Here is a 922,746-nt window from a genome sequence, read left to right on the forward strand (position 1 = left end):
GTCGGCGCCGCCATCGCACAGGAAAGCGGTGCCGATCTGCCAATGGCTGCAGACTCCGACAGCGTGGCCTACGTGATGTACACGTCTGGCACGACGGGCAAACCGAAGGGCATTCTGACGCCGCATCGCGGGATCGTGCGCCTCGTGTATGGAACGAGCGCGGCGCTGCCGTACACCGCTGACGATGTGGCGTTGCAATATGCGCCGATCTCGTTTGACGGATCGACGTTGGAAATCTGGGGAGCTTTGCTGAACGGTGCCACGCTGGTTGTGTATCCCCCGCAGCAGGCGTCTGTGGAAGAGATCGGACAGACGGTGCAGGAGCAAGGGGTGACGGTGCTGTTTTTGACGGCCGGGCTGTTCCACCAGATGGTGGATACCCATCCGGAAGGTCTGCGCGGTTTGCGTCTGCTGGCATCGGGCGGCGATGTGATCTCCGCGCCGCACGTGCAAAAAGTCGTCGGACAGCTCAGCATCCCCTTTGTGAATCTCTACGGGCCGACCGAAGTGACCACTGCCGCCACGGCGCACCTGGTCGGTCATGCTGCGCAAGTCGGCACGACCCTGCCGATCGGGCGTCCGATCGCCAACACGACCGTCTATGTGCTGGACGAACGCATGCAGCCGGTGCCAATCGGTGTCGCAGGTGAACTGCATGTCGGCGGGCAAGGGATTGCGCTGGGCTACCTGAACCGCCCGGAGCTGACAGCCGAAAAGTTTGTGTCAAGCCCGTTCTGTGCGGGGGAGCGACTGTACAAGACGGGCGATCTCGTGCGCTGGCTGGCCGATGGGACGCTGGAGTTCATGGGACGCAGCGACCAACAGGTGAAAATCCGCGGTTTCCGCATCGAGCCGGGCGAAGTGGAAGCGGTGATCGAGCAGCATCCGGCGGTGATCCGTTCGGTGGTGATGGCAAGAGAAGACGTGCCGGGGCTGAAGCGTCTTGTCGCCTATCTCATCCTTGATCCCGCAGCCGAGGCTGACACAGGCAGCTTGCGCGCCTTTTTGCAGGGCAAACTGCCCGACTACATGGTGCCAAGCGCGTTTGTCACCCTGGAGGAGTTCCCGCTGAATGCCAATCAAAAGGTCGACTACCGCGCCCTGCCGGCGCCGGAGGGGCGATTGGAGCAGACGGTCGAATACGTCGAGCCCCGCGATGCAGCAGAAGTAAAAGTGGCGGAGCTCTTTGCCAAGCTACTTGGGGTGCAGCAAGTGGGGGCACACGACCATTTCTTCGAGCTGGGCGGCCATTCGTTGCTCGGGGCGAGACTGGTGTCGCGCATCCGGGAGGAATTTGCGGCCGAACTGACGCTGCGGGCTCTGTTTGAACACCCGACCGTCGCCGGGCTGGCAAAACTGCTGACCGGTGATGATCCGAGCCTTGCGAACGTGCAAGTGCCGCCATTGGTGAAAGCGGAGCGCGGCGATACCATTCCGCTTTCCTACGCCCAGCAACGCCTGTGGTTCCTCGACCAACTCGCGCCGGACAGCAGCGCGTACAACATGCCGGCCGCCTTCAAACTGCACGGGAAGCTGAATGTGGCGGCGGTGCAGCAAAGCTTTCGAGAGATCGTGCGCCGCCATGAGTCGCTGCGCACCAGCTTCCAACTGGTCGAGGAGACAGCGGTGCAAGTGATCTCCCCGCAGACGGAGCTGGAAGTGCGGATGATCGATCTGACCAACTTCGCTGACAGAGCAAGGGAGACAGAATTGCGGCGCCTGGCTGTCGAGGACGCGACCGCTCCGTTCGACTTGCAGCAAGGGCCGCTCTTGCGAGCAGCTTTGGTGCGCTTGGAGAGCGAAGAGCATGCGCTGCTCGTCAACATGCACCACATCATCTCCGACGGCTGGTCGATGAGCGTTCTGATCGAAGAGTTTGCGGCGCTGTACAGCGCGTTCTCGCAACACCAGCCTTCGCCGCTCAGCGAACTGCCTGTGCAGTTTGCCGACTATGCCATCTGGCAGCGTCGCTGGATGCAGGGGGAAGTCTTGCGCGACCAGTTGGATTACTGGAAATCCAAGCTCGGAGGCGACCTTCCCGTCCTGGAAATGCCGACCGATCCTGTCCCGGAACCGAACCGCGGCCAAAGTGCGCGCCAAGAGCTGACGTTGTCACCCAACTTGACCCGTCAGTTGACCAAGCTCAGCCATGAGGCGGGTGCGAGCCCGTTCATGACGCTGCTGGCCGCATTCAAAACGTTGCTGCACCGCTTGACCGGGCAGGAAGATCTCATCGTCGGCACACCGATCGCCGGGCGCGGTCTGGTGGAGACGGAAGGGCTGATCGGCTTGCTGTTAAACACGGTCGCTCTTCGCACCGATCTATCAGGAGCCCCGACATTTCGTGAAGTGCTCGGCCGCGTGCGGGAGACGGTGTTGGAAGCGTTCGCCCGACAAGAGGTGCCGTTTGAAAAGATCGTCGAAGAGATTCAGCCTGACCGCAATTTGAACCGCAATCCGGTGTTTGACATCATGGTGAACTTTGTCAATACGCCGAGTCGTCATTTGATACTTCCGGGACTGACCCTCTCCGACCTGGAGAATGACGGTGCAACGGCTTCCAAATTCCAGATGTCCTTGTACATCTCGGAGTATGCAGAGCAATTGAACTTGAGTCTGGTCTACCAGTCCGCGCTGTTCTCCACGGAGCGGATGGAGGCGTTCATGGAGCAGTTCCGCCTGCTCTTGCAGCAAATCGCCACGGAACCAAACGGCCAGGTGAACAACTACCCGCTGGTCACGGAAGCGGCCCGCTCCAAACTGCCCGACCCTGCTGCTCCGATCCAGGAACCGCAGTATCCGATCGTTGGCGAGCTGATTGCCGCATGGGAACGGCGCGCGCCGGAACATCCGGCCGTGACGCAAGGAGCGCAGCAATGGAGCTATCGGTACCTGCTCGAACGTGCGAACGAACTTGCCGGTCAGCTCGCAGCCTGCGGAGTTCGCCGCGGCGATGCAGTCGCAGTCGTCGGCACGCGGAGTTTCGGTACGATCACAGCGATGGTCGGCGTGTTGAACAGCGGCGGTGTGCTGGTGCCCGTCGACGCAGCTCTCCCGAAGCAACGACAGCAGGTGATGGTAGAGCAATCCAAGGCAAAACATCTGATCTCCATAGGCGCGGACAACGACGGGTGTGCGCTCGATATCACCGGGGTTGATCCGATGACGGGACAGATCCTCGGTGCACCGGCGCCAGCTCAGACTGCACTACCCGACTTGTCACCCGACGACCCGGCCTACATCTTTTTCACCTCTGGTACCACGGGCGTGCCAAAAGGCGTTCTGGGCACACACAAAGGCCTCAGCCACTTCCTTTCGTGGCAGCGCAATACGTTTCATATCGGACCGGAAGACCGCGTGGCGCAACTGATCCATCTGTCGTTCGATGCGGTGTTGCGCGACGTGTTCCTGCCGCTGACCAGCGGGGCGACGCTCTGCTTGCCCGACGTGACGGACGATCTCGGCGGCGATGTGATCCTCCCATGGCTGGAGCGCACAGGCGTCACCGTTCTGCACACCGTGCCCTCGGTCGCTCAAGCATGGACCACAGATCCTCCGCAAGCGATCACCTTGCGTTCCTTGCGCCATCTGTTTCTGGCGGGTGAACCGCTGACCGATGTGCTGGTGAATCGTCTGCGCAGTGCGTTCCCGGAGATCGGGGACATCATCAATCTGTATGGCCCGACGGAGACGACGATGGTCAAATGCTGGTACGTCGTGCCGGAACGGCCGATAGCAGGCATTCAACCGGCAGGCGATCCGTTCCCGGAAACACAAGCGCTGGTGCTGGGCGCAAACGGACAGCTGGCCGGCATCGGCGAGCAGGGCGAAATCGTCCTGCGCACACCATTTTGCACGCTCGGCTATGTCAACGCGCCAGATGAAAACAAGCGATTTGCGCCGAATCCGTTCCGCCCGCACGACCCGGCCGATTTGCTCTATTACACGGGTGACAGAGGGCGCTACCGCCCCGATGGCAGCTTGGAAATCCTGGGACGCGTCGACGATCAGGTCAAAGTGCGCGGCGTGCGGATTCAACTGCACGAAGTGTCGGCGGTGCTCTTGCGTCACGAAGCGGTCGACGCCTGCGCCGTCATCGACTGGAAGGACGAGAGCGGAGCGACGCAGCTCGCCGCTTACAGCGTGTTAAAACCGGGTCTTGTTGTGACCGCAGAAGACATTCGCGCCCATTTTGAGCATCATCTTCCGGCGGCGATGGTGCCTGCGGTGTTCCTGTTCCTGGAAGAGCTGCCTCGTTTGGCAAACGGCAAAGTCAATCGAAAAGCGCTGCCCAAGCCGGAGCGCGGTGGCAGCAGCGCCGACGCCTACGCTGCGCCGCGAAACGAAGTCGAAGCAATGCTTGTCGCGATCTTCTGTGAAGTGCTGAAGCTGGACCGTGTCGGCGTGCACGACAACTTCTTCACGATCGGCGGACATTCGCTGACGGCTACGCAGGTCGCTTCACGCATTCGAAAGCGTTTCGAGGTGGAGATGCCGCTGAGCCTCCTGTTCGAACGGCCCACGGTTGCCGCGCTGGCGGTAGAAGTGGAGCGCCGTCAGCATGCGCTGCAGCCAGACAGTTGGAACAACGCGTCGATCGCACCGGTTCCGCGGGACGGAACAACTGCGTTGCCGTTGTCCTACGCTCAGCAGCGCCTGTGGTTCCTCGACCAGCTTGAGCCTGGCAGCATCGCCTACAACGTCCCGTTTGGCGTGCGGATCACCGGTGCGTTGAACACAGATGTGCTGGCGCGGACGATCAATGAGATCGTCGCACGTCACGAAGCGCTGCGCACCAATTTCCATGCCACAGGCGGGCTGGCCGTCCAGGTGATCGCCGCCGAGCGGATGCAAGCCCTGCCGGTCATCGACTTGCAACAAATGGCGGCCGCGGAAAAAGACGCCCAACTTGACGAATGGACCGTCCGTGAAGTGAACACCCCCTTCAACCTGGCGACCGATGCGCTGCTGCGCACCACGCTGCTCAAGCTCGGCCCGGAGGAGCACGTCTTGCTGATCACCTTCCACCATATCATCGGCGACGGCTGGTCATTTGGCGTGTTTGCGCAGGAGTTGACCACGATTTATGCCGCCTTCGAAAACGGGCGCCCGTCGCCGCTGGAAAGACTGCCGATTCAATACGCAGATTTTGCAGTCTGGCAGCGGGAACAATTGCAAGGCACGGGCAAAGAGGCGCTGCTTTCGTATTGGAAACAGCGCTTCGACGGCGACATCCCCGTCCTCGACTTGCCGACCGATCGTCCACGACCGGCTGTGCAAAATTTTGCCGGCGATACGGTGCGGTTCGAACTGTCGGGTGACCTTCGCGATGCGCTGCTCGCACTCTCGCAACAAGAAGGCGTCACGTTGTACATGACCTTGCTCGCCGCGTTCAACACGTTGCTGTTCCGGTACAGCGGACAGGAAGACATCGTGCTTGGTGCGCCGATCGCTGCCCGCACCCGGGCGGAGATCGAGCCTTTGATTGGCTTTTTTGTCAACACCCTCGCGCTGCGCACCGATCTGTCCGGCAACCCGAGCGTCCGCAGCTTGTTGCAGCGGGTGCGTGCAACAACGCTCGATGCGTTTGCCCATCAGGATCTGCCCTTGGAAATGCTGATTGAGGAGCTCGGGATCGAGCGTGATCTGAGCCGGAGCCCCTTATTCCAAGTCGCGTTTTTGCTGCAAAATACACCGGCTGCAGCACCGGCCGAGACCGAGGTGACGCTGGAGCCGTATGAAGCGCAGCGCACGACGTCCAAGTTTGACTTGACTCTGATGTTGTCGGAGAGCGAACAGGGGCTGAGTGGCAATCTGGAATATCGCACCGATCTTTTTGACAGGTCGACGGTAGAGCGCTTGGCAGCACACTTTGGCCAGCTGCTGGCCGCCATCGTGGAGAATCCTGATGGTTTGATCGAGCACCTGCCGCTGATGTCGCGGGACGAAGAGCGGATGATCCTCGACGATTGGAGCGGGTCGACGGCCGACTATCCGCAGGACGCCTGTCTGCACAGCCTGTTTGAACAGCAGGCAGAGCGCACGCCGGATGATACGGCAGTCCTGTTCCACGACCGGTCGCTCACTTATCGCGAACTGAACGAAAAAGCGAATCAACTGGCGTACGTCTTGCAGCGGCGCGGCTTGCAAGCGGAGCAGCCGGTCGCCATTCTGATGGACCGCGCCCCGGAGCTGATCGTCTCGATCTTGGCTGTGCTCAAGGCGGGAGGGGCCTACGTGCCGCTCGATCCGTCCGTCCCGGCGGAGCGCCTCGCCTACATGCTGAGTGATTCACAAACGTCTCTGCTCCTGACGCAGCAGCGTCATTTGAACGCCTTGCCTGCGCACAGCGCGCAGGTGATCGCCGTTGACGGAGAGTGGGAGCGCCTCGCCTTGGAAGACGTTGCGAATCCGCCTCTCGATCTGGTGTCGACACAGCTCGCCTACATCATTTACACCTCCGGTTCCACCGGACGTCCGAAAGGCGTGCTGCTGCAGCATGCCGGAGTATGCAATACGGTTTACCAGCACCGGAAGATTCTGCAGATTGGCGCGAGACGCCGCATGCTGCAATTTTCTTCCCCTTCGTTCGATGCGTCCGTTCTGGAGATTTTCACCGCGCTGACTTCTGGCGCCGCGCTGGTGATGGCGAGCAAAGAGCAGTTGATGCCAGGCGCCGGTCTTGCCGAACTGATTCGCGGTCAAGAGATCACCGACGTGATCCTCACGCCGTCCGTTTTGGCGCTGCTTCCCGAACACGACCTGCCGTCGCTTTGCACCGTCCAGTCGGCCGGGGAAGCTTGCCCGGCTGAGCTGGCCGCGCGGTGGATTCGTACCGGCATCATGTTTATCAACGGGTATGGTCCGACCGAAACGTCGATCGAAGCGACGTTCTCGGTGAATCCGAACTCTTCGCACACTCCTGACATCGGACGTCCCATTCCGAATTGTCAAGTGTACATCCTCGACCGCCATCTGCGGCCGGTGCCAGTCGGAGTGCAGGGCGAGCTCTATATCGGCGGGCCCGGAGTGGCGCGCGGGTATCACAATCGCCGTGATCTGACGGAACAGTCCTTTTTGCCGCATCCGTATCATGCGGATGCGAACCAGCGGCTCTATAAGTCGGGTGACATGGCACGCTGGCTGCCAAGCGGCAAAATCGAATATCTCGGCCGCCGCGACCAACAGGTGAAGATACGAGGTTTTCGCATTGAAACGGGTGAGGTAGAAGCCGTCTTGACGCGACACCCGCATGTTGAAAAAGCGGTCGTTGCGCCGCATACCGACCGAGGTGGACAAAAGCGCCTGGTCGCCTATTATCTCGCTGCGCCGGAAACAAAGAGCAGCGCACAGGAACTGCGCGCCTTCCTCGGGCATTCGTTGCCCGACTATATGGTACCGGCGGTCTTTTTGAAACTGGATGAACTGCCGCTCAGTTCCAGCGGGAAAGTCGATCACCGGGCATTGCCTGCGTTACACGACATTCACAGCGAGCGGCGCGAGCTGCTGCCGCCTCGGACCGCAACTGAGCAAACGCTGGTGCTGCTCTGGCAGGAGCTGCTCGCAATCGGTGCGATCTCTAGGGACGACAATTTCTTTGAGGTGGGCGGGCATTCGCTGCTGGCCACACAGTTAGTTTCCCGCATTCGTGAGACGTTTGACATCGAATTGCCGCTGCGCACACTCTTTGAAGCACCGACAATCGAAACGCTCGCCTTGCGCTTAGACGAGCTGCACCCGGGCACTGCGGGCGGACCTGAACTTGCCGCATTCGCCGAAGCGGGTGCCGATGATGCACCGCTGTCGTTTGCCCAGCGGAGACTTTGGTTCATCGATCAGTTGGAGCCGGGGTCGTCCGCTTACAACATCGTGAATCTGATGCGGCTCCAGGGTCCGTTCGACTTCGAGGTGTTTGAAAACAGCTTTGCTGAACTGGTCAAGCGCCACGAATCTTTGCGCACCGTCTTCCCGTTCCAAATGGGAGAACCGACCCAGAACGTGCTGGACGAGTTCCCGCTCCCGCTGGTGCTGGTCGATCTGCAAGGCATGGCGAACGGTGAAGCGCTGGCTTTGCAAGCGGCACAAACTGAAGCGGAGCGCCCCTTCGACCTTGCACAGGGTCCGCTGGTGCGCCTGCACGTATACAAGCTGCAGCCAGACTCGCACCTGCTGCTGCTGGTGATGCATCACATCATCTCCGACGGCTGGTCGATGGGCGTCTTGGTCCGCGAACTGGCTGCGCTGTACGATGCGTTCCGAGCAGGGAATCAGTCACCGTTGGCGCCTTTGCCGCTCCAATACTCGGGATATTCCCGCTGGCAGCACCAGCGATTCCAAGGCGAGTGGATGCAGCAGCAGCTCGGCTATTGGAAAAGACAGCTCGGCGGCGAACTGCCAGTCTTGGATCTTCCGACCGACCGTCCGCGCCAGCCCGCACGGAGCGCCATGCAGGCAGGTCGCTGCGCCTTTGAACTTGACGCACCGCTCACGCAAGCGATCAAGGAACTGGGCCGTAAGCAGGGAGCAACGTTGTATATGACCTTGCTGGCCGCCTTCCAAACCCTGCTCTTCCGCTACAGCGGGCAGACCGATATCTTGGTTGGCTCGCCGATCGCGGGGCGCAGCCACAAGGAGCTTGAGCAGCTGATCGGATTTTTCATCAACACGCTGGTTCTGCGTACCGACCTGTCAGGAGATCCCGGCTTTGCGGAGCTGTTGCAACGGGTGGTGCAAACGACGCTCAATGCGTACGCCAACCAGGATGTCCCGTTCGAGATGCTGGTCGCCGAGCTGCAGCATGAGCGCGAGAAAGGGCGGACGCCGCTGTTCCAAGCGTTATTCGTCTTGCAAAACACCCCTGAATCAGGTCAGGAATTTCCGGGACTGGTGCTGACGAGCATGCCGCTTGAAAGCACCACGGCGAAATTTGAACTTTCCCTGATGATGGCGGAGAGCGAATCGGGGCTGCAGGGTGTTTTCGAATACAGCTGCGACCTATGGGATGCGGGTACCATCGAGCGGATGAGCGGCCATCTGATCAAGCTGCTCGAGAGCCTGACAGCCGACCCGGCTCAGCCTGTTGGCAAACTGCCGATGCTGACCGCAGCGGAAGAGCGCCAACTGCTCATCGATTGGAATCAAACGGGGACCGGCTGCTCCGGCGAATCGACCGTTCACGAACTGGTGGAGCGGTATGCAGCAACCACGCCGTCCGCCATCGCCCTGATGTTTGAACAGGAGACCATGTCCTACCTCGATCTCAACGAGCGGGCGAACCGTCTGGCGCACCGCTTGCAAAAGCTTGGGATCGGGCAAGGCGGACGAGTCGGGATTTACATGGAGCGTTCGTTCGAGATGATCGTGGCGATGGTTGCCATTCTGAAAACGGGTGCAGCCTATGTTCCTTTTAACGTCAACGATCCGCAAGAGCGGCTGCTCTACATGCTCGAAGACACGCAAGTGGGAGTGCTGCTCACGCAGCAACGTCTGGCCGACCGGCTGCCGAAATGTGAAGCAGCCACAGTCAGTGTGGACATCGCAGGGGAATTTGCTGACGAATGCGCTGCGAATCTCGAGGTTCCGGTCAGCAAAGACGCGGCTGCCTACATCATGTATACCTCTGGATCTACCGGACAGCCCAAAGGAGTCGAGGTGGCGCATCGGGGGATCGTGCGGCTTGTGCGTGAAGCCGGGTACGCGGAGTTTACGTCGGAGGATGTGTTCCTGCAATTCGCCCAGATCGCCTTCGATGCCTCGACGCTGGAAATCTGGGGTGCGCTGCTGAACGGAGGCAAACTGGCGATCTTCCCGCCGCATCAGGCATCGCTCGCCGAACTGGGTGCTGCGATCGAAGCGTATGGCGTGACCACTTTATGGTTGACCGCCGGTCTGTTCCACAGCATGGTCGAGCATCATCCGGAAGGACTGCGCGGTCTGCGCTGGCTCCTCGCCGGTGGTGACGTCTTGTCGGTTCCGCATGTGAAAAAAGCGCTGGAGCATTTCGACGGCTGCTTGATCAACGGCTACGGCCCCACGGAAAATACGACATTTACCACTTGCCATCAAGTGGTTGATCCAAGCCGGCTTGAGCAGACCGTTCCGATCGGACGTCCGGTCGCCAACACGACCGTCTACGTGCTGGATGCAGCGGAACAGCTTGTGCCGGTCGGTGTTCCCGGTGAGCTGTACACGGGCGGTGCAGGTCTGGCGCTGGGCTATTTGAATCAGCCTGAGCTGTCTGCCGAGAAGTTTGTTGCGAACCCGTTTGGCGAAGGCAAACTGTACCGAACGGGTGATCTGGTGCGCTGGATGCCGTGCGGCGAACTGGAGTTTATCGGCCGCATCGACTCGCAAGTGAAAGTCCGCGGTTTCCGGGTGGAGATCGGTGAGATCGAAGCTGCGCTCGTCCAGCATCCTTGGATTCGGGAGGCGGTGGTGATCGTCCGCGAGGAAGGAGGGAGTAAGCGTCTCGCCGCCTATGTGACTGCCGAAGGAATGGGAGAGCTTGCTATGTCCGACCTGACCGGCTTCTTGCAACAGACCTTGCCAGACTATATGATCCCGGATGTCTTGGAGGTGCTGGCGGACCTTCCGCTCAACCCGAACGGCAAGGTTGACCGTAAAGCGTTGGCCGCCCGCTCCGTCTCCTATGAGCGCGAAGCAGTTTTTGCCGCGCCGCAGGACCGCATCGAACTGGAACTGCTGCAGCTGTGGAACGAACTGCTCGGGGACGGCTCATATGGCGTCACCGACGACTTCTTCAAAGTCGGCGGACATTCGCTGCTCGCCGTGCGCCTGATCGCGCAGATCGAAAAGCGCTTCGGGCAGAAACTTCCTTTGTCTGTCCTCTTTGATGAAGGGACGATCCGCCGCCTGGCCGCACGTTTGCGTCAAGGCGGGCAAGCGCTTCCTGCCACACCGCTCGTCACGATCCAGTCGGGTCTGCCGGGCACAGCGGAGACGCCGCTGTTCCTCGTCCATCCGGTCGGCGGCAGCGTATTTGCCTACCTCGACCTCGCCCGCGAACTGGGCTCTGACCAGCCAGTCTACGGCTTGCAGGCTCGGGGGCTGGAGGACCACCGCGCACCGCTTGTGGTGATGGAGGAGATCGCGGCGGAGTACGTCGCGGCGATCCGCACCGTGCAGCAGAGCGGGCCGTACCGTCTCGGCGGCTGGTCGCTTGGCGGCTCCATCGCGTTTGCGATGGCGGGGCAACTGCGTGCGCTGGGCGAAGAGGTGGAACTGCTCGCCTTGATCGATGCCAGAGCGCCGCTCGCCGACTACCAGCGCGAGATGGACGACCAAGAGTTGCTGCTCGCCTTCGCCCGTGACTTGGCGGGGCAGCACGGACTCCAGCTGGAAGAACTGGCCCATGCGGAACTGTCGCTGCGTGAGGATGCGCTGGCCGCCTTGCTCGCACTGGCGCGGGAGCATCAGGTGTTCGGCTCCGACCTCGGACTTGAGGACTTGCAGCGGCTGCTCAACGTCTTCCGCAGCAATTACACAGCTTTCAACCGCTACGCCGCTCTGCACCGTGCGGAGCGCGTGCTGCTGATTCAGGCAGAAAACGCCGAGTCTGACGCGTACGGCTGGACGGAGCTGGCGGAAGAAGTGGAAGTCCACCGCATCGGCGGCAACCACTTCACGCTGCTCCAGGCGCCGCATGTGCAAGAGCTGGCCGGCATCATGAAACAGCATCTGCTCAAGCTGAAGTCCAGCGTCTAAACGATCACATCACCGGAAAAGCACCCGTTCAGGGTGCTTTTTCTCTTGTCTCCGCAACGCTTTTATTTACACTTTCATTTAATATGTTCAAGTTTAGCGGAGGGAAGTTGCCGCTTCATGTCGTACTTATCATTAAGGTGTAGAATCACATTCAATTAGAGCTCATTGTCTCTTATGGAGGTGCGGATCATGATGGAAGAACTCTGGTATGATACCGAGATCGAAGACATACAGATGCCGTTGTCGTTTGCACAACAGCGTCTGTGGCTCCTCGATCAGTTGGCTCCGGGATCGCCGCTCTATAACATACCGCTGGTGATGCGTCTGACCGGCAACTTGAACGTGCAAGCGCTGGAAAAGAGCTACAACGAGATGATCTTCCGCCATGAATCGTTGCGCACCGTGTTTACCCAGATCGAGGGCGAGCCGGTGCAACTGATCCGGGAAGCCATTCCCCTTCCGATCAAGATCTTGGACATCCAAGATGCGAAGGATGTGGAAGCGGAGATTCATGAGATTGCCGCAGCGGAGCGTGCCCGCCCGTTCGATTTGGAAAAAGGGCCTCTGTCGCGTCTTCAGTTGCTGAAATCCGGCCCGGAAGAGCATGTGCTGCTCCTGACGATGCACCACATCATCTCCGACGGCTGGTCGCTGAACGTCTTCATCCAAGAGATCGGCCTGCTCTATCGGGCGTTTTCCACGGGACGGCCCTCGCCGCTCTCTGAGTTGTCCATTCAATACGCCGATTACGCATGCTGGCAGCGCGACAACCTGCAGGGGGAGGCGCTGGAGGAAAAGCGGGCCTACTGGAGGGAGAAGCTGGGCGGCGAGCTCAGCGTCCTGCAGTTGCCGACCGACCGGCCGCGCCCGGCGGTGCAGACGCATCGCGGGCATGTGGTCGACCTTTCGGCGCCCCAGGCGCTGATGGAGAAACTGCATGCCATCGGGCGGCGCGAAGGCGCCACCGCCTATATGGTCTATCTGGCCGCCTTCAAAGTTCTGCTCAGCCGGTACAGCGGCCAAACCGATCTGCTGGTCGGCTCGCCGGTCGCCGGGCGCAACAACACGCAGCTGGAGCCGTTGATCGGCTTTTTCATCAATACGTTGGTCATGCGCACCGATCTGTCGGGCGACGTGACGTTCACCGAGCTGTTGCGCCGCGTCAAGCGGACGACGCTGGATGCGTTCGCCCATCAGGATGTGCCGTTTGAGATGCTCGTCGCCGACCTGCAGCCCGAGCGCAACTTGAGCCATTCCCCGCTGTTCCAAGTGATGTTTGCCCTGCAAAACACGCCGGCGGGCAACTTGGAAGTCGAAGGCATCACCTTCGAGCAGCTCTTGGTGGAGGGCGATACGGCCAAATTCGATCTGACATTGAACCTGCAAGAGCTGTCCGACCGGCTGCATATCACGTTCGAATACAATGCTGATCTGTTTGACGCAGCGACCGTTCTGCGGATGGGCGGGCATTTCGTCCGGCTGCTGACCGCCATCGCGGGGCAGCCCGATGCGGAAATTGCGGCACTGCCGCTTTTGTCGGCCGTTGAGACGGAACGGGTGCTCATCGAGTGGAACCGCACCGCGGAAGATCTCCCGGAGCTGCCCGTTCCTGCGCTCTTTGAACAGCAGGCTGCAAGGACGCCGGAGAAGACGGCGCTGCTCGTTGCCGGGCAGACCGTCACGTACCGCGAACTGAACGAGCGGGCCAACCGCCTGGCGCGCCGCCTGCAAGCGATCGGCATTCGGTCCGGACAGTTGGTCGGCGTCGCGCTGGAGCGTTCGGCGGAGCTGTACATCGCGCTGCTCGCCATCGGGAAGGCGGGTGCAGCTTATGTGCCTTTTGACACGTCCTACCCGGCCGAGCGCCTGTCGTACATGCTGGCAGACAGCGGCGTCGAAGCGATGCTGACCGTGCAAAAGCTGGCCGGGCTGCTCCCGGCGCACGATGCTCAGATGCTTTTGCTGGACGATCCGCAGACCCGCTCCGCTCTCGCACAGGAAAGCGGGGCCGACCTGCCCCTGTCGGCGACGGCCGACAGCGCAGCGTATGTCATGTACACGTCCGGCACTACGGGCACGCCAAAAGGCATTTTGATCCCGCATCGCGGGATTGTGCGCCTCGTCTATGGGCCGCGTGCGGCGTTTCCCTACACGGCAGACGATATGGCGATGCAATACGCGCCGATCTCGTTTGACGCCTCGACCTTAGAAATCTGGGGCGCACTCCTGAACGGGGCGACGCTGTTTGTGTATCCGCCGTATCAAGCGTCAGTCGAAGAGCTTGGGCAGGCGGTGCAATATCAGGGAGTGACGGCGCTGTTTTTGACGGCGGGGCTGTTCCACCAGATGGTCGATACCCATCCCGAAGGCCTGCGCGGTCTGCGCCTGCTCGCGTCGGGCGGCGATGTGATCTCCGCGCCGCACGTACAAAAAGTCGTTGGGCAGCTCGGCATCCCGTTCTTCAACCTCTACGGGCCGACCGAAGTCACCTCCGTCACCACCGCGCACGAAGTGCGGACGGCAGCCGAGGCGGGCACGAGCCTGCCGATCGGGCGTCCGATCGCCAACACGACCGCCTATGTGCTGGACAGCCGGATGCAGCCGGTGCCGATCGGCGTTGCCGGCGAATTGCATGTCGGCGGGTCGGGACTGGCGATCGGCTATCTGAACCATCCGGAGTTGACGGAGCAGAAGTTTGTGCCAAGCCCCTTTCAACCGGGCGAACGCCTGTACAAGACGGGCGACCTCGTGCGCTGGCTGGCCGACGGAACGTTGGAATTTAGGGGCCGCCTCGATCAGCAGGTGAAGATCCGCGGGTTCCGCATCGAGCCGGGTGAGGTGGAAGCGGCGATCGAGCAGCATCCGGCGGTGCTGCGCTCCGCCGTGATGGCTCGCGAAGATGTGCCGGGGCTGAAGCGGCTGGTCGCCTACCTGATTCTCGAGCCGGCGGCAGATTGTGACGCAGTCAGCCTGCGCGTCTTTTTGCTGGACAAGCTGCCTGATTACATGGTGCCAAGCGCGTTTGTGGTGCTGGAAGAATTCCCGCTGAACGCCAACCAAAAGATCGACTACCGCGCCTTGCCTGTGCCGGAGGGCGGACTTGAACGGACGGCCGAGTACGTTGCGCCGCGCACGGAAGCAGAAGTCAAAGTGGCAGCGCTTTATGCGGAACTGCTCGGTGTGGATCAGGTCGGCGCATACGATCATTTCTTCGAGCTGGGCGGCCACTCGCTGCTCGGGGCGCGGCTGGTGTCCCGCGTCCGCGAAACGTTTGCGGCGGAACTGCCACTGCGGGCGCTGTTCGAACACCCGACGGTGGCCGGACTGGCCCGCTTGCTGACCGGCGACGACCCGCGCATCACGGGCGTGCAATTGCCACCGCTCTTGAAAGCGGGGCGCGGCGACGCGATTCCGCTGTCCTACGCCCAGCAGCGGTTGTGGTTCCTCGACCAACTGACGCCGGGCAACAGCGCCTACAACATGCCGGCCGCCTTCAAATTGCACGGGAAGCTCGATCTGGACGCGGTGCGCCGCAGCTTCAATGAGATCGTGCGCCGCCATGAAGCGCTGCGCACCGCCTTCCAAGTCATGGACGAGCAGGCGGTGCAGGTGATCGCGCCGCCGGCGGGGCTGGATGTGCGGATGATCGACCTGAGCGCTTTGCACGACAGCGAGCGGGAAGCGGAGCTCAAGCGGCTGGCACACCAAGACGCGACCGCTCCGTTCCACTTGCAGCAAGGGCCGCTCTTGCGCGCTGCCTTGGTGCGCTTGGACGCAGACGAGCACGCTTTGCTCGTCAACATGCACCACATCATCTCCGACGGCTGGTCGATGAACGTGCTGATCCAGGAGTTTGCCGCCCTGTACAGCGCGTTTTCCCAACAGCAGCCTTCGCCGCTTCCGGAACTGCCTGTGCAGTTTGCCGACTATGCGCTCTGGCAGCGTGGTTGGATGCAAGGCGACATCTTGCACGAGCAGCTGTCCTATTGGAAAACGAAGCTCGGCGGCGACTTGCCCGTGCTGGAACTGCCGACCGACCGCTCTGCACAGCCCAACCAGGGAGAGAGCGCCCGCGAAGTCCTGCTCCTGCCCGCTACTGTTGTCCGCCAGCTGAAAAAGCTGAGCCGGGATGCGGGCGCTACGCCGTTCATGACGCTGACGGCCGCTTTCAAAACGCTGCTCGCCCGCCTGACCGGGCAGGACGACATCATCGTCGGCACCCCGATTGCCGGGCGCGGTCTGGTCGAGACGGAAGGGCTGATCGGCCTGCTGCTGAACACGCTTGCTCTGCGCACCGATCTCTCCTGCGCGCCGACCTTCCGCGAGGTGCTGGAACGGGTGCGCGAAACGACTTTGGAAGCGTTTGCACGGCAGGAAGTGCCGTTTGAGAAGATCGTCGAGGAGATCCAGCCGGAGCGCAGCCTGCATCGCAACCCGGTGTTCGACGTCATGATCAATTTTGTCAACACGCCGGACAGTGAGCTGATCCTGCCCGGCTTGACGATCTCCGGGCTGAACGGCGGCGAAGAAACGGCATCGAAATTCATGATGACCTTGTACATCTCCGAACAGGAGGAGTGTCTGCGCCTGAGTCTGGTCTACCAGTCGGCGCTGTTCTCCCGCGAGCGGATGGCAGGCTTCATGGCACAGTTCCAGTCCCTGCTGGAGCAGGTCAGCGCTGATGCGGACCGGGCGGTGAGCGCCTACACGCTGCACACGGCAGTATCCCGCGCCCAATTGCCCGACCCGGCGGCTCCGATCCCGGAGCCGCAATACCCGTCTGTCCGGGAGCTGTTTGCAAAATGGGCGGCAGAAGCGCCTGATCAACTTGCCGTGATGCAAGGGGAGCAGGCGTGGACGTATCGGGACCTGCACGAGCGCGCCGCCGAACTCGCCCGACTGCTCGCGGCTCACGGCGTGCAATGCGGGGAGCGGGTCGCGATCCTCGGTACGCGCAGCTACGGTTTTGTCGCCGCGATGCTCGGCGTGCTGAACAGCGGCGGCGTCCTCGTGCCGATCGACGCAGACCTCCCTCCGGAACGGCAGCAGATGATGGCGGAGCAGTCGCAAGCCCGCTATCTGCTTTCGATCTGCGGTGCGGCTCGCACCTTGGACTGGCCCGCTTATGACATCCTCCGTCTCGATCCGGCAACGGGCCGTGTTCTGGAAAAAACGGCCCCGCCAGACTTCGCGCTGCCCGAGCTGTCCCCGGACGACCCGGCTTACATTTTCTTCACCTCCGGCACCACGGGCGTGCCAAAAGGCGTCTTGGGCACGCACAAAGGGCTCAACCACTTCCTCGCCTGGCAGCGCAGCACGTTTGGCATCAGCCCGAGCGACCGCGTGGCGCAACTGATTCACCTGTCGTTCGATGCGGTGCTGCGCGATGTGTTCCTGCCGCTGACCAGCGGCGCGACGCTCTGCCTGCCCGATGTGACCGACGACCTCGGCGCCGACGTGATCCTGCCGTGGCTGGAGCGGACAGGCGTCACTGTGCTGCACACTGTACCGTCTGTCGCTCAAGCGTGGACGGCCGACGGCACGGACGGCGTCACCTTGCGCTCGCTGCGCCAACTGTTCCTCGCAGGCGAACCTTTGACCGACGTGTTGGTCAACCGTCTGCGCAGCGCGTTCCCGGCGCTCGGCGACATCATCAACCTCTACGGCCCGACCGAGACGACGATGGTCAAATGCTGGTATGTCGTACCGCAGGAGCCGCTGGCAGGGATGCAACCGGCAGGCACTCCGTTCCCGGAGACGCAGGCGCTTGTGCTGAACGCAGCCGGGCAGCTCGCCGGGATCGGCGAACAGGGAGAGATCGTCCTGCGCACGCCGTTCCGCACGCTTGGCTATATCAACGCGCCGGAAGAGAACAAGCGGTTCGCGCCGAACCCGTTTCGCCCGCACGACCCGGCCGACCTGCTGTATCACACCGGCGACAAAGGGCGCTACCGCCCGGACGGCAGCTTGGAAATCCTCGGCCGCGTCGACGATCAGGTCAAAGTGCGCGGCGTGCGGATTCATCTGCACGAAGTGACCGCCGTGCTCCTGCGCCACGAGGCGGTCGACGCCTGCGCCGTGATCGACTGGCAGGACGACAGCGGTCAAACGCAGCTCGCCGCCTACAGCGTGCTCAAACCGGGGCAGGAAGCGACCGCACAAGACCTGCGCACTCATCTGGAGCGCCACCTGTTGGCGGCGATGGTGCCTGGCGTCTACCTGTTCCTCGACGACCTGCCACGGCTCGCAAACGGCAAAATCAACCGCAAAGCCCTGCCGAAGCCGAAGCGCGGCCGCGGCGATGCGGCCGCCTATGTCGCGCCGCGAAACGCTGTGGAAGACAAACTGGCCGCGATCTTCTGCGAAGTGCTGAGTGTGGAAAAAGTTGGCGTACACGACAACTTTTTCACGCTTGGCGGCCATTCGCTGCTCGCCACCCAGCTCGTCTCCCGCATCCGCCTCAGCTTCGAAGTGGAACTGCCGCTGAGCGCCCTGTTCGAACGCCCCACTGTCGCCGGACTGGCCGTGGCGGTGGAAGAGCAGAAACAGGCGCCGCAGCCGCCAGTCTTGACGATCAGCGACGCGCCGATCAAACGCTTAGAACGCGGGAAGAAAACAAAACCCAGAAACTAGGTAGGTGACATCATGGATCGCAAAACAGACCTGTTGCAACGACGCTCCAACCTGTCTGCTGACAAGCGGGCACTGCTCGAAAAACGGCTGCGCGGCGAAATCAAAACTGCCGCGCAGACCGGCATCGCCAAGCGCGAGTCTGCCGAACGGGCCGCGCTCTCCTTTGCCCAAGCCCGCTTGTGGTTCCTCGACCGCTTGCAGCCGGGCAACCCTGTCTACAACGTGCCATCGATCATCAAGATGCGCGGACAGTTGCGTTTGGATGTTCTGACCCGCAGTCTAAATGAAATCCTTTCCCGTCACGAAGCGCTCCGCACCACGTTTCGCTCCGAAGGCGGCGTGCCGTACCAAGCGATCGCCGAGGAGTTGAAGCTGACGATCCCGGTGCTCGACATCGGGGAAGCGGACTGGCGCCCAGTTGCCCGAACAGAAGCAGCGAGACCGTTCGATCTGGAAAAGGGGCCCTTGCTGCGGGCGACTTTGCTGCGCGTGGCGGAGGAGGAGCACATCCTGCTGCTCACCTTGCACCACATCGTCGCGGACGGCTGGTCGCTCGGCGTGCTGTTGCAGGAGATGACAGCGCTGTATGATGCGTTTTATCACGGCAAGCATTCGCCGCTGCCAGAGCTGCCGATCCAATATGCCGACTACGCCAAATGGCAGGGGGAGCAGGGCGATCTGCTGCAAAGACAGCTCAGCTACTGGAAGCAGCAGCTCGGCGACAACCCGCCGGCTCTGCAACTCGCCACCGACCATCCGCGTCCGGTCAAGCAGTCCATGCGTGGCGCGCAAAAAAAGCTCCCGCTGCCCGACGAGCTGCCCGCCCGGCTGAAAGAGCTGTGCGAGCAAGAAGGCGTGACCTTGTTCATGCTGCTGTTGGCGGCGTACCACGTGCTCTTGCACCGCTACACGGCGCAGGAGGACATCTCGATCGGCACGCCGATCGCCGGACGAAGCAGGGGGGAGATGGAAGGGCTGATCGGCCTGTTCATCAACTCCCTGTCCTTGCGCGTACAGGTTGCGGGCGAGCGGACGTTCCGCGAGGTGCTGCAGCAGGTGCGCCAAGTGTCGCTCGATGCGTTCGCGAATCAGGACGTTCCTTTTGAAAAAGTGGTCGAAGAACTGCAAGTCGAGCGCAGTTTGAGCCAGACGCCGCTCTTCCAAGCGTTCTTCCGCCATCTGCCCGAGCTGTACACGGAGATGCACCTGCCGGAACTGACCTGGCTGCCCGTGCCGGTGGAAGTGGAGACCTCGATGTTCGACCTCTCGCTCACCGTCGGCGACACCAACGGCAGCCTGTCCTGCACGCTCGACTACAGCCCCGACCTGTTCGACGGGCAGACGATCGAGCGCATGCTGGCACACTACCGCGAACTGCTGGCCAGCGTCGTCAGCAGCCCGGAACAGCCGGTCAGCGCTCTCAACCACATCCCGCCCGTCGAGCGCCGGACGCTCGACCTGCTCGGCAAGGGGAGTGAGGCTGTTTGGCAAGAGGGTCTCCTCGTCCACCAGATCTTTGAAGCCCAAGCGGCAAGCACACCTGACGCCCCGGCGATTCTCATGGGCGATGACAGCATCACCTACGCCGAGCTCAACGAAAGAGCGAACCTTCTGGCATACCGGCTACAAGCCCAAGGCATTCGCCCCGGCGACCTCGTCGGCATCCGCCTCGAACGTTCGCCCGAGCTGATCATCAGTATCCTGGGCGCATTAAAAGCAGGCGCAGGCTACGTTCCGATCGACCCGACCCACCCGCAGGAGCGTCAGGAGTACATTTTGCAAGATGCCAAACTATCTGCCTTGATCACCGAGTCGAACTCTATGGCAAGTTCATCTGAAACTATCATGCTGAATCCAATCGCTTCCATCGCATCTCAGCCAAACGCCGACAAGTTTGAAAACCCTGTTGTCAGGCCCGACCATCCCATCTACGTCCTCTACACCTCGGGCACGACCGGCCAGCCCAAAGGCGTCGTCATGCCGCACCGCGCCATCGCCAACCTGATCTGCTGGCAACTGCAAGACGCGCGCTTCGCAGCAGGGCAGAGAACCCTCCAATACGCGACCGTCACCTTCGACGTGTCGGTGCAGGAGATCTTCTCCACCCTCTGCTCCGGCGGCACGCTCGTGCTGATCGGTGAAGATGTGCGCCGCGACCCGATGCGGATGATCTCGTATCTGTCCGGGCAGCGCGTCGAGCGCCTGTTCCTGCCGTACGTCGCCTTCCAGCAGCTCGCCGAGACGGCAGAAGCGATGCCCGATGCACAGCTGCACTTGACAGAGATCTTCACCGCAGGCGACCAGCTCCAGCTCACCGCGCCGATTCGCAGCTTGCTGCAGCGCCTGCCCGGCTGCACGCTGTACAACCACTACGGCCCGACCGAGTCGCACGTGGTGACATCCTACCGCCTGCCAGACACGGCAGCAGACACCTTGCCGCCGATCGGCCGCCCGATCGCCGGTGCCGGAGTGCGCATTCTGGACGCGAACGGCCGACTTGCCCCGCTCGGCGTGCCCGGCGAGCTGTGCCTCGGCGGCGTGTGTCTGGCCGAGGGCTACCTCAACCGCCATGACCTGACCGCCGAGCGCTTTGTCCTGCACGAAGGACAGCGCTTCTACAAAACGGGCGACCGCGCCCGCTGGCGTCCCGACGGCAACCTGGACTACCTCGGCCGCCTCGACCACCAAGTCAAAATCCGCGGCTACCGCATCGAGCCGGGCGAGATCGAAAGCATGCTCCGCCAGCATCCGAACGTGCTCGAAGCTGCGGTCATCCCGCACGAACTCACGCCGGGCGACAAGCGGCTTGTCGCGTACTATGTCAAGCGCAGCGAACCGGCGCCGACCGCAGGCGAGCTGCGCGCACACTTGCAGAGCAGGTTGCCAGAATATATGATTCCGTCCCTGTTCCTGCCGCTCGACGCCATGCCGCTCAATGCCAATCGCAAGCTCGACCGCCGTGCGTTGCCGTCTCCGGCAGGCATCCGCCTCGAAGCGGAGCAGACCCGCGTCGCCCCGCGCAGCGACCTTGAGCGCGAATTGGTGCAGATCTGGGAACAGCTGCTCGGCGTGACCGGCATCGGCGTCACCGACAACTTTTTCAGCCTCGGCGGACACTCGCTGCTCGCTGTGCGCCTGATGACGCAGATCGCCGCCCGTTTCCGCCAATCGCTTCCGCTGGCCACCCTGTTCGAAGGCGGCACCGTCGAGCATCTGGCCGACCTGCTGCGCCAAGAGCGCGCCAAACGCTGGTCGCCGCTGGTCGGCATTCAGCCGCACGGCACCCGGACGCCTTTTTTCTGCATCCATGCGGTGGGCGGCACCGTGTTCAGCTATTCCGCGTTGGCGCAAACGCTCGGCCCTGATCAGCCCTTCTACGGCCTGCAAGCCTGCGGTCTTGAGCCGGAAGAAGAGCCGCTGACCAGCATCGAAGAGCAGGCCGCCGCCTATCTCGCCGCGATCCGCTCCGTCCAGCCGCAGGGCCCGTACCGCATCGGAGCCTGGTCGCTCGGCGGCACCATCGCCTACGAACTGGCGCACCAGTTGACCCGGCAAGGGGAGCGGGTGGAACTGCTGGCGCTCTTTGATTCGCTTGCCCCGGTGGCAGAGTATCAAATGCAAGCGGACAGCCTGACCCTGCTCGCCCTGTTCGCCCGCGACCTGCTCGGCGGCCGCGACCCGGAAGTGCCTTCTGAAGCGATTGAAAGCGAAGAGCAGGCGCTTCAGTTCCTGCAGCGCCAACTTCCGTTCCCGATCGAGCTCGACAACTTGCGCCGCCTCTGGTCGGTCTTCAAAGCGAACATCCAAGCCTACACCAAGTATCAGCCTGTTCCCTACTCAGGTGATCTGCTGCTCTTTCGCTCCAACGCTGCGGGAGACCCGTCCCACGGATGGCAGCAACTGGTGACCGGGGAGTTGCAAATCCAGCACATCGCAGCCGACCACTACGGACTGCTGCAAACGCCGCACGTGCAAACACTGGCGGCTGAGATTGCGAACTAGAGGAGACAACACATGGACAAACGAGCCAATCTCACCCCGGCGCAGCGCGCCCTGTTAGAAAAACGCATCAAAGGCAAAGGGCCCGTCATGCCCGCGTCCACCCAAAAGAAAACAGGCATTCCCCGCCGACCGAAAGGGGAGTCGCCGCTGTCCTTTTCCCAAGAGCGCATCTGGATCATGGAACAACTGGAGCCGGATGCTGCCGTCTACAACTTAGCGTTCGTCGTGACGATCACCGGAGAGATTGACCGCGAAGTGCTGGGGAAGAGCATCCACGAAGTGGTACGCCGCCATGAAGCGCTGCGTACTACGTTCCCCGTCAGAGACGGCACACCAACACTTCAGGTTCATGAGGAACTCCCGGTGCCGATTCTGGCGCTTGATGTTCGGCTGCTGCCGGAGGAGGAGCGTGAAGAAGCGGCAGAACGCTTGGCGCTGGAAGACGCCAGACGTCCCTTTGATCTGGTCCAAGGTCCGCTGGTGCGCGTTACGACCATCCAGAAAACGGATCAGGAATCCTTGCTCCTGATCACAATGCATCACATCATTTCCGACGACTGGTCGCTTGGCGTGCTGATCAACGAGTTTTCCATCCTTTACGCGTCCTACAAAAACGGGCTGCCTTCGCCGCTCGCGGAACTGCCGATTCATTACAGTGATTTTGCATACTGGCAGAAACAGCCGGAACAGCAAGCCTCCTTGCAGAAACAGTTTGACTACTGGCACGAGCAACTCGGCGGCGACAGAGAACCGCTGCAGTTGCCGACCGACCGACTGCGCCCGGCGAGCCAGACTTACAACGGCGCGAGGACCGTCTTCCGGCTCTCCCGGCAGTTGTCCGCGGCGCTGCAGCAACTGAGCGTGGAATCAGGCACCACTCTGTTCATGACGCTGCTCGCCGCTTACCAGACTTTCCTCGCCCGCTATACCGGTCAGAGCGACATCCTCGTCGGCTCGCCAATCGCCAACCGCAACCGGCAGGAGATCGAAGGGCTGGTCGGCGTGTTTATCAACACTCTCGTCCATCGCAGCCGCATCGCACAGGGCATGACCTTCCGTGAGCTGCTCGGCAACGTGCGCCGCACCACGCTCGATGCGTTCGCCAACCAGGACATACCGTTCGAAAAACTTGTCGAGAGGTTGGAGCAGGACCGCAACCTGGCGTACCCTCCGCTGTTTCAGACCCTGTTCAGTTTGCTAAACAACGCCGAGCGAACGCTGTCTATGCCGGGGCTGACCTTGCAGACCGAGACGCTGTACACCCAAACAGTTTCGTTTGACATTACATTGACCATCTATGAGACCGGACAGGGGCTGGAAGGGTATTGGGATTACAACACCGATCTGTTTGATCCGGAGACGGTGGAACGCATGATCCTGCACTTCCAAACGCTGCTCGGCGGGATTGTCGACCACCCGGATCAGCTTGTGCACAAGTTGCCGATCCTGCCGGCGAACGAGCAGCACAAGATGCTCCGCGACTGGAATGAGACGGCCTTCCCATCCCGCGCAGCCTGTCTGCATCAGCTGTTTGAAGCGCAGGTCGAGCGTAGCCCGGACGCGATCGCCGTGGTGTTTGAAGATCAGCAGATCACCTACCGCGCGTTGAACAACCGTGCCAACCAGATGGCTCAGTTTTTGCAGGCGTTTGGCGTCGGGCCGGACGAGCGGGTCGGGATCTTTATGGATCGCTCTCCTGACCTGCTCACGGCGATGATTGCCGCGCACAAGGCGGGCGGAGCCTACCTGCCGCTCGATCCGGGCAGCCCGCAGGACCGGCTCGGGTTCATGATCGGGGACGCCCAGCCGAAAGTGATCTTGACCCAGCCCTCCTTGGCGGGCCGGCTGCCGGAGCATGAATCGCAAGTGCTGACCTTGCGCAGTGAAGAGCCTTCGCTCTTCCTGCCGAATCCGGTCAGCCTCGTGCAGCCGGAGCATTTGGCGTACATCATCTACACATCAGGCTCCACCGGCCGACCCAAAGGCGTCATGGTCGAGCACCAGAGCGCCGCTCATTTCTTCACCGGCATGGATCAAGCGGTCGGATGCGGGAGTGAGGATGTGATGCTGGCGGTGACCTCGATCGGATTTGACATCTCCGTGCTCGAACTGTTCTGGAGCTTGGCGCGCGGAGCCACAGTCATCCTGCTCTCCGAGACGGAGATCGGGGAAGCGGGCATTTCTGTGCGCGAGTACTCACTGCGCAGTCAACTGCTCCGGCATCAAGCGACGATCCTGCAATGCACGCCTTCGCTGATGGGCATGATTCTGGCAGCACCCGATGGCCCGGCCGCGCTTGCCCCATTGCAAAAAATTCTCTTGGGCGGCGAAGCGATGCCACCTGCTTTGGCACGACATTTGAAACAGAAGACCAACGCCCGTCTGTTCAACATGTACGGCCCGACAGAAGCGACCGTCTGGTCGGCCGTACATGTTGTGGACGAGCCGGATCTTCAGACGTCGATTCCGCTTGGACGGCCGATCGTCAACTGCGAGCTGTATATCCTCGACGAGCACCTTCAACCGGTGCCGGTCGGCGTCGGAGGCGAGCTGCACATCGGCGGTGCTGGCGTGACGCGCGGTTACCTTGGCCGTCCTGAGCTGACCGCCGAGCGTTTCATCGCCAATCCATTTGGCGCCGGCCGACTGTACAAGACGGGGGACCGGGCGAGCTTTCTCCCCGATGGGTCGGTCAAGTTCCTTGGCCGATTCGATAGCCAGGTGAAGCTGCGCGGATTCCGAATCGAACTGGGTGAGATCGAAGCGGTGCTTGACCAGCATCCGGCGGTCGTGCAAGCGGTGGCCACGGTGTACGAGGGAGAAGTGCTGGGGGTCTACTACTCGGGAGAAAAGGTTCCGTCAATTGATTTGCGCGCGTATCTGAAAGAGCGCCTGCCAGCTTATATGATTCCTTCCGCATATCTGCATCTTGACAAATTCCCGCTCACGGCAACTGGCAAGATCAATCACCGGCTGCTACCGACCCCGGAAACGGAAGAGCGAATCGCCGAGTATGTCGAGCCGCGCACACCGACGGAAAAGAAGCTTGTCGGGATCTGGTCGGAACTGTTGCGAGTCGAGAAAATCTCCGTCTACGACCACTTCTTCGATCTCGGCGGACATTCTTTGCTTGCGACAAAACTCCACGCGAGAATGCAACTCGAGTTCTCCATCGAACTCAACTTGCGTGACCTCTTTGAAAAGACCACCATCGCCGAACTGGCGGAGGCGATTCAAGCCGTGGAAACTGTGCGGGCTCCTGTCATCCAGAAAAGAGAGCGTATCGGCTCTCGGAATAAACGCTGATTCCAAAAAGAGTCTGGCAAAATGTCCAGACTCTTTTTTCTATGCTATAATAAACATTAAAATATATAATTAAAATCTGAATGTTTATATATAAACTTTAAAGTTGGAGGTATTTGACCCCGCATGGACAAAAGAGCCAATCTAACCCCGGCGCAGCGTGCGCTGTTAGAAAAACGAATCAAAGGCAAAGGCCCCGTCATGCCTGCTTCCGCCCAAAAGAAAACGGGCATTCCCCGCCGTCCGCCGGGGGAATCGCCTTTGTCCTATTCCCAGGAGCGCATCTGGGTCATCGAACAGATGGAGCCGGACGCTGCCGCTTACAACGTCCCGTTTGTCGTTTCGATCACCGGGGTACTCGATTACGATCTCCTGTCGAAAAGCATCAACGAAGTGGTGCGCCGCCATGAAGCGCTGCGCACCTCCTTTCAAGAGACAGACGGCACACCGACGCTGTTCATTCACGATGAACTCGACATCCCCATCGAGATCTTCGATATTCGCCATGTTCCGGAGTCGGAGCGGAACGAGGCGGCCGAGCGTCTTGCGCGGGAAGAAGCCAAGCGTCTTTTCGATCTGATCCACGGCCCGCTTGTGCGCGTGACGGCCATCCAAAAGGCGGATGCGGAGCATTTGCTCATGATTACTCTGCACCACATCATCTCCGACGGCTGGTCGCTCGGCGTAATGATCAACGAGTTTTCCATCGTGTACGCTTCCTTTCAAAAGGGGCTGCCCTCGCCGCTCCCCGAATTGCCAATTCAGTATAGCGATTTTGCATATTGGCAAAAGCAGCCCGAGCAGCAAGCAGCCCTGCAGCAGCACTTTGAGTACTGGAAGGAGCAGCTCGGCGGCGAACGTGAACTGCTGCAATTGCCGACCGACCGGCCGCGTCCAAGCAGTCAGACCTACAACGGCACGACAACCGTCTTTTCGCTGTCGAAAACACAGTCGGATGCCCTGCAGAAGCTGAGCGTGGAATCGGGCACCTCTCTGTTCATGACGCTGCTTGCCGCTTTTCAGACCTTCCTCGCCCGCTATACAGGTCAGAGCGACATTTTGGTCGGCTCGCCGATTGCCAACCGCAACCGTGAAGAGCTTGAAGGTCTGGTTGGCGTTTTCATCAACACTCTTGTTCATCGCAGCCGGATCGAGAACGGCATGACGTTCCGCGACCTGCTGGAGAAGGTACGCCGCACCACACTCGACGCGTTTGCCCATCAGGACATGCCGTTCGAAAAACTGGTCGAAGCGCTGGAGCAGGACCGCAACATGGCCTACTCGCCACTGTTCCAGACCATGTTCATTTTGCAAAACAACACGCAGCGCACGCTGTCCATGCCTGGGCTGACCTTACAGACCGAGATGTTGGACTCGAAGACGGCATTGTTTGACATCACCTTGTCCTTTTTTGAGACGGAGTCGGGTCTGGAGGGCTATTGGGAATCGAACACCGATCTGTTTGACCAAACGACGGTGGATCGCATGATCCGCCATTTCCAAACGCTGCTCAGCGGGATCGTCGAACATCCGGATCAGCTTGTGCATCAACTGCCGCTGCTGCCGCCTGAAGAGCAGCAACTGCTGCTCCGCGATTGGAATGGCACGGAGCAAGAGCTGCCGCAATACCGCATCGACGAAATGGTGTCCGCACAAGCGGAGCGGACGCCGGAGACCGCGGCTGTCACATTTCAGGGGCGATCACTATCTTATCGCGAGCTAATTCACCGTGCCAATCAAGTGGCGCACCGCCTGCAGCAGCTCGGCGCCGGGCCGGACGTGCCGGTCGGGCTGTCGATGGAGCGTTCGCTGGACATGATCATCGGTCTGCTCGCGATCATCAAGGCTGGCAGCGCCTATGTGCCGCTTGATCCAGCCTATCCGAAAGACCGTCTCAGCTACATCCTTGACGAGACGTGCATTCCGATTCTGCTGACCAGACAGGGCGTGATGACGGCCGAAGTGCCGGAAAGTGTGCAGGTGATCGAGCTGGACACAGATCCTACCCTGTGCGAGGAGAGCGGGGAGAACCCGACAAACCTAGCCACGCTCGACCATCTGGTCTACATCCTCTACACGTCAGGTTCGACCGGACGTCCGAAAGGCGTGGCGATGCCGCATCGCCCGGTGGCCAATCTGCTGGCTTGGCAGCTGCGCGAAGCACACAAAGCGGACGCCCGCACCTTGCAGTTCACATCGCTTAATTTCGACGTTTCGTTTCAAGAGATCTTTGCGACACTCTGCGCGGGTGGCACGCTGGTGCTGCTGGAAGAAGCGCAGCGTCAAAATCTGCTGGAACTGCCCGATGTGCTGATCGCGGAAAAGGTGGAGCGACTCTTCCTGCCTTTTATTGCTTTGCAGTCGCTGGCCGAAGTCTGTGCCGAACGCAATTTGTTCCCGGACAGCCTGCAGGAAGTGATCACCGCAGGGGAGCAGTTGCAGAGCACGAAAGCGATTCGCCGGTTCTTCTCAGAATTGCCGCACTGCACGCTGACCAACCAGTATGGCCCGACCGAAAGCCACGTCGTCACTTCACATACCTTGGCCGGTCCGGCCGACTCTTGGCCGCTCCTTCCGCCGATCGGACGTCCCGTCGCCAATGCCAAGCTCTATGTGCTCGATGCGTTGCTCCAGCCGGTGCCGATCGGAGTGCAAGGTGAACTGTATCTCGGCGGCCCCGTCTTGGCGCGCGGGTACATCAAACGGGATGATCTGACCCGGGAACGCTTTCTGGATAACCTGTTTGCAGCAGGGGAGATGCTTTACAAAACGGGTGACGGCGTGCGCTGGCTGCCAGACCGCACGATCGAATATCTGGGCAGGCTGGATAACCAGGTGAAAATCCGCGGGCACCGCATCGAACTTGGCGAGATCGAAACACGATTGACCGAGTGCGACCAAATTCGCGAAGCGGCGGTCATCGCCCGCGACAACTCGCTGATCGCCTATGTGGTTGCCGAAGGTGAAGAACTGCCCGATGTCATGCAATTGCGCGCTTATCTCGGCGAAAGGCTGCCCGAATACATGGTGCCGGCCGCGTTTGTGCAACTTGAGGCCATGCCGCTCACTCCAAGCGGCAAAATCGACCGCCAAGCTCTGCTTGCTCTGGAGAGTGCGACCCTGCCGAGTGTCGAACGAACGTACGTCGCGCCGTCTTCGCCGCTGGAAAAAGAACTGTGTATCGTCTGGTCTGAAGTTCTGCAGGTCGAGCAAGTCGGTGTGCAAGACAACTTTTTTACCCTCGGAGGGCATTCCTTACTGGCAACGCGCATGATGTCGAGAGTGAACAGCCGGTTTGCGACGCATTTGCCACTGCGCAGCCTCTTCGAAGCGCCGACGATCGCTAAGCTCGCCGCCGTGATCGCCGAACAGGAGAACGAAGTTGTTGCACCACCGATCATACCCGCGCCGCGAAATGAGCAGTTGCCGCTGTCTTATTCTCAGGAGCGCATCTGGGTCATGGAACAGTTAGAGCCTGAAGCTGCTGTCTATAACATTCCGGGTGCCTTTTCAGTCAGCGGAGAGCTCGACCGCGAACTGCTGTCCACAAGCATCCACGAAGTGATCCGCCGCCACGAAGCCCTGCGCACCACGTTCCCGGTCACAGACGGCACGCCAGAGGTGTTGATCCATGAGGAACTCTTCGTGCCGATTCTCGAGCTTGACGTTCGTCATTTGCCGGAGGGGGAGCGGGATGAGGCGGCCCAGCGTCTGGCGCTGGAAGATACCCAGCGTCCTTTTGACCTCATCCAAGGCCCGCTTGTGCGCGTCACGACCATCCAAAAGGCGGACGATGAGCATCTTTTGTTGATCACCCTTCATCACATAATCGCGGACGGCTGGTCGATCAGCGTGCTGATCAACGAGTTCTCACTCCTTTACGCCACCTTAAAAAACGGTCTTCCTTCGCCGCTCCAAGAGCTTCCGATCCAGTACAGCGATTTCGTATATTGGCAGAAGCTGCCGGAGCAGCAAGCAGCTTTACAGCAACAACTTGAGTACTGGAAGCAGCAGCTCGGCGGTGAACTTGAACCGCTCCAGTTGCCGACCGACCGGCCGCGCCCGAGCAGCCAGACCTTTTGTGGTGCCACGACCCAATTTATGCTTTCCAAAGCACTTACCGATTCTCTGCAGCAACTGAGCGTAGAGACCGGAACAACTCTGTTCATGACCCTGCTGGCCGCTTTTCAAACGTTTCTCTCTCGCTACACCGGGCAGACGGACATCCTCATCGGTTCGCCGATCGCCAACCGTACCCGCCATGAGATTGAGGGGCTGGTCGGCGTCTTCATCAACACCCTTGTCCATCGCAGCCGGATTGAGGGCGACATGACTTTCCGCGACCTGTTGGAAACAGTGCGCCATACGGCCCTCGACGCATTTGCCCATCAGGACATGCCGTTTGAAAAATTGGTTGAAGAGTTGCAAGCAGATCGCAACATGACCTATTCGCCACTGTTCCAAGCGATGTTTGTCCTGCAAAACAATGAGCAGCATACTATTTCCATGCCGGGGTTGACTTTGCGGAGCGAGAACCTGGAGACAAAAACGGCCAAATTTGACATCACCTTGTCCTTCTTTGAGACAGAGAATGGCCTCTGGGGGCATTGGGAATACAACACCGATCTGTTTGACGCCGAGACGATCGAACGCATGATTCTGCATTTCCAAACGCTGCTCAGCGGCATCGTCGACAAGCCGGACAGGCTTTTGCACGAATATCCGCTCCTGCCGTACGATGAGCAGCTAAAGATGCTTCGCGACTGGAATGACACGGCAGCGCCGTCCCGCGAAGCCTGTATTCATCACCTGTTCGAAGAGCAGGTGGAACGCACCCCCGATCGGATTGCGCTGGTGTTTGAAGAACGGCAGCTTACGTATCGCGAACTGAACAACCTGGCGAACCATGTCGCCCAGATCCTGCAGTCATCTGGCGTCGGGCCGGAGGATGTTGTCGGGGTTTATCTGGAGCGCTCGGCGGAGCTGCTTTGCGCCTTGCTTGCGACACACAAGGCGGGCGGCGGCTATCTGCCGCTCGACCCGAGCTATCCACAGGACCGCCTTGCATTTATGATCGGGGACGCCAAGCCCAAAGTGATCCTGACGCAGGCATCCCTTGACGGGCAATTGCCGCCGCATGACGCGCAGGTGCTGACCTTCAGCGGGGAAGAACAAGTCGACTTTCTCCCCAATCCGGCCAGTCTTGCGCAGCCTGAGCACCTGGCCTACATCATCTACACGTCCGGTTCCACCGGCCAGCCAAAAGGCGTTATGGTCGAGCACCGCAACGCCGCCCATCTCTTCACCGGCATGGACCAAGCGGTAGGCTGCACCGAAGAGGATACGATTCTCGGGTTAAATTCGTTCGGCTTTGATATCTGCGTGATCGAATTGTTGTGGAGCTTAGTGTGCGGGGTGAAGGTGATTCTGCTCTCCGAACAGGAGGTCCGGGAAACGGTCTTTTCGGTCAACGAGTTCTCTCTGCGCAATCAAATGCTCCGGCATAACGTGACGATGTTGCTGTGCACGCCTTCACTTATGAGCATGATCATCGCATCAGATGACGGGCTGGCCGCACTCTCATCTTTGCAAAAGATAATGCTCGGCGCAGAAGTACTGCATCCAGCTCTGGCTCATCAGCTCTCCCGGCAGACGAATGCGCGCGTGTTTAACCTATATGGTCCGACAGAAACAACCGTCTGTGCGGCTTACTATGAAGTGAACGGCACGGAGCTAGGCTCGATTCCGATTGGACGCCCGCTTGTGAACTACACACATTACGTCCTTGACGCACACCTTCAGCCTGTGCCAGTCGGTGTTCCGGGCGAACTGCACATTGGCGGGGCGGGCGTGACGCGAGGGTATCTCGGGCGGGACGAATTGACCGCTGAGCGGTTCATCCCCAATCCGTTTGACCCAGGCATCCTTTACAAGACGGGTGACCTTGTCAGCTACCTCCCGGACGGGAATATCAAGTTTCTCGGCCGCCTCGACAATCAGGTGAAAGTGCGTGGTTATCGCGTCGATCTGGGCGAGATTGAAACGCGACTCTTGGAGCAAGACGCGATCCGCGAAGGGGTGGTCATCGCCCGTGACAACACACTGATCGCCTATGTGGTCGCCGATGGGGAGTTGCCCGATGACCTAGGCATACGAAGTTTCCTCGGCGCGCGCCTGCCTGAGTTCATGGTGCCGACCCGCTTCATACAGCTCGATGCCATGCCGCTGTCCCCGAGCGGAAAAATTGACCGCAAAGCTCTGCTTGCTTTGGAGAGCGCGACCCTGCAGAGTTTCGAACGAACGTACGTCGCGCCGTCTTCGCCGCTGGAAAAAGAACTGTGTGTCGTCTGGTCGGAAGTTCTGCAAGTCGAACAAGTCGGTGTGCAAGACAACTTTTTCACTCTCGGCGGGCATTCCTTGCTGGCAATGCGCGTGATGTCGAAGGTAAACAGCCGGTTTGCGACGCATTTGTCGCTGCGCAGCCTTTTCGAAGCGCCAACGATCGCCAAACTCGCCGCCGTGATCGCCGAACAGCAGCACGAAATTGTCGCACCACCGATCATACCCGTGTCGCGAAATGAGCATTTGCCGCTGTCCTTTGCTCAGGAGCGGTTGTGGTTCCTTGACCAGTTGCATCCCGATTCGGTGACTTACAACATTCCGGTTGTAGTCTGGATCAAAGGAAACCTGGATGCCGAGGTGCTTGGGAAATGCTTAGCAGAGGTTGTCGAACGGCATGAATCCCTGCGCACGACGTTCAAGATCGTTGACGGGCAGCCGAAGCAGTTTGTTACAGATGAAGTGACCATAGCACTGCCTGTGTGTGATGTGCAAAGCGTTGCAGAGGCCCGGGCGGTGGCGCTGGAAGAAGCGCGAACGCCGTTCAACTTGGCACAAGGACCGCTTTTGCGCGCGAAATTGCTAAGGGTCGGACAGGACGAGCACATGTTGCTGCTGACCATGCATCACATCATCACCGATGAGTGGTCGATGGGCATTTTCGTAGAGGAGATGGCAACGTTTTACGATGCATTTTCGACCGGCACATCGCCGCATTTGCAGCCGCTACCTATCCAATACGCAGATTACGCCTTTTGGCAGCGCGAGTGGCTGACAGGTGAGTTGTTGCAAAACCAGCTTTCCTACTGGAAAAAACAGCTCGGGGGAGAACTGCCGATCTTGCAGCTGCCGACCGACTTCCCGCGTCCAGCGGTGCTGACCGAGCGCGGAGCGAGCCATACCTTCCAACTGAATTCAGAAATAGCCGGGCAATTGAACCAGCTGAGTCAGCAGGAAGGAACGACACTTTTTATGACCTTGCTTGCTGCCTTTAACACATTGCTGTTCCGCTACACGGACCAAGAGGACATCCTGATCGGAACGCCTATCGCGGGGCGGAGGCGCGAAGAGATCGACGCGCTGATCGGATTTTTCGTCAACACGCTCGTCCTGCGCACCGACCTGTCAGGCGGGGTGGGTTTCCGAGAACTTCTCGCCCGCGTCCGCAGGACCGCTCTCGATGCGTACGCCCATCAGGACGTTCCTTTTGAGCGACTGGTCGAAGAGCTGCAGCCTCGGCGCAACATGAGCTACTCGCCGCTGTTCCAAGCCATGTTTGTCATGCAAAATCAACAGCAGAAGCAGGTAGAGATCGAGGGGCTCACGTTGACTGCTCTACCAGGCGAAAGCAGCACAGCTAAATTTGACCTGTCCCTGACGATGACGGAGTCGGCGGACGGGTTGACGGCGAAGTTTGAATACAACACCGACCTGTTCACTGCTGATACGATCGGGTACATGGCCGAGCACTTGACCGTGCTTTTGGAAAGCATCCTCGAGTGCCCGGATACGGACATCTCCACTCTGCGTCTGCTCACGGCAGACGAGGAGCACCTGCTGCTGACCACATGGGCGGGTGGTGCAGCTTCGTCTGTCGAAATGAAGTTCATGCACCAGCGCTTTGAGGAGCAAGCTTCCCGTTCACCGGAAGCGGAGGCGGTTGTCAGCGGCGACGTGCGCCTGACGTATCGTGAACTCAACGAGCGGGCCAACCGCTTGGCGCATTATCTGCAGGCGCAAGGTGTCACGAGAGACACACTTGTCGCGGTCAGCGTCGAGCGCACAGAACAGATGGTCATCACCGCGCTGGCAATCTTAAAAGCAGGCGGTGCCTATGTGCCGATCGACCCGGCCTATCCCGAAGAGCGCATCGCGATCATGTTGCGAGAATCCAATCCGGCGCTCGTGTTGACAGATCAAACGCTGGACGCTCTGCAGAGTGAATTGTCCATGTTGCCATCCGTAAATCCGATCTGTAAGGTGGAGCCGGATCACTTGGCATACCTGATCTTCACCTCCGGTTCTACAGGGGTGCCAAAAGGAGTTATGATCGAACACAAGAGCATTTGCAATTACTTGGAATGGATGCTCGATTTTTATCAGATTGCGTCGACAGACCATGTCCTGCAGAAGGCGAGCTTTTCATTCGACGTGTCGGTCTGGGAAATGTTCCTGCCGCTGTCATGCGGTGCGAAGACGGTGCTGGCACGTTCAGGCGGGCAGGCCGATATCCCTTATCTGATCGAACTTATCAATCAGGAGCAGATCACGATCGCACACTTTATTCCGTCGATCCTCCAACTGTTTGCTGCGGATGCAAACGTGGAGACGTGCCTGAGTCTGCGCTTCCTGATGAGCGGTGGTGAAGCATTGCCATTTGAGTTGCAGGAGCGGGTGCTGGAAAGGCTGCCCGATATTGAGCTTCATAACCGGTACGGGCCGACTGAAGTCACCGTCAACGCCACGTTCTGGAACTGCCGCCATAAGAGGGCACGCAAGATCGTACCGATTGGCCGGCCATTGCCAAATGTCACCGTGTATGTATTAAACGCAGCGCTCCAGCTGGTGCCGACCGGCGCGGCGGGCGAGCTGTACGTGGGCGGCGACTGCTTGGCAAGGGGCTATTACAACCGGGCGGATCTGACGGAGGCTCGCTTCTTGCCCAGTCCGTTTCAATCGGGCGAGCGAATCTACAAGACGGGAGACCGGGTGCGCTGGCTTGCGGATGGCAGCTTGCAGTTCCTCGGCCGGCTTGACGACCAAGTCAAACTGCGCGGCTATCGGATCGAACTCGGTGAGATTGAAGCTATGCTGGACGAGCACGAATTCATCGCTCAATCGGTGGCGGCGGTTCACCGTGGTGAGGTACTGGCCGTCTATTACTTAGGAGATCGCGTTCCGGCCGCAGACTTGCGTGCCTATCTGAAAGATCGCCTGCCAGCATTTATGGTTCCGTCCGCCTTTCTGCAGCTTGAAAATTTCCCACTTGGGCCAAACGGCAAGATCGACCGCAGTCTGCTGCCGATCCCGAATGAGTGGGAGCGCACGTCCGAGTTTGTCGCTCCGCGAACCTTGACAGAAGAACGCCTCGCCGCGCTCTGGTCTGAGCTGTTGCGGATTGAGGAGATCTCCGTCTATGACAGCTTCTTCGATCTCGGCGGACATTCGCTGATGATCACGCAACTTGTCGCCAGAGTGCAACAGGTGTTTTCCGTCTCGCTCAATCTCCGCGAGCTCTTCGAAAAGACGACCATCGCCGAGCTGGCGGAAGTGATCGAAGCATCCGAAACTGTACAAGCACCTGTTATTCAACGCAGGGAGCGCAACAGCAACAGAATGAAACGCTAAGTGAAAAAGAGTCTGGCTCAACAGTGCCAGACTCTTTTTTCACACAATAATAGCTGAATATGTTACAATAAAAATTAAAATGGATTAATTAAAATGAACTATTCATATAGGAGCCTGAAGGTAGAAGGAGAACCCGCATGGACAAAAGAGCCAATCTAACTCCGGCGCAGCGTGCGCTGTTAGAAAAACGAATCAAAGGCAAAGGCCCCGTCATGCCTGCTTCCGCCATAAAGAAAACGGGCATTCCCCGCCGTCCGCCGGGGGAATCTCCTCTGTCTTATTCCCAAGAGCGCATGTGGGTCATGGAACAGATGGAGCCGGAAGCGGCTGTCTACAATATTCCGGTTGCCATTTCGGTTAGCGGAGAGCTCGACCGCGAACTGCTATCCACAAGCATCCACGAAGTGATCCGCCGCCACGAAGCCCTGCGCACCACGTTCCCGGTCACAGACGGCACGCCAGCGGTATTGATCCATGAGGAACTATCCGTGCCGATCCTCGCGCTTGACGTTCGGCATTTGCCGGAGGGGGAGCGGGATGAGGCGGCTCAGCGTCTGGCGCTGGAAGATGCCCAGCGTCCTTTTGACCTCATCCGAGGCCCGCTTGTGCGCGTCACGACCATCCAAAAGGCGGATGAAGAGCATCTGTTGCTGATCACGCTCCATCACATCATCGCGGACGGCTGGTCGCTCGGTGTGCTGATCAACGAGTTTTCGCTCCTCTACGCTTCCATTAAAAGCGGTCTGCCTGCGCCGCTCCTGGAGCTTCCGATCCAGTACAGCGATTTTGCGTACTGGCAGAAGCTGCCGGAGCAGCGAGCCGCTTTACAACAACATCGAGAGTATTGGAAGCAGCAGCTTGGCGGCGAACTTGAACCGCTCCAGTTGCCGGTCGACCGGCCGCGCCCGAGCAGCCAGACCTTTTGTGGTGCCACGACCCAATTTATGCTTTCCAAACCGCTTTCCGATTCTCTGCAGCAACTGAGCGTAGAGACTGGCACGACACTGTTCATGACCCTGCTGGCCGCTTTTCAAACGTTTCTTTCCCGCTACACCGGGCAGACGGACATCCTCGTCGGTTCGCCGATTGCCAACCGCACCCGCCGTGAGATCGAAGGGCTGGTCGGCGTCTTTATCAATACCCTTGTCCATCGCAGCCGGATTGACGGCGAAATGACCTACCGCGATCTGTTGGAACAAGTGCGCCGTACGACCCTCGACGCATTTGCCCATCAGGATATGCCGTTCGAAAAATTGGTCGAAGAGCTGCAAGCAGATCGCAACATGGCCTATTCGCCGCTGTTCCAAGCGATGTTTATCCTGCAAAACAATGAGCAGCATACGCTTTCCATGCCGGGGTTGACTTTGCGGAGCGAGACTCTGGAGACACAAACGGCCAAATTTGACATCACTTTGTCTTTCTTTGCGACCGAGAATGGCCTCTGGGGGCATTGGGAATACAACACCGATCTGTTTGACGCCGAGACGGTCGAACGCATGATTCTGCATTTCCAAACGCTGCTCAGTGGCATCGTCGACAAGCCGGACCGGGTTTTGCACGAATATCCGCTCCTGCCGCACGAAGAGCAGCAAAAGATACTCCGCGACTGGAATGACACGGCAGCGCCGTCCCGCGAAGTCTGTATTCATCACCTGTTCGAAGAGCAGGTGGAACGCACCCCGGATGCGATCGCACTGGTATTTGAAGATCAGGAACTGACTTATCGAGAGCTGAACAACCGCGCCAACCATGCCGCTCAGTCCCTGCAGGCGTGCGGCGTTGGGCCGGACGATGTTGTCGGGGTCTATCTGGAGCGTTCGCCCGAACTGCTCACCGCTCTGCTTGCGACACACAAGGCAGGAGGAGGCTACCTGCCGCTTGACCCGGGCTATCCGCAGGAGCGCCTCGCCTTTATGATCAGGGATGCCAAGCCGAAAGTGATCCTGATCCAGCCGTCGCTCGCCGGACAGCTTCCGCCGCATGACGCTCAGGTGCTGACCTTGACTGGGGAAGAGCAGTCTGACCTTCTCCCGAACCCGTCCAGTCTCGTGCGTCCGGAGCATCTGGCCTACATCATCTACACGTCCGGTTCCACCGGCCAGCCCAAAGGTGTCATGGTCGAGCACCGCAGCGCCTCCCATTTCTTCACCGGAATGGATGGAGCTGTTGGCTGCGGAGGGAAAGACACGATTCTCGCTCTGACTTCGATCGGCTTTGACATTTCCGTGCTCGAGCTGTTCTGGAGTTTGACGCGCGGGACGAAAGTCATTTTGCTGACCGAACAGGAGATCAGTGAAACGGGCTTGTCGATCAGCGAATACTCCTTGCGCAAACAGTTGCTCCGCCACCAAGCGACCATTCTGCAGTGCACGCCTTCAATGATGAACATGATCATCTCAGCACCTGAGGGACTGGCCGCGCTCGCTCCTTTGCAAAAAATTCTGCTGGGCGGCGAAGCATTGCCTCCCACGCTGGCCCGCCAACTGTTACAGAACACGAATGCACGCCTGTTCAACCTATACGGCCCGACAGAAGCGACTGTCTACGCGGCTCATTATGAAGTGACAGACACCGAACTACATTCAATTCCACTCGGCCGTCCGCTTTCAAACAGCACGCACTACATCCTCGACAAACAGCTTCAGCCGGTGCCAATCGGCGTTGCTGGTGAACTGCACATCGGCGGGGCTGGTGTGACGCGAGGGTACCTCGGGCGGGACGAATTGACCGCTGAGCGGTTCATTCCCAATCCGTTTGGCCCGGGCCGACTGTACAAAACGGGCGATCTCGCCTGCTACCTCCCGGACGGGAATATCAAGTTTCTCGGCCGTCTCGACCATCAGGTGAAAGTGCGCGGCTACCGTGTCGAGTTGGGTGAGATCGAAACGCGCCTCTTAGAGCATGTCGCGATTCACGAAGCGGCGGTCCTCGCCCGCGACAACACGCTGATCGCCTATGTGGTCGCCGAAGGGGAGCTGCCCGACGTGCTGGGCATTCGCAGTTTCCTCGGCACGCGCCTACCCGAGTTCATGGTGCCAACTCGCTTCATACAGCTTGATGCGATGCCGCTGACCCCGAGCGGAAAAATTGACCGCAAAGCTCTGCTTGCTTTGGAGATCGCGCCCCTGCAGAGTGTCGAACGAACGTACGTCGCGCCGTCTTCGCCGCTGGAAGAAGAGCTGTGTATCGTCTGGTCGGAAGTTCTGCAGGTCGAGCAAGTCGGTGTGCAAGACAACTTTTTCACGCTCGGCGGGCACTCCTTGCTGGCAATGCGAGTGATGTCGAGGGTAAACAGCCGGTTTGCGACGCATTTGTCTCTGCGCAGCTTCTTCGAAGCGCCAACGATCGCCGAACTCGCCGCCGTGATCGCCGAACAGGAGCACGAAGTTGTCACACCACCGATCATACCCGTGCCGCGAAATGAGCATTTGCCGTTGTCCTTTGCTCAGGAGCGGTTGTGGTTCCTTGACCAGTTGCATCCCGATTCGGTGACTTACAACATCCCGGTTGTGCTCCAGATCAAAGGGAACCTGGAGCCCGATGTGCTTTGCAGGTGCTTAGAGGCGGTCGTCAAACGGCATGAATCCCTGCGCACGACGTTCAAGATCGTTGACGGGCAGCCGAAGCAGATCATTACGAATGAAGGGAACGTACCATTGCCTGTGTCAGATGTGCAAAGCGTTGCAGAAGCCCGGGCGGCAGCGCTGGAAGAAGCGAGAACGCCGTTCAGTTTGGCAGAAGGACCGCTTTTGCGCGCGAAATTGCTGAGGTTGGGGCCAGTTGAGCACATGTTGCTGCTGACCATGCATCACATCATCACCGATGAGTGGTCGATGGGCATTTTCATAGAGGAGATGGCAACGTTTTACGCTGCCTTTTCGACAGGAATAACGGCGCATTTGCAGCCACTGCCCATTCAATACGCAGATTACGCCGTCTGGCAGCGTGAGTGGCTACAAGGTGAGCTGTTGCAAAATCAGCTGGCTTATTGGAAGGACAAGCTCGGCGGAGAACTGCCGATCTTGCAACTGCCGACCGATTTCCAGCGTCCGGCGGTGCTGAGCGAGCGGGGAGCGAGCCGTACCTTCCATTTGAATGCAGCATTGACCGGGCAGTTGAACCGGCTGAGTCAGCAGGAGGGCACGACACTTTTTATGACTTTGCTCGCTGCCTTTAACACATTGCTGTTCCGCTACACGGGCCAAGAGGACATCCTGATTGGAACGCCCATCGCCGGACGGAGGCGCGAAGAGATCGACGCGCTGATCGGCTTTTTCGTCAACACGCTCGTGCTGCGCACCGACCTGTCAGGCGGGGTTGGTTTCCGTGAACTTCTCTCCCGCGTCCGCAGGACCGCTCTCGATGCGTACGCACATCAGGACGTGCCTTTTGAGCGACTGGTTGAAGAGCTGCAGCCGAAGCGCAACATGAGCTACGCGCCGCTGTTCCAAGCGATGTTTGTCATGCAAAATAAACAGCAGAAGCAGGTCGAGCTCGATGGCCTCACGATGTCTGCTCAGCCTGTCGCAAGCAGCACTGCCAAATTTGACCTGTCGCTGACGATGACCGAGACAGCGGATGGACTGACGGCGAAGTTTGTATACAACACCGACCTGTTCACGGCTGATACGATCGGGCACATGGAGGAGCACTTGACTGTGCTGTTGGAAAGCATCATCGCTTTCCCGGATACGGACATCTCCGCTCTGCGTTTGCTCACGGCAGACGAGGAGCACCTGCTGCTGACCACGTGGGCGGGCGGTGCAACTTCGTCTGTCGAAATGAAGCTCCTGCACCAGCGCTTTGAGGAGCAAGCGTCCCGTACGCCGGATGCGGAAGCGGTTGTCAGCGGCGACGCGCGCCTGACGTATCGTGAACTCAACGAGCGGGCCAACCGCTTGGCGCATTATCTGCAGGCGCAAGGCGTCACGACAGATACGCTTGTCGCCATCTGTGTCGAGCGCACAGAACAGATGGTCATCACCGCGTTGGCGATCTTAAAAGCAGGCGGTGCCTATGTGCCGATCGACCCGGCCTATCCCGAAGAGCGCATCGCGACCATGATACGCGAATCCAATCCGGTGTTCGTTTTGACAGATCAGATGCTGAACGCCTTGCAGAGTGAACTGGTCACGATGCCGACCGTCAATCCGGTCTGTAACACGACGCCCGATCACCTGGCCTACATGATCTTCACCTCTGGCTCGACCGGAGTGCCAAAAGGGGTCATGATCGAACACAAGAGCATTTGCAATTACATCGAATGGATGCTCCAGTTTTATCAGATGACGCCGACCGATCATGTCCTCCAGAAGGCGAGCTTTTCATTCGACGTGTCGGTATGGGAAATGTTGTTGCCACTGTCATGCGGTGCCAAGACGGTGCTGGCCCGTTCAGGAGGGCAGGCCGATATCCCGTATCTGATTGAACTGATCAACCAAGAACAGATCGCGATCGCACACTTTATCCCGTCGATCCTCCAACTGTTTGCTGCAGATGCGAACGTGCAGACGTGCAAGAGTCTGCGCTTCCTGCTGAGCGGCGGTGAAGCATTGCCTTATGAATTGCAGGAGCGGGTGCTGGACAGGTTGCCGGATGTTGAGCTTCATAACCGGTACGGTCCGACCGAAGTTACCGTCAATGCCACGTGGTGGAACTGCCGCCATGACCGGGAGCGCAAGATCGTACCGATTGGCCGGCCTTTGCCCAATGTCACTGTGTATGTATTGGACGCAGCGCTCCAGCCGGTGCCGACCGGTGTGGCGGGTGAGCTGTACGTGGGCGGCGACTGCTTGGCGCGGGGCTACTACAACCGACCGGAGCTGACGGCAGAGCGCTTCTTGCCCAGTCCGTTTCAAACGGGCGAGCGAATCTACAAGACCGGAGACCGGGTGCGCTGGCTTGCGGATGGCAGCTTGCAGTTCCTTGGCCGGTTTGACGACCAAGTCAAACTGCGCGGCTTTCGGATCGAACTCGGTGAGATTGAAGCGGTGCTGGACGAACACGAATTCATCGCTCAATCGGTGGCGGCGGTTCACCGTGGTGAGGTACTGGCCGTCTATTACTTAGGAGATCGCGTTCCGGCCGCAGACTTGCGTGCCTATCTGAAAGATCGTCTGCCCGCATTTATGGTTCCGTCCGCCTTTCTGCAGCTTGAAAAATTCCCGCTCACGCCAAACGGCAAGATCGACCGCAGTCTGCTGCCGATCCCGAATGAGTGGGAGCGCACGACCGAGTTTGTCGCTCCACGAACCTTTACAGAAGAACGTCTCGCCGCGCTCTGGTCGGAACTGCTGCGGATTGAGGAGATCTCCGTCTATGACAGCTTCTTCGATCTCGGCGGACATTCGCTGATGGTCACGCAACTCGTCGCCAGAGTACAACAAGTGTTTTCCGTCTCGCTCAATCTCCGCGAGCTTTTCGAAAAGACGACCATCGCCGAGCTGGCGGAAGTGATCGAAGCAGCCGAAACCGTACAGGCTCCTGTTATTCAACGCAGGGAGCGCCACGGCAACAGAATGAAACGCTAAGTGAAAAGAGAGTCTGGCTCAACATTGCCAGACTCTTTCTTTTACACACAAACATAGCCGTGTGTGATACAATGAAAATTAAAATACATTAATTAAAATGAATCAGTCACATACAGACATGAAGGCAGAAGGAGACCCAGATGGACAAAAGAGCCAATCTCACCCCGGCGCAGCGCGCCCTGTTAGAAAAACGAATCAAGGGCAAGGGCCCGGTCATGCCCGCGTCCGTCCAAAAGAAAACGGGCATTCCCCGCCGTCCGCCTGGGGAGTCGCCGCTGTCCTATTCACAAGAGCGCATGTGGGTCATGGAACAGATGGAGCCGGATGCGGCCGTCTACAATGTGCCGTTCGCTGTGACGATCACCGGAGAGCTCGACCGTGATCTGCTGTCCCAAAGCATCCACGAAGTGATCCGCCGTCATGAAGCCCTGCGCACGACCTTCCCCGTCACCGACGGCACACCGACGATTTTGATCCATCAGGAGCTCTCCGTGCCGATCACGGCGCTCGACGTTCGAGACGTGCCGGAGGGGGAGCGTGAGGAAGCGGCCAAACGTCTGGCGCGGGAAGAAGCCAAGCGCCCGTTTGACCTGATCCATGGCCCGCTGGTGCGCGTGACGACCATCCGAAAGGCGGACGAGGAGCATCTCTTGCTGTTCACGCTCCATCACATCATCTCCGACGGCTGGTCGCTCGGCGTGCTGATCAACGAGTTCTCGGTCCTCTACGCCTCCTTCAAAAACGGCTTGCCCTCGCCGCTGCCCGAGCTGCCGATTCAGTACAGCGATTTCGCATATTGGCAAAAGCAGCCCGAGCAGCAAGCCGCCTTGCAGACGCATCTCGACTATTGGCAAGAGCAGCTCGGCGGCGCACTTGAGCCGCTCCAACTGCCGACCGACCGTCCGCGCCCGAGCAGCCAGACCTTTGACGGCAGCACAATCCAGTTTATGGTGTCTAAACAGCTCTCCGATGGCGTCCAGCAGCTCAGCGTGGAGTGCGGAACGTCGCTGTTCATGACGCTGCTGGCCGCGTTCCAGACCTTTCTCGCCCGCTATACAGGGCAAGGTGACATTCTGGTCGGCTCGCCGATCGCCAACCGCAACCGCCATGAGATCGAAGGTCTTGTTGGCGTGTTGATCAACACCCTCGTCCACCGCAGCCGGATCGAACAGGGCATGACATTCCGCGGACTGCTGGAGCAAGTACGCCGCACGACACTCGACGCGTTTGCCCATCAGGACATTCCGTTCGAAAAATTGGTCGAAGTGCTGCAGGCGGACCGCAACATGGCCTACTCGCCGCTGTTCCAGGCGATGTTTGTCCTGCAAAACAACACCCAGCGCACTTTGTCCATGCCAGGCCTGACGCTGAGAACCGAGACGTTGGAGATGCACACGGCCCAATTTGACATTACCTTGTCCTTTTTTGAGACGGAGAACGGTCTCTGGGGGCATTGGGAATACAACACCGACCTGTATGACGCCGCGACGGTGGAGCGGATGATCCGGCACTACCAAACGCTGCTCAGCAGCATCGTCGAACATCCGGACGCACCGCTCGCCGATCTGCGTCTGCTCACGGAAAAAGAAGAGCAGCAGCTGCTGCACGAATGGACGCGCCTCGAACCCTCCACGCTGGAGATGAAATGCCTCCACCAGCATTTCGAAGACCAGGCCGCCCGCACCCCGGACGCCGAAGCGGTGATCTGCGGCGCTGAGCGCCTGACCTACCGCGAGCTCAACGAGCGTGCTAACCAACTGGCGAACTACCTGCAAGCGCAAGGCGTCGTGCCGGAAACGCTGGTCGCCATCAGCGTCGAACGCACGCCGTGGATGGTGATCGCCACGCTGGCGGTGCTGAAGGCGGGCGGGGCCTACGTGCCGATCGACCCGACCTACCCCGAGGAGCGCATTGCGACCATGCTCCGCGTGTCCGACCCGGCTTTGGTGTTGACCGACGAAAAGTTGGCCGGGCTGCAACAAGAGCTCGCCCTGCTGCCGGCCACCAATCCGACGAGCAGCGTCGAGCCGCACAATCTGGCGTACGTCATCTTCACCTCAGGCACCACCGGCGTGCCCAAAGGCGTCATGGTGCAGCACGACACGTTGCACACCTACAGCGAAGAGTGGCGCACCAAGTTCGGCTATGACCAGATCGAGATCCGCGAACTGCAATATGCTTCCATGTCTTTTGACGTCTTCGTCGGCAACTTGATTCGCGCCCTGCATGCGGGAGGGGCGCTGGTGATCGTGCCGCAGGAGACCCGCTTGGATTTTGCAGCGTTGTACCGCATGATTCAAGAAGAGCGAGTCACCGTGTTCGATTCCACGCCGGGGGTGCTCATCCCGTTCACCACCTATATCTGGGAGAACCGCCTGCCGCTCGATCATCTCAAATTGCTGATCCTCGGCGCAGATGCGTTGGCGAGCGCCGACTATGCCTTGCTGCTGGAACGCTTTGGCGACCGGATGCGCATGGTCAACTGTTATGGGATCACCGAGGCGACGATCGACTCCTCCGCTTATGAAGCGAAAAAAGGGGAGTACGACCCGACCCTGTACAGCACCGTCCCGATTGGCCGCCCAAATGCCAACACGAGGCTGTACATTCTGGACACCGACCTCCGCCCGCAGCCGATCGGTGTCGCAGGCGAGCTGTACGTCGGCGGCGCAGCGGTCGCGCGCGGGTATTATAACCGACCGGATCTGACTGCTGAGCGCTTCTTGCCAAGCCCATTCGAGCCGGGCGAGCGTCTCTATAAATCGGGCGACCTCGTCCGCTGGCTCCCGGACGGCAACATCCAGTTCCTTGGGCGCGTCGATCAGCAGGTCAAGCTGCGCGGGTTCCGCATCGAGCTGGGCGAGATCGAAGCCGTGCTGAACGAGCATCCATCCATTCTCCAATCGGTGGCGGCCGTCGTGAACGATGGCCAAGATCTTGTCGCGTATTACACAGGTGCATCCGTCCCGGCGGAAGAGTTGAGCGCAGGCCTGAAAGAGCGGTTGCCTGCCTACATGGTGCCGAGCGCCTTCATGCTGCTCGATCAGTTTCCGCTTTCGCCCAACGGCAAGATCGACCGCCGTCTGCTTCCGGTCCCGGATGCCAAGGAGCGCCACACTGAGTATGTTGCTCCGCGGAATCATACGGAAGCACGACTTGCCGAGCTCTGGTCGGAACTGTTGCCTGTGGAGGAGATCTCCATTCACGACAACTTCTTTGAGATCGGAGGGCATTCCCTGTTGGCGACACGCCTTGTCGCTCGCGTGAACAGCCGTTTCGAGATACAAGTGCAGTTGCGCAGCCTGTTTGATGCGCCAACGATTGCCCAATTCGCTGCCATGATCGACGAGCAGGAGCCAAACGGTGCTCCGCCGATCTTGCCTGCAGCGCGGGAGGATCATCTGCCATTGTCCTATGCCCAAGAGCGGCTGTGGTTCCTTGACCAATTACACCCCAACACGGCGACCTATAATGTTCCTGCCGTGGTGCGAATAAGTGGAAGTCTGGACAGCGATGCATTCTTCCAAGCCTTCCAAACGGTTGTAGAACGGCACGAGTCCCTCCGTACGACCTTCCAGGTCGTCGACGGGCAGCCGAAGCAGATCATCTCGGACCAAGTAACCGTTGCCCCGTCCCTTTCTGTCGTGAACAGCGAAGAAGCGGCGCTTACGGAAGCGCTGGAAGAAGCGCGAAAGCCATTTGACTTGTCACAAGGGCCGCTCGTGCGGGCGAAACTGCTGAGGCTGTCTGAGCAAGACCACCTGCTGCTCCTGACGATGCATCATATCATCACCGATGAGTGGTCGATGGAAATCTTCATTGCGGAGATGGCGAAGCTGTACGGTGACTTTGCGATGGGACAAACGCCGCAGGTTGCACCATTGCCGATCCAATATGCGGATTACGCCGTGTGGCAGCGCGAGTGGTTGCAGGGGGAGGTACTGGATAACCAGCTTCAATATTGGAAGCAACAGCTCGGAGGAGATTTGCCAATTCTGCAACTCCCGACCGATTTTCCGCGTCCGGCTATGCTGACCGGGCGGGGATCTGATCACACGTTCCAACTGAGTGCGAATCTGACAGGGAAACTGAACCGATTGAGTCAGCAGGAAGGTGCGACGCTGTTCATGACCTTGCTGGCCGCTTTTAACACCTTGCTGTACCGCTACACCGGCCAAGCGGACATTCTGATCGGTTCCCCGATTGCCGGGCGCGGGCGCAAAGAGATCGAAGGTTTGATTGGCTTTTTTGTCAACACCCTGGTTCTGCGCACCGATCTGTCCGGCGAACCGAGCTTTGCCGAATTGGTAGGCCGCGTCAGAGAGACCACGTTGCAAGCATACGAGCATCAAGATGTACCGTTTGAAACGTTGGTCAAAGTGCTGCAGCCGGAACGGGACATGAGCCGCTCGCCGCTGTTCCAAGTCTGTTTGGTGCTGCAAAATGAACCGCTTCCCGATCTCGAGCTGGCAGGGATCACGCTCAGCTCCGTCGAGTTGGACCTCCAGACTGCCAAATTTGACTTGACGATGACGCTGTCCGAGAATGGCGACGGCGGGATGACAGCCAGACTGGAATACAACACCGAGTTATTTGAAGCGTCAACGACCAGCCGCCTGGCAGAGCATTTTGTCATACTGCTGCAGGCGGCTGTGGATACGCCGACGCAGTCGATCTCCACACTTCCGCTGACGACAGCCGAAGAACGCGAACGACTGCTGCACGGGCAGCATGACGTGACCGCGTTCCCGCAGTCGCTGACGATTCATGAGCTGTTCGAAGAGCAAGCAGCCCGCGTCCCGGAGCGCATCGCCGTGGTCTGTGAACAGCAAGAGCTGACCTACCGGGAGCTCAACGAGCGCGCCAACCGCTTGGCGCATCATCTGCAAGCCCAAGGCGTCGGGCCGGAGTCGCTGGTCGGACTGTGCGTCGAGCGCAGCGTGGAGATGATCGTCGGCATCCTCGGTATCCTGAAAGCGGGCGGGGCCTATGTCCCGCTCGACCCGACCTACCCGCAAGAACGCTTGGCGTTCCTGATGGAAGATTCGCAGATCGAAGTGCTCGTCACGCAGGAGCAGCATCTGCACTCGCTTCCGCCGCATGGCGCAGCGAAGATCTGCCTCGACCGCGATTGGGATGCGATCTCCTCCTGTAGTGTGGAGAACCCGTACAGCGGTGCGACGCCGGACACGCTGGCGTACGTGATCTACACGTCAGGTTCGACAGGGAAGCCGAAAGGGGTATTGATTCCGCACAGCAACGTTGGACGTCTGATGGAAGCCACCGAGCATTGGTACCGGTTTGACGAGCACGATGTATGGACCGCCTTTCACTCCTATGCTTTCGACTTCTCGGTCTGGGAGATTTGGGGCGCCCTGCTGTACGGCGGCAAATTGGTTGTCGTCCCGTACTGGGTCTCCCGCACGCCCGAAGCGTTCTGCCAGCTGCTCATCGCCGAGCGGGTGACGGTGCTCAACCAAACGCCGTCCGCGTTCCGTCAGTTCATGCAGGCGGAAGCAGCTCGCGTCGACGGTGGCGAACTGTCTCTGCGCTACGTCATCTTCGGCGGCGAAGCGCTGGACCTGCCAAGTTTGAAGCCGTGGTTCGACCGCCACGGGGACCGCACGCCGCAGTTGATCAACATGTACGGCATCACCGAAACCACCGTACATGTCACCTACCGCGCACTGACGATGCAGGACGCGACAGAGGGGACGGGAAGCGTGATCGGCACGGCGATCCCCGATCTGCAAGTCTACGTGCTCGACCGACATCTCGAACCGGTGCCGGTCGGCGTGACCGGGGAGATGTATATCGGGGGCGCAGGCTTGGCCCGCGGGTATCACAACCGTCCGGACTTGACGGAGGAGCGCTTCATCAAGCATCCGTTTTGCGACGGCGAGAAGCTGTACAAGACGGGTGACTTGGCACGCCTTCTGCCAACCGGAGAACTGGAATACGCGGGCCGGATCGACGAACAGGTGAAGATCCGTGGCTTCCGCATCGAACTGGGGGAGATCCAAGCGGTGCTCAGCCAGCATCCGGAGCTGCAAACCTGTGTGGTCATCGCCCGGGAAGATCAGCCGGGAGACTTGCGTCTGGCGGCGTATCTGGTCGCAGAGCCGGACAATGCGCCGGACGCCGGTGAACTCCGCGCCTTTCTGCAGGAGCGTTTGCCCGCCTACATGGTACCGGTTCATTATGTGCGAGTCGATGAAATTCCGCTCACCCAGAACGGCAAGCTCGACCGTCGCCGCCTTCCAGTGCCGGAAATGGGCGAGCGCGTCACCGAGTATGTCGCCCCGCGCAATCAGACAGAACAGCGGCTGGCAGAGCTTTGGTCGGAAATGCTGGGGGTTCCGGACATCTCGGTACACGACGACTTCTTCGAACTCGGCGGACATTCGCTGATGGCGACACAAATCGCGGCCAGAGTTCGGGAGGAGTTTTCCGTCACGCTCGAACTCCGCGAACTCTTCGATAAAACCACCATCGCCGAAGTGGCCGAGATGATCGCAGCAGCCGAAAACGCGCCAGCCCCGATCATCCAACGCAGAGAACGCCCTCGGGTCCAGAAGAAACAGTAACTTACCAATGGAAAAAAGAGTCGGGCTGTAAATGCCCAGACTCTTTTTTTCATCCACAAACACAGAAAATTATGCTAAAATAAAAGTTAATATATATTAAGAAAATGGAGCGTTCACACATATGACACCAACCACGATCCAACTCTTCGCCGTTCATCGCGGCGCGCAACTGACCGACTCGCAGATGCAAAAGTCCTTGCAGACCCTGCCGCTGGAAGACCAGCAGCGCATTCTTCGCTACCGCCGATGGGAAGACCGCCAAAGCGGTATGCTCGCCGCCAAGCTGGCGCGCAAGATGCTCTCCGACCACCTGCACGTCCCGGCGAGCGAGCTGCAGATTCGCCGCACCGAGCTTGGCCGCCCGTACCTGCACGGCTTTGCGGGCTGGCAAGGCGACTTCAACGTTTCCCACTCCGGCGACTGGGTCTTCGGCGGAATCACGACCCAAGGCCTGCTGGGTGTCGATGTCGAAGGCTTGCGCGAAATCGAGATGGAAGTCTCCAAACACTGTTACTGCCCGGAAGAGCGCGACGAGCTGTACAGCCTCGACGGTGCGGAGCAGAACGCGTTTTTCTACGTGCTGTGGACGATGAAGGAAGCGTATATCAAGGCCATCGGCACAGGCTTGTCCACGCCGCTGACCTCGTTTGGTTTTGACATCCCAAGTTTGAAAGAAGGCAAGATCCTGTTGAAAGACGACAGTGGCGTCCCGCAGCCGCAGTGGCATTTCCAGCGCTATGACGTGGATGATGCGTACCGGTTTGCGATCTGCTCGGATCAGCAGAGCCTGCCGGGCAGCATTACGCTCTTGACCCGTGATGAAGTGCTCAACTAGACCTGACACCCAAGGAGGAATGTTACGATGACCCGTACCGCGCAAGCATCTAAATGGTTCCAATGTGCCTACCCGAAACCGCAGGCCGAGCAACGCCTTTTCTGCTTCCATTACGCAGGCGGCGGAGCGTCCGCCTTTAACCAATGGGGAAAAGACCTCCCAGACAGCATCGAAGTCGTCGCAGTGCAGCTCCCAGGCCGCGAGTCGCGGTTGTTTGAGCCGGTGTTTACCTCGCTCCAGCCGCTGGTAGAGGCGGTGGCGGCGGAGATGTTGCCTTTTTTGCAGGAGAAGCCGTTTGTGTTCTTCGGGCACAGCATGGGGGCGATCGTGAGCTATGAGATGTCCCGGTATCTGAAGCAGCAGCATGGCATCCAGCCGTCCCATCTGTTCGTTTCGGGCTATCCGGGTCCGCACACGTATCAGAACGACGATCCGTATTATGTGAAATCGGACGCTGATCTGATCCAAGACCTCGTTGAATTGGGCGGGACTCCGCAGGAGCTGCTCGAGAACGAGGAACTGATGAGGCTGGTGCTCCCGACGATCCGTGCGGACTTCCAAGTATGCGACACGTATGAATTTGTGGAAGGCGCGCTGCTCGACTGCCCGCTCACCGCTTTCGGCGGCTGGCAGGACGAGATGCTGACAGAAGAAGGCATGAAAGCCTGGGGCGAGTTAACGAGTGGGGCGTTTGCGATGGAGATGTTTGAAGGGGATCATTTTTACTTGCTGGAAACAGAAAAACGCGACACGATCTTGTCTCATATTAAAAACTGCGGTGTCTCCAAGTAGGAGACGCCGCAGTTTTTTAAACTTCTGGCAAACGTTACTCTACAGGCATGCACTTTTGAACAACCCCTGCTCCATACAGGAACCGCCACCGCGCCATCGAATACTACATGCATTCATTCGTTATCGAAGGGGGTCCACCCAGCGTGTTTCACCCACAATCCGAGCGGAAGCCCAAGGTTCAACAGCCCTCCCCAGCGCGAGAACGTTCTGCCGCGGCGCAAGATACCAGCGCCTTGCAGCTGCGCGCGGGCATCTTGCAGTTGCAAAAGCAGTACGGCAACCAGCGCACGATGCAGATGCTGAGCGCGTACCGCTTACGGCAGCAGCGGCCGATGCAACTGAAGAAAGGCGAAACGGAAATGACAACCGAGCCCCAACCGCCAGCAGCGCTGTACCGGGTGCGCAAAAAGGGAGCTGTGCGTATCAAGCTGAAAAAAGTGGATGACAAGCAAGCTTTTCACGACGCGAACGCCAAAATTGATCAGGTGATCATCGGGGCAGAGCGGCCGCGCGGAATATTTGGCGATCATCATGGGAGCCATACGACCGCCTGGGAGGTTTTTTGTGATGTGGTGCGCTTTTCGATCACCGGGAAGACGGTGGATGAGGCGATCGCCACGCTGCAGAAGCTCTGTTCGTCCGATCTGACATCGCTGCCCGGGCTGCCGACGATCCCGCATCTCAACGGTGAGGAAATGGCGGAGGAAGAGGAGCACGAAGACGGCGGCACCACTGTCGAGGAGGATCACACTGAAGAAGAACTGCCGCTGGAAACGGTAAACGTCGAAGCGGACGTACAGCCGTCCGCGTCCGGCACGATAGCGGAAACCGAGGAAGAGGAGGAGGTCGAGGACGAAGGGGTCGAGCAGTGGACCTACGATGACTTCGATGCGGAATACGAACCGGAATATCTGGAGGAGGAAGACGAGGCCTATCTGGAGTCGCTCAATCCTGCCAAGGAAGAGGAAGCGGACAACAGTTCCACACAGCCGTCGAATCTGGGCATGGAGGAGGAGCAACCGGCTCAAAAACCCAAACCGTCTTCGAGCCAAAATCCGCTCAAGCGCAGTCGCGAAGACGAGTTGCAGGAGGAAGAGCCGAAAAAGCTCAAACTGACCAACCCGGAAGAAGAGGCGCAACGGGATAAAGCGGCCGAGCATCAGTTTCAAATGGGCAACTACCTCAAAGCGTACCGCCGTCTGGAAAGCAGCATCGGCCAAGCGGAGCATGCGAAGACTCTGGAGGAAGCGTCCGGGCTGGAGAAGATCGGGGTGCTGCAAGAACTGGTGCTGGCGTTCCTCCAATTTCGTAACTCGTTGCCGTTGTCAGCTTTCGATTCGGCGGTCAACAATGGCAAGAATGAAGGCAAACTGATCAATGACATCCGCAAGTATGAGAATTATCAAGAGGACGTAAGCGCGATCAAGAAGGCAGACCTCAATGCCCTCCGCGACAAAATGTGGCTGTTGCTGGATCAGGCGGCCGTCGAGGAATTTTACGAAGTGTGCAAGGAGGAGAAGTCTGCCAACGGCAAACAGCAGGTTGCTCACATCGTGAAGCGCCATCTGATCACCTTGAATCAAGCATACAGCAACGTGTACGGGCTGACGAACATTGCCAGCCAGAACTCGATCGTGAACTTCTTAACCGGCAAAGTCAAACCGATCGCCAAGAAAGGGAAGGAAGACCCGGTCACCTTGCACTTTGACAAGAAGACGGCCACGGAAATCGCCAAGCTTGTTCTGTATGAACAGGCACCGGGCAAGAAAAAGCTGGTCCGCTCTCCCCAGCTGGAAGCGAAGGAGTTCGATAAAAGAGACAAGATCGACGAAGCGGATCTCGCGCCGACCAAACGTTTTGCATGTCAGATCGAATTGGACGAAGCGGAGGACCCGGCGATCACACACATTCGCTTCTCCGGGCGAGCGCCGGGGATCTTTGGCAACCAGACGATGGGCAGCCATCTGACCGCTTGGAGCCTGCATGCGGAAGTGGTGAAAGCGAAACTGCGCGGCAAAACGCTGAGCGAGGCGCGGGATGAGATCTCGAATCTTTTGGACGACAGCAAGACAGAAGGCGGCTACAAGCGGACAGAAGCGATCAAGGCGAAAAAGGCGTACGAGTCGCCGGGTGACACGACCGATGATTTCCCGGATAAGTTTCAGCAGCAGTCGGATGGCATGTACAACGACATCTTGACGCGGTTTAAAAGCGCGGAAGATGAAGTCGACAAGACACTGGCTGCGCTCGAAGAGGCGAAAGGTGCGGTTTTGCTGCCGGCGCTGCAGGACGCGATCGCCGCGTATATGCATGTTCGCAATACGCTGCTGCTGTCTGCAGTCGATGGCAGAAACGTCGGGCTGCGGGCGGTCGGGCGCGGCGAAGCGGCGAAAGTTCGCGACATTCGCAAAGTCGAACAGCTGGTCAAGCAGGACGAGCAGCACAAGGCGACACTCGAAATTGCATTAGAAGAAAAAATGTCCTCTGAGGAGGAAGCGTCCAAAGAGCGGGCGCAGGATAATCTGCAGCAGCACGTAATGCCGGACAAACAGCAAGTCCGCAACAAAATGTGGGAACTGCTCGATCATGATGCGCTCAATTATTTTACGCGCCGCAAAGCGACCGCGAAAACAGCACCAGGCATCCTCAAAGGAGAAACGCAGTATGACCTGATCAGCGAAGTGATCGAATCGCATCTCAAAGCGCTGCGGGAAGCGTTTCCAAAAGCGTACGACTACGCCGAGATGGGCAGCGAAGCTTCACGCCAAGAGTTTTTCGAAAAACTCCTTGTGACACATAAGGAAGGTGTGCATGAAGACAGCTTGTCCATTCTGCATGACGTGGAACAAAAGGTGGGTGAGTTGGAGAACGGGTTGGGCGATCTGAAAGGCTCTGAAGTGGCCAAGCTTGCTGTAAAGTACCGGAATGCGACTCCGCTGCTCTACTCGTTTCTGGACAAGCGTGCGACGTATGAGAAGGTGGTAGAGGAGGTCAAGAACTCCCGAGGGACTCAAGTTGACAATGCGGAGGACGAGGAACTCCGGGATTACGATGTTCCCGGTTTGGTCTACCGTATTTTCGACTTTGCATTCAACCTCCTCGACAAGATCGATCAAGGTTCCTATTCTCGCTTAGGAGAAGAGAACCAGAAGCTCCTCAAAAAAACCGCAGACGAGATCCGGAAAGAGGAACGGTTGACAAGACGATCAAAAATCGAGAAAAAGATCAGGGCCAAAAAGAAGAAAGTCATCTCATATAACGAGAGTTCGGACAGCGAGGAGGAAGAGGAATAAGTAAAATAAGCACTCCAGCCCCTGCTGAAACGCCTTGGAATACGTTCCAAGGCGTTTTCGTTTGCACATGATGATGTTTGATGCGGGAGCGGCGGGTGAGGCGCCCCGACTAAGAGGGGCACCTGGAACCGCTTGTTGACGGCTGGTACAGAGCATGACGGCACATAATTAGACTCCCTCGAAGTTAAGGGGAGTTTCTGTTAAATTAAAAGTGCGGTAAAGATTACAAAATTTCTTGTATCTTATTTTTCCGTATGGTAGAATTCGGTTGTAAGATTGTATGTAACTTTTTTATTTTTCATTAAAACACCTAGCATTTACAAAGTAGAACACATAACACTTCGTTCGATAAATTATTCACAACAATAGACTTACTATTCCGATATATCTTGTGATATTTGCTTGAAAGGAGGTGAAAACACATGGAAATCAAGGCTCTCGAAGTGACCGGTCTCGAAGTGATGGACCTGAACGACGCGATGGCTCTGCCGGAGACGGCTGCATCGTCCGGTTCGTCCTCCAGCTCCGGCTGCTCCACTTGCGGCTCCAGCTCCTGCTGCGGTTCTTGCTAATGTGGGGAAGTTGGTTGTGTGAATTCTTGAAGGGAGGTGAAATGACATGGAAATCAAAGCTCTCGAAGTAACGGGTCTCGAAGTGATGGACCTCAATGATGCAATGGCTCTGCCGGAAACGGCTGCATCGTCCGGTTCGTCCTCCAGCTCCGGCTGCTCCACTTGCGGCTCCAGCTCCTGCTGCGGCTCTTGCTAATGCGGGGATGTCGGGAAGTGACTTTCAATAGGGGAGGTGACAACACATGGAAATCAAAGCACTCGAAGTGACCGGTCTGGAAGTCATGGACCTCAATGATGCGATGGCTCTGCCGGAGACAGCTGCATCGTCCGGTTCGTCCTCCAGCTCTGGCTGCTCCACTTGCGGTTCCAGCTCTTGCTGCGGATCCTGCTAATTTATGCATGCCTCATTCGATTGGTTGGCGCTGCTGTCACAGTGTCAACCAATCTTTCTACAGTCAAGACGAGCGCTTTGTTTACTACTATCTCATTATAATACATATTTTTCGAAATCATTCTTGCTTTTTAGGGGTTGTCTCAGAAAGTTTTTCCAACAAGGAGGCATCGGATATGAAGGATATGACAACCGACACCGCAGGAGTCCTAGCAGGCGTCGAAACGAAACTCGCCCCGCGGTTCATGCTGCGCGTCGCAGGCATCTCGCTTCAGAGTTTGCTGGAGTGGCAAGCTCCAAAGACGATAGATCGCCTCTCTCAAATCACGGAGCATACCAATTGGCTGGCCGAAAACACGCAGCCGCTCGTCGACCGCCTCGAAGCTGCTGTGCCGAAGATGACCGACGATGTGCTGCGCAACCAATTGATCAAATATAAGCGTGACATTTTCAACAGTCGTTTTCCGAAAAAGCGTCCTCCCGAGTTTGCGGGACAGATCGCCGCCGACCTGATCGCGGCGATGCAGACTTGGGAGGCTGTTTATCAATTGATCGCCGAGCTGGAGCAAGATGCGAAGGCGCACTATGAACACGAACTGCGCCAGAGCCGCATCCGCATGCAGGAACTGGCCCAAGACCCGTATTTTCAAAACGGCGTAGTGCAGACCTCTCAAGAGCTGTACACCAAGATCCTGAAATACATTGAAACGCCGATCGACGAGCACAGCGGCCGACTGCGCAAAGTCGAATACAACTTGAGCACGGTGCTGACCCGGACGGGCGCGAAAACGTCGCCGTTCAGCTCATTCACACTGGTCGGGCACGGCGAATGGGATGAGCAGGGCCAAATGAGCCTCGCGTCGCTGCAGCAGTATCGGAGCAAGTTGCGCATCAACCACACGTTTGTGCTGCGCCTGTTTGCCGGACTGCTCAAGCGGCCGGAGATCCGCCCGTTGCTTGCCTACCGCGCCAACCGCTCGTCGATGGTCAGCAACGGACAGTTTCGCATGATGCGCCGCACCGACAATCCGAAGCGCCGCCCCCGCGTGTTCCGCACGTCGGAAGCGCACGTATCTCTTCACTATAACCCGTCGATTCAGACCGTTTTGGAAAAAGTGAAGCAAGCGCCGGGCGGGATGCTGTCTTTTGAAGCGTTGCTTGGGGAACTGGCCGGAATCGGACAGCGCGAGGAGATCGAAAAGTTCCTCGGACAGCTGATCGAACTGCAGATTCTGGAACCGACCGCAGAGCTTACCGACCAGACGCCCGACATTTTGGCCGATGTGCAAGGCTGGCTGCAGCGCTGGCCGGTCGAGATCGCCCGGCGCGTGGCCGACAAGTTGCAGGAAGTGCAGGCGATGATCGCCGCGTTTGAAACGGCGTCGGTGGAGGAGCGCAAAGAGTTGCTGAGTCAATTGACGGCAACGTTCGAAAGCCTGTACGCCGAGGTCGGCGTGGAGGCGGATGCATCGCGATTTGCCATGCTGCTGTATGAAGACGCGGTGCTGCCGGAGCCGACGCGCCTGCCTGCTGACGAATGGCAGGGGATGGTGCAGGACCTCGCGCGCTTGCAGGAGCTGTCACCGCTGTTCGATGTGAAGTACCGCCTGCAGTCCCGCTTGGCGCAGATGTTTCGCGCCACGTATGGAGCTGACGGTGTTTGCACACGCGCTTCCGACCTGATTCAGCCGCTGGTGGCGGTCAATCAGGAGTTCTTCCGGGCGATGGTGCCGGAGGAACTGCATGCCGATCTGGGCATCGGGAATGACGTGGAGAACATCCGCATCCTGAACGAGCTGAAGGTGGAGTTTGGCCGAATGATCGCGGAGCGCCTGCTGACGGGCGAAGAAGTGGTGCTCTGCGCCGAGGATCTGGAAGCGTTCACGGCAAGGATTCCGGAGAGCATTCGCAACCGGCCGATGGCGCATGACTTTTTTGTGCAATGGCAAAAAGGAGCGGACGGCCGGAGCTTGCTGGTGCTCAACCAGGCGTACCATGGCTTCCTGACCTTTTTCACCCGCTTTCTGGAATATGGGGAAGGCGATGAAGTGCAGGAACTGCGCGCTTATCTGGCCGAGCTGTTCGAAGGCACGGGGAGGTTTGCGGAAGTGTCGGGGGTGTACGGGTTCAATGCGAACTTGCGAGAACCGCTGGCTTCCCACGAGCTGACCTTCCCCGATCTGCCGCCGACGTGGCCGGAGGGGCAGGCGCCGCAAACGCTGCGGTTTCATGACTTGTCTTGGGTGTATGACCAAGCGACCGACCGCGTCGTGCTGCAGCATCCGGAGATCGGCATCGTGCAGACGGCGTTCCTCGGGACGCTGATCCCCTTGATGTTGCCAAGTCTGGTGCGGATGGTGACCAACCTGTTCACCAACTCGCTATTGCCGCTCAACTTCCACTCGTTCCATGAGCACACCTTGACGGAAGAGCAGCGGTTGCAGGACGTGCGGGTCTATCCGAGGGTGCGGGTCGGGCAGGTCGTGGTGTCCCGGCAAAAGTGGATGGTGCCGCGCAGCCGGTTGATCGAGCGCGAGAAGAAGGAGAGCGACTTCGAATTTTTCTCCCGCGTGCACAGATGGCGCACGAACTTGGGGCTGCCAAGTCGGGTGTTCATCCGCTTCATGCCGATGACCGATGCGGAAAATCCTTTTGCGCAGATGTTTGAGAGCAAGGAAGCGGAGCAGAGCCAAGTTAATTTTACCAGCTTTAAGCCGCAATATATCGATTTTGCGAGTCCGCTGCTGGTGCGGTTGTTCGGGAAGATCATCGGCGACACGACGTTTGGCATGAAGATTGAAGAGATGCTGCCCGAGGCGGACGGGATGTTCTACAGGGAACAGGGCCGACCGCATGTGACCGAGATGACGGTGGAGCTGGGCAAGCCGGGCGGAAGGGGTTGAGCAAGATGTGGCAAGCGATTCATGTGTATTACTACGAAGATCAAAAAGAAGCGTTGATTCTGGATGCGATCCGTCCCGTACTGGAGGAGCTGCGCACGCGATTTGGCGTGGCGCGGATGCATGTGCGCCGACACTGGAAGCTGGGGCCGCATGTGGCGCTGCAGATCGAGGCGGACGAGGAGCTTGTTGCGAACGAGATTCTGCCGTTCGTGCAGGAGCGGCTGGCTCCGTATCTGGCCCAGCACCCTTCGCAGCGTGCGCTCGATCCACCGCAGTACCTGCATCTGAGCCAGACGCTCGGCGCGTGGGAGCTGGATCCGGGGCCGTATGAGCCGCTACAGCCGGACAACTCGGTGGCGGCGATGCCGTTTGCGCGCCGCTCGGAAGTGGTGAACGGCGTCAACGTGATGACGGCGATCGAAAACTTTTGGGTGCGGGCGCTCGATGCGGTGCTCGGCATCATGGATGACTCGCGCGGGAACATGCTGAAGCGATACCAGTGGATGATTCGCATGATGGCGGCGGTGGCGGAGCAGTTCCCGCAGCATGGCATCTTGCGCGGGCATCTGTCCTACCGCTCGCATGTCGAAGGCTTTTTGGTGCAGATGGACAAGAACGGGCAACTGCTGGCGGCGTTTCAGCAGCAGGAGGAACAGTTGGGCGGCGTGATCGAAGCGACGCTGCGCGAGGCGCTGGACGGAATGGACGAGTACGGCGTGTATGCGGGCGAACTTCTGCCCTTGCGCGTCTGGTCGGAGGCGCTGCGCGATCTGTCTCAGGAATGCTACGCGCTGGCCAGGGACGGCGAGTTGACTTCGAATACGGATCATTATCAGGACCTCGCGGAACGCATCGGGCAGGAGGCGGTCGATCGCTGGAAGATGGATGACCCGGAGTCGGGGATGAGCGAGTTTCATAAAACGCTTTTTCAAAAGCAGGGCAATGAACAATTTTTCGGGTCGCCGGAGTTTGCGACGTATCGCATGCTGATCAATGTTTTCTATACCTATCTGCCATTGTTTGGGATCAACCCAAATTACAAGCATCTGCTGTGCTATCTGCTGTGCAACGCCGTGGAGCGCGTAAAAGGCGTCACATGGCAGGAGATCGTCAGCGAGTTTGGGCAATCGGGCGGGGAAGGAGTGCCTGCAGAACATGAAGCCAAAAGCTAAGCCGCATGTGCATTACGCCGCGACGGAAGACGGCGTGTATTTTCGCACGTGGACCAATGAGTTTGTGATCAAAGGCCCGACGATCTACCAGTGGGTCGAGCAGGTGCTGCCGTACCTGACCGGGGAGAAAACGTTGGACGAGCTGGTCGTGCCGCTGCCGGAAGCGCAGGCGAATTTTGTGCGCACGCTGGTCGGCGAGCTGGTGCGGCGCGGCGTGGTGGTGGATGTTTCGGCAGACAGCGAAGTGCCGGTGAGCGAGCTGGAACAGAAACTGTATCGACAGACGATCTTGTATCTGGAAGATCAGGCGGTGAACGGGCGGGAGCTGTTCCGCAAGTTCCGCTCGGGGCGTGTGCTGCTGTCCGGGGCGGGTCTGAGCTTTCGGGCGCTGGTGCGTTCGCTGATCAAGATGGGGCTGCACGCTCCGGTGATCGTGGAGAGCGGCGATGCGGAGCTCGATCGTCTGGCTGAGCAGTGGAATTCGCGGGATCAGGCTTTGCAGGTGACGTGGTTGCCGGCCGGACGCGAGTGCGAGTGGCTGCGTGCCCAGGGAGAACGTCCGGACTTGGTCGTGCATGTGAGCGACTGGTATGACGATGCGTTTGTCGGGCAGTTGACGGCAGTTTGTGCGGAGCGGAACGTTCCGGCGCTGGTCGGAACGCAGCTGTTTGGCATCGGCGTGGTCGGGCCGCTGCTGGATGCGTCGGCTGCGGCGGGCTGGGACTGCCTGCTGGATCGCTTCGTGCCGCCGGGCGAAACGCTGGAAGCGGCAGAATCGCCGGTGTTCCGCGTGATGATCGGCAACGTGGCCGCACTGGAAAGCTTTAAGGCGGTCACCGGCTTGGCGAACTTGAACGTGCGCGATGAAGCAGCGCTGATCGACCCGCGCTTGCTGGAGGCGAAGCATCACAAGCTGTGGCCTTCCCCGCTTCGGAACAAGGGGCAAGCGGCGGCGGAGCGCTTCTGGCAGGTCGAGGAAGCGGCGCCGCTGCGCGAGTTCCTGGGGCAGTTGGAAGGGATCAAAGATGAGCGGCTCGGCGTGCTGAACCTGTTGCATCCGGGCGACCTCTGGCAGATCCCGTTCGCGCACGCCCAGGCGATCGTGCGTCTCCCCGGCCTTGCAGAAGGGCGGCCGCTGGCGGTGATCGCCGGCGGGGAGCAGATCGACGAAGCGATGGAGATGGCAGTGCGGGAAGCGCTGACCGCCTATGCGCGTCTGGTGCAGGAACAGCTGGATGAGACGTTGCGGGGAGCTGACGCGGCTGGTAGCTCGGCACATGAGGACCGGGACAAGCAGTCTGGCGGAGCGTTGCCGGGGGGCTTGGACGTGGCCTGGAGCCACGGCCGCGATGTGCATGAGTGGCAGGGGCGCGGGATCTTGCAAGCGCTGGCACGCCGTGCCGATCGGGCGGGCGAAGTGCTGCAGGAGTTTACGGCGGCCGACTTTGGCGCGACGCTTGAGCAGACGTACTGGAAGATGCTGACCTTGCGCTACGGCTTGCAGGTGCGTCTGTTCGCGGTCGATCTCGGCCTGGAGTCGGCACATCTGGTGCGCATCTGGCAGGAGGGGCAGTGGATCGGATTGGGCAGTGGACGCACGCGCCGCGAAGCGTTGAAGACGGCGCTCCTGCAAGCGCTGAGCAACTGCCAGCTGCAGGAGAACCATCCCGAGCAGCTGACCGCAGCTACCGTCGAGGCGGCTCCGTGCCCGGTTGCTGCAACAAAGCTGACCGCAGTTCCCGTCGAACAGATCCCGGCGTGGAAAGAATGGAACGGGCTGGTACAGGAGCAATTGCGTCAGCAGGGCGTGCGCATCACGGCAACGCCTTGGTTGAACGATGCAGCGCCGCTGGAGATGGGCGTGCTGGTCGGGCAAATCGGACTGGAGGAGGAGAGCGGTTGATGGAGAACAAACGCCAGCTGTGGATCGTAGGCGACGGCGTGCTCGCGAATTGGGTCTGCGAGCGGCTCGAACTGAACTTTGAACTAACACGCGTGGCAGGCTCGCAATCGCTCCCGCTGTCCGCAGGCTGCAAGCCGGACGCGGTGCTGAGCCTGCTCGACGGCCGCGACACGAGCGAAGAGCTGAACATTCAGCGTCTGGCCCGCGCCCACGAGGTGCCCTATCTGCGGGCGAGCCTGTATGTCGACCGGGGTTTTCTTGGCCCGTGGTCGTTCGCAGGCGAGGAAGGCTGCCTGCAGTGCGCGGAGATTCGCATGCGCAACGTGCATCCGAATAAGCCGATCTGGAACGCGGTGACGACCGCCCAGCAGAGCGCTGCCTACCGCAACGCGCCGAAGCTGTGGACTGTGCCCTTCCTCGATCTGTTTGCTGAGCTGATCGCCGAGGAACTGGAAGCATTTGCATCCGGCTGCGACCTGCGCTATGTGCAGGGGATGTATGCGGGCTATGACGGTTCGTTAAAAGGGCAGTTGCACCGCTTTTTGCCGCATCCGCAGTGTCCGGAATGCTCGACGGTGCCGGACGATCTGCCGGAGCTGGCCGAGGTGAGGTTTCAGCCGCGCCCCAAGCCGCACCCGCGCGCGTACCGCCTGCCGAACCCGAAGCTGACGCGGGAGAACCTGCGCACAGCGTTTTATGACTGGCGGATGGGGCTCGTGCATCACCTGTATCGGGAGACATACTCCAAATTCATCCCGATCACCGGGGCCGAACTGCCGCTGGAAACGGAACATCACACCGAGATCGGCTTTGGCCGCACCGTCACATTTAACGACTCGGAGTTCACTTCGATCCTGGAAGCGCTGGAGCGCTATGCGGGCATGATCCCCCGCGGTCGGCGCACCTTGCATGTCGGCTCGTACAACGAGTTCCGCGCACAGGCGGTGCACCCGCCGACGCTCGGCATCCACGACCCGGAGCAGCAAAAGGAGCCCGGCTACCGCTACCATCGCTATGATGACGAGCTGAAAGTCGGCTGGGTCTGGGCATACTCCTGGCGGGAGCAGAAGCCGGTCCTGATCCCTGAGCAGATGGTCTACTACCGCCTGAGCCAGACCAGCCCGGAGCAGCCCCCGGTCAATCGCTTTGTCTATGAGACGTCGAACGGCTGCGCGATGGGCGGGTCGCTGGAAGAGGCGATCTACTACGGGCTGATGGAAGTGATCGAACGCGATTCCTTTCTCGTCGCCTGGTACAACCGGCTGCAGTTGACTGAGCTCGATCTGGAAGGCGTGAAGGACCAGAACATCCTGCTCGTCAAAGACCGCGTCGAAGCGATGGGCTACCGCTTGCATCTGTTCGACATGACGATGGAAAGCGGTATCCCCAGCATCTGGGCGACGCTGATCAACCCGGCCGAAGATGCGGCGGTCAAAACCTACACCGCAGCCGGCGCGCATGCCGATCCGGAAAAAGCGATCATGGGCGCGTTGGTCGAAGTCGTCACCTCGATGCCGATCTACGAGATCTCGATGGCGCCAAAGCGTGAGCAGGCTGCAGAGATGGTCAAAGACCCGACGCTGGTGCAAACGATGGAAGACCACGTGCTGCTCTACTCCCACCCGGATACGCTGCAGCGCTATGATTTCCTCTTCCAGGCAGACCGACCGGTGAAAAGCGTGCGCGACGTGTATGCGAAGTGGTATGAGGAGACGCCGCCTGCCGACTTCTCGGCGGAGCTGACCGAACTGATGAACCGCCTGCTCGAACACCATCAGGACATTTTGATCGTCGATGAAACGCCGCCCGAGCTGGAGCCGCTCGGCATCAAGGCGGTCAAAGTGATCGTGCAGGGGATGCTGACGATGTCTTTTGGCCATCAGTTCCGCCGCATCGTCATGGAGCGCGTGCAGCAGGCGCCGGTCACGATGGGCTATCGCACCGAGCCGATCGCACCGGAAGCGCTCAACCTGCATCCGCATCCGTTTCCGTAAGGCGGGATGAAGATGCACAATCGCAATCTCGCTGTCGGACGCTCGTTTTGGCTACAAACGGCCTATCTGCGCTATGAGACGATGCGCGATCTTGAGCTCCGCACCGAGCCGGAGCCGTTTCTCACCGCCGCACCCCATCTCGGGCGCATCCCGCTGAGCATGAAGCCGCTGCCGGAGCTGGGATCAGTCGAACCGCTGCAACAAGCGCGGTCAGGCGAAGGGCTGTCCGCTTTGGAAAAACTGACCGTGCTGCTGCACCTGACTCTGGGGCTCGTGCGCTGCGAAGCGGGCAGCGTGCGCCCCTTTCACCGGGGGGCTCCATCCCCGAGATGCCTGTACGCGACTGAGCTGTATGTGGTGCCGTCCCAAGGCGTGTACCGCTACGACCCGCTGCTGCACGCCTTGGAACAACGCAGCGGGGAAGCGTGGTGGGACGTGCTGGAACAGGCGCTGGGCTATTCCTTAGCAGGCGCGGAAAACGTGCTGGTGGTCGGAGCGGATGTCTGGCGGATCGCCCGGCTGTATGCAGACTTTGCCTACAACATCGCCACGCTGGAAGCGGGCCATGTGTTGGGGCAGTTGCAAGTCTTATCATCTCGGCTCGGCTATGAGCTGATGATCCATGAACATTTTCTTGATGAACCGGTGATGCAGCTGTTAGGGATGAACGGCAAAGTGCGGACGCCGCTCGCGGTGGTTGTGCTCTGGCCGCATGGGGCGGCCAGGAAGCGAACGCAGGTGTTCGGCGCGCCTCCTGCCCGGCCGGCCGTTGCTGACAATGCTCGTTTTGAACAGGAGATGAACCAGTGTGTCGAGTTGCAACAGATGATGGAAGCGTCCCGCCTGAAGTTTGCCGGGGAACTCCCGGAAGCGGAGCAAGCGCCTTCTGCCGTTCCGTTTGCCGGTGCGAAGATTGCCGAGCTGGTGGACGTGATCAAATCTCGCAACTCCGGCAACGACCGCATCGGGCTGGCGGCGACAGGGCGGCCGATCCCGCAGGAAGAGCTCATCGGGCTGCTGCAGGCGCTGGCCGCGTTCCCGGATGCGCAGGGACTCTGGCAAGACATCGGCCTCGATCTCGCCGCGCATCGCGTGGCCGGCATGGCCTCAGGCGTGTACCGTTGCGCGTTGTCGGTGCCTGCTTATGAACCGCAGAGCCTGCACGAAGACATGGGACGGATGATGGAACAGGCCAGCGTGGTGGACGGGAAGTTTATCAACTTCCGGTCGATCCCGGCCGCTTTTTATCTCACGGTAGATTTCGAGCGGACGCTGCAACGGCATGGCAACCGGGGATATCAGATCATGCAGATGCGGGCCGGGCGACTCGCGCAGCACATCTGTCTGCTGGCGGCTGCCAGAGGCTGGTTTGCCCGTCCGCTGAAAAGCTATCGTGATGCCGAGACGGAACGGCTGCTCGGCTTGTCCAAGACGACCAAACTGGTGCTGTATCAAATCGTGATCGGGGAAAGTGACACCCCGTATTTGGAATTCGACATGGGATGGTAGAAGGAGGAGTGGGTGTGACGGAGCAGGCGGAACGCAATTGGATGGCGTTGCATCTTTTTTATCACCATTTTGAAAAACAGGATGATCTGCTGCTCGACTGCCTGATGCCGGCAGTGCGCAAACTGCAGGCGGAAGGGCACTGCAAACAGTGGTTCTTCCTGCGCTACTGGGACGGAGGCCCGCACATCCGCATCCGCTTTTTGGAGCCAGCTGATCAGGTAGAGCCGTACATCCGCGAACAGGCGGAGGCGTATATGAGGGCACATCCCCCGGAGCAGGAGATGAGCCGGGAGGCGTATTACGCCCAGCACAAATTTGACGGGGAAGAGGTCGACCGCGGCGCGCTGCCGTGGTACGGAAACGGCAGCATCGTGAAGCTGCCGTACGAGCCGGAGGTCAAACGCTACGGAGGCGCTGCGGCGCTGCCGGTCAGCGAAGACCTGTTCACGCACTCCAGCGACATCGTCGAGCAGGCGCTCTGCGCCACGCGGGGCGAGTACCAGAAGCGGATGAGCATCGCCATGGATCTGATGCTGCTCACAGCGCTTTGCCTCGGCGTGCGGCTTGAAGATGTCGGGATGTTCTTCTGGCGCTACATGTACAGCTGGCAGACGTTTGTCGACCAGCCGGACGAACAGCGCGCGAAGATCCGCGCGACGTTCGAACGGCAGCGCGAGAGCCTGGTGCCGCGTTTTCAGACGCTGGCAGCGTTTGTGGACTCCGAGCAGGAGTTCCTGTTCTATCGCCAGTGGGTCAATCATTTGAAAGCAGCGTTTGCCCGCTACGAAGCGCTCGCCTGCCAAGGCGAACTGGCCTGCCCGTACGACGACGAGCCGGTCGACTCGGAGCGTCGCCGCCGCTATGCGATCGCGTCGATCGCCGTGTCGCAGATTCATATGACGAACAACCGGCTCGGCGTGCTGATGTCGTACGAGCACTACTTGAGCTGCATGTTGCATCTCGCCGCGTCGGAAGCGGTCTTGCCGGGCGAGGAGGTGCGCTGATGGCCAAACGCCTGCTCGCCGCTTCGAGGCGGGCGTCCACCGTCGCCGAGCGCATGGAGTTCAAGCGCAGCGGCGTGGACAACCCGTTTCATTTGGCGGAACTGTACCATGCCAACAGCAAATTTGACCCTGATCTGATGTCGTACCGCCTGCCGCTCGACAAGTATTCGGTGCCCGATGTGCTGGAGGATGCGACCGAGACGTTTTTTGACCTGCCGCGCTTTGAAGAACTGCCTCCGCTGCCCGGCGCTTTGGGCGAGACGCTGCTGTGCCGCCGGAGCTCGTGGGACTTCGCGGAGCCGATCGGGCGGGAGGAGCTGATCCTGCTGCTGAAATATGCGCTGGGCACCAATGCGGTGAAGACGGTGCCGGACGGGACGAAAGAGCTGCAACTGCGCCTGCGCAGCTACCCGTCGGGCGGGGCGCTGTACCCGGTGCAGTTTTACCTCTACCTGCATGCGGTGGAGGGGCTGGAGCGGGGGCTGTACCGCTTCTGCCCGTACCTGAACCGGCTGTATCTGCACCGGACGGGCGACTGCTCCCGGCAGATCGCCGGGCTGACCGCTTCGACCGATCCGGACGCGAATCCGGGATTTGTCAAGCAAGACTACAGCCGGGCGGCGCTGCATGTCTTTCTCGCCGCCGATTTCCGGCACCAGTCGGACAAGTACGGGGCGCGCGCCTACCGCCTGACTCTGCTCGAAGCAGGGCATGCGGCGCAGAACCTGCTGCTCGTGTCGACGGCGCTGGGGATGACGGGCGTCACTTTGGCCGGTTTTTACGATGACCGGGCCAATCGGCTACTCGAACTTGACGGTGTCGACCGCGCCGCCTTGTATATGATTCCGATCGGTCGGGCTGGAGGTGCGTCGCAAAATGGATAAAGAAGGTTTTCGGAGTTTACTGTTGAATTCCTATTATAAGTTGCGTGAAGGTTATTTTTTTACTTTTCCTGAACGGTATGAATTGCAGGTTCGTCACGTACATTGGGGCGAGAGTCTCGCGCGCGTTGGAGCAGCCGAAGGGGAGACCTGGCTGCAGGATGTGTTTGGCGAGCTGGACGGCACGCGCAAGATGCGGGAGATCATGGCGGTCGTGCCTGAGGAGCGTCAAGAGGATTGTTTGAAAATGCTTGCCGCGCTGCGCCGGTCATTTCTCGACGAATCCCCGACGCCGATCCCGAACGACGGTCCGTGGTCGGCGCGATGGCTGCCGAAGCTGATGGGCACACGCCACACGACGCGGCACTTTTATGAGCGGGAACTGGCGGAAGCGAACATTCTGGTGCTTGGCGCCGGGATGATCGGCAGCCGCTTGGCGACCGGGCTCGTGCAGCTTGGTGCCGGACACGTGGCGGTCGCCGATGGCCGGACGGTCACGCCGGACGACCGATTTCATTCGATGGCCTACGTCGATGCGGAGCTCGGCGCGATGCGTGCTGAGGCGCTCGCAGGACGTTTGAATCGGCTGGCGGGCGGCGAACGCGCGTCCGGCCATGTTTGGGAGCAGCAAGACCGGGCAGGACTGGACGAACTGATCGACGGACGGACGCTGGTGCTGGTCGCCGAAGATGCGTTTTCTCCGGCGTTGTATGAGCAGGTCAACCAAGCGGCGCTGCGCCGCAAGATCACCTGGTCGATGATCGTCATCGACGGGTGGAACGTCCATGTCGGGCCGACGTTTTTGCCGGGACGCACGGGCTGTTATCACTGTCTGGAAGCAGACCGCAGGAGCCGGATGGCAAACCCGGTGTCGTATGACCGCTATGTCGGGCATCTCGTGCAGACCGGTATGCAGGCAGCCTTGTCGATCTCCCCGACATTCGCCGACTTGGCGGCAGGGATGCTGGCGTCAGACGTGCCGAACCTCATCGGCAACATGCCGCAGCGCATCGAGACCGAATCCGGCCTGACGCTGGGACGGCAGATGCAGATGGACATGCGGACATTTGATGCCGCCCTGCACACAGTTGTCAAGCAGCCGCGCTGTGCGGTCTGCAGATGCGGGGCGGCAGAGGGCAAGATCAAGGAGGAGGTAGCAACGTGAAGGAACAAACGGTGATCGAACTGCATGACGCCAAAAAGACCTATGGTACGGTACAAGCCGTGCGTGGCATCTCGTTGAACGTATACAGAGGGGAAGTGCTCGGCATCATCGGTGCCAACGGTGCGGGCAAGACGACGACGCTGGAGATGATGATGGGACTGATCGAGCCGACCGCGGGTACGGTGACGGTGCTAGGCTATGACGCCCAGAAGCAGCCGGCAAACTTAAAAGAGAAGATCGGAATTCAGCTGCAAAAGACTTCGCTCTATGACCGGATCAAGGTCAGCGAGGCGCTTGAGCTGTTCAAATCCTACTATAAAAAGACGCGCAATACGCAAGAGATCATCCGCATGCTCGGCTTGGAGCCGTACTTGAAGATGCCGGTGAAAAAGCTCTCCGGCGGCTGGCAGCAGCGCACGGCGCTGGCGCTGGCGCTGATCAACGATCCGGAGATCATCTTCCTCGACGAGCCGACGACCGGCCTCGACCCGAAAGCGCGCCACGACCTGTGGGAGATCATCCTCAAGCTGAAGGGGGAAGGCAAAACGATTCTGCTCTCCACACACTATATGGAAGAAGCCAACAAGTACTGCGACCGGGTGGCGGTGATTCGCACCGGGGAGCTGGTGGCTTGCGATACGCCTGCGAACCTGATCAAGCTGTTGCCGGGCGGTCAAGGCACGATGGATGACGTCTATGTGGAGATCGCTGCGGCGACGAAAGGAGCGTAACTGCTGATGAACCTGTCTGCGATGCTGACTCATACGAAGATGGAGATCAAGCTGTTTTTCCGCGAGATCCTGTTCGTCTTCTTCACGTTCCTCCTGCCGGCGGTGAGCTTCATTTTCTTCGGCAGTATGTATGGCGATCAAACGTACAACGGCTATAACTACATCGACACGTACATTCCGGGGATGGTGTCGATCATCATGTTCACGACCGGATTTTTCACGATCGGCCTGCAGGTGGTCATCGACCGAGAAAAGGGCATTTACAAGCGGCTGCGCGGGACACCGCTCAACTCGTCGTATGTGTTTGCATCGATTATCACGAAAGGATTCTTCTGCATCATCGTCGGGACGGTGGAAATTCTCCTGATCGCGAAGTACATGTTTGATGCCAACCTCTCGGTCTTTTGGTTCCAGTTCATTCTGGCGATGATCCTCTGCGCCTTGTCATTTTTCGCAATGGGCTTCCTGATCGCCAGCATCGCCAAGCGCATGCAGACGGCGATGGCGATCTCGATGGTCGCGATGTACCCGATGATGTTCCTGTCTGGCTCGACGATGCCGCTCGACATGATGCCGGAGATCATGCAGACGATCTCCAAGTTCATTCCGATGACCTATGTCAAAGATTTGCTCCAGCTCGGCTGGGTCGGCAAGCTGTTCACCGAAGCGGCCGTCATGCCGGCCTTGGTGCTGGTCGGGATCTTCCTCGTCGGCACGTATATCGGCATCAAGAAGTTCAAGTGGGACTAAGCGTTAGGAAGAATCTGCGTGCTGGATACACGTGTATCTCGACCTGCTGGCGGACGCGTTGCACGGACAGCCGCAGGAACTGCCAACTTTCGATTGTCAACTGGCTTTGCTCCCTGAAAAGGGAGCTTTTTTGTCCTGCCCGGAGCGAGTCGTTCTGAGCCATTCGCACCAATCTGCAGAAGCGGCGGACTAATTCCAGCCAAGCCTAAAGGTCGGTGTCGGATTATGTCGAATAGGGGGTGCATGCACAAAACGCAGCAGGAGGAACGATGACAAACATGAAGAAATGCATGCACCTTCTCTTGGCAGGATTGCTGGTGATAGGCATCGTATCGGTGGCGGAGGCGGCGACACCCACACCGGCGGTCAGCACCGCGAAACAATACAATGTGTTTCAGCGCCAGACGTTTTTGAAAAGTTTTGTGACCTTCAACGAAGCGGTGGCTTATGCCAAGCTGTGGGATCATTCGTCGGTGGTGAAGATCGCCGGCAACTTGTGGCTGTGGGACAACTATCCGCGCTTTCATGTCTTTCAGGGCGAACGGCTGCTGAAAGAGTTCACCACCCAACAGGCGGCGCTGGACTACGCGAAGCTCTGGGCGCGCTCGTCGGTCCGCACGTGGACAGGCTCTTGGCTGTGGGATAACTACCCGAAGTACAGAGTGTTTCAAGGGGAGCGGATGCTGCGGGAATACAAGTCGTTCGAGGAGGCGGTGGCCTATGCGCGGCTCTGGGCAGGCGCATCGGTCCGGCAGATCTCTGACGGGCGCTGGGTGTGGGACAACTTCCAAGTTAAAACGCTGGTCCTTGACCCCGGGCATGGCGGACGCGACCCGGGCGCGATCGCTCTGGATGGGACGCAGGAGAAAGACTTGACCCTGGCGTTCGGCTTGCAAGCGAAGGCAGAGCTGGTCAAACGCGGCTACAACGTGGTGATGGTGCGCGAGACGGACATGGAGCTCATCCCGGCTACGACCGATCTGGCCGAGGAACTGCAGGCGCGCGTCGATCAGTCAAAAGTGAGCGGGGCGCACCTGTTCGTCTCCTTGCATGCCAACTCGTTTTCCAGCAGCGGCACCTACGGGACGGAGACGTACTACAACACCACTTCCTCCTACGACGGCAGCGCCAACCCGTTTCCGGAGCAAAGCCGCCAACTGGCCGGGATCATCCAAAAGCACGCCGTCCGCGCGATGGGCACGTACAACCGCGGGGCGAAGGACAGCAATTTCTATGTCTTGCGCAAAAATACCGTTCCGGCGGCGCTGGTCGAGATCGGGTTCCTGTCCAATGCGGGTGACCTGAAAAAGCTGGAAGACACCGCTCTGCAGCAAAAATTCGCCGTGGAGATGGGCGCGGCGATCGATGAGTACTTTTCGGTCAGCGGGCAGAAGTGAGCCAGTAAAAAGCTCCCTCCACGAAAGCGGAGGGAGCTTTTTTGTTTGGCGGCCGGTTCTTTCAACTATTTCAACGGCAGCCAGATCTCAAAGCTCGACTCATCGGTGTTGCCTTGCCAGCGCTCGTCATAGAGTTCGAGGAAGGGGACGGCGAAGTTGCGCTCGAGCCCGTTTTCCGGGAGCCAGGTCTTGTAGGCGTACTGGAAGGTGCCATGGAGGTTCTCCACTTTGCCTTGGTGCGTGAACACCGCGTAGCGCTGTGCTGCCACTTCGCGGAGCACCATGCCGTCCGGGATGCGGGATGGATCGCAGACTTCGAAGCTGGCGATGTAGGTGAAGTCCTGCTCACGGTCCCAGGAGACGCCCCAGGTGTCGAGAAACTGGACTTCGCCAGCGCGGGGAATGAGGGTGTCCCAGAGGATGGGGATGCGGTCCATCTCTTCATACGTGCCGGTCATTTCCAAGCCGATGACCGTAAAAGCGTCTTTTTCTGCAATTCGCGGTTCCATGAATGAGTAAGCCTCCACTTCAGAATGCGATGGGCCGGGTCACCGCCGCCCGGGCGGCGAAACGCTGCAAGCGGAACTCTTCCGCATCCGGCTGCAGGCCGTATGGAAGGGTCTGCTCAGCCGAAGCTGCCATCAGTTACTCTCGTTCCAGTTCCATCGCGGTCACATACCAGTTCGCGGCGTTGATCAAGCCGATGTGCATCGTGAGCGCGACCAGTTCATCGTCCGAAAAATGGGCTTTGACGCGCGCCATCATATCGGTCGGCACGACGCCGTGATACGCCATCAGTTGGTCGCAATAGTCCAGCGCCGCCTGTTCCCGCTCGGTCAGCTGCACGGCGGCGGCAGGAGCTTCTAAAATCGCAACGTTACGTTTCTGCTCATCCAGAGCAGCATCGCGGGCGCCTCGTCAGTACTCGCATCCATTATTGGAAGCGATGCGCAGGCGCAGCAGCTCGAACAGCTCCGGATCGTTCAGCGTCGCGGCATTGGCGCCGGACAGCTGCGTGAAGCCGGCGCGCACCGCCGGGTTGTTGGCGAGCGTTTTTTGGAACGGGGTGCCGGAGACGCCAGGCACAAAAGGCAATCGGGTCACGGTGAGTCCCTCCTGTTTGTCAAAAATCTCCATGCTTCTATTTTAGCACAGGAGGGATGCATTGCCTGCTAGATTTTAATGCGCCTTCATCCGCTCCGCCACTTCGATCAACTGCTGCGGTGCGATCATGCCGGTGTCGTAATCGCCTTGGAGCACGCGGTATTGTTCGGCAGCGGATGAACTGCTGTCGACCGGGTCTGTTTCCGGGTAGCCGTATCCTTTTACGAGGAAGCCTTTCGCTTCCAAATAGTTGATTGCTTCTGAAATCGTCATTTTCATGGCAAACACTTCCTTCTCAGGCTGTTTCGGCTAGTATGCGCACGATCTGGCTCTTTTACGCAATTTGACCATCTATTCTGTGATTGATAGAATGAGAGTATGTTTTGAGAGGCACACGCCAATCGAGGGACGAAAGGATGAGCGCATCATGCTGAATTTCTTGTTGATCGCAGCCGTTGTCTATCTGCTTACCACATGGGGAGTTCGTTTGCAGATGCGCGCCCAATTGTTCGGACAATCGCTTGTCGGCTTCTTAGGCTATGCTTGCTCGCTGGCAGCAGGTACAGCTGCCGGTTTGTTTTTGACGCTGTGGGGCATTGGATATGTCGATCCGCTGGCTGGCGTGATGGAGATCAGCGTGGTGTCCACCGTGCTGTCTGTCGGGATCGGGGAATCTTTGCATGCGCGCAGTTCCCGTCTTTCGCTGTCAATGATGGCTCCGCTGCGCTCGAAAGGGTCGAAGCGGTAACACGATCTTGAATATCAACGACGAACGGCGGACAGGATGGTCTGGTCCGTTCTTTTTTTCATGATCGTACGGCTATACTATGGTGTCGGAGTTTGAAAAAAGGGGATGAAATCTTGAGCGAATACAACATCCGCGAAATTATGAAAGGCATGCTGTCCGATTGGGGCATTTCCGGCTATGAAGACCGCATTGCCGTTCGGCTTCGGGAAGCGCTTACGCCGTTTACCGACGACATTCGCATCGATAAAATGGGCAACTTGATTGCCAAGATCGCAGGCAAAGGCACAGCGCCGCGCAAAAGCGTGATGCTCGCTGCGCACATGGATGAGATCGGCCTGATGGTGACCAAGATCGAGCCGAAGGGCTTTCTGCGCGTGACCCGCATCGGCGGCGTCGACCCGCGCACGCAGGTGGCGCAGGAAGTGGTGGTACATACGAAAGACGGCGACTATGTCGGCATCGTCGGCTCCAAGCCGCCGCATCTGACCTCCAAGGAAGAGCGGGATAAGGCGTGGTCGCTGGAGGAGCTGTTCATCGACATCGCGATGCCGGAAGACATGGTGCGCGAAAAAGTCCGCGTCGGCGACCCGGTGACGATCCGCCGCGAGCCGATCGAGCTGCAGAATGACCGCATCGCCGGCAAGTCGCTCGACAACCGCGCTTCGATCGCGTCGGTGCTGGAATGCGTGGCGGAACTGCAGCATCTCGACCACGATGTCGATGTCTATGTGGTGGGTACCGTGCAGGAAGAGCGCGGCCTCGCCGGTGTGGGTCAGGCGACATACGGGTTGCAGCCGGACATCGGGATCGCGATCGACGTGACGTTTGGCGACATGCCGGGCGCGCCGTCCGACGCGACGTTCCCGCTCGGGTCGGGGCCGGCGATCGGCGTCGGACCGAACCTGCATCACAAGATCACCCGGAGCCTGACGGAGACGGCCGAGCGTTTGGAGATGGCTCATTCGTTCGAATTCCTCGAAGACAACACCGGCACCGATGCCTGGGCGATCCAGGTGCAGCGCGAAGGCGTGCCGACCGGTCTCCTGTCGATCCCGCTGCGCTACATGCACACATCGGTGGAGACGGTTCGCTATTCGGATATTCAAGGGGTCGGCAAGCTGCTCGCCCACTATATTGCCGGAATTGACGATGAGTATGTGGAGGGATTGAGTTGCTACTTAAAAGACTGACCGAAGCGATGGGCCCGTCCGGGTACGAACATGAAATTCGGCAAGTGATCTACGAAGAGATCAAAGACTATGCCGACCGCATCTACACTGACGCGATGGGCAACCTGTTTGCGGAAGTGGACGGCACCCGTCCGGGTCCGAAAGTGATGCTCTGCGCGCACATGGACGAAGTGAGCCTGTTCATCACGCAGGTTGAAGAGAACGGCCTGATCAAGTTCCGCCACATCGGCGGGATCGATGACCGCGTGCTGCTCTCCAAGCCGGTGCAGATCGGCGACAACAAGATCTACGGCGTGATCGGCTCCAAGCCGCCGCATCACCAGAAGCCAAACGAGCGCAAGAAGCCGGTCGGCCTCGAACAGCTGCGCATCGACATCGGCGCGACCTCCCGCGAGGAAGCGCTGAAGTACGTGAAGCCGGGCGATGTGGCCGTCTTCGCGACGAAATACGAAGAGATCGGCCACCGCTGCGCCAAGTCGAAGTCGTTCGACGACCGCGTCGGCTGCGCGGTGATGGTCGAGACGATCAAGAAGAAATTTGACATCCCGGTCGTCTATGCGTTTACCGTGCAGGAAGAGATCGGTCTGCGCGGCGCCGGCCCGGCAGCGTACCGCATCGACCCGGACGTGGCGCTGGTGCTGGAAGGCACCTTGGCGTCCGACGTGCCGGATACGGTGGAACACGGGCAGGCGACGATCTCTGGCGCCGGTCCGGCTTTGTCGGTGATGGACGGCTCCTCCGTGCACAACCGCAAGTTCCTGCACGAGATGATCGAAGTGGCAGATGATGCGGGCATTCCGTACCAGATCCGCAAGACGGTCGCAGGCGGCAACGATGCCGGACGGATTCACCTGACCAAGGAAGGGATTCTGGCAGGAGTCATCTCCGTGCCGACCCGTTACATCCATGCTCCGTCGCAGCTGATCTCGCTGGACGACTACGAGCAGACGATCGAGCTGGTGGAAAAGTTTCTCCGCCGCGTGGAGCAAGGGGGTTTTCAAGCATGAAAGAATTGATGGTCACGCTTGCTCAGGCGGCCGGCCCCAGCGGGCAGGAAGAAAACGTGCGTGCGCTGCTCAAAGCGGCGGTCGCACCGTACGCAGATGAAGTGCGCGAAGATGTGGTCGGCAACCTGATCGTCACCAAAAAAGGCACCGGGGCGTCGAAAAAGCATCTGTTGGTCGCCGCACACATGGATGAAGCCGGTCTGATGGCGTTGCATGTGGAAGCGGGCGGCCGCGTGCGCGTGGGCGGCATCGGCGGCCTCGAGCCGGAGGCGATCGTTGGACAGCGCTTCGTCTTTGCCAACGGCACGGTCGGCACCGTTCACGCCGATTCGCAAGAAGACAAAGAGCTGACGATGATCAAGCTCTACCTCGACCTTGGCGTCTCGACCAAGGAGGCGGCGGAGGAACTGGTGCGGGTCGGCGATTCCTGTGCCCGTCTGCAGGAAACCTTGGAGCTCGCGCCGGGCCGTCTGTCCGGCAAGGCGCTCGACAACCGCGTCGGCTGCGCAGCCGCTGTGGAAGTGCTGAAGCGCATCGGCACGCCCGTGCACGACGTGTCGGTCGTGTTCACGGTGCAGCACGGCGTCGGCTCGCGCGGCGTGAAGACGGCAGGTTATGCGCTGAAGCCGGACTTCGCGCTGGTGCTGGACGGCGTCAACACCGAGCATTGCGCGGCGGTGGAACTCGGCCAGGGCCCGGCGATCAAAGTGATCGACCGCCAGGCGATCGTGCCGCCGCGGATCAAGCACTTCCTGATCGAGCAGGCGGAAGCGGCCGGCATCGCATACCAGATGGAAGTGAACCCAGAAGGCACGTCCGACACCGGGGCGCTGTTGCTGACCGAAGACGGCATCCCGTCCGGGGCGCTGTCGATCCCGGTCAAAGTCGAAGCGAACGGCACGGAGACGGTCGAGCTCCACGATGTGGAACTGACTGTGCAGTTGGCCGTCAAAGCGCTGGCCGCCTATTCGCTGTAAACACTTGGAAGGAGAAGCACCCTTGCACTGGGCAAGGGTGCTTTCTCTTGGTATAATATTGCTTACTTGCGTAGTTTTGTTTTCATCACATTGAGCTGAGTTATGAGAGGAGTAGGTGAGTATGTTGAGGTATCTGACGGCCGGGGAATCGCATGGACCTGCACTGACGGCGATCGTGGAAGGGTTGCCGAGCAATCTGCCAATTGATCTGGAGTTTATCAATCATCAGCTGTGGCGTCGCCAGCAAGGGTATGGACGCGGGGGCCGGATGAAGATCGAGTCAGATCGAGTGGAGATCCAAAGCGGGGTGCGTTTTGGCAAGACGATGGGTACGCCTGTCGCGATGATGATTCAGAACAAAGACTGGCGCAACTGGTCGGAGAAGATGGCGATCACAGGGGACGCGCCGGACAGCGTCGTGGAGATCACCAAGCCGCGCCCGGGTCATGCTGACCTGGCAGGTGCGCTGAAATACAATCAGGAAGACATTCGCAACGTCCTGGAGCGGGCCAGCGCCCGCAACACGGCGACGATGGTCGCGGTCGGCTCGGCCGCGCGGCTGTTGCTGCGCCATTTCGGGATCGAAGTGTACGGCCATGTGGTCGAGCTCGGCCCGGTGCGCGTGGACCGGTTGGAAGGAACGATTCCGGAGATCGCCGAGCGCGCCGAAGCGTCCGAAGTGCGCGTCGCCGATCCGGAAGCGGAACGAAAGATCATTGCGGCGATCGACGAGGCGAAAGCGGCCGGCGACACGCTGGGCGGGATCTTTGAGATCATCGTCACCGGCGCGCCGATCGGTCTCGGCTCGTACTCGCATCCCGACCGCAAGCTGGACGGGCGTCTCGCGCAAGCCTTGATGAGCATTCAGGCGATCAAAGGCGTCGAGATCGGCCTCGGCTTCGACGCGGCGCGCACGCCGGGCTCGCAGGTGCACGATGAGATCGGGCACCGCCAAGGCGAGTACCACCGCCGCTCGAACAACGCCGGCGGACTGGAAGGCGGCGTGACCAACGGCCAGCCGGTGATCGTCCGCGCGGCGATGAAGCCGATTCCCACGCTGTACAAGCCGCTGGAGTCGGTCGACATGCGCACGAAAGAGCCGTACCGCGCCACGATCGAGCGCTCTGACGTCTGTGCGGTTCCCGCGGCTGCCGTGGTCGGGGAAGCGATGGTCGCCTGGGTGCTGGGACAAGCCTTTTTGGAAAAATTCGGCGGGGACTCGATCGAAGAGATCGAGCGCAACTATGACAGCTACCTCGCGTTGATCGGTGAACGATGATTCGCGAGCGCGTCGATACGGGGCACACCGCCTATGACATCGTGATCGGCACGGGTCTGCTGGCGCGAACGGGTGAATTTTTGCAAGAGCTGAACGTGAAAGCATCGTCCCGGCACCTGATCATCACCGATACGAACGTGCAGGCGTCCGGGCATCTCGCCCCTGTGCAGGCGGCGTTGGCCGCGGCCGGGTACCGGGCGGAAGTCTTTGTGATCCCGGCCGGGGAAGCATCGAAGCGGCTGGCCTTGGCGGAAGAGGCGTTTGAGTTTGCCTATGATCAGGGCCTCGACCGCCATTCGGTCATCTTGGCGCTCGGCGGCGGCGTAGTCGGCGATTTTGCCGGATTCGTCGCGGCGGCGTACATGCGCGGGATCGACTTCGTGCAGCTGCCGACGACGATGCTCGCCCAGGACAGCGCCGTCGGCGGCAAAGTGGCCGTCAACCTGTCCCGTGCGAAAAACATCATCGGGGCGTTTCACCAGCCGCTCGCGGTGCTGTACGACATCGAGACGCTGCGGACCTTGCCGCTGCGCGAACGGCGCGGCGGATATGCGGAAGCGATCAAGCACGGGATCATCCGCGATGCGGAATTTTTTGCATGGATGAAAGCGCACACCGGAGCGGTCTTGCAAAATGATGAGCGGGCGTTGCCCGAACTGCTGGCCCGCTCCTGCCGGATCAAGGCACAAGTGGTATCGGCCGATGAACGGGAGCAGGGGCTGCGGGCGATCTTGAATTTTGGCCATACGCTCGGCCATGCGGTCGAGACATTGGCCGGCTACGGACAGCTCGGGCATGGCGAAGCGGTGGCGATCGGCATGGTCGCCGCCGCCGAGCTGTCGGTCCGGCTGGGCTATTGTGCGGCCGAGACGGCAGCCGAAGTGGAAGCGATGGTCGAGCTGGCCGGGCTGCCGACGCGGATTCCGCCCGGCCTCGACACCGACGAGCTGATCGCATCGATGCAAAAAGACAAAAAAGCGACCGGCGGCACGCTCACCTTCGTGCTGCTGCGCCGGATCGGCGAAGTGGTGATCGTGAAAGACGTGCCGCACGAGAAGGTGCGGCACGTGATCGCTGCCAGAAGGGAGAGGTGACAACATGACATTGGTCGTGCGCGGGATTCGCGGCGCCATCACCGTGGAACAAAATGATGCCGCGAACATACATCAAGCGACAAGGGAACTGCTGCTGACGATGGTCGAAGAGAATCAGCTGTCGACCGACCTCATCGCGTCCTGTTTCATCACGACGACGCCCGACCTGAATGCCGCGTTTCCGGCCCAGGCCATCCGCGAGATGGCAGGCTGGGACCTGATCCCGCTGATGGGAGCTTTGGAAGTGCAGGTGCCGGGTGCGCCGCCGCTGTGCATCCGCCTGCTCCTGCATGTGAACACCGCCAAGACGCAGGAAGAGATTCAGCACATCTACCTGCGCGATGCGGTCAGGCTGCGGCCCGATTTGCAACAAAAGGGTTGACGGTCTCCTGCGAGCGGTGTATCATGTTAACTAGTTAAGTGAGAGCCAGAGAAGAGTTTTATGGTTTTTAAGCGGGCGTTTTGCACAGGAGTGTGCAGAAGCCAACGAGAGATGAGAACAGCACAGACGAGCAGAGCCGAGACGAGAAGAGTGCATACATACGGGATGGGTCTACCCATTTGCGTACCTTCTTCCTTGTCCCCAACGGTCAGAGCGTCGTGCTCTGGCCTTTTTTATTGTGTTGAGTTGAGAAGAGGCAGATGAGAGGAGCGAGTTCAGATGATCAAACAGGCACTGCAAACGGTGATCGGCGGCGGGACGCTGGACCGGGAATTGGCAGAGGGAACGATGGGGCAGATCATGGCCGGAGAGGCGACCGGGTCGCAGATCGCCGCACTGCTGACGGCGCTGCGCATGCGCGGTGAGACGGTGGAGGAGATCACCGGCTTTGCAGCGGCGATGCGTACGTTCGTCACGCCGGTTGAGTCCGGCTTGAGCGGGCTGGTCGACACCTGCGGAACGGGCGGAGACGGCGCGGAGACGTTTAACATCTCGACCACCGCATCGTTTGTGGCGGCGGCGGCAGGCGTGAAGATCGCCAAGCATGGCAACCGCTCGGTGTCCTCCCGCTCCGGCAGCGCCGATGTGCTGCAGGCGCTGGGCGTGAACATCGACCTGACCCCGGTGCAGGCGTCGCACTGCCTGGAGCAAGTCGGACTCACGTTCCTCTTCGCCCAGCTCTACCACCCGGCGATGAAGCATGCGATCGGACCGCGCCGCGAGTTAGGGTTTCGCACCGTGTTTAACGTGCTCGGACCGCTGACCAACCCGGCCGGCACGAAGCGGCAGGTGATCGGCACGTTTGGCGCCGACCTCGTTGACAAGATGGCCTACGCGCTCGCCGAACTCGGCACGGAACACGCCTTGGTCGTCCACGGTGCCGACGGCCTCGATGAGATCACCGTGACCGGGCCGACCAAGATCGCCGAAGTGCGCGGCGGCCGCGTGGAGCGCGTGTTCACCTTGACCCCGGAAGAAGCGGGCCTTGCGCGCCATGGCATCGACGCGATTCGCGGCGGGGATGCCCAGGAGAACGCGGAGATTCTCCTGCGGATTCTCGAAGGCCAGCAGGGCGGCGGGCGTGACATCGCCGTGATCAACGCGGCGGCGACGTTGTATGTGGCAGGCCGGGCCGCTTCGATCCGGGAAGGCGTCGCGCTGGCGCAGGACGCGATCGACAGCGGGCAGGCGCTGGCGCTTCTGCAGAACTTGGTGAACGTTTCGCAAAGCATGGTACGGGAAAAGGAGCTGGCCTAAATGATTCTGGACAAAATCGTCGCTGTCAAACGCGAAGAAGTCGCGCAGTACGCCCGGTCGTTCGATTCGCAGCAAGTCGCCGCCGAGATCGCAGCCTTGCCTGCGACCCGCGGTTTTGAACGAGCGCTCCGGGAGACGCAGGAGTATATCGCCTTGATCGCCGAGGTGAAAAAAGCCTCTCCGTCCAAAGGGATCATCCGGCCCGACTTCGATCCGGTGACCATCGCAGGTGTGTACGAAGCGGCGGGCGCGAACTGCCTGTCTGTGCTGACCGATGAACAGTTCTTCCAAGGCCATGCCGACTACCTGCGCCGCGTGCGCGCGGCGGTCGATCTGCCGCTCCTGCGCAAAGATTTTATCATCGATGAAAAGCAGATCTATGAAGCGCGCCTGCTCGGAGCTGACTGCATCCTGCTGATCGCGGCGATCCTCTCCACGGCGCAGATGAACGAATACTTGGCGCTGGCCGCCGAGCTTGGCCTCGACGTGCTGACCGAAGTGCATGACGAAGGCGAGCTGGAGCGGGCGCTGGAAGCGGGCGCCGGGCTGCTCGGGGTGAACAATCGCGATTTACGCGACTTCAGCGTCGACCTCGGCACGACGGCCCGCCTTGCCCAGCGGGTGCCGCAAGGGACGCTTCTGGTCAGCGAAAGCGGTATCGTCTCGTTTGACGATGTGCAGCAGGTCAAAGCGGCCGGCGCAGGCGCGATCCTCGTCGGCGAAACGCTGATGCGCGATCGGCACATCACCCCGTCGATCGACAAGCTGCTTGGGCGGGCGCCCACTGAGGTGCAGGCATGACCCGGATCAAAATCTGCGGGCTGAAACTGCACGAGACGATCCGTCATGTCGGCGCGCTGCCGATCGAGTATGTCGGCTTCGTCTTTGCGCCGAGCAAGCGGCAGGTCAGCGCGGAAACGGCTGCCGAGCTGAGCCAACAGCTGCCCGGCTCGGTGCAGCGCGCCGGCGTCTTCGTCAATGAGTCGGCCGCGCAGATCAAACATATCGCCGAAACGGCCGGCCTGCACGTCCTGCAGCTGCACGGCGACGAGTCGCCGGAGTTCTGCCGCGAACTGAAGCGGGACACGGGCCGCCTCGTCTGGAAAGCGTGGGGGGTGTGCGGCGATGAGCGGGATGCCGAACTGCGCCGCTATGCCGGCGTGGTCGATGCCGTGCTGCTCGACAATGAGCGGGGCGGCACCGGAACCGCTTTTTCCTGGGAGCGGATCCCGGAACTGCGCTCCTATCTGAACGGGACGCTGCTGTACGTCGCAGGAGGACTGCACCCGGACAATGTATCCGCATTGATTGAAACCTACCGCCCGGACGGCGTCGATGTCTCGTCCGGCGTAGAGACGGTCGGCGTCAAAGACCCGGACAAAATCACAGCATTCGTGACGAAAGTGAGGGAGCAACGATGAGCACCATTTTCCCAGATCTTAATGGGCGGTTTGGCAAGTTCGGCGGGAAATTCGTCCCGGAGACGCTGATGAACGCGCTCGCGCAGCTGGAAGCTGACTTCAACCACTACAAAAACGACGCGGAGTTCCAAAAGCAGCTCCGCCTTTATCTTCATAAATATTCGGGCCGCCCGACTTCGCTCTATTTTGCGGAGAACCTGACGGCGCACCTCGGCGGCGCGAAGATCTACCTGAAGCGCGAAGACCTCAACCACACCGGCGCGCACAAGATCAACAACTGCCTCGCCCAAGGGCTGCTCGCGAAGATGACCGGCAAACTGCGCGTCATCGCCGAGACGGGCGCCGGACAGCACGGCGTGGCGACGGCGACCGTCTCGGCGCTGCTGGGGCTGAAGTGCACGGTGTTCATGGGCGAAGAGGACATGGAGCGCCAGAAGCTGAACGTGTTCCGGATGCGCCTGATGGGCGCAGAAGTCATCCCGGCCAAATCGGGCACCCGCACCTTGAAGGACGCGACGAATGAAGCGATCCGCCACTGGGTTGAGCATGTGGAAGACACGTTCTACATCATCGGCTCGGTCGTCGGTCCCCACCCGTACCCGATGATGGTGCGCGACTTCCAGCGCATCATCGGCGATGAAGTGCGCGAACAGATCCTGCAGGAAGAAGGGCGTCTGCCGGACACGATCATCGCTTGCGTCGGCGGCGGCTCGAATGCGATGGGCATCTTCTATCCGTTCCTGCAGGACGAAACGGTGCGGCTGATCGGCGTGGAGGCGGCAGGCGAAGGTGTGGACACCGAGCGTCACGCGGCGACGATCACCAAAGGCCGCTCCGGGATCATCCACGGCTCTTTGACCTACCTGCTGCAGGACGAGCATGGTCAGATCCAGCCGGCGCACTCGATCTCCGCCGGCCTTGACTACCCGGGCATCGGGCCGGAGCACGCGCATCTCGCCGACACCGGTCGGGCGACGTACCTGCCGATCACCGACGGGGAAGCGCTCGATGCGTTCCAGCTCTTGTCCCGCGTCGAAGGCATCATCCCGGCGCTGGAGTCGTCACATGCGATCGCGCAGACGGTCAAACTGGCTCCGGAGCTGCCCAAGGACCACCTCATCGTCGTCTCGCTGTCGGGACGCGGTGACAAAGATGTGCACCAAGTCGCAGAGATGCTGGGAGGGAGCTTCGCATGACCCGCATTGCAGACACGTTTAAGCGGCTGAGCGAAACGGGCGAGAAGGCGTTTATGCCGTTCCTGACGGCAGGCGACCCGAACCTCGAGATCACCGCCGAACTGATCATCGAACTGGACAAAATCGGAGCTGACATCATCGAGATCGGCATCCCGTACAGCGACCCCCTCGCCGACGGGCCGACGATCCAAGCTGGCTCCCTGCGCGCGCTGCAAGGCGGCACGCGGATGCCCGACGTGTTTGAGCTGGTGCGCCGCGTGCGCCCGCAGGTCAGAGCGTCGCTCGTCTTGTTCACCTACGCCAACCCCGTGTTTCAGTGGGGTGTGCACGAGTTCTTCCAAACGGCGCAGCAAGCTGGCGCGAACGGCGTGATCATCCCCGACTTGCCGCTCGAAGAAAGCGCAGAGGCGCTGGCGGCAGGACTCGCGACCGGCGTCGACTTCATCCCCCTCGTGGCGCCGACCTCGCAGGAGCGCATCGCGAAGATCGCGGCACAAGCTCAAGGCTTTATCTACTGTGTCGCCGCGCTTGGCGTGACCGGCGTGCGCGAAGACCTCGATGCCGACCTGTCCGGCTATGTGGCCAGCGTCAAACAGCATACCGCACTCCCCGTAGCGGTCGGCTTTGGCGTCGGCAAGCCGGAACATGCGGCGACCATCGGACAGTTTGCCGACGGCGTGGTCGTCGGCTCCGCGATCGTCAAAAAAGCTGCCGGCATCGCCGAAGCGCTGAACGCAGGCGATGCGGCGCTGGCGGAAGCGAAAAAGCAAGAACTGATCGCATTCGCGGCTTCCCTGAAAGCGCCGCTGTATCCGAGTAAGCAAGAAGCATAACTACAGGAATCTCCCAATTCCCTTCCACCGGAGGCACGGCATGTTCGCCGGCCTCCGGTTGGCATTTTGGGGGACGCTAGAAGCAGGAAGCAGAGCTGTGCAACGAGAAGTTTTTGCCAACGGAACTAGAGGAGGCAGCAGACGATGGACATGGTGATACAACCGGCCGCACAGGTGCAGGGCGAAGTGCGGGTGCCGGGCGACAAATCGATTTCGCACCGCGCGGTGATGTTTGGCGCACTGGCGGACGGCGTGACGCAGGTGAGCGGCTTTTTGCCGGGGGCGGACTGCCTGAGCACGGTGGACTGTTTTCGCAAGATGGGCGTGCAGGTGGAGATGCTCTCTGAGACGGAGCTGCGCGTGACCGGCGCCGGCCTTGACGGGCTGCAGGAGCCGTCCGACGTGCTCGATGTCGGCAACTCCGGCACGACCGCCCGCCTGATGCTCGGCATCCTGGCCGGGCAGCCGTTTCACAGCACGGTGACGGGAGACGCGTCGATCCGCCGCCGCCCGATGGGGCGTGTGACCGGGCCGCTGCGCGAGATGGGGGCAGCGATCGACGGGCGCGAGGACGGCCGCCTGGCGCCGCTGTCGATGCGCGGCGGCAACCTGCGCGGGATCAAGTACGACTCGCCGGTCGGCAGCGCGCAGGTCAAATCGGCGGTGCTGCTCGCCGGGCTGTTTGCGGCAGGCACGACGGGAGTCAAAGAGCCGGAGCAGTCCCGCGACCACACGGAGCGGATGCTGCGGGCGTTTGGCGTGCCGGTGACCGAACAGGACGGCTACATCACGGTACAGGGCGGCTCCCGCTTGACAGCGGCGGAGATCGAGGTGCCGGGCGACATCTCCTCGGCCGCTTTTCTGCTGGTCGCGGCGGCGATCCTGCCCGGCTCCGACCTGCTGATCCGCGGCGTCGGCATCAACCCGACGCGCACGGGCATCCTCGACGTGCTGCGCGAGATGGGGGCGCAGATCGACGTGCACAACGAGCGCATCTCCGGAGACGAGCCGATCGCCGACCTGCGCGTCAGAGGCGGTGCGCTGACAGGCGTCACCGTGCGCGGTGCGGTCATTCCGCGGCTGATCGACGAGATTCCGGTGCTCGCCGTCGCCGCCACGCAAGCGGAAGGCGTGACGGAGATCCGCGACGCCAAGGAGTTGAAAGTCAAAGAGTCGAACCGCATCGCCACCACCGCCGCCGAGCTGCGCAAGTTTGGCGCCGAGGTGGAAGAGCTGGAAGACGGACTGCGCATCACCGGGCGCACCAAGCTGCGAGGCGGCGCGGTGATCGAGACCTACCACGACCACCGCATCGCGATGGCGATGGCTGTGGCGGCGCTGGCGGCGGACGGTCCGGCGACCATCCGCGACTGGGAAGCGGTCGATGTCTCCTTTCCAGGATTTGCCCAACTAGTGCAAAATATCAGATAATTCCTTGACACGCGATCCGGTCGTGGAGTATGATATTTCCAAGAAGCTTAAGTTCTGGTTTCTCTCCACTCCTATCATAGTTTGCCTGCTCCGGCGCGGAGCAGGCCTCTTTTTTTATTTCTGCGTCTTTTGTGGCCAAGTTCTGAATAGAATGAACTTGAACAAGCGCAAGGGGGCTTTCGCGTGAGGAGTCTAAACCTTTTTTATCACACGGTTACCGCTCAGGTTGTGATCGTCCTGTTTATTTCGATAAAAATCCTGCTGGTGCCGTACTTGATTTGGCATTTCTTCGGCGCATCGTCCGGGGCGATGGTCGTGCTCGACGTTTCGACGATCGTGCTCGGCACGCTGCTGGCCTTGTCGATGGGGATGGTCGGTTACTACCAGGCGCGGCATTTTGACCGCGGCAAGATGCTGTCCCAGTCCTTGTGGTACATGCTGTGCGTGCATGGCCCGGCCGGGCTGTTCCTGCTGTACAAATGGGTCGTCGGCGCGGCGTGGGACACCCATCTGCTCCTGTTTCTCTCCGGGTGGCTGTCGATGTTCTCTCACCCGATGAACCTGGTCGGCTTCTACGGGCAATGGGTAGATGGCGTGGCGTTGCTGGCGATGGCCGGCTGCTACCTGCTGGGCGTGTTCGTCTTGGCTGACGAGCAGCGCCATGAAAAAGCGGAAAAGATGGACTTCCAGCACCTGCGCGTCAAAGGGCGTCTGAAATGACGGTTTGTTAAATTGCTGTGAAATTATATATCAATCTCACTGTACCACCTCAGGGGAGGTGGTACATTTTTTGTTTGCATAACGAACTGATGTTCGCATATACTATAGCTAAATACAGGAACGTATGTTCTTAAATTTAGTGGCGGTGATATTGTGAAAGGGTACGATTTAACAGACAAACGGCAGATCTTATTGGTCGACATGAACTCGTTTTACGCCAGTGTCGAGCAGGCGCAGAATCCGGAGCTGCGCGGCAAGCCGGTCGTGATCTGCGGCGACCCGGAGCGGCGCAGCGGCATCGTGCTGGCGGCGAGCAGAGAGGCGAAGAAGTTTGGCATCAAGACGGTCGATCCCTTGTGGATGGTGCAGCAAAAATGCCCGCAGGCGGTGATCGTGCGCCCGCGGATGGAGACGTACGTGGAAGTGTCGCTGCGGATCATGGAGATCGCGCAGCGCTTTACGCCGCAGGTGGAAGTGTTTTCGATCGACGAGATCTTCCTCGACGTGACGGGGACGGAGAAGCTGTGGGGCGGCCCGTGGGAAGCGGCGCGCCAGTTCCGCCGCCTCGTGCAGGAGGAGACGGGCGTGGTCTGCTCGGCGGGCATCGGCTACAACAAGCTGGTCGCCAAGGTCTGCTGTGACACCAAGGCCAAGAAGTCTCCGGAAGGCATCTGGGAGTGGAAGCCGCAGGACATCGCCCGCGAGATGCACCAGCTGCCGGTGCGCGAGCTGTTTGGCGTCGGTTCGCGGATGGAGCGCCATTTTCACTCGCGGGGGATCGTGACGATCGGCGACCTCGCCGCCTACCCGCTGCATTTATTGAAAAAGCGCTTCGGGATCATGGGCGAAGTGTACCACCTCTCCGCCAACGGCATCGACTATTCGCCGGTGACGCCGAACACGTTTCGCCAAGATATGAAAAGCGTCGGGCACATGATGACCCTGCCTCGCGACTACGAGCAGCCGGAAGAGGTGGAAGTGGTGCTGCTCGAGCTCTGTGAAGATGTCTGCCGCCGCCTGCGCCGGATGGGGCGCAACGGGCGGACGGTGCACATGCACTGCGGCTATACCGGGCTGATCGGCGGTTTCTCGAAGCAGGTGTCCCTGCCCTTTTCCACCAACATCACCCGCGAAGTGTACGAGACGGCCTGCAAGATCTTCCGGGAAAAATGGAACGGCACGGCGGTGCGCTCCGTCGGGCTCTCCGTGGAGAACTTGAGCGATGACCACGAACAGCAGCTCGACCTTTTTCACGACCGCGAGCGCGAACGGCGCCTCGCCTATACGATCGACAGCATCAAAGACCGCTTCGGCAACACCGCGCTGATGCGCGCCACTTCGCTGACCCGAGCGGGGCAGGCGTTTGAACGGGCCGGGAAGATCGGCGGACATTACCGATAGCACAAACGAGAGCAGCGTGCGGCAAGGGCACGCTGCTCTTTATTTTTTCTTAAGAAATTTTGTACTGGCGTCCTAAGATTTTTCGAGTACAATGAGAACAACACGATGAATCCGACAAAGGAGAGTGGAAAACTTGGAATACCAACATCTCACACAAACGAGACGTTCTGATATATTTGTTTTTCTTGCGAAATTCTTGACTTCCCCGAAGCAGGTGGGCTCGGTGATGCCTTCTTCGCGCTACCTGACGCGCAAGATGATGGCGCCGGTCGACTGGAGCCGGGTGCGCGGTGTCGCCGAGCTCGGCGCAGGCACGGGCGTATTTACGCGGGAGATCGGACGCCGACTGCATCCGGATGCTCAGGCGGTAGTCTTTGAAGCGGACGCCGCCATGCGCCGCCGCTTGCAGGCGGAGTGCCCTGATTTGCACTATTGGGGAGATGCGACCGAACTGACCCCTGCGCTGAAACAGTTCGGGATCGGGCAGCTCGACGTCGTCTTTTCAGGGTTGCCGTTTGCCAACTTCGAGCAGGACTTGCGTGACAAGCTGCTCAGCGAAGTGGTCGACAGCTTGCAGCCGGGCGGCCTGTTCATCGCCTTTCAATATTCGCTGCAGATGAAAAAACAGCTCGAAGAGCGCTTTGCCAGCGTCAAAATCGGCTTTGTGCCGATGAACGTGCCGCCGGCGTTTGTGTACATCTGCCAAAAGCAGGAGGACGCATGGTAAAATGAGCGTGGACATCTTATTGGGCTATATTGAGCAATACGGCTATTTTGCCCTCTTTTTTGCCTTGTGGCTGGGCATCGTCGGGCTGCCGATCCCCGATGAGAGCGTCGTGATGACCGGCGGCTTCGTCGCATCGGCCGGACTTTTGCACACGGTGCCAGCCTTCTTGCTGACGTACCTGGGCGTCGTGTCCGGCCTGTCGCTCGGCTATCTGATCGGATGGCGGGCGGGCGCCCCGATCCTCGAGAAGATCGGAGCCAAGCCCAAAGGCACGAAGCATCTGGCCTGCGCAAAGACGCTGCTCGAGCGCTACGGTCCGGCCGCGCTGTGCATTTCCTATCTGCTGCCGGTCGTGCGCCACATCGTACCCTATCTGGTCGGCACGAACAAGATGAGCTTTGGACGCTATGCGCTGTATTCCTACACGAGCGGGCTGGTCTGGACGGTGCTGTATTTTGCGCTCGGCTACCTGTTTGGCGGTTCGATCGAAGCGATTGCCGCTGCTGTGACGAGCTATGGGATGTATGCGCTGTACACCTTGCTTGGCGCCGGGGCGATCTTGTTGGCCGTGCGGAGGAGGAGAGTTTTTTGGAAAAAGAACGCATCTTGATCGTCGATGATGAAAAGGAGATTCGCGACCTGATCGAGATCTATTTGAAAAATGAAGGCTATCGCGTGCTGCAGGCGGAGAATGGCGCAGAGGCCTTAGCGCTGCTGGAGGAGACGGCTGTCGATCTGATCATCCTCGACATCATGATGCCGCAGTTGGACGGCTTGACGTTTACCTTGCAGGTGCGGGAGAAACAGGACATGCCGATCATCATGCTGTCGGCGAAAACACAGGACATGGACAAAATTCACGGGCTCTCGACCGGCGCGGACGATTATATGACCAAGCCGTTCAACCCGATGGAGCTGATCGCGCGGGTCAAGTCGCAACTGCGGCGCATGCAGCGCCTGAACAAAGCGGTCGCCGTGCCGGTCGCAGCGGATGTGATCGAGATTGACGACCTGCAGATCAACACGGTGACGCATGAAGTGCGCATCGGCGGGACGGAGGTGCGGTTGACGCCGACCGAGTTTGACATCCTCGCGCTGCTCGCCCGCAACCGCGGCAAAGTGTTCAGCGCCGAACACATCTACGAAAGCGTCTGGCAGGAGCAGTATTACCGCTCCGGCGACAACACGGTGATGGTGCACATCCGCAAGATCCGCGAGAAGATCGAAGAGAACAGCCGCAAGCCGAAGTACATCAAAACGGTGTGGGGAGTGGGATATAAAATTGAGACGTAGACTGTCCGCCCTGTACCGGAACATCCTCACCAACGTCAAGACCTCGCTGCGCACGCAGCTGATGCTGACCTTCCTCGTCTGTCTCGGGCTGGCCGCCATCGCCGGAATGGCAACCACGGTGTTTTTGGAAGATACGTTCGCCACGCCTCATGAGGAGATCGACAGCGGACTGGATATCCTGGAGATCGACACGCAGCATCTGGCCGAAGAGGTGGAACTGATCGCGGAGCGGCACCTGGATGATGAAGTGCTCCGAAAAGAGGAGATCCAGCGCGCGTTGGACAACGGCGAACAGAGCACGTCCGGGCAGACAGCCAATTTTCGCATCATCGACGAGGCTGGCAAGGTGCTGCTGAAGTCGACCAGCGCGCAATGGGCGCCGGTGGACCTGCAGTACCTGCTGCGCACTTCGATGGAGCTGCGCGCCGATCGCCGGGCGAACCGGCTCGGCTCCAGCCAGCACTATGTGTTGGCCGCTCCAATGGAGTATGAAGGGCGGGATGCCTACATGATCTGTGAGGGCATTCCCAGCACGCGCGTGTACTATGTGCAGGACTTTTCGATGATCGGATCGGTCGCGTTTCTGGTCGCCTTCCTGATCCTGTTTTACATGATCACCAAGCGCAAGACGGGCTACATCGAAGAACTGGCACACGGGCTGCAGGTGATCTCCAAAGGCCAGCTCGACCATCGGGTGCAGCAAAAAGGGGAGGACGAGCTCGGGACGTTGGCGCAGTCGATCAACCACATGGCGCAGGAACTGCAGACGAAGATCGAAGCGGAGCGGGAAGCGGAACGGGCGAGAAATGAGCTGATCACCTCCGTCTCGCACGATCTGCGCACACCGCTGACCTCGATCATCGGCTACCTGCGCCTCCTCAACGACGACCGCGCGAAGACGCCGGAGGAGATGCGCGACTACCTGCGCGTGGCGTTTGGGAAATCGGAGCAGTTGCAGCGGCTGGTGGAAGACCTGTTCGATTACACGACGCTGAGCCATCATGACGTGCGCTTACACACTCAGCGCGTTTCGTTAAATGAAATGATCGAGCAGATTGCAGAAGAATATGTGCCGCTGATGGAAGAGAGCGGACTGCAGCTGCAAAAAGAGCTGCCGCCCCGCGAGCTGTTTGCCGAGGTCGACCCGGAGACTTGGTTCCGGGTCTTCGAAAATCTGCTCAGCAATGCGATCAAATACAGCCACCAGCCGAGCACCGTCATCCTGCGGCTCAAACAGCGCGAAGGCGGGGCAGTGATCCTCTTGGAAAACGAAAGCGATGCCATCCCGAAAGAGCAGCTGGAGCGCCTGTTTGAACGCTTTTACCGCGTTGAGGCTTCCCGTTCCACGAAAAGCGGCGGGTCGGGTCTCGGGCTTGCGATCGCCAAGAGCATCGTCGAGCTGCACGGTGGAAACATTTGGGCGACCAGCAGCGGAAATTCCATCCAATTTCAGATTTGGCTGCCTTTAGCAAAATAATTTTCAGTTTTCCGATAATATATATTGCAACCCCTCTGATGTTTTAGTATGATTAATCTCAAATGGGGCAAGAGATTATATCTAACTTTTATAAGGGGGTCTTTCCCAAATGAAAAAAAGTTCCGCACTGATGCTCGCACTTGCACTTGGCATGACCACCGTCACCGGCCTGACTGTTGACGGCGGCCAAGCACAAGCACAAGCTGGCGAACAGAAATTCCTCGTTGTCTTCAAACAAGACAGCGGTCTTCCGGCAGGCTATGAGTCTGTGATTGCAAACGCCGGCGGCTCTGTGAAGAAAGCGATTCCAAAACTCGGCGCAGTGCAAGTCACTTCGACCAACCCGGACTTCAAGAGCAACATCGAAAAATCCAACCTCGTGATGAACGCAGGCATTGAAAATACGATCTACCCGGAAACGGTAGAAGGCGAGTCCTTCGAAATGCTGTCCGGTACCGATGCAGTAGACACCGGCAAAGCAGACCTGTACAACCGTTACGGCTGGGATATCAAGCAAGTGACCAACGACGGCGCAGCTTGGAACTTGCCGGGCGGCACCGGCAAATCGGTTGACGGCAAAGACATCGTAATTGCTGTCGTCGACACCGGGATCGACTACACCCACCCGGACCTGAAGAAAAACTACCTGTACGGCAAGTCTTTCGTACCGGGCGTCACCGACCCGAGAGATGATGCGGGCCACGGCACGCACGTTGCAGGTTCCATCGCAGGCGTTGGCCGTATCATGGGCGTTGGTCCGGACCTGAAAGTGGCAGCTTACCGCGTATTCGGCCCGACCGGCGGCGCGCAGACTTCTGACATCGCCAACGCGCTGATGACGGCAGCAGATGACAACGTAGACGTAGTCAACATGTCGCTCGGCGGCTACGACTGGCTGCAAGATCCGGAATACGCAACGAAAGACGTGGTGGCAGACGTTCGCCTGTTCAACCGCGCGATCCAATACGCGATCAAAGGCGGCGTAACCGTTGTCGGCTCCGCAGGCAACAACAACTTCGACCTGTCTTCGCCGGGCAAGCTGTCCAAGGAGCTCGGCTACAACGGTGCGACGCACCGCAGCCCGTCCTCTCAGACCCTGATCCGCGTGGCGGCAAACGGCTTTGAGCTGAACCGCACCTACTACTCCAACTACGGCGTAGGCAAGATCGACGTCACCGCTCCGGGCGGCGACTACGGCACCGCTTGGCTGGAAACCCGCGATCCGGCGCTGCGCAACGGCAACCTGCGCGCTCTGTCCACCGTTCCGGGCGGCTATGCTTGGTACATGGGCACCTCGATGGCAGCTCCGAAAACCGCAGCTCTGGCTGGTCTGATCATCGCCAAGCACGGTAAAGACAAGCTGTCCCCGCAACAAGTCAAGAGCATCATCCAACGTACGGCGATCGACATCAACAAGCCGGGCTACGACGGCGAATCCGGCTTCGGCCTGATCAACGCGGTCAACGCGCTGAAATAGTATTGATGTAAACTGACGGAAAAGAGTCTCCTCATCGGGGACTCTTTTTTGCGTGGAGTGGAAAAATGTACAGGTTGTGCAAAAGCTATGTATAAGTTAACATCATGCTAACCACAACAAATCCAACGTACTCCTTCTGATTGGCATTTGCCCTGTGGCCTCGAGCAAATTGAACGGAACTCTGCGGATGACTCATGACCTTCCGCAGGGGAAAAGACCCGCCCTGGCTAGGCGGGTCTTTTTTATGCTTATTTATTCACTGTATTTCCCCGATCATTTTCGATATAATGGCAGATAGTTAAGGAGTAAGAGAAAGGGGATTCAGATGAGCGTAAAGAACGAAGGTTTCATTCAAATAGATGACCTCGACCAGCATGCTGCCGATATTCACCGCCCGACGATCGCGGAGCGTCAGCGCGTTGATTACCGCGAGCTCGCCAAGGAAGTGGGACGGCTCGGCGCAGGGAAGACCTACTTCATCCGCACGCACGGCTGCCAGATGAACGAACATGATACTGAGATCATGTCCGGGATGCTGGAAGAGATGGGCTATACCCAGGCGCGCGAGATGTACGACGCCGATTTTATCCTCTATAACACCTGTGCCGTTCGCGAAAATGCGGAGGACAAAGTGTGGGGCAACCTCGGCACGCTGAAGCCGATGAAAGCGAAGAACCCGAACCTGATCATCGGCCTCTGCGGCTGCATGGCGCAGGAAGAGGTCGTGCGCGAGCGCATCCGCACCACGCACCCGCATGTCGACATCGTGTTCGGCACGCACAACATCCATGTGCTGCCCGGCCTGATCGAAGAGGCGCACCACAGCAAAGAGACGATCTTTGACGTGTGGGATGCCGCGCATGACGGCACGATCGAAAATCTGCCGAAAGTCCGCAAAGACGATGTGCGCGCCTGGGTCAACATTCAGTATGGCTGCAACAAGTTCTGCACCTACTGCATCGTGCCGTTCACCCGCGGCGAAGAGCGCTCGCGCCTGCCACAGGACGTGATCGAAGAGATCGAGCAGTTGGCGGCGGAAGGCTACAAGGAGATCACCTTGCTCGGCCAAAACGTCAACGACTACGGCATCGACCTCGAAGGCGTCGATTTTGCCGATCTGCTCGAGATGGCGGCACAGGTAGAGGGAATTGAACGCATCCGCTTCACCACGTCCAACCCTTGGAACTTCACCGACAAGCTGATCGACACGATCGCTCGCCACAAGAAGATCCCGAACTACATCCATCTCCCGGTGCAGTCCGGCTCGTCGCAGGTGCTGCGCCGCATGAAGCGCGGCTATACCCGTGAGGAATACCTCGATCTGGTCAGCCGCATCAAGACACGCATCCCGGATGTGGCGCTGACCACCGACATCATCGTCGGCTTCCCGGGCGAGACGGAAGAGCAGTTCCTGGAAACGGTCTCGCTGATCGAGCAGGTGCGCTATGAAGGCGCCTACACGTTTGTCTACTCGCCGCGCGCCGGCACTCCGGCGACCCGCCTGCCGGACGATGTGTCGGAAGAGGACAAGAAAAAGCGCCTCTACCGCCTGAACGAAGTGCAGGACAAGATATCGCTTGAGCAGAATCAAAAGCTCGTCGGCCTTGTGCTGGAAGTGCTGGTCGAAGGCGAATCGAAGACCAACGCGGACGTGCTGCAGGCGCGCACCGAGTCGAACAAGCTGGTGCACATCGAAGGCGCCAAAGAATTGATCGGGCAGATGATCCATGTCAAAGTCACCGAAGCCAAGACCTGGTACTTGCGCGGTGAAGTTCTGCCACAGGGGGTATCCGTATGAGCAACGCACTCGCCGCACATCCCGTGCTCGCCGAGCGCGCTGAACAGATCGGCGCGATGGTGACGCGGTCGCTGGAGATGTCCATTTTTAAACAAGCGGAGCGCGACTTGCAAGAGAGCGGGGAAGCGCAAAGCCTGATCGCCGAACTGCAGCAGAAGCAGGCGGCTGGCGCTGAGGTCGACGCCGTGCTCGACCGCCTGGAAGGGCTCGATGTCGTCCGCCACTTCTCAGCCGCCCAGCAAGGGCTGTCCGAAGTGATCGAGCATGTGACGAAGATTCTGACCGCGACCTTGTCCGGTCGCCTCGACATCGTGCTCGAACAGGAAGGCGGCTGCTGCTCGTCCTGCCCGTCGACCGGCTGCGACGGCGTGTCCGGCTCGGCCGGCTGCACCGGCAGCGCGTCGTCCTGCTCGGCGTAAGTCGGGATAACATGCTGCTTTTTACAGAAAAAGTCTGGTTTCTCAAGAGAGGAATCGGACTTTTTTGTTTGAATAAGGTTAAGGACAACCGGGACGAATTTTGATGACTTTTGTTATAATGGACAACGAATGTGTGTAGAGCGGGAGGATTTAGCTGAATGGCGAAGTTTACACCGATGATGCAGCAATATATGGATACGAAAGCGCAGGCGCCGGACGCCTTGCTGTTTTTTCGCTTAGGCGATTTCTATGAACTGTTTTTTGACGATGCGGTGACGGCGGCGCGGGAGCTGGAGATCACGCTGACCGGCCGGGGCAACGGCTCCGATGAAAAAATTCCGATGTGCGGCGTACCGCATCATTCGGCGGAGAACTATGTCCTGCGCCTCGTGGAAAAAGGCTACAAAGTTGCGATCTGCGACCAGGTCGAAGACGCCTCGGCCGCCAAAGGCATCGTGCGCCGCGAGATCGTGCGCGTCGTGACGCCGGGCACGGTGATGGAAAGCAAGGCGCTGCAGGAGAAAGCGAATCTTTACCTTGCGTCGATCGTGCACAAGGACGGCGTGTTTGGCGTGTCGTTCTGCGACCTGTCGACCGGGGAACTGCTCGTCGTCGAGCATGCGGACGAGCAGGCGATGCTCGACGAGATGGTGCGCTACCAGCCGGCAGAAGTGGTCGTGCCGGCGGGCGAGGCGGAGAGCGAGTATGCGAAGACCGTGCAGGAACTGCTGCGCACGGTGCTGACGGCAGGCGCGGAGAAGACGCACCGCTTCGACCGGGCCGGTGAGACGTTGCGCGGGCATTTTGGCGTGATTTCGGTGGAGTCGTTTGGCCTGGCGGAGCACCCGCTGGCGGTGTCGGCAGCGGGGATGCTTTTGTCGTATCTGGCTGCGACGCAAAAGCGCAGCTTGAGCCACCTGAAGATGCCGTCCTACATCACGAGCGATGAGTATATGACATTGGACGCTTTCTCTCGGCGCAATCTGGAGCTGATCGAGACCTTGCGCGACAAGAGCAAGCACGGGGCGCTGCTCGGGCTGCTCGACGAGACGGTGACGGCGATGGGCGGGCGGCTGTTGCGCCGCTTTGTCGAGCGTCCGCTGGCCAACAAGCAGCGCATCGAGGAGCGCTTGGATGCGGTCGGGGAGCTGTATGACCAGTTGCTGCTGCGCGAAGATGTGCGCCAACTGCTCGACCTCGTCTATGACTTGGAGCGGCTGGTGGCGCGGGTGGCGTACGGCTCGGCCAATGCGCGGGACCTGCAGGCGATCGGCTCGTCCCTGTCGATCCTGCCCCATCTGAAAGAGCGCTTGGCGGGCACCGGGGCCGGGCTGCTGCAACACATCGCCGGGCGGATCGAAGATTTCGGGCCGGTCGTCGACCTGATCGAGCGCGCGGTGGTCGATGAACCGCCGGTGTCGTTGAAGGACGGCGGGGTGATCCGCGACGGTTTCGACGAGTATCTGGACACGCTGAAGCAGGCCAGCCGTGAGGGGAAGCAGTGGATCGCCAATCTGGAAGCGACCGAGCGCGAGAAGACGGGCATCAAATCGCTGAAAGTCGGCTTCAACAAAGTGTTCGGCTATTACATTGAAGTCTCGCGCACCAACGTGCAGTACGTGCCGGACACGTACGAGCGCAAGCAGACGCTGACCAACGGCGAGCGCTATGTGACGCCGGAGCTGAAAGAAAAAGAATCGCTGATCCTCGAAGCGGAAGAGAAGCTGCTCGATCTGGAATACCAGACGTTTGTCGGGGTGCGCGATGAAGTGGCGACTTGGCTGTTGAAGATCCAGCAGGCGGCGGAGGCGATCGCGCTGACCGACGTTTTGCAGTCCCTGGCGACGGTGTCGGCGAAGCGCCGCTATGTGCGCCCGGTGATCGCCACCGATGACCGGATCGTGATCAGTGAAGGGCGTCACCCGGTGGTGGAAGCGATGCTGAAAGGCGAGCCTTTTGTGGCGAACGATACGCTGCTCGACAACGATAGCCACCAGATCTCACTGATCACCGGGCCGAACATGGCCGGGAAATCGACCTACATGCGGCAGGTGGCGCTGATCGTGCTGCTCGCCCAGATGGGCTGCTTCGTGCCGGCCGATCACGCCGAGATCGGGATCGTCGACCGCGTGTTCACCCGCATCGGGGCGTCGGATGACCTCGCGGGCGGTCAGTCGACGTTTATGGTCGAGATGGTGGAGCTGGCGAACATTTTGCATCATGCCACGCCGAAGAGCCTGATCATCCTCGATGAGATCGGGCGCGGCACGTCGACGTTTGACGGCATCTCGATCGCGCAGGCGGTGGTCGAGTTCCTGCACCGGAATCCGCAGGTCGGGGCGAAGACGCTGTTTGCGACACACTATCATGAGCTGACGAAGTTCACGGAGTCGTTTGCCGGCGTGCGGCACTATTCGACGCATGTGCAGGAGCAAGGCGACGGGATCGTCTTCCTGCGCAAGATTCTGCCCCAGGCGGCCGACCGCTCCTACGGGATTCAGGTCGCCAAGCTGGCCGGGCTGCCGCAGGAAGTGCTGGCGCGGGCGCGGGAGATCCTGGCCGAACTGGAGCACGGCAAACCGGAGCCGAAGCGGGGCGTGTATCAGCCCAAAGACGATTTGGGCGGCGCGATGATCCTGCGCGACGATGTGGTGCGGGAGGCGGCGACGGCGTATGAAGCGGACGCGCCTGCCGCCAAGAAGAAGCAGCCGTCAAAAGAAACGGCACCGACGATGCAACTGTCCCTGTTCGCCGACGGGACGGCGGAGCATCCGGTGGTGGAAGAGCTGAAATCGCTTGACGTGATGAAACTGACGCCGCTCGATGCGATGAATCTGCTCTACCAGCTGCAGCAAAAAGCGCGGGGAAGTGAGGCATAATGGGAAGAATTGCAGTCTTGAGCGACCTGCTCGCCAACAAGATCGCCGCCGGGGAAGTGGTCGAACGCCCGGCGTCGGTCATCAAGGAACTGCTTGAAAACGCGGTCGATGCGGACAGCACACAGATCATCGTCGAGATCGAGCAAGGCGGGCTTGACCTGATCAAAGTCTCCGACAACGGCTACGGGATGGAGAAAGACGATGCTTTGAAGGCGTTCGAGCGCCACGCGACGAGCAAGATCAAGACGGACAAAGACTTGTTCCGCATCCGTACGCTCGGCTTTCGCGGCGAGGCGTTGCCGTCGATCGCCTCGGTGGCGAAAGTGGAAGCGAAGACGCGGACGCTGGAGGCGAATGAAGGAACGCTCGTCAAAATCGACGGCGGCACCCTGGTCGCGCATGACGTGTGCGCGGCGAAAAAGGGGACGGAGATCGCCGTGCGCGATCTGTTTTACAACACCCCGGCCCGCTTGAAGTATCTCAAGTCGATTCAGACGGAGCTCGGGCACATCTTGGACTATGTGAACCGGATGGCTTTGGCGCATCCGCAGATCTCTTTCCGGCTGTACCACAACGGACGGCAGGTGATCCAGACGCCGGGCGACGGGAAGCTCCTGCACGCGGTCGCGGCGATCTACGGCAGCGACATCGCGCGGCAGATGGTGCCGGTCGAATGGGAGACGTACGATTACAAGATCGAAGGGGTGGCGGGGTATCCTGAACTCAACCGGGCCAACCGCAACCACTGTTCGTTCTTCATCAACGGGCGCTTCGTGCGCAGCTACCAGTTGATGAACGCAGTGCAGTCGGCGTACCATACGCTCCTGCCGATCAACCGCTACCCGGTCGTCGTGCTGTCGCTGACGCTCGACCCGGGGCTGGTCGATGTGAACGTGCATCCGAACAAACTGGAAGTGCGCTTCTCCGAGGAGAAAGACGTGATGACCGCCGTGCAGCAAGCGGTGGAATCGGCTTTAAAAGGTCAGACCTTTATTCCGAAAGCGACGGCGAAGTCGTTCGATACAGAGCCAAAGGAAAAATCGTCGCAGGAGACGATGGACTTGCGGGTCATCTCGCCGCCCGCAGAGCCCAAGCCGGCGCCGACCGCGCCGGCCCGCTACGTGCCCGGCGCCAACGGACCCAAATACCGCGAACCGCTCCCGCAAGGCGGTGCCCTCGTCCGCGAAACGCCGACCACCGCCTACCGCCCGAAAGAGCGGGAGCGCGAACGGGATCAGCATCTGTCACGGCAGCAGGTCGACGCGGCGCTGGGCGCTTATCGCCGCCCGCCAGACGACCAGCCGAAGCGGGCGGAAGAAGAGCAGGTGAGGCTGTCAGGGCAAACCGGGCAGTCTAGGCAGTCTGGGTCCGACGCTGACGATTCGCGAGCGGAGGATGTTCTGCAGAGCGCGGCAGCGACTCCGGACCCCGAACAGGCATCGCTTGCCGCTGACGCAACGGCTCCACAGGAGCAAGAGGACGTGCGCGCCAACGTTCCGCAGTTCCAACCGGTCGCTCAGGTGCTGGGCATGTACATCGTCGCCCAGGACGAGACCGGCCTCTATCTGATCGACCAGCACGCCGCCCACGAGAAAGTCTTGTTCGAGAAGTTCTCCGGCAAGCTCGCCGCGCGCCAGCTCCATCCCTTGCCGCTCTTGGTGCCGCTTACGCTGGAGCTGACAGCGGCAGAAGCGGCGCAACTGGAAGAACGCATCCCGGCGCTGTTGGAATGCCAGATCGAAGTGGAGAGCTTCGGGGGCAAATCGTTTTTGATCCGCAGTGTCCCGGACATCTGGGAAGGGCAAAATACGCAGGCGCTGCTGCAGGAGCTGATCGACGAGCTGCTTCAGGAAGGCAGCGCCCGCAATCCGCTGCAGCTGATCGAAAACAAAGTCATCAGCAAAGCGTGTAAAGCGGCGATCAAAGCCAACCAATGGCTGTCGATGCCGGAGATGATCGCCTTGTGCGACCAGTTGCGGGAGCTGAAAAATCCGTTCACCTGCCCGCACGGCCGCCCGATCATCATCCACATGTCGAACTACGATCTGGAGAAGCAATTTAAAAGGGTGATGTAGGTGCAAAACCGTCCAATTACCGTAACCACCGGACTGAAAGTCCGCGCTGCATACGTCGAGCAGGCCCATGTCTACGCCGCTGCGATCGGCGGCACGTACGTCGAGCGCAACAAGCGCGGCTTAGGCAACATGCAGGAAATCTACGGGGATCCTCTGCTCGTCGTCTCCGAGCGGGTCAAACTGCATATCGGCGACGAAGAATTCTTTTTTCATCCAAGCATGGCAAATACAAGAATCAAGCGCCTGAAATCTGGCGACAATGATATCGTGATCGAGTATACAGACGCCCGCCCCGGCGATGTCATCCTCGACTGTACGCTCGGGCTCGGCTCCGATTCGATCGTGTTCGCCCATGTCGCCGGCGAGACGGGACGGGTGATCGGCGTGGAATCCTCGCCGGTCATCGCCTATCTCGTTCAGCGCGGCCTGCAGGAATTCACCGTCGACGTCAAAGCGGTGAATGAAGCGATGCGGCGCGTGGAAGTGGTCTGTGCCGACCACCTCGACTACATGCGCGCGTTGCCCGACAATTCGGTCGACATCGTCTATTTCGACCCGATGTTCCGCCGCACCGTCGAGAAGTCGCAAGCGATGGAGCCGATGCGCGTCCTCGGCAACGACCGCCCGATCGAGCTCGCCGCCGTCACCGAGGCGAAGCGCGTGGCCAGACGGCGCGTCGTGATGAAAGAGCGCTGGTACTCCAAAGAGTTTGCGCGCCTCGGCTTTCAAATTTTGCGCAAGTCTTCCGGTTCGACAAATTATGGGGTGATAGATCTGGAGGAGGCGGGCATATGATGGGGGCAAAACCAAAGATTCTGATCATCGTCGGCCCGACCGCCGTCGGCAAAACGGCGCTGAGCATCGCCTGCGCCAAGGAATTTGACGGCGAGATCCTCTCGGCCGACTCGATGCAGATCTACCGGGGCATGGACATCGGCACAGCGAAGATCACACCGGAGGAGATGGCAGGCATTCCCCATTACGGCCTCGATCTTGTAGCGCCCGACCAGCCGTTCACGGTCGTCGAGTTCAAAGCGTACGCCGACCGCGTCATCCGTGACATCGAAGCCCGTGGCAAACTGCCGATCATCGTCGGCGGGACGATGCTGTACGTGAAAGCGCTGATCGACCCGATGGATTTTACGGAAGCAAAAGAAGACCCCGAGTTTCGCCAACAGCTCTGGCAGCAAGCGGAAGAGCACGGCGGCGAACCCTTACATAAGCAGTTGCAGGAGATCGACCCGGTCACGGCGGAGCGCCTGCATCCAAACGATGTCAAACGCGTCATCCGCGCGCTGGAAGTGCATCATGTCACCGGCGTGCCCTTGTCTGCGTCTTTTGCCAATCAGGCGTCCGAAGGGCCGTATGACCCGGTGCTGGTCGGTTTGAATCTGGAGGACCGCCAGGAGTTGTACGACCGGATCAACCGGCGCGTGGACATCATGGTCGGGCAAGGGCTGCTCGCAGAAGTGAAAACCCTGTTAGCGGCAGGCTACCACCGCGAACTGCAAAGCATGCAGGCGATCGGCTACAAGGAGATCGTCGATCACCTCGAAGGGCGGCTGACGCTGCAAGAGGCGGTGGAAGCGGTGAAACAGGGTTCGCGGCGGTATGCCAAGCGCCAACTGTCCTGGTGGCGGCGGGAAGAGCGGATTCATTGGTTCGATGTCCAATCTACGAACGAACCAGAACGTTTACGAAAAATCCGCAACTTGCTAGAAGGAATTTCATAGAAGGGGTACGAATACCATATATAAAAAGAGTGGGGGTAAATATTTTGAACAAACAACAGATCAATATCCAAGATCACTTTCTGAATCAAATCCGCAAGGATAACATTCCGGTGATCATTTACCTCGTGAACGGATTCCAAATTCGCGGCGTTGTCAAAGCGTTTGACAATTTCACGATCATCGTCGAATCGGAAGGCAAGCAGCAAATGGTATACAAACACGCAATTTCTACGTTTACCCCGATGAAGAATGTAAGTTTCCACGCTGCTGAATAAGCGTTGAGATAGAAAACGCTTGAGAAGTGTTCCTCTGGAGCACTTCTTTTTTTATTTTCGGCGCGGGCGGGGAAGACTTGACGGTGAGGTGATGCAACCGTGGATAACCGTGAAGATCAAACGCTGCAGGGAGAGTCGATCGAGCACATCTTCAACATCCTAAATGATGTCAAAGCGGCCCAACTGCCCGTCTCCGATGCCCTCGATTCGTTGGCCTACTGGTATCACGAGGCGTTCCAAACGGGCGAGATCGACGTCGAAGAGCCGTCTGATGCCGACCTGTACGACGGGGAAGACATGTGGACGTAAGGAAACACGTCAGAAAAGACCGCAGCGCTGCCTGCGGTCTTTTTGGTCGCGAAACGATGTTGGCCTCAAGTCTTGTGTGCGCGTTTTGCCGTGCCGGTTGCGGCGGGGGCTTGCGGGAATCAGAAATTGATCGGTACGCTGTGGCCTTTGTTCTTCTGGCCTTTGCGGTTGTCTTTGATCATTCGGACTTCGAGCAGCCCGTTGCGGTATTGAGCGCGGGCTTGCTGCGGGCGGACGCGGGCGGGGAGGATGACACTGCGGTCGAAGTCGCCGCGGAACCGCTCGTCGAGGTGAAAGCGGTCTTTGGAAAAATTGCTGAAGCGGCCGACGAGCGACCCGGAGACGCTGAGTTGCTCGGGCTGCACATCGACATGGACGTCGCCGGAGGATTCCAGCCCTGGCACTTCGATCACGGCGACGACTTCCTGGCGGGTCTGGTAGATGTCGATGCGGGGGAAGAGGCCGCCGCTTGTCACATCGGTGCCGTGCAGCCCCTGACCGCCGAACATCCCCTGCCAGTCGGGCATCGCCTGCAGCTTGTTCAGCTCCGTCATCGGCAACTGCTTCATCACGTTTTGCAAAAACTGCGGACCAAACATGCGGCGCAATCCTTCGTTCATATTGCCGAGGCCGCGCATTTGATCAAAGGAGTTCCCGTTGTCATTGTTCACCATGCGCCTGTTTTCACCTGCCTTTCAGCTTCCTTCGCTATTACCAGCCTATGCAGATTGAGCAGGGAAAGGTGACACTGCGATTTTTCGTTTCTGGGGAAGAAAATTGAACCTTTTCTTGGCAGGCGGGCGATAATGTGCAGTTTTGTTCGCTCCGAACCGTTGAAAAGCGGTGCGGTACATGGTACATTATATCTCGTCAGGCGGACAGCAAATGAAGCGCTTGACGCTACTAGTGAGTTGTGATACAGTAGTTCTCACGAACAATACAGGGGTATAGTTCAGTTGGTAGAACGTCGGTCTCCAAAACCGGATGTCGTGGGTTCAAGTCCTACTGCCCCTGCCACTTTCTTAAAAAACACCACTTGCATCGCGTAGCGAGATGTGGTATATTATAAACTCAGTCGATGGGGAGTCGCCAAGCGGTAAGGCAACGGACTTTGACTCCGTCATGCGAAGGTTCGATCCCTTCCTCCCCAGCCATAGATCTTTGAGCGGATGTGGCGGAATTGGCAGACGCACTGGTTTTAGGTACCAGCGGGCGACCGTGGGGGTTCGAGTCCCTTCATCCGCACCATTTTCTCAAGCAACCATATATGTGTGCCCATAGCTCAGCCGGATAGAGCGTTTGACTACGAATCAAAAGGCCGGGAGTTCGAATCTCTCTGGGCACGCCATTTACCTTGGGGGTATAGCTCAGTTGGTAGAGCACCTGCCTTGCAAGCAGGGGGTCAGCGGTTCGAATCCGCTTATCTCCACCATTGTTCCTCAATAGCTCAGTTGGTAGAGCGCCCGACTGTTAATCGGATGGTCACAGGTTCGAGTCCTGTTTGAGGAGCCATACACGGCTCGTTGGAGAAGCGGCTTAACTCACCGCCCTTTCAAGGCGGCATTCACGGGTTCGAATCCCGTACGAGTCACCATTTTTTAAAGGTAGTTCAGCTAAGGGCGCGACGTCCTGTCGCAACGCTGAACACGGAACATCCTGTTCGTGACGTCCTGTCGCAACGATGTACACGGTACGTCCTGTACGTGGAGGTTTAGCTCAGCTGGGAGAGCATCTGCCTTACAAGCAGAGGGTCGGCGGTTCGATCCCGTCAACCTCCACCAATTTTTAAAACATTTTTAAAGGAAGGCCGACTAAGAACAGCGACGTCCTGTCGCAACGTCGGCACTCCGACATAATATCGTCGCGGGGTGGAGCAGTTGGCAGCTCGTCGGGCTCATAACCCGAAGGTCGCAGGTTCGAGTCCTGTCCCCGCAACCACATGGAGCTGTGGTGTAGTGGCCTAACATGCCCGCCTGTCACGCGGGAGACCGCGGGTTCGAATCCCGTCAGCTCCGCCACTTTTACAAATTCATATTACACGGAGAGTTGGCCGAGTCGGTCGAAGGCGCTCCCCTGCTAAGGGAGTATACTGGAAACAGTATCGAGGGTTCGAATCCCTTGCTCTCCGCCACTTGCGGATGTAGTTCAATGGTAGAACTGCGGCTTCCCAAGCCGCCAGCGTGGGTTCGATTCCCATCATCCGCTCCATACACGGGCCCATAGCTCAGTTGGCTAGAGCGCACGACTGATAATCGTGAGGTCGGAAGTTCGAATCTTCTTGGGCCCACCATTTAAGGTAGATCGACTAAGATCAGCGACGTCCTGTCGCAACGTCGATCGACCGTACATCCTGTACGTCTAGTGATAATGTCGCAGAGGTCACACCTGTTCCCATCCCGAACACAGAAGTTAAGCTCTGCAGAGCCGATGGTACTTGGACCGCAGGGTCCTGGGAGAGTAGGACGTCGCTAGGCGAAGAGAAAGGCGCAGTCTGTATAGACTGCGCCTTTTTGCGTACTTTATAGGGGAAAGGGGGATTTACGATGCGCAACAAAGACAACCACCCTGGCAATTTTGGCGGTCCGAAGCCGTTTGCGAACCCTAAGGCCAAGCCGGAATATGCTCCGCTGCGCCCGGACGGCTCGATCGCGCCGCGCCCGCAGGAACGGATGAAAGAAGGCGCGCAGCAACACGACCACCCCAACTCAAACGACTGATCCTCTCCAACCTGAGCCTGCCCTGGGCTCAGGTTTTTTTAGTTGTTGACACAGTGTCATTTTTCGCGATATAGTAACTCTTGTGATTAAATGACACGGTGTCATTGTCCATCAGAGGAGGGGAGAGACCTTTGATCGAAACATGGATTCGCGGCTTGGCGAAGGCCCGCTGGTTTGTGCTGATATTGTGGGTGGCGCTGGTCGCAGGCTCTGTCTTCGCATTGCCCGATCTCGGGAAGATCGTCGCGGAAACAGAGACGAAGTTCGTTCCGTCTGACGCCGAATCGGAGCAGGCGAAACAGCTTCTGGAGCAGATCACCACCGAAGATCAGGCGGGATCTACAGCGATCGTCGTCATGCACCGCGACGGCGGGCTGTCCGCCGGCGACCGGGATTGGCTGAAGGCGAAATGGGAAGAACTGAACCGGGACAAAACAGAACTCGGCATCATGAACACCCAGACCGCGTTCGAAGAACCGTCGCTGGCCGAAAAGTTTGAAAGCAAAGACAAAACCACCCAGATGCTCCTCGTCGGCTTCCCGCGTGAAGACGCAGCGGAAGTGACGCAAGCGAGCGTCGACAAGCTTCGTGAACGGCTCACCGAAGCGCCGGACGGTGCAGAAGCATACGTCACGGGCGGCGCAGCGATCATGAAGGACTACATGGCCACGTCGCAAGAAGGGTTGAAGAAGACGGAGTTCCTGACCATCGGGCTTGTGCTCGTGATCTTGCTGCTCGTCTTCCGCTCTCCGATTGCGCCGTTTGTGCCCTTGTTGACCATCGGACTGTCATTTGTCCTGTCCCGCGGTCTGGTCGCCTTGGCGACTACATTCGGGTTGCCGGTATCTTCGTTCACCGAGACGTTTCTCGTCGCCGTCTTGTTCGGCGCCGGGACCGACTACTGCATCCTGCTGATCCACCGCTTCCGGGAAGAGCTGTCCAATGGCTTGGAGCGAGTCGATGCGCTGGTGAAAACGATGCAAACGGTTGGCAAAACGGTCGTCTTCTCCGCTTCCACCGTCCTGATCGGCTTTTTCATGATCGGATTCGCGAAATTCGGTCTGTATCAGTCGGCAGTCGGGGTGGCGATCGGGATGGCGGCAACGCTGATCGCAGGGCTGACGCTAACGCCGGCCTTGATGATCATCCTCGGCCCCAAGATGTACTGGCCGTTCAAGATCAAGCCGGGCAAAGATCACGGCGAATCGAAAATGTGGGGCGGCATGGCGGGCCTCGTGTCCCGCAAACCGCTGCTGGTGCTGTTGATCACCGTCATCGTGCTGTCCCCGCTGACGCTCTTGTTCCAAAACGAGCGCTCGTTTGACGAGATTGCCGAGATCAATCCGGAGATCGGATCGGTCAAAGGATTCCGCACCGTCGAAAACGCCTTCTCGTCCGGGGAGATGTTCCCGGTGACGGTGGCGATCACCACCGACCAGTCGATGCGCAACGCCGAGAGCTTGGCGGCGCTGGAGAAGATTTCGGAGAACGCCAGCCATGTGCCGGGCGTCAAAGAAGTCCGCAGTGCAGCGCGCCCGCTCGGCGAGCAACTCGAAGAACTGGTGCTCAGCAACCAACTGGGTCATGTCAACGACGCGCTCGGCGATATGTCGTCGGGCGTCACCGAACTGAAAGACGGTCTGACCGAAGCAGCAAACGGTCTGACCAGCGGCAACGGCGACATTACCAAGCTGGAAGACGGCTTGGGCGAGATCTCGACCAACCAAGCCAAACTCGCGCAAGGCACCGGCCAAGTCGCACAAGGCTTGCAGCAAGGCGCTGAGCAGATTCAATCAGGTCTGCCGAAGCTGCAGGAGCTCAGCTACGGGCTTGGCGAGCTGAAGTCCAACACCTTCAAGATCCAATCGGGTCTGGAGACGATCAGCGGCGGCTTGGGCAGCGTGCAGGCAGGGCTGACCGGCACGGCAGCAGGCGTTGAGAACCTGCAGCAGACCTCCGCGTCGATGGCAGCCGACCTGCAGCAGCTCGCACAGACCTACCCGGAGCTGGCGAACGATCCGTCCTTCCTCGCGCTGCAAGGCAAGCAGCAAGGCGTGACACAAGGGCTGACCGGCGTCGCGCAAGGGCTCGGCCAGATCAATCAAAATCTGCCGGCGCTGGTCGGCGGTACTGCAGAAGCGGCCAAAGGGCTCGGCACAATCGCCGATGTTCAAGGGCAGATGCAAGCGGGCGCGGCGCAATTGCCGGGCCAGATGGACCAGCTGGCGCAAGGCTTGCACCAGTCGGTGTCCGCGCTGAACCAGATCACCAGCGGCCAAACGCAGCTGGCAGACGGCGCGAAGCAGGCGGGCAGCGGGGTAGGCGAGCTAAAAGCCGGCCTGAACGACCTGAACAAAGGTCTTGGCGACGGCACCGACGCGCTCGGGCAGATCGCCGACGGCCTGCATCAAGTGCAAGATGCGCAGAGCGGCATGATCAAAAACGGTTCCAAGCAGATCGAAGGCTGGTACCTGCCGCCGGAGATGGTCGATGAAAATGAAGACCTGGAAAAGGCGTTTGACGCCTACCTCTCGGCTGACGGCAAAGTGGCGAAAGTGGAAGTGGTGCTCGACATCAACCCCTATTCCCATGAAGCGATGAATCGCCTGGACGACATCCGCGCTGCGATTGAACAAGGCGCATACGGCACGGTCCTGAAGAACCCGGAGCTCAAATTCACCGGCAACACCGCGTCGTACCGCGAACTCGAAGGCATTTCCAAAGCCGACTTCTTCCGCACGGGCGGCCTGATCCTGATCGGGATCTTCATCGTCCTCGCTCTGATGCTGCGCTCGGTGCTGGCACCGGTCTACCTGCTCGTGTCGCTCGGCTTCTCGTACCTGGTGACGATGGGGATCGTGGAATGGGTGTTCGTCGACCTGCTGGGCCAGCCCGGCCTGTCATGGACCGTTTCCTTCTTCGCCTTCATGCTGCTGGTTGCGCTCGGGGTCGACTACTCGATCTTCCTGATGGCGCGCTTCCGTGAAGAATACAAGGAAACGCAGGACGTCGTGACTTCGATGAAGCGCGCGATGACCACCACCGGCGGCGTGATCATCTCCGCGGCGGTGATCATGGGCGGCACGTTTGGCGCGATGATCTTCTCCGGCGTGTCTTCGATGGTGCAGATCGGCGCTTCTGTGCTGATCGGCTTGACGATCTACACGACGATCGTGATGGGGCTGATCGTACCGGCGCTGGCGATCCTGTTTGGCGAAGCCAACTGGTGGCCGCTGAAGCGTTCCAAAAAGTCTTCCGTTACGAAAGAAGAAGCTGTACAATACTAAGAAGAAAGGGGCGTGCACAACGCCCCTTTTTTCTAAAGATTTGAGGTGTGACCTTTGCAAGTGCAGAAAAAAGAAGTGCGTCAAGAGCGGATCTTGACAGAAGCCGCGCGGCTCTTTGTGGAAAAAGGCTACGAACAGACCACCGTTAGCGACATCGTCAAAGCTTGCGAGATGGCGCGCGGCACCTTTTACCTGTACTTTGACTCTCTGGAGTCCGTTTTGACCGAGCTGTTTCGCAACACCACCGAGCTGCTCTGGGACGAGATCGTGCGCATCAGCGGCAACAGCCTCGTCGGGGACGAGGTGCTGAAGACGATCATCACGGCGCTGTTCCGCGCCTTGGCTGAGAAAAAGGAACTGCTGCAAGTCTATCGTTCCGGCGGCGGGCATGACTTCCAGCTCTTTAAGCACCGCGCCTTCTGTGAAGGCATCGGCAACCGCGTGGTCGACCTGATCAAACAGGGGCAGGAAGCGTGCGAACTGCGCGTCTTCTCACCGGTGCTGGTGTCGCAGATGATCGTGTCGCTGGTCGATTCGATGGCCTATTACGCCCTGGTGCTCGAGGAAGGGAAACTGGATCTCGAGCAGGTGGTGGAGGAGTTGTGCGACTTTATCTTGTACGGGATCTCGAAATAACCCCTTGCCAAAATGGATAACATAGTCTAAGGTACAGACACAGAACGTTTCATTGGATTGGGGATGCATATGAGGAAACTACCGGCAGAAACCCGCGTCGTCGTGGGCATGTCCGGCGGCGTCGACTCTTCGGTCACCGCTTGGCTGCTCAAGCAACAAGGGTACGATGTGATTGGCGTATTTATGAAAAACTGGGATGACACCGACGAGTTTGGCCACTGCACGGCAGAAGATGATTTTGCCGATGTGCGCCGTGTCTGCGATAAGATCGGCATTTCGTATTACACGGTGAACTTTGAGAAGGAATATTACGAGAAAGTGTTCTCCTACTTCCTCGACGAATATAGAAAAGGCCGCACGCCGAATCCTGACGTGCTGTGCAACCGCGAGATCAAATTCAAGCAGTTTCTCGATGCGGCGCTCGATCTCGGCGCCGATTATATCGCGACCGGCCACTACGCGCGCGTGGAGTTCCACGAAGGCGAATACCGCCTGCTGCGCGGGGTCGATCAGAACAAAGACCAGACCTATTTTTTGAACCAGCTCAACCAATACCAGCTGTCGAAAGCTCTGTTCCCGATCGGCCACCTGCCGAAGCCGGACGTGCGCAAGATCGCGGAGGAGGCCGACCTGGCGACGGCGAAGAAAAAAGACTCGACCGGCATCTGCTTTATCGGCGAGCGCAATTTCAAAGAGTTCCTGAGCAGCTACTTGCCGGCCCAGCCCGGTGAGATGCAGACGCTGTCCGGCGAGGTCAAAGGCCGCCACGACGGCCTGATGTATTACACGCTCGGCCAGCGCCACGGACTTGGCATCGGCGGCTCCGGCGACCCGTGGTTCGTCGTAGGGAAAGACTTGGAGCGCAACGTGCTGCTCGTCGAGCAAGGTGAGCATGAGGAGCTGTTCTCGCGCGGTCTGTCCGCGACCGATCTCAACCTGATTTCGGAGACGAACCGCCCGGCGACCTTCACCTGCACCGCCAAGTTCCGCTACCGTCAGCCCGACCAAGGCGTGACGGTGCACCTGCGCCCGAACAACACCTGTGAGATCGTCTTCGATCAGCCGCAAAAAGCGGTCACCCCCGGCCAGGCGGTCGTGCTCTACGACGGCGACGTCTGCCTCGGCGGCGCGACGATCGATCAAGTTTACAAGACGGAAGCAGAAGTGAAGAACCGATTGGCAGCAAGCTCCCTGTAAAGGGGGCTTGTTTTACATACAAGAGCTGGAGGAATCGAGCGCATGAAACGAAAACGGGCAACGCGATCAGACTCGGAGCTGTTGCTGGAAACAAGCTGCCAGATCACGCCGGAGCAACACGCTTTCGCCGGACAGGAAGCGCAGCGCATTATGCAGGAGATCGAACAGGGGACGAGCCTGTTCCTTTCGGTATCATGATCAAAGCGGAACTGCATGGAAAAGTCACCCCCTATGAAGGGGCGGAGGATGTGCTCACCTCGAATGTGTTCGGCCTGTTCGCGTATCTGCCTGCCGCATACGGCCTGATTCCTTTTTTGAAAAAGGCGGTCAATCTGTCGGGCGAAGCTCCAGACTTTTTGGACGACCAGGGCGAGGCGAAGTATCACTTTTGGCCCAAGACGACCGGATTTCGCCGGGAGCCTGATCTGGTGGTGCAGTTCGGGGCGGAGATCGCGATCAACATCGAGTGCAAATACCATTCGGGAAAACACAATCGCTTCGTCGAGGAGCAGGAGGAAGAAGTCTCGAACGGCGACCAGTTGGCCGAGCAGTATTATGATTTGTTAAAAGGAAATCTTCCCTTTCCGGTCGGATCGGAGCGATACTTATTTTACGTCACCAAGCATTTCGTATTGCCGACAGCAGAATTAGCAGAAAGCGAAGCGCTGCTGGCCAAGCTTGGCTGTACGGGGATGGCCGACCGCATGTATTGGCTGTCTTGGCGGAGTCTCACCGAGACCATTCGCGAGACGCTGGACCAGTACGAGGCCGATCTGCGCCACGGAGAGCGCCTGGCACTGAAAGACTTGCAGCAGCTGATGACTCGCAAGCAGCTCACCGCGTTCGGAGGGTTTCAGGTGCAGCCGGTGCCGACCCGGATGCGCTATTTTTGGAGGGGAAACGAATGACGCTCGGACATGAAATGAAAAAGATATACCTGGCCATGGAGCAGATCTGTCTGGAAACGGCCGACCTGATCACCGTGGTCAACGATCAATTTCAAAACGGTGGATTCGAGGCACCGCGCGGCACGTCGGTCATGTACGACACGTCGACCTCGTACCACGCTCCGAAAAAGTGGCTGCCCTATTTTCAGCAGCGCGTCTTTAGCAAACAAGGCGCGACCAAGCAGCGCGGGATCGGCATCAACATTCTGTTTCACTGGGAGGCATATGGGAATCAGGTGCCGGTGATCTCCTGCGGGCTGCTGCTGGCGCGGAATGAACGCGGCGTGGTCAACAGCGATGAATTCTTTATGGCGGGCTGGGAACACAGCGCACGCGATGCGCAGCACCCTGTGTTTTATGTTATGAACTGCAGCGACGACAACTATTTTCAGAAGATTATCAATTACTTCATCCCGCTGGACCGCATCACCGATGAGGCGGCCGTCCGGCAGTTGATCCTCGATCCGCTGCTCGCCCTGTATGACGACAAGTTCGACACGGCAGCCGACTTGATCGCCGGGGAAGCGAAAACGATCGAAGAGTTGCGGGCCACGCCCATTTTTTCAGCGCCTTGAAGGATTGAGCCCGCTGAGCGTCAAATATTCTTCTGTTGCGGAGAATTGGTTACACGCAAGTAGGAGGCAAGCCTCATGGAACAGATGACAACGGAGTATCTGGCTCATTTATATAGAGAGATTCAGGAAGGGAAGCAGCCGGTCGTCACCCAGCAGCAGCTGGAATCGCACCTGTGGGAAGCGGCGAACATTTTGCGCGGGTCGATCGACTCGTCCGATTATAAGATCTACATTTTCGGGATGCTGTTCCTCAAGCGGATGTCTGACGTTTTTCTCGAAGAGGCGGCGCGCATCTACGCCGAGACGGGGGACGTGCGGCAAGCGCTGCACGATCCGGCGGCGCATCAGTTCTTTTTGCCGCCGGACGCGCTGTGGGGAGGTCTGCAGCAGTACCGGGCGCAGGTCGGGAAACAGCTCAACCTGATTTTTTCCGCCATCGAGAAAGCCAACCTCGACAAGTTGGAAGGGGTGCTGGAGACGATCGATTTTGACGTGAAGTCGCTCACCGACGACACGCTGACTCAGCTGATTCTCCACTTTGACAAATTGACGCTGGGCAACTCCAATCTTGAGAAGCCGGACATCCTCGGCGACGCCTATGAATACCTCGTCGCCCAGTTTGCGGACGACGCCGGGAAGAAAGGCGGCGAGTATTACACGCCGCACAAAGTGGTGCAGCTGCTCGTCGAGCTGCTCAATCCCGAGGCGGGCATGATGATCTCCGACCCGACCTGCGGTTCGGGCGGCATGCTGATCGAATGCGCCAAACATGTCGAGCACCGCGGGGGACAAGCCCGCCGCCTGACCTTGCACGGGCAGGAGAAAAACATGAACACCTGGGCGATCTGCAAGCTGAACCTGCTGCTGCACGGCCTGCTCGATCACCAGATCGAGCTCGGCGACACGATCCGCGCGCCGAAGCTCGTGGAAGCGGACCGGCTGAAGCAGTACGACCTCGTCATCGCCAACCCGCCGTTTTCCTTAAAGAACTGGGGGCTGGAGGCAGCGAAGGAAGACCCGTACGGGCGTTTCGTCTACGGGCTGCCGAGCAATTCTTACGGGGACTACGCGTTTGTGCAGCACATGGTCGCGTCGCTCAACCCGCATGGCAAGCTGGCGGTCGTCATGCCCAACGGCGTACTATTTCGCGGCGGGCAGGAGCAGCCGATCCGCAAGGAACTGCTCGAAGCCGACCTGTTTGAAGCGGTGATCGCTTTGCCGCCGAACCTGTTTTTCGGCACGGGCATCCCGGCGTCGATCCTCGTGCTGTCCAAGCACAAACCGGCAGCGCGGCGGGAAAAAGTGCTGCTGATTCAGGCGACGAACGGTTTTCAGGCACGGAAAAATCAAAATTTCCTGCGCGAGGAAGACCTGCAGAACATCGTCGGCGCCTATCAGCAGTTCCAGGATCTTCCCGGCTACTGCAAAGTCGCGTCGCTCGATGAGATTCGCCGGCAGGACTACAACCTCAACATCTCCCGCTACGTGGACAGCGGCGGGCAGAGCGGCCGCGTCGATCTGGAGCAGGCGATTCTCAACTTGCGCCGACTGGAAGCGGAGCGTGAAGAAGCGACGGCGGCGGTGTACAGCTATCTGAAGGAGTTGGGGCTTTCATGAGCGGCGCTCATCACGCAGGCTGGGAGCGGGTGCCGCTCGGCGAGGTCTGCCGCCTGCAGGGCGGTTATGCTTTTAAAAGCGCAGCGTTCACCGCGCACGGCGTCCCGATCGTCCGCATGTCAAACATGAAGGAAACGGGGCTCGATCTGACCGGCGCCGTCTGCTATCCGGAGGAACTGCTCGCCGGGCTGGATCGTTTTTTGCTGCGTCCCGGCGACTTGCTGCTCGGGATGTCCGGGTCGATCGGCTTTTCGGCACAAGTGACGGAGGCGCATACGCCCAGCCTGCTCAACCAGCGCGTCGGGCGCTTATTGGTCGATCCGTCCAGACTGTCGGTCGACTACCTCGCACAACTGGTGAAGAGCAGCCGCTTTCAAAAGACGCTGCACACGCTGGCCTCGGGCGGTGCACCGGCCAACCTGAGCGCCAAAGATGTAGAGAACATGCTGATCGACCTGCCGCCGCTGCCCGAACAGGAGCGCATCGCGGAGATATTGGGGACGGTCGATCTGGCGCTGGCGAAGACGGATGCGATCATCGCCGGGACGCAGGAAGTGAAGCTGGGGACGCTCGACCGGCTCTTGCAGCAGGGCATCGGGCATGAGCGCTTTCAGCAGACGGAGCTGGGCGAACTGCCAGCCGCTTGGCAAGCGGTGCCGCTCGGCGAGGTCTGCCGGGTCAATCCGAGCTATCGGCTGGCCAAAGGCCAGACCTACCCGTATCTTGAGATGGCGGCGCTCGACACGACGCTGCCGGAGATCCACTACCTGCTCGAACGCGAAGTGACAGCACCGGGAGGGACGCGCTTTCAGCCGGGCGATGTGCTGTTTGCCCGCATCACGCCCTGCACGGAGAACGGCAAGATCGGGCTGGTGCCGGACCTGCCGGGCGGCGTCGGCTTCGGCTCCACAGAGTTTATCGTCCTCTCGCCGATGCGGGAGCTGCTGCTGCCGGAGTTTCTCTACTACACGGTGCGCAGCGACCGGGTGCGACAGTATGCGATCTCGCGGATGAGCGGTACGACAGGGCGCCAGCGCGTGCCGGGCGAAGTGTTTAAAGAGGAGCTGCTCATCGCCTTGCCGCCTGTATCCGAACAGCAGCGGATCGGGGAGATCTTGCGCAGCCTCGACCGCAAGATTGCTGCCGAACAGACCAGTCGCAGGGGGCTGCTGGAGCTGAAGGCCGCTCTTGCCGATCTGCTGTTGCGTCCGAAAAGTTGAGGCGGGCCGGGGAGAAGCAGGAAAAAAGTGAGAATTTGTCGAAATTGAATAACGATTGAGTGGTATTTAACTCAAGGAAGAATCCAAAGCACTCCACTGGGGTAAGGAGCTTTGTTATGAGTGACCATACACGAGAACGGAAACGCGATCGGCTCCCGAGGCGAAGCGGCGCTGCACGCTTGATTCTGCTGATCGGGGCGCTGTGGCTGCTCGGGAAATGGTGGCTGCCGGGTGCTGCGAGCTGGGGACTGTGGTATGATGCGCTGTTTGTGCTGCTGGCAGCTGTCGGGGCCGAATGGCAGGGCAGGCGTGCCAGCCGCCCGGACCGCCGGGCGCTGGAACGATATCGCTCTCTGTACGAATACAATGTAGACTCGATCTTCATGCTGGACCTGCAAGGCAGGATCAGCGAATTCAATCCGGCCGGGCAGAAGCAGGACCCCCGGCAATACGTTACCGGCTATACGGCGCAAGAGCTGATCCACAATCACGGGGCGCGTTTTCCAGAGGAGGAACGGGTGAAGTGCCAGGCGCATTTTGCAGACGCGATCGCCGGGCGCGAACAGGTTTTTGAGACGCGTGCCTTTCACAAAGACGGACATCTTGTCGACATGACCGTCTATCTCATCCCGATGCGCGAAGAAGGGGAGATCGTCGGCATCTACGGCATCGCCACCGACATCACGGAGCGCAAAAACGAGCGGCGCAGGCTGATCGAAAGCGAGCAGCGCTACAAGTCGCTGTTCGAAAACAACCCGGACGCCGTCTACTCGATCTCACTCAAAGGACGCTTTCTCAGCGGCAACCCGGCCTGCAAAAAGATCACCGGCTACACCGTGGCCGAATGGGCGAAGTTCTCGATGCGCCAGATGTTGCCCGAATCGTCGTTCGAGCGCTGCTACGAGCATTTTCAAAAAGCGGTGCAGGGCATCCCGCAGAAGTTCGAACTGCCGCTCGTGCGCAAGGACGGCGAGCCGATCGAGCTGACCGTTACCTTGATCCCGATCGTCATCGATGACAAAGTGACCGGGGTCTACGGGATCGCCAAAGACATCACCGAGCGCAAGCGGGCTGAGATGGAGCTGCGCGGGGCCAAAGAGCAACTGGAGTCGTTTATCTCCAACTCACCGGACGCGATCTACATGTGCGACCTCGACGGCTTCGTCCATCAGGTCAACCGCGGCTTTGTGCGGATGTTTGGCTATGCGGCAGACGAGGTGATCGGGGGGAAAATCCGGGTGATCATCCCGGATGAGCTGTTTAACGATGAACTGGAGCGGATCAAGGAAGTCTGGGCGTCGAACTGGGAGTACAACTGCATCGACACCATCCGCCGTCACAAGGACGGGCGCTACCTGAACATCAGCCTCACCTTGTCGCCGGTGCGCAACAATGAGGGGATCGTGATCGGCATGGCCGGGATCGCCCGCGACATGACGGCGCGCTACGAGATGGAAGAAGCCCTGCGCCAAAGCGAAACGAAATACCGCCTGATCACGGAGAACATGTCCGATCTGATCGGCGTGTCGAACCGCGAAGGCGTGCTCGAATACGCTTCGCCTTCGTTCAAGACGCTGACCGGATTCGGCCCGGAAGAGCTGATCGGGAAACAAGCGTTCAAGCTGTTGCATCCGGATGACGGGCGGGTGATGGCCAAGCATATCCTCAAGGTGCTGCGCGACAAAGAGCCGTTTCAGACCCAGTTTCGCATCTTGTGCACCGACGGTCAGTACTTGCTGATCGAGGGGCACGGAGCGCCGGTGTTAAATGACGAAGGCGAAGTCGATGCGGTCGTCATCGTCGGGCGCGACATCACGGAGCGCGAGCGGACGGAAGAGCTGCTGCGCAAATCGGACAAGCTCTCCGTCGTCGGCGAGCTGGCGGCCGGTGTCGCGCATGAGATCCGCAATCCGCTGACGGCGATCAAAGGCTTTATCCAACTGCTGCAGATGGGCGGGGACAACAAAGCGCACTATTACGAGATCATGATGTCGGAGCTCGACCGGATCGAATTTATCATCCATGAATTTCTCGTCCTCGCCAAACCGCAGGCGGTGCGCTACCAGAAGAAAGACATGCGCGCGCTCCTGCACACCATCGCGGCGCTGCTCGACACGCAGGCGATCTTGAACAACGTGGTGATCCGCATGGATGCGGAGGACGACATCCCGCTTATCGAATGCGAAGAGAACCGCTTGAAGCAAGTGTTCATCAACGTGATGAAAAATGCGATCGAAGCGATGCCAAGCGGCGGCGAGCTGCTGATCGAAGTGCAGAAGGCGCCGGAGGGCATGGTGTTGCTGCGCTTCACCGACACCGGCTGCGGCATCCCGGAATCGCGGATTCCGAAGCTCGGCGAACCGTTTTACACCACGAAGGAAAAAGGCACCGGCCTCGGGCTGATGGTGTCGTACAAGATCATCGAAGAGCACGCGGGCACGATTGCCGTCAGCAGTGTCATCGATGAAGGCACGGTGGTAGAGATCCTGCTGCCGGCAGTTATGAGGGAGAGGGCATAGATGCAGAACACGTATTTTTTTACCGGTTTCCCAGGCTTCATCGCCAGCCGCCTGATCACGCGGCTGATCGGGCGGGACGCGACGGCGCGCTTTGAGCTGCTGGTGCATCCGAGACAGCTCGAGAAAGCGCAGAATGCTGTGAACACCCTCTGTGCGGCCGGAATGGGCACGCCGGAGCAGTTTGTGCTGATCGCAGGCGACATCACCGAGCCGAACTTGGCGATCGGGGATGAGTATCTGGAAGAGCTGGAAGACCGCGTGACGCACGTCTTTCACCTCGCCGCGATCTACGACCTCGCCGTGCCGCAAGACATCGCCTACCGCGTGAACGTGATCGGGACGGAGCAGGTCGGGAAGTTGGTGCGGCGTCTGCACAACATGCAGCGCCTGATCTACTTTTCCACCGCCTATGTGTCGGGCGACCGCACGGGGCAGATCTTGGAGACGGAGCTCGAGATGGGGCAAGGGTTTAAGAACCACTACGAGTCGACGAAGTACGAAGCGGAGCGGATCGTGCAGAAGCTGTGCGGGGAGCTGCCGGTGACGATCATCCGGCCGGGCATCGTGATGGGCGATTCGAAGACGGGCGAGACGGTGAAATTTGACGGGCCGTATTTTGTGATGCGCTTTCTGGATGCCTTTTCCCAGTTTCCCTTGCCGTATGTCGGGGCTTCGGAGGCGCGGATCAACCTCGTGCCGGTCGACTATATCGAAGCGGCGACGGTGCACTTCGCTCACGCCGGGGCGGAGGCGAACGGCGTGTTTCATCTGACCGACCCGTACCCGTATCGGGCGCGCGAGGTGTATGAGCGCATTTGCCAGGAGTTGATCGGGAAAAAGCCGGTCTTCACGCTCCCGGCCTCGATGATCTCCTCGGCGCTGTCGATCGGAGCGTTTCGCCGGTTTGTGAAAGTGGAGAAGGAGACGATTGCCTACTTCTCCTGCCAGGCTGAGTATGATGCGACAGAAGCGCAGCGTGTGCTGAGTGCGGCGGGGATTCAGTGCCCGGATTTTCATTCGTATATTGAGAAAGCGGTGGACTATTATAAGGCGCACCGCCATGATCCGGAGAAGATGATCTTGGTGAGATAATAGAGAAGAGCAGTTTCTGACGCTGAGGGAGCGGAGAAACTGCTCTTTTTTTGAAGGAGCGAGATACATGATCGCAAAGTGGCTGTTTAAAATGGCAAAATCTTCGGAAGTCGGCCGAATCGTCGGCTTGGCTTTTGACGGTTGTTATGGTTCAGGCTGTAGATGCTCTACCCTTCTGCAATGATCGCGCCGCCGCGTTCGATAATGTTGCCAGCTGCGCCATATGTCACATCGCTGCCGGATTGGTCGGTGTTGTTCTCTGCGGGGTTGTTTGTGTTTTGTTCGGCTTTGATGCGGAAGTATTTACCGATCAGGGAGCCGGAGTTGAGCGGTGCTTTCACGATGTTCCAGTTGCCGGCGCCGTTTTGGTTTTTCTTGTAGTTGATGTAATAGCTGGAGCGCCAGCCGGTGAAGGCGTGGCGGTTGGTGGCACTGTTCAGCGGCCAGTAGTTGTCGATCACATCGTTGCCTCCAAAGCCCAAGTCGCGCACGTGGTCGCCGTCTTCGTTGTGTGTAGACAGGTCGTAGCCAAGGCTGGCGAGGACTTGGTTGAAGTTTTGTTGGTTGACGCGGGTTTTGCCGTGTTTCGGGGTGTTCGGCCAAGCGGCGGCTCCGGCTACGTTGGCGGCGTTGACTCCGAAGGTGTAGTTGTTGCCGTTCTGGTCTTGGACGGCCGGGTTGCCCCCAAAGGGGTTGAGCACGGTCGGTACGGCGGCGCCGGTGCTGTAGTCATTGACGGTGATCGCATTGTAGGATGCCTGTGGCTTGTACCAAGTGATCGGGATCGGGTCACCTGCTGTTCCTTGGTGGTATCGCACATTACCGGCACTGCCTGCTGCAGCATCGGTGTCCAGTTCGACAATTGGCATGTTCGCGCCCAGCACTTGGGCGACGATGGTGGAGTTGATCGTCACAGCGTGCTGAATGTAGGAGTTGACGTGCGCTTTTTCAGTTGCTCGGGAGGCGTTCAGTCGGACGGAGATTTTATGCATTTCGGTTTCGAGCTTTGTGAGCTCCTTACCTAAGTCATCGTACTTGTCGGGTTTGGAAAAGCGTATTCTGCGGCGTTCCCGTTTTATCGCATCGATCTTGTCATCGATTTTTGAGAAATCTTTCTCGAGTCTCTGGCGGTCCCGAGTGGCGATCCGACAGTAGGCCGAGCGACGGGTCAGCGTGTGATCCAACAAATTATTGTGGCGCAGTTCTTGGTGGATCTCGTTGATTTCCATCCAACTGGAGGAGACGCCGATCTCCACTTCTTGCCCGACTTTTTTGTATTCGATGGTGTGGGTTTCTCCGACGAGATTGATCGGTTCCTTGTCTTCCAGCGTGAGTTCTTCAGCAGTACGTGGTTCGGTGCTCACATCGTCTTCCAGCTCTGGTTCGAGTTCCGCCGCAGACGCTTCGGTTGTCTTGTCGTCATTTTTTTGCGCGGTGTCCAGCGGCGGAACGGCTTGGTTGCCGATGGTGCGCAGCAGTTGCAGAACTGCCTGGTTGCCGAGGGTGCGCTGCAGTTGTAAAACGTTTTGGCGAGTCAGGCTTTGTGGTGCCTGGATGCGCTGCAACACGGTGTCGGATGCTTGTAGGTTGCGCTCCGAAGCAGAAGTGTTCGGTTCGTTGCTGACCACCGCAGAGGAGGTCGGTTGCACCTGTGGCGTAAACATCGTATTTTAGACCTCCTTGGCTCAGTAGACGGCGCGAAGCAGCACCCCAGAACAGCACCCTGCCGAGGCGGTAGATCAGCAGGTCGATCCGGTCGCGGGTGTCGTTGGCCGTGTACAGGAATCAGGTACTCTCACGTGATGCCGGTCAGCAGTGTGACCAAGATGCTGGTGAGCAGGGAGTGGAAGTACATCGTGAGGCGCATGTAGAGGATAGGATCAGATTGAGCCAGCGGGATGTTGATCAAGATGATCAGGACATCGTTTGCATGTCCGTAGAAGAAGACGTAGGTCGTACTGGGCTTGAAAAGAAGTTCGTTGAGGAAAAAGTACAGGGTGTCTAAGCCGAGCAAGAGCAGGATGACCTGTCAGAAGGCGCTGCGGTATATGGATACCGCTACTCATCACTTGTTGATAGTATCGTACCATAGCAGAGGGGCTACCGACTACGAACGGTTGTATCGTTTTTCCATTTGGCGGATTTCGTTGAATTGATGCCGGAACACGTTGAGAAAAATGACCCGGTGATTGCCGAGCTCATCACTCGTGTCCCGACCCTGTTGCACAGCCTCGTACTCTCGCTTGGAACGGCCGGGCCGGTGAGCGTGGATCGGGTGGCGAAGGTGGAGCGTGCTGCAGATGCGATCGGTGCCTCGTGGGTGAGCGAGCATCTGTGCTTTAGCTACGCGGATGGCATTGCGGTACCGGCGTTGACCCCACTTCCTTTTCACGAGGAAGCGGTGGAGACAGCGGCGGCCAACCTGCGAGTGATCCAATCTCATCTAAAACGTCCGCTGATTGTGGAAAACGTCACCAATGCGTTTGTCTGGCAGGACAACCAATACACCGAGGCCCAGTTCGTGGCAAAAGTCTTAGAAAAGGCTGACTGCGGGTTGCTGCTCGACGTGACAAACCTGTATATCAACTCGAAAAATTTTGGCTACGATCCCTATGATTTCCTCCGCGAGATCCCAGCTGAGCGAGTCGTGCAAATGCATCTGGCAGGTCACAGTGCCACAGAAGACGGACGTCTCCACGATACGCACGAAGGCGGACTGCACCCTGACGTCTTGAAACTCACCGAGTGGGTGCTGCGCCATACGCCCTGCCAAGCGCTGGTGGTGGAGCGGGATAGTGATCTTCGCTCTTTTGCCGATCTGGAGTACGATCTTGCTCTCTGCCGGGACTTGTATCGTAAGTGGCGTACCCGAAATTGAGTAGAACCGCGGGGATGAGAGGCTGCCGAAGCGGTCATTACGGGGCTGTTTTGAGCTCTCGAAACCGATCTCTCTACGATAAATGTTTAGCAGCAAGGGTTCATGAGGTTTTTCTCCAGCTTGTGGAGTGACCGCATGGACTCTTTTTGTTGTTTTAGATCGCAAGTGTGTGCGGTCTGTTTGGTCAATGAGTTTGTTCGTGTGTAAGTTCGAACGAAGTATTTATAAGGTGGGAAAAAGGTTTCTTAGTTGAGGTGATACGAAGGTGGGGACTAACTCAGCTATTCTTCCCCAGTCAGGAATGAGGTATACTGAATGAGGGAATCATAGGAGTACAAGGGATATTTTCGAGGATGCCCCATGTTTTGATGCAAAAAGTCGATCCTCGAAAAATAGACGAAATGTGACTGCAGTTGAGGTGGCTTGAAGCCTTGCTACATCTAGATTTTTCTGCACAGATATCGGTCGGTAACAATGACAGACCCGATGATTAGGGGACTGAAAGTCGATGTAGAAAGCGAGCTTGCGGTACGTGCTGCCCACGTAACAATGACAGACCCGATGATTAGGGGACTGAAAGTCAGCTCTTGTACGACTTTCGCACGGCTGGTGCCGTGTAACAATGACAGACCCGATGATTAGGGGACTGAAAGTGTAATGAACCTGCCTACAAACACTATAGCCTGTCTTGTAACAATGACAGACCCGATGATTAGGGGACTGAAAGAGGTTGAAAACTCCGTTTGCGCCACCATATATTTCAGTAACAATGACAGACCCGATGATTAGGGGACTGAAAGTACCTGACGGTCTGGTTCTCCTGTCCTTTGAAAACCAGTAACAATGACAGACCCGATGATTAGGGGACTGAAAGGCTTTATCGATTGCCGAAACCGAGTAGCTATACTGCAGTAACAATGACAGACCCGATGATTAGGGGACTGAAAGAAAATAAGATCACCGATAGCCTGCCAGTACTCTTCTTGTAACAATGACAGACCCGATGATTAGGGGACTGAAAGGGACCAGCAGATTTCTCTTCGTTCGAAGACTGCGCAGTAACAATGACAGACCCGATGATTAGGGGACTGAAAGTCTCGCGATATTCATCAAGAGACGGACAAACTGGATGGTAACAATGACAGACCCGATGATTAGGGGACTGAAAGAGGAAGTCACCGAGATACAAACCGCGGCTTGCCATCAGTAACAATGACAGACCCGATGATTAGGGGACTGAAAGCGTCCGTCAGCTCCTGAAAGCTGTGGGGGGCAGTTCCGTAACAATGACAGACCCGATGATTAGGGGACTGAAAGGAGCATCGGGGGCTTCTCGATCGGCGACCGAGTGGACGTAACAATGACAGACCCGATGATTAGGGGACTGAAAGGCCTGAAGACGCGCGCCTCGTACTCCCGAACGCCGCGTAACAATGACAGACCCGATGATTAGGGGACTGAAAGACGGGAAGTAAACCGTTGCTCCAACCAAACAAGACAGTAACAATGACAGACCCGATAATTAGGGGACTGAAAGCTGCCGTGTGCCGGTGGATGATCTGGCGTTTGCGGTCGTAACAATGACAGCCTCGATGAATTGGGGACTGAATTTCACAGTGAAACAAGTAAGATTGTTTGCCGCAGAAGCAGAATAGACGGTGAAATAAAGCCTGTATGGTAGAAGGAGTTGCCATACAGGCTTTTATGTGTACGAGAGTGAAAAACTTTGGAATCTCTTTGATCGTTTCATGTGGAGTGATATTCCATGGCAGAAAAAAAGCACCTCGAAGGTGCAATCAGATATTTGAAAAAACCCTTAGTAAACGATCAACATTGCTGATGATGGCGGGAGCGGAGGGTCATATGCGAGGTTGTCTTGTTGAACATCTACAATTGTTGGGGAAATTAACATTGCACCAGCTAAGACTAACCCGGCAAAAAATTTTCTCATGCGCGTTCCTCCTTATTAAACATACTAGATAAAAGATCATTACGCTGTCGTTCAAGTGAAAATGCTTGTTGAAGATCACCAAGATCTTGATTTTCATCGCATCAACTTGAGCCTTCACTAAACCTATTGTATCAAAAGCTTCAGCCAATATCCAAAATGAATAAATTGAAGAGATGACATACAAAGGGTTGAATCAAACGAACATTACTATAGTATTAGAACTTTGTGTACAAATGAGGAGTGTTTGTATATAATTTTATAGTAGCGATAATTGATGCGTTATTTACTCTTTGACATAAACATTTGCAGTTGGAGGTCTTGATATGAGTACCATTGAGCATACAGCTAGCGGTAAGATCGGGAAGATTCCAATCGGAAGAAGAATTGCAGAAGTTATGCAAGAACGTGGAGATGCTTTCTCCATACGTGCATTTTCTGAACGGTTAGGCATAAACCGTGAAACCTTTAGAACAATTCTAAAAGGTGAACGACCAATTACTCTCCCCGAATTGGAGAAGGTCACACAAGGGTTGCGGATCTCGGAGGAACGATTGCGTCAGATGGATACTTATAAAAAACAAGGGGAATTAGAGTCGCTGCTCAACGCAAATGAAAGAACGAAAGCTATGATGCTTCGCGCTCAAACACTTGCTAATGAGCTCGTTGAAGTTAGCCTGGGACAAACGGAACGGTGTGTAAGTTTGTTGTATCTGGGTCAAGCACAATTTTACCTACAACAATACGATGATGCACATTCGTCATGGATGTCGGCTATGGAATATGCAGAAAGAGTAAGCAAGGAGTTTGGCGATAGCACCATTTTATATCACCTAACTTCCTTTTTGCTGATCTCGTTTACGATTCGCAAGGAATACACAAGTATTCAACAAACTCTAGACGTGGTTGAAGGAGTTTTTGCTGAAGACCCGATGAAAATGGGCTACGCAAGTTATGCGCGAATGAAATGGCATGAGCATCGTGGTAACATTGAAAAGGCAAAGGAATATTCTTATATCGCCTTGGACTATTTTCATCAAACGAATGATATCTCTCAAATTGGGAAGGCACAGATTAATGTTGCTCATTTTGAGTACCTTGTAGGTAATTATCAGAAGTCTAAAGAAACATTGTCCTTTGCGATGAGCTCTCTGAAATCGTATGATTACTTCTACCTTCTCGCAGTTAAGGATTACATAAAAGTGCTGTTGCAACTAAGCGAGAATGATGCAGCAGTTCAAGCAATTGAGGCCAATGTTTCCCGAGCAACAGAATACCCAGACTTCATGGGTATGTTTCAGATCATGAAGTCGGTGGCACTTGACGACCCTCAATATGCAATCGATGTCAGTGGAGATTTAAAATTGAGTGATAACATCCGTGGTGTAGCTTATAAATGTCTTATGGAGCACTACGCTTCTAAAGGTGACGCTGAATCCCTGATGCGATACTATGAGAAAGTGAGGACTTTTTCATTCAAAAAGAATGAATTTTTCGAGGAGGTATTCTAATGAAGAAACTTAGCGCAATATGTTTGACGAGTATTATGGTTGTTGTTCTGGTTTCTATATTTACACCTACCAAAAACGATTTTAGTAAGTTGGCTTCAACTGCGCCGCCTGACCCCAAATTGATGATCACTCCATTTGATTAACTATCTACTCGTCCCTCGAAAATTTTTCGAGGGACTTTTTTTGTCACTTTTCACTTTGACATAAATATCTGGTTGTTAAATTATAACAGACAACAATCAACGATGTCATAACAAAATCACATCAATAGTTTATTCTGTGGAGTAGAAAGAACATCTTTATTTTGAGGTGATTGATATGCATTCTCTTGGGCAACGCATTCGTGAAAAGCGTATGAAAAAAGGCCTTACCCAAATTGAGCTTGCTTCTGGTATATGCACTCCGTCGTTGATCTCTCAAATCGAAAGCGATAGGGCGCGACCTTCCTACAAAACGCTTCTTGCGCTTACGACTCGTCTTGATGTACCGCTCGAACACCTATTAAAAGAGGTGAATCTGGATCTCGAGTATTCGAGCAAGTACAAGATGACGATGGGGTTGGTTCGAGCAAAGGAGTTTGAAACAGCTATTCCGTTGTTGAACGATCTTTTGGAAATCCAACAGCAGCGAGTTCCGAAAGAGGAACTGCTTTTGGAACTTTCGCAATGTCACATTGAGATGGGAAATGCGCTGGAATCGGAGTGCGTTTTAAATCAGTTGTATCAGATTTGCAACTCGGAACGGAACGGCCATTTGCTCGCGGAAGTGCTGTTACAACTTGGGAAGGTTGCTGCGTTGAAAAATGAATATCCTATCGCGCTCTTTCATACGAGCCGAGCTTGGGATGAACTGCAAAAGTTTGAAGAGAACGACGTAGATATTCAAGCGAAGATTCTCATGCAATTGGCATCTCTCAATGAGCGGGTCGGAAAGGCGGCGGAGGCGGTCACGTACTACGAGAAGGCATTGTTGCTCAATCAATGTAACGGTGAAGATCGAGGGAAGGCATTCCTCCGTTTGGCACAGGTCTATGATCGGCAAAAGAAGTATGAGCATGCAGAAGAATATGCAATGAAAGCGACCGTGCTTTTGGAAGAACAAGTGAACGAGGAACAGAAGCGAGAGATGCATCATCGTTTGATCATGCTGCAACGAGAGAAGAACGCTTGGAAAATGAGCGTTCAAAAACTGTTGAACATCGCAGAAGGATATGAGCAAATCGATGATAAATCGAAAGCTGGGGAAGTCTTCGCTGACATTGCACTCATCTGTGCGGAGAATGGCGAATTCGAAGAATCTTGGGCCTACGCTGAAAAAGCAAGAATGAGCCTTTCCGAAACATCGCCTACAATGGGGCAAGTCCACCGTGTTCTGTCGGTTGTCTATTTTCATCGTGATGATGAGGAGAAGGGGAAAAGACATCTTGATAATGCAGCCAAGATTTATGAGCGACATGGTAAGTTCACCGAGCTTGAAGAGGTAACGTTTAGAATGTGCCGGTATCTGGGCGACAAAGGGGAGCACCGCGAGGCATTTGAACGGATGGGGCGGTTTCACCAGTTCATGAGGGAACAATTAGAACAGCGTGGGATCGTGCTTTGAAAGTCCAATTGATGAGCACATACGAGCGGGACAACTGGGAGAGATATTCCCGGATAAAAGTGCGAGTCGGGAACTTAGTAGGCTACTTGTTCATTTATAAGAAACATCATGATCGTTGGTACTTTCGCGGGCATCGGGTAGAAGCAGAAGAATTTTATCAAGCCATGACGAAGTTAGAGGAGAGAATCTTCAACCTTGAAGGCTTATCGGACGTTGCATTATGGGAACGAGTTGGTGCGATGATCGGTGTAAATGGGATATGGGGATATCTGTATAGGAGCAAGACCAGGCAAGGTGTTTGGGCGTGGTGTGGAAATGAGTTTGAAGCCGAGTCGGAAAAAGATGCGAAGGAGTACCTGCAAGGCTTGTGCAAGAAGATATGAATAGTGGATTGGGCGACCCGGAGGGGTTGCCTTTTTTGTATAGCTGTAGGTGATGTGGAAAAAGTATTGCGGAGAATGACGCAGAGCGAATTTCAAAGCGGCGAAATGAGATGGAGGCTAACCCTGCTATTTTATCCAAATAAGGATGAGGTATACTAAACAAGGGAATCATAAGTAGCGTAAGAGATTTTCGAGGATTCCCCCTGCTTTGATGCAAAAAATCGATCCTCGAAAAAATGGCAAATTGAGACCGCAGTTGAGATGTATAGTAGCCTTGCTACAGCTAGGTTTTGGTGTGCTAATTGAGGTCAGTAACATTGGCAGACCCGACTACAAGGGGACTGAAAGTTGACTTCCAACGGCGCAATTGCTCTATATTTCGTGGTAACATTGGCAGACCCGACTACAAGGGGACTGAAAGCGGCGAACAGGCCGAGTGCTGCAGGCCGTTCCCGACGTAACATTGGCAGACCCGACTACAAGGGGACTGAAAGCGGCCTGTTCTGTCTCTTCGTGATCATGATCAACGCGTAACATTGGCAGACCCGACTACAAGGGGACTGAAAGATACAACCCGGCAGACTGGCCGGAGTAGGAGCGATAGGTAACATTGGCAGACCCGACTACAAGGGGACTGAAAGTGTGGATTTGACCAACCAAAGAAAGGTTGTGAATCTGCGTAACATTGGCAGACCCGACTACAAGGGGACTGAAAGGCGACCACGCCGAGTGCTTGCTTCGTCGACACGCCAAGTAACATTGGTAGACCCGACTACAAGGGGACTGAAAGCGGAACGAAGGCTCTTGATGAACCCAGCTATTTTTTAGGCTTATAGTAATTACTTGCTCAAAATTCGCATTGACTAGTTACCAGATGCGAATGGCGATCCATTTGACACAGACACCTATTCCCCCAATCCGCAATCGACCTCCCAATAACCCCTAATAAGCATTTTTCACAAACTTTATAACTTCAAGAAGGTTTACCTCCATTTACTAAAGAAATAAAAGGAGAGAGAGTTTTCAGAGATTTAGGACGCGAGGAGGTAAAAACATGGAAGTGACAGAGACGGGAGCGATCTTGGAAGAGGAAGAGGTATTTAGCTATCCGGCATCGTTTGCCCAGCAGCGCTTGTGGTTTCTTGACAAGTTGATGCCGGGCAGTCCGATGTATAACATACCGTTTGCCATTCGCATGCAGGGCAAGTTGAATTTGGATGCCTTGTCGCGCAGTTTGCAGGAGATCATCGAGCGCCATGAGACGTTGCGCACGGTGTTCACGGAAGAGGACGGCGCGCCGATGCAGGTCATTTTGCCGCAGGTGGCGTTTGTGATGCCGCTGCTGGACCTGCGTCATCTGCCTGAGGCGATGCGCATGGAACATGTGGCGAAACTGGCTGCTGAGGATGCCAATCGCGCCTTCGATCTGGCGAAAGGGCCGTTAATGCGGACGTCCTTGCTCAAGCTCGAGGAAGAGGAGTATGTTCTGCTGCTCACGTTACACCATATCATCTCCGATGCCTGGTCGTGCAACGTGATGCTGAAGGAGATCGTCGTGCTCTACGAAGCGTTCGTCAGTGGACTGCCTTCGCCGTTGCCGGAGCTGCCGATTCAATATGTGGACTTTACCGGCTGGCAGTTGGAGCATCTGTCGGGCGAATTGCTGGAGCGGCAGACCGCCTATTGGAAAGGGCAGCTCGGCGATCATCCGCCTGTGTTGCTGTTGCCGACCGACCGTCCGCGGCAGGCGACGCAGACGCATCGCGGGGCGTTCTTGAAGTTCAAGTTGTCTCAAGAGCTGTCCGACAAGTTGTCTGAACTTTCGCAGCAGGAAGGCGCGACGCTGTACATGACGATGCTGGCGGCGTATGCGGCGCTGTTGGCCCGCTACACGGGGCATGAGGACATCGCGGTCGGCACGCCGATCGCCGGGCGCAACATTGGGCAGATCGAAGGGCTGATCGGCTTTTTCGTCAACACGCTGGTCATGCGCACCGATCTGAGCGGAACGCCGTCGTTCCGCGAGCTGTTGGGTCGCGTGAAGAAGACGGCGCTGGAAGCGTATGCGCATCAGGATCTGCCGTTTGAACGGCTGGTCGAGGAGCTGCAGCCGGAGCGCAACATGAGCAGCACGCCGCTGTTTCAAACGATGTTCTCGCTGCAAAACATGGTCAAGGAAGACGCGCACCGCGTATCCGGCTTGACGCTGAGCGGGCTGGAGACGGGGCAAAACATGGCGAAGTTCGATCTGAACATCACGATGGGGGAAAGCGCGGGCGGGATTCGCGGTTCGTTTGAATACAAGGTCGACCTGTTTGACGCAGCGACCATCGAGCGGATGATCGGCCATTTCATCAATCTGCTGGAAGGGATCGCCGCGCACCCGGATGTACCGGTCGCGAAGCTCCCGCTGCTTTCCAAAGAGGAGACGGAGCAGCAGTTGGTGGTGTGGAACCAAAATGCTGTCGAGTTCCCCCGTGACAAAACGATCCCCGCGCTTTTCGAAGAGCAGGTGACCCTGAACGCTGACCGCCCTGCTTTGTCTTTCGGAGGTACGGTGCTGACCTATCGGGAGTTGAATGAGCGGGCGAACCGGCTCGCGCATGCCTTGCAGAAAAAAGGCGTCGGTCCGGATGTGCTGGTCGGTATCTGCATGGAGCGTTCTCTGGAGCTGATCATTGGCCTGCTCGGGATCGTCAAAGCGGGCGGGGCATATGTGCCGCTCGACCCGGCGTATCCAAAAGAACGCCTTGCCTACATGCTGGAAGACAGCGCGGTGGGCGTGCTTCTGACCCAGGAAAAGCTGCTCGCCGAGCTGCCTGCGCACGGCGCGGACGTGATCTGTCTCGACCGCGACTGGCCGCAGGTGGCAGCGGAGAGCGCAGAAACACCGGAGCTGGCCCTCAGCTCGGAACATCTCGCCTACATGATCTACACGTCCGGCTCGACCGGCAAGCCGAAGGGGGTGCTGATTCCGCATCGCGGCGTGGCGCGGCTGGTCAAAAACGGCAACTACCTGATTGCCGGGGCAGAAGATGTGCTGCTGCAACTTGCCGCGATCTCGTTTGACGCGGCGGTGCCGGAAGTGTGGGGATCGCTGCTCAATGGTGCGAAACTGGTCGTCTTCCCGGCTGAAACGCCGACGATTGATGAGATTGTGCGCGTGATCTGCGAGGAAGAGGTGACGGTGGCTCTCCTGACCACCGGCCTTCTGCCGCAGCTGGCCGAAGCGGATCTCAGCAGCTTGCAGTCGCTGCGCCGCATGGCGGTCGGTGGGGACGTGATGTCCGCCCAGCACGCACAAAGGGTACTGGAGAAGCTGCCTGGTCTGATGCTGGCCAACGCGTATGGCCCGACGGAAAACTCGGTCGCGTCGACCGTGTTCTGGATGACCGACCCGGACGACGTTCCGGCCGTGGTGCCGATTGGCCGGGCGGTGCGCAACAATGAGCTGTACGTGCTCGACCGTCAGCTGCAGCCGGTTCCCGTCGGCGTGGCGGGCGAACTGCATGTCGGCGGCCCGGGTCTGGCGCGGGGCTACTGGAACCGCCCGGAACTGACGCAGGAGTTGTTCATCTCTCATCCGTTCCAAAGCGATGGCGCGCGCCTGTACAAGACGGGCGACTTGGTGCGCTATCTGCCGGACGGAAACCTCGAGTTCCTCGGCCGCATCGACGATCAGGTGAAGATCCGCGGCTTCCGCATTGAGCTGGCTGAGATCGAAAGCGTGATCGGCGGACATCCGTCCGTCGGGGCGGTCATCGTGCTGGCCCGTGAAGACCGCCCGGGCGACAAGCGTCTCGTCGCGTATGTGGTCGCCGAACAGCAGGCGGAGGTGACCGGTGCGGAGCTGCGCGCTTATTTGAAAAACCTGCTGCCCGATTACATGGTGCCGTCCGCGTTCGTCATCCTCCCGAACCTGCCGCTCACCCAAAATGGAAAAGTCGACCGTCGCGCCTTGCCGGCGCCGGAATCTGGCGACTACAGTGCCGGGGTGCAGTATGAAGCGCCGCGCAATGAGATTGAATCTCGTCTGGCCCGCATCTGGCAGGTCATACTTGGCGTAGAGGGGATCGGGATTCGCAACAGCTTCTTTGAGCTCGGCGGACATTCGCTTCTGGCGACGCAGACGATCTCGCGGGTCAATGAAGCGTTCGATCTGCACCTGCAGCTGCGGGTGATGTTTGAAGCGCCGACGATCGCTGAGATGGCAGAAAGGATTGAACAGGCGATGACCGCGAAGCGGGAAGAGGACTTCCCGCCGATCGTGCCGGTGTCGCGCGACGGCGAACTGGTCTGCTCGCTCGGTCAAGAGCGGGTCTGGATGCTCGACCGCATGACGCCGGGCACGCCGGTCTACAACATCGCCAGCGCGATGCGTTTCGTCGGCAAGCTCGACGTGCCGGTGATGGAGAAGGTGATCAATGAGATCATCAGACGCCACGAGTCGTTGCGCACCGTGCTGTACGATGCAGGCCAAGGCGTGCGCCAGCGGGTGCTCGCGCCGGAGTGGAAGCCGCTGCCCGTCATCGAACTGCCGGGGTTGACCGAGGAGCAGCGCCGTGCGGAAGAGCGCCGCTATCTGCAGAACGAAACGGAGCGTAATTTTGACCTGGTAGCGGAGTCGCCGATGTATATGTGCTTGCTGAAGTTCGATGAGGAGGAGCATGTCTGGATCTTGAACATGCACCACATCATCACCGACGGCTGGTCGACGGGCGTGTTCTCCGGCGAGTTCTCCAAGCTGTATGCGGCCTATGTGCAAGGCAAGCCGTCGCCGCTCCCGGAGATGACGATCCAATACGCCGACTTCGCCGCCTGGCAGCGGGGCTGGATGCAAGGGGAGTTCTTTGAACGCAAGCTCGCCTATTGGGTCGACCACCTCGGCGATGCTGCCGTGCCGAGCTTCCCGACCGACTTCCCGCGTCCGGAGCTGATGGAAAAGCGGGGCGGTCGCCTCCGTTTCGGCTTCTCCCGGGAATTCACCGAACAGCTGCAGCTGTTCTGCGCGCAAAACGGGATTACGCTGTTCATGTTGCTGCTCGGCGCATACAACACGATGCAGATGCGCAACGGTGGCGGCGACGACATCACGGTCGGCTCGCCGATCGCCGGGCGCTACCGCAAAGAGCTGGAGCACCTGATCGGCTTTTTCATCGGCAATGCGCCGATCCGCGGCGATCTGCGCGGTAACCCGACGGTCAAGGAACTGCTCGCGCGCATGCGCAAATCGACGCTGGGAGCGTTTGAGCACCAGATGATTCCGCAGGCGTTGATCTCGGAAGCGTTGCAGCGCAAGACACCGCTCTATCAGACGCTGTTCATCCTGCAGAACTTCCCGGTCGCAGGCGAAGCGTTGCCGGAGCTGGCGATCTATCAGGTGGAAGCGGAGATGGAGGTGTCCAAGTTCGACTTCACGATCGCGATGGGCGAAAGCGGCGACGGACGCCTGCTGGGCACGTTCGAATACAGCACCGAATTGTTCAGACGGGAAACGGTGGAACGCCTGCTTTTGCATTTCGAAATGATCCTGAAGGCGTTTGTGGAACATCCGGAACAGCGACTGTCTGACATTGATCTGACTTAACCGACGCGAAATGCGTCGGTTTTTTTATTTTAGAGCAGGTCAAATTTTCAAATCTGTAGAATTAATTTGATAACTCGAATCTGAAATAGGGGGCTGGGTCATGACAGTGTCAGAACTTCTCAAGCGCAAAGCTGCCGAGCATGGCGGGCAGACGGCGTATGTCTTTCGATCGGAAGAAGGTATGGAGATCGGTTTTACATACGAAGAATTGGATCGGAAAGCGCGGCAATGGGCGGCCTTCCTCCAGCAGAAAGGCGCATCCGGGGAACGTGCGCTGCTGCTCTATCCGCCGGGGCTGGAGTATATCGCGGCGTTTTTTGGCTGCCTGTATGCCGGCGTGGTGGCCGTGCCTGCCTATCCGCCGCGCGCCAACGGCAATCTGGGCCGCCTGCAGGCGGTGGTGCAGGATGCGGAGGCGAAGTTTGCGCTGACGACGCCGGGGATCTTCCGAACTGTGGAAGCGCGCTTTGGCGGCCATCCGGAGCTGACCGGGCTGGAATGGCTGGTGCCGGAGGGAGAACTCGCCGGGCTGGAAGCGAACTATGTGGAACCGGTACAGGCGGAGAGCGATCTGGCCTTTTTGCAATATACGTCCGGCTCGACGTCTCGTCCGAAAGGGGTCATGCTGTCCCATGGCAACCTGCTGCACAATCTGGGCGAGATTGAGCGGAATTTTGGCACATCGCCGGAGGATCGCTGTGTGATCTGGCTGCCTCCGTATCATGACATGGGGCTGATCGGCGGGATTCTGCAGCCGCTGTATACCGGGTATCCGGTGACGCTGATGGCGCCGGTCGATTTTATTCAAAAGCCGCTGCGTTGGCTGGAAACGATCTCGCGCACCGGGGCGACCGTCAGCGGGGGGCCGAATTTTGCCTATGAGCTGTGCCTGCAGAAGATCACGCCGGAGCAGCGCGATGCGCTCGATCTCAGCAAGTGGGAGATCGCGTTTACCGGGGCTGAGCCGGTGCGGGCGGAGACGCTGGAGCGCTTTGCCGAGTTTTTTGCGCCGAGCGGGTTTCGCAAAGAGGCGTTTTACCCGTGCTATGGGCTGGCCGAAGGGACGCTTTTTGTCGCCGGGGGCTTGAAGCAGGAGGCTCCGGTGGTGCAGGCGTTTGCACGGGAAGAGCTCAAAGCGAACCGGGCGGTGGCAGGAGACGGGCTGGATCTGGTCAGCTGTGGGCGTCCGCAGGGGCTCGGGCAGCAGGTGCTGGTCGTCGATCCGGCGACGTTTTTGCCGTGTGCGGAAGGCAGCGTCGGCGAAATCTGGGTCTCCGGACCGAGCGTCGCGCAGGGGTATTGGCAGCAGGAGTCGTTGACGGCAGAGGTGTTTGGCGCGCATCTGGCGTCGGGAGAAGGGCCGTTTTTGCGCACGGGCGACTTGGGCTTTGTGGCGGACGGTGAGCTGTATGTGACCGGGCGCCAGAAGGACCTCGTGATCATCCGCGGGCGCAACTATTATCCGCAGGATCTAGAGTTTGCCGTGCAGTCGGCACATCCGGCCGTCCATAACAGCAACGGCGCGGCGTTTTCGGTCGACGTGGACGGGGAGGAGCGGCTGGTAGTCGTGCAGGAGATCGAGCGCTCACACCGCAAGGCGGACTTGGAAGCGGTCGTGCAGGCGGTCCGGCAGCAGGTGGCGGAAGAGCAGGAACTGCAGGCGTATGCGGTCGTGCTGTTGAAACCGGTGTCGATTCCCAAAACGTCGTCGGGCAAAGTGCAGCGCCATCTGTGCCGCGAGCGCTTCCTTGACGGGACGTTGGAGGTTGTGTACGCGAGCGTGCTGGGCGGGGCGGAGCAGGATGCGGCCGCATCGAAAGCGGTCGGCGGGCAGGAGCAAGGCTCGCTGAACCACGAGGAACTGCTCAGCCTGTCGGAGGAAGCAGCGCAGGCGGCTTTGACCGCCTATTTGGCCGCGAAAACGGCTGCTGCGCTGCGCCTCGGTGCGCAGGGGATCGATGCCGCACAGCCTTTGACGGCGCTGGGGATGGACTCGATCGCGGCGGTGGAATTGCAGCATCTGATGGAAGCGGAGTTTGGCGTGGAACTGGCGCTCGCCGAACTGTTGGAAGGGGTGTCAGTTTCGGGTCTGGCGGCCGCCGTGATGAGACAGCTGCGAGCAGTGGAGACAGTACCTGCAGGTCATGCCGTTCGGGCTGTCGGTCAGGGGAGCACACAAAGCGTTGTCGTTGAAGGTTCGCAGGTGAGCACTTCGCACGGTGCGTCGGCGGGCGATCCTTTCATCCCGCTCACACACGGCCAGCGGGCCCTGTGGTACTTGCAACGCCTGGCGCCGGAGAGCGCGGCGTACAATATCGCGCGGGCGGCGAAGCTGACCGGGCCTTATGATGTTGACCGCTTGCGTACGGCGTTTGCAAAGCTGGCCGAGCGGCATGAGCTGCTCCGCGCGCTGGTGACGGTGCAGGATGGCGAGACGGTGTTCGTAGTCCGCGCGGCGGCAGAAGTGCCGTTCGTCGTCGTGGACGCGGCGGCGTGGTCGGCAGAAGAGCTGCAGACCGCGCTGCAGACGGAAGGCGACCGCCCGTTTGAGCTGGAAGCGGAATTCCCGTTGCGGACGGTGCTGTACCTGCGCTCGGAGCAGGAAGCGGTGCTGCTGCTGGCGGTGCATCATATCGTGTCCGACTTCTGGTCGTTTGGCGTGCTCGTCCAAGACCTGCAGGCGTTGTATGGCGGTGAAGTATTGCCTGCTCTGCGCCGCACGTTTGCGGAGCATGTGCAGGAGGAAGCCGCTCTGCTCGACGGCGCGCGCGGACGGAACATGCGCGGGTATTGGCTGGAGCAACTGCAGGGCAAAACGTCCGCGCTCAACCTCCCGACCGACTTTTCCCGCCCGCCAGTGGAGACGTTTGCAGGCGGCGCGGTGCCGTTCCAATTGCCGCCGCAGCTGACCGAAGCGCTGCGGACGCTGGCGAAAGAGCAGAACGTCACTTTGCAGATGGTGCTGCTGGCGGCGTTCCAAGTGCTCCTGCATCGCTATACAGGGCAGGATGAGCTGCTGGTCGGCACCCCGGCCGCCGGGCGGAACAGCGCGAAAAACGCCGGGCTGATCGGCTACTTCGTCAACCCGGTCGTGCAGCGCGCCGATTTGGCGAGCCGTCCGACGTTCGCCGCGTTCCTGCAGCAGGTGCGCCGCACGGTGCTCGGCGGGCTGATGCATCAGGAGTATCCGTTCCCGCTGCTGGCGCAAGAGCTGGGCGCCGACCGCGACCCGAGCGATCCGCCGCTGTTGCAGGTGATGTTCACCTACCAGAAAACACAGCTTGCCGAACTGGGCACCGCGTTTGCCAAATTTGCTCTGGGCGACGGCGGCGCACAGCTGCCGTTTGGCGACCTGCAGTTGGAAGCGCATGCGCTGGAACAGCGGTTCGTGCAGTCCGATCTGGCCTTGTCGGTCGCCGACACCGAAGCCGGCTTGAGCGGCCGCATCGAATACAACTCCGGGCTCTTCCTGGCGGAGACTGCCGAGCGGATGGCCGGGCATCTGACGGTGCTGCTCACCAGCGTGACGCAAGACATCCGGCAGCCGGTGGCAACGCTGGACCTGCTGACCGCAGCGGAAAAGGACCTGCTGCTCTACGGGCTGAACGACAACGTCGCCCCGTACCCGCACCACCTGACCGCTATGGACGTGTTTGACGTGCAGGCGGCGAAAACGCCTGACGACCCGGCTGTCGTCTTCCAAGGGGTCAGTCTGTCCTATCGCGAACTGCAGGTACAGGCGAACCGCCTTGCCCGCCATCTGCAGGCGAAGGGGGTCGTGCCGGGTCTGTTCGTCGGCTATTTTGGCGAGCGCAACCTCGACTGGTCGGTCGCCGTGCTGGCGATCTTCAAGGCGGGCGGCATCTACGTGCCGCTCGACCCAAAATACCCGCTGGAGCGCCTGCGCTTCATGGTGGAAGACACCGAGCCGCAAGTCATGCTCACCTATTCCGGCCTCGTCGACAAACTGCCTGCGCATCCGGCGCATCTCGTCTGCCTGGACACCGACCGCGCGGAGATCGCCGCAGCGAGTGCAGACGCGGTTACGAGCAGCGTGACGCCAGATGATGTCGCCTACGTCATCTTCACCTCCGGCTCCACCGGCCGCCCGAAAGGCGCGCAAGTTGAGCACAAAGGCATGCTCAACCATCTGCTGGCGAAAGTCGACGAGCTCGAAGTCACGCCCGCAGACAAAATAGCGCAAAACTCTTCCCAATGTGTCGACATCTCCGTCTGGCAGTTGCTGACGGGGTGGATGACCGGGGCGGAGACGCACATTTTGCCAGACGAGACGGCGTTCGACCCGTCCCGTCAGCTCGATGAGATGGCCGCGTCGCAACTGACCGTCGTGGAGACGGTGCCTTCGCTGCTCCGCGCGATGATCGAGGAAGTGGGGGCGCGCGAGGCGGTACCCGATCTCTCCGCGCTGCGCTGGATGATCCCGAACGGGGAAGTGCTGCCGCCGGAGCTGTGCCGCCAGTGGCTGGCCTACTATCCGCAGGCGTGGCTGATCAACGCCTACGGGCCGACCGAGTGCTCGGACGACGTGACACACCACATGATCCAATCGCCGCCGGACGAAGCGGTGACCAACGTTCCGATCGGCCGCGTGATCCCGAACATGAAGCTGTACGTCCTCGACGCCGCGATGCAGCTCGTGCCCTATGGCGTTCCTGGCGAACTGCATATCGGCGGCATCGGGGTTGGCCCCGGCTATCTCAAGAATCCGGAGCGCACGGCGCAGTCTTTCCTGCCCGACCACATCTCCGGGCTGCCGGGCGCACGCCTGTACAAGACGGGCGACCTCGTGCGCTACCGTCCGGGCGGGCTGCTCGAATTCCTGGGCCGGATCGACAACCAAGTGAAGATCCGCGGCTTCCGCATCGAGATCGGCGAGATCGAAACGGTGATCGGCAAGCACCCGGCGGTGACGGAGACGGTCGTCGTCGCCCGCGAAGTGAAGCCGGGCGACAAGCGCCTCGCCGCCTACCTCGTCGCCAAGCCGGACGCCGCGCTCACCCAGCGCGAGATGCGCAGCTTCGTGCGGGACAAACTGCCGGAGCACATGGTGCCGTCCGCATTTGTGCTGCTCGATGAGATGCCGTTGACCGCGAACGGCAAGATCAACCGTCGTGCGCTGCCCGACCCTGATTTTACCCTGCTGGACGACGGGACGTTTGTCGCGCCGCGCAACGATCTGGAAGCGCAGGTCGCAGCGGTCTGGGCGGACGTGCTCGGCGCAGAGCGCGTCGGCGTGCACGATCACTTCTTCCTGCTCGGCGGCCATTCGCTCATGGCGACGCAGGTCGTGTCGCGGGTGAACAAGGCGTTCGGCCTGCAAGTGCCGCTGCGCGTCCTGTTCGAAGCGCCGACCGTGGCGGAATTCGCGCAAAAATTGACCGGGCTGCTGGCGAACGACGCCGAAGCGGCCGACCCGATTTTGCCGATCGAACGCACCGGTCACCTCCCGCTCTCTTCGGCGCAGCAGCGCCTGTGGATGCTGGAGCAGATGAATCCGCAGTCGGCGTTTTACAACATCCCGCACGCGCTGCGTCTTCGCGGCGAGTTGGATGCGGCGGCGCTGGAGCGGAGTCTGCAGCTGATCGTCGAGCGTCATGAAGTCCTGCGCACCACGTACGGCGAGCAGGGCGGACAGGCGGTGCAGCAAGTGGCCGCATCCGTGCAGGTCGAACTGCCGCTCGTCGATCTCAGCGGGCTGTCTGCAGACGAACGGGAACGGGAAGCTCAGCGTTTGGCACAGGAACACGGCCGCAAGCCGTTCGACCTCGCAGCGGGACCGGTGATCGCCTTCGGACTGCTGCGCCTCGCGCAAGAGGAGCATCTGCTGCTGTTCAACGTCCACCACATCGCGTTTGACGGCTGGTCGGTCGGGCTGCTGATCGAGGAGCTGGCTGCGCTGTACGGGGCTATGGTGCGCGGGGAAGAAGCGGCTTTGCCGCCCTTGGCGATCCAATATGCCGACTATGCGGCGTGGCAGCAAGCGCGCTTGGAAGCGCCCGAGCTGAACGCCCAGCTCGACTATTGGAAAGAGCAGCTCGGCGGCGAGCTGCCCGTGCTGCAACTGCCGCTCGACCGTCCGCGTCCGCCGGTGCAGACGCACGACGGCGCAATCGAACGGTTTGAATTGGATGCGGCGCTGACGGAGCGGCTGGAGGCTCTGGCACAACGTCATGGTGCGACGCTGTTCATGACGCTTCTCGGCGCCTACCAGACCCTGCTCGCGCGTTACAGCGGACAGGAAGACATTCTCGTCGGCACCCCGATCGCCGGGCGCGGCAAAGGGGAGACGGAAGGGCTGATCGGCTTTTTCGTCAACACCTTGGTCCTGCGCACCGACTTCTCGGGCAACCCGACGTTCACCAACGTGCTGCAGCGTGTGAAACAGACGGCGCTGGGCGCGTACGAACACGAAGCGGTGCCGTTTGAAAAACTGGTCGAAGAGCTGTTGCCGGAGCGCAACCGCAGCGTGTCGCCGCTGTTCCAGACCATGTTCGTCCTGCAAAATGCGCCGGCGAACGAGCTGCGCCTCGAAGGGCTGGCCGTCGAGCGTGTCGATGTCGAGACGAACACCGCCAAATACGACCTGACGCTCGCCCTGCATGAAGCGGAGCACGGGCTGACCGGGGAGATCGAGTACAACACGCGCCTGTTCGACCGGGCGACGATCGTGCGACTGGCCGGGCACTTCGCGATGTTGCTCCAGGCGATTGCAGAAGATGCGGCCGTGCCGGTCTCCGATCTGCCCATCCTGACACAAGCGGAGATGCAGCAGATTCTCGTCGAGTGGAACCAGACCGGCGGCGACTACCCGCAGCTCTGCATCCATCAGGTCGTTGAAGCGCAGGCCGCACGCCGCGCTCAGCATCCCGCGCTGCAGTACCGCGACCAGGTGTTGACCTACGCGGAGCTGAATGCCCGCGCCAACGCGCTCGCCCGCAAGCTGCAACAGCTCGGCGTCGGGCCGGAGCAGGTGGTCGGTCTGTTCCTCGAACGCACGCCGGACGTGGTGATCGCCATGCTCGCCGTGTTCAAAGCGGGCGGGGCGTACCTGCCGCTCGATCCGGGCTATCCGGAAGACCGCTTGAGCTTCATGATCGAAGACGCGGCGCCGAAGCTGATTTTGACGCATGAAAAACATCTTGCCGTTTTGCCGCACCAAGGGACGGAGGTGCTCCTGCTCGACGAGGCAGCGTTTACGGGCGAGGAGGACAACAACCTCGACCTTGCGCTCACGCCGGACACTTTGGCGTACATCATCTACACGTCCGGCTCGACCGGCCGACCGAAAGGCGTGCTGATCGAACACGGCGGAGTGGTCAACCTCGTCACCGACCCGGAGCATCTGTTCCATGAAGAGGCCCGCGTGCTGCAGACGATCTCGATCAATTTTGACGCGTCCGTCCACGAGATTTTTATCACCTTGTGTCATGGAGCGACGCTGGTCATCGCGCATGACGAAGTGCGGATGCCGGGGCCGGAGATGTCGCGCTTCCTGCAGGAGCAGAAGATCTCCCACCTCGACATCGGCGTGTCGGCGCTGACGGCGATCCCGGAAGCGGACTATCCGGACATCAAGATCGTGACGACCGGCGGGGAAGCCGTGCCGCCGGAGCTGATCAACCGCTGGTCGAAAGGGCGCATTCTGCAAAACCAGTACGGCCCGACCGAAACGACGGTCAGCGCGACGTCGGCACGCTACACCAACGTGACCGATCTGCGCTTCACCGACATCGGCCGCCCGCTGCGCAACAAAAAGATGTATATCGTCGACCGCCACTTCCACCCGGTGCCGGTCGGGGTGCAAGGCGAACTGCTCATCGGCGGCGTCGGACTCGCCCGCGGCTACCTGAAGCGCCCCGATCTGACGGCGGAGAAGTTCATCCCGAACCCGTTTGCCCCGGAGGAGCGCGTCTACCGCACCGGCGACGTCGTGCGCTGGCTGCCGAACGGCCGCATCGAATACCTCGGCCGCGCCGACAATCAGGTCAAACTGCGCGGGTTCCGCATCGAGCTGGGCGAGATCGAAGCGGTGCTGACCTCGCATCCATCAGTTCTCGAAGCGGTCGTGCTCGTCCATGAAAGCGAAAAAGGCATCAAGAGCCTCGCCGCCTATGTGGTGTTCAAAGCCGGGCAGAAGCTGACCGCATCCGATCTGCGCAGCTGGTTGAAAGAAACGCTGCCGGAGCATATGATCCCGTCCGCCTTCGTCTTCCTCGATGCCCTGCCGGTCAACCGCAACGGCAAAATCGACCGCCACGCCTTGCCGAAGCCGGAGAGCAGCCAGGACGACACGCCGGTGCTCCCGCCGCGCAACGCTGCGGAAGCGAAAGTCGCCGCCGTCTTCGCCGAGGTGCTCGGCCTGCAGGTGGTGAGCATGGATGACAACTTCTTCGAAATCGGCGGCCACTCGCTGTTGGCGACGCAAGTGATCTCCCGCCTGCAAGAGTCGTTCGGCCAGGAGATCCCGCTGCGCACCTTGTTCCAGGCGCCGACCGTGGCCGAGCTGTCCGTGGCGCTGGGCGATGCACAGCCGCGCGGTCAGCAGACTCCGCCGATGCAGCCCGTCCCGCGCGACCGCCCGCTCCCGCTGTCGTTCGCACAGCAACGGCTCTGGGTGCTCGAACAGTTGGCACCGGGCACGGCGTTGTACAACATGCCGGGCACGGTGCGCCTGACGGGAGAGCTGAACCGCGCTGCCCTGCAGCACAGCCTGCAGATGATCGTCGACCGCCACGAAGCGCTGCGCACTTCGTTCCGCCCGGAAAACGGAGGGGCGGTGCAGGTGATTGCCGAGGAGTTGCCGGTGGAAGCGGCGTATGCCGATGCGGCACACCTCGAGGAAGCGGACGTGCTGCAGCTGATCCGCGCCGAGATGGAGACACCGTTTGACCTGACGCAAGGCCCGCTGGTGCGGTTCCGCCTGCTGCAAACGGCTGAGCGCGAGCATCTGCTCGTCCTGAACATGCACCACATCGTCACCGACGGCTGGTCGATGGGCCTGTTCATCGCCGAGCTGGCCGAACTGTACACAGCGTTTGTCACCGGGCGCGCAGCGGAGCTGCCCGCGCTGCCGGTGCAATATGCAGACTTTAGCGTCTGGCAGCGCAACTGGCTGGACAGCGGCGTGCTGGAAGGGCAGCTGTCCTACTGGAAAACGGCGCTGGCCGACCTGCCTGTGCTTCAGCTGCCGACCGACCGTCCGCGCCCGCACGTGCAGTCGCACGCCGGGGCGGCGGAACGCTTCAGCTTGCCGCCGGAGGTGACGGAAGGGCTGCATGCGCTTAGCAAGCGGCACGATGTGACCTTGTACATGACGCTGCTCGGCGCGTTCCAGACGCTGCTGATGCGCTGGAGCGGGCAGGAGGACATCGCCGTCGGGTCGCCGATCGCCGGGCGCAATCAGCTGGCGACTGAGCATCTGATCGGATTTTTCGTCAACACGCTCGTCCTGCGCACCGACCTGTCGGGCGCGCCGAGCTTCGCCGAACTGCTGGGCCGCGTCCGCGAGTCGGCGATGGCGGCGTACGACCATCAGGACGTGCCGTTTGAGCGCCTCGTCGAAGAGCTGCAGCCGGAGCGCGACTTGAGCCGCCCGCCGCTGGTGCAGGCGATGTTCGCCTTGCAAAACGCGCCGCTGCACCAGGCGGAACTGCCCGGCCTGGAACTGACGCCGCTCTTGATCGAAGAGACGTTTGCCAAATTCGACCTGACGCTATCGATGGAAGAGAGCGGAGGCACGCTGACCGGCACGCTGGAATACGCGACCGATCTCTACGACCGCGCCACCGTGCGCCGGATGATCGGCCATTTGGAAACGCTGCTGCGCGCCGTGATCGAACAGCCGGAGCAAAAGGTGACCGAACTGCCGCTGCTCACCGCTCCGGAGCGCGACCAGCTGCTGTACGGCTGGAACGCCACACAGACCGGCTATCCAAAAGACCTGTGCATCCATCAGCTCTTTGAACAGCAGGCGGCGGCCACGCCGGAAGCGGTGGCGTTGACCTTCCAAGGCGCGCACATGACCTACCGCGAGCTCGACGAGCACGCGAACCGGCTGGCCCGTTTCTTGCAAGGGCAAGGCGTCGCGCCGCGCGACCTCGTCGGGCTGGCGGCGGAGCGCTCGCCGGAGATGATCATCGGGATGCTCGCCGTGCTGAAGGCGGGCGGAGCGCTCGTCGCCCTCGACCCGAACTACCCGCAGGAGCGCCTTGCCTACCTGATGCAAGACTCGGGCGTGCGCGTGCTGCTGACGCAGGCGCATCTCACCGGCCGCTTGCCGGCGCATCAGGCCACGGTGATCCTGCTCGACGCAGAGTCGGACCGTTTTGCCAAAGAGAGCCCGTTGCCGCTGCCCTGCACCGTGACGCCGGTCGATGTGCTCCACGTCATCTACACCTCCGGCTCCACCGGACAGCCCAAAGGGGTGCTGGTGCCGCACCGCGGTCTGGTCCGCCTGTTCAAAAACAACCCGACGGTCGGCTACAAGCCGGGGGAGACCGCTTTGCAGTTCTCCTCGATCTCGTTTGACGCCGCCGGGATGGAGATCTGGGGCAGTCTGCTCAACGGCATGCGCCTCGTGCTGTTCCCGCCGTATCTGCCGTCGCTGGCCGAACTGGGCGCGCTGATTCGCGAAGAGGGGGTCACCTTGCTGTTCCTGACCACCGCGCTGTTCCATCAGGTGGTCGACGAGTGCATCGACGACCTGCGCGGCGTGAAGCAGTTCATCATCGGCGGCGAGGCGATGTCGGCCGCCCACGCCAATAAAGTGGTGGCCCAACTGCCGCATGCGCGCTTGACCAACCTGTACGGCCCGGCCGAAGGGTCGATCTACGCGACCGCTTATCAGGTGCACCAAGCCGGCCAGCCGCTCGGCGTCGTGCCGATCGGCAATGCGGTCGCCAACGCGCAAGTCTATGTGCTCGATGCCCGCCAACAACTGCTGCCGGTCGGCGTGCCGGGCGAGCTGTACATCGGCGGAGACGGGGTGGCGCACGGCTATCTCAACCAGCCGGAGCTGACGGCAGAGCGCTTCCTGCCTCATCCGTTTAGCGGTGACGCAAACGCCCGCCTGTACCGCACGGGAGACTCCGTGCGCCGGCTGCCGGACGGGAACCTCGAGTTCCTCGGCCGTCTCGACCATCAGGTGAAAATCCGCGGCTTCCGCATCGAGCTGAGCGAGGTCGAAAACGTTCTCGGACAGCTGGACGGGGTGCAGGACAACCTCGTGCTGCTCCTGGACGGCAAGCTGGTCGCCTATGTGGTGCCCGCCCCGGAGGCGGTGCGCACAGCCAGCGATCTGCGGGCCGAGCTGAAGCAGCGCGTGCCGGGCTATATGGTGCCGTCCGCCTTTGTGCTGCTGCCGGCCTTGCCGCTCACCCAAAACGGCAAAGTCGACCGCCGCGCCTTGCCTGCGCCCGATCTCACCGCCTTTGGCGGCGACGGGGTCTACACCGCGCCGCGCACTGAGACCGAAGCGCAGGTGGCGGCGATCTGGCAAGAGGTGTTGCAACTGGAAGGGGTCAGCATCCACGACAGCTTCTTCGAGCTCGGGGGGCACTCGCTGCTCGCCACGCAGGCGATCTCGCGCGTCAACGAGACGTTCGGCTTGCAACTGCCGTTGCGTGCGCTGTTCGAGGCGCCGTCGGTCGCGGCGCTGGCCGAAACGATCCTCGCCATGCAAGCGGCAGGGGAAGACGCTTCGCTTCCGCCGATCCTGCCGATCGACCGCAGCGGGCGGCTGGTGCCGTCGTTCAACCAAGAGCGGGTCTGGCATCTCGACCGGATGGACCCGGGCACTCCGGCGTACAATGTGCCGTCGGCGATCCGCTTCACCGGCGCGCTGAGCGTCGCAGCGCTGGAGCGGAGCTTCAACGAGATCGTCAGACGTCACGAATCGCTGCGCACCGCGTTTGGTGCCGATGAAAACGGCGTGTACCAATACGTCCTGCCCGTACAGCACTGGCCGATTCCCGTGCATGACCTGCGCGGCCTGCCTGCCGGGCAGCGCGAAGCGGAGGCCCGCCGCCTGATCGCGCAGGAGGCGGAAACGCGCTTCGACTTGACGACCGGTCCGCTGGTCTCCACTGCGCTTGTGCAAGTGGACGATGCGGACTACATCTGGACGCTGAACATCCATCACATCATCACCGACGGCTGGTCGATGGGCGTGTTCTCCCGCGAACTGGCGGCGCTGTATGCAGCGTATTTGGAAGGGGCGGAATCGCCGCTGCCGGAACTTCCGGTCCAGTTTGCCGACTACGCGGCGTGGCAGCGCAATTGGCTGCAAGGCGACGTGCTGGAGGCGAAGCTGGAGTACTGGGGGCAGCAACTGGGGGACAGCGCGCTCCAAGAGTATCCGACCGACCTGCCGCGCCCGGAGGTGTCGAGCAAGCGGGGCAAGACCCTGACGTTCGAACTGACCCTGGAACTGACCGCGCAGCTGAACGAACTGAGCGCCAAACAAGGCGTCACTTTGTTCATGACCTTGATGAGCGCCTATCAATTGCTGCTCGCCCGACTGAGCGGCCAGGACGACATCATCGTCGGCTCTCCGGTGGCGAACCGGTACCGCCAGGAGACTGAGGAGATGATCGGCTACTTCATCGGCAACGTTCCGATGCGCGGCGATCTCTCCGGCGACCCGAGCGTCGGCGAGCTTCTGCAGCGCATCCGCCGCTCGACGCTGGGCGCTTATGAGCACCAGATGATCCCGCAATTCTTGATCTCGCAAAAGCTGCAGCGCACGGCGGCGCTGTACAACGCGCTGTTCATCCTGCAGAACATGCCGCTGCAGCAGCCTGACCTGCCGGGCGTGGTCACGTCGCTGGTCGAGCAGGAGATGGACGTTGCGAAATTCGACCTGTCGATCACGATGCTCGAAAGCGACGGCCGTCTGCAAGGCTTCCTCGAATTCAGCACCGATCTGTACCTCGTGTCGACGGCGGAACGTCTGTCGCGCGACTATCAGGCGATCTTGGCCGCCTTCGTGCAAGACCCGCTGCAACCGATCTCGCAGATTCAGCTGTAAAATGACAGACAAAAAAATCCAGCGCCTCAACGCTGGATTTTTTTGCTATTCTAAAAGAAATGCAAGGAGTGAAGAGGAACTCATGCTAACATGTATCGGCGATCTACACGGTCAATACGACAAGATGAGCACAGCGCTCCGCACAGACGGGCTGATCGACGAGAGCGGGTCGTGGTGTGGCGGAACCCGCACGCTGTTCTTCCTTGGCGACTACGTCGACCGCGGACCGGATGGCATCGGCGTCATCGACCTCGTCATGCGTCTGCAAAGGGAAGCGGAGCAGGCGGGCGGCGGCGTGCACGCCCTGCTCGGCAACCATGAAGTCCTGCTCCTCGCCGCCCATCGTTTCGGCGAGCACCCCTGCGGCGGCTCCGCAGGCACGTTCCATGCTGACTGGCTGCGCAATGGCGGTCATCTGCACGACTTGGAGCGCCTGCAGCCGCACCACATCGCCTGGCTGTCCGACCTTCCGGCGATGCTTAGGCACGAAGACCTGCTGTTGACTCACGCCGACAGCCTGCTCTACGAGCAATACGGTGCTTCCGTGCCTGAGGTCAACGCTGCGATTGCCAAGCTCTTGCACGCCCGCGTCCCGCACGACTACGACCTGCTGCTCGACCGCTTCAGCGACCGCCTCGCGTTCTGGCAGGCCCCCGAGCGGCTGGCCCGGTTTCTGAGAACCTACGGCGGCAACCGCCTGATCCACGGCCACACCCCGATCCACTACCTGCAGCCGGATGCGCCGCCAGCGCCGTTTGTCTATGCGGACGGCGCCTGTGTCAATCTCGACGGCGGACTGTATCTCGATCGGGCATCATTCGTCTATCGCGCGTAACCGCACATGAATTGGAGGAGAACAACCTGAAAAACAAAAAGGCATTTATCATTCTGCTCAGCTCGCAACTGCTCTTCTTGCTGCTGCTGTTGCCCTGGTTCCTGTTCGCCGGGCTTTCTGTCATGATGTTCGACACGCCAGGCTCGGAGCGTGACGTCACGACGCTGACGATCTTTTTCACGATCCTGGCCTACCCGTTGGGGGTCGCAGTCAGCATCCTCACAAGTTGGATCGCATATGCCCGCAGCCGCTACAAGGCGGCTTACTGGTGCGCGGGCATCCCGCTGTTCTGGGTGATCCCGATCGCCCTGTTCTGGGGCTATGCTTTGCTCTCCTAAATCGATCGAAAAAGAAAAAGAGAGTCTGTCGAGCGACAGACTCTCTTACTGTTTCGGCATCTTCTGCTGCCGGTACCACGCCAAAAACGTGAGGAACGGGATCTTATCGGCGATCGAATCATACTTCTGATACCCTTGGCGGAAGAAATAATACCCGACCAGGCTCAAGACCAGCAAATGAATCGAATAATACTCGAACGCAAGCGCCGTCACCGGCACGAGCAGCATCTTCACCGCCAGATACACCGCATAAAACAGCCCGAGCACGGCGAGCGAACGCATCATGTTCGCCAGCGCCAAAAACACGTCGCGTTTCGGCATTTTGTCGGCGACGGGGGAGAACACGAGGTTGAACAGCTCCGGATCATTCGGATAGATCGGTCTGCCATAAAAATCGGCCAGCGCGCTCAAGATCGACTCGTTCATTTCGTTGGGAAAATCCATCTTGGTCTTGCGGCCTTCCAGCGCCGCTTTGCGGCGGCCCTTGCGGCGCCCGATCGCCAGCATCCATTTGGTCAGCGGTTCTGCTTCGATTGTGCGCGAGATCTGGGCCAGCAGCTGTCCGACGACATAGCCGATCACCAGCATCACGGCGAGCGTGCCCATCTGCAGGCCGTTGTCCCAGATCGGCAACCAGGGGGCTTCGCGCTCGAGGATCGCCATCAAGAGCACGCCGGGGAACAGCACGGCGATAAAATCATAGATTTGAAGCGGCAAATTCAAACGTATTCCTCCTTACTTCTCCTCCTGCACAAGCTCCGGCTCCCAAAAGGTATACCGACCGCGCGGACCGGCGACCAGAAAAAAGCCGTCGGGACGCGTCAACTGCCAATTTTCCGTCTCGGAACCGGAGCATAACACCTCAAGACACAAGCCTTCCTCAAACTCCACCGTCAGATCGGACGGGAATTCCCGATGCGACACCAGGTTCACCGTCCGCCCGGACAGATCGTCTGCCAGCCGGAACAGGGCCTGGGGATCGTGTTTCCCATACAACAGGTATTCCCGATTCCGCAGCCTCCAAAAACATTCCACGTGCAGACTGCCAAAACTAAACTTTATCTGAGGCGTCAGGCTGCCGGTCGCAACGGCCTTGACAACTTGTCCCGCAAAGAGTGAAAAGTCGATTGCACTGTTCATCAAAACTACCTTCTTTTGGAATAGATTCTCTTCATATCTTAACACTTTTCTGAACATGAGAATAGTGGAGAAAGTAAAAGCCGTCTTCATGCGCCATCGTTCAGCGCTTGAAAGACGGCTTGGTCAGTTGACAATTGATCATGGGCAGATCGGGCGCGAACGCGCTCAGCTTGCGCAAAAAGTAGCACGACTCCGGGAAGTGATGTTCCAAAAAGCGCAAGGTCGTGTCGGTCAGCACCGTGCTGTTGCGATAACGTTCGGCGATCTGTTCGACATACTTGTAAAACTCGATCACCGCCGCCGCCACTTCGCGGACGAACTGCTGCTGCGCCGGAAAGCCGGGCGGGGTGAAGCGCAGATACTTGGTCATCTGCTGGTGTTTGATCCACAGCGCCTGCAAGACGCGCTGGTAGTCTGTCGTCTTGGTCTCCGAGAGCAGCTCGACAGGATCGAACGTGTCTTTTAACAGCTCGGCGTGCCCGATCTGATCGATGATCCACAGCTGCAGCAGGGCAGGCAGCGGCAGTTGCGACGGCTGCCGGCCCTGCACATAGGCGCTCAGCAGGCGCAGATACTCCTCCGCTTCGTCCAGCGTCCCGTTAAAATAGGACGGCGTGCGGTTCAGGTTGACCCGGTTCAACAGGCGCAGGTTTTGCAGATGGCCTTCAAACTGGTAGTACGCCGATGTCACGCGCTGTGCGTCCACGGCCAGCGTGATCATCTCCGGCGCATTTTCACGAAGCCGCGGGTCCAGCGCTTCGACCCGTTCGCACAGCGTGCGATAGGCGGTCTGATAGGACAGGGCAACTTCTACCCACTGCGTTTCGGATGCTGACAGAAAATCGACCAGAAAATACGTGTGGTCTTCCAGAATCTCCAGCCAAAAACGGTGCTCTTCCCAAGGGATCAGTATCGCTTGCGACCGTTCCATGCCCGCCCTCCTCAAAGTGCCCGATTGCTCCCTACCATGAATATGCGGAGCCGGGCAGGGGAATGAACGCAGAATACAGCTGGCAAAAGAGGGGGATTTTAACAGAAATGACCGAGCTGGAAGGAGGCGAACCCCTCATTGCGTCCGGAACTCTCATCAGACCTAGCAGAGAATCTGCAGGAGCTGGAAGAACGGTTTGGAGACAGCCCCGATCTGGTCAACCATCAGTTCTCGACCCAAACCGGGCAGCGCGCGGCGCTGCTCTATCTCGAAGGTCTGGTTGACAAAGTGACGATCAATTCGCATATTCTGCATCCGCTGCTGCATGTGATGCAGGACAACCAGACGCCAATCGAGGTGATCTCGGTCGGTCAAACCAAGCAGATCTTCCGCTTTGCCGACATCGAACATGCGCTGTTCCAAGGCAAAAGCGTGCTGTTCGTGAACGGAGATACGGCAGCGATCGAGATCGAAACGCAAGGCTGGCCGCAACGGGCGATCCAAGACCCGCAGTCGGAGTCGACCTTGCGCGGCGCGCACCAGGGCTTCACCGAGACGGCCGGGCAAAACATCTCGTTGATCCGCCGCTATCTCACCAACCGCCGGTTGACGATCAAAAAGCTCACCGTCGGCGAGCGCAGCCACACAACGCTCTACCTCGTCTATCTGGCGGACGTGGCGCGCCCGGAGATCGTCCGCGAGCTGGAGACGCGCATCCGGGCGATCTCCACCGATGCCATCCTCTCCACGGGCGAGCTGGAACAGCGGATCGAAGACAATCCGTACACGCCGTTCCCGCAGTTTCAGATCACCGAACGCCCCGATGCCGCCGTGTCGCAGATTCTGCAAGGGCGTATCGCCGTGATCACCGACGGGTCGCCCGGCGCGTTGATCGGGCCGATGGTCTTCGTCTCCTTCTTTCAATCGATGGACGATTACAGCGCCCGCTTCGTGCTGGCCTCTTTTATCCGGCTGCTGCGCTTCACGGCGCTGCTGATCGCCATGTTTTTGCCCGCCTTGTATGTGGCGACGATCTCTTTTCATTATGAGATGCTGCCGCTCAACTTGCTGCTGTCGATCGGCGAGTCGCGCGCCAAAGTGCCGTTTCCGCCTTATTTGGAGGCGCTGATGATGGAGATCACCTTGGAGATGCTGCGCGAAGCGGGCATCCGGCTCCCGGCGCCGATCGGGCAGACGGTCGGGATCGTCGGGGGCATCGTGATCGGCGAAGCGGCCGTGCAAGCCGGATTTGTCAGCAACATCATGGTGATCATCGTATCGCTGACGGCGATCGCCTCGTTTATCATCCCCAACCACGAGATGGCCGCTTCGGTGCGCCTGATCCGCTTTCCTTTGATGCTGCTCGCCGCCATGTTCGGGATGATCGGGATCGTTGTGGGAATCATGATCATCGCCGGGCATCTGCTGTCGCTCGAATCGCTTGGTTTGCCATACGGCAGCCCGATCGCGCCGCTCCGCCTCCGCGATTGGAAAGACACCATCGTGCGCTTTCCGCTTTGGAAGATGGACAGGCGTCCGCGCTCGACCCACCCGCTGCAGTTGCGGCGGCAGCGTCCTTCGGGCAAAGAAGGGGACGAGTGATGATGAAAAAGTACGCATATAACGAGATCACGTACCGGCAGTACGTGTTTTTCCTCTACAAAACGCAGATTGGGATCGGTGTTTTGACCTTGCCCCGCACGGTGAGCGAAGCGGCCGGCACCGACGGCTGGATCCCGATCCTGGTCGGCTGGGCGTTCGTCCTGCTGGCCAGTTGGCTGATCATCTCGGTGCTGAAAAGGCACCCGCAGGACACGCTGTACGACCTGCTGCCCCGCTATTTTGGAAAATGGGTTGGCGGTCTGTTCAACATCCTCTGGATGCTGTATGGCGCGCTGGGTGCAGCTGTCATCCTCTATGCGACGGTGAACATCATGCGGATGTGGATCATGCCGCAGACTTCTCCTTTTTGGATGGTCATTTTGCTGTCCATTCCCCTGTATACGATCGGCCGCAACGGGCTGCGTGTGTTGGGGCGGTTCGCTGAGTTTGTGTATTTCTTTACGCTCTGGATGTATCCGCTTCTGCTGTTCTCCTTGCCTGATTCGCGCCTGCTCCATCTGCTGCCGGTGTTCAAAGACGGCTGGACCCCGTTCCTCGTGGCGTTTCAAACGATGATGCCGTCCTATCTCGGGTTCGAGATGGCGTTTTTGCTCTATCCCTTTTTGCAGGAAAAGCAGAAGGCGCTGCGCGGCGTGGTGACGGCGAGCACGATGACGATGCTGCTGTACCTCTTTATTTTCCTGTTGTGCACCACCTATTTCGGGCCGGAAGCGCTCAAAACGTACGTCTGGCCGACGCTGAATCTGATGAAGGCGATCGAATTGGTTTTTGTCGAGCGCTTTGAGATCTTCTTTCTGTCGTTCTATTACATCATCGTCTCCATGACGATCATGCCGTATCTGTATCTGGCGGTGTTCGGCAGCTCGCAGCTGATGGGCAAACAGGACCACAGCCGGCACTTGCTGGTGCTGCTGGCGCTGATCGTGCTCTTTTTTGCCGTCCATCCGGTGAACTACGAGCAGTCGGAACGGTGGACGAAGATGTTTGGGCGGGCGGGCATTGGATTTGCCTTCGTGTTTCCTGCGCTGCTGTTTGCGTATGTCACCGTCAGCGACAAGATGCGAGGGAGGAAGCTGTCATGACGCGGAAGTGGATTCTCGTAACCCTGACGACGGCTTTGCTTGTCTGCGGCTGCGGACTGGAAGGAAAGTCGCTGGAGGAAATGTCGATTTCCCTGGTCGTGGCGATCGACGATGAGGAGAAAAACGGGCTGACGATGTATCAGAGCTACCCGGTCTTTTCCCAGACCGGGCAAGGGAAAAGCCGGATCCTAAAAGCAACGGCCGAATCGGTGCGCGATGCCAGCGGGCAGATGCAGTCGATGTCGCCCGGCACGATCCGCAGCGGGAAACTGCAGGTGCTGCTGATCGGGAAGCAGTTCCTGGAGCGAAGAGCGGCCGGTCCTTATATTGATTCGATCCAGCGCGATGCCAAAAATCCCACCAATGTGATCGTCGCCGTCGTCGACGGGGCGGTCGACAAGGTGATGCAGTACAACCCGAAAGAGCGGACGCTGGGGCCCTACCTCCATGAGTTGATCGACACTGCTTACAAGCAGGGCAGCACGGTGGAAACGTTGCTGCACGAATGCTACAACCGTTCATATGAGCCGGGGATGACTCTGGCGCTGACCGAAATGGAGTATCTTGGCAACACGGCCCGGATCAAAGGAACGGCGCTTTTGAACAAGATGGGCCGATACGCAGGCTCGCTGGACCGGGAGGAGAGCATGCTGCTGATGTTAATGCAGGATGAATTGGAGCGGGAGGTTGCGTATACGCTGGACGGAAAAGGACTGAGCATGAACCTTGCGCCGGTCAGGCACAAAGTGCGGACCGGCTGGTCGCAAGGCGCATTTCAATTTGAGATGAAGCTGAAGCTGAACGCGGAGATCACCGAAGTCTCGGCGGAGAGCTATCACGAGCAGAACATCAAAGCGGTCGAGAAAATGATCGCCACCGAGCTGCAAAAGGAATTTCAAAAACTGATCACCAAGCTGCAGCGCCTCGAAGTCGACCCGCTGGGACTGGGTCTGTACGCCCGGGCTTATCAATTTAAACATTGGCGAGAGGCAGAAAAAAATTGGCCGGCCGCATTTGCCAAAGCGAAGATTCATGTCACCACCGACGTCACCATCGAAAATTACGGCGTGATCAAATAGCACCCGCTCGCGGGTGTTCTTTGTTTTAAACTGACCGTCCAATCTGGAAAGGAGTTTTGTTGTATGATGAGAATAAAAAGTGTTGAGTGTTATTTATTGTGTGCAATTTGTTATTTGGATTATTTTTTAATAATTTCGAAACGAGTATCAGGAGGGGAAACATGACAACGCTGATCCGCACATTTTCTACGTTGATCGAACTGTTGCAGTGGCGTGCCGACCAACAAGGGGAGCAGGCGGCCTACACTTTTTTGCTGGAAGACGGGGAAGAGCGGCACATCACGTATGCTGACCTCGACCGCAAGGCGCGCGCCATCGCGGTGCGCTTGCAACGTGACCATCAGGCCGGGGAGCGCGCATTGCTTCTGTATCCGCCGAGCCTTGACTATATCTCCGCCTTTTTCGGCTGTTTGTACGCCGGAATTATCGCCGTGCCGGCCTATCCGCCGCGCGTCAACGGACATCTGGGGCGCCTGCAGGCGATCGTCGCCGATGCGGAGGCGACGGTGGCCTTGACCACGCCGGCGATTCTGGGAAGTATCATAACGAGATTTGCCGATTCACCAGAGTTGAGCAACCTGGCCTGGATGGTGCCGCAGGAAGCGGACGAGGGCATGGCGGAGCATTGGAATCACCCGGAGGCGGAGAAGTCGACACTTGCCTTTTTGCAATATACGTCCGGCTCTACGTCGCTCCCGAAAGGCGTCATGCTCAGCCATGGGAACCTGCTGCACAACCTGAAGCTGATCGAAAGCTGTTTTGGCACGACGGCAGACGGGAGAGGTGTGATCTGGCTGCCTCCATACCATGACATGGGCTTGATCGGCGGGATCTTGCAGCCCCTGTTCACCGGCTACCCGGTGACGCTGATGGCCCCGGTCGATTTTATCCAAAAGCCGCTGAAGTGGCTGGAGACGATTTCCCGTCTCGGCGCGACGGTCAGCGGCGGGCCGAACTTTGCGTATGAGCTGTGCTTGCAGAAGATCACGCCTGAACAGCGCGACGCGCTCGATCTCAGCTCGTGGGAGATCGCGTTTACAGGTGCGGAGCCGGTGCGGGCGGAGACGCTGGAGCGCTTTGCTGAATTTTTTGCGCCGTGCGGGTTTAAAAGAGAGGCGTTCTATCCGTGCTATGGACTGGCCGAAGGGACGCTGTTCGTCTCCGGCGGCGAGAAGCGGGAAGCGCCGGTCGTGCGCGCGTTTGACGGGGCTGCGCTGAGCGCGAACCGCGTGGAAGAAGTGCGCGGCGAGCAGGGAGGCGACCGCTCTTTGGTCAGCTCGGGGCGTCTCGCGCTCGTCGGGCAGCAGATCGTCATCGCCGACCCGGTGACGGGCGAGCGCTGTGCCGACGATCAGGTCGGCGAGATCTGGGTATCCGGCCCCAGCGTGGCGCAAGGCTACTGGAACCGTGAAGAGCAGACGGAAGAGACGTTTCACGCGCAACTCGCCGGAACGGACGAAGGGCCGTATTTGCGCACGGGCGACCTCGGCTTTGTGCAGGACGGCGAGCTGTATGTGACCGGGCGCTTGAAGGATTTGATCATCATCCGCGGGCGCAACTACTACCCGCAGGACATCGAGTTTGCCGTGCAGGAAAGCCACCCGGCGGTGAAAAACAGCAACGGGGCGGCTTTTTCGATCGAAGTGAACGGGGAAGAGCGCCTCGTGGTCGTGCAGGAGATCGAGCGCGTATACCGCAAAGCGAACCTCGCCGACGTGGCAGCGGCGGTCAGACAGGCGGTGTCGGAAGAGCACCAGCTGCAAGTGCATGCTGTCGTGCTGATCAAGCCGGTGTCGATTCCCAAGACCTCGTCGGGCAAAGTGCAGCGCCACGCTTGCAAAGCGGGTTATCTGGCCGGGACGCTGGACGTGATGTACAGCGATGAGCCGGTCCTACCTGACGATGCAGCAGTCGCGGAGCGGCAGACGGAGACTGGGGGCGACGCCCTGACGCGCGAAGCTGTGCTGGCACTCCTGCCCGAGCAGCGCCAAGCGGCGCTGGAAGCGCACCTGCACCGCCTGTCCGCTCAGGTGCTGCGCGTCGCTCCTGCGCTCGTGCAGCCCGACAAGTCCTTGAATGCTCTGGGGCTCGATTCGATCATGGCGGTCGAACTGAAGCATGAACTGGAAGAAAGCTTCGGCATCGTTCTGCCGTTCACCCTCCTGCTGGCCGGGCCGAGCCTGACCGAGCTGGCCGGGGAGATCGCCGGACAGTTGGCAGCTGCGGAGGATCGCGTGCTGGAAGAGCAAGTTTTGCCGTCGTATGCAGAACATTCGCACCCTCTCCCGCTGTCGCAAGGCCAGCGCGCCCTCTGGTTTCTGCAGCGTCTCGCGCCGGACAGCGCCGCCTACAACATCTCCCGCGCCGCTGTCATCCGCGGACTCGATGCGGACAGGCTGCGAGCGGCGTTCGACCGGCTGATCATGCGCCATCCGCTCCTGCGCGCCCGCTTCGAGATGCAGGACGGCGAGCCGGTGCAGCTGATTCGCGAAGAGGCCCGGGCGTCTTTTGTCGCGGCAGACGCGGCGGTGTGGAGTGAAGCCGAGTTGCAGGAACGGCTGCAGGCGGAAGCGAACGCCCCGTTCGATCTGGAGCGGGACGCACTCCTGCGCGTTCGTCTGTACGCCCGCTCAGAGCGCGAGCATGTGCTGCTCTTGAGCATCCACCACATCGTCGCCGACTTCTGGTCGCTCGGCGTGCTCGTGCAGGAGCTGGAGGCGCTCTACAACGGGACTGTGCCCGCACTGCCGCCGCGCAGCTTCGGGGAGTTCGTCGAGGAGCACAATCGCCTCCTGAACAGCCCGCATGGCGCCACTCTGCAGGCGTATTGGGATGAAAAACTGGCCGGGGAGCTGCCGATCCTCGACCTGCCGACCGACCGTCCGCGCCCGCCGGTGCAGACCTATCGCGGCGCTTCGGCGTCATTCGGGCTGTCTGCCGGGCTGACCGACCGTTTGAAGAAGTTGGCCGGGGAGCACGGCGCGACTTTGTACACGCTGCTGTTGGCGGCGTATCAAGTGCTCTTGTACCGCTATACCGGGCAGGAAGACCTGCTCGTCGGCTCCCCGACCACCGGCCGCAGCTCGGCGAAAGATGCCGGCACGATCGGCTATTTTGTCAACCCGGTCGCCCTGCGCGCCGACCTGTCCGGCCAGCCCGCTTTCGCCGGGCTGCTGAAGCAAGTGCGCCGGACGGTGCTGGAAGCGCTCGACCACGCCGGGTATCCGTTCCCGCAGCTCGTCGAACGCCTGCAGCCGGATCGCGATCCCAGCTATCCGCCTCTGTTCCAAACGGTGTTCGCGCTGCAAAAATCGCATCTGGCGCAAAGCGACGCTTTGGGCGGGTTTGCGTTGGGACGAAGCGGGGCGGTGTTTGAGTGGAAGGGCCTGACGCTGGAGTCGGTCCACATGATGCAGCAAGGGGCGCAGGTCGATCTGACCTTGTTCATGGCGGAGGGGCACGGCAGGCTGTCCGGGGCGTTTGAGTACAACCCGGACCTGTTTGACGCGGCCCGCATCGAGCGAATGGCGGCGCATTTTGCAACGCTGTTGCAAGGCATCGCCGAAGATGCGGAGCAGAGCATCGCCGAGTTGCCCTTGTTGACCTCTGCGGAGCAGGAACAACTCCTGATCTGGAACCAGAACACGACCGAGTACGGCCAGGGACTGTCGATTCAGCAGGTGTTCGCGGCGCAAGCACAGCGCACGCCGGATGCGGTGGCGGTCGTCTTTGGCGAGCGTTCGCTGACCTACCGGGAACTGGACGAGCGGACGAACCGCCTGGCCCGTCATCTGCAAAAACAGGGTGTGCAGCCGGGTGAAATGGTCGGCTTTTATTTGGAGCGCTCGCTGGAACTGCCGCTGGTGATGCTCGCGATCTTGAAGGCGGGCGCAGCGTATGTGCCTTTTGACGCACGGTATCCGGCCGAACGCTTGGCGTATATGTTTGCCGATACGAAAGTCGATGTGCTTCTCACACAGGCCGACTTGGCAGAGCAGCTGCCGCCGCATGGTGCGCAGGTGATCTGCATGGATGAAGACACCGCGATCTGGGAGGAGTGCGCCGATGCGCTGCTCGATGATCCTTCGACCGGGGAGAGCCTCGCCTATGTGATGTATACCTCCGGCTCGACCGGGCAGCCCAAAGGCGTGCTGGTGCCGCATCGCGGGGTGGTGCGTCTGGTCAAAAGCACCAACTACCTCGACATCGCCGAGGGCGATGTGGTGATGCAATATATGGGGGTGGCGTTCGACGGATCGACCTGCGACATCTGGGGGGCATTGCTCAACGGGGCCAAACTCGTGGTGTCGCCGCCCGGCCAAGCGGCGCTGGAGGAGATCGGCGCGGAGATCGCCAAGCACGGCGCGACGGTTGCCATGTTTCCGACCGGCCTGTTCGTGCAGATGGTCGACGATCATGCGGAAGGTCTGTGCGGGCTGCGCCTCGCGATCACCGGCGGCGACGTGCTGCCGGCACCGCAAGCGAAACGGGTGGTGCAGCTCGGGATTACACTCGTCAACGGCTACGGGCCGACCGAAAACACCACCTTCACGACCTGTCATGTGATGGACGCTGCGTCTGTCATCGGCGCCAGCGTGCCGATCGGGCGGCCGGTGTCGAACACGACCGTGTACCTGTTGGACGGGCGGATGCAGCCGGTGCCGCTCGGGGTGCCGGGCGAGCTGTACACGGGAGGTGCAGGCTTGGCGCTCGGGTATCTGAACAAGCCGGAGCAGACGGCGGAGAAATTTGTGGACAACCCGTTTGGCGCAGGCAAGCTCTACCGCACGGGTGACTTGGCTTGCTGGCGGGAAGACGGCACGGTGGAATTTGTGGGACGTGCCGACAATCAGGTGAAGATCCGCGGCTTCCGCGTCGAGCTTGGCGAAGTCGAAACGGCGCTGACCGCCCATCCGCAGGTGCTGCAAGCGTACGTGATGGTGCACGGCACGTCGATCGGGGACAAGCGTCTGGCCGCATATGTAACAGCAGAAGGCGATGTGACCGCTGCGGAGTTGCGGGCCTATCTGAAAGGGCTGCTGCCGGAGTACATGGTGCCGTCCGCGTTTGCCGTACTCGATGAACTGAAGCTGACCCCGAACGGCAAAGTCGATCGCCGCGCGCTGCCCGAGCCGGATTTTTCCCTGGCGGACGGGATGTATGTCGCGCCGCGCACGCCGCTGGAAGAAGTCGTTGCCAGAATCTGGGCCGGCGTGCTGGCGGCGGAGCAAGTCGGGGTGGAAGCGAACTTTTTTGAGCTGGGCGGACACTCGCTGTTGGCGACACAGGTGATGAGCCGCGTCAACGAAGCGTTTGGCGTTACATTGCCCCTGCAAAGCCTGTTCGAGTCGCCGACGGTGGCCGGGCTGGCCGAGCAGATTCAGCGCGCGCAGGAATCGCAAGGCGCGACGGCGATCCGCACGCCGATCGCCGCGGTGGAGCGCGGGGCGGCGCTTCCGCTGTCGTATGCCCAGCAGCGATTGTGGGTGCTGGAAGCGTTCATCGGCGGGTCGGCGGTGTACAACATGCCGTACGCGCTGCGCCTGCAAGGCGCCTTGCATGTCGCCGCGCTGGAGCGGGCGTTGAATGAGATCATCGCCCGCCACGAAGCGCTGCGGACGACGTTTGACAAGGGCGACGGGCAGCCGGTGCAGGTGATTCACGAGCCGGAGTGGCTGCCGCTTCAGGTGGAGGAACGGACGGAGGCGGAGCTGCTGCAGATCGTGCAGGCGGACGCCCGAACGCCGTTTGACCTCAGCGCGGGCCCGCTGGTGCGCTTCCGCCTGGTGCAGGTGGGGGCGGAGGAGCATGTGCTGGTGTTCAACATGCACCACATCGTGTCGGATGGCTGGTCGACCACCGTGTTTGTGCGGGAGTTCGCCGCGCTGTACCGCGCGTTTGCGCAAGGCGAAGCATCGCCGTTAGCGCCGCTGCCGGTGCAGTATGCCGACTATGCGGTCTGGCAGCGCGAGTGGCTGCAAGGGGAGGTGCTGGACGGGCAGCTTGCCTATTGGAAACGGCAGCTCGGCGGCGAACTGCCAACCCTGCAGCTGCCGATCGACCGACCGCGCCCGGCTGTGCAGACGTACAGCGGCGCGGTGGAAACGTTTGTCCTCGCGCCGGAGCTGACCCAAGCGCTGCAAACGCTGAGCAACCGCAAAGGCGCGACGCTGTTCATGACGATGCTGGCCGGGTTCCAAGTGCTCCTGTCCCGCTACAGCGGACAGGAAGAGATCTGTGTCGGCACTCCGGTCGCCGGGCGCACACAGCGCGAGACGGAGGGGCTGATCGGCTTTTTCGTCAACACGCTGGTCATGCGCACCGATCTGTCTGGCGCGCCGAGCTTTGACGAGCTGATCGGGCGCGTGCGCGAAGTTGCTTTGGGCGCGTATGCGCATCAGGATGTGCCGTTTGAAAAATTGGTCGAAGAGCTGCAGCCGGAGCGCGACATGAGCCGTTCGCCTTTGTTCCAGGTGATGTTCGACGTGCTCAGCGATTCGATCACCGACATGGAGCTGCCGGAACTGGCTCTGTCTTCCCTTGCTGTGGACAGCGGCACGGCGAAATTTGACATCAACCTGACGTTCCGCCGCGAGGGCGGAAAGCTCGTCGGGCTGTTCGAGTACAACACCGATCTGTTTGAGCGGGCGACAGTGTCCCGGATGATTGGACATTTCACCCGTCTGCTGGCAGCGGCGGCAGCAGAGCCGGAGCGGTCGATCGCCGAGCTGCCGCTGTTGACGGCGGAGGAGCGCGGGGAGTTGCTCCGGGCCGGGAATGATCCTGCCGCACAATTTGCGCAGGAGCTGTGCATCCATGAGCGTTTTGCCCAGCAGGCGGAGCGCACGCCGGATGCGGTGGCAGTGGTGTATGAAGGGGCGTCTTTGACTTATCGCGAGCTGAACGAGCGGGCGAACCAATTGGCGCATTACCTGCAGCGTCGGGGTGTCGGGCCGGAAGTACTGGTCGGGCTGGCGGTAGAGCGGACGCTGGAGATGGTGGTCAGCCTGCTCGGGATCTTGAAAGCGGGCGGGGCGTATGTGCCGCTCGACCCGTCCTATCCGCAAGACCGTCTGGCCTTCATGCTGGAAGACTCGCAGCTTTCCGTGCTGGTCACGCAGGAGCAGCACCTCGCGACCTTGCCTGCGCATGCGGCGGCAGTCGTTTGCCTCGACCGCGATGCGGCCGAGATCGCGCAGGCAAGCCGGGAGAACCCGGTCAGCGGCGCTGCGCCGGACAGCTTGGCGTACATCATCTACACTTCGGGATCGACCGGTCGCCCGAAAGGCGTTTTGATCCCGCATGCCAATGTGGGCCGTCTCTTGACGGCGACCGAGCACTGGTTCCAGTTTGATGAACGGGATGTGTGGACGGTCTTCCACTCCTATGCGTTCGACTTCTCCGTCTGGGAGATCTGGGGCGCTCTGCTATACGGCGGCCGGTTGGTCGTCGTGCCGTACTGGGTGTCCCGTTCGCCCGATGCGTTCTACGAGCTGTTGGCGCAGGAAGGGGTGACGGTGCTCAACCAGACGCCGTCCGCGTTCCGCCAGCTGATGCAGGCGGAAGAGCGTGCGCAGGCAAGCGCGGAGTTGGCGCTGCGCTATGTGATTTTTGGCGGTGAAGCGCTGGAGCTGACCTCGCTTGCGGCGTGGTTTGCACGGCATGGGGATGCAACGCCGCAACTGGTCAACATGTACGGGATCACGGAGACGACGGTGCATGTCACGTATCGCCCGATCACGCGCTCCGATGTCGAGAGCGGAGCGGGCAGTGTGATCGGCGTGCCGATCCCCGACCTGCAGGTCTACGTGCTGGACGGGCAGCTGGAGCCGGTGCCGTATGGCGTCGCAGGCGAGATGTACGTCGGCGGGGCCGGGGTGGCGCGGGGGTACTTGAACCGAGCCGATCTGACCGGAGAGCGTTTTCTCGCCAACCCGTTTGGCGCCGGCCGCCTGTACAAGACGGGCGACTTGGCCCGCCGTCTGGCGAGCGGGGAGCTGGAGTACTGTGGGCGGATCGACCAGCAGGTGAAGATCCGCGGCTTCCGCATCGAGCTCGGGGAGATCGAGTCGCTGCTGGTGTCGCATCCGGCAGTGCAGGAATGCGTGGTGATGGCCCGGGAAGACGTGCCGGGCGACAAGCGTCTGGCAGCGTACTTCGTCGGCGGTGCGGAAGGCGCGCCGGAGATCGGCGAGCTGCGCAGCTACTTGAAGGAGCGGCTGCCGGAGTATATGATCCCGTCCGCTTTTGTCAAGATGGACGTCATGCCGCTGACGGCGAACGGGAAGATCGATCTGCGCGCCTTGCCCGTGCCGGAACTGTCGGCTGCGGCGACGCACGCATATGTCGCGCCGCGCACGGCAGCCGAGGAGCTTGTGGCGGGGATCTGGGCGGATGTGCTGCGGGCCGATCTGGTCGGCGCGGAAGACAATTTCTTTGAACTCGGCGGACATTCGCTGCTGGCGACGCAGGTGATCTCACGGGTCAACGAAGCGTTTGGCGTGCAGATGCCGCTACGGGCACTGTTTGAGTCGCCGACCGTTGCCGAGCTGGCCGGCAGCATCGGGCGTATGGCGGGAACTGCGGCTTCAAAGCCCTGCGCCGGGATCGAAAAAGTGTCCCGTGAAGCGGCCCTGCCTCTTTCCTTCGCCCAGCAGCGCTTGTGGTTGATCGACCAGCTGATGCCGGGCAGTGCAGTGTACAGCATCCCGTTTGCCGTGCGCTTGCGTGGGGAGCTGGATGTGGAGGCGATGGAGCGGAGTTTGAACGAGCTGATCGCGCGCCATGAGTCGTTGCGCACCGCGTTTGCGAGCCGAGACGGCGGGGCGGTGCAGGTGATCGCCGAGCCGGGGTGGACGGCGCTGGAAGTGCTGGACGTTCCGTCGGAAGCAGAGGTGCAGGCGTTGATCTTGCAAGAAGCAAGAGAGCCGTTTGATCTCACCGTCGGTCCGCTCGTCCGCTTCCGGCTGTTGAAGTGTGGGGCGAAGGAGCATGTGCTGGTCGCAAATATGCACCACATCATCGCGGACGGCTGGTCGATCGGCGTGTTCACCGCGGAATTCGCCGCGCTGTACGAGGCGTTCCGTCAAGGGCAGCCCGCGCCGCTTGCGCAACTGCCGATTCAATATGCGGACTATGCCGCGTGGCAGCGCCAGTGGCTGCAAGGAGAGGTGATGGATGAGCAGCTTGCATATTGGAAAACGCAGCTCGGCGGCGAACTGCCCGCGCTGCAGCTGCCGACCGACCGTCCACGACCGCCGGTGCAGACCCATCAGGGCGCGGCGGCGCGGTTCCGGCTGCCGGAAGCATTGAGCGCCGGGGTGCGCAAGCTGTCCCGGCAAGCAGGAGCAACGCTGTTCATGACTTTGCTCAGCGGGTTTCAGGCGCTCTTGTCCCGCTATACGGGACAAGAAGACATCTGTGTCGGCACGCCGCTTGCCGGACGCCACCACGGGGAGACGGAAGGGCTGATCGGGTTGTTCGTGAACACGCTGGTTCTGCGCGCCGACCTCAGCGGCAATCCGACGTTTGCCGACTTGCTGTCCCGCGTGCGGGAAACGGCGCTCGGGGCGTATGCGCACCAGGATGTGCCGTTTGAGAAATTGGTCGAAGAGCTGCAGCCGGAGCGCGACATGAGCCGGACGCCGCTGTTCCAAGTGCTGTTCGTGCTGCAGAACGCCCGCCAGTCTGACATCGAGCTGCCGGAGCTTCAGTTGCAGATGATCGACGCGGACGGCGGGATGGCCAAATTTGACCTGGAGCTGTCGATGGAAGAGCAGGGCGGCACGATCGCCGGGGCGCTGACCTACAACACCGACCTGTTCGATGCCGAGACGATCTCGCGCATGATCGGGCACTACCTGACCCTGCTCGCAGGCGCGGTAGAAGCGCCGCATGCGCCGCTGTCCGGCCTGCCGCTGTTGACCGCAGCGGAAGAAGAGCAGCTGCTGGAACGGTGGAACGGCGCATTGCCGGACGTACCGCATGCTTGTCTGCACCATCTGATCGAAGCGCAGGCGGCCAAGACGCCGGAGCGCACCGCGGTCCTGTTCGGCGAGGAGCGTTTGACCTACGCCGAGCTGAACGCCCGCGCCAACCGCCTTGCGCACTATCTGCAGCAGCTTGGCGTCGGACCGGACGCGCTCGTCACCCTGTGTGTCGAGCGTTCGCTCGACCTGATGGTCGGCGTGCTGGGGATTCTAAAGGCGGGCGGCGCGTATGTGCCGCTGGACACGTCGTACCCGGAGGAGCGCATCCAGCTCATTCTGGAGGACACGCAGGCACCCGTGCTGCTCACGCAGTCCCACCTGTTGAGCCGTCTGCCCGATTCGATTTTGCAGCCGGGAGCGAAGAGCGCTCAGGCTGCCCGGGTCGTTTGCTTCGACCTCGACGGGGCGGAGATCGCCGATCAGCCTGACCACAACCCGGCCTCTGCGGTGCAGCCGCACCATTTGGCGTACATGATCTACACCTCCGGCTCCACCGGCCGTCCGAAGGCGGTCATGGTCGAGCATGGCAATCTCGTCTCCACGCTGCAGGCGAGCCAGGAGCGCTTCCGCTTCGGGGCGGACGATGTAATGCCGTGGATCGCATCGGTGGCGTTCGACATCGCGCTGTTCGAGTCGATGAACACCTTGCTCCAAGGCGGAGCCACCGTCATTCTCGCCCGCGAGCACGTGCTGGATCTGCCGCAGCTGATCCAAGACCTGAAAGGCTACACGGCCATTCACACCGTTCCGAGCCTGATGCGCCAGATCGTGCAGACGATCCGTGATCAAGGAGTGCCTGCGTCCGACTATGACGGCATGCGCCTCGTCTTTACCGGCGGCGACGCAGTGCCGCCCGACCTGCTCGATGAGATGAAAGAGGTGTTTAGGCAAGCGGAGATCCACGTCCTGTACGGCCCGACCGAAGGGACGATCATCTGCTCGAACTTCGCCGTGCCGCGCGGCACAGGCATGACGCGTCTGCTGATCGGACGCCGCCTCGTCAACGCTCAGCTGCGCGTGTACGATGCGCACCGGCAGCTCGTCCCGGTCGGTATTCCGGGCGAACTGTACATCGGCGGCCTCGGCGTCACGCGCGGCTACTATCAGCGCGAAGAGCTCAACGCTGAAAAATTCGTCACGGTAGAGGGCGAGCGCTGGTACCGCACCGGCGACTTGACCCGCTATCTGGCCGACGGGACGCTCGAATTCCTCGGCCGCATCGACAACCAAGTGAAAATCCGCGGCTTCCGCATCGAGATCGGCGAGATCGAAGCGGTGCTCATCCAGCATCCGAGCGTCCACGAGAGCGTGGTCATCGTTCACGAAAGCGCAGCGGGCGACAAACGCCTCGCCGCCTACCTCGTGCCGGAAGATGGGGAGCAGGCGGACAGCGCCGAGCTGCGCAGCTATCTCAAAGACAAGCTGCCCGAATACATGGTGCCGACTTTCCTGATCCAGCTCGACGCCCTGCCGCTCAATCCGAACGGCAAGATCGACCGCAGAGCACTCCCGGCTCCCGACACCGTTGCGCTGGAGGCGGCCGTCTACACCGCCCCGCGCACCGAAACGGAAGCGCTGGTGGCGCAGGTCTTCGCCGACGTGCTCGGCATGGAGCAGGTCAGCATCGACGAGAACTTCTTCTCGCTCGGCGGCCACTCGCTGCTGGCGACGCAGGTCATCTCCCGCCTGAGCGCTGCGCTTGGCACGCAGATTCCGCTGCGGCACCTGTTCGAGGCGCCGACCGCGGCCGATTTTGCAGCCGGGTTGGAATTGGGAGAGGCCGCCCATGCTCTCGTGCCGGTCGCGCGCGGCGGCGAGCTGCCGATGTCGTTCGCGCAGCAGCGCCTGTGGGTGATCGACCAGCTGATGCCGGGACACACCGCCTACAACATGCCGCTTGCGGTGCGCCTGCAGGGGCATTTGGATGCGCAGGCGTTCGAAAACGCACTGAACGGCATCCTGTCCCGCCACGAAGCGCTGCGCACTACGTTCGCAGAAAATGCGGACGGGCTGCCCGTGCAAGTGATCGCTGAGCCGGAATGGCAGACTTTGCTCCGTCTTGATCTGAGCGGCCTTTCCACCGCCGAGCGCGAGCAGGAAGCGATGCGTCTGGCCCAAGCGGACGCCACAGCGCCGTTCGACCTGACCGCAGGCCCGGTGATTCGCTTCTCCTTGCTACAGATGGGGGAAAACGAGCACATCCTGCTCCTGAACATGCACCACATCGTCTCAGACGGCTGGTCGATGGGCCTGTTTGTCCAAGAGTTCACCGCGCTCTACAGCGCGTATCTGCGCGGGGAAGACGCCGTTCTCAAGCCTCTGCCGATCCAATACGCCGACTATGCGCACTGGCAGCGTGAGACGTTGGCGGGTGACAAGCTGGAAGCCGAGCTGAACTACTGGAAAAACCAGCTCAGCGGCGAACTTCCGCTGCTGCAGCTGCCGACCGATCTGACGGGAGAAGAAACACAGGCCGGCGCCGACGTTTCGCTGACCTTGCCGAACGCGCTGACCGGACGCCTGCAGGAGCTGAGCCAGCGGTACGGCGCGACGATGTTCATGACGATCCTCGGAGCCTTCCAGACCTTGCTGCACCGCCACAGCGGGCAGGACGACATCTGCATCGGCACCCCGATCGCGGGGCGCAGCGCTGTGGAGACGGAAGGGCTGATCGGCTTTTTCCTGAACACGCTGGTCATGCGCGCCGACCTTTCCGGTGCGCCGACCTTCGTCGAACTGCTCGGCCGTGTGCGGGAGACGGCGCTGGGCGCCTACGCCCATGCCGAGCTACCGTTTGAGCGTCTGGTCGAGGAAGTGCAGCCGGAGCGCCGCCTGCACCGCAACCCGATCTTCGACGTGCTGGTCAACTACCTGAACATGCCGCCGCTGCAAGCCGATCTGCCGGAGCTGTCCGTCACGCCGCTGCCGGCTGTGGAGCAGGAAGCGAAGTTCCTCTTGTCCCTGATCGTGCAGGAGCAGGAGGGAGCCGGGCTGGCACTTCGACTGATCTACCGCAGCTCGCTGTTCTCGGAAGCGCGGATCACGGAGCTGCTGTCTCAACTGGAAGTGCTGCTGGAGCAGATCGCGGACGATCCGAATCTGCGCATCGATCAGTACTCGCTGGTGACCGAAGCGTCCCGCAGGTTGCTGCCGGATCGAAGCGCGGTGCTCGACGGGCCTGCGTATCCGTTCGTGCAGGAGCTGTTTGCACAGTGGGCGGAGCGCACGCCGCAGCAGATCGCCGTGGCGCAAGGAGAGGCGGCGTTGACCTACACCGAGCTGAACGAGCGGGCCGATGAGCTGGCAGCTTGCCTGCAAGCGCGGGGTGTGGAAAAAGGCGGCGTGGTCGCCGTCATCTCCACGCGCTGCTTCGGCCTGATCGCCGCGATGCTCGGCGTGCTGAAGAGCGGCGGCGTGCTGCTGATGATCGACGAAGACCTCCCGGCCGCCCGCAAGCGCGTGATGCTGGAAGAGTCGAAGGCGCAGCACGTCCTGCACCTCACAGGCGGGCAGGCGCAAGGGGAACTGGCCGACCTGCTCGCGGCGTATCGAGTGCTGACCGTCGATCCGGGCGGACAAGGGAACTTTGGTCGGGAAACAGCTGCCTTCGTGCAGCCTGACCTCTTGCCGGACGACCCGGCCTACATTTTCTTCACCTCGGGGACGACCGGCGTGCCGAAAGGGGTGCTGGGCCGCCACAACGGGCTCAGCCACTTCCTGATCTGGCAGCGCGAGACGTTCCGCATCGGGCCGGATGACCGCTCCTCGCAGCTGATCCACCTGTCGTTTGACGTGGCGCTGCGCGACATCTTCCTGCCGCTGACCAGCGGGGCGACGCTGTGCCTCCCGGACAAGCTGGACGATCTCAGCGCCGAGTACCTGCTCCCGTGGCTGGAGCGCGAGAAGATCTCGGTGCTGCACACCGTGCCTTCGCTCGCCGCTTCCTGGGTGTCGCAAGCACCGGCAGGCATCACGCTGTCTGCGCTGCGTTGCCTGTTTACAGCCGGGGAGCCGCTGACCGATGTGCTGGTGGGCAGATGGCGTCAGCAGTTCCCGGAGCTCGGCGACATTATCAACCTGTACGGACCGACCGAAACCACGCTGGCAAAATGTTATTATGTCGTGCCTGCACAGCCTCTGCCGGGCATCCAGCCGGTCGGGTCTCCGCAGCCGAACACGCAGGTGCTGATCCTGAACGGGCAGGGCGGCTTGTGCGGCATCGGGGAGGCGGGCGAGATCGTCATTCGCACGCCTTACCGCTCCTTGGGCTATATCAACAACGCGGAGGAGGGGGCGAAGCGCTTTGTCGGCGACCTCTATTTCACCGGTGACAAAGGGCGCTATCGCCAGGACGGTCTGCTGGAGATCCTCGGCCGCGTCGACGACCAGGTGAAAGTGCGCGGAGTGCGCGTTCAGCTCAACGAAGTGTCCTCCACGCTGGCCCGCCATGCGGCGGTCGATGCTTGCGCGGTGCTGGACTGGAAAGACGAGCAGGGCGACGTGACACTCGCAGCGTACGTGGTGCTCCAAGCGGCGCAGGCGGCGACAGCAGCCGAGCTGCGCGCCTTCCTGTCCGGCCAGCTGTTGGCGGCGATGGTACCGTCAGCGTTCGTGTTTCTGGAGCGACTGCCGTTGACCAGCAACGGCAAAGTCGACCGCAAAGCTTTGCCGCGGCCAGAGCTGGTGAGCGTCGAAGCGGACGAGTACGTCGCGCCGCGCACGGAGACGGAAGCGCAGCTTGCCCTGATCTGGGCAGATGTGCTGAAGCGGGAAGGGGTCGGCGTCACCGCCAATTTCTTCGATCTCGGCGGCCATTCGCTCTTGGCGACGCAGATGATCTCACGAGTCAGGCAGGCATTTTCGGTCGAGCTGTCTCTGCACAGCTTGTTCGAACGCCCGACCATCTCTGGGCTCGCTGGGCTGATCGCCGCTTCCCGCGGTCATGCGGACGGCCCGGCACTCGTGCCGGTCGCACGCGGCGGACTGCTTCCGTTGTCCTATGCCCAGCAGCGCCTCTGGTTCCTCGACCGGCTGGAGTCGAACAGCGCGGCCTACAACATCCCGCTGATCCTCCGCGTGCAAGGGGCGCTCGACCTGCAAGTCGTCGGGCATACCATGCACGAGCTGGTGCGCCGCCACGAGACACTGCGCACAACGTTTGCAGAAGTTGAAGGGGGAGCGGTGCAAAAAATCGCCCCGGTGGCGACGCAAGGGGACGGTGCAGGCGCAGGTGCGACGGCAGATGCAATCATTGCGAATACTGCTGAAGCACATTCGAACAACAGTGCAAACTTGCGTCACGTTGCAACGGCATCCGGGCAAGCGACTGTCACAGTTCCCATGATCGAACTGCCCGAGGCAGAAGCACTCGCCTACCTGCAACGGGAAGCGCAGCGCCCGTTCGACCTCGGCCAAGGGCCGCTGATCCGCGCGAACGTGGTGCGAGTGGCAGAATATGACCACTTCCTGCTGCTCAACATGCACCATATCATCTCCGACGCCTGGTCGGTCGGCGTGCTGCTGAACGAGTTTGCGGCTCTGTATGAAGCATTTGCGGCTGCTCAGACATCGCCGATCGCCGAACTCGCGATCCAATATGCGGACTACGCGGTCTGGCAGCGCGAATGGCTGCAGGGCGAGCGCTTGACCGCTCAGCTCGACTACTGGAGAGGGCAGCTTGGCGACGGAGTGCCGGTCCTGCAACTGCCGACCGACCGTCCGCGCCCGCAGGTGCAGACGTTCGCCGGGGCGCAGATTCCGTTCGTTCTGTCCAAGGAGCTGACCCGCGGTCTGAACGCGTTGAGCCGTCAGACGGGCGCTTCGCTCTACATGACCCTGCTCGCCGCGTTCCAGACCCTGCTCTCGCGCTACACGGGGCAGGAGGACATTGCCGTCGGCTCGCCGATCGCGGGCCGTCAGCGCACCGAGCTGGAAGGATTGATCGGATTTTTCGTCAACACGCTCGTCCTGCGCACCGACCTGTCCGGAGCACCGACCTTCCGCGAGCTGTTGCAGCGCGTCCGCCGCACAGCGCTCGACGCGTACGCCCACCAGGACGTGCCGTTCGAAATGCTCGTCGGCGAACTTGGCGTCGAGCGGAGTTTGAGCCACTCGCCCCTGTTCCAAGTCATGTTCGCCTTGCAAAACGTGCCGCTCGCCGACCGCGAAGTGGCGGGGCTGACTTTGTCCCCGGTGCCCTTCGAGGTGCAGACCGCCAAGTTCGACCTGTCGATGATGCTCCTCGAACAAGGGGAGACGATCTCCGGCGCGCTCGACTTCAACACCGATCTCTTCGACCGCGCCACCATGCAGCGCCTGATCGCCAACTTCCAGACCTTGCTCGGGTCCCTTTTGGCCGACCCGGACTGCCCGCTGGCCAGCCTGGAGCTGGTCGCAGCGGAAGAAGTCAGACAACTGCAGGCTTGGAACGAAACGGCAGCCGATTTCCCGGCGGAGCGCACGATTCAGGAGCAGTTTGCCGAAATGGTGCGCCTGCACGCCGACCGCATCGCCGTGTCGGACAGCACGCAGACTTTGACCTACCGCGAACTGAACGATCGCGCCAACGCCGTCGCCCGTGAACTTCGGGCGCGGGGTGTCCGGCCGAACCAGCCGGTCGGCTTTATGCTGGAGCGCGGCGTTCAGGTGATGGTCACCCTGTTCGGCATCCTGAAGGCAGGCGCGGCGTATCTGCCGATCGACGCCGACTATCCGGCCGAGCGCATCGCCTACATGCTGGAGGACAGCGGCGCGGCTTGGGTGATCACGCAGCAGTCCCTGCAGGCGCGAATTGTGACGCTCGCACCAGACTTGCTCTGTCTGGAAGACGTTCCGCGCACCTGCGCTCAAGGCGACCCGGAACTGATCAACACGCCGGATGACCTCGCCTACATCATCTACACCTCCGGCTCGACCGGACGCCCGAAAGGCACGCTGCTGCGCCACACTGGCGTGCTCAACCTTGCCTCCTGGGCGCACGATGTGCTCGGCGAAAACGAGCAGGACGTCATCCTGCAGTACTCCAACAACTCGTTTGACGCTTCGGTGCAAGAGATCTTCTGCGCCTTGCTCAACGGCTCCCGACTACACGTCCTGAGTCAGGACGAGCGCCTGTCGATCGAAGCCTTTGCCGACGCCGTCTGCAGCGTCCAAGCGACCGCCGTCCTGCTCCCGACCGTCTTTTTCCATCAGCTCGGCAGCTCTCTGGCGGACGAAGGGGTACAAAAACTCGCATCGCTCAAACGCGTCCTCGTCGGCGGCGAAGCGGTGAGCAGTGCGGCGGTGCGCAGCTGGCAGCACCGCTTCGGCACCGGCATGGAAGTAGTCAACGTCTACGGGCCGACCGAGATCACCGTCATCTGCACCGCGTACCGCCTGCAGGAGCTGTTGCCGGAAGAGGTGAGCAGCCTGCCGATCGGCAAGCCGCTGCCGAACTTCCAGCACTACATTCTCAATTCGGCGCTGGAGCTGTGCCCGATCGGCGTGGTCGGCGAGTTGTACGTCGGTGGCGTCTCGCTGGCAAAGGGGTATCACAATCAGCCGGAAAAGACGGCCGAAGCATTCCTCCCGCATCCGTTCCAAGCGGGCGAGCGGCTGTACAAGACGGGTGACTTGGCGCGCTGGCTGCCCGGCGGCAACGTCGAGTACATGGGCCGGATCGACCATCAGGTGAAGATCCGTGGCTTCCGCGTCGAGCTGTCCGAGATCGAAGACCGCCTAGGCAAGCATCCGTCCCTGCAGCAGGTCGTTGTGACCGCCCGTGAACAGCGGCTCGTCGCGTACGTCGTGCCGCCGAAAGGGCAGGAGATCGACAGCGGCGAACTGCGCAGCTATTTGAAAGAAAAACTGCCAGAGTACATGATCCCGTCCGCGTTTGTCGTGCTGGACGCGCTGCCGCTCACGCCAAACAACAAAGTCGACCTGCGCGCCCTGCCTGCGCCCGAACTCACTGATCTGGTCGCAGCAGGCTCCTACACCGCGCCCCGAAGCGACATGGAAGCCGCCTTGGCCGAAGTCTGGCAAGGGGTACTGCGACTGGAGAAAGTCGGCATTCACGACAATTTCTTTGCCCTTGGCGGCGACTCGATCCTGAGCATTCAGATCATCAACCGCGCCGCGCAAAAAGGCATCCGGCTCACACCGAAAGACCTGTTCCAGAGCCAGACGATCGCCGAGCTGGCCGAGCGCGCCCAGACGGGAACCGACTTGGCAGCGGAGCAAGGCCCGGTCACCGGTCCGGTGCTGCTGACGCCGATCCAACGGTGGTTCTTTGGGCAAGAACTGCCCGCTCCCGACCACTGGAACATGTCGGTGCTGTTCGAACTCCGCGAGACGCTCGACACCGAAGCGATGCGCGATGCTGTCGCCCAACTGCTCGACCATCATGACGCGCTGCGCATGCGCTATGAGCAGGCGGCAGGGGAGTGGCAGCAAACGATCAAGGAGCCGGGCGGCGATGTGCCTTTTGTCACCGTCGATCTGACCGGGCGGGAAGCGGAGTTGGAGGCCGAAGCGGAACACTGGCAGCAGAGCCTGTCCATCGCCGACGGTCCGCTCCTGCGTTTCGTGCATGTCAAGTTCGGTGGTGCACGCCGCGACGTACTGCTGCTGATCGTCCACCATCTCGTCATCGACGGCGTGTCGTGGCGCATCCTGCTGCAAGACTTGGAAGCGGCCTATGCGGGGCGTTCGCTGCCGCCGAAGACGACCTCCTTCCAAGCGTGGTCGGAACGCCTGGCCGCACACGCGCAGACGCCTGCCGTTTTGCAGGAAAAAGCGCATTGGCTGCAACTGCAGGACGCGCCGGTCGCCGAACTGCCTGTCGATCACGCCCACGGCGCGAACACGATCGGCTCCAGCCGCCGCCTCTCCCTGTCGCTCACGACGGAGGAGACGCAGCAACTGCTGCAGGAAGCGCCGCAAGCGTACAACACGCAGATCAACGACCTGCTGTTGACCGCTCTGGTCGCAGCGTTTGCAAAGTGGACGGGCGACCGCGCCTTGCTGCTCGACTTCGAAGGGCACGGGCGCGAGGAGATCGGGGACGGCATCGACGTCTCCCGCACCGTCGGCTGGTTCACGACGATGTACCCGGTGCTGTTGCAACTGCCCGGCGACGCGGACACCGGCGCACGCATCAAGGCGGTCAAAGAACAGCTCCGCGCCATCCCGAGCCGGGGCCTTGGCTTCGGCTTGCTGCGCGATCTGAACGGGGATGCGGCGCTGCAGGAACTGCCTGCCGCACAGGTATCTTTCAACTACTTGGGCCAATTTGACCAAGTGACCGCCGAGTCCGCACTGTTTGCCGTCTCCAACATGCCCGGAGGTGCGCCGCGCGGGAAAGCAAACCCGCGCCACCACCTGCTGGAAATCAACGGCGCGGTGCAAGGCGGCCAGTTGCACTTGAACTGGACGTACAGCGTCAATGTCCACGAAGTGACTACGGTGGAACAACTGGCCCAGTCCTTCCTGCACGAACTTCGCGCCGTGATTCACCACTGCCTGTCGGAAGAGGCGGGCGGATACACGCCGTCCGACTTCCCGGAGGCGCGTTTGAGCCAGGAGCGTCTGGATGAGCTGATGGCAAGCCTGACCGAACGCGGGATCACGCGCCCTGACATCGAAGCGGTGTACGAACTGTCGCCGATGCAGCAAGGCATGATCTTCCACAGCATGATGTCGCCGGAAGAGGGCGTCTATGTCGTGCAGATGAACATGGAACTGAACGGCACGCTCGACGAAGCGGCCTTGCAGCGTGCCTGGCAACAGGTGCTCCTGCGCCACCCGATCCTCCGCACCGGCTTCGAGTGGAAAGGGCTGGAGACCCCGCAGCAAGTGGTCTACCGCCGTGTTCAACTGCCGATCGAAACGCTCGACTGGCGCGGGGAACGCTCCGTCGGCTTCGAAGCGTTCCTGCTCCAAGACCGCCTGCGCGGCTTCGATCTATCGGTCGCGCCGCTGATGCGCCTGACCCTGATCCGAATGGCCGACCGCGCCTATCGTCTGGTCTGGACCTCGCACCATCTGCTCCTCGACGGCTGGTCGATGCCGCTCGTGTTCAAAGAGCTCGTCACCCTTTTCGAAGCGGAACTGCGCGGCACCGAAGCGCAGTTGACGCCGAGACGCCCGTACCGCGACTTTATCGCCTGGCTGCAAGAGCAGGACCTGCTGGCGGCCGAAGCGTTCTGGCGTGGCAAGCTGTCCGGCTTCACCGCGCCGAACCGCCTCCCGGTGGAGCGCACCGGTCCGCCTGCCGAGATGCCGATCAAGCGCTACGGTGAGCAAAAAGTCACCTTGTCCGCGGAGACAACCGCTGTGCTCCAAGAAGCGGCACGCGCGCAGGGACTGACGCTTAACACCCTGTTCCAAGGCGCTTGGGCGCTGCTGCTCAGCCGCTACTGCCGCGAGCAGGACGTCGTGTTTGGCGCGACCGTCTCCGGTCGTCCGACTGAGCTCGCGGGGGCGGACTCGATGATTGGCCTGTTCATCAACACGTTGCCGATGCGTCTGCACACCGCCCCGGAACGGTCGGTGCTGAGTTTCCTGAAAGACCTGCAAGCCCAGCAGGTGGAAGTCCGCGACTGCGAATTCACCCCGCTCGTACAGGTGCAAGGGTGGAGCGACGTGCCGCGCGACCAGCCTTTGTTTGAGTCGATCGTGGTCTTTGAGAACTATCCGCTCGACGAGACGATCGTTCCGGTGTTTGGCGATCTGGAAGTCAAAGAAATGACGACGCTGGAGATGGACAGCTACCCGCTCACCGTCATGGCGCTGCCGGGGGCGGAGTTTACGATCAAGGTCGCTTTTGATCATCTGCGCTTTGAAGAAGCTGTGATCGCGCGTCTGATCGGGCATCTGCAGATGCTGCTCCTGTCGCTTTTGGACGATCCGAAGGCGGCGCTGGCCGACGTGCCGATGCTGACCGAAGCAGAGCGTCACCAACTGCTGGGTGAGTGGAACGACACGGCGGTCGACCATCCGCAAGAGATCTGCATTCACCAGCTGTTCCAGGAGCAGGCGGAGCGCACGCCGGATGCCATCGCCGTCATCCATGGCGACGAGCAGCTGACGTACGCCGAACTGAATGCCCGCGCCAACCAACTGGCCCACCGCCTGCAAAAGCTTGGCGTCGGCCCGGATGTGCTCGTCGGCATCGCCGCAGAACGCTCCTTGGAGCTGATGATCGGGCTGCTTGGCATTTTGAAGGCGGGCGGCGCCTATCTGCCGATCGATCCGGCGTATCCGGCAGCACGCATCTCCTTCATGCTGGAAGACTCGCAGGTGGGGGTGCTGCTGACCCAAGGACATTTGACCGCGTCCTTGCCGTCCCATCCTGCGCATGTGATCTGCCTTGATACCGGCTGGGAGGGGATCGCCGAGGAATCTGCCGACGCCTGCCTGAGCGCGGTGACTGCCGACAACCTGAGCTATATGATCTACACCTCAGGTTCGACGGGCACGCCAAAAGGCGTATTGATTCCGCACCGCGCCGTGGTCAACCACCGTTTTGCCATCGCGCGTGCGTACGGGCTGCTAGCGTCCGACCGCGTTTTGCAGTTCGCCTCGATCTCGTTTGACATCGCGGTCGAAGAAGTGTTCCCGACCCTGCTCAGCGGAGCAACGCTGGTGCTGCGCGGGGAGCAGATGGCAGCAGCGGAGTTCCTGCACTGGGTGGCGGCGCAGGGCATCACCGTCCTCAACTTGCCGACCGCTTATTGGCACAGCTGGGTGCACGAATTGGCTCTGCAGTCGGCCGAACTGCCGTCCGCGCTGCGCTTGACGATCGTCGGTGGCGAAAAAGCATCGCCGGAAGCGTATGCCTTGTGGAAAAAATTGGCCGGGGAATCGGTGCGCTGGTTCAACTCGTACGGCCCGACCGAAGCGACCGTCACCGCCACGACCTACGAGCCGAGCGGAGAAGAGGCACTGGCTGCCTTGAACCTCCCGATCGGCCGTCCGATCGACAACTTGCAGCTCTACGTCCTTGATGAGCAACTGCACCCGGTTCCCATCGGCGTCCCGGGTGAACTGCACATCGGCGGCGTCGGATTGGCAAGAGGTTACCTGAAGCGCCCGGAACTGACGGCTGAAAAATTCATCGCGAATCCGTTCGGTGCCGCGGGCAGCCGCCTGTACAAGACGGGCGACCTCGTCCGCTACCTGCCCGACGGCAACTTGGAATACATCGGCCGCACCGACGATCAGGTGAAAGTTCGCGGGTTCCGCATCGAGCTTGGCGAGATCGAAACCCTACTCGAAGGGCATCCCGCCGTCCACACGGCCGTCGTGATCGTCCGCGACGAACGCCTTGTCGCCTATTTCGTGGGCGAAGCGGCAGCCGACTTGCGAGCCTATTTGCGAGAGAAGATGCCGGAGTACATGATTCCCTCCGCCTTTGTCGCCTTGGCTGAACTTCCGATGACGCCAAACGGCAAAGTCGACCGCCGCGCCCTGCCTGCGCCGGACACCCTGTTCACCGCGCCGGGCGCGGGCACCGCTTATGAAGCGCCGCGCAGCAAGACGGAGCAGGCGCTGGCCGAGATCTGGCAAAACGCGCTGCGCCGCGAGCAGGTCGGGATTCGCGACAACTTCTTCGAACTGGGCGGCGACTCGATCCTCAGCCTGCAGATCATCTCCCGCGCCGCGGCGAAAGGTATCCGCCTGACGCCGAAAGACCTGTTTACGCATCAGTCGATCGCGGAGCTGGCTGAAGCGGCAGGCACCGTAACCGCCGCTGCCCTCGCCGATCAGGGCGAAGTGACAGGGGAGGTGCTGCTCACGCCGATCCAGCGCTGGTTCTTCGACGCGCAGATGCACAACGCCGGCCACTGGAACATGTCGATGCTGTTTGAAACGCAGGAGTCGCTGGACGATGCCATTTTGCAAGACGTATTCGCCCAACTTCTGCAGCATCATGACGCCTTGCGCATGCAGTTTGCGGACGGCAGGCAGTCCAACGCCGCCTGGAGCGGTGACGTTCCACTGACTTCCCGCGACTTGACACACCTGCCCGCTGATGAGCAGGAAGCGGCGTTCGAAGCAGAAGCGGGCCGCCTGCAAGCGAGCCTCGACTTGCAAGCAGGTCCTCCGGTACACGTTGCTGCCTTTCATTTTGGAGCGGAGCGGGGCAGCCGACTGCTGCTCATCGTGCACCACTTGGTGATCGACGGCGTGTCCTGGCGGATCTTGCTGGAGGACTTGGAGCTGGCCTACACCCAGCGCCTGCGCGGGGAAGAGATCAAACTGCCGCCCAAGACCACGTCCTATCAGGCTTGGGCAAAGCGCATGGCCGACTACGCCAAGACGCCTGCTCTGCAGCAAGAGCGCGCGTACTGGCTCAAGCAAGGTCAGGCCGCACAGCTGCCGACCGACCGTACAGACGGTGCGAACACAGAGGCGTCCGCCCAGCATGTGTCGGTGACTTTGGATGCCGCCCACACGCAAGCCCTGCTGCAAGAGGCGCCCAAAGCGTACAACACGCACATCAACGACTTGCTCCTGACCGCGCTGGTCGAAGCGTTTGGCGCCTGGACAGGCGAGCGTGCCCTTCTCTTGGATCTTGAAGGGCATGGCCGTGAAGAGATTCTGGAAGGCGTCGACGTGTCCCGCACCGTCGGCTGGTTCACCGCCGTCTATCCGGTCGGTCTGAACTTGACCGCCGCGTCGCAGCCGGGACAGAAGATCCAAACGGTAAAGCAACGCCTGCGCGCCATCCCGAACAAAGGCATCGGCTATGGCGTCCTGCGCTACCTGAACGGAGACGAGGCACTCGCTGCGCTGCCGAGCGCCGAGGTGCAGTTTAACTACCTTGGGCAGTTGGATCAGGCGCTGGCCGAGTCTGGCGTTTTCACCGTCTCGCAGGCTGACGGCGGCGCGGCCCGCGACCCGCAGAACCCGCGCAGCCATCTTCTGGAGATCAACTGTGCTGTCAGCGGCGGGCAACTGCAAGTCAACTGGACCTACAGCAGCAACCTACATGAGCGTTCGACGGTGGAAAAGCTGGCCGGGCAATATCTCGAAGCTTTGCAAGAGCTGATCCGCCACTGCCAGTCGCCCGAAGAGTGGCTGACCGACGACGCGGGCATCCAATGGAACCTGTCGTCGCCAAACTGCCTGATGCCGCTGAACAATGCGGTGACCGGCACTCCGCTGTTCCTTGTCCACCCGGTCGGCGGCGTGGCGCAGATCTACACCGAGTTGGCGGATGAGTTGAGCGACCGTCCGGTCTACGGCTTGCAGTCCCGTGGGCTGGACGAAAGCGAAACACCGTTTGGCACCGTCGAAGAGATGGCAGCCTGCTACATCGAGGCGATCCGCTCCGTGCAGCCGTACGGCCCGTATCAACTCGGCGGCTGGTCGATGGGCGGCCTGGTCGCGCTGGAAATGGCGCAGCAGCTCAAGCGGGCGGGGGAGGAAGTCAGCTTCCTCGGCCTCCTCGACACCCCGGCCCAGCACCTCGGCGGCCACAACGGCCAGCCGACCCCGGTGCATCGCCTGCTGTCGACGTTTGCCGAAGAGCTGACCAACCGTTTCGGCATCGAGATGCCGGATGCGGCCGAGCTGGCGCAGACGCTGTCTGTCGATGAGTTCCTACAGGAGTTCATCACGGCCGCCGCCCGCACCAGCGCCTTGCCGCCGCACATCGGACTGGAGCAGGTCAAGCGTTTCTTCCGCGTCCTGCAAGCCAACGATGCGGCCAACTGCGTCTACGAGCAGCACTACTACGATGGCACCGTGACCATGTTCCGCGCCATCGAAGACCCCCAGCAAGGCGACAAAGGCCTCACCTTCGGCTGGGACACCCAAGCAACCACCGTCCACGTCCACACGGTGCGGGGCAGCCATCATAATATGGTACTCCCTCCGTATGTGAAGATGTTGGGAGCGCTGATGAGAGCTTGTTTGGAAGGGTAAAATGGATAGAACACGAGGGACAGGTGCCCTCGTGTTCTTTTTTGCTTGGAGAAGTTGGATCATGAGCTTGGCAGTTACTTGTGAACGATTCGGCTGTTCTCGAGGTGTCGGGCATGGCTCCGTTTATGAAGCTGAGATTTTGAACTCAAGCGGGGACTGTGAAGTTGTAATGATTGTGATGCATCTTGGGCAGTATTTGATGATGAGGAAGGGCAACGGGCAGGATACTTCAATCCGGTTAGAATCTCTTGTATTTCATCCTGAAGAAAAATAACCCGCCAATTAGGCGGTTTTTTAAAGGTTAGAGGAGGTAACTTGTAGAAATCACTAACGAAAATATAAAATACAAGGAGTTGATCAGTAATGTTTATAACGAAGTACAAACAACTGTTTGCAGGCATTCTCATTGGCAGTGTCATTGCAGGCGTCAGTGTTGCTTCGGCAGACCAAAGTATCACCGCCTATTTGAGCCCGATCAAGTTTACTTTTGACGGTGAAGCGAAGAAGTTGCCGGAAGGTTATGCTGTGCTTACTTATAAGGATCGTACATACGTGCCTGCGCGTTTCGTCGCAGAAGAGCTTGGTGCAAACGTCGAGTGGATCAATGCAACCCAAACGGTTGCAATTCGAACCGGACTGCCAACACCGCCAAGTCAAGCTTGTGGAACACCTACGATCAAAGGAAACATCAGCAGTTCGGGAGAGAAAATCTACCATGTGCCTGGTGGTCAATACTACGAAGCAACAAAAGCTGAGGAGATGTTCTGCACGAAAGAAGAAGCAGTGGCAGCCGGCTATCGTGCCTCGTTGCGGTAGCGATGTCACATGAACAAGGAGCATCGGCCCGAAAAGGGTCAGTGCTCCTTTGTTCATGTAACGTGTTAACTTTCTCGAATCTCGAAGAACGTGTAAGATGATAGATAACATCACAGACGCTTAGGAGGATACGCATGATCCGTCCAGCAACTCAAGCAGACTTTCAACCGGCCATCAAACTGATCTACTCAACCATTGGGAAAATAGGCAATACGCTCGCAGGTTCGGACCAGCCTGCAGAGGTCACACGAATCCTCGAAGAATTCTTTCAGCAAAAGGGCAACCGTCTCAGCTATGAAAACACGCTCGTCAAAGAACAAGACGGGCGTGTCGTGGGCGTCCTCGTATCGTACCACGGCAGCCGGACTGCCGAGCTTGACCAACCGTTCCTCGACCGCTTGATCGATCAAACTGGCGACCCAAGCCTTACGATCACCAAAGAAGCACAGGACGATGAATATTACCTCGACACGATCGCCGTATCTTCTGAATACGAAGGACGCGGCTATGGCAAGGAACTGATGCGAGCGTTCGAAGCAAAGGCACATGCTGAGCAGCATCACAAACTGGCACTGCTCGTTGAAAAAGACAATGAGCGTGCGTACCGTCTCTACGAAAAAACGGGCTTTCGCGTCGATGGCGAATTGACGGTCAGCGGCTATCGGTTTTACCATATGGTGAAACTTATCTGACCCAGAGCGAACGCTAAAAAAGACGCCTAGATGACGTCTTTATATCTTCGGAATGTCACGGACTCATTTTTGAGATCCAAAGTTTCCGTCATCCAACCGAAATCGAGCCAGGCAGCGCAATGTCTCGTTTTCTGATTGAAGCGGTCCCCCACCATGCTTGATATTTTCTCGCGGAAGGGGGCAAGTTCCGATGGATAATGGCTTCGATTTCTTGAAACTTGATGGTAAAGCTTGCAGTCTGTTGTTTCTGCAAAAATTGGCTAAGTTGTAGATAAATCGATGTTCTTGCCAATGAGATCCCTCTTTCTTAACTCAATTTTGGCGGTGATCCAGATGGAAAAAATGGTAGTTGCAGCGGTGAGCAGCAGCGCTTCACATACATTCAGCAAGCCCACCCAGGACAGCATCCAGCTTTTGGCCGGGCTCGGTGTAGCAGGGGATGCGCATTTGGGGAAGACGGTGAAGCACCGTTCGCGGGTGCAGCAAGACCCGACACAGCCTAATTTGCGGCAAGTGCATTTGATCCACGAGGAACTGTTCGTGGATCTGCAGAGCAAAGGCTACACCGTCTCCGCCGGACAGCTGGGAGAGAACGTGACGACGCGCGGCGTGGATCTGCTGGGCTTGCCGACGGGGGCGCGCCTGTATCTTGGAGAGACAGCGATTGTGGAGATCACGGGGCTGCGCAATCCTTGTGCGCAGCTGGATCGCTTTCAGCCGGGACTGATGCAGGCGGTGCTGGATCAAGATGCGTCAGGCAATCTCATCCGCAAGGCCGGCGTGATGGCTATCGTGCTGGAGGGCGGTGAGGTGCGGGCGGGGGACGCGATACGGATTGAATTGCCCCCTGAGCCGCATCGGCCGCTGGAGCGGGTATGAGCACCTTCGGGTGCTTTTTTTATTGCTCCAGCAGTTGGATGATCTCGTCGTGGTGTTTTTCCTTGGCGTAGTCCAAGGCGGTTTTACCTGTGTTATCGATGGGTCGCAGGTTGGCCCCGTTGTTGACGAGAAAGCGCACGTTCTCTGTCCGCAAGTTATCTACCGCCCAGTGCAACGCTGTGCGGCCATTTTTTGTACTCACGTTGAGGCTGGCACCGCCTTCTGCCAAGACCTGAATCATTTCGGGCGTCCCCATCATCGCCGCGTCGATCATCGGGTAGCGGCCATCCGTTTTGTCGGCGACGTTTGGTTGGGCGTGATATGCAAGCAAGAGCTTTACGATCTCGAGATGGCCGTTGGCCGTTGCGCCGTGCAAGGCGGTCGAGCCGTTATCGTCGGTTGCGTTGGGGTCCGCTCCGGATCGCAACAGGAATTCTGCCAACTGCATGTGGCCTCGATAGGAGGCAGCGATCAATGCGGTTTCCCCGTATTCTCCTCGCACCTCCACGTCCATGCCGTTCGAGAGTTCGGCTTGCACCTCGGACATGTAATTATTGGCGGCTTTCTCCACAAAACTTTGTTCCGCTTGTGATACGTCTCGATCCCAGATGATCAGGCCAAGCACGAGGCACGCAACGATCATGCCGCCGATGGCTTTATTTTTTTTCTTCATTTGATTCACCTCACAAGAATTGAAGGTGCCCGTCGAAGGACGGGCTCTTGTTAGGAAAACGATTGAAAACAAGTACATCATCATACAACAAACCAATTGTACCAAAAATTTCCGCGGATATTAAAGCGAATTTGATGGATGTATCATAATTTTCAATTCTCGAATTATGGCGCCTGAGGCTTTCCTCGGGCATTTTATTTTTCACAAAACGGAGTGGGATTTCCAGAATTTCATTAAATAAATTACTTTCTTTGTGAAAATATATTATTAAATTTTGGAAGATATGGTATTATGATAACTGAGTTTATGGAATTTCTAATTTTGGAGGTTTATAGAAATTGTCTATGAGACGGATGAAAGGATTGACCTGCGATGGGAAAAATTAGCACCAAACAGGAAGTGTATGCCTTTCCGGCCTCACTCGCTCAGCAGCGGTTGTGGTTTTTGAATCAAATAATTGAGGATCGCTCCGCTTACAATTTACCAGCAGCTCTCCGTTTTCGTGGAGACTTGAACGTGGATTGCTTGGAACGCAGTCTGGATGAGATTGTAAGACGACATGAAACACTTCGTACCAGTTTTGAAATCGTTGAAGATCAGTTGATGCAGATGGTTCAAGACAAGGCAGAGTGGAACTTAGAGGTCGTTGACTTGTGCCACCTCCTGTTGAGCAATCAAGAAGAGCTGGTATTGAGCATGGCTGCAGAGGAAGCAAGACGGGTATTTGACCTCAGTGCAGGTCCATTGTTGCGAACAACTTTGCTGAAGTTACGACCTGATGAACATGTCTTGCTGATCACGATGCACCATATCGTGTCCGATGGCTGGTCGGTGGAAGTATTTATGAGCGAGTTGATGCGACTCTACGAAGCATTAACGACCGGACGTCCTATTCCGTTATCTGAACTCGAGTTTCAATATGCAGATTATACTCATTTTCATCATGAGTTCATCGAAAGCGAAGAGGTGGAGAATCAGGTTGCTTATTGGAAGGAGCATTTATCGGGTCGATCAACCGTGTTGCAATTGCCGACCGATCACCCTCGACCGTCACGTCAGAGTTACAAGGGGGCAACGGTACCTGTAATCGTACCGCCGAAGCTGACGGACCAATTGAAAGAGTTGTGCAAGCGCGAGGGCGTTACATTGTTCATGGTGCTTCTGGCCGCCTATCAAGCTCTGATATATCGACATACAAGACAGGAGGATATTTTGGTCGGCTCGCCGTACGCCAACCGAGACATGGAAGAAGTCGAGGGGATGATCGGCTTATTCGTCAACACGTTAGTTTTTGCGAGCCGCATTGATGAGGAGACTCAGTTCTCCGACTTATTGCTTCAAGTGCGTCAATCGACAATTGATGCAATGAAGAATCAAGAGGTGCCGTTCGAACGTTTGCTGGAAGAGTTAAAAGTGGAACGAGAGATGAGTCACTCCCCGATTTTCCAAGTCATGTTCGCGATGCAGAACTCATCGCTTGCTGCTCTGCGTTTGCCAGGGGTGGAGATCGAAGTTCTGCCTGTGGAGCGCGGGACGGCTAAGTTCGACCTGTTGCTGGACTTTGCTGAAGTGGAGGGGGCGCTTGTCGGGACGTTGGAATACAGCACCGATCTGTTTGAGCATCAGACTGTTGATCGGATGTCGAAGCATTTTTGTATTCTGCTTGAAGGGGCCATTCAGAATCCGAATGCCTTGATCACCGAACTGCCCATGCTAACTTCTGCGGAAGAACATCAGTTGCTAGTCGAATGGAATGACACGAAACGAAAGTATGAACTTGCGAATGACTGTTTGCATGAACTGTTCGAAAAACAGGTGGAACGCAACCCGGACTCGATTGCAGTTACTTTTCAGGGAAACAACTGGACGTATCAGGAGTTAAACAGGCGCAGCAATCGTCTTGCACATCGTCTCCAACGGCTAGGTGTTGGTTCAGGTACGTTTGTCGGTGTTTCGATGGAGCGTTCCTTGGAACTGGTTGCTTCTTTGCTTGCCATTCTTAAGACAGGGGCTGCGTATGTTCCTCTTGACCCGGAACTTCCGACTGACCGTCTGTCCTATATCCTCAAAGATTCGGCGGTACAAGTCTTGATAACGGAGCGCAGAATTGAAGAACGTATTCAGGAACTTGACGTGCCGCGCCTCTTTGTGGGTGAAATGTGGGAGGAGTTGGAGAAGGAGAGCGAGGCCAATCCGAGCGTTGCCAGTTCATCGGAAACCCTCTGCTACATGATTTACACATCGGGTTCAACAGGTAGACCCAAAGGAGCTATGAACGCCCATCGCGGGGTGGTGAACCGTCTGCTATGGATGCAGGAAACGTTTCAGTTGACTGCGGAGGATCGCATTCTGCAAAAGACACCCTTTGGCTTCGACGTGTCAGTATGGGAGTTCTTCTGGCCGTTGATTACGGGAGCCCGTCTGGTTATGGCGATTCCGGAGGGGCATAAAGATCCAGAATATTTGACACGAATGATAACGGAAGAAAAAATCACAACGATACATTTCGTTCCCTCGATGTTGTATATGTTTCTTGAGAGTGACCAGGTGGAGGCATGTACAAGCTTGCGCACTGTGATCTGTAGCGGCGAAGCGTTGACTTTTGAACTGCAAGAGAGATTTTTTGAACGGCTTGATGCCGAATTGCACAACTTGTACGGTCCAACGGAGGCAGCGATCGACGTCACTCATTGGGCTTGCCAAAGAGAAAGCGAGCATCGTGTTGTCCCGATTGGTCGTCCCGTGGCGAATACGCAATTGTACATCCTGGATCCACATCTGAAAGCGGTGCCAATTGGCGTAGCAGGCGAATTGTATATCGGGGGCGTTCAGGTTGGGATCGGTTATCATGGCCGTCCAGATTTGACAGAACATTCGTTCCTGCCTGATCCGTTTCGTAACGAACCGGGGGCTCGCCTTTACAAGACGGGCGACTTGGCTCGATACCTGAATGACGGCACGATCGAATATCTGGGACGGGTCGATTTCCAGGTAAAGATTCGAGGTTTTCGAGTTGAGTTGGGGGAGATTGAGGCATTGCTTGATCGGCACCCGCAAATTGGACAATCGGTGGTGACTGCATTTGAGGAGGATGGTCACAAGCGGTTGATTGCCTATGTGGTCGTGGAGAAGGAGGCAGTTTCAGAAGACGATCTGCGGAATTACCTTAAGCAACAGTTGCCAGAATATATGGTACCTAGCGCTTGGGTGATGATGCAAAGCCTGCCGCTGTCGCCCAACGGTAAAATCGATCGTCGCTCCTTGCCGAATCCGATCCTGATTCACACGCAAAGAGAACGGGTGGCACCCCGTAATGAGGTTGAGCAGAAATTGGCTGACGTATGGGGGCAAGTTTTGCACATCAAACAAGTGGGCATCGATGACAATTACTTCGAAGTTGGCGGAGATTCGATTCGCAGTATCCAAGTGGTGGCGATGGCGAAAAAGAAAGGTCTTGTGATAACGCTTCGGGACATATTGGCCTGTCAAACGATACGCGAGTTGGCGCTCGTTGCAACCAGTATGGCAACAGATGAACCTGAAGCGGCATCCATGGAGCCATTTGCGCTGATCTCATCTGAGGATCGTCTACGACTGCCGGAGACAGTTGAAAATGCGTATCCACTTACGAAACTTCAGGAAGGGATGCTGTTCCACAGCTCATTCGACCCTGATTCGTATCTCTATCTAAATTTGATCAGTGTGCACCTTCGCTCGATGTTCGACCAAGAGGTGTTTGAAAAGGCCTTGCGTTGGATGGCAAAACGCCACCCCGCGTTCCGTACTTCCTTTGATCTGATCGGAAATGAGCAGCCGCTTCAACTGATCCATCGGGATGTTGCAGTCAATTTGCATGTTGAAGATTTGCGAAATCTTACAGATGCGGAGCAGCAGGAGCACTTGAAAAATTGGCTTCAATCGCAGCGCGGACGATCTTTCGACTGGGCACAGGCACCTTTGATCCGTTGTACGGTACATCTGCGCGGCGATGACCGTTTCCAATTCACGTTGAATGAACATCATGCCCTCTATGATGGGTGGAGCATGTCTGTTTTGTTGGTCGAATTGTTTAACACGTATTTTTCGTTACAAAACAAACAACTGTCTGAACGAACTGACCTGCCGTGGCTGTTTCAAGAGTATGTTGCTTTGGAAGGGCTGGCGTTGCAATCTGAAGAACAACGAGGTTTTTGGAAAAGCTGGTTGGACGGGGCACAAATCACCAAGCTGCCGCGCTTGACGAATGCTCCAGCTCAGAAGGCTCGGGTAAACATTTGTCATCGGGTGCGCCATTTTTCTGAAGAGTTTTCTAAGCGTCTCAAGGACATCGCCCATCTGGCGGGAACGCCGCTGCGCACCGTGTTGTTTGCAGCTCACCTGCGCGTCCTGAATCTCATCAGTGGTCAGAACGATCTTGTAACCGGCGTTGTGAATAATGGACGACCCGAAGTAAGAGAGTCTGAGAAGGTGTTGGGGCTGTTCCTCAATACGTTACCGTACCGTGCACAGCTGGATGGCGGTACATGGCTCGATCTGATTCGGCAATGTCTTGACTTGGATATGCGCGTGCTGCCATTCCGCCGTTATCCGCTTGCACAGTTGCAAGTAGACCACGGTGGTGAAGCATTGTTCGAGACTGCCTTTAACTTCACACATTTCCATGTGTTGCAATCTGTACTGGGGATAGAAGGGATGGAAGTGCTGGATGTTGTGCAGTATGCGGACACCAACCTGCCTTTCCTCGCGGAGTTCAGCCAAGATCTCTTTACGTCTCAAGTGAAGCTAAGTTTGCAATGGGATATGTCTGAATTTGATGAACAGATGATCGCACGCATGGAAACCTACTACGCTAATGTGCTGGAACAGATGGTTCGCGATCCAGAGGCTCGTTATGAACAGGTTTCTCTGTTGTCAGCGGAGGAATCGGACGATGTGTTCCATCATTGGAACGATACTGATGCATCACTAGAAATAGAGTGTTTACATCAATTGTTCAGTGCCAAAGTGCCGCAGTTCCGAGACAAAATTGCTGTGAAGGCACCGATGCGTACGCTTAGCTACGAGGAATTGTATCACCAATCAAATCGAGTAGCACATCTTCTTCGTGAGCAAGGGGCGCAACCCAATCGATTGGTCGCCGTCATGATGGAAAAAGGCTGGGAGCAGATTGTCGCAGTTCTTGGCGTGTTGCAGGCGGGGGCTGCTTACTTGCCAATCGATCCAAGTCTGCCTCGCGAACGAATTCGCTATCTCATAAGTCAAAGTGAAGTTGAATTGATCTTAACTCAATCTTACGTTATGGAAAAATTCGGCTTGTTGACGGACGTTACGACATTTTGTATTGATCAGGAGGAATTGTTTGCCGGATATTCGATCGAGCCGCCGATACAAGTACATGGATCTGATGACCTTGCCTATGTCATCTTTACCTCGGGTTCGACCGGTGTTCCCAAAGGGGTGATGATCACTCATCGTGGAGCGGTGAATACGATTTTGGACATCAATAATCGATTTGGTGTGACGGAAAAAGACAGTGTGCTCGCCATGTCTATGCTGGAATTCGATCTGTCTGTGTATGACATCTTCGGATTGCTTGGTGTTGGAGGCACGATCGTGTTCCCTGACGCGAAGCAGATGCACGACCCGGCTCATTGGTCCGATGTTTTGTTGCAGGAACAGATTACACTATGGAACTCTGCGCCCACGATGATGAAGATTCTGGTCGATCATCTGAATCAAACCGGCGCAAGCTTACCGTCTTCCATGCGGCTCGTGTTGCTGAGTGGTGACTGGATTCCGATCACGTTGCCCAAGCAAATTGTTCAATTCGTGCCGGCCGTGCAAGTGGTCTCCCTTGGAGGGGCCACCGAAGCGTCGATTTGGTCGATTCTCTACCCGATCGGGGAGATCCGTCCGGAGTGGAGCAGCATTCCTTATGGACGTCCGATGCGCAATCAGAAGTTTTATGTTTTAGACCAGGCTCTGCAACCTTGCCCGGTCGGAACTCCTGGTGAACTCTACATCGGAGGAACTGGCCTCGCCATCGGGTATTGGAAGGATGACGAGAAGACTCGCCGTAGTTTCATCCAACATCCCCAGACTGGAGAGCGTCTCTATCGTACAGGGGACATGGGGCGCTATCAGTTGGACGGAACGATTGAGTTTTTAGGGCGTGTCGATTTTCAAGTGAAAATTCGCGGTTTCCGCGTTGAGCTGGGAGAAATTGAGACTGTCCTTTCCAAGCACGATTTGATCTTGGAGACGGTTGTCGTAGTACGGGAGGACGAACCGGGAGATCGACGTCTGGTCGCCTATATACAACCCTTGCAAGGCGCAGAGATCGAGCCGGCCGATTTGCGTATGTTGGTGCGTGAGGCATTGCCAAACTATATGGTTCCATCCGCCTTTGTCTTTTTGGAACAATGGCCGATGACGAACAATGGGAAGCTGGACCGTAAAGCCCTGCCGGCACCGGAGATAGCTGGCCGCAGTTCGACTCATGAATTCGTAGCGCCTCGAAACGAACTGGAGGAACAACTGTCTGAAATTTGGACAGACGTCTTGAAAGTTGAATCGGTCGGCATGTTCGATAATTTCTTTGACATCGGTGGGCATTCGTTGTTGGCCATGCAGTTGATGACCCGCGTTACCGAAACGTTCCACGTACAGTTGCCGTTGCGTACCATGTTCGAGGCACCGAGCGTCGCGGAGTTGGCAGACAAGATTCGCCATGCAGGCTCTTCCGAAGAAGAGAGCGTGACGATCGCTCTGGTTCCGCGCGGAGAAGGCTTGCCGCTGTCTCCTGCGCAAGAGCGTCTGTGGTTCCTTGAGCAATTGGAGGAAGAAGGGAACTCGGCGTATCACATTTCGGACGCGGTACGGATTGCTGCGCCTTTAGAGCTCGATGTTTTGCAAAAGAGTCTCAATCTAATTGTGAGCCGCCACGAAACCCTTCGAACATCCTTCCGAGCATTCGAAGGAACTCCTCAGCAGTTTGTTGAGGAGCGTGACATTCCGATTCGCTTCTTCGACGTTCGGGATATCCCCTTGCAAGTACGGGAGCAACGGATCAAAGAGCTGGCCAAGGAAGATGCACAGACTAGGTTCGATTTAGAACATGACCCGCTCCTGCGAATGTCTGTTCTGCGTGAGGCGGATGAGGAGTACCTGTTGGTACTGACGATGCACCACATCATCTCCGATGCTTGGTCGATGGGCATTTTTATCACTGAGTTGTTGCATGCCTACGAATCGATCCTTGGGGCTCAAACTCCCACATGGCCAGACTTGTCGGTGCAGTACGCTGACTATGCTTCATGGCATCGCGAATGGCTGAAGGGCGAGCAGGTGTCGGAGCAACTGGAGTACTGGAAGAGAAAGTTAGGCGATCGTCCGACTGTCTTGGAGTTGCCAACAGACCACCCGCGGCAACCCGTACGCTCCACCCGGGGGCGAAGTGAGATGTTCAATGTGTCGAAGCAGGTCGTGGACAGATTCGCTGAACTGGGTCAGAAGGAGCAGGCGACCTTGTTTATGACGATGCTCACCGCCTTCAAGGTATGGCTGTACCGTTATACGGGTCAAGCAGATCTTTCGGTGGGTACTCCGATTGCCAACCGCAGTCGATTGGAGTGGGAAGGGCTGATCGGTTTCTTCGTTAACACATTGGTCATTCGAACGTCATTGTCTGGCAAGTTAAATTTTGGCGAGATCGTATCCCAAGTGCGTGAAATTGCTTTGGAAGCCTATTCGAACCAGGACGTTCCGTTCGAGAGATTAGTTGAGGACTTGCAACCGGAACGCAATTTGAGTTACACTCCGCTCTTTCAAGTCATGTTTGTTTTGCAAAAGGATATCGTGGGGGAAACCGACTCTGAACATTTGACACTGACACCGCTTGGTGCGGTGGAAACTGAGACATCCAAATTCGACTTGACGATGGTACTCACCGAAACGCAGCAAGGATTGTCCGGCGTTTTGGAATACAGCACTGATCTATTTGAAGAGAGCACCGTGAAGCGCATGGTGAAGCATTTTAATACATTGCTTGAAGCAATTATCTTGCACCCGGATCTGCCGATTGAGCAGATATCGTTCATGTCTGCCGAGGAGACTGACTGGCTCCTTGCTGTTGCAAAGGGGCGAGAGATAGAACACCAGCCGGGTGTAATGCTGCATCAGATGTTTGAACGGCAAGTGGAGAAAACCCCGGATGCAGTGGCGGTTGCAGCAGGTTTGGTTTCTCTTACGTATCGAGAACTAAATGATCGCGCAAACCGTTTGGCTCACTACCTGCGCAGAATAGATGTGACTCCTGATGAACCGGTCGGTTTGTACATGGAGCGCTCGCCGGAGTTAGTGGTGGCGATTTACGCAGTCCTCAAAGCGGGCGGTGCTTATGTCCCGATCGATCCGACCTATCCAGAGGAGCGGATCACCTACATGTTGCAGGAAGCTAACGTTCGTGTGCTGTTGACGCAGGACGATCTCCCGAAGGGAGAAGAGTGGACTGCTGTGGAGCATCTGATTCAACTGGATGCAAAGCTGGCTTGGTTGCAGGATGAGAGCACCGACAACCCGGTGATCACAAATTATGAAGAGGACCTTGCGTACATCATTTATACGTCTGGTTCCACCGGAAATCCGAAGGGTGTCATGATCGAGCACCGTGCGCTCCGCAACCATATGGTGTGGATGCAGCGTCAGTTTACTTTTACGTCCCAAGACGTCATCTTGCAGAAGACACCTATCAGTTTCGACGCATCGGTGTGGGAATTCCATGCACCGTTACTCTGCGGAGCCCGATTGGTGCTTGCTGATCCGGATTGGATGCAGGATTTGTCTTCCTTGGTCGAGGTCATAAATCGGGAGGCAGTGACCGTGCTTCAAGTGGTCCCGTCGCTCTTGATTGCCTTGCTTGCCGATTGCTCGCTTGATTCCTGTTCCACGCTGCGACACGTGTTCTGTGGCGGTGAAGTGCTGACCTCCGAACTAAAAAAGCGTTTCTACGCAAGCATGAATGCTGAGTTGCACAATCTGTATGGTCCGACAGAGGCATGCATTGATACACTTTGGTGGGATTGCGACGATTCGGACGAGGAGTTTGTCGTTCCGATCGGTCGTCCCGTAGACAATGTACAAGCCTTGGTGTTAGACGATCAAATGCAGTTGGTGCCAATTGGAGTTCCCGGCGAATTGTACCTTGGCGGTATCTGTCTCGCGCGCGGCTACTTGAACCGTCCGGATTTAACAGCGGAAATGTTCGTCCCGAATCACTTTGGTGAAGGGCGCTTGTACAAGACCGGAGACATGGTGCGTATTCGTGAAAACGGAACGCTACTTTATCTGGGGCGTCGCGACCATCAAGTGAAGATTCGTGGTTTGCGCATTGAACTTGAGGAGATTCAATCTGAACTCTTAGCTTGCGAAGGTGTGCAGGAAGCAATTGTACTCGTGCGGGAGGGTCGCTACGGCGATCCGCTGATTGTTGCGTATTTCGTTCCGTCAATCGAGGGAATTCGGACGGCTGCACTGCGTGAGTCGCTACGATTACGTTTGCCGGAATACATGATCCCCAACAAATTTATGCAACTGGAGGCGCTGCCGCTTCATTCTAACGGCAAGATTAACCGAAATGCACTGCCCGTTCCTGATTTTGATCCCTTGGAACGAACCTATGAAGCCTTGCGCACCGATACTGAAAGACTTGTTGCCGCAATATGGTTCGAGGTGCTGGGTGTAGAGAAGGTTGGCCGTCGCGACAGTTTCTTTGAATTGGGAGGACATTCGCTGTTGGCTGCGAAACTGCGTGCGCGCTTTCTGAAGAAGCACGGTATTGATTTCCCGCTGCGGACCTTGTTCGACAAGACGACCGTGGAGTCATTTGCAGCATACCTGGATGAGCAATTCATAAGCACAGACGGATACGAAAGGATCGAAGGGGTTGCGCGCGAACCTTACATGTCGCTTTCGTTCGGTCAAAGGCGCTTGTGGTTCTTGGAACAGTTTGAGCCAGGCACCGCAGCGTATAATATGCCGTCTGCCTTGCGGATACACGGTAGTTTGGATGCTGGAGCGTTGGAGCAAAGTTTTGCGGTCGTGATGTCAAGACATGAAGTCTTGCGTACACAGTTTGTTGTTGTCGATCATGAACCTAAACAACAGATCCTCGCCGACGTGGAGGTACCGTTCCGTTACTTTGATGTAAGTGACCAAACCGCAGAGGACCAGAATGAGTTTATTTTGCGCATGGGGCAAACGGAAGCGGCGATGCCGTTCGACTTGGAACAAGCGCCTTTGTTGCGCATTGTACTCATCCGGTTAGATGAGCAGGAGCATGTGTTGTTCATCACGCTGCACCATATCATTTCGGACGGGGTATCGAATGAATTGTTCATCAGAGAGTTAACCGCGTTGTACCAGCAATTTGTGGAGGGAACGGATGCGAATATCCCGGAGTTGCCGATTCAGTATGCCGATTATTCGCACTGGCTGCGCGATTGGATGCAAGGAGATGTCATGGAACGGGACCTTGCTTATTGGAAGCAGCAACTTGAAGGTCCGTTGCCCATCCTGCAATTGCCGACCGATCGACCGCGCCCGGCTGTGCGAACCAGCAAAGGGAAATTGCTTTCGTACAACTGCAGCGAAGTGCTATATGAACGTCTGATGGAGATGAGTCAGCGTGAGGGAGTCACTTTGTTCATGAGTTTGTTGACCGCCTTCAAAACGTTGATGTATCGCTATACAGGGGAGGAGGATCTAGTCGTTGGCACCCCCATTGTCAATCGTGATCGCCCTGAAATTGAATCTCTGATCGGATTTTTCGTCAACACGCTTGCCATCCGTACAAGCGTGCATCCTGACCTGCGTCTCCGGGAAATGCTGGCACAGATGCGAAACACGATGGTAGATGCATATACGCATCAGCACTTGCCATTTGAACACCTGGTAGACTCGTTAAACGTCGAACGCCACTTGAGCCATACTCCGCTCTTCCAGGTCATGTTTAATCACTTGAATGAAGGGGAACAAGTCCTGAATCTGTCCGATTTGCGTTTTGAGCGGATCGAACAGGAGATAACAAGCACTAAATTCGATCTTACTCTCTATGCCATCGAAGGGGCGGGGGGTATACGTTTTGAGCTTTTGTACAATACGGATTTGTTCACTGAAGAGCGCATGCATGAACTGATGGCTCAATATGTACAAGTGCTGAAGTCGATGGTTGAAGACTTGGAGATGAATCTCATTGAAATTGACTTGGTGACGGACAGCGCCAAGCGTGTCTTGCCCAACCCGAAAGAATCTTTGGCAGCCGCACCGCAGATTCCGATACATGATGGTGTGATTGAGCAGGTCAAACGCGTACCGAATCATGTTGCCATCATAGATGGTAAACGCTCATGGACGTATGAGCAATTGCATTACATCAGTAACGGTATGGCCGCAGACTTGTTGGGTCATGGGATCGGCAGAGATTCGGTGGTCGCAATTTATGCGGATCGAAGCGCAGAGTTAGTGGCAGCGATGCTTGCGGTCCTGAAGATCGGCGCTGCGTTCGTGATCTTGGATGCGACCTATCCGGCTGCGCGTATCATTCAATATTTGGAAGAGGCTGCTCCGCAAGGGTGGATCTCTTTACGGCCGGGTGAGGATGTGCCAGCGGAGTTGAGGTCTTACGTGCAGGGGCAAGCCTACTTGTGCCAGATGGAGATCAACGACGCACTTGTGATGAACAAACTGATGGCCCCGCTTATGGAACTGCCGGTTCTCGAGCTTTCGGCAAGCGATGTAGCGTATATCGCGTTTACCTCAGGAACGACAGGAACACCGAAAGCCATCTGCGGCACGCATGCGCCTGTGTCCCATTTCCTCAACTGGTACCTGCCGACATTCAAGTTAAATGAAACGGATCGGTTTAGCATGTTGTCGGGACTGGCTCATGACCCGCTGCTGCGCGATGTGTTTGCACCGCTATGGCTCGGCGCAACCTTGTGTATACCGGACCCATCGCAGTTCGGGGAGCCGGACTGGTTGGTGGACTGGTTACTACAATCTGAAATCAGCGTGACTCATGTCACGCCTGCGATGTGCCGACTGATCACCGAGTCACAGCCGAATCGCGGTTCTGCGTTCGTGAATCAACGGTTGCGCTATGCGTTCATAGGTGGCGACCGCTTAACGCTGGATGTAGTGGAGCGACTGCGTGGTCTCGCGCCTGAGGTTCGCTGTATCAATTTCTATGGCACTACTGAGACGCCGCAGGCAATGGGCTGGCATGAAGTCGATCAGTTGGAAAGCCATCAAGAGGAGGCTCGATTGGAATGGATCTCTGTGGGGCGGGGGATTGATGATGTTCAGTTGTTGGTCTTAAACAAAGACTGGCAGTTGGCCGGTATTGGTGAACCGGGTGAACTTTTTGTTCGAACACCTTATCTATCCCAAGGGTATCTTAACGCAACAGATGAGACGACCAAACGCTTTGTACGGAATCCGTTCACGCAACTAGAAGGAGATCGTCTCTACAAAACGGGTGACTTGGGATACTATCGTCCTGATGGAACGGTAGTCGTGGTTGGACGTGCGGATCGCCAAGTCAAAATTCGTGGCTTCCGGATTGAAACGGCGGAAATTGAAGCTGTACTGAAGGAGTCTCTTGTTCGTGATGCGTTTGTGTTGGAGCGAACCGTCGAAGGTCTTGATTCGGAACTGGTGGCGTACGTCGTCTTGCATGACGAACTGGAAGAATGGAAGCGACAGATCTTTGATGGGCTTTGGCAGCGACTCCCTGACTATATGGTGCCGAGGTACTTGGTACGATTGGATGCTCTGCCGTTGACTCCCAATGGGAAGATCGACGCTGCTTCTCTGCCAGATCCTGTGCAAGAGGAGCTTGGGGCAACAGAGTATGTCGCTCCGCGAACAGAAGTGGAGGCCAGGATTGAGAAGGTTTGGGCAGAGGTCTTGCGTCTGGAGCATGTCGGAATGTATGATCGTTTCTTCGAACGGGGCGGCAATTCATTGCTGGCGACTCAAGTGATCGTGCGTATTCGTGAGCAGTTCCAGGTAGACCTGCCATTGCGCAATCTGTTTGAGCATCCCACAGTGGCCGGGCTGGCCGAGCAGGTTGAGTTACGCCTGCATAAGAAGTCGCCGCAACAAGACATCCCACTTGTACCCGTCGTACGAACAACGAATGAATTCGACTTGGCAGATACACAGCGCCGGATGTGGTTTTTGTATCAGCTGGACCCGAGCAGCGCTGCGTACAACATTCCTGTACTTGTGCGTATTGTGGGTTCGCTCAACAGGGAAGCTCTGATACAGAGTACGAATGAGATCGTCCAACGTCATGAAATTCTTCGAGCTCAGTTTTATGTTCGAGATGGCCGTCCAGTGCAAACGTTCCGAAAAGGGGCGGATGTTCAGTTTGATGTGATCAACTTGGTGGGTGTGGATCAGGCAGAAAGAGAAGCGCGGGCTGAGTTGCTCATTCACGAAGAGGTCCAGCGTCCATTCGATCTGTCCAAAGATTTACTAATCCGTGCCAAGTTGGTACAAATAGCGTCTGAGGAACACATCGTGATCGTTACCATGCATCACATTGTGGCAGATGGTTGGTCAATCGGCCGCTTCATCGGCGAGTTGAGTATCCTGTACAGAGCAAGGATTGATCAAAAAACTCCAGATTTGCAGGAACTGAGCGTTCAATATGCGGATTACGTACATTGGCAACACCAATGGTTGCTCAGTGAGGGGTATACGAATCAGTTATCTTACTGGCAGCAACAGTTAGCTGGTGCGGCGACGACTCTTGAACTGCGCACCGATTTTCCACGTCCGGCGATGCAGACATTCCGCGGTCAAAGAATAAACTTCCATCTGTCGCCAGAGTTGACTGCGGGCATTACGATGTTGGGTTATCAATCGGGAACGACGCTGTTTATGACATTAATGGCCGCATTCCAATCGTTGCTCTACCGTTATTCGGGGCAGTTGGATATACTGACCGGCTCACCGATTGCGAACCGTACCAAGCCAGAGTTAGAAGATTTGATTGGCTTTTTTGCCAACGTGCTGGTGTTCCGCACCGATCTGTCAGGGAATCCGAGCTTCCGCGAATTGCTGGGCCGTGTTCGCGATGTGGCATTGGAGGCATACGCTCATCAGGATTTGCCTTATGAGCGATTGATCGAACATTTGCCAATCGAACGCGAATTAAGCCGCAATCCGTTGTTCCAAGTGATGTTTGTTCTGCAAAATGCGACGTTGCCTGAGATTGATTCGGCTGGCGTTACGCTGAGCGGACTTCAGGTTGAGCGTGGTACAGCCAAGTTCGACATTACGCTCACCATGATGGAGACGGAGGCAGGGATGATTGGCGAGTGGGAGTACAATGCAGATCTGTACGAGAATACGACAATGCAGCGCATGGTCACTCACTTCATCACTCTGCTGGAAGGAGTGGCGACCGATCCGGACCGAACTATCAGCGAGTATCGGTTGCTTGATGAAGCAGAACTTTATTGCTACATCAAGGAGTGGAACGCAACTGACGTCCCTTTCCCGGATGACAAGTGTGTTCACCATCTGTTCGAAGAACAAGTGTTGCGAACTCCGGACCATCCGGCCGTCGTATTTGGCGCCTTGGAGATTACGTATCGGGAACTGAATGAGCGCGCCAATCAGTTAGCACATCATCTCCTAGCGCTGGGATGTGGCGCTGACCAAATCGTGGGTGTGTTGATGGAACGATCTATCGACTTGGTTGTGGCTCTGCTTGGAATATTGAAGGCAGGAAGCGCCTATCTCCCGATCGACCTGGAAGCACCTGAACTCCGGATACAGGAACTGCTTGAAAGTGCCAACGCCACCGTCTGTGTAACCCAACAGCATCTTCAGGGCAAATTGCCCGTGGGTGTGACTGGAGTTCAAGTCGACGCGGACTGGACAAACATCGAGACGTATCCGACAGATACGCCCGCAACCTCGGTAACTTCCGAACATTTAGTGTCTGTGTACTACACTTCCGGCTCTACCGGAAAGCCAAAAGGGGTAGCGAATGTACATCGCGGGTGGGTGAATCGCTTCTCATGGATGCAACGGAAACATCAACTGCAGGAGCGCGAGACGGTTTTGCACAAGACGACGCTCACATTCGACGATTCGGCGGTTGAAATCTTCTGGACCTTGGCATATGGGGGACGAATTGCCGTTCTCGAAAAGGGAGAGCACCGTGATCCTCGGGCCATTTTGGCGGCGGCAATTGACTATCAAGTGGCTGTTTTGCAGTTTGTTCCGAGTATGCTGGGCTTGGTGCTGGATCTTGTCACACCTGAACATCGTGAACAATTGGCGAACCTGCGTGTTGTCGTTTCCAGCGGGGAGGCGTTGCGTCCGGAGCTGGTTCGCAAATTTATGGATCGGATGCCAGGCGCGCTGCAAAATTCTTGGGGTGCGACTGAAGTGTCGATTGACTCAACGAACCACACTTGTACCGAGCAGGATCTCCAGGGACACGACTATATATCGATTGGGAAACCTTTTGACAACAACAGGATTTACATCCTGGATCAGTTGCGACAGCCTGTGCCGATCGGAGTCGAGGGTGATATCTATATTGCCGGGGCAGGTCTGGCACGTGGATATTTTGGTGATCCCAAACGAACCGCGGAATCGTTCATCCCAGACCCATTCGTTCCGGGTGAAAAGATGTATTTCACGGGGGATCGCGGCTTGTATCGTGCTGAAGGATCCATTATCTTCCTGGGTCGCAAGGACGATCAGGTAAAAGTTCGAGGCATGCGTGTGGAACTGGGTGAGATCGAAAGTACACTGGACCAGCATCCCTTCGTACAAAGTTGCGTGCTCACGATCCGAAGCCTCGACTCAGGGGACAAGCAGCTTGTTGCTTATGTAGTCCTGCATAATGGCTGCCAAGTACAACCGGGTGAACTGCGTGATTTTCTCAGGGCGCGGCTTCCAGAGTATATGGTGCCTTCTTATGTCGTGATCATGGGCATGTTGCCGTTCACCCCGAATGGTAAGATAGATCGCCGTGCTCTGCCGAACCCTGATGAGCAAGACTTTGAGAGTGGGGTGGCTTATGTCGGTCCGCGTGATCGAATTGAATATGATTTGGTCACGGTGTTCTCTGAATTGTTCAATGGCATTCAGGTGAGCGTAAAAGACTCTTTCTTCGACTTGGGCGGGCACTCGTTACTCGCCGTACGGGCTGTTGCCAGACTGGAAAGTGAACAAGGCTACACCTTGCCGTTGTCGGCCTTCTTCCAACACAACAGCGTAGAGGAACTGGCAGTTCTCATCCGTAACGGAGGGGACGCTGCTCAAGGTTCACATCTGCTGCCACTACAGACCAAGGGCTCGAAAGTTCCCTTCTTCTGCGTACACCCTGCACTCGGTACGTCTATGGTCTACTTGGAAATGGCTCGATTCCTGGAGGATGATCAGCCGTTCTACTGCTTCCAGTCAAACGGACTAGAAGATGATGAGGAGTCAGACAAATCGATTCAAGAAATGGCGGAGAGATACATTCGTGAGCTGCGTCATATTCAGCCAGATGGACCTTATCGAATTGGCGGGTATTGCATGGGGGGCCTGATCGCATACGAGATGGCGCAACAGTTGAGAGACCAGGGGCAGGAAGTTGAGAAGTTGATCATGATCGATACGCTGGCGCCGGAAATTGCTACCCAGCATTCGTTCTCCAGCCAGTGGGAGTTTGCTCTATGGGTGGCGCAAGCTCAAGCCGATCTGTACGGAGTGACTTTCCCAGACTTGTCCTCCTTCAATGAAGTGCCTTATGAGGAGGCGCTTGCGCATCTGTTAGACCTTGCGAAGCAACACCATGTGCTGCCAAAAGACGTCAGTCTTGCACAATTCCAAAGGTTTCTGAAAGTATATCGGGCGAACGAAGATGCGGAATATGCGTATCAAGTGAAGCGATATCAAGGAACCGTTACCTTGCTAAACGCGGCTGACCAGCCGCAACGCTTGCAAGACTACCCTTATTTCAATTGGGAGAAATGGGTAGATGGTTACATTGAATTTGAAATCGTTCCCGGGGACCACAATACCATGATGATGTCGCCAAACGTTCAAACGCTTGCGACAAAGCTCAATAAGCTTCTCGGGAACAACTAAAAAGCAGTATTCTTAAAAAAGCTCCGCACCCATGATCTGCTCCCTGTCAAGTAGACAGGAATGAAACAAGCCTCAATTGAATGGAGCTTACGCAACCATAGTTCGGTATGCTACCGGACTATGGTTTTTTAATCGATGCTGGAATCGCTCGTGGTTGAAAGGATCTATAGCGTCGTATCGCTTTATGCACCGCTTGATCGTTATAAAAATCGTTCAAGTATAGACATTCAGCTTTGAAATGTCCCCAAAAGCTCTCGACGTAGGCATTATCCAAACGATTACCTTTTCTCGACATACTGGAGATCACATTGTGTTTCTGAAGAAAGCGATGATATTGATATCACAACGTCGTGGAGTTGTTTTTTATATCAATCCTGTGAGTCCGCCAGCCAGCTCAGCGGTTGAAGTTCGAAAGCTCATCAGGGATGACCTGTTGATCGAGATCGAGGCGATTGCCGTTGGCAGTTGACAGAGACTCATAGAAAAAGGCCTTGGCGCATGCGCCAAGGCCTTTTGTGTGTTTATTTTCCTTTTTTCATGCGATACGTGGAACGGGAGCGGGCTGTGATGTCCGGCTCTTCCGGTTCGCTGGCAGGCGTTTGTTTTGCCTGCTCGACCAGCGGTGCAAGCTGCGCTACCGTCGTTGCGCCGAACAGCGCGCGGATCGGGAGTTCCACTTGGAAGGTGTTGCGGATGCGTGTGATCAGGCGGGTCGCCAGCAGCGAGTGTCCGCCGAGTTCAAAGAAGTTGTCATGCACACCGACCGGAGAGACGCCAAGCAGGTTGGACCAGATCTCAGCCAACTGCGCTTCGATCTCGTTGCGCGGCGCGACGTAGGTCTCACTCAGCGCCTTGCTCTTATCCGGCTTGGGCAGGGCTTTGCGATCGACTTTGCCAACCGGGGTCAGCGGCATGGCGTCAAGCAGCACGATGGCAGCCGGGATCATAAACTCCGGCAGGCTCGTTTGCAGGTAGCCGCGCAGTTCTTCCACGGTCACTTGCATCTCGGCATGGGCCACAGCGTAGGCGGTTAAGTACATATCGCCCGGCACGTCCTCCCGCACCAGCAGCGCTGCTTCCCGCACAGCCGGGTGCTGCTCGAGCGCCGCTTGGATCTCGCCGAGCTCGACGCGGTAACCGCGCAGTTTGACTTGCTCATCGATCCGGCCGAGGAACTCCAGCGTGCCATCCGGCAGCCAGCGCACGAGGTCACCCGTTTTGTACAGGCGAGCCTGCTCATGGCCCGAGAACGGATCGGCGATAAATTTCTCAGCGGTCAACTCGTCGCGCTTCCAATACCCGCGCGCAACGCCGTGGCCGCCGATGTGCAGCTCGCCTGGCACGCCGACCGGCACCGGCTGCAGCGTGCGATCCAACACGTACGCTTGCACGTTCGCGAGCGGTCGGCCGATCGGCACGGAGCTGCGCGCATCGCCCGGCTCGCACGTCCACGCGGTCGCATTGATCGTGATCTCCGTCGGGCCGTAGCGGTTGTGCAGTTGTGCCGCGAGCCGCTTGGAGAAGCGCTCTTGCAAGTCGCGCGGCAACACTTCGCCTCCGCAGAAGACGTGGCGCAGCGCGGCGCATTTTTCCACGCCGTCCGTCTCCAGGAACATCTGCAGCATCGGAGGGATAAAGTGCGTCATGGTGATGCCGCTCTCTTGAATCAAGGAGATCAAATACTCAGGGTCTTGCTGGCCGCCCGGTTTTGCCAGCACGAGGCGTGCCCCACACATGAGCGGCAGGAAGATCTCCCAAACGGATGCGTCAAAGGAGAAGTTCGCTTTTTGCAAAACGCGGTCTGCAGCTGTCAGCTCATACGTTTCCCGCATCCAATGCAAGATGTTGCTGATCCCGCGCTGCAGGACCATGACCCCTTTCGGATTGCCGGTTGAGCCGGAGGTGTAGATGATGTACGCCATGTGCTCGCTCGACAATTCGCGAGCCGGATTGGCGGTGAACGCCGCGTCGAGGCTCTCCCGTTCGCTGTCCAGCGTGATCACGTGCGCCTGCGTAGCTGGCAGGCGCTCACGCAGATGCTCTTGGGTCAGCAGTACCGGCACTTGCGAATCTTCGAGCAGATAGGCGAGGCGGCCGCTTGGGAACGTCGGGTCGAGCGGGACGTACGCAGCGCCTGATTTTAGGATGCCGAGCAATCCGACGATCATGTCAAACGAGCGTTCCATGCAAATGCCGATCGGCACATCCGGCCCGGCGCCAAGCGTCTGCAGGCGATGCGCCACTTGGTTGGCTCGTTCGTTCAGCTCGCGGTAGGTCAAGAGCTCGCCGGACAGTTCGACAGCCACCTGATCCGGCGTGCGCACAGCCTGCTCTTCGACCAGCTGCGGCAACGTCATGTTCTGCGGATAGTCGCGTGCCGTGTCGTTCCAATCGCGAAGCATCAGGTCGCGCTCTGTCTCGCTGAGCAGCGGCACTTCGAACACGTTTTGATCCGGATCTTCTGCGATCTCGGCCAAAAGGGTGAGGAAGTGCTGCATCAGCCGCACAATCGTTGTCGCATTGAACAGGTCGGCGTTGTAGTTCAGCGACCCGTGCAGAACCGTTTCTGCGATCTCTGGCTCTTGAGCTTCGGAGAGCGTCATCGTCAGGTCATATTTTGCTGTACCGGTGTCGACCGCTTCCGGCGTGAGCGTGATGTCTGGCAATTGCAGGGCTTCCATCGGCGCGTTGTTCAAGATGAACATCACTTGGAACAAGGGCGAAATGCTCAGGTTGCGCGCAGGCTGCAACTCCTCAAGCAGCCGTTCAAACGGCACGCTTTGATGCGCGAACGCATCGAGCGCAGTTTTGCGCACGCGGGCCAACAGTTCGCGGAATGTCGGGCCGCCCGACAAATCGGTGCGCATGACCAGCGTGTTGATAAACACCCCGATCAATGGCTCCGTCTCTTGGCGGAGGCGTCCGGCAACCGGGGAGCCGACGATCACGTCTTCCTGACCGGTATAGCGCGCGAGCAGGCTCTTAAACGCGGCCAAAAGCGTCATGTACAGCGACGCTCCTTCACGGCGCGTGAGGGTCTGCAACTTGCGGAACAGGCCGGCCTGGATCACAAATGACTCGGTCGCGCCGCGATAGGTGCGCAGTGCCGGGCGCGGACGATCCAGCGGCAGTTGCAGCACGGGAAGTTCGCCTGCGAGCTGTTCTTTCCAGTAACGAAGCTGGGTGTGGAGCACATCTCCCTGCATCCACGCCCGCTCCCAGTGCGCATAGTCAGCATACTGAATCTCCAAGTCGGGCAGGGGAGATGGCACGCCGCGGTCAAACGCTTCATACAGCGCCCCCAGTTCGCGCAGCAGGACGCCTGTCGACCAACCATCCGATACGATGTGATGCATGGTGAGCAGCAACACATGCTCTTCGGCTGCAAGACGCACCAACTGCATGCGCAGGAGCGGCCCGGCCGCGAGGTCGAACGGACGACGAGACTCTGCATGAATGGCCTGTTGCAAAGCTTGTTCACGCGAGTCACTCATCACCTGTTCCAAATCGAGGAACGGGATGACAAAATTCAACTCGGCTGCGATGTGCTGCTTCGGCTGCCCGTCGCTCTCTGTGAATCGAGTGCGGAGCGTCTCGTGGCGGCGGATGATCTCCTGGACGCTCTGTTCTAACGCGGCTTGGTTCAGACGGCCGTGCAAGCGGATCGCGCCTGGCATGTTGTAGGCAGATGTGCCGGGTTCAAGCTGTTCCACGAACCACATCCGCTCTTGCGAAAACGACAGCGGCAATTCTCCGTCTTTTGCAATCCTGGCGATTGGCGGCAAGGACACGCCTTGCGCATCCTGACGGATCCGCTCGATGCGCGCTGCCAGCCTTTCCACGCTCGGGGCGTCAAACAGCTCCCGCAGCGGCAGTTGCAAGCCGAACGCAATTTGCACACGGGACATCACTTGCGCGGCGAGCAGCGAGTGGCCACCGAGCGCGAAGAAGTCATCCCGCATGCCGATCCGCTCGATGCCGAGCAGGTCAGACCAGATCAGCGCGAGCACTTCTTCGGTCTGGCTGCGGGGCGCGAGGTAGTCGGCCGCGGAGATGTCGCGCGACAGGTCGGCCGCCGGCAAAGCTTGGCGATCCACTTTGCCGTTTGCGGTCAGCGGGAACGCGTCGAGGCAGACAAACGCAGCCGGCACCATATAGTCGGGCAACGTGGCTTGCAGATGGCTGCGAAGGTCTGCTGCTGACAGCGGTATGCTGTCCGCTGAGGTCACATAGGCGATCAGGCGAGCTGCCCCTTTGGAGTCTGTTGTGGCGATCACGACAGCCTCGCGGACAGCTGCATGCTGCAGCAGAGCAGCTTCCAGTTCCCCGACTTCGATGCGGAAGCCGCGAATTTTCACTTGGTGGTCGCGGCGGCCGAGGTATTCGATCGTGCCGTCTTGCTGCCAGCGTCCCAAGTCGCCCGATTTGTACAAGCGAGCCCCCGGTTCTGTGCGGAACGGGTGGGCGACAAACGCTGCGTCGGTCAACTCGGGGCGGTTCAAATAGCCCCGCGCCACTCCGATGCCGCCGATGTAAATTTCGCCTGCGACGCCAACCGGCACAGCTTGGAGGTGATCATCGAGGATGTAGATCTCCGCGCCTGTGATCGGCTGCCCGATGTGCGGACGAACCGTATCGGGGCCAAGCGTGGCAAGCGTTGCGCAGACGGTCGTCTCAGTCGGGCCGTATGCGTTGATGAACGTACGTCCCGGAGCCCAGGCGCGAACGAGTTCTGCCGAACATGCTTCGCCTGCAGATACAACCGTTTGCAGCGCCGGAAACTGATCGGACGGGAGCAGAGCCAGCACGGAAGGCGGAAGCGTGACGACGCTGATCTCTTGCTCTTGCAAAAGTTGAATCAGATCGGCGCCCGGCAGCAGCTCGTCCCGTGACGCCATGTGCAGCGTCGCCCCCGACACCAGTGCGGTGAAGATTTCTGAGACGGATGCGTCAAAACTAAACGATGCAAATTGCAGCAGGCGGCTCTCGGCGCTGATCCCAAACGACTCGATCTGAGCAAGCGTCAAATTGGTCAGGCCACGATGTTCGAGCTGCACGCCTTTTGGACGTCCGGTCGACCCGGACGTGTAAATGATGTAGGCAAGATGATGCGGCTCGGTGCGAGCGGACGGGTTATCCCCGCTCTCAGCAGCCAATTGCTCCCACTGGCTGTCCAGACAGAACAGCACATCCGGGCGCATGGACTGTGCAAAGCGGTCTTGCAGCGCCTCCTGGGTGAGCAGGACCGGCACGGTAGCATCTTCCAGCATGAAGGCCAGACGCTCCTCTGGATACGCCGGGTCAAGCGGCACATAAGCGCCGCCCGATTTTAAGATGCCGAGCAGACCGATCACCATCTCCGGCGAGCGTGTGACTGAGATCCCGACGCGGGTTTCCGGGCCGACGCCCCACTTGCGGAGCTTGTGTGCGAGCTGATTGGCGCGGAGGTTGAGTTCGGCGTAGGTCAACGTCTGCTCGCCAAATCTGACAGCTGTCGCATCGGGCATGCGTGCGGCTTGCTGCTCAAAGAGGTGGTGCACCGGGTCGCTGCCCAGCGGAGGACGACGGGTGCTCCAGTCTGTGAGCAAGGTGCTGGTTTCCGCTTCGGTCAGGTATTGGACCTGGCTCAGCGGCAGATCCGGGTTTGCGAGCAGACGGGCAGTCAGCGTTTGGAGATGGTCGGAGATCCGCGCAATGGTGACTTCGTCAAACAGGTCGGTGTTATATTCCAGCACGCCTTGGCAGACCTGCTCCGTTTCCGTCATGACCAAGGTGAGGTCAAATTTGGCCGTGCCCGTATCGAGGTCGAGCGGCTGGAGCGAAAGATTCGGCAGCTCGATGGCCGGGAGCGGCGTGTTTTGCAAGACAAACATCACTTGGAACAGCGGGTGGCGGCTCGCGTCGCGTTCGACCTGCAAGCGGTCGAGCAGCAGTTCAAACGGCAGGTCTTGATGCGCGTAGGCGCCGAGCGCCTTGTCGCGCACATGGCCGACCAGCTCGCGGAACGACGGGTTGCCGCTCAGATCGGTGCGCAACGCCAGCGTGTTGACGAAGAGGCCGATCAAGGGCTCCAACTCCAGAGTCCCGCGGCCCGCAATCGGCGTGCCGAGGATGATGTCATCTTGGCTGGAATAGCGGTGCAGCAACGCGTTGAATGCGGAGAAGAGCATCATGAACATCGTGGCACCTTCCTGACGGCTGAACGCGTTGAGCTGCTCGTGCAGCTCTTGTGTCAGGCTGAACGCATAGGTTGCGCCCTTAAAGGTTTGCACCGCAGGGCGCGGACGGACGGTCGGCAGGATCAGCACAGGCAGTTCGCCGCTGAGCTGCTCTTGCCAGTAGCGAACTTGCTCTTCCACGGCGTCTCCTTGCAGCAAACTGCGCTGCCAGAGGGCGTAGTCGGCATACTGAATCGACAGTTCTGGAAGCGGCGAATGCTGTCCGGTTGCAAACGCGGTGTACAGCGCGGCAAATTCGCGAACCAGCACGCCGAGCGACCAGCCGTCTGACGCGATGTGGTGCATGGTCAAGAGCAGCAGATGCTCGTTCACCGCAATTTTCAGCAGCAGGGCACGCAGAGGCAGATCAACCGCTAAATCGAACGGGCGCTCGAGTTCTGTTTGGAGAAGGAGCTGTTTTTGGTGTTCCTGCTCGGAGGCTGCGAGCGCGCTCAGATCATGGAGCGGAATCGGGATGGCAGCTTCACCGTGAATGGTCTGCGCTGCCGTGCCGTTCTCAGAACGGTAGGTCGTGCGCAGCACTTCATGGCGGCGCACGATTTCCTGAAGCGTACGTTCAAACAGGACGGTGTCAAGCGATCCGCTCAAGCGCACGAAGAGCGGCATCTGATACGCGCTGCCGTTCGCAGACAACTGATCCAACAGCCACATACGTTGCTGTGCGAATGACAACGGCAGATGTTGATCGCGTGGTGCCGGGACGAGCGCCGGAATGCTGCTCTTGCTGATTGCAGCGCGCTCCGCTTCAACCCGCGCAGCAAAGTCGGCGAGGGTGGACGCTTCGAACAGCGAACGCAGCGTCAGATCGATGTTGAACTGCTGACGAACGCGCGAGATCATCTGCGTGGCGAGCAGCGAGTGGCCGCCAAGCGCAAAGAAATTGTCGGCAAGGCCGATCTTGTCCAGACCGAGCACTTCGGACCAGACGGCAGCCAGTTCGTGTTCGGTCTCTGTGCCAGGCGCGAGGTAAGGAGAGCTTTCGCGGCCTTGCGACAGATCAGGAGCGGGCAGCGCTTTGCGGTCAATTTTTCCGTTTGGCGTGAGCGGAAGGGCATCCAGCATGATGAAAGCCGACGGCACCATGTACTCGGGCAGCTTTTTTTTGACCGCTTGGCGCAGATCAGATTCGGACAGCAGCAGGGGATCTTTTGCCACTGCGTAAGCGACAATACGCGGTTCGCCCGGGAGGTCTTCGCGGACGATGACGGTTGCTTCGTGCACGAGCGCATGCTGTGCAAGCACCATTTCGATCTCGCCAAGCTCGATGCGGAAGCCGCGCACTTTGACTTGGTGGTCGATGCGCCCCAAGTAGGCAAGCGATCCATCCTGCGTGTACCGCACGAGGTCGCCTGTGCGGTAGAGCCGCTCGTCCGATTTTGGCGCGAACGGGCTGAGGATAAATTTCTCGCGGGTCAGCTCCGGCCGGTTTAGGTAGCCGCGAGCCAGACCTGCGCCGCCAAGGAACAGTTCGCCCGCAGCGCCGATCGGAACCGGCTGCAGGTGCTGGTTCAGCACGTAGGCTTGGGTATCCGCCAAGGGGCGGCCGATCAGCGGGCTTGTTGTCAGGCCACGCTCCATCAGAGCAAAGGTGGAGTAGGTGGTGTCCTCAGACGGGCCGTACAGGTTGAACACTTTATCCACGGTCGGCCATTCATACAGGCTCTGCACGAGAGCAAGTTTCAGCGGCTCGCCTGCGAGGTTGATCACGCGCACGGAGGCCGGGATTGCTTGCATGCGGTGCAGTTCGGCAATCGCGGACGGCACGGTGTTGATCAGCGTGACTTCTTCCCGCGCGGAAAGTTCCGGCAGGTGCAGCGCATTTTCGGCGAGGATCACTTTGCCGCCGAGACTGAGCGGCACGAACAGCTCAAAGATCGAGAGGTCAAAGCAGATCGAGGTCGAGAACAGCACGCCTGCGTATTCGGGCGGGCTGTAGACATCGTTCGCCCATTGCACCAGCGTGGACGCGCTGCGGTGTTCGATGGCCACTCCTTTCGGGCGGCCGGTCGAGCCGGAGGTGTAGATGACATAGGCCAGGTGGTGCGGTTCTGCTCCGCCAGCCGGATTGTCTGCGCTCTCCAGCGCGATCTCCTCTTGCACCCCGTCCAGACAAACGGTTGTGCCTTCATAGGCGGTCAGATGCTGTGTGAGAGATTTTTCTGTCAGCAGCAAGGTGACACTCGCATCTTCCAGCGTGAACAAAATGCGCTCTTGCGGATAGTTCGGGTCGAGCGGAACGTATGCGCCGCCCGCTTTCAGGATGCCAAGGATGGCAACCACCAGCTCATCGGACCGCTCCATGCACAGGCCGACCAGAGATTCCGCCCCGACACCGTGCTTTTTCAGGTAGTGAGCCAGTTGGTTGGCGCGCGCGTTCAACTCGGAGTAGGTCAAGCGTCGTTCCCCGTCGATCAGCGCCACTGCATCCGGCGTTTTGGCTGCTTGCGCCGCTACAAGTTGCGGCAAGGTCAACTGCGGGTAGCCGGACTTGGTGGAGTTCCACTCGATGAGCAGTTGCTGCAGGTCTGTTTCGCCAAGGAAAGCAAGCTCGCCGATCGCAGCCTCAGGCGTTGCGGCGATCTGCTCCAGCAGGTTGACAAAATGCTCCGCCATCCGCTCAATCGTCGCCGCTTCAAACAGATCGCTGCTGTACTCAAAGGCGGCGGTCAGTCCGTCCGCCTGCTCTTCCATGAACAACGTCAGGTCAAATTTGGCGGTGCTCCCGTCCACATCGACGCGATGGGCGGTCAGATGCGGCATGTCGAGCTCCGGCATCGGCGCATTTTGCAAGACGAACATCACTTGGAACAGAGGCGAATAACTCATGTCGCGCGCAGGCTGGAGTTCTTCGACCAGCATGTCAAACGGCACGTCTTGATGCGCATAGGCGCCGAGCGTCGCGTCTTTTACACGGCTGAGCAGTTCGCGGAAGGACGGGTTGCCGCCCGCATCGGTGCGCACGACAAGCGTGTTGACGAAAAAGCCGACCAGATCTTCGATCTGCGCATGATTGCGACCGGCGACCGGCGTGCCGATCAACAGGTCGTCTTGCCCGCTATAGTGATGCAAAAGCGTTTTGAACGCAGCGAGCAAGGTCATATACAGCGTTGCGTTCTCCTGGCGGCTCAACTCATGGAGCCGCTCGGTCAAGCGGGTCGGGAGCGCAAAGCGGAACAGGCCGCCCGCATAGCGCTGCACAGCCGGACGCGGATGATCGGCCGGCAGCTGCAGGAGCGGGAGGTCGCCGATCAGCCGATTTTTCCAATACGGCAACTGGGTGTCCTTCAGCTCCTGCAAGATTCGCTCCTGCTGCCAGAGGGCGTAGTCCGCATACTGGATGGACAGCTCGGGCAGGGGGGAAGGCTGACCTTGCACAAACGCGGCGTACAACGCGGTCAACTCGCGGGTAAACACGCCGACCGACCATCCGTCCGACACGATGTGATGGAAGGTGAGCAGCAGCAGGTGATCTTGTTCGGCGATCTTGACCAGCGTCGCGCGGAACAGCGGGCCCTGTTCAAGGTTGAAGGGAAGCTCGGCCTCTTTGGCAGCCTGTTGCAGCGCCAGTTCTTCGCGCTCAGCTGCAGGTGCGAAGCTGAGATCGATTCTGCCTAATGCGAAGGGAAGGTCTGGCCCTGCAATCTGCTGCACATCCCCCTCGTGGAAGCGGAACGAAGATCGCAGCACGCTGTGACGGCTGACGATCACCGAAATGCTCGTTTCCAAAGCGGAGATGTCAAGCTGCCCGTGCAGGCGCACGGCGCCTGCCGTGTTGTACAACGGATGCCCCGGCAAAAGCTGATCGAGCAGCCACATGCGGCGTTGGGCGTAGGACAGCGGCAGGAGATCACCGTGGGCTGCCGGCTTGATCGCAGCGTCTGCCGCCTCTCCCGCACCGCTGTTTAGCAAGGTTGCGAGGCGTGCGGCAAAGTCGGTGAGGACAGGGGCTGCAAACAGCTCGCTCAGCGGAATGTCCAGTCCTGCTTGCTGACGGATGCGCGACATGACTTGTGTGGCGAGCAGCGAATGGCCGCCCAGTGTAAAGAAGTTGTCGTTGGAGCCGACGCGGTCAACTCCGAGCAGCTCCGACCAGATCGATGCCAGCTGCATTTCAAGCGGCGTGCGCGGCGCAAGATAGTCTTCCTGCGAGAAGCTGTGCGACAGATCCGGTGCGGGAAGCGCCGCGCGGTCGACTTTGCCGTTTGCGGTCAGAGGCAGCGCGTCCAAGAAAACAAACACAGACGGTACCATGTAATCGGGCAACACAGCTTGCAGATGACGGCGCAGTCCGGCCGCGTCGAGAGTCTGCGCCTCCTGCAAAACGGAATAGGCGAGGAGGCGCTGTTCGCCCGCAAGGTCCGGTGCGGCGATCAAGACGCTCTCTTTGACAGCCGGGTGCCCGGTGATGGCCGATTCGATTTCGCCAAGTTCGATGCGGTAGCCGCGAATCTTGACCTGATCGTCGAGGCGGCCTTTGTACTCCAGATTGCCGTCCGCGCGGTATCGAACAGCGTCGCCTGTCTTATACATGCGGGCGCCGGGCTCGGTGGCAAACGGATCGGGGAGAAAGCGCTCCTCAGTCAGGTCGTCGCGATTCAGATACCCGAGCGCCACTCCTGCGCCTCCGATGTAAAGTTCGCCGTATACGTTCGCCGGAACCGGCTGCAGATTGGCGTCAAGAATGTACAGGCAGGTGTTGGCAATCGGCTTGCCGATCAACAGCGGACCTGCAGGCGCATCTCCCGCCGCAAGCTGATACATGCAGCAGCCGACGACCGTCTCGGTCGGGCCGTATTCGTTGTACAACGTGGTATGCGGAGCGAATTCGCGCCAAAGCGCGACGTCTTCGCCACTCAGCGCTTCGCCTCCGATGACGAGGCCGCGCGTCAAGCCGGCAGCTTCCTCCGGGCTCAAAGCTTGTCCGAGCAAGCGCAGGTGGGCCGGGGTCAATTTGATGTAGCTGAGATCTTGATGCGAACGCAGTGTGCGCAGCAGGCTGTCCACGCCGTGGTCGTGCGGCACCAGGATCACGCGCTGTCCGGCGGTCAAAGGCACGAACAGCCCGGTGATCGTCAGGTCAAACGCGATCGACGAGTGCACCGGCACGCCTGTGCCTTGCGCGGCGCCGTAAGCTTCTCTGGCGTAGAGCAGGTAGTTGCTGAGACCGCCGTGGCGGATGAGCGTCCCTTTCGGACGTCCGGTGGAGCCGGACGTATAGATCACATACGCCAAGTCGTCTGCCGAAATCGGCGCATGCGGCTCGTCTGACTGCGCTTGTCCGATGATGGCTGCATCCTGTTCACCGTCAAGGACGATGCAGTCGGGTCGTTGCTCCGGGAGCACATGCAGCAGGTGCTCCTGGGTAAGCAGCAACTTGACCCCCGAGTCTTGAAGCATGTACGCCAAACGGTCCTTGGGATAGGACGGATCGATCGGCAGATACGCCCCGCCCGCTTTCCAGATGCCGATCAGCCCGACGAGCAGATCAAGCGAGCGTTCTGCCAGAATGCCGACCAGAACGTTCGGCTGCACACCGTGCTGTTGCAGCACATGCGCCACTTGATTGGCGCGGCGGTTCAGCTCTGCATAGGTCAAGTGTTCTTCTTCAAAAACAGCGGCTTCCGCATCCGGCCGCAGTGCCGCTTGCTGCAGAAACATCTCAACAAAATGCAGGTCCTGCGGATACGGCACAGATGTGTCATTCCACTCGATGAGCAACTGGCGGCGCTCCGCATCGCGAAGCAGCGGCAGCAGGCCAATCGGCCGATCCGGATCTTTGACCAAGCCGCTGAGCAGCATTTCCAAATGCCCGGCCATCCGCTCGATCGTCTGCGTCTCGAACAGCGTGGTGTTGTACTCGAGCGCGGCGTGCAAACCGTCCGCCTGATCTTCCATGAACAGGGTGAGGTCATACTTGGCAGTGCCGTTGTCCGCATCGGCGCGGCGGGCGGTCAGCTCCGGCATGGAAATCTCCGGCATCTTCGCATTTTGCAAGGCGAACATCACTTGGAAGAGCGGCGAGTAGCTCATGTCGCGCTCCGGTTGGAGCTCCTCGACCAATTTATCAAACGGCATGTCCTGATGGGCAAAAGCGCCGAGCACCGATTCTTTCACGCGGCCGAGCAGTTCGCGGAACGTCGGGTTGCCGCTTGCATCGGTGCGAACGACCAAGGTGTTTACGAACATGCCGATCAGCTCTTCGGCCTGCGTGTGGCTGCGGCCTGCGACAGGCGTGCCGACCAGAAGATCGTCTTGGCCGCTGGAGCGGTGCAGCAAGATCGTGAAGGCGGTCAGCAGCGTCATGTACAGCGTCGCGCCTTCCTGGCGGCTCAGCAGAGACAGCTGTTCGGTCAGGCGGGACGAGAGGGCAAAGCGGTGCGTCTTGCCTGCATAGGACTGCACAACGGGACGCGGATGATCGGTCGGTAGCTGCAACAGAGGCAAGTTGCCGGCGAGTTGCCCTTTCCAGTACGGCAGCTGCTCTGCAAGCAATTCTTTTTCCAAGCGGGCTTCCTGCCACGCGGTGTAGTCGGCGTACTGTATGGACAGCTCCGGCAATGGAGAAGGCTTGTTTTGGACAAATGCTTCGTACAGCGCTGTCCACTCGCGGACAAACAGGCCGACCGACCAGCCGTCTGCGATGATGTGGTGGAAGGTGATCAGCAGCAGATGATCTTCAGCTCCAAGCTGCACCAGCGTCGCGCGAAACAGCGGGCCATGCGCCAGATCGAACGGGCGGGTGGCTTCCTCGCGCGTCGCACGCAGAGCCGCTTCTTCACGCGTTGCGAAAGGCGCGCCGCTCAAGTCTAAGATTTGCAGAGTGTGCAGGTTCGACGTTGCAACTTGCCTCAACTCGCCGTTCACTTCCACGAACGCAGAGCGCAGCACTTCATGGCGGCGTACGATCTCATGCAAGCTGTTTTCCAATGCCTCGCGGTTCAAACGGCCTTGCAGGCGCACCGCGCCCGGCATGTTGTAAACGGGATGGCCCGGCATCAGCTGATCGAGCAGCCACAAGCGGCGCTGTGCAGAGGAAACGGGCAGGGAAGACGCAGCGGTTCTGACAAGCGGCGCAATGGCAAGCTCAGCTGCGGTGACACCGGTTTGGCCGGCCAGTTCTACGCGCGCAGCCAATCCGGCAACGGTCGGATATTGGAACAGCTCGCTCATTTCCAACTCGATGCCAAACGTTTGGCGCAGGCGGGAGATGACTTGAGTCGCCAGCAGCGAGTGTCCGCCGATGTCAAAGAAGGAGTCATGTACCCCGATCGATTCAAGCTGCAGCACCTGCGCCCAGATCGCGGCGACACGCGCCTCTGTCTCGGTGCGCGGCGCAACAAATGCTTCTTCAGACAAAAATTCATTGGCCGGAGCCGGCAGCGCTTTGCGGTCGATTTTTCCGTTTGCGGTCACAGGCAGTCTGGACAGCGTGACAAACACGCTTGGCACCATGTACTCCGGCAGCTTGTCTTGCAGGAAGCCGCGCAATTCCTGTTGCGTGATCTCTTCGCCCAAGGCAGGCACGAAGTAGGCGACCAGACGCTTCGAAACGCCGTATTCCTGCGCGGTCACCACCGCTTGCATGACACCCGGATGCTGATCGAGCAGCGCTTCAATCTCGCCAAGTTCAACGCGGTAGCCGCGAATCTTGACCTGATGGTCGAGGCGGCCCATGAATTCCAGCGTGCCGTTCGCCAGCCAGCGCACCAGGTCGCCGGTGCGGTACAGGCGCTCGCCCTCGGCAAACGGATGCGGGATATACTTCTCAGCAGTCAGTTCCGGACGGTTTAAATAGCCGATCGCAAGACCTGCGCCGCCGAGCAACAGCTCACCTGGCACGCCGACCGGGACAGGGCGGAGGTTCTCATCGAGCACATAAGCTTCGGTATTGGCAATCGGACGCCCGATGGAAACAGACTTGCCGATCAAGTCTTCGGTAAGCGTCGGCGCTGTGGCGAGGACGGTGCACTCCGTCGGCCCGTAGGCGTTGATCATCCGAACATGCGGCAACTCGCGCAGCACGGTGCGGACATGAGCCGGGGACAGCGCTTCGCCGGCTGCAAGCAATTGCTTCAAGCCGCACAGGGCATCCAACTGCTCATCGACCATCTGATGGAACACGACTGCGGTCAACAGCGCCGTCGTCACCTGCTCATCGCGCAGCACGCGGCCGAGCTCTTCCAGCGAGAGATGCACACCCGGATACAGCACGAGTCGCCCGCCGTTCAGCAGGCAGCCCCAGATCTCAAACGTCGCTGCGTCAAACGAGATCGACGACACTTGCAACACGACTTCTTCTTCCGTAAGGCTTACGTAATCGGTGTCACGCACCAGGCGCGCCACCCCGCGATGCGGCACAAGCACGCCTTTGGGCTTACCGGTGGAGCCGGAGGTGTAGATCACGTAAACAGGATGATCGGCTGTGAGCACAGCAGGCGTCAGTTCAGTGCTTTCGCCTGCGAGCTCCGCGTTGTCCCCATCGAGGAGGATCACAGTCGCCGCATGCGCCGGGAGGCTGGCAGCCGTCTCTGTTTGCGCGAGAAGCACGGTGATTTTTGCATCTTCCAGCATGTAGCCTTGACGGTCTTGCGGATAGGCCGGGTCGATCGGCAGATATGCGCCGCCCGCCTTGAGGATCCCGAGCAGGCCGACGATCATCTCCGGCGAGCGCTTCATGCACAGGCCGACGAGCACATCCGGGCCGACTCCCTCGCGGCGCAAACGGTTCGCCAATTGGTTGGCGCGCTCATCCAGTTCGCGATAGGTCAGGCTCTGATCGGCAAACGTCACCGCGACCTTTTGCGGCGTTTTGGATGCAACTTCTGCAAAAAGGGAAGGGATCGTCTGCGCACTCGGGTAAGGGGTCGCCGTCCGATTCCAGTCGACGAGCAGGGTTTGCAGCTCCTCGGCGGCAAGCATCGGCAGATCCTTGATCGCAGCGTTTGGATTCTTGGTGATGCCTTCCAGCAACTGCATGAAGTGGCCGGTCATTCTCGCCAGCGTCGACGCTTCAAACAGATCGGTGTTAAATTCCCACGCGCCGCGCAGGAAGTCTTTGCCGTCAACCATCGACAGCGTCACATCAAACTGCGCCGCTTCTTGTTGCAGAGCTATCGGCATCAGCGTCACGCCGCCGAGCTGCAGCTGCGCGCCGGTTGCGCCAAGCACGAAGTCCTCGGAGCCGTTTTGCTTGTGCGGCTTTTGCAGGACGAACATCGTCTGGAACACCGGGTTGTGGCTCGCATTGCGCGGTGCGCCGATCTTCTCGACGAGCAGCGGGAATGGATAGTCCTGATGCTTCAGCGCTTCGAGCACAGACACGCGCACCTTATGCAGGAAATCGCGGAAAGCCGGCCGTTCCGAAAAATCGGCGCGCATCACGACCGGGTTGACAAAATACCCGATCTGCTGCTGGAAGCGTGCCGAGCTTCTCCCCGCCGCCGGGGTGCCGACGAGGATATCGTCCTGACCGGTATAGCGGTGCAGGAACGCTTGATACGCCGCGAGCAGGACCACATAGAGCGTCGTGCCTGCTTCTTTGGCCATCTTTTTGAGTGCAAAGGTCAATTCGGACGTGAGCTCAAATGCGTGCGATGCGCCGCGATACGATTGGACAGCCGGGCGCAGGTGATCGGCAGGGAGCTCTAACACAGGCAGCGTGCCTTGCAAGCGCTGTTGCCAGTACGAAAGCAGCCGTTCGCCGTCCGCATTGTTGAGCAGTCCTTTTTGCCAGTCCACATAATCGGTGTATTGCAAATCAGGCACGGCCAGTTCGCGCGGCTGCCCCGACATGTGCGCGGCGTACAGGGTCCAGAGCTCGTCCATCAGCACGGAGATCGACCAGAGGTCGACGGCGATGTGGTGGAAGGAGAGCAGCAGAACATGGTCGGCCGCCGAGTGGGACAGCAGGCACAGGCGGTAGGCAGGACCGTCTTGCAGGGCGAACGGCGCATAGGCGCGCGCTTGCAGCAATCGGGATACCTCTTGCTCCGAGAGTGCGGAAGTGTCGATCACTTCAAGCTGGGCAGGCCAGTGGGCATGCACTTTTTGGAACGGCTGTCCGTCGCGCTCGCCATAGGTCGTGCGCAGCACGGCATGACGCGCGATCATCTGCTCCCAAGCGGCTTGCAGAGCGGCCGTGTTCAGCTCTGAGGTGATGCGCATCGCAAACGGCACATGGTAGGCCTTGCTTTCCGGCTGGTAGCGATGCAAAAACCACATCGTCTGCTGCCCGTAGGAGAGCGGGTATTCGCCGCCCGCCTGCTGGCGCGTCATGACAGGCAGTTGTACGTTCGTTTGCTCGGCTTGCAATTGAAGCTGAATCTGCTCGGCCAGTTGCAAGGCGTTCGCGTCTTGCAGGAAATCGACTTCTGCGATGCGGACGCCAAGATCGGTCTCGATGGCGTGTTTCAGCTCGATCGCCATCAGCGAATCGAGGCCCAGCGTGCTTAGCGGCTGCTCATCTTCCAAACGGCTCGCCGGCATGCGCAAGGCGCGTCCGACTTGACCTTTTAGATAGCGGACGAGCAAAGGAAGGCGCTCCGCATGCACGGTGCTTTCCCACATCTCGCGGCTCATGGCGACAGAGGGCTCCTCAGCCGCAGCGACGGTGTCAGCCGCGCCGGGCTTGCTGTCGCCGATCACTTGCAAGGTGCCGTTCAGGAACATTTCTTTACAGGCGCGGCGCTGAATCTTGCCGCTGGAAGTCTTCGGGATCGAAGCAGGCTTGATCAGCACGACCGCATGTGCCTGTAGTTCATGATGCGTGGCCACCGCCTGGCGAACGGCTGCGGTGACTTCCTCCACATTGACGCGCCGCCAAACAGCGCGTTCGACTTCCTGTACGACCACGAGGCGTTCTTCACCGCTTACGTCAACAGAGAAGGCGGCGCCCGCACCCGGATTCAGCGCGGTATGGCACGCGCCGACCGTGCTTTCGATGTCCTGCGGGTAATGGTTGCGCCCGCGGATGATGATCAGGTCTTTCAAGCGTCCGGTGACATACAGTTCGCCTTCCAGCTGGAAGCCGAGGTCGCCTGTGCGCAGGAACGGGCCTTCTCCGGTATCGGTCAGGTGCGCGTGAAATGTGTATTCGGAGAGTTCGGGATTTTCCCAATACCCTTTGGCCACGCTCGGTCCTTGCACCCAGATCTCGCCGACCTGATCTTCGGGGCAGACGAGGCCGGTATCCGGGTTTACGATCAGCACGCGCTGCTCCATCCACGATTTGCCGCTGCCGACGAACGGCTGCACGTTCTCATCGTTCGTGTCGGTCAGCACCACGCGGTTGAGGTTCATCGCTTCTTTATCCGCCAATTTGACAACGGGCAGATCGGTTTGCAGACCGCCGGTCACAAACAGCGTCGCTTCGGCGAGACCGTAGCATGCATAAAACGCTTCTTTGCGGAATCCGGTGGAAGCGAACGTGTCGGCAAACAAATCCAAAGTCGCCGGGTGAATCGGCTCGGCTCCGTTGAACGCGACCGACCACGAACTCAGGTCGAGCGTGGCGATCTGCTCCGGCGTGATTTTGCGCGCGCACAGCTCATAGGCAAAGTTCGGCCCGCCGCTGGTGGTCGCTTTGTAATCGGAGATCGCTTTCAGCCAGCGGTACGGATGCTGTAAAAAGTCGATCGGCGACATCAGGATGCAGGAAGTGCCGAGATACAGCGGCTGGAGCACGTTGCCGATCAATCCCATGTCGTGGTACAGCGGCAGCCAGCCGAGGATCAGCGAGTCTTTGCTTTGGTCAAACGCCTGCGCAATCATCTCTTCGTTGTGCAGGAGGTTTCCGTGACTGACCATGACGCCTTTCGGAGAGCCGGTCGAGCCGGACGTATATTGGATAAAGGCCAGCGTGTCGAGGCCGACTGCAGGAGGAAGCCACTCTGCGGCAAGCGCCTCATCGATCTGGTCGGTCGCGATCCAGATCATTTTTTGCAGCTCCGGGGAGCCTTCCAGCAGCGGCTCGACCCGGTCCATGATCGCCGACGTGGTCAGTGAGAAGGAAGGCGTTGCGTCAGACACGATCGACTCGAGGCGGATCATCTTGCGGTTCATTTTCGGCGGGTAGACCGGAACGGCTGTCACGCCTGCATATATGCAGCCAAAAAACGCGGCAATAAAATCAAGACCCGGTTGATAGAGCAGCAGTGCGCGTTCGCCCTGCATGCCGAGCTTTTGCAATTGAGCGGCGAGGGCGCGCGCTTTGCGGTCGAGTTCTCCGTAGGTGAGACGGCCGTCTTCGATCTCGCCGTCGCGCAAAAACAGGTAGGCAATATGGTCAGGTTGTTGTTCTGTCCAGCGCCGCAGCAAGTCGACCAGCGACTTGTGCGGAGCGGACAGGCTTACGTTTGCAGAGTGGGTCACACCCGTTTCCTCCTTCTGTGCGTGCAGTTCCTTATTTGTCTTGAGGAAGCAGCAACTTCAGTTGTTGGGACAAAATCTCCACATGCGGCTGTTTGACAATCGTTTCATGGTTCCCCGGCACATCGATGATGCGCAGCTCTTTGGCCACAGCGCCCCAGCCGAGCGTCAAGTCGGTGAAGTGCGGCGGCTGATCTTCAGCACGGAACAGCGTCAGGGTGCTCGGATACGGCTCCGGCACATAACTGTCATGTGCGTCTTTAATCGCTTTGTACACTTTCAGCAAGCGCTTGAACTGGAGCAGTCCGACATCTTCCGGCAACAGGCCCAGCTCTTTTGCTTTTTCAAAGATAGTCTGGTGCAATTGCTTCGTGTCCAACGCTTGCAACCGATCGAGTTCCGGCGGGAGCTCCTGGCCGAGAGCGCGGGCGTTTTTGCGAACGTACCAGAGGGCAAATGTTTTTTCGTCATGGTAGACGGGCTCGGCGTGAACGTTTGGCACGATCGAGTCAAACAGCCCCAGCAAGGCGATCTCTTGCTGTTGCAGACGCAGCTGGCGCGCCATCTCGTAAGCGATGATGCCGCCGAAGCAGTAGCCTGCGAGGTAGTACGGGCCTTCAGGCTGCAACTCGCGCATCTCCTGGATGTAGGCGGCCGCTGCCTCTTCGATCCTGGCGTGCGCCGGGCGGTCATCTTGCATTCCCCGCGCCTGGAATGCATAGAGCGGCTGTTCCGGATCCATGGTGCGGGAGAGCTCCACGTAGTCGAGCACGCCTCCGGTGCCTTCATGCACGACGAAGAACGGCGTGCGGGAACCGGTGGTTTTAAAGCCGATCAGCGATTTTACTTCGCCTTGTTCTTGCTGATCTCTACGGATTAGCGCGGCGAGGTGTTCAATCGTGCCGCCTTGGAACAGAGCGGCCAGCGGCAGGTCGTTTTTGAATTGGTTTTGCAGCTTGGACATCAGGCGCACTGCGAGCAGCGAGTGGCCGCCAAGCGAGAAGAAGTTGTCGCGGATGCCGATCGGACGCACGCCAAGCAGGTCTTCCCATACCTGCACGATCTGCACTTCCAGCATGTCGCGCGGCGCGACATATTCGACGTCGCGGGAGAAGCTTCCGTCGCTTGGGATCGGCAAGGCGCGGCGGTCGACTTTGCCGTTTGCCGTGAGCGGCATTTTGTCGAGCGCGACGAAGAACGACGGCACCATGTGCTCCGGCAGTTTCGCTTGCATGAACGCGCGGATGTCGGCGATGTTCAATTCGATTTCATGATGTGGTGCGACGTAGGCGATGAGGCGTTTGTCGCCCGGCACAAATTCATGTGCGATGACAGCCGATTCGCGCACATCCGGATGCTGGCCGACGACCGTTTCGATCTCGCCAAGCTCCACGCGCATCCCGCGCACTTTGATCTGGTTGTCTTGACGTCCGACAAATTTGATCGTGCCGTCGGTGCGGAAGTAGCCGCGGTCGCCCGTTTTGTACATCCGCTCGCCGGGGATAAACGGGTTGCTGACGAACGCTTCTGCTGTGCGCGCCTCATTGTTGTGATAGTTGCGGGCCAGGCCGATGCCAGCCAGATACAGATCGCCGACAACGCCGATCGGCACAGGCTGGAGATTGCTGTCCAGCACGTAGACCTGGTTGTTGTCGATCGGGCGTCCGACGGAGACATATCCTTCATCTGCCGCATCCGCCTCCGTGCAGGTCTGCACCGTGGAGTCGATCGAGACTTCGGTCGCGCCCCAGGTGTTGTGCAGTCGGCAGCCGATGCGCTCTTGGAACAGGCGCACAAGCTCAGGCTGGAGGCCTTCGCCGCTGGAGACGACGTTGCGCAGGCAGTCCAATTGTGCGCGGTCTTCCGGTGTGATCGCTTCCACGACCATGGAGAGCATGCTCGGAACGAACTGCACAGCGGCCGCCTGGTACTTGATCGCAGCGTCGAGGATCGCGCGGGGATCACGGTGATCGCCCGGCGCCATCAGCGCGATGCGCGCGCCGACCATCAGCGGCCAGTAGAACTCGACTGCGGAGTCGTCGAACGTCAGGGTCGTTTTTTGCAAAACGGTCTCGTCCTGGCGCAGCTGGTGGTAACGCTGCATCCAGCACATGCGGTTGACCCAGCCTTCGTGCGTGCTGGCCACGCCTTTTGGCTTGCCGGTCGAGCCGGACGTGTAATAGATGGAGACGAGATGCTTCGGCGTCAGTTCGAGCTGCGGCTTGTCGGCCGAGCGGTTGGAGATGTCATCCCACTGCTCGTCGACGTACACGAACGAGCAGACGTCTTCCGGCATTTTGTCGCGCAAGTGCGCTTGGGTCAGGCAGACCGGCGCGCTCGCTTCCTCTGCCAATTGCGCGATGCGGGCGGTCGGCGCTTCCGTGTCGATCGGCATGAATGCGCCGCCTGCTTTCAAGATCCCGATCAAAGCGACGACCAGGTGGTGGGAGCGCTCGATGCAGACCCCGACCGGCACATCCGGCCCGACGCCTTGGGCGATCAGGTAGTGCGCCAATTGGTTGGCACGCGCTTCCAGCTCCGCATAGGTCATCGTGTCATCGCCGTAGATCGAGGCGATGCGCTCCGGCGTCTGCGCCGCTTGTGCTTCGAACAGCTCGTGGAGCAGGGTGTCACGCGGGAACTCGACTCCGGTGTCGTTCCAGCCGTAGAGGAGCAGGTGACGCTCTTCATCGCTGAGAATCGGCAGTTCGGAAATGGCACGGTCAGGAGCTTGGAGCAGGGAAGTGAGCAAGTTGGCAAAATGCGTCGCCATCCGCTCGATCGTATCCCGGTTGTAAAGATCGGTGCTGTATTCAAACGCGGCGCGCAGGCCTTGTTCCGTTTCGAAGACGGTCAGCTGCAAGTCAAATTTGGCGGTGCTGTGATCGAGTTCGACAGACCCAAACGTCAGGTCGGAGGTGTGGACTTCGCGCATCGGTGTGTTTTGCAAGACGAACATGACTTGGAACAGCGGGTGGCGGCTCAAGTCGCGCTCAAGCTGCAATTCGTCAATCAGATATTCAAACGGCAAGTCTTGGTGCGCATACGCGCCAAGCGATGTATCGCGCACGCGCTTGACCAGCTCGCGGAACGACGGGTTGCCGGTCAGGTCGGTGCGCAGCGCCAGGGTGTTGACGAAGAAGCCGATCAACGGTTCGATCTCTGCGCGCTGGCGTCCCGCGATCGGAGTGCCGAGGATGATGTCCTCTTGGCTGGAGTAGCGGGAGAGCAAGGTGTTAAACGCTGCGAACAAGGTCATGAACAGCGTCGCGCCTTCTTGCTCACCAAACGCGAGCAGCCCCTCGTGCACTTCGTGCGGCAGATCGAATCCGTAGATCGCGCCCCGGAACGATTGCACCGGTGGACGCTTGCGGTCGGTCGGCATCTCCAGCACCGGCAATTCGCCGCTGAACTGGAACTTCCAATAGTCGATCTGCCCTTGCAGGACATCGCCTTGCAGCCAATTGCGCTGCCAGGCGCCATAGTCGGCATACTGAATCGGCAGGTCTTGCAGCGGCGAAGGCAGCTCTTGCGCATACGCTTCGTACAGGGCGGTGACCTCTTGGATCAGCACGCCCAGCGACCAGGCGTCAGACACGATGTGATGCATCGTCAGCACCAAAATGTGATCGTCCGCTGCCAGTTTCAGCAAGGCGGTGCGCATCAGCAGATCGGATGCCAAGCGGAACGGACGGCTGGTTTCTTCACGGGTCAGGCGCTTGATCGCCCGCTCTTGCTCATCTGCTGCAAGCGGGCTAAGGTCATGCAGGACAAGCGGAATGTCCGCCTCTTTGCGGAACACTTGCACCGCTTCGCCGTCCACCGACAAGAAGTTGGTGCGCAATGCTTCATGCCGGCGCACGACTTCCCGGAAGCACGCTTCCAGCACAGAGTTGTTCAGCGGACCGCTCAGGCGCACCAGCATCGGGATGTGATAGGTGCTGGAGCCTTGTTCGAGCTGGTCGAGGAACCACAGGCGCTGCTGGGCAAAGGACAGCGGCAGATCGGCACGGCGAGGAACAGGCGTGATCGCGGAAACGGATGCTTCAGCATTTCCTCGAACACTGGCCATGCGTTCGGCGAAATCGGCGAGCACCGACACTTCGAACAGCAGGCTGAGCGGCAGTTCGATCTGGAACGCCTGGCGGACACGCGAGATCATCTGCGTGGCGATCAGCGAGTGACCCCCGAGCGCAAAGAAGTTGTCGTACAGGCCGACCTGCTCGACACGGAGCAGGTCAGACCAGATCGCGGCCAGTGTTTGCTCCGTTTCGGTGCGCGGCGCGACATACTCGTTTTCGCGTTCCAAGGACGACGCTTCCGGCGCCGGGAGGGCGCGGCGGTCGACTTTGCCGTTTGGTGTCAGCGGCAAGGCTTCGAGCAGGACGAACGCAGTCGGCACCATGTAATCCGGCAGTTTTTCTTTGACGGTGCTGCGCAGTTCGGCCTGCGTCGGCTCCGTATGTCCTGCCGCGACCACATAGGCGACGATGCGCTGGTCGCCGGCCGTATCTTCACGAACGATGACCGTTGCGTCTTGCACGCACTCGTGAGCGCCGAGCACCGCTTCGATCTCGCCAAGTTCGATGCGGAAACCGCGCACTTTGACTTGATGGTCGAGGCGCGAGATGTAGTCGAGCGTGCCGTCCGGCAAGCGGCGCACCAGGTCGCCGGTGCGGTACAGCCGCTCGTTCGGATCGCTGCTGAACGGACTTACGATAAATTTCTCGGCCGTCAGATCGGGGCGGTGCAGATAACCGCGCGCCAATCCGTCGCCGCCGAGCAGCAATTCGCCCGCCACGCCAACCGGTACTGGCTGCAGGTGGGCGTTGACCACGTATGCTTTCGTTCCGGGCAGGGGGCGTCCGATCACCGGGGTGCCCGTTTGGCCGCGCTCCATCAAAGCGACGGTGGAGTAGACGGTGTCTTCGGTCGGGCCGTACAGGTTGTAGACGTTGTGCACGTTCGGAACGTCATGCAGGCTCTGCACGACGGCGCGCTTCAGCGGCTCGCCGCAGAGGATGATCGTCGTCACCGAGGACGGAATCCCGCCTGTCCGCGCCAGCTCCGCGATGGATGACGGCACGGTGTTGATCAGCGTCACTTCGTCCCGCGCTGCGAGCTGCGGCAGATGCAGCGCATGCTCTGCGAGGATCATTTTGCCGCCGAGTGAAAGCGGTACGAACATTTCAAATACGGACAAGTCAAAGCAGACAGATGTCGAGAACAGCATGCCCGCATAGTCTTGCGGAGTGAGCAGGTCGTTCGCCCACTGGACGAGCGTGCTCACGCTGCGATGCTCGACCGCCACGCCTTTTGGACGGCCGGTGGAGCCGGAGGTGTAAATGACATAGGCGAGATGGTGCCCCTGCGTCGTGGTGACCGGGTTGTCGTCAGACTGTTGCGCAATCTCGGCTGCCGCTTGTTCGAGGCAGATCGTCTCGCCTGCATAGCCGCTCAGATGTTTCAGCAGCGACTCTTGGGTCAAGAGCAGGGCGACATTGGCATCTATGAGGGTGTACAGCGTGCGCTCGATCGGGTAGCTCGGGTCGAGCGGAACGTAGGCCCCGCCTGCCTTCAAAATGCCGAGGAGTGCGATCAGCATCTCCTGTGAGCGGTGCATGCACAGGCCGACCAGCGATTCGGTGCCGATGCCGCGGTGTTGCAGGTAATGTGCCAGTCGGTTGGCACGCTCGTTCAGTTCGGCAAATGTCAAGCGGCGCTCTCCGTCGATCAGGGCGATGCTGTCGGGTGTTTTGTTGACTTGCGCTTCGAACAGCTGCGGCAAGGTCAGTCGCGGGTAGTGCGCCGCGTTGTCGTTCCATAGGGTCAGCAGTTGGTGCAGCTCCGTTTCGCTTTGGAAGGACAGCTCGCCGATCGGCTGCTCCGGCTGCTCGAGGATGCTCTCCAGCAAATTGACAAAATGCTCTGCGAGACGGTCGATGGTCGACGCGTCAAACAGGTCGGTGTTGTACTCGATGGCAGCAGACACGCCGTTTTCCGACTCGATCATCGACAGGTTGAGATCAAATTTCGCTGCGCTGCGACCGACCGTCTTTTCACGCAAGGTGAGATGCGACGAGCGCATGTCGCGCGGCGGCGTGTTGTGCAGCATGAACACCGCTTGGAACAGCGGATGACGGCTTCTGTCGCGGACGAGGCCGAGCTCTTCGACCAATTTTTCGAACGGCAGGTCCTGGTTGGCATACGCGCCCAAGGCGACATCGCGCACGCGTGCTACGAGTTCACGGAACGTCGGGTTGCCGCTCAGGTCGGTGCGCAGGGCCAGCGTGTTGACGAAGTAGCCGATCAACGGTTCCACTTCGCTGCGATGACGACCGGCGATCGGCGTGCCGAGGATGATGTCCTCCTGGTTCGAGTAGCGGTGGAGCATGGTGTTGAAGGCGGAGAACAACGTCATGAACAGCGTGGCCCCTGCGCCTTTGCTAAACGCCAGGAGACGCTGGTGCAGCTCTTGGGTAAGCGCAAATCTGCGGGTGTCGCCCTTGTACGTCTGCACTGCCGGACGCGGACGGTCGGTCGGCAGTTCCAGCACGGGCAGGTCGCCGCTGAAGTGCTTTTTCCAGTGGTGGACCTGCTCCGCGAGCACATCGCCTTGCAGCCAATCGCGTTGCCAGACGGCGTAATCGGCATATTGGATCGGCAGGTCGGACAGCGGCGATGCTTGTCCTTCCGAGAAGGCTGCGTACAGCACAGACACTTCTTGCAGGAACACGCCCATCGACCAGACGTCCGAGATGATGTGGTGCATCACAAGCGCCAGCACATGCTCTTCAGGCGCGAGTTTGATCAGGCTGACGCGGACGAGCAAATCGGTGTCCAAACGGAAGGGACGGGTCGTAGTCTCTGCGATCAATCGTTCCGTTTCACGTTCCTGCTCGTCTTTCGTCAAACCGCTCAGGTCATAAACGAACAGCGGCAGGGCAGCTTTTTCCAAGATCACTTGCACCGGCTCGCCATCCACGGTGTGGAACTGGGTGCGCAGCGCTTCGTGGCGGCGCAGGATCTCATGGAAGCTCTGCTCCAGCGCGGCGAGGTCGAGCGGGCCGTGCACGCCGACAGCAAGCGGAATGTGGTAGGCGTCGTTGTTCGCCTCAAACTGATCGAGGAACCACAGACGCTGCTGCGAGAAGGACAGCGGCAGGTTGGCACTGCGGTTGGCCGGAACGAGCGCCGGGACGGCAGTTTTGGCGTGCGTGCCCGATGTCTCGTCTGCCAAGTGTTCGTCAAGGCGCGCCGCAAAGTCGGCGAGCACAGGTGTTGCAAATACTGTGCCGAGCGGCAGTTCGACTTGGAACTGCTGGCGAATGCGCGAGATCAGCTGCGTGGCGAGCAGCGAATGTCCGCCGCGGGCAAAGAAGTCGTCGTGCGCACCGATTTTTTCCTGTTTCAGCAGGCTGGCCCAGATCGTGGAGAGGCTGGCTTCCGTTGCGGTGCGCGGCTCGACATAGGAAGCTTCGAGGTCGGCTGATGACAGCTCCGGCATCGGCAGCGCTTTGCGGTCGATCTTGCCGCTGCTGGTCAGCGGCAGTTGATCGAGGAAGGCATAGCTGCTTGGCACCATCGCCGCAAGCAGACGCTGTTCCATAAATTTGCGCAAGGCAAGCGGGCCGACTTCACGCTCCGGTTTGATCACGACATAGGCGGCGAGGAACGTCAGTCCTTGCTCGTTCTTCCAATCGACGACGGCGCAATGCGCCACATCCGGGTGGTGCAAGAGCGCTGCTTCAATCTCCGTGGTCTGAATGCGCACCCCGGAGATTTTCACTTCATTGTCGATCCGCCCCAGAACTTCCAGCGTGCCGTCTGCACGGTAGCGGCCGCGGTCGCCTGTCAGGTAGACGATGTCGCGCGGGTCTATTGTGGCAGCATGTTGCACAAAACGCTTCGCTGCTTCTTCGGGCGCGTTGAGGTACCCGAGCGTGCGGAACGGGGTGCGCAGGACGATCTCGCCCGGTTCGCCGATGCCGCAGAGCTGTCCTTGCCCGTTCAGCACGAGCGCTTGCGTTTGCGGCAGCGTTTGGCCGACCGGCTGGGTGCCTGCCAGCACGGTGTCCGGCACGATGTGAAAGCTTTTTGCCATCGTCGTTTCGGTCGGGCCGTACAGATTGACCATGTCGCCTGCCGGGAATGCCTGGCGCCAGGAGCTGACCAGCACGTCAGACAGCTTTTCGCCGCAGAAGAAGGCATAGCGCAGGGAGGGCAAGGCGTAGTCCTGTGTTTTGTAGGTCAGCCACGACATGGCGAGCGACGGAACGGTTTGCAGCACGGTGATTTTTTCATCGGCCAGCCAGGACAGCACCGTATCGGCGCCGAGGTCGTCCAGCACGCGCGGCAGGCAGAGCGTTGCACCGCTGGTCAGCGGCAGGAAGATGTCGCGCAAGATCGGGTCGAACGACAGGTTGATCAATTGCGCCACGCGGTCCACCGCCGTGAGCGGGAACGTGTCGCGCTGCCAGCTCAGGAAATGGTTGAGCCCTTTGTGTGTGCCGAGCACCGCTTTGGGCACCCCGGTCGAGCCGGAGGTGTAGAACAGGTATGCCGGAGCGTCAGGCGCAAGGTGCGGCCATTCTGTTTGTGCAGGCAGGGTCACCTCTTGCAGCAACTGGCCGCTGTGCGGATCGACGGCGAGCAGCGGATAGGCGCTCACTTGCGGATCGAGCGCAGAAAGGGGGCGGTCGCTGATGCAGAGCAGGTGTTTCGTGTCAGCTTCTTGCAGCATCGTCAGTTGGCGCTGCAAGGGAAGGGTCTGATCCACGTTCAGCATCACGCCGCCGCTTTTCAGCACCGCGAGCATCCCGGCGATCATGCCGAAGCTACGCACTCCATAGAGCGCGACCGTGTGTCCTGGCTGCAGGCCGGATGCGAGCAGCGCTTGGGCCAGCGTATCGGCATGCGCTTGCAATTCGCGGTAGGTCCAGGCGCGGTCGCCTTGCGAGACGGCGACCTGCTCCGGCGTGCGCTCGGCAATTGCAGCCACAAGCGCGGCAACAGAAGGGTGCGTCGGCTCCGGCAGTTCGAGCGCCGGGTCTGGCAACAGCGGGCGGGCGGCAGCGGTCAGCAGGGAATAGGAGCTGAGCGAAGCGTCCGGCTGTGCGGCGATCTGTTCGAGCAGGCCGGCCAGTTGATCGACAAACACGGTCATCCGCGCGTCGGCAAACAGGTCTTTGCGGTACATCAGGTTCAAATCGAGCCCGCCGTCCGTTTCGGTGAGGTACAGGGTCATCATGAACTTCGAATCGGTCCCCATGCCGCCGTGCGGCTCAAGCGTCAGGCCGGGCAGTTCCAGCGAGTGCTGAGGCGTGTTGTTCATGTTGATCAGGATGTCGAACAGCGGGTTGCGGCCTGCTGCGCGCTCCGGTTGGACTTCTTCGACCAATTTTTCAAACGGCAAATGCTGGTGCGCAAAAGCGCCGACCACCGTTTCGCGCACACGGCCGAGCAGTTCGCGGAAGCTCGGGTTGCCGCTCAGGTCGGTGCGCAGCGCCAGCGTGTTCAAGAAGAAGCCGATCATCTTCTCCGTTTCCGCGTGCGGGCGTCCGGCAATCGGGGTGCCAAGGATGATGTCCTCTTGGCCGGACAGACGGTGCAGCAAGAGATTAAACGCGCTGAGCAGTGTCATGAACAGCGAGGAGTCCTCTTGCTGGCCAAGCGTTTTCAGCGCTTGGGTGATCGAAGTTGAAAGCCGGTGCGACACTACGCCGCTTTCGGTGCCTGCAGGCGCGCCGTATTGCTTGTCTTGCGGCAGCTCCAGGAGCGGAAGCGGTGCGCTCATTTTTTCTTCCCAATAGGAGAGCTCGTTTTGCAGTACCTCGCCTTGCAGCCAGTCGCGCTGCCAGACGCAGTAGTCTTTGTATTGCGCGGCAAGCTCCGGCAAGGAGTGAGCCTGGCCCGAAGTATACGCGCTGTAGAAGGTGGTGAACTCCTCGATCAGCACGCCCATCGACCAGCCGTCAGAGATGATGTGGTGCAAGGTGATCAGCAGGATCTGCTCTTGGCCGGACAGCGTCAGGAGCTTCACGCGCAGGAGGGAATCAAGTTCCAGGTCGAACGGTGCCAGCGCTTCTTCGCGGGCGAGGCGGTTCGCTTCTGCTTCCGGCTCCGCGTGCCCTTGCAGATCGACAATCGCGAGCTCGAACTTGGCATTGGCCGCGATCACTTGCTGCGGCACGCCTTCTACCGAGATGAAGCTTGTGCGCAGTGACTCATGACGCGAGATGATCTCGTGGAAACTGCGCTCCAACGCGGAAAAATCGAGATCGCCTTTCAAGCGCAGCGAGCCGGGGATGTTGTAAGCGCCGCTGTTTGGCTCAAGCGTTTGCAAGAACCAAACACGCTGCTGGGCATAAGACAGTGGCAGTTCGGCGAGATCCCCGACCGGAACGAGCGGTGCGAGCGTCTGGCCGTGGCCCGCTTGCTGCAAGTCCTCGATCCGTTTGGCGAGTCGCGCTACGGTCGGCGCTTCGAACAGCACCTGCATCGGCAGGTCAAGAGCGAACACTTCGCGGATGCGCGTTGTCATTTGCGCGGCGAGCAGCGAATGGCCGCCGAGTTCAAAGAAGTTGTCGTAAACGCCGATCTGCGGCGCATGAAGCAGCGTGCGCCAAATCTCGGCCAGGCGCTCTTCCGCAGCGGTGCGCGGCGCAACGAATTCCTGCGCATTCGAGCGCAGGTCGGGCAGCGGCAATGCTTTGCGGTCGACTTTGCCGTTGGAAGTCAGCGGCATTTCATCGAGCAGAACGAAGAAAGAAGGCACCATGTGCTGCGGCACTTTTTCCTGCATGTAGTCGCGCAGATCGGAGGCGGAGAGCGCCAGGCCCTGATGAGGCACGATATAGGCGATCAGGACGCTGCCGTTTTGCACATCTTCGCGCGTCAGGGCGACCGCTTCGTTCACTGACGGGTGCTGGAGGATCGCCGCTTCTAACTCGCCGATTTCAATGCGGATGCCGCGAATTTTCACTTGGTGGTCCAGACGGCCCAGGTATTCGATGTTGCGGTCTGCGAGCCAGCGTCCGAGGTCGCCCGATCTGTACAGGCGTGCCCCAGGCTGTTCGGAGAACGGATGCGGAATAAATTTCTCTTTCGTCAGCTCAGGGCGGTTCAGGTAGCCGCGCGCCACAGCGATGCCGCCGATGTAGATCTCGCCGACCACACCGACCGGAACGGGCTGCAGGTGCTCGTCCAGGATGTAGACTTCCGCGCCTTGCAGCGGGCGTCCGATGTGCAGCGTTTCGCCCGGCACCAGTCGTCCCATCGCAGCGGCGACAGTCGTTTCGGTCGGGCCGTAGCCGTTGATCATCAGTCGTCCCGGCGCCCAGGCGTTCACAAGGGCGGGGGAGCACGCTTCGCCTGCGGAAATGAGGGTGCGCAGCTTCGGGAATCCAGCGGCCGGCAGCAGGTTCAGCACAGAAGGCGGCAGCGTGACGACGCTGATCTCTTTGTTTTGCAACAAAGAGATCAACCCGGCTCCCGGCATCAGCTCAGCTTGTGGGGCCATGTACAAGGTGGCCCCTGCAAGCAAGGCGGTAAAAATCTCCGAGACAGACGCGTCAAAACTGAACGATGCAAATTGCAGCAGGCGAGTGTCAGCGGTGATCTCGAGCAGTTCAATCTGCGCAAGCGTCAAGTTGGTGAAGCCGCGGTGTTCAAGCTGCACGCCTTTTGGCAGGCCGGTCGAGCCGGAGGTGTAAATGATATAGGCGAGGTGGTCCGGCGCTGTCACCGGAGCCGGGTTCGCGCTGCTTTCGGTGAGCAGTTCGTCCGCTTGGCTGTCGAGTTCGAACAGGACCTTGGGGAGCGCAGCAGCAGCAAAGCGATCGCGCAGGCTCTGTTGGGTCAGCAGCACGGGTACGGCGGCATCTTCGAGCATGTACGACAAACGCTCTTGCGGATAGTTCGGGTCAAACGGCACATAAGCGCCGCCCGATTTTAAGATCCCGAGCATCCCGATGACCATCTCCAGCGAGCGCGTAACGCTGATGCCGACGCTCGTGTCCGGTCCTACACCCCAGCCGCGCAGTTTATGTGCGAGCTGGTTGACGCGGGTGTTCAGCTCTGCGTAGGTCAGCTTTTGATCGCCAAACACGACGGCGGTCGCGTCAGGCGTGCGCGCTGCTTGCTGCTCGAACAATAACGGCACCGGCACATCGCTCAGCGGAAGGCCGACGCTGCAAAATTCGGTGAGCAGAGAGGTTTTCTCGTGCTCCGTTAACAGTGCAAGGGCTGACAACGGTTGATCCGGGTCTTCTGTCAGGCTCTCGACCAGCGTCTGGAAGTGCAGCGACATGCGTTCGATCGTCGCTTCATCAAACAGATCGGTGTTGTATTCGAACACGCCGCGGAACTGCTGCTCCGATTCGGTCAGGATCAGCGACAGGTCAAATTTGGAAGTATTCGTCTCGATCGCCAGCGGGATAAAAGTCAGATTTGGCAGCTTGATCTCCGGCACGGAGCCGTTCTGCAGGACGAACATCGCCTGGAACAGCGGCGAGTAGCTCATGTCGCGCGACGGCTGGAGCTCTTCGACCAATTTTTCAAACGGAATGTCCTGATTGGAGAAAGCGCCGAGCGTCGCATCTTTCACGCGCCCGAGCAGTTCGCGGAACGTCGGGTTGCCGCCCGCATCGGTGCGGATAACCAGCGTGTTGACAAAAAAGCCGATCAGCTCTTCGATCTCCCCGCGACGGCGGCCCGCAATCGGGGTGCCGACAAGAAGGTCGCTTTGGCCGGACCAGCGATGCAAGAGCGTTTGAAATGCGGCGAGCAGCGTCATGAACGGCGTCGCACCTTCCCGGTGGCTCAAGTCAATGATTTTTGGCGTCAGAGCGGCAGACAGGTTGAACTGAAACTTTTTCCCTTGGTAGCGCTGCACCGACGGGCGCGGGCGGTCGGTCGGAAGTTTCAGGACGGGCAACTCGCCGCCGAGCGCTTCTCTCCAATAAGGGAGCTGTTTGGGGAGAATGCTTTCCTCCATGCGCTCTTGCTGCCACAGTGCATAGTCCGCGTATTGAATCTTCAGGTTGGGTAACGGCGACTCTTCGCCGCGGTCAAACGCCTGGTAAAGCGTGATGCATTCTTGGATCAGCACGCCTGTCGACCAGCCGTCCGAGATGATGTGGTGCATGTTCAAAAGCAGGACATGACGGTCATCCGCAAGCCGCATCAGTGTGGCGCGAAGCAAGCCGCCTTGCTTCAAATCAAACGGGCGCACAGCTTCGTCTGTGATGTGGCGCGCAACCTGCTGCTCCTGCTCTGCTTGGGAAAGCCCTGCCAGTTCAATCAAGGTCAGGGCAAACGAAGTGGTCGGGTAGATGAGCTGCATCAGCTCGCCATCCACTTCTTCAAACGCGGTGCGCAGCGTTTCATGGCGCAGCACCACCTCCGTCAAGCTCTGCTCCAGCGCGGAGACGTTCAGCGGACCCTCCAAACGCAGTGCGGAAGGGATGTTGTACGTGCTGCCCGGGTTCAGTTGTTCCAAGAACCACAGTCTCTGTTGAGCAAACGAGACAGGAATCGCGAAAATATCGTCCTCTTCAAGCAACGCATCTCCAACTAAATGATCGGTAGTCATGTGCGACCTCTCTTTCCTTTGATACACAAGTGGTGAATTAAAATTTCAGTCGATTAAATATCAAACTCATGAATCAGTTCAGAATAGTTTAAATAGTACTACATTTTCGCTTTATACTCCCAATTTAGCCCAATAATGTAAGTGTGTCAATGAAATTGTTCAGTAACTCAAACAACAACTTATGAGACCGTTAAGATGTATCCGCAAAGGCGAGAAGCAGCGCCGTCTTTTGTTACTCAATGGAAGGGACTTCGATCGCTTGCATTATCTATAGTTAAATTAAATTATTGCACGTTATTTGAAATATATTGACTATTTGATTCGAATGGGGGTACCATAATCTACGAAAGATTTTGATAAATTGGGAATTTATTCTACACTGAACCACTGACGGAACTTATTTTGCAAGGAGGATACCTCTGTGTCGAAAGTATCTACAGATGCAGCAGTCTCGGCTGCACAGCAAAAGAAACCTGGCATGTTCTCGGTGCTTCGCTATCGAGATTATCGCCTTTTGATCATCGGTCAGGTGATCTCCACGCTCGGGGACGCGTTTTATGCGGTCGCCATTCCTTGGTTGATTCTGGCCAGCGGCAGCGCCCGGGATTTGGGGCAAATGCTGCTGTTTTTCGGCATTCCGCGCATCGCAGGCGTGGTGCTTGGCGGCATGGGCAGCGACAAATACGGCCCGCGGCAGATCATGCTGCTGTCCGACTTCATGCGGATGATCTTTATCGGGCTGATGGCTCTGATGGCTTTTACTGGCCATATCGTCTTCTGGCAGTTCTGTGTGCTGGCCGGAGGGTTTGGATTTTTCACCGGCTTGTTCCGGCCGGCTTCCTTCTCGATCGCCAGAGATATTCTACCGCCGGAAGCGCTGCAGGCAGGCAATGGTTTGAACCAGGCTACGATGCAGACGGCGAGTTTGCTCGGCCCGGCTTTGGCCGGTGTGGTGGTGTCCAATTTTGAATCATCGGGAGCCATGGCGTTTGATGCGCTCACCTACCTCATCTCCGGGATCACCCTTTTTCTCATGTACACCGGGCGTCGCGTGCAACTGAAAGGGATCGAGCAGGCGGAGGCACAGGCGAAAGACTCTTCGCAAGATGCTGCTGCACAGTCGGAAGAAAGGCTGAAGTTCTGGACGATGCTGCGCACGACGCGCATGCTGCAAGTGCTTTTGATCGTGTTTGCCTGTGTCAACTTGACGTGGGGCGGATTGATCGAGATCGCCCTGCCGGCGCTGGTCAACGGGCCTTTTGGATCTGGTGCGGAAGGGTACGGTTTGATCCTGACGTCTGCGGGCTGCGGGGCACTGCTCGGCGGCATTCTCGGGGGGCGCATGGGTGGCACGAAGCGTCGTGGTATGTACGCGCTGCTGCTCGGCATGAGCGAAGGATTGATCATTTCGCTGGTGCCGCTCGCAGGCAGCGTGTGGCTGGCTCTGCCGATCTTCCTTGTGTTCGGGATCTGTATGGGAATTTCCAATGTCACGTTTATCACGATGATCCAGCAGCGAGTGCCGCACCATCTGCTCGGCCGCACGATGGGCATGGTGCAGTTTGCAGTGCTGGGACTGTATCCGTTGTCGGTGCTGATCGGCGGGTATGTGACGGACGTGTTTGGCCCGGCCGTCCTGTTCCCGATCAGCGGTGCGCTATTGTTTCTTTCTTTTGCAGCGGGTCTTTTGGAGCCTGAAGTCCGCCAGCCGAAACAACGAACTTGAGATGAGATTCTTGAATGTCTGACCACCGTTTAAAAGATCACCTGTCGCGTGACCAGCAGGGTCCGGCAGAGCTGAAGGTGCAGGGTGCAGGGGACGGCCGGTAGCGCAGAGCCACAGCGGTGCCAGGGTGTTCTTTGAGGTGCCAACACGCTCGTGCTGCGTGGTGACTTCTCCGGGCGTCCCACGTTTGCGGAACTGTTGGCCCGCACCCACCGGGCGGTGATGGATGCCTTGCAAGCGATCTACAGGCTCGTTTGGCGGCTTGTATGATTTGCTATCTGACGAAGTTGGTGCGATAGACGGGGCCATGTCGTTACAGCAACTGGTCGATTTGATCCACGACAAGTCGCAAAAGCAGAGAAAAAGCTTTCGGCTCACATTCAGCGTCAACTCCAACAGTGGATTCCTTCTCTGCCCAATTACATTACATCAGGGCTTATCTGCCTATTTCATGCTGCGAAAGTTGAGTTACGAATAGTATGAAGGGATTGTGTTGTTTTCCTGAAAAGGAAATATTTTATTTTTCAGAAAGATACTTGTAGAAAATCACGATTTTGTATATAATAAATCGATTGTAAAATATAAATAATATATATTTTATAACATTGTTTATCTGATGAATTTCATTTGTGAATATTTATTTAAATCAAGGGCGGATTCTGATCGCATAGCAAGTCGGAGAAAGTACGTTTCCAAGAAGGGAGCAGTCACAAAATGTCGGATAAACTACAGTCAACTGCTCAGGTTACTGAACAGTTGATCTATTGGCAACAAAAATTAGGAGGAGATGTCGTGCGCCAGCAACTTCAGACTGACTTTCCACGCACGAACGACAACCTTGAAAACGGGAAAATGTTGAGCTATGAATTGACTCCCAATCTACTCGATTCTCTTTCAAGGTACTGTATGGACGCATGTGTTGACCGGTCTTTACTGTTCATGACCACCTTCTTTATCCTGTTGCATCGATTGACCGACCATGATGTTGTTTGGATTGGAACCCGCATTCGTCTGTCACATGGTGCAGATGAACGAGGGGAGAATGATGTGGTGCTGCGTACGGACTTGGGCGGCAACCTCAGTTTTTGTGAATCCCTGTCCAGAGTTCGCGACACATGGGAACAGGCAAGCTGCCACGGAGATGTGACGATTGAACAGATCAAGGAGCTGTTGCCGAGCGCGGGAGCTCAGGGCGGTGACCCGCTGTTTCAGTTCATGTATCGATACCATTCAAACGATTGGGTAAACAACGAGAAGTTTACAATTGATCTCGCACTGCACGTTGTGGAGCATGGTGATACGCTCAAACTGTATTGGCAATACAATGGTAATTTATTCGAGGAGAGTACAATTAAAGGATTTGCGGAGCGGTATTGTAATCTCTTGCGGGATTATGTGAACAATCCACAGGCGAAAATGTCAGAAATTTCAATCCTCACCACCGATGAGCGCCGCTTGTTGTTTGATGAATGGGTGCGGACAAGTGAGAAATATCCGGCAGACAAGTGCTATCACCAACTGTTCGAGGAACAGGCAGCACGAACTCCTGATGCAATCGCGGTGGAGTTTAATGGTCAACAACTCACTTATCGCGAATTGGACGAGCGTTCAAATCGGTTAGCTCATTACTTGCGTGGTAAAGGGGTCAAACTGGAAACATTGGTCGGTCTGTGCGTTGACCGTTCGCTCGAATTGATCGTTGGTGTGCTTGGCATTTTAAAAGCGGGAGGTGCCTATATACCGCTTGACCCGTCTTACCCAGTGGATCGACTCTCCTTCATGTTGGCAGATACAACAGCACCTGTCTTGATTATGCAGGAACAGTGGATTGGCCGTGTGCCTACTCAGGGGATTGAAGTCGTGCGAATTGATGGGGATTGGGACCTGATTGCGAAAGAAAGCGGTGAGCGATTGGCCCACCAATCTACCATCGACAACGCTGCATATGTCATTTACACTTCGGGCTCTACAGGTCGTCCCAAAGGTGTAATCGTCACTCATGCAGGTCTTGGCAACTTGATGACAGAACAAGTGGCGCATTTTGAATTAGGACTGGGATTCCGTGTCTTACAGTTTAACTCGATTAGTTTTGATGTATTTGTCTGGGAATTGACGGCAAGTTTGCTGACCGGTGCAACTTTATGCCTTACAGACCGAGAGACCTTGCTAGGACCAAACTTTGCCGATTTATTAGACGAGAAACAGATCACGACCGTCACGGTGCCACCTACATTCTTGTCGATGCATGAGCCAAAGGAAATGAAATACCTTCGTCATTTAATTGTAGGCGGAGAGGCGTGTTCGAAAAATTTGGTGCAACGTTGGGGACGAGGTCAAAAGTTCTTTAATGCTTATGGTCCAACCGAGACGACGGTGGTTTCAAACCTGTATCAATGCTCTGTCGAAGAAGAAACCAACCCAGCGATCGGTCGTCCATTTCGCAATGTAGAGGGCTACGTTTTGGACAAGTACATGCAACCAGTGCCGATCGGTGTCCCAGGTGAACTGTATATCGGGGGAGTTGGTATCTCCCGTGGATACTTAAATCGACCTGAGCTGACCCAGGAACGTTATCTCGAACATCCTTTCTCAGAGCAACCTGGTAAGCGTGTTTATAGAACGGGCGATTTGGTTCGTTGGAGAAAAGACGGTGAGATCGAATACATCGGTCGAATTGACAATCAAGTCAAGGTTCGTGGACATCGTATTGAACTTGGCGAGGTTGAAGCGGTGTTGGGAGATTGCCCCGGTGTCAAGGAAGCGGTCGTGATCGTACGTGAAGACCAACTGGATGATCAACGTTTAGTCGCTTACTTTACAGTTGATGAACAGGTTGACGACGTGATGAAGATCCGTCATTGGTTGAAAGGCAAACTGCCAGCTTACATGATGCCGTCTGCATTTGTTTGCTTAGATGCATTCCCGTTAAATCCGAACGGCAAGATCGAAAAAAGTTTGCTCCCAACACCGAACGTCGCTCAGAAAGTCGAGTGGGAAACGGGAAAGTTCCGCGATTCCCTTGAGGAGGGGATTGCGAAGATTTGGTGTGAAATTTTGCAGGTGCAGCAAGTCAGTGCGGAAGATAACATCTTTGATCTGGGCGCACATTCGCTGACGTTAACGCGAGTGGCTTCGCGTGTAAAAGAACGTTTCCAGATCGAGGTGCCAATCGGAATGCTGTTTAATGCGCCGACAGTGCCGGAGCTCGCAGACGTCGTTCGTGCCGCAGTTAAATCTGAAAAAGTGGAGTCGTTGTTCGCAAGACGTGGCGAAAGTGCGCCGTTGTCCTTCGCTCAAGAACGGCTTTGGTTCCTCGATCAGTATCTTGAAGATCCATCGATCTACAACGAGCAGTTTGCGTTTTGTCTCGAAGGTACATTGAATCGAGCGGCTCTCGAGAAAAGTTTGAATGAGATCATTCGGCGCCATGATGTGCTGCGGACCACATTTGCGAACGTTGACGGTGTGGCGATACAAGTTGTGGCACCAGAATTGCACTTGGTTTTAAACGAAGTCGACTTCCAAGCATGTTCGTCGACAGATGTATTGGCAGAAGTTGAACGATTTACACAGAGCGAATGTGCGCGTGCTTTTGATTTGAAGCAAGGGCCGTTAGTACGCGGTTTCCTGATTCAATATGCAGAAACGGGACATTTCCTGGTCTTGATACTGCATCACATCATTGTTGATGGTTGGTCGCTGGGCCTGTTGGTTGAGGAACTGAAAGCGCTCTACCCAGCGTTTGTACATCATCAAGTGTCTCCTTTGCCAGAACTTGCGATCCAATATTCCGATTTTGCTGCTTGGCAACGGGAATGGATGCAAGGAGATGCACTTCAACAGCAGCTGGACTACTGGAAGCAGCAACTAAGCGGGGAACTGCCTGTGTTGCTCTTGCCGACAGATCATCCGCGTCCGAATCTTCAAACCTATCGTGGTGGACAACAGAAAATTCAATTGCCCGTTGCACTTGGTCAGGCATTGCAAGAACTAAGCCGAAGAGAAGGTGTCACCTTATTTATGACGTTGCTGGCAGCCTTCAAGGTACTGCTGCACCGTTATACCGGGCAACACGACCTGCTCGTCGGCAGTCCGATCGCCAACCGAAATCGTCGGGAGATCGAAGAATTGATTGGATTTTTTGTGAACACATTGGTCTTGCGTACGGATCTGTCGGAGCCACTTCGCTTCCGAGAACTGTTGCATCGTGTGCGTGCGGTCACAATCGAGGCGTATGCACATCAAGATGTTCCGTTTGAAAAATTGGTCGAAGAAGTAAGTCCTGATCGCAGTCTTGCTTATACTCCACTGTTTCAGATCATGTTCGTGTTGCAAAATGCCTCGGGTGATGGATTAGGTCAGTTCCAAATGGACGACTTGCAAATGCAAGCCTATGAATTTGATCGGGGCATGACGATGTTTGATTTAACAATGCAAGTTCATGAATGGAGCGATCGTCTGCACGTATCGATTGAATACAATCGAGATTTATTTGAAGGTGCAACAATTAAGCGCATGCTGGAACATTTCCAACAGGTGCTCGAATCGGCCGTTCGCGAACCTGATCAGCAAGTTGTTCAATTGCCACTGTTGTCACCAGCCGAGCGGAACCAACTGTTTCAAGAATGGAACTGTGAGGTGGTCGACTATCCGGCCAAGACGTTCCAGGAACTGTTTGAATCGCAAGTGGAGTTAAGACCTGATGCGGTGGCGATTGAGTATACAGATGGTCAGATGACATATCGCGAATTGGATGTGCAATCGAATCAATTGGCTAGATATCTCCGCGGGCAGGGAGTCGGAGTGGAAACATTGGTCGGTCTTAGCTTTGATCGTTCGCCTTCGATGATCGTTGGTGTGCTCGGCATCCTGAAAGCTGGTGGTGCGTATGTACCGCTTGATCCGAATTATCCAACGGATCGCCTGGCGTACATGATAGAAGACTCGCAAGTTTCTGTGTTGGTCACAGAAGAGAAGTGGCTCCCTTCATTACCGACTTTTTCGGCGCGAACGATCTTGCTGGACGCAGATTGGGAACAGATCGCGGAGCAGAGCACGGAACCGTTACCGCATGAAACACAACTCGACCATGCGGCGTATGTCATCTACACATCGGGTTCTACCGGTCGACCAAAAGGTGTCGTGGTCACCCATTCGGGGATCGGCAACTTGATGACCGAACACAAGCGCAGTTTTGGGGTGCAGGCGGGAGACCGTGTCTTGCAGTTTAGCTCGATCAGCTTCGATGCGTTTGTATGGGAACTGGTGATGACGCTGTTAACGGGTGCCACCTTGTATCTGACCGATCGCGAGTCGTTGCTGGGAGCCGGTTTCGTTGACATGTTAAGGGAGAAGAAGATCACAGCGGCCCTGTTGCCTCCGTCGTTCTTGGCGATGCAAACGCCACAGGAGTTGCCAGACTTGCGCAATTTGATCGTCGGTGGCGAGGCTTGCACACAAGACCTGGTCAAACGCTGGGGGGAGGGCCGGAACTTCTTCAACGCGTATGGTCCGACCGAATCGACAGTATGCGCGACACTGTATGTCTGCAACCCTCAAGAGGAGAGCCATCCACCAATCGGCAAGCCGATCATGAACTCGCAGGTATACGTGCTCGATCAGCATCTGCAGCCGGTTCCAGTCGGTGTGCCAGGGGAGTTGTATCTAGGAGGTGTTGGGCTCGCACGCGGGTACCTGCATCAACCGGAACTGACGGCAGAGCGTTTCATCTCACATCCCTTCTCGGAGGAACCGGAAGCGCGTTTGTATAAGACGGGTGACTTGGTGCGCTGGGACAAAGCCGGAGTGATTGAATACTTGGGCAGAACTGACAACCAAGTGAAAATCCGCGGTCACCGGATTGAATTGGAAGAGATTGAAGCCGCCTTGAGCCTTTATGAAGGGATCCGACATGCGGTGGTGACCGTGCGTGAAGATGGGGACAAGCGTCTGGTCGCATACGTTACAGGTGAAGTAACGGCTCATGAGGTACGCCAATGGCTCAAGGAGCAGATGCCAGAGTATATGATCCCGTCGCCGATTGTCGTGTTGGAAGCGATGCCTTTGTCTCCGAACGGGAAGGTGGATCGCCAAGCATTGCCAGTTCCAGTGCTGGAACTGGAGATGGCTACTCATGAAGAGTATGTGCCACCCGTTACGGACTTGGAAATTACGGTTTCCGAAATTTGGGCAAAGGTGTTGAATGTAGCGCAGATAAGCCGCAACCACAATTTCTTTGCATTAGGTGGACATTCGTTGCTCGCAACACAAGTCGTTTCCCGCCTACTGGAAGTTCTGAATTGGAGCATCCCAGTTCGCCTCCTGTTTGAAGCGGATACTCTTGCTGCGTTCTGTATCAAGTGTGAACAACAACACCGTGAAGCAGCGTTGTCTACGTTACCGGTTCTGCAGGCAGTCGAGTCGAGGGAGAAACTGCCGTTATCCTTTGCTCAGCAAAGCCTCTGGTTCATCGATCAATTCTTGTCCGATCGTTTCGTTTATAACATGCCGGTGCTCTATCAATTGACTGGCATGCTGGATGCTTCGGTGTTAGAGTGTGCGCTGAATGAAATTGTTCGACGTCACGAGATATTGCGTACTGTCTTTGTCGAAGTCGATGGCATCGCCAAACAAGTGATCCTGCCAGAACTGGACCTGAACATGACATGTACGGATTTGAGCGATATAACGGATCCGGAGCAACGTCAAGAACAATTGAAGCAGGTGCTCGCCACGGGAGTTCTTCATGAGTTTGACCTGCGTCACGCACCGTTGTTGGCCGTTTCCCTGGTCAAAATAGGCGAAGATGAACATGTGCTGCTACTGAACATGCACCATATCATCTCCGACGGTTGGTCGATCGGAGTACTGTTGGAAGAGCTGCATGTATTGTATGAAGCATTCTCCCAAGGTCGTCCTTCTCCACTCGTACAGTTGGAAGTTCAGTACGCGGACTTTGCCGTTTGGCAACGTGAGTGGCTACAAGGAAACATCAAGGATGAGCAGATGACCTATTGGAAGCAGAAATTGGGTGGCGTACTGCCGATCTTGCAACTTCCGACAGATCATCTTCGACCAACCGAGCAGACCTACCGCGGCTCTCGTGAAACGATCATGCTGTCCAAAGAGATCACCGAGGGTTTGAAAGCAATCGGAACACGTGAAGGTGTTACGTTGTACATGACCCTGTTGGCGGCCTTCAAAACGTGGCTCTTCCGTTACACGGGAGAAGAGGACATTTTGGTCGGTAGCCCGGTTGCGAACCGCAAATTCCCCGAGTTGGAAAAGTTGATCGGTTACTTTATCAATACACTCGTGTTGCGCACTGAGTTGTCAGGCGATCTCACATTCAACGAATTGTTAGGGCGCATCCGTGAGACCGTTTTAGAAGCTTACACGTATCAAGACGTTCCGTTTGAACAATTGGTTGACGAACTGAGTCCTGAACGAAGCACAGGTTATTCACCGCTGTTCCAAGTGATGTTTGTGTTACAAAACGCACATGGTGATCTGCAACAAATCGGTCATGTAAAAATTCGCTCATTGCCTGTAGAAATGGACATCGCCAAGTTCGACCTGACGTTGTCGATGCGTGAACAGGAGGGAGGATTGGCAGCTGAATTTGAATACAACAGCGATATGTTCGACCGTGAGACCATTCTCCGCTGGGCTCGACATTTCGAAGCACTGCTCGTTGGTGTGACCGCCAATCCCAATGCTGAATTGTCACGGTTGCCATTGCTCCTGGAAGCAGAAATGCAGGAAAAGTTGACACAAGGCGAGGGTCAATGGCAAGAGTTTGAGCGGGACTTATGCATACATCAGTGGTTTGAAGCACAGGTCGTGCAAACTCCTGATGCGGAGGCAGTGGTGATGAACGACCAGCGCCTGACGTACCGTGAAGTAAATGAGCAAGCAAACAGACTGGCTCACTATCTATTATCATTTGGCGTTGGTCCAGAAGTGAAAGTCGGAATCAGCTTCGATCGATCGATCGAAATCGTGATTGCCATTCTCGGGACGTTGAAGGCGGGAGGCGCCTATGTGCCACTCGACCCAAACTATCCACAGGACCGAGTCAAGTATGTGCTTGAGGACGCTCAAGTCGCCGTCTTGCTGACACAAGAGCATTTGTTAGACAATTTGCCGGAGCATCAGGTTCCCGTGATTTGCCTCGACCGTGATGCTGATGTCATCGGCCGTCATGAGTCGGACAACTTGCCATGTGAAGCGAACGCTGACAGCCTGGCCTACGTCATCTACACGTCCGGTTCGACCGGTAAGCCAAAGGGTGTTTTGATTCCACATGGGAACGTAATCCGCTTATTCAAAGCAACGGAGCATTGGTATGGATTTCATGAACGGGATATTTGGACGCTGTTCCACTCCTATGCGTTTGACTTCTCAGTGTGGGAAATCTGGGGGGCACTGTTATACGGTGGTAAAGTCGTCGTCGTGCCGTATTGGGTCAGCCGTTCTCCTGAGGACTTCCTAGACCTATTGGTCAGCGAACGGGTGACGGTGCTCAACCAAACACCGTCTGCATTCCGCCAACTGATCCAAGCGGAGGAACGAAAAGGGGATGCAGCTCAGCCATTGGCACTGCGTTATGTGATATTCGGTGGGGAAGCACTGGAATTGCAAAGTTTGAAATCGTGGTTCGAGCGTCATGGCGATGAACGGCCGACATTGCTCAACATGTATGGGATCACGGAAACAACCGTTCACGTCACGTATCGCCCGATCCGTTGGGTGGACGTGGTACGTGGAACGGGCAGCGTGATCGGTGCTCCGATTCCGGACTTGCAGGTCTTTGTGCTCGATCAATATCTCCAACCCGTACCCATCGGCGTGTGTGGGGAAATGTATGTCGGCGGTGCAGGTGTCGCCCGTGGTTATCTGAATCGTCCGGAACTCACCAACGAACGTTTCATTCAACATCCATTCTCGTCCGACCCGGATGCACGTCTCTATAAAACAGGGGACTTGGCACGTTACTTGGCGGACGGGGACCTGGAGTATTTGGGACGCATCGACCATCAAGTTAAGGTTCGTGGATTCCGGATTGAGCTTGGCGAAATCGAGTCCAGCCTCGTCGAGCATCCGCACGTACACGAAGCCGTCGTGCTGGTCCGGGAAGACACGGATGGTGAGAAGCGTTTAATCGGCTATCTGGTGACTGATGTCGATCAGCAACTAACTCCGCGTGAACTTCGAGAGTACCTGTTGCAGCGTTTACCTGAGTTCATGATCCCAGCCGCATTTGTGATCCTCAAGTCTTTGCCGCTGACTGCAAACGGCAAGGTCGATCACCGTGCATTGCCGTCACCTGAAGAGAACGGTCCCGAACAGATGCGCACCTATACAGCACCTCGCAATGAAGCTGAGGAAAAGTTGGCGGGCATTCTCACAAAGGTCTTGAAAGTGGAACGTATTGGGATTCAAGATAACTACTTTGAGTTGGGTGGCGACTCAATTCTGAGCATTCAGGTACTCGCGGAGGCACGAAAACAAGGCATTCAGTTCACTTTGCAAGATTTGTTCCGTCACCAGTCGATTTATGAATTGACAGAATCGGGTGTCCTGGGCTTAGTGGATCGTGAAATGGAAAAACAGACCCCATTTTCGCTGATCACCGAAGCGGATCGTAAGCGGTTGCCGTCCAATCTGGACGATGCCTACCCACCGACCCAACTGCAATTGGGAATGTTGTTCCACAGTGAAAAAGAAGCTCAGCAAGCCATTTATCACAATGTGTCACTTCATCACCTGCGCGCACCATTTCAGCAAGATGCGATGGAGCAAGCGTTAGCGGTACTGGTGTCTCGTCACCCAATTTTGCGTACTTCGTTTGCCTTGACTGGTTACAGCGAACCATTGCAATTGGTACATCGTCATGTGGTCATTCCATTTGAAGTATACGATCTGCGTGATCTGCCAGCAGGTGAACGAGAACAAGCGCTGGATCGTTGGTTCGATGCAGAAGTGAAACGTCCGTTTGATTGGGATTGTCCGCCGATGCTTCGTGTCAGTATGCATCGCATCGATGAGGAGACGTTCCAATTTGGTTTGACGGAGCATCACGCAATTTTGGATGGATGGTCGGTTGCTTCGTTGCTCACTGAAATTTTTGTAACCTACATGTCTTTGGTAAAAGGTGAAACACCGCATTCAGAAGCTCTGCAGTCGCAGTTCCACAAGTACGTCAAATTGGAACAGACTGCGCTAGGATCTGAAGAAACAAAAGCCTATTGGCAGCAAACGTTACAAGGCTTCACGTTTACCCAACTTCCGCGAATCGAAGGAAGAGATCGCACGAAGCCATCGCGGATGCATTTGACTCGAGTCGAAGTGCCGAGCGAGGTCTCGCATGGCTTAAAACGGCTGGCTCAGCAGGCGAATGTACCACTTAAGAGCGTTCTTTTGGCTGCACACCTTCGCGTGTTGAACGTGTTGGGGGCTCAATCGGATGTGTTGACCGGTATTGTCACCAACGGTCGGATCGAGGAAGTGGATGGAGAGCGAGTGCTCGGCTTGTTTTTGAACACGTTGCCATTGCGACTGGAATTAGCAGGGGGGACTTGGCGGGAACTGGTGCAAACGGTATTTGCCACCGAGCGTGACCTGTTGCCACACCGTCGTTATCCAATGGCGCAAATTCAGCAGGATTTAGGTGGGCAACAGTTGTTCGAGACTGCGTTTAACTACACGCATTTCCACGTTTATGAAGCGCTGTCGGGCATTCCAGAAGTGGAAATTCTCGGTGAGAGATCGATTGCGGATTCGAGTTTTGTGTTTGCCGTTGAGTTCGGATTGGATTCACAAAATGCGGAAGTGCAACTGTATCTGCGTTGGAATGAAGCGGAATTGACTCCTGAGCAGGCAGCGAGGTTCGGATCCTACTACCAGAACGTATTGGAACAGATCGCTTCGAACCCATCGGGTCGCTACGAAATCCACTCGGTCCTGTCGGCGGATGAGCAGCATCAAATTCTGGTGGAATGGAATGAAACTTCGGTTGAATATCCGAAAGTTGAACTCTTACACCATCTGTTTGAACAACAGGTGGAAAGGGCGCCTGATGATCTGGCCGTTTCGTTTGCGGGCTGTGAGGGCCTGACGTATCGCCAACTGAATGAGCGGAGCAATCGCCTCGCACACCGTCTGCAAAAGCAGGGTGTCGGACCGAATGTACTGGTCGGTGTCTGCATGGAACGCTCTTTGGAAATGGTGATCAGTCTCTATGCAATCTTGAAAGCGGGTGGCGCGTATTTGCCGCTGGACCCGTTCCTGCCAGCAGAGCGACTAGCTTTCATGTTAGAAGAGGCACAAGTCGCTGTCTTGTTGAGCCAATCGCATTTGCATGACAAACTGCCAGCATCAAGCGCAGAAGTGATGCACCTTGATCTGGAAGCCACATGGGCGAAGTTAGCCGATGAGCGTGTTGACAATCTTGTGACTGCAACGACGTCGAAGGATACCGCTTATGTGATTTACACATCGGGATCAACAGGAAAGCCCAAAGGCGTCATGGTACCACATCGAGGGATCATCAACCGCCTGTTATGGATGCAAGAGGAATACAAACTCACCACTGCGGACCGGGTGTTGCAGAAAACACCATTTACGTTTGACGTTTCAGTATGGGAATTCTTCTGGCCGTTGTTCCTTGGAGCACGTCTGATTGTGGCGAAACCAGAAGGTCATAAAGACAGCGCGTATCTGGTTGAACTGATTCGAGAACAGGGGATCACAACCGTGCATTTCGTACCTTCCATGTTACAGATCTTCGTGGAAGAATCGCAGGTTCAGACTTGCACGTCGCTGCGCCTCGTATTCTGCAGTGGTGAAGCGCTGCCGTTCGAACTGCAAGAACGTTTCTTTGAAATCAGTCAGGCGCAACTTCACAATCTCTATGGACCTACAGAAGCTTCCGTCGATGTCACCTACTGGGCTTGTGAACCAAACAGTGACCGCCAATTCGTGCCAATCGGTCGACCGGTTGCCAACACCAACTTGTACATCCTGGATCCGTTCCTGCAACCAGTGCCGGCAGGTGTGGCCGGTGAACTGCATATTAGCGGTATTCAGGTAGCAAATGGATATTACAAACGTCCGGAACTGACGGCCGAGAGGTTTATCGCAGATCCTTTCTCCGCGATGCCGGGGGTGTCGATGTATAAGACAGGCGACTTGGTAAAATGGCTGCCAGACGGAACGATTCATTATTTGGGTCGCATCGACAACCAAGTGAAGATCCGCGGTTTGCGTATCGAATTGGGTGAGATCGAAGCGGCGCTGGGCAGTTGTTCCGGCGTGCGGGAAGCAGTTGTCACCGTTTGGGAGGTTGTACCGGGTGATCAGCGTCTCGTCGCGTATTTGACAGCAGAGGAGCAAGCAACTGTAACAGACCTGGAATTGCGTGAACAGGTAAAAGCGCAATTGCCAGACTACATGGTACCGTCGGTCTTTTTCTGGCTGGAAGCAATGCCTCTGTCGCCAAATGGCAAGGTCGACCGCCGTGCTTTGCCGGCACCTGACTCGAATCTCATCCCGGCGATGAACGAGTATGAGCCACCACGCAATGAAATGGAGGTGTTGTTGGCTCGTATTTGGCAACAAGTCTTGTGTAGAGAAGGTGTCGGCCGGAACGATCACTTCTTTGAACTCGGTGGTCACTCTCTGCTGGCGATGCAGGTCCTTTATAAGCTGCGGGAGATCTACAGCCTGCCGCTCCCGATCGGCTTGATGTTTGAAAAACCGACTCCGGCGCTGCTCGCCGCCGAAGTGGAACGGCGCATCGCAGAGTCGGCCCGGCAAGTCGAACAACCGATGAAGCGGCAGACAGACGGGGAAAACGCGCTACGGCTGCTCGAGGAGCTGGAGTTAACGGATGAAGAGGTGGAGCTGCTGCTCCAACAAGCGTTACTGGAAGCGGAGGATGCACAATGAGTTCGAACATCAAACAACTGGATCAAATGACGCCGGAAGAAAAGAGAGCGATGCTGGCACAGTTGATGCAAAAGAAAAACGGCGATGTGAAAACCGCCCCGGTCTCTTTTGCTCAACAGCGCTTGTGGTTTGTCGAGCAGCTGTACCAAGGCAGCCCGATGAACAACGTTCCGCTGGTGCTCCGCCTGCGCGGCTTCCTCGATCTGGAGGCGTTGGAATGGTCGTTGCATGAAATTGTGAAGAGGCAGGCGGTGTTCCGCACCACGTTTGCTGCCGTCGAAGGTCGGCCCGTCCAGCGGATTCATCCGCCCAAACCGTTTGCCCTGCCGCTGATCGACTTGAGGGGTCTGCCCGAGGGGGAGCGGGAGGCGGAAGCGGAGCGACTGATGACCGAAGAGGCGGCGCGCACCTTCGACCTCGGCCGCGACCTGCTGTTGCGCGCTGCGGTCATTCGTGTGGAGGACGAGGAGCACCGGCTGATGCTGACCATGCATCACATCGCCACTGACGGCTGGTCGCGCGGGGTGCTGTTGAAGGAACTGATCCACTTTTACCGGGCCAGAACGCAAGGGGTAGAGGTGCAGTTGCCGGAGCTTGAGGTCGGCTACGTCGATTATGCGGTCTGGCAGCGCGATCATTTAAAAGACGAGTACCTGCACGGCCTGCTCGGGTATTGGAAGGATCATCTCGCCGGTGCTCCGGCCCTGCTCGACCTGCCGCTCGACCGCCCCCGTCCCGGCAAAGAGAGCTTTGCCGGCGGTCAGGTGCGGATGCAGGGTTCTGCCGACCTCCTGCAGCGGCTGAAGGAGCTGAGCCGCAGGGAAGAAGCAACGCTGTTCATGACGCTGCTCGCAGCCTACTACACGCTGCTCTGCCGCTACAACCGGCAGGAGAGCATCGTGATCGGCACACCGGTCGCCAACCGCACCCGACATGAGCAAGAAGGGCTGATCGGCTTTTTTGTCAACATGCTGCCGCTGCACCTCGATCTGTCGGGCGACCCGACCTTTTGCGAGCTGTTGCAGCGCATGAAAAAGGCGGCGCTCGGTGCGTTTGCGCATCAAGACCTTCCGTTTGAGCGGCTGGTCGACGAGCTGGATGTCGAGCGCAGCCTGAACCAGTCTCCGCTGTTTCAGACCACGTTCACGCTGCAAAACGCGCCGTCCACAGCACTGGAACTGCCCGGCTTGGTGCTGGACGTGTTCGAGCAGACCAACGGCACCGCCAAATTTGACCTCTCTCTGTTTCTGTGGGAAGCGGACGGGGGACTGGCCGGCGGATTTGAATACAAGACCGACCTGTTTGAGGAGGGCACGGTCGAGCGGTTGTCCCGTCATTATATGACGCTGTTGGAAAGCATCGTCAACGCGCCGGACAGCAGAATCTCGGAGCTTCCGATCATGTCGGCACAAGAGCGAGCGCACCTGGTGCAGTTGGGTGAAACGGAGACGGTATCGGCGCGCGACGAGCTGCTGCATCAACTGTTTGAAGAGCAGGTGCTGCGCACCCCCGATCATCCGGCACTCGTGTTCGAAGGCCGGACGATGTCCTACCGCGAGCTGAACGAACGGGCGAACCGAGTGGCTCATCACCTCAAAGCGCAGGGGCTGGGCCGCGGTCAACTGGCCGCCATCTTCATGGAACGCTCTTTTGAGATGGTGGTAGCGGTGTTCGGCGTGTTGAAATCGGGCGCGGCGTATCTTCCTCTCGATCCCGATTACCCGGCGGAGCGTCTGCAGTTCATGCTGGATGACTCCGCAGCCCGCTTTGTGTTGACGATGGAAAGGCTGGCCGGGAACATACCTGCAAACCGCGCCAATTTGCTCTGTCTGGACCGCGACTGGGCGGAGATTGCCCGCTCGAACGCCGACAATCCCCAGGGTGGGGCGCTGCCTTCCGATCCGGCGTACGTCATTTACACGTCGGGCTCCACCGGCCGTCCAAAAGGTGTCGTCACTGCGCATCGGGGCATCTGCAACACGATCCGCTGGTACCATGATGATTTCCCGATGACGACGGAGGATGCACAGGTGCTGAAGTCGCCGTTTAGCTTCGACGCTTCTGTGACGGAGTTTTTCGTTCCGCTGTCTTTAGGCGCGCGCATCGTCATCGCCCGTCAAGGCGCGCATCGCGACCCCGGCTATCTGGCCGGCTTGATGGCTCATGAGCGGGTGACGGTGGTACAGGTGGTGCCGACCCAGTTGCAAGTGCTGCTCGATGAGCCGCGATTTGCCGAGTGCGTGCACCTGCGTCAGGTCTACTGCGGGGCGGAGCTGTTGACAACCAGCCTGCTGGAGCGGTTTCATGCCGCATCGAAAGCCGATTTGATCAACATGTACGGGCCGACTGAAGTATCGGTCGAATGCACCTATTGGCTTTGCGAGCGCGGCGATGGGCGCCACGCCATCCCGATCGGACGTCCGATTCCGCGCATGCAGCTCTACGTGTTGGATGAGCGCATGGAACCTGTGCCGATGGGAGCGGTCGGCGAGATTTACATCGGTGGGATCGGGGTTGGTCTCGGCTATCTAAACCGGCCGGAAATGACGGCGGAGCGCTTCCTGCATAGTCCTTTTGCCGCCGCCGGAAGCGGGGAGCGGCTCTACAAGACGGGCGACTTGGCGCGCTGGAATGCGGAAGGGGCGCTGGAGATCATCGGTCGCGCCGACCATCAGGTGAAAATTCGCGGGCACCGCGTCGAATTGAGCGAGATTGAAAATCTGGTCCATGAGGCGGACGGCGTGCGCAACGCGGTCGCTCTGGCGAGGGAAGTGGAAGGCGACACGAGGCTGATCGTCTATATCACGCTCGACAAGAGCATCGCCAATCCGTTCGAAGCAGAAGCGCCGGGCAGAGAGACGCCGGCTCGCCAATTTGCTTTGTCCCTGCAGCAGCGTTTCAAAGAGCTGCTCCCAGCCTTTATGGTTCCTTCCGCGGTGATCCCACTCGAGGAGATGCCGCTGTTGCCGAGCGGAAAAATCAACCATAAGCTGCTGCCGGAACCGAAGATCGAGCGCAACACGCACATTGAATTTGTCGTGCCGCAAAGCGAATCGGAGGTCTTGATCGCCGCGATCTGGCGTGAAGTGTTGAAGGTTGACAAGGTGGGCCTGCATGATAACTTTTTTGATCTGGGCGGGCATTCCCTGTTGGTGATCCAAGTGCACACCAAGCTGTGCCGAGAATTGAACAGGGACATCGCGCTGGTCGAGATGTTTCAGCACCCGACCGTCTATGCGCTGGCCAAACTGCTGAGCGCTCCGGAAAATCACGACAGCCGTGACAGCCTGTCCATGCAACAGGCGGAACTGGCGGCGGAAGCGCGGAGCGACGCGATGCAGCGGCGCAAAGATGCCCGGCAGCAACGCCGCGATGCCAGACAATAAGGAGGAGCCGGTATGAATCAGTTTCATGGCCATGAGATTGCTGTCATCGGGATGACCGGACGGTTTCCCAGAGCGAAAGACATCGAACAATTTTGGGACAATTTAAAACACGGCAATGAATCGATCTCTTTTTTTAGCAGAGAAGAGTTGCTGGCTGCCGGCATCGCGGCGGAGCAAGTCGACGATCCGAACTACGTGCCCGCCAAAGGGATGGTCGACGGCGCGGACATGTTTGACGCCGCTTTTTTCGGGTTCTCCAAGCGGGAGGCGGAAGTGACCGACCCGCAGCAGCGCCTGTTTCTGGAATGCTCGCATGAGGCGTTGGAACATGCCGGGTACGACCCGGAGCAGTACAGAGGCCGCATCGGCGTCTATGGCGGTTCCAACCTGAGCACTTATCTGTACTTTAACCTGTTTCCGAACCAAGAGATCATCAATGCGGTAGGTCTGACCAGCGTGGTGATGGGCAATGACAAAGACCACCTGGCCACCCGTGTTTCCTATAAGCTCAATCTGACCGGCCCCAGCGTCTCCGTGCAGACAGCCTGTTCGACGTCGCTGGTGGCGATACATACGGCTTGTCAGGCGATCATCAGCGGCGAGTGCGACATCGCCTTGGCGGGCGGCGTCTCCATCGGTGTGCCGCAGATTTCCGGCTATCAGTACCAGGAAGGCTCGATCGCGTCCCCTGATGGGCATTGCCGGGCCTTCGATGCCCGTTCGGGGGGCACCGTGAGCAGCAGCGGCGTCGGGGTCGTGGTGCTAAAGCTGCTCGAAGACGCGCTGGCCGACGGCGACACGATCCACGCTGTGATCCGCGGTTCGGCGATCAACAACGACGGTGCCAATAAAATTGGCTACACCGCCCCCAGCCCGGAAGGCCAGGCTGCGGCGATCAGCGAAGCGATGGCGGTGGCCAAAGTGCCAGCCGACTCGATCTCCTACGTCGAAGCGCACGGCACCGCCACCAACCTCGGCGATCCGATTGAAATCCTCGGCCTGACCAAAGCGTTCCGCACCCGGACAGAAGCCAAAGGATTTTGCGCGATCGGTTCGGTCAAGACGAACGTCGGGCATCTCGATGCGGCGGCCGGCGTGACCGGGCTGATCAAGACGGTGCTGTCGCTCAAGCATCAAATGCTGCCGCCGTCCCTTCATTTTGAGTTGCCAAACCCGAAGATCGATTTTGTCAACAGCCCGTTTTACGTAAATGACAAACTGTGTCCGTGGCTGAGCGAAAAAGGGCCGCGTCGAGCTGGTGTCAGTTCCTTTGGAATGGGAGGCACCAACGCGCATGCGATCCTCGAAGAGGCGCCGGCAAGCGTTCCCTCAGGCTCTTCGCGCGGTCTGCAGCTCCTGATGCTGTCGGCGAAGACGGGCACAGCGCTGGAAGCGGTGACCGAACGCCTGCTCCGGCACTTCGAACAGCACCCGCAAGTCTCGCTGGCCGATACCGCCTACACGCTGCAGGTGGGGCGCGCCTCTCACCCTTTTCGACGTCTCGTGCTCTGCCGCGATGTCGAAGAGGCCAAGCGAATGCTCCGCGATCGCCCTTCCGAACGCGTCATGAATGGTGTGGCCGATACGGCGCGCCGTCCGGTGGTGCTTCTGTTCTCAGGCAGCGGTGCTGAAGAGCTGCGGCGCACAGCACAGGAGCTGTATGCGTCCGAAGCGGCGTTTCGCCAACAGCTCGACAGGCTGCGGGAGGTATTCCTTGCTGTGACCGGACAGAACCTTGATCTCGCGCTGTCCGCCTCGCAACAGCAGACGGAGGACGCCGTCTTGTTCGTTCTCGAATACGCGCTGGCGAAGCTCTGGCTGGACTGGGGGCTGCAGCCGGAAGCGCTGATCGGGCACGGCGTAGGCAGCTTTGTCTCGGCGGCTCTGGCACAAGTGTTGACCGTACAGGATGCCTTGGTTTTGGTGACAGAACGGGCGCGGCTGCTCGGAGCGCTGCCGCAGGCGGCCGCGCTGGAAGTGCCGCTTTCGGCAGCCGAACTGACGCCGGTGCTCGGCAGTGAGTTGTCGGTGGTCGAAGAGGCGGGCCCGCACCGCACGATCATCGCCGGCCCGCAAGCGGCAATCGAGGAATTTCAGCGCGATCTGGCCGACTTCAATGTCAGCTGCACGGTGGTCACCGCACGCTTTACGCTTCCATCCACCATTACGGAAGCGACAGTCGGCGCTTTTTTGGAAAAATTGCAGATGGTGCGCCTGCACGAGCCACAGTTGCCTGTGCTGTGCTCGACGATGCGTGACTGGTTGAGCGTGGAGCAGGCGACCGATGCCCGCTTCTGGGCGGAGCAGCTGCGAACCCCCGTGTCGTTCGCTGACGGTTTGCAGGCCTGGGCTAAGAAATCGGCGCATCTCTACCTGGAAATCGGCACGGCGGGCTTCCTTGGCGAGCAGGTCCGTAGCATGCTGCCGGCCGAGCAGGTCGGTGCTCTCTGGACGAATGTCCGCGTTGTGGATGCGCCATGGACAGCGGCCGAGCACCTGCAGGTGATCTGGGGCGAGATCTGGCTGCAAGGCGGCGAGGTCGACGGCACGGGTTACCACAGAGGGGAAGCGCGCCGCCGAATTCCACTGCCAACCTACCCGTTCGAACGCCAGTCCTACTGGGTTGAGCAAAACGTGCAGCCGTTCACGGCAGGCGTCAGCGCGAAAAGAACGGACGAGGAAGTGCTTTTGGACACAGACAATGAGATCGAGCTGAACATTGCGAAAATCTGGTCGGAGTTGCTCGGCATCAAGCAAGTGACGGTAGATGACGACTTCTACCAACTGGGCGGAGACTCGCTCTTGTCGATCCAGATGATCGCAAGGATTAAAAAACTGTACCCGGTCGAACTCGACATGCGGCAGTTAGTCGAAGCGACGACGATCGGCGAATATGCCGAAATTGTGGAATTGGCCCTCATCGAAGAACTCGAGCGGCTTTAACAACGGAGAGAGAGGAGGAGGTTCTTATATGTCTGCCAATCGTTTAAAAGATCGCCTGTCGAGTCTGACCCCGGAAAAAAGAGCACTCCTTGAACAGCTGAAAAAAGGCGGCTTCCAAGAGACTTCGGAGAGTGACGTCATCCGTCCCCGCGACGAGCAGGGTCAGGCTCCGCTTTCCTTTGCCCAGCAGCGGCTGTGGTTTCTCGACAAGCTGTTGCCCAATCGCAGCGCCTACAACATTCCAGGCGGCATCCGGCTGAAAGGCAACGTCAAAATAGAAGCATTGGGAAAAAGTTTCGAAGAGATCCTCCGTCGCCATGAAGTGCTGCGCACCCGCTATGCGACTGTGAACGATATGCCGGTGCAGATCATCGAACCCGCAGGTCCCTATCATCTCGAAGTGGTTGATGTGCGCGAATTGCAGGGCGCGGCCCGGGATGCGGAGATCGACCGCTTGTATCAGGCGGTCAACAAAGGAGTTTTCTCGCTGGAAGAAAGCCCGTTTCTGCGCGCCCAACTGATTCAAACGGCCGACGATGAATATGTGCTGGCACTTTGTGTGCACCACATCGCTTTCGACGGCTGGTCGTCCGGTCTGCTGTTCAAAGAGCTGGCCGCTTTGTACCACAGCAATGTCCACGGGCTGCAGTCCACACTGCCGGAGCTGTCGATCCAATATGCCGATTATGCGCTTTGGCAGCGCAAGTGGCTGCAAGGAAAAGTGCTGCAGAACCAGCTCTCCTACTGGAAAGAGCAGTTTCAAGGCGCGCCGACACTGTTGCCGCTGCCGACCAATTTTCCTCGCCCGGCGGTGCAGTCCTACCAAGGGACGAGAACTTCGCTCGTGCTGCCATCGGAAATGGCGGTGCGGGTGAATGAGCTGTCCAAGCAGCTTGGGGTCACCCCGTTCATGACCTGGCTCTCCGTCCTCTACACGCTGTTGATGCGCTACAGTGGAGAGCAGGACATCATCATCGGCACACCGATCGCCGGTCGCAACCGCATCGAGCTGGAAAACTTGATCGGCTTTTTCGCTAATACGCTGGCGCTGCGCATCAACCCTGCCGAAGCGGTCAGCTTTGCTGATTTGCTGCGCCACGTGCGCACAGTTGCGCAAGGTGCTTACTCACATCAAGATCTGCCGTTTGACCGCCTGGTAGAAGAGCTGCAGCCGGACCGCGACCTCAGCCATCATCCGCTGTTCCAGGTCATGTTCGCGTACCACAACTATGAAAATCCGGATCTGGTGCTGGAAGATGTCGTGCTGACGCCGACCGAGATCGACAGCAACACGACCAAATTCGACCTGTGGTTCTCCATGACTGAACACGCGGACGGCGTGTTCATCACGTTAGAATACAACACCGACATCTTCGAGGCGGAGACGATCGAGCGTCTGAAAGGCCATTTCCAAGTGCTGGCCGAAGCCGCCCTGCAACAGCCGGAACGGCCGATTGCCAATCTTGAGCTGCTCACCGATGCGGAGCGTAAGCAACTGCTCGTCGAGTGGAACCGTACCGCCGTGGAGTACCCGCGCTTCGACAGCCTGCATCAGCTGGTCGAAGAGCAGGTCGAGCGAACGCCCGACGCCATCGCCTGTGTGTTCGAAGGCCGCGAGCTGACCTATCGCGAACTGAACACCCAAGCGAACCGACTGGCTCATCATCTTCGCTCGCTGCAGGTAACGGCCGACACGGTGGTCGGGATCTGTGCCGAGCGCTCCTTGGAAATGGTGATCGGGCTGGTAGCGGTCTTGAAAGCGGGCGGCGCGTATCTGCCGCTTGATCCGGGCTATCCGCAAGAGCGTCTTGCCTTCATGATCGAAGACGCCAACCTGAACATCATGCTCACCCAACAGCATCTGGCGGATGAACTGCCGCAGCATGACGCGCACGTCATCCACCTCGACGAACTTGACACCTTGCTCGCCGGACAAAGCGGGCAGAACCTGCCAAACATCGTCGCTCCGGACAATCTAGCCTATGTGATCTATACGTCCGGCTCAACCGGCAAGCCGAAAGGGGTGATGGTGTCGCATCGCGGTGTGATCAACCGCCTGCAGTGGATGCAGGCCGAGTATCGCCTCGATCAAAAGGACGCCGTCTTGCAAAAAACGCCGTTCAGCTTTGACGTTTCGGTCTGGGAGTTCTTCTGGCCGCTGATCACGGGCGCCAAACTGGTCGTCGCTCGTCCGGACGGCCACCGGGACAGCGTGTATCTGGTGCGTTTGATCGCCGAGCAGCAGATCACGACGCTGCATTTTGTACCTTCGTTGCTTCAAGTTTTCCTCGAAGAAAAAGACCTGTCCGCCTGCAAGAGTGTCAAGCGGGTCATCTGCAGCGGGGAGGCGCTGTCTTATGAGCTGCAAGAGCGTTTCTTCTCGCGGATGTCGGCGGAGCTGCACAATCTGTACGGCCCGACAGAAGCGTCGATCGACGTCACCTATTGGGCGTGCTGTACGGACAGCAGACGCCGCTCGGTGCCGATCGGGCGTCCTGTCGCCAACACGCAGCTCTATGTGCTGGATGAGCATCTGCAGCCGGTGCCGATCGGAGTGCCGGGTGAGCTGCACATCGGCGGCGTCCAAGTGGCGCGCGGCTACTTGAACCGCCCGGAATTGGTCGCTGAGAAATTTATTGCCGATCCGTTTTCCGGCGACTCTGGTGCCCGTCTCTACAAGACGGGCGACCTGGCTCGCTACCTGCTGGACGGCACGATCGAATATCTTGGCCGCATCGACCATCAGGTCAAGTTGCGCGGCCTGCGCATCGAGCTCGGCGAGATCGAGGCGGTGATCGCGCAGCACGAAGCGGTGCGCGAGGCGGTGGTGATGGTGCGCGAAACTGACAAAGAGGATCAGCGTCTGATCGCCTATGTCACGCGAAACTCCGATTATCAGGCAGCAGAGGCGCCCGTCCAGGAAAGCTCACTCAAAGCAGAGCAAGTTGCAAACTGGCAGCTCGTATTTGACGAGACCTACAGCCAGACGACAGGCGAGGACGAATCGGAATTCAACATGGTCGGCTGGAACAGCTCCTACACGGGCGAACCATTAAGCCGCGACGAGATGAAAGAGTTTGTCGGCAGTACCGTCAACCGGATTTTGGAACAACGGCCGCGCCGGGTGATCGAAATCGGCTGCGGTACCGGGCTGTTGCTGTTCCCGATCGCGCCGCACGTCGAGCAGTACCTTGGCACCGACTTCTCTGCTGTCGGCTTGAACTTCATCCGGCAGCGTTTGGCGCGGATGGAGTGCACACTGCCTGTCTCCTTGGAGCAGCTTTCCGCCGACCAACTGACGGAGCTGGAAGCCGGTTCGTTCGACACGCTGGTCATCAACTCGGTCGTGCAGTACTTCCCGGGTGTCGACTATCTGCTTCGCTTCCTCGACGGCGCCATGCGCCTGATCGCCCCGGGCGGCCGTATCTTCCTCGGCGACATCCGAAGCCTCCCGCTGCTCGAAGCGTTCCATACTTCGGTTCAGCTGCAGAAAGCGGCCGATGAGATGACAGTTGAGCAGTTGCGGATGCTGGTGCAAAAAATGCTGGCCGAAGACGAGGAGCTGAACCTCGACCCGGCGTTTTTCGATGCGCTGCTTCGCGTATACCCACAGCTGTCCGGTGTGGAAGTGCTGCTCAAGCGAGGACGTCACCACAACGAGCTGAACCAGTTCCGCTATGACGTGATTCTCCGCGTAGGTGAAGGGACACAGGCACAGGATACGCTGTGGCTGGATTGGGAGGCCGACGGCTGGAACGTCAGCCTGCTCGAACAGGCGCTGCAGGAATCGGCGCCGGACCAATTGGGTATGCGCGGAGTCCCGAATGCCCGGCTGGAAATGGAGCGCCGGGCGCTGACGCTGTTGCCGAGGTTCGACGGCAGCAAGACGGTCGACGAACTGCGCCGGGTGATCGACGAACAGGTGGTTCCTTCCGCTGTCGATCCGGAATCGCTGTGGCAGCTCGCCGAAGCGTGCGGCTACGGGCTTGAGATCATGCCGAATGCCGTTCAGCCTGCGGCCTTCGATGTGCGGTTCACGAAGCGGGGGAGCGCCGCGCCGCAGCTTGTTTTCGAAGCGGCCGCCACGCGGGAGCCTGCTGCTCCTGCCGATTTCCGACAGTATGCGAACAACCCGCTGCACGCCAAGATCTCCCGCCAACTGCTGCCGGAGTTAAAAGCGTATGCCAAAGGGAGGCTGCCCGACTTCATGGTGCCGACCCACTATGTGCTGCTGGAGACGCTGCCGCTTTCTTCGAACGGCAAAGTTGACCGCAAAGCGTTGCCGATGCCGGTGCTGACGCGGTCCGATACTGCGGTTGCCTACGAAGCGCCGCGAAACGAGATCGAGCAGACGCTGGTGCAGATCTGGGAAGACGTGCTGGGGGCGGAGCAGATCGGCATTCGTCAGAACTTCTTTGAGATCGGCGGCGACTCGATCAAAAGCATTCTCGTCATCTCCCGCGCCTACCGCGCCGGTCTGGAACTGACGCCGCAACAGCTCTTCCGCAACCAGACGGTCGCCGATCTGGCCACGGAGGCCGTCGTGCTGGAACAGGCGCAGGAGTCGGTAGCGACGGAGGATACGTCGTACGACTATCCGCTGGTCAAGCTCAACCGATGTGACCTGCACGAGGCGGTCGGAGCGGAGCTGGTCATCGAGGACGTGTATCCGCTGTCGCCGATGCAGCAGCACATGTTCGAAGAGCTCCATGCCAATCCGGAGCCCGGTCTGTTCTTTGTACACCGCTTTGGCGTGATGCAAGGGGAACTGCGGCCGGATCTGCTGGCTCAAGCCTGGCAGATCACGGTGGACCGGCATGCCCACCTGCGCTCGCAGATCGCCTGGGAAGGGCTCGAGCAGCCGGTGCAAGTGGTGGCGAAGCACGCCGAGGTCGACTTTGAATACTTGGATTGGCGCCATCTCAGCGCGGAGGAACAGGAGGCCGGGATGCAGCGCTATCTGGAAGACAAGTGGAACCAGTGCATGGACTACTTAAAGCGGCAAACCCCGTGGTCGATGCTGTTCGTTCGAATCGGGGAAGACATGTACCGCGGAGTCTGGAGCAACTCCTACTTGTTCATGGACGGCTGGAGCTACACGATCCTGAACAACGAGGCGTTTAACAACTACAGCGCGCTGTGCGCAGGCAAGCCGACCGAAGTATCGGAGGGGCGCCCCTACCTCGAATACGCCGTTTGGCGCATGAATCGCGACCTGACCCCGGCCCAAGCGTACTGGGTGGAACATCTCAACGGCTACACCGAGCCGGTGCCGTTTGCGGAAAGCATCCCGGGCAACCGGATCGGCAGCGAGGAAGGGTTCGGCCGTCAACAGCAGTTCCTGTCGCTTGCGACCACTGAGCAGTTGCACCGTATGGCGCGCTCGCACAAAGTGACGGTCAACGTGCTGATCCAAACGGCATGGGCGCTGTTGCAAAGCCATTACAGCGGCAACCGCGACATCGTGTACGGCGTTGTCTCATCCGGACGTCAGCCTGCTTTTGCAGGCATCGAGACGGTCGTGGGTCAGCTGATGAACATGCTGCCGCTGCGCATCGTGATCGATGAGCAGCAGTCGGTGCAGGAACTGTTGCAGCACGTGCAGGAAAGCCAGCTTACATTGTCCCAGTTCGACATTACGCCTCAGCAGAAGATTCGCGAGTGGATCAACTGGCCGCATGAACGGCGCATGTACCAAAACTTTATGGTCTTCCAAAACCTGGGCTCCTTCGCCTCCACGCTGGACGGCTTCATGAATGACCATGAGATCTACGGCTTGTCCTCTCCGCCGCAGAAGAACGATTTCATCGCTCGCATGGAGCATCCGCTGCGCTTTGACGTGTTTATTGGAAAGCAGATCGAACTTCACATGTCGTATTACCGCCAGTACCTGACCGATGCCACCATCACCCGCGTGATCGGCGATCTCGAAGCGATGATCGAGCGCATGACGGCCGACCCGGCACAGCCGGCGGGAGAACTGCTGAGGGATGGCAACGACTAAAAGAACGGGAGTAACACCTCTCGTTCAGTGCGCTGGCTTTGTATCAAAAAATGTTGGAGATCCAGTGAAGAATCTGGAAACTGCGAAACCATCAAAGCGCTGAAACGTAAAAAATAGCATTACTGGCAGGGAGTGAGAGATGGATGGGTGAAAAGGGATGTATCAAATGCGGAAGCAAAGAAGCAAAAACGAAGGAAGTCGCGATGACCGGCACAGGATTTTCCAAAATATTCGATATTCAGCACAATCAGTTTGTGGTCGTGTACTGCGTAAATTGCGGGTATTCCGAATTTTATAATAAACAGTCGTCAGCCGGGTCAAACGTTCTTGATTTCTTTTTCGGTTGATGAGGCTCATGCAAGAGAAACCGGATCACTCTCTACGTAGAGATGATCCGGTTTTTTTAGGTATTCACCCATTCCACCTTGCCTACATAGGCTATACCACATTCTCTTCAAAGCGAGGTGGAAACCAACGTGATTAAGAGCGGTCAGAAGCCGCCGCACCAACGGGACTCAGTCGATGTGATCGACCAGTACCGCAATGGCGAGGTGGCGCTGAACGAAGCATTGAGACGGCTATACGGGTCTGGAGGCACGCCTTCGGTCGTGCGCCGGGAGGGGAACCGCTCGACGCAGTCGGAGACGCAGCGCTTCCAGCAAATTTTGAACGAGCTCGATTCGATGATCGGCCTCAAACAAGTCAAGACGTTGGTCAAGGAGATCTACGCGTTTGTGCAAATTCAGCAAAAGCGCGCACAGGCGAAACTTGCCACGGAGCCGATCGTGTTGCATATGATCTTCAAAGGGAACCCGGGCACCGGCAAAACGACCGTCGCCCGCATTCTCGCCAAACTGCTGCGCGAAATGGGCGTGCTGTCCAAAGGGCATCTGGTCGAAGTCGAACGCGCCGACCTGGTCGGGGAGTACATCGGACACACGGCGCAAAAGACCCGCGATCACATCAAAAAAGCATTGGGCGGTATTATGTTTATCGACGAAGCGTATTCTCTAGCACGCGGCGGTGAAAAAGATTTTGGCAAAGAAGCCATCGATACGATGGTCAAAGGCCTGGAGGATCACAAAAATGATCTGATCATCATCCTCGCCGGGTACGGCTATGAGATGGATCTGTTCCTGCGCACCAACCCGGGCTTGCCGTCGCGCTTCCCGATCGTGGTGAACTTTGAGGACTACAGCGAATCGGAACTGATGCAGATCGCCGACACGATGCTGCGCAAGCGTGAATACAAACTGTCGCCGGAAGCGGCGAGCAAACTGCGCACCTTCCTGCGCAACTCGGTAACGCAAGGTCAGCGCAATTTTAGCAACGCCCGCATGGTGCGCAATGTCATCGAAAAAGGAATCCGTCTGCAAGCGGTGCGGCTGCTCGACGCAAGCCGCCCGTCGCGGGATGAACTGATGCGCATTGAGCCGGACGATTTGGTTTTGGGGGAGGGACTCAGACATGAGGAACTGTCTCGTGATTGGGAGAACCAACGTCGGTAAGACGATCTTCTGCATCAACTTTGCAGAATTTTTAGGTCTCCGACGCATGGAAGTGTTTTTTCAACTGCCCGACGGCACCACCCGGCAGCGCAAACTGGACCTGGTCAGCGCCCGGCACGAACTGTCCGGCACCGGCCTGCACAAGACGCGCAGCCTGCAGTCGATCCAGCTCGACCTGCCGCGCGGCAAAGGCACCCGGGCCTTTAAGCTCACCGACTCCACGGGACTGGCCGACGGCATTCACCCCGACCTCGAAATGCGCGAGGCGATGGCGCAAACGCTTCAGGAGCTGCGCCACGCCGACTGCATCCTGCACCTCGTCGACGCCAAAGAAGTCCAGCGCGCCGGCGGCCTGCAGGCGCTCGGCGAGCTCGACCTGCAGATCGCCGAAGTCGGCCAGCGCAAAAACGGCTATCTCTGCCTGGCGAACAAGACCGATCTGCCGGAAGGAAAAAGCGGCTTTCGGCTCCTGCAAAAAGAGCTGAAAGGGATGAACCTGCTGCCGATCTCCGCCCTCTACCGCCAAGGATTTCGGGAGGTGAAAGAGCATGTTTGGCGTCTGGTCTAGCCTGCTGGTCGAGTGGATCGGCATTGTGCTGGCCGGACTGACGATCAAACTGATGGATGACTGGCTGGACGTGGAATACGACCAGTGCGTCGGTCGGCACACCTTGGCGATCCGCTTGGGCCGCGCCTGTCTGCCGTACGCGCTGCTCGGATTCGGCCTGGCGACGACCTTGGCGCCGCAGGAAGCATTGGCCCTGTTTCTCGCCGCCTATGCGATCGGCATGGGCCACGACCTGCGGGAAAAAATGCCGACCAAACTGCCCGGCTGGGCGGAGTCGGTGATCGTGCTCGGCATCTCCGGCTGGGCGACGAGCATCGGCCTGACCTTGTGGGCGCTCTGCGTGATGGTGATGATTCAACTGCTCGACGACCTGATGGACCTGCAACATGATCGCCGTTCCGGTCAGAATAATCTGGCAATAAGGTTCGGATTTGTCGAAGTGACGTTGGCGATGTTTATCGCCTTGCTGGTGGCGGTGCTGCTCTCCCCGCTGAAAACGGTGCAGGTGCTGCTCGCTGCACCGCTGGTGCATATGATCATGGCGCTGTTTGGCGGGCTCGGCATTCGGAAAAGGAGGGAAGAGGCGTGACGACAGTATGGATCTCGGCGCTCGTATTGCTGCTCGCCCTCTTGGCCGGTTTTGCGTTTGGGCGGCGCAGCGGGCGCGTGGACGGCTTGCTGGAAGGGCGTGTGCTGTCGCGGATCGAGCTGCGCGAGGAGTCGCTGCGCAATGGCGCCTGCCCGATCTGTGACAAGTCGCATCTGCATTAGAGGTGAAAGGCGAGAGAAAAGGTACCCTGCACAGGGTGCCTTTTTCGTGATGTGGGCTTGAAAGAGGAAAATTGTTACTGGGGGAGAATGGAAGGGGAGAGATCTTGAGTGGCAGATGGAAAGTTGGAGGTTGTGCAGAGATGAGCGATCGATTGAAAAGAGCCCGTCTCGTCGAGCGGCTGGTGAAGGGGGCGAACACGCAGCAAGCGAAGGAAGAGCTCGCCGGGGAGATGACGTTCCGAAGTCTGGTGCTGGATGAAAGAGGGCTGGTCTCGCGCGCGAAGCTGTTGGTGATGCCGATCGAGCAGCGCGTCTCAGCTGTCCAATGGCTGCTCGGAGTGCGCCTCGCCGATGCGCTGCGCCAGCCGCAACTACGGGCGGATGCGGAGCAGTCCCTGTATGGATACGGCCTCGATTCGCTGGCGGCGGCCGAGCTCAAGCAGTGGCTGGACGAGACGTTTGGTGTCAAGATGCCTTTGGCACGGCTGTTGGAGGGTCCCTCGCTGCAGGAGCTGGCTGCGGAAGCGGCCGCAGCGATCACGCCGGGCGAGCGGCGCTTGGCCGCGAGAAGCGAACGGTATACCGACACAGAAATCCCCATGTCGCATGGGCAGCGGGCGATGTGGCGGATGCAGTGCAACGATCCGCAAAGTGCGGCGTTCCAGATCGCGAGGGCGGCAAAAGTAACCTCGGCGCTGAACGTGCCGGTCTTGCGGGATGTGGTGAAAGATCTCGTCAAGATGCACCCGCTCCTGCGTGCTTCGTTTGTGCTTCGAGACGGCGAGCCGGTGGCGGTGCTGCGGCCAGAGCCGACGATCACCTTCGTCATGCAAGGGGCGCAGTCGTGGAGCGAAGAACGGCTGCTCGAAGAAGTACGCAAGGAAGCCAACCGCCCATTCGATGTGGAAAAAGAGCCGCTGCTGCGCCTGCACGTTTACCAGACCGGCAACGAGGAGTATGTTCTGCTTTTTAACGTGCACAGGCTTGTCGCTGACTTCTGGTCGCTCGGGTTGTTGATGTTCGGACTGCAGCATGCGTACGCGGCGGCAGTTGGCGATATGGGAATTTCATTTTTCTCAACCGGAGCGGAATATGCGGATTTTGTGCAGGAGCAGGCGGAGCTCATCACCGGAGCACAAGGCGAAAAGCTGTCCCGCTACTGGGTCGCCAAGCTTGGAGGCGAAATGCCTGCGTTGAATCTGCCGACCGATCACCCACGCCGCGCCGAACGGTTCGCAGCGGGCGGAGCGGTGCCGTTCCGGCTGTCGGAAGAGCTGTCGGCACAATTGCGCAAGCAGACCGAGCGCTTGGGCGTGACGATGAACACTTTGCTGCTGGCAGCGTTTCAAGTGCTGGTGCACCGCGCTACGGGGCAGGAGGACATTCGGATCGGGTCGCCGGTCAACTTGCGGAATCCCTTGAAGTATCAAGGCGTGTTTGGTCCGTTCGACAACACGGTGGTTTTTCGGGCCGACCTGTCCGGCCAGCCTGCCTTTGCCGATTTTGTGCAGCAGGTGAAGGCGACGGTGATCGAAGGGCTGGAGCATCAGGACTACCCGTTCCCGCTGCTGATGGAAAAACTGGCTGTGGAATCTGACTCGGGCATCCCGAGCTTGTTCCAGGCGATGTTTATGTCCCCAAAAGCGCAGTTTCCCGGTCTGGAAGCTTTGGCCGGGTATGCGCTGGGCGAGGCAGGGACGTTGCTTCAGCTGATCGAACTGGAGCTGGTCGCCCTGCCGGTGGCACAGGAAGCGGTGCAGATCGATCTGGCCTTGATGATCGCCGACACTCAGACCGGTCTCGCCGGGAAGTTTGAGTACAAACGCGATCTGTTCAACACCGAGACGATCGAGCGGATGGCTGGGCAGTTTGTCCAACTGCTGGCGAGCATCGCCGAAGATGCTTCCCGCTCGGTGGCGCGCCTGCCGATGTAGGCTGCAGCGGAATCAACCCTCGACCAGTTGTCGGGGGTTTTTCTGTTAATTTGATTAAAGGAAATAACTCCAACGTGAAGTATTAAGTAGGTAACGAAGAAAAAAGGAGTGTGTCTCATGTACGAGGAGGAGACGTTGGACGGCATCGCGATCGTCGGGATGGCCGGCCGCTTTCCGGGCGCGGCCGACATCGGGCAATTTTGGCAAAACCTGCGGGACGGCGTGGAATCGGTCAGTTGGCTGTCGGAGGAAGAGCTGCTGCGGGCCGGGCGCGATCCGGAGCTGGTCACCGATCCGCAGTATGTCAAAGCGGCGGCGATGCTCGACGGCGTCGACCTGTTCGATGCGGCCTTTTTCGGCTACAACCCGCGCGAGGCGGAGACGATCGACCCGCAGCAGCGCCTCTTTTTGGAGACGGCGTGGACGGCGCTGGAGCATGCCGGGTATCAGGCGGAAGCGTATGACGGGCTGATCTCGGTGTTCGCCGGGGCCGGAATGAACCGCTATCTGCTCTACAACCTTGCGCCGAACAGGGCGCTGGTCAAAGCGCTGGGCGAGGCACAGATGATGATCGGCAATGACAAAGACTTTCTCGCTACCCGCACGGCCTACAAATTAAACCTGAAAGGCGCGGCGGTCGGCGTGCAGACCGCCTGCTCGTCGTCGCTGGTCGCCGTGCACATGGCCTGCCAGAGCCTGCTCAGCCGGGAATGCGACATGGCGCTGGCCGGGGGCGTGACGATCGCCGTGCCGCAAGAGAACGGCTATCTGTACCACGAAGGCGGGATCGCTTCGGATGACGGACACACACGGACGTTTGACGCCAAGGCGAAAGGGACCGTGTTCGGCAGCGGCCTTGGCATCGTCGTCGTCAAACGTCTGGATGACGCGGTGGCGGACGGCGACACGATCTATGCGGTGATCAAAGGATCGGCGATCAACAATGACGGCTCGCAAAAAGTCAGCTACACCGCTCCGAGCATCGAAGGGCAGGTCGGTGTGATCTCGGAAGCTTTGGCGATCGGCGGGGTGGAGCCGGAGACAGTCAGTTACATCGAAGCGCACGGCACGGCGACGCCGCTCGGCGATCCGATCGAGATCGCATCGCTGACCAAAGTGTTCCGCGCCACGACCGACCGGACGCAGTACTGCGCCATCGGGTCGGTGAAGTCGAACGTGGGGCACCTGGACATCGCAGCAGGGGTAACAGGCCTGATCAAAACGACGCTCGCCTTGCAGCACAAAGAGCTGCCGCCGAGCCTGCATTTTGAGACGGCGAACCCGGCGATCGACTTTGGCGGCAGTCCGTTCTATGTGAATACGAAGTTGCGGGAGTGGAAGACGGACGGGCCGCGCCGTGCGGGCGTCAGTTCGTTTGGTTTTGGCGGGACGAACGCGCACGTGGTGCTGGAAGAAGCGCCGGAGCCGGAACCGTCCGGCCTGTCGCGGGAGTGGCAACTGCTGATCTTGTCGGCGAAGACGGAGACGGCGCTGCAGGCGGCAACGGAGCGGCTGGCGGCGCATCTGCAGGCGACGGAGCAGGAGCTGGCCGACGTGGCGTACACGCTGCAGCGGGGGCGCAAAGCGTTTGCTCACCGCCGGATCGTCGTCTGCCAGGACGGGGCGGAGGCGGCAGACTTGCTTTTGTCCCGTGATCCGAAGCGGGTACTGACCAGCGTGCGGCCGGAAGGGGCTGGAAAGCGCCCCGTGGCGTTTTTGTTCTCCGGCACGGGGAGCCAGTATGTGAACATGGCGCGGGATCTGTATGAGACGGAGCCTTTGTTCCATGAGGAAGTGAACTTCTGCTGCGAGCGATTGGCACCTTTGCTCGGGTTGGATCTGCGCGAGTTGCTCTACCCGGAGGAAGGCGGGGAGGAGCAGGCGGCTGTGCGGCTGAAGCGGACGAAGTATGCGCAGCCGGCGATCTTTGTGATCGAGTATGCGATGGCGAAACTGCTGCAGGAGTGGGGGATCGCGCCCGCTGCGATGCTCGGGCATAGCTTGGGCGAATACGTGGCGGCCTGCCTGGCCGGGGTGTTCTCACTGGAAGCGGCGCTACTGCTGGTCGCGAAGCGGGCGCAAATGATCGAAGAGCTGCCGACGGGCGGCATGCTGGCGGTGCATCTGGGGGAAAAAGAGCTCTTGGCGCATCTGGCCAAGCGGGGCGGCGCGGTCGGGCTGGCTGCTGTGAACGGGCCGGCGCTGTGTGTCGTATCCGGGCCGTCGCAAGCGATGGTGCAGCTGCGGCTGGAACTAGAGGCGATGGAGGTCGTCTGCAAGACGGTGCATACGACGCATGCGTTCCATTCGGCGATGGTCGAGCCGATGATGGGGCAATTTGCGGAGCTGGTGGGGGCGGTAGAGCGGCATGCGCCGACAGTTCCGTATGTCTCGAATGTGACCGGGACGTGGATCACGGCGGAGGAGGCGCGCGATCCGCAATACTGGGCGCGCCATCTGCGCGAGGCGGTGCGATTTGCCGACGGTGTGCAGGTGCTGAATCAGGAGCAGGATGTGATCCTGCTCGAAGTGGGGCCGGGCAAGGCGCTGGCGTCGTTTGCGCTCTCGGTCCAGCCGGAGCACAATCCGGGGCGGGCGGTGCTGACCACGATCCGCCATGTGCAGGAGGAGCAATCTGACATCGCGTTTTTGCTGAGCGCCTTGGGGCGGATGTGGCTGCTCGGCGCCGAGGTGGACTGGCAAGCGTTCAGCGCCGACGAAACGAGACGCCGCGTGCCCTTGCCGACCTACCCCTTCGAAAGCAAACGCTATTGGATCGAGCCGCCTGTGCAGGCGTATGCTTCCGACTGGAAGCCCACAGCCCGCCGCATTCGAGTGAAGCGGACGCCACAGCTGAACACAGGGCAACCAGAATCCCACTCGTTGGAACAGCAATCGCAATCAAACGCGCAATCAAACTCGCACCGTCAGCCGGAACGCCAGTTGCAGCCATTCACCTTCGCCGCTCATCCGCGCCCAAACGTGCTGACCCCGTACGTCGCGCCGGGAAATAAGGCGGAGCGGACGATCGCTATGTTCTGGCAGGAGCTGCTCGGCATCGAGGGCGTCGGCGTCCACGACGACTTCTTCGAGCTCGGCGGCAACTCGCTTTTGGCGACGAAGCTGACCGCGCGCCTGCGCGGGGCATATCGCGTCGAGGTGCCATTGCGGGTGATCTTCGATGCGGCCACCGTGCAGGACCAGACCTATCTCGTGGAGGACCTGATCATCGATCAGTTGGAAGCGATGGACGACGAAAAGGCGCGCTCTTTGTCAGTTTCGCGCGAATAATCTAATTTCCACGGAAATGCGCAAACACGTCTATAATAGGGAAAGAGGAAAAGCTTGACCTGTTTTTGGAGGTGTCTGTGCAACATGTATTTAGTACTTCTTTATCTGGCAGCCGTTGTGGCGGCCAACCTGTCTGTCGCGTATTTCGGACCTTCGTCCACGATCATAAACGCGTTTCTGTTCATCGGGCTCGACATCACGACACGCGATGCTTTGCACGAGCGCTGGCAAGGACGCAGGCTGTGGCTGAACATGGGGCTGCTCGTCTTGGTCGGCTCGATCATCTCCTACCTGTTCAACCGCGATGCCGCACAGATCGCCATCGCATCGTTTGCGGCGTTTGCTTTGTCCAATATCGCGGACACAGTGGTGTACCACCTGCTGCGCCGCTATCCGAAGTTCGTCAAGATCAACGGTTCCAACGTTGCATCGGCGGCGGTCGATTCGATCACTTTCCCGACCATCGCCTTCGGAGTGTTCATCCCGTGGGTGGTCGCGGGGCAGTTCTTGGCCAAAGTGCTGGGCGGCTACGTCTGGTCGCTGATCTTAGTACGGAAAAAAGGGAGACCTTAAGAGGTCTCCTGTTTTTGTTCGGCCAGCTCCTTGCGCCCTAGAGCCGGTTCAGCAGCCCGGTGTCGATCCGGTTGGTGTCGATGTTGCAGGCCGTGCCTTTGATGCCGAACTGCAATAAAGAAAAACTGCTGTGTCGAAGGACGCAGCAGTTTAGGTTGCTTCACGGTTACGCAAGCGTTTGATGTAGTAGAGGGCGCTCATGAGAAACGCACCGGCGCCGGCGAGGATCAGCCAGGTCTGGCCTGGGTCATACCACATGCGGACTTTGTACCAGAAGAGAGGCAGCTTCAGCCAGTCGAGGAAGCTGAACGCCTCCTCGTCGCCGGTGGCGAGGACGTACTTGCCGGTGTTGCCCGCCGGGTCGTAGACGGCGATGTAGTACGTGCCGGGCTCCAGCGTTTTCGACAGCAGTTGGCGCTGGAGCAGGCTGGTCTGGGTGAACGGCTCGAAAAAAGCATCCTGCTCGCCGTTCCAGAGCAAGATGGCGCGGCCGAGGTCTTTGGGCAGGTCCAGCGGGTAATTCGGCGGCTCGTTGGTGGTCGCCAGGCCAGGGCCAAACACGACGAACGCCGGGGTGAACGTTTGCGCGGCGGGCTGGTCGGGCACGGAGATGCGGGCGTAGAACGGCGCTTTCTCGGTCAGCGTGACTTTGTAGACGTCGACCGCACCGCGCTTTTGCAACGCACCGTACATGGCATACGACACTTTCGGGTCGGGGATCTCAAATGCCTGCTCGTAGCCGCCGATCGCGCGCTCGACAAAAAGCGGCTTGTGCGCCATTGCCGAGGTAGGCAGGAACAAGGCGGCGATGAGCAGGGCGAGCGCATAAAGGATGAGATGAGAGCGCTGCGGCAAAAAGCGGGAGCCGTTACGTTTCATCAGGACAATCACCTCCTTGTACCAGACATATGCGGGAGGAGCAGGGGACAGACGGGTTTTTGCAAGAATTGTCGGAGGACTGCAGATAAGGTAAGATGGAAGCAGTTCTCGTTTCGTGAACTTTACATAGAGATTGGTGGTTGGTTCATGTCGAAAAAAATGCTGATGGTCTCCTACTACGCTCCGCCGATTTTGAACGCAGAGTCGATTTTGGTAGCGAAGACGTTGAAATTTTTAGCGGGGCACTATGAAGTCGACTTGCTGACGGTGGGCGATGAGACCGATTTTAAAGACGATCCGTTTTTGCTGGAAGAGATGGGGGCGCAGGTCAAGGCGATCCGCGTCGCCAATCCCAAGCCGACGTCGCGGGTGATGCGCAAGCTGTACCGCGAAGCGGTGGCGCGGCTGTCGGCGCTCGACAATCCGCTCTGGCTGCGCGGGGCGAAGAAAGCGCTGCAGGGGCTGGACGGGAAGTATGACGTGCTGTACAGCCGCTCGCAGCCGGGAGCGAGCCATGTCGTGGCGCTGGAAGCGAAGGCGCGCCTGGGCCTGCCTTGGGTGGCGCAGTTCAGCGACCCGTGGGGGCACAACCCGTACCATCTTTTGCACGGGAAGACGAAAGAGGTGGTCGGCCGCCTCGAGCGGCAGGTGATCGAGCAGGCGGACCACTTGATCTTCCCGACGCTGGAGATGCGCGACTTGTATGCGGAGGTCTATCCGAACGCAGGTGTTGCGGAGCGCTCGACCGTGTTGCCGCATCATTTTGACGCGGCGTTGTATCGCGGCGATGATGCCGGGCCGGGTGACGGCAAGATCGTGATGTCGTACATCGGTGATTTCTACGGGTTGCGCTCGCCGGCGCCGCTGGTAAAAGGTCTGACCTTGCTGAAGGAAAAGCGTCCCGACTTGGTAGCGCGTCTGGAGCTGCAGGTGGTGGGGAATGTGGAGCGAACGTTCCATCCCCTGCTGGAAGAGGCGGAACGTTCCCTCGGCCTGCGCGTGAACCGGGTCGGGCAGGTGCCGTTCCGCCGAAGCTTGGAACTGATGGCCGCAAGCGACCTGCTGTTGCTGGTCGATGCGCCAAGTGACGTCAATCTGTTCCTGTCGTCGAAGCTGATCGACTACTTGGGCGCGTACCGCCCGATCCTCGGGATCACGTCGACAAAAGGCACCGCCGGACGGCTGTTGCAAGACTACGGTTGGCAGGTGCATCACCCGGATGACGTGGCGGGCATCACCGCCGCGCTGGAAACATACCTCAGCGAGCTCCCGCAGTTGCAGGAGCAGGCGCGCCGGATGGAGATCGACCGCTTCCGCTCGGAAAGCGTCGTCAGCGAGCTGGTCAAGATCTGCGAGCAGGTCATGCGTTAGTTTTACGGGAGTCGCAACGGCTCGCGCAAGGTGTTCGTTGAGCCGGACGTGTGTTGAACTTGGGTCTGAAGTGAAGTCAGGGAGAGGAGCCGGTGGTCATGCGTGAGGAATTGACGTTGGAGTATGCGTTGCAGATGGATGCAGCGGATGAGTTGAAGGCGTTCCGGGAGCGGTTCTATCTGCAGCCGGGGACGATCTATCTGGATGGGAACTCGCTGGGGCTGATGTCGAAGGAAGCGGAGCAGGCGGCGCTGCAGGTGCTGAACGACTGGAAGACGCTCGGCATCGAAGGGTGGATGGATGCGGAGCAGCCGTGGTTTTATCTGGCCGAAGAGCTGGGGCGGTTGCAGGCGGAGCTCGTCGGGGCCAAGCCGGAGGAAGTGGTCGTCACCGGCTCGACGACGGTCAACCTGCACAATCTGGTCGCGACCTTTTTCGCGCCGCAGGGCAAGCGCACCAAGATACTCGCCGACGAGCTGAACTTCCCGTCCGACATCTATGCGCTGCAAAGCCAACTGTTCCAGAAAGGCCTCGATCCCGCTGCGCATCTTGTACAGGTGAAGAGCCGCGACGGGCGGATGATCGACGAAGACGACATCATCGCCGCGATGACCGACGAGATCGCCCTCATCGTGCTGCCCGCTGTGCTGTACCGCTCAGGGCAATTGCTCGACATCGAAAAACTGACCCGTGCCGCTCATGAACGGAACATTCTGATCGGCTTCGACTGCTGCCACTCGATCGGCGCGGTGCCGCATCAGTTCTCCCGGCACGGAGTGGATTTTGCCTTCTGGTGCAACTACAAATACGTAAACGGCGGCCCCGGCTCGGCGGCCGGCCTGTATGTGAACGAGCGCCATTTCGGCAGACGCCCCGGCTTGAGCGGCTGGTTTGGCTATCGCAAGGATAAGCAGTTCGACATGGTGCACGACTTCGAAGGCGCACCGTCGGCCGGCGCCTGGCAGATCGGCACGCCTCATCTGCTCAGCACCGCACCGATCCTTGGCTCCCTGCGCATCTTCCACGAGGCGGGCATCGAGCGCCTGCGGGCCAAGTCGCTGCGCCAGACCGGCTTTTTTATGAAGCTGGTCGAGGAATTACTCCCTGCCGCGCTCGGCTATTCGCTCGGCAACCCGCGCGCAGCGGAGCGCCGCGGCGGGCATATCTCGTTGGAGCATGCTGAAGCCGTGCGCATTTGCAAAGCGCTGAAAGCGCGCGGCATCGTGCCCGACTTCCGCGCACCGAACGTGGTGCGGCTCGCCCCGGTGGCGCTGTACAACACGTTTGAAGAGATCTGGCAGACCGTGCAGGCGCTCAAAGCGATCGTAGAACATAAAGAATATGAACAATTTGAACTGGGACGTAACGTCGTGGCTTGAGTTGCGGCCAGATCGACAGAAAAGGCACCTCGCAGCGCGCGAAGTGCCTTTTTGCTGAGCCTTACAGAGCGTCCCAAGCGGATTTGATCTTGCCTTGGTCGTAGCCCATGATCACTTCGTCGCCGACGAGGAAGACCGGAGTGGCAGCAGCGCCGAGGTTGATCAGATCTTGCAGGTGCTTGTCGTCTTTGCGGATGTCGCGGTCTTCGAACGGGATGTTGCTGTTGGTCATCCATGCTTTCGCTTCAAAGCAGGGCGGGCAGGTCGGTTGGGTGTAGATGATGATCTTTTTGTCAGCCATGTTGTGTCAGCTCCAAACGTTGTTTTTCTCTATCATACGCGCCGGACGCATCTGATTCTGTAAGCGGGCAGACGAAAATTCGCTATGGTTTTTGTTAGGATGATCACATTCGGGGGAAAATATGTTGTGCTAGAATAAGTTTCGAAAATAAAGCGAGTTACCAGGGAGGAAATCAACATGGCGATGCAAGTGATCCCGGCCGAGCAGCGGTATCATTCGAAAATCGATTGGCTGGAGAGCTACTGGCATTTTTCGTTCGACCATTACTATGATCCGAACAACATGAACTTCGGCAATCTGCGCGTGTTTAACGAAGACTGGATTCAGCCGAACCGCGGCTTTGGCATGCATCCGCACCGCGACATGGAGATCGTGACGTTTGTCGTGTCGGGGGAAGTGACGCATGAAGACTCGATGGGAAACAAAGGCGTGATCAAAGCGGGCGAAGTGCAGCGCATGACCGCCGGTACCGGGGTGTTTCACTCCGAGTACAATAACTCGCCGGACACGGTGGTGCACCTGCTGCAGATGTGGGTGATCCCGAACGAGGCCGGCTTGACCCCGTCGTGGGAGCAAAAGTCGTTTCGCGGCGAGGAGCGCAAAAACGTCTGGCTGCCGGTCGTGTCGGGCACGCCGAAAGGGGAAGCGCTCAGCATCCATCAGGACGTGACGTTTAACGTGGCCTCGCTCGATGCGGATCATACGCTTGAAGCTGAACTGAACGGCCGTCCGGCCTATCTGTTCGTCATCGGCGGCTCAGTGAAGATGGGCGATACGACCTTGTCCGCAGGTGATCAGGTGAAGATGGTCGAAGAAGACCGTCTCGTGCTGGAAGCCGGTACGGACAGCGAAATGATTCTGATCGAGTTGTAATTGCAAAAAAGGGAGGCTGCACAGATGATGTGCAGCCTCCCTTTTGCTTATTCTGTGATGGTGATCTGCGCTGTCGTCTCGATCACTTTCGGCGGTTCGGTGTTCATCATGCCGTGGTCCATCGAGGTCAGGTTGACGCTGGTCAAGATGTCGTACGTCCCCGGTCGAACGTCTTGGGGCTTGAACTTGACGGTGTGGATGATCGTTTGGTTCGGCTTGAGCTCTTTCACGCCCAACGCCTCGGTGCACATCTGCGGTTCGCCGTTCTGAACGGGCACGAATGTGCCGCTCTTGGTCGGGATCGCAATGCGGACGCCCGGATCGCAGCCGTTGGTGGTCTGGACGAAGATCGTCTTGTCGGTGGTGTTGCGGATTTGCGCCTGTACGGCCAGCTCTTCATTCGGCTTGTACTTAATCTTGCTGGCTTTGACGATGATCTCGACACCGTCCGCTTCGGCTCTGTGGAACATGCCCGGCACTTCTTTGTCTTGCCCGGCGGCCGGCTTGTCGTTCTGGCCGGTCGTCGCGTCCTTGGCGCCGCAGCCTGTGAACGCGAACAGCATCGCGCAGCTGAGCAGGACGGTCAACGTTTTTTTCATGGTGTTTCACCTCCAGAGTAGCTCTCGTTGTTCTATATGACGCGCAGAATCTGCGTGAAGTTTCAATATGACGCAATGAAAAGGAGCCCAGCTTTTCATAGCGGGCTCCTGTTGTAGTATAACACGTCAGGCGTGTCGTATGCGGATGTATTATTTGGGTTCGGCCAGCGCGTCGGCGAACGCTTTCGCGTACGGCGGCAAGTCGGGCGGACGGCGGGATGAGATGATGTGGCCGTCGATGACGACCGGCTCGTCCAGCCAAACCGCGCCTGCGTTTTCCATGTCGTCGCGGATGCCCGGGGTGGAAGTGACTTTGACACCGTTGAGGATCTTCGCAGAGATCAGCACCCAACCGGCGTGGCAGATTTGGCCGATCGGCTTCCTGGCGGCGTTCATGTCTTTGACAAGGCGCAGCACGTCCGGGTAACGGCGAAGTTTGTCTGGTGACCATCCGCCGGGGACGAGGATCGCGTCATAATCGGCGGCGTCGACATCGGTGAAGGCGAGGTCAGATTGGATCGGTACACCGTATTTGCCTGTGTAGGTCTCGCCGGCACTCGGACCGACGATCTGTACGTCCGCGCCTTCTTCGCGCAGGCGCAGCACGGGATACCAGAGTTCGAGATCTTCAAATTCATGCTCGACCAGCTGGATGACTTTTTTGCCTTGGAGTCGCATGGGGGTTCCTCCTCGTGTGTTGATGACAAGTCAAACTCTAACACAAGTGGGCCAATTGTTCCATTTTCGGCTATTATTTACTTCACTAATAATTTAAAATAATTTGAAATTGACACTTGTAATCTTTGAGTAAATATATTAGTCTGAAAATATAATAGATTTCGATCCTATCAAAGGGGGCATCTCTAATGAAAAAGACTACCGTATGGTTAGCCGCGATGGCACTTGGCGTGACTACTTTAGTCGGCGTCAATCCGGGCACAGCACCGGCGCAAGCAGAGCAAGGCGAACAAAAATATCTGGTGGTATTCCAAAATGCATCGAGTCTGCCGAGCAACTATGAAAGCTTGCTGCAGCAGGCGGGCGGCAAGGTGACCAAGAAGCTGTCCAACCTGGGTGCGGTGCAAGTGGTGAGCAGCAACCCGAATTTTAACTCGGCGATGCAATCTTCGCCGTATGTACAAGCGGTGAATCGCGAAGGGTCGGTCTATCCGGATTCGGTCGCAGGAGAAGTGGCAGAAGCGTTCAACCCGGAGCAAACGGCAGTCGGCACGGCCGATCTGTATGATACGTACCAATGGGACATCAAGCAGGTGACGAGCAACGGTGAGTCCTGGAACCTCAAAGGCGGCACCGGGAAGAGTGCAGACGGCAAAAACATCGTCGTCGGCGTCATCGACACCGGGATCGACTACAACCATCCGGATCTGAAAGGCAACTACCTCTACGGCAAATCGTTTGTGCCGGGCATCACCGATGCGATAGACGAAAAGGGCCACGGCACACACGTCGCAGGCGCGATCGCGGCGAACGGCCGTGTGATGGGGGTCGGCCCGAACTTGAAGCTGGCGTCGTACCGCGTGTTCGGCCCGACCGGCAGCGCAGCGACGTCCGATATCGCAGCAGCGTTGGAAGCGGCAGGCAATGACAACGTGGACGTTGTCAACATGTCGCTCGGCGGCTATAACTGGATCCAAGACCCGGACTACACGCCGGATGAAGTGATCGCAGACCAACTGCTGTTTGAGCGCGCGATCGCTTATGCGACGAAAAAAGGTGTCACCGTGGTCGGTTCGGCCGGCAACAACGGGATGAACATCTCCAATCCGTGGCAGCTGACGAAAGACCTGTTCGGCCCGGACGCAGAAGGGATCACGCTGCGCAGCCCGAGCTCCCCGCAGATGCTGCGCGTGGCGTCGAACGGCATCGGCCTGAACCGCGCGTACTACTCGAACTACGGCGCGCTGCACATCCACGTCTCCGCACCGGGCGGCGACTACGGTCCGCTCTGGGCACCGGGTCTCGATCCGGCGCTGCGTGACGGCAATGCGCGCACCTTGTCCACCTACATGGGCGGCGGCTATGCGTGGATGATCGGCACCTCGATGGCTTCCCCGAAAGCGGCAGCCGTCGCCGGCGTGGTCATCGCCAAAGCGGGCAAAGACAAGCTGACCCCGGCGCAGGTCAAATTGCAAGTCATGGGGACTGCGACCGATATTCAGGATGCCGGGTTCGACAAGTACTCCGGATTTGGTCTGGTCAACGCGAAGAAAGCTCTGAAATAACGGCAGGAGGCACGCTTCAAGCAGAAGCGTGCCTTTTGTTTGTTGCAGGAAATGAGCGGCGGGGCAAGAATAGGTTCAGGGCGGATCTCAGATGGAAATGAGGGAACTTGGTGGAAGACATTCGCAACATTTATTGTGTAGGGCGCAATTATCGTTTGCACGCGGCTGAACTTGGCAATGAAGTGCCGAAGTCGCCGTTTTTGTTTTCCAAGCCGACGCATGCGCAGGTCGCAGCGGACGGCGGGGAGATCGTGCTGCCGGCCGGGCAGGGCGAGATTCACCATGAGCTGGAACTGGTCGTGCAGGTGAGCCGGCCGTTCGAGCCTGGCATGAAGGTGGATGACGCGGTGGGCTCGTTTGCGCTGGGGCTGGATCTGACCTTGCGCGACGTGCAGTCCGAGCTGAAGCAAAAAGGCCACCCGTGGCTGCGGGCAAAAGGGTTTAAGAACTCGGCGGTGCTGACCGCCTCCCGTCCTTTCCCGGGCGTGGAAGCTGCCTTGCAGACCGAGTTTTACATGCTGAAAAACGGCGTGGAAGTCCAGCGCGGCAACATCGGTGACATGGTGTTCGACCTGCAGGCGCTGTTTGATTTTACCGCTGAGCATTTCGGTCTCAGCACCGGCGACATTCTCTTTACCGGCACCCCGGCCGGTGTCGGTCCATTGGCGGACGGCGACCTGCTGGAGCTGTTTTGGGGCGGGGAACGACTGGGCAGCTGCGCGATTCGGCTGCGTTAGAGTTTGGAAGGGGAATCCCTTGTGCGCATATGGCACAAGGGATTTTTTTATTAGTCTGTTGTATTAGTTCAGAAATTGGTCTCATCAGTTGAATTCAGTGTTTCAAAGACTGTATAATTATAAATAAATTGAACTTCATTCGGGTTTTGTTTCTCTTCGGGAGGGCTGGAGATGATTGATCATACTTTGGTCGGCTTGCTGCTGCGGCGGGCCGGGGAACAGCCGGGGTTGGCGGGCTATACGTTTTTGACGGATGACGGCGGGGAAGAGCGGTTGACGTACGCGGCTTTGGACCGCAAGGCGCGGGCGGTGGCCGCTTGGCTGCAGAACATCGGAGCTGCGGGTGAGCGGGCGCTGCTGTTGTACTCGCCGGGGATCGACTATCTTGCGGCGTTTTTCGGCTGTCTGTATGCGGGCGTGCTGGCGGTGCCGGCTTATCCGCCGCGACAGAATGGCAATCTGGAGCGGCTGCAGGCTGTGGCAACGGACGCCGACGCCCGCTTCGTGCTGACCACGTCAGGCATCGCTGCGGCGGTGGAGGAACGGTTTCACGGGGTGACTTGTGTGGTGACTGACGTGCTGAGTGAAGACCTGGCCGAGCTGTGGCTGATGCCGGATGTGGGCCGGGAGTCGCTGGCCTTTTTGCAGTATACGTCCGGGTCGACCTCGGCGCCGAAGGGCGTGATGTTGTCGCACGGGAACCTGCTGCACAACTTGAGCCTGATCGAGCAGCGCTTTGGCACGACAAAAGACAGCCGGGGCGTGGTCTGGCTGCCTCCTTATCATGACATGGGGCTGATCGGCGGGATCTTGAATCCGCTGTATACGGGCTACCCGATGTCCCTGATGGCGCCTGTGTCGTTCATTCAGAAACCACTGCGCTGGCTGGAGGCGATCTCCAAGACGGGAGCGACGGTGAGCGGCGGGCCCAATTTTGCGTATGAGCTGTGTTTACAGAAGATTTCGGAAGCGCAGCGCGGTCTGCTGGACCTGTCGGCTTGGCAAACTGCGTTTTCGGGTGCGGAGCCGGTGCGGGCGGAGACGCTGGAGCGGTTTGCGGCGTTTTTTGGGTCGGCCGGCTTTCGGAAGGAAGCGTTTTTCCCGTGCTACGGTCTGGCGGAAGGGACGCTGTTTGTGGCAGGCGGACGCATGGAAGACGCGCCGCGGGTGCGGACGTTTGCTGCTGAGGAACTGGAGCAGAACCGGGCGGTGGAAACGGCGGCCGGGGACGGCGCGCGGACGCTGGTCAGCAGCGGAACGGTCGGGCTGACGGAGCAGGACGTCTATGTGGCCGACCCGGAGACGGGCGAGCGCTGTGCGGACGGGGCGGTCGGCGAGATCTGCGTGCAGGGTGCGAGCGTGGCGCAGGGCTATTGGCAACAGGATGACTTGACGCAGGCGGCGTTTGGCGGCGGTGTGCTGCGGACGGGAGACCTGGGGTTTGTGCTGAACGGGGAGCTGTTTGTCACCGGGCGATTGAAGGATTTGATCATCATTCGCGGGCGGAACTACTACCCGCAGGATGTCGAGTTTGCGGTGCAGGAGAGCCATCCGGCGGTGTGCAACCCGAACGGAGCAGCATTTTCGGTCGACGTGCAAGGAGAAGAGCGGCTGGTCGTCGTGCAGGAGATCGAGCGGGGGCACCGCAAAGGCGACCCGACGGCAGTGATCGCCGCGATCCGCCAACAGGTGGCGGCGGAGTACCAGTTGCAGGTGTATGGAGTGGTGCTGCTCCGTCCGGCGAGCATTCCCAAGACGTCAAGCGGAAAAGTGCAAAGGCACCAGTGCAAGCAGCGCTTCCTGGCCGGGACGCTGGAAGCGGTGGCAAGTTCGGTGCTGGATGGCGGAGTGATGGACAGTCGTTTTCATGAGGCAGGTCTGCCGATCGAAGGGTTTGCAGAGGGCACTGGGACGGCTGGAACGGCAGGAATGGCTGGGAGTTCGAAACGCAGTGTTGAAAACGCTGTTTCTCCTGTTGAGTTGGATCGGGAAGCACTACTGGGGTTGCCGTCTGCAGAGCGGTATGGGGCGCTGGTGATGTGGTTGCTGGCGGAAACTCGGAAGGCTGCCGGGGGCATGGCGGTCACGGCGGAGCAGGCGTTTGGTGCTCTGGGTTTTGACTCGCTGATGGCTGTGGAGCTGAAGCACACCTTGGCAGAGAAGTTCGGCGTGGAGGTCGAACTGGGGAGCTTGCTGGATGGCGAGACGGTAGCAGGATTGGCCGGGAAGGTGCTGCGGCAGGTGGAAGCGGCGGCTGAGACGGCACCGGTTGTGCAAGATGCGTTGCCCGCTGCCAAGCGAGAGGAGTACCCGCTGACGTATGGGCAGCGGGCGATGTGGTTTTTGCAACGGCTCGATCCGGGCAATGCGGCGTACAACGTGGCGCGGGCGGTGCGGATTCGCAGCGCGGTCAACTTGCAGGCCCTGCAGGACGCATTTAATGAATTGGTGAAACGTCATGCCGTCCTGCGCACGGTGTGCACGCTGGCAGACGGTGTGCCGGTGCAGCGCGTAACAGATGAGAACCGCCCCGTCCTCTCAGTGCAGGACGCAGCGGCGTGGAGTGGCTTGGAACTTGCGGAAGTCGTCAGCGAAGCGGCGAACCGGCCGTTCGACCTGGAACACGGGCCGCTGCTGCGCGCGACCTTGTTCGCCCGTGGGGCGGAGGAAAGCGTGCTGCTGCTGACCCTGCATCACCTCGTCATCGACTTCTGGTCGCTGGAAGTGATGATGGAGGAACTGTGGACGGTGTACGAAGCAGAAGTTCATCGCCTCCCGCACCTTTTGGAGCAGCCAGTTGCAGAGTACGCAGATTATGTGAACTGGCAGCAAAAATTCCTCGGCGGCCCGCGCGGTGAACAACTGCTCTCCTATTGGAAGCAACGGCTGGCCGGAGCAGCTGCGGTGCTGCAACTGCCGACCGATCATCCCCGTCCGGCGATACAGACCTATCGCGGCACCTCGCTGCGCTTTGAGCTGCCGGCAACGCTTAGCGAACGGGTGAAACGGCTGGCGCAGGAGCAGGGCGTGACGCTGTTCACGCTGCTGTTGACCGCCTACCAGGTTCTGCTTCACCGCTACAGCGGGCAGGAGGACATTCTGGTCGGCTCGCCGATGGCGGGGCGGAGCAACGGGCAGTTCGCCAAGACGGTCGGCTATTTCGCCAACCCGGTCGTGCTCCGTGCGCAACTGACCGGGGAGATGCGCTTTGCCGAGCTGCTCTCGCAAGGCAAACGCACGGTGCTGCAGGCGCTCGATCACCAAGCCTACCCGTTTGCTCTGCTCGTGGAACAGCTCCAACCGCCGCGCGACCCGAGCTGCTCGCCCTTGTTCCAAGTGACCTTCGCGCTGCAGAAATCGCATGTCCTCGGCGACGACGGCGTCGCTGCGCTGTCGATCGGCCAGTCCGGCGCAGAAGTGCAGGCGGGCGGTCTATTGCTGGAATCGATGGAGATCCCGCAAGCGTTCGTCCAGTTTGACCTCGCGCTCGCTGTCGCCGAGGTGGAGGGCAAGCTGAGCGGGACGTTCGAATACAACGCCGACCTGTTCGCAGCGTCGACGATCGAGCGCATGGCCGGGCACTTTGAAACGCTGCTCGCCGGCATCGTCCGCGACGCAGATCAAAAAGTCGCCGAGCTGCCGCTGCTCACCGAAGCGGAACGCCGGCAACTGCTCGTCGAATGGAACGCAACGGAGACCGCAGTGAACACGGGGCTCTGCATGCATCAGCTCTTTGAAGCGCAAGCCGCCCTTGCTCCCGACCGGACAGCCGTCGTGTTCGAAGCGGACAGCATCTCGTACGGCGAACTGAACCGCCGCGCCAATCTCGCCGCGCATCATCTGCGCACGAAGGGCGTCGGCCCGGACGTATTGGTCGGGATCTGCATGGAGCGCTCGCTGGAGATGATGATCGGTCTGCTTGCGATCCTGAAAGCAGGCGGTGCGTACGTTCCGCTCGACCCGACCTACCCGCAGGAGCGTCTCGCTTTCCTTTTGACAGACGCGCAAGTCCCCGTGCTGTTGACACAGGAGCGTTTGCTCGATCGCCTGCCCGGGGGTTCGGCCGCGGTTCTCGCGCTCGATGCCTGGCTGCGAACGGCACAGGGGGACGATTCCAATCTGTCTAGCGGCGTCACCTCAGCAAACACCGCCTATGCGATCTACACCTCCGGAACGACCGGTCAGCCCAAAGGCGTGCTGGTCGAGCATCGCAACGCCGTGAACTTTTTTGCCGGAATGGATCAGCGCATCGGCTGCGCGGCGGAGGACACGCTGCTCGCCGTCACGTCGATCTGTTTTGACATCTCTGTGCTCGAGCTGTTCTGGACGCTCGCCCGCGGCGCGAAAGTCGTGCTGCTCTCCGAAGCGGAAGCGGGCGGAGGCTTGGCCCGGGGGCAGAGGCAGCCAGGGAACGGGATGGATTTCTCCCTGTTCTATTTTGCCAACGACGAAGAGAACGCGACGGACGACAAATACCGCCTGCTGCTCGACGGGGCGAAATATGCAGATGCCAACGGGTTCAAAGCGGTCTGGACGCCGGAGCGCCATTTCCATCAGTTTGGCGGGCTGTACCCGAGCCCGGCGGTGATGAGTTCGGCGCTGGCGATGGTGACCGAGCGCGTTGAGCTGCGCGCCGGCAGCGTCGTCTTGCCGCTGCACCACCCGATCCGCGTGGCGGAGGAGTGGTCGGTGATCGACAACCTGTCCAAAGGGCGGGTCTCGCTGTCGTTTGCGTCCGGCTGGCATGCGGATGACTTCGTGTTTGCGCCGGAGAACTACCCGGCGCGTACAGACGTGATGTTCGACAACATCGAGCTGGTCAAAAAACTCTGGCGCGGTGAAACGCACACTTTCACCGGCGGCGCAGGCAACGAGGTGAAGGTGAAAATCCTGCCCCGCCCGGTGCAACCGGAACTGCCGGTCTGGATCACCAGCGGCGGGAACAAGGAGACGTTCATCCGCGCCGGACAGATCGGAGCGAACGTGTTGACGCACCTGCTCGGGCAGACGGTGGCAGAGGTCGCCGAGAAGATTCAGCTCTACCGTGAAGCACGCGCCCAACACGGACACGATCCGCAGTCTGGCCGCGTAGCTTTGATGCTGCATACGTTTGTCGGCGACAACATGGACATGGTGCGCGAGACAGTGCGCGCCCCGTTCACCGCGTATCTGCGCACGTCGGTCGGGCTGATCGAGAATCTCGTGCGCGCGCTGAATCTCGACATCAACTTGAAAGACCTGTCGCCGGAAGACATGGACGGGCTGTTGAACATGGCGTTTGACCGCTATTTTGACACCGGGTCGCTGTTTGGCACGCCAGAGACGTGCCGCGCGACGGTCGACCGCTTGCAGCAGATCGGAGTAGATGAGATCGCCTGCCTGATCGACTTCGGCATCGCACAGGAAGCGGTGCTAAACGGGCTGGAAGCCCTGAACGGCCTGCGCGCCGCCTGCCTGGCGCACGGCGGAGGAGAGCAGACCGGCGACTACTCGATCGCGGCGCAGGCCAAGGCGCACGGGGCGACGATGATGCAGTGCACGCCGTCCCTGATGCGCATCCTGACGGCCGACTCCAGCAATGTGGCGAGCCTGCAAGGCTTGCAGAAGCTGCTGCTCGGCGGAGAAGCGTTGCCGCCTGCGCAGGCAGCCGCGCTGCGGGCGGCCTTGCCGGCCAAGTTGGTCAACCTGTACGGGCCGACGGAAGCGACGGTGTGGGCGACGACCCATGAGGTGCAGGCCGGAGCGCAGACGGTGCCGATCGGCAAGCCGTTTGCCAACATGCAGGCGTACGTGCTGGACGGAGCTCTGCAGCCGGTGCCTGCAGGCTTGCCGGGCGAATTGTTCATCGGCGGCGCGGGCGTGGCGCGGGGCTACCTGCGCCGCGACCAGCTGACGGCGGAGAGCTTCGTGCCGAATCCGTTTGGCCCAGGTCGGCTGTATCGCACCGGCGACCTCGCGACATGGTCGCAAGCAGGCGAGCTGCTTTTCCTCGGCCGGATCGACCATCAGGTCAAAGTGCGCGGCTTCCGCATCGAGCTCGGCGAGATCGAAGCAGCGCTGGAACAGCTGGCCGGGGTGCAGGAAGCGGTCGTCACGGCGCGTGAGGACGCAGCAGGCGAGAAATACATCGCAGCTTATGTCGTCAAAGCGGAGGCAGCAGCGCTGACAGCAAAAGACCTGCAAGACGCGCTTGCCGCACGGCTCCCGGCCTACATGGTGCCTGCTTCATTGATGTTCCTCGACGCGATGCCGCTCACGCCAAACGGCAAAGTTGACCGCAAAGCGCTGCCGAATCCGGTGCAGGAGCGCGCGCAGCTGCAGGCGGTCTACGCGGCGCCGCAGTCGAAGTTGGAGCAAACGCTGTCACAGATCTGGCAGGACGTGCTGCGCATCGACCGCGTTGGCGTGCACGACAACTTTTTTGAACTGGGCGGACACTCGATCCTCGCCGTGCAGGTGCATGGCCAGATCAAGGCACAGCTCGGCGCCGACCTGCCGATCGTCCAGCTCTTCCAGTACCCGACGATCGCGGGGCTGGCCAAATACTTGAATGAAACGGACAGCGGTGAGCAAGACCAGGCTCTCGTCCAAAAAGGGCTCGGGCGCGCCGAAAGCCGCCGCGAGTCGTTGAAACAGCGCAGCGCCGCACGGGCCACTACGCGGACGCGGCGATAATGACACGCTGCCCGTTTCCGCAGGAGACGGCAAAGAAGGATCTGCGTCCATCTGAACCGATGCTGGGGTTGGCACAAGACCCGGAGCAGCGTCTGCCATGACGAGCTTTTCCAGGAGGAGGAAACGATATGGAACACACATTGCAAACATTGCCGTTGGTACAAGTGCCGTCCGATTTGCCGCGAGGAGGCGCACACACCTCAGCCGACTTTACGCTCAAGCTTTCTTCCGCCTTGCAACAGGAACTGAAGACGTTTGCCGAAGCAGCCGGACTGTCCGAACTGCGCATCTTGCTCACGGTGTTTCAAATGCTGATTCACCGCTATACGGGCGAGGAGGAGATCGCCGTTCTCGCCCGCGGCGCTGAGAACGGAGTGACCGCGCTGGCCGGCGGCGTCTCGGCCGGGTCGACGCTTGGGGAAATGTTGCAGGCGGGGCGGTTGCACGAGATGGAACTGTCCACAGAGTCCGCGCCGCCGATGCTGCTCGAGTTCACGGAGGGACAGGTGACGTGGACGTATGACGGCGCCCGCTATTCGCAGGAACTGATCGCGCGTATGGGCGGGCACTTCCTGCAGCTGCTGCAAGGCGCGCTGCAGGAGCCGGAGACGTTTGTGTGCCGCCTGCCGCTCTTGACCGCACAGGAGGAGCGCGAACTGACGGCCGACGAAAGCCCGTTGACCGGCGGGGACGCGGCGCTTTTGCACCTGCAGGTGGAAGCGCAGGCGCAGCGCTTTCCGGACAAGGTCGCGCTGGAGTTCCAAGGCAGCACGATGACGTACCGGGAGCTCAGCGAGCGCAGCAACCGGCTGGCGCACTATCTGCAGACGCTCGGCGTCGGGCCGGATGTGCTGGTCGGACTCTGTCTGGAACGCTCCCTCGACGTTGTCGTGGCGGTGCTCGGGATCTTGAAAGCGGGCGGGGCCTATGTGCCGCTCGACCCGAAACTGCCGCAGGAGCGCATTCGCTTCATGCTGGAAGATGCGGCGGCGAACGTGCTGGTCACGCGAAACAGCCTGCTGGCGCTCTTGCCGGAGACAGACAGCCGGGCGGTTGCGCTTGACGGTGATGCGGAGAAGATCGCCATAATGCCATCGACGCTGCCGGAGCGCGGCGCAGCAGGGCACCATCTGGCCTACTTGATCTACACGTCCGGCTCAACGGGCAAGCCGAAAGCGGTGATGGTCGAGCACCAGAACGTCATCTCGACGCTGGATGCGGCGATCGCGACGTTTGGCTATACACCGGATGATGTGATGCCGTTCATCGCGTCGCTGGCGTTTGACGTGTCCGTGTTTGAAATGTTCAACCCGCTGATCACCGGCGGCAAGACTGTGATCCTGACGCAGGAAGAAGTGCTCGATTTCCCGCGCCTGATCGAGAAGCTGAAAGGCTACACCATCCTGCATACCGTGCCAAGCGTCATGCGCCAGATCTGCGACACGATCCTCGAACAGGGCGAACCGTCCGGCGAGTATCGCTCGATGCGGGTCCTGCTCGTCGGCGGCGATGTGGTGCCGCCCGACCTGTTGGAGCGCATGCATGCCGCGTTTCCCATGGCGAACGTGCATGTGATGTACGGTCCGACGGAAGGGGCGATCATCTGCTCGACCCACCCGGTCCGGCGCGGCGCGAAGCCGGACGGCTACCCGATCGGCACGCGGCTGACCAACGCCTGGCTGCGCATCTATGACGGGCAGAGGAATCTGTTGCCGCTTGGCATGCCGGGTGAGCTGTACATCGGCGGCCACGGCGTAACGCGGGGCTATCGCGGCCGGGACGACCTCACCGCCGATAAATTCGTCGAGTTGGACGGCGTGCGCTGGTACCGCACGGGCGACCTGGTGCGCCGGATGGCCGACGGGACGATCGACTTCCTCGGCCGGATCGACAATCAGGTCAAGATCCGCGGCTTCCGCATCGAGATCGGAGAGATCGAAACGCAGCTCGCCGCACTTGAAGGGATCGCAGAGACGCTGGTCATGGCCCGCGACGATGCGGCCGGAGAGAAGCAACTGGTCGCCTATGTGGTGACCCATTCCGGCGCGCCGATCCCGACGGCGGTGCTGCGCGAACATCTGCAGACGTCCTTGCCATACTATATGGTGCCTTCCGCCTTCGTCTTTCTTGAACGATTCCCGCTCAACGCCAACGCAAAGATCGACCGCAAGCAGCTGCCCGATCCGGTCTGGATCTCCGAAGAGCCGTACGAAGCGGCCCGCAACGAGACGGAAGCGCTGTTGTGCAGCGTGTATTCCGAAGTGCTGCGCAGCGGGCGGATCGGGATTCACGACTCGTTCTTCGACCTCGGCGGCAACTCGCTGCTGGCGACACAGGTCATCTCCCGCGTTCGCCGCAGCTGCGGTGTCGAGCTGCAGCAGCAGCACGTGCTGGACGCGCCGACGGTGGCCGGGCTGGCCGAGACGGTGCAAAGCCTGCAGGACAGCGGGGCCGGGCTGAAGTTCCCGCCGATCGAACGGATGGCAAGGGGTGGCGCGTTGCCGCTGTCGTACGCCCAGCAGCGGATGTGGTTTTTGGATGAGATGGGCGGCGCAAGCGGGCTGTACAACGTGGCGTACGCGCTGCGGCTGAAAGGCGTGCCGGAGTTTACGGCGCTCCGCATGAGCCTGGCGACGGTGATCGCAAGGCACGAACCGCTGCGCACCACCTATCAGGAGATCGAGGGCGTGCTGCAGCAGGTGATCGATCCGTGGGAGCGCTCCGAGCGCTTTGCCGTCGACATCCGCTTGCGGGGGGCTGCCGACTATCCGGCGGACGTGATGAAGTTTCTGACGGAGGAAGCACAGCGTCCGTTCGACTTGCAAACGGACCTCGCCCTGCGCGCCGTGTATGTGGAGGTGGCGGAGGAAGAGTCGCTTTTGCTGCTGACCATGCCGCACATCGCGGCGGACGGCTGGTCGATGGGTGTGATCCTCGAAGAGTTCGCCGAGTCTTACGCCCATTTCCTGAACGGCGATACCCGGTCACATCAGCATGACATCGAGTATGTTGACTTCGCCGCTTGGCAGCGCGAATTTTTGCAAGGCGGCGTGATGGACGAGCAGCTCGCGTACTGGAAGCAAAAATTGCAAGGTGCGCCCGCCCTGCTCGAACTGCCGCTCGACAAGCCCCGTCCGGCTGTGCAGAGCCATCGCGGCGCGGTGGAGTTCCTGCACCTCGAGGCGGAGCTGACCGCCAGGCTGGAAGCTCTGGCGCGCCAAGCCAACGCCACGTTGTATATGGTGCTGCTCGCGGCGTTCCAGACGCTCCTGTACCGCTACACGGGGCAGACCGATCTGCCCGTCGGCTCGCCGATCGCGGGCCGCCACTATCCGGGCGTGGAAAAGCTGGTCGGGCTGTTTGTCAACACGCTGGTCATGCGCGGCGACGTGTCGGGTGATCCGACCGCTTTTGAGCTGTTGTCGCGCGTGCGGGCGACGACGATGGAAGCGTACCAGCATCAGGATCTGCCGTTCGACAAGCTGGTCGAAGAGCTGCAGCCGGAGCGGGATCTGAGCTACCTGCCCTTGTGCCAGACGTTTTTTGCGCTGCAAAACATGCCGATGGCCGAGTTTTCCGCCCCGCGATTGACAGCAAGCCCGTTCGATCTGGAGCTGAGCGTCGCCAAATTCGACCTTGCCGTGGTCATGGAAGAGCGTCAGGGCGGGCTGATGGCACGATTCGAGTATGCGACCGATCTGTTTGATGCAAAGACGATCTGCCGGATGAAAGGTCACTTCGCCGAGCTGCTCCGCGGGATCGCCGCAGCGCCGGAGCGCCGCGTGTCGGAGCTGCCGATGCTGTCGCCGGCGGAACGGGCAGAACTACTGGCAGGAGAAGCGGAGTTTGCCGCGCCGGAGCATTGCGTATATCAGCTGTTCGAAGCGCAGGCGGAGCGGACGCCGGATGCTGTGGCGCTGCAGCTGGCAGGTGACACGATGAGCTACCGCGAGCTGAACGCGCGGGCGAACCGCTTGGCCCATCATCTGCTGGAGCTAGGCGTCACGGCCGAAACGCGGGTCGGCGTGTTCCTGCAGCGGTCGCCGGACGTTGCTGTCGCGCTGCTTGCGGTGCACAAGGCGGGCGGCGCGTATGTGCCGTTTGACCCGAAGCATCCGCAGGAGCGCATTCAATTCATGCTCGAAGACGCTGCAGCGCCGGTGGTGATCACGCAAGAAACGCTGGCCGGCCGACTCCCGCAGACAGATGCACATCTGGTGCGGATCGACCGGGACTGGAGCTGCATTTCCGCGCAGCCGGACCACAATCCGGAAGTTGAGACCGGGGGAGAGCAGCTCGCTTATCTCCTGTACACCTCCGGTTCGACCGGCCGTCCGAAAGCGGTGATGGTCGAGCACCGCAATCTGGCCTCGACGCTTATGGCGAGCGTGGAGGAGTTCGGCTTCCGGGCGGGCGATGTGATGCCTTGGACCGCATCGGTCGCGTTTGACATCGCGCAGTTTGAGCTGTTTTGCCCGCTGCTCGTCGGCGGCACGGCGGTGATTCTGCCGGAAGAGGTCTTGCTTGATTTCCCGCGCTTGGCCGATGAGGTGCAGCGCTGCACGGCGATGTTTGCCGTGCCGAGCCTGATGCGCCAGCTCGCGTTGTCGATGCGCGAAGAAGGGCGCGACCCGGCCGACTACGCCAAAATGCGCCTGTTGTTCTGCGGCGGCGATGCGGTGTATGCAGATCTGCTGGCGATGCTGCACGAGTCCTTCCCGCAGGCGGATGCGTACGTGCTGTACGGGCCGACCGAAGGCACGATCCTCTGCACGCAGTACCTCGCGCCGCGCGAAGCGCTGCCGGAGCGGGCGATGCTCGGCACGAACTTGAAAAACGCCAACATCCGTCTCTGCGACCCGCATGGCAACCTCGTTCCCACCGGCGTGCCGGGCGAACTGGTGCTGGGCGGAGCAGGCGTCGCGCGCGGCTATCAGGGGCAGGAGGCGCTGACCTCCGAAAAATTTGTAACGATGGACGGGACGCGCTGGTACCGCACCGGCGACGCGGTGCGCCGGCTCGCCGACGGGACGCTGGAGTTCCTCGGGCGTCTCGACAACCAGGTGAAGATCCGCGGCTTCCGCATCGAGATCGGCGAGATCGAAGCGGCGCTGGCCCGCCACGAGGCGGTCGGGGAAGCGGCGGTGATCGTCCGCGAAGACGCGCCGGGCGACAAGCGCCTGGCCGCTTATGTGGTTGGCCGCGATGAGGTGACGGCCGACGAGCTGCGCCGCCATTTGCAAGCGACGCTGCCGGAGTATATGGTGCCGTCCGGGTTCGTCTTCCTCGATGCCTTCCCGCTCAACCCGAACGGTAAGATCGACCGGAACAACCTGCCGCGCCCCGCGGAAGAGGACAGCGAGCACACGGCAGGAGTACAGGCGCGGACGCAAGAGGAAGAGCTGATCGGCGGCGTGTTTGCGCAAGTGCTCGACTTGCCGGGCGTCGGCCGCGACGACCATTTCTTTGCCCTCGGCGGCCACTCGCTGCTGGCGACACAGGCGGTATCCCGACTGCGCAAGCTGTTTGGCGTCGAGTTGCCGGTCAAAGCGCTGTTCCAAGCGCCGACGGTCGCCCAGATGGCGGTGGAGATCAAGCGCCTCGGACGCGGTGCGGATCTGCCGCCGATCACCCGCGCTGCGAGGGACGCAGCGCTGCCCTTGTCGTTCAACCAGCGCCGCTTGTGGTTCATCGAGCAGGTGCAGAACAGCGACGGGCTGTACCACATCCCGCTCCTGATCCGCATGCAAGGCGAGTTGGATCGTGCAGCTTTGCAGCACAGTTTGCAAAAGTTGGTGCGGCGCCATGAAGCGCTGCGCACCGTGTTTGTGGAAGTCGACGGCGAGCCGATGCAGCAGGTGCTCGCCGATCTGGAGCTCCCGCTGCAGATCCACGGTGGCGTGGCGGAAGCGGAGTTGCTGCCGCTCGTCCGCGCAGAAGCCAAACTGCCGTTCGATCTCGTCCACGGCCCGCTGGTGCGCGCCGATCTCTATGAACGGCAAGACGGGGAGCAGTACCTGCTGCTCAATCTGCATCACATCATCGCCGACGGTTGGTCGGTCGAGTTTTTCATGCAGGAGCTGGCCGAAGTGTACACGGCGCACCTTGAGCACCGGGTACCGCAACTGCCTGAGGTGACGCTCGGCTTCGCCGACGTGGCCAAGTGGGAGCAGGACGCGTTGCAAGGCGACGTGTTGGAGCAAAAATGGGCGTACTGGAAACAAAAGCTGGCGGGTCACCTCGCCCCGCTCGACCTGCCGACCGACCGACCGCGACCGGAAGGGCAGACGCACGTCGGCGCACAGCACAAGCGCTGGTTGCCGGCCGAATTAGTGCCGCCGCTGCAGGAGTTGGCCCGACGGGAGGGGGTGTCGCTGTACATGCTCCTGCTCGCCGCTTTCAACGTCTTGCTGTTCCGCACGACCGGGCAGACCGACATCGCAGTCGGCTCGCCGAGCGCCGGACGCGAGCGGGCGGAAGTGGAGCGCGTGTTTGGCTTCTTCGTCAACACGCTGGTGCTGCGCAGCGATCTGTCGGGCAGCCCGCTGTTCACCGAGCTGATGCACCGCGTGCGCGAAGTAACGCTCGATGCGCTGGCCCATCAGGAGGTGCCGTTTGAGCGCCTGTTAGAGTTGCAGCCACAGACCGACCGCCGCTATGCACCGCTGATTCAGGCGATGTTCGTGCTGCAGGATGTAGGCTTCTCGCAGCGGGAATTGCCTGGCATGGTCTGGGAGCTGGTAGAATTTGACCTTGGCATCGCCAAGTTCGACCTCACGTTGTACGTGGAAGAGACGGAGGAAGGGCTGAAGGCGATGGCGGAGTACAACACCGATCTGTTCGACGCGGCGACGATCGACCGTCTGCTGCAGCAATGGCAAGGCCTGCTGGAAAGCATCGCGGAAGACCCGCGCCGGTCGATCGGCGAGCTCCCGCTGCAAGGCGCGGCCGAGGTGTCGCTGTCGGAGGATGAGTTTGAGGAGTTGTTTCTGTAAGTCAATCGGTCATGAAGAGGAGCAGCCTGTGAAGGCTGCCCCTTTTATGACCGCAGGTACAATGTATATAAATAAGCGTCACTCATGTTGATTTAAACATTTTTAGCAGGTTTTCTATTAATGCTCGAAGAAGTATTATCGTCGACAAGTACAGTGAAAAATATACGGAAAATTATCGACATACTTCAAGGAGGCTGTACAATGCCCACCGTTCGTAATCGAGCTGCGAACTTGCCTTATGCTGGAAAAACATATATCCTACCCATCCCGAGCGAACTGTCGGCGCACCTGAGCGGACAGAACGGGGCTGCTTATCTGGCGTTGCTGCTGCACCGGTATACGGGTGAAGAGCAGGTTGAGATCGGCGTGCCAGGCGCTCGTCTGTCCTGGCAGATCGGCGGTGAGATGCCGGTGCGCGACGTGTTAGCATCTGCCAAACTGGCGGCGGATGGCGACGACGAGCCTGTGCAGGCACAGTTTGGCTGCTTTGACGATGAAACGGATACAGCGGATCTCGCTTTTTATAGCAACGACGGGGAACTGGTGCTCACGTATAACGCAGCGCGGTTTTCTGAACTGGCGGCAGTGCGGATGATGCAGCACTTTGTCGCGCTGGTGCAAGCGGCCGTCTCCGACCCGAAGCGGCAGGTACAACACCTGTCCCTGCTGTCGGAGGACGAAAAGCAGCACATACTGACCGCTTGGAACAACACGGCGCTGGACATACCGCCGCTTTGCAACCTGCAGGAGCTGTTCACCGAACAGGCCGTGCGTACGCCGGATGCGGTCGCCGCGGTCTGCGCGGGGCATGCGCTGACCTTCGCCGAGCTGAACGCACAGGCCAACCGGCTGGCGCATCGCCTGCAGCGACTCGGCATCGGGCCGGAAAAGACGGTCGGCCTTTGTCTGAATACAGGGCTTGGGCTGATCACCGCCCTGCTTGCCGTCTGGAAGGCGGGCGGCGCGTACGTGCCGGTCGATCCGGCCTATCCGAAGGACCGCAAAGCATTTGTGCTCGCCGATGCGGCCGTCTCCGTCCTGCTCACCGAGAGCAGCTTGCAAAGCGCGCTGCCGGAGCATGGAGCGCATGAGCTGCACCTCGACCGGCTGGGGGACGAATTGGCGGCCGAATCGGCTGCCGACCCGATCTGTGCCGCACAGCCGCACCATCTGGCGTATATCATCTACACGTCCGGCTCCACCGGGCGGCCTAAAGGCGTGCTGATCGAACAAGCCGCCTTGTTCCACCATCTCCACGCGCTGCACCACGCCATCTATCGCCACCACCCGGCGCGCCCGATGCAAGTGGCGCTGAACTCTTCGGTGGCGTTCGACGCGTCGCTGGCCCAGATCGAGCTGATGCTGCAGGGGCACACGCTGCACCTGCTGCCCGATGAGGTGCGCCATGATCCGCAGCAGCTCGTGAGCTATGTGCGCGATCATTCGATCGACGTGCTGGACGGAACACCGTCGCAGATCCGTCTGCTGCTGGCAGCCGGACTGCTGGAAGCGGGACAGCATGCGCCTTCGATCCTGCTGGTCGGCGGGGAAGCGATGGACGAAGCGATGTGGGCGGCGTTTGCAGATGCGGACCATACGGTCTGCTACAACGTCTACGGCCCGACAGAAAACACGGTCGACGCTTTGTTCTGCCCGGTTTCGCACGAGCATGCCGAACCGACGCTCGGACGACCGATCCCCAATGTGCAAGCCTACATTCTCGACAGCGCGCTCAACCCGGTGCCGATCGGAGTGCCGGGCGAGCTGCACATCGGCGGCAAGGGGCTTGCCCGGGGCTACTTGAACCGCCCCGAACTGACGGCGGAGAAGTTCATCGCGCATCCGTTCTCCGCAGAAGCGGGCGCGCGCCTCTACAAGACGGGCGACCTGGCCTGCTGGCAGGAAGACGGCACCGTCTCCTTTCTCGGCCGGATCGACGATCAGGTCAAGCTGAACGGCTTCCGCATCGAGTTGTCGGAGATCGAAGCGGTCACGGCGCAGCATCCGTCCGTCCGGGACGCGGTGGTGCTGGTGCGCGAAGACGAGCCGGGCTTGAAGCGTCTCGTCGCGTATGTGACGTCAGACGGGGCGGACCTGAACAGCCGCGGGCTGAAAGCGTATCTGCGCGACCGGCTGCCGAAATACATGGTGCCGTCCGCCTTCGTGATGCTGGACGCGCTGCCGCTCACCGTGAACGGCAAGCTTGATAAAAAAGCGCTGCCTGCACCCGACTTGACCCTGCTCGCCGACGAGGAGTTCGTCGCGCCGCGCAATCCGGCCGAAGAGCTGACCGCTGGCATTTTTGCCGAGCTGCTCGGGCTTGCGCATGTCGGCATCCATGACGACTTCTTCGAGCTCGGCGGCCACTCGCTTTCCGCCGCGCAAGCGGTGTCCCGCCTGCGCAGCGCGTTTGGCGTGGAGCTGTCTGTCCGCGCGCTGTTCGATGCGCCGACCGTCGCACAGTTGGCTGAGCAGGTGCAAGGGGAGTGGAGCGAAGCGACCCGCCTGCTGCTTCCGCCGCTCACCGCAGCCGAGCGAAGCGGCCCGCTGCCTTTGTCATTCGCCCAGCAGCGCATGTGGTTCCTCGACCAGCTGGAGCAGAACAGCGCCCTGTACAACATCCCGACGGCGATGCGGCTGACCGGACCGCTCGATGCGAACATTTTAGAGCAGAGCGTCCACCAGATCGTCGTGCGCCACGAAGGGCTGCGCACGACGTTTCAAATGGCCGGAGCAACACCGGTGCAGCAGATCGCACCGCTGCCGTCTGCAGGGATTTTTGCGGTGACCGACCTGAGCGGGTTCACCGGCGACCGGGAAACGGAAGCTGTGCGCACGATCCAGGCGGCGGTCGAAGCGCCGTTCGATCTGCAACACGGCCCCTTGCTGCGCGTCGTGCTGGTGCGACTGGCGGCCGAAGAGCACCTTTTGCTCGTCAACATTCATCACAGCGTGGCGGATGGCTGGTCGCTCGGCGTGTTTACCGAAGAGCTGGCCGCGTTTTACAAAGCGTTGGCAACTGGCGGGGAAGCGAACCTGCCGCCCTTGCCCCTCCAGTACGCCGATTATGCGGTCTGGCAGCGCGAATGGCTGCAAGGAGCTGTGCTCGACGCGCAGATCGGCTACTGGAAACAGCAGCTCGACGGCGCGCCGCCCGTGTTCCAGATGCCGACCGACCGTCCCCGGCCGGCCGTGCAGTCCTATCGCGGGGCGACCGAGTGCTTTACCGTACCCCAAGACGTCCTGCAGCGCTTGAATGTGCTGTCCAAGCGGGAAGGCGTCTCGCTGTACATGACCTTGCTCGCCGCGTTCCAAGCGCTTCTGTTCCGCTATTCGGGGCAGGATGACATTTCGGTCGGCTCGCCGGTCGCGGGACGCCACCGCGGGGAGATCGAAGAGCTGATCGGCTTTTTCGTCAACACCTTGGTCATGCGTACCCAACTGTCGGGCGATCTGTCGTTTGCACAGCTGCTGCAGCAGGTGCGCGAGGTGGCCTTGAACGCGTTTGCCCATCAGGATGTGCCGTTCGACAAGCTGGTCGAAGAGCTGGCCCCGGAGCGAGATCTGAGCTACTCGCCGCTGTTTCAAGTGCTGTTCGTGCTGCAAAACGCGAAGTACGAGACGGTACAGTTCCCCGGTCTTCAAACTGAGGAATTTTTCGTCGACAGCGGCACGGCCAAATTTGACCTGACCCTGCAGATGCAGGAGGAGGCGAACGGACTTGTCGCCACGCTGGAATACAGCACCGACCTGTATGACTCGGCGACGATCAGGCGCATGGTCGTCCATTTCCAAAATCTGTTGGGGTCGATCGTGCTCATGCCTGAGCAAAAGATCGGCAAACTGCCGATGCTGACGGCGGCGGAGGAGCACCAACTGCTCGTCGAGTGGAACGACACGGCGATGCCCTATCCGCAGGACAAATGCATCCATCAGCTGTTCGAAGCGTGCGCAGCGAAGACGCCTGAAGAGACGGCGCTGATCTTCCGCGACCAGACGATGTCCTACCGCGAGCTGAACGAGCGCTCCAACCAATTGGCCCATCATCTGCAAGGGCTCGGCGTGGGTCCGGAGACGATCGTTGGCATCTGTCTGGAGCGCTCGCTCGAGATGGTGGTCGGGCTGCTCGGCATCTTGAAGGCCGGCGGGGCGTTTGTCGCCCTCGACCCGGCGTATCCGAAAGACCGCCTCGCCTTGATCCTGGAGGACACGGCGATTCCGTTTGTCGTGACCCAGTCCACCGTGCAGGATGTGCTTCCGCCGCATGATGGCCGGCTGATCTTGCTCGATCAGCACCGCGCGCTGCTCGATGCGGAGCGCACCGCCAACCCGGACAGCGGAGTTGGCCCGGACAATCTGATCTATCTGATCTACACGTCCGGCTCGACCGGCCGCCCGAAAGCGATCGCGATGCGCCATCAGCCGCTGACAAACATGACATGGTGGCAGATCGGGGCATTTATCGATCCGGGTCCGGCCCGCGTGCTGCAGTTCGCGTCGCTCAACTTCGACGTGTCCTACCAGGAGCTGTTCACGACGTTCTATCTCGGCGGCACGGTGATCATCCCTGACGAGGAGACGCGCCGCGATTCGTACCAACTGCTGAACCTGATCGTCGAGCAGAAGATCGAGCGGATCTTCCTGCCGTTCATCCTGCTCACCCAGCTGGCTGAAGTCGGGGAGAGCGGCGGCCCGCTGCCGCATGACCTCAAGGAGATTATCACAGCCGGCGAACAGCTGCAGATGACCGCTCACATCGTCTCTTGGCTGCGCAAGCTCGGCTGCCCGCTGCACAACCAGTATGGCCCGTCAGAAGCGCACGTCGTCACCTATCTCACCTTGACCGGTGATCCGGGCACGTGGCCGGCCTTGCCGCCGGTCGGCAAGCCGCTTGGCAACACGCAGATCTACGTGCTCGATCCCTATATGCGCCCGGTGCCGGTCGGCGTCGGCGGTGAAGTGTACGTCGGCGGCGACTGCCTCGCGCGCGGCTATCTCAACCGCGAGGAGCTGACCGCCGAGAAGTTCATCCCCGATCCGTTTTCCGGCCGCCCTGGCGCCCGCCTGTACCAGACGGGAGACATCGCGCGCTGGCTGCCGGACGGCAACCTCGAATACATGGGCCGCGCCGACGATCAGGTCAAAATCCGCGGCTTCCGCGTCGAACCGGGTGAGATCACGGCGGTGCTCGGCAAGCATCCCGACTTGAAAGAAGTGGCGGTGTTGGCCCGTGAGGACCAGCCGGGCAACAAGCGCCTCGTCGCTTATGTTGTGCCGCAGGAGCCCGACCGGGCGCCGACGATCGCCGAGATGTCAGCGTACATCCTCGAGACGCTGCCGAAGCACATGGTGCCGTCCGCTTTCGTGGTGATGGAAAAATTGCCCCTGACCCACAACGGCAAGCTGGAGCGGAAAGCTCTGCCCGTCCCGGAGCAGGTGCGCTCGGGACTCGACGCCGACTATAAAGCGCCGCGCACGCCGGTCGAAGAGATCGTCACCGGCATGTGGGCGCAAGTGCTGGGCTTTGAACAGGTCGGGATCGACGACAATTTCTTTGAACTCGGCGGGCATTCGCTATTGGCGACGCAAGTCGTCACGCGCATGCGCAACACCTTCAAGATCGATCTGCCCGTCCGTACGATCTTCCAGACTCCGACCGTGGCCCAACTCGCCGAGAAGATCGAAGAGCTCGCGCGCGGCGGGGAAAAAGAGCTCCCTCCGCTGACGAAAGTCTCCCGCGACGGCGCTCTCGCCTTGTCGTATGCGCAGCAGCGGATGTGGTTTTTCGACCAGTTGGCGGAAGAAGGGGCGCTGTACAACGTCCCGACGGCGCTTCAGCTGTCCGGCACACTGCACGTCGAAGCCATGCGATCGAGCCTTAACGAGATCGTGGCACGCCACGAATCTCTGCGCACGACCTTCCGGGAAGTGGACGGCCAGCCGGTGCAGGTGATTCATCCGCCGCACGAGGCGCTTTTTGTCATCGAAGATCTGACGGGGCTGGGCAGCGGAGCGGAGGGTGAGGCTCTGCAGCGGGCGATAGCGGCGGCTGCGCTGCCGTTTGACTTGGAACGCGGCCCGGTGCTCCGGGTGCACGTGTACCGCACGGCACAGACGGAGCATCTGCTGCTGCTGAACATGCACCACATCGTGTCGGACGGCTGGTCGATCGGCGTCTTCCTGAACGAGCTGGCCGCGCTGTACGAAGCGCGTCTCAACGGGGACAAGTCGCCGCTGCCAGAGCCGGGACTGCAATACGCCGACTTCGCGGCGTGGCAGCGCAGCTGGCTGCGAGGCGACGTGCTGGAAGAGCAGATGAAATTCTGGCGCCAACAGCTGCAAGGGCCGCTGCCTGTGCTCGAGCTGCCGGCCGATTTCCCGCGCCAGGCATCGCCGACGTACAGCGGGCTGACCCGATCGCTGGTGCTGCCAGACGCGCTGCACGAAGCGCTGAACGAGTTGGCGCAGCGCGAAGGTCTGTCCCTGTATATGCTGCTGCTCGCAGCATACAAGACGCTCTTGCACCGCCTGACAGGACAGCACGATCTGCTGGTCGGCTCGCCGATCGCCGGACGCAACCGGGAAGAGATCGAGCCGATGATCGGCTTCTTCGTGAACACGCTGGTCGTGCGCACGAGCCTTGCCGATAACCCGACGTTTGCCGAAGTGGCGCAGAAGGTGCGGGATACAGCCCTGGAAGCGTATGCCTACCAGGACGTGCCGTTCGACAAGCTGGTCGAACTGCATCCAGACCGCGACCCGCGCTTCTCGCCTTTGTTCCAGACGATGTTCGTCCTGCAAAACACGCCGGCGCAAGTGACCGAACTGCCGGACTTGACGATGCGGCGGGTGACGCTCGACAACGACGTCGCCAAGTTCGACCTCACGTTGTACATGGAAGAAAAGGCGGACGGGCTGACGGCAGAACTGGAGTACAACACCGATCTGTTCGCAGAAGGCACGATTGTGCGCCTGCTCAAGCAGTGGCAGACGCTTTTGGAAGGCATCGTGGAAGATCCGCACCAGCGCATTCTGGCGCTGCCGCTCACCGCGGGCGACGAGATGCTGGATGAAGAAGAACTGGATGAGCTGTTCATTTAATAGAAGGGGGTTTCCCGGTGAACTATTTGTCAAAGGAAAACGTACAAGAAGTCCTCGACCTGTCGCTGTTGCAGACCAAGATCTACAGCCAAGAGAACCCGGAGCAGGCTGAGCTGCACATCGCGCAAGTTCGACTGCAGCTCAGCGGCGCCCTCGATCCTGCGAAGTTCGCGGCGGCCGTACAGCACGTGATCGCACAAAATCCGCTCCTGCGCACCGTGTTTCGCCCGGTGCGCGGGCGCGTGGTGCAGGTGCTATTGAAAAACCGCCCGATCGACGTGGCGGTGCTCGACCTGACCGGACAGGACGCAGTTGCGCAAGCGGCCGCGCTGGATCAGGCGGCGCGGGAAGCGCGCGCGCCGTTCCACCTCAACGAAGGCCCGCTCCTGCGGGTGAGCCTCGTCGTGCTCGATGCCGAACGCGCCGTCGCGCTCTGGACGCATCACGGCATGATCCTCGACGAGACGAGCCGCCGTTTGCTGCAAGCCGAACTGCTCACCGCGTATGACGCGCTTGTGAGCGGAACAGCCTTGCCGACGGCGAACCGGTCCTCTTTTAAAGACTACCTCAACTGGCTGAACGCGCAGGACCGCTCGGCGGCCCGCGAATTCTGGTCGCAGCATCTCGCCGGGTTCGAAGCGGCGACGCCGCTGCTCAACCAGCGCGAAGGAGACGGGGAGCCTGGCGTCCGCGCGCGCGCGTTCTCTGCGGAGCTGTCCCGCGCCTTGGAAGCGCTGGCACAGGCGCAAGGCGTGAAAGCGGAAACGCTGGTGCAGGCGGCTTGGGCGTTTTTGCTCAACTTGTACTCCCGTGAAGACGCGGTGACGTTTGGCGCCGGGTTTACCGGGCGTCCGGCGACCTTGTCCGGCGCAGAGGCGATGGTCGGGCGTTTCGCGAACACCTTGCCGCTGCATCTGGCGGTTGACGGGGAAACGGAGGTTGCGGAGTTCTTGCGGCAACTGGACGGGCTGACTGCGACGATGGAAAGCTTTGCGGTGATTCCGCTGGCAGAAGTGCGCAACTATGCCGGGCTTGGCGAGCAGCAGGAGCTGTTCACCAGCGCGGTCAACGTCTACGCAGGCGCAGCGTCTGCTGCCGGCGTCCTGCGCACGGAGCTGGCAGCGAAGCAGGAAGGGGCAGGCCTTGCGCTGGCGCTCGATGTGGAGACGGGCGAGACATGGATCGCGCGCGCCGCGTTCTCGGGTGACCGCTTGTCGGGGGAGACGGCCGAAGCGCTGCTCACTCATCTGGAGACGGTGCTGGCAAGCATGACCCTGCTGCCGCACGCGCGCATCCGCGAGCTGAACGTCTTGCCTTCCACTGAGCGCGAACCGCTGTTTGGCGCGTTTACGGCGACCCGACTGCAAGCGTATCCGCTCGACCGCCTGGCGCATCAGGTGATCGAAGACCAAGTGGCGAAGACGCCGGAGCAGATCGCGGCGATTTTTGAAGGTGCACAGATCACCTATGCCGAGCTGAACGCACGCGCGAACCGCCTGGCGCATTTCCTGCGCGAAAACGGGTTTGGCCGCGATGACCTGGCCGCTCTGTTCGCTGAGCGCGGCATCGACATGCTGACGGCGATCGTCGCCGTGATGAAAGCGGGCGGGGCGTATGTGCCGCTCGACTCGGCGCACCCGGATGCGCGCCTGTCCACGATCATCGAGACGGCAGGCGCCAAAGTCATCCTGACGCAAGGCCCGCTCTTGGAGCGCAGCCGTGGGCTGTCCGACCAGGCGCTGGTCTTCTCGCTGGATGAGCTGGACGGGCTGGCGAACTACCCGGATGTGAATCTGGAATTCGTTAACGTTCCGCATGACCTCGCCAACGTCTTCTTCACCTCCGGCTCGACCGGTCTGCCGAAAGGGGCGATGGTCGAACACGTCGGCATGCTCAACCACCTGTACGCTAAGATCGACCTGCTGGAGTTGACTTCGTCCTCGATCGTCGTGCAAAACGCGTCGCACTGCTTTGACATCTCCGTCTGGCAGTTCCTCGCCCCGCTGATGGTCGGCGGCACGGTCGTCATCTACGGCAACGACATCGCGATGGACCCGAACGCGCTGCTCGCATCGGTCCAGCGCGACAACGTCACGATCCTCGAGATGGTGCCGGCGGTGATCGAAATGTTCCTGCAGGCGGTCGCCGAACATGCAGAAGCGGCGGCGTTGCCGGAACTGCGCTACATGCTGTCGACCGGGGAAGGCTTGCGCAGCGGCCTCTGCGAGCGCTGGCTGGAAGCGTACCCGCATGTCAAAGCGGTCAACACGTACGGCGCGACCGAATGCTCGGACGACACCTCGCACAAAGTCGTGACTGCCGCGAACCGCGACGAGTGGGACCTCGACCGCGACTTCGTGACGCTGGGCACCCCGATCCCGAATTTTAACGTCTATGTGCTCGACAAGTGGAACCGTCCCGTGCCGATCGGCTGCACCGGCGAGATCTGCATGACCGGCGTCGGCGTAGGGCGCGGCTATCTGAACGACCCGGAGCGCACGGCGCAGGCGTTTGTGCCGAATCCGTTTGACGACGGCCGGGGCGAACGCATGTACAAAACGGGCGACCTCGGGCGCTTCCTGCCGGACGGGCGGCTGGAGTTTGTCTCCCGCGCCGACTTCCAAGTCAAAGTCCGCGGCCACCGCATCGAGCTCGGCGAGGTGGAAGCGGCGATCCTGAGCCACCCGTCCGCGGAGCAGACGATCGCCATCGTCCGCCCGGACAGCGCGGGCCAGAACCGCATCCTCGCCTATGTCATCGTCTCGGAAGCGGTCGACATGGACGCGTGGCGAGAGTACCTGCATGACCGCCTGCCGGAATACATGATCCCGGAGCACATTCTGACGCTGGACAGCTTCCCGCTCAACCGCAACGGCAAAATCGACCGCAAAGCGCTGCCGGAGCCGGAAGCGGCCGAGCGCGGCGCACACGCTTTTGCCGCGCCGCGCAATGAGCTGGAACAGGCGCTGGCCGACATCTGGGGCGAGATTTTGGAGCGCGGAGATATCGGGATTGATGACAGCTTCTTCCACCTCGGCGGGCACTCGCTGAAGATGATCCAGATCCGCTCGCGGATCAAGCAGAAGCTCGGCCTCGACGTGCCGCTGAAAGTGCTGTTCGAAAATCTCACCTTGCGCGACCTCGCGCCGCACGTGGGGCTGCTGCAAGGGGAAGACGGCGTGTCGCAAACGATTCCGGCCCTGCCGGACGCCGAGTTCTACCCGATGTCGCACGCCCAGCGCCGCCTGTATTTCATCCAGCGCCTGACGCCGGCCAACACGGCGTACAACATGCTGGAAGCGCATGAGGTGGCAGGCGAGATGAACCGGGACGCGCTGGTGCGCGCTTTCCAGACGATCATCGACCGCCATGCGGTGCTGCGCACCACCTTCACGATGCAAGACGGCGAGCCGGTGCAGCAGATCGCCGCCAGCGTTCAGCTGAACGTGCCGCTCGAAGATCTGTCCGCGCTGCCGGAAGCGGAGCGCGAAGCAGAGCTGCACGCGCGCATCCTCGCCGAACAGGATCTGCCGTTCGATCTCGAGCAGGGCCCGGTGATCCGCCTGCGCCTGCTCAAGCTGGCCGAACTGCGCCACGTGCTGCTGATCTCCAAGCATCACATCGTCACCGACTTCTGGTCGTGGGGCGTGCTGCATCAGGAGTTCTACGCGCTGTACACCGCCTATGCGAACGGGGAGGACAGCCCGCTTTCGCCGCTGCCGATCCAATACCGCGACTACGCGAGCTGGCAAAACGACCGTCTGCATACCGGCCAGCTGGCCGAGTCGGAAGCGTACTGGAAGCAGCAGCTGTCGGGCGATCTGCCGGTGCTCGACCTCCCGACCGACCATCCGCGTCCGGCGCTGCAGCAGTTTGCGGGCCAGAACATCCGCCGCCTGCTCGACGGCGAGCTGTCCGGCCGCATCCACGAGCTGGGCGCCCGGCATGAAGCGACCTTGTTCATGGTGCTGCTCGGCGCGCTGGGCACGTTCCTGTCCCGCATGAGCGGCCAGCAGGACATCGTGATCGGCACCCCGGAAGCGGGCCGCAACGTGATGGAGCTGGAAGAGCTGATCGGCTTCTTCATCAACACCTTGCCGCTGCGCCTCGACCTGTCCGGCAATCCGGCGTTTGCCGAGATGCTGGAACGGGCGAAACAAGTGGCGCTGGACGCCTACGCGCACCATGAGTATCCGTTCGACAAGCTCGTCGAACTGGCCAAGCAGGAGCGCGACTTGAGCCGCTCGCCGCTGTTCTCCGTGATGTTCCAAGTGGTGCGCCGTCCCGATCAAGTCGAGACGGGCGGCCTCAGCCTGTCGCCGGTGCCGATGAGCGCGACGACGACCGCCTTCGACCTCGCCGTGACGTTCGTCGAGCGCGAAGAAGGCTTGGAGCTGAACTTCGACTACCGCTCCGACCTGTTCGAGCAGGCGACGATGGAACGCTGGATGGGGCACTTCGAGACGTTGCTCCGCGCGATCGTCGCACAGCCGGAACAGCAGCTCGCTCAACTGCAGTTGCTCACCTCCGCAGACCTCGCACCGGTGCTCGGCGCCTGGAACCAAATCAGCGCAGAGCCCGATCCGATGCTGCGCATTCACCACCTGTTCGAAGCGCAGGTCGACCGCACGCCGGATGCGACCGCCGTCGTCTGTGCAGGCGAGTCGCTGACCTACCGCGAGCTGAATGCTCGCGCCAACCGTCTGGCCCGCTATCTGCAAAGCCTTGGCGCAGGGCCGGAGAAGCTGGTCGGACTTTGCTTGGACCGCAACCTCGATCTGGTGACGGCGCTCTTGGCCGTGCTGAAGGCGGGCAGCGCGTTCGTGCCGCTCGATCCGGCGTATCCGCAGGAGCGTCTGGCGCTGATCCTCGAAGACACCAGCATGCCGCTGCTCGTGACCGGCACATCGCTGATCGCCATGCTGCCGCCGCACGGCGCGCAGACGGTGCTGATCGACGCCGATCGTGAAAAATGGGCCGGGGAAGCGGACGGCAACGTCCCGTCGCCGGTGCGGCCGGACAGCCTGGCCTACCTGATCTACACATCGGGCTCGACCGGGCGTCCGAAAGCGGTCATGGTCGAACATCGCCACCTGATCGCGACGCTTCTGGCCAGTCAGCAGCACTTCAGGTTCTCCCAGAACGATGTGTTCCCGTGGATCGCTTCGTTCGCCTTTGACATCGCGTACTTCGAACTGCTCAACCCGCTGATCGCAGGCGGCACTTCGGTCGTGCTGTCCAAAGACCATCTGCTCGACCTCCCGGGCCTCGTCTGCGATCTGGAAGGCTACACGATGATCCACACCGTGCCGAGCCTGATGCGCCAGATCGTCGAGATGATCGCCAGCCAAGAGATCGACACCACCCGCTTCGACGGGCTGCGCATGATCTTCATCGGCGGCGACGCCGTTCCGCCGGAGCTGCTCAACATCATGCACCGCACCTTCCGCAACGCCGAAGTGCGCGTGCTTTACGGGCCGACCGAAGCGGCGATCATCTGCGCGCAGTACCCGGTGCCGCGCGGAGCGAAAATGGAGCGCTTTATGATCGGCTCCTCAATGAATCACGCGAAGATCCGCATCTACGACGCGCACGGCAACCTCGTGCCGACCGGTGTGCCGGGCGAGCTGTACATCGGCGGCTGCGGCGTCTCCCGCGGCTACTTCGGCCGTCCGGAGCTGACCGCCGCGCAGTTCGTCGTCCTCGACGGCGAGCGCTGGTACAAGTCGGGCGACCTCGCCCGCTACATGGCGGACGGGACGATCGACTTCCTCGGCCGGATTGACAACCAGATCAAGATCCGCGGCTTCCGCATCGAGCTCGGCGAGATCGAAGCGGCGCTCGGCAAGCACCCGTCCATCTCGGAAGTGGTCGTGCTCGCCCGCGAGATCAACCAAGGCGACAAACAGCTCGTCGCCTACGTGTCGCCGAAAGAAAACGCCGCACTGTCGTCCGCCGAGCTGCGCAGCGCACTGCAGGCCCATCTGCCAGAGCATATGGTGCCGTCGTTCTTCGTGCTGCTCGACGCGATGCCGATGACGCCGACCGGCAAGATCGACCGCAAGCAACTGCCGCTCCCGCAGACTGCCGGCGAGAGCAGCTACGCGGCGCCGCGCGACGGCGTCGAATTGGCGCTGGCACAGGTGTTCGAAGAGGTGCTGGGCACGAGCGGCGTCGGCTTGTATGACAACTTCTTTGAGATCGGCGGGCACTCGCTGAAAGCGGTGGCGCTGATCGAAGCGATCCGCAAAAGATGCGGCGTGTCTGTACCGCTGACGGCGCTGTTCCAGGCGCCGACCGTCGCCAACCTGGGCCGCATTCTGCGCGGCGAGCAGGCTGCGGACCGCCAAGTCGTGCTCGTGCTCTTGCAAAAAGGGGACAACACGCGCCCGCCGCTCTTCCTGCTGCCTCCGCAAGGCGGCGGTGTGATGAGCTACCTGCCGCTGGTCAAAGGGCTGGACGGCGAAACGGTCTACGGCCTGCAGTCGGCAGGCTTCGAGTCGGATGAAACGCCGTTCTCGACGATGGAAGCGATCTCCGAGCGCTTCCTGGCGGAGATCCGCTCGGTGCAGCCGGAAGGGCCGTACCGCCTCGCAGGCTGGTCGTTCGGCGGCGTGGCGGCGTACGATCTGGCGCTGCGCCTGGAAGGGCAGGGGCAGGAAGTGGAGTTCCTCGGCCTGTTTGACGTCATGCCGATCGACCCGGACAACGGGGAAGCGCATGCGCAGGCGCAGACGGAAGAGGTGGCGCTGCTTCATCAGGCGGCGCAGCTCGACATGGACCTGTCGCTTGTGCAAGGCTTGCCGGTGGAGGAAGGCCTCGACCTCGTCCTGCGCCGCGCCGATGAGCTGAACCGTTTGCCGGAAGGGACAACGCCGGAGTCGATGCGCCAAAAAATGCGCGTCATGATCAACAACGGCATCGCCGGATTCTCCTACGTCCCGCCGGGGAAAGTACGGGCCGATCTGACGCTGTTCCGCTGCTCTGAAGAGCCCAAGCAGCCGGAACTGGCGCACCCGCTCGTCGATCCGGAGCTGTGGAGCCCGTACACGCTGGGGGCGGTCAACGTGATCCCGGTGCCGGGTGACCATCACAGCCTGTTCCACCCACCGCATGTGCACAAATTGGCGGAGCAGATGAAACCGCTCTTGCGCGTTGTCATACGAGCAGGGCAAGAGGTGTAGCAACACTTGTAAACAACAAGAACTACGCTGAAAAAGGAGCAGCCAGAATGGCTGCTCCTTTTGATTGTGCCGCGGGTCACTGTGTGCAGGCTCAGAGGGCATGAACGGGGCTGCAGCGCTGAGATGTCCCCAGACCAGACCGTGGACGACCGATGCTCTGGATAACGAGGTGCCGGACGCATCAGGCTTTACTATTTGGCAGGTGATACGGGCTGGGGAAAGGCATCCTTTGTCTGTGTTACTGCACGGAGCGGTACGCGTTGACGCGGCCACAGTTTGTGCCGAGGTTGATGATCTTGTCGGCGGAGGAACAGATTCGATCCACAACTGTCGCAGGTGAAACGGAATAGCCAAAGCGCTCGATCGTCAGCGCGGCGACGCCGGAGACGATCGGCGTGGCCATCGAGGTGCCTGACATCGTGGTCATACCGCCGCCGTTGGCGGTGGAGTAGATGTTCAGCCCTGGCGCTGCGATGTCGACCCAGGTGCCGTAGTTGGAGAAGGAGCATTTGGCATCGGTGGACGTGGTGCAAGCGACCGAGAAGACATTGTTGTAGCCGGCCGGATATTGCACGGTGGTGTTGCCGTTGTTGCCGGCCGCCGCGACGATCACGGCGCCTTTGTTCCACGCGTAATTGACCGCGTTTTGGAAGGCCGAGCTGTAGGCGCCTCCGCCCATTGAGAGGTTGATCACCTTCGCACCGTTGTCGGCCGCGAAGAACAGTCCGCTGATGATGTCGGAGGTGTAGCCGGAGCCGGAGTAGTTGAGCACTTTGACCGGCATGATTCGCGCGTTCGGCGCGACGCCCGAGCCATTGAGCCCGTTGTTGCCGCTCGCCGCTGCGATCCCGGCGACGTGCGTGCCGTGACCCTGGTCGTCGTCGGCGTCGGTGTCGTTGTTGACAAAATCATACCCGGCGACGATCTTGCTGGACAGGTCGGGGTGCTGGATGTCTACGCCGGTGTCGATGATGGCGATCGTGACCCCGGTGCCGAGGGCATAATCCCAAGCTTGCGGGGCTTGGATTTTGGTCAGGTGCCATTGGTTCACGAAGGACGGGTCGTTCGGAATGAAGTTGACGCTGTACACCGCGTCGAGCTCTGCCGTTTCCACCGCCGGGTCGGCCTGCAGCTCGGCGAGCAGCGCTTCCGCCGATTGGCCGGTCGGAACTTTCAGCACCTGATAGCCCGCTTGGGTCAGGTTCTTCTTCAGCTTGGCGCCGTGCTTGGCGGCGACGTCGGTCCCGGCTTTGCCCGGTTTGACTTTGACCATGATCTGGTCGGTGGAAGCGGTCACCCCCGGCTTGTCCTGCTGTACGGCAGAAGCGGCGGCTGCCGGAAGCAGGGCGGAAGTCAAAGCGACCGTCATCAGGATTTTCATCAGTTTGTTAGAAATTTTCATTTGGAAAACCTCCCGTATGGTAATGGGGTGTCGTTATTGCGTGCAGGCTTTGTATGCATTGACGCGTCCGTAGACCCAGTAACTGCCGGTGCCTGAGATCGCATCTGCTGTCGAGGTGATTTTATAGACGATCATTGACGGGCTTGCGGTGCTGTATCCGGGACGGCCTTTGACCAGACCGGCGACGCCCGCGACGATCGGAGCGGCCATCGAGGAGCCGGACATGGTGATCATCCCGCCGCCCTTGGCCGTGGAATAGATGTTTTGGCCGGGCGCTGCGATGTCGACCCAGGTTCCGTAGCTTGAGAAGGATGCTTTTGCATCGGTGCTGGTGGTGGCGGCGACAGACAAAACGTTCGTGTATGCGGCCGGATAAGTTACCGTTGTGTTGCCGTTATTGCCTGCTGCCGCGACGATCACCACCCCTCTGTTCCAGGCGTAGTTGACCACGTCTTGGAAAGCTGCCGAGTAAGAGCTTCCGCCGAGCGACATGTTGATGATGCTGGCGCCGTTGTCGGCCGCATAGTACACGCCGCTAATAATATCGGACGTGTAGCCAGCGCCGGTCGAATCGAGCACTTTGACCGGCATGAGCCGGGCGTTCCAGTCGACGCCTGCCCCGTGACTGGAATTATTCGTAAGCGCCGTTGCTGTTCCGGCGACGTGGGTGCCGTGGCCATGATCGTCATCCGCGATAGAGTCACTGTTGACGAAGTCGTAGCCGGGGACGATTTTGGCGGCAAGGTCCGGGTGCAGCAGATCGATGCCGGTGTCAAGGATGGCGATCCTCGTCGAGGATGATCCGCGACAGTAGTCCCACGCATAGTTCGCTTGAATTTTCGGCAGGTGGTACTGCGAAGGGTAGGCGGGGTCGTTCGGCGTGGTGACGTCTGCGTAGAGAATCTCATCGAGCTCCGCCGCTTCCACATGCGGGTCGGCCAACAGCCGGGTCAGTACTTCCTGCGCTTTGCCAGCCGGCACTTTCAGTGTTTTGTAACCGGAATTAGACAGGGCTTTCTTGAATTTCGCGCCATGTTTGGCGGCGATGGCGTTGATGTCTTGGCCCGCTTTGACTTTGACTATCAACTGATCGGTCTCCGCTTTGACTTTGACCGCCGGAACGGGCTCGGTTTGAGCGGCTGCAGCAGCTGATCCCGGAAGCAGAGCGGCAGAGACTGCGAGGATGGCGAAGGCGCCTGTGAATCGAGTGAATGTTGCCATTTGATGGCCTCCTTTTTCTTTTATAAATTAAGTATAAAATTAAACACAGAAATTTGCAAATCTTTCCCATATGCCTTATGTATAATTTTTTTCGACAACTTTGTAATAAATTAAGTGTTTTAAGAAGGGTTCTTATTTTACAACCAGAATATGAAAAGAAGAGAAACTAATTCGATTCGCCCCAATATTCACTGTCATTAACCGCTAGAGCAAGGCAGTCATAAGGAGGTATTCTTCACGATGAGCCATGAGGATCAACCGTTGGAAGGGATTGCTGTCGTCGGCCTGTCCGGACGTTTCCCGGGAGCGAAAAATATTGAGGAATTTTGGAACAATCTGCGCGAAGGTGTCGAGTCGGTGCGATTTTTCTCCGATGAAGAACTGCTGGCGGCAGGAGTGAGCCCGGCCAAGCTGCAGGACCCGAATTTTGTTAAAGCCGGGGCGACGCTGGACGGAGTGGCGGAGTTTGACGCCGCCTTTTTTGGATTTAACCCCCGAGAAGCGGAGATCATGGACCCGCAGCACCGCCTGTTTTTAGAATCGGCGTGGTCAGCGCTGGAGCATGCGGGCTACGACCCGGACCGCTATGACGGCACCATCTCCGTGTTTGCAGGCACGGGCATTTCCCGCTACATGCTGTTCAACCTGCTGCCGAACCGTGAGCTGGTCGAGTCGGTCGGGCAAGTCCAGCTGATGATCACCAACGACAAAGACTATGTTGCCACCCGCACGTCGCACAAGTTGAACTTGAAAGGCGCGAGCGTTTCGCTGTCCACGGCCTGCTCGACGTCGCTTACGGCGGTGCATCTGGCCTGCCAAAGCCTGCTGATCGGCGAGACGGACATGGCGCTGGCGGGCGGCGTGTCGATCGCCGTGCCGCAGACGGCCGGCTACACCTATGTCAACGGCTCGATCCTGTCCCCGGACGGGCATTGCCGCGCCTTTGATGACAACGCCAAAGGCACCGTGCCGGGCAGCGGTCTCGGCGTCGTTGTGCTCAAGCGTCTGGAGGACGCCGTGCAGGACGGCGACACGATCTATGCGGTGATCAAAGGCACGGCGATCTCTAACGACGGCGCGCAAAAAGTCGGCTTCACTGCGCCGGGCGTCGAAGGACAGTCACAAGCGATCGCCGAAGCGCTGGCCATCGCCGACGTCGAGCCGGACACGGTCACTTACATCGAAGCGCACGGCACGGGCACGGAGCTTGGCGATCCGATCGAAATCTCGGCGCTGACCCAGGCTTTCCAGCTCAGCACCGACCGCACCGGGTACTGCAAAATCGGCTCGGTGAAAACGAACGTCGGCCATCTCGACGCCGCAGCAGGTGTGACCGGACTGATCAAAACGGTGCTCAGCCTGCAGCATGGCGAGATCCCGCCGACGCTGAATTTTGAAAAGGCAAACGCCAAGATCGATTTTGAAAATTCTCCGTTTGTGGTGAACACGGAGCTGACCCCTTGGGAGACGGACGGCCAGCCGCGCCGCGCCGGGGTGTCCTCGTTCGGACTTGGCGGCACGAACGTCCACGCCGTGCTCGAAGAAGCGCCGGTCCAAGCGAGCGAAGACGCAGCCCGACCGTGGCAACTGCTGCTCCTCTCGGCGAAGACCGACGCGGCGCTGGAAAGCGCGACCGACAACCTCGCCGCCCATCTGACGGCGCATCCGGAGCAAAAGCTGGCCGATATCGCTTACACGCTGCAAGTGGGCCGCAAAGGGTTCGCCTCCCGCCGCGCCCTCGTTGTGAAAGACCATGCTGAGGCGGCCGACCTCCTCGCCGGACGCGATCCGCAAAAGCTGATGAGCCGCACCTTGCCGATGCAGGAGCGCCCGGTGGCCTTTTTGTTCACCGGCGTCGGCGACCAGTACGTGAACATGGGCTATGAGCTGTACCAGACGGAAGCGCTGTTCCAAGAGACGGTCGACGAGTGCTGTGAGCTCTTGAAACCGCACCTCGGGGCTGACCTGCGCGACCTGCTGTTCGACCCGGAGCGGGCGGCGACAGGGCAAGGACAGGCAGCGCAAGCGTTCGACCTGCGGAAGATGCTCCGCCGCGATGAGACGGCCGACCCGCAGGCGCAACAATTGAACGAGACCGTCTACGCACAGCCGGCGATGTTCGTGATCGAATACGCGCTGAGCCGCCTGCTGATGGCATGGGGCATGCAACCGCAGGCGATGATCGGCCATTCGCTCGGGGAGTATGTCGCCGCTTGCCATGCCGGGGTGTTTGAGCTGGAAGATGCTTTGCTGCTCGTCGCCAAGCGTGCGCAGCTGATTCAGGAGCTGCCCGGCGGGGCGATGCTCGCCGTGCCGATGAGCGCGGAGGAAGCGCAAGGCTGGTTGGCCGACGGGCTGTACCTCGCAACGGTCAACGCGCCGAAGCACTGTGTCATCTCCGGCACGGAGGAGGCGATCGCCGCACTGGAAGCGCGCCTGCAAGGGCAAGGCGTCGCCTGCTCCCGCGTCGCCTCGACCCATCCGTTCCATTCGCCGCTGATGCAGCCGATCGCCGAGCGGCTGACCGAACTGGTGCGTCAAGCCGGACCGCAAGCGCCGCAGATTCCGTTCCTTTCCAACGTGACCGGGACGTGGGCGAGCGCCGAAGACGTGACCGACCCGGCGTACTGGGCGCGCCACCTCTGCCAGACGGTGCACTTTGCCGACGGCGTCCGCGCGCTGGCGGAAGACCCCAATCTGCTCCTGCTCGAAGTCGGCCCGGGGCAGACGCTGTCCAGTTTTGCCGCGCAGACATTGACCGGCCGCACGGTGCTGCCGACGTTGCGCGCGTCGTTCGACCAGCGCTCCGATGCTGCGTTTTTGCTCAGCACGCTGGGCCAGCTCTGGCTGGAAGGCGTGGAGATCGACTGGAGAGCCTTCACAGGGGATGAGCGCCGTCTGCGCGTACCGCTGCCGACCTATCCGTTTGAACATCACCGCTACTGGATCGAACCGCTCGCAGGCGCCAGCGCCCCATCCGCCGGGCAAGAGGTGAAGGCGGACATCGCCGACTGGTTCTCGCTTCCGGTGTGGAAGCGGACGCTGGCGCAATTGCCGACAGCCGAACAGGAAGCGGCACGCTGGCTGGTCTTCGCCGACGAGCACGGGCTCGGCCAGCAGCTCGCCAAGCGACTGACCGCACTCGGCCATGAAGTGTTCGCCGTGACGGCAGGGGAGAGCTATCAGAAAGACGGCACCCACCGCTACGTGATCGACCCGGCCAGCACATCCGACTATGAAAGCGTCATGCGCGACCTGCTTCAGCAGGACAAGACGCCATCCAAGCTGCTCCATCTGTTCAGCGTGACCGGCGACCGCGACCTGAGCGGAGACTTCGACACGGCGCAGACGCTCGGCTTCTACTCGTTGTTGAACATCGCCAAGGCGGTCTCCCGCCTCCACCTCGCCGATCCGCTCGAACTCTGGGTCGTGGTCGACCACCTGAGCGAGATCGAAAGCGCCGATGCGCCTTGTGCAGAAAAAGCGACCTTGCTCGCCGCCTGCAAAGTCATCCCGCAGGAATATGCCAACATCACCTGCCGCGCTCTCGAAGTGCGCGTGCCGCATGCGAACTCCCGCCAAGCGGAGCGCCTGTTGACGCAGCTCACAAACGAGCTTGCGGCAGGCAGTGCGGACCGGCTCGTCGGCTTCCGCGGGCAGCACCGCTTTGTGCAGACGTTTGAGCCGCACCCGCTGCCGCAAGCGGAAGGGCGTCCGGCGCGCCTGCGCGACAACGGTGTCTACCTGATCACCGGCGGACTCGGTGCGTTTGGCACCTGGTACGCCGAGTACCTCGCGCAGACGGTGCAAGCGAAGCTCGTCCTCGTCACCCGCACGCCGCTTCCACACCGCGACCAGTGGGCCGATCCGCTGGCTGCCGAGCACGGAGAAGACAAGCTCAGCGCGCGCACCTACAACGTGCGCCGTCTGGAAGCGCTCGGGGCAGAAGTGCGCGTCGTCAACGCGGATGTCGCGGATGAAGCGCAGATGTGCGCTGTGATCGCTGCTACCGAAGCGGAGTGGGGTCCGATCCACGGCGTGATCCATGCCGCAGGGCTGGTCGACCCGGACTCGATGACGACGATCGCCGAGACGACCACAGCCGAATGCGAGCCGCATTTCCGCCCGCGCGTCGGCGGTGCGTACGTGCTGCAGCGCCTGTTCGCTGCCAAGCCGCTCGACTTCTGTCTGATCAACTCCTCGCTGTCCTCCGTCCTCGGGGGTATCGGCCTCGTCGCGCCGACGGCGGCGCACCTGTTCCTCGACGCCTTTGCTCTCAACCAGCAGCGCGAAGGGGACTTCCCGTGGCTGCTCATCAATTGGGAGCCGGGCACCGGCCCGCAGATGCTCGACGCCATCGGTCGGGTCTTGGCGATGGAACCGGCCGTCCCGGTGGTCGCATCGCCCAAAGACCTGCATCTGGCGCTGAAAAAATGGATTCAGTTCGACGCCAAGAGCGGCCAGCAGGACGCGGTGCATGAAAAGCTGTCCGGCCAGGCGCACGCACGCCCCAACCTGCATACGGCCTATGTCGCGCCGCGCGATGAGGGGGAGGAGCTGATCGCCGCGATCTTCCAAGAGCTGCTCGGCATCGAAACGGTCGGCGTGCACGACTCCTTCTTCCAGCTCGGCGGCAACTCGCTGCTCGGCACGCAGCTGATCACCAGGCTGCGCAGCTCGTTCCAAGTCGACCTGCCCCTGCGCATTCTCTTCGAAGCGTCGACGGTCGCTGAGCTGTCGGTGATCATCGAAGAGCTGATCATCGAAGAGATCTCCAAGCTGAGCGATGAAGAAGCTTTGAGCTATTAGTCCCGGAGGTGTAAGCAAACGATGGACCACAACAAAGAGAACATCTTAGAGAAGCGCTCCAGCCTGTCTGCCGCCCAGCGCGAACTGCTCAAGCGGCGGATGCGCGGGGATGCGACCGCTCCGGCTGCCGTCAAGCCGAGCGGCATTCCGCGACGCCCGGCCGGCGACATTCCGCTCAGCTCCTCTCAGCAGCGGGTCTGGCTGCTCGACCAGTTGGAACCGGGGACGGCGACGTACAACATCCCCTACGCCGTGCAGATGACGGGCGACTTGCGCCTCGACGTGCTGGAACGGGCATTGAATGAGATCGCCGCCCGTCACGAAGCGCTGCGCAGCGTGTTCACCGCCGGGGAAGCGGATGCGGTGCAGACGGTGTTGCCGCATCTGTCGCTGACCGTTCCGCTGATCGACCTGTCGCATCTTCCGTCCGCAGAGCGCGCTGCCGAAACCGCGCGGCTCACCGAGGAAGAATCGAAGCGCCCGTTCGATCTGGCCCACGGCCCGCTCTTGCGGGCGACCGTCCTGCAGCACGGAGCGGACGCTTATACCCTCGTGCTGGTCATCCACCACATCATCGGGGACGGCTGGTCGTTTGGCGTGCTGACCCGCGAGATGGCAGCGCTGTACGATGCCTTTTTGGCCGGCCGACCTTCTCCGCTCCCGGCACTGCCTGTGCAGTACGGCGATTTTGCCCACTGGCAGCGGGCGTGGATGCAAGGGGACGTCCTGCAAAAGCAGCTCGGCTACTGGAAAGAGCAGTTGGGCCAAGAGCTGACCACCCTGCACCTGCCGACCGACCGGCCGCGCCCGGCGATGCAGACCTTTTCCGGCGCCCTGTACGATTTCTGGCTGCCCAAAGAGCTGGAACATCGTCTGGAAGCGCTGAGCAAAGCGGAAGGCGCCACGCTCTACATGACCCTGCTCGCCGCTTTCAAAACGCTGCTCTACCGCTACACGATGCAGGAAGACATCACCGTCGGCTCCCCGATCGCCAACCGCAATCAAGCGGAGATCGAAGGGCTGATCGGCTTTTTCGTCAACACGCTCGTCATGCGTACCGGTGTGCACGGTGAACTGTCCTTCCGCGACGTGCTGGCCCGCGTGAAAGAGACGGCGGTGGGAGCGTTTGCCAACCAGGATCTGCCGTTCGAAAAGCTCGTCGAAGAGCTCCAGCCGGAGCGCAACATGAGCTACTCGCCGTTGTTCCAAGTGATGTTCGCACTGCAAAACGCGCCGGTGCCGGAGCTAAAGCTCCCCGGACTGCATTTGCAGGCGCAAGAGTTGGACAGCGGCACCTCCAAATTTGACCTGTCGCTCTATATGATGCAAAAAGACAACGGGCTGCTGGCCCGCTTCGAATACAACACCGACCTGTTCGACCGCGCCACGATGGAGCGGATGGGGGAACATCTGCACAACCTGCTGCAAAGCATCTTGAACGACGCGGGGCAAAAGATCGCCGTGCTGCCCCTGCTCACTCCGCAGGAAGCGTCATTGTTTGCAGGGGAGTGGAACGGTCCGCAAGCCGACTTCCCGCAGGACGAGACGATCTACAGCCTGTTCGAGCAGCAGGCCGCCCGCACGCCAGATGCGCCGGCGATCCTGTACGAACAACAGGCGTTGACCTTCGGCGAGCTGAACGCCCGCGCAAACCAAGTGGCGCGCTTCCTGCAAAAACAAGGCGTGACGCCGCAAGGGCTGGTCGGGATCTCGATGGAGCGCACACCGGAGATGATCATCGGCTTGCTCGGCATCATGAAGGCGGGCGCAGCGTACGTGCCGGTCGACCCCGGTTACCCGGAAGAGCGCAAAGCGTATATGCTCGCAGACTCCGGCGTGAACCTTTTGCTCACCCAGTCCCGGGTGCTGGCCACCTTGCCCGCACACTCCGCCCAAGTGGTATGCCTCGACACCGGATGGGCGGAGATCGCCGAGGAGCGCACCGACAACCTCGGCATCGCCCTCGACCCGTCCAGCATCTGGTATGTGCTCTACACGTCCGGCTCGACCGGCAAACCGAAAGGCGTCGAAGGCCCGTACGGAGCGATGGTCAACCGCTTCCAGTGGATGTGGAACCGTTACCCGTTCGCGACAGGCGACGTCTGCTCACAGAAGACCTCGCTCAACTTCGGCGACTCGGTCTGGGAGATCTGGGGCCCGCTCCTGCAAGGGGTGCCGCTGGTGATCTTCAGCGACCTGACCGTCAAAGACATCGAGCAGTTCGTGCCGGCCCTGCGCAGCCACAAGGTGACGCGGATCGTGCTCGTGCCGTCCCTGCTGCGCGCCTTGCTCGACACGTACGACGATCTGCAGCAGGAACTGCCCGACCTGAAATTCTGGGTCTGCTCCGGCGAGGCGCTGACGGTCGAACTGACCCAGCGCTTCCAAAAAGCGCTGCCCGACGCCTTGCTGCTCAACCTCTACGGCTCGACGGAAGTGGCGGCAGACGTCACGTACTACGAGACGGAGCAGGTGCCGCAAAGCGCGGTGAACATCCCGATCGGGCGGCCGATCGCCAACGCCAAGCTGTACATTCTCGACCGCAACCTGCAGCAGGTGCCGATCGGCGTGCCGGGCGAGCTGTGCGCAGGCGGGGCGGTGCTGGCCCGCGGCTACTATTTGCGGCCCGATCTGACGGCGGAGCGCTTTTTGCCCAATCCGTACGGCGACGGCCGCCTGTTCAAGACGGGCGATGTCGTGCGCTGGCTGCCGGACGGCAACATCGAGTTCCTCGGCCGCGTCGACAACCAGGTCAAGGTCCGCGGGTTCCGCATCGAGCTCGGCGAGATCGAAGCGGCGCTGATCCAGCATGACGCCGTGCATTCGACGATCGTCACGGTGCGCGAAGACATTCCGGGCGACAAACGCCTCGTCGCCTACTCGGTGCCACATGCGGACACAGAGGTGAGCGCAGGCGACCTGCGCCAGTTTTTGCAAAACAAGCTGCCGGAGTACATGGTGCCGTCGGCGTTTGTGATGCTCGACGCGCTGCCGCTCACGCCGAGCGGCAAAGTCAACCGTGTGGCACTGCCGGCACCGGATGCGGCAACCGGGCAGGCGGAGCGGCCGTATGTCGCGCCCCGCACCGAAGTGGAAGCGAGGCTGGCCGCGATCTGGCAGGAAGTGCTGCGCCTTGAACGGGTCAGCGCCGATGCCCATTTCTTCGAACTCGGCGGGCACTCGCTGCTGGCGACGCAGATCTTGTCCCGCGTGCGCAAGGCGTTCGACGTGAACTTGCCGTTGAAGCTGTTCTTCGAAACGCCGAAGCTGGACGCGCTGGCCGACCGGATCGAAGCGGCCCGCCGCGAAGGTCAAAGCACAGGCGAGCCGATCCTGCCGCAGCCGCGCGACGAGTACATGCCGATGTCCTCGTCGCAGGAGCGCTTGTGGTTCTTCGAGCAGTTCCAGCCGGGCACGCCGACCTATAACATTCCGGAAGTGGTGCGCATCGAAGGGGCGGTCAACCTCGAAGCGCTGCAGGCGACATTCGATGAGCTGGTACGCCGCCATGAGAACCTGCGGACCTCGTTCCACATGGTCGACGGCAACCCGGTGCAAAAAATCGAGCCGTTCGCGCCGCGCCCGCTCCCGGTGATCGACCTGCAAGGCTTGCCCGATGCAGAACGCTTCCCGCGCGCGATGGAGCTGGTGACCGAGCTGTATCAAAAACCGTTCACGCTCTCCGACGGCGCTCCGTTTTCGCTGACGCTGCTGCGTTTGTCGGAGCAAGATCACATTTTGTCCTTGATGATGCACCACATCATCACCGACGGCTGGTCGATGAGCCGGATCTATCAGGAGACGCTTGCGATGTACGAGCGCTTCTCACAAGGCGGACTGTCTGCGCTGCCGGAACTGCCCGTCCAATATGCCGACTACGCGGTTTGGCAGCGGGACTGGCTGAACGGGGAAGGGCTGACCGACCAGCTGACGTACTGGCGGGAGCAGTTGCAAGGCCCGCTGCCGGTGCTGCAGCTGCCGACCGACCGTCCGCGTCCGGCGCAGCAGACTTTCCGGGGCCGCTCGTTCTCGTTCGAAGTGCCGCGCGGCTTGTCGGACGAGCTGCACAAGCTCTGCCGTCAGGAAGGCGTCACCTTGTACATGCTGCTCTTGGCGGCGTTTAACACGCTGCTTTCGCGCTACTCCGGGCAACAGGACATCCTGCTCGGCTCGCCGGTCGCCAACCGCACCCGCGAAGAGGTGGAAGGGCTGATCGGATTTTTCGTCAACACGCTCGTGCTGCGCACCGACCTGTCGGGCGAGCCGACCTTCCGCGAACTGCTCGCGCGCGTCAAGCAGACCACGCTCGATGCCTACGCGCATCAGGATGTGCCGTTTGAACGCCTCGTCGAAGCGGTGAAGCCGGAGCGCAGCACCTCGCACGCCACGCTGGTGCAGGCGGTGTTCGCCCTGCTCAACACGCCGGGCTCCGCCTTGCAGGTGGAAGGGCTGAAGGTCGAAATGCCGGGCATGATGCTGACCCGCCTCGGCGTGCAAAAAGAGTCGATCGATTATGATCTTGTGATCAACATGCTCGACAACGAAAACGGTCTGCGCGGGGTGTTCGAATACAACACCGATCTGTTCGACACGGAGACGATGCAGCGCATGCTCCGCCATTTCATCGCGCTGCTCGGTGCGATTCTCGAAGCTCCGGAGCGGAAGATCCACGAGATCCCGTTCTTGTCAGATGCGGAGCAGGCAGAACTGCTCGCCATCGGCCGCAGCAGCGGGACGCTCTCCGTGCAGGACGCCTGCCTCCACCACAGCTTCGAGCGCCAAGCCGCTCTCACCCCCGATGCGACCGCGCTGGTCGCCGGGGAGTCGCGCCTGACCTACCGCGAGCTGAACCGCCAGGCCAATGCGGTGGCCGCTCGTCTGCAGGTGCTCGGCGTCGGGCCGGACGGGCTGGTCGGGATCTACATGGACCGCTCGGCCGACATGGTGACCGGCATGCTCGGCGTGTTAAAGGCGGGCGGTGCTTATGTGCCGCTCGACCCGGCATACCCGCAGGAGCGCATCCTGTACACGATGGAAGACGCCAAGCTGACGGTGCTGCTGACCCAGGCCCACCTGCTCGGCGACCTCCCGGAGCATGGCGCGGAAAAAGTGTGTCTGCCGCTCACAGACACCGATCAGGCGGTCGATGACAACCCGACGTCTTTTGTGACAGAAAGAGATCTGGCGTACGTCATCTACACGTCCGGCTCCACCGGGCGGCCGAAAGGGGTGGCGATCGAACATCGCAGCGCCGCCACGCTGATCGAATGGGCCAAAGCCGAATATTCCAAGCAAGATCTGTCCGGCGTGCTGTTCGCCACCTCGATCTGCTTCGACCTGTCCGTCTTCGAGCTGTTCGTGACGCTGGCAGCTGGCGGAACCGTTCTGCTCGCCGAAAACGCGCTGCATCTGCCCGATCTGCCCGCCCGCGACGAGGTGACCTTGATCAATACTGTGCCCTCGGCGATCGCCGAGCTCTTGCGCCTGCAAGCGATCCCGGCTTCGGTGCGCACCGTCAACCTGGCCGGGGAAGCGCTGCCGCTACACCTCGTGCAGAAGCTGTACCGGCTCGGCACGGTGGAGAAAGTTTACAACTTGTACGGCCCGTCGGAAGATACGACGTACTCGACGTACGCTTTGATCGACCGCGAAGAAGCGACAGCGCCGGTGATCGGACGCCCGTTGCCAAATACCGAGGCCTACCTGCTCGATGCGCACCTGCAGCCGGTGCCGCTCGGAGTGGCCGGACAGCTGTTCCTCGCCGGCGACGGGCTGGCGCGGGGTTACTTGGGCCGTGACGATCTCACCGCCGAGAAATTCATTCCGAATCCGTTCGCCGCTGAGCCAGGTGCCCGCATGTATGCGACCGGCGACTTGGTGCGCTGGCTGCCGGACGGGACTCTGGACTACCTCGGCCGCCTCGATCATCAGGTCAAGCTGCGCGGTTTCCGCATCGAGACCGGGGAGATCGAAACGCTGCTCCTCCGCCACGGGGCGGTGCGGGAAGCGCTCGTGATTCTGCGCGAAGACGCACCCGGCCAGGCCAGCCTGACCGCGTACCTCGTCACCGCGCCGGAAGTGGAGACGCCGGAGCCGAACGAACTGCGGGCCTTGCTCAAGCAGCACCTGCCGGAATACATGGTGCCGGGTCACTTTGTCTACCTGCCCGCGTTCCCGCTGTCGCCAAACGGCAAAGTCGACCGCAAGCGCCTGCCCGCGCCGGAGCAAAGCCTCGGGAGCAAGCAGGAGTTCGTGGCGCCGCGCAATGAGACGGAAGCGAAGCTCGCCGCGATCTGGCAGGAGCTGCTCGGGATCGAACAGGTCGGCGTGCAGGACAGCTTCTTCGAAATCGGCGGGCACTCGCTGATCGCCACCCGGATGGCAGCTGTGATCCAAGCGCAGTTCGGCATCCATGTTCCGCTGAAGCAGCTGTTTGAAGCGGTGACGATCTCCGAGCTGGCCACCCTGATCGAACAGGTGCAGTTGACCGGTGGTCAAGAGTTCGAGCAGCCGGGGATCAAGGCGGTCAGACGCACCGCCCGTAAGCGGCGCTCCTAATGCAGGCCGCAGCTCAACACGAGAAGAGAGGACGATGAAAACATGACCACTTGGGATACAACCTCACAGACAGAAGCTGAAGTCTATGTGCTTCGCGCCTCATTCGCCCAGCAGCGGATGTGGATTCTCGACCAACTGGCGCCGGGCAATCCGTTTTACAACATGCCCAACGCCGTGCGCCTGACTGGAAAGCTCGATGCAGCTTTGCTGACCGACACGATCAACGAAGTGATCTACCGCCACGAGACGCTGCGCACGTCCTTTGAGATGCAGGAAGACGGCTTAAAGCAGATTGTGCGCGCGGAGCTCTTCATCGACATCCCGCTGACCGACCTGCAACATCTCCCGGAAGCGGAGCGCTTCGAGAAAGCGATGGAGCTGGCGCGGGACGAGGAGTTCAAGCGCCCGTTCGACCTCAGTCAGGCGCCGTTCATCCGCGCCCGCCTGCTGCGCCTGGCCGACCACGACCACGTGCTGTTGATCACGTTGCACCACATCATCTCGGACGGCTGGTCGATGGGCGTGTTTTTCACTGAGCTGTCGGCGATCTACGACGCGTTTGCCAAAGACCAGCCGGTGCCGCTGCCGGAGCTGTCGATCCAATACGCCGACTTCGCGGAGTGGCAGCACGACTACCTGAGCGGTCAGGTGCTGGAAGACCAGCTGGGCTACTGGAAAAACCGGCTCAGCGGCTCGATTCCCGTCCTGCAGCTGCCGGCCGACAAGCCGCGCCCGGCCCTGCAGTCGCACAACGGCCGGACGTACAACCACTTCCTGTCCCCGGAAGTCACGCAGAAGCTGCAAGCGTTCAATCAGCAGGAGCGCGCCACGATGTTCATGACCTTGCTCGCCGCCTATCAGGTGCTGCTCTCCCGCTGGACGGGGCAGGAGGACATCTGGGTCGGCACGCCGATCGCCGGACGTAACGTCAAAGGCATCGAGCAATTGATCGGCTTTTTCGTCAACACGCTGGTCATGCGCAGCGACCTGTCCGGCAACCCGACGTTCCGCGAGTTGCTGCGCACCGTGCAGACCAACGCCCTCGATGCGTTTGCCCATCAGGACCTGCCCTTTGAAAAGCTGGTCGAAGAGCTGTCACCCGACCGCAACCGCAGCCATTCGCCGCTGTTCCAGGTGATGTTTGCCCTGCAAAACACGCCGCGCGAAGTGGTGCATCTGCAAGACCTGACCATGTCGCCCGTCCGCTATGACAACGGCACCTCCAAGTTTGACATCTCGTTCAACTGTGTGGAGCGGCCGGAAGGGTTGCTCTGCGCGATCGAATATTGCAGCGACCTGTTTGAGGAAGCGACGATCGTGCGCATGGCCGAACACTTCGAGAACCTCGTCACCGCGCTGATCGACAACCCGGAGCAGAAGGTGTTCGAACTGCCGATGCTGACCAAAGCCGAGCAGGAGCAGATGCGCCTGTTGAACGGCGAGCTGTCCGCGCCGGCCGACGATTGCCTGCACCGGAAATTCGAAGCGCAGGCGGCCCGCACGCCGGACAACGTCGCCGTGGAATATGCCGGGGAGACGCTGACCTATCGCGAGCTGAACGCCCGCGCCAACCAGTTGGCGCGCCACCTGCAAGCGCTGGGCGTCGGCCCTGAATCGCTGGTCACGATGTGCGTGGAGCGCTCGCTCGATCTTGTCATCGCCCAGCTCGGCATTCAAAAGGCGGGCGGCGCGTACGTGCCGGTCGATCCGGGCAACCCGGCGGAGCGCACCGCGTTCATCCTGCAGGACACCAGCGCTGCGGTGATGGTCACGACGTCCGATCTGGCCCAAGGGCTCCCGGCGCATTCTGCGCAGCTCGTCTGCCTCGACACCGACCGCGAGCGATTGGCAAGCTACGGGGAAGAGAACGTGGAGAGCGGTGTCGCGCCGGACAACCTTGTCTATCTGATCTACACCTCCGGCTCGACCGGCACGCCGAAGGCGGTCGCCGTCGAACACCGCCACGTCCTGTCCACGCTGCTGGCGACACAGAAGGAGTACGGGTTCAATGAGGACGATGTGGTACCTTGGATCGCGTCGGCGGCGTTTGACATTGCGGTCTTTGAACTGATGAGCCCGCTGCTGGCCGGGGGTCGCGCTGTGATCATGTCGCGTGACCACATTTTGAACATGGAGAGCCTGCTGCGCGACCTGCAGCGCGTCACAGTGATGCACTGCGTGCCGAGCCTGATGCGCCGCATCGTCGACGGGGCAAAGCTTGTGTTGCAGCACGGCGTCCGGTATGACAAGCTGCGCCTGCTGTTCAGCGGCGGGGACACCGTGCCGCCGCAATTGCTGCATGACCTGAATGACACCTTCCAATCGGCCGACGTGCATGTGCTGTACGGCCCGACCGAAGCGTCGATCCTCGCGACTGCTCATCATTTCAAGCGCGGGGCCGGCGGGGAAGACCGCAACTGGATCGGCCAGCGTTACCAAAATGCACAGCTCTACGTCTGTGATGCATACGGTCAGCAGGTGCCGCTTGGCGTGCCGGGCGAGCTGCACATCGGTGGGCGCGGCGTGGCGCGCGGCTATTTTGGCCGCGACGAGCTGACCGGCGAGAAGTTCATCACCGTCGACGGTCAGCGCCGATACAAGTCGGGCGACCTCGTGCGCTATCTGCCGGACGGGAGCTTGGAGTTCCTCGGCCGCATCGACGGTCAGGTCAAGATCCGCGGCTTCCGCGTTGAGCTCGGCGAGATCGAAACGGTGCTCGCTCAGCACCCGGCGGTCAAGCAGGCCGTCCTCGCCGTCTTCGAGCACCAAGGCGACAAAAACCTCGCCGCCTATCTCGTGCCGGAGCCGGGGCAGACGGCAGAGGAAACGGCTCTGCGCGACTACCTCAAAGAAAAGCTGCCCGAGTACATGGTGCCGGCCGCGATCGTGATCATGGACGCCTTGCCGCTCAATCAAAACGGCAAGATCGACCGCAAAGCGCTGCCCGCGCCCGATGCGGTGCTGACGGCGGCGACCACCCCGTATGTCGAGCCGCGCACGCCGCTCGAAGAGCAGATCGCCAAGATTTTTGCCGACTTGCTCGGCGTAGAGCAGGTCGGGGCGGAGGACAACTTCTTTGACCGCGGCGGCCACTCGCTGCTGGCGACGATGGCGGTGTCGCGGGTGAAAGACGCGTTCAAGGTCGAATTCACCCTCGCCGATCTGTTTGAGACGGCGACCGTCGCAGGCATCGCCGCCAAGGTCGAAGCGAAGCAAGGCACCGCGACCGGCGGCGCTTCGGCGATCAAGCGCGTGGACAGAAGCCAGCTGAGAGGAGGCAGATGATGAACCTCAACGTCAACTTTTATGAAGTGATGCCGGCTTTGAATCGGAAAGAAGTGCTGGATGAAGCGAACCGCTGCCTGTACTGCTATGACGCACCTTGTGTGCAGGCCTGCCCGACCGGCATCGACATCCCGTCGTTCATCAAAAAAATCGCCTCGGGCAACCTGCTCGGCTCGGCGCGCACGATCATGGAAGCCAACCCGGTCGGCGCGTCCTGCGCCCGGGTCTGCCCGACATCGGAGCTGTGCGAAGGCGCTTGCGTTCTGAACGGCGAATCGGACAAAGCGATCCTGATCGGCTTGCTCCAGCGCCACGTTACCGACTGGGCGATCGAGACGAAAGCTCCGCTGTTCAGCGCCGGGGAGAAAAACGGCCGCACGGCAGCGATCGTAGGCGCAGGGCCGGCCGGACTGTCGGCCGCCCGCGAGCTGGCGCGCTTTGGATACGCCGTCACCGTCTATGAAGCGAAGGAGCAGGCGGGCGGCTTGAACACTTATGGTATCGTTTCCTTCCGCCTGCCGCAGGAGATTCCGCAGTGGGAGGTCGAGCAGGTCGAAGCGCTCGGCGTCGAGTTCCGCTACGGCGTGCGCGTCGGCACTGACATCTCCTCCGAAGAGCTACTGGCCAACTATGACGCCGTACTGCTCGCGCCTGGCATGGGCGCGGTGCCGCAGCTGAACATCGAAGGCGAAACGCTCGACGGGGTGCTCGATGCCATCGCGTTTGTCGAAGCAACAAAAACGCAGCCGCTGCGCCAAGACTTGATCGGCAAAAAAGTCGCGGTTATCGGCGCCGGCAACACGGCGATCGACGCCGCGACCTGCTCCAAGCGCCTCGGCGCGGAGGTGGTGCAGATTCACTACCGCCGCACGGCGCAGGAGATGACCGCGTATGAGTTTGAGTATGAATTTGCCAAGCAGGACGGTGTCGAGTTCCGCTGGCTGACCGCGCCGACCCGCATTTTGGGGGAAGACGGCCGGGTGACCGGGCTTGAGATGATCGCGATGGAGCTCGGCGAGCCGGATGAAAAAGGCCGCCGCCGTCCGTCGCCGGTGGCGGGTAGCGAGCAGGTGGTCGAGGTCGATTATGTGATCAGAGCGATCGGCCAGACCCGGCTCCTGCCGCTGATCGAAGCGTTCGGACTCGCGCATGACAACGGCATCCCGACACTCGATCCGGCGACCTTGCTGACGTCCCGCGAGCGCGTCTACGCGGCGGGCGACTTTATCTTCGGCGGGCAGGGCGGAACGGACGCGATGGTCGTCTCCGCAGCCCAGCAAGGCAAATTGGCAGCGCGCGCGATGCATGAAGCTCTGCAGCACCAAGCCGCGCAGTCGGTATAACAAAGGAGGCCTTTGCAATGGCGGATTTACGTATTGAACTGGGCGGCATCAAGTCGCCCAACCCGTTCTGGCTGGCCTCTGCGCCGCCGACCAACACCGGCTATCAAGTCCTGCGCGCCTTTGAAGCGGGCTGGGGCGGCGCGGTCTGGAAGACGCTGGGCGATCCGATCGTCAACGTCTCCTCCCGCTACGGCGGCTACCGCGTCGGCAACCAGCGCCTGCTGGGGCTGAACAACATCGAGCTGATCACCGACCGTCCCTTGGAGGTCAACCTGAAAGAGATGGAAGACGTGAAAAAGCGCTTCCCCGATCGTGCCTTGATCGCCTCCTTGATGGTCGATCCGGTGCGCGAAGTCTGGCACGAGATCGTCAAAAAGGTCGAAGCGGCCGGCGTTGACGGGCTGGAGATCAACTTCGGCTGCCCGCATGGCATGGCTGAGCGCGGCATGGGTGCCGCCGTCGGACAGCACCCGGAGCTGGTCCGCCAGCAGACGGAGTGGATCAAAGAGGTGGCGACGACGCCGGTGATCGTCAAACTGACGCCGAACATCACCGACATCCGCTTCACCGCCCGCGCGGCGCGCGAAGGAGGGGCGGACGCCATCTCGATGATCAACACGATCAACTCGCTGATGGGCGTCGACATCGACACCTGGATTCCAGAGCCGCACGTCGACGGCAAAGCGGCGCATGGCGGCTACTGCGGCCCGGCGGTCAAACCGATCGCCTTGAACATGGTCGCCGAATGTGCGGCCGACGGGCAGATCGGCTTGCCGATCTCCGGCATCGGCGGCATCTCGACGTGGCGCGACGCGGTGGAGTTCCTGCTGATGGGCGCCTCGAACGTGCAGGTCTGCACGGCGGTCATGCACCACGGTTTCCGCATCGTCGAGGACATGATCGACGGGCTGAACCTCTACCTCGATCAGAAAGGAATCGCCTCGGTGACGGAGCTGACCGGGAAGTCGGTCGACAAGCTGTCCGACTGGGGGTCCCTGAACCTGAACTACAAAGTCGCAGCCCGCATCAACACCGAGACCTGCATCAACTGCAACAAATGCTACATCTCCTGCGAAGATGCTTCCCACCAGTGCATCGACCGCGTGGAGGACCCGGCGACCGGCAAGCAGATCCTGCAGGTGCGCGAAGACGACTGTGTCGGCTGCAACCTCTGCTCGCTGGTCTGCCCGGTGGACGGCGCGATCGAAATGATTCAGATTGACACCGGCAAGCCGCACCAGACGTGGGGCGATCTGGTACTCGAAAGGGGAACTGCGCGATGAAAAAGCTGATCCAAAACGGCACTGTCGTCACGGCGGCCGACACCTACCAGGCGGACGTGCTGATCGAAGGCGAGCGCGTGATCGCGATCGGGCAACAACTTGCAGCGGACGGAGCGGAAGTGGTCGACGCGACCGGGTGCTATCTCTTCCCGGGCGGCATCGATCCGCACACGCATCTCGACATGCCGTTTGGCGGCACGACGACCGCCGACGATTTTGAGACGGGCACCCGCGCGGCAGCATTCGGCGGCACGACGACAATCGTCGACTTTTGCTTGACTTCGAAAGGTCAGACCTTGTCTGATGCGATCAAAATCTGGCACAACAAAGCGGACAGCAAAGCGGTGGTCGACTACGGCTTCCACCTGATGATCGCCGAAGCGAACGACAGCGTGCTCGAACAGCTGGAGCAAGTGGTGAACGAAGAAGGGATCACGTCGCTGAAAGTGTTCATGGCCTACAAAAACGTCTTCCAGGCGGACGATGAAACGCTGTTCAAAACACTGATCCGCGCCAAAGAGCTCGGAGCACTCGTCCAAGTCCACGCCGAAAACGGCGACGTGATCGACTACCTGATCAAACAGGCGCTCGACAATGGCAACACCGACCCGATCTACCACGCGCACACCCGCCCGCCGGTGGCGGAAGGGGAGGCGACAGGGCGCGCGATCGCCTTGACGGCGCTGGCCGACTCGCAGCTGTACGTGGTGCACGTCTCCTGCGCCGAAGCGGTGCAGCGCATCGCCGAAGCCCGCGAGCGCGGCTTGAACGTCTACGGCGAGACCTGCCCGCAGTATCTGGCGCTCGACATCTCCTATCTGGAGCGGCCGGACTTCGAAGGCGCCAAATACGTCTGGTCGCCGCCGCTGCGTGAGAAGTGGAACCAAGAAGTGCTGTGGAGCGCGCTGAAAAACGGCATTCTGCAGACGGTCGGCTCCGACCAGTGCTCGTTTAACTTCACAGGGCAAAAAGACCTCGGCAAAGGCGATTTCACGAAGATCCCCAACGGCGGTCCGCTGATCGAAGACCGTTTCAGCATTCTGTACTCCGAAGGGGCGCACAAAGGGCGCATCTCGCTGAACCAGTTTGTCGACATCACCTCGACCAAGTCGGCCAAGCTGTTCGGCATGTTCCCGAAAAAAGGCACCATCGCTGTCGGCTCCGACGCGGACATCGTCATCTTCAACCCGAATGCGACCCGCACGATCTCGGCGAAAACGCATCATATGAACGTCGACTACAACCCGTTTGAAGGTATGGAAGTGCACGGGGAGGTCGTCTCTGTGCTCTCGCGCGGCAGCTTCGTCATCCGCGATCAGGAATATGTCGGCGCGGCAGGCAATGGCCGCTTCATCCGCCGCAACAAATTTCAGCGTCCCTAGGAGGTACCAACACCATGCAGAAAGTCAAAATCGGCCTCATCCAAGCGAAACATGAGATCCACGGCGACGAACCGGTCGCCGTGCACAAAGAAGCGGCGATCGAAAAGCACATCGCCATGGTGCGCGATGCTGCCAAGCAGGGCGCGAAGATCATCTGCCTGCAGGAGATCTTCTACGGTCCGTATTTCTGCTCCGAGCAGAACCCGAAATGGTACGAAGCGGCCGAAGAGATCCCGCACGGCCCGACCACGCAGCTGTTCATGCAGCTGGCGAAAGAGCTGGAAGTGGTGATCATCCTGCCGATCTATGAACGGGAAGGGATCGGCACCCTTTACAACACGGCGGCGGTGATCGACGCGGACGGCAGCTACCTCGGCAAATACCGCAAGCATCATATCCCGCACGTGGAAGCGGGCGAGCCGCCGCACGGGTTTTGGGAGAAGTTCTACTTCAAGCCGGGCAACCTCGGCTACAACGTGTTTGACACCAAATACGCCAAAGTCGGCGTCTACATCTGCTATGACCGCCACTTCCCGGAAGGGGCGCGCATCCTCGGCCTGAAAGGGGCGGAGATCGTGTTCAATCCGTCGGCGACCGTCGCCGGCACGTCGGAGTACCTTTGGAAGCTGGAGCAGCCGGCGCATGCGGTGGCCAATGGCTACTACATCGCGGCGATCAACCGCGTCGGTATGGAAGCGCCGTGGAACATGGGCGAATTTTACGGTCAGTCCTATCTCGCCGACCCGCGCGGCGCGATGGTGGCGGTGGCGTCCCGCGACGAGGATGAAGTGCTGGTCGCGGAGATGGACAAGCAAGTGATCTATGAAGTCCGCCAAAAATGGCAATTTTACCGCGACCGCCGTCCGGAGACGTACGGCGAGATGGCAGAGCTGCTGTAGGCGGGAAAAGGGAGGAGCTCCTACATGGCGACACAAAGAGAAGAGAACGGCATCGTCACCTTAACGGAGTCAGGCACGGCACAAGTGCAGGACTCGCCGCTTTGGAACGATGACCTGCGTCCGACCACGCGTGCTGAGCACAACTGGTCGGGCTGGAGTTTTGCGACCCTGTGGGTCGGGATGTGCATCTGCATCCCGACTTACACGCTGGCCGCCGGTTTGATTGGATTGGGCATGAGCGTATGGCAATCGATCTTTACTATTTTCCTAGGCAACTTGATCATCATGGTCCCGATTCTGTTAAATGCGCACGCCGGCACCAAGTTTGGCATTCCGTACCCGGTGTTCGCCCGGCTGTGGTTTGGCTCGAAAGGCGCACATTTCCCGGCGCTGGCCCGCGCTTTGGTCGGCGCCGGCTGGTTTGGCATCAACGCCTGGATCGGCGGGGCGGCGCTCGACACCCTGTTGGTCGCTTTCTATTCAGACTGGGGCAATGTGCCGATGCACACCGGGATCGTGTTCATGCTGTTCTGGGTGCTGACGATGGTCATCGCCTACCGCGGTCCGCAAGCGGTGAAGAAGCTGGGGGCGTTTTCTGCGCCGACCTTGGCGATCCTCGCCGTGGCCCTGTTCATCTGGGCGTATGTGAAAGCGGACGGCTTGGGGCCGATGCTGGCCACCCCGTCCAAGTTTGCGACGACCGGCGAATTTTTGAACGTGTTTTGGCCGGCGCTGACCGGCGTCATCGCCTTCTGGGCGACGCTGGCGCTGAACATTCCTGATTTCTGCCGCTACGCCGTTTCGCAAAAATCGCAGGCGAGAGCGCAGCTGCTGACGATGCCGGTGACGATGGCGATCTTCTCCTTCATCGGAGTCGCGGTCACTTCCGCGACGGTGGTCATCTTCGGAGAAGCGATCTGGGACCCGGTGGCGCTCTTGGCGAAATTCCCGCCGTACGTCGTCCTGATCGGCGCGATCGGCATCGTGCTGGCGTCGATCACGGTCAACGTCTCGGCCAACCTTGTCGCTCCGGCCCGCGCGATCGAAAACCTCTGGCCGCGCCGCATCACCTTTGGCGTCGGGGCGGTGATCACCGGCCTGATCGGGATCGCGATGCAGCCGTGGTTTATCCTTGACAACTTCGGCAATTACATCTTCGGCTGGCTTGGCACTTACGGTGCTCTGCTCGGCCCGATCGACGGCATCGCGGTCGCCGATTACTGGATGGTGCGCAAGCGCCGCCTCGATCTGGTTGAGTTGTACAAGCCGGGCGGCAAATATTCCTACGCGGGCGGCTTCAACATGAAGTCGATGTACGCGCTGGTTGCCGGTCTTGTCGCATCGCTGCTCGGGCTGGTCGTTCCGGGCTTGTCCTTCCTCTGGGAGAACGCCTGGACGGTCGGGCTGTTCGTCTCGATGTTTGCATACTGGTGGCTGATGCGCACCGATGCCAGCCTGCTGTCGCAGACCGAGTATGAGCACATCACCGAACTGAAGCAAAACGCGAAAGTGCAGGGCGATGTCAACGTAACCGCATAAGACAAAACACCCTCGGGAATGTGCCCGAGGGTGTTTTGCATGTTGAGGGTGGAATGACTGCGGGCTCAGGCTACGCTTTCTTGTTTGCCAAGGAAAGCCGAACGCCTTAACCGCGTCCGCCGGAGCCGGAGCGATTGCCGGAGCCAGACCGATTGCGGCGGCGTCTGCCAGAGCCGGAGCGATTGCCGGAGCCAGACCGATTGCGGCGGCGTCTGCTGGAGCCGGAGCGATTGCCGGAGCCAGACCGGTTACGCCGTCTGCCGGAGCCGGAGCGATTGCCGGAGCCAGACCGGTTACGCCGTCTGCCGGAACCAGAGCGATTACCGGAACCAGAGCGATTACCGGAGCCAGAGCGATTGCCGGAACCGGAGCGATTGCCGGAGCCGGAGCGATTGCCGGAACCGGAGCGGTTGCCGGAACCGGAGCGGTTGCCGGAACCGGAGCGATTGCCGGAACCGGAGCGATTGCCGGAACCGGAGCGGTTGCCGGAACCGGAGCGGTTGCCGGAACCGGAGCGGTTGCCGGAACCGGAGCGGTTGCCGGAACCGGAGCGGTTGCCGGAACCGGAGCGATTGCCGGAGCCGGAGCGGTTGCCGGAGCCGGAGCGGTTGCCGGAGCCTTCCAGGGAGACGGTCACCAGATCATGATCGACCGGGTCATTCCGTAAAAAGTCTTCGGAGCTGTTCATCTCACATGCAAGGTTGACAAGTCCTGCGATCTCCGTTTTGCTCAGTCTTTTCAATATAGATCACCCCATCGAGTAAGTTGTTTTACATCGTATGGTCGAAACCCGTCACTTGCTGTAGACGTTTTCACATATCTTGACAAGAAAGGCACTTAGAGAAGGAGGTTCCAAATGGAAAAAAGCACAGCCCTCCCAGTCTGCTCGCTGTTCATTCACCCCGCTGATCTCCAGGCTCTGCGCAGCGACAGCGAGTCGGACGATCCCGTTCCCGCACGTTTGAAACTGGGCGGCCGCGCTTATCAGACAGACATCTCCTACCGTGGGGCCTACACCCGCCGCTTCAAGAAAAAATCTTACTGTCTCACCTTCCGCTCCCCAAACATCTGCCAAGGTGCCCGCGAATGGCATCTCAACGCTGAATACGCCGACCCCTCGATGATCCGCAACAAATTATCATTCGACTTCTTCCATCAGCTCGGCCACCTCGCTCCCGACAGTCGCTACATCCAGTTGAAACTAAACGGCGTGAACCAAGGCGTCTACCTGCAGCTCGAATCGGTCGATGACCTCTTTTTGAAAAAACGCAGCCTGCCGCCGGGAATTCTCTATTATGCTGTCGACAACGACGCCAACTTTTCCTTGCTCAGCCCGATCGACGAAGACGTCAAAGCCGCACTCGAAGACGGTTACAAACTGAAAACGGGGGAGAAGGGCGACTTTCGCCACCTGCGCGAGCTCGTCTACACCATCAATACCACGCCGCAAGCCGATTTTGCCAAAGTGATCGCCACTCGGCTTGAAATCGAACCCTACTTCAACTGGCTGGCCGGTGTGGTTTGCACCCAAAACTTCGATGCGTTCATCCAAAACTACGCGCTCTACCGCAACGGAGAAACAGGCAAGTTCCTCCTCATCCCGTGGGACTTTGACGGCACCTGGGGGCGCAATCTGCGGGGGAAGCGGCTGCGCCATGATTTTGTGCCGATCACCGGCTACAACACGCTGACCGCCCGACTGCTCGCCGTCCCGGCATACAGAAGCATGTACCGCGAGCGAATGACCCGTATTTTGGAGACCGACTTCACGCCCGAGACGCTTGAACCGACCGTGCAGAAGCTCCTGCAGACCATCCGTCCCGCCATCGCCGCCGATCCTTATCTACAAGGGCGCCTCGAGCGCTTTGACGCCGAATATGACGTCATCCTGGCGTACATTCGCAACCGCAACGCCTTCTTGCGCGAACAGCTGCCCACGCTTTCCTAAAACATGCAACAGCCGGATCGCTTGATGATCAGGCTGTTTTCTTATTTCTCGACATTTCCTGTCGGATCAAACGTTGGTCTAGTACATGCTCTCCTGCTCAACCGTACGATAATGTACAACTCAAGCTGCTGGACAAACATCCTCTCGTGATCGATGTCCGGTGTGTACAAGCGCGGACAAGCAGCTTGGAAAAGGAGTGGTAGAATGCAATGCCCACGTCTATGATCATATTGACCGGTTGCACGTTCGCCGTGATGACGCTGCTGATGTTTTGGCGGCCGCATCAGGTGAACGAAGCGGTCCCTGCCGTCGCAGGGGCGGCGCTCATGCTCTTGATCGGATCGGTGCCGCTGTCCGATCTGGGGCAGATCCTGCAGACGGTGAGCGGGGCGGCCGTAACGATCATCGCCACCATCGTCATGGCCAACGTACTGGAAAGCCTCGCCTTTTTTTCCTGGATCGCCGACCGTCTGGCGGTACGGGCCCGCGGCTCCGGTCTGCGGCTGTTTTGGTACACCAATCTGCTCTGTTTCATGATGACCCTGTTTTTTAACAACGACGGCAGCATCCTGATCACAACGCCGATCCTGCTGATCCTGCTGAAACAGCTCGGCCTGAAAACGCATCAGCAGATCCCGTACCTGATCAGCGGAGCCTTGGTCGCCACCGCCTCCAGTGCGCCGATCGGCGTCAGCAACATCGTCAACCTGATTGCGCTGAAAGTGGTGGGGATGGATCTGTACATGCAGACGGCGATGATGTTCGTCCCCGCCACGCTCGGGCTGCTGCTGATGGTGCTGCTGCTGCTTGCCGTCTTTCATCACGACATCCCGAAACAGCTGCGTCCGCTTCCTCCGCACATCGCCATGCGCCTGACAGCTCCCAAACAAAAAGAAACGAGCCGCTATATGGTAAAAATCTTTCTCTTTGTCATGCTCGTGCGTGCCAGTTTGTTTGCCGGCTCCTATTTTGGCATCCCTGTCGAAGTGATGGCGGCGGCCGGGGCCATCCTCTTGCTGATCTGGCGCTGGATCTATGTGAAAATACCGCCGCGCGATCTCTGGCACAAGACGCCATGGCACATCTTCGCTTTCGCTTTTGGGATGTATGTGCAGATCTACGCGCTGCATAACATCGGCCTGACGCAGCTGATCATCGATCACTTGCAGCCGCTGATGCTGGACAACCGTCTCGATGCTGTGCTGATCATGGGCGGGCTGACGACGGCGATGTCCAGCCTGTTTAACAACCATCCGGCGCTGATGATCGGCACGCTCGCACTGACCGGGATGAGCCTCGACGCGCTGACGATGCAGCTTGCGTACATGGCCGGTGTCATCGGCAGCGATGTTGGTTCGCTGCTCGTGCCGATCGGTACGCTGGCGACGCTGATCTGGATGCATCTGCTGCGCCGGTCACAAGTCAAATTTTCTTGGTGGAGCTATCTTCGCGTCACCATGCTCGTCATACCGCCCACTCTGATTTTCACATTGGTTTGCCTACAGGTCTGGGTCGAGTGGTTGTTTGTCAAGTAAAAAGGAGGTTGTGGACAATTGAACAGATTTCGAGCCTATCTGGGAAGCCAGGTGCAAGTGGAAATTTCGGGTGGAAAGCGGCTGTCGGGAACTTTGGCTGAAGTTGGAGGTGACTTGCTGGTCCTGCTGATCGGGGACCGCTATACCTACATCCCGTTTGTGCACGTCCAAAAGCTGAAAGCATGTCTGACCTGCGGCGAAGCGTACGCCTCGACCGAGCTGGCCCGACCGGTGCACGTCGAGGCGGCCAGCCTGTCGTATCGCAATCTGCTCATGCATGTGCGCGGGCAATTCGTGGAGATCTACGTGTCGGGGAAGGAAAACGTGCACGGGTATCTGACCAGCGTGATGAACAATTATTTTGTGTTTTATTCGCCGGTCTACAAGACGATCTATATCTCGCTGGAGCATCTGAAATGGCTGATCCCATATCCGCCGAACCTCACGCCCTATTCCTTGGCCCAGAGCTTGCTGCCGGTCAATCCGAATCCGCTGCCGCTGGCCCGCTCGTTTGATGAGCAGTGTAAAAAGCTGGTCGGGCAGCTCGTCGTCTTTGATTTTGGCGACAAAGAAGACAAGATCGGGCTGCTCAAACAGGTGGAGCATAGCCGCATCGAGCTGATCAATGCGGGCGGGGAGTCTTGTCATTTGAATCTGCAGCATTTAAAAGCGGTGCATCTGCCGTAATGCAAAAACAGGCCTTGTAGGGAAGAGGCCTGTTTTTGTTATGGGTAGCGACGGCGGTAGACCTATTCGCTGGCGGGACAAAGAAAGACACGGCCTGCGAAGTAGCAGGCCGTGCAGACAGATCGTTAGGTAAAACGCTTGTTTTTCATGGAGGCGATGGTGAGGGAGATGCTGGAGAGGAAGAGAGAACTCAGCAGTTTTTGCATTTCCTCCCGATGACAGGTGGAGTTGGGTCTGGATAAGCGGTTCAGGTTGGCTTGTTGAAGGGCTTGCAGCGTCTGCCGATACTCCTCCTCCGGAGACAGGCTGGAAGCAGTGCCGGTGAGCTGAGCATCGGAGACAGAGTCCGAGACATGCACGGAAGCATCTGCAGATTCAACAGCTTCAGGCGCATGATCGGAAGCTGTAGTGTCGGTCAGATCGTCAGACACCTTGTCAGACACCTCGTCGGACACCTCGTCAGACACCTCGTCAGACACCTCGTCAGACACCTCGTCAGACACCTCGTCAGACACCTCGTCAGACACCTCGTCAGACACCTCGTCGGACACCTCGTCAGACAATTCGTCAGACAATTCGTCAGACGCCTCGTCAGACTTATCGTCGGAGCCGTCGTCGGAGCCATCGTCGGAGTCGTCGTCGGAGTCATCGTCGGAGTCGTCGTCGGAGTCGTCGTCGGAGTCGGAGTCGTCGTTGGAGTCATCGGCGGAGTCATCGTCGGAGTCATCGTCAGACGCTTCGTCAGACTCACCAACAGAGGCATCTTCAGAAGTAGCCGACCGTTGCTCCCCGGACTGCGTTTCGGAGCTTGCTGCAGCTGTACTTGCGGCGCCTTCTGCACTTGCTTCGGCGGTGGCCGCGGCAGTTGCGTTGTTTCCGGATTTGCCGCCGGCAGCTGCTGACGAGTCCGCATTTTGGGCAGATGCCTCGCCGCTCTGCTGCATCCGAACGACTGGAGAGATGTTCAGGATCTGCTCAATCTGGTAATAAATCATCTCTTTCACCGTCTTCGCGATCTGAACATGCTCATCGGTCACCGCAAAGACAACACCGGTAACGGCACCTTCGCCGTTCTCCACTTTGACCATCTTCGTGTAATAGGAAGCCATCAACTCGCGGTACGTAGCAGGAAGAGGCTCTTCCAAGACGGGGAGTTTCACCCCATGCACCGAAATGTCGGTGGACATCGATTTGATGTGGGCGAGGGGATAGTGCACCAGTTGCCCTTGTGTGGTGAATAGCGTGGCGTAATCCGACTGCACGCTCACCAGCAGCCCCAATACCGCCGTATCACCTGTTTGGTCAATCCGTACCGAATGACCGACCCATTGTCCCAACAGGGTACGCACAGTTCATCGCCTCGCTCATTTTTTATCTCCCGACTTGTTCTCTTTCTTCTGTTCTTGTTTCTCTTGCTTCTGTTCTTGCTTCTCTTGCTTCGGAGCGTTGATGATCCACGTGATCGATTTGATGTGATAGATCGGGTAGTGGACATAGTCTTCCATCTTGTGCACGATCGTCACGGCGCCTTCGCGCTGCAACAGCACCACACCGTCTAAAGCATTCGGCCCGCCTTGGTTGATCTGGACGTATTTGTGCTCCAGCAAGCCAATCAGAGTCGCGAAATCATCCGATTCCAACACGACGGGCGGCGTAACGGCAACTTCGGGCTGCACAGAGTTCTCTGCCCGTTGCTCGACGACGATCGGCTCGGAGATCGTCTTGACATGCGGAGTATGGACATAGGCCACGCCTTTCTCCGTTTCGACCATGATGAAATCGGACTTGATGCCCAGCAGTTTGCCTTTGATCTTGTCAGGACCGCCGCGTTCCACTTGAATCCATTTGCCAACTGAATCGTTCAAGAAACTGAAATCCATGCATGTACCCTCCTGCTCATGATGTCTTTCCCGTACGATTGACCAAGGTTAACAGATGTCTTGCTGATACCTACACCATATGTTGCAGGGAAGGACAGGTGTTAGGGTATCGTCCATCTTGTCGAAAAATGGAGCGATACCCAATAGAAGTAATCGTCCCTTTACAGAATAGGGAAATTATTGATAATATAGAAGTTGTTAAATCTAATAAAATTATTTTTGTTGCGCATGACACGTTCAGGGATGAGGTGTAGAGATGAAGGGGCTGACTCAGTTTAGCAAAGAGGAAGAAGTGGATGACCTGTTGGCGATCGACTATGCGGAAGAGCAGCTCTCCCTGTCTGACGTTCAGGAACTGCTGCACGAATGCAGGCACTCGCGCGTACTGCTGCATCGTGTTCCAAGCAAGTTGCCTTGGGGTCGGCTCGGTGCTTTGCTGGGCTGGAAAGTTCATGTACAAGCCTCGCCGCATGACGAAGAAGCAAGCGATGTCTGCTTTTACCGACTGTAATAATCAGAACATTTCGTGATAAAATGAATGAAATTGGCATTGGAGGTGGTTGAATGAAACGAGGACCGATGGTGGCAATCATACTGAGTTGCTTGCTCCTGAGCGGATGCGAGGAAACGGAGGAACAGCGCCAGTATAAAGCGATCAGCGCGGCCAAAGACTTCAACATGGCCATCCTTGACTATCAGCACCGCACCTCCAACGATGATATTCAGGGTCTTGAACTGGCGACAGAGTCTGCTCAAAACATTGTGCAGCAGCAGTTGAAGACTCCTGACGAGATCGCCAGGCTCAAAGGGGATCAAGAGATGCCGGAAGTCGTCAACGTGGCGATCTTAGCGGCCAACCCGATCGGCGACGGCGGGAAAGCAGGCTATATCGTCAACACCCGCATCCAGTATTACCCAAACTGTTACCGCTACGTCGACATCGTCGGTCTGAAAGTCATCCCCACGCCAAGCGGAGAGTGGAAGGTAGACAACGTGAAGCTAGGAGAGAAGCTGTGAGTAAATCATCAGCCTGCACCGCTGATGACGGAAGCGGGAAGAGCGTGGCTGTCAGGAGATCTGGAAAAACATCTGTCCAGGCAGCACTGGCTTTCTGTGCTTGACAGAATCGTACCGTAAATGTGACAATACTAAGTAAGCAACATTAAAACAGTAATTGCAAAGGCGCGTGATTGAGATGAGGCACTTGAATAAGCGACACTCTGACAATCGCATATTTGCCTCTTTTGTAAAAAAGGGACCGTGTGGAAGCGAATGACTTCCGCCCGGTCCCTTTCTTTTGCTAAAGCGCTGAAAGGGGAACGTGAAGAATGGTAGAGACGACTTCCGTATTGTTAGACGGAGAGCATGTGACCGCACAGGATGTGGCGCGCGTTGCATTTGAAGGTGCGGGCGTGGCGGTGGCCGATGCCGCATGGCAGCGGGTAAAGGACTGTCGGGAGATGGTCGAGGAACTGGTGCAGACCGGCAAAGTGGTCTATGGGGTCACCACCGGGTTTGGCAAGTTCAGCGATGTGCACATTTCGCCGGAGGACGCGGCGCAGCTGCAGGTCAACCTGATCCGCTCGCACGCCTGCGCCGTCGGCCAGCCGATGGCGATCCCGGCGGTGCGCGCGCTGATGATGCTGCGCGCCAACGCCTTGTCAAAAGGTTACTCGGGCATCCGCACCGAGACGTTGCAGCTGTTGATCGACTGCCTCAACCACGAGGTGCATCCGGTGGTGCCGGAGCAGGGCTCGCTCGGAGCATCGGGCGACCTCGCACCGTTGTCCCATCTGGCGCTCGTTCTCATGGGCGAAGGGGAAGCGTTTTATAAAGGAGAGCGCCTCCCGGGCGGCGAAGCGCTGCAAAAAGCCGGCCTGACGCCGATCCAGCTCCAAGCCAAGGAAGGCCTGGCCCTGATCAACGGCACGCAGATCATGACGTCGATCGGTACCTTGACCTATGTCAAAGCGGAACGTCTCGCCAAAGCGGCCGACATGATCGCCGCGCTCACCGTCGAAGTGCTGCGCGGCATCCCGGAAGCTTTTTCCGAAGAGGTGCACCGCGTGCGCCCGTACCCGGAGCAGATCGGCGTGGCGAGCAACTTGCGCAAGCTGCTCACAGGCAGCAAGCTCACCACCGGTCAAGGCGAGATCCGCGTTCAGGACGCCTACTCGCTGCGCTGCCTGCCGCAGGTGCACGGCGCTTCGCGCCAAGTGCTGACCTATGTCGCTGACAAGATCGCCATCGAGATCAACTCCGCGACCGACAACCCGCTGCTCTTCCTCGAAGAAGGCAAAGTCATCTCCGGAGGCAACTTCCACGGGCAGCCGATCGCCTTTGCGATGGATTTCTTGAAAATCGGGATGAGCGAACTCGCCAATATCTCCGAGCGTCGCACAGAGCGCCTGGTCAACCCGGCTCTGTCCGAACTGCCGGCGTTTCTGAGTCACAATCCGGGCATGGAGTCCGGCATGATGATCCCGCAGTATGTCGCTGCTTCGCTGGTCTCCGAGAACAAAGTTCTCGCCCATCCGGCTTCCGTCGATTCGATCCCGTCTTCCGCTAACCAGGAAGACCATGTCTCGATGGGCACCACCGCCGCTCGCCACGCGGCGCAAGTCATCGACAACGTATCGAAAGTGCTGGCGATCGAGCTGATCTGCGCAGGCGAAGCGGCCGAGTTCGTCGGCGCCGACGGCCTGGCTCCGGCGACGCGCAAGCTGTATGACCTGCTGCGCGGCATCGTCCCGCCGGTGCTGACCGACCGCTCGACCAGCGACGATATTGAAAACGTGGCTGCAGCGCTGCTCCAAGGCGAGTGGATTCAAGAAGTGCAAAAAATTTCCGGCGAACTCATGTAGGTGCGAGATCGCCTTTACTTAAAGGAGGAAACTACGAATGACCACCCAACAAAAACGTGAAATCCGCGCCCCGCGCGGCACCGAACTGAACGCAAAAGGCTGGGTCCAGGAAGCGGCTCTGCGCATGCTGATGAACAACCTCGACCCGGAAGTGGCCGAGCGCCCGGAAGACCTCGTCGTCTATGGCGGCATCGGCAAAGCGGCCCGCAACTGGCCGGCGTTTGACGCGATCGTCCGCGAACTGAAGCGCCTGGAGAGCGATGAGACCTTGCTCGTGCAGTCCGGCAAGCCGGTCGGCGTGTTCAAGACGCATGAGCGCGCACCGCGCGTGCTGCTCTCCAACTCCGTGCTCGTTCCGGCGTGGGCGAACTGGGAGCACTTCCGCGAGCTGGAGCAAAAGGGCCTGATGATGTACGGCCAGATGACCGCCGGCTCCTGGATCTACATCGGTACCCAAGGCATCCTGCAAGGCACCTATGAGACGTTTGCCGAAGCGGGCCGCCAGCAGACGGGCGGGACGCTCAAAGGCACTCTGACCCTGACCGCGGGCCTCGGCGGCATGGGCGGCGCGCAGCCGCTGGCCGTGACGATGAACGAAGGCGTCGTCATCGCCGTCGAGATCGACCCGACCCGCATCGAACGCCGCATCCAGCACCGCTACTGCGACGTGATGGCGACCACGCTCGACGAAGCGCTGGAACTGGCGAACGCCGCGAAAGCGGAAGGCCGCCCGCTGTCGATCGGACTGCTTGGCAACGCGGCTGAGATCTACCCGGAATTTGTGCGCCGCGGCATCAAGCCGGATTTTGTCACCGACCAGACGTCGGCGCATGACCCGCTGAACGGCTACGTCCCGGCCGGCTACACGCTGGAAGAGGCGGAAGCGCTCCGCAAGTCCGACCCGGACAAATTGATCGCGCTGGCGAAGCAAAGCATGGCGGTGCACGTCCAAGCGATGCTCGATCTGCAAAAGCTCGGCTGCACCGTGTTCGACTACGGCAACAACATCCGCCAAGTGGCGTTCGATGAAGGCGTGAAAGACGCGTTTAACTTCCCGGGCTTCGTGCCGGCTTACATCCGCCCGCTGTTCTGCGAAGGCAAAGGCCCGTTCCGCTGGGCGGCGCTGTCCGGCGATCCGGAAGACATCAAGAAGACGGACGAACTGATTCTCAAGCTGTTCCCGGAAAATGACCACCTGCGCCGCTGGATCACCATGGCGGGCGAGAAGATCGCCTTCCAAGGTCTGCCGGCCCGCATCTGCTGGCTCGGCTATGGCGAGCGCGCGAAGTTCGGCCTCGCGATCAATGAGATGGTCAAAAACGGCGAGCTGAAAGCGCCGATCGTCATCGGCCGCGACCACCTCGACTGCGGTTCGGTCGCATCCCCGAACCGCGAGACGGAAGCGATGAAGGACGGCTCCGACGCTGTCGGCGACTGGGCGATCCTCAATGCGCTGATCAACACTTCCGCAGGCGCCTCCTGGGTATCCGTGCACCACGGCGGCGGTGTCGGCATGGGCTACTCGCTGCACGCAGGCATGGTCGTCGTCGCGGACGGCACCGACGCGGCGGCGGAACGCTTGCAGGCGGTCCTGACCTCCGACCCGGGCATGGGCGTCATTCGGCACGTGGACGCAGGCTATGACGAGGCGATCGAAACGGCAGAAGCACACGGCATCCGCATCCCGATGCACGCACAGGACTAATTCCACAAGCAGCACAGAGCGAGGAGGATGAGCATGGAACAATTGGATCTGCTGGTCAAAGGCATCGGGCGGCTGGTGACGCCGCAAGGCGTTGCCCCGCGCTTTGGCCGGGAAATGAATGAAGTGACCGAGATCGAGAACGCGGCAGTGGCGATTCACGAAGGCCGGTTCGTCCTGATCGGCACGGAAGCGGACGTGCTGGAGCAACTGACAGGCACCGTCATCCAAGAGACGATCGACGTCGGCGGACGGCTCGTCACGCCGGGTCTCGTCGATCCGCACACACACCTCGTGCACGGCGGCTCGCGTGAACATGAGCTGGCGTTGAAGCGCTCCGGCGTGCCGTACCTGGAGATCCTCGCCCAAGGCGGCGGGATTCTCTCCACGGTCAAAGCCACCCGCGCAGCTTCCGAAGAAGAGCTGTACATCAAGGCGCGCAAGAGCCTCAATGAGATGCTGCTCAACGGCGTGACCACCGTCGAAGCGAAAAGTGGCTACGGCTTGACCACCGCAGATGAGCTGAAGCAGCTGCGCGTTGCGAAACGCCTGCATGACACCCATCCGGTCGACATCGTCTCGACCTTCATGGGCGGGCATGCGGTGCCGCCGGAGTACAAAGGCCGCACCGACGAGTATGTCGACCTGATCGTAAGTGAGATGCTGCCGAAAGTGGCGGACGAGTTCCTCGCCGAATTCTGCGACGTCTTCTGCGAACACGGCGTGTTCACCGTCGAGCAGTCCCGGCGCATCTTGATGGAAGGCAAGCGCAACGGCCTGATGCCGAAAATCCACGCCGACGAGATCGAACCGCTCGGCGGCGCACAGCTGGCCGGGGAGATCGGCGCGATTTCGGCCGAACATCTGCTGGCGGCGACAGACGAAGGCTTGCAGGAGATGGCCGACAACGGCGTGGCGCCGGTGCTCTTGCCGGGCACGTCGTTCAATCTCGGCCTGCAAAACCACGCCCGCGCCCGCGACATGATCGACAAATACAACTTGCCGGTCGCGCTGTCCACCGACTACAATCCGGGCTCCTGCCCGACCGAGTCGATCCAACTGATCATCATGCTGGCGTCGCTGAACTTGAAGATGACGCCGGAGGAGATCCTGACCGCCTGCACGCTCAATGCGGCCAACGCGCTGGGCCGCTCGACCGACATCGGCTCCGTTGAGCAGGGCAAGCGCGCCGACCTGGCGATTTTCGACGCGCCGAACATTCAGTACCTGCCGTACCATTTCGGCATCAACCACACGTTTGGCGTGATCAAAAACGGCCAAGTCGCCGTCTGGGACCGCCAGATCGTCAGCAGCGGGGAGGAGAAGTAGATGAGCCAGCCTATCCCGCATTTGAAAACGCCCGATGCGGCAGCCTTCCGCGACCAGATGGAAACGAAAGTCGCCCGCTGGATCGGCCAGTGGGACGGAACGGAAGAGCTGGTCGCCGGCGTGATCGGCATCCCGCTCTCCAAACCGTCGATCTCCGTCTCCGGTGCCTCGACGACGCCGGCTGCGATCCGCACGGCGTTCAAATCGTTCACCACCTACTCGCTGGAGTACGGCGTCGACCTGCAGACCCTGGCTGTCCGCGACTTGGGCGACATCGCGATGCATGTGACCGACAACGCCGAATCACACCGCCGGATCGAGGAAAGTCTGCGGGCGCTGTACCAGCAGCAGCCCGATCTGATCCCGATCATCTTTGGCGGCGACCATTCGATCACCTGTCCGTCGATGAAGGCGTTCGTCGACCGCCATCCGGGGAAAAAGGTGGGCATCATCCATTTTGACGCCCACCATGACGTGCGCAACTTCGAAGACGGCGGCGTTTCGAACGGCACTCCGTTCCGCGGCATCTTGGAGTCGGGCATCGTGAGCGGGAAAAACATCGTGCAGATCGGCATTCGCGGTTTTATGAACTCGAAGCCGTACCACGACTATGTGACCGGACACGGCGTCACCGTCTTTACAGCGCGCGATGTGCATCGCCAAGGGATGGAGGCGATTCTGAACCAAGCGCTGGAGATCGCCGGGGACGGCACCGATGTGCTGTACGTCAGTTTTGATGTCGATGTGATCGACCAGGCTTTTGCGCCGGGCTGTCCGGCGATTGGCACGGGCGGCATGAACCCGTGGGACGCGATGGATGCGCTGCATCGTCTCGGCACACTGCCGCAAGTGCAAGGGCTTGATTTCGTTTGCATCGACCCGACCGTCGATGTGCGCAATGTGACGTCGCGCCTGGCGGTGCAATTTATGCTGACTTTCCTTGCGGGCGTTGCTGCTCGTCCCGTTCGCTAGACAGAACGATCACCAAACGCTATTCTAAGATATGGAAAGATAAGCTGCAGTGAGGGGAGTGGGAAGAACGTGGCTGATACAGCAAGTTTCTTCCGCAACCGATTCGTACAAGTGATCGTGTTGTCTGGATTGTTTTTGCAAATCGGCATTTGGGTGCGCAACTTTGCGATCTTGTTGTTCGTAATGGATCAGACCGGAGGCGACGAGAAGGCTGTCTCGTTGATCTCGGTCGCCGAGTTTGCGCCGATCTTCATCTTTTCGTTCATCGGCGGCGCGTTTGCCGACCGCTGGCGACCGAAGCGGACGATGGTGTGGTCCGACCTGCTCAGCGCCTTGTCGGTGTTTGCGGTGATGGCGACGCTGATGACCGGCCTTTGGCAGGCGATCTTTTTCGCCACGCTGGTCTCGGCGATCTTGTCGCAGTTCTCGCAGCCGTCGATGCTGAAGCTGTTTAAGCAGCATGTGCCGGAGCAGCAGATGCAGATGGGCATGGCGATGTTTCAAACGATGATGTCGATCTTTATGATCATCGGGCCGTTTCTCGGCACGCTGGTCTACCAGAACTTCGGCATCAACGTCTCGATCGGGATCATGGGCATCGCATTCCTGCTGTCGGCAGGGGTATTGACGTTCATCCCGGCCGACAAAAAAGAAGTGGTCGAGAACAAAGGGACCTCGATCTTCACCGAGATGAAGGAAGGCTTCCGCTACGTGATGGCCAAACCGGTGCTGAAAATCCTCGGCGGCAACTTTGCGGCAGCAGGGTTGGCGCTGGGCATCATGCAGCCGCTGACGATCTTCCTCGTCACGGAGAATCTGGGGATGCCGAAAGAAAATGTGCAATGGCTGATGATGACCAACGGCGTGGCGATGCTGCTCGGCGGCGGTCTGGTCATGGGGATCTCGAAAAAAGTGCCGCCGCATGCGCTGCTCGTCATCGGGATGGTCGCAGTGACGATCGCGACGGCGGTCACCGGCTTGTCGACCTACTTCCCGCTGACGCTCGGCTCGCAGTTCTTTGCCGGACTGTTCCTGCCGTGCATTCACATCGGGATCAACACGATCATGCTCAAGACGACCGAGTCGGAATTTATCGGTCGTGCCAACGGGATTCTGAACCCGCTGTTCATGGGGATGATGGTAGTGACGATGAGTATCGCCGGCTGGCTGAAAGTGACGTTCTCGCTGACCACAGCGTTCGAAATCGCGGCCGGGCTGTTCTTTATCGGCATCCTGCTGGCGTTGCCGCTCTTTAAGATGAATCTTCAACTCAAAGACGAACCGGCAAACGTTGCAAAACCTGCCGAGCAGGTGTAACACCAAATACATGATTTACAAAAGCCATCAGGATTGCCCTGATGGCTTTTTATTTTAGTTATTTATTGTTATTATAAAGTAAGAGTTACCAGTGTTAGAGGAGGTCGCGGCTTCGATGAGCGAACGTTGCATCTATCAACTTTTTGAAGAACAAGCAGTGCGGACGCCCGACCGCGTTGCGGTGGTGAGCGGCGGCGAGTCGCTGACGTACCGCGAACTGAACCGTCTGGCCAACCGTCTGGCGGCGGATTTGCGTTCCAACGGCGTTGCATCTGAACAATTGGTCGGGATCTGTACCGACCGTTCGGTCTGGATGATGGTCGGGTTGCTGGGCATTTGGAAAGCGGGCGGCGCGTATGTTCCGCTCGATCCGTCGTATCCGGCGGAGCGCCTGGCGCACATCATGAGCATGGCCGATGTGCAAGTGCTGGTGACGCAGCAGGCACTGCAAGACGTGCTGCCCGCTCATCAGGCGGAACGCGTTTGGCTGGACGACCTGCGGGAAGAGCTGCCGACGGGAATTTCAGAAAATTGGGATGAAAATGCGGGTGGTTCTGCGCATGCAGACGCTTTGGCGTATGTGATCTTCACATCCGGCTCGACCGGCAAGCCCAAAGGTGTCGCGGTGGAACACCGCTCTGTCTATTACTTATTGGAAGTGTTTGCTGACGTGATGAAGCTGGGTGCGGACGATGTGCAATTGTCTCTCGCTTCATTTGCGTTCGATATGTCGGTGTTGGAACTGTACCTGCCGTTGACGCTGGGCGCCCGCTTGATTCTCGGCGAGCGCGGCCTGGCCGGGGACGGCGCGGGACTGCGCCGCTTGCTGGAGGAACAGCAGGTGACGATGCTGCAGGCGACGCCGGTCACGTGGCATCTGCTGCTCGATGCGGGCTGGGGAGGCACGCCGGAGATGCGCGTGGTCACAGGCGGGGAAGCTTTGCCTGCACCGCTGGCGCAGCGGCTGCTTGCGACCGATGCCCAGATTTGGAATGCGTACGGCCCGACCGAGTGCACGGTGTGGGCGACTTTGCAGCGCGTGGAGGCGGCAGAGCGGGCTCATGTGATCGGGAAGGCGCTGCCGGGGACGGCTGTGTATGTGTTGGATCACGAGCTGCAGCCGGTCTCCCCAGGTGAGTCCGGCGAGCTTTTCATCGGCGGCGGGCAAGTGGCGCGCGGGTATCACGGAGCGCCCGATTTGACAGTGGAGCGTTTTTTGCCCGATCGGTTTTCTGCGGAGGAGGGGGCGCGGATGTACCGCACCGGCGACTTGGTGGAACTGTTGCCGGACGGATCGCTGGCTTTTGTCGGGCGTGCCGATGATCAGGTGAAGATTCGCGGGTACCGCGTGGAGCTGGGCGAGATCGAGCGCGTGCTGGAAACGTCACCGCTCGTGCGTCAGGCGGCGGCGGTGCTGCGCGAGGAGGTGCCGGGCGAGCAGCGTCTGGTCGCGTACGTGGTGCCGGAGCGCGGGACGGTGTGCGCGGCGGCCGATCTGCGGGCGGTGGCGGCAGAACGGCTGCCGGAGTATATGGTGCCGTCGCGCTATGTGCTGCTCGACGCGCTCCCGTTGACGCCAAACGGCAAGGTGGACCGCAAAGGGTTGCCCGCGCCGGAACAAGGACGCCCGGAGCTGTCGGCCGGATATGTGGCGCCGACGACCCCGCTGGAGCTGGCTGTGGTGCAGGTCTGGGAGGAAGTGCTGGGGTTCGCGCCGGTCGGGATGCAGGATCGTTTCGGGGAGCTGGGCGTGCATTCGCTGCAAGCGACGCAGGCGGCCGCCCGGATTCGCGAGCGGCTGGGCGCTGAGCTGACGGTGCGCGACCTGTTTGCGGCGGAGACGGTGGAGGATGTGGCGCGCTTGGCGGCGGAGCGGTCCGGGCGTGAGGTTGTTCACCCGCTGCAGCCGATGCCGAAAGGGGAATGCGGGACGGCCGGCGTGTCATTCGCCCAGCAGCGCTTGTGGTTCCTCGACCGGCTGCAGCCGAACAGCGCGGCGTATAATATCCCGGTGGCGATCGAACTGCTGGGACGGCTGGAAGTGCAGGCGCTGCAGGCAGGCTTGACGGAGATCGTGCGCCGTCATGAGACGCTGCGCACCGTGTTTGCGGAAGTGGATGGCGAGCCGCTGCAGGTGATTGTGGACCCGATGCCGGTCGTTCTGCAAGTTGAGCAGCTGGACCGGGAGCAGGCGGACTTGGAGACGGAACGGGAGGCGGGCATGCCCTTTGATCTGGCGGCAGGTCCGCTGTTCCGGGCACGGCTGCTTCGCGTGACCGATGAGGAGCATGTGCTGCTGCTGACGATGCACCATATCATTTCGGACGGCTGGTCGCAGGGGATTTTATATGCGGAGCTGGCGGCTTGGTACCGCTTCTTCACAGGCGCGACGGCAGAACGGCCGGCGGAGCTTGGTGTGCAGTATGCCGACTACGCGGCGTGGCAGCGGGTGCGGATGGCTGGCGAGCGGCTGGACGGGCAGGTGGCGTATTGGAAGGAAAAGCTGGGCGGAACGCTGCCCCTGTCGCAATTGCCGACCGACCGCCCGCGTCCGGCACAGCCGTCGCAGCGCGGGAAGCTAAAGACGTTCCGCTTGGAGCAGGAGCTGCTCGAACGCTTGCAGGCGTTGTCCCGACGCGAAGGGGTGACGCTGTACATGACGCTGTTGGCGGCGTTTCAGACGCTGCTGCACCGCTATTCGGGCGAGACGGACATCATCGTCGGCTCACCGGTGGCGGGGCGCAATCATCCGGCGGTGGAGCGGCTGGTCGGCTTTTTTGTCAACACGCTGGTCTTGCGCACCGATCTGCAGGGGAATCCGCCGTTTACGGAGCTGTTGCAGCGGGTGCGCGTGACGGCGCTGGAAGCGCTGGCGCATGGCGACGTGCCGTTTGAGCGCCTCGTCGAGGAGCTGCAGCCGGAGCGGAGCCCGGGTATTTCACCGCTCTGCCAGGTGGTGTTTGCGCTGCAAAATGTGCCGATGGCAGAATTGGAGCTGCCAGGGCTGAACGCGACGGTCACAGAGCTGGACAGCGGGACGGCGAAGTTTGATCTGACGGTGATGATGACCGAACAACCGGACGGGCTGTTGGCGCAGGTGGAATACAGCACGGAGCTGTTCGAGGAAGCGACGATCGACCGGCTGATGGCGCATTTCCGCGTGCTGCTGCATGGGATCGCGCAGGAGCCGGAGCGGGCGATCGGCGCGTTGCCGCTGTTGACGGACAAGGAGCGCGAGCAGGTGCTGTTCGGCTGGAATAAGACACAGGTGGAATTTGATGAGGAGCTGCTGTTGCACCAGCTGTTTGAGGCACAGGCGAATCGCACGCCGGATGCGGTGGCTGCGGTCTATGGGGAGCAGCAGCTCACCTATCGGGAGCTGGAGGAGCAGGCGAACCGTCTGGCACATCGGCTGATCGAGCTGGGAACGGGGCCGGATGTGGCGGTTGGCGTTTGTTTGGAGCGCTCGCTGGAGCTGGTGGTCGCGCTGATCGGGATCTTGAAGGCGGGCGGGGCGTATGTGCCGCTCGATACGGATGCGCCGACGGCGAGGATTGAGCAGATTTTGACAGATGCAAAAGCGCCGGTCTGTTTGATCCAGAGCCGGTTACGGGAGAAGATGCCAGCGGCTGGTGTGGTGTATCTGGAGCTGGATCTGGCGGAGACGCTGCACGGCTGTCCGGATCACCCGCCCGTTTCGGCTGTGACGTCCGAACATCTGGTGTCGATCTATTATACGTCCGGCTCGACGGGCAAGCCGAAAGGGGTCTGCTCGACGCACAAGGGCTGGGTGAACCGGATGCTGTGGATGCAGCGGCACTATCGGCTGCAAGCGGGCGAAACCGTGTTGCAAAAGACGACGCTGACGTTTGATGATGCGGCTTGCGAGTTTTATTGGCCGCTGCTGGCCGGCGGTCGGATCGCGTTGCTGGAGCCGGGGCTGCATAAAGATCCGCGGGCGATTTTGGATGCGGCGATCGAGTATCAGGCGGCGTTCCTCACGTTTGTGCCGAGCATGTTGGCGCTGTTCGTGGACGCGGTGACGGAAGCAGACCGCGTACAGTTGAAAGCGCTGCGGCACGTGGGCTCGTCCGGGGAAGCGCTGCGCTCCGACTTGGTGCGTGCGTTTCAGGAGAAGTTGGGCTGCCTCCTGCACAACACGTGGGGGGCGACGGAGGTGTCGATCGACTCGACGGTGCACACCTGCACAGAAGAGGATGCGCGGGAAACGGAGATCGTGTCGGTGGGACGTCCCCTCGATAACAACCGCTGCTACGTGCTGGATGGACAGCTGCAGCCGGTGCCGGTCGGGGTGCCGGGCGACTTGTATCTGGCCGGGATCGGGCTGGCACGCGGGTATTTGAATGACCCGGAGAAGACGGCGGCAGCGTTTGTGGCCGATCCGTTTGTGCCGGGCGAGCGGATGTACAAGACGGGCGACCGCGGATATTTCCGCCGCGATGGCCGGATCATGTTCCTCGGCCGCCTCGATGACCAGATCAAGGTGCGGGGACAGCGCGTGGAGGTCGGGGAGATCGAAGCGGTGTTGGCGGCGCATCCGGGTCTGGAACAGTCGTCGGTGAAGGCGTTTAAAGGCAGCGACGGGTATCGTCTGGCCGCTTATTGTGTGCCGCGCGCCGGGCAGGAGGACGACGTGACGCCGGAAGCGCTGCGGGCGTTTATGGGCGAACGTTTGCCGGAGTATATGGTGCCGTGGCGGTTTGTGAAGATGGAAGGTGCGTTGCCGACGACAGTTTCTGGGAAGATCGATCGCAAGGCGCTGCCCGATCCGGGGGAGGAGCGGCCAGACTTGCATGTCGGGTTTGCAGCGCCAGAGACGGAGCTGCAGCGGGCAATAGCGGAGCTGTGGCAGGAACTGTTGAAGGTGAAGGAAGTTGGGATTTATGACAACTTCTTTGATCTGGGCGGCCACTCGCTGACGGCGACGCGGATCTTGTCGCGGATCAACCGGAAACTGGAGGTGCACGTGCCGCTGAAGGTGCTGTTTGAGGCGCCGACGGTGGCAGGCTTGGCGGAGTATGTGCAGAATCTGCACGGCCGCGGGGAACAACGCACTCCTGTTGCGATTGAACGCTTGGGCGGCCAGGGGGAGCATGAGCTGTCTCATGCGCAGAAGCGGTTCTGGTTTCAGTATTTGATGGAACCGCTGAATGCATGCGGCGGGGTGAGTGCGAAGCGGATCGACGGTCCGCTCGATGCACAGCGGTTCTTGAGGGCTTATGCGGCGCTGTGCGAGCGGCACAGCATCATGCGGGCGACGTTTGCGGAGCGCGACGGGCTGCCGGTGCAGGTGCTGCAGCAGACCTTGGAGCAGCCGATTGTGTATACGGATACTATGGAGTTGCCGGAGGAAGAGCGCTGGAAGGCGCTGGCTGAGGCGGTCAGACGGGAACAGGAAACACCGTTTCATCTGCGGGAAGAGACGGCGTTCCGCGCCGGGCTGTATAAGATGGCGGAGCAGGAGCATCTGCTGGTGATCACGCTGCATCCGATCGCGTATGACAGTTGGTCGGAAGCGGTGTTTATGCAGGATCTGAGCACGCTGTATCAGGAGAAGCCGATGGCTCCGGCGGTGCAATATACAGATTATGCGGCGTGGCAGAACCGGCTGCTCGGCAACCGGGAGCTGGAGGAGCAGCGGGCGTATTGGGCGAAACGGCTGCAGGAGGATGTTGGCGCGCCTGCTCTTCCCTATGATTTTGCTGCTCCGCCAGCAGCGCCGGAAACGGAGTTTCTGCGGAATTGGAAACTTGATGCGGAGTTGACAGGGAAACTGCGTGAGCTGGCAGCAGCTCAAGGCACGACGATGTATGTGCTGCTCTTGGCCGGCTATAAGATCTGGCTGTCGCTGGTTTCTCGTCAGGAGCAGGTCACGGTGTGTGCGCCGCTGTCGGGGCGCAGTCATCCGGATTTGGAAGGCGTGCTTGGCGTGCTGGTGAATCCGGTGGCGATGCGGACAGACTTTTCGGGCAATCCGAGCGGGCTGCAGGCGATTGAACGGGTGAAGGAGACGGCGGTGGGGGCGTATGCTCATCAGGATTATCCGTTCGATCTGGTGCTGCAGGATCTGCGGGCGAACGGGCTGGCTGCGCAGGCGCTCTACAAGGTGGTGTTTGTGGGCCAGAATGCTCATCTCGATGAGATGGTGCTGGAGGCAGGCGTGACGCTGACCAACCGATCAATGCCTGAGCTGTTTGCGCCTTGGGGGCTGGATGTGCGGGATTATGTCCACAATCGGTTTGCGGGCGACCCTTCGGTGCAACTGGACTTGCATGTGGATGTGTTTGAAGGGGAAGCGGATGTTTTGGTGATGACCCGGTTTAATCCGCTGCGCTTTGCCGGGGAGACGATTGAAGGGTTTTTGGCGCAGTATACGCGGGTGTTGGAGCAACTGGCAGAAGACCCCTCGATGCGTCTTTCGCAGTTTGTGGTGGAGGAAGCAGCATTTGTGCTGGACGATCTTTTTTAATCTGTATTCAAAAAGGGACTGTGCTTTCTGCACAGTCCTTTTTATGTGTCTGTGGGGGGGTTACATCGGGATCTGGTTGTTTTGTGGCGGTTGGGGGAGGGAGGAAGTTTGTGGTGCGGTTTTTTGGTTTTTGTAGGTGCGGAGCACCTGCGTGATCAAGTTCTTGAGTTTATAGAAGGGAGCGGAGCGGTTTTTTCCGTACAGAACACGCGTAAGCGTGTTGAAGGCGTCGTGGAGCTCAGGTGTGTAGGGGTGCCAGTTGATTTCTTGGGGCTTCGTGCCTTTGTTGACCATGACGGAGGTCTGATGGCTGAAGGTGTGCAGGCCTTCCGGACCGTGATAACGGCCCATGCCGCTGTGTTTAACACCGCCGAAAGGGAGATGCGGGTTGGCGACGGTGGTGATGACATCGTTGACGCATACGTTGCCGGAGATGAGCTGGGACGCGACGCGCTTGGCTTTCCGGAGGTCTTGGGACCAAACGGATGCGTTGAGGCCGTAGTCGGAGTCGTTGGCGAGAGCGATCACCTCTTGCTCAGTTTGGAACGGCATGATCGGCAGCACGGGTCCGAACGTCTCTTCGCGCATGATCCGCATGCCGGGCGTCACGCCGGTCAGGACCGTCGGGGCAAAGTAAAGCCCTGGTTCTTGGCGGGCTCCACCGCACTCGATCTTGGCGCCTTGTTCAAGGGCATCGGCCAGATGCTCTTCCACGACTGCAAGCTGGGGCGGATAGGTCATGGAGCCGTAGTCGATGCCGGGGCGAAGGTTTTGCGTCGCGGCGATCGCTTTGCGGACGAATTCGTCATAGACGGATGCTTCGACGTAGACGCGTTCGACCGACATGCAGACTTGGCCGGCGTTGGTGAACGCGCCCCACAGCGCCCCTTTGACGGCGCGGTCGATGTTGGCGTCGGCGAAGACGATCATCGGGTCTTTGCCGCCGAGTTCGAGCTCGACCGGGATGAGGTGCTCGGCAGCGGCGGCCATGATTTTTTTGCCGGTGGCGACGGAGCCGGTAAAGAATAGTTTGTCAGGTCTGGCTGCGACGACCGCCTGGCCGGTCTCGCGGCCGCCGTGCAGGACTTGCACAACGTGGGGCGGAAATCCGGCCGCCGCAAACAGGTCTTCGATGACGGCGCCGACCAGCGGGGTGACTTCGGATGGCTTGAACAGTACGGTGTTGCCGGCGATCAGCGCGGACAGCACAGGCACGATCGACAGGTACAGCGGGTAGTTCCACGGGGAGATCACACCGATGACGCCCATCGGCTTGTATTCGACGTACGAGCGGTTGCCGAAAAAGAGAAGTGGCGTTTTGACGCGCTGGGGCGCAAGGATGCGCGCCGCATTTTTTTCGATGTAGCGCAAGGTGTCGACCGTGGGGAAGATCTCGGCGATCACAGCCTCGACCTGGACTTTGCCGGTGGCTTTGGCGATGTCTTGGGCCACGGGATCCATCTGGTCGACGAGGTGTTCGCGCAGGCGCTTGAGACAGCCGAGCCGCACGTCAAGCGGCGTCCGGGACCAGGCCGGGAACGCGTCGCGGGCGCGCTTCATCGCCGCTTGCACGGCAGAAGCGTCAGTCTCCGGGATCTCGGTGATCGCTTCGCCGGTGGCCGGGTTGTATTGAGTCATATATGTCATAGGATGTTCACTCCTTTTAGACGCATAAGTTCAATTTTATTGTACTGGATCGTTCGAAAAAAGAGTATCATTTCTTTTTGCCATCGCCTGCGCATAAAATGTCTCAAGCACAAGTGCGGGGAGGGCTGGTCGCATGGATATGAATGATCCGCTGGTCTGGACGGTCGCCGTCGGGATGCAGTTCGCATTCGCTTTTTTTCTGGTGATCGCCACGTTTGAAGTGGTGCTGAAAGCGAAGAAGAAGTAAAAAACCGCTTCCGGTGAAGGAGGCGGTTTTTATTGTGCGTCTTCAGGGGTGTCGTCCTGGCGGTACACTGCAACGCGGTTGCGGCCGGCTCGTTTCGCGCCGTAATACATGGCACGGTCGGCATAGCGGAGCAGTTGCTGACCGTCTTCCGCATCGCTCGGGTAGGTGGCGACACCGATCGAGACGGTCGTTTCGATGTGCAGCGTTTCGCCTTCCAGCGTCGGCACGGTGAACTTCTCGGCCGCCATGCGCGCGCGGATCTGTTCGGCGATGCCGGCCGCCACGTCGCGGTTGGCGCCAGGCAGCAGCACGAGGAACTCCTCGCCGCCGTAGCGGGCGACAAAGTCGCTTTTGCGCACCGTATCTTCGAACAGGCGGGCGGCGCGCTCGAGCACAGCATTGCCGGCGAGGTGGCCGTAGCGGTCGTTGACCTGTTTGAAGTGGTCGAGATCGATCAGCAGCAGCGAGAGCGGCGCATCGGTGATCCGCTCCATCTCTTCAGCCAGTCGGCGCTCAAGAAAACGGTGATTCGGCAGTTCCGTCAGCTCGTCGTACAAGCTCTGCTTCTCCATGTTCGCATAGCGCATGGCGTTGCGGTAGGAGACGGTGAGCTGGTTGGCGAGGATGGAGATCGCATCGAGCGTGGTCGCGTCGAACTCGCTTTTTTTCGTGCCGATCAAACAGCAGAAGCCGACATGGCGCTCCGTGCCTTTGAACGGGGAGATCAGCAACGTGTTATAGCCGTGTTTGGCCAGCCCCTGGTCGAGGCACCCTTGGCGCAGTGTCGGCGCTTCCTGGTTCGGCACATACACGCGGAGGTACGCTTCCAGCGCCTGCACCTCCTTCGCTGTCATGCCGTCCGATGTCGAGCGCACGACCAGCTGGTCTTCTTCGCGCACGAAGATGACGCAGTGCACATGCTCAAACCACTTCGGCAGCTCTTTGGTGACGCGGCCAAACATCACGTCGGCCGCCAGCTCGCCGGAAAAGTAGCCGGTCAGCCGGGTCAGGTTGCGAAAGAGCGATGAAGAGCGATAGAGGTCGTTGAACAGCTTGAACACATAGACGCAGAGCACCAGCGGGAGCCCGAAGGCCAGCAGTCCTTGCAGTCCGTCCTGTTCGTAGAGCAGGATCACGACGACGCCAAGCGAGGTCGCAAACAGCGTGGAAAACAGGTCGAACTTCACATTCATGACATAGGATTGATCCTGTGTGACGTGCATGGTGCGGTAGAACAGGTAAAGGAAGAGATGGTTGGCCAGATAGTGCACGCAGATATAAGACAGCAGCGGAACGTAGTTGTCATGCAACAGTGCCTGATGGGAACCGCCCGTCACATAAAAGGCGATCGCCGCACAGCCGGCCGCCGACAGGAACATGCCGCTGTTGGCGAGCACTTTCCAGAACTCCACTTTGCCCTCCTGGTACCAGCGCGCGAAAAAGAAGATAAATTGGCTCATCAGCACGACCGGTGCCAGACCAAATTTTAAAAAGATCAGCAGGTCTACGCTCAGCGACAAAGAGATGACGAAATGATTGCGCTTGAGCCTGAACAACTCGGTCATCGCATACAGCACAAACAAGGTGAGCAAGATTGGTGCATCCGACAAGGAGACCACTGGCTGCGTGAACCGGACAAGAGCGGTGACAAGCAGTGCAAGTCCGAACGCCGTGGACAACCCGGCCAGACGTGAAAATGTCACGGCTGAAATCTCCTTTCAATAACAGCTAATTAACTAGCTAAAGCATTCTACACAGATTTCTCAACACCTTTCTAAACAATAGAAAAATATAGATAAATAATACTGCTTATTAAAGTGGCATTTATTAAGTGTTTTCGGAAAAATAGGACTGGAATCTTGCGACGAAAACTGGTAATATTCCCAGTTAATAGAGGATTGTACAGGGGGTGAGCCCATTGTTTTCGATGCTGAACGAGAGAAAAATTATTTAAGGGGAGGATTTCCTTGTTAAATACCGCGGATTTGGAACGTGTGATCGCAGCGGAGATGGCGACCGGCGACGTGCCAGGTGCGGCGGTTGCCGTCGTGTTGGATCAAGCGATCGTCTATGCCAATGGGTTTGGCGTGACCGCTGCAGGCGAAGGCGGCATGGCGGTGACGGCCGATACGTTGTTTCGCATCGCCTCCTGCACGAAGCCGATGACGGGCACGCTGATCATGCGGCTGGTGCAGCAGGGCTTGGTCGACCTGGATGTGCCGATCCGGAACTATGTGCCGGAGTTGGCGCTGCAGGACGATGCGGTGGCCGGGCAGATCACGTTGCGGATGCTGCTCGCACATACGGCAGGTTTTCGCGACGGAGGCACGTTTGTCGGCCGGCGCGACGCGAGCGGGCTGGCTGCGTTTGTGCGCGAGGAGCTGCCTCGGGAGCAGCTGTTTGCGGCGCCGGGAGAGATCTATTGCTACAGCAACCGCAACTCCTCGCTCGCCGGGTATGTGGCGGAGCGGGTGACCGGGCAGCGTTTTGCCGCGTTGATGGAAGCGGAGCTGTTTCGCCCGCTCGGGATGGCGCGCAGCACGCTCGATCCGCTGCAGGCGCTGACTTGGCCATGCGCACTGGCGCACGAGAAGCAGGCGGACGGGAAACTCACGCCAAAGCGGCACTATTTGGAAAGCGTGGAAGACGCCCCGGCGCTCGGCGTGATCTCGTCGGTGCGCGACATGGCCCGCTTTGCGCTGCTTCATTTGCAGGGCGGGGAGGTCGACGGAGCGCCGTATCTGACGCCGGAACTGCTCGCCGAGATGCACAAGCCGCAAGCGGATCTGCACACGGCCGTTCCGTCTGCGTCCGGGCTGCATGTCTTTCTGAGCTATGATCATAATCTTTTGCAAGTCCGGCACTTCGGCGGGATCGATTCGTTCGGCAGCGCCTGGGTTTCCGCTCCTCAGCAAAAAATCGCCGTGGTCGTGCTGCACAACCGGGACATGAATGTGATGAAGATCATCCATCATGTCTTTGACGCGCTCGTGCCGGACGCGAAGCGGCCGGAAGTTCAACACAATACGAATGAGGCGGACATCGCGCAGTATGCGGGCGCCTATCTCGGGGAAAAGATCGGCCTTGCCGACGTGCAGGCGGAGCAGGGGAAATTGAGCATGACCCTGCACGGCGAGACGTACGCGCTGCAGCATGTGCGGGACGAGCTGTACATGGCTCGCGATGAGCAGGGGCAGGAGGCAGCGTCTGTCGGTTTTGTGACAGGCAGCACTTCCTATCTGATGATCGACAAGACGCCGCTCAAGCGCATCGAGCGGGACGCGGCGTTCCGGCTGACATCCGAAGAGCTGGCCGCCTATGCGGGCACCTATTCGCACGGCGGATACCTGAAGGTGACCGTGACGGTCGAGGGGGAGTCGGTGCTGCGTTTCACCGGTGTTCTGGGCGACGGCGTGCTGCAAGCGGTGGACGGTGCGCGCTTTGCCGGTACGGACATTCCTTATGTGGAGTTTTATCAGGATGAAACAGGACAGGTGAACGGCGTCGGCGTGCAAGGCGGCTGGCTGTTCAAACGGGAGGCAAGCGCATGTTAAACATCCAGGAAATTGAAACGCTGATCGAGCAGGAGATGGCAGCCGCGAAAGTGCCGGGGCTGTCGATCGCCGTCGTCAAAGGGGGCGACGTGCTGTTGGCCCGCGGCTTTGGCGTGACCGATGCGGAAAACGGCGGACCGCCGGTGACGGCCGACACGATCTTTCGCGTCGGTTCGGTCTCCAAAGTGATCACCGGCACGATGATCATGAAATTGGTCGAGCAGGGCAAGATCGACCTCGACCGGCCGATTCAAGAGTATGTGCCAGAGTTCGCGCTGTCCGATGCGGACGCCGCCGGAAGCGTGACGATGCGGATGTTGCTCACGCACCGCGCCGGGTTTGTCAACGCAGGCACGTATCTCGGCAGCCGTGATCCGCAAGGTCTGCGCAACTTCGTGCGCGAAGAGCTGCCGCACGTCAAGCTGTATTCCCGGCCGGGCGAGCTGTTCAATTACAACTGTTACAGCCTCGACATCGCCGGATGGGTCGCAGAAGCGGTGACCGGACGCTATTTTGACGATCTGGTGCAGGAGCTGGTGTTTGCGCCGCTCGGCATGAAGCGCTCGACGTACGATCCGGCCGTGGCGATGACCTATCCGCTCGCCTTGCCGCACAACCTGACTCCTGACGGCTATGAAGTCGTTCACAAAATGCCGGAAAATGTGGCGCACCACCCGTCGTTCTATCTGATGACGACTGCCAACGACCTGCTGAACTTTATGCGCATGCATCTGCAAAACGGCACGTTTGACGGTCGTCAAGTGCTCCGACCGGAGACGGTGCAGGAGATGCAGGCGCAGCAAGTGGAGCTGCAATCCTCGATCGGCTATGAAATGGGCCTGACTTTCTTCAAGGTGCAGCGCAAAGGCGTCTGGCTGGCAACTCATTTCGGTGACATTTCCACGTACAGCGCGAACTTCTACCTTGCGCCGGAAGACGAGGTGGCGGTGGTGATCATGAACAACCGCCCGTTCCCGCACGACAAAGTGATCGCACCGATCCTCGACAGCCTGCTGCCCGACCGGGCGGCGGAGATGGCGGATAAACCGACGCTGGAAGCAGATCCGACCCTGTGGCCGTCCTATGCGGGGGCGTACCTCGGCAGCACGGCCGGGCTGATCGTCGTCGAGCAGGACGGCGAGGAGCTGCGTGCCGTCGTGAACGGCAATACGCTGCAGCTGCGCCCGTTCCAAGACCAGTATGCAGGCTACAATCAGCAGGGGGTGCGGGAACTGCTGCTCCGCTTTGTGCCGAACGGGGAACATCCGTGCGAGCATGTGATGGCAAACAATACCCGCTGCTGCCGCATCGAGTATGATCCGAAGTTCCGACCGGAGCCGCATTGGCTGGCCGCTTACGAAGGACTCTACTCGCATGACCGCTACATCGGCCCGTATCGAATTGCCATCGAAGACGGAGCGCTCACCGTGGAAGAGTTGGAGCACGGCTCCGACTTTAAAGAGACGCTGCTGCCGGTGGCTCCGCACCTGTTCGTAGGACCGTATGCGAAGACGATCGAGTTCCGGATCGGCGCAGACGGCCGTGTCACCTCCTACCTGGCGATGATGGGCTGGGAGATGACACGCCTCTAATTCATACTTTCAGCTTGTTCGCAAACTGCCCGTTCGCGTGGGCGATTTTGATACCGGGGTACCAGAACCATCAAGTCGGTAAAGGGCATCAGGACGCATCTTCGGCCGTTCGTCAGGCTAGAAAATGATCGGTTGGCAGGAAGAGTCCCATGATCATCATGGGACTTTTTACTTATCGTTAATGTTGTTAAGTACATTTCACTTACGAAAAACGAGAAGAACTACTAAAAACGGGTTGACCGAATATTCTACATTGTTGTACTCTTACTCCAAGGACACGTTAGATGTCCTGCGATTAAAGATGTGAGTGGGGTCATTTACAAACAGTAACGAGTGGTCAACGGGAATACCCCTTGCGGTCAGCAAGGGGTATTTTCGTGCAGCACGGCAGGTGTGAAAGTGAACGTCTCTCCATGTTCGCGAAGCAGGATGCGGGAGGCGTCCGCACCGGCGATCTGCAACAGCCGCTGCAACGGCTCGTCGACCGGCTCGTGCGACAACACGAACGTGTCCCAGTGGATCGGGACGAGGTGCTGCGCGCCGCTGTCCAAAAACATCTGCCAGGCCTGCTCCGGCGTGCAGTGATTGCCTTGATAAGAATCGGGGGAATAGGCGCCGATCGGCAGGAACGCGATGTCGATCGGGCCGTAGCGGCGCAGCTCTTTAAATGAAGGGGTATACGCGGTGTCACCGGCGAAAAACAGCCGCACGCCGCAGTATTCGATCAGGTAGCCGGTCCAGCCGTAATCTGCGTTCCACGGAAAGCGCCGTCCCCAGTGTTTGACCGGCACCGCCGTGATCGTCAGCCCGTCGTCCAGTTCCACCCGCTCGCGGCCGCCGAGCTCCAGCACGCGCCGAAACGACAACTTCTGCAAGAGCCGCGACGTGTTCTGCGCGGTGATCACATCGGTGGAGCGGTTCTGCAGGCGTTTCAGCGACGGAAGATCGAAGTGGTCGAGATGCGCGTGCGACAACAAAATCAGGTCTGGTGCGCCGGTTTCTTCCACCGTCAAGGCAGCCGCCGTGTGCCGTTTCGGCCCGATCACCAGCGGTCCGCCGAGCGACACGCCGACTTTTTCCGAAAAGACGGGGTCGGTGATGATCGTTTTCCCGAGGATGTTCAACACAAGCGTCGAGTGGCCGATCCAGCTCACCGTCACCTGCTCCTCGGACCACTCGTCGGGGGCGGGCTTGTGGCGGGGGTGTTTATAGATCGGTTGCGGTTGCATCCGGCGCAACCGCTTATATTGCAGCCAAACAAGCGCCGTCAAAGCGGTGATGAAGAAGACCAGAATCCCGAGCAGCCACAGCAAGACTTTCATCGCTTTGCTCCTTTTTTCTCTTTTTCGGTGCTTCTATTGTATCATGTATCTAAAGGGGTGAACGATGATGGCGAAACGTTCAAAACTGGTCGACTACGGGCACAGCGAAGGCGAAGCGGTGGAAAAAGGCACGCTGTTCGTGCTGGATTCCTTTGAAGGGTTCGAAGAAGCGGACTTGGCGAGAATCGTGGAGCTGGCGGAGACGCGGCGGTTTACGAAGGTCGTGCTGTTCCCGCACAACGAGAAGACGCTGCGGACGATGGGCGAAGATGGAGTGTCAGCGTTCCACACGCGGGTGAAGCATCTGATGTATTTGGCGGATGACTCGCCATCCACGCTGCCGATCGTTGTGGACAAATGGGAGGAGAAGCGCAAGAAGTACACGCCGATGGAGTTGATCGTGCGCTATTTTGAGGAAAGCTACCGCGCACCGTATTTCTTGTATCTGACCGACCGCTATGCGAACCTCTTCTCGACGTTCGCTTCGTTCGAGGAAGTGATCAAAAAAGTCCGCTTGGTCATCGACCGCAAACAAGGGCTTCTCCCGACCTCCCGGCTTGACGAGTACCAGAGCCGCTGGGATTATGTGTGACGCTGGATCTGCAAGTTCGATTTAGGTTGAAAAATGGCGATTTTTTGACAAAGAACGAGAAATAGCTCGTTCTTTTTTTATTTGCTTGACACTTTGGATAAAGGAAGAGACAATGGGAACAGGCTTTTTTGGTCTTTTTGGTCTTTTTGTGTTTTTGGGTATATCTGCTGAAACTGCGCCCAAGAATTGAAAATATCGAAACACACACAGAAATGAGGAATTGACACACAATGATCCTGCTTCCGAACCTCGACGTACGACTCGAACAAAAAATCATCGACTTATACGAAGAGCACAAGAAACGTGCCGCCAACATCGACTGGAGCTATCATGAATTTGTCCCGTGGGAGTTAGGTCGCAGTTTCAAAGAGATTCCTTGGAGCATCGAACAGCGGACCCTGCCGCCGGCCGTGGCGATGGCGATTGAAACGGCGCTGCTGACCGAAGTCAACCTGCCATGGTTCACCACCTACCTCAGCTCGACCTTTACCGGTTCGCTTGGCGTTATGCAGGAATTCATCCACACTTGGGTCGCCGAAGAGGATCAGCACAGCAACCTGCTGGAGAACTATCTGCTTCTGACCCGCAACGCCGATCCGCAGCAACTGCACAAGCTGCGCCGCACGGTGGTGGAAAGCGGGTTTGAGTCGAGCTTCACCACGCCGATCGAAGCGATCACGTACGCGTCGTTCCAAGAGCTGGCGACGCTGGTGTTCTACACGAACGTGGCCAAAGTGGCCTCGCCGTACGATGAGACCCTGGCCGTGCTGCTGCGCCGTCTGGCGAAAGACGAATCGCTGCACTACTCCTTCTACCGCGATGTCGTCAAAGCGCATCTGGAGCTGGAGCCGAACTACCTGATGTACGTAGCCCGCGTGCTGCTCGGCTTCTTCATGCCGGGGAACAACATTCCGGACTACGACGAACGGATGAAGGTGATCGCCCGCGAAGTCGGCTACGGCCCGTCCCATTATTACAACCAGGTCGTGATGAAACTGGTCGAGTACTGGGATATCGAAGCGCTGCGCCCGACGACCGTCGAGGCGGAGAAGGCCCGGCTGGACATCCTGAAGCACTGCGACCGCCTGGGCCGCATCGCAAGACGTTTCGCGTAATGGCGATCAAGCTCACGAAGCGCCGACTGGAGTTCCTGGAACATCTGGTGCGACTGTTTCAGGTGGAGCAAGAACCGGTGCACTACGCGGCGGTCGCCGATTCGGTCGGCGTCAGCAAATGGACAGCCTACGATGTGTTGAAAGAATTGGAGAAAGCGGGCTTTTTGGCGCGCTCCTATTCGGTCAACGAAAACGAGACGGGGCGCTCGGTGGTGCTGTATTCGCCGACACAGGCGGCGTTTGAACTTTTCCGCCCGGTGCGCCGCAGCTTGTCGGCGCTGGCCGACTGGAACACGGTGCGGGAACAGGTGTCACACATCGCCCAAGCGCTGGAAAAGCGTTCGGTGCGCGAGGCGCAGAACCGCATCCTGCAGGCATCTCCGGGCGTCGAGCAGAATCTGGAATTTTGCGTGTGGATGCTCGGCGGGCTGATTCACTACATGTCGCGGATGGACGATCGAATGAAGCGTGTGGTGATCGAGGTCTCGTCGGGCATCAAACAGCCGGAAGTGCTCTTGGCGATGTTCGTCGGCACCGTCTCCGGCGTGGTGATCCGCTCGGTCGGCCGGGAGCTCGACCCGAAGATGAGCGGCTTGGTACAGCAGTTCCACCACAGCCTGCCCGACCTGAACCAGGAGGAAGTGCAGGTCATGGCCGAATTCTTGCGCCAGAAGATGGACGATTCGTTTCAGTAAGCAGGAAGCTTCAGCAAGATCAACATGGCAAAACACTCGACCCTGAACAGGGTCGGGTGTTTTTGATTTTTGATGAGATGACAAGATTTCCAAAATTGGCGTGGCGGTGCTGGTCGGCTGGGATGCACAGAGCGGGGAAAAAGGACTGTTGCTGCCGGCCGGCTGTTCACTGGTAGCGGCACTGTTTTACGGTGTGGCCGGCGTGTTTTCGGCACGGCAGTTTAAAGGCGAGCGGTCGCTTGACATGGCGATCGGACAACAGCTGGCCGCTGCGCTGCTCTTGCTCCCGTTTGCCGCCGTGACGTTGCCGGAGCAGGTGCCGGGGGTTGAAGTGACGCTGTCGGTGCTGGCATTGGCGATTTTTTGCACGGCGCTGGCCTACCTGCTGTATTTTGCGCTGATTCAAAACGTCGGGGCGGTCAAAACGCTGAGCGTGACCTTTCTTGTCCCGGTGTTCGGCATCTTGTGGGGGGCCTTGTTCCTGAACGAACAAGTAACGTTGGCGACGGCAGGCGGTCTGCTGATCATCTTGCTGAGCATCGCCTTGGTTATGAATGCGCGGTTTTTCGGCAAAAGTATTTTGTTCAAATTTTCAACGAAATGATATTGTTCTCCCTTGCGATATTTATTAAAATGTTAAATAACTATATGTAATTTATATCGCGGGGAGTGGTCAAAATGATTTCGATGAACGAGCGCGGTGCTCAATGGTGGTTTGAAGAGCAGGCGGCGCAGCGGCCCGATGCTCTTGCGGTTGTGTTTGCAGATAAAGAAGTGACCTATGCGGAACTAAACGGCCTGGCGGACCGGCTGGCGCACAACTTGCGCCGGCTGGGTGTCGGGCCGGATGTGTTGGTCGGCATCTGCGCTGAGCGCTCGGTGGAGATGGTCGCCGGGCTGCTCGGCATCTTAAAAGCGGGCGGGGCGTACGTTCCGCTCGACCCGGCGTATCCGGCCGACCGCCTGCGCTACATGCTGGAGGACGCGGCGGTACCGGTGCTGTTGACACAGGCGCACTTGGCCGACCGTCTGCCAGATTGTGGAGCGGAGGTCGTCTGTCTGGAGCAAGCGATGCAAGGGGAGGAACAGCCGCTTCCCCAGACGGTGCGCGCTGATGATCTGGCCTACGTGATCTACACGTCAGGCTCGACAGGGCGGCCGAAAGGGGTCATGCTGACCCACCGCGGGATGTGCAACATGATCCGGGCGACGGTGCAACTGTTCGACGTGCGGGAGGATAGCCGTCTGCTGCAGTTTGCTTCGTTTAGCTTTGATGCGGCGACCAATGAGATTTTCACCGCGCTGTCGGCGGGCGGTACGCTGTATCTGGCGCGCCAAGAAGAACTGATGCCAGGCCCCGGACTGATCGGCCTGCTCAAGAATCTGGCGATCACTCATGTGACGCTGCCGCCTTCGGTGTTGGCGATGCTCCCGGATGAGTTTCCACACCTGCGCACCGTCGTCTCGGCAGGGGAGAACTGCCCGCTGGAAACGGCGTCGCGGTGGGCGCGGGGGCGGCGTTTCGTCAACGCGTACGGACCGACGGAAGCGACGGTGTGCGCTTCGGCAGCCGTGTACGTTGGCGAATGCCAGAATGTGACGATCGGGCAGGCGATCGAAGGAGTGGAGCTGTTCGTGCTCGACAGGCAGATGCGGCAGGTGCAGGCCGGCGCGGAAGGGGAGCTGCACATCGGCGGTCCGGGGCTGGCGCGAGGGTATCTGCACCGCCCGGAGCTGACGGCGGAGAAGTTCGTGCCGCATCCGTTTTCAGAAGACTCAGAACAACGCTTGTATAAAACGGGAGACTTGGTGCGCCTGCTCACAGACGGAACGCTGGAGTTTTTGGGGCGGATCGACCAGCAGGTGAAGATCAGAGGCTTTCGGATAGAGCTCGGCGAGATCGAGGCAACGCTGGTCGGGCATGAACGGCTTCGCGAAGCGGTGCTGCTGGCTCGGGAGGATGCGCCGGGGGAGCCCAAATTGGTGGCGTACGTGGTTCCGCATGCTGGGCAGGAAGCGCCGCGGGCGGTAGAGCTGCGCCGTTTTTTGCAGGACAAGCTGCCCGATTATATGGTGCCGGCGTTCTTTGTGGTGCTCGACCGCTTTCCACTGACGCCAAACGGCAAGGTGGACCGCCGCGCTTTGCCTGCGCCCGATGCCCGGCGCGGGGAGTTGGAGAGCGAGTTCGTGCGGCCGCGCACGCCGCTGGAGGTGTCGCTGCAGCAGATCTGGCAGGACGTGCTGGGGCTGGACGGACTTGGCGTGCACGACCCGTTTTTGGAACTGGGCGGCCATTCGTTGCAGGCGGTGCAGATTTTGGCGCGGGTGCGGGAGCAGTTGGATGTTGAGATCGGGCTGCATGAGCTGTTTGCCAAGCAGACGATCGCGCTTTTGGCGGAGGAGCTGGAAGCGAAGCGTCTGGCGGGAACAGGCGTGTCAAACAGCTTCATCCCGCGCGTGCCGCGCAAGGAGGAGATCCCGGTGTCATCTGCGCAAGAGCGGGTGTGGTTCGTGCACAAGATGAACCCGGACAACCGTGCGTATGCGGCGCAGGCGATGATGCGCTTGCAGGGGGATCTGCGCCGGGATGTGCTGGAGCGGGCGTTGACGGCGGTCGTGGAGCGGCATGAGATGTTTCGCACGACGTTTCAGGAAGCGGACGGCAGGCCGGCGCAGAAGATCCATCCGCCCTTTGCAGTAAAGGTACCGGTGGTCAGCTTACTCGCGGTGCCGGTAGCGGAGCGGGAAAGCTGCTTGACCGGTCTGATGCAGGACGAGATGGCGCGGCCGTTCGACATGCGGGAGCTGCCGTTGGTGCGCTGGACGCTGTATCAGGTCGGAGCGCAGGAGCACGTGCTGCTGCACATCGAACACCACATGGTGCATGACGGCTGGTCGTACAACGTGTTTTTGCGGGAGTTTACGGCGCTGTATAACGCATTTCGGAACGGACAGGCTTCACCGCTTGCCGAGATGCCGGTGCAGTTTGCCGATTTTGCTCATTGGCAGCGATCGTGGCTGCAAAGCGTGCAGGCACAAGAGCAGGTGCAGTATTGGCAGCAAAAGCTGGCCGGGTGCAATCCCGTGCTGGAGCTGCCAAGCGACCGCCCGCGACCTGCCCTGCCGAGCCATCGCGGCGGCGCGGTGCGGGTGGATCTGCCTGCAAAGCTGTGCGAGCGGCTGACGGCGATGGGGCGGCAGGAAGGCGTGACGCTGTATGTGACGCTGCTCACGGCGTTCAAGGTGCTCCTGTACCGCTATACGGGTCAGAACGATCTGCTCGTCGGGTCGGCGGTGGCGAATCGCCGTCTGCGCGATACGGAAGGCCTGATCGGGATGATTGTCAACAACGTGGTGCTGCGGACGCAGCTGGACGGGGATGTGCCGTTTCGGGAACTGCTCGGCCAGGTGCGGGCGATGGCGTATGAGGCGTTTGCCCACGAGGACTTGCCGTTCGACAAGCTGGTCGAAGCGGTGAACCCGGTGCGGGATACGAGCCGCAATCCGCTGATCCAAGTGATGTTTTCGTTCCACGACTCGCCGTTGCCAAAGCTGGACCTGCAGGATCTGACCGTTCAGGTGAAAGAAGCGCTGAATAACGGTTCGGCGAAGTTCGACCTGAACGTCGTGGGGCTTCCTTTGCAGGAGGCGCGCCTTGGTGAATCTGAGCACGGGGCGGGCGGTCTGACGCTGATCTGGGAGTACAGTTCCGATCTGTTCGAGGAAGCGACGATCCGGCGGATGATCGGGCATTATCTGAACCTGCTGGAGCATGCCGTCGCTGAGCCGGAGACGCAAGTGGCGTTGATGCGGTTGCTGGAAGAGCGGGAGGCGGAGCAGATCATGACCGCATGGAACCGAACGGAAGCGGGCGGCGTGCCGGATCTGCCGCTTCATGCGCTGTTTGAGGCGCAGGCGGCTCGGACGCCAGATCGGACAGCCGTCGTGTTTCAGGAACAGTGCCTGACCTATCGCGAGCTGAACAGGCAGGCGAACCGCTTGGCCCGCCATCTGCGCAAGCTCGGCATTGCGGCGGAGGAGAAGGTCGGACTGTGTGCCGAGCGGTCGCCGCAGATGCTCGTCGGGCTGCTCGGCATCTTAAAAGCGGGCGGCGCATATGTGCCGCTGGACCCGGAGTACCCGCAGGAGCGCTTGGCGTTTCTGATGCGGGACGCACGAATGGCCGTGGTGGTGACGGAGAGCAGTCAGACGGAGTGGCTGAAAGCAGTGGCTGTAGAGGCGCATCAGTCGGAACTCGATGGGCTCCAGGCAGAAAAGCCGGACGCAGAGGCAAGGATCGGCAACCTGCAGCTCGTATGTTTAGACGGCGGGATGGAGCTCTGGTCGCAAGGGCAGGGCGCCGATCTTGAACTTCCCATCACAGCCGACCGGCTCGCCTACATGATCTATACCTCCGGCTCGACAGGGAAGCCGAAAGGGGTGCAGGTGGAGCATCGAAATGTGGTGAACTTCCTGCACAGCATGCAACAACGACCGGGTGTCGAAATGGACGATGTGCTGCTGGCGGTGACGTCGCTGTCGTTTGACATCGCGGCGCTGGAGCTGTTCTTGCCGCTGGTGACGGGGGCAAAAACGGTCTTGGCCGACCGGGCGACCGCTGCGGACGGGAAGAAGCTCGCCGCCTTGCTTGCGCGCTCCGGCGCGACGATGATGCAAGCGACGCCTGTCACTTGGCGGCTGCTCGTCGAGGCTGGTTGGCGCAGCGCAGGGCGTGTGAAAATGCTCTGCGGCGGGGAAGCATTGCCTGCCGACTTGGCGCGGAGCTTGACGGCAGACGACTCGGAGCTGTGGAATCTGTACGGTCCAACGGAGACGACGATCTGGTCGACTTGCACCCGCATCGAGCCGGATTTTGTCGGTACCCCCTCGATCGGCAGTCCGATTGCGAACACGAACGTGTATGTGCTGGACGCGCGCTTGCAGCCGGTGCCGGTCGGCGTGCCCGGCGAACTGTGCATCGGCGGGGCCGGTGTGGCGCGCGGGTATTGGAACCGCGCCGAGTTGACGGCGGAGACGTTTATCTCCCACGAATTGGGCCGCTTGTACCGGACGGGTGACCGCGTGCGCCTGCTGACAGACGGGAGGTTGCAGTATCTGGAGCGGATGGATCATCAGATCAAACTGCGCGGGCTGCGCATTGAGCTGGGCGAGATCGAGGCGAGGCTGCACCTGCATCCCCGCGTGCAACACGCGGTGGTGGCCGTCCAAGGGGACTCGCATTCCGACAAGCGACTGGTCGGCTACGTGGTGCCACGCGGTCTGGAAGCGCCGACCGCGCAAGAGCTGCGCACTTATTTGAAGGCAAGCCTCCCGGAGTATATGGTTCCTTCTGCTGTGCTCATGCTCGACGCCCTTCCGCTCACGCCAAACGGGAAAGTGGACCGCCGCGCATTGCCGGCACCGGATGCACAGGCCGCAACAGGTGAATACCTCGCGCCGCGCAATGAACGGGAGCGGCAGGCGGCGGAGATTTTTGCCCAGCTGCTGAAACGGGAGCGGGTCGGCGTCACCGACAATTTCTTTGCGCTCGGCGGGCACTCGTTGCTGGCGCTACAGGCTGTGTCGAGGCTGAGCATCGCACTCGGCGTCGAAGTGCCGTTCCGTGCGGTGTTTGAGGAGCCGACGGTGGCCGGGCTGCTGGAAAGTCTGGACGGGCTTGCGCAGCAGCAACGTGCTGCGCACATGCCGATGCAACTGCCGCAGATTGACCCATTGCCGCGCGGCGATGACGAAGTGCTGCCCTTGTCGTTTGCCCAACAGCGACTGTGGGTGCTGGAGCAGATGTTAGGCGGAAGTGCGGCGTATCATTTCCCGTACGCGATGCGCTTACAGGGGGAACTGGAGGTCAGTACCCTTGCGCGCAGTGTGCAGGCATTGGTGCACAGGCATGAAGCGCTGCGCACGACGTTTCAAGAGCGCAACGGGCAACTGGTGCAGGTGATCGGAGCCGCAGAGCCGATGTTGCTTCCTGCTGTTACCGTTCACGAAGACGACCTGCCGGAGCTGATGCAGGCGGAGGCAGGGCGTCCGTTTGATCTCCGGCGCGGCCCGCTGTTCCGCGCGTCGCTCTGGAGAATCAGCGAGACGGAGCATGTCCTGCTGTTCAACATGCACCATATCATCACCGATGGCTGGTCGTACGGCGTGCTGGCCCATGAATTGTCGGCGCTGTATGCGAACGAGCCGCTTGCTCCCTTGCCGGTGCAATACGCCGACTTTGCGGCGGCGCAGCGCAACTGGATGCAGGGCGAGGTGCTGGAAACGCAGCTCGCTTACTGGAAACGGCAACTGGACGGCGAACTGCCCGTCCTCGAGCTCCCGACCGACCATCCGCGCCCGGCGGTGCAGACTTATAACGGCACGTTCTGCAAACGAGAGCTGCCAAGCCGGCTGACCGAACGGCTGCGCGCCTTCAGCCAACAGCGCGGCGTGACGCTGTACATGACCCTGCTCGCCGCGTTTCAAACGCTGTTGCACCGCTACACCGGCCAAGAGGATCTGCTGGTCGGCTCCCCGATCGCAGGACGCAATCGCCAGGAAGTGGAAGGGCTGATCGGCTTTTTCGTGAACACGCTGGTTCTGCGTACCGACTTGGCGGGCAACCCGTCCTTTGACGAACTGCTCCGCCGGGTGCGGGAAACGGTGCTCGGGGCGTTTGCGCATCAGGACGTGCCGTTTGAACGCCTGGTGGAAGAGCTGCAGCCGGAGCGGGTGCTGAGCCATTCGCCGCTCTTTCAGGTCTCGTTTCAACTGCTTTCCGCCTGGCAGGTCGAACTGCAGGGCTTGGACGTGCAGTCCCTCGAAGTGCAGACCTCCACGGCCAAATACGACCTGTCTGTCGCCGTGATCGAAGAGGGGGATCAACTGGCCTTGCGCTTTGACTACAACACCGATCTGTTCGAGCGGGCTATGAACACACGGATGATGGAGCATTTCCGCGTCCTGCTCGAAGGCATCGTCGCCGAGCCGGATCAGCGAATCGGAATGTTGCCGTTGTTAACGGCGGAGGAGCGGGAACTCGTGCTCGGCAAATGGAATGAGACGGCTGTGCAATATCCAAGGGAGTGTACGGTGCACGAACTGTTTGAGCGGCAGGCGGAGCGGACGCCCGATGCGGTGGCGGTGGTGTACGGGGAGCAGACTTTGACGTATGCGGAGCTGAATCGCCGGGCGAATCGAGTGGCGCACGAACTGCGTGCGCGCGGCGTGGCACCCGACCAGCCGGTGGCGATCTACATGGAGCGGTCAGCAGAGCTGATCATCGGCTTGCTTGCGATCATGAAAGCAGGGGGCGCGTATCTCCCGCTCGACCCGGAGTATCCGCAAGAGCGCATCGCCCTGATGCTGGAAGACGCCGCAGCAGCCCTGTTGCTGACACAATCTCATCTGGCGAACAGTCTTCCTGCGCATACCGTGCAGATTGTCTGCCTCGATGCGAGATGGGAGAAATCAATCGGTGACTGCGATACCAATCTGCAGTCTGGCACCACCGCCGAACATCTGGCGTACATCACCTACACCTCCGGCTCGACCGGGCGTCCGAAAGGCGTTTGCATCCCGCACCGTGCAGTGGTGCGGTTGGTGACGGGAACCGACTACGCGGAGTTTGCGCCGGAAGATGTTTTCTTGCAGTTCGCTTCGATCTCCTTCGACGCGGCGACGTATGAGATCTGGGGCAGTCTGCTGAACGGTGCGCGGCTTGTCGTGTATCCGGCAGGGAAGGCAACGCTGCAGGAACTTGGCCGTGTGATTCAAGCGCAGCGCGTGACGACGCTGTGGCTGACAGCCGGGCTGTTTCATCAGATGGTCGAGGAGCAACTGCCGCAATTGGCAGCGGTCAAACAGCTGCTCGCCGGAGGTGATGTCTTGTCCGTGCCCCACGTCAAACGCGTGTTGCAACATCTGCCGGGGCTCACACTGATCAATGGCTATGGCCCGACGGAAAGCACCACGTTTGCCTGCTGTTACAGCATGACGCATGCGGAGCAAGCGGGGACTGCGGTGCCGATTGGGCGTCCGATCGCCAATACGCAAGTCTATGTGCTGGACCGCCGCCTGCAGCCGGTGCCGGTCGGCGTGCCGGGCGAGCTGTATCTCGGCGGTGACGGCTTGGCGCGGGAGTACTTGAATCTGCCGGAAATCACGGCGGAGAAGTTCATCGAACATCCGTTCTCTTCTGTTGCGGACGCCAAGCTGTACCGTACCGGCGATCAGGTGAAATACCTGCCCGACGGCAACCTTGAATTCCTCGGCCGCCTTGACCAGCAGGTGAAGATCCGCGGCTTTCGCATCGAAACGGGGGAAGTCGAGGCTCAGCTTTTGGCTTCCTCCAGCGTACGGGAAACGGTTGTAACCGTGTATGAGCCGAATGTAGGGGATAAGCGCTTGGCCGCCTATGTGGTGCCCGCGCACGGAGTCGATTTTGACGAGTCGGCCCTGCGGCAGGAATTGAAAGGCAGACTGCCCGGCTATATGCTCCCATCCGTATTTGTGGCGTTGGAGCGGCTGCCGCTGACCCGCAACGGAAAAGTGGATCTGCAGGCATTGCCGGAGCCGCAGCAAGCGGTGTCAGAACTGATGGCGGAACCCCGCAATCAGGACGAAGCATGGGGAGCTGACCTGTTTGCCGAGCTGTTGGGCACGCGCGTCGGGATCACCGACAACTTTTTCGAGCGGGGCGGCCATTCGCTGGCGGCGACGAGGGCGATCTCCCGCCTGCGCGCGGTCTACGGTGTCGAGTTGTCGCTGCAGGCGTTTTTTGAAGACCCGACCGTGGCCGGCGTGATGCAGAAGGTGCAGGCGCTGCAAGGTGCCGCGGCACAGATGCGGATCGTCCCGGTGCCGAGAGAGCAGACGCTGCCGCTTTCCTTCGCCCAGCGCAGGCTGTGGTTCTTCGATCAGTTTGAGCCGGGCAACCCGGTGTACAACATCCCGGTCGCGCTGCGCCTGACTGGGGATCTGGATGTGCCTGCTTTGGCACGCAGCCTGCAGGAGATCGCTGCGCGCCACGAAGCTTTGCGCACGGTGTTTGCCGATCAGCTCGGAGAGCCGTCGCAGGTCATTCTATCGGCACCTGACTCTTTTTTGACGCTTGAGACACGTGACGTTGAGACGCTGATCGGGGAAGAGCAGCGCCATGCGTTTGATCTGCAAAACGGGCCTTTGTTCCGTGCCCGCTTGGTGCAGGCCGGGGAGCGGGAGCATGTGCTGATCCTGAACCTGCACCACATCGCAGCGGATGGCTGGTCGATCGGTGTGCTGGCCCGGGAGCTGTCGGCGCTTTATTCGTCGCGGTCGCTGGAGAGCCTGCCCGTCCAGTACGCCGACTTCGCGGTCTGGCAGCGCGAGTGGCTGCAAGGTGCCGTCTTGGAACGGCAGCTCGGCTATTGGAGAGAGCAGCTCGGCGGCAACTTGCCGCTCCTGCAACTGCCCGCCGACCGCCCTCGTCCGGCGGTGCGGACGTATCACGGAGCGGGGCATCGGATGACGCTCGCTGCCGGATTGAGCCAGGCGATCCACGCGCTTTGCAAACAGGAAGGCGTCACGCTGTTCATGACGCTGCTCACCGCCTTCAAGACTTTGCTGCACCGCTACAGCGGCCTGCAGGACATCCTCGTCGGCTCCCCAGTCGCAGGGCGCAACCGGGCGGAGATCGAAGGGCTGATCGGCTTTTTCGTCAAAACGCTCGTCCTGCGCTCCGATCTGTCCGGCGACCCTTCGTTCCGCGAGCTGCTGGGACGGGTGCGGAAGATGACCTTGGCGGCGTTCGACCATCAGGATGTGCCGTTTGAGCGGCTGGTCGATGAGCTGCAGCCGGAACGCCACGCGAGCATTTCGCCGTTGTTCCAAGTGATGTTCGTCCTGCAAAACGCGGTGAACGAGCGTTGGGAGCTGCCCGGCCTCGCAGTAGAGCAGCTGAAACTCGAGCAGCAGACCGCCAAGTTCGACCTGACGCTGAGCGTGGCGGAAGACGGAGCGGAGCTCGGCGTGCATGTCGAGTACAACACCGATCTGTACGACCGCGCGACGATCGAGCGGCTCTGCGGACACTACGAGACCCTGCTGCAGGGCATCGTCGCCGATCCGGGGCAAAAGATTTCCGCACTGCCCTTGTTGACCGCGTCGGAGCGGTATCAGGTACTTGTGGAATGGAATTCGACTGAAATTCCTATTGCGAACGTTTGTTTGCATGAGCTGATCGAAGAGCAGGTGCAGTGTACTCCTCATCTTGTGGCAGCGGTGTACGGGGAGCAGGAGCTGACGTACGCGGAACTGGATGAGCAGGCGAACCGCTTGGCGCACCATCTGATCGCGCATGGCGTCGGGCCGAATGTGCCGGTTGGCGTGTGCATGGAGCGGTCGCTGGAGCTCGTCGTGGCGCTGGTCGGGATCTTAAAAGCGGGCGGCGCGTACGTTCCGCTGGACACAGATGCTCCGACGGCCAGAATTCGTCAGGTGCTGGAAGATTCCCGCGCTGCCGTGTGCGTGACGCAGATGAGCTTGCTGGCTAAGCTGCCTGTGGAGACTATTCAGTACGTGTGCCTCGACCCGGGTTCCCAAGTTCTGCAGACCTATCCTGTTCATGCGCCGCACACGGCGGTCACACCCGACAATCTCATCTCCATCTACTACACCTCCGGCTCCACAGGCAAGCCCAAAGGCGTCTGCTCCACACATCGCGGCTGGGTCAACCGCATGCTCTGGATGCAGCGCCAGTATCAGCTGCAGCCAAAGGAGACCGTTTTGCAAAAAACGACTTTGACCTTCGACGATGCCGCCTGCGAGTTCTACTGGCCGCTGCTTGTCGGCGGGCGCATCGCGCTACTGGAGCCGGGTCTGCACAAAGACCCGCGGGCGATCTTGGACGCGGCAATCCGTGATCGGGCGGCATTCCTCACCTTCGTGCCGAGCATGCTCGCCCTGTTCGTCGAGGCGGTCACGCCGGAAGACCGCGCGAGACTGCAGCATCTGCGCCACGTCGGCTCCTCCGGCGAAGCGTTGCGCTCCGACCTCGTGCGCCGCTTCCGGGAACAAATCGGCTGTGCGCTCCACAACACGTGGGGTGCGACAGAAGTGTCGATCGACTCCACGATTCACACCTGTACCGCAGAAGATGAACATGCTGCCGAGATCGTCTCGGTGGGGCATCCGATTGACAATAACAGATGTTATGTTCTCGATGAGCAGCTGCAGCCCGTTCCGATCGGCGTGCCCGGCGACTTGTATCTCGGCGGGATCGGCTTGGCCGTCGGCTATCTGAACGACCCGGAGCGCACGGCAGCAGCGTTTTTGCCCAATCCGTTCGTCGAAGGGGAACGTCTGTACAAAACGGGCGACCGCGGCTTTTTCCGCGCGGACGGCAGCATCATGTTCCTCGGCCGCCGCGATGATCAGATCAAAGTCCGGGGGCAGCGCGTGGAGCTCGCCGAGATCGAAGCGGTGCTGGCGACTCACCCCGATCTGCAGCAAGCTGCGGTGGCGGCGTTCAAACGCCCGGACGGCTATCTGCTGGCCGCCTATTGCGTGCTGACCGACCCGTTGGCACAGGTAAACACTGAAAGCCTGCGCGCGTTCATGAGCGACCGCCTGCCTGATTACATGGTGCCGTGGCGGTTTGTCAGACTTGACACGCTGCCGACGACGGTCAGCGGCAAAGTCGACCGCAAACAGCTCCCCGACCCGGGCGATGAGCGTCCCGAGCTGGAAGAGGCGTTTGTCGCGCCGGGCACGCACGCCGAACGGACGGTGGCGACGATCTGGCAGGAGATTCTCGAAGTGAACCAAGTGGGCGTCCGCGACAATTTCTTTGCGCTCGGCGGGCACTCCCTGTCCGCGACGCGCATCATCTCCCGGGTCAACCGCGAGCTGGAGGTGCAGCTGCCGCTGCGCGACCTGTTTGAGTCGCCGACGGTGGCCGGACTGGCGGAAAAAGCGGACCGGAGCGCAGGAGCTGGGCAAGCGCCGATTCCCCGCTTTCCAAAGCGGACAGAGTTCCCGCTGTCGCACGCTCAGCAGCGATTCTGGTTCCAGTATCAATTCGATCCGGAAAGCATGGCGGCAGGTGCGATGAACCTGCACCTGCTGGACGGGCCACTGGACGCGGAGCAGCTGTTGCGCGCCTACCGCGCCCTCACCAAGCGCCACAGCATCATGCGCACGATGCTGGCAGAGCGGGCCGGGGAAGGGACGTTGCAAATCGTGCACGAGGAAGTTGCGGAGCCGATCCGTTTTGTTGACCTGACCGAACTGCCTGAAGCGGAACGGGGAAACCGTCTGCTGCGCATCCTGGCTGACGCGAAGAACGCGCCGTTTGATCTCACGCGCGACTTCTTTTTCCGCGCCTGCCTGCTCAAGCTTAGCGACCGTCAGCACGTCCTGCTGTGCAACATTCACCCGATCGCGTATGACGGCTGGTCGATCACCGTTTTCTTCCGCGATTTGGCAGCATTGTACCAAGGGGCGGAACTTCCGGCCGCGTTGCAGTATGGCGAATACGCCCTCTGGCAGCACGAGCAGTTGGCGGATGGGAAATTGAACGGGCAAAAGGCGTACTGGCTGCAGCAACTGGCGCTGGAGACGGGGCCTCCTGCGCTGACGCATGACTTTGCAATGCTGCCAGAACAGACGGAGCGGGTGACCGACCGGCGTCTGACGCTTGGGCCGGCTCTGGCCGCGAAACTGCGCGTATTGGCGGCAGAACAGGGCACGACGCTGTATTTGACGCTGTTGACCGGCTTGAAAATCTGGCTGGCGCTGACCTCCCGCCAAGAGCTGATCACCGTCTGCTCGCCGATCGCCGGCCGCAGCCATCCCGACTTGGAGAGCGTCTTGGGCCTGATGGTCAACCCGCTCGCCCTGCGCACCGATCTTGCTGACAACCCGACCGCGCTGCAGGTGCTGGAGCGGGTCAAAGAGACCGCGTTTGGCGCCTATGCCAACCAGGACTACCCGTTCGACCTCATCTTGCACGATCTGCGCGCCCGCCGGGGCGGAGAGCTGGGCGAGAGCTTGTACAACATCGTGTTCGTCGGCCAAAATGCGCACCTCGACGCGGTCGAACTGGCACCGGGCGTGACGCTTCGCTATTGCTCCTTTGAGGAGCTGATCGGCAGCATCGGCATCGACCCAAGCGCTGAACAGGCGCAAGCGGCGAAGGAGAGAGACGACTTCGCAGACGACCCGACGGTGGAGTTCGACCTGCATATCGAAGCGTACGATACCGAAGACAGCCTGACCCTCGTCGCTGCTTACAACGCCAAACGATTCACCTCAGAAACGGTCGACAGGCTGCTCAGCGAATACGAATCGGTGCTGCAGCAATTCGCCAATGACTGCACGCTGCGCCTGTCGCAGATGCAATTGCCGGAGCCGATCGACCTGTTTTAAACAACATTTGCATGGGCAGTGTCAGCATGGCTGACACTGCCCGTTTTATTTTTATAGAAGGAATCATTCGAATAATATCGAAAATAAAGAGTGAGGAAAAAGTTCCAAAGGAAAGAAGGAAAACTGATGAAGGTGCTGGACTTGAGCATCGGCCGGCCAGCTTATGAAGTGGAAGTGCAAGCCTCGTTGTTGTTTGAAGCGGCGCTGGGGCTGGCGGCGGTGACGTATGATGAGATTCGAGATACATTGGAGCGCAAGACCCCGGAATGGGAGGAGATCCTCCGGCGGATGAAGCCGGAAGCGCAACAAGAAGTGGAGTACTGTGCAAAGCACAATACGTGGCAGACATTGCTTCGGCTGTTGCATGGCGGGGAATTTACAGCGCTCGAGGCGTTTCTGCAGCATCTGCGTTCGATGACGGTCGAACAGTTGCGCTATCAGGTCTTGCCGGCGCTTTGTGAGCCGCGTGAAGAGGAGCTGCGCCGCCTTGCAGCGGCCGGAGACAAAGGAGCTGCCGACATTTTGATCGCGGCTGCGGCAGGGCATGGATTTCTTGCCGCGTATGTCCCTTTTATCCTGAATGTGGACGGGGAGGTGCTGAAGCGTCATCTGCTGCTGCTGACAGAAAGTTGGTATGAAGCGGCGATCTCGCCTCGCGAAACAGAATGGGCGGAGATCCTGATGCGGGAAGTGAAAGTGAAACGGGAGATGCAAGGGCGTTTGTCGCGAGAGGCGTTCGTTGAATGGACGATCGGAAAGGCGTATCAGCCCGATCCGGGGCTGCGGCGCGTACTGCTCGTGCCGAACATCGCCTACCGCCCGTGGACGATTCAAGCGGATTTGCCCGGTACCCGGGTCTTTTACTATCCGGTGAGCGAGGAAAGCCTGTTCGGAGATGATGACCCGTATCGTCCGCCTGCGTCGCTGGTGCTGCTGCACAAAGCGCTAGGCGATGAGAACCGCCTGAGGCTCTTGAAACTGCTCGATGAAGGGGAGCGCACTTTGCAGGAGCTGACCGTGACGCTGGATCTGGCCAAGTCGACCGTCCACCATCATCTCGCCCTGCTGCGTTCGGCCGGACTCGTGGTGTCGGACGGCAGTACATACGCGCTGCGGCCAGCGCTCCTGCAACAGATGGAGCGTCAGCTGGCCGCGTATTTCGAACGAGGGGGTCAGGGGGGCTGATGGGAAAGCAAACAAACCTTGGCGCCGGGGAGCAACTGTCTGCGGCTGCAACTACAGGTGAATCATCCGCCGCTGGAAATTCTTCGTCAAAGCCTGCTTCAGTTTGGGGCAACCGCGATTTTTTCTGGCTGTTCGTCGGGCGGACGATCGCACAGGCCGGAACGGCGGTAACTTCGATCGCCATCCCCTGGCTGATCTTGGAGCTGACCGGCTCGGCCACGCAGACCGGGTTGGCTTTTGCGGTCGGGTTCATCCCGTATTTGCTGCTGTCGCTGCCCGCAGGCGTCTGGGCGGACACTTGGAATCGGAAAACGCTGATGGTCGCAGCCGACAGCGGGCGCTTGCTCCTGCTGCTGTTGATTCCGCTCGTGTTGTGGCTTTTCGGCGACATCCCGATCCTCTTGCTGTTTGCAGTGCAGGCGGGCATCAGCCTGTTGTCAGCCTTGTTCGATGCAGCATACAGCGCCTGCCTGCCGAATGTAGTGCAGGCAGAGCACTTGCAGCAGGCGAATGCGGCGCTGCAGATGGGAGCTTCCTTCAGCCGCATCGGCGGCCGGGTGGGCGGGGGCCTGCTGATCGTAGTGTTCGACGCGGCGAATACGCTGCTGGTCGATGTGAGTACGTACGCGATCTCGATCCTGACGATCTATTTCATCCGGGCGTCTTTTTCAAAAGAAAGGCAGGGCAAAGCTCCGGCGAGCCTATTTGACGGGATGCGGGAAGGGCTGCGATATGTCTGGGAGCGGAAGACCCTGCGCATGCTGGCCCTGTTTTCCATGCTTGTGAATCTGGTCGGTCCGGGGATGGATCTCGCGCTGATCTACCGGGCCAATCAGGAGTTGCACCTGTCGGCCCACTGGGCAGGCTACATCATGGCCGGATTGAGCGGCGGCATGCTCGCCGGATCGTTCTTCCTCGCACGGATCAAAAATCGGTTCAGCACGCGAAGCCTGCTCACAGTCTCCACGCTCTTGCAGGTCATTCCGCCTTTTCTGTTTGCCATCACGCACGCACCGGTGGTGTTGGTGCTGGGTCAGGTGATGATCGGATGCCTGATCATCGTCTGGAGTGTCACGACAACTACGCTCCGCCAGTCCACCGTCCCGGATGAGCTGCAGGGGAGATGCGCCAGCGTCTTTCGGATCATCGCCTGGGTGACCATTCCCCTTGGCAGCACCGTCGCAGGTGTTGTCAATGAAGCGTGGGGATCGGCCGTATTTTTCCTGATCGCCGGTAGCGTGCTTTGCCTCGTATGTTTCAGCTTTTTGCAGACGAGAAGCAAACTTGTCCTGAACTAAAAACACGCCAACATGCACAGCACGTGCAAGATTGGCGTGTTTTTCTGTCTGTTTATGCTCTGTTTTATTCTTTGTAGCTGGCGATCAGCAGCAGCCCGTCGGTGTCGCCGATGTTGATCACGTTGTGCGGGATGCTGGCGTTCCAGGAGAAGGCGTCGCCTTCCTCGAGAATGACCGAATCGGAGCCGTGCTCGGCCCGGTAGCGCCCTTTGAGCACAAGGTGGCATTCGTAGCCTTCGTGAAAATGCGTCTCGCCGGTCACATCGCCCGGTTTCGACCCGACCAGCATCACGCGCAGCGGGCCGTTGGTGGTCAGGTATTCGATGTTGAAGATGCCAAACGTTTTCACCTTGCGCTCGTCCTTGCGCACGACCGTCATCCGTTCCTTTTCGGTCATAAAAAAGTAGGTGATCGGGACGTTCAAATAGTTGGCGATCAGCTCCAAAGAGGCGATTGAAGGGGAGGTTTTGTTATTTTCAACATTCGAGATAAACCCGCGCGACAACCCGGTCCCTTCGCAGAGCTGGGGGATGGTGATGCCTTTGCGCTTGCGGATCGCCCGAATTGTGCAGCCAATGTCCATCGCAGGTCACATTCCTTTATCTGAGTGTACTTTCACTATAGCAGACGGGGAGCAAGTTTCGCTAGTTCGTAGTTCATAATGGTGAACTTAGTTTCACTTGGGTGAAAATGTGTTTGACAGCCTGCGGGGGAGGGTGATATGCTTTTTGTGCGAAATACAAAACTTAGTTCACTTACATGAAACTATTTGGAGGATGATTTTGAAGATGAATAAAAACACCTTAGCGTTAACGCTGCTGCGGGTTGTGTTTGGATTGACGTTCCTGTTCCACGGCTGGCAAAAGATGCAGATGGGGCTCGGAAACGTCGGCGGTTACTTCGCCAGCCTCGGTCTGCCGTCCTGGCTGGCTTACGTGGTCGGCAACCTGGAGCTCTTCGGCGGGCTTTTGCTGATTATCGGTCTCCTGACCCGCTACATCTCGCTGTCGTTCGTGATCGTGATGATCGGTGCCATCTTCTCGGCGAAGCTCGGCAACGGCTTCCTCGGCGCAGACGGCCAGCCGGGCTATGAGATCGACATCGTGCTACTGACGATCGGCGCATTCTTCGCGATCTCCGGCAGCACCGGCTACTCGGCCGATGCGCTGTTTAAAAATCAAGGCAAAGAGTCGATCAAAGCATAGGGAGTAAGAAAAGGCAGGGCCTCGCGGCTCTGCCTTTTTTCTGTATACACTTGTGGTGTTGCTGATCGACTGATGATCAGCTTTTCTTTTCAGTTAACATAATATATATTATCGGACGTAATATGAAATCCACAAATCATAGCAACATACAGTAAAAAGCCCCTGCTTACCTGCAGGGGCTTTTTTATTATGCCAGCGAGATGATGATATTCCCCTTCTTGTGCCCGGTCTCGACATAGCGGTGCGCGTCGGGGATCTGATCCAGCGGGTAGCGGCGGTCGATGACCGGTTGCAGCTTTCCTTGTGCCAGCAGATCGGTCAGGAACAGCAGATCTTCCATCAGCACTTTGGCAATTCCTTGCCCGTCGACCGTCACGTAGGTGCCGTTCGGTGTCAACGACTGCGTGCAGTGCGATTTCTTGGTTTTCCCGACGGCATCAAAGACGAGATCGTACTGCATGCCGCTTTTGGTAAAATCGTCCGTTCGGTAATCGATGACCCGATCGGCTCCGAGCGATTGCACCAATTCGTGATTGGCAGCGCTGCAGACAGCTGTCACGTGCGCTCCGAAATGCTTGGCAAGCTGGACCACAGAAGTCCCGACAGCTCCGGAAGCGCCGTAAACGAGAATGTTATGACCGATCTGGAGCTTTCCCTTCCTGAGAAAATGCATGGCGGTCGTTCCGCCAAATAGAATGGCCACAGCGTCCTCATCGGCCACGCTTGCCGGTGTGCTCGCCACCAGACCGGCTTCCGGCAGGCAGATGTACTCGGCATGTGCGCCAAAGCGCATCCCTGTAAAGGCGAACACGCGGTCTCCTTTCTTGTATCGGGTTACATGCTTGCCGGTTTCCTCGACTTCCCCTGCCAGTTCGACCCCGAGTATCGCCTTTCTTGGTTTGCGGAGACCTAAAAAGAGCCGCATCGGGAGCCAGAGCAAGAGCGGACTCTTGAAGCCCCGCACTCGGCAATCTCCTGACGTGACGGTTGTCGCATGAATGCGGATTAGGATCTCATTGTCCTTGGGCACAGGTTTTGCCACCTCTTGGAGCTTCAACACGTCCGGCGATCCGTATTGCGTACAGACCATTGCTTGCATCAGGATCTCTCCCCTTCTTTCATTTATCTTCGTCAAGTTCATCTTCATAAGAGAACACTTCTTCCAGCGGCAAGCCGAACACGCGGGCAATGCGGAACGCCAGCTCCAGCGAGGGCGAGTATTTTTCTTTTTCGATCGCGACGATCGTTTGGCGCGTCACCCCGACACGGTCGGCCAATTGCTGCTGTGTCATTTCCTGGTGATGAAAACGCAAGCTGCGAATCTGGTTGCGGATTAAACTCTTGCCCATTTCAGACTCCTCTCCGATAGTAGTAAAGCTGGACGACCGTTCCGACCATCGCTGCCGCAAAGCCGGAGACAAGTAAGATCATGAACATCGCCGCGACAGGCAGCTCCAGTACCAAGGCGATCATCGCCGCCAAGAAACCGAAGACAAACACATAGTTGGAAATACGGGTTGATTTCAGCTCGATGATCCGGTCGAGCTCATCGATGATCAGCGGGGCCTTTTCACCCGATACGACCGCGTGCAGAATCGAGAACAGAATCGAAATGATGAGGTTGAAGATAATCGACACGATGATCAGCTTTAAGACGAAAGCGCCCCAGAATTTCAACGAGCTTTCTTGAAACAGACTCCCGCCTTCGTAGGTCTGTATCGCATACCACACGTACAGGACAAAAATCAGGACGGTGCTGAGCAGGGTCACGATCCCCTTTTTTTCTTGATAGGACATTCGCAGTTCTCCCCCTTCTTGCGTAAAATGAATTGTACATGATGACATGTATAACGTACTTGATGTAAAAAATATATTACATATACCCAAATTTAGCAAGCATGCAGTTCACCAAACGTTTTTTCTGCGAGTGGACGAGACTGCGCTTTTCCTTTGATCTGGCTCATGAACAGCAGGGTCAAGAGCGCCAGGAACAGCACCAGTGCCTCGGAGCCGAACGCAGGGGTTCCTTCGCAGACACAAAGAAAACAAAACGAACATTCATGGTTTGACAAAATCTACACATCCTAGAAAAAACACCAACGCGAGGTGCCTGAATGAGTCAACCGAAAGAGCGCATCTCTACCCTGCAAATGGCAATGATCTTGATCTCGTTTGTCGGGATCAGCGATCATGTGGTGATCATCCCTGTTCTGTTGCGAACGGGCGGTCGGGATGCCTGGATCTCCGTCTTAGCGGCAGCGCTCCTGATGGCGCTGTGGATTCTGCTGTTGCACCTGATCATGAAAAAGAGCGGGCAGCAACACGTGGTAGATTGGGTGCAAGAGAAAGCGGGACGGCTGCTTTCCGTTCCGCTGACGGCGATCTTGGTGCTGCAGATGGCGATCATCGCCTACATCACGATTCAGGACACTACGACCTGGCTGTATCTGATGTATCTCTATCTGACACCAAGACCGATCTTGTTCATTCTGTTTACCCTGCTTTGCGTGTTTCAGGCATCGTTTGGCATCCGCGCGATCGCGATCGCCAACGGAATCCTGCTGCCCTTTGTCATCGTGCTCGGCTTCTTTGTGATGAGCGCCAACATCCCCAACAAGGACTACGCGCTGTTGCTGCCGATCTTGGAGAACGGTCCGGCTCCGGTGCTGAAAGGAATCGTTCCGGCAGCTTCCGGAATGTTCGAGCTCATCCTCTTCATGCTGCTCCAGCATCGGATCAAAAAGCAGGTCAAGAAACGCGCGCTGTATTTGGTAGGCTTCTTTACCGTCATGCTGACCCTCGGTCCGTTGACCGGGGCGATCGCCGAATTTGGTCCCTATGAAGGCGGCAATCTGCGCTATACGGCGTCAGAGGAATGGAGGATCGTCTCCCTGTCCCGCGTCTTTGAACATGTGGATTTTCTGGCGGTCTACCAATGGATGGTCGGCAGCTTTATCCGCAGTTCGGTCGCCATCTTCTTGATTCCAGAGCTGCTCCGGCTGCCGAAGCCGAAGCAGCGCAAGCGCGCCATCTGGATCATCGGCGCCTTGCTGATCGCCGTCTTATTTATCCCCGTTGAAGATGATCCGCTGCAAAGGGTGATCGAGCACTACCTGATCCCCTATAATTTCTGGTTGGCGCTCGGTGTGACGGCTGTGCTGCTGCCCTTGTGCTTTGTCAAACGATCCAAGAAAGGAGGCGAGACATATCAACGATCCTAATCTTCAATCGGGCGACCATCGGTCGCCGGTGCATACCAAGCTGTCTGACAACGAGGCATGGGTCAAGCAGGCATTTGGGAAAACAGAAGAAGTAATGATTCAATCGATGCAGCTCCCGGAACAAAATCAGATCCGCCGCGTGCTGATCGTTTACAGTGCCGAGCTGTGTGACCTGCAGCGATTGAATCAGCAGGTGCTTCCCAGTGCGCAGACGATGTTTCAGACCGGCGCTTTGTCCAAGGGCGACCCACAGGAGATCGTGTCCGCATGGACTTTTTCCCCTCTTCGGTACGAGCGGGAGTTGGAAAACATGATCGTTCCAATTTTTGAAGGCATGGCCGTCCTGTTTTTCGACGGCATCCCGTACGCCTTTCTCGCTGGAATCTCCAAACCTCCACAGCGGGAACCTGCTGAACCGAACACGGAGATCTCGGTCAAAGGACCGCGCGACGGATTTACAGAAGAGCTGTTCATCAATCTGGGATTGATCCGCAAGCGGTTGAAAACCAACTCGCTGGAAGTTGAGATGTTTCGGGTGGGCAAGCGCAGCCAAACCCGTATCTCGCTCCTGTATCTGCGGGATGTTGCAAAAGAGTCGGTCATCTCCGATGTGCGGGAGCGGATCAACAAAATCGACTCGGACGGAGTGTACAGCACTTCGCAACTCGAAGAGCAGATCGTCGACTCCAAATTGTCGATCTTCCCGCAGATGGACTATACCGGGCGGCCCGATTATGCGACAGATTCGCTGCTCAAGGGCCGGTTCGTGCTGGTGATCGACGGCGTTCCGGTCGTGCTGATCGCTCCATGCAACCTGTTTTTGATGCTCAAAGCTTCTGAAGACCTGTATACCAACTACTTCTACGGCGCGTTTGAGCGGGCGCTGCGCATCTTGGGCTTGCTGATCGCCGTGCTGCTTCCGGGTTTTTATGTCGCGATCACCAGCTTTCATCAGGACCAGATTCCGCTCACCCTGCTCGCCACCTTGCTGATCGCGCGCAAAGGGATCCCGTTCACGGTGCCGCTGGAATCGTTTCTGATGCTCTTGCTCTTTGAGCTGTTCCGGGAAGCGGGCATGCGGCTGCCGGGCAAAGTCGGACAAACGCTGGCGGTGGTCGGCGGCCTGATCATCGGAGATGCGGCGATTCGCGCCGGAATTGCCAGCCCTTCGCTGCTGGTCGTCGCCGGGACGACCGCTGTGACCACGTTTACCCTGATCAACCAGTCGCTGGCTGGTGCCGTCTCGATTTTGCGCTTTTTGATCATGGTGTTGTGCTCGTTTTTGGGACTGTTTGGTTTCTTCATCGGGGTGTTTGCGGTCATCGCTTACATGTCCAGCCTTCGCTCATTCGGTGCCCCCTATCTGGCGCCGGCCGCTCCTTTGTACTGGAAGGACCTCCACGGAATCCTCCTGCGCATGCCGGGAACCAAGATGCAGCGTCGTCCCGGTTTTTTGAAACTGAAGGACAAGACGAGAAAAGGCGGGACGTACGATGAAGAATAAGCGGCGGGTCTTGGTTCTTTTGCTGCTGGTCATGTCCCTTTCCCTGTCCGGGTGTTGGAGCTACAAAACGCTGGAACACTTGAGTTACATTCACTCGATCGGCATTGATTATCGGGACGGGAAGTTTTTTATCTACGCCCAATTTCCCAATTTCACACTGCTTAGCAAGGTGGAAGGTGCGGGGCAGTCTGAGAACGCCACTCCGATCTTTGTGGGCAAAGGCGTTGGCGAGACGTTTAACATGGCGTTGTATGATCTGTATCATACGATGCAGCGCCGCCTGTTTTGGAGCCATCTGACCACGATTGTGATGACCGAGGCGACGATGAAGATGGAAGTGGATCAGATCCTCGATCTTTTCCAGCGTTTTGGGGAGTATCGGCCGACATTCTGGGTCTATATCACCGATGAGAATCTGGAAGATATTTTTCTGTCCACCCATGTGTTTGACTCGTCCCCTGTCTTTTCCAAACTGGGTGATCCGATCGACATGAACAGACAGGACTCTTACCCGGTACTGCCACAGCGCATGTTCCGCTATATGGCGATGCAGAGGGAGCCCGCTCACACGATGATCGTGCCAAGCTTAGGCAGCACGAAGACACGGTGGTTTGATGAGAATAGAAAGTACCGAGTGATGCACTTTGACGGCTATACGATATTCAAGAACAAGAAATGGAAAGGGCGCTTGTCTTACGATGAGGCGCAAGGGCTTCTGTGGCTCAATCCGGATCTGGTACGCTCCCCGCTGACGATCAAATTAAACAAAAAAAGCGTGTTCACCATAGTGATCCTCAAGCCGGACGTGAAGATCATTCCGATCCTCAAGCCTGACCGGGTCCAATTTGCGCTCAAGATTCGCCTAAAAGGGCATGTCACCCAACTGAGCGGCGTCCGCGATGAGAAACGCTTGGTCGAGGCGGCCATCAATCAGATCAAAAAGCAGATTCGGTTGACCTATAACAAGGGGCTGGAGATCGACGCCGATGTGCTCAACCTCTCCGATTCGGTCTATCGCAAGCACCCGCAGGCGTGGAAGAAGTTTGCGAAAAACAACGAACTGCCACTGCAGGAAGATACGCTGGCTGACGTCAAGGTGCATTTGGAAGTGATGCACTATGGCAAGAAGCTGCATTTTGATCAGAAATAAAAAAACCGGAGGTTCTCCTCCGGTTTTTGTGCTGTGTGCTACAGCTTTAATTCCCATGTCTCCCCGACCAAATCGGCGCAGACCTGCGCCACCAGCGCTTCAAATCGCTGATCCCAGCCGTATTCCCGGGCATACAGCACACCGTGGCGGTGAATCACCCAACCGATGTCACCCGGCTTGGGCTGACGCAGCGTGATGGGGGCGGCTGCTTTTGCGGTGTCAGACATGTTCTTACCTCCTTTCTCGTGCTGTGGTATAATCTGCCTATTCTAAATAGATCATTTTGCGCGTCATGCCGCCGTCGATGACAAGGTTGGCGCCGGTGATGAAATCGTTGGCCGGATCGGTCAGATAGATGCAGGCGTTGGCGATATCTGCCGGTCGCCCGACGCGTCCGGACGGATGCTGAGTATGGTCTTCCTCGCGCAGCTGGCTGTAGTCGCCCGTTTCGATCCAGCCGGGCGAGATCGCATTCACCTGGATTCGATCCGGACCGAGCGAGACGGCGAGAGCATGTGTCAGCGCGAGGATGCCGCCTTTGGATGCAGCGTACGCTTCGGTGTTCGGTTCGGACATCAAAGCGCGTGTCGAGCACATGTTGATGATTTTGCCACCCCCACCCACTTTCATCAGCCTGGCTGCTTCGCGGGCGCAGAGGAACGTGCCGCGCAGGTTGAGGTTGAGAATATCGTCCCACTCCCCCACGCTGAGTTCGTAAGGAGATTTCCAAACGGAGACCCCGGCGTTGTTGATCAGAACATCCAGTCGGCCGAACTGTTCGCGGATTTTCCGAAACATACGTTCGATCTCCTGCGGATCTCGCAGGTCGGTCTGCATCGCGGTGGTCTGTTCCGGCGCAAACGGTTCCTTGTCGGCCGCGATCACCGTGGCACCTTGTGCGGCATACGTCTCGGCGATCGAGCGGCCGATGCCTTGCGCGGCACCGGTGACGAGCACGACGCGGTTGAGTTGAGTTTTCATCGTAGCACTCCTTTGTAGCACACTCATTGGTATTTACGGTACCGAAATCCAATCGGAGAATCAAGTGAAGAGAAGGTGTTCCCCATGAGTCGAAAAGCGATCCATCTGCTGACCACCGAGGTTCTGCAGTCTGCATCCTCCAAATACGGACTTGATCCTGCCCGCCTCGTCGATCTCGGCAGCGGCAATGTCAACACGGTGTATGACTGCCAGGCGGATGGTCAGTCGTGCATCCTCCGTTTGACCCACAACTCGCGCCGAGAGCAGCGCGAGCTGGCGAGCGAAGCCGATTATGTCAATTACCTCGCCCAAAACGGGGCGGCGGTGTCGAGGGTCATCCCGTCAAAGGACGGCAACTTGGCGGAAGCGCTGCCGAACGGCTTTAGCGCCGTGCTGTTCGAAAAAGCGCCTGGGCAGCTGCCGGACGAAGCAGACTGGAACGATGATTTTTATTACCGCTGGGGCAAGCTGACCGGCGCGCTGCATCGGATCAGCCGTTCCTACACGCCCCCGTCAGGCTTGAAACGACATGCCTGGCACGAAGACGGATGGTTTCAGTTCCGAAGCTACATCCCGGCTGACCAGACAACCGTTTTGCAGCAGGCTGATGAGCTGCTGGCCGAACTGAACAGCCTGCCCCGTGATGCGGCAGGATACGGGCTGATACACAACGACCTCCATTCCCGCAACTTCCTGCAGCACGGGGAGCAGTTGACCGCTTTTGACTTTGACGACTGTTGCTACAACTGGTATGTCAACGACATCGCGGTGATCCTCTACCATGCGCTGACCCGCTTTTCCAGACCGCCCCGCAGCGGCGCGGAAGAAAAAGCGTTCGGCGAGCGGTTCATGCAGCAGTTTCTGACCGGGTATCGCACCGAACATGAACTGGATGCGGCGTGGGTGGCGCGACTGCCCCTGTTTCTGAAAATGCGCCGCATGTTGTTATACGTGTTTTATCATCAGGAATTTGATCTGGACAACCTCTCGGCACTGATGTCCGGCCGCATCGCCGACACGCGGCAGGCGATCGAACAAGATACGCCGCTAACCGACATTCGTTTTGCATCTTTGTGATAGAGATGCCGAATAAGCAAAAGACCAGGGAGTTCCTCCCTGGTCTTTTGCATGCTGCTTACTCATCACGCTGCTGCCCGGCGAAGATCATCACGAATTTCAACAGCTGCAGAATCGAAATCAACGCCGCGGCAACATAGGTCAACGCGGCAGCATTCAGCACTTTGTTGACACCGTGCTCTTCGTCATTGCGGATGAACCCTTCCGCCACCATCAGCGCTTTCGCCCGAGAGCTGGCGTTAAACTCCACCGGCAGTGTGATCACCTGAAACGCCACCGCCACGGAAAACAGCACGATGCCAAATCCGGTCAGCCCCGTCGCGCCAAGCAATAGCCCGGCGATCAACAGGTATGGCGCCGCGCCGGAGGCGATGCGCACCACCGGGAAGATGCGGTGGCGGAGCACGAGCATCGGGTAGGACATTTTGTGCTGAATGGCGTGACCGACCTCATGGCAGGCGACCGACAGCGATGCGATCGAGTGGCCGTAATAAACCGGCTCGGATAGGCGGACGATGCGATGGATCGGGTCATAATGGTCGCTGAGCCGCCCCGGCACCGGCTCGACGGGAACGTCGCGCAGTCCCTGACGGTCGAGCAGCGTTCGTGCCGCCTGTTCCCCGGTCATGCCGGACGAAGCCGGGACTTGCTCCCAGCGTTTAAATTTCCCCGAGACTTGAAACTGCGCCCACAAGGACAGCCCGAAGGCGATGAAGATCACAATGTCCAGCGGATGGAAAAACAATCGGAACCCTCCTACAGATCATGATCGCTTCCCCTATGTTGCCCAAAACGCAAGAAAACCGCTCGTGGAAGAACGGATTTCTTGCGTTTTAATTTACGTAATATTTTTTATGTGAACACTATGTGGTGTTATGAGCGTTCATGTGTTGCATTCTTTCTGTCCTTCATAGGCCAGCCAGCGCTCGATGATCGTTCGAATCCGCTTTTGGCGATACAAGAGCAGCCGTTTGATGAACTGGCGGTCGCGCATCTGCAGGTGACCGCGCGGCACGGCGCGCAAGGCTGCATCGATCTCCCACATGCGCAGTTTTTCGATCTTTTGGATCATCGGCTCCAGCCGCTCGTTGTCCGATTGTGCAGCGAGCAGGCCCTGTGGCACGTTGTAAAAGCGCCAGAGCTGCTCCCACAAAGGCGCGTTCCATGCCCCGCGCTTCCATTTGCGCGGCGAGCCGAACAAGGTGTGGCCATGGTCGATCAGGTACCAGTGATACCGTTCACCGGGGGTGTTGCGATACAGGACCAAGTTCTTGCCTTTCGCCCGGTCGATGTTGGCGATCCAGGCGTCGAACACGACCATCTGGGCGAGCAGGTCAAACTGTTCGATATGCTGTTCGGGGGCAGTTTTGACCTCTGCCGCCGCTTCGCGCCACGTGATCACTTCATCCGCCTCGGCCTGTACCGAAACGATCCCTTCCTGCGGGATGCCGCCCGGCCCCCAGACGGTCGCCATCTCCAGTTTGCCGACCGGAAACCCGAGCCGCTTGGCCAGCGCCGCAGCTATGATTTCGTTGGCGATCATCGGACCCGAATAATACCACTGCTCTTTGGTTGCGAACTTAAAATACCCGCGCGTGTTGCGTTCGTCGCGCACCACCCAGACCTGCCCTTGACGCTTCTCTTTCCAAGGGCGTTCCAGAATCCAATGGTGTCTAGGCATTCCTGCTCCCCCTTTCCGCAATCAACGCTTGAAACAGCGCTCCGTACCGGAAAGCGATCTTCGTCCAATCATACTCGCCAGCCAACTTCCGCCCTGCTTCCCTCCGTGCCGCTGTGCGCTCCGGGTCCTGCCACATCGATCGGATCGCGTCGGCGATCGTCTGTGGAGCAACGGCAGGGATCAGCGTTGCGGTCGTTTCATTAACGCTGTGCTGCAGTCCGCCGCTTTGGGTGGAGACGAGCGGAATACCGGCGGCCAGCGCTTCCAAGGCGACCAGGCCGAACGATTCACTGCGGCTTGGCAAGACGAGCGCACCTGCCGTGCGATACGCCCGCTGCACCTCGCGATGCGTGCGCGGCCCCAGCCAGCGCACCGCGCCGGTCACTCCGAGGCGTTCACACAGACTATGCAGGTGCAAGGTATAGCGTTCAGCACCGCCGCCGACCACGGTGAGCCGGACGCGCGGCTCCGTTTGGCGCAGCAGGGCGAGCGCGTGCAGCAGCTCTTCGATCCCCTTGTCCCGCACCAGCCGGCCGACGAACAAAAGCTGATCGAGCGGCGCACGGCGCCTGTCCGTTTCTGGTGGCAGAATGACCCCGTTTGGAATCACCGTCGTCTTCTCGGGACGACCGATTTCTTGCTGCAGCCAGGCGCTGGGCGCGGTGATCCGATCGGCAAACGTGAACAGCAGCTCCTGCCGTTTGGCCATTTTGTCCCGCGCCAAGGACGATCTTTCATGCCGCACAAGCGAATGGCAGCTGTAGACGAGCGGGATGTTCCAGTTTGACTGCAGAAGCAGCGCGAGTTCTTGGCACTGCACGCTGTGCACGTGGAGCAGTTCTGGTGGCGAAGTTCCTTGTTCGCGCAGCCAGTTGAGGATCGGTTCAGGGAAAAAATGCGTTCGCGATGTATAGTTCGAGTGCCGGGGGAAGCGCACTACTTTTAGGTTGTCATGCCGCTTGACCTGGCCAAAGCGCTTATGGCCTTTGGTCAGTACGGTGACTTCATTTGCCGGATCTTGGACCAGCCGCTGCGTCAGCTCTGTGGCGACGATACCCAAGCCGCCGATGATCAGCGGGTGAAATTCGTTGCTCAGTACGAAGATCCGCATCCGCTCACCTCCCTTGAAGTTCACTCCCTCATTCCGGCACCGTCCAATTGTCGGTTGCCTTTCTGTCCGTTTCCTATTATCTTATGGAAAGAGCCGCCATTTCGGGATCACGGAAAGTTGAAATAGGCTTGTCTGCAACTTTTATTCTTGAGCTGCGTACTAGTAGATGGAGTTCGAAAAAGGAGAGGATCTTCAGTTGGGTACTGCAATCTTGTGGCTGCTGGCTGTCATCATCGCTTCGCTGTTTATGCTGGCCGCGATGTTCACCACGCTGGTGCCGGTGTTACCTGGCGGTGCGCTGCTGGTCATTCCCGGCGCGCTGATCTATGGCTGGATGGTTGATTTTGAACCGTTTACCATGGCGTTTTGGATTGGGCAGGCTGTGCTTGTCGTCGTCAACATGCTGTCAGACAACGTGGCGCAGATACTTGGGATCAAGAAGATGGGCGGTTCGAAAGCCGGCATGATCGGCGGCACGATCGGGATGTTTGTCCTGCCGATGCTGATCTCGTTCCTCGGTCCGCTGGCGTTGATCTTTGGCCCGCTGCTGGGCGCGATCATCGGGGCGATGGCCGGCGAAATGTACATGCGCCGGAAGAGCAACGAAGTGGTCAAAGTCGGCTTCGGTTCGGCGCTGAGCTTCCTGGCTGGCACGTTTTTCAAAGTGATTTTGGTCGGCATCCAGATCGCTTGGTTCTACATCGCGATTTTTTAAAAACATCCCGTTTTTACGGTTTGCCCTCCTCGATCTTGGGTATAGTACCAAGAAAAGGAGGGCGTTTCTCTATGGGCATGGGCTTTTGGTCGGAAGCAAAAGAGCATCGGGAAGCAACCGAACACCTTCACGATACCGCCTGGTGGCAGGGCTTGATGAACGACCCCCACTTTGCGAACTCGTTTCAACGAAACTATGATGTGAGGCTCAAACTGAGCAGCACCGCATACATACGCAAGCTGATGAACTCCGAAATGGAGCGCCGGGCCTTTATCGAAGAGGTGCTGCATCCGAACCCCGAACACCTCGCCAACCCTGATCAGGATTGACTTTCCAGCGCCATAGGCACATCGTTTGGGCGTTGTGCGTACTATGTAACACCACTCCCCCATCTCACCATTCGCAGGAGCTCGCTCCTTTAGAAGAAAGGGTGCAAAGCGATGAAAAAAATTCATTTTGTAGGCATTAAAGGGACTGGAATGAGCGCGTTGGCGCAGTTGTACGCTCGGATGGGTTATGAGGTGTCCGGATCGGACAGTCAGGAAGTGTTTTTTACGGACGAACTGCTCTCGAATGCGGGAATCACATATATCGGCTTACCGTCTCCTGAAAAGGTCGACCACGTGGACCTCGTCGTTCACTCTTCTGCTTACAATCATGAGCACATCGAGATCAGACGGGCGCTGGAGCTCGGACTTCCCGTGTACACGTATCCGGAATTGCTCGGTCAGATCACGAAGGAACGGCCGGCCGTGCTGATTTCCGGCACACACGGCAAGACGACCACCACTTCGATGATCGGCGCACTGCTGACACACCACGATCTCGATCCGATGGTGGTGATCGGCAGCAAAAACTACAACATCGGCAGCAATGCGCGCTTTGGCGACGGGATGCTGGTCGCGGAAGCATGTGAGTACAAGCGCAACTTCCTCAACTACAGCCCGAAAATGCTGATCGTCAACAACATCGACTTCGACCACCCGGACTACTTCAAAGATCATGACGATGTGCACCTGGCCTTTCAGCAGATGGTCGACAAACTGCCCGATGACGGTCTACTCATCGCCTGCGGAGATGATAGCCGCTGCCGGATGCTAAAGACGAATGCAAAAGTGCTTTACTTCGGCCTGCAGGCGAACAATGACATCTACGCCACGAACATTGACGAGGCGCGAGGCGTGCTGCGCTTCGAAGTGTGGGCGGGAAGCGAGCCGCTCGGAACGGTGCAATTCCGCTCGCTTGGGCAGCACAATGTACTGAATGCTCTGGCAACGATCGCGCTGGCCCGGCATTTAAACATTCCATTTGCGAAGGTGCAGGCGTCGCTGAAAGATTTCCAAGGCGTCTATCGCCGCTTCGACTATCTCGGCCGGCTCGGGAAGATGGAGCTGTACGATGATTACGCACACCATCCCAACGAGATTCAGACTACGCTGCGCGCAGTGAAGAACTCGTTCCCGGACGATCGCCTGATCACCGTGTTTCAGCCGCACACCTATTCGCGGACGAAAAAGTTTCTGCAGGAGTTTGCCGATTCGCTGACACTGTCCGACGAGGTCCTGCTGGTCAAATTGTTCTCGTCGGCCCGTGAAGCCGATCCTGGCGATCAACTCTCCGAACAGTTGGCCGACGCGATCCGCGAGCGCGGCAAAGCGGTGACATTTGTAGAAGATCTGGATCAAGGCAGCGCCTATTTGCGCCAGTACGCTCAAGACAGGCAAGGCATCGTGCTCACTATGGGCGCAGGCAACGTTCGGGGCATTGGAGAAGACTCGCTTTCCCTGCTCATGGAGTCCAAATCGGAGTAAATCTAGTGAAAGGCCGCCTACGGGCGGCTTTTCTTGTTTTCTATCAGAGGGTACCAGAGGTATTACCCTCCATCTAAAAACGGCGTAGAAAGGAAAATAGAAGGCAGTATTATGTGAACTGCGCAAAAAACAATCACCTTTCGGTGCAAAAAGATCTCAAAAACTATTTTCCTAATATATATGGCGATAATAACCTGTTATCGCTATAATAAGAACATAAAGACTTGACAAGAAAGGAATGGTAGTTATGACAGATGATACGCGCAATCTTCCAGCACTGAGCGGAACGTATGTTCCTAGTGTAGCACAAGAGATGGGGATCTTGCATGATGAGCATCTGATTACCCTCTTCCTCAATCGCCCCCGACCAAAGCAATGGTCGAAAATGACACGCAAGGCTTATCACCGCGATCTGGAAGCGTTTTTGAAATTTATAGATGGCACTCCCCTCGCCCAAGTGACATATGTGCAGTTGGTCGAGTACTGCTACACCCTGCAGCACTATGCGTCTGCCACGCAGCAGCGCATGATCAATGTGATGCGCTCTTTGTTCCTCTTTGCGCATCGTCTCGGGTACCTTCAGAAAAATCCCTCCGTCTTGATCGCCGCCCCCCGGGTGCCGATCCGGGCGACGCACAAACGTTCGCTGTCGGTGGCCGAAGCGCAACAGCTGATCGAAACGGCCAAACGGATCGACCGTGCCTACCTGATCGTCGTGCTGCTGATCACCACCGGCGTCCGAGTCGAGGAACTTTGTCAGGGCAACTGGGGCGATCTGTATGAAGACATGCGGGGCAACATCGGCTGGATGGTGCGCGGGAAAGGCGACAAAGACCGCCCGGTGTTGATCCGTCCTGATGTCTGGGCGCTGTTGCAAGAGTTCCGCTTGAAAAACGGGTTAAGCCCGGAACTCGACCACCGTGATAAAACCCCACTGCTCTTCACCCGCCGCATGACGCGCTACCGCCAGAACGGAGTGCGTGACATCATGTACCGCCTCTCCGATGCGGCCGGCCTCTCCCGGCGGATCTCGCCGCACATTTTACGCCATACCTGTGCCACGTTTTCCCTGGAGGCGGAAGCGCCGCTTTTGCAAGTGCAGCGGCAGATGGGCCATGAGAGTCTGCGGACGACGGAGCGTTATTTGCACGATATTCGCGAGCTTTCGGAAAGCGCCGGCGCGTATATTAACCAAGTCAATATTTAGTAGTCTGTAATTATGTTATGTCAATTAATAAAAGCCCGGCTCGTATAATGAGAGCAAGGTCTTTTATTTGTTAAGCTTTTTAACTTCATTCCAACGTGAACGTAGCAGCGTCCACAACCCCGGATCTTCCACCCCCAAGCGCCACATGGTGATCCCCGCAAGACCATAACGGTCAACCAAGGTGATTTTTTGCGACATGCTGGACGTATTTTCGAACCAGACTTGATGCTCCGCCCCGCTGCCATCGGTGTAGCGGCAGGTCGGCGTTTGGCTTTTGGCGTCGAACTGGACGTTGGTGCGGTATTGACGGGCGCGGTTCAGCGCCCCTTCGAAGGACAGGTATTCGGGCGTTTCGCTGCGCCCTTTCCAGTCATAAGCATACCCGGCGACGCCAAGCAGAAGTTTGTGCGGCGGGACGCCTTTTTCCAGCGCGTGGCGGATGCCATTTTCCGTCCAGCTGATCGAAGACAAAGGTCCCGCCCCTGTGTACATGCGGTGTTCGGTGTTGAGCAGCAGGCAGACGAGGTCGGCCAATTGCCCGGCAAGTTCCAGATCGAGCGCTGCCGTCGGCCGTCCTTCCCCATCGGGAAAGAGCGGGATGTTCACGGCCAGCTTCAGCCCGGATCGGCGGCACATGTCTGCCATTTTGAACAGAAAGACGGTGAAGAGTTCGTGATCGTCTGCGTAGAGATCAAACCAGTCGAGCAGAACGCCGTCGAGCCCGCAGCGGGTATAGGTAGCGAACAGGTTGTTCAGCAGGCGGTCAGGATCGGCCGTCATCACTTGGTGCGCGACCTCTTTGCTGGAAACGGATCCTGTGTAGTAGGAGTTGGTGAGCATCGCCCACACTTGTACGTTGCGCTCGCGGGCGGCCGCCGTCGTCGCTGCGATCACATCGGGTGTCACGAACGACTGCAGCTCCCACGGTTCGGTCGGCGAGGGCTGAAACCAGACGGGGAAAATGCCGCTCAGCCCTTCCGCCCCTACTTTGAGCAGCGCTTTGTCGCTGCCGGGGTAGACGCCTTCCCGTCCGGTGTGCACAGCGAATGCATAGCGCGGGATCCGCGGCCGGAACAGCTTTTGTTTCGGTTCCTGCTTGGGCGGGATCTTCGGGACGTGCAGCAGCGTTCCCGGGATCGGCACGGCATCTTTTTGCAGGCCGTTCAGCCGGGCAATCGTCCCAACGGTCGTGAAATAACGCTTCGCAATCGCAGCCAAAGTATCGCCCGCCTGCACGATCACATACGTCAACTGCTTCTGGGACACATGCCCACCTCCGCTTCCTTTAGATGATCGGCCCCAGTTTGGCCTGGATCACGCCCCAGGCGGCCGGGTCTTCCAGTCCGAGACGCCAAAACAGGATGCCCGCCAGATTGTGCCGGCGCACGAGATCGAGCTTCAGCGCGATGCTGCGCGCGTCTTCATACCAGACTTCGTGCGGCTGCCCTTTTTTGTCAGTATAGGTGAAGAAGGGCACTTTATGAGACGGATGAAACTGTACGACCGCATTTTCACGGCGGCGCAGACTTTCGGCCGCACTGTGCGACAGAGCGCGCGGATTGGGCTGCCCCACCGTCCAGTCGTAGCCGTAACTGCCGATGCCGAGCAAGATTTTCTCCGGGGCAACACCTTCGTTCAGGGCGGCTTGGATCGTGCCCGCCACCCAAGGAAGCCCGGCGACGGGACCCGGTACCGCTTGGGTCGGCCTGAATTGGTCATAGGTCATGATCCCGAGGTGATCGACCGACTCAGCCACCCCCGGATAGTCGAAGTCGAGTGAGTATGGCGTTTTGGCCACATCGCCCAGCACGTCGACCGTCAACGTGTAATTTTGAGCGCGGGCCCGATTGGACAGGTCGCGCACAAAGTCGGTGTAGAGGTGTTTATCACCCGGTCTCAGGTGTTCAAAATCGAGGTTGATGCCGTCAAAACCGTATTCTTTGAGCAAGGCGAACAAATGGTTATAAAATGGCATCCGGTGCGCCCGCAACACGCTGTGCAAGGCATCGTTGCCGGAGATGTTCGGATGTTTGTCGGTGTTGTGGATCGAAGCGAGCACTTTCACACCCCGCTGATGCGCGTCGCGAATCGTCTCTTTGATCAGCTGCGGCGAGACGCGCGCTTTGATCTGCCCTGACCGGCTGCGGTCGATGTCAAAGTAGTACGGCGCGATCGCGCTCAATTTACCCGCCTGACGTTCCAGCGTTCCTTGGCTGCCCGGCATCGTCACGCCCATCGGGCCGGTATAAAAGCCGAGCACATAGTGCGCGCGGCGGCGATGCTTGAAGTGCGGCGCTTCCTGGATGACTTTGACGAGGTCGCCTTCGGTGACCTCGCGGACGCCGCGGTTCAGTTGTAGCAACTCCTCGATGCTGACTTCATAGCGTGTTGCGAGATCTCCCCATGTCTCTCCAGCTTTGACGATCGCATAGGTGATCTTGGACCCCTCCATGTTGCCTTGCCCCCATTTCCTTCTCGTAAAATCGCACGGATTCCAGCTGTCGACCTATCTTATGCAGGCGTTTGCCTTGGTGACATAAGACATGTTATGGAAAGAAAAAAGGCACCCCGCTCAGTCGGAGTGCCTTTGATGGATCAGTTGACCGCCCCGGTAGACGGCGCTGACGTTCAGTTGTCGGTCGAGCAGCAGAAAGTCGGCATCAAAGCCTGATGCCAAACGCCCTTTGCGCTCCCCTGCCCCGATGACACGGGCCGGAGTTTCGGAGGCCATTTTCACCGCATCGGGCAGCGGGACACCGCAGAGGTTGACCATGTTTTGTACCGCTTTCTCCAGCGTCAAGGTGCTCCCGGCCAAGGTGCCGTCTTCGAGGCGCGCTTCGCCATTTTGCATCACCACGTTCAGCCCGCCGAGGTCGTAGGAGCCGTCCTCCATGCCGACGGCGCGCATCCCGTCTGAGACGAGCACGAGGCCGTCACTGTGCTTCAAGCGATAGAGTATGCTCATCGCCACCGGATGGACGTGGATGCCGTCGGCGATCAGTTCGGCAGTCAGCTCGTCGTGGTACATCGCCGCACCGACGACGCCCGGCTCCCGGTGGTGCAGCGGGCGCATCGCGTTGTAGCAGTGCGTGACATGCCCGAGGCCGTGTGGGATCGCAGCTTTGACCTGCTCGTAAGTGGCGTCAGAATGTCCGACGGAGACATTGACACCTTGGCTGGTCAGGTATGCGATGACAGCGGAGGCGTTGGGGGTCTCCGGGGCCATGGTGACCAGTTTGACGAGACCTTCTCCCGATTGCAGGAGCGCCTGAGCCTCCTCCAAGGTCGGGCCGATGACGTGACTGCCGTTTTGCGCGCCTTTGTGCTTGGGGTTGATCCACGGACCTTCGAGGTGCACGCCGAGCAGTTCGGCCCCGCCAACTGCGCTCTGGGCTGCCTGTTTGCAGGCGGTGAGAACAGCGTGCAACTGTTCGATCCCGGCTGTCAGCGTAGTGGCGAGGAACGAGGTGACACCGTATGCGGAAAGCGACTTCGCGATGTCGTGCACGGCGGCCGTGGTGCCGTCCATCACGTCAGATCCGTTGGCCCCGTGGACGTGGATGTCCACATAGCCGGGCACGATGTAGCCGGAACTGTGCGTCAGATCGGGGCGTTCCCCGCGCGATGGGCCGGCATACGTGATTTTGCCTTCCTCGCAGATGAGAACTCCGGGGTCGAGCACCGCGCCGTCGTAAACCAATTTGCCTTGCAGTATGAATTTGCTCACTTCGCCACCTCCTTGTTTTGCCGGAACGCGGCGGGAAGTTCGGCCGCAGCGGCGTCATCCAGCACGAACACGCAGTTGGGATGCAGTTTCAGCACCGAGGCAGGATGCGCTTCGCTCACGTCGCCGCAGACTGCGCGACAGACCGCTGAACTTTTGTCGGCGCCGGCGGCGAGCAGCAGGACGCGGCGTGCGTTCATGATGCTTTTCAGTCCCATCGTGATCGCGTAGGTCGGCACTTCTTCTTGCTGTGAGAAAAAGCGGGCATTCGCTTGACGCGTGCTGTCCGACAGTGTGACGCGGTGGGTCAGCCGGCCGAACGCTTCCCCCGGTTCGTTAAATCCGATATGTCCGTTGCGGCCGATGCCGAGCACTTGGATGTCGATCCCGCCGTGTTCGGCGATCTGCCGTTCGTAGTCTGCACAGTGGGCGGCCACATCTTGGGGCAGCCCAAGCGGAATGTGGGTCCTGTCTGTGAAGATGTCGATGTGGCGAAACAGCTTTGCTTCCATAAAAGTACGATAACTTTGCTCGATGCCTTCGATCACCAGCCCGCGCAGTTGAGCCGGCAAGCCCGTCATTCCTTCACGCCGCCCAAGGTCAAGCCGCGGATGAAGTAGCGCTGGAAGGCGATAAACACGATGATCATCGGCACCGCCGCCACCGCTGCGCCGCTCATCAGCAGCTTAAAGATCGCCAGGTTCTGATCCTGCAGCGTCTTCAGCCCGACCGGCAGCGTATAAAGGTCGGCATTATCGAGCACGATGATCGGCCACAAAAACGAGTTCCACACGCTCATAAACGTAAAAATCCCCAAGGTCGCCAACGCCGGTTTGGCCAGCGGCACGACGATCTTCCAGAACGTCTTCCACTCCGAAGCGCCGTCGATGCGCGCCGCCTCAATCAGCTCCGTCGGGATCGACAGCATGTACTGGCGCATCAGGAACACCCCGAACACCATCGACAAGTCGGGCAGGATCAACGCCCAGTGCGTGTTCATCAAGTTGAGTTTCCCTACCATCATAAACAGCGGCACCAAGGTGATCTGCCCCGGAATCATCATCGTGGCGATGATCAGCCAGAAGATGAAATTCCGGCCCGGAAACCGCTTTTTCGCCAACACATACCCGGCCATCGTATCGAGCAGCAAAATGCCCAGCGTCACCACGATCGCAATGTACGCCGAGTTGAAGAACCAACGCCAGATGTTCGTCCCCGCAAACAATGTCTTGAATCCGGAGAACGTGTCCTCGACGATCATGTCCATCCGCTCGCGGTAATGCTCCGCCTGTGCCACATCTCCGGCAGCTTCCGCATCGCGCGCCTTGCCCCACTCTTCAAAATACTTCGGTATCCCCATCGGATACAGCTTCGGCGGCTCCGACTCGACGTACGAGATCACTTGTCCCGTCGTTTCATCATGGTATTCGGAAAGCTGCAGCGCGGTCGTGAATACCCAGTACAGCGGAAGCAAGGAGATGATCGCCCAGACCACCAAGACGGTGTAGGTGATGAAATTTGAAGATGCGCGTCTCAATTCCATGGTATTCCCCTCCTACTCTTCCCCTTTGCGGTACATGATGCGGTATTGCACGACCCCAAAGATCAGCGTGATGATAAACAGCACAACCGCCTGCGCAGATGCCAAACCAAACTCCAGATCGCGGAACGCCGTCTTGTAGATCAGATGCACGATCGTCTCTGTCGCATCGCCGGGCCCGCCGCCCGTCATCAGGATGACCTGGATGAACACTTGAAACGAGCCGATCAGCGACAGCATCATCAGGTACAGCGTGGTCGGTTTGAGCAGCGGCACCGTGATCCGCCACCAGCGCTGGAACGCGTTGGCGCCGTCGATCTTCGCCGACTCATAGAGCGTCTCCGGGATCGAACCCATCGCCGCCAGATACATGATGACCCCCACGCCCGGCGGGATCAGCACGCTCATGATGATCAGCGCCCACAGCGCCGTATCCGACTGGTTCAGCCAGTCTTGGGGCGGAATCCCCAAGAAGTCCAGAAAGTAGTTGAACAGACCAAACCGATAGTTATAGACCCAGCGCCAGACCATCGCGATGATGACCATCGAGGTGACAGTTGGCAGATAGAACGCGCCGCGGAAGAAACTCTGCGACCATTTGCCGAGCGGATAGATCAGCGTCGCGAGTCCGAGGGCCAGAAAAATCGTAACCGGCACCGTAAAGACCGTATATTTTAGCGTATTGAGCAGCGCGACATGGAACGTCGAGCTGGTAAAGGTTGTCATAAAATTTTTAAATCCAACCCATTCGCTTCCCGAGTATCCATACTCCTGAAAGGCGATGAGAAAAGCCCAGAACACGGGGATCAGGATAAACAGAACGAACAGAATTAACTTTGGCAGTAAAAACAGGTAGGCGGCCCGCTGTTTCCACATCTCTTTCAGCAGCCCATTGGAGGCCTTCACATCGATTCCCCCCGATGTTCAGAATTTTAGTGTGAGGGGGACCCCGGCAAGCAGGGTCCCCCTCAGCGTACAGGCGTGTGAGAAATTACTTCAGCAGCCCGTCAACTTTGGATTTTGCTTCTTTCATCGCTGCCTCAGGCGTTTTCTCGCCGTTGAGCACGAGTTGCAGCTGCTGCTGGATCGCTTCGTCGATCTTCTTCCAGTTCTCGTGGCGCGGAACCATCACAGCGTACTCGGTCAGCTTTTGTGCTTGCTGCATTTGTACGTTCTCTGCAAACGGGTCTTGCTCCATCGCCGACAAGCGGGAGGGGAAGGTGCCGTAGCTTTTCGCGGACAGCACTTGGTTCTCGGTGGAGGTCAGCTCTTTCAACAGGTCGGCCAGCACTTTCTTCTTGCCTTCTTCTTCCTGATGGAACATCGTCCAGCCGCCCACGCCGCCGATGGTGACCGGCTTGCCATCCTTGCTCGGGTAGGAAGCGACCATGAAGTTCATCTTCGCGCCTTGCGCAGCGGAGATCGCCCAGGTCGCCCATGGCTCAACAGCAACCGTTTTGCCGTTCGCAAACGCTTTCCAGGTGCCGCCGACATCGCCGGAGCCCATCTCTTTCGGAGCGACTTTCGCGGACGTCTTCAAGTCGGCCAGATCTTTCATCGCCGACAGCGCTTCCGGAGCGTCGAACGTGAACTTCGAAGCGTCGTCGCTGAGCGGACGGCCACCGTTCATGTACAAGAACGGCCAAGCTTCGTAGTAGCCGTTTTTGATGTAGGTCGAGAAGCCGTAGACGTCGGTGGTGCCGTCTCCGTTTTTGTCGTAGGTCAGCTTCTTCATCTTCTCGGTGAACTCATCCCACGTCCAAAGGCCGTCTTTCGGCGGCTCGACGTTGCGCTCTCTGAAGATGTCGAGGTTGAGCAGCAGAGAGTGCACCGTCATCGCCGCCGGCACGCCGTACATCTTGCCGTCTGTGGTGTACGCTTCCAATGCGTTCGGGTAGAAGTCTTTCTTCTCTTCCGCCGTGAAGTAGGCATCGAGCGGCTCGACCGCTTTTTGCTTGATGAACATCGGGTTAACGCCGTTGCCGGAGATGTCGACCGGTGCGATGTCCGGCAGTTTTTTGCCGGCGAGAGATACGCCGAGCTTGTCGTTCAGCTCCGCCCACGGAACCTGCACGATCTCCACGTCTACGCCTTGGTGGCTCTTTTCGAAGTCGGCCGCCACCTTTTCCAGCCAGTGATATTTGTTTTCTTTGTCATCCTTCCAGCGCGGACCGTCCCAGATCGTGATCTTGCCGGTCCAGTTGGCCGTTTCTTCTTTTTTCTCTTCGCTGCTGCAGCCGACCAGTGCGGTACCCAGCAAAGAGACGGCTGTGACGACCGCCACAGTCTTGAACGTTTTCATCTTCAAATTGCCCCCTTAACGAGTCATGAATGATCGATGATTTATGAATATAAAAAGTTGGAAGAACTGGCGGAACGGAACGCTTCCGCCTCTCCTTCCCATTTTTCATACAGCGAGGTGATGTCCTGTCCGCTGTCGATCGCCGCACGCAGTTCGGAAGTGCCGCACAACAGGTCGATAAAATGGCGGCCGCGCACAGGGTCGGTCCAACGAAGATCGTCCGGGTAGAGCTCTTTGATCACTTCCAGCAGATGCACCGCCGTGCGCACCGGCCGGAATTGCTCGCGGTCGGTGACGTGCACCTGAGCCCCGCGGCACACTTCGTCTTTGTACTTGGAGAACGTCGGCACGAACGAAACTTCGCGCAGGCGCACCCCCGGCAGCCCCTTCTCGTGGAAGCGGCCGATCAGCACGGACGGCTCGATCCACGGCGCGCCGAAATACTCAAACGGCCGCGTCGTGCCCCGCCCTTCGGTGACGTTGGTGCCTTCGAAAAGCGTCATGCCCGGATAGACGATCGCCGTCGACAATGACGGCATGTTCGGCGAGGTCGGTACCCAGTCCCGCCCGGTCTGATCGAACCATAGCGAACGCTGCCAGCCCACCATTGGCACGATGATCAGACAGACGGAAAGCTGCGCCTGCTTGGCGATCCACAGCGACAACTCGCCGATCGTCATGCCGTAGCGGATCGGGATCGGGTAGCGTCCGACATAGGAGACATGCTCCGGGGTCAGGACCGGCCCTTCGACCAGGCGGCCCCCGACCGGATTCGGCCGGTCAAGCACAAACACCGGCAAGCCGGCTTCTGCTGCCGCTTCCAGCATGTAGCCGAGCGCAGATATGTAAGTATAGAAGCGCGCTCCGACATCTTGAAAGTCGATCAGGAGCAGGTCGAGTCCGTTCAGCATCTTCGCGGTCGGCTTCTCCCGCGTGCCGTACAGCGAGAAGATCGGCACTTTGTAGCGCGGGTGAATCTCATCGACGATCTGCTCCCCCGCCTGCGCCACGCCGTACAAGCCGTGCTCCGGCGTGAACAGCGCTTTCAGCTGCAGGTCGGGATGTGTCGCCACGAGGTCGATCGACGTGACAAACTGGCTGTCGACGGCGGGCAGGTGGCTGAGCAAGCCGACCTTGGACCCTCGAAACTGATCCAGATATTCTTCAAAAAATCCTTCGATCCCGATGCGTATCATGAACGTGCCTCCTCCCCCCATACGACCTTGCCCAGCACGACCGGGCGCGTTGCCCCGGTCGCCGAGGGGAGATTGTTCGGCCGATGGTGATAACACTCATATCCCAAGACTGCAAAACAGACCGCTTCTTTTGCGTCGCCCGGTATCCCGGTCGCTTCCTGCTGTTGTACCTTCAGCCCGGGCAGCTGCGCCCGAATGCTGTCCATCAATACCGGGTTGTAGGCGCCACCGCCACCGACAAACAGTTCCGCCACCTCATGCTCGGGCAGCACGAACGCTTTCACGGCGTCGGCGAACGTCCGGGCGGTATATTCGGTCGCCGTCCGCACCAGATCCTCCGGCCTCAGTCCGGCTTCCTGCCCCTCCTGCCACCACGCTTCGACGCATTGCGCGCCAAACAGCTCGCGCCCCGTCGATTTTGGCGGCCGGGCTGCAAAATACGGCACTGCCAGCTGTTTGGCGAGAAACGCTTCGTCGACGCTGCCCCTCCCGGCCAGCCGGCCGTCGCGGTCATAGCGCTCCGCACCGCCGGTGATCTTCTGCACCAGTCCGTCGATGATCATGTTGCCGGGGCCGGTGTCAAAGCCGAGCGGACCGGTCGCGCCGCCAGCGGGCAGCAAGGTCAGGTTGGCGATACCGCCGATGTTGGCAGCGATCCGCCCGCGGTCGGGCGAGGTGAACAGCAATTTGTCGACAAACGGCACCAAAGGCGCCCCTTGTCCGCCAGCCGCCATATCGGCGACGCGGAAGTCGGAGATCGTCGTGATCCCCGTCTTTTCGGCGATCACCGACGCTTCGCCGATCTGCAGGGTCGAGGTGATCTCATACCCGGCGACAGGCACCGGCACCGGGCTGTGGTAGATCGTCTGCCCATGCGAAGCGATCAGCGTGACATCTTGCGGCGCGATCCCAGCGCGGCGCAGGGCGAGCAGCGTCGCATCGGCAAACACATGGCCGAGCAAAACGTTCATCGTGCTGAGTTCCGGCACCGTCGCCTGCTCAGGATCGAACAGCCGGAAGATGCGCTTGCGCACTTCATCCGCAAAAGGCACCGTTTCAAAATGCACCACCTGTACCGCCAGCTCCGGAGGCGCGCCTGCGATCTCCACAACCGCGACGTCAATGCCGTCCACCGAGGTGCCGGACATCAGACCGACACAGATCAGATTCTCAAATGCGGTCATCGCCCTTCCCCCCGGCTGTGTGCTCGATGCCCGCGGGCGGCCGCGCCCGGGATGGTCACCGGCAGCCGTCCTTGCAGTTCGCGCTTGCCAAAGACTGCTTCGACGGCGATCTCCAAGGCGGCCGGCGTAAATTCGTACGCCGCGATGTGCGTCGCCACCTCCGGGAACACCGCCAGATCATACGGCGTGCGCATCGAGATCACGACCAGCGGGAGGCCCGATCCGTTCAAGCGGTTGACCAGCTCGGCCTGCCCCGGCGCCAGGTGCGCGTTCATCGTCCCGATGATCACCGCCGCACAGCCTGTCAGTTGGCCCAGCACCTGTTCGATGTCGCTTGCGGTCGGCGGATTGTTCACTTCCAGGCAGCGCGTGTTCCCATGCGCCGCTTCTACCGCCCGTTGCAGCGGGTTGATCAGATAGCGCTCGTCTTCCACCAGCGAGGTCATCGTGTTCGTCAAACAGACCACCGCGATCGTCTGGTCGGTGCTGACAGTGAGCGGGAGCAGCCCCGCCTCGTTTTTCGTCAGCGTCACACGGGCCAGGCGTTCATGCTCCGCTCCCCCGACGAGCGCGTCCGGCTCTGGGTCTTGCTGAGCAAAATACGGTGTGATCTCGTCCCAGCTCAAGTACTTCTGCTTCAGCTTGCGAATGCGACCGTACGCTTCTTCAAGGCGTTCCAGCGGCGTGTCGCCCGCTTCGAGCCCGGCTGCCAGCCGTTCGATCGCGCCGAGCTGCCACTCGCAGGTGTGCGAGATGAACAACAGGTCGATGCCCGCTTGAAAGGCGCGGTACGTGCCTTCCACCGTGCCCGGGCTGTCGGCGATCGCCTTCATCTCCATGCAGTCGGTGGTGATCACGCCTTCGAATCCGAGCTCATCGCGCAGCAGATCGGTAACGACGCGGCGGGACAATGTCGCCGGAAGCGACCGATCTGGCTCGATCTCCGGGAAGCAGACATGCGCGATCATCATCGAATCGACGCCTTCTGCAATCGCTTTCACAAAAGGCACCAGCTCCACCTGTTCCAAGCGTTCACGGCGATGCGGAATCATCGGCAAGGTCAGATGCGAGTCCTTGCTGGTGTCCCCGTGCCCCGGGAAGTGCTTGCCGCAGGTGGCCACGCCAGCCTCCTGAAAGCCGTGGATCGCCGCCGCGGCGCATGCGGCGACAAACTGCGGGTCTTCCCCGTACGAGCGCACCCCGATCACCGGGTTGTGCGGATTGTTGTTCACATCGAGCACCGGCGCCAGGTTGTAATTGATCCCGAGCGCCTTCAATTCGCGCCCGGTCGCTTCTGCCGTCGCCTTGACGAGGCTGGTGTCCCCGGCAGCGCCGAGCGCCATGTTGCCCGGCAGCAGCGTCGTGCCGGCGCCGAGTCGGCGCACGATGCCGTTCTCCTGGTCGATCGAGATCAGGAGCGGCAGTTCATGACCGGCCTCATAGGCGATCTTTTGCAACGCGACCGTCAGGCGGAGCACCTCTTTCGGCTCCGCGATGTTGCGGGCGAACAAGATGACCCCTCCGACATGATGGTCGCGGATCAGCGTGGTGATCTCCGGCGTCGGGTCTGTACCGTGAAACCCGAACATCATCGTCTGCCCGATCTTCTGGCGCAGCGTTCGTTCTTTTGCAGCCACACGTCTCCCTCCTATCCTTCGATGGCCCGGCGGACAAATCCGCCGACCGCTTGCAGGCGCGCTTCCGCCTCCTGCGGTCCAAGCCCTGTTTTCAGCATCACCAGCGCCACTTTGGCCCGGTTGTCCGCCAGTTTCAAAGCGGCGGCTGCCGTGTCCTCGTCCACGTCGGCCGCCATCGTCAAAATCCGGGTCGCGCGGTCGATCAGCTTGATGTTGGTCGGCTTGACGTCGATCATCAGATTCTGATAGACCTTGCCGTTCAGCACCATGCTCGCCGTGCTCAGCATGTTCAGCACCATCTTCTGCGCGGTGCCGGCTTTGAGCCGGGTCGAGCCCATCAGCACCTCGGGGCCGGTCACCACCTCGATCGCCACGTCGGCCAGCTGAGAGATCTCCGCCGGCGCATTGCAGGATAAGGCGATCGTCGCCGCCCCGATCTCACGGGCGTGCGTTAACGCTCCGGCGACATACGGCGTTCGTCCGCTGGCTGCGATCCCGACCACCACGTCAAGCAGGGTCAAGTTCGCCGCCCGCAAGTCCTGCGCACCGGCGTCCGCATCGTCCTCCGCGCCTTCCAAAGCGTTGATCAGCGCGGAGTCACCACCGGCGATCAGGCCTTGCACAAGCGTTGCCTCGGTGCCAAACGTCGGCGGGCATTCGGATGCATCGAGAATGCCGAGCCGGCCGCTCGTGCCGGCTCCGATGTAAAAGAGGCGTCCGCCTTTGGCGAGCGCTTCTGCGATCGCTTTCACCGCCGCCCCGATCTGGGGCAGGGCTTGCTGCACCGCGAGTGCTACCGTCTGGTCTTCGCGATTGATCAGCGTCACGATCTCCAGTGCGCTCAGCCGGTCGAGATTGGCGGACTGCTCGTTGGTCTGTTCGGTGCTTAATTTCGATATTAATTCCATTGACCGGGTCATCCCTTCTCTGCCTTACTTGATTCCGGACAATGTCTGCTCCCAGTGCTCGCCAGGGGCAGTGCCTGTCTGCTTATGCGCCAGCAGGACGGCGCCGACGACGGGTGGCTGCTCGCTGCGCACAACATCGGCCCGTCCCGAGAGCCGGCCTTGGACCATGCCGATCAGGGGACTTCCTTCATGGAACAACCCGCCGGTCAGGACGACCGGCACCCGCTGTTTGACAAACGACATGCGGGTCAGCATCGTCCGGACCAGTTCGCCGAGCTCATCGGCCGCCCTGCTCAGCAAGGTCAGGCTCACCTCGTCGCCTTCCCGGGCTGCTTCAAAAACAAACCGGGTGACCGCCGCGACCTGTTCGCGGGTAAATCCGTTGGAGTAGACCAGCGGGATCAGCGCGGTCGGGTCTTGGAGACCGTAGTACGCGAGGATCTTGCCGGTCAACAAAGTCTGCGGGCCGCGGCCGTCAAAGCTCTTCAAGACGGCCGAGTACGCATCTTTGCCGATGTTGTAGCCGCTGCCTTCATCGCCGATCAGATAGCCCCAGCCGCCGACTCGGCATTTCTCGCCGCGGTCGTTGATACCAAAGGCGATCGAACCGGTGCCGCCGATCAAAACGATCCCTTCCGTCTCTCCGGAGCCGCCGACCAGCGCCGGCAGCGTATCATTTTCCACACCGACAAATGCGCCCGGCCATTGTTCCAAAATCCATTCACGCATCTTTGTTCTCTCTTCCGGCCTGTCAACTCCTGCTAATCCGAAAAAAAGACTGCTCATCCAAGATCCGGAAGGGCATGCGGCGCGAATCTGTGCAAAAAGCTCTCCCAAAACAGCTTGAGCGCGCTCCCAACCGAAATGATTGACATTGCTGCCTTCCGTCACGATGTCGGCGATCAGTTCGCCTGTTTCGGCGACGACGACAGCCCGGGTTTTGGTTCCGCCCCCGTCAACGCCTACAAACGCTTTCCTTGCGTTCAACTGTCAACACCTACCGATGGAGTTCTACTTGAAGTTTGTAGCGGTCGCCCCGATACACCGAGCTGACATATTCGAACGGCTGTTCGTCCCCGTCAAACGTCACGCGCTCAATCAACAGCACGGGCGATTTGACGGAGATGCCGAGCGCTTCCGAATTCGAGCGGTCGGACAGCCCCACTTCGATCACTTGTCTGGCAAACTTGATCTGCAGGCCATGCTTCTCCTCCAGCAAGGTGTACAGCGAAACGGAATGCAGGTCTTCCTGCTCCAGCTCCGGGAAGCGGGCAAGAGGCAGATGTGACACCTCAAACGCCATCGGCTTGGAATCGGCCAAGCGGACGCGCTCCAGCACCAGCACCTGGCGATTCTGCTCCAGCCGCAGCGCCGCAGCGACCTTTGGCCCCGCTTCCTCAGTATAGATGGCGAGGATGCGCGAGTCGGGCTTCATCCCGCGGCTGCGCATGTCTTCGCTAAACGAGGTCAGACGCAGGAGCGGCTGATCGATCTTCGGCTCGGCGACAAATGTCCCCTTGCCCTGCTCGCGCACCAGCAGGCCCTCTTTGACCATCTCGCCCAACGCCTGCCGAACGGTCATCCGGCTGATCCCGTAGCGGTCGCTCAGTTCGCGTTCCGACGGCATCAACGCTCCGGGCGGCAATTCTCCTTCGCGGATCGTCTGGGTCAACCGTTCTTTGAGCTGATAATACAACGGAATTGGAATATTCTTCTTTAACATGGCATCACTTCACCTAACATATGGAGGTCTATACCACTTTATATATTCGAAAAATCGCATACATTTCCTGCTGATTTTTCGAATTGCATAAAAAATTTACTGTTTCTGCAAAGACAAGTCCACAAACGTTAAAATCTCTTCCCCGATCTTGTACGGCTCCTGCTTCAGCTTGTTCAACTCGGCCTCCGTTTGCCGGGTCAGTTCGGCGCGCTCCGGCGTCCCCGGCGCGGCGGCCAGCATCCGCAGCGTCAGCAAGCCGAGCTCCCCTTCGCGGCTCAGCTTCATCAGCCACGGGTCGATCTCTTTGAGCAACTGCTTGTTCGTCGTGCTCTTCTGCAACTCGCCGCGCAGCCCTTTCAGCTCATCGAACTCTTTTTTCAGCCGCGCCGTATCTTCCGCGTCGACCAGTTCCTTAAACTTCGGATTCCACTCATCCTCAGCAAACATCGAACGGCGGGAATAGTCGGTAAACTTGTTGAACAGACCAGATTTTCCCACGCCTTTCAGCTCGGAGAGGCCTTCCACATACGATTTCTCAGGATCGTACGCCGCCGGGTTCTGCAGATATTTGGAGATCGAGTACAGGGCCGGCTTCGAAGATTCCGGCTGCACCATCGGATTGGCCAGCAGGCCGGAAACGTGAGCTTGCAGGTCTTCAGAACGCGCTTCCAACGGGCCGAAAAACAGCTGCGGCTCATTGGCGATCGCATAGGTATAATCGTTGACCGGATAGTTATCCCAGATCAATGGCTTGCGGCCTAATAGCTGCGCGACTTTGTCCGCGTCGGCCGAATCGATTTTTTTCGAAAGGATCTCCGGACCGGTCCAGATCACGCTGATCGCCGGGTCGAGCTGTTCGCGCAAGGTCTGCCAGTACGGATGGTCCTTGACCCCCCAGTACCGCGTTGGAGCGAACCACAGCTCGAAGCCGGGGTCTTTCTTCTTTCCATCGGCGAGCAGCGCGTTGGCGAGCTGCATGTGCGCTTCCGCATAGTTGGTGCCGTAGATCCCGCGGTCTTTGTCCTTCAGCTCATCCTGCACGTCGTCAAACGACAGCATGATTGTCTTCACGCCCATGCCTTGCAGCTGTGCGACTTTATCGGACAGACGCTTGCGGTCATCCTCGGAGGAGAACAGAATCGATTTTTCATACATCTCCTTCGAAATCGGCTTGTTCGGCAGCGCCAGCGGGATGCCCGGCGAGATCGAATAGACGAATCGCAGTCCGCCCGCTTCCGCCTTTTGGATCAGCTCACGCATCTTCCCCGCCTGCTGCTCCGGATAAGGCAGCGCCCAGTCCATGCGCTGGTACGGATCGTCTTTCGGCGCATAGACGTATGTATTGTAATGGTTGCGGGACATGAACTCGAACATTGAGAGGCGCTGCTCGTGCGTCCACGGCGCCCCGTAAAATCCTTCGATCACACCGCGAATGGCGAACGACTGTGCCGTTTTCGCGTCTGCCTGCAGTTGTTCGAGCGGAGCGGCCGCCGTTTGTTTCGCTTGCGGCAGCGCTTGCGGCTGCGGAGACTCAAAAACATACCACAGACCGCCTGCTCCAAGTGCTGCCACAAAAACGCCGGCCCAGATCACCGTTCGTTTCATCCAATCGACTCCTTCCCCATTTCCACCCAATATTCCAATGCTATTTCTACAGTAACAATAATCAGAAAAAAGCACCACCCAAAAGTGTGGGCGATGCCAGTTTTTTCTGAATTTTGTTGCGGGTTGTTAGTACGCTTGGACCAGTTCCATGCCGTTGTAGTAGGCGTTGAGGATCTGATCGTACGACCAGCCGGACAAACCGAGCATCGAAGCGCCGTATTGGCTCATGCCGACGCCGTGGCCGTTACCGCCGCCGTAGAAAGTGACAGTCGACACATTGCCGCTCACATCGCGCGCAATGTCAATCGTCGCAAAGGCGGACGGGAGGATCGTGTTGTTTTTGATCGTATTGCCGAGGTCGTACGCAGTCGAGCCGCCTTGGGCGCGATACAGGGAGACGTCTTGGCCCTAGGTGTACGTTTTGCTCGGACGGATCGTGAAGCGGATGTTGTACTCTTTGACGATCTTGTAGGTGCCGGTCGTGCCTTCGACGACCAGCTCCATCATGTTGCCGCCTTGGCCGCGCTTGGCGACGTAGAGGTTCTTCAGTTGGCCGATTCCGGACGCCGGGATCGCTTTTTGCACAAAGTTGCCCGCTGCGTCTTTCGTCAAAATGAACGCCGGATCTGCCGCATAACGGCCGGCGAGGTTTTGGTTGATCGTGTTTTCCAGCTCCAGCTTGGAGAAGCCGACCTTCCAGCGGAAGTAGTAGGACGCAGAATCATAGCCGTTCAAGGTGAGGTCTTTATAGAAAGCGTTCAACGCCGCTTCGTCCTGCGTGTTCATGTTGTAGATCTTCGAGCTGTCGGCCGGATCATACGTGAAGGAGCGCGCCGACAGATAGGCGATCGGGCTGCCCGGGAAGATGTTGCCCGCATCCGACCACACTTCGTGCTTGGCAGCGCCATAACCGCCCGAAGTGGAGTAGTAGCGCGCGTCGACCAGCGTGCCGTTTTGCTCCATGATCATGCCGGCCGTCTCGTTGACCGCCTGGGTGTGTAGCGTGCTTTCCGCGCTGTTATTGTAGACTTGGCTGAGCGTCGAGTCATCGACGTGGAAGCCGCGCTGCGCATAGCGGTTGGAGAAATAGTCGCTCATCGCATAGGTGCGTGCAGCGACGCTTTGCGCTTTCAGCGCTTCCAGACCGAACGAAGCCGGCATTTCGCTCGGCACGACCTGATACAGGTATTGCTCCATGTTCTTTCCCAGCGCCAACTGGTGGTATATACCACTTCGCACTTTTTAGTGGAAACCCTCTTTGTTTTATTCTCATTAATTAAAAAAGAGCCCTGCTCTCGCGGGGCTCTACGCGGATTCGCTTCGGGGACGCCATTTGACGACCCAGCCGTCGGTGACGGCTTCCGGCTGTCTGGTCTCGTAACCGAGAGCTTCCAGAATGCCAACATACTTTTCCACTTGATCGAGCTTAGGCAACGCCATGCTCTCAAACCAATCTGCAACTTTCACTCTCGAACGCCTCCTTGACCTTCTTGTATGTAAACAAGCACACTCTGCAGAATCAATTGTATTCATGCTGCCGTTATATGGTTCGAGGCACCTGCCTCGCTTTGTGATGGTTCAGGCTTGTCCGAATTTTCGACTAATTATGACCGTATTTTTCGACAGTTTGAGCCCTTTTTTCACTCACTGTAGTTTGACTCTATCAGATATGATTCTATTTTAATAGACGCAGCTTCCCAGTAAAAGGTTACACCCTTTATAAAAAAAAGAAGAAGCCGGCGGCTCCTCCTTATCTCTTCAGCCCTTCCCAGTTCGGATTGACGATCGCAAAATGCACGCAGTCACGCCACTCTTGGTTCAGCAAGATGTATTTTTCCGACCGCCCGACATACTGAAACCCGAGCCGCAGTACCGCCATCTGGGCCGGGACATTGGTCGTCAGCGTCGATGCTTCCAGCCGATGCAGGCGGTGTGTCTCGAACGCTTCCCGCATCAGCAGGCGCAGCGCCTTGCTGGCGATCCCATGTCCGGCGTGCAAGCGGTCGAGATGGCAGCCGATCTCCGCCTTTTGGCGCGGACCGCGCATGATATCATACAGGTGGCAGCGCCCGACCAAGTCCCCTTTGCGGTTGTGGATCAGGTAGGAGAAACGCTCTCCCGTCCGGTGGGCCGCCACCTGCTGCTCAACCAGCTCGCGCAGCCTTTTCGGATGATAAAACCGGTCATCATCCCGCCCCGGCACAGTCTTGCGCAAAAACTCGCGGTTCGAAATTTCAAAGTCGATCACTTCTTCATAATCCGCTTCTGTGATCAGTCGGATCTCGATGTCTGACACGAAACTTCCTCCATTCACTCCGGCGAAGCTGCCTGTCCCAGTCAACCTGCGAGCTGAAAAAAGGCCTCCGTCAGAGGCCTTCCTGCGCGCCGTCCAGCGCCAATTCCTGCAGACGCTTGTGCGCAACTGATGGGTCCATGCTGTAATAATGCAGAAAATGGTCCTCGTCGAGGATGCGGAAATGTCCGGTCAGCACATGCTTTTGCAGACAAAAGCCTCCCGTGCGCTGCACCTCCGTCCACCATACTTTGCCGCCCAACGTCTTGTACCAGGCACCAGACTGGCGCTTGCCGGCGACCAGGTCGAGGATCTCCAGCACAGAGTCCCCGAACAGCGCCTGCACGATCTCGCTTTTGCGAAACAGCACCGCCGTCAAGCCGGCCGCCGTGAACCCGAGCGTCTGGCGTCCTTTTTCGACCTGCACCAGCGTTTTCTTGGAGATGCCGATCGTCTCGGCCATCTTGTCTTGCGTCAGGTCCAGCTCCGCCCGGATCAGCCGCAGCTTGTCCGAGACCATCTTATCGAACTGATCCCGGCTAAATCCTTGTGCAGTTCCCTGTTCCACTGCGTCCGACCACCTTGTCGTCATTGTGTAATTTTACACTACACAAAGGGGGCCAATTTGTCAAACATCCCAAAGAGCCCCCCGTCAACAGACAGGGGGCGTTCAGCAAAGCTCGTCAACACTGCGAGCCGGGAATGCTTTCATCATAAATCGAAAAGCCTGCATCTTCCTCATAGTCGATCACAAGGTCCTGCACCAGGCTCGCCGTCTTCGCGCCGAACAAAAACAGGATGCCCTCTTCTTCGACTTGGGTATCGCGCGGGGCCGGTTCATCCAGAGCCAGCCGATAGGACGGACCGCCTCAGCCCGGCAAGACATAGATGCGCGCACCGTGGTGCTCCTTGCCTTCGAGCTGCTGGAGCTCTTTGATCCGCTCAACAGCCGCTGCGCTGATGTCGATCGTAATCATCTTCCTCACCTCACCACCAGTGTAGCATATCCGGTTGTGCAGGGATAATCCCACGTTCGAAGCGCGAATTACCCGGAAGTTGTATTTATTGAAGCTTTTGCCAACAGCTTCGACGTTCACTGCTTGCACGACGAAAAACTCTTCTGGTTTTCATCGGCCCTGCACTGCATCGTACAACCTCCCCGTATAATTTCGGAAAGTTACAAATATTCTATCTTAAAGACGTTACCGAATCGTTCCCAGACTTCCAGACTCGGGAGATAAGCCTCCAGTCCTATTCTTCATTTGCACTTACTAAATGTTTGACAAATCGGACTCTTTTTCGTACAATTCTAAAGAAATCAGCTTCGAGCATGAATACAATTTGCTCGAACATAAATTCATTCCTTATTTTTCTTCGGGAGGGAAAAAGTGTGAAAATTGAAACAAATTCCAAATCACTGCAATTGGAACCAAAAGCAGCAGACAGTTTCACTTCTACCGGCTTCATTCTTGCGGCGATCGGTTCCTCGGTGGGTCTCGGGAACATGTGGAAGTTCCCGTACATTACGGGCATGTACGGCGGCGCGGCCTTCTTCCTCATCTTTATCCTTTGTCTCGCGCTGGTCGGCTTGCCGATCCTGCTGGCCGAGATGGTCATCGGCCGCGGTGGACGCGGCAACGCAGTATCTGCCTTTCATAACTTGAGCAAGACCAAATGGTGGGGCTACTTCGGCTTCCTTTCTGTATTTTCCGCTTTTGCAATCATGGGTTTCTATTCTGTCGTAGCAGGTTGGACCATGAACTATGCGTTCACGGCGCTAACCGGCAATCTTTTTGAAAATCCGGATTACACCGCTTCTTTCCTTTCCTTCGCCGGCGGCAACATGCCGATCTTCTGGACCATCGTTACGCTGATCATCACCTGCTGGGTCGTCGCGAAAGGCGTCGCCGGCGGGATCGAGAAATTCAACAAAATCCTGATCCCCGGTCTGGCTGCCATCCTGATCATCCTGATGATCCGCGCGCTGACCCTGCCGGGCGCAGGCGCAGGCGTCGAGTTCTTCCTGATGCCCGACTTCAGCAAACTGACCACCGAATCGGCGCTCGTCGCTCTCGGCCACGCCTTCTTCTCGCTTTCCCTCGGTATGGGCGCCATGCTCACCTACGGCGCTTATACCTCGAAGAAACAGTCGCTGGGCAAAGCGGCTGCAGCTGTAGCCGGCGGCGACCTGCTCTACGCGTTTGTCGCAGGCTTGATTATCTTCCCGACCGTCTTCTCCTACGGCATCGAACCGGGTCAAGGCCCGGGCCTCGCCTTCATGGCACTGCCGGCAGCATTTGCCGCGATGCCGCTGGGCAATCTGTTTGGCTTCTTGTTCTTCATCCTGCTGTCGATCGCTGCGCTGACTTCCACCGTTTCGCTGGTTGAAGTTCCGAACGCTTACCTGATGGAACGCTTCAAGTGGAGCCGCGCCAAATCGTCGGTGCTCGTGACGCTTGGCATCTTCGTGGTTTCCATCCCGGCTTCGATGTCGATGGGCATTCTGTCTGACAACCTGCTGTTTGGCAAGACGTTCTTCGATCTCCTCGACTTCGTGGCCTCGAACATCTTCCTGCCGATCGGCGGTCTGATCGTCACTTTGTTCACCGGCTACGCGTGGAAGCGTGCCGGCGAAGAAGCGGGTCTTTCCGGCTTCTGGTACAACTCCTGGATGTTCTGCCTGAAGTACATCGCGCCGATCATGGTGATCGTGATCTTCCTGTACTCGATCGGCATCATCAAGTTCTCCTAAGTTCATGCAAACAAAAACCACCGCGGGCAGCCCGCGGTGGTTTTCTGCTTACAGCTTCTCGATCACTTTGTCGAGCAGGCCGTAGTTCTTCGCCTCTTCTGCCGACAGCCAGTGGTCGCGTTCCATGTCATGCAACACTTCCTCATACGGTTTGCCGGACCGTTCGGCGAGGACTCGGGTCAGGGTGCGCTTGGTGCGCAGCATGCGCTCAAGCTGGATCTCCATGTCGCTCGCCTGGCCTTGCGCGCCGCCGGACGGCTGGTGAATCATGATCTCCGCGTTCGGCAGTGCGATGCGTTTGCCGTCCGCGCCGGCAGCCAGCAGGACTGCCCCCATCGAAGCGGCCATGCCGATGCAGATCGTCGAGACATCCGGTTTGATGTATTGCATCGTGTCATAGATCGCCATCCCCGCCGATGTGGAGCCGCCCGGCGAGTTGATGTAGAGATGGATGTCTTTATCCGGGTCATCCGCTGCGAGGAACAGCAGCTGCGCGATGATCGAGTTGGCCACATTGTCGTCGATCGCGGTGCCGAGGAAGACGATGCGGTCTTTCAGCATCCGCGAATAAATGTCATAGGAGCGCTCTCCCATGCTGGTTTGTTCCACTACATAAGGAATCAGGTTCATCTAAAAGTACCTCCCTTTTTTAGCTTGTGCTCTTCCTTGCACTCAGGCTGCCAGTCCTTGCGGCGATGCCTTGGTCACATCGCCAAAACCGGACGTCACCCCGGTCAAACGCACCTGCGGCTGCTGGCCGTTCCCGCCGATCATCCAGTCCACAACGGCCGTTTCGCGGGAACTGCGGGCACCCGTCGGGAACGGAATCACATTGCCGGTGCGCTCGCTGCCACGCTCGGCTCGTTCAAAGACGACGACCGCTCTGGCTTCCGCTTGCCGTTCACTCATTTGACATCCCCTCCTTGACCTGCGTCCGGGTAGACGGCAAGGATCACGTTGTACGCTTCGTCCGCAAGATTGGCCGACTGGTACTTCGCGACCAGCTCCTGCACCAGTTGCACATAGTCCCGGACGAACTCCTGGCGCTTCTCTTCCGTTTCCAGCTGCAGTTTCATCGTCAACGTGGCGCTCGGGATCTGCACGTCCTGATCGCATTGCTCCATCAGAGTCAGCGCATCGCGCTTGATGCGGTCGGAGATCGTGATCAGGTGCGCGAGCGAGCTTTGGTCCTTGATCCGCTGCATCGCCTCCTGATTCAAGCCGAGCAGTTCGGAGATGACAAAGGTGCGGGCGATCGACTGGTACAGCACCTCGACGAGGTTGCGCACCTGCCGGGTGCCGACACGCCGCGCCAGCCCGACTTTTTCCAATGCTTTGAGATGATAATTGACGCGTTGCGGCGTATCATTGATCATGCGCGCCACTTCGGCAGCCGACGCAGGATCGGTGAGTTTCGAGAGGATCTCCGCCCGGAGCGGGTTGAGCAGCGCGGTGGCCTGCTCCGGCAGTTCCACATACCAGGTCTCTTGGATCAGCTCCCTCACCTCCCCTAAAAACTTTGTGCTTCGTAAAAATATATTATTACGTTATGCGGCGTTTGTCAAAATGATACAGCAAAAAAATGGCAGACTGCCACCGACAGCCTGCCTTGGTCTCGATGATCTCCTGCTGAATCCCGTGTCGCCCGGCATGATGCCGGACGCGGCCTCCCAGCCATGGAAACCGCGCCATCCTCATCAGAAGCTCAAGCCTCCGTCGACCGCCAGCACTGCGCCGTTGATAAAGCTCGCTTCATCGGACGCCAGGAACAGGTAGGCGTTGGCGATGTCGCGCGGCTGGCCGAGGCGGCGCAGCGGCGTCTGCATCTGCATCGCCTGCAGCACCTTCTCCGGCACTTTGCCGGTCATGTTGGTGGCGACAAACCCCGGTGCGACCGCGTTGACGCGCACGCCTTTCGGGCCGAGCTCTTTCGCCCATGTCTTGGTCATGCCGACGACGCCCGCCTTGGTCGCCGCGTAGTTGGTCTGGCCGACGTTGCCGAACTGGGCGACGACCGATGCGGCATTGAGGATCACGCCGCTGCCCTGCGCCATCATCACCTTGGCGGCCGCCTGCGTGCAGAGGAAGACGCCGGTCAGGTTGATGCCGATCACTTGGTCCCACTGCTCCTGTTCCATCTTGACGAGGAAGCCGTCGCGGGTGATCCCGGCGTTGTTGACGAGGATGTCGACGCGGCCGAACTTTTCGAGCGCGGCGGCCACGATCTGCTCGACGTCTTCGGACGAGGACACGTCCGCTTTTACAAAATGAGCTTCTGCGCCGAGCCCGCGCAGTTCTTCGACGGCAAGCGCGCCGTTCGTTTCATCAAAATCGGCGAGGATCACCTTCGCCCCGTTCTGTGCGAACAGGATGGCCGTCTCCTTGCCGATGCCGTTCGCTCCGCCGGTGATGATTGCTGTCTTGTCTTGTAAGCGCATATGCGTTCTCCCTCCATGTTGAGCCTGTTCTGCTGATCGAATTATACCATTCGTTGTTACATGCCAGTTGCACCTGTCCGAAAAATCGGAAGAATGTCGGAAATAAGAACTTACGTTTGTATCTGTTACCAAGCTGTGGTATAATTTTTTCAACATCGAATCTGCGAACATATTTTCCCATCATCATAGAGTTCTCATACCATGTAGTCAAGGAGTGTATTCTGCAATGATCAAGCTGTCCAAGCGGCAACAGGAAATCATGGATTTTATCAAACGAGAAGTCAAAGACAAGGGGTATCCGCCATCGGTGCGTGAGATCGGAGAAGCGGTCGGCCTTGCATCCAGTTCCACCGTCCACGGCCACCTGGCCCGCTTGGAGCAGAAGGGTCTGATCCGCCGCGACCCGACCAAGCCGCGCGCCATCGAGGTGCTCGATGAAGAGGGAGCGTCCGATTCCCGCTTTGAATACTCGACCGTGATGGCGCCGATCGTCGGCCGCGTCACGGCGGGGATGCCGATCACCGCGATCGAAAATGTGGAAGACTACTTCCCGCTGCCGACCCGCTTTGTCGGTGATAACAACGTCTTCCTGCTCAACGTCGTCGGCGAATCGATGATCGATGCCGGCATCTACGACGGCGACCTCGTCATCGTCCGCCAGCAGTCCACCGCCCACAACGGCGAGATTGTCGTCGCGATGACCGAAGACGACGAAGCGACCGTCAAGCGCTTCTATCGCGAGGCCGACCACATCCGCTTGCAGCCGGAGAATCCGACCATGGACGCGATGCGCTACCGCAATGTCACCATCCTTGGCAAAGTGATCGGCGTTTTCCGCGAGATCATGTAAAATACGTAACCCGCCCTTTCCGGGCGGGTTTTTTCATGCATAGAAAAGCCCCTCATCTCGCCGAGATGAGGGGCTTATCGCTCTTAGTACGTGGTCAGGTATTGGTTGCGCTCCCACTCGGTGACGGCGGTGCGGAACATATCCCATTCGATTTGCTTCGCTTCGACGAAGTGCGCGATGACATGCTCGCCCAGCGCATTGACGATAACTTCGTCTGCGAGCAGCTCGTCGATCGCTTCTTTCAGGGAAGCCGGCAGCGAAAGGATGCCGTTTTCGAGGCGCTCTTCTTCGTTCATCACGTAGATGTTGCGGTTGACCGGATCGACCAGCTTCAGCTCGCGGCGGATGCCGTCGAGGCCCGCTTGCAGCATCGCAGCCAGCGCGAGGTACGGGTTGCAAGCCGGGTCCGGGTTGCGAACTTCGACGCGGGTGGACAGGCCGCGGGAGGCCGGGATGCGCACCAGCGGCGAACGGTTCTTCGCCGACCATGCGATGTAGCACGGCGCTTCATAGCCCGGAACGAGACGCTTGTAGGAGTTGACGGTCGGGTTGGTGATCGCTGCAAAGCCGCGTGCATGGAGCAGAATGCCAGCCAGGAAGTGCTTCGCTTGTTGAGACAGGCCGAGCTCGTCGCTTTCATCGTAGAATGCGTTGGTGCTGCCTTGGAACAGGGACATGTGGCAGTGCATACCGGAACCGTTGATGCCAAAGATCGGCTTCGGCATAAAGGTTGCATGCAGGCCGTGCTTGCGGGCGATCGTTTTGACGACCAGTTTGAATGTCATGATGTTGTCCGCTGCAGTTACAGCGTCGGTGTATTTGAAGTCGATCTCATGCTGACCGACTGCAACTTCATGGTGGGAAGCTTCGATCTCAAAGCCCATCTCTTCCAGCGTCAGCACGATCTCGCGGCGGCAGTTCTCGCCGAGGTCGACCGGTGCGAGGTCGAAGTAGCCGCCTTGGTCGTTGACTTCGGTGGTGATGTTGCCTTTTTCGTCGAGTTTGAAGAGGAAGAATTCCGGCTCCGGACCGACGTTCATCGTGTCAAAGCCCAGCGCTTTTGCGTCTTCCAGCGCGCGCTTCAGCGTGGAGCGCGGGTCGCCCGGGAACGGGGTGCCGTCCGGCATGTAGATGTCGCAGATCAGGCGGGCTACCTTGTAGCCTTTCTCCGTTTCCCACGGGAAGATCAGCCAGGTGTTGAGGTCCGGGTAGAGGTACATGTCGGACTCTTCAATGCGGACGAAGCCGTCGATCGAGGAGCCGTCAAACATCATTTTGTTATCCAGAGCCTTGTCAAGTTGAGAGACCGGGATCTCTACGTTCTTGATCACGCCGAGCAAGTCGGTGAATTGCAGGCGGATGTAACGAACATTCTCTTCTTTGGCCATGCGTTTGACGTCTTCTACAGTGTAGCTCATTTCTGGTTCTCCTCCTCAGGCTCCATCCTCTGCGGAATGAATGCTCTATGTGTTTTTAATGGAAAAACCGCGACAGGTCGCCGGCGTTAAACGGGTTGTTCCCCGGCATCGCCGGACGGCGCAGCATTTCCTTTTTCAACATGTCTCGAAGTTCGCGGTCGGACAGATCGCGTTTGACTTCCTGTGCGATCTGCTCCGCCTGTTCCCGCTTGTGGTCAGGCAGCAGATCGGAAACAGTCTTGGCAGTTCCCAGCACCGTCTTGATGCCGGCAATGTTCAACCCTTGATCGATCAGCCGCTTGATCTCAAGCAAGCGTTCCACGTCATTGAAGGAAAACAGGCGCTGATTCCCTTCGGTGCGTGCCGGCCGGACCAGCTGATGCTGCTCATAGTAGCGGATTTGCCGGGCGGTCAGGTCGGTCAGCTTCTGGACGATGCCGATCGGGAAAAGGGCGAGATTGCGTCTGATTTCATCATTCATTCACATCATCGCCTCCCCTGTGATAGTCTAAGTATATGTCATGTCAGGAGAAGGTGTCAACGTATGTCAGGAAAGTTGACATGAAAATTTTTCTCGGCTGCTGCGCAGACAAAAAGACCATGTTCCAAGGGGGATGTCCCTTTTAACATGGTCTTTTTTCGGTGCCGCTATGTCAGCTTTTTACAGCAGACCTTGCTCCTTCAATCCGGCCACCGCCGACAGCACGGCCACTTTGGCATGCGCGTAGGTCAGGCCGCCCTGCAGGTAGCCGATATACGGTTCGCGGATCGGACCGTCGGCCGACAGCTCGATCGACGAACCCTGGATGAACGCCCCGGCCGCCATGATCACTTCGTCCGCATAGCCCGGCATCGCCCAGGGCTCCGGCTTGACATGCGAGTCGACCGGCGCTGCCGCCTGAATCGACTGGCAGAACGAGATCAGCCGGTCCCGCGAGCCGAGCTGCACCGCCTGGATGATGTCGGTGCGCGGCGCGGTCGACGCCGGATGGGTGGTCAGGCCGAGCTCTTCGAACAGCCCGGCTGCGAACACCGCGCCTTTCAACGCTTCGCCGACCACATGCGGCGCGAGGAAGAAGCCTTGAAACAGCGTGCGATTGGTGCCGAGCATCGCCCCCTGCTCCGCCCCGATGCCGGGCGCGGTCAAACGGCAGGCTGCGCGGTGCACGAGGTCGGCGCGTCCGGCGACATAGCCGCCGCTGTGCGCCAATCCGCCGCCCGGGTTCTTGATCAGGGAACCGACGATCAGGTCGACGCCGACTTCGGTCGGTTCGCGGCGCTCGGTGAACTCGCCGTAGCAGTTGTCGACAAAGACGACGACGTCCGGCTTGATCCCTTTGACGAAGCGCACCATTTCCCCGATCTCTTCGACCGTAAACGACGAGCGCCACGAGTAGCCGGCCGAGCGCTGGATGCCGATCATCTTCGTGTTCGGTTTGATCTTCTTGACGACGAGGTCATAATCGACCTTGCCCGCCAAGAGCGGCACCGAGTCAAACGAGACGCCAAATTCCTTCAGCGACCCTTCCCCCGCTTCGCCGCGCACGCCGATCACTTCTTCCAGCGTGTCATACGGCTTGCCGGTGATATAGAGCAGCTCATCGCCCGGGCGCAATACGCCATACAACGCCAGCGCGATCGCGTGCGTTCCGGAGACGATGTGCGGGCGCACCAGCGCCGCTTCTGCTCCAAACGCCTTGGCATAGACGCGCTCCAGCGTCTCGCGCCCGGCGTCGTTGTGGCCGTAGCCGGTCGAAGAAGCGAAATGAAAATCGCTCACCCGCTCCTCTTGAAACGCCTGCAAGAGCTTGGCCTGGTTGTAGACGACCGTCTCGTCGATCGAGCGGAACTGTTCAGTAAGTTTCTGTTCAATCTTGGCGGTCAATGACAGCCAAGTCGGATTTTGCAAAAGTTGCAACAAGGACAAAACACGTCTCTCCCATCTATGAAACAATCCTTATCACTATACCATAAAAAAGCGCTGCAAATCCCCTAAGCAAAACAGCATGACCCGAAAGGGTCATGCTGTTTTGCTTAGGGGACCGGCTTCCAGCTCAACACGCTGTCCCAATGCCAGTGCTCATAATACATCTGCCCTTCGCCGATCCCTTCCACCCACAGCTTGGCCTGCGAGCCGTCCGAGTTGGCGACCCAGATGTCGGCCCGTTTTTTGTTCCAGCGCACCCAGGACATCGCCTTGCCGCCGGCCAGCGCCTGCGGGTCGAAATCGCCTGCGCCGACGGGTGGGCTGGAGAGCGGGCGGGCCGAGCCGCTTTTCGCATCGACGAGCATCACGCGGGGAAAGGCGTTGCCAAGCGGTTCGCGATCCGACTTCGGCGCGGCGCTGCGGGCGACGAGCAGCGACTTCTCATTTAGCCACGCGAACGAACGGTCGGCCCGTCCCTCCGGCGTCAGGTTCTGCCCTTCACCAAACGGCGGCCCGAACAGCGACAAACGCTTGCCGAGCAGTGAGAAGCGCCCGCTGCCGGCGATCACGCCGAGCTTGGCGCCTATAGGCGCCCATTTGAACCACTCGTCGTACGCCAGCATCTCTGCCGCCGGCTTAAACGATTTCCCGTCGGCCGACAACAGGCACAGCACATTGGCATCGGCCGACAGCGACGCAGTCTGGGTGGCGATAAACGCGATCCACTTGCCGTCCTCCGACCATTTGAACCCGCTCGTGCCGATCGCCAAATACTCTTGATCCAAAAAGCGCAGCGGATTCGGCAGCGAATAAAACTTGCGCACCTGCTTCGCCTCTTCATCGGGCGAATACCAGACTTTATACAGCTCGCTCGACGTCCAGCCCGTCGGCGCCAACTGCCCAAGCGACGACACGAGGAAGCCGCTGCCGTCCGGAAACCATGTATAATCGCTGATCCCCGGCACCACCTGCTGCGCCGCTTTCAACACGCCTGCCCGCAGGTCGGCCACCAGCAGGTCCGAATCGACGCGAAAGGCCAGCAGACTGCCCTGCGGCGACCAGCGCGCAGAAATCACGCGGTCATGCACCGGGTAGGTGCGCCCGTTTGCCACATCGTAGACCCAGAGCTGAGCGTAATCGTCCTGCGCGCGCTCCCGCTTCTGAAAGGCAATCCATCTTCCATCCGGTGACCAGAGCGGCCATGACGCGATGCCGTCCGCCGTGACCGGGCGCTCCTGCACCCCTTGCTTGACCCACAGTTTGCCGTCCCGGATAAAGGCCAGCTCTAGCGAATCGCCTTGCCAGGCAGCAACAGGCGCCGATGTCCAACAAAAAAGGAGTATCACGCAGAGGAAGACCAGACCGGTCTGCTTCCTGAACCGTTTCATGCAGAAGCCCTCCCGTCAAAAAGTAGGTATCCCCCCTACTATTTCCCACTGCCGCCTGCCCATGCACGGAAATTGGAAAAGGCACCCTGTCGGGTGCCCCTTCCTCGCTGCTCTCATAGTTTAATCTCTCTTGTACCCTCAGTATAATCAGACAATTCGATAAAGTCAACAACTTACCTAATAAAATTTATCGAGACCCCAAAGAAAATCTCTTAACTAAAGAGAGCCCGCCTTTTAAGACAAGGCAGGCTCTTCCAGTTTCCTTATTGCAGCGTGGAATCGGTCATATCGAAAATCATTTGCTCGTTCGTTTTCGCCGGCTTGGCCAGTTTGGTTTCCTGCGCTGCTTCGATCAGATACGGGCGCAGCTCTTCGGCGATCGCATGCGGCACTTCGGCATGCAGATAGGTGCCCGCTTCGCGGTGCTCTTCGGCGAACAGGCGTCCTTCGCGGTGGATGCGCGCCACCAGCGCGCTTTCTTTGTACGGCACTTCCGCTTTTACGATCAGGTGGCGGACGCCGACCAAGTCGTCGATCTTCTCCATCATGTCCTGCACGCCGTCCCCGTGCAGAGCGGACAGGCGGATCGTCTCCGTCGAGTTGGGATCGTTGCCAAGCCAGGTGCCCGGCACGAGGTCGATTTTGTTAAACGCGGTCAGCACCGGGCGGTTCAGCACATCGAGCTGGCCCAGCACGCCGTACACCGTCGCCATCTGCACGTCAAAATTCGGGTGGGACGCGTCGACCACATGGACGATCAAGTCGGCCTCAGCCGTCTCTTCCAGCGTGGAGCGGAACGCTTTGACCAGCGAATGCGGCAGTTGCTGGATGAAACCGACCGTGTCGGAGAAGATCGCCGTCTTCCCATCGGGCAACTGCACTTGGCGCGTCGTCGTGTCCAAGGTGTCGAACAGGCGGTTGCGCCCTTCGGCCACCTCTTTGCTGCCTGTGCCGTAACGCTCGACGATCTTGCGCATCAAAGTGGACTTGCCGGCGTTGGTGTAGCCGACAAAGGCGATCACCGGTACATCCTGCTTCTTGCGGCGCTGGCGGTGCAGGTCGCGGTGTTTGCGAACCTCATCCAGTTGACGGCTCAGCTCGACCAGACGGCGGTGGATGTAGCGGCGGTCGGTCTCCAGCTTCGTTTCGCCGGGACCGCGCGTGCCAACGCCGCCGCCGAGCCGGGACATCGAGGCGCCGCGCCCGGTCAGGCGCGGGAGCAGGTAGTTGAGCTGCGCCAGTTCGACCTGCAGCTTGCCTTCGCGCGTCTTGGCCCGCAACGCGAAGATGTCGAGGATGATCTGCGTGCGGTCGAGCACGCGGCAGGGCAGCGCTTCTTCCAAATTGCGGACGTGTTTCGGCGAAAGTTCGGCGTCGAAGACGACGAGATCCGCTTCCAGCTCTTCGACCACCGCGCGCAATTCGTCGAGCTTGCCGCTGCCGATATAGGTCGCCGAATCGGGCAGGCCGCGGTTTTGCACCACTTCGGTGACCACTTCCGCACCTGCCGTTTCGACGAGGCCGCGCAGTTCCTGGAAGGCCATCGTCCAGACCGTTTCATCCTTTTGATTCAGGCGCAGGCCTACGAGCACCGCTCGTTCCACGCGGTTTTGCTGTTCTTGTATTTCGTGCATGCTCTCATTCCTTTTTGTCTGATCTTACCCGTTATTGTAACACCGTCCAGCTTTCGTACACCACCGTCTCCGAACTCATCCGTCCGGACGCGATCCATTCCATCGCTTTGCGCACCAGCGGCGAGGTGTTGTCTTCTTCCAGCTCGCCAAGATGCACCCATTCCAGGCCGAACGAATCGTTCAGCTCCTGCCCGCTGCCTGTTTGCAGAACGCGCTCAATCGAGCCGGCCGGCGCTTCCTGATCGGCCAGTGCGACTTTGTAAAAGACGGCGATGTGGTGCAGATGGGTGGTGCCTTTCCACTCGTGCGGGACGAGAAAATCATAGGCGCCGAGATTCTGCTGCGAGGTCACCGGCATGCCGGTCTCTTCTAGAAACTCGCGCTGCAACGCTTCCAGCATTCCTTCACCGGGATCGACCGAGCCACCGGGCAGGTCGTAGCGCCCCCGGTACGGTCCGCCCGCTTTTTCCACGACGAGCAAAGCTTCTTTTGCTTCATCATAACAGATGCCGTAAACGCCAAAATGGCGGTGCCAACGAATGTCCATCCTGCCGAACCTCCTTTGATCCTATACTATCATCTTGTATAATAAGAAGAACAGCAGAAATACCAAGGAAAGGAAGATTCAGTGTGAAATACTTGAAATTCAAAGGCCAGAAGGTCGGCATCACCACCGACCGCATCGAGGACATGGACCGCGAAGCGGACAAATACTACTACGAGCTGCGCCGCGATGAGGAACATCCGCATGTGCCGTACATGATCGAAGACAGCGTGGACGAAGAGGGGTTCTGGGGCACGATGGTCACCGAGGAGCCGTTTGAGTTCAACCAAGGCGACTTCCATTCCCTGACCGAAGAGCTCGGCTTAAAGCTCGCAGAGAAATTCGGCCTGAACAGGTAAACAAACAACCACCCGCAGCGTGCTCGGGTGGTTGTTTTCGTTTTGCGGTCAGGCTCGTTTGAGGTCGGTGCCGGCCGCTCTGGCCCGCGCCAAGCGGTCGAGCAGCTCCTGCAGCGGCACACCGGCGTAGGTGCCCGACGTGTAGGCGGTCTGCTGTACAAATCCGGCAGCCGACTGCGCGTAGATCAGCGGGTGCAGCACGCATTGCCAGCCTGGCAGCCCGGCCAAGTCGTACAGACGCGCCTGCTGCTCCTCCGTCGCCGCCTCGATCACCGCCACCCCGCCCGGACTGTCTTGAAAATGGTCATGAAACACGCAGTGACCGCGCCGCCGATCGGCGATATAGGCGTTCCACAGCTCATTGGCTTCCTTCAACGTCGTTCCTTGCGGTGCATGAGCCGTTACCAAATAGCAGCGAATTCTCATGTTGATCAAGCTCCTCTCAGCGTCACTTCTTGCTTTGATTTTCACAAAAATCATCCCGGGTGGCTCGTGAATTCTTGCGCCTCAAATACCGCAATAAACACCGAGCAGGCATGAAAAAGCGCCCCGATCGGGACGCTTCCTGTTGCTGCACATGAGCAAGGCCTGCCGGTACGATGGCAGCCCTCGCCTCAGGCAGACGCTACATGGTGGTCAGCTTTTTCATGTCGTTCAGGATCACATCATTGGTGACGCCATCGCTCATATTGTAAGAGTTCATCACTTGGTTCTTCGCATCGAGCAGGAAGATGCGGTCGTTGTGGGAGATGTCATGGCTGCTGTGCTTCTCGGCCAGCACGCCGAACTGGTCGCGCACCGCCGCCAGCTCTTCCTCCGAGCCGGTCAGGAACGCCCATTCGTTCGGATCTGCCTGGTACTGCTTCATGTATTCGGCGAGCTTGTCCGGGGTGTCATTTTCCGGGTCGACGGTGATCGAAATGAACTGCACGTCCGCTTTCTTCAGCCCGTTCTCCTCCAGCGACTGCATGATATTCGCCATCCGCGCATGCGACACCGGGCACACATCCGGGCAGTTGGCGAAGAAGAAGTAGACCAGCTTCGCCTTACCGGTCAGATCTTTTTCGATCGACACCTGCTGGTGATTCGTGTTGGTTAACGTAAAATCTTTTATTTGCATAATCGGTGCCAGTTCGCCCGAAGACTGCTCGTGATCTTGGTGATTCGCATGCTCGCCATGCTCCGCCTGTTCCGCACTTTGTCCACCGCAGGCGGTCAGCAAAAGCGACGCTGCCGTCAGCAGGCCCCAAGCGGTGTAACGAAAACGTTTGTTCATTCAGTATCACCCTTTCTCTGCCCCTCATTATACAAAAAAGCCTCCGCCGAAGTCCCGGCGGAGGCTGTGGCAAATCGCAATTTTTTGTAAACAATCACTCGGTGATGCCGATCGCATCGAGGCCGCGGATGACCGCCTGCACTTCGAAGCTGTTCTCTCCGTACAGCTCTTTGGCAGAATGGATCGTCGCGATGCGCGCGTCGCGGAAGTTGGAGTCGGGCGTCAAGTAGTTGGTCAGCGTGTGGTAATAGATCTTGCCGAGCTTCTGCTGGCCGATCTCCTGCGCGATCAGGTAGGCGCCGTGGTTCCAGATCGAAGAGTTGACATGCACGCCGCCGCTGTCGAGGCTGAGCGGGAGGTTGTAGAACTGGCTCATGTTTTTCGGGTACATGCCGCTGCCGTCACCGTACGGCGCGTAATCCGCTTTGACCGGAAAGCGGTTGGGGTTGGACAGCGAGCGCAGCGCATCGCGGCCGATCGCCTTTTGATCGGCGCCCATGATGTCTTCGCCCATCTCCCAGTCGTCCGAGTCGATCAGCGCGCCGAAGATGTCGGAGTACGACTCATTCAAGGCGCCGGACTGGTTGCGATAGCGCAGGCCCGCCGAGTGCGTGGTCACGCCGTGCGTCATCTCATGCGCCGCCACGTCAAGGCCGGCCGCCAAGGAGATGAAGTAGGAGCCGTCCCCGTCGCCATAGGTCATCTGAGCACCGTCCCAGAAGGCGTTGTTGTATTGCTCGCCGTAATGCACGGTCGAGATGATCGCCATGCCTTTCCCGTCGATCGAGTTGCGGTTGTGCTCATTGAGGTAGTAGTCATAGACGATCTTCGAGCTGTGGTGCGCATCGACCGCCGCGCGCTCATAGTCGCTGTGGAAGGACGCATTTCGCGAAGTGAACAGCTCGCCCGGCAAACGAACGGTCGTCGAACGCCATTGGTTCTTGAAATCGTACGTCAGGATGCCGTCCATCCCTTTGATCGAGTAGTCGGCGAGGTAAAACATCGTGCCGCCCTTGCCCGGATTGTTGTGCGAAACGCTCAGCGTGCGATGTGCCCCGTTCACACCGATGCCGGAAGCGGAGGCCGGTTTCAAGTCGAGCTGTTTGTGCAGATCCAGATCCATGATCGAGTTAAACTGATCGATCACCTGCCCCGACTTCGCATCGACATAGACCGACCAGTTGCCCGGGTGCTCACCGAGGAAATGGACGTTCACTTTGTGGGCGACATACGTCTGGCCTTCAAACGGGTAGACGACCAGCTCAGAGGTCGGGTCTGACTCCAGCAGCTGCGGCGCATCGACCGCCGCGACGGCGGACTGGATCGCCTGATCCGCGCTCACAAGCGGCGTGGTGTCGAGGTTGAGCGCATCGACATCCGTGTTGAAGTCGCCGTTGACGGTGCGCACTGCGCCCGCAGTATCGATGTGCACGATCGTGATCGCATTTTCCACCGGCAGCCCGTTTTTCATCTGCTGCAGGCGGATGTGCGTCATGCCGAGGCTGTCCGTTTCCGCTTTCAAAGCTTTCAGGTCAGACTTGGGATTCTTCATCTTGAAGAACGCTTTATGTTGATCCAGGAAATCGACAGCCGCTCTCGCATCCTGTCCGCCTTGATTTGACAGCACGCCGGTGACAAACTCCGGTGCGCCTTTCTTGTTGTAGACCACTTTCAGCGCGCCGCTCGATTTGGCGTTAAATTGCGCCAGCGACTCATCTTTTGCCGCCGTTGCGTCCGTGGACGGAACCAGCGATGTTCCCAACAGCAATGCGGTGACCAGAACAGGTGCCAGTACAGCTTTTTTCACAATCGATCCCCTCTTCTTTCCTGTAAATGAAATTATTATTTTCTAACTATTCTTAATTATATATACCATTTTTATTTCAGTAAAGCGAAGAGCGGTAAAATGTGACAAAAGTACCACAAAGGGACTGAACTTGATCAAACGCAAAGCAAAAGACTGCGACCTTTGGCAGGAGCGCAGCCTTTTTCTTTTCCCGATCGTCTATTTCCCCATTTCCACGGAAATGAGATAATTCGCACATTTCTACAATACAAAGTGATTTTGCGTCATGTTTTGTCGAGGCGTCATTAGCAAGCGATTACTGCTGCCAGTGTTCCACATCCCAGACGTGATCGACAAAGCCTTGGTAAAAGTCCGGTTCGTGCGACACGAGCAGCACGGTGCCCGGATAACGCTGCAAAGCTTCTTGGAGCGCTTCTTTTGCCGCCTGGTCGAGATGGTTGGTCGGCTCGTCGAGCACCAGCAGGTTGCTGTCGGCGAGCATCAGGTGGCAGAGGCGGACTTTCGTCTGCTCGCCTCCGCTCAGCGATTTCATCGGCTGTTCGATGTGCTCGGTGCGCAGGCCGCAGCGGGCCAAAGCGGAGCGGACTTCCTTTTGCGTCATCTTCGGATGGGCGCGCCAGACGTCTTCCAGTGCGGTGTGCCCGGCTTTCGATTCGGCTTCCTGCTCAAAGTAGGCCGGGAGCACCCGTTCGCCAAGCTGCACGGTGCCGCCGAGCGACGGCAATTTACCTAGCAAGGTGCGCAGCGTGGTCGTCTTGCCGATCCCGTTATAGCCGACGAGGGCCACTTTTTCCCCGCGCTTTAAGCGCAGGTCGACCGGGGGGAACAGCGCCTTGTCATAGCCGACGCACAGTCGCTCGGTGAGCAGCACAGTCGTGACCGGCTCCACGCTGACTCCAAAAGCAAAGCGCGGGCGCGGCACCGGGGTCGGCTTGTCGATGCGCTCGATCTTTTGCAGACGCTTCTCCCGGCTCTTAGCCTGCTTGGCGGTCGAAGTGCGGGCTTTGTTTTTCTGTATATAGGTCTCCAGCTTTTGAATCTCTTGCTGCTGCCGGACGTAGGCGTGATAGATCTGCTGTTTGCGGAGCTCAAACGCGTCAACATATTGCCGATAACTGCCCGTGAAACGGGTCAGCGTCTGATGCTCCAAGTGGTAGACGACGTTGACGACTTGGCTCAAAAATTCCTGGTCGTGGGAGATCAGCACAAACGCGTGCGGGTAGCTTTGCAGGTGCCCGGTCAGCCAGTCGATGTGCGCCGTGTCCAAATAGTTGGTCGGCTCGTCGAGCAGGAGCACATCCGGCTTTTGCAGCAGCAGTTTGGCGAGCAGGAGCTTGGTGCGCTGCCCGCCGCTGAGGGCGCTGACGTCGGTGTCGAGGCCGAGTTCGGTCAAGCCGAGCCCGGCGGCGACTTCTTCGACTTTCGCATCGACGGCGTAAAAATCGTTTTCTTCCAGAAACTCCTGCAGCTGCCCAAAGCGTCTGATCGCCGCATCGAGCGCCGCACCCTCTGCCGTCGCCATCCGCTCGGCCGCCTGCAGCATGTCGTGCTCCGCCGTGTAGAGAACGGCGAACGCGCCGCGCAGGAAATCGCGCATCGTTACACCCGGCTGCAAGTCGACATGCTGTTCTAAAAAGCCGCGCTGCACCTGCGGCAGCCAGTCGATGCGTCCGGCATCGGGGATCGTGTGGCCGATCATAATTTTCAGCAGGGTCGATTTGCCGGCCCCGTTCGGCCCGACCAGGCCGACATGTTCACCAGACAACAGGCGGAACTGCACGTCGCGCAGCACCGTTTTATCGCCAAACCCGTGGGTCAATCCTTCTACTGTCACAATGCTCATCGTAAAAACACTCCTTCGCTTGGTCGTTCTCTGTTCCGATGCCAAGCGCAAGAACAGCCCAAAAGACAACAAAAAACGGGTAGAGCAAAACACGCTCTACCCGTGGATCAGGCTGTCTGTCAAAGGCCTGCACAAAGGGTCCGTGCTCTGTCTCGCTGTTCTTGCAACATGGCAGATGGCTAAAAATGGGCAGACTTCTCCCGTCTTATGCCAATACCTGTTGAAAAACAACGGACATAAACATTAGATTCCCTTCACTCCTTTGCCGATAATTATAGATAATTTACCACCATTTTACACCGTTTGCAAGCCTCTCTTTGTCGAAAAATGCGCATAGGTCAAGCGGCACACGGCGTAGTGTAAGAACATCACAGTGTCAGGGGGTCTGCAAACATGTCACTCGTGCTGATGGAAGACCTGCGCAAGCCCATGCCCAAGCGGCGTTTTGCATTCGTTCATTCGGTGCGCATCTTCCGCCCTGTCGTCAAAGCGGCCCGCTTCGCCTTTCGCGGCAGCCGTTTCCTGCTCCGCCGGGCGATCGGGGTGATCAAAGGCGACACCGCCACACCGCTCCATGAAGAGATCCAGGTGGTGACAAGACAAGAGCATTAAGACAGACAAAAGCCCCATGGCAACCGCCATGGGGCTTTCAGATGCTGAAATTAAAAAGTCACTCGAAGAAAAAATCATAATTGATCATGACAGCACATCGATTTTCTAACGATAGGTCGATTGAAACTACAAGTATTCTGCAGATCGGAAAATTTAGCCGTTGCCGCCGCCGTAGACTTTGTAAAACATATCGTATTTGTTGCCGGCGTCTTCATCCGCAGTGACAGCCGGCTTGGCGGCGTTGCCGTTTTTGCTGCCGTTTTTGCTGCCGTTCTTGTTGTTCTGGCCGCGGGTCGGGATGCGGTTACGGAACTGCTCGCGGTGCACGGTCAGGTCTTGCAGGGAACGGATGTTGTTCTTCCCCCACTCGAACAGGATGCGGTCGATGTAGCGGAAGTTGAACTTTCCGGCCAGCACCGCCTCTTTCAAAGCCTCGCGGATCAGCTCTTCGCGGTAATGATCCTGGTCGATCCAGCAGGAAATGCGCTCGTACTCGATCGGCGAGATCGGCCGGCCGAACTCCTGCTCGAACAAGGCGAACAGATTCTGCTGCTGCTCCCGCGTTTCCAGCAGCTCGTAGCTCGACAGCGGCTTCGCAGCCGGCGGCTGCAAAGGCTTCGGCTCCAGCAGCTTGGCCAGTTTGGCGTACAAGGGGCGCAGGCTCAGCGAGTCATGCCCGATCCCGTGCTCGTCGATGTCGATCAACCCCCGCTGCACCAGCTGCTGCACCATCCCGGCCAGCACGTCCGGGTGCAGAGTCATCCGCTCGCTCAGCTCGCGCGGTGTGGGAAACTCGATCCCTTCCTGGCGAAACTGCATCACATGCAAGACCAGCATCATCTCTTCATCAGATAAGCCTAATCGTTTATATTCACGCAATAAAATCCCCGGAATGGCGACAAATCCGGATGACATGAGAACGGTGAATGCACTGTCCTGTGTCTGTCTCTGCATCCGTTTCTCTCCCCCTCTTCTCTAGTAGCGAAACTAAGTATATCACAAGTTCTATGCGAACAGAGGTACGTAAATGCAAAAAAGGACAAGCAGATTCTGCTTGTCCTTTCCTGCTCCGCAACTTACGGATAGAGACGGTACAAGGTGCGCGGGATCATGATCGTTTCACGGATGTGGTCGATGCCGCAGATCCACGCGATGGTGCGTTCAAGACCGATGCCGAAGCCGGAGTGCGGCACGGAACCGTACTGGCGCAGTTCGAGGTACCAGTTGTAGGACTCGTCGAAGTTCTCATGCGCAAAGCGCTCTTTCATCAGCTCGTAGTCGTGGATGCGCTCCGAGCCGCCGATGATCTCGCCGTAGCCTTCCGGTGCCAGCAGGTCGGCGCCGAGGATGACGTCCGGGTTCTCCGGGTCCGGCTGCATGTAGAACGCCTTGATGTTCGCCGGCCATTTTTCCACGAACACCGGCAGATCGAAGTGGTTGGTCAGCTCCGTCTCATGCGGCGCACCGAAGTCTTCGCCGTACGGGAAGTCGTGGCCTTTTTCCTGCAGGATCTTGACCGCTTCCGCATAGGTGATGATCGGGAACTCTTCTGCGACGACGCGCTCGAGCGGCGCGGTGTCGCGGTCGAGCGCTTTCAGCTCGTAGGAGCAATGCTCGAGCACGTGCTTGATCGTGGATTTGACCAGAGCTTGCTGGATCTGCAGGTTTTCTTTGTGCCCCACGTACGCCATCTCCGGCTCGATCATCCAGAACTCGTTCATGTGCTTGCGGGTCTTGGATTTCTCCGCGCGGAAGGTCGGGCCGAACGAGTACACGCGGCCCAGCGCCATCGCAGCCGCTTCCATGTAGAGCTGGCCGGACTGGGAGAGGTAGGCCGATTCGCCGTTGACGTATTCCGTCTCAAACATGTTGGTCGTGCCTTCCGCAGAGGACGGGGTCAGGATCGGCGGATCAACTTGGGTGAAGCCGTTTTCGTCGAAGAAGGCGCGCATGCCTTTGATCACTTCAGCGCGAATTTTCAGGACCGCACGCTGGCGCGGCGAGCGGATCCACAGATGACGATGGTCGAGCAGGAAATCAACGCCGTGCTCTTTCGGGGTGATCGGATAGTCTTCCGTGCGGGAGACGACTTCGATGCCGGTCACGTTGATCTCGTAGCCGATCTGCGAGCGCTCTTCCTGGCGCACGATGCCTTTCACGCGGATCGAAGATTCCTGCGACAGGCCTTTCGCCAGTTCGAACAGCTCTTCCGGCACATCTTGCTTGACGACGACGCACTGAATAAAACCGGTGCCGTCACGGAAATTCAAGAAGGCGATCTTGCCGGAGGAACGTTTGTTCCACAGCCAGCCTTCGAGGAGTACTTCTTGATCGACAAATTCGCCGATGCGTTCAATTCGTGCTTTTACAGTCACTTGCTATCCCTCCAACTGTTACAAGAACAGAGAATCAACAAAAACAACAATGTATGTAGTTAGAGAACATTATAGTCCACTTCGCACAAAAAAACCAGTTGTAAAAAGCGAACGTACATTCCCTTTTTGTTTGAAATATGGTAAAATAAAGCGTAGGCAATCGTGCAAAGGAGTGTGGCTCATGGTAGATCAAGTGAAAGCGAAGATCTCGATGACGACGTTTTTGGATTTTACCCTGCTTCCCGACGGGCAGAAGGTCCGCAAGGTGAAGGAGATCAAGAGCAAGCCCTACAGCTGGCCCGGCGATTACTGGGGTCCGCTGCGCGGCCGGTTGAAAAAGACCTTGCGTGAAGGCGCAGACCTCACCTCCCTCTCCGAACTCCTAAACGCTGTCGACGAGAAGAAGCAGGCGAACTACCGCCATGCGATCAACGGGATCTGCAAGTTCGCCAAGAAGCACAAGCTGCAATATTTTGATGCGCACAGCGGCGTGCACGTGCAGGACGATTTTGCCATCCGCGTCAATCCGGAGCTCGGCTTGATCATCGACGGCGTCCCCCACCTGATCAAACTGTATTTCAAAGAGGCGACCACGTCTGCCGAGATCCAGCTCAACAAATCCCGCGCTTCGACCATCGGCCATCTGATGGAGAAGGCCCTGCTGCCCGATTGCAGCGACCAGTTCACCAAGATGTCGATCCTGAACGTGGCCAAAGGCACCCTGTCCACTCCGACCGTCAGGAACCCGTTGGATCAGGACATCGCGCTGGAAGCGTCCATCGCGCATTTTATGCGAATCTGGAACCGCTTGGAGCGCGAGGAGGCACACTCGTGATCTCCTTTCGCCCGCTTCTGGAATCCGACCTGCCCCTGCTCCAGAGCTGGCTGAACCTGCCGCATGTCAAAGCGGCGTTCAGCGGTCCGCAGGGCATGACGATGGAAGAAGTCCGCCAGAAATACATGCCCCGCATCGCGGGGCACGAACCGACGCGTCCGTTTCTGTTCTTGCAGGGCGGCGTGCCGGTCGGATACATACAGACCTATCTGTGGCGGGACCATCCTGCCTACAGCTCTGCGCTGCAGTTGACTGCCGAGTCGGCCAGCCTCGATCTGTTTATCGGCGAGGAGTCCGCGCAAGGCCATGGACTCGGCCCGCAGGTGCTGCAGGCGTTTCTGACCGAGGTGATCTTTGCCGATCCCGCGGTGCAGAGCTGCGTGATCACCCCGCTCGCCAGCAATGCCCGCGCCTGCCGCGCGTATGAAAAGGCCGGCTTTGTGCACAAGCGCACGCTTGTGCATCCAGACGAGCCTGAACCCGTGCAGCTCATGGAGCTGTTGCGACCAGACGCCAAGCTCCGAGCTTGACTGCCAGCCTCTGTCACCGCCTCCATCACCCGTGCCACCCACTTCGTCAGAATTCTGCTTTCGCCTGCAACCCCGTGACCAGGACATTGGTGTCGCGGGCGATCATCAGCTCTTCGTTGGTCGGAATGACACAGACGCTGACTTTCGAGGCCGGAGTGGAGATCAGTCGCTCCCCTTGACCTTTTTCGTTGACTTCGTTGTCGAGCTCGACGCCGAGGTAGGTCAGCTTCGCACAGATCAGCGAGCGCAGCAGCGGCGAATTTTCCCCGACGCCGGCGGTGAACAAGATCACGTCGACGCCGTTCATCGCCGCCGCGTATGCCCCGATGTATTTGCGGATGCGGTACTCATACATCGCAAACGCCAGCGCCGCCCGCGCGCTGCCCTTCGCCCGCGCCTCCGCCACTGCGCGCATATCCCCCGACAAGCCCGACACGCCAAACAGGCCGCTGTGCTTGTTCAGCATCGAGGTCAGCTCATCGAAGCTCAGCCCCTCCTTTTCCATCACGAACTCATGCAGGCTGGGATCGATGTCCCCGCTTCGCGTGCCCATCATCACACCTTCCAGCGGCGTCATCCCCATGCTCGTGTCGATCGAACGTCCCCGCTCGATCGCAGCCAGACTCGCCCCGTTGCCGATGTGGCAGGAGATCACGTTCAGCGCCGACAGATCGCGTCCGACCAGCGCCGGCACCCGCGAGCTGACATAGCGGTGCGACGTGCCGTGGAAGCCGTAGCGGCGCACCTTGTGCCGCTGGTACAGCACATACGGCACCGGATACAGATAGTGCTCCTGCGGCATCGTCTGGTGAAACGCCGTGTCGAACACCGCCACCTGCGGCACGCCCGGCAGCACGTCCTCCATCGCCTCAATCCCCAGCAGGTTGGCCGGATTGTGCAGCGGAGCGAGCTCGATCGTGTCGGCGATCGCCCGCTTCACATCGGCGGTGATCAGGATCGACGACGAGAATGACTCCCCGCCGTGCACGACGCGGTGCCCGACCGCTGCGATCTCCTCTGCCGAATCCAGCACGCCGACCTCTTGGTCGGTCAAGGTCACCAGCACTTGGCGCAGCGCCTCGCGATGGTCGAGGATCGGCGAGGTCGCGCTGCCTTCCCTGTCGTCCGTCTTGTAAGCGTGTACCCCTTCCTCGCTCCCGATCCTCTCCACCGATCCTTTGATCAGCACGTCTTCCTCCGGCATCGCAAACAGCTGGTATTTCAGAGACGAACTCCCGCAGTTCAGCACGAGCACATTCATACCCGCACCTCCCCGGCCTCGTCATAGCGGTAAAACCCCTGCCGAGCTTTGATCCCCAGATGTCCGGCCCGCACCAGCTTGCGCAGATAGGCGGCCGGGCGGTAGCGCGGATCGGCCGTCTCAAAATACAGCCCTTCCAGCATGTCCACCACCGAATCCAGACCGAACAGATCGGCGATCTCCAGCGGCCCGTAGCTGAAGCCGTAGCCGACTTTCATCGCCGTATCGACATCCCGTTCGCTCGCCACGCCTTCCGCCACGATCGCCGCCGCTTCGTTGATCAAAGGCAGCATCAGCCGGCTGGTGACATAACCTGGCGACTCGTAAACTTGAATCGCCGTCTTGCCCAGCTCCTTCACAAACTGGAAGGCCGCTTGAAACGTCGCTTCTGACGTCTTCAGCCCGCGCACCACTTCGACCAGTTCGCGCCGCTCCGGCGGATAATGAAAATGCAGGCCGATCACCCGCTCCGGACGCTCCGTCTGCGCAGCGATTTCCGTCAGGGACAACGTCGACGTGTTGCTGACGAGGATCGCATCCGGCCCGACCACCGCTTCGGCCAGCTGCAGCGCTTCGCTTTTCGCCTCCAGCTGCTCCCACACGCACTCGATCACCAGCTCGCACCCTTGCAGTTCGTTCGCATCGGTGGTGAGCAGAATCCGCGACAAGGTCACTTTTTTCTCCGCTTCCGTGATCCCCCATCTGGTCAACCGGCGGTCGAGCGCCAGTTCCAGCCCTTGTTTGGCCTGCTCGAGCTCCGCCTGTGTCTGGTCGAGCAGCACCACCTCCAGCCCCTTGCCTGCGATCGCCTGCGCGATCCCCTGTCCCATCGTACCGGCTCCGATGATTCCAACATGTTGAATGTTCATGGAATCCCCTCCTTTATTTCAGTAGCATAACCAAAAGAGACCTTGGCCTCTCCCGCCAAGGTCTCACACTTTCGAAGGTTCATCGCTGTACAGATGGTTCCACAAAAAGCCCATCAGGTTGCTCCAGCCCTCTTCATGCTCTTGATATTCCTGATCCCACTCCGGACCGTGTCCGAAACCGTCGTGCTCCAGATTGACACGGGTCTCGCCGTTCGTCTCTTTGAGTTCAATCCGCACCGAGGTCGGCGGCAGATCGGTCAGGTACCACCGCCAGGACAGGCGGATGCGCCTGCCGGGCACCAGTTCCACGACATAGCCGGTGCCATCGGTGGGAAAGTCATCACGCAGCCAATACGAGCCGCCTTGGCGCGGGTCGAGAAACGCATCCCGGGCCAGCCATCTCCTCAGCTGCTGCACCTCCGTAAACGCCCGATACACCCGCTTTGCCGGATAGGGCACCACCGTCTCCTTGATGATCGAGCGCGCTTTGCCCCGGCCGGTGACGTGCTGCAGCGTGTCGAGCGCTTCATCCCAGCCGTCGCTTTGCCTGGCGATCGCCCGGTCCCAGTCCGGCCCGTCGCCAAAACCGGTCTCCGTCAGCACCAGCCGCGTGCCGCCCGCTTCACTCTGCAAGGAGAAATGTACCACCGTATCATGCCCGGCGAACTCGCTTTCCCAGCGAAGCACCAGATCATAGCCCGGATTCTCTTCTACGACCAGACACGGGATCTGCACCGTCCGCTGCGGGAACTCCCAGACCAGCGTCAACACATCGCCTGCCCGCGATGCACGGTGTGAGAACCAGCGGGCGATCTCCGACGGCTGAGAGAGCATCATATACACTTCGTTCGTCGTCGCCGCCAAGACCAGGCTCCGCTCGATGACCCGCGTTCCGGCTTCATAGCGATTGTTCATCCGGACTGCACCGCCCTTCTCTCCTCTAACGCTTTCACCCATTATAGAACAAAGTATGGCGAAAAACAAAAATCCGCCCCTCCCGAAGGAAAGGCGGATTTACCCATAGTTTACACCGCAACCGGCTGCTTTTCATTCACAGCCATCCAGGCACGGAACTCGTCACCCGACATGTTTTCATCGCGGACGAGGTCGACCGCCAGCTCGTTGATGCCGTCTCGGTAGACGGACAACAGTTCACGGGTTGCCTCATAGATCTCTGCAAAAATGCGGCGGATCTCTTCATCGAGCACATTGCGCTGCAAGTTGTCGATGTCGACGATGCCGAGCGCGGACAGACCGCAAGCGACGATCGTGCGCGCCATGTTGGTCGCCTGTTGGATGTCGCCTTGCGCGCCGGTCGAACGGTTGCCGTAGATCAGCTCTTCGGCGACGGTGCCGCCGAGCGCGATCTTGATCTGGTTGACCAACTGATCGTAGGTGTACAGGTAGCCATCCGACTCCGGCACTTGACGGACGAAGCCCAAGGCGTTGCCGCGCGGGGCGATCGTGATGTGCGAGACGGACGCTTTGCGCACCGATTCGCTGACGATCGCATGGCCCAGTTCGTGCACGGCGACGCGTTCCAGTTCCTCTTGGCGCGGCCGCTTGCCGGTGCGCTCGCCGAGCAGCACTTTGTCGACCGAATCGCGGAAGTGGATCTGCTCGATCTTGTCTTTGTTTTCACGCATCGCCATGATCGCCGCTTCGTTGCACAAGCTCTCCAGCTGTGCGCCGGAGAAGCCGTACGCTTCGGAAGCGACTTTCTCAAGGTCGACAGTGTCGGCCAGCGGGCGGTTCTTGGTCTGGATCTGCAAGATGTGCAAGCGACCGTGCTTGTCCGGCAGATCGACTTTGATCTGACGGTCGAAGCGGCCCGGACGGATCAGCGCCGGGTCGAGCATGTCCAGACGGTTGGTCGCTGCGATCACCAGCACGAGCGGCGAAGACGTGGTCTGCATGCCGTCCATCTCGGTGAGCAGCTGGTTCAAGGTCTGATCATACTCCTGGTGCGACTGGTTGCCGCCGCGCTTGCCGCCGATCACATCGATCTCGTCGATAAAGATGATCGCCGAGTCTTTGCCTTCTTTTTTCGCCTGCGCACGGGCCTTTTGGAACATCTGGCGCACGCGGGAAGCGCCGACGCCGACATACATCTCGACGAACTCCGAACCGGACGCTGCTACAAACACCGAGTCGGTGTACGTCGCAGCCGCTTTCGCCAGCAACGTCTTGCCGGTGCCCGGAGGGCCGGTCAGGATGATGCCTTTCAGCGGGTTGATGCCGAGCTGCTTGATCTTGTCGCGGTGGCGCAGGAAGTCAAGCGCTTCGGTCAACTCGCGCTTCGCCATGTCCTGGCCGCCGATCTGGTCGAACTCGATGCGGTGCGATTTCGCCACTTCATGCGAAACGGCAGCTGTCGCACCGCGGTTGCGGTCCGCGACAAAGGCAAAGGTCAGCAAAATAGCGAACAACAACAAAAACGGAACGGTCAATTGTTGGAAGTTAAACGCGACAAAGGCGATCGTCGCAACTCCCACCCCGATGATCAGCTCTTTGAGGTAGCGTTTCATTGCGACGACACCTCCTTCAGCGTGAATGCTTGTTTTGTCTGATAGGGCACGACTTCATAGAGATACTTGCCGTCTTTTTTCAATTCGACAAAGATATGCGCGTCGTTCATCGAGATCTTCGACTCAACGCCGGCCTGTTTCGCCTGCTTCCCCATGTTTTCGATCATCGCCGGAAACTCCCCTTTGGCGATGCCTGCGTACAAGGTCGGCTGCAGGTCGCGGAAGGTGGTCTCCAACGCTTCCGCACGGTTGTCAGCCAGGCTGATCGTCACGTAGCTGCCCATCGATTCATGCACAATCTTCTCCACATCTTCATAGGCCGCTTGCAGATCGGGCACCTGTTTCATGGTGACCTTGATCGCGCGCTCCTGTCCGTTTACCACCGACTCGACCTTTTGCACCGTGCCGGCCGCCATCAACTGATCTTCGAGGGGACGTACCAGCCCAAAATTGCGGTACAGTTCCCAACCGCCGAACAACAGCGACAGCGTGACACAGGTGATGGCCAAAATCGGGACGATCCGAATTCGAGACATGGTCCATCCCTCCTCAAAGTAATCTATTTGAAGTTAACATAACGTCCAACTCAACTCTGTCATTATAGCACACTCGACTGACTCGCGGGTTTAGGATTCTACAGGAAAAAACACCCCTTCCGATTGGAAGAGGTGTTTTACTTTGGCTCTGTCAGCTGGATTTGCCACAGCACTTCCCCGCTTTTGAAATCGAGGTAGGTATAGCCGGACTCGCCATTGGCGAACTTCCCGTACAGCTCCCAAACGAATTTGCTCGGGGCCGAACTGAACTCCGTCTTGACCTTGGGCAAAACGGGACCGGGTGTCGCATACACCACTTCGACCAGCGGCTGCAGCTTTGTTTCGGCGATCTCCGGGCGGACCAGCGATTTCGACCAGACCGGCTTTTTCGCTGCAGCGATCGCCTTGTCTTTCGCCAGGCCTTGGTTGGCGTATGCCCGGGCGACCACTTTCTCGTCTTGGGTCCAGATGTAGACGGCGCGGCCGAGCTCATCCTTTCCCGAGATGAAGAAGCCGTCCATACCTCCGGTGAAGGGCTCGACATCGATCACCTTTTGCAGGACGGTGGTGTCGAGCGCCTGCTGCACCGACGCTTCGGCCCCTTCGTATTGGGCATACGTGATCTCACGGACAGCAAAAACGGCTCCCCCAATCAGAGCCGTCAGGATGAAAATGGAAAGCCAAATGTACTTCTTCATCCAAAATGGTACTCTCTTTCTCTTGTATTGATCCTCTTGGCGTGATCAGCATCTCTACATCCTATTCTACTGATCGTATTCTTCATACACGGAAATATTGAGGAGACCTTCTTCACCCTTGCTCAGACCAAACACGAAACCGCGTTCTTTTAATGTGTGATTCAAAAAATCGACCACATAATAGAGATCGCTCGGATTGTCAAATTCCGCCGTGCCCAGTGTGACGAGTTTGGTTTCTTCCATTTAGTTTCCTCCTCTTTCGTCCGCTAGTCAAGCGTCCATTTTTTCAGGTCGTTGATCAGGCCAAAATGGGTGAAATCAAAGTGTACCGGTGAAACGGCGATGTAGCCGTCTTTGATCGCTTGGATGTCCGAATCGGGCGCGACGTCCAAATCTTTGAGATCGCCGGCCAGCCAATAGTACGCCTCGCCGCGCGGGCTGTAGTGCTTCTGAAAGTCGTTATGGTAGCGGCGCTCGCCGAGGGTGGAGATCTTCACGCCCTGCACGGCGTCCGGCTTGATCGGCGGGTAGTTGACGTTGAGCACGGTGTCTTTGGGAATGCCGTGCTGGAGCACCTGACCGATCAGTTTAGCCGTAAATTCGGCAGCGCCCGTATAGTCAAAATGTCCGGTTCCGCATTGCGAGACGGCGATCGACGGGATGCCTTGAATCGCCCCTTCGATGGCAGCCGAGACGGTGCCGGAGTACATGACGTCATTTCCTAGGTTGCTCCCTTCGTTAATTCCTGATACCACAATATCAGGCGGCGCATCCTTCATGATTTCGTTGACGCCGATCTTCACGCAGTCGGCCGGCGTGCCGGAGACGGCGTAGGCGTCCACGCCTTCGCAGAGTTTATGGTACTGAACGAACAAAGGTCTATGTAAGGTGATGCCGTGACCGGCGGCGCTGCGCTGGCGGTCGGGGGCAACGACGACCACTTTGCCCACTTTTTTCAATCGTTCGGCGAGGACGCGGATGCCTTCCGCCTGCCAGCCGTCATCGTTGGAGATCAAAATACGCATGATGTTTCCACGCTCCTTTTCGCCCATTGTACCCGAATGGTAAAAACCATTCAACATACTGCCCTTGCCCACGGAGATACTATGGCTACAACACCAGGGGGGTGAACCGGATGACAACTTCCACCTGTAGTACGGTTTCCACCGAGGAAGTCAAGCGTTACGCCGAACAGATGGCGCAAGAGCTTGGGCTGACCGACCTCTTGCACATGGAACTGTGGGCAACTCCGAACCTACGCGACCTGACGATCCCTGAACACCTCTGCAAAATGCGCAACAGCCAGTTGCGCCTGCGCAGCGATAACAAGCGGTAAAGCCGACACCTGTACGTTTCCCGATACAAAAAGTGACTATACATGCAAGAAGATGAAAAAGGGATCAGGCTTTACAAGCCGATCCCTTTTTCTGTGTGATTCGATGCCTGTCGGAAAAGCTTGAGCAGGACATCTTGCGAGACTTACTTGCTTACTCTGCGAACAAACGCTCACAGACGCGCTGCACTTCCGCGTAGATCTGCTGTTCGTCCATAGTCAGGACTTTGCGGTCTTCCACGACGAGTTCGCCGTCCACGAAGACGTGGGTCACGTCGCGGGAACCTGCGGAGTAGACGAGGTGCGCGATCATGTTGTGGCGCGGGTAGAAGTGCGGCTGGTCGATGTCGACGAGCAGCAGGTCGGCCAGTGCGCCTTGCTGCAAGGTGCCGAGCGTGTCTTCGAGGAACAGGGCGCGCGCGCCGTCGGTGGTCGCCATCTCGAGCGCTTTGAATGCGCTGACCGCGATCGCATCCTGGTTGACGCCTTTGTGCAGCATCGCCGCCATGCGCATCTCTTCGAACATATCCAAGTTGTTGTTCGAAGCGGCACCGTCGGTGCCAAGGCCCACGGTCAGGCCTTTTTCCAGCATCTTCAACACCGGCGCGACGCCGGAGCCGAGCTTGAGGTTGGAATCCGGGTTGTGCGCGACACGGACGTCATGCTTCGCCATGATCTCGATGTCTTCGTCCGACAGATGCACGCAATGTGCCGCCAGGGTCGGACGAGTGAACACGCCGAGCTCTTCCATCAGCTTGATCGGCGACATGCCGTGCTGTGCCACACACTCTTCCACTTCGCGCGCCGTTTCGGACAGGTGGATCTGGATCGGCAGGTTCAGCTCTTCCGACGCAGCCACCACGCGCTTGAGGAATTCCGGCGGGCAGGTGTACGGCGCGTGCGGGCCAAAAGTCACGGTGATGCGGTTGTTCGCTTTGCCGTGGTACTCCTTGCTGAACGCGATCGCTTCGGCCAGCTTCTTCTCCCCGTCCGGCGGGAACCCGATGATGCCGCGCGACAAGCAGGCGCGGATGCCCGATGCTTCCGTCGCTTTCGCCACATGTTCCATCGAGAAATACATGTCGGTAAATGTCGTGGTGCCGCCTTTCAGCATCTCGAGGATCGCCAGTTGCGTGCCCCAGTAGATGTCTTCATCGGTCATCTTCGCTTCGATCGGCCAGCAGCGCTCCTCCAGCCAGGTCTGCAGCGGGAGATCGTCCGCATAGCCGCGCAACAGCGTCATCGCCGCATGGCCGTGCGTGTTGATCAGGCCCGGCATCGCCAGCTTGCCTTTCGCGTCGATCACGCGGTCAAACCCTTCTGTCGCGCCTTGGTAAGCGCCCGTGCCGACCTCCGCGATGCGGTTGCCTTCCACGATCAAGTAGCCTTCCGGAATCCAGGAATCTTCCTTAGCAGTCACGATGACTGCGCTGTGAATCAGCGTGCGTCCCATGCCTCATGCCCCTCTCTTTTCACGTACTATTTCTGCCCGTAGCTGTGGCGATACTCGTGGCGCAGGTGCTCGACGTCCTCCAGCGACAGAAGCACCGGGTTGCCGATCATTTTCGCAAAAGCGTGAATCTGCGCGCCTTTTTCCACAATCAGGCAGGTGCGGAACGCTTCGTCGACCGTATGGCCAACGCCGACCACGCCGTGGTTCGCCAGCAGCACCGCCCCTTTTTTGCCCAATGCCTTGACGACATTTTTGCCGAGGTCGGGCGTGCCCGGCAGCGCGTACTTCGAGCAAGTCACAGAGCCGCCGACCACCTGGGCCAGATCTTCGACCACCGGCGGAATGTCTTTGTGCGCGACCGAGAACGCGCTGGCATAGTTGCTGTGCGTATGCATGACGCCAAGCACGTCTTCGCGGGCGCGGTAGACCGCCAGATGCAGCAGGCGCTCCGAGGAGGGCTTGTAGCTGCCTTCGACCACTTCTTCTGTGTTCAGGTCCATCACGCAAAGCATGTCTTCGGTCAGCGTCTCATAATCGACGCCGCTTGGCGTGATCACGACCAGATCGGTGCCCGGCACGCGTGCGGAGACGTTGCCCCAGACGGCGGCGACGAGACCCGAGCGGTACATGTTCAGGGAAGCGCGCAGGACTTCGCCTTTGGTGCGGGCGACGAGTTCGCGGTTCTGTTCCAAAATTTGCTGTGTCATCCCAACTCGCTCCTTCCTTACTTCAGCTGCGCCATGCGCTCCGTGTCGGGGCGCTCCACCGCGCCCTTGTCGGTGATGATCGCCGTGATCAGCTCATGCGGCGTCACGTCAAACGCCGGATGCAAGGCCGGTACGCCCTCCGGTGCCATGCGCTTGCCGCCGATGAAGACCACTTCATCGGACGAACGCTGCTCGATCTCGATGCTCGCGCCGGTCTCCAGCTCATAGTCGACCGTCGACATCGGGGCGGCCACATAGAACGGAATGCCGTGATGCTTCGCCAGCACCGCCAGCGAGTAGGTGCCGATCTTATTCGCCGCGTCGCCGTTTGCCGTGATGCGGTCGGCGCCGACGATGACGAGGTCGACCATGCCCTGCTGCATCAGGTAGCCGGCCATCGAGTCGGTGACCACGGTGACAGGGATGTTGTCGCGGTGCAGTTCGAAGGCGGTCAGCCGCGCCCCTTGCAGGTACGGGCGGGTCTCGTCAGCGTAGACGGTGACGTTTTTGCCCGCATCGTGAGCCGCGCGGATCACGCCGAGCGCCGTGCCGTAGTCGACCGTCGCCAGCGAGCCGGTGTTGCAGTGCGTCAGAATGCGCGCGTTGTCCGGAATGTACGGCAGGCCGTGCTGGCCCATCTGTTTGTTCAGGCGCACGTCCTCTTCGGCAATCAGGTTCGCTTCGCCAATGATCAGCTTGGCGAGGTCGGCCACGTCCAGATCGGCGTTTTCGGAGATCAAAGCGCGCATGCGCTTGATCGCCCAGAACAGGTTGACCGCCGTCGGGCGCGTCTTGGCGAGGCGCTCGCAAACGCCTTCCAGATAGGACAGGTACTCGCCTTTCGACAGCTCCAGTCCCTGTTGAGCCCCGATCGCGATGCCGTAGGCGGCCGTCGCGCCGATCGCCGGCGCGCCGCGCACTTTCATCTTCTCGATCGCTTCGGCGACCAGTTCATATGTATCACACGTTTCCCAGACTTCCTGCTCCGGGAGCAAAGTCTGATCCAGCACTTCTAACGTTCTGCCCGTAAAGCGCAAAGGTTGCATAATTTCTCCTCCTCCGTCTGTTTACAGCGAGCCCAGTTCGGCCAAAGCGTGCGGGCAGGCGCAGGTGCGCTCTCCCTTGTCGCTCTCGATGGCGTGGAAAAACAGCTCGCGGATCTTCTGCACGTTCTCTTTCATCGTGTCGACCACTTCCTGATGCGTCAGCGGATGCGACGAGATGCCCGTGCAATAGTTGGTGACCATCGCCACCGTCGCATAGCACATCTCCGACTCTTTGGCGAGGATCACTTCCGGCACCGACGTCATCCCGACCACATCGCCGCCCCAGGCCGCGTACAGGCGGATCTCCGCCGGGGTCTCGAAGCGCGGTCCTTCGGTGGTCACGTACACGCCGTCTTGCTTGACGGCGATGTTCTGACTTCCCGCCACAGCGGCGAGATGCTGGCGGATGCGGCCGCAGTAAGCGTCAGTCATGTCGATGTGCACGACGCCTTCCGGAGCGCCTTCATAAAAGGTCTGCGGGCGGCTTTTCGTCATGTCGAGGAAATCGTTGACGAGCACGAGGTCGCCCGGCGCCAGCTCTTTTTTCAAGGAGCCGACCGCAGCCGTCGCCAGCACGGTGTGCACGCCGAGCTGTTTCAGCGCGCGGATATTGGCCCGGTAATTGATCTTATGCGGCGCCACGCTGTGCTTGTACCCGTGGCGCGGCATAAACGCCACGCGCTTGCCGGCATACGTGCCGAGCGTGACTTCGGCCGTGCCGTATGGCGTCTCGATCGTATGTCGTTCTGCGTCTTGCAGCATCGCCGGATCGTAGACGCCCGTCCCGCCGATGATTGCATATTCTGCATGCATATATTTTCTGTGCCTCCTAGCATTTCCATCAGTCATTCATGTTCCATTTAATCAGAGGCCTTTCCACTTCGTCAAGGGAGGAAGCCTGATCAAATGCCGGGGTGATTCTTAATAAAGTGAATGATCTCTTTGATTTCAACTCCAGGACGGCTCATCGGTTCAAACAGATCGCCCCGTTCCCCGATCCGTTTTGGCATCGTGCGCAAGGTGAACATGTGCGGCTGCACCCCTTCGCGAACCTCGTCCCACAAGAGCGGCGCCGACACCGCCCCCGACGGCACCGCGCGCGGCGTGTACGGCCCGGAGAGCGTTTTGCTCTTGTGGTGCTGGAGGTAATCAAAATACACTTTGTCGCCGCGGTCTTTTTTCAGCCGCTCGATCGTCACGATATCCGGAGCCTTTTTCACCATATATGTACCGATGAATTGTGTGATGTGTCTTGTGTCTTCAAACGTATAGCCCTTGGCGATCGGCACAAAGACCTGCAGTCCGGTCGCGCCGGACGTTTTCGGGTACGAAGGCAGCCCGAGGTCGTCGAGGACCTCCTTGAGGTGCAAAGCGACTTTGCAGGCTTTGCGAAAACCGTGGCGGTCAACGCCTTTCACCGTCGGGTCGAGGTCGAAGGCGATGTTGGTCGGCTCGTTCAGCTGAACGATCTTCGTGTACGACGGGTGCAGTTCCATCGCCGCTTGATTGGCCAGCCAGATCAAGGTGGCCGTGTTGTTGGCGAGGATATAATGAATGTCGCGCTGCGAGTCGTCCGACCACACAGGATGCGTCTGAATCCACTCTGGCGCGAAGTCAGGGATGTTTTTTTGGTAAAACGACTTCTCGTGAATCCCGTTCGGAAAGCGGATCACCGTCAACAGCCGGTCCTGGTAATGCTTGATCAAAACCGGGCTCATCGCAATCATGTATTGGATGTACTCCGCTTTCGTAATCCCCTGTTCCGGCCACAGCACCTTGTCTAGGTTGGTGACGTTGACAGGGTATTCGGCCAGCAAAGTGTTGGTCGTCATAACACACACTCCTTGGGGTCCAGTTCCCGAAATCGTTGGATCGTTGGCGCGCGCAAGGTCATGTCGGATGTCCACTCCATGAACTGCACCTCCACGACCAGCTGTGGCGGGAAGTAGACCACTTCGTCGTAAGCGGTGGAAGCGGGCAGTTTCGGCTTGACGGCGAAAGGGTGTCCCTGCTTGGACAGCCCGCGGGCAAACGCGGTCAGGGCGGCGATCCCCTCATTGTTCAGGCCGGAGCCGGCCTTGCCGATGTAGATCAGCCTGCCCTCCCGATACAGCCCGAGCAGCAGCGAATTGACGTTGCCGCCGCGCAGCGTTGCTCCGCCGACGACCGCGTTCAGCTTGCGGAAGGATTTGACCTTTTTCCACGTCGGATGGCGCTGGCCGATGTGGTAGCGCCCCGCTTTTTCTTTGATCACGATGCCTTCCATCCCCTGCTCCTGCATCACGCGAAACAGCTGTACGCCCGTCGCGTGGCTGTCGACGAGCTGTACCTGCGCGGAGGGCTGCAGCACCTCGGTCAGCCACTCCTGACGGGTCGTCAGCTGCTCGTCGACCAGCCAGCGGCCGTCGAGGTACAACAGGTCGAACACCATAAAATAGATCGGCAGCTCACGGCTAATAAGCCGGATCTTGTCGCTGCTTTTGGCGAGGTCGCGGCGCAGGATGTTCGAAAAAGACGGCTTGCCTCCCGCGCCGAGTGCCACGATCTCCCCGTCGAGGATCAGCGAGCGCGCCTTGACCTGTGTCTTCAGTTCCTGCAGCTCCGGATACTGGTCGGTGCGCTCGTTTTGGCGGCGGTTGAACAGGGACAGCCCCGTCTCGTCGAGATAGGCCAGCATCCGCACCCCGTCCCATTTGATCTGGGCAAGGTGGTGCGGATCGTCAAACGGCTCGTCGACCATGAGCAGCGCCATCGGATCGAGCGGTTTAGGGGTGATCATTTACTCGGCCGTCTTGCGGCGGCGGCGCTTCGGCTTGCTTTCCGGCGCGGCGTCCCCGCCCCCGTCCACCAGGGTCAGTCCATCCCCGGCCCGCGTTTCGCCGACCGCGACGGGGCGCTCCGCCTCGTCTCCTCGGGTCACGTTCAAGCTGGCTTGCAGCGCTTTCATCAGATCGTGGATCTCATCGCGCTTCGGTTCGGCCGCCAAGGTGATCTCCTCGCCTTCGACCTTCTTCTGAATCACGTCGAGAATCGCCGCCCGATATTCATTGGTGTACTGCTCCGGCACAAATTCGGTGACGAGGCTTCCAATCAGTTGCTTCGCCATGTTCACTTCCCGCTCGTCGAGCTCGACATCGGTCGGCACCGACGGAATCTGGCTCGCCGCGCGCACTTCTTCCGGGTAGAAGATCGTCTCCATCACGATCACATCGCCGAAGGTGCGCAGCACGGCCAACTGTTGCGAGGAGCGGATGATCATTTTCGCAATCGCGATCTTGCCCGTCTCGGCGATCGCCCGGCGCAGCAACGCGTACGCTTTGTTGCCCGTGTCTTGCGGCGCCAAATAATACGATTTGTTGAAATAGATCGGATCGATATCCTGCAGGTCGACAAAACTTTGAATGTCGATCGTTTTTGTGTTTTGCGGCGCAATTTTTTCAAACTCTTCATCCGAAAAGACGATAAATTGTCCGGACTGGTATTCGTACCCTTTGACCACTTCGCCCCATTCGATTTCACGGTCGCAAGTTGGGCAGGTGCGGATGTTTTTCACCGGGGTGTTGCACTCGCTGTGGAGATAGCGAAATTTGACGTCTTTGTCCTCCGTCGCAGCGAACATTTTGACCGGGACATTGACCAGGCCAAACGAGATCGAACCTTTCCACATCGTATGCATTTTCGCCCACTCCTTCTCAGGTTTGGGCTTAGTATGTGTCAGGATATAAAAAACCCCTCATGGTTTCCATGAGAGGTTCGGCTTGCCATTATTCTTGGATGTAATACGCCAGCGCATGCAGTTCGGTTGTCACGTCGGCGCTGCGCAGATGCACATCGGGCGGCACCAGCAGCGAGACGGGCGCGAAATTCAAGATGCCTTTGACCCCGGCCTGCACGAGACGGTCGGCCACCCCTTGCGCGTAAGGCGCCGGGACGGTGATGATGCCGATGCGGATGTCATGCTCCTGCACCGCACGTTCCAACTCGTCGATATGCTGGATGGTCAAGCTTCCGACTTCGGTGCCAATCTTCTCAGGATCGGCGTCGAAGATGCTGACGATCGAAAGCTTTTCTTTCGTATAGCGATTGTAGTTTGACAAGGCGATCCCCAGATGACCCGCTCCGACGAGCGCGACGTTCACATGGCGGTCGAGCTTGAGAATCTGCTTGATCTTTTCCACGAGATAATCGACCTCATAGCCAATCCCTTTGCGGCCGAATTCGCCAAAGTATGCGAGGTCTTTGCGAATCTGTGCCGGGTTCATATCAAGCTTCTGACCGAGTTCATAGGATGAGACGGTGCGAATGTTCAGCTCTTGGAGCAATTGCAGACAACGAAGATACACTGGCAAACGCCTGACAACAGCTTCCGAAATTTTCGGCGTCTTCAGGTAGACCCCTCCCCAGTTGGGATATGTAGCATTTTCACTTCGCTGTTCTGCTGAAAAACTCCTGCGCCTAAGAGGTAAGTTTGGTCAATTTTTTGTTGGAATAAAAGGTGAGCAGTTTGCGTTTGACACGGCACAGCGCATTGTCCACCGCTTTGGTCGTCGTGCCCATCTCGTCGGCGATCTCTTTATAGGTGTTATGATCGACATAGAGCGTCAGCACTTTCAGTTCAAACGGCGACAAGGAACCGGCCAGCTCTTCACGCAGCTCTTTGAGCTGTTCGCGGACGAGAAACACATATTCCGGGTCGCAGATCGCCGGTCCCGGGAGCGTGTCCATCAGCGTTCTGTCCGTGTCCTCTTCATACATCGGACGGTTCAGCGAGAGATAGTAGTTCAGCGGCTGATGCTTCAGCCGCATCGCCGTCTTGATCGCCGTGATCAGCTGGCGGGTGATGCAGATCTCCGCAAAGGCGCGAAACGGGATCTGGCGCTCCGGCTGGAAATCGCGGATCGCCTTGTACAGTCCGATCATGCCTTCCTGGATCAAATCCTCGCTGTCGGCACCGGCGATAAAGTAGGAGCGCGCCTTCATCCGCACGATCCCGTGGAAGCTCTGCAAGATCTCCTCTACCGCATAGACGTCGCCCATCTGCGCCCGCAGCACCTTCTCTTCGAATGAATCGTCAGCATACTCTGCTTGAACGGTTGTTGCCGCGTTACGCTCTTCTGCACTTGCCATTACCATTGCCACCGCGCGATCACCTCAAGTTCATCTGCTTACTGTTCAACTTACCTCGTAAAATCTATTAATTTGTCATAATCTTAACTTCTCTCAATGAAAAACGTCAAATCACGAAAATCACCGATATATCGAATTTAGCTCACGAATTGACGTCGATATTGATCTTTTTCGACATTCCTCCGTTGTTGAAGAAAATTCCGAAAACAGTGTCGAAAAATGGAGAATCAGACAGAAAAGGAAGGATTTATCGCAAATCCTTCCCATGAATCGCCTTAAAGTGGCGATTTTAGCCAATTATAGACCGTTCGCAACACTTCCCGTTCCGTGCCCTGATAGAACCACGGGCCGGGCAATGACTTGATAAAATGCCGCCCGTAGCGCGATTCCACGATGCGGCGGTCGTAGACGACGATCGCGCCACGGTCGCGCTTGGTGCGGATCAGGCGGCCAAAGCCCTGTTTGAAGCGGATGATCGCTTGCGGCACGCTGTAGTCCATAAACGAGTTGCGCCCTTCCCGCTCCAGCTTCTCCGTCCGCGCTTCCACGACCGGCTGGTTCGGCGGCCAGAACGGCAGCCGGGCGATGACGAGCAGCGACAAGGCGTCGCCGGGGATGTCGACCCCTTCCCAGAACGAGTTCGCGCCAAACAGCACAGCCCGCTCCTGGCGCTGGAACTCATGCACGAGGCGGTGGCGCGAGGTGGAGTCGATGTTGTGTGCCAACAGGTTGATGCCGTGTTCGGCGAGCATCGGCTTCACCTTGTGGTACGTTTCGCGCAGCATCCGGTGCGAAGTGAACAGGACGAGCATCCGCCCCTGTGAAGCGCGGGCGAGGTTGGTCAACGACTCGGCAAAAGAAGTGGTAAACACGTCTTCGCTGACCCCTTTGACCGGCAAGGCGTCGGCCGGCACGCAGAGCAGGGACTGCTTCTTGTAGTCGAACGGCGACTCGACCTGCAGTTCCAACAGGCGGTCCATCTCTTTCGACTCCCAGAGGCCTAATTGGCGGATCGTGTATTTGAAGTCCTGATTGATCGTCAGCGTCGCCGAGGCCAAAACGACGCTTTCCTTTTTCGAGAACAGATGGGTGTGCAACAGCGGCGCCACGTCGATCGGTGCAGAGTTGAGGAAGACGACCGGTCGCATCGTGCGGTCTTCCGCTTCCATCCACAGCACCGACGTCTCGCTGCCGACGGAGCGCAGGAACGTGGCCAGCCCTTGCCAGCCGCCATCCAGCTCCTTGACCTGCCCGCTGACGTCGGTGAGGAGGCCTGCATACATCTCATCGCGCATCAGGTCTTCCGAATACTCTTCGACTTTGCCGGCGAGACGGCGGAACGCCTGTACGTCCGCCTGCAGGTTCTCACTGGAAGCGGCGATCGCCGTCCACGCCGCTGCGGCCGCTTCGTCGTCAAACGTCTCGGTGCGCAGGCGCAGCGTATAGCGCCCGCCGTCGGTGCCGGTCGAGTTCTTGATCGTGAACTCCTGGAGCAGACGGAACACCTCTTCGTTCGATTCGCGCAGCTCGCCGACGACCTCCAACATTTTGTCCACCGTCGCGCGCAAGTCGGCATGCACGTCTCCATCGCCGTTTTGCAGCAGGTCGATCTTTTGCAGGAGCTGGTAGAGCAGCCCTTTGTTTTTGTCGCGGTACAGGCGGTTCAGCGCCCCGTACATCTGAAAATAGGTCACTTCGTTGCCGAGGTGTTTCGTCGCTTCGTCTTCCATATGATGCGCCTCGTCGAGCACGAGGTACTGGTAGCCGGGCAGCACGTTGTGATCCGCTTTGACATCGGTCAGCACCAGCGAGTGGTTGGTGATGATCACGTCCGCATTTTGCGCCAAGGCCCGCGCGCGGTGGTAGTAGCAGTTGCGGAACCACGGGCAGGCTTTGTTGATGCAGGAGTCGGACGAGGACGACACTTTGTTCCAAGAGTCTGCTTGCGGGCCGGACAAGGTCAGCTCTTCGCGGTCCCCAGCCCCCGTCTCCAGCAACCAGGTCAGCATGCGCACATGAAACGTCATCTCGTTATGGTCGGTGACGAGGCCCGGATGGTTGACGCCGGTCGCGACTTTGCGCATGCAGAGGTAGTTGCTGCGCCCTTTGAACACGGTGATGTCAAACGGGAACGGCACCACTTCTTTCAATAAAGGAACATCGCGCTCGCGCAGCTGCTCCTGCAGGTTGATCGTGTGCGTGGCGACAACGACGCGCTCCCCCGCCGCCTTGGCGTAGTAGACGGACGGGATCAGGTAGGCGAGCGATTTCCCCGTCCCGGTCCCCGCTTCGACGATCAGGTGCTTGTTATTCTGAAACGCTTCGGAGACGGCGTTTAACATCTGGATCTGCGGCGGACGCTCTTCATAGCCCGGCATCAGGTCGGACATCGGCCCGCCTTTGGCCAGCACTTTCTCCACCGCTTCGACGGTGAACTGCAGCGTTCCGCCCGTTTCGTTTTCCTTGATCGGGATCTCGACCGGGCGATGCATCAGGCGGTCGATCGTCACGCAGCCCTCCGGCTCGTCGATTTTCAAAAGCGATGTGTTCGATTCGGCCAGTCGGCGGAAGAAATGGCGCAACGGCCAGTCGCTGTATTCGGTCAAGCCGTGAATCTGCTGCAAGATCAAAAATGGAAGCTCGCTCGCTTTTTCCAACAGCAGCAAGAACATCGACGCCGTCGCCAGCGCATCGGACAGCGCCCGGTGCGCTTCTTCATGCACCAGCTCATGGCGCTCGGCCAGAGAGCCCAGCGAAAAACTGGACTCGCGCGGCCAGACGATCTGGGCCAGCATCACCGTGTCGATCGCTTCGCCGACATAGCGCAAGTAGCCGCACTCTTCTAACGCTTCATTTAAAAAGCCCAAGTCGAAATTGGCGTTGTGAGCCACGAGAATGCTATCCCCGATAAACTTCAAAAATTCATCTATTACCTCTTCCAGCTCCGGTGCGCCTTGCAGCTCTGCATCGGTCAGGCCGGTCAGTTCGCGGATGTGGGCGGGAAGTTGTTTGCCTGGATTTACAAGTGTTTGGTACTGATCGGTGATTCGGCCACCTTCAATCTTGACCGCACCAATTTCGATGATGTGGTCGCGGGACGGCTCGAGTCCGGTAGTCTCGAAGTCAAACACGACATATGTCTCGGACACGCTTGGCGTCAGCTCCTATTTATCGTCTTCATCTGAAATGACACTGTTCGCCTCTTGTTCGCTGAATTCCTGCCTGCCGCTTGCAACTGACATAAAAAAGAAGAAGCGGCGACCAGCGCCACTTCTTCAGGATTGCCCGATTAATCGAGCAGGAAAACCGGTTTGTTGGAAGGCTTCGTCTTCAGCACCAAAACCGGGTACGCGATCACTTCCGGATGGGCATGGCCTGCTTGCGGTGCTGTGATGCCCGATCTGACGAACAGCGCGCCGTCCGATTCGGTGACGCTCTCGAGGCTGATGCCGTAGCCCGGGTTCGGCACCGTGCCGCAGGAGATCACCACGTAGCGGACACCGTTTTCTTCGACGGTGTAGACGCCTGCTTCCGTCTTGTTCTCATTGATGATGGTCTGCACCGTTTCCGGCACCGTGCCGGTCACCAGATCATATTGAGCCGGCTTGGCGAACTGGTTCGCGCGGGACAGCACTTTGTCGACCAGCACAGCCGCTTCGCCTTTGGTCAGTTTGGCTTTCGGCGCGAACTTGCCGTTGCCGTTGCCGACCATGATGCCGAGCTTATAGAGGTAGTCGATCGCGCTCTTTTGCTTGGCGGAGATGTCGGATGTGTCGGAGAACGGATGTTTCAGGTTGCCGCCGTTGATGCCGGTGTTCAGCGCCGGCAGGAGGTCGGCCAGCCACACCGCTGCGTCGACGCGCGTGAGCACTTCAGCCGGCTGTTTCGCCCCATCTTTCTTGCCGAGGATGCGGTCGGTCCAGATCTGGAAGTCTTCCTTGCTGATCTCCGCCTTCGGGTTGAACGCTTGCGCTTCGTTTCTGTTCAGGACGCCCGATTTCACGAGATGCTGCAGCGCTTCTTGGGACCAGTGTCCGTCGAGGTGCGCAAGTTCCGGCGATTCGATCATGATGTACGCGATGTCCGGCGCGTAGATCAGTTCCGGCTGCTGGCCGCTTTCGTCGACGACGGTGATCACGTTCTCATCCGGCTTTTGCGCTTTCGGGCCGTCGACGACCGCAAAAGCGGATTGAGAGCTCATCACAAGACCTGCTGCTAGGAGCAGCGCAACGGTTGCTTTTTTGTTCATATAAATACCTCCTTGGAATTTTGAGCGTTTAATTTTGTTTTTCGAGATTCTCTATACTGTAAGATGCTTACAGGCTGGCAATAGTTTCATCTTCAGGCAAAGTTTTTTTTGCAAACAAAAAGACCAGCTCCTAATACTGGTCGTTTTGCGTGGATTGTCGTGGCTGCTCTCAAGCATACATCGATTCGCGCAGGGTGGTCAGGCGCTTGCATTTTTCGAAGCACTGATCGGCCCGCTCCTGCTCCCCGAGCGCGAAGTGGGCGACGCCTTTGAAGAACAGGGACTCGATGCAGTTGCGCTCATAGACGAGCGCCGCGTTGAAATAGCGCAGTGCCTGCAGGTACGCTTCTTCTTCTAAGGCCAGGCGCCCGAGGTGGTACAGGCCGAGCTTTTTCTCCGCGGTGCTTTCGAGGGCGACCAGTTGCAGCAGCTGCTCTTTGGCCTCGGCGCGCTTGCCCGTCATGCTCCACGTCCGGGCCAGCCCGGACAGCGCGAACGGATCGCGGGCGTTGCGCGACAAGAGCTGAGCAAAGCAGCGCTCCGCCAGCGGATACTCGCGGCGGTGATACGCTGCCCAGCCGAGGTTGAACAGGCCTTGCATATCGTTTGGCTTGCAGGAGAGCTGCTTTTTGAACAGCGCCGACGCCGCTTCGTGGTCGCCTTCGCGCATTTTGATCCAGCCGAGCCCGCCGTAGGCGGCTGCCGACTCGGGATGGTAGCGGAGCGCCTTTTGGTACAGCGCGGACGCCTGCTCCTTCTGCCCGAGCTGTTCGGAAAGCCGGGCGAATTCCAGGATCACCTCTTCCTGCGCCCCGTTCAAGTCGTAGGCGCGCGCCAGATGGCGGTAGGCGCGCTCGCGGTTGCCGAGCTGCACATAGATCAGGCCGCAGAGGCGGTGCGCTTCCCAGTCTTCCGGCTGCACGATCAGGGCGCGCTGGTAGTTCATCAGCGCTTCTTTATGCTCGCCGAGGTTGAAGTGGCAGCAGCCCATGTTGAACTCGATGTCGCGGAAGTCGGGCACCAGCTTGCGGGCCGCTTCGAACTCGATCAGGGCTTGGCGGTACTGCCCTTGTGCCGCGAAGATCTGGCCGAAGGTGCCGTGTACGGTCGCTTTGATCAGCTCGTCGTCATCTTCCAGCTTGAGCAGGTTGAGATGGCGGCTCGCCTCTTGGTACTTCTCCTCGGCCAGATAGCCGAATGCAAGGTAGAGCCTTGCGATCGTAAATGTCTCGTCGAGCTCGATCACGCGGTGAAACTCGTTCATCGCCTCCGGGAACATCAGCAGATCGAAGAAGCCGATGCCGCGGCGGAAGGAGCGCACCATCTGTTCGTCGGCCGGACGGATCGAAGACCCCTCGCCCATCGACAGGATGACTTTTTTGTTGGCGGACGGCAGTTCGCTGCTCTCGCTGTCCCCGTCTGCGGCAGCCGTAGCCCCGGTTTGTTCCGCTTCGGGCCCGGTCGGCGGCACGTAAGGTGCTTGCATGGCGGACAGCTTTTGCTGCATCGCTTGCAGCTCTTCGGTCGGCAAGGTGCCGTCGAGGTCGAGGCTGTGCGATTCCCCGAGCTCGGTGACGCGCTCTTCAAAGGCGAGCCAGCGTTCGACAAATTTATCGCAGGCGCTGCGCAAGGCGACCAGTTCATCTCCGAGGATGCGTTTTTGGTCGGCGTCGGCGCTTTGCAGTTGGACTTCGATGCGGTCCACGGCGCGGTTGAGCAGTTCAAATGGTTTTTCAAACATGACAAAAAGCCTCCCGTTGCCCATATGACTTACTTCCTAGTGTAGGCGCGGGAGGCTTTTTTTATCCAAGACTTTCTAAAATTAGACGATGGTGCCGTGCTTTTCGCTGAGCATCTCGACGATCTTGTTGTCATTGTCCATCAAGGCGACGGTCGGCACATGGCTCTTCGCATCTGCGTCCGACATGCTCACGTAAGAGATAATGATCACCGTGTCGCCAGGCTGCACCAAGCGAGCCGCTGCCCCATTCAGGCAGATCACACCAGAACCGCGGGCGCCGGAGATCACGTACGTCTCCAGACGGGCACCGTTGTTGTTGTTGACGATCTGCACTTTTTCATTCTCCAAGATGTCCACCGCATCTAAGATGTCCTGATCGATCGTGATCGAACCGACGTAGTTGAGGTTGGCCTCCGTCACGGTGGCGCGGTGAATTTTCGATTTCATCATCGTACGAAACATAACCCGCATCTCCTTTATCTTGGGAACTATTCGATGGTCAGGACCGTGTTGTCAATTAAACGCGTTTTGCCAAAGCGCACAGCAAGCGCCAGCAGCGCCGGCTGTTCGAGGGTGAGGATCGGCGACAGATCGCGGAAATTGAGCAGCTCCACGTAGTCGATGTCGGCCAGTGGCTGCGACTGGATCAGCCCGCGCACCGCTTCTATGATCTGATGGACGTCACGCGCACCTTCGGCGACGAGCTGCTCCGCCTTCTTCAGCGACCGGGACAACACCAGCGACTGTTCGCGCTCTTCCGGCGTGAGAAAGACGTTGCGCGAGCTCAGCGCGAGGCCGTCCGCTTCCCGCATCGTCGGACAAGGGACGATCTCGACCGGGATGTTCAGGTCGTCGACCATCGTCTGCAGAACGGCGACCTGCTGGGCGTCTTTCATCCCGAAAAAGGCCTTGTCGGGCAGCACGATGTTGAACAGCTTGGACACGACGGTCGCCACGCCGCGGAAATGGCCGGGGCGGGACGCACCGCACAGCTGCAAGGTGACTTCCTCCACATCGACATGGGTCAGCACCTTGCCTCCGCCGCGCGGGTACATCTCTTCGACGCTCGGCGCAAAGATGATGTCGGCGCCCGCTTCCTCCGCCAGCTTGGCGTCGCGCTCCAAGTCGCGGGGGTAGCGGTCAAAGTCTTCGTTTGGGCCAAACTGCAGCGGGTTGACGAAAATGCTCATCACGGTGGTCTGACATTGTGCCTTGGCGGCGCGCAGCAGCGACTGGTGCCCTGCGTGCAGATAGCCCATCGAAGGCACAAAGCCAATCGTATGTCCCTGGGCGCGTTGTTCGCGCACGTATTGACGAATCTCCTGGATCGTATGGACGATGATCATTGCAAGGTTTAGCTCCTCTGATTAATCTCTCTCTGTAGCCTCTCTAAAACCTCATCATTCATTATAAACCCATGCTGGGCAGTTGGGAAAGCGCTGTCCCGCACTTCGGTGGCGTACGTGTTGATCGCATTTGTCATGTCGGCAAACATCTCGCCGTATTTTTTCGCAAATTTCGGCAGGTATTTCTCCGTGATGCCGAGCATGTCGTGAATGACGAGCACCTGGCCGTCGGTCGCTTCCCCGGCACCGATCCCGATCGTCGGGATGGTCAGGTGTTCGGAGATCAGCCTGGCCAGCGGCGTCGGCACGCATTCGAGCACGATGGCAAAGCAGCCTGCCTCTTGCAGCGCGAGGGCGTCTTCGAAAATGCGCAGAGCGGTGTCAAAATCCTTGCCCTGCACTTTGAAGCCGCCGAGCTGATTGACCATCTGCGGCTGCAGGCCGATGTGCCCCATGACGGGGATGCCGGCCCGCACGATCGCCTTGACCTGATCGAGGATCTCGCGTCCCCCTTCGAGCTTGACGGCGTCCGCGAAGCCTTCCTGAATGAGACGTCCTGCGTTGCGAACCGCCTCGGGGGTTGAGATGTGGTAAGACAGAAAAGGCAGGTCGGTGACGATCATCGTGTGTTTGGTGCCGCGTGTAACCGCTTTCGTGTGGTGGATCATGTCTTCCATTGTCACGGGCAGCGTGGTGTCATAGCCGAGCACCACCATGCCGAGCGAATCGCCGACGAGGATCACATCGGCCCCGCCTTCCTCCGCCGCGCGCGCGGTCGGGTAGTCGTAGGCGGTGAGCATGACGATCTTCTTCTGTTCTTTCTTCATTTCGCGCAGTGTGACCGTCGTTGCTTTTGCAACAGTCATAGTCAGACTCCTCCTCTTCGGGTCGTCTGCCAAAAGCCAAAAAAGACCCTTTGTGCCACGCTTCGGGCCGCAAAGAGTCCTGTCAGATACAAGAGTTTGTCTTTGTCCTGTCTCGGTCCGCATTCGGCTCAGAGCAGATTCAGTTGAGATTGCTGATACTGTGCTTGCAGGCGGAGTACAGTTCACAATTGGATACCGTCCCCAATGTCAGTATACATGGGAACGGAATGTCTGTATAGTATTCGCGCTTACACTCGAAAAAAGTCGTGCTTCATTCAGCGGCGGATGAGTCTCCAGGTCCCTTCGCTCAAAAACGTTATCACCAAGCAGAACACCGCGCCTTTCAGAAACACGCCAATCGGAAACACTCCGTCTTCGGGGAGAATGTTGATCGACATGATGATAAGCAGGAAAACAAAGATGAGAATCGGTCTGATTCGCAATGAGCCCACTCCTTCTTTAAGCGAACATGATATCAGCCGAGTAGATCTTCTTCTGCTCCCCGTCCGGCTGTTCGACCAGCAGCACGCCGAACTCGTCGATGTCGAGAGCACGGCCTTGGATAGTGCCTTGTGCGGTGTGCGCGATGATGTCGTTGCCGAGCGTGATGTTATGCGCCTTCCATTGGTCGCGCAGCGTGCCAAAGCCGCCGTTGGCGACATATTGGCGGTACAGCGGCTCCAGTTCTTCAAGCACCACCTGCACGACTTTGGCCCGCGGGATCGGAGTGCCTTTGACCGCTTGGAGCGAGGTGGCGATGCTCTGGATGTCGTCCGGGAAGTCTTCTTGCGGCACGTTGACATTGATGCCGATGCCTACGACGAGGTGATGGATCTGATCGAATTCAGCGTGCATCTCGGTCAGGATGCCGCAGGATTTTTTCTTGTTGAACAAAATGTCGTTCGGCCACTTGATGCCAGATGGTACGCCGGTCAGCCGGGTCAGCGCCTTGGCGAGGGCGATCGCGGTGACCAGCGTGATCTGCGCCGCATGCGCCAAAGGCAGCTGCGGGCGCAAGATCAGCGACATCCACACGCCCGAGTGCGGCGGCGAGAACCAGGTGCGCCCGCGCCGGCCTCTTCCCTGCTGCTGCTCGTCGGCGATGACGAGCGTGCCTTCCATCGCTCCGTTGTTGGCAAGCTCTTGGGCTAAGTTATTCGTAGAATCTATCGTTTCACGATACACGATGCTCTGTCCCAGCACAGTCGTGCTCAGTCCATCGCGAATCTCCGCCGCCGTCACCAGATCGGGCGAGCTCTGCAAGCGGTAGCCTTTGTTGCGCACCGCTTCGATTTGGTAGCCTGCGTCTTGCAAATCTTTTATGTGCTTCCAAACGGCCGTCCGTGACACGCCAAGCGTGGTGCACATCGTTTCTCCCGAAACAAAATCGCCGGGGCGTTCACGGAGCATTTGGAGGATGGTTGATTGCATGTCAAACGCCCTTTCTATGTACAGTTTCCTGTGCCACCACTTTAGCATAGATATGGCCGATTCGCTATCACCATCAAGAATAGTAAATATTTATGTTGTTCAACGCCGACCAACCGTACTTCAACAGTGCGAAAACGGGTAACACACTGTTCAGAACCAGCACCAAATTTGTAACGACTACCTGGAGCAGACAAGATCTATCAGATCAATCTGAACACACTGCAGGACTCTTCTTCCTTTTATCGCCATAATAAGATTATACTGTTACTAACACGTTAAACAGGTGGTGACCTATGACCTTTCCTGTATATATCCATCTGGGGGCGCTGACGATTCACCCTCACTTTCTCTTCGAATCGCTCGCCTACTTCATCGGCTTCCGCGTCTATCTGTATACGCGGAGCAAGGAGCGGACGCCTGTAGAGAAGGCCCTCGCGGTGATCGCCGGGGCGATTGTGGGAGCTGCATTGGGGTCGAAGATTTTGTATTGGTTCGAAGACCCGGTACAGACGGTGCAGCGGTGGAATGATCTTGTTTATCTGATGGAAGGCAAGACGATCGTCGGCGGGCTGCTCGGCGGTTTGATCGGAGTGGAAGTGGCGAAGAAGATGATCGGGTGGACGCGCTCAACCGGGGATGACTTCGCCCTGCCGCTGGTCGTCGGGATGATGATCGGGCGGATCGGCTGCTTCCTCACCGGGCTGAGCGATCACACGTACGGCACGGAGACCACTTGGATCACAGGGGTGGATTTTGGAGACGGGGTGCTGCGGCATCCGACACAGCTGTACGAGATGGCGTTCCTCGCGGCGCTCGGTGCGGTTTTGCTGGTTGTGAAAAAACGCGACCGGCTATGGAACGGCGCGGTGTTTCAGTTTTTTATGATCGGATATTTGGCGTTCCGGCTGCTCATAGACTTTATCAAGCCAACGCCTCATCCCTATCTGATCCTCAACAACATTCAACTCGCCTGCATCGCCGGGTTGATCTACTACATCTGGCTGGTAAGAAGACAGAAAAAGGAGAATGTTCATGCCGAAGAATCGTCCCTACCTGTTCTATGAGTTGACCAACAGCATCTGCTCCACCTGCTATCGGAAAGTGGAAGCGAAAGTCCTGTTTCAAGACGAAAAGGTCTATCTCCACAAGCACTGCTTCCACCACGGACCGGAGAAGGTGCTGATCTCGACCGACATCGAGTACTATAAGCTCTGCCGCGAATATCTCAAGCCCTCGGAGATGCCTCAAGTCTGGAACACGCCGATCAAATACGGCTGCCCTTACGACTGCGGACTGTGTCCGGATCATGAACAGCACTCCTGCCTCACCCTCGTCGAGATCATCGAAAAGTGCAACTTGCAATGCCCGATCTGCTATGCCGAATCCTCCCCGCACGTCGACAAAGTCCGCTCGCTGGAAGAGGTCGAACGCATGCTCGACGCGGTCGTGCGCAACGAAGGCGAGCCGGACATCGTGCAGATCTCCGGCGGTGAACCGACGATCCACCCGCAGTTTTTCGAAATTCTCGACCTCGCGAAATCGAAGCCGATCAAACACCTCATGGTCAACACCAACGGCGTGCGCATCGCCAAGGACCGCGAGTTTGTCAAACGCCTCGCCGATTACATGCCGGGCTTTGAGATCTACCTGCAGTTCGACTCCTTTGAAGAGGACGTGCTGCGCGAACTGCGCGGGGACGACCTGCGCGAGATCCGCCGCCAAGCGATTGAGCACCTCAACGAGTTCAACATCTCCACCACGCTCGTCGTCACGCTGAAAAAAGGGCTCAACGACCGCGAGATCGGCTCGATCATCGACTTCGGGCTGCAACAGCGCGCCGTGCGCGGCGTCACCTTCCAGCCGATCCAAGCGGCCGGCCGCCTCGAGGAGTTCGATCCGGCGACCGACCGCCTGACGTTGAGCGAAGTGCGCCAAAACATCATCGACCAGTCGGACGTGTTCAGCGCCAAAGACATGATCCCCGTTCCCTGCCACCCGGACAGCCTCGCCATGGGCTATGCGCTGAAGCTGGGCGGCGCAGTGATCCCGCTGACCGGGATGATCAACCCGGATGTGCTGCTGCAAGGCGGGCGCAACACGATCGTCTTTGAACAGGACGAAACGCTGAAAACTAAAGTGTTTGAGCTCTTCTCCACCTCGCACTCCCCGGAGTCGCAGGCGCTGTCTTTGAAAAATCTGCTCTGCTGCCTGCCGATGGTCGCGGTGCCGGAACAGCTCAGCTACGACAACGTGTTTCGCGTGCTGATCATGCAGTTCCTCGACCCGCACAACTTTGACGTGCGCTCGGTGAAAAAATCCTGCGTGCACATCGTCCACCCGGACGGGCGGATCATTCCGTTCGACACGTACAACCTGTTCTATCGCGGCGACAAGGAAGACTTGCTGAAGCAGCTCCGCGACGAACGCGGCCCGCTCGAAGAACTGCCGATGGTCTGACACTTTTGCGAGGAGGCGTACCACAATGGCGAATCCGAATCCAACGTTAAACTTTTTCAAAGGCATGGGCTGGGTCTTGCTCGGTCATCTCCTGATCGGGATCATCGCTTCTGTCGCCCCGCCGCTGCTCTTGTTGATCGGGGTGACGCAGCTTCTGTACGTCATTCCGCTGATCATCTGGGCCCGCCGCGACCCGCAGCGCGTCGGCACCATCCCCGGAGTCCTGACGATGGCCGGCATCACCTTCTTGCTGAACGCTGCCTGCTGGGGCTTGCTCTGGGGGCTGTTCATGGGCGCGCATTAATTCCCTCTTTTACTTCAGATGTAATTGTGTTTAAATGGTAGATATTACATCTGAAGGAGGGGATTCCCTGTGCAAACAACTGCCGGCAAAATCGGCTACGGCACCTTGCTCGTCTTTGCGGTGCTGTTTCCCTTAGTATCGCTGTTGCGCTATACCCTGTTCGATCCGTCGATGCTGGTCGAGGCAGGGTTTACGATGTACGATTTCCATGACAGCATCTGGACGCTGGTCTTTTACACGCACATCACGACTGCGGCGGCCGCCTTTCTCATCGGGCCTTTTAACTTCATGAAATCTTCCTACACGAAGCACATCAACCGGCACCGCCTGCTGGGCAAAATCTACTTCGTAGCGATCGTGCTCAGTTCACTGTGCGGCTTCTATCTCGCCGTCTACGCGCACGGCGGGCTGCTGGCGAAGTCCGGATTCTTCCTGCTGTCGCTGCTCTGGCTGTACACGACCGTGAAAGCGGTCAATCTGGCGCGGCAGAAGAAGATCCAGGATCACCGCCAGTGGATGGTGCGCAGCTACGCGGTCACGTTTGCCGCGCTGACCTTCCGCGTCTGGCTGACAGGGCTTGCGATGTTCGGCAACTTCGACCTCGCCTACGGGATGGCCGCTTGGCTGTGCTGGGCGGTCAACCTGATCGTTGTGGAAGTCTGGCTGTGGCGCAAGAACAGCAAGCAACCGGTCACGCAAGCACCAAACGCCCTGTAACGGGGCGTTTTTTTATTTCAAAAGTTGCCCTGCTGCCAGCGCAAGAATTGCAAAGTGTGCTCCCCGCTCCTCCCTTACACTAAATGACAGAGACCAAACACAAGGAGTGGAGAAATCATGACGACGAAAACCAAACATGAATTTGCCTACATGTCCGCCACGAAACTGGCGCATAAAATCCGCCATCGCGAAGTGTCCCCAGTCGAGGTGATGAAAGCGACGCTGGAGCGGATCGAGGAGCTCAACCCGAAGCTCGGCGCCTTTGTTACACTGGTCCCCGAACTGGCGCTGGACGGCGCGCGGGCGGCAGAAGACGCGGTGATGCGCGGCAAGCCGCTCGGAGCTTTGCACGGCGTGCCGATCGGGATCAAAGACTTGACGCCGACAGCCGGAATTCGCACGACGATGGGGTCGAAGCTGTTTGCGGACAACGTCCCGGCGGAAGACGCGTTTGTCGTCAAGCGGTTGAAACAGGCTGGCGCGATAATCGTCGGCAAAACGAACACCCCCGAGTTCGGCCACAAAGGCACGACGGATAACCTGCTCTTTCCGCCGACCCGGAACCCGTGGCACCTCGAGCGCACCCCCGGCGGCTCCTCCGGCGGTTCGGCAGCAGCGGTGGCGGCCGGGCTGGTGCCGCTCGCAGAAGGAGGTGACGGCGGCGGGTCGGTGCGGATCCCGGCGAGCTTCACCGGCATCTACGGCTTCATCCCGTCGGCGGGACGGATTCCGTCCGATATCTTGAACCCGTTTGCCGGCACCTCCCCCTACCTGCGCTTCGGCACGCTGACCCGCTCGGTGGAAGACTCGGCCCTGATGTACCAAATGATGCTCGGGTACTCGCCGAAAGACCCGTCCGCCTTGGTCACCTTCCCGCAGGAAGATGTGCGAATCGGCATCGAAGACGGCATCGCCGGAATGCGCATCGCCTACTCGGTCGACCTCGGCTACAAGCCGATCGATCCGCAAGTGCGATCCGCGTTCCTGCAAGCGATTGACAAGTTCCGCGCGCTGGGCGCGGTGGTGGAAGAAGTCGATCCCGGTTTTGTGGAGCCATGGAAAAACATCGAGCGCGACTGGGCGAAATTGTGGTACACGATGCTCGCGGCGATCTTTGCCTACGCTTCGAACGAGATGCTGGAGCAGCTCGATCCGAAGGTGCAGGAGTTCATCCGCTATGGCAAGAGCATGTCGGCGGTGGAGCTGATGAAAGCGAGCTACGCGCGGGAGATGGTCTTTGGCCGCCTGAACGCGATCCATGCCGACCACGACCTCTTCCTCACCCCGACCGTCACCTGTACCGCCTTCCCGCTTGGCATCATCGGGCCGGAAGAGGTAGACGGACAGCCGCTCGAAGAATCGTTCCTCGACTGGGCGCTGACGCCGCTGGTCAACCAGACCGGACATCCGGCCGCCTCGCTGCCGATCGGCTTTGACGATCAGGGGCTTCCGATCGGGCTGCAACTGATCGGACGCCGCCTCGAAGAACAGGTGATCTACCGGGCGGCCCGTGCCTACGAGCGCATCGCGCCGTGGGGGCAGCATCGTCCCCGCCTGTAAGCCGAACGGAGACCCCTTTGCCAGCTGACGTTCGAACAAGAAGCCCAGCAGACAGCGAAAGACCTCTTGCCTGTGCGCAAGAGGTCTTTTTTGCTTAGACGTTTTGTTCGAGCACCGCGCGAAGTCTTGTCAGCAAGACTTCCATCCGCTCCAGCGAGAAGCGCTGCGGCTGGTAGACAAGGGTCAGGTGGAATTGCCCCTCGAAGTCGCGGATGTACAGAGTCATCCAGAATTTCGAGGTCTGCTCCTCGTCCGCCTGCAGATCAGACAGGGTCAGCCCGGGCAGTTGAAGGGCGCTTTCAGGTGTGTTGAGGTAGTTGACCATCACGTCGAACAGCGGGCTGCGCTCCGGCGGCGTCACCGGCTGCAGCTCCTCGGCGAGCTTGATGAACGGCATCTCTTGTTGCGCGAACGCTTCCAGCGCCGTTTCGCGCACGCGGCCTAACAGTTCGCGAAAGTCCGGGTTGCCGGACAGGTCGGTGCGCAGCACCAGCGTGTTCAGGAACATGCCGATCATCGCTTCCGTCTCTTCGAGACGGCGGCCGGCCGCCGGGGTGCCGACGACGATGTCATCCTGCCCGCTCAGCTCTTGCATGATGAGCTTGAACGCGGTGAGCAGCGTCATGAACGGCGAGGCGCCCGCTTCCCGGCTCACTTGCTTGACGCGTTCGGTGAGCTGCGCGGAAAGGGACAGCGTGCATTTGGCGCCGAGCGCTGCGTTCGTCAGCGGTGTCGGGTCGGTCGGCAGGTGCAGCTGCGGCAGATCGCGGAGCTTCGTTTTCCAATAGCTCAACTGCTGCTCCAAGGTCTCCCCTTGCATCCATCCGCGCTGCCAGATCGCGTAGTCGGCAAACTGGACGGGCAGGTCGGAAAGCGGCGAGGACTTCCCTTGCGTGTACGCTTCATACAGTGTGAGGAACTCGCGGACGAACACGCTTCGCGACCAGCCGTCCGAGATGATGTGGTGCATGTTCAGGAGCAGCGCATGCTCCGCTTCGCCAAAGCGCACCAACGTGGTGCGCAGCAGCGGGCCTGTCGCGAGGTCGAACGCTTGGAACGCATCGTCGCGCACCAGCTGTGACAGCTCGGCTTCGCGGTTTGCGGAAGTGCTCAGGTCGATCCGCTTCAGCTCATGCTCCCGCTGCGGGGCGATGATCTGCACCGGCTGTCCATCGACCACGCGGAACGTGGTGCGCAGCGCTTCGTGGCGACGCACGATCTCTTGGATGCTCTGCGCCATCGCCTCCGCGTCTAACGCGCCGTGAATGCGCATCGCCGTGGCGATGTTGTAGGCGTTGCTGCCCGGATGCTTCTGCTCGAATTCCCAGACCCGCAGTTGCGGATACGAGAGCGGAATGTTCACGCTGCGATCCGCTTTGACAAGCGGAGGCAGAGCATCGGAGGCGAGACGGGTGTCCGCTCCGCCCACCAGCAGGGCGAGCTCGGCGACGGTCGGATGTTCGAACAGCGCGCGCAACGGCAGTTCCGTGCGGAATTCCGCCCGCAGGCGGGAGATCAGGCGCGTGCCGAGCAGGGAATGCCCGCCCCGTTCGAAAAAGTGGTCGTGGATGCCGACCGGGTCGATTTCCAGCAGCTCGGCGAAGAGACTTGCCAGCTTTTCTTCCACAGGGTTTCGCGGCGCAACCCAGTCAGCCTCTCCTTCCGCACGGTCGGTCGGAGTGGGAAGCGCGCGGGTGTCAACTTTGCCGTTCGGGTTGAGCGGCAGGCGGTCGAGCGTGACGAAGGCGCTCGGCACCATGTAGTCGGGAAGCTTCGCTTTCAAGTAACTGCGAATGTCGGCGCTCGGGTCGGCCAGCACCAGATAAGCGACGAGGCGCTTGACGCCGACCGCGTCTGCGCGGGCGAGCACGGCCGACTGCAGCACCGCAGGGTGCTGGTCGATCACCGCTTCCACTTCCCCGAGCTCGATGCGGAAGCCGCGGATCTTGACCTGACTGTCGAGGCGTCCGCTGAACTCCAGCCTGCCATCGGCCAGCCAGCGCACCGCGTCGCCCGTCTTATACAGGAGCTCTCCCTCCTCAAACGGATGCGGCACGAACTTCTCCTCTGTCAGATCCGGGCGGTTGAAATAGCCAAGCGCCAGCCCTGCTCCGCCGATGTGCAGCTCGCCCGGCACGCCGACCGGCACGGGCTGCATATGGGCGTCGAGCACGTAGACGGATGTGCCCGCGACCGGGCGGCCGATCGGCAGGTTGTGCGCAAGAGCGTCCTGCGGTGTGGCCACATGCACGGTCGCAAACGTAGTCGCTTCGGTCGGCCCATACGCGTGAACGAAGCGTCCGCGCATGCTGCCGATCACCCGCTTGGCGTGCGGCATCGACATCGCTTCCCCGCCCGCCATCAGCACGCGCAGTCCGCTCAGCTCGTCAAGGCAGTCTTCCACCATCTGCAGGAAGAAGCCGGTGGTAAGGAACAGCACGGTGATGCCTTGCTGCGTGAGGAACTGCCCCAGCTCCCGGGTCGACGCTTTGTACGGCGGGAACAGCACGAGTTTCGCGCCATGTACCAGCGGCCCCCAGATCTCCAGTGTCGAAGCGTCAAACGCGACCGGCGAGTACTGAAGCACCGCATCGTCTTCCTGCCAGGGAATGAAATCTGACGGTGCGATCAGACGCACGATCCCGCGATGCGGCGTCAGCACGCCTTTGGGCTGACCGGTTGAACCGGACGTGTACATGACGTACGCCAAGCTGTCCGGCGTGGTCAGACAAGGGAGGTTCTCCCTGCTTTTAGCGGCGAGTTCCTCGTGGAGACGTTCCGCCACGAGCAGTTCAGCGGTGTGCGGCGGCAGTTTCCCCTGCAAGCGTTCATGCGTGACGATCACGCGCACACCGGTGTCTTCCAGCAGGTAGGTCAGCCGCTCCGCCGGGTACTGCACGTCTAGCGGCACATACGCGCCGCCCGCTTTCCAGATCGCCAGCAAGGCCACGATCAGCTCCGGGGAGCGCTCCATCGCCACTCCGACCATCTGTCCGGCACCGACACCCTTTTTCTGCAACAGGCGGGCCAGGCGGTTAGCCTGCGCGTTGAGGTCGGCATAGGTCAGGGCTATATTCTCAAAAGCGACGGCGGTCTTGTGCGGGGTCTTGACTGCTTGCTGCTCGATCAGCACATGGACGGGCAGTTGCGGGCAGGAAACGTCATGTTGGCTCCATGCGGTCAGCACTTGCTCCCGTTCGGCAGCGGTCAGCAGCGGCAGTGACCCGATGGCGGTGTCCGGCTGTTCGGTGGCCGCCTGCAGCAACTGCCGGAGATGGCCGATCATCCGTTCGACCGTCGCTTCCTCGAAGAGGTCGACGTTGTATTCGAACGTGCCGTACAGCCCGTCCGCACCTTCTTCCATCGTCAGCGTCAAGTCAAATTTGGCCGTCTCGCCCGCCAAGCCCAGCCCGCTAAAGGTCAGACCTTCTGTTTCGACGCGGGTCTGTGGTGTGTTTTGCAAGGCGAACATCACCTGAAACAGCGCGGAATGGGAGGTGCTGCGCTCCGGCTGGAGTTCGCTGACGAGCAGTTCAAAGGGCACGTCCTGATGCGCTTCGGCGTCGAGGGACGTCTCTTTGACCCGCGCCAACAGTTCACGGAACGGCGGATCGCCGCTAAGATCGGTGCGCATGACCAGCGTGTTGACGAAAAATCCGATCAGCCCTTCCGTCTCTTCGCGGGTGCGCCCTGCAGACGGCACGCCAACGAGGATGTCGTCCTGCCCCGCATAGCGGTGCAGCAGCACGTTGTAGGCGGCGAGCAGGGTCATGAACAGCGTTGCATCGGCCTGTTTCGCCAGCGCGTTCAGCTTGCCGAGCAGTTCAGCGGACAGCGCAAAGCGCAGCGTGTTGCCGTTGTGCGTCTGCACGGCCGGGTGCGGATGGTCGGTCGGCAGTTGCAGCACAGGAAGCGGACCGGCCAGCTTTGCTTTCCAGTAATCCAGTTGCCGTGCCAGTCGTTCGCCTTGAAGCTCTTGCTTCTGCCAGACCGCATAGTCGGCGTATTGGATCGGCAGCTCGGGCAGCTGCGGCGTGCGTCCTGCCGCGAACGCGCGGTAGGCGGCGGTCAACTCGCCGATTAGCAAGCCGATCGACCAGCCGTCGCTGATGATGTGATGCATGCAGAAGACGAGGACCCACTCCCCCTGCTCCAGCGCAAACAGCTTGCAGCGCAGGAGCGGCCCGGTGCTCAAATCGAACGGGCGGTTCATCTCCTGCTGCGCCAACTCCATCATCTGCGCTTCCCGCTCGTCAGCCGGAACGCTTTGCAGGTCCTGCTGTGCGAGCGTCTGCCAGCTGTGCTCCCGCAGCACTTGCACCGGTTCGCCGTCCGCTTCGGCAAATATCGTGCGCAGCGACTCGTGCCGGCTGATGATCTCGTTCACGCTCTTTTCCAGTGCCGGCACGTCGAGCGCTCCTTGCAGGCGAACAGCAAACGGCATGTTGTAGGCAGAAGAGTTCGGCATCAGGCGGTCGGTCAGCCACAGGCTTTGCTGGCCGTAGGACAAGGGCAGCTGTTGCAGTCGGGAGGTGCGGGGAATCTTGTCCGCTTGATCGGACTGAGCTTCGAGCAGCGCCGCCAGCCCGGCCGGGGTCGGGGTGTCGAACATCCGGCGCAAGGGCAGCCGGACGCCAAACGCGCGCTCGATCCGCGACATGACTTGAGTGGCGAGCAGTGAATGTCCGCCGATTTCAAAGAAATGGTCGTCCGCGCCGACTTGATCGAGGTGGAGCACTTCCGCCCAGATCTCGGCGATCTTCTGTTCCGCATCGGTCGCAGGCGCAGTATAGGGACGCTCGCTGCGGGTATCGGACGCATCCGGGCGGGGCAGATTCTTGCGGTCGACCTTGCCGTTTGGCGTCAGCGGCATGCTGTCCAGCAGCACGAAGACGGACGGCACCATGTAGCCCGGCAAGCTCTCGGCCGCCGAGCGGCGCAGTTCGCCCAGATCCGGGGCCTTGCCCCCTTGCGGCACGACGTAGGCGACGAGACGGGGGTCGTTCGGCACGTCTTCGCGCACCAGGACCAGCACATCGGCGACAGCGTCATGCTGCGCGAGCACCGCTTCGATCTCGCCCGGCTCGATGCGGAAGCCCCGCACTTTGACCTGATCGTCGAGCCGCCCGGCGAACAGCAGGTTGCCGTCCGGCAAAAAGCGCACCCGGTCGCCAGTCCGGTACAGCCGCTCGCCACCGGTCGCCGCGACTTGGACGAATTTTTCTGCGGTCAGGTCAGGACGGCCGAGATACCCTGTGGCCAGCCCCGCTCCGCCGATATACAGCTCGCCCGGCACGCCGATCGGCACTGGCTGCTGGGCATCGCTCAGCACGTAGACGGTCGTGCCGGCGATCGGACGCCCGATCGGGAGGCCGAACGCAAACGATTCGGGCGAAGTATCGCCCGGATCGAACAGGGTCGCCGTCACCGCCGCTTCCGTCGGTCCGTACGCGTTGATCCAGCGCACAGTCGGCGGCACGAGCCTCTTCCACTGCGCGTAGAGCTCAGCCGACGGCTTCTCCCCTCCGACGATCATCAAGCGTACCGACGGGGGCAGTTGCACACCGGCTTGGGCAAGCTCCTGCACCAGTCCGTGCCAGTAGGCGGTCGGCAAGTTCAGCACCGTCACGCCGTGGTCGGTGACGAGTTGCAGCAGATCCTGCACCCCCGGCACCTGCTCGCGGCCGCGCAGCACCAGCGCCGCGCCGGTCAGCAGCGTCGGGAAGATCTCTTCGACGGCGATGTCAAAAGACACCGACGAGAACTGCAGCACGCGGTCGCTCGCCGACAGTTCGTATTCGGCGCGCACCGCCCGGTTGTGGTTGACGACGGCTCGATGCGGCACCAGCACCCCTTTCGGCGTGCCGGTCGAACCGGACGTGTAGATGACGTAGCACGTGGTCGTTGCTGTGCCCCGCTGGATCAGCCCTGCCGCTGCTGAAGATGCCCACTCCGCTTCTTGATCGAGGGCGATCGCGCGCACCTTGTCCGGCAGACGATCCTTCAGGTGCTCCTGAGTCAAAACAAGTCCTGCCTGCGAATCCTCCAGCATATAAGCGATCCGCTCCTGCGGGTAGTGCGGGTCGAGCGGCAGATACGCCCCGCCCGCCTTCAAGATGCCGAGCATCCCGACGATCATCTCAGTTGAGCGCTCCACACAGAGCCCGACCCGCTGTTCCGGCCCGATGCCCTGCGCTTGCAAAAAGCGGGCCAGACGCTCCGCCAGCACATCCAGCTCCTGATAGGTCAGGCGCTCTTCCCCGCACACCACCGCGACCGCATCCGGCGTGCGCGATGCCTGCGCTGCTACCAGCTCATGCAGGAGACGCTCTTCTTGCTCAAGGGCTGCCGACCCCTTCCATGCGCCGAGCAACTGCTGCGATTCCTGCAGCGGCATGACGCGCAGTTCGCGAATACTCTGCCCGGGATCGGCCGCGATGCTTTCCAGCAAGGTGGCGAAATGCATTTTCATCCGCTGCATCGTCGCCCGGTCGAACAGCTCCGTGCTGTATTCCAGCTCGCCGTGCAGTTCGCCGTCCGTTTCTTTCATCGACAGGCTGAGGTCGAACATCGCCGTTTCCTGCTCCAGCTGCCGGAAGTTCATCGTTACGCCGGGCAGTTCCAGCGTTTGCAGCGGCACATTTTGCAGAACAAAAAAGGCTTGGAACAGCGGCGAACGTCCCGAGCTGCGGTCGGGCACCAGCTCCGCGACCAGCTTCTCGTAGGGCAGCTCTTGATGTGCATAGGCGTCTAAGCAGACTTTGCGCACTTGTTGGAGCAGGTTTTTAAACGACGGCGCGCCCGACAGGTCGGCCCGCAGCACGAGGGTGTTGACAAAAAAGCCGACCAGATTTTCCAACTGCTTGAGGTTGCGCCCGGCGATCGGCGAGCCGACCGTCAAGTCGGTCTGGCCGCTGTAGCGGAACAACAGCGTCTGGTAGGCTGCCAAGAGCAGCATGAACAAAGTCACGCCTTCCTGCATGCAGATCTCTTTTAGCCGGGCGCTCAAGGTCTCGCCGATCACAAAATATTCCTTCTGCCCCGCACCGGTCTTCCGGGCCGGGTGTGGGCGGTCGGTCGGAAGCTGCAGCACGGGCAGCTCGCCGCCAAGCTGCTCCTTCCAGTACGTCAACTGTCGCTGCAGCTTCTCGCCTTGCAAGTGCTCCAACTGCCACTCGGCAAAGTCGGCATACTGAATCTCCAGCTCCGGCAGCGGCGAAGGCAACCCTTGGCGAAACGCCGTGTATAAGGCCACGACTTCCTGCATCAGAATCCCCATCGACCAGCCGTCGGTGATGATGTGATGCATCACGATCAGCATCGAGAAGCGATCCGTGGCGGTCTGCCAGACGATCACGCGCAGCAAGGGCCCGTTTTGCAGATCAAACGGAGCTTGCACCGCCGCTTGCACGCCCGCTCGGCACGCCGCCTCCCGCTCCGCTTCCGGCCGACCGCGCAAGTCGATCACCTGCACCGGCACTTCCATCACCGAATGCACGAGCTGGATCGGCGTCTCGTCCTCCTTCGCAAAAGTCGTGCGCAGCGCTTCGTGCCGCTCAACGATCTCTTCCAGACAGCGGGTCAGCACCTGCACGTCGAACGCGCCTGCGATGTCCACCAGAAGCGGAATATGATAAATTGGCAGCCCGGGATCTAACTGTTCCAGAAACCACAGCCGTTGCTGAGCAAACGACAGCAGCGCCGTCAATTCAACTTGTGTGCTCGTGCTCATCTCTCCACCCGTCCTTTTCGCAACTCGTTTTGGATAATATTTTTATAATTCAATTCATCAAATTAATTTTACCATAAATTAAAACCACTTCCCAAGTGGAAAGTGGTTTTAGATCGTGTGTTTAACTGCACAGCGGTTCGGCCCCGTCTCCAGTTCCAAGCGCTTGTCGGCATCCACCGTCAGCAGGCCGCGGTTGACTTGGACGATCTCCTCATAATTGGGCGGGACGGCATCGACGCGGCCTGCCGTCAACTCGGTAAATTGTGCCCGGTCGGCGGTGGAGAGCAGGAAGTTGTTCGCCCGAATCTCCTGCAGCGGCGCCCCGACATATCCTGCAGCACAGCTTTCGCGGGTCAGGTCGGAAAAATGCGCCGGGAGCACCAGCACGTCGTCTGCAAGCTTGGCGATCGTGCCAAAGACGGTCTCATACAGTTGCTGCGCCCACTCGCGGGCTTTGCCGCCCAGATCGGGACGGCCGAGACCGCCGACAAACACGGTATCGCCGGAGAACAGATAGCGGTCGGCGATCAAAAACGAGGTCGAGCCCGGCGTATGGCCCGGTGTCGGCACGCGCAGCACCTGTACCTGCACGCCGCCTACGCGGATCACCTCGTGCTCTTCCAGCGGGAGATACGCGAGCTTCGCGCCTTCCATCTCCACGGCGGAGATCAAATACGCAGCTCCGGCCGCACGAGCGAGTTCCGGTGCGCCGGAAATGTGATCCGCATGCAGATGCGTGTCGACCACATAGCGGATCGCCGCTCCTTCCCGGTCGGCCAGCTGCAGGTAGGCTTCCACATGCCGCCCCGGGTCGCAGACCAGCGCTTCGCCGCCGGAGACGAGCAGGTAGGACAGGCAGCCTTTGCCCATGCGGATCAGTTGCAGCAGTTTCCAGCCGTCGCCTTCCGCCACCGTCACGTCGTGGTAGAACTGGCTCCATTCCTGCAAGCCTTGGTTCAGGCAGTACACGTCGTAGCCTTTCTCGTCGAGCAGTTTCGCCACGATCATCGCCGTGCGTCCGCGGCGGCAGATGACCGCGATTTTGCGATCTGCCGGTACGTCTCTCCACGCTTCCTGGTGCTCATCCTCGAACTGAGCCAGCGGGATGTTCAGCGACGGCAAGGCGTCCGTCTGAATTCGCCATTCGGCATATTCGCGTTCGCTGCGCACATCGAGCAGCATCGCCTGCGGGTCTTTTTGTTCGATCCAGCGCTGCAGTTCAGCGGCGCTGAGCGGTTGTACAGCCATGCGATCGCCTCCTCTTCCGATCATCGTATGAAGGCAGGGGGATGGGCGGTTCCATCAGTTGAGCAGAAGTTTGATGCATTCTGTCTGATCCACTTCAAGTCCGCTTTGCTGGGCGGACAGTTTGAACAGCTGTTGGGCGAGCGCCCCCATCGGGATCGACACATCGTATTGCTCGGCAACAGCTTGGGCCAGGCCGAGGTCTTTCAGCCGCACGGCGAGCGAGGTGGAAACGGTGTCGTTCGGCTCTAACAGACGGTTGAAAAGGACGCCCATGTAGGTCGAATAGCCGCGCATCGACGACAAGGCGGTATGCAGGGTTTCCAGCTCGATCCCCGCTTTCAGACCGATGGAGATCACTTCGGCGGCGGCGAGCATGTGCACGCTTTCGGCGAGGTTGTTCAGCACTTTCATCAGTTGAGCTTTGCCCGGCGCGCCGACGTAGTGCAGTTTGGCCGTAAAGCCGGCGAGCACGGGGCGCACCGCCTCGACCGCCGCCTCATCGCCTGCGATCACCATGCCCATCGTGCCTTTCAGTGCCCCTTCGCGCCCGCCGGACACGGGCGCCTCGAGATAGCGGATGCCCGCTTCCAGCAGGCGGTCATGCAGCGAGACGGCAAACGCCGGACTCACCGTGCTCGTGTCGACCAGCACCAGTCCTTCCCGGCCGCCCGCGACGACGCCGGTCTCCGGGTCGAACAGCAGCGCTTCCGCCGCCGCTTCCCCTTTTACGCACAAGAACAGCACATCGCAAGCTGCAGCCAGTTCCTTCGGCGACGCCGCCACAGGTGCGCCCAGCGCCTCTGCTTTTTCCACGCTTCGATTGTAGACAGAAACGTCAAATCCTGCTTCCATTAGCCGCGTCACCACGGCCGAGCCAAGAACTCCAGTACCAATCCAGCCTATCTTATTCAAAACGTTCACCACCTGCTTTAACATTCAAAACCTGTAGACCACGTCAGCCATCAGAAACCTGACGCGACCCGCCCCAACCTTTCAAAACTTGGAGCACAACAAGCCAAGCTGCAACCTGCAACCTGCAAGCTGCAACCTGCAAGCTTCAAGCATCAACCTTCAAGCATCAAAACTGCCTTCGAACAAACCGACTACACTCGGCTGCCTGCCAGCACCTGATCCACTTTTTTCATCACCGTATCTGTGATCTGCTCCACGTCCTGCATGGAGCTGACGACTTCCCAGCCGAAGCGCTGCGACCAGTCGAGCATGCGTTTTCGGAGCTTGGTCTGGTGGGCCAGGAACGACTCCGGCTTGCATTCCGGGTCGCGGCCGCATTCGTAGACGTTAAAATCGTCTTTGCGCTCCAACGCCACCTCGGGGGCGACATCGAAGTAAAAGGTCAGGGCGGCCGGGCGGAACTGCTGTGCGGTCAGCTCGATCCAGTTCGGATCGCAGCCGTACTCGATCTCCACCGCCGCATGCTTCATCCAGTACCCGTCGAGCAGGTATACCACGTTCGGATCGTCCAGATCATCCCGCGTCATCGTGATCCCGATCGCCCAGAACAGAAACATCGCCCGGCTGTGCCCGTTCATCTCGCCGACGGCGTTTTTCATATCTTCGAGATCCACATTGATCATTCGGCACTCGGGGAACTTGTCATGATTCTGAATGTCCCACTTGTCCAACACTTTCACGGTCAGCCCGCGCGCTTCCAACAACCGCTTTACCGCTTTGACCTGCGTGCTTTTCCCTGCGCCGTCACAGCCCGAAAACGCGATCAACATCTTCAACCAATCCTCTCTTCACCCACGGCCGGATCACCGTGCCGTCCGGCTTGTCCTCAAACAGTGCGGGCAGCAGCGTTTCCGCCTCACGCCCGCAGGCCACCACGCCTTCCACGCCCTTTTCAGCGAGGCGCAGCAGCGCTTCCAGCTTGTTTTTCATCCCGCCGGTGATGTCCTGCTTCCGCGACGGCCCTGTGCAGAGCAGCACTTCCCGGTAGTTTTCCTTCGTCACCTGCGGCACTACACTGCGCGCCAAGCCGTCTTCGGCGTACTCCAGCACCCCCTCGACATCGGTCAGCATCACGACGCGCTGCAATCGCATCCGGTCGACGAACAGCTCCGGGATGTTGTCGCTGGAAAAGATGATAAACTGCCGCTTCAAATCGAACACCAAATCACCCGAAAACACCGGCAGCACCCCGTGATCCAGCACATGCTGCACCGGCTCCACAAAAAAGCGCACCGGCTGCTTGTCATCTGTGACCACAAAGCCGCTCGGCTGGAAGGGGTAGCAAGGCACCCCCTCCTCCCGAAAGATCTCCGTGACCAGCGACAGCCATTCGAACATCTTCACCGTCATCATCGACAGGTCCTGATCCTGCCAAGGAAGCGCCGCGTCTTTCAAGTTGTAGCGGATCGGCACCGCATTCCCGTAGGAACCGCCGCCGACGACCAGGATCAGGTTGCCGCGCAGCCGGTCCCACGCCGAGGCGATCGTGCGGGCGTAGCGTCGCACCATCTCCCGGTTCGGCGCGCAATAGCCGTTTTTATCGGTTAGCAGACTGCCGCCAATCTTGACCACATACATGCTGCTCACCCTTTCTGTGCTGCCAGCCGAAACCGCGCCACGAGCTCCTGCGGCGTCCAGTGAATGCGCTTGCCGATCTTCTCGGTGCGCGGCGCGATCATCGCCTGCACGAATGTCAGGCCCTCCAGCCCGTCCAGCTTGTCAAAATCGCTCTCGTCGCCGAGCCGCACCGCATGCGCATAGCCCGCCGCCTTCGCCACATCGACCATGTTTTCAAACTGCACCGGCTTCTGCCCGCCCGTGCTTTCGTACATGCGGTTGTCGAGCACGACGTGCACGAGATTGTTCGGCCGCTCCGCCGTGACCATCGCGATCGCGCCGAGGTTCATCATGAACGAGCCGTCTCCGTCAAACACCACCACCGTCCGCTCCGGGTGCGTCAGCGCCAAGCCCAGTCCGACCGGCGCGGCCATCCCCATCGAGCCGAGGAGGTAGAAATTGTCCTCCGTGTCCCGCAGGTTGAAAAAGTCCCGCGAAATATACCCGCAGGTGCTCACATACAGCGCGTCCGGATATCGGTTCAACACCGCTTGCATCACATCTGTCATCTTCATCATCTCGCTCACCTCACACCGCTTCCCGAATGATCAAAGCTACCGGCTGATTCACTTCCTCGACCTTGCGAAGACACGCCTCGACGCTCGCTTCCGGCGCTTGCGGATCGAACAGGACGTGCGCGACGCCGATCGACCCGAGAACGTCCAGCAGACGCGCACCGATGATGTCATGCTCCACCGCGTCGTTCATGCCTTCCGCCCCGCGCCACGAGATGACCATGACCATCGGAATGTCGTAGATCAACAACATCGACGTCAGCACGTTTAAGCAATAGCCCACCCCGGAGTTCTGCATCAGCACGACCGGCTTCTCACCGCCGAGATACATCCCGGCCGCCAGACCGAGCGCCGAATCTTCGCGCACCGAACTCACGTAACGCAGGCGCGGCGCTTCCTGCAGCATCTCATCTTCCAAAAATCGAAACGCGCCCTTGAGCAGCGAGCACGGCACTCCTGTATAAGAACGATACCCATGATCCAGCAACGTAGTCAAAAAACGCTCAGCGACATTGTTCATGTAAAATTCCCCTTTGTTTAGTACGTTGTAACAATTATAATCTATTATCCAGAATAATTAAAGTGTAAAATTTCAGAAAACAACTGTACCTATACACGAAGAAAGCCCCCACTTATCAAGTGGAGGCTTTCGCTGTTTGATAGCGGGCGATCACCGGCAAGAAGAAGGCAAAGCCTGCGATCAGCATTTCCAACGAGCCGTTCAGCAAAAACACCTGCTGCACGCCAATCGTCTGCACCAGATACCCGCCCAGCGCCTGCGCGAGCGGTACAGATCCTGACATCAGCAAGATCATCACCGAAATCACCCGCCCCACCAGCTCGGGCGGGATGATCGACTGATTGACGCTGGGCGCGATCACGTTGATTGCCGCGTCGGTGATGCCGATCAAGGCGATCAAGACCAGCGCCAGCCAGAACTGGCCGGCAAGCCCCAAGGTCAGAAAGACCAGGCCTTCCGCAAAACAAGCGATCAGCGTCATCCGCGGCGTCGGGCGTTTGATGAGGATCACGGCGAACAGAACCGCCCCGATCGTCCCGCCGATCCCGATGCTGGTGTTCAGCCAGCCGAACTCCTGCGCCCCGCCGCCAAATGATGCCGCCAGAAACGGCACCGCGACCGGCGCAATGCTGGAGCAGGCATTGACCAAAAAGGCGACCAGCGACGTCGTCAAAATCAGCGGGGTTTTCATGATATAGACGATGCCTTCACGCAAGTCCTTCCAATAAGAGCTGTGCTTCGCCGCCTGCAGCTCCACCCGGTCAAACGTGAGGCGAACGAAGCTCAGCAGCACCAGCCCTGCCAAAAACGCAGCCGCGACGATCGCCAGCACCGCCCTGTAGCTGCTGAGCGCGACCAGCGTTCCGCCGAGCAGCGGCCCGATGATCACCGTCGTCTTCATCGCGATCATCAGCAGCCCGCTCGCCTGCGTGTAGAACTCCGGCTCGACCAGCCGCTGTCTGACGGCCGACGCGGCCGGCCAAAAAAACGCTTCCAGCACGCCGAACACGAACGCCGCCGCAAACAGACTCCACAGCGGCAGCGGTCCCAACAGACCCAGCACGAACAGACCTCCGCTGGTCAGCACCCGCACCCATTCGCAGAGGATCATGCCGCGAATCGGCTGCAGCCGGTCGACCAGCACCCCGGCAAACAAAGTCAGCACGACGCGCGGAACGCCCATCGTCAAAAACAGCGCCCCGACCATCGCCGCCGACCCGGTCGACTCCACCACCAGCCATGTCAAAGCCAAGGCGAACACCGCATCGCCCAAGCCGGCAAACAGACTGCCCGTCCAATAATATAAAAAATTGCGATTTCTAAAAATCTGCGTCGAGACCATCCACGTCCACCTCAAAAACGATATAACCATCACTTTACCACAAAAAGGAGCTCGAGATGACAAAAAACTGCCGAGTAGCTACTCGGCAGTTTCGAATCCGCAATCGATGATCGCTTGTTGAAAATCTTGCAGGGATGCGGCCCGCTCATCGTACTTGACCGTCACTTCCCCGGCTTGAAAGTTCAGAGCGACTTCCTGAATGCCCCAGACTTGGCGCAGGGCATGGCCGACTTTTTCACCGTCGACCGGCAGCTTCATGCCGCGGATCACCATCTTTTCAGTTGCCATCTCCGTCCCTGCCTTTCGCTGCGCCCATGCCGCGCAGGAAATTCAGCATCATGCCGAGTGCCGATGTCACCTGCGGGTCGCGCATTCGCTTGAACAGATCGTAAAGCCCCGGCTTCTTCTGCGGACGCTGCTCTTCGGCTGTGACGGCGCTGTCCACGCCGGACGCCACCGCCCCGAGCATCGTCTGCAGTTTGTTCGGATCGAGCTGTGCGAGGAATTGCACTGTGCTCATGCCGTTCTTGATTATGTTTTGCGCGCCCGATTTGTTCAGTTGACCGATGCCGATCACACCGATCTGGTGACGGCTTTTCAGCGCGCCATGCGCCATGTCCAGCGCCCCCGATTCCTGCAGTTCGCCGAGCACATCGAGGAAGGTGAGCAGCGCGTCTTTGTTTTTGGCAACGGCGCTCATCACTTCCTGCATCGCCTCCGCTTCCTGCTCCGCTTGCGTCGGCACCCGTTTTTCGATCACAGTGGTCGCTTTAGCCACGCTGCCCGCCTCCTTCGATCTCCTCAGGGATCGGGATGTAGTCGTCGCGCTGCCACTTCTCTTCGATCCGCACGCCGATCTGCGGCTGACGATTGCCGAAGCGGTGGTTCCATTTCGGCAACGGACGCTCGCCGCTCGCCTCCAGCACTTCCATCTTCACGCTCATCTCCTTGTAGTTCGGCGTGTGCGTGATCTTATCGTGGTAGGACGAGGTCAGCTTGTTCACCGCGCCTTCGCCGCGCGAGTTCATCGTGATGTACAGCTCGCGTCCGCGCACGCGGTCGGTGACTTCGACATGGACTTTCACGCTGCCGTACGGGGAGGTCAACCGCACCAGCGCCCCGGAGCGAATCCCCCGCTCCTGCGCCAACTCCGGCGAGATCTCAAGCCATTCACGCGGCACTTTGTGCGTCAAGCCTTCCGATTTGTACGTCATGTTGCCTTCATGGAAATGCTCCAAGAGACGCCCGTTGTTCAAGTGCAGGTCGTACTCTTCGCCCGGATCGAACGGCGGCGTCCACTCCACCGGGAACAGGCGCGCCTTGTCATCGGGGAACGCGAAGCGCTCGGTGAACAGGAGCGGCGTGGAGGCGCCATCCGGCTCGACCGGCCAGACCTGCGAATTCCAGCCTTCCAGACGGTCGTACGACACCCCGGCAAAAATCGGGGCCAGCGTCGCCGCCTCGTCCATGATCTCCGCCGGGCTCTGATAGTTCCAGTTCGCGCCGAAGCGGTTGGCGACCAGTTGAATGATCTCCCAGTCCGGCTTGGAATCGCCAAGGGGATCGAGCGCCTTGTAGAAGCGCTGGATGCGGCGTTCCGTATTGGTAAACGTGCCTTCTTTCTCCAGGCTCGGCGCGGCCGGCAGCACCACGTCGGCAAACTGCGCCGTGCGCGTGAAGAAGATGTCCTGCACGACGAAAAACTCCAGCTGCTCAAACGCCGAGTCGACATGGTTGGAGTTCGAATCGACCAGCCCCATGTCTTCGCCAAACAGATACATCGCCTTCAGTTTGCCGCTGTGGATCGTCTCGATCATCTGGTGGTTGTTCAGACCCGGCTGCTTGGGCAGTGTGACGTTCCACGCCCGTTCATACTTGGAGCGCACTTCGTCGCTTTCCACCGCTTCGTAACCGGGGAACCAGGCCGGCATCGTGCCGAAGTCGCAGGCGCCCTGCACGTTGTTGTGGCCGCGCAGCGGGTAAGCTCCGGTGCCTTCGCGTCCGTAGTTGCCGGTGACGAGCAGCAGGTTGGAGATCGCCGTCGAAGTGTCCGTGCCGCCCAAGTGCTGAGTGACGCCCATCGCCCAACAGATGCAGACCGATTTTGCATCGTGGATCATCGTCGCCACTTGGATCAATTGCTCGCGCGTCATGCCCGTTTTTTCGCTGGCGTACTCCAAGGTGTACGGTTCGAGCGATGCTTTGTACTCCGCGAAGCCGTTGACGCGGCGCTGCAGGAACGCCTGATCTTCCCAGCCTTGATCGAGGATGTATTTCGTCACCGCCGACAGCCAGATCAGGTCGGTGCCAGGGTTCGGGCGCAGGAACAGGTCGGCGCGCTCGCCCAGCTCGTGTTTGCGCAGGTCGAGCACGAGCAGCTTCTGCCCGCGCAGCTTTTGCGCCCGCTTGATCCGGGTCGCCAGCACCGGATGCGACTCGGCCGGGTTGGCCCCGACCACCACGACGAGGTCGGCGGCGGCGAGGTCGCGGATCGTGCCGGAGTCGCCGCCGATGCCCACGGTGCGCATCAGGCCGGCCGTCGCCGGGGACTGGCAGTAGCGCGAACAGTTGTCCACGTTGTTCGTGCCCATGATGGCGCGGGCGAACTTTTGGAAGATGTAGTTCTCTTCGTTGGAGCACTTCGACGACGCGATATAGCCGATCGAGTCCGGGCCGTATGTTTCTTTCACAGCACCCAGCTTCTCCCCGATCAGGTCGAGCGCTTCTTCCCACGTCGCTTCGACGAATCTGTCCCCTTGGCGGATCAAGGGCTTGGTCAGGCGCTCTTCGCTGTTGATGAAATCCCAGCCGAACTTGCCTTTGACACAGGTCGAGATGCCATTGACCGGCGCTTCCGCCTGCGGTTCGATCTTGAGGATCTTGCGGTCTTTCGTCCAGACTTCGAACGAGCAGCCCACCCCACAATACGTGCAGACCGTCTTCGTGCGCTTGATGCGGTGGTCGCGCATCGCCGACTCGATCTCGGAGATCGCAAAGATCTCCTGATAGCCCGGCTCCACCGCTTTCGTCAAGTCGATCATCGGCAGGAGCAGATCGTTCGGGATGCCGGTCAGGTAGCCCGCTTCGCCGAGCATCGATTTTTCCATCAAAGCGTTGCACGGGCAGACGGTGACGCAGTGCCCGCAGGAGACGCAGGAGCTTTCGTCGATCGGGCGCCCGTCGTCCCACAGCACGCGCGGGCGCTCCAGGCTCCAATCGATCGTCAGCGTCTCGTTGACCTGCAGATCCTGACACGCTTCCACGCAGCGTCCGCAGAGAATGCACTGGTCGGGCTCATAGCGATAGAACGGATGAGAGTTGTCCGGCGGATAAGGCTTGGGGGTGAATTCATATTTGTTGTGCTCGACCTGCAGGTAGTCGGCCGTGTTGTGGACTTTGCAGTTGCCGTTGTTGTTGTCGCACACCGTGCAGTACAGCTCGTGATTTTGCAAGATCCGCTGCATCGCTTCCAACTGCGCCGCTTTTGCTTTCTCCGAGACGGAGTTGACCGTCATGCCCGGTTCTGCCAGCGTCGAGCAGGCGCGCTTTAACTCGCCGTCGATCTCGACCATGCAGGTGTCGCAGCTTTGGATCGGGCCGAGCTGGGTGTGGTAGCAGATGTTCGGCATGTAAAAATCATGCGCCTCTGCCGCCTGCAGCACCGACTGGCCGGGCTGGCAGGCAAATTCCTGATCGTTGATGCGTATGGTAAAAGGCTGTTCACTCATCAAAATACACCGCCTGTCCGAAACTTTCTGTAACAATTCAAGTATTGCCAGCTTTTGCATCCGAATACGCGACAGCTATAATGGAAACACAGGAGGTGTGTTTCCCGATGCACAAAGTCGTATCTCGTCAAGTGCTCACCTATCGGGACGGTGCCCTGGAGCACCGCGACGATCAGGTGGTGACCGAATATCCGCTGACGATCTTTTTGAACGATGAAGAATTTGCCACGCTGGTCTGCACACCGGAGCATCTGGAAAGCTTGACGGTGGGCTTTTTGGCGTCCGAAGGCGTGATCACCCGCTTCTCAGACATCAAAAGCGTACTCGTCGAGGAAGCGCGCGGCTTGGTGCATGTGGAAACTCACCGCATGAATGCGCTTTCACAAAATTTGCACTCGAAACGCTACCTCACGTCCTGTTGCGGGAAAAGCCGCCAGAGCTTCTATTTCTACAACGATGCGAAGACGGCCAAGCGGCTCGCCGAGCGGCGCGTCCGGCTGACCGTGCAGGACTGCTTTGCCTTGATGCAGGCGATGCAGAGCGGCGCCGACATCTTCCGCGAGACGGGCGGCGTACACAACGCCGCGCTCTGCGACCGGTCGGGCATCGTCCTCGCCCGCCTCGACATCGGCCGCCACAATGCGCTCGATAAGATCTACGGGCACTGCCTGCAGCATGACATCCCGCTCGATGACAAAGCGCTCGTCTTCTCCGGCCGCGTCTCCTCCGAAGTGCTGCTGAAAGCTGCCAAGATCGGCTGTGAAATCGTGCTTTCCAAATCAGCGCCGACCGAGCTCGCCCTTGAGCTGGCCGACGAGCTCGGCATCACCGTCGTCGGCTTTATCCGCAACCGGTCGTTAAACGTCTACACGCACCCGGACCGAATTGCGGTCGAATAAGTTGAATATTCCATACGAGGTTTAAAATTCCTGCCGATAGCGACGCTGTGCCCCGAGAAAACAAGGCACGGCCAGCAGCGTCAGCAGCATCAGCAGGCCAAATACGAGCGGCCCTTGGCCAAAACCGAACCAGCCGAGCAACAGTCCCCCCGCCCACGGGCCGAAGCTTTGGCCGAGGAATGGAAAACCGCCCGCTCCGAAATACGCCCCGCGCAGATGTTCCGGGGCGATCTGGCCGATGATCACGTCGCCGATGATGAAGCAGAGGATCTCGCCGATCGTCATCACGACCATCGAGAGGATCAAAAGCACCACGCTGTCAAACAAGCCCAAGCCCCACAGCCCTGCTGCAAACAGCACGCCACCCGTCGTGAGCGCCGTGATCGCCGACCATTTCTTGGTCAGCCGGATCACCGGATATTGGAGCAGCACCACCGAGATCGTGTTGGTGAGCAGCAGATACGTATAGATCTTCACCCCGTCCACGAATCCGGGGGCGCTGCCGAGGTATTGGGCCAGCGTGGTTTCGATGTGGGCATAGGCGGAGTAGACAAACAGATTGCCGAGCAGGATGAGGCCAAACACTTTGTCTTTCGCGACGACTTTGACCGTCTCAGCCAATGAGACCTGCTCCCCGCTGCCCGCTTTCTTGGGTTCGCCGTACAACTTCCATAATACGACTACCCCCACCCCGTATAGTGCATAGATGCCGGCCGTGATCAACAGCGGCAGCGTCGACTGCGCGCTGCCGAGCATCACCCCGGCCAGCGGACCGAGCGCCGCCCCGAGGTTGATCGCAAAGTAGCGGGCGTTAAACACGCCAAGCTGCGCGTCGCTTGGCGTGATGTCGGTCAACAGCGCCCGCGCGGTCGGCTCAAACACGTTTCGGCCAAGCCCGGACAAGGCGCTCAAGAGCAGAAACGCCCACACCGCATCGGCCACCGCAAACAGAGCAAACACCCCTGCCCAGCCCAGCATCGACACCACCATCACCGGGTAGCGCCCCACGCGGTCGGACAGCGTGCCGCCAAAAAAGGAAGCGAGCGTGCCGACCAGGAAGCTCGTCGCGAGGATCGTCCCGATCAGCTCCGGACTCAGTCCTTTCACTTCATGCAGATAGATCGCCAGATAGGGCATCGTCATATAAAAGCCAGCCCGAGCAAAAAACGTCCCGATAATCACGCCCCAGGCCACCGGATGGAACCGCGAAATAATTTTTTCCAACATTTCCATTTACCCCTTCCCAAATATACCTATGTGGGGTATAGTATATCACAGAAGCACAGTTCAGACTTCTCAGTTGTTGCGCTCTTGTCTTCTCAATTCCTAAGAGATAAGCGAGGCGGTTGTCATGCCTTATTTGAAATTTGAATTGCCGAACAGTAAAATTCGCATCCTGCATCTTGACCCGATGAAATCGGATGTCCTGCATACGCATCACGATGAATATCAGATCTCCATCCCCTTGGCCGGCGCTCCTTTCGTCGAGATGAACCGCTCGGAAGTGGTGCATATCACCCACTATCAGCGCCTCGTCACGATGCCGGAGACGACGCATCGCCATTATACGGAACGGCAGCCGGCGAAGCTGCTGCTGCTCGATGTGAAAGAGAAATTTCTGCAAAAAGTGCTCCGCGAGCGTCTGCACTGCGAGCCCGGCCCGATCGAGTTCGACCCGGTGGGCGAAGGTTCGTCCGACGGTTTCCGCAAGATCGCCGACGGGCTGCTCCGCCAGTCGATGCTCGGCGAGACCGATGCCTTGCAGCTGGCCGAGTGGGAGCTGGAGCTGGTCAACCTGCTCTTGTCACTGCACCCCGGCTCCCACCACAATCTGTGGCTGTCCAGCGTGCCGGGCGAGATGCACCCGGCGCTGCAAAAAGTCCTCGAGTACATCCATGACACCTATGCGGAAGAAGTCTGCCTCGACTATTTGGCCGATATCTCCGGCATCTCCAAGTTCCATCTGATCCGCCTGTTCCGCGAAACGATCGGCCAGACGCCGAGCCAATACGTCAACGAAGTGCGCCTGACCCGCGCTGTCGAGATGCTGACCGCCACCGACCGCGAAGTGACCGACGTGGCGCTCGACGCCGGGTTTGGCAGTTTGAGCACGTTCCACCGGGCGTTTAAGAAAAAGTATGGCATCAGCGCCGGCCAATATCGTAAAATCCGCTAACGATTGATCGACGGGGAAAATAACAAGAACCGCACAGCCGACGCTGTGCGGTTCTTGTTTTATGGCAGTGCCACGCTGTGCAACGTGTGAAAGCGTTTGGTCAGGTCGGTCAGATCCAGCCAGAACTCGCCGTTTTCCATTTCTTTGGATTCGAGTTTGCCGGTGAAAAACGCTTTGTTGTACTTACGGCCGTAACGGCCCCACGGGTTGCGAAGTTTGATTTCTTTCACCCCGCCGTTGTCCCGGTAGCCGAGCACCGCGTAGGCATGGCGCCCGACAAGGCCTTTCGCCACCTCTTCGCCGCCGCTGTGGCCTTTGCTGAAGATGCCTTTTTTCGGTGAGGCGATCTTTTCGTTGGAGGAGATCGCCATCGGATGCCCGTTGTCTACCCCGTGCTTGATGCTGTTATACGTATCGAGCTGCGTCTGTGAATACTTCCCGGTGCCCCGCTTCCCGGAATAGTGACCGGAGCCTTCAATATAAGTTCGAAACAGCTTGGCCGTCGGTTTACTGACGCCCGATTTGATCAGGAACGCTTCGATTTCCTCCGGATAGACGTGGTTTTGATCTTTGTGCAGCTTTTCGATACCGGTCATCAGATCCGGCTTCATCACTTCAATCTGCTGCGTCGCATTTAAGGTCTTGAGAAACGGGCCGTACATCAGCAGCGCCCCCTGCTTGGCGATGTCATCATAGGTCTGCACCGTTCGCGTGGTACCGGCATGGCCGGTCAAATGCTCATAGGCGATCCAGGCAAAACCGCCGGCGATCTGTTCGACCGTGTTCTCTTTCAGCGGTACCCGTTCCTCCGACGTGCCGTAATAGCCGGCCGCCGCATACGCTTTTTCCAGCATTTGCACCCAGAGCGAGCCTTGCGCGTGTTCGTCTCTTTTGTCAGCGCCCTTGTTGCGCCTGACCACCGATTTTTCAAGGGTGATTTCGCGCGCGGTAAATGTCTTGGCGCCATTTTTCGACTCCACGTCGTACAGTTTGACGGTGACAGTGCCATTGCCATTGTCGCGCATCATGTCGGTGATCAGCTGCGGCGATTTGTTGACCAGCCCGAGCACGGCTGCCAGCAGGTAACAATCCCCGATATACCCTTGCTTTACATCTTCCGGCTTCGGCGGATGCGGAAACAGCGGATGAACCTCCCCGCCATCTTCCGGCTTCTCATAGTAGAGCTCCGCATCTTGCTTCATGGTGTTAAAATACGCCACGGCGGTGCGCAGCACATACCCCTCTTTGAACGACAGATAGTTCTTCGATCCGATCATCTCGGCGCTGGGACGCACTTTGTAGAAATCGTCCGCCTTTAAGCCAGATGGGCCGGTCGCCGATTCTTCGTATTCGCAGAGATAGCCTTTTTTCGCCACGCCGATCGTATTGCCGGTCTCGTCCAGAATGCGTTCGTTGGTGGAGAAGAACCCGCCGTGCACCTTATCGCTGACTTCCTTCTTTTTCGAAAGTTCAGGATTTGCCACGCGCTCCTCCGGCAGGCTCGGCACCAGCGTCCCGGAACCGTCCATCTCTTTCCACTCCACGCCTATTTTGCGCAACAAATCGTTGAGTGCACTGGCGCGTTTCGCCCAGAGATTCAGCACTTCCGGTTGTGCAGAGGCGCCTGCTGCTAAGAATTCTTGCTGCCATTTTGAGATATGGGGGTTAAGTTCCAGCAGAAGCTGCTCCCGCTTGCCGCTAGCGGCAGGCTGGAGCTTGGAATACGCATCGGCAAGCGCGCAAATACGCCCCCAGGTGCCCTTTTCAGCAGCATCCGGCAGGCCTGACCAAGTCGTCCACGCAGCAGGCACGCGCTGGATCGGCATCTGGTTTTGTATAAATTGTGCGGTCTTCTGGTTGCCCGCACTTCGCTGCATCTGTAACAGCAATTGCTGGGCGCCGGAAGCCTGTTGAAGCTGGGCAGAAGATGAAACGGGCCGCGCTTGGCTGCTCGGCCCCGATCCTTTCGGTACAGTTGTGCGCATCACGGTCAACCTCATTGAATTAATGGTATTTTGCAATTTAATTATACCATGTGCGGACGAAGTTAGCGAACGATTAAAACGGGCAGTTTGGCGTAGTGCAGGACTTTTGCCGAAACGCTGCCGAGCAGCACCGATTCCACGACGCCATGCCCTTCTGCGCCGAGCACGAGCAGATCGTAACCGCCCGCTTCCGCTTCTTTGAGAATTACGTCGGACGGCACGCCCAGCTTGGTGAGATGCGCGACGCGCTCTTGGTGCGGAAACTGCTCGACCGCACGGGTGGCCGGGGTGATCTCCGGGTTCGCGCTGTCCCCCGCGTTCAAGTCGTAGTCGAACTGATAGCCGACCGGAGCGTACGCCGCGACAACCGATGCGGCGAGCGGCTGGTGAGCGTACAGGAAGGTGATCTTCGCTTCCGGCAGCGCGTCGTGCATCTCTTTCGCCCACTGGAGTGCTTTGTCGGATGCTTTAGAGCCGTCAACAGCCACGAGAATGTTTTTATACATGTGAGTTTCCTCCTCCGAAATCTGTCTCTTCGTTTCTGCCTTCATTGTACGTCTTCGCAAGGCGGCTGTAAGTCGGGAGGTTCCCTGATTTGTGGCGGGAAACACCCTGAGCGAGGATAAACAGGCAAAAAAAGACCCTCGCATCTGCGAGGGTTACGGCAAGGCGCCGATTCAATTTGGAAGATATCGGGTTAGGCTTCTTCTCTTTCACTATAAGACAGATCGACAGCCTTTTCTATCAGGGAATTCCCTGAACTTTGGCTCAGGGTGTCAGGGAAACTGCGAAGTCAGCGGATGAAACGCACATGCTGGATCAGGCCGTCTGCGATCCGGTACACCGCCACGACGTGCGACACTTCGCCCGGATCGCGTCCGGCGCGATGGGTAACGTTTTCTTCATCGAGGACATAGTTGCCCACGGCGATGCGGGAGACGAGTTTGCAGTGCAAGCCCGGGCTTTGCTCGAACATCGCCGCATAGCTTTTGTACATCTTGTCCCAGCCTTGCATGATGATGTTGCCTTCCGCATCTTCAACGACGATGTCTTGGGCGTAGCAGGCCATGAAGGCGTCGATGTCGCGGTTGTTGTACGCTTCCAGCTGGCGCTGTGCCGGAAGGGTGATGTCGGTGGTGGTCATACGTGCGTCGTCATTCCTTTCGCAAGATCTTTTCCAGTTCGATCTCGTCTTGAATTATGATGCCGTCGTTGCCGATCCGCGGGATCTGCGGCTTGATCTCCCGCGCTTTCTCGACCGCGTTGCGGTAGATCTGCACGAGGTCGTAGCCGCGCTTTTGATAGAAGCGGAGCGCGTGCAGGTTGTCGTTGGTCGTGATCAGCCAGACGCGGCGGACGCTTTGTTCGCTCGCCGCCGCTTCTGCTGCTCCGATCAGCGCGCTCCCGATGCCGTGGCCTTCGCGCAGCGAATCCAGCGAAACGATTTCCAGCTCGTCCGCTGTGCGGTGAAAGGTGATCAGTCCCACCGGTACCTGCTCTTGCCAGGCGACGAAGCCGGGCAGCTCATCCAGCTGATGAATGCCTTGCGAGTAGACCATCTGCGGGCTGCCCCAGTGTTCGATCAGAAAGTCGCGGAGCCAGGAGCGGTCGGCCGGCTCCAGCGCGCGGATTTGCACGTTGTGCATCGTGATGACTCCTCTCGGTTACGGTTGGTCAGGCAGCAATCTCCATTCGTTCGCCACATGCGCCTGCACATCCTGCTCGCGGAAGTACATCTGCTTATACGTACCGTTCAGCCATAGTTCGCTTTGGTCTTTGTAATGGTCGCTGCCCAGTTGGCCGGATGCGCCCATCTCCATCACGTCCTGCGCCCCAGCAGGGTCGGCCATGTCGATCGTGAAGCGCCATGGCGCACCCCAGCCGGTTTGGAACGGGTTGTCGATCCGGGAGTAAGCGGCGGCGTTGACCGTGACATGACTGCCGCCGTACGGATGCGGGCCGTCGTTGAACAGCAGATCGAGCGGTTTGAGATCCCCGAAGGCATGACGGAAGGTCAACTGATGCACATCCCCCCACGTCCACTTGGCCGGATCATCGCCCATGCGCTCCTGCAGAAACTCAACCGCTGCCCTGAACCCTTTTTCGATCGCCTGCTCTTTCGTCAGGCCGCTGCCTGCCAGCCACTTTGGCTGCGCATCGAGCATCAGAGTGTCAAAAGCGTTGACCGACAGCCCGGTCGCCACATATTCGTAGAACAGGTCTGCGCCGAGCTGCGGCTCGTAGACCGCCTCGATCGTTTTGTTCAGCATGGCGTGGTAGATCGCCGGCCCGGCCTGATCGGGCAGGTCGGACGGGTCTTGCGCCCACGTTTTCAACAGTTGCAAAGCGGTGCGCTCCGCTTCGTTCCACGTTCCCTTTTCCAAGGCGGGCAGCCAGACCGGCACGTTTTGCAGCGCTTGCAAGTTCTTCCAGTCGAGCTGCATCTGCTGCATGTCGGACAAGGTCAGCTGGTCTTTAGCTTCGATCATATCTTCGATGCGCTGGGCGCGGTACGGTGCGGCCCACTCGTAGGTGATAAACGGGCTGTCGGCACCGTCGGCGGTGATCTTGTTGTTCGCCGTCGCGAGGTAGCCCTGCTCCGGGTTGAACGCATGCGGCAGGTCGTCCCACGCCACGTAGGAGCTCCATTCGTACTCGTCGCTCCAGCCCGGCACGGGGAGGAGCCCGTCCCCTTTTTTGCGCACGGGAATCTTGCCGGCCAGCTGGTAGGCGATGTTTCCGTCCACGTCCGCATAGACGACGTTTTGCGCGGGGGCGCTGAAATTCTGCAACGCTTGTTCGAACTGCTGCCAGTTCTGCGCTTTGTTCATGGCGAGCATGGCGCTGATCTCGCCGTGGAATTCATGGGCGCTCCATTTCAGCGCCAGGCGGTCGGTGACCGGGATGCCTTCCACGATGTCGGTGATGATCGGGCCTTGGCGGGTGATGATGTTGTCGAACGGCACCGGGTCGCCGTCTTTGACTTGGATTACCTCCTGGATCACTTCTGCCTCTTCATACTTGCCGTTGTAGAGGAACTGATGCGGGTTGTCCGGGTTCGGCTTCTGGATGTACAAGTCCTGCACGTCCGGGTAGACGTTGGTGAAGCCCCAGGCGAGCTTGTCGTTGTGGCCGACGATCACGCCCGGCACGCCCGGAAAGATCGCACCGGAAACGTTGTAGAGGCCGGGAGCGACGAGATGGTTTTGATAAAAGACGGAGGGCGCCTGCAAGGACAGATGCATGTCATTGGCGAGCAGCGGTTTGCCGGACTGGCTTTTGCTGCCGGACACCACCCAGTTGTTGCTGCCGAGGCTTTCTCCGGGGATGCCCAACTCGTCGCGCAGCCCTGCTTTGGCTCGGTGCAGCTCTGCCACCGCTTCCGGCGCGATGGAGACAGCGGCAGCGTCTGCCGCTTGCTGAGCCCGGTCTGTCGTCTCTTTGAGCACGCGCGCATCCTGCGGCGCGTATTCGGCGATCAGGGACAGGGCTTTTTCCATGCCCACTTGGTTCCCCGCAGCGGCGAGAAACAGCTCTGTGAACATGTTGCCGCCAAGATCCCAGGCCATCATTTTCGAGATGCCAAGCGAATCTTCGATCGTCCACGGCTCCGGGTCGATCGAGAAGACGTCATATTCAAAAGGCAGATCCGCTCGTTGGAGGAAGGCGTTGACGCCGTCGGCATACGCCTGCAGGTTCTGTCGGGTCGCAGCGTCGATCTGCTCGGCCGCCCGTTTGGCGGCGCGGTGCATGCCGAGCGTGCGGTAGAAGCGGTCGGTGGAGACGAGGTCGGCGCCAAACACTTCGGCCAGGCGGCCGGAGACGCCGCGGCGGGACAGCTCCATCTGCCACAGCCGGTCTTGGGCGTGCGCATAGCCTTGCGCAAACATCAGGTCATGTTCCGTTTCGGCGTAGATGTGAGCGACGCCGTAGTCGTCGCGGGAGATGCGCACCGGCTGCTCGACAGCGGTGAAGGCTTCCCCGTCGAGGTCGGCGAGCGAGTCATGGACATACCAGTACCCGCCCCCGCCGGCGGCGAGTGTCAGCCCAAGCAGGGCGGAAAGCGACGTGATCAGGATTTTTTTCAGCACGTGCGGTGGCTCCTTTCAATCGAACAGAAGATGGGAAGCTGTGCGCATCGGCACAGCTTCTCATCGAGGATGATCAAATTACTTGTCTGCTGCAACGGTCGTGTCTTGCAAGAGAGCGGTGATCGTCGCGGCCAGCTGCGCTGTGTTCGGCGGCTGTACCAAGGTATAGTGATCGCCCGGCACGCAGCGCAGTACAATTTCGCCTGCCAACTGCTGCCATTCGGCTGCGGCCGTGTCGGGCAGGCTGCCCGCTTCGGCGCGCAGCAGCGCAAGCGGCACCGGCGACGGTGCGGGCGCATAGTGGTAGAGCGCCGTGATGTTGGCACAATAGACGCGGAACAGACGCTCCATGTCGGCCAGCTCGAACGTTTCCGGCAGGGCGCGGCGGGCGCGTGCTGCGGTGAGCGCCTCGCGCAGGATCTCTTCTGCGGTCAGCAGTTCGCTGCCCGTGAAGGACTCTGTCGCTTCCTGCGGTGCCAAACGTCCGGCGAGATCGCGGACAAAACCGAGCGCGAGATCGCTCTCATCAGGCTCGCTCAAGCCGGCCGCTCCCGCTTGCGGCAGCCGGGTGTCGAGCAGCAGCACGCGCTCGACCGCTTGGCCGCTTTGAATCAGCTGTGCGGCCATCTCGTAGGCGACCGCTCCGCCAAACGACCAGCCGGCCAGCAGGTACGGACCTTGCGGCCGTTCCGCCCGCAGCGCCTGCACGTACTGGGCGGCCATCGCCCGGATGTCGGTCAGCGGCTCGCTGCCCGGCTCCAGACCGGCAGCTTGCAGCGCATAGACCGGGCGGCCCGGCAAAGCGGCGGCGAGATCGAGGTAGCTGAAGGCGTTCCCGCTGACGGCGTGGACGAGGCACAGCGGCGTTGCCCCAGCCGTTCCTTCCTGCAGTTTCACGAGCGGTGAGCGGTCGGCGCGCAAGGCTGGCTCTTCATGGCGCAGCAGTCCTGCCATCCCTTCGACCGTCGGGCGGTAGAAGAGACTGGACATCGGCAGTCGCTGTCCGAAACGGCGTTCCGCTTCTGACAGCAGGCGCACGGCGAGCAGCGAGTGTCCGCCCAATTGGAAGAAGTCGTCTTGCAGGCCGACGCGCGCGTGGCCGAGCACGTCTTGCCACAGCGTCGCCAGCTCCCACTCCAGCGCGTCGCGCGGCGGAAGGTAAGCTGCGGCGTCTGCACGCTGTGCCGGTTCGGGCAAGGCGCGGCGGTCGATCTTGCCATTCGGGTTGAGCGGCCATTGTTCGACTTCGACAAAGGCGGACGGCACCATCGGCCCTGGCAGCACAGCTTGCAGATGACTGCGCAGTGCGACCGCCGTCACTGGACGTGCCGCCAGGAAGTAGGCGATCAGACGCTTGTGGCCCTGTTCGTCCGTGCGGACGAGGCAAATGCTCTCCGCGACGGACGGATGCTTTGTCAAAGCGGCTTCGACTTCCCCGAGCTCGATGCGGAACCCGCGGATCTTGACCTGATTGTCGACGCGGCCGAGGAACTCGATGTTGCCGTCCGGCAGGTAGCGCGCCAGGTCGCCCGTCTTGTACAGGCGCGCGTCCGGTTCCGCGGAGAACGGATGCGCGATGAAGCGCTCCGCTTGCAGCTCAGGCTGCTTGCGGTAGCCGCGGGCGAGGCCGATGCCGCCGATGTGCACTTCGCCGTAGACGCCGACCGGCACCGGGTGCAGGTGGCGGTCGAGCAGGTAGACGGTCGTGTTTTGCACCGGGCGGCCGATCGGCGTGATGCGGTCGCTGACGTGCTGCGGATCGAACACATAGCGTTCGGACGCGATGCTCGCTTCGGTCGGGCCGTAGCCATTGATGATCGTCACGCCGGGGATCAGCGCGTGCAGCTCGGCGAGCAGACGTTCGCGGATCGGTTCGACGCCGACGATCAGACGGCGCAAAGAGCTCGGGTTGCCGGCAGCAAGCCAGGCTGCGAATTCCTTGAGCACAAATGGCGGCACGTACGCGCTGTGAATCTCGTTTTCTGCCAGCCAGCAGAAGAATCCGGCGCTGTCGGTGCGCACCGCTTCCGGCACGATGCGCACAGCTGCGCCGTGCACAAGCGCCGTGAAGATCTCCAGCACGGAGACGTCAAACCCGACGCTGGTCCAGACGGAGCAGTTGTCGCCCCGGCGTACCGCCTGTTGCTGCTGGAAGTCGGCGAGCAGGTTGATCGGGCCGGTGTGGATGCACTCGACGCCTTTCGGTTTGCCGGTCGTGCCGGACGTGTACAGGATGTAGAACAGATCCTGCGGCGTGTTCACAAGCGGCGGGTTGTCCTCCCGCTCCTGCCGGAACGCATCGCCGTCGAGCAGAACGATCTCTGCTGCCGTGTCTGCGATGAGCGGGAGCAGGTGCTGTTCGGTGACGATCAGCAGCGGTTCTGCATCGTCGAGCATCAGTTGCAGGCGTTCCTGCGGCTGCGTGCTGTCGAGCGGGATGTACGCCGCTCCTGCCTTCAAGATCCCCAGCATGCCGATGATCATCTGTGGCGAACGCTCGGTGCACAGCCCGATCACCGTGTCCCGACCGGCCCCTTTGCCGCGCAGATGGTGCGCGAGGCGGTTGGCTTGACGGTTCAGCTCTTCATAAGTCAGCGCAGTCTCTTCATGCACCACGGCCAGCGCCTGCGGGGTGCGGAGCACCTGCTCTTCGAAGAGCTGCTGGGCGGTGCGGTCCTCCGGGTACTCCCCTGCGGTCTGGTTCCACTCGACGAGCAAAGTCTGTCGCTCCTCTGCAGACAGCAGCTCCAGATCGCCAAGCGGCGTCTGCGGCGCCGTGACGATGTGCTGCAGCAGGTTGCCGAAGTGTCCGATCAGGCGGCGGATCGTCGCGGCGTCAAACAGGTCGGTGTTATATTCAAACGCACCGTTCAGTCTGCCGTCCGCTTCTTCCATCGCAAGCGATAGTTCGAACTTGGCGGTGTGGCGCGCCAACGCGAGCTCTTCGACGGACAGCCCCGGCAGTTCCAGCGGCTGTCCGGGCAGATTTTGCAAGGCGAACATCACTTGGAACAGCGGGGTGCGGGACGGGTCGCGTTCGGTGACCACCCGCTCCACCAGCTGTTCAAACGGCAAGTCCTGATGGGCAAACGCGCCGAGCGCCGTTTCCCGCACGCGGGACAGCGCGTCCGCGAAGGACGACGACCCGGACAGGTCGGTGCGCAGGACCAGCGTGTTGATGAAGAAGCCGATGACCGGCTCCGTCTCCTTGCGCTGACGCCCGGCGACCGGCGTGCCGACCGCGATGTCATCCTGCCCGCTGTAGCGCAGAAGCAGGGTCTGGAAGGCGGTGAGCAAGGTCATGAACAGCGTGGCGTCGTGCGCGGTGCTGAGCGCTTGGAGCTGCGCGGTCAAGGCCTCGCTCAGCTCGAACGTCTCCACCGCGCCGCGGTGCGTCTGCACCGGCGGATGCGGTCGGTCGGTCGGCAACTGCAGCACGGGCAGTTCCCCGCTCAGCTTGTCCGACCAGTAGGACAGCTGACGGTGCAGCTCCTCCCCTTGCAGCCAGCTGCGCTGCCAGGCCGCATAGTCGGCATATTGCACCGCCAGTGCCGGCAGCAGAGTTTCATCGCCCTGCAAGTGGCGGCTATAGAGCAGGGACAGCTCTTCTGCCAGCAGGTGCATGGACCAGCCGTCGGAGATGATGTGGTGCATCACCATCACGAACAGGTGCTCCGCGTCGGCCGTCTGCAGCAACAGGAAGCGAACCAGCGGACCGGTCTGCAGATCGAACGGTGTTTCGGCAGCAGTCTGCGCCATCTGCACGGCCGCCTGTTCGCGCTCTGCGCTTGGAAGGTCACGCAGGTCGCGGTAGTCGAGCGCCTGTTCCAACGCGGGTGCGATCACTTGCACCGCGCTGCCTGCGCGTTCGGCGAACGTGGTGCGCAGCGTTTCGTGGCGCAGGGTGAGCAGACCGATGCTCTGCGCCAGCGCGGCGCGGTCGAGCGGCCCGCTCAGGCGCACCGCATACGGCATGTTGTACAAGGCTCCTGCCGGCAACATCTGCTCCAGCAGCCAGAGGCGCTGCTGGGCGTATGACAGCGGAAGCTCACCGTCGCGACCGACGGCCGGGATCGGCGCCCCGCCGCTCGTCGCGCCGATCTGTGCCAGCGCAGCGGCCAGCCCGGCTACCGTCGGCGCTTCAAACAGCGTGCGCAGCGGCACGTCTTTGTGCAGTTCGCTCCGCAGGCGGGAGATCACTTGCGCCGCTTTCAGCGAATGGCCGCCGAGGCGGAAGAAATGATCGGTGACACCGACCTGCTCCACGCCCAGCACCTCAGACCAGATCGCCGCGACCTGCTGTTCGAGCTGCGTGCGGGGCGCGACAAAAGCGTCTGATCCGCCGCTTGCAAAATCAGGCTCGGGCAGCGCTTTGCGGTCGATTTTGCCGTTCGGAGTGAGCGGGAACTGCTCAAGAATCTGATAAGCGGCCGGCAGCATGTACGCCGGAAGCCGGTTCTGCAACAGACGGGACACTTCCTCCACATCGGTCAGCTCCGGCGCGATCAGATACGCCGCGAGCAGCTGGCTGCCCGTGCGGTCGGCGCGGGCGGTCACTACCGCCTGACGAATCTGCGGGTGCTGCAGCAGCGCCGCTTCGATGTCGCCAAGTTCAATGCGGAAGCCGCGGATCTTGACCTGGTTGTCGAGGCGCTCCAGATAGTCAAGCGTGCCGTCCGCGAGCCAGCGCACGCTGTCCCCCGTCTTGTACAGGATGTCGCCTGCACAGTGCGGATTCGGCAGGAAGCGTTCAGCGCTCAGTTCCGGGCGGTTGAAATAGCCGCGCGCGATCCCGTGGCCGCCGAGGTACAGCTCGCCCGCAACGCCGGCCGGCACCGGCTGCAGATGAGCGTCGAGAACATAGGCGCAGGTGTTGGCGATCGGACGCCCGATCGGAATCGCACGGTCGGCTTGCTGCACGCGTTGCACGGTCGCCCAGATCGTCGCTTCTGTCGGGCCGTATAAGTTGTACAGCGGCGCTTCCAACCGCAAGAGCCGGTCAGCCAGTTCGGCCGGGAGCGCTTCCCCGCCGACGAGCATCGACAGCCCCTCGGGGTTGTTCCAGCCGGCAGCCAACAGCATCTGCCACGTCACCGGCGTCGCCTGCAGGTAGGTCGTGTGGTGTGCAGCAAGCAGGCGGGCCAGGCGGTCGCCGTCTCCTGCTGTCTCGCGGTCGGCCACCACGACGCGGGCGCCGGAGATCAGCGGCAGGTACAGTTCCAATCCGGCGATGTCAAAGGACAGCGAGGTGACGGCGCAGAGCGTGTCCGCTCCGCCAAATCCGGTCTCTTCGCGCATCGCCAGCAGGAAATTGCTCAAACTGCGGTGCTCGATCGCCACGCCTTTGGGCTGCCCTGTGGAACCGGAGGTGTAGATCACATAGGCGAGGTCGCGCTCGTCGACCGCCACATCCGGATTGTCCGTTCGGCCGCTCGCCTGCCATTCGGTGCCGTCCAGCTCGATCACGCGGGCGCGATGAGCAGGCAAGACGCCTTGCAGCACAGAGCTGGTGACGAGCAGCTGTGCTTGTGAATCCTCCAGCATCTGCTGCAGGCGCTCCTGCGGGTACGTTGGGTCGAGCGGCACATAGGCGCTGCCCGCCTTCAGAATGCCGAAGAGTCCGACCAGCATGTCGAGCGAACGGTCGAGGCACAGGCCGATCAGCTTGTCGCGGCCAGCCCCGGAGGCAAGCAGATGGTGTGCCAGCAGGTTCGCTTGTTCATTGAGCTGCCGATAGGTCAGGCTCTCTTCCCCGCAAACGGCGGCGATCTCCTGCGGCGTTTCGGCCGCCTGCCGTTCAAACAGGCGGTGCACCGGGATCTGGGAAGCCAGTTCCCGCCCGGTAGCGTTCCAGTCGCGCAAGAGCAGGCTGCGCTCCGCCTCGCTCAGCAGCGGCAGTGCGGATACGCGCTGCGCCGGGTCTTGCACGACTCCTTCAAGCAAGATCAGGAAATGACCGATCATGCGCTCAATGGTCGCCGCTGCAAACAGATCGGTGTTGTATTCAAACACCCCGGTCAGCGTCTCCCCCGCTTCGGTCATATACAGCGAGAGGTCAAATTTGGAGGTGTTGTGCTCGCACTCAACCGCGCTCATCGTCAAGTCCGACAGGACGAACTCGGTGACGGTCGGCATGTTTTGCAGGGCGAAGAACACCTGAAACAGCGGCGAACGGCTCAGGTCGCGCTCGATGTCCAGCTCCTCGACCAGTTTTTCAAACGGCAGATCCTGATGGGCAAAAGCGCCCAAGGTCATCTCCCGCACCTGCTGCAGCAGCTCGGCAAATGCCGGATCGTCCGTCAGGTCGGCGCGCAGCGCCAGCGTGTTCAGGAACAAGCCGACGATGCCTTCCGTGTCTTTGCGCGTGCGCCCGGCGATCGGCGTGCCGACGATGATGTCGTCTTGTCCGCTCAGGCGGGCGAGCAGCGTCTGGAACGCGCTGAGCAGCGTCATGAACAAGGTCGTGCCCTGTTCGCGGCTCAAGCGCTGCAAGCTTTGCGTCTGTGCGGAGCTGAGCGCAAAGCGCGCGGTCGCGCCGTTGTAGGTCTGGATCGCCGGACGGGGGTGGTCGGTCGGCAGCTGCAGCATCGGCAGTTCGCCGCCGAGCTGCTTTTTCCAGTAGGTAAGCTGTTTTTGCAGCTCTTCCCCCTGCATCCATTCGCGCTGCCAGACGGCAAAATCGGCGTATTGCAAAGGCAGTTCCGGCAGATCGGCCGTCCCGCCCTGCACGATGCGGCCGTAGCGGTCGGCCAGCTCTTGCGTGAAAATGCCGCGCGACCAGCCGTCAGAGATGATGTGATGCAACGTCAGCAGCAGGACGTGCTCCTGCTCGGCGGTCTGCCAGAGCCGGAAGCGCACGAGCGGGCCCGCACTCAGGTCGAACGCGGTATCCGCTTCGGCCTGCACTTGCTGGTTCAAAACGGCTTCCCGCTGTTCTGCCGGCAAACTGCGCAGATCGATGCTGTGCAGCTCGCTCCACGCGTGCGGCACGATCAGCTGGACCGGCCCGTTCTCCCCGTCCCGGAAGACGGTGCGGAACGATTCGTGGCGGGCGAGCAGACCGTTGATGCTCTGCTCCAGCGCCGGAACGTTCAACGTGCCGGCCATGCGCACCGCATACGCCATGTTGTAGGCGGTGCGCTGCGGGATCAGGCGATCGAGCACCCACATTCGCTCCTGCGCGAAGGAAAGTGGCAATTCTCCGCTGCGCGATGCGCGCGGGATCGGCATTTCCTGCGGCGCTAGTGCTGTCGCCTGCAGCGTCGCGACCTGTTCGGCCAGGGCCGCGACGGTCGGACATGCGAACAGGAGACGCAAGGGCACTTTGACGGCAAACGTCGCCGAGATGCGCGAGATCGCCTGCGTCGCCATCAGCGAATGGCCGCCGAGCGCAAAGAAGTCATCTTCGACACCGACGCGCTCCACGCGCAGCACTTCGGCAAAAATCCGGGCCACTTGCGTTTCGTGCGGCGTGCGCGGCGCGAGGTACGCTTCGTCCACAGCGCGCAGGTTGAGATCGGGCAGCGGCAGCGCGCGGCGGTCGATCTTGCCGTTTGGCGTCAGCGGGATCGCCGGCAAGCTGACGAAGACGGATGGCACCATGTAGTCGGGCAGTTCGCGGCCCATGAAGTCGCGCAGCTCCTGCTGGTCGAGCACCGCGCCTTCCTCCAGCACCACGTACGCGATCAGACGGCGGTCGCCCGTCTCGTCTTCGTGGACGGTCACCACATTTTCCTGTACCTGCTGATGGTGTCCCAAGGCCGTCTCCACTTCGCCCAGTTCCACGCGGTACCCGCGGATCTTCACCTGCGAGTCGATGCGGGTCAGGAATTCCATCCTGCCGTCGGGCAGACGGCGCGCCAGATCGCCCGTCTTGTACAGCCGGGCTCCCGGCCGCTCGGAAAACGGGTCGGGCAGATAGCGCTCGGCGGTCAAGTCCGGGCGGCCCAGGTATCCTCTGGTCACCCCTGCCCCTCCGAAATACACCTCGCCCGGCACGCCGATCGGCACAGGTTCGAGGTGGGCGTCGAGCAGGTAGACCTGCACATTGCCGATCGGATGTCCGAGCGGCACGGTCGGCGTCGTGCGCGTCTCCGGGTCCGCTTCCACGCGGTAGACCACGCCTGCGATCGTCACTTCCGTCGGGCCGTAGTGATTGATGACGAATCGGCCCGGGCCGTGCTCTTCGATCCGCTTGATCAGATCCCAGCGCAGCGTCTCGCCGCCCAACACCATGCCTTTTCGCGGCAGGACTTTTTCCGGCGCTGCCGTCATCAAGGCGGCCAGGTGCGTCGGCACGATCTTCAGCAGGTCAACCGGATGTTCGGCAAAATAGTCGGCCATCAGCCCCGGATCGGCGATGCGCTCCTGTGACAACAAGTGCAGCGTGCCGCCGCGGCACAGCGCCGGGTAGATCGCCGTGTTGCCGACGTCGGCCGCCAGGGTCGAGACGTTGCCGTAGCTGGCGTCCGCTGGCAGTTGCATGACCTCGCCAATGCCGTACAGGTAGTTGAGCAGGTTGCGGTGCTCGACCATGACTCCTTTCGGGCGGCCGGTTGAACCTGACGTGAAGATGACGTACGCCAGATGCTCCGGACGGGCGCCGCTGTGCGGATTCTCCCGGCTGTGCGAAGCCAGCTGCGCCCAGTCGCGGTCGAAGCAGAACACCTGCGCCGCCCCTGCCAGCAGCGGCAAGAGCGAACGCTCGGTCAGCACCACCGGCACGTCTGTCAGCTCCAACATGTATGCGACGCGGTCTTGAGGATACGTCGGGTCGAACGCCACGTAGGCGCCGCCCGCCTTCAGCACGGCGAGCAAGGCGATGATCATCTCCGGAGAACGTTCGAGGCAGATGCCGACGATTTTGTCCGGACCGACACCCAGCTCCCGCAGATGGTGCGCCAATTGGTTCGCCCGCTCGTTCAACTCGTGATAGCTCAAGCGCTGCGTTTCATAGACGACCGCCGTTCGCTCCGGGACGAGCGCGGCTTGCGCTTCGAACAGTTCGTGCACCAGCGGTGCGGTCGGATAATCGGCCGCGGTGTCGTTGAAGCGGTACAGCAAGTCGCGGCGCTCGGCTTGTCCGATCATCGGCAGGCGGGACAGCTGCAAGTGCGGCTCAGCCAAGATGCTCTGCAGCAGGTGTTCGAAGTGGCCGATCATCCTTTTGATCGTCGCGGCGTCGAACAGATCGGTGTTATATTCCAATGCGCCGTACAGCTCCTCACCCGCCTCGGTGAGCGTCAAGTTCAGGTCGAAGCGCGCCACCTCTTGCTGCAGATCGACCATCGACAAGGTCAACTCCGGCAATTCGAGCTGCAGATTGGACTGGTTTTGCAAGGCGAAGACCGCTTGGAACAGCGGCGAGCGGCTCAAGTCGCGCTCGTTGTGCAGCTCTTCGACCAGGCGCTCAAACGGAACGTCCTGATGCGCATAGGCGGCCAGCGCCGTTTCACGCACCCGGGACAGCAAAGCTGCAAACGAATCTGCACCTGCCGTATCGGAGCGCAACACCAGCATGTTGACGAAAAAGCCGATCATCTGCTCCGTCTCCTGGGTGCGGCGTCCGGCGATCGGTGTCCCGACCGTGAAATCTTCCTGTCCTGTGCTGCGGTACAGAAGCGTCTGGAACGCAGCCAGCAGCGTCAAAAACAGCGTCGTGCCATGCTGCCTGCTCAGCGCTTGCAAAGCTGCGCTCATGCCGTTCGGCAGTTGAAACTCTTCCCGCGCGCCGCGATACGTCTGCACCGCCGGACGCGGCCGGTCGGTCAGCAGCTGCAACACCGGAAGCTCACCGCCGAGCTGCGTCCGCCAATAGCGGAGTTGACGCTCCATCACTTCATCGGTCAGCCAGTTCCGCTGCCAAACTGCATAGTCTGCATACTGCATCCCTTGCGCGGGAATCTCGAACGGATTGCCTGTTGCAAGGTCCGCATAGCGGGCGGACAACTCGCGGATCATCAGCTCCATCGACCATCCGTCGGTGATAATGTGGTGCATGTTGAGAAGGAGAGCATGCTCGTCATCGGCCAGCCGCACGAGCAGCGTGCGCAGCAGCGGTCCACGGCCGAGGTCGAACGTCCGTCTCACCTCTTCGCTGATCAGGTGCAGGAGCGCAGTTTCCCGATCTTGTGCCGGCATGTCAGACAGATCGGCCCGCTCGAACGGAACTTGCAGCTCGGGATCGATCACTTGAACCGGCTGTCCGGAGACTTCCGCAAACCGGGTGCGCAAGATCTCATGACGATGCAACAGGCCGTTGAAGCTCTGCTCCAGCGCCGCCGCATCCAAACGCCCGGTCAGCCGCACGGCCAGCGGTACGCTGTAGACCGCGGCTTCTTCCAGCATCTGATCGATCATCCACAGGCGCTGCTGTGCAAAAGACAGCGGCAGCACGCCGCCGCGATCGACCGGCTCCATCGGCGGCAGTTGATCCAAATCTGCCGCCACCTGCCCGCGCTCCAGCGCGGCAGCCAGCTCCCGCGGCGTCGGATGTTCAAACAGCGCGCGCAGAGGAATCTCCGTTTGCAGGCGGGCGTTCAAGCGCCCCATCACCTGTGCGGCGAGCAGCGAGTGGCCGCCGATCGCAAAGAAATCATCCTCGGCACCGACGCTCGCTGCCCCCAGCACTTCGGCGAACAGTTCGGCGACGATCCGCTCGCCTTCCGTTGCCGGCTCTGCATAACCGGCCGTTTGGCTGTAATCGGGCACGGGCAGTGCGCGGCGGTCAAGCTTCAGGTTCGGCGTGAGCGGCATCGCTTCGAGCTGCACGAAAGCGGACGGCACCATGTAGGCGGGCAACTGCGATTTGGCATGCCGACGCAAGATCTCGACGTCAAGCGTACCGGACGCCGTGTAGTACGCGGCCAGCCTTCTGTCGCCCGGCTGGTCTTCGCGCAGGATGACAGCAGCGTCCGCCACCTGCGGATGACGAGCCAGCACCGCTTCAATCTCGCGCAGTTCGATGCGGAAACCGCGCAGTTTGACCTGGTCGTCGCGGCGGCCGAGGAAGTTCACCGTGCCGTCTGCCAGCCATGCGCCGAGGTCTCCCGTCTTGTACAAGCGTTCGCCCGGGCAGAGCGGATTGTCAACAAACGACGCCGCCGTCAAGTCGGGACGCTTGTAATACCCGCGCGCCACGCCTTGGCCGCCGATATAGAGTTCGCCTGCCACCCCGATCGGCTGGGGCTGCATGTTTGCATCCAAAATGTAAAACTTGGTGCCCGGCAGCGGCTTGCCGATCGGGACGTGGCCGGACAGCGGCAGGTCGAACTGCTCCCGCGTCGTCTCATACGAGCCAGAGTCGATCGTCGTCTCGGTGATGCCATACGCATTGAGAATGCGCATCTGGCTGCCGAACCGTTCCAACAGCAGGCTGTAATCGGCGGCAGCAAACGCATCCGAGCCGACGGTGAGCACCTTGACCCTGTCAAAAGGCAGTCTGTTTTGGTAGACGTACTCCATCAGCGGCATCGCAAGACCCGGCGTCAAATCGAGGCACTGCACATCACTTTGGCAGATCAGCTCATAGAGCGCAGGCAGATCCATCCGCACGTCTTCCGGGCAGATGACCAGACTGCCACCCGAAATGGACAGGCGGAGCAAGTCGCCGGCGAATACGTCAAACGACATCGAAGCGACCTGCAGCATCCGCGGACGGAAGTGCTCGTACCGATATTCGTGCAGGTAGCAGTGAGCTGCATAGAGCAGCGTGTCGTGCTGCACCATGACGCCTTTGGGAACTCCAGTCGTGCCGGAGGTGAAGATGACGTAGGCGAGATTGCCGGGCGTCGCCAGATCCTCCAGATTGCCGGACTCCTCCGCAGAAAGCAGCTCCTGCTCAACGAGGAGCACTTCTGCCTTCAGCGGCGGGAACTTCGCGAGCACGTCCGCTTCGGTCAGCAGGACGGCCAGCTCGCATTGTTCCAGCATCAGCGCGATCCGCTCTTGCGGATAGCCAGGGTCGATCGGCACATAGGCCGCACCCGCTTTTAACACCGCCAGCGCGGTCACCACCATCAGCTGCGAGCGCTGCACGCAGATGCCGACCAGCGTCTCCGGTCCCGCTCCGCACTGGCGCAGACGCCGGGCGAGCCGGTTGGCCTGCTCGTTGAGCTCGCAATACGACCACGTCCGGCCGTTCCAGTGCACCGCGACCGCATCCGGCTGCAGCTCCGCCTGCCGTTCAAACAGGTGATGCACCAACAACTCTCCCGGAACCTTCAGTTCGCCGCCGTTCCAGTCCACCAGCAAGCGCTCTGCTTCGCGGTCTGTCAGCAGTCGATACGAGCTCAGCGGTTCGTCAGGAGCTGCGGCGATTTCGCCCAGCAGGGCGGCAAAGTGCCCCGCCATACGCTCGGCGGTCGCGGTGGTGAACAGTTCGCGATTGTATTCCAGTTCGCCGCGGAGTCCGTCTGCCGTTTCGGTCAGGGTCAGCGACAGATCGAACATCGCATTTCCGTGCTCGATCTCCAGCGGCTCGACGCTCAACTCCGGCAATTCCAAACTGCTCTGCGGCGTATTTTGCAGCGCAAACATCACCTGGAACAGCGGCGAATGGTTCATGCTGCGCTCCGGCTGCAACTCTTCGACCAGCTTTTCAAACGGCACATCCTGATGCGCGAACGCTTCAAGCGCCGCCGCCTGGGCGCGTGCCGCCAGCTCTTGGAAGGTCAAGTCGGCAGACAGACCGCTGCGCAGAACCAGCGTGTTGACAAAAAAGCCGATCAGGGGCTCGATTTCCGAAAGCGTGCGTCCGGCGACAGGCGTTCCGACTGCAAAATCCTCCTGCCCGCTGTAGCGATACAGCAAAGTCTGGAAGGCGGCGAGCAGCGTGCTGTACAGCGTCGCCCCGACGCTCTGCCCGATCTTGGTCAGTTCCGCTGCAACATGTTGCGGAATGACGACCGGCACACTGCCGCCGCTGGTGCCCAGCACCGCCGGACGCGGATGGTCGGTCGGGAGCTGCAGCGGTTCCAGCCCGTGCAGCTTGTCTTTCCAGAAGCGGAGCTGCTCGTCGATCCGCTCCCCTTCCAGCCAGGTGCGCTGCCAGAGCGCATAATCGGCATATTGCACAGCAAGTTCCGGAAGCGGCGAAGGAGCATCCTGCACAGAAGCTGCATAGAGCGCGGCAAACTCCTTGACCAGCACGCCGGTCGACCAGCCGTCCGAAATGATGTGGTGCAGATTCAGCACCAGCACATGCTCTTTTGCATCGAGTTGGAGCAGGAAGCAGCGCAACAGCGGGCCGGCCGTCAAATCAAAGCCGCGCTTGGCTTCGTCACGGGCAAAGCGCAGCGCATCCTCCTCGCGCGCTTCACGGTCCTGCGCCGTCAAATCGATCACCGTCAGCGTGTTCGGCTCGTGGGGCGCGATCACCTGACGCGGCCCGTCCTCCGCTTGTTGGAACGAGGTGCGCAGGATCTCATGACGTCTGATGATCTCGTTCAAACTGCGCTCCAGCGCCGGACGGTGCAGCGCACCGGTCAGGCGCAGGCCGAAGACGATGTTGTACAGCGAGCTTCCCGGCATCATTTGGTCGATCACCCACAGCCGCTGCTGCGCGAACGACAGCGGAAGATGCTCGTCGCGGGCAGCCGGGGTGATCGGGGGCAGTTGGTCGTCCTTTTGCTCAAACAGCGCGCTTTCGATGCGCAAGGCGAGGTCGGCGATCTGCGGCGCTTCGAACAGGTGGCGCAGCTGGAACTCGATCGCGAACACATCGCGAATCCGCGAGACGACCTGGGTCGCCAACAGCGAATGCCCGCCCAGTTCAAAGAAGTTGTCGAGGATGCCGACCTGCGGCACGCCGAGCACTTCACTGTACAGTTCGGACAGCTTCTGCTCGACGCCGCTGCGCGGCGCGCGGTACTCCCCAACGCGTCCGAGCTGGTCGGCGCTGGGCAGCGGCAAGGCGCGGCGGTCAACTTTGCCGTTTGGCGTCAGCGGAATCTCGTCGACCGTCAGGAACAAGGACGGCACCATGTAATCGGGCAGCTTTTCCTTCAGGAAGCGGCGGTACTCGGCAGGCTCGGCCGTCTGGCCGGCGTGCGGCAACACATACGCGATCAGACGTTTATCCCCTTTCACAAACTCGTGCGCGAGGACGACCGTGTTGCGGACGGATCGATGGGACGCGAGCGCCACTTCGATCTCGCCAAGCTCGACGCGGACGCCGCGCACTTTGACCTGATCGTCGTTGCGGCCGAGGAACTGCACGGAGCCGTCCCGGCGGAAATAGGCGCGGTCGCCCGTCTTGTAGATGCGGGCGCCCGGTGCAAAGGGACTTGGCAGAAACGCCTTTTCGGTCAAGTCGGGACGGTTCCAGTAGCCGCGCGCCAAGCCGACGCCGCCGTAGAAGATCTCGCCGACCGCGCCGATCGGCACCGGCTGCAGATGCGCGTCGAGGATGTAGACGGTGTTGTTGTCAAACGGCTTGCCGATCGATACGATCTCCCCCTGCAGATCGGCGGCCGAGCAAAGATGCACAGTCGAGTCGATCGACACTTCGGTCGCGCCGCACAAGTTGTACAGGCGGCGTCCCGGCAAGCGTTCGAAGAACTGACCGACCAGCTCCGGGCGCAGCGCCTCGCCGCTGGAGATCACGCTGCGCAGTTTGCTGAGCTTGCCTTGTGTCTCCGCCGTGATCGCTTCGAGGAACAGGCGGAGGACGCTCGGCACGAACTGGATCAGCACCGCTTCATAGCCGATCGCCGCCGCGACCATCGCCTGCGGGTCGCGGTGCAGCCCGGGTTCGAGCAGTGCGATGCGCCCGCCGACCATCAAAGGCCAGAAGACTTCCACCGCCGAGTCGTCGAAAGTCAGGGTCGTTTTTTGCAACACGGTCTCGCCCGCCTGCAAGCGGTGCTCCTTTTGGTTCCAGACCATCCGGTTGACCCAGCCGAGGTGTTCGTTGGCGACGCCTTTTGGTTTGCCGGTCGAGCCGGACGTGTAATAGATCGAGACCAGATGGTGCGGCTGCACCTGCGACTGCGGACGTGCGGTCGGCTGTCCGGCGATCTCCGCGCGCTGCTCGTCGAGGAACACAAATGCGGTGCGCTCCGTCGGCAGGCCCGCTTTCAAGTGGGACTGCGCCAGGCATACCGCTGCCTGCGATTCTTCGAGCAGCTGGTCGATGCGATCTTGCGGCGCTTCCGGATCGACCGGCACGAACGCCCCGCCCGCTTTGAGCACGCCGAGCAGCGCGATGACCAGATCGAGCGAGCGCTCCACGCAGACGCCGACCGGAACGTCCGGGCCAACGCCGAGAGCTTGCAGATGATGGGCCAGCTGGTTGGCCTGCGCCTCCAGTTCGGAATAGGTCAGCGTCTGCTCCCCGTAGATGGCGGCGACCAGCTCCGGCGTTTGTTCCGCCTGCCGTTCAAACAGATGATGCAGGCAGATGTCCTGCGGGAAATCTGCTTCCGTGTCGTTCCAGTCGTGAAGCAGAGTGCGGCGCTCGGCGTCTGTCAACAGCGGCAAGGTGCCGATCGTCCGGGCCGGGTCTTCTGCGATGCCTTCCAGCAGCCTGGTGAAATGGCCGATCATCTGGGCGATCGTCTCCGGCGCAAACAGGTCGGTGTTGTACTCCAGCCACCCGGTCAGCCCTTCCGGCCGCTCCTGCATGGCAAGCTCCATGTCGAATTTGGCCAGACGGCTTTCAAACTCGACCGGCGAGATGGTGACACCGGGCAGCTCGATGCCGGTCGGCGTGGTGGTCTGCAGGGTAAACATCACCTGGAACAGCGGCGAGATGCTCATGTCGCGCTCCGGCTTCAGCTCTTCGACCAGTTTTTCGAACGGTACGTCGGCGTGAGCAAATGCATCGACCGCCGTTTCGCGCACCCGCTGCAACAGGTCGCAGAAGCGCGGGTTGCCGGCGAGGTCGGCGCGCAGGACGATCGTGTTGACGAACAGGCCGATCAGCTCTTCCGTCTCCGCGCTGTTGCGCCCGGCGACCGGGGTGCCGACCGCGATGTCATCCTGCCCGCTGTAGCGGTGCATCAGAATCTGAAACGCGGTGACGAGCAGCATGAACATCGTGACGCCCTGCTCCTGACCGACTTTTTTCAAGCGCTCGGCCAGCCCGTCCGGCAGCGTAAACGTCGCGGTGGCGCCATGATGGGTCTGCACCGGCGGGCGCGGGAAATCGGTCGGCAGCTGCAGCGCGGGCGGATCGTCGCCGAGCTGACCTCGCCAGAAGGCCAACTGCTGCTCCAACACGTCGCCTTGCAGCCATTCGCGCTGCCATTCGGCGTAGTCAGCATATTGAATCTCCAGCTCCGGCAGCGGCGAAGGCAGTCCGGCGCGAAACGCCTCGTACAAGGCAACAAATTCATGGACAAACACACCCATCGACCAACCGTCGGCGATGATGTGGTGCAGGGTGAGAAGGAGCACGTGCTCCTCCTCCCCGGCACAGATCAAGTGGACGCGCAGGAGTGGCCCCTTGCGCAGGTCGAACGGCTGCGCCGCTTCTGTCTCGACGTGGCGCAGCAGCGCGGCTTCGCGCTCGGCGGCCGGCATGCTGCGCAGGTCGGCGCGCAGCACCGGCACATCGAGAGTGGACGCGATCACCTGCATCGGCTGCCCTTCGACCGGCAGGAAGCGTGTGCGCAGCACTTCATGGCGCGCCACGATCTCGCCGACGCAGGCAGCGACGACCTCCGCGTCGATCTGCCCTTGCATCCGGACGGCAAACGGGATGTTGTAAGCCGAACTGCCGGGCATGAGCTGATCGAGCACCCACATTCGCTGCTGGGCGAAGGAGGCGGGAAAGACGTAGACTTCTTCGCGCTGGGCCGGCTCGAGGTGAGCCGAGTCTTCTTGGTAGTGGTTGCTCATACGTTCCCCTTCTTTCTCTCTGTCTCTCTATCTTTCTATCTTTCTCTCTATAGCTGGTCGCCTTGGATCGTCCGCGCCTGCCGTTTGCGGGCGGCGATCTTCGGCGCGGCTGTCGACGGCGATCCGGCTTGCTGCAACTGCTCGATCACTGGAGCGAGCTGAGCGACGGTCGGCGTCATGAACAGGTCGCGCATCGGCAGGTCGACGCCAAATTCCTGGCGCACCCGGGTGATCAGCTGGATGCCGAGCATCGAGTGACCGCCGAGGTCGAAGAAGCTGTCCTCCACGCTGACCTGCTCCACCCCGAGCAGCCCGGCGCACAGCGCGGCCAGCCGTTCTTCCGTCTTCGTGCGCGGCGCCAGATACGGGCGGCGGCTGGCCAGTTGCTCCGCTTCCTGCGGCGCCGGCAAAGCGCGCAAGTCGACTTTGCCGTTTGGCGTGAGCGGAATGGCATCGAGCTTCACCCAAGCCTGCGGGATCATATAGGCCGGAAGCAGCCCCTCGAGGTGACTGCGCAGCACTGCGGCGTCAGGCAGGCTCTCCCCGGCGGCGACCAGATACGCGGCGAGCTGCTTCTGTCCCGGCTCGTCTTCGCGCACCGTCACCAGCGCGCTCTGCACGGCGGGATGGCTCGCCAGCGCCGCTTCGATCTCGCCCGGCTCGATGCGGAAGCCGCGGATCTTCACCTGCTTGTCGGCGCGTCCGGCAAATTGCAGCGTGCCGTCGGGAAGCAGGCGCACCAGATCGCCCGTCTTGTACAGCTTGGCGCCGGTGCGGAACGGATGCGGCACAAAAGCCTGCGCGGTCTGCTCCGGTCGGTTCAGGTAGCCGTGAGCGAGCCCGGCCCCGCCGATGTACAGCTCTCCGGTCACACCGGCCGGCACCGGGCGCAGATGGCGGTCGAGCACATAGACTTCCGTATGACCGATCGGCCGGCCGATCGGCACCGAGTTCTGCCCCGCCTCTTCCGGCTTGGTCATCACATGACAGCAGGCGAACGTCGTCGTCTCCGTCGGGCCGTAGCCGTTGACCAGACGGCCGTCGATCACCTTCAGCGCCTGCTGAACGTGCGGCAAGGACAAGGCGTCGCCGCCCGCCAGCAGTTGGCGAATCCCTTTCAGACCGTCCAGCTGATGCTCGACCATCTGGTGGAACAAGCCTGCGGTCAGCCACAGCGTCGTGACCTGTTCCCGTTGCAAAAATTGACCCAGCTCTTGCAGCGACGCCTGCTCCGGCGGATAGACGACGAGCAGCGCTCCGTTCAACAGCGCCCCCCAGATCTCAAACGTCGATGCGTCAAACGCGACCGGCGCGAACTGCAGGAACACGTCTTCGGCGGCAAACTGTACATAGTCGCTCGCTTTGACCAGGCGTACAATGCCGCGGTGCGGTGTCAGCACGCCTTTGGGCTGCCCGGTCGAGCCGGACGTGTACATCACGTAGGCGAGCGATTCCCCGCTCAGCGCCAGTTCAAGGTCGGCGCTGTCTTCCAGGGCCGATGCTTGCAGCGCCTGTTCGAGCGGCAGCACCTCGACATCGTGCTGCGGCAGGCTCGCGGCGAGCTGCGCCTGAGTCAGCAGCAGCTTCGCCCCGGTGTCTTCCAGCATGAAGCCCAGACGTTCTGCCGGGTAGGACACGTCGAGCGGCACGTACGCTGCGCCCGACTTGAGGATCGCCAGCATTGCGATGATCAGCTCAACCGAACGCTCGGCGCACAGGGCGACCCGATCGCCCGGCTGCACGCCGTGCGCTTGCAGGTGGCGGGCCAGTCGATTGGCCGCCGCGTTCAGCTCGGCATAGGCCAGCGTGTGCTGCCCCAACTTGACAGCCAGGCGCTCCGGCGTGGCGCGCACTTGTGCTTCGAACGCCGATTGCACCGTCGCGAAAGGCAGCTCGGCTGCGACGTCCGCTTGATGCTGGCCAAGCAGGCTCTCCGCTTCCGCAACGGTCAGCAGCGGCAGCCGGGACACCTCCTCCTCCCCGCCCTGCACGATGCTGTGCAGCAAGGTCTGGAAATGACGGCCCATCTGTTCGATCGTGCCGGCATCGAAAAGGTCGGCCATGTACTCAAACGAACCGCTCATGCCCGCAGCCGTCTCCTGCAGCGTCAAGGTCAGCTCGAACTTGGCCGTTTCGTTGTCCACTTCGAGCGGCGTCAACACAAGCTCCGGAAGCTCGGCCTGCTGCAGCGGCGCGTTCAGCACAAACATCGCCTGGAACAGCGGCGAACGGCTCGGATCGCGCTCCGGCTGCAGCTCTTCGACCAATCGTTCGAACGGCAGATCCTGATGGGCAAACGCGCCGAGCACCGTCTCGCGCACCTGCCCGGCCAGCGCGGCAAACGAAACATCTTCGGCAAACTGCGTGCGCATGACCAGCGTGTTGACGAAAAACCCGATCAGCGGTTCCAGTTCGCGGCGGCTGCGTCCCGCGACCGGCGTGCCGACCGCGATCTCCTCTTGGCCGCTGTAGCGGTGCAGCAAGGTCTGGAAGGCAGCGAGCAAAGTCATGTAAAGCGTGACATCCTGCGTGCGGCTCCAGGCTTTGACTTGCTCAGTCAGCTCCTGCGGGAGCGTGAACAAGACTTTCGCGCCGCGATGCGACAGCACCGGCGGGCGCGGCCGGTCGGCCGGCAGCTGCAGCGGCTCCAGACCGGACAGCGCTTGCTTCCAGTAGGTGAGCTGCGCAGTCAGCAGCTCCCCTTGCAGATGATCGCGCTGCCAGACCGCATAGTCGGCGTATTGCACGGGCAGCTCGGCGAGTTGCGGCGCTTCGCCTGTTGCGAAGGCGCTGTACAGCAACTGGAATTCCTGCACCAGAACGCCGGTCGACCAGCCATCCGACACGATGTGATGGAAGTTGAGCAGCAGGATGAACTCCGCACCGCTCAGTTGCAGCAGTTGGAAGCGCAACAGCGGCCCTTTTTCCAGATCAAAGGCGGTCTGTGCCTCCGCTTGGATCAGGCGCAGCGCTTCCGCTTCCCGTTCGGTCGGCGCGATGCTCTGCAGATCGCGGATCGGCAGTGTCTGCCGCTGTGCAGCGCCGATCACCTGCACCGGCCTGCCGTCCACTTCGCGGAAGGTGGTGCGCAGCGCTTCATGACGGGACATAATCTCGTGGATCGTCCGCTCCAGAGCTGCTGTGTCGACGGTGCCTTGCAGGCGCAGCGCGAACGGAATGTTGTACGCCGCACTGCCCGGCAGCACCCGGTCGATCACCCACATCCGCTGCTGTGCGAAGGACAGCGGCAACGGCTCGTTGCGCGGCGCTTTCTGAATCGCCGGGAGCAGGATCTGCTGTGCGCCTTCCTCGCCATGCAGCTCTTCGATCCGCATGGCGAGCTCCGCCACCGCCGGAGCTTCGAACAAGGTGCGCAGCGGAATGCGGATGCCAAACGCATCGTGCAGGCGCGCGATCACTTGCGCCGCCATCAGCGAGTGGCCGCCCAGTTCGAAAAAGTGGTCTTGGACGCCGACGCGCTCTGCGTTCAGCACGTCCGCATAGATCGCCGCGACCTTTTGCTCTGCTTCTGTGCCCGGCTCGACATAGGCGGCGCGGTCGATCTGGTCTGGCTCCGGTGCGGGCAGCGCTTGGCGGTCGACTTTGCCGTTTGGTGTGAGCGGCATCGTCTCGATCAGCACGAAGACGGACGGCACCATGTACTCGGGCAGCTTGTCTTTCAGGTAGCGGCGCAGGTCGCCGCTGGCCGGCGGAGTCGCTGCGTCTGCCACCACATAGGCGACGAGGCGCTTCTCGCCCGGCGCGTCTTCACGCGCCATGACGACGGTGTGCGCGACAGACGGATGGGCGGCCAACACCACTTCTACTTCGCCTGGCTCGACGCGCACGCCGCGGATCTTCACCTGATCGTCGTTGCGGCCAAGGAACTGCACCGCGCCGTCCGGGCGGAAGTACGCGCGGTCGCCCGTCTTGTACAGGCGGGTGCCCGGCTCGAACGGGTTCGGCAGGAAGGCTTGTTCCGTCAGGTCAGGTCGGTTCCAATAGCCCCGCGCCAACCCGACGCCGCCGTAGTAAATCTCACCGATCACGCCGACCGGAACCGGCTGGCGGTTGGCATCCAAGATGTAGAGCGTGTTGTTGGCAAACGGCTTGCCGATCGACACGATCTCGCCGTGGAGATCATCCGCTGTGCACAGGTGCACCGTCGAGTCGATCGACACTTCGGTCGCGCCGCACAGGTTGTACAGCTTGCGTCCGGGCAGGCGCTCTTGGAACAGCTGCCACAGCTCCGGGCGCAAGGCCTCCCCGCTGGAGACGGCGCTGCGCAGCGCGGAGAGCCGCTGTTCATCCTCCGGCGTGACCGCTTCGAGGAACAGGCGCAGCACGCTCGGCACGAACTGGATCAGCACCGCCTGCGTCTGGACTGCCGCTTCGAGGATCGCTTTCGGATCGCGGTGCAGCCCTGGCTCAAGCAGGGCGATGCGTCCGCCGGTCATCAGCGGCCAGAAGAACTCCACCGCCGAGTCGTCGAAGGTAAGCGTCGTTTTTTGCAACACGGTCTCGCCCGCCTGCAGCCCGTGCTCCTTTTGGTTCCAGATCATCCGGTTGACCCAGCCGCGGTGTTCGTTGGCGACGCCCTTGGGCTTGCCGGTCGAGCCGGAGGTGTAGTAGATCGAGACCAGATGGTGCGGCTGCACCGCGCTGTGCGGTTTGTCTGCCGGATGCGTTGCGATCTCAGCCCAGTCGCTGTCGAGGCAGACATAGCGGGCGCGCTCCGAAGGCAGTCCGCTCATGAGATGCGACTGCGTCAGACACACTGCCGCTTGCGCTTCCTCCAGCAGTTGACCGATGCGGTCTTGCGGCGCTTCTGTGTCCACCGGGACGAAGGCGCCGCCCGCTTTCAGCACACCGACCAAGGCGACGACCAGCTCCAGCGAGCGCTCGACGCACACGCCGACCGGCACGTCCGGGCCGACGCCCATCGCTTGCAGATGATGGGCCAGCTGGTTGGCGCGTTGCTCCAGCTCTCGGTAGGTCAACTCCTCCTCGCCGTAGACTGCGGCGATCAGGTCGGGCGTGCGCGCCACCTGCTCTTCAAACAGGTGGTGCAGGCAGATGTCCTCGGGGAGTTCCACGCGGGCGTCGTTCCACTCGACCAGCATCTGCTGCCGCTCTTCGGCGGTCAGCAGCGGCAGGTCGCCGACGGTCAGCGCCTCCTGCCGGACAAATCCTTCCAGCACGTTCAGCAAGTGTCCGGTCATGCGCTGGATCGTCGCCGCTTCGAACAGATCGGAGTTGTATTCGAACGAACCGACAAGCGCTCGCCCCCGCTCTTCCATCGTCAGCGTCAGGTCGAACTTGGCGATCGTCGGGGCGATCTGCACAGGCGAGACGCGCACGCCGGCCAGTTCTTGTTTTGGCATCGGCGTGTTTTGCAGCACGAACATCACTTGGAACAGGGGCGACAAGCTCATGTCGCGCTCCGGCTGCAGCTCTTCGACCAGGCTGTCGAACGGCACGTCCTGATGGGCAAAAGCGCCGAGCGCCGTCTTCCGGACACGGCTCAGCAGTTCCCCGACCGCCGGATTGCCCGACAGGTCGGTGCGCATGACTAGCGTGTTGACGAAAAAGCCGATCAGCTCTTCCAACTCGCGCTTGTTCCGCCCCGCCACCGGCGTGCCGACAACGATGTCGCTCTGCCCGCTCCAGCGGTGGAGCAAGGTCTGGAAAGCGGCGAGCAAGGTCATATACAAGGTGGCATCATGGCGGCGGGACAGCTCCTTCAGCCCGGCGGTCAGCTTTTCAGACAGCGCAAAAGAGACGGTGGCGCCGCGATGCGTTTGGCGCGCCGGGCGCGGATGGTCCGTCGGCAGCTGCAGCACGGTCAGCTCTCCGCCGAGACGCTGTTTCCAATAGCTCAGCTGGTCGTCGAGGACGCCGGCAGCCAGCCATTCTTTCTGCCATACCGCATAGTCGGCGTACTGCACGGGCAGGTCGGCCAATGGCGACAGCGCCTCGTTGGCAAACGCCCGATACAGGGCGGACACTTCCCGCACCATCACGCCGGACGACCAGCCGTCCGAAATGATGTGGTGGATGTTGAACAGCAACACGTGTTCCTGCCTGCCCGTTTGCAGCAGGCGGAAGCGAACCAGCGGGCCGGTGCGGAGGTCGAACAGATGCTGCTCCTCCTCCTGCACGATCCCGGCGATCTCTTCCTCGCCCACGACCTGCGGGGTCAACGCGTACGGCAAGGCCGGGCCAATCACCTGTACCGGCTGGCCGTCCTGCACGTCAAAGCTGGTGCGCAGCACTTCATGGCGGCCGATCAGCTCCGACACGGCCCGTTCGAGCGCCTGCACATCCAGCTCGCCTTCCAGTCGGATCGCAAACGGAATGTTGTAGGCGTGGCCCTCCTCGAGCAGCGCGTCGAGCAGCCACAGGCGCTGCTGCGCGAAGGACAGCGGCACCGGCTCGTTGCGCGGCGCTTTCCGGATCTCCGGAAGCAGGATCTGCTGTGCGCCTTCTTCGCCTTGCAGCTCTTCGATCCGCATGGCGAGCTCCGCCACCGCCGGAGCTTCGAACAAGGTGCGCAGCGGAATGCGGATGCCAAACGCATCGTGCAGGCGCGCGATCACTTGCGCCGCCATGAGCGAGTGGCCGCCCAGTTCGAAAAAGTGGTCTTGGGCGCCGACGCGCTCTGCGTTCAGCACGTCCGCATAGATCGCGGCGACCTTTTGCTCCGCTTCCGTGCCCGGCTTGACATAGGCGGCGCGGTCGATCTGGTCTGGCTCCGGTGCGGGCAACGCTTGGCGGTCGACTTTGCCGTTTGGTGTGAGCGGCATCGTCTCGATCAGCACGAAGATGGACGGCACCATGTACTCGGGCAGCTTGTCTTTCAGGTAGCGGCGCAGGTCGCCGCTGGTCGGCGGAGTCGCTGCGTTTGCCACCACATAGGCGACGAGGCGCTTCTCGCCCGGCGCGTCTTCCCGCGCCATGACGACGGTGTGCGCGACAGACGGATGGGCGGCCAGCACCACTTCTACTTCGCCCGGCTCGACGCGCACGCCGCGAATCTTCACCTGGTCGTCGTTGCGGCCAAGGAACTGCACCGCGCCGTCCGGTCGGAAGTACGCGCGGTCTCCCGTCTTGTACAGGCGGGTGCCCGGCTCGAACGGGTTCGGCAGGAAGGCTTGTTCCGTCAGGTCAGGACGGTTCCAATAGCCCCGCGCCAACCCGACGCCGCCGTAGTAAATCTCGCCGATCACGCCGACCGGAACCGGCTGGCGGTTGGCATCCAAGATGTAGAGCGTGTTGTTGGCAAACGGCTTGCCGATCGATACGATCTCGCCGTGGAGATCATCCGCTGTGCACAGGTGCACTGTCGAGTCGATCGACACTTCGGTCGCGCCGCACAGGTTGTACAGCTTGCGTCCGGGCAGGCGCTCTTGGAACAGCTGCCACAGCTCTGGGCGCAAGGCCTCCCCGCTGGAGACGGCGCTGCGCAGCGCGGAGAGCCGCTGTTCATCCTCCGGCGTGACCGCTTCGAGGAACAGGCGCAGCACGCTCGGCACGAACTGGATCAGCACCGCCTGCGTCTGGACTGCCGCTTCGAGGATCGCTTTCGGATCGCGGTGCAGGCCCGGCTCAAGCAGGGCGATGCGTCCGCCGGTCATCAGCGGCCAGAAGAACTCCACCGCCGAGTCGTCGAAGGTAAGCGTCGTTTTTTGCAACACGGTCTCGCCCGCCTGCAGTCCGTGCTCCTTTTGGTTCCAGATCATCCGGTTGACCCAGCCGCGGTGTTCGTTGGCGACGCCTTTGGGCTTGCCGGTCGAGCCGGAGGTGTAGTAGATCGAGACCAGATGGTGCGGCTGCACCGCGCTGTGCGGTTTGTCTGCCGGATGCGTTGCGATCTCAGCCCAGTCGCTGTCGAGGCAGACATAGCGGGACCGTTCCTCCGGCAGTCCGCTCATGAGATGAGACTGTGTCAGGCATACCTCAGCCTGCGCTTCCTCCAGCAGTTGACCGATGCGGTCTTGCGGCGCTTCTGTGTCCACCGGGACGAAGGCGCCGCCCGCTTTCAGCACACCGACCAAGGCGACGACCAGCTCCAGCGAGCGCTCGACGCACACGCCGACCGGCGTATCCGGGCCGACGCCCATCGCTTGCAGATGATGGGCCAGTTGGTTGGAACGTCGCTCCAGCTCTCGATAGGTCAACTCCTGCTCGCCATAGACAGCGGCGATCAGGTCCGGCGTGCGCGCCGCCTGCTCTTCAAACAAGTGGTGCAGGCAGATGTCCTCAGGGAACTCCACGCGGGTGTCGTTCCACTCGACCAGCATCTGCTGCCGCTCTTCGGCGGTCAGCAGCGGCAGGCTGACCAGCGGCGCGTCGGGCGATTCGGCAGCTGCCGCCAACAGCTCCAGGTAATGGCCGATCATCCGCTCGATCGTCGCCCGCTCAAACAGATCGGCGTTATATTCCAGCTGGCCGGTCACCCCGTGCTCCCGCTCTTTCAGGTTGACGGTCAGATCAAACATCGCCGCACCGCTGTCGATCGACAGCGGTTCAAACGCCAGTTCCGGCAGTTCCAGCCGGGCGGTCGGCGCATTTTGCAGGTCGAACATCACTTGGAACAGCGGCGCATGGCTCATGCTGCGCACCGGCTGCAGCTCGTCGACCAGCCGCTCAAACGGCACATCCTGATGCGCCAGCGCATCGAGGGTCACATCGCGCACGCGGGTGAGCAGTTCGCGATAGCTCGGCCGCCCCGTCAGATCGCTGCGCAAAACGACCGTATTGACGAAAAAGCCGATCAGGTCTTCCACCGCCCGCGCTTTGCGTCCGGCCACCGCTGAGCCGACCAGGATGTCCTCCTGCCCGGTATACCGGCTAAGCAGCGCTTTGAAGGCGGTCAGCAAGCCCATGTACAGCGTGGCGCCCGCTTCCCGGCTCAAAGCGCCGATTTCCTCCGAAAGCGCTTTGGGGATGGTAAATTCCAGCGTCTCGCCGCGCGTGGTCTGCACAGGCGGGCGCGGATGGTCGAGCGGCAATTGCAGCACGGGCAGATCACCTTGCAACTGCTGCTTCCAGAAGGTCAGCTGCTCGTCGAGCACGCCGCCTGCCAGCCACTGTTTCTGCCACGCCGCGTAATCGGCATAGCGAACAGCAAGCGGCGGCAGGGCGAGCGCTTTACCTTCCGCATTAGCGCCGTACAGCTCGGCGAGCTCGCGCAGGAAGATGTGGAACGACCAGCCGTCCCAGATGATGTGGTGGACGGTGAACAGGAGCACGTGCTCCTCCCCGCTCAGCTTGAGCAGGCGCAGGCGCAAAAGCGGTGCCTTGGCCAGATCGAACGGCGCTTCTGCCGTCTCGCGAGCCAGCCGCCGCAGCTCAAGCTCCTGATCGGCAACGCCTTGCAGGTCGATCTCCGGCAGGTCGATCTCCGCCCGTTCGGCGATCACCTGCACCAGGCGCTCCTTCACCGTCGCAAACGTCGTGCGCAGTGACTCATGGCGCTCGACAAGCGTCGCCAGCGCGCGCTGCAACGCGTGTCGGTCCAGACGGCCGCTCAGCTTCATCGCAGCCGGAATGTGGTACGCCGTGCTCTCCGGCTCCAACTGGTGTAAGAACCACAAGCGCTGCTGCGCGAACGACAGCTCGTAGTGCGACCGCTCCGGCAAAGACGGGATCACCAGTTCCCCGCCTTGCCCCTGCAGGCGGTCGAGGTAGGCTGCCTGCGCTTCCAGCGTGCTGTGGGCAAAAAGGTCTTTGTACTCCGCTTCGATGCCCAGACGATCGCGCAGACGGGTCTGCAATTGGATCACCGACAGCGAATCGCCGCCGAGCCGGAAAAAGTCGCTCTGGCGCTGCAGGTCGCCTGCGCCGAGCAGTTCCTCCCAGAGCTGGGCCAGTTGCTGTTCGGCAGCGGTCGCGAACGTCTTGCGCCGCTCCGGCGTCAGTTCCGCCGTCAGCGTCACTGCCGCTTCTGCATGGGCAGAGGTCAGTTGTGCCGTCTGCGGCAGGCGGTCGGTGTGAATCCAATAGGATTTCCGCTGGAACGGATAGGTCGGCACATGCACGCGACGGCGCGGATACTCGCGATCCAGCGCCGGGAAATCCAGCGCATAGCCGCGCGCCCACAGTTCGCCAAGCTGTGACAAGAGCGCCTGCCAGTCATCCTGGCCCCGCTGCAACGTCCCGACGGCGATCTGGTCGCGGCGGCAGACTTTTGCCGCCAGCCGCGTCAAGACCGGATGCGGGCCGACTTCCAGCAGCACGCCGATGTCATCCGTGGTCGACAGCAGGTGCAGCCCTTTTTCAAACTGCACCGCCTCGCGCAGATGCTGCACCCAGTAGGCGGCCGTAAGCACCGTCCCTTCCAGCTTCGCTCCGTTCAGGTTGGAGATGAGCGGAATCTGCAGCGGCTTGAACTCGATGCCCGAGGCGAATTTTTCAAACGCTTCCAGCATCGGCTCCATCAGCGGCGAGTGGAACGCATGCGACACCGGCAGCCGTTTAAACGCGGTGCCTTCCTGCTCCAGCCGGGCGCACAGCGTCTCGACCTCGGCGATGTCGCCGCTGAACACCATCTCCGAGGTGCTGTTCACCGCTGCGATCGACACGCGGGTCAGCCCCTTCAGCGCACAGAGCGCGTTCATCACGCCGATCCTTGCCGACACCATTGCGCCGCGCGGACAGAGGTCGCGCATCATGCGGCCGCGCGCCGCCACCAGCTTCAAGGCATCGGCAAGCGTGAGCGCCCCGGACAGGCAGGCCGCCACATATTCGCCCAAGCTGTGCCCGATCAGTACATCAGGCCGGATGCCAGCGGAGAACAGCAGCTGAGCGAGCGCATATTCCAGCGCGAACAAGGCCGGTTGCGTGATGTGCGTCTCTTGCAGCTCTTGTTCAAAGGCCGGATCAAACAGATAGTCGAGCAGCCCGCGTTCCAATTCTCCCTCCAGCAGGGCCGCACACTCGTCGAGCGCGCGACGGAACACGTCGGAGGAAGCGTACAGTTCACGCCCCATGCCGCTGTGCTGCGATCCTTGTCCGGTGAAAAGAAACGCCGTTTTGGCGCCCGGAGCCAAATTGGCTTCGGCGATCTCCGCCCCGTGTTCGGCCAGAGCGGCACACTGTGCGGCCAACTGCTCCCGGCTGCCCGCGGACAGTGCGAACCGGTGCGGGAACACCGGCCCGGTCTGCAGCGTATAGGCGAGGTCGCCGAGGCGTTGTGCCGGTTCGCGCTCCAGATGGCGCAGCAGGTTGGACGCCGCCTGGCGCACAGCCGCTTCGCTGTTTGCCGAGAGCGGGAACAGATGATGGCTTCGGTCTTTCACAAGTGGTGCGCTCCTTTCCGGCGATTGTTCCAAGATCACATGCGCGTTGGTGCCGCCGATGCCGAACGAGGACACGCCGGCGCGGCGCGGACTGCCGTCCGTCTCCCATTTCGCAAGCGCTTCATTCACATAAAACGGCGTGTTGGCAAAGTCGATCTGCGGGTTCTCCTTCCGATAGTTCAAGCTCGGCGGAATCACCCCGTGCTTGACGGCCAGCGCCGCTTTGATCAGCCCGGCGATACCGGCCGCCGTGTCGAGATGGCCGATGTTCGTCTTCACCGACCCCAGCGCGCAGAATTGACGGCGCTCCGTCCCGGCCGCAAACACCTCCGTCAAGGCGCGGATCTCCATCGGATCGCCCAGCTGTGTGCCGGTGCCGTGCGTTTCCAAATAGGTGATGCTCTCCGGGTGCACACCGGCCGCCTCCTGCGCCATGCGGATCACTTCCGCCTGGCCGCCAATCGAAGGAGCGGTGTAGCCGATCTTCACGTTGCCGTCGTTGTTCAGCGCTGTGCCTTTGATCACCGCATAGATCGCGTCCCCGTCGCGCTCCGCATCCTGCAGGCGCTTCAGCAGCACGACGCCGCAGCCGTTGCCCGGCACCGTGCCTGACGCGTCCTTGTCGAACGCGCGGACATGCCCGTCGGCCGACAGGATGAAGTTCGGCTCATAGACATACCCGGTCTTCTGCGGCACGCTGATCGCCACACCTCCGGCCAGCGCGTAGTCCGTATCGCCGCCGAGCAGGCTTTTGCACGCCAGATGAACGGCGACCAGCGAGGTCGAGCAGGCCGTGTCGACGGCGATGCTCTCCCCGGTCAGATTCAGCTTGTACGAGACGCGGGTCGGCAAAAAGCGCGGCTGGTTGGCGGTCGACGCCTGATAGATCTCGCTGACCGACGAGCCGTACATCGCCGGCAGATACTGCGACGGCGAAGCGCCGGCGTACAAGCTGACCCGGCCCGGCATCGCGCGCGGGTCGTAACCGGCGTTCTGCATCGCCTGATAGGCGCATTCCAGAAAGATCCGGTGCTGCGGGTCGAGCAGCCGCGCTTCTTGCGCAGAAATACCGAAAAACGCTGCGTCAAACTGATCGATATCTTCCAAAAACGCGCCGGAGCGCACCAGTTTGCGCCTTGCCGCCGGGTCCTGATGGAACCACGCAGCTTCCAGCTCTTCGTCGGCAATCTCGCGCACCGACTCCAGCCCCCCGGTCAAGTTCGCCCAGAACTCATACACATCGTCCGCATCGGGCAGGCGCAGACCGATCCCGACGATGGCGATGTCGCGCTCTTCCGCCGCCTGCGGCGCGTGTGCGGCCCGCTGTTTCGTCTGACCGGCTCCTTGTGAGCGCCGCCCGATCTCTTCTGCGAGCAGGTGGACGGTCGGGTACTGGAACAGCTCGACGATCGGCACGTCTGCCTGCAGCTCCGCTTGGAGCAGATCATGCACGCGCACCAGCAGCAGGGAATGACCGCCGATGTCAAAAAAGTTGTCGTAGAGGCCGACCTGCTCCCGCTCCAAGACGCGCGCCCAGATCCCGGCCACCTTTTGCTGCAGCTCGGTCTCGGGCATTCTGCCGCGCGGTTTGGCCGCTCCTTGCACCGGGTGCTGTTGCAAGGCCCGGCGGTCGATCTTGCCGTTCGGGGATAATGGCAGCCGGGGCAGCAGCACCAGATGGGCCGGCAGCAGATGTGCCGGGAGCCTGGCTTGCAAAAACTCCTTCAGCGCAGCCGGAGCCAGCGCTTCCTCCGAGGTGTAAAACGCCGCCAGCTCCAAATTGCCGTCCGGGCCGGTGCGCGTGACCACCGCCGCCGCTGTCACCGCCTCGTGGCGGGCCAGCATCTGCTCCACTTCCCCGAGTTCGATGCGGAAGCCGCGCACCTTCACCTGCGAGTCGATCCGGCCGAGGTACTCGATGTTCCCATCAGGCAGCACCCGCGCCAAGTCGCCCGTCTTGTACATCCGGCCGCCCGGCTCCTGCGTGTTCGGCAGGAAGGCGGCTGCCGTCTGCTCCGGCTTGTTGTGATACCCTTCTGCCAGCTGCACGCCGGCGATGTACAGTTCGCCTTTGACGTTGACCGGACAGCGCTGCCCGGCTTTGTCCAGCACATACAGCCTGGTGTTGGCGATCGGCTTGCCGATCAGCACGTTGCCCGCAGGCTTCTCCTCCAGCACCGAGCAGGACACGTCGACCGCCGCTTCGGTCGGGCCGTAGAGGTTGGCGATCTTCGCCCCCTGCGGATACAGGTCAAACCACTGCCCCACCGTCGGCGCCGGCAGCGCTTCCCCGCTGGTGATCACCCAGCGCAAGGCGGGCAGTTGGCGCTTGGCGGCTTCAACCTGTTTCATCACCCCGGCGAACATCGCGAACAGAGACGGCACGAAATGGATCACCGACACCTGCTCGTCCTGCAGATGGCGCAAGAGCGCATACGGGTCTTTCACCGTTGCGGGCGGGATCACCGTCACGGCGGCCCCGTGGCGATGCGCCCAGAACAGCTCCCAGACTGACACGTCAAAACAGACCGACGTGCGCTGTGCCACCACATCGTCCGGCACGGCCGCAAACTGCTCCTGATGCCAGCACAGGCGGTTGACGATGGCGCGATGCGTGATCCGCACGCCTTTCGGGTTGCCGGTGGAGCCGGACGTGTAGATCATGTAGGCGAGATCATCGGGCTGGCTTATCGCATCAGGGGCTGCATCCGGCTGGACGCGCACATCCGCTTCGGTCAGCACCGACGATGCGCCGTTCCCGGCCGGCTGCACCGCCGCCGCATCTGCTGCTCCCAGCACGACCAACGTCTGCAGCCCGTCCGTTCCGGCCAGCATATCTTGGGCTGCCGGAAGATGAGCCGCTTCGGTGAGCAGTGCTTTGATCCCGCTGTCTTGCGCCATGTAGCGCACGCGCTCCACCGGATAGTCCGGGTCGATCGGCACATAGGCCGCCCCGGCCTTGAGAATGCCGTACAGTGCGGAGAACAGATCGGTCTGCCGCGTCATGAACAGCCCGACCAGATCACCGCGCCCGATGCCCTGCGCCTGCAGCAGCTGCGCGATCTGATTGGAGCGTGCGTGCAGTTCCCCATAGGTCATCGCGCCGCCTGCGCCGCACAGCGCCAGCCGGTCAGGATGTCCCTCCGCCTGGCGGGCAAACGGCACGAGCAGCGTTTCGTCCAGCTCGTAGTCGCGCACCGTGTCGTTCATCGCGGTGAACACCGCTTCGTCCAGCTCGGCCGCCATGATCGGCAGCTCGTCGAGCGCGGTGTCCGGCCCGGCGGCGATCGCCTGCAGCAGCACCTGATAGTGCGCGGCAAACCGCTCCGCCGTCCCGGCGTCGAAGAGGTCAACGTTGTATTCGATCGTGCCGGATACGCCGCCCGCCTCTTCCAGCAGGTTGAACGTCAGGTCGAATTTGGCCGCGCCGAGGTCAAGGCGGATCAGTTCCAGCTGCAGCCCGCCGAGCTGCGCGCCGGCGACCGGGTTCTTCAGCAGGTCGAACATCACTTGGAACAGGGGGGAATAGGCGGTGTTGCGCGTTTTCAAAAGCTCATCGACCAGCGCTTCAAACGGCGTCTCCTGATGGGCGTAGGCGTCGAGCGCCGTGTTTTTGACCGCGCGCAGCAGCGAGCGGAACGACTGACCGCCTTCGACTTGGCTGCGCATGACCAGCGTGTTGACGAACACGCCGATCATCCCCGCCGTCTCGCTTTGGCTGCGCCCGGCGATCGGCGAGCCGACCAACAGGTCGGTCTGCCCCGTGTAGCGGTAGAGCAGGGTCTTAAAAGCGGCGAGCAGGGTCATGTACAGCGTCGCCCCTTCTTCGCGTCCGAGCTGCTCCAGCCGGGCGATCGCCTCCTGCGGCAGCGCAAAGCGGTGCAGGGCGCCGCGATACGTCTGCACGCGCGGACGCGGACGGTCGGTCGGCAGCTCCAGTACGGGCAGTTCGCCCCCGAGCTGTTGTTTCCAATAGGCAAGCCGCTCGCCATCCGCCTGCCCCGCCTGCGCCTGCTGCCACACAGCAAAATCGGCGTACTGCAGGGGCAGTTCGTCGAGCTGCGGCACCCGTCCCGCCGCCAGCGCTTCATAGCAGACGGCAAACTCGCGGATCAGCAGGTCGAGCGACCAGCCGTCCGCCGCGATATGATGCACCATCAGGAACAGCACATGCTCCTGCTCCCCCATCCGCAGCAGCGTGGCGCGCAGCAGCGGGCCGGCCGACAAGTCGAAAGAGTGACCTGCCTCCAAGGTGGCCAGGCGCTGCATCTCCGCTTCCCGCGCCGCAGCAGGCAGCGGGGTCAGATCGGTTTCGGCCCAGTGAAACGCCGCCTCGGCAGCCGGAAGCTGCAGCGCCGTCCCGTCGACGGTCACAAACACGGTGCGCAGCGCTTCATGGCGCTCGACGACCGCTTGCAGGCTGTCCCGCACCAGCGCCGCATCGAGCTGTCCGGTCAGCCTGACAGCATTCAAAATGTTATAGGCGGGATTCCCCGGCTCCAGCCGGTCCAAGAACCACAGCCGGCGCTGGGCAAAGGAAAGCGGCACAGGTCCACCCTCCTGCCGCTTGGGAATCTGCGGTTTGCGCTCGGCCGCCGCCGTTTTGCCGCGCAGCCTCTCTTCCAGCAGCCGCTGCTGCTCAGGGGTCAGCCCGGCCCGTTTTTTCACGCGATCCAGACCTTTATCCATCATCTTCCCTCCGTCTGTTGCAAGATCTGTTCGATCAATAGTTCTTCCACTTTCTCCGCCACATCGGCCACCGTGTTCGCTTCAAACAGCAAGCGCAAGGACAAGTCGATCTCAAACACGTCGCGCAGCCAGGTCACGAACTTGGTCGCGAGCAGCGAGTTGCCGCCAAGATCAAAGAAGTTGTCGTACACGCCGACCTGCCCGATGCCCAAGAGTTCCTGCCATTGTTCGGCGATGCGCTGCTCCGTCTCGTCGCGCGGCGCAACATAGGCGGTCAGCAGCTGGGGACGGGCATGCCGGGTCAGCTCCGCGACCTCCGGAGCCGCCTGACCTGTTGCCTCCGTCTCGAACGTCGTCCACGTCTTCAGCGCCTGCGCCAGATCGTCATACGACGCGGCCAGCGGCACGACCGGATCGAGCGACAAAGCGCGCTCCAAGCTTTCTCCGATCTGTTCCAGCGTCTTGGCATCCCAGTTCACCGTGATCCAAGGCACGCTCCCCCGCTCGTTTTGCTGCAGGGCGAACGCGTCGAGGAACTGGTGTGCCGCCGTGTACAGCGCCGTGCCCAGTCCGCCGAGCACGGTGACCAGCGAGGAAGCGAGCAGGCAAAAGTCGACCGGGTGCTGCTGCACCAGCCGCTCCAGCGCATAGAGCGCCCGCACTTTCGGGCCAAAATGCTTGTCGCCGTCTGCCGCGGTCAGCTCGGGAATCAGATCGAGCGCCCGCTCTCCGCTGACGCCGGCGGCGTGAAAAATGCCGTGCACCGCTCCGAACCGCGCGCAGGCGGCCGCATACGCCGCCTGGAGCGCCGCTTCGTCGGTGACGTCGGCGGCGATTACCTGCACGTTGGCGCCAAGGCGCTCCAGCGCGGCGACGTGCGCTCCGTCTGCTGCGGAGCGGGAGAGCAGCGCGAGGTTGACCGGTAGGCGTTCGGCCAGCCACAGCCCGATTTTGGCCCCGAGGAAACCGAAACCGCCGGTGATCAGATAGGTGCCGTTATCGCGCAGGCGCGGTGCGGGAAGCAGGTGGGACGGAGCCAGCGTTTCGTGCTCCTGCACCAGCCGTTTGCCGCCGCGATAGGCGATCAGGCGCGCCGGGCTCCCCGCCGCCGCTTCGTTCGCCAGCAGCGCGGCCGACTTTTCAGAAAGCGGCATGTCGACCGCCCGGCAGGTGATGTTGCGGTACTCCTGCGGGATGACTTTGCACGCGCCAAGCACTGCAGCACGCTCCGGCACGAGCACATCGCGGCTGTCGACCTGCACCAGGCCGCTGCCGACCGCCCACAGATCGAGCTCTGCGGTGACGGCCGCCCGGCCCAACGCCTGTGCGAGGTACAAGAGTGGGAACAGCCCGCGCCCGGCAGCGTCTGCAAAGCGTTCCGCCGCTTCCTTGCGCCATCCGCCGAGATGGAAGATGGCGTTTGGGATGCGCCCGTCCTGCTTCAGTCCGCGGATCAGCGCAGCATACCCTTCTGCGGTTTCCTCCAGCTCCACGCCCGGCTGCAGCGCGGTCACGTCGCTGCCCCGCTCCTGCAGCGCCCGGATCAGCGCTGCGCTTTCCGGACCTGCTTCCGCGATCACCAGCACACGCTCCGGAGCTGCTGCGCGCTGTACGGCCGGCTGCACCTGTTTCCAGACCGGCGTATAGAACCACTCGTACGGCAGACGCGCCGGCGCGACTGTGGAGGCTGCAAATGCCTGTACGCCCTTCAGCGGCTCCACCCAATACCGCACGCGTTCAAACGGATAGGTCGGCAGCGGGACGCGGCGGCGCGCTTCGCAAGCGGCATACGCCACCCAGTCGACCGTGCCTCCGTACAGCCAATATTTGCCGAGCGCGCCGAGCAAGAAAGCCACGTCCGACTCCGCTTCTTTCACATGGCGCAGCAACGGGATCGCCGTGGCGCCCGGGCTGTTCTGCACAGCATACCCGGACAGCGTTTTGCCGGGCCCGACTTCGAGCAGCACCGGATTGTCGGCAGCCAGCAGCGTCTGCATCCCCTCAGCAAAACGGACCGTTTCGCGCAAATGGCGCGCCCAATAGTCCGGATCGACCGCCTGTTCCGCCGTGATCCACGTCCCGGTGACGTTGGAGATAAACGGAATCTGCGGAGCTTGCAAAGCAAACGAGCCGACCAGTTGCAGGAAGTCTGTCAGGATGCTGTCGATCAGCGGCGAGTGGCCTGCCCGGTCGAGATGCACGGGGGAGGCTTTCACCCCTTGTTGTTCCAGTTCGGCTGCGATCCGGTCGATCTCACCCGGCTCGCCGGACAGCACGCATTGCGCCGGCGCGTTGACGGCGGCGAGGCTGACCGAGCCGCTCTCATAGCGGCCCGCTTCCGCTTCCGGCAGCGCGACAGCTAGCATCTTGCCCGGCACCATCTTGTGAAACAGCTGTCCGCGCAGCGCGACGAGGCGCAGCGCCTCTTCCAGCGTAAAGACACCGGCCAGACACGCCGCCGTATATTCGCCCACGCTGTGCCCGATCATCGCATCGGGGCGAACGCCGAAGGAGAGCAGCAGCTCGCCCAAAGCGTACTCGATGACAAACAGGGCGACCTGCGCCACTTCGGTCTCGTACAGCGAGCGTCCCGTCTCGGCAAACACGATGTCCCGCAGATCGTAGCCTGTGAGCGGCATCAACAGCTCCGCACAGCGGTCGACCGCGGCGCGGAACACCCCTTCCGACTCGTACAGCTCCCGCGCCATCTGAGGATATTGGCTGCCGGTGCCGGGGAACAAAAAGGCGGTCTTGCTGCGCGGCGCATCCTGATGGTAGCTGAAGACCCGCTTCGGATCGCGCGCTTTCAGCGTCCGCGCAGCATCTTCTGCCGATCGGCAGACCACCGCCAGCCGGTGAGCGAACGCTTTGCGCCCGACCTGCAGCGTGTAGGCGGCATCGGCGAACGGGATCTGCGGCTGACGTTCCAGATACTCAACCAAACGGTCGGCAGAATGTTGCAAAGCAGAAGCCGTTTTCGCCGACAGCACCAACAGCTGATAGGGGCGCCCCGGCGTCCCCTCTGCTGCAGGCGGCGCTTCTTCCAGCACCACATGCGCGTTCGTGCCGCCAAAGCCGAACGAGCTCACCCCGGCCCGGCGCGGCATACTGCTCTCTGGCCACGGGCGTGTGACGGTGTCCATGCAAAACCAGCTCGGCCAGTTCAATTTCGGGCTCGGCGTTTGGAAGTTCAGCGTGCCGGGCAGCGTTTTGGTATACAGCGCCAGCACCGCTTTGATCAGTCCGGTGACGCCGGAAGCGGCGTCGAGATGGCCGATGCTGCTCTTCACAGCGCCCAGCACCAAGGGCGAGCCGTCCGGACGCTCGGTGAACACATCGGTCAGCGCGGCGATCTCGATCGGATCGCCCAGCGCCGTCCCGGTGCCGTGCGTCTCCAGCAGGCCGATGCTCTCCGGCTCCACCCCGGCGACAGACAGCGCCTCCTCGATCACCGCCGCCTGCGCATCGGCGCTTGGTGCGGTAAATCCGACTTTGCGCGCGCCGTCATTGTTGACGGCCGAGCCTTTGATCACGGCGTAGATCGTGTCGCCGTCCGCCTCCGCGTCTTCATAGCGCTTCAGCACGACAACGCCCGCGCCGCTGCCAAACACCGTGCCGTCTGCCGCCGCGTCAAACGGCTTGACCCGCCCGTCGCGCGACACCATGCCGCCTTCGCTGTGCAGGTATCCGCTCGTCTGCGGCACCGCGACGGTCACACCGCCGGCCAGCGCCATGTCGCACTCCATGCTGAGCAGGCTCTGGCACGCGAGGTGCACCGCGACCAGCGAGGTCGAGCAGGCGGTTTGGACGCTGACCGCCGCTCCTTTCAGGTTCAGCTTGTAGGCGGCGCGGGTGGCGAGATAGTCCTTGTCGCCTGCGACCATGATCGGCACTTCGCCGGCCGATTCGACCAGCGCGCGGTTCGGCAGCACATTGCGCAGCAGATAGCGGTTCATCCCCGCCCCGGCGTACAGCGAGATCCTTCCGTCATAGCGCTCCGCATCCCAGCCGCTCCGCTCCAGCGCTTCCCATGCGACCTCCAAAAACAGGCGCTGTTGCGGATCGAGCAGTTCCGCCTCCCGCGGGCTGTACCCGAAAAAGGCGGCGTCAAACCCTTCCGCATCCGGCAGCACAGGAGCTGCTTTCACATAATTGGGGTTGTGCAGCAGCGCTTCGTCCACGCCGGCTGCCAGCAGCTCCTCGTCTGTAAACTGCGTGATGCCCTGCTTCCCCGCACACAGATTGCTCCAAAACTCCTCCACATCGGCCGCTTGTGGAAAACGGCCCGACATCCCGACGATGGCGAGATCCGCACTGCGGTCGATTCCAGCAAATTGATCCACGTCTTTCCCCTCCTGTAGCTAGCGTTTGCCTCTTCTGCGCTGCATCGCTTCCCGGCGCGCACTGCCCCGGTCCTGCGCTTCTGCTGCCGTTGCCTGCTGCTCAGCACCGCTCGCTGCGATCCGCTCGGCCAACAGCCGGACGGTCGGATAGCGGAACAGATCGGCGATGCTGATCGTCTTGGGCAGGATCGGCTGCAGGCGGCTGTACACCTGCTCCAGCTTCAGCGAATTGCCGCCCACTTCGAAAAAGGAATCGTCGATCCCCACTTGGGCGCTGCCGAGCACCTCTTGCCAAGCCGCTGCGATCTGGCGCTCCGTCTCATTCCCCGGCGGCGCAAAGACCGCGGCCGCACGCGAGCGATCCAAGGCGGGCACAGGCAGCGCCTTTTTGTCCGTCTTGCCATTCGGCGTCAGGGGCAGGCGTTCGAGGAACAGCAGATGGTCGGGCACCATGTAGCCGGGCAGCCTGCGCTTGAGCAGTTCGAACAGCTCCACCTGCAAGCCGTCCCGCTCTTCGGCGACGACATAAGCGACCAGCGAGGACGCTTGAGCGGCACAGACCGCCTCGCGCACCCGCTCATGTTCGCCCAGCACGTGCTCGATCTCTTCCAGCTCGATGCGGTAGCCCCGCACCTTGACCTGCTGATCCAGCCGCCCCAAAAATTCCAGCGTGCCGTCGCGCTTCATCCGCACGGCATCCCCCGTCTTGTACATCCGCCCGTCGGCGAACGGATCGGGCAAAAAGCGCTCGGCGGTCAGCTCCGGCCGGCCAAAATAGCCGCGGGCAATCCCGGCGCCGCCGAGGTGCAGCTCTCCGGCCACCCCGAACGGCACCGGCTGCAGCCGCTCATCAAGCACATAGGCCCGCACGCCGGCCAGCGACCGCCCGATCGGGATCGCGCCCTGCACATCGGCCACGCGCTGCGCCACCGCCCAGACGGTCGCTTCGGTCGGTCCGTACATGTTGAACAGCTGCACGTCCGGCAGCCGACTGCAAATATCAGCCGCCTGTTGCGCCGAAAGCGCCTCGCCGCCGAGCAGCAGCGCCCGCAGTCCTTGCAGCGCCTGCACCGTCTCATGGTCGGCAAACGTCAGCCTGGCCAGCGACGGCGTGCACTGCAGCAGCGTGGCACCGTGCGCACGGGCTTGGCTCTGCAACGAGTACCGTCCGCCGCCCGCGCCTTTCGCTTCCTGCTCCGACAAGAGGATCACTTTCGCGCCCGAAGCCAGCGTCCAGAACAGTTCCAAGACCGAGATGTCAAAGCAGATGCTCGTCACCGCCAGCAGCGCATCGCTGGCCGTGCAGCCGATCCGCTCGTCCATGCCCGCGTAAAAATGAGCGGTGTTGCCATGCGTGACCACGACCCCTTTCGGCCGCCCGGTCGAACCGGACGTGTAGATCAGATACGCGGCCTGCTCCGTGCTCACCGCCGGCAGATTCTCTGCCGGTTCGCTCAAAAACGCAGCGGGATTGTCCACGCAGACCGTCTCACAGGCAGGAGTCGGCAGGAGCGCTTGCAGATCTTCCGTGGTCAGCACCACCGATGCCCGGCAATCTGCCAGCATGTACGCGATGCGCTCCGCCGGATAATCCGGGTCGAGCGGCACATACATCCCGCCCGCCTTCAAGACGGCGAGCAAGGCGATGAGCAGCTCCGGCGAGCGGCGCAGGCAGACACCGACCGGCGTTTCCGCCCCGACGCCCAGCCGCCGCAGGCGGTGCGCCAAGCGGTTGGCGCGCGCGTTCAGCTCCGCATAGGTCAGCGTCTCCGCTTCAAACACGAGCGCCGTGCGCTGCGGCGCGCTCTGCGCGTGCCGCTCAAACCGCGCATGCATCCAGCGCTGTTCCTGCGGCATCGTTTCCGCCCCCAGCCCGGCGAGCAGCAGTTGCTCTTGCTGCTCGGCATTGTAGAGCGGCAAAGCCCCGACCGGGCATGCATCCTCTTCCACTGCGGCCAGCAGCAGATGCTGGTAGGACTGCATCATGCGCTCGACCGTCTCCGGCAGATACAGATCGGCGTTGTAGGCGAACACCCCGCAGTACCTTCCCTCCGTCTCTGCCGCCGACAGCTCCAGTTCGTACTGGACCGTCTGCAGCGGCAGCGCGAACGATTCCAGCGCCAGCTCTCCGCTGTCCACGGCGACGCCGTCCAGTCCCAGCGCCCAGCCGGACAGCCCCGGCAGCTCGCGCAGCGGGGAGGTCTGATACGTAAACAACGTCTGGAAGAGCGGCGGATGGGCCGGGTCGCGCTTCGGCTGCAGCAGGTCGACGAGCAGCGGGAACGGCAAGTCCTGATGTTCGAGCGACAGCGTCACCCCCTGCCGCACTTGGGCCAGCAACCCGGCAAACGTCAGCTCGCGGTCATCAAAATCGGCGCGCTGCACCACCGGATTGACAAAATAGCCGATCGTGCGGGCGTCCTGCAGCCCGGTGCGCCCGGCGGCCGGCGTGCCGACCGCCACCGTCTCCTGTCCGGTATAGCGGTGCAAGAGCAACAGATAGGCGGCGAGGAACAGCATGTTCATCGTCACACCCTGCCGCTTCGCATATGCCTTCAATCGCAGGCTGTCTTCTGCGGAGAAGCGAAAGGCCAGGGCGCTGCCCCGATGGGTCTGCACCGGCCGGCGCGGGTAGTCTGCCGGCAAGTCGAGCACCGGCAGCTCTGCACCGAGCTGACTCTGCCAAAAGGCGGCCAGCTCTTCCCGGCGCGATCCGGCCAGACGCAGCGCCTGCTCCTTGGCAAACCCGGCGAACGAACGCTTCGGCGCCGGCAGATCGGCCGCTGCTCCATCGCGCAGCGCCGCATAGAGCGCCGTCAACTCCTGCATCATCAGCCCGAGCGACCAGAAATCGCACACGATGTGGTGCAGGATCAGCAGCAGAACGGACGGCTCGTCCTCACGCCGATACAACCGCGCCCGCACCAGCGCCTCGCCTTCGAGGGCAAACGGCCGCACCGCCTCCTCCTGCAGGCGTGAACGCAGTTCATCATCGCTCAGCCCCGTAACGTCTTCCACCTGCCACGGCGCAACAGGCTCTGCATGGACCATCATCTCCGGGCCGTCTGCCCCGTCTTGCATCGCGGCGCGCAGCAGCGGATGGCGTTTGCACAGCTCGGCGAACGCAACTGCCAGCAGTTCGGCATCCAGCGCCTGCCCCACCCGCACCGCTTTGGCGATCTGATACGCGGCGCTCTGCGGCTCCATCCGCTGCAAGAGCCACATCGCCCGCTGCCCGTGCGTCAGCGCAACGGCTCCGCTTGGCAGCTCCTCCGCTTCATTTGCGATTCGCCCATCCCCGTCCTCACGCTGCATAAGCTGCGCTCCGACCTCCCCGGCCAGCTCGTCGAGGCTCGCCCCGCCGAGCAGCCGGGCGAACGGCAGGTTGACGTGCAACCGCTCCTCCAGCTCCTGCTTGATCTCCGCCGCCATCAGCGAGTCCAGGCCGAGCAGGTCAAGCGACCCGGCCTGCAACACCTCTTGCAGCGGCACGCGCATTGCGCGCGCGGCCGTCTGCGCCAACAGCAACGTCAGGGCATGGCGGCGCGCAGGCTCATCCATGTCAGCCAGCACATCGCGCGTCAGCACCGCTTCTTCGGCCACTTCGGCAGTCGCTGCCGTTTCCAGCGTCAGGATCGGCCGGTCGGCATACAGCACGTCCAGCGTCCGCTCCAGATAGCGATTGCGGCAGGCATGCCGCTGCACTTTGCCGCTCGTGGTCTTCGGGATGCTCATCGGGCGGAGCAACACGATGTCTGCCGCCTGCAGGCTGTGCTCTTGCGAGACGCGCTTGCGGATCTCAGCCGCCACTTCCGCCAGATTGGAGCGGCGGTGCGAGCGCTCCACTTCCTGCACGATCACCAGCCGCTCCTCCCCGTCCACTTCGACAGAAAAGGCCGCCCCGTTGCCGTTGTGCACCGCCGGATGGCTCTCTTGCACCGTCTGTTCAATGTCTTGCGGATAATAATTGCGCCCGCGCAAGATCAGCAGATCTTTCAGCCGGCCGGTCACATACAGCTCGCCCTCCCAGACAAAACCCAGATCTCCGGTGCGCAAAAAAGTGCTTTCTGCCGCGTCCGCACCCGCCAGGCGCGCGCCGAACGTCTCGGCCGTCTGCGCCTCGCGCTGCCAATAGCCTTGCGCCACGCTCGGCCCGGACAGCCAAATCTCGCCCACCTGCCCCTCCGGGCAGGCTGTGCCGCCCTGCGGATCGGCGATGATGATCCGCTGCCCGCTTTCCAGCGCCCGTCCACTGCTGACCAGACGACGGTCGCCTTCCTGTTCCTCAGCCACAGGAACCGCGCATTTCTCAAGCAAAGCTGCCCCTGCGAACGAGCGAACCACCGGGGCCTGCCCTTGGACACCGCCCGCCGCAAACAGCGTGCCTTCCGCCAACCCGTAGCAGGGATAAAACGCCCGCTCCTGAAAACCGCAGCTTCCAAACACCTCGGCAAAGCGGGCCAGCGTCGCCGCCCGCACCGGTTCCGCACCGGAAAACGCCACTTCCCAGGAGGAGAGATCAAGCCCATCCCGTTGCTCCGGACTGATTTTTTGCACGCACAGATCGTAGGCAAAATTGGGCCCGCCGGAGACGGTCGCCCGCGTCGCCGTGATCAATTCCAGCCACCGCAGCGGCTTTTGAATGAAATCGACAGGCGCCATCAGCGTCACCGGGTAACCGGTGTACAGCGGCTGCAGAATCCCGCCGATCAGTCCCATGTCATGGTAGGGAGGCAGCCAGATCACACAGCGGCTGTCGGTGGAAGTTCTGAATTTTTGTTGCATTAATTCTAAATTGTGCAATAAATTTTCATGTGTCAGCATGACTCCCTTTGGCAGCGCCGTCGAGCCCGATGTATATTGCAAAAACGCGAGACTGGCGCGCTCCGTTTGCACCGGCTGCCACGCCGTCCGTTGCATCCGCACCGTCTCCCGGTCCGGAGCCATCCAAGCCAGCTTGGCAAGCCCCGGCAGTTCGGCCAGGCGGCTTTGCACTCCTTGCAGAATCTCCGGGGTCGTCAGCGCCGCCGACGCCTGCGCATCGGCCACGATCGCCTGCAACCGGGTCAAGTGGCCGTTCGAGCGCGGCGGATAGGCCGGCACCGGCAGAATGCCAGCGTACAAACATCCAAAAAAGGCGTACAAATAGTCGAGCCCTGGCGGATACAGCAGCAAGGCACGCTGCCCAGCCGTATGTTGCTGTTGCAAAACGGCCGCCATCCCGCGCGCCGCCGCGTCCAACTCGCCATAGCTGCAGCGTTCCTCCCGGCCATGTTCCAGCAAAAACGTGTAAGCTATCCGCTCCGGCTCAGCTACAGCCCGATGCATCACCAACTCGACGAGCGTCTTCCATTCCCTCTGTTCCATGATCTGCATCCTCCGACAATTTTTACTATACGATTAAATTAAATTCATAATATTATACCGATAACTATGCTACAACTTAATTTTCCTACCCCTTAATTCTTACCACAAAAATCTTCCAAATTGAAGAGAAAGAGCGACAAATTTTCGCAATAATTTAGGACTTTTCGACAAAAACTTTAATTGCACGCATGAAAAAGCCCGACTCTTAAAAGTCGGGCTTTCTTATTTCAATTAAATTACGGGTAATACTCTTCCAGTTCACCTTTCCAGGCAAGCATGCCGTCTTCCATATTCAAGAGCTTGGAAAATCCCTGCTGCAGCAAAAAATTGCACGCGGAACGGCTGCGGCGTCCGCTGCGGCAGACGACGACCGTCTCCCGCTCAGGATCAAGCTCGCCGTACCGGCTCTCCACGTCCGGCAGCCGGATGTGCAGCGCGCCGGGGATCAGGCCGCGCGCGACTTCGCTGTCTTCGCGCACGTCGAGGATCTGCAGCGTATCCCCTGCGTCCAGGCGGGCCTGCACGTCTTCAGCTTTGATGTTTTTCGGTTTTGCCAATGAAATCACCACTCTTTAGATTTACCGAACAGTGTATCACTTTTTCCAGTTCTTGCGCCAGCCGTTCGACGTGCGGCAGGCGGACGATCGAGAAGTGTGTGCCGGGCAGCGGATGTGTGGTGATCTCCCCCTGCACCAGCTCGCCCCAGCCCATCGTCGGCTCGTCGTTGATCTTGGTGGCGAGCTCGATGGAGACGAACTCGGTCGCTTTGAACAGCGTGATGTCGCCTGCGTACGCCTGCGGCGTGTAGTCGTGCACGGAGAGCAGGTTGGCACGGAAAACGCGATACAGGCGGTAGAACTGCTGGAAGCTGATGTCTCGCGGCAGGATGTTCTGCCGGATCGTCTGTTCGAGCACGAAGCGGAACGCCGCATCGTCTTGCAACGTGTACAGATGCTCCTCCATGCCGTCGGCGATCTCCACGCCGGAAGAGGCGGCAAGGTACTCGGAGAAACCGGCCAGGATGCTCGCTTCCGTCGGAAACTCGCGGCGGTTGTGCAAAAGCGGTGCGAAGCTGTCGAAGATCGCCAAGAGCGCGACCTCTTCGCCCGCCTGCCGCAGCTGCTGGGCCATCTCAAACGCCATCACGCCACCGAGTGACCAGCCGCCGAGATGATACGGGCCGAGAGGTTGGACGCGGCGCAGCTCCTCGATGTAATGCGCGGCCATGCGGGTGATGTCGGTGAACGGCTCGCGGTCGTCATCAAGACCTGGCGACTGCAAGCCGTAGAACGGCTGCTCCGGCCCGAGCAGCTTGGCGAGATGGACGTAGGACAGCACAGAACCGCCGACCGCATGCACACAGAAAAACGGCGGTCTCGTTCCTTCCGCTTGCAGCGGGATCAGCGAAGAGCGTCTGTGCGTGCCGCCTTCGCGGAGCATGACCGCCAAGTCTTCGATCGTGCCGCCTTGGGACAGCGCGGAAAACGGCAGGTCTTGCCCCCATTTTTTCTGAATCATCGCCATCATCCGCACGGCGAGCAGCGAATGGCCGCCGAGCAGGAAGAAGTTGTCGCGGATGCCGATCGGCGCGATGTGCAAAAGCGACTCCCAAAGCTGCACCAGCTCCAGCTCCAGCAGGTCGCGCGGCGCCGCATACTCGCTCTCGCCCGGCGGTCGCACGCCGATCGGCACGGGCAAGGCGCGGCGGTCGATCTTGCCGTTCGGGGTCAGCGGCATCGCCTCGAGCAGCAGGATGTGAGACGGCACCATGTGCTCGGGCAGCCCTGCCTGCAAAAAGCCGCGCAGGTCGTCGGCCGTCGCCTGTCCCGCCTCGTCGCGCAGGACGACATAGGCGGCGAGGCGCTTGTCGCCGGGGACGTCTTCGCGGACGAGGACGATCGCGTGTCCGACCGCCGGGTGCTGGCTGAGCCGGTTTTCGATCTCGCCCGTCTCGATGCGGAAGCCGCGGATCTTGACTTGGTGGTCGCGGCGCGAGATGTATTCGAGGCGGCCGTCCGGGAGCCAGCGCACGAGGTCGCCCGTCTTGTACAGGCGCTCGCCGTCCCGTTCCTGGAAGGAGGCGGCATTCAGCTCCGGCCGGTCGTGGTAGCCGCGCCCGACGCTGATCCCGCCGACGTGGAGCTCGCCCGGCGTGCCGGCCGGAACGGGCTGGCCGTGTTCGTCAAGGACGTACACATCGACCCCGGCGAAGGGACGGCCGATCAGCACCGCTTCCGTGCCGTTCGCGTCGCGGTACTCCTCTGCGCTGGTGCAGCAAGTCGCTTCCGAAGGGCCGTAGCCGTTGATGAACGCCCTGCCTTGCGACCAGCGGGCGATCAGCTCGGCGGTGCAGGCTTCCCCGGCGGAGATGATCGTCTGCAAGTCGGGCAGGCCGTCATCTTCCATCACCGCCAGCGCCGAGGGCGGCAACGTGACGGTGGTGATCCGGTGTCGGCGCAGCGTGTTCAGCAGGTCGACGCCTGGCATCAGCTCGTCTTGGCCCGCGAGGTACAAGGTGCCGCCGTGGACGAGCGCCATGAAGATCTCCGAGACGGAGGCGTCGAAGGAGAACGAAGCGAACTGCAGGACGCGGCTGGTGGCGTCGACATGGAAGGTCTTGTGCTGGGACAGCGCCATGTTGTTCAGCCCTTTGTGCTGTAGCAGGACGCCTTTTGGCCGACCCGTCGAGCCGGAGGTATAGATGACGTACGCCAGGTCGTCGGCACCGGCTCGGTGCGGGACGGGGTCGGCCGCTTGCTGCCCGATGATCGGCCAGTCCGCATCCAACCGGAGGAGAGCAAGACTGCCGCCCGGCTGCAAGTTCTGGAGTTTGTCTGCAAAACGCGCTTGGGTGAGCAGCAGGCGAAGTCCGGCGTCTCCGATCATGTAGGCGAGGCGCTCTTCCGGATAGTTCGGGTCGAGCGGGACGAAAGCGCCGCCCGCCTTGAGAATGCCCAGCACGCCGACGATCATCTCCAAACAGCGCTCGACGGAGATGCCAACCAGCGTGTCTGGGCCAACGCCGCAGGAGCGCAGATGGCGGGCCAGGCGGTTGGCGCGCGCTTCGAGCTCGCGGTACGTGAGCTGCTCGTCTCTGAAGACGACGGCCGGCTTGTCGGGCGTCTGCGCGGCCCAGAGCGCGATCCGTTCGTGGACGCTCAGATCGGCCGGGTGCGGCGGATCCGACCGTTTCCACTCGCGCAGCTTTTGCAGGTCATCGGCAGCCAGCAAGCTGTGCGTTTCGTAGCGGGACGCGGCGTTTTCTGCCATCGCTTGGAAGCAGCGCCGGTAGTAGCCGGAAAGCGCGGTGATCTGCTCCGCGCCGAACTCGCCGCCATCGTAGCGCAAGAGCAAGCTGAGCTCGCCGCTGTCCACGTTTTGGCTGAATTCGGCGCTGAGCGCAAAATTGGTGTCTGCGATGCCTGCCGCCTCGAGCACCTCGACTTGGGGCAGCTCGGCAAACGCGCTGTAGACGTGAAAATGCGTAAAGTTGAACGCCGTTTCGAACAAGGTATGGCCGCCGTGATCCTGCTGGATCTGCATCATCGGGTAGCGGCGGTGCGGGAGCAGATCCTGTTCGGCATGGAACGTGTCGCGGATCAGGTCGAGCCAAGTGCCGCCTCGGAGCTTTTGGCGCAGCGGCAAGGTGTTCAGGAACAGCCCGAGGGCGCGCTCCCCTCCCTCCTGCTCGGGGCGGCCGTTGGCGACCACGCCGGTCGTGACGTCCTGATGTCCGCTGATGAAGCTGAGCACGCGCAGGTGTGCGGCGAGCAGCACGCTTTTCAGCGGGACGCCGGCGCTGTGCGCAAGCTGCTTGAGCACCTGCGCTTGGGCCGGGTCGAACGGGAGGTTGACAGACAACTGCTGCCCGGCAGCGGCGGACGACACGGTTCGCGGGAGCCGCGGGACTTTGGTGAAGGTGAATTCGTCGAGCTGTCGGAGCCAGAAGTTTTTCTGCTCATCGCTTGACACCGCTGCGCTTTCCAAAGCGCAATAGTCGCGGAACAGCGGGGGCGGCTGCTCCATCGGCAACCCGGTCAGGTAGCTGCGGAAAAACGCGGTGATCATCGTCGCCACGCTCCAACCGTCAAGGATGGCGTGGTGTTCGGTGAAGCTGAACTGGAACGTCTCCTCCGTCCGGCGATGGATCTTCAGGCGCAAGAGCGGCGCTTGCGTCCAGTCGAAGTGGCGGGCCTTCTCCTGTTCGAACCAGTCGGCGATGTGCCGCTCTTGTTCGGCTGCCGGGAGCTGGCGCAAGTCTTCGATGTCCAGCGGAATGCGGACCGCGCGGTGCACCAGCTGCAGCGGCTCGCTGTACGAGGTCAGGTCGAACGAAGTGCGCAGCACCGGGTGCTGTTGGGCCAGAGCGTCCACCGTACGTGCGAGCTGCTCTGCAGCAAACGGCGCGCGGAGGTGGTAAGTGTTGACGTTGTGGTAGACCGATGCGTCACCGCTGGCTGCGCTGTGGAAGAGCATCCCCGCCTGAAGCTTGGTCAGCGGATAGGCGTCTTCAAGATCCTCAGGCAGCAGCTCGCGATCGGATGCGGCGATCTGGCCGAACGGCGCTACGGTTCCCTTTTGGCAGGAGGCCGTCTGCATGGTGGCGGCCAAGTCGCGGACGGTCGGCTGGCGGAACATCTCCTGTAAAGAGAGCTCATAACCTTGCTTGCGTGCAGCTGCAACCGCTTGGATGCAGAGGATCGAGTCGCCGCCCCGCTCAAAAAAGTTGTCTTCGCAGCCGACTTGCCCGGTGCCGAGCACTTGTTGGAAAATGGCGCACAGCGCTCGTTCAGCGTCGGTCTGCGGAGCTGCGTACGCGTTCGCGCGGCTCTGTCCGTCCGGCTGCGGCAGGGCGCGGATGTCGACTTTGCCGTTCGGGGTGAGCGGCAGGCGGTCGATGTAGACGAAAGCGGACGGCAGCATGTATCCGGGCAGCTTTTGTTGCAGGAAGCTGCGCAGGTCGCCCGTTTCACAGTCCGTTTCAGGGACAAGGTAGGCGATCAGGCGGTCGTTTTGCGCGGTGACGACCGCTTCGCGGATCGCCGGTGACTGAACGAGCGCCGCTTCGATCTCGCCAAGCTCAATGCGGAAGCCGCGGATCTTCACCTGCTGATCGATGCGGCCGAGGTATTCCAGATCGCCGCCGGGCAGCAGGCGCACCAGGTCGCCCGTCTTGTAGAAGCCGTCTGTGAAGCGCTCGGCGGTCAGCTCCGGGCGATTCAGATAGCCTTGGGCCACTCCGGCCCCGCCGACGTGCAGCTCGCCGGGAATGCCGAGCGGCACCGGCTGTCCGAAGCGGTCGAGGATGCGCACGCTCAGGTCAGGGATCGGCACGCCGATGATGCTGCCGCGCGACAAGTCTGCTTGGGTCAACGGACGGTAGGTGACGTGGACGGTGGTTTCGGTGATGCCGTACATGTTGATCAACTGCGGGCGCTCGTCGCCATGTCGTTCGAACCATGGGGCGAGGCTATGCATGTCCAGCGCTTCGCCGCCGAAGATGACATAGCGGAGAGTGTCGGCGCTCGTTCCGGCTACCGCGTCGGCTTGGAGCAATTGGCGGAAGGCGGACGGGGTCTGGTTGAGCACGGTGACCCCTTCTGCGCAGAGCAGACGGTAGAACTGCTCGGGGGAACGGCTGGTCAGATACGGCACGATCACCAGACGGCCGCCATAGAGCAAGGCACCCCAGATCTCCCAGACTGAGAAGTCGAAGGCGTACGAATGGAACAGCGTCCACACGTCGTCCGCACGGAATTGGAACCAGTGTTCGGTGGCGGTGAACAGACGCGCCACGTTGGCATGCGGGATGAGCACTCCTTTTGGCTGTCCGGTCGAGCCGGACGTGTAGATGACATAGGCCAGGTTGTCCGGCGTGGTGTGGCAAGGCGGGTTGAGCGGGCTCCTGCCGTCTGTGATCAAGATCGCATCCGCCGTGTGTGCGGGCAGCGCTGTCTGTTCCTGGGTGACGATGATGCGGATGTCGGCATCGGCGAGCAGGAACGACAGCCGTTCGCTCGGATAGGCTGGATCGAGCGGGAGGTAGGCGCCGCCCGCTTTCAAGATGCCGAGCAGCCCCACGATCATCTCCGGATCGCGCTCCGTGCACAGCCCGACAAGCTGATCCTGCCCTACCCCTTTGGCGCGGAGAAGATGCGCAAGGTGGTTGGCACGTTCGTTTAGTTCGCGGTAAGTCATACTGATGCCGTTGTACGTGACAGCCGGTGCGTCTGGTGTTAGCACAGCTTGCGCCTCGAAGAGTTGATGGAGGCACAAGTTGGTCTCTTCCCCGGCTGATGACAAGTGCGGATGATGGCTCCAGTCGTTGTTTTGGTGTTGAGCTTGGTTTTGGTTATAGATCTGGTCTTTCATCTGGGCATGATGCAAATTCGTGCCCCAAAGCGTTTGTACATGGTCTTTTTCAGATTCTGTCATGATATTCAGCAGACCGATGAGTTGGGTCGAATCCATAGCAATGCTCGCCAGCAGTGTTTCGAAATGCCCCGCCATGCGCTTGATAGTCGCAGCCTCGAAGAGATCGGCGTTGTATTCGAAGTGGCAGAGCAGGCCAGCTTCTGTTTCCATGACTGACAGCGTGAGGTCGAACTTGGCCGCACCGCTGTTCACGTCGAGCGGTGTGAGCGTCAAGCCGGGGAGTTCGAACGCGGCCCGCGGCGTATTTTGCAGGACGAACAGGGTCTGAAAAAGCGGCGTATGGCTCAGATCGCGCTCCGGCTGCAGCTCTTTGACCAGTTGTTCAAACGGCACCTCTTCATGCGCAAACGCATCCAGCGCAGTTTCGCGCACTTGGCGCAGCAGCTCGCGGAAGCTGAGCGTGCCGCTGACGTCGGCGCGCAGGACCAGCGTGTTGACGAAAAAGCCGATCAGCTCCTCCACTTCCACCCGGCTGCGGTTGGCGACCGGCGTTCCGATGCGCAAGTCCTCCTGTCCGGTGTAGCGGTAAAGCAGCGTCTGGTATGCGGCCAACAGCGTCATGAACAGCGTCGCCGCCTCCTGATCGCCGACCTGCCGAAGCTGAGCGACCAGCTCTGTCGGTAGCAGCGTCCGCTCCACCGCCCCGCGATAGGTCTGCACCGCCGGGCGCGGACGGTCGGTCGGCACTTGCAGGACGGGCTGGGTGCCGCCGAGCTGCCCTCTCCAATAGGCGAGCCCCGCTTCGAGCGCGTCGCCTTGGAGCTGCTCGCGCTGCCAGCAGGCATAGTCGGCGTACTGCACCGGCAGCGCGGGCAGCGTGTGCACCGCATTTCCATACAGCGCGGTCAGCTCGCGGATCAGCACGTCCATCGACCAGCCGTCCGCCACGAGATGGTGCAGGGTCAGCAGCAGCGTGTGCTCCGCCTCCCCATGCTGCACCAGCGCGGCGCGCAGCAGCGGGCCTTTTTCCAGATCGAAGGGGCGCGCGGCTTCCGCTTCCAACTCCTGCTCCCCGATGCGGCCGAGCGCAATCGGCATCGCTTCCTGCACGACCTGCCTCGGCTGTCCCTCCACCTCCGTAAACGTGGTGCGCAGCGCTTCATGCCGGTCGACGATCGCCTGCAGGCTCGCCGTCAGCCGTTCCAGATCCAGTTGCCCTTCCAGCCGCACCGCGCTTGGAATGTGGTAGGCTGCCGTCCCCGGCTGCAGCTGCTCGAAGAACCAGAGCCGCTCCTGCGCAAACGACAGCGGCAAATGCTCGCCGCGCGGCGCTTTTGGCATCGCAGACAACCCTTCCACCTGCTGCGCCCCTGCCACGGCAGTAGCCAGATCGGCAACGGTCGGCGCATCGAACAGACGTCGCAGCGGCAGATCGACGTTGAACTGCTGTCGAAGCCGCGCCATCACCTGCGAAGCGAGCAGTGAATAACCGCCCAGCTCAAAAAAGTTCGCCTCGACGCCGATGCGCTCCACCGCGAGCACCTCGCGCCAAATGGCGGTGATCTCCTCTTCCAGCGACGTGCGCGGTGCGATGAACTCCACAGCCGCCACCTCGGGGACGGGCAGCTGGGCCCGGTCGATTTTGCCGTTTGCTGTGCGCGGGAAGACTTCGAGCTGCACGATGGCAGAAGGCACCATGTACTCAGGCAGTTTTGCTAGCAGCCCCTGCTTCAGCTGCGCGACATCCGCACCTCCCGTCACATAAGCGATCAGACGGTGGTCCTTCGCCAGCACCAACGCATCGCGAACGCCCGGCTGGACCAAGATCGCCGCTTCCACTTCCCCGGTCTCGATGCGGAAGCCGCGCACTTTTACCTGCTGGTCGATCCGCCCGAGGAACTCCAGCGCGCCGTCCGGGCGGTATCTCACCAAATCGCCCGTCTTATACAGCCGCCCGGCCCCGAACGGATTGGGCACAAACTTCTCCTCCGTCAGCTTCGACTGCTGCCAATACCCCTGCGCCAGCCCCGCGCCGCCGATGTGCAGTTCACCGGCCACGCCGATCGGCACCGGCTGCAGGCGGGGATCTAAAACATGCGCCTGCGCATTGTGAATCGGCCGCCCGATCGGCACCTGTCCCGACGGGTAGGCCTCACCGCGCTGGCAAGTCCAAGCGGTGGCGTCGATGCAGGCTTCCGTCGGGCCGTAGAGGTTGTGCAGCGAAACGTGCGGCAAGCGGTCAAAGCAGCGCTCCTGCAGCTCGCAGGACAGGGCTTCCCCGCCGCAAAACACATGGCGCAGCGCAGTGCACGCCGCCATCCCCGGCTCCTCCAGCAATACCTTCAGCAAGGACGGTACAACAGCCAGCACCGTGATCTCCTGCTCGGCGATCAGTTGCGCCAGATACGCGCTGTCCTGGCTCTGTTCCGGATCGGCCAGCACCAGCTGCGCGCCCGACAACAGCGCCCCGTAAAACTCAATCCCCGACGCATCAAAACCGAACGAGGTCTTCTGCACCACCCGGTCGTCCACCATGATCCCGTAGGCCGCCAACAACCACTGCATGTGGTTGCAGATCGCCCGATGCGGCACGGCGACGCCTTTAGGCTCGCCTGTCGAGCCTGACGTGTACAGCAGATACGCCAGCGAGTCGGCAGCAGCACCCGACTCGATTTTTTCAACAGGCTCAGTTGCAGACTCCGCCATCAGGCCGTGGGTAAGCGTCACCGCCACACCAGCATCCTGTTCCAAAAAGCGCAGGCGATCCGGCGGCAAGGACGGGTCGAGCGGCACATACGCCGCGCCCGTTTTCAGCACGCCGAGCAGGGCGGCCACTTGCTCCGGCGAACGCGGGATGCGAACGCCGACCGTCTGCCCTGGCACCACTCCCCTTTTCCGCAGCAGCCGTGCCGTTTGGTTGGCGCGCTGATCCAGTTCGCCGTATGTCCATCGTACCGTTCCCGCCACCACCGCAATCGCATCAGGCGTGGCCTCCGCCTGCCGCTCAAACAGCTCGTGCAGGCAGAGATCATCGGGATATGCTACGGCCGTCTCATTCCACGAGGCCAGCGCGTTCCGCTCCGCCGCCGTCAACAGCGGCAACGTTCCCACCGCCGCATCCGGCCGTTCGGCCATCGCTTCGGCCAGCGTCACAAAGTGTCCGGCCATCCGTGCAATCGTCTCCGCCGCAAACAAGTCGGTGCGATATTCAAAGGCGCACTGCAGCGTCCCCGGCTCCCCTTCGACCATCAGCGACAGGTCAAATTTGGCCAGGCCGCTCTCCACCTGCAGCGGTTCGACTTTCACGCCCGGCAGCGCCAGCTCGCCCGCCGTCGCGCTGTGCAGCATGAACATCACCTGGAACAGCGGCGAATAGGCGCGGCTGCGCTCCGGCTGCAGACGCTCGACCACCTTTTCAAACGGAACGTCCGCATGGGCATATGCGTCGAGCGCCACGCGGCGCACTTCGCGCAGCAGATCGCAAAACGACAGGTCCTGCTCCACGCGCGTCCGCATCACCAGCGTGTTCACAAACAGCCCGATCAGCCCTTCGATCTCCTCACGGCCGCGCCCGGCGACCGGCGTCCCGACCGGCACATCCGTTTGCCCGGTATAGCGGTGCAGCAGCGCTTGAAACGCAGCGAGCAGCACCATGTACAGCGTCGCCCCTTCCCCGGTTGCGAGCGCGGTCAGCTTATGAAAAAGGGACGTGGGCAGCGCAAAGCGATAGACAGCACCTTCCTGCGACGCTTCGGCCGGACGGGGAAAATCGGTCGGCAGCGCGAGCAGGGCCAACTCGCCGCCAAGCGTTCGCTCCCAGAACGCCAACTGCTCATCCAGCACCTCGCCAGCCAGCCATTCCTGCTGCCACAACGTGTAGTCCGCATACTGCAAAGGCAGTTCCGGCAGCTCCTCTCCCGCATACAAGGCCGAGATCTCCCGAATCAGCACCCCGACCGACCAGCCGTCCGAAATGATGTGGTGCAGGTTGACCAGCAGCACATGCTGCTCCGCCGCGGTCTGCACGAGAACGGCTCGCAGCAAGGGCCCTGTTTCCAGATCGAAGCGGAAGAGCGCTTCTTCCCGCGCCAGACGGGTCAGCTCCGCCGCGCGCGCTTCCGGCGGCAGGATTTGCAGATCGATCCGCTGCAGCACGGCCGTCCGCTCCGGGTTGACGACTTGCATCGGCACCCCTTCGATCAGCTCAAACGTCGTCTGCAACGCTTCGTGGCGGAGGACGACCTCCTGCAGGCTGTGCGCAAGGCGGTCAGCATCCAGCCGCCCGGTCAACTTCACGGCGGCCGGGGTGTTGTACAGCGGGTTGCCCGGCGACAACTGGTCCAAGAGCCACATGCGCTGCTGGGCAAACGATGCCGGGAACTCGTAGATCTCGATCATTTCGAACCGTCCTCCTTCACTGGCTTTCTGCGGTATGAATCACGGGAATAGCGGGCCATCTTCGGCTCCTCTGGACTCGGCGCGGCGGCGGCCTGCAATCGTTCGATCAGCAGGGCGAGCTCAGCGACGGTCGCCACTTCGAACAGGTGGCGCAGCTGCACCTCGACGCGGAAGGCGCTGCGCAGGCGCGACACCAGTTGCGAGGCGAGCAGTGAATGTCCGCCGAGTTCGAAAAAGTTGTCATCGATGCCGACCGGCTCCACCTGCAGCAGCTGGGCCCAGATCGCGGCCAGCCGTTCCTCAAGCGCCGTGCGCGGGGCGGTGTACGCCGGACGCGACGCGCTGTGCTCAGGTGCGGGCAAAGCCGTTTTGTCGACTTTGCCGTTGACGGTCAGCGGCAGATGATCGAGCTGGAGCATCGTCGACGGCAGCATGTAGTCGGGCAGTCTGTGTTTGAGGAAACTGCGCAGGTCTGCGGTTTCACCGACGATGTAGGCGATCAGCTGACCGTCGCGGGCGATCACGACCGCTTCCCGCACCGTCGGATGCTCGAGGAGCGCGCTTTCGATCTCGCCAAGCTCGATGCGGAAGCCGCGCACTTTGACCTGCTCATCGGTGCGGCCGAGGAATTCCAGCTGGCCGTCTGGACGCAGGCGTGCAAGGTCGCCTGTTTTATAAAGACGGCCCGGCCCGAACGGATTCGTCAGGAAGCGTTCCGCCGTCAGCTCCGGGCGGTTGAGGTAGCCGCGCGCCACGCCGGCGCCGCCGATGTACAGCTCGCCGGTCACGCCAAACGCCACCCGTTGCAGATGCCCGTCGAGGATGTAAAGCTGCGTATTGGCGATCGGCTTGCCGATCGGCACGATGCCCGTGACGGGCGTGTCGGCCGTGACGGTGTAGACACTGCAGCCGACGACCGTCTCCGTCGGGCCGTACTCGTTGACCAGCAGCGTATCCGGGGCGTGTTCGCGCCAGGCGGCGAGCAGCTCGGCCGGCAGCGCTTCGCCGCCGATGACGAGTGTTTTCGTGCGTCCGGCGAGTTGGTCGGGGCGCAGATGATCGCCGAGCAGCTGCAGATGCGCCGGGGTGATCTTGACCACGCCGAAGTTGCCCTCGGCTGTCAGCACATCGCCAAGCGCCGTCAGATCGTCCGTCTCCGGCACCAGCACCACGCGTCCGCCGCAGATCAGCGGCGTGAGCAACGAAGTCACGGTCAAGTCGAACGCCAGCGAGGAGTGCACAGGCGCGCCGCTTCCTGCCTCGACCGCGTAGGCGCGCACCGCCCAGGTCAGATAGTTGACGAGGCCGCGATGTTCGATCATCACACCTTTGGGGCGACCTGTCGAACCTGACGTGTAGATCACATAGGCGAGTTCGGCAGCGGTCACCCTGCTCTCCGGCGGCGTTGCGCACTCCTCTGCTGCGCCGTCGATGCACAGCACGGTTGCCGGTACGGCGGGCAAACGCGCACTCAGCTTCTCTTGGGTGAGCAAAACGGGCACTTGCGCATCCTCCAGCATAAACGCCGTCCGCTCCGGCGGATAGGCCGGGTCGATCGGTACGTACGCCCCGCCCGCTTTCCAGACGGCGAGCACGGCGACCGTAAGCTCCAGCGAGCGCTCCAAGTACAGCCCGACCCGCACATCCGGGCCGACGCCTAGCTCGTACAAGCGGTGCGCGAGCGCATTGGCTTTGCGGTCGAGCTCGCGGTAGGTCAGGCTCGCTTCTTGGCAGACCACTGCGACCGCGTCAGGCGTGCGGGCCGCCTGCCGCTCGATCAATTGATGCGCACAGAGCTTTGTCTCCTCCTCCGCTTCGGTCTCGTTCCAGGCATCCAGCGCCGCCTGCTCCTCTGCTGTCAACAGCGGCACCCGCGAGACGGAACGCTGCGGCTCCTGCACCAACTCCTGCAGCAACAGCTGCCAATGCGCGGCCATCCGCTCCACCGTCTCGCGGTCGAACAGGTCGGCGTTGTACTCCAGCGCTGCGCTCAATCGTCCCGCATCCTCCGCCACAAACAAGGTCAGGTCAAACTTCGCCGTCCCCGCGTCCACGTCGACCGGGGTCAGCGTAAGTCCAGGGAAGGACAGGCGTTCAAAAGGTGCCTTTTGTAACGCGAACATCACTTGGAACAGCGGTGAGACGCTGCGGTTGCGCTCCGGTTGCAGCTCTTCGACCAGCTTCTCAAACGGCAGGTCTTGATGCGCGTAGGCCGCGACTGCCGTGTCGCGCACGCGGGCGAGCAATTCGGCAAACGTTGGCACGCCGGACAGATCGGTGCGCAGGACGAGCGTGTTGACGAAAAAGCCGATCAGCCCTTCGGTCTCTTGGCGGCTGCGGCCTGCGACCGGGGTACCGACGAGGATGTCGTCCTGCCCCGTATAGCGGTGGAGCAGAGTCTGGAAGGCGGCGAGCAAGGCCATGAACAGGGTCACGCCTTCGCGCTGGCAGAGCCCGTGCAACTGAGCGGTGACCGCATCGGCGACCTGACACCGCAGCGTTTCGCCGCGATAGGTCTGCACCGCCGGGCGCGGGCGGTCGGTCGGCAGCTGCAGGATCGGCAGCGGGCCGTGCAGCTGCTCTTTCCAAAACGACGTCTGCTCCTGTCCGTGCCCGTGCGCTTTTTGCCAAGCGGCATAGTCGGCGTACTGCACAGGCAGCAGCTTTGGCTCCGCGCTTCCGTAGAGCGCCGAGATCTCTTCCATCAGCACGCCGAGCGACCAGCCGTCGGCGATGATGTGGTGCAAAGTCAGCGCCAGCAGGTGATCGTGTGCATGTTTGCGATAGAGGCGGACCCGCAGCAGCGGCCCGTTCGCGAGATCGAACGCTTGGCGCACTTCCTGTGCGGCGAGCTGCAGGATCTGCTCATCAGCAAGGTGCCGGACGTCTTCGATCGGCACGTCGAAGGTGAGGTTCGGCAGCACAGCCGCTTTTGTCACGCCTTCCTCTTGCGGAAAGACGGTGCGCAGCGATTCATGACGCTGGATGACGCTGCGGAAGGCAAGCGTCAATTGTTCCACGTTCAGTTCGCCTTGCATCCGCAGCGCGCCTGCGATGTGGTAGATCGGCGTCCCCGGCTCCAGCTGTTCAAAAAAGAGCACCCGCTCTTGGGCGAACGAGAGGGGCAAAGCACCGTCGCGTGCGACCGGCACCACCGGCGGCGTGCGCGATTCCTGCGCCTGTTCGACGCAGCGGGCAAACGCTTCGAGGGTTGGAGCTTCGAACAGCTTTTTCAGCGGCAGGTCTACCTCCCACTGCGCAGCGATCCGCGACGTCACTTGCGTCGCCAGCAGCGAATGACCGCCGAGGGCGAAAAAGTGGTCGTGCGCGCCGACTCGTTCCACACCCAATACTTCCTGCCAGATCGCAGCAAGGGCGGTTTCGGCAGGCGTGCGCGGCTCGACATGCGCCGTTTCGCTGCTCTCCGGCTCCGGCGCAGGCAAGGCGCGGCGGTCGATCTTGCCGCTGGCGGTCAGCGGCAGCCGGTCGAGCGTTACGATGGCGCTGGGCAGCATATAGGCAGGAAGCTTGCCTTGCAGGTCGCGCAGCAGCTCAGCAGGCTGGGCAGCGCCGACCACATATGCCACCAGTCGCTTGTGCCCCGGTCTGTCCTCGCGCGCCGCGACCGCCGCTTCCTTGACGGCGGGGTGCTCGCAGAGCCGCGCTTCCACTTCACCCGGCTCGATCCGATACCCGCGGATCTTCACCTGCTGATCGGTGCGGCCGAGATACTCCAAGTGGCCGCCGGCGAGCCAGCGCGCCAGATCGCCTGTGCGGTAGAGACGTTCGCCTGCTGTGAACGGATGTGCCACGAACCGCTCTGCGGTCAGGTCTGCTCGGCGCCAGTAGCCGCGCGCCAACGCAGCCCCGCCGATGTACAGCTCGCCTTGAACGCCGATCGGCACAGGCTGCAGTGCTTCGTCCAGCACGTAGGCCTGCACGTTGGCGATCGGCCGGCCGATCGGAGGCAGCGCGGTCTGCTCGCTTTCCTGCAAGGTGTAGGCGGTGACGACATGCGTCTCCGAAGGGCCGTACTGATTGTGCAGCACGCAGCCCGGCATGCTGTCCAGAAAACGCACGATCTGCGGCGTCATCTGCAGTTGCTCCCCCGCCGTGATGATCTCGCGCAGCCGGAGCTTCAGCCCGCGGGCCGATTCTGCCAGCTGCTGCAAGGCGATAAACGGCAGGAACACCCGCTCGACGCCTTCCTGCGCCACCAGTTCCAACAGTTGCCGGGGCTCGCTCCGCACTGCTTCCGACGGCACGACCAGCGTCCCGCCCGAGGCGAGCGTGGAGAAGATCTCCTGACAGGCCACATCAAAATGCAGGGCGGTATACTGCAGCGTCTTGAGCGCACCTTGCCGGGCAAACGTTTGGCGCTGCCAGGACAGCAAGTTGCTGACCGCCCGGTGCGGCATCGCCACGCCTTTGGGCACGCCCGTCGATCCGGACGTGTACAGCACGTACAAGAGATGATCAGGCGTCACGTCGCTCACCGGGTTGGCCTCGCTCCCTGCGGCGCACGCGGCATCTTCGATCAGCACGACCTCAGCCCTGTGGGTCGGGAGCACCGCTTGCAGATGCGCCTGGGTCAGCACCACCAGCACCTGCGTGTCTTCCAGCAGGAAGGCCAGCCGGCGCTCCGGGTACCCCGGATCGAGCGCCACATAAGCGCCGCCCGCTTTCAGCACGGCGAGCAGCGCGACGATCATCTCGGCCGACCGGTCCAGGCACAGCCCGACCGGCACGTCCGGTCCGACCCCTTTGGCCCGCAACAAGTGCGCCGCCCGATTCGCCCGGCGGTTCAGCTCATCGTACGTCAGGCGCTCATCGCCGTATTGCACCGCCACCGCTTCCGGCGTCCGCTCCACCTGCCGTTCCAACCACTCCTGCAAACACAGCGCTTCAACATCAGCCCCGGTCGCGTTCCACGCCCCGAGCAACTGGTTTCGCTCCGCTTCCGGGAGCAGCGTCAATCGGCTCAGCGGCGCATCCGGCAGGGAGAACAGGCTTGCGGCGAGCACTTGCAGATGCCCGGCCATCCGCTCGGCCGTCGCGCGGTCGAACAGATCCGCGTTGTATTCCAGCGTCAACTTCAGCGCCGACGCCTCTTCCAGCGCGTACAGCGTCAGGTCGAACTGCGCCGTCCCCGTCTCCGCCGCTTCCCGCGTCACCGTTACGCCTTGCAATGCGGGCGGCGCTTCCGGGGCGATCTGGTGAACGAACATCACTTGGAACAGCGGCGGCGCGCTGAGATTGCGTTCCGGCTGCAGCTCCTCGACCAATTTTTCAAACGGCACGTCCTGATGCTGATCGCCTTCGAGGCTGGCCTGCCGCACTCGCGCCAGCAGTTCGCGGAAGGACATGTCCTTGGAAACGGTCGTCCGCATGACCAAGGTGTTGACGAAAAAGCCGATCAGCCCTTCCACTTCCTGCAGTCTGCGCCCGGCAACAGGCGTGCCGACGCGGAGATCTTCCTGCCCTGTATAGCGGAACAGCAAGGTCTTGAACAGCGCCAGCAGCACCATGTTCAGCGTCGCTCCGCCCGCATGGCCCAGCGCCTTCAGCCCGGCGGTAAGCTCTGCCGACAGTGCAAAGCACACCGTACCGCCGAGCGTCGTCTGCACTGGCGGGCGCGGTCGGTCGGTCGGAAGCTGGAGCAGCGGCAGCTCGCCGCCCAACTGCTCCTTCCAGTACCGCAGCCCGCCTGCCAGCGCCTCCGCCTGCAACTGACCGCGCTGCCATTCGGCAAAATCGGCATACTGCACCGGGAGGGCGGGCAGACTCTCGCCGCTGTAGAGGGCGGCCAGTTCCTTGATCAGCACGCCAAGCGACCAGCCGTCGGCGACGATGTGGTGCAGCGTCAGCAAGAGCAGATACTCCTCCTCCCCCGCGCGCGCCAACGCTGCGCGCACCAGCGGACCGCGAGCCAGATCAAACGGCCTCCGCGCCTCCAGCTGCAATTGCCCCGCTTCAAGATTCATCAGTTCCAGCTTCGTCTCTTCTGCGATCACCTGCACCGGTTCGCCGTCCACTTCCCCAAACGTCGTGCGCAGCGCTTCATGGCGGCGCACGATCTCCTGCAGGCACCCGGTCAGCTTTTGCACATCCAACGGCCCGGTCAACCGCACCAGCGTAGGGATGTGATACGCGGCGCTTCCCGGCTCCAGCCGCTCCAGAAACCACAGGCGCTGCTGGGCAAACGACAGCTTGGCCGCGCCCATCCCCTTTCGGCGCGGAATGACCGGCGCAGACCCAAGCACATCCTCTGCAAAAATCCCGTTCATGCGCTGTTCCAGCAAGATCCGCTTCTCCGGCGACAACCTTTCGCGGCGCGCCAGCACGCGCTGCATCAACTCCGAATTGCTCATCCTCTTCATCCACCTCCGAAAAAAAGGCAAAGGTGTTATTGAAGATCTTACAGACTCTTCCACCTTTGCCTTGTCGTTCATCATGTTGTTATTGGCTCACGCTTTTGACCTGCTCCAGGTACTTGTGCAGGCGCTCGGCCAGCGACTGGACGTGCGGCTGCTGCAAGATGCTGAAGTGGTGTCCTTCCGCTTCGCTGACCTCCACTCTGGAGCACAGCTGGCTCCATCCGTAGGTTGGGTCTTGGCGGATATGGTCAAAATCGGCGAGTTCGGGCGTGGTGCTCGCCCGGAAGAAGGCAACGCGCACCGCTTCATCCAGACCGTCTGCCGGCTCGTAGGAGGTCATGGCGTCGGTGTTCGCTTTGAAGACTTTGTACAGGCGGCGCACATGATCGAACTTCAGTCCCGGCGGCAAGCTGCCTGTCGACATCGCCGAGTGATAGATCATCTCCAGGGCATTCTCTGCACCGAGCGCCTCCAACTGCGCAGACATTTCGCCCAAGTTCGAGAAGTCCAATCCGCTCGTGCCGGCCAGATCGCCGGCAAAATTCATCAAGGCGCGGAGGTCATCCATCGGTTCTGCGCGGTTTTGTTCCACCGGCGCCATCGTGTCGAGCATGATCAGCAGTTCGACCGCTTCTCCCTGCGCGCGCAGTTGACGGGTCATCTCGAAGGCGATCGCGCCGCCGAGCGACCAGCCGCCCAGACGGTACGGGCCCTCCGCCTGCACGCGGCGGATCTCCTCGATGTACCAGGCCGCCATCTCTTCGAATGTCGAAAGCGGCAGGTTGTCATCATCGAAGCCCAGCGCCTGCAGGCCGTAGAACGGCTGGTCTGCGCCCAAGCGCCGCGCCAGTTCGAAGTAGGAGAAGATCCCGCCGCCGACCGGATGGACGAAGAAGACGGGCGGCTTGCTGCCTGTGGCCTGCACCGGCACCAGCGACGTGCCGGTGCGCGTGCCGACGCCTTGGCGCAGCAGCTCGGCAAGGCCCGCGATCGTACCGTCCTGGAACAGAACGGACAGCGGCAGGCTGAACCCGAGGCGCTGTTCGATCAGCGCCATCATCCGCACCGCGAGCAGCGAATGCCCGCCGATCGCAAAGAAGTCGTCTTTCACCGAAGGCGCGGCGCCAAGCAGCTCTTCCCAGATCGCGGCCAGCTCCGTCTCAAGTTCATCGCGCGGGGCGACAAATTCGATCTCGCGCTCAATGCCGAGCTCTTCCGGCACCGGGAGGGCGCGGCGGTCGACTTTACCGTTGTCTGTGAGCGGCAGGTGTTCCATCACGACGAACGCTGACGGGATCATATATTCCGGCAGCGACTGGCGCAGGTGTCCGCGCAGCTCCGTCGTCAAACCTTCCGCTGCCTCCGCCTCCACATAGGCGACCAGACGCTTCTCGCCGTGGAGATCGTCCAGCGCGACGACCGTCGCCAGCGCCACCTGCGGGTGAGCGGTGAGCAGCGATTCGATCTCGCCGATCTCGATGCGGAATCCGCGGATCTTGACCTGATGGTCGATTCGGCCGAGGAATTCCACATCCCCGTTCGGCAGAAAGCGCACCAAGTCACCGCTCTTGTACCAGCGTTCGCCGTCCAGCTCGACGAACTGCGCTGCTGTCAGCTCCGGCTGACCGAGGTAGCCGCGGCCGACACCGGCGCCCCCGATGTACAGTTCGCCGGCGATGCCGAGCGGCACGCGCGCGACCTGTGCGTCATAGACGCGCAGCTTGGCATTGCTCAGCGCGCGGCCGATGACGAGACGCTCCGATGTCTGTACTTCCGCATCGTGGAAGGTGCAGAGGATCGTCGTTTCGGTCGGCCCGTAGGCGACGACGACACGGGCGTTCGGGAACGCTTGGCGCAGCACCACTTGCAAGTCGGCCGGCACCGCTTCGCCGCCGACAAACAGCGTGCCAAGCGACGTGACCGGCGCGCCTTGCTGCAAGATCTCCTGTGCGACATGGCGCATCAGGCTCGGCACCGACATGCAGACGTTCGAGCTGCGCAGTTCGCGCACGAGCTGCGGGATGTTCAACACCTGCTCTTTGGCGAGCAGCACGGTCGTACCGCCCACAAACAGCGGTGCCCAGATCTCTGCTACGTTGATGTCGAACGTCATCGTCGTCACCGAGAGCTTGCACGTGCTGCTGTCATAGCCAAACTCGCCGATCAACGCCCACATGGTGCTGACCAGTTGGCGATGCTCGATCATCACCGCTTTCGGCTTGCCGGTCGAGCCGGACGTGTACAGCAGGTACGCGAGATGATGCGGCTGTACCGCCGTCTGCGGTGCGGTCGCCGGATATCCGGCGCAGCTGTCTTCCCGGTCGACGCAGACGACGGCCGCACCTGTGGCGGGCAGGTTCGGCGCCTGATGCTCTTTGGTCAAGAGCACGGTCAGCCCGGCATCTTCCAGCATGTAGGCGATGCGGTCCTGCGGATGCGCCGGGTCGATCGGCACGTACGCTCCGCCTGCCTTGTGCACGGCAAGCAGCGAGACGATGAACTCCGGCGACTTCTCCATGCACACGCCGACCAGCACATCAGGCGCGACGCCAAGGCTTTGCAGACGGTGCGCCAGCGCGTTGGCGCGGGCATCGAGCTCCGCATAGGTCAAGCTCTCGCCGCCGTACTCGACAGCGGCCGCCTCCGGCGTGCGGGACGCGTGTACGGCGACAAAGTCATGCGCGCACTTGTCCTGCGGGAACTCGAGCGCACCGGGGTTCCAGGCGTCGAGCTGCTCCGCTTCCGCTGCGCTCAGCAGCGGCAGTTCGGCGATCTTGCGGTCCGGATCGGCAACCAGTGCAGCGATCAGCGATTGCAGATGCTGCCCCATGCGCTCGATCGTCGCCGCCTCGAACAGGTCGGCCTGGTAGTTGAAGGCGTGGAGTTGCCCTTCTTCCGACTCGTAGACCATCAGGGCCAACTCGAAGTTCGCCACGCCGCCGCCCGCTTCGAGCGCCGACATCGTCACGCCCGGCAGCGACAGATCGCCCATCGGCGCGTTTTGCACGGCGAACATCACCTGGAACAGCGGCGATACGCTCATGTCGCGGTTCGGCTGCACCTCTTCGACCAGCCGCTCGAACGGCAGATCCTGATGCGCGTAGCTGTCGAGCGCCGTCTGGCGGACGCGCTGCAAAAGCTCGCGGAATGTCGGCTGTCCGGACAGGTCGGTGCGCAGGACGAGCGTGTTGACGAAAAAGCCGATCAACGGCTCGATCTCCGAACGGTTGCGTCCGGCGATCGGCGAGCCGACGAGAATGTCATCCTGCCCGGTGTAGCGATAGAGCAGCACGTTCAGCGCAGCGAGCAGCGTCATGTACATCGTGACGCCTTCCTGTTGGCACAAAGCCTGAAGCTGATCGGTCAGCTCTTTGGACAGGCGGTGCGCATGCGAGCCGCCACGCAAAGTCGGCACCGGCGGACGCGGGTGGTCGTGCGGCAGCGGCAAGACCGTTTTCGCGCCGCTCAGCTTGTCTTTCCAATGCGCCAGCTGCGCCTGCAGGTTGTCCCCTTCCAGCCATGCGCGCTGCCAGTGCGCAAAGTCGGCATACTGCACCACAAGTTCCGGCAGCGGCGACGGTCTGCCTTCCGCAAACGCCGCGTACAGGTCGCCCAGTTCGCTGACAAACACGCCGATCGACCAGCCGTCCGAGACGATATGGTGCATCGTGAACAGGAGCACCGCTTCGTCATCTGCTGTGGTCAGCATCGTCGAGCGGAACAAAGGACCTTGGCTCAGGTCAAACGGCTTGCGGGCTTCCAGTTCGGCGAGGCGCAGGGTTTGCGCTTCCCGCTCTGCCTCCGGGAGCTTACGCAGGTCGATTTTTTCCAGCTCGTGGATCATGTCGGCATGCACCACTTGCACCGGGCTTCCGTCGACCAGCGAGAAGGTGGTGCGCAGCACTTCGTGCCGGCGCACGATCTCCTGCAGCCCGCGCTCCAGCGCTTCTGCGTTCAAGTCGCCCTTGAAGCGCACTCCGCTGAACATGTTGTAGCTGGACTGTTGAGTCAGGCGGTCGATGAACCACAAGCGCTGCTGCGCGAAGGACAGCGGCAGATCGCGGTCGCGTCCCACCGGGACGATCGGCGGCGCCGCGGCACCTGTGGCAAGCTCGCTGTGGCGTTTCATGTAGTCGACGAGGCTCGCCACCGTCGCCGCTTCGAACAGCGCGCGCACCGGCAGCTCCATGCCAAACACCTGGCGGATGCGCGAGATCATCTGCGTGGCGAGCAGCGAGTGCCCGCCCATGTCGAAGAAGTGGTCGTGGATGCCGATGCGCTCCACTTTCAGCACGTCGCGGAAGATGCCGGCCATCAGCTCTTCGGTCGCCGTGCGCGGCGCGACGAAGCTCTCGTTCAGCTCCGGGCGCAGGCCGTCTGGCGCCGGAAGCGCTTTGCGGTCGATCTTGCGGTTCGGCGTCAAAGGCACGGCGTCAATCGCCATGAACAGCTGCGGCACCATGTACTCCGGCAGGCGCTCTTTCAAGAAGCTGCGCAGCTCATGCGTGCTCGGTTCCTGTTCTTGGTCGAGCACGACATAGGCAACGAGCATCGTCTTCGCGCCGCCTTCCGTCTGTTCGCGCGCCATGACCACCGTTTCCAGCACGCCCGGATGCTGACCGAGGATCGTCTCGATCTCGCCGAGCTCGATGCGGTAGCCGCGGATCTTGACCTGTGTGTCGATTCGGCCGTAGAACTCGATGTTCCCATCCGGCAGATAGCGGGCCAGGTCGCCGGTGCGGTACAGGCGGGCGCCCGGCTTACCGCTGAACGGATCGGCGACAAATTTTTCGGCGGTCAGCTCGTCGCGGCCCAGATAGCCGCGGGCCAGCGACATGCCGCCGATATAAACTTCGCCCGGCACGCCGACCGGCACGGGGCGCATCAACGGGTCGAGGATGTAGATCTGCGTGTTGCCGATCGGGCGTCCGATCGGCGGCAGGAGCGGCCATGTTTCCTGCTCCAGCGGCAAGGTGTACGACGTGACGACATGGCACTCGGTCGGGCCGTACTGGTTGTACAGACGGCAACCTTCGAGGCTGGCCAGCCAGTTGCGCACCGGGCGGGTGGTCTGCAGTTGGTCGCCTGCAGTGGTGATCTCTTTCAACTGCAAAGGCAACGCTTCCGGCAGCCCTTCCGCCACTTCGCACAGCTGTTGGAAGGCGACGAACGGCAGGTAGATGCGGTGTACCCCTTTTGCGGCCAGATAGCCGAGCAGTCGCACCGGATCGCGGCGCACCTCTTCGCTGACCAGCACCAGCGTGCCGCCGGTCGACAGGGTGCAGAAGTACTCCTGGAACGAGATGTCGAAAGTCATCGACGCATATTGCAGCGTCCGCTCGCCAAACGCATACGGCGTCTCCTCCAGCTGCCAGGAGATCATATTGCGCAGCGGGCGGTGTGTCATCATGACGCCCTTCGGCTTGCCGGTCGTGCCCGAAGTGTAGATGACGTACAAGGCGTTGTCCAGCGTCTCACCGCTGTTCGGGTTGTGCGGCGGCTGCTGGGCGATCTCCGGCCAGTCGCCATCGACTGCGACCACGTTCACACCGTCGGTCGGCAGGTGTTCGACCAGGCCGGCCTGCGTGACCAGCACGCCAACCTGCGCATCTTCCAAAATAAAACCGATGCGGTCCTTCGGATGCGCGGGGTCGAGCGGCACATACGCTCCGCCCGCTTTCATAATGCCAAGCGTCGCCACGGCGAGGTCGATCGATCGCTCCATGCACAATCCGACGAGGACTTCCGGGCCGACGCCGCGCGCTTTCAGGTGATGCGCCAAACGGTTCGCCCGCTCGTTGAGCTCAGCGTACGTCAGCTGCTCCTGCTCCAGCACGACCGCCACCGCTTCCGGCGTGCGAACGACTTGCGCTTCAAACATCTGATGCGCACAGAGGCCATCCGCGTAGTCGAGCGAGATGCCGTTCGACAGCGTAAGCACCTGCTGCTCCTCTTCTGCGCTCATCAGCGGCAGCGCGGAGATCGGCAGCGACGGGTCTTGCACAGCCGCTTCGAGCAGTGTCCGGAAATGGCGCGCCATCCGCTCGATCGTAGCCCCGGTGAACAAGGCCACATTGTATTCCAGCGAGACGGACAGCCCGTCTTCCCGCTCGGCCATCGTCCAGAGCAGGTCGAACTTCGCCGTCTTGCTCTCCTGCGATACGCCGACCAGCTGGATCTCGTCGGTCATCGAGCCTTCCGCCGCGAAGTTTTGCAGAGCGAACATCACCTGGAAGATCGGCGAATGGCTCTGGTCGCGCTCCGGCGCCAGCTCTTCGACGAGCTTCTCGAACGGCACATCCTGATACTGATACGCTTCCAGCGCTGTGCCGCGCACCCGCTGCACCATCTCTTGGAAGCTCGGATCACCCGACAGGTCGGAGCGCATCACCAAGGTGTTGACGAAGAATCCGATCAGCCCTTCGATGCCGCTGCGGTTGCGGTTCGCAATCGGCGTGCCGACCAGGATGTCGTCCTGTTTCGTGTAGTGGAACAGCAGCGCCTTAAACGCGGCGAGCAGTGTCATGAACAGCGTGCTGCCCTCCTGTTTGCTCAGCGCTTGCAGCTTGTGCATCAGCTCTTTGGGCAGCGTGACATGCAAGCCTTCCCCGACGTGCGTCTGTACAGCCGGGCGTTTGAAGTCGGTCGGCAGCTCAAGGATCGGCAGCGTGCCGCCGAGCTGCTTGCGCCAGTAGTTGAGCTGCGTTTCCAGCACTTCGCCCTGCAGGTAGTTGCGCTGCCACACCGCAAAGTCGGCGTATTGCAGCGGCAGCTCCGGCAGCGGCGACGGCTGCCCTTTGACAAACGCCTGGTACAGCTGGGTCAGTTCGCTGATCAGGACGCCATACGACCAGCCGTCAGCGATGATGTGATGGATCGTGAACATCATCAGGTGATCGTTTTCCGACAGGCGCACCAGCTTGGCGCGCACCAAAGGTCCTGTGCTGAGATCGAACGGCTGTCGCGCTTCGGCGTCGGCGAGGCGCTTCACTTCCGCTTCCCGTTCCGCTTCCGGCAGATGCTCGATCGAGGTCAAAGGCACGGGTAGTTCCAGCTCCGGCGCGATCACCTGCTCCGGCATCGTGCCGCGCATGCGGAACGTCGTGCGCAGCGTTTCGTGGCGGCGGGCGATCTCGTTGAAGCTGGCCCGCAAGGCGTCCACATCGAGCGGCCCGTACACGCGGTAGGCCATTGGGATGTTGTAGAGCGGCGAGTTCGGAATCAGCTGATCGAGGAACCACAGGCGCTGCTGCGCGAACGAGGTCGGGTAGCCTTGATCCTCCTCTTCCTCATCCTCCGCGCGCACGCCGTGCAGCGGACCCTGCTCCGCCGCGACCGCACCGCTGCCCAGCGCCTCGGTGATGCGGCCGGCCAGTTCGGACAAGGTCGGTGCTTCGAACAGCATGCGCAGCGGCAGGTCGACGCCGAAGTCATCGAGCACGCGCGACATCAGGCGGGTCGCCAGCAGCGAGTGTCCGCCCATTTCAAAAAAGTTGTCCTGCTGCCCGATGCGGTCAACGCGCAAAATGTCGGCCCAGATCTCGGCCAATTTTTGCTCAACGTCTGTGACCGGCGCCACGTATGCTTGTTCTTCCGTACGCGCGCCATCGGGCATCGGCAGTGCTTTGCGGTCAATCTTGCCGTTCGGAGTCAGCGGCATTTCGGCGAGCACGACAAAGGCGGACGGCACCATATACTCCGGCAGCAGTTCTTTCGCGCGGGTGCGCAGCTCCGCCACCGACACGTCTGCGCCGTGCGGCACCACATAAGCGGTGATCCGCTTGTCGCCCGGCACGTCTTCACGGACGATGACGATCGCTTCTTTGACCGCTTCCTGCTGGCCGATCACCGCCTCGATCTCGCCGAGCTCGATGCGGAAGCCGCGCACTTTGACCTGGTGGTCGATGCGGCCCATGAATTCCAGCATCCCGTTTGGCAGCAAGCGGACCAGGTCGCCCGTCTTGTAGAGGCGGGAACCGTCTGCGCGGAACGGATGCGAAATGAACGCTTCAGCGGTCAGCTCCGGGCGGTTCAGATACCCGCGCGCCAGACCCGGGCCGCCGACATACAGTTCGCCCGGCACGCCGAGCGGCAGCGGCTGGCGATGCAGATCGAGCACGTACAGCTCATTGTTGCGGATCGCCCGCCCGATCGGCACAACCGGCGTGACCTGCTCTGCAGCGGTGAGCCAGTTTGTGGTTGAAGCGACCGAGTTTTCGGTCGGCCCGTACGCGTTTGCCAAAATGCACCCGGGCAGCTTTTGCAAAAATTTCTTCGCGTGCGGGGAGGACATCACATCGCCGCCCACGGAGAGCAGTTTGAGGTGGCCGATGCTGCTCAGATCCGCTTCTGCCAGCTGTGGCAACAGACCCGAGGTGAGCAGCGCCACGGTGATCTGCTCTTCGGATAGCACGCGCACCACTTCGTCGACCGTCGGCGTCTGCGCCGGGAAGACGACCAGCTTCGCGCCGTGCAGGAGCGCGCCCCACACTTCAGGCGTCGCCGCGTCGAAGGAGATCGCCGCGATCTGCAGGAACACTTCCTCCGCGCCGAAGATCAGGTAATCGCTGTTTATCACGAGGCGCACAACGCCGCGGTGCGGGATCAGGACGCCTTTCGGTCGGCCCGTCGAGCCGGACGTATAGATCATGTACGCCAGATGATTCGGCGTGATCGATACGTCAGGCGCTGCCGGGCTCTCCGCCGCGATCAGATGCCAATCGCGGTCGAGGCAGATCATCTCCGCGCCGTGGTCAGGCAGCTCCGGGAGCAGTTTCTCCTGAGTCAGCAGGACACCAACGGCGCTGTCTTCCAGCATGTAGGCGATGCGGTCTTTCGGATAAGCCGGATCGAGCGGCACATAAGCACCGCCCGCCTTGACGATCGCGAGCAGGCCGATGATCATCTCCAGCGACCGCTCCATGCACAGGCCGACGAGCACATCAGGTCCGACGCCTTTTCGCTGCAGGACGTGCGCGAGCTGGTTGGCGCGTTCGCTGAGCTCGCGGTAGGTCAGCACGCTGCCTTCAAACGACACCGCCGCTTTGTCCGGATATTGGCCGGCGATCTTCGCAAACAGCGCGGGTACGGTCTCCTCCGGATAGTCGACCTTGTTTTGGTTAAAGTCGATCAGTTGGGTATGCAGCTCTTCCTGGGTCAACAGGGGCAGTTTGGCCACTTGAAGACCGGGGTTGGCGACGATGCTTTCCAGCAGGTTGATGAAATGATCGGTCATCCGGGCGATCGTCGATTCGTCAAACAGGTCGGTGCTGTATTCCAAGCTGCCGGAGATGCCTTCCGGATGCTCCGACAAGCCCATGTTCAAGTCAAATTTTGCTGTGCGGTCGCCCGTGTCCAGCGTGCTCATCTCCAGGCCCGGCAGCTGATGCGAGCCGGAGGGCGCGTTTTGCAGCGCAAACATCGTCTGGAACAGCGGCGTGTAGCTCATGTTGCGCTCCGGCTGCACCTCTTCGACCAGCCGCTCAAACGGCAGGTCCTGATGCGCGTACGCATCGAGCGCCGTCTGGCGGACGCGCGCGAGCAGATCGCGGAACGTCAGCAAGCCGGAGAGGTCGGTGCGCATGACGAGCGTGTTGACGAAGAAGCCGATCAGCCCTTCGATCTGCCCGTTGTTGCGCCCGGCGATCGGCGTGCCGACCGCGATGTCGGTCTGCCCGGTGTAACGGCTGAGCAGCGCGGAAAACGCCGCCAAAAGCGTCATGTACAGCGTGGCGCCTTCCTGCTGGCTCAGCTGCGCCAGCTTGTCAGACAGCGCTTTGCTCAGCTGAAAGCGCAGCGACCCGCCTTGATGGCTCGGCAGCGCCGGGCGCGGACGGTCGGCCGGCAACTGCAGCACGGGCGGATGATCACCGAGCTGTTTCTTCCAATAGGAAAGCTGACGGTCCAACTCAGCGCCGGAGAGATGTTCCATCTGCCAGGCGGTAAAGTCGATATATTGAATCGGCAGATCCACAAGCGGTGACGACTGGCCGCCGGAAAACGCTTCGTACAGCACGGCCATCTCATTCATCATCACGCCGCACGACCAGCCGTCCGAGATGATATGGTGCATATTCAAAAGCAGGACATGCTCCTGCTCGTCCAGTTTCAGCAGCGTCGTCCGCATCAGCGGACCTTGGGTCAGATCGAACGGGCGGTTCGCATCCTCCCGCGCCAGATCGTGCGCCTTGTCCATCCGCACTTCGGTGGGCAGACGGCGCAAGTCGAGCAACGGCATGGCGAACGCCATCTGCGGGTATACGACCTGCATCGGCGCGCCGTTCTCTTCCGCAAATACCGTGCGCAACGTCTCGTGGCGCGCCACGATCTCCTCCAGACTCCGCTTGAGCGCGTCGACATTCAACTGCCCCTGCATCCGAATGGCAAACGGAATGTTATACATCGCGCTGCCCGGCATCAGCTTGTCCAGAAACCACAGCCTTTGCTGGGCAAACGATGCAGGAAACGTGAATGCTCCTTCCACAGCCGTCTGGTTTCCTGTATGGTTCATCATGAAGACCTCCTAGCCAGATCACAGTCTTAGTGCATTCTCATCGAATTCGTAATTGTTCTCTATCTGATCTATTTCTTTGTTAAACATGCATAAACCTTCCTGAAGTTCTAAAGTTTTTATTGCGATTGCATTCCTAAAAATTTACCCCAGCTTTTCGGCTTCGTTAGTCTCGTTTCAGATTGAAGCAATTGACGGATTTATTGTTTTAATTGTCCAGCTGTTGACTTCCGACAAAATTGTGACTATCATATTCCCAAGTAATCCGAGCATCATTATCAACTTTTGAATGGGAGGTGCCCAACATGCTGGCAAGCTTGTTGATTGCGCTTGTTATCCTGATCTTCTTGTATTTCTTAAAAGCGAAAAAAGTCGGCTTCGGCACCCGTGTCATCCTCGCGATGCTGCTGGGTGTCGGGCTCGGGGCAATCTTTGGTGAGGAGGCGCAGAAAGTCGGCACGATCGGCTCGATCTACGTCTCGCTGATCAAGATGATCGTCATGCCGCTGGTGATCGCGATGATCATCACGGCGGTCACCCAACTGACCGATCCGACCCAACTCCGCAAACTCGGTCTGAAAACGGTCGCCCTCTTCCTCGCCACCACGGGGATCGCGGCGGTGATCGGCATTCTGGTCGCCCTGGCGATCGATCCGGGCGCCGGTGTGCAATTTGTGAAAGACGCGTCGTTTGAAGCGCGCGAGATCCCGACGTTCGACAAAGTCTTGCTCGACCTCGTGCCGTCCAACCCGGTCAATGAGATGGCGAACGGCAAGGTGATCCCGGTGATCATCTTCTCCCTGTTCCTCGCCGTCGCGATCCTGATCGAGCGTTCCCGCAAGCCGGAGACGGTGCAGCCGGTGATGGACTTCCTGAACTCGTTTGCGAAAATCATGTTCCGCGTCGTCAAACTGGTCATCGCCCTCACCCCGTACGGCGTCTTCGGCCTGATGACCTCGATGGCGGCCAAATACGGCTTGTCATCCCTGTTGCCGCTCGGCGAAGTGATCCTCGCCGTCTATGTGGCCTGCCTGCTGCACTTTGTGATCACCTACGGCTCGCTGGTGACGTTTGTGGCGCGCGTGAACCCGCTGCGCTTCCTGAAGAAAATCTACCCGGTCATCGCCGTCGCGTTCACCACGCGCAGCTCCTACGCGACGCTGCCCGTGAACATGGAAGTGATCACCAAGCGCGTCAAAGTGTCTGAAAAGATCGCATCGTTTGTCGCGCCGCTCGGCGCCACGATCAACATGAACGGCTGCGGCGGTCTGTACCCGGCGATCGTGGCGATCTTCGTCGCCCGTGTCTTCAACATCGACCTCGGCTTCACCGACTACTTGCTGATCGTCGGTTCGGCGATGATCGCTTCGATCGGCACGGCTGGCGTCCCCGGTCCGGCGACGATCTCGACCACCGTCGTGCTGACCTCGCTGGGTCTGCCGCTGGAAGGCTTTGCGCTGGTGCTCGGCATCGACGCGATCATCGACATGGCCCGCACCGCAATCAACGCGACCGGCACGACCGTGTCCTCGCTGATCATCGCCAACTCCGAAGGCGAATTCGACCGCGAAGCGTTTAACAACGGCACCGATGAAGACTTGGAAACGAAAATCGCATAACTGCGCACATCAAAAAGGCTCCCTGCCCAGGGAGCCTTTTGCTAGTTGTTGAATGAATAGTCCCGCTCTACTTTGCAAATGCGCGTCACGTAGCGGCTGTACCAGTCGCTGCGGCCTTTCGCCTGCGCTTGCTGATGGTCGACGTTCTCTTTCCACGCCTTGATCGCCGCGAGCGACTCCCAGTAGGAGACGGTGATGCCAAGTCCTTCCTCGCGCGCGCTTTCCACGCCCAAAAAGCCGGGCTGCTGCTCGGCCAGCCGCACCATCCGTTCCGCCATCTCCCCATAGCCATTGTCGCCTGCTGTGCGTTGCGACGTGAAGATGACCGCGTAGTAAGGCGGCTGCGGAGTGTTCACAGGCTGTGTCATCGCGAATCCCCCCTTCCTGCAACTTCGTCCCATGATTAGCATTGCTTATGGATCGCATTAAAAGTTCCGATTTCAAATCATTTCTGACAACCTCTATACTCAAGATAGCACATTACGGACGAAAGAAGGGGATCATGATGGATATCATCGCCAAACTCCGGCTCCCGAACCACCGCCATCTGCCCTTTATATCTGGCATCTTGTTTACGCTCCTGCTCGCGCTGCTCGGCTTCGGACTCGCCCAACTGCCCGGCCTGAGCCAGATCGGTCCACTGGCCTGCGCCATCTTGCTTGCAGTGCTCTACCGGCAAAAATTCGGCTACCCGGACACGCTGCGCAGCGGCATCCAATTTTCCTCCAAGCGCCTGCTGCGCCTCGCGATCATCCTGTACGGCCTCAAACTTAACCTGCAGCTCTTGATCAGCAAAGGCCTGCCGCTCTTGGCGCTCGACGCGCTGGTCATCCTGTTTGCGATCGGGCTGACCGTCCTGCTCGCCAAGTGGTGGAAAGCCGACTTTTCTTTGTCGCTGCTACTCGGCATCGGCACCGGCATCTGCGGCGCGGCCGCCATCGCGGCGGTGACGCCGATCCTGCGCAGCAAGCAGGAAGACTCGGCCCTCTCCGTCGGCATCATCGCGCTGACCGGGACGCTTTTTGCGGTCGGCTATGTGCTGTTGCGCCCGGTGCTTCCGCTCGCGGACGGCGTATACGGCATCTGGGCCGGCCTGTCGCTGCATGAGCTGGCCCACGTCGCGCTCGCCGCCGCCCCGGCCGGGCAAGACGCGGTGGCGCTCGCATTGCTCGCCAAGCTCGGCCGCGTGCTATTGCTCGTCCCGTCCTCCTTCCTGCTGCTGTTTTGGCAGCGTAAAAAAGCGGGGACTTCCGCACCGATCGAGTTCCCGTGGTTCCTGCTCGGCTTCCTTGCGCTCAGCATCGCCGGAACGCTGTTCCCGCTGCCGGCGGACGTCCTCCAGATCCTCTCCACGCTGACCACGCTCCTGCTCGCCATGGCGATGGTCGGCCTCGGCCTCAATGTCGCCCTCCGCGACCTGCGCGCCAAAGCATTGCGCCCGCTTTTGATCATCGCCGTCACTTCGACTCTGCTCTCCACTTTGACTTTCTGGTTGCTCTAAACAAACAAAACCACCGCCTACACAGCGGTGGTTTCCCCTATCTTCTTCACAAACAGCACGCGGCTCTGCCCCTGCCCGTCGTACTCCTCCGCCACTTTTTCAATCGCAAAGCCCATCCGCGTATGAAAGGCGACCGACCCTTGATTGACCGGCGAAGTCACACAGCGCACCGTGTCACAGCCCCGCGCCTGCACCCGCTGGAAAAACGTTTCATACAAGCGGTTGCCGAGGCGCATGCTCCGGTACTCCGGATGCACGCCGACAAAATGGATATACGCCTCGTTTGGAAACGTCTGCGAGACGAAACCGATCAGAAAGGCCACGATCTCGCCCGCTTCTTCCAGCACGAAGCTCGTATCCCGAAAATGGACAAAAAACAGCTTGGGCAGCATCGCCGCCATGGGACGTCCGCCCCACCAGCTGTCGATCACCCGCATCACGTACGCATAGTCCGCTTCCGCAACCTCACGCAGCTCCATCCTCTTCCCACCTTGCACACTCGTTTATTACTCGGTCTGCTGACCGCCGTCGAGCAGCTGTTTGGCGTCGGCCAGCCCTTGGCGATGGCTTTCGATGTAGTTGATAATCTGGTCTTTCAGCTCGCCCACGCTATTGGCATACAGGAAATCGTCGTTGATCACCACGTACGCATAGCGCATGCAGATCCCGCAGCGGTCGAGACAACCGTCCGGTTCGATCGCCAGCTCCGGGTAGGTGGAGGACAGCCAGTCCACCACCGCGATATCATCTAAAAACGCATTGCTCGAACAGCATTCCAGCGTAAACTGTTTTTCCGTCTCCGCCACGCGCCTTCACTCCTTTCCCTCATCCGCCTGGCGCAGTTTCTCCACCAGACGGGTCATCTCCTCAGGCAGCGGGGATTCAAAACGCAGTGGCTCCCCGCTTCTCGGATGCACGAAGCCAAGCAGCTTGGCATGCAGCGCCTGCCGCTCAATCCAAGCGGCATCGTCTGTCGTGCCGTACATCGCATCCCCAAACAAAGGATGCCCGATATGCTTCATATGCACGCGTATTTGGTGCGTCCGCCCGGAATGCAGCTTGAGATCGACCTGCGTCCCTGCAACAAAACGCTCCGTCACCCGATATTCCGTGCTCGCGGGCTGGCCGTCCTCCCGCACCACGCGCACTCGAAAATCTTCGTCGCTGCGCCCAATCGGGCCGACAACCAACCCTTCCTCCAAGTCCAGCCGCCCGTGCACGACCGCCGTGTACGCCCGCTCGATCGTGCGCGCCATCATCTGCTGGCTCAAAAACTGATGCGCATGATGATTTTTGGCGATCACGATCAGCCCCGACGTCCACTGGTCGATGCGGTGCACCGGGCGAAAGCGGGCGACGACGCCCCGCTGTTTCCAATCGTACACAACCCCGTTGGCCAGCGTGCCTGTCCAATGACCCGACGTCGGGTGCACGATCAGCCCGGCGCGCTTGTCGACGACCAGCACGTCTTCATCTTCATAACAAGTTGCAAAAGGGATCGGCTCCGGCAAAATATCGACCGACTCTTCCGCCGGCAGCAGCAGGCGCAGATGATCGCCTTCCGCCACCCGCCAGGAGGTCCAGATCGGTTCGCCGTTTAACAGCACCCCTTGTCCTTCGGTCAGCTTGCGGATGACTTTGCGCGACATCTTGAGCTGCTTTTGCAGCACATCTTTGATCTTGCGCCCTGCCAGCTCCTCGCCGATCGTCAAGGAGTACAATTCGTCTTTCATGGAACGGCTACTCCTCCTTTTCCTGCTTGCGGTTGTGCTTTTTGCTTCGCGGCGGCAGTTTCATCTCCGGGTACCATTTATTCTCTTCTTCTTCCCGCTGCTTAAACCGCTCCGCTTCCTCCGCATCGAGCACCGGATAGCCCAGGCGCTGCTGACGGCGGTTCGCCGTCGCCGCCGGAGGCAGCCAGCGCTTGCGCACCCCGTTTGGATCGTAAAACGCATAGAACAACAGCCGATCGAGCTGGCGGTTTAGCATCCACAGCGTGACGAGCAGCATCAGCACCGAGCCGAGCAGATAGCCGGCACCCGGCGACCAGTTGTACTCGGTCGCGATCTCGCCGCCGAGGAGCAGCGACAACATGGCGATCCCGGCCGCCCACATCGCCTGTTTGCGCGCGTCGAAATACAACAGCAGCAAAAACGCCGTGATCCAGACCATATGCGGCACCGAGCCGATGATCGTCCACTGGAAGATGTCGATCACGTCCGGATAGATCTGTTTAACCTGCTGGGCGAACACCCAGGCCAGCAGCGCCACAAACGCTTGGATCTTCATCATCCGCAGCAAGGACGCTTTGGTCTCCAGCCGCAGCTCCTCTTCGAACATGCGGACGGGAGCCAACGTGTCGCCGCTTTCGATCGCATCATAAAAACGCCGGAATACTTTGTAGAAATCGGTCTCGATATTCACCGAAAACAGCGTAAACGCCGGAATCAGCGCCAAAAACGTCCAGAACTTCGCCAGATCATACCCAGGCGACAACAGGTAGCTGCCGCCGACGATCAAGCTGTGCTCCGACAGCCAATACATCCCGTTGTCGATCCACAAGGTCATCGCGTAACAGAAGCCGATTCCGATCAACTCCGGGTAGCGCTTGAATTGCGGCTTGACCTCATACACCGCCGGAGTCTGGCCTGGGAAGTCGCGCACGACGACGCTGCCCAGCCAGAAAAACGCCACGCCTTGCCCGAGCGTAAACATCGCCATGACGACCGTTTCATTCGCCTGCAGTCCGTTCAGCTTCATATATACGCCGTAGATCAGCACCATCACGCCAAGCGAGGCCAGACCAAACAAAAAGCCGCGGGCGATGTCCCAATACGCTTTTGCAGCCGACAGCAGAATCATGATCAGCCCGAGCTGTGTCAGGATCACCGTCAAGAGCACCGTCCAGACCTTGTAGGCGACCGGAAGTGGTAAAAACCACTGAATCCCCGTCCCGATCAGAGTCGCCGCCAGCCCCGTGTACAGATACACGCCGGTAAAGCCGCTGAGCAGACGTTCCGGCGCTTCCACATAGAGCGCATCGGCCAGATAGCGAGTCAAAAAGAACTGCGCCGTCGTCGAGATCAGATTGGACGTGATCATCGCATAGGTAATCGTCGCGAAAAACAGATCGCGCTGCGCGTTTTGCAAGCCGAACGCCTTGCTCCACGACAAGAGCAAAAACAATGCGATCAGCGTCAGGAGCCACGGCCCGGCCGCCACAAAAGCGGCCGCGCCGTACACTTTCCACTTGCCGGAGCGTCCGGCGTCACCGATCGCCTTGCGCAGCGTAAAACCAATGCCCGCCATTACGACATCACCGCCTCATCGTACAGCTTGCGATACTCGCGCATCACCTGGCGCAGCGTGTAAAAGCGCTGCACGCGCTCCCGGCCGATCCGCCCCATCTCGCGGCGCAGCTCCGGGCCGTTCGCCAGCTTGAGCAGCGCCGCCCCCGTGTCATCGGGCGTCATCAGCTTGGTGACATACCCGCAGTCACCGAGCGTATCGCCGTCGTAGCCTTCGATCAGCTCGCGGCAGGCGCCGACATCTGTGGCGACGACCGGCAATCCTGCCGCCATCGCTTCCAGCATCACGAGCGGTTGCCCTTCGGAGATCGACGTCAGCAGAATGCAATCCAACTGCGACAAGTACTGCAAGATATTGACCGGCCCCGTCCAGATCACCGCCGAGGCGATGCCGAGCGAGTCGATCAAGGCCAGACATTCTGCATAATACTCCTTGTCCTCATCTTGCGGCCCGATCAGCATCAGCTTGGCGTCCGGCTTCTGGCGCAGCACGACCGCCATCGCGCGGAGCAGCGTTTTGACGTCTTTGATCGGCACCACCCGCAAGATCGCGCCGACCGTAAACGGGCGGTCTGGCGTCGGGGAGATGTCTGCAAACAAGTCGGGATTGACCCCGTTTGGGATCAGACGCATCTTCTCCCGCTCCACGCCGTAATGCAGCTGCGCCTTCTGGTTGCCTTGCGACAGCGTGGTCACAAACTTCGCGCGTTCATATCCGGTCAGGCCGACGCGGGCGAAAAAGCGGTTCCACCAGCTCTTCAGCGGCATCGACACCCAGTCGGCGCGCACGATCTCCTCTTCGCGTTCCCGCGTGTAGATGCCGTGCTCCGTGATGATCAGCGGCAGTCCGGTCAGCCGGTTCATCACCGCGCCGTACCAGCCGGCATAGCCGGTCGAAGCTGCGTGCATCAACTGCCCCGGCGGCAGCGGCGCGCGCAAAAGGCGCAGCATCGGCAGCCACATCGACCGCCAGTTCCAGACGAAGTCGACCAGCGCAGGCGCGTTCGGCAATTCACGATACACTTCCAGCGTTACGTCCCAGGCCCATCTTTCCTCCAGGATCGCTTCCACCGTCGGCGTGTGCCGCTTCGAGCGCACGGTGAGCAAAGTTTCCCGGCTCGGCAGTTCGCCCGTCTTGAAAAAGTGGCGCATCTCTTCGCGGTGCCGCTTCTTCCAGCGCCACAGCCCGCCGCTCACTTCGTCCTGCTCATGCAGATAGATCTCCTGCACCCCGCTGACGTTTGGCGGCAGCTCATATTTGTATTTCGCATCGGGCTGGCGGGTAGCACCGATATAGACGATAGAAAATTCGCAGTCGGAGAGCGTCCGGATCAGCTGGTGCGTCCAAGACGAAACGCCGCCCTGCACATACGGATAGGTACCTTCCAGCAGCAAGGTTACTTTCACTTTGCCACCTCCAGCACCAGTTTCGGCTCGGTCGCTTCCACCCACAGCAGGCCGTACTCCTCATTGCGCGCCAGAATCTCGCCGCCGGAGACTGCCTGCCAGGCAAACGGATCGTTCACATGAACTTCCAGCACCATCGGTCCTTGCAGCGGCGATAGATAGGCGGTCAAGCGATCCTGCTCCGAGCGGTCGAATTGCACCTGTGTCGCATGGTACATCCGCAGCTTGTCGGACAGCTCGGTCGCCGTCAGCGGCTGCAGCCATTGGAAGCGCGAGTTCACGTCCCCGACCAGTTTGGCATAATCATCGCGCAGCTCGAGCCAGGTCTTGCCTTTGTTGCGGTCACCATGAAACACGTCGTCCGGGTGGTTGAAGTGCGAGACGATGCCGAGGTTGGCGATCGCGCTGTACAGGTCGAACTTCTCATCGTCGGTCAGCGAATAACCATAGGTGACCCGCGGCGTGCCCATGATCTGCGGAATGTCCGGGTCGGCCAAGAATTCCTGTGAGAACTCGCCGCCCTTGCCCGGTGTCGCGTACAGCGCCGAGATCGTCTTTAGCTCCGGGAAAGCATTGTACAGCTGCATCTTCCCTTCGCGGCTGAGCACGTTGGACGGCGGAATGTACATCGTCGGCAGCGGGGCTTTGATCTCCTGCTGCCAGAGCTTGCGCGCCGTCAGCAAAGCCGCGAGCATCTCCTGCTCCGACGGCCACGGTTTGTAGCCGTACAGCTGCTTTTCATAGTCGGTATAGCTCTTGCGCAGCGACAGGTGATTGTAGCCGTGCAGGCCGAGCTCACCGCCGCTTTTGACCAGCTCTACCTCGAGGTCGAACAGGTTCTCCTGCCCGTTTTCCACATACTCGAACGGCCCCTTGACCTGATCGTTGTACATGAAGATCACGCCTGCCGAGTACCGGATGCCGTATTTCTTGGCGATCTCCTGCATGTCCGGGTCCCAGCGCTTCAGCCTGAACATGTAGTCGGACATGCCGGTCGTATTGCCGGGCGAGACCAGACCGTACGCAGGCGACGGGAAATCGTCGATGAACCAGACTTGCGCCCCGACAGACGCTTTGGCACCGCCTTGCGCTTTTAGCATCGTCTGGATGAACGCGCCGCGCATCGGGGTCTCCTGCAGCGCGGTGGTGTTCCAGTAGATCACTTTGCCTGCCCCGCGCTCGATCACCCAGAGATAGGGCACGCTCCCCTCATCGTCCGACTCTGCCCAGACCACCGCGTCATCCTCCAGCGCCGGTTGCAGCGTGAGCGATGACGATGTGAGCTTGTCGCCGCTCAGCGTCACTTCCGACAGCCCGGGATAGATGTTCGTCTCAGCCCAATGCAATCCGATCGGCGGTTGCACCGCAAACTTCGGCGTCCCTTCGATTCCGAAAAAGGGGTTCAGCGGCGAGCGGGGGCTGCGCAGTGCGTTGATCAGCAGGCCGCCCTGCTCGGTCACATATTTTTGCAGCAGGTCCTGATGGGGCAGTTCTTCCTGCCGCTCTCCGACGATCACCACCGCGCCTTGCTGATAGCGGGCGAGCGGCGTGTTCAGCTTCTTGTATTCGGCAAATGACATCACATCATAAGGAAGCTTGGCGTAGCGCAGCGCCATCGACAGGTTGTCAACTGTCGCCAACACTTCCGGGATGTCGCCTCTTTCATGGTACAAGATCAGATAGCGCTGATGCGGCGCATCGGGAAACTCCGTGCGCTTGACTTCGTCAAACGTCAGCAGCGGCTCAAAGCGCCGGTCATCGGCCACCCATTCCTGCACGCGGGGTGGCACGGTCACCGCCACGACCGTCAACAGCACCGTATAAATGGCGATGCGAAAAAGGGGCAGCTTGCGTTTTCTCATGCCTGTTCCTCTCCCCCTTTCCACAGCTGGATCAAACCGCGCACCGCTTCCGGCAGGTTCTGCCCGTCAGACACCCGCTCAGCCAACTCCGCCAAGCGCTGCTGATCGTTGCGTTCAAAGGCGATCTGCATCAACACGCCAATCGCGCGGTCAGCATGCGCGCCGCCGCTTTTTTCATACCACAGGACGGCCAGTTGCTCCGCCTCGTCATAGCGGCCGAGTTGGAACAGAGTCTGCGCCTGCTCCACCCCGGCCGTCGGCTGATCGGGCTCCAGGCGCAGCGACTGGTCCAGGACGGCCAGCCGCTTGTCCAGATAAAAGCGGGACAGCTCCGCCCCGGCGATCCCTTCCTCGATGATCTGCCCGTACTCGCCGGCGAGCTGGTTCCAGAGCTCTACATCATCCGGCTTGTACTCCAGCTCGCTCTCCAGCTTGCGGATTTGCAGCGAATGCACCGCTTCAGCGCGAGAAAGCAACGAGGCTCCGTAGTAGCGCACTTCCGGGTCAGCATCATCGAGCGCCTTGCGCACGACCGGCACCTGAATGCCCGACTGCATCGACTGCGCCTGCAAGAGCACACTTTTTTTGCGCTGCGGATCGCCGCCTTCCAGCACGTCGATCATCGGCACGACATCCAAGACACCGCCCCAGTCGATCGGCGAGCGGTACACGTCTTGCGCCACCGGCACGTCCTGCCAGGCGCCTTGCACCTTTGTCACCCGCGTCGACCAATAAGCTGCCATCAAACCGCCGATTCCCGGCATCAAAAAGCAGGTCAGCGCCGTCAGCGCTTGCCGGGAGCTCCACGGGCGCAGCGAAGAGATCGGCTGCGCGAAGTGTGCGAACAGCAAAGCCAGCCCGCCGCGCACGAGGAGCAGCCAGACAGCCCCTTGCAAAGCCAGGATAAACAACACGACATCCAGCACGCCAAACAGGGCAAACAGCACGATGGAGCGCTGATGACGAGCGTCGCTCCCCCGCTCTTTGCCTGTTTGCTTGCTGTATTTCACCTTGCGGGACTGAAGTTCTGCTTTCATCAGGCTTCTACCCGCATTTCCGTTCGAATTTCACACTCGTTGTGCAAGACGCGCGTGTCGAGCACTTGGAAGTCATCGCTCGCCAGCCGCTCCCAGACCCGCTGCGCCACCCCGCTCGCATCCTGATGATCAAGGGTCGGGAACAGCAACATCAGCCGATTGCTCTCCGGCTCCCACGTCGCCATGTCGAACGTGCGCATCTTGCCGCGCAGCAGCTCGCTCAGCGCGCCGGGCACGTCTTCATCGCGCAGCACGGTGTGCAGCGTCGCTTCGAGGATCGTGTACGGGATGCCGTAGCGGACATAGCGGTCATGCTCCAGCCCGCACTGCTCATGAAAATACGGCGCGCGCAGGAAGCGCGAATTCGGATAGGTCGCGTCATTCAGCAGCGCCGCTTCAAAGGCGGTCGCCCGCTCCAGCGACGCGGAGGCCCATTTGGCCAGCACTTCGAGCAGTTGCGTCGTGTCGGCCGTCACTTTGGCGAGCGGCAGACGGTGGATGGCGATCAAAGCGTAGGTGCGATTCTGCCGGAAGATCGGCACCATGTAGATCGGTGCCGGGCGCTCCGTGGCATCTTTGAACGTCAGCACTTTGCCCTGCTCGATCGCCTTTTTGACCAGTTCGTGCGTGTCGATCGTCACCGAGTTCGACCACGTCGGCTGCCCGACGCGCACGGCGAGGCGTGCAAAGCGGTTGCTCTCTTCCACGCGGTAGATGCTCGCCTGCTCGACTTGCAGCAGGTCTTCCAGCACGCCGAGCAGCTCGGTCAAGATCTTTTCAACCGACAGCACGTTCAAGCTCTGGGCGATCTGATACAGGCGTGTCATCGTCGCCGTCTGCCCGAGCACCCGCCCCTGCAATTCGAACAGGGCCGTTTCCGCCTGCTGCAGGCGGCTTCGCGCTTCGCTCGCTTCCTGTTGCATCAGCGACGCCTGATCGCGCAGTCGCTGCATCCGGCGCTCCAGCGTCGTGCGCAGCTCCCCGAACACGTAGCCTGCGACCAACAGAAACATCGGAGTCAGATAGTGAGACGGGTCGGCGATGATAAACGTCCACAGCGCGTTGAAGGGGAACGCGGTTGTCGTGGTAAGCATCGCCAAATACAGCACCGAGGAGAGCAGTCCCGAAAACAGCCCGATCACAGGACCGGCCACCCATGCACCGTAGATCACCAAGAGAAAAAACGGAGAGGGGTTCACATTTAACAATGTCGAAGCGGGGAAAAAGCCAACGATAAGTCCTAACCCGATAATTACTTCGAGGAGTCCTGTCAGCTTCCGACGAAACGATATCATCTTTTGACCTCCTGAAGTCAATGCCTTTATCTCAACTGACGCTTTTCTCTGCTGTTAGTCAGAAGCACCCTGCCTATGACGGCGAGGGTGCTCGCATTACCAAACTTTGCGGTTGCCGTCCGGACGCTTGTCCCGGCGGACGATGGTGTTCGGCGCATCGTGATGCTGCCATTCAAAATGATCGCGGGTCTGCTCGCGGCGCGCGTCGTCCATCAGACGTCCGCAGCGGGAACAGCGGTTGTTGGTGACATGGTTCTCTTCATAGCAGTCGGTGCATTTGATAATCATTGCTTGCCTCCCATTTCATAGCGCTCTCCGTTCAGTTCATAGGAGGCCGTCAAGGTCGCGTTTAGCGACGCAGAAGCGGAGCAGTACTTCTCGTTGGAGAGCACGATCGCCCGCTCGACTTTGTCCGGGGTCAGATCCGGACCTTTCAGAATGTAATGGATATGTATGTCGGTGAAGCGCTGCGGCATTTCCTCCGCTCTCGTCCCGGACAGCTCCATGCGGAACTCTTCCAGCGTGAGACGGCCCTTTTCCAAGATCATCGCCACGTCGATGCCCGAGCAGCCGCCCAGACCCATCAAGAGCAGTTCCATCGGGCGCGCGCCGGTATCCTCGCCGCCGACATCCGCCTTTGCGTCCATCGTGATATGATGGCCGGAATTGCCCACCGCATCAAATTTGCGTTTGCCCTTCCAGTCAATGCTTACGTTCACTGTGCTCCATCCTTTCCATTGCGGGATGGGGCCATGCCCCAATACTTTCCTCTTCCAATTGTACAGCACCGCCCGCATTTTGGGAACGTTCTTTCATGATCTCGTCCACAAGCCAGAGGTCGAGGTGCACCCGTCCCTTTTGCCGGAAGTGATGGTTGATCGACCAGACGATGACGAGGATCGACGCGACCGCCACGATCATCCAGCGCAGCGAATCGTGTGGAAAATACTTGTTGACCTGCGCGCCGAAGATCAGAAAGACGATCGGCATCGTCGACGCGAGCAGCGGAATGTTGCCGAGCATGTGCCGGCGGCGGTTCAGCTCCGCACGGATCAGCCAGAGCTCCTTCTTGCTCTTCGCCCGGTAATAGTGGCACAGTTCCTTCACGATCCCCTCATGCGCCCGGAAATAGCCGTCCAAGACTTTGGGTCTCGTCTCCGTGCTTTTCAAGTCGCCTCGCTCTCCTTCCCGAGTTGCCCGTAGTCGTTAGTCTATACGTTCCCATCTTTTTCATGTACGATAAGGTCTGTATTTTCTCATTCGGGAGGTTCTGCTGTTGTCTGTGTTTTTGATTGTCATTTCCTACCTCTTGCTCCTGCTCTCCATCCTTTCGCTGTGGCAAACTTTCAAGCACAAGCCGGAGGGCTACTTTCGCCAGTTGGAGGAAGCCGGATTTGCGAACGTCACGCGCCAGATGATGTACGGTCTCTCCGGTCTGTTCCTGCTCTATGTGCTGACCGTGATGAACCACGTGCGCCCGCTGACTTGGTTTGGCGTGCTGACCATTGCGGAAACGCTGTTTTTTGTGCTTGCGATGCGCGGTGACTTGCAGAGCGGCTTGGCCGTCCGCTGGTACCGCCATAGCATCGGGATGTACGTGTCGAGCCTGCTGAACGTCCTGTTCCCGCTCGCCGCGCTCTATTTCCTCCAGTTTTCATAAAAAGACCGTCCGGCCGGAGCCGGGCGGTCTTTTGCGTTAGAGGTCAAAATCATCATGCGGAAGTTCCCAATAGCAGACGACGCGGTCTTTGCCAAAACGCTTGGCAAACGTCTCCGCCTGATCCGCTTTGTCAAACAGGTCGGTCGCATCTTGCGGCTGGTCCATATCATACGAGGAGACACCGATCGAGGCGGTGATCTGATAGCGGTCGCCTTCGATCGGAATGTTGCGCAGGTTGTTCAGCACCCGCTCTGCGACGATGCGCGCCGCCGTGCCGTTCGTATTCGGCAGGATGACGATCAGTTCTTCCCCGCCGAAGCGCCCGACGATGTCGACATTGCGCACCGAGCGCTGCAAAGTCTTCGCCACCGTGCGCAAGGCGCGGTCCCCTTCGTTGTGCCCGAAGCGGTTGTTGATCGACGAGAAATTGTCGAGGTCGATCATCAGGAAGGAGAGGTCGATGCCGTAGCGCTTGACTTTGCTGAACTCTTCGGTCAGTCGCTTCATGAAGTAATTGCGCTGGTACAGGCCGGTCAGGTTGTCGGTGATCATCACTTCGTACATGATCGCGTTCTCGACGTTGGACGAGACCAGTTGTGCAAACGAGTTGATGAAGCGTTTGTCGCGCAGGGAGAACGGTGTTTGCAGGCTCAGTTTTTCCAGCACCATCACCGCGATCACCTGCTGGTCATGCGAGAACACCGGCAGGCCGTAGAGGTACGACGTGCGCCCTTCAGACTCCATCGCCTTCTCCTGTCCAACGACGCTCGCGATCATCTCGTCAACTTCCAGATTGGTCGTCGGCACCGCTTGTAGCTGCTCGTTCAGATGGATCAATTCCACCCGCTCCGGCGCCAGTTTCACCAACAGGTGAATGTTGTCGAAGAGCAGGTTCTCGAAGATGACGGCGGCGAGGTTCTCACAGACCGTCTTCACCATGATCGAGGAAGAGACGCGGCGGATCGCGTCGAGCAGAATCTCATTGTCGGTCAGCGTGTCGATCAGCTCTTGGCGCTCCTCGACCATCCGGCTCGACCAGGTGCGCAGCTTCGAACCGTTCGCTTCGACTCTGTGCACCAGCCGCGGCGCCGCTTCGATGACGACATTCTTCATCTCGTCGATCGCTTCGTTCGCCTGCGAGACCAGCTCCTGGTTGGTCTGGCGCATCAGCTGGTCGATCTTCCCGAGACGCGCCTGCTGGTTGAGCTTGCGATAGCCCATCAGCGCGCGCTTGTAGTTGAGGTTGGCTTCTACAAACTGGCGCGTCTGCTGGTACAAGCGGCCGAGGTAGTAATGCGCCTGAGCCAGATACCCGATGTAGCCGGTGTTGTGGATCAGTTTTTGCACCGCCAGCGCCGCTTGCAGGCCTTCTTCATTCCGGCCCGACTCCCGGCAGGCCACAGTCAGCATCAGATAGCGCTCGATCCGCACTTCGGTCGCCACATCCTGCTCCTGCACCAGTTGTCTAAACTCGGAGATGATCTCCTCGTAGCGCTCATGCATCAGGTAGTAGCTTCCGCGCAGCAATTGATGCTCCTCGCCAAAATCACGGCTTTGGCAGATCTGTTCGACCATCGGCCACATCCGCTCGCAGCGCTTCCGCTTGCCGAGGGCGAGCGATGTGCGGAAGCGGTAGAGGAAGGCGTGGTCGCGCATCAGTTTGCGCCCTTGCTTCTTCGCCGTCTTGATCAGCGTGTCGATGACGCGGTCCGCCTTTTCGAACTCTTCGATGAACAGGAAGTGTTCGATCTCATTGCACAAGAGCGCCGTATCTTCGCCCGAGAATACCGCCTGGCAGGTCTCGCGGGCTTTCTCGATATAGCGCTGCGCATGGTACATGTCGCCCAGCAAGCGGTAGATCTCGACGAGGTTGATGTAGGCGATCGCCTCTTTCATCCGGTTGCCGAGGTCGGCCGCGAGGTTGGCCGATTGCAGGTAATAGTCTTTCGCCCGCAGCGGATCGGTCTTCTGGAAGCCGATCGCCATGCAGTTGTAGATGCCGATCAGCGCCTGGCGGTTGTTCGCATGCTCCGCCAGCGAGGCCGCTTCGTGCAGGTAATGCGAACTTTCCTCAAACGACACGCCCGGCACGCTCATCAAGAGCACCTGCAGGTTGTAAAGCCAGGACACGTAGTGGCGGCTCTTCAGCGTTTCGCGCAGGCGCTGCCCGTGCTCCTGCTGATAGCGCTCCATGGCGTGGATGTGCTCGTAGTCGCCGTCCGCCTCCAGGTAATACATGGCGATGGCGACCATCGCATAGAGCTTGTCCTGCTCGGAGACGTGGTCGGTCTGAATCTGCTCTTCCAGATACGCCAAGTGCGGCTTGATCGCCTGGAAGTTCCCCATGTTGACATAGACCAGCAGCAAGGAGATCAGCACGTGCGTCGATCCGGTGCGCTCGTACAGCGCGGTCATCACCCCGGTCGCATCGTCGAGCAGCCCGAGCAGGCGCAAGATGCGCGCGCGGAACGTGATCAGGGAATTCGGGCATTTGCGCAGCGGAACGTGCTCATACAGCTCGATCGCCTTTTTGATCTGCAGATCCGCTTCCGCAAACAAACCGCGGCGGTACCAGCGGCGTCCCCCGATAATGTTCAGGTAGATCGCCTGCTCCCACTCGTGCCCCGCTTCGAAGTGGTACGCCACTTCCATATAGGACGTGGAACCGACGTCGAGCAGGCAGGCCGCGAGCGTGCGGTGCATCTGCAAGCGCTTCTCCGGCGAAATCGTCTGGAAGATGTGGTCTTTGATGTTGTTCGAAGTAAAGCCGTACAAGTTGTGCATCTGCCAGACCAAGCCCTGCTCCTCCAGTTGGCGCAGCACCGGCAGCAAGTCTTGCGGCTTGTCGTAGCCGCAGGCTCTGGCCGCCGCTTCGACGATCATCGAGCCTTTGAACAGCGACAGCACCTGGCAGACCTCTTTGGCGTGCGGCGGCAGCGACTGCAGGCGGAAGAGAATCAACGATTCCATCCCTTGCGGAATCTCGAACTTCTCCACCGATTCCGGCACCATGTGCCAGACATAGCGCTCCTGATAGATCTGCTTGGTGTCGGCAAGATATTCGATCAGCTGGAACACCTGCTCCAGCGACCCCCGGCCGTGATAGTTCAGCCACTGGATAAACTCATCGCTCAGGAAATCGGCGCTGCCAAAGCGCGAGCGCACCGCCTCCCGCATCATGTCGAGCGGCAGCGGCTCCAGATGCAGATGCTCTTGGAACAGCGCCGTCAGCTGCGGTTGCGGCGCATCGGTCACACCGACAAACCCGAGGGCCAGCGTCTCTTGCCCGAGCAGCTTTTTGAAAAATTGCAGCGATTCCGCGTCGAGCAGGTGCGCATCGTACAGTTCGAACACCATCGGTTCGCCGTAGGTCTCTAAAATTTCTGAGAAAAAGTCGAACAGCAAGTTCTCCGGCTCCTGATGCTTCGGCAGCGCCATCGGCTCGGCGGTGAGCATATCGCGATACTCGAACGCCACGCGCGGCAACACGCCGCTGAGCAGGTTCACGTACACGCGCCCCAGGCGCTCCAGCTTCGGCACGGCAAAGCAGAGCAGGAACAGCTTCATGACGAGCAGTTCCACGGCGCCAAACGGCGTTTCCCGGACGGTCGCCGAAATGACGGACACGTTGTGCATATAGCGCCCGGAGACTTCATAGATCAGGCGCTTGCGGCCGACACCGGTCTGGCCGGTGATCAGCATCGAATTGCGGGTGAACTGCATCATCCGCTCATAGAAGTTGGACAAGGTCTCCACTTCCTGCTCGCGGCCGGTAAACTCCGCCGAGAACAGGTATTGCGATCCGTACGTTGGCAGGTCCGCCTTGCAGCCCCCGTCGTGGCTGCCCAAGGTGCGCGTCAGTTCGTCGATGATCTGGCCGACCCACTGAAAGCGTTTGCTTGGCTTGCGGTTGATCATCTTCAGCACCAGGCGGTCGAGGTGCGGCGGTACGTGTTCGTTATAGCGCGACGGCGGGTGCAGCGCACCATCGCCATCTGCCGTAAACGGGAAGTTCCCGGTCAGCACGAGATAAAACAGCACGCCGAGGTTGTAGATGTCGGTCCGCGCATCGAGCGGGCTCATCGTCATCGTCTCCGGCGCAAAATACTGCAGCGCATCGTCCGGCCCGCAGGCGTTGTACAGCGACAACGGCGCATCGGTCAGCATCGTCAACAGGCGCACCGAACCGTCCGGCTGCACCAGCACGTAATCGGGCGCGATCCCGCCGTGCCACATCGTCCGTCCATGCAGCTCGGCAATCGCCGTGCACAGTTCCTTGAGCACCTCGAGCACCGCCGTCAGCGGCTTGCCTTCCGCATAGGAAAGCAGCGTCTGTTCCCCTTCCTGCCAATCATAGACGACATAGCTTGCGCCTTCTGCGGAGAAGACGTCGCGCACCCGTGCCATCGGGAGACCTGCTTCCTGAAACAAACGGGCGCGCAGCGCGATCTGGTCATGACCAAGGAAAGACACCACATGAGGTGCCAGGCGCACGAGCTGAACTTTTTCATTTGTCGATTGATCCCAACCTGCCAAGTGCTCCCCAAAATAGGGGTTCGCGCCGATTTGCTCCACGATGGCAAAGCGGCCGTTCACCTTCGTCTGCAGGGTCTCCGTCATGGAACGTCACATCCATTCTGCCGATACAGTTCTTCTAGATTAATCTTAACACAAAAATTAATCAAAGTCATAGATCGAGATAGGAAGTTTATAGATTCTGGGCGAATTTGCAACGTAAATCGCGCACACAGCCAAAAAAGTGTACGTTTTTGGACACAAGTTTCCAAAAAATCAAGTGTGTGTATTTTCATATGGTCATGGTAAAATGGTTGATGTAGAAGAAAGGAGTGTGAACTATGAGCTTACGTGGTATCGGTATCGTACTTGTTCTGTTCGTATTGGGCGTCGCCTTCAGCGGCTTCGCATCTTATTCCGCAGACACCTTCCAGCACAAGGAAGAAAAAGCAATTGACGCTGAAAAGCTCGTGATGCAAAACTGCGCTTCTTGCCATGGCAAGGACCTGAAGGGCACCGATCTGGCTCCGAGCCTGCACGAAAAAGGTCAGAAGCTGTCCGCTGAAACGATCCAACAGATCATCACTGATGGTGTTTCGCCGAACATGCCGGGCGGCCTCCTGAAAGACCATAAAGAAATTAGTGCAGTAGCCAATTACATTACCAATCTCGACAAATAAGCGAACAATAGGATTCTTGCGCACTGCGCACGAATCCTTTTTGTTTGACTGTGCACGCAAGCCGCTCAAGATGGGAAAAAGGACTGCCCGCAAGGGTCAGTCCTTTTTCTTGACGTCAGTAGCTGCATCTGGAGTCTATATGGTAGCTCGTCTAAGCTTGGTGCAATATTTTTAAGATATGCCTCCCAGGCCCCGTTTTTTTGGTGGGGCTCTCTGCGCGATTTGGCTAAAACTAAATCAGATTAAACTCAATATGACTCAGATTTGAAAACCAATCGCTATTCCTATTTCATTCTAAGTCGAAATTCTTTGAAAGTAAATAGGAAATCTGCAGGATTTCTAAAATTATTGGATGTAAATTACACGACAGGATTCGGGGAGTTTCGACACTCAAAAGAGGTCGTAGGACACCCTCCCTCTCACATAGGGTATAGAGGCACTATTGACGCTGATAGAAGAAAGTGTCGTAAGTCGTAAATCGAAAAGACTGCGGGTTAAATATCTGTTCCGTACTGCCTACAAACAGCACGCCGCCGGGACGCAGCGCATTTGAAAATTTATGATACAAAATGTCTTTGGCGTCTTCGGTGAAGTAGATGATCACGTTGCGGCAGACGATCAGATCAAAATCGGAGTCGAACGGATCTTCGAGCAAGTTGTGTTTCTTGAAAGTCACACATTTTTTGACGTCATCCGACACGGCAAACAGGTGGTGCGGTGTCTTCGTGAAATATTTTCGCTTATACTCTTCCGGCACAAAGTGCAGGGAGCGTTCCGAGTACAGGCCCTGTTTGGCCTTGCTCAGAGCATTTTCATCAAGGTCGGTGGCGAGAATCTGGATGTCGGACAGCGGCATGAATTTGCTGAGCAGCATGACCAGCGTGTACGGCTCCTCTCCGGTCGAGCAGGCGGCGCTCCAGATTTTCAAGCGGCGTTTGCCGGCCAACATCTCCGGGACCACCCGGTCGCGCACCACGTCCCAGCGGTTCGGGTTGCGGAAGAACTCCGACACGTTGATCGTCATGCGGTCGAGAAACTCGGCGAACATCTTGTCGTCTTTCTTCAGCCCGTCAAAATAGGACATAAAATCACGAAAGCCCCGCTTGTCACGCAGCGCAGTCAAGCGCCGCTGCATCTGGGGACGTTTATATTTGCGTAAGTCGATCCTCGTGTATTTGAAGATGCTTTCCATAAACAGATCAAAATCATCAATCGGCAAAGCGGGTACCTCCTTAGTTCCATCTGATGCCACGCTTACCTATTCGTCCAGCAAAGTCGAAAGTCCTGCCTCCATCCGCTTGCCGCAAGGGAGGAATTTGCATGAAACTGGGCTTGGCATTAAGCGGTGGCACGTTGCGCGGCTCGGCGCACATCGGGGTGCTGGAGGCGCTCTGGGAAGCGGGCATCCGGCCGGACATGATCGCCGGCACCTCCGCCGGGTCGGTCATCGCCTCCCTGTATGCGAACGGTCTTCCTCCGGCCACGCTGCGCAAGATCGCCTTGAGCCTGAAAGGGCGCGAGCTGATCGACTGGACGACGAGCGCGTTCGACATTATCAAACTGCTCGCCCTGCTGCCGCTGCAATACCTCGGACTGACCAAAGACTGGACCCGGCTCCTGCCGCAGGGCTTGATCCGCGGCGCCAATTTCGAGCGCTTCCTCAACCAGCTGTTCACCCTCCCTCCCACCCATCCGAAAATCCCGTTGTTCATCACCGCTGTTGACATCGTCACCGCCGAAACGATCATCTTCACCGAGCCCCTGTTCGCGAGAAGCTACGAGCTCGGCGGCTGGATCTATCAGCCGATGCGCGACAAAGGCGCCTGTGTCCGCGCCTCCTGCTCCCTGCCCGGCCTCTTTACGCCGCGCGTGATCGACGGGCGCTCGCTCGTCGACGGCGCGGTGCGCATGAACATCCCGGCCGAAGTGCTCGTGCAGGCCGGCTGTGACAAAGTGATCGTTGTCGACCTGCATGACACGGAAATGAAAAACGTCACCGTGCCCCCGAAAACGTTTCTTGATGTGTTTATGCGCGGCGTGGACATCATGCAAAACGAGATCATCTCCCTCCAACTGTTCGATGAAAACGTGTTTGCCCTGCAACCGGTGATCAAAAACGTCACCTTCACCTCATTTGACAAGATCAGCTACTGCATCGAGCAGGGCCGCCAAGCGACGCTGGAAAAAATGGCGGAACTAAAAGCGTATCTTCAATAAAAAAGAAAATCAAACAGCAAAAGCAAATCAAAAAGCCCGCCTCCATCAGGAAGCGGGCTTTTGCTGTTCAGCCGATTAGATCCACTTGTTGATCGCTTTGTCGTAGGACAAAGTCTCGCCGCCGAACCACAGGTTGATTTCGCGCTGTGCGTTCTCCGGGGAGTCGGAGCCGTGGATGATGTTCATGCCAACGGAGATCGCGAAGTCGTTGCGGATGGTGCCCGGTGCTGCGGAAGCCGGGTTGGTTGCGCCCATCATCGCACGAGCGGTGGAGATCACGTTTTCACCTTCCCAGATCATGCCGAATACCGGGGAGGAAGTGATGAAGTCAACCAGTTCGCCAAAGAACGGCTTGTCGGAGAGTTCAGCGTAGTGGGACTCTGCCAGTTCGCGCGGAACTTGGATCAGTTTCGCGTTGACGAGCTTGAAGCCTTTGTTTTCAAAACGGGAAACGATTTCACCGATCAGACCGCGTTGTACGCCGTCCGGTTTTACCATGAGGAAAGTTTGTTCAACTGCCATTGGTTAAGACAACTCCTTTATGTACGCATTTCTTTACAATCCTTGTCCATTTTACCAAGGTGGAAGCCGATACGCAAGCGAACGCGATCAATTAATGATCGCGTTCGTTGATGAAATGAGCGATGCCTTCCAGCTTTGAGCGGGCGTCCTTGTCCGGAAGCTGCTGCAGAGCGTGCAAGCATTTCTCCATATAGCGGTCGGCCATCCGACGGGCATATTCGATGCCGCCCGAGGCCTTGACGATCTTCACCGCTTCTTCCACTTCCGCCGCTGTCATGTCGCGGCCGATCAACTGGCGCAGACGCAGTGCATCGCGCGAATTTTGCAGCGCAAACAGCACAGGAAGCGTCAAATTGCCTTGGCGAAGGTCGGAGCCGACCGGCTTGCCAAGCTTTTTCGGAGTCGAGGTCAGGTCGAGAATGTCATCGATGATCTGAAACGCCATCCCGGCATAGTAGCCGTAGCGCTCCAAGAGCCGCACTTCACGCGGCGTACATTCGGCGACCATGGCGCCCAAGGTGCAGGAGATCGACAGCAGGAGCGCCGTCTTGCGCTTGATGCGGCGCAGATAGGTGCGCAAGGTCTGCTCCTTGTTGTAGAAATCGCGAATCTGCTCGATCTCCCCTTCACACATGGCGACGATCGACTCCGAAAGAAGTTGATGGATTCGAACATCCGAGAACTCGGCGAGCATGACGAGCGCCCGAGCAAAGATGTAGTCGCCGGTGTACATCGCCATCCGGTCGCCCCATTCCGACTTGACGGTGGGCGTGCCGCGCCGCGTGGCGGCATCGTCGATCACGTCATCGTGAACGAGAGAGGCCATGTGAATCAGCTCAAGCGCGGCGGCGACCCGGGTCAGCTGGGCGGCATCATAGCGGCCAAACTTCCCGGCGAGCAAGACGAAGATAGGACGAATCCGCTTCCCGCCTGCTTTCAACAGATGAGAAGATGCTTTCTTCAGGTTGTACTGGGAAGTGTGCACCTCGTCAAGAAGCCGACGCTCCACCATGTCAAGATCCGATTTGAGCGAAAAATAGATGTCCATCAACTTCATTCAAAATCCACCTTAGAAAATGTTCAGAATGTTGTATTGCGTGTCGCGCTGTGCCGGGATGCGACCTGCATCGCGGATCAAGCGGATCAGTTTTTCCTTGTCACTGCGGTTGTGCGCGCCGGCTGCCGAGACGACGTTTTCCTCGATCATCGTCGAGCCCATGTCATTGCAGCCAAATTCCAGCGCCAACTGCCCGATCTTGTCGCCCATCGTCACCCAGGAGGACTGGAAGTTGCGCACGTTGTCGACCATCAGGCGGGAGATCGCCAGGTTCTTGAGGTACTCCGCCGCCGTCGCGCGGGTGCCTTTGAGCGCGGTGTTGTCCGGCTGGTACACCCAGGAGATAAAGGCGGTGAAACGACCGGTCTTATCCTGCTGTTCACGCACGCGGATGAAGTGCAGCAGACGCTCTTCGATCGATTCGCCAAAGCCGATGACCATCGTCGCCGTCGTGTTCATCCCGTGGCGCTGTGCCGCATCATGGACATCCATCCACTTCGTCCACGATTCTTTCAGCTTGGAGATGCGCATGCGGGTTCTGTCATCGAGGATCTCCGCGCCGCCGCCCGGCAGCGAGTCGAGTCCCGCCGCTTTCAGTTGCACGATCACTTCATCGAGCGGCAAGCCGGACACTTCGACCATCTTCAAGATCTCGGCCGACGAGAAGGAGTGCATGGTGATGTCAAAACGCGACTTGATCTTCTTCAGCAGGTCGAGGTAGTACGAGAACGGCAGGTTCGGGTTGGTGCCGCCCTGCATCAGGATCTCCGTGCCGCCGAGGTCGATCGTCTCCTGAATTTTATCAAAAATCACTTCATCCGACAAAACGTACGCGTCCGCATCTTTCGCCGTGCGGTAGAAAGCGCAGAAACGGCAGTAGGTGTCGCAGATGTTCGTGTAGTTGATGTTGCGGTTGATGACAAACGTGCCCAGGTTGTCCGGGACATGCTTTTGCGTGATCTTCTTCGCTGCTGCGCCAAGTTTGGTCAGGTCGTTCGACTCGTACAAGATCGTGCCTTCTTCGAGCGACAGGCGTTCGCCTTGCAGTGCCTTGTCCAGCACCTCATCCACCTTGGTCGTCTTCGTGTTCACAAAACTCATTCCTCGTCACCCCACAGTTCCAGCTTGACCGGTTTTTTGAGCAGACCATGACGGTAGGCAGCGTCAAAATAGGCATTGGCGCCGACCGCCCACTCTTCATCCAGGTCATGACGTAATTTATTGAAATAAGCGCGCCAGAATTCTTCCGTCTGGCCGAGCATGCGCTTCGCCTGCGCAATCACCGCATCCATATCGGCCAGGCCTTTCTGCTTCCCTTCAAGGAAAAAGCGGTGGATCTTGCGCACTTTCTCCGGGTTCTCTTCAATCAGACGCTTGGGAACGGCGCAAACGGCAAAGGTCATCGAATGGCCGGTGCGTTTGTTCCATTCTTCCCCCAGGTCGTACAGATAGCAGCCGTGCTCCTGCACCGACCAGTACAGCGCATCATCGGCGATCAACAGCGCCGCATCGGCCTGATCCAGCATCGCATGCAGATCATCGGACGGCAGCGTGACGTATTCAGCAGGCGCGATCCCCGTCTCAGCGAGCAGGATCTTCAGCAGGTTGGAGCTCGACTTGGAGATCGTCGGCAGCGCGATCACCGCGCCGTTCAGCTCCTCCCATGGACGCTTCGAGAAGAAGAAGATCGAGCCGACCGGGCCTCTTGCTGACACGGACAAGCCGCGCAACGCCACAAAGTCATCGGCCAGCTCCGCATACGCCAGCGAGGAGCACAGCCCGGCATCGACCGTGCCTTCCGCCAGCCACCGGTTCAGATCGCTCGGCGCGCCGGGGATAAATTCGATCTCAGGGTCAGACTTGTCAAGAAAATGGCAGATCGGCAGCGCGTTGGTAAACTTGATGTGGCCGATCCGCACATGGAGCGGATTCATTAGAGAACCGGAAGCTCCTCGACCGGGGCAGTTTTCTTGCCCTCGAGGTGCGAGAAATCGGTGTTGACGACATTGTACAGCGTGTCGCGTTCCACCGGCATGCGGCCTGCGTCGCGGATCAATTTTACCAAGTCTGCTTTTGCCATACCCTGAGATGTCTGCGCGCCCGCAGCATGGTAGATCTTTTCTTCCACGACGTTGCCGTCGAGGTCGTCTGCGCCAAACCACAGCGCCGTTTGCGCCAGCTTCTCGCCGACCTGCATCCAGTAGGTCTTGATGTGATCGATGTTGTCGAGCATCAGGCGAGCCACCGCGATGACTTTCAAGTCTTCAAAGCCGGTCGAGATGTGCAGGTGCGGGAACTTTTTGATCAGTTCCGTGTTGTCCGGATGCCAGGACAGCGGGATGAACGTTTGGAAACCGCCCGTCTTGTCCTGCAGGTCGCGCAGGCGGATCATATGGTCGATGCGGTCTTCGAGCGACTCGACATGGTTGTACAGCATCGTCGAGTTGGTGCGCAGGCCTTTTTTGTGTGCGATCTCATGGATCTCCAGCCAGCGCTCGCCGCTGGTCTTGTGGTCGCAGATGATCGAGCGCGGCTCTTCGGCGAAGATCTCGGCGCCGCCGCCCGGCATCGAGTCGAGGCCGGCTGCGATCAGGCGGTCGAGCACTTCTTCTGCCGTCATCTTGTTGACGCGGGTGAAATGGTCGATCTCGACGCCGGTGAGCGCCTTGACATGCAAGTTCGGACGTTTTTCCTTGACTTTGCGCAGGATGTTTTCATAGTAATCGATGCGCAGCGCCGGGTTGTTGCCGCCGACGATGTGGACTTCGGTCGCTTCCGGGTCGATCATGTCGATGCGGTGCTCAACTTCTTCCATCGTCATCGTGTACGCAGCCGGATCTTTCATGCGCACGCCAAACGCGCAGAAATCGCACAGCGTCTGGCAGATGTTCGTCGGGTTGATATGGCGGTTGGTGTTGAAAAACGTCTTGTCGCCATGCTTCTTCTCCCGAACATAGTTGGCCATGTAGCCGAGCGCCGTGATGTCGTTGGACGACATCAGCTTCACGCCGTCTTCAAAGGTCAGACGCTCTTCGCGCTGCACCTTCTCCCAAATCGCTGCAAATGGGTGGTCTTTGGTGATGATTTCCACAGTACTTCCCCCCGTCTACTCCTTCTCCCGATCGCCCCAACGGCGAAACAGAGCATGTTCCACTTGCATGCTGTCGAGCACTTTGCCGACGACAAAATTGATCAGATCGTCCATCGTCTCCGGGCGGTGGTAGAAGCCCGGCATCGCCGGGACGATCTTCGCGCCGGCATCGGCGGTGGCCAGCATGTTCTTCAGATGAATTTTATTAAACGGCGTCTCCCGAGGCACAAGAACGAGCGGACGCCCCTCTTTGAGGTGCGTGTCCGCTGCCCGTTCCAGCAGGTTGTCAGAGGAGCCGTTGGCGATCGCTGAAAGCGTTCCCATCGAACACGGAATCACGACCATGCCGGCCGTGAGGTGCGACCCGGACGCCACCGGCGCTCCGTAGTCGCGGCTGCCATGGATCTGTAAGTCAGCATCTTCCGGCAGTTCAAACAAGCGGGGAATCGCAGTCAGATCGCCGTGCAAGACATCCCATCCCATCTCCAGGGTGAACACCTGCCAGACCGACTCGGAGAGCAAAAGGTGTACGCGATGACCGGCCCGGCAGAGTTCCTGCACCAGCCGAATCGCATACACCGCACCGCTCGCTCCCGTCATTCCGACGACATATTCCTTACTCATTGCGCAGATCCTTTTGCACCGGCTTTTTGCCGATGTGCAGGGCGCAGATGCCGCCAAAGAAATTCCAGACCCGGACGTCGGTCATGCCGACCTCTTCCATGATCTTCTTCAGTTCCTGTTGGTCCGGGAAGTTGGTCAGCGACTCCGGCAGCCACGAGTACGAGATGCTGTCGCGAGATGCCAGGTTGCCGATCGCCGGCAGGATTTTATAGAAATAGAAGAAATAGAGGGCCCGGAACGGCTTCCAGACCGGTTTGGACAGTTCGAGCGACACGACCTGCCCGCCCGGTTTGACGACGCGCATCATCTCGGACAAGACCTTGCGGATGTCCGGCACGTTGCGCAGCGCAAAGCCGATCGTCGAGTGGTCAAACGTGTTATCCTCATACGGGAGATCCATCGCATTGCCGTAGATCATCGACGCCTGTTTGCCGACGCCGGCCTTTTCGATCTTCGGATACGAGTATTTCAGCATCTCCTGCGAGAAGTCCAGACCGACCACCTTGCCCTCCGCCCCGATCTGTTCGGCCAGCGCAACCGTCCAATCGCCGGTGCCTGCGCACACGTCGATCGCCGATTGTCCCGGCTGTATATTCATGCGCTTCATCGTGATCTTGCGCCAGCGCTTGTGAAAACCTGCACTCAAAACGGAGTTCATCAGGTCGTAGCGTTTGGCGATGCGCTCAAAGACGTAATGAACTTTTTCTTCTTTCGAAGCGAACTTATCCATTGAATTCCCCTCAACCTTCTTCGCAAACTCGACGCGGGTAGGCCCCCGGAGCCAGCAGTTGTTCCGGCAGGGCGCGCAGCTCATCACGCAAGCCATGCATCATCATCATCGCCGGTTCGGCGAGAGAAGCCGCTTCTTCCAGCAAGGAGAACAAGTATATCGATGTGCCATATTTCACATAGAGGGACATGAGCCGTTTGTCCGGCTCGCCGCTCGCTTTGATCGCTTTCAGCCACTTCTTCTCTTCACCGTTCGCCTGTTGCCAAAGCGACAGGTTGGCCGCGCCGCGCACCCAAGTCTGGTCAGACATTTTGTCAAGTTCCGCCTTGAGGACGCTCGCCCGCACCAGATGGGTGACGAGCTGCTCCCATTGCGCCTGTTCCGGCAGCAGTGCCGCGCAGAGCGTGCGGAGCAGGGCTCCGTGGATCGTCTCCTGCATATGCAGATATCTTTCCACAGAAAGGGTGAAATCACCCGGAACGCGAACCAGTTCCGCCTTTACCTCATTGATCGACTGGATGGCGCGGGCAAACTGACCAAGCAGCTTGATCTGTCCGCTCTCTGCCAACAGCCGGTAATATTTGCTGGAATAATAGGCCCCGCCGAGCACGCCAAGCTGGCGGTACCGCTCATCTTCATGGCGGGCTAACGTCTCGATCTCTTCATGCAAGGCCAGACCGTGATAGATGAGCAACAGAGTGGAAACGATCGTTTCCGTCTCCTTCCCATTCAGGCCGGCCGCCTCGCACATCGCTTCACTGAGTGCCAGTTGCAGCTTTTCCGGGGTCGGATGAGCAATGATCGCAGATAAATACTTATGATCCATTTCAGCGTAAAGCTTCGACCGGATGTCCTGCACGCAGGTCTCTTCGATGCGTTGTTGTACTTGCAATGGTTCCATCTCCTACTCAGACTGGCTGCCAAACCCCGATACAAAAGAAAAAGGCCCGACCAGCCCTAGGATACAAAGCTACTAAACCAAGTTTAACATGGTCTTTTTCGACAGGAAATATGAAGTTTCCTGTAATGTTCATTAGACTTAGTATAGCATTATTCTTTTGGGAAGCATATAGTATCGTACAGTTTCATTTTGATAACCGTGGTGCGGATTTCCAAAGGGGTAACGCTGTTTCATTTTGAATGGTTCACTATTGTGTATCGTAGTGCGTTAGAAAAAATGTTAGAAAAGCGATAGAAAAAGTGACGCACCAGAACGCGCCACTTGTGATAGTCTTCTGTAAGCTGTAGCCGCCTGGCTCTTAGTTTGAAATCCTTTAACCACACGTTGATTTCTGCGTTGATCTTTATTAGCCCACTCATACTTTATTCTAAATCTACTGTTCTAGTCCGGCAAAACACCAATCATTCCTCAGACACCTTCCGCGCGCTTCTTTATAAAGACAAATCGGTGTGCTTTATGTGGATACCTTCATGTTACTAGAGACAGGTTTAAACACATATCAAACGGCATATACTAAAACGGAGTTCGGCTAAACTCCCCATTCGGATCACGACGGGGCTTGCTATACATACTTCACCAGCTCCAACCTTTCACCGCCCCAGCGTTTGGGAAAGGAACTAGATCAGCCGGTTTGAGATCGAGGAGAGAGTACCTCGGTTTATTCGTGTTTGAGATGAAAAAAGCCCTGCCATTTGGCTAGGATTGGCGCGTCCAATTCATCCTCAGTGGATACAAAAAGACACCGGGTTAGCCAGTGTCTTATCAACTATTTCATCTCAGGATACGGGTCAACCCACCATGCCTTTGTCATCATTTCCACCTCCCTATTTTTGGATATAGAAATTAATTTCGTGTAAGGTCGCGCCGTTTCCTGCAAACGACTCCATTGCCCCGCGTAAACGTCCTCTCCTGCGTTTTTCAGACTGCGCTGGCGGAAGTATGCAGAGAGCCCAAAGAAACGTGCATATGCCTCCTGCGCCGTTTGATATACATCCCTCTCCTGTCATAGAACAAGAACAAACATTCACATAGGGAGTTGGATTGGAAGCAACGAGGAAATAAGCTTTGGGAAGGACACTATATGATCCTCCTGAAGCACCGTCGCGCGATGATCGAGAAGGAGATACTCAGAGAGAACTGGATCGAGAGCGGCCGGATCGATGAGGTGGCGATGGTGCCGAAGTGGGCCACTCCGGAGCTTCTGAAGGGGCATGATTTGGCCGGGGACGTGATCGGTGTGGAGTTGGCGGGGATCGTGGGGATAAAATAAATAAAGCGATAGCCCGTATTAAATGGCTATCGAGCCCAGCTTTCAAAAAGACCCTTACTCAGTTCGTCCTCGTAATGTCTAAATGCTTCATTAGGACTTACTCCTGTGCGATTGCTGCTGCTTTTTTGCTCCTTATTTCGAACATGATTTTTATTCCCGAAAAATGCCCACAAGTTAATTTCGCTGCAGTCGCTTTTAAATAGCACCATGTGGAACGACAATATCGGCAGAATAGGAGAAGATCGAGATGATCGGGCTCAGAAGCAATCTGATATCCTTGACGCCGTATGACCACAACATAATAACCACGCCGAACGTCAAGGAGATAATCACCACTATTGCCATCGACACAAGGACCAGTTTAGCATCCACGATTTATCACCCTCTCTTTACTGTTCTTCTTTGTTTGACGATGCAGCCACTTGCTTAGAAGACCCCATCACCCTATCTCCTTCACTTGATTGTACGAGCTAAAGAGGTGGCTTTGCGCTCTTCATTGCCGCCTCTCGCTATGCATTATTTCGAGCCTTCTTCCTTTCGCCGCAGTTCAGCATCTTTACGTTGTATCTCCGCTTCTTGTGCTGGGAGCTAGTTTTAGAACGCAAAAAAAGCCCCGCCATTTAAGCGAGGTTTTTTCCAATCTAATCATAATAACGCGCGGAGCACCTGCGGCTTTACCGCCGCATCCACCGCCTGCTCAACCATGCTGTCAACGGCATTGTTAGCGATCTCTGTCGCCTTGGCTGCATCCATCGGCGCGAAGCCCGCTTGATTCGGATCGTGCTTCTGCAGAAAGGTGAGGTTCCCGTCCACGTAGATCAAGTACACTTCGCCATCGGCGGGTACGTCGGACATGATGACCTCAGGCGCCACGCCGTTGATTTGTGTCACTTTGTCGTACAACTCCACGCGGTAGCGCCCGCGCTCAGCGTTGCACAGAGCCTGGTAATCGTGCTTGGCGATCTCCGTCTCAACTTGCGCAAAAGTCGCCGTGCTGCCGAAATCGTTCTTTGCTTCTTTCAAAATTGCCAATGGATCGAGCATGAGTATTCCTCCTTTATATTGCGGCAAGCCAACCGATAAGGTTGTCCAGTCCTTCTGTGTAAGGTGCTGTAAATTGAGTGTTTACGTTTGTGATCACCTGCTGGGTCTGAGAATAGCCTCCAACGATCCAAGCGCTGTTTCCGATTGCGAAAGTCGCACTTTGGTGCCTTCTTTGCTCTAGGTATCCCTGCCTTGACCATTTGTTAGTCACTGGATCATATGCATCGATGGTATTTATTTGGTCGCCCCCCGCAACATATCCGGTACTACCGATAGCGAAACCGGCAGGGCTGTTCTTGGAATCAAGCATCGCGGCCTTCGTGGCCCAAGTGTTGGTTGCTGAGTCGTACTCGTAAAGGGTGTTGCGGATCGATAAAGATGAATCAGCCCCCCCGGCGATGTACCCCTTTCCGCTTAACGAAAACCCCGTTGCGTAAACCCTAGCATCTGGCATTGATGCTTTCGTGGACCATGTGTTTGTTGTGGAATCGTACATCTCGACCTTATTCGTGGTGCTAGGACCGTTAATGTTTCCGCCACAGACATAGCCCTTGTCGCCTAAGGAGAATCCAGCAGCATTTTGCCTACCTGTAGTTATTTGAGATTTCAATGACCACGTGTTGGCGGCAGGGTCGTACTCGAACAAGCTTGAATCATTTCCTTGCCCTCCCGTCCAATAGCCTTTCGTCCCGATCGAGAACGTTACACCATATGCCCTAAGTCCAGGCATCGAAGCAACCTCCCCCCATACGTTTAAAGTGGGATCGTAGATGAAGACTCTCTGATAGGCAGTTGATGTGTCAGTTCCGCCGCAAGCGTATCCTTTGCCATTAAGAGCAAAACCCCTCAAGCCTTGCACTGCAAACGTATGAGGTGATTTCGCCTCGACGATACCCCCCCTCACTTTCACAGCTGCTGCCAGCGCATATCCGACCGCGTCCATCACACCACCGCCTTTGTGATGCCGGTCAGTTGACTACCTGTATAGCCGAGCGTGGTTGTGACTGTAACGCCGCCGACAACCTCGGTGACAGCGGTCAACTTGCCGCTGCCGTCGTATCCAAGTGTAGTCGTCTTCACGGTGATCGCACCGTCTTTCTCCGTTACAGTTGTCAACTTGCCACTGCCCTCGTAGCCAAGCGCTACCGATCGTGTGTCCACCGCTTGCAAGACAGCTGTGTACTTGCTCACAGACGTATTGCTGGTCCCTTTCTCAATCGCCCCTACCTGTGCCGCTGTCACGCCGTGCGGATTGTTCTTGTCAATTACATGAGTGTTGACCTTCGCCTGCGCTCCATCAGGCGTTTCCGCACCGATCTGTGTCGCTGTCACACCGTGCGGATTGCTCTTATCAGCAGCGTGGGCATCCAGCAGCTGCTTACCCTCTGCGATACCTCCTTCAATCCGATTCATATCCATCTCAGACAGTACATCATTGTATTTCCAGTCTGTCTTTGGAACGTAAGGCATACAGCACCTCCTTCTTGGTCTTACTTTTGAGCCGCTCATGAGACCAAAAGATGAGATGAAAAATAAAAAAAGCCCCGCCAAATGGCGAGGCTGGGCGGCCGTGTTGCGACCTTATCAATTTCCGATCAACTTTAGAGCGCTAATATAGCACGTACGCCACACCTGCGCAACGCTTGTTTGACCGCTCGGAGCGCTTCTGCAACTGCATGGAAGCAGTCGCGCAGTACTGCGCTTTCCGTCGCTTCCCAGAACGCTCCAGAGGCGCATGGCGGATCAAGCTTTGCAGTCCGAGTGCAATCACGGCCGTGTAAGTCATAGCCCGCCCCTCGCTTAGAGAAACAAAAAGAGACCGCCTCATCGCGCTCTCGTTGTGTTCCACCTGCGACGCTGAACACGTCGAAGTGCTTGTATTTAGATAACCGCTGCACGCTGACCGGCATGAGGACGTCACACTCGATGATCAAGCCATGACCGATACAGCGCAGCGTGCTCAGCCCAGCGGCACCACTGTCGCCCCTGCCGGTGATCGTCCATACCGCGGACGAGAATAATGTTGCCCGGCGGAGCACCTCCATGATGCTGTTTTTTCGGAGTACTCCGTTCTATTTTAGCGGAGTACTCCGTATCGAACGTATTGATTCCATTGGCCAAATGAAACGGCAAATTGTCCTTACTGGCCAACTTCCAGCCTCCGACGGTCCTCTCGTTGACGTCCTTTGCGAACTCGTCGCTCAGTCGCTTGGCAATCTCACGGTTGGAGATCTTACCGCCTCTGTCCCTGAAGATCGCCCATGCTCAGCGCCACTCTTCGCTGATCGGTTTTGGCATCTACATATCACCACCCCCAGCAAAATAAAAAGCCGCCATTACGGCGACTTCATGCACTAGACAACAAATTATCCAATCGCTTTCTGGTGATCCACAGACAAAGTTGTGAACGGGACATCGAATAGACTACATACTTTCTTTATTTTTGAAATCTCGTTCAATGATTTTTCTACTTTATAACCCAATCTGATGATAAATTTCTTACCCTGTATTATTGGATCTCCATCACTTGCGCCGTCAATAAGCACATAATCTGGTTGTAACTGCTGCTTTTCAATTGCGTTTAGTATCTCATCAATGCCTAATATATCTCTGGTTGCTATGCAAAGAACTTCAAATTCACTCACGTTTTCCATTCCGGCTATTCTTCGATTACTATTCCTTGTTGCACCAGTATTTGCCAGCGGGCGCAATCCACTAATCGCATCCTCAATGCTCTCAAGCCTCTTGAGAATGTACTTATCTATCTTATCGACTGAAGTGTCTTGAAGTACCATGTTTCGTTCGATTACTCGATAGATCGGATTATCCGGCTCTTGGTCTTCTACTGCGTGCTTGACCATCTTTTCAAATTGCGCTTTGAGTTCCACTACCCCCATCATGTCGTTGGAGTAGAATATAGTGCGTTCCTCGACTATATCGAACGGCAACCTTGGAGTTTCAGTCCGGTCGCAGATGATCACGACAGGCCTTCTAGCTGCATGCCTGATAGCCAACTCGTACATTACGTTCGGGTTCAACCCCGTTAGGTTGGCAACCACCAATTCATCTTCAATGATGTGGGTGATGACCTGGTTGTTGATCGATCCCGGGTTCGCCATACGGTGAGCTACATGTACTTCAAAGCCTTCTGCTTGAAGCACCGGTTCAATCACTGCATCGATCACCCCTTCTGCAGCTCTTCGAATGTCTGTATTGTCGCCGCCGATCGGAGTGACGACAAAGCATCTTTTTTTGGTATCTTCACTCATGGCTCACTCCTCCTCGCTGTTATATTTCCAGCAAGCGGAGTGATTTCCTTCACCCCATGAATTAAGCCGCCTCGTTTCGAAGCGGCTTCCCCACCAATATTCACCATCCCACTTCCCTCATTACGACGTTTGAGGTGGTCTCATTTTTGCTGCCATTTGCCCTGGAAACTCATATGTAACTTTAAGGAGCATTTGAGAAAATGTCATGATTTCCTCAGCACCTCCCTAGTGTTGTAATAATCCTGCATTTTTCCATTCGCCGTACAATTCGGATTGATCCAAGAAAACACAACCCCTCCCCATCATACGTCTACAATGGAAACTACGCCATTAATAGGGAATATAAAGCAAGAACGATCAGCTTGTCCGCCTCTGTATCGTCGAATCCGGACAACGCGAGCTCAAAACTTGCCCCACGCAGTTTCTCCAGAAGAGACGTCAGCTTCTCGTCATTTCAATCACCAGACAATTTGTTGAGTGCGATGTTCAGTGCCTTCTCGCTGGCTTCATCCAGATCCACTACCGACACATCCACCTCCGTGGCCACGGCGGTCACCAGCCATTGAACCGCTGATGACCGCCGACGAGGTTGCCGCTGCGACGGTTCCAAATCAGCGGGTCGACATATCCATACATCTCCATCGACCGTTTCAGCTACTCATTTTCCGAATCATCAGGCTGCATGTCACGCCGCCGGTTGTACTGCGCCGTGTTGATTTGCTGGACAGAAACCGTCTAAATGTCGATTTTTTCAGTTTCAGGATGTCGCTACCTCCATCAACATTTTTTTGTTAATTGGTGAGGGGACTAGCGGGAAATGTCAATAGCTCGCACTATCGATTAGGAGTTTGAAATAACCATTTGACATAAAATATTAATTATTATATTATATATTTGGAAGTAATTAAACTTAGGAGGTACTAAAATGAACAAAAAAATCCTTACATCCATTGCAACCGTAGGTATGATCACTGCTTTTGTAACGGTTGCGTACGCTGGCTCGACCACGTACAGCTTCAATCATACTGGTTATGGCGGTTCTGCAAAGAAAAACTTTACCCTTAGTTCGGATGCTTACTTGAACGTTTCTGGATCACAAAGCGCTTCTGTTTCTGGGGTTACTTCGTCATGTTACTACTCGGTGTACAAAAAAGGACTCATTTTTGATGATGAGATCATTCCGCAGTTCCTCCAACAACGTAACGGAACGATCGGTTTCTCGTCCAGCTCGAAATTGAAGGCAGGCGATTATTATCTCGATATTGTTTGTAACACCAATTCAACAACCACTGGTACGATCTCTTGGTAACACAGTGACATAAGTTGAATCCACCCCTTCCTTACTTATTAGAATGGGTGGATTTTTTATTTGTAAACAAACTGTACCTCCACAAACATCTCCAAAAGAGCTCGAAAGCCAAATAAGAAAAAGAAAAGACCATCGGCGCGACTGGTTCGCGTTGGTGGTCTATCCATATCCTGTGCTAAGCGTATCACAACGAGGTTGAATTACGTTGAAAATGCCCGTTTTATCGGTCATCATTCGGGCTGACCCTCATTGATTGTAACTGGTAGTCTGGAGACGAAAAGTGCTCTGGATGTCCTGCAGGATCCGTTGTAATCGCTGCCTAAACCGAATATCGCGGTATCTTTCCACAAAAGGTATCTTTCTCAAAAACCGAGGACACCGCATCCATTCGAAAAATACCTGTTGGGCCGAACTGTCGTTACCATCTTAAAATAGAAATAGCGGTTCAGAGTGAGATCAGATCGAAATCGGAATGTGTATAATGACAGAGGATTATTGTTCGCGCGTGAGAACGTTCCAGCTCGACAACATGAACAACCTGCGCGATCTGCAAGAGCTCATGTGCCACACGAACATCGCCACGACGTCTATCTATTTGCACACGCAGGATCACAAGCGCAAAGCAGCTATGTTTGCGATGGACGATAATATGCCCCTTAGGAAGCAAGGATAATCCCGATGTTAGAAGTACGTTAGAAAAAACAACAAGACACATCCTAAGAACCATGATACACAAGGGTTTTTAGGGGTGTTCGACTTTGCATACATTCTCTATCTAGGAAGAGAAAAAAGACGCGGGATACGGCCGCGTCAATTTGTCCTTGTATTTTTTTCACTCACATCCAGCTTTTGCCTCACAAACGCCTGAATGGTCTGCGAATCGGGCTTCGGGGCCCCGACCATGTCGGAGCGGTTGGCTATAACCGACAGTTCCACTTGCTCCGGATGCTCATAGGTGACGACGCGCACTTCCACCGCCTGCTGCTGCGGCACCTCGACGAGGAAACGATGCGCGATCTTGTAGATGTCGTGCCATGGCTTGTTCTGCCCGTGCAGCGTGGCGCCCGGCACGGCCAGCATGATCACGAGCTTGTCCTGCTCCCAGACCACTTGCTGCAGGTGGCTGCCAAGCCGAAGCGTCCCCAGCTCATCGACGACCTGCTCCCGCTTCAGCACCGGCACATCCCCGCTGGTGCGGGCTTCATACTGCTGGCCACCCCACCGTTCAAGCGCCTGCGCAGGCAGCAGCGACAGGGCGAGCGCGAGGATCGTGGAGACGAGCAGCGCAGCGATCAGACCTTTTGACATCAGGCTCTCCCCCTTTACCAGGTAGTACGAGGATATGCGAGGGAACACAAAAAAAGACGAGCCCGGCGCCAGTCCTGACACCTTGCTCCTCTTCTTGTCCGATGTTTGCGTATGCTCTATTCGGAATCGGTCTCGCCCGCTTCAATTTTGCCGAATTTCGTCCAGATCGTCGCACGTCCGCGCACTTTCACAGCCGATGTATGTTCGGTAAACTCCGCGATCATCACTTCACCTTTGTCCAGTTTCTCCGCATGGTGAAATCTCGTATCCTGACCGCGCGTCAAGCCGATGACCTGCACGCCATTGTCTTGGGCTTTAATCACGAAATACTCGTTAGACATTTAATCCCCGCCCTCCAGAATTTCGATCTTAAGTATACCATCTTGTGCCAATCGCTTGCAACGCAATTCCTTGCGCATTTCTTTATGCAATTGAACATACTATTCCCGCAAGCCCAGCAAGATTTCAGCTTGAACGGAGGTTCTGACGATGAATTCGGAACGAAAGATCGAAATAGAGCAACGCGTGGAAAGAGAAGCGAAACAAGCTGCCACGCCGCTGCACTACGAGTTTGCCAAAGGTTATCTGCCAACCGTCAACCCCAAGACGGATGAATTGCACGACCATGAAGACGCCAGCCGACCAGCATCTTCCTCTAATAGGCCGATTCCCGCCGGGGAATTGTAACACTGAAGTCGCAGTCGAAAGGAGGAGGAGCACATGACCCGTATGAACACTCTCGATCGCATCGCACTGACGCTCATCATCATCGGCGCACTGAACTGGCTGTTGGTGGGCCTGTTCCAATGGGATTTGGTTGCGGCGCTGTTTGGCGGCGAAGGATCTTGGCTGAGCCGTCTCGTCTACACACTGGTCGGCATCTCCGGCCTGTACTGCCTCTCGCTCTTGTTCCGCGGCGACGTTACCACGGGTAACGATGGAAACGGCGGCAACAAGTACAACGATAACAACCGATAACCGCAAATGGTTCTATGGCCGCATGCCTTCTGGCATGCGGCTTTTTTAGGTTTTTTAAAATTGCCGACTTACATATAAATATAAATTTCGAGTTACTGTGGGTTCATTGATAAAAAACACTTGCAATTCTACCGAAACAATTATAAGATAATTGTGAAAACAAAATAGGGAGGTTTAAAGGGTCATGAAAAATCGCAAAACTTTTGTTACGGCAGTCGCAACTGCCATGATGTTGACCATGCTTGCTCCGCAAGCGATGGCGCAATCGGTGCAAGGGGCGCCGACCACCGCCGCGAAAGTAGATACGAAGGTATCTGCAGACAACTACCTCAAGCAATCCGCTGGCCAATACGGTTTCAAAACGGATCTCTCCGACCTGAAACACGTATCCACCATCAAAACTGAGTTCGGTTCTTATGTTCGCTACCAGCAACAGGTAGACGGCGCTGATGTGTTCTATCATCAAGTAACCGTTACCTTGGACAACCAAGGCACCCCGGTTCTGGTCGTGTCCGACTATGTGCCGAACCTGACCGGCGTCAAAGGCAAGAAGCCGAAACTGAACGAAAACGATGCTGAGGGCAAAGCGCTCGGTCATAACAAAGTGAAAAACACCAAAGAACTGGTATCCCGCGTCTTCGGCTACTACGTTGAAGGCAACTCGGCAGTTCCTGCTTATAAAGTTACCGCTGTGGATGCAGACTCCCTGACCACTTGGGAAACGTTTGTTGACGCAGAAACGGGCAACGTCCTGAAGAACAAAGACCTCAACCAAAAAGTTGACGGCACCGGCAAAGTGTTCCTGCCGAACCCGATCCAATCTGCCGGCACCAAAACCGGCTTCGCTGACAACAACGATGCGGACTCCACCGCTCTGACCAACCAACTGAAGACCGTCACCCTGCGCGGCCTGGACGGTTCCGGCAACCTGGTTGGCCAATACGTAAAAACGGTGCAGAAGAAAGCAACTTCCTACTCTGCAACCAACACCTTCAACTATACCCGCAGCAGCGACCACTTCGAGAACGTCATGGTGTACTACCATATCGATGAACTGCAGCGCTACATCCAATCGATCGGTTTCACCAACGTCAACAACCGTCAGATCACCGTGAACGTAAACGGCACGACGGCAGACAACTCCTTCTACTCCCCGTCCACGAAGCAGCTGACCTTCGGCACCGGCGGCGTTGACGATGCGGAAGATGCGGGCATCATCGCACACGAGTACGGCCACTCCATCCAGGACAACCAAGTTCCGGGCTTCGGCAACACCTTGGAAGGCGGCGCGATGGGCGAAGGCTTCGGCGACTACCTCGGCGCAATCTGGGAAGACAAGCTCGCTCCGGGCACCTATGGCAAAGCTTGCATTGGCGAATGGGATTCTACTTCCTACAGCACCAGCAACCCGCCGTGCCTGCGTCGTCTCGACAAGAACAAAGTCATGCCGGGCAGCTGGTATGGCGAAGTTCACGCAGACGGCGAGATCTGGTCGCAAGGTGAGTACGACATGGCTCAGCTGCTCGGCGTTGACAATGCGACCAAGCTGATCCTGCAATCCCACTTCTCCCTCACCCCGAACTCCGGCTTCAACGCGGGTGCAAAAGCGATCAAAACGGCTGACCAGCTCCTCAACGGCGGTGCAAACGCATCTGCGATCACCAGCATCTGGGCTGCACGCGGCATCTCGACCAACTAATCAACACAAACGCCTTCTCTTCGGAGAAGGCGTTTTTTCATTCCTTCAGGCACCCCCCTTGCATCGCAAGTTTCACTGCTCTTTGGTAAACCGTCTGTGCAGTTCGGCAAAAGCACCTTGTCCCGGTTCCAGTCCTTCCAGAGCGGCAAAAATCTGCGCGGCGCACGCGTCCGACGGCGTTTCGTGCGTATTGATCTCCAAGTCGTACAGCCCGTGCGTATGTACCTTATCCCACTGCCATTTGGCCTGGCCGATCTCGCGGTCGCCCCGCTCTAGCTCTCGGCGCTCCAGCTCAGGCAGCGGGCAGTGCACGCCAACGAACAGCACCGGATAGTCGTGCAGCACTTCTGCACACTCCGGCAGCCAAGTCGCTTCCTGCGGGATCTCGAGCAGCACCGTATCGACTACGACGTTGAGCCCCCGGTCGCTGAACGTGGCGATCGAATGATGCATCGCAGACGCTGCCATGTTCAAAATGCCCCAATAGTCGCGTTCCAGATGCCTTTCCGGTCCCATGTTCTCATAGACGTCGAGCGACAGATGAAAATACGGCTCCGCGCTCAGCTCCTGAATCTTTTTCGTCAAGCTTGTCTTGCCGGAACTGGAGGTGCCGTTCAAAAAAATAACTTTCCCTTTCTTCACAACATTCACCCTTCTCACTAGGAGTTCTTACCATTATAGAGGAGACTTTGCCAAAACCCAATCCCTTACTGTAACCACCTTTACATTCAAGAACACTTCTCGGATTGCATGACGCTGATAATTAGAATTGTTATAAAATTATAGGTAATATAATATGGTTGCCGCATTGGGGGGTGCAAATGCCTTCGTACGAGGACGATCTGTCCCGTTTCGAAGAGCACAATACCCATGTTCCGGGTATCAGGTTAGACTCTGTTCCGTCTCATGATGCGTGGGAAAAATCGGTAGGAGGGATCACCTACCCGCTGCTCTCCGACTTCTATCCCCCCATGGTGCTGTTTCCGAGTAGTACGGTGTTCTCCGTGCTGAAGGGATGTCCGAACCCGCTCTGTTCATCATCGACGAAGAGCTGTTTGAAGTCCTTCGTTCCACTCGTTCGCATAAATCAAAAGGCATGCCCGACCCTCATGGTCGTGCATGCCTTTTTTTGAAACTTACCGAAAGCTCCGCAACACGTAAAATAATCACAGTATCCTTTTTGCAGAGAGAACCAGTTGATAGACATGCGATTCGTACGTTAAATATTACGATATAACACTTTGTCACCAGAAAGTGTCACAGATAATTTTGCTTTCACATACAAATTGCGCAAGTTGCGCTTCAAACGCACCTAACAAACAAGCTTGCGCACCTGTGGTATTGCATCTTGGCACACACCTCCACCGTAGAGGTTCTCCATAAATTGGCTGTGATATAATAGCAGCATGAGCCCATTTACTGAAAGAGCAATTGCTATCATCAAAAGCATTCCGGCCGGCTCCGTGATGACCTACGGACAGATCGCCAAGCTGTGCGGCAGCCCGCGCGCGGCCCGGCAGGTGGTGCGAATCTTGCATTCGATGAGCAAAACGCACCGGTTGCCGTGGCATCGCGTGATCAATGCCCAAGGCAAGATCGGCATGTCTGATGACGGGTCGTTTCAAGAACAGCGGTTTCGGCTCGAACAGGAAGGGATCGAGTTCAGCCGCGAGAACCTGATCGACCTGGACCGCTATCAGTTTCACCCTGATACAGACGAGTCGCCTGACGACTTGCTGTAACTTCTCTGCAGCCGCCCATGAGGCGGCTTTTTATGTTCTTGCCACCGTTAGGGCACACTAAGATTTACCACAGCAGAGGAGGTATCCTTCTGATGTTCAAACGATCAGCCGGAGCCGTGCTTTTGCTCAGCAGCTGCGTGTTTGCGCTGTTTCTGACCGCTCCCGACTCTGTTCACGCCAAGAAAAAAGGCCGCTTTTATTATGAAAAGCGCGGTGAGGTCGTCTGGGAAGTGCCGACGGAGCAAAAAGTGATCGCCTTAACGTTTGATGACGGTCCTCATCCCAAATACACGCCGCAAGTGTTAGATATTCTCAAGCGCTACCATGCCAAGGCGACATTTTATGTGGTCGGTTCGCGGGTGGAACGCGCCCCCGAAGTCGCCAAGCGGGCCGTCAAAGAGGGGCATGAGCTGGCCAACCACACGTACGGCCATCCCTATCTGACCCGCATCTCCGCCGCAGAGCTCCGCGCAGAGATCGACAAGGCGGATGAAGTCGTCAACACCATCACCGGCCACCACCTCAGCACCTTCCGTCCGCCGGGCGGCGTCTACAACGACCTGGTGGTCAACACCGCCAAAACGGCCGGCTACCTCGTCGTCATGTGGTCGTGGAATCAGGACACGAAAGACTGGCGAGACCCGGGGGTGCACAAGATCGTCGACCGCGTGCTTTCGAATGCGCATAACGGAGGCATCGTGCTGTTCCATGATTTCGGCGGCGACCGCTCACAGACGATCCGCGCGCTGGAGCAGATCTTGCCCGAACTGGAGAAGCGGGGCTATCGCTTCCTGACCGTCTCGGAGCTGTTGCAGGTGCGAAACGGCGCCGTGATCAACCTTCCATAAAAAAGACCGTGCTGCAGCAGGCTGCAGCACGGTTGCTTGCGGTTATGGGCGGAATTGGCCAAAAGTTCATGCTCTGGTAAGACAGCCCGCAGGGTTTGCCCGAGGTGGTTTTCTTCTGACCATGGCCTGATCATGGCAGGATCTGATCCTTTGCATGGCTGTCCCGCTGTCTTTGACACACAGAACCACTTCCTGCGGAGTGATCCTTTAAAGGGCCATGATATTGAACTTGATGAATTCGTTCAGCATTTCTTCCTCTTTGCCTGTTTCAAACAGCAGTTTCAACACCATCGGCTTTCTGCTTTTCCCTTTTTGCTTCAAGTACTCGTTGAGCACCTTGCGCAGATCGTTCAGCTGTTTCAGCCTGTTGTTCAGATCTTGCTCTTGATGATAACTCGCCAGCAGATTGTCCACCGCCTCAATCGTCCTGCGGGTGGTGATGCCCGTCAGCGACTCGGTGGTCGAGTATTTGATCCACTCTGCTTTGGTCATCAGGAAGGACGGGAAGATTCCGTTGAGACGCTCCATGACATCCTTCCCGGCATCTTGGGCGATCGGGCCCACCTTGCTCGGTTTTTTGGCGACCCGTTCCAACTTGCTTTGTACATCATTGACTTTTTGCTGGTCGATTTCAAAATCATTGTCCATCATGTCGTGCGCTGTGCGATACATCGCATGTTTGTCGTCCGGCAGTTTGTCATTGCCTTTGAGCTTTTCGATCGGTTCGTTCCAATGCATCAACTGCTCCACCGCGTGATTTTCCGGCAGTTTGAGCGCACCCGGAAGGGCACCACCCAGCGTTTTGTCTTCCCCGTTCACCGGTTTCGGCGTGACGACTTGATCTTCCAGTTGACCGGCTTGCTCCGCCACTTTGCCCGACATTTTATACTTTCCGAGCGTCCACGAGCCAAGCGTTTTGGTGTACAGGTTTTTCTGATAGACGAGGAACGCGACGAAGTCTACCAGCGCTTCGATCTTAGCGATCAGATCACCTTCCAGATTGTAGGCGAACTCGACCGGCTTGCGGTCGTCCTGTTCCATTTTGTTCGTTGCCGGGTTCAGGCGAACTTGTCCGCTGACTTCGGCGGTCGCTGCGGCACGCAGCGTGGCCGACGCCTCCAGATAGGCTTTTAACGCAATCAGCAATTCCGAACCGATCTTCACGCCTGCTCCGACGGAGAACTTCAGATTGCCTTCCAAGTGCGCCATCCCGGCGACGTTGTACAGCGAATCCGCTTCGTGCTCCTGATCTTTGGCGATCTCGCCGGCGACCATCGCCTTGACCGACCCGCCGATGCCCACTTCCACAAACAGCGACAGCGGGGTCGGCGGTACCGGCAGAGCCGCATGGAGCTTGAGCGGCCAGAACGCGCGGTTTTTCGGGAACTCCAGTTGGCCGGAGATGTTCGCCTTTTTCTTCTCTTGATCGATCATCCCCTGCACCGCTCCGCCGAGCAAGCTGATCTTGTAGACTTTGTTCGGACCGATCCATTTTTCGTACCGCTCGACTTTGTACTCCCCGTCTTTGATCGTGATGCCGATCGCCTTCAGATGCACCTGGGCAAGCGAAGCCAAGCCGCCGCCCGATCTCGACTCGTTGAGAGAGCTCATCAGGCTGTCCTTGCCGCCGCCTTTCCCCATCGCTTCCAAGTCTTTCGAAGAGACTTTGTCCTGCTTGCCGAGCACCGCTTCCGCTTCGGCGATCCTCAGACTGCCATCCTTGTTGATCTCCACGTTTTCCGCATCGAGCGCAAACACGCCGACCGAAAACGCCAAGCGTTCGATCTGACCTTCAAACGTGTGATCCTCGTTGTACTGCAAGCGTTTGATCGAACCGTAGCCATGCACAAACTTCTGGTCGAGGCGAATTTTCGCGTTCTCTACGCCAAGCTGGAACTGGTCTTTGTACCCGACATAGGCTCGTCCGTCCAGTACCAGCCCGTTGACCAGTTCCCAGTCTTTGACTTCCACGCCGCCGCGTACAGAGAGGATCTTCTTATCCTTGTTGATCAGCAAGTCGTAAAGCACCGGTTTCACTTTGTTGGTACCGCTGCCGAAGTTGTACTCCAGTTCCTGGATGTGCAAGTGCTCCGTAGTCAGCTGGGCGCGCTTGATGGCGACCTTTTTACCAATTTGGAAATTGTTCAGTTCGACCGACTTGAACGCGCCGTCCTTGTCGAGCAGCAGTTGGGCACGCGCTTTGATCGCCGTATCCAAAGGCTGGGGCAGATTGAGGGCGATCTCGCCGGCGCCGAAAGCAAACCCGACGCCTTTTTGGTACTGCCCGTAGACTTGATTCAACTCCAGCAGGCTCCCCGCTTTGAACTTGCCGATGCTGACCGCCAACTCGTTGAGCCCGGTGTTGCCGACATTGAGCTTGTTGAGGATCAGCTGTTCCAGTTCGAACATCAAGAATTGAGAGTGTCCGACGATCTGCTTGTCGCGGAAGGTCGCGTCGATCGACCAATTCAAGTCCCAATCCAGGCGGGCGTGAATCTCGTCGATCGTATATTCATTGCCAAAGAGACGGAACGTGACCCGGTTTTTCGAGTCCAGACCGCCTTTTTTCGCGAGGGGACCGTGCGTGCTTTCAGCGATGGTGAGGTTTTGGAGGTCGACTTTGACCAGCTTCAGGTCGACTGTGGTGACCGTTGATTTATCGCCTTTGGCCGGTCCGGAGACGACAGAAGGTCTGTCGGCTCCAACACTCTGTTCTTGCTGAGGCGTCCCCGAAGGCTGCTCCTCCGGGGACTGGCCCGACCATTTTTGCCTGAGGTATTGATAGACTTCCACCAGCTTGCCGGCTGCCTTTTTGGCCAGTCCCGGCCGGTCCAGGAACTGCTTTTCGAAGTTGTCCAATTTTTCGATGCAGCTCTCCAAGGTACGCAGGAATTCAGCATCGTAAGCGGCGAACGATTCGTAGAGTCCCAGCAGCTTTTTATCGGTGTAGTCGGAGATGAACTGATCGAATTTGTTGACGACGAGGCCGATGACGTATTTGATCCCCGCCCGCAGATTCGGGTTCATCTTGACCCAATAGTTCGCCACTTGCCGGAATACCGAAAAGAAGCCGAACAGCATTTTCACCGCTTGATCGAGAGCTGGGAACAGGGAAAGGATAAAGTTGTCGGCCACTTTGAAGAAGGTCTCCAGCAGCATGTCCACCCCATACTCCTTCAGTTCCGGAGTGATGTAGGACGTTTTGAGCTGCTGATAGATCTCGATGCCGAGGGACCGTACAACGTCGGTTTCGTCCTCATCATTCCGTTGGAGGACCATTTGAGCCGGGATCGCCGAAGACGCCTGCGCTGCGCTGCTTGGCATCTGCCGCCGCGCCTCCTGCTGCCTCAACATCTGCGTCACCGCCCGGTTCCCGACCGTCTTTTGCAACTGCAAGATATGCGCAGCCGAAAACGGAGCCCCGCTTGCACTCGGCGCTCTTCGCTCCTGCATCCCTTCTGACGGCCGTTCCGATTGCCCTTGCACAGGGGCTGCCTGCACTCCCTGTGCGCCGGACGCTTGAACCGGGGGTTGGAACATTTTCATCAACTCTCATTTCCGAAGTAAGATATATTTATATCATACAACAAGAGCGGGATGAATCCTATGAAATTTTCTGATGCCAATCGAGAAAAACCGTGCGGCTGCCGGTCAGTTGACTTCGGTGCCACACGGTTTTTGCTTGACGTGCCTTATGATTTCAAGGCAACGTATACTTCAATCTCATTTTCCGGACGTTCCGGCTGATACCGGTCATCCCAGACTTCGAAGTCATATCCTCCGAACTGACGCCCCGATTGCGGCAACCATTGACCGTAGAGGTAGTCGTACGTTCGCCCTAACTCCGACTCCAATCCTTTATGCAGGAATTGTGCATAGTCACTGCTCGGGACTTGGTGCGCAACCATTCCGTTCGGAACTGTTGCCGCAGTGGATACCTGATAGCCAATCACTTGCGTAAATGCATCGACCATCGGATTAAAATCCGGTTCGTTCGGGTAGATCTGAATCAAATAAACCGTCTCGCCAATACGACCTTCGATCTCACTTGCACGAGAAAGCAAGGAGTCATACGCTTGCTTGGCTAACTGCTGCTCTTCGATCTGTTTCAGGTTGGCGGAGAGTTCAATTCCTACTACTTCGAATTCGGACAAACTGACGACCACTGGTTCCAATCCGACTTCCTCCCTTTGACTGTTGATGCCACCTCTTATTATTTCTACAGTACCTTCACAATATCTTCCTTTTCTTTGCCTGCAAATTTCCCAATAACCCCTCACTGAAAAAACACCACCATATCATTTGGTGGTGTCTGCGTGTTCTAAATGTTGATCGCCAGTTGTTCCGTCGTTTCGGCGATGTGATCATATGACTTCTTCAATTCATTCATCGCAGAGAAGTTGGTGGCAGCTTGTCCTGTGATTTCTGCAATCCGTTCCATAATCGTCGCGATGGATTTCGAGATCGCGGTGAGTTGGACAGAGATTTCCTCAGCCGACTGCTTGCTGGAGTCGGCCATTTTGCGCACCTCACCCGCTACCACCGCGAAGCCGCGCCCTTGTTCACCCGCTCGAGCGGCTTCGATGGCGGCGTTCAGTCCGAGCAGGTGGGACTGCGTTGCGATATTTTGGACGAACGACAACACCGAGTGAATGCCATCGACATACTGCTTGACCGTTTCCGATTCGAGGTTCAGCATCTTCATGTTGTTCATGATGTGTTCGGTCGAGTGCAACACTTCATCCGTATTGGCGGTCATCTCCTCGACCATCGCCATCAATCCGGATGTGCTGTTTTGCAGCAAGATTTCACGCTGCGTGATGTCGGTCGCCACCTTCGCCACACCCTCCACACGACCGTTCTTTCGCACCGGCAAGTAGGTGGCTTCCAAAATCAGCGCACGGCCGTCTTTCGCACGGCGTTCGATTTTATCCTGAAACGCCTTGCCCTGGCGCAGCTCCCGCCAGAACTCTTCATATTTGATGCTGGCTGCAAATTCAGGCATGCAAAAAATACGATGATTCTGCCCGATCATTTCCGCCACCGTGTACCCCATCGCACTGGCAAAGTTTTCATTTACCCACGTTACAGTCCCCGACGTGTCAAACAAGATGATAGCCAAATGACTTTGCATCGATGCAAAGATATCCAGTTCTCGAATCCCCGTATCCTGTGACATACGATCACCCTTCCCCCAACAAACTCCATAATAGTAAACTATGGCACAAAATGCGGGAAAAGACATCACGTTTTTATATTTTCGGATAATTTAAATGATTGATCAAACAAATCCTAGAATCGATTCCAGTGTTCGTTTGATTTGATTCACAGTTCACTTCCCAAATTGGATGCTGCTAAGCAAGAGATTCAAAAAACGGGAGCAGCATCTCTTCCTTCAACCGCTGCAGCGGAAACTGATCCGAGTATGAGGAATACATCAACATGATTCCGTGCAAGGCGGTCGAGAAGTGCAGGGACTTCAATTGCGGATTCTGGACACCCAGTCGCTGAAAGATCTCACTTTGAACTTGCGCCTGGCGGAACATCTCGTCTTTGAGCTTTTGACTGCTGGCAGATACCACCTCGTCCGCATGCGGATGAGTTTGGATATGCAGATAAAAACGATAAACACTCGGCTTTTCTTGGACGTTCAGCAGTGCGTGATCCGCGATATAATGCAGTTGCTCGAGCGGAGTCGGTTTGGTAAGCGCTTCTTCCATCACCTCTATAATTTCCTGAACGCGGCTTTCGACCAGCTCCAATAGGAGGTCTGCCTTTCCTCTGAAGTAATTGTACAACAAACCTTTCGATATCCCCGCTCGCTTGGCCACATCTTCAATCGACGCCGCATGATAGCCTTTTTCAATAAATACCTCGATGGCGGCCGCACGAATGTTTTCCTTCGCCAATCGACGAATTCGTTCATTCTCCTCAGGAGTCCTCGGCATTACATTCACCCTTTCACGATCATCTCTCTTCCCACTCATGATAATGAAGACTGAACGGCTGGTCAACGAAAACGTTGACTGACCGTTCGTTCAATGATAAATTGTGGATATCATCATCCGACTGGAGGGATTGAAATGGATTTGCATTATGAGGTGCTTGGCGCCGGTCAACCGGTTGTATTGCTTCACGGAGGCGGTACCGATTCAAGGGACTGGACCCCGCTGGCTCCGCTCCTGTCCGAAAAGTACAAAGTTGTGCTCCCCGATGCGCGCGGGTGCGGACAGTCTCCGGCTCCGGTTGAGCCTCCCCATTATGTCAACGATCTGCTTGCCCTGCTCGACCACTTGGAGTTCGAAAAAGCGACGCTGATTGGGCATTCTGTCGGCGGGCAGATCGCAACGGAGTTTGCCTTCTCGCATCCGAATCGTGTGCAAGACCTCATTTTGGTCTCCCCTGCGTTATCAGGCTTTGCGCACGCCACGGAGTTTGTCGAGCTCTCGCAGCGTGTTTGGGCCGCGGCGACTGATCCCGCCAAGATGACAGAACTCACGCTGGAAGCCTGTTTTTATTCCAACGTCATGAAAAGTCCCCACCGCGGTCTCATGGCCGAGATGACGGCGCATAATATCAAGAAAATGTTCCAGTGGCAGACCCGTGATTCGCAGTGGCCCACACCCCGCGCCATCGAACGATTGCACGAATTGCCGGTCAGGACGCTGTTCTTCCGAGGTACGCTCGATACGTTGGACAGTTCCCGCATCGCCGAACATTTTCGTGCCGCTCCCGACATTCGTTTTGTCGAGATCGAAGGTGGAGACCACAAGATCAACTTGACTCATTCGGAAGAGCTGTTTGCAAATATCATGTCATTTTTGGAGACGTAAAAAAGCTGAGCAACCAGCAATGCCCGAAGGGGGAGTTTCGTGACTCTCCCTTTGGGCATTCATAAAGGGGTTTTGTAATCAAAAACCACCTCTCAATCTGATTGAGAGGTGGCTGAAATAGTCTTTAGTTGACCGGCACGAACTGCCAGATCACTTCGTTGCCTTGGTAGTTGGTCGTCATGTACGACCAGTTTTTCGTGCTGACCGCCTGCCAGCCCAGATACAGTTCTTGATTGAGCGGCGAGATGTTGTTCAGGTATTTGCCTGAGTTCAGGTTGAGATAGGAACCGCCCTTGGCCGTTCTCGTCAGCTGGTACACATCGCGGTGGTCCTGCACATCCAGATAGACCGGAACCCCGCGGCTGTCTTTATACGGGTAGTAGCTGTTTTTCTTGTACGTGGTTAAATAGTTGTAGCCGCTCCAGTTAGAGAACGTCATCGAGAGCGAAGCATCGCTGCCGTGGTAGATGTTCGGATCGCTTGTATCGCCTTCTTTGCGCAGGATGACCGGAGTGCCGTGGACATTCGTGTCCGCTTGAGTTGCAGATTGAAGCACGTAGTCCCAGTTGTTAGAAGCTTCGAACGTCAAACCGCGCGTCGGATTCGAGAACGGCACCAGGAAGTACTGTTTCCCGGCTTGCAGCGGATTGCCTTTGGAGTCGAGCAGCACTCCGTTGTCTTTCGGCGTTTTGAGCGGGGTGTCGCCGACGTACGTCTTGAACCACAGGTGCAGGAACCCGGCCGTCTGACGCTGCGCCAAGTCGAGGGATTGCAAAGTGCCCGGCGTCACTGCCTGTTGCCATGCGGCATCGTTTCCGGCGTTGAAGTAGCTGTACACCGTCGAGTTGCCGATGGTGGAAAATTTGGCTTTGGAGTTGACAGCCGCCGTGTGAATCCAGTCTTCCGGCGTCGTGATCGTGCCGGTGTAGTGGCCGTTGGCATCGCTGACCCGAGCACTGTTCTGGATCGACTGCGCGAACTCTTCATAGTCGCTGTGGAAGCCCATCGGCGAATCGAGCGCCGTGAAGTTGGACGAGTGCATCGGCTGGGTGGAATCGGTGAAGTAGTGCGACGCGATGCCCAGGAAGTAGAACGCTTGGTCATAGTTACCTTTTTGGAAGTACTCACCAGCATATTTGAAATATTTCGACCCTTCGGTCAACGCTGTCGGGGTGGTCTGCCCTTCGTAGTTTTGTTTCGTGTCCGGGTCGTAGAAGTGCGACTTCCAGCCGCCGAACGTGTAGCCTCCATTGTTGAACGGATCGAGGTAGTCGGCATCGTAGAGACCTTGCTCAAAGCGGTTGTGGTACTGGGGATCTTTCAAGTAGCCGACTTCATTTGCTTTGACAGTCCCGTCGGTGTTGCGCGCCATGATTTCGATCGCGTTGCCCGCAATCCACAAGTGCGTGCTGTGTGCCGGATCATGCGGCGCATCCGCCCCCCACGCGTGGGCAACCGACTGCTCGGTCGCAGGAACGCCTGCTGCAGACAACCCAAGTGCAACTGTCATTGCCAGGATTGTAACTCGTTTATTCATCTTCTCGCTCTCCCTTTCTCATGAATGATTCTGTATTTGATAAATACGATACTATAATTGCAAAAACGACCCCTTATTACAAATTAATTTTTTCACACAATCTTAACCTGTTAACCCGCAACTTTATAGAAAAATCAAACAAACGAGTTCGTCGGGAATGCGGTAACTCACTGTATGCAACTCGCACTGCCTCCATGGACAACAATTTCCCTTGCACCTTCCGATCGCTCCCCATACAAGCAAAAAGCCGATAGGATTTTTCCTATCGGCGAGAGAACGGCTAGTAAGTACGGTGAGGTGTCACCCAAATCTTGTAAACAGCAGATTCAGATGTGCCAAAATCAACTTGAGTAGAACTTCTACTCTCGCCAATAAAAAAAAGAGTTCATGCGGTGTCTCCACAAGTTGTAGAAAACCCGCATGAACTCTTGCTCGTTCACCTAGTTGCCGCCGAACACACTCCCAATATACAGACCCCGGGACAATTGTCGCATGACTGGGTGCCGTAGAAACTTTCGGCTGAGTAAGGCAGTTTCACATTTTTCACGATATCATAACCATAGTAAACATTCGTTACCGGGTCGCGATACGCATACTGACCTGTTTTGGGGTTGTAATACACATTCGTAGAAGGGTTAAATTTTATTCCATTTTGAATATCGATCCAGTTCTGCCGTATATACCCGTAGCTCCCTTGCGAACCGTACATATCACCAACTCCTTTCGTGAACGTTCACTAGCAAAGTATGCGGCACGCTGGAGCTGATGTGAGCAGGTATCACAATAACAGGCTATCGCGGAGGCAGCGGAATCCGGGCACTGTAGAAAACGGTTTTATCTACGGTGTACACCGGTCCAACAATTTCATATTTCGTTCTGTTCATCAGCACAAATTTCGCTTGTCCATGTTGAAGTTGCGCAAAATTGGTGCAGGGTGTCCGGCCGTCTTGAGAACAGATGAATCGTTGCAGGTATGGCTTTCCCTGTTGGTCCTTTGCCTTCGTATCCATAAAGAAAGTGTAATCTGGCGGAAGTGCTGCAAATTTCTGCGTGCCACCCAGCATGGAGTTGGCAATGTGAATCGAATACGCCCACGACCTGCCGCCGCCGATCATTGGGTAGTTCGCCTCAGGATTTTTACCGTTTAGCGATTCAAAACCTCCTTTCGTCAGCATCGCTTTGTAGTCATTTTTATTAATGGGCTGCCCTTTCTTCTGATTGATCATCCGGTTGACGATCACTTGTGCCGTCATTTTGATGCCTGCTGAGCGTATTGCCCAATTGACATTGGACGGATCATTCGGCGCTGTGCCGACATCTGAATTCTCGCCGTGCAAGACTCGAGCGATGATGGACAATTCATCTTGTGTGAGAAGATCGGTTAGCAGTTCATTCCTCTGGTTTGCATTACTCCATCCCCACACCGTTTTGCGATTGTTCAGTGTGTCCTTCCACTTGGCATCCGTAAGAGTCTGCCGGTATGTCACGGCCCGGCTGTAGTCCTGGTAGTTTTGCTTGAGCAGTTTCGACTCAGGAAACTCTTTCAACGTTTGATACCAGTCCTGATAGGAACTATCCAATTTCTTCTGGACAAAAAGCGGCCATTTCGCATAGTCAACCACCATTGCATTAACCTGTGTCGCTGTCAGACCTACCACCATCGACAATACTAATGCGAGCAGTCGACGTACTGAGCTCCTCTTCAAATGATGAAACCGCAGCTTATTCATACGTTTCCTCCTTTACAAAATCACACGGATTAGTATGTGCAATAGTGCTGTTAGAACACGCAACGAAAAACCGACAGGATTTCTCCTGTCGGCTTGCGATATTTCTGCGGAGTTTTACCCTTCCTGTTAATCGCCGTTCATACCTTTTTTCGACGGCAGCATTGGTACCGCTGGCACTGTAGACTCATATTTCCTTACTCAAGCGTTGCAAATGCTTCTTAGCATCCATTTCTGTCATAGATTCAAACTCATCCCCACACCACATCCAAACTCTTGCCTCGTCCTGCTTTCATACAAGTACCCCCATATACCATTTACGCCGATCATCTCCCCCACCCGTTCCCATAAAGTTGCATCCGACAAGCCCTCTACACCGAAGATTTGCTCCTCTAGTTTGGTAATGGCTGCATAAAACCCTTCTGCTTCCACTCGATGACCCCGAAAGTACCAAACGATCATTTCGTTTCTTATGAATGAACAGATAGCCTACTGCATTCCCTACCCGCACCACTGTCCGGGAATACCTCTCCCAGTTCTGCCGTTCATACGTACTCATCAATTGGATATTCAAAGCACGATCCCACGCTGCTCCAATTGTCCTGCCATGTACGTGTGGAGCCGCTCCATCCGCTCAAATGCTTCCCGGTGCTCCCCCTTGTCGCTCAGATACCGGCACATGTGTAGCGTTACCTCTACAAGCTCCGCAAACTTACCATGTCGCTCAAAAATCTTGATCGCATTGTCAAGATGCCTGTTGCCTTTCTCCTCATCTCCACGGTGAAAATAGACAAACGACAGGACACGGTGGACTTGTCCCATTTTGGGCGATGTATCCGACAAACTCATTCTTGCTTTTTCAGCATAAGCCCAGGATTCATCAATTGCGCCATTCTCCGAACAGATGAGCGCTATGTCAGCGAAAATTTTCCCGGCTTTTGATTTGTCACCAATTTGCTCATGTTGTTCCGAAAGGTTCAGCAGTTTTTGAACGCTCACATTCCAATCGCTCTTCTCACCCTGTAGCATGATCAAACGATGTAGCATCTCTCGATGCTGTTCCACGTTCGCTTGCTCTTCCATAAGCACGGTTGCTTTCGTAGCGTATTCTTCTGCTAGCTCATACTTCTTTTGCCGATCATAGACCTCTGCCAAGCGGAGAAAAGTCTTCCCTCTCTCTGTACCGTTACCCTGATTGAGCAACAACGCCTTCTCGTAATACTCGGCCGCCTCCTCAATCTTTCCGACCCGCTCATGGAGATTTGCCAACTGCATGAGGATCTTCGCTCGAAAATCTATATCGATCTCTCCCTCCTTCTGCAGCTCATTCCAAGCGCGGCTCGTATGGAAAAGCGCGATAGGGTACTCATTTTTCAACTCCGCAACCTTCCCAAGCAGCAACAACACTTCAACGAATAAAAAATCATCCCGTTTTTCCGTGTTGCAAGTTTGACACATGTGCGCCAACGAATTTTCAGCCTCAAGCACATTGCCCAGCTCTACGTGACAGCGTGTAAGTTCCAACAGCAAGATTTCCTTCGGCATTCGATGCTGATCCACAGCTACTAGTGCATTCAACAACTGGATCGCTGCATAGTACTCCTTTGACCGTACCATGCTCAACGCCATCTTGTATTTGCTCGAAAACTCAAGATCAAAATCTACTTCTTTGATGAGATCTTCGAGCGGAACATCAAGTCGAGTCGCAAGAGCAACCAGCGTTTTGTAAGAGGGACGCGCCCGATCACTTTCAATTTGACTTATTAAACTAGGTGTGCAGATACCCGAAGCAAGCTCAATTTGGGTCATACCTTTCTTCAGGCGAATTACACGAACCCTTTGACCAAGTGACACCATTCTCGTCATCCTTTCCTCTATTAAGTATTTACGAATAGGATAATTGGAATGGGTTGCAAATAATACATTTCAAATTAAGTATATTGACATTGTTTAAAACGACATATGTCAATTCGAAAAATGACATAAAAACGCCCTCGTTAAAAATAACGAGGGTACGTATCGCTTACTGGAATGCTATGATTCCAGCCGGTTCAGGTGGCACAGTTTGCGCTTGGTTGCTTACAGTCTTATCGCCTGCAAGCATACCAAGAAGCGCTGCAAACACCAATCCTGAAAGTATCCATTTCCGCACTAAAATCCCTCCTCATTTAAAAATTCACTCTTTGTACCTGAAAGAATACGGCTCTTTCATAGTATCTTATTGCGTTGTCTCCGTCATCTTTCAAATAATAAAACTCCATCAGCGATTTGCAAGCAAGATAACGCAGATTTACGCTTAAATTTGTATTATTTAGCACCGACTCAGCACAGGAAGGATCATCTTTCGCAACCGTTCTCATGATCTGCAACCTTCCCCAATATTCAGGATAATCCTGCGCCAAGGAATCATATTCGTCAATAATTTGTAGGGCTAAATGATAATCTCGAAGTTGCAGAAGTGACTTAACATACTCTTTTAAAGCTATGATTAAGATTTCTTCAAATGACTTCACAATGTTGATCGCTGATCCTAACAATCGGGCAGACGTTTTGTAGTTGCCTAGTACATATTCATAATGTGCGACATTGATTAAGGCTCGCCCGATTTGTTTATTGTCGTTTGTTTGCTCGAAAAGTTCTAGCGACCGATATGCGAGTTTTTTGGCCTGCTCTAATTCGCCACGATCCTCATTCATGATCATACGAGTGTAATACGCCATACTTAGTTTACTTGGATCATCAGAAAACACGTCTTCAACGAGGTTCAGCATTTCTTCGATATTGCTATACTCTTTTCGAATGGTAAAAGTTAACATCAGGTTCGAAGTAACAAGGTGAAGCAATTGTTTATCTTCGAATTCTTTCTCAATACGCTTTGCATACTCGTAAGTAGCTAACCACGTTTTGTGGGCTTCTTCGTATTTTTCTTGGACAAATTGCACTCGGCCTAAGTTATTAAGGCTGTAGCCTTTTTCAGTAAGACCCAGTGCTACTTCAGCCAATTCTATTGCTAACTCCTGCGCTCGAATTAGCATCATTTTTGTTCTTTTTTTACCAGTCAGGAATTTAACCAATTCCTGTTCTTTTTGAAAAGTATCTTCCTGTTTCAGCCGTCCCTGGGACACGTTCAGGCCTTTTGAGATAAGCTCTAATTCCGATGGAGCAATTCGTCTTGTACCTAGAAGCATGTGACGAAATGTTTCTCGATTCATTCCGACCTTCTCCGCAAATGCGCGAATGCTATAAGCTTCGCCTTTTTCGGTCATTAATTCCGAAATACGTCTCCCAAGTTTGATTTTGGCAAGCGTTGAAGTCGCTGTATATTCAACCGTAGACACCAAAATGCCCTCCTATTACAAATATCTATTGATATAGATAAAAATTCTCTCACAAAATATCATTTTATAATTATATATAATGATTACTCATTTGTACATGATGCTTCTAACTCTTTGGGAAAGACATTTCCCTCCCTCATCCGATGAAATCACCAGTTTCAGTAGAACTGTCTCTCATACCCTTTCTCAAGGCTTCATATTTGCCCTGAATTGAGCTTTTGAATTGAAAAGGTGCACTGGATGCAGTGAATCTGAGAATCTAATACAGCGCAAAAGTTGACTATTTTGATACGATGGTCGCTTTGTCCGGCTGCAATCGATCTTGACCAAGTCCACTGAACGTATTTACCACGAAAACCACCCCGGCAATGAAAAAAGGAGCGGCAAAACGCCACTCCCCATAGGGTTCTAACTCAATACATTACTTATAGGCACACGTATCCGCGTCCTTAGTATTTCCTTTATCTTATTCCTAAGTATATAAACTCAACGTACCACAGGAACGTGACTATTTTTCGTACTTAGCCACAACTTCATCTTTAAGCTTTTGGAAGTGTTCCAAATCAGAGCCCATAAACTCCACACGGGGATCTAACAGTGCCGCTTTCATTCCTTGATTGGTTTTAGGGTGCTTCTTGAATTCTTTCAAATTCAGATCAAACTTCCCTTGATAAATGCCTACAATCGCATAAAAATCCGATTTGACAACTTTTCTAAGGAACAAACAGTACACTCCATTTTCATCCATCCATTTATATCCTTCTGTATTAATATACTTGTTATCCTCTACGGCAGCCTCTTCAAGTACCACAATTTTATCGCCTGATTTTCCCTCTCCTTTAAAAACTTTATCAACTTTCACAACAGACTTAGAAAGTGGGATTGACCAATCCTCTTTAACCTGAAGTGTATAATCGCTGCGTTTCCCCGTATACTTCCCAATTACGATCAAATCCGAAGATGCTTCCAAATCAGATACGGTTTCAAAGGTTGGGAGAGTTGCTGAAGCTGTCGCTACCTGAACGTTCGCAAGGTTAGGTTCTGCCTGATAAAAAAAATATGCCGCTCCGGCGATCATCAAACTGATTCCGACGATTGCTAATTTTTTTCTCATTCAATCTCCTCCAATTGCTTAGTATTTCCACGTCCCCATTCATGCATGACCACGTAAAGTTTGTTTGTACAAGTAAAGCTCCCTGCCATCATTTTGTAATCATTATAATCGATCTTTAGACAACAAAAACGCCTCCCCATTTCGATCTACTATACCGAATGGAAAGGCGATGTTTAGGGCCGCCCCCCTATTGAACGAGGAACCGCACCCAAGCGACACTTTTTCCTGCATTCCCTAAAACAAAAAAACGTGCCGGAACCAAGTCCCGACACGCTTCTTACAATATGGTCGGAATAGCGGGATTCGAACCCACGACCTCACCCACCCCAAGGGTGCGCGCTACCAGGCTGCGCTATATTCCGATGATGATCTGTAGTTGTGTGATGCTGCGCTTTTGATGGGCGCAAGAGTGATTATAAAGGAATACTGAATCGAATGCAAGGGGTTTGGCGAAAAAGTGAGGGACTTCTTTTTGGAAATCCCTCGGCTTTCACTCGCTTGCTTCACTCTATGCAGGGAGCCTGCTGCATTATGCCCTGACGCGGTTGCTGAGCGTCCCGACGCCTTCGATGGTGATCTCGCAAAGGTCGCCCTTCTGGAGCGGCCCTACGCCCGCCGGAGTGCCGGTGGTGAGGATGTCGCCGGGTTCGAGGATCATGACTTGCGAGGCATAAGCGACCAGCTCATCGACCGTGAAGATCATGTCGGCGGTGCTGGCAGACTGCTTCACCACGCCGTTGAGCTTCGTCTCCAGTTGCAAGTTCTGATAATCCAGCCCGGACACCACGTACGGGCCGAGCGGGCAAAAGGTGTGGAAGCCTTTAGCACGCCCCCATTGCCCGTCTTGGGCTTGGTAGTAGCGCTCGGATACATCGTTCAGCACCGTGACGCCAAAAACGTGCTGAGCGGCGTCTGCGGCGCTCACTTGGTATGCCCGCTTGCCGATCACCACGGCCAGCTCGCCTTCGTACTCCACGTCTTTCGCGATGTCCGGCAGCACGATCTCCTCTCCGGTCCCGATGATCGAGGACGGCGGTTTTAAAAACATCATCGGCTCCTCCGGCAGTTGCTTGCCGCGCTCCGCAGCATGGGCTTTGTAGTTCAGCCCGATGCAGATCACTTTCGACGGGACGGTCGGCGACAATACCTTCACGTTCGAGAACTCGTACTCCACGCCGGTCAGCACCGCCGTGCGCACGTAATGCCCGGCCAGCTCCCGTACGTTGTCCCCGTCGATAAACCCGTATTTCACACGACCCTCGGCTTCAAATCGCAAGTATTTCACTGTCGTCGTCATGGTTCGATTCCTCCGGGTGTCTTTTTGTCACTTCGCGCGTTTTTTCTAATTCCCACGGAAATATCCTATGACAAGAGTTTGCCCAGAAGATCGGCGACGCCGTCAATAATCTTCGTCAGACCTTCGAGGATGCTGTCCAGCCAGCCCATTTCTTTCAGATCAAACAGGGCGGCAAAATCGAGCTGCGGAATCCCGAACACCGGATCGACCGCCGACTCCCCTTTGACGTGCTCGACCGGAATCACTTTTTCATCGTTGACCGACACTTCGTTCGGGTTGTTCATATCGACGGTCAGTACCGCCGAATCTGCCACCCAGCCGTTGTTGCCGAAGACGTAGAGCTTAAAATGCCGCTTCCCTTCCGCTTTCGGCTCTTTGTAGGTGTAGATGAATCCGCCCTTGCGCACCGTCACCGCCCCGTAGCGGGCTTCCTGCAGGTCGTCCGCCTCGCGGGTTACAACCGGCTCGGCGAGCAGGTCGTTATCCTGATAGGTGACCAGCGTGTAGTGGTAATTACTTTGCTCGCCTTCCTGGTGCCACGAAAAATGCAGCTGGTAGCCGGCATCGCCCTGCTCCGAATAGGACGCCAAGGTCAGCTCCGGCTTGGCCGGCGGGGTAAAAGCTCCGCCCTCCCCTTTCATCTGCGAGTAGAAATAGTCGTACAGACCGGGCACTTCGCTCGCCAGCGGCAGGGTCAGGTTCTCCTGCGGCTGCACGTTGAACATCGAGCCGTTCCAGGAGATCGCGCCGACCTCCTCGCCGTTCAGGGTCTGCTCGATCCGCGACTCGAACGGCGTTTTCGCTTTCGCCAGCGGCGAGCCGAAGAGCTGCACGTAATCTTCCGCCGCCACTTCGGCCAGCTGCCAGCGGTGCTCGGTGTCTACCGTGACGTTGATCCGCGCGTCTTCGGACAGCCCGCGCATCTTCGCATAGGTCGTCTCCCGCCAGCGCTTGCTGTCGGTCAATGTGATGCCGTCGTGCTGAAGGGTATAGTAATGGGTGACATGGTGACCATATTCATGTGCCAACGTATGGGCAAACGCGGCCGGTGTGGTATGCTCGCTGCCGCCGTACAGCTCGATTTTGCCCGGCCGCATTTTCGGCTTGCCTTGAAACACGCCGGTCACCGTCTGAAAGATGTACTGCCCGGCCACGCCTTTGCCATGCGGATAGCCGTCATAGACCTCCAAGGCGTTGAGCAGTTCGATCTCATCCCCATGTGTATTCTGCAGCAATTCCCCATGCAACGCCTTCAATTTTGCTTCGTTCCATTTCGGAGAGTAACTGGTGAGCACCATTCCGTCAGGTGCCGTGTAGATGGCTTGTACCTGTCCTTCCGCCGCGGCGAGATTCCCCATTCCAAGCAGCATAAACAGAACCAGAACAACTGTGTAACACCTGCGCATCAAGTTACGGCTCATCGGTTCCCTCCTTCGCTCGATTCGAATTTCCCGGATTGTCTGCTCCTTTCATGATAACACAAGGGGAGCCTCTTCCCAAAATCGGCTCCCCCTCACTGTACAATGATATGCGGTTATTTGGAGCGCATGAACTCCAAGATTTCCTCGTCGATCTGGCTGTCTTCCCGCCAGCGCGTGTCAAAATTTTCAACGGCGCAGTAGTCCTGCAACGCTTTTTTCACCACGTCGTCGTAGCTGCTGTACGCACCGTCCGCTGTCAGGTACTCCATGCGGGTCAGGTGCCCGACCAGCTCGTTCAGCACGTCGCCTTCAATCGGGCGCAGCTTGTTCGGGTCGGTCTCCCCCATGTACAGGCGGTGCAGCTTGAGCAGGCGCTTCAGTTCCTGCGTCGGCGCCGGATGGTCATCGACGCGCAGGTCGACATAGCGGTCGATGTGGCCGTCATACGCACCTTTTTCTTTCACGACGTACAAGGCAGCCCCTTGCTTGCCACGCTTGTCGCCGCCCGCTTCGTCGCCTGCGATCAGCGCTGCCAGCAGGCGGTCGGCCAGATCGCCGCGCGCATACTGGAAGGAGATTGCCATCGCGTCGAGCACTTCCGGCCCGGCCAGCAGGTTGCCCTGGCAGGTGAAGCCTTCGCCGATGTGATGGAAGGCGAAGTCGTGGCACTCTTTGCCGGTAAACGCCGCTGCGTTGCCGTGGCGGTCGACGATGCCGACCTGGCGCCAGTCTTTGCCTTCATCATTTGCCAAAAGCAGTTGCAGCGTCTCCTGCGCTGTCTTGCCTTCCGCGAGCAGCTTCAGACCGTCCGGGCCAAAACCGGTGTTCGCCCAAGACTGGGTCGCCACCGCGCCGACGTTAGCCTGTGCCCATGGCACGATCGAGCCGACCGCTAAAAATTTCGAAGCGACGGCGACGCCGATCTCCCCCGTTTTGGGGTCGCAGGCGACGATGGAAAAGGTGTGGATCAAACGATCACTGCGCATGTATGGTTGCCTCCAATCAGCGATTAGCGCGCTTTGTCTCGTTCCGCAGCGCGCAGTTCGACGCGGCGGATCTTGCCCGACGTGGTCTTCGGCAAGCTGTCAACAAATTCGATGGCGCGCGGATATTTATAAGGAGCGGTCAGGTTCTTGACATGCTCTTGCAGTTCTTTCACTTTCGCGTCAGACGCCTGTTCCGGGCGCTTGAGCACGACGAACGCTTTGACGATGTGACCGCGGTCCGGGTCGGGCGCTGCGACCGCTGCGCACTCGGCAACGTCCGGGTGCTGCACGAGCGCGTCTTCCACTTCGAACGGCCCGATCGTGTAGCCGGACGAGATGATGATGTCGTCCGCACGTCCTTCGAACCAGATGTAGCCGTCTGCGTCGACTTTCCCTTGGTCACCGGTGACATACCAGTCGCCGCGGAACGCGCGTCCGGTGCGCTCGGCGTCGTTCAGGTAGCCTTGGAAGAGGATCGGCGCGTCTTTGTGCACAGCGATGTCGCCGACGGAGCCGGTTGGCACGACGTTGCCGTCTTCGTCGATGATCCCGATGTTCACGCCCGGCGACGGACGGCCCATCGAGCCGGGACGAACATCAAGACCGACAAAGTTGCCGACGAGCAGCGAGTTCTCCGTCTGGCCGTAGCCGTCGCGGACGGTGATGCCAAGGTGCTTTTGGAACGCGTCGATCACTTCGCGGTTCAACGGCTCCCCGGCGGAGCAGGCGCTGCGCAGCGCCTGCGGCTTGAAGCGCTCCATGTTGTCGACTTTCGCCATCAAGCGGTATTCGGTCGGCGTCGAGCACAACACGGCGATCGGGTGCTTGGCGAGCAGGCTGAGGTACGTTTCCGGGTTGAAGCGGCCGGCGTAGACGAACGCGGTGCCGCCTTTGCCGAGGATGGAGACGAACGGGCTCCAGATCCATTTCGCCCAGCCCGGTCCTGCCGTCGCCCAGGCCATCTCGCCCGGCTGCACGTCAAACCAGTACGTTGCAGAAATTTTTTGATGTGCGTACGGCCAGGCGTGCGTGTGGATGACGCCTTTCGGGCCGCCGGTGGTGCCGGATGTATAGGACAGGAACGCCATCTCGTCGGAGCGGGTCTCGACCGCCGTGAACTCGGTGGATTCGTCGGCGACGAGCGCTTCGTACGACGTCCAGCCCGCTTTCTCACTGCCGACGATGACGAAGGTGGTCAGGGTCGGGCACTGCTCGCGGATCTGGTCGACTTCGGAGGTGATGTCGCCAAAGGCGATCACCGCTTGGGCTCCGGCGTGGTTGGCGCGGTATTCGATATCTTTCGGGCGCAGCATCTCCGAGCCCGGCATGACGACTGTGCCCGATTTGATCAGGCCGAGGTAGACGATGTACGCTTCCAGCGAGCGCGGCAGCAGCACGATCGCGCGGGCGCCGCGGGTCAGGCCGAGCTTCTGCACCGCGTTCGCCCAGCGGTTGGACGCTGTCTTCAGCGCTCCGTATGTAAGCTGCAAAACGTCGCCAGCTTCGTTCTCCCAATGCACGGCGAGCTGGTCGGGATGCAAGTCCGCGTAGTCGTCCACCTGCTTCGCAAAGTTGTACATCTCCGGCACATCTAGTGTGAAGGCTTTCACTTGTTGTTCGTATGCTTTGTCAATGGTCATGATGCTGCAAACCTCCTCGATGCTCCTCAGTGATTCGTTTACTCACGTACTACTAGTTCCACGATTTGCGCGAACATTCCTGCAATACGACAAGAAAGTTGAGAGAAGAATGCAATAAAAAAGAGCCTCTTCGCTGCGAGACTCTTTTTGTATGTATATTACTTGATGGAATCTTTGAATTGCTTGCCCGGTTTGAATGCCGGAACCTTCGCTGCAGCGATATCGATCTCTTCGCCGGTTTGCGGGTTGCGACCTTTGCGAGCGGAACGCTCACGGACTTCGAAGTTGCCGAAGCCGATCAGTTGCACCTTGTCACCGGATGCCAGCGCTTCTACGATACCGTCGAACACTGCATCTACCGCGCTCGCAGCATCCTTCTTGGAAAGGTCCGCCTTTTCAGCTACGAGGTTGACCAGATCTGTCTTGTTCATGACCTATTACACCTCCTCTGCTATTACCTTTGTTAGCAAGAAAACGCGATTCTATACGTGTCTGCCAAAGGTTTCTATCAGAATCTATGGGTCATTATATGGCATGTTTTATCAAATGTCTAGTTACGACCCTAGCATCGGGACTTTTGACTCATTTTATACGGCTGAGAAGCGCAAAAAAGCACAGGAAATCCTGTGCTTCTGTGCGGTATTTCGATTAAAGAATGATCGCAATCAGTCCGCCGCTGCCTTCGTTGATGATGCGTTCCAAGGTTTCTTTCAGCTTATACTGCGCGTTTTCCGGCATCATCGAGAGCTTCGCCGAGATGCCTTCGCGCACGATCGCAGCCAGCGATTTGCCGAAGATGTCAGAATCCCAGATCTTGAGCGGATCTTCTTCGAAGTCCTGCATCAGGTAGCGCACCAGCTCTTCCGACTGCTTCTCCGTGCCGACGATCGGTGCGAATTCGCTTTCCACATCGACGCGGATCATGTGGATCGACGGCGCGGTCGCCTTCAGGCGCACCCCGAAGCGGGAGCCTTGACGGATCAGCTCCGGCTCGTCGAGCGTCATTTCTTCCAGCACCGGCGGCGCGATCCCGTACCCGGTCAGGCGCACCATGCGCAACGCTTCGGCCACTTTGTCGTATTCGCGTTTGGCGTAGGTGAAGTCTTTCATCAGCTGCAGCAGGTGGTCTTTGCCGCGGATCTCCACGCCGACCACTTCGGTCAGCACTTGATCGTACAGCTCATCGGGCGCGATCAGGTCGATGTCGGCCACACCGTGACCCATATCCATGTTCGCCAGCGCCGCACGGGCGACGAACTCAAATTCGCCGAAGTGTGCGACCACGCGGTCGATGTCGCGCAGGCGGCGGATGTCTTTGACCGTCTCGCGGACGCATTCTTCAAAGTTGGAGCGCAGCCAGTGCTCCTGGTCGAGCACCATCACCCAGCTCGGGAGGTTGACGTTGACTTCGTGTACGGGGAACTCGTAGAGAGCTTCGCGCAGGACGTTCATGATGTCTTCCTGGCGCATCCCCTGCACCGACAGCGCGATGACCGGCTGGTCGTATTTTTCCATCAGCTCTTGGCGCAGCGCTTCGGCGCGCTCAGAGTGCGGTTCGGTCGAGTTGATGACGATAACAAACGGTTTGCCCATCTCTTTCAGTTCCGCGATGACGCGCTCTTCCGCTTCGATGTAGGAGTCGCGGTCGATCTCGGCGATCGAACCGTCGGTGGTGACGACCAGACCGATCGTCGAGTGGTCCGCGATGACTTTGCGCGTACCGACTTCGGCCGCTTCCTGGAACGGAATCGGCTCGTCGAACCACGGCGTCGTGACCATGCGCGGGCCGTTTTCATCTTCGTAGCCGCGTGCGCCTTCGACGCAATAGCCTACGCAGTCCACGAGGCGGACGTTGATGTCCAGCCCTTCTGCAACGCCGATTTCAACCGCCTGGTTCGGGATGAATTTCGGCTCGGTGGTCATGATGGTCTTTCCGGCAGCCGATTGCGGCAACTCGTCTGTTGCGCGTACGCGGTCCGCCTCTTCCTTGATGTTCGGAAGGACGATCAGCTCCATAAACTTCTTGATAAAAGTAGATTTCCCCGTACGGACAGGGCCCACGACACCCAGATAGATGTCGCCTCCGGTCCGTTCCGCGATGTCTTTGAAAATGTCGAACTTTTCCACTCTGTTCCCTCCTTATTCTGATCGGCGATGACTCTGTACGCGAACCCCGTGAGCCGATCCCTCCCCTTGAAAGGCGAATACGGCATCTATCAAAGCCGAAACTCAAACTCTCCCAATTGGACAGTACATGTATATGACCCGGGAACGAGATTATGCTGATCAGGCTCCGCGATTTTGTCCAACCCTCTTGGGATGTGCTATGGTTCTACTCTATGACGCGGTATGGAGAAGTAGAACAAGCCCCCGTATCCCTTTTCACAAAAAAAAAGACATCCGGGAAGATTGCCTCCCGAATGTCATGATATGTCAGGTTATTTTCTATAATTCCACGAATCTGCGCCATATTTGTCACGCACCAACTGCTCGGCCAGCTCCTGCTCAAACGGAGTCAGCCCCGCCGCTTCCAGTTGCACGCCAAGCCCGCGCGCGAACCCGGTGGTGAACGCTGTGACGGCCTGCTCGTAGGAGATCACCTGGCCGGAAAAGTCCTTGATCGACACGGCGCGCTCTTTGAACGTCTCCATCATCCGCTCTCGGATGCGCTCGGAGGAAAACGTCAGCACGGAGAACAGCAGCTCCGCGTCAAGATCTAAGAGAATCGAGCCGTGCTGCAGAATCGTATGCAATTGCCGCACCTGGGCGCTGCCGACCACCTTGCGGCCTTCGACGACCAGCTCGTACCACGACGGCGAATCGAAGCAGGCTGCCGAGCCCATCGACTCGAACTTCTTCTTCTCCTCTTCGTCGGCGAGCGAGACCATCTCCGCCTGCAAGCCCAGTTCGCGGAACCCTTCCAACAGCCCCATCGACAAGACGCGGTAGCTTTCGTTGACCGACGTCGGCATCATCGGATGCGACTCGGAGACGATCACCGAGTAGGTCAGTTCCTGATCGTGCAGCACCGCGCGCCCGCCGGTCGGGCGGCGCACGAAGCCGAGGCCCTTGGCTTGTAATGCGTCAAAATTAACCTCTTTCGCCGAACGCTGAAAATAGCCGATCGACAGGGTCGCCGGGTCCCAGCCAAAAAAACGAATAGTCGGAGGCACAAGCCCCCGACTATGAGCGTTTAGAATGGCTTCATCGACCGCCATGTTCCAGGCGGGACCCGAGAATCCAGTATTCAAAACGCGCCACGTTTCCATTGCAGACAGCCTACTTGGAGATCAGCGCGGTGTACTCGTCAGCAGACAACAGGTTGTCCAGCTCCGCAGTATCCGTCAGTTCCACGACCAGCATCCAAGCGTCTTCATACGGAGATTCGTTGACTTTCTCCGGCGCGTCGTTCAGCGCAGCGTTGATTTCCACGATTTTGCCGGAAACCGGCGCGTAGAGGTCCGATACGGTCTTGACCGACTCAACCGTGCCAAACGTGGTGTTCGCCGTGATTTCGCCGCCATCTTCCGGCAGCTCCACGAAAACGATGTCACCCAGTTCGGACTGTGCAAAATCGGTGATCCCGATATATGCGCGGTTGCCGTCAACGCGTACCCATTCGTGTTCTTTGCTATACTTCAAATCGCTCGGTACGTTGCTCACAATGATTCCTCCTTGCACCATCAAAAAAAGTTTCCAAACTATCGCCTATTGTACCAGATCATACCGCTGTCTCACAACACTTAGGATTCCCAAGTCAGCGGCACGGCCGAAGCGACTTCTTCCATCTCGTGGCTGCGGCGGCGACCCATCAGGTCTTCCACCGCCACGCGCGGCGATTTGCCAGCGAACAGCAGGTTGTACAAGGCATCGGTGATCGGCATCTCCACGCCGCGCTCCGCTGCGATCTTGTACGCAGCTTTCGTCGCGCGCACGCCTTCGACGACCATGCCCATCTGGTCGAGCACTTCCTGCAGGCTCTTGCCTTGTCCCAGCGCGAAGCCGGCCCGATAGTTGCGGCTGTGCAGCGACGTGCAGGTGGCGATCAGATCACCGACCCCGGCCAGCCCGGTCAAGGTCATCTGCGACGCGCCCATCGACACGCCGAGGCGCACGATCTCCGTGATACCGCGCGTCATCAGCGCAGCCTTGGTGTTGTCCCCGTAGCCGAGGCCGTCGGAGATGCCGGCGCCGAGTGCGATGATGTTCTTCAGCGCCCCGCCGATCTCTGTGCCGATGACGTCCGGGTTGGTGTAGACGCGAAAATACGGCGTCATCAGCAGATCTTGGAAGCCTTCAGCCGTGCGTTGGCTGCGCGAGGCGGAGACGACGGTGGTCGGAATCCGCCGCGACACCTCTTCGGCGTGCGACGGGCCGGAGATGACGGCGAAGCGCCCCGGATCGATCTCCGCCAGCACTTCTTCCATCACCTCTGTCATCCGCTGCCCGGTGTCGAGGTCGAAGCCTTTGGTCGCATGCGCGACGCGAACATCCGGATCGAGGTGCGGCCGCATGCGCTGCAGCGTATCCCGGAACACCGAGGACGGGGTGACGACCAGCACCCATTTTTTGTCCCGCACCACTTCCGCGATGTCAGCAGATGCGCGAATCCCTGCATGGAGAGTCACATCCGGCAGATAGCGGCTGTTCGTATGGTCTCGGTTGATTTCATCCGCCTGTTCTTGACGGCGTGCATACAGGTCGACTTCGCACCCTTTGTCGGCCAGCACATTGGCCAGCGCCGTGCCGAAGCTCCCTGCCCCGATGACAGCTACATGTTGCATCAAGGGGTCCCCCCTTACGTTTTCGCTCCCAGCTTGTTCTCTCTCCCGGCCACCAGCCGGCCGATGTTCGAACGGTGCCGCCACAAGGACAGCACAAACGCCGCTGACGTGAACCACACGTATTCGTGCGGCGCGTGCAGCAGATAGGTGAACAGCGGCAACAGCGCGGTAAACACCAGCGCGGCCAGTGATACATAGCGCAACCAGTACAGCATCATCAGCCCGAACGCTCCGGCGATCAGCGCCGGGACGGGCACCAATGCCAGCACCGCGCCGATCGTCGTCGCGATCCCTTTCCCGCCTCGAAAGCGGAAGAAGACCGGCCAATTATGGCCGAGGATCACGACGACCGCAGCACCGGCGACAAACAGTTCCGGCACAGCCAGCCATTTGCCGATCAGCACGGCGAGGACGCCTTTGAGCGCATCGAGCAGCAGCACGATCCCGGCCAACTTCGGCCCGAGAACGCGCATCGTGTTCGTCGCCCCGGCATTGCCGGAGCCGTGATCGCGGATGTCGATCCCCGCGAATTTTTTCGCCAGAAGGGTCGATGTGGATATCGACCCGAGCAAATAGGCAGTCAACATGACAAAAAAGGCTGCCACATTCTCTCCCCCGTTTCCCCTCTTGCTCTCTCCCGGTGTTAGTCTTTTTCGTCCTGCTTGCGCTTGCGGATGAACAGCTTGATCGGCGTGCCTTCGAATCCAAAAGCGGCGCGCAGCTTGTTCTCCAGATAGCGCTCATAGGAGAAGTGCATCAACTCCGGATCGTTGACAAAGACCGCGAACGACGGCGGGCGCACTGCGACCTGCGTCGAGTAGTAAACGCGGCACTTCTTGCCTTTGTCGGTCGGCGGTGCCACCATCGTCACCGCGTCTTCGATGATCGAGTTGACGGTCGACGTCGGAATCCGCATCGAGTGATTCTCCGCCGCCTGTTTGACCATGCCGAGGATCTTATGTACCCGCTGTTTCGTCTTCGCAGATACGAACAGCACTTCCGCCCACGGCATGAACGGAAACTCCTTGCGAATCTGCTTTTCAAACTCGATCGCGGTCTTGTCGTTCTTCTCAATGACGTCCCATTTGTTGACGAGGATGAGGATCGCGCGACCCGCTTCCAGCGCATAACCGACGATCTTCTTGTCCTGCTCGATGATGCCTTCTTCGGCGTTGATGACCAGGCAGCAGACATCGCTGCGCTCGATCGCCGACATTGCGCGCATCACCGAATAGCGCTCCGTGTTCTCATACACCTTGCCGCGCTTGCGCATCCCGGCGGTGTCGATCAAGACGAAGTCCTGGCCATCGTACTGGAACTCGGTGTCGACCGCATCGCGGGTCGTGCCGGCGATCTCGGAGACCATGACGCGTTCCTCGCCGAGCAGCGAGTTGACGAGCGATGATTTGCCGACGTTCGGACGCCCGATCATCGACACCTTGATCACATCTTCCGGATAGGTGGCATCGTAGTCTTCCGGGAAGTTCTTCGCGACTTCATCCAGCATGTCGCCAAGGCCCGTCCCGTGCGAGGTGGAGATGCCAAACGGCTCGCCGAAGCCGAGCTCGTAAAAGTCATAGACAGACTGCATCATGTTGGGGTTGTCCAATTTATTGACCGCGAGCACGATCGGCTTGCGCGTACGATACAAAATCTGCGCCACTTCTTTGTCGGCGTTGGTCACCCCGTCTTGTCCGTCGACAAGGAAGATGATCACGTCCGCTTCGTTCATCGCCAGTTCCGCCTGTTCGCGGATGCGGAACAGGATCTCGTCTTCTTCCCCGACTTCGATCCCGCCTGTATCAATCATACGAAACTTATGCTCCAACCATTCCGAACTCGCATAAATTCGGTCGCGGGTCACACCCGGCCGGTCCTCGACGATGGAGATGCGCTCCCCGGCGAGACGGTTAAACAAGGTGGATTTCCCGACGTTCGGCCGGCCTACAATCGCAACCACTGGTGTTGGCATGGCAAAATCCCTGCCTTTCCTTTGTTTCTATAGAACGTTTGCCCAGTTTACTATTATCCTCTAATAAAGATTGGTACGTCAACCGTTTCTGCCCAATCCCTCCATCCGCTGCTGTTCTTCCGCCTTCACCTGCTCGACAAATCGGACGATCCGCCAGTAGCCTGTGCGGATGCCAAACGCCGACAAAGGACGCCCCCAGCCGACCATCCCGTACCGGCGAGACAAGGCCCCGCCGATCTTGGCAAAGCGATTAATGTGCGGCAGCGCTTCATTGAAAAAGAGCTGAGACGTGTCGACCTGCAGATGCTCCAGCAGCGTCACGACAGCCCGCTTGCTGCGCCTGGACTCCTTGCCGAGCCCGAGCGCATAGACCGGGTTGCCCCACTCGTCATGCCCTTTGAAAAAAAGCGTCCCGATCTGCCACGTTTCCACCTGATCATAATCGCCGAGCTGCAGCACTTCGCCCTTCTCCGGCACGCGGTCGTCCGGCAGCCGCCCGAGGTGGATCGCCGCCGCGACGACAGACGAGTGAGCACTGCCATAACAGTGATAGATGACATGCATCGTCTACCCCTCCTGCCATTCGGACATCAAAACGGTCAAAAAAACGGCGTACTCCTGTACCGCCGCTTTGGCCAACAGCTGCCTGCTCTCCTCGCGCCGGCCTTTTCTGAGCAACTGCTCTCCCCGTTTCCAGCGGCGGCGCTGCGGCACCGGCACACTGCAAAACGTGAACGCCTCCTGCTGCTGCCGATAGAGATGCAAAAAATGGCGCCACGTCCGCACCACGATCGCTGCCATGCCGCCGAGCCCGCACCAGTACACCCGCTCCCCGCCGTCTTCACCGAGCAGACACACCGCGCCCGGCGCTCCTGCCTGGGGTACATGCCGGGCCAAAAAATCTGCGAGGTGCGCCCGATCGGGCAGTTCCTCCTGCGGCAACAGCTGCAGGCGAATCGCCGCCGTGAGCATGGCGGCGACCCCTTCGCCGTTGTCGTAGTAGACCCGATGTTTCATCAGTGCTTCACCAGGATCATCGTGCCGGGCCGAATCTCGTGCGCCATGGCATCGAGGATCTTCTCCAGATACAGCGCAGTCTTTTGCAGCTCCTCGTCATTCGGACAATAAAAAATCGGCCCGGAGCCGCCGACGCTCTCCTTTTGCGTCGTGCAGACGGCGAGGATGAAATTGTTCACGGTCGACATGGGAGCCTGTGCCTCCTTTCAGATTACAGCTGGCGGTCCGGCTTCACTTCCGCCTTCAGCGGTTTGCGGTACGAATTCTCCAGCACCGGTACCCGCTCAATGATCTCGCGCGCCTTCTTCGCATCGCGGTCCATCGGGAGCAGGAACAGGGCCAGCCGACCCGTTTTGAGATCCCGCTTCGACAGCGGCACGAGCGACGGTTCCCCCGAGTCGCGGTAGACGCCGAGGATCGTCGAGACGTCGTGCAGAATCGCCTGCCGCTGCCCTTGGTTGCCGAGCGACACGTTGCCGTTGGCATTTTTCGGTTCAAGAATAAATCCCATCCCGTTTTGCAGGATCCGCTCCTGCGTGTCCTTGAGGCCCGTGTTGTAGATCAGCACATCATCGACAAACAGATTCGGCCCGTCAAACGTCACCTTCGCCTCCTTGATGTTCACGATCGAGGCGAGCGCCTTGCCCGACATGAACCACGACGAGAACCAGATGCAGATCAAACCGACGACGATGCCGCCCCACCAGTGAAAAAAGTACGTGGTCAGCGCGGCAAAAAACGAGGTGGCGATCACGAGGTAATTGCGCCCTTCAAACGCCATCGCAATCCCTTCGATATACGTGGTGCCGCGCGGCACCAGCTCCAACTCGTCGACGTTGGTCAGCATCTGGCGTTCCATGTTGCGCACATCGCGGAACTGCTGGGCGGCGAGCGTCAGAAACGTCACGGCGGTATAGTCCCGCTTCAACAGCGTCGCGACGAGCACGGCCCCGAGGCCCGAAGCGATCACGCCAAGCGCGAGGTGAATGATGATGCCGTGCGGGTACGTCGGGTATTGCCGATAATCGGTCTTGAGCAGATTCATGCGGCAGGCAATTCCGCTCAGAGCGCCGACGAGGATGATCAGCGTATACTCATGCATGTTCCGGGCCTCCTTCCGAGCGTCGTTCGCGCCAGCCCTTGACCAGACCGATCACAAAGTTGGCGCCCTTGTGATACAGCCCGTGGACGGCCAGCACGCCGGCGCCGGTCAACGCCAGCATATCGCGGACTTCGCCGCCGCCAAACACCGTGCCCTGCAGCTCAAAGGCGCGGTGCAAAAACGGGTCGACGCTGGCGGCGGCCATCAGGCCGACCCAGGCGATCGACAGCGCGACAAACGGCCGTTTCACGCTGAGCACCGAGATGATCAGCGCCGTCAACGGATAGAGCACATCGGCGTCCAAAATAAAAAAGGCGGGATCGAGCGGCACCAGTGTCATCAGCACGAGCAGCGCCACCGCGACGGTCAGCACGCCGAGCAGGTATTGCAGGCGGTGCTGCCACGACTTGAACAGCGTCAGCGACCAGAGCGTCAGCACCAGCGGGAACAAGAGGCCCCCGACATTCCAGCGCGACGCCAGCGGGCCGTCAAACGTCATGCCTGAAGCGAACACGTACAAGACCAGCCCGCAGACGGCCAGTTTCGGCGACAGGCGACCGTCGCGAAGCGTCTTCTCCCCCCATCCGGTCATACAGAGGATCACAAATACGATCAAAGTGATGTTGGAAACAACGCCCGGATTCACCAAAAGCCCCCCTTTCCAGGCACAAAACAGGCAAAACGATCAGTATGCTGTCAGTTTTACCGATCCTTGGTGGGGGTATACGTTTGCAAGAAATGCCAAAAAAGCCCTATACCTTTGGGCGGCACAGGACTTTGATCGGGGAAGATCTATATGCAGCTTCGACGACCAGGGGCAATACCGGTCCGAAGCAAACCTAACGTCGAATTTTGTAGAAAATTGACGAATCACCAGACAGCGACAATTGGTAATATACCACGCATAAATCCCATCCGCAAGTCCTATTTTTCGCTATAATAGACTCAACACGAAAGGTGGGAACAATCAGATGATTCGCGGCATTCTCTTCGACCTCGACGAAACACTCCTCGACCGCTCAGCTTCGCTGAAACGCTTCCTCCAAGACCAATATGCCCGCTATCGCCCGTATTTCCAGGCGATCCCCTATCGCCAATTCGAAGCGCGCTTCCTCGAACTTGATGAGCGCGGATATGTCCATAAAAGCGTCGTCTACAGCCAGCTCATCGCCGAGTGGAGCGTTAAAGGTCTGACCTCTGATCAGCTCCTTCACGACTACCGCATCGGCTTTGCCAAGCACTCGACCGCTTTTCCTGACCTGCACGAACTCCTAACGAACCTCCGGGCCAACAACTACAAGCTCGGCATCGTCACCAACGGCGAGACCCTGTTCCAGCAGCAGAATATCGAAGCCCTCGGGCTCCCCAGACTGGTCGACACGATCCTCATCTCAGAGCACGAGCAGCTCCGCAAGCCCGATCCAGCCATCTTTTACCGCGCTGCCCAGCGCCTTGGGCTGTCCCCAAAAGAATGTCTATTCGTAGGCGACCATCCCAGCAATGACATCGCAGGTGCCAGAAACGCGGGCATGAGCACAGCCTGGTTCTCAAACGGCATTTCCTGGCCGGAGAATCTTCCCCCTGCCGACCTCAACATCCAGCAACTGCGCGAACTTCAACATCATCTCTAAAAACAGCGCCTGCAGCCACCCAATGGCCACAGGCGCTTTACCATCCTTAAAATCAAGCCTCCGACTTCCTCCGGGGAGGGCGGGATATGCGGAGTGGTGAAATTGAAATCTTATACCCTTCCTCTAAAACGGTTTTACTCAATCAAAGGGTTCAGATTTCACCGTGAACCCGGAGCATGTCCCGCCCGGACCGCACCACCCGAGCCCATCAGACGTCAGCTCTTGTCCTCATTAGGTTTTGCCGTGCTGTCCAAAACAACGCCGCTGCGCGTGGCATCAACCCACTCCTGATAGCTCGCCAACAATCCGTTCTTATGAATCTCGTAGATCCGCCGCAGCTCCTTCACCGGCTCCGGATTGTCATCCACACGCAAATCAATATAAGGAAAATCTTCCGTATCCACCACCAAAAGCGCAGCCGACTGTTTCCCCCGCTTGTCCCCGCCCGCATACTGACCAGCTTCCAGCGCTTTCAGCAAACGTTCCGCGAAAGGAGCATTTGAACCGCTGAACGCCGCAGCCGTCGCATGGACAACGGCCGCACCGGTCAACAAGTTACCCTGCACCGCGAAGTTCTCATGAACCACGTGCGCCTTCCCGTCATTCACTTCAGCACCCGTCCACGCCGCACTCCGCCCGTAGCGGTCGACGATGCCGAGTTGTCGGTACTCCCGACCCGGATCATGCTGCAGCAGCTCCTGCAGCGTCTCTTCCGCCGACAGCCCGTGCTCCAACAGCCGCAGTCCTTTGGGCCCCAATGCCGGATTCACCCTCGCCTGCGTCGCCACCGCGCCCACACCGGGCTTCGCAAACGGGCACAGCGACCCGACCGCCAGCGCCTTCGTGGTCACCGCGATGCCAAAACGCCCCGTCTCCGGGTCGCGGGCCACGATCGAAAACGTGTTCAGTTCGATCTCCGCCATACTCGCATACCCCTTTCCCGAAACTTACAGTCCGCGTCTTGCGAGCGGCTCCAACGCCACCCCGCGCAGGCGGCACCATTCTGCCGTCTCCCCGCGCACGATCAACGGCCGCTCCGCCAGCTCCAGCACGCTCTTGCAGCCTTGCAGCGTCACGATCGCCCGCAGTTCGCTGTGCAGATGTTCCACCAGCTCCACCGCCTGCTCCACGCCCTGCTCCATCAGCGGACGCAAGACAGCACCGGCCAGTCCTACCGCCTTCGCCCCCAGCGCGAGACACTTCGCCGCATCATGCGCACTCAGCACCCCGCCCGAGCCGATCAGGTCGAACCTATGTACAAACTCTTGCGCTTCCAACAGCGACACCGCCGTCGTCTGCCCCCAGCTCTCCAGGTGCTGAAACTGCAGACCGCTCCGCCGCTGATTCTCAATCGCAACAAAATTCGTGCCGCCCCGTCCGGCCACATCGACCGCCTGCACCCCAATCTCGGCCAGCAGCCGGAACGTTTCCAAACTCATCCCGTTGCCGACTTCTTTGACGATCACCGGCACACTGACGCCTTCTACCACCTGCCGGATCTTGTCCACCAGCCCGGAAAAGCTGCGGTCCCCTTCTGGCATCGTCAGCTCTTGCGCTGCATTCAGATGCAAATGAAGCAGATCGGCCCCGATCATCTCCACCGCTCGCTTCGCGTCCTCTACGGTTGCCCCTGCTCCCAAGTTGCCAATGATGACCCCGTCCGGATTCACGTCACGCACGATGCGGTACGTCGACACCAGAGCCGGGTCCTTCAGCGCGGCGCGCTGCGAGCCGACCGCCATCGCAATCCCCGTCCGCTTGGCCAATTCGGCCAGTTTCCCGTTGATCGCTTCCGTCGGCCCCGCACCGCCGGTCATCGCATTAAGCAAAATCGGCGAACTGAGATCCAGTCCGCCGATGGAAGTTGCAAGGGATATATCCGCAAGGTCGCTCTCGGGCAAGGCGCGGTGCACAAAACTCAGATCGGAAAAGCCCGTGCTTCCCGTTATCGGCAGTTCCAGTGCATACCGCACATGATCCAACTTGCGCTGTTCAATCGACACAAGCTTTCCCTCGCTTACAAAAGATTATTTTTTGAACAGGTCGCCAAACACATCGCCCAGCGTCCCCAGGCCGCCCTGATCGTTGTTCATGTTGTTTTCTTTCACATAGGTCTCCACTTCGCGGCGGCCACGGTCACCTTCCACCTCGCGGATCGACAGTGAGATGCGCTGATCCGCCTCGCTCACGTCGAGCACCTTCACCTTCACTTCCTGGCCGACTTCCAGCACTTCATCGGCCGTCGCCACATGACGGTTGGCGACCTGCGAGATGTGCACCAGACCTTCCACGCCCGGGAGCAGCTCGACAAACGCGCCGAAGGAGACCAGACGTTTCACCGTGCCGGTCGCGATGTCGCCGACTTGGAACTTCGATTCCACGCCGCTCCACGGACCCGGCGATGCCGCCTTGATCGACAGCGATACGCGGCCGGCAGCCGGGTCGACCTTCAGCACTTTCACCTGCACCGTGTCGCCTTCCTTCACAACGTCGGCAGGCGTTTCCACGCGGTGATGCGCCATCTCGGAAATGTGGACCAGACCGTCCACGCCGCCAAGATCGACAAACGCGCCAAACGACGTGATGCGCTGCACCGTGCCGGTCAGCGTCTGGCCCGGCTGGATCTCATGCAGGCGGCCTTCCTTCTGTTGCTCCGCTTCCTGATCCAGCACCGCCTTCTGCGACAGGATCACCTTGCCTTCTTCGCGGTCGAACTCGACGATCTTCACGCGCAACGTGCGGCCTTTGTAGTCGGAGAAATCCTCCACAAAATGACGCTCGACCAGAGAAGCCGGAATAAAGCCGCGCACGCCGACATTGACGACGAGGCCGCCTTTGACAACATCGAGCACTTTCACTTCAAACACATCGCCGCTGTTGAACTTTTGCTCCAGATCATCCCAGGCGCTAACCGCATCGGCCGCTTTTTTGGAAAGAATGATCTTGCCTTCCTCATCGTTGATGCGCAGGACTTTCACCTCAACTTCGTCGCCGACTTGCACAACGTCGCCGACATTTTCCACGCGCACCGGCGCGAGTTCGCCAATCGGAATCACACCGTCGTATTTGAACCCCACATCTACAAGCGCCTGACCATCTTCGATCTTTGCGATCCGGCCCTTCACCACGTCACCTTTTTGAAATGTGACGAGATCAAGCTCTTTCATGTCTTCTACCATGGAATTACCTCCTATTCGCCTAGCGCCTTGAACAAACAAACGCTTTGAATCGTTGATTTATAGGGACGGTATTTATGAGACTCGGACGACTCCCATGATTACCTATTCCTCTCCGGTAAAAGGACAGCTCCAGATAAAATGAGTATGAGAACGTTTGGTAACATCAACTAGTATGATACGACGGCAGCCTTTCCATACGAACCGGCGCTGCTAGCGGTGTTGCTGCAGAAGCAGGCGGATGTCTTCCATGATCCGCTCCGTCGCTTTGTCGATCAGTTCGCTGTTCGTCTTCTGTCCTCGAAATTCCGACAGATCGACCGGCTTGCCGTAGACGACCTTGAGCGGATGAAACAGGCGGTACGGTCCGATGATCGCGGCGGGAACGACTTCTGCGCCCGACCGCAGCGCAAGCATCGCAGCACCGCCCTGCCCTTTGCCAACCTCGCCCGACTGCGAGCGGGTGCCTTCCGGAAACAGGCACAGCGCTTTGCCCGCCGCGAGAATCTCCAGCGACGCGCGGATCGCGCCGCGGTCCCCGGCGCCCCGCTTGACGGGAAACGCGCCGACATTGCGGATCACCGTGCCGACCACCGGAATCTTGAACAGCGAGTCTTTCGCCATGAAGGCCAATGGACGCTCCATCGCGGAACCGACGACCGGCGGATCGAAGTTGGAAATGTGATTGGCACAGACGATGAGCCCGCCCGTGGGCGGAATGTTCTCCCTGCCGCTCACCTGCCATCTATAAAAGACGCGGAACAATCCGCGAAATAGCGCCCGGAGTAAGCGATACAACACCATAGTATACGCCCCCTAGAATTTCTGTGCGTCTGCGGAGTTGCAGATCTCCAAGATCTTGGCGATGACCTGTTCGATCGACAGACCGGTCGTATCCAAAACCACCGCATCCTCCGCCATCTTCATCGGGGAATGCTCGCGGCCGCTGTCGAGACGGTCACGGCGCTCAATATCTGCTTTCAGCTGTTCGAAGTCGAGGGTCTGGCCTTTGGCGACCAGCTCGTTGTAGCGGCGCTGCGCCCGTTCTTCGACCGATGCGGTCAGCCAGATCTTGACGTCTGCATCGGGCAGCACGACGGTGCCGATGTCCCGTCCATCCATCAAAACGCCGGTCTCCGCCGCGATGTTCTGCTGCAGCTTGACCATCGCCTCGCGAACGCCTGCCACGGCCGAGACGGCCGAGACGTTGCCTGTGACTTCCGGCGTGCGGATCGCTTCGGTGATCTCCGCGCCGTCGAGGAAGACATCTTGTCCTTCCGGCGTGAGTTGAAAGCCGATCTGCACACGGTTTGAAAGCTCTGTCAAGGCTGCTTCGTCTGTAGGGTCGATCTTCTCTTGCAAGGCTTTCCACGTGATGGCGCGGTACATCGCTCCGGTGTCCACATACGTCAGGCCAAGCGCCTTCGCCGCCTGCTTCGCCACCGTGCTTTTCCCGGCGCCTGCCGGGCCGTCAAGAGCCACGCGTAATGGTTTCATAACAGTTAACTATGCCTCCTGATGAACACAAAAAGCAGGCTTCGCCCGCTTCTCATGCGCGACTTTTCAATTGTCAATCTTATCAATATTGATAGTAACATATCGGCCGCAGCAGGTGCAACAAAAGGAAAGTCTGTTCAAACTTACTTCATAAAGTGGACCGGACCCACTTCTGCCAGCTGCCCTTCCATCGCCTCGACGAGCATGCCGGGCACCGGATAGGAAATCTCCGGATTGTCGTGATCGACTTCAAAGCGGTACACACCCGGCAGCTCGGACGTGTCCACCGTCACCACGTCCCCTTGCTTGACGGAGACGGTCGCTTCTGCGTTATGAAAGTTTCCGGCCGGAACGCCGTTGACCTCAACCCAGACTTTGGCGAGCGACCCTTTCGGCTCGATCGCTCGGATCGTCAGCTTCGCATTCGATTTCTCGGTCGCCGCCGCCGGCATCACGCCTGCGGAACGCTGCCCTTCCATCCGGTCGGTGGCGGACAAAAACTGCCGCCCCTGCGGTGTGGAGAGAGCCAGCTGCCCGATCAGGATCAATGCAAAGCCGATCAGGATCAGTCTGAACAGCGGTTTTTCCAGTCGTTCGTAAGCGCGCAAAAAGCGCTCTTCATACGTTTGCTGGCGTCTTTGTTCCAACTTGTACCACCCCCAGATACGTTTCATCCTATGCAAGTCCTGGGGATTTCATACTTCAGGCCTATCGTTTCAACAACCCTTTTTCACGCAGTTCGATCTGCCGGTGGAACGAATATTGAACGATCCGCTGGCGCTCTCGCTCCTGGATCTCGAAATACTTCAGCGACACCAGCTTCCAGCCGTTACTGTCAACCGGCGCCACGCGAATCACGCGCGCTTTGCCGACGATCTCATGCGTTCGCCCTTCCAACGGCAGTTGGAAGCGGAACCCGATGATGTCGTCGCGGCGCACCGGCAGTTCCTGCCGCACCCGCAAGGACAGGCCGCCGCCGGAGATGTCGCATCCGTTCGCATCGGCGGTGAGAACTTCTTTTGACTCGCTGTCGACGAACACCAGATGAAAGGTGGCCAGGATCGGCACGCGCAGAAACTCGCGGCGCTGGAAGCGGCGAATTTGTGAAGACTCCGGCTTGTGCAACTGCAAGAGCGAAATCTGCCGCACATCCCGGCCCTGCACGGCAGACTGGAATGTGCACAGGGCACCGTCTGTCGTCCGGTATTGCACCAGCACCTGCTGTCCGGTCGGCAGATTGGTCGGGTATTTTGAGCCGTGCTTGAGCGGGATGTCGATGAAGAGGCTGTTCGTCTCCATGTCCTGCACCCGCGCCTGATAGCGACCGGAAAAATAGCCGTCAGCGATTTCCAAGGTAATCGCCTGGCCGATAACGGGGTATGCCAAATCTATCACTCTCCATGGGATATGTTCTCCCAGTACTCGTTCCTCTCGTATAAGATACGAATGTTTGCCTCTCGTCATGAATAGACCTGTAAAGAAAGTTTTTGGACAAGGAGAGAGAGCTGCTTATGAAACGATTTTGGCATTATGCTCTTCCGCTCTTCCTCATTCTAGTATTCGCCGCCTTTCTGGTCAGTCCTCTTTCCCCCGCCAAAAAGGCGCTCACCGTGCCCGGCAAATGGCCGGCTTATGTGATGATCGATCCCGGACACGGCGGCTATGATCCCGGCGTGCTGTCCGATGGTCTGCGGGAAGCGGATCTCGCCCTGTCGATCGGCAAAGAGCTGCAAAAAGAGCTCGCCGATCAAATGATTCCCGCTGTGATGACCCGCAGTACCGATATCGACTTTGCACAGCCCGGCTTGCGCGGCATCACCGCCAAACGCTCCGACCTTGCGCGGCGGGTGAACATGGCGTTTGAGCAGGGGGCGACGATGTACATCTCCCTGCATGCCAACGTCTCGCCGCTCGCCACGCGGGGCGGCGCGGAAGTGTTTTACCCCGCCGATTTGCCGGAAGCGAAAAAGCTGGCTGAAATCATTCAGAAAAAACTCCATGCCCTGCCCGGCATGACCAAGCGCGATGCCAAAGCGGCCAACTACTATCTGCTGCGCAATCAGAACATCCCGGCTCTGATCATCGAGTGCGGCTACCTGAACATCTCCGGCGACCGCAGCAAGCTGATCTCGCCGCCGTATCAGCGCCAATTGGCACAAGCGATCGCAGAAGGCGTGCAGGAATATTTGGACAGCAAGTGACGGGACCGCCACAATCGGAAAGCAAAGAAAAAGGAGAGGCGGACGCCCCTCCTATTTTTGCGCTGTCAGTTCAGCTTTTCGATACCAACCTCGTCGCCGTTGAGCGCGGAGATATATACTTTGTAGGTGTCGCGGTCCATAGTCCCCACAAACTCATAGGCGAGCACTTCTTCATTGACCACGTTGTGCGCCACGGAGAGTTGGATCTCCTGCAGTTTGACCCGCGGCGAGACGTAGGTGCGCGCCTGCGCTTCGGTGATTTTGGGCTTAGCCAGCGTCCGCGGACGGTGGTTAAACACGTATTCGCGCGAGTTGACGCCGAGGATCTCTCCGTTATCGAGCGCCACCTGCACCGTGATCTTGTCCGGGTAAAGGCGGACGCCGTCTTGGCGCGGCACGATGTCATAGACGCCGATGTTGTCATGCGTTTCGATGTTCACGACTTCCAGATCGTCACCCATGCCGAATTTTTTCAGATAGGCGAGCGCCTTTTGCGACGCTTGGCTCAAGTCGAGCTTCTCTTCGGTCACCGTGCGGTCGTTCAGCATGTTGGTGACTTTCCCGCCTTTGATCGTGACGGTGAAGATCGCTTGCCGGCGGCCCTGCTGCGCCGCCGTCACGGTGTAGGAAGGGAACGGCGCACCTTTGCCGTTCTTCTGCGCGACGATCCCTTCGGTGGAACTGCGGCCGAGCCACTGCGCAGCCACTTGTGCCGCTTGCGCTTCGGTCACCTGCTGGCCGGTCAGATTTTTCACTTCCATCCGGCTGCGATTCTTCATGCCCATCAAGGTAGGACCGAAGTTGAGCGGCGTGTTGTTCTTGACCGTCTTTTCCATCGACCGGAAACCATCGACGATCTGGTTGTCCGTCTTCTTCTCGGTCTGGGAGAGCGCCAGTTCTGCGTCCATCCAGCGCAGGTTGTTTTTGATCACCTTCGACTGCACGTCCGCCAGCTGGTTCTCCAGCTTTTTCGAGCGTTTGTACAGTTCGTTCAGCGTTTGGAATTCATGATCGTTCAGACCTTCCTTGCCGTCGTGGTCCACCGCCGTCCGATAGGCGAAATTGCCGACGTCGTTGATGAACTCCATCGTGTTGTTAAACGGCATCAAGGACAGAGGCAGTTGCCCGACATCGCTGCGCGCTTCGGCTGCCAGCCGCCACGCTTCGGTCAGCGACGGGGTAAGCTGCTTTTTCGAGTTGATCGCCAGCGACTTGCCGAGCTGGTCCTGCAGCAGGTTCATGCGGTCGCTGAGATCATGGAAGGCGCGCTGATACTGGTTCTCCGCTTTGATTAGCATCGCTTGTTTCTCTTTGTGCTCGCGATAGCCCCAGAAGCCTGCCACGACCAGGGCCACGGCGAGCACGAGGGTTGTGATTCGGCTAAACATCAGGTCGGTACCTCCTTTCTATCGGCAGAAGATGTGCCGGCCGATCCGCTTGATCTGCGGACGCGACCAGATCCATTTCGAAGTCGCCGTCGCCGGGTTGAAGTAATAGATCGCCGCCGAGGACGGGTCCCAGCCTTTGATCGCATCCTGCACCGCTTTGGAAGCTTGTGGATTCGGGGACAGCCAGATCTGTCCGTCGGCCACCGCCGTAAACGCGCCCGGCTGGAAGATGACGCCCGGCACGGTATTCGGGAAGTTCGGGTTGTCGATGCGGTTCAAGATGACCGCCGCGATCGCCACCTGCCCGATGTACGGTTCGCCGCGCGCTTCGCCGTGGACGGCGTTGGCGAGCAGTTTCAAGTCGTTGGACGAGAGGTTCTTGCCGCCATAGCTGGCACTTTTTGTGGCCGGTGCGGGCGCTTTCGGAGCGGAAGCCGCGCCGCCTCCGCCGCCACCACCACCTCCGCCTGCCGCCCATGGGTTGTACCCGCGGGTGGCGCGCACGAGACGGGTGCGCGTGTTGTTGCCGACGACGCCGTCTACTTTCATGCCGAATTTGTACTGGAAGTTGCGCACCGCCCAGTATGTACCCCAGCCAAAATCGCCGTCCATCTTGCCTTTGTAGTAGCCCAAATGTTTCAAGCGCCCTTGCAGTTCCCGCACGTCGTTACCTTGACTGCCCCGCACGAGGTTGCGCGTGGTGAAGACCGACTCTTCTCCTTTTGAGAGGTACTGCATCGGCTCAGCCGCCACGCAGAGTACCGCAAAGACCAGGGCAAAGGCTGCCACAAGCCATCTCCACTTCCTACTCATGGTACCCCCTCCATTTTAAGATGATCGTTTCTGTGCTTAGTGTGAGGAGGGAAGCATTTTGATATGACAACCAAAAAAAGGAAGCGCCTCCATCGAGGCACTTCCTTCCCAATCTGATCAGACGAGCGTTTCGATATCAAACGCTTCTTCGTTGTCACACAGGCATCTTTTAAATCCGGTGTCGACCTGCCCGCGGTAATCGCGCGACCCGCGCAAAATAAACGTTTCCCCGCACAGGCGGCAGCGGATGTGAACTTTGACCCGTTCATCTCGTACCGACATGCTGTCCCCTCCTCAATGAGTCGATGAGTGCATACCTCATAGAGGACAGTCTTGACCGGCACACCATACCTTTATACGTCCTGCGTCCGCTCTTCCAACGGTTTGAATGGCGAACGTTCCTGCGCATGTTTGACTTTCCACAACCCCAAGACCCAGAGGAATGCCATGAACGGCAGCATCGTCAAAATGATCTTTTGCTGCCCGGAGAGCAGCAGGACATCATAAATGCCGTGGAACGTCCACGGGAACAGAAAAGCAGCGCCAAACAGCAGCCAGCGCTTGTCCCGGGAAGCGGCAAACTTCGCCTTGCCCAGGTAAAAGCCCATCGCCACGCCAAACAGCGCATGGCCCGGCACTGTGAAAAACGCCCGCAGCGCCACCGTCTCCCAACCGAAGACCAGCGCCTTGATGATGTTCTCCAGCGTCGCAAAGCCAAGCGAGGCGGCCACGGCGTAGACGATCCCGTCGATCTCTTCATCAAATTCGCGGTGCCGGAGCGCAATCGCTACCGTCAGGATGTATTTGGCCGACTCCTCGATCAGCGCCACACCCCAAAACGCCCGGGTATACGGCGAGCTCATCCCCTGCTGAACCCAGTCGCTGAGGTACATCACCGGAATCGTCGACAGCATTCCCAATAAGAACAAGAGCCCGACCAGACTCAAGGGCTCGGAATCGTAGCGGTCACGCAAATAGAAAAATGACATCAGCATAATCCCAGGTGCTACTGCGCACCCGATCAACAGCAAAAACTCCACCGGGAACTCCCCCTCCCCCGTTTGTAAATTCTGGGCGGTCTATGAAAATCCTGCTTTGACAGAGCCTGCCGCAGAGAGGCATAATATGCTTGAACAAATTGATGCGGACAAGGTGTGATACTCGTATGAAAACGATCCTGATCCTGACGACCGGCGGCACGATCGCGATGATCGAAGACGCGTCCAGCCAGTCGGTACGGCCGGTTGAAAACGCCGCCGACCTGACCCAAGCCATCCCCAATCTCAACCAATACGCCAACGTGCTGGTCGAAGCGTACTCCAACCTGCCGAGCCCGCACCTCACCCTTGAAGATCTCGCCGGGCTCGGCCGGGTGGTCAAAGAAAAGCTGCTTCAGGAAGACATCGACGGCATCGTCGTCACCCACGGCACCGACACGCTGGAAGAGACTGCCTATTATCTCGACCTGATCTTGCCGCCTGGCAAGCCGGTGATCGTGACCGGCGCGATGCGCTCTTCCAATGAGCTCGGCGCAGACGGCCCGCTCAATCTGCTGAACGCGGTGCGCACCGCCGCGAGCTTCGATGCGATCGGGCAAGGGGTGCTCGTCGTCTTCAATGACGACATCCACGCTGCGCGCTTCGTCACCAAGACGCACACCTCCAATGTCGCCACCTTCCAGTCCCCTTCGGTCGGGCCGATCGGCTTTCTGGATAAACGCAGCGTGCAGATCCGCCACGTGCCGAAACCGCATGCGCACATCCCCGTCGACGGGCTGGTTCCGCAGGTCGGCCTGCTCAAGATGGCGTACGGCATGGACGACGCGCTCTTGCAGTTCCTGATCGACTCGGGCAGCAAAGGCGTAGTCATCGAAGCGCTCGGCCTTGGCAATGTCCCGCCAACCGTCGTGCCCGGCATCAAGAGAGCGATCGAAAGCGGCGTCGTCGTCGTGCTTGTCTCACGCTGCTTCAACGGCGTAGTGCAGGATGTTTACGGCTATGAAGGCGGCGGCAAACAGCTCCGCGACCTCGGCGTGCTGTTCTCCAACGGCCTGAATGGACAGAAAGCGCGGATCAAGCTGATGACCGCGCTGCAGGAAACTTCCGATGTGCAACATCTCAATCAATACTTTGATCAAGAATGATAGCACAAAAAAGAGCCGTCTGCCACTTGGGCAGACGGCTTCTTCGTCGTTGAGCTTACACCCAGCCGCGCAGTTGGCTCGCTTCCGCCATGCGGCGGACGCCGACCATGTACGCTGCAAGGCGCATGTCGATCTTGCGGAGTTTGGACGTTTCGTACACCGAGTGGAACGAACGGGACATGATCGTCTTGAGGCGGGAATCCACCTCTTCGCCCGACCAGTAGTAGCCTTGGTTGTTCTGCACCCACTCGAAGTAGGAAACGATTACGCCGCCAGCGTTCGCGACAACGTCCGGCACGAGCAGGATGCCGCGATCGGACAGGATCTTGGTCGCTTCGATCGTGGTCGGGCCGTTGGCCGCTTCCACGACGATGCTCGCCTTGATGCTGTGCGCGTTGCGCGCGGTGATCTGGTTCTCGATCGCAGCCGGAACCAGGATATCGCAATCGAGCTCGAGCAGCTCTTGGTTGGTGATCACGTTTTTGTACAGCTTGGTCACCGTGCCAAACGAGTCACGGCGATCGAGCAAGTATTCGATGTCGAGACCTTTTTCATCGTGCAGGCCGCCGTACGCGTCGGAGATCCCGACAACTTTCGCGCCGGCATCATGCATGAATTTCGCCAGGTAGCCGCCAGCATTGCCGAAGCCTTGGACGACGACGCGCGCGTCTTTCAATTCGATGCCTTTGACTTTGGCAGCTTCTTCGATCGCGATGGCCACCCCGCGTGCGGTTGCCGATTCGCGGCCATAGGAGCCGCCGAGCACCAGCGGTTTGCCGGTGATGAAGCCCGGAGCGTCAAATTCACGGATGCGGGAATACTCGTCCATCATCCATGCCATCGACTGTGCGTTGGTGAACACGTCCGGAGCCGGAATATCTTTAGTCGGGCCGACGATCTGCGAGATCGCACGCACATAACCGCGGCAGAGGCGTTCCAGTTCGCGGAACGACATCTCGCGCGGGTCGCAGATGATGCCGCCTTTCCCGCCGCCATACGGCAGGTTGGCAATCCCACACTTTAAACTCATCCAAATTGCAAGCGCCTTCACTTCGTCCTCAGTTACCTCAGGGTGGAATCGGATGCCCCCTTTGGTAGGACCGACCGCGTCGTTGTGCTGAGCACGGTAACCGGTGAACACTTTGACACTGCCATCGTCCATACGAACCGGAATCCGCACGGTGAGCACGCGCAGCGGCTCTTTCAGCAATTCAAACATGTCTTGACCATAGCCCAATTTGGTTAAAGCGTCTTGAATCACAAGTTGAGTGCTGGTCAGCACGTTCAAATTCTCAGCGGGTTCATTTGCAGTTGCATGATTAGAAGGCACATTCTGGGTATTCAAATCGACTCGACCACCTTTGAACTTATACAGGTATTCGTGAACCTTCACTCAATATACACCTTACGTTTGAACATGGAAAGGTTATGGAACCCCTTTATTGTTCGAAACTGCGTGATACTTCGGCAAGAACCTGAGTGGGGTCGCTTTTCTCCTGAATTGGCTTCATTTTCGCACGAAAGCTCAGACTTCTTCACCTTCGTCAGCAAAATCATCCGGATTATCGACGATAACCATCGTTTCTTCGTAGCCTTTGGCTTGGGCCGGGATCTCTTCAAGCGCGTCATCCGGATTATCGAAAGCGATCAGATCGGTTTTGCCGCCGTCCTTATGCGTCAGTGCGTTAAAGGGCTTCATGGGAGTTCCTCCTTGGCTGGATTCTCTCCGCTTAGAATGCCCAGTTTCTTTGCCACAATCCCCGTCGTGCCCGCCTGCAAAACGATGGTCACGATGATCGCGAGGAAGGTGACGGCGTGGATCTCACGGTAATGCGGCAGATGGAGCCCGGCGATCAATGCCACCAGCGCGGCCGGAATGACGCCCGTCTCGCGCACCCAGCACATGAATAGCAGCTCGTTCCATTTCCACTTCGCGATCCGGTCGACCCCGGCGCAGAGCAGCACGGTGAGCGGCCGGGCGATGAACATGAAGACCGCCACGACGAGCAGACCTTCCAGCCAAAAGTCGGCCAGCGCTGAAAAGTCGACCTGCGAGCCGAGCAGGATGAAGATCATCATCCTCAGGATCAGCGTGATGCCGTCAAAGAAGTGCGACACCTCGGTCAGCTTCGCTTCCGGCACCGGCAGGCGGAACGCCTTGTGATTGCCGAGCACGATGCCGGCCGTAAATGTCGCCATGAAGCCGGAGACGCCAAGCAGGTCGCCGAGCAGATACGCTCCGAGCGCCACGATGACCACGACGATCGACGCGTACTCGCGGAACAGTCCCCCGCGCCGCCCGGAGATCAGCACGGCAGCCAGCCATCCGGAGGCTAGTCCGACCAGCAGGCCGCCGCCCGCCATTTTGAAAAAGCTGAGCAGGGAGCCGCCGAGCGTAAACGCCTGCTCTCCCGTTGCCACGCCGAGCACGGCAAAGGTGACGATGGAGCCGGTCGCATCGTTAAACGCCGATTCGCTTTCCACCGTCTGTTTCAGACGCTCTTCGATCGGCACCTGTTTGAAGACGGGAATCAGCGTCGCCGGGTCGGTAGAGGCGATGATCGCCGCCAGCAGAAAGGCCAGTACAAACGGCAGCTGCAGGAACCACGCCGCCGCGCCTGCCGTGACGGCCGCCGTGATCAGGACGCCGGGGACCGCCAGCAAAAAGAGGGTCAGCCAGACTTTTTTCAACACGCCAAGCGAAATCGCCCGCCCGCCGTCAAACAAGATCAGCGCCGCACCGGCCACGATCAGCAGCTGGTCGGCCACCGATTCGGGCGACAGCGCGACCAGGTGCAAGACCGGTCCGATCAGCACACCGATCAGCAAAAACACCGCCACATCGGGCACGCGCAGCAGTTTGGCGATCCGTCCGCCGAACATGCCGGCCAGCAGGACGATCACGACCAGGCTGAGCAGCTCGCGCACCGTCTCCATCGTAGGTGAATCCATCCCGAACCCTTCTTCCGAAACTGTTGTTACTCTTTACTGTGCCAAAAAAGGCACCCTGACAAACGTTTGCGCGCGAGTTCAGGGTGCCTGTTTCTATTGTACAAAAATTGTATAAAAGAATCTACCAAATTATGAATCGACCGCTAGTTCAGCCCGTCCAGCGCCTGCGCCAGATCGGCGATCAGATCTTCCGCGTCCTCCAAGCCGACCGACAGCCGCAGCAGACCTTCGGTGATGCCGCGCTTGTGGCGCTCCGCTTGCGGCATGCCGGAGTGCGACATCGTCGCCGGGTAGGACAGGATGCTCTCCACCCCGCCAAGCGACACGGCGACCAATGGCAGCTGCACACGCTTCATCAGCGCTTTCGCCCGCGCTTCGCTTCCCGCATCGAACGACAGCACCGCGCCGAAGCGGTCCGACTGGCTTTTGTGCACCTCATGCCCTTTGTGGCCCGAGAGCCCCGGGTAGAAGACTTTGGCGATGTCGTCACGCTCCGCCAGCCAGGCGGCGACGCGTTCCGCTCCGTCACAGGAGGCGTCCATGCGCACTTTCAGCGTTTTGATGCCGCGCTGGAGCAGGAAGCAGTCCTGCGGGCCCAAGACGGCGCCAAAGGAGTTTTGCAGCTGTGCGAGGCGGTGGCCGAGGACGGTGTCTTTCGTTACCGCCAGCCCCGCGACGAGGTCAGAGTGGCCGCCAAGGAATTTCGTGGCGCTGTGCACGACGATGTCGATGCCGAGGTCGAGCGGCCGCTGCAGGTATGGCGTCTGGAACGTGTTGTCGACGATGGTCAGCAGCCCGTGCTCTTTGGCGATCTGCGCCGCCCCGGCGAGATCGGTGATCTGCAAGAGCGGGTTGGACGGCGTCTCCAAGAGCAAGCCTTTCGTGTTCGGGCGAATCGCCGCGCGAATGTTGTCCAGATCGGTCACATCGACAAACGTGGTCTCGATGCCCAGCCGGTTCAGCACGGTGGTCAGCACGCGGAACGTCCCGCCGTAGATGTCATCGGTGGCGATCAGATGGTCGCCCGCCGAGAACAGCAGAAGCGCCGTGGAGATCGCCGCCATCCCCGAAGCGAACGCAAAGCCGCGCGTGCCTCCTTCCAGCGCCGCCATCGTCCGCTCCAGCGCATCGCGCGTCGGGTTGCCGGAGCGTGCATATTCGTAGCGCGGCGGATGGTCGGCGTCTTCCTGATGGAATGTCGAGACCTGATAGATCGGGACCGCCGAGGCGCCGGTCGTCTTGTCGATCTCGTTCCCTGTGTGCAACAGCTGTGTGGCAAACGTCAGCTCTTTGTTTCCGCTCATCTTACACCAAGCTCCCTTTCGCTTCGGCCCATTCCCGCTCGCACGCTGCAAACGCCTGGGCCAGATCTTCAATCAAGTCTTCGTAATGTTCGATCCCGACCGACAGTCGCAAGAGCGAGCTCGTCACGCCCAGTTCGTTGCGCACGTCTTCCGGCACATCGAAATGCGTCTGCCGCGCCGGATAGGTGATCAGAGACTCCACCCCGCCCAGCGATTCGGCGAACGCGATCAGGTTGAGATGGCGCAGGAGCGGTTCGACCAGCTCTTCACTCACCACTTCAAAGGAAAGCATCCCGCCGTATCCGTCAGCCTGCCCGATGTGCACGTCGCGACCGGCGTGGTTTTCCAATCCCGGGAAATACACCGTCTTCACCAGCGGATGCCCGGCCAGCCATTTGGCGAGCACCATCGCATTTTCCTGATGGCGATCCATCCGCAAGGCCAGCGTTTTCATCCCTCTCATCAACAGCCAGGCATCCTGCGGGCCCAAGGTCGCCCCGATCGAATTCTGCAAAAAGTAGATCCGTTCCGCCACTTCCTCCTCACGGGCCACAGCGAGTCCGGCCAGCACGTCGTTATGGCCGCCGAGATACTTGGTCGCGCTGTGCACGACGATGTCGGCGCCGAGCACGAGCGGCCGCTGCAGGTACGGCGTCATGAACGTATTGTCGACGATCGTCAGCAGCCCTTGTTCCCGGGCCCATCCGATGACGCCTTTCAAATCGGTGATCCGCATCGTCGGGTTGGTCGGCGTTTCGATAAAGATCGCCTTGGTGTTCGCTTGCACCTCCGCGGTCACCGCCTGCAGGTCGCGCGTATCGACAAACGTCGTCGTGATGCCTTGGCGCGGCAGGATCTGCTCCAACAGACGATAGGTGCCGCCGTACAGGTCATGTGAGACCAGCAGGTGGTCTCCTTGCCCGAACAGCCCGAGGACGACGGCGATTGCCGCCATGCCCGACCCGTACGCGAAGCCGCGCACGCCGCCTTCCAGCTTGGCGATCGCGTCTTCCAGCGTCTGGCGGGTCGGATTTTTCGTGCGAGTGTAGTCAAAGCCGGTGCTTTCCCCCAGCCGCGGGTGACGGTACGTGGTGGACAAATAGATGGGCGTGGAGATCGCGCCCGTTTTTTCTTCTCGGATGTTGCCAATCTGAGCCAAACAGGTATCGGGATGCACTTGTAAATTCCTCCTCAGTTTGAAAAACTGATGCAAAAAAGACCTCTCTCGGAATCGAGAAAGGCCTTTGGAATCTACAAAGAGCGCTTTCTCTCATCTCTCAGGCTGCAACGCGCAACCTGTTGGAATTGGCACCGTGCACATGAATCGTGTCGGTTGCCGTGGCATCATCGGGCCAGTCCCTCCGCCTACTCTTGATAAGAGAACTATATTTGCATGTTGTTGTTTGATTCCTAATTTAACGTCTCATCGGGAACGCTGTCAAGCATAATTTTGACAGACATACGCCCTTTTTCGCTACGGCAAACTACTCCTGATGCAACCTGCAAGCAGGAGAAAGGACTGACACCATGGCCGCAAAACAACCGAAATCGAAGATTCATCTGCTGCCTTTGTTCGCCTTGGCGACCGTACCGCTGATCATGGTGCTTGGCAATTCGATGCTGATTCCGATTCTGCCGCAGATGCAGGAAGAGATCGGCATTTCGAAGTTCCAGGCGTCTCTGGTCATCACGCTGTTCTCCGTTCCGGCAGGCATCATCATTCCGCTGGCAGGCTTTCTGTCCGACCACTTCAACCGCAAAGTCGTCATCGTCCCCTCCCTGCTGCTCTACGGCGCAGGCGGTGTGGTCGCCGGTGTGGCCGCGTGGCTGATGGACAGCCCGTACGGGGTGATCATGACCGGACGCGTGCTGCAAGGCTTGGGTGCGGCCGGTACAGCGCCGATCGCGATGGCGCTGGCCGGCGACATCTGGAGCGGCGCGTCCCGGTCCAAAGCGCTCGGCATCATCGAAGCCTCGAACGGCCTCGGCAAAGTGCTGTCGCCGATCCTCGGCTCGCTGATCGCGCTCCTGTTCTGGTACGCGGCATTTTTCGCTTTCCCGATCATCTGCATCGCTGCCGCTGCACTGGTCTACTTTTTCGTCAAAGAGCCGAAGAAATCCGGGCAGAAGCAGTCGCTCAAGCAATATGTAAGCGCGCTGAAGAAAACGTTTAAAGCGCAGGGCAAATGGCTGCTCACCGCCTATCTGGCCGGGTCGGTCGCCTTGTTTATCCTGTTTGGCGTGCTGTTTTACATTTCTCAGATCTTGGAGGAGAAATACAAAGTCGCCGACCTCATGCGCGGCCTGATCCTTTCGCTGCCGCTGTTGGCGATGTGCTCGACGTCGCTGATCACCGGCGCGAAGATCAAGAAAAATATGAAGCTGATGAAAGTGCTGATCGTGGCCGGTCTCGGGATGATCGGCGCACCGCTCGCCATCGCAGCGTTTTTCGCCAACAATCCGTACGTCTCGCTCGGGCTGCTCGTCGTCTCCGGCGTCGGCACCGGTCTCGTGCTGCCTTGTCTGAACACGCTGATCACTTCCGCCGTGCAAAAAGAAGAGCGCGGAGCGGTCACCTCGCTGTACGGCAGCGTGCGCTTTCTCGGCGTCGCCGCCGGGCCGCCGATTTTTGGCGCCTTGATGAGCACGCCGAAGCTGATGTTTCTGATCATGGCCGGGCTGGCTGCCTTCTGCGGCGTGCTCGCCTACTTTCTGATCCAGCCCGGCAAAGGCGGTGGCGGCACCAATCCTGAACGGTATCAAAAGATCGAACATGAACGCAAACTCCTGACTCGCATGAAAGCACGGGCGTAACCACACGCCAGTTTCTTATTTTTGTGCTATTATTAAAATGTTACAAATTAAAATCAGGAGGTGCTTTCATGAAGAAAGTTGTTGGTATTGTTTTGCTTGTTGCACTTACTTTCGGTTTTGGTGGTTCCGCTAATTCCGTCGATGATGACGGTTGCTACTGGCAAGGCGATTACCGTGTATGCCTCTAGCCGATGTGCAGAGACCGCTTCTGCGGTCTCTTTTTTTTGCCTCCCGCTGCTCTTGCGCGCTTTGCCCTCTTTCTTCTCGCCGCTCATGATAGGCACAGACCCAATGTTAGGACAACGAAAATGCGACATCGGAAAAACCTTGAGATATCAAGGTTTGTACACTTCTCACCTTCCGAAATTCTTTTTCATACGCTACAGGAGCCTACTCCCCGAAGGATAACCACGATTTATAAGGCTCGGGAAAGAGAAAGGAGTCGGAAGGTATGCAACGTTCATCGTCCGAACGGGCTTGGGATGATATCTTGCGTGATCCGCTGCCTGGTCGACTCGCCAAACCGCGAACGACCAACGGGCTCACCATGTTGATCGATACGGGGCTCGGCTTGAAGGAAACCGATGATCTGGTGGAGCTGGCAGGTCCCTACATCGATTTTGTCAAGTTGGGATTTGGCACTTCCAAACTGTATCCGGCGCATGTACTGCGCGAGAAGATCACCTTGCTGCAAGCCAATCAGATCGAGATCTACCCGGGCGGCACCTTCCTGGAAGCGGCCATCTTGCAAAACAGATGGCACCAGTTTCTGGATCGCTGTCTGACGCTCGGCTTCCGCACGGTCGAAGTGTCGGACGGGACGATTCCCTTGTCCTGGCAACAGCGGGAGGAGATCATCCGCTATGCCAGCGCGCAAGGCCTGAAAGTGATCACCGAAGTCGGCAAAAAGGAAGATGGAGTGCACCTTCCCGTGGACACACAGCTGGCGATGATCGACGCCGATCTCGCCGCCGGCGCGTTTAAAGTGATCCTCGAAGGGCGGGAATCGGGCAAAGCGGTCGGCATGTTCGCTGAGGACGGTTCGATCCGCCAAGATGATTTTGACGAGCTGACTGCGAACGTGCAGAACCTCGACCAGCTGATCTGGGAAGCGCCCCTGAAGTCGCAGCAGGAAGAGCTGATTTGCAAATTCGGACCGAATGTCAATTTCGGAAATATCAATCCGCGCGACACGATCGCTCTGGAAGCGCTGCGCTGCGGTCTGCGCAGCGACACCTTGCGCTTCACGCTGTAGGCGGCAGGTCTACCTTGTCCGCCCTGTCCATATACATGTGTAAGAAGTCTGCACACGTGAGGGGCGGTAGGCGTGGTCGGAGAAATCATCCTGGTCGTATTGATTATCATTGGCATCGTCGGCAGGGCCAGCATTTTGGCCACCGCCGCCAGCTTTTTGCTCATTTTGAAACTGCTAAGCCTGCAGCGGTTTTTCCCGACGCTCGAACGAAGAGGGCTCGAACTGGGCCTGCTGTTTCTGATGATCTCTGTGCTGGTGCCGCTGGTCAACGGCAAAGTGGCGACCAAAGACCTGTTGAGCGCGTTTGTATCGGTCGGCGGAGTCTGCGCGATCATCGGCGGGATCCTCGCCACCTATCTGAACGGCCAGGGCCTGTATATGCTGAAGATGGATCCGGAGTTGATGATGGGGCTCGTGATCGGAACGGTGCTTGGCATCGTGTTCCTGAAAGGCATTCCGGTCGGCCCGCTGATGGCGGCGGCGATCGCTGCGATCCTGATGAAGCTGTATCAGTATATTTTTCGCTAAAAAGACTCCCGGCCGCGGTGGCCGGGAGTCTTTTGATGTATGTGTCTAGCGCAGCGGGAAATGCCGGGTGATCGTTTGCACGGCGTTGCCGTCCATGACCCGCTTGCCATATTCATCGAGCATCGCCTTGGTCGTCGGCGAGAGCTCTCCATATTCGTGCAAAATGGACCAGAACGTGTCGTACAGCTCTTCCCCGACCTCATCTTCATCGAAGAAAAGATGATAGCGTTCCTTGTAGTGGTACAACGTGCCGCCAACCGCTTCATACGCATGCAGCGAATGGGCAGCGCGGATCACGTCCTCCAGGTCGTGGAACACAAACGTAAAAGCGCCAAACGGATCGGGAGCGATCATCGTCATCTCCGCATCATCGTCTTCCTCCTCCAGGAGTTCCTGCTCGTGAGCAGGCAATGAAGGCAGTTGCGTGACGACGACTACGACGCCTTCGGTCGGCATCGTAAACGCTTCGACGGCGATCGGACCTGCGACTTCAAAACCGGTTTCCAGATACGCTTTCTCCATCATATCCCAGAACAGTTCTTGTACCTTGCGGCCATTTTGCCAGAGCTCATCCCGGTCGATGCCACGCTGGTCGAGGTCGTCGTAAGTGAGCATGATTCGCACTTTGTTGTCTCCGAGCCTCTCTACGCGCATTCTCATCACTCCTTCGCAGAGAGAATGGGTGCTGCTTGGTGCTGATACTTCGTTACCTATCATTATGCAACGACAAGATCACCTGTTCTGTAAGCGAGGTTACTTTGCCAGTTCGTAAATCGCCTTGGCGAAGATCTTCGTGCATTTGAGCAGGTGGTCAACCTCCCAGAACTCATCCTTTTGGTGCGCCACTTCCGGCTGACCCGGGAACTGCGCGCCAAATGCGACCGCGTTCGGAATCGCCCGCGCATACGTGCCGCCGCCGGTGGTGAGCGGAGCTGCTTGCTCCCCCGTCTCCTCTGCATACACTTTGAGCAGCGTCTGCACGATCTCCGATTCGAGGGGCACGTAGTGCGGCTTCATGTTGGCAATGCCAGGGTCTGTTACGCGAAACCCTTCAGGCCCCGTTTTTTGTTCTAACAAAATTAACATGTCAGCGTCCGTTTTGTCCACAGGGAAACGCAGGTTAAAGGTAAAAGTGATTTCCTCCCCGTTGACAAGGGCAAGCCCGAGGTTGCAAGTCAAAGGACCGGTCGCATGGCAGGTCATCTTGACGCCAACGCGCTCGCCGTCGGTGTCGACTTCGGAGAGAAATGCCCAGATGTCGCGGTCGGCCGTGTCGAGCGCGCGCAGCAGTTTGCCCGCTTGTACCACCGCATTGATCCCATGCTGCGGTGCCATCGAGTGAACGGAGAGCCCTTCCACGGTCAACACGATCTCGCCGCCGCTGACTGTGAGCTGATGGTTCACGTTTTCTTTCGCGGCCGTGTCGCGGATCTGCGCAGCCACCGCTTCCGCATCGCCGGTGACCGCCAGCACGACGCGGCAGGAGTCAGGCACCATGTTCACGCGGTTGCCGCCGGTCAGTTCGCGAACGACGACCGGCGCGGACGCAAGATCCCCGCGCGGCTTGGTCAGGTTGAAGCAGTAGATGCCCTTTTCGGCATAGATCAGCGGAAAGTCCGCATCCGGGGTAAAGCCGCCAACCGGGTACGGCTCCTTGGTGAAGTAGTGATCCATGCAGCGCCAGTTCGACTCCTCGTCAAGGCCCATGATCAAGCGGACTCTCTTGCTGAGCTGCACGCCCGATTCACGGATCGCTTTCATCGCGAAGAGAGCGGCCATCGTCGGCCCTTTGTCGTCGATCGCGCCGCGGGCATAGATCTTGCCGTCATGGATCTCCGCGCCAAACGGCGGGTAGGTCCAGCCCGAACCGACCGGCACGACGTCGAGGTGGCCGAGCACGGCGATGTATTCCTCCCCTTCGCCCATCTCGATATGGCCGGCATAGCCGTCCACGTTTTTCACAGCAAACCCCAGCTCTTGTCCCAACTGCAAAGCATAATCCAGTGCTTCTGCGCACCCCGGGCCAAACGGCTGATCGGGAGCGGACGGTTCTCCGCCCACCGAGTCGATGCGCAAGACCCCTTGTGTTTTGGCGATGATGTCGTCGCGGTTTTGATCAATCCACTTTTCAAACATCCTATGCAGCTCCTCTCGCGATTTTGTTTATTTTTCTAAAACTCTATCGTTTCGGACAAACGTCCGGATTGACGAGGGAGACGGGCTGCTCCCCGTGAAGAACGTTCAAAACATTTTGCACGGCGATCTGCGCCATTTTCGTGCGCGTCTCCAGCGTCGCGCTCCCCAAATGCGGAGCGAGCACGACGTTTTGCAGCGCGAGCAGTCCCGGATGCACAGCAGGTTCTGCTTCGAAGACGTCAAGCCCGGCTCCGGCGATCTCGCCTGTCTGCAACGCTTCAACCAGCGCCGCTTCGTCGACGACCGACCCGCGGGCGGTGTTGATCAGAAACGCCGATGCTTTCATGGCGCGGAACGTCTCGCGGTTGATCATGTGGTGCGATTCCGGCGAGTAGGGCATGTGCAGGGAGACGACATCGGCTGCCGCAAGCAGCGTGTCGAGACCGGCGTACGTCAAGCCGTACTCTTGCTCGGTCGCTTCGTCGAGGCGGCGGCGGTTGTAATAGAGTGTGTTCATCTCGAACGCCTTGGCCCGCTTCGCCACGGCGAGGCCGATGCGACCGCAGCCGATGATGCCCAGCGTCTTGCCGGCCAGCTCCGTGCCGAGCAGCATCATGGGAGACCAGCCTGTCCATTTGCCGTCGCGGACAAATTGATCAGCTTCGACGATGCGGCGCGTCACCGTCATCAACAGCGCCCAGGCGATCTCGGCGGTGGCACCCGTCAGCACGCCCGGCGTGTTGGTCACCGGAATGCCGAGCTCGGTCGCCGCCGCGATGTCGATGTTGTCATAGCCGACCGCGTAGTTGCTGACCACCTTGGGACGCGCAGTTTCCAGCAGCGGGCGGTCGATCTTGTCGACGAGCGTGCAGAGCAGCGCATCATGCTGCGGGAGAAGCGTGCGGAGCTCCTCCGGGGTCGGCTGGCGTTCGGTGGAGAAAACGGTGACCTCGCAGTGTTCGAACAGCTGTTGCATGCCCGCTTCCGGCAAGGCGCGGGTAACGAGCACGCGCGGTTTCTGTGCATGGGTCATCCGCTTACCCCCGTTTGGTCGACGTCCGCTCGATGATCGAATGAGGCAGGCGGACGGTGTAGTTTTCGATCGGCTCGTCTTGCAGCAGCTTGGTCAGCAGCCGCATCGAGACGGCCCCGAGGTCGTACGTCGGCTGGGCGACAGTGGTCAGCTCCGGGCGCACGATGGTCGACAGGCGCGTGTTGTCAAAGCCGAGCAGCAGCACGTCCTGCGGCGAGTTGCCGCCCCGGTCGCGCACGGCGTTCAAGTAGCCGAGGGCGATCTCGTCGCTGGCCGCCACGACCGCTTCCGCACGGTGTCCGCTTTGCAAAAATTCGGCTGCGACGCCGTGCGCACCTTCGTATTTCAGATCGGTGGCGTGCAGGATCAAATGCTCCTGCAGCGGCTGGCCTGCTTCCCGCAGCGCCCGCTCGTAGCCGCGGCGGCGCTCCGCGGTGACCGGATGGGTGGTCGGGCCGCCGAAGAAGACGATCTGCCCGATGCCTTTTTCAAGGAAAAACCGGGTCGCGTCATACGCCGCCGACTCGTTGTCGATCGCGACGGACGGAATGCGCCCCTCCGGATCGTCGGTCGCGCAGAGCACAACCGGCAGTTGAGCTTGTTCAAAAGTTCTGACAATCTCCTTCGTGATCTGATCGGAGATGAACACCAGCCCGTCTACCTGCTTTTCCCACATCGTGCCGATCAGGTCGATCTCGCGTTCTTCGCGGGCGTCGGAGTTGGTGAGAATGATGTGATACTGATACATCGTTGCAATATCTTCAATTCCGCGCAGCACCTCTGCGTGGAACAGGTCGGACACGTCAGGCAGGATCACGCCGATCGTCTTCGTGCGCTTGCTGGCCAGCCCGCGCGCCACGGCGTTCGGACGATAGGCGAGCTTCTCGATGGCCGCCTGGACTTTCGCTTTCGTCTCGTCTTTTACAACGGCCGTTCCGTTTAACACGCGGGACACGGTCGCCATCGAAACACCAGCTTCTCTTGCTACATCATAAATCGTTTTGTTCACGGGAAACTCCCCTTTGTTCTTTGGACATGATTAGTAGACCCATTTTACCATAATGCGGTAGGGCAAAAAAGGTAATCGAGCGACAAATGGGTCCCCGCAGGCGCAGGAGACCAAAAAGCCCGATCTTGTAGAAGATCGGGCTACTAGGCTTAATGCATCATCGAGTCCAAACGGTCTTGCTTGGTCAGAAAGGCGACCTGGTGCCCGTCCGACTTGTTGCGGGTGACGATGAAGAGCTGGTCGCGCTTGGTGATGTTGATCTGTTCGCCGTCTTGGAGGCGGACGAGGATGCTGTCAGCAGTTTGCGCGGCTTTCGGGGCGTGCTGCAGGTTGCCCATGTAGATCGCTTCGTTGTAGAGGCGCAGGAACTGATCGGCATCGAGCGGCTGGTCATGATCGGCCGAATGCAGGACGACCTGTTCGATCTCCTCTCGCTTCAGCAGGCGGAAATGGTTGAATTTTTTCATCAGCTTGCCGAGCATATAATGCGGGATGCAGCCCGCGCAGACGATCAAGGTTGCGACCAAACTGTACACCCAAAGTTCTCCCATGGTACTCATCTCCCGTTCTGGTTGCTGTTATTTGTTACCTTTAAAATAACAGCACGGCCGCCAAAACGCAGTGAGAAAAATCACGGGGCTGGCCTATTATTTGCCAACCGCATAACCGGCAAAAGACGCAAGCAGAGCTGCTTGCGTCTTGTTACTTCTCGAGTTCTTGTCTCAATCTCTGCTGCATGAAGCCGATGCCCGTACAGCCTTGAAGCGGCGTATGGTAAGCGGGCGCGTTGCCGAAGACGGCCGGGACGATGACGGTGTATTTTTTGCCGCCGAGGATGGTGATGTCATCGCAGGCGGTCAGGCCCTTCGCTTGCGCCTGCTCGATCAAGGCTTCCAGCGACACATCGCGCAGCGGGTTGTTGGACGTGAAGCGGACATCGTAGTTCTCCGGCACGATGTCTGTCGGCCGGAGAAAACCGTGTTTGGCGGAGAGAATGACCCAGTCGTCGCCGAAAAACTTCTGCGCATACGCCTGACAGAGTTTGTGAAAGGTGCCGGTGTACGCAGCACGCGCCTCTGCCGGTCCGGCAAAATCGGGCTGGGTATCCCAGATCTTGCGCGAACCGCAGGGGATGATGCACAAGCGTTTCATCTCAATAATCACCTCGGTACGATCATGTTTGCCACGCGCTCGCCAATCGCCGGGGCCAATTTGAACCCGGCTCCGCTCCAGCCAGTCGCAAGAATCAACCCTTCGATCTCAACGGACGGCTTCAAGATCCCGCGCAGATCCGGAGTGTATGCATCGAAGCTGCGGCGGCCGCCGGAGAGCGTCGCATCGTGTATCCAGTCCAATCGCTTTGCGGCCACCTTCGACGTGCGCTCTGCACCTGCCAGGTCAACGCCCTGCAGCAGATCCGGATCGATGTCCCACTCATCGACAGGTAAGCCGATCAGCGACAACCCGCCCGCTTCCGGGCGCGCATACAGGTCGGTGGTGTCGTCGAGAAAGGCAGGATGAAGTGCAGCGCCTGACGGACGTTTGTAAAAATGCACTTGAATCGTCTTGCTGCGGACAGGCAGCTGCAAGCCTAATCCCGCAGCAAGCCGGGGCGTCCACGCTCCCGTCGCCAGCACGACATGTTCAGTATGCACAATGCCAGTCGAAGTCTCAACCCCGGTCACTCGCCCGCCTGCTGTCAAGATGCGCTGCACACGCGTCCCTTCACAGGCCAGCGCGCCGCACTCCCGCGCCTGTTCGATCAAAAAGCGGGTCGTGCGCACCGGATCGGCATAGCCGCCCTGCACTTCATAAACAGCCCCGCCGACTCCCTCCCACTTCAGCTCAGGAAAGCGCACAGCGCCTGCTGCAGCTGGCAAAAACTCCAGCCCCAGCCGCTGCGCTTCCGCCTGCATCGCGGCCACGCGCGCTTCCAGCTCCAGATAGAGCAGCCCGGTCTGCCGGTACCCGACTTCCTCCCGGTGCCTCAAAAAGAACGGGAAGCTCTCCGCCGCCAGTTCGGTCAAAAACTTATCGGTGTGGTAGACCCGCAAAAATCCGCCCGACTGCCCGGTCGCGCCGTTTCCAAATCGCCCTTGCTCAAACAAGACCGCATGCTGCACCCCGCGCTGCGCCAGCGCGTGCAAGGCGGCCGCTCCGACGACGCCGCCGCCGATGATCACCGCTGCTGCTCGTTGCATGGCTCATCCCTCCCCTTTCATGAAAAAAATCAGGCCCCTGTGCGGGGCCTGACCTGATGCGCTTACGCCGACGGTGCGGTCGTTTCGGTGACTTTGCCCGCCTTCTCGCGCAAGATGCGGGTCAAGAACATCAGCACGAACACGGCGATCACCGCCATGAACAGACCGGCTGCCAGCAGCGTGCCCCCGATCTTGATGTACGAGGTCAGCCACGCGCCGGTCGCCGGCGCGAGCAGCATGGAAGCTGCCTGCGTCGAAGCCGACACCCCGGTCACCCGGCCGATGAGATGGCCCGGCGTCTCCTTTTGGATGATGTAGGAGAACGGAATGGTCGCCGCCGCCGAGAATACCCCAAAGAACATGAAGAACAGGAACCACAGCCACAGGTCCAGCGAGAAAATGCTGAGACCGCCGAGGCCGATCACACTGTTGAGCAGGCCGCAGACGAGAGCCAGCGCCACCAGCGTATGCAGCGGCTTGTTGTGCCATTTCGGCAGCGAGCCCATCAGCAGGGCACCGACGACCGAACCGATACCGAGTGCCGAGATCAGGTAGCCAAACGCGTGCTCGCCAAGCCCGATGTCTTTCGTCCAGATGACGAGCATGCCGTCATAGAGCATGACGATGAACATGCCGATCGTCATCAGGATGATCGAAACAGACAAGATGCGCTTCGAGCGCACATGCCCGATGCCTTCTGCAAACTGCTTCCAGAAATGCGGTGCGCGCTCTTTGTTCGGGTCGGCCGCTTCGCTTTTCAGCGGCGGCATGAAGGACAGGAACAGCGCAGCAAGCAACAGGAAGCCGACTTCAACGAGGAACACCTGACGCGCGCCGATCAGCGGAATCAGAGCGCCGCCGAGCATCGGAGCGCCGACCTGCGTGAGGTACATCGACATCTGACCGAGCGACAGCGCTTGCGGCAGCATCTCTTCGTCGACGAGGGAACGGATCGCCGACATGCGGGCCGGGTTGTACAACGTGGCGACGGTCGCCCGCAGGAAGACGAGGCAGAGCATCGCATACAGGTTGGGCACGAAGAACAGCCCAAGGATCAAACAGGCGCGGATTAACACGCAGATCACCATCAGCGCGCGGCGCGGCAGACGGTCGGCCCAGACAGCGACGAGCGGACCTAAGAAGATCCACGGCAGGGACAAGACGATCATCATGTAGGCGATCTCCGTCGCCCCCATGCCCCATTCATACGCGATGACGACGGCCAGCGCCGTCATGTCCAGCCAGTTGGCCGAATCGGAAAACAGCGAGCCGATAAACAGGTTCCGGAACGAACGCTGTTTGACCGGCGCGAACATCGAAGGTCGCTTTTCACTCATTTTGTTTCCTCCCAGTTGTCGATCATTTCATCAATGCCCCTGGCTCGTCCGCCGCGATGGCGGCATGAGCCCGCTGCAACGCCGAGGACAGCTGCTCCGCCAGCATGAGCACGTGCGGCATCGCGACGATCGTGTCGTGATCGCCCGGCACCTCCTGCACCGTCAGGCTGCCTTGCACCAGCGTCTCCCAGCCCAGCGCTTCCGTGCGCGCCGCGCCTTCCGGCTGCTCAGCCGCGCGGAAAAGGGTCATGTCTCCCGGAAACGGCACCGGACGATAGCTCCCGGCTGCCCGCTCATGCGCTGCCGACACGCGCAGCATGCGGCGGAACTGTTCGTACCCGAAGTCATGTGGCAAGATGTTGTGTGTTTTTCCCAGCTCCAAGAACGTGTGAAGCACCGCTTCGATGTTGTCGGGATCAAGTTGGTCATTCTTCACAGATAAATCAAGTTTAAGGCGTTTCGCCATGTTTTGGCAATAGGAGACGGAAAATTCTGCTTCACTGAGCAGTTCGCCTGCCCCGGCCTCGACAGGGGTTCCGGCGTCCAGCATCGCCAAGAGTTGCACCGTCTCCCCCGCGGCGCGGAGCTGCTGCGCCGCTTCATAGGCGAGCACACCGCCAAACGACCAGCCGCCGAACAGATAGGGCCCTTGCGGCTGCACGCTGCGCAAGTGGCGCACATAGCACGCCGCCAGCTCTGCGACGCAGTCGGTCGCGGGGACGTCCGCCTCCAGGGCCGGTGCCTGCAGCCCGTAGACCGGCTGGTCAGCAGGCAGCAGCCGGGCCAGTTCGTAGTAGGCGAGCACATTGCCGGTGCCGGGATGGAACAGGAAGAGCGGCGTTTTGTCGCCGGCCGTCCGGATCGGCACAAGCGGGGATGCCTCCCGCGGCTCATCCTCCTGCAGGAACGTTGCCAAATGCCCGATCGTCCCTTCTTGGAACAAGGCGGCGAGCGGCACCTGACGGCCGAATTCCTGCTGCACGCGCGAGATCAGGCGCACGGCGAGAATCGAGTGGCCGCCCAGCGCAAAGAAGTTGTCTGCGATGCCGACCGGGCGAATGTCGAGCAGCTCTTCCCAGATCGCCGCCAGTTTCGCTTCCACCGCATCGCGCGGCGGTGCATAGGCGTTGTCGCGCTCCACATGCAGGTCGCCCGGCAGCGGCAGTGCTTTGCGGTCGACTTTGCCGTTCGCGGTCAAAGGCAGCCGCTCCAGTGTGAGGAAGAACGGCGGCACCATGTAGTCGGGCAGCTTGGCTTTCAAGAACGCGCGCAGTTCCTGTGTCGTCACAGCAGCATCGTCCTGCAGCACAACATAGGCGGCGAGGCGCTTGTCACCCGGCGCATATTCATGAGCGGCGACGACGCAGGATTTAACCGCTTCATGTAAATCCAATACACTTTCTATTTCGCCAAGTTCGACCCGCATCCCTCGTATTTTGATTTGATCATCTTCTCGACCTAAGAATTTAATTTGTCCATCCGGTTTGAAATAGCCGCGGTCTCCCGTTTTATAAAGCTGCTCACCCGGCGCAAACGGATGCGGCAGGAAAGCCTGCGCAGTGCGCTCCGGGCTGTTGAAATAACCGCGCGCCAAGCCGACGCCGCCGAGGTAGAGATCGCCGGCCACACCGATCGGAACGGGCCGCAAGTTGCGGTCGAGCACATAGCAGGTGTTGTTGTCGATCGGGCGTCCGACGGAGACGATCTCCCCTTCCGACACGTCCTCCCAGCTGCAGGTGCGGATCGTGGAATCGATCGACACTTCGGTGGCGCCCCACGTGTTGTGCAACTGCCCCGGCATCTTTTCAAGGAACTGCCGCACCAGTTCGGCGCGCAGCGCTTCGCCGGAGGAGACGACCACACGCACGCTGTCCAACGCGGCGCGGTCGGCCGGGGTCATGCTGTCGATCACCATCGCCAGCATGCTCGGCACGAACTGCAGGACGGCGACTTTGTGTTCCACCGCCGCGTCGAGGATCGCGCGCGGATCGCGGTGCAGCTTAGGCGCGAGCAGCACGATCTTGGCGCCGACCATCAGCGGCCAGTAAAACTCCACCGCCGCGTCATCGAAGGTCAGCGTCGTCTTCTGCAAAACGGACTCGGTCGCCTGCAGGCCGTGCTGGCGCTGCATCCAGCACATCCGGTTGACCCAGCCGCGGTGAAGGTTGGCGACGCCTTTGGGCTTACCGGTGGAGCCGGACGTGTAATAGATGGAAACGAGATGATCTGGCGTCGCGGCGCAGTGCGGCTTGGTGTCGGCCTGCTTGGCGATCTGGTGCCAGCCCGCATCGAGAAACAGCGGCTCGGCACCTTCAGCCGGCAGCGTCCCGCGCATGTTTTCCAACGCCAGCACGACCGGCGCCCCGGCGTCGTCCAGCACTTGCGCGATGCGTCCTGTCGGCGCTTCCGTGTCGATCGGCAGGTACGCACCGCCCGCTTTCAGGATGCCGACCAGCGCGATGACTAACTCCAGCGAGCGTTCCACACAGACCCCGACCGCCACATCCGGACCGACGCCGTACGTCTGCAGATGACGGGCCAGCTGATTGGCGCGCCTGTCCAGTTCTGCATAGGTCAAAGTGTTGCCGGAATCATCAGCCGCGATGCGATCCGGCGTGCGCAGGACCTGCTCCTCGAACAGCACGTGGAGCAGCTTGTCTTCCGGGAACGGAACTTCCGTGTCATTCCACTCGATCAAGAGGCGGTGCTCTTCGGCAGCGGTCAGAAGCGGGAGAGCATCGAGCGTTTGATCCGGATTGGCGGCGATGCCCTGCAGCAGGACCAGCAGGTGGCCGCACATGCGCCGGATCGTCTCGCGGGTGAAAAGGCCGGTCTTATACTCAAATGAAGCGCTCCAGCCTGCTGCTCCCGGCACCAGCGTCAACGTCAGGTCAAATTTGGCCGTGCCGCGGTCGACTTCCAGCACGTCCAACTCCAGCTCGGACGCCAAGCCCACTGCCTGCGGCGGCATGTTTTGCATGACGAACATCACTTGGAACAAGGGGTTGCGGCTCAGGTCGCGGTCGAGCTGCAGTTCGTCGATCAGCTCTTCCAATGGCAGTTCCTGATGCGCAAAGGCGCCGAGCGCCACTTCCTTGACGCGCAGGAGCAGTTCGCGGAACGTCGGGTTGCCGGACAGGTCGCTGCGCAGGGCCAACGTATTGACGAAAAAGCCGATCAGCCCTTCTAAGTCGCGCTCCGTGCGCCCTGCAACCGGCGTGCCGAGGATGATGTCAGTCTGGCCCGCATAGCGGTACAGGAGTGTGTTGAACGCCGCCAGCAAGGTCATGTACAGCGTCGCGCCAGACTGCTGAGTCAGCTCTTCCAGCGCCTGCACCAGCTCTTGCGGCAACTGGATTGACTCGGTGGTGCCTGCATAGGACACCTTTGCAGTGCGCGGATGGTCGGTCGGCAGCTCCAGCACCGGAAGGTTCCCGCCAAGTCGGTCTTTCCAGTACCTCAGCTGCTGATCGCGCGCCTCGCCTTGTAGCCAGTCGCGCTGCCAGACCGCGTAGTCCGCATATTGGAACGGCAGCTCGGAGAGCGGCGACGGTTCGCCTTTACGAAATGCATGGTACAGCTGCCCCATCTCGCGGACGAACAGACCGAGCGACCAGCCGTCGGAGATGATGTGGTGCATGGCGACCGCAACCACGTGTTCCTCGACCCCGGTGCGGATCAGCGCGGCGCGGATCAGGAGATCGTCTGCCAGCGAGAACGGCTCGCGGGCGACGCTTTCGAGCAGGCGATGCAGTTTTGCATCGCGCTCTGCTTCCGACAGCTGTGAGATGTCATATCGCGGCAGGTACAATGCTGCCGTCTCCCGGATCACCTGCTCGCCGACACCTTCGCGGGTGATGATGTTGGTGCGCAGCGCTTCATGCCGCTGCAGCAGTTCGGCAAAGCTCCGCTCCAGCGTTTCGGCCGCTAACGGTCCGGTCAGGCGCACATTGATCGGGATGTTGTAGACGGAGCTGTTCGGCTCCAGCTGGTCGATGAACCACAGGCGCTGCTGGGCAAACGACAGGGGGAGACGAGAATCCCGAGCCGCTTTTTGCAGCTTGAGAGAGGAGCTGTTCTGTACTCCTCTGCGCGCCTCGTCGATGCGAGCGGCCAGGCGTTCGAGGGTCGGGCATTCGAAGACGGCGCGCAAGGGCAGTTCGACGCCGCATACTTGGCGAATCCGGGTGATGACTTGCATCGCCAAAAGCGAATGTCCGCCCGCTTCAAAAAAGTGATCAGAGCGCCCGGCGCGCTCCAGTTGCAGCACATCCTGCCAGATGTCGGCGAGCGCTTGCTCGGCCTCGGTGCACGGCGCTTCGTACGCGGCAGACCCGGTCCTTTGTTCCGGCTTGGGCAACGCTTTGCGGTCCACCTTCCCGTTGCTGGTCAACGGCAGCCGGTCGAGCACGACATAGGCGGACGGCACCATGGCGGCGGGCAGGCGCTGTTCAAGGAAGAATCGCAGTTCGGGCGCGGTAAGCGTCTCGCCTTCGCGGGCCGTGACATAGGCGGCCAGCCAGGTCATGCCGTCATCTTTCCAGTCGAGCACTGCGGACGAGGTGACGGCCGGGTGTTGTGCCAGCAAGGCGGCGATCTCGGTCAGCTGGATGCGCACGCCGCGGATCTTCACCTGATCGTCGACGCGGCCGAGGATGTCCAGCGTCCCGTCCGGACGGTAGAGCCCGCGGTCACCGGTGCGGTACAGCAGGTCGTTCGGGAACGGCGAGAACGGATTCGCGACAAAACGCGCCGCGCTCTCGTCACCTGCCGTCAAATAGCCCCGCGTGCGGAACGGTGTGCGGATGACGATCTCGCCCGCTTCGCCGATGCCGCACAGCTGTCCCGCTGCTGACAAGATGAGCGCCTGCGTCTCGGGCAAGGTGTGTCCGACCGGTTGGATGCCGGCATGCGGTACGGGAGGGACGACGTAATAGCATTTGGCCAGCGTCGTTTCGGTCGGCCCGTACAGGTTGATGATCTCCCCCGCTCCCGGGAACCGGTCGCGCCAGGCGTTGACAAAAGAGTCGGTCAACGGCTCTCCGGCGGAGAACAGGCAGCGCAGGCTGGCCAGCGCGGCGTCTGCGGAGGCGCCTTGCAGCCAGGACTGGGCCAGCGAGGGCACGGTGTGCAGGATCGTGACGCCACTCTGGTCCAGCCACGGCAGGATCGTGTCGGCGCAGAGGTCGTCGAGCACAGGGGGCAGGCAGAGCGTCGCCCCGCTGGTCAGCGGCAGGAAGATGTCGCGCAGCACCACGTCAAACGACAGGTGGGTCAACTGCGCACTCTTGTCGTCAGGCGTTACGCCAAACGTTTCGCGCTGCCAGTGCAGGAAGTGGCTCATGCCTTTGTGCGTGCCAAGGACGCCTTTCGGTACCCCGGTCGTGCCGGAGGTAAAGAACAGGTACGCGGCGTCTTCGCGCTGCACCTCAGGCAGCAAGCCAGCGCTTGGGGCGTCCACCCCTTGAATGCGCCCGCTGTGCGGCGAGATGATCGCGTGCGCGCCTTCCGACCGTTCCTCGCAGACCGACAGCAGGCGCGCCGCCCCGGCCGCTTGCAGCATCTGCTCTTTGCGCGGGGCGGGCAATCCTCTGTCGATGGCGACGAGCACGCCGCCCGCGAGAAACACGCCTAGCATCGCGGCGATGCAGCCGAAGGAACGGGTGGCGAGCAGGGCGACTTTTTCCTCGCGCTGCAAGCCGGTCGCCAGCAGATGGTGTGCAATGTCTGTAGCGCGCGCCTGCAGCTCTTCGTAACTCCAGCTCATCGCGCCTTGTTCAACCGCCGTGCGGGACGGCGTTTGCACCGCCCAGGCGGCGACCGCTTCGTGGACCAGCTCATGTGCCGGTTCTTCAAGCGGTACGGACGGGTCGGGCAGGATGCCTTGTGCCGCTTTTGTGCGCAGCGAGTAATCTCCGACCCGGCGGTCGCTTTCCCCTGCCGCTTGGACGAGCAGATGGCGGAACTGATCGAGCATCGCGTCGATGCGCGCCGGGTTGAAGTGGTCGGTCTGGTAGACGAGATTGATCGCCAGCCCCTCATCCGACTCGTACAGGTAGAGCGTCATCAGGAACTTCGACTCCGCCTCGACCCCGATCGTTTCCAGATGCAACCCCGGCAGCTCGGCCGGCCCGACCGGCATGTTCAAATAGTTGATCAGCACGTCGAAGATCGGGTTGCGGTTCAGGGCGCGCTCCGGCTGGAGCTCCTCGACGATTTTTTCGAACGGGAGCTCTTGGTGCGCGTAGGCGCCGAGCGTCGTTTCGCGCACGCGGCCGAGCAGTTCGCGGAACGTCGGGTTGCCGGACAGGTCGGTGCGCAGGGCCAAAGTGTTTAAGAACATCCCGATCAACGGCTCAGTCTCCACGCGGCTGCGTCCGGCGATCGGCGTGCCGACGATGATGTCCTCCTGGCCGGAGAGACGGGCGAGCAGCAGCTTATACGCGGCGAGTACCGTCATGAACAGCGTCGCACCTGTGTCGGCGCTGAGCGCTTTGAGCTGCCCGGTCAGTTCGGCCGGCAGCTGCAGGATGGCGTTGGCGCTCTGCCCCGCCGGCTGGACAGCCGGATCGGTCGGCAACTGCAGGCGCGGAAGTTCGCCGCCGAGCTTCGTTTTCCAATAAGTGACTTCCCCGTCCAGCACTGCGCCTTGCAGATGTTGGCGCTGCCAAACGGCAAAGTCGGCAAACTGCACGGGAAGCTCCGGCAGCGCGGGCTCTGCCCCGTTGACAAACGCTTCGTAGAGCAAAGTGAATTCGCGCACGAGGACGCCGATCGACCAGCCGTCGGAGATGATGTGATGCATGTTGAGCAGCAGCACATGCTCCTCGTCCCCCAGTTGCAGCAAGGTGACGCGGAACAGCGCGTCGCGGGACAGGTCGTAGGGACGCTTGGCTTCTGCGGCAGCCGTCTGCGCGACGGCCGCTTGCCGGTCTGCTTCCCCGCGCAGGTCGAGCAGCGGAATCTCCAGTTCCAGCGCGTCGGCGATGACCTGCACCGGCTGTCCGTCGCGCAGTTGGAACGTCGTGCGCAGCGTTTCGTGGCGGGAGAGGATCTCTTGGAAGCTGCTGTGCAGTGCAGTGAAGTTCAATTCCCCCGTCAAACGGAGCGTGAGCGGGATGTTGTAAGCGGCGCTGCCGCCTCCCTCCAGCCGGTCGACAAACCACATCCGCTCTTGGGCGAACGACAGCGGTGCCGTGCCGTCCGCGCGCTCGGTCTGCACCAGCGGTGTCAGTCCGGTATCGCCGGTTCCTGCCGAGATCCCCTCGATGCATCGGGCAAGCTCTTCGATCGTCGGAGCTTCAAACAGCGTGCGCAAGGGCAGGTCGATCTCAAATTGCGCCCCGGCGCGGGTGATCAGCTGGGTGGCGAGCAGCGAGTGGCCGCCGAGTTCAAAGAAGTTGGCGCGAACGGAGACGCGCTCCAGCCCCAGCACTTCGCTCCACAGTTCGGCCAGTGCCATCTCCAGCGGCGTGGTCGGCGCGATGTGCTCGGCGGCCGTTTCAAACAGCGAGCGGTCCGGCACGGGCAATGCTTTGCGGTCGAGCTTGCCGTTCGAAGTGACCGGCAGCGACGGCAGCAGCAGGAACGCCGACGGCACCATATAGTCGGGCAGTTTCGATTTGCACAGCGCCCGCAGCTCCTGCACATCAGGCTCCTTGCAGCCGACCGGCACGACATACGCGACCAGGCGTCTGTCGCCCGGCACGTCTTCGCGCACCAGCACGACCGCTTCCTGCACGAGCGGGTGACGGGTCAAGGTGACTTCGATCTCGCCGAGCTCAATCCGGAATCCGCGGATTTTGACTTGGTTGTCGACGCGGCCCATAAACTCGATCACGCCGTCCGGGCGGTACCGCCCCTGGTCGCCGGTGCGGTAGATGCGCTGCCCCGTCTGCGGGTGCGTGAGGAAGGAGGCGTTCGTTTTCTCTTCATCGCGCCAGTAGCCGACGGCAAGGCCGATCCCGCCGATGTACAGGTCGCCGGTCACGCCGGGCGGACAGGGTTCCAGCGCTTCGTTGAAAACGAAAAACTTCTGGTTGGCCATCGGGCGGCCATACGGAATGCTCGTCCAGTTCGGATCGACCTGCTCGATCGGGAACGTGATCGACCAGATCGACGCTTCGGTCGCCCCGCCGAGTGAATGGACGGAAATGCCCGGCACCAGTTCCTGCAGGTGCACCGGCAGGCTCAGCGGAATCCAGTCGCCCGACATCCAGACCAAGCGCAGGCAGGACGGGAGCCCTTTTTTGTGCAAGATCGCATATTCGGCCAGCAGCTTGGCCAGCGCCGGCGCGGAGTTCCAAACGGTGATCCCGTGGCAGAACAGCAGGTCGGCCCAGTGCGCCGGATCGAGCGCTTTGTCCGCTTCCGGCAGCACGAGCGTGCCGCCTGCAGCCAAGGTGCCGAAGATGTCATAGACGGACAGGTCAAAGCCCAGCGAGGAGACGCCGAACACCTTGTCGTCAGGCGTCACCGCAAAGCGGCTGTTCATGTCGAGCAACGTGTTCACCGCGCCCTGATGGTCGATCACCACACCTTTGGGCTGCCCGGTGGAGCCGGAGGTGAAGATGACATAGGCGAGGTCCTCCGGCGTTTGCACGACCGGCAGCAGGTCTGCGCGCTGCGCTTCGATCTCCGTACTGTCGACAGCGATCACTGCCACCCCTTCCGGCCAGTTGAAGCGGTCGAGAAGATGGCTTTGGGTCAGCACATAACGCACTTGACCGTAGTCGAGCAGGTGCAAGATGCGCGCTTCCGGCGCTTTCGGATCGATCGGCAGGTAGGCGGCGCCGGCGGCGAGGATGCCGTAGACGGCGACGACCTGCTCCCAGCCCTTTTCCATCACGACGGCGACCAGCGTGTTTTTGGCGACGCCGTGCAGACGGTGCCCGACTTGGTTGGAGCGCTCGAACAGCTCGCGGTAGGTCAAGGCTCGGTCTGGAGCGCGGACGGCGATCTTGTCTTCGTGCAGCGGGACTTGCCGGTAGAACAGGGTGTGCAGCAGCTCTGTGGAGACGGGCGCTTCGGTGCGGTTCCACTCGGTGAAGACTTGCCGACGCTCTGCAGCGGTCGCCAGCGGAAGCGCGGCGAGTTGCTGCTGCGGGTCGGAGGTGATGCCTTCGAGCAACTCCAGAAAATGGGCGCTGAAGCGTTCGATCGTCGCCGCGTTGAACAGGTCGGTGTTGTATTCGAACACGCCGTACAGCCCCTGTTCTTTTTCGACCATCGCCAGCGTCAGATCGAGCTTGGCGGTGCTGTTGCTCACTTCGACCGTCTCGAGGGTCAGGCCGGGCAGTTCCAGTTTGCCGAGCGGCGCGTTTTGCAGCACGAACATCACTTGGAACAGCGGCGGATGGCTCATGTTGCGGTCCGGCTGCAGCTCTTCGACCAATTTTTCGAACGGCAGGTCCTGGTAGTTGTACGCTTCGAGCACCGTCGCGCTGACCGCTTGCAGCAGTTCGGCAAACGACTGCGTGCCGGACACGCGGCTGCGCAGCACGAGCGTGTTGATGAACAGGCCGATCAATCGCTCCGTCTCGCCCCGGCTGCGACCGGCGATCGGGGTGCCGACGGTGAGGTCGTTCTGGCCGGTGTAGCGATAAAGCAAAGTGTTGAACGCCGCCAGCAGTGTGATAAAGAGCGTGGTGCCTTCGCGGCGGCTCAGCTCGTTCAGTTTGACGGTCAGCTCTTGGCTCAGTTGGAACGCGTGCGAGCTGCCGTTGAACGTCTGCACCGGCGGCCGCGGACGGTCGGTCGGCAGCTGCAGCACGGGAAGTTCGCCATCGAGCTGTCGGCGCCAATAGGACAGCTGCTCGTCGAGCACTTCCCCTTGCAGCCACTCGTTTTGCCAGTCTGCAAAATCGCCGTACTGAATCGGCAGCTCGGGAAGCGGGGACGGCAGTCCGGCCGCAAAGGCGGTGTACAGCGCCCCGATCTCCTGCACGAGCACGCCGAGCGACCAGCCGTCGGAGATGATGTGGTGCATGTTCAGGAACAGCAAGTGCTCCTGTTCGCTCAGGCGGATCAGTCCCCCGCGAAGCAGGGGCCCTTTGAACAGATCAAAGGGCTGGCACGCATCGAGGGTGATGATCGCAGTCGCCTGCGCTTCCCTTTGCGCAGGCGGGAGCTCGGTCAGATCGGTCAGCGGCAAGTGGAACGCGCCGTCCGGCACAATCACCTGCGTCAATTCGCCGTCGATCTCTTCAAACGTGGTGCGCAAGGCTTCATGGCGCTGCATCACTTCCAAAATGCTTTGCGCTAAGATGTCTTGACGCAGCTGCCCGGTGAGCCGCAGCGAACAGGGGATGTTGTAGATCGCCTGTCCGGGCAGGAATTGGTCGATAAACCACATGCGCTGCTGGGAGAAGGAAGCCGGGAGGAGCGTCTCCTCCCCTTCTTCCTGCAAAAGATCTTCCTCATGAATGCTCATGTTACTTCCCTCCTACGATCTGGAACGCGTACGCGTTTTGCGGTTGCTGGATTTGGTGATCGACACCGTTTCTTGAGCCGACTGGCGCGCTTTTTCCACCACGGCGGCAAACTGTTCGACCGTCCGTGCGGCAAACAGGTCGCGCAAGGCCAACTCGACCTGCAGCGTCTCGCGGACGCGGGACACAAGCTGGGTGGCGAGCAACGAATGTCCGCCGAGATCAAAGAAGTTGTCGGTGATCCCAACTTGCTCCACGCCGAGCTGCTGCGCCCAGATGTCGCAAAGCACCTGTTCCAGCTCGCTGCGCGGCGCCACATACGGCGTCTCGGCGCTGCGCGCCTGCTCCGGTGCGGGCAGCGCCTTTTTGTCGATTTTGCCGTTTGGTGTCAGTGGCAGCGCGTCGAGCATCACCCAGGCGGACGGCACCATGTAGTCGGGCAGTTTTTGCTGGACGATCTGGCGGCAGTCCGCTGCGGTCAGCGCTGCAGTTGCCACCACATAGGCCACAATGCGCGCGTCGCCGTGGTCGGTGCGGACGGTGACCGCCGCCGACTGCACGTGCGAATCGGCGCAGAGCACCGCTTCGATCTCGCCGAGCTCGATGCGGAAGCCGCGCACTTTCACCTGATGGTCGATCCGGCTGATGTAGTCGAGCGTGCCGTCCGGCGAGCGGCGCACGAGATCGCCGGTGCGGTACAGGCGCTGCCCTTTCTGTTGCGCATACGGGTCGGCGACAAAGCGCTCCGCCGTCAACTCCGGCTGGTGCAGGTAACCCCGGGCCAATCCGGCCCCGCCGAGGAACAGCTCGCCGGCCGCGCCGACGGGCAACGGCTGCAGCTCCGGGCTCAGCACATAGGCGTACGTGCCGGGCAGCGGCGCGCCGATCGGCGGGTTGCCCGCCAATTCGCGGCTCATCAAGGCGACGGTGGAATATACGGTGTCTTCGGTCGGGCCGTACAGGTTGTACACCTTCTCCACGGTCGGGATGGCATACAGCTCGTGGACGATTGTTCCTTTCAACGGTTCCCCGCACAGGTTGACCACTTTGACCCCGGGCGGGACCTCGCCGATGCGCAAGAGCTCTTGGATCGCCGACGGCACGGTATTGATCAAGGTCACTTCGCCTTTCGCCGGCAAGAGCGGCAGATGCAGCGCGTGATCGGCGAGCAGGATCGTGCCGCCAAGCGACAGCGGAACGAACATCTCATAGACAGATAAGTCGAAGCAGACAGACGTCGAGAACAGCACCCCGGCATATTCCTCCGGGCTGTACGTCTCATCCGCCCAGTTGACCAGCGCCACGGCGCTCTTGTGCTCGATCGCCACGCCTTTGGGCAGCCCGGTCGAGCCGGACGTGTAGATCACATACGCCAGGTTGTCCGGCTCGGCGAGGAGCGGCAGGTTGAACTCGCTCTGGGCGGCGAGCTCCGCCTGCGCCGTTTCCCAGATCAGGGTCTCGCGCTCCGTGCCGAACAGACCGGTCAGCGCTGCCTGCGTGATCAGCAGTGCGGCGCCCGCATGTTGCAAAATGTACTGCACACGCTCGGCCGGATAGTTCGGATCGAGCGGCACATACGCGCCTCCCGCTTTCAGAATGCCGAGGATGGCGACCAGCATGTCGACCGAGCGCTCCATGCAGAGTCCGACCAGCGTTTCCGCCCCTACACCCCGCGCTCGCAGCGCATGTGCCATACGGTTGGCCTGCGCATTCAGCTCGGCAAACGTCACGCGGCGCTCACCGTCGACGATCGCCGTCCGGTCAGGCGTGTGCCGGACTTGTCGTTCAAACAGCTCCGGCAAGGTGTACGGCAAGTTCTTCCAGGCAGCGGTCGTGCGATTGCCGTTCCAGACAGCGAGCTCCTGATGAAGCTCGTCTGCGCTAAGGAAGGATAAAGTGGCGACCGCTTGCTGCGGCTTCTCGGCGATGTTTTCCAACAGTCTGATAAAATGGCCGGCGAAGCGCTCCACCGTCGAGTCATCGAACAGGTCGGTGTTGTACTCGAGGGACGCTTGCAGCTCATCGCCCTGCTCTTCCAGCGCCAAGGTCAGGTCAAATTTGGCCGTGTCGCTGTCGACCTCCAACACCTTGACTGCCAAGTCTTGCAGTTGCGGGGCAGGCATCGGCGCGTTTTGCAGAATGAACATCACCTGGAACAGCGGCGAGTAGCTCATGTCGCGCACCGGCTGCAGTTCATCGACCAGCAGTTCGAACGGCACTTCCTGATGAGCGAACGCGCCGAACGTCGCCTCTTTGACACGTTGAAGCACGTCGCGGAAGGACGGGTTGCCCGACAGGTCGCTGCGGATGACCAGCGTGTTCATGAACAGGCCGAACAACGCTTCGACATCGGCTGTGCTGCGTCCGGCGATCGGCGTGCCGATCAGCAGATCGGTCTGTCCGCTGTAGCGGTAGAGCAGCGTCTTGAACGCGGAGAGGAGCGTCATGAACAGCGTGGCTCCTTCGCGGCGGCTCAAGTCATGCAGCCGCTGCGTCAGGTCTGCTCCCAGCGCAAAGCGGTGCACGCGGCCTGCGTACGTCTGAACGGCCGGCCGCGGACGGTCGGTCGGCAGCTGCAGGACGGGCAGTTCGCCACCAAGTTGCTCTTTCCAATAGCTCAGCTGACGGGTCAGGACATCGCCTGCAAACCGCTGCTGCTGCCACTGTGCATAGTCGGCATATTGAATGCGCAGCTCTGTCAAAGGCGAAGGCAACCCTCGGCTGAACGCTTCGTACAAGGCGCTCCACTCGCGCACGAACAGGCCGAGCGACCAGCCGTCCGCGACGATGTGATGGAACAGGAAGAGGAACAGGTGCTCCTCTGCTTCCAGCTTGATCAGCATCGCGCGCATCGGCGGGCCGGAAGCAAGATCGAACGGCCGGCGCACTTCTTCGGCTGCGGCAGCCAGCGCCAGTTTTTCACGATCGGCTTGCGGTTCGTGCGTCAAATCCAGATGTTGCAGCGCCAGATCGACGCTGTGTTGCGCGACTTGCACCAGCTCTCCCGCCGCCTCCCGGAAGGCGGCGCGGAGCACGTCGTGGCGACGGGCGATCTCGAGCAGGCTTTGCTCCACCGCCCCGGCGTTCAGCGTTCCGGTCAGCCGCACCACGCCCGGCACGTTGTAGAGCGGGCTGCCCGGCAGCAGCTGATCTAACAGCCACATGCGGCGCTGAGCGGTGGACATCGGCGCCTGCGTGCCCGATCTGTCGGGCAGCTCTTGCCGCGCATACGGCAGGATCGTCATCGCTTCTGCCTCATGTCCTGCGTGCTGTGCCTGCTCGACGCGGACAGCCAGCTGGCTGACGGTCGGGTGCTCAAACAGATCGCGCAGCGGGATCTCGACGCAAAGCTCCTGCGCGATGCGCGAGGCGATCTGCGTCGCTTTCAGCGAGTGGCCGCCGATCTCAAAGAAGTTGTCGAGCAGGCCGACGCGCTCCGCGCCGAGCACGTCCGACCAGATCGCAGACAGCTTCTGTTCCGTATCGGTCTGCGGCGCGAGATACGGCGTCCCGTCATGACGGGCACCGTCCGGTGCGGGAAGCGCTTTGCGATCCACTTTGCCATTGGCGGTGAGCGGCATCGCTTCGAGGCGGACGAAGGCGGACGGGATCATGTAGCCGGGCAGCGTACGGCCCGTCCAGTCGCGCAGTTCGGCTGTCGTCAACTCCCCGGCTTTTGTGACGAGGTAGGCGACGATGCGTTTTTCTTCCGCAGCATCTTCCCGCACCATGACGACCGTCTCGCGCACGGCCGGATGCTGCAACAGCGCCGCTTCGATCTCGCCGAGCTCGATGCGGAACCCGCGCACTTTCACCTGATGGTCGAGGCGGCCCAGATAGTCGAGACGCCCGTCCGGCAGCGCGCGCACAAGGTCGCCCGTGCGATACATCCGTGCGTGTGGCTGCTTGGAGAACGGATCTTCCACAAATTTCTCCGCCGTCAAATCCGGCCGCCCCAGATAGCCGCGCGCCACCCCGGCCCCGCCGAGGAACAGTTCGCCCGGCACGCCGAACGGCACCGGCTGCTGTGCGGCGTCGAGCACGTAGGCTTGCGTGCCGGTGATCGGCACCCCGATCAGCGGTTTTGTCTGCAGCCCGCGCTCCATCCGCTCATAGGTGGAGTAGGTGGTGTCTTCAGACGGTCCGTAGAGGTTGTACACTTTTTCCAGCGTGGCGACCTCGTACAGCGCAGACACAAGGCCCAGCTTCAGCGGTTCACCCGCCAGGTTGACCACTTTGACCGAAGGCGGGATCGCCTCCAAGCGCAGCAGCTCCGCGATGGCGGACGGCACCGTGTTGATCAGTGTCACCTGATCTTTGGCGGCCATGGCCGGCAGCTGCAGAGCATTTTGCGCGAGGATCACCCGGCCGCCGCAGCAGAGCGGCGCAAACAGTTCGAAGATCGACAGGTCAAAGCAGACCGAAGTCGAGAACAGCACCCCTTGCAGCTCCTCCGGCGGGAACACTTCGTGCGCCCACTGGATCAAGGACGAAGCCTGGCGATGTTCGATCGCGACCCCTTTCGGTTGGCCCGTCGAGCCGGATGTATAGATGATGTAAGCCAAATGCTGCGGCCCCACCGCAGCTTTCGGATTAGCAGTGTCTTTCGCTGCAAAAAGCGCGCCGTCGCGGTCGAGGCAGATCGCCTTCGCGTCATGCGGGGGCAGTTCAGGCAGCAGCTGCGACTCGGTCAACAGCAGCGGCGCCCCGCCGTCGGCTAACAGGAACGCGATGCGGTCGGCCGGATACGCCGGGTCGATCGGCACATAGGCCGCCCCCGATTTCAGCACCGCCAAAATGGCGATGACCAGCTCCGGCGACCTTGCCATGCAGATCGCGATCAGCCCGTCCGGTCCGGCCCCCTGCTCCTGCAGATACTGCGCAAGGCGGTTGGCGCGCTCGTTGAGCTCGGCATAGCTCAGCGCACCCGTTTCGGACTGAATCGCCACGGCATCAGGCGTACGCGCTGCCTGCGCCTCGAACAGCTGATGCAGACAGCTCGGCGCGAACTCATGCGCCTGTGCTTCGTTGTGGTACAGGTGCGCCGCTTCCGCCTCCGTGAGCAGCGGCAGATGGCTGATCTTTTGCTCCCGATCTTGGATCACGCTTTGCAGCAGCGTGTGGAAATGGCCGGCCATCCGCTCGATCGTCGCCTCGTCAAACAGGTCGGTGTTGTACTCGAAGATGCCGGACACGCCTCCCTCCGTCTCTTCCAGCAGCAGCGAGAGATCGAATTTGGCCGTCTGGATGTCGAGACTCACACGCTCCAGCGTCAGGCCGGGCAGTTCCAGCGCCAGCGGCGCGTTCTGCAAGGCAAACATCACTTGGAACAGCGGCGTGTGGCTCAGGTTGCGCTCCGGCTGCAGTTCGCCGACCAACTGTTCAAACGGCACGTCCTGATGTGCATACGCTTCCAGCGCGGTCTGCTTGACCTGTGCCAACAGATCGGAAAACGCCGGTTCTTCCGACAAGTCGCTGCGCAAGACCAAGGTGTTGACGAAGAAGCCGATCAAGGGCTCGATCTCCGCCCGGTGGCGGCCGGCGATCGGCGAGCCGACCAAGAGATCATCTTGTCCTGTGTAGCGGTACATCAGGACGTTGAACGCGGTCAGCAGCACCATGTACAGCGTAGCGCCGTCCGCTTGGCCGAGCGCCCGCAGCTCTTCGGTCAGCTCCTTGGACAGGGCAAATGGCAGATGGGCACCTTTTGTCGTCTGCAGCACCGGGCGGGGACGGTCGCTCGGCAGTTGCAGGACGGGCAGCGAACCGCTGAGCTTGCGTTTCCAGTAGTTCAGCTGACGATCCAAGTTCTCGCCTTGCAGCCAGTCGCGCTGCCACGCTGCGTAGTCGGCGTACTGCACCTCCAGCTCCGGCAGTTCGCCGCCGCCATAGAGCATCGACAGCTCTTCGAGCAGCACGCCGAGCGACCAGCCGTCGGAGATGATGTGGTGCATGACCATGACCAGCAGATGATCGCCCTCGCCGAGCCGGAATAGGGCGAGCCGCACCAGCGCGTCGCTGGTGAGATCGAACGGCCGCTGCGCGGCTTCCCGCGCCAGGCGCAGCGCCGTCGCTTCGCGCTCGTTGGCCGGCAGAGCGGTCAGGTCGGTCAGCTGAATTTCGGTTGCCTGCTCCGCCCTCACCTGCTGCACCGCTTGCCCGTTCACCGTCGCAAAAGAGGTGCGCAGCGACTCATGGCGATTGACAATCGTCGCAAAACTGCGCTCCAGCGCTTCCCGATCCAGCGTTCCGTGCATCCGCACCGCACCCGGAATGTGATAGGCGGTCGTTTCACGGAGCAGCTGGTGCAAGAGCCACATCCGCTCCTGCGCAAACGACAGCGGCAGATGCCCGTCGCGCGCGACCCGTACGATAGGGGCAGCATCGGCTGCGCCTGCTTCTGTCCCGGTCACGAAGGCGGCCAGTTCCGCCACCGTCGGCAGTTCGAACAGCTTGCGCAGCGGCATTTCGATGCCAAACGCCGCCTGAATCCGGGTCACCGCCTGCGTCGCCAGCAAGGAATGCCCGCCGGCCGCAAAAAAGTCGTCATGAATGCCGACCGGCTGGGTGTGGAGCACCTCTTCAAACAGCGCGCACAACATCGCTTCGGCTGCCGTGCGCGGCGGCGCATACTCGCGCTGCTCTTCGGCCGCGGCAGGCGCCGGCAGCGACGTGCGGTCGATCTTGCCGTTGGCGGTGAGCGCCATCGCTTCAACCGCCACAATGTGCTGCGGCATCATGTACGACGGCAACACCGCTTTTAAATCGCGGCGCAATTCGCCCGTTCTGTCCTCCGGCTGCTTCAAAATGACATAGGCGACGATGCGCTTGTCGCCCGGCTGATCTTCGCGCACCAGCACGGCAGATTCGCTGACTGTGGGGTGTTTGGCGACCGCCGCTTCGATCTCGCCGAGCTCGATGCGGAAACCGCGCACTTTGACCTGATTGTCGGTGCGGCCGAGGAACTCGATCGTGCCGTCCGCCAGGCGGCGCACCATGTCGCCCGTTTTGTACAAGCGGCCGTGTTCGGTGTTGAGGAACCGCTCTGCGGTCAGCTCCGGGCGCTGCCAATAGCCGAGCGCCACCCCAGCCCCGCTGAGGTGCAGTTCGCCCCGCACCCCGATCGGCACTTCCTGCCCCGCCTCATCTAAAACATACGCGGTGGTATTGGCGATGGCGCGTCCAATCGGCAAGGACGGCAGCAGCAAATCTTCCTGTCGCACCTCGTGGCAGACGGCGAACGTCGTGCACTCCGTCGGCCCGTAGCCGTTGATCAAACGGCAGTCGAGCTGCTCCACAACTTTCTGCACATGCGGCACCGACAGCACATCGCCGCCCGCCAGCAACTGGCGCACGCCGCGCAGCCCTTCGAGGTGGTGTTCCGCCATCTGGTGGAACAGCCCGGCTGTCAACCACAGCGTGCTCACGCCGTACCGCTGTATCACGCGTCCCAGCTCTTGCAGGGACGCTTGCCCCGGCGGGTAGATCACCATCTGCGCCCCGTTTAGCAGCGCGCCCCAGATCTCGAACGTCGCCGCGTCAAACGCGACCGGCGCGAACTGAAGGAACACGTCCCGCGCGGAGAACTCCACATAATCGGTGTCTTTCACCAGTCGCACCACGCCGCGATGCGGCACCATGACCCCTTTGGGCTGCCCGGTTGAGCCGGACGTGTACATCATGTAGGCCAGACTGTCTCCATCCCCGGCAATGCCGAGATTCTCCGCGCTTTCCTCCGCAAAAGGCTCTTCGATGCACAAAATCTGTGCGTGCTGCTCCGGCAGCCGATCCAGCATCCGCTCCGAGGTCACAAGCACGGCGACGTTCGCATCTTCCAGTTGATAACGCAGCCTTTCCGCCGGGTAATCGGCATCAAACGGCACATACGCCGCGCCCGCCTTCAGGATGGCGAGCATGCCGATGACCAGTTCGAACGAACGCTCCAAGCTCAGACCGACCAGTTGCCCCGGTGCGACGCCGCGCTTTTGCAGACGGCGCGCCAGGCGGTTTGCCTGCTCATTCAGTTCGCGATAAGTGAGGCTGTCTTCCCCGAAGATGAGCGCCGCCGCATCGGGTGTCGCAGCCGTCTGTCGCTCGAACCATTGGTGAACGCCGAACTTCAGCGCCTCCGGACGCTCCGTGTCATTCCACTGCGCCAGTTGCCCGCGCTCCGCCGCCGTCAGCATCGGCAGTTCGGCAATCGGGCGATCCGGATGCAGCACCGCCGCTTGCAGCAGCGTCTGGAAGTGCTGTGCCAAGCGGGCGATCGTCGCTTGCTCAAACAGATCGGTGTTGTATTCCAAGAAGCCGGTCAGCCCTTGCTCCGTCTCTTCCAGCAGCAGGGAGAGATCGAACTTGGCCGTTTGGTTGTCGAGCGTCAGACGCTCCAGACGCAGTCCCGGCAGTTCCAGCGCCAGCGGCGCATTTTGCAGTGCAAACATCACTTGGAACAGCGGAGGATGGCTCGTGCTCCGCTCCGGCTGGAGCACGCTGACCAGCTTTTCGAACGGCACGTCCTGATGGGCATACGCTTCTAAGGCGGTCTGCTTGACCTGCTTCAACAGGCTGCGGAAGGAAGTTTCGCCCGGAAGTTCGCTGCGCAGGACGATCGTGTTGACGAAGAAGCCGATCAAGTTCTCAATCTCCACGCGGTTGCGTCCGGCGATCGGCGAACCGACGAGGATGTCGTCTTGTCCTGTGTAGCGGTGCAGCAGCACGTTGAAGGCGGTCAGCAGGATCATGTACAGCGTCTCGCCGCCTGCCTGCCCCAGTCCTTTCAGCGCTTCGGTCAGCTCTTTGGACAAGGCAAACGGCAGATGTGCGCCATGTGTCGTCTGCACAGCCGGACGCGGGCGGTCGGTCGGCAGCTGCAGCACAGGCAGGGAACCGCCGAGCTTGTGTTTCCAATAGTCGAGCTGCGACGCCAGCGCGTCCGCTTCCAGCCAGCTGCGATGCCACTGCGCATAGTCGGCATATTGCACCGTAAGCTCCGGCAGTTCGCCACCGCCGTACAGGACGGACAGCTCCTGCAGCAGGACGCCGAGCGACCAGCCATCGGAGATGATATGGTGCAGAGTCATCACCAGCAGATGATCCTCCGCGCCAAGCCGGAGCAGGGACAGCCGCACCAGCTCGTCTTTGGTCAGGTCAAAAGGTTCCCGGGCGTCTTCCCGAGCCAGGCGCAGCGCTGTCTCTTCGCGCTCCACTGTCGGAAGTTCGGTGAGATCGGACAGCGGAATGGTCACGGCCTGCGCGCTGCGAATGCGTTGCACCGCTTGGTCGTTCACCACGTCGAACGTGGTGCGCAGCGCTTCGTGGCGCTGGACAATCGCGGCCATACTCCGCTCCAGCGCTGCCCGGTCCAACGGCCCGCGCATCCGCACTGCGCCTGCGATGTGATAGGCGGAGGAATCGCTGTGAAACTGATGGAGCAGCCACATCCGCTCCTGCGCATACGACATCGGCAGGTCGCCGCCGCGCGCCGTTCGCCGGATCGGAGCGGCGTGGGCCCCCCTTGCTCCGTCCACAAAAGCGGCCAGTTCCGCCACGGTCGGCGCTTCGAACAGTTGGCGCAGCGGCAGTTCGATGCCGAACGCCGCTTCGATGCGGGTCACAGCCTGCGTCGCGAGGAGCGAATGCCCGCCCAGCGCGAAGAAGTCGTCGTGAATGCCGACCGGTTGCGCTTGCAGCACCGTTTCGAACAAAGCGCAGAGCTGCGCTTCCACCGCCGTACGCGGTGCTGTAAACTCCCGGTCGCTTGCGGTCCACTCAGGTGCCGGGAGCGATTTTCGGTCCACCTTGCCGTTGGCGGTGAGCGCAAAAGCATCCATGGCGATGAGCTGCTGGGGCACCATGTACGACGGCAGCGACGCTTGCAAGTGACGGCGCAGCGCGTCCGTCCCTTCCGCCGCTTCGTGCAGCGTGACGTAGGCGACGATGCGCTTGTCGCCCGGCACGTCTTCGCGCACCAGCACGACCGCTTCGCGCACGTTCGGGTGTTTGGCCGCCGCCGCTTCGATCTCGCCGAGTTCGATGCGGAAACCGCGCACTTTGACCTGATTGTCGGTGCGGCCGAGAAACTCGATCGTGCCGTCCGCCAGGCGGCGTACCATGTCGCCCGTCTTGTACAGGCGGCCGTGTTCGGTGTTGATGAACCGCTCTGCGGTCAGCTCCGGCTGGTTCCAATAGCCGAGCGCCACCCCGGCCCCTCCGAGGTGCAGTTCGCCCGGGACCCCGACCGGCACCGGCTGTCCGGCTCCGCTTAAGATCACCACGGTCGTGTTGGCGATGGCGCGTCCAATCGGCAAGGACGGCAGCAGCAAATCTTCCCGTTGCACCTCGTGGCAGACGGCGAACGTCGTGCACTCCGTCGGTCCGTAGCCGTTGATCAAACGGCAGTCGAGTTGCTCCACGACTTTCTGCACATGCGGCACCGACAGCACATCGCCGCCCGCCAGCAGCTGGCGCACGCCGCGCAGCCCTTCGAGGTGGTGTTCCGCCATCTGGTGGAACAGCCCGGCTGTCAGCCACAGCGTGCTCACGCCGTGCCGCTGTATCACGCGTCCCAGCTCTTGCAGGGACGCTTGGCCCGGCGGGAAGATCACCAGCTGTGCCCCGTTTAGCAGCGCGCCCCAGATCTCGAACGTCGCCGCGTCAAACGCGACCGGCGCGAACTGCAGAAACACGTCCCGCGCGGAGAACTCCACATAATCGGTGTCTTTTACCAGCCGCACCACGCCGCGATGCGGCACCATGACCCCTTTGGGCTGCCCGGTCGAGCCGGACGTGTACATCACATAGGCCAGGCTGTCCAGATCGGTGGTCAGACCGAGGTTGTCCCCGCTCTCTTCCGCATACGTCCCGTCGACGCACAGAATCTGTGCCCCGTGTTCCGGCAGTTTCGCAAGCAGGCGTTCCTGGGTCAGCAATAGCGACACGTTCGCATCTCCCAGCTGGTAGCGCAGACGTTCGGCCGGGTAATCGGCATCAAATGGCACATACGCCGCGCCGGCTTTTAAGATCGCCAGCATCCCGACGACCAGCTCCAGCGAGCGCTCGATGCAGAATCCGACCATCTGCCCTTGCAACACGCCGTGCTGTTGCAGACGGCGGGCGAGGCGGTTCGCCCGCTCGTTCAGTTCACTGTACGTGAGGCTGTCCTTCCCGAACACGAGCGCCACTGCATCGGGCGTCGCGTCCGCCTGCACTTCGAACCATTCGTGGACGCCAAGCTGCAGAACCTCCGGACGTGCGGTGTCGTTCCATAGCGCCATTTGCGCCTGCTCCGCAGCGCTGAGCATCGGCAGCTCGGCAATCGGACAGTCCGGATGTTGCACCGCCGCTTGCAGCAAGGTCTGGAAGTGTCCGGCCAGCCGCCCGATCGTCGCCCGGTCAAACAGGTCGGTGCGGTATTCGATCGCCCCGGCCAATTGGCCGTCCTGCTCTTCCATCATCAACGTCAGGTCAAATTTGGCCGTACCGCTGTGCATCTCGACTTGCGCGTGCGAGACGCCGGGCAGCTTCAGCTCGGCGAGCGGTGACGGCTGCCAGGTGAACATCGCCTGGAACAGCGGCGAATGGCTCCTGCTCCGCTCTGGCTGCAACTCCCCGACCAGCTTTTCAAACGGCACATCTTGGGCGGACAACGCTTCCAGCGCCGTCGTTTTCACGCTCTCCAGCAGTTGGCGGAACGTCATGCTGCCGTCGACCGCATCGCGCAGCACCAGCGTGTTGACGAAAAAGCCGATCAGCGGCTCGATCTCCACGTGGCGGCGTCCGGCGACCGGAGTGCCGACGAGCAGGTCTTCCAAGCCTGTGTAGCGGTACAGCAAGGTCTTGTACGCCGTCAACAGCAGCGTGAACAAAGTTGTGCCCTCCACCGCCAGCTCACGCACCTGTTCGCTCAGCGACGCAGGCAGGGCAAAGGACAGCACCGCCCCTTGGGAGGACTGCACAGCGGGACGCGGACGGTCGGTCGGCAGTTGGAGGACGGGCAGCTCCCCGCTCAACTTTTGCTTCCAGTAACTGAGCTGCTGCTCCAACACCTCCTCCCGCATGTCCGCCTGCTGCCAGACGGCATAGTCTGCGTATTGCACAGCCAGCGGCTGCAGCGGCGACGCTTCTTGCTTCATAAATGCGGCATACAGCGCCGACAGTTCGCGCAGCAAAACGCCCATCGACCAGCCGTCCGCCGCGATGTGGTGCATCGTGAGCATCAGCACATGATCGTCAGCAGCCAGCCGGAGCAGTTTCGCACGCAACAGCGGCCCTTTTTCCAGATCGAACGGCAGCTGTGCCTCGGCGAGGGCGATGTGCGGCACCTCTTCCTCCATGCTGTCCGTCACGGTGAGCGTGAACCCGGTTCCGTCTGTGATCTGCTGCACAGCGCTTCCTTCCGTCACGGTGAAAATCGTCCGCAGCGCCTCGTGACGAGTCACGATCTCCTGCAAACTCCGCTCCAGCGCAGACACGTCCAGCTCTCCGCTCAAACGCACCGCGCCGGGAATGTTGTAAAGGGCGCTCGCCCCTTCCAGACGGTCGATGAACCACAAACGCTCCTGCGCAAACGACAGCGGCAACGCAGCATCCCGAGACACCGGCACCAGCGGCGTCGCCCCGCTGCCGGCGAGGTGCTGCACCTCCGCGGCCAGTTCGGCTACCGTCGGGGATGCGAACAAGGTGCGCAGCGGCAAGTCGATCGCAAAGCGGCGGTTCAGGCGCGAGACGGCCTGCGCCGCCAGCAGCGAATGTCCGCCAAGGGCAAAAAAATTGTCGGACAGGCCGACCTGCTCCACGCCGAGCACCTCTTGCCAGACCAAAGCGATTCCCGCTTCCGTCTCCGTGCGCGGTGCCACATATGCCCCTTCGCCTGCGCCTGTCCAGACCGGTGCGGGCAGCGCGTTGCGATCCACTTTGCCGTTGGCGGTTAGCGGCAGCCGGTCCAGCGCGACAAACGCGGACGGCACCATGTACTCCGGCAGGCGGGCCTTCAAAAAGGTGCGCAGGTCCGCCTCACCCGCCCCGACCACATACGCGGCCAGACGCTGATCGCGCAGGACGACGGCCGCTTCCTGAACTTCTTCATGCCCGCGCAGCATCGCTTCGATCTCGGCAAGCTCGATGCGAAAGCCGCGCAGTTTCACCTGATCATCGAGGCGGCCGAGGAACTCCAGGCTCCCGTCCTCCCGCCAGCGCACGCTGTCCCCGGTGCGATACAAGCGTCCCGCTCCATACGGATGGAGGATGAATTTCTGCTCAGTCTGCTCCGGCTTCTTGAGATACCCGAGCGCAAGTCCTGCCCCGCCAATGTACAGTTCACCGGGCACCCCAACCGGCACGAGCTGCTGCGCCGCGTCGAGCACATACACCTCTGCGCCCGCGATCGGCTTGCCGATCGGCACGGTGCTTTGCGCATCCTCCGGTGCACAAATGTGGAACGTGGTGTCGATCGCCGCTTCCGTCGGACCGTACAGGTTCACGAGTTGCCCACGCAAGCGCGCATGGAACGTCTGCACGTGCTCGGCGGTCAGCGTTTCCCCGCCGCAGAACAGGCGCCGCAGTGACACGCACGCCTCCACATTCGGCTCTTCCAGCATCAGCTTCAGCATCGACGGCACGACTTGCAGCGTCGTCACGCCGTGCGTCTGCACCGCCTGCACCAAATACGCCGGGTCGGCCTGACCGCCCGGACGCGCCAGCACCAGCTGCGCCCCTGCGAACAGCGGTGCATAAAACTCCCACACCGACGCGTCAAAACTAAACGCGGTCTTCTGCAGCACCACATCGTCTGCGGTCAGCGGGAATTGCTGCTGCATCCAGCGCATATGGTTGACGATCGCCCGATGCGGGATCACGACCCCTTTCGGCTGGCCGGTCGAACCGGACGTGTAGATGACGTATGCCGGGTCGTCTTCTGTCGCGTTCGGGATGCTGCAAGGCTCCTCACACGCTTCCACAAACTTGTCGAGGCAGATCGTAGCTCCCTTTTCAACTGGCAGTTTGTCGAGCAGATGCTCCTGCGTCAGCAGCAGTTTGGCATCCGCATCTGCGAGCATGTACGCGATCCGCTCAGCCGGATAGCCCGGATCGACCGGCACATACGCACCGCCCGCTTTCATCACACCGAGCAGGCCGACCACCATCTCGACCGAACGCTCGGCGCACAGCGCGACGAGCACGCCCGGCCCGACTCCTCGCGTCACAAGGGCGTTGGCCAGAGCATTGGCCCGTGCGTTCAGTTCCGCATAGGTGACGTGACCCGCTTCCGAGACGACGGCGATTCGCTCAGGCGTCCGCTCCGCCTGATGCTCAAACAGCTGATGCAGACAGCCGCCGCGCTCAAACGGCGCCGGCTGCCCGCGCCACGCCAGCACCGCTTCACGCTGTTCGAGGGTCAGCAGCGGCAGCGCGGCGATTTTCGCCTGCGCATCTTGCACGATGCCGCCGAGGACTGTCACAAAATGCTCACACAGCCGTTCGATGCGCACCGTGTCGAACAGGTCGGCGTTATATTCGAACACCCCGGCCAGTTCGCCGTCACGCTCGGCCATCGTCAGCGCGACATCGAGCTGCACCCCGCTTTGCGTGAACGGCAGCGACTGCACCCGCAGCCCGTGTGTCTCGTACACCGCCCCGGCCTCGCCGAGCGCAAAGGCGCCGAGCCCGCCGCCCCCGGCCAGATGCGATTTTTGCAACGTGAACATCGTCTGGAACAACGGCGGAAAGCTCGGATCGCGATCCGGCTGCAGCCGCTCAGCCAGCAGCGCGAACGGGTAGTCCTGATGCAAGAGCGCAGCGACCACAGTCGCTTTGACCTCCTGCAAAAACGCGGCAAACGACGTCTCCCCGCCGAGTCGCGCCCGCAGCGGCACCGGATTGACGAAATAGCCTGCCGTTTCGGAAAATTTGGCCGAGCTGCGCCCGACGGTCGGCGTTCCGACCACGATGTCGTCCTGTCCGGTCACGCGATGCAGGAGCACCTGATACGCTGCCAGCAGCGCCGCATACAGCGTCACGCCCTGCTCCTGCGCCAAGCGCTTCAGTCCTGCACTCAGTTCTGCCGGCAGCGCAAAGCGCACGCTTGCGCCGCGATCGGTCAGCACCGCCGGGCGGGGACGGTCGGCCGGCAGCTGCAAGAGCGGCACGTCTGCGCACGTCTGCTCCCAATACGCCTGCAGCGCCTCGCCTTTCGGGCTCTGCAGGAGCGCCTGCTGCCACTGCACATACTCGGCATAGCCCGCTTTAACCGGAGGAAGTTTCAGCCCGGCATACAACTGACCGAGCTCTTGCAGGAACACGCCAAACGTCCAGAAGTCCACGGCGATATGATGCACATGGAACAGCAGGACTGGCCCCGCTTCCCGCAAAAACAGATGCACACGCAGCAACGGCCCTTTTTCCAGATCAATAGGGGTGCGGGCTGCTGCCGCCAGACGCGCCTGCAACTGCTCCTCCGTCCACCCGCAGGCATCTTCGACCGCCCAAAACTCCCCGGCCGTCTCCTTCACGTTCAGCTTCGGTTCGCCGTCCACATCGACAAAGACGGAGCGCAGGGCATCATGTCTGTGGGTCAACTGCTCAAACGCGCGCTGCAAGCGCGGCACCTCGAGGTCTGCCGGCAGTTGCACCGCCCGCGCCACATGATAGGCGGTGCTTTCCGGAGCCAGCTTCTGCAGGAACCACAGCGAGCGCTGCCCGTAGGACAGCTCGTCTGAGCGCATAGCGGAAAGTCCTGTTGCATGTCCAGTGGCGGACTCTTTCGGCAGGCCATGCGTCAGATCGCTTGACTGCCCTTCCGATTGCCCTTCCAATAGCCCTTCCGCCTTAGCCTCCTGCGCAAGCAGGCCCTCCAGCTGTCCGCTCAGCTCGGCAGCCAGCTCGTTTACGGTCACGCCTTCCAGCAGCAGTGCAAACGGCACATCCAGTCCGAACTGCTCCTCGACAGCATTTTTCACCTCGACCGCCATTAGCGAATCGAGCCCCCATTGCGTCAGCGGCTGCCCGGCCGTCAAGCGCGATGGGTCCAGCTGCAGCACCTGCGCCAGTTTTTGCAACAGCTCCTGCTCCAAACTCGCTCGCCGATCCGCCAGATCGAGCTTCAGCAGCAGCTCGCGGGTCACGTCTGCCGGCGCTTCGCTCGTCAGATCTTGTGCCGCCTGCACGCGGTCTGCCCTTGCATCGGCCACAGCGTCGAGCGTTCCATCCAGAAAGCGCTCCTTGCATTTGTGGCGCTGAATCTTGCCGGACGACGTTTTCGGAATGCTCGCCGGTTTGAGCAGCACGACCGCGTAGACTTGCAGCTCGTGCTGACTGGACACCCGTTCGCGTATGGAGGCGATGACAGCGTTGAGATCCGCTTTGCGATGCGAACGCTCGATCTCCTGCACGATCACCAGCCGCTCTTCCCCGTCCGCTTCGACAGCAAAAGCCGCGCCGTTGCTGTTGTGCACGGCGGGATGGCTTTCCTGTACAGTAAACTCGATGTCCTGCGGGTAGTAGTTGCGCCCGCGGATGATGATCAGGTCTTTGCGGCGGCCGGTGATGTACAGTTCGCCTTCCTGCAGAAAACCGAGATCGCCCGTCCGCAAATACGGCCCTTTTCCTGCAGCGGCCAGCTCCGCGCCAAACGTTTCCCGCGTCTGCTCCGCGCGCTCCCAATACCCTTTTGCCACCGAGGGCCCGTTCACCCAGATCTCGCCGACCTGCCCGTATGCACATGGCGTCAGACGCTCCGGGTCGACGACCAGCACCTCCTGATCGCCAAGCGCCGGCCGCCCGGATGAGACCAAGAGCTGCGCGTCCGCTTCGTCAGAAGCCGTCTCCGCAAAATTGTCTTTGAGCGCAGACGCCGAAAATGCGTGTGCGATCGGCGCTTCCTGCTTCCGGCCGCCCGTGACGAACAGCGTGCCTTCCGCCAGTCCGTAGCACGGGTAAAACGCTTCTTTACGGAATCCGCACGGAGCGAAAAACGCCGCAAAACGATCCAGCGTCTCTTTGCGAATCGGCTCCGCGCCGGTAAACGCGTTTTCCCAGGACGAAAGGTCCAGCGTATCGCGCTGCTCCGGCGTGATTTTCTGCACGCAGAGCTCATACGCAAAATTCGGTCCGCCGCTGACCGTTGCCCCGGTGCGGGAGATCGCCTCCAGCCAGCGTAAAGGTTTCGTGATAAACGACACCGGCGCCATCAAGGTCATGGGATACCCGGTAAACAGCGGCTGCAAAATCCCGCCGATCAGCCCCATGTCGTGATACGGAGGCAGCCAGACCACCCCGCTGCTTTGGCGGGTCGTGCCAAACGACCGCTCGATCAACGCCAGGTTGTGCAGCAGGTTACCATGGGTCAGCATGACCCCTTTCGGAAGTGCTGTCGATCCGGATGTATATTGCAAAAAGGCCAACGTGTCGGCCGTCACCTGCGGTTCGCGCCAGGCATCGGCCCCCGCGTCAGACAGCTCATCGGTGACGATCCAGTCCAGCCGCGCCAACTCCGGCTCTGCGGCCGCTCGGCGCGCCACGCTGGCGGCGATCGTTCCGGTCGCCAAAGCAAACGCCGCCCGCGAATCGGCGACGACCGCCTGCAGGCGGCTCAAGTTCCCGTTCTGCCGCGGCGGATAGGCAGGCACCGCAAATACGCCTGCATAGAGACACCCGAAAAAGGCGATCAGGTACTCCATCCCCGGCTGGAACAAGAGCAGGGCACGCTCCCCTTGCGCGTTGCGGCTCTGCAACAGTGCGGCCAGCGCCCGCGCCTTGCGATCGAGCTCGCCATAGGTCAGCAGCTCTTCCTCCCCGCTGTCGGCCAAGAATCTATAAGCGGTCGCCTGCGGCTCCCGCTGCGCCCGAAAGCGCAGCAGTTCCAGCAAGGTGGCAGCCGCAAGTTGTAACTCCTCCATCTGTATTCCCTCCAATCAGATTTTGGTAAATTTTCAATAAGTTCAACACTGGACATTTCTTTACTAAACCCACACTTACCTGTTTAGGAGATTGTACTTTTTTCCATAATTATAAAAAGCTACTATTAGGGTTAATGCACTTCCAGGGAATTAAACCCATTAAATAATGTCTTTTGAAATTGAAAACCGATATGTATTATGTTCGCTATCTGTGATACTCTTTTAGAAGATTGCGAAAGGAAGGAACTGTATGCGCAAACGTCAGCTCGAAGTGAACGGCATCCACTTGATGCTTACCGAATTCAGCCAAGAAGGCGAACCCTTGCTGCTGCTGCATCCCGGCGGGGTGTTTGCATCGTTCGTCTGGCACGAGATCGCTCCGTTTTTCCAAGACCACTACCATGTCTTTGCATTCGACCTGCGCGGCCACGGCGAATCGCAGGCGCCGCCGCACGGCTACTCGATGGAAGCGCAGACGAGCGACATTTTGGCGGTGCTCGATCAGCTCGGCATCGAGAAGACGCACATCGTCGGCAACTCGCTGGGCGGTGACATCGCGACCCATTTTGCAGCGCAATACCCGGAGCGCATGCTGTCGCTGGTCAACATCGACTCCGGCATCATCAACTTCACCGGAGAAAACGGCGAAGTGTCGGACGCAAAAGAAGTCATTTTACACAACCGCGCCCAGCGCCAAGTCCCGGTCTATGCGTCGCCCGAGGAATTTGTGGAACAAGCGACCGCAGAATGGGTGCCGCTCGACAAGCCGAGCGCTGCCGTCATCCAGCACAAAATCCTGCGTCCGGCCCCCGGCGGCGGCCTCACCTATGTGCAATTGCCGGACATCGGCGTACAGGTGATGGACATGGTGTGCGACATGCGCTTTGAGACCTGCTACCCGCAGATCACCTGCCCGGTGCTGTTCCTGCCGGCAGCGAAAGAAGACAACTTCGACCGCAAACTGCAGCTGATCGAACAGCACCAGAAACACCTGTCGCACTCCAAAACGGCCGTCATCCCGGAATCGGAACACATCCCGATGCTCGATCTGGCTCAGGAGTATGCGGAAGTCATCCTCGCGTTTCTGGACGAAGTTACGAAAGCACAAAAAAACCTTGCGCGATAAGGCGCAAGGTTTTTTCATTAGAGACGATCTTGTATGCGATTCATCAGCGACGCCATCTCAGCGCGGCTCGTTCCGTCCAGCGGCTTGAACAGGCCGCGTTCATTCCCGGCCAGAATGCCTTCTTGCTTCATCGCCGCTACCGCATCATACGCCCAGCCGCCCGTGACATCCGGGAACGGATGCTCCGTCACATCTCCCGCCTGCAGGTTGAGGATGCGGGCCAGCATCGAAGCCATCTCTTGGCGCGCGATCTTGTCATCCGGGCGGAAGTTCTTGTACTCGTCCCCGGAGATGAAGCCGGCCTGCTTGGCGATGTCGATGTGGCGCTTCGCCCAGTGGCTGGCCTGCACATCGTAGAAGCCCGCATGGGGCGCGGTCCGCTCTTCCAGCCCCATGGCTTTGACGAGGATGACGGCCGCCTGGGCGCGGGTCAGCGGGAGGTTCGGCGAAAATTTCAACGGCGAGGTGCCGACCATCCAGCCTTTGTCGAGCATGGCGAGAATGTCGCCGGCCGCCCAATGCCCTTCCGTATCGGTGAAGTAGCGGCCGTTCAGCCAACGGGAATAATAATCCCACGTGCCCGGCTCTTCCTGCGTCAAACTCCAAGAGCCGGTGCCTTTGATGCCGTACACACCGACGAGACGCAGTTTTTCTTTGATCGATGCTTCGTTTTCATACCAGATCGTGTACGTGCCGGTGCCAAACGTCGTGCTGCCGATCGTCGTGACCGGGTCGCCCGCCTTGACGGTGAACGTCGCTTTTGCTGATTTGGTGGCCCCGTCGTAGACGATGCGCCCGCCGTATTTTTGGAGAAGCTGCGGCACGTGCCAATTGGAGACTCCGGCTCCTTTCATCTTGCCGTCGGCGCTCCAAGCCCGTCCGAAGAACGGGATGCCGAGCACCGTCTTGTCTTTCGGCACGCCACGGTCAAGCGCATATTGGATCGAGCGCTTTACAAACGCATCGCTGGCGACCGGACCCGGTGTGGGGTCGCCGGCGTAGTTTTCGTCATAGGCCATAATCATCAAATAGTCGCTGTAATCGGACAATTTCTTATAGTCGTACGAACCATGCCAGCCGACGCTGTAGCCGTTCGGATTCGCCGCGACGGCGACCGACACTTCCTTGTGTGCCGGTATTTTGGCGTTGATCAGGCGCACCAGATCGGTGTAGTTGGCGCGGTCGGCCTCCGTCAAGTTTTCGAGGTCGATGTTGACGCCGTCCAAATCATAGGTAGAGATCGCATCGGCGATCTGCGTGGACAGCCGCTCGCGGTTCTTCAACGCGCTGCGTCCTAACGCTTGCCCCCAGTGATTGCTCAGGAACGGGACGACTTTGATCCCGCGCTTGTGCATCTCGGCAATAAACGATGCTGACAGCTTGGAGGTCAGTTTCAACGATCCGTCCGCGTTTATGTTGAAGAAGTCGGGAGATACTACATGCAAAGCGCCTTTTGTGGAATCTACCGTTGCCACATAGGTCGACGTGCTCCCGAAATAGAGATAGGACATATTAAATTTGCCGTCCGCTGCAAAGCCGGAACTGCCCGGCAAGAGCAGTGCTGCCGTCAGCAACCCGACGATCAATGATTTCGCCCGCGTGCGCATGAGCTCGTCCCTCACTTTCCGTCTTGTAACACTAGCATTCCAGTTACTAGTTTACATGCTAACGAAAGGAGGGACAAGCTTCAATTTTTCCCTTGTCTTAGGAACTAACTACGTCTGCTGCGTCTATCAGCTTCATTTGCGGCAGTTTGGCGAAATAGTTGTCTTTGTAGCCGTTCGACGTGCCGACCAGCACGACGCGGTCCGCTTCGCCGAGATCCCCCGACACTTTCAACTGCCGCACAGCTGCATAGACCACTGCGGAGGAGCTTTCCAGATACAGTCCGCGCTGCGCCAGTTTGGTCTGCCCGGCCAGCGCATCCGCTCCGGCCACATCGACCGCGCCGCCGCCCGATTCGCGCAAGGCGACGAGCGACTGGAAGGTCGCCGTCGAGCCGCCGATCGACTCGGTGGCGCTGTGATCGCCCGGGAACTGCCCGCGGTAATCTTCGCCGCTGAGCACTCGCGACAATCGTCCAAACGGCTCAGCCGCGTACAGGCGCGGCAACGTGTCGATCCAGCCGGCAGCCTTGGCCTCCTGCAAGCCCCGCCAGATGCCCCACAGCAAGTCGCCCCGCGAGGTCGGCACGACGATCGCCGTCGGGGCATGCCCTTGGAACGCCTCCGCAATCTCATGTCCGCACGTCTTGTACCCTTGCACGCCCCACAAATTGCTGCCCGTCGGCGGGTCGATGTAGTTCGTGACCGGATACCAGCCTTCCGTCTCGACCATCTTGCGCATGTACTTCCAGCGCAGTTTCGAGTCATGTGCCGCGACCAGCTCCGCGCCGGTCGCCCGCACCGCCTGCTCCCAGGTCTGGTTCATGCCGACCGTCGTCACCACCACGCAGCGCAGCCCTGCCGCCGCCGCATACGCCGCCAGCGAAGCTCCGGCATTGCCGCTCGAAGCGGCGACAACCGTCGTGCGCCCGGTCGCTTTCGCCCGCGCCACCACTTGTGCGCTCATCCGGTCTTTGTGCGAGCCGGTCGGGTTCTGCCCTTCATTTTTCAGCCACAAGCCTGCCAGGCCCAGCTCGTCCGCCAGATCGGCGAGCTCGATCAGCGGCGTGTCCCCTTCGCCGAGCGTCGGGAACGTGCGGTACGGCAGCCGATCGGCGAAGCGCTGCATGCCGCGCAGTCTCGGATCGACCGTCCATTTCTCCGTCCCCGCATAGGTCACTTCCAGCGACACCGGATACCCTTGTTCCAGACAGGCCGGACAGCCTGTCGTGTAATCGTTCAGCTCATATTCAGCGCCACAGCGCAGGCAGGACAACGCGGCTGCGGTTTCATTCTGCATGTACATCGCTTCCACTCTCCTTAGGCGGCGGGCGATCCTCCGCTCCCTTTTTTACCCTTTCTGATCTCACTTCCACAATAGCATAGTTGCCTGTCCGTTACGAGAGTGTCTGTCCGCCAATACACTGATACCAACCACATGAAAAAGGAAGGGAAGCCCATGGAACCATATATCATTCAGCCGTGGGGCGATGTGGAAGGCGATGTGCCAACCGTTCCCCCGGAGCTGGAAGCGATGACGCACGACGTCATGCGCGAATATGACATGACCGTCAGCGAACTGCTTTTGATCACCACCAAGCCGGACAAAGGCGGGGCGATCTGGAAGATTCAGACCAACCACGGCCCGCGCAGTCTTAAGGTGCTGCACCGCACCCCGCAGCGCAGCCTGTACAGCGTTCATGCCCAACAGTACCTCGTGGAAAAAGGCGCCCGGGTGCCGGGACTGATCCGGAGCAAGGCGGGTGAGCTGTGCGTGGAGCGCGGCGGGAAGCTGTGGATCGTCACCGACTGGATCGAACCGCTGACCCCGGCCGCCAAAGTCGACCTGACCGGCGCCGCGCAGCTCTGCTGCGGCCTCGGCGAATTTCACCAATTCGCTCAAGGCTACGTTCCGCCCGAAGGAGCGCAAAACGCCTCCCGCCTCTACCGCTACCCGATGTCCTACCAGAAGATTCTCACCAAGCTCGACTGGTTCCGCCAGATCGCCATGCTGTATTCCGACTTGCCTGCCAGTGGCAAGCTGCTTTCGCTGATCGACAAATACGAACGCCAGGCCCGCAATGCTCTCTACACGCTGGAACAGTCCCCCTACAAAGACCTCGTCCAGCGCGGCGAAGCAGCTTGGGGATTCGCGCATCAGGACTATGGCTGGTCGAACGGACAGGTCGGACCAGACGGGAAGATCTGGATCATCGACCTCGACGGGGTCGCCTATGACCTGCCGATCCGCGACCTGCGCAAGCTGATCACCTCGACGATGGAAGACATGGGCCACTGGGACTTGAGCTGGATTCGCGGCATGATCGACGCCTATCAGCAAGCCAACCCGATCGAGCCGGAACTGATGCAGGTGCTCCTGATCGACATGGCGATGCCAAACGAATTTTACAAGCATGTCAAAGAGGTCGTTTACGAGCCCGAGCTGTTCTTGAATGCGGAGACGGAAGCGATGCTCGACCGGATGGAGGCGACCGACGCGACAAAATGGCCTGCGTTACAGGAGTTGGGCGCGAACATCCTCGAAGCGCCTGCCGACTGGGTGCCGTCGCAGATCTTCCGCACGGCGCCAAACGTCACCGCGCTCCGCTTCGACGCCGACTCCTCTGCCCCCGCTCTTGTTCCGATCTCGCCAGAACACCTCCCTGAATTCGACCGCATGTTGCAGTTTTGGCGAAGCAAGCAACCTGTGCAGGAGTCGGCGGCGCGCAACACCAGCCGCAACTGGTGGCAAGACCTGCGCGAACGGCTCGATGCCCTGCAGCCGCTCAGCGCCTGGCCCCCTAGCGGCACCATCGCGCAGCGCCGAGAGCCGCGCCTCGAATCGAACATCGCCGAACGTGCGCGGCAATTTCTCGCAACCCTGCCCGCCCTCGACCTGCAGACGGTGCCGGGAAGCGGAGAACTGTCGCCGTATACGCACGAACTGATTGAGCGGATCGCCCGCAAACGGAAGGGGAGACAAGACACGTGAAAATCTTGATGATCTGCACCGAAAAGCTTCCGGTGCCGCCCGTGCGCGGCGGGGCGATCCAGACCTACATCGCAGGCGTTGCACCGGAGCTCGCCAAACAGCATGACATCACCATCTTAGGCATCACCGACCCCGGCCTGCCCGATTCGGAGCGGGTCGGCAACCTGCAGTTCGAACGGGTGCCCGGGAAGCTGTTTCACATTTACGCGGAACACGTGGTGCGCTTCCTGCAAGGCCGGCGCTACGACCTGATCCACGTGTTCAACCGTCCCCGGCTGATCGGCCCGGTGCGCCAGGCCGCCCCGCAGGCGCGCCTCGTGCTCTCGATGCACAACGACATGTTCACACCTGACAAGATCGCCCCTGAAGACGCCGAGCTGTGCATCCGCGAAGTCGAGCGCATCGTCACCGTCTCCGATTACGTCGGCCGCGCCATCTCCACCCTGTACCCATCGGCCCAGCCCAAACTGCGCACGATCTACTCCGGCGTCGACCTCAACCGCTACGCCGTCAACGCAGAAGCGCAAAGCATCCGCCAACAGCTGCGCACCCAGCACGGGCTCGACGGCAAAAAAGCCATCCTGTTCGTCGGCCGCCTTTCGCCGAAAAAAGGGGCGGACATTCTCGTTCGCGCTATGCAGCACGTCGCAAAGCGCCACCCGGACGCCGCGCTGGTCATCGTCGGCGGCAAGTGGTTCAGCGATGACGGCATCTCCGACTATGTCGCGTACGTGCGCGCGCTGGCCGGCCGCTCCAAGATCCCGGTGATCACCACCGGCTACGTGCCGGCCGATCAGGTGCACCACTGGTTCTGGGCGGGCGACCTGTTCGTCTGTCCGTCGCAGTGGGAGGAGCCGCTGGCCCGCGTCCACTATGAAGCGATGGCGGCGTCCTTGCCGATCCTCACCACCGCGCGCGGCGGCAATCCGGAAGTGATCGTGCCAGGGCAGAACGGCCAATTGGTCGAACGGCCGGAAGATCCCGCTCTGTTCGGCGAGCAGATCTCCGCTATGCTCTCCAACCCCGGCAAGATGCGCGCGATGGGCCAATACGGGCGCCGCATCGCCGAGCAGCGCTTCGGCTTCTCCCGCGTCATCCGCGAGATCCTCGAGGTGTGGCGATGAAACGCAAACGCGCTTTGGTCACCGGCAGTGCCGGGTTCATCGGCTCCACGCTCTCTGAACGGCTGCTGCGCGAAGGCTATGAGGTGTACGGCATCGATGCCTTTGTCCACAACTACGACCGCCGGTTGAAAGAGCAAAACCTGCAGGGTCTGCTCACCAATCCCCAGTTCCATTTTTGGGAACGCGATCTGCGCTGTCTGGACTTCGATGAGCTGCTGTCCCGCGTCGATGTCGTGTTTCATCAGGCGGCGCTGCCCGGTGTGCGCACCTCGTGGGGCGCGCAGTTTCAAGAATATGTTGACCACAACATCCTCGTCACCCAGGCGCTCCTCGAAGCGGCCAAACATTCGCATGTGCAGAAGATCGTCTGCGCCTCCTCCTCGTCCGTCTACGGCGGCATGAGCGGCCCGACCGACGAGACGGTCACACCGCAGCCCGTGTCGCCCTACGGCGTGACGAAGCTTGCCGCCGAGCAGCTCGGCCAGCTCTACGCCAACGTGTTCGGCGTGCCGGTCGTCTCCTTGCGCTATTTTACCGTTTTCGGCCCCCGCCAGCGCCCGGACATGGCGTTTCACAAGTTCATCAAAAACGTGCTGAGTGGCGAACCGATCGACATCTACGGCGACGGTGAGCAGTCGCGTGACTTCACTTTCATCGACGACGCGGTGACCGCCAACCTGCTTGCGGCGACCTCCCCGGTCGCCGGCGAAGTGTTCAACATCGGCGGTGTGTCCCAGTTGACCGTCAACGAGGTGATCGCGCTGCTCGAGACCCACACCGGCAAGACGGCGCTGCTCCGACGCCTGCCCGAGCAGCCCGGCGACCCGCGCCACACGTTTGCCGACATCAGCAAAGCCCGTCAACAGCTCGGCTACGACCCCCAGTTCGACATCGAAAAAGGGATCTGGCTGCAGATCCAGCAGGTGCGCAGCCTGTACAACTTGTAAGCAGACACAACTTAACCCCCTCCGCTGCAGAGGGGGTTTTGCTAGTGCTTGCCCTTGTTTGTACGCGGCTTCGGCAGCGCGACTTGCGAATGATCCCCGAGCATGCAGGTGATCTTTTTCGTCTCGCCTCCTCCTTGCAGTGTGGTAGCCCGTCCAAACACGCTTTGCTCGATCTTCACGTCGACGCCGCAGATCGTGGAGCCTTCGAGGCAGATACTGTCGGCGATCTGGCAGCTCTGCAGCGTCACACCGTCCTGCACCGCCACATAGGGGCCGATCTCCGCATTTTGCAGGATGCAGTTGTCGCCGATCAGCACCGGTCCTCTGATCGTGCAGTTTTCGATCCGCACGTTCTCCCCGATCTCAATCCGGCTGCCGTGCGACGCACCGAGCATCCAGCGGTTGGCAAGCACCCAGCGCTCCAGCGTCCCGACGTCCGAATACGGCTTGTCGGTGATGGCAAATGCGACCGAGCCGCCGCGCATGATCAGCTGCTGGATCGCATCGGTGATCTCGTATTCGCCCCGTGCGGACGGCTTGAGCTCGGCGATCGCCCGGAAGATCGCCGACTGGAACACGTACGCCCCGATCACCGCCAAGTCGCTTTTCGGCGCGGCAGGCTTTTCTTCGAGCGAGAGGATCTTGCCATCCCGGATCTCGGCGATGCCATAGTCGCGAGGATTCTCCACCCGCGACAGCATGAGCGCCGCGTCCTGCCCCTCGAACGCCTGCAGCAGCGGGTGCAGTTCTTCGCAGAGCAGGTTGTCGCCGAGCAGTAGCACGAACGGGTCGTTCTGCAGAAACCCCTTCGCCTTTTGCACGGCGTTGGCGATGCCGAGCGGTCGGGTCTGCTTGATAATCTTGACGGTGCAAGGCGTTTTGAGACCGTTAAGGAAATCGATGATGCCCGTTTGCTGCGGGTTGATCACGACGCCGATCTCGGCGATGCCGACCCGCTGCAATTTTTCGATGCAATACTGCAAAAGCGGCCGGTTGGCCACGGGGAGCAGCGTTTTCGGCGTTGTGTGCGAAAACGGCTGCATCCTCGTGCCGCGACCGGCGCATAAAATTAATCCTTTCATGTTGAATCCCGCTCCCCCACACCGTGATACTCGATTCCGCAGCCGCGCAGTTTCTCCCCTTCCAACGCATTGCGCCCGTCGAGCAAAACCGCGCGGTTCATGATCGCTTTGACCCGGGCAAAGTCGAGGTCGAGGAACTCCTGCCACTCGGTCAGCAGGAGCGCCGCATCCGCTCCGGCGAGCGCCGCATACGGGTCTTGGACATACCGCACGTCCGGGTGCAGGCGGCGCACCGCTTCCATGCCCTGGGGATCGTACGCGGCAAGCTCCGCACCCGCACGCAGCAGCTCCGGGATCAGGCGCAAGGCCGGCGCTTCCCGAATGTCGTCGGTGCCGGGCTTGAATGTCAGGCCGAGCAGGGCGATCTTTCGTCCCTGCAGCGGGTCGAGCTTGCTCTGCACCTTTTGCAAAAACCACTCCGTCTGCTCCCGGTTGACGCGGGCGACGGCGTCGAGCAACTGCAGCGGAACGCCTTCCTGTCGGGACAACTGCAGCAGCGCTTCCACGTCTTTCGGAAAACACGACCCGCCATAGCCGATCCCGGCGCGCAGGAACTGTCCGCCGATGCGCGAGTCGAGCCCCATGCCGCGGGCGACCTTGGAAACAGACACGCCCGTCCGTTCACAGAGCCTAGCCAGTTCGTTGATGAAGGAAATCTTGGTGGCGAGGAAGGCGTTGGAGGCGTATTTGATCATCTCCGCGTCGCGCACCGTCGTGTAGAACAGCACGGTGCGCAGGTCTGCATACAGCGCAGTCATCACAGCTCGTGCCTTGTCCGATTCACAGCCGATCACGATGCGCTCCGGATGCAGCGCGTCATGGAGCGCTTTGCCTTCGCGCAGAAACTCCGGGTTGGAGACGATGTCAAACGGGATGTCGGCGCCGCGGGCGGCAAGCTCTGCCTTCAGCAGGTCATTGATCTTGTCGCCGGTGCCGACAGGGACGGTGCTCTTGCTGACGATGACCTTCTCGCGGTCGAGGTGCTGACCGATCGCACGCACCGCCGCTTCGACATAGCGCAGGTCGGCCGATCCGTCCGCGTTCGCCGGGGTGCCGACGGTGAGGAAGAGAATGTCGCTGTCCCGAACGGCGCGCGGCAGGTCGACAGTAAAGGTGAGCGCGCCTGTGGCGAGCAAGGTCTGCATCAGCGGCTCCAAGCCTTCTTCGTAAAACGGAAGCTGGCCGCGACTGAGCAGCTCGACTTTTTGCGGATCGACGTCGACGCCGATCACGTTGTGACCCATCGAGGCCAGCGCGGCAGAGGTGGTGGCTCCTACATACCCTGTTCCAATGACCGATACGTTCATATTCCCCCCTGCTTTCTCAGATAAATTGGTTTCTATAGACTATGTGCGAAGCGCCGGTACGGCAACGGTGAAAACGTACAAACCCCACGACAGTCCGCGTATCTTCCGGACAATCGCGGAAGCCAATACGAAAAAGCGTGCTTCCAACTACGCTCATTCGTAGCTGAAAACACGCTAGTTTGGGGAATGGTGCCGGCGAAAGGAATCGAACCCTCGACCCACTGATTACAAGTCAGTTGCTCTGCCATCTGAGCTACACCGGCAAGAATTGTCGTTCAATTGGCAATAGAATAACGAAGGTGTCGAAAGAAGTCAACACTGTTTTATAAGAAATCTGAAGAATTTGTACACTCACCACTTATGTGTCATGAAATCTTTTTACACAGCATATGTTTGGACAAGGGAGGCGTCGACATCATGAAGAAGTGGGTGCTGGCATGGCTCGTTTTTACCGCATATCTCGTGACAAACTTAAGCATCATGCAGTCGGCTGAGCAGCCGCATCTGGTCGCGACGATGCTGCTCGGCTTTTTCTTCTATCTGATCCTCGGCTTGCGTGGCGTCTACGGCGCGGCGGCGGCGGTGACGGTGATCGTCATGCTGGCGGTGGCCGTCCATCAGCTGAAACATCCCGGCTATGCGCTGCTCTACGTGTCGGATGTCCTGCTGCGCCTCGCGCTCGACCTCGTCACCATCCTCGGCGGCGGCGGACTCGGCTATTGGGTACAGCGAATGCTGTTGCCCCAAAAATAAAGTACGCCCTGCCGCAGTCCCTTCTGCAACAAGGCGTACTTGATATGTAGTAGCCTCCAAGACACCGAGCCGACCCATTCAGCTGATCCTTGAGAAGCAAAGTTTGTCGATTGTTTTGTCGAACTGTGTCGTTCCTTGATGAGACTATAACATGAGTTTCAGAATCCACTCAAACCCCTTTACACCCCCTTAACAGTAATCACCATTCTTTTCCGAACGAATTCTCCATAAACCTCCCGTTTCCTACCCGCTCCCCAATTTAAACCTGCACATAGAAACAATGGTCTCGTAACACACTAATTCCACCTATGGAAAATGTACGCAACAGGTGGAGGTGAGCCGATGAACCAGATCTTTCGCACCGGTTGTCTCTCGCTGAGCCTCACAGCCTTGCTGCTGGCAGGCTGCGGCGGCGATCGACAGCAAGGCGCTCAGCCGGAAGCGACGCCGGTCAGCGCCTATCGGGTAACAACACGCGACATCCCCGAAACGATCCTGCTGCCCGGCCGCGTCATCGCCGGCAGCGAAGTGGCCGTCTCCGCCACCGTCCCCGGCCAGCTCGAGGCGGTGTCCGCCAAAGTCGGCGACCGCGTGCAGGCGGGACAGCTGCTCGCCACGCTGAACAATCCGTCGGCGAGCTCCTCCCTGCAGGAAGCGAAGCGCAACCTGCAGACGCTCGAGGGCCAGCTCGACCAGCTCCGCCACCTTGGCGGCCAGTCGCCCGCCGGGCGCGTCGCCGAGCTGCAAGAGCAGATCCGCCGGCGCATCCGCGATCTGACCGAAACAGCCAAGACGGGCAAACTCCCCGGCCAAGCGGAACTGGTCGCTTCCGGGCAGGAGCTGGTGCGGCTGCAGACGGAGCTGGCCCGCCTGCAGACCGAATCGGCCGTCTCCGAGTCGCTCAACCAGCTGCGCGCCCCGCTCCTGCAAGGCTTGCAGATGCAGGTCGAACAAGCCCGCCAGTTGGTCAAAGCGGCCGAAGCCCAAGCGGCGGCCGCGCGGATCACCGCGCCGATCGCCGGCACGGTGCTGGCCCAAAACGCTGCCAAAGGCGCGCCCGCCCTGCCCGGCACGCCGCTGTTCAGCATCGGCTCGGTCGAGCAGGTCGAGTTCGAAGTGCTGCTCGACCCGAACGTCGTCCCGCGCCTGCAAGCGGGACAAGCGGCGGCGGTGCAGGTCGGCACACAGCCCGCGGCCCAGACCAAGCTCGCCTCCGTCTCGCCGGCCGTGCAGCCGCAAGCGAAGTCTTTCACGGCCCGCGCCGCGCTGCCGAACCCAAACGGGTGGTTCAAGCCCGGCATGATCGGCCAGGCCACCATCACCCTCGCCGCGCACAAAGGCGTGCTCTCGGTGCCAAAAGCGGCTGTGTTACGCGACGCGAACGGCCCGTTTGTGATGCGGATTGAGAACGATCAGGCCCGCCTCGTCCGCATCAAGCCCGGCTATGACAACGGGACGTGGGTCGAAGTGCTATCCGGCCTGCAGCAAGACGAACGGATCGTCTATGGCGGTGTTGAGCGCATGCAACCGGGCATGAAAGTCACCGTCACCGAAACGGAGCCTGCGTCATGAGGCTGTCCGAGCTGTCTGTCAAACGCCCGGTCGCCGCGACGATGATCATCGTTGCCCTCGTCATTCTCGGCGGTGTCTCCCTGTTCCGGTTGCCGGTCGAGCTGTTCCCGCGCATGACCTTCCCGCTCGCCGCCGTCACCGTGCAAAGCCCGGGCTCGGCGCCCGACGTCCTCGAGCAGATGGTCACCCGGCCGCTCGAAGCGATCCTCGGCACGACCAACAATGTGAAAAACGTCTCGTCGGTCACCCGCAGTGGCGGCGTGATGGTGCTGGTCGAGTTCGACTGGGGCACCGACATGGATTTTGCCACGCTGCAGATGCGCGAGAAGATCGACTTCATCCGCAACCAGTTGCCCGAAGGCATCCAGCAGCCGATCGTCTTGCGCTTCGACCCCAACCTGCTGCCGGTGATCCAGTTCGGGATGAGCGGCGGGCGCGACCTGACCGAGCTGAACCGGATGGCGGAGACGATCCGCACCCGCCTCGAGCGCGTCGAAGGCGTGGCGGCGGTGCAGACCACCGGCGGCACGGAGCGCGTCATCAACCTGACCGTCAATCCGCTCGCCTTGCAGGAGCGCGGGCTGACCCTGAACCAGCTCAGCCAACTGCTCGCTTCCGAGAATCTCACCTTGCCCGGCGGCCAAGTCCGCGAGGCGGAGCGCAACCTCTCGATCGTCGTGAAAGGCGATTTCCCATCGCTGGAAGCGCTGCTCAACCTGCCGCTCGCCTCCCCGCAAGGCAACCGCTTTCACCTGCGCGATGTCGCCGCCGTCGAAGAAGCGGTCGCCGAAGCGGGCAGCCTCTCGCGGATGAACGGCAAGCCGAGCATTTCCTTGTCGATTCAAAAGCTGTCCGAAGCGAACACCGTGCAAGTGTCGAACGGTGTGCAGGCCGCACTGGCCGGTCTGAAAAGCGAACTGCCCGCCAACATGCAGCTGGTGCCGCTGTTCGACCAGGCCGATTTTATCAAGCAGTCGATCCGGACGCTGACCCGGGACATGCTGCTCGGCGGCGCGTTTGCTGCGCTCATCCTGTATTTCTTCCTGCGCAGTTGGCGGAGCACGCTGGTCATCTCGCTGGCGATCCCCGTCTCGATCATCGCGACGTTCATCATGGTCTACTTCGCCGGACAGTCGGTGAACATGCTGACGATGGGCGGTCTGGCGCTTGGCGTCGGGGCGATGGTCGACACAGCAGTGGTGATCTTGGAAAACATCTACCGCCACCGCCAGCTCGGGCGTTCGCTGTATGACGCCGTGCTGGAAGGTTCGAGCGAAGTGTCTTTGGCGGTGACGGCGGCGGCGTTCGCTTCGGTCGTCGTCTTCGCCCCGATCATTTTCGTCTCCGGCCTCGCCGCCCAGCTGTTCCGTCCGCTGGCGCTGACCGTCACCTTTTCGCATCTGGCCTCGCTGTTCAGTGCGCTGTTGCTCGTGCCGATGTTCGCCTACTATTTTCTGCGCGGTGAAAAGCAGTTCGCCGCGCTGAGCCCGGCGGAGGTGGAGCGGGCGGAAACGCAGCACGACCCAGAAAAACAGGGCCGGCTGGGACGCGCCTATGCGCGCCTCTTGCATTGGGCGGTGCACCATCGCACAGCGGTGATGCTGACCACGCTGTTGCTCGTTCTGCTCTCGGCCGCCGCCTATCCATTTATCGGCAAAGAGTTCCTGCCCAAAGGAGATCAGGGCATGATCGCCGTCAATGTCACCCTGCCGGCCGGGGCCACCATGGAGCGCACCGCCAAACGGGTCGCCCGCGCCGAAAAATTGATCGGGGCAACGCCCGAAGTCGGGACGGTCTTCGTCACCATCGGCGGCGGCAGCGTCTACAACCCGACGGCCGGCGTGCAGTCGCACAAAGCGACGCTGAACATCCAGCTCAAAGACCGCGCCGCGCGCAGCCGCAGCACGGTCGAAGTGGCCGATGACTTGCGGGCGCGGCTGCGCACCGTGCCGGAAGCGAAGATCAACGTGCAGGTGTCGGGCGACCAGTTCGGCGGCGGCACCGGCCGGCCGATCCAGATCCGGCTGCGCGGCGATGATGACGCCAAGCTGCGCCAACTGGCCGAGCAGACCACATCGGAGATCATGGCGGTGCAAGGCGTCCGCGAAGCGAGCGCCGAGCGCGAGCAGCTGGTGGAAGAGGTGCAGATCACCGTCAACCGCGAGGCGGCGCTGTCCTACGGCCTGACCAACGCACAGGTCGCAGGACTGGTCAACATCGCCATGCAGGGCCAGACGGTGACTCGCTACCGGACGGAGAATCAGGAGATCGACGTGCGGATGCAGATCCCGCCGGAAATGCGCGCTTCGGTGGAACGGCTCAAGCAGCTGCCCCTCGCCTCGCCGCTCGGCGCGACCGTCACGCTGGGCTCCTTGTCCGACATCCAGTTCGTCCAGGCGCCGTCGGGCATCTCACGCTTCAACAACCAGCGCGAGATGACGGTGGAAGCCGACTACATCGGGCGCGACCTCGGCCATGTGATGGACGACATCCGCGAGCGGCTCGATACCCGCCTCGACCTGCCGCGCGGCTACTCGATCGAGTACGGCGGCGAGTCGGAGCAGATGAACGACGCCTTCCGCAAGCTGGAAGGTGCGTTGGTTCTGGCGCTCCTGCTCGTCTACATGGTGATGGCGGCACAGTTTGAGTCGTTTTTCCATCCGTTCATTATCATGTTTTCCGTGCCGGTGACGATCGTCGGAGTCGTGTTCGGCCTGCTCGTCACCGGGCGTTCGCTCGGCGTCGGCGCCTACATCGGACTGATCGTGCTGGTCGGCATCGTCGTCAACAACGCGATCATCCTGATCGACTATGTCAACCGCCTGCGCCGCCGCGGGCTGGACCGCATCCAGGCGGTGCTGCAGGCCGGACCGGTCCGCCTGCGCCCGATCCTGATGACGGCGGGCGCGACGGTGCTCGGCGTCCTGCCCGCCTCGCTCGGCTACGGCGAAGGGGCGGAGATCCAAGCGCCGCTGGCGACGGTGGTCCTGTTTGGCCTGACGTTTTCCACGCTGATTACGCTGGTGTTGATCCCGGTCGTCTACCTGTCGTTTGACATGTGGCTGGAACGCTGGAAAGCCCGGAGGTGAACCTGTGCATGGCGTCTCGTCTGTTCTTGCTCTTCCTTTTGTCCCTGCTGGTCTGCTTCCACCCGGTACAAAAAGCGTTGGCAGCCGATCTGACGCCGCTCCCCAAACATCTGAACTACGTGGCGATCGGCGACTCGGTCACTGCCGGCTGGGGGACACCGGCGATCGCTGGCACGCGCGTCAATGGCTATGTCGCGCACCTGCACCGCCAGATGCAAGTGCGCGGGCAAGCCACCCTGCACAATTTCGGCATTCCGGGCTTAACGAGCGGCCAGTTCCTTTTCTTGCTCGACCACTGGCCGGAAGCGAGCCAGCATCTGCAGCGCGCCGACCTGATCACCTTGTCGATCGGCGGCAACGACATCATCTGGACGGAGCATCAAAAGCCGGGCGACGTGATGGCGATGCGCGAGGCGCTGACCAAATACCAGACCAACATCCGCACCATCCTTGCCCTGTTCCGGCAGCTCAACGTCGATACCCGCTTGTTCGTGCTAGAAGTGTACAATCCATTCCCGGAAAAAGACCCGCGCCACACGCAGCTCAGCGAGTGGATCACCTGGGTCAACGAGTCGATTCTCGCCGCCGCCAAAGCGTACGATGCGGATGTGGTGCCGGTGGCATCGCTGTTTTTGGGGCATGAAAAAGAGTACGTCAACCTGGCCAACAACGACATTCATCCGAACGCCAAAGGCCACGCGCTGATCGCCGAAACGATCTCGCAGGCGCTGTTCGGCTCGTTTATCCCGCTGCCCGTCGCCGCCGAGATGAAGCCGAACCTGCTCTGGAACGGAGAACGGCGCCCGCTCCGCTCTGATCTGGTGTTGGAAAATGACACCGTCTACGCGTCCCTGCCCCTGATCCGGGAACTGCCCGGCACCGGCCGCCCCTCCATCCGGTCGCGGATCGGCTCGGTCTTCGCGCGGGTCAACGGCAAGCGGATCGCGCTGCCGTCGCCGGTGTTTTTAAAAGACGGCTTGCCCTACCTGCCCTTGCGCCCGGTGATCGAAACGGTCGGTGCGCGAGTGTACTGGGTGCCGGACAGCCGGACGATCTCGGTGTTCAGCAAATAGAAAAACCTTGACCCCTGTGCGGTCAAGGTTTTCTATTTGCTTTTGTTTGATTATGCCCAGTTGCCGTTGCGGAACAGCGGCACGCGGGTGCCGTCTTCGCGCTCGCCGTCGATGTCGAGCTCCGCCGACCCGATCATGAAGTCGACATGGATGATCGACGTATTCAACCCATGCTCGGCCAACTGCTCGCGGGTCATCTCCTGCCCGCCCTTGAGGTTCAGCGGGTAGGCTGAGCCGAGCGCGAAATGGCAGGATGCGTTTTCGTCGAACAAGGTGTTGCGGAAGACGATGTTCAGGTTGGAGATCGGCGAGTCTTGCGGCACGAGCGCCACTTCGCCGAGGAATTGGGCGCTGTCATCCGCCGAGATCATTTCCTGCAGCACTGCGTCGCCTTTTTCAGCAGATGCTTCGACGATGCGGCCGTCTTGGAACTTGATGGTGATGCCTTCGATCAGCTGCCCGCTGTACTCCAGCGGGAACGTGCTTTTCACCACGCCGTTGACGCCGGTGCGCAGCGGTGCAGAGAACACTTCTTCCGTCGGGATGTTCGGCAGGTACTTGGTGCCTTTTTCGTCGGTCAGGCGGCCGCCGACCCAGATGTGTCCGCGCGGCAGTTCGAGCGACAGTTCGGTACCGCCGCCGCTGTAATGCAGGCGCAGGAACTGTTCATCGGTCAGCCATTTGGCCCGGCTTTCGATCTGCTCCACCTTCTGCTGCCAGTAGGCGATCGGGTCTTCCTGATCGAGCCCGGTGATGTAGCGGATCGAATCCCACAGCTTGGTCATGCCCGCTTCCGGCGACAGCTCCGGGAAGACGATCGCCGCCCATTCCGGCGTCGGAATCATCACCATCGACCAGCTGCTTTTGCTCGCTTGCTGCAAGTCGCGCTGGCGGCGCATCGCTTTGCCCAGCGCTTGATAGTACTTGCCGATGCGCGCTGCGTCCAAGCCGCTCAGATGCCCCGGCTTCGGCGCATAGATGCCGAGCATCGCGCCGCCTTCTTCCAGCGTGCCGACAAAATCGCGGACATACCCTTCCGGCACCAGTTCGAGCGTCTCTTCCGGAGCCAGCTCCAAACGGGTGCGCAGCGTGTCTTCATCCGACCAGTCGACCCATACATGGTTCGCACCGGCCGCATACGCTTGCTTCACCACTTCCCGCGCGAACGCTGCCGCCTCGACCGGCGCGCGCACGATCACCTTTTGCCCCGGCTGCACGTTGATCCCTTGTCGGACGGCCAGTTCTGCATATTTGCGAAGCTGTTCAGCTGTCATCGTCATCTTTCGATCTCCTCCTGCTTGTCCCTCTGTTTAGAGTAAGCATAATCGAAAAAGACAAAAAAGACCAGCAGGATTCCCTGCCGGTCACACGTTTACCGGAGCGCTTAACAGCCCGAGATACAAACACAATTCCAAATGCAGATCGTGCACTTTCTCCTGCCCGGGGAACTGGATCAGCACGCGGCGTCCGCTGTCGCCGGAGAGGACTTTCAGCTCTTGAATCAGCCCCGGCCCCAGGTCTTTGTGGTGCAAGCTGTCGCCGACGGCAAATGCGGTGCCACCGTGTTTCTCCATCGCCGCTTTCATCCGCTCGCTGGCCGGGACTTTCATCACGACCGGCTGTTTTCTCACACTCGCAGGCGGCGTGATCGCTGTGCGCTTCGGTCGCGGGAGCAGTCCCGTTTCATACAGAAACGGAGACGGCTCGGCCCGGCGGCCATGATAGCGCAGCGGAGCGGAGAGCGTGAGATAGCGCTTGGCGCGGGTCATGCCGACATAAAACAGCCGGCGCTCCTCCTCGACCGCCGCCGATTGCTTGTCCCCCTCCGCCTGCAGGGCTTTCGGGTGCGGCAGCATGTCCTCGACCAGCCCGATGCAGTAGACGTGCTTGAATTCCAGCCCCTTCGACTTGTGCATCGTCATCAGCTGGATGCCTTCGCCTTTGCCGCGCGATCTGCGCACCGTCTCTTTGACCTCTTCGACATGGGCGAGAAAATCGTGCAGGGTACGGTGGCCGAGCACCGCCTGCTCCAGTTCCTCGAGCGGCTCGCTGACGAGGGCTGCATCATTGCCCGTCTTGGCCGCAAACTCCTCCAGATAGCGGTCGTAGCCGATCTCTTTGCGGATCTTGTGCAAAGCCTGCGCCGGAGTGGCCAAGCGCAGCGCGATCAGGTCTTTGATCAGTTGCTCGACTTTCGTGCGCTGATACGGCTCCAGGCTCTCCACGGCGGCCAGCGCTTCCAGATAGGTGATGTTCTTCGTGCGGCGCAGCATGTGCACCTCATCGACGAAGCGGTCCGGGTAGAGGTAGCGCTTCGGGCGGTTGATGATCTGCACGATGCTGTCGAGGTCGTCCGGGTTGTAGGCGAGCTTGAAGTAGGTCAGCACGTCGCGCACCTGCCAGCGCCCGTAAAAATCGCCGTCGGCGTCATGCAGCGTAAAAGGCAGCCCTTTTTGCACCAAGCCGTCGATCATCGCCCGCACCTGAATGTTCGTGCGGTACAAGATCGCAACTTCCTGCGGCTCCAGTTCCGGATCGTGTTCCAACACCACGGCCACTTCGGTCAGGATCTGCTCCGCTTCGTCCTTCTCCCCTTCCGGCCGCAGGACAACCGGCTTCTCCCCAGCCCGGCCCGTGCCGCGGATCAGCTTGCTCTGGCGCACCCGGTTGTGCAGGATCACGCGCGACGCCGTGTCGATCACATCGTCTGTCGAGCGGTAGTTCACCGCCAAGATCACTTTTTTCGCGCCGGGAAACGTCGTTTCAAAATCGAGCAAAAACTCGACCCGCGAACCCCGGAAGCGATAGATCGACTGGTCGTCATCGCCGACGATGCAGAGGTTGCCGTGTCCGGCCAGCATCTTGATCACTTCGTATTGGGCGAGGTTGGTGTCTTGAAATTCGTCGACGAGGAGATATTCGAAACGCCGCTGGTAATACTCGCGCACGGCAGGATTGTGTTTCAGCATCGCATAGGCGGCGACGAGAATGTCGTCATAATCCCAGCGGTCTTCCTGCCGCTTGACCCGCTCGTAACCGGCGAACAGGTCGCGGAACTTTTGGTTCTCCGGCTTGGTCGCTTTGATGCGCTCGGGCAGGATCAGGTTGTTCTTGCAGAGCCCGATCTTCGACAGCACATCGGCGACCTGCTCGTCGTCGCCGTCTTCTCCCTGTTCGCGCAAGAGCGCCTTGATGATCGTGCGCTGCTGGTACTCTTCCATCAATTGGGGCAGTTGCCCGCCGTTTTGCTGCATCAGCATGCGCATGAACACCGAGTGGAACGTGCCGATCTCCGCCGCGCGAATGCTCTGCTGCCCGATGCCCGGCATCGCCGCCAGACGCGCCTGCATCTCGGCAGCGGCGGCGCGGGTGAAGGTGACGATCAGCATCTTCGCCGCCGGGACTTTTTCCACTTGTAACAGATAAGCAGCCCGGCAGGTCAAGACGGTCGTCTTGCCGCTGCCAGGCCCCGCAAAGACGACGAGAGGCCCTGCCGTATGGCAGACCGCCTCTCGCTGTTCGTCATTTAATGCAATGCCATGTTGGCTGATGTGCGCCATGAAATCGCTTGCTAACATAGACCAACCTCCTAGAAATCAACAGAGGTTTGCTTACTCCTCATCGCCTGTGCCAAGCGGATGTTCCACCGGCTCCCAGCGTTCAATAAATTCCTTGATGTCGGGAATCAAACGCGCCAATTGACGCTTCTCCTCCAACAGCTCGCGGATCGAGCCGAGGTCTTGCGCGTCAAACAGAGCCACAACTTGGTCAGGCAATTGATTATAGCGAATCTCCCATGCGGTGACAATCTCCCGCAAACGGTCAAATCGCAGATCCAGACGCTCTGGCGGTACCAACATCACTCAGGCTGTCCCGACCGTACTTCTATTCTTCGCTCCATTTGGTGACAAACAGAGCCAGATCGTCCGCCAGCGCCCCGACGCGCTTGCGCTCGCTCATCAATGCTTCGATCCCGGCCAGGTCTTCCGAGTTGAACAGGGTCAGCACCTCGTTCGGAATCTCCTGGTTGCGGCGCAACAGCTCCGCGCTGACATCGGACAGCTGCTTCAATGCGGCAGCGACCAGTTCGTGTGTCGCCACCGTTGAAAGATCGGTTGCAGCAGCGGTTACGGTAGGTTGTTCAGCAGTCGTCATGGTTTCTTCCTCCAGTTTCATACCAGTATCAAGAGTCGTCGCCGCCGCTTCCGGCTCGACGAGCAGACATTCAACAACAGTTCCGGCCAGTGCGAAGCGCGGGTCGAATTCCGGGTAAAAAATACGGTTTTGTTCAAGCCCCGTCTCCTCTTCCACATGCTCGCTGACCCATTTCAGCAGGTCGGTGAGTTCCGCCCGGCGCCGCCCCTGTTCGACCATCAGCCTGGCGATCTGATCATTGGCAGGCTGCCATTCGGTCAGGAGCCATTCGCCTCCGTCGAGGCGGGCAAAGCGCGGGTCGCAGTCCAAATCGACGCGCGACATCAGTTCCCCGCGTCCGCGGCCGGTCACCTGCTGCAGGTGACGCAGGATGTCGCCGTGCTTTTGCGGACGGCCCGTTCCTTTCAAAAAGTCATACGCATGATTCTGCAAATCGTCGCCCGCCGTCTGGCGCAGCGTATATTTATCGCCGCCAACGGAGGAAAACGCTCCGTTTGCCGCATGCAGCGAGGCGCGAACGCGAGCGGCGATCGATTCGCGAGAATGCTCCGGCCCCGCCCAGTCGGAAAGAACGGCTTCTACAAGTCCTTCTTCCGTCAGCGGGCATGGCGCACAGTGCAACACACGCTTCAAAAATCCTTCCAAGCTGTAGCGAAACGTCCAAGAGCTTTGTTGCAGCATGTTGCTTTCATCCCCTTTACTTTCAAAAAAAACTGCCGCTACTCTGCTTTATAGAGTTCGACAGTTCGTGGATGATTCCTGTCTTACTAAGAAAAGGATTGCACCAATTTTAGCTTGCCCCGGCAGCGTCCGCAGCCGTAGCGTCGCACGTCGATCTTGCGCTTGCGCTCATAGCGCTGCCCGCATGCGGAGCAGGCGTAGACGTAGCGCGTTTTCACTTCGCGCCTGAGCCCTGTGTCCGGGCAGTAGCGCGACCCGCCGACTTGTTCGAGCAGCTCTTTGAAGTCTTTGTCCTGGTGCCGGTAGCCGCGCTGCTGCAGGTGCAGGTGGTAGTGGCACAGCTCGTGCTTGATCGTGCCGATCATCGACTCGAGGCCGTGTTTTTCAAAGTGGTGCGGGTTGATCTCAATGTCATGCGTCCTGAGCAGATAGCGTCCGCCCGTCGTGCGCAGCCGCCCGTTAAACGTCACGCGGTGCAAAAACGGCCAGCCGAAAAATTGCTCGGAGATCTGCTCGGTCAGCGTCTGCAGTTCCTGGTTGTCCATGGCGGTGTTCACCTCACGCTTGGTCATCCTCATCCCGGTGGATCACATGCTCCGCCTGCGCGGGGAGGTCTTGCAGCTTTGTTTTGAGGAAGGTTGGGAACAGGCGCAGGCCCGGCAAGTCCTCCAGCCGGAACCATTTGTAGATCAGCGGCGTGCCGGCTTCCGTCCCCCGGTGCGCGATGTCTTTTCGAAAAATCGGCTGTGACGCGTCCGCTCGCAGCAGGTAGTAGAAGCCGACTTCATGGTACTGCCCGCCGTCCTCTTCCGAATGGATCTCCGCGATGAACAGCAGGCGCTCCACCGTCGCCTCGAGGCCGATCTCCTCCTGCATCTCGCGAAGCACCGCCTGCTTGGTCGTTTCCATAAACTCCACCCGTCCGCCCGGCAGCGCCCAGAAATCGTCCTGCTCAAAGCGGTGCAGGAGCACGTGCCCGTCATCGAGGAACACGCCTGCCGTCCGATGGTTGAAACGCTTCGCTCCGTCGCGGATCGTGATCATCATGTGGATGCATCCTCCCGAAAGACCACATGCTCCGGATAGGCGGCGATGTTTTGCAGTTTTGTTTTCAGGAACGCCGGCACGAGCTGTACATCGTCCAGATCCTCAAGGCGGAACCACTTGTAGTGCAGCGTCTCGCCGAGTTCATCACCGTGGTGCTCGATGTCCTTTTGGCAGATCGGGTGCGCTTTGTCGAACGTCAGCTCATAATAGAAGCCGACTTCGTGAAACGGCTGCCCGTCCAGTTGAAAATAGTTCTCCACGACCCACAGGAGCCGTCCCGCCTCCACGTCGAGGCCGACTTCTTCCTGCATCTCGCGAACCAGCGCCGTCTTCGAGTCCTCGCCGAGCTCGACCCGCCCGCCAGGCAGGAACCAGTACTTGCCGTTTGCCAAGCGGTGCAAGAGCACGTACCCTTCGTCGATCAGCACCCCGGCCGTCCGGTGATTGAAGCGGTAGCCTCCGACATCAAACGAAATCATCATCTTCGCGTCCTCCTCGCCCATCAGTATTCCTACTCTATCCAAAAGACTTTCGAAGATCAAGACAAAAAAGAAGAAGCGTTACGCCTCTTCTTTTTCTTCCGCTAGATTTTAAATTGACCGATCGTATCATGCAAATCTTGCGAAACATCGGTCAGCACTGCCATCGACGTGGTGATCTCCTGAATCAGCGCCAACTGCTCCTGCGAAGAAGCGGCGACATTGTTCGAGGAAGCGGCCGACTGGCGCGCGATGCGCGTCAGCTCTTCCACCGAGGTGGTCACCTGCACCGAACCGGCCGACATTTCTTCCGACAGGGAGGAGATGTCGGCCACCTGATCGGCAACGTGCTGGGCAGCGGTGAGGATTTTTTGGAACGCCTCCCCTGCCTCATCGACGATCCCGATCCCGGCCTGCACTTCCGATGAGCCTTTTTCCATCGCCAGCACCGCGCGGGCGGTGTCGGTGCGGATATGCTCGATCAGTTTGGCGATCTGCCCGGCAGACTGCTGCGATTGTTCCGCCAGCTTTCGAACCTCTTTCGCGACGACGGCAAACCCTTTGCCATGCTCGCCCGCTCTTGCCGCTTCGATCGCCGCGTTGAGCGAGAGCAGGTTGGTCTGCGAAGCGATGTCGGTGATCACTTCGACGATTTTGCCGATCTGCTGCGAATGCTCGTTGAGCTGCTGAATCACGATGGCGACGTTGCTGGTCTCGTTGTGAATCGTGCCCATCTGGCGGACCACTTTTTGAATCGTTTCATTGCCGTGCAACGCTTCCTGCTCGGTGATCTGCGATGCTTCCGCAACCACACCGGTCGTTTCGGCGATGCGTTTGATGCCTTCTGCCATCTCTTCCATCGATGCGAGGCTGTCTTCCGCGCCGCGCATCTGGGTTTCCGCGCCGCTCGCCACCTCTTGGATCGCGGCGGCGATCTGTTCCGTGCTTTGGGAAGTACGTTCTGCATGGACCAGCAGCTGCTGCGAAGATGCGGCGACCTGAAGGGTCGTCTCGTTCGCCTGCCTGATGATTTGGCGCAGGCTGGCAGCCATCGAGTTGACCGCCTTGGCCGTCACGCCGACCTCATCGTCGTGCAGGACGTGGATCTCTTCGATGCACAAGTCGCCCGCGGCGATTTTCTCGGCCGTTTCCATCACTTCCTGCAGCGGCTTGGTGATGCGCCGGTGCAGCATGATGCCGGTGACGATCGCGGCGACCAGCGTCAGGCCGACCACCACGTTGACCCAGTTCAAAATGTTGGCCGTCTTGCGGGACGCCACGTACGCTTCCTCGGCCGAGCGCTCGTTCATCTTGGTCTCAAACGTCAGCAGCCTGTCGGAAATCTGTTGCTTCTCGCGCTCGTACTCTTCCCCAAAGAGCACGGCGCGCGCTTGGTCAAACTTCTGCTCATCGGCAAGCCGGAGCGCCGCTTCTTCCCGTGACCCAAGCGTGTCTTGCGCTTGCAAAACCTGTTTGATCAAGTCCAGTTCGCCTTGCGGAGCTCCCAGTTCTATAAGGCGCCCCATGACTTTTTCCCCCGTTTTCACGGTGTTGGCTTCCTCCAGGTACGCGTCTTTATGCGCCGTTTCCCCAAACTGCACATACGCGCGCGCCTCGTTCGTCAGCCGGTCGGACGCCTCCAGCAGATCAACGCCCAACTGCTTGAACTCGAACTTGCGGTCAACCATCTTCAGTTCCGCCTGGTACGATACGTACAGCCAGAACAAACTGGCTGCGTTGACCAGGGACAGGATCAGGACGATCGCGCACATTCCCTTGATCAGTTTTGACAACTTCATAGTCCCCTTTTTCCCCCTTGTGTAGTGTTAAACTACTCTTTCCCCCAGCATAAATCACACAAAAATATACTCCCCACTATATGATAATAGATTGATATTAGTTAATCAACATCTATAGAAATTTACTATAACTTAAAACCCCTTCCGCAGTTAGCGAAAAGGGGTCTCTTGTCCGATCCAGAAAGCAAGCGCGGCATAGGCCGTATAGAGCAGCGCAAACAGCCAGCGTTTAGTATTCGGGGTGTTTGGAACGCCAAGCGCCATCGCGGTCAAAAAGCCGCCGATCAAACCACCGATGTGGGCGAAGTTGTTGACGTTAGGCATGATGAAGCCGAAGATCAGGTTGATCGCCAACAGGGCGTACACCGACGTGCCGATCGTCATCGCAAACGCCTTGCGGTTGAACTGACCAAAGGCGAGCAGCGCGCCAAACAGGCCAAACACCGCGCCCGAAGCGCCAAGCGAATTGTGCGGGCTGAACGCCACCGACAGCAGGCTGCCCGCGATGCCGGCCAGCACGTAGATGACGAAAAAGCGCGGCATGCCGAAGATGCGCTCGGCGATGCGGCCAAAAAAGTACAAAGTGACCATGTTAAACATGATGTGGGTCAGCTCATAGTGCAGGAACACCGACGACAACAGCCGCCACCATTCCCCCATCCGCACCGCTTCCGGGATCAACAGAAACAGCCCGAGCACGGTATCCGGATACTGCATGCCCACCAGCCAGACGAGGATGGTGAAGGCGATGATCGCAGTGACAGCCGGCGTCTTTTGGTTCGGCTTGAGCGTCTCCGCCACTTCCTCCCGTTTGGCCTGCGATAGCACCAGCAGCTCTTCCAACAGCTCGTCCTGCGATCGCCAGGTTTGTTCCGGCTCGTCTGCAGCTGTGCCCTCTTCCTCGGCCGCATAGCTTTTGACCAGTTCGGCAAGCCCAGTGAGCCCGATGTCTTCCCCGGCCGGCCCCCAAGGCGCCGGGCCGGTCACGCCGCGCGCCAGATCGACACCGACGGCGACCGCGCCGGTCGTCTTGCCCATACCGGCATAGGCGCCGGTGCGGGCGATGGCGTTCAGATTGTCATCGGAGCGCCAGTGGGTAAAGATAAAAAACGTCAGCGAGTACATCTTGCGCACACCGTTTTGCCGTTTGGCCTCGCGCAGGTACAACGCTTCCTGCACCAGCATCTGCTCGATCTGTCCGGTGCCGATCCGGTCGGCCGGCAAGAGGCGCACGACTTGCGCCGTGTTCCATTTGCGGCGCACCAGCACCAGCGGACGAATCCCGCCGTCTGTGAATGTTTCTTGCTCCGCTTGGGGCACTTGTGGCAGAATAGAAAAATCATCATGTTCGATCAGCTTCCGTGCCATCTGGTACAACAAGGAAGTCTGACGAGCCAATGCTCGATCCGGAGTCTCCACGCTCCCGTTCACCCCCTGAAAGGATGTGTCCTACATGAACATATTCGCCATCGGCGATTTACATCTCTCTTTTGCCAACCCGAAGCCGATGGATGTCTTCGGCGACAACTGGTCGGACCACCCGGAGAAGATCCGCGCCGCTTGGGAAAGCGCGGTCGCTCCCGAAGATCTGGTGTTGATTCCCGGCGATATCTCGTGGGCGATGTATTTAGAGGAAGCGAAGCAAGATCTCGACTATGTCGCTTCCCTGCCCGGCACGAAAGTGATGATCCGCGGCAACCACGACTACTGGTGGGCATCCGTCTCCAAAGTGCGCAAAGCGCTGCACCCGTCGATTCACGTCTTGCAAAATGACGCGATCACGATCGGCGACGTGACGATCGCCGGTGCGCGCGGCTGGGACTGCCCGGGCGGCTACATGTTCGATGAACATGACCGCAAAGTATACGAACGCGAAGTGCTGCGCCTGCAGATGTCGCTCGACGCGGCGATGAAGCAGAAGGCCAAACACCTGTATGTCATGCTGCACTACCCGCCGACCAACGAGAAGCACCAGTCCTCCGGCTTTCTGGAAGTGTTGGCACAGTATCCGGTCGACAAGGTCATCTACGGTCATCTGCATGGCAAAGAAGGACACCGCCACGCTTTGGAAGGCGTCCATCATGGCATCGAGTTCCATCTGACCGCCTGCGATTATCTCGAATTTGCCCCGCTCAAGCTCACGTAAGCCTGTCTCGTGAGCAACGGGGCTTTTTTTTGCCCGTTTACAGGGACGGCAATGCTGCGATCGTCGCCCGCGCCTCGGCGATCAGCTTGCGGATCACTTGCTCGACCGGCAGGATCTCCTCGATCAGGCCGACGCCTTGGCCGCTGTAGGCATAACCCTGTTCGAGTTTGCCTTCGAGCACGGCGAGTCGGTTCTTCTCCCCTTTGATGTACGGGTAGAGCGTTTCGCGCGTCGGGCACGTTTTCTCAAAAGCGAGCACTTCGTCGATGTACGAGCCTTTCAGGACGCGGGTCGCGCCGCCGACGCTGCGCTCCATCATCGTCGTGTCTTCGCCGCGCGCGGCGAGCAGCGCCTGTTTGTAGTTGTCATGAGCGGGCGACTCTTCGGTCGCGATCAAGAGCGTGCCTAACTGCACGCCGGCCGCGCCAAGCGCCAAAGCTGCTGCCAGGCCGCGACCGTCTGCCACGCCGCCCGCTGCGATCACCGGCACGGTCACGGCGCTCACCGCCTGCGGGATCAACGCGAACGTGGTCAGCTCTGCCGGACCGTTGTGCCCGCCTGCTTCGGTGCCTTCTGCGATCAGGATGTCGGCCCCGGCCTGCTCCGCTTTGGCCGCATGCATCGCCGTCGAGACGACGACCATCACCGGCAGACCTGCTTCTTTGAAGACCGGGATAAACGGCCGCGGGTTGCCCGCCGAGATCGAGACGGCGCGAATCTGGTCTTTGTATTTTAAAATGGTTTCCACTCGTTCACGCGGGTCGCTGTGCTCGCCGATCGGCAGGTTGACGCCAAACGGCTTCGAGGTCAGCTCAGCCGCCAGCCGGATCTCCGCTTCAAAATCGGTAAGCGAACGCCCGGCCGAACCGACTTGGCCAAACGCTCCGGCGTTGGAGACGGCAGCTGCCAGTTTCCCGTCGCCGATGTAGGCCATACCGCCTTCGACGATCGGATACTCAATGCCCAAAGTGTCAAGCAAACGCTGTTTCATCAACATTCCCCTCCTGATGTTCATCATACCAGAACTTGCAAAAAAGGATGCCGCATCCGGCATCCTTTTCCTTCGATCTCGAACGTATTAGCCGCGCATCAGCGAAAACACTTCCGCACGCGCTTCGGAAGACTCTTGATAGATGCCGCGCACCGAGGTGGTGATCGTCGAAGCGCCCGGTTTCTTAACGCCGCGCATCGTCATGCACATATGTTCTGCTTCTACGATGACCGCAACACCGTGCGGGTTGAGCTTGTTGACCAATGTGTCGGCCACTGTCGAGGTGATGCGCTCTTGCAGCTGCGGCTGGCGGGCGACCGTCTCGACAACTCGCGCGAGCTTGGACAGGCCGGTCACTTGGCCGTTGCGGGGGATGTACGCCACGTGAGCCTTGCCGTAGAACGGCACGAGGTGGTGTTCGCACATCGAGAAGAACGGGATGTCCTTGACGATGACGACTTCTTCGTGCATTTCATTGAAGATCGCCGAAAGCTCATCTTCCGGATTCTTGCCAAGACCTTCAAACACTTCCGCATACATCTTCGCCACGCGCTTCGGCGTGTCGAGCAGACCTTCGCGATTCGGGTCTTCCCCGACCGCTTCCAACAACATGCGAACTGCCACTTGTGCTTTATCGAAATCAAATGCCATTGCAGGAACCTCCCAGCGATATCGGACAATAGCTTCATCTATTGTTGATAGAGTTGATAGTGTCGTAGAAATGCAATCCCTACTATATACAAAAGCAGCCGCTTTTGTCAAATTGCCTCGCCATAGTTTTTACAAGAAGGGACTTCTCCATCCTGAGATGAAGAAGTCCACGAGGTCAGAATCAGGTACCGCTGCCCGGTGTGTTCGGCTGCGTGGTGTCGCCACCGCCGGTGCCGCCTCCGGACTCACCGCTCCCCGTGCCTGGCTGGGCCGGCGGAGTCGTGCCGCCCGGCTGGGTCGGCGTATCATTGTTGCCCGGCGGTACGGTCGGGGTGGTCCCCGGTGTGCCAGGCTGCGTCGGCGTGGTCGTGCCGCCGCCGCTTGGACCACCCGGAGTACCCGGCCCGGTCGGATTCGTCGGCTCCTGCGGATTCGTCGGCTCCTGTCCCGGCACGGTCAGCTGAGCAAAGTTGGAGTCGGACAGCTTCTCACTGCCTTTCATCACGACGACCGAATAGAGGTACGTCTTGCCTGGCTGGATGGTGGCGTCCGTATAGCCCGGCTTGGTCAGCTCGCCGATTCCGCCGGAGTTGGACACCGTGCCGTTCGGATTCTTTTCGGCTCGGAACAGGAAGTATTTCGCATCTTTCACATCGACCGGCGACCAAGTCAGCACCGCCTTGTTGCCTTGCAGCTTGGCAGTCAGGTCGCTGATGATCGCCTTCGCTTTGTCATCTTTCTCTTCTTCGACCGGCTTGTTGGAGACGTTCAGGTCAAAGCGCGGTGCCGGACGGCCCTGCAGGCCTTGCGACATGACTTTCGAGAACAGCGCGGACGGAATCTCCGAGCCTTGGCTGGCGAGATAATGCTGTTCGTCCGACTGGTCGAAGCCCATCCACGTCACCATCACATAACCCGGCGTGTACCCGGTGAACCAAGCGTCGCGGTTGCCGCCCGTCTGGCCCATCTCGGTCGTGCCGGTCTTGCCGGCGACGTCGCGGCCGGAGATGCGGGCGCTGGTGCCGGTGCCCTGCTCGACCGCGTCTTTCAGCATGCGGGTGATCGTCTTTGCCGTATCCGGCTTGATCGCCTGATGCGTTTTCACGTCGATCGAAGCGAGCGTTTCGCCCTCCGCGTTCTGAATCTCGCGGATCGCAAACGGCTCGGTGCGCACGCCGTTGTTGGCAAACGCAGTGTAAGCGCCGGCCAGGTCAAGCGGCGTGACATCGACGTCGCCAAGCGCCACGCCGAGGCGCTGAGAATCCTCTTGCTTGAGCGGAATCCCAAATTTCTTCGTTGCGTAGTCATACCCCACATCTACGCCCATGTCATTGAGCAGAGAGACGGCCGGGATGTTCAGCGACCAGATCACCGCTTCGTTCATCGACACTTTGTCCTTCGGCCACAACTTCCAGTTGTTCGGCTTGTAGCCGCCCGGGAACTCGGTGCCCGCCTTGTTGTTCAGGATGGTCGACGGCGAATATTTGCCGGTGTCGATCGCCGGACCGTAGACCATGATCGGCTTGAACGACGAGCCCGGACGGACTTTCGCCATCGAAGCGCGGTTGAGCACCGCCTGCGGAGTGTGCTCCAAATCCGGCTTGTCGCGTCCGCCGACCAGCGCCAGCACGCCGCCCGTCTCCGGATCGACGATGACAGACGCCGACTGCGCCCACGTGCCGTCAGCCGCGTTGTTCGGGAAGTTGTTCGGGTCTTTGTACGCGTTTTGCAAGGTGTCCTGCAGTTTCGGATCGAGGTTGGTGTACACCTTCACCCCGCCGCGCAGCACCTGCTCCGCGTCGATGCCCAGCTTCTTCGATGCCTCTTCCAGCACGTAGTCGAGGTAGTACGGATATTTGACTTCCTGGTCCATGCCTTTGATGTCATCGCCCGGTTTTTCGGACAGCTGCAGCGGTTCGGTGATCGCTGCGTCATACTTGTCTTGGTTGATGTATCCGTACTTGAGCATCTGGTCGAGCACGATGTTGCGGCGCTCGATCGACAGCTCCGGGTTGGCCCGCGGGTTGTACGCGCTCGGCGCGTTCGGAAGCCCGGCCAGGAGGGCGCTTTCGGCCAGGGTCAGCTCTTCCATGCGGTCGCCTTTGTCAAAATACACTTCTGCTGCGTATTTCACACCGGTCACATTGCCTGCGAACGTGATGCGGTTAAAGTACATTTCCAAGATGTCGTCTTTGGAATAATTGCGTTCGATCTGCGCCGCCATCGAGATCTCTTTGACTTTGCGGGTAAATGTCTTCTCATGCGAAAGATAGACGTTTTTGGCAAGCTGCTGCGTGATCGTCGAGCCGCCTTCCGCTTTCGATCCGGTGATGATGTCGCGGTAGACCGCGCGTCCGATCGCCCGGAAGTCGACGCCGTTGTGATTTTTAAAGCGATTGTCCTCGACAGCGACGATCGCATTCTGCAGATCTTTCGGTATCTCGCTTAGCTTTGCCGCTTCACCGGCCACCGATTGGAACTGCATGATCTCATTTCCGTCCCGGTCATAGATGTACGAGGTCTTGTACTCGATCTCCAGCTTCGATTTATCAAATGTCGGGAGCGCAATGCTGCATCCGATCAGAATCACAGCAATGCCGGTTACCAAAAAGGCAATCAAGATGCTCCGTAAGATTTTTTTCCCCACAACCTATCACCTCTTTTGCACATTCTACTGCACGACCCGTCAACAGACAAACGGTAGATTCGTACGAGAATCGCGGTTTGCGCCTTCTTACTCCTATTCGCATGAGCAATCGTTTTTCTGTCCATACAAAACCCCTTACCCTGATATAGACGGCTCACGCAGGGAAGGGGTTTCACTTTTCATCATAAATGTAATTTTCAGACATAAACCATGCGCTCAGGCGCTCAAGATATAGCCGCCAACCATGATCAGACTGCCGCCGATGACGATCTTGCCGAGGTCGGCGCCATGTTGCAGCTCGTTGAAGAAGATCAGGCCGAGCACGACGGCGACCAGCGTATTGGCGTTGACCAACGGGATCAGTTGCGCCACGTTGGTCGCCGGATCGCGAAACGCGGAAGTCACGGTCAGCGTCCCGATCAGCCAGACCGCGCCGGCCGCCGCCCCGATGCTCAGGTAGGACCAGACGTGAGGTGCGCTCAGCAGTGTCGCACCTCCGCTACGCAGCCAAGCGAAGCCGGCAGCCGTGACGACCACGCCGAGCGCCAGGCCAAGCGCGATCACTTCCAGCGGGGCTTTGAGATATTTGTCCGAACTCAGGTATTTCAGCGGGATGCTGTACACCCCGTACGCAAACGCGGCGATGATGCCGGCGATGACCCATGATTTCAAGCGCTCCACCTCTGCTGTCCGATAGATTGGGGCTAGCCCTTGTCTATGTCTATGACAGCCGGGGACGGGACTTTCCCATACCTGCGAATCAAATCTTCCACCGGAATCAAGACGCGCTTCAGCGGCAGGCTTTTGCCCTGATAGGTCATGCGCCGCCTGCCTTCCGGGTGGCAAAACAGCATCATCAGCCGCATGTACCAGGCCTTGAAGCGATACCATCGCGTGGGCGGCACATCCTGCACCGTGAAGCCGAGCGGTTCCACGCCGCGGTTGAGCAGGGTGACACCGATCAGCGCCTTGATCCGCTCACCGCGCGGATGTTTGCGCAGGAACTCGACCAGCTCCGGCAAGGAGCGCTGGGTTTCGCGCAGCACGATCAGCCCGCGCCGGTTGTCCGACTTGACGCCGTGCAGCATCTGTTGAAGACGAAGATTATAAAAGTGCAAGAATCCTACCCAGTCGCCGCTGTGTATCTCTTTGCCGTCCGGAAGCCGGATATCAGGACCTGTATAATGCCGCACGCGAATGCGGAATATATTTTTGCCCTGACGGTCCTCATAATCGAACCGTCGGACCATCCTGTACAGGATGTCTCCCCATTTCCACAGGGTTAACTCGATTCGGTTCATTTTGGCCTCCCCTTACAGAGCTTCTAAAGACTGCCTACCTAGTATGAGCGTCACATAACAAGTGTATGCCGGGAGGGTCACCACCGTGTAAAAACAAAAATCCTCCGGGAAAGGAGTCCCGGAGGCTTTGTTCGCAGTTAGATTACAGCTTGACTACGTTTGCTGCTTGCGGACCGCGAGCGCCATCGACGATGTCGAAGGAAACGGATTGACCTTCTTCGAGGGTTTTGAAGCCTTCGGTTTGGATCGCGGAGAAATGAACGAATACGTCTCCGCCGTCTTCGTGCTCGATGAAACCGTAACCTTTTTCAGCGTTGAACCATTTCACTTTACCTACTTTACCTTGCATGGGAATCCTCCTAACGGTACATTAAAGATAAAGGCAAAACTAGTATTCCCAATCTTACCTTTGTGTAATATTTTACCTTGTCTGAAAATCGAAGTCAATGATCCACGCGAGTATAAACGAAGATTAATGATACAAACAGGAGCGATTCCCCGATGAGAAAAAAGCCGACGCGCATCACGAAGATTTACATTTTAAACGTTGAAGATCCGGGCGATTACTACTTCAAGCCGGAAGGGGTGGTCTTCCTTGATGACTTGGGCAATTACACGCTGTTTGCCGCCGATTCCAGACATAATTTTCTGCGCACGGCCGTGCACAAATTCCCCTATCAGGATCTCGAGGAAGGCGTGGAACACCGCGACCATCATTTACAGTTAAATGACGTGACCTTACAGCACGCATCCCGCTTCGACCTGGTCGTCGACGAGATGCTTGACATCCTCCACGCCATCTTCAACGGGTCACCGCGGCAGTTCTTTTTTCTGGAGCGGTTTTTTCAACCGGGCAAAGCGCACAACCATATTGCGCCATAACAAAGAGCTCCTCTCTGTCGAGAGGAGCTCTGATTATTTAGCGCTGCTCATCGCCCAGTCGTACAGGCGCGGGAACAGATGGCGCAGTTTGACCGGGATGTAGCCCGATTTCGGGAGCACGTAAAGCGGCTTTTTCTGCACGGCCGCCTTCAGCACCGTCGCCGCCACCTCATCCGGCTTCAAAAAACGGACGATCTGCGGCACGCTGCTGCGATCCGCCTTGTCAAAGAACGGAGTCTCCACCGGTCCCGGGTTGATCGTGGACAAGGTCACCCCGGTGCCGCGCAGCTCGTAGCGCAGCGCATCGGAGAAGCCCATCACCGCATGTTTGGTCGCCGCATACGCTCCGTGCTTCTGGCCGGCCATGAAGGAGGCCAGCGAGGCGATGTTGATGATGTGCCCGCTGCCCCGCTGTTTCATCGACGGCAGCACCGCTTTGGTCATCCGCACGAGGCCGAAATAATTGACGTTCATCATGCCTTCGACCTCTTCCATCGCGATGTCTTCCGTCGATTTGAAAAAGCCGTAGCCGGAGTTGTTCATGAGAACATCGATCCGGGTGAAGCGCTTCAGCACATCTTCGACCACCCGGTTCACGTTTTCCTCCTCGGTGACATCGAGCGCGTAAAACGGCGCGTCGATGTTGTAGCGCTGCTTGATCTCCTCCGAGAGCGCCTGCAGCTTGTCGATCGAGCGGGCAGCCAGCACAGGGGTGGCGCCATGCTTGGCGAACTGCAGCGCAGCGTCCCGGCCGATGCCGCTGGATGCGCCGGTGATCAGGACGATTTGGTTTTGCAGCATCAGCATTATTCGTCCATGCCCGGCTTCGTCGGACCGCTCCAGGACAGCATGCCGCCGTAGAAGTTGGTCACCTTGTCGAACCCGTTCATCTTCAGATAGCGGGAGACCTGGTGGCTGCGGTTGCCGCTGCGGCAGATGAAGATATACTCTTCCTCTTTGCTCAGTTCGGACATCTTGCCCGGAATGTCGTTCATCGGGATCAGCGGCACGCCCGGAATATGGCCCGCGTTGTACTCATACGGCTCCCGCACGTCGATCAGCTTGACCTTGCCTTCCTTCGCTGCCTCTAACAAGCCCTGCAATTCTGCAGCATCCACCTGACGGATGCCGTCGATTTCCTTAGCCATCCTGCTTACTCCTCCTCATCAACTGCGAACAGATCGCTCGTCAAATAACGCTCCCCCGTATCGGGCGCGATGCACAGCACCCGCTTGCCGGGGCCGAGCCGTTGCGCGACTTTCAGCGCCGTATGGACAGCAGCTCCCGCCGAGGTGCCGACGAGGATGCCTTCCTTGCGGGCGAGGGCTCGCGTTGTCTCCTGCGCGTCCTGGCAGGAGATCTTGAAGATTTCATCATAGACGTTCCGGTTTAAGATCGGCGGCACAAAGCCCGGGGACGTGCCGACGATCTTGTGCGGGCCGGGCGGTTCGCCCGACAAGACGGCCGAGGACTCCGGTTCCACGACATATACTTTGATGCCCGGGATCAGCTCCTTGAGCGTCTCGCCCGTCCCGGTGATCGTCCCACCCGTTCCGGCGGTGGCGACAAACGCGTCAAGCCGCCCCTCCATCTGCTGATAGATCTCGCGGGCGGTCGTTGTGCGATGCACGTTCGGATTGGAGAAATTCTCAAACTGCATCGGGATGAAGCTGTTCGGAATCTGCGCCGCCAAATGCTCCGCTTTGGCCACCGCGCCGTTCATTCGCTGCTTGCCCGGCGTCAGCACCACCTCGGCGCCGTACGCCTTGAGGATCGCGATGCGCTCCTTGGTCGCGGTGTCGGGCATGACCATGATCGCCCGGTAGCCCTTTGCTGCCGCCACCATCGCGAGGCCGATCCCCGTATTGCCGCTGGTCGGCTCGATGATCGTCGCGCCCGGCTTGAGCCGTCCGTACGCTTCCGCCTCCGCGATCATATTGGACGCAGCGCGGTCTTTGACGCTGCGGCTGGGATTGAACATCTCCAATTTTACATAGATGTCGGCCATCTCGCCCTGCAGCAGGCGGGACAGCTTGACGACCGGCGTTTCGCCGATCAATTCTGCCATGTTATGTACGATTTTCATTTTGCCAACTCCTGATCGGTGATACAGGCATATGCTTTCATCGTGGCATGTTTTTCTGTGCCTGTCAAATCACGCGTTTGGCTCCGAGAAAACGGTTCTTATAGTAATCGTTGTCGAGCGTCGAGGTGATGACGCCTGTGTTGTTGTTGAGCGCATGGACGAATTTTCCTTCTCCGACGTAGATGCCGAGGTGCGAGGGGCCCGGCGCATAGGTGGTGAAGAAGACGAGATCACCCGGCTGCAGTTCCTGCTCCGCCACCGGCCTGCCCGCGTCAAATTGATCATAGGAATTGCGCGGCACCGCCACGCCGTGCTGCGCGAACACATACTGCGTGAAGCCGGAGCAGTCAAAGCCCTGCGGCGTGGTGCCGCCCCAGACATAAGGCGCGCCGACGAAGCTTTCCGCGTCGCGGGCGACGCTCAGTCCTTGCTGCGCTTTCACCCATTTCGCATATTGGGCGAGGTGAATCGAGCGCGAGGCGAGCAGATTTTTCATGCGAAGCTTCTCTTCGCGGGCGAGGCGCTTTTCCTCTGCCAGCTGCCGGTCTTGTGCCTGCAGCTCTTTATGCCCCGCTCCTTGTCGATCTTGATATGTAACGCCGAACTGTCCTTGTTCGGTGCGCAAAACCAGCGAATGTTCTGCCTGGCCCGCTGTCGGCTGCGACAGGCCATGGGCCAGTGCGGGAATGCTCACTTGCGGCCCGGAGAGGACGAGCGCGCAGATGAGGAGGGTGCAAAGCCAAACGGAATTGAAATGCTGACGCTTGTTCATCATTCGACTCCTTCCGTAATTAGAAAAAAGGAAAATCACTCCGTAACAGAGTGATCTTCTATGTTCATTCTATGTAGGCTTATCCACCTTTTAGACATCTTGGCTTAGTAGCCGACTTCCACCGCCGCGTTGACGACGATCACTTCATCGTTGACATCCCCTTTGTCGGGCAGCACGACGCCGCTCGAGCAGATCAGACCGCCCGGCACGATTTCCACCGAGACCTGTCCATAGGGAAAAGTCGCTTTTACCTTGTCAATGTCCACTTGCTCTGCCGGAACGGGAACGCCGAGCTTGACCCGCACTTTCATATTGTTGATGTCGCCCTCCGGCAGGATGCTGCGGATGCCCGGCATCGAGTTGGTGCCGATCGCATTTTTGCAGGCGCGCACAGCAGCAGACGTCGCATCCTGCCCGTGCAGGTCGACACCCATTCCGATTTCGATAAAGACCACGTTCATAACAATTCCCCTCTCTTGGTGTTGTTATCCATGTATGATCATATAAAAAATGCGGGCTACAAACAAAACAGAACATACGTTCTTGTCAAACTCTACCGTTCGTAGTACAATCTCCTTACAGAGACTTTGAAAGGAGTGAAGGTTTCATGGCAACTCCCGCAATTATGAACCAATCCCCCATTCGTTCACATGAGGCAGTCCGCAGTGCGCAGCTCGATCTGCTGCATCCGGACTGGAATTTCCCCCAATCCGCGCGGGAGGAGGCCGGTGCCTTCGCTCTCTCCTTTTCCCCCGCTCTGGTACGATATCTGATCGATTCGCACTCTCGTCCCGGCGACACGGTGCTCGATGCGTTTGCCGGGTCTGGCAGCACAGTTTTCGAGTCGCTCCTGATGGGACGCGAGGCGATTGGCGTCGACTGCAACCGACACATGCTCGACGCGGCATTGCGGCGCATGGAAGTCTTCGCAGAGAACAATTCCCCCACCCTGCTCTGCGGAGACGCCCGCAAGCTCAGCCATCTCATCGGCGAAGAGTCGGTCGACCTCGTCGTCACACAGCCGCCGTACGGCAGCACCTACCGTTTTTCCTCCAACAATCCGGACGATCTGTCCTTGCTCTCTTCCCGCGATTTTCTGCTCGCGATCGAACAGGTTGCTTCTGAGCTGCACACCGTTATGAAGCCCGGCGGCATCTGCGCCTTGCTGATCGGTGACATCAAAGAACATGGCCGCATGTTGCCGCTCGGCTTCCAGTTTATCCATCGCTTCCTCTCCCGCGGCTTTTCTGTCAAAGACATCTACGATTCCCGCACCCCTGTCTACAAGTTACCCGTCCCGCTCCACAATCATGAATATCTCTTCATCTTCCAGAAAAAACAAAAAGCGCCGAAGCACTCCCGCTAAGGCTCATACTTCTGCCTTTTTACGGGTTTGCTTCGCCGCTTTCTTGGTTTCTTTTTTATAGTGATCACAGATCGACTGCAGAGGACAGATCTCACATTTTGGGCTTCTGGCTGCACAAACGCGTCTGCCATGCAGAATCAGCGCATGATGGGTAAAAGTCCATTCTTCCTTCGGCAGTTTCTTCATCAGGTCGTGTTCTGTCTGCAACACATTTTCCGCCTTGGTCAGGCCTAAGCGATGGGACAGGCGATCCACGTGCGTATCGACCGCAATCGCCGGCACGCCAAACGCCGTGCTGAGCACCACATTGGCCGTTTTGCGCCCCACTCCCGGCAAACTGACGAGATACTCATAATCGTTAGGTACTTGTCCACCCTGCTCTTCGAACAGTCTCCGGCAAGTCTCGAGGATATTCTTCGCCTTGTTTCGAAACAGTCCAATACGCCGGATCGCATCTTCCATCTCCGCTTGGGTGACGTTCAGATAGTCTTCCGGCTTGGGATACTTGGCAAACAAGCCGGGCGTCACTTCATTCACCAGCTTATCTGTGCACTGCGCAGACAGCACCACCGCGATCAGCAGTTCAAACGGGTTGTTGTGCACCAGCTCACAGTGAGCATCCGGGTACATCTCTTTTAAATGTTGAATCAAAACGGGCACTTCTGCTTTTTTCATCACGAGTCGTTCCTCCCACGATACGCATTCGACAACGACTCATGTATTCCTTTTAAAAATAGTGTGTGAAGAAGAGGATGCTCATGCCAATCGACCATGCGGCGCGCAACCCGAGCTCCATCCGCTCCCGGTGTTTGCGTATCCATTCGGGTACATCCATGTGTGACACCTCTTTTTCTGACTGCTTTTCTTTTAGTTTATGATATTTCGCAACGCTCGGAACGGCAGTTGCACACCGCCTGACAAAAACAGGCGTCCCCCCTATTTCCTTTAAATACTTTATAATCTATAATAAAAGACAAACAAGATATAAAATTCAAACAGCAGAGAGAGGGAGGTTTCATCGTGGCTACTTTGACTCAGGAACAGATCGATACGATGCGCAAACTGTGGGAGGAACATCTGCCTGTACTCGGCACAGCAGGTGAACCTTTTTATACGCTGATGAAATTTGACGGCGAGCAGAATCTTGGTGAGATCTACGCTTATCCGGGCATCCAGTTGTCGTTTGGCCGCCAAGCGATGGTCGTGCCGCTGTTCCCGTCGGCAGCGATCGCTGAGGAATGCGAGTCGGCGATTCGCATCAGCAACCCGGAATGGCGTGCTGTCGGCGTCAGCGAAACGTTCTTGGAGGCTGTGTTGAACCTTGTGACCTACCAAGAGATCAAGCTGGTCATCGGCGTCTCGCCGACCAAAAGCATCGTCTGCGATACGGAGAAAGTGCCGGATCTGGTGGAAAAGATCCGCGAGCACGGCTTCAGCGAAGAGCTGCTGGCCGTGGCTGCAGCAGACCAAGAGCAGCAATAATCGAAAGAGCAGGCTTCCCATGGAAGCCTGCTCTCTTCATTCAGCGTCTTATGCGGTGGCTAACTCCTGATCCACATGCACAGCACCCGGTCTGCATAAACATTCGAGACGCAAAAAGAGGCCGGGATTTCCCCTGGCCTCTTATCTTCTGAAGAATAACGGCACACAACAAATGTCTTCCATCCCCATCACCGCATCGATGTAATATTCGATATGCGGCGCCGGGATTTTGTCTGCCGCCTGTGCACGGAACTCCGCGATGATCTCGTCAGCATTGAGATCGAGCGCTCTTATAAACGTATTCAGCCCCGGTTCCCCTGTCTGCACCAGCATCGCCTGCAGCCACTCGGCCGGCACCTCGCCACGCTCCGTCATGCCCTCGCCCCACTCATCGCGGGCCAGCGACCCAGCCAGCAGCAGATCGTGGGCGAGCAGCGCGCGGCTCATCCCGCTGACAGCCGTCAAGTGGCGGCCGTGCAGCACCGTGCCGACCAGCACGCTCCAGCCGTCCTCATCCAATTCGAATGCGTTGGCGACGCCGATCAGCGCGCCGAGCAGTTCCGCCTGCGGATGATCCCCCATGCGATACGTCACTTCCAGTCCGGCGCCAAGCGCTGCGGTCAGCTCTTTGCCGCCTTTGTTTTGCAGCTCAATCGCGGCGAGCACCGCCGGATACAACAGCGGAGCGTCACAGAGCGCCGCATTGCCAAGCGCCGCCTGCGCAGCTGTCACCATGTTGCCGGTCGCAAACAGCATCGCCTGCTCTTCCCCGCCAAACGCCTCCAGATGCTCCGCCAGCCGCACCGCTTCTTCCGCCTCTTTTTGCGCAAATCCCGTTCCCAAGTACTGAAGGAAACAGAGCTTGATGTTGATCATCTCCTCGTAACTCCACTCCGGCCACACCGCTTGGCGGGCCCTTTCCAGCCACTCCTGCATGCTTTTTCTCCTCCTGCCGACATATGGTTTCTTGTATCCACTATAAAGAAAAGTCGATGACAGGGCAAACCGTTGTCCCTCTTCCGCTAGTTTGATAGAATAGGCAGATCAACAGACGAACGATTTGGAGATGATCTAAGCGTGGGCATCATGACTCGACTTCGCGATGCGGTGAATACTTATCCGAAAATCTTATGGTTTTTGGCATTCGGTGGATTTTTGAACGTAGCCGGATTGTCTTTTATCTGGCCCCTGAACTCGATCTACATCTCCGGTGAGTTGGGCCGCCCGCTCACCGTCGCCGGGGTCGTACTGCTGCTGCACTCGGCCGGCGCGTCGATCGGGCAATTGACCGGTGGCACACTGTTCGATAAGATCGGCGGCCGCCCCGTGCTCCTGCTCGGGCTGTTCTCCTCCGCCACACTGATGTGCTTGATCGGCTTGTTCGACTCTTGGCCGCTGTATGTCACGGTGATGTTCCTGTACGGGTTTACGGCCTCCCTCACCTTCCCGGCGCTGAACGCATTGGCCGCCAAGTCGTGGCCGGAAGGGGGACGCCGCGCGTTCAACTTCATCTATGTGGCAAACAACCTCGGCGTGGCCGTCGGTACGGCAGCAGGCGGGCTGGTCGCCTCCTATTCCTTCAAGCTGGCCTTCTTCTCGGCCGGGGTGACGTTCTTGCTGTTCGCCGTGTTTGTGCTGTTTAAGATCCACGACCGGCCGACTACTCAAGAGGCGCAGGCAGCCCAAGCGGCGCAGGCAGCTTCGGTCAATGAAACGGCGGCGGCTGGCGTGCGCATCGAGCCCAAGATTCCGTGGGTGCCGGTGATGTCGCTATTTGTCGGCTTCCTGACGATCTGGATCGTCTACGTGCAGTGGCAGACCTCGATCTCCGTTCACATGCAGGAAAACGGCATCGCACTGTCGATGTACAGCCTATTGTGGACGATCAACGGGGTGCTGATCTTTGCCGGTCAGCCCCTGCTCGCCTATATCGTCAAGTTTTTCAAGAGCTTATCCTCACAGATGTACCTCGGCACCGCGCTGTTCCTGCTCTGTTACGCAATTTTGCTGACGGCCGATTCCTACTGGGTCTTTCTGCTTGGGATGATCATCCTGACCTTTGGTGAGATGCTGCTGTGGCCGGGCATCCCGGCTGCTGTCGCCCAGCTCTCTCCGCCTTCCCGTGCGGGCTTCCTGCAAGGACTGATCGGCAGCGCGTCCACCGCCGGACGCATGCTCGGGCCGATGCTCGGCGGACTGCTCTACGACAACACCTCGTTCTCCACCCTGCTGCTGGTGATGCTGCTCCTGCATGCTCTGCCGACCGCCGCGTTCATCCTGTATGCGCGGACACACCAAAAAGAACGGACCTGATGGTCCGTTCTTTTTGTTCTTGCTATTTTCCGGAGATCGTGAGCGACTTGATCTTCAGCGACGGGGCGCCGCATGCGCCGCGACCTGTGCCTTGGAAACGCAGGTCGCGGCCAATCGCTTCCACGTTCTGCAGCATCTTCATGAAGTTGCCGGCGACGGTGATCTGGTTGACCGGACGCACGATCTTGCCGTCCTCGATATAGTGGCCGAGCGCCGCCAACGAGAAGTCGCCGGAGATCGCGTCGGTGCCCGAATGCAGTCCATGCAACTCGATGATCATGATCCCGCGCTTGGTGCTGGCGATCAGTTCGTCGAGCGATTGGCTGCCCGGCATGATGAACAAGTTGTTCGGGAGCGTCGTCAAATCGCCGCGGTATCCGGCTTTGTAAGCGTTGCCAGTCGAGGCCACCCCCGCTTTTTTCGCGCTTTTCAAGTTGTGCAGGAAGGAGACGAGCTGGCCGTCTTTGATCACTTCCGTGCGGCCGGTCGCCACGCCTTCCGAGTCGAACGGCGTGTTGCCCGGCGCCCCCGGCAGATGCGCGTCGTCGATCATCGTGATGTTGCTGCCCGCCACCGCTTCCCCGAGACGGCCTTGGAGCACCGACAGCCCTTTGTCGGCATTGGAGCCGGAGAAGATCGAAGAGTAGGTGTGCAACAGCGTCGCGATCGCGTTGTTGCGGAAGATGATCTCGTAGTTATCCGATTCGATCTCCTGCGCGCCAAGCTTGGCTGCTGCGTCACGACCGACGCGGTCGCCAAACGCCTGCACATCCAGATCGGCGAGGCTCGCGGCGCTAAACGCATTGTCATACGCCGTCGCCACCGCATCAGCTTCTTTCGCCAGCGCCGACACTTGGCAGACTGCCATCGTGCTGGCGGTGCGGCAGTCGAGACCTTTCGTGTTCACGATCATCACTTCGCTGTTCGAGTTGACCACCGAGCAGGAGTTCAGCAGCTCGATGCGGGGATCGGCCGCCAGCCCGGCCGCTTCCATATCCAGCGCCGCTTGAATCAGCGTCGCAGCATCGGTGTTGTGCAGTTCATCAGAAAAACTGCGCGCCTCCCGATAGCTTTCCGATCCGGCGAACAGCTCCGCCTTCTCTTCGCTTTGCGTCACTTCGGCGTTTTCCCTTGCGGCCTGCAGCATCTGATCGATCGATGCTTCATCGAGCTTCTCCGTATAGGCCACACCCATCGTGCCCTGGTATTCGCCGCGGAAAGACAAACCGGCCCGCTCGACAATGTTGAACGTGTCGATATCGCCTTTAAATATGCGGACGCTGGTCGCGCGGTCCGCCTGGTAGTAGATCTCCATCTCGGAGAACCCGTAAGCGCGCCCTTTTTCGAACACAGCCTGCTTCAGTTGGTTGAGATCCATCGTCATCGTCCCGTCACTCCCCTTTCCGTCCGCCGACCGTAAGCTCCGCCACGCGGATCATCGGCTGCCCGACATCGGCCGGGATGCTGCCCGAGATCGATCCGCACATCCCTTGGCCAAACCCGAGGTTGCTGCCGACCATGTCGATCTTCTGCAGTACGTCGATGCCTTTGCCGATCAGGGTCGCACCGCGCACCGGCTTTTCGATCTTGCCGTTTTTGACGATATATCCTTCGCGCACGACAAAGTTAAAGTCGCCCGTCGCCGTGTTTACCGAACCACCGCCGAGATATTTCGCATACAGCGCGTACTCGGTGTTAGCGATGATCTCTTCCGGCGCCGTGCTGCCGGCTGCGATATAGGTGTTGTTCATGCGCGACGCCGGCGCGAATTTGTACGATTCGCGGCGCGCCGAGCCGGTCGACTGCATGCCCATGCGCTTGGCGCCGAGCTTGTCGATCAGATAGCCTTTCAAGATGCCGTTTTCGATCAGCACGTTGCGCTGCGTCGGTGTGCCTTCGTCGTCGATCGTCGAAGAGCCCCAGGCGTTCGGAATCGTGCCATCGTCGATCGCCGTGACGAGCGGAGAGGCGACCAGTTCGCCGACCTTATCGGAGAACACCGAGACTTTTTTCGCCACAGACGTCGATTCCAAGCCGTGTCCGCAAGCTTCGTGGAAAATGACGCCGCCAAATTCATTGTCGATGATGACCGGCATTTTCCCGCTCGGAGCAAATTCGGCGCGGACCATCGTCTTGGCCGTATGAGCGGCGAGGCGGGCATGCTCCTCGACGTTCAGGTTCTCCATAAATTCAAACCCTTGGTGCGCACCCGGCGAGGAACTGCCGACCGACTTTTCATTGCCGAACGTCGCTACCGCTTCGATGTACAGACGGTTGCGCGTGCGGCGGTCTTCCACAAACAGGCCGTCCGAATTGGCGATCAGGACTTTCTGATCTTCATCTTTATGGGTGATGCTGGTCTGAGAGATCGACGGATCGTACGCCTTGGCCACCTCGTGCGCGCGGCGCATGTGCTCGATCTTCCGGGCCTTGCTCACCGTTTCCGGCAAAATTAAGATCGGGTGCTCCGACTTCAGCACGGTGCGTCGCAGGTCGAGCGTGAGGTCGCGCTTCGTGCCGCGGATCGCCTGCGCCGCCTGACGGGCGACGTGCAGCAGGTTGTCGCGGCGGAAGTCGTTCGTATACGCATATACGGCAAACAGCCCGGAAATTACGCGGATGCCAACGCCAAAATCTCGGCCGGTCAGCGCCGATTCGACGCTGCCTCCGATCATGCTGATCGTGTTGATCGTCTTATCTTCCACGAAAACGTCCGCAAAGTCGCCTCCGGTCTCCAGAGCCGCTGCTAAAACGTCTTCGATCAATGCTTGAGACAGCATATGCTTACCCCCTTGATTACAAAAGATACGTGATGTAATCGTATCATAAAAATCAGAATTATTGCCTGAAAATTTTCGTGTAACGAAGAAAAACCACCCGGTCAAAGGTGGTTTTTACGATTTCTTGCGTTTCGCTTTGCGTTTGGGCACCCCATCCATCAGATCGTCGATGGCGTTTTTGATCACGTCGATGGAGATGGCAAAGCCGATGCCTTGGGAAGAAGCACTGACGGCGGTGTTCATGCCGATCACTTCGCCGCGCATGTTGATCAGAGGGCCGCCGCTGTTGCCGCGGTTGATCGCAGCGTCCGTCTGGATCAGTTGGGTGTAGTGGCGGTCGCCGATGGTGATCGGACGCTCTTTGGCGGAGATGATGCCGACGGTGACGCTGTGGTCGAGGCCTAAGGGACAGCCGATCGCAACGACCCATTCGCCGACTTGGATGTTTTTCGACGCGCCAAGCGGCAGAGTGCGGGCGTTTTTGGGCGGTTTGACTTTCAGGACGGCCAGGTCGAGCTCATAGGAAGCCCCGACGACTTCCGCCCGAACATCTTCGTCCTGATCAAAAAAGCGGACATACACTTCTTCTGCTTCGTGAATCACGTGTTGGTTCGTCAGGATGTATCCTCGCGGGTCAAAAAAGAAACCCGTCCCGATGTTCGCTACCTTTCGCGAATCTTCTTCGAGGTCGCGTCGGCGGCTGGAGCCGGCGCGGCGATCGCGTTTGACGACCTCGATGTTGACGACCGCATCTTTGTAACGGTTCGCGATGCTGACAAAATTCGGGATGGCGAACTTAGATGATGTGCGGCGACGACTTGACGCCGAAGGGATGCCAATCTTCGATACGCGCTTTTTCACTCCACTCACCTCGTATCATCATCCTATGTGCTTGCCCGTCTGCGCGGTGAGCCTAAGTCTGTCCCCGATGGCAAAAAGGGCACTTGTCGCGCATAGACATGAGATGACAAGCCTTGCTTGAAACTGGAGGTGACCGTTTTGGATCTATTTGTTGCCATCCCGATGGCGCTGGGCCTTGGCGCGCTGCATTCGCTGGAGCCCGGGCATGGCAAAGGGGTGATGACCGCTTATCTCATCTCGTCGCGGGCGCGGCTGCGCGACGCGGTGTTTCTTGGCTTTACGTCGGCCGTCTCGCATACGTTGTCGATCTTGTTTCTGGCTTTTGTGGCGACGACAGCGCTGCAGTTCTGGATGCCGGAGCAGATCGAAGCATGGCTTGGCCTCGTCTCCGGGGCTGTGATCACCGGCATCGGCCTGCGCATGGTCTATCTGCGCATGAACCCGCCTGTCGTGTCGCTGGGCCGGATCGGGACGGCGGCTGACGAGACGTATGTGTGCGGCCATGGGCATGTGCACCACATCTCGGAACTGGCGACAGAAGGCGGGCATGCACACAGACATTCACACACGCACTCTCACGGGCACTCTCATGGGACTGCCCACGCTCACGGCCACTCCGGAGCTTTGGCGGCGGTGGCGACGCAGGAGCGCTCTGCGAGACGCCTGTTGACGATCGGCGTGCTGACCGGACTGATCCCCTGCCCGAGCGCGCTGGTCATGCTGCTGGCGGCGATCTCCGCCGACCAGATCACGATGGGCGTAGGGCTGGTCGTCGCCTTCTCCATCGGCGGGGCGCTGGCGTTGTCGCTGCTCGGCATCCTGCTCCTGAAAGCGGAACACAAAGTGCGCTTCCTCGAACGCCGCCGCTTCGGTGAAGCGATGGCGACGGTCAGCGCCGGGATCATCGTGCTGATCGGCTTCCTCGTCACCTACGAATCGATCTCCTCCCTCGGCCTGCTTACGTAAAAAAAGCCTCCGACATCATCGTCGGAGGCTTTTGCTATCTTGAGTGATCCGAATTACTGCTGGCCCAGCGCCAGCTCAACCAGCGTGCGCACGCCGAAGCCGGTCGCGCCTTTCGGGTTGAGATCGCCGTGGCCGTCCTGGTCGCGGGCAACACCGGCCACATCGAGGTGCACCCACGGCGTGTTATCGACAAACTCGCGCAGGATCAGTGCGGCGGTGATCGAACCGCCGTCACGTCCACCCGTGTTCTTCATATCGGCCACGTTCGAGGAGAACGATGCCTTGTAGTCTTCCACCAGCGGCATCTCCCACACGCGCTCGCCGGAGCGGTGGAACGCATCTTTGACTTCCGAAGCGAACTCGGAGTCGTTGGAGAACATCCCCGCCAGTTTGCGGCCGAGCGCAATGGAGATCGCGCCGGTCAGCGTCGCTGCGTTGACGACTTTGGTCACGCCGCATTTTTCGATCGCATAGTGCAGCGCATCCGCAAGCACCACGCGGCCTTCCGCGTCGGTGTTGACGATCTCGATCGACTTGCCGTTCATCGCCACGACAACATCGCCCGGCTTGATCGCGCTACCGGACACCATGTTTTCCGCTGCGCCGATTACCGCGACAATGTTTGCTTTCGGCTTCAGACGGCCAATCGCCTGCATCGCGCCGATCACTGCCCCGGCGCCGCCCATGTCGGTCTTCATGTTTTCCATGCCGGCCATCGGCTTCAAAGAATAGCCGCCGGTGTCGAACGTCACGCCTTTGCCGACCAGACCGAGGATCTCTTCCGAATCCGGGTTGCCGTGGTAGGACATGACGATCAGCTTTGATTCCTCGACACTGCCCTGGCCGATCGAGAGCAGTGCGTTCATGCCCAGCTCGCTCATTTCCGCTTCGCCGAGCACAGTGATACCCATGCCGGTCTCGACCGCCACATCGGTCGCCAGCGCTGCGAGTCGGGTCGGGGTCAGGATGTTTGCCGGCTCGTTGATCAGGTCGCGGGCATAGTTGGTGCCTTCCGCGTAGATGCGGCCGATCTCGAGACCTGTTGCGATCGCTGCCTGTTTCGATTCGTCCGCTTCCACGACGATCAGATCGGTCAGCTTGGAGACCGATTGGTGTTTTTTCAGGTTCTTCACGGTGTACAGGCCGAGCAGCGTGCCTTCTGCCAGCGCTTGTGCCGCCTGCTGAACTTCCATGCCGCCATGGCCTGCGCCATGCACGAGGGTCGCCAGCGTCGAGGCGCCATGTTCGCGGGCAAATTTCGCCGCGACAGCAGCTGCCGAGCGCGCGCGGTTCGCGGAGAATTCTTCCGCTTCGCCAAGACCTACGATCAGGACGCGCTTCGCTGCCAGTTTGCCAAAGGTGTAGAGAAGACGGGTTTCTTTAAACTTGCCCGTCAGGTCGCCCGATTCGATCAGTGCGGAGATCTGGCCTCCCAGCGCTTCGTTGACCGCCCCGGTCGCACCGGCCGGCTCCGTTACCCCTTCAAACAAATTGACGACAAGGACATCCGCTGCCACGGTTGTGACAGATTGCAGTTGGAGATTGATGTTCAATTTTCTTCTCTCCCTTCAAATGATTAACGAGATGGTAACTAACAGCTTATGTAGGGTGTCCTAAGAAAAAGAACCGACCAAATGCGGTCGGTGACTCTTAGTCCAACTTCGGTGTATCGTCTGCTTTCGTTTCCGCCTTCGGTGCAGCTTCCGCTTTCGGCGCTGCGGCCGGTTTTGCTGCGGCAGCCGGTTTGTCAGCTGCTGCGTCTTTCTCTGCAGCCGGCGGAGCCGGCGGGAGCGGAACGAGGCGCTCGCGGCTCAAGAACTGCATCGAGCTGTCGATTTTGAAGTACAGGTCGCGCTCATCTTTGGCATGCACAATCGAGCCGTTGCGAAGCACGAACGGCACATCCATGCACAGCGAGCACAAGTCTGCGCCGGCGCAATCCTTAATGTCCACTTTTTCTTCCGGATATTTAGAGAGCAACGCATCGTAAACTCGCTGGGAATGCTTCTCAAGGTTTTGCTTACAGAACACCCATTTCACAGATGAAGCCACGACAGACATCTCCTTTAGAAAAAAACTTGACGCAACACTTCTTTTATTCTACATCAAATTGTAGATGAAATTCCATAAAAAGTACGCGTATCCCACTCTATTCTATCATTCTGATCAGATGAAGTCACTCTGAATGATCGCATACGCCTCGTTCCCGCACTGCGGACAATGCAAAAGATGCGTGCACTGCCCCCCGTTTTCCTGCTTGACATGCGCGGTCAGCTCATACGGTGCATACGGTCCGGCATAGTCGCTCCACATCCCGCCGTCCTCCATCGTCATCCCGCACGCCCTGCATTTGACGCCTGCATCGGCCAAGCCGTTGCACAGCGGACATACCTGCTCCATCCAAAAGCCCTCCTGCCTTTACAAAAGATTGTAAAGTTAGGATGCCCTGTCAAAACGAAAAAACGCCCCCGCACAAAACGGGCGGCGTTTTTGCTTAGGAGACCAGGTCGTACCAGGCCATCTGGATCTCTTCGAGGATCTTCTCGTTGCTGTCCTCAGGCGCGCCTTCAAACCCATCCAGCTCCAGCACCCAGCGGCGCAGCGTCGCAAAGCGCAGCGACAGCACATCTTCGTCCGGGTGCAGCTCATGCAAGGCTTCCGCGATATCTTGTGCATCTTCCCAATTCATCGTCGATACCTCCTCATTCACAATCGTTCGCATCGGTGCCAAATGCGGTCTTGTAGTAAGAACAGGCGACACGTCCCGTCTCCTTGTTCCGCCACAGGCCAAACACCCACTCGTCTTCGTAGCGGCCAAACGTACGTGAGTACCCGGCACCGCACCGCAGACAGACCGCGTCCTGATGGCCCCGCTCTCCCGTCAGCGCGTCAGGTTTGACCTCATGACCGCACGACGGGCATTCAAACGTCGCTCTCGTATCCATTGACGTTCGCCTTCTTTCAAGCAGGATCTGCTATTACTATATCATACCCGCTTCCCGAATTCTGCGCAGCACCGCCTGCCCCATCCGCTCCGAGAAGCGCAAATAGTCGCCCAAAATGAACTGCGTCCCTGGGTACAGCGCTTTTGCTTCCGCCAGGAAGCGCGGCAGATCTTCCGAGACATGGCGGCCGGGCAGCAAAAAATAGGGGATGACGACAACTTTGTCCGCCCCTTGTGCCACACACCGGGCCAGCCCTTCCGGAATGTCGGGCGACGCCCCTTCCAGAAAAGCCGGTTCCACCACGCCGTAATGACCGCGCGCCCGGACGCCGTCGACCAGATCGAGCAACTCCTGATTGGCCGCGCGCACCGGACTGCCGTGTGCGACAAAAAGAACGCCTGTTGTCATCATGCCCCTCCGCAATGCCCCAACTATTTTACGTCAGCAGACTGTTTCATCGCTTTCACGAGGTTGACCACCGACTGGCCGATTTGCTCAAAGCGCTGCTGCGACTTCTCGTTGGTGAATTTGCCTTCTTCCGTAAACGTATCGTTATAGCCGACCGAACCGAACTGCGGCACGACATAAGCGTGCAGGGAGCGCAGAATGGTCAGCATCTGGTTCAAGGTGTTCATCGCCACCGCGCCGCCGGCCGATGCGACAAGGCCGACCGGCTTGCCCGCGAATTGGTTGTAGCCGACATAGTCCAGTGCGTTTTTGAACACGCCGGAGATGCCGTTGTGGTATTCCGGGGAACCGAGGATGAAGCCGTCTGCGCTGTTCATCAGCTCGACGAAATATTTCACGTTCTCCTCTTCGTATCTGTTCTCATCGTCCGGATCATACATCGGGAGCGGACGCTCGCGCAGGTCAAAAATCTCAACTTCTGCGCCGGCAGCCACCGCTGCGTCGATCGCTACTTTTGCTGCTTTCATCGTGGTCGAACCGGTGCGCAAGCTGCCAATCAGAGCTACAAGTTTCATTTCATGTTTCCTCCTATGTAAAAAGTGCGTCTATTAATACTTACTATACTCCAATGTCTGGAAACTGGCAATACTTTTCCCCAAAAAAATCTTTGTTTTGGGCATGCTATAGGGCAGGAGGTGACGAACCATGCGCAAAGGATTTTTCACAGCGCTGAGCATCCTGCTGGCCGGGTCGCTGGTAGCCGGATGCGGCGGCGACGCGCAGCGCAATCCGGGCGACACCGGTTCCGGCGGCGGGGCGCGGGGCGGTGGCGGCACGTCGAGCGGAACTTCGGGCAGTTCGCACTAAACCCCGTGCTAAGATGTTAAAAATTTAGACAATATTTGGTACCGTTTCTGTAGGAATCCTCCTTCCAAATCGCGAATAGTACGATAGTACAGAATTGAGCGAATGATCAGAAGGAGGTTCTCGTTGAAAATGTTCAAAAAAATCAAAAACAAATGGCTGCGCGAAGGGCTCAGCTGGGCGGCCATTCTCGCCACCGCGTTTCTTATCAACATCCTCATTCGCGAGCATGTCTTTGCCATCACCAAGATCGAGGGACAATCGATGCAGCCGACGCTGGAAAATCAAGAGCGCGTCTATCTCAACCGGCTCGCGTATGATCTGGAAGACCCGCAGCGTGGCGACATCGTCGTCTTTCCGGCCCCGCACGACACCCGTGACTATATCAAGCGCATCATCGGTCTGCCAGGCGACGTGGTGGAGATCCGTCAAGGCGTGCTGTATCTGAACGGCCAGGAGCAAAAGGAAGAGTACATCGATGCTGTCACCAACGACTTCGCGCCGACCACCGTGCCGGACGGACATGTCTTCGTGATGGGCGACAACCGCCATCCCGGCGCCTCGCTCGATTCACGCGACCCCCGCGTCGGATTCCTGCCGTCCGATATTTTAAAAGGTCGCGTCGATTTCGTGCTCTATCCGTCCCCGCACTGGCTGGACGTCAAATAATCTATGAATTGCGCAAAGAGCACCTGCTCCAGGTGCTCTTTTTTATGATATGATGGGGTTTGATAAAGCAAAATTAATTCGACCGTTTAACGATACAGGATGGTGAAAATAACTTGCAACACCCAGCTGAAAACTACCGCTTCAAAGTCAACCTGCAGGGCATGATCGAGCTGTTGTCGGGACACCTGTACAGCTCGCCCCGCGTCTACATTCGCGAACTGCTGCAAAACGGCACCGATGCGATCCGGGCGCGCGCCAAGCTGCAGCCTGATTTTGCAGGCGAACTTACCTTAGAAGTGTTCGCTTCCGGGGACGGCTCCCGCACGCTGATCTTTGAAGACAACGGCGTGGGGCTGACCGAAGCGGAAGTGCATCAATTTTTGGCGATCATCGGCGAGTCCTCCAAGCGCGCCGAAGAGATGCGCAACACCGATTTTATCGGGCGCTTCGGCATCGGCCTGCTCTCCTGCTTTGTCGTCAGCGACGAGATCGTCCTGATCACCCGCTCCGTGCAAAGCGACAAGGCGGTCGAGTGGCGCGGCAAGCCGGACGGCACCTATACGATCCGCCTGTTGGAAGGCGATTTCACGCCTGGTACGCGCATCTACCTGCGCAGCAAGCTCGGCTATGAAGAATATTTTGAGCTGGCTACCGTCCAAGACCTCTGCCGGCACTACGGCGCCCTGCTCCCCTACCCGGTCAACGTCTCGGACGGCAGCCGCAATAAGACGATCAATGAAGGCAAGCCGCCGTGGCTGTTGCCGAACTGGGAGCAGACCGTCTCCCGCGATGCGATGCTCGACTACGGACGCCGCTTTTTCGGCGAGAACTTTATCGACTTCATCCCGCTTTCTTCCGAAGTCGGCGACGTGCAGGGCATCGCCTTTGTTCTGCCGCACCGCGCGTCAATCGCAGCGAAGACGAACCATCAGGTCTACCTGAAACAGATGCTTCTGTCGGAAAATGTGGAGAACATTCTGCCGGAATGGGCCTTTTTTGTCAAATGCATCATCAACAGCAATGACCTGTTGCCGACGGCATCGCGCGAAGAATTTTATGAAGACGGCAAGCTGGCCACCGTGCGCGAAGCGCTCGGCAATTGCCTGCGCGACTATCTGATCTACCTCGCCGAACACGACCTGCCTCGCCTGCACAAGCTGATCGCGATCCACTTCCTGTCGATCAAAGCGCTGGCCGTGCAGGATGACCAGCTCTATCGCCTGTTCATCAAGTGGCTGCCGTTCGAAACGTCGCAGGGCCGCCTGACGATGGAGCAGATCTTAGAGCACAACGCGGTGATTCGCTTTACCCCTTCGCTCGATGAGTTTCGTCAGATCTCCCGCGTGTCGGCCGCGCAGTCGATGTGCGTGATCAACGGCGGCTATGTTTTCGATGCGGAGCTGATCGAGCGCCTGACCGACTTTTTCCCGGAATATACGGTGGAGCGCATCGATCCGATCGACATCACCGAGTCATTCGAAGACCTGACTCTGGCCGAGCAGCAGCTCGTCTTCCAGTTCCTGCGCACGGCGGACGCCGCCCTGCAGTCGTTCGGCTGCAAAGCGGAGATCAAAAAATTCTTGCCGCTCGAGCTTCCCGCGCTCTATTCGACCAGCGAAGAAGCGACGTTCCTGCGCTCGGTGGAGCGGACGCAGGAGGAAGCCAACCCGCTGTTCGCTTCCGTGCTCGGGTCGCTCGGCGCCGCGTTTGGCGTGCCGGCCGCGCACGGGCAGCTCTGCTTTAACTTCCGCAACCCGGTCATCGCCAAGCTGGTGCAGTCGGCCGATCCGGAGCTGCAGCGCATGGCGGTGGAGATGATCTACGTGCAGGCGCTTTTGATGGGACACCATCCGCTCAACCACCGCGAGATGAAGCTGCTCAACAACGGCCTGTTCAACCTGATCGAACTGGGCATGAGATAGGAGGGGGACGATGAACTATCAGGAACAGCTGTACATGCTGGAACATCAGGCCGATCTGCTGCCCGACGGCGAGGCCAAGACCGCGCTGCTCGAACAGGCGATCCATCTGGCCGACCGCCACAACGAGCTGATCGACTCCTTCGAACTGCGTGAAAAGCTGCTCAGCGCCGCGCTTGGCGCAGGCGATCCGCGGCGCATGCTCGTCGCCTTCTCCTGGTGCCTGACCCAAATGGACAAACACCCCGAGACGTTCGATCCGACTCGCATGCTCTGGCAATACAAATGGGTCGTCGGCCACATCGGCACGTTCCCGCAGATCTCCCGCGCGCAGATCGACGCGATGATGGATGACATGAAGTCGCGCTACGAGGCGCAAGGGCTCTCGCTGCGGCCGTACTACCGCCAGCTGCACGCCCACGCGATGTTCGCCGGTGAGCAGGAGCAGGCCGAGGTCCACTACCGCCAGTGGCTGTCCGCAGCGGTCGATGAGTTCTGTGACTGCCTCGCCTGCGAGCGGGCACATCAGGTCGAGTATATGGTCTGGCTCGGTGAAGACGACAAGGCGCTGGCGCTGGCCGAGCCGATTTTAAACGGACAGCTCGCCTGCTCGACCGTGCCGCACAACACGTTGCATGACCTGCTCGACACGATGGTCCGCCTCGGCCGGATCGACGAGGCGGAGGAACTGCACAAACGCGGCTATCCGAAGATCGAGCACGAGCCGTCGTTTGTGCACGGCTTTGCCAACCACATCCGCTTCCTCACCCTGACCGACCCGGACCGCGCGTTGACATTGTTCCACAAGCACTTGCGCCAAGCAGAGACCACGACCGACCAGCGCAACCAGTTCCGCTTTTTCCTCGCCGGCTGGTTCCTGTTCGAACGCCTGCACCGCTCCGGGCACGAGCATGAAGAACTGGGCTGGCTGTCAGCAAAAACGCGCGAGCTCGCCGCCGCGTTTGACGCGCGCAACGGCAATGCGCACTACGCCGCGTGGATTGAAAAGACGCTGGCTCAGCTATAAATAGCTGCAAAAAGACCCTCGACATTTACCTGTCGAGGGTCTTTTCGGCGATCAATTCGTCCGCCCGCTCCGCCCAGAGGCTGGCCAGGCGGAAGTCATCCTGGCGCTTGTACAGATCGGTCAGCAGCTGGTAGACGGCCAGCAGCTCTTCCTTGGTCCCCTGCAACAATCCTTGCGCCTGCTCCGCCGCAGCCAACGCTTCGCCCAGGCGCTCCTGTTCGCGATACAGCCCGGCCAGAGCCAGCGCGATCCGCCCCCGCTCGATCCGGCAGGCACAGGTCACAGCAAGCCCCGCCTGCAGCAGTTGCACAGCCTGCTCACGCTCGCCCATCTGCCGGCGCACCTGTCCGAGCTCGCCATACGCCTGCACCAGCAGTTCGCCGCCAGGCATGCTTTCCGCCTCTTGCACGCATTCAGACAGCAGGGACAATGCTTCTCCGTAGCACCCCGTCTTGGCCAGCAAACGCCCGCGGGCGAGCCGCGCCTGCAAGGCGGGGCGACGGTCTTTCAGATTGTGCAGCAGCTCTTCCGCGGCCGCGTAACAGTCTTCCGCTTCTCTATGCTGCTCCAGCCGCTCCAGCACCAGCCCGCTCCCGTACATCACGTCGGCGCGCCGCCTCGTCTGCTCCGGCGCGCTCCGCAGCAACTGCTCGGCGCGCCGATACACCTGCAGCGCCTCCTGCGCCAGGCCCAGCGACTGCATACCGCCTGCGAGGGACAGGCAGATATCGAGCGGCAGCAGCAGATCGTCCCCCGCTGCCAGATGCCGCTCCCATTCCCGCAGCGCCCGCTTCCACTCGACCACCGCCAGCTCCAGCTTGCCCAGACTGTGCGCCACTTCGCCAAGCCGCACATAGATCCGGGTTGCCAGCAGGGCGTCTTCGTCGCAGATCGCCAGGCGCAGCGCCTTCTCGTACAGCTTGCGCGCCTCTTCATACGCCTCCAGCTGCTGGCGGCAATAGGCGGTCTGATAGGTCAATTGCAGCTCCGGCCAGGCCGGATGCGGTTCCTGCAGGCACTCCTGTAACAGCGGCAGCGCTTCAGCATAATGGCCCAGCGACAAAAACGCCTGCGCCTGCTTGTAGCAGGCCAGACGTTCCTGATCTTCATGTTTCGCCGGCATCAGCTGCTGCGGCGTCACGCGCAGCTTAGCGGCGATGCGCTTGAGCAGATCGGAGGACGGCTGAATGCGGTCCGTCTCGATCTGCGAGATCATGCTTTTCGTGACCAGCCCGTCCGCCAATTCGCGCTGCGACAGGCCGGCCGTCTTGCGCAGTGCGCGGATCTTCCCGCCGAGCGTGGACACGGTTAGAAGATGATGTGCGGGGTGTGTCCAGCGCCCGGCATTTCCATAAAGGCGGTGGTCAGCATCACCGACAGTCGCACGCCTTCCTCGCGGCTCGGCAGTTGAAAGCGCGCCTGCACCTCATCGGCCGTCACACCGGCCTGAAACAGCGCGGTGCCTTCATACGGCGCCGACAGTATGACCAGCTTCGAGCCCATCGCCATGCCGAGCAAATATTGCGGCGGCAGCGGGATCACAGCGAATTCCACCGTGCCTTTGTCATCCTTCATCGCAAAATGCGAGATCTCAGCAAAACCCAGCGAACTTTTTTGCACGTCCATCTTGTAAACAGCTCCTCGTCTTCTTTCCTTGATTCTATGTAGGGGATAGTGTCTGCAAGCGTCCTTCTAGTAAACCCTGCCCTTTCTTGGTACACTAAAAAACAAAACAACGCAAGGGGAGAAGGAGCCAGAAACATGGGAATCGTGATCGTTGAAGTCTGCGATGTCAATCCGGCTTCCGGACTCGATCTGGAAAGCTTGGAATCCGCATATCCCGGCACGAGCGTCATCCGCACGTCTTGCCTCAGCAATTGTTCCGAATGCGCCCTGCATCCGTATGCTTACGTCAACGGGGAAATCCATTGGGCGGAAACGACAGACGAATTGTGGAACACGATCAAAACGGCGATCGCAGCAGAACTCGCCGCCTTGGGATAAGAAAACGGGCCTGGCCGAAAGCGGTCAGGCCCGTTTTTCGCATTATGCGGTCAGCTCATCAACTTTGGTAAATTCGATCTGTACCTTGTAGCCGGCATGCTTCTTGATGTTCAGCACGCCGCAGTCGAGAATCAGGTACTGCCCTTTGATCCCGAGCAGCTTGCCGGTGATCAGCGGAGCTTTGTCAAAACCGATCGACTTGACCTTCTCCAGCGTCTCCAAGATCGGGTAGGTGAACTCGTACAGCTCCTCCACGTCGAACAGATACTGCTGGAACTCCTCCGGCACGAGCTCCTTGATCTTGGTGCGCATCTCGAACAGATCGACATCGTCGACGATGCCTTTCAGCATCTTGCGCCAGTCGGTCTTGTCGGCGATGTGCTCGGCGATCGCCATCTCCAGCTCCCCGGCCATCTTGCGGGTCGGCAGCTCGGCGATCGGAATCGCCTTGATCGCGCCTTGATCGACCCAGCGCGTCAGCTCGCGGTTCTTGCGGGTCAAGCCGACCTTGATGCCGGAGGAGAGCGCCAGGTAGACGTAGTGCGGGATCATGCAGTGCGTCTTGGCGAACTCTTCATCGCGGCAAGTGCCTTTGTCAAAATGGCACTCGTGCGGCTTGACGATGCACAGGTCTGTCTCGGCCAGCGTCGTCACGCAGGGGTAGCAGTAGCCGCCGCCGTACAGCTTTTTCACTTTGCGCCCGCAGGTGCAGCAGGCCATTTCATTGAGGAACGAGAAGCGGATTTCCCACCCGATCAACTCGTTCAGCGGAACTTTATGTTCACCGAGCTCCAGCGTATAGCTCACCGGAGCGTCCGGCCGATGCGTCAATGAGTTCAAAAAACCTTCGTACGTCGTCATAACCCACTTCCTCTCCAGCCCACTCTTGATCTCTACAAGTGTATCAAAAACAGCTACGAGTTTCGACCCTCAACCTTGTCCAATTTATACACGGTAAACGCTTCGGTCGGGCGGAAACCAAGCTTGCGGTAGTTGTCTTCGGCCGGCTTGTTCGCACGCGTCACGCTGAGCGACACCGCATGCTGCGGTCCGCGTTTGGCCCGCACCCGCCGCAAGCCTTCACGCACGATTTCGCTGCCGTAACCTTTGCCCCGCGCTTGCGGCGATACCCCGGTATACAGCAGCACCGTGTCGCCCGCGTAGCGTCCGCCGTCAAACTGATGGAAGATCGCAAACCCGACATCCTGCCCTTCCGCGTCGGTCGCCAGCACCCAGATCTCCGGATCAAACGGGCCGAACCGCTCCTGAAACATCAGAAAACTCTGCTCCGGGTAGTCGGCGCTCCACTGCATCATCGGATCGAGCGTACTGCCAAACGAGGCCCGGTAAACGTTGTAAAAACGCTCCCTGACCTCCTCCGAGTAGGCTTTGAAGGTCAGCGCGCGCTGCCCCGGCCCCACCTCTTCGGTCAACTTCAGGCGCATGTCGAGCCGGTCGACCCAGCGGTAAAAACCCGCTTCCTCAAACACATCGCCGAGCGTGCCCGCGTGCGTGGCGTGATCCACGTATGTCACTTTGGTGATCGCAGGTCCTGCAAACGACCAGATCTCGCGCAGCAGCGCCCGGGTCACGTCCCGCTCATCATAGGCAGGGTCGACATCCGGCCGCTGCAGTTGCAGCTCATGCTCGAATTGTCCATAGCGCAACAAGCCGGCGAACACATCGCCGTCCAGTGCGACAAGCGTATTCGACTCCACTTGCTGTATGACGCCCTGCTCCTGAAAGCGAGCCACATCCTGCTCCACCTGCCGCTCCAAGAGCGGTCCGTCCAGCCCGCGCGAGCGGTGCACCACGTGGGCGATGTTCCACACGTCACCTTGCTCTACCGAACGAATCTGATATTTCATCCTCATTACCTCCGATCATTTGACTCTGACCTTAAATCTACTATACAGTAAAATTACCAAAAGGGGGAAACTCAACATGTCGTTTCAGAAAACATACATTTTGACGCCGCCAGCGCCCTATCGATTCGAGTATTTTCGCAAACGGGTGGAGAGCTCCTCGAACACCTACCTGTATTCGATCGGCGACAACCGCTTGTCCCGCGCCCACATCATCGGCGGCCGCCCGGTGCTGGTGCACGTTTCGGCAGTTGAAACAACTGCTGCCCAAGAAGCGCCCCGCATCACGCTCGACGTGCACGGCGCGCAGGATGAAGCACAGGCGGACGCAGCAGCCGACATTTGGCGGCATATGCTGTCTGTGGACCGTCCCCTGCTCCCGTTTTATGAAAAGGTGGCGGACGATCCGGTGATGCAAAACCTCACCGCCGAGCTGTCCGGCCTGCACCTGCTGCTCGACTCCGGACCGTTCGAATCGATGATCCTCTCCATCATCGGCCAGCAGGTCAACCTGACCTTTGCCGAAAACCTCAAGCGCGGCCTGGTCGAACTGTGCGCTTCTTCGATCGATGTCGCAGACTCGACCCATTTTGCCTTCCCGTCACCTGAGCAGATCGCCCGGCTTGAATATGATCAGCTGCGTCCCTTGAAATTTTCCCAGCGCAAGGCGGAGTATGTGATCGACTTTTCGCGCGGCGTGGCGGATGGCCGCATCGATCTCGCTGCACTGGAAACGATGAGCAACGAAGAAGCGATCGACTCACTGGTCAAGTTGCGCGGCATCGGCCGCTGGACGGCCGAATGCGTGCTGCTGTTCGGACTGGGCCGCCCGGACTTGCTTCCTGCCGCCGACATCGGTCTGCGCAACGCGATTCAGCATTTCTGGGGCTGGGACCACCAGCCGACCGAACTGGAAGTGCGCGCGTTTGCCCAAGGCTGGCAAGGCTATGAATCGTACGCCACCTATTATCTGTGGACAGCGCTCGGACTCGCCCGCGCCGCCCAGAAACAACAAAAGGAAACCACCCCCACAGGACGGCGCAAAAATTCGAAAATTATGGCAGAACAAGACAAGGAGTGATTGGAATGAAGAAACGGTTATCTCTTCTGCTTGCTGCAACCTTGATCACCACGCTCGGAACGACCTCGGCACTGGCGACGATGCCGGCGAAAAACGATTCGCCGACGCCGTTTAAACTGTCCGGCTCTTACAAATCCAGTTTGCGCTTCTCCGATGTGCTGTCGACCGACTGGTCGCTGCGCTTTGTCACCGAAGCTTCGACGAAAGGCATCATCAGCGGCGACGGCTACGGCAAGTTCCGCCCGAGCGCCAACGTCTCCCACGAAGAAGCGATCATCATGACCATCCGCGCAATGGGCTTGACCGACGAAGCCCTGCAGCTAAAAGACACGAAACTGCAGCTGCCCGACGCAGTCAAAGTGTCCGCCTGGGCCCGCCCGTTCGTCGCGCTGGCGATCGCGAACGGCTTCCTCGACCAAGACGCCGCTTTGCACCCGCAAGCGTACGCCGATCGCGAATGGGTGACCGAACTGGTCGTGCGCGCGATGGGCCTCGACGCAGAAGCCAAAGCGCACATGAGCGACAAGCTGACCTTCAAGGACGCGTCGCAAATCGAGGCGGACGCGGTGGGATACATAGCGGTGGCGGTCGATCAAGGCGTCATCACCGGCTACCCGAACCAAACGTTCCAGCCGAACAAGCCGGTCAAGCGCAATGAGATGGCGGTCATCCTCTGCAACGCCGAGAACTCCTTCGAATATGATGACAACCGCCAAGCGCAGACCCAAGGCCTGCTGAACGGCACGATCGGCCAGGTCACGTCTGATGGACTGACCTTCAAGAGCCGCACGCATCAGGATCTGACCCTGAAATTCGCCGCCACCTCTTTTGTGTTCGTCGGCGACAAACTCTCCGCCAAGAGTGCGCTGCAAGCCGGCATGAGCGTCCGCCTGTTCCTGAACGCGCAAGGCGAGATCGTCTTGGTCCACGCCAAGAAAGAAGCCCCGCAGCGCGAACTGATCGAAACGTTTGCCCATGGCCAGGTGCTCGCCTACACCGCGCCGCAAGCGGGCAAAAAAGGGTCGATCACCTTGCTCCTGCAGTCGAAGACTGCGCTGAAGCAAGCGAACAAAAAGCTGACCCTCGACATCGCGGCCGACGCTGCCGTGATGATGAACGCGCAGAGCAAAACGTTCTCCGACGTGAAGATCGGCGACCGCGTCGGCCTGACCATTCTCAACAACACGGTCGTCAGCATCGACGTGATCCCGGGCACCTTGCAGAAGTTTCCGGAATAACCGTGCATTGAAAAACACCATCCCGCGCAGGGATGGTGTTTTTTCATCGGGATCGTCGCTACCGCAGATCGAAGCCGTTTTGTCCGAACGGCTTCGGCTGGGCCTGAATGCCTTCAAAGACGAGCATCCAGCCGTTTTCTGCACGATAGATCTTCGTTTCGGTCTTGTCGTCGATCATCAGCAGATGGAACAAGGAAGCGTTCGATTTCAAATAAGGGCTGAGATGCTCATCGTGCAGGCGCAGGTTGAGCACGCGGTGCTTATCCTGCTGCGGCACCGCCACACCGTCTGTCAGCGGGAAATCGGCGATGGTGACCGGCGGCAAAAGCGGCGATTTCGTATGCGACTTGCAATGCTCGTAGGCGCTGCGCGTCGCTTTTGCTTTTCGGCTCTGTTCGAGAACATATGCGTAATACATTTCCAGGCTCCTCGCTTCCAAAAGGTTAACGTCCGCGCACTTCTTCCTCCGGCCTCTCTTCCGTCTCCTCATCGTCGTCCTCGTCTTCGCGATCGCCGCGCTCCCACTCCCGCAGTTTCTGCTGATAGCGGAGTTTGCGCTTGATCTCTTCTTCCGGCGACCACATCGAGCGGTCGACGCGGGAGAAGACGAAGATGAAGGGCAGGATCAGCAGCAGTCCGATCACTGCGACGCCCAGCGCCGACAGGAGCGAATAGAGCAGCGAGACCCCACTGAGCCAAAGGATCAAAAAGATGGCCGGGCAGAAGATGATGCACGTGCGCCACCAAAAACGATAATAAGACATGCGGGCTCTCCTTACGCTTGTGCGCGCTGCTTAGCGCTGCGCGAACTCGGCCAGCAGGCGTGCACCGTAACCGGTAGCGCCTTCATTGCTGAAGGAATGCGAACGGTTGACCGCCATCGGGCCGGCCATGTCAACGTGCGCCCACTTTTGGTTCTCGCCAACGAAGTTGCGCAGGAACAGCGCAGCGGTGATCGCGCCGCCGAGGTCGCCGGAGGAGATGTTCGCGATGTCTGCGATCGGGGAGTACAGCAGATCTTCGTACTCGTCGAACAGCGGGAGTTCCCACACTTTTTCGCCGGTGTAGTTCGCCGCTTGTTTCACAGCGTCAGATACGCTTTCGTCGTTCGCCCACAGACCGGACATCTTGGAGCCCAGCGCGCGCATGCAAGCGCCGGTCAAGGTCGCAATGTCGATCACGCGCTCGGCACCGATCTCTTGGGACAGGATCAGCGCGTCGGCCAGCACGAGGCGGCCTTCTGCGTCGGTGTTGCCGACAGAGACCGTCTTGCCGTTGCGGTATTCGATGATCTCGCCCGGCAGCATCGCGTTGTTGTCGATCAGGTTTTCACAGGTGCCGATGATGCCGACCACATTGACCGGAGCGTTCAGACGGGTCAGGATGTACATCGCGCCGACGGTCGCTGCAGCGCCGCCCATGTCCATGCGCATGTCGGACAGGTCGCGGGACAGTTTCAGCGAGTAGCCGCCTACGTCAAAGGTCAGACCTTTACCAACGAGCGCGGTCAGCTGTTTGGACTTGTCATTTTGGAAGTTGATCTTGATCATTGCCGGCTTGTGCGCAGAACCGCGGCCGACAGCGATCAGGCCGTTGTACTGGCGCTTTTCCAGCTCTTCGCCTTTGAAGATCTCAACGGTCGCGCCGGAGTCTTTGAACAGGTTCTCAACGAAGTCTGCCAGGTCGTACGGGCGCATTTTGTTGGTCGGCTCGTTGTTCAGCTCGCGCGCGATCACCGTGCCTTCGCCGTAGATCTTGCCGCGGTTCAGCGCGTCTTCGAATCCTGCGAGGTCGCCGTCGAGGGAAGCGATGGTGATGTGATTCACCGTGCTCTCTTCCTTCTTCGCCTTGTATTTGTTAAATTGGTACTCGCCCATCACGTAGCCTTCTGCTGCGGTGTGCACGAGATCTTCTTTGCTGTAGGAAGTGCCTTCCGGAAGCAGTACGGTCACGTCGCTCACGCCTTCTTTGCGGGCTGCGCGCGCACCAAAAGCGACCGCGTCACGGAATTTGTTCAGTTCGAATTTCTTGACATCGCCGAGACCGACAACAACAAAACGGGTGCCGTTGTGGTCGAACCATACAACATGGTCCTTCTTCTTGCCATGATAATCGCTGAGCGTCAGGCCCAGCTGCTCCACGTTTTGACCGATAAACACGGGCAGAACGGTGGTTTTGCCCGCTTGATATGTACCGAGTGTAAAGTTCATCTCAAGGTCCCCCTTTTGTCGCTTTCAAAAATTTCGCGTATGGAAATATTTCTTCCCTGTCATTATACCTTGTCCGCCACAAAACACCAAGGAAAGTTTTCCCGCTAAGGCGAAATCCATCCCTGAGAGCGCTCAGCCGCCCGCTTCCATCCGGCGTACAGCTTCTCGCGCTCCGCTTGCTCCATCTGCGGCGCAAACGCCGTCTGATCGGTCAGCGCAGCCAACAGCTCGTCACGGCTGGCCCAGAACCCGACAGCAAGCCCGGCCAGGAAAGCAGCCCCTCTCGCTGTCGACTCGTGATGCGCCGGACTCACCACAACCGTCCCCAGCAGATCGGCTTGAAACTGCATCAAAAAGCCGTTTTGCGTCGCTCCGCCGTCGACGAGCAGCCGCTTGATCGTCAGACCCGAGTCGGCCTGCATCGCGTCCAGCACATCGCGGGTCTGGTAAGCGATCGCCTCCAGCATCGCCCGCGCGATGTGGGCGCGCGACGTGTCGCGGGTCAGGCCGAAGATCGAGCCCCGCGCATAAGCGTCCCAATACGGTGCGCCAAGCCCGGTGAACGCGGGCACGATGTACACGCCGCCCGCGTCCGGCACAGAACCGGCCAGCCGTTCCGACTCGGCAGCATCCTCTAAGATGCGGAGCTCGTCGCGCAGCCACTGCACCCCGGCCCCGGCGATGAAAACGCTTCCTTCCAAGGCGTACTGCACCTCGTCGCCGACTTTCCACGCCACGGTGGTCAGCAGCCCGTGCTCCGACTTCGTCGGCCGGTCCCCGGTGTTCATCAGCAGGAAACAGCCGGTGCCGTACGTGTTTTTCGCCATGCCTTTCTCGAAACAGCCCTGCCCGAACAACGCGGCCTGCTGGTCGCCGGCGATCCCTGCGATCGGCACCTCCGCGCCGAAGATCGCAGCGTCGGTCATGCCGTACACTTCGCTCGACCCGCGCACTTCCGGAAGCATCGCGCGCGGAATGCCGAACAGCGCTAGCAGTTCGTCATCCCAGTCCAGCGTGTGAATATTAAAGAGCATCGTGCGCGAGGCGTTGGTCACATCGGTGATGTGCAGCTTCCCGCCGGTCAGCTTCCAGACCAGCCACGTGTCGATCGTGCCGAACAGCAGCTCGCCCCGCTTTGCCCGTGCCGCTACGTCGGGCGACTTCTGCAAGATCCACTCCGCCTTGGTCGCAGAAAAATAGGCGTCGACGACGAGCCCCGTCTTCTCGCGAATCAATCCGCCATGGCCCGCCAGGCGCAGTTCGTCACAGCGACCTGCCGTGCGGCGGCACTGCCAGACGATCGCGTGGTGCACCGGCTCTCCCGTCGCTTTGTCCCAGATCACCGTCGTCTCACGCTGGTTGGTGATGCCGACCGCGCGCACCTCGGCCGGCGACACGCCCGCTTTTTGCAACGCGCCATGCAGCGCTTGCAGCTGCGTCTGCCAGATCTCCTGCGCATCATGCTCGACGTGGCCCGGCTCCGGGTAGTGCTGGGCAAACGGAAGATGATCGGCTGCCACCGCCCGGGCGCTGCTGTCATACACAATCGCCCGCGAAGAGGTCGTGCCTTGATCGAGCGCCACGACGAAGCTCCGCTGCCTGTTGTCTGTCACTGAGAGCGCCCCCTTTCTCTTCCACTACTATTTTAAATGAATTTAGAAAATTACACCAGAACTCGCCTGGGGATTCTGCCAAATCTTACGACTTTGTGACGCATAAGTTCCGCTATGTGAAATCTGTTGCATAGCTTTGAAAAATAGTGGTATCATGACTAATAGAAATTCAGAGCGTAGGGAGGGACTCCTGTGTACCGTTATTATATGGGTATTGCACTTATGTGTTTGGTTATGGCAGTATTCGGTCTGTTGCTGTCGGTGAATGCAGCAGCATTCGCAACCATCCTCGTCGGTTTTGCCGGTGCATTCTTGGCGATCGCATTCATCACCGCAGGTCCGGAATCACGCTGGTAACCCTGCACCCGATAAGCTTTGGCATGTACACATACCATGGCCCCTGTGGAGTTCCCACAGGGGTTTTTTATGCTTCTTCGGCCCGAAGATAGACGCACAATGCCGGCAGCAGCTCTTCCGCTTTTTTGTTGCAGTGCAGGATCGGGATGCCGCTCGCAGCGGCGATCTGCGGCAGCGTGCAGACCGGCTTCATCGCAAGCTTCGTCCCGATCACCAAGAGCAGGTCGGCCTGCCCCACGCGGTCGGCGGCGACGGCGATGTGGCGGACATCTTCCCCTTCCAGCACGATGTTTGGCTTGAGCAGCACGCCGCAGGTCGGGCACAAGGGCTGCGGGTTCGCTTCGGCGGCATGGGCGGGATACAGCGCCCCGCACCGCTCGCAGAGCAGTTCGCGCAGGTTGCCATGCAGCTCCAGCACGTCGCGGCTCCCCGCCTTTTGGTGCAGCCCGTCCAGATTTTGCGTGATCACCGGCACCCCCGCCTCCGCCAGCGCCAAGTGCGCCGGATTGGGCCGGGCCACCCGCCAGTCGAGCAGCATGTCCCGGTAGCAATCGTAAAACGTCAGCGGGTCGCGCCGGTAAAAATCGACCGTAAAAATCTCTTTCAGCGTAAAGCCCCGCCATGTCTTGCTCACCGTCGGCAATCCGCTCGGCACGGAGATCCCCGCCCCGGTGATCGCAACGGGACGCCGCGCCTGTTGTGCCCACGAGATCCATTGCCTGTCCATCTTCCCGCCTCCTTTTGATTACAGTATGACCCAGTTTCGCATACTAGTCTCAAAACAGCCTGCAGATGGAGGTGGAACGTTGGCACAAGAACTGCTGTCACCGGAACATTTGACGATGATCACGACCGGTTTTGTGGTCGGAACGTTCGCCCGCATCGTCACGCTGAAAGAAGATTACCGCCAGTATCCCAGCTATCCGAACGGATTTGTGATCCACATCGTGACCGGAGCGGTCGCCGCCGCGATCGGCGCAGTGGCAATTCCGGCCCTGCTCACGAAGAACTTTGTCGGGGTCTCCTTCCTCGCCCTCGCCATCCAGCAGTTTCGCGATGTGCGCCGGATGGAGAAAGTATCCTTGCAGGAGCTGGAAAAGTCGGAGTTCTCCCCGCGCGGCACCGCCTACATCGACGGGATCGCCAAGACGTTCGAGGCGCGCAACTACGTGGCGCTGCTCAGCGCTTTCCTCTGCGTGCTTGTGATGGCGCTGCTTCCCGGATACCGTCCGCTCTCCGATGTGATCGGCGGCGTGCTGGCCGGGCTGCTCGCGATCTGGCTGTTGCGCCGCTATACGAAAGGCAAGAAAGTCGGCGACATCTCCGATATTAAGCTTGCCAAGATCCGCTTTGACGAGCGGGGCAAGCTGTTCGTCGACGACATCGCCGTGCAGAATGTCGGACTGCCCGCCGCCCGGGAGCGATTCGAACGGGAAGGCGTCGCCGTGATGATCACGCCGCGCTACGCGGACGGCGGGATCGTGCTTGCCAACTACGGCCAGCGCCAGGCGATCGTCCACGAAGCGGCCCGCACCTTCGGTCTGAAGCGCTATCACTACATGCGGCGCGATTTCGAGACGGGGCGCATCTGTTTTGCGATGATTCCGATTCGCCGCGATGAAGGGGCGCTCTTGCAACTGGTCGCCGAAGTGCCATTGCTCGAATCGACGAAAAAAAGCGCCCGGATGCGCAGCCCCGAGCTCTTACCGGGCAAAAAAGGAGAATGACCGATGGAAAAGCGTTCCCGAGACATTCTCGCCGTGATCGCCCAGGACAAAAAACATCTCGCCGGCGGCAAAGCGCAGGCCTTCCTCGCCGATTCGGAAGAAGCCTGCCAAAGCATGGCCGAAGAGATCGCCCAAGCGCTGCACGGCGAGATCATCTCCCTCTCGAACGGCGTGTTCCTGATTCTCGACATTTGACCTGCATCGCAGCAAAAAGCGCCTCTGCATACACAGAGGCGCTTTGCGATCCATTTTATGCGGGTTCGATCGCCTGCAAAGCCGATTCGAAAAACTGCACCGCATCCTCATACAGCTTGTTGCGAGTGGCGATCAGTCCCAGGTGCTCCAGCACCGACACGCGGAGTTCCCCGCACGACATCAGTTCGGGATGCCAGAGCGCCTGCAAAAACAACTCCTCCGCCTGCTGCAATCGCCCTTCCCGATACAACCGCTCAGCCAAGCTGTGCAACCGGTCGAGGTCTGGATGCGCACAGACCAGCCCAAGCTCGACATCAAACAAGAATGGGTACGTGGTGGAAGGCATCACCGACACTCCTCTCTGTCCGTTCGTAATATGAGTATCATAACAGAATTCGAGGAATTTCGACTTTTTCTTACACAACTTTTGTGACACTTTCCGAATCTCGATAAAATGTCACAGGCATGATGCGCGCTTCAGAACGGAGAGAACCAGCGCTCCCGCTTGAAGTCGCCACATTCACCCGGCAGCGACTCCTTGACGATGCGGTAGTAGGGCAGCGCCTGCTGTCCGTCGCCTTTTTGCAACATCGGTGCGCTTCAGCCGCTCCACGGTGATGCCAAGGCCGCCGGAGATCTTCTCCAGTTCTTCTGCGGTCGCATAGCGGCCGTCGAGATTCCGCTCCAACGTCATCCGCCCGAGATCGATCGCTTTGGCAAAGCCACGCGCTTTGACTTTTTTCTCCGCCATGATCTCGCGGATGCGCCGTCCGAGCCAGACGTTATAATCCCGCTCCGCCACACGACCACCCCTTTCCGTTGCGAAAGCCAGCGGGCAAGCCTCGCTGGCTTTGATTCTCAGCTTGCTGTTACGTCCACTGCACGTTCGAACCGCCGGAGAGCAGGTCGCCCTGATCATTGACCGCCCAATTCGATTTGCGCTCGCGGCCGATCGTCGTCGCCGGTCCGTGTCCGGAGTAGACGACAGTATCCTCAGGCAGCGTGTAGAGCTGCTCGCGGATGCTTTTGATCAATCGTTCCATATCGCCGCCCGGCAGGTCGGTGCGTCCGATGCCGTTATTGAACAGCGTGTCACCGGCGAGCACGAATCCGTCGCCGACAAAGACGACGTGGCCAGGCGAATGGCCAGGCGCAAAGCGTACTTCCAGCTGGTGTTCGCCGATCATCAGCGTGTCGCCGTGCTGCAGCACGGCATCTGCCCCCGGCCCGTCGATCGGGTCGATGTACTCCGGGTAGCGCGCCGAGCCGTTCAGCGCCGGATCGGTCAGCCAGTCTTTCTCCACTTCATGAATCAGCACTTTCGCATGCGGTGCTGCCGCTTTCACTTCCTGCAGACCTGCAATGTGATCGAGATGTGCATGGGTGATCCAGATGCCGACCACATCAAGCCCTGCCAGCGCCGCAATCACCTCGTCCGGGTCCTGGCCCGGATCGATGACCACCGCCTGCTTCGTCGCGTCATCGACGAGCAGGTAGCAGTTCTCTTGAAACATGCCCAGCACAAACGTATGTATGTTCAGACTCATCACTTGTCCCCTCCTGATGGAAGTTGTATCTGCTTTCCTCTTTTCTTTATACCATATCAACATGCAAAAGGACATCAGCCGCTGGCTGGTGCCCTTTATCGTTTGTTAGATTAGAATGATTTATTAAAGTTAGAGACTCCAAACATCGTACAGATCGGCGACCGGAATGCCCAGCGCCGAAGCGATGCTCGACAGCTTGGTCGCGTTCGCGCCGCGGTTGCCCGACTCGATCGCGTAGATGTAAGATTGCGAAACGCCGGCGCGATCCGCCAGCTCTTTTACCGACAAACCCGTTTGTTTTCTGATCTTTTTCAGTTGCATACCAATCGTCAAATCGCTCATCTTATCTGACTCCCCATCTGTTTTCATTATTGTTTTCCCCCTACCAAAGCTAAACAATAACGATTTGATATTTACTTACTTTATAACATAATTTTTCGAACAAAAACCGCATTCGCTTTAATTAAAGCTCCATCGACATTTTTCGACAAAATATTACTTGAAAATTTCGTCCTCTATGGTCTTTCTGCCTCAATTTTGCTAAAATACAAATACAACCATTTGAATCATTGGAGGTTGGAGATGAATCAGGCTTGGAAGAAGCAGCAGTTTATTCAGATTGGTCAGAATATTCGTGATCGTCGTAAGGCGATCGGTTTGACCCAGAGCCACTTAGCCGAGGGTCTCTTTTCTGTGCAGGCGATCTCCCTGATCGAACGGGGCAAGCTGAAAGTGACGCCCGAGACCTTGGAGGTGTTTGCAGAGCGGTTGAACTGCAGCGTTCAAGACCTGCTTCAAATGAAAGATCTCCTGGAAGAATGGTTGGAAGAACTCCTCCAAACGGCACTCCGCTTTCAAGAAGCTAACCAATCGGCCGAGGCGATGGCAGTCCTCCATACGCTGTATACGGAAGCACTTTCGAAGAACAACATGCGATACTTACAGGAAAGTTCCTACCTGCTTTGCCTCTTATACCACTCAATTGCCAAATACAACACATCGACGGACTGGGGTCAGCAGGCGCTGCGCGTGCTCGACCCCGAGCCGCACTTAGACCGTGTGCTCAACACCTACATCACCCTCAGCCGCAACTACTACATGGTCGGCAAGATGTGGGAAGCTTTCGACTTGCTGCGGGAAGCGGAACATCTCGTCGAGGACCCTGCGGCGACCGCCGAAGCGGGCAATCTTTATTTCAGCATGGCGATCATCAAGCAAATGCTGCAGAACTGGGAAGGCTGCATCTGGTATTCGGAACAGGCGCTCACGCAATACGAACTGCGGGATGATATCATCCGCATGGGGCGCACCCTGATGATGATGGGCACCGCCTACAAGAATCAGGGCCGGGTCAACATCGCCAGACTGCACATCGAACGCTCGATTCGGATCTTGAGCCAAACCAACGATGCCCGTTCGCTGGCCCGCTGCTACCACAATCTCGGCGAAGTCGAGCTGAAAATCGGTGCTGATGAGAAAGCGCGCAAACACTTCTTGCGTTCGCTCAAGCTGAAACGGCAGTCGGGCGACACCGCCAGCATTCAAAACACGCTGCACGCCCTCGCGAAAGTCGAAATGAAAAATGGCAATCTGGAGGAAGCGCGCTCCATCCTCCAAGATTGCCTCACACGCGCCGAACAGATGAACAATCCCCTGCAATTGGCGATCACCAAACGACACTTTGGCGATCTTTCCCTCATGCAAAATCAGGAAGAAGAATTTGTCCTCTTTTACAAACAAGCGATCGAAGCTTTTGAAAAATTGGAGTTCTCCACCGAATTGGCCGAAGCTGCGGAGAAACTGGGCGAGTACTATATCGAGAAAGGGAGGGAACGTCTCGCGATCCCCTATGTGCGTTTAGCGAACAAACATTATCGAAAGCTGCTTAAAAAATCGTAGAGGAGCCAAGTAGCATGAAAAAATTCGCTTTGGTATTGTCGATTGCATCCGCGCTTTTTCTCGCTCTGTCCCTGCTGCACACCGCCCCGGCGATGGCCGATGATCCGCCAATTTGGGAGGGCTGCACGAAATCGGGCGTGCTCCCGAGCGCTTGCGTGCAAGCGCCCTAACCGATCCTGGATACAAAAAGGAGACCCCGCTCCGGGAGTCTCCTTTTGTTTGCTGTGCGATTATTTGAGCGGCACCAAGGTGCGCTCCCGGTTCCGGAACGTACAGATCTGCTCATAGCCCGCCGCGCGGATATAGGCGATCGCCGCCTCGTAATCGGCGCCGACGTCTTCCGGGCGATGCGCGTCGGAGGAGAGCGCGATCGGCACGCCTTTTTCGAAGCAGGCCTTCAAAAAGTCGGGCGCCGGATACATCTTCTGCACCGGCTTGCGCAGACCGGCCGTCGAGACTTCGATGCACTGGTCATGCAGCTTGAAATGGTCGGCCAGCCGGTTGTACCAGTCTTGCAGGAATGCTGCATCGTCCGGCTCATGTCCGAACACTTTGATCACGTCCGGATGGCCGATGATTTGGAACAGCTTCGATTCGGCAAGCTGCATCAGGATCGAGAAGTATTCCTCATACACTTCTTTGATGTCCCGCGCGTCCCAGATTGGGCGGTATTCCAGCAGGTCAAAGCCAAAGTCGCCGAGCCAGTGCACCGAGCCGATCACATAATCGAACGGGTAGGAGGCGAGAAATGCCCGCATCTGTTCATTGCGACCCGGAATGTAATCGAGCTCGATGCCGAATTTGACATCATGCCCCGCTTCTCGCGCCCCCATCACCATCTTCATGTATTCATCGAGATCTTCTGTGCGTTTCTTAGCCGTCCATTCGTTGTCGAACAAAGCTTGCGTCTGCAAAAAGCGATAGCCGTGCTCAGAAATGCCGAGCTCGGTGACACCGCGCTCCCGGGCGGTCGCAAGAAACTGCTCCAGCCATTCGACGGTGTAGGGCCCGCGTTCGGTATGGACATGATAATCGGTTCTCATTCTCGTCACCTCATTCTGCCAGATAACTCGATTCTAGCAGAAAATTGCTATTCGATCATCATTTCCATCGGCGAAGAAGCGTTGGCATAGCGCTTCTTCGGGATGCGGCCGGCCATGAAGCCTTTGCGCCCTGCCTGCACGGCCAGCTTCATCGCTTCGGCCATTAGCACCGGGTCGGATGCGCCGGCGACCGCCGTGTTCAAGAGCACCGCATCGGCGCCGAGCTCCATCGATTGCGCCACGTCGGCCGGAGAGCCGATACCCGCGTCGATGATCACCGGCACTTTGCCGGCGCACTCTTCGATGATGAACGACAGGTAGTGCGGGTTGAGCAGGCCGAGGCCGGAGCCGATCGGCGATGCGCCCGGCATGACCGCATGTGCGCCCGCTTCGACGAGGTGGCGTGCGAGGAGGGGATCATCCGAAGTGTAGGTCAGCACGGTGAAGCCTTCCTTGACCAACTGCTCGGTCGCTTTCAGCGTGCCGATCGGATCGGGCAGCAAGGTGCGCATGTCGCCGATCACTTCGACTTTGATCATGTCGCAGAGACCGGACGCTTTGGCGAGGCGGGCGATGCGCACCGCTTCTTCTGCCGTCTGCGCGCCGGCCGTGTTCGGCAGCAAGGTGTATTTTTTCAGGTCGAGCCGCTCCAGGAAGTTCGGATTGTTCGGGTTGTCGATGTTCAGACGGCGGATCGCAAAGGTCAGGATCTCCGTTTCCGAAGCGTCGACCGCCTGTTGCTGAATGTCGAGATCCGGGAATTTGCCTGTGCCGAGCAGCAGGCGGGAGTTGAACTCATACGTGCCGATTTTTAACGTGTTTGCCATGTTCTTGCACCTCTCTTTGTTTAATAGCCGCCGCCGACAAAATGGACGATCTCGATCTTGTCGCCGTCGCGTACCGCTGTCCCCGCGTATTGGTCGCGGGGCACGATGTTCAGGTTGTGCTCGATGACGATGATCCGCTCGTTCAAGCCGAAATGGCTGACCACATCGGCGAGCGTCTGCACGCTGTCCAGCACCCGTTCTTGTCCGTTGATAAGCAGGGTCATACGCGTGCCCCCCTTTCCTGATCCACAATGCTGCGAATCTGTCTGGCAGCCGCTTCCACATCGTCTGCCGCGATCACCGCCGAGACGACGGCGACGCTGTTCGCGCCGTTGCGGATGATCTCCGCCACATCGTCCGCCTTGATCCCGCCGATCGCCACAATCGGCAGGCGAACGTGTTGGCGCACCTCTTTCACCCCGGCGGGACCTACGACCGGCTCGGTGTCGAGCTTGGTCGACGTCGGTTTCATCGGGCCGAGTCCGATGTAATCGGCGCCCATGCGCTCCGCCGCTCTCGCTTCCTGCACGTTGTGCGTAGAGATGCCGACGATCTTGCCGGGTGCGAGCATTTCCCGTGCGGCCTGCAAAGGCAGGTCGCTTTGCCCGAGGTGGACGCCGTCGGCATCGACCGCGCGGGCCACGTCGATGCGGTCGTTGACGATCAGCCGCACGCCCGCTTCCGCCGTGATCCGGCGCAGCAACAGGCCCGCTTCGAGCAGTTGGCGGCCGGTATACTCTTTTTCACGCAGCTGAATGCAATCGGCGCCGCCCTGGATGGCCGCGCGGATCACGCTCTCCAGCGTCCGGCCTTGCAAAAAAGCATGACCGGTGACGACATACAATCTCGAATCCATGACCCACCTCCAAAAGAAAAAAGAAAAGCCGTCTCTGGCAGGCAGAGACGGCTTCATCACACGATCGATATGTGCGTATTCGCCATCCCGCTTCCCTACGCTGGCATTACCCAGTCGAATCAGGTTCCAAGGGTTAAAGGCAGACCCGCCTTCTCTCAGCCTCCTCGACTCAGGAAGCACCCCTAGGGGATTACACGCTTTTCATGATACCATCCGTTCCCTGAACTGACAAGAAGTTTCGCGCTAGTGCAGCTTCGGGATGGAGGTCAGGCTAAAGCCGATCACCTGATCGGCAAACAAGGTCAGTTGCGGGAGCGTCTGCTCCTGCCCGCCGCCTTGCAAGGTCACATCGCGCAGGGATAGAATCGGCGCGGTATCGAGCAGTTGGAGGTCCTGCTCCTCCTGTTCGAGCAGGGTCAGCAAGTCGCTGCGCAGATGCGTCACCATCGAAGCCACGTCCGGGCGCAAGGCGCCGTTCGCTTCCTTCGAGTAGCTCTGTGCATAAGAAGGCTGGATCTCGCTTAGCGTCCCTTCGAGCTTGCCAAATGCGGTGAGCAGCACCACGCGCGGCTTCGCGCCTTGAATCTCGAATCTTTTGATCAGCTTGGACAGCGCCTCCAGCGTCAGCCACTTCATCGAAAGGCGGTGCTGCATCGCTTTAGGAACGGTCGGAAACGCAGCGGCCGCCCCTTTTTTCTGGTCTTGCTCATTTTGTTCGTTCGCCATAACGCGCCTCCATCTTGTCCGCATTTCTACAAGATAGTATGTCCGATTGAATTCCGAACTAGTGCGTAATGGCTGCCACCGTTGAAATATCGATTTTCTCAGGCTTTTGGTAGGCCCCGAGAAACATGATCCCAATCACGCCGATACAACATAAAATAAGTGCTGCACGCTTCACAGGCCACACCTCCACCATTCAATTTTACTGATGGCTTCGGTTTTGTAAAGCTAGATTTTTGCTTGGCCGAGCAGACGGAAGTGCTCCACTTTCAAACATTTGTCCATCACGACGAGCAGCCCTGCTTCCTGCGCTTTTTTCGCCGCCGCTTCGTCGATGATCTCCAGTTGCGTCCAGACCGCTTTCGCCCCGATCTGAATCGCCTGGTCGACGATGCCCGCCACCTCGTGACTTCTGCGGAAGATGTTGACGATGTCGATCGGCCCATCAGCTTCCAGCAGCGACGGGTGCGATTTGCGCCCGAGCACCGAGTCGACCGTCGGGTTGACCGGGACGATCTCATAGCCTTGAGACTGCTCATAGGACGCCACTTGATAGCTTGCTTTCTCCGGATCGCCCGACAGGCCGACGACGGCGATTCTTTTGCTGTTTTTCAACAGGTCGATCAACTGCTCATCAGATGGATTTTGGAACATGGAATTGCCTCCTCGCATCACGTCGATTTTTGTGTTCGATGTTCCGACATGGTTCAACAATATTCTATAATATTTTGAATTGTTCCACGTGAAAACACAATTCACTCGATGTATTTCACACCGTACCGCCCCTTGCTGGTCCTATAAATGCCGACGTGCGAAGGGCTCTTGTAGCCGTTGGACCACCAGTCTTCCCGAAATCTTGCCGCCAGACACCCTGCTTGGAACTTGCTGTCGAATAATTTGCCGTAATACACCCAGCTCATGATCGTTGGCCGCTCTCCTTTGCTCCGGTTTTGCCTTAACAGTATTCCCCACGCGCCCTATAAATTTCAAGGCAAGGGGAGTTTCTTGAACGGGCAGACTATCTCAAAAGGAGGGAGTAGACGATGAACTTCATGAAAACCAGATCTTTGCTGGCCATCCTCACCGCTGTCGCGCTCGTCGGGTGCGGGAACCAGGGAGCCGCTCCCAAGCAGCAGGCGGGCGATCACGTGAACATCAAAACCACACCGGCGGAACAAAACCCCAACCGCCAGCAAGTCTCGGAGATCCACAAGCCGAACTACAAAGTGCGTGCACCGCAAATCGATGTGGCGAACAACGCGCCACCCAAAAGCACCGATCAGCAGGCGGACGATATCGCGAACATGCTGACCCGGCTGCCCGGCGTCGAGCGCGCCGCCGTGGTGATCACCGGCAAGACGGCGCTGGTCGGACTTGACCTGAACGCCAACATCACCGGCTCGCAGATCGACTCGATCAAATTCTCGGCCAAAGAAGCGGTCGAGCGCAGCGGCAAAGGCTACAACGCCCTCGTCTCCGCCGACCTCGACACGGTGACCCGTTCCCGCGCCTTGATCCGCGACATTCGAAATGGCAAGCCGATCGAAGGAATCTCCAACGAAATTGCAGACATCGTCTCCCGTCTGATCCCGGAGATGTAAAAAAAGTGGTGTTCCTGAGGAACACCACTTTTTCTGCGCTAGGCAGGCGCGATCGGCAGCAGCACATCAAACGAAGTGCCCCGGCCTACTTCCGAATCGACGACAATGTCGCCGTGATGGTTTTTAACGATGTTGTAGGTGATGGCCAGCCCCAGACCGGTGCCGCCTTTGCTGCGGGTGCGGGCTTTGTCCACCTTGTAGAAGCGGTCCCAGACATGCGGCAGGTCATCAGGCGGAATCCCTTCCCCGGTGTCTTTGACACAGACGCGCAGCACCATGTCTTCGCGGGCCATCGCCAAGGTGATCCGGCCGCCCTGCGGGGTATGGCGGAACGCGTTGTCGAGCAGGTTGGTAAACACCTGCTCCAAGCGGTCGCTGTCGCCGAGGACGGTCGCCGGGCGCTCGTCCGGTGTGATCTCCACCTGCAAGGCGACGTTGCGCTCATGCGCAACGGTGGTAAACTTGCGCCCGATGCGGCGGATCAAATGCTCCATGTCGATCTGCTCTTCATGCATTTGGAACTGGCCCGCTTCGAGCTGGGCCAGATCGAGCAGGTCATTGACGAGGCGGCGCATGCGGTGCGTTTCATCGAGGATGATGTTGGTCAGCTCTTCGCGCTGTTCCGGGTCGTCGCCGAACTCGTCGAGCAGCGCTTCGGAGTAGCCTTGCATCATCGCCAGCGGCGTGCGCAGTTCATGCGAGACGTTGGCGATAAAATCGCGGCGCATCTTGTCGAGCATCCGCTCATCGGTGATGTCGCGCAACACGGCCACGACCCCGCGCAGGGAGTCGCCGTCTTTTTCATAGAGCGGCGCCATCGTGACGACCAGCACGCGGCCTTGCCAGTTTAGCTCGTCGACCAGCGTCTGCCCGGTGTGCATCACCTGCTGTTCGCAGGCGAACAGGTCGCGGGGCAGCTGCTTGTCGGACGGGTTGCCGATCTCGGCGAGCTGCTGGGCGCGGATGAAGCGGCGCGCCGGCGGGTTGGCCAGCGTGATCGCCCCGTTCAGGTCGGCGGAGATCACGCCGTCTGTCATCGAAGTGATGATCGAGGCCAATTGCTCTTTCTCCCGCTCCAGATCGTCGATGTTTTCTTCCAGCTTGTAGGCAAGCGTGTTGAGCGTCACGCCCAGCCGCCCGACCTCGTCGCCGGTGACGACTTGGACTTTGCCGCTGAAGTCGCCTTGCATCATCCGCTCTGCGACTTTGTTCATCTGCACGATCGGGATCGACAGGTTGCGCGAGACGACAAAGGCCAGCCCCGTAGCCAGCACGATACCAAGGCCCGCCGAGAAGAAGAGCAGGTCCTGCACCTTTTCCATCGCCGTCGACGCTTCCACCGGCTGGATGACATACAAGAGTCCGGAGATCTCGCCATGGGTGATCAGTGGCTGCAGCACCCAGAAGCTCAACTCCTTCTGCGATGATTTCGGATCCCACGTCGGGGAGTAGCCCCGCTCGATCACCGTCTTCCCAGTGCGGAGCTCTTCCAGCTGCTCGGAGCTGACATTGGCGATCACGTATTCGCTTTGCGGCGGCTGGACCAGTGTGACGGAGGCGTTCTCTTCCAACGCCAGCTCCTGCAGGACGACGAGCGCCACATCTTGCGGATAGTTGACGATGACTTCCGCCATGTGATTCGTGCGTGTTAGCAAGCGGTCTTGTTCCGCCTGATAGAAATACGAGTCGAACAGCTGCTCTAAAAAGATCGAGAGAAGAAGCAAAACGACGGTGATGAGTCCGATGATGGTCAGCCAAAGTTTCCAGGTGATGTTGTTGCGAATCACTCGCCCACCTCGAACTTATACCCGACGCCCCAGACGGTGACGATCATCGTCGCCGCCTGCTCCGACGCCTTGCCGAGCTTTTCACGCAGGCGCTTGATGTGCGTGTCGACGGTGCGCTGGTCGCCGTAGAACTGGTAGTTCCAGACGTCGCGCAGCAGCTCTTCGCGCGAGAACACCTTCTCCGGACGCTGCGCCAGGTAGCAGAGCAGTTCATACTCTTTCGGCGTCAGGGATACTTCTTCCCCGTCGCAGAGCACGCGGCGCGAATCCATGTTGATCGTCAGCGTCTGGAAGGTCAGCACGGAAGAGACGGAGGCCGGCGCTTCTTTGTCGGTCGTCTGAATCGCGCGCTTGAGCAGCGCTTTGACGCGCATGACCAGTTCGCGCGGCGAAAACGGCTTGACCACATAGTCGTCCGCCCCCAGCTCAAAGCCGTGAATGCGGCTCATCTCATCGCCGGCCGCCGTAAGCATGATGATCGGCACTTCGTTGTTCTGCTGGCGGAGCGCGGCGCAGACGTCACGACCGTCCATCCCCGGCAGCATCAGGTCGAGCACGATCAGGTCGTATTGATTCTCCAGCGCTTTGTCGAGCGCTTCCTGCCCGTCTTCCGCCTCTTCGACGTCAAATGCGTTGCGCTCCAGGTACATCCGCACCAGGCGGCGGATGCGTTCCTCGTCGTCGACCACCAAAATCTTCGGATTCTTCATTTGCTCCATTCTCTTTCACTCTCCCCTTATAGAACGACAAGCCACCAAAAAGCTCGGTGACTTGTCCAGGTTGTTTGTATTAAGCGTACGAGTGCATGCCTGAGATCAGCAGGTTGACCCCGACGAGCAGGAACAGGATGACCACGAAGCCCGCGACCGCCATCCATGCGGTGCGCGCGCCTTCCCAGCCCTGGCGCAGGCGCAAGTGCAGGTAGGCGGTGTAGTACAGCCAAGTGATCAAAGCCCATGTCTCTTTCGGGTCCCAGCTCCAATAAGAGCCCCAGGCTTCTTGTGCCCAGATCATCGCGAAGACCAGCGCCCCGAGCGTGAAGACCGGGTAGCCGATCGCCACCGCGCGGTAGGACAGCTCATCGAGCATGTCGGCATCGAGGCCGCGCACCCAGCGCGAGATAGTCACGACGAGCGGCTTTCTGTTGATCAGGCGCAGGATGCCGTACAGCACGAGCGAGCCGGCGATCGTCCAGAGAATCGTGTTGAACTGCACAGCTGCGTCGGCGCCTTCCATCCAGGATGGCGCGTTGAACAGCGGCAAGGCAACGCCGAGGAGCGTGGCGAGCGATCCGGTTTCGATGCCCGGAGGCCCGGCAATCGGCGGCATCTTGTACAGGAATGCCTGATTTGCCGTCTGCGCGATCACTTCGTAGCCGCCGATGCGGAACGAAAGCGAAATCGCGATGAACGCCACCAGCGCGAAGAACAGATAGACGACGAACTCAAGAAACTTCGCGGCGCGCGACTTGACGGAGACGTCGGTCACGACGAGTAGGTACATCAGGCCTGCCGCAAAGGAGATCGTCAAGATCCCTTCGCCCAGCGCCGCCGTGGTGACGTGAATGCTGAGCCAGTACGACTGCAGCGCCGGAATCAGCGGCTTGACTTCGCGCGGGAACACCGACGCGTAGGCGAGGACGGTCAGTCCGACCGGCACGACAAACGCGCCAAGGCCAGGGACTTTATAAAAGAAGTTGATAACGACAAAGGCCAGCATGATCGTCAAGGCCCAGAAGCTCATGTACTCAAACATATTGGATACAGGTGTAAATCCGGCCGAAACGCCGCGGGTGACCGTCGCAGTGATCTGCAGAAGCACCCCGGCCACCGCCAGAATGTACCCCCATTTGGTCCATGCGTTCGCTTTTCCGGCAGTCGAGCCCCGCATCTTACGTCCGGTTACGCCGACGACGTAGAGGATCGCGGAGATGAAGTAAGCTGCCAGAGCCGAGCCAAAGAAAATGCTCGAAGCTGTCATCATTGCTCAGTTCCCTCCTTCCCTTGGGAAGCATCAGATTGTGTTGTTTCTTCTTGTTGCGGTGATTCTTGTTGCGGAGCTGCCTGCTGTGGCGCTTTTGCTTTCGACTTCAGCTTCGGCTTCGCGGCGACCGGTTCGATGCCGAGCGGTGCGGTCGCTTTGTTGAACTCTTTGCCCATGCCGATCCAGTTTTTGCTGGTGTTGGCACCGATGTGCAGCACTCCGTCTTCAAGTCTAGCCCAAATGCGGCGATGTTGGAAGTAGAAACAGAGCACGAGGCCCCACAAGACGACAGCACAGCCGGCGTAGACGACCGGAATCCCGAGATCTTTTTGCAGGCGCAGGCCGGTCATGTTGAACAGCTCCACTTCCACGAGCTGCAGCTTGAACTGGTAGTCCTGGCCGAGCATCTCTTCCACAAACGGCGCCAGCGGCATCATCCACTGCGTCTGCGGTGCCATGCCGGGCTTGGAGATCGACAGCTGCAGGCCCGGATTGTACGGGTCGCGCGAGTTGGTGAACACGCCGCCTTTGTCCGGGTCGACCTTGATATCCGGATAGTAGTTGATCATGGTCAGCGTGTATTCGCCGGCCTGATAGGTCTGATGCGGATCATTGAAGTCGATCTCAAACGTGCCGTACGATTTGCCGGTCTTCTTGTCGGTCAGCTCAACCTTGCCCCGTTTGAACATCGGGTTGGGGTCGTAGGAGTTCTGGAAGATCAGCGTGTGGTTGAACTTCAGCGGCTCGTTGACGATCAGGTGCTCCTTCGCCTTCACTTCATCCCCGACGTAGACCGCCACGTCCGTTTCGTATTTCTTGACGCGCGTTTGCGCCTTGTCGTAAAACTCCAGCTCGAAGCCGTTGTTTTGCAGTCCGAATCCGACCTCGTCGACGTATTTGCGCTCGCCGGCTTTCAGCCAGACCATGTCCGAGTAGTACGCGCCCGGAATCAGGCGGACGAAGACGCCTGCGATGATGATCAAAAGTCCGATGTGAATGATATAGGCGCCGAAGCGCGGGAGCCGGCCTTTTTCGGCGAGCAGCGCGCCTTCCTCGCGGCGCAGCTTGTAGCGCTTCTTTTTCAGCTGCTCTGCCAGCAGGTCGAGGTCCGCTTCCGCAGCAACCGCTTTCGAGGCGTACAGGCGATCGGAGCGGATCGCGATCACCTTGCGCGCGACCGGCTGATTTTTTAAGGACTTGTACAACGGCACGATGCGCTCGATCGAGCAGATGATCAGCGAGATCGCCAGCATCAGCACGAGCGTGAGGAACCACCAGGAGTTGTACATGTCGGACAAACCGAGGCGGTAGTAGAGATCACCCGTCTTGCCGTAAGTATCAAAATAGTAGAACTGCGGATTGGGACTTGGGATCGCATTTTCCTGCGGGTAGATCGTCCCGAGGATCGCCGTCAAAGCGAGCGCGATGATGATAACGATCGCCACTTTGACGGAAGCGAAGAAGTCCCAGACGTGATCGAAGATGCTCTTTTGCTTCTTCTGCTTCTGTGTCTCAGCTTGTTGCACCTGCTTCATCTCCCAGCTTCAAGGAGCGGCTTCACGATGTTATCGATGTAGGCAAACGGCATCGGCATCTCCGCTTTGTGACGCAGAACGCCGTCGCGGTCGATGAAAAATGTGGTGGGAATCGGCTTGACCTGATACAGGTCGCGTCCCACATTGCCCGTTTCATCTAACAAAATCGGGAAGGTCAAGCCGTAGGTATCGGCAAAACCTTGAATCGGTACCCGCTTTTCCTCCAGATTGACACCGAGAACGACCAGTCCTTGGTCTTGATAGGTCTCATATGCTTGTTGAATCGAAGGCATCTCTTCGCGACACGGCTGGCACCACGAAGCCCAAACGTTGACCATGACGACTTTCCCCTTATAGTCGGAAAGCGAAACCTGCTTGCCGTCCAGCGTCGTCAGCGTAAAGTCGGGCGCCGGCTGGCCCGTCTCTAATGAAACCGCGTTGTCCTTCTGATTGAAGTTGAATACCGCCGCCAGGATGCCGAGCGCCGCGATGAACAGGACCACGATGGTGATGACCTTGGTTCGGTTCGATTGATTGGACATTTGCTTACACCTCAATACCGGAAAAAGACTAGATTCGACAATACACCCACCGCTTATTATACAGGAGAGTCTCGAAATGCTGGTGGTCCAGATGGTGACAACTTTATGAATAAAGAAGCCTGTCCAGAGCGGAAAGGCTTCTTTCTCCGTTTCCCTTTTAAGTGGCGGTCATCCACGGGTGCGTCTCGACCAATTGACGGAAGCGGTCTTGAAAGCGCTGCAAAGGCTGCCCCTGTTCCAGCGCTTCCGCATAGCTGCTGAGAAAGTCCACCGCTTCCGGCTCTGCGGTGACATACACCTGGCTGATCGACCGGTCCATCTTGCGAATTTTATCGACGATCACAGCCGGCACCTCGGCCGGCAGGTTGCCTTCAAACGCATTGCGAATGCCGGCATACGCATCACGGCCGACGATCACCACCGCAGCGCCTTTGACCGCTTCCAGCGACTCCAGCTCATAGGCCATGCCGTGCGCCGAATACGGTTTGCGCGCTTGGGAGCGCAACGCCGAGTTGCGTTCGTCGGTGACGATCTGGCGGTCTTCCGCCGGGGGACGGGATCCGCCGTACGATTCCATGCCCTGTTCAGCTCGGGTGTCCTGCGTCGAGCGCACTTGCGCTTGCTGCGGCCGCTCGGGTCGCGGGGCTGCCGACTGGTTGCAGCCGGCGAGCGTCCCGAAAAGTGTCGTGATCAGCAGCGAAAGCGTCACATTGCGTGCCAGTTTGTCCATGATATCGGGTCTCCTTTGGAGCAGATTCTCTGCCCATAGAGTGCCCTGTTTTTACCGTTTGATGCCAGCGACCGCGTAGAGCCGCTCCACTTCCTGCGCGGTCAGTTCGCGCAGCTCGCCGTAGCGCAGCCGCCCCAGTTTCAAAAAGGCGATCTGGGTGCGGTGCAGCGACTTGACCGGATGCCCGATCGCTTCGCACATCCGGCGCACTTGCCGGTTGCGCCCTTCATGGATCGTGATCTCGAGCAGAGACTCTCCGCTGCCCGACTCGACGACCTTCACTTTCGCCGGCGCCGTCGGGCCGTCTTCGAGCTCCACGCCCGCCGCGAGCCGTTTCGCCGTCTCCGCGTTGACATTGCCTTTGACCCAGGCGCGGTACGTTTTGTCGATCTCATGGCGCGGATGCATCATGCCGTTGGCCAGTTCACCGTCGTTGGTCATCAATAACAATCCCGAAGTGTCGAGATCGAGGCGTCCGACCGGATAGACCCTTTGCTCGGCGCCGACGACATCAACGACCGTCTTGCGTCCTTGCGGGTCGGAAGCGGTGGAGACGACACCGACCGGCTTGTTCAGCATGATGTAGACTTTCTGTTCTGAGCGGATCTCATTCCCGTTCACTTCGATGCGGTCGCGCTCCGGGTCGACCTTGGTGCCGAGCTCGGTGACGACCACCCCGTTGACGGTGACCTGTCCTGCCGTGATGATCTCTTCGCATTTGCGCCGGGATGCCACGCCCGCCTGGGCCAGCACCTTTTGCAACCGTTCCGTTCTTTCCATGATCTTGTCACTCTCCCACGCTTTGCTACTTCTGCTCACTCATTCTAATCAACCTCCCGCGCAAAATCAAATCCCCCGCATCGGGTCAATGCGGGGGACGGTCAATCCGTATTTTCAGTTCATGCCAAGGGAATTCGACGCCGGGGCAAAGGTCGCCGTGCGCCATCAGCTTTTCCGGGTCGAATTTGAATGCGGAGGACAAGCGGAGCACCAGTTTGACCAGCACGAACATCTGCTCGCGCACCAGCCCCATATTCGCGATCGGTTCGGAGAAATCCCCTTCCACACACACATGAACGTGATCATCATCTAGAAAGTCCTGGGACGTCACGACCGTCCCGTCTTTGCAGACATAAAAATCAAACCCGGCCCGAGTCCGCGCGGGACAGGCAGAATCGTGCAACACAATCCCTGCAAATTCTCCCATTCCTGACATCCCGCCTTTCTGGAATCGTCATCAACCGTAAGCGAAGTAGTATCAGCATCATATGCAGGCGAGGCTTGCCAAAGTGAACACGATTTTGCTGAAACGGTTTAGTGAAATATGAGATGCACAACGGCCAGCGAAGCGATCACCGAGGCGAGGTCGGCGAGCAGGCCGACTTTCACCGCATAGCGGGCGTTGCGGATGCCAACCGAACCGAAATAGACGGTCAGCACGTACAAAGTGGTGTCGGACGCGCCTTGCATCGTCGAGGCCAGTTTGCCGAGAAACGAGTCCGGCCCGTGCGCCTGAAAGATGTCGGTCATGATCGCCATCGAACCGGAGCCGGAGATCGAGCGCAGCAGCGCCATCGGCAGGAACTCGGGCGGCACGCCAAGCGGAATCAGCAGCGGGTTCAGCGCGGAGATCAGCAGATCGAGCGCCCCCGATTCGCGAAACACGCTGACCGCGACCAGCATCCCGACCAGATGCGGCATCAGCTTGATCACCGTCGGCAAGCCGCCTTTTGCGCCTTCAATAAACGTTTCATAAACGGGAATCTTGCGAAACATATAAGCATAGGCCGGGATGAAGGCGATGATGACCGGTAAGGTCCACGCCGCGATGATCTGCACGAGCTCCATCATTTGCTCTCACCCCATTTCTTGCGCTCCCGGCTGCGGTACCAGCGGTCGAGCAGCACGGCGGTCGTCGTCGCGAGCAGCGTGGCGAGCAGGGTGCTGACCACGATCTCCGTCGGATTGGCCGACCCGTATTGCAGGCGCAGGCCGATGACGGTCGCCGGAATGATCGTCAAGCCAGACGTGTTGATCGCAAGCAACGTGCACATCGCGTCAGATGCCGTCTGTTTGTCCGGGTTGAGGTCTTGCAGCTCGCGCATCGCCTTCAGTCCGAGCGGGGTGGCCGCATTGCCGAGCCCCAGCATGTTGGCGCTCATGTTGGCGACGATCGAGCCCATCGCAGGATGGTCTTTCGGCACCGACGGGTACAAAAAGCGGGCCAGCGGATACAGCACTTTGGCGAACGACTGCACCAGCCCCGCCGCTTCGGCGATCTTCATCAGCCCGAGCCAGAACACCATGATCGAGAGCAGGCCGAGACAGACGACAACGCCTTGCTTCGCTCCGTTTAGCACCGCGTTGGTCACCAGATCCATCCGCCCGTTCAGAGCTGCGACGACAACGCCGGCCAGTATCATGAACACCCAGATCGCGTTGATCATCACGTCACCCTCCTTTCCGTCAGCGGCTGATCATACTGGTGAACAGACCTTTCACTTTTTCCCAAAACGATTTTTCCTGCACATCGTGCCCGGCGAGGATCGGCACCTCTCCGACCAGGCGCTCCTCGAAGTAGAACTTCATCTCGCCAACCTTTTGCCCGGCGGCGATCGGCGCATCGAGGCTGTCTTCAAGCTCGACCTTCCGAGTCAGTTTCTCCTGCTCTTCTTCGCGCAGCGGGAAGTTGAACTCGTGGCCGACCACGACGTCGACTTCCTGTTTCATGCCGTCCTCGACGGGCACGGTCTGCAGCACATCATGCTCTTTGACGACCGGCATAAACTTGTACTTTTCAAAGCCGTAGTTGAGCAGCCGCGCATGGTCGTCCCAGTCGCTGGAGGCGTCGAGCGTCAGCACGGCGATCTGCCTTCCGTCTTTCGTCGCCGAAGAAGCCAGGCAGCGCCCGGCCGCTTTGGTGTAGCCGGTCTTCACGCCGTCCGCGCCGTCGTAGCGGGTGAGCATCTTGTTTTTGTTGTACATCTTGCGGTCCCACGCTTCGCCGGGCATCGGGATCGATTTGACTTTCGTTTTGACGATCTCGGCGAACACGGGGTTGCGCAGGGCATAGGCGGTCAGCACCGCCATGTCGTGAGCGCTCGAATAGTGCTCTTGTGCATCAAGTCCGTGCGGGTTGGCAAAATGCGTCTGCGTGAGCCCGAGCTCTGCAACTTTTTGGTTCATCAGCTCCACAAATCCCTGCTCCGTTTTGCCGACGTGCTCGGCGACGGCGGTCGCCGCGTCATTGCCGGAGCGCAACATCACCGCGTAGAGCAGGTCGATCAGCTTTTGCTTCTCGCCGACCTTCAGGTAGATCGAAGAGCCTTCTTTGCCGGATGCGCGGGAGGAGACGGTGACCGTGCTGTTTAAGTCGACGCCCGATTCGATGGCGACGATCGCCGTGATGATCTTGGTGAGCGAGGCGATCAGCATTTTCTCATCGCCGTTTTTCTCATAAAGAACGCGCCCGGTCTGCACGTCGATCACGGCTGCCGCATGAGCGCTGACCGATACTTCCTCGGCATACAAGCTGTGGGAAGCTGGGATCGCTTCCAGAAATGCGCTGTTTTTAGGATCATGGTTAGCGGCTGCCGGCTGTACGGTCAGGCACAGCATGGCGAGCGCAGCAAGAGCCGCGAGCGATTTCCGTTTCATCTCTGGTCCTCCACTCCTCACACGTAGGTTCTGTCTGTCCTATGTATATGCACAAGCCCTAGGCTTATCCCACAAAGAAAAAGACGCCCCGGATCGGGACGTCTCTGGTCTCTGCCAAGCCCTAGCAGTCGAACTGCGAGCCTTTGCTGTCATCCGCTTTGCGCATGCCGCTTTGGCCCTGGCCTTGTCCGTTCTTGTTCTTTTTCATCATCTGATTGACCTTGTCGAACATCTGCGGTGCCAGGTCGATCAGCTTGTCATACAGCTGGTTGGGCCCTTCGGTCGAAAGCATTTTCACCTGGCCGTTGCCGACAACCAGGAACCCGATCGGCGTAATCGACACCCCGCCGCCTGCACCGCCGCCAAACGGCAGCTCCACATCGGCGCTGTCGCCTTTGCCCGCTTCCAGTTCCGGGTCGAATTCCGAACCGCCAGCCGCAAAACCGAAGCCTACTTTCGAAATCGGCAAAATCACACTGCCATCCGGCGTTTCAACCGGGTCACCGACAATCGTGTTCACATCGACCATTTCCTTAATGTTTTCCATGGCCGTTTGCATCAAGCCTTGGATCGGATGTTCCGCCATTTTGCGCCCTCCCTCAACCATAGAAATACCAATTTAAGTCCTGCAAGTATAGCTTTGCCCGGCCAAAATCGGATTATGCAAGTCAGTTCGGTGCGAAATCCGCTGGCCTGAAAATGCGGTTTCACGTCATAGAGCAGACGGGTTGATACTGTGAAATATTGATGAAGCATCCCGGCGAAGATGCCTTTCAAAGCCCAGACGAGACCTGTGGTGTAGCCGGTCTGCGCCGCATCGCCCGTGCCAAAGACGGTGCGCCATTTGAACGACTCGATATGAAACGCTTTGGTCGTCTGCCGGATCGCACGCTTATATTTGCCGATGCGCTTGCGGATCTCATTGATCTTTCGCAGTGCCCGCTGAACTTTTTCCACCGTGATCGTGATCCAGCCGCGCTTTTGCTTCGGCATCCCTTTGCCAGGTTCTGCTTTTACGCCGACTTTGCCGCTCCGCTCCATCAAGGCGATGGTCGGCACTTCAAAACCCGCTTTGACCAGCCCGAACAGCGCGCGCACGCCAAGATGCAGCCGATCATCCCGGCCCTCCCGCTTGTAGCGCACTTCCACCGTGACGGGGAGCACCATCGTGAGCAGAAAAAAGAACACCAGCGCCAGCAACAGGATCCAATACCAAGCGAACCACTTCGACAACGCGATGAACAGCGCCGCCAGCACGATCGCAAACGCCAGCAGGAGTCCCCAAAGCCATTTCATGCGGTCCTCCTCCACATCTTCCAAGATTCCTGACTAGCTTGCCCATTTCTTTCCTTTCCATACAATGGATGCGCAGCGTGCAGACAAAAAAAGCCCGGGATCTCTCCCGGACTTCATTCTTCTTGAAACATGTCGGGCATCTGGAACAGGAGATGCTCCTCTTCTTCCGCTTCCAGATCGTCCAGCGGCACGATCGCCGGCGGCGGGGGCAGCTCTTTGAGGTCGCGCAGGCCGAAATACTCGAGGAATTCGCGCGTCGTGCCAAACAGGATCGGACGGCCAGGCCCTTCGGCGCGGCCGACTTCTTTGATCAGTTGCCTGCTGAGCAGCGTGTTCACCGCCCGCTCCGATTTGACCCCGCGCACCTCTTCGATGCCGCTGCGGGTGATCGGCTGCTTGTAGGCGATGATCGCCAAAGTCTCGATCGCCGCCTGCGACAAAGTCGCGCTCTGCGGCTGCTGGGCAAAGCGTTCAAAATACAAGGCGTGCTCCGGGCGCGTCGTCAGTTGAAACGCCCCTGCCACCTCGACGATGCGCATGCCCCGACCTTCGCGGTTGAAGTCGCTCTGGAGGTCGTACAGGTAGTCCCGCGCGTCTTCCGCGTCGATCTCGAGAATGTCGGCGACCTGCTTGGCTTCGATGCCGTCACTGCCCGAGATGAACAGCAGGCCTTCGATGACAGATTTGATTTCGTTTGAATCCAAGTCAACCACCTTGCTTGTTACAGAATGTTGTGCGATTCGCTGCTGTTCGCTTCGATGATGATCTCATCAAACAAGCCGCTCTGCAGACAGCGCACCTTTTTCTCCTTCATCAGTTCGAGCAGTGCGAGGAAGGAGACGATCAGCTCTGACCGCTTGCGGTACCCGCCGAGCAGGGCGGAAAATTCAATCCGGCCGTTGTTGAACGCCAGCAGGCCGAGGATCTCCGCCATTCGCCCTTCGATCGATATCTCATCGCGATGGATGTCGGCCACATACTCATCCGGCTGCGCTTTTTGCAGCGCTTTGCGAAAGGCGTCGAGCAGGTCGAACAACGTGACACCTTCGACCGGATTGGGGTCTGCTTCCGGAACGTACTGCTTGAGGTTCTCCGGACGGCGGGTGAAGACGGAGTTGCGCAGCTCTTCGCGGTCTTTGAGATCGGAAGCGAGCTGCTTGTATTTCTTGTACTCGATCAGCCGTTCCATCAGCGCCTGCCGTGGATCGATCATCTCTTCGTCATATTCGATCAAAGGTATGTCGAGCTCGATCGGTCGCGGCAAGAGCAGCCCCGACTTCATCGCCAACAGCTGCGAGGCCATGACGAGGAACTCGGAGGCAATCTCCAGATTCAGCTCCTGCATCGTCTGCAGGTAGGAGAGATACTGGTCGGTGATCTGTGAGATCGGGATGTCGGTGATCTCCACTTCCGCCTTGTCGATCAGATGCAAGAGCAGATCGAGCGGACCTTCAAACAACTCCAGCTTCAGCTTCAGAATCTCTTTTTGCGCCTGTTCCATTACAGCAGGGCCTCAACCATCCCGAGCAGGAGATCGCCAAGCCAGTAGTAGACCGGCAAGATGACCACCGAAGTGATGCCGAAAAACACGGCGAGCAGCAGCACGAACGGGCCGTATTTTTCCACCGGGTGCAGCTTGTGCGCCAGGCGCTGCGGCAGGAGGTCGCGCACGATCCAGTAGCCGTCAAGCGGCGGAATCGGCACGAGGTTAAACAGGCCGAGGATCAGGTTGAGCGAAACGACCGCTTCGACCAGGCGCAGCACAAAGCTGCTCCAGACTTCATCTTCGATGCCGAGGTTGAAGAAAAACACCAGCAGGAAGCAAAAGACGATCGCGGTGATAAAGTTGGCGACCGGACCGGCGACCGTGGTCAAAATCTTGCCGGCGCGCTTGTTGCCGCGGAAATTATACGGGTTAAACGAGACCGGTTTGGCCCAGCCAAAGGGACCGAACAGGATCATCAGCGTCCCGAGCAGGTCCATATGGGCGATCGGGTTTAAGGTGATGCGCCCTTCACGCTTTGGCGTGGGGTCGCCCAGACGATACGCCACGTACGCGTGCCCGAGCTCATGAACCGTGATCGCGATCAAAAAGGCGATGACCCGAAACAGCAGGTCATCCATATTGAATCCGCTAAACAGCATAGGGGCCCTCCTTCGACCGAAAAAAGTTCTAGCCTATCATATCATAAAAGGACGCAAAAGAGCACCTGCTGTCGTGCCTGCAGGCGCCCTTTTAACAGAATGTTACGATTGTCCTGCCTTCATCTTGTCGCGCGGGTAATACAAAGTGACGATCAGCGCCCCGATACCGAAGACGGTGACCAGCAGAAACGCGTAGTGCAGGCCGCTGGCGAACGCATCGGACAGCCGCTCCATGATGGAAGGCTCCAGCAGCGTCCGCTTTTCCGGGTCGAGCAAGTTGTTCGTCGCTTCCAGCGGCGCCTGGATGTCCGGATCGCCCCGCAGCAGGTCGAGGATGCGCGCGTTCATCACAGCGCCCATCACCGCCACGCCGACCGAAGAGCCCAGCGAGCGGATGAACTGCAAGGAGGCGGTCGCGATGCCGCGGCGGTTCCACGTCACCGCCGACTGCACAGAGACGAGGAACGCCAGCGTCGTCAGCCCCATGCCCATGCCGAGCACGAACAGCACGCCCATCGCGTACCAGTAGGAGATCTCCGGCGAGACGAAGATCAGCAAGACCGACGAGATGCCGACCAGCGTCGCGCCGATCAGCGCGGTGCGCCGGTAGCCCCATTTGACCATGCGCGGGCCGCCGATGATCGATGCGATCGGCCAGCCGATCGAGATCGGGGTCAAGAGCAGCCCGGCCTCTGTCGCGGTGCCGCCGAGCACCCCTTGCGCATAGGACGGCATGTACGAAGTGATGCCCATCAGCACCGCCCCGAGCAGAAAGTTGGCGATCGACGCCACCGCCACCAGCGGCGAGCGGAACAGGTCGAGTGGCAGCATCGGCTCCGACGCTTTGCGCTCGTTGAACAGGAACCAGACGAACACCACCGCCGCCACGCCGAACAGCCCGAGAATCTGCGGCGACAACCACGCGTATTGGTTGCCGCCGGTGAGCAGCGCAAACAGCAGTGCGGTCATTGAAACGGTCAAGGTGATCGAGCCGAGATAGTCGATTTTATGCTTTTTGCGCTCGATGTCTTCCTGCAAAGCAAAGCCGAGGATGAAGATGGTCAGCAAGGCGATCGGCACGTTGATGTAAAACACCCACGGCCAGTCCAAGTAGCTGACCATCAAGCCGCCAAGCAGCGGGCCGACCACCGCCGACACGCCCCAGACGCCGCTGAACCAGCCTTGGATCTTCCCGCGCTCTTCCGCCGAGAAGATGTCGCCGAGAATCGTCTGCGCCACCGCCATGATCCCGCCGGCACCAAGGCCCTGAATCGTGCGGAAGACGATCAACTCCACCATCGTGTCGGCCAAGCCGCACAGCACCGACCCGAGGATCAGCACGATGGAGCCGAGCATAAAGATGATCTTGCGCCCGTACAAGTCGGACAGTTTGCCGTAGATCGGCACCGTCACCGTCGAAGCGAGCAAAAAGGCGGAGAACACCCACGACATCAAAGGCAGTCCGCCCAGCTCTCCGATGATCGTCGGCATGGCGGTGCCGACGATCGATACGTCGATGGCAGCCAAAAAGTTTGCCATCATCACCGCCACAACAACGGCGGTGCGATTCGTTTTCGCCACAGGTACACGCCCCTTTATCACGAGATCCTAAATGTTTATTTATGTACGAATTCGTCCATCCTCTATTGTAGAGGATGTATGCTAACGTGTGCAATCCTTTCCACAAAAATACCCACCGCAAAACAGAGACGCTTCCCTCCGCAGTTGCGGGCGAGAAGCGTCTCTGTTTGACTTGGTTCCGCGCCTATTTTACGTTGTCCGGCTCACCGTCTTGCTTCGGGCTGCCCGGGAACGGCGGCGTGATTTCGTCGGTGCTGATCCCTCCGCCGGCGTTGCCCGTCTCCGGCACCGGAAACGGCGGTGTGACTTCGTCCAATTTCAGCTTATTGTTGGAATCAATCGTACTCATGTATCTGTTACCCCCTTGCTAATTCTCAACACTTTCTTTTACTGTAAACTCTTGTAAGAGAAAATTCAAGCAAAAAAAATGAGCGGTGTGCCAATCGGCACACCGCTTTGCAAGCTCTTACTTGAATTGTTTGGTCAGGTTCGCCATCTCGATCGCGGTGACGGCCGCTTCCCAGCCTTTGTTGCCCGCTTTCGTGCCGGCGCGCTCGATCGCCTGCTCGATCGTGTCGACAGTCAGTACGCCGAAAATGGTCGGCACGCCGGTTTCCAGCGCCACTTTGGAGACGCCTTTCGCCGCTTCGTTGCAGACATAGTCGAAGTGCGGGGTGGAGCCGCGAATGACCGCGCCGAGCGTGATCACCGCATCATAGCGGCCGGACTGCGCCATCTTTTGTGCGACCAGCGGGATCTCAAACGCGCCCGGCACCCATGCCACTTCCACATCGTCTTCTTCGAGGCCGTGGCGCTTGTATGCGTCCAGTGCGCCGCCGAGCAGTTTGCTGCCGATAAACTCGTTAAATCGACCGACGACGACCCCCATCTTTAAGCCGGTGCCAATCAGATTGCCTTCGATAAATTTTGCCATGCTCAAAACTCCTCTCACTCAACAAGTAGTTAGCTTTTCCAAAAGAACTTACAGCGGCAGATTCGCTTGGCGGCGATCTGCGTCGCGAACTTGCAGCGGAACCGTTTCGGCGATCGTCAAGCCATAGCCTTCCAGCCCGACAAATTTGCGCGGGTTGTTCGACAGCAGGCGCATCTGCGTCACGCCGAGATCGCGCAGGATCTGCGCGCCGATGCCATAGTCAACGGTCTGCCCTTTTTCCCGCGTCGTCCGGTCGCTCTCCGCGCTATACGCTTGCACCTTTTCCAGCAGGGAGTTCGCACCGTCCATCGCCTGGCGCAGGTGCAGGAGCACCCCACTGCCGTTTTCTTCGATTTCGCGCAAGGCGGCGTGCAGTTGGATGCCGCAGTTGCATTTGTGCGAGCCGAAGATGTCTCCGAGCGTACACTCGTTGCGCACGCGCACCAGAGTCGGCTTGGCCGGGTCGATCTCGCCTTTGATCAGCGCCGCATGCTGCGTGCCGTCCAGCGTGTTTTTGTACACAGCGAGCTTGAACGTGCCGTATTCGGTCGGCAGCTCCATCTCCGCCGCGCGCTCGACCAGCTTTTCGCGGTCTTTGCGGTAAGCGATCAGATCGGCGATGGTGATCATCTTGATGTCATGCTCTTCGGCGATCTTGATCAGGTCGGGAACGCGCGCCATCGTGCCGTCAGCGTTGAGGATCTCGCAGATCACCCCGGCCGGATAGGAGCCGGCCAGCAGGGCGAGGTCGATCGCCGCTTCCGTGTGCCCGGCGCGGCGCAGCACGCCGCCGTCCTTGGCGACGAGCGGGAAGATGTGACCCGGCTTTTTAAAATCCTCACCGGTCGTGCCGTCTTCGATCAGGCGCTCGATAGTCACGGCGCGCTCGAAGGCGGAGATCCCGGTCGTCGTGCCCCGCTTGGCGTCGACGGAGATGGTAAACGCGGTGCCGTGCTGGTCGGTGTTGTGTGAAACCATCGGGCGCAGGTTGAGCTGTTCCGCCCGCTGTTCGGTGATCGGCACGCAGACCAGCCCGCGTCCGTGCGTGATCATAAAATTGATCGTGTCGGCCGTCGTCTTGTCGGCGAGCGCGATAAAATCCCCTTCGTTCTCGCGATCCTCATCATCGACGACGATGACGACCTTGCCTTGTTTCAGATCTTCGACTGCTGCTTCGATACCATGAAACATCTGCTCCGCCCCCTTTTACGCAAACCCGTTTTCCCGCAGGTAGTCGAGCGTGAGGTTCGACTTGCCTTTTGCTTCCCCTGGTGCATATGGCAGCAAGAGCCGCTCGACATACTTGCCGATGATGTCACACTCCAGGTTGACGACCGACCCGACGCGGCGGTGGCGCAACACCGTCACCTGCCAGGTGTGCGGGATCACCGACACCCGGAACGAATCGCTCGCCACGTCCATCACCGTCAGCGACACGCCGTCGATGGTGATGGAGCCTTTTTCCACTAAATAGCGCAGCACCTCGGGCGGCGCATGGAAGCGGACGACCTTAGCGATGTCTTCCTCGACGATCTCCGCGATCCTCCCGATGCCGTCGACGTGGCCGGACACGATATGGCCGCCGAAGCGCTTGCCCATCGCCATCGCCCGCTCCAAGTTGACCGGCGAGCCGACCGCCAGTTCATGCAGCGTCGTGCGGCGCATCGTCTCCGGCACCACATCGACCGTAAACGAACCGCCGTCAAAATGCGTCACCGTCAAACAGATGCCGTTGACGGCGATCGAATCTCCCAAGGCGACATCTTCCAAAATCGACGCCGCCCGCAACTTCAAATGAATCGCTTTGCCGGACGTTCGAATCTCCTGAACGGTACCGACCTCTTCGATTAACCCGGTAAACATGCCTTACACCACCTCCGTGCGTTTCGGATAGCCGATCAGACAGAGGTCATCTCCGAACCGCTCCACGGTCAAAGCTGTCAGTTCCACAGCTTCTGCCATCTTGTCAAAACCGGTCCCGCCGTACGGAGACGGTGCAGCGCCGCCAATCAGCTTCGGGGCGATGAACGAGATCACCTTGTCGATCAGCCCGGCTTGCAAAAACGCGCCGTTCACAGCCGCCCCGCCTTCGACGAGCAGGTCGGTGATGCCGCGCTCATACAGCCCGTCCAGCACCTTGGCCAGATCGAGCCCGTCCGCTGCGACCGGCATCGGGATCACCTCGACGCCGCGCGCGCGCAGCCGCTCCGCTTTCGACTCGTCGACGTCCGGGCCGGTCAAAATCCATGTCTTCGCCTCGGCCGTGTCGGTGAGCCTCGCTGTCTCCGGCGTGCGCAGCGTCCGGTCGAGCACGATGCGCACAGGATGTTCCCCGCCGCCTTCCGGCAGGCGGGTCGTCAGCTCCGGATCATCGGCGAGCACCGTGCCAATGCCGACAAGGATGCCGTCAGCATGGTCGCGCAGCCGGTGCACCAACTCCCGCGACTCGCTGCCGGTCACCCAGCGACTGTCTCCCGTGTGCGCGGCGATCTTGCCGTCCAAGGTCATCGCGGTCTTCACCATCACAAACGGCCGCTTGGCCCGCATGTTGTGCACAAACCGCTCGTTCAGCTTCTGCGCCTCAGCTTCCAAGACGCCGACTTCCACTTCGATGCCTGCTTCCCGTATGCGCGTTACACCGCGTCCGGCCACCAGGGGATTGGGGTCGAGCATCGCCACGACCACCCGCTGCACGTTCGAACGGATCACCAGATCCGCGCACGGCGGGGTGCGCCCATGATGGCTGCAGGGCTCAAGCGTCACATACAGCGTCGCGCCTTCTGCCGCTTCGCCCGCCATGCGAAACGCATGGACCTCGGCGTGCGGCTGTCCGGCACGCAGATGTGCGCCAAAACCTATGATGCGGCCTTCCTTCACAATGACAGCTCCTACCAGGGGATTCGGGTTGGTCTTGCCTGTGGCCATCGCAGCCAGTTGCAACGCCGTTTGCATATAATGCTGGTCATTCACACGAATCCACCTCCTGTTCACTGCGCAGAAAAAAGCCCTGAAGTCACAATTGACTTCAGGGCATGTTTCGCGCGCATACAGATGACAGGCATCTTGTGCACATCAAAGAGCACCCTCAAAAAAGGGGCTGCTGTGCACCCTGCCATCCGTTCACTCATTCCTTCTCCCATCCGGACTATACCGTCGGTACTGGATTCGCACCAGTTCCTGCCTGTGAAGGCTCGCGGACTTAGCGCTCCTCTGACTTGATACAGGAGCTCATCACCGCCGATTAGGAATTGACGGCACGGGGCCGTCTCACCTCACCCTGAAGGAACTATATCATTGTAAGACCCAGTATAGCTTTCCTCTTTTCCGGTGTAAAGTGAAAACTGGAACAATCATCCGACGTAGAGATTGCCGTCCGGATATTTCACATCGCCTTTTTGTTTGTTCGCGCGGGCGGCCAGCGCCAGCGCAATCGTCAGCGGCCCAAGGCGTCCGATAAACATCATGATCATGATCACGAACTGCCCCGAGTCGGACAGCACCGGCGTCAAGTTGGTGGACAGCCCGACCGTCGCAAAGGCGGACGTCGTCTCAAAGAGCAGGCGCAGGAACTCTTTGCCGTCGGTGAGCACCAGAATCATCGTCGCCAAGATAATCGTCATCGCCGAGATCACGGCGATCGTCAGCGATTTGTAGATCGTGCGCGGCGACACGGTGCGCCGGTAGACGACGGTGTGCTCTTTGTTCGTGACCACCGTCCAGACGAACAGCAGGATCACCAGCGTCGTCACCGTCTTCACCCCGCCGCCCGTCGAACCCGGACTCGCTCCGATGAACATCAGGAGCACCGTCCAGAACTGGCCGCTTTCCGACATCGTCTCATAATTGATCGACGCATAGCCGGCCGTCCGCGCGGTTGTCGATGCGAACGCCGAGGCCAGCCACTGGTCCTCAGCAGGCAACTCTGCGAGCGTGTCGGGGTTGTTGTGCTCCAACTGGTAGTACCCGAGCGTGCCGATCACCAGCAAGGCGAACGACATGATCAGCACCAGCTTGGTATGTACCGACAGGCGATGTTTGCGCGCCACCGCTTTGCGCCCCAGATCGACCATGACCGTAAAGCCCAAGCCTCCAAGGATGATCAGCGACATGATCGAAAGGTTCACAGCCGGGTCGCCAACATAATCGGCGAGGCTCTTGAAATCCCCAAACAGATCAAATCCTGCGTTGCAAAACGCTGAAACCGCATGAAACGCCCCGTAGTAGATCGCCCGCCCGAGCGGGAAGTCCTGTGCGAAGCGGATCGTCAGGATCACTGCGAAAAACGCTTCGATCGCCAGCGTGAACAGCACGACATTGCGCGTCAGCCGGATCAGTCCATCCATCGAGGAAACGTTCAGCGACTCCTGGATCAAAAGCCGCTCTTTCAGCCCGATCCGCCGACCGGTAAACATCAGCACAAACGTCGCCACCGTCATGAAGCCCAAGCCCCCGACCTGAATCAGCGAGATGATCACCAATTCCCCAAACGTCGAAAAATAGGTGCCTGTATCGACGACGATCAGCCCGGTCACGCACACCGCCGAAGTCGCCGTGAACAGCGCGTCATGAAAGGGCAGCCCTTGCCCGTTTTCCGAGGCGATCGGCAGCGAGAGCAAGATCCCGCCGAGCAGGATCAACGACGCAAAGCCGATCACCAAAATGCGGGCCGGCGTCCAGAACTTCTGCCAGCGATTGATCTTTACTAAATTCGGTTTCTTTTTCATCCGTGACCCCTCATCCCTGTGGGACTGTACTGCTCAGTCTGCTTACCCTACATAGACATTGCCTTCCGGATAGCGCAGATTGGCCGGCTTCCCCTGATGACGGGCTGCCAGCGCCAGCGCCAGCGTCAGCGGGCCGAGACGCCCGATGTACATGGCGGTCAGCACGACGACCTTGCCCGCCGGGGACAGCTCCGGCGTCATGTTCATCGAGAGACCGACGGTCGATACGGCCGACACCGCTTCAAACAGCACGTGCATGAAATCTTGATCTTCGGTCAGCGACAAGGTCATCGTGGTCAGCACGACCAGCACCGATGACATCACGGCGATCGTCAAGGATTTGTAGATCACCCGCGGCGCGATCGTCCTGTTGAAGATCACCGTCTGCTCCTTGTTCGTCACCACCGTCCAGACGAACAGCAGGATGACCAGCGCTGTCGTCGTTCGAATCCCGCCGCCCGCAGAGCCTGGCGAAGCGCCGATAAACATCAGCATGATCGTCCAGAACTGCCCGCTCTGCGACATCTCCTCATAATTGACGGTGGCAAAGCCGGAAGAACGGGCGGTGACCGAAGCAAAACTCGCGGCGAGCAGCTTCTCGCTTTCCGGCTTGTGGGCCAGCGTCCCATGATTGTCATGTTCCAGCGCATAATAGCCGAGCGTGCCGAGCACGAGCAGCACGGCGGTCGCGATCAGCACCAGCTTGGTGTGCAGCATCAGCCGTTCGCGACGGTTGACCAGCTTGCGCCACAGGTCGGCCATCACGGCCAGTCCCAAGCCGCCGACGGTGACCAAAGTCATCACCGAGACGTTGATCAGCGGATCGCCGGCATAATCGGCGAGGCTCTTGTAATCGCCAAATAAGTCAAAACCTGCATTGCAAAAAGCGGCGATCGAATGGAAGACTCCATAATAGAGTGCCTTGCTCATCGGCATGTGCGTCGCAAAGCGCGAAGCGAGAATCACCGCAAACACAAACTCGATGATCAGCGTCATCAACACCACGTTGCGGGACAATCGGATCAGTCCCTCCAGCGTCGTGACGTTGAGCGACTGTTGCAGGAGCAGCCGTTCCTTCAACCCGATCTTTTTGCCGGTCCAGATCGTCACGAACGTCGCGACGGTCATGAAGCCCAAGCCCCCGATCTGCACCAGCGTCAAAAGTACTATTTCACCAAATAAAGAAAAATAACTACCCGTATCAACGACGACGAGCCCGGTCACACAGATCGCCGATGTCGCCATAAACAGCGCATCTACAAACGGCAGGCCCTGCCCGCTTTCCGAAGCGGCCGGCATCATCAGCAGCAGAGCGCCGACAAATGCGAACACCGCGAACCCGATGACCAGAATTCTTGCAGGCGTCAACATCTTCTGCCAGCCTTTTTGCTGCCACGCATTTTTTTTCGGCATGAGATCCCCTCAGTATTTTCGCAATAGATTTGAATATAACAGGAACGTCTGCGCTTCTGCAAGCGAACATTTGTAAATTACTAACTTTGCATAAACTTGAGTCTGTATACTACAATGGTGGGTGGGTGAAAATTATGCGAAAACTTCGGCAAATGATAACCGCTTGCTGCATCATGCTTTGCCTGCTCTCCTTCTCTAGTATTTCCCAAGTTGGGGCTGCTCATGAAGAAAAGAAGCCGACCGGCTTGACCGCCCAAGGCGCCGTGCTGTATGATCGGCAGTCCGGCCAGTTCCTGTTTGAGCAGCATCCGGACCTCCGGTTGTATCCCGCTTCGATTACGAAAGTCCTCACCGCCATCCTCGCGCTGGAAAAAGGCGACTTGAACGCCAAGGTGAAAACATCGAAGCTGGCTCGCGAACAGGAAGGCAATCGCATCTACCTCGAGTATGATGAAGAGCAGACGCTCGGCAATCTGCTCTACGGCCTGATGCTGAACTCCGGCAATGACGCTGCCGTGGCGATCGCAGAACACATCGGCGGTTCTGTGGAGCAATTTGCCGCGATGATGAACGACAAAGCAACAGAAATCGGGGCGACCAACTCTCATTTTGTGACGCCCAGCGGTTTGCACGACGATGATCATTACACCACCGCACGCGATATGGCACTCATCTCTTCTTACGCAATGAACAACGAAACGTTTCGCAAGATCGTCGCAACCGAGACCCTGCCCTGGAAAGGCCAAGTCTGGGAGAGCCTTCTGGTGAACTTAAACCAGATGCTGTTCGAGTACGAAGGCGCCACCGGCATCAAGACCGGCTTCACCGATCAGGCCCAGCAGACGATCACCGTCTCCGCCAAGCGCGGGGAGCGCGAGCTGATCGCCGTGCTGATGGGCGTGGAGAACCGCCCCAAGATCCGCGAAGAGGCAACGCGTCTGCTCGATTATGGCTTCGACCAGTTCGTGACCAAACAAGTGGCAGCCAAAGGCGACCTGCTGCAGTCGTTCGACATGAACGGCACGACCGTCCAAGCGCTGCTGGCGCGCGACATCTACCGCACCCTGCCCCGGGAAAGCTCGGCGGCATTCGAAGCGGTGCCGCAGATCAGCGTCCCTCCGGCTCCCTTTGCCAAAGGCGCGGTGGTCGGCACGGTCGACTATTTTGAAGCGGGACAGAAGATCGCGACGGCCGACCTGCTGTCCGCCAGCGATGTGGCCGCCTTGCCGCCCACAGAAGCGGCGCTGGTGACAGAAGACAAGTTCCTGCTGCTCAGCACCCTGATCGCCGTGCTGCTGTATGTCCCGAAACGAATCGGCAAACTGAAAAGATCTTCGCGTTCGCTGTAAACACCCGACCGGCGCTCTCGGTTCGGGTGTTTTTTTATTCCCTCTATCTCCCATCATTTTCCGCAATATTCGACAAAATTCTACAGTTCTCACATTGAGTTTTTACGAATAATCATATACAATTGAATCAGAATGTTCGTATTTTCATCTGTACTTATTTTTACTCCTATTCTCGATAAGGATGGTGTAACATGACGCCAAAAACCAAGAAACTCAGCTCCGTTCTGCTCAGCGCCCTGCTGTCGGCCGGCCTGATCGCCGGAATGCTTCCGGCAGGGCACACCAACGCAGCTGCGGTGACCTATCCGTTGATCACGGAAGTCTATGCCGATACCAACGTCTCCTATGAGCCGGAAGAGTACATCGCGGTCACCAACCCGACCGCAGCGGCGATCGCGATCGGCGGCTGGTATCTGCAAGTTGGCTCGAACAAGCTGGTCTTCCCGGCCGGCACGACGCTTTCGGCTGGCCAGACGATGTATGTGACGAAAACGGCGACTACCTTTAAAAGCGAAATGCTCTTCCAAGCGGACTTCGAATACGGCAGCAACTCCGACAACGCCGTTCCGCAGATGACCGTCACCGGCTCCGTGCCGAGCCTGGCCAATGCCGGCGGTGCAGTCTATCTCTACAACGCGAGCGCCGCAAACGTCGACACCATGGCTTATGGCACCGGGTCCGCGACGACCGGCTGGACGGGCGCAACCGTACCGAACGTCTCGGAAGGCACGATGTTTGTGCGGGAGAAAGACGAGATGTCCGGCCAATACCCGGACACGAACACGGCGGCCGACTGGGCACACCTGCGCGTATACCAGGCGGGACAATCGCGCTTTGGCGCTCCGACCTACTCCTACGCCGGCACGATCCAGCCTTACTCGTCGCCCGATAACAGCTTTGCGACGCTCTCCGCCCTGCTCAACTCGGCGACGACGAGCATCGACCTGAACGTTTATGAATTTCAGTCGGTGCAACTGCTCGACGTGATCAAAAACGCCTTGGCGCGCGGCGTGAAAGTCCGTGTCTTCCTCGAAGGACAGCCGGTCGGCGGCCTGCTCAACGACAGCAAATATGTCTCCCAGCAGATCGTAAACGCCGGCGGCGAAGTGCGCTACATCATCTCCGATACGGCGAACGGCATCTACAAGCGCTACCGTTTCGACCATGCCAAATATGCGATCGTCGACAGCAAAAGCATCTTCACCCAGTCGGAGAACTGGAAGTCGACCGGCGTGCCGTACAACCAAAACTACGGCAACCGCGGCTGGGGCATCATCGTCAACGACACGCAGACCGCGCAGTTCTTCACCGGCGTCTTCAACAGCGACTGGAACGTTCTGTCCAAAGACTCTTTCCCGTACACGGCCAGCCACGCGAAATACGGTGCGCCGGCGAGCGGTTTCCTGCCGGACACCAGCACCCCGCCGACGGGACGCTATGCCGGCGGCTTCAAGAACAAAGCGATCAACGGCGAGTTTCGCGTGACGCCGATCTTTGCGCCGGACAGCACTTACCTGCAGCAGAACTCGATCATCGGGCTGGCGCGCCAGGCGCAGAACACCTTGCTCGTCGAGCAGCTCTACATCCACAAACACTGGGGTACGACCAGCACCGGCAGCGTGGAGACGACGCCTGATGTCTATCTGGAAGAAGTGATCGCGGCCGGCCGCCGCGGCGTCAAAGTCCGCGTCCTGCTCGACTCGGCGTTCCTCGATGCGAGCGACCCGCGCGACAACCAGTACACCGTGCAGTACATCAACTCGATCGCCGCAGCGGAACACCTCGACATGCAGGCCAAGCTGATCAACCTTCCGGCGGTCGGCATCGAAAAGATTCACAACAAAGGGATGATCGCCGACAGCAGCAAGTCGCTGATCTCCTCGATCAACTGGTCGGACAACTCGCCGTCGAACAACCGCGAAGCTGGTGTGATCGTCGAAAACACCGAAGTGGCCGCGTACTACGAGTCCCTGTTCTGGCATGACTGGACGGGCGGCGCGCAGTCCTGGGACCCGGAGACGGCAAAAGGGACGGCGAACATCCAGATCAACGAAGTGATGTACCAAACGGGCGGCTATGACGCGACCCGCGAGTATGTCGAGCTGTACAACCCGAACAACGTCTCGTATGACCTGACCGGCTATAAGCTGTCCAACAAATCGGGCAATTTCACCTTGCCGTCCGGCACGGTAATCCCGGCTCATTCCTTCCTGATGGTCGGCAAAGACAGCGCCGGATTCTCCGCCTACAAAGGCTTTGGCCTCGACGTGACCGGCATGACACTGACCTTGACCAACACCGGCGACAACCTGCTCTTGAAAAACAGCGCAGGCACCACCGTCGACAATGTCGCCTGGTACAACTATGTGACCAACTGGTCCCTGTACACCAATGACGGCCAAGTGCTGTCCCGCAAGTCCCCGACGCTCGACACGAACTCGCCGAGCGACTGGATCGTCACCACACCGAACCCGAAGCAATAACTAGCAAAAAGAGCATCCCATGTGGGATGCTCTTTTCTGTTTACAGGAACTCGGGACAATAGCCGGGGACCCCGGTATAGAAACAGTGGTTTTTGAAGGCAAATTGATACTGGGTTTTCGGCGACCGCGGCATTTTCGCCGTGCAGGCCGCCCGGTAGCGCCTGCCAGGCGACGGGTTGTAGAACCACAAGGAGCGGCGGGCCAGCTGGTCGATGCGGCCGTTGGTCAACTCCCGGGCGCGGCGCAGGTCTTGCGCCGTCGGGCGCATCTTGTAGATCTCCCCGTTCTGCACCGGTTCGAACGGTGAGCGCTGCGGTCCAAACTTCCCGTAGACCGCGATCGGGATGGTGCGAATGTTGTGAAAGTCAGGCCTGCAGTCTGCCACAATCCGATTGACCAACACGCTCCCGACCAACTCTTGCCCGCGCCGTCCTTCCCCACGGGCTTCTGCCTGCATCAACTGCGCTAACAAGCGGAGGTGCGCGCTGTTCGCTTTCACTCTGCGCATCGGCATCTCTTCACCCTCTATCGTCTCAGATACGATCAGGATATTGACCTGCCTGCCAATCGGTCACCCTTATTTCCATGAAAATAAGATTTTCTTCCAGCTCTCGACAAAAAAGCCGCCGGAGCCGCTTATGCAGCGGCGCGACGGTTAAAGAAGGTCGAGATGACAGGCCAGATCGGCTGCACAAAGCCGATCACGCTTTGGAAAATTCCAAAGAACTGAACGATACGCGGCAGAAAAGAGAACAGTAAAGCCATGCAAACCCCTCCTTTCTTCTCTATGCTATGCCAAAGAAAGGGGACTTGCCTTCCGCGCTTGACCTGTCCTGTGGCGCTTACTTGTTCGTCAAAACGCCGGTGCCAAGCCGCGCCGGGATCCTATCTTGCGCGATCAGGTCGTCGTGGCTCTCACGCTGGACGACGAGATCGGCCTGCCCATTTTGCACGAACACCACGGCCGGGCGGGCGATGCGGTTGTAATTGCTCGCCATCGAGTAACCGTACGCGCCGGTGCAGGACACGGCGAGGATGTCATCCGCTTTGACCGGCGGCAACTGCACATCCCAGATCAGCATGTCGCCCGACTCGCAGGCCTTTCCCGCGATGGAGACGAGCTCTTCGGCCGCGTCGTTCGCGCGGTTGGCGAGCATCGCTTCATACACGGCCTGGTAGAGCGCCGGGCGCGGGTTGTCGGCCATCCCGCCGTTGACGGAGACGTACTTGCGCACGCCCGGAATGTCTTTCGTCGAACCGATCGTGTAGAGCGTGGTGCCGGCAGCGCCAACGATCGAGCGGCCCGGTTCGATGACGATCTCCGGGTACGAAAGCTCCAAGCGGTCGAACGCGGCGGTCACCGCCTTCGTGATCGCGGCGATATACGCTTCTGCCGCCAGCGGCGTGTCTTCTTCCGTGTAACGGATGCCAAAACCGCCGCCGACATTCAGCTTGTGCAGATCGTTCGCGCCGAGACTGCGGACACACTCGCCGAAGAACGCCGAGACGATGTCGACCGCTGCCGTGAACCCGTCCGTTTCAAAAATCTGTGACCCGATGTGTGAATGCAGGCCTATCAGCCGGACGCCCGGCGTGTCCAGCGCCGCTTGCACAGCGCGCTTCGCCATGTCCCCTTTCATGTCGAAGCCGAATTTCGAATCTTCCTGGCCGGTCGAGATGTATTCATGCGTATGAGCCTCCACTCCCGGCGCCAAGCGGAGCAGGATGTCGGCGATGACGCCTTTTTCGCTGGCCAACGCGCCGAGCAGTTTTAATTCGTGGAAGTTGTCGACCACAAATTCGCCGATGCCGGCGTTCAGGGCCAGTTCGATCTCATCCGGGCCCTTGTTGTTGCCGTGGAAATGGATGCGCTCCGCCGGGAAGCCGGCTTGGAGCGCCGTGTAGAGTTCACCGCTCGACACGACATCGAGAGCCAGCCCTTCTTCGTCGATGATGCGGCACATCGCCAGCGTGCAGAACGCTTTCGACGCATAGGCCACTTCGAAGCGCAGGCCCGATTGTTCAAACGCCCGCTTGTAGGCGCGAATCGTCTCGCGCATCATCGCCTCGTCGTAAACGTACAGCGGCGTGCCGTACGTCTTTACCAGTTCCGTGCTGTCCACGCCGCCAATCTCCAAATGCCCTTGCTCATTGATGCGACTCGTCCCGTGCAAATACATCTTGTGTTTAGCTCCTCTCCAACCTCTCAAACCCGTTTTTTTCCAGCCAGACAACAAAAAAACGGCCGGCGTCAAAGGGAGTGCGCCGACCGTTTTTGGATTTATCGAAATCGAACAGAATCATCCAAAACCAGCTCTGATCCCCTCAACTCATGAAGTAGCGCATCACCTGCAGAACACAATGGCTCTAAGGTGACAGTCCGACACTTGTTCAATGTCGACCCAGCAGGGAACCCGATGGCAGGCACTCTGCTTCGGCGGTCAGCCTTTCCCACATTCATCATCAGTGTGCCATCACTTCAGAAGTGGTACTCATCTTACCCGCGCCTCTACCCCACTCGTAAGAATGAGGTGTCGTCGTATTTAATTATATTCGATTATAGCAGGATTGTTCGGTGCTGACAAGGATTGTTGTCCCTAGTTCGGCTGCCTATCTTTGTCTTTCGGCCGCACGATCGCCGGGCGCTGGTTCTTGTATTGCATCGGCGTGCGGACGATGATCTCCCACAGCGCTTTCAAGTTGAGCGGCAGCAGCGGCCAGAGGTACGGACGGGTGACCGACTTGGTGCGGGCGAGCAGGATGAACCACAAGGCGACCGCCGCGACCAGCCCGTACCAGTCCAAAAACGCCACCGCGAGGATGAAAAACATCCGCGACAGCCGGTTGGCCATCGACAGCTCGTAGCTTGGCGTCGCAAACATCCCGATCGCCGCCACCGCCAGATACAGGATCGACTCCGGCGAAAACAGCCCGACTTTGACGGCGATGTCGCCGATCAGCACCGCCGCGATCAAGCCCATCGCGGTGGCCAATGGGGACGGCGTGTGGATCGCCGCCATCCGCATCATGTCGATCCCGATGTCGGCGAGCAAAAACTGCAGGATGATCGGGATCGCCCCCACTTCATCCGGTCCGAGGAAATCCAAGGGCACAGGCAGCCATTCGCGGTGGACCAGCGTGAACAAGACCCAGAGCGGGATCAGGAACAAGGAAGCCAGAATCCCCAAAAACCGCACCCAGCGCACATAGGCGCCCACCGCCGGGTTCTCGCGAAACTCTTCAGCGTGCTGCACATGGTGGAAGATCGTCGTCGGCGTGATCATGACGCTTGGCGAAGTGTCCACGTAGATCAGCACATGCCCTTCCAACAGGTGCATCGCCGCGACGTCCGGGCGTTCCGTATAGCGCACAATCGGGTACGGGTTCCAGTTGTTGCGCTTGGTCAGCCACTCCTCGACCGACTTTTCGGCCATCGGCAAGCCGTCGACATCGATCTTCTCCAAGCGGGCTTTGATCTCGTCGACCAGCGTGTCATCCGCAACGTCCTGCAGATAGGCGACACAGACGTCCGTCTTCGAGCGTTTGCCGATCTTCATCGTCTCCATGCGAAGCCTCGGGTCACGGATTCTCCGCCGTGTCAGCACGGTGTTTTGCACCAGCGTTTCCACAAATCCGTCACGCGAGCCGCGCACGACCCGCTCCAGCTCCGGCTCGGCCGGCGTGCGCGCCGGATAGCTGCGCGCATCGATCACCAGGGCCTGATCGAACCCGTCGACGAGGATCACCGTCTGGCCGGACAAGATCGCCGTGATGATCTCATTGGTTTTGTTCTGTTTCTCGACCTGCGTGTGCGCCAGATACGTCCCGGCCAGCTTTTCGATCGTGTCGCCCGCCAACTGCTCGCGCTTCAACTGTGCCAGCAACCGCAGCACGTCGTCGATGATCCCGTCTTTGATAAATCCGTTGATATAGAGCAGGCAAAGATCGTGCCCGGCAAACGACATCTGGCGCTTGATCATGTCATAGCTCTCCCCGATGCCGAGCACCTTGTCAAAAAACTTCAGGTTGCTGTCCAGCCGTTTGTCCAACTGCAAATCCTGGTCGGACGGCGGGATATCGGTTTTCTCAATGATCCGCGGCATGGTCATATCCACTCCGTTTCAGAATTTCTAGGATCGCAGCTTTGGTGATCGGCGCGCCTTTTGCAAAGTGATCGCGGCCCTGCATCTTGCCGATGTCGCCGACACCGACGATCATCGGCACGTCGCAGTCGGAGAGCACATCGACCGTATCACCGTAGATCACCATGTCACCGCTGTGCGCAGCCAGGCCGTCTTTGTCGACCGCGTCTTCGATCATCCGGCAGTTCTGGTCGATTGAGAAATCGACAGACACTCCATCGACCATCGGCGTATTGGAAGCAACGGCGATCGCCCCCAGCACTTCGATGTTCGGGTGGTTGGAGACGTATTCGAGAGCCCGCTCGCCATAGCCGTAATCGCCGTTGCCGTTGTCATCGAACATCACCAGCACCGGATCGTGTTTGGCATGTTCGATCAGCCGAACCAACTGCTGACCGCTCAGCGGGCTCGGGTTGCCGGATGAACGGGAGATGACGCGGCACCCCACTTCAGCCGCCACTTTTTCGACCGCTTTTCTTGCGACCTGATCTCCATCTGTGATCAAAATGACTTTGCGCTTCCCCATCGATCCGTCACCCCTTCGGTCAGATTGTCAGTACGGTATCAGCCCTTCGGCCGGAACAGCAGCGCCGCCAAGAAGGAAAACACGATCGCGGCGGAAATGCCGGCCGAGGTCACTTCGAAGATCCCGGTGATGATGCCAACCATGCCGCTGCGGTGCGCTTCGGCCATCGCCCCGTGCACCAGCGCGTTGCCAAATGACGTGATCGGAATCGTTGCGCCGGCCCCTGCGAATTTGATCAATGGCTCATACAAGCCGAGCCCGTCGAGGATCGCCCCGAACACCACCAAGGACGTCATCACATGTGCCGGTGTCATGTTGGTCAAATCCATCATCAACTGGCCGATCACACAGATCAGACCGCCTACGACAAACGCCCATAAAAACGTGATATCGATGTCCATCTAGACCCACTCGCCCCTTTCGATGACCACCGCGTGCGCCACGCAAGGGATCGACTCCCCTTGCTGGGTGGACAGCGGGGAGAGCAGCGCTCCGGTCGCACAGACCAGGATGCGGTTCAGTTCCCCGCGCTCCATCCGCTTGAGCAGGTGGCCGTACGTGACGACTGCGCAGCAGGCGCAGCCGGAACCTCCGGAGAACACTTCGGACTGATCCGGGTCGAAGATCAGGATGCCGCAGTCTTTGAACCGGTCGCCGAGAAATAAGCCCTCTTCTCTCTCGAACAGCTCTTCGGCAATCTTGTGCCCGACCCGTGCCAAGTCCCCGGTGATGATCAGGTCGTACTCGTCCGGCGTGCGCCCAGTATCTTTAAAATGCCGCGCGATCGTATCGACAGCGGCGGGCGCCATCGCCGGCCCCATCTCAAACGGTGACTTCACGCCAAGATCCACCACCTTGCCAATCGTCGCATGCGTGATGCGCGGTCCGTTGCCGCTCTTCCCGACGATCGCCGCTCCCGACCCGGTCACCGTGCATTGCGCGGTCGGCGGCTTCTGCCCGCCGTATTCGGTCGGGTAGCGGAACTGGCGCTCGGCCGTCGAGTTGTGCGACGAAGTGGCCGCCAGCGCATGTGTGGCAAATCCGGCATCCACCGTCATCGCCGCCAGCGCCAGCGATTCCATCGATGTTGAGCAGGCGCCGAACAGCCCGAGAAACGGCGTGCCCAGCGTGCGCGCGCCAAAGTTAGCGGTGACGATCTGATTGAGCAGGTCACCGCCGTACAGCACGTCGATCTGCTGCGCCTGCAGGTTCGCTTTTTGCAGCGCGGTCAGGCAAGCTTCTTCAAACAGGCGGCGCTCCGCTTTTTCCCAGGAGTCCTGCCCGATGTAATTGTCAGGATGCACCGTATCAAACTCTTGGCCGAGCGGCCCTGCTCCTTCTTTCGGGCCGACGACCGCACCGCTGGCCACCAGCACCGGCTGCGACTTGAACTCCCATGTCTGCTTCCCGATCAGCCCCATCGTCTAAACACCTCCAAGACATGTCCTACATCACCATCGTGAAAATTTGTTTGATCAGCGCGATGACAAAAGCTGCCACCGTCCCGAACACGATGACCGGCCCGGCGACTTTAAACATCTGACCGCCGACGCCGAGCACCAGCCCTTCGCTCTTGTGCTCGATCGCCGCCGCTGCCATCGCATTGGCGAAACCGGTGACCGGCACGGCCGAACCGGCACCGGCCCACTGCCCAATGCGGTCGTACACGCCAAGCCCGGTCAGCAACACGGCGATAAACACCATCACCGCCACGGTCGGATTGCCCGCCGTCTTTTGATCAAAATCAAAATAGGCTATAAAAAACTTCTGCACAAACTGACCGAGCAGACAGATCGTTCCGCCGACGAGAAACGCCCGGATGGTATTGGCGAACACAGGCCGTTTCGGCACATGCTTTTGGGTCAGCTGTTTATAATCTGACTTCGCCTTGGGTCCCTGCTTCATGGCGCATGCCTCCCTTGTCATTAGCACACCTTTCGTAATCCTATCTTTCCAAGGCACAGGCTGGGCTATGAAAGAAAAAAGCAGGCACCTTTTGGAAAAGGTGCCTGCTTGTTCACACTCGTTTGGCGTTCGTGATCCGGTCGTATTTGACGGCTGTTTGTTCCCACCAGACATATCCTCCCGCGCTGACGGCGAGAAGAGCCAGCAGGACGGCCACCCAGACCACGCGGCGCTTTGTCGTTGTACCTCTCTCCTCCATCCACCATCACCTCGCTGTACGATACTTGAAGTAGTATGGAGCAGAATGGCAGAACTTAACCGAGCTGGTCACGAATTATCTGTAAAATCTTTTTCTCCAGGCGCGAGACCTGCACCTGCGAGATGCCGAGCACTTCGGCGACTTCCGCCTGCGTTTTGTCCCGGAAGAACCTCATGAAGACGATCAAACGCTCCCGTTCGGGCAACCGGGCCAGCGCATCGTGCAGCGCCAGTTTGTCGAACCATTTGTTTTGCGTCTCGTCGGAGATCTGATCCATCAAGTAGATCGGATCGCCATCATTTTCGAAGACGGTCTCATGGATCGACGCCGGCTGACGCATCGACTCCAGCGCAAACACCACTTCGGTCGGCTCCATGCCCATCGCCTGCGCGACTTCGTTGATGTGCGGCTGCCGGCCCAGCTTTTTGGCCAGCTCGTCGCGGGTGCGGCGCACCTGCCTTGCAGTCTCCTTCAGCGAGCGGGAGACTTTCACCGTCGAGTCGTCGCGCAGGAAGCGCTGGATCTCGCCGATGATCATCGGCACCGCATAAGTGGAAAAGCGCACATCGTAGGAGAGATCGAACTTGTCGATCGCTTTCATCAGCCCGATGCAGCCGATCTGGAAGAGATCGTCCGCTTCGTAGCCGCGGTTGAGAAAGCGCTGGACAACCGACCAGACCAGCCGCTGGTTGGAGACGATCAGCGACTCGCGGGCACTGTCATCGCCGGCTTGGGAGGACGCGATCAGTCCTTTGACCTGCTCGTCCGTATATTTCTGATGCGGGGCAGTTTTCTCAATTGCCATCCTGCATCCCCCTAGTGGTTCGCGACAGAGTGGCTTTTTAGACGTTTGACCAGCCGTACCCGGGTGCCCACTCCGGGTCTGCTCGTCACTTCGATCGCATCCATGAAGTTCTCCATAATCGTAAAGCCCATGCCGGAGCGCTCCAGTTCCGGCTTGGAGGTGAACAGCGGCTGGCGCGCTTCTTCCACGTCTTCGATACCGCGGCCGTTGTCTTCGATCACCAGCTCGATCGTGCCATCGACGATGGCGCAGGTGATCAGCACCGTCCCGTCCTGTTCTTCGTAGCCGTGGATGATCGCGTTGGTCACCGCTTCCGAGACGACCGTCTTGATCTCCGTCAATTCCTCAAGCGTCGGGTCGAGCTGCGAGATAAACGCGGCGACCGAAACGCGGGCAAACGATTCATTTTGCGAGCGCGAGGCGAATTTCAGCTCCATGAAATTGTCCATTACGCCACCCCCGTCTCAGCAAGCGCCTGCGATTCGCTCGAATAGATCCGCAAGATCTTCAGCATTCCGGAGAGCTCGAACAGCTTTTTCAGCTGGTCGTTCACCGAGCAGAGCGCCATGCGCCCGCCCGCCTGCGTCACGCGCTTATAACGGCCGAGAATGACCCCGAGGCCGGAAGAGTCCATAAAGCTCAAGTCTTCTAAATTCAACACGAGGTGCTCGGTCAGGCCGCGGTCCAATTCCGCTTCCACCCGGCTGCGCACCATTTCCGCTGTATGATGGTCAAGTTCACCCGAGAGCCTCACAATCAGCGTATCGCCGCGAACGTCTGTGGAGATTTGCAACATTGTCGTCCTGCCTCCTTGAGGAAAAAATTGCTGTCTTGTCCCCCTATTTCTACTGTGAAGAAAAGGATTCCTGCCCCTCGACAAAACGTCTGTTCAATCCCGAAAAGCCGCCAAAATTCGCATGTGCAGCGTACATTTACAGCCGTCTTGCCGCCTGCTGCACCGGGTCCCAGACCCCATTGTGCGGCGGCGCGTAGGCCAGATCGAGGTCGAGCAGCTGCTCGGCTGTCATCCCGTTCCACAGCGCCGTGGCGATCACGTCGATGCGCTTGTCCGCCCCTTGGCGCCCCACAGCCTGTCCGCCAAGCAGCCTGCCGTCCTCCGCGCGCACGACCAATCTGATGTGAAGCGGCATCGCATCCGGATAATAGCCGGCATGCTGCAACGTCTTCAGCGTTACCGTCTTGTGCGGAATCTGTTCGGCGACCGCTTCCGCTTCTGACAGCCCGGTGCGGGAGGCGGTCAGGTCGAACACCTTCAAGATCGACGTGCCGAGCACACCGCGGTATTCCTCTGTGCCGCCCGCCATCTGCTTGCCCGCGATGCGGCCCATCTTGTTGGCATGCGTGCCGAGCGGAATGTAGTCATCGCGGTTTTTCACACGGTGAAACTGGGTCGCAACGTCACCGGCCGCCCATATATTGGCATGGCTTGTCTCCAGCTTCGGGTTCACCTGGATCGCATCGCGCACCGACAGGGTCAGCCCGGCCTCTTTGGCGAGCTCCGAGTTGGGAACGATGCCGACGGCGACCAGCACGAGGTCGGCCGGATAGGAACCGCTTTGGGTCTGCACCTCGGTCACGCGCCCGCCGGTACCGGACAAGCCGGTGATCTCTTCCCCCAGATTCACTGCGACACCGTGCCGCTCCAGCTCGGCGCGGAGCAGCTCGGCCAGCTCGGTGTCCCACGGTCCGGCAACCTGGTCGCCGCGGTTTATGACGCGCACCGATTTGCCTAAAGCATGAAAAGCTTCTGCCATTTCCAATCCGATGTAGCCGCCGCCGATCACCACCGCCTGTTTGACATGGCTTTGCTTGGCGTACGCGATGATGCGCTCGGCGTCGGCCAGCGTCTTCAGCGAGAAGACGCCGTCGAGAGCAGCGCCTTCCCAGTCGGGCAGGACGGCGCGGCCGCCGGTGGCGATGAGCAGTTTGTCATAGGGGTGCTCCGCCTCCATTCCTGTCTCGAGGTCACGGACGGTCACTCTCTGCCGCTTGGGATCGATCGCCACCGCCTCGTGGAGGATTGTCGCGTTCATGTTGTATGTTTCCTGAAACGCCTCGCGCGTGCGGGCGATCAGCTGTTGCGCCGAAGAGATAGAACCGCCGATGTAGTACGGCAGCCCGCATTGGGCGTACGAGTAGGTTGTGCCTTTTTCGAAAATTGTGATGCCAGCTTTCGGTTGGGCCCGCCTGATCTGCATGGCGGCACTCATCCCGGCGGCATCTCCGCCGATTACGACAAAACGGTCCATCGTTGTCACGCTCCCTGTCATGGCATTACGAATTACCATTGTAGCCACAGGCAGCCTGTTTTAAACGATGGACCGTTGCTTTTTTGAACAAATCTAATTCAGCACTTTTTTAAACAGTTTGTCAATCTCTTCATTAAAGAGCGGGCCTTGCACCATCTGCACGATCTTGCCGTCCTTGTCGATCAAAAAGGAGGTGGGAATGACCAGCACATGGTATTGGTCGGACACTTTGCCTTCTTCATCGAGCACATTCGGGAACTCGACGCCGAATTTTTTTAAAAACGCTGCCGAGACGGACGGTGAGTCCTGATCGGCGAGGTTCACGCCGAAGAACTGCACTTTGCCCTGATAATGCTTCGCCGAATCGGCGAGATCTTCCATCTCCAACCGGCACGGGGTACACCATGACGCCCAGAAGTTCAAAAGCACCGGCTGGCCGCGAAATTCGCTCAGCTTGTGTTTGTTCCCCTGATGATCGACCAGCTCAAAATCGGGCGCGTACTGCCCGGCTTTGATCCCGACCGCTCCTTGCGCCTCTTGTGCATTGGCCGCCAGCGGGACATTGACGAGCACAAGCAGCAAGAGTGCCCCGCACAGCAAGAAGGCGCGCTTCCATCCTTTCGTCACTTGCATCCGCTCCTTTCCAGTCTTCTCTGGAACAGGATGCCCAAACAAAAGGAAGAAAACGCACCCTTGCTACATCCAGTCCTGCGCGATCGCCTGATGCAGCAAAAGTTGCACGGGCTGCGAGATCACTTCGTAACTGCCGACGACAAACCCGTGCGCCCGGACCTCGTCTGCGCGCCCTTGCAGCTCCAGCAAAAATTCGCCGACCGCCTGCGGAAGCCGGTCCTGACGGGTCAAGAGCAGCGGGATCTCCCGCCCCCGGTTGGACAAAGCGGCCGCCACCGCTCCAATCGCCCATTGTTCTGCCGGCACCAAGGCCAATGCCCTGCCGCCCGGCTCCTTTTTGCCAAATCCAAACTTGACCTTGCCTTTGCGCAGCTTTGCCAGCTCCACCGCCGTCTCGTACCCGTCGCGGCCGCCGACCCACGCTTCGATCTTCGAGCCCAGCTTGCGCACCTCGCTGCCAAGCGTTGGCGGAAGGTAGGATTCGGGGGCGGCGACGATCAGCTTCTGGCGGGGATGGCTGCGCAAAAAGCGGGCGGCCATGTCGGACAGCCCGCGCTCCGACGCAAAGAGCACCGGAGCACCGGTCGCCGCGGCATAGCTTCCGGCCGCCACGCCGCCGCCCAGCGGATCGGCGGAGACGAGCACAGCATGACCGCCGCCGGTCAGCGGTTCGAACGCGGCGATCTTGCCGACCGTGTCCCACAGATCGTGCCCGACCAGATGCGTAAACGTAAAGCTGAGCTCCGCGAGCTGGTGCAGGATGTTGGCATGCATCGCGCCGAGCACGATCACCTGTCCGTGCAGCCCTTTGCCCTGCGGTGACAGACGGATCAGCTCGCGGGAGACGCTCTCCTCCAGCTCTTCGCCTTCCGTATAGAGCAGCACCGCATCGAACGGGCGGTGCAACAGGCGCGCTGCAGCGAGCGCCAGCGGATAAGCATCGGGACGCGACAGCAGCACAGCATTCGGACGCCGCGCCGGAAACACGGTCTGGGCGATCCCGATCGCCGCGCTGACCGGGTCCTTGCAGACGATTCGCGTGGTGGCCGTTGTTGATACCTGGTGGGAAATAGGATGCCAACGTTCGTTCACCAGAAGCCCCCCTTTCCGGGCAATCGGTTCGTCGTTACACATTCTATTCACAATTTATGCAGTGAATCGGGTACTCTTGACTGGACAGTTAAGGTTGCAGATGGTATATTGTTCAGGAGTTATGTATAAGCTGTATAATATTTAAAGTCGTGATTTTCTTTCACGAATTGACTTCAGTGGTATTCCTTTCTATTGGACGCTGTAGTACAATAAAGAAGAAAATAAAGATTAATTTAGCTTTAGGGTGGGAGGGAACCCAAATGCCTACGTCTTTAGGACAAAAAATCAAAGAACTTCGAATCATGAAGGGTCTCACTCAAAGTGATCTTGGCTCCGGCATGGTCACCCCGAGTATGATTTCACAGATCGAAGCGGACAAAGCCAATCCATCTCATAAATTGCTCTGCGCCATCGCAGAAAAGCTCGAGACCTCGGTCGACTACTTCTTGTCTGACATGCAGACCAAGCTCGAACAAACAAGCACCTACAAGCTGGCGAAAGCATATATGGAATCTGGAGAATACGACAAATCGATCTCTCTGCTTGAAGAGCTCCTCGACAACCCGGCTCCGCACCTGCAGCTGACGAACATCTCGTTCGACCTGGCGAACTGCTACCTGCATGTGGAACAGTTTGAGCGCGCAACTGAACTCTTCGAAGACGTTTTGGACAGCGCGATCCGCTCCGGTGAACACAACATCGCAGTTCTGGCACTGAACAAGCTTGGCGTGATCCAGCTGCGCAAAGAGAACCTGCTGCTGGCACAGTTCCACTGGAAGAAAGCGTACCAAGTACTCTCCCGCACCGAGGGCATCGACGTGTCGACGAAAGCGTTCGTCATCACCAACCTCGGGATGGTTAACTTGAAACTCGGTGAATATAATGACGCACTTAAATATTACACCGAATCCTACCACCTGCTGCAAGGTACTAATTACCTAAAATTAATCGGTGAAACTTACAACGGTTTGGGCCACGCCAACAAAGAATTGAAGAACTACAAAAAGGCTGTTGAACATACACAGGACGCGATTGCAATATTCAAGTCCTTGAATTTGATTAAAGCGTCCTATGACTGCAAAGTCAACCTCGCGATGATCAAAGGCGATGAAGGCAAAGTTGAAGATGCGCTGGCGCTGCTGGAAGAATGCATGGACGGCTTCTCCAAGCACGGCAACGACTTCGACAACGCCAACGTGCACAGTGAGATCGCCCGCCTGCTCCTGAAGGAAAACCGTTACAAAGACGCAGAAGCACACTGCAAACAAGCGCTGGAACTGCTCCAGCCGGGCATCCGCGAGACCGCATTCGTGTTCCGCACGCTGGCGGAAGTGGAACTGGGTCTGGAAGAGTTTGCATCTGCGATCGAGTTCGCTGAAAAAGCGATCGAGCTGTTCCAGCAGTTCGATATGATCGGCCAGATCACCAAGACCTACGCCCTGCTTGGCGAGATCTACAAGTCGAACGGTGACTTCCTGGCTGCGACCGAGTCCCTGCAAAAAATGCAGAGCATCGTCGAGTCGAACCTGCGCGAACGCGTGCTGATCATGTAACAAGAGCACGAAAAATGTTGAACCCCTGTTTCTTTATGAGAGACAGGGGTTCTTTTATGACTTCTTTTAAATAGTCTGTCAATTAAGGCAACTCAAGACGCGCCACCAGCGGGTAATGATCGGATGCATCACTCTGCACAGTGAACACATTTCCGACTGAAAATTCGCGGGAGATGAGGATCGAATCGATCTGCTTCGCAGCGGCTGGCAAAGTCACCAGCGGCACACGGGACACGTGCTGCAGGTTCTGAGTCCACGGACCCAGCTCCTCACTGTCAGGCGTCGTATTAAAGTCCCCGATGACGATCAAGGGCAGTCCTACGGCAGCAAATTCCTGTTGTAAGATGTTCACATGCCCGATGCGCTCTTCGTGGTTGAGCCCGAGATGGGTGACGGCAACCGCCACCTGGCGGCCATGAATGTTCAAAGTGGCAAGGAGCGCAGCCCGTTCTTCCCTGCCTGATGGCAGCGGGATCACCTTGAGCGCTTCGATCGGATAGCGGGAGAGCAACAGATTGCCGTATTCGAACGGCCCGATCTTTAAAGCCGGTGCAAAGCGGTATTCCAGCCCCAACCGTTCGCCGATCTGTTTGGCCTGATCTTTCAGCCCGGAGCGCGGCGAGTAGCGCTCGACCTCCTGCAGGCCGATGATGTCCGCTTCCAGCTCTTTCAGTTCGTCGATCGTCCGTTCCAGGTCGAGGTCGCCGGCCGCGTTTTTGCCGATTTGAATGTTATAGGTAACCGCTTTCAGGGAGATCGCACCGCCGTGGAGTTCTGGACTCGGAAAGGATTCCTGGCCTTCGACACCCACTTTATTCGAAAACAGCACCAGAATCCCGACAGCAACCCACGCGAATCGTTTCCAAAAGCGTTTCATCTCCCCAGCCTCCTTCGCGATTGCCAAACTTATTAAAATAATCAGACTTTTTAAGTTTTAAAAAAGGCATCCCGCAATCTCTGCGAGATGCCCTCATATGCTTATGGAGCGGAAGACGGGATTCGAACCCGCGACCCTCGCCTTGGCAAGGCGATGCTCTACCCCTGAGCCACTTCCGCACGTACAGGATGTACCGTGTCCAGCGTTGCGACAGGACGTCGCGCTTTTAGCTGGGCTACCTTCGTCCAGCGTTGCGACAGGATGTCGCGCTTTTAGCTGGGCTTCCTTCGTCCAGCGCCGAAAGAAAAAATGGTGCCTTTTACCGGAATCGAACCGATGACCTCATCCTTACCATGGATGCGCTCTACCTACTGAGCTAAAAAGGCGTGTATGGCTCCCCGAACAGGACTCGAACCTGTGACCATCCGATTAACAGTCGGGCGCTCTACCAACTGAGCTATCGGGGAACGATGGTGGAGATAAGCGGATTCGAACCGCTGACCCCCTGCTTGCAAGGCAGGTGCTCTACCAACTGAGCTATACCCCCGCTGGGCAGGATGTGGTTGGTGCCGAAGGTGGGACTCGAACCCACAAAATCACGATTTTGAGTCGCGCACGTATGCCAATTCCATCACTTCGGCAGAAATGGTGGAGAGAGAAGGATTCGAACCTTCGAAGCTTTCGCAACGGATTTACAGTCCGCCCCATTTGGCCACTTTGGTATCTCTCCATCTAAAGTTGGTAGCGGCGGAGGGACTTGAACCCCCGACCTACCGGGTATGAACCGGTCGCTCTAGCCAGCTGAGCTACGCCGCCACGATGTTGTAAGGTAAGTGGCGGAGAGAGGGGGATTCGAACCCCCGAGACGTTTTAGGCGCCTACACGATTTCCAATCGTGCTCCTTCGACCAAACTCGGACATCTCTCCACTTGATTATGCATTCGTGTCAGGCGCTCGTTCATCAGCGGCGACATAAATTAATATATCACGGGACTCGTCCGCACTCAATCGCCAAAATCGGCAGAAATCAGACAAATTGTGAACAAAGTGCTCCATTATCATTCACTATCTTGTCCGCACTACTTTTTTCGCAGCCATAAACAAAGAAAAACCTCATCCGCTTCCGGATGAGGTGTTAACGGTTAAACAACGTCGTACCCTGCGTCTTCGATCGCATCGCGCAGTTTGTTCAGGTCGTATTTGTCCGCATCGTAGGAGACCGCCACACGGCCCGCCTCCAGATCGACGTCGACCGCTGCGGCCCCCGCCTCTTTCAGCGCGCCTTCCACCGCGCTTTTGCAGTGCCCGCAAGACATGCCTTTGACATTGAACGTGAATGAAGTCATTATTGTTTCCTCCTTATGTTAGGCGTCAAGTTTGACGCGTTTTAACCGCAATGCATTGGTGACGACCGAGACGGAGCTGAACGCCATCGCTGCGCCTGCCACCCACGGCAGGAGCAAGCCGGATGCGGCGATCGGAATGCCGATCACGTTGTAGGCGAGCGCCCAGAACAGGTTTTGCCGGATGTTGCGAATTGTGGCCCGCGACAGACGCACCGCTTTTGCCACCCCTTCGAGCTCAGCGCCCATCAGGGTCACATCGGCCGCTTCGATCGCCACATCGGCGCCAGTGCCGACCGCAATCCCGACATCGGCCATCGCCAGGGCGGGCGCATCGTTGATGCCGTCCCCGACCATCGCCACGAGATGTCCGGCGCTCTTGTAGCGCTTGACGGCGTTCGCTTTGTCCTCTGGCAGCACTTCCGCCTGCACTTCGTCGACGCCGACCTGCGCCGCGATCGCCTGTGCCGTCTTGCGGTTGTCGCCGGTGATCATCACCACTTTCAGCCCCAGCGCTTTCAACTCGGCGATCGCCGCTTGCGAAGTCTCTTTGACGGTATCGGCCACCGCGATCAGACCGGCGACCTGCCCGTCTGCCGCAACGAGCATCACCGTCTTCCCTTCCCCTTCCAGGCGCTCCAGCGCGTCTTCTGCCACGCTGTAATCGATGCCCGTCTCCTGCAGCAGGCGGCGGGTGCCGATCAACAGCTTGCGCCCGTCGACGACCGCACGCACGCCGCGCCCGGTCAGCGCTTCGAATTCCTCAGGGTCGTCGAGCCCGCCATCGTCATCGATGCCGGCCCGGACGATTGCCGTGGCCAGCGGATGCTCGGAGTGTTTTTCAGCGCGGCCGGCCTGATGCAGCAGCTCGGTCTCGGAGCGGAACGTTTCGCCCAAAAGCACCACATCGGTGACGGCCGGCTGCCCTTTGGTAATCGTGCCCGTCTTGTCGAGCAGAATCACGCTCACCTTTTGCAGGTTCTCCAAATGTTCGCCGCCTTTAAACAGAATCCCGTTTTCCGCCCCAATGCCTGTGCCGACCATGATCGAGGTCGGCGTGGCGAGGCCGAGGGCGCAAGGGCAAGCGATGACCAGCACCGCCGTCGCGTTCATCAGCGCCACCGTCAGCGCCTCGTTGAATCCGACGTTAACGAGGAAGAACCAGATCAGGAAGGTCAGCACAGCGACCCCGACGACGATCGGCACGAAGATACCGGAGATGACGTCGGCCATGCGCTGGATCGGAGCTTTAGAGCCTTGCGCCTCTTCGACGACGCGGATGATCTGAGCCAGCGCCGTGTCTTTGCCGACCTTGTCGGCGGTGAAGCGCAGCGCCCCGTTCTTGTTCAAAGTAGCGCCGAAGACCGCGTCGCCCGGCTTTTTGTCGACCGGGATCGATTCCCCGGTCAGCATCGATTCATCGACAGACGACTGGCCGTCCAGCACCGTGCCGTCGACCGGAATCTTCTCGCCCGGGCGCACCAGCACGACATCGCCTTGCACCACCTCTTCGATCTTCACTTCCACTTCCCGCCCGTCGCGGATCACCGTCGCCGTCTTCGCCTGCAGGTTCATCAGCTTTTTGATCGCGTCCGAGGTGCGCGTCTTGGCCAGATGCTCAAAGATCTTGCCGAGCTGGATCAGCGTGATGATGATCACGCTGGTCTCGAAATAGACGTGCTGTTCGCCTCGTGCCATCATCCAGACTGAGTAAAAATAGGCGGCGGAGGTGCCGAGCACGACCAGCACATCCATGTTGGCGCTTTTGTTGCGCAGCGCCTTAAACGCGCCGACATAGAAGCGGAAGCCGGCCACAAACTGGATCGGCGTCGCCAACATCAGCTGCATCCACGGGTCCATCAACAGCCCGGGCGCGATGTTGATGCCGACCATCGACAGCATCCCGTGCAGGAACGGCAGCGACAGCACAGCGGAGAAGATAAACAGGCCGATCTGACGCCGCCATGCTTTCTCCCCGTCCTCAGGGTCGGCTTCCTCCTCCATCGGGGCGGCTCCGTAGCCGAGCTTTTCGATGCGTTTGATGATGTCTTGCGCCTGCAATTTATCCTCGTCAAAGGTGACGGTCGCCCGCTCCATCGTCAAGTTGACGTTGGCAGCTTCGACGCCGTCCATCTTGCCCACGACTTTTTCGATCCGGGCGGAGCAGGCGGCACAAGTCATGCCTGTCACTTGCAACGTTACTTTTTGCTCGCTCATTTGAACCATACCCCCCTATGGTATGTATCATATCGCTCCGCATCTAAATTGTCAACACATACCTGACCAAAAATACAAAAAAGCCAAGGGAACTTGATGCCCTTGGCTTCGCGTCGATTATGCTTTAAATTGTTCCATCATCGCATCGAGTTTCGAGGAGATCTTCTCCAGTTCCTCGGCGACCTGCACCACTTCTTCCGAAGCGGAGATCGCTTTGTCCGTTTCGACCGACATCTCAGCAGCCGCCATCGACTGCTCCGACGCCGCCTCTTCGACGATGCGCACCATCTCGCTCATCGAGGAGACGCTCGACGAGATCATCTCAAATTCTTCAGAGACCTGCTCGCCTTTGGTGCGAATCTTTTCGGTGGTGTCTTTGAGCAGATGCGACTTCTCGGCGACCGCATCCGACTCATCGCGGATCTTATCGAGAATCTGGGCGATCTTCGAAGTGGCCGCCGCCGTCTCATCGGCCAGGGAGCGAATCTCGCCGGTCACCACGGCAAACCCGCGGCCCGCTTCGCCGGCCCGTGCCGACTCAATCGCTGCATTCAGCGCCAGCAGGTTGGTCTGCTGGGAGATGTTGACGATGATGTCGATGATCTGGGCGATGTTTTTCGTCTCGTCCTGCAGGCTTTTGACTTTCTGCGCGTTGTCGTGAGCGGTAACCAACGCATCCTTGGTCACATCGAGGATCTCGCGGACGCGATCTGTACCGGTCTCAACCGATTGCTGGACTTCTGTGTTTTTGTCGGACAGCGAAGAGGAATAGGCGCTGACCTGCTGAGCGAGCCCGGCGACGTTCTGGATGCCGACCGCCGTCTCCTGCAGCGCTGCCGAAGCGTGTGTCGAAGAAGAGGCGACCGTCTTGGCTTCCTTCAGGACCTCTTCGGCTGTCACCTGCAGTTTTTTGGACAAGGCGCGCATCGTCTCGGTCGCCGAGGACAGCTCTTCATTGCGCACGGAGATGTCGGCGACGAGCTCTGCCGTCTTGTCGCGCTCCGCCTGCAGCAGCCCGCGCTGGGTGAACTCTTTGCGCAGTTCGCTCTCCTGCATGTAGCAGGTGAACATCCCAGCAAAATTGGTGGAGAACAGGAAAAATGCATCGGTCATCAAGTTCATCATCGAGTCGGACGTCAGAAACGCCATGACGAACCAGGCGCCGAAAATCGCCGTGCCCAACACGCTCGCATAGCGGAAGCGCAGGCGCGACATCGTGTAAATAAAAATGAACAACATCATCATGCCATAATACAAAAACGATGCGTGCGGTGCGAGGTACATCATATACACCACGCCAAAACCGGAAACGGTCGGGAACAGCAGCAAGAGCGGCTGCATCAGACGCTCAAAATACTTGGTGTACGAGAGGATGAACGCAATCAGAGTCAGCGGAATGGTCAGAGCAAAACGGATGAACCAGAACTGGTTCTTCACTTCCGGCACAATCCAGACGTCGAGCGCCGCAAAGACGAACGACAATCCCAGGCCCATCAACAGCCCCATCCGCGCCAAATTGATCGACTTCAGATAAAAGTCATGCTGAAACAGCCTCTCTTGCAGTCTTTTTTCGTTTGTCACGCTTCCACCCCTACACTATGAATCAATCAAACTCAATTATAGGGGTTTTTTAACTGTATTGCCAGAACAAAAAACCGGGGATGGTATCCCCGGTTAACTTTTTGTCAGACGATATCCGTAGAAGATCAGCCCGATGCCGATCGAGTTGGCCAACGGCAGCATCTGCGGCAGGTCGAGGCGTGTAAACGTCCCGCCCATCGCGATGATCAGCGACCCGATCCCGATCCACAGGCCCGATTTGGAGCGGCGTGCGATCGCTGTGAAAAACGCGCCGCCGATCAGCGCCAGGCTGCCCGGGATCGTCAGGATCGGTGAAAAGATCCGCACTGCGCTCGGCAGCGCTGCGCCGCCGATCTCACCTTCTGCCCCTTGCAAGACCGCCAGATCGACCGGCACGGTCAGCGCCTGGTAGAGCATGACGGCCGTCACGCCGACGATCAGTGCAAGGAAGACATGCGCCCACCGCTTCCTGATTGTAAAGTACAGTTGCCCGGCTCCCAGAAAGGCGACGAGAGAAGCTGCCGATACATACCATACGCGGTACACCGTCTCATCCCAGCCCCAGATGTAGGACAGCGCGCTGCCCAAGGCGCTGAAAGTGTACATCAGGAAGCCGATCAGCCACGCCAGTTGAGCCGCTTTGCGCTTTTTCAGCCACTCCTGCAGGATCTGCAGCGAAAAGTAGCCGGCGAGCAGCGTGGCGAAGCTCCACAACAACAAGTTCATAATGCGTCCTTCTTTCTACATGATCTTCAGCGAAACGACCCCAAGCACGGCCAGCACGCCGCAGACGGTCAAGAGCAGCACCGTACGATACGGACCTGCTGTCCGCACGGCCGCCTGTGCGCCGTCTGCCGCCAGCAGGCGCTTTTTCAAACGCCGCCCGACCAGTGCCAGCACGATCGTGGAGAACAAGACCATCAGCGTGCCGCCCTGCTCCATAAAGGAGATCCAAAACGGGAGATCGCTGTGCTCGATCCCCAGCTGCTGGAGCATGACAGCGCCCGAGATCAGCACGATCAGTGCACTCGGATGCGACAAGCCGTTCGTCAGCTTGAGGTAGGCGATGATCTGAGCCTTAACAGTTTCTCCTGCACCGCGCTTGATCATGACCAGCAGGAAACTCAGCACGACCAAACTGCCCAGCCAGACGGCCAGACCGGTGATATGCAAAAAGAACATCGATCCATACATCAGATTCACCCCGCTCTTCTCAATGGCAATTCATCTTTAGCAACTGCCAACCCGACACATGTGTCGGGTGTCGGGTTGATTATGTCATAGGCTGACCGATCAGTCAAGATCATTTCGCTTCGTGCAGGCCGTGATACAGCAGGTCAAAGACCTGCTCGCTCCACAGCTCCGTGCTCAGTCCCTGCGGATTGGGAAGCAGCACAGACTGGAACAGCAGCGCGGCGATCATCGCCGTCGGCACGCCCTGGCGGATCGCGTTTTGCTGCTTCGCCTTTTCACACGCCTCGCTCAGCAGCCCGGCCAGCTTTTGATGATCCTCCTGCACGCCAAGAAGCGCCCGGGCGACTTTTTCCGAAGCGGCACCGGCGTTTTTCAGGGCGGGGATCAGCTGAACGATCTGGTGGATCTGCGAATGCGCATGGAAGATCGTGATCATCCCCTTGATCTGCTGCAACGCGTCCGCTTCGGCGCGCAGGCGCTCGCAGGCGGTGATGATCCTGTCCATCGCATCGGTCATGTACGCGGCGATCAGGTCGTCTTTGTTAGAAAAATGATCGTAAAGCGTGCTGCGGCCGACCCCTAAGCGCTCGGAGAGCAGGGAGAAATTGAAGCCGTCATAGCCCTTCTCCACGAGCAGCCGCTCGGTGGCGGCCAGCAGTTCGCCCCGCTCCACTTTTTTCTTCGCCACAAGCTCTTCCTACTTTCTTAGGCGAGCTGCAAGGAGCGCTTGCAGAGCACGCCTTTGATCGCAAAATAGTCGACTTCTTTCGGCAACGCTTCTTTGAGCGGCTTCAGCGTTTCCGCGCCGAGCTCGTCGATCGCGGCAAGGATCAGCGGCTCCTGCTCGGGCGGGATGATGCGCTCCCATTCGACCGGCTGCCCTTCGGAGATCGCGCGGATGATGTGATCCTGCACGGTGACCGGCTTCAGCCCGCGCTCTTCGGCGACTGCAGACAGGGACAAGCCGTCTTGGAACAGCTGATAGGACTTGAAGTGGCTTGGCGTCTCGTCGGTATCGGACGCCTCTGGCGACGCGGCAGGCTGCGGACGGGCCGGCGCGTGGCCGCGCTCCTCAGCGTACTCCTGCATCAACTGCAGGAACGGAGCGCCGTAGCGCGCCATCTTGCCTTCGCCGATCCCTTTGACCGCCAGCATCGCCGTTTCGTCGGTCGGGCAGTACTCACTCAACTCGCGCAATGTGCTGTCGGAGAAGATGATGTACGGCGGCACTTTTTCCTGCTGGGAGATCCTTTTGCGCAGTTCGCGCAGGCGCTCGAACAGCGTGTTATCGCCGCTCGCCGCCTTTTCTTGGCGCAGGCGGATCTTTTGCAGGACTTGCGCTTGTCCTTTCAGCACTTGCGCCGCTTTGGCATCGAGGCGCACCACCGGGTATTGTCCGTCGGTCAGCACGAGATACCCTTCGGCGATCAGCACGTGAATCAGATCGGTGATCTCTTTTTCTTTGTAAGACTTCATCAGGCCGTAGGTCGGCAGTTTGTCGAAGCCGAACTGGAGCACTTTTTTGTTCGCCGAGCCTTTTAAGACTTGAGCGACAAGCGACGCGCCGAAGCGCTCCTTCATCCGGTAGATGCAGGAGAAGATCTTTTGTGCTTCGACGGTGATGTCCTTCAGTTCGCTTTCGTCCTTGCAGTTCGAGCAGACGCCGCACGGCTCGGCCGCTTCATCATCGAAATACTCAAGGATGTAGTTGCGCAGGCAGCGCGTGGTGTGCGCGAAATCGACCATCGACTGGAGCTTCTTGTACTCCTGCGGCTTGCGCTCCGGGGCCATCACCGACTGTTCGATGAGAAACTTCTGGAGTTGGACATCCTGCGGGTGGTAGAGCAGGATGCATTCGCTCAGCTCGCCGTCGCGTCCGGCGCGGCCCGCCTCCTGATAATACGACTCCATGTTCTTCGGCAAGTTGACGTGCAGCACGAAACGGACGTTCGACTTGTCGATGCCCATCCCAAAGGCGTTGGTCGCGACCATGATCCGGATGTCGTCGTAGAGGAACTGCTCCTGGAACAAAGTCTTCTCATCGTCGCTCAGTCCGGCATGGTATTTGCCGGCGGTGAAGCCGCGCTGGAGCAGATCGGCGTGCAGGGTGTCGACCTCTTTGCGGGTCGCGGCGTAGATGACTCCGGCCTGTTCGCGGTTCTGTTCCAGATAGTGCAGGACAAAATCGCGCTTGTTCTCCCCGCGCAGCACTTTGAATGTGAGGTTCTCGCGATTAAACCCGGTGACGAACGAATAGGCCGGGTCGATGCCAAGAAGCTCGACGATGTCGCGCGTGACCTCGGTGGTCGCGGTCGCCGTAAACGCGGTGACGAGCGGACGCTGGGGCAGCAGGTCAAGCACCTTGGGAACGGCGAGATAACTGGGGCGGAAATCGTGGCCCCACTGGGAGATGCAGTGCGCTTCGTCGATGGCGATCATCGAGATGGGGAGAGTTTCGAGCTGGGAGCGGAAGCGTTCGGAGTCCAGGCGCTCCGGGGCGATGTAGATCAGCTTGTACGCGCCGTGGCGGGCCGCTTCCATGCGCTCTTCCGCTTGGGTCTGGGTGAGCGACGAGTTGATATAGGTGGCGGGGATGTCGATGCTCTGAAGCGCGTCGACTTGGTCTTTCATGAGGGAGATCAGAGGAGAGATGACCAGGGTCAGGCCTGGCAGCAGCAGTGCGGGGATCTGATAGCAGATCGACTTGCCTCCGCCGGTCGGCATGATCCCGAGCACATCGTGTCCGCTCAAGATGCTGGCAATGATCCGTTCCTGTCCTTTGCGGAACGAATCGTACCCGTAGTATTTCTTGAGCAGATGCAGAGCTTGTTCAAACACGGGCAACACCTCGCTTTCTCTCTATCCTACCACCGCTGTTGCAAAAAAGAAACGAGACATCTGTGCAAACTCGGGCCAAAAATGTTCAATCTAGCCAAGCCCTGTATCCTGCGCTATAATGACCACATCCTGCTCTTCCGACTTACATAATACGTGGATGCTTGTCTTTTAAACGAAGCACAGCATCCCGCTACCTCAATTGAAAAGGAGCACGATCCTCATGGAACAGAAACTCGACCAGATCCTCTCCCTTCTCACGACCTTTCACCACGACTTCACCGCGTTCAAGGCAGAAACTGCCGCCAACTTCGCCAGACTGGAAGAGCGCATCATCCGTCTGGAAGCGCGAGTCGCCGCTCTGGAAGAGCGGGTCGCCGCTCTGGAAGAGCGGGTCGCCGCTTTGGAAGAGCGGGTCGCCGCTTTGGAAGCACGGGTCTCCGCTTTGGAAGATCAATTTGCCGATTTCAAACTGGAATTCAACAGCCATCGCCAGGAATTTATCGCGTTTACCGAGGAGACTGCCACGCACTTTGCGATTGTGGAACGTGACATTACCGCGTTACACGAAAAGACGAACAAGATGGAAGGTCAGCTCTCCCTGCTCAATGAGAAGACGTCGCTCGCCATCAAGCTGATCCCCAGCCATTTTGAGCTCAAGGAGCAGGTGTTCGCTCAGCAGAATCAGATCATGAAACTGCAAGACTCCTTCGCAGAGCAGGTTGAAGTCGCCGTTTAATTCATCAGAGTCAACCTCACCGCCGAGGTTGACTCTGCCCTTTCCTTCCCCTCCAATAACGTCGCCATCCCCAAAAGCATCGCTCCAAATCCCTTTCATTTCCGTTTGCAAGCTCCTGACAACCAAAAGAGCATCCAAGACCCGCGCAGGTCTTGAATGCTCCCCAGCACCTATGCGATTACGAGCCAAACGTCAGCCAGCTTTCCACCGTGCGTTTGAACATCGTCCACATGCCGGCTTTGCTGACGTCGAGGCTGGCCACGAGGTCCGATTTGGCGATTTCCTGACCGTCTTTTTTGATCACGACGGAGCCGAGCACCTGGCCTTTTTTGATCGGTGCCTTCACATCGTTGAGCACGACTTCCTGCTGGTACGCCGCTTTCTTATCGCCTTTCTTCATCAGCACGCCGACCGTGTCGCGGGTGATGATCGGCAAGGACCGCACATCGCCTTTGTCGATCATCACTTGCTGAACGACCTGGCCCGGCTTGTACAGGACTTCCGACTTGAAGTTGGCGAAGGCGTAATCCATCATCTGGGAGATCTCCGCATTGCGCACCGGAGAGGTCGGCGCCCCCATCGCCACGGCGATCACGCGGAAGCCGCCGCGCTTGGCCGTCGCGGAGAGGCAGTACTTCGCTTCAGCGGTGAAGCCGGTCTTCAGACCGTCCATACCGGTATAGAAGCGCACCAGCTTGTTGGTGTTGACCAGCCAGAACGGCTTTTCGCTCGATTTGCGCAGGTAATCCTGATAGAGGCCGGTGAATTTCGTCACGCCTTCATGCTTGAGCAGTTCGCGCGACATCAGCGCAATGTCGTACGCCGAGGTGTAGTGATTCTCCACCGGCAGGCCGTTTACGTTGCTGAAATGGGTGTTCTTGCTGCCGAGCTGCTCCGCCCGCTCGTTCATCAGCTGCACGAAGCTTTCTTCCGAACCGGCCAGGTGCTCCGCCACCGCCACCGCTGCGTCGTTGCCGGACGCGACGGCGATGCCTTTGAACATCTCTTCCAGCGACATCTCTTCACCCGGTTCGAGGAAGATCTGCGAGCCGCCCATGCTGGCCGCGTTTTCGCTGGTGCGGATCTTGTCACTCCATTTTACTTTGCCGTTCTCCACCGCTTCCATGATCAACAGCATCGTCATCACTTTCGTCACCGATGCGGGCGGGAGCTTCTGATGGGCGTTTTTCTCAAACAGCACCGTGCCGGTCGCCTGATCCATCAGCACTGCCGATACGGATTGTTTGGCCAGATCCACCTGTGCCGCCTTGTTATCCTTCTTCTCGGCTGCCGATGCCGAGCCTGTCCAAGATGCAAACAGAAGCGCCGTCACGCACAGCAGCGCTGTGCAGGTGCGGCCGAGTCGTCTTGTGAGAGACATGTCTTACCCTCCCTGGATCGTTTCATGTGAACGTCAGCACCTGTAGCATGCTTCCAGTTTGGTTTTTTTATTACAAAATATGAAAAACCCCTCTGATGAGGGGTTGTGTTTAGTGCTGCTCGTCAAAACGCTCGCGGTATTCTTTTTTGCTGAGGCCCGCATCCGCGCGATAGTGGTCACGATAATCAAAAGTCCCGCACATGGTCCCTTTGTTGGTGCCCACCACATCGTTTCCGTTCGAGGTCACTTCAATCTTCTCCGCGACGCACGCCGTCTCTTTGTTATACATGCATTCTTCCACTTGGCATTTTACACCTGCCGGCATTCCAATCACCCCCTATGGAGCTTATTGTTGCCAGCAGAAATGTCGCATATACCGACTCGCTTGGCTTATGCGAAGCGTTCGATTCCCGCCTTGGTGACCACGCCGTGAATCAGCGGCGGCGCAGGACGCTGCTCATCAGAGAGCACATAAGCGGCCTGCAGGCGCGTAATCACTTCGCGGAGTTTGCTCTCGTCGTTGACGTGCAGGGTGGCGATCGGTTCGTTCGCCGCGACCGCATCGCCCGCTTTCTTGTGCAGGACGATTCCGACCGCCAGATCGATTTCCGACTCTTTCGTCTCCCGTCCTGCGCCAAGCAGCATCGCGCACGTGCCGACCTCTTCGGCGTGAATCTCCGCCACGAACCCCGCACGGCCCAGCGTCACCGGCACTTGACGCTTCGCCTGCGGCAGCAAGGTTGGGTCGTCGACAACCGCCGGGTTGCCTCCTTGCGCAGCGATGAAGCGACGGAACGTTTCCAGCGCCTTGCCGCTTTGCAGCGAGTCGGTCAGCATCTGCAGCGCCTCTTCCGCCGTCGCTGCATGGTTGGTCGCGACCAGCATGTACGAGCCGAGCACCATGCACAGCTCGGCCAGATCGTCCGGCCCCTGGCCGCGCAAGGTGTCGATCGCTTCCTGCACTTCCAGCGCGTTGCCGATCGCATAGCCCAGCGGCTGCTCCATCCCGGAAATGACGCCGATCGTGTTGCGGCCGACGTTCGTGCCGATATCGACCATCGCTTTAGCAAGCTCAAAGGAGCCGTCCAGCGTCTTCATAAACGCGCCGTCGCCCGTCTTCACATCGAGCACGATCGAGTCGGCGCCCGAAGCGATCTTCTTGGACATGATCGACGAAGCGATCAGCGGAATCGTATCGACCGTCGCTGTCACGTCGCGCAATGCATACAGCTTCTTGTCGGCCGGTGCCACCGAGCCGGTCTGGCCGATCAGAGCACAGCCATACTCGTTGACGTTTTGCACAAATTGCGCTTCCGGCAAGTCGATCCCGAAGCCCGGGATCGCTTCCAGCTTGTCGATCGTGCCGCCCGTATGTCCGAGCCCGCGCCCGGACAGCTTGGCGACCGGCACGCCGACCGACGCCACCAGCGGCAAGAGCACCAGCGTCGTCGTGTCGCCGACGCCGCCGGTGGAATGCTTGTCAACTTTGTTCCCATTGATCGCCGAGAGGTCGATCATGTCGCCCGACTGCGCCATCGCCAACGTCAGTTCGGCCGTCTCCTCCGCAGTCATGCCTTGGAAATAGATCGCCATCGCCAGCGCCGACATCTGATAGTCGGGAATCGTGCCTTCGGTGAACCCTTTGATCACGAAGGAGATCTCCTGCTTGGTCAGTTGGCCTCCGTCGCGCTTCTTGTGGATGATGTCATACATTCTCATGGCAAATACCCCTTAGCCTTTCACGATCCGGCTCAGGAAGCTTTCCCCAAGGCCGGTGCTCTGCAAGCCATAGTTCTCCGCGATCGTCGCCCCGAGATCTGCAAACGTCTTGCGGGTGCCAAGGTCGATGTTGCCTTGCGCGTTTTTGCCGTAGACGATCAGCGGCACGTACTCGCGGCTATGGTCGGTGCCTGGCGTCGTCGGGTCGCAGCCGTGGTCGGCGGTGAGGATCAGCAGGTCGTCCTCTTTCATCGCCGCCAAGATCTCCGGCAGGCGCGCGTCGAACTCGTGGATCGACTTGGCAAAACCTTCCGGGTCATTGCGATGGCCGTACAGCGCGTCGAAGTCGACAAGGTTAGTGAAGATCAAGCCTTTTTCCACTTGCTTCATCTGCTCCAGCGTCTTGTCCACACCGTCCATGTTGCCGTTGGTCGACGCTTTGCCGTTCACGCCGGAACCTCCGTAGATGTCGTAGATCTTGCCAACGCCGACTACAGACAGCCCGGCATCGTCCATCTCGTTGAGCACAGTGCGGCCAAAGTCGCGGGAGTAGTCATGGCGATTCGCCGTGCGGGTGAAATGACCCGGTTCGCCGATGAACGGACGGGCGATAACGCGGCCGACCGCATGCTCGCCGACAAGCAGTTCGCGGGCGATCTTGCACATGCTGTACAGCTCCTCCAGCGGGATCACTTCTTCGTGTGCCGCGATCTGGAAGACGGAGTCTGCCGAAGTGTAGATGATCGGCGATCCGGTCTTCATGTGCTCTTCGCCGAGATCCTTGATGATCTCCGTGCCCGAAGCCGGGTAGTTGCCGAGCGTCTTGCGGCCGATGCGGCGCTCAAATTCGTCCATCAGGTCGCGCGGGAAGCCTTCCGGGTAGGTCGGGAGCGGCTTGTCGAGCTTGATGCCCATCATCTCCCAGTGGCCGTTCGTCGTGTCCTTGCCGGCCGACAGCTCAGCCATCTTGCCGTACGATCCCAGCGCTTCCACCTGTGCGCTCACACCTTGCACCGGGTGGATTTTGCCGAGGCCGAGGCGTTCCAGATTCGGTACGTTCAAGCCGCCGACCGCCTTGGCGATGTTGCCGATGGTGTTCGAACCTTGATCTCCATATTCAGCAGCATCATACATTTCACCAATGCCACAGCTATCCAATACGATAAACACGATGCGGTTATAGCTCATGTCAGAATCTCCTCCGTTTGGCTCGTTACTCACAATTAGGGTATGTCTTTCCTGTCTTGTCCATTAATGTACCCCAAAGGACAGATGTCTGACAACCCATGGATCCAAAATCAAAAAACCGCCTCCGCAGAGGAAGCGGCACGTTACAGCACATACGATGCGAGCACCTGTTTCAATGAACCTTTGGTCTGCACTTCTTCCGTCAAGCATGCGGAACAGCGTGGCCGCCACCCGACTATTATATACAGAAAAGATTGCCAGAGAAAAGCCCCTCGCGCCGATTGGCGGAGGGGCTTTCCATGCACATTGGGGGTAGGGGGGTTGTTACGTAAATGGGTTGGCTGATATATAAATACGAAACCCCCACATCAAATGTGAGGGTCAATGTTGTGCTTAGGCACGCGGATGTGCTTTGGCGTAGACTTCTTTGAGTCGAGACTTGGTGAGATGCGTATAAATCTGAGTGGTCGAGATGTCAGCATGCCCCAACATCTCCTGCACGGCCCGCAGGTCTGCCCCATTTTCCAGCAGATGCGTCGCGAAGGAGTGACGCAAGGTATGCGGCGTGATCTCTTTATCGATCATCGCAGATTGCGCGTATTTCTTAATGATCTTCCAAAAGCCCTGGCGCGACAGACGCTGTCCGTGGTGGTTGAGGAACAGAGAATCTTCCGTCTGGTCGCGGAGCAGTTTACCGCGGCTCTTTAACAAATAGTCGCCGACGGTGGTCAAGGCGACCGAACCGAGCGGAATGATGCGCTCCTTGGAGCCTTTGCCGTAGCATTTGAGAAATCCCATGTTGATGTTCACGTCCGAGATGTTCAACGACACCAGCTCAGAAACGCGAATTCCGGTCGCGTAGAGCAATTCGAGCATCGCCTTGTCCCGCGCGCCGGCTACGGTGCCCGTGTCGGGGCCTTCAAGCAGCGACTCCACTTCTGCCACCGACAGCACTTTTGGCAGGCGCTTCTCGATCTTCGGCGATTCCAGGTTGGCCGTCGGGTCTCCGTCGATCAGGCCGTCACGCAGCAAAAAGCCGTAGAACGCGCGCAAAGAAGCCAGGTTGCGCGAGATGGTGGACGTCGCGCGTCCCTTGCGCTGCAGTTCCGCCAGATACGCGATGATGTTGGCGCGCCGCGTTTGGTTCAGGTCGCGGATGCCGCTTCGCTCGAGGAAGCCTGCATACCCAATCAAGTCACGTTGATACGACTCGAGTGTGTTCAGTGCGAGTCCTCGTTCTACTGCTAGGTAATGTATAAATCGCTCGATCAGCCTGTCCATGTAACGACTCCTTTTGTCCATGCTTGACCCCAAAGAAATTCGGCAATTTGGACGGAAATCCTGCCCGCCGGACAAAAGTTATGTAAAGAAATCTATTCCCCGATTTCAAAAAACAGGCTGAGCCGGTCCAGCATTTCCTCGTAGATCGCCTCGGACTGGGCCTCCTCATACCGCGCTTCCACCTTCACCGCATCCCCGCCGACCGGCTCTTTGTACTTGTTGGCCGGCTCAATCATCTCCTGCACGATCATCAGCACTTTGAAGCAGATGAAGCTGAAGATGACGGTAAAGATGACCATGCGCAAAAAGCGCGACAACTGGCGAACGGAAATGATCATCTCTTGTCCCCCCTTACAGTCCCTCTTCTTATCTGTATGGACAGGAACAGCAAAAAAGAAGGAGCAATTTCTGCTCCTTCTTCCGTTCATGCTGAATGATTAGGCAGTGACAGCTGCCAGATCGGTGTAGTCGTAGCCCAGAGCGGTCGCAACCGCTTCGTAGGTGACTTTGCCGGCTGCGACGTTGACGCCTTTCGCCAGTGCCGCATCGTCTTTCACCGCTTGTGCCCAGCCTTTGTTCGCCAGCGCAACCGCGTAGTTCAGGGTCACGTTGGTCAGCGCCAGAGTCGAGGTGCGGGCAACTGCGCCCGGCATGTTGGCAACCGCATAGTGTACGACACCGTGCTTGACGTAGGTCGGCTCGGAGTGCGTGGTCACGCGGTCGATCGTCTCGATCGAGCCGCCTTGGTCGATCGCCACGTCGACGATGACAGAGCCCGGAGACATTTGCTTGACCATGTATTCTTTGACCAGCTTCGGTGCGCGAGCGCCCGGGATCAGCACGGCGCCGATCACGAGATCCGCGTCGCGAACCATCGACTCGATGTTGAAGGAGTTGGACATCAAGGTGCGCAGACGGCCGCCAAAGATGTCGTCCAGCTGGCGAAGACGGGTCGCGTTGTTGTCGAGGATGGTGACGTTCGCGCCGAGACCCAGCGCCATTTTCGCTGCGTTGGTGCCGACGATGCCGCCGCCGATGATCACAACGTTGCCCGGCAGTACGCCCGGGACGCCGCCGAGCAGGACGCCTTTGCCGCCCCACGGTTTTTCCAGGAATTGCGCGCCGATCTGCACCGACATGCGGCCGGCCACTTCAGACATCGGAGTGAGCAGCGGCAGGGAACGGTCCGGCAGTTGGATGGTTTCGTATGCGATCGCCACGACGCCTTGGTCGATCAGAGCTTTGGTCAGCTCCGGCTCCGGCGCGAGGTGCAGGTAGGTGAACAGGATCAGATCCTTGCGGAAGTAGCCGTATTCAGACGGAAGCGGCTCCTTCACTTTCATGATCATGTCGGCGGTGCTCCAAACTTCGCCGGCCGACTCCAGAATCACAGCGCCTGCGTTCTGGTAGTCTTCGTTCGTGAAACCGCTTCCCAAACCGGCATTGGTTTCGACAAAGACGTTGTGTCCGTTGGTGCGCAGCGCTTCTACGCCCGCCGGAGTGATGGCAACACGGTTTTCATTGTTCTTGATTTCCTTCGGAATTCCAACGTTCATAATTATGTAGGCCCCCTTAAGTGCGAGCATGGCTCGTCCAAACAATACATTTTCATATGCAATAAATATGCCAAGTCGAGACGACTTGGAAACTTGTCCAGCTATGGTGCATGATTGTAGTCTGCATCATCCAAAACAGAGTATACGGCAACTGCCGGAAATCTGCAAAAAATGACACAGTCTGCAAGAACATGCAGGCAGTCTTCTGCATGCTAATGCATTACGAAACATCGCCTTTGCAGGTTTCGCAGTAGCCGAGAAAACTGACGCGGTGATCGACGATCTTAAAGTTGTGGTCGCGTTCGACCCGCTCCTCGAGGTCGTCAAGCATGTCTTCGATCTCCGACAGCTTCCCGCATTTCAAGCAAATCAGATGATGATGGTGATGCGGATGATCGTCGGTGCGGAACTCGTAGCGCGCCACGCCGTCGCCGAAGTTGAGCTTCTCGATGATCTTCAGATCGCACAGCAAATCGAGGGTGCGGTAGACGGTCGCAAGGCCGATGTCGGGCGACTTTTGCTTGACCAGCATGAAAATCTCCTCCGCACTCAGATGGCTTTCCTCGTTCTCGAGAAGCACGCGCAAAGTTGCTTCACGCTGAGGGGTCAGCTTAAACTGCTCCGCATGGAGTTGTTTTTTTATCTGTTCGAGTCTCTCTTGCATCTCCTGCCCCCCCTTAGCCTGCTATTCTCTAAATCCTTCCTTATTATATTCAACGGTTTTAGACGTGTCAAACATTTGCCAGTTCAGCGAATCTCTCGTCGTCCGGGCAGCGCTTGCGCATGTTTTTCAGCGTTTTCCGGGCCGCCTTCTGCACTTCTTTGTGCGAGTCGGACAACAGCAGGGAAATCATCGCAAACGCGTCGTCAGGATGGACCGCTCCCTGTGCTCCGCTAAACGACATCACGGCGTTCCAACGCATCGGCCAGCTCTCCGCCCGCGCCCACTGGTGCAGCTTGGGCAGCGCTTCTGCCGGGTAGATCCGCAGCAGGCCGTCACCGATGCAAAACGGGCCGAGGTTGATCCGCACGTACTCATGCTCGGCCCCAAGCAGCAACTCGGTCAGCTGCAAGAGCGGACCAATGCTCTCCGGCAGCTTTTTCTGGGCGGTCTGTTTGACGGCGAGCGCGATCTGGCGCTTGACCGACTCGTGCGGATGCAAAGCCAGCTCTTCGATCAGTCCGAGGTGCTGCGGCCAGGCCGAGGACAAAAGGCTGGTGAAGGCCGGGGCCGCCCACTCCCGCACCTCCCAGTCCTCATCGGTCGTAAGCAAGAGCATCAGCGGCGTCAATTCCAGCTCGCGCGGCCACAGCTCCTGCATCAAGGCGCAGGCGACCTGCTTGGCCATCGGCGAGGGATGGGCGGCCAGCTCCCGCACCCGCCGGGTCAGTGCGATGTCGTCGCCTTGGCAGGCGTCGAGGATCGCTTCAGCGGCCAGCATCTTCTCGGCCTGATTGGCGCCCGGCTTGCCGTGATGGGTGCCTTCCTCAAAAAGATCGACCAGCTCCTGTGGCGCACCCGACGCGGCGAGCCGGACGATGTTTTGTCCCCGTTCGGTCAACACTCGCTTCTTCGGCATAAAAATCGCTCCCTTATCTTGGTAAGTCTATTATAGACTTCCGCGAGCGGGAGCGGCTATTAAAAGTTTTGATAGGAAAATTTCTCGATCAGCTTGACCATCTCGTCAAACGAATCGGGCTGCACGGGATCGTCAAACGCCAGCTTGTTGCGGCCGACATGTCCGCATTTCTGGCAGCGGTGGACGACCATGTGGCCTTTTTTCTTGTGCTCCTCAAAGCCGATCGGCACAAGCAGCCCGCCGCAGTTCGCCGCCCGGTCGCCCGGGTTGATGTCGAGATGCAGGGAATGAAAACACCGGGGACAGTGGTTGCGGCAAGACCCTTGCGCCAAGGGTTGCACGTCCGTCCCGCAGTGCACACAGGCAAAATTTTCGTTGATCACAGTAAACTTACGGCTCATGAGACAATACGCTCCTTGCCTCCTACACGTGTGGCACGATCAGGCGCATCAGGGACGGCGAGAGATACCCTTCCACAAACGCGGCGAGCACCATTGCGACGGCGACCGCGCCGATCAGCCCGGTGTACGAGAGGAAATTTCGATAGAGCAGCGTGCCGGTACCACCGCGCTGCTGATTGGAGAAGCGGCTTCTGACCAGCATCAGCGAAAACGAGATGCCGGCCACGCCGCAGAGGATCAGCGCCGGCACATAGATCAGATTTTGTGGCAGGATCGCAGCTGTCGCAAACAAGAGGCCCTGCCCTTTGAACTGTGACACGATCACGCCGACCGAAAAGCCGACGACAAATCCTTTGATGAAAATATAGATGACGATGACCGGCAGCCCGATGATCGACATGCCCAAGATCCAGAGCAGACCGACCGTCTTCAGAAATGACGCTGCCGAATGCCACGTGATCTCCGACGCGGTGGTGCCGGTCTGATCAAGGGAGATCGCGTTGAAGAACCCTTTTAACGATTCATTGAGCGCGGCCACCTGATCCTCGGCCAAAGCACCGACGACGATCGCGCCAAACAGCGCGCCGATCATAAACAGCACCGCTGTAAAGACAAACAAACTCAGGTGATCCCGCAGGTATAACAACGATGCTTGTTTCATTCTGCCAAACATAGCTGGCCCCTCCTCCTCCGACATGCTGATGCTTCAGTCTATGCCGGAGATGGAGAGACTATGAATCTCAAGAGAGCTGTTCTAGGAGAGAATCTTTCCGTAGATTCCGCCGCCGCCCGTGGCGATCGCCAGCTTCCCGGCCCGGGCGAGCACGATATCCCGCGCGATCTTGGCACCGACCACATCGGCGAGCTGCTCTTCCGTCGCCTGGTGCAGCACGTTCATCTCCGTTCCGAAATGGTCGAGCAGCTTGACGATCGTCCGCTTGCCGACTTTCGGGATGAACTCCAAAGGCACCTGATAGTGATAGGGCGGACGGTGCGGCGGATGCACCGGCTCTGTGCGGTCGGCGATCGAGCGGATGCGGTCGAACACGCCGCGCACGATCTTCGTGCCGCCGCAGGACGGGCAGGACAGGCTCTGGACCGCGGCGGTGTCGAGCACTTCATCGCAGGCGAGGCAAAAGGTGCGGTGATACTTGCCAAGCAGCGGGTCGAGCCCGTAGTTGGCCGTCACGCCCCGCCCGTCCTCACGCTGGAGCGCTTTTTTTACTTCATCAAAAGTCGGCTCGGCGACCCGCACGCGGTTGTACTCCCGCCCGATCTTGGCCAGCGAATGCGCATCCGAGTTGGAGACGAACGTCACGCCGCCGAGCTCCGAAAACAGGTCGGCCATCGCCGAATCGGAGGACAAGCCCAGCTCCAGCGCGGTCAAATGTTCCAGCTCCACCATGTCTGCCACGCGGGGCACGCAGTTGCCAAGCACGCTTTTGTGCGGGGTGAAGGCGTGGTTGATGATAAACATCCCGCCGAGCTCCGCGCACTTCGCCTGCAGCTCGAACGATGTGCAGCGCGCCCGCTGCGAAGACAGCACCCGGTTGGTGACCCGCTCCCCCAGCCATTCCGAAAACTCGCGCATCGTCCGGATGTCGCGCATCCAGATGCCAAAATGCGCCGCCCCGCCGTGCGGCCCCGACGTCTCCACCTCGGCGCCGAGCAACAAGGTCGTCCGGCCCAGATAGTCATAGCCGCCGCCCGGCAGTTCGGTCAGCACGCCGCTCTTCACGTAGTCTTCGATTTCATCTAAAACGGGCGGCGACACGGCGTCGATGATCCCGATGATCGCGATCCCTTTGCGGTCGGCCGCCTCGCGGATGATTTCAAAAAAGGTCAGATCTTTGCCGGCGGTGATCTTCACCGGGCGGTTGTCCTGCGTGCGCCCGATGTGAATATGTAAGTCCAGAAAATGCTCGCGCAGCTTTGCGCTCATCGTTACGCCTTGCCCTGCAGAGCGCGCTCGCGCAGCCACCAGTAGACGCAAGCCAGCGTCTTCGCGTCGTAGATCTGACCGTCGGCGACCATCTGCTGCGCTTCGTCAGCGCTCACTTCCAGCACGTCCAGGAATTCGTCATCGTCGAGGTTTTGCTGCTTCAAGGTGAGTCCTGTCGCCACATAGGCGTGCATCAGTTCGTCGGCGAAGCCCGGCGAGGTAAAGAACGAAGCGAGGTGCTTCCACTCCTTCGCCTGATAGCCGGTCTCTTCTTCCAGTTCGCGCTTCGCCGATTCCAGCGGGTTCTCGCCGCGCTCCAGCTTGCCGGCCGGCGTTTCGATCAGCACGCGCTCGGTCGGTTTGCGAAACTGTTTGACGAGCAGGATCTTTTCATCATCGGTGATCGCCAGCACCGTCACCGCCCCCGGATGCAGCACCACTTCGCGCTGCGCTTCTTTGCCGTTGGGCAGCTGCACGGTCTGGACGGTGAGGTCGATGATCTTGCCTTCGTAAATCGTTTTCGACGAGAGCGTCTTTTCTATCAAATGATCGTGAGACAACTTTTCTCCTCCTCCGTTTGGTATAACTCTTCCACTCCCGGAATAGACTGGGAACAAACGACAGGTTCGGGAGGGACAACCCGCATGGTGAAAACGTACATGACAGCAAACAGACTGCGTCTGGTCGGCAAGGCCTGGGAGATCCGCGCCGTGCTCCGCACGATCGCCGGCAACAGCAACGCCACGCTCACTCAGTTCTTATCGGCCAATAACGCTCCGGCAGAAGACCGCACGGCATGATGCCGGGGCGGTTTTTTTATCAGCCGCGCTGCCCATTCGCCGGCAGCGCCCGCCGCGAGGAAAAACGCAGGGTCTTCGGACAGCGTCCGTCCCATCGTTTTTAATGGTACTTGAAAGTGGCCGGTTGCGTCCAGTATCGACCGGCCGCTGACCCCGACGAAGCGGTGCCGCTCGGGAAGCCCGGCCTGCGTGATCTGCCGGAAGATCAGCCGGGTCTCCCCTTCGGCCAGATCGGGCAGCGGAACGGTCGCCGGAGCGAGCGCCACCCGCCCGAGCGCCGTCAGCGTGTGGTGCGACACCCCGTGGTGCCGTTCGCGGCGGTCGGCGAAAGACAAGCGCGGTACGACGACCGGGTCGCCGCCGAGCGTATGCACGGCGTTGACCGCCTGGCCGACTTCGAGGCCGGTGTGCCCGTATTTGGTGCCGGTGCCGACGATGCCCGGCCCCATCGCGACGATGATCACGTCCGCTCCGATCGCGTGGCGGGCGGCCAGCAGCCCGGAGTAGAGATTGACCGCTTCCAGATCGCCGCCGTACGCGTGTCCGACGGTGACCGTCCCGGTGAGCAGCCCGCGCTCTTTCAGCGTGCGCACCGTCTGGGAAAACGCCATCGGCAGCGCCGCGCCGTCTGTCATCACGTACGCGATGCTGCCAGACGGCCCGCCCGCTTGTTCCAATTGATGCTGCAGCGTCATCGCAACGGCCGGCACCATTGAGTGCAGTTCGCAGATCACCACCGGAACGCCTTGCAAGCTCTCCGCATCGCGGATGCGGTCATGCAGTGGGTGATCCGGCTCTTCCACCGCATGCACCGCCCGCTGCCAGGGCGTGTAGCGCAGCTTCATGATGTGGCCGGGCGTATCGAACGGCTCCGTGCCGCCCGTCCCCGCTTTTTCCAACAGGGCGGCAACAAAATGCACGCCGCCCGTGCCCAGCCCGAGCCGGACGCCGGTCGTGTTCAGCAGCACCGCATCGCCAACGTCCGGCCGCGCGCAAACGCCCGGCTCGGCAAACGCCCGCTCCTGCTGCCCGTTCACCTCGACGAGCAGTTCCCGCCCGTCTGCAGTGTCGGCGGCGACTGCGGTGATGACGCCGCGCTCGAACTGCATGTTCACGACGACTTCACCCCCGTGCGTTCAGCTGCCGTCTGAATGATGCCAATCACCAAGCGCGTGGCATCCAGCAAATCTTGCACTTTCAAGCTCTCTTCCACCGTATGGTCATTGGTTGCGCCCACACCCAAATTGACGGCTGGAATGCCTTTGGCGTTGAAGTTGTTCGTGTCACTCCCGCCTCCGCGCGGCGCCAGTTTCGGCTCCAGTCCGGCCCGGCGCACACCTTCCATCGCGAGGCGCACCACTTCGTCGTCTTCGTTCAGGTTGAAGCCTAGATAGATCTTCTGCTCTTCGAAGTCCAGCCGCGTGCCCCACTTTTCGCAGGCCAGCTCAAAGGCGCTGCGGATCTTCGCCAGCTGCTCGCTGAGCTTTTGACCGTTGCGGCTTCTGACCTCGCCGCGCACTTCGCAGCGGTCGCAGACGATGTTGGTGCGCTCGCCGCCTTGGATGATCCCGATGTTCGTCGTCGTCTCCTCATCGATGCGCCCGAGCTTCAGGCCGGAGATCGCGTCGGCCGTTACGGAGATCGCGTTTAAGCCGTCTTCCGGATTGACGCCGCTGTGTGCCGCTTTGCCATAGATGCGCGCGATAAAATCGACCTCGGTCGGCGCCATCGTGATGATCGTGTCCGGCGGCCCGCCCGAATCCATCACAAACGCATACTGCGATTTGATCTCGTCCGGCTCCAGAAACAGCGACCCGTACAGCCCGGTCTCTTCGGCGATCGTGAAGACGAACTGCAAGTCGCCGTGCCGAATGTCCTGCTCTTTCAAAAAGCGGATCGCTTCCAAAATCGCGGTAATGCCGGCCCGGTCGTCCGCGCCGAGGATCGTTTTGCCGTCCGTTTTGATCACGCCGTTTTGAATCTGCGGTGAGATCCCTTTCGCCGAGACGACCGTGTCCATGTGCGCGGTGAACATCAAGGCCGGGACGCCTTCGAGATCGCCCTTCAGATGCGCGATCACGTTGCCCGTCTTGCGCGTACGCCCGAGCATCTCGACGGTCGCTTTGTCCAACCCGTGGCTGGCGCGCTCCCCGGCGTTGTCTTCATGCACGTCCAGCCCGAATTCCTGCAAGGTGCGGAGCAGATAGTCGGCCATCGGCCGCTCTTCATGAGAAGGCGTGTCGATCTTGACCAGTTCCAAAAAGCGATCGATCACCTGTTGTTGGTTCAATTGCACGCAAATACACCCCTTTCGCCACCTAGTATGACCTTGTTTTGACAGGGATAAGCGGCCGAAGGGGAGAAGTAAGGGGCGGGAGGCGAAGCATATCATGCTGTTGCGAAGAGTATTAGCAGGTCCGATCCTCCGTCGGGCTGACCGACACGGTGTTACGATCTGGCTGGCCACCTCTCAACCGTTTTGGGTGACGGGCGAAGTGTTCCGCTTCGAAGAAGGCGACTTGACCCGTCCCCGCAAAATCGGTTCTGGCCGCGTACAGACTCTCCCGTTTGGCGATCAGCTGCATATCACACTGGTCACGATCACCCCGGTGCGGGGCGCCTTTCCCACCGATGAACTGCTGGCCTACGATCTGGAGCTCTGTCACTCGCCTGAGGAGCGCGACGGCCTGCGTTTGAAAGACCTTGGCCTGCTGCACGGGCCCGCTGCGATCACCTATGACGAGGTGCCGCTGCCGAGCTTTATCTTGCGGGAACAGCCCCCGCTGTCCTTTTTATTCGGTTCCTGCCGCAAATTGCACGGCGAGGGCGAAGACGCGCTGGCGGCGGCCGATGAAGCGATCGCAGCGACCGTTTCTGATCCTGTGCAACGACCGAGCGCTTTGTATCTGACCGGGGATCAAATCTATGCTGATGATGTGTCGGCAGCGCTACTGCCCCATTTGACGGAGCTTGGCAACACGCTGGTCGGACGGGAGGAACAGATCCCCGGCTTTGACACCTCAATGCCTGAGATCCCGGTCGGCGGCCGGGCGAAACTCGTCCGGGAGCAAGCGCATTTCACCTCCAGTCACGCCGACCATCACCTGCTCACCTTTGGCGAATATGCGGCGATGTATCTGCTGGCTTGGAACCGCGATGTGTGGCCATCCGAACTTCGTGCCGACCGTTCGGGAGTTTCCGATGAGGAAATCAAACGGCTGACGGCAGCTCGCGACCGGCTTCCTGCCGTACGGCGGGCTTTGGCGAACGTGCCGACCTACATGATCTTTGACGACCACGAGATCACAGACGACTGGAACTTGAACGACCGCTGGCAAAGCCGCGTCTTTTCCTCGCTTGCCGGGCGGCGGATCATCGCCAACGGACTCGCCGCGTATTTTGTGTTTCAAGGCTGGGGCAACGACCCGGATCGCTTCGACGACGCCTTTTTGCAGACCTTGCAGTCGCATCTGACCGGCCGGGCAGATGCTGATGCAGACCGCTCCGCCCGGGAGTATGACAAACTGCTCTGGACGCATCGCGGCTGGAGCTATACAGCACCGGGCACTCCCCTCACGCTGGTGCTCGATACGCGCACTCAGCGCGGCTATGACTCGGAGGACGGACCCTGCCGCCTGCTGTCCCGCAGCGAATTGCAGGCGCTGCCCGCCCTCTGCAAGCAGCGCGGCTTTCAGCAAGGGCACCCGATGATCATCATCTCGCCCACTCCCCTCTACGGCTACGAGGAGGCGGAATGGTGCTTGCAGCAGATCGGCAAGCTGACCGGCCCTTACGTGCCCGACGTGGAAGCGTGGCATGCCCATCCGGGCGGACGGTTTGACTTTTTGACGTTGCTCGCCGAAGAGCTCGCTCCGTCCCGTCTGCTCTTCTTATCGGGCGATGTGCACTATTCGTTTGCCGTGCAAGCTGTGTACCATGACTATCGGTTCCCAGCGCTTCCGATAGTGCAATTGACTTCTTCCGCGCAGAAGAATTCTTCGGCGATCACCGATTTTGTGGAGCTGAGCAGCAAGGCGGGACAACTGCTCCGGCAATCCTCGCGGCGCTTCGGCTGGCGCATCCCGCCCTTGCGCAACATCGCGGCGAACTTCCCTGTGCTCAGCACCGTCGCCGAAAAATTGCAGGATTATTCCCATGCCGTCTTTGGCGGTGCAGCATCGCCGGACGGCCCTTTTCTGGTCGATGATACGGAGCTGCGCAGCAGGGGGATCGAGACGGAGCCCGACTTCGAAGAACGGCGCGCCTATGTCACCCCGATGCGCGGCGACAACAACCTCGGTCTGGTGCATGTGTCCGAAGCAGCGCTTGAGATCGAACTCCGGCTGCTCTTCCCGAAAAAAGGCAGGCTCCGCAGCAAGGATGCTCTTATCAAAAACGCCATCAACTGGTAAGCTTGAGCTGGATATCAGAATTTAGAACGGAGTGGAGGAAGCGTGATGACCACAACACCTTTCCGCGTCGGCGTGATCGGCCTTGGCGCGATTGGCGAACGATTGATTCAGGGATTTACGAGAAACGGGGAGCTTCGCGTCGCAGCAGTTGCCGATGTGCGCGAAGACCTCGCCATGCAAAAAGCGCAGGAGTTGGGCGGCATTCCGTGGTTTACCGACTACAAAACCATGTTGCAGGATGTGGATCTCGACCTCGTCTACATCGCCGTGCCGCCCAAGTACCATCACCGCATCGCGCTCGACGTGCTGGCGGCAGGCAAACACCTTTTCTGCGAAAAACCGCTCGCCAACTCGCTGCAAGAAGCGAAAGAAATGATGGAAGCGGCCCTACAAGCCGGGGTGATCACCGCGATCAACTTCCCGCTGCCTTATGCCCCCTCGACCGTCAAGATGCGCCGCCTGATCGCAGATGGCTATCTGGGCACGCTGCGCCGCCTGGAGATCCAGACGCATTTTCCGCAGTGGCCCCGCGGCTGGCAGCAAAATGACTGGGTGGGCGGCCGCGAACAGGGCGGTTTCGTGATGGAGACGGGCGCGCATTGGATTCATTTCATCCAAACGCTGTTCGGCCCGGTGCAGGTGATCAGCAAAACGCTGGAGTTTCCGGCCGACGAGACGCTTGCCGAAACGGGCATTCTGGCCAAACTCGAACTGGCAGACGGCACGCCGATTCTCTACGACGGCCTCTCGCAGATCGCCGGCACGGAGCGTGTCGCGTTTACTTTGTACGGCGCAGACGGGACGCTCGGCATGACCGAATGGTCTCGGCTGCACGGCGGACGCGTCGGCGAAGCGGTCGAACCGCTGCTCTTCGAAGACGAACCGCACAAAACGGTGATCGAGAACCTCGTGCTCGCCTTGAAAGGCGAACCGTCCGAATTATATGACTTCCGCTCCGGCTATGAAGTGCAGCAGATTCTGGAGTCGCTGCGCAACCCGGAAGAATAGAAAAAGAGATTCCGACCACAAGCTGACGTCGCCGCGAAGCGCACGTCAGCTTTTTCTGTTGGGAATAAATCTCAACCTTTGCGTGGAAACTAACCCCGACGAAGCTGAGATCGGGGTGAGCTGCAGATGGGGCTACGGCATCCAAGGGCACGTTAACGCTTTTCCAAGTGGCGATGGTGTACATGATGTCAACCGGACTGCTCAACCATGTCACGCTGATTCGCGTGCTGGTGGAAAAAGCTGGCCGTGATGCATGGCTGGGCGGACTCGCCGCTTTAGGGTTCACACTGGTGTGGATCTTTTTACTTGTGTTTATCGTGCGCCGGATGCGGGGAGTCCATCTAGCGCAATGGCTGCAGAAAACGACGGGACGGGCTGTGGCATATGGCCTGCTCGCGTTCATGTCCGCCTTGCTATTTGTCAACGCAGTGAGTACGCTGTTCGAACTGCTGCAGTGGACGAAAGGTATTTATATGATTAATACGCCGTTGCTCGTACTGGGGTCTTCCCTGTTGCTCATCTGCTTATACAGCGCCTACCATGGGATCTATTCGGTGCGCAAGACCACTTCTCTCTTGCTCCCATTTGTCATGCTGTTTGGTTTTTTTGTCGCCTTTGCCAACAGCGGCAACAAAGAAGCGGCCATGCTCACCCCTATCCTTGCGCAGGGCCTGGGTCCGGTTGGGAACGCGGCGTTTTTTGAAATGGCGGGATTTGGCGAGCTGTTCTGGATTCTGTTATTGCAGCATCGGCTGCAACAAATCGGCTCACTGACCAAAGGGCTGTCTATCTTGTCCGTGATCCTGTTTGGACTGACCGTCGGACCGCTGATCGGAGCCATCATGGAATTTGGACCGAACGGAACGGCAGAACTTCGCTTTCCACCCTATGAAGAATGGCGTCTGGTAAAGCTCGGCGACTACGTGGAACACACCGACTTTTTGTCGATCTATCAGTGGATCACAGGAGCGTACGTGCGATTGTCATTTCATTTTTATCTCATTCTTGAGCTGTTTCGCCTGACGGAACAAAAAACCAAAAAAGTTCGTGGCTGGCTGCTCATCAGCTTGGGAACCGGTGCGCTCTTGATCTGCGTACTCCCGGTCAGCGATCCTCAATACTTGCATCTGTTGACAGCGTACGTATTGCCCGGCATGGTATTTAGCTTTCTCGGCCTGTCGGTCATGCTCGGTGGCGTTGCCCTATTTGCGAAGAAGGAGATGCCGCAACGTGATGAGGAAGAAAAACATACTAAAGCTGTTTGAAGGCTGCCCCGACGTGATCGTGCGCACGATTCGAGCCGGATCGGGAGGGATGACAGAAGAGCTCGACTTGATCTATTGTGAGAATTTGTGCGACATCAAGCGGATCGATGACATCATCATCCCTCGTATGCTTCAAATCCTTGAAGAGTTTGGATTCCAAGCAACACCGGCAGGCGAAACGTCTCTCTTTTCGCTTGTCCAGATCGAATGGGATGAAGATCTGGCCGAACAGAAAGTGTTTAACGGAAGCCTGCTGCTTTTTCACGTGCAGTCCGGCCAGCTTTATGAACTGCCCGTCCCCAAACGGCCCAAACGGAATGTGGAAGAAACGAACACCGAGGTGTCGATTCGCGGACCGCGCGACGGGTTCATTGAAGATTTGCAAACCAATATTGCCCTGATTCGCAAGCGCTTGCGGACAACTTCGCTGACCTACGAGACGTTTCATCTTGGAAAAAGGACCAAGACACCCGTGGTTCTCATGTATGTCACCGACATGACACGGGATGACGTGCTCGGCCAAGTGCGGGAGAGAATCAAACAAATTGATATCGACGTACTCCCCAGTCTGGAAGCGCTTGGGAGAATGGTCAGCAATTCCTCCTACCGCTTTTTTCCCGTGTTCGTCTATTCGGGCCGACCTGATTTTGCTGCCGACTCGCTGATGAATGGCCGCTTCGTCATCCTGATGGATGGTGAACCGACCTGCATGATCGCGCCTGTCGACTTGCTGTTTGTCTTGAAGACGGCTGAAGACAGCCGGGTCGCCCCCGTCTTCGTGATGTTCGAGCGATTAATTCGGCTGTTCGGCTTGTTCTTTGCCATCTATCTGCCCGCTTTTTGGACGGCGATGGTGGTGCACCATCAGGATCAGATTCCCTTCCGCATGCTGGCCACACTAACGATCGCCCGGCAGGGAGTTCCTTTACCCGCCGGTATGGAATCCTTCCTCATGCTCTTCCTCTTTGAACTGTTTCGGGAAGCTGGCGCGCGGATGCCAAAAGTAGTGGGGCAAACGCTCTCGGTAGTAGGCGGCCTGATCATCGGCGATGCAGCGATCTCCGCCGGACTTGCCTCCCCTGCGCAGGTCGTCGTCGTCGCCACTTCGGTCGTCGCCACTTCGACGCTGGTTCACCACTCTCTGACCGGCACAGCCGTGCTGATTCGCTTGATGGCGCTGTTCGTCAGCTCGGTGCTGGGCATCTACGGTGTTGTGCTCTTTGCTATCGGCATGTTGATCGTCTTGGCCAATCTCGAATACTTCGGTGTGCCGTATCTTTCTTCGTTCAACTACAGCAGCCCGCGTCAGCTGTTCGGTGCACTCCTCTTTCTTCCTCGGCACGAAATGCGGACGCGTCCCAAGAATCTTCAGGTCAAAGATGAAACGGCAGGAGGCGATAATGAATGAAGCGAGTCCACAGGTTCCGCTGCTGGTGGCCGGGGCTGCTCGCGGTCCTGCTTGTCGGCTGCTGGGATGCCAAAGAGCTGGAGCAGGTCATCTACATCAATGCTCTCGGATTTGACTACCAAAAAGACGTCTATTCTGCCTATGCGCAAGTGATCAATTTTGCCAATCTGGGCAAGACCACCACCGGCACCAGAACCCCGGAAGAAGTCTGGGTCGGTCGGGGTTACGGCCACACGGTCGACTCTTCGACCGATAACTTATTCCTGACGGTCCAGCAGCGCATTTCATGGGCGCATATCAAAGGCGTTCTGCTCAGTGAAAGGGTGTTGCAACACGGGCGCTATGATCAATTGTTTGACGCCTATGTGCGGTATCCGGAAATTCGCTTTGAGCAGTCCCTGTTTGCCACGCGCGACTCGATCGAGCAGGTGCTGACCGCCACACCGCTCCTGCACATCTCGTCGCTGTATACCCGTTTCATCAATCCCCATGATACCTACAATCAAAATTCGGACGTCGCTCCGATCAGTTTGCGTGAATTTATCAAGCGGCTGGAAGAGCCGTCATGCACGATTGTCCTGCCCTACCTCAAAGTCAATGACACGCGATGGCGGAGAAATATGAAAGATCATCGGGTGATGGAAGCGGATGGAGTTGGATTTATTAAAAACAAAAAATACAAAGGAACGCTGGAGCCGGATCAAGTCAAAGGACTGCGCTGGGTGCAAAAGGAATCGATCCGCTCAACCGTCTGTCTGTTTGAAGGCAAAAAAGCGGTCGCATCGCTCTCCCTGATCAAACCCGACAGGAAAACCACCTTTCGTATGCAAGACGGCAAGCCGCGTTTCACCGTCACGATCAAGGCAGCGGGCAAACTCGTCGAATCTCTGGAGTATAAAAGTGAGCATCAACTGACCGCACTGGCGGCACAGCAGGTTGAAAAAGAAGTGCGCGAGCTCTTTCTGGAAGGAGTGAAGATGCAAACCGATGTGCTGGGTTTAGAAGAGACGCTGTATCGAGCCGAGCCGAAGCTCTGGCAGCGGCTCACGCAAGGTCAAGACCTTGTTCTGGAGAAGCAGACACTCGAAAAGATTGACGTGAAAGTGAGCCTGCGGGGTACCGGGAAATTGCAGATGAAAACGAACTTATAACGAAAAACCCCTTCTGGCAGACGGCGCTGCTAGAAGGGGTTTGTTGCAATGGCGAAACGTCTAGGCCGGAATCAGCACTTCAAACATGTCGCCGTGCTGGAGGATCGTGACGTTCTGCCGTTTGATTTTCAGCACGGCCACGTCCAATCTGACACGCATCTCATCCACATATTCTTCCTCCACCTGTCCGCCGCCGCTGACCTTGACTCCTTCGAGTTCGGTCTCTTGGCCTTCGGAAAGGTTGAGGTTCTCAAGTCCGGCATACAGGTCGGAAAAGACCTCGATATTTTTCGTATACACCTTGAGTACGTTCATTGCCATGACGATCAAGCACCTTCCTTTCGATCTTCCTACAGTCTGCCCAACGATTGCCCTGAGCCATACCCGCTACATGGCAGCCGCTTCCTTCTTCTTTTCGGCGCCGCGCATCGAAATTCCTACAGAGAGCAGAATCAAGAGACTGCCGACCAGAAACGACGGTGTCAATTGCTCATCGAGCAACAGCCAGCCGAGGAACGTGCCGAAGATCGGCTGGACAAAGAAAAACAAGGCGGCCGTGCCTGCCTCCATCAGCTCAAACCCTTTCGCCCACAGGAAAAAGGCGACGGCGGTTGAGACGATAGCGAGGAACAGAATGCCCATGACGACCAGCGGGTCGCCGAACGGCAGCGAAAAGCCTTCCCGCGCGACTTCCCCGACTGCCAGCGGCAGCGTAAACAGCACGCCAAACACGGTCGCCCAGAAAGTGACGGTCAGCGCTGAGTAGCGCTCGGTCAGCGCCTTGCCAAGCACCGAGTACAGCCCCCAGGTGACCGCAGCGATGACGAGAAAGAGGTTGCCGAGCAGGTTGCTGCCGCCGGCCTCACCATGGTCGGTGCCGATGACGATCAGCACGCCGAGCGTGGCGGTGAGCAGGGCGCCGATTTTTTGGAAGGACAGCTTTTCTTTCAGCAACAGCCAGGCGAACAAAGCGATGCAGACCGGGGAGGCCGACGTGATCACCGCGCCCATGTGAGCGGTGGACAGATGCGTCCCGATAAACTGTGTCGAAATCGAGATCGTATAGCCGACCAGCCCGTAGCGGGCGATCTTGCCCCAGTCTCCCTGCTGCACCTTCTCGCCTCCGCTGATCCGAAGCGCCAGCCAGAGCACGAGCGCCGCGATCACAAAACGCACGACAACCAGTGTCAAAGCCGGCACGAAGGCGAGCACGTATTTCGATACCACATAGGTGCCGCCCCAGATCGCGGCAGCACCCGCCAAACAGAGCGCTCCGATCAGCCGCTGCATCTCAGCCGATCTTCGTGCCGTTTTGCACAGGGTGGTCGAGGTTCAACAATACGACATCCCCTTCCGGCAGCACGCCTCCCATGACCAGCACTTCCGAGGACCATCCGGCGATCCGGCGAGGCGGAAAGTTCACGACCGCGACCACTTGGCGGCCGACCATCTCCTCCGGCGTATAGCGGACGGTGATCTGCGCCGAGGAACGCTTGATCCCGATCTCTTCGCCAAAATCGATCTCCATCTTGATCGCCGGCACCCGCGCTTCCGGAAACGCTTCCGCCTTCAGGACGGTGCCGACGCGCAGGTCCAGCTGTTGAAAATCATCATAGGTTGCCATACTTCTTCCCCCATTTGCGGAACAGGAACCCATCTCCCTGTCAGCACGTATACTGTGACAACTCTCCTTATCTTACCACAAGTGAATGGGTGATCACGATGAATCCATGGAAGAGGTTTTGGAAACCGCTGACCGGACGGTGCCCGTACTGCAGTGTCAAACTGCTCAGCACACCGTCAGAAACGGGCTTTGGCGGTCGCTATCGGGCCTGCCCGAACCAGCATTATGTGGAAGAAACGGTGCCGGCGGCCGATACGGTGCTCGTCTATGAATTAAACGGCGCCGTGATTGACCATCCCGTTTTTACCGTGATAGAACCCCGCAAGCCCATTAAATAAAACAGGGACAGAGTGTCGGCTCGGCATCCTGTCTTTTTGCAAACTTCGAGGCTTGGTCAGCGTTGACGCCAAGGGTGCGGATGCGCGAAGATAGATGGGAGGAGGAGATGGGATGGTCATCGAGATCTGCGAGACAAACGAGTCTGCCAAACTGATCAAACAGTTGCGCATCACATTTCCCGATGCGGACGTAATGGTCTATTCCTGCCTGAATCGCTGCGCCGGCTGTTTCCTCTGCTACTTCGCCATCCTCGACGGCGTGCTGATCGAAGCGTTTTCCGCCGAACAGCTGCTGCATCAGATCATCCTTGGGCTGCAGTCTGCCAAAGGCAATTGATACAAAAGCACCTGTCTAGCGACAGGTGCTTTTGCATTTGCTATAGCGATTATTCAAATGTAAAGCGGGCGACCTCGCGGTTCAGCTCTTCGGCGAGCAGCGCGAGCTCCTGCATCGATTCGGCGAGCGCGGCCAGCGTCGCTTCCTGCTCTTCGATCGCCGCCGCCACTTCCTGGCTCGAAGCGGCAGTCTGTTCGGAGACGGCCGCGATCGACTGGAATTCCGCTTCGACGCCGCTCGTCTCGTCGGCCGCCGCGTTGGTCAAACGGTGTACCTCATTGATCTCGCGGGTGACTTCGTCGAGCGTCGTACCGACGATCTGGAACGCCTGCTCCGACTTCTCGACGGCAAGTCTGCCGGCGGCGACGACAGTCAGGCCCTGCTGCATCGCCGCGATGTTCACGTCGACCTGTTCGCGCATGCCGCGGATCAGCGATGCGATCTCTTGGGCCGCTTTCCCCGATTGCTCGGCGAGCTTGCGCACCTCATCGGCGACGACCGCAAACCCTTTGCCCTGCTCCCCGGCGCGCGCCGCTTCGATGGCGGCGTTCAGCGCCAGCAGGTTGGTCTGGCCGGCGATTCCGCCGATCAGATCGACGATATGGCCGATCTTTTGCGACTGTTCGCCTAGCAGGTTCATCGTCGCTGCCGTCTGCTCCACCTGCGCCTGGATCGAGTCCATCTCGACGCGGGTCTGGACCATCGTGCGGCGGCCGGCCCCGGTCGCTTCTTCGACCTCGTCGGCCAATTCGCTCAGCCCGGCTGCGCGCGTTTGAATCTGCTCCAGCGACCCGAGCGCGGTGCGCATGCGGTCGTTGGCGCGCTGCAGCGCATCGTTTTGCGCATCCGATCCGGTGGCGACCGCATCGATCGCCTGCGTAACCTGCCCGGCTGCGGCCGACGCCTCTTCACTGCCTTGCGACAGCGACTCGGTCAAACCGGCAACGCGGGCGGCTGTCGCTTTGGCGGTGGCGAGCAGTTCGCCGATGTTCTGAATCATCCCGTTGTAGTGATCATGTAGTTGCTTGAGTTCGCCTGACGCCTTCACCTTGTCGGCCGGTGTCAGATGACCGCCTGCCGCGCGCTGCAATCCGTTCCTCACCGCCGTCATCGGTCGCACGATCGAGTTCGTGCTGAAGATGGCAGTCAAGATGGCGAGGACGATGACGATAAGACCGAGCCCCAGCGTGTCGAGCGCGCTCTCCTGCTGGGCGGCGACGATCGCCTCGCGCGACTTGGCGATGCGCAGTACGCCGAGCGTTTTGAAATTGTCATAATCGGTGAGCGGCAGGTACACCAAATCGTACGGGACCCCGTTCACTTCCCCTTGCGTGCGGTACGGCTGCTGTTGATTCATCACGCTCTCGATCAGCGCGGTGTCTGTCAACCCGGCCTGCTCACCCGGAATGGTGGAGACCAGCAGCTCTTGATCCACTGCGCTGTAGATGCCGATTTCACCGTCAACCATGCGTTTCAACCGCTCCGCGAAGTCGAGGTTGGTGCTGAAGCCGGCCATTACCGACCCGCGGACAACATTTCCATCCTTGATCGGTGCGACGCCGCGCACGGTCAGGCCGGTGCTGTCCTCGTCAACCGAAGCGACGGGAATCCCTTTCATGAGCGAAATGGATACGACCGGATCGTGGTATTTGTTATCACCAAATTTCTGCGGATTGTGGCCGCGGTATTTGACGACGCCAATCCCGTTGCCAACTTCGAGCACCGAAATGCCCTTCTGCTGCAAGACTTCGAACAGCGGGTCGATCATCTTGGCGATCTTCGCGCGATCTTCCGCATCGACGGCAGCGATCAGCTCCTTGTTCAGCGCCGCCTGTTCAGCCAGCATCATCGCAGAGCGCTTTTGTGACTCGATCATCTGCACCGTCGTCTCTTCCGCCGCCCGCACTGCCGATTCTTGCATCGATTCCAGCGCCTGCGACGAGACGAAGTTATTGACGCTGCCCATGATGATCATTGGAAGTAGTGCCATACCCAGCAGCATGCCAAACGTCTTCGTTCTCAATTTCAAAGCCTTCCCCAATCCTTTCTTTCCCTGTCTAATGTTACAATTTGACGAAATGTGTCGATTTACCTGTTTAACCAACAAAAAACACCGTCTATTCCGATTTAGGAAAGACGGTGCCGGTAGGAAAAAGTTCGCTTAGACCGCTTGTGTCACGGCGATGAACAGTTTGGCTGCCGTTTCGAGATCATCGAGCATGATGAACTCTTCGACGGTATGAATTTTTTGATAACCGATCGCCAAGTTGACCGTCGGGATGTTCCGGCCGTTCAGCACGTTTGCGTCCGAACCGCCGCCGGAGGACATCGTGCTCGGCTCGATGTCCAGCATTCTGATCGCTTTGAACGCCGTTTGCACCACTTCTGCGCTTTCTTCGTGGCGCAGGTTGTGGTACAGCTTGTTGACCGTCACTTCTGCCGTGGTGTTAAAATCGGCTGCGGTCGCTTCGAACGTCTCTTTCATGTGTGCGATCTGCACATCAAGTTCGGCCGGATCGAGCGAGCGCGCTTCCGCTTTGATCTCCACGCGGTCGCAGACGACGTTGGTCGCTTCGCCGCCGTGGAAGGAGCCGATGTTCGCAGTGGTGTTTTCGTTGATGCGGCCAAGCTTCATGCGGGAGATGGCAGCCGATGCGACCTTGATCGCCGAGATGCCCGCTTCCGGGTTGACGCCGGCATGTGCCAGGCGGCCGTTGATCACGATGTCAAGACGCGCCTGCGACGGAGACTTCGTCACCACTTTGCCGATCGGGCCGTTGGAGTCGAACGCAAAGCCCATATCGACATGCGGAAGCTTGCTCCAGTCCGCATGGCGGGAACCGAGCAGACCGGTCTCTTCGGAGACGGTCAGGAACAGCACGATGTTGCCGTGGCTGAGGTTCTGCTCTTTCAACGCGCGCACCATCTCCAGGATGCCGGCGATGCCAGCTTTGTCATCAGCGCCGAGGATCGTCGTGCCGTCGGACGTGATACGGTCTTCGAGCAATTGCGGCTTGATGCCTTTGCCCGGAGCAACCGTGTCGAGGTGGCAAGTGAAGAGGATCGTTTTTTTCGACGGGTCGCCTTTGATCGTGCAGATCAGGTTGCCCGCATTGCCGTCGATGCGCTCGCCGGCGTTGTCTTCCACCACTTCCACGCCCTGCTCTTTCAGCTTCGCGGTCACCGCGTCTGCCATGTTCCGCTCATCGCGGGACAGGGAGTCGATTTGCACCAGTTCCATAAACTCTTGGATCAGTCGTTCACGATTCACTTGGATCATTTGGAATTCCTGCCTTTCCGGAAATATGTGGCGTTGGGGAATTTCTCAGTATGGATCTCATCACGCTGCTCGCGGTAGCCGGAGCGCGCCTGCAAAGCAGCTTCCTCCGTCTGCAGACGCGTGCCGAGCGTCATCTCGCGGGCGGCGCGGCGCCACGGAGACACATCGCGCGGCCCGCGGATGAACGTCACGTCAAATCGGTCCTGTGCCATGGACTTCCTCCTACAGCGGAATGTTCCCGTGCTTCTTCGGCGGACGGGTCTCGCGCTTGTTGCGAAGGATCTCCAGCGCCTCTTTCAGCTTCTGACGCGTTTCGCGCGGGTCGATCACGTCGTCAACCATGCCCAGCGACGCCGCTACATAGGGGTTGGCGAACTTTTCTTTGTACTCGGCAATCTTCTGCGCGCGTGTTTCGGTCGGGTTCTCACTGTCGGCGATCTCTTTGGCGAACACGATGTTCGCCGCGCCTTCCGCGCCCATGACAGCGACTTCCCCGGTCGGCCAGGAGTAGACGAGGTCGGCGCCGATCGCTTTCGAGTTCAGCGCCACGTACGCACCGCCGAACGCTTTGCGCAGGATGATCGTGATCTTCGGCACGGTCGCTTCCGAGTAGGCGTAGAGGATCTTCGCGCCGTGGCGGATGATGCCGCGGTGCTCCTGCATGACGCCCGGGATGAAGCCAGTCACGTCTTCGAACGTGATCAGCGGGATGTTAAAGCAGTCGCAGAAGCGGATGAAGCGGGAGATCTTGTCGGACGAATCGATGTCGAGGCCGCCGGCCATAAACTTCGGCTGGTTGGCGATGATGCCGACCGGATGGCCTTCGATGCGGGCGAGGCCGATCACGGCGTTTTTCGCGAAGTTCGGCTGCACTTCCATGAAATCGCCGTTGTCGACGACGCGGGTGATCACGTCGCGCACGTCGTACGCTTTGGTCGCTTCAACCGGCACGACTTCTAGCATTTCTTCGCAGTAGCCGTCATCCGGCTTGGCGAAGATGCGCGGCGGCTCTTCCATGTTGTTCTGCGGCAAGAAAGACATCAGGCGGCGCACATCGTTCAGGACTTCTTCTTCCGTCTTAGCGGTAAAATGCGCCACGCCGGACACGCTGGACTGCACGCGCGCACCGCCGAGGTTGTCGGCGGAGATGTTCTCGCCGGTCACCGTCTCGATGACTTTCGGGCCGGTGATAAACATCTGCGAAGTGCCTTCGACCATGAAGATGAAGTCGGTGATCGCCGGCGAATACACCGCGCCGCCCGCGCACGGCCCCATGATCACGGAGATCTGCGGGATGACGCCGGAGTAGATCGAATTGCGGTAGAAGATGTGGCCGTAGCCGTCGAGGGACTGGACCCCTTCTTGAATCCGCGCGCCGCCGGAGTCGTTCAAGCCGATCACCGGCGCACCGTTTTTCGCGGCCAGATCCATCATCTTGGCGATCTTCAGCGCGTGCATCTCGCCGAGCGCCCCGCCAAAGACGGTAAAGTCTTGCGCAAAGACGTAGACGATGCGGCCGTTGATCTTGCCCCAGCCGGTGACGACGCCTTCGCCCGGACCTTCCGCATCCGCCATGCCGAAGTGGGTGGCGCGGTGTTCGATAAAGGGATTCAGCTCGCGAAACGATCCTTCGTCGAGCAGAATCTCCAAGCGCTCGCGGGCGGTCAGCTTGCCTTTGTCATGCTGTGCCGCGATCCGCTTGTCGCCGCCGCCCAGTTCAATCTTGCGGCGGCGGTCATGCAGTTCCATCAGCTTCTTCTCCACTTACTTCTCCTCCGTCTCCTCGATCTTCTGGCAAAACTCGGTCAGGACGCCGTGCGTGTCTTTCGGATGCACGAAGCCGATCAGCTTCCCATGACCGCCCTGGCGCGGCTGTTCGTCGATCAGGCGCAGACCTTGTGCTTTCGCATGGTCGAGCGCCGCTTGCACATCTTCAACCGCATAGGCGACATGGTGAATCCCCGGTCCTTTTTTCTCCATGTATTTGGCGATCGGCGACTCTGGAGAAGTCGGTTCGAGCAGTTCCACACAGCTCTCCCCGACTTCCAGGAAAATCGCGCGCACCATCTGGTCGGCGATGATCTCCTCGTGGATCACCTTCAAACCAATTCCGCCCGTATACAAAGGCAGCGTCTCTTCAATCGAGCGCACAGCGATACCCAGATGGTCGATTTTGTAAGGAACGAACGTCATCTCGCTTACCCCCGCTCTTTCACGTTGGCGCGGATGTAGTCGGACATCGCGGTGAGCGGAGTGCCCGGCGTGAACACTTCAGCAACGCCTGCTGTCTTCAGCGCCGGAATGTCCTCATCCGGAATGACGCCGCCGCCGATGATCAGCACGTCGTTCGCCCCTTGCTCCTTCATCAGGCGCACCACTTCCGGGAACAGGTGCATGTGCGCGCCCGACAGCGAGGACAGGCCGATCACATCGACGTCCTCTTGGATCGCCGATGCGGCGATCTGCTGCGGCGTCTGGCGCAGGCCGGTGTAGATGACTTCCATCCCCGCGTCGCGCAGCGCCTTGGCGACGACCAGCGCCCCGCGGTCATGACCGTCGAGGCCCGGCTTGGCAACAAGTACACGGATTTTTGTTTCAGACATGATGTGCTCCTCCTCTTACCACTGTGCTGGCTGGTATTCGCCAAACACGTCGCGCATGACGTTGCAGATTTCGCCAAGCGTTGCGTACGCCTTGACCGCGTCCACGATGAACGGCATCAGGTTGTCGGTGCCTTGGGCGGCCAGCTTCAGCGCGGCCAACTTCGCCTCGACCAAGTCGTTGTCGCGGGTCTTGCGCAGCTCGGCAAGGCGCTCGTTTTGGATGCGCTCCAGCTCCGGGTTGATCTTTTGCAGTTCCGGCTTCGGCTCGTTCTCGAGGCGGAACTTGTTGACGCCGACGACGACCGCCGAGCCGTCTTCGATCGCCATCTGCGCCTGGTAGGCAGCATTTTGGATCTCGCGCTGCATGTAGCCTTGCTCGATCGCTTTGACCGCCCCGCCCATCTCGTCGATCTTCGCGATGTACTCCAGCGCCTGGCGTTCGATCTCATCGGTCAGCGATTCGATGTAGAAGGAGCCGGCCAGCGGGTCGATCGTGTCGGCCACGCCGCTTTCATAGGCGATGATCTGCTGGGTGCGCAGTGCGATGCGCGCCGACTCTTCGGTCGGCAGCGCCAGCGCCTCATCTTTGGAGTTGGTGTGCAGGGACTGCGTTCCGCCGAGCACCGCAGCCAACGCCTGCATCGTGACGCGGACGATGTTGTTGTCCGGCTGCTGGGCGGTCAAGGTCGAACCGCCGGTCTGCGTATGGAAGCGCAACTGCCACGACTTGGGATCTTTCGCGGCGAAGCGCTCCTTCATGATGCGCGACCAGATGCGACGCGCGGCGCGGAACTTGGCGACCTCTTCGAGGAAGTTGTTGTGCGCGTTAAAGAAGAACGACAGGCGTGGCGCAAAGCGGTCCACGTCGAGACCGGCCTTCACCGCCGCTTCGACATAGGCGATCGCGTTGGAGAGGGTGAACGCCACTTCCTGCACCGCGGTGGAGCCGGCTTCGCGGATGTGATAGCCGGAGATGGAGATCGTGTTCCAGTTCGGCACATGCTCCGCGCAGTAGCCAAAGATGTCGGTGATCAGGCGCATCGACGCTGCCGGCGGGTAGATGTAGGTGCCGCGGGCGACGTACTCTTTCAAAATGTCGTTCTGAATCGTGCCGGACACCTTGTCGGAGGACACGCCTTGCTTTTCCGCGACTGCGATGTACATCGCGAGCAGCACGGACGCCGGCGCGTTGATCGTCATCGAAGTCGAGACTTTATCGAGCGCGATGCCGCTTAGCAGCGTCTCCATATCTTTCAGCGAGGAGATCGCTACGCCGACCTTCCCCACTTCGCCTTTCGCCATCATGTCGTCCGAGTCGTAGCCGATCTGCGTCGGCAGGTCGAAGGCGGTGGACAGGCCGGTCTGGCCGTTTTCGAGCAAATATTTGAATCGCAGGTTCGTTTCCTCAGCGGAGCCGAAACCGGAGTATTGGCGCATCGTCCAAAAGCGGGAGCGGTACATCGTCGGCTGCACCCCGCGGGTATACGGGTATTCGCCCGGGAAGCCGAGCTTCTCCATGTAATCTCCCTGCACGTCCTCCGCCGTATACAGGCGCTTTACCTCGATGGTCTCGGAAGACGTGTTAAACGTTTCACGGCGTTCCGGAAAACGGGATGCTGCTTTGTCCGCTTTCGCCGCCCAGTCATGCAGTCTTTGCTTAAAGTCTGACATTGAATCAAACCCTCCTACCAGAGTAGTGCTTCTATGTGTTAGATAAATGCTGTCACCACGAGTAAAAAGAATGGCACATACGGCTTATTATACCATACAACCGCTTTCAGAAAGGGCAAATCGGTGAATGAATACTCATTTTTCGCATAGAAAAAACTGACAAGTCCCGATCGGAAAACTTGTCAGTTTTATAAGGAAGCGTTACAGGCGCATCAGACCCATCGCGTCTTTCACGCGGTTGACCGTCTGTTCGGCGATCGTGCGGGCGCGCTCGGCGCTGGCGGCGAGAATCTTGTCCAGCTCTGCCGGATCGCTCAGCTCGTTGTAGCGCTTTTGGATCGTGCCGAGCTTGTCGGTCATCACTTCGACGAGGTCTTTTTTCAGGTTGCCATAGCCTTGACCCTGATAGCGGGCGACGATCGCGTCGACCGGCTCGCCGGCAAACAGCGAGTAGATCGTCAGCAGGTTGGAAACGCCCGGCTTGTTGTCTTCGTCAAAGCGGATCTCATTTTCGGTATCGGTCACGGCGCGCATGATCTTTTTCTTGAACACGGCCGGATCTTCGAGAATCGCGATGCGCGAACCTTCGTTCTCCGCCGATTTGGACATCTTCTTCGTCGGCTCGTCCAGCGCCATGATCCGCGCGCCAAACTCCTGAATATGCGGCTCCGGCAGCACAAACGTGTCGCCAAAGCGGCCGTTGAAGCGCGTTGCGATGTCGCGGGTCAGCTCGATGTGCTGCTTCTGGTCGTCGCCGACCGGCACATGCGTCGTGTCGTAAAGCAGGATGTCGGCCGCCATCAGCACCGGATACGTATACAGGCCGACGTGCACCGACTGCTTCCCTTCCGACTTGTCCTTGTACTGGGTCATGCGGTTCAGTTCACCCATATAAGAGGCGCATTGCAGAATCCAGCCCAGTTCCGCGTGCTCTTTGACATGCGACTGGATAAAGACGGTCGCCTGGGCCGGGTCGACCCCGCACGCCAGATAGAGCTGGGCGATCTCCCGCGAGCGCTTGCGCAGCTCGGCCGGGTCTTGCGGGACGGTGATCGCATGCAGGTCGACGACACAGTAGAAAGCTTCCGCCTCATTTTGCATCTCCACAAACTGCTTGATCGCGCCCAAATAGTTGCCGATCGTCAGGTTGCCTGACGGTTGTACACCGGAAAATACTCGTTTCAAACAAAACGGCCCCTCTCATTTCTGTCTCTCCTGATTTTAGCATAACTTGGATGTGGAAAAAACCTGCACCGAAATTTACAGATACTACCTGAACAGTACATCATTGGATAAAGTGTTCTATGCCAAGATAAAAGGCTATTAAAATTAACGGGTCATTAAGTTGACGAAGGATAAGGATAGAAGTATAATTTTAATGGGGATTGAAGAAAAAATTACCATTGGGGGATGGGTGTAGTTATGCTGAATGAACAGGGCAAAGGTCTCTCCGGGAAAGAGACCGCCGAACAAAAGCTTGCGGCTACGGGGGTAACGCAAGCATCTGACAGCTTGAAAAGTTTCTTTGCCAAACACTGGCAGTCTCCGCTGCCGGTCTTGGAAATGTCGACCGATTTCTCTCGCGCACAAAAGAAAGCCACAGAGCTTCGCGAATGCGAAAGCTCGCTGTCTGTTGAGCTCACCGAGAAGCTTCGACTACTCGCAGACTCGACGCAAACTTCGCTCTCCTCGATCCTGCTGTCCGCGTATACGGTGCTTTTGCAACGCTACAGCCGCGCCGAAGAATTGCTGATCGGCGTGCACAGCTCCGCATTGACGGAGACGAGCGAAGAACGGAACTTCCTTTTGCCGCTCCGTTTAAATTTTTCGCAAAACTCCGATTTCTCGGAAGTGCTGGCCGAGGTCAACCTCGCCGCACTCGTCGCGCAAACCTGCGAGGTCGAACAGCTGCTCGAAGAGCATGCCGCTCTGAACGCAGAGTTGAAACACGCAGCGTTTCCGGCTTGTTTTGCCATGGAAAACGGCAAGCGCAAAGGCCATATCCGCGCTTTGAAAAAAGTGGGCGTCGAAATCGGACTCACCTTGAAAAACAGTGAAACCGATCTGCGCGTGTCCTTTACGTATGATGGCGGGCTGTACGAATCGAGCACGATCAAACGGATGATGAACAACTTCCAGACGCTGCTGACCTCGATCACCGAAGCGCCGAAAACTTTGGTTTCCGAGCTGCACATGCTGTCCGAAGAAGAGCTCCAACTGCTCGCTTCCTTCAACGATACGGAAGCCTTTTTCCCGTCCGACAAAACGATCGTCAACGTCTTTGAAGAGCAGGTCCTGCGCACGCCGCACAACATCGCGGTGCGCTACCAGGACGAGGAACTGACCTATGCCCAGCTGAACGAAAAAGCGAACCAGATGGCGCATGCGCTGCGAGCTTGCGGCTGCGACCGCGAATCGATTATCGCGATCATGGTCAACCGCTCGATTGAGATGATCATTAGCGTTTTGGGCGTTCTGAAAGCCGGCGGCGCATATTTGCCGATCGACCCGGATGCACCCCAGGCGCGCATTGACTACCTGCTCGAAGATTCGAACGCGTTGCTCATCATCACGAAGGACTTCCTGCTCGACAAGCTCTCCGGCTTTAACGGCGAAGTCTTCTCACTGGACAAGGAAATGCCTGTCGTCGGAACGTATCCGGCAAAGCCGGTCGCTTCCGAACTCACCCCGGACGACCTGGCATACGTCATCTACACATCCGGTTCCACCGGCAAGCCGAAAGGGACGATGCTTCATCACCGCGGCCTGTGCAACCTGGCCGTTGCGCAAGGCGAGTTTTTCGAGCTTCACGAACAAAGCCGTGTGCTGCAGTTCATCTCGCTGGCGTTCGACCCGTCTGTCATGGAGATCTTCTTCACCTTGACCCGCGGCGCGACGCTGATCATGGCTCCTTCGCACGAACTGAAAAACGCGGAAGCCCTGACCGACCTGCTGGAGCGCGAACAGATCACTTTCTTCGTGACCACGCCTTCCATGCTCAGCCAACTGCCGCTGGAAGCCGGCCCGAATCTGGAAGTGATCGTCACCGGCGGTGACGCTTGTCCGGTACCGCTCGCAGAACTGTGGTCCAAGCGCGTTCATTACATCAACAACTACGGTCCGACGGAAACAACTGTCAGTGCAACCGGCTGGTCTTCCCGTTCCAAGCAAGGCAGCATGCCCAATCCTTTGCCGATTGGCCGCGCTTTGCAGAACACCGAAGTGTACCTGCTTGACAATCATTTGAATTTAGTGCCGATCGGCGCGAACGGTGAACTTTACATCGGCGGTGCAGGCGTAGCGCGCGGATATTTCAGACGCCCGGAGCTGACCGCAGAAAAGTTCATCGACAACCCGTTCCGCCCCGGCGAAAGAATGTACAAGACGGGCGACCTGGGCCGCATGCTGCCGGACGGGAACATCGAGTTCCAAGGCCGCATCGACAACCAGGTCAAGATCCGCGGCTACCGCATCGAACTCGGTGAGATCGAAGCCGCCCTGCTGATGCATCCGCAGGTCAAAGAAGGCATCGTCGTCGCCAGCGTCGACCCGATCGGTCAAAAGCGTCTGGTGGCGTACATCGTCACCGAACTGCCGCTGCGTCCGGCAGAAGTTCAAGCGTTCTTAGCTGAGACATTATCCGATTATATGGTTCCGGCACACGTGATCAACATTCCGTCGATTCCGGTTACAATCAACGGGAAGATCGATCACCGGGCGCTTCCGTCTCCGGAAGAGGTCAACACCGGCGGCGAAGAGCTGTATGTTGCACCGCAAAATGACGTGCAGCGCCTGATCGCAGAAGTCTGGCAAGAAATCCTCGGCGTGAAGCAAGTCGGCATCCATGACAACTTCTTTGCCATGGGCGGCCATTCGCTGAACATCCTGCCGTGCCTTGTAAAATTGAAACCGTACTATCCTACGCTGACGATCCAGGATTTTTATAAACACCCGACCGTCGCAGAGCTTGAGCTGCGCATCGCACAGGATGCCGCTTGCGAAATCGCTTTGACCCACTTTGAACAGCTGCTCGTGCAAACGGCGGAAGGCGCGGCTGCAGGCAAGAAAAAAGCGGCCAGCCGCTTGAAGCTGCAAAAGCCGAACGTCGTCTTCCTGACCGGTGCGACCGGATACCTCGGCTCGCACATCCTGCACGACCTGCTCAAAGACACTGATGCTCACATCTACTGCCTTGTCCGTCCGTCCAAAGACGTCACCCCGCAAGAGCGCCTGCTCGAAACGGTCGACTGCTACTTTGGTCCGACGCTGGCAGAGGAAGCAAAAGACCGCGTCACCGCCCTTGCCGGCGACCTGACCCAGGAAGGCCTCGGCCTTTCCGATGCGGAGCGCGACCTCGTGTATGCACAGGCGGACGCCGTGATTCACTGCGGCGCTGACGTGCGCTACTACGGCGACGAAGCTCACTTCGATCAGGTCAACGTCCGCTCGACCGAGCAGTTGCTCGACATCGCGCGCAGACGCGAAGGCGTGCGCTTCCACTATGTTTCCACGTTGAGCATCATGGGTCCGTCCGATGCGGACGGCCAGGAGTATGTGGTGACCGAAAGTGACTTCGACCGCGGCCAGACCTTCCACAACCTCTATTGCGAGAGCAAGTTCCGTGCGGAAAAGCTCGTTCGCGAGGCGATGAAGCAAGGGGTGTTGTGCACCGTCTACCGCGTCGGCAACCTCGTCGGCCATTCGGTGACCGGCCGCTTCCAGCGCAACATCGAGACCAACGCTTTCTACCAATGGATGAAAGCGACCTTGATGCTGGAAACGACCCCATTCGATCCGAACTACGTCGACATGACGCCGGTCAACTACTGCTCGAAAGCGCTCGTTCACTCTGTCATGCGCAAGGATACGATTTCTCAGACCCTGCATTTGTGCAATCCGAAGCAAATCAAAACGGAGACGTTTATCTCGGTGCTCCAAGGCCTCGGCTACAGCATCCTGACCATGGACACGCAAGACTACATGTGGTGGCTGTTCCAGGACAACGACTCTCCGAAACATCATGAAGCACTGCAGCTGATCTTCGCTCATTTCAATGAGCTGAACACCGAAGACCCGGTGATGAAGATCACCTGCAAAGCTACGCAAAAATTGCTTGCCGGATCAAACATCGTTTGCCCGGAACCGGATCGCGATCTGATCTATGTCATTCTTAAACATGCGATCAAAGTAGGCTATCTGCCCGCTTCCAAGCACTGGGCGCTCCTCGAGACCCTCGAAGCGAAGAAACAGGCAGCTGCGTACACGCAGGCCAAAGCCGCGAAAAAAGCGGAAAAAGAGCTGCAGTTCGTGTAAAGCCTCGATCAACCGTAACCGAAACACCCGGTTTTTCACCGGGTTGTTTCGGTTTTTTTATGAATTATTTCGCAGAAATTCAACAATATATTGCACGGGTATTACCTGATAACTAATATTCCTGCCCGTTTAGACTAAAAATAGTTTTTGAAGTTTTATTGGTTATCAGGTAATATACTACTATTAGTAAAAACTTGAACTTCTAGGACTAGAAGTATACTTTAGGGAAGGATAAAGCGACGTTGACGTAGAACTTTCAGTACTATCGAACTATTTATCATGTTAAGGCGGTGTATGTGCATGTTTAAAAGATTTTCCTTTTTTCAGAAAAATCTTTTGCTCTCAGCCATTTTTACCTTCTTAGTCGGCATCATCCTGATTGCAGCCTCCTACTACTTTGAAGGCAAGGTCATCACCGAGACCCTCTCCCAGCAAGGCAAGGGCTTGGGCAACCTGATCGCGAACAGCTTTGATCCGGATTTGGTCAAGAAGGCCGAAACCGAGTTGGATGTCAACGCAGAATCGCAAAAAGAACTTGTCGCACAGCTGGACAAGATCTCGAAATACAACACGAACGTCGCACAAGGGTATCTGTTCGAAGGGAAGCTGAACGAAAACAACATGTTCAAATCGATCACCAACCCGTCTTCCCTGATCGAAGTCGGCGCCGTGCCGGGCGCTGAGATGGAACCTTTCCCCTCCTACGTCGCTGCGGTGGAACGAGCAAACGCGACGAAGGAGCCGGCGACCACCGAAATCTATGATGACCAGTTTGGCACTTGGTTCACCGTCATCACGCCGGTGCTTGACTCTTCCGGCAACGTCGTAGCGATGTTTGCGGTCGACATGAGCGCAACGATCATCCGCGAATCGCAACTCTCGATGGTGATGCGTCTGGCAGCCGCGCTGGTCGTGCTGTTCCTGATCATCCTCGCCGTCCAGTTCTTCTTCCTGAAGCGCATGCTGAACCCGATCAAAGACCTGTCCAACGCAGTGGATGAAGTTGGCGCGGGCAACTTGAACGTGGAACTCGATGTGAAGAGCCAGGATGAGATCGGCGTCGTCGCAGCCGGCTTCAACGAGATGGTGAAGAAGATTCGCAACATGATGAAAGAGATCGAATCGGCGACCGGCCAGCTCGTCACGACGTTTACGCAGGTAGCTGCCGTTTCTGACAACTCCAAAGGCCAGGCGGAGCACGTGCTGCGTTCCCTGCAGGAGATCTCCACGACGACCGAATACCTCGCTTCTGAAGCGGAGCGCGGGAACAGCCAGCTGTGGGACATCAACGCGAAGATCGGCGAAATCCTCGAGCATACGTCCGAAGCGCACAGCTCGATCGCGAAATGTGTGGACGAATCGGCGCAAGGGATCGACATCGTGGAAGGGCTCAAGCAAAAGTCTTCGCAGACGGAAGCGATCACTTTGGGTCTCGGCCAGAAGATCTACTCGCTCGAAGAGCGTACCCGCCGCATCAACTCCCTGCTCTCGAGCATTCAGGACGTTGCCGAACAGACCGGTTTGCTCTCCCTGAACGCTTCCATCGAAGCAGCGCGCGCAGGCGAACATGGCCGCGGCTTCTCCGTCGTCGCTGACGAGATCCGCAAGCTGTCGGCGAACACCAAGCAAGCCTCGCAGGAGATCGATGAGCTCTTGAGCGACATCTCCCGCGACATCGTCTCGACCGGTCAGGAAATGCGCATCGCGGAAGATTCACTCCGTGAGCAGACCAACCAGGTTGAAGACACGATCCAAAGCTTCTACCACATCCGCAACAACGTGCAAGCGGTCGCATCGTCCGTGCAAAAGGTCACCCAGACGATCCAAGTCGTCGAGCAGAGCAAAGAGTCCCTGCTCTCAACGGTCGAATCGGTCTCCTCGATGTCCGAACAAACGGCTGCATCGGTCGAGCTGATCCAACAGAACTTCACGGAACAGCTCAAGTCGATCTACTCGCTCAACGACTCCAACCAAGCGCTCCAGGAGCAGGCAAACCGCCTTGCCAGCCAGCTGATCCGCACCGAAGACGAAGCTGAAGGCAGCGAGAACGAAACTCCGCAAAACCAGGGCTAATGCCCCTACTAAAAAAGCAACCTCGCCAATCGGCAAGGTTGCTTTTTTCATGCTCGCTTAGTACATCGTGTCCGTACGGAACGCGTGATTGTCGCTGGGATCGCTTTCCGGCCCGGCTTGGAGCTTCTTGGCGAAGTCATCGGTTGGCCACTCGACGGTGACCTCGAAGACTTCGGTGAACGCTTTGACCCAGCGCAGCTTCATCTCCTGCATATCCGGGGCCTGGCCGAGCAGACGGTACAGGGAGGTCACGCCATACTCCGTGATGCCGCAGGGAACGATGTAGTCGAAATGGGACAGATCCGGACGAATGTTGAAGGCGAACCCGTGGGACGTGATAAAGCCTTTGTGGGCGGTGTCACGGTTCGCTTTCACGCCGATGGCACAGATCTTCTCATCCCCGACCCAGGCGCCCGTCATGCCCTCTTTTCGGCCGCCTGTGACACCGAAATCGGCGAGGACCCGAATGATCACCTCTTCTAACATCCGCACATAGTGGCGCACATCATTTTTCCACGGCTCCAGATGCAGGATCGGATAGCCGACCAGCTGACCCGGCCCGTGATAAGTGACATCGCCGCCGCGGTCGACGTCGAACATCGTGATCCCGAGCTGCTCCCGCTGCTCCGGCGTCACCAGCACGTTCTCCGCCCCGCCGGAGCGGCCGACGGTGAACACCGGCGCGTGCTCGAGCAGCAGGATCGTATTGCCAAGCTTCCCCTCCAGCATCGCCCGCACCGCCTGCTTCTGCAGGTCGAATGCCGGGCCGTACTCGATCTTCCCGAGGTCATAGACCTGACAATGCGGTTTCATCCTCTTCGCCTCCTTACAAAAAGGCCACAGCAGACGCTGTGACCCTGTGCATTACGCGTTTTCTTTAAACTTTTGATCTGCCGACTGGGCTTGCTCATGCGCATGATAGGAACTGCGCACCAGCGGACCCGACTCGACATGCTTGAAGCCGCGCTTCAGCGCCTCTTCTTTCAAAGCGGCGAACTCATCCGGCGTCCAGTATTTTTTAACTGGCAGATGTTTCTTCGTCGGCTGCAAGTATTGTCCCATCGTCATGATATCCACATCGACAGCCCGCAAGTCATCCATCACCTGAATGATCTCTTCCCACGTTTCACCGTGGCCGAGCATCAGCGACGACTTGGTCGGGATCTGCGGTTTGTACTCTTTGGCGAAGCGCAGCACTTCCAGCGTGCGGTCATACGTCGCTTTGGCGCGCACTCTCGGCGTCAAGCGGCGTACCGTCTCGATGTTGTGGTTGAAGATGTCCGGCTCCGCATCGAGCAGCACCTTCAAAGCTTCGTATTGGCCGCCCATATCGGACGGGAGCACTTCCACCGTGCACAGCGGCATCCGGCGGCGGATCGCCCGCACCGTCTCCGCAAACACGGAAGCACCGTGATCTTTCAGGTCGTCGCGGGCAACCGAGGTTACCACGGCATGGCGCAGCTTCATGATCTCTGCCGAGTCGGCCACGCGCTCCGGCTCCTGCAGGTCCAGCTCCGACGGAAGGCCCGTCTTCACTGCGCAGAACCCGCAGGCGCGGGTGCAGATATCACCGAGGATCATAAAGGTCGCCGTCCGGTTCTCCCAGCATTCATAGATGTTCGGGCAACGTGCTTCTTCACAGACGGTGTGGAGCGTATTTCCCCGCAACAGATCTTTCAGTTCCGTGAAGTTGGGGCCTGTGCGCAGCTGGATCTTCAGCCAATCCGGCCGGCGCAACGGGCGCTCCTCCTCCGTCTTTGGGGAATTGTCCAGAACGTTCAGTTCTTCCACGCTGACACACCTCTTTCCTCAAATCTTAGTACAGGTTCGGCTCGACGTACGACTCGATGCGTTTCTTGACCGCTTGCAGGAAGCGGCCGCAAACCAGACCGTCGAGAACACGGTGGTCAAGCGACATGCACATGTTCATCATCGAACGGATCGCAAACGAATCATCCGGCATAACAACCGGGCGCTTGACGATCGCTTCCATCGACAGGATCGCCGCCTGCGGAGCGTTGATGATCGGCATCGACTGGATCGAGCCGAAGGAACCTGTGTTGTTGACGGTGAACGTGCCGCCCGACATGTCGTCCGGCGTCAGTTTGCCCGCCCGCGCGCGTTTCGCCAGATCGTTGATCGCATGGGACAGGCCGAGAACACTCAGGCGATCCGCATTTTTAATGACCGGCACGAACAGCGCGTCTTCTGTCGCTACTGCAATCGAGATGTTGATGTCTTTTTTAATAATAATCTTATCATCCTGCCATGTCGAGTTGATAATCGGGAACTCTTTGAGCGACTCGACGACCGCTTTGATGAAGAACGGCAGGAAGGTCAGGGACACGCCCTCTTTTGCTTTGAACGCGTCTTTGTTTTTGTCGCGGAACTTGGAGAGCGTCGTGACATCCGCTTCCATCATCGTCCACGCGTGCGGCGCGTTGTGCTTCGACTCCAGCATGCGGCGGGCGATCGTCTTGCGGATGCCCGATGCTTCGATCACGGTGTCGCCGTCTGCAGCTTGATAAGCCGCTTTCGGAGCTGCCGCAACCGGAGCGGATGCTGCTGCCGGTGCGCCTTGTGCGCCGATCTCGGTCAGGCCGGTCGCCGGCTTGGTCGGTGCTGCCACGGAGGAGAGGTCTTCTTCCGTCTTGGTCAGGTGCGGTGCTGCTGCAGCGCCGCCGCCTTCTACGAAGGCCAGCACGTCTTTGCGCGTGATGCGGCCGCCGGTACCGGTGCCGGTGATCTGGCTGGCATCGAGGTTGTGCTCTTGGATCAGGCGCAGAACGGCCGGCGAGAAGCGCGCGCCGCCCTCACCGCGCTGCGGGGCTGCCGGAGCTTGAGCCGCCTGCGGAACAGCTGCTGCTGCCGCGCTCGGCGCTGCGGCCGGAGCCGCTTCCGCCTTGGGAGCAGCAGCCGGAGCCGGCGCTGCGCCTTCTTCTGCGATCACGGCGATCGGCGTGCCAACCGCGACGGTCGATCCTTCCGGAACGAGGATTTCGGTCAAGGTGCCGACAAACTCGGACGGCACCTCTGCGTTTACTTTATCGGTGATGACTTCTGCGATCGAGTCATACTTGTTGATTTTGTCGCCTGGTTGTTTGAGCCACTTGGCAATGGTGCCTTCCGTAACGGACTCGCCAAGCTGGGGCATCAAGATCGTTGCCATGGAGAAGTCCTCCCTTAGTACGAATTAGAATTTGGCCAGTTCACGAATCGCGTCTGCAATTTTAGCAGGGCTCAGCATGAAGAACTTCTCTTGCGGCGGGGAGTACGGCATCGCCGGAACGTCCGGACCGCACAGGCGCTGAATCGGAGCGTCGAGGTCGAACAGCGCTTCTTCGGCGATGATCGCCGAGATCTCGCCGCCCACGCCGCCAAATTTGCTGTCTTCGTGCACGATCAGCACTTTGCCGGTCTTCTTGGTCGCTTCGAGGATCGCTTCACGGTCGATCGGCTTAATCGTGCGCAGGTCGAGGATGTGTGTGGAGATGCCTTCTTGGGCGAGGGTCTCCGCCGCTTCCAGCGCGTAGTGCACCATCAGCCCGTAGGTGATGACGGTGACATCGTGGCCTTCGCGCTTGACGTCCGCCTTGCCGATCTCGATCGTGTACTGCTCTTCCGGCACCTCGCCTTTGATCAGGCGGTAGCAGCGCTTGTGCTCGAAGAACAGCACCGGGTCGTTGTCGCGCATCGCAGCGGTCAGCAGTCCCTTCACATCATACGGAGTGGACGGCATGACGATCTTCAAGCCCGGAACATGGTGGAACAAAGCTTCTACCGACTGGGAGTGGTACAGCGCGCCGTGCACGCCGCCGCCGTACGGCGCACGGATCGTCATCGGCACGGTCCAGTCCGACTTGGTGCGGTAGCGGATGCGCGCCGCTTCGGAGACGATCTGGTTGTACGCCGGGAAGATGAAGTCGGCGAACTGAATTTCCGCAACCGGACGCATGCCGACCATCGCCGCGCCGATCGAAACGCCGACGATCGCCGACTCGGACAGCGGAGAGTCGATGACGCGATCTTCGCCGTATTTTTCGATCAAGCCCGCAGTGGCTCGGAATACACCGCCGCGCACGCCTACGTCTTCACCGAGGATAAAAATCGAGGAGTCGCGCTCCATCTCCTGATCGAGCGCTTCCGTTACTGCTTCGATATATGATTTAATCGCCATGTCTGCGCGTACCTCCTATTGTTCTTCGTAGACGTGCGTAAGCGCGTCTTCCGGCGCAAAGAACGGCTCTTTTTCTGCCGCTTCGGTGCCTTCGTTGACTTCACGCATTACGCGGTCGTTCATCTCTTTTTCTTTCTCTTCGGTCAGAACGCCCTTGTCGCGGAGATATTGCGCAAACGTGATCAGCGGGTCTTGCTTCTTCGCTGCTTCCACTTCTTCACGGCTTCTGTATGCTCTGTCATCGTCGTCCGAGGAGTGCGGCACGAGACGGTAGGTGCGCGCTTCGATCATCGTCGGTCCTTCGCCGTTGCGGCCGCGCTCAGCAGCTTCTTTGCAGTATTTGTACACTTCCAGCACGTCGTTGCCGTCGATCTGGAAGCCCGGCATGCCGTAGCCGATCGCGCGGTCTGCCGTGTTGTGGTTGCCGAGCTGCTTGGAGAGCGGAACGGAGATCGCATAGCCGTTGTTCTCGATGTAGAAGATGCACGGCAGCTTGTGCACAGCTGCAAAGTTGCACGCTTCATGGAAATCGCCTTGGTTGGAGGAGCCTTCACCGGTCGAGGTGTAAGCGACGCTCTTCTCACCGCGCATCTTCGCGGCCAGAGCAGCGCCGACTGCGTGCGGGAACTGCGTGGTGACCGGGGAGGAGCCGGAGAGGGTGCGGTACTTGCGACCGCCGAAGTGGCCCGGCATTTGACGGCCGCGGGAGTTGACATCCCCCGGCTTCGCGAACGCCGACATCATGACTTCGGTCGGCGTTTGCCCAAACACGAGCACGCAGCCGAGGTCGCGGTAGTACGGAGCCAGATAGTCGGTCTCTTTGTCGAGGGCGTACGCAGCGCCGACTTGCGCTGCTTCCTGGCCCTGGCAGGAGATAACAAACGGGATCTTGCCGGCGCGGTTCAGCAGCCAGAAGCGCTCGTCAAGCTTTCTGGCGAGCAGCATGTAATAGTACAGCTCAAGGACCTGCTCTTCAGACAAGCCCAGTTCTTTGTAATCGTACTTGGACATCGAGGACAACCTCCCTAGAAATGAATCGCTTTGCCGTCGACGGCGAGCGCTGCTTCACCGATCGCTTCCGACAGGGTCGGGTGCGGGTGAATCGCGGCGCCGATCTCCCACGGAGTCGCGTCGAGGAACTGCGCCAGGCTCGCTTCGGAAATCATGTCGGTCGCATTTTGGCCGATGATATGTACGCCGAGCAGGTCGTTCGTCTTCGCATCTGCGATCATTTTGACAAAACCGTCAAATTCGCCGTTGACCAGCGCTTTGCCGATGCCGCGGAACGGGAATTTGCCGACTTTGATCTCGCGGCCTTCTTCGCGCAGTTCCGCTTCCGTGTAGCCAAGCGAAGCGATCTCCGGACGGGTATATGTACAGCGCGGGATCATCTTGTAGTCGATCGGATGCGGATGCTCGCCTGCGATCACTTCCATCGCATGAATGCCTTCGTGGGCGGCGATATGCGCCAATTGCGGCGTGTTGATCACGTCGCCGATCGCAAAGATGTTCTTTTCTTTCGTGCGGTAGTGCTCGTCGACTTGGATCGTTCCGCGGTCGACGACGATCTCCGTCGCTTCCAGGCCGATGTTGTCAACGTTGGACGCGCGGCCAACCGAGACGAGAATCTTGTCGGCGGTGAAAGTCTGGATCTCTTCTTTGTCGGTGCCGACATGGACGGCAGCCGAGATCGAGACCTGTTCCCCTTCGATCTTCACGCTGTCCGCTTTCACGCCGGTCGAGGTGTGGATCTTGATCTTCGTCTTGCGGCGGCCGAACAGCTTGGCCAGCTCCGCCGACACGTCCGCATCTTCGAGCGGCAGGATGCGCGGCGCGTACTCGATCATCGTCACTTCCACGCCGAAGTCGGACAGCATCGACGCCCACTCGCAGCCGATGACGCCAGCCCCGACGATGATCACCGATTTCGGAAGCTCTTCCATCTCCAAAGCTTCGTCGGAGGTGATGACGTATTTGCCGTCGATCTCCAGACCCGGCAGCGACTTCGGACGGGAGCCGGTCGCGATCACAACGTTGCGCGGTGCGATGATCTCCGCTTCGCCGTTCGCGCGCTCGACGGAGACGGCGCCTGCGGTCGGCGAGAAGATCGACGGGCCCATCACGCGGCCGAGGCCTTCGATGACTTCCACGTTGTTTTTCTTGAGCAGGCTCTGCACGCCTTTGTGCAGGTTGTTGATGATCTTTTCTTTGCGGGCCATGACATTGCCGAAGTCGAGCGACACGGAGCCCTCGACGGCAACGCCAAACTCTTTCGACTTTTGCACAGTCGCCATCATGTCAGCGCTCTTGAGCAGCGCCTTGGACGGGATGCAGCCGCGGTGCAGGCAGGTGCCACCCACCTTTTCCTTTTCGACCACTGCCACTTTCAGTCCGAGCTGGGCAGCACGAATGGCGGCTACATAGCCGCCCGTGCCCCCGCCCAGGACCACAACATCGTATTGTTCAGACATTGAATCCTTGGCTCCTTCCACTGGTGAGAATCGTTGTACGGAGAATGTTACTTCGACAGCAGGGAACGCTCAGTCTTCAGGAAGGTCGAACGGGTGTTTTTCAGTTGGTTGATGCGGTCTTCCGCCATGCGGTCAGCCGCTTTGTAGGTCGGGATGTTGTCGCGCTTGGAGATCTCGAAGATCGTGGAGATGATGTTGTAGATGTTTTCGACTTTCTTGCGCGCCAGGTTCTCGTTGTAACCTTCGAGTTCGACCGCCACGTTGATCAGGCCGCCCGCGTTGATGACGTAGTCCGGAGCGTAGAAGATGCCCATCTCGTGGATCTGGTCGCCGTGGCGCTCTTCTTTCAGCTGGTTGTTCGAAGAGCCTGCGATCACTTTGCACTTGAACTGCGGGATCGTCTCATCGTTGATGATCGCACCCAGCGCGCACGGTGCGAAGATGTCGCACTCGACGCCGAAGATGTCGTTCGGTGCGACCACTTCTGCGCCGAACTCGCGGACGACGCGGTCGATCGAGTCTTGGTTGATGTCGGTGACGATCAGCTTCGCGCCCGCTTCGTGCAGGTGTTTGCACAGGTAGTAGCCGACATTGCCGACGCCTTGCACCGCAACGGTCTTGCCGCTTACGTCATCGGAGCCGAACGCTGCTTTCGCTGCAGCTTGCAGGCCGCGGAAGACGCCGAGCGCCGTCATCGGGGACGGGTTGCCGGAGGATCCGTACTCGACAGACACGCCGGTTACGTATTCGGTTTCCATGTGGATGTAGTTCATGTCCGCTTCGGTGGTGCCAACGTCTTCAGCGGTGATGTAACGGCCGTTCAGGGACTCGACGTAGCGGCCGAGGGCACGGAACAGCGCTTCCGATTTGTCGGTCTTCGGGTTGCCGATCAGAACGGTCTTGCCGCCGCCAAGGTTGAGGCCGGCAGCAGCAGCCTTATAAGTCATACCGCGTGCCAGACGCAGCGCATCTTCGATCGCCATCTCTTCCGTTTCATAGGTCCACATGCGGGTGCCGCCAAGCGCCGGCCCCAAGGTGGTATCGTGAATCGCGATGATTGCCTTCAGTCCGGATGCTTCGTCATGACAGAACACCACTTGTTCGTAGTCATATTTCTCCATATATTCAAAAATTTTCACGATAGTTCCCCCTCCGAGAGTTAAGAAGTCTGTTTTCTGAATGTTAAGATAAGGTCTTAGCAGCACCCCATACCCATGAAACAGAATACCATAAGTGCAGGCTGCAGTGGAAGCGAAAGGCAGTTAGGGATAGCATCTGCTACACTTCCGTTAACTATGTCCAGTTTTGCCAAAAGAAAATTGGTCGGGAAACTGTCCACGCCAATTTTCTATATGCAAGGTTCATGCCAACTTTTTTGAAAGCGGTTCCGAAACACGATGGCAAAACGCTACACAGGCAGAAAAAAATACTTTCCCCCTGTAAAGCGCCTCTGTAGAGCACCTGTGAAGTTCGCGATGCTTTGCAAACTTTTGCAGGGAGTGCGCAAATTTTAGCAAGCAATAACTTGCGCAAGCCTGCCAAACACACAATCCTATTTCACTGTAACCCATATTTGTCCAACTTATAATACAAGCTGCGCACGGCGATCCCCAAAAGTTTCGCCGCTTCCGTCTTGTTGCCTTTGGTCTGCCCAAGCGCTCGTTCGATGTGCAGGCGCTCCGCCTCGCCGACCACCTCATCCAGCGGCCGCACTTCCCCCGCTTCCGCAGGTGGGGACTGCTCGGCGCCCCGCTCCGTCGCGGTGCCCCCGACCAGATTCTGACCCGGATTCTCGCCCGGCAGGATCAGATGGTAGGGCTCGATCACCGTCTCGGCAAAACGCATGTTGATCATGGCTCGTCCGATCGCGTTTTCCAGTTCGCGCACATTGCCCGGCCACGAATAGTTCTGCATCTTGAGCAGCGTCTGCGGGGAGATGCGCTCGACACTGCGCCCGTACTCCTGGTTGTACTTTTGGATCAGGCGCTGCGCAAACGCCGCCAAGTCGACCTTGCGGATGCGCAGCGGCGGGATGATGATCGGCAGGACGTTCAGGCGGTAATACAGGTCTTCACGGAACTGTCCCTGCTGCATCGCCCGCTCCAGATTGACGTTGGTCGCCGCGATCACGCGGACATCGACGGTGGTCGCCTTGGCGCCGCCAACGCGCAGGATCTCCTTTTCCTGCAGCACGCGCAGGATCTTCGCCTGCATGCTCATCGACAGCTCGCCGATCTCGTCGAGGAAGATCGTGCCGCCCGACGCTTCCTCGAACAGGCCTTTCTTGCCGCCGCGCTTCGCACCGGTAAACGCGCCTTCCTCATAGCCGAACAACTCCGACTCGAGCAGGCTCTCCGAGATCGCCGCGCAGTTAACGCGGATGAACTGATTGTATTTGCGCTCGCTGTCGTTGTGAATGGCGTGGGCGAACAGCTCCTTCCCCGTCCCCGATTCGCCGCGCAACAGCACCGTAGCGGGCGTCTGAGCGGCTTTGTGGGCTTGTTCGATCGCCATCACCATCTCGTTCGATGTGCCAATGATGTCATCAAAGGTATATTTCGCTTCCAGCTTTCTTATGAGTTGCTTGGCCTGATTTAGTTCGTCGGTCAGCTTTTTGATCTCCGAGATGTCGTGAATGATGCCGACCGATCCTTTCAGCACGCCGTCCACTTCGATCGGCGCGACGTTGACCAGCACTTCGCGCTTTTTCGCACCGACTTTCAGTCCGACGCCCCGCACCGGCTTGCGCGTGGTCAGCACTTTCATGTGCATCGATTCCCCTTCGGCGATGTCCGCTTCGGCCGGCTTCCCGATGATGTCCCCTTCGGTCAGCCCGGTCAGGCGGGTGTAAGCCGGGTTGATCATGATCCCCCGCCCCTCCGCATCGACGACGGAGATCGCATCCTGGGTCGAGTTGATGATCGCCTGCAGCAGCTCTTGGATCTCTTTGAGGTTGGTCACCTCTTCGGCCAGCTGCTGCACTTCGGTGATGTCCCGGAACACCGCCACCGCGCCGACGACCTGTCCGGTCTCGTCGCGCACCGGCACGCGGTTGGTGATGATCCGCGACTTGCCGAACTGCTGCAGCTGGTTCAGCTCCGGCTCGCCGCTCTGCAGCACGACATGCAGGCGCGAGTTCGGCACCGCTTCGCTCGCCATCCGCCCGATCATCGCTTGGGCGGGAATGCCGGTCAAGCGCTCCGCCGCCGTGTTGTACAGCGCGATCACGCCTTCCGCATTGATTGCGATCATCGCGTCATGCGTGGAGTTGAGCACGATGTCCAGCTCCGAGCGCGACACTTTCAACTGGTGGATCAGAGCTTCTTTTTCCAGCATCAAGTGCATCATCAACGATGCGATCGCGCCCGGCACGAGCGTCGTATGCTTCCCTTTCAGCTCATTGATCAACCGGTTGACGCCCGGGTCGCCCGTCGCTTCGATCACCACATCGACCTGCTCATCCAAAAAATCTGCAAACTGCACTCCGGTCGCGATCCCGAGCTCCCGGCCCAAGGCCAGCCCCGGCGCGGAGGCCTCGATGTCGACGATGCCGATCACCTGTACTTTCGCCAGATCTTGAAACGCTTTGAGCAGCGCCGTTCCCCCACGGCCCGCTCCGACGATCAAAATGTTGATCATGGTTGCCATCCCCACCTTGTCTTAGATTCTGTCTTTTTATGTCAGTCTGCAAAAAATGTCTTGCAAACGTTTGCAGGCGTGAAAAAAATTGCACACTCCGAACGCTTTCGACAAGCGAAAGCGGAAATCCTGCAACCAACTCTTTCCCCTCGCGTATAGCAAAGGGAGGCCGCTTTGCACGTTCTTGTGAACGTCTGCCCGGTACGGTATAGTTAACATGAATCTACCGGCAAGTTTGAAAGGACGAGACCCTATGTTGAAAAAAATGATCGTCTGGGCGATCTTACTTGGCATTTTCCTCATCGCCGGCTACGGGCTGAACCTGATCCGCATCGCGATCGTCGACAAGATGGCGCACCCGGACGCGGTGATCTGGTGGCGCGTGCTGCTCGGCGGCGTGCTGATGACCGGCGGGATCGGCTTTCTCGGCGGCTTTGTGTTCTACCGCGACAGCAAGCGCGGCAAAGTCAAGCCTCCCGCTTGGAAAACGAAGTAAAGTTTTGAAGGAGGCGTGTTCCCGATGAACAAGCAAGTCTTTCTGATCGCGCTCACCGCAGCGTTTGTGGCGGCCGGATGTTCTGTGAACGTCGACCAGGATGCGCTGACGCAAAAAGCGAACGAGCTGAAACAGCAGGCCCAAGAGACTTTGAACCAGTTGCAGCAAGACTCGCAGCTGACGCAAAAGCTGATGGATGCGGCCCATGTCGGCCAGACGGAAGTCAACAGCTTCCTGAGCGATCTGATGCAGGACCCGACCACGCAGCAGGCGATCGATCAGCTCGGCTATGATGTGGTGATCGGGATCATCCAGCAGCAGGTGATGGAGAACAACGGCGTGATCGAAGGCTCCGTGCTGAACATGATCCGGCAAGAGCTGGAGAACCGCATGGGACAATAATTTTATGAACGTAAAAACCGGCACGCTCCCGCTTCCTGGGAGGTGCCGGTTTTGTTTTATGGCGCCAGACCGCTCTGCACCGCTTGCCAGAACGATTCATCCTCCAGCCCCATGCGCCAGACCGAGACGCCGCCGAGGTTGTAGCGTGTGGTCAGCTTGGTTTTGGCGATGATCGACTTGCCGTTTTCATACCAGACGGTGTGCGCCGAGCCGTCGGCCGCCTTGTAGGTGAAATACGGGGACTGTTTGACCGCATCCCACTGCGGCGCCGCGCCGGTCGTCGCGAGCAGGCTCGGAATGCCTTTCCAGGTCACCGCTTTGCCTGTGCCAGCCGTCGTGTTCCAGTCGTAGCCGTAGGCTGGCAGCCCGATGAGAATCTTCGTGGACGGGATCTGCGACACAGCATAGCGGACGACGCTTTCCACCCACGGATAGCCTGCGACCGAGCCGGGCGCACCCCACGGGCCGTTTTCGTCATACGTCATGAGCTGCACCTGGTCGGCCGCCTGGCCGATCGCCGCATAGTCAAACGCGCCAAACCAGTTCGACGTTGGGTAGTCGGACGTCTTGGCGGCCATCGACACGACCAGCTGCTTACCGTTCGCGTGCAGGGCCGCCGCCAACTCAGTGACAAACGACGTGTACAGCGGCCGGTCGGACGGCAGCATGTTTTCAAAATCGACGTTCAGACCGGCAAAACCGTGCGCTGTGACCAGCGTCACGGCGTTGCTGACCGTCTTTTGCCGCAGCTTCGGGTCGGCGAGCACAGTGTGCGCCAAGTCTTTGTCAAAGCCGCCTTCCGTCTCGTTGGTCAGAGCGGCATACGCCCCGATGTTTTTCGACGCCGCGAGCTGCAAGCCGTCTGTCGCCGCCGTGCCGGAGATGTCGCCGGTCGCTGTGGCCTGGAAGGTCATCATCGAGACTTGATGGAGGTACGAACTTGATGCGGAAAGCGAATGATACGAATGTTGATCCCCCGAGTGGTAGACGGTGTAATAACCGAGCACCGTCTTGGCCGCCTGTATGGGCACTGCTGCCGGAGCCGGTTCGGTCACCGGCGGCGGAGGCTGCTGTTTTTTCTTCGCATCCGTTCCAGTATCGTTCAGCGTATAGATCAGGGTGAGCACGAGCGAGACGATGGCGAACAACGCGATACCGCGCCAAGTTGCGCTTTTCTTTTTCATGCGATCCCCTTCCTAGATAAGCAGATTTTCGTCTACTTACTAGGATAGTAGAATCCCAGAATGAGAGATAGCGGTACTATTTACCGATTTATCAACTCCGGAGCGCACAAAAAAGGCTCCCGTTCGGGAGCCTTGCGTTACGCCGACCGCCCCAGCACGTCCAGCCAGCGGAGCACTCTGTTCTTCTCGATCGTTTCGGACAGCGAGTATTTTTCCGCATACAGATGCACGGCGAGCAGCACGACAAGCCAGGTGAGCAGCACCGGCAGCGTGCAAGACGCGACGACCAGCATGCCGATGCTGCCGCCGAGCAGGTTGGAGCCGGCGTCGCCCATCATCATCCGCGCCTTCACATCGTCCGGGAAGTAGGCGAGCACCGCGCCGAGCACCAGCCAAAACGCGGGCGAGTCGAGTGCGCGCAGCGAGAAGACGGCGAGCAGCAGCAGGGTGAACAACACGCCTTTACAGGCCCGGCCCGGGCGGAGATCGAGCAGGTTGACCAAATTGGCCGACAGCGCGATCACCAGGCTGCCAGCCGCCAGCACCCAACCGGTCAGCCCGAGCAGCCACGCCCCGGCGATGCCGGTGCACAGCCCGACAGCCGCTTTGATCAGCCCGGTGGTGACGGTCCGCCCTTTCCACAGCTTTTTCAAATGCCCTTTGATCCCGGTCACGTCACGGTTGCCCGCCACATCGTCGAGCAGCCCGATCACGACAAATCCCGTGGCGACAAACAGCAGCACGATCATGTCCTGCACCATCGCCCACGGGATCGGCAGCAGGTCGCTGAGCAGAAAGAACGGCACGATGGTCAGAAACATGCCCAGCCAAAGCGCTGTGCCGAGGCCAACAGGCACGCTTTTGCCCGCATAGTTCGGCCGGAGCAGTCCGGCGCTCCGCATCGCTTGCTGCAGCGGCGGCACCAGCCAGCCGGTCAGCAGATAGCCGCCCCAAAACGCCGTCAGCAGCCCGACGGCCGATCCCGTCAAATACGTGTTCATCATATCTGCCACCTGTTCAGGAGCACGCGGGCGATCTGCACAAACTGTTTGCCGCGGTGTAGAAATCCGCGCAGATTGCGCCCGTACTCGCGGTTTTTCATGTCGACTTCCACTTCCAAGATCCGCATGCCGCCACGGGCTGCATCGATCGTCATCCCCACCTCGACCCCGTAGCCGTCGCCGAGGTTGCCGATCGCGTCCAAAACGCTGCGGTTCAGCGCCCGCTGCCCGGAGAGCGGCGCCTGCATGTCCACGCCGCACAGCCGCCGAATGCCGCCGCGGGCGAAATTTTTGACGAGTCCGAACCCGCCTTTCAGCGGCTTGGGCAGGCGGCCGATCGTCAGGTCGCAGCGATTCTCCAGGATCGGGCGGATCAGCTTCTCAATCTCCACCGCCGTCTCGCACATGTCGGCATCGAGAAAGACGTAGATGTCCGCATCGGCGACGAGCAGGCCGGAGTACAAGGCCGCCCCTTTGCCGTAGTTGGTGCTGTGCCGGATCACCCGCGCCCCCGCCTCCAGCGCGATGCGGTACGTCTCATCGGTCGAGCCGTCATCGATCACGATGATCTCCTCGACGCTGTCGAGGGTGCGCACAGCCAGGATCGTCTGGTCGATGCGATCCGCTTCATTCCACGCCGGGATGAGCACGCTCACTTTCACTGGGCGCTGACCTCCTTCGCATTGGTGACTTGAGGCAGCAGCGCCTCCGCCGTCTTTTTGACGCCAAAATGCCCCTTCGCGCCACCTAAGATGTCGATCAGCGCGACCAGCCCGGTCACTTGGTCGATGTTGTCCACCGTCGAGATTCCCAGCTCCCGGTAGTGCGCGACCGCCGAGTGCGAAACGTCCGACTGCTCCACACAGGCGGTGTAGAGCTCCTGCTTCTGCAAGGCTTTCAACAGCGGCAGATCGACCGCCGTCAGCCGGCTTTTGCCCGACTCGCCCGCCCCGCCGACCAGCACGACGCGGTCGGGGCGCACTCCGAGCTCGCCGCTGGCGGTCAGGGCGTTGGTGCTCTGCAAGTAGTCGACCAGCCGGCCGCCCTTTTGCAGATACAGCTCGCGCACCAGCAGCTCGGCGAGCGCCTGATGCACCGCTTTGGCCTCTTTGCCCGTCGTCCCTCCGATCGCCTGTAGGAGCGGCTCCTGGCGCACGTCGAGCAAGGGCAGCGCATTGGTCAGCGCCACGGTGCTGGTCACGTTCGCCCCCGCCGCTTGGAGCTGGGTGAGCAGGCCGGAAAGGTCGGCCGCTTCCAGCTGCAGCACGGCGACTTTTTGCCCGGCGAGCCGGTCTTTCACATAATGCCCGCCGACTTGGGCAATCACCCGCTCCAACTGATCCTGATCGCGGGTCAGTTCGCCGTTCTGGCGCTTCAACTTCACATTGTCAGCTTTCGTCTGCGTGTATCGTTCTTCGAGCTGCTCCAAGAGCTGTACCTGCTCTTTGACGATCACCTCTTCACCGAGCGTCCCCCCGAGCAGGAGCCCGAGGCCAAGCGAGAGAAACACGGCGATCAGCGTCATGATGTGGTACCGGAACCCGTACAGCCTGCTCACCCCCATGTCTAGCGCCTAGATCTTGTCTTCACGTCACCAACAGCTTCAAGTTCAAATACACCATCTTCAAAAACGACCGGGTCAGCGGATTCAGCCAGGCCAGCACGCCAAGCGGCACCATCGCCGCACCGACGACCAGACAGGCGGCGCGCCAGTCCACCGCTTTGCAGTACAGTTGCGAGACCCCTTTGGCGTCGACCAGTTTGTTGCCGATGCGCATCCGTGTCAAGACGGTCGAGGCCATGCCTTTGCGCCCTTTTTCCAGAAAATCGATCATGTTCGAATGCGTGCCGAGTGCGACGATCAGCTCCGCCCCGTACTCGTGGGCGAGCAGCATCGCCACGTCTTCGCTGGTGCCCGGGGCCGGATAGACGTGCGCCGCCACGTTCAGCTCCGCGACGCGGGCCAGCCCCGGTGCGCGCCCGTCCGCATAGGCGTGGACGATGATCTCCGCGCCACAGCAAAGTCCGGCGTCGGTCACCGAATCCATGTCGCCGACGATCAGGTCGGGCCGGAAGCCCGCTTCCAGCAACGCGTCCGCCCCGCCGTCCACGCCGATCAGCACCGGCTTCACGTCGCGGATGTAGGTGGCGACGGCGCGCAGGTCTTCCTTGTACGTCGGTCCGCGCACCACGACGAGCACGTGCCGGCCGGCCATCTTCGTATATAAGTCAAGCTTCGGCAGATCGCCGAGAAAAAAGTTCTTTTCCTGCTGCGCGTAGTTCAGCGTGTTTTCCACAAACGAGCGCAGTTCGCTTCTGACGTTCAGCATCGCTTTCGCCATTCTTGCGAGGACCTCCGCTTCGCAAAGCACCTGCCCTTTGCCGATCACGGCGTCTTCCAGCACGATCAGATTGTCGATCAGCGACACCTGCTGCCCGTCGGCGAGCTGTTCCATCAATTGGGGTGGCGCTTCGTCGAGCAGCAAGACGCCGGCCCGCACCAGTTTCAACGGCCCGAGGTTCGGATAGCGCCCGGAGATCGAAGCCGCCGTGTTGATCACCGCCTGCACTTTCGCCGCGATCAAAGCGTCGGCTGCCACCTCGTCGAGATCTTCATGCGCGATCACGGCGATCTCGTCGGGCAGCAGGCGCTTGACGAGATGTTTCGTCTTGCGGTCCGCCCGCGCCGGACCGTGCAGCCGAATCCCGCTTCCCTTCTTCTCCAGCGCAAAACGCATCTCCGCCTTCCACCTTTCCCCAAATAAAAAACGGCTACCCTTATTATGGAACAGGCAGCCGTCAGATTATCCCTGAGATGGAAATATGCAGAAAAGAAAAAGAGACCCTTGGCTCGAAATCAGGGTCTCTGTTTCCTATAAGCTCGATCCGTCCCCACATTCTGCACAAACAGAATGACTGTTGTTGGGGAACTTGCACTCGTCTGCGCTAGCCATTTCGCAAATGAGCGGAGCCGTTCTTGTGGGTCTTACATATATGTAAGATGTTTTTCGAGGTGAAAAAGTTTCACCAAGAAAAAAGTTTTTTAGCAAGTTGACTACATGCTGCTTACTTATGCTCGCCCATCTTGCCCTGCAAAATCTCCAACGCATGCGGCAACACCGGCAGGAGCACTTCCAGACATTCGCGGACGCCTTTTGGGCTGCCTGGCAGGTTGATGATCAGCGTGTTGCCCCGCGTGCCGACTACAGCGCGCGACAACATCGCAAACTTGGTCTTCTGCAGGGAGACGGCCCGCATCGCTTCCGCCATGCCCGGCACTTCCCGCTCGATCACCGCCAAAGTCGCTTCCGGGGTCACATCGCGCTTGGCGAGGCCCGTTCCGCCCGTTGTGACGATGAGGTCAAGATTTAACTCGTCACAGTAGGTTACCATAGAATTGCGCAAAATGTCAAATTCATCGGGCACGACCTGATAGACGACCACTTCGCCGCCGATGTCGAGCATCATTTCGCGGATCACCTGTCCGCTCAAGTCTTCGCGTTCCCCGCGCGCCCCTTTGTCGCTGGAGGTGAGGATGCCGACTTTCCACGCGCTCATCTCGCCGTCTCCTCCCGGTGGAAATCGCCGTTTTTGCCACCCGTCTTCTCCAGCAGCGAGACGTTTTGAATCGTCATCGCTTTGTCAACCGCTTTGCACATGTCATAGACGGTCAAGGCGGCGGCCGTGACGGCGGTCAGCGCCTCCATCTCCACGCCCGTCACGTAGGTCGTGGCGACGGTGGCGAAAACGTTCAGTGCGTCCTCCCCCGCTTCTTCAAAAGAGATGTCGACTTTGGTCAGCGGCAGCGGATGGCACATCGGGATGATCTCCGACGTCTTTTTCGCCGCCATGATCCCGGCAACTTGTGCGACGGCAAGCACGTCGCCTTTTTTCATTTTGCCGGCGCGGATCAATTGCAAGGTCTCGCGGCGCATCTCGATGCGAGCAAACGCGGTGGCTGAGCGTTTGGTGACCTCTTTTTGCGTAACGTCAACCATGTGAGCGCGGCCCTGTTCATTAAAATGGGTCAGTTTCTCTTCCACGATCTGCTCTCCCCGTCAACCCCCGATCTGCGACATGCGCCGCAAGGTCGGATTGTGCGATTTTTCTTCACCTTGTAACGCCTTGGCCATCTCATGCGTCTCCGGCTTGGCGTCGAGCGCGCGCAAGAACAGCTGTGTCAGCTTCTCTTCGTCGCCGAGCGCCTGTTTCACGTTAAACTCGTCTTCCCAGTACAAGCATGGCTTGAGGTTGCCGTCTGCCGTTAAGCGCAGCCGGTTGCAGCTCTGGCAGAAATGATCGCTGACCGGGTGGATCAGGCCAAACGCGCCTTTCGCGCCGGGGATCTGGTAGTTCTCCGCCGGGCCATTGCCTTTGATGCCCTGCGTCAGCTTGAGCGGCTCAAAGCCCAGGAGCCGGCAGCGTTCGAGCACCGTCTCCAAGGGCAGGTAGCTCGCCTTCCAGTCCTCGCCTTCATGCCCGATCGGCATATATTCAATAAAGCGCACCGTCACATGGCGTTCGATCGACAGGCGCAAAAAGTCGTCGATCTCGTCATCGTTGAACCCTTTCATTAGCACGACGTTGAGCTTGACCGGATCGAAGCCTACCTCATACGATTTCTCCACAGCATCCAGCACACGGAAGAGATCGCCACCGCGGGTGATCTGGGCAAAGCGCTCCGGCTGCAGCGAGTCGAGCGAGATGTTGACGCGGGTGATCCCCGCCGCTTTCAGCGCCTGCGCCCGCTGGGCCAGATAGATGCCGTTGGTGGTCAGCGCGATGTCGTCGATGCCCGGAATGGCCGACAGCCTCCCGATCAGCGTCTCCAGGTTCGGGCGCACCAGCGGTTCGCCGCCGGTGATGCGCAGCCGGCGCACGCCAAGCTTCGCCGCCACCGTGACCACTTCGGTGATCTCGTCAAAAGACAGGTAGTGCGACGGCTCCAAAAACGGCAAGCCCTCTTCCGGCATGCAGTAGCGGCAGCGCAAATTGCAGCGGTCGGTGACCGAGATGCGCAGATAATCATGGACGCGCTGGAACTTATCGATCAACATGGGGGATTCCCCCTTTCCTAGAAAACTCATGTCAACTATTATATCATAAGGAAGAGCCTGAAGATAAAAAAGGAGTATCCCGCTATGAATCTGTCCGTACAATTATTCGCAGGCGTGGCCGAAGCGGTCGGCGCCCGCCTGTGGGAAGCCGAGCTTCCGGCAGGCGCCACAGTCGCCGGCCTGTTTGCTGAACTGGCCAGCCAGCATCCGCAGGCGGAGCCGGTGCTGCGCATCTCCTTTGCCTCGGTCAATCAGCAGTTTGCACCGCCTGACACCGTGCTGCAGGCCGGGGATGAAGTCGCGATCCTCCCGCCCGTTTCCGGCGGGCAGGATGTGCCGTTTGAGATCACCGCAGCCCCTTTGTCTGTTGACGCGGTTTTGCAAAAAGTGCGCCATCCGCTGTGCGGCGCGATCAACCTGTTTGTCGGCACGGTGCGCGAACTGACGCAAGGCAAGCGCACCGTGTTTTTGGAATATGAAGCGTACGCACCGATGGCGGTGAAGATGATGGAGCAGATCGCCGCCGAGATCGAAGCACAGTGGCCGGGCACGCGCGTGGCGATGTCGCACCGCATCGGGAAGCTGGAAATCGAAGACGCAGCGGTGGTGATCGCCGTCGCCACGCCGCACCGCACCGCTTCCTACGAAGCGGGCCGCTATGCGATCGAGCGCTTGAAAGAGATCGTTCCGATCTGGAAAAAAGAAATCTGGGCGGACGGAACGGAGTGGATCGGCCATCAGCAAGGGCCGTGGAATCCGCTGCGTCCGGGCACGGAGAGGACGGAGTAAAGGATGGACCTGGAGCGTTATTCAAGACAGCTATTATTTTCCGGCATCGGGGAAGCCGGTCAGCGCCGCTTGATCGACAGCCGCGTGGCGGTAGTCGGAATGGGCGCGCTGGGCACGGTGCTGGCCAACCATATGGTGCGGGCGGGTGTCGGGTTCGTCCGGCTGATCGACCGCGATTTTGTGGAAACGTCCAACTTGCAGCGCCAGATGCTCTATACGGAGCAGCACGCAGAAGCCGGGCTGCCCAAGGCGATCGCAGCGGCTGACATGCTGCGCGCGGTGAACTCGCAGGTGGAGATCGAGCCGGTCGTCGCCGACCTGACCTGGCAAAATGCGGAGGAGCTGCTCGCCGACGTCGATCTGGTGCTCGACGGCAGCGACAATTTCCAAGTTCGCTTTCTGGTCAACGATGTCTGTGTAAAAAACGGGATTCCCTGGGTCTACGGCGGCGGCGTCTCCGCCAACGGGATGACGATGCCGATCCTCCCCGGCGAGATGCCTTGCCTGCGCTGCCTGTTCGATGCAGCGCCGGCGCCGGGCACGACGGCGACCTGCGACACGGCCGGGGTGCTTGGGCCGATCATCCATATCATCGCCTCGTATCAGGCGGTGGAAGCGTTGAAAATTCTGGTCGGCGCCACTGAGAAAGTTCGCCGCACGATGCTGAACGTGGGGATCTGGGATTTCTCCACCTCCTCGATCGACATCGCCCAAGCGAAGCGCCCCGACTGCGTGTGCTGCGGGCAGCGCGAATTCGAGTATCTGCAGCCGGTCACAGGCGATGATGCGATCTCCCTTTGTGGCCGCAATTCGATCCAGATCTCGCCTGCCGAGCCGTGGGAGGTCGATCTCAACGCGATGGCCGCGCGACTCTCGCACAGCGGCAACGTCGAGCAAAACAAGTTCCTCGTCCGCTTCTCTGCGACCGACGACATCCGCCTCGTGATCTTCGCCGACGGCCGCGTTCTCGTCCAAGGCACCGATGAGATCAGCGTCGCGCGCAGTTTGTACGCGAAATACATTGGTATGTAACAAAGACCCGATCTCACGATCGGGTCTTTTTCTTCGCCGGCAGATTCGCCACCGTCTTCGGGGAGCCCAGCACCGGGCCGCCTAACGTCATGGTAAAGCGCTGGCTCTGTAGAAATACGCCCGAGACGTTGATTTGATTTAAAATGAGCAGATAAGCGGCAACGATATTCGCTGCATCGATGATCAAGTCGACGTCACCGCGATTGCCTTTCGCTACGGTTCGTCCCCCACCAAAGATCGGTCCGGTCACGTTGAGTCGAATCTCCTCTGAGGGAGATACGATGACCGAGCGGATCGTGATCTGACCGCTCAACAGCAAGGCGGCCACCGAAAGATCGATCGCCTGCCGAAATCCCTCCAAATAAGGCAACAGCACGGAACGCCACTGTATCGTCATCATCTCACCTCAAATCCTCTACCAGTTTATTCGCAGTTCGAAGATTTGGTTAGTTTTTTTTACGCAAAAAGACCCGATCTGTATAAGATCGGGTCTTTCTTTTGCCTAGCGACGTCCTACTCTCCCAGGACCCTGCGGTCCAAGTACCATCGGCTCTGCAGAGCTTAACTTCTGTGTTCGGGATGGGAACAGGTGTGACCTCTGCGACGTAATCACTAGATATGGTGCGGTCAAGAGGACTTGAACCTCCACGGGGTTGCCCCCACAAGAACCTGAATCTTGCGCGTCTGCCAATTCCGCCATGACCGCATATGAAGTTGAAGAAGAAGTGGTGCCGGCGAAAGGAATCGAACCCTCGACCCACTGATTACAAGTCAGTTGCTCTACCATCTGAGCTACACCGGCACGTTAGTTGCGCCATCCGCTTGCTTCTCGCGGTGACAAGAGTTATCTTATCATGCCCTCTTCCCTTGCACAATCATACGCAGTCATCAAAATCGGCCAAAATCAGCGTTTAGAAGCATTCTACTTTTTCGGAAGTGACAAAATCACCACCGTACCCACGATACATAGGCCACCCACGATTTCGAGCAGGCCGAGCGGCACGTGCAGCCAGACCACCGACGCGACCACCGCCACCAGCGGCTCGATGCAGGCCAAAAGCGACGTTTCGGACGGCGACAGAAAGCGCATCGAATCGAGATACAAGAAAAACGCGATCAGCGTGCCAAACAGGATCACAAACAGCACCAGCGCGACGCTCATCCCCGTCCAGACCTGCCCGGTCGCCGTCCAGGGACGCTCGATCAGCAGCAGGCCCACGCCGCCGATCAGCATCGCCCAGCCGACGATGACTTCCGACCCCCAGCGCTTGAGCAGACCGACCGGATACAGCGTATAAAATGCCAAAGCCACCGCCGAGATCAGCCCCCAGAACAAGGCGATGCCCGGCACCGACAGCCCGTCCCAGCGCCCGTTTGTCACCAGCAGCGCTGTACCGAGCAACGCGAGCAGCACCGCAACGAATTCCACTGCGCGCGGCATCTTGCGCAGCTGCACCGCCAGATAGACGGTGACCAAGAGCGGTGCCAGATATTGCAGCAGCGTCGCCGTTGCCGCATTGCCTGTCTCAATCGCGGAAAAATACGTATATTGCACCCCAAGCATCCCCAGCACGCCAAACACGATCACGCCCACGCGGTCCCGGGGGTCTTTCCAGACGCCGATCAGATCGGCACGTTTCCCGCGCAGCCACGCCATGCCAAGCATCAAGACACCTGCGATCAGCAAACGCAAGGTCACCAGATATCCGGTCGTAAATGCATACTCCACAAACAACTTCTGCGCGACCGTCCCGGACAGCCCCCAGAAACTGGCGCCGATCAGCACCATCGAAAAACCTTTTACTCGTGCGTTCATACAGATGTTTCCTCCCTCAGTCCTAGAGAGAGTATACACCTCATCCGCTGATTTGCGCAGTTTCTTTTGCGAATTCTGCCTTCAAAACGTGTACAGCGCCGGCATACTCGCTTTTGCTCCACCCGTTGTACGACGGATGCGGCACGCCTTCGATCACCTGCCACAGCGGGCTCTGCACAGCAGCCAGCCGGAAAAACTTCTGCGCGAACCTCCCGCACGGCACGACCACCAGAGGATGCTCCTGCAGTTTGATCAGCTTTTTGCGCAGGCTCTCAACGATGATTTCCTGTACCTCATTCCATGTCTGGTTGCTGTAGATGAGCTTGTTGTTTGCCGAGCGAACGCCTTCCAATACTTGGAAAAAACTGCCATAGCGCGCCCGTACTTCCGGGTCGTGATAAGCGGCTGCCTGCATCGGGATCTGGCAGACGTTCATCAGCGCGACTTTGTTCAGGGACGGACGGTTCAAATTATCATCGCGGTTCTTTTTCAGCAGCACGCCCAGCGGAAATCTTTCATATTGCTCGCCATACAGATGTTTGGTCATCGACGCGCCGGACGACCCGGAGACAGGTGCCCCGATCTTCAACTCCTGCACATGCGGGCTCTCCAGCAAAAACATAAACCGCGCCTGCTCAGTGATCAGATCTTGCACCAGATAGTTTTTGGCCAGTTCGTTAAAAATCGCCCGCAACTCCTGCTTGCTTGCGCTCATTCGCCCCACCTCTGAATCTACAGATGTAAAATGTAATGCGGCTCTATTATATCAAATTCACGCCGCTGCATGTCCGAAGAACAGCCAAAACGAAACCGCAACAAAAAGACCCAATCTCCCGCAGATCGGGTCTTGCGCTCTACCATAGGCGCTGCGTTAGTTCTCAAACGACCGAAAGACGTTCGCCAGATCGGATTGCTCCAGCTTCGCGCCGCGCAGCAGCGCCAGCGCTTCGCCGATCCGTGCCGCTATCAGTCCGGCAATGTCGAGGTAGAAGTCGGTCGGCTCCGTCTGCAGTGGCTCGCCGGACGTCGGCTTCGGCTCGGGAAGCACCGGGTCGTCCGTGCGCGGCGTCTTGCGCGTCAGCACGCCGCTCAGATCATACGCGGCCTCGTCTCTGACAGTGAGCGGCTGCAGCCCCCAGCGTTTGGTGATCGTCTTGATCACCGAACAGTGGTCGAGCGGCACCTCCTGCCCGTTTTCATCCTGCGCCCGATACACGGTGCCCGCTTCGATATACGGCGAGACCAGCAAAGTCGGCACCCGCACGCCAAGGCGGTCGAAGCGGAAGCCGTGCTGCCCGCTTGGCGCATGCGGCTGCGGCGGCGCAACTCTGGGCGGCGGCACATGATCGAAACACCCGCCGTGCTCGTCATACGTGATCACGAGCAACGTCTTCTCCCAGCCCTTGCCGTTTCGCACCGCCCGATACACATCGCGGATCAGCCGCTCGCCTTCCGCGACGCTGTACGGCGGATGCTGGTCGTTGCGCCCGCCGTCATAATTTAAGAACTGCGGCTCCAAAAAAGCATAGCTCGGCAGCGCCCCTGCTGCCGCGTCGCGGTAAAAGGCATCGAGCGTGCAAAAGTTTGTCCGACGATACTTCAGCAGCCTGGGAAAATGGATCAGCAGCGTCAGCGGCAGTTGGTTCTGCCGGTCGTAGTAGACCTTCCAGTTCAGACCCTGCTGCCCGGCTTCCGACATCCGATCAAAGATCGTGGCGCTGTCGTTCGCGATCCAGTTCACATACGGCGCGTTGTCGGTCAGTCCGCTCGATGTCGCCGCATGAAAAAACGACCGGTTCGTCCACGTTTGGCTGGGCACCGCGCAAAACCAGCGGTCGCAAATCGCATACTGCCGGGCCAGCTCAGAAAACACCGGCACCTGCTGCGGCATGAAACTGTCCATGATGATCTTGTAATTCTCATACTGCACGGGCCGCCCAAGACTCTGCAAGATGTTGATGTAATCGCGCACAAACCCGTTCATCGGCGCGATCTCCGGCAGCGGGTCAGCAGCAGCCTGCTCGCCGTACAACTGCACGTTCACATGCTCGTACGGCTCCCCCGGTTCGGGGTCAGGATGCAGATCATGGCTCCCGCGCCCGGCCGACACCCGCTTTCGATCCGCGCCCGGAACGCCGGCTGGGATCGGATTGGAAAAACGCTTGCCGCTGAGCCCTTCGAACGCCTGCCCTCTGGGCGGAGGGTTTTTCTTGTCATAGAGCCAGCCGGCCAGATTGTCAAACGAACGGTTCTCCAGCATCAGCACGACGAGATGCTCAATCTTCTCCAGAGCGTTTGTCATCGGCGCCCCTCCTTCCCTCCATGTTATGAAGGAGCAGGCGGGAGCGTCCGTCAGAGCTGCAAGCCTTCTTTCACCGTCACCAAGCGATATCCATCCGCTTTCAGCTTCGTGACCACGTCATCCACCACTTGCAAAAAAGCGGTCGGATCGCGGCGGCGTCCATCGTGCAGAATGATGATTCCGCCCGGGTGCACATCGGCCAGGATCTGCTCGACGATCAGCTTTGGATCATAGCTTTCCGCATACTGCTCCTGCGGATCGATGTCCCACGTCACCAGCTTCATGTCCCGCTGTTTCAGCATCCACGGCAGCACAACCATCTTGTCCCCGTACGGCGGACGGAAGAAGCTCCGGTCCTGCTCCTCGATGTTTTTCAACAGCCCGTCCATGTTACGCAGATCGCTTTTGATAAACTGCGGCGATTTGTAGATCATCCGGTTGTGATGCTCCGTGTGGTTCGCCGCCTGATGCCCTTCTGCGACCGCTCGTCTGGCGATATCTTCATTCTCTTTGATGTTGTCCCCGATCATAAAAAACGTCGCCTTTACCTCGTGCTCCTTGAGCAGATCCAAGAGAGGCGCCGTCCATTCCCTGGTCGGCCCGTCGTCAAAAGTCAGCGCGATCACTTTCTCCTCCGTCTCGAAATGTGTCACCGGATCGAGAAACAAGGCCCGGTCGGGCGGACGGTTGTACGCGAAAAACACCAGCACATTCAGCGCAAAGATTACGGCGAGCGCGATCCCGCCATAGATCAATCCCTTTTTCATCTGAAACCCTCCTTCCATAAAAACAAAGACCCGGCCTGCAGTCAGACCGGGTCTCTATTTCTACGCGTTGGCTTCCCATTCCTTCAATTTCCGGTCGGTCGGCAGCAGATAGGTCAGCAGACCCAGCAGCGGCAAGAACGAACAGAACAGCATCGTGAAGTCCAGACCCTGCAGGTCGGACAGCTTCCCGAGCGCGACCGAACCGATCGCGCCCAGGCCAAAGGCCAGGCCGACGATCAGCCCGGACACCGTGCCGATCTTGCCGGGAATCAGCTCCTGCGCATAGACCACCGTGACCGACCAGCTCGTGGACAGGATCACGCCGATCACAAACAGGAGCGGATAGGCGAACAGCAAGCTCACATGCGGCAGGAGCAAGGCGAACGGCGCCGCGCCGAGCATCGAGAAGAAGATCATCCGCCGCTTTCCAAAACGGTCGGCGAGCGGCCCGCCGATAAACGTACCGATGACGCCGGCGATCATAAACAGGAAGATGAAGACCTGAGCTTTCGAAATCGACAATCCATAGTGGTCGATCAGATAAAACTGATAATAATTGCTAAGTCCTGACGAATACCACGATCTGGCGAACACGAGGAAGGTGAGCAGCACGATCGCAAAGCCGATCTGCCGCTTCAGCGCGCCCGATTTACGCTCCCCTTTCGACTTGCGAGCCAGAGCCTGCGTGGCCAGCTGCTGCGTGTACCACGAGGAGACGAACAGACAGACCACAATCGCCACCGCCGCGAGCGACGTAAACCAGATCGCCCCGAACTGCCCCAGTGGCACGAAGATCAAAGCGGTCATCAGCGGCGCCAGCGACGAGCCCGTGTTGCCGCCGACCTGATAGACCGACTGCGCAAAGCCCCGCCGCGTGCCGGCCGCTAAGTATGCCACCTTCGAGCCTTCCGGATGGAACACCGCCGAACCGAGGCCGACGAACAGCACCGTGAACAAGATCCACAGGTAGTTCGGCGCAAAGGCCAGCCCGAGCATCCCGATCATGCTCAAAGCCATCCCAAACGGCAGCAGAAACGGCTTGGGCTTTTTGTCCGACCAGAAGCCGACGACCGGCTGCAGCACCGATGAGGTCATGTTAAACGCAAACGAGATCAGCCCGACTTGTGTAAAGGTCAGCGCCATCGACTCCCGCAGAGTCGGATAGACCGCCGGAATGACCGCCTGCATCGTATCGTTGAGCAGATGGACGAAGCTGATCGCAAACAGAATCCGGTACATCGTACCGTTTGGTGATGACTGCACGTTCGCTTTCGCAACCGTTTGCATAGACACCCCGTCCTTTCCTGACAAAATCAAAGCATTTCTTGCAATTCTTTCGATACCCGTAATAATTGTACGCGAAACCACCCTGTCTGAAAAGATGTAACAGAAATGTCTTTTTCTTAGCCCATCTGGAACCCAATTTCCGCTTCCTTCCACGCCTGTACGAGTCAAACGGTGCAGCCGCTGCATGTACTGGTAGAAAGATGCAGCCCGAGGAGGGACAGAAGTTGCCGGACTTTGTTTATACGATCACCAAATGGATTGTTGCGTTCCTCGTCATTTTTATCTTGTGCATCATCCTGCTCCTCACGTTTTTCAACAAAAAGAATATCGCACTCTCCTCATGACAAAAACCCCTGTCCGCAGCGGACAGGGGTCTTTTTTCGCATCGATCAGTCCCGCAACTCTCCAGCCAAGTCATCCTCGCCTGAATTATCGTTGACCAGCACCGTCTCCTGGCACTCCGGGCACAGGACTTCGACGATCTCATCGCCTTTGAACACGTCTTCATCGACGAATACGGTCTCCCCGCAGTTCGGGCAGTTCATCTCCAAATACTCGATCGCCGTGTCGTCATCCAGTTCGAGGTCTTGGTCGTACTCGAAATCATCATCTTCGAGATCTTCGCCGTAGAAATCCTCTTCCAGATCGCCGAGGTCGTCGTCGACCGCTTCAATGTACTCCTCCAGTTGATCCTGCATCATCGTCAGGCGATCAAGGGAGCGAGCCATCTCATTCATGACTTCCATCATGCCGGCCAGGACGCGCCCTTCCGGAGTGCTCTGTCCCACGTTCAAACCTTCTGCCAGACCTTTCAGATACGCCAAACGTTCTTTGATTTGGTTCAAGTGACTCGATCCTCCTTCGCGGCTGTTAAGCGGCGCTACACAATCGGAATTTCCATCCACACGCTATTCTGACCAACATTGCCACAAATTAACCGCGCACGCCCCAAAGAATCAGTCCCACCCCGCCCATCACCACGACCATCCGCCAGAATTCCAACTTGTCGGCCAAGCCGATCAGCCCGAGCGAAGTCACCAAAATCAACACGGTCGGTCCGACCAGCGCCAGCCCCGCGTTGATCTGCACCGCCTTTTGCACACTGCCAAAATAAAACATCGCGACGGCCGCCGTGATTTCGATCAGCCCGGAGAGCAGCCGCAGCCCGGCCATGCCCATCAAAATGTGCTCCCGAAAATAGGAAAACATCGCCTTGCCTCCTCGCTTGCAAACATCCACTACTCGAAGATATGCACGAACCGGACAAGGTATCACCAAAACAAACAGGCGCGCCCTCGTAAGGAGGACGCGCCTGTCGTCAACATGGTGTGAAATTACGCGCGGGATACGTACTCGCCGTTGCGGGTGTCGACGATCAGCTTTTCGCCGACTTCGATGAACAGCGGAACTTGAACCACAGCGCCGGTCTCCATCACAGCGTTCTTGGAGCCGCCTTGTGCGGTGTCACCTTTGATGCCCGGTTCGGTCTCTGCAACGGTCAGCACGACGGTGTTCGGCAATTCGACGCCGATCGCTTGGCCTTCGTAGATCATCACAGAGCATTCCATGTTTTCAAGCAGGTATTTCACTTCGTCTTCCAGCATGTTCGCCGGGACGCCGAGCTGTTCGAACGACTCGTTGTCCATGAACTGGAAGAACTCGCCATCGTTGTACAGGTATTGCATCTTGCGGGTCTCCACGCGAGCGCGCGGCACTTTTTCACCTGCGCGGAAGGTCATCTCGCGGACAGCACCGGTGCGGATGTTCTTCAGCTTGGTGCGGACGAAAGCAGCGCCTTTGCCCGGTTTGACGTGCATAAATTCGACGACGCGCCAAAGGCCGCCATCGTACTCAATCGTTACGCCTGGACGAAAATCGTTCGAAGAAATCATGAAAATTGCCTCCTGTATGGGTACAAAAGTATCTTGGTTGCTGCTGTGGTCGTTAGCCGATGATCAAGAAGTCTTTCGTCGACGAAGTGAGGATTTCGATGCCGTTCTCCTGCATCACGATGTCATCCTCGATGCGCACGCCGCCGAAGTTCGGGATGTAGATGCCCGGCTCGATCGTCACGGTCATGCCCGGCTTCAGCACCGTCTCGCCGCGGACGGACAGCGACGGCATTTCGTGCACCACCGTGCCCAGCCCGTGGCCGAGCGAGTGGCCGAAGTTGTCGCCGTAGCCGTGCTCGGCGATGATATCGCGAGCCAGCGCGTCCGCTTCTTTGCCGGTCATGCCGACTTTGATGTTTTCCAGCGTGTGCAGCTGGGATTTCAGCACGATGTCGTAGATCTCACGCTGCTTGTCGCTTGCTTCGCCCAAGACGACCGTGCGGGTGAGGTCGGAACAGTACCCTTGGTAGTATGCACCAAAATCCATTTTGACAAAATCGCCTGCTTCGAGAATTTTCTCGCTGGCCACGCCATGCGGCAGGGACGAGCGGGCGCCGGATGCGACGATGATGTCAAAGGAAGAGGATTTCGCGCCGAGTTTGCGCATGAAGAACTCCAGTTCCAGCGCGACTTCGATCTCGGAGATGCCCGGGCGCAGGAAGCCCAGAATGTGCGAGAACGCGTCGTCTGCGATCTTGGCAGCCTTGCGCATGATCACCAGTTCGCTCTCGTCTTTGAAGAGGCGAATCTCTTCGGTGATGCCTTCTTTCGCCACGAGGGTCACACCTTCGAGCTTGCCGTTCAGCGTTTCGAAGAGGCCGTAGTTGACATAGTCCTTTTCAAAGCCCAGCTGGGTCAGCTTCTTGGCGGCGAGTTCGCTTTGCAAGGAGCCGATCAGATCTTTCGCTTCCACCACGCGGCAGTGCGGGCATTGCTCGGTCGCCTGTTCCGTATAACGGAAGTCGGTGATCAGGATCGCCTCATCGTGCGTGACGAGCAGGTAGCCGGTCGAGCCGGTGAAGCCGGAGATGTAAAAACGGTTCTCCTTCTTGAGAATGAGCAGCGCTTCCAAATTCTCTGCAGTCATCCGTTCACGCAAACGAGTCAGACGTTGTTCCACAGAAATCTCCCCCTTTTCGTTTCACTTCATAGTCTACTCCGATAACAACCCTCTTTTGGCAAAGTCTTCAAGCAGCGCATGGAAAGCGAGCGTGTAGCCAAGCGCGCCTAAACCGCTGATCTGTCCCATGGCGACGGGCGCGATCATCGAGCGATGACGGAACTCCTCGCGGGCATGGATGTTGGACAGATGCACTTCGATCGTCGGGATTTGGATCGCCGACAGACAGTCGCGGATGGCGATGCTGGTATGGGTGTAGGCGGCCGGGTTGAAGATGATCCCGTCCGTGTTGCCCACAGCCGCTTGCAGGCGGTCGATCAGCTCGCCTTCGTGGTTGGACTGAAAGCATTCCAGCTCCACGCCGAACCGGTCGGCCAGCAGGCTCAGATCCCGGTTGATCTGCGGCAATGTCGTCCGCCCGTACACCTCTGGCTCCCGAGTGCCGAGAAGATTGAGGTTAGGTCCGTGCAAAACCAGTATTTTCGCCAAAGGGATAACCTCCCAAAAAGTCCAAGACTCATTTTATCATGAAATTCCTTCATTGAACAGTTGACGGCTCTAAATGATATAATGGAGAAAATTGCATTTGAAAGGTGTGATCGATCATGAACCAGCCTGTACAGTTTACGTTGGTGCGCCACGGTGAGACGATCTGGAACCGCGAGATGCGGCTGCAGGGTTCCAAGGACATCCCGTTGTCCGAGACGGGTCTGGCCCAGGCGGAGCGGGTCGCGGCGCGCCTTTCCCGTGAAACGTTCCACGTGCTTTATACCAGCCGCCTGTTGCGCGCCCATAAGACCGGCGAAACGATCGCGGCGGCGGTCGGCGTGCCGCACCATGTGCAGGATGACCTTCGCGAGCGCCACTTCGGCGAATTCGAAGGCTGCACCCGCCAGGAGATCCTCGACCGCTATCCCGATTTCTGGACGACCGGCTTTTCACATGACGCCCCCGGCGTCGAGTCATTCGAAGCTTTGAGCGCCCGCGCCTATCGGGCGATCAACCTCATCGCCGATCAGCATCCCGGCGAGCACGTCGTCCTCGTCTCGCACGGCGGCACGATCAACGCCTTCCTCCACGCGATCACAGACGGCCGTCTCGGCTCCGGCATCAGCAAGCTCGGCAACACCAGCATCACCCGTGTCCTGCGGGACGCGGACGGCTCGTGGCAGGTCCTTGAGATCGGCTGCACCGCGCATCTGGAATCATAAAAAGGAGTGCCATCCGGCACTCCTTTTTGTTTTAGCCTTCGTGGGTGAAACGGAGCACCGGATTGCGGGCTGCGGTCGTTTCATCGAGGCGGTTGACTTTCGTGTTGTACGGAGCGTTTTTGATCAGGTCTGCATTCTCTTCCGCTTCTTTGGCGATCTGGATCATCAGGTCGCAGAAGTTGTCGAGCGTCTGCAGGCTCTCCGTCTCGGTCGGCTCGATCATGATCGCTTCTTCCACGTTCAGCGGGAAGTAGATCGTCGGCGGATGCACCCCGAAGTCGAGCAGGCGCTTCGCCACGTCGAGCGTTTTGACGCCGTATTCTTTCTTCAGGCGGCGGCCGGACAGGACGAACTCGTGCTTGCAGATGCGGTCATACGGCAGCTCGAAGTGCGGCTGCAGGCGGCGCATCATGTAGTTGGCGTTCAGCACCGCGTCTTCGGTGACGCGCTTCAGGCCGTCCGGACCCATCGTGCGGATGTAGGAGTACGCGCGCACGTTGATGCCGAAGTTGCCCCAGAAGCCTTTGACTTTGCCGATCGACTGCGGGCGGTCCCAGTTCAGGACGTAGGAGCCGTCTGCCGCCTGTTCCACGCGCGGCTTCGGCAGGAACGGGATCAGCTCTTTCTTCACGCCGACCGGACCGGAACCCGGACCGCCGCCGCCGTGCGGGGTGGTGAACGTCTTGTGCAGGTTCAAGTGCACAACGTCAAATCCCATGTCGCCCGGACGGGCATAGCCGAGGATCGCGTTCGCGTTCGCGCCGTCGTAGTAGAGCATGCCGCCCGCGGCGTGGACGATCTCCGAGATCTCGATGATCTGGTCTTCGAACAGTCCCAAGGTGGACGGGTTGGTCAGCATCAGCGCTGCCGTGTCTTCGTTGACGACCGCACGCAACGCTTCGAGGTCGACGCCGCCCTGTTCGTTCGACTTGACGGTGACGGTGCGGTAGCCTGCGACGGTCGCCGACGCCGGGTTGGTGCCGTGTGCGGAGTCCGGCACGATGACGGTGGTGCGCTTTTCACCGCGCGCTTCATGGTAGGCGCGGATCATCATCAGACCGGTCCACTCGCCGTGCGCGCCTGCTGCCGGCTGCAGAGACACTTCGTCCATGCCGGTGATCTCAGCAAGCTCGGACTGCAGCTTGTACATCAGTTCGAGCGCACCTTGCACCTGCTCTTGCGGCTGCAGCGGGTGAATCTGCGCGAAGCCCGGGATCGCCGCCGCTTTTTCATTGCGCTTCGGGTTGTATTTCATCGTGCAGGAGCCGAGCGGATAGAAGCCATCGTCCACGCCGTGGTTGCGCTTGGACAGTTCGGTGAAGTGGCGGACGAGGTCGAGCTCCGCCATTTCCGGCAGTTGAGCCGGGGTGCTGCGGATGTACGCTTGCGGGATCAGGTTCTCGATCGGCTCTTCCGGCACGTCGAGCTCCGGCAGGCTGTACGAGACGCGGCCCGGTTCGCTCAATTCAAAAATGAGTGCTTTATCTTTCTCTTGACGCATTACAGGATCGCCTCCAGTCTTTCAGCCAACAGGTCAATGTCTTGTTTCGTGCGCAGTTCGGTCACGGCGATCAGCATCGCGCCTTTGAATTCCGGATAGGTCGAACCGAGGTCGTAGCCGCCGATGATCTTGCTTTCGAGCAGCTTCTTGTTGATTTCGGCCACGTCGCCTTCGATCTGGATGGCAAATTCGTTGAAGAACGGCGCGTTCTCGAACAGGGCTTTCACTTTCGGAATCGCGGTCAAACGCTTAAACGCGTAGTGCGCTTTTTGCAAGTTGAGGCGCGCGACTTCCTGGAAGCCCTGCTTGCCCATGTAGGAGGCATAGACGGTCGCAGCCAGCGCGTTCAGCGCTTGGTTGGAGCAGATGTTGGAGGACGCTTTCTCGCGGCGGATGTGCTGTTCGCGCGCCTGCAGGGTCAGTACGAAGGCGCGGCGGCCGTCGAGGTCGGTCGTCTGGCCGACGACGCGGCCCGGAATGCGGCGCACTTGGTCTTTCTTCACCGCCAGCATGCCGAGGTACGGACCGCCGTAGGAGATGCGGTTGCCCATCGACTGCCCTTCGCCGACGACGATATCGGCGTCGAATGTGCCCGGCGCTTCCAGCACGCCCATCGCGATCGGGTTGACGGAGACGACGAACAGTGCCTTTTTGCTGTGCGCGAGGTCGCTGATCTGCTGCAGATCTTCAATGCCGCCGAAGAAGTTCGGGTACTGCACAAAGACGCCGGCGATGGTGTCATCGAGCTTCGCTTCCAGGTCGTGCAGGTCGATCACGCCGTTTTGCATGCCCACTTCGACCACTTCGATGTTTTGACCGTACGCGTAGGTCTTCAGCACTTCGCGGTATTCCGGGTTGACGGAGCGCGCGACGATGACTTTGCTGCGGCGGGTCGCGGAGCAGGCGATGAACGCCGCTTCGCCGAAGGCGGTCGGGCCGTCGTACATGGAAGCGTTGGACACGTCCATGCCGGTCAGTTCGCAGACGATGGTCTGGTATTCGAAGATCGCCTGCAAGGTGCCTTGGGAGATCTCCGGCTGGTACGGCGTATATGCGGTGAAGAACTCGGAGCGGCCGATGATCGCTTCGACGACCGCCGGGACGTGGTGCTGGTAGGCGCCTGCGCCGAGGAAGTTGATGTTTTCTTCGAGGTTGGCGTTCTTGGCAGCGAGTTCGTTAAAGTAGCGGTACAGCTCGACTTCAGACAGTTCTTTCGGAATGTTCAGGTCGCGGCCGAGGCGCGCGCGCTCCGGGATGTCGAGGAAGAGGTCTTCCACTTTTTCGACGCCGAGGAAGTCGAGCATTTTTTTGCGGTCCGCTTCCGTGTTCGGAATATAGCTGAATTTGTTCACTCAGGTTGGCCTCCCTTATTACTTCTGACGCTTGTAGAACGGCGTTTTGATGATGACACCTTTGACAGGCTTGTTGCGGATGATCACCTCGAGCTCTTGGCCGATCGTCGCGTACTCCACGTCGATCAGCGCGAGGCCGATGTTTTTCTTGACGGTCGGGCCCATGGTGCCGGTGGTGACTTCGCCGATCTGCTGGCCGCCTACCTGCACTGCGTAGTGCGTGCGGGGAATGCCGCGCTCGATCATCTCGAAGCCGACGAGCTTGCGTTTCACGCCCGCTTCTTTTTGCTTCGCCAGCGCGTCGCGGCCGATGAAGTCCGGTTTGTCGAGCTTGACGAAGAAGCCGAGACCCGCTTCGAGCGGCGAGATGTCAGCGCTGATCTCCTGACCGTAGAGCGGCAGGCGCGCTTCGAAGCGGAGCGTGTCGCGGGCACCGAGTCCGATCGGCAGCACACCGTCTTCTTTGCCGGATGCGAGGATCGCATCCCACAGTTTGGCGACGTCAGATGCAGCGCAGTACAGTTCAAAGCCGTCTTCGCCGGTGTAGCCGGTGCGGGAGACGAGGCATTTGACGCCTGCGACGTCGACGTTTTCGAGGAACCAGTAGTATTTGATCTGCGCAAGGTCGGTGGAGGTCATCTTTTGCAGCACCTGCTCAGCGAGCGGGCCTTGCAGGGCGAGCTGCGCCATCTCGTCGGACGCGTTGCGGATGGTCACATCGCCAAACGCGTGCTCTTGCACCCAGGCGAAGTCTTTTTCGATGTTCGAGGCGTTGACGACGATCAGGTAGTTGTTGTCGCCTTTCTTGTAGACGAGCAGGTCGTCGACGACACCGCCGTTTTCGTAGCACATCGGGGAGTACATCGCCTGGCCGTCGGCCAGCTTGGACACGTCGTTGGTGATCCACTTCTGGATGTTGGCCAGCGCATCGGAGCCGGTCACTTCAAGTTCGCCCATGTGCGACACGTCGAACAGGCCGGCGCGGTTGCGCACCGCTTCGTGCTCTTCGAGGATACCGGAGTACTGCACCGGCAGCGCCCAGCCGCCAAAATCGATGATCTTGCCGTTATAGTTCGGGTACACTTCGAACAATGGTGTTTTCTTCAGATGGTCCACCAAAATACCTCCTTGGGCATGTATGAGATCGAAAAGAATCAAAAAAGGAGACACGTATGCCTGTTAGGCCCGGTCTCCTCTGTACACTTTACCTGAGAGTTTTACACCTTGGGTGGCCGGTACAACCGGCTCTCTCCAGAGTTGCGTCCCGCGGCGGTACTTTTTGCCTGAGAGATTCGCATACGTCCTTGGGCGGGACGCAGCTTGCTCCTTCGGCGTCACAGGAGGTCCGTTTTGGTTAAAAAACGAACATTGTGCCCTCTCCCACCGACGATCATTCGCAATTATTGTTTGGTTACGCATCCATCATATCACAATCTCACCCATTTGGAACCGTCCCTCGAAAAATTTTCCCCTTTTGGGGTCATACTATCCATACAAGTTGTCGACGGAGGTGGAATCAGTTGGAAAAGACTCGCTTCGTGCCCGATTTGGACTGGCAAGAAGAGGTGGCCGACATGCTGTTGGCGCGTGAGACGAGCGGAGAGTGGGATTCGTGGGAGCTGTTCCGGCTGGCTCTGGAAGCGGAAAGGACGCGTGTGGTGCCCAATTTTGACCAGTTGATCTGCCTGCAGCAGCTGCCGGAGATCACGCCGTTCCCCCATCAGATCGAGACGGCGAAAAAAGTGCTGAATGAGCTGCACGGGCGGGCGATATTGGCCGATGAAGTCGGGCTTGGCAAGACGATTGAGGCCGGGTTGATTTTGAAGGAGTATTTGATTCGCGGCTTGGTGCAGAAAGTGTTGATCTTGGTGCCCTCTTCGTTGGTGATTCAATGGGTGCGGGAGTTGAGCACGAAGTTCAAGATTCAGGCGTGGGCGCAGAAGAACACGTACAGTTGGACAGATTATGACATCGTGGTCAGCTCGATCGATACGGCGAAGCGTGATACGCATCGGGAGATCGTGCTCGCGCAGGAATGGGATCTGGTGATTGTCGACGAGGCGCACAAACTGAAGAATCGGAAGTCGAAGAACTGGGAATTGATCAACACACTGCGCAAAAAGTATCTGCTCCTGCTGACGGCCACTCCGGTGCAGAATGATATGAAGGAATTGTACAACCTGATCACGCTGTTGAAGCCGGGGCAATTGGGCTCTTCGACAGAGTATTCGAGCATGTTTATGCAGAATAAGCGGCTGCCGAAGAATCGCGGGGAATTAAAGGAAGCGCTCGCGGAGGTGATGATTCGGAACAAGCGCTCGGAAGGCGGTGTGCAGTTTACGAAGCGCCTCGTCGACTCGATCATGCTGGACTTGTCGGATGATGAGCGGGAGTTGTATGACCGTGTCAGCGAGTTTATTAAGCAGCAGTATACGGCGATGCGCGAAGAAGGAAAAGGCAATGTGCTGCAGCTGATCAATCTGCAGCGGCAGATCTGCTCCTCCCCTTATGCTGCTCTGGTGTCTTTAAAAGGCATGAAGGAAAGCGAGAAGACGCCGGCGGAGATACGGGAGCGGGTGCATCATCTGTATGCGCTGGCGGAGAGCATTCCGGCCTATACGAAGGTGAACAAGTGCATTGAGTTGCTGAAGCAGATCGATGACAAGGTGATTATTTTTACGGAGTATCGGGCGACACAGGACTTTATCTTGTACATGCTGCAGCAAAATGGGATCAAGGCGGTCATGTTCCGCGGCGGATTTAAGAAGAGCAAGAAAGATTGGATGACAGAACTGTTTAAAAATCGCTTTCAGGTGCTGGTCGCGACGGAGGCGGGCGGCGAAGGGATCAACCTGCAGTTTTGCCATCATGTGATCAACTTTGACTTGCCATGGAATCCGATGCGAGTCGAGCAAAGGATCGGACGGGTGCATCGGCTGGGTCAGACTCAAGACGTCAAGGTCTATAATTTGTCGACGCGCGGGACGATCGAGGAGCATATTGTCGGATTGCTGAATGAGAAGATCAATATGTTTGAGCTGGTGATTGGGGAGCTGGATTTGATCCTCGGGAACTTGAAAGTGGGCAGGCAGTTTGATGCCGATATGATGGATCTGCTGGTAAACGGCGCTTCGCAGGATGAACTGAAGGCGAAGTATGAGGAGCTTGGACAAAAGCTGAAAGAGGCTTCGATCAAAATGTAATCGGTTGCTCCTCCCTGCAGGGGCCATCCCCCTCCGGTCGGAACCTACACCTTGTTGGCTTGGACGTTTTGGATGAGTTTGGGATGAAGGAGGGCTTTGGGTGGAGAATCAACAGGAGATTCAGGATTTTTGCCGGCGGTATTTTGAGGCGGTGGGTGCCCCGATCTTGGTGGATCAGGAGGATTTTTTGCAGGTGGAGTTGCCGCGGGAGATCGATAAGGAATTGACCGATCGGCCCTATTATTGGATGTATGTGGAGGCGATGGGCCAGGAGGTGCCGAATTCGGTGATTTCCCTGGCGTTTGATCCTGACCTGGAAATCGAAGGCGTCGAGAAGCTGGAGTTTGTGACGCTGGGGAGCTTTCGGCTGAATAAGATCATCGAATCGGCGCAAAAGCGCGGACGCATCACCCGCGCGTACCAGAAGGTCAGCGCGAAACCGTTGGCGCCTTACTTGATGACGACGTTTAAGCTGTCGTTTATCGCCGATCGGCGGCGGGATGAGATCGTGTCGTATGGGGTTCATTTGGGGAACGGCTCGGTGGTGCGGGACTTATACGATCGGGTGGAAAAGCTGGCGTTTGGCGCTGCGCCGAGTATGGGGATGATGATTCAACCCGCAGCCCTGTCGCTTCCAGCAGGGTATCAGCGGTTGAAGGAATGTCTGGTCGCAGAGATCGAAGGTCTCGACCACTCGTGGGCCGTGGAAGCGGAGGCGCACTTGGCGCAGGAGCTGGAACAGCTCGAGACGTATTATGAATCACTTGGCCTCGTCCACGCGGACGAGGTCAAGTCGGAAGATGAAAAAGAGAAAAAGGCTGCGCTGTACGCAGCCGAACGGGAATTGCGGATCGCTGAACTGAAATGGCGCTGTGCCCCTCGCGTGCAGATCGAACCGTTTCATTTTGGCCTGCTCTATGTTGCGGATGATGCGGTCAGGAATACATCGACCGGGAAGCGGCTGTCGATGTAGACCGCTTCTGCCTCCGGGTTGAACGGGTCGCGGACTTGAAGGTAGCGCAGCTCCCCTAGTGTCGCCACGCTGGTCACCTGCAAGGTGACCGTCACTTTGTCGGGGACAGCATCGTAAACGAGATAGGACGGTCGATCGAAGGTGTCCCCGGCTGCGTAGCTCTGCAGCGGGTGGACGCCTTTGGGGCTGGCATTTCGCTTGTGTTGGCCGGCCCGGCCTGTGGCATACAGGGCATCGCTGTCCGGCGAGGCAGATTGGACGACGGCGTGCTCGGTGGCCGTCGTTGCAGGCGCGACCGCTGCTGCGGGCTCCGGCACATGATTTATTACTTCCCCCCACGGCAAAGTCTCCCCCGTCTGCAGGTTGTAGAGGTCGAGGATCGCACCTCCCGTGTGCAGATAGACGAGGTGCAGCATCGGACCGGCATAGATGTAGCCTTCGGTCAGCTCCCGCCCCTGCAGCTGTTCCGGCAAGGCTGGAATGGCTGCCCGGCTGAATTCGTAGAGGTGCTGGCCGTCTGCGGAGGTGACCAGGTAGCCTGCGGACCGGCCGCTTACCTGAACGCTCCAGAGGAGAGCGTTTTGGCGTCCTTCGGGGTTGTGCAGGGCGCGCACCGGTTGTGCGGTCGCCGTCTTCCAGTCTTGGAATGCGGAAATGGTGGAGAGGCGCTGTACTTGTGCTGCGATGTCGATCACTGGGGCTTGCACAACAGCGCTCGTGCTGTCCGTCTGTTGTCGCGGATGCGGTTGCGCTTGCCGCTCCGTGGCAAGCGGTGCCTCGGCGAGCGTCGGGATCGACGTGGTGGTGAAAAGTAAGGTCAGCATGGTCAGCGTACGGAATTTTTGTCCCATCGGCGGTCATCGCTCCTTTGGTGCTTCTCTGTCCATCGTAGCGTGTCCGCGTTGCGATGTATGTTAGAACCTGTCGGGCGCATCGATAAATTTTCCGACAAAAAAACGACCCTCCGCAAGGAGAGTCGTTTGGTGTCGCTTGTATGAGATTACTCCGGCTTGATGCCCATAACTTCGATCGCTTTGCGAACCGGGTCGAAGTTCTTGTCGTCGGACGGAACGAGGTTGTCGAAGGAGTAGATTTCTTTACCGATCTTTTTACCTTCGTCGGTCTTCATGATCGCGATGAAAGCGTCTGCAACTTTCTTGTTGAATGCATCCGAGAAACCGTTGCGGATGGAAACGGTGTCGTTCGGGATCGCTTCGGAGTAAGCGAACGGAGTCAGCTTGGTCATTGCATCCGGAACTTCTTTGGTGATGACGGTACGAGCGTCTTCGAAGACGGTCGCTACGTCTACGTCACCGCGAACCAGCGCCATCAGCGCTTTGTCGTGGCCGCCTGCGAGAATCGGCTTCACGTCGGTTTCCGGGTTGATGTTTACACCTTTCAGCATAACTGCCGGGTAGATGTAACCTGCTGCGGAAGCTGCGTCGACGAATGCAATTTTCTTGCCTTTTACGTCTTCGACCTTGTTGAGGGTGGTGTCGTCAGCACGTTTTACGAACATGGAGCGGTAGGACGGAGAACCGTTACGCTCGGTTTGCAGCAGTACTTTAACTGCTTTCTTTTGGTCGTGTGCGAATACGTAGTTGATCGGGTTCAGGAAGCCGACGTCAACTTTCTTCGCTGCCATACCTTCAACCAGACCGTTGAAGTTGGTGGTAACTTGTACTTCTACCGGAATGCCCAGCTCTTTGGAGAGCAGGTCGCCCATCGGCTTTGCTTTTGCAGACAGGTTCTCTGCGTTTTGGGACGGAATGAAACCTACGATCAGTTTCTCCGGGTCTTTTTCGGTTTTCGCAGCTTGATCGCCGCCTTTTTCTTTCTCATCGGAACCGCAGCCTACGATGGTTGCTGCCAAAGCCAAAGTCATACCAACTGCAAAAGTCTTTTTGAACATTCGTTTTTCCCCCAAATGTGTAAATAGGATCAATAAATGGGCTATTGCCACGATTAGTATAGCACAATTGGCCCAAAAAGAAATATCGGTTTTTTGTAGAATTTGTGAGGATTGAACACAATTCGACAACAAAAGGCTTACTTTGCTGGCAAATTCTTGCGTTCTCGTGAACGCACGCGTTCTTTTACTCTCGCAAGTTCGCTTTCCAGCTCTTGATCGGCAAGCCGCAGATGTTCCAATTGCCTGCTTTTGATGCTGTCCAATTCCCCCATCAGCGCGCGCAGCTGGCTTAAGTCGCGCTGTTTGCGGGCGGCGTGGATCTTCTTTTTCACCGCTTCCCCCTGTTTGTGCAGGACGTACGCTTGCTTCAGGTTGGCGCGGAAGCTCTGCAGCTTTTTCTCCACGTCCGCTTGAAACACTTTGTCTGTCTGATGCAGCAGTTTGCGCAGCTCATAGCTGTTGTCCCGCATCTGGTGGTTGAGATGGCGGATGTTGTGCTCTTTTTGCTTGATCGCGCCCAACTGCCCGCGAAACTTGGTCAACTCAGCCGTCGTCTGCTCCGCGGCGCCGGGCTTGTCCTGCACACCCCCTGCGGATCCTTCAGGCGTGGCGCTCACCGTCAGCAGCAACAGCCAAAACAGTGCCGTCGTGATGCGCAGCCACTTCTTCATTTGACCATCACCTCTTACAGACTAGTATGGACGAACCAGCGTTTCCCTATGTACCGATGTATAAAAAAAGAGGAGGACTTAGCGTCCCCCTCTCAGGCATCTAAGAATTCGACTTGGCTCAGCCGCGCGTCTTTGCCGGTCAAGCGGCCGATACGCGTCATCTGGACGATGCGCGAAATCATCGCATCGACCGTTTTTGTGGAATCGTAAAACGTTTTGTAGACGGCCGGCGGTTCATAGTTGGACGTGAACAGGGTCGGCAGTTTGTTTGAGAAGCGGTAGTTGATGATGCGGAACATCTTGTCGAGCGTAAACTCGTTGGCCCGCTCCTGCGCGAACTCGTCGATCGCCAGCACCGGCACGGTGCAGTATTTTTCCAGCACCGCTTCCATGTCCTGCCCTGACGCCGCCATGCCGCGCAGTTTGTCAAAAATCGTGTCGGCGCGGACGAAGATGTTCGGCACCTGGCGATCGTCGAGCATGTTGCAGACCGCCAGCATCAGGTGCGTTTTGCCGACTCCGGGCGACCCGAAGATGTACAGCCCTTTGAAGGCGGCCGCCGATTCGATCGGGTTGCGGCGGTGGTCGTAGCCGCTGGCGAATTCCATCGCCGCCGCATACAGCTCCGGATGCTTGCGCGCCTGCTCCTGCGGGAAGTTGTCAAAGCGGTATTCCTTGTCGGCGAGCGTCTTCTCGGAAAACTCGCGCAAGGACGATGTCTCCCGCATTTCGATATGTTTTAAATAGGGGTTGCAAGGGCCGGTGCGAACGGTCAACTGGTCGTTGTACAGATCGAGGTAATCATAGAGGCCTTTGGCGTCGCCTTCTTTGCCGCATTTGTCATAGCCCTGACAGTTGCCGCAGATGCGCTCCTGCTTGATCAGGTCGAGCAAAAGAATCGCCCCGCGCTTGACCGTCTGGTCGTCCACACCAAGCGATCGCAGGTGCGGCAGACGCTCACGGAAATAGTCGGGCGTATAGTCGACCTGCCCTTTCAGGCGCGCCGCGATGCCCAGCGCCGAACCGATGTGCTCCATTGCATACCCTCCCTTCTCTCATTTGCGTACATCATGACGATACCTATTAGCGTACCATGAGGCCAAGGTTGTCCTCAAGACACGAAATCTGACAGCTTAGGAGTAGCCGACCACTTCCGCCTTGCGGACACCTTGCAGCGCTTCGAGGCTCTCCAGCAGTTCATCGACCGAGCTGGTCAGATGCTGCACTTCAACGGTCATCGTCAAATGCGCCGCCTGGCTCATCGGGATGCCCTGGTTGATCGTGATGATGTTGCCGCCGTGCTTGGCGATCGCGTTGAGCACAGCCGACAGGACGCCTTGGCGGTGCTCGAGGATCAGCGACAAGGTGATCAGCCTGCCCTGCCCTTCTTCTTCGTACAGGAACACAAGATCGCGGTATTTATAAAATGCGGATCGCGACAGTCCGGCCAGATTCACCGCATCGTGCACAGTATTGGCCTCGCCGCGCGCCAGCATGTCTTTGACATGAACGGTCTTGATCATCGCTTCTGGCATGATGTCTTCTGCGACCAGGTAAAAGCGGCGCCGCTTGGAACTCAAAGTCGAAACCTCCCCATTGTAGCTTTTATTTCTATTGTATAGAAAGTATGGATTATTTAATAGTATGTCCGCATAAAAAAGAGACCCTCTGTGTGAACAGAGGGCTCTGGCGATAACACTTAGTACGCGGCAAGCGGTGCGTTTTGCTCGCGGCGCGTCTTGACGGTCGGCGGCACTTGCGGCGTGATCGTCACCGAGCGCTCGACGTAGATCTGGTGCCACATCATGAAGACGAGGATCGTCCAAACTTTGCGCGCGTTGTCGCGGACGCCGTTTTTGTGATCTTCGAGCAATTGCATGACGTACTGTTTGTTGATCAGGTGGTCGATCGGGCTCGCATCGATCAGTTCGCGCGCCCACTGGTAGTGCTCTTTTTTCAGCCAGTGGCGAGTAGGCACCGGGAAGCCGAGCTTCGGCCGTTCCGCCACCTCTTTCGGCAGAATGTCACGCACCGCTTCGCGCAGCACATATTTGGTCGTGCCGTTCATCGTGCGGTACTGAGCCGGAATCTTCGCGGCAAACTCGAACACCTCTTTGTCGAGGAACGGAACGCGCAGCTCCAGCGAGTTCGCCATCGTCATCTTGTCCGCTTTCATCAGGATGTCGCCCGGCAGCCAGGTGTGGAAGTCGATATACTGCATTTTGGTCACATCGTCGTATCGGGCCGCACGGTCATAGTACGGCTGAGTGACGTCGAGATAGCGGCGCAGGCCCATCTGCTCCGGGTTCAGCCGCACGAATTCCTCTTTCATCTGCTCGCCGAAGATGAACGCATTGCCGACGAAGCGCTCCTGCAACGTCTTGCCGCCACGCATGAGGAAGGAGCGGCCTTTCATGCCTTCCGGAAACTTTTCGGCCATCGAACCGAGCGTGCGGCGCATCGACATCGGCAGGTAGTCGAACATTTTCAGGGACAACGGTTCGCGATAGATCGTGTAGCCGCCAAACACTTCGTCCGCCCCTTCGCCGGACAGGACCACGGTGATATAGCGGCTCGCCAGCTCCGCGACGAAATAGAGCGCGATCGCCGACGGGTCGGCCACCGGCTCATCTTGGTGAAACATCAGGCGCGGCAGCACGTCGAGGTATTCCTTGGCCGTGATGATCGTGTCGCGGTGCTCGGTGCCGAGAATGTTCGCCGTCTCGCGGGCATAGGCGATCTCCGACTGGCCGCCTGCGCCTTCAAAGCCGACGGTGAACGTCTTGACCTGCTCCAGCTCTTTGAGCAGCGAGACGATCGTCGAAGAGTCGACGCCGGAGGAGAGGAACGCGCCACGCGGCACTTCGGAGTTCATATGTGCTTTGACCGAGTTGCGGAGGATCTCCTGTGTGCCTTCGATGTAATAGGACAGCGGGCGGTCTTCCGGCTCGAACTTGAGGTCCCAGTAGCGGGTGATCTCTTTGATCTTGCCGCCTTTGATCACCATGTAGTGCGCGGCCGGCAACTTGTGGATGCCTTTGAACATCGTCAGCGGGTCGGGTGCGTACTGGAAGGTCAGATAGTTCCAGAACGACTCCGGGTTGACTTCGCGGGCGACGCCCGGCGCTTCGAGCAGGGACTTGATCTCCGAACCCCAGACGATGCTCTCGTCCGTCTCGGTGTAGTAGCACGGCTTGATCCCGAAATGGTCACGGGCGACCAGCACCAGATCGTTGCGCGTGTCGACGATGGCAAAGGCAAACATGCCGCGCAGCTCTTTCACGCAGTCCGGGCCCTTTTCTTCATAGAGATGGACGATAACTTCGGTGTCCGCTTCGGTCTGGAACTTGTGACCGCGTTCGATCAGCCCTTTGCGCAGCTCCTTGTAGTTGTAGATCTCGCCGTTAAAGGAGATCCAGACGGTGCCGTCCTCGTTGGGCATCGGCTGATGTCCGCCTTCCAGGTCGATGATCGACAAGCGGCGGAACCCAAGCCCGACCGGCCCTTCAAAATGCATGCCCGCATCGTCCGGGCCGCGGTGTACGATCTGCGCGTGCATGCGCTCCAACACATTTTGGTCAACCGGCTGCCCGGTTTTGTTGTACATTCCCACGATGCCACACATCTATGTAAAACCTCGCTTTCTTTATCGAAGACGATCAAATCGTTTGTTTTCGTAGACAAGCAGAACTATTAAAGTGTAGTCTCTTTCATTCTGCTCGTCAACGCGAAGAACTAGCCAGATTTTGTTTGATTTCTGCCGTGATCGACCGAATCGAGCGGCCAGTCGTGTCCACCGTCCAATTCGCAAAATCATACAGTCCGGCCCGGGCCGCGAGCAGCTCTTCCACGCGGGCGCGCAGCGGGCGTTCCCCCTGCAGGAGCGGTCGGTTCGCATCCTGCTCGACGCGGCGCACGATCTCATCGAGCGAAGCGGTCAGGTGGACGACCATGCCGCTGGCTTTCATCAGTTCGCGGTTCGCAGCCGACAGCACCGCTCCCCCGCCCGTCGTGATCACCGCCGGGTCGCGCCGGGAGAGTTCGGAGAGCATGTCGTGTTCGAGCTTGCGAAAATGCGCCTCCCCCTGCTCGGCAAACAGCTCGGCGATCGGCAGACCTTGGGCCTGTGCGATCTCCGCGTCGGTGTCGTACAAATCAGCGCCCAGCTCTTCGGCGAGGGCATGCCCGATGGTGGTCTTGCCCGTGCCCATAAATCCGATCAAATAGAGTCGCCTCTCCATAGTATTCGCCCCTTGTCGCTTTCTTTTGGACTCATCATAATATGACGCACGAAAACGGGCAACCGTCACAGACTCTTCGAAATAAGACACGTGCTTCGTAATAATTTCCATGCGGGGATGTGATACAATAAAGATCGAATTCGTATATTTATGATCTCAATACACATCGAAGGAGTTATGCGCCATGTGGGATAGCTTTTTGTACTGGATGGGCGAAGCGACGCTTTGGGACTGGATCTGGCATATTGTCGCAGTTGTCGTCACTCTTTATCTGAGCGTGCCGGGTCTGTGGTGGCCGTATGTAGAAAAATATATGCAGAAGAAAAAAGAACGCGAAGCTGCTCTCAAGCAAGCACAGGCTGAACTTCCGAAGAGCAAGTAACGCACATTGAACCGCTCCGGTGTGACATCGGGGCGCTTTTTCTGTCGAAAGAAAATGGGAGAGCCGGGGTCTCGCTTTGCATATACTGCATTAGGTCAGTTCAAAAAGCGGGGGATGGATCATGACGAGCAGCATGCTCGCGGTGCAAATCGAAGGTTTACGATCGGAGATGATCAAGGTCGCCGAACGCCAAGGCAGCCTCGTCGACCCCCAAGTGGTCGAGATCAGCCAGCAGCTCGATCGTTTGATCATGCTGATGCAGCAACATAAAACGTTCACAGCCAGCCGACTGCACAAGCGTCCGAAGTGAGGGCGCTTTTTGTTTTTAGAAAAATAGCACGAAAAACAAAGGTGCGTTAACGCTTTATTGAGAAGTCATAAAAGATCAGTTTTGATTTATAATTAATATCATCTGCGATGTAATTAAATTCCATCATTTACATAGATGATTTCATAGTGGTATTATATGGGTAGAAGGTCAAGATAAATTTAAATTAAGAGAGGGATATAGATCCATGAAAAAGAGAAATGTTCCAGCTCTTGCCGTTGCCTCTACCCTAGTTCTGTCAATGGCTGCGTTGAGTTCTTTTCCGGTATTGGCCGCACCTCCAGAGAAAACAAAAGCGGTGGACCGGCAAGAAAGTGCAAAGATAAATATTTCTGAAAATTCAAAAGGCAAGGAAAAGATCTCATGGAACACGAAAAAGGACGTTCCGAATTTTGTGTCTGGCAAGCTTTCTTCCCGTGCGGTGCGCTCTGACGCAGATGCGGTGGCCGTATTGGAGGAGAATCGCGATCTGTTTCACTTGGATTCGGCGCAGCTGGAGCTGACACCGTTTGCGACGATTCGGGACGAGTATGGACAAGCTTTTAAATTCCGTCAAACGTATAAAGGCGTGCCGGTGTTCGGGAATGAGCTGATCGTGCATACGGATGCTGCCGGCGCGGTCACGTCGATCAACGGGTACTATGACCCGGTGCTGAAGATTAAAGGCATGAAGGTAAAACCTTCGCTGTCTGCCAATCAGGCGATGACGCGGGCGAAGCAGGCCTTGAAGGTCGCCGATGCGGCGCCGTTCGATCTTCAGGAGGCAAACTTGGCAGTCTATGAGGCAAGCGAAGGCAAGTATCACCTCGTCTATCTGGTGACGCTGTCGACGTTGGAAGGCACGCCGGTGTATGCGGATGTGTTTGTCGATGCGCATGACGGTTCGGTTATCGATGTGATCTCGAAGCTGGAACCGGTGGCGGCGGTTGCAGCGGCGACAGGTGTGCTGGATGATGCGAAGACGGTGAACACCGATCTGCTGGCGGGCTTGTATTACTTAAGCGACACAACGAAGCCGATGTTTGCGACGGGCGGCAAGATCGACACGTATTCGGCCAACTACGGCTTGTCATTGCCGGGCACGCTGATTTCCAATACGGACAACGTCTGGACGGACAAAGCGGCTGTGGATGCGCACTATTATGCAGGGCTGGTCTATGACTACTACTATCGCGAGCATGGTCGCAATTCGTATGACAACAATGGCGCGACGATCAAGTCTACGGTGCATTACAGCGCGAACTACAACAACGCGTTCTGGAACGGCAGCCAGATGGTGTACGGGGATGGTGACGGGAAGAATTACCTGGCGTTCTCCGGCGCGCTCGATGTGGTCGGTCATGAGCTGACGCATGCGGTGACAACGAAGACGGCCGGGCTGATCTATCAGGACCAGTCGGGGGCGCTCAGCGAATCATTTTCAGATGTGTTTGGCGAATTGATTGAGAACAAGCCGAACAACAACTGGCTGGTCGGCGAAGCGATCGTGACTCCCGGTGTGGAAGGAGACGCAATGCGCTCGCTGGCAAATCCGGAGGCGTACAGTCATCCGGATCATATGTCGAAATATGTGTATACGTCGGCCGACAACGGTGCGGTGCACACGAACTCGGGAATTCCGAACAAAGCGTTTTATAATGTTGTGACCGCGCCGGGTATGACACAGCAAAAGGCGGGCAAAGTGTGGTATCGGGCGTTGACGCAGTATTTGACTTCGAAGTCGATCTTTAATGATGCGCGCAATGCGACGCGTCAGGCGGCGATCGATCTGTACGGTGCGGGATCGGCAGAAGTGGCTGCGGTGGTGAATGCGTGGGAAAGCGTGGGTGTGAATGACGCGACGGGCGACCCGTTTGAGCCGAACAACTCGATGGAATCGGCGTACGCACCGATGATTTCGGACACGACGTACAATGGGCGTATCACGTCGGCGACCGATGAGGACTGGTTTAAGTTCTCGCCGAGCGCAAACGGCAGTGTGACAGTCGTGTTGAACAATATGGCGTATGATTATGATCTTGCTGTGTATGATGCGAATTCGAATCTGATCGGCCAGTCGATGAACCGCGGAAATGCGGCGGAGACGGTGGCGTTTAGCGGGACGGCCGGGGCGAACTATTATGTGAAAGTTGTGGGCTATAACGGGGCGCAGAGCTCGACGTCGGTGTACACTCTGAAAGCGACGTTCCCGACGGTGACGACGAACAAGTGGTTCTATGAGACGCTGCCGATGGATACGCCGCATCCTTATCCGGTGAACTATAACAACCGTTATCAGCATACGTACAAGAAGCAAGGTGCGCAGAAGGTGGCACTGCACTTCTCGCGTTTTGAGACGGAACATACGTATGACTATGTGCAGATTCGTGATAAGAATGACTTGACGATTTATACGTATACCGGGACGTTGGCCGGTTTCTGGGTGACGCTGGATGGCGATGAGGCTTCGGCGATTTTGTTTAGTGACAGCTCGGTGACGGCGTTTGGGTATACGATTGATCAGGTGGCTTATTATAATCCGACGGCGATTGTGAGTCCGGGAGTGTTGGCTGGTGAGGTGCGGACGACGTTTGAGCACCCGATTGAGGAGTAAGTGAGTGTAAGGCAATGGCAAGACCCCCATGCATGCTGCATGGGGGTCTTTTGGTCGCTGGCTCGGCTTGGGTGGTCGGGTCCGGGCGGGACATGCTCCGGGTTCACGGTGAAATCTGAACCCTTTGATTGAGTAAAACCTTGTTTATGGAAGGGTATAAGATTTCAATTTCACCACTCCGCATATCCCGCCCTCCCCAGAGTTACTTGGGTCGAAGGGCTTCATATCGGGGGTTAGAATGTCTTTTTGAGCAGGGTCTTTATTTTTCCGATTTGGCCGGTGGCCTCGATGTGGACGGTGGTGCCCTGCTCGTAGACTCGATAGCTGTAGCTGCCCTCCCCGAGCGGGACACTTTCTTGCTGGCCCCGCCAAGCGGGGTTTTGCTGGAGGCGGGATCGCGCGAGATGTAAGGCCGCTTCGGCGAGGTAGTAGGCTTGGTCGGAGCGGGTGAGCTCGGCGGTGATGTGCAGGTCTTGGGTCGTGAGGGCGAGCTGGGTGCCGAGGAGGAGCAGCGTCAGCAGGAGCAGGCTCACGGGGAGCAGCAGTCTCATCGGACGCTCCCCCTCCCCGCCCAGGTCTGGGTGATGCCGTCGAGGTGGATGGTCAGCAGCCCGCCTTCGCGCTCGGTCGTGAAACGGCAATCGGTGATCTTGGAACCGATGACGGTGGAGCCCACCCCGTCTTCGTCTCGCAGGAGCAGTCCGCCGGCGGTGAGCTGGTAGCGGATCAGGCGCCCTTCTCCGTTTCGGAACGCTATGCCGTTGATCTGCGGGGAAAAATGGCTGCCTTCGCGCACCTCGGCACCCACTCGGTGCAGCAGGACAGAGGTCCTCTGACGCACTTCGATTCGCTCGCTCACATCGCTCCATTGGGCGGCCAAGGCGATGAACCACGCGGCCAGCACGGGGAGCAGCAACCCGGCGATGGCGAGCGACATCACCAGCTCCAACAATGTGATCCCGCGCTGATCATGGATGATAGGTCGCCCACGTCTGTTCACGGGTCCGCCCCCTCTCCTGCCACGTGTAGGTGAGAGTAACCCGATACAAACCACCCTCGGGAAGGATCGTGATCTGCTCGGTGATCTGGCTGCCTTGGCTTTCCAGATGGAAAGTGTCGTCACGGGGTACGACATGCGTTTCTGCTCGCAAGCGCTCGAGTTTGGCGGTCGCTTGCCGGGTCAGTTCGGTCTGTAAGGCAGACTGCCGCTCGCTGGCAAGGCTGGTTTGCCAGAGCGTTGCCGCGAGCAGCACGGTAAGCGACGTGATCACCACGGCACACAGCGACTCGATCAAAGTGAAACCCTGTTCGTTTTGGGACATCATGGCAGCACTCCATCGTGTGCGATATGGCCGCTGACCGGGTAGATTTTGATGTCCGCTTGCTGTCCGACGCCGTTTACCAGGCGGATGCTTCCGCTGCCCGTGGCTCTGGTCGGACCGAAGACTAAGGTCGCGACTGCGTTTTCGATGTAGCCGAGGCGGTAGGCGACCCGTGATGGAAGTTGCTGCTGCTGCAGGAACACACCTTGTTCCCACAAGGTGTAGCGGGGCGTGAAGCGGTTGAACCTCACTTCGTGTTCATCACCATGCACTCGGGCGCTGACTTGCGCACGCCGTAATTCGGTGGTGACGAGATGGCTTGCCGTGTCCAGTTCGAAGCGCTGGTAAAGCCGGTTGACAGCCGGGATCAGGAGCGTGAACAGAACACCGATGATGGAGAGGACGAGAAGCAGTTCCAGCAGGGTATGCCCTGCTTCGCTGCGCCGTTGTCGGCAGCTCATCGGCCGAGCGCTCCGTGCACCGGGCAGTCGACGGCGACGCTTTTGCCGTCTGCGGCTGCGGTGAGCTCGTACGTGCCGCCGCCGGGACAGGTCGGGAGGCTTTGCAGATAGCCGCGATCGACCAGTTGTTTCAATCGTTCGGCGTCGGTTGCGCCTGCCGGGTAGCTGTTTTCGATCAGGTAATAGTTCTCGAGCTGCGCACGCAGCAGACGCTGGTTGCCTTCGCAAGTGACCTTTTGCGCTTTTTCTCCGGTGCCGCGCAAATTTGGCAGGGCGATGGCGATCAAAATGGAGATGACAAAGACGACCACCGCCAGCTCAATCAGGGTAAAACCTTGTTGACTGCGCAGCAGCTTGATCCATTTTTGCATCGAACTCATCCTCTCGTGTATGAAGTTGTGTATGAACTTGCCGTTAAATCGATTGAATCAGGTTGAGCATCGGCCACATCATCAGCAGGGCCACCAGACCGACAAACAGCCCGGCGATCAGGAGCAGGATTGGCTCCAGCGCTTTGATCATCAAGCTCATCAACTGCCGGCGCTGCTCGGCCAGTTCGCGTTCGACCGCCAGCAGGGCCCGCGAAAGCTCGCCCGTCACTTCGGCCACGCCGATCGCCAGCGGCAGGGCGGCATCGAGCTGCTCGCATTCGACCGCATCACCGAGCGGGCTGCCCTGCAGCACTTTGTCACGAATGCGCACACAAGCGCTGCGATTCTCCTCACGCAGAGGAAGACGCTCCTGCACGTAGAGCGCCTGCACGAGCGGCACGCCTCCGTCGAGAAGCAGGCCGAGCGTCGCCACCCATTCGTGGGTGCGCTCCACGAGCAGCAGACGGCGTAGAAACGGCACTCGCTCCAGCTTGGGCAACAAGGAAGAAGTGCCCCTCCCTTTCTTGCTTCCCGCCTTCCACGCCATGCTGGTGCCGAGTGCCGCAAACAGGGCTCCCAGCAACAGCGGATAGGCTTCGCTCAAGCCAAACAGCAACCGGGTCGCGCCCTGTACTTCCAGCCCCATGCCGGCGTATAGCTCGGCAAAACGCGGCACGACGACACCAAACAGAAACAGCGAGAGGAAGACGAGCACCGCCCCGACCAGCAGCGGATAGAGCATCGCCTGTCTGCGCTCGCGGCGCCATTTGACCTGCTCGGCACAATAGTCGGCCGAGCGAAGCAGACTGCCGGCCAGATCGCCGCCGTGCTCGCCGACTTCGACCAGCGCTTGCATCATCAAAGGCGCTTCGCCCCGTTTTATCGAGTCGGACAGCGGATGGCCGGCCTGCAGGCGAAGCTGCACCTCCTCGTACCAGGCGCGCTCTTTGGCGCTGCCGCGTGCCGCCAGGAAGGCCAGCGCTTCCAAAAGCGGCACGCCGCCGTGCAACAGCCGGGCCAACCGTCCGGCAAACGCTCCCCATGCGGCGATGTCGAAGCGCGTGTTCATGACAGCCCCCGCTCGCCGATGATCCGGTCGTAGGTCTCCTCGTCGATCTCCCCGCGATCCAGCCAGTCGCAAAGCACATCGGGCAGCAGTCGCACACCCGTTTTTTTGGCGCGCGCGGTCAACTCCGCTGCATCCGCTTTTTGATACAGGCCTTGGCGGATCAGATCGCTCATCGGCAGGCATTCGAAGACCGCCTTGCGCCCGTCACTCGTCTCGACGAGGCGCTGACCGACCACGCCGCGCAAAGCGGTGGCCACGACTTGCGGCGGCACGCCTAAGTCGATCAGGCGCAGGAGCGCGCTGACCGCGCTTTCGCTGTGCAGGGAGGTCAGCACGAGGTGTCCGGTCAGCGCCGCTCTCGCCGCCACCTCCGCCGATTCTTCATCGCGGATCTCCCCGATCATCAGAATGTCCGGGTCCTGCCTGAGCACGGAACGCAGCGCCACGCCAAAGGACAGCCCTGTGCGCGGCGCGATCTCCACCTGATTGATGCCGGGGAGTTTGACTTCGACCGGATGTTCGAGGCTGGACAGGTTCAGGCCGGTCGCAGCGCGCTCCTGCATCGCCGCATACAGCGTGGTCGTCTTGCCCGATCCGGTCGGCCCGGTGATCAGCACCAGGCCGTGCCGCGCTTCAATCCACGAGTTGAACAGCCTGCGCTGCCTCGGGTCCATGCCCAGCTCATTCAGACTGCGCCGCGCCCGGTTTTGCAGCAGCCGCAGGGCCAGTTTCTCGCCATGCACCGTCGGCAGTGAGGAGACGCGCACGTCCACCAGTTCCCCGTCCGGCGCTTGCAGTTGAAAGCTGCCGTCTTGGGGCAGGCGTTTCTCAGCGATGTCCATCCGCGCTTGCAGTTTGATTCTGGATACCGTCTGCTCCAAGCTTCCGTCCGGAGCGGCCCAGGGCTCCAATTTCCCGTTCACCCGCACCCGCAGTTGACAGCCGCCGTCCGCCCCCGGCTCGATGTGCACATCGCTCGCCCCCTCCCGATAGGCAAGGGTAAGCAGATGCTCTAAGCGGTCTGTCGTGACAACTTGTTCGTCATTCATGTGTCTGTGAACTCCTTTTGCTAGATTGCGGATGCGCATCCATGTCACCTGTTGTACCACTAACCTTTCGCGTGAATAAAGTGTTTTTCGGAATACAATTTTACTGAAATGGAAATTGTAAAGCGTTGATGACCTGCGAGCAGCGGGGTCTTTTGTCCCGCTGCTGGCAAACTCTGAAATATTTTTACGAAATTAGCAGGAATCCCGACATCGAAACAGAAAAGGGTAGGAGCCTCGGCATCCTCATGCCTGCTCCTACCCGCTACGCCTCGCCTTTCACCTGCAAGACACTCACCTGACTCCGATTGAGAAAACGCACCGGTATCCCGCTCGTTCCCAACCCGCTGTCGATGTGCATGACCGTCCCTTCCGGCAAGTGAAACGTCCCTTTGTCATACTTCGGAAAATACCCCTGCCCCGGCGCCACCACCGCTCCCACGAATGGAAAGCGCACCTGTCCCCCGTGCGTATGCCCGGCCAAGATCAGATCGGCCTGAAACGCCTGTGACTTGCGGATGATCATCGGATCATGCGCGAGCAGCAGCGCGAACCGCCCGCCCCTTTCGACCCCTTGGAACGCTTCGCCCAAGCGATCCCGCTTCGTATGCGGGTCATCCACGCCCACGATGATCATCTCCATGCCCCGGATCGTAAGTTCAACGCTTCTGTTGCACAGCACGTGCACATCCCGCGCGCGCAAGCCCTCCGCCAGCTCCCGGTACCTCCGATGCTCCCAGTCGTTGTTGCCCGACACGAAGTACAGATGCGGGCAGGCTGCCCGCAGTTTCTCGATCACGCGATAGACGCGGTGGAAATCGGCTTCCTGTCCGTTGATCAGGTCGCCGGTGATCGCCACCAGATCGGGCAGCGTCGCGATGAGCCGCTCCAGAAACCGGTCATTCAGATGCATGTTATGCAGGTCTGTCACCTGCAGAATGCGCAGTTCCTGCCCACCGGACAGCCCCTTACACGTCACTTCCACATCTGCGATCTTGGGAAAACGTGTCTCCACGATCACGTCGCCAAGCACCAGAATGACCAGCACCGCTAAAATCAGCAGCAGGATGATACCGATCGTCATCTCCAACGTTCCTTTCTGTGACGAAGCAGGAGCCCTGCAACGGTTGCTGCACGGCTCCAGTGCTTCTTATGTTGTGCTCACTTTCTGGATGTCAGCCAGCCCAGCCAGGCGGTGTTGAGCTCTTCCATGCTCACGCCGAGCACGCTTGGCGCGGCGGTGTGGAACTTCTGTTTGTTTGCCGCATCGAGCACACCGATCGTGCCTGCGCCGAGCGGAAAGCTGCCAAGCTCTGCCGTCAACGCATTCACTTTGGCAGCTCCGTATGTATCGGACAGGAATTGCACGACCATCCCGGAGACGGTGTAGTATTGCTGGACTTCTTCGCCTGCCGTCATCGCTTCGAGGTTCTTCGCTTCGAGCTCCGGCAGCGACACGATCGTGCCGTCCCATGGTGCGGTCATCTGGCCGGAGTAGTGAACGGCCAGCCCTTCCGCGTACCAGTAGGGCAGGTTGTTGTTCGCAGCAGCGATGGTGAGCTCATGTGCCGTCTCGTGCCCGATCACGATGGCGTAGTTGGCCGCCGTGCCCCACAGCGAGTTCGCTTTGATCGACTCGGAATACTCGTACCACCCTGAGAACTGCCAGCCGAAGGACAGTTTGACCGACTGGCGCAAGAGCTCCAAGTCGTCGTACAGCTTGATCGTCGTCTTTTTGCCAAGCCGCTTGTCTTCCAGCTTCTCCATCAGCCGGTCATAGGCAAGCTCCGCATCGACCGCGATTTTTTCCGCCACTTCGCGGTCGGGACGGAGGTATTTGATCGTATAGTGTTCCGTTGCCAGCGTTTCGAAGTTGAGGTCGCTGTCGAGTAGCCCGCTCTCCGTTTTGACAAACCGTTCCTGATACGTGATTCGGTATGGTTCGCCATTCATGGTATAAGATTGTTCGAACGTGACAAGCACCTTCTGATCGTCCAGCACCGTCACCCGGATCGGCTTCAAGCCGAAGTCTTGGATCTTGTCCGCATGTTCGGTCAGGTCGAGGAACCAGTTTTTGCGCTCGGCGACGAATTCTTGATTCGCTGGGTCAAGCGTGGCGAGGTACGCCTGCAGATTCTGGTCACGAATGGCGCGGGTCTGGGTGGTGATCGTTTGCCAGACCCCGGCTTCTTGCGACTGTCCGGCCGCATACATGTCCATCGTTTTGACCATCATCTTGGCGGCCTCTTGGCGCCGTACCGGGTTCAAGGGCTTGAAATGCTCCCCGGCCGGTTCGATCAGGCCAAGGCCGGCCGCACGGTGCGCAAACGGCTGTGCCCAGACTGCGATCAGCTTTTCATCAGCAAAATCGGGAGTTTGACCGCCAGTGCCCATCCCGCTCGCCTTGACGAGCAGCACGGCCAGCTCTTGGCGTGTGATCGGCAGGTTGGGATGGAAACGCCCCTGCTCGTCGCCGTGCAGGATGTCCGCATCGGCCAACGCCTCTAACGCTCCATAGCCCCAGTCGCCAATTTTCACATCGGAAAAAGAAGGCTTGGTCTTCATCGTCAACGGGACCGCTTGAAGCAGATTCGCCACGATCACCGCCGCTTCCCGGCGGGTCAGGAAATCGGTTTCCCGAAGCTTGCCGTTCGTATCACCAATCATCAGCCCTCGATCTTGAGCTGTTGCGAGCCATTGCGTGTCTTCTGCGGCCAATGCCGGCGTTGCCGTCCCCAGCAGCATCAGGGCTGTTAGCACTGCTTTTCCCCATTTGCTCATCTGCAAGTCCCCTCTCTCCAGCTCTCTAAAGAGTTAGACGCAGAATTTTCCAAAACAGTTCAGCACGGGTATGAAAAAGTTACCGATATTCCATCACCAGCGTCCCTTTGCCGTTTTGATAGGAAACGCGGGCCACAGCACCGTTGACGAGGATCATCTGCGGCGGCAGGTGCCCAACGTCCGCTTCATAGATCACCGGCACCTGCAGGTCATCGAGTGCGCGGTGCAGCGCGTCTTGATAGTGGAAGTCGGACACGTCGACATTGCCGCGCGCCCGTCCGATCAAAAAGCCTGTGGCCCCTTCGAACCAGCCCGCGTCTTTCATCTGCCACAGGCTGCGGTACATTTCGGCCGCATTGATCTCCGAGCTTTCCAAATACCAGATCACGCCTTCCTCCCGGCAATAGTCGCGGACAAACTGCTGCACCGGCGCGTATCTCGTACCGACCAGCGAACGCAGGATCTCCCAGCAGCCGCCGAGCAGCCGGCCGGAGAACTCCACCTCCGCTTGCGTCTGCTGTTCGCGGCCGAGAAGCTTCCATGCGGTCTCTTCGGTCAGCGCAAACGGGTCGGACGGTTGTTTGCGCGACCAGTGCTTTTGGTAGCGTTCGGACGACATTTGCCGGACCTGCCCGCCCTCCGGCGTGGCCAGCACGTCGGTCCAGCGCCGGGTCAAAGCGTCCCACGGGGTGGTGCCCAGATCGAAGAAGTTGTTGCCGTGCGCCGTCGCCTGCCCGGTCAGCAACGTGTGGACGAAGCAGAACGTTGTCAGGTCGGAGTAGCCGAGCACCCACTTCGGGTCTGCCGCTTTCAACCGTTCCCAATCGAGCAGCGGCAGGATCTCAAACAAGAACTCCCCGCCCCACACCGGCACCACCGCCTGAATGTTCGGATCGAGCAAAAAGCGCTGCATCTCTTCGGCCCGCACCTCTTTTGAGGCCGAGGTCAGCTGCACATTGCTCCAGACCGTGTCGCTGATCTGCACATCATACCCGGCCGCTTCGACATTGCGCCTGGCCTGCTCCAGATATGCTTTCCAATCGACAGTGATACCGGAAGACGGTGCGTTGACAGCAATTCGTCCGCCCGCCTGCAACGGCTGCGGATAGCGCATGTTGTGACTCATTTCCTCGCTTCCTTTCTGGCCTCCCCAATTTTCTGTTACATAATTGTAACATTTTTCTGTCGAATGTGGACTATTTCCTATAAGGAAGGGAGGGACTCATCATCTTCATCAAATTTTGCAAAGGCATCTTGATCGCTGTCTGCACCGTGCTTGGCATATTGCTGATCGCCAATCTCGGCAAAGGCATACTCGTCGTAGAGCCTGACCAGTTGGGTCTGAAACTGATGCCGGGGGTTACCTTAGCAGAAGTGGCCGCCCGCTACCCGGACATCACCATCGTGGACGAAACGCACAACATAGTACAGCTTCCGACCGGCACCCGGAAGGACTTCTGGGCGCGATTCGATCGGGATTGCAGCCAATATTACCCGGCCTGCTATATCGACCGGTCGCTTTCCGTGCCCAAAGCGCCAACGTTTAGCTTCTCCGCTTACAGCGAAGCGGTCGGCGAACAGCTCAAAGGGCTGTTCCAAGGCGAATATGGCGCGGTTATCTACAACACCGGGCGCAAGGGACAGCGGGAAGTGCCGATCACCGAAACGCTCGGGATGATGGTCGGACGCTCGCTATCTTATCTGATCCCCGGCACCGTGCTCGGCATCGCCCTTGGCTATCTGCTCGCCTTGTGCGCGGTGTGGAGACCTTGGCTCGGGCGCGGTATCGATAAACTGCACGGGCTGCTGCTCGGTCTGCCCGACTTTTTTATCATCGTTATCATTCAGATGCTGGCCATCCAACTCGCCAAGCAGAGCGGTCATAAAGTGATCAACATCATGCAGTTCGGTTCGGAAGTGCCCTTGTTGATCCCGATGGTCGCCATCTCCATCCTGCCCGCCTTGCTGGTCTACGGCACCGTGCGGATCGCCGTGAAGCGGGAATGGGAAGAAGGGTATATCAAAACGGCCTATTCGAAAGGATTATCGCGCACCCGAGTCTTCTTCCGGCACATTTTGCGCAATACCTCGGAAGACCTGCTGACCATTCTGCCGCGCACGATCACAGCGGCGATCACGGCGCTGGTGGTGGCCGAAGTGATGACCGGCACGTTCGGGCTTGGTGGATATACGAGCAACCCTTCGATCGCCCAAGTTACGTCGCTGCCTGTCACCTGTGCGATTCTCGCCTGCTTTGCGCTGGCCTCGAACGCTTTGTTCCTGCTGCTGCGCAAATTGATCGTGGTCAACACCAAGGAGGGCGCGTAGATGACAGCTGCTGGAAAACTAAAAAAACCGGCCCAATTTGCGTATCTCCTCGCGTGGGTGCTCTTGCTGTTGCTCGTTTTTATCGGATTTTTCGGACATCTGTTGATGCCTTATGGCCTGACACCGGAAGACAAGATCAATTTTCAGACGCAGATCATAAACGGGGTGGAAAAAGAGGTATCGCCGCCCTTTGCGCCCAGCGCGGAGCATTGGCTTGGCACCGACCATCGCGGCTATGACATGTTGAGCCTGCTGCTGAACGGGGCCAAATATACGCTGCTGTTCACCCTCGCCGTCACGATCACCCGCTTTTTATTCGCGGTGCCGTTCGGGCTGTTTGCCGGCGCGACCGGCAAAGGGCGCGGGGTGATCTCAACCTTGCAGTTGATCACCTCCTCCGTCCCGGCGATCTTGTTCGTGTATCCGACGATGTATGAATTGATCCGCACGTTCGAGCTGAACCAAGGGGTGCGGGGAGACGACCCCCGCGTGTTTTTATTTACCGCGATCCTGTTTCTGCTGCTCGTCGCGATCGGCGTGTTCCCACTGGCGCACCAGTTTGCGGAGCGCGCGAAATATTATCATGGAAAATTGTTCGTCGAGGCTTCCCGCACCATGGGCGCTTCGACGCCGCGCATCGTGTTTCGCCATCTGATGCCGCATCTGCGGCCGGAGCTGCTGTTCGCCTTCTTGACGGAGCTCGTGCAAGTGCTGTTCCTGATCGGGCAGCTGGCGATTCTAAACATCTTCCTCGGCGGCGGCGAAAAAGTGGTGCTGGCCGACGGGACAAGGTTTACAGCTGAAGTGTCGTTTTTGATGACCAACAGCGGCGAATGGGGCGGCATGATCGCCTACAGCACGAAGTTCATCCGCGAGTTCCCATGGCTGCTGGTTGAATCGGCAGGCTTTTTGACCGTTTCGATCCTGATCTTGCTGTTTTTCACCAATCAGTTGCAAAAGCGCCTCGAAGGCATCGCCTTTGCACCGCGCGTCCCTGTTTATCGCGACAAAAAGCTGTGGGCAACGCTTGGCACCACTGTCGTTGCCTGTGCGGCGCTGGTGTTCTATACGGGGGATCAGACTTCATCCGCACCGCCCGCGCAGCCTGTCATTTCGCAAGGTGACAGCACCGCACCGCAATCCCCCGGCACTCGCGGACTGCCGGCAAAAGTCGCGCAGGGGCTGCAAGATTTCGCCAAACAGTTCATGTCCTACGTGGCGAACAACGAGTGGAACTACGCGGAGGCCTTTCTCACGCGGGAATATCAATCACAGCTGCGGGCGTTCCCACAGCTCGATGTCCGCCCGCTCATCATGAACAGCTGCGCCGAATGTCATGGAGCGCAGTTGGACAGCGGGAACGGACGCGCCAACTTACGAGACACCAAGTTAACCGCCCAGCAGATCGAACTGGTGATCAAGAACGGCACCACGAACATGCCGGCCGGGCTCTTGACCAATGAGACCGAAATCGAAGCGATGGCGCTGTATATCAAAACGGTCCTCCAGCAGAATCAAATCCCCCAGCCGTTTAACTCGTGGTTCGACGCCTTCCAAAACGGCTATCAGTATGTCGAAACCGGCACGCTTGCCAAAGGCGATTCCAGACGGTACGAAGTGGAGATCAAAGTCACCGACAAAAGCGGACAACCTGCCACTTGGAAACTCTTCGTCGTCGATGACGGCAGCGGCGACCGCACCGGCCTGTACCGCGTGGATGGCATCGAGGGTGTTCCGACACCGTAATGGCTGCCACACCATAACCCTTGGCCCATCTGGATCAAGGGTTTTTACATGCCACAAGGTGAAACGGCCTACACTATCCATAGCTTGCTACAGCTGGCTACGGATTGCCTAGAAAGAAGGTGCACGCATGAGAATCTTGCTGCATGGTCTATGGATCGCCTTGATCATCCTGTTCTCCTGGCTTACTGTGGAACGGCGTTGGTTTGCCGATCCGGTCGAGCCGCCCGATCACCCTGACGATACGGAATGGTGGTAGTCAAACTGAACCCGTTGGGACGCAGGCGCAAAGAGCCTCCTACTACGGATCGTAATAGTTTTAGTGGGAAGAACCGAGTTCTTGCGGTACAATGGAGCAAAACCGTGTGCGGGAGGTGTTCTCTTACCATCATGATCGATGCACTCCTATTGTTTTTCACTGGTGTTTTAGCCGGGGTGACCGGCTCGATCGTGGGACTTGGCGGCGGATTTATCGTCGTGCCCATCATTTCCTTCTTGTACACGATGGCGCCTGCGCAGATCGTCGGCACGTCGATGGCCGTCTTGTTCTTTAACTCGATTTCCAGCACGATCACCTATGCCCGCCAAAAGCGAATCGACTTTGCGGCAGGTATCGCTTTTGCCACCGCCAGCATCCCCGGTTCGATCATCGGGGCGTTTATCGCAGATGGCTTGGCGAGCAAAACTTTTTTTGTCGGCTTCGGCTGTTTTCTGATCTTCATTTCGCTGTTTCTCGTCTTCAAGCCGAAAAAGCCGGTTCAATTGCCGCTTGAACCCACCGTGCGCCGCAAGTTTGTCGATGCGACAGGGACGGAGTTCGAATACGCCTACCACCGTCCGCTCGGCATCATGATCTCATTTGTGGTCGGCTTCATCTCCTCGCTGCTCGGCATCGGCGGCGGCAGCATCCTCGTGCCGATGATGGCGATCTTGTTCGCTTTTCCGCCGCACATCGCGACGGCCACTTCGATGTTCACGATCTTTTTGTCGTCGATCATCGGCACCGGCACTCATTGGTACCTCGACAACGTCGACTGGCTGAAAGTGCTGTTTTTGGCTCCCGGCGCATTTGTCGGCGGACTGGTCGGTGCGCGACTGGCACCGAAGCTGCCCGCCCAGACGATCTTGCGCATCTTGTCAGTCGTGCTGATCATCGTGGCGATTCGTCTGATTACAAAATAAAGAGGGCGCATCTTCTACACCCCGGAACAAACGGAAAAGGACGGCTCAAGGAGCCGTCCTTTTGATTTGATACGCCTGCCAGACAGGCGATCGGTCTTGAAACGATACGATCACACACCATAGCTCCGGATACATCCACTCTCTCCGGTCGCGGGCAGATGGAACGGCTGCTGCCGTCGGATGGGAATGCACCAGCGCCAGCGGTGCGAGGCCCGCCTGGCGAACTTCAGCCAGTGCCTCAAGCCACTCCTGCGGCTGCACGAGGTAGCCGGTCTGCAGATCGGCCGCCACGTTCTGCAGCGACCGCCAGCGCAGCACCTCCCGCTCCCGTCCGCTCCACAGCCCGACCCCTTCTTGAGGCAGGCAGCGCTTCAGGTCGGCGATGGTCTCTGCGATCAACTCTTCCGACACCTGCAGCATGTGCAGCTACTCGGCAAAATCGAATTCGTACTCGCCGATGCGGATCGTGTCGCCTTCCTGCGCGCCTTTTTTACGCAACGCAGAATCGACGCCTTTTTGCTTCATGATGCGCTGGAAGCGTTTGACCGCGTCGTATTGGGTGAAGTTGGTCATCACGACCAGCTTCTCGATCCACTCGCCGTTGACGACATACGCTTCGTTGTCGCGGGTGATCCAGAACTTGTCCGGATCTTCTTCCAGCCGGTAAATCTTGCGATCTGCCGTCTCCTCGACCTCTTCGAGCTGCGTTTCCACCTGCGGCGCCGCATCCAAAGCGTCAGCCACCGCATAGACCAGCTCGCGCAGGCCTTCGCGGGTGACGCCGGAAATCGGGAAGATCGGGTAGTTGTCGCCAACCTGCTCGCGGAACTGTTTCAAGTTCTCTTCCGCTTCCGGTACGTCCATCTTGTTGGCGGCGATCAGCATCGGACGGGCAGCCAAACGGTCGTTGTACAGTTCCAGCTCGCGATTGATCGTCACGAAGTCCGCATACGGGTCTCGACCTTCCGTGCCGCCCATGTCCACGACATGGACGATGACGCGGGTGCGCTCGATGTGGCGCAGGAACTGGTGTCCCAGACCGCTGCCTTGGCTCGCCCCTTCGATCAGACCCGGCAGGTCGGCCATGACAAACGTGCGTCCGTCACCGGCGTCGACCACGCCGAGATTCGGAGTGATCGTCGTAAAGTGATAGGCGGCGATCTTTGGCTTGGCAGCCGAAACGGTCGAGATCAGCGTCGATTTCCCGACGCTGGGCAGGCCGAGCAGACCGACGTCTGCGAGCAGCTTCAACTCGAGGTTGATGTAGCGCTCCTGGCCCGGTTCGCCTTTTTCAGCGATCTCCGGCGCCTTGTTGTACATCGTTGCAAAACGGGAGTTGCCACGTCCGCCACGTCCGCCGCGGGCGATGACCAGCTTCTGGCCGTGCTCGATCAGCTCGCCCAAAAATTCATTGGAATCCGCATCGGTGATCACCGTGCCCGGCGGAACTTTTATGTACATATTCTCGGCGTTGGCGCCATGCTTGTTGCTCGTTTTGCCATATTCGCCGCGCTCCGCCTTGAAGTGGCGCTTATACTTGAAGTCGAGCAGGGTGCGAAGCCCTTCGTCGACCACCAGCACCACATCGCCGCCCTTGCCGCCGTCGCCGCCGGCCGGGCCGCCTTCCGGAACATATTTCTCACGGCGGAAGGAAACGATGCCGTTCCCTCCGTCGCCGCCTTTTACGTAAACTCTCGCGGTATCTACAAACATCTCTGTCACCTCAGTCTATTCCTGCGCTTGAAAGCGAATCGAATATTCGATGCCGTCTTCCTCCTGAAGCTGTTGAAACTGAATTCCCTGCGCTGCCCATCGCTGTGCCCACGCGGCAAAATCGGGTTCACCGTCTCCCGAACCGCCAAGAAACCATCCTATCTCATAGCCTTGACCGAATGCGACAATCCATACATCCATCCGCAAAGGTTCCAGCAAGGTCATCGAATGCTTGCCGACATGATCGAGCAAGTCGAACAGCACCTCGGCCGCCCGCTGCTCCGCCTGCAAGGACGGGGTTTCGAGCTGTTCATAGGAAGCGTGCAGATGCAACATCTGGTAGCAAATGTCGCGCGTCAGCACCACATACGAGATCATCGGGCTTGCAATCGCCGACATTTCGGTGTGCCGCTGGGCTTCGGCGATCAAGTTTTGAATCGGCTCTTGCAGTCGATCAAACTTTTTCATCTGGGAATAGGCGTGTAGCAGCTGCACCTGATTCATCAAATCATGCCGGTACGTGCGCAACACGTCTAAACTGTCTGCCATCAATCGACGAATTTCCAGTACGTTCGTTTGCTCCGAAGGAAGGTTGTGATTCATACTCATATCCTTTCTTCCACCATAGTCACATCGTTGCCTCAGCCTCATACACTTCGACGTCAGGCAAAGAATTCCTGTGGTCTGCACCATAAAAAAAGCGACTCTCCGCGAGGGAGAATCGCTTTTCGCAAAAGCTCTTACGCTTCAACAGCTTCTGCAACCACGACCGGGTATACGCTGACTTTCTTTTTGTCGCGACCCATGCGCTCGAAAGCAACACGGCCCTCAACTTTAGCAAACAGCGTATCGTCGCCGCCGATACCGACGTTCAGGCCCGGGTAGATCTTGGTGCCGCGTTGGCGAACCAGGATGGAACCAGCGGTTACTACCTGACCGTCTGCACGCTTCACGCCCAGACGCTTCGAGATGGAGTCACGACCGTTTTTGGAGGAACCTACCCCCTTCTTGGACGCGAACAGCTGAAGGTTCAATTTAATCATTTCATTCCACCTCCGATACTGTGGAGTTGTGCCCTTAACGGGACTTTTCGGTAAATTTCACAAAGTCCGGATAAGCATCCGCGACTTGACGAATTCCAAAGACCATGGATTCCATAAGCAATTGGAGCTTTTCATTCTCCACGTCATCGAGAGCAGGCACTTCGCAAACGACATCACCAGAGGCGATCTCGTCGTCCGTTGCGACGACTACGCCGAGCAGATACTCCGACGAGTTGATCGCATTCGTGACCAAAATCGAGACGGCAGCACACACGATATCATAACCGGGGTCGGCTGCGCCTGCATGACCACGAACAGAAAATTTCCGTATCCTGCGCTGATCGTCACGCCAAATGACCGAGCGGATCATGCGAGATTACGCGTTGATCTTTTCGATTTGAACTTGGGTATACGGTTGACGATGACCTTGCTTACGGCGGTAGTTTTTCTTAGACTTGTACTTGTAAACGATGATCTTCTTCGCTTTGCCATGCTTCAGGACTTTCGCAGAAACGGTCGCGCCAGCTACAGCCGGGGAACCAACTACTACGCCGCCTTCCTTGGAAACGAGGAGAACTTCGTCAAAAGTAACAGCGTCGCCTTCTACGTCGAGCTTCTCAACGAAGATCACGTCGCCTTCTGCTACCTTGTACTGCTTGCCGCCAGTCTTAACGATTGCGTACATGTGTGCACCTCCTATTACTCAGACTCACTACTCCTAGGTAGTCACGAGGACGTTTCAAACCCGGACTATGTGGTTACAGCGTGCACGAACTATAAAAATACAGAACATCACGCTACTAACGAATAGTATCATAGTCAGCAGCGTGGTGTCAAGAAATCAGCTTCAGTTCGAACGATGCACGAGAGTTGCTTTGGCGTAGGTGCGAAACACTTGCGCGATCTTGATCAGCACCGTTTCGCCGACATGCATACCGGCGTTTTGCACATCGAGCACATAGCCTTCCAACCGGGCGATGCCGTCGCGCGCGTTGTGCGCATGCGGCTCGTCGATTCGCACTTCAAGAACTTGTCCGATCTGCACCGGCAACGCTCTCATCTCGACTTCAGCAACTGTGCCGGCCCAGAGGATGCGGTGTTCAGCCATGTGCAGGCTCTCGCGCCCTTTGATGAAGATGCGCTTTTTCGTCTCCCTCTCCAGGCGCTGCAAGTTCTGTCCGCCCGGGCCGATCAGCTGTGCAGCCACCAGCGGGTGACATTCGATCAGCACCGCCGCATGCTCCTGCGTCGCGAGGTACTCGAGCAGATCGCGCTCAATGCGGGCGGCCATCGTCTCTTCGGAGAAGACTTTGCCCCGCCCCTCGCAGTAGTGGCAGGGACGCATCAGCACTTCGTCGAGCGACTGGCGCACCTTTTTGCGGGTCATCTCGATCAGGCCGAGCTGCGTCATGCCGAGCACATGGGCGCGGGTGCGGTCTTTTTTCAGCTGGGTCTCCAGCTCTTCCAAGACCAGCTGCTTGTTTGCCGGATCGCGCATGTCGATGAAGTCGATGATGATGATCCCGCCCAGATCGCGCAGGCGGATTTGGCGCACCAGCTCGCGGGCCGCTTCGAGGTTGGTCTTCAGCACCGTCTCCTCCAGCGATGTCGTGCCGACGAACTTGCCGGTGTTGATGTCGATCGCCGTCAGCGCCTCCGTTTGATCGATCACCATGAAGCCGCCCGACTTGAGCCAGACTTTGCGCTTTAAGGCTTTCTCGAGATCCTGATCGATCCGGTGGGCGGAGAACAGGTTTTCTTGCTCCTTGTACAGCTTCACGCGCTCCTGCAAGTGCTTGGAGCCGTACTGCAACAGCTCGCGCACCGTCTCGTACGCTTCAGCCGTATCGACGATAAACTCGTCCACATCGTCGGTGAAAAAATCGCGCACGGAGCGGCTGAGCAAGTCGAGGTCGCGGTAGACGACGCCCGGCACCTTCACGCTTTTCGACTGCTTCTGCACGCGCTGCCACTGCGCTTTCAAGAACGTATAGTCGCTTTCAAACACGGATTCGTCGACACCTTCCGCTGCGGTGCGCACGATCACGCCGGTGTTTTCATCGCGGATGCGCTCGGCGATCCCTTTGATCCGCTCGCGCTCCGCTTCATTTTCGATGCGGCGCGACACGCCGACATACGGCGCGCCCGGCATCATCACCAGAATGCGCCCCGGCAAGGACAAGCTGGTCGTCACCCGTGCGCCTTTGCTGCCGACCGCCTCCTTGCTGACCTGCACGACGATCTCCTGCCCTTCGCGGAGCAGTTCGTTGATCTTCGGCTTGGTCTCCGGCGGCGTTTCGCCCGGCAAGAGCGACAAGGCGTCATCTATGTAGAGAAAGGCGTTTTTCTCGATTCCGATATCGACAAACGCCGCCTGCATGCCCGGCAGGACATTGGCTACGCGGCCTTTGTAGATATTGCCGACGACGCCTTCCCCGCTGCTGCGCTCCAAATAATATTCCACCGTGCGGCCGTCTTCCAGGATGGCCACGCGCAATTCACGATGATCGGTTGATACGAGGATTTGTTTGCGCATCTGCTCACCCTCCCTATGCCTTGTGCAAGGTTCTTAACGGCTACCCTTTCGACAGCACGCACCGAATTCCTCTTCGATCTCCTCAAGCGGACGGTTTCCGCCGCTCCGCCAATTGGCGCAACGTCATCCGCATGCCGTTCTCTTCAAAGACACTATGCACCAAATCATCCTCCGCTAAAACTGCGGTGACATTTTTTTGTGCATCCAGCACGTAGATCATGTGATAGGCGTCGGGAGCAAATCGTTCGATCACTTCGCGCACCTTGATCGTATCCGGCACGGCGAGCGACCGCACCTGCTGCGGGCCGCTGCGCTTCTCCCGCCGCTTGGCGTCGAGAAAGCGGATCACGTCGACTTTCATCTGCTTCTTCAGCTCCCAGGCGGACAGCAGCAAAAAAGCCCCGAGCGTCAAAAAGCCGATGTTCAAATAGCCGATCCACAGCGACACGAGCCCGACGATGATCAGCAAAGCCGCCATCCCGTAGGACATGCGAATCGACACCTCCGTGGCCGCGCGATACCCCTGCTCCCGGGACGCGGCGGCGCGCAGAATGCGCCCTCCGTCCAGCGGCAGGGCAGGCAGCAGATTAAAAAAGCCGATCATCAGGTTCCCTTTGATAAAAAACTCGGTCAGCCACTCCGACCACAGCCCTGCCGCATGCAGCAAGACGGCGACCAGTATCATCAGCAGGTTGTTCAGCGGACCTGCGATGGCGATCGCCACTTCGTGCCTTGGATTCCATCCCATCGCGCCATGCTCCAGCTTGGCCACGCCGCCAAACGGCAGGATCACCATCTCGCGGATCTTATAGCCATAGGAGGTGGCGACAAACACATGTCCCAGCTCATGGATGATGACGATCGCAAACAGCACGAGCATCTCGACCAGCATCCCCGACGCGACGGCAGCCACCGCGAGCAGCAGGAACAGCGGATGAATCCTGACTTTCATGCCAAACGGCCAAAACCTGCTCAGGTTCATACGATCACACCTGCGTGCTAATTCGCAGCGGGAAGCTTCAAAATGTCGGCCGGATTGAGGAATTTGTCATCGACCTGATAGGCGAAGAACAAGGTGCCGTGCTCGCCTTTTTGCGTCATTGCGCCGATCTTTTGCCCGGTTTCCAGCCATGCGTCTTGTTTGACGTCGACGGTGACGAGATGGCGGTAGATCGTTTTGCCCGCCGTACCGTGCGAGACGGTGACGGTGTAGTCCTCACTGCCCGCTTCTTTCTCTACTTTTTCCACGATGCCCTTGGCCGCCGCTTTCACTTCCGCGCCGAGCGCGGTCTGGAAGGTGACACCTTGCTGCTCGGCGCCGTCAAACGGGGTTTTGATCGTGCCGGTCACCGGCAGCACAAACTGCGGCGCTTCCGCTTGCGGCGTGGTGCTGGCCGGAAGCGCCAGGTTCTCCGATACGTTTTGCTGCCACCACGAAGAGATCGCCGTCAAGTCGGTGTCCTTGGTCAGCGACTCGGTGGCAAACGCCTGTACTTTTTGCGCGATCGGCGCTTGGCTTTGGAAGGTGAAATACAGCACGGCGGTCAAGGCGATCGCCCCGAGCACCTGCATGGCGCGGTGTCCCGAGATGCCAGGCTGGTCCTCTTCCCCGTACATACGCCGCCCGTTGTAACCGCCGTACGACGGGCCGCCGCTGTCATACGCCCGCGGCGAATGGATATGTCCGCGCGCCCGCAAAAAATCATCGTAGCTGCGCGAATTGTTGCTCGGCAGGGAAGAAAACTCCGGCTTGGCGGTCGTGACATCCCAATCATCATCCCCCGCCGAAAACAGCGAAGAGCGGGTGGTATCTGCATATCGGTCAAATCCTTGACGCCAAGGCACCGTTTCAATCTCGTTGTGTCGCTTTTTTTTCTTCCAAAAATCCCATTTGAACATCGTCGATGTACCCCCTCGTCCACATGAATCTCTCTCTCATCATATGAGTCGGGGGACGAGTTTATGAAATCGAAAAAGCGAGCCTGCCCGGAGGGACAGACTCGCTTATGCATGCGTGAACTGCATACGTAGTTGTTTATTTGCCAAAGCCGATCATGCGCTTAACCTTACCGAAAAATCCGATCTCATCTTGCAGGTTCATCAGCGGCACCGAATCGCCAAGGATGCGACGGGCAATGTTGCGGTAGGCCATGCCCGCCTTGGCATTCGGGTTCATCACGACCGGCTCGCCGGTATTGGAACCCTTGATGACGCCGTCATCGTCCGGCACGACGCCGAGCAGGTCGATAGCGAGCAAGGCGACGATCTCATCGAGATCGAGCATCGTGCCGTCTTCGACCATATGCGGGCGAATCCGGTTGACCACCAGCTTCGGCTGGTTCAGCTTGGCCGCTTCGAGCAGCCCGATCACGCGGTCCGCGTCGCGCACGGCAGCCGCCTCCGGGTTGGTGACGACGATCGCCTTGTCCGCCCCGGAGATCGCGATCTTGAAGCCCTGCTCGATGCCGGCCGGACAGTCGATGATCACATAATCAAACTGCTCTTTCAAAGCAACGATGACCGTTTTGACCGATTCGGGGGTCAGCGCCGACTTGTCTTTGGTCTGCGAAGCCGGCAGCAGATACAGGTGGTCAAAACGCTTGTCTTTGATCAACGCTTGCTCGAGGCGGCATTGTTTGGTGACAACATCGACGATGTCAAAAATGATGCGGTTCTCAAGCCCCATGACAACGTCAAGGTTGCGCAGGCCGATGTCGGTGTCGACCATGCAGACTTTTTTGCCCGACAGCGCTAAGGCTGTGCCGATGTTTGCGGAGGACGTGGTCTTGCCCACGCCTCCTTTACCCGATGTAATTACAATTGCCTCTCCCACTCTTAGTTCCCTCCTATTCAATCACGGGCCCTAATGCTATATAGATGGCTGAGTTTATCGACCGCCATTTGACGTTCGCGCAAGTAGGCAAACTCCATTTCCGTCTCCAATGGCTGCGTTTCACCTGTGTCCGGCGCGCGGCTGATCACGTCGTGAATCCGCAGTTGGGACGGCTGAAAAAATACGGCTGCGATGACCGCTTCCTCATTGCCTTTGCATCCGGCATGCGCCATGCCGCGCAGTGTACCCATCACAAAAATGTCGCCCGTCGCCAGCACCTGGCCGCCCGGGTTGATATCTCCGATCACCACAACATCGCCGTCATGCTCGATCACCTGACCCGAACGGACCGTGCCGTAGTGGACGCGCTGTGAAGGCTTCGGCAGCTGCATCATCGCATCCCAGGCCGATAAAAACTCTTGGATGATCAGATTGCCGTGACTGGAAAGCGTCTGGCGAACTTTCGCTTCCTGTTCGGCGGAGAACTTGCGATTCCCGGTCTGAATCGTGACCTTGATGAGCGGCCCGGCCAATAATTGACTGTGCGTGCCGTTCACCTTCTCCTCCAGATCTTCCAGGATCTCCTCCATAGAACACTCATCATGTAAGATGAAGACCAGTCCATCACGGATCCCCTTGATCGTCACGGGCGTTCTGGTTCGTAGTGTTTCACATCCCGTTTGATGTCCCATGCCGGTCCTCCTGTTAAAAACACTCGCATTGCATCGTAACTTATTCGTGAAAGAATTCGATTTTCCTTCACTCAAGGGGTGAGTTGTTTCTGTTCTTTCAGCTTAAAGTACGTATCGAACATCTTGTGGGCAATCGGACCGACGCTGTCATAGGAGTGCGAGTTCTTTTTGTTGTCCGGAATGATGATCGCGATCGCAACTTCCGGGTTGTCGTATGGCGCATAACCGACGAACAGCGAGTTCTCCGTGCCGCGCCCGGTCTCCGCCGTACCGGTCTTGGCTGCGACCGGGTAGCGGAAATCATGCAGCACCGAGTAGAACGTGCCGTACGGCTGGGCGATCACGTCGCGCATCCCGCGCTGCACGAGATCGATCTGCTCATCGGTGAAAGAGATCTTGTTCAGCATTTTCGGCTGGAATTTCTTCACCGACTTGTTGTCGGGACCGATGATCTCGCTGACGATGTGCGGCTCCATCCGCTTGCCGTCGTTGGCGATCGTCGAGACGTATTGCGCCAACTGCATCAGCGTGTAATGTTCCGACTGGCCGATCGCCGAGAAAGCCAGGTCGCCGGCGTTTTTCTCTTCGGTCACCGAACCCTTTTCTTCATACGGCAGATCGACACCAGTCTTGACTTTGCCCAAGCCAAACTCGGAGTGGTAGGCCAGAATCTTCTTCATCGAAGCCGGCAGGTAGCTGTCGAGGAACGTGCTGACCTCGGCGTTGCTCATGTAATCGTTATACTTGCCCAGACGTTTGAAAATATCGATCATGTACACGTTGGACGACACCGCCAGCGCTTTGACCGGATCGACATAGCCAAGCGCCTGCCACGAGGCGATCATGTTCGGTTTCCCGTCGATCGTCCATCCGACTTGAATCGCGCCGGAGTCATACAGGCCGGAACCGGGGTAGATCATGCCTTCCTTCAAGCCGATCAGCACGGTCGACATCTTCACCGTCGAACCCGGCTGATAGACCTGCTGAATGGCGCGGTTCATGATCCCGGGCAGGATCTGCTCGTTGTATTCTTTGGTGCTGAACCCTTTGATGTACATGTTCGGATCGAAATCCGGGTAGCTGGCCATCGACAGGATTTCCCCTGTTTTCGGGTTCATCGCGATCGCCGCCGCATGCTCGACCGTCGAGACGGAACCTTTGAGCGCTTGCACTTGGTCTTTCAGCGCCTGCTCAGTGGCCGCCTGCAGATCTTTGTCGAGCGTGAGTATCAGGTCATGCCCTTTCACCGGATCTTCGGTGCGCTTGTCTTGCATCGGCTGGTAGTTGCGGTTGACCTCAACTTTCAACTTCCCGTTTTGGCCGTGCAGGTATTCCTCATATTGCTTCTCCACGCCGGCCCAACCGACGATCTCATTTTGCTGGTAGCCTTTTTCTTTGTAGCTCGGCCACTCTTCTTCGTCGATGTTGTTCAAGTAGCCGAGCACGTGCGAACCGGAGTTGTTGAACCGGTAGCTGCGGATCGGCTCGACGACGACGTTGATGCCCGGCAGTTCATTGGCGTGTTCCCGAACGTACGCCACCTGTTGCGGCTTGGCATCGGAGATGATCTTGCGGGCGATGGTCCGGCCGTATTTTTCCGCTTGCGGGTCCATCTTCTCATACATCTCTTCCGGGGTCATCTCAAAGATCTGATGCAGCTCGCCGATCAGGTCCATCGGATTCTGCCCGACCCCGCTCAAGATCTGATAGGTGATCGTAAAAGCGGGCTTGTTCCCGACAAGCTCCACCTTGTCCCGGTCATAAATGCTGCCGCGCGGCGCCGGAATCGACAGTTCGATGTAGCGGTTCGTCTCCGCGCTCGCCAAAAACCTTTCCCCTTGCGAGAGCTGGACAAAACTGAGCCGGAAGATCAGCACCGCCAAAGCGAAAAAGATGATCACAAACAGCAGGCTCATCCGCTTCGAGGCACCGCTCAGCTTTTCTTTATCCTGGTTCGTCACGACAACGTTCACCCCTCTCCCTCTGTTTCATCGAAAAGAGCCACGAAGAGCAGCGCAAACTTGACGTTTCGCCGTACCACGTGGCTGTAAGGACAACAATTACAGGGACTCTTCCGCCATGCTTCTCCCCCGCTCCGTGGCCAGCAGTTTGACCGACGGGACGTACAGCAGCAAAGCGAAGACTCCGTTCCAGATCATGATGCGCACCGTATGGGTCACCGCCGCCATCAGGTCGACGTGCGCATAGCCGAACAAGCGACTCAGCCCGTAAGCGGTGAGCTCAGCGAGGAAGCTGTACCCGAGCATGATCAGAATGACCATGACCAGTTGGCGCGACCAGTACGAGCGGAACGTCATGCCGGCAAAGTAGCCGACCGTCGCAAACGTATAGGCATACAGCCCCAAATAGGTGCCGAACAGAATGTCTTGAATCAGGCCGATCAACAGCCCGCAGTACAAGGCGGTCAGCGAGCCGCGCATCATGCTGACGTACAGCAGGAAGACCACGATCAGATTCGGCGCGATGAAGGAAAACGGCTGCACTTGCAGGACGGTCGACTGGACGACCAGCGCCCCCATCAGCGTAAGGAGAATCAGCAGCGGATGCATCTTCTCACCTACCTTGCTTCAGCCTTGGTTTTTTTCACTACATAGAGGAATTCCAAGGAACCGAGGCTGGCGGCCGGCTCGATCTCTGCCGTCTGGGTCAGGCCCAACTTGTCCTCGGTCACGCTCGCGATCTTTCCGATATACAAATTGGCCGGAAAAAGCGTGTAGGCGAGACCGGATGTGACGACATTCTGGCCTTTTTCCACCTTGGTGTCGAGCGTGATCCCCGTCATTTCCACCCGCACCTTGTCGGTGTGCGACAAGTCGTTGGTGGCGCCGCTGACGATGCCGTAGGCGATGTTTTTCTCGTCGTTGTTCAAGACTTTCGCAGAGATCCCCATCCGCTCTTTGTCGGTGAGGAGCAGCACTTTGGAGTGATAGGGCGTTACTTCGTAGACGCGCCCGACCAGCCCTTTATTGGCGGTGATCACCGCCATGTCTTTCTCGACGCCGTTCTTGCTGCCGACGTCGATGGTGATTTCTTTGTTCCACGAGGACGGGCTGCGCCCGACGACGTTGGCAGACACGAGATCGAACTGGCCGGAGATGTCCTTCAGCTTGTAGAGGTCGTCCTTGAGCTTTTTGTTCTCCCGTTGCAGCACTTCGACCTGGATCGCCATCGAAGAATAATCGTTCAGGTTCTGCTTCAGCTTGGCGTTTTCCTCGTACAACGCCTTGATGTTCTGAATCTGCTCAAAGAAGTCGGCAACGTGGTGAACAGGAGCGTAGATGACGCCCTGCACCCAGCCGAACGCGTCGATGAGGAAGGCTTCCGGCCAAGTCGGCTTCTCCCGCTCCCGCAGCGTCAGACCAACCAAAGCGGCGAGCAAGATGAAACTGGCGAGAAGCGCCATCATTCTCTTGCTTGTAAAAAATCGGGTCACCCGTTACCCACTTCCTTTTGTAACGCCTGATAGGGCTGGATTAGCGCGCACGCCGCTTTTTGCTGTCGGTGCTCTTGAACAGGTGGCTGTACTCCAGCGACTTGCCGGTGCCGATCGCCACGCAGTCGAGCGGGTTCTCCGCCACCAGCACCGGCATGCCGGTCTCGCGGGACAGAAGACGGTCGAGGTTCTTGAGCAGTGCGCCGCCGCCGGTCAGGACGATGCCGCGGTCCATGATGTCGGCAGCCAGCTCAGGCGGCGACTTCTCCAGCGTGATCTTCACCGCTTCGACGATCGAGTTGACCGTGTCGGCCAGCGCTTCGGCGATCTCGGTCGCGGTGATAGTCAAGGTCTTCGGCAGACCGGTGACGAGGTCACGGCCGCGCACATCGATCGTCTCTTCTTTGTCGGACGGGATGGCCGAGCCGATCGTCATCTTCAGCTCTTCAGCGGTGCGTTCACCGATCATCAGGTTGTACGCTTTCTTGATGTACTGGATGATCGCTTCGTCCATCTCGTCGCCCGCCACGCGGATCGAGCGGGAGGTGACGATGCCGCCGAGCGAGATGATCGCGACTTCGGTCGTGCCGCCGCCGATATCGACGACCATGCTGCCGGTCGGTTCGCCGACGGGCAGACCGGCGCCGATCGCAGCTGCCATCGGCTCTTCGATCACCTGCGGGTCACGGCCGCCCGCTTCGCGCGCCGCATCTTCCACAGCGCGGCGTTCTACAGCGGTGATGCCGGACGGTACGCAGATCACAACGCGCGGCGGCGAGAAGAACAATCCTTTGTTCTTCGCCGTCGCCTGGCGGATGAAGTGGCGAAGCATCGTCGCCGTCGTTTCGAAGTCGGCGATCACGCCGTCTTTCATCGGGCGCTCGGCACGGATGTTGCTCGGGGTGCGGCCGATCATTTGCTTCGCCTCTTCCCCGACCGCCTTGATTTCACCGGTGTCGCTGCGGGTGGCGACGACAGACGGTTCGCGAATGATAATACCTTTGCCTTTTACATATACGAGAGTATTGGCTGTGCCCAGATCAATACCCATATCTCTTGAAAACTTGTTAAACATTGTGATTACTCCTTCCCGAAACCTGAGGGGACAAGTTATGTTAACAACTGACTATTATACAGCATGAGTCAGGGATCTGCCTAGTGCTACAGCCAGCCTTTTTCCTGCATGCTTATGTAGCAATTTTCGCCGATGATGATGTGGTCGAGCAGTTCAATACCCAGAATCTGTCCGGCTTCCACCAGACGGCGGGTCACTTTGACATCATCGAAGCTAGGCGTGGGGTCACCGCTGGGATGGTTGTGCAGGCAAATGATCGAAGCGGCGCTTTTCTTGAGCGCAGTCTTGTAGATTTCGCGCGGATGAGCGATCGAGGAGTCCAGCGAACCGATCGACACGATCTCTTCCCCGATCAGGCGATTCTTCGTGTCCAGATGGAGCACGACAAAATGCTCTTTCAGGTGAAATCGCAGGCGGTCCATCATGTAATCTGCCGCATCGGCGGGAGAAGCGAACGTCGGGCGCGCATCGTTTTTCAGGCGTGCGACCCGGCGTCCGATCTCGATGGCAGCCTTCAGCTCGGTCGCTTTGGCCACCCCGATACCCGGGAGTGCGGTCAGTTCATTCAGGTCCGCGTCGATCAGATGGCGGATGCCGCCAAGGCGTTTGAGAATCTGTTCGGCCAAATCGACCGCCGAACAGCCGCGGGAGCCCGTGCGAAGCAGAATGGCGAGCAGCTCGGCGTTGCTGAGCGACTCTGCGCCATGAAGCATCATGCGTTCGCGCGGACGATCTTCCTTAGGAATCTCCCGCACCAGGACCGGCTGACGGGCTTGCAGAACTGCCCCCATACCGGTCACCTGCCTTCTTGGTTAGCGAGGATTTCAAATCCGAAACCTGCCAAATGATCCGCAACCAGAGAAACGGGCAAGCCCACGACGTTAAAATAGTCGCCTTGAATCTCCGGGATGAAGGCGGAAGCAGCTCCTTGAATGCCGTAAGCGCCCGCCTTGTCCATCGGGTGGCCGCTGGCCACATAACGCGCGATGAGTTCCGGGGACAGCTCTTTCATCACCACTTTGGTGCCGCAGACGTCGCGCACTTCCTGCCCGCCGCCCGCTTCCACAAAAGCGATCCCTGTGTATACCATATGCGCATGTCCGGACAACTTGGACAACATTCTTTTCGCATCTTCTTCATCGACCGGCTTGCCGAGGATGGCGCCGTCGCTCACCACGATGGTGTCCGCTCCGAGGACCAGCCCATGAGATAAAGAATTCGCAACTGCTTTCGCCTTTCTGTACGCCAGCTCTTGAACGAGTTCCACCGGGTCTGCGCCCGGCGCAAACGATTCGTCCACATCGCTCACAATCACTTCGAATGACAGTCCCAGACCGGCCAGAAGCTCTTTCCGGCGCGGAGATCCGGATGCCAGCACTAACAGCTGATCCTGCATAGCGGCCCTTCGCCTCCATGTTCATTTTCCAAGAAACAGATGCATAATACCGTTTCTGGCTACTCTGGATTATTTTAGTCTGTCCCGGAAAAAGAAAACTATGTCCATGATAATATACTCTTTATCTTGTTGACTGTCCAGAACAGAACGGCGACAGAAGTTGACACGAATTTGACAAAGAAAAACCCGCCCCGTTTCAGGCGGATCTTTCGATGGTTCTTATTCACCAAACAGCAGCTTGCTTCCTGCGATACCCGGTGAAGTCATCTCGAACGGATTGAGGATCACATCGAGCTCCTCTTCGGTGAGGATACCGCGCTCGAGGCAGATCTCGCGGACGGAACGCCCGGTCTGGATCGCTTCTTTTGCGACCATCGTCGCCGTCTCATAGCCGACATGCGGGTTGATCGCAGTGACGACGCCAACGCTCATCTCGACCAGTTGGCGGCACCGCTCTACGTTCGCGGTCAGATCTTCGATCAGGCGCTCGCGGAAGACGCGCAACGCGTTTTGCAGAATCGACAGGGACTGGAGCAGGTTGAAGACGAGCACCGGCTCCATCACGTTCAGTTCCAGCTGACCCGCTTCCGAGGCGAGCGAGATGGTGTGATCGTTACCGATCACTTGGAATGCGACCTGGTTGACCACTTCAGCCATGACCGGGTTGACTTTGCCCGGCATGATCGACGAGCCCGGCTGGCGCGGCGGCAGGTTCAATTCGCCGAGGCCGGTGCGCGGCCCGGATGCCATCAAGCGGATGTCATTGCAGATCTTCGACAGGTTCACGGCGCAGATCTTCAGCGCGCCCGACACTTCGGTGTAGGCGTCTGTGTTCTGTGTGGCATCGACGAGATCGTCAGCCCGCTTGAGGTCGAGCCCGGTGATCGAGCGGAGATGCTCGGCCACTTTGACGATGTAGCGCGGGTCGGCGTTCAGGCCGGTGCCGACCGCCGTCGCGCCCATGTTGATCTCGCGCAGGTTGTCGAGCGAGCGCACGACGCGATCATAGTCGCGGGAGATCACCCGCGCATAAGCGGAAAATTCCTGTCCGAGGCGGATCGGCACCGCGTCTTGCAGATGGGTGCGGCCCATCTTGATCACCTGGTCAAACTCCTGTGCCTTCGCCTGCAAAGCGTTGCGGAGGTTGTCCAGCTCTGTGACGACGCCTTGCGCCAGATTCAGCGAGGCGATGCGGATCGCCGTCGGGAACACGTCGTTGGTCGACTGCGCCATGTTGACGTGCGTGTTCGGCGAGCAGTGCAGATATTCGCCTTTCGCGCCGCCGAGCAGCTCGATCGCGCGGTTGGCGATCACCTCGTTGGCGTTCATGTTCATCGAAGTGCCGGCACCGCCTTGGATGGAATCGACGATAAACTGATCGTGGAATTGACCGTCAAGCACTTCATCAGCAGCTTGGGCGATCGCTTCCCCAATCTTTTTCTTCAAGACGCCCACTTCCATGTTCGCCAGCGCGGCCGCTTTTTTGACGGCTGCCAGGGCGCGGATCATCTCCACATGCGGCGGGATGCCCGTGATCGGGAAGTTCTCCACGGCGCGCAGGGTCTGAATGCCGTAATATGCGTCTGCCGGCACGTCTTTTGTGCCGAGAAGGTCTTTTTCAACTCGATATGCTGTCATGATAGAGAAACTCCTTTGTATGTGCAAATATTACTCTATCGTACCATACTTTGCCGTTATATCCGAACCGGTTCATTCAAATCCGGTACATTTTAGAGTTCATCATAGCTTTTCTTGATCACTTGCCCCACATAGCCGAGCTTGCTGTTGAGCTGCAGATAGCTGGTCTTCTGCTTGCCGGTCAGCCCAATGTCCACCGTCAGCACCGTGAGGCCGTGCTTCTGCTTCAGGGCGGACAGCTCTTTCATCCGGTTCTGGCTCCACTGGTCTTTGCTGACCACCTGCGGGTCGAAGTCTTCCCACAAAATGCCGTCGATGTACGGCGCCGTGCGGTCTTTCAGCGCGGTCAGGCCCCAGTTTTGCACGATCGTCTGCGCCGGGAAGTCCGCACGCAGCGAGGCGACGAACTGCACCGCCCCTTCACGCTGGCGATTGGAGACATCAGACGGCCAGATGCCGTCATCGGCGTTGCCCATCGTGTCGAGGAACACGCCGTTCAGACCTTTAGCGAGCACTTGGCTGCGATAATCTTCGAGCAGCAGTTGACGGTAGTGTGCGCTGTTGATGTCCATCGACCAGGACTCCCAGTCCGAACGGAAGTCGCGCTTGCCTTTGATGGTCAGATAGTCGCCGTTTGTTGCCTGTTTCAGCAGGTCGGAGTCTTTGTATTGCTCCAGCACACTGAGGTAGCCGAGCACCTTGACCCCTTTTTGCTTCAAGGTGTCAACTTGAGCCTTGGTCCACAGGCGCGGTTCGATCACGACCAGTTCATAGGCGGTCAGCTTTTGCAAGACGGCCGGTTTCGGCTCGCCGTAGAAGATTGTATAGGAATTGATCCCGGTCAGGGAGCTGGGCTTTTGCTTGACGGCTGCGACCGGCTGAGCCAGCGCGGTGTCTGCG

At 59.2% G+C, this 922,746-nt stretch carries 621 protein-coding genes, 25 tRNA genes, 2 rRNA genes, 12 pseudogenes, 2 CRISPR repeat arrays, 6 riboswitches and 1 other annotated feature (2 of these 669 cut by a window edge); of the genes and pseudogenes, 247 read left to right on the top strand and 413 right to left on the bottom strand.

What is annotated here, in order from left to right:
• The 26 genes and pseudogenes from EV586_RS01200 to EV586_RS01310 form a co-directional block, all read left to right on the top strand.
• Nucleotides 1-11,724: the 3' portion of an amino acid adenylation domain-containing protein gene (locus EV586_RS01200; protein ID WP_132943264.1), read on the top strand. 1,821 nt of this gene lie to the left of the window's left edge; the window shows 11,724 of its 13,545 coding nt (coding positions 1,822-13,545); the start codon falls outside the window, past its left edge; it ends in the stop codon at nt 11,722-11,724.
• 189 nt (nt 11,725-11,913) lie between these two features.
• The gene (locus tag EV586_RS01205) at nt 11,914-18,357 is read left to right on the top strand and encodes a non-ribosomal peptide synthetase (protein ID WP_165898141.1); all 6,444 of its coding nucleotides are present in this window, start codon (nt 11,914-11,916) and stop codon (nt 18,355-18,357) included.
• A gap of 12 nt (nt 18,358-18,369) precedes the next feature.
• Nucleotides 18,370-22,359, top strand: a complete 3,990-nt coding sequence (locus EV586_RS01210; protein WP_132943266.1) for a non-ribosomal peptide synthetase — start codon at nt 18,370-18,372, stop codon at nt 22,357-22,359.
• Between the two features lie 12 nt (nt 22,360-22,371).
• A complete protein-coding gene (locus tag EV586_RS01215; protein ID WP_132943267.1) occupies nt 22,372-25,665 on the top strand; it encodes a non-ribosomal peptide synthetase in 3,294 nt (1,097 codons plus the stop codon).
• Between the two features lie 123 nt (nt 25,666-25,788).
• A complete protein-coding gene (locus EV586_RS01220) occupies nt 25,789-35,349 on the top strand; it encodes a non-ribosomal peptide synthetase (RefSeq protein WP_132943268.1) in 9,561 nt (3,186 codons plus the stop codon).
• Nucleotides 35,350-35,486: 137 nt separating this feature from the next.
• Complete coding sequence (locus EV586_RS01225) at nt 35,487-41,879, top strand: non-ribosomal peptide synthetase (RefSeq protein WP_132943269.1); 6,393 nt, start codon at nt 35,487-35,489, stop codon at nt 41,877-41,879.
• Between the two features lie 215 nt (nt 41,880-42,094).
• Nucleotides 42,095-45,211 (top strand): annotated as a pseudogene (locus tag EV586_RS21740) (non-ribosomal peptide synthetase); the annotation flags it as partial.
• A gap of 72 nt (nt 45,212-45,283) precedes the next feature.
• Nucleotides 45,284-48,127 (top strand): annotated as a pseudogene (locus EV586_RS21745) (non-ribosomal peptide synthetase); the annotation flags it as partial.
• An 84-nt stretch (nt 48,128-48,211) separates the two neighbouring features.
• Nucleotides 48,212-48,466: pseudogene (locus EV586_RS21750) on the top strand (phosphopantetheine-binding protein); the annotation flags it as partial.
• A 121-nt stretch (nt 48,467-48,587) separates the two neighbouring features.
• The gene (locus tag EV586_RS01235) at nt 48,588-49,301 is read left to right on the top strand and encodes a 4'-phosphopantetheinyl transferase family protein (RefSeq protein WP_132943271.1); all 714 of its coding nucleotides are present in this window, start codon (nt 48,588-48,590) and stop codon (nt 49,299-49,301) included.
• A 27-nt stretch (nt 49,302-49,328) separates the two neighbouring features.
• A complete protein-coding gene (locus tag EV586_RS01240; protein ID WP_132943272.1) occupies nt 49,329-50,093 on the top strand; it encodes a thioesterase II family protein in 765 nt (254 codons plus the stop codon).
• A 143-nt stretch (nt 50,094-50,236) separates the two neighbouring features.
• Nucleotides 50,237-53,386 carry a hypothetical protein gene (locus tag EV586_RS01245; protein ID WP_132943273.1) on the top strand — a complete coding sequence of 1,050 codons (3,150 nt, stop codon included), beginning with the start codon at nt 50,237-50,239 and terminating at the stop codon, nt 53,384-53,386.
• A gap of 422 nt (nt 53,387-53,808) precedes the next feature.
• Nucleotides 53,809-53,958 carry a thiazolylpeptide-type bacteriocin gene (locus EV586_RS01250; RefSeq protein WP_087458043.1) on the top strand — a complete coding sequence of 50 codons (150 nt, stop codon included), beginning with the start codon at nt 53,809-53,811 and terminating at the stop codon, nt 53,956-53,958.
• 46 nt (nt 53,959-54,004) lie between these two features.
• Nucleotides 54,005-54,154, top strand: coding sequence for a thiazolylpeptide-type bacteriocin (locus EV586_RS01255; protein WP_087458043.1), 150 nt, complete (start codon nt 54,005-54,007; stop codon nt 54,152-54,154).
• A gap of 46 nt (nt 54,155-54,200) precedes the next feature.
• On the top strand, nt 54,201-54,350 hold the full coding sequence (locus EV586_RS01260) for a thiazolylpeptide-type bacteriocin (RefSeq protein ID WP_087458043.1): 150 nt from the start codon (nt 54,201-54,203) through the stop codon (nt 54,348-54,350).
• Nucleotides 54,351-54,525: 175 nt separating this feature from the next.
• Nucleotides 54,526-57,252: a lantibiotic dehydratase gene (locus EV586_RS01265; protein ID WP_165898142.1), complete on the top strand. Its 2,727-nt coding sequence runs from the start codon at nt 54,526-54,528 to the stop codon at nt 57,250-57,252.
• A gap of 5 nt (nt 57,253-57,257) precedes the next feature.
• Complete coding sequence (locus tag EV586_RS01270) at nt 57,258-58,424, top strand: lantibiotic dehydratase C-terminal domain-containing protein (RefSeq protein WP_132943275.1); 1,167 nt, start codon at nt 57,258-57,260, stop codon at nt 58,422-58,424.
• Complete coding sequence (locus tag EV586_RS20890) at nt 58,408-60,327, top strand: hypothetical protein (protein ID WP_165898143.1); 1,920 nt, start codon at nt 58,408-58,410, stop codon at nt 60,325-60,327. The genes EV586_RS01270 and EV586_RS20890 overlap by 17 nt, the downstream gene beginning before the upstream one ends.
• Nucleotides 60,327-62,321, top strand: a complete 1,995-nt coding sequence (locus EV586_RS01275; protein WP_165898144.1) for a TOMM precursor leader peptide-binding protein — start codon at nt 60,327-60,329, stop codon at nt 62,319-62,321. The genes EV586_RS20890 and EV586_RS01275 overlap by 1 nt, the downstream gene beginning before the upstream one ends.
• Nucleotides 62,322-62,333: 12 nt before the next feature.
• Nucleotides 62,334-63,830: a nitroreductase family protein gene (locus EV586_RS01280; RefSeq protein WP_165898145.1), complete on the top strand. Its 1,497-nt coding sequence runs from the start codon at nt 62,334-62,336 to the stop codon at nt 63,828-63,830.
• 14 nt (nt 63,831-63,844) lie between these two features.
• Nucleotides 63,845-64,834, top strand: coding sequence for a thiopeptide-type bacteriocin biosynthesis protein (locus EV586_RS01285; RefSeq protein WP_165898146.1), 990 nt, complete (start codon nt 63,845-63,847; stop codon nt 64,832-64,834).
• Entirely contained in the window at nt 64,834-65,718 is an 885-nt protein-coding gene (locus tag EV586_RS01290; RefSeq protein ID WP_132943279.1) for a SagB family peptide dehydrogenase, read from the top strand. Before EV586_RS01285 ends, EV586_RS01290 begins: the two co-directional genes overlap by 1 nt.
• A gap of 22 nt (nt 65,719-65,740) precedes the next feature.
• Nucleotides 65,741-66,880, top strand: a complete 1,140-nt coding sequence (locus tag EV586_RS01295) for a TOMM precursor leader peptide-binding protein (RefSeq protein WP_165898147.1) — start codon at nt 65,741-65,743, stop codon at nt 66,878-66,880.
• Nucleotides 66,877-67,611: an ABC transporter ATP-binding protein gene (locus EV586_RS01300; protein ID WP_243652892.1), complete on the top strand. Its 735-nt coding sequence runs from the start codon at nt 66,877-66,879 to the stop codon at nt 67,609-67,611. The genes EV586_RS01295 and EV586_RS01300 overlap by 4 nt, the downstream gene beginning before the upstream one ends.
• A 6-nt stretch (nt 67,612-67,617) precedes the next feature.
• Nucleotides 67,618-68,361: an ABC transporter permease gene (locus tag EV586_RS01305; protein WP_243652893.1), complete on the top strand. Its 744-nt coding sequence runs from the start codon at nt 67,618-67,620 to the stop codon at nt 68,359-68,361.
• Nucleotides 68,362-68,639: 278 nt separating this feature from the next.
• Nucleotides 68,640-69,758: an N-acetylmuramoyl-L-alanine amidase family protein gene (locus EV586_RS01310; RefSeq protein WP_165898148.1), complete on the top strand. Its 1,119-nt coding sequence runs from the start codon at nt 68,640-68,642 to the stop codon at nt 69,756-69,758.
• Between the two features lie 65 nt (nt 69,759-69,823).
• Here the strand turns inward: EV586_RS01310 and EV586_RS01315 are convergent, their stop codons facing one another.
• The 4 genes from EV586_RS01315 to EV586_RS01330 all read right to left on the bottom strand — a co-directional run bounded on the left by EV586_RS01315 (nt 69,824) and on the right by EV586_RS01330 (nt 71,141).
• Nucleotides 69,824-70,267: a GyrI-like domain-containing protein gene (locus EV586_RS01315; RefSeq protein ID WP_132943283.1), complete on the bottom strand. Its 444-nt coding sequence runs from the start codon at nt 70,265-70,267 to the stop codon at nt 69,824-69,826.
• Nucleotides 70,268-70,403: 136 nt separating this feature from the next.
• Nucleotides 70,404-70,604: a carboxymuconolactone decarboxylase family protein gene (locus EV586_RS01320; RefSeq protein WP_132943284.1), complete on the bottom strand. Its 201-nt coding sequence runs from the start codon at nt 70,602-70,604 to the stop codon at nt 70,404-70,406.
• Between the two features lie 72 nt (nt 70,605-70,676).
• The gene (locus EV586_RS01325) at nt 70,677-70,862 is read right to left on the bottom strand and encodes a carboxymuconolactone decarboxylase family protein (protein WP_132943285.1); all 186 of its coding nucleotides are present in this window, start codon (nt 70,860-70,862) and stop codon (nt 70,677-70,679) included.
• 75 nt (nt 70,863-70,937) lie between these two features.
• Nucleotides 70,938-71,141, bottom strand: a complete 204-nt coding sequence (locus EV586_RS01330) for a hypothetical protein (RefSeq protein ID WP_132943286.1) — start codon at nt 71,139-71,141, stop codon at nt 70,938-70,940.
• A 148-nt stretch (nt 71,142-71,289) separates the two neighbouring features.
• Between EV586_RS01330 and EV586_RS01335 the strand changes: the two genes are divergently transcribed.
• The 28 genes from EV586_RS01335 (at nt 71,290) to EV586_RS01470 (ending at nt 100,320) form a co-directional block, all read left to right on the top strand.
• The gene (locus tag EV586_RS01335; RefSeq protein ID WP_132943287.1) at nt 71,290-71,610 is read left to right on the top strand and encodes a hypothetical protein; all 321 of its coding nucleotides are present in this window, start codon (nt 71,290-71,292) and stop codon (nt 71,608-71,610) included.
• Between the two features lie 113 nt (nt 71,611-71,723).
• On the top strand, nt 71,724-72,800 hold the full coding sequence (locus tag EV586_RS01340; protein ID WP_243652894.1) for a M42 family metallopeptidase: 1,077 nt from the start codon (nt 71,724-71,726) through the stop codon (nt 72,798-72,800).
• Nucleotides 72,782-73,807 (top strand): M42 family metallopeptidase, encoded by a 1,026-nt coding sequence (locus tag EV586_RS01345; RefSeq protein ID WP_132943288.1) that lies wholly within the window; start codon nt 72,782-72,784, stop codon nt 73,805-73,807. Before EV586_RS01340 ends, EV586_RS01345 begins: the two co-directional genes overlap by 19 nt.
• Nucleotides 73,804-74,784 (top strand): M42 family metallopeptidase, encoded by a 981-nt coding sequence (locus EV586_RS01350; RefSeq protein ID WP_132943289.1) that lies wholly within the window; start codon nt 73,804-73,806, stop codon nt 74,782-74,784. The genes EV586_RS01345 and EV586_RS01350 overlap by 4 nt, the downstream gene beginning before the upstream one ends.
• Before the next feature lie 121 nt (nt 74,785-74,905).
• Nucleotides 74,906-76,063 (top strand): chorismate synthase, encoded by a 1,158-nt coding sequence (gene aroC, locus EV586_RS01355; RefSeq protein ID WP_165898149.1) that lies wholly within the window; start codon nt 74,906-74,908, stop codon nt 76,061-76,063.
• On the top strand, nt 76,060-77,157 hold the full coding sequence (gene aroB, locus EV586_RS01360) for a 3-dehydroquinate synthase (protein WP_132943290.1): 1,098 nt from the start codon (nt 76,060-76,062) through the stop codon (nt 77,155-77,157). Before aroC ends, aroB begins: the two co-directional genes overlap by 4 nt.
• Before the next feature lie 4 nt (nt 77,158-77,161).
• Nucleotides 77,162-77,539 (top strand): chorismate mutase, encoded by a 378-nt coding sequence (gene aroH / locus EV586_RS01365; protein WP_132943291.1) that lies wholly within the window; start codon nt 77,162-77,164, stop codon nt 77,537-77,539.
• 279 nt (nt 77,540-77,818) lie between these two features.
• The gene (trpD, locus tag EV586_RS01370; RefSeq protein WP_132943292.1) at nt 77,819-78,856 is read left to right on the top strand and encodes an anthranilate phosphoribosyltransferase; all 1,038 of its coding nucleotides are present in this window, start codon (nt 77,819-77,821) and stop codon (nt 78,854-78,856) included.
• The gene (trpC, locus tag EV586_RS01375) at nt 78,857-79,657 is read left to right on the top strand and encodes an indole-3-glycerol phosphate synthase TrpC (protein ID WP_132943293.1); all 801 of its coding nucleotides are present in this window, start codon (nt 78,857-78,859) and stop codon (nt 79,655-79,657) included. It begins immediately after the preceding gene.
• On the top strand, nt 79,654-80,277 hold the full coding sequence (locus tag EV586_RS01380; protein ID WP_132943294.1) for a phosphoribosylanthranilate isomerase: 624 nt from the start codon (nt 79,654-79,656) through the stop codon (nt 80,275-80,277). The genes trpC and EV586_RS01380 overlap by 4 nt, the downstream gene beginning before the upstream one ends.
• Nucleotides 80,274-81,473, top strand: a complete 1,200-nt coding sequence (trpB, locus tag EV586_RS01385) for a tryptophan synthase subunit beta (RefSeq protein WP_165898150.1) — start codon at nt 80,274-80,276, stop codon at nt 81,471-81,473. Before EV586_RS01380 ends, trpB begins: the two co-directional genes overlap by 4 nt.
• On the top strand, nt 81,470-82,306 hold the full coding sequence (gene trpA, locus EV586_RS01390) for a tryptophan synthase subunit alpha (RefSeq protein ID WP_132943295.1): 837 nt from the start codon (nt 81,470-81,472) through the stop codon (nt 82,304-82,306). The genes trpB and trpA overlap by 4 nt, the downstream gene beginning before the upstream one ends.
• 150 nt (nt 82,307-82,456) lie before the next feature.
• Nucleotides 82,457-83,737: a 3-phosphoshikimate 1-carboxyvinyltransferase gene (aroA, locus tag EV586_RS01395; RefSeq protein ID WP_207893851.1), complete on the top strand. Its 1,281-nt coding sequence runs from the start codon at nt 82,457-82,459 to the stop codon at nt 83,735-83,737.
• A 183-nt stretch (nt 83,738-83,920) separates the two neighbouring features.
• Nucleotides 83,921-84,457 (top strand): hypothetical protein, encoded by a 537-nt coding sequence (locus EV586_RS01400; protein WP_132943297.1) that lies wholly within the window; start codon nt 83,921-83,923, stop codon nt 84,455-84,457.
• A 153-nt stretch (nt 84,458-84,610) separates the two neighbouring features.
• Nucleotides 84,611-85,858, top strand: coding sequence for a DNA polymerase IV (dinB, locus tag EV586_RS01405; protein WP_279388247.1), 1,248 nt, complete (start codon nt 84,611-84,613; stop codon nt 85,856-85,858).
• A gap of 226 nt (nt 85,859-86,084) precedes the next feature.
• Nucleotides 86,085-86,585, top strand: a complete 501-nt coding sequence (locus EV586_RS01410; protein ID WP_132943298.1) for a class I SAM-dependent methyltransferase — start codon at nt 86,085-86,087, stop codon at nt 86,583-86,585.
• Between the two features lies 1 nt (nt 86,586).
• Complete coding sequence (locus EV586_RS01415) at nt 86,587-87,195, top strand: DedA family protein (protein ID WP_132943299.1); 609 nt, start codon at nt 86,587-86,589, stop codon at nt 87,193-87,195.
• Entirely contained in the window at nt 87,174-87,878 is a 705-nt protein-coding gene (locus tag EV586_RS01420; protein ID WP_132943300.1) for a response regulator transcription factor, read from the top strand. Before EV586_RS01415 ends, EV586_RS01420 begins: the two co-directional genes overlap by 22 nt.
• On the top strand, nt 87,868-89,355 hold the full coding sequence (locus EV586_RS01425) for a sensor histidine kinase (protein WP_132943301.1): 1,488 nt from the start codon (nt 87,868-87,870) through the stop codon (nt 89,353-89,355). Before EV586_RS01420 ends, EV586_RS01425 begins: the two co-directional genes overlap by 11 nt.
• A gap of 109 nt (nt 89,356-89,464) precedes the next feature.
• Entirely contained in the window at nt 89,465-90,832 is a 1,368-nt protein-coding gene (locus EV586_RS01430; RefSeq protein WP_132943302.1) for a S8 family serine peptidase, read from the top strand.
• Between the two features lie 325 nt (nt 90,833-91,157).
• Nucleotides 91,158-92,630: a tRNA (N6-isopentenyl adenosine(37)-C2)-methylthiotransferase MiaB gene (gene miaB, locus EV586_RS01435; RefSeq protein WP_132943303.1), complete on the top strand. Its 1,473-nt coding sequence runs from the start codon at nt 91,158-91,160 to the stop codon at nt 92,628-92,630.
• Entirely contained in the window at nt 92,627-93,049 is a 423-nt protein-coding gene (locus EV586_RS01440; RefSeq protein WP_132943304.1) for a YlbF/YmcA family competence regulator, read from the top strand. The genes miaB and EV586_RS01440 overlap by 4 nt, the downstream gene beginning before the upstream one ends.
• A gap of 158 nt (nt 93,050-93,207) precedes the next feature.
• Nucleotides 93,208-95,928, top strand: coding sequence for a DNA mismatch repair protein MutS (gene mutS, locus EV586_RS01445; RefSeq protein ID WP_132943305.1), 2,721 nt, complete (start codon nt 93,208-93,210; stop codon nt 95,926-95,928).
• Complete coding sequence (gene mutL / locus EV586_RS20895; RefSeq protein WP_165898151.1) at nt 95,928-98,003, top strand: DNA mismatch repair endonuclease MutL; 2,076 nt, start codon at nt 95,928-95,930, stop codon at nt 98,001-98,003. Before mutS ends, mutL begins: the two co-directional genes overlap by 1 nt.
• Nucleotides 98,004-98,798 (top strand): class I SAM-dependent methyltransferase, encoded by a 795-nt coding sequence (locus tag EV586_RS01455; RefSeq protein ID WP_132943306.1) that lies wholly within the window; start codon nt 98,004-98,006, stop codon nt 98,796-98,798.
• A complete protein-coding gene (gene miaA / locus EV586_RS01460; RefSeq protein ID WP_132943307.1) occupies nt 98,798-99,736 on the top strand; it encodes a tRNA (adenosine(37)-N6)-dimethylallyltransferase MiaA in 939 nt (312 codons plus the stop codon). The genes EV586_RS01455 and miaA overlap by 1 nt, the downstream gene beginning before the upstream one ends.
• A gap of 44 nt (nt 99,737-99,780) precedes the next feature.
• The gene (hfq, locus tag EV586_RS01465; protein WP_038094535.1) at nt 99,781-100,011 is read left to right on the top strand and encodes an RNA chaperone Hfq; all 231 of its coding nucleotides are present in this window, start codon (nt 99,781-99,783) and stop codon (nt 100,009-100,011) included.
• Between the two features lie 99 nt (nt 100,012-100,110).
• On the top strand, nt 100,111-100,320 hold the full coding sequence (locus tag EV586_RS01470) for a hypothetical protein (RefSeq protein ID WP_132943308.1): 210 nt from the start codon (nt 100,111-100,113) through the stop codon (nt 100,318-100,320).
• A gap of 119 nt (nt 100,321-100,439) precedes the next feature.
• On the opposite strand, the gene EV586_RS01475 is transcribed toward EV586_RS01470, so the two are convergent.
• Nucleotides 100,440-100,994 (bottom strand): Hsp20/alpha crystallin family protein, encoded by a 555-nt coding sequence (locus EV586_RS01475; RefSeq protein WP_132943309.1) that lies wholly within the window; start codon nt 100,992-100,994, stop codon nt 100,440-100,442.
• 267 nt (nt 100,995-101,261) lie between these two features.
• On the opposite strand from EV586_RS01475, the gene EV586_RS01480 reads away from it, so the two are divergent.
• The 25 genes from EV586_RS01480 to EV586_RS01595 all read left to right on the top strand — a co-directional run bounded on the left by EV586_RS01480 (nt 101,262) and on the right by EV586_RS01595 (nt 116,127).
• A tRNA-Trp gene (locus EV586_RS01480) sits at nt 101,262-101,337 on the top strand.
• A 62-nt stretch (nt 101,338-101,399) separates the two neighbouring features.
• Nucleotides 101,400-101,474 (top strand) — tRNA-Gln (locus EV586_RS01485).
• A gap of 11 nt (nt 101,475-101,485) precedes the next feature.
• Nucleotides 101,486-101,568, top strand: a tRNA-Leu gene (locus EV586_RS01490).
• Between the two features lie 23 nt (nt 101,569-101,591).
• Nucleotides 101,592-101,668 (top strand) — tRNA-Arg (locus EV586_RS01495).
• A gap of 8 nt (nt 101,669-101,676) precedes the next feature.
• Nucleotides 101,677-101,752: transfer RNA gene (locus EV586_RS01500), tRNA-Ala, on the top strand.
• Between the two features lie 4 nt (nt 101,753-101,756).
• Nucleotides 101,757-101,832: transfer RNA gene (locus EV586_RS01505), tRNA-Asn, on the top strand.
• A 5-nt stretch (nt 101,833-101,837) separates the two neighbouring features.
• Nucleotides 101,838-101,914, top strand: a tRNA-Glu gene (locus EV586_RS01510).
• A 111-nt stretch (nt 101,915-102,025) separates the two neighbouring features.
• A tRNA-Val gene (locus tag EV586_RS01515) sits at nt 102,026-102,101 on the top strand.
• An 81-nt stretch (nt 102,102-102,182) separates the two neighbouring features.
• A tRNA-Met gene (locus tag EV586_RS01520) sits at nt 102,183-102,258 on the top strand.
• Between the two features lie 3 nt (nt 102,259-102,261).
• Nucleotides 102,262-102,338, top strand: a tRNA-Asp gene (locus EV586_RS01525).
• 22 nt (nt 102,339-102,360) lie between these two features.
• Nucleotides 102,361-102,451, top strand: a tRNA-Ser gene (locus tag EV586_RS01530).
• Between the two features lie 3 nt (nt 102,452-102,454).
• Nucleotides 102,455-102,528, top strand: a tRNA-Gly gene (locus EV586_RS01535).
• Nucleotides 102,529-102,533: 5 nt separating this feature from the next.
• A tRNA-Ile gene (locus tag EV586_RS01540) sits at nt 102,534-102,610 on the top strand.
• A 67-nt stretch (nt 102,611-102,677) separates the two neighbouring features.
• A 5S ribosomal RNA gene (gene rrf / locus EV586_RS01545) occupies nt 102,678-102,794 on the top strand.
• A 69-nt stretch (nt 102,795-102,863) separates the two neighbouring features.
• A complete protein-coding gene (sspK, locus tag EV586_RS01550) occupies nt 102,864-103,037 on the top strand; it encodes a small acid-soluble spore protein K (protein WP_132943310.1) in 174 nt (57 codons plus the stop codon).
• A gap of 131 nt (nt 103,038-103,168) precedes the next feature.
• Nucleotides 103,169-106,324: an MMPL family transporter gene (locus EV586_RS01555; protein WP_165898152.1), complete on the top strand. Its 3,156-nt coding sequence runs from the start codon at nt 103,169-103,171 to the stop codon at nt 106,322-106,324.
• Between the two features lie 60 nt (nt 106,325-106,384).
• Nucleotides 106,385-106,960 carry a TetR/AcrR family transcriptional regulator gene (locus EV586_RS01560; RefSeq protein ID WP_243652920.1) on the top strand — a complete coding sequence of 192 codons (576 nt, stop codon included), beginning with the start codon at nt 106,385-106,387 and terminating at the stop codon, nt 106,958-106,960.
• A 69-nt stretch (nt 106,961-107,029) separates the two neighbouring features.
• The gene (gene mnmA / locus EV586_RS01565) at nt 107,030-108,157 is read left to right on the top strand and encodes a tRNA 2-thiouridine(34) synthase MnmA (RefSeq protein WP_132943313.1); all 1,128 of its coding nucleotides are present in this window, start codon (nt 107,030-107,032) and stop codon (nt 108,155-108,157) included.
• 42 nt (nt 108,158-108,199) lie between these two features.
• Nucleotides 108,200-108,355 (top strand): hypothetical protein, encoded by a 156-nt coding sequence (locus EV586_RS20900; protein WP_165898153.1) that lies wholly within the window; start codon nt 108,200-108,202, stop codon nt 108,353-108,355.
• A gap of 50 nt (nt 108,356-108,405) precedes the next feature.
• Nucleotides 108,406-109,065, top strand: a complete 660-nt coding sequence (locus tag EV586_RS01570) for a hypothetical protein (protein ID WP_132943314.1) — start codon at nt 108,406-108,408, stop codon at nt 109,063-109,065.
• Nucleotides 109,062-109,679, top strand: coding sequence for a hypothetical protein (locus tag EV586_RS01575; RefSeq protein WP_132943315.1), 618 nt, complete (start codon nt 109,062-109,064; stop codon nt 109,677-109,679). The genes EV586_RS01570 and EV586_RS01575 overlap by 4 nt, the downstream gene beginning before the upstream one ends.
• A gap of 84 nt (nt 109,680-109,763) precedes the next feature.
• Nucleotides 109,764-111,296: a type I restriction-modification system subunit M gene (locus EV586_RS01580; RefSeq protein ID WP_132943848.1), complete on the top strand. Its 1,533-nt coding sequence runs from the start codon at nt 109,764-109,766 to the stop codon at nt 111,294-111,296.
• The gene (locus EV586_RS01585; RefSeq protein WP_132943316.1) at nt 111,293-112,516 is read left to right on the top strand and encodes a restriction endonuclease subunit S; all 1,224 of its coding nucleotides are present in this window, start codon (nt 111,293-111,295) and stop codon (nt 112,514-112,516) included. The genes EV586_RS01580 and EV586_RS01585 overlap by 4 nt, the downstream gene beginning before the upstream one ends.
• A 116-nt stretch (nt 112,517-112,632) precedes the next feature.
• Nucleotides 112,633-115,035, top strand: coding sequence for a PAS domain-containing sensor histidine kinase (locus tag EV586_RS01590; protein WP_132943317.1), 2,403 nt, complete (start codon nt 112,633-112,635; stop codon nt 115,033-115,035).
• A complete protein-coding gene (locus EV586_RS01595) occupies nt 115,036-116,127 on the top strand; it encodes an SDR family oxidoreductase (RefSeq protein WP_132943318.1) in 1,092 nt (363 codons plus the stop codon).
• A 167-nt stretch (nt 116,128-116,294) separates the two neighbouring features.
• On the opposite strand, the gene EV586_RS01600 is transcribed toward EV586_RS01595, so the two are convergent.
• Together EV586_RS01600 and EV586_RS01605 are read right to left on the bottom strand one after the other, a co-directional pair.
• The gene (locus EV586_RS01600; RefSeq protein ID WP_132943319.1) at nt 116,295-117,791 is read right to left on the bottom strand and encodes a hypothetical protein; all 1,497 of its coding nucleotides are present in this window, start codon (nt 117,789-117,791) and stop codon (nt 116,295-116,297) included.
• Between the two features lie 131 nt (nt 117,792-117,922).
• Nucleotides 117,923-118,141 carry a hypothetical protein gene (locus EV586_RS01605; protein WP_132943320.1) on the bottom strand — a complete coding sequence of 73 codons (219 nt, stop codon included), beginning with the start codon at nt 118,139-118,141 and terminating at the stop codon, nt 117,923-117,925.
• A gap of 120 nt (nt 118,142-118,261) precedes the next feature.
• Here EV586_RS01605 and EV586_RS01610 point away from each other — a divergent pair, with 120 nt between their 5' ends.
• Entirely contained in the window at nt 118,262-119,005 is a 744-nt protein-coding gene (locus EV586_RS01610) for an MbnB/TglH/ChrH family RiPP precursor modification enzyme (protein WP_279388248.1), read from the top strand.
• A gap of 468 nt (nt 119,006-119,473) precedes the next feature.
• Nucleotides 119,474-120,616: direct repeats of the CRISPR family, unit length 37 nt; unit sequence GTAACAATGACAGACCCGATGATTAGGGGACTGAAAG.
• 205 nt (nt 120,617-120,821) lie between these two features.
• Here EV586_RS01610 and EV586_RS21545 read toward each other — a convergent pair.
• Nucleotides 120,822-120,956 carry a hypothetical protein gene (locus EV586_RS21545; protein ID WP_279388249.1) on the bottom strand — a complete coding sequence of 45 codons (135 nt, stop codon included), beginning with the start codon at nt 120,954-120,956 and terminating at the stop codon, nt 120,822-120,824.
• Nucleotides 120,957-121,279: 323 nt separating this feature from the next.
• On the opposite strand from EV586_RS21545, the gene EV586_RS01615 reads away from it, so the two are divergent.
• From EV586_RS01615 to EV586_RS01640, 6 genes are all read left to right on the top strand, one after another.
• Nucleotides 121,280-122,464: a helix-turn-helix domain-containing protein gene (locus tag EV586_RS01615; protein WP_132943322.1), complete on the top strand. Its 1,185-nt coding sequence runs from the start codon at nt 121,280-121,282 to the stop codon at nt 122,462-122,464.
• A gap of 318 nt (nt 122,465-122,782) precedes the next feature.
• Entirely contained in the window at nt 122,783-124,066 is a 1,284-nt protein-coding gene (locus EV586_RS01620; RefSeq protein ID WP_132943323.1) for a helix-turn-helix transcriptional regulator, read from the top strand.
• 694 nt (nt 124,067-124,760) lie between these two features.
• A CRISPR array of direct repeats spans nt 124,761-125,239; the repeat unit is 37 nt; unit sequence GTAACATTGGCAGACCCGACTACAAGGGGACTGAAAG.
• A gap of 264 nt (nt 125,240-125,503) precedes the next feature.
• A complete protein-coding gene (locus EV586_RS01625) occupies nt 125,504-130,036 on the top strand; it encodes a non-ribosomal peptide synthetase (RefSeq protein ID WP_132943324.1) in 4,533 nt (1,510 codons plus the stop codon).
• A 100-nt stretch (nt 130,037-130,136) separates the two neighbouring features.
• Nucleotides 130,137-143,084, top strand: a complete 12,948-nt coding sequence (locus EV586_RS01630) for a non-ribosomal peptide synthetase (RefSeq protein WP_132943325.1) — start codon at nt 130,137-130,139, stop codon at nt 143,082-143,084.
• 82 nt (nt 143,085-143,166) lie between these two features.
• Nucleotides 143,167-143,919: a metallophosphoesterase gene (locus EV586_RS01635; protein ID WP_165898154.1), complete on the top strand. Its 753-nt coding sequence runs from the start codon at nt 143,167-143,169 to the stop codon at nt 143,917-143,919.
• Nucleotides 143,920-143,930: 11 nt separating this feature from the next.
• Entirely contained in the window at nt 143,931-144,257 is a 327-nt protein-coding gene (locus EV586_RS01640; RefSeq protein ID WP_132943327.1) for a hypothetical protein, read from the top strand.
• Nucleotides 144,258-144,302: 45 nt separating this feature from the next.
• Here the strand turns inward: EV586_RS01640 and EV586_RS01645 are convergent, their stop codons facing one another.
• From EV586_RS01645 to EV586_RS01655, 3 genes are all read right to left on the bottom strand, one after another.
• Nucleotides 144,303-144,980, bottom strand: coding sequence for a hypothetical protein (locus tag EV586_RS01645; RefSeq protein ID WP_132943328.1), 678 nt, complete (start codon nt 144,978-144,980; stop codon nt 144,303-144,305).
• Between the two features lie 12 nt (nt 144,981-144,992).
• Nucleotides 144,993-145,397 (bottom strand): DUF6188 family protein, encoded by a 405-nt coding sequence (locus EV586_RS01650; protein ID WP_132943329.1) that lies wholly within the window; start codon nt 145,395-145,397, stop codon nt 144,993-144,995.
• A gap of 100 nt (nt 145,398-145,497) precedes the next feature.
• Entirely contained in the window at nt 145,498-146,328 is an 831-nt protein-coding gene (locus EV586_RS01655) for a DUF2935 domain-containing protein (RefSeq protein WP_132943330.1), read from the bottom strand.
• A 138-nt stretch (nt 146,329-146,466) separates the two neighbouring features.
• Here EV586_RS01655 and EV586_RS01660 point away from each other — a divergent pair, with 138 nt between their 5' ends.
• The 9 genes and pseudogenes from EV586_RS01660 to EV586_RS01690 all read left to right on the top strand — a co-directional run bounded on the left by EV586_RS01660 (nt 146,467) and on the right by EV586_RS01690 (nt 176,522).
• Complete coding sequence (locus EV586_RS01660) at nt 146,467-147,930, top strand: spore germination protein (RefSeq protein ID WP_132943331.1); 1,464 nt, start codon at nt 146,467-146,469, stop codon at nt 147,928-147,930.
• A gap of 2 nt (nt 147,931-147,932) precedes the next feature.
• Nucleotides 147,933-149,033 carry a GerAB/ArcD/ProY family transporter gene (locus tag EV586_RS01665; protein WP_165898155.1) on the top strand — a complete coding sequence of 367 codons (1,101 nt, stop codon included), beginning with the start codon at nt 147,933-147,935 and terminating at the stop codon, nt 149,031-149,033.
• Nucleotides 149,030-150,112 carry a Ger(x)C family spore germination protein gene (locus tag EV586_RS01670; protein ID WP_132943333.1) on the top strand — a complete coding sequence of 361 codons (1,083 nt, stop codon included), beginning with the start codon at nt 149,030-149,032 and terminating at the stop codon, nt 150,110-150,112. The genes EV586_RS01665 and EV586_RS01670 overlap by 4 nt, the downstream gene beginning before the upstream one ends.
• Before the next feature lie 161 nt (nt 150,113-150,273).
• A pseudogene (locus EV586_RS21755) lies at nt 150,274-156,867 on the top strand (amino acid adenylation domain-containing protein); the annotation flags it as partial.
• Between the two features lie 6 nt (nt 156,868-156,873).
• Nucleotides 156,874-166,506: pseudogene (locus EV586_RS21760) on the top strand (non-ribosomal peptide synthetase); the annotation flags it as partial.
• A 75-nt stretch (nt 166,507-166,581) separates the two neighbouring features.
• Nucleotides 166,582-175,014, top strand: a pseudogene (locus tag EV586_RS21765) (amino acid adenylation domain-containing protein); the annotation flags it as partial.
• A 61-nt stretch (nt 175,015-175,075) separates the two neighbouring features.
• Nucleotides 175,076-175,288: a hypothetical protein gene (locus EV586_RS01680; RefSeq protein WP_132943335.1), complete on the top strand. Its 213-nt coding sequence runs from the start codon at nt 175,076-175,078 to the stop codon at nt 175,286-175,288.
• An 89-nt stretch (nt 175,289-175,377) separates the two neighbouring features.
• On the top strand, nt 175,378-175,830 hold the full coding sequence (locus tag EV586_RS21695; RefSeq protein WP_132943336.1) for a copper amine oxidase N-terminal domain-containing protein: 453 nt from the start codon (nt 175,378-175,380) through the stop codon (nt 175,828-175,830).
• 134 nt (nt 175,831-175,964) lie between these two features.
• A complete protein-coding gene (locus EV586_RS01690) occupies nt 175,965-176,522 on the top strand; it encodes a GNAT family N-acetyltransferase (RefSeq protein WP_132943337.1) in 558 nt (185 codons plus the stop codon).
• Between the two features lie 88 nt (nt 176,523-176,610).
• Here the strand turns inward: EV586_RS01690 and EV586_RS21770 are convergent, their stop codons facing one another.
• The gene (locus EV586_RS21770; protein WP_481937742.1) at nt 176,611-176,814 is read right to left on the bottom strand and encodes a DUF7662 domain-containing protein; all 204 of its coding nucleotides are present in this window, start codon (nt 176,812-176,814) and stop codon (nt 176,611-176,613) included.
• A 41-nt stretch (nt 176,815-176,855) separates the two neighbouring features.
• On the opposite strand from EV586_RS21770, the gene EV586_RS01695 reads away from it, so the two are divergent.
• The gene (locus EV586_RS01695) at nt 176,856-177,401 is read left to right on the top strand and encodes an MOSC domain-containing protein (RefSeq protein ID WP_132943338.1); all 546 of its coding nucleotides are present in this window, start codon (nt 176,856-176,858) and stop codon (nt 177,399-177,401) included.
• A gap of 19 nt (nt 177,402-177,420) precedes the next feature.
• Here the strand turns inward: EV586_RS01695 and EV586_RS01700 are convergent, their stop codons facing one another.
• Complete coding sequence (locus EV586_RS01700; protein ID WP_165898156.1) at nt 177,421-178,074, bottom strand: ankyrin repeat domain-containing protein; 654 nt, start codon at nt 178,072-178,074, stop codon at nt 177,421-177,423.
• A 372-nt stretch (nt 178,075-178,446) separates the two neighbouring features.
• Here EV586_RS01700 and EV586_RS01705 point away from each other — a divergent pair, with 372 nt between their 5' ends.
• On the top strand, nt 178,447-195,240 hold the full coding sequence (locus EV586_RS01705) for a non-ribosomal peptide synthetase (protein ID WP_132943340.1): 16,794 nt from the start codon (nt 178,447-178,449) through the stop codon (nt 195,238-195,240).
• 118 nt (nt 195,241-195,358) lie between these two features.
• Here the strand turns inward: EV586_RS01705 and EV586_RS21775 are convergent, their stop codons facing one another.
• Nucleotides 195,359-195,535 (bottom strand): integrase core domain-containing protein, encoded by a 177-nt coding sequence (locus tag EV586_RS21775; RefSeq protein ID WP_132943341.1) that lies wholly within the window; start codon nt 195,533-195,535, stop codon nt 195,359-195,361.
• A 69-nt stretch (nt 195,536-195,604) separates the two neighbouring features.
• Between EV586_RS21775 and EV586_RS01715 the strand changes: the two are divergent.
• Nucleotides 195,605-195,709, top strand: a pseudogene (locus EV586_RS01715) (RidA family protein); the annotation flags it as partial.
• Between the two features lie 52 nt (nt 195,710-195,761).
• Here the strand turns inward: EV586_RS01715 and EV586_RS01720 are convergent.
• Complete coding sequence (locus EV586_RS01720) at nt 195,762-213,848, bottom strand: non-ribosomal peptide synthase/polyketide synthase (protein WP_132943342.1); 18,087 nt, start codon at nt 213,846-213,848, stop codon at nt 195,762-195,764.
• Nucleotides 213,849-213,879: 31 nt separating this feature from the next.
• Nucleotides 213,880-227,439, bottom strand: a complete 13,560-nt coding sequence (locus tag EV586_RS01725; protein WP_132943343.1) for an amino acid adenylation domain-containing protein — start codon at nt 227,437-227,439, stop codon at nt 213,880-213,882.
• A 421-nt stretch (nt 227,440-227,860) separates the two neighbouring features.
• On the opposite strand from EV586_RS01725, the gene EV586_RS01730 reads away from it, so the two are divergent.
• The 14 genes and pseudogenes from EV586_RS01730 to EV586_RS01795 all read left to right on the top strand — a co-directional run bounded on the left by EV586_RS01730 (nt 227,861) and on the right by EV586_RS01795 (nt 263,094).
• Complete coding sequence (locus EV586_RS01730; RefSeq protein WP_132943344.1) at nt 227,861-229,165, top strand: MFS transporter; 1,305 nt, start codon at nt 227,861-227,863, stop codon at nt 229,163-229,165.
• 250 nt (nt 229,166-229,415) lie between these two features.
• Nucleotides 229,416-229,632, top strand: a pseudogene (locus EV586_RS21780) (IS4 family transposase); the annotation flags it as partial.
• A gap of 247 nt (nt 229,633-229,879) precedes the next feature.
• The gene (locus EV586_RS01740) at nt 229,880-242,116 is read left to right on the top strand and encodes a non-ribosomal peptide synthetase (RefSeq protein ID WP_132943345.1); all 12,237 of its coding nucleotides are present in this window, start codon (nt 229,880-229,882) and stop codon (nt 242,114-242,116) included.
• Complete coding sequence (locus EV586_RS01745; protein ID WP_132943346.1) at nt 242,113-245,502, top strand: non-ribosomal peptide synthetase; 3,390 nt, start codon at nt 242,113-242,115, stop codon at nt 245,500-245,502. The genes EV586_RS01740 and EV586_RS01745 overlap by 4 nt, the downstream gene beginning before the upstream one ends.
• A gap of 12 nt (nt 245,503-245,514) precedes the next feature.
• Nucleotides 245,515-248,445: a type I polyketide synthase gene (locus tag EV586_RS01750; RefSeq protein ID WP_132943347.1), complete on the top strand. Its 2,931-nt coding sequence runs from the start codon at nt 245,515-245,517 to the stop codon at nt 248,443-248,445.
• 28 nt (nt 248,446-248,473) lie between these two features.
• Nucleotides 248,474-254,449, top strand: a complete 5,976-nt coding sequence (locus tag EV586_RS01755; protein ID WP_165898158.1) for a non-ribosomal peptide synthetase — start codon at nt 248,474-248,476, stop codon at nt 254,447-254,449.
• A gap of 143 nt (nt 254,450-254,592) precedes the next feature.
• Nucleotides 254,593-254,796 carry a zinc ribbon domain-containing protein gene (locus EV586_RS01760; protein ID WP_132943349.1) on the top strand — a complete coding sequence of 68 codons (204 nt, stop codon included), beginning with the start codon at nt 254,593-254,595 and terminating at the stop codon, nt 254,794-254,796.
• Between the two features lie 261 nt (nt 254,797-255,057).
• On the top strand, nt 255,058-255,957 hold the full coding sequence (spoVK, locus tag EV586_RS01765; protein ID WP_243652923.1) for a stage V sporulation protein K: 900 nt from the start codon (nt 255,058-255,060) through the stop codon (nt 255,955-255,957).
• The gene (locus tag EV586_RS01770; protein ID WP_132943351.1) at nt 255,917-256,525 is read left to right on the top strand and encodes a GTPase; all 609 of its coding nucleotides are present in this window, start codon (nt 255,917-255,919) and stop codon (nt 256,523-256,525) included. Before spoVK ends, EV586_RS01770 begins: the two co-directional genes overlap by 41 nt.
• Entirely contained in the window at nt 256,506-257,114 is a 609-nt protein-coding gene (locus EV586_RS01775; RefSeq protein ID WP_132943352.1) for a hypothetical protein, read from the top strand. The genes EV586_RS01770 and EV586_RS01775 overlap by 20 nt, the downstream gene beginning before the upstream one ends.
• Nucleotides 257,111-257,296 carry a hypothetical protein gene (locus EV586_RS01780; protein WP_132943353.1) on the top strand — a complete coding sequence of 62 codons (186 nt, stop codon included), beginning with the start codon at nt 257,111-257,113 and terminating at the stop codon, nt 257,294-257,296. Before EV586_RS01775 ends, EV586_RS01780 begins: the two co-directional genes overlap by 4 nt.
• 140 nt (nt 257,297-257,436) lie before the next feature.
• Nucleotides 257,437-259,230, top strand: a complete 1,794-nt coding sequence (locus EV586_RS01785; RefSeq protein WP_132943354.1) for a condensation domain-containing protein — start codon at nt 257,437-257,439, stop codon at nt 259,228-259,230.
• Nucleotides 259,231-259,347: 117 nt separating this feature from the next.
• Nucleotides 259,348-262,521: a type I polyketide synthase gene (locus tag EV586_RS01790; RefSeq protein ID WP_207893839.1), complete on the top strand. Its 3,174-nt coding sequence runs from the start codon at nt 259,348-259,350 to the stop codon at nt 262,519-262,521.
• Nucleotides 262,522-262,605: 84 nt separating this feature from the next.
• Nucleotides 262,606-263,094 carry a VUT family protein gene (locus EV586_RS01795; protein WP_132943355.1) on the top strand — a complete coding sequence of 163 codons (489 nt, stop codon included), beginning with the start codon at nt 262,606-262,608 and terminating at the stop codon, nt 263,092-263,094.
• A gap of 150 nt (nt 263,095-263,244) precedes the next feature.
• Here EV586_RS01795 and EV586_RS01800 read toward each other — a convergent pair whose 3' ends face one another.
• Entirely contained in the window at nt 263,245-263,973 is a 729-nt protein-coding gene (locus EV586_RS01800; RefSeq protein WP_132943356.1) for a hypothetical protein, read from the bottom strand.
• 147 nt (nt 263,974-264,120) lie between these two features.
• Between EV586_RS01800 and EV586_RS01805 the strand changes: the two genes are divergently transcribed.
• Both EV586_RS01805 and kynU read left to right on the top strand, forming a co-directional pair.
• Entirely contained in the window at nt 264,121-265,344 is a 1,224-nt protein-coding gene (locus tag EV586_RS01805) for a glycosyltransferase (RefSeq protein WP_165898159.1), read from the top strand.
• A 98-nt stretch (nt 265,345-265,442) separates the two neighbouring features.
• Nucleotides 265,443-266,723: a kynureninase gene (kynU, locus tag EV586_RS01810; protein WP_132943358.1), complete on the top strand. Its 1,281-nt coding sequence runs from the start codon at nt 265,443-265,445 to the stop codon at nt 266,721-266,723.
• Between the two features lie 61 nt (nt 266,724-266,784).
• Here kynU and EV586_RS01815 read toward each other — a convergent pair whose 3' ends face one another.
• Nucleotides 266,785-267,024, bottom strand: a complete 240-nt coding sequence (locus tag EV586_RS01815; RefSeq protein WP_132943359.1) for a glutaredoxin family protein — start codon at nt 267,022-267,024, stop codon at nt 266,785-266,787.
• A 177-nt stretch (nt 267,025-267,201) separates the two neighbouring features.
• On the opposite strand from EV586_RS01815, the gene EV586_RS01820 reads away from it, so the two are divergent.
• Entirely contained in the window at nt 267,202-267,897 is a 696-nt protein-coding gene (locus EV586_RS01820) for a pirin family protein (RefSeq protein WP_132943360.1), read from the top strand.
• A 47-nt stretch (nt 267,898-267,944) separates the two neighbouring features.
• Here EV586_RS01820 and EV586_RS01825 read toward each other — a convergent pair whose 3' ends face one another.
• Complete coding sequence (locus tag EV586_RS01825; RefSeq protein WP_132943361.1) at nt 267,945-268,496, bottom strand: BsuPI-related putative proteinase inhibitor; 552 nt, start codon at nt 268,494-268,496, stop codon at nt 267,945-267,947.
• A gap of 150 nt (nt 268,497-268,646) precedes the next feature.
• Nucleotides 268,647-269,174, bottom strand: a complete 528-nt coding sequence (locus tag EV586_RS01830; protein WP_132943362.1) for a type 1 glutamine amidotransferase domain-containing protein — start codon at nt 269,172-269,174, stop codon at nt 268,647-268,649.
• Nucleotides 269,175-269,362: 188 nt separating this feature from the next.
• Here EV586_RS01830 and EV586_RS01835 point away from each other — a divergent pair, with 188 nt between their 5' ends.
• The 6 genes from EV586_RS01835 to EV586_RS01860 all read left to right on the top strand — a co-directional run bounded on the left by EV586_RS01835 (nt 269,363) and on the right by EV586_RS01860 (nt 299,431).
• A complete protein-coding gene (locus EV586_RS01835; protein WP_132943363.1) occupies nt 269,363-270,739 on the top strand; it encodes a S8 family serine peptidase in 1,377 nt (458 codons plus the stop codon).
• A 110-nt stretch (nt 270,740-270,849) separates the two neighbouring features.
• Nucleotides 270,850-271,476: a fumarylacetoacetate hydrolase family protein gene (locus tag EV586_RS01840; protein ID WP_132943364.1), complete on the top strand. Its 627-nt coding sequence runs from the start codon at nt 270,850-270,852 to the stop codon at nt 271,474-271,476.
• 171 nt (nt 271,477-271,647) lie between these two features.
• Entirely contained in the window at nt 271,648-278,151 is a 6,504-nt protein-coding gene (locus tag EV586_RS01845; RefSeq protein ID WP_132943365.1) for a MupA/Atu3671 family FMN-dependent luciferase-like monooxygenase, read from the top strand.
• 128 nt (nt 278,152-278,279) lie between these two features.
• Entirely contained in the window at nt 278,280-285,146 is a 6,867-nt protein-coding gene (locus tag EV586_RS01850; protein WP_132943366.1) for an amino acid adenylation domain-containing protein, read from the top strand.
• Between the two features lie 201 nt (nt 285,147-285,347).
• Nucleotides 285,348-292,247 (top strand): amino acid adenylation domain-containing protein, encoded by a 6,900-nt coding sequence (locus EV586_RS01855; protein WP_165898160.1) that lies wholly within the window; start codon nt 285,348-285,350, stop codon nt 292,245-292,247.
• A gap of 17 nt (nt 292,248-292,264) precedes the next feature.
• Nucleotides 292,265-299,431, top strand: a complete 7,167-nt coding sequence (locus EV586_RS01860) for an amino acid adenylation domain-containing protein (RefSeq protein ID WP_132943368.1) — start codon at nt 292,265-292,267, stop codon at nt 299,429-299,431.
• Between the two features lie 238 nt (nt 299,432-299,669).
• On the opposite strand, the gene EV586_RS01865 is transcribed toward EV586_RS01860, so the two are convergent.
• Both EV586_RS01865 and EV586_RS01870 read right to left on the bottom strand, forming a co-directional pair.
• On the bottom strand, nt 299,670-300,833 hold the full coding sequence (locus EV586_RS01865) for a S8 family peptidase (RefSeq protein ID WP_132943369.1): 1,164 nt from the start codon (nt 300,831-300,833) through the stop codon (nt 299,670-299,672).
• A gap of 33 nt (nt 300,834-300,866) precedes the next feature.
• Nucleotides 300,867-302,054: a S8 family peptidase gene (locus EV586_RS01870; RefSeq protein ID WP_132943370.1), complete on the bottom strand. Its 1,188-nt coding sequence runs from the start codon at nt 302,052-302,054 to the stop codon at nt 300,867-300,869.
• A gap of 240 nt (nt 302,055-302,294) precedes the next feature.
• Here EV586_RS01870 and EV586_RS01875 point away from each other — a divergent pair, with 240 nt between their 5' ends.
• Genes EV586_RS01875 through EV586_RS01910 form a run of 8 tightly spaced genes read left to right on the top strand, consistent with a single transcriptional unit; the run spans nt 302,295 to nt 323,152 of the window.
• On the top strand, nt 302,295-306,863 hold the full coding sequence (locus EV586_RS01875) for a type I polyketide synthase (RefSeq protein ID WP_132943371.1): 4,569 nt from the start codon (nt 302,295-302,297) through the stop codon (nt 306,861-306,863).
• Nucleotides 306,864-306,884: 21 nt separating this feature from the next.
• On the top strand, nt 306,885-313,421 hold the full coding sequence (locus tag EV586_RS01880) for a non-ribosomal peptide synthetase (RefSeq protein ID WP_132943372.1): 6,537 nt from the start codon (nt 306,885-306,887) through the stop codon (nt 313,419-313,421).
• Nucleotides 313,422-313,463: 42 nt separating this feature from the next.
• Nucleotides 313,464-316,706 (top strand): non-ribosomal peptide synthetase, encoded by a 3,243-nt coding sequence (locus EV586_RS01885; RefSeq protein WP_132943373.1) that lies wholly within the window; start codon nt 313,464-313,466, stop codon nt 316,704-316,706.
• On the top strand, nt 316,703-318,049 hold the full coding sequence (locus tag EV586_RS01890; RefSeq protein ID WP_132943374.1) for an NAD(P)-dependent oxidoreductase: 1,347 nt from the start codon (nt 316,703-316,705) through the stop codon (nt 318,047-318,049). The genes EV586_RS01885 and EV586_RS01890 overlap by 4 nt, the downstream gene beginning before the upstream one ends.
• Before the next feature lie 17 nt (nt 318,050-318,066).
• Nucleotides 318,067-319,332, top strand: a complete 1,266-nt coding sequence (gene preA / locus EV586_RS01895) for an NAD-dependent dihydropyrimidine dehydrogenase subunit PreA (RefSeq protein ID WP_132943375.1) — start codon at nt 318,067-318,069, stop codon at nt 319,330-319,332.
• On the top strand, nt 319,329-320,714 hold the full coding sequence (gene hydA, locus EV586_RS01900) for a dihydropyrimidinase (protein WP_132943376.1): 1,386 nt from the start codon (nt 319,329-319,331) through the stop codon (nt 320,712-320,714). Before preA ends, hydA begins: the two co-directional genes overlap by 4 nt.
• Nucleotides 320,715-320,728: 14 nt before the next feature.
• On the top strand, nt 320,729-321,613 hold the full coding sequence (locus EV586_RS01905) for a nitrilase-related carbon-nitrogen hydrolase (RefSeq protein ID WP_132943377.1): 885 nt from the start codon (nt 320,729-320,731) through the stop codon (nt 321,611-321,613).
• Between the two features lie 24 nt (nt 321,614-321,637).
• Nucleotides 321,638-323,152 carry an NCS1 family nucleobase:cation symporter-1 gene (locus EV586_RS01910; RefSeq protein WP_132943378.1) on the top strand — a complete coding sequence of 505 codons (1,515 nt, stop codon included), beginning with the start codon at nt 321,638-321,640 and terminating at the stop codon, nt 323,150-323,152.
• 106 nt (nt 323,153-323,258) lie between these two features.
• On the opposite strand, the gene EV586_RS20905 is transcribed toward EV586_RS01910, so the two are convergent.
• Nucleotides 323,259-323,894, bottom strand: coding sequence for a hypothetical protein (locus EV586_RS20905; protein WP_165898161.1), 636 nt, complete (start codon nt 323,892-323,894; stop codon nt 323,259-323,261).
• Between the two features lie 114 nt (nt 323,895-324,008).
• Between EV586_RS20905 and EV586_RS01920 the strand changes: the two genes are divergently transcribed.
• The 3 genes from EV586_RS01920 (at nt 324,009) to EV586_RS01930 (ending at nt 327,322) form a co-directional block, all read left to right on the top strand.
• A complete protein-coding gene (locus EV586_RS01920; protein WP_132943379.1) occupies nt 324,009-325,100 on the top strand; it encodes a CotH kinase family protein in 1,092 nt (363 codons plus the stop codon).
• A 209-nt stretch (nt 325,101-325,309) separates the two neighbouring features.
• Nucleotides 325,310-326,635, top strand: a complete 1,326-nt coding sequence (locus EV586_RS01925; RefSeq protein ID WP_132943380.1) for an ArsB/NhaD family transporter — start codon at nt 325,310-325,312, stop codon at nt 326,633-326,635.
• Nucleotides 326,636-326,653: 18 nt separating this feature from the next.
• Nucleotides 326,654-327,322: a DUF6897 domain-containing protein gene (locus tag EV586_RS01930; RefSeq protein WP_132943381.1), complete on the top strand. Its 669-nt coding sequence runs from the start codon at nt 326,654-326,656 to the stop codon at nt 327,320-327,322.
• 125 nt (nt 327,323-327,447) lie between these two features.
• On the opposite strand, the gene EV586_RS20910 is transcribed toward EV586_RS01930, so the two are convergent.
• Nucleotides 327,448-328,671, bottom strand: coding sequence for a hypothetical protein (locus EV586_RS20910; RefSeq protein WP_165898162.1), 1,224 nt, complete (start codon nt 328,669-328,671; stop codon nt 327,448-327,450).
• Between the two features lie 15 nt (nt 328,672-328,686).
• Entirely contained in the window at nt 328,687-329,202 is a 516-nt protein-coding gene (locus EV586_RS01945) for a hypothetical protein (protein WP_132943383.1), read from the bottom strand.
• Between the two features lie 256 nt (nt 329,203-329,458).
• On the opposite strand from EV586_RS01945, the gene EV586_RS01950 reads away from it, so the two are divergent.
• The 8 genes from EV586_RS01950 (at nt 329,459) to EV586_RS01985 (ending at nt 343,876) form a co-directional block, all read left to right on the top strand.
• A complete protein-coding gene (locus EV586_RS01950) occupies nt 329,459-329,713 on the top strand; it encodes a hypothetical protein (RefSeq protein ID WP_132943384.1) in 255 nt (84 codons plus the stop codon).
• A gap of 71 nt (nt 329,714-329,784) precedes the next feature.
• Nucleotides 329,785-330,219, top strand: coding sequence for a hypothetical protein (locus EV586_RS01955; RefSeq protein WP_132943385.1), 435 nt, complete (start codon nt 329,785-329,787; stop codon nt 330,217-330,219).
• Nucleotides 330,220-330,530: 311 nt separating this feature from the next.
• Nucleotides 330,531-332,066 (top strand): histidine ammonia-lyase, encoded by a 1,536-nt coding sequence (hutH, locus tag EV586_RS01960; RefSeq protein WP_132943386.1) that lies wholly within the window; start codon nt 330,531-330,533, stop codon nt 332,064-332,066.
• Nucleotides 332,067-332,103: 37 nt separating this feature from the next.
• Entirely contained in the window at nt 332,104-333,771 is a 1,668-nt protein-coding gene (gene hutU, locus EV586_RS01965) for a urocanate hydratase (protein WP_132943387.1), read from the top strand.
• Between the two features lie 33 nt (nt 333,772-333,804).
• Nucleotides 333,805-335,097, top strand: coding sequence for an imidazolonepropionase (hutI, locus tag EV586_RS01970; protein ID WP_132943388.1), 1,293 nt, complete (start codon nt 333,805-333,807; stop codon nt 335,095-335,097).
• Nucleotides 335,098-336,069, top strand: a complete 972-nt coding sequence (gene hutG / locus EV586_RS01975) for a formimidoylglutamase (protein WP_132943389.1) — start codon at nt 335,098-335,100, stop codon at nt 336,067-336,069. It abuts the gene before it with no gap.
• Between the two features lie 69 nt (nt 336,070-336,138).
• Nucleotides 336,139-337,386, top strand: a complete 1,248-nt coding sequence (locus EV586_RS01980) for an MFS transporter (RefSeq protein ID WP_132943390.1) — start codon at nt 336,139-336,141, stop codon at nt 337,384-337,386.
• Between the two features lie 115 nt (nt 337,387-337,501).
• A complete protein-coding gene (locus tag EV586_RS01985; RefSeq protein ID WP_132943391.1) occupies nt 337,502-343,876 on the top strand; it encodes a non-ribosomal peptide synthetase in 6,375 nt (2,124 codons plus the stop codon).
• A 60-nt stretch (nt 343,877-343,936) separates the two neighbouring features.
• Here EV586_RS01985 and EV586_RS01990 read toward each other — a convergent pair whose 3' ends face one another.
• Both EV586_RS01990 and EV586_RS01995 read right to left on the bottom strand, forming a co-directional pair.
• Entirely contained in the window at nt 343,937-345,523 is a 1,587-nt protein-coding gene (locus EV586_RS01990; RefSeq protein ID WP_132943392.1) for an aldehyde dehydrogenase family protein, read from the bottom strand.
• A gap of 276 nt (nt 345,524-345,799) precedes the next feature.
• On the bottom strand, nt 345,800-347,473 hold the full coding sequence (locus tag EV586_RS01995) for a GGDEF domain-containing protein (protein WP_132943393.1): 1,674 nt from the start codon (nt 347,471-347,473) through the stop codon (nt 345,800-345,802).
• Nucleotides 347,474-347,737: 264 nt separating this feature from the next.
• Between EV586_RS01995 and EV586_RS02000 the strand changes: the two genes are divergently transcribed.
• Both EV586_RS02000 and EV586_RS02005 read left to right on the top strand, forming a co-directional pair.
• On the top strand, nt 347,738-349,324 hold the full coding sequence (locus EV586_RS02000; protein ID WP_132943394.1) for a serine hydrolase: 1,587 nt from the start codon (nt 347,738-347,740) through the stop codon (nt 349,322-349,324).
• Complete coding sequence (locus EV586_RS02005; RefSeq protein WP_132943395.1) at nt 349,318-350,916, top strand: serine hydrolase; 1,599 nt, start codon at nt 349,318-349,320, stop codon at nt 350,914-350,916. The genes EV586_RS02000 and EV586_RS02005 overlap by 7 nt, the downstream gene beginning before the upstream one ends.
• A gap of 359 nt (nt 350,917-351,275) precedes the next feature.
• On the opposite strand, the gene EV586_RS02010 is transcribed toward EV586_RS02005, so the two are convergent.
• Nucleotides 351,276-352,238, bottom strand: a complete 963-nt coding sequence (locus EV586_RS02010) for an MBL fold metallo-hydrolase (protein WP_132943396.1) — start codon at nt 352,236-352,238, stop codon at nt 351,276-351,278.
• A gap of 67 nt (nt 352,239-352,305) precedes the next feature.
• Here EV586_RS02010 and EV586_RS02015 point away from each other — a divergent pair, with 67 nt between their 5' ends.
• The 7 genes from EV586_RS02015 to EV586_RS02045 all read left to right on the top strand — a co-directional run bounded on the left by EV586_RS02015 (nt 352,306) and on the right by EV586_RS02045 (nt 370,530).
• A complete protein-coding gene (locus EV586_RS02015; RefSeq protein WP_132943397.1) occupies nt 352,306-352,830 on the top strand; it encodes a hypothetical protein in 525 nt (174 codons plus the stop codon).
• Nucleotides 352,831-353,063: 233 nt separating this feature from the next.
• The gene (locus EV586_RS02020; RefSeq protein ID WP_132943850.1) at nt 353,064-353,945 is read left to right on the top strand and encodes an acyl-ACP desaturase; all 882 of its coding nucleotides are present in this window, start codon (nt 353,064-353,066) and stop codon (nt 353,943-353,945) included.
• Entirely contained in the window at nt 353,945-354,640 is a 696-nt protein-coding gene (locus tag EV586_RS02025; RefSeq protein WP_132943398.1) for a LexA family transcriptional regulator, read from the top strand. The genes EV586_RS02020 and EV586_RS02025 overlap by 1 nt, the downstream gene beginning before the upstream one ends.
• A gap of 100 nt (nt 354,641-354,740) precedes the next feature.
• On the top strand, nt 354,741-355,244 hold the full coding sequence (locus EV586_RS02030) for a DMT family transporter (protein WP_165898163.1): 504 nt from the start codon (nt 354,741-354,743) through the stop codon (nt 355,242-355,244).
• A 74-nt stretch (nt 355,245-355,318) separates the two neighbouring features.
• Entirely contained in the window at nt 355,319-368,047 is a 12,729-nt protein-coding gene (locus tag EV586_RS02035) for a non-ribosomal peptide synthetase (RefSeq protein WP_132943400.1), read from the top strand.
• A gap of 126 nt (nt 368,048-368,173) precedes the next feature.
• Complete coding sequence (locus EV586_RS02040; protein WP_132943401.1) at nt 368,174-369,232, top strand: ArsR/SmtB family transcription factor; 1,059 nt, start codon at nt 368,174-368,176, stop codon at nt 369,230-369,232.
• Nucleotides 369,232-370,530, top strand: coding sequence for an MFS transporter (locus EV586_RS02045; protein ID WP_132943402.1), 1,299 nt, complete (start codon nt 369,232-369,234; stop codon nt 370,528-370,530). Before EV586_RS02040 ends, EV586_RS02045 begins: the two co-directional genes overlap by 1 nt.
• A 64-nt stretch (nt 370,531-370,594) precedes the next feature.
• On the opposite strand, the gene EV586_RS02050 is transcribed toward EV586_RS02045, so the two are convergent.
• Nucleotides 370,595-371,113: a helix-turn-helix domain-containing protein gene (locus tag EV586_RS02050; protein ID WP_132943403.1), complete on the bottom strand. Its 519-nt coding sequence runs from the start codon at nt 371,111-371,113 to the stop codon at nt 370,595-370,597.
• 205 nt (nt 371,114-371,318) lie between these two features.
• Between EV586_RS02050 and EV586_RS02055 the strand changes: the two genes are divergently transcribed.
• Nucleotides 371,319-371,735 (top strand): DoxX family protein, encoded by a 417-nt coding sequence (locus tag EV586_RS02055; protein WP_132943404.1) that lies wholly within the window; start codon nt 371,319-371,321, stop codon nt 371,733-371,735.
• Nucleotides 371,736-371,922: 187 nt separating this feature from the next.
• Here EV586_RS02055 and EV586_RS02060 read toward each other — a convergent pair whose 3' ends face one another.
• The 3 genes from EV586_RS02060 to EV586_RS02070 are packed head-to-tail and all read right to left on the bottom strand — an operon-like array spanning nt 371,923 to nt 373,532.
• A complete protein-coding gene (locus EV586_RS02060) occupies nt 371,923-372,834 on the bottom strand; it encodes an NAD(P)-dependent alcohol dehydrogenase (protein ID WP_132943405.1) in 912 nt (303 codons plus the stop codon).
• Nucleotides 372,835-372,853: 19 nt separating this feature from the next.
• Nucleotides 372,854-373,084: a helix-turn-helix transcriptional regulator gene (locus EV586_RS02065; RefSeq protein ID WP_132943406.1), complete on the bottom strand. Its 231-nt coding sequence runs from the start codon at nt 373,082-373,084 to the stop codon at nt 372,854-372,856.
• A gap of 1 nt (nt 373,085) precedes the next feature.
• Nucleotides 373,086-373,532, bottom strand: coding sequence for a hypothetical protein (locus EV586_RS02070; RefSeq protein ID WP_132943407.1), 447 nt, complete (start codon nt 373,530-373,532; stop codon nt 373,086-373,088).
• Between the two features lie 317 nt (nt 373,533-373,849).
• On the opposite strand from EV586_RS02070, the gene EV586_RS02075 reads away from it, so the two are divergent.
• The 3 genes from EV586_RS02075 to EV586_RS02085 are packed head-to-tail and all read left to right on the top strand — an operon-like array spanning nt 373,850 to nt 377,610.
• Complete coding sequence (locus EV586_RS02075) at nt 373,850-374,956, top strand: GerAB/ArcD/ProY family transporter (RefSeq protein WP_132943408.1); 1,107 nt, start codon at nt 373,850-373,852, stop codon at nt 374,954-374,956.
• A 28-nt stretch (nt 374,957-374,984) separates the two neighbouring features.
• On the top strand, nt 374,985-376,460 hold the full coding sequence (locus tag EV586_RS02080; RefSeq protein WP_279388252.1) for a spore germination protein: 1,476 nt from the start codon (nt 374,985-374,987) through the stop codon (nt 376,458-376,460).
• Nucleotides 376,450-377,610, top strand: a complete 1,161-nt coding sequence (locus EV586_RS02085) for a Ger(x)C family spore germination protein (protein ID WP_132943410.1) — start codon at nt 376,450-376,452, stop codon at nt 377,608-377,610. The genes EV586_RS02080 and EV586_RS02085 overlap by 11 nt, the downstream gene beginning before the upstream one ends.
• A gap of 38 nt (nt 377,611-377,648) precedes the next feature.
• Here EV586_RS02085 and EV586_RS02090 read toward each other — a convergent pair whose 3' ends face one another.
• Together EV586_RS02090 and EV586_RS02095 are read right to left on the bottom strand one after the other, a co-directional pair.
• The gene (locus tag EV586_RS02090) at nt 377,649-377,837 is read right to left on the bottom strand and encodes a hypothetical protein (protein WP_207893840.1); all 189 of its coding nucleotides are present in this window, start codon (nt 377,835-377,837) and stop codon (nt 377,649-377,651) included.
• Nucleotides 377,838-377,874: 37 nt separating this feature from the next.
• Nucleotides 377,875-378,591, bottom strand: coding sequence for an SDR family NAD(P)-dependent oxidoreductase (locus EV586_RS02095; protein WP_132943411.1), 717 nt, complete (start codon nt 378,589-378,591; stop codon nt 377,875-377,877).
• 84 nt (nt 378,592-378,675) lie between these two features.
• Between EV586_RS02095 and EV586_RS02100 the strand changes: the two genes are divergently transcribed.
• Nucleotides 378,676-379,668 carry a phosphotransferase enzyme family protein gene (locus EV586_RS02100; protein WP_132943412.1) on the top strand — a complete coding sequence of 331 codons (993 nt, stop codon included), beginning with the start codon at nt 378,676-378,678 and terminating at the stop codon, nt 379,666-379,668.
• A 58-nt stretch (nt 379,669-379,726) separates the two neighbouring features.
• Here the strand turns inward: EV586_RS02100 and EV586_RS02105 are convergent, their stop codons facing one another.
• The 3 genes from EV586_RS02105 to EV586_RS02115 form a co-directional block, all read right to left on the bottom strand.
• Complete coding sequence (locus tag EV586_RS02105) at nt 379,727-380,413, bottom strand: zinc metallopeptidase (RefSeq protein WP_132943413.1); 687 nt, start codon at nt 380,411-380,413, stop codon at nt 379,727-379,729.
• A 138-nt stretch (nt 380,414-380,551) separates the two neighbouring features.
• Nucleotides 380,552-381,349, bottom strand: coding sequence for a HipA family kinase (locus EV586_RS02110; protein WP_132943414.1), 798 nt, complete (start codon nt 381,347-381,349; stop codon nt 380,552-380,554).
• Nucleotides 381,342-382,460 (bottom strand): glycosyltransferase family 4 protein, encoded by a 1,119-nt coding sequence (locus EV586_RS02115; protein ID WP_132943415.1) that lies wholly within the window; start codon nt 382,458-382,460, stop codon nt 381,342-381,344. Before EV586_RS02115 ends, EV586_RS02110 begins: the two co-directional genes overlap by 8 nt.
• A gap of 196 nt (nt 382,461-382,656) precedes the next feature.
• Here EV586_RS02115 and EV586_RS02120 point away from each other — a divergent pair, with 196 nt between their 5' ends.
• From EV586_RS02120 to EV586_RS02135, 4 genes are all read left to right on the top strand, one after another.
• Nucleotides 382,657-383,175 (top strand): DUF456 domain-containing protein, encoded by a 519-nt coding sequence (locus tag EV586_RS02120; protein ID WP_165898164.1) that lies wholly within the window; start codon nt 382,657-382,659, stop codon nt 383,173-383,175.
• Nucleotides 383,176-383,246: 71 nt separating this feature from the next.
• On the top strand, nt 383,247-383,504 hold the full coding sequence (locus EV586_RS02125) for a hypothetical protein (protein ID WP_132943417.1): 258 nt from the start codon (nt 383,247-383,249) through the stop codon (nt 383,502-383,504).
• A 111-nt stretch (nt 383,505-383,615) separates the two neighbouring features.
• Nucleotides 383,616-384,986: a UDP-N-acetylmuramate--L-alanine ligase gene (murC, locus tag EV586_RS02130; RefSeq protein WP_132943418.1), complete on the top strand. Its 1,371-nt coding sequence runs from the start codon at nt 383,616-383,618 to the stop codon at nt 384,984-384,986.
• Nucleotides 384,987-385,299: 313 nt separating this feature from the next.
• On the top strand, nt 385,300-386,193 hold the full coding sequence (locus EV586_RS02135; RefSeq protein ID WP_279388263.1) for a tyrosine-type recombinase/integrase: 894 nt from the start codon (nt 385,300-385,302) through the stop codon (nt 386,191-386,193).
• A gap of 63 nt (nt 386,194-386,256) precedes the next feature.
• Here the strand turns inward: EV586_RS02135 and EV586_RS02140 are convergent, their stop codons facing one another.
• The 19 genes from EV586_RS02140 to EV586_RS02220 form a co-directional block, all read right to left on the bottom strand.
• Complete coding sequence (locus EV586_RS02140) at nt 386,257-387,459, bottom strand: LysM peptidoglycan-binding domain-containing protein (protein WP_132943420.1); 1,203 nt, start codon at nt 387,457-387,459, stop codon at nt 386,257-386,259.
• A gap of 19 nt (nt 387,460-387,478) precedes the next feature.
• Nucleotides 387,479-388,645: a glycosyl hydrolase family 18 protein gene (locus tag EV586_RS02145; protein WP_132943421.1), complete on the bottom strand. Its 1,167-nt coding sequence runs from the start codon at nt 388,643-388,645 to the stop codon at nt 387,479-387,481.
• A gap of 120 nt (nt 388,646-388,765) precedes the next feature.
• Nucleotides 388,766-389,920, bottom strand: coding sequence for an N-acetylglucosamine-6-phosphate deacetylase (nagA, locus tag EV586_RS02150; protein WP_132943422.1), 1,155 nt, complete (start codon nt 389,918-389,920; stop codon nt 388,766-388,768).
• A complete protein-coding gene (locus tag EV586_RS02155; protein WP_132943423.1) occupies nt 389,917-390,498 on the bottom strand; it encodes a glucosamine-6-phosphate deaminase in 582 nt (193 codons plus the stop codon). The genes nagA and EV586_RS02155 overlap by 4 nt, the downstream gene beginning before the upstream one ends.
• Complete coding sequence (locus EV586_RS02160) at nt 390,495-391,460, bottom strand: carbohydrate ABC transporter permease (protein WP_132943424.1); 966 nt, start codon at nt 391,458-391,460, stop codon at nt 390,495-390,497. Before EV586_RS02160 ends, EV586_RS02155 begins: the two co-directional genes overlap by 4 nt.
• A gap of 12 nt (nt 391,461-391,472) precedes the next feature.
• Entirely contained in the window at nt 391,473-392,363 is an 891-nt protein-coding gene (locus EV586_RS02165) for a carbohydrate ABC transporter permease (protein WP_243652895.1), read from the bottom strand.
• An 85-nt stretch (nt 392,364-392,448) separates the two neighbouring features.
• A complete protein-coding gene (locus EV586_RS02170) occupies nt 392,449-393,759 on the bottom strand; it encodes a sugar ABC transporter substrate-binding protein (RefSeq protein ID WP_132943425.1) in 1,311 nt (436 codons plus the stop codon).
• A 41-nt stretch (nt 393,760-393,800) separates the two neighbouring features.
• The gene (locus tag EV586_RS02175; RefSeq protein ID WP_165898166.1) at nt 393,801-394,955 is read right to left on the bottom strand and encodes an exo-beta-N-acetylmuramidase NamZ family protein; all 1,155 of its coding nucleotides are present in this window, start codon (nt 394,953-394,955) and stop codon (nt 393,801-393,803) included.
• On the bottom strand, nt 394,952-396,139 hold the full coding sequence (locus tag EV586_RS02180) for an anhydro-N-acetylmuramic acid kinase (protein WP_132943427.1): 1,188 nt from the start codon (nt 396,137-396,139) through the stop codon (nt 394,952-394,954). The genes EV586_RS02175 and EV586_RS02180 overlap by 4 nt, the downstream gene beginning before the upstream one ends.
• Nucleotides 396,136-397,776 carry a beta-N-acetylhexosaminidase gene (nagZ, locus tag EV586_RS02185; RefSeq protein WP_243652896.1) on the bottom strand — a complete coding sequence of 547 codons (1,641 nt, stop codon included), beginning with the start codon at nt 397,774-397,776 and terminating at the stop codon, nt 396,136-396,138. Before nagZ ends, EV586_RS02180 begins: the two co-directional genes overlap by 4 nt.
• Nucleotides 397,777-397,787: 11 nt before the next feature.
• Nucleotides 397,788-398,684, bottom strand: a complete 897-nt coding sequence (gene murQ / locus EV586_RS02190) for an N-acetylmuramic acid 6-phosphate etherase (RefSeq protein ID WP_132943428.1) — start codon at nt 398,682-398,684, stop codon at nt 397,788-397,790.
• Between the two features lie 24 nt (nt 398,685-398,708).
• Nucleotides 398,709-399,671 (bottom strand): N-acetylglucosamine kinase, encoded by a 963-nt coding sequence (locus EV586_RS02195; protein ID WP_132943429.1) that lies wholly within the window; start codon nt 399,669-399,671, stop codon nt 398,709-398,711.
• Nucleotides 399,672-399,681: 10 nt separating this feature from the next.
• The gene (locus EV586_RS02200) at nt 399,682-400,407 is read right to left on the bottom strand and encodes a GntR family transcriptional regulator (RefSeq protein WP_132943430.1); all 726 of its coding nucleotides are present in this window, start codon (nt 400,405-400,407) and stop codon (nt 399,682-399,684) included.
• A gap of 96 nt (nt 400,408-400,503) precedes the next feature.
• Nucleotides 400,504-402,012 (bottom strand): protein O-GlcNAcase, encoded by a 1,509-nt coding sequence (locus EV586_RS02205; RefSeq protein WP_132943431.1) that lies wholly within the window; start codon nt 402,010-402,012, stop codon nt 400,504-400,506.
• A gap of 126 nt (nt 402,013-402,138) precedes the next feature.
• A complete protein-coding gene (locus tag EV586_RS20915; RefSeq protein WP_165898167.1) occupies nt 402,139-402,288 on the bottom strand; it encodes a hypothetical protein in 150 nt (49 codons plus the stop codon).
• Between the two features lie 132 nt (nt 402,289-402,420).
• Nucleotides 402,421-403,227 (bottom strand): SpoIID/LytB domain-containing protein, encoded by an 807-nt coding sequence (locus EV586_RS02210; RefSeq protein ID WP_132943432.1) that lies wholly within the window; start codon nt 403,225-403,227, stop codon nt 402,421-402,423.
• A gap of 90 nt (nt 403,228-403,317) precedes the next feature.
• Nucleotides 403,318-403,479 (bottom strand): hypothetical protein, encoded by a 162-nt coding sequence (locus EV586_RS20920; protein WP_165898168.1) that lies wholly within the window; start codon nt 403,477-403,479, stop codon nt 403,318-403,320.
• Between the two features lie 283 nt (nt 403,480-403,762).
• Nucleotides 403,763-404,308, bottom strand: coding sequence for a GNAT family N-acetyltransferase (locus EV586_RS02215; RefSeq protein WP_165898169.1), 546 nt, complete (start codon nt 404,306-404,308; stop codon nt 403,763-403,765).
• 70 nt (nt 404,309-404,378) lie between these two features.
• Nucleotides 404,379-404,873 (bottom strand): helix-turn-helix transcriptional regulator, encoded by a 495-nt coding sequence (locus tag EV586_RS02220; RefSeq protein WP_165898170.1) that lies wholly within the window; start codon nt 404,871-404,873, stop codon nt 404,379-404,381.
• 822 nt (nt 404,874-405,695) lie between these two features.
• Here EV586_RS02220 and EV586_RS02225 point away from each other — a divergent pair.
• Nucleotides 405,696-407,057, top strand: a complete 1,362-nt coding sequence (locus EV586_RS02225; RefSeq protein ID WP_243652897.1) for a sodium-dependent transporter — start codon at nt 405,696-405,698, stop codon at nt 407,055-407,057.
• A gap of 48 nt (nt 407,058-407,105) precedes the next feature.
• Here the strand turns inward: EV586_RS02225 and clpP are convergent, their stop codons facing one another.
• From clpP to fabG, 4 genes are all read right to left on the bottom strand, one after another.
• A complete protein-coding gene (gene clpP, locus EV586_RS02230; RefSeq protein WP_132943436.1) occupies nt 407,106-407,687 on the bottom strand; it encodes an ATP-dependent Clp endopeptidase proteolytic subunit ClpP in 582 nt (193 codons plus the stop codon).
• 42 nt (nt 407,688-407,729) lie between these two features.
• Complete coding sequence (locus tag EV586_RS02235) at nt 407,730-407,966, bottom strand: hypothetical protein (RefSeq protein WP_132943437.1); 237 nt, start codon at nt 407,964-407,966, stop codon at nt 407,730-407,732.
• Nucleotides 407,963-408,562: a winged helix-turn-helix domain-containing protein gene (locus EV586_RS02240; protein WP_132943438.1), complete on the bottom strand. Its 600-nt coding sequence runs from the start codon at nt 408,560-408,562 to the stop codon at nt 407,963-407,965. Before EV586_RS02240 ends, EV586_RS02235 begins: the two co-directional genes overlap by 4 nt.
• 192 nt (nt 408,563-408,754) lie before the next feature.
• On the bottom strand, nt 408,755-409,495 hold the full coding sequence (gene fabG / locus EV586_RS02245; protein ID WP_132943439.1) for a 3-oxoacyl-ACP reductase FabG: 741 nt from the start codon (nt 409,493-409,495) through the stop codon (nt 408,755-408,757).
• Nucleotides 409,496-409,721: 226 nt separating this feature from the next.
• On the opposite strand from fabG, the gene lexA reads away from it, so the two are divergent.
• Nucleotides 409,722-410,345: a transcriptional repressor LexA gene (gene lexA, locus EV586_RS02250; protein WP_132943440.1), complete on the top strand. Its 624-nt coding sequence runs from the start codon at nt 409,722-409,724 to the stop codon at nt 410,343-410,345.
• Nucleotides 410,346-410,428: 83 nt separating this feature from the next.
• Here the strand turns inward: lexA and glnA are convergent, their stop codons facing one another.
• From glnA to EV586_RS02280, 6 genes are all read right to left on the bottom strand, one after another.
• The gene (gene glnA / locus EV586_RS02255) at nt 410,429-411,763 is read right to left on the bottom strand and encodes a type I glutamate--ammonia ligase (RefSeq protein ID WP_132943441.1); all 1,335 of its coding nucleotides are present in this window, start codon (nt 411,761-411,763) and stop codon (nt 410,429-410,431) included.
• 55 nt (nt 411,764-411,818) lie between these two features.
• Entirely contained in the window at nt 411,819-412,244 is a 426-nt protein-coding gene (locus EV586_RS02260) for a MerR family transcriptional regulator (protein ID WP_132943442.1), read from the bottom strand.
• 180 nt (nt 412,245-412,424) lie between these two features.
• Nucleotides 412,425-413,684: a methionine gamma-lyase family protein gene (locus EV586_RS02265; RefSeq protein WP_243652924.1), complete on the bottom strand. Its 1,260-nt coding sequence runs from the start codon at nt 413,682-413,684 to the stop codon at nt 412,425-412,427.
• Between the two features lie 113 nt (nt 413,685-413,797).
• Nucleotides 413,798-415,078, bottom strand: a complete 1,281-nt coding sequence (locus EV586_RS02270; protein WP_132943443.1) for a TolB-like translocation protein — start codon at nt 415,076-415,078, stop codon at nt 413,798-413,800.
• Nucleotides 415,079-415,341: 263 nt separating this feature from the next.
• Nucleotides 415,342-416,712, bottom strand: coding sequence for a GTPase HflX (gene hflX / locus EV586_RS02275; protein WP_132943444.1), 1,371 nt, complete (start codon nt 416,710-416,712; stop codon nt 415,342-415,344).
• 31 nt (nt 416,713-416,743) lie between these two features.
• A complete protein-coding gene (locus tag EV586_RS02280; RefSeq protein WP_132943445.1) occupies nt 416,744-417,259 on the bottom strand; it encodes an NUDIX hydrolase in 516 nt (171 codons plus the stop codon).
• A gap of 83 nt (nt 417,260-417,342) precedes the next feature.
• On the opposite strand from EV586_RS02280, the gene EV586_RS02285 reads away from it, so the two are divergent.
• Nucleotides 417,343-417,615 (top strand): LPD28 domain-containing protein, encoded by a 273-nt coding sequence (locus tag EV586_RS02285; RefSeq protein WP_132943446.1) that lies wholly within the window; start codon nt 417,343-417,345, stop codon nt 417,613-417,615.
• A 48-nt stretch (nt 417,616-417,663) separates the two neighbouring features.
• On the opposite strand, the gene EV586_RS02290 is transcribed toward EV586_RS02285, so the two are convergent.
• The 4 genes from EV586_RS02290 to EV586_RS02305 all read right to left on the bottom strand — a co-directional run bounded on the left by EV586_RS02290 (nt 417,664) and on the right by EV586_RS02305 (nt 422,541).
• A complete protein-coding gene (locus EV586_RS02290) occupies nt 417,664-418,041 on the bottom strand; it encodes a hypothetical protein (RefSeq protein ID WP_132943447.1) in 378 nt (125 codons plus the stop codon).
• A gap of 199 nt (nt 418,042-418,240) precedes the next feature.
• Nucleotides 418,241-418,891: an SCO family protein gene (locus EV586_RS02295; RefSeq protein WP_132943448.1), complete on the bottom strand. Its 651-nt coding sequence runs from the start codon at nt 418,889-418,891 to the stop codon at nt 418,241-418,243.
• 94 nt (nt 418,892-418,985) lie between these two features.
• Complete coding sequence (locus EV586_RS02300; protein ID WP_132943449.1) at nt 418,986-420,698, bottom strand: M4 family metallopeptidase; 1,713 nt, start codon at nt 420,696-420,698, stop codon at nt 418,986-418,988.
• Between the two features lie 295 nt (nt 420,699-420,993).
• Nucleotides 420,994-422,541 (bottom strand): ABC-F family ATP-binding cassette domain-containing protein, encoded by a 1,548-nt coding sequence (locus EV586_RS02305; RefSeq protein ID WP_132943450.1) that lies wholly within the window; start codon nt 422,539-422,541, stop codon nt 420,994-420,996.
• Nucleotides 422,542-422,934: 393 nt separating this feature from the next.
• Between EV586_RS02305 and EV586_RS02310 the strand changes: the two genes are divergently transcribed.
• Nucleotides 422,935-423,153 (top strand): uL10 family ribosomal protein, encoded by a 219-nt coding sequence (locus EV586_RS02310; RefSeq protein ID WP_132943451.1) that lies wholly within the window; start codon nt 422,935-422,937, stop codon nt 423,151-423,153.
• A 153-nt stretch (nt 423,154-423,306) separates the two neighbouring features.
• On the opposite strand, the gene EV586_RS02315 is transcribed toward EV586_RS02310, so the two are convergent.
• Both EV586_RS02315 and asnS read right to left on the bottom strand, forming a co-directional pair.
• On the bottom strand, nt 423,307-424,107 hold the full coding sequence (locus tag EV586_RS02315) for a DnaD domain-containing protein (protein WP_132943452.1): 801 nt from the start codon (nt 424,105-424,107) through the stop codon (nt 423,307-423,309).
• Nucleotides 424,108-424,229: 122 nt separating this feature from the next.
• A complete protein-coding gene (asnS, locus tag EV586_RS02320) occupies nt 424,230-425,528 on the bottom strand; it encodes an asparagine--tRNA ligase (RefSeq protein ID WP_132943453.1) in 1,299 nt (432 codons plus the stop codon).
• Nucleotides 425,529-425,709: 181 nt separating this feature from the next.
• On the opposite strand from asnS, the gene EV586_RS20925 reads away from it, so the two are divergent.
• Entirely contained in the window at nt 425,710-426,363 is a 654-nt protein-coding gene (locus EV586_RS20925; RefSeq protein ID WP_165898171.1) for a hypothetical protein, read from the top strand.
• Nucleotides 426,360-426,893, top strand: a complete 534-nt coding sequence (locus tag EV586_RS02325) for a GNAT family N-acetyltransferase (RefSeq protein ID WP_165898172.1) — start codon at nt 426,360-426,362, stop codon at nt 426,891-426,893. Before EV586_RS20925 ends, EV586_RS02325 begins: the two co-directional genes overlap by 4 nt.
• A gap of 46 nt (nt 426,894-426,939) precedes the next feature.
• Here EV586_RS02325 and EV586_RS02330 read toward each other — a convergent pair whose 3' ends face one another.
• The 8 genes from EV586_RS02330 to surE form a co-directional block, all read right to left on the bottom strand.
• On the bottom strand, nt 426,940-428,154 hold the full coding sequence (locus EV586_RS02330; RefSeq protein WP_132943455.1) for an acetate/propionate family kinase: 1,215 nt from the start codon (nt 428,152-428,154) through the stop codon (nt 426,940-426,942).
• A complete protein-coding gene (locus tag EV586_RS02335) occupies nt 428,151-429,023 on the bottom strand; it encodes a 3-hydroxyacyl-CoA dehydrogenase family protein (RefSeq protein ID WP_132943456.1) in 873 nt (290 codons plus the stop codon). Before EV586_RS02335 ends, EV586_RS02330 begins: the two co-directional genes overlap by 4 nt.
• Before the next feature lie 63 nt (nt 429,024-429,086).
• Nucleotides 429,087-429,938 (bottom strand): SRPBCC family protein, encoded by an 852-nt coding sequence (locus tag EV586_RS02340; RefSeq protein WP_165898173.1) that lies wholly within the window; start codon nt 429,936-429,938, stop codon nt 429,087-429,089.
• Nucleotides 429,939-430,048: 110 nt separating this feature from the next.
• The gene (locus EV586_RS02345; RefSeq protein ID WP_132943458.1) at nt 430,049-431,551 is read right to left on the bottom strand and encodes an AAA family ATPase; all 1,503 of its coding nucleotides are present in this window, start codon (nt 431,549-431,551) and stop codon (nt 430,049-430,051) included.
• The gene (locus EV586_RS02350) at nt 431,548-432,087 is read right to left on the bottom strand and encodes a hypothetical protein (RefSeq protein WP_132943459.1); all 540 of its coding nucleotides are present in this window, start codon (nt 432,085-432,087) and stop codon (nt 431,548-431,550) included. Before EV586_RS02350 ends, EV586_RS02345 begins: the two co-directional genes overlap by 4 nt.
• Nucleotides 432,088-432,224: 137 nt before the next feature.
• Nucleotides 432,225-432,785 (bottom strand): hypothetical protein, encoded by a 561-nt coding sequence (locus EV586_RS02355; protein WP_132943460.1) that lies wholly within the window; start codon nt 432,783-432,785, stop codon nt 432,225-432,227.
• Nucleotides 432,786-432,851: 66 nt separating this feature from the next.
• The gene (locus EV586_RS02360) at nt 432,852-433,028 is read right to left on the bottom strand and encodes a DUF4264 family protein (RefSeq protein ID WP_132943461.1); all 177 of its coding nucleotides are present in this window, start codon (nt 433,026-433,028) and stop codon (nt 432,852-432,854) included.
• A 23-nt stretch (nt 433,029-433,051) separates the two neighbouring features.
• Nucleotides 433,052-433,810 carry a 5'/3'-nucleotidase SurE gene (gene surE / locus EV586_RS02365; protein ID WP_132943462.1) on the bottom strand — a complete coding sequence of 253 codons (759 nt, stop codon included), beginning with the start codon at nt 433,808-433,810 and terminating at the stop codon, nt 433,052-433,054.
• 110 nt (nt 433,811-433,920) lie between these two features.
• On the opposite strand from surE, the gene EV586_RS02370 reads away from it, so the two are divergent.
• Nucleotides 433,921-434,121 carry a hypothetical protein gene (locus EV586_RS02370; RefSeq protein WP_132943463.1) on the top strand — a complete coding sequence of 67 codons (201 nt, stop codon included), beginning with the start codon at nt 433,921-433,923 and terminating at the stop codon, nt 434,119-434,121.
• Nucleotides 434,122-434,272: 151 nt separating this feature from the next.
• On the opposite strand, the gene EV586_RS02375 is transcribed toward EV586_RS02370, so the two are convergent.
• From EV586_RS02375 to EV586_RS02450, 16 genes are all read right to left on the bottom strand, one after another.
• Entirely contained in the window at nt 434,273-435,571 is a 1,299-nt protein-coding gene (locus tag EV586_RS02375) for an amidohydrolase (protein WP_132943464.1), read from the bottom strand.
• Between the two features lie 26 nt (nt 435,572-435,597).
• Entirely contained in the window at nt 435,598-436,278 is a 681-nt protein-coding gene (locus tag EV586_RS02380) for a class II aldolase/adducin family protein (RefSeq protein WP_132943465.1), read from the bottom strand.
• A gap of 17 nt (nt 436,279-436,295) precedes the next feature.
• Nucleotides 436,296-437,324 carry an S-methyl-5-thioribose-1-phosphate isomerase gene (mtnA, locus tag EV586_RS02385; RefSeq protein ID WP_132943466.1) on the bottom strand — a complete coding sequence of 343 codons (1,029 nt, stop codon included), beginning with the start codon at nt 437,322-437,324 and terminating at the stop codon, nt 436,296-436,298.
• Nucleotides 437,325-437,345: 21 nt separating this feature from the next.
• Nucleotides 437,346-438,137: an S-methyl-5'-thioadenosine phosphorylase gene (mtnP, locus tag EV586_RS02390; protein WP_132943467.1), complete on the bottom strand. Its 792-nt coding sequence runs from the start codon at nt 438,135-438,137 to the stop codon at nt 437,346-437,348.
• A gap of 89 nt (nt 438,138-438,226) precedes the next feature.
• Nucleotides 438,227-439,156, bottom strand: a complete 930-nt coding sequence (gene ligD / locus EV586_RS02395) for a non-homologous end-joining DNA ligase (protein WP_132943468.1) — start codon at nt 439,154-439,156, stop codon at nt 438,227-438,229.
• The gene (locus tag EV586_RS02400; RefSeq protein ID WP_132943469.1) at nt 439,153-440,103 is read right to left on the bottom strand and encodes an ATP-dependent DNA ligase; all 951 of its coding nucleotides are present in this window, start codon (nt 440,101-440,103) and stop codon (nt 439,153-439,155) included. The genes ligD and EV586_RS02400 overlap by 4 nt, the downstream gene beginning before the upstream one ends.
• Entirely contained in the window at nt 440,104-441,000 is an 897-nt protein-coding gene (gene ku, locus EV586_RS02405; RefSeq protein WP_132943470.1) for a non-homologous end joining protein Ku, read from the bottom strand.
• Between the two features lie 88 nt (nt 441,001-441,088).
• Nucleotides 441,089-441,712, bottom strand: a complete 624-nt coding sequence (locus EV586_RS02410) for a redox-sensing transcriptional repressor Rex (RefSeq protein WP_132943471.1) — start codon at nt 441,710-441,712, stop codon at nt 441,089-441,091.
• 67 nt (nt 441,713-441,779) lie between these two features.
• Nucleotides 441,780-442,451, bottom strand: a complete 672-nt coding sequence (gene sigH / locus EV586_RS02415) for an RNA polymerase sporulation sigma factor SigH (protein ID WP_132943472.1) — start codon at nt 442,449-442,451, stop codon at nt 441,780-441,782.
• A 275-nt stretch (nt 442,452-442,726) separates the two neighbouring features.
• The gene (gene dinG, locus EV586_RS02420) at nt 442,727-445,600 is read right to left on the bottom strand and encodes an ATP-dependent DNA helicase DinG (RefSeq protein ID WP_165898174.1); all 2,874 of its coding nucleotides are present in this window, start codon (nt 445,598-445,600) and stop codon (nt 442,727-442,729) included.
• A 140-nt stretch (nt 445,601-445,740) separates the two neighbouring features.
• Nucleotides 445,741-446,700, bottom strand: a complete 960-nt coding sequence (locus EV586_RS02425; RefSeq protein ID WP_132943474.1) for an S-layer homology domain-containing protein — start codon at nt 446,698-446,700, stop codon at nt 445,741-445,743.
• Nucleotides 446,701-446,869: 169 nt separating this feature from the next.
• Nucleotides 446,870-448,441 (bottom strand): tetratricopeptide repeat protein, encoded by a 1,572-nt coding sequence (locus EV586_RS02430; RefSeq protein ID WP_165898175.1) that lies wholly within the window; start codon nt 448,439-448,441, stop codon nt 446,870-446,872.
• 81 nt (nt 448,442-448,522) lie between these two features.
• Nucleotides 448,523-448,903, bottom strand: coding sequence for an aspartate 1-decarboxylase (gene panD, locus EV586_RS02435; RefSeq protein WP_132943476.1), 381 nt, complete (start codon nt 448,901-448,903; stop codon nt 448,523-448,525).
• Between the two features lie 26 nt (nt 448,904-448,929).
• Nucleotides 448,930-449,787 carry a pantoate--beta-alanine ligase gene (panC, locus tag EV586_RS02440; RefSeq protein ID WP_132943477.1) on the bottom strand — a complete coding sequence of 286 codons (858 nt, stop codon included), beginning with the start codon at nt 449,785-449,787 and terminating at the stop codon, nt 448,930-448,932.
• Nucleotides 449,788-449,795: 8 nt separating this feature from the next.
• Nucleotides 449,796-450,653 carry a 3-methyl-2-oxobutanoate hydroxymethyltransferase gene (panB, locus tag EV586_RS02445; RefSeq protein ID WP_132943478.1) on the bottom strand — a complete coding sequence of 286 codons (858 nt, stop codon included), beginning with the start codon at nt 450,651-450,653 and terminating at the stop codon, nt 449,796-449,798.
• Nucleotides 450,654-451,112: 459 nt separating this feature from the next.
• On the bottom strand, nt 451,113-452,084 hold the full coding sequence (locus EV586_RS02450; protein ID WP_132943479.1) for a biotin--[acetyl-CoA-carboxylase] ligase: 972 nt from the start codon (nt 452,082-452,084) through the stop codon (nt 451,113-451,115).
• 293 nt (nt 452,085-452,377) lie between these two features.
• On the opposite strand from EV586_RS02450, the gene EV586_RS02455 reads away from it, so the two are divergent.
• The 5 genes from EV586_RS02455 to EV586_RS02475 all read left to right on the top strand — a co-directional run bounded on the left by EV586_RS02455 (nt 452,378) and on the right by EV586_RS02475 (nt 457,122).
• Nucleotides 452,378-453,148 (top strand): prolipoprotein diacylglyceryl transferase, encoded by a 771-nt coding sequence (locus EV586_RS02455; RefSeq protein ID WP_132943480.1) that lies wholly within the window; start codon nt 452,378-452,380, stop codon nt 453,146-453,148.
• On the top strand, nt 453,117-454,541 hold the full coding sequence (locus tag EV586_RS02460) for a radical SAM protein (protein ID WP_132943481.1): 1,425 nt from the start codon (nt 453,117-453,119) through the stop codon (nt 454,539-454,541). The genes EV586_RS02455 and EV586_RS02460 overlap by 32 nt, the downstream gene beginning before the upstream one ends.
• A 25-nt stretch (nt 454,542-454,566) precedes the next feature.
• Nucleotides 454,567-454,845, top strand: coding sequence for a hypothetical protein (locus tag EV586_RS02465; protein WP_132943482.1), 279 nt, complete (start codon nt 454,567-454,569; stop codon nt 454,843-454,845).
• 69 nt (nt 454,846-454,914) lie between these two features.
• On the top strand, nt 454,915-455,562 hold the full coding sequence (locus EV586_RS02470) for a DUF2306 domain-containing protein (RefSeq protein ID WP_132943483.1): 648 nt from the start codon (nt 454,915-454,917) through the stop codon (nt 455,560-455,562).
• A 117-nt stretch (nt 455,563-455,679) separates the two neighbouring features.
• Nucleotides 455,680-457,122 (top strand): amidase, encoded by a 1,443-nt coding sequence (locus EV586_RS02475; RefSeq protein ID WP_132943484.1) that lies wholly within the window; start codon nt 455,680-455,682, stop codon nt 457,120-457,122.
• Between the two features lie 94 nt (nt 457,123-457,216).
• Here the strand turns inward: EV586_RS02475 and EV586_RS02480 are convergent, their stop codons facing one another.
• The 11 genes from EV586_RS02480 to fdhF all read right to left on the bottom strand — a co-directional run bounded on the left by EV586_RS02480 (nt 457,217) and on the right by fdhF (nt 474,796).
• On the bottom strand, nt 457,217-464,854 hold the full coding sequence (locus tag EV586_RS02480; RefSeq protein WP_132943485.1) for an amino acid adenylation domain-containing protein: 7,638 nt from the start codon (nt 464,852-464,854) through the stop codon (nt 457,217-457,219).
• Between the two features lie 108 nt (nt 464,855-464,962).
• The gene (locus tag EV586_RS02485; RefSeq protein WP_132943486.1) at nt 464,963-466,102 is read right to left on the bottom strand and encodes an MBL fold metallo-hydrolase; all 1,140 of its coding nucleotides are present in this window, start codon (nt 466,100-466,102) and stop codon (nt 464,963-464,965) included.
• A gap of 54 nt (nt 466,103-466,156) precedes the next feature.
• On the bottom strand, nt 466,157-467,014 hold the full coding sequence (locus tag EV586_RS02490) for an NAD(P)-dependent oxidoreductase (protein ID WP_165898176.1): 858 nt from the start codon (nt 467,012-467,014) through the stop codon (nt 466,157-466,159).
• 191 nt (nt 467,015-467,205) lie between these two features.
• Nucleotides 467,206-467,844, bottom strand: coding sequence for a dTMP kinase (locus EV586_RS02495; protein ID WP_165898177.1), 639 nt, complete (start codon nt 467,842-467,844; stop codon nt 467,206-467,208).
• On the bottom strand, nt 467,819-468,652 hold the full coding sequence (locus tag EV586_RS02500; RefSeq protein ID WP_132943489.1) for an isopentenyl phosphate kinase: 834 nt from the start codon (nt 468,650-468,652) through the stop codon (nt 467,819-467,821). Before EV586_RS02500 ends, EV586_RS02495 begins: the two co-directional genes overlap by 26 nt.
• A 5-nt stretch (nt 468,653-468,657) precedes the next feature.
• Nucleotides 468,658-469,209, bottom strand: coding sequence for a thiamine pyrophosphate-dependent enzyme (locus tag EV586_RS02505; protein ID WP_243652898.1), 552 nt, complete (start codon nt 469,207-469,209; stop codon nt 468,658-468,660).
• Between the two features lie 10 nt (nt 469,210-469,219).
• Entirely contained in the window at nt 469,220-469,726 is a 507-nt protein-coding gene (locus EV586_RS02510; RefSeq protein WP_132943490.1) for a thiamine pyrophosphate-binding protein, read from the bottom strand.
• Nucleotides 469,727-469,841: 115 nt separating this feature from the next.
• Complete coding sequence (locus EV586_RS02515; protein ID WP_165898179.1) at nt 469,842-471,068, bottom strand: MFS transporter; 1,227 nt, start codon at nt 471,066-471,068, stop codon at nt 469,842-469,844.
• A 78-nt stretch (nt 471,069-471,146) separates the two neighbouring features.
• Complete coding sequence (locus tag EV586_RS02520; RefSeq protein WP_132943492.1) at nt 471,147-471,356, bottom strand: heavy-metal-associated domain-containing protein; 210 nt, start codon at nt 471,354-471,356, stop codon at nt 471,147-471,149.
• Nucleotides 471,346-471,846 carry a helical membrane plugin domain-containing protein gene (locus tag EV586_RS02525; RefSeq protein WP_132943493.1) on the bottom strand — a complete coding sequence of 167 codons (501 nt, stop codon included), beginning with the start codon at nt 471,844-471,846 and terminating at the stop codon, nt 471,346-471,348. The genes EV586_RS02520 and EV586_RS02525 overlap by 11 nt, the downstream gene beginning before the upstream one ends.
• Nucleotides 471,839-474,796: a formate dehydrogenase subunit alpha gene (gene fdhF / locus EV586_RS02530; RefSeq protein ID WP_132943494.1), complete on the bottom strand. Its 2,958-nt coding sequence runs from the start codon at nt 474,794-474,796 to the stop codon at nt 471,839-471,841. Before fdhF ends, EV586_RS02525 begins: the two co-directional genes overlap by 8 nt.
• A 107-nt stretch (nt 474,797-474,903) precedes the next feature.
• Between fdhF and fdhD the strand changes: the two genes are divergently transcribed.
• Nucleotides 474,904-475,695, top strand: coding sequence for a formate dehydrogenase accessory sulfurtransferase FdhD (gene fdhD, locus EV586_RS02535; RefSeq protein WP_132943495.1), 792 nt, complete (start codon nt 474,904-474,906; stop codon nt 475,693-475,695).
• Nucleotides 475,696-475,716: 21 nt separating this feature from the next.
• On the opposite strand, the gene EV586_RS02540 is transcribed toward fdhD, so the two are convergent.
• Nucleotides 475,717-476,922 carry an MDR family MFS transporter gene (locus EV586_RS02540; protein WP_243652899.1) on the bottom strand — a complete coding sequence of 402 codons (1,206 nt, stop codon included), beginning with the start codon at nt 476,920-476,922 and terminating at the stop codon, nt 475,717-475,719.
• A 124-nt stretch (nt 476,923-477,046) separates the two neighbouring features.
• On the opposite strand from EV586_RS02540, the gene EV586_RS02545 reads away from it, so the two are divergent.
• Nucleotides 477,047-477,871: an AraC family transcriptional regulator gene (locus EV586_RS02545; protein ID WP_132943497.1), complete on the top strand. Its 825-nt coding sequence runs from the start codon at nt 477,047-477,049 to the stop codon at nt 477,869-477,871.
• 59 nt (nt 477,872-477,930) lie between these two features.
• On the opposite strand, the gene EV586_RS02550 is transcribed toward EV586_RS02545, so the two are convergent.
• The 15 genes and pseudogenes from EV586_RS02550 to EV586_RS02610 form a co-directional block, all read right to left on the bottom strand.
• Nucleotides 477,931-479,856: a C2 family cysteine protease gene (locus EV586_RS02550; RefSeq protein WP_165898180.1), complete on the bottom strand. Its 1,926-nt coding sequence runs from the start codon at nt 479,854-479,856 to the stop codon at nt 477,931-477,933.
• A 62-nt stretch (nt 479,857-479,918) separates the two neighbouring features.
• Nucleotides 479,919-480,362, bottom strand: coding sequence for a universal stress protein (locus EV586_RS02555; RefSeq protein WP_165898181.1), 444 nt, complete (start codon nt 480,360-480,362; stop codon nt 479,919-479,921).
• Between the two features lie 287 nt (nt 480,363-480,649).
• The gene (locus EV586_RS02560) at nt 480,650-481,000 is read right to left on the bottom strand and encodes a nuclear transport factor 2 family protein (RefSeq protein ID WP_132943500.1); all 351 of its coding nucleotides are present in this window, start codon (nt 480,998-481,000) and stop codon (nt 480,650-480,652) included.
• Nucleotides 481,001-481,010: 10 nt separating this feature from the next.
• Entirely contained in the window at nt 481,011-481,502 is a 492-nt protein-coding gene (locus tag EV586_RS02565; protein ID WP_132943501.1) for a GNAT family N-acetyltransferase, read from the bottom strand.
• Between the two features lie 18 nt (nt 481,503-481,520).
• Complete coding sequence (locus EV586_RS02570; protein WP_132943502.1) at nt 481,521-483,947, bottom strand: penicillin acylase family protein; 2,427 nt, start codon at nt 483,945-483,947, stop codon at nt 481,521-481,523.
• 78 nt (nt 483,948-484,025) lie between these two features.
• Nucleotides 484,026-500,789, bottom strand: coding sequence for a non-ribosomal peptide synthetase (locus EV586_RS02575; RefSeq protein WP_132943503.1), 16,764 nt, complete (start codon nt 500,787-500,789; stop codon nt 484,026-484,028).
• Between the two features lie 47 nt (nt 500,790-500,836).
• Nucleotides 500,837-516,781: a non-ribosomal peptide synthetase/type I polyketide synthase gene (locus EV586_RS02580; RefSeq protein ID WP_165898182.1), complete on the bottom strand. Its 15,945-nt coding sequence runs from the start codon at nt 516,779-516,781 to the stop codon at nt 500,837-500,839.
• Nucleotides 516,781-521,124 carry a type I polyketide synthase gene (locus EV586_RS02585; protein WP_132943505.1) on the bottom strand — a complete coding sequence of 1,448 codons (4,344 nt, stop codon included), beginning with the start codon at nt 521,122-521,124 and terminating at the stop codon, nt 516,781-516,783. Before EV586_RS02585 ends, EV586_RS02580 begins: the two co-directional genes overlap by 1 nt.
• An 18-nt stretch (nt 521,125-521,142) precedes the next feature.
• The gene (locus EV586_RS02590; RefSeq protein ID WP_165898183.1) at nt 521,143-526,491 is read right to left on the bottom strand and encodes a non-ribosomal peptide synthetase; all 5,349 of its coding nucleotides are present in this window, start codon (nt 526,489-526,491) and stop codon (nt 521,143-521,145) included.
• A gap of 236 nt (nt 526,492-526,727) precedes the next feature.
• On the bottom strand, nt 526,728-527,048 hold the full coding sequence (locus EV586_RS02595) for a rhodanese-like domain-containing protein (RefSeq protein WP_132943507.1): 321 nt from the start codon (nt 527,046-527,048) through the stop codon (nt 526,728-526,730).
• Nucleotides 527,020-531,090 carry a non-ribosomal peptide synthetase gene (locus EV586_RS21785; protein ID WP_481937749.1) on the bottom strand — a complete coding sequence of 1,357 codons (4,071 nt, stop codon included), beginning with the start codon at nt 531,088-531,090 and terminating at the stop codon, nt 527,020-527,022. Before EV586_RS21785 ends, EV586_RS02595 begins: the two co-directional genes overlap by 29 nt.
• 6 nt (nt 531,091-531,096) lie before the next feature.
• Nucleotides 531,097-532,761 (bottom strand): annotated as a pseudogene (locus tag EV586_RS21790) (amino acid adenylation domain-containing protein); the annotation flags it as partial.
• Nucleotides 532,762-532,917: 156 nt separating this feature from the next.
• A pseudogene (locus tag EV586_RS21795) lies at nt 532,918-537,264 on the bottom strand (amino acid adenylation domain-containing protein); the annotation flags it as partial.
• A complete protein-coding gene (locus EV586_RS02605) occupies nt 537,261-543,635 on the bottom strand; it encodes a non-ribosomal peptide synthetase (protein WP_165898184.1) in 6,375 nt (2,124 codons plus the stop codon). The gene EV586_RS02605 and the pseudogene EV586_RS21795, both read right to left, overlap by 4 nt.
• An 88-nt stretch (nt 543,636-543,723) precedes the next feature.
• Nucleotides 543,724-554,151 (bottom strand): non-ribosomal peptide synthetase, encoded by a 10,428-nt coding sequence (locus EV586_RS02610; protein WP_165898185.1) that lies wholly within the window; start codon nt 554,149-554,151, stop codon nt 543,724-543,726.
• A 305-nt stretch (nt 554,152-554,456) separates the two neighbouring features.
• On the opposite strand from EV586_RS02610, the gene EV586_RS02615 reads away from it, so the two are divergent.
• A complete protein-coding gene (locus tag EV586_RS02615) occupies nt 554,457-555,770 on the top strand; it encodes a dicarboxylate/amino acid:cation symporter (RefSeq protein WP_132943511.1) in 1,314 nt (437 codons plus the stop codon).
• A 41-nt stretch (nt 555,771-555,811) separates the two neighbouring features.
• Here the strand turns inward: EV586_RS02615 and EV586_RS02620 are convergent, their stop codons facing one another.
• Nucleotides 555,812-556,138 carry an antibiotic biosynthesis monooxygenase family protein gene (locus EV586_RS02620; RefSeq protein ID WP_132943512.1) on the bottom strand — a complete coding sequence of 109 codons (327 nt, stop codon included), beginning with the start codon at nt 556,136-556,138 and terminating at the stop codon, nt 555,812-555,814.
• 134 nt (nt 556,139-556,272) lie between these two features.
• Here EV586_RS02620 and EV586_RS02625 point away from each other — a divergent pair, with 134 nt between their 5' ends.
• Complete coding sequence (locus EV586_RS02625; protein WP_132943513.1) at nt 556,273-557,271, top strand: YeiH family protein; 999 nt, start codon at nt 556,273-556,275, stop codon at nt 557,269-557,271.
• 17 nt (nt 557,272-557,288) lie between these two features.
• On the opposite strand, the gene EV586_RS02630 is transcribed toward EV586_RS02625, so the two are convergent.
• From EV586_RS02630 to EV586_RS02680, 11 genes are all read right to left on the bottom strand, one after another.
• A complete protein-coding gene (locus tag EV586_RS02630; protein WP_132943514.1) occupies nt 557,289-557,750 on the bottom strand; it encodes a GNAT family N-acetyltransferase in 462 nt (153 codons plus the stop codon).
• A gap of 27 nt (nt 557,751-557,777) precedes the next feature.
• Entirely contained in the window at nt 557,778-558,077 is a 300-nt protein-coding gene (locus EV586_RS02635; protein ID WP_132943515.1) for a YuzB family protein, read from the bottom strand.
• 6 nt (nt 558,078-558,083) lie between these two features.
• The gene (locus tag EV586_RS02640) at nt 558,084-559,004 is read right to left on the bottom strand and encodes an RluA family pseudouridine synthase (RefSeq protein ID WP_132943516.1); all 921 of its coding nucleotides are present in this window, start codon (nt 559,002-559,004) and stop codon (nt 558,084-558,086) included.
• 7 nt (nt 559,005-559,011) lie between these two features.
• A complete protein-coding gene (pelG, locus tag EV586_RS02645; RefSeq protein ID WP_132943517.1) occupies nt 559,012-560,580 on the bottom strand; it encodes an exopolysaccharide Pel transporter PelG in 1,569 nt (522 codons plus the stop codon).
• Complete coding sequence (pelF, locus tag EV586_RS02650; RefSeq protein ID WP_165898186.1) at nt 560,580-561,986, bottom strand: GT4 family glycosyltransferase PelF; 1,407 nt, start codon at nt 561,984-561,986, stop codon at nt 560,580-560,582. The genes pelG and pelF overlap by 1 nt, the downstream gene beginning before the upstream one ends.
• Nucleotides 561,983-563,848: a DUF2194 domain-containing protein gene (locus EV586_RS02655; protein ID WP_132943519.1), complete on the bottom strand. Its 1,866-nt coding sequence runs from the start codon at nt 563,846-563,848 to the stop codon at nt 561,983-561,985. The genes pelF and EV586_RS02655 overlap by 4 nt, the downstream gene beginning before the upstream one ends.
• Nucleotides 563,845-564,885, bottom strand: a complete 1,041-nt coding sequence (locus tag EV586_RS02660; RefSeq protein ID WP_132943520.1) for a tetratricopeptide repeat protein — start codon at nt 564,883-564,885, stop codon at nt 563,845-563,847. The genes EV586_RS02655 and EV586_RS02660 overlap by 4 nt, the downstream gene beginning before the upstream one ends.
• The gene (locus EV586_RS02665; RefSeq protein ID WP_132943521.1) at nt 564,885-566,180 is read right to left on the bottom strand and encodes a GAF domain-containing protein; all 1,296 of its coding nucleotides are present in this window, start codon (nt 566,178-566,180) and stop codon (nt 564,885-564,887) included. The genes EV586_RS02660 and EV586_RS02665 overlap by 1 nt, the downstream gene beginning before the upstream one ends.
• A gap of 96 nt (nt 566,181-566,276) precedes the next feature.
• Complete coding sequence (locus tag EV586_RS02670) at nt 566,277-566,468, bottom strand: hypothetical protein (protein ID WP_132943522.1); 192 nt, start codon at nt 566,466-566,468, stop codon at nt 566,277-566,279.
• Nucleotides 566,465-566,899 (bottom strand): OsmC family protein, encoded by a 435-nt coding sequence (locus EV586_RS02675; RefSeq protein WP_243652900.1) that lies wholly within the window; start codon nt 566,897-566,899, stop codon nt 566,465-566,467. Before EV586_RS02675 ends, EV586_RS02670 begins: the two co-directional genes overlap by 4 nt.
• Entirely contained in the window at nt 566,883-567,350 is a 468-nt protein-coding gene (locus tag EV586_RS02680) for a hypothetical protein (protein WP_132943524.1), read from the bottom strand. Before EV586_RS02680 ends, EV586_RS02675 begins: the two co-directional genes overlap by 17 nt.
• Nucleotides 567,351-567,456: 106 nt before the next feature.
• On the opposite strand from EV586_RS02680, the gene EV586_RS02685 reads away from it, so the two are divergent.
• Nucleotides 567,457-567,840 carry a hypothetical protein gene (locus EV586_RS02685; protein WP_132943525.1) on the top strand — a complete coding sequence of 128 codons (384 nt, stop codon included), beginning with the start codon at nt 567,457-567,459 and terminating at the stop codon, nt 567,838-567,840.
• A gap of 36 nt (nt 567,841-567,876) precedes the next feature.
• Here the strand turns inward: EV586_RS02685 and EV586_RS02690 are convergent, their stop codons facing one another.
• Complete coding sequence (locus tag EV586_RS02690) at nt 567,877-572,460, bottom strand: diguanylate cyclase (RefSeq protein WP_132943526.1); 4,584 nt, start codon at nt 572,458-572,460, stop codon at nt 567,877-567,879.
• Nucleotides 572,461-572,696: 236 nt separating this feature from the next.
• Here EV586_RS02690 and EV586_RS02695 point away from each other — a divergent pair, with 236 nt between their 5' ends.
• The gene (locus EV586_RS02695) at nt 572,697-573,035 is read left to right on the top strand and encodes a c-type cytochrome (protein WP_132943527.1); all 339 of its coding nucleotides are present in this window, start codon (nt 572,697-572,699) and stop codon (nt 573,033-573,035) included.
• 439 nt (nt 573,036-573,474) lie between these two features.
• Here EV586_RS02695 and EV586_RS02700 read toward each other — a convergent pair whose 3' ends face one another.
• Nucleotides 573,475-574,248: a CheR family methyltransferase gene (locus tag EV586_RS02700; protein WP_132943855.1), complete on the bottom strand. Its 774-nt coding sequence runs from the start codon at nt 574,246-574,248 to the stop codon at nt 573,475-573,477.
• 107 nt (nt 574,249-574,355) lie between these two features.
• On the opposite strand from EV586_RS02700, the gene EV586_RS02705 reads away from it, so the two are divergent.
• Complete coding sequence (locus tag EV586_RS02705) at nt 574,356-575,252, top strand: patatin-like phospholipase family protein (protein WP_165898187.1); 897 nt, start codon at nt 574,356-574,358, stop codon at nt 575,250-575,252.
• Between the two features lie 75 nt (nt 575,253-575,327).
• Here the strand turns inward: EV586_RS02705 and ndk are convergent, their stop codons facing one another.
• The 8 genes from ndk to EV586_RS02745 all read right to left on the bottom strand — a co-directional run bounded on the left by ndk (nt 575,328) and on the right by EV586_RS02745 (nt 582,168).
• Nucleotides 575,328-575,774 carry a nucleoside-diphosphate kinase gene (gene ndk, locus EV586_RS02710; RefSeq protein WP_132943529.1) on the bottom strand — a complete coding sequence of 149 codons (447 nt, stop codon included), beginning with the start codon at nt 575,772-575,774 and terminating at the stop codon, nt 575,328-575,330.
• 91 nt (nt 575,775-575,865) lie between these two features.
• Nucleotides 575,866-576,831, bottom strand: coding sequence for a polyprenyl synthetase family protein (locus tag EV586_RS02715; protein ID WP_132943530.1), 966 nt, complete (start codon nt 576,829-576,831; stop codon nt 575,866-575,868).
• A 12-nt stretch (nt 576,832-576,843) separates the two neighbouring features.
• Nucleotides 576,844-577,932 carry a cyclic dehypoxanthinyl futalosine synthase gene (gene mqnC / locus EV586_RS02720; protein WP_132943531.1) on the bottom strand — a complete coding sequence of 363 codons (1,089 nt, stop codon included), beginning with the start codon at nt 577,930-577,932 and terminating at the stop codon, nt 576,844-576,846.
• Nucleotides 577,929-578,765: a menaquinone biosynthetic enzyme MqnA/MqnD family protein gene (locus tag EV586_RS02725; protein ID WP_132943532.1), complete on the bottom strand. Its 837-nt coding sequence runs from the start codon at nt 578,763-578,765 to the stop codon at nt 577,929-577,931. The genes mqnC and EV586_RS02725 overlap by 4 nt, the downstream gene beginning before the upstream one ends.
• Nucleotides 578,765-579,922 (bottom strand): aminofutalosine synthase MqnE, encoded by a 1,158-nt coding sequence (gene mqnE, locus EV586_RS02730; protein ID WP_132943533.1) that lies wholly within the window; start codon nt 579,920-579,922, stop codon nt 578,765-578,767. Before mqnE ends, EV586_RS02725 begins: the two co-directional genes overlap by 1 nt.
• Before the next feature lie 15 nt (nt 579,923-579,937).
• Nucleotides 579,938-580,546: a UbiX family flavin prenyltransferase gene (locus EV586_RS02735; protein WP_132943534.1), complete on the bottom strand. Its 609-nt coding sequence runs from the start codon at nt 580,544-580,546 to the stop codon at nt 579,938-579,940.
• A complete protein-coding gene (locus EV586_RS02740; RefSeq protein ID WP_132943535.1) occupies nt 580,539-581,276 on the bottom strand; it encodes a demethylmenaquinone methyltransferase in 738 nt (245 codons plus the stop codon). Before EV586_RS02740 ends, EV586_RS02735 begins: the two co-directional genes overlap by 8 nt.
• 10 nt (nt 581,277-581,286) lie before the next feature.
• Nucleotides 581,287-582,168 carry a heptaprenyl diphosphate synthase component 1 gene (locus EV586_RS02745; protein ID WP_165898188.1) on the bottom strand — a complete coding sequence of 294 codons (882 nt, stop codon included), beginning with the start codon at nt 582,166-582,168 and terminating at the stop codon, nt 581,287-581,289.
• A gap of 1,150 nt (nt 582,169-583,318) precedes the next feature.
• Here EV586_RS02745 and EV586_RS02750 point away from each other — a divergent pair.
• Nucleotides 583,319-583,507 carry a hypothetical protein gene (locus tag EV586_RS02750; protein ID WP_132943537.1) on the top strand — a complete coding sequence of 63 codons (189 nt, stop codon included), beginning with the start codon at nt 583,319-583,321 and terminating at the stop codon, nt 583,505-583,507.
• Between the two features lie 195 nt (nt 583,508-583,702).
• Here the strand turns inward: EV586_RS02750 and EV586_RS20930 are convergent, their stop codons facing one another.
• The 5 genes from EV586_RS20930 to EV586_RS02770 all read right to left on the bottom strand — a co-directional run bounded on the left by EV586_RS20930 (nt 583,703) and on the right by EV586_RS02770 (nt 587,820).
• A complete protein-coding gene (locus EV586_RS20930; RefSeq protein WP_165898189.1) occupies nt 583,703-583,879 on the bottom strand; it encodes a hypothetical protein in 177 nt (58 codons plus the stop codon).
• Between the two features lie 273 nt (nt 583,880-584,152).
• A complete protein-coding gene (locus EV586_RS02755; protein WP_132943538.1) occupies nt 584,153-584,551 on the bottom strand; it encodes a hypothetical protein in 399 nt (132 codons plus the stop codon).
• 13 nt (nt 584,552-584,564) lie between these two features.
• Nucleotides 584,565-585,494 (bottom strand): Kelch repeat-containing protein, encoded by a 930-nt coding sequence (locus EV586_RS02760; RefSeq protein WP_132943539.1) that lies wholly within the window; start codon nt 585,492-585,494, stop codon nt 584,565-584,567.
• Nucleotides 585,494-586,021, bottom strand: coding sequence for a hypothetical protein (locus tag EV586_RS02765; RefSeq protein ID WP_132943540.1), 528 nt, complete (start codon nt 586,019-586,021; stop codon nt 585,494-585,496). The genes EV586_RS02760 and EV586_RS02765 overlap by 1 nt, the downstream gene beginning before the upstream one ends.
• A gap of 896 nt (nt 586,022-586,917) precedes the next feature.
• Entirely contained in the window at nt 586,918-587,820 is a 903-nt protein-coding gene (locus EV586_RS02770; protein WP_132943541.1) for a hypothetical protein, read from the bottom strand.
• A gap of 925 nt (nt 587,821-588,745) precedes the next feature.
• On the opposite strand from EV586_RS02770, the gene EV586_RS02775 reads away from it, so the two are divergent.
• Nucleotides 588,746-589,129 carry a hypothetical protein gene (locus EV586_RS02775; RefSeq protein ID WP_132943542.1) on the top strand — a complete coding sequence of 128 codons (384 nt, stop codon included), beginning with the start codon at nt 588,746-588,748 and terminating at the stop codon, nt 589,127-589,129.
• A 505-nt stretch (nt 589,130-589,634) separates the two neighbouring features.
• Nucleotides 589,635-589,802, top strand: coding sequence for a hypothetical protein (locus tag EV586_RS20935; protein WP_165898190.1), 168 nt, complete (start codon nt 589,635-589,637; stop codon nt 589,800-589,802).
• Nucleotides 589,803-589,939: 137 nt separating this feature from the next.
• On the opposite strand, the gene EV586_RS02780 is transcribed toward EV586_RS20935, so the two are convergent.
• Entirely contained in the window at nt 589,940-590,437 is a 498-nt protein-coding gene (locus EV586_RS02780) for a hypothetical protein (RefSeq protein ID WP_132943543.1), read from the bottom strand.
• Between the two features lie 116 nt (nt 590,438-590,553).
• Nucleotides 590,554-590,778, bottom strand: coding sequence for a trp RNA-binding attenuation protein MtrB (mtrB, locus tag EV586_RS02785; protein ID WP_132943544.1), 225 nt, complete (start codon nt 590,776-590,778; stop codon nt 590,554-590,556).
• A 148-nt stretch (nt 590,779-590,926) separates the two neighbouring features.
• On the opposite strand from mtrB, the gene EV586_RS02790 reads away from it, so the two are divergent.
• The 3 genes from EV586_RS02790 to EV586_RS02800 all read left to right on the top strand — a co-directional run bounded on the left by EV586_RS02790 (nt 590,927) and on the right by EV586_RS02800 (nt 593,114).
• Nucleotides 590,927-591,124, top strand: a complete 198-nt coding sequence (locus EV586_RS02790) for a hypothetical protein (RefSeq protein ID WP_132943545.1) — start codon at nt 590,927-590,929, stop codon at nt 591,122-591,124.
• A 33-nt stretch (nt 591,125-591,157) separates the two neighbouring features.
• The gene (locus EV586_RS02795; RefSeq protein WP_243652901.1) at nt 591,158-591,415 is read left to right on the top strand and encodes a DUF378 domain-containing protein; all 258 of its coding nucleotides are present in this window, start codon (nt 591,158-591,160) and stop codon (nt 591,413-591,415) included.
• Nucleotides 591,416-591,599: 184 nt separating this feature from the next.
• On the top strand, nt 591,600-593,114 hold the full coding sequence (locus EV586_RS02800) for a M36 family metallopeptidase (RefSeq protein WP_243652902.1): 1,515 nt from the start codon (nt 591,600-591,602) through the stop codon (nt 593,112-593,114).
• A gap of 72 nt (nt 593,115-593,186) precedes the next feature.
• Here the strand turns inward: EV586_RS02800 and EV586_RS02805 are convergent, their stop codons facing one another.
• Nucleotides 593,187-593,756, bottom strand: a complete 570-nt coding sequence (locus EV586_RS02805; RefSeq protein ID WP_165898191.1) for a chloramphenicol phosphotransferase CPT family protein — start codon at nt 593,754-593,756, stop codon at nt 593,187-593,189.
• Between the two features lie 764 nt (nt 593,757-594,520).
• On the opposite strand from EV586_RS02805, the gene EV586_RS02815 reads away from it, so the two are divergent.
• A complete protein-coding gene (locus EV586_RS02815; RefSeq protein WP_132943547.1) occupies nt 594,521-594,856 on the top strand; it encodes an MGMT family protein in 336 nt (111 codons plus the stop codon).
• 92 nt (nt 594,857-594,948) lie between these two features.
• Nucleotides 594,949-595,704, top strand: coding sequence for a polysaccharide deacetylase family protein (locus EV586_RS02820; protein WP_132943548.1), 756 nt, complete (start codon nt 594,949-594,951; stop codon nt 595,702-595,704).
• A gap of 207 nt (nt 595,705-595,911) precedes the next feature.
• Here the strand turns inward: EV586_RS02820 and EV586_RS02825 are convergent, their stop codons facing one another.
• From EV586_RS02825 to EV586_RS02840, 5 genes and pseudogenes are all read right to left on the bottom strand, one after another.
• A complete protein-coding gene (locus EV586_RS02825) occupies nt 595,912-599,244 on the bottom strand; it encodes a hypothetical protein (protein ID WP_132943549.1) in 3,333 nt (1,110 codons plus the stop codon).
• 152 nt (nt 599,245-599,396) lie between these two features.
• Entirely contained in the window at nt 599,397-599,870 is a 474-nt protein-coding gene (locus EV586_RS02830) for a GyrI-like domain-containing protein (protein ID WP_243652926.1), read from the bottom strand.
• A 155-nt stretch (nt 599,871-600,025) separates the two neighbouring features.
• A complete protein-coding gene (locus EV586_RS21800) occupies nt 600,026-600,481 on the bottom strand; it encodes a methyl-accepting chemotaxis protein (RefSeq protein WP_481937750.1) in 456 nt (151 codons plus the stop codon).
• Between the two features lie 42 nt (nt 600,482-600,523).
• Nucleotides 600,524-600,949 (bottom strand): annotated as a pseudogene (locus EV586_RS21805) (PAS domain-containing protein); the annotation flags it as partial.
• 109 nt (nt 600,950-601,058) lie between these two features.
• The gene (locus EV586_RS02840; RefSeq protein ID WP_132943552.1) at nt 601,059-601,652 is read right to left on the bottom strand and encodes a TetR/AcrR family transcriptional regulator; all 594 of its coding nucleotides are present in this window, start codon (nt 601,650-601,652) and stop codon (nt 601,059-601,061) included.
• 135 nt (nt 601,653-601,787) lie between these two features.
• Here EV586_RS02840 and EV586_RS02845 point away from each other — a divergent pair, with 135 nt between their 5' ends.
• Entirely contained in the window at nt 601,788-602,537 is a 750-nt protein-coding gene (locus tag EV586_RS02845; protein ID WP_132943553.1) for an alpha/beta fold hydrolase, read from the top strand.
• A gap of 124 nt (nt 602,538-602,661) precedes the next feature.
• Here the strand turns inward: EV586_RS02845 and EV586_RS02850 are convergent, their stop codons facing one another.
• The 22 genes from EV586_RS02850 to EV586_RS02955 all read right to left on the bottom strand — a co-directional run bounded on the left by EV586_RS02850 (nt 602,662) and on the right by EV586_RS02955 (nt 625,118).
• A complete protein-coding gene (locus tag EV586_RS02850) occupies nt 602,662-604,074 on the bottom strand; it encodes a zinc dependent phospholipase C family protein (RefSeq protein ID WP_132943554.1) in 1,413 nt (470 codons plus the stop codon).
• Between the two features lie 791 nt (nt 604,075-604,865).
• Nucleotides 604,866-605,804: a polysaccharide lyase family protein gene (locus EV586_RS02855; RefSeq protein ID WP_132943555.1), complete on the bottom strand. Its 939-nt coding sequence runs from the start codon at nt 605,802-605,804 to the stop codon at nt 604,866-604,868.
• A 567-nt stretch (nt 605,805-606,371) separates the two neighbouring features.
• Complete coding sequence (locus EV586_RS02860) at nt 606,372-607,655, bottom strand: helix-turn-helix domain-containing protein (RefSeq protein WP_165898192.1); 1,284 nt, start codon at nt 607,653-607,655, stop codon at nt 606,372-606,374.
• 314 nt (nt 607,656-607,969) lie between these two features.
• Nucleotides 607,970-609,139: a helix-turn-helix domain-containing protein gene (locus EV586_RS02865; protein ID WP_132943557.1), complete on the bottom strand. Its 1,170-nt coding sequence runs from the start codon at nt 609,137-609,139 to the stop codon at nt 607,970-607,972.
• A gap of 508 nt (nt 609,140-609,647) precedes the next feature.
• Nucleotides 609,648-610,253 carry a hypothetical protein gene (locus EV586_RS02870; protein WP_132943558.1) on the bottom strand — a complete coding sequence of 202 codons (606 nt, stop codon included), beginning with the start codon at nt 610,251-610,253 and terminating at the stop codon, nt 609,648-609,650.
• Nucleotides 610,254-610,538: 285 nt separating this feature from the next.
• Nucleotides 610,539-610,615, bottom strand: a tRNA-Pro gene (locus EV586_RS02875).
• Between the two features lie 167 nt (nt 610,616-610,782).
• Complete coding sequence (locus EV586_RS02880; RefSeq protein WP_132943559.1) at nt 610,783-611,550, bottom strand: fumarylacetoacetate hydrolase family protein; 768 nt, start codon at nt 611,548-611,550, stop codon at nt 610,783-610,785.
• A 65-nt stretch (nt 611,551-611,615) separates the two neighbouring features.
• The gene (locus EV586_RS02885) at nt 611,616-612,971 is read right to left on the bottom strand and encodes a hypothetical protein (protein WP_132943560.1); all 1,356 of its coding nucleotides are present in this window, start codon (nt 612,969-612,971) and stop codon (nt 611,616-611,618) included.
• 113 nt (nt 612,972-613,084) lie between these two features.
• Nucleotides 613,085-613,957: a DUF1028 domain-containing protein gene (locus EV586_RS02890; RefSeq protein ID WP_132943561.1), complete on the bottom strand. Its 873-nt coding sequence runs from the start codon at nt 613,955-613,957 to the stop codon at nt 613,085-613,087.
• Between the two features lie 23 nt (nt 613,958-613,980).
• The gene (locus EV586_RS02895; RefSeq protein WP_132943562.1) at nt 613,981-615,597 is read right to left on the bottom strand and encodes an acetate--CoA ligase; all 1,617 of its coding nucleotides are present in this window, start codon (nt 615,595-615,597) and stop codon (nt 613,981-613,983) included.
• 158 nt (nt 615,598-615,755) lie between these two features.
• Nucleotides 615,756-616,028 (bottom strand): HU family DNA-binding protein, encoded by a 273-nt coding sequence (locus tag EV586_RS02900; protein WP_132943563.1) that lies wholly within the window; start codon nt 616,026-616,028, stop codon nt 615,756-615,758.
• Nucleotides 616,029-616,245: 217 nt separating this feature from the next.
• Nucleotides 616,246-617,724 (bottom strand): stage IV sporulation protein A, encoded by a 1,479-nt coding sequence (gene spoIVA / locus EV586_RS02905; RefSeq protein ID WP_132943564.1) that lies wholly within the window; start codon nt 617,722-617,724, stop codon nt 616,246-616,248.
• A 311-nt stretch (nt 617,725-618,035) separates the two neighbouring features.
• The gene (locus tag EV586_RS02910; RefSeq protein WP_132943565.1) at nt 618,036-618,866 is read right to left on the bottom strand and encodes a lipoate--protein ligase family protein; all 831 of its coding nucleotides are present in this window, start codon (nt 618,864-618,866) and stop codon (nt 618,036-618,038) included.
• A 10-nt stretch (nt 618,867-618,876) separates the two neighbouring features.
• A complete protein-coding gene (gene gcvH / locus EV586_RS02915; RefSeq protein WP_132943566.1) occupies nt 618,877-619,281 on the bottom strand; it encodes a glycine cleavage system protein GcvH in 405 nt (134 codons plus the stop codon).
• Between the two features lie 59 nt (nt 619,282-619,340).
• Nucleotides 619,341-620,384 carry an NAD(P)H-dependent glycerol-3-phosphate dehydrogenase gene (locus EV586_RS02920; RefSeq protein ID WP_481937743.1) on the bottom strand — a complete coding sequence of 348 codons (1,044 nt, stop codon included), beginning with the start codon at nt 620,382-620,384 and terminating at the stop codon, nt 619,341-619,343.
• 11 nt (nt 620,385-620,395) lie between these two features.
• Nucleotides 620,396-620,986 (bottom strand): glycerol-3-phosphate 1-O-acyltransferase PlsY, encoded by a 591-nt coding sequence (plsY, locus tag EV586_RS02925; RefSeq protein ID WP_347812662.1) that lies wholly within the window; start codon nt 620,984-620,986, stop codon nt 620,396-620,398.
• Between the two features lie 38 nt (nt 620,987-621,024).
• Nucleotides 621,025-622,353, bottom strand: coding sequence for a ribosome biogenesis GTPase Der (der, locus tag EV586_RS02930; RefSeq protein ID WP_132943568.1), 1,329 nt, complete (start codon nt 622,351-622,353; stop codon nt 621,025-621,027).
• Nucleotides 622,354-622,431: 78 nt separating this feature from the next.
• Nucleotides 622,432-622,917, bottom strand: a complete 486-nt coding sequence (locus tag EV586_RS02935; RefSeq protein WP_132943569.1) for a DUF3189 family protein — start codon at nt 622,915-622,917, stop codon at nt 622,432-622,434.
• 3 nt (nt 622,918-622,920) lie between these two features.
• Nucleotides 622,921-623,370 carry a DUF3189 family protein gene (locus tag EV586_RS02940; protein WP_132943570.1) on the bottom strand — a complete coding sequence of 150 codons (450 nt, stop codon included), beginning with the start codon at nt 623,368-623,370 and terminating at the stop codon, nt 622,921-622,923.
• Complete coding sequence (locus tag EV586_RS02945) at nt 623,370-623,558, bottom strand: capping complex subunit for YIEGIA (RefSeq protein ID WP_243652904.1); 189 nt, start codon at nt 623,556-623,558, stop codon at nt 623,370-623,372. The genes EV586_RS02940 and EV586_RS02945 overlap by 1 nt, the downstream gene beginning before the upstream one ends.
• Before the next feature lie 23 nt (nt 623,559-623,581).
• Nucleotides 623,582-624,472: a YIEGIA family protein gene (locus EV586_RS02950; RefSeq protein WP_132943571.1), complete on the bottom strand. Its 891-nt coding sequence runs from the start codon at nt 624,470-624,472 to the stop codon at nt 623,582-623,584.
• Nucleotides 624,465-625,118: a YphA family membrane protein gene (locus EV586_RS02955; RefSeq protein WP_132943572.1), complete on the bottom strand. Its 654-nt coding sequence runs from the start codon at nt 625,116-625,118 to the stop codon at nt 624,465-624,467. Before EV586_RS02955 ends, EV586_RS02950 begins: the two co-directional genes overlap by 8 nt.
• Nucleotides 625,119-625,443: 325 nt before the next feature.
• Here EV586_RS02955 and EV586_RS02960 point away from each other — a divergent pair, with 325 nt between their 5' ends.
• The gene (locus EV586_RS02960; RefSeq protein ID WP_132943573.1) at nt 625,444-626,103 is read left to right on the top strand and encodes an HAD family hydrolase; all 660 of its coding nucleotides are present in this window, start codon (nt 625,444-625,446) and stop codon (nt 626,101-626,103) included.
• Nucleotides 626,104-626,318: 215 nt separating this feature from the next.
• Here EV586_RS02960 and EV586_RS02965 read toward each other — a convergent pair whose 3' ends face one another.
• The 7 genes from EV586_RS02965 to EV586_RS02995 form a co-directional block, all read right to left on the bottom strand.
• Entirely contained in the window at nt 626,319-627,026 is a 708-nt protein-coding gene (locus EV586_RS02965; RefSeq protein ID WP_132943574.1) for a DUF1028 domain-containing protein, read from the bottom strand.
• 24 nt (nt 627,027-627,050) lie between these two features.
• Complete coding sequence (fni, locus tag EV586_RS02970) at nt 627,051-628,106, bottom strand: type 2 isopentenyl-diphosphate Delta-isomerase (RefSeq protein WP_132943575.1); 1,056 nt, start codon at nt 628,104-628,106, stop codon at nt 627,051-627,053.
• A gap of 24 nt (nt 628,107-628,130) precedes the next feature.
• Nucleotides 628,131-629,282: a 30S ribosomal protein S1 gene (rpsA, locus tag EV586_RS02975; RefSeq protein WP_132943576.1), complete on the bottom strand. Its 1,152-nt coding sequence runs from the start codon at nt 629,280-629,282 to the stop codon at nt 628,131-628,133.
• A 210-nt stretch (nt 629,283-629,492) separates the two neighbouring features.
• Nucleotides 629,493-630,083 (bottom strand): lysophospholipid acyltransferase family protein, encoded by a 591-nt coding sequence (locus EV586_RS02980; protein WP_132943577.1) that lies wholly within the window; start codon nt 630,081-630,083, stop codon nt 629,493-629,495.
• Nucleotides 630,084-630,095: 12 nt separating this feature from the next.
• Complete coding sequence (gene cmk, locus EV586_RS02985; RefSeq protein ID WP_132943578.1) at nt 630,096-630,776, bottom strand: (d)CMP kinase; 681 nt, start codon at nt 630,774-630,776, stop codon at nt 630,096-630,098.
• Nucleotides 630,777-630,919: 143 nt separating this feature from the next.
• A complete protein-coding gene (locus tag EV586_RS02990) occupies nt 630,920-631,423 on the bottom strand; it encodes a hypothetical protein (protein ID WP_132943579.1) in 504 nt (167 codons plus the stop codon).
• 61 nt (nt 631,424-631,484) lie between these two features.
• Nucleotides 631,485-632,162 (bottom strand): flagellar brake protein, encoded by a 678-nt coding sequence (locus EV586_RS02995; RefSeq protein WP_165898193.1) that lies wholly within the window; start codon nt 632,160-632,162, stop codon nt 631,485-631,487.
• 125 nt (nt 632,163-632,287) lie between these two features.
• On the opposite strand from EV586_RS02995, the gene EV586_RS03000 reads away from it, so the two are divergent.
• Nucleotides 632,288-632,977 carry an N-acetylmuramoyl-L-alanine amidase family protein gene (locus tag EV586_RS03000; RefSeq protein ID WP_132943581.1) on the top strand — a complete coding sequence of 230 codons (690 nt, stop codon included), beginning with the start codon at nt 632,288-632,290 and terminating at the stop codon, nt 632,975-632,977.
• Nucleotides 632,978-633,042: 65 nt separating this feature from the next.
• Here the strand turns inward: EV586_RS03000 and ypeB are convergent, their stop codons facing one another.
• The 4 genes from ypeB to prsW form a co-directional block, all read right to left on the bottom strand.
• Nucleotides 633,043-634,365, bottom strand: coding sequence for a germination protein YpeB (gene ypeB / locus EV586_RS03005; protein WP_132943582.1), 1,323 nt, complete (start codon nt 634,363-634,365; stop codon nt 633,043-633,045).
• Between the two features lie 18 nt (nt 634,366-634,383).
• Nucleotides 634,384-635,178 (bottom strand): spore cortex-lytic enzyme, encoded by a 795-nt coding sequence (gene sleB, locus EV586_RS03010; protein WP_132943583.1) that lies wholly within the window; start codon nt 635,176-635,178, stop codon nt 634,384-634,386.
• Nucleotides 635,179-635,295: 117 nt separating this feature from the next.
• A complete protein-coding gene (locus tag EV586_RS20940) occupies nt 635,296-635,460 on the bottom strand; it encodes a hypothetical protein (protein ID WP_165898194.1) in 165 nt (54 codons plus the stop codon).
• 71 nt (nt 635,461-635,531) lie between these two features.
• Nucleotides 635,532-636,218 (bottom strand): glutamic-type intramembrane protease PrsW, encoded by a 687-nt coding sequence (gene prsW / locus EV586_RS03015; protein WP_132943584.1) that lies wholly within the window; start codon nt 636,216-636,218, stop codon nt 635,532-635,534.
• A gap of 125 nt (nt 636,219-636,343) precedes the next feature.
• On the opposite strand from prsW, the gene EV586_RS03020 reads away from it, so the two are divergent.
• On the top strand, nt 636,344-637,321 hold the full coding sequence (locus EV586_RS03020) for an asparaginase (RefSeq protein WP_132943585.1): 978 nt from the start codon (nt 636,344-636,346) through the stop codon (nt 637,319-637,321).
• A gap of 55 nt (nt 637,322-637,376) precedes the next feature.
• Here EV586_RS03020 and EV586_RS03025 read toward each other — a convergent pair whose 3' ends face one another.
• From EV586_RS03025 to EV586_RS03040, 5 genes are all read right to left on the bottom strand, one after another.
• On the bottom strand, nt 637,377-638,651 hold the full coding sequence (locus tag EV586_RS03025) for a Glu/Leu/Phe/Val family dehydrogenase (RefSeq protein WP_132943860.1): 1,275 nt from the start codon (nt 638,649-638,651) through the stop codon (nt 637,377-637,379).
• A gap of 195 nt (nt 638,652-638,846) precedes the next feature.
• The gene (locus EV586_RS20945; RefSeq protein WP_165898195.1) at nt 638,847-639,020 is read right to left on the bottom strand and encodes a hypothetical protein; all 174 of its coding nucleotides are present in this window, start codon (nt 639,018-639,020) and stop codon (nt 638,847-638,849) included.
• Complete coding sequence (locus tag EV586_RS03030; RefSeq protein WP_132943586.1) at nt 639,017-640,273, bottom strand: cation:proton antiporter; 1,257 nt, start codon at nt 640,271-640,273, stop codon at nt 639,017-639,019. The genes EV586_RS20945 and EV586_RS03030 overlap by 4 nt, the downstream gene beginning before the upstream one ends.
• Before the next feature lie 143 nt (nt 640,274-640,416).
• Nucleotides 640,417-641,577, bottom strand: coding sequence for a trans-sulfuration enzyme family protein (locus tag EV586_RS03035; protein WP_132943587.1), 1,161 nt, complete (start codon nt 641,575-641,577; stop codon nt 640,417-640,419).
• Between the two features lies 1 nt (nt 641,578).
• A complete protein-coding gene (locus tag EV586_RS03040; protein ID WP_132943588.1) occupies nt 641,579-642,754 on the bottom strand; it encodes a trans-sulfuration enzyme family protein in 1,176 nt (391 codons plus the stop codon).
• Between the two features lie 90 nt (nt 642,755-642,844).
• Nucleotides 642,845-642,958: riboswitch (SAM riboswitch) on the bottom strand.
• A 146-nt stretch (nt 642,959-643,104) separates the two neighbouring features.
• On the opposite strand from EV586_RS03040, the gene EV586_RS03045 reads away from it, so the two are divergent.
• From EV586_RS03045 to EV586_RS03055, 3 genes are all read left to right on the top strand, one after another.
• Nucleotides 643,105-644,391, top strand: coding sequence for an MFS transporter (locus EV586_RS03045; protein WP_132943589.1), 1,287 nt, complete (start codon nt 643,105-643,107; stop codon nt 644,389-644,391).
• Nucleotides 644,392-644,842: 451 nt separating this feature from the next.
• Nucleotides 644,843-645,646 (top strand): phosphosulfolactate synthase, encoded by an 804-nt coding sequence (gene comA / locus EV586_RS03050; RefSeq protein WP_132943590.1) that lies wholly within the window; start codon nt 644,843-644,845, stop codon nt 645,644-645,646.
• A 72-nt stretch (nt 645,647-645,718) separates the two neighbouring features.
• The gene (locus EV586_RS03055) at nt 645,719-646,174 is read left to right on the top strand and encodes a DUF441 domain-containing protein (RefSeq protein WP_132943591.1); all 456 of its coding nucleotides are present in this window, start codon (nt 645,719-645,721) and stop codon (nt 646,172-646,174) included.
• Between the two features lie 45 nt (nt 646,175-646,219).
• On the opposite strand, the gene EV586_RS03060 is transcribed toward EV586_RS03055, so the two are convergent.
• The 10 genes from EV586_RS03060 to EV586_RS03105 form a co-directional block, all read right to left on the bottom strand.
• Nucleotides 646,220-646,828 (bottom strand): adaptor protein MecA, encoded by a 609-nt coding sequence (locus EV586_RS03060; RefSeq protein WP_132943592.1) that lies wholly within the window; start codon nt 646,826-646,828, stop codon nt 646,220-646,222.
• Nucleotides 646,829-646,927: 99 nt separating this feature from the next.
• Entirely contained in the window at nt 646,928-648,310 is a 1,383-nt protein-coding gene (pepV, locus tag EV586_RS03065) for a dipeptidase PepV (protein WP_132943593.1), read from the bottom strand.
• 43 nt (nt 648,311-648,353) lie between these two features.
• Nucleotides 648,354-649,343: a 2-hydroxyacid dehydrogenase gene (locus EV586_RS03070; protein ID WP_132943594.1), complete on the bottom strand. Its 990-nt coding sequence runs from the start codon at nt 649,341-649,343 to the stop codon at nt 648,354-648,356.
• 4 nt (nt 649,344-649,347) lie between these two features.
• Nucleotides 649,348-650,352 (bottom strand): substrate-binding domain-containing protein, encoded by a 1,005-nt coding sequence (locus tag EV586_RS03075; RefSeq protein WP_132943595.1) that lies wholly within the window; start codon nt 650,350-650,352, stop codon nt 649,348-649,350.
• A gap of 149 nt (nt 650,353-650,501) precedes the next feature.
• The gene (locus EV586_RS03080; RefSeq protein WP_132943596.1) at nt 650,502-650,903 is read right to left on the bottom strand and encodes a hypothetical protein; all 402 of its coding nucleotides are present in this window, start codon (nt 650,901-650,903) and stop codon (nt 650,502-650,504) included.
• Between the two features lie 151 nt (nt 650,904-651,054).
• Complete coding sequence (locus EV586_RS03085; protein ID WP_132943597.1) at nt 651,055-651,504, bottom strand: DUF6884 domain-containing protein; 450 nt, start codon at nt 651,502-651,504, stop codon at nt 651,055-651,057.
• Between the two features lie 8 nt (nt 651,505-651,512).
• Nucleotides 651,513-652,553 (bottom strand): NAD(P)/FAD-dependent oxidoreductase, encoded by a 1,041-nt coding sequence (locus EV586_RS03090; protein WP_132943598.1) that lies wholly within the window; start codon nt 652,551-652,553, stop codon nt 651,513-651,515.
• A 62-nt stretch (nt 652,554-652,615) separates the two neighbouring features.
• Nucleotides 652,616-653,890 (bottom strand): MFS transporter, encoded by a 1,275-nt coding sequence (locus EV586_RS03095; RefSeq protein WP_132943599.1) that lies wholly within the window; start codon nt 653,888-653,890, stop codon nt 652,616-652,618.
• Between the two features lie 22 nt (nt 653,891-653,912).
• Nucleotides 653,913-664,322 (bottom strand): non-ribosomal peptide synthetase, encoded by a 10,410-nt coding sequence (locus EV586_RS03100; protein WP_132943600.1) that lies wholly within the window; start codon nt 664,320-664,322, stop codon nt 653,913-653,915.
• A gap of 12 nt (nt 664,323-664,334) precedes the next feature.
• Entirely contained in the window at nt 664,335-682,211 is a 17,877-nt protein-coding gene (locus tag EV586_RS03105; RefSeq protein WP_132943601.1) for a non-ribosomal peptide synthetase, read from the bottom strand.
• 250 nt (nt 682,212-682,461) lie between these two features.
• On the opposite strand from EV586_RS03105, the gene EV586_RS03110 reads away from it, so the two are divergent.
• Nucleotides 682,462-683,337: an alpha/beta fold hydrolase gene (locus EV586_RS03110; RefSeq protein WP_132943602.1), complete on the top strand. Its 876-nt coding sequence runs from the start codon at nt 682,462-682,464 to the stop codon at nt 683,335-683,337.
• 17 nt (nt 683,338-683,354) lie between these two features.
• Here EV586_RS03110 and EV586_RS03115 read toward each other — a convergent pair whose 3' ends face one another.
• Nucleotides 683,355-684,944 carry a glycosyl hydrolase family 18 protein gene (locus EV586_RS03115; RefSeq protein ID WP_132943603.1) on the bottom strand — a complete coding sequence of 530 codons (1,590 nt, stop codon included), beginning with the start codon at nt 684,942-684,944 and terminating at the stop codon, nt 683,355-683,357.
• 97 nt (nt 684,945-685,041) lie between these two features.
• On the bottom strand, nt 685,042-686,247 hold the full coding sequence (locus EV586_RS03120; RefSeq protein ID WP_132943604.1) for a threonine synthase: 1,206 nt from the start codon (nt 686,245-686,247) through the stop codon (nt 685,042-685,044).
• Nucleotides 686,248-686,400: 153 nt separating this feature from the next.
• Here EV586_RS03120 and EV586_RS03125 point away from each other — a divergent pair, with 153 nt between their 5' ends.
• Genes EV586_RS03125 through EV586_RS03135 form a run of 3 tightly spaced genes read left to right on the top strand, consistent with a single transcriptional unit; the run spans nt 686,401 to nt 690,004 of the window.
• On the top strand, nt 686,401-687,933 hold the full coding sequence (locus tag EV586_RS03125) for a CotS family spore coat protein (RefSeq protein WP_132943605.1): 1,533 nt from the start codon (nt 686,401-686,403) through the stop codon (nt 687,931-687,933).
• Entirely contained in the window at nt 687,930-689,057 is a 1,128-nt protein-coding gene (locus EV586_RS03130; RefSeq protein WP_132943606.1) for a glycosyltransferase family 4 protein, read from the top strand. The genes EV586_RS03125 and EV586_RS03130 overlap by 4 nt, the downstream gene beginning before the upstream one ends.
• Nucleotides 689,054-690,004 carry an NAD-dependent epimerase/dehydratase family protein gene (locus EV586_RS03135; protein ID WP_132943607.1) on the top strand — a complete coding sequence of 317 codons (951 nt, stop codon included), beginning with the start codon at nt 689,054-689,056 and terminating at the stop codon, nt 690,002-690,004. The genes EV586_RS03130 and EV586_RS03135 overlap by 4 nt, the downstream gene beginning before the upstream one ends.
• Nucleotides 690,005-690,045: 41 nt before the next feature.
• On the opposite strand, the gene EV586_RS03140 is transcribed toward EV586_RS03135, so the two are convergent.
• From EV586_RS03140 to EV586_RS03150, 3 genes are all read right to left on the bottom strand, one after another.
• Entirely contained in the window at nt 690,046-691,086 is a 1,041-nt protein-coding gene (locus tag EV586_RS03140) for a sugar phosphate nucleotidyltransferase (RefSeq protein ID WP_132943608.1), read from the bottom strand.
• The gene (locus EV586_RS03145) at nt 691,083-692,393 is read right to left on the bottom strand and encodes a UDP-glucose dehydrogenase family protein (protein ID WP_132943609.1); all 1,311 of its coding nucleotides are present in this window, start codon (nt 692,391-692,393) and stop codon (nt 691,083-691,085) included. The genes EV586_RS03140 and EV586_RS03145 overlap by 4 nt, the downstream gene beginning before the upstream one ends.
• A gap of 187 nt (nt 692,394-692,580) precedes the next feature.
• Nucleotides 692,581-692,656: transfer RNA gene (locus EV586_RS03150), tRNA-Thr, on the bottom strand.
• 154 nt (nt 692,657-692,810) lie between these two features.
• Here EV586_RS03150 and EV586_RS03155 point away from each other — a divergent pair.
• The 4 genes from EV586_RS03155 (at nt 692,811) to EV586_RS03170 (ending at nt 698,880) form a co-directional block, all read left to right on the top strand.
• On the top strand, nt 692,811-693,146 hold the full coding sequence (locus EV586_RS03155; protein WP_132943610.1) for a hypothetical protein: 336 nt from the start codon (nt 692,811-692,813) through the stop codon (nt 693,144-693,146).
• A 342-nt stretch (nt 693,147-693,488) separates the two neighbouring features.
• The gene (locus EV586_RS03160) at nt 693,489-694,718 is read left to right on the top strand and encodes an efflux RND transporter periplasmic adaptor subunit (protein WP_165898196.1); all 1,230 of its coding nucleotides are present in this window, start codon (nt 693,489-693,491) and stop codon (nt 694,716-694,718) included.
• Entirely contained in the window at nt 694,715-697,807 is a 3,093-nt protein-coding gene (locus EV586_RS03165) for an efflux RND transporter permease subunit (RefSeq protein WP_132943612.1), read from the top strand. The genes EV586_RS03160 and EV586_RS03165 overlap by 4 nt, the downstream gene beginning before the upstream one ends.
• Nucleotides 697,808-697,815: 8 nt before the next feature.
• Nucleotides 697,816-698,880, top strand: a complete 1,065-nt coding sequence (locus EV586_RS03170) for a GDSL-type esterase/lipase family protein (protein WP_132943613.1) — start codon at nt 697,816-697,818, stop codon at nt 698,878-698,880.
• A 50-nt stretch (nt 698,881-698,930) separates the two neighbouring features.
• On the opposite strand, the gene EV586_RS03175 is transcribed toward EV586_RS03170, so the two are convergent.
• From EV586_RS03175 to EV586_RS03215, 9 genes are all read right to left on the bottom strand, one after another.
• On the bottom strand, nt 698,931-700,154 hold the full coding sequence (locus EV586_RS03175; protein WP_132943861.1) for an aminopeptidase: 1,224 nt from the start codon (nt 700,152-700,154) through the stop codon (nt 698,931-698,933).
• A 90-nt stretch (nt 700,155-700,244) separates the two neighbouring features.
• The gene (locus EV586_RS03180) at nt 700,245-702,458 is read right to left on the bottom strand and encodes an ATP-dependent helicase (protein WP_132943614.1); all 2,214 of its coding nucleotides are present in this window, start codon (nt 702,456-702,458) and stop codon (nt 700,245-700,247) included.
• 33 nt (nt 702,459-702,491) lie between these two features.
• The gene (locus EV586_RS03185) at nt 702,492-702,740 is read right to left on the bottom strand and encodes a hypothetical protein (RefSeq protein ID WP_132943615.1); all 249 of its coding nucleotides are present in this window, start codon (nt 702,738-702,740) and stop codon (nt 702,492-702,494) included.
• 25 nt (nt 702,741-702,765) lie between these two features.
• Nucleotides 702,766-703,716: a hypothetical protein gene (locus tag EV586_RS03190; RefSeq protein WP_132943616.1), complete on the bottom strand. Its 951-nt coding sequence runs from the start codon at nt 703,714-703,716 to the stop codon at nt 702,766-702,768.
• An 86-nt stretch (nt 703,717-703,802) separates the two neighbouring features.
• On the bottom strand, nt 703,803-704,261 hold the full coding sequence (locus EV586_RS03195; RefSeq protein ID WP_132943862.1) for a SprT family protein: 459 nt from the start codon (nt 704,259-704,261) through the stop codon (nt 703,803-703,805).
• Nucleotides 704,262-704,274: 13 nt separating this feature from the next.
• Nucleotides 704,275-704,763, bottom strand: coding sequence for an NUDIX hydrolase (locus EV586_RS03200; protein ID WP_132943617.1), 489 nt, complete (start codon nt 704,761-704,763; stop codon nt 704,275-704,277).
• Complete coding sequence (locus EV586_RS03205) at nt 704,760-705,245, bottom strand: NUDIX hydrolase (RefSeq protein WP_165898197.1); 486 nt, start codon at nt 705,243-705,245, stop codon at nt 704,760-704,762. Before EV586_RS03205 ends, EV586_RS03200 begins: the two co-directional genes overlap by 4 nt.
• Before the next feature lie 101 nt (nt 705,246-705,346).
• Nucleotides 705,347-707,041, bottom strand: a complete 1,695-nt coding sequence (locus EV586_RS03210) for a methyl-accepting chemotaxis protein (RefSeq protein ID WP_132943619.1) — start codon at nt 707,039-707,041, stop codon at nt 705,347-705,349.
• A 150-nt stretch (nt 707,042-707,191) separates the two neighbouring features.
• Complete coding sequence (locus EV586_RS03215; protein ID WP_132943620.1) at nt 707,192-708,460, bottom strand: rhomboid family intramembrane serine protease; 1,269 nt, start codon at nt 708,458-708,460, stop codon at nt 707,192-707,194.
• Between the two features lie 34 nt (nt 708,461-708,494).
• On the opposite strand from EV586_RS03215, the gene EV586_RS03220 reads away from it, so the two are divergent.
• Nucleotides 708,495-709,187 carry a metallophosphoesterase gene (locus EV586_RS03220; protein WP_132943621.1) on the top strand — a complete coding sequence of 231 codons (693 nt, stop codon included), beginning with the start codon at nt 708,495-708,497 and terminating at the stop codon, nt 709,185-709,187.
• A gap of 37 nt (nt 709,188-709,224) precedes the next feature.
• Here the strand turns inward: EV586_RS03220 and EV586_RS03225 are convergent, their stop codons facing one another.
• The 6 genes from EV586_RS03225 to EV586_RS03250 form a co-directional block, all read right to left on the bottom strand.
• Entirely contained in the window at nt 709,225-710,178 is a 954-nt protein-coding gene (locus tag EV586_RS03225) for an NAD(P)H-dependent flavin oxidoreductase (RefSeq protein ID WP_132943622.1), read from the bottom strand.
• 87 nt (nt 710,179-710,265) lie between these two features.
• Entirely contained in the window at nt 710,266-710,829 is a 564-nt protein-coding gene (gene folE, locus EV586_RS03230) for a GTP cyclohydrolase I FolE (protein WP_132943623.1), read from the bottom strand.
• A gap of 181 nt (nt 710,830-711,010) precedes the next feature.
• Complete coding sequence (locus EV586_RS03235) at nt 711,011-713,476, bottom strand: transglycosylase domain-containing protein (RefSeq protein WP_132943624.1); 2,466 nt, start codon at nt 713,474-713,476, stop codon at nt 711,011-711,013.
• 216 nt (nt 713,477-713,692) lie between these two features.
• Nucleotides 713,693-714,148, bottom strand: a complete 456-nt coding sequence (locus EV586_RS03240; protein ID WP_132943625.1) for a hypothetical protein — start codon at nt 714,146-714,148, stop codon at nt 713,693-713,695.
• A gap of 32 nt (nt 714,149-714,180) precedes the next feature.
• Entirely contained in the window at nt 714,181-714,777 is a 597-nt protein-coding gene (locus EV586_RS03245; RefSeq protein WP_481937744.1) for a YkoP family protein, read from the bottom strand.
• Nucleotides 714,778-714,919: 142 nt separating this feature from the next.
• The gene (locus EV586_RS03250) at nt 714,920-715,126 is read right to left on the bottom strand and encodes a cold-shock protein (protein WP_132943627.1); all 207 of its coding nucleotides are present in this window, start codon (nt 715,124-715,126) and stop codon (nt 714,920-714,922) included.
• 152 nt (nt 715,127-715,278) lie between these two features.
• On the opposite strand from EV586_RS03250, the gene EV586_RS03255 reads away from it, so the two are divergent.
• Nucleotides 715,279-715,659, top strand: a complete 381-nt coding sequence (locus EV586_RS03255) for a hypothetical protein (RefSeq protein ID WP_132943628.1) — start codon at nt 715,279-715,281, stop codon at nt 715,657-715,659.
• Between the two features lie 33 nt (nt 715,660-715,692).
• Here EV586_RS03255 and EV586_RS03260 read toward each other — a convergent pair whose 3' ends face one another.
• The 5 genes from EV586_RS03260 to EV586_RS03280 form a co-directional block, all read right to left on the bottom strand.
• On the bottom strand, nt 715,693-716,466 hold the full coding sequence (locus tag EV586_RS03260; RefSeq protein ID WP_481937745.1) for an SDR family NAD(P)-dependent oxidoreductase: 774 nt from the start codon (nt 716,464-716,466) through the stop codon (nt 715,693-715,695).
• Nucleotides 716,466-716,807, bottom strand: coding sequence for a rhodanese-like domain-containing protein (locus EV586_RS03265; protein WP_132943629.1), 342 nt, complete (start codon nt 716,805-716,807; stop codon nt 716,466-716,468). The genes EV586_RS03260 and EV586_RS03265 overlap by 1 nt, the downstream gene beginning before the upstream one ends.
• Before the next feature lie 5 nt (nt 716,808-716,812).
• Entirely contained in the window at nt 716,813-717,745 is a 933-nt protein-coding gene (gene cysK, locus EV586_RS03270) for a cysteine synthase A (protein WP_132943630.1), read from the bottom strand.
• Between the two features lie 64 nt (nt 717,746-717,809).
• Nucleotides 717,810-718,517: a C40 family peptidase gene (locus EV586_RS03275; protein WP_207893842.1), complete on the bottom strand. Its 708-nt coding sequence runs from the start codon at nt 718,515-718,517 to the stop codon at nt 717,810-717,812.
• 104 nt (nt 718,518-718,621) lie between these two features.
• Complete coding sequence (locus EV586_RS03280) at nt 718,622-718,978, bottom strand: Lin0512 family protein (protein ID WP_132943632.1); 357 nt, start codon at nt 718,976-718,978, stop codon at nt 718,622-718,624.
• Between the two features lie 146 nt (nt 718,979-719,124).
• Here EV586_RS03280 and EV586_RS03285 point away from each other — a divergent pair, with 146 nt between their 5' ends.
• Entirely contained in the window at nt 719,125-719,883 is a 759-nt protein-coding gene (locus EV586_RS03285) for a TRM11 family SAM-dependent methyltransferase (protein WP_132943633.1), read from the top strand.
• A 3-nt stretch (nt 719,884-719,886) separates the two neighbouring features.
• On the opposite strand, the gene nth is transcribed toward EV586_RS03285, so the two are convergent.
• Nucleotides 719,887-720,558, bottom strand: coding sequence for an endonuclease III (nth, locus tag EV586_RS03290; protein WP_132943864.1), 672 nt, complete (start codon nt 720,556-720,558; stop codon nt 719,887-719,889).
• A 345-nt stretch (nt 720,559-720,903) separates the two neighbouring features.
• Here nth and EV586_RS03295 point away from each other — a divergent pair, with 345 nt between their 5' ends.
• Complete coding sequence (locus EV586_RS03295; RefSeq protein ID WP_132943634.1) at nt 720,904-721,365, top strand: hypothetical protein; 462 nt, start codon at nt 720,904-720,906, stop codon at nt 721,363-721,365.
• A 141-nt stretch (nt 721,366-721,506) separates the two neighbouring features.
• Here the strand turns inward: EV586_RS03295 and EV586_RS03300 are convergent, their stop codons facing one another.
• The gene (locus tag EV586_RS03300) at nt 721,507-722,301 is read right to left on the bottom strand and encodes a hypothetical protein (protein WP_132943635.1); all 795 of its coding nucleotides are present in this window, start codon (nt 722,299-722,301) and stop codon (nt 721,507-721,509) included.
• Between the two features lie 150 nt (nt 722,302-722,451).
• Here EV586_RS03300 and EV586_RS03305 point away from each other — a divergent pair, with 150 nt between their 5' ends.
• On the top strand, nt 722,452-723,678 hold the full coding sequence (locus EV586_RS03305; protein ID WP_243652928.1) for an MDR family MFS transporter: 1,227 nt from the start codon (nt 722,452-722,454) through the stop codon (nt 723,676-723,678).
• A 22-nt stretch (nt 723,679-723,700) separates the two neighbouring features.
• Here EV586_RS03305 and EV586_RS03310 read toward each other — a convergent pair whose 3' ends face one another.
• From EV586_RS03310 to EV586_RS03320, 3 genes are all read right to left on the bottom strand, one after another.
• Nucleotides 723,701-725,062 (bottom strand): TldD/PmbA family protein, encoded by a 1,362-nt coding sequence (locus EV586_RS03310; RefSeq protein ID WP_243652906.1) that lies wholly within the window; start codon nt 725,060-725,062, stop codon nt 723,701-723,703.
• A 7-nt stretch (nt 725,063-725,069) separates the two neighbouring features.
• Nucleotides 725,070-726,458, bottom strand: a complete 1,389-nt coding sequence (locus tag EV586_RS03315; RefSeq protein WP_132943637.1) for a TldD/PmbA family protein — start codon at nt 726,456-726,458, stop codon at nt 725,070-725,072.
• A 114-nt stretch (nt 726,459-726,572) separates the two neighbouring features.
• On the bottom strand, nt 726,573-727,328 hold the full coding sequence (locus EV586_RS03320) for a S1C family serine protease (RefSeq protein WP_243652907.1): 756 nt from the start codon (nt 727,326-727,328) through the stop codon (nt 726,573-726,575).
• Between the two features lie 129 nt (nt 727,329-727,457).
• On the opposite strand from EV586_RS03320, the gene EV586_RS03325 reads away from it, so the two are divergent.
• Nucleotides 727,458-728,285, top strand: coding sequence for a HoxN/HupN/NixA family nickel/cobalt transporter (locus EV586_RS03325; protein ID WP_132943638.1), 828 nt, complete (start codon nt 727,458-727,460; stop codon nt 728,283-728,285).
• 53 nt (nt 728,286-728,338) lie between these two features.
• Here EV586_RS03325 and EV586_RS03330 read toward each other — a convergent pair whose 3' ends face one another.
• The 7 genes from EV586_RS03330 to EV586_RS03360 form a co-directional block, all read right to left on the bottom strand.
• Entirely contained in the window at nt 728,339-729,838 is a 1,500-nt protein-coding gene (locus EV586_RS03330) for a leucyl aminopeptidase (RefSeq protein WP_132943639.1), read from the bottom strand.
• 97 nt (nt 729,839-729,935) lie between these two features.
• Nucleotides 729,936-730,337: a DUF1450 domain-containing protein gene (locus EV586_RS03335; RefSeq protein WP_165898198.1), complete on the bottom strand. Its 402-nt coding sequence runs from the start codon at nt 730,335-730,337 to the stop codon at nt 729,936-729,938.
• Nucleotides 730,338-730,451: 114 nt separating this feature from the next.
• Nucleotides 730,452-730,685 carry a hypothetical protein gene (locus EV586_RS03340; protein WP_132943641.1) on the bottom strand — a complete coding sequence of 78 codons (234 nt, stop codon included), beginning with the start codon at nt 730,683-730,685 and terminating at the stop codon, nt 730,452-730,454.
• 94 nt (nt 730,686-730,779) lie between these two features.
• The gene (iscX, locus tag EV586_RS03345; protein ID WP_132943642.1) at nt 730,780-730,974 is read right to left on the bottom strand and encodes a Fe-S cluster assembly protein IscX; all 195 of its coding nucleotides are present in this window, start codon (nt 730,972-730,974) and stop codon (nt 730,780-730,782) included.
• A 13-nt stretch (nt 730,975-730,987) separates the two neighbouring features.
• The gene (locus tag EV586_RS03350; protein WP_132943643.1) at nt 730,988-731,230 is read right to left on the bottom strand and encodes a hypothetical protein; all 243 of its coding nucleotides are present in this window, start codon (nt 731,228-731,230) and stop codon (nt 730,988-730,990) included.
• A 36-nt stretch (nt 731,231-731,266) separates the two neighbouring features.
• On the bottom strand, nt 731,267-731,638 hold the full coding sequence (locus EV586_RS03355) for a sirohydrochlorin chelatase (RefSeq protein ID WP_165898199.1): 372 nt from the start codon (nt 731,636-731,638) through the stop codon (nt 731,267-731,269).
• Between the two features lie 23 nt (nt 731,639-731,661).
• A complete protein-coding gene (locus EV586_RS03360; protein WP_132943645.1) occupies nt 731,662-732,213 on the bottom strand; it encodes an NADPH-dependent FMN reductase in 552 nt (183 codons plus the stop codon).
• Nucleotides 732,214-732,343: 130 nt separating this feature from the next.
• On the opposite strand from EV586_RS03360, the gene EV586_RS20950 reads away from it, so the two are divergent.
• From EV586_RS20950 to EV586_RS03375, 4 genes are all read left to right on the top strand, one after another.
• Complete coding sequence (locus tag EV586_RS20950) at nt 732,344-732,505, top strand: hypothetical protein (protein WP_165898200.1); 162 nt, start codon at nt 732,344-732,346, stop codon at nt 732,503-732,505.
• A gap of 129 nt (nt 732,506-732,634) precedes the next feature.
• Complete coding sequence (gene lepB / locus EV586_RS03365; protein ID WP_132943646.1) at nt 732,635-733,171, top strand: signal peptidase I; 537 nt, start codon at nt 732,635-732,637, stop codon at nt 733,169-733,171.
• Between the two features lie 113 nt (nt 733,172-733,284).
• Nucleotides 733,285-735,093 carry an HSP90 family protein gene (locus tag EV586_RS03370; RefSeq protein ID WP_243652908.1) on the top strand — a complete coding sequence of 603 codons (1,809 nt, stop codon included), beginning with the start codon at nt 733,285-733,287 and terminating at the stop codon, nt 735,091-735,093.
• 10 nt (nt 735,094-735,103) lie between these two features.
• Nucleotides 735,104-736,117 carry a hypothetical protein gene (locus EV586_RS03375; protein ID WP_132943647.1) on the top strand — a complete coding sequence of 338 codons (1,014 nt, stop codon included), beginning with the start codon at nt 735,104-735,106 and terminating at the stop codon, nt 736,115-736,117.
• Between the two features lie 25 nt (nt 736,118-736,142).
• Here EV586_RS03375 and EV586_RS03380 read toward each other — a convergent pair whose 3' ends face one another.
• The gene (locus EV586_RS03380; RefSeq protein ID WP_132943648.1) at nt 736,143-737,423 is read right to left on the bottom strand and encodes a helix-turn-helix domain-containing protein; all 1,281 of its coding nucleotides are present in this window, start codon (nt 737,421-737,423) and stop codon (nt 736,143-736,145) included.
• 2 nt (nt 737,424-737,425) lie between these two features.
• Entirely contained in the window at nt 737,426-737,743 is a 318-nt protein-coding gene (locus EV586_RS03385; RefSeq protein WP_132943649.1) for a hypothetical protein, read from the bottom strand.
• 135 nt (nt 737,744-737,878) lie between these two features.
• Here EV586_RS03385 and EV586_RS03390 point away from each other — a divergent pair, with 135 nt between their 5' ends.
• Entirely contained in the window at nt 737,879-738,121 is a 243-nt protein-coding gene (locus EV586_RS03390; RefSeq protein WP_132943650.1) for a YuzB family protein, read from the top strand.
• A 42-nt stretch (nt 738,122-738,163) separates the two neighbouring features.
• On the opposite strand, the gene EV586_RS03395 is transcribed toward EV586_RS03390, so the two are convergent.
• Complete coding sequence (locus EV586_RS03395) at nt 738,164-738,982, bottom strand: DUF2797 domain-containing protein (RefSeq protein ID WP_132943651.1); 819 nt, start codon at nt 738,980-738,982, stop codon at nt 738,164-738,166.
• 53 nt (nt 738,983-739,035) lie between these two features.
• Entirely contained in the window at nt 739,036-739,989 is a 954-nt protein-coding gene (locus EV586_RS03400; RefSeq protein WP_165898201.1) for a GNAT family N-acetyltransferase, read from the bottom strand.
• Nucleotides 739,990-740,065: 76 nt separating this feature from the next.
• On the opposite strand from EV586_RS03400, the gene EV586_RS03405 reads away from it, so the two are divergent.
• Both EV586_RS03405 and EV586_RS03410 read left to right on the top strand, forming a co-directional pair.
• Nucleotides 740,066-741,067, top strand: coding sequence for a DNA-3-methyladenine glycosylase family protein (locus EV586_RS03405; protein ID WP_132943653.1), 1,002 nt, complete (start codon nt 740,066-740,068; stop codon nt 741,065-741,067).
• Nucleotides 741,068-741,072: 5 nt separating this feature from the next.
• Nucleotides 741,073-742,305 carry an S-layer homology domain-containing protein gene (locus tag EV586_RS03410; RefSeq protein ID WP_132943654.1) on the top strand — a complete coding sequence of 411 codons (1,233 nt, stop codon included), beginning with the start codon at nt 741,073-741,075 and terminating at the stop codon, nt 742,303-742,305.
• A 58-nt stretch (nt 742,306-742,363) separates the two neighbouring features.
• Here the strand turns inward: EV586_RS03410 and EV586_RS03415 are convergent, their stop codons facing one another.
• From EV586_RS03415 to glpK, 4 genes are all read right to left on the bottom strand, one after another.
• Nucleotides 742,364-742,723, bottom strand: coding sequence for a hypothetical protein (locus EV586_RS03415; protein WP_094236340.1), 360 nt, complete (start codon nt 742,721-742,723; stop codon nt 742,364-742,366).
• 25 nt (nt 742,724-742,748) lie between these two features.
• A complete protein-coding gene (locus tag EV586_RS03420) occupies nt 742,749-743,069 on the bottom strand; it encodes a hypothetical protein (protein WP_132943655.1) in 321 nt (106 codons plus the stop codon).
• A gap of 30 nt (nt 743,070-743,099) precedes the next feature.
• Nucleotides 743,100-744,515 (bottom strand): leucyl aminopeptidase family protein, encoded by a 1,416-nt coding sequence (locus EV586_RS03425; protein ID WP_132943656.1) that lies wholly within the window; start codon nt 744,513-744,515, stop codon nt 743,100-743,102.
• A 104-nt stretch (nt 744,516-744,619) separates the two neighbouring features.
• Nucleotides 744,620-746,128: a glycerol kinase GlpK gene (gene glpK / locus EV586_RS03430; protein ID WP_132943657.1), complete on the bottom strand. Its 1,509-nt coding sequence runs from the start codon at nt 746,126-746,128 to the stop codon at nt 744,620-744,622.
• A gap of 192 nt (nt 746,129-746,320) precedes the next feature.
• Between glpK and EV586_RS20955 the strand changes: the two genes are divergently transcribed.
• Nucleotides 746,321-746,485: a hypothetical protein gene (locus EV586_RS20955; RefSeq protein ID WP_165898202.1), complete on the top strand. Its 165-nt coding sequence runs from the start codon at nt 746,321-746,323 to the stop codon at nt 746,483-746,485.
• 67 nt (nt 746,486-746,552) lie between these two features.
• Here the strand turns inward: EV586_RS20955 and EV586_RS03435 are convergent, their stop codons facing one another.
• Nucleotides 746,553-747,212, bottom strand: a complete 660-nt coding sequence (locus EV586_RS03435; RefSeq protein WP_132943658.1) for an SIR2 family NAD-dependent protein deacylase — start codon at nt 747,210-747,212, stop codon at nt 746,553-746,555.
• Nucleotides 747,213-747,291: 79 nt separating this feature from the next.
• On the opposite strand from EV586_RS03435, the gene EV586_RS03440 reads away from it, so the two are divergent.
• Nucleotides 747,292-748,212, top strand: coding sequence for a YIEGIA domain-containing protein (locus EV586_RS03440; RefSeq protein ID WP_132943659.1), 921 nt, complete (start codon nt 747,292-747,294; stop codon nt 748,210-748,212).
• A 3-nt stretch (nt 748,213-748,215) separates the two neighbouring features.
• Nucleotides 748,216-748,407, top strand: coding sequence for a capping complex subunit for YIEGIA (locus EV586_RS03445; protein ID WP_132943660.1), 192 nt, complete (start codon nt 748,216-748,218; stop codon nt 748,405-748,407).
• Nucleotides 748,408-748,462: 55 nt separating this feature from the next.
• On the opposite strand, the gene EV586_RS03450 is transcribed toward EV586_RS03445, so the two are convergent.
• From EV586_RS03450 to EV586_RS03465, 4 genes are all read right to left on the bottom strand, one after another.
• Nucleotides 748,463-748,753, bottom strand: coding sequence for a tetratricopeptide repeat protein (locus EV586_RS03450; protein WP_132943661.1), 291 nt, complete (start codon nt 748,751-748,753; stop codon nt 748,463-748,465).
• A 174-nt stretch (nt 748,754-748,927) separates the two neighbouring features.
• Entirely contained in the window at nt 748,928-749,209 is a 282-nt protein-coding gene (locus EV586_RS03455) for a helix-turn-helix domain-containing protein (RefSeq protein WP_165898203.1), read from the bottom strand.
• 67 nt (nt 749,210-749,276) lie between these two features.
• Nucleotides 749,277-749,954 carry an MBL fold metallo-hydrolase gene (locus tag EV586_RS03460; protein ID WP_243652909.1) on the bottom strand — a complete coding sequence of 226 codons (678 nt, stop codon included), beginning with the start codon at nt 749,952-749,954 and terminating at the stop codon, nt 749,277-749,279.
• A gap of 129 nt (nt 749,955-750,083) precedes the next feature.
• Entirely contained in the window at nt 750,084-750,296 is a 213-nt protein-coding gene (locus tag EV586_RS03465; RefSeq protein WP_087458475.1) for a helix-turn-helix domain-containing protein, read from the bottom strand.
• 240 nt (nt 750,297-750,536) lie between these two features.
• Here EV586_RS03465 and EV586_RS03470 point away from each other — a divergent pair, with 240 nt between their 5' ends.
• Entirely contained in the window at nt 750,537-751,853 is a 1,317-nt protein-coding gene (locus EV586_RS03470; protein WP_132943663.1) for a helix-turn-helix domain-containing protein, read from the top strand.
• Between the two features lie 14 nt (nt 751,854-751,867).
• Nucleotides 751,868-752,023 (top strand): hypothetical protein, encoded by a 156-nt coding sequence (locus EV586_RS20960; RefSeq protein WP_165898204.1) that lies wholly within the window; start codon nt 751,868-751,870, stop codon nt 752,021-752,023.
• A 60-nt stretch (nt 752,024-752,083) separates the two neighbouring features.
• Here the strand turns inward: EV586_RS20960 and EV586_RS03475 are convergent, their stop codons facing one another.
• From EV586_RS03475 to EV586_RS20965, 7 genes are all read right to left on the bottom strand, one after another.
• The gene (locus tag EV586_RS03475; RefSeq protein ID WP_132943664.1) at nt 752,084-752,896 is read right to left on the bottom strand and encodes a histidinol-phosphatase HisJ family protein; all 813 of its coding nucleotides are present in this window, start codon (nt 752,894-752,896) and stop codon (nt 752,084-752,086) included.
• Nucleotides 752,897-752,943: 47 nt separating this feature from the next.
• Nucleotides 752,944-753,723, bottom strand: coding sequence for a thiazole synthase (locus EV586_RS03480; protein WP_132943665.1), 780 nt, complete (start codon nt 753,721-753,723; stop codon nt 752,944-752,946).
• A 20-nt stretch (nt 753,724-753,743) separates the two neighbouring features.
• Nucleotides 753,744-753,947, bottom strand: coding sequence for a sulfur carrier protein ThiS (thiS, locus tag EV586_RS03485; protein ID WP_132943666.1), 204 nt, complete (start codon nt 753,945-753,947; stop codon nt 753,744-753,746).
• Nucleotides 753,944-754,579, bottom strand: coding sequence for a thiamine phosphate synthase (gene thiE / locus EV586_RS03490; RefSeq protein ID WP_165898205.1), 636 nt, complete (start codon nt 754,577-754,579; stop codon nt 753,944-753,946). The genes thiS and thiE overlap by 4 nt, the downstream gene beginning before the upstream one ends.
• 75 nt (nt 754,580-754,654) lie before the next feature.
• A riboswitch (TPP riboswitch) is annotated at nt 754,655-754,773 on the bottom strand.
• Between the two features lie 49 nt (nt 754,774-754,822).
• Nucleotides 754,823-755,305: a hypothetical protein gene (locus EV586_RS03495; protein WP_132943668.1), complete on the bottom strand. Its 483-nt coding sequence runs from the start codon at nt 755,303-755,305 to the stop codon at nt 754,823-754,825.
• Nucleotides 755,306-755,530: 225 nt separating this feature from the next.
• Nucleotides 755,531-755,956, bottom strand: coding sequence for a CoA-binding protein (locus EV586_RS03500; protein WP_132943669.1), 426 nt, complete (start codon nt 755,954-755,956; stop codon nt 755,531-755,533).
• Nucleotides 755,957-756,057: 101 nt separating this feature from the next.
• Nucleotides 756,058-756,222, bottom strand: coding sequence for a hypothetical protein (locus tag EV586_RS20965; protein ID WP_165898206.1), 165 nt, complete (start codon nt 756,220-756,222; stop codon nt 756,058-756,060).
• Nucleotides 756,223-756,345: 123 nt separating this feature from the next.
• Between EV586_RS20965 and EV586_RS03505 the strand changes: the two genes are divergently transcribed.
• The gene (locus EV586_RS03505) at nt 756,346-756,903 is read left to right on the top strand and encodes a YhcN/YlaJ family sporulation lipoprotein (protein ID WP_132943670.1); all 558 of its coding nucleotides are present in this window, start codon (nt 756,346-756,348) and stop codon (nt 756,901-756,903) included.
• A gap of 38 nt (nt 756,904-756,941) precedes the next feature.
• Here the strand turns inward: EV586_RS03505 and EV586_RS03510 are convergent, their stop codons facing one another.
• The 24 genes from EV586_RS03510 to EV586_RS03620 form a co-directional block, all read right to left on the bottom strand.
• On the bottom strand, nt 756,942-758,690 hold the full coding sequence (locus EV586_RS03510) for an ATP-binding protein (RefSeq protein ID WP_132943671.1): 1,749 nt from the start codon (nt 758,688-758,690) through the stop codon (nt 756,942-756,944).
• Nucleotides 758,687-759,400: a response regulator transcription factor gene (locus EV586_RS03515; RefSeq protein ID WP_132943869.1), complete on the bottom strand. Its 714-nt coding sequence runs from the start codon at nt 759,398-759,400 to the stop codon at nt 758,687-758,689. Before EV586_RS03515 ends, EV586_RS03510 begins: the two co-directional genes overlap by 4 nt.
• 79 nt (nt 759,401-759,479) lie before the next feature.
• Nucleotides 759,480-760,673 (bottom strand): c-type cytochrome biogenesis protein CcsB, encoded by a 1,194-nt coding sequence (gene ccsB / locus EV586_RS03520; protein WP_243652910.1) that lies wholly within the window; start codon nt 760,671-760,673, stop codon nt 759,480-759,482.
• On the bottom strand, nt 760,670-762,199 hold the full coding sequence (gene resB, locus EV586_RS03525) for a cytochrome c biogenesis protein ResB (RefSeq protein WP_165898207.1): 1,530 nt from the start codon (nt 762,197-762,199) through the stop codon (nt 760,670-760,672). Before resB ends, ccsB begins: the two co-directional genes overlap by 4 nt.
• 5 nt (nt 762,200-762,204) lie before the next feature.
• The gene (locus tag EV586_RS03530; protein ID WP_132943673.1) at nt 762,205-762,750 is read right to left on the bottom strand and encodes a peroxiredoxin family protein; all 546 of its coding nucleotides are present in this window, start codon (nt 762,748-762,750) and stop codon (nt 762,205-762,207) included.
• Nucleotides 762,751-762,907: 157 nt separating this feature from the next.
• A complete protein-coding gene (locus EV586_RS03535) occupies nt 762,908-763,480 on the bottom strand; it encodes a YhcN/YlaJ family sporulation lipoprotein (protein ID WP_132943674.1) in 573 nt (190 codons plus the stop codon).
• Between the two features lie 51 nt (nt 763,481-763,531).
• Nucleotides 763,532-764,260, bottom strand: coding sequence for a pseudouridine synthase (locus EV586_RS03540; RefSeq protein ID WP_132943675.1), 729 nt, complete (start codon nt 764,258-764,260; stop codon nt 763,532-763,534).
• An 85-nt stretch (nt 764,261-764,345) separates the two neighbouring features.
• Nucleotides 764,346-764,687: a hypothetical protein gene (locus tag EV586_RS03545; protein WP_132943676.1), complete on the bottom strand. Its 342-nt coding sequence runs from the start codon at nt 764,685-764,687 to the stop codon at nt 764,346-764,348.
• A 107-nt stretch (nt 764,688-764,794) separates the two neighbouring features.
• A complete protein-coding gene (locus EV586_RS03550) occupies nt 764,795-765,331 on the bottom strand; it encodes a spore maturation protein (RefSeq protein WP_132943677.1) in 537 nt (178 codons plus the stop codon).
• The gene (locus EV586_RS03555; RefSeq protein ID WP_132943678.1) at nt 765,328-765,927 is read right to left on the bottom strand and encodes a nucleoside recognition domain-containing protein; all 600 of its coding nucleotides are present in this window, start codon (nt 765,925-765,927) and stop codon (nt 765,328-765,330) included. Before EV586_RS03555 ends, EV586_RS03550 begins: the two co-directional genes overlap by 4 nt.
• 19 nt (nt 765,928-765,946) lie before the next feature.
• Complete coding sequence (locus tag EV586_RS03560; RefSeq protein ID WP_132943679.1) at nt 765,947-767,137, bottom strand: D-alanyl-D-alanine carboxypeptidase family protein; 1,191 nt, start codon at nt 767,135-767,137, stop codon at nt 765,947-765,949.
• A gap of 121 nt (nt 767,138-767,258) precedes the next feature.
• Nucleotides 767,259-767,723, bottom strand: a complete 465-nt coding sequence (ytfJ, locus tag EV586_RS03565; RefSeq protein WP_132943680.1) for a GerW family sporulation protein — start codon at nt 767,721-767,723, stop codon at nt 767,259-767,261.
• A complete protein-coding gene (locus EV586_RS03570) occupies nt 767,696-768,433 on the bottom strand; it encodes a DUF2953 domain-containing protein (protein ID WP_132943681.1) in 738 nt (245 codons plus the stop codon). The genes ytfJ and EV586_RS03570 overlap by 28 nt, the downstream gene beginning before the upstream one ends.
• Before the next feature lie 113 nt (nt 768,434-768,546).
• On the bottom strand, nt 768,547-769,137 hold the full coding sequence (gene scpB / locus EV586_RS03575) for an SMC-Scp complex subunit ScpB (RefSeq protein ID WP_132943682.1): 591 nt from the start codon (nt 769,135-769,137) through the stop codon (nt 768,547-768,549).
• Nucleotides 769,138-769,154: 17 nt separating this feature from the next.
• A complete protein-coding gene (locus EV586_RS03580; protein WP_132943683.1) occupies nt 769,155-769,934 on the bottom strand; it encodes a segregation and condensation protein A in 780 nt (259 codons plus the stop codon).
• Nucleotides 769,934-770,578 carry a site-2 protease family protein gene (locus EV586_RS03585; protein ID WP_132943684.1) on the bottom strand — a complete coding sequence of 215 codons (645 nt, stop codon included), beginning with the start codon at nt 770,576-770,578 and terminating at the stop codon, nt 769,934-769,936. Before EV586_RS03585 ends, EV586_RS03580 begins: the two co-directional genes overlap by 1 nt.
• Before the next feature lie 102 nt (nt 770,579-770,680).
• Nucleotides 770,681-772,159, bottom strand: a complete 1,479-nt coding sequence (locus tag EV586_RS03590) for an MDR family MFS transporter (protein ID WP_132943685.1) — start codon at nt 772,157-772,159, stop codon at nt 770,681-770,683.
• 184 nt (nt 772,160-772,343) lie between these two features.
• The gene (locus tag EV586_RS20970) at nt 772,344-772,508 is read right to left on the bottom strand and encodes a hypothetical protein (protein WP_165898208.1); all 165 of its coding nucleotides are present in this window, start codon (nt 772,506-772,508) and stop codon (nt 772,344-772,346) included.
• Between the two features lie 117 nt (nt 772,509-772,625).
• Nucleotides 772,626-773,093, bottom strand: coding sequence for a 6,7-dimethyl-8-ribityllumazine synthase (gene ribH, locus EV586_RS03595; protein ID WP_132943686.1), 468 nt, complete (start codon nt 773,091-773,093; stop codon nt 772,626-772,628).
• A gap of 48 nt (nt 773,094-773,141) precedes the next feature.
• Nucleotides 773,142-774,284 carry a 3,4-dihydroxy-2-butanone-4-phosphate synthase gene (gene ribB, locus EV586_RS03600; protein WP_132943687.1) on the bottom strand — a complete coding sequence of 381 codons (1,143 nt, stop codon included), beginning with the start codon at nt 774,282-774,284 and terminating at the stop codon, nt 773,142-773,144.
• Between the two features lie 15 nt (nt 774,285-774,299).
• Complete coding sequence (locus EV586_RS03605) at nt 774,300-774,956, bottom strand: riboflavin synthase (protein ID WP_132943688.1); 657 nt, start codon at nt 774,954-774,956, stop codon at nt 774,300-774,302.
• 3 nt (nt 774,957-774,959) lie between these two features.
• Nucleotides 774,960-776,063 carry a bifunctional diaminohydroxyphosphoribosylaminopyrimidine deaminase/5-amino-6-(5-phosphoribosylamino)uracil reductase gene (gene ribD, locus EV586_RS03610; protein WP_481937746.1) on the bottom strand — a complete coding sequence of 368 codons (1,104 nt, stop codon included), beginning with the start codon at nt 776,061-776,063 and terminating at the stop codon, nt 774,960-774,962.
• A 154-nt stretch (nt 776,064-776,217) separates the two neighbouring features.
• Nucleotides 776,218-776,382: riboswitch (FMN riboswitch) on the bottom strand.
• Between the two features lie 61 nt (nt 776,383-776,443).
• Nucleotides 776,444-777,817 carry a TrkH family potassium uptake protein gene (locus EV586_RS03615; protein WP_132943689.1) on the bottom strand — a complete coding sequence of 458 codons (1,374 nt, stop codon included), beginning with the start codon at nt 777,815-777,817 and terminating at the stop codon, nt 776,444-776,446.
• Nucleotides 777,818-777,859: 42 nt separating this feature from the next.
• Nucleotides 777,860-779,230: a TrkH family potassium uptake protein gene (locus tag EV586_RS03620; protein WP_132943690.1), complete on the bottom strand. Its 1,371-nt coding sequence runs from the start codon at nt 779,228-779,230 to the stop codon at nt 777,860-777,862.
• Between the two features lie 134 nt (nt 779,231-779,364).
• Between EV586_RS03620 and EV586_RS03625 the strand changes: the two genes are divergently transcribed.
• Nucleotides 779,365-780,579, top strand: coding sequence for a D-alanyl-D-alanine carboxypeptidase family protein (locus EV586_RS03625; RefSeq protein WP_132943691.1), 1,215 nt, complete (start codon nt 779,365-779,367; stop codon nt 780,577-780,579).
• A gap of 191 nt (nt 780,580-780,770) precedes the next feature.
• On the top strand, nt 780,771-783,062 hold the full coding sequence (locus EV586_RS03630) for a phospholipase D-like domain-containing protein (protein ID WP_132943692.1): 2,292 nt from the start codon (nt 780,771-780,773) through the stop codon (nt 783,060-783,062).
• A gap of 40 nt (nt 783,063-783,102) precedes the next feature.
• On the opposite strand, the gene EV586_RS03635 is transcribed toward EV586_RS03630, so the two are convergent.
• From EV586_RS03635 to EV586_RS03695, 15 genes are all read right to left on the bottom strand, one after another.
• Nucleotides 783,103-783,576, bottom strand: coding sequence for a cell wall hydrolase (locus EV586_RS03635; RefSeq protein WP_243652911.1), 474 nt, complete (start codon nt 783,574-783,576; stop codon nt 783,103-783,105).
• Between the two features lie 122 nt (nt 783,577-783,698).
• Nucleotides 783,699-783,827, bottom strand: a complete 129-nt coding sequence (locus tag EV586_RS21555; RefSeq protein ID WP_279388259.1) for a hypothetical protein — start codon at nt 783,825-783,827, stop codon at nt 783,699-783,701.
• Nucleotides 783,828-783,904: 77 nt separating this feature from the next.
• Nucleotides 783,905-785,242, bottom strand: a complete 1,338-nt coding sequence (gene lysA, locus EV586_RS03640; RefSeq protein WP_132943693.1) for a diaminopimelate decarboxylase — start codon at nt 785,240-785,242, stop codon at nt 783,905-783,907.
• 150 nt (nt 785,243-785,392) lie between these two features.
• Nucleotides 785,393-785,582, bottom strand: a riboswitch (Lysine riboswitch).
• A 77-nt stretch (nt 785,583-785,659) separates the two neighbouring features.
• Nucleotides 785,660-787,165 carry a spore germination protein gene (locus tag EV586_RS03645; protein ID WP_132943694.1) on the bottom strand — a complete coding sequence of 502 codons (1,506 nt, stop codon included), beginning with the start codon at nt 787,163-787,165 and terminating at the stop codon, nt 785,660-785,662.
• Nucleotides 787,149-787,730 carry a stage V sporulation protein SpoVABEA gene (gene spoVAEA, locus EV586_RS03650; protein ID WP_132943695.1) on the bottom strand — a complete coding sequence of 194 codons (582 nt, stop codon included), beginning with the start codon at nt 787,728-787,730 and terminating at the stop codon, nt 787,149-787,151. Before spoVAEA ends, EV586_RS03645 begins: the two co-directional genes overlap by 17 nt.
• 38 nt (nt 787,731-787,768) lie before the next feature.
• Nucleotides 787,769-788,131, bottom strand: coding sequence for a stage V sporulation protein AE (gene spoVAE / locus EV586_RS03655; protein ID WP_132943696.1), 363 nt, complete (start codon nt 788,129-788,131; stop codon nt 787,769-787,771).
• A complete protein-coding gene (gene spoVAD, locus EV586_RS03660) occupies nt 788,132-789,151 on the bottom strand; it encodes a stage V sporulation protein AD (protein ID WP_132943697.1) in 1,020 nt (339 codons plus the stop codon).
• A gap of 25 nt (nt 789,152-789,176) precedes the next feature.
• Nucleotides 789,177-789,635, bottom strand: a complete 459-nt coding sequence (spoVAC, locus tag EV586_RS03665) for a stage V sporulation protein AC (protein ID WP_243652912.1) — start codon at nt 789,633-789,635, stop codon at nt 789,177-789,179.
• Nucleotides 789,636-789,747: 112 nt separating this feature from the next.
• Nucleotides 789,748-789,894 carry a hypothetical protein gene (locus tag EV586_RS20975; protein WP_165898209.1) on the bottom strand — a complete coding sequence of 49 codons (147 nt, stop codon included), beginning with the start codon at nt 789,892-789,894 and terminating at the stop codon, nt 789,748-789,750.
• A 55-nt stretch (nt 789,895-789,949) separates the two neighbouring features.
• Nucleotides 789,950-790,699, bottom strand: coding sequence for an RNA polymerase sporulation sigma factor SigF (gene sigF / locus EV586_RS03670; RefSeq protein ID WP_132943699.1), 750 nt, complete (start codon nt 790,697-790,699; stop codon nt 789,950-789,952).
• An 11-nt stretch (nt 790,700-790,710) separates the two neighbouring features.
• Nucleotides 790,711-791,148 (bottom strand): anti-sigma F factor, encoded by a 438-nt coding sequence (gene spoIIAB, locus EV586_RS03675; protein ID WP_132943700.1) that lies wholly within the window; start codon nt 791,146-791,148, stop codon nt 790,711-790,713.
• The gene (gene spoIIAA, locus EV586_RS03680; RefSeq protein ID WP_132943701.1) at nt 791,148-791,495 is read right to left on the bottom strand and encodes an anti-sigma F factor antagonist; all 348 of its coding nucleotides are present in this window, start codon (nt 791,493-791,495) and stop codon (nt 791,148-791,150) included. Before spoIIAA ends, spoIIAB begins: the two co-directional genes overlap by 1 nt.
• Before the next feature lie 136 nt (nt 791,496-791,631).
• The gene (locus EV586_RS03685) at nt 791,632-792,969 is read right to left on the bottom strand and encodes an FAD-dependent oxidoreductase (RefSeq protein WP_132943702.1); all 1,338 of its coding nucleotides are present in this window, start codon (nt 792,967-792,969) and stop codon (nt 791,632-791,634) included.
• Between the two features lie 93 nt (nt 792,970-793,062).
• A complete protein-coding gene (locus EV586_RS03690) occupies nt 793,063-793,596 on the bottom strand; it encodes a TlpA family protein disulfide reductase (RefSeq protein WP_165898210.1) in 534 nt (177 codons plus the stop codon).
• Nucleotides 793,597-793,665: 69 nt separating this feature from the next.
• Nucleotides 793,666-794,694 (bottom strand): hypothetical protein, encoded by a 1,029-nt coding sequence (locus EV586_RS03695; RefSeq protein WP_132943704.1) that lies wholly within the window; start codon nt 794,692-794,694, stop codon nt 793,666-793,668.
• A gap of 260 nt (nt 794,695-794,954) precedes the next feature.
• Here EV586_RS03695 and EV586_RS03700 point away from each other — a divergent pair, with 260 nt between their 5' ends.
• Nucleotides 794,955-796,247, top strand: coding sequence for a helix-turn-helix domain-containing protein (locus EV586_RS03700; RefSeq protein WP_132943705.1), 1,293 nt, complete (start codon nt 794,955-794,957; stop codon nt 796,245-796,247).
• An 82-nt stretch (nt 796,248-796,329) separates the two neighbouring features.
• Here the strand turns inward: EV586_RS03700 and EV586_RS03705 are convergent, their stop codons facing one another.
• The 16 genes from EV586_RS03705 to recQ all read right to left on the bottom strand — a co-directional run bounded on the left by EV586_RS03705 (nt 796,330) and on the right by recQ (nt 806,297).
• Nucleotides 796,330-797,124 (bottom strand): endonuclease/exonuclease/phosphatase family protein, encoded by a 795-nt coding sequence (locus tag EV586_RS03705; RefSeq protein WP_132943706.1) that lies wholly within the window; start codon nt 797,122-797,124, stop codon nt 796,330-796,332.
• Between the two features lie 104 nt (nt 797,125-797,228).
• Nucleotides 797,229-797,303 (bottom strand) — tRNA-Gly (locus EV586_RS03710).
• A 131-nt stretch (nt 797,304-797,434) separates the two neighbouring features.
• A tRNA-Thr gene (locus EV586_RS03715) sits at nt 797,435-797,510 on the bottom strand.
• Between the two features lie 5 nt (nt 797,511-797,515).
• A tRNA-Asn gene (locus tag EV586_RS03720) sits at nt 797,516-797,591 on the bottom strand.
• 4 nt (nt 797,592-797,595) lie between these two features.
• Nucleotides 797,596-797,671: transfer RNA gene (locus tag EV586_RS03725), tRNA-Ala, on the bottom strand.
• Between the two features lie 17 nt (nt 797,672-797,688).
• Nucleotides 797,689-797,765, bottom strand: a tRNA-Leu gene (locus tag EV586_RS03730).
• 5 nt (nt 797,766-797,770) lie between these two features.
• Nucleotides 797,771-797,854: transfer RNA gene (locus EV586_RS03735), tRNA-Tyr, on the bottom strand.
• Nucleotides 797,855-797,863: 9 nt separating this feature from the next.
• A tRNA-Met gene (locus EV586_RS03740) sits at nt 797,864-797,940 on the bottom strand.
• An 18-nt stretch (nt 797,941-797,958) separates the two neighbouring features.
• Nucleotides 797,959-798,051: transfer RNA gene (locus EV586_RS03745), tRNA-Ser, on the bottom strand.
• Nucleotides 798,052-798,266: 215 nt separating this feature from the next.
• Nucleotides 798,267-798,470, bottom strand: coding sequence for a copper ion binding protein (locus EV586_RS03750; protein WP_132943707.1), 204 nt, complete (start codon nt 798,468-798,470; stop codon nt 798,267-798,269).
• A gap of 18 nt (nt 798,471-798,488) precedes the next feature.
• Entirely contained in the window at nt 798,489-800,684 is a 2,196-nt protein-coding gene (locus EV586_RS03755; protein ID WP_132943708.1) for a heavy metal translocating P-type ATPase, read from the bottom strand.
• A 117-nt stretch (nt 800,685-800,801) separates the two neighbouring features.
• Nucleotides 800,802-802,265 carry a methyl-accepting chemotaxis protein gene (locus EV586_RS03760; protein ID WP_132943709.1) on the bottom strand — a complete coding sequence of 488 codons (1,464 nt, stop codon included), beginning with the start codon at nt 802,263-802,265 and terminating at the stop codon, nt 800,802-800,804.
• A gap of 93 nt (nt 802,266-802,358) precedes the next feature.
• Entirely contained in the window at nt 802,359-802,991 is a 633-nt protein-coding gene (locus tag EV586_RS03765; protein ID WP_132943710.1) for a hypothetical protein, read from the bottom strand.
• Between the two features lie 15 nt (nt 802,992-803,006).
• Complete coding sequence (locus tag EV586_RS03770; protein WP_132943711.1) at nt 803,007-803,459, bottom strand: hypothetical protein; 453 nt, start codon at nt 803,457-803,459, stop codon at nt 803,007-803,009.
• A gap of 109 nt (nt 803,460-803,568) precedes the next feature.
• Nucleotides 803,569-804,147 (bottom strand): TetR/AcrR family transcriptional regulator, encoded by a 579-nt coding sequence (locus EV586_RS03775; protein ID WP_132943712.1) that lies wholly within the window; start codon nt 804,145-804,147, stop codon nt 803,569-803,571.
• Between the two features lie 17 nt (nt 804,148-804,164).
• Nucleotides 804,165-806,297: a DNA helicase RecQ gene (gene recQ, locus EV586_RS03780; RefSeq protein WP_132943713.1), complete on the bottom strand. Its 2,133-nt coding sequence runs from the start codon at nt 806,295-806,297 to the stop codon at nt 804,165-804,167.
• Nucleotides 806,298-806,517: 220 nt separating this feature from the next.
• Between recQ and EV586_RS03785 the strand changes: the two genes are divergently transcribed.
• Nucleotides 806,518-807,033 carry a hypothetical protein gene (locus tag EV586_RS03785; protein ID WP_132943714.1) on the top strand — a complete coding sequence of 172 codons (516 nt, stop codon included), beginning with the start codon at nt 806,518-806,520 and terminating at the stop codon, nt 807,031-807,033.
• A gap of 178 nt (nt 807,034-807,211) precedes the next feature.
• On the opposite strand, the gene EV586_RS03790 is transcribed toward EV586_RS03785, so the two are convergent.
• The 13 genes from EV586_RS03790 to EV586_RS03850 all read right to left on the bottom strand — a co-directional run bounded on the left by EV586_RS03790 (nt 807,212) and on the right by EV586_RS03850 (nt 818,641).
• Nucleotides 807,212-808,414 (bottom strand): D-alanyl-D-alanine carboxypeptidase family protein, encoded by a 1,203-nt coding sequence (locus EV586_RS03790; protein WP_132943715.1) that lies wholly within the window; start codon nt 808,412-808,414, stop codon nt 807,212-807,214.
• A gap of 109 nt (nt 808,415-808,523) precedes the next feature.
• Nucleotides 808,524-808,739 carry a DUF1540 domain-containing protein gene (locus EV586_RS03795; RefSeq protein WP_132943716.1) on the bottom strand — a complete coding sequence of 72 codons (216 nt, stop codon included), beginning with the start codon at nt 808,737-808,739 and terminating at the stop codon, nt 808,524-808,526.
• A 65-nt stretch (nt 808,740-808,804) separates the two neighbouring features.
• The gene (locus EV586_RS03800; RefSeq protein WP_132943717.1) at nt 808,805-810,133 is read right to left on the bottom strand and encodes a pyrimidine-nucleoside phosphorylase; all 1,329 of its coding nucleotides are present in this window, start codon (nt 810,131-810,133) and stop codon (nt 808,805-808,807) included.
• Between the two features lie 12 nt (nt 810,134-810,145).
• Nucleotides 810,146-811,321 (bottom strand): phosphopentomutase, encoded by a 1,176-nt coding sequence (locus EV586_RS03805; RefSeq protein ID WP_132943718.1) that lies wholly within the window; start codon nt 811,319-811,321, stop codon nt 810,146-810,148.
• A 393-nt stretch (nt 811,322-811,714) separates the two neighbouring features.
• Complete coding sequence (gene xerD / locus EV586_RS03810; RefSeq protein ID WP_132943719.1) at nt 811,715-812,602, bottom strand: site-specific tyrosine recombinase XerD; 888 nt, start codon at nt 812,600-812,602, stop codon at nt 811,715-811,717.
• A gap of 92 nt (nt 812,603-812,694) precedes the next feature.
• Entirely contained in the window at nt 812,695-812,940 is a 246-nt protein-coding gene (locus tag EV586_RS03815) for a DUF4227 family protein (RefSeq protein WP_165898211.1), read from the bottom strand.
• A 99-nt stretch (nt 812,941-813,039) separates the two neighbouring features.
• Nucleotides 813,040-814,158, bottom strand: a complete 1,119-nt coding sequence (gene ald / locus EV586_RS03820; protein ID WP_132943721.1) for an alanine dehydrogenase — start codon at nt 814,156-814,158, stop codon at nt 813,040-813,042.
• Nucleotides 814,159-814,378: 220 nt separating this feature from the next.
• A complete protein-coding gene (gene fur, locus EV586_RS03825) occupies nt 814,379-814,822 on the bottom strand; it encodes a ferric iron uptake transcriptional regulator (protein ID WP_132943722.1) in 444 nt (147 codons plus the stop codon).
• Nucleotides 814,823-814,889: 67 nt separating this feature from the next.
• Entirely contained in the window at nt 814,890-815,738 is an 849-nt protein-coding gene (locus tag EV586_RS03830) for a DNA alkylation repair protein (RefSeq protein WP_132943723.1), read from the bottom strand.
• A 59-nt stretch (nt 815,739-815,797) separates the two neighbouring features.
• A complete protein-coding gene (locus EV586_RS03835) occupies nt 815,798-816,139 on the bottom strand; it encodes an RNHCP domain-containing protein (protein WP_132943724.1) in 342 nt (113 codons plus the stop codon).
• A 22-nt stretch (nt 816,140-816,161) separates the two neighbouring features.
• Nucleotides 816,162-816,812: a stage II sporulation protein M gene (spoIIM, locus tag EV586_RS03840; RefSeq protein WP_165898212.1), complete on the bottom strand. Its 651-nt coding sequence runs from the start codon at nt 816,810-816,812 to the stop codon at nt 816,162-816,164.
• 81 nt (nt 816,813-816,893) lie between these two features.
• Nucleotides 816,894-818,081, bottom strand: coding sequence for an endonuclease Q family protein (locus EV586_RS03845; protein ID WP_132943726.1), 1,188 nt, complete (start codon nt 818,079-818,081; stop codon nt 816,894-816,896).
• 2 nt (nt 818,082-818,083) lie between these two features.
• Complete coding sequence (locus EV586_RS03850) at nt 818,084-818,641, bottom strand: NUDIX domain-containing protein (RefSeq protein WP_132943727.1); 558 nt, start codon at nt 818,639-818,641, stop codon at nt 818,084-818,086.
• An 84-nt stretch (nt 818,642-818,725) separates the two neighbouring features.
• Here EV586_RS03850 and mciZ point away from each other — a divergent pair, with 84 nt between their 5' ends.
• Entirely contained in the window at nt 818,726-818,881 is a 156-nt protein-coding gene (gene mciZ / locus EV586_RS20980) for a Z-ring formation inhibitor MciZ (RefSeq protein ID WP_165898213.1), read from the top strand.
• On the opposite strand, the gene EV586_RS03860 is transcribed toward mciZ, so the two are convergent.
• Both EV586_RS03860 and EV586_RS03865 read right to left on the bottom strand, forming a co-directional pair.
• Nucleotides 818,833-819,990 (bottom strand): DUF3866 family protein, encoded by a 1,158-nt coding sequence (locus EV586_RS03860; RefSeq protein WP_132943873.1) that lies wholly within the window; start codon nt 819,988-819,990, stop codon nt 818,833-818,835. The genes mciZ and EV586_RS03860 overlap by 49 nt on opposite strands.
• A gap of 2 nt (nt 819,991-819,992) precedes the next feature.
• Nucleotides 819,993-821,177 carry a M20/M25/M40 family metallo-hydrolase gene (locus tag EV586_RS03865; RefSeq protein ID WP_165898214.1) on the bottom strand — a complete coding sequence of 395 codons (1,185 nt, stop codon included), beginning with the start codon at nt 821,175-821,177 and terminating at the stop codon, nt 819,993-819,995.
• A 94-nt stretch (nt 821,178-821,271) separates the two neighbouring features.
• Between EV586_RS03865 and EV586_RS03870 the strand changes: the two genes are divergently transcribed.
• From EV586_RS03870 to EV586_RS03890, 5 genes and pseudogenes are all read left to right on the top strand, one after another.
• Complete coding sequence (locus EV586_RS03870; protein ID WP_132943730.1) at nt 821,272-823,293, top strand: metallophosphoesterase family protein; 2,022 nt, start codon at nt 821,272-821,274, stop codon at nt 823,291-823,293.
• Between the two features lie 45 nt (nt 823,294-823,338).
• A complete protein-coding gene (locus tag EV586_RS03875) occupies nt 823,339-824,301 on the top strand; it encodes a Gfo/Idh/MocA family protein (protein ID WP_132943731.1) in 963 nt (320 codons plus the stop codon).
• Nucleotides 824,302-824,465: 164 nt separating this feature from the next.
• A pseudogene (locus EV586_RS03880) lies at nt 824,466-825,566 on the top strand (endospore germination permease); the annotation flags it as partial.
• On the top strand, nt 825,535-826,974 hold the full coding sequence (locus EV586_RS03885; RefSeq protein ID WP_243652929.1) for a spore germination protein: 1,440 nt from the start codon (nt 825,535-825,537) through the stop codon (nt 826,972-826,974). The pseudogene EV586_RS03880 and the gene EV586_RS03885, both read left to right, overlap by 32 nt.
• Complete coding sequence (locus EV586_RS03890) at nt 826,971-828,125, top strand: Ger(x)C family spore germination protein (protein WP_132943734.1); 1,155 nt, start codon at nt 826,971-826,973, stop codon at nt 828,123-828,125. Before EV586_RS03885 ends, EV586_RS03890 begins: the two co-directional genes overlap by 4 nt.
• Nucleotides 828,126-828,185: 60 nt before the next feature.
• Here the strand turns inward: EV586_RS03890 and EV586_RS03895 are convergent, their stop codons facing one another.
• From EV586_RS03895 to csaA, 3 genes are all read right to left on the bottom strand, one after another.
• Complete coding sequence (locus tag EV586_RS03895; RefSeq protein ID WP_132943735.1) at nt 828,186-828,446, bottom strand: NAD/NADP transhydrogenase alpha subunit; 261 nt, start codon at nt 828,444-828,446, stop codon at nt 828,186-828,188.
• A 66-nt stretch (nt 828,447-828,512) separates the two neighbouring features.
• Nucleotides 828,513-829,415 (bottom strand): DMT family transporter, encoded by a 903-nt coding sequence (locus EV586_RS03900; RefSeq protein ID WP_132943736.1) that lies wholly within the window; start codon nt 829,413-829,415, stop codon nt 828,513-828,515.
• Between the two features lies 1 nt (nt 829,416).
• Nucleotides 829,417-829,749, bottom strand: a complete 333-nt coding sequence (gene csaA, locus EV586_RS03905; protein ID WP_132943737.1) for a chaperone CsaA — start codon at nt 829,747-829,749, stop codon at nt 829,417-829,419.
• 98 nt (nt 829,750-829,847) lie between these two features.
• Between csaA and EV586_RS03910 the strand changes: the two genes are divergently transcribed.
• Both EV586_RS03910 and EV586_RS03915 read left to right on the top strand, forming a co-directional pair.
• A complete protein-coding gene (locus tag EV586_RS03910) occupies nt 829,848-830,087 on the top strand; it encodes a hypothetical protein (protein ID WP_132943738.1) in 240 nt (79 codons plus the stop codon).
• A gap of 112 nt (nt 830,088-830,199) precedes the next feature.
• On the top strand, nt 830,200-830,424 hold the full coding sequence (locus EV586_RS03915) for a DUF1450 domain-containing protein (protein WP_165898216.1): 225 nt from the start codon (nt 830,200-830,202) through the stop codon (nt 830,422-830,424).
• A 49-nt stretch (nt 830,425-830,473) separates the two neighbouring features.
• Here the strand turns inward: EV586_RS03915 and EV586_RS03920 are convergent, their stop codons facing one another.
• From EV586_RS03920 to trpS, 8 genes are all read right to left on the bottom strand, one after another.
• Nucleotides 830,474-832,447, bottom strand: coding sequence for a methyl-accepting chemotaxis protein (locus EV586_RS03920; protein WP_132943740.1), 1,974 nt, complete (start codon nt 832,445-832,447; stop codon nt 830,474-830,476).
• 138 nt (nt 832,448-832,585) lie between these two features.
• Nucleotides 832,586-833,704: a M20/M25/M40 family metallo-hydrolase gene (locus tag EV586_RS03925; RefSeq protein ID WP_132943741.1), complete on the bottom strand. Its 1,119-nt coding sequence runs from the start codon at nt 833,702-833,704 to the stop codon at nt 832,586-832,588.
• Nucleotides 833,701-833,916 carry a hypothetical protein gene (locus EV586_RS03930; protein WP_132943742.1) on the bottom strand — a complete coding sequence of 72 codons (216 nt, stop codon included), beginning with the start codon at nt 833,914-833,916 and terminating at the stop codon, nt 833,701-833,703. Before EV586_RS03930 ends, EV586_RS03925 begins: the two co-directional genes overlap by 4 nt.
• 10 nt (nt 833,917-833,926) lie before the next feature.
• Nucleotides 833,927-835,453, bottom strand: coding sequence for an acyl-CoA carboxylase subunit beta (locus EV586_RS03935; RefSeq protein WP_132943874.1), 1,527 nt, complete (start codon nt 835,451-835,453; stop codon nt 833,927-833,929).
• Nucleotides 835,454-835,468: 15 nt separating this feature from the next.
• Nucleotides 835,469-835,897 carry a methylmalonyl-CoA epimerase gene (gene mce / locus EV586_RS03940; RefSeq protein WP_132943743.1) on the bottom strand — a complete coding sequence of 143 codons (429 nt, stop codon included), beginning with the start codon at nt 835,895-835,897 and terminating at the stop codon, nt 835,469-835,471.
• 5 nt (nt 835,898-835,902) lie between these two features.
• A complete protein-coding gene (locus tag EV586_RS03945; protein WP_132943744.1) occupies nt 835,903-836,307 on the bottom strand; it encodes a cobalamin B12-binding domain-containing protein in 405 nt (134 codons plus the stop codon).
• A 15-nt stretch (nt 836,308-836,322) separates the two neighbouring features.
• A complete protein-coding gene (locus EV586_RS03950; protein ID WP_132943745.1) occupies nt 836,323-837,978 on the bottom strand; it encodes an acyl-CoA mutase large subunit family protein in 1,656 nt (551 codons plus the stop codon).
• Nucleotides 837,979-838,179: 201 nt separating this feature from the next.
• On the bottom strand, nt 838,180-839,163 hold the full coding sequence (gene trpS, locus EV586_RS03955) for a tryptophan--tRNA ligase (RefSeq protein ID WP_132943746.1): 984 nt from the start codon (nt 839,161-839,163) through the stop codon (nt 838,180-838,182).
• Nucleotides 839,164-839,400: 237 nt separating this feature from the next.
• On the opposite strand from trpS, the gene EV586_RS03960 reads away from it, so the two are divergent.
• Nucleotides 839,401-843,291: a non-ribosomal peptide synthetase family protein gene (locus tag EV586_RS03960; protein WP_165898217.1), complete on the top strand. Its 3,891-nt coding sequence runs from the start codon at nt 839,401-839,403 to the stop codon at nt 843,289-843,291.
• A 300-nt stretch (nt 843,292-843,591) separates the two neighbouring features.
• Nucleotides 843,592-845,364, top strand: coding sequence for a methyl-accepting chemotaxis protein (locus tag EV586_RS03965; RefSeq protein WP_165898218.1), 1,773 nt, complete (start codon nt 843,592-843,594; stop codon nt 845,362-845,364).
• A gap of 57 nt (nt 845,365-845,421) precedes the next feature.
• On the opposite strand, the gene lipB is transcribed toward EV586_RS03965, so the two are convergent.
• From lipB to EV586_RS04005, 8 genes are all read right to left on the bottom strand, one after another.
• Nucleotides 845,422-846,177 (bottom strand): lipoyl(octanoyl) transferase LipB, encoded by a 756-nt coding sequence (gene lipB, locus EV586_RS03970; protein ID WP_132943749.1) that lies wholly within the window; start codon nt 846,175-846,177, stop codon nt 845,422-845,424.
• A gap of 51 nt (nt 846,178-846,228) precedes the next feature.
• Entirely contained in the window at nt 846,229-847,155 is a 927-nt protein-coding gene (lipA, locus tag EV586_RS03975) for a lipoyl synthase (RefSeq protein ID WP_132943750.1), read from the bottom strand.
• Nucleotides 847,156-847,180: 25 nt separating this feature from the next.
• Entirely contained in the window at nt 847,181-848,533 is a 1,353-nt protein-coding gene (locus tag EV586_RS03980; RefSeq protein ID WP_132943751.1) for a dihydrolipoamide acetyltransferase family protein, read from the bottom strand.
• A 24-nt stretch (nt 848,534-848,557) separates the two neighbouring features.
• Entirely contained in the window at nt 848,558-849,541 is a 984-nt protein-coding gene (locus tag EV586_RS03985) for an alpha-ketoacid dehydrogenase subunit beta (protein ID WP_132943752.1), read from the bottom strand.
• Nucleotides 849,542-849,556: 15 nt separating this feature from the next.
• Nucleotides 849,557-850,552 (bottom strand): thiamine pyrophosphate-dependent dehydrogenase E1 component subunit alpha, encoded by a 996-nt coding sequence (locus EV586_RS03990; RefSeq protein WP_132943753.1) that lies wholly within the window; start codon nt 850,550-850,552, stop codon nt 849,557-849,559.
• A 14-nt stretch (nt 850,553-850,566) separates the two neighbouring features.
• Nucleotides 850,567-852,012: a dihydrolipoyl dehydrogenase gene (lpdA, locus tag EV586_RS03995; protein WP_132943754.1), complete on the bottom strand. Its 1,446-nt coding sequence runs from the start codon at nt 852,010-852,012 to the stop codon at nt 850,567-850,569.
• Between the two features lie 47 nt (nt 852,013-852,059).
• Complete coding sequence (locus tag EV586_RS04000) at nt 852,060-853,133, bottom strand: Leu/Phe/Val dehydrogenase (protein ID WP_132943875.1); 1,074 nt, start codon at nt 853,131-853,133, stop codon at nt 852,060-852,062.
• A 436-nt stretch (nt 853,134-853,569) separates the two neighbouring features.
• Entirely contained in the window at nt 853,570-855,651 is a 2,082-nt protein-coding gene (locus tag EV586_RS04005; RefSeq protein WP_132943755.1) for a sigma 54-interacting transcriptional regulator, read from the bottom strand.
• 253 nt (nt 855,652-855,904) lie between these two features.
• Here EV586_RS04005 and EV586_RS04010 point away from each other — a divergent pair, with 253 nt between their 5' ends.
• Nucleotides 855,905-856,147 (top strand): DUF2627 family protein, encoded by a 243-nt coding sequence (locus tag EV586_RS04010; protein WP_165898219.1) that lies wholly within the window; start codon nt 855,905-855,907, stop codon nt 856,145-856,147.
• Between the two features lie 24 nt (nt 856,148-856,171).
• Entirely contained in the window at nt 856,172-856,549 is a 378-nt protein-coding gene (locus tag EV586_RS04015; protein WP_132943757.1) for a hypothetical protein, read from the top strand.
• A 56-nt stretch (nt 856,550-856,605) separates the two neighbouring features.
• Here the strand turns inward: EV586_RS04015 and EV586_RS04020 are convergent, their stop codons facing one another.
• From EV586_RS04020 to moaA, 8 genes are all read right to left on the bottom strand, one after another.
• Nucleotides 856,606-857,733 carry a glycosyl hydrolase family 18 protein gene (locus EV586_RS04020; protein WP_132943758.1) on the bottom strand — a complete coding sequence of 376 codons (1,128 nt, stop codon included), beginning with the start codon at nt 857,731-857,733 and terminating at the stop codon, nt 856,606-856,608.
• 137 nt (nt 857,734-857,870) lie between these two features.
• Nucleotides 857,871-858,734: an MraY family glycosyltransferase gene (locus EV586_RS04025; RefSeq protein ID WP_165898220.1), complete on the bottom strand. Its 864-nt coding sequence runs from the start codon at nt 858,732-858,734 to the stop codon at nt 857,871-857,873.
• Complete coding sequence (locus tag EV586_RS04030; RefSeq protein WP_132943760.1) at nt 858,734-859,396, bottom strand: glycosyltransferase family 2 protein; 663 nt, start codon at nt 859,394-859,396, stop codon at nt 858,734-858,736. Before EV586_RS04030 ends, EV586_RS04025 begins: the two co-directional genes overlap by 1 nt.
• On the bottom strand, nt 859,393-860,292 hold the full coding sequence (locus tag EV586_RS04035; RefSeq protein WP_165898221.1) for a copper transporter: 900 nt from the start codon (nt 860,290-860,292) through the stop codon (nt 859,393-859,395). Before EV586_RS04035 ends, EV586_RS04030 begins: the two co-directional genes overlap by 4 nt.
• Nucleotides 860,293-860,320: 28 nt before the next feature.
• Complete coding sequence (gene steA, locus EV586_RS04040) at nt 860,321-861,472, bottom strand: putative cytokinetic ring protein SteA (protein ID WP_207893845.1); 1,152 nt, start codon at nt 861,470-861,472, stop codon at nt 860,321-860,323.
• Nucleotides 861,473-861,800: 328 nt separating this feature from the next.
• A complete protein-coding gene (locus EV586_RS04045; RefSeq protein WP_132943762.1) occupies nt 861,801-862,292 on the bottom strand; it encodes a MogA/MoaB family molybdenum cofactor biosynthesis protein in 492 nt (163 codons plus the stop codon).
• Nucleotides 862,289-862,777 carry a cyclic pyranopterin monophosphate synthase MoaC gene (gene moaC, locus EV586_RS04050; protein WP_132943763.1) on the bottom strand — a complete coding sequence of 163 codons (489 nt, stop codon included), beginning with the start codon at nt 862,775-862,777 and terminating at the stop codon, nt 862,289-862,291. The genes EV586_RS04045 and moaC overlap by 4 nt, the downstream gene beginning before the upstream one ends.
• Before the next feature lie 15 nt (nt 862,778-862,792).
• Nucleotides 862,793-863,791 (bottom strand): GTP 3',8-cyclase MoaA, encoded by a 999-nt coding sequence (moaA, locus tag EV586_RS04055; RefSeq protein WP_243652913.1) that lies wholly within the window; start codon nt 863,789-863,791, stop codon nt 862,793-862,795.
• Nucleotides 863,792-863,875: 84 nt separating this feature from the next.
• Here moaA and EV586_RS04060 point away from each other — a divergent pair, with 84 nt between their 5' ends.
• Nucleotides 863,876-864,580 (top strand): molybdenum cofactor biosynthesis protein, encoded by a 705-nt coding sequence (locus EV586_RS04060; protein ID WP_132943765.1) that lies wholly within the window; start codon nt 863,876-863,878, stop codon nt 864,578-864,580.
• Between the two features lie 3 nt (nt 864,581-864,583).
• Nucleotides 864,584-865,612 carry a ThiF family adenylyltransferase gene (locus EV586_RS04065; protein ID WP_132943766.1) on the top strand — a complete coding sequence of 343 codons (1,029 nt, stop codon included), beginning with the start codon at nt 864,584-864,586 and terminating at the stop codon, nt 865,610-865,612.
• Nucleotides 865,613-865,625: 13 nt separating this feature from the next.
• Here the strand turns inward: EV586_RS04065 and EV586_RS04070 are convergent, their stop codons facing one another.
• From EV586_RS04070 to aroQ, 14 genes are all read right to left on the bottom strand, one after another.
• Nucleotides 865,626-866,009 (bottom strand): hypothetical protein, encoded by a 384-nt coding sequence (locus EV586_RS04070; RefSeq protein ID WP_132943767.1) that lies wholly within the window; start codon nt 866,007-866,009, stop codon nt 865,626-865,628.
• A 103-nt stretch (nt 866,010-866,112) separates the two neighbouring features.
• Nucleotides 866,113-866,229 (bottom strand): 5S ribosomal RNA (gene rrf / locus EV586_RS04075).
• Nucleotides 866,230-866,231: 2 nt separating this feature from the next.
• Nucleotides 866,232-866,318: transfer RNA gene (locus EV586_RS04080), tRNA-Leu, on the bottom strand.
• Nucleotides 866,319-866,338: 20 nt separating this feature from the next.
• Nucleotides 866,339-866,414: transfer RNA gene (locus EV586_RS04085), tRNA-Thr, on the bottom strand.
• Nucleotides 866,415-866,534: 120 nt separating this feature from the next.
• Nucleotides 866,535-867,428: a DMT family transporter gene (locus EV586_RS04090; RefSeq protein WP_132943768.1), complete on the bottom strand. Its 894-nt coding sequence runs from the start codon at nt 867,426-867,428 to the stop codon at nt 866,535-866,537.
• A 40-nt stretch (nt 867,429-867,468) separates the two neighbouring features.
• The gene (locus EV586_RS04095; RefSeq protein ID WP_132943769.1) at nt 867,469-868,143 is read right to left on the bottom strand and encodes a uracil-DNA glycosylase family protein; all 675 of its coding nucleotides are present in this window, start codon (nt 868,141-868,143) and stop codon (nt 867,469-867,471) included.
• Nucleotides 868,144-868,299: 156 nt separating this feature from the next.
• Nucleotides 868,300-869,730: an alkaline phosphatase family protein gene (locus EV586_RS04100; RefSeq protein ID WP_132943770.1), complete on the bottom strand. Its 1,431-nt coding sequence runs from the start codon at nt 869,728-869,730 to the stop codon at nt 868,300-868,302.
• 50 nt (nt 869,731-869,780) lie between these two features.
• Nucleotides 869,781-870,497: a polysaccharide deacetylase family protein gene (locus EV586_RS04105; protein WP_165898222.1), complete on the bottom strand. Its 717-nt coding sequence runs from the start codon at nt 870,495-870,497 to the stop codon at nt 869,781-869,783.
• A gap of 60 nt (nt 870,498-870,557) precedes the next feature.
• A complete protein-coding gene (locus EV586_RS04110; protein WP_132943772.1) occupies nt 870,558-871,784 on the bottom strand; it encodes an MFS transporter in 1,227 nt (408 codons plus the stop codon).
• Nucleotides 871,785-872,173: 389 nt separating this feature from the next.
• Nucleotides 872,174-872,629, bottom strand: coding sequence for a CD1247 N-terminal domain-containing protein (locus EV586_RS04115; protein ID WP_132943773.1), 456 nt, complete (start codon nt 872,627-872,629; stop codon nt 872,174-872,176).
• Nucleotides 872,630-872,717: 88 nt separating this feature from the next.
• Nucleotides 872,718-872,993: a YqhV family protein gene (locus EV586_RS04120; protein WP_132943774.1), complete on the bottom strand. Its 276-nt coding sequence runs from the start codon at nt 872,991-872,993 to the stop codon at nt 872,718-872,720.
• 125 nt (nt 872,994-873,118) lie between these two features.
• Nucleotides 873,119-873,676, bottom strand: a complete 558-nt coding sequence (gene efp / locus EV586_RS04125; RefSeq protein WP_132943775.1) for an elongation factor P — start codon at nt 873,674-873,676, stop codon at nt 873,119-873,121.
• Nucleotides 873,677-873,728: 52 nt separating this feature from the next.
• Nucleotides 873,729-874,796: a M24 family metallopeptidase gene (locus EV586_RS04130; RefSeq protein ID WP_132943776.1), complete on the bottom strand. Its 1,068-nt coding sequence runs from the start codon at nt 874,794-874,796 to the stop codon at nt 873,729-873,731.
• Between the two features lie 33 nt (nt 874,797-874,829).
• Nucleotides 874,830-875,285, bottom strand: coding sequence for a type II 3-dehydroquinate dehydratase (aroQ, locus tag EV586_RS04135; protein ID WP_132943777.1), 456 nt, complete (start codon nt 875,283-875,285; stop codon nt 874,830-874,832).
• Nucleotides 875,286-875,401: 116 nt separating this feature from the next.
• Here aroQ and EV586_RS04140 point away from each other — a divergent pair, with 116 nt between their 5' ends.
• Nucleotides 875,402-876,007, top strand: coding sequence for a histidine phosphatase family protein (locus tag EV586_RS04140; RefSeq protein ID WP_132943778.1), 606 nt, complete (start codon nt 875,402-875,404; stop codon nt 876,005-876,007).
• Nucleotides 876,008-876,038: 31 nt separating this feature from the next.
• On the opposite strand, the gene gcvPB is transcribed toward EV586_RS04140, so the two are convergent.
• The 3 genes from gcvPB to gcvT are packed head-to-tail and all read right to left on the bottom strand — an operon-like array spanning nt 876,039 to nt 879,976.
• A complete protein-coding gene (gcvPB, locus tag EV586_RS04145) occupies nt 876,039-877,508 on the bottom strand; it encodes an aminomethyl-transferring glycine dehydrogenase subunit GcvPB (RefSeq protein ID WP_132943779.1) in 1,470 nt (489 codons plus the stop codon).
• Nucleotides 877,508-878,860 (bottom strand): aminomethyl-transferring glycine dehydrogenase subunit GcvPA, encoded by a 1,353-nt coding sequence (gcvPA, locus tag EV586_RS04150; protein ID WP_132943780.1) that lies wholly within the window; start codon nt 878,858-878,860, stop codon nt 877,508-877,510. Before gcvPA ends, gcvPB begins: the two co-directional genes overlap by 1 nt.
• Nucleotides 878,861-878,878: 18 nt before the next feature.
• A complete protein-coding gene (gene gcvT, locus EV586_RS04155) occupies nt 878,879-879,976 on the bottom strand; it encodes a glycine cleavage system aminomethyltransferase GcvT (protein ID WP_132943781.1) in 1,098 nt (365 codons plus the stop codon).
• A 77-nt stretch (nt 879,977-880,053) separates the two neighbouring features.
• Nucleotides 880,054-880,117, bottom strand: a riboswitch (glycine riboswitch).
• Nucleotides 880,118-880,120: 3 nt separating this feature from the next.
• Nucleotides 880,121-880,253: riboswitch (glycine riboswitch) on the bottom strand.
• Between the two features lie 127 nt (nt 880,254-880,380).
• On the opposite strand from gcvT, the gene EV586_RS04160 reads away from it, so the two are divergent.
• Together EV586_RS04160 and EV586_RS04165 are read left to right on the top strand one after the other, a co-directional pair.
• Nucleotides 880,381-882,063 (top strand): DEAD/DEAH box helicase, encoded by a 1,683-nt coding sequence (locus tag EV586_RS04160; protein WP_347812663.1) that lies wholly within the window; start codon nt 880,381-880,383, stop codon nt 882,061-882,063.
• Between the two features lie 100 nt (nt 882,064-882,163).
• The gene (locus EV586_RS04165) at nt 882,164-883,036 is read left to right on the top strand and encodes a YqhG family protein (RefSeq protein WP_132943782.1); all 873 of its coding nucleotides are present in this window, start codon (nt 882,164-882,166) and stop codon (nt 883,034-883,036) included.
• On the opposite strand, the gene EV586_RS04170 is transcribed toward EV586_RS04165, so the two are convergent.
• The 7 genes from EV586_RS04170 to EV586_RS04200 form a co-directional block, all read right to left on the bottom strand.
• Complete coding sequence (locus tag EV586_RS04170) at nt 882,979-883,887, bottom strand: hypothetical protein (RefSeq protein WP_132943783.1); 909 nt, start codon at nt 883,885-883,887, stop codon at nt 882,979-882,981. The genes EV586_RS04165 and EV586_RS04170 overlap by 58 nt on opposite strands.
• A 149-nt stretch (nt 883,888-884,036) precedes the next feature.
• A complete protein-coding gene (locus EV586_RS04175; RefSeq protein ID WP_132943784.1) occupies nt 884,037-884,948 on the bottom strand; it encodes a phosphate/phosphite/phosphonate ABC transporter substrate-binding protein in 912 nt (303 codons plus the stop codon).
• Nucleotides 884,949-885,085: 137 nt separating this feature from the next.
• Nucleotides 885,086-885,619: a hypothetical protein gene (locus tag EV586_RS04180; RefSeq protein ID WP_132943785.1), complete on the bottom strand. Its 534-nt coding sequence runs from the start codon at nt 885,617-885,619 to the stop codon at nt 885,086-885,088.
• 92 nt (nt 885,620-885,711) lie between these two features.
• A complete protein-coding gene (zapE, locus tag EV586_RS04185; protein ID WP_132943786.1) occupies nt 885,712-886,656 on the bottom strand; it encodes an AFG1/ZapE family ATPase in 945 nt (314 codons plus the stop codon).
• Between the two features lie 96 nt (nt 886,657-886,752).
• Nucleotides 886,753-887,199 (bottom strand): ACT domain-containing protein, encoded by a 447-nt coding sequence (locus EV586_RS04190; RefSeq protein WP_243652914.1) that lies wholly within the window; start codon nt 887,197-887,199, stop codon nt 886,753-886,755.
• A 119-nt stretch (nt 887,200-887,318) separates the two neighbouring features.
• The gene (gene asnB, locus EV586_RS04195) at nt 887,319-889,244 is read right to left on the bottom strand and encodes an asparagine synthase (glutamine-hydrolyzing) (protein WP_132943787.1); all 1,926 of its coding nucleotides are present in this window, start codon (nt 889,242-889,244) and stop codon (nt 887,319-887,321) included.
• 97 nt (nt 889,245-889,341) lie between these two features.
• Entirely contained in the window at nt 889,342-889,860 is a 519-nt protein-coding gene (locus tag EV586_RS04200; RefSeq protein ID WP_132943788.1) for a shikimate kinase, read from the bottom strand.
• A gap of 184 nt (nt 889,861-890,044) precedes the next feature.
• On the opposite strand from EV586_RS04200, the gene EV586_RS04205 reads away from it, so the two are divergent.
• From EV586_RS04205 to EV586_RS04215, 3 genes are all read left to right on the top strand, one after another.
• Nucleotides 890,045-890,242 (top strand): hypothetical protein, encoded by a 198-nt coding sequence (locus EV586_RS04205; RefSeq protein WP_132943789.1) that lies wholly within the window; start codon nt 890,045-890,047, stop codon nt 890,240-890,242.
• Nucleotides 890,243-890,363: 121 nt separating this feature from the next.
• Nucleotides 890,364-890,552 carry an aspartyl-phosphate phosphatase Spo0E family protein gene (locus tag EV586_RS04210; protein WP_207893846.1) on the top strand — a complete coding sequence of 63 codons (189 nt, stop codon included), beginning with the start codon at nt 890,364-890,366 and terminating at the stop codon, nt 890,550-890,552.
• 412 nt (nt 890,553-890,964) lie between these two features.
• Complete coding sequence (locus EV586_RS04215; protein ID WP_165898223.1) at nt 890,965-893,163, top strand: M4 family metallopeptidase; 2,199 nt, start codon at nt 890,965-890,967, stop codon at nt 893,161-893,163.
• Nucleotides 893,164-893,396: 233 nt separating this feature from the next.
• Here the strand turns inward: EV586_RS04215 and EV586_RS04220 are convergent, their stop codons facing one another.
• The 10 genes from EV586_RS04220 to EV586_RS04265 all read right to left on the bottom strand — a co-directional run bounded on the left by EV586_RS04220 (nt 893,397) and on the right by EV586_RS04265 (nt 901,339).
• On the bottom strand, nt 893,397-893,714 hold the full coding sequence (locus EV586_RS04220; protein ID WP_132943791.1) for a hypothetical protein: 318 nt from the start codon (nt 893,712-893,714) through the stop codon (nt 893,397-893,399).
• A complete protein-coding gene (locus tag EV586_RS04225) occupies nt 893,711-894,163 on the bottom strand; it encodes a prepilin-type N-terminal cleavage/methylation domain-containing protein (RefSeq protein ID WP_165898224.1) in 453 nt (150 codons plus the stop codon). The genes EV586_RS04220 and EV586_RS04225 overlap by 4 nt, the downstream gene beginning before the upstream one ends.
• Entirely contained in the window at nt 894,132-894,488 is a 357-nt protein-coding gene (locus EV586_RS04230) for a type IV pilus modification PilV family protein (protein WP_132943793.1), read from the bottom strand. The genes EV586_RS04225 and EV586_RS04230 overlap by 32 nt, the downstream gene beginning before the upstream one ends.
• Nucleotides 894,485-894,946: a prepilin-type N-terminal cleavage/methylation domain-containing protein gene (locus EV586_RS04235; protein ID WP_132943794.1), complete on the bottom strand. Its 462-nt coding sequence runs from the start codon at nt 894,944-894,946 to the stop codon at nt 894,485-894,487. The genes EV586_RS04230 and EV586_RS04235 overlap by 4 nt, the downstream gene beginning before the upstream one ends.
• A complete protein-coding gene (locus tag EV586_RS04240; RefSeq protein WP_165898225.1) occupies nt 894,943-895,317 on the bottom strand; it encodes a competence type IV pilus major pilin ComGC in 375 nt (124 codons plus the stop codon). The genes EV586_RS04235 and EV586_RS04240 overlap by 4 nt, the downstream gene beginning before the upstream one ends.
• 43 nt (nt 895,318-895,360) lie before the next feature.
• A complete protein-coding gene (locus tag EV586_RS04245) occupies nt 895,361-896,386 on the bottom strand; it encodes a type II secretion system F family protein (protein WP_165898226.1) in 1,026 nt (341 codons plus the stop codon).
• Entirely contained in the window at nt 896,383-897,435 is a 1,053-nt protein-coding gene (locus tag EV586_RS04250) for a GspE/PulE family protein (RefSeq protein WP_165898227.1), read from the bottom strand. Before EV586_RS04250 ends, EV586_RS04245 begins: the two co-directional genes overlap by 4 nt.
• A gap of 262 nt (nt 897,436-897,697) precedes the next feature.
• Nucleotides 897,698-898,516 (bottom strand): metallophosphoesterase, encoded by an 819-nt coding sequence (locus tag EV586_RS04255; RefSeq protein ID WP_132943798.1) that lies wholly within the window; start codon nt 898,514-898,516, stop codon nt 897,698-897,700.
• 77 nt (nt 898,517-898,593) lie between these two features.
• Entirely contained in the window at nt 898,594-900,213 is a 1,620-nt protein-coding gene (locus tag EV586_RS04260; RefSeq protein ID WP_132943799.1) for an S-layer homology domain-containing protein, read from the bottom strand.
• A 79-nt stretch (nt 900,214-900,292) separates the two neighbouring features.
• Complete coding sequence (locus tag EV586_RS04265; RefSeq protein WP_132943800.1) at nt 900,293-901,339, bottom strand: S66 family peptidase; 1,047 nt, start codon at nt 901,337-901,339, stop codon at nt 900,293-900,295.
• Between the two features lie 146 nt (nt 901,340-901,485).
• Here EV586_RS04265 and EV586_RS04270 point away from each other — a divergent pair, with 146 nt between their 5' ends.
• From EV586_RS04270 to EV586_RS04280, 4 genes are all read left to right on the top strand, one after another.
• On the top strand, nt 901,486-902,541 hold the full coding sequence (locus EV586_RS04270) for an ABC transporter permease subunit (RefSeq protein ID WP_165898228.1): 1,056 nt from the start codon (nt 901,486-901,488) through the stop codon (nt 902,539-902,541).
• A complete protein-coding gene (locus tag EV586_RS04275; protein ID WP_132943802.1) occupies nt 902,542-904,287 on the top strand; it encodes a c-type cytochrome in 1,746 nt (581 codons plus the stop codon). It begins immediately after the preceding gene.
• 127 nt (nt 904,288-904,414) lie between these two features.
• The gene (locus EV586_RS21560) at nt 904,415-904,543 is read left to right on the top strand and encodes a hypothetical protein (protein WP_279388261.1); all 129 of its coding nucleotides are present in this window, start codon (nt 904,415-904,417) and stop codon (nt 904,541-904,543) included.
• A 131-nt stretch (nt 904,544-904,674) separates the two neighbouring features.
• Nucleotides 904,675-905,466 carry a sulfite exporter TauE/SafE family protein gene (locus EV586_RS04280; protein ID WP_132943803.1) on the top strand — a complete coding sequence of 264 codons (792 nt, stop codon included), beginning with the start codon at nt 904,675-904,677 and terminating at the stop codon, nt 905,464-905,466.
• 45 nt (nt 905,467-905,511) lie between these two features.
• Here EV586_RS04280 and EV586_RS04285 read toward each other — a convergent pair whose 3' ends face one another.
• The 19 genes from EV586_RS04285 to EV586_RS04375 form a co-directional block, all read right to left on the bottom strand.
• On the bottom strand, nt 905,512-905,886 hold the full coding sequence (locus tag EV586_RS04285; protein WP_132943804.1) for a M67 family metallopeptidase: 375 nt from the start codon (nt 905,884-905,886) through the stop codon (nt 905,512-905,514).
• Between the two features lie 6 nt (nt 905,887-905,892).
• On the bottom strand, nt 905,893-907,179 hold the full coding sequence (obgE, locus tag EV586_RS04290; RefSeq protein ID WP_132943805.1) for a GTPase ObgE: 1,287 nt from the start codon (nt 907,177-907,179) through the stop codon (nt 905,893-905,895).
• Between the two features lie 15 nt (nt 907,180-907,194).
• Nucleotides 907,195-907,728, bottom strand: coding sequence for a Spo0B domain-containing protein (locus tag EV586_RS04295; RefSeq protein WP_165898229.1), 534 nt, complete (start codon nt 907,726-907,728; stop codon nt 907,195-907,197).
• Nucleotides 907,729-907,919: 191 nt separating this feature from the next.
• Nucleotides 907,920-908,222 (bottom strand): 50S ribosomal protein L27, encoded by a 303-nt coding sequence (rpmA, locus tag EV586_RS04300; protein WP_087458615.1) that lies wholly within the window; start codon nt 908,220-908,222, stop codon nt 907,920-907,922.
• Between the two features lie 34 nt (nt 908,223-908,256).
• Nucleotides 908,257-908,592, bottom strand: a complete 336-nt coding sequence (locus EV586_RS04305) for a ribosomal-processing cysteine protease Prp (protein WP_132943807.1) — start codon at nt 908,590-908,592, stop codon at nt 908,257-908,259.
• Nucleotides 908,593-908,598: 6 nt separating this feature from the next.
• The gene (gene rplU, locus EV586_RS04310; RefSeq protein ID WP_132943808.1) at nt 908,599-908,907 is read right to left on the bottom strand and encodes a 50S ribosomal protein L21; all 309 of its coding nucleotides are present in this window, start codon (nt 908,905-908,907) and stop codon (nt 908,599-908,601) included.
• 10 nt (nt 908,908-908,917) lie between these two features.
• Nucleotides 908,918-908,992 (bottom strand) — a sequence feature (ribosomal protein L21 leader region).
• A gap of 77 nt (nt 908,993-909,069) precedes the next feature.
• Nucleotides 909,070-910,758, bottom strand: coding sequence for an Rne/Rng family ribonuclease (locus tag EV586_RS04315; RefSeq protein WP_132943809.1), 1,689 nt, complete (start codon nt 910,756-910,758; stop codon nt 909,070-909,072).
• 82 nt (nt 910,759-910,840) lie between these two features.
• Nucleotides 910,841-911,740 (bottom strand): M50 family metallopeptidase, encoded by a 900-nt coding sequence (locus EV586_RS04320; RefSeq protein WP_132943810.1) that lies wholly within the window; start codon nt 911,738-911,740, stop codon nt 910,841-910,843.
• 17 nt (nt 911,741-911,757) lie between these two features.
• A complete protein-coding gene (locus EV586_RS04325; protein ID WP_132943811.1) occupies nt 911,758-912,657 on the bottom strand; it encodes a M23 family metallopeptidase in 900 nt (299 codons plus the stop codon).
• A gap of 136 nt (nt 912,658-912,793) precedes the next feature.
• Entirely contained in the window at nt 912,794-913,591 is a 798-nt protein-coding gene (minD, locus tag EV586_RS04330) for a septum site-determining protein MinD (protein ID WP_132943812.1), read from the bottom strand.
• Nucleotides 913,592-913,608: 17 nt separating this feature from the next.
• Nucleotides 913,609-914,283, bottom strand: a complete 675-nt coding sequence (gene minC, locus EV586_RS04335; protein ID WP_132943813.1) for a septum site-determining protein MinC — start codon at nt 914,281-914,283, stop codon at nt 913,609-913,611.
• Nucleotides 914,284-914,354: 71 nt separating this feature from the next.
• Nucleotides 914,355-916,244: a peptidoglycan D,D-transpeptidase FtsI family protein gene (locus tag EV586_RS04340; RefSeq protein WP_132943814.1), complete on the bottom strand. Its 1,890-nt coding sequence runs from the start codon at nt 916,242-916,244 to the stop codon at nt 914,355-914,357.
• A gap of 99 nt (nt 916,245-916,343) precedes the next feature.
• Complete coding sequence (mreD, locus tag EV586_RS04345; protein WP_132943815.1) at nt 916,344-916,853, bottom strand: rod shape-determining protein MreD; 510 nt, start codon at nt 916,851-916,853, stop codon at nt 916,344-916,346.
• 8 nt (nt 916,854-916,861) lie between these two features.
• Complete coding sequence (mreC, locus tag EV586_RS04350) at nt 916,862-917,737, bottom strand: rod shape-determining protein MreC (protein WP_132943816.1); 876 nt, start codon at nt 917,735-917,737, stop codon at nt 916,862-916,864.
• 40 nt (nt 917,738-917,777) lie between these two features.
• Nucleotides 917,778-918,812 (bottom strand): rod shape-determining protein, encoded by a 1,035-nt coding sequence (locus tag EV586_RS04355; RefSeq protein ID WP_132943817.1) that lies wholly within the window; start codon nt 918,810-918,812, stop codon nt 917,778-917,780.
• Between the two features lie 86 nt (nt 918,813-918,898).
• Nucleotides 918,899-919,603, bottom strand: a complete 705-nt coding sequence (gene radC / locus EV586_RS04360; RefSeq protein WP_132943818.1) for a RadC family protein — start codon at nt 919,601-919,603, stop codon at nt 918,899-918,901.
• A 5-nt stretch (nt 919,604-919,608) separates the two neighbouring features.
• Entirely contained in the window at nt 919,609-920,208 is a 600-nt protein-coding gene (locus tag EV586_RS04365) for a Maf family protein (protein WP_132943819.1), read from the bottom strand.
• A gap of 219 nt (nt 920,209-920,427) precedes the next feature.
• Entirely contained in the window at nt 920,428-921,846 is a 1,419-nt protein-coding gene (aspA, locus tag EV586_RS04370) for an aspartate ammonia-lyase (RefSeq protein WP_132943820.1), read from the bottom strand.
• Nucleotides 921,847-921,938: 92 nt separating this feature from the next.
• Nucleotides 921,939-922,746, bottom strand: partial view of a glycoside hydrolase family 191 protein gene (locus EV586_RS04375; RefSeq protein WP_132943821.1) — the 3' portion only. Its footprint extends 68 nt past the window's final position; only the last 808 of its 876 coding nucleotides appear in the window; its start codon lies beyond the right edge, outside the window; its stop codon occupies nt 921,939-921,941.

This window comes from Tumebacillus sp. BK434, assembly GCF_004340785.1.
Lineage (GTDB): Bacteria > Bacillota > Bacilli > Tumebacillales > Tumebacillaceae > Tumebacillus_A.

What these genes read in the sequence shown, in the direction of transcription:
- EV586_RS03315 (WP_132943637.1), bottom strand. Translation starts at nt 726,458, where the DNA reads ATGCTGTCTCAAGCATTGATCGAAGACGTTTTAGCAGCGGCTCTGGAG.
- ribB (WP_132943687.1), bottom strand. Translation starts at nt 774,284, where the DNA reads ATGTTTCATGGTATCGAAGCAGCAGTCGAAGATCTGAAACAAGGCAAG.
- EV586_RS03340 (WP_132943641.1), bottom strand. Translation starts at nt 730,685, where the DNA reads ATGGAGCAGGTATGTCCGCTGTGCAACGGCTTGGCCGATGCAGGCGTC.
- EV586_RS03390 (WP_132943650.1), top strand. Translation starts at nt 737,879, where the DNA reads ATGGGAATCGTGATCGTTGAAGTCTGCGATGTCAATCCGGCTTCCGGA.
- EV586_RS04365 (WP_132943819.1), bottom strand. Translation starts at nt 920,208, where the DNA reads ATGCAGGATCAGCTGTTAGTGCTGGCATCCGGATCTCCGCGCCGGAAA.
- cmk (WP_132943578.1), bottom strand. Translation starts at nt 630,776, where the DNA reads ATGAAACCATTACGCGTGGCTCTTGACGGCCCGGCAGGCGCCGGGAAA.
- EV586_RS21800 (WP_481937750.1), bottom strand. Translation starts at nt 600,481, where the DNA reads ATGGCGATGGTCGAGGAGATGACCGCCAATACGGATGAAGTGTTGCAC.
- EV586_RS04105 (WP_165898222.1), bottom strand. Translation starts at nt 870,497, where the DNA reads ATGAAAAAGGGATTGATCTATGGCGGGATCGCGCTCGCCGTAATCTTT.
- EV586_RS03685 (WP_132943702.1), bottom strand. Translation starts at nt 792,969, where the DNA reads ATGGACCGTTTTGTCGTAATCGGCGGAGATGCCGCCGGGATGAGTGCC.
- der (WP_132943568.1), bottom strand. Translation starts at nt 622,353, where the DNA reads ATGCCAACACCAGTGGTTGCGATTGTAGGCCGGCCGAACGTCGGGAAA.
- EV586_RS21545 (WP_279388249.1), bottom strand. Translation starts at nt 120,956, where the DNA reads ATGAGAAAATTTTTTGCCGGGTTAGTCTTAGCTGGTGCAATGTTAATT.
- EV586_RS02960 (WP_132943573.1), top strand. Translation starts at nt 625,444, where the DNA reads ATGATTCGCGGCATTCTCTTCGACCTCGACGAAACACTCCTCGACCGC.
- EV586_RS01755 (WP_165898158.1), top strand. Translation starts at nt 248,474, where the DNA reads ATGTCTGCCAATCGTTTAAAAGATCGCCTGTCGAGTCTGACCCCGGAA.
- EV586_RS02135 (WP_279388263.1), top strand. Translation starts at nt 385,300, where the DNA reads ATGGGGATCTTGCATGATGAGCATCTGATTACCCTCTTCCTCAATCGC.
- thiE (WP_165898205.1), bottom strand. Translation starts at nt 754,579, where the DNA reads ATGGATTCGAGATTGTATGTCGTCACCGGTCATGCTTTTTTGCAAGGC.
- rpsA (WP_132943576.1), bottom strand. Translation starts at nt 629,282, where the DNA reads ATGGTAGAAGACATGAAAGAGCTTGATCTCGTCACATTTCAAAAAGGT.
- EV586_RS01275 (WP_165898144.1), top strand. Translation starts at nt 60,327, where the DNA reads ATGGAGAACAAACGCCAGCTGTGGATCGTAGGCGACGGCGTGCTCGCG.
- EV586_RS03155 (WP_132943610.1), top strand. Translation starts at nt 692,811, where the DNA reads ATGAAGAAGTGGGTGCTGGCATGGCTCGTTTTTACCGCATATCTCGTG.
- xerD (WP_132943719.1), bottom strand. Translation starts at nt 812,602, where the DNA reads ATGGACAGGCTGATCGAGCGATTTATACATTACCTAGCAGTAGAACGA.
- EV586_RS01750 (WP_132943347.1), top strand. Translation starts at nt 245,515, where the DNA reads ATGAATCAGTTTCATGGCCATGAGATTGCTGTCATCGGGATGACCGGA.
- EV586_RS04235 (WP_132943794.1), bottom strand. Translation starts at nt 894,946, where the DNA reads ATGAGCTGCCGACAACGGCGCAGCGAAGCAGGGCATACCCTGCTGGAA.
- EV586_RS03410 (WP_132943654.1), top strand. Translation starts at nt 741,073, where the DNA reads ATGAAGAAACGGTTATCTCTTCTGCTTGCTGCAACCTTGATCACCACG.
- EV586_RS03045 (WP_132943589.1), top strand. Translation starts at nt 643,105, where the DNA reads ATGGCCGCAAAACAACCGAAATCGAAGATTCATCTGCTGCCTTTGTTC.
- EV586_RS01635 (WP_165898154.1), top strand. Translation starts at nt 143,167, where the DNA reads ATGCTAACATGTATCGGCGATCTACACGGTCAATACGACAAGATGAGC.
- EV586_RS02945 (WP_243652904.1), bottom strand. Translation starts at nt 623,558, where the DNA reads ATGTCGACCGTGAACAATTTCATCCTCGCCGTCTGCACGACGCAAAAG.
- EV586_RS02795 (WP_243652901.1), top strand. Translation starts at nt 591,158, where the DNA reads ATGACCCGTATGAACACTCTCGATCGCATCGCACTGACGCTCATCATC.
- EV586_RS01690 (WP_132943337.1), top strand. Translation starts at nt 175,965, where the DNA reads ATGATCCGTCCAGCAACTCAAGCAGACTTTCAACCGGCCATCAAACTG.
- csaA (WP_132943737.1), bottom strand. Translation starts at nt 829,749, where the DNA reads ATGGCAACCTATGATGATTTTCAACAGCTGGACCTGCGCGTCGGCACC.
- EV586_RS04255 (WP_132943798.1), bottom strand. Translation starts at nt 898,516, where the DNA reads ATGACGATCGGTATCATCCTGCTGCTGATTTTAGCGGTGCTGGTCATT.
- EV586_RS03030 (WP_132943586.1), bottom strand. Translation starts at nt 640,273, where the DNA reads ATGGATTCACCTACGATGGAGACGGTGCGCGAGCTGCTCAGCCTGGTC.
- EV586_RS02880 (WP_132943559.1), bottom strand. Translation starts at nt 611,550, where the DNA reads ATGACGACGACAGTGAAATACTTGCGATTTGAAGCCGAGGGTCGTGTG.
- EV586_RS03115 (WP_132943603.1), bottom strand. Translation starts at nt 684,944, where the DNA reads ATGCGCACGCGGGCGAAATCATTGATCGTCGGGTTGCTGACGGCAGCA.
- EV586_RS01590 (WP_132943317.1), top strand. Translation starts at nt 112,633, where the DNA reads ATGAGTGACCATACACGAGAACGGAAACGCGATCGGCTCCCGAGGCGA.
- EV586_RS02855 (WP_132943555.1), bottom strand. Translation starts at nt 605,804, where the DNA reads ATGAATAAGCTGCGGTTTCATCATTTGAAGAGGAGCTCAGTACGTCGA.
- EV586_RS03770 (WP_132943711.1), bottom strand. Translation starts at nt 803,459, where the DNA reads ATGTATGGATCGATGTTCTTTTTGCATATCACCGGTCTGGCCGTCTGG.
- spoIIAA (WP_132943701.1), bottom strand. Translation starts at nt 791,495, where the DNA reads ATGTTGCAAATCTCCACAGACGTTCGCGGCGATACGCTGATTGTGAGG.
- EV586_RS02340 (WP_165898173.1), bottom strand. Translation starts at nt 429,938, where the DNA reads ATGAACAATCGCTATGAAGCCGGAACGCGGGTCATCGAGCGGAGCCTG.
- EV586_RS02605 (WP_165898184.1), bottom strand. Translation starts at nt 543,635, where the DNA reads ATGAGCAATTCGGAGTTGATGCAGCGCGTGCTGGCGCGCCGCGAAAGG.
- lexA (WP_132943440.1), top strand. Translation starts at nt 409,722, where the DNA reads ATGATCAAGCTGTCCAAGCGGCAACAGGAAATCATGGATTTTATCAAA.
- mciZ (WP_165898213.1), top strand. Translation starts at nt 818,726, where the DNA reads ATGGTGAAAACGTACATGACAGCAAACAGACTGCGTCTGGTCGGCAAG.
- hutH (WP_132943386.1), top strand. Translation starts at nt 330,531, where the DNA reads ATGGTAGAGACGACTTCCGTATTGTTAGACGGAGAGCATGTGACCGCA.
- mutS (WP_132943305.1), top strand. Translation starts at nt 93,208, where the DNA reads ATGGCGAAGTTTACACCGATGATGCAGCAATATATGGATACGAAAGCG.
- EV586_RS02330 (WP_132943455.1), bottom strand. Translation starts at nt 428,154, where the DNA reads ATGAATGTGCTCGTGCTGAACTGCGGGAGTTCGTCTCTGAAATACCAG.
- EV586_RS02380 (WP_132943465.1), bottom strand. Translation starts at nt 436,278, where the DNA reads ATGACACAGCAAATTTTGGAACAGAACCGCGAACTCGTCGCCCGCACC.
- EV586_RS03965 (WP_165898218.1), top strand. Translation starts at nt 843,592, where the DNA reads ATGTTTAAAAGATTTTCCTTTTTTCAGAAAAATCTTTTGCTCTCAGCC.
- EV586_RS03100 (WP_132943600.1), bottom strand. Translation starts at nt 664,322, where the DNA reads ATGAGCATTCATGAGGAAGATCTTTTGCAGGAAGAAGGGGAGGAGACG.
- EV586_RS03460 (WP_243652909.1), bottom strand. Translation starts at nt 749,954, where the DNA reads ATGAGTCTGAACATACATACGTTTGTGCTGGGCATGTTTCAAGAGAAC.
- EV586_RS02655 (WP_132943519.1), bottom strand. Translation starts at nt 563,848, where the DNA reads ATGAGAAAACGCAAGCTGCCCCTTTTTCGCATCGCCATTTATACGGTG.
- EV586_RS21695 (WP_132943336.1), top strand. Translation starts at nt 175,378, where the DNA reads ATGTTTATAACGAAGTACAAACAACTGTTTGCAGGCATTCTCATTGGC.
- EV586_RS02400 (WP_132943469.1), bottom strand. Translation starts at nt 440,103, where the DNA reads ATGATCACCCCTAAACCGCTCGATCCGATGGCGCTGCTCATGGTCGAC.
- EV586_RS02360 (WP_132943461.1), bottom strand. Translation starts at nt 433,028, where the DNA reads ATGGAAGAAACCAAACTCGTCACACTGGGCACGGCGGAATTTGACAAT.
- EV586_RS04015 (WP_132943757.1), top strand. Translation starts at nt 856,172, where the DNA reads ATGAACAAGCAAGTCTTTCTGATCGCGCTCACCGCAGCGTTTGTGGCG.
- EV586_RS01850 (WP_132943366.1), top strand. Translation starts at nt 278,280, where the DNA reads ATGGAACACACATTGCAAACATTGCCGTTGGTACAAGTGCCGTCCGAT.
- EV586_RS03870 (WP_132943730.1), top strand. Translation starts at nt 821,272, where the DNA reads ATGCTGTTGCGAAGAGTATTAGCAGGTCCGATCCTCCGTCGGGCTGAC.
- EV586_RS02480 (WP_132943485.1), bottom strand. Translation starts at nt 464,854, where the DNA reads ATGAGCACGAGCACACAAGTTGAATTGACGGCGCTGCTGTCGTTTGCT.
- EV586_RS03625 (WP_132943691.1), top strand. Translation starts at nt 779,365, where the DNA reads ATGCGAAAACTTCGGCAAATGATAACCGCTTGCTGCATCATGCTTTGC.
- EV586_RS02290 (WP_132943447.1), bottom strand. Translation starts at nt 418,041, where the DNA reads ATGAGAATTCGCTGCTATTTGGTAACGGCTCATGCACCGCAAGGAACG.
- EV586_RS03935 (WP_132943874.1), bottom strand. Translation starts at nt 835,453, where the DNA reads ATGGAACTGCATGACCGCCGCCGCAAGATTGAACTGGGCGGCGGCGAC.
- EV586_RS03250 (WP_132943627.1), bottom strand. Translation starts at nt 715,126, where the DNA reads ATGCAAGGTAAAGTAGGTAAAGTGAAATGGTTCAACGCTGAAAAAGGT.
- EV586_RS03080 (WP_132943596.1), bottom strand. Translation starts at nt 650,903, where the DNA reads ATGGGAGAACTTTGGGTGTACAGTTTGGTCGCAACCTTGATCGTCTGC.
- EV586_RS02100 (WP_132943412.1), top strand. Translation starts at nt 378,676, where the DNA reads ATGAGTCGAAAAGCGATCCATCTGCTGACCACCGAGGTTCTGCAGTCT.
- EV586_RS04325 (WP_132943811.1), bottom strand. Translation starts at nt 912,657, where the DNA reads ATGTTCAAATGGGATTTTTGGAAGAAAAAAAAGCGACACAACGAGATT.
- EV586_RS04355 (WP_132943817.1), bottom strand. Translation starts at nt 918,812, where the DNA reads ATGTTTAACAAGTTTTCAAGAGATATGGGTATTGATCTGGGCACAGCC.
- mnmA (WP_132943313.1), top strand. Translation starts at nt 107,030, where the DNA reads ATGAGGAAACTACCGGCAGAAACCCGCGTCGTCGTGGGCATGTCCGGC.
- EV586_RS03190 (WP_132943616.1), bottom strand. Translation starts at nt 703,716, where the DNA reads ATGCTGCAACAAAGCTCTTGGACGTTTCGCTACAGCTTGGAAGGATTT.
- EV586_RS03805 (WP_132943718.1), bottom strand. Translation starts at nt 811,321, where the DNA reads ATGAGCTATAACCGCATCGTGTTTATCGTATTGGATAGCTGTGGCATT.
- EV586_RS03915 (WP_165898216.1), top strand. Translation starts at nt 830,200, where the DNA reads ATGGTCATCGAGATCTGCGAGACAAACGAGTCTGCCAAACTGATCAAA.
- EV586_RS04010 (WP_165898219.1), top strand. Translation starts at nt 855,905, where the DNA reads ATGTTGAAAAAAATGATCGTCTGGGCGATCTTACTTGGCATTTTCCTC.
- EV586_RS01305 (WP_243652893.1), top strand. Translation starts at nt 67,618, where the DNA reads ATGAACCTGTCTGCGATGCTGACTCATACGAAGATGGAGATCAAGCTG.
- EV586_RS02035 (WP_132943400.1), top strand. Translation starts at nt 355,319, where the DNA reads ATGATTTCGATGAACGAGCGCGGTGCTCAATGGTGGTTTGAAGAGCAG.
- EV586_RS03945 (WP_132943744.1), bottom strand. Translation starts at nt 836,307, where the DNA reads ATGTCTGAAACAAAAATCCGTGTACTTGTTGCCAAGCCGGGCCTCGAC.
- EV586_RS03220 (WP_132943621.1), top strand. Translation starts at nt 708,495, where the DNA reads ATGAACATATTCGCCATCGGCGATTTACATCTCTCTTTTGCCAACCCG.
- EV586_RS04315 (WP_132943809.1), bottom strand. Translation starts at nt 910,758, where the DNA reads ATGCGCAAACAAATCCTCGTATCAACCGATCATCGTGAATTGCGCGTG.
- EV586_RS03545 (WP_132943676.1), bottom strand. Translation starts at nt 764,687, where the DNA reads ATGGGAGAATTTGCAGGGATTGTGTTGCACGATTCTGCCTGTCCCGCG.
- EV586_RS04070 (WP_132943767.1), bottom strand. Translation starts at nt 866,009, where the DNA reads ATGACGATACAGTGGCGTTCCGTGCTGTTGCCTTATTTGGAGGGATTT.
- EV586_RS02580 (WP_165898182.1), bottom strand. Translation starts at nt 516,781, where the DNA reads ATGGATAAAGGTCTGGATCGCGTGAAAAAACGGGCCGGGCTGACCCCT.
- EV586_RS01695 (WP_132943338.1), top strand. Translation starts at nt 176,856, where the DNA reads ATGGAAAAAATGGTAGTTGCAGCGGTGAGCAGCAGCGCTTCACATACA.
- trpD (WP_132943292.1), top strand. Translation starts at nt 77,819, where the DNA reads ATGATCAAACAGGCACTGCAAACGGTGATCGGCGGCGGGACGCTGGAC.
- pelG (WP_132943517.1), bottom strand. Translation starts at nt 560,580, where the DNA reads ATGGCGGGCATTGGTTTTACGCTGCGCAAGGCGATCGGTGACGCCGGA.
- EV586_RS01760 (WP_132943349.1), top strand. Translation starts at nt 254,593, where the DNA reads ATGGGTGAAAAGGGATGTATCAAATGCGGAAGCAAAGAAGCAAAAACG.
- EV586_RS04275 (WP_132943802.1), top strand. Translation starts at nt 902,542, where the DNA reads ATGACAGCTGCTGGAAAACTAAAAAAACCGGCCCAATTTGCGTATCTC.
- EV586_RS03275 (WP_207893842.1), bottom strand. Translation starts at nt 718,517, where the DNA reads ATGAACAAGCGTCAGCATTTCAATTCCGTTTGGCTTTGCACCCTCCTC.
- EV586_RS02825 (WP_132943549.1), bottom strand. Translation starts at nt 599,244, where the DNA reads ATGTTCCAACCCCCGGTTCAAGCGTCCGGCGCACAGGGAGTGCAGGCA.
- EV586_RS03495 (WP_132943668.1), bottom strand. Translation starts at nt 755,305, where the DNA reads ATGGCGAACGAACAAAATGAGCAAGACCAGAAAAAAGGGGCGGCCGCT.
- EV586_RS04260 (WP_132943799.1), bottom strand. Translation starts at nt 900,213, where the DNA reads ATGAGCAAATGGGGAAAAGCAGTGCTAACAGCCCTGATGCTGCTGGGG.
- EV586_RS01260 (WP_087458043.1), top strand. Translation starts at nt 54,201, where the DNA reads ATGGAAATCAAAGCACTCGAAGTGACCGGTCTGGAAGTCATGGACCTC.
- EV586_RS03095 (WP_132943599.1), bottom strand. Translation starts at nt 653,890, where the DNA reads ATGAGTGAAAAGCGACCTTCGATGTTCGCGCCGGTCAAACAGCGTTCG.
- EV586_RS20970 (WP_165898208.1), bottom strand. Translation starts at nt 772,508, where the DNA reads ATGAGTACGATTGATTCCAACAATAAGCTGAAATTGGACGAAGTCACA.
- EV586_RS01205 (WP_165898141.1), top strand. Translation starts at nt 11,914, where the DNA reads ATGATGGAAGAACTCTGGTATGATACCGAGATCGAAGACATACAGATG.
- EV586_RS20960 (WP_165898204.1), top strand. Translation starts at nt 751,868, where the DNA reads ATGAAAAAATTCGCTTTGGTATTGTCGATTGCATCCGCGCTTTTTCTC.
- EV586_RS02740 (WP_132943535.1), bottom strand. Translation starts at nt 581,276, where the DNA reads ATGGATAAGTTCGCTTCGAAAGAAGAAAAAGTTCATTACGTCTTTGAG.
- EV586_RS02005 (WP_132943395.1), top strand. Translation starts at nt 349,318, where the DNA reads ATGTTAAACATCCAGGAAATTGAAACGCTGATCGAGCAGGAGATGGCA.
- mqnC (WP_132943531.1), bottom strand. Translation starts at nt 577,932, where the DNA reads ATGAGTTTTGTGAACACGAAGACGACCAAGGTGGATGAGGTGCTGGAC.
- EV586_RS02505 (WP_243652898.1), bottom strand. Translation starts at nt 469,209, where the DNA reads ATGATGAAGATGACAGATGTGATGCAAGCGGTGTTGAACCGATATCCG.
- EV586_RS02575 (WP_132943503.1), bottom strand. Translation starts at nt 500,789, where the DNA reads ATGAGCAACCACTACCAAGAAGACTCGGCTCACCTCGAGCCGGCCCAG.
- comA (WP_132943590.1), top strand. Translation starts at nt 644,843, where the DNA reads ATGCAACGTTCATCGTCCGAACGGGCTTGGGATGATATCTTGCGTGAT.
- EV586_RS03450 (WP_132943661.1), bottom strand. Translation starts at nt 748,753, where the DNA reads ATGCCTTCCACCACGTACCCATTCTTGTTTGATGTCGAGCTTGGGCTG.
- EV586_RS03580 (WP_132943683.1), bottom strand. Translation starts at nt 769,934, where the DNA reads ATGGAACAGGCGCAAAAAGAGATTCTGAAGCTGAAGCTGGAGTTGTTT.
- EV586_RS02545 (WP_132943497.1), top strand. Translation starts at nt 477,047, where the DNA reads ATGCCTTATTTGAAATTTGAATTGCCGAACAGTAAAATTCGCATCCTG.
- EV586_RS01785 (WP_132943354.1), top strand. Translation starts at nt 257,437, where the DNA reads ATGAGCGATCGATTGAAAAGAGCCCGTCTCGTCGAGCGGCTGGTGAAG.
- EV586_RS04200 (WP_132943788.1), bottom strand. Translation starts at nt 889,860, where the DNA reads ATGGAGAGGCGACTCTATTTGATCGGATTTATGGGCACGGGCAAGACC.
- EV586_RS02775 (WP_132943542.1), top strand. Translation starts at nt 588,746, where the DNA reads ATGAACAAAAAAATCCTTACATCCATTGCAACCGTAGGTATGATCACT.
- mtnP (WP_132943467.1), bottom strand. Translation starts at nt 438,137, where the DNA reads ATGCATGCAGAATATGCAATCATCGGCGGGACGGGCGTCTACGATCCG.
- EV586_RS01415 (WP_132943299.1), top strand. Translation starts at nt 86,587, where the DNA reads ATGAGCGTGGACATCTTATTGGGCTATATTGAGCAATACGGCTATTTT.
- EV586_RS02160 (WP_132943424.1), bottom strand. Translation starts at nt 391,460, where the DNA reads ATGGAATTGAGACGCGCATCTTCAAATTTCATCACCTACACCGTCTTG.
- EV586_RS04245 (WP_165898226.1), bottom strand. Translation starts at nt 896,386, where the DNA reads ATGAACACGCGCTTCGACATCGCCGCATGGGGAGCGTTTGCCGGACGG.
- rpmA (WP_087458615.1), bottom strand. Translation starts at nt 908,222, where the DNA reads ATGATTAAATTGAACCTTCAGCTGTTCGCGTCCAAGAAGGGGGTAGGT.
- fdhF (WP_132943494.1), bottom strand. Translation starts at nt 474,796, where the DNA reads ATGAGTGAACAGCCTTTTACCATACGCATCAACGATCAGGAATTTGCC.
- EV586_RS01220 (WP_132943268.1), top strand. Translation starts at nt 25,789, where the DNA reads ATGGACAAAAGAGCCAATCTAACCCCGGCGCAGCGTGCGCTGTTAGAA.
- hydA (WP_132943376.1), top strand. Translation starts at nt 319,329, where the DNA reads ATGAAAAAGCTGATCCAAAACGGCACTGTCGTCACGGCGGCCGACACC.
- EV586_RS01800 (WP_132943356.1), bottom strand. Translation starts at nt 263,973, where the DNA reads ATGAAACGTAACGGCTCCCGCTTTTTGCCGCAGCGCTCTCATCTCATC.
- EV586_RS04175 (WP_132943784.1), bottom strand. Translation starts at nt 884,948, where the DNA reads ATGTTCAAAAAGACTTTTGCAGTTGGTATGACTTTGGCTTTGGCAGCA.
- zapE (WP_132943786.1), bottom strand. Translation starts at nt 886,656, where the DNA reads ATGGAGCACATCGGTTCGGCGCTGGGCATCGCGGCGCGCCTGAAAGGG.
- EV586_RS02175 (WP_165898166.1), bottom strand. Translation starts at nt 394,955, where the DNA reads ATGATACGCATCGGGATCGAAGGATTTTTTGAAGAATATCTGGATCAG.
- EV586_RS01410 (WP_132943298.1), top strand. Translation starts at nt 86,085, where the DNA reads ATGCCTTCTTCGCGCTACCTGACGCGCAAGATGATGGCGCCGGTCGAC.
- EV586_RS03530 (WP_132943673.1), bottom strand. Translation starts at nt 762,750, where the DNA reads ATGTCCAATCAATCGAACCGAACCAAGGTCATCACCATCGTGGTCCTG.
- EV586_RS02820 (WP_132943548.1), top strand. Translation starts at nt 594,949, where the DNA reads ATGTTCAAACGATCAGCCGGAGCCGTGCTTTTGCTCAGCAGCTGCGTG.
- EV586_RS04065 (WP_132943766.1), top strand. Translation starts at nt 864,584, where the DNA reads ATGGACCTGGAGCGTTATTCAAGACAGCTATTATTTTCCGGCATCGGG.
- EV586_RS01845 (WP_132943365.1), top strand. Translation starts at nt 271,648, where the DNA reads ATGATTGATCATACTTTGGTCGGCTTGCTGCTGCGGCGGGCCGGGGAA.
- EV586_RS01210 (WP_132943266.1), top strand. Translation starts at nt 18,370, where the DNA reads ATGGATCGCAAAACAGACCTGTTGCAACGACGCTCCAACCTGTCTGCT.
- EV586_RS02690 (WP_132943526.1), bottom strand. Translation starts at nt 572,460, where the DNA reads ATGACGGAGACCCTGCAGACGAAGGTGAACGGCCGCTTTGCCATCGTG.
- EV586_RS02560 (WP_132943500.1), bottom strand. Translation starts at nt 481,000, where the DNA reads ATGACCACCACCGACATCACCCTTCCGGCACAGCGCCAGCTGGAAGCG.
- EV586_RS03980 (WP_132943751.1), bottom strand. Translation starts at nt 848,533, where the DNA reads ATGGCAACGATCTTGATGCCCCAGCTTGGCGAGTCCGTTACGGAAGGC.
- EV586_RS20890 (WP_165898143.1), top strand. Translation starts at nt 58,408, where the DNA reads ATGAAGCCAAAAGCTAAGCCGCATGTGCATTACGCCGCGACGGAAGAC.
- EV586_RS02045 (WP_132943402.1), top strand. Translation starts at nt 369,232, where the DNA reads ATGGGAAAGCAAACAAACCTTGGCGCCGGGGAGCAACTGTCTGCGGCT.
- EV586_RS03145 (WP_132943609.1), bottom strand. Translation starts at nt 692,393, where the DNA reads ATGAACGTATCGGTCATTGGAACAGGGTATGTAGGAGCCACCACCTCT.
- EV586_RS02910 (WP_132943565.1), bottom strand. Translation starts at nt 618,866, where the DNA reads ATGGAAACGTGGCGCGTTTTGAATACTGGATTCTCGGGTCCCGCCTGG.
- sleB (WP_132943583.1), bottom strand. Translation starts at nt 635,178, where the DNA reads ATGAGTAGGAAGTGGAGATGGCTTGTGGCAGCCTTTGCCCTGGTCTTT.
- aroB (WP_132943290.1), top strand. Translation starts at nt 76,060, where the DNA reads ATGATTCGCGAGCGCGTCGATACGGGGCACACCGCCTATGACATCGTG.
- lysA (WP_132943693.1), bottom strand. Translation starts at nt 785,242, where the DNA reads ATGTATTTGCACGGGACGAGTCGCATCAATGAGCAAGGGCATTTGGAG.
- EV586_RS02370 (WP_132943463.1), top strand. Translation starts at nt 433,921, where the DNA reads ATGACAACTTCCACCTGTAGTACGGTTTCCACCGAGGAAGTCAAGCGT.
- EV586_RS03570 (WP_132943681.1), bottom strand. Translation starts at nt 768,433, where the DNA reads ATGAAATGGCTTTGGGGACTCCTGCTGGCGTTTGCGATCGTGCTGGCG.
- EV586_RS01475 (WP_132943309.1), bottom strand. Translation starts at nt 100,994, where the DNA reads ATGGTGAACAATGACAACGGGAACTCCTTTGATCAAATGCGCGGCCTC.
- panB (WP_132943478.1), bottom strand. Translation starts at nt 450,653, where the DNA reads ATGACTGTTGCAAAAGCAACGACGGTCACACTGCGCGAAATGAAGAAA.
- spoVAC (WP_243652912.1), bottom strand. Translation starts at nt 789,635, where the DNA reads ATGAAGCAGGGACCCAAGGCGAAGTCAGATTATAAACAGCTGACCCAA.
- EV586_RS01330 (WP_132943286.1), bottom strand. Translation starts at nt 71,141, where the DNA reads ATGAAAATGACGATTTCAGAAGCAATCAACTATTTGGAAGCGAAAGGC.
- EV586_RS04240 (WP_165898225.1), bottom strand. Translation starts at nt 895,317, where the DNA reads ATGCAAAAATGGATCAAGCTGCTGCGCAGTCAACAAGGTTTTACCCTG.
- EV586_RS02815 (WP_132943547.1), top strand. Translation starts at nt 594,521, where the DNA reads ATGAGCCCATTTACTGAAAGAGCAATTGCTATCATCAAAAGCATTCCG.
- EV586_RS02800 (WP_243652902.1), top strand. Translation starts at nt 591,600, where the DNA reads ATGAAAAATCGCAAAACTTTTGTTACGGCAGTCGCAACTGCCATGATG.
- asnB (WP_132943787.1), bottom strand. Translation starts at nt 889,244, where the DNA reads ATGTGTGGCATCGTGGGAATGTACAACAAAACCGGGCAGCCGGTTGAC.
- hutG (WP_132943389.1), top strand. Translation starts at nt 335,098, where the DNA reads ATGAGCCAGCCTATCCCGCATTTGAAAACGCCCGATGCGGCAGCCTTC.
- EV586_RS01885 (WP_132943373.1), top strand. Translation starts at nt 313,464, where the DNA reads ATGACCACTTGGGATACAACCTCACAGACAGAAGCTGAAGTCTATGTG.
- EV586_RS03180 (WP_132943614.1), bottom strand. Translation starts at nt 702,458, where the DNA reads ATGTTAGCAAGCGATTTCATGGCGCACATCAGCCAACATGGCATTGCA.
- EV586_RS02510 (WP_132943490.1), bottom strand. Translation starts at nt 469,726, where the DNA reads ATGAACAATGTCGCTGAGCGTTTTTTGACTACGTTGCTGGATCATGGG.
- gcvH (WP_132943566.1), bottom strand. Translation starts at nt 619,281, where the DNA reads ATGGTGCAAGGAGGAATCATTGTGAGCAACGTACCGAGCGATTTGAAG.
- EV586_RS03395 (WP_132943651.1), bottom strand. Translation starts at nt 738,982, where the DNA reads ATGACGACGTACGAAGGTTTTTTGAACTCATTGACGCATCGGCCGGAC.
- EV586_RS03860 (WP_132943873.1), bottom strand. Translation starts at nt 819,990, where the DNA reads ATGCAGTTCGAGCGCGGCGTCATCACCGCAGTCGCCGCCGACACTGCA.
- EV586_RS03035 (WP_132943587.1), bottom strand. Translation starts at nt 641,577, where the DNA reads ATGAGCGGAAACAAAGAGCTGACGTTTGCCACACAGCTGTTGCACACA.
- EV586_RS04280 (WP_132943803.1), top strand. Translation starts at nt 904,675, where the DNA reads ATGATCGATGCACTCCTATTGTTTTTCACTGGTGTTTTAGCCGGGGTG.
- aroC (WP_165898149.1), top strand. Translation starts at nt 74,906, where the DNA reads ATGTTGAGGTATCTGACGGCCGGGGAATCGCATGGACCTGCACTGACG.
- EV586_RS03000 (WP_132943581.1), top strand. Translation starts at nt 632,288, where the DNA reads ATGAAACGATTTTGGCATTATGCTCTTCCGCTCTTCCTCATTCTAGTA.
- EV586_RS04090 (WP_132943768.1), bottom strand. Translation starts at nt 867,428, where the DNA reads ATGAACGCACGAGTAAAAGGTTTTTCGATGGTGCTGATCGGCGCCAGT.
- EV586_RS02065 (WP_132943406.1), bottom strand. Translation starts at nt 373,084, where the DNA reads ATGGGCAAGAGTTTAATCCGCAACCAGATTCGCAGCTTGCGTTTTCAT.
- EV586_RS01240 (WP_132943272.1), top strand. Translation starts at nt 49,329, where the DNA reads ATGACCCGTACCGCGCAAGCATCTAAATGGTTCCAATGTGCCTACCCG.
- EV586_RS03470 (WP_132943663.1), top strand. Translation starts at nt 750,537, where the DNA reads ATGAATCAGGCTTGGAAGAAGCAGCAGTTTATTCAGATTGGTCAGAAT.
- EV586_RS02335 (WP_132943456.1), bottom strand. Translation starts at nt 429,023, where the DNA reads ATGAACATTCAACATGTTGGAATCATCGGAGCCGGTACGATGGGACAG.
- EV586_RS01575 (WP_132943315.1), top strand. Translation starts at nt 109,062, where the DNA reads ATGACGCTCGGACATGAAATGAAAAAGATATACCTGGCCATGGAGCAG.
- EV586_RS02310 (WP_132943451.1), top strand. Translation starts at nt 422,935, where the DNA reads ATGTCACTCGTGCTGATGGAAGACCTGCGCAAGCCCATGCCCAAGCGG.
- EV586_RS03535 (WP_132943674.1), bottom strand. Translation starts at nt 763,480, where the DNA reads ATGGACAAACTGGCACGCAATGTGACGCTTTCGCTGCTGATCACGACA.
- EV586_RS04170 (WP_132943783.1), bottom strand. Translation starts at nt 883,887, where the DNA reads ATGGGACAAAAATTCCGTACGCTGACCATGCTGACCTTACTTTTCACC.
- EV586_RS01235 (WP_132943271.1), top strand. Translation starts at nt 48,588, where the DNA reads ATGACACCAACCACGATCCAACTCTTCGCCGTTCATCGCGGCGCGCAA.
- fur (WP_132943722.1), bottom strand. Translation starts at nt 814,822, where the DNA reads ATGCAAGAGAGACTCGAACAGATAAAAAAACAACTCCATGCGGAGCAG.
- EV586_RS04100 (WP_132943770.1), bottom strand. Translation starts at nt 869,730, where the DNA reads ATGACAAACGCTCTGGAGAAGATTGAGCATCTCGTCGTGCTGATGCTG.
- EV586_RS02090 (WP_207893840.1), bottom strand. Translation starts at nt 377,837, where the DNA reads ATGTCTGACACCGCAAAAGCAGCCGCCCCCATCACGCTGCGTCAGCCC.
- EV586_RS20950 (WP_165898200.1), top strand. Translation starts at nt 732,344, where the DNA reads ATGCGCAAAGGATTTTTCACAGCGCTGAGCATCCTGCTGGCCGGGTCG.
- EV586_RS02950 (WP_132943571.1), bottom strand. Translation starts at nt 624,472, where the DNA reads ATGCATGAGTATACGCTGATCATCCTCGTCGGCGCTCTGAGCGGAATT.
- EV586_RS02345 (WP_132943458.1), bottom strand. Translation starts at nt 431,551, where the DNA reads ATGAAACGCTACCTCAAAGAGCTGATCATCGGGGTGGGAGTTGCGACG.
- EV586_RS02790 (WP_132943545.1), top strand. Translation starts at nt 590,927, where the DNA reads ATGAATTCGGAACGAAAGATCGAAATAGAGCAACGCGTGGAAAGAGAA.
- EV586_RS03560 (WP_132943679.1), bottom strand. Translation starts at nt 767,137, where the DNA reads ATGAAACGGAAATCGCTCGCGGCTCTTGCTGCGCTCGCCATGCTGTGC.
- EV586_RS03070 (WP_132943594.1), bottom strand. Translation starts at nt 649,343, where the DNA reads ATGACCCATGCACAGAAACCGCGCGTGCTCGTTACCCGCGCCTTGCCG.
- EV586_RS03090 (WP_132943598.1), bottom strand. Translation starts at nt 652,553, where the DNA reads ATGCAACGAGCAGCAGCGGTGATCATCGGCGGCGGCGTCGTCGGAGCG.
- aroH (WP_132943291.1), top strand. Translation starts at nt 77,162, where the DNA reads ATGACATTGGTCGTGCGCGGGATTCGCGGCGCCATCACCGTGGAACAA.
- EV586_RS03540 (WP_132943675.1), bottom strand. Translation starts at nt 764,260, where the DNA reads ATGGAAAGAACGGAACGGTTGCAAAAGGTGCTGGCCCAGGCGGGCGTG.
- EV586_RS02270 (WP_132943443.1), bottom strand. Translation starts at nt 415,078, where the DNA reads ATGAAACGGTTCAGGAAGCAGACCGGTCTGGTCTTCCTCTGCGTGATA.
- EV586_RS02750 (WP_132943537.1), top strand. Translation starts at nt 583,319, where the DNA reads ATGATCCTCCTGAAGCACCGTCGCGCGATGATCGAGAAGGAGATACTC.
- ndk (WP_132943529.1), bottom strand. Translation starts at nt 575,774, where the DNA reads ATGGCAGTTGAACAAACTTTCCTCATGGTAAAACCGGACGGCGTACAA.
- EV586_RS01870 (WP_132943370.1), bottom strand. Translation starts at nt 302,054, where the DNA reads ATGGCAACATTCACTCGATTCACAGGCGCCTTCGCCATCCTCGCAGTC.
- hflX (WP_132943444.1), bottom strand. Translation starts at nt 416,712, where the DNA reads ATGCACGAAATACAAGAACAGCAAAACCGCGTGGAACGAGCGGTGCTC.
- EV586_RS01825 (WP_132943361.1), bottom strand. Translation starts at nt 268,496, where the DNA reads ATGAAAAAAACGTTGACCGTCCTGCTCAGCTGCGCGATGCTGTTCGCG.
- EV586_RS03060 (WP_132943592.1), bottom strand. Translation starts at nt 646,828, where the DNA reads ATGCGCGTAGAGAGGCTCGGAGACAACAAAGTGCGAATCATGCTCACT.
- EV586_RS03925 (WP_132943741.1), bottom strand. Translation starts at nt 833,704, where the DNA reads ATGATCCAAGTGAATCGTGAACGACTGATCCAAGAGTTTATGGAACTG.
- EV586_RS03300 (WP_132943635.1), bottom strand. Translation starts at nt 722,301, where the DNA reads ATGCAGGAGTGGCTGGAAAGGGCCCGCCAAGCGGTGTGGCCGGAGTGG.
- EV586_RS01315 (WP_132943283.1), bottom strand. Translation starts at nt 70,267, where the DNA reads ATGGAACCGCGAATTGCAGAAAAAGACGCTTTTACGGTCATCGGCTTG.
- EV586_RS03400 (WP_165898201.1), bottom strand. Translation starts at nt 739,989, where the DNA reads ATGAAATATCAGATTCGTTCGGTAGAGCAAGGTGACGTGTGGAACATC.
- EV586_RS02305 (WP_132943450.1), bottom strand. Translation starts at nt 422,541, where the DNA reads ATGAGCATTGTGACAGTAGAAGGATTGACCCACGGGTTTGGCGATAAA.
- EV586_RS03605 (WP_132943688.1), bottom strand. Translation starts at nt 774,956, where the DNA reads ATGTTTACCGGGTTAATCGAAGAGGTCGGTACCGTTCAGGAGATTCGA.
- EV586_RS04305 (WP_132943807.1), bottom strand. Translation starts at nt 908,592, where the DNA reads ATGATCCGCTCGGTCATTTGGCGTGACGATCAGCGCAGGATACGGAAA.
- EV586_RS04180 (WP_132943785.1), bottom strand. Translation starts at nt 885,619, where the DNA reads ATGAAGAAGTGGCTGCGCATCACGACGGCACTGTTTTGGCTGTTGCTG.
- EV586_RS02200 (WP_132943430.1), bottom strand. Translation starts at nt 400,407, where the DNA reads ATGTTAAAGAAGAATATTCCAATTCCGTTGTATTATCAGCTCAAAGAA.
- EV586_RS02715 (WP_132943530.1), bottom strand. Translation starts at nt 576,831, where the DNA reads ATGAAGTTGATGGACATCTATTTTTCGCTCAAATCGGATCTTGACATG.
- EV586_RS03225 (WP_132943622.1), bottom strand. Translation starts at nt 710,178, where the DNA reads ATGAAACAGCGTTTGCTTGACACTTTGGGCATTGAGTATCCGATCGTC.
- ytfJ (WP_132943680.1), bottom strand. Translation starts at nt 767,723, where the DNA reads ATGGCGGAACATCCGATCCAAGGCTTGATGCAAACGGCCATGGAAAAC.
- EV586_RS02850 (WP_132943554.1), bottom strand. Translation starts at nt 604,074, where the DNA reads ATGAATAAACGAGTTACAATCCTGGCAATGACAGTTGCACTTGGGTTG.
- EV586_RS02155 (WP_132943423.1), bottom strand. Translation starts at nt 390,498, where the DNA reads ATGACGGGCTTGCCGGCTCAACTGCGCGGGCTGGTGATCGAAGGCATC.
- radC (WP_132943818.1), bottom strand. Translation starts at nt 919,603, where the DNA reads ATGGGGGCAGTTCTGCAAGCCCGTCAGCCGGTCCTGGTGCGGGAGATT.
- EV586_RS04285 (WP_132943804.1), bottom strand. Translation starts at nt 905,886, where the DNA reads ATGCTGCAGGTGTCGGAAGAGTTGATCGCAGAGACCATCGCCGACCTG.
- EV586_RS01600 (WP_132943319.1), bottom strand. Translation starts at nt 117,791, where the DNA reads ATGTTTACGCCACAGGTGCAACCGACCTCCTCTGCGGTGGTCAGCAAC.
- EV586_RS02450 (WP_132943479.1), bottom strand. Translation starts at nt 452,084, where the DNA reads ATGCAATCAACCATCCTCCAAATGCTCCGTGAACGCCCCGGCGATTTT.
- EV586_RS03245 (WP_481937744.1), bottom strand. Translation starts at nt 714,777, where the DNA reads ATGAACCGAATCGAGTTAACCCTGTGGAAATGGGGAGACATCCTGTAC.
- EV586_RS03985 (WP_132943752.1), bottom strand. Translation starts at nt 849,541, where the DNA reads ATGGCGATTAAATCATATATCGAAGCAGTAACGGAAGCGCTCGATCAG.
- ald (WP_132943721.1), bottom strand. Translation starts at nt 814,158, where the DNA reads ATGAACGTTGGAATTCCGAAGGAAATCAAGAACAATGAAAACCGTGTT.
- EV586_RS01615 (WP_132943322.1), top strand. Translation starts at nt 121,280, where the DNA reads ATGAGTACCATTGAGCATACAGCTAGCGGTAAGATCGGGAAGATTCCA.
- EV586_RS01905 (WP_132943377.1), top strand. Translation starts at nt 320,729, where the DNA reads ATGCAGAAAGTCAAAATCGGCCTCATCCAAGCGAAACATGAGATCCAC.
- EV586_RS01855 (WP_165898160.1), top strand. Translation starts at nt 285,348, where the DNA reads ATGCCCACCGTTCGTAATCGAGCTGCGAACTTGCCTTATGCTGGAAAA.
- EV586_RS04120 (WP_132943774.1), bottom strand. Translation starts at nt 872,993, where the DNA reads ATGTTTTCCTATTTTCGGGAGCACATTTTGATGGGCATGGCCGGGCTG.
- EV586_RS03385 (WP_132943649.1), bottom strand. Translation starts at nt 737,743, where the DNA reads ATGGACGTGCAAAAAAGTTCGCTGGGTTTTGCTGAGATCTCGCATTTT.
- EV586_RS02735 (WP_132943534.1), bottom strand. Translation starts at nt 580,546, where the DNA reads ATGAGTAAGGAATATGTCGTCGGAATGACGGGAGCGAGCGGTGCGGTG.
- EV586_RS02615 (WP_132943511.1), top strand. Translation starts at nt 554,457, where the DNA reads ATGCTGGCAAGCTTGTTGATTGCGCTTGTTATCCTGATCTTCTTGTAT.
- EV586_RS21555 (WP_279388259.1), bottom strand. Translation starts at nt 783,827, where the DNA reads ATGGCTTTACTGTTCTCTTTTCTGCCGCGTATCGTTCAGTTCTTTGGA.
- EV586_RS21775 (WP_132943341.1), bottom strand. Translation starts at nt 195,535, where the DNA reads ATGTCGAGAAAAGGTAATCGTTTGGATAATGCCTACGTCGAGAGCTTT.
- EV586_RS01680 (WP_132943335.1), top strand. Translation starts at nt 175,076, where the DNA reads ATGAGCTTGGCAGTTACTTGTGAACGATTCGGCTGTTCTCGAGGTGTC.
- EV586_RS04230 (WP_132943793.1), bottom strand. Translation starts at nt 894,488, where the DNA reads ATGATGTCCCAAAACGAACAGGGTTTCACTTTGATCGAGTCGCTGTGT.
- EV586_RS01270 (WP_132943275.1), top strand. Translation starts at nt 57,258, where the DNA reads ATGTGGCAAGCGATTCATGTGTATTACTACGAAGATCAAAAAGAAGCG.
- rplU (WP_132943808.1), bottom strand. Translation starts at nt 908,907, where the DNA reads ATGTACGCAATCGTTAAGACTGGCGGCAAGCAGTACAAGGTAGCAGAA.
- EV586_RS02495 (WP_165898177.1), bottom strand. Translation starts at nt 467,844, where the DNA reads ATGTTGATCGCGTTTTCGGGCTGTGACGGCGCAGGGAAAAGCACGCAG.
- EV586_RS01820 (WP_132943360.1), top strand. Translation starts at nt 267,202, where the DNA reads ATGGCGATGCAAGTGATCCCGGCCGAGCAGCGGTATCATTCGAAAATC.
- EV586_RS02660 (WP_132943520.1), bottom strand. Translation starts at nt 564,885, where the DNA reads ATGAAAGCAGAACTTCAGTCCCGCAAGGTGAAATACAGCAAGCAAACA.
- EV586_RS02460 (WP_132943481.1), top strand. Translation starts at nt 453,117, where the DNA reads ATGCCGAAGAATCGTCCCTACCTGTTCTATGAGTTGACCAACAGCATC.
- hutU (WP_132943387.1), top strand. Translation starts at nt 332,104, where the DNA reads ATGACCACCCAACAAAAACGTGAAATCCGCGCCCCGCGCGGCACCGAA.
- EV586_RS02500 (WP_132943489.1), bottom strand. Translation starts at nt 468,652, where the DNA reads ATGTATGTGGTCAAGATTGGCGGCAGTCTGCTAACCGATAAAAACGGC.
- EV586_RS01725 (WP_132943343.1), bottom strand. Translation starts at nt 227,439, where the DNA reads ATGACTACCGATCATTTAGTTGGAGATGCGTTGCTTGAAGAGGACGAT.
- EV586_RS02060 (WP_132943405.1), bottom strand. Translation starts at nt 372,834, where the DNA reads ATGCAAGCAATGGTCTGTACGCAATACGGATCGCCGGACGTGTTGAAG.
- EV586_RS03255 (WP_132943628.1), top strand. Translation starts at nt 715,279, where the DNA reads ATGAGAAAAAAGCCGACGCGCATCACGAAGATTTACATTTTAAACGTT.
- EV586_RS01775 (WP_132943352.1), top strand. Translation starts at nt 256,506, where the DNA reads ATGTTTGGCGTCTGGTCTAGCCTGCTGGTCGAGTGGATCGGCATTGTG.
- EV586_RS02840 (WP_132943552.1), bottom strand. Translation starts at nt 601,652, where the DNA reads ATGCCGAGGACTCCTGAGGAGAATGAACGAATTCGTCGATTGGCGAAG.
- aroA (WP_207893851.1), top strand. Translation starts at nt 82,457, where the DNA reads ATGGTGATACAACCGGCCGCACAGGTGCAGGGCGAAGTGCGGGTGCCG.
- EV586_RS03085 (WP_132943597.1), bottom strand. Translation starts at nt 651,504, where the DNA reads ATGAAACGCTTGTGCATCATCCCCTGCGGTTCGCGCAAGATCTGGGAT.
- EV586_RS02870 (WP_132943558.1), bottom strand. Translation starts at nt 610,253, where the DNA reads ATGAGAAAAAAATTAGCAATCGTCGGAATCAGTTTGATGATCGCCGGA.
- EV586_RS02760 (WP_132943539.1), bottom strand. Translation starts at nt 585,494, where the DNA reads ATGGACGCGGTCGGATATGCGCTGGCAGCAGCTGTGAAAGTGAGGGGG.
- EV586_RS01595 (WP_132943318.1), top strand. Translation starts at nt 115,036, where the DNA reads ATGCAGAACACGTATTTTTTTACCGGTTTCCCAGGCTTCATCGCCAGC.
- EV586_RS02755 (WP_132943538.1), bottom strand. Translation starts at nt 584,551, where the DNA reads ATGCTCGATCCATTGGCAATTTTGAAAGAAGCAAAGAACGATTTCGGC.
- EV586_RS01795 (WP_132943355.1), top strand. Translation starts at nt 262,606, where the DNA reads ATGTATTTAGTACTTCTTTATCTGGCAGCCGTTGTGGCGGCCAACCTG.
- EV586_RS03950 (WP_132943745.1), bottom strand. Translation starts at nt 837,978, where the DNA reads ATGTCAGACTTTAAGCAAAGACTGCATGACTGGGCGGCGAAAGCGGAC.
- mreD (WP_132943815.1), bottom strand. Translation starts at nt 916,853, where the DNA reads ATGCATCCGCTGCTGATTCTCCTTACGCTGATGGGGGCGCTGGTCGTC.
- EV586_RS03615 (WP_132943689.1), bottom strand. Translation starts at nt 777,817, where the DNA reads ATGAAAAAGAAACCGAATTTAGTAAAGATCAATCGCTGGCAGAAGTTC.
- iscX (WP_132943642.1), bottom strand. Translation starts at nt 730,974, where the DNA reads ATGAATTGGGAAGATGCACAAGATATCGCGGAAGCCTTGCATGAGCTG.
- EV586_RS03185 (WP_132943615.1), bottom strand. Translation starts at nt 702,740, where the DNA reads ATGTTGGTACCGCCAGAGCGTCTGGATCTGCGATTTGACCGTTTGCGG.
- EV586_RS01925 (WP_132943380.1), top strand. Translation starts at nt 325,310, where the DNA reads ATGCCCACGTCTATGATCATATTGACCGGTTGCACGTTCGCCGTGATG.
- EV586_RS03515 (WP_132943869.1), bottom strand. Translation starts at nt 759,400, where the DNA reads ATGAAGAATCCGAAGATTTTGGTGGTCGACGACGAGGAACGCATCCGC.
- EV586_RS01790 (WP_207893839.1), top strand. Translation starts at nt 259,348, where the DNA reads ATGTACGAGGAGGAGACGTTGGACGGCATCGCGATCGTCGGGATGGCC.
- EV586_RS02540 (WP_243652899.1), bottom strand. Translation starts at nt 476,922, where the DNA reads ATGTTGGAAAAAATTATTTCGCGGTTCCATCCGGTGGCCTGGGGCGTG.
- EV586_RS20925 (WP_165898171.1), top strand. Translation starts at nt 425,710, where the DNA reads ATGGTAGATCAAGTGAAAGCGAAGATCTCGATGACGACGTTTTTGGAT.
- EV586_RS03790 (WP_132943715.1), bottom strand. Translation starts at nt 808,414, where the DNA reads ATGTCTCTCACAAGACGACTCGGCCGCACCTGCACAGCGCTGCTGTGC.
- EV586_RS03285 (WP_132943633.1), top strand. Translation starts at nt 719,125, where the DNA reads ATGGCAACTCCCGCAATTATGAACCAATCCCCCATTCGTTCACATGAG.
- EV586_RS01650 (WP_132943329.1), bottom strand. Translation starts at nt 145,397, where the DNA reads ATGAACAGTGCAATCGACTTTTCACTCTTTGCGGGACAAGTTGTCAAG.
- ypeB (WP_132943582.1), bottom strand. Translation starts at nt 634,365, where the DNA reads ATGTTTAGCCGAATCACAACCCTCGTGCTCGCCGTGGCCCTGGTCGTG.
- EV586_RS01705 (WP_132943340.1), top strand. Translation starts at nt 178,447, where the DNA reads ATGGGAAAAATTAGCACCAAACAGGAAGTGTATGCCTTTCCGGCCTCA.
- EV586_RS02900 (WP_132943563.1), bottom strand. Translation starts at nt 616,028, where the DNA reads ATGAACAAGACAGATCTGGTCAACCTCGTAGCTGAAAAGGCGGACCTT.
- EV586_RS03815 (WP_165898211.1), bottom strand. Translation starts at nt 812,940, where the DNA reads ATGATCATTTCCGTTCGCCAGTTGTCGCGCTTTTTGCGCATGGTCATC.
- EV586_RS01670 (WP_132943333.1), top strand. Translation starts at nt 149,030, where the DNA reads ATGACGCGGAAGTGGATTCTCGTAACCCTGACGACGGCTTTGCTTGTC.
- EV586_RS02935 (WP_132943569.1), bottom strand. Translation starts at nt 622,917, where the DNA reads ATGCATGTCATCTATCACTGTTATGGCAGTGCTCACTCGTCTGTCGTC.
- EV586_RS20945 (WP_165898195.1), bottom strand. Translation starts at nt 639,020, where the DNA reads ATGAAGCCCTTTAACGCACTGACGCATAAGGACGGCGGCAAAACCGAT.
- glnA (WP_132943441.1), bottom strand. Translation starts at nt 411,763, where the DNA reads ATGAGCTACACTGTAGAAGACGTCAAACGCATGGCCAAAGAAGAGAAT.
- ku (WP_132943470.1), bottom strand. Translation starts at nt 441,000, where the DNA reads ATGCATACGATGTGGAAAGGTTCGATCTCGTTTGGCCTGGTCAATGTC.
- EV586_RS03890 (WP_132943734.1), top strand. Translation starts at nt 826,971, where the DNA reads ATGAAGCGAGTCCACAGGTTCCGCTGCTGGTGGCCGGGGCTGCTCGCG.
- EV586_RS02375 (WP_132943464.1), bottom strand. Translation starts at nt 435,571, where the DNA reads ATGGGACGCACGCTGATTCACAGCGCAGTCATCGTGACTGCTAAGGAA.
- EV586_RS02610 (WP_165898185.1), bottom strand. Translation starts at nt 554,151, where the DNA reads ATGAACCATACAGGAAACCAGACGGCTGTGGAAGGAGCATTCACGTTT.
- EV586_RS03165 (WP_132943612.1), top strand. Translation starts at nt 694,715, where the DNA reads ATGAGGCTGTCCGAGCTGTCTGTCAAACGCCCGGTCGCCGCGACGATG.
- EV586_RS03110 (WP_132943602.1), top strand. Translation starts at nt 682,462, where the DNA reads ATGCGCAAACGTCAGCTCGAAGTGAACGGCATCCACTTGATGCTTACC.
- EV586_RS02280 (WP_132943445.1), bottom strand. Translation starts at nt 417,259, where the DNA reads ATGGACATTCGTTGGCACCGCCATTTTGGCGTTTACGGCATCTGTTAT.
- EV586_RS03445 (WP_132943660.1), top strand. Translation starts at nt 748,216, where the DNA reads ATGGAAAAGCGTTCCCGAGACATTCTCGCCGTGATCGCCCAGGACAAA.
- cysK (WP_132943630.1), bottom strand. Translation starts at nt 717,745, where the DNA reads ATGAAAATCGTACATAACATGGCAGAATTGATCGGCGAAACGCCGGTC.
- folE (WP_132943623.1), bottom strand. Translation starts at nt 710,829, where the DNA reads ATGGCATTTGATTTCGATAAAGCACAAGTGGCAGTTCGCATGTTGTTG.
- EV586_RS01865 (WP_132943369.1), bottom strand. Translation starts at nt 300,833, where the DNA reads ATGAAAATTTCTAACAAACTGATGAAAATCCTGATGACGGTCGCTTTG.
- EV586_RS01920 (WP_132943379.1), top strand. Translation starts at nt 324,009, where the DNA reads ATGGAAAAAAGCACAGCCCTCCCAGTCTGCTCGCTGTTCATTCACCCC.
- trpA (WP_132943295.1), top strand. Translation starts at nt 81,470, where the DNA reads ATGACCCGCATTGCAGACACGTTTAAGCGGCTGAGCGAAACGGGCGAG.
- EV586_RS03555 (WP_132943678.1), bottom strand. Translation starts at nt 765,927, where the DNA reads ATGATCAACGCGATCTGGGTGTTCATGATACTGGCCGGCGTTGTCGTC.
- EV586_RS03175 (WP_132943861.1), bottom strand. Translation starts at nt 700,154, where the DNA reads ATGACAGCTGAACAGCTTCGCAAATATGCAGAACTGGCCGTCCGACAA.
- EV586_RS01665 (WP_165898155.1), top strand. Translation starts at nt 147,933, where the DNA reads ATGAAAAAGTACGCATATAACGAGATCACGTACCGGCAGTACGTGTTT.
- EV586_RS02565 (WP_132943501.1), bottom strand. Translation starts at nt 481,502, where the DNA reads ATGCACAACGTGCAAATCCGCGCGCTGGAGCCGGCCGACCGCTCCTGG.
- EV586_RS03795 (WP_132943716.1), bottom strand. Translation starts at nt 808,739, where the DNA reads ATGCCGGCAGGTGTAAAATGCCAAGTGGAAGAATGCATGTATAACAAA.
- spoIIM (WP_165898212.1), bottom strand. Translation starts at nt 816,812, where the DNA reads ATGTTTGGCAGAATGAAACAAGCATCGTTGTTATACCTGCGGGATCAC.
- sspK (WP_132943310.1), top strand. Translation starts at nt 102,864, where the DNA reads ATGCGCAACAAAGACAACCACCCTGGCAATTTTGGCGGTCCGAAGCCG.
- EV586_RS03700 (WP_132943705.1), top strand. Translation starts at nt 794,955, where the DNA reads ATGCCTACGTCTTTAGGACAAAAAATCAAAGAACTTCGAATCATGAAG.
- EV586_RS02040 (WP_132943401.1), top strand. Translation starts at nt 368,174, where the DNA reads ATGAAGGTGCTGGACTTGAGCATCGGCCGGCCAGCTTATGAAGTGGAA.
- EV586_RS04320 (WP_132943810.1), bottom strand. Translation starts at nt 911,740, where the DNA reads ATGAACCTGAGCAGGTTTTGGCCGTTTGGCATGAAAGTCAGGATTCAT.
- EV586_RS03620 (WP_132943690.1), bottom strand. Translation starts at nt 779,230, where the DNA reads ATGCCGAAAAAAAATGCGTGGCAGCAAAAAGGCTGGCAGAAGATGTTG.
- EV586_RS03120 (WP_132943604.1), bottom strand. Translation starts at nt 686,247, where the DNA reads ATGTACATGCAGAATGAAACCGCAGCCGCGTTGTCCTGCCTGCGCTGT.
- EV586_RS04250 (WP_165898227.1), bottom strand. Translation starts at nt 897,435, where the DNA reads ATGAATGACGAACAAGTTGTCACGACAGACCGCTTAGAGCATCTGCTT.
- EV586_RS02980 (WP_132943577.1), bottom strand. Translation starts at nt 630,083, where the DNA reads ATGGTGTTGTATCGCTTACTCCGGGCGCTATTTCGCGGATTGTTCCGC.
- lepB (WP_132943646.1), top strand. Translation starts at nt 732,635, where the DNA reads ATGTTCAAAAAAATCAAAAACAAATGGCTGCGCGAAGGGCTCAGCTGG.
- EV586_RS01950 (WP_132943384.1), top strand. Translation starts at nt 329,459, where the DNA reads ATGAAGGGGCTGACTCAGTTTAGCAAAGAGGAAGAAGTGGATGACCTG.
- EV586_RS03280 (WP_132943632.1), bottom strand. Translation starts at nt 718,978, where the DNA reads ATGAACGTGGTCTTTATCGAAATCGGAATGGGTGTCGACCTGCACGGG.
- EV586_RS01830 (WP_132943362.1), bottom strand. Translation starts at nt 269,174, where the DNA reads ATGCGACTCCAAGGCAAAAAAGTCATCCAGCTGGTCGAGCATGAATTT.
- nth (WP_132943864.1), bottom strand. Translation starts at nt 720,558, where the DNA reads ATGAAAAAAGCAGAAGTGCCCGTTTTGATTCAACATTTAAAAGAGATG.
- EV586_RS01625 (WP_132943324.1), top strand. Translation starts at nt 125,504, where the DNA reads ATGGAAGTGACAGAGACGGGAGCGATCTTGGAAGAGGAAGAGGTATTT.
- aspA (WP_132943820.1), bottom strand. Translation starts at nt 921,846, where the DNA reads ATGACAGCATATCGAGTTGAAAAAGACCTTCTCGGCACAAAAGACGTG.
- EV586_RS03265 (WP_132943629.1), bottom strand. Translation starts at nt 716,807, where the DNA reads ATGGCTAAGGAAATCGACGGCATCCGTCAGGTGGATGCTGCAGAATTG.
- EV586_RS03160 (WP_165898196.1), top strand. Translation starts at nt 693,489, where the DNA reads ATGAACCAGATCTTTCGCACCGGTTGTCTCTCGCTGAGCCTCACAGCC.
- EV586_RS02590 (WP_165898183.1), bottom strand. Translation starts at nt 526,491, where the DNA reads ATGGAACAGAGGGAATGGAAGACGCTCGTCGAGTTGGTGATGCATCGG.
- EV586_RS02780 (WP_132943543.1), bottom strand. Translation starts at nt 590,437, where the DNA reads ATGTCAAAAGGTCTGATCGCTGCGCTGCTCGTCTCCACGATCCTCGCG.
- EV586_RS03990 (WP_132943753.1), bottom strand. Translation starts at nt 850,552, where the DNA reads ATGTCCAAGTACGATTACAAAGAACTGGGCTTGTCTGAAGAGCAGGTC.
- thiS (WP_132943666.1), bottom strand. Translation starts at nt 753,947, where the DNA reads ATGACCCTGCTTATCAACGGACAAGAACGGGTGCTGGACAGCGTGCAG.
- EV586_RS03705 (WP_132943706.1), bottom strand. Translation starts at nt 797,124, where the DNA reads ATGAAACGCTTTTGGAAACGATTCGCGTGGGTTGCTGTCGGGATTCTG.
- EV586_RS02055 (WP_132943404.1), top strand. Translation starts at nt 371,319, where the DNA reads ATGAATAAAAACACCTTAGCGTTAACGCTGCTGCGGGTTGTGTTTGGA.
- EV586_RS01745 (WP_132943346.1), top strand. Translation starts at nt 242,113, where the DNA reads ATGAGTTCGAACATCAAACAACTGGATCAAATGACGCCGGAAGAAAAG.
- ccsB (WP_243652910.1), bottom strand. Translation starts at nt 760,673, where the DNA reads ATGATGACAGCTTCGAGCATTTTCTTTGGCTCGGCTCTGGCAGCTTAC.
- EV586_RS02695 (WP_132943527.1), top strand. Translation starts at nt 572,697, where the DNA reads ATGAGCTTACGTGGTATCGGTATCGTACTTGTTCTGTTCGTATTGGGC.
- EV586_RS02350 (WP_132943459.1), bottom strand. Translation starts at nt 432,087, where the DNA reads ATGTCTCGAATTCGGATCGTCCCGATTTTGGCCATCACCTGTGTCACG.
- panC (WP_132943477.1), bottom strand. Translation starts at nt 449,787, where the DNA reads ATGATCATCGTCCATACGATCCAGGAGATTCGTCAATACGTGCGCGAA.
- EV586_RS01620 (WP_132943323.1), top strand. Translation starts at nt 122,783, where the DNA reads ATGCATTCTCTTGGGCAACGCATTCGTGAAAAGCGTATGAAAAAAGGC.
- EV586_RS01215 (WP_132943267.1), top strand. Translation starts at nt 22,372, where the DNA reads ATGGACAAACGAGCCAATCTCACCCCGGCGCAGCGCGCCCTGTTAGAA.
- fabG (WP_132943439.1), bottom strand. Translation starts at nt 409,495, where the DNA reads ATGCGCTTACAAGACAAGACAGCAATCATCACCGGCGGAGCGAACGGC.
- EV586_RS03845 (WP_132943726.1), bottom strand. Translation starts at nt 818,081, where the DNA reads ATGAGCGCAAAGCTGCGCGAGCATTTTCTGGACTTACATATTCACATC.
- EV586_RS03630 (WP_132943692.1), top strand. Translation starts at nt 780,771, where the DNA reads ATGACGCCAAAAACCAAGAAACTCAGCTCCGTTCTGCTCAGCGCCCTG.
- EV586_RS03350 (WP_132943643.1), bottom strand. Translation starts at nt 731,230, where the DNA reads ATGGATACGAGAGCGACGTTTGAATGCCCGTCGTGCGGTCATGAGGTC.
- kynU (WP_132943358.1), top strand. Translation starts at nt 265,443, where the DNA reads ATGCGTGAGGAATTGACGTTGGAGTATGCGTTGCAGATGGATGCAGCG.
- EV586_RS01890 (WP_132943374.1), top strand. Translation starts at nt 316,703, where the DNA reads ATGATGAACCTCAACGTCAACTTTTATGAAGTGATGCCGGCTTTGAAT.
- lipB (WP_132943749.1), bottom strand. Translation starts at nt 846,177, where the DNA reads ATGAAACCGCATTGTCAGGTCTATGACCTCGGGAAGATCGAGTACGGC.
- EV586_RS03195 (WP_132943862.1), bottom strand. Translation starts at nt 704,261, where the DNA reads ATGGACAACCAGGAACTGCAGACGCTGACCGAGCAGATCTCCGAGCAA.
- EV586_RS01430 (WP_132943302.1), top strand. Translation starts at nt 89,465, where the DNA reads ATGAAAAAAAGTTCCGCACTGATGCTCGCACTTGCACTTGGCATGACC.
- EV586_RS01835 (WP_132943363.1), top strand. Translation starts at nt 269,363, where the DNA reads ATGAAAAAGACTACCGTATGGTTAGCCGCGATGGCACTTGGCGTGACT.
- EV586_RS02425 (WP_132943474.1), bottom strand. Translation starts at nt 446,700, where the DNA reads ATGAACAAAAAAGCAACCGTTGCGCTGCTCCTAGCAGCAGGTCTTGTG.
- EV586_RS03360 (WP_132943645.1), bottom strand. Translation starts at nt 732,213, where the DNA reads ATGAAACTTGTAGCTCTGATTGGCAGCTTGCGCACCGGTTCGACCACG.
- EV586_RS01580 (WP_132943848.1), top strand. Translation starts at nt 109,764, where the DNA reads ATGACAACGGAGTATCTGGCTCATTTATATAGAGAGATTCAGGAAGGG.
- EV586_RS21560 (WP_279388261.1), top strand. Translation starts at nt 904,415, where the DNA reads ATGAGAATCTTGCTGCATGGTCTATGGATCGCCTTGATCATCCTGTTC.
- EV586_RS03800 (WP_132943717.1), bottom strand. Translation starts at nt 810,133, where the DNA reads ATGAGAATGTATGACATCATCCACAAGAAGCGCGACGGAGGCCAACTG.
- EV586_RS04295 (WP_165898229.1), bottom strand. Translation starts at nt 907,728, where the DNA reads ATGGCAGACAGTTTAGACGTGTTGCGCACGTACCGGCATGATTTGATG.
- EV586_RS04060 (WP_132943765.1), top strand. Translation starts at nt 863,876, where the DNA reads ATGAATCTGTCCGTACAATTATTCGCAGGCGTGGCCGAAGCGGTCGGC.
- EV586_RS04020 (WP_132943758.1), bottom strand. Translation starts at nt 857,733, where the DNA reads ATGAAAAAGAAAAGCGCAACTTGGCGCGGTATCGCGTTGTTCGCCATC.
- EV586_RS21785 (WP_481937749.1), bottom strand. Translation starts at nt 531,090, where the DNA reads ATGCAGACGGCCTCCTGCCAAAAGGGAACCGTAGCGCCGTTCGGCCAG.
- EV586_RS02885 (WP_132943560.1), bottom strand. Translation starts at nt 612,971, where the DNA reads ATGAGCCGTAACTTGATGCGCAGGTGTTACACAGTTGTTCTGGTTCTG.
- trpC (WP_132943293.1), top strand. Translation starts at nt 78,857, where the DNA reads ATGATTCTGGACAAAATCGTCGCTGTCAAACGCGAAGAAGTCGCGCAG.
- EV586_RS04025 (WP_165898220.1), bottom strand. Translation starts at nt 858,734, where the DNA reads ATGAACACGTATTTGACGGGATCGGCCGTCGGGCTGCTGACGGCGTTT.
- EV586_RS02050 (WP_132943403.1), bottom strand. Translation starts at nt 371,113, where the DNA reads ATGGACATTGGCTGCACAATTCGGGCGATCCGCAAGCGCAAAGGCATC.
- EV586_RS20975 (WP_165898209.1), bottom strand. Translation starts at nt 789,894, where the DNA reads ATGGAGGAGAGAGGTACAACGACAAAGCGCCGCGTGGTCTGGGTGGCC.
- EV586_RS02665 (WP_132943521.1), bottom strand. Translation starts at nt 566,180, where the DNA reads ATGATATCGTTTCGTCGGAAGCTGACAGGACTCCTCGAAGTAATTATC.
- EV586_RS03420 (WP_132943655.1), bottom strand. Translation starts at nt 743,069, where the DNA reads ATGTCTTATTATCGTTTTTGGTGGCGCACGTGCATCATCTTCTGCCCG.
- EV586_RS02845 (WP_132943553.1), top strand. Translation starts at nt 601,788, where the DNA reads ATGGATTTGCATTATGAGGTGCTTGGCGCCGGTCAACCGGTTGTATTG.
- ribH (WP_132943686.1), bottom strand. Translation starts at nt 773,093, where the DNA reads ATGGCAAAATTTATCGAAGGCAATCTGATTGGCACCGGCTTAAAGATG.
- EV586_RS01910 (WP_132943378.1), top strand. Translation starts at nt 321,638, where the DNA reads ATGGCGACACAAAGAGAAGAGAACGGCATCGTCACCTTAACGGAGTCA.
- EV586_RS03930 (WP_132943742.1), bottom strand. Translation starts at nt 833,916, where the DNA reads ATGGCACAGGACCGATTTGACGTGACGTTCATCCGCGGGCCGCGCGAT.
- efp (WP_132943775.1), bottom strand. Translation starts at nt 873,676, where the DNA reads ATGATTTCTTCGAACGATTTTCGTCCAGGCGTAACGATTGAGTACGAT.
- EV586_RS03310 (WP_243652906.1), bottom strand. Translation starts at nt 725,062, where the DNA reads ATGACGATGGATCTCAACCAACTGAAGCAGGCTGTGTTCGAAAAAGGG.
- EV586_RS03170 (WP_132943613.1), top strand. Translation starts at nt 697,816, where the DNA reads ATGGCGTCTCGTCTGTTCTTGCTCTTCCTTTTGTCCCTGCTGGTCTGC.
- gcvPB (WP_132943779.1), bottom strand. Translation starts at nt 877,508, where the DNA reads ATGCGTCAAGAGAAAGATAAAGCACTCATTTTTGAATTGAGCGAACCG.
- EV586_RS02965 (WP_132943574.1), bottom strand. Translation starts at nt 627,026, where the DNA reads ATGGCGGAGATCGAACTGAACACGTTTTCGATCGTGGCCCGCGACCCG.
- EV586_RS03480 (WP_132943665.1), bottom strand. Translation starts at nt 753,723, where the DNA reads ATGGCAAACACGTTAAAAATCGGCACGTATGAGTTCAACTCCCGCCTG.
- EV586_RS03105 (WP_132943601.1), bottom strand. Translation starts at nt 682,211, where the DNA reads ATGGAGGAGTTACAACTTGCGGCTGCCACCTTGCTGGAACTGCTGCGC.
- EV586_RS01310 (WP_165898148.1), top strand. Translation starts at nt 68,640, where the DNA reads ATGAAGAAATGCATGCACCTTCTCTTGGCAGGATTGCTGGTGATAGGC.
- EV586_RS03750 (WP_132943707.1), bottom strand. Translation starts at nt 798,470, where the DNA reads ATGACTTCATTCACGTTCAATGTCAAAGGCATGTCTTGCGGGCACTGC.
- EV586_RS01815 (WP_132943359.1), bottom strand. Translation starts at nt 267,024, where the DNA reads ATGGCTGACAAAAAGATCATCATCTACACCCAACCGACCTGCCCGCCC.
- EV586_RS20965 (WP_165898206.1), bottom strand. Translation starts at nt 756,222, where the DNA reads ATGAGCTGGGTGTATTACGGCAAATTATTCGACAGCAAGTTCCAAGCA.
- EV586_RS02430 (WP_165898175.1), bottom strand. Translation starts at nt 448,441, where the DNA reads ATGTTTGAAAAACCATTTGAACTGCTCAACCGCGCCGTGGACCGCATC.
- spoVAE (WP_132943696.1), bottom strand. Translation starts at nt 788,131, where the DNA reads ATGGACATCGATATCACGTTTTTATGGGCGTTTGTCGTAGGCGGTCTG.
- trpB (WP_165898150.1), top strand. Translation starts at nt 80,274, where the DNA reads ATGAGCACCATTTTCCCAGATCTTAATGGGCGGTTTGGCAAGTTCGGC.
- sigH (WP_132943472.1), bottom strand. Translation starts at nt 442,451, where the DNA reads ATGGCAAGTGCAGAAGAGCGTAACGCGGCAACAACCGTTCAAGCAGAG.
- EV586_RS01350 (WP_132943289.1), top strand. Translation starts at nt 73,804, where the DNA reads ATGAAAGAATTGATGGTCACGCTTGCTCAGGCGGCCGGCCCCAGCGGG.
- ligD (WP_132943468.1), bottom strand. Translation starts at nt 439,156, where the DNA reads ATGACGACCAACACTTTGCTGGCCGAATACCCTGTCAACGTCACCAAC.
- fdhD (WP_132943495.1), top strand. Translation starts at nt 474,904, where the DNA reads ATGCACAAAGTCGTATCTCGTCAAGTGCTCACCTATCGGGACGGTGCC.
- EV586_RS02625 (WP_132943513.1), top strand. Translation starts at nt 556,273, where the DNA reads ATGATGGATATCATCGCCAAACTCCGGCTCCCGAACCACCGCCATCTG.
- EV586_RS02015 (WP_132943397.1), top strand. Translation starts at nt 352,306, where the DNA reads ATGGCGAAACGTTCAAAACTGGTCGACTACGGGCACAGCGAAGGCGAA.
- EV586_RS04205 (WP_132943789.1), top strand. Translation starts at nt 890,045, where the DNA reads ATGTGGGATAGCTTTTTGTACTGGATGGGCGAAGCGACGCTTTGGGAC.
- EV586_RS02085 (WP_132943410.1), top strand. Translation starts at nt 376,450, where the DNA reads ATGAAGAATAAGCGGCGGGTCTTGGTTCTTTTGCTGCTGGTCATGTCC.
- EV586_RS03550 (WP_132943677.1), bottom strand. Translation starts at nt 765,331, where the DNA reads ATGATGGAGCTCGTGCAGATCATCGCGGCGTGGACCTTACCGGTCATC.
- EV586_RS03375 (WP_132943647.1), top strand. Translation starts at nt 735,104, where the DNA reads ATGAACTATCAGGAACAGCTGTACATGCTGGAACATCAGGCCGATCTG.
- EV586_RS02770 (WP_132943541.1), bottom strand. Translation starts at nt 587,820, where the DNA reads ATGAGTGAAGATACCAAAAAAAGATGCTTTGTCGTCACTCCGATCGGC.
- EV586_RS02115 (WP_132943415.1), bottom strand. Translation starts at nt 382,460, where the DNA reads ATGCGGATCTTCGTACTGAGCAACGAATTTCACCCGCTGATCATCGGC.
- EV586_RS02465 (WP_132943482.1), top strand. Translation starts at nt 454,567, where the DNA reads ATGGCGAATCCGAATCCAACGTTAAACTTTTTCAAAGGCATGGGCTGG.
- miaA (WP_132943307.1), top strand. Translation starts at nt 98,798, where the DNA reads ATGGGGGCAAAACCAAAGATTCTGATCATCGTCGGCCCGACCGCCGTC.
- mtnA (WP_132943466.1), bottom strand. Translation starts at nt 437,324, where the DNA reads ATGCAACCTTTGCGCTTTACGGGCAGAACGTTAGAAGTGCTGGATCAG.
- EV586_RS03765 (WP_132943710.1), bottom strand. Translation starts at nt 802,991, where the DNA reads ATGAACTTGTTGTTGTGGAGCTTCGCCACGCTGCTCGCCGGCTACTTT.
- sigF (WP_132943699.1), bottom strand. Translation starts at nt 790,699, where the DNA reads ATGGCAATTGAGAAAACTGCCCCGCATCAGAAATATACGGACGAGCAG.
- EV586_RS20900 (WP_165898153.1), top strand. Translation starts at nt 108,200, where the DNA reads ATGAAACGAAAACGGGCAACGCGATCAGACTCGGAGCTGTTGCTGGAA.
- EV586_RS01740 (WP_132943345.1), top strand. Translation starts at nt 229,880, where the DNA reads ATGTCGGATAAACTACAGTCAACTGCTCAGGTTACTGAACAGTTGATC.
- EV586_RS03585 (WP_132943684.1), bottom strand. Translation starts at nt 770,578, where the DNA reads ATGCTGTTTAGCGGATTCAATATGGATGACCTGCTGTTTCGGGTCATC.
- spoIIAB (WP_132943700.1), bottom strand. Translation starts at nt 791,148, where the DNA reads ATGGACAATTTCATGGAGCTGAAATTCGCCTCGCGCTCGCAAAATGAA.
- EV586_RS01335 (WP_132943287.1), top strand. Translation starts at nt 71,290, where the DNA reads ATGCTGAATTTCTTGTTGATCGCAGCCGTTGTCTATCTGCTTACCACA.
- EV586_RS03260 (WP_481937745.1), bottom strand. Translation starts at nt 716,466, where the DNA reads ATGCTGATGCTGCAAAACCAAATCGTCCTGATCACCGGCGCATCCAGC.
- minC (WP_132943813.1), bottom strand. Translation starts at nt 914,283, where the DNA reads ATGGGACATCAAACGGGATGTGAAACACTACGAACCAGAACGCCCGTG.
- spoVAD (WP_132943697.1), bottom strand. Translation starts at nt 789,151, where the DNA reads ATGGGGCTGATCGGGAAGCAGACATGGGAGTTCAAGTCGCAGCCGGTG.
- EV586_RS04045 (WP_132943762.1), bottom strand. Translation starts at nt 862,292, where the DNA reads ATGAGCGCGTGGAAAGTCGGCATCCTCACCTCCAGCGACAAAGGGGCG.
- EV586_RS03785 (WP_132943714.1), top strand. Translation starts at nt 806,518, where the DNA reads ATGGAACAGAAACTCGACCAGATCCTCTCCCTTCTCACGACCTTTCAC.
- miaB (WP_132943303.1), top strand. Translation starts at nt 91,158, where the DNA reads ATGAGCGTAAAGAACGAAGGTTTCATTCAAATAGATGACCTCGACCAG.
- EV586_RS02890 (WP_132943561.1), bottom strand. Translation starts at nt 613,957, where the DNA reads ATGCGCAGTGATCGTTTGATCCACACCTTTTCCATCGTCGCCTGCGAC.
- EV586_RS03355 (WP_165898199.1), bottom strand. Translation starts at nt 731,638, where the DNA reads ATGACAACAGGCGTTCTTTTTGTCGCACACGGCAGTCCGGTGCGCGCG.
- EV586_RS02640 (WP_132943516.1), bottom strand. Translation starts at nt 559,004, where the DNA reads ATGAAAGACGAATTGTACTCCTTGACGATCGGCGAGGAGCTGGCAGGG.
- EV586_RS02075 (WP_132943408.1), top strand. Translation starts at nt 373,850, where the DNA reads ATGAGTCAACCGAAAGAGCGCATCTCTACCCTGCAAATGGCAATGATC.
- EV586_RS02630 (WP_132943514.1), bottom strand. Translation starts at nt 557,750, where the DNA reads ATGGAGCTGCGTGAGGTTGCGGAAGCGGACTATGCGTACGTGATGCGG.
- EV586_RS02455 (WP_132943480.1), top strand. Translation starts at nt 452,378, where the DNA reads ATGACCTTTCCTGTATATATCCATCTGGGGGCGCTGACGATTCACCCT.
- EV586_RS03140 (WP_132943608.1), bottom strand. Translation starts at nt 691,086, where the DNA reads ATGAAAGGATTAATTTTATGCGCCGGTCGCGGCACGAGGATGCAGCCG.
- mtrB (WP_132943544.1), bottom strand. Translation starts at nt 590,778, where the DNA reads ATGTCTAACGAGTATTTCGTGATTAAAGCCCAAGACAATGGCGTGCAG.
- EV586_RS02765 (WP_132943540.1), bottom strand. Translation starts at nt 586,021, where the DNA reads ATGCCTTACGTTCCAAAGACAGACTGGAAATACAATGATGTACTGTCT.
- EV586_RS03960 (WP_165898217.1), top strand. Translation starts at nt 839,401, where the DNA reads ATGCTGAATGAACAGGGCAAAGGTCTCTCCGGGAAAGAGACCGCCGAA.
- moaA (WP_243652913.1), bottom strand. Translation starts at nt 863,791, where the DNA reads ATGTTGATCGATAAGTTCCAGCGCGTCCATGATTATCTGCGCATCTCG.
- EV586_RS02295 (WP_132943448.1), bottom strand. Translation starts at nt 418,891, where the DNA reads ATGAACAAACGTTTTCGTTACACCGCTTGGGGCCTGCTGACGGCAGCG.
- EV586_RS03830 (WP_132943723.1), bottom strand. Translation starts at nt 815,738, where the DNA reads ATGCCGAAGAAGCGAGTGTTGACCGAACGGGGACAAAACATCGTCCGG.
- EV586_RS01585 (WP_132943316.1), top strand. Translation starts at nt 111,293, where the DNA reads ATGAGCGGCGCTCATCACGCAGGCTGGGAGCGGGTGCCGCTCGGCGAG.
- EV586_RS03465 (WP_087458475.1), bottom strand. Translation starts at nt 750,296, where the DNA reads ATGAGCGATTTGACGATTGGTATGCAACTGAAAAAGATCAGAAAACAA.
- EV586_RS02315 (WP_132943452.1), bottom strand. Translation starts at nt 424,107, where the DNA reads ATGCAGAGACAGACACAGGACAGTGCATTCACCGTTCTCATGTCATCC.
- EV586_RS01990 (WP_132943392.1), bottom strand. Translation starts at nt 345,523, where the DNA reads ATGACATATATGACTCAATACAACCCGGCCACCGGCGAAGCGATCACC.
- EV586_RS03835 (WP_132943724.1), bottom strand. Translation starts at nt 816,139, where the DNA reads ATGAGCCGTAAGTTTACTGTGATCAACGAAAATTTTGCCTGTGTGCAC.
- EV586_RS01945 (WP_132943383.1), bottom strand. Translation starts at nt 329,202, where the DNA reads ATGGATTTCAGTTTCTTGAACGATTCAGTTGGCAAATGGATTCAAGTG.
- EV586_RS03500 (WP_132943669.1), bottom strand. Translation starts at nt 755,956, where the DNA reads ATGTTCCAAAATCCATCTGATGAGCAGTTGATCGACCTGTTGAAAAAC.
- murQ (WP_132943428.1), bottom strand. Translation starts at nt 398,684, where the DNA reads ATGGAATTAATATCGAAATTAAGCACCGAACAGACCAACGAGCAGTCC.
- EV586_RS03435 (WP_132943658.1), bottom strand. Translation starts at nt 747,212, where the DNA reads ATGGACAGGCAATGGATCTCGTGGGCACAACAGGCGCGGCGTCCCGTT.
- EV586_RS04095 (WP_132943769.1), bottom strand. Translation starts at nt 868,143, where the DNA reads ATGAGCGCAAGCAAGCAGGAGTTGCGGGCGATTTTTAACGAACTGGCC.
- steA (WP_207893845.1), bottom strand. Translation starts at nt 861,472, where the DNA reads ATGCGTTTTGCGCTGGAGAAGAAGGGAAGCGGGATTCGGCTGCACGGT.
- EV586_RS01805 (WP_165898159.1), top strand. Translation starts at nt 264,121, where the DNA reads ATGTCGAAAAAAATGCTGATGGTCTCCTACTACGCTCCGCCGATTTTG.
- EV586_RS02475 (WP_132943484.1), top strand. Translation starts at nt 455,680, where the DNA reads ATGACGACGAAAACCAAACATGAATTTGCCTACATGTCCGCCACGAAA.
- EV586_RS01280 (WP_165898145.1), top strand. Translation starts at nt 62,334, where the DNA reads ATGCACAATCGCAATCTCGCTGTCGGACGCTCGTTTTGGCTACAAACG.
- lpdA (WP_132943754.1), bottom strand. Translation starts at nt 852,012, where the DNA reads ATGTCTGAACAATACGATGTTGTGGTCCTGGGCGGGGGCACGGGCGGC.
- EV586_RS02010 (WP_132943396.1), bottom strand. Translation starts at nt 352,238, where the DNA reads ATGAAAGTCTTGCTGTGGCTGCTCGGGATTCTGGTCTTCTTCATCACC.
- panD (WP_132943476.1), bottom strand. Translation starts at nt 448,903, where the DNA reads ATGTTTCGTACGATGATGAAATCGAAAATTCACCGCGCCACCGTGACG.
- EV586_RS01255 (WP_087458043.1), top strand. Translation starts at nt 54,005, where the DNA reads ATGGAAATCAAAGCTCTCGAAGTAACGGGTCTCGAAGTGATGGACCTC.
- EV586_RS02025 (WP_132943398.1), top strand. Translation starts at nt 353,945, where the DNA reads ATGGCGATCAAGCTCACGAAGCGCCGACTGGAGTTCCTGGAACATCTG.
- EV586_RS03910 (WP_132943738.1), top strand. Translation starts at nt 829,848, where the DNA reads ATGAATCCATGGAAGAGGTTTTGGAAACCGCTGACCGGACGGTGCCCG.
- EV586_RS02725 (WP_132943532.1), bottom strand. Translation starts at nt 578,765, where the DNA reads ATGAATCCGCTCCATGTGCGGATCGGCCACATCAAGTTTACCAACGCG.
- clpP (WP_132943436.1), bottom strand. Translation starts at nt 407,687, where the DNA reads ATGAACCTGATTCCTTATGTAGTGGAACAAACCAGCATGGGAGAGCGC.
- EV586_RS03645 (WP_132943694.1), bottom strand. Translation starts at nt 787,165, where the DNA reads ATGCCGCGGATCATTGAGAAAACCGATATCCCGCCGTCCGACCAGGAT.
- EV586_RS04140 (WP_132943778.1), top strand. Translation starts at nt 875,402, where the DNA reads ATGAACCAGCCTGTACAGTTTACGTTGGTGCGCCACGGTGAGACGATC.
- EV586_RS02205 (WP_132943431.1), bottom strand. Translation starts at nt 402,012, where the DNA reads ATGAAACGAACGGTGATCTGGGCCGGCGTTTTTGTGGCAGCACTTGGA.
- EV586_RS03755 (WP_132943708.1), bottom strand. Translation starts at nt 800,684, where the DNA reads ATGAGCGAGCAAAAAGTAACGTTGCAAGTGACAGGCATGACTTGTGCC.
- EV586_RS03210 (WP_132943619.1), bottom strand. Translation starts at nt 707,041, where the DNA reads ATGAAGTTGTCAAAACTGATCAAGGGAATGTGCGCGATCGTCCTGATC.
- EV586_RS01700 (WP_165898156.1), bottom strand. Translation starts at nt 178,074, where the DNA reads ATGAAGAAAAAAAATAAAGCCATCGGCGGCATGATCGTTGCGTGCCTC.
- EV586_RS02550 (WP_165898180.1), bottom strand. Translation starts at nt 479,856, where the DNA reads ATGCGCACAACTGTACCGAAAGGATCGGGGCCGAGCAGCCAAGCGCGG.
- EV586_RS03415 (WP_094236340.1), bottom strand. Translation starts at nt 742,723, where the DNA reads ATGTATTACGCATATGTTCTCGAACAGAGCCGAAAAGCAAAAGCGACG.
- preA (WP_132943375.1), top strand. Translation starts at nt 318,067, where the DNA reads ATGGCGGATTTACGTATTGAACTGGGCGGCATCAAGTCGCCCAACCCG.
- EV586_RS04005 (WP_132943755.1), bottom strand. Translation starts at nt 855,651, where the DNA reads ATGATCAACATTTTGATCGTCGGAGCGGGCCGTGGGGGAACGGCGCTG.
- EV586_RS02705 (WP_165898187.1), top strand. Translation starts at nt 574,356, where the DNA reads ATGAAACTGGGCTTGGCATTAAGCGGTGGCACGTTGCGCGGCTCGGCG.
- EV586_RS03895 (WP_132943735.1), bottom strand. Translation starts at nt 828,446, where the DNA reads ATGGCAATGAACGTACTCAAGGTGTATACGAAAAATATCGAGGTCTTT.
- pepV (WP_132943593.1), bottom strand. Translation starts at nt 648,310, where the DNA reads ATGTTTGAAAAGTGGATTGATCAAAACCGCGACGACATCATCGCCAAA.
- EV586_RS04220 (WP_132943791.1), bottom strand. Translation starts at nt 893,714, where the DNA reads ATGAGACTGCTGCTCCCCGTGAGCCTGCTCCTGCTGACGCTGCTCCTC.
- EV586_RS03635 (WP_243652911.1), bottom strand. Translation starts at nt 783,576, where the DNA reads ATGCCGATGCGCAGAGTGAAAGCGAACAGCGCGCACCTCCGCTTGTTA.
- EV586_RS03885 (WP_243652929.1), top strand. Translation starts at nt 825,535, where the DNA reads ATGAGGAAGAAAAACATACTAAAGCTGTTTGAAGGCTGCCCCGACGTG.
- spoVAEA (WP_132943695.1), bottom strand. Translation starts at nt 787,730, where the DNA reads ATGGGGAAGCGCAAAGTCATTTTGATCACAGATGGAGATCAGGTCGCA.
- EV586_RS02670 (WP_132943522.1), bottom strand. Translation starts at nt 566,468, where the DNA reads ATGATTATCAAATGCACCGACTGCTATGAAGAGAACCATGTCACCAAC.
- EV586_RS02895 (WP_132943562.1), bottom strand. Translation starts at nt 615,597, where the DNA reads ATGACCATTGACAAAGCATACGAACAACAAGTGAAAGCCTTCACACTA.
- EV586_RS04110 (WP_132943772.1), bottom strand. Translation starts at nt 871,784, where the DNA reads ATGCAAACGGTTGCGAAAGCGAACGTGCAGTCATCACCAAACGGTACG.
- EV586_RS02070 (WP_132943407.1), bottom strand. Translation starts at nt 373,532, where the DNA reads ATGTCCTATCAAGAAAAAAAGGGGATCGTGACCCTGCTCAGCACCGTC.
- EV586_RS02515 (WP_165898179.1), bottom strand. Translation starts at nt 471,068, where the DNA reads ATGGTCTCGACGCAGATTTTTAGAAATCGCAATTTTTTATATTATTGG.
- EV586_RS03875 (WP_132943731.1), top strand. Translation starts at nt 823,339, where the DNA reads ATGACCACAACACCTTTCCGCGTCGGCGTGATCGGCCTTGGCGCGATT.
- EV586_RS01655 (WP_132943330.1), bottom strand. Translation starts at nt 146,328, where the DNA reads ATGGAACGGTCGCAAGCGATACTGATCCCTTGGGAAGAGCACCGTTTT.
- EV586_RS03405 (WP_132943653.1), top strand. Translation starts at nt 740,066, where the DNA reads ATGTCGTTTCAGAAAACATACATTTTGACGCCGCCAGCGCCCTATCGA.
- EV586_RS02520 (WP_132943492.1), bottom strand. Translation starts at nt 471,356, where the DNA reads ATGGCAACTGAAAAGATGGTGATCCGCGGCATGAAGCTGCCGGTCGAC.
- EV586_RS03475 (WP_132943664.1), bottom strand. Translation starts at nt 752,896, where the DNA reads ATGAGAACCGATTATCATGTCCATACCGAACGCGGGCCCTACACCGTC.
- mutL (WP_165898151.1), top strand. Translation starts at nt 95,928, where the DNA reads ATGGGAAGAATTGCAGTCTTGAGCGACCTGCTCGCCAACAAGATCGCC.
- EV586_RS03135 (WP_132943607.1), top strand. Translation starts at nt 689,054, where the DNA reads ATGAAACGCAAACGCGCTTTGGTCACCGGCAGTGCCGGGTTCATCGGC.
- obgE (WP_132943805.1), bottom strand. Translation starts at nt 907,179, where the DNA reads ATGTTTGTAGATACCGCGAGAGTTTACGTAAAAGGCGGCGACGGAGGG.
- EV586_RS02620 (WP_132943512.1), bottom strand. Translation starts at nt 556,138, where the DNA reads ATGACACAGCCTGTGAACACTCCGCAGCCGCCTTACTACGCGGTCATC.
- EV586_RS01770 (WP_132943351.1), top strand. Translation starts at nt 255,917, where the DNA reads ATGAGGAACTGTCTCGTGATTGGGAGAACCAACGTCGGTAAGACGATC.
- EV586_RS02260 (WP_132943442.1), bottom strand. Translation starts at nt 412,244, where the DNA reads ATGAATGATGAAATCAGACGCAATCTCGCCCTTTTCCCGATCGGCATC.
- EV586_RS01225 (WP_132943269.1), top strand. Translation starts at nt 35,487, where the DNA reads ATGGACAAAAGAGCCAATCTAACTCCGGCGCAGCGTGCGCTGTTAGAA.
- EV586_RS03205 (WP_165898197.1), bottom strand. Translation starts at nt 705,245, where the DNA reads ATGATGATTTCGTTTGATGTCGGAGGCTACCGCTTCAATCACCGGACG.
- EV586_RS03900 (WP_132943736.1), bottom strand. Translation starts at nt 829,415, where the DNA reads ATGCAGCGGCTGATCGGAGCGCTCTGTTTGGCGGGTGCTGCCGCGATC.
- EV586_RS02145 (WP_132943421.1), bottom strand. Translation starts at nt 388,645, where the DNA reads ATGGAGGGGTCCAAGATCACCTATGCGATCGTCAAAGCTGGAGAGACA.
- EV586_RS02125 (WP_132943417.1), top strand. Translation starts at nt 383,247, where the DNA reads ATGGGCATGGGCTTTTGGTCGGAAGCAAAAGAGCATCGGGAAGCAACC.
- EV586_RS01440 (WP_132943304.1), top strand. Translation starts at nt 92,627, where the DNA reads ATGAGCAACGCACTCGCCGCACATCCCGTGCTCGCCGAGCGCGCTGAA.
- EV586_RS03125 (WP_132943605.1), top strand. Translation starts at nt 686,401, where the DNA reads ATGGAACCATATATCATTCAGCCGTGGGGCGATGTGGAAGGCGATGTG.
- EV586_RS02940 (WP_132943570.1), bottom strand. Translation starts at nt 623,370, where the DNA reads ATGAAACATCGGGTCTACTACGACAACGGCGAAGGGGTCGCCGCCATG.
- EV586_RS02235 (WP_132943437.1), bottom strand. Translation starts at nt 407,966, where the DNA reads ATGAGTGAACGGCAAGCGGAAGCCAGAGCGGTCGTCGTCTTTGAACGA.
- EV586_RS02485 (WP_132943486.1), bottom strand. Translation starts at nt 466,102, where the DNA reads ATGGCTGTACAACCGCTCAGCGCCGCTGAACTGCAGCGCTGGATCGAA.
- EV586_RS01290 (WP_132943279.1), top strand. Translation starts at nt 64,834, where the DNA reads ATGGCCAAACGCCTGCTCGCCGCTTCGAGGCGGGCGTCCACCGTCGCC.
- EV586_RS02170 (WP_132943425.1), bottom strand. Translation starts at nt 393,759, where the DNA reads ATGAAAACGTTCAAGACTGTGGCGGTCGTCACAGCCGTCTCTTTGCTG.
- surE (WP_132943462.1), bottom strand. Translation starts at nt 433,810, where the DNA reads ATGCGTATTTTGATCTCCAACGATGACGGCTGGCAGGCGGAAGGCATC.
- EV586_RS01265 (WP_165898142.1), top strand. Translation starts at nt 54,526, where the DNA reads ATGAAGGATATGACAACCGACACCGCAGGAGTCCTAGCAGGCGTCGAA.
- EV586_RS02180 (WP_132943427.1), bottom strand. Translation starts at nt 396,139, where the DNA reads ATGACCGCATTTGAGAATCTGATCTGTGTCGGTCTGATGTCCGGCACC.
- EV586_RS02355 (WP_132943460.1), bottom strand. Translation starts at nt 432,785, where the DNA reads ATGAAGAAGTACATTTGGCTTTCCATTTTCATCCTGACGGCTCTGATT.
- EV586_RS01380 (WP_132943294.1), top strand. Translation starts at nt 79,654, where the DNA reads ATGACCCGGATCAAAATCTGCGGGCTGAAACTGCACGAGACGATCCGT.
- EV586_RS04210 (WP_207893846.1), top strand. Translation starts at nt 890,364, where the DNA reads ATGACGAGCAGCATGCTCGCGGTGCAAATCGAAGGTTTACGATCGGAG.
- EV586_RS03200 (WP_132943617.1), bottom strand. Translation starts at nt 704,763, where the DNA reads ATGATGATCACGATCCGCGACGGAGCGAAGCGTTTCAACCATCGGACG.
- EV586_RS02095 (WP_132943411.1), bottom strand. Translation starts at nt 378,591, where the DNA reads ATGAAAACTCAACTCAACCGCGTCGTGCTCGTCACCGGTGCCGCGCAA.
- EV586_RS01880 (WP_132943372.1), top strand. Translation starts at nt 306,885, where the DNA reads ATGGACCACAACAAAGAGAACATCTTAGAGAAGCGCTCCAGCCTGTCT.
- hutI (WP_132943388.1), top strand. Translation starts at nt 333,805, where the DNA reads ATGGAACAATTGGATCTGCTGGTCAAAGGCATCGGGCGGCTGGTGACG.
- EV586_RS03020 (WP_132943585.1), top strand. Translation starts at nt 636,344, where the DNA reads ATGAAAACGATCCTGATCCTGACGACCGGCGGCACGATCGCGATGATC.
- EV586_RS04000 (WP_132943875.1), bottom strand. Translation starts at nt 853,133, where the DNA reads ATGGAGAAATATGACTACGAACAAGTGGTGTTCTGTCATGACGAAGCA.
- EV586_RS01250 (WP_087458043.1), top strand. Translation starts at nt 53,809, where the DNA reads ATGGAAATCAAGGCTCTCGAAGTGACCGGTCTCGAAGTGATGGACCTG.
- EV586_RS02110 (WP_132943414.1), bottom strand. Translation starts at nt 381,349, where the DNA reads ATGCCTAGACACCATTGGATTCTGGAACGCCCTTGGAAAGAGAAGCGT.
- EV586_RS03505 (WP_132943670.1), top strand. Translation starts at nt 756,346, where the DNA reads ATGAACTTCATGAAAACCAGATCTTTGCTGGCCATCCTCACCGCTGTC.
- murC (WP_132943418.1), top strand. Translation starts at nt 383,616, where the DNA reads ATGAAAAAAATTCATTTTGTAGGCATTAAAGGGACTGGAATGAGCGCG.
- EV586_RS01985 (WP_132943391.1), top strand. Translation starts at nt 337,502, where the DNA reads ATGAGCGAACGTTGCATCTATCAACTTTTTGAAGAACAAGCAGTGCGG.
- EV586_RS01630 (WP_132943325.1), top strand. Translation starts at nt 130,137, where the DNA reads ATGACAGTGTCAGAACTTCTCAAGCGCAAAGCTGCCGAGCATGGCGGG.
- EV586_RS03425 (WP_132943656.1), bottom strand. Translation starts at nt 744,515, where the DNA reads ATGAACTTTACACTCGGTACATATCAAGCGGGCAAAACCACCGTTCTG.
- EV586_RS01875 (WP_132943371.1), top strand. Translation starts at nt 302,295, where the DNA reads ATGAGCCATGAGGATCAACCGTTGGAAGGGATTGCTGTCGTCGGCCTG.
- EV586_RS04265 (WP_132943800.1), bottom strand. Translation starts at nt 901,339, where the DNA reads ATGAGTCACAACATGCGCTATCCGCAGCCGTTGCAGGCGGGCGGACGA.
- EV586_RS03305 (WP_243652928.1), top strand. Translation starts at nt 722,452, where the DNA reads ATGACTCGACTTCGCGATGCGGTGAATACTTATCCGAAAATCTTATGG.
- EV586_RS02555 (WP_165898181.1), bottom strand. Translation starts at nt 480,362, where the DNA reads ATGTATAAAAACATTCTCGTGGCTGTTGACGGCTCTAAAGCATCCGAC.
- mce (WP_132943743.1), bottom strand. Translation starts at nt 835,897, where the DNA reads ATGACGTTCGTTCCTTACAAAATCGACCATCTGGGTATCGCTGTGCGC.
- EV586_RS20940 (WP_165898194.1), bottom strand. Translation starts at nt 635,460, where the DNA reads ATGTCGGTACGAGATGAACGGGTCAAAGTTCACATCCGCTGCCGCCTG.